The sequence below is a fragment of the Mycobacterium simiae genome, from assembly GCF_010727605.1.
Taxonomy (GTDB): domain Bacteria; phylum Actinomycetota; class Actinomycetes; order Mycobacteriales; family Mycobacteriaceae; genus Mycobacterium; species Mycobacterium simiae.
Genome location: NZ_AP022568.1, coordinates 4,533,061 through 5,455,806, shown reverse-complemented (window position 1 = coordinate 5,455,806; position 922,746 = coordinate 4,533,061). Strand labels below are relative to the sequence as shown.

The following is a 922,746-nucleotide window of genomic DNA, read 5'->3' as shown; positions in this document are numbered from 1 at the left end:
CCGCTCGCGCGGCATCGTCGAGCTCGATCGGCACTACCATCCCGGGCAACACGATCGTGTCCGCGACGAACAGCACCGGCACTGATTTAGGCTCAGGCATCAATCCTCCAAAGATTTAGTCTGATGCGCTCAACCTTCGGCGGGTTGCATTTGTTCCCGAGTGGCGTCAGCCCGCCCGTGAGCTGGGTCAACTGGCGGATCGGTGCGCCGAGGCGCGCTGGCGGGCCCGGAAGGCCTGAACCTTGGCCTTGTTGCCGCACGCGGCCATGCCGCACCAGTGCCGGTTTTTCGCCCGCGAGGAATCGACGTAGAGCAGCGTGCAGTCGGGGTGCGCGCAGCGCTTGACATTGGCGATGTCCGGCCCGGCAAGCAGGTCGAGCAGATCGGCGGCCAGGGTGGCGATCAGCTGCGCGGCGGTGCCCTCGCGCACGATGGCGCCGGTCGGCAGCAATCGTGGCGTCAGCCGGGGTCGCGATGCCTGGTCGTTGAGCAGGCCGACGTCGGCGGGTCGCGGCTGGGCACCGTCTAGCCGCGCGACCGCGGTCCGGTAGATGGCTTCGCGCACTTCGATCGCCGAGCGGAGGTCTTCGGCGTTGGCCTCCACACCAGCGTCGACCAAACCCGCCTGCACGGCCCATTCGGACAGCACGGCGGGCGCGGTCAGTCGCTCCGCCCAGGTGCTGTTGCGGTGCTTCACGGTGCCGGCGAAGTCGAGACACGGTCGTCCGGAGACGAACCCGAATTTCACGTAACCACCCTGGCAGGTTTCAACAGGGCACGCAACCAGAGTCGGGATGCCCTACTCGATCGGCGCCAGCCGCCGCAACTGCGTGACGTGCGTCGGGGACAGCTCCTCTAGGCAGGTCACCCCCAACAGCTGCATGGTGCGCCGCACCCCGGCTTCCAGGATTTGGATCGCGCGATTGACGCCTGCCTCGCCGCCGGCCATCAGGCCGTACAGGTAGGCCCGTCCGACCAGGGTGAACCTCGCCCCGAGCGCGATCGCCGCCACGATGTCGGCGCCCGACATGATTCCGGTGTCCACCAGGATTTCGGTGTCTTTGCCGAGCTCGCGCGCCACCACAGGCAACAGATGGAACGGCACCGGCGCGCGGTCCAGCTGCCGGCCACCGTGATTGGACAACACCAGGCCGTCGACACCCCGATCGACCACCGCGCGTGCGTCCTCCAGCGTCTGGATCCCCTTGACCACGAGCTTGCCGGGCCACTGCTCCTTGATCCAGACCAGGTCGTCAAAGGTGAGGCTGGGGTCGAACATTGTGCTCAGGTACTCGGCGACGGTCCCGGGCCAGCGATCCAGCGACGCGAATGCCAGCGGCTCGGTGGTGAGCAGGTCGAACCACCATTTCGGGTGCGGTACCGCGTCGAGCACCGTGCGCAGTGTCAGGGTCGGGGGGATGGTCATCCCGTTGCGGTTGTCGCGGAAGCGTGCGCCCGCAACCGGAACGTCGACGGTGACCAGCAAGGTGTCGAAACCGGCCGCGGCTGCGCGCTTGACCAGCGCCATGGACCGCTCGCGGTCTTTCCACATGTACAGCTGAAACCACTTGCGGCCGGTAGGCACCGCCGCGACCAGGTCTTCGATCGCGCAGGTGCCCAGTGTCGACAGCGAGAACGGAATGCCGGCCTTGGCGGCCGCCGAAGCGCCCGCGATCTCGCCTTCGGTCTGCATCAACCGGGTGAATCCGGTCGGCGCGATGCCGAACGGCAACGCGGCCGGCGCACCCAGCACATCCCAGCCGGCGGTTACGTTGCTGACGTCGCGCAGGATCGTCGGGTGGAACTCGACGTCGCGGAACGCCTGCCGGGCACGCACCATCGACAGCTCGTCCTCGGCGCCACCGTCGGTGTAGTCGAATGCCGCCTTCGGGGTCCGGCGTTTGGCGATGCGTCGCAAGTCCTCGATCGTGAACGCGGCGTCCACCCGGCGCTGGGTCGCATCCCATTGCGGCCGCTTGAATTGCATCAGCGGCGCGAGCTCACGCACCCGGGGGACACGTCGTTTCACGACCATGTATGCCACCGTAGTCAGATGGATGCGTCAACCGACCCGTTCCGCTTGACACGGTTTGTTGTCGCCCAGGCTCCGGTGTACCGAGGTGTGGTCGAGGAGCTGCGGGCCGGACGCAAACGCGGCCACTGGATGTGGTTTGTTTTCCCCCAGCTGCGCGGCTTGGGCAGCAGCCCGACCGCGCTCCAGTACGGCATCACGTGCCTGGCCGAGGCGCGCGCCTACTTGGCACACGAGTTGCTGGGCCCGCGACTACACGACTGCGCTCGGCTGGTCAGCCAAGCGCGGGGCCGCTCGGCAACCGAGATCTTCGGGTCTCCCGACGACCTCAAGCTGCGCTCGTCGATGACGTTGTTCGCGGTCGCCAGCAATGATCATCAGGACTTCACCACCGTGCTTGACACGTTTTACCGGGGCGAGCGGGACCCACTGACGTTGGCGCGGCTGAAGGATTAGGCGGGCCGCAGGATGCGCCAGCCGTGCGCCTCGACGGTCAGTTCATCGACGACGTCGGGGGGCGGGGCGCCGGATCCGCCAACGACCTCGGCACGCCGCGGGCCCAGCTCCGGCAGGACCAACCGCAGCGGCCCGTCCGCGATGTTGAGCGCGACTAGTAGCGCCTGGTCGCGGGCGCGGGTCTGGTAGACGTAGTGTTCATTGGTCAGCCGCAACGCGGTGGTGGTGGCCGAGTGCAGCCACGGGTAGCGGCGGCGCAGTCCGACCAGGAACTGGTGCAGCCGCCAAGTCTCGGCCCCGACGCCATCCAATGGAATTGGGGGAGAGGTGAACTCGGGGCGCACCGCGTCGTCGCCGCCGTACCGCTCCTCTTTGATCCCGGTGAAGCCGAACTCGTCGCCGGCGTACACGCTGGGCACCCCGCCGATCGTCAACAGCAACACCAGCGCGTGCGCCAGGTGGCCGGGGTTTCTCAGCTGACTGGCGATGCGGGTGACGTCGTGGTTGCCGACGAACGTCAGCGGCGCGAAGCTGGCCAAAAATGCGTTGTGTCGCTGTAACGCCCAGTCCAGCTCGAAGAAATTGCCGTCGTTGAGACTGCTCCAGATCGCCTTCCACAGCTCGTACTGGGTCGCCGAGTCGAACGTGGCCGCCTCGACGATCGCCGCGTAGTCACCGTGGATCAGTTCGCCGACGAACCAGGCGTCCGGATGACGCTCACGCACCCTGGGTAGTGCGCTCGCCCAGAATTCTTGCGGCACGGCATATGCCGCATCCAATCGCCAACCGTCCGCGCCGCGTTGTAGCCAATGCGCCAGCACGTCGACGACGTAGTCGACAACCTCAGGGTTGGCGTGATTGAGGGTGATGAGGTCGGCGTGCCCCTCGAAGGTGTGGAATCGGCCGGGACGTCCCCGGAACCAGCCCGCCGCCACGTCGTCGTGGGAGGCGTCCCGGTGCCGGGCAAAGTCCACCCCGACGTGGTTGAACACCCCGTCCAACAGCACCCGCAATCCGCGGCGGTGTGCCTCATCGACGAGGTGGTCGAAGTCGCCATCGTCGCCAAGTCGCGCGTCGATCCGGTAATGATCGGTGGTGTCGTAACCGTGTGTGCGCGAGGCGAAGATGGGCCCCAGCGCGATCCCGGACGCCCCTAGCTCGACGGCGTGGTCCAGCCACTGCGCGATTCGCCGCAGCCGGTGCTCGTCCGCGCCCGGTGGGGCCGATCCCTTGGGGGTGGGAAACGCTCCCACGAATCCCAAGGGATAGACCTGCCACCAGATCGCGTGTGAAACCCAAGATGCGGTCACGGGCGACGATCAGCCGACGCCGGCCAGCGTCTCGGCGGTGGTGATCGCCTGTGCCACACCGGAAACGATCGCTGCGGCCTTGAGTGCCTCCAGAATCACCTCACGATCCACACCGGCCTCGCGAAGGGTGTGCTCGTGTGCGGCGACGCAGTGTGAGCACCCATTGATGGACGACACCGCGAACGACCACAGCTCGAAGTTCGCCTTGTCCACGCCCGGGTTGCCGATGATGTTCATCCGCAACCCGGCACGCAAGTCGTCGTACTTGCCGTCCAAGAATCCGCGGCCACGGTAGAACACATTGTTCATGCCCATGATCGATGCGGCACCCAGAGCCGCCTGGTACGCCTCGGCGGACAGGTTGTCGGCCGCTTCGGAGCCAATCTCGGTGAGCACCTGGGTGTTTCGCGTTGCCGCGGCACTGGCCAGCAGCGTGCCCCACAGTTGCTCGTTGTCGAGCACTGTGGTCCGCGTGATCGAGCCGAGGTTCAGTTTGAGGTCCTTGGCGTACTCGGGCAGCGCTTCCTTGAGGTTTTCGATGGTCATGTCGCCTCCGATCTAAGCCGACGCCTTGAGCAACTCGCCGGCGTTCAAGGTCGGGTCGCCCTTGCGCCAGTTGCAGGCGCACAGCTCGTCGGATTGCAGAGCATCCAGCACCCGCAGCACCTCGTCGACGTTACGCCCGACCGAACCCGCGGTGGCCGAGACGAATTGGATCTCGTTGTTGGGGTCGACGATGAAGGTCACCCGGTCCGCGACGCCGCTGTCGTTGAGCACGCCGGTCGCCAGGGCGAGTTCGCGCTTGATGTCCGACAGCATCGGGAAGGGCAGCTTCTTCAGGTCCTCGTGCTGAGCACGCCACTGGAAGTGCACGAATTCGCTGTCGACCGAGACGCCGAGCACCTTGGCGTCGCGATCCTCGAACTCGTCGTTCAGCTTGCCGAACGCGGCGATCTCGGTCGGGCATACGAAGGTGAAGTCCTTCGGCCAGAAGAACACGATCCGCCACTTGCCCTCGTAGTCGTCGCTGGAAAAGGTCTTGAAGTAGTCTTCCGGCTGCTGCGCGTTGACCTTCGACAGGTCGCCGCCGATCAGCCCCGTGAGCTCGTAGGCGGGGAACTGGTCGCCGATCGTGAGCAATGACATGTCCGCTCCTTATCTGGATTTAGTCAAGATTATGTGTCCATCGACCATGGTGCCCGGCGCAAGGCTTGAAGTAAAGGTGATATATCGCACTAGACTTATAGGCATGACCGATAAGAGTTTTCAACCCACCCTGGCCGGCCTGCGCGCGTTCGCGGCCGTGGCCGAGAAGCATCATTTCGGAAGTGCCGCAACGGCTCTCGGTGTCAGCCAATCAACGCTCTCGCAGGCATTGGCAGCCTTGGAGGTGGGGCTGGGTACCCATCTCGTCGAGCGGTCCACCCGGCGTGTCCGCTTGACGCCGGAGGGTGCCCAGCTTTTGCCGCTGGCTCAGACCGTCGTGGCGGCGGCCGAGGCGTTCACCGCCGCCGCGGCGGGCACCTCGGATCCGCTGCAGGGCACCCTGCGCCTGGGCATCATCCCGACCGTCGCGCCCTACGTCCTGCCCACGGTGTTGGCCGGACTGTCGCAGCGATTGCCCGCGCTGACCGTGCGCGTGATCGAAGACCAGACCGAGCGACTGCTGGCGGCGTTGCGCGGTGGAGCGGTGGACGCGGCGCTGATCGCCTTGCCCGCCGCCGTCGCCGGAATCACCGAGGTGCCCATCTACGACGAGGACTTTCTGCTCGCGGTGCCGCCCGGCCATCCGATGTCGGGCAAACGCCGGGTGCCGGCCTCGGCGTTGGCGGACCTGCCCCTGCTGCTCCTCGACGAGGGGCACTGTCTGCGCGATCAGGCCCTGGATGTCTGCCACAAGGCGGGGGTGCGGGCCGAGCTCGCCGACACCCGGGCCGCCTCACTGGCCACGGCGGTGCAGTGCGTGACCGGGGGGCTGGGCGTCACCTTGATCCCACAGAGCGCGGCACCAGTCGAAGCGACGCGGAGCCAACTTGGCCTCGCGCAGTTCGCGCCGCCGCGCCCGGGACGACGGATCGGGCTGGTGTTCCGTTCCTCGAGTGGCCGTGACGAGTCCTACCGGAGACTGGCCAACATCATCGGTGCGGCGATCGGCAGCGAACATCAGGTGCGGCTGGTCGGATAGCACCACTCGCGGGCGGCCCCCGACTGTAGGTTCGCACCCATGGAAAAGGTGATCGCGGTGCTCATGCGGGCCGACTCGGACGACGAATGGTGTGCCCGGCAACGGGGTCCGGTCGCCGACGCGCTGTTGGACCTGGGCCTGCCCGGGTTGGCCGTCAACGTCCGCGACGGCGCGGTGCGGCATTCGCTGATGACGTTGACGACGTTGGACCCACCCGTCGGCGCGGTCGTGAGCATGTGGACACAGCAGTGCTACGGCAAACAGCTGACGGCGGCCCTGGCGCTGCTCGACGCCGAATGCGACCTACTCGCCGCCTATCTGGTAACCGAATCCGTTCCCCTGGCCGCACCCGCCACCGACTCAGGCGCTCGCACACCGGGTTTAGCGAATATCGCGCTGCTACGTCGACCGCCGGAATTGGACCAGGCGACCTGGCTCGACCGGTGGCAACACAACCACACGCCGGTGGCCATCGAGACCCAATCGACGTTCGGCTACACCCAGAACTGGGTGGTCCGAACGCTTACCCCCGACGCACCGGGAATCACCGGAATAGTCGAGGAGTTGTTCCCCGCGGAGGCGATCACCGACCTGAAGGCGTTTTTCGGGGCCGCCGACAATGACGACCTGCAGTACCGGCTGGACCGGATGGTCGCCAGCACAACCGCATTCGGCGCCAACCAGAACATCGACACGGTGCCGACCAGTCGCTACGTGTTCAAGACCGCCTACCCGACCTGAGGACCACAGATGACCACACTCCAAGACGCCGTGGCGCTATCGGCCGCAGACAGCGGACTGGCGGTGATCTCGACCGTTCGCGCCGACGGCACCGTGCAGGCATCGCTGGTGAACGTCGGCCTGCTCCCACACCCGGAAACCGGTGCGCCAGTTCTCGGCTTCACCACCTACGGCAAAGTCAAACTCGCCAACCTACGGGTCCGACCCCAACTGGCGGTCACGTTCCGCGACGGCTGGCGGTGGGCGACCGTGGAGGGCACCGCCGAACTCGTCGGCCCCGACGACCCGCAGTCCTGGCTGGATCCAGACATACAGGCAGACCGGTTGCGGCTGCTGCTGCGCGAGGTCTTCACCGCCGCCGGCGGCACCCACGACGATTGGGACGAGTACGACAGGGTGATGGCCCTGGAACGACGCGCCGTGGTGCTGATCGCACCGACCCGCGTCTACAGCAACGGGTGAGCGCCGGCCGGGCAAAGGCGCGAGGTTAGGCTGCAGCGGTGACGCTGTTGCTGATCGAAGACGCCAATCGAGTACGCACCCTGACGCTGAACCGCCCTGAAGCGCTCAACGCCTTCAACGAAGCGCTCTATGACGCCACCGCCGAAGCGCTGTTGACCGCGGCCGAGGATCCGCATGTCGCGGTCGTCGTATTGACCGGCGCGGGGCGCGGCTTCAGCGCTGGCACGGATCTCGCCGAGATGCAGGCACGCATCACCGATCCCGGCTTCACCCCGGGCAAACACGGCTTCCCCGGCCTGATCGACGCGCTCAGCGCGTTCCCCAAACCGCTGATTTGCGCGGTCAACGGTGTCGGAGTGGGCATCGGTGCCACGATCCTCGGATACGCCGACCTGGCGTTCATGTCCGCGACGGCGCGGTTGAAATGCCCGTTCACCAGCCTCGGCGTGGCGCCCGAGGCCGCGTCGTCGTACCTGTTGCCTCAGCTGATCGGGCGGCAAAATGCCGCCTGGCTGTTGATGTCCTCGGAATGGATCGACGCCCAGGAAGCCTTGCGGATGGGTCTGGCCTGGCGCGTCTGCGCTCCGGAGGACCTCCTCGCCGAGACCCGGCGGCACGCGGAAGTCCTTGCCTCCCGGCCTATTTCAAGTTTGATGGCGGTCAAGCACACGATGGCCGAACCGATTCGGCCGGAGATCGCGGCGGCGACGGCGCGGGAAAACGCTCACTTCGCCAAGTTGATGGGCACTCAGGACAACGCCACGGCCCTCGCCTCGTTCGCCGACCGCAAGCAGAACTGATTCGCGTCAGCGCGACGCTGCCGTCTCGAGCTCGGGTTCGCTGTCCTTCGACGCGGCGATGATCGCGCGCAGCGTGCGTCGGCACCGCCCACAGTCGCCACCCGCGCCGCACGCCTCGGCCACCTCCTTAGAGGTGGAAGCACCACGGGCCACGCACTCCGCCACGGTGTGGTTGGTGACCCCGACGCACAGGCATACGTACATCAGCGTGCCTCACAAAGACGAGCGGTCGCCGGAACATGCCCCATGTTAAGTCAGTCTACCCTAAGTAGGTTAGACGAACCTAACTAAGGCGGCATTTTGCCTAGTGAGCGCAGCCATACCTTGCTGGAACATTCGAAATTTAGGTGGCAAAGTGCTGCTACGGCGACACCGCGCGCTGCAGCCCAGCCCGGTGTCGCAGTCCTGACAGCTTTGACACCGGAGGAGTGATCATGCAAGGGGATCCCGATGTGCTGCGTCTGCTCAACGAGCAACTGACCAGCGAACTGACCGCAATCAACCAGTACTTCCTGCATTCGAAGATGCAGGAGAACTGGGGCTTCACCGAGATCGCCGGGCACACCCGTGCCGAGTCCTTCGACGAGATGCGGCACGCCGAGGCGATCACCGACCGCATCTTGTTGCTCGATGGTCTGCCGAACTACCAGCGCCTCTTCTCGTTGCGCATCGGCCAAACGCTACGCGAGCAGTTCGAGGCGGATTTGGCGATCGAGTACGAGGTGTTGAACCGGCTCAAGCCGGGCGTCATCATGTGCCGCGCGAAAGAGGACAGCACCAGCGCCTTCCTGCTGGAGAAGATCATCGCCGACGAGGAGAACCACGTCGACTACCTGGAGACCCAGCTGCAGCTGATGGACAAGTTGGGTGAGCAGCTCTACCTGGCGCAGTGCGTGTCGCGGCCGCCGGGTTCGATCGCCTAGGTGCTGGCCGCCGGCTGACCCGCGACGCGATTGCCGCGGGTCAGCCGTGGGCACCCGTTAGCATCGGACGCCGACGGGAAGGCAGGCATGACCAGCGCGAGGGCATCATCCACCGCACCGACGCAGGCCAAGCCGGCGGCCACCACCGCCGCCAGCGGCCCGTTGATCACCCCGCAACGGCGAAACCTCATCTTCGTTGCGATCGTGCTCGGGATGCTGCTGGCGGCACTGGACCAGACGATCGTCGCCACCGCGCTGCCCACGATCGTCGCCGACCTCGGCGACGCCGGCCATCAGTCTTGGGTGGTGACCAGCTACCTGTTGGCATCCACAATCGTCACCGCGCTGGTCGGCAAACTGGGTGACCTGTTCGGCCGTAAGCGCGTTTTTCAGGCCGGCATCGTGTTCTTCGTGGTGGGGTCGGTGGTATGTGGACTGGCCCAATCCATGGGCATGCTGGTCGCGGCCCGGGCTCTGCAGGGCATCGGCGGCGGCGGGATCACAGTCACGGCGAGCGCGCTGATCGGTGAGGTGGTGCCGCTTCGCGAACGCGGCCGCTACCAGGGCATTCTCGGAGCCGTCTTCGGCGTGACCACAGTCGTCGGCCCCCTACTGGGGGGGTACTTCACCGACTACCTGACTTGGCGATGGGCGTTCTGGGTGAACGTGCCCATCTCGGTGGTGGTGATCTTCGTGGCGGCGGCGGTCATCCCGGCACTGGCGTCGGACGCCAAGCCGGTCATCGACTACGCCGGAATCGTGTTGGTCGGCCTGGGCGCCGCCGGCCTGACGCTGGCGACCAGCTGGGGCGGCACTCTGTACCCGTGGGGTTCGGCGACGATCGTTGGTCTGTTCGCCGGGGCCGCGGCGGCGCTGATCGCCTTCGTTTGGGTGGAAACCCGTGTGCCGCAACCCATCCTGCCGACCAGGTTGTTCGGCAGTCCGGTGTTCACGGTCTGTTGCGTGTTGTCGTTCGTGGTCGGGTTCGCGATGTTGGGCGCGATGACGTTTTTGCCGACCTACATGCAATATGTCAACGGCGTCTCGGCCACGACGTCGGGACTGCGCACGTTGCCGATGGTGGTGGGCATGCTGATCACCTCGACCGGTAGCGGCACTCTGGTCGGCCGGACTGGCCGGTACAAGGTGTTTCCGGTGGTCGGCACCGCCCTCATGGCGCTGGCCTTTCTGCTCATGTCGCGGATGACCCCGTCCACCTCGGCGGTGGTGCAGTCCCTGTATCTGCTCATCCTTGGCGCCGGCATCGGTCTATCCATGCAGGTGCTGGTTCTCATCGTGCAGAACACCTCGAACTTCGAAGATCTCGGCGTCGCCACCTCGGGTGTGACGTTCTTCCGGACCATCGGAAGTTCATTCGGTGCGGCGATATTCGGTTCGCTGTTCGCCAACTTCCTCAAGGGCCGTATGGCTTCGGCCCTGGCCGCCAGCGGCGCCCCACCCGACGCGGTCAGCTCGCCGGGCGCCCTGCATCACCAGCCCGCCAACGTGGCCGCCCCGATCGTGCAGGCGTATTCCGAGTCGCTCAATGAAGTCTTCTTCTGGGCAGCGCCGGTCGCCGTGCTCGGCTTCATCCTCGCCTTGTTCCTGCGCGAGGTCCCGCTGCGCGACATCCACAACAGCTCGGTCGATCTCGGCGACGGCTTTGGCATGCCCAGCACCGACACGCCGGAACGGCTGTTGGAGAACGCGATTGCGCGCATGCTGCGCGGCGATCCCGGGGTGCGGTTGCGCAGCATCGCGCTGCGGCCCGATTGCCGCCTGGACGTCGCCGGTCTGTGGGGCGTGATGCGTATTTACCGTTTCGCGCAGATGTACGGGACGGCGCGGCTCAGCGATATCGGCGACTCGCTGCGAATCCCGTTCGAGGTCCTCGAACCCACATTCGCCCGGCTGGTCGCCGGCGGTTACGTGCAGGGGGATGGCAACCAAATGTGGTTGACGCCCGCTGGTACGCAGCAGGTCGATTACGTCTACTCGTTGCTGCTGGGCTGGATAGTGGACAAGCTGTCCCGATCGCCCGGCTTCGAGGGTCGGCCGGACCGCCGCCAAGTCGAAACCGCGCTGCAGCACATTGCACACCGTGTTCTGGCCCAACGCGATTGGCACGACGACACACCCGCCACCGCGGCGCTGCAGGCCGGCGTGGGCAATACCCATTAAGGATGCCGCGGTGCGGGCGTAGCATCACGCCATGAGCCGAATCGGAACATTCGCTGACGACGACATCTACGGCTGGGCCACGAAGTCCCCGGACCTCGGCGGCGCGATAGCCAACTTCAGCCAGGCTGTCTACACCAAGAATCGCCTGCCAATGCGCACCCGCGAAATCGCCCGGGCCGTGATCGCCCACGACAACGAATGCACCGTATGCATGAACACCCGCGACGCCGACGGCCCGGCCGAGGGCGTCGACGAAGCGCTCTACGAGCACGCACTGCAGTGGCGGACCTGGGAGGGTTTCAGCGAGCAGGAGCGGCTGGCCGCCGAGTTCGCCCACCGGTTCGGCACGGAGCACACCAAGTTGCGTGAGGACGAAGACTTTTGGCGACGCGCCGGCGAGCACTTCTCCGAGGAACTGCTGGCTGACCTCGCGCTCTCCTGTGCACTCTGGGTCGGCATGGGCCGGATGCTGCGGACCCTCGATATCGGCCAGACTTGCAAGCTGACCCTACCGAGTCGGGCACAGTAGGGCGGGCGAGCTGTTCGACGGTATCCCCGATAGGGCTGCCATGACGGCCATGCCGCTTGCCGCCGCAGCGGTCGCCCAGCTGGAGACCGAGGGCGTCGACACCGTGCTCGGCACCGTGGTGAATCCGGCCGGGCTCATCCACGCCAAGACGGTGCCGATCCGGCGCACCAGTATTTTCGCCGATCCCGGCCTGGGCGCCAGCCCCACGTGGCACGCCTTCGCCATTGACCAGACCGGCATCGCCTTCACCGACAATGTTGGCGTGATCGGCGATCAGCGGGTGCGTATCGATCTGGCCGCGCTGCGTCTGCTTGGTGACGGTTTGGCCTGGGCGCCAGCCGGTTTCTTCGAGCAAGACGGCGCCCCGGTCGCGGCGTGCAGCCGGGGAACCCTGGGTCGGGTCGAAGCCGCACTGGCCGGGGCCGGGCTGACCGCCGCGGTTGGTCACGAGGTCGAGTTCGTGTTGGTCGGCCCGGACGGCGGCCAACTGCCCGCGACGCTGTGGGCACAGTACGGCCTCGCCGGTGTCCTGGAACACGAGGCCTTCGTCCGCGATGTCACCACGGCCGCCGTCCGTTCGGGGGTGGGAATCGAGCAGTTCCATCCCGAGTACGGAGCCAACCAGTTCGAGATCTCGTTGTCGCCGTTGCCGCCGGTGGCCGCCGCCGATCAATTGGTGCTGGCGCGGATCCTCATCGCGCGTGTCGCGCGTCGGTACGGATTGCGTATCAGCCTGTCGCCGGTGCCGTTCGCGGGTGGAGTCGGATCCGGTGCCCACCAGCATTTTTCGCTGACAACGCCGGATGGCCCATTGTTTTCCGGCGGCTCCGGTCCCGGCGGCATGACGCCCGCGGGGGAGAGCGCCGTTGCTGGTGTGCTGCACGGACTGCATGAGGCCCAGGGCGTTTTGTGCGGATCGATCGTATCGAGTATGCGCATGCAGCCGGGCAACTGGGCGGGGTCCTACGCCTGCTGGGGTATCGAAAATAGGGAAGCTGCAGTGCGATTCATTAGGGGCGGTCCGGGCAGTCCGCACGGGGGCAATGTCGAGGTGAAGATCGTCGATCCGTCGGCCAACCCGTATTTCGCGTCGGCCGCGATCCTGGGGCTGGCGCTCGACGGTATCCGGCGCAACGTGCCGTTACCTGCCGCGACGACAGTAGACCCCGCCACCATCTCGGCGGCCGAGCGGGAACACGCCGGGATCGCCAGCTTGGCCGACCGTCAGCCCGAGATCATTGCTGCGCTTGACCATTCACCGTTACTTCGGCAAATTCTTGGCGACCCCGCGGTCGATATGATGGTCGCAGTCCGCAGGCTGGAACAGCAGCGTTACGGCGACCTCGATCCCGAACAGCTGGCGGACAAGTTCCGGATGGCGTGGAGCGTCTGAGGGTGACCCGGACGTCGGCTCTGGCGCAACATATCGGCGAGGTGGCCCTGATCGATCAGCACGTCCACGGCTGCTGGTTGCAGTCGGGGGATCGGCGGCGGTTCGAAAGCGCGCTCAACGAGGCCAACACCGAACCGCTCACCCAGTCGGGTTTCGATTCACAGCTCGGCCTCGCGATTCGCGCGCACTGTAGCCCGGTACTGGGACTACCCAAACATAGTGATCCGCACCAGTATTGGGAACGTCGCAGCGAACTCACCGAGCGCGAGCTAGCCCGCCTGTTCCTGCCGTCCGCCGGGGTGAGCGACTGGGTGGTGGACACTGGTATCGACGCCGGCACCGCCGATGTGGCCGAGCTGGGCGCGCTGTCCGGTAACCGGATTCACGAAGTCGTCCGCCTCGAACAGGTTGCGGAGCAGGCCGCGCAGACGCCGGGCGATTACGCGTCGGCATTCACCGCGATCCTGCACGACCGCGCGGCCAGCGCCGTCGGCACCAAGTCCATCCTGGCCTACCGCGGCGGTTTCGAGGGGGATCTCAGCGAGCCCCACCTTAGGGAGGTTGCCGAGGCCGCAACGCGGTGGCGGGACCATGGCGGAACCCGGCTGCAGGACCGGGTGCTGCTTCGTTTCGGATTGCACCAGGCCCTTGGGCTTGGCATGCCGCTGCAATTCCACGTCGGCTACGGCGACCGCGACTGCGACCTGCGCACAGCCAACCCGCTGTATCTGCGCGATTTCCTGTTGCAGGCCGGCGATACCCCGATCGTGTTGCTGCACTGCTATCCCTATGAGCGCGAAGCGGGTTACTTGGCGCAGGCGTACACCAACGTCTATCTCGACGGCGGATTGAGCATCAACCACCTTGGAGCCCGTGCGCCGGCGTTCATTGGCCGGCTGTTGGAGATGGCGCCGTTCGGCAAAATTCTGTATTCATCCGATGGCTTCGGGCCTGTCGAGCTGCACTACCTGGGCGCGGTCTTGTGGCGCAATGGCATGCATCGGGTATTGCGCGGCTTCGTCGACAACGACGACTGGAGCGAGGTGGACGCGATGCGGGTGGTCGACCTCATCGCGCGCGAAAATGCCACCCGCCTCTACCGCATCAGCGGCTGAGAATACCGAATCGGAACGGAAACGATGGCGCTGGATCGTCGCGACTTTTTCAAGTGGGGCTTGGGATTCGGCACCGCAGCCACAGCCGCAGCCGCCGGGTGCTCGCATCCGGCACCGCCCTCGCCTCCCAACGGCAAGCCGGACTACACACTGCGGATCGGCGCCGGGACTGTCGAACTGGCGCCGGACCACATCGTCTCGACCACCCTTTACAACGGGCAGTTCCCTGGTCCACTGCTGCGCCTGAAAGAAGGGCAGCGAACCTGGGTGGACATCCACAACGACACGGACACCCCCGAGCAATTGCATTGGCACGGCCAGCATCTGGATGTCGACATCGACGGCGCCGCGGAGGAGGGCACGCCCTACATCGCCGCACACGGCATGCGGCAAATCTCCTTTGTGCCGGGACCGGCGGGGTTCCGCTTCTACCACACCCATGTGGTCCCGCGCGCCGACTTGTCCCGGGGCCAGTACACCGGACTGGTGGGGCCCGTCTACATCGAGCCCAAGCAGCACCCGGGCTCCTACGACCAAGAAATCTTCTTAACCCTCAAGGAGTTTGAGCCGACCTTCAGCCGGGGCGGCGACATGGCCAGCGATTTCCTGGCCGGCGCCGAGGACCCCGGGCTGAAGGCGAAGGGCGAGTCGGCGATGGGGGCCTCGTTGGCCCGTGGCGAACCGCACGGGTACGAGGTGAGCTACGGCGCTTTTACCGTCAACGGCCGCAAACTCGGCCAAGGTGATCCGCTGCGGGTTCAAGCCGGTCAACGGATCATGCTGCATGTGCTCAACGGCAGTGCCACGGAGTCACGCAGCCTGGCGCTGCCGGGGCACCGGTTCACCGTGGTTGCGCTGGATGGCAATCCGGTGCCGAACCGGGCGTCGGTGCCCGTGCTCTGGCTTGGCGCGGCCGAGCGGATTTCGGCAGTTGTCGACATGACCAACCCGGGAAAATGGGTGCTGGGTGATCTGTCCGACGACGACCGCGGCAACGGCATGGGCATTGTCGTCGAATACGCGGGGCGCGGCGGTGACCCGCAATGGACGCCGCCCCCGGCATTCAAATGGGACTACCGCCTGTTCGCCGCCCCGGCGCCGGCAGCTTTGCCGACACCCGATCACGTCATCGAGATGCTGATCGAGAAGCGCAACGCCGCCGACAACGGGTTCAACATCTGGACGATCAACGACACGTCGTTCTCGATGGAGAGCAACACCCCCGTGCTCAACCTGGAACGCGGCAAGCGCTACCGGCTGCGCTTGCGCAATGCCACCGACGACCTGCACCCCATGCATCTGCATCGGAACACCTTCGAAATCACCCAGTTCGCCGGTACGACGACGGCCGGCGTGCGCAAGGACGTCGCGATGCTCGGTGGCTACCAGCTCATGGACGTCGACTTCGTCGCCGATCAGCCGGGATTGTCGCTGCTGCACTGCCATCAGCAGATCCACATGGACTTCGGGCTGATGTTGTTGCTCAACACCGGCTGAACACTTGCGTCGTTGCTTCGACGATTGCTTATATAGGCGAATGTCGAATCAACCCGGGTGTCGCCCGGCGATCGGGGCGGCCGCGCTGGATGAGTCGCAGGCCGCCGAGCTGGCGGCCATGTTCAAGGCACTCGGCGACCCGGTCCGGCTGCGGCTACTCAGTTTGATTGCGAGCCACCCCGGCGGCGAGGCCTGCGTGTCTGAAATTTCGACGACCTTCGACGTGTCCCAGCCGACGATCTCCCATCACCTCAAGCTGTTACGCTCGGCCGGCCTGCTGGCCTGCGAGCGACGCGGCACTTGGGTCTACTACTGGACGATTCCCTCGGCGCTGCAACGGCTCTCGTCCCTCCTGGACGGCAGCCTTGGCGCTGAGGTGGTGAACGGGTAATCGGGACCACCCGCTGCTTCACCACGCAGGACACGGTCTGGATCACCGGACCTGACGAGGAGTGGTGGGAGATCTACACGATGCTTACCGCCGCCGCAACGTTCCCGCCGCAGAGTGAGCAACCCGACCAAACATGCTGCGCCACTTAGGCACCCACAAAGTCACCCACACAGCCCCCTGGCCGGGCCCCAAACTTTGGTGTGAAATCGAGGCAATCCGGGTAGTCGGCGTCGGAGACCGATGCTAACGACAGGACAAGGATATGGGGCTCGTCGGAGAGGCCTTCGGACAGGCGCTGGACTGGACGCGCAACCAGGTGGTGTCCAGGGTGCCCAGGGCCGACCTCGACCAACGGGATCCGGACTATATCCGTGACCAGTTGCCGGGCACCTGGCTGCTCGCCTCGCTGTACTTCAGGGCGGATGTGCGGGGACTGGATCGGATCCCCAGCACGGGTCCGGTACTGCTGGTGGGCAATCACAGCGGCGGCAACGTGCCTCCCGACACCTTCGTCTTCACGCTCGCGTTCTGCTCCTACTTCGGCGTCGAGCGGCCGTTTTACCAATTGGCCCATAATCTCGTCGTCTCGGCACCGCCCTTGGGGTGGCTACGCAAGTTCGGCACCGTCGCCGCCAATCCTGAAAACGCCCGGCTCGCTTTGCAATCCGGCGCGGCCCTACTCGTCTACCCCGGCGGTGACTACGAGGTCTTCCGGCCCTCGTGGGAACGTCACAAGGTCGACTTCGGCGGCCGGATGGGGTATGTGCGACTTGCCCGTGAGACGGGAGTATCCATCGTTCCGGTGGCCAGCGTCGGGGGACAGGAAAGCGCGCTGTTCCTCAACCGCGGACAGTGGCTGGCGAAACTGTTGATGGCAGATAAGCTGCTGCGCCTCAAGAGCATTCCGATCTCACTGGCCCTGCCCTGGGGCCTCAACATCAGTGACCTGGCCGGCCACATCCCGCTGCCCACCAAGATCGTGATCGAAGTCCAGGAACCCATCGAGGTCGACGGCGACGATCAGGCGGTGCACGACAAAGTGATGGCCAGCCTGCAAGCCGGCGTCGACCGCCTCGCCGCCAAGCGCCGCTTCCCGGTGATCGGCTGATGCGCGTCGAACGCCGCTGCGTTGTCAAAGCGGACCGCGAGACGGTCTGGAAGATCGTCAGCGACCCGGACTGCTACCCGAAGTTCATGACCAACCTCGAGCGCTGGGAAGCGGCTAACGAACAACGCGCCGGCATCGGCGCGCGCTACATCGTGCACTGGAAAATCGGTTCGGTCCCAGTGGGCGGTCTGATCGAGGTGGTCGAATTTGACGAGCGCCGCGATGTGGCCTGGGTGGGTCTGACCGGCATCACGTTGCGCGGCCGGATCCGGCTGCGCGACGGCGGCGAGGGCAAGACCAAGGTCACCTTCCGGCTGTCCTATCAGGCGCCGGGCGGCCTGCTGGGTTACCTCGCGGATCGGATCGCGGTGCGGCAGGTGGGCCGCACGCTGTCAGAAACACTGAAGTGCCTCAGCGAATTGGCTGAGTCCTAACTTCCAGCCCTGCGCCGGGACGACAACCCGAATTGTCCATGTCGTTGTTGTCAACGGGGAATTACCCATCTTGTCCGTCGGTTTGCTGCAATACAACGAGCCGAAGGTGAAGCAAGCGATACCGGTGGCAAGGGGGTTGTCGTTGAGGGGGGCCACTGCACGGCCGGGATCGCGGGTGCGCACGGCGAACTGGTTCATGCACATGGCGCTTCCGATGGTCGCGTTGTGGCTGTTGCTCGACAGACCCAGGGTCGACCTGGAATGGGACAACCGCCTCGCGCATTTCGTGTTGGTGCTGTCCGCATCCGTGGTGAGTGTGGTGCTGGGCGTCCTGATCGGCCGAGCGGCTCGCACCCGTGACGACGCCCGGCTCTGGTTGGTCTCGCTCGTCTTCATCACGACGGCCGGCTTTTTCGGTGTGCATGCCTTGTTCACCCCGGGGGTGCTGATGGATACCTCCGACGCGGAGTTCATGTTGCCGACGCGAATGGGGCTGGTGGTGGCCGGCGCCGTCGCGCTGGCCTCGTCGGCGAAGTTCACCCCGGCGCGAAACGCCCGACTCTGGTCACTGCGCCGGCCGCTGTCGGCGCTGGTGTGGTTCCTGATGGTCGCCACCGCGGCGTTGGTCCTCTGCGGTGCGCTCGACCGGCTGCAAAACCAGGATGAGCTCGAGGACATCGAGCAAGTGGGGGCGTTGGCCGGTGGTGTGCTATTCGCCGCCGCGGCGTTGGTCTACTTTCCGATTTATCGGCGGCGCCCCGCGGTCGTCGTCGTTTCTGTACTCACCGCATTCGTGCTGCTGGCCGAGGCGTCGGTGGCCCTGGCGCTCGGCATGAGCTGGCACGCTTCGTGGTGGCTGTGGCATTTGCTGATGACGATGGCCTTCTGCTTCATCGCCTATAGCGCGCGGGTGCAGTTCCGTCGGGAAGGCTCGGTGCGGGGCCTATTCGATGCGCTGGCCACCCAGCAGACGATCGCGGACCTGCGTCGCGACTATGCCGCGGCGCTCGAAGAGATGGTCGACCTGCTCCAGCGCCGCGAGCAGGGTGAACACGTCGCCATCGGCGCGGTCGCGGCGCGGCTGGCCGACCGCTTCGAGCTGTCCGAACAGCAGGTCGCGGTGCTCAAACGGGGAGCCGAGGCGCTGGGCGCGGAGCGCGAACGCGTGCGCAAGCTGCGAAGTCTGGTGTCCGTCGGGCGCGAGGCCAGCGTCATCCAGGACGAGGACGCACTACTGGATCGAGTAATGGCCGCCATCGCTGAAGCCTTCCCCGGCGACCAATTTCGCCTTGGTATCGTGCGCGACAGCGAACTCGGCTTCGCCGACACGGCGCCCGGCGATGATCCGTTGGAGCTGCCCCTGATGGTCAAAGGGCAACTCGCCGGAGTGATCGAGGCGTATCGCGCCGACGGCCCATTCGCCGACGCCGACGTTGCACTGTTGCGCTCTTTCGCCACCCAGTCCTCGATCGCGTTGGAGAACGCCCGCCTCTACCACCACCTCGACGGTCTGTTTCGCAGCTACATGTCGCCAGCGGTCGCGACGGCACTGCTAGCCGACCCCGATCAGGCCGGGCTCGGCGGTGCTGTCACCGAGGTCACCGTGTTGATGGCCGACCTGCACGGCTTCACGCCGTTCACCGAAGCGACGTCGCCCGACCAGGTGGTCACGATGTTGAACACCTACTACGGCGCTGTGGTCCCGATCATTCTCGACGCCGGTGGCACCGTGCTGCAGTTCGTCGGTGACGCCGTGACAGCTATTTGGGGCGCCCCGGCGCGGCAGTCCGATCACGCGCTGCGGGCTGCCCGGACCGGACTGGCCCTGCACGATGTCGTCGAGCGTGCGGCACGCGGGCACGCCGACTGGCCGCGGTTCCGCGTCGGGATCAACACCGGGCCAGCGCTGGTCGGAAATATCGGCGCCGAGGAAATGCGTAGCTTCACGGCGATCGGGGACACCATGAACCTGGCGGCCCGGCTGCAGAACCTGGCCGAGCCCGGTCAGGTGGTTGTCGGCCCCAACACCTGCGCGGCACTCGGCCCAAGCGCTCGGGTGAGCAGACACGGGTCGGTGAAAGTCAAAGGAAAGCGCGACCCGGTGCGGCTGTGCGTTTTGCACGACTTGGCGTCCTAACAAATTGCTTTTCCCGTGTGCACGGTGCGCTTCGTGTTACGGGCAGATCCAGGCAGACCACCAAACTTCTTAGCACTGGGCATTGCGCAATTGTCGGCGATGACGGGACTGGCGCCCGGTGATCCACGCAACGAAAACTGTTGGCTACTAAGCTTTGACGACTTAGACTGGTTGTCTCGGGCAAGTCGACGATAGAAGTCCATATCGGGCAACGGAGCAGTCTGAACCGAACGGGGGAAATGACATGTCACGCCACACCAGTAAATTCATCGTCGCTTTGATCCTTGCGTTTACCGCCAGCGCGACGTCGGGGTGCACGGTTCCGCTCACCATCGATTGCAGCCCGTTTACCTGCACTCCGTAAAAAGAGCGCCCGCCTTCGGCGGGCTGCGGATAGCCGGTTGCGCACGAATGGCCACGAATTGCCACGAAGGGCCTTAAATGGCCACAAATGGCATTGCGCGGCCACGTTTCCCGCCGCTGACCGGCCCGGTCACCTGGTTAGCCAACGCCGGCATACCCCTCGCATGCCGATCTGCTGCTAGAAGAGCCGGTCCGCGATAGTCCCTGCTCGCCCAGGGATTATCGCGGACCTGGCTAACGACGATTACGGGATGAAGGTAAGACCTGAACCGCCCGGATCAATCGTCAAAGGAATCGTGCACCCTGATGCCGAAAGGGCAGTGAAGCCCAGCATAAAGGCGACGACGATTTTACTGCTGAGACGTGCCACGGTGTTGCCCCCATTCGTCCAAGGCTTTTCTGTTACCAGAGAGCCGATCGTGTTGCCCGAGACACACGTACAATACGATGCGAAAGACCAAGATCACGAGCATTTTCGAGAAAATCGCCGCAAGATATTTTGCCAAATTCATTCTGCCGGTACGGTTCTACCGCTGCACGCAAGTTAACGGTATGGAGAAAACGAATGTTGTTGATAATCAACCGATCTCAATACCGTTTTCCAGACCGTGTTCCGGGAGATTAGTCGGCGCACAGCGGGATGCGGCGGCTGGCAGTCTTTGATCGCTCCTGACGGAGTACTAGCGACTAGCCCCAGTGCGGCGGAACTTCGCTGCCCGGGCAATCCGTGTGTCGGCACTGGACGTCCCGCACGATCCTACGCAGGACCTTGCCGGCGTCGTCGCGCACATATTCGACGGTCGCCTCCGCCGCCCGTCGGCAGTGTGGGCAGACTTCCATTTCGGTCTCGAACCGCGGCATGCGAACGCCCTCCCGTCGCGCTGCGATCATAGCGATCGGGGGGACGCGGCAGTGATCGGCCGGCTTTCGCAGAGTTGGGCTGAACGGGCACAGCGCCACCGAGCAAACGTGACACCTTTCAAGGCGCCATGTGTTGGCGGGCGCCCCGGCCCGGTATCGGGATTGCCCGGGGCGCCCGGCACATTCTTGCTACGAGGCTCAGCAGCTGCCTACATAGTGACGGTGATGAGCGAGAGAACGGGTGTACACCCCGTCGCCACCACGGCCGTGAACCCGAGGATTATGGCGACAGTGATTTTGCTGGTGATACGCGACATTACACACTCCATTTCATCCCGATTGCGCCCGGCTCAGTGTGGAGCCGGGTCCATGGCGTCAGGAGGCACCAAAATAGCCGGTCCTGACTCCAACAACTAATAGCCGGATTGAAGGCGCCCACCATCGCATTCAAACCAGATTCGGCCGGTGCAGATACTAACCCGAACTCTTACATACCTTCCACGACTACTCGCCGGTAATTTCTATGTGTTTGATTTGCTAGAGCGGACGCGGACATGCTGGATTGCCCAGCCATCCGCAACCGTCCGGAGCCAGCCACATGCCTGCCGCCTGGTGAAATACATACGCGCACACGCTATTTAGCGCGCACAGCAACACACAGGCCGCAGGGGACCGCCACTAATCGGGCGGCCCTGGTACTAGAACCGTCGATCAGTAGATGACAATCACTTTGCTGGATTGCAATCCCAGTACCCGGTACATGCCAAGCATCCAGCACACGAATACCGGCCATATTCGCCGACACTGAATTACTGTTTGTGCATACTACGGGTACTCATGCGAGCGCGAAGAATCGAGGGTTTCAGTTCTTTGCTGAACCGTCGAATGCCTTCCCACGCCAACGCCCTAAAACGACAAAAGCGAAAATACCGGTGAGCAACCCGATGCCGTTATGGCGGTGAAACCTAGGATCATGGCAATAGTGACTTTGCTAGTTAGGCGTGACATAGGCACTCCGTTCGTCGAGGTATCACCCGACTCAAGCCAGGCCGGGTGCGGCGTCAGGAGAATAAGAATGGCCGCTCCCGACTCCGAACAACACATAGCTGGCATGAAGGCGCCCACCACCGCATTCAGACCCGATTCGGCCGCTGCAGATCATAACCGACATGTGCTGGAACGCGCCAGATGATACCGACGGGTAACTATCACCGCAGTTCACATACACAGGAATCTGAAAGATGCTTCAGATCAGACCTGAAGCATCGAAAACCCAGGACGTATCTGCTGCCGCCAGGTTCTCGAAGTGATTCGGCGGCGCGAAACTAATCAGGCTGTTCATGTCCCAATAGTCTTTCCACACCGTGATCTTGGCGTCGACCACTTTATGTACTGTGACGAATCGGAGCACGCCTTGCTCACCCGAGGCAAACGTCCACGTTTCGGAATGCTCGTACATCACGTCGGTGCCGTTGGACACCAGCACGCCGTCATGGTTCTGGTAGCCGGCCAACGGCTCGAGCCCAATCTTGAGTCGCGTCACGATGTTCTCGGGTCCCCGGGCCGACACTGCCGGGACGGGCATGTCGACGTAGAGGCAGTCGTCGGCCAGAAACGTCTTGACCGCATCCCAGTCTCGCCGCGAAAGCGCCTGCCACATACCGAGAACCACGTCGTCGACTCTAATCATAGAAACGTCTGTCATAGCGGCAAATAAACTCGCTCACCGGGCGGGTGTCAACCACGGCTTGCGCACGGATACTCACAGGGTGAACCCGCTTCAGCGCTACCTCGCCCACGAGATCGCCACTGACCACGTCGACGGCCTGATGACGCGACGAGAAGCCTTGCGGCGACTGTCGCTGCTCGGTCTGGGCAGCACCGCAGCAGTTGCGCTCCTCGCCGCCTGCGCCAAGGACCAAGGACAGCCCCCAACCGCCAAATCGTCGGTGCATCCCGAAACCTCAGTTGCCCCCACGCCACCGCCCGGAATGGCGAACGCGTTACCGACGGCGCCGATTTCGTGGACCAGCTCGGGGGGTCAGTTGCGGGGGGCCTGGGCGCAGGCAGCCAACCCCAAGGGCGCGGTCTTAGTTATCCACGAAAACCGCGGGCTGAACGACTGGGTGCGCTCGGTCGCGGGACGTCTGGCGGGCGCCGGATACTCGGCGCTGGCCATCGACCTGTTGTCGGAACAGGGTGGGACCGCGGCGTTCACGGATCCTGCGCAGGCCACCGCGGCACTCGCCGCCATCGCGCCCGGGCAATTCACCCACGATATGAATTCCGGCGTCGCCGAGCTTCGACTGCGTGCACCGGGACAGCAGGTGGCCGTGGTCGGGTTCTGCTTTGGCGGCGGACTGGTGTGGCAACTGCTGGCCGCCGGCGCGCTCGGCGTGTCGGCAGCGGTCCCGTTTTATGGGCCGTTGCCGCCGAACCCGGACTTCGCCGCGTCCAAGGCCGCGGTGCTGGGCATCTACGGCGCCCTCGACGCGAGGGTGACCGGCTCGCAATCGGCCGCCAAGGCAGCGTTGGACCGGGCTGGGCTGATCAACGAGCTGGTGGTGGAACCGAATGCCGACCATGCCTTCTTCAACGAGACCGGCCCCCGCTACAACGCCGTTGCCGCCGCGGACGCCTGGCAGCGGCTGCTGGACTGGCTCGACCGATACCTGGCCCGGCGCTGAGCTCGAGACTGGCTAGACGTCCACCGGGGCCATCGAGCGCGCACGCCCCAGCGCTACCGGCAGGCTCGACCATCCCCGGAGCACCCGGGTGTCCCGCCTGGTCCCGAAACCGGCCGGGCGCACCTCGGGGAAACGATCGAAGAAGGCCCGCAACCCGACTTCGCCCTCTGCGCGCGCCAGGGCAGCGCCCAGGCAGAAGTGCCGACCCCCGGAAAACGCGAGATGCCGTCCGGCATTGGGGCGTTCGATGTCGAAGCGATGCGGATCGGGGAACACCGACGGGTCGCGGTTGGCGGCAGCCAGATAGAGCAACACCATGTCCCCGCTGGCGATCCGGCGGCCGGCCAGCTCGACGTCATTGATCGCCTTGCGCGCGGTCAACTGCACCGGGGAGTCCAACCGCAGGACCTCTTCGACGGCGTTGGGCCACACCTCGGGACGCTCGCGCAACGTGTCGAGATGCTCGGGTGCGTCGAGCAGCATGCGGATGCCGTTACCCAACAGGTTCACTGTGGTCTCGAATCCGGCGGCCAACACCAGCCCCGCGATCGCGGTCAGTTCCGCTTCACTGAGATATGTTTCATCCGAACCACTTTCGGCTGCCAGAATCAGCTGACTCATCAGGTCGTCGCCGGGGTGGCGGCGCAACTGCTGCAGGTGATCGACCAGCCAGGAATTGAAACCCGCGATCCCGCGCTGCACGCTGCGGAATTGGTCCCACCGCAATCCGATGTCCAAGCTCGGGGCCGCCAGCTCGCCGAACTGCAGGATGCGCGATCGGTCCCGTTCGGGCACACCCAAGATGTCGCTGATGATCGCGACCGGAAGTTGTGAGCAGTACCGTCCGACGATGTTCACCACGCCCGACTCGGTGGCCAGCTCGTCCAGCAGCGCGGCCGCGGTGTGCTCGACCCGGTCGCGCAACGCGGCGACCGCCCGCGAGGTGAACACCCCCGACACCGTCTTGCGGTAGCGCGTGTGATCCGGCGGCTCGGTGGCCAGCAGCGACGGTTCGCGCAGCGGGTGCAGCAGATCGTCGCGGGTGTGGCGCTCCAGCCACCGCACCGGTGCGGGCAGGTTGGATCCCAGCATCAGCACCCGGAAGTCGTCGGAACGCAGCACACTGTGACTGACTCCGTGGTCGACCGCCAGATAGCCCACCCGGCTCTTCACCAAGGGCCCCCGCGCGTGCAGCGCGTCGCAGAACGGCACCGGGTCGGCCGCCACCGCCGGATCGGCAATAAGCCGGGCCTGCATGTCACCCCGCCGCCGGCCGATCGCCGCCGCACCGCGAACGAAGCCGTGCAGCGCGAGCCAGTGCAATCGTTGCTTCATAGCGCCTCCGTGCCTGGGCCGGTCAGCGGACTGCGGGCCGGACATCTACTCAACATGAAGCGTTGATCGTGAAATCGGTCGTCACAACCTTGTTCGGGTTGGCGCTGTTGATGCCGTAGGCGCTGCCAGCGATCGTGTAGGCATTGTTGCTGACATCGACGTGCGCGTCGCCCACGCCACCCAGCCAAAAGCTGCCGGTGAATCCGTCGACGTTGCGGATCTTCACCCACTGGGGGATGGCCCGCGAAGCGCTGAGCAAGACCACGGCTTCGACGTGGCCGTCGCGGTCGGCGATGTCGATGGTCCGATACGACTGCAGCTGGCTGCAGGCCGGCGGACGTGCCGCGTGGCTGATCCCGTTGATCGTCAAGCGTGCGGCACCCAGCGGGGTGTGCTGCGGGGTTGCGCACCCCGCGGCGGCGACCAGGGCACCCGCGAGCGGGACCAATGCGTACTGGCGCACTTCATCTCCTTCACTGACGCTTCGAGATCAACACCGGCAACGAGGTGGCGATGCGGCCGCGGACGAACTCCGGACTCAAACCCTTGAGCAGGTCGATCATGCGGATGCTCTTTGGTACATACCAGTGCAGCCGGTTCGGATGGTGGTAGGCCTGCCACGCGGTCTCGGCCACGCTGCGTGCGGGCATCAACCGCAACATGCCCTTCTTTGGCGCGGTCGCGCGCAGCTCCTCGGGCGTCATGGGTGCCGCACCGTCGTTGGAGTGGTTCGGCGTCGTGGTGAGGATGGCGGTGTCGATCAGACCCGGAAGAACGTCGGCAACCCGCACACCGTGGCGGCGCCATTCCACGCTGAGCGCCTCGGTGAGGCCCTTGACCGCATGCTTGGTCGACGAATAGACGGCCAGGCGCGGCATTCCGTAGGTGGCCGACGACGACGACGTCGTGAACATCAAGCTGCCGGGCGCCTTCTTGAGGTAGGGGAGTGCGCCGTAGGCGCCGGTCAGCACAGCTTTGTAGTTCACTTCGACGACGCGCATCGTCGCCTCATACGGCACGTCCTCGAACCAGCCGGACTCGCCTATGCCCGCGTTGTTCCACATCATGTCCAGTCCGCCGGCGGGGTTGCCGGCGCAGAAGTCCGCCAGCGCGCCGTCTAGATCCGCTTTGACCGTGACGTCGACCGGGCGCGTCCACAGCCGCTCGTCGCCCAGTTCTCGGGCCACCGCGGCGAGCCCGTCGGCGTCGCGGTCCACGGCACCGACCCGCCAGCCCTTGGCGTGGAACAGCCTGACCCCTTCGCGGCCCATGCCACTGCCCGCGCCAGTGATGAAGACCGATTTCACGGCCGTATCTCCGGAGCCCGGCATGCCAGCCTCCCTTGTCAGCTTCCCTGTCAGCCCGCCTCGACGACGTCTTTGATGCGGTTCAGCGTTTTGGTCATATCACGGACGTTGCGGCGCTTACGCAAAAAGCCGCCAAACACCCAGTACACCCCCAGCCATGGCGCGGGGCTGAGCCGGAACGACTCGGTGACGTCCGTGCCGGCGCCGAACGGCAGGAGGCGGTAGTGCCAGTTGTTGACCGGCCTGTCGCCAAGAAGCACCGAAAACCCGAATTCGCGGCCGGGCTCACACGCAGTGACTTCACAGACCGTCCAATAAATCGGCCCGATCTCGTTTCGTTTAACATGACCGCGGAATTTCGCGCCAAGGGCCGGCCCTATCGCACCACCCAGCCACTCGGCTTCAAATACCTCCGGTGAAAACCTTCCGGTATTGCGGACGTCGGAAATCAGCTCCCAAATCCTGTCCGCGGGTGCCGCCATATGAACAGTTGCCGAACCTTCCATGGCCCGATCCAAACACATCGACGGTCGCCGGCCTAGGAACCGCTCGTCTGCGTCATCGGTGCGGAGTGGCCGCCTGGATAAGGCCGTTGATGATCTCCTTGATGCCCTGCGCGGGATGCGAGTACCAACCGATCGGCAGGCCCGACGCGGCGCCGCACTTCGGCCACGGCTCGACGCCCTGATCGGCGAAAAGCCGGTTAGCGACGGCTATTTGTTGCTCTCGCGAAGCTGCTGCGGGGTTGCCGACGCCACCGTACTCGGCCCACGTGGCGGGCTTGAATTGCAGTCCGCCGTAAGCGCCGTTTCCAGTGTTGGCGTGCCAATTGCCGCCGGACTCGCATTGCGCAATCGCGTCCCAGTTGGGTGTCGGCGCCGCGCCGGCCTCGGCGGTCGCCGGCCCAAGCGTCGCTGCGACGATCCCGCCGGCAATCGCGTACTTGATGAGAGGCTTCCCCAAGTTTCTCATGTCAAGCAATTCGGCATGTGTCCAGAAAGCGTTACCGATTCGATTGATTCGCGAGATAAGAAATTTATGGCATTTCTATGGCAACGAAATCGGCACGTCATGCGTCCGCTATGGCGTGGGGGCAGCCAATGATTACGTGCAATACGAGCTTGTGGCCCGCGCCAGCGCCTGCTTGTAGAGGTCATCGAGCTGGTCAGCGCGGGTAACGTCGGCCAGCGCGGCATCGAGCTGCGGGCCGCAGACCGGCCCCCGCAGCAGCTCGCGGTGCGCAGCGAGCTGCGCCAGCATCGTCTTATTCAGGCCGTCGATCGTCGAGCGTGACACGGACAGATCGGGCGCCTGGGTTGGGGCGCTGGCGGGGTCAAGCGTCCAGTCCGCGAAACGGCGGTATTCGATTCCGGTGGTGGCGTCGATCTGGTCGCCGAACACGCGGCTCACGAAGTCCGCGTCGATGTGCTGGGCGGCCGCATCGGCGCTCAACTCGGCGAGCTCTTGCTGAACCCGAACCGGATCCTCGATGGCACCATGGGTTTTCCATTTAAAAGCGGCTACCGGCTCCGCGATCCGCAACCGCTGGGCGGCCGCGCCGACCAGCTCGGTCAGCGCGCTGTTATCCCCCCGTGCGGGCGCTGCCGGCAGCATCGACGCCGCGATGACGATGGCCCCTAACGTGCTACTGCGCCTGACGAGTGCCGTCAGGCGCAGTAGCGACATCAAGGATGCGGCGGTTTTATCCGCCGCTAGCACCCAGGGTGCTCTGCAGGTCCGGCTTCATCGCGTTCAGTTGGGCTCCCCAGTACTCCCAGCTGTGCGTTCCGTAGTTGGGGAAGTTGAACACGGCGTTGTGGCCGCCCGCTGCGGTGTAGGCCTCTTGGAACTTCTTGTTGACACCGATCATGAAGTTGCTCTCGAGGAAGGTGGCCGGCAGGTTAGCGCCGCCCAGCTCGTTCGGCGTTCCGTTACCGCAGTACACCCACAGGCGAGTGTTGTTGGCGACGAGTTGACCGACGTTGACCAAGGGGTCGTTGCGTTGCCAGGCGGGGTCGTTGTCCGGCCCCCACATGTCTTCCTTCTTGTAGCCGCCGGCATCGCCCATGGCCAATCCGATCCAGCCCTGCCCGGTGGACGGGCTGAGGTAGCCGGACAGCGAACCGGCGTAAATGAATTGGGCCGGGTGGTAGATCGCCAGGTTCATCGCGGAGGCACCGGCCATCGAGATGCCGACCGCCGCACTGCCATTCGCCTTGACGCCCTTCTGCGACGACAGGTAGCCGGGCAGCTCACTAGTCAGGAAGGTCTCCCACTTGTACGTGGAGCAGCCGGCCTTCCCACACGCCGGGCGATACCAGTCGGTGTAGAAGCTGGACTGGCCACCAACCGGCATGACCACGGATAGGCCCGACTTGTAGTACCACTCGAACGCGGGAGTGTTGATGTCCCAACCGTTGTAGTCGTCCTGGGCACGCAACCCGTCGAGGAGGTACACGGCGGGGGAGCCTTCGCCACCGCTCTGGAATTGGACCTTGATGTCGCGGCCCATGCCGGCCGACGGCACCTGCAGATATTCGACGGGTAGGCCGGGCCGGGAAAATGCATTGGCCGTCGCCGCGCCTCCGGCAAGACCGATCAGACCCGGCAGGGCCACAGCCGCTGCCGCACCGACCACAAGCCGGCGCCCCCAGGCCCGGATCTTCTCGCTCACGTCTGTCATACCTGCGCCCCTTGTCGGTTGTATGTCCTGGCGTGGTGCCCTCGGCAGAATTTACCGTGTGAATAGCTCAAATGTCGATTAGGACGCGTTGTCATCTCGGTTTTGTATCGCCTGGCATCGGAATTAAACGTTCGCCGATTACTGACATACAAAGCCGGTAACCGCATCCACAGCCCCTACGGAGCCGGTGGACCGACAAAATGCCTGGTGACGGGGCACGCTGGGAAAAGGCGGGGCACCGGCGGCAGGGGACAACGCGAGTTGCTCCGGCCGCGCAGAACACGTTGGTCGTCCGATTTCGACACGCCCTGCCGCACGAGCCAATAGCTCACGCCGTTACCCGGATAGGCAACCGATGCGACGCCGGGTCGTCATCGAAGCGGGCCGAAGCACCACGATTGACGTTGTTGATAATTATGTCGGGTCGGCGCCCGCTCGAGCCCATTCGCCGAGGTTGTCTCCGGATCTGATATCGGTGCAGCCGAACCCGACGGGACCGCGTAGGCTCTCTCGGAGCAAGCCGATGGAGACCGAACGAGAACCCGGTCCGTTCCGGCCCTACAGAATCACCGCACCAGCGGATTTCCGCTGCGCGATGGTGTAGTCGGGCCGCCGGAGGTCGGGACGATTGAGGTGCGAAAACTTTGGAGACGGTTCTAGGGCTATCACTGACGCCGACCACCTTCGGGTGGGTCCTTGCTGAAGGACACGGCGCCGACGGCACCATCCTGGACCATCAGGAAACGGCGTTGCGCGCCGAGCAGGGGGTACCGGCCGTCAGTACCGCAGACCAGGTAGCCCAGGAGGTGCTGCGGGTGGATGCGCAGGCGGGTGCGGGCGAGCACCGCTTGCGTGTCATCGGAGTGACGTGGAATGACGCGGCCGCCGCCCAAGCCGCACTGCTGGTGGAAGCACTGACTGACGCCGGATTCGACAATGTCGTGCCGGTTCGGTTGCTGGACGCCGTCGAGACGCTGGCTCTGGCCATTGCACCCGTCATCGGTTACGACCAGACGGCGGTCTGCCTGCTCGAACACGAGCGCGCGACGGTCGTCATGATCGACAGCCATGTCGACGAAACCCGCACCGTCATCAAACACATCAGCGGCGGCTTCGACGGGCTGCGATCGTGGTTGACCAAGATGTTCGACCGCAGCGGTTGGCGTCCGCAGGCCGTTGTGGTGGTGGGCGCCGATAGCGATATCGACGGATTTTCATGGCAGCTTGAAAAAGCTTTGCCAGTACCGGTTTTCGCGCAGACGATGGCGCAGGTGACCGTCGCCCGAGGCGCGGCATTGGCGGCGGCCCGCAGCACCGAGTTCACCGACGAGCAGTTGATCGCGTGCACGGCGGACCCCGCACCCGCGGCCCCGCCCAGGCGCGGCCGCCTGTCCTATGCCGGGGCCGCGGCCGCATTGGCCACCGGTGTCGTCACCTTCGTCTCGTCGCTCGCGATGGCCGTCGGTATCCAGTTCGCTCCGGCCGCGGGGCAGGCCCCGGGCAAGGACCAGGCGCACCGGACGACACCGCAAGTGGCCGAGGCGGGCCGGCCCGCCGTTGCGCCCCCGCCGTCGATCGAGCCGTCGGTGCCGCGGCCGGCCGCCGGTGAACCCGTTTCGAGGCAGGACGCACCGGCGCCGGAGTCTGGCGAACAGCAACGCGAGGCCAACGAGCCGCAGCCGTATCTGACGCGGGTTCTCGAGCACATTCCCGGCGACACTGGTGAACCGGCCCCGCCGCCGGAACCGGCGCAGCCCTAAGCCGCCTCCAGCGGCGTCAAGCCATCACCGGCCCGGCGGCTGTCGGCGTCAGGCCGGCCGGATTGCTGTGCAGTAGTAGGTCTCGGCGTTGAAAAAGTCAGCGGTCGAAGGTATTTCGGAAATGCCGTTCGCCGCGAACAGCTCGTTTATGGTCTTGCGCTGCGTCTGCCAGCCGTGCTGGGTTAGGTAAGTTGCCACGTCGTTGCGCTCCACGTCGTAGCGCAGGTCGGCAAGCTCCACCTCGAACCCGTGTGCGCGCCAGCGCTGGGCGGCGAGCCCGATGACATCTGGCGCTTGCTCACCGTCTTCGCCCGGCCGGTTGCCGAAGATCTCGGCAGCCACCCGGCTCCCCGGCGTGCTGAGGTCGGTGATGTTGTCCAGCAGGCGGTCCTGGGCATCCGCGGGCAGGAATGCGAGCAGACCTTCGGCGATCCATGCGCTGGGCGCCGAGGGGTCGAAACCGGCCGCCCGCAACGCCGCCGGCCAATCCTGCCGGAGGTCGATCGCCACCTCGCGTAGGTCGGCCGTCGGGCGGGCACCCAGATCGGCCAGGGTGGCACTCTTGAACTGGATCACTTCGGGCTGATCTATCTCAAACACCGTGGCGCCGGCCGGCCACTGCAGCCGGTAGGCCCGCGCATCCAAACCGGACGCCAAGATGACGGCCTGACGGATTCCTGCGTCCATCGCGTCCCGGAAGAATGCGTCGAAGTACCGCGTCCGGGCTCCCATCAGGTCCGCCATCCGCTGCAAGCCCCAGACGTCGTCGGGGCCGTCGATGTCGGCCGCGTTGATGTCTCCGTTAGCCCAGCGGGCGAGGAACTCGATTCCCACGGCGCGCACCAGGGGCTCCGCGAAGGGGTCGTCGATCAGCGGCTCCTCGGCCTTCGAGGCAACCGCCCGCCCGGCAGCCACCATCGTGGCAGTTGCTCCGACGCTGGTTGCCAAATCCCACGAATCATTCTCTGTACGAGGCATTTCGACTTCTCCCGACGAGTCAAGCTAGTTGATACTTAGCTGCGGTAATGAATCCTCCACGAGGATACACTCGTCGGTGCGGACGCTGGTCGAGCTCAATCACCCTTGGCGTGCACCGCTTCGAAACGCAGAGATACCTCGTCAGCGACCCGGACCGAGCCCATCAGCAGCGAGTAGGGCTTGATTCCGAAGTCAGCCTGCGAGACGACCGACTCGGCAAACATCCGCCAGGACTCGCCGAGGTCCGCTGTGCCCAAATCGATTACGTGCTCACGCCGCTTCCCCCGAATACTCACTGTCCCGGTGAGGCGGTACCCGCGGGCGGTCTGCTCGATGCTGTCGGCGGCAAAGCGGATTTGGGGAAAGCGCCGGGCGTCGAGTGCACCCAACGCATTCGAGCGGACCAGAGCTTTCTCCGGTCCGGTAAGTCCCGTGACGCCGCCGCGACTGCCGACCACCTGGAAGGAGTCCACGTCGACCACGAGCTCGGCGGCGACGGGCTCGGCGCCCGACCATTCCACTGTTGCCTGCCAACGCGTCATCGCGATCGTGAGGCGATGACCCATCCGCGCTGCCCGCCCGGTGACGCCGGTATGCAGTAGTAGCTCACCGTTGGCGGCGTCGAGGGTCCACGGCCGGGTCACAGACCGACTGTATTCACTGGCTCAGCGCGCCGAATCTGAGATCTCAGTGCGCAACGGGGCAGTTGCCGGTCCCGTTGGTGCGGTAGTCAACCTGCCAGTGCTTGATTCCGTTGAGCCAGCCGGAGCGCAACCGCTCCGGCTTACCCACCGATTCCAGATCGGGCATGGCGTCGGCGATCGCATTGAACATCAGGTCGATCGTCATGCGCGCCAGGTTGGCCCCGATGCAGTAGTGCGCGCCCGTACCGCCAAAACCCACGTGCGGGTTGGGATTACGCAGGATATTGAAGCTGAACGGGTCGTCGAAGACTTCCTCATCGAAATTGGCCGAGCGGTAGACCATCACTACCCGCTGCCCCTTCTTGATCTGCACCCCGGACAACTCGTAGTCCTCCAGCGCGGTGCGCTGGAAGGACGTCACCGGCGTGGCCCACCGGACGATCTCATCGGCGGTGGTCGCCGGACGCTCGCGTTTGTAGAGCTCCCATTGATCCGGGAAATCGGTGAAGGCCATCATTCCCTGAGTGATGGAGTTGCGGGTGGTCTCATTGCCGGCCACGGCCAGCAGGATGACGAAGAAACCGAACTCGTCCTCGGAGAGCTTGTGGCCGTCGACGTCCGCCTGGATCAGCTTGGTGACAATGTCCTCCCCAGGGTTTTTCGCCCGGTCGGCGGCCATCTGCATGGCGTAGGTGATCAGCTCGACCGAGGCGCCCATCGCATCGTTGCGGGCGAACTCGGGATCCTGGTCTCCCACCATCTGGTTGGACCAGTGGAACAGCTTCATCCGCTCCTCTTGCGGCACGCCCAACAGTCCGGCGATGGCTTGCAGCGGCAACTCGCACGACACCTGCTCGACGAAATCGCCGGACCCTTCGGCCGCGGCGGCCGCGACGATCTGCCGAGCACGCTCGTTGAGGTCGTCGCGCAACCGCTCGACGGCGCGGGGGGTGAAACCGCGGGAGATGATCTTGCGCAGATGGGTGTGCTGCGGGGCGTCCATGTTGAGCAGCACGAATTTGCCTGTCTCACGCTGCTCGCGCACGGTGCCCTCTCGGTAGCGGGGCAGGGCGGTGTTCTCCAGACTGGAGAACACGTCGCTGCGCAGCGAGACCTCTTTGACGTCCTTGTGCTTGGAGATGACCCAGAAGCCGCCGTCGTCGAACCCGCCGCAACCGTCCGGTTGTTCGTTCCACCAGATTGGAGCGGTGCGGCGCAATTCGGCCAATTCTTCCACCGGCAACCGCACGGCGTGAATGTCGGGATCGGTGAAATCGAAGCCGGGAGGCAGATTCGGGACCGGCTTGGTGGTCGAGTTATCAATTGACACGGCCCACTCCTCGATACGAAGTCTTCTAGTCGCATGTCCTGTGCCAAATAAACCATCGCGACACCACAGTTGGGAAGCATTGGCACAACTTCGATCGGCCGAATTGCAACACGTTCAGTCGCCGGGACCGGCGTTGCGCGTGAGCGTCGCTCGGTGGGGCCTCGGTGGGGCCTCGGTGGGACTTGTGGCCTGCACCACAAAAGTTATGCTGTTGATCCAGGTCACCCGGCGCATGGACGGACCAGGTGACGCGTAGGCAAAGGGTGGACGCATGATTCGCGAACTACTCGCCGTCACCGCCGTGGCGGCCGGGGCGGTGACAGTGGCACCGAACGCGGCGGCCGGCTACGAGGGCGACGTACCCGGGATGAACTATGAGGCGTCGTTGGGCGCGCCGTGCGACAACTACGAGCGCTTCATCTTCGGGCGCGGCCCCAGCGGTCAGGCGGAGGCCTGCCATTTCCCGCCACCCAACCAGTTCCCCCCGGCGACCACCGGCTACTGGGTGATCTCCTATCCGCTGTATGGAGTGCAGAAGGCCGGCGCCAAGTGCCCCGGCCCGCAGAGCGCGGCGCAGTCCGAGGCCGGGCTTCCGATGTTGTGCCTGGGCGCCCAGGGATGGCAAGAGGGATGGTTCACCGGCGCAGGGTTCTTCCCGCCGTCGGGATAACGGCCATGCCCGAGCGTCCGTCGGCTCAGAATCCGATTCCGCAGAATCCGATTCCTCGGTGGCTGCGCTTCGTGCTGGCATCCGACCGGGCCGGCTCGGCCTGGTACATCGGCCTCGGTTTCTTCTTTGCTCCGGTGCTGGCCATGCTGTCGCCGTGGCCGACGATCACCGCCGTGCTGTGGGCGGTGATCGCACTGGCCGGTTTGTGGCTGGGACTGTTGGGCATCGCGATGGCCATCGGCCTGGCGCGGGTGTTGCGCTCGGGCGCCGAGATCCCCGAGGACTATTGGCGCGGCTTGGTGAACTACTGACAATCTAGAGTCGGAGCAAAGTCCCCCAACGATTAGGAGACTCCGATGGCGGTTAATCCCAAAGACGCGATAGACGCGGTGAAGGACATCGCGACCAACGCCGTCGACAAGGCGTCGGACATCGTAGAAAACGTCGGCGACATGATTCGCGGCGATATTGCGGGCGGCGCCAGCAGCATCGTCCAGAACTCCATCGACATCGCAACCCACGCAGTGGACAAGACCAAGGAGGTCTTGACCGGCGGCAACTACGACGTAGGGGAGGAGTAGCCGCCGCTAGACGACGGCGGCCTCGTTGAGTTCGTCGAGCCTGTTCGTCGCTTCCAAGTACTCCTGCACCCAGCGCTCGATCACGGTCGAGGTCTTCTCGACCTTTTGGAACTGACCGACCACCTGCCCGACGGGGTTGAAGGCGACGTCGACGGACTCGTTGGGGTACCTGTTGGTGGCGCGCACCGCCATACCGGACACCATGTACTGCAACGGCATTCCGAGCGGCTTCGGGTTGCCCGGCTGCTCCCAGGCCTCGGTCCAGTCGTTGCGCAGCATCCGGGCGGGCTTGCCGGTGAAGGAACGGCTGCGGACAGTGTCGCGGCTGCCCGCCTTGATGTAGGCGGCCTGCTGAACCGGGGTGTTCGAGGATTCCTCGACCATCAGCCACTGCGAACCGGTCCAGGCACCCTGGCAGCCCAGCGCCAGGGCCGCGGCGATCTGCTGACCACTGCCGATGCCGCCCGCTCCGAGGACGGGGACCGGAGCCACCTCCTTGACGACCTGCGGCCACAGCACGATGGAACCCACTTCGCCGCAGTGTCCGCCGGCCTCGCCGCCCTGGGCGATGATGATGTCGACGCCGGCATCGGCGTGCTTGCGTGCCTGCGACGGCGATCCGCACAGCGCGGCAACCTTGAGGCCGGCATCGTGGATGTGCTTGATCATGTCGGCGGGCGGAGTGCCGAGCGCGTTCGCGATCATCTTGACCTTCGGGTGCTTGAGCGCCACCTCGACCTGCGGCGTGGCCGTCGCCTCGGTCCAGCCGAGCAACTGCAACGTGTCGCCGTCACTGTCCTCGACGGGTACGCCGTGATCGGCGAGGATCTTCTTCCCGAAATCCAGGTGTTCCTGCGGCACCATCTTGCGCAGCGTCTCGGCCAGTTCCTCGGCGGACTGGTTGGAGTCCATGCCCTCGTACTTGTTCGGAATGACGATGTCGACGCCATAGGGGTGGTCGCCGATGTTCTCGTCGATCCAGTTGAGCTCGATTTCCAATTGCTCGGGCGTGAAGCCGACGGCTCCGAGAACGCCGAACCCCCCGGCCTTGCTGACCGCCACCACGACATCGCGGCAGTGGGTGAAGGCGAAGATCGGGAACTCGATGCCGAGTTCGTCGCAAATAGGGGTATGCATTACAACTCCTGGGATGCTCGCCGAATTGGAACGTGTTCTAGTTTAATACTTGCTGCGATGACGTGGCCAGGGGCCCCCGACTAGCCCGCCGCGACTACGACGTGTCGCCGCGAGTCGGTCACGCCGCCAGGGCCCGGCCTAACCACAGCATGAGGAAGACGAACATGCAGCCGGCGCAGATGAGGTGGTCGCGGCACACCGATCGCGCCAGCCGACTCTGTTCGCGCGCACTGTCGCTGCGGTGGCCCAGCCGGATTGCGTCGGGCACGGTCTGCGTCAACGCCAGCATTGTCGGGATGCCGGCGAGACCCGCCGACAGCAGCAACAGCCAGCCGGGATCTTCCGCGCGGGTTGATTGAAATCCCAACGCGGCCAACAGAGTCAACATGACGAGCGCAACCAGCCGGCTCATCGGTCGCGACGAGGTGGTCGCGCGGTGGTAATAGCCGGCGACGGAGGCCAGGACCGGCTCGGGCAATTCGTCATCGGCGGACCGGTGGCGCAGCACCTGCACGTCGAATATCAAGTCCATCCACAAGATCGCGAACAGGAATCCGCTGCAGGCCGTGAGCAACGCGCCCATGAGGTTTGCACCTCCCGTCAATCGGGTTCGGCACGGTACCCATTGTTTCGCAGCGGCCACGAAAAGCCACGGTAGCCACAAAATCACTTGCGCCACTTACGTTTCAGGGGTTTATCGGGCGGCAAACTTGTCAGTCTCCGGGTTTATCCTTCGAACATGCGTTCGACAGCTAGCTTGGCCTGGCTAGGTCAAATTCTCGACGCGGTCGACGCGGCGGACGATTGTCACGCCGCCCTGCCCGGTGACACGCCGACTCTCGCGGAGCTGCGCGCCGTCCTCGAACGTTATGTACTAATTGCGGGTCAACTCGACGCGCTTCGTGATGAGTTGACCAGCCCATTCACTCATCGAGAGCGCCGGCCATGACCCTGGCGAGCCGGGAGCAGATCGAGCAGGACTACGACGCGTTGCGCGCGGCGGTCTCCCGTGTCCAGCAGCACTCCTACGAGTCGATGACGAATCCGGAACTCCTCGGCCTGCTCGAAGCGATCGAACGCGAGACACGCAAACTCCACGTGCCCGGTCACCAGATGATCAACCAACTCGCCCGGCAGGCCACCTCCGACGAACTCGGCGGGAAACTCACCCACGCCTTGTCCGATCGTCTGAGCATCAGCCGGGCCGAGTCGGCACGACGAATCGCCGAGGCCGACGACCTGGGGCCACGCCAAGCGCTCACCGGTGAGCCGTTGGAACCACGGTTGGCGGCCACCGCGGCCGCCCAACGCGAGGGCGCCATCGGAACCGGCCAGATCGCGGTGATTCGCCAGTTCTTCGCTGCGTTGCCGTCCTGGGTGGACGTGGAAACACAGGCCATCGCCGAACGGCAATTGGCGCAACGCGGCACCGAGTTCCGCCCGGAGCAGTTGCGCAAGCTGGCGGACCGACTGGCCTGTTGCCTCAACCCGGACGGCATCTTCACCGACACGGATCGCGCCCGCCGGCGCGGATTGACATTGGGCAAGCAGGACATCGACGGGATGTCGCGGCTCTGCGGCTGGATCACCCCGGAAGCGCGCGCCACGTTGGAGGCGGTGCTCGCGAAGTTGGCCGCGCCCGGGATGTGCAATCCCGAGGACCTCGCGCCCATCGTCGACGGCGCGCCGGGGGAGGAGGCAATCGGACGGGACTCCCGCTCGACGAGCCAACGCAACCACGACGGGCTCAACGCCGCGCTGCGCGCGGTGCTGGCTAGCGGGGAACTCGGCCAGCACAACGGGCTTCTGGCAACCATTATCGTGAGCACCACGCTGCGCGAATTGGAATCCTCCAGCGGCAAGGCGCTAACGGCGGGCGGCACGCTGCTGCCCATGAGCGATGTCATCCGGATGGCCCGCCACGCGCACCACTACCTAACGATCTTCGACGACGGCCGCGCGATCGGCCTCTATCACACCAAACGGCTGGCCTCACCGGGACAACGAATTGTCCTGCACGCCAAGGACCGTGGTTGTTCGGCGCCCGGCTGCGAGGTCCCCGGGTATCTCTGCGAAGTTCACCATGTCGACGATTACGCCGTCTGCCGGACAACCGGCATGGACAACCTGACGTTCGCGTGCGGGCCACACCATCGGCTGATAAAGCCCGGCGGTTGGACGACCCGCAAACGCACCAACGGCGACATCGAATGGATCCCTCCGCCACACCAGGAGCGAGGTCAACCGCGCACCAACACGTTTCATCACCCAGAGACGTTGCTATGCGATGACGGCCCTTGATCGGCCCAGTCGGCAGCGGGTAGCGTAGTGCTGCCAATTACGAAACGGCAAGTAGCGTAATCGGCTTTCCCCGTCGAAAGGATCGGCTCGATGCGCAGCCCCTACTCCGGCCGCCCTTTCACCACGCCGACCCCGGAAATCGCGATGGCGCTGGAGGACCTCAGCATCCCGACGCTGCTGCTGTCGCTCGTGCACATCACCGGCGACCCGCGCTTCATCCGTGAGTACAAGCAAATGGGCATCTTCCTCAACGAGGTGCAAGGGTTCATGTCCGAAGAGGACAAGGCCCGCGCCCGCGCCGAGGCGCTCACCGTGATCACCGACTACCGCGACCGTGGCTGCCCCGAGCCCGCACCCCTGAGCTCGGACCTGATCCGGGAAATGCTGGACTGGGCGGCCTGCGAACACGTGCCCGACGACTACCTGCCGCTGGTCTCCGAAGAACTCGACCTGGACGGCCTCGACCCCCGCCGGCCGGCGCCGATACCCGCCGAGCAGGCGGCCGACCTCCCGGTGCTCGTTGTCGGATGCGGCGAATCCGGTCTGCTGGCCGGCATTCGGCTCAAACAGGCCAACATCCCGTTCACGATCGTCGAAAAGAACGCCGGCCCAGGCGGAACCTGGTGGGAGAACAGCTATCCCGGGGCCCGCGTCGATGTGGCGAACCACTTCTATTGCTACAGCTTCGAACCGAACAACGACTGGTCTCATTTCTTCGCCGAGCGCGATGAGCTGCAGCGCTACTTCACCGACGTGATGAAAAAACACGACTTGACCGAGCACATCCGTTGGAAAACCGAGGTTTTGGCCGCCGAATGGGACGACGACGACGGCACCTGGGCCGTCGCGGTGCGTGGCGCCGACGGGCAGATCACCGAACTACGGGCACGAGCCCTGATCACCGCCGTCGGCCAGCTCAACCGACCGCAGATCCCCGAATTCGACGGTGCAGCAAGCTTCGCCGGCCCATCGTTCCACTCCGCCGCCTGGGATCATTCGGTCGACATTAGCGGTAAGCGGGTTGCACTCATCGGTGCCGGCGCCAGCGGCTTTCAGATCGCGCCGGCAATCGCCGGCGACGTCGCGCAGCTGACCGTGTTCCAGCGGACCGCGCAGTGGATGTTCCCGAACGCGATGTACCACGACCAGGTCGGCGACGGCGTGCGTTGGGCAATGCGGCACCTGCCGTGCTACGGACGTTGGTACCGCTTTCTGGTCCTGTGGCCCGGCTCGGACAAGGGTCTGGACGCGGCGGAGGCCGACCCCAACTATGCCGATCAACAGGCGGCGGTCAGCGACATCAACGCCGCCGCGGCAATGATGTTCTCGCAATGGATCACCAGCCAGGTCGGCGACGACGAGGAGCTGTTGGCCAAGGTGATGCCCGACTATCCCGCCTGCGGCAAACGGACCCTGCAGGACAACGGCAGCTGGCTACAAACGCTGCAGCGTGACAACGTCGACCTCGTCCGCACCCCGATCCGGAAGATCACGGCGCACGCAGTGGTGACCGACGACGGCGTCGCGCACGACGCCGACGTCCTCGTCTACGCCACCGGATTCCGACACACTGACGTGCTGTGGCCGCTGAAAGTGGTCGGCCGCAACGGAATTGACCTGCACGAAATGTGGGGGAGCCGACCGTACGCCTACCTGGGCATCATGGTTCCAGACTTCCCCAACTTCTTCATCATCTACGGGCCCGGGACCCACCTCGCCCACGGCGGCAGCCTGATCTTCCAGTCCGAGCTGCAGATGCGCTACATCGATCAGTGCCTGAAGCGGCTGGCCGAACCCGGCGTGCACTCGATCGAATCCACGGCCGAGGCGGCCAAAGATTGGCATCGGCGAACGCAGCAACAGATCAAGAAAATGGTGTGGTCACACCCCGCGGTCAAGCACTCCTACTTCAAGAACGCAGACGGGGAAATCCACACCGTCAGCCCGTGGCGGCTCAACGAGTACTGGGCCGCGGTCCGTGAGCCGGACTGGTCCCAATTAGTTGTGCGGCACCGTAATTCGTAGTCAGGAAGTGAGCACCCCGCCATGCGTACGGTAGTCGTCGACGGCCCCCGCAATATCCGGATCGACACCCGCCCGGATCCGGCCGTGCCCGGTGTCGGCGGAGCGATCGTCGAAGTCGCCGCCGCCGGCATCTGCGGATCCGATCTGCATTTCTACGAAGCCGACTTCCCGATGCCCGACCCGATCGCGTTGGGGCACGAAGCAATCGGAACGGTCGTGGACGTCGGCCCCGACGTACGCACGGTCCAACCCGGAGATCAGGTGATGGTGTCGTCGGTGACCGGATGCGGCAGTTGCCCGGGATGCGCCACCCGCGATCCGGTCCTGTGTTACGCCGGCTTTCAGATCTTCGGTGGCGGCCTGCTCGGCGGCGCGCAGGCCGACCTGCTCGCCGTCCCGGCCGCGGATTTCCAGCTGTTGAAGGTGCCCGAGGGGATCACCACCGAGCAGGCCCTGCTGCTCACCGACAACCTGCCCACCGGCTGGGCGGCGGCCCAGCGCGCCGACATTCCGCTGGGTGGAACCGTGGCGGTGTTCGGTCTGGGCGCGGTCGGTTTGTGTGCCCTGCGTAGCGCTCTGTTTCAAGGCGCTGCAACAGTTTTCGCTGTTGACCAGGTGGACGGCCGGTTGCACCGCGCCGCGGGATGGGGGGCCGCGCCGATCAAAGCGCCGGCGGTAGAGGCGATCCTGGCCGCGACCGGCGGCCGCGGCGCCGACGCCGTGATCGACGCAGTCGCCACGGACGCCTCGCTGACGGATGCGCTCAACGCAGTACGGCCTGGCGGCACCGTTTCGGTGGTCGGGGTGCACGACTTGAACCCGTTTCCGCTCAACGCACTGGGTTGCTTGATTCGCAGCATTACCCTGCGGATGACCACGGCGCCGGTGCAGCGCACCTGGCCCGAGCTGATTCCGCTGTTGCAGTCCGGGCGGCTCAACGTCGACGGCATCTTCACCACGTCGTTGCCGTTGCACGAAGCGGCCAAGGGCTATGCCACCGCGCAGGCACGGTCCGGCGACGATGTCAAGGTGCTGCTGACGCCCTAGTCGGCGTCCCGGCGGGCGTCGCGGCGAACGTGGTTCGCCAGGTAGCGCAGGGCCCGCCTCGGCCGGCGGCGACGCACCGACGCCAGGCACATCACCGGCCAGCCGTGCACCGCCGCCGCGGCGGCCAGGCCCGAACGCGGGTTGACCGGTCGCGGAAAACCCACCACCGACATGGCCGCGGCATCCTCGTCGCCGTCGGCGTAAAAATAACTGCGCTGCAGCGCGACGCCGTTGTCGATGCAGAACTGTTGTACGGCAGATGCTTTGGATGTGCCCCAGACGATCGGCCTGACGATATCGCCGGTCAGCCGTCCGCGCTCGTCGAGTTCGAAATGGTTGCATTGCACGTTGCGAATGCCCAGAAAACGCGCGACCGGCAGCACCTGCATGGACAGCGCCGACGAACTCAGCACCACGGTGTGGCCGCGTTGCTGATGTGCTTCGACGATGTCGCGCATGTGCGAATACATCCGCACGGCAACACGTTCGACGAACAACCGCTCACCCACCTCGTCGAGGTCACGCAGCGATTCGCCCCGCAGATAACTCGCGGCCCGGACGATGAGGTGCTCGAACTCGAGGCGCCCGAAACGGTAGCGGAGCGCGGCGTCGAAGGCGCCGAGCACCTCGCCGATCCCGGCCTGCCTGCGCCTGATTCGCTCACCGAGGTGAACGGCCGCGGTGAAGCCGTCGACCAACGTGCCGTCGAGATCGAAGATCGCACCCACACTGGGTCCTGCTGAGCTGGCCACGATCTCGGCAATGGCGTCGGCGGGCGAGAGTCTCGTCATCGTGGCCATGTTGACTCCCGCTACCGGGTCGCGGTGATGTACTGCGAGTGCATGAAGCTGTCGATTTTCACGTCGACCTCGGGCGGCGTCAGACCATAGCCCTGCTGCAGATTCAGCGTGGTACGCACCGGGGCGACGGACCAGCCGTGCCCGGCCAGCCACTCGGCGGGGTCACCCTTGGGCTCGTAGGTCAGGGCGGAAAAGTCCACGTTGCCCGACATGTTGACACCGGGATGGTCGTTCTCCAGCGCGGCGAGCTGCTCATGGTCGAGTCGCGATCCCAGTGCGCCGATAGCGATTCGGCTGCCGGGAGCACTGAGCCCACTGATCCGGGTGAATAGCGTGTTTTGGGCCTCGTCGGTCAGATACGGCAAGATTCCCTCCACCGACCAGGCACTGGGCATTTCGGTGTCAAAGCCGGCCGCTTCCAACGGCCGGGACCAGTCGGTGCGCAGGTCGGCGGCGACCTCGACGCGGTCGGCGCGGGGCGCCGCACCATGCTCGCCCAGCACCCGCGCCTTGAAGGCCAGTACCTTTGGCAGGTCGATCTCGAAAACGATTGTCCCGGGAGGCCATTCAAGGCGATAGGCCCGGGAGTCCAATCCCGCCGCGACGATCACCGCCTGCCGAATACCGGCCGCACCCGCGGAGCCGAAGAAATCGTCGAAAAATCGTGTCTGCACGCCGTACAACCGCGGAAATGCGGTCTCGTCGTCGTTGCTTCCGGGATTGGCAAGCGCATTCGCCAAATACGGGTCTTGTGCGGCCGCGATGAAAACCTTTGCGTATTCGTCTCGGACCAACGGCCGGGGGCTCAGAGCGTGCACGGCACGCCAACCGGCCACCAGCAGGGCCGTATATCCGACGCTGCTGACGATGTCCCATTGGTCGTCATCGGAACGCAGCGAGCCGAATTCGGGCCCAGTGCTCATGGATCGCCCCTCCCGGTGTGCGCCGACCTCACCACGGTACCCGCGGCGGCGCTCTCACAGTTCCAAAAGCACTGTTACCGGTCCATCGTTGACCAATTCGACCTGCATGTGCGCGCCGAACAGGCCGGTCTCGACCGCGGCACCCAACCCGCGCAACGCGTCGGCGAACGCGGCAACCAGCGGCTCGGCGACCGCTCCGGGAGCGGCAGCGTTCCAGGAGGGTCTGCGGCCCTTCGCGGTGTCGGCGTACAGCGTGAATTGGCTCACCACCAAGACCGGTGCGCCGACGTCCGCGGCGGCGCGCGCATCCGCGAGAATACGTAGCCTCCACAGCTTTTCGGCAAGGCGCTGCGCCTTGGCGGGGTCGTCGTCATGGGTCACCCCGACGAACGCCAGCAACCCCTGACCTTGGGGCCGGATAGCGGCGACCAGCTGGCCGTCGACCGTCACCGCCGCTGACGAGACTCGTTGCACCAGAACCCGCATGGCTCGATGCTGCCAGGCCGGACAGGTAGGCTCGTCGAGTGTCTGTCCTAGTCGCATTTTCTGTCACTCCGCTGGGCGTGAGCGATGGCGTGAGCGAGCTCGTTGCCGACGCGATTCGCGTGGTGCGCGAGTCGGGTTTGCCGAACGAAACGAACGCAATGTTCACCGTCATCGAGGGCGATACCTGGGACGAGGTCATGGGCGTCGTCCAGCGCGCCGTCGACGTGGTGGCCGCTCGAGCACCGCGGGTCAGCACCGTCATCAAAGTGGACTCGCGCGCCGGTGCCAAAGACGCGATCACGCAGAAGGTGGCGACGGTCGAGCGCCACCTGGCCGAGGGTTAACACCGGTAGCGGCTCGCGCCAGTAGGCTCATGCCGGTGAGCGCACGCGCGGGCATTGTCGTCACCGGAACCGAGGTCCTTACCGGGCGAGTCCAGGACAGGAACGGCCCGTGGATCGCCGACCGACTGCTGGAACTGGGCGTGGAGCTCGCCCACATCACGATCTGCGGCGACCGGCCCGCCGACATCGAGGCACAGCTACGCTTTCTGGCCGACCAGGGCGTGGATCTGATTGTCACCAGCGGTGGTCTGGGGCCCACGGCAGACGATATGACCGTCGAGGTGGTGTCCCGCTTCTGTGGGCGTGACCTGGTCTTGGATAAGGAAGTCGAAGACAAGATCGCCACCATCCTCAAAAGGGTTATGGCACACTTCGATTCGAAGAGCTTCGAGGCGGTGCGTGCCGCAAACCGCAAGCAGGCGATGATTCCCGCCGGTGCGCAGGTACTCGATCCGGTCGGTACCGCACCGGGCGTCGTGGTACCCGGAAAGCCGACGGTGATCGTCCTTCCCGGCCCGCCCCGCGAGCTGCAGCCGATGTGGCACAAGGCCATCCAGACCCCTGGCGCTCAGCAGGCGATTGCCGGCCGCACGATCTACCGCCAGGAGACCCTGCGGATGTTCGGGCTGCCCGAGTCGGGGCTGGCCGAGACATTGCGCGACGCCGAACAGGCCGTACCGGGATTTGACGCGCTGGAGATCACCACCTGCCTGCGGCGGGGCGAGATTGAAATGGTCACCCGCTACGAGCCGCCCGCATCTGAGGCCTACGCCCGATTGAGGCAGCTGATGCGGGATCGACTCGGCCAGCAGCTGTATTCCGAAGACGGGTCGCAGGTCGACGACGTAGTTGCCCGCCTACTGACCGGCCGCCGGATTGCGACCGCGGAGTCCTGCACCGCCGGGTTGGTCGCCGCCCGGCTGACCGACCGACCCGGCTCGTCCGGCTACGTGATGGGTGGCGTCGTGAGCTACTCCAACGACGCCAAGATCGGATTGCTCGGCGTCGAGCCCGCACTGATCGAAGCGCATGGCGCCGTGTCCGAACCGGTGGCCGAGGCGATGGCGGCGGGCGCGGCCCGGCGCTTCGACGCCGATACCGCCGTCGCCATCACCGGCATCGCCGGACCGGGCGGCGGCACCCCGGACAAGCCGGTCGGAACGGTCTGCTTCACCGTGCGACTGGGCCCGCCCGGCTCCGTAGGCCGCAGTCACACCCGCACGCTGCGACTGCCCGGTGATCGCTCCGACATCCGGGAGCGCTCGACCACGGTCGCGATGCACATGCTGCGTCGCGCGCTGAACGGCGAACCTCCGCTCTGATCACCGCACTTCTGTTGGCAGAAAAGCGGTTTGCGCCGTCCCAAAGCGGATTCCGGTCGCGTCCTTGCCGATCAGCGTCAAAAACGCCACCGCCAGCAACACCGGCACGATCGTGACCGCCAACGCGAACGGATAACCGTGCGACTCTGCCAGGTGTTCCTGGATCGGCAGGTTGAATGCGGCGAGCAGATTGCCGAGCTGATAGGTGACACCGGGGTAAAGACCGCGGATGGCGTCCGGCGACATCTCGGTCAGATGCGCGGGAATCACGCCCCAGGCCCCTTGTACGCAGACCTGCATCAAAAACGACCCGAGACACAGCATCGCCGCGGTGCGTGAAAAGGCGAACATCGGCACGATCGGCAGGCCCAGTATGGCGCAGAAGACCACCGTGTAACGGCGGCTGAACCGCTGCGACATGGAACCGAAGAACAGTCCGCCGATGATCGCACCGACGTTGTACAGCACCACAATCCACTTGACCGTCACGCCGTCGAGGCCGGCACCGTGGTTGGCCGTAGAACTCAGGAAGGTCGGGTACACGTCCTGCGTGCCATGGCTCATCCAGTTGAAAGCGGTCATCAGCAGCACCAGGTAGACGAAGCGGCGGATGATGGCGCGGTCGCGCAGCACGTCGCGGATCTTGGTGTTGGTGAGCTTCATTTGGTCCTGGGCGGCTTCCCACACCTCGGACTCTTGCACCCGGTACCGGATGATCAGGCTGATCAACGCGGGAATGATCGACAGCCCGAACAGCCAGCGCCACGATAGGCCCAGCCAGTCCAACACCACCAGAGATCCCAGACTCGCCAGCAGATAGCCGAACGCGTAGCCCTCCTGCAGCAGCCCGGAGAAAAACCCGCGCCGCTCGACGGGAACCTTCTCCATTGCCAATGCGGCACCCAAGCCCCATTCGCCGCCCATGCCCAGCCCGTACAGCAGCCGCAGGATCACCAGGACGGTGAAGTTGGGCGCGAACGCACACAGGAAGCCGACCACCGAATAAAAGATCACGTCGACCATCAGCGGAGTCCGCCGCCCGACCCGGTCGGCCCACAAACCGAATAGCAGGGCACCGACCGGGCGCATCATCAGTGTCGCCGTCGTGATAAACGCGACTTCGGCCTTGCTGTGATGGAAGGTCTTTGCGATATCGGCGTAGACGAACACCACGATGAAGTAATCGAAGGCGTCCATCGTCCAACCGAGCATTGCCGCGATGAACGAATTGCGTTGATCGGCACTGATCTTTTGTGTTGTCACGAAAGCATCCTGGCGCACACTACGCGCCCGCGCGAGCCTGTTCCACACTGAAAACAGCAAGAGTAAGTTGCCGATACATGCGGATTATCGACGCCGATGGACACGTCGCAGAGAACTCTTCGTTGGCGATCGAAGCAATCAAGCGCTGGCCCGACCACGTCAAGCCCAGCACCGATCGGCGGCTGGGACTGATGATCGAAGGCCGTAACTATCCGGAGGATCGCGGGCCGGGCGCCGGTTGCCCGCCCGAGCACGGGATCAGCAAGTCGCCCAACATCAACTGTTCGTCGCCCGAAGGGGTGCTCGGTGACGCCGACCGCGATCACATCGACACCATGGTGCTCTATCCGAGCCTCGGGCTCTGCGCGCCCAGCCTGGAAGATCCGCAGTTCGCCGCGGGCTTTGCCCGCCTCTACAACCAGTGGATCGCCGACTACTGCGCCTCGTCGGGGGGCCGGCTGCGCGGCGTGGCGGTGACGCCGGTCGAACACGGGCAGCTGGCAATCGACGTCATAGCCGAGGCCAAAGAGCTCGGTCTGGTGGCCGCGCTCGTCCCGCCGGCGCTGAAAACTCGCAACCTCGACCATGCGGATCTCGACCCGTTCTACGCCGCCGCCGTGGACCTCGAGATGCCGCTGGGCATTCACGGCGCCCCGGGAATTCACCTGCCGAAGATCGGCGTGGACCGCTTCACCAACTACATCCAGGTGCACTGCATCAGTTTTCCCTTCGACCAGATGACGGCGATGACGGCGATGGTCTCCGGGGGCGTCTTCGAGCGCCATCCCCGGCTGCGGGTGGCGTTCCTCGAGGCGGGTGCGGGCTGGGTCCCGTTCTTCATGGACCGCCTGCACGAGCATTACCAGAAACGAGGGAACTGGGTCGAGCACGGCTGGCGCCGCGATCCGCATGAGTACCTTTCGGCGGGAAACATCTTCGTGACGTGCGAGCCCGAAGAACCGATCCTGCCCGGGGTGATCGACGTGTTGGGCGCCGAATTCATCATGTTCGCCAGCGACTATCCACACTGGGACGGCGAGTGGCCGGAGAGCACCAAGCACCTGCGCACCCGCGCGGACATCAGCGATGACGCGCGGGAAAAGATCGCTAGCCGCAACGCGCAGCGGTTCTACAACCTGAATTGACCCACAGCATTCTCAAGACGGGGCGGGTCCGCACCGCTGACACATCGCTTTGCGACGCCAGCGCGCCGGGACAGCGCGGACAAGCCGAAACCCCCGGAGTTTCCTGCGCACCAGAAATGGGAGGATCGGGGTCATGAAGGCGTTCCTGCTTCGTGCGGTGGTGACCGGGTTTGCGCTCTGGCTGGTCACGCACTTCGTCCACGGGATCGGGTTCGTCGGCGGTGACACGAAGCTGCAGCGGGCCGGCATCATCTTGGCCGTCGCCGTGATCTTCGGTCTGGTCAACGCGTTCATCAAGCCGATCGTCCAGATCTTGTCGATCCCGCTGTACATCCTCACCCTGGGTCTGTTCCACATCGTGGTCAATGCGCTGATGCTGTGGATCACCGCCCAGATCACCGAGCACACGACGCACTGGGGATTGGCCATCGACCACTTTTGGTGGACGGCGATTTGGGCCGCGATCCTGTTGTCGATCGTCAGCTGGTTGTTGTCCTTGGTGGTCCGCGATGTCAACCGCCGCACCCGCTGACCGTCACCGCGCTGGTCGCTTCACGGCGAACGCGCGGGCCAGTTGGCATCCTCGGTCGTGAAAACCCGGTTGGTGTGCCGTGTTTCGGTCGCAAACGGCCGGCGGTGTGTTGGCCGTGATTTGCTCAGCGTAGTCATAAGCGGTATCCATCAACCCGCGGCGACGATCGGGTTGGATACCGGAAAGCGGTACAACACCGCATGAACGGCGTCGGGCGCGTCCCGCGCCTCGGGCTCGGGCCGATCTTTGGCGCTGATGCTTCACCGGTTCGGTTTGTCATTGCTACCGTTACTGAAATAGTAAGGGTTTCAGTGTCCTTCGGCCGTACGGCGGCCACGCGAAATTCATCGATTTGCACAATTCATGCCGCGAAATACCCATTCCACATATGCTTGGCCGCGACGCGAAAACCGACGGGGGTCGGTTTGATGACGACCCCGCCGACCTTATTCGGGATAAGGGCGGCGTCGCCCTAACAGCCTACGACGACGGGATGTCGCGAAGATGGATACTGCCGCGAGGGGAATTTCGCCGCCCCACAACGGCCGCGGCTACGTCGGTGACGAGCCGAGTGGTCTGCGCGCCGTCGCCGAGCGGGCGGGTTCCTCGGTGGTCATCACGGTCGGCGGTGACATCGACGCCAGTAACGAGCGCACCTGGCAAGACCTGCTGAGCCGCAACTCCGCTGAAATCGTTGCGCCCGGTCCATTCGTCATCGACGTGCGCGAGCTCGACTTCATGGGCTCGTGCGGCTATGCCGCGCTTGCGCACGAGGCGGTGCAGTGCCGCAACCGCGGTGTCGCGCTACGGCTGGTCACCCACCAGCCCGTGATGGCCCGAACCATTGCCGCGTGCGGGCTGCGCCGGTTGCTGCCGACCTACGCGACGGTCGAGACGGCCCTCGCGCCGGTCAGCGAGCAGGGCTGACCAGGCGCACCACGTCGCGGGCGCATCCCCAGGACAGGGTGACGCCATTGCCACCGTGGCCGTAGTTGTGGACGCAGCGCGCCGTCCCGAGCGTCTCGACTTCCAGTCGCACAGTGGGCCGGCCGGGCCGTAGGCCGGCGATCGTCTCGACCACCTCGGCATGGCGTAGCTTCGGTTCGACCCGGCGGCAGCGCTCCAGGATGCGATCGGTGATGCCAGGCTCGGGGGTGGTGTCCCAGCGATCGGCGATGCTGATTCCGCCACAGACCACCCGACGCGGGTGCGGGAAGTAGCAGGCCCACTCCGGACCGGTAGTGATCTCTAAAAAGAGTTGCTGCAGACCAGGATTCGCGAGCACCACATGCTGGCCGAACAACGGCCGCACGGTGTTGTCACCAACCAGGGTGCGCGCGCCGAGCCCAGTGCAGTTGATGACGATCGGCGCCTCGTCGGCGGCTTCGGCCAACGACCGCACCGGATGTTCCTCGATCTCGCAACCGGCCGCGGCAAGCCGACGCGTGAGGTACTCGAGGTAGTGCGGCATGTCGATCATCGGCACGGTGGCCCGGAAACCGACCTCGTACCCGTCCGGCAGCTCGGCTGGCTCCGCGGGCCGAAGTTGCGGAATCAACCGCGCGGCCGACGACATCGCCTCGCTCGCGCTCAATTCCCCGACGCTCAGCGCCGGCGCCAGACGCACCCCGGTGTCGGGATCGGTGGCGAGTTCGCGAAACACCCCGAGCGAGAACTCGGTCCACCCGAGGGTTTCGACGGCACGCTCAACGGGACGCGGGGGAATCCATACCGCACCGGCAACAACCGAGGTCGTCTGCTGGGGCGGTGCGGCCGTCCAGACCCTAACCGGCCATCCGGCCTCGGCCAGGCACAGTGCCGATGTCAGTCCGCTGACCCCGGCCCCGACGACGATGATCTGCGCGCTGGAGCCGTCGGCCACGGTCAGGTACCGGGTACGCGCTGTCCGTGCGGCGCGAGCAAGCCGTTGAGACCCCCGATGATGCCCTGGACCTGGGCTCCGGCGACCGGCCCGGCGACGTCCGGGGGCGGTGTGGCGTCCGGGGTCAGCTGCCAGGGCTGGCAACCGTCGGTCTTGAACGCCTTGTCCGTCGGCTCGATCCGGACAACCTGCGGCTTCTTGGTGAGCGAGTTATCGATCAGGGCACCGTCGGGGTTGGACGTCCGCTTCCAGTAGCAGGTGCCGTCGCCGATGGGGCCGGCGCTGCTGTAGATGCCGGGCACGATGTCGGTGCCGACGGCGTACAAACCGTCCTTGTCCATAACCGTCTTCGGCGCCGCGGGTGCCGGCGCGGCGCCGGGTGATGGCGATGCGGACGGTGTCGCGGGTGCCGGTGACGCCGCTGGCGATGGGGATGCCACCGGGCCGGGAGCCGGTCCGTGTGTCTCGTCCGGGTCCGCATTGGCAACGACCGCGGCCGCGGCCCACCCCGTGATCAGCAGACCCGCAACCGCAATCCGTGTCGCAGTCGGTATTCCACCCATAGAAATCGAGGGTACCGAGTCGGGAACCTAATTCATACCGGTGTGAAATCCGTCGGGCGGCGGCAACGGTCAGGCAAGCCGCCGCACCTTGCTCGCGTAGCTGAGCGCGTGCGCATAGGTCTGCAGGTTGTCCCGCGAAATCTTGGCGTGTACCGGGCGTTCGAGGAAAAACCGCAGCACCGGGTTATAGGCGTGATGGGTCTCGTGAAAGGTCAGCACGGTGCTGCCGTCGGGTTGTTCCTCGAGCCGGTGATAGCCCTCGGCGCGCGACCACAGCGGGGCGCCGACGGCGACATACCGCGACAGCTTGTTCAGCTCGGCCTCGGTCACCGTTTCCCAGGACCGTGCCCTGCCGCCGGTCAGCAGGTATTTGGGAACTTCGAAGACGCAGGTACGGACCAGCCCCTGGCCGGCTTCATTCCCCTCGTTGAGGATTTCCATGCTGCCGGTCGGCCAGGTGAGCACCCGTGGCCGCGGCGCGTTCGGCGGCACCGGCGGGTGCAGCACCCGCCACACTTTGCGCGGCGGCGCATCGACGTGGAATCGCACGGTGTAGGACTGCATCACGGTTCTCCGGCAGGCTGTTTCCAGGTATCCCAATATGTGACGGTCTCCGCTGGTGGCCGCGTGGCCGGGCGGAAGTCGGTACCGATCGTGTAGGCGACCGGGAACAATGCCGCCTGCGTGACGGTCGGCGGAATCCCGAGCAGCTCGCCGACCTCGTACTCCTTGAACAGATGCATCGTCGTCCACACCGACCCCAGCCCACGCGAGCGCAGTGCCAGCAGAAAGCTCCAGCCGGCCGGGATGATCGAGGCCCACGCGGCGGCGGCAATGCCGGGTTCGGCGGTGTCGATGCGCTGGGTGAGACACGGAATGACGTGCACCGGGACCCGGGCCAGGGTGTCGGTCAGGGCCCGCGCGCTTTGGTACACCCGCCGCGTTTGGGGGTCGGTCGCGGTGTCGGCCGCCTGCCCCAGATATTGGGCCCCGATGCCGCGGTAGATCTCGGCGATCGCGGCTCGCTTCTCCGGATCGGTGATCACCAGCCAGCGCCAGTCCTGCGCGTTGCTGGCCGTGGGTGCCTGCATCGCCAGTCGGATGCACTCGAGGATGACGTCGCGACCGACCGGACGGGTCAGGTCAAGGCGTTTGCGAACCGACCGCGTGGTGCTCAGCAGCTCGTCGACGGTGGCGATATCCATTGGTTCCTTCCGGATGCCTGGCTAGAGGTCGGTGGCACAAGCTCGCGCTGCTCGGGCGCCACGATGCTCTGCTGGTGGGCGCCGCGGATCATGCGTTCGACCATGCCGCCGAGTTGTGGCCGCAGCGTCCAGATCATGGCGGCCTCGCCACCGGGGCCCGCCGGCATGTTGAGCCTTGCCATCGCCGAACTCCTGCCCGGTTAAGGACGGGTACCGAGTCAGCAAACCAGATCCTCGAGCGGGCTGTCTAGGCCGCTCACCTCGGCTGATTGTGCATTCGCCGCACCGGGCCTGGACGCCCGCAACCGGGCGGCGTTACGGTCCGTGCAGCGGCCTGCAGCCCGGCGCCGCCGATTGGGAGGTCTGTGCGTGCTGTTCATGCACGAACTACACACGGTGCGCGGCCGCAAGGAGGACGAGTTCGAGGCGGCGTTCCGCGACGCATGGATGCCGTTGCTGGGACGTGGCGACGACGCCCGGTTGCTGTGGTACGCCAACCAGGCGCACGGCAGCGGGCCCGCGTACACCGTCGTGACCGTCACCGCCGTACGCGACGGGGCGGCGTGGGAGCAGTTGAACCTGCGGGTGCAAAAGGGTGATCTGCAGGACTGGCTGCATCACGTCGACGAGCTGCGACACGAGGTCCAAGCGAAGCTGCTGATGCCGCTGCCGTGGTCACCTTTGCACGACGTGGCGCTCGACGAGATTCCGGTCGACGGCCGAGAACACGAAATGACGCTGTACATGGAAGACACCATGTGGCCCTACGAGGACAAGTTCGACGAATACATCGTCCGCTGCGGCGACGTGTACGCGAAGAGCCTGGAAGAGCCGTCGTCGATGCTGACGATGCACGCCGCATTCCAGCCCGCCCTCGGCAGTCATGTGCGGCGCGAGGTCATCCTGATGCAGCGGATCAGTCGGCCGGACGCGCTGCTCGACCTGCTGCGCAGCCATATCCCCGCCGAGTACCGGGCGCCGGGCACCTGGATGTATGACGCCCTCGACCTGCGCGACCAGTGGACCAGCCGGTTACTGCGCACCTCCGAATGGTCACCTCTTTTTTAGGGGTCCTGAGCTTTTTTAGGGGTCCTGAGCATCACCGGCCCAGGATGCGGGCGGCATCACTGGCCATGTCGCGCACGATCTCGCCGGCCGGCCGAACATCGCGAACGAGTCCGATCGCCTCGCCGATCGGCAGGGTGACACTGTTAAAGTCCTCCACCGCGACGGCTTTCTCGAAAGAGTTCAGCACCTCCGGTAAGCGCGTCACGAGTTCATGCTCGTTGCCATGCCACGTCTCGATCAACGAATTTCTCAGCACCCGCCCGTTATATTCCGGCGGCCAATCCGCTTGTCGTACACGGTCATAGACTTGCGTGCGAACAGTGTCGTCGCCACTTGCCTCGATGATTCGCTGCAGAGCTCGCGGCGATACCAGTGCCTCCGCCGACGCGACAAACCTGCTTCCAACCAGCACACCGTCGGCACCGAGCGCCAGCGCCGCCGCAAGGCCGCGGCCGTCGGCGATACCGCCGGCCGCCACCACCAGCGTTTCGGGTGAACGCTCGGCAACCAAGTCGACCACCTGGGGCACCAACGTAAATGTGGAGCGCAGAGCCATTCCGTGCCCGCCGGCCTCGCCGCCCTGGGCCACTATGACATCCGCACCGGCGTCGATGGCCTGGCGTGTCTGCTCGAGTGTCTGAACCTGACAGGTGAAGGGGACACGGGCGCCGAAAATGCGGTCGGCGAACGCGCGTGGATGACTGAACGACGACATGATCGTGACCGGCTGCCGCGCTAAAGCTATGTCCAGCAGTTCGGGATCGCGGGCCGCACTCCAGGTGATAAAGCCGCATCCGACCCTTGCTCCGTCGGCCAAATCGAATTCGCGTTGCAACCATTGGGCGTCACCGTATCCTCCACCGATCAGCCCCAGGCCGCCTGCTGCTGTCACCGCAGCTGCGAGCCGCCCCCCGGAGACCACGTCCATCGGCGCGAGCAGGATCGGGTGCTGGATGCCAAAGAATTTCGCAAGACGGGTCGTCAGCGTCGTGCTCATTGCAGTTCTCCAGTGAGGAATTGCGCCCGACCGTGACCGAAAGACCAATCCGCGTCTGTATTTTCGGCGATCGACACGATCAGATCGGCCGGGTCGACCCCGCATCGCTCGGCGAGGTTGGCCGCCAGCAACTCGTAGAATCGTTCCTTCATCGCGCGGGTGCGCCGGCGGCTGACCACATGCACAATCACCAGCCGCGTCGAGCGGTCGATGCCGAGACCGGTGTCCCAGGCGACAATCTCGTGCGCTGGATGAGTGCGCACCACCTGGTAGCGGTCACCCGGCGGCACCTCAAATGCGTCGACGACGGCGTCATGCGCGGCGTCCAGCAACGCCTGGATCTCCGACGGGCTGCGACCGTCGATCTGGTCGAGGTACAGCAGCGGCATTTTCCCTCCTTCAGTGCGCCTCACCCCCGACGTTAGGGCCGCGACACAGGGCTGTGAAATGCCTGTCGTGCGGTATCTATGCTTGTCAGGCATGGGCGTGCTGGATGGTGGCCGCGTCGAGTTGCGTCACCTGCGCGCGTTCGAAACGGTGTCGCGACTGCAGTCGTTCACGCACGCGGCCGATGAGCTCACGATCACCCAGCCCGCCCTGAGCCGCACGATCCGCCAGTTGGAGGACGCGCTCGGCGTCACCCTGCTCGATCGCAGCTCGCGGCACGTGGAGATGACCGATGCCGGGCGGGCGTTCTTCGAACACGTCGAACGGGTGCTGGCCGAACTCGAACGCGGCGTGGACGCCGTGCGGCGCCGGGGCAGTATTCGTCTGGGCTTCAGTTGGTTGTTGCCCGACCCGTGGGCGCAGGACACCGTCGCCCGATTCGAGCGGGCCACTGGAACGACGGTCAGTTTGATCCGGACCGATGATGCGCTGGCCGCGGTGCAGCAGGGCAGGGTGAATATCGCGGTGGTACGCGGCCAGGTGAGCTCGACCTCGGTGCGCGTCGTGCACTTGTTCAACGAGTCACGGGTGGCGGTGTGTTCGGTGCACTCGCGCCTGGCGCGGCAGTCGGCGTTGGACTGGGCCGAGGTGCCGCAATGGCCATTGGTGGTCAACGTCGCCAGCGGCACCACCGGACCGTGGTCGTGGCCGACGGGCAAGGGCCCACAAACAGTCGTGGAGACATCGAACTTCGACGAATGGATCGAATCCGTTGCCGCGGATCGAGGCATCGGGGTGATCCCCGACGTCGCCATCCGGCGCAACATTCACCCCGCCGTGCGGTTCATCGCGCTGCGTGGCGCACCGCCGAGCGAGGTGTCCCTGGCCTTCCTGGGGCGCGCACGTAATGCCGAGTTGCGCCGGTTCGTCGAGGCCGCGGTGGCCAGCGCCGCCGAGTACGACACCTGACATCCGTTGTGCACCTACGGTTTCTGATGCGCATCCATGGAGTGCCGAGCCGGCACGTCGGTAACCGATTCTAGGAACGGCTCGGCGACTGCCAGGAAGCCCGCCGGATCTGACGAGAAGGCCACATGCCCGGTGTCTAGGATCTCGAAGCGTGAATTCGTGATCGTCTGGTGCGTGGCGCGCCCGGCGCGCAACGGTATCGCAATGTCGTTGCGGCCCCACACGATCAGCGTCGGCGCGATCAATTCTGCTGCACGGCTTCGCAAATCGTGTTCTGGTGTCGCAAAGCTACGCCATAGGCCGGTCAGTGTCCGACTACCTTCCGGCGTTTTCGCCGCGGCTATCGCGCGCCGGGCGATTTCGCGGTCGCTGTCGGTCTTGGCCTTCATGTAGCCCCGGATGAATGCCGGCGCGCCCAGGCGCACGAATACCGGCGAGCCGACGATGCGGCAAAAGGCCCGCGTCGTCCGGCCCAACGGAACGAAACCTCCGGTGTTGACCAGGATCAGTCCCGCGACGCACGCCGGCCGGGTGATCGCCAACCGTGCGGCGGCAAATCCACCGACCGAATTACCGATCAGCACAGCTCTTTTGACGCCCAACCCGTCGACGACGTCTTCGAGGACATCGGCGAACAATGGGGCACCGGGCTCGAAGGCCGGGCCGACCGGGTCGGAGTCTCCGTGGCCGGGCCAGTCGATCGCGACGGTGCGGTAGCGGCGGGCCAGCGTCGCGCGGACGGGGTCGAAGTCGCGGCGGTCGTGCAGGGTGGCATGCAGCAGAAAAACCGTTGGGCCACAGCCACTTTCGTCATAGGCTACCCGGCCTGCCCGGGTGTGGATCGTCGGCATGGCTATCCCTCTCGTCCGTTGACCGACTGGTCGGTCATGCTGTACGGTAGCTCGACAGGAACGTGATGACAAGGAGGGAATCGAGATGAGTCAAGCCCCGCCTGCCGAAGCGCCGTTTGCGGACAAACTGGCCTACTACCGCACCCAACACACGTCGAAGGGGGTCAGGACCGCCCACCGCTTCGGCATACCGGTCATCGCGGTCGGCCTGCCGCTGATCTTCGCCAAGCCCAAGGTCGGTGCATCGATGTTCATTGGGGGATGGGCCATCCAGATTCTCGGCCACCGGCTGTTCGAGAAAAACCTGCCGTCGACGCACAAAGGGTGGATCACCTATCAACTCACCGGCGTCATCGACGTCTGCGAGCAGTACGGCGAAATGCTGGCGCGACGCAGCCAGCGGAAGGCGGGATTGCGTGCGATCGCCTGAACCCGGACGCAATGCGCTCCTTGATGCGGGCCAGCGCCTGTTGGGAACCGCCGATCTGGCCAGGATCTCGGTAAACGCCATCGTCGCCGAAGCGGGCATGGCCAAGGGCAGTTTCTACCAGCACTGGCCCAGCCGTGCCGAATACGTGCGGGCATTGCATATCCGGTTCCACGACCAGCTGGTCGAGATGATCGAAGCCGCGATGGGCGAGTTGCCGCCCGGACACGACCGGCTCGAGGCCGGGATGAACGCCTATCTCGACGGGTGTTTGGCCGAGCCGGCCACCAAGGCATTGCTGGTGCAATCCCGCACCGAGGCGGGGTTGACCGACCTGGTCGCGGCCCGCAATCACAGTGCGGCCATACTGATGCTGCCCGATCTGAAGGCACTGGGCTGGTCTGCGCCGGAACCGATCGCGGCGCTGCTCGTCGCGGCGGTCGCCGAGATTGCCCTTGTCGAACTCGATGCCCGGCAGCGCGACGACAAGTTGCGCCACGGTCTGCTGCGGCTCGCCTCTCGAACGCCGACGGCGGATTAGGCCAGCGGCGCCAGGCCCGAGCGGACCAGATCGAGACTGGTCGCTACCAGCTCGCCGAGGTCGTCGGCACAGCCATTGCGGCCCCAATGTTCCACTGCCACAACAAGTGCCGCGGCCAGGGCCGAGCCGCCGACCTCGGCGCCCAGCTCGATGCCGGGCGCGTCCGGATTCCGGGTTCTGATGAAATCCGTGAGCACCGCGGCGAAGGAGGACTGCACCACCCGCAAGTGGCCGGCAATGCGATCGGCAGTGATCAGCTCGGCGCGGGCCGTGGCCGCCTGGCGGACCACTTCGAGGTCGTGTGGGAAGGCCGCGACACTGGCCAGCACCGCTTCGAAGAGCGACTCGGAGGCCGGACGTTGTGCTAGGGCCTCGGCCAGCCACTCCAACTGGGACTCGTAGTCACCGAACAGCACCGACTCCTTGGTCGGGAAGTGCCGGAAGAAGGTGCGTTCGGTGACACCGGCCTCGGCGGCCAACTCGGTGACCGTCACATTCGCAAAGCCCTTGCGCGCGAAGCTCTTCAACGCGGCTTGCCGCAACGCCTCGTGCGTGGAGCGGCGACGCAGCTCGTGGCGATTCATCGGGACGGTCATGGCAGCGCGATCGTATCTCACCGCCGGTGTCAGGACTGACATCTTCCAATTATGTCAGTACTGACATATTCTTGCCAGGTGAGCACGACGAAATACGACGCAATCGTGGTGGGTGCCGGGCATAACGGTTTGACCGCTGCGGCGATCCTGCAGCGCGCCGGCCTGCGAACCGTGTGCCTGGAAGCCAACACCTATGCGGGCGGCATGGCGGCGACGGTCGAACTGATCGACGGGTTCCGCTACGAGATCGCGGGCTCGGTGCAATTCCCGATGGCAAGCCAACTCAGCAAGGACCTCGGACTCGACACCCTGCCTGCGATCGAGCCCGAGGTGATGTCGGTCAACATCGGCGAAAACGGTGAAGAGCCGATGGTCTTCTATCGCGACCCGATGCAACTGATGGCCCACCTCAACGAGAAGCACGGCGTGGAAGCCGTCATGGGCATGGCCGAGCTGATCGGCTGGACCCAGGCGCCCGCGCGGGCACTCGGCCGCTTCGACGTGTGCCAGCGGCCCAAGACGATCGACGAAATGTACGCCTGCGCAACCAACGACGCCGAGCGCCGAGCGATTCACGAGATGCTGTTCGGCTCGGCGATGGACGTGATCGACCGCTACCTACCGGACCGGGACAGGCACGCGGTGATGCGCGGCATGTTGGCGTTTTTGGCCGTCAATTCCACCTACCGCGGCCCTTACACCCCGGGCAGCGCCGCCTGTCTGGCGTTTGCGCTGGCGGTGCCCCCAGAAGACACAGACAGCACCGCGATGATGACCAAGCTCAAGGGTGGCATCGGCGCGCTCACCGAACACCTGCGCGAGCTTTTCCTCTTCCATGGCGGCGAGATCCGCTTTCGCGCCAAGGTCGAGGAGATCCTGGTCGAGAATCAGCAGGCGTGCGGCGTACGACTGCGGGACGGTTCGACGATCTCGGCACCGGTCGTGGTGTCCAATCTCTCGCCCGACGTCACACTCACCGAACTCATTGCACCCGAACACATTCCGGCGGAATTGGTCTCGCGCGTCTCGGGGCGCGACCATCGCGCGTCATTCGTGCAGCTACATTTCGCACTGGACGGTCTGCCGGAGTTCGCGCCGCCGTATGAGTTTCTCAATGCAGAGGGCATGCAGCAGTCGGTCGGAATCTTCGGCTCACCAGAAGAGCAGCAGCGCCAGTGGGAGATCTGCCGGCAGGGCCTACTTCCGGACAACCCGTCGATGGGCATGCAGATTCCGTCGGTCCACGATCCCGCGATGGCACCAGCCGGCAAGCACGCCGCGAGCGCATTCGCCTATGCCTTCCCGGTCGAAGTCGACCGCGATCAACACGGACACCTGAAAAACGAAATGGCACAACGGGTTATCGACAAGATCACCAAATTCGCGCCGAACTTCAAAGATATCGTGATCCGTCATATCACCTTCGCGCCCTACCACATGAACACGATGTTCGGTGCGCCCGCCGGCGACTTCTGCCACGGTCTGCTGCACCCGGATCTGATGGGGCCCAACCGGCCCGGCCCGAGGGGCTTTCTCGACATGCCGATCCCGATCGAGGGCCTCTACCTGGGCGGCGCGGGATGCCATGGCGGCCCCGGCATCACGTTTACTCCCGGCTACAACGCGGCCTACCAGATCCTGCACGACCGGTAGCCGATCAGCTCCCGAATGTCCCGGTCAGCTGCGCCTGCGCGGTCGCGGCTCCGGCGATCGTCTGCGCGGCCTGCACGCCGCCCAGCCCGCCGGGAAGCTGGTAGTCGTTGGGCAGCTGATACAGCGTGAACCGGTAGTGGTGCACGCCGCTACCGCGCGGCGGGCAGGGCCCGCCGTACAAACTCTGGCCGTTGGAGTTCGGCAACGTGACCCCACCGCGCGGCGTCCCGCCGTCGCCAACGCTGCCCGAACCCGGCGCAATTCCGATCACGATCCAGTGGATGTATGTTCCACCGGGGGCATCGGGGTCGTCGACCACCAGGGCCGCCCCCAACGGCGCCGACCAGGCCAACGGCGGGGACATGTCCATCCCTTTGCAGGTGTACAGCGCTGGTATCGGCGCCCCGTCCGCGAAGGCCGGACTATTAATCGTCAACGGCGCGTCCGGCGCGGCGTGCGCGACGCCGCTGCCGGCCAGCACCATGCCCGCAAGAGCCGCACCGAGTCGCCGAGCCACCGTCCATCCCATGGGAACCAGTGTCGCTAACCGGCGCGAAAGAAGATAGCCGCTTAGCGGCTCTTCTTAATTTCGAGCACCCGGTCTCGGAGCCCCTGGGTGGCGGTGTCCATCAGCCCCTTGGTTCCCTTTTTGATCAGAAATCCGGGAACGGGCGCGGTGAGGTCCACCGTCAGTTCGAATCGCAACTTGGTGGCATCCCCATCCGGCACGAGTGTGTACCGGGCATCTTGCGCACGTTGCTGTTTGGCACTCTCTAATGTCCAGCTCACCCCGTCGTCATGCACCTTGTAGGCCAGCACCTGTTCCTCGCGGATGCCGACGATCTTGACGACCTGCCGGGACCTGGTCGGGTGGCCCTGGTCGTCACGCTCGAGGACTTCGACCTTCTGGTGGGCCGAGGACCATTCGGGCAGTGCTTCGATATCGAACAGGACGTCCATGATCTCGTCGGGAGTCGCCTCGATAACGAGTTCGCGTGAGTCGGAGACAGCCATCCTGGGGAGATAACCAGCGCCGCGGCCGCCCAAACGCACGAGGTCAGGGAACCAGAACGACCTTTCCGATGTTCTCCCGCGCCGCCAGTATCCGATGTGCGCTGGCCGCGTCGTCGAACGGGACGGCCGCATGCACGATCGGCGCGACGATGCCGTCGTGCAGCGCCTGGGTCAACGGAGCGATCCAGGGCTCGAGCGTGCCCCGGTCGTCCCACAACCGCAGCATGTTCAGGCCGATCACCGCCTTCGAGTCGGACAGCTGGTCCATCAGGTTGAACCCGCGCAGCATCGACAACACCTGTGGAGCCGCCCGGCGCAACGAGCGCTTCTCGCCTTCTTGCAGCGACGAAACGCCATAGCCGACAAGCCTTCCGCCCGGGCGCAGCAATCGATACGACCGTCGCAGCGACGTTCCGCCCAGAGCGTCGAGAATCAGGTCGTAGCGGCCGACGTCGTGCCACCAGCCGTCGCGGCGGTAGTCGATCGCGCGGTCCACGCCGAATTCGGCGAGCTTGTCATGTTTGGCCGGCGAGGCGGTGCCGTGCACCTCGGCCCCGGCGGCCTTCGCGAACTGGATGGCCGCGGTCCCTACGCCTCCGGCCGCGGCATGAATCAGCACCCGCTCACCACGGCGCAGCGAACCGTACCCGTGCAGCGCAGCCCAGGCGGTCGCGTAGTTGACCGGGACCGCAGCGCCCTGTTCGAAGCTCATTGACTTGGGCAGTTCCACGGAATCGTTGGCGGCCACGTTGACGGTTTCGGCATAACCGCCGAATCGTGTGCCGGCCAGGACGCGTTCGCCGATGCGGCCGGGGTCGACGCCCTCGCCGACCGCGGCGACGACGCCGGCGACCTCGTACCCGACCACCGCCGGAAGTTTCGGCGCGTCGGGATACAGCCCGACGCGGGCGAGGTGGTCGGCGAAGTTCACCCCGGCAGCTCGGACCGCGACTTGCAGCTGACCGGGCCCCGGCGCGGGCGGGTCCGGGCGCTGCTGCACCTGCAACACGGAGGGATCCCCGTGCCTGGTGATGACGACTGCGCGCATCGCGATCCCTTCGTTACGCCTGTGTGGCCGACGCGCCGAGGCGGGGGAGGATGACTTTGCGCCACCCGCGACCCATCCGGTCGAAGGCCTGCACCATCCTCGTGTCGCTCAGGTCAAACCCACTGTGCTCCGAGGGCGCCCGGGTGCCGGTGGCCCGGCGTCGCGTAGCACCTCGAAATCCTCGGCGAACCACGGGGCGACTGAGTTCGAACTGTCGCTGAGTTCGCCCGCGGACAGTTGCTGCAGTGTCAGAATCTTCAACGGTTCGCGTCGGACCGGATTCGCCAGAGCGAGACAAACGCGATCCGAGGTCCCCACGCCGGGCACTGTATGTCGGAAATTCCCGACCCGTCAACCACCACCCCGTCGCCCGGCGCACGCTAAGTTCCTCTGTGTGCGATTCAGCTGGGAACGATTGACCCCGAGCGTGTATCGCTGCCGGCTTCCGTTCTGCGACGTCACGGTCGGCCTGGTGCGCGGACATGCCGCAGCACTACTCATCGATACGGGCACCACGCTGACCGAGGCGGCCAGTATCGACGAGGACGTCCGACAGCTCACCGGATCGCCGGTCACCCATATTGTCTTGACGCACAAGCATTTCGATCATGTCCTGGGTTCCTCGTTCTTCACCGATGCCGAGATCTACTGCGCGCCGGAGGTTCTCGACTACCTGGGGACGGGCCACGACCAGATTCGCGCCGACGCACTGAGCTATGGCGCCAACGCCGCGGAGATCGACCGGGCAATCGCCGCGCTGCGCCCACCGCAGCACGCTGTCTACGACGCCGTGATCGACCTCGGTGACCGCGATGTGCGGATCACCCACCCGGGTCGCGGACACACCACGTCGGACTTGATCGTGGTGGTGCCGGGATCAGACGATCACGATCAGCACGTGGTGATGTTCACCGGCGACCTGGTCGAAGAATCGGCCCACCCGGCGATCGACGCCGACTCCGATGTGGCGGCTTGGCCGGCAACGCTGGATCGGCTACGGGCGATCGGTGGGCGAGAAGCGATCTACGTCCCGGGCCACGGGAGGATCGTCGACGCGGAGTTCATCCGCCGACAGCGGGCTTGGTTACAACAACATTCGGGCTAGGCAATCCCGGCCGTGCACGCGGCGATCAGCGCGTCCGGCTCGGTCACACTGAGCACCAGCGAGCGCACCGGCACCGACCTCAACGGCACTTTCGCCTGCACCGGTGGCTCGATCGTCAAGGCCACCAGTCCTTTACCCGACCCGTTGACCACCCAGCGACCATTGGAGTAATGCACGCCCGCGGTGAATGTGCGCTCGTTCGACGCTTCGGCGCGGGTGATTGACGCGATCGGGATATGAGCGTCGAACGCCCAGCCCATCTTCACGTGGAGGGTCCCGTCCAGGATGCGGACCTCACTGGTGCTGGGCCCGAGTCCCAGCGGAGTGGACAACAACACATACCAACGCTCGTACCGGAGTTCCGTCTGCACCACAGCGACCTTACTCGTAGTTTGCTGACGAAGGCGGAGTACTTTCATCAAAGCGTCTATTCAGTTTGCTGCCACGGGCGCCTCGCCGAAGGCCCGCCAGCGCATTACGGCGACTTTCCAGACGAAAACCGTTGTGCCGCAATCAATTTAGTGATCCACAGGGTTATCCGCCCGGCTCGGCAGTCGGCGAAAATTACCCATGATTGAAATCACAGGTCCGGGGATAGACTCACATGCAGCGGATTCGTGCTGGAAAGGGAGCGTAAAGCCATGGCCATCATCGACGCGGACACCGAGGTCCCCGCAGCGTTGGACGACTTCGAGACACAAGTAGCCGCCACGCAGCGATACTTCGACGATCCACGCTTTGCCGGGAAGATTCGCCTCTATACGGCCCGCCAAGTAGTAGAGCAACGCGGCACGATACCGACCGACTACACCGTGGCCCGGGAAGCGGCGACGGCGTTCTACCCCCGGCTGCGTGAGCTTTTCGCGGCGAAGAAGAGCATCACGACGTTCGGTCCGTACTCACCGGGACAGGCGGTGAGCATGAAGCGCATGGGCATCGAGGGCATCTACCTGGGCGGCTGGGCGACCTCGGCCAAGGGATCGACCACCGAAGACCCCGGCCCCGATCTGGCGTCCTACCCACTGAGCCAGGTGCCCGACGACGCCGCGGTCCTGGTGCGCGCCCTGCTCACGGCCGACCGCAATCAGCACTATCAGCGCCTGCACATGACGGAACAGCAGCGCGCCACCACCAAGGAGTACGACTTTCGGCCGTTCATCATCGCCGACGCCGACACCGGTCACGGCGGTGACCCGCACGTGCGCAACCTGATTCGGCGTTTCGTCGAGGTCGGCGTGCCCGGCTACCACATCGAGGACCAGCGCCCCGGCACGAAGAAGTGCGGGCATCAAGGCGGCAAGGTTCTGGTGCCGTCCGACGAGCAGATCAAGCGCCTCAACGCGGCACGCTTCCAGCTCGACGTGATGGGCGTGCCGGGCATCATCGTGGCCCGCACCGACGCCGAAGCGGCCAACCTGATCGACAGCCGCGCCGACGAACGCGACCAACCGTTCCTGCTCGGGGTGACCAACCTCAGCATCCCGTCTTACAAGGCATGCTTCCTGGCGATGGTGCGTCGCTTCTACGAGTTGGGTGTCACGGAACTCAACGGCCATCGTCTCTACGCCCTCGCCGAGGGTGAGTACGGCATCGCGAACGCGTGGCTGGAGCGCCAGGGCATCCTGTCGCTGATCTCCGACGCGGTCACGCAGTGGCGGGAGAATGGGCAGCACGCGATCGACGATCTCTTCGACCAAGTCGAGTCGCGGTTCGTCGCCGCCTGGGAGGACGACGCCGGCCTGATGACCTACGGCGAAGCCATTGCCGAGGTACTCGAATTCAGCGAGAAGGACGACGAGCCACCGAGCATGAGCCCCGCGGAATGGCGCCAATTCGCCTCGCGTGCATCGCTGTACGCGGCGCGGGAAAAGGCGCGGGAATTGGGCGTCGACTCGCCGTGGGACTGCGAGCTGGCCAAGACCCCCGAAGGGTACTACCAGATCCGCGGCGGCATCCCGTATGCCATTGCCAAGTCACTGGCCGCCGCGCCGTTCGCGGACATCCTCTGGATGGAAACGAAGACGGCCGACCTGGCCGACGCCAAACAGTTCGCCGATGCCATTCACGCCGAATACCCCGACCAGATGCTGGCGTACAACCTGTCGCCGTCGTTCAACTGGGACACCACCGGCATGAGCGACGAGGAGATGAAGCGTTTCCCCGAAGAGCTCGGCAAGATGGGCTTCGTCTTCAACTTCATCACCTACGGCGGACACCAGATCGACGGCGTGGCCGCCGAGGAGTTCGCCACCAACCTGCGCCAGGACGGCATGCTGGCGCTGGCCCGCTTGCAGCGCAAGATGCGCCTCGTCGAGTCGCCCTACCGGACGCCGCAAACCCTGGTCGGCGGGCCCCGCAGCGATGCCGCGCTGGCCGCGTCCTCGGGACGCACCGCCACGACCAAGGCCATGGGCAAAGGCTCGACGCAGCACCAGCACCTGGCGCAGACCGAGGTGCCCAAGAAGCTGCTCGAGGAATGGCTGGCGCTGTGGAGTGAGCACTACCAGTTAGGCGAGAAACTGCGTGTGACGCTGCGCCCCCGGCGCGCCGGGTCCGACGTACTCGAATTGGGTATTTACGGCGCCGGCGACGAGCAGCTGGCCAATGTCGTGGTCGACCCGATCAAGGACCGGCACGGCCGCAGCATCCTGCAGGTGCGTGACCAGAACACTTTCGCCGAGAAGCTGCGCCAGAAGCGGCTGATGACGGTGATCCACCTGTGGCTGGTGCACCGCTTCAAGGCGGACGCCGTGTATTACGTGACGCCGACCGAGGACAACCTGTACCAGACCGAAAAAATGAAGTCCCACGGGATCTTCAGCGAGGTCTACCAGGAGGTCGGCGAAATCATTGTCGCCGAGGTGAACAAGCCGCGCATCGCCGAGTTGCTGACACCCGACCGGGTGGAGCTGCGGAAACTGATCACCAAGGAGACGTAACCGCCCTCCGGGTCGGTCCGCTAGCCCAACCTGTCTCCGTTTGCTGCCCAGCGATGCGGGCAGATCATCCGGCGCCTTGTTTTCACGCCGTCCGACCGAATCGGTGTGCGAAGGGGCCTGGACTGCATGAAAATCGTCACACAGTAGTTCCTTGTCATAACTTATGCCTCATCGATTGTTGCATAGGTGTATGGTTTAGCTATAGCCATACTGACAGATGTTGAACAGCGATCGAGAGGACACTCCGATGAAGTCGCAGACAAAGATGACGCTCACCACCTTCGGCGGGGCCGCCGCGCTCGCCTTGGCCGTCGGGTTCGGCGGCCTGGGCGGGGGCTCGGCCACTGCCGCTGCCGCGCCCGCCACCGCGGCCAGTGTTGCACCTGCCCCGTCCAATTCCCCGGTGACCAGCGATGTGCACCACGCCGTCTTCACCGCCTGCATCATTGGGCTCGACTGCTGACCAGCCGACCACCATGCAACGATGGCCCACCACTCGGTGGGCCATCGGCCGATCCGGGCAACGGCGACGATTCGCGGCGATGGCAACCCGCGCGGTTTGTGTGACAGCCAACCGGGTACGACCGAAGAAGTTTGCAGGAAGTCGCTGAGAGTGGGGAGTCTGATGAGATCGGAAGCTCGGACCGCGGTTGCGATGTTCGGCGGGGCGGCCATGCTCGTACTGGCGGTGGGGTGCGGCGGCGGCGACAACAAGGGACCCAGCAGCACCAGCACGACGACTACTACGCCGTCCAGCTCGACCAGCGTCGTGCCGTCGACGGCGCCCGAGACCGGCGGCCCAACCGGTAGTGGCGGCCCCGGCGGCGGAGGCGGCACCATTCCCGGCGGCCCGACCGGCGGCGGTGGCCCCGGCGGCGGAGGCGGCACCGTTCCCGGCGGCCCGACCGGCGGTGGCGGGCCCGGCGGCGGCAGTGGAAGCATTCCCGGCGTCGGTGGTGGGGGCGGCGGACCCGGCGGTGGCGGCGGGTGCATCGGCAACGTTTGCGGTGGCGGCTGACGCCCCGCATCGGATCCCGCGGCGACGGGGATGATCGCCGCGGGACCGACAATCTGCGATTTCGGGCCACTGATCCGGGCTGAGGCGCCAGCGGTTGAGTTATGGTTTTTCCGCAACTCGACTGCAAGGGGTTTCCCATGGGCAAGCTTCGATTCGGATACTTCATCGCCCCCTTCCACCGCGCGGGAACCAACCCGACGCTGGCCCTGCAGCGAGACCTCGAGTTCGTGCAACATCTCGACGCCCTGGGCTTCGACGAAGCGTGGATCGGGGAACATCACTCGGCCGGCAGCGAAATCATCAGTTCGCCCGAGGTTTTCATTGCCGCTGCCGCGGAGCGGACCAAGTGGATCAAGCTGGGCACCGGCGTCATCTCGCTCGCCTATCACAACCCGCTGTGGGTCGCCGACCGGTTGATGCTGCTGGATCACCTCACCCACGGCCGGGTTATCGGCGGTATGGGCCCGGGGTCGCTGCCCAGCGATTCATCGATGATCGGGTTGACCCCGACCGACACCCGCGAGTTGCTGGAAACCAACCTCGACATCGTGGTCCGGTTGTTGGCGGGGGAGACGGTAAGCGCGAAAACCGCCACGCACGAGCTGCACGATGCGAAGCTTCAACTCGCGCCGTACTCCGAAGACGGCATCCCGCTGGCGGTCGCCGCGGTGGCCTCACCAACGGGCGCCCGGCTGGCCGGCAAACACGGCATCGGCCTGTTGTCAATCGGGGCGACGCTGACCATCGAGGGGTTCAACGCGCTGCAATACCACTGGGACATCGTCGAAGAGCGCGCGGCGACATTCGGCACCACGGTCGACCGGAAGAACTGGAGCCTGGTCGGTCCGTTCCATCTCGCCGAAACCGACAAGCAGGCCCGCGAGGACGTGAAGTTCGGTCTCGAGCCGTGGTTCCGGTACTTCCAGAAAGTGGCGGCGTTCCCGCAGATGACCATGCCGGGCGACCAGATCGACGAAATGATCGACGTCATCAACGAAACCGGCACGGGCGTGATCGGCACACCGGAACGGGCCCGGGACCAGGTGCAACGGATGTGGGACCAATCCGGCGGGTTCGGCTGCATGCTGCAGATGGGCCACGAGTGGGCCAATCCGGCGGCGACCAAACGCTCCGCCGAATTGTTTGCCGCCGAGGTCATGCCGCATTTCCAGGGGCAAGCCCAGCCGACGCTCGATGCGGCCGCGCGGGCGAGTGAGGCACGCGAAGGATTTGCCGCGTCACAGAATCAGGCCGTCGAACACATGACGAAGAAGTACCAGGACGAGCTCAACGCCAAGTAGTCGCTACCGCCCAAACCACTGCATCCGGACGCCGCGCAGCTCGGCCAGCTCCGCCTCGCCCGGTTCGGGCTTCGATGTCGCCCACGCCACGTAGCCATCGGGACGGACCAGCAGTGCGGTGGCTGCCACGTCACCCACCGGACGGCCGGCGGCAACCGTGAGACCATCGGCGTCGACGGCAACCGCGGCCGCCACGACGCCCGAGTCCGTGAGATCGAGCAGCAGGGGCTGCCCGCTGCGAGCCAGTTCGGCGACGCGGCTGGTGCCGCCGTCGCTGGTCACGCTGAAGTCGGGCACCCACTGCCCGGTAAGAGGATGGCCGCCGGGCTCTGCGCCATACCGGTTTTCAGCGCCGGAGATCAGCTCGCCGAGCCGGCGAGCGACGGTGGAATCGGTGAGCAGCTCGGAAAACAACTGTCGTAGCGCAGTGACCTCGGGGCCGGGCCGCACGAGTGCCAGTTGTGCCCGGCTGTGCATGATGACCCGCTCCGCCGCGGGGCGGCGCTCCGCCTCGTAGGTGGACAGCAGCGCTGGATCGACCCGTTCGTGCAGCACCGCCGCGAGCTTCCAACCCAGGTTCACCGCGTCTTGCAGACCGAGGTTGAGCCCCGGTCCGCCCATCGGGGAATGCACGTGGGCGGCGTCGCCCACCAGGAGCACCCGTCCCACCTGATATCGCGACGCAATCCGTGAGTTGATCCCACAGAATCGGCGCAGATCCAGCGGCTCGTCGGGCGAGGCGGGGCGCAGCGGCAGGTCGACGCCGAGCACCCGCTTGACGCTGGCCTCCAGTTCGGCCAGCGTCATCGGCGGGCGGTCGCCCTCCTCGTCGAGCCGCTCCTCGCGAGCCGATCGGTCCAGCTCGAAGACGAACATCGCCGCCCGGCCCCCCAGCGCACCGAACGCAAAGACCCCTTCGTCGGCGCGATGGAACTGCAGCGGCGGCACGCGGCCAAACCCGGGGATTTCCAGTCCGCCGTCGACCGGGCTGATCCACTCGGCGGGCGGCAGCACGTCGAATCCCATGCGGGCCACGATGTCGTAGGACGACATGCCCGGGAAATCGATCCCCGCCAGCTTGCGCGTCGTGCTCGTCCCGCCGTCGGCGCCGATCAGGTACTTGGCACGCAGTTGGTAGGCGCCGTCGGGCGCGTCGATGTCGACGGTCACCCCGTCGGCGTCCTGGTCGAAACCGGTGAGCAGGTGGCCGTAGCGGATGTCAGCGCCGTACTCAACGGCGCGATCGGCAAGCGCGCGAACGAGCTTAGGTTGCTGCACGGGCATCAGGAACACCTGCGAATCCGGCACCAGCGCAAGGTCTAACGGAAATGCCGCGAACATCGGGCGCGGGTTGAGCCGAGGCGGCTCCGTCGTCTCGGTGAGCGAGTTGTACAGGCCCCGGTGGTCCAGGATCCGAACCCCTTGACCGATCACACCGTTGGCCCGACGCATGGGGTTGGGCCCGGCCAGGGACTCCAGGACCACCGGCCTGATCCCGTTCAAGCCCAGCTCGCCGGCCAGCATCAGCCCGTTGGGGCCGCCGCCCACGATGACGACATCAATCACTTAGCCAAGCTTAATAGTTGATACCCAGCGCGACAAACGTCGCATCAACTGACACTGCTCGTTTTCATAACCCAGGGCTAACTGCTGCCCAGCCCAGAGCTAACCACAGGCGCGACCGTCAGGTATGACCACCACACTTCCTTGCACACCCCCTCGCACACGGCGTTGCCGACTCTTGGGCGGAGCCGCGGCGCTGGGCCTGCTTGCGATGCTGGGGTTGCTGGACACCCCCTCGCCGGCCACCGCCGTCACCGGGTACGGGCAGGTGCGCTTCGTCGCGGACGACACCGACGACCAGCAGCAACTGCAACAACAGCTCCAGTCCGAGCAGCAGGCCGAACAGCAGAATGAAGAGGCCGAGCAGCAGTTCGAGCAGGGCATGCAGGAGGCCCAGCAGGCGGAGCAACAGGCGAACAGTCCCTAGCGGGCACCAGCCGCTTCGCGATCGGCCGCTTTCACCAGTCGATCGGCAAGGAATCTGACCGCCCCACCCAGCGCCGCGCGCATCACCGGCCCCACCCCGCGCACGCCTTCGACGAACGAACCCGACCAACGAATGTCGGTGCCGCCCCGGGCATTCGGCGTCAAGACGACCTCGCCGAAGTAGTCCTTCGCCGGAGACGGCGGCGCCACTACCTTGTAGACCTGCCGGCGATCCTGTTCCTGCTCGACGATCTCCTCTTGGGCCAGCACGGGGCGCACGCCGATCTGCCGAATCGCCCCCACACCCCCCGGTGCGGGATCGCCCTCGCGGGCCCAACTCGAATGCACCACCATCGGCTTGGCCCAGCTCGACCAGCTCGCGCCGTCGGCTAGCAGCCGGAACACCGTTGCCGCCGGCGCGTTGCTGGTCCGGTTGACCTCGAACGAGAACTTGCGGCCCGACATAGCCGGGTACCCTACCGCGAACGCCACGCCCCAGGGTCCACCGGTGTAGAGTCGGCGCCGCGCCGGTGAATCCGGCACGCCGCGGCCCCGGCACGTGCATACTCAGCCTGGAAGTTCGGACGGTCCCGGGACTCACCCCGCCCGCAATTTCCTGGTCTCTATCAAACACTTTGCCAGACAAGCGTTTTCAGCCTTGTCTGCCGATCTCGAGAGGGCATGCCAGCGGTGCGACAACTCCCCGGGCGCCGGCGAGCGCTCTTGGCAATGTGCGCGATCGCGTTGTTGGTGGGTAGCTGCGCCAAACCAGTCGGTACGCCGGCGCCGAAGACGAACCCGACGGGCACGACGGCCGTCACGACGACTGGCAATACTGCCGCAAAGGCCGAGAGTCAGCGCGTGCTCGACGATGCGGTCAACGCCGCGGCGCCCGGTTGCTCAGCGGCGGTGGGTTCCGAGGGCACCGTCGCCTGGACCGGGGCGCGCGGCGTTGCCAACACGGCCACCGGCGACAAGATCACCGCCGACACGGTGTTCGACATCGGGTCGGTGTCCAAACAATTCACCGCCACCGCGATCTTGTTGCTCGCCACGGCAGGCGAGTTGGCGCTCGAGGATCCGCTGGCCAACCACCTGCCCGAGCTGCCCAAGTGGGCTGCCACGGTCACGATCAGCCAGCTGATCCATCAAACCAGCGGCGTCCCCGAATATGAGGGGCTATTGGCGAAGCAAGGGTTTCAGCCCAGTGATCGCACCACCGAGGAGCAAGCCCTGCAGGCGCTCGCGGCGGTGCCGCAGCTGACCTTTCCGCCCGGTAGCCAATTCGGCTATTCGGATTCGAACTATTTATTGCTCGGCGAGATCGTCCACCGGGTATCGGGGGAGCCGCTCGCGCAGTACCTCAACGGCGAGATCTTCGGCCCGCTCGGCCTCGGGATGGTGATGGACCCAGTCGGGCGGCTGCCCCACAAGGCCGTCTCCTATACCGGGGGCAACGACGCCTACCGTGCGGTCACGATGGCGTGGGAACAAGTCGGGGACGGCGCGGTTCAGGCCACGCCCAGCCAGCTCGTGCAATGGGCGGACAATTACCGGACCGGCCGGGTGGGCGGGCCCAAGGTGCTGGAAGCGCAACTGGCCGGAGCGGTCGAAATCGGACCGGGGGTGCCCGTGCACTATGGCGCCGGAATCTACCTCAAGGCCGACGGCACGCTGGCCCACGACGGCGCCTCGGGCGGTTTTCTCACCGCGTTCCGCGTCAGTAAGGATCGGCTCAAGTCGATCGCCGTCACCTGTAACAGCGACGACCAGGCCCCGGAAGCCCTGGCGGACTCGATCGCCAAACTCTGGCAGTAGCAATTCGAATCTTGTTCGGCGACAAGGCTTTCAGGACGGCGCCGCGGCGGCCCCGCCGATCGCAGGTATAACTGCCTCACAACATATGTGGGGCGATGAGGACCGCGCCGCCGAACACCACGAAACCGATCAGGAACGCCACCACCGTAAAACCCATCACCTGGCGCACATTTAGCTTCGCGATCGCCAGCACCGGTAGCAACCAGAACGGCTGAATCATGTTTGCGACGCCCTCGCCCACCGCAACCGACATCGAGATCAGCCCGAGGTATGCCGGTCCGTGTTGGCCGATGGCCAACGCCGAGCCCACCGCGATCGGCCCCTGCACCGCCCAGTGTCCGCCGCCGGACGGCACGAACAGCGAGATGATGACCGAGCCGATGAACGTCAAGAATGGCAGCGTGTATTGGTCGGCGCCCCGCACCAGTGCCTCGGCGAGCACCGTCTGCAGTGCTCGTCCCGACCCGGGCGGCAGATATCCGAGCAGACCGGCAATCCCGCCGTACAGGGGATACTGCAGCAGTAGCGGCCCGGACACCTTCGCCGCGCCGGAGAAGGCCCGAATGAAGCGGATCGGCGTACCGTGCAGCAGCGCGCTAGTGACCGTGAACAACATGATCATCGACGCGATGTTCAGCGCAAAGCCGCTCAGCACGAAATACGTTATGCCGGCAGCGAAGACAAGCACATTGAGGATCCGCAGATTCTCCAGCCGCTCGGCGAACGTCCGGGAGCGACCTTTCGGGGTCTCGGGGGTGGGTTCCTCCTCGAACACCGCGGCATCGGGCTCGAGACTTTCATCCGGTGCCATCCGCCAGATCGCGATGGCGACCAGCGCGACCACGGCGATGACGGCGCCCCAGCTGTACGGCTGGAAGATCGTCAGCCGCAGTGGGACGAGCATTCCGGTCATTTTGTGAATCACGTTGATAGGGCTGGTCGTATCGGTGTTGGCCAGGGCGATCGACGACGAAACACCTTGGGTCCAAATCAGGTAGCCCATGAATCCGGTGGCGATCAGGTAACCGAAATGCACACCCTTGAGCCGCTTTGCGACTTGGCGCGCGACCAGGGCGCCGGCCACCAGACCGAGCCCCCAGTTCAGCAACGACAGCACACTGCTGACCCCGAAGCACAGCAGCGCGCCCTGCACCTGGTTCTTCGGCTTACTGGCAAGGCGCACGATGGCCCGTTTCACCGGCGGCGCCTCGGCCAACGTGTAACCGGTGACCAGGATGAGCACCATCTGGAACGCGAAGGTGAAGATGTTTTGCGATCCCCACACCCCGCCGTACCACGCCTTGAGCGCCCCGGTGGGCGACGCGCCGCGGACGAATATCGCGACGAGTGCAACCACCAGCAGGGTCAGGATGATTGCGAACAGATAGGGGTCTGGCATCAAACGTTCCACGTAGCGGACGCAGAGCATGGTGAGGCGTTGCATGATGCCGCGATGCGCGACACGTTCGTCGTTCTTGGTGATCGTCGTCATAGCCGCCTTACCGCAAGCTGCGCGTGCTGGTTACGCGCGGAACAATGGGATCGCTCAGGTAACCGTAAACGGGTTGCTGAAAAATGTCCGGGGATGAACGAGTACACAAAGACAACCGCGATTGCCACCGGCGGCGCGCAAACCGGACGGCACACCGCGGCGACGGCGGAGCCACCAGGCAGCAACGGCACGCACCTAGACTGGCCGCTATGCAAGACGGTTCCGCACAGGATTCCGTGGCTCCAAAAGGCCTGCTCAGAATAGAAGATTGCCTGGACGCCGACGGCAATATCTCGTTGCCGGCGGGCACCACGTTGATCTCGTTAATCCAGCGCAACGTCGCCAATGTGGGCGACGTTGTGGCGTACCGATACCTGGACTACGCGCGCTCCGAGGGACAGGTCCATGAAGTCACCTGGTCGCAGTTCGGGGTGCGGCTGCAGGCCATTGCCGCGCGCGTGCAGCAGTGTGCCGACGACGGCGATCGGGTGGCGATCCTCGCACCGCAGGGCATCGACTACGTCGCCGGCTTCTACGGCGCCGTCAAGGCGGGGACCATCGCGGTGCCGCTGTTCGCACCCGAACTTCCCGGGCACGCCGAGCGGTTAGAGACGGCGCTGCGCGACTCGGAGCCGTCGGTGGTGCTGACGACGGCGGCGGCGCGGGACGCGGTGGAAGGCTTCTTGGCCAATACCGCACAGTTGCGCCGGCCACGCGTCGTGGTGATCGACCAGATACCGGATTCGGCGGGGGAGTCGTTCGCTCCGGTGGAGTTGGGCATCGACCGCGTCTCGCATCTGCAGTACACCTCGGGATCGACCCGCCCACCGGTCGGCGTGGAAATCACGCACCGGGCGGTCGGCACCAATCTCACGCAGATGATCTTGTCGATCGACCTGTTGAACCGAAACACCCACGGCGTCAGCTGGTTACCGCTGTACCACGACATGGGGTTGTCGATGATCGGCTTTCCCGCGGTGTACGGCGGGCATTCCACGCTGATGTCGCCTACCGCGTTCGTGCGCCGGCCGCAGCGCTGGATTCAGGCGCTCTCGGCGGCGTCGCGCGAGGGCAATGTGGTCACTGCGGCGCCCAATTTTGCCTACGAGTGGGCGGCCCAACGCGGCATTCCCGCGGCGGGTGACGACATCGATCTGAGCAATGTCGTGCTGATCATCGGCTCCGAGCCGGTCAGCATGGAAGCGATCTCGGCGTTCAACAAGGCCTTCGCGCCCTACGGTTTGCCCGGTACCGCGTTCAAGCCGTCGTACGGCATCGCGGAGGCGACCCTGATGATCGCGACGATCGCGCCGACCGAGGAGGCAACGGCGGTCTACCTCGACCGTGACCAGTTGGGTGCGGGCCGCGCGGTGCGGGTGGCGGCGGATGCACCGGATGCGGTTGCCCTGGTCTCGTGTGGCCAGGTGGCGCGCAGCCTGCGCGCGGTGATCGTCGACCCCGATGCGGCTGCCGAACTACCCGATGGTGCGGTCGGTGAGGTGTGGCTGCAGGGCGCCAACGTGGGGCGCGGATATTGGGGGCGTCCGCTCGAAACCGAGCACGCCTTCCACGCCCGCCTGTGCTCGCGGCTCGCCGAGGGCAGTCGCGCCGGGGATTCGGCCGCCACCAGCTCGTGGCTGCGTACCGGCGACTTGGGTGTGTTCCTCGACGGCCAGCTCTACATCACTGGGCGGATCGCCGATCTGGTGGTCATCGACGGTCGTAACCACTACCCGCAGCACATCGAGTCCACGGCCACCGAGGCGTCGCCGATGGTGCGACGCGGCTACGTCACGGCATTTGCGGTGCCCTCCGGCGGGCCGACGGGATCCGGCACCGCGGACGCCGAGCTGGTGATCGTTGCCGAACGCGCCGCCGGTACCAGTCGCGACGATCCACAGCCGGCTATCGAGGCGATCAAGGCGGCGGTTGCCCGCCGGCACGGCCTGACCGTCTCGGCTGTACGTCTACTGCCGGCGGGCGCGATCCCCCGCACCACCAGCGGCAAGCTGGCCCGGCTGGCCTGCCGCGATCAGTACCTCAGCGGCACGCTCGGCTCGCACTGAACCACGCGGCCGGACGGCACCGGGTGGCATCCTGGCTGTATGGGTTTGCTCATTCGGCTGGCGGAGTTCCTGATTCTGCTGCTGCCGCTAGTGGGCTTGGCCGTCGGCGCGGTGCGCGCGTTCACAGCCGGCAAGCGGCGCGCCGGGCCACCCATGCCGCCGGTGCCGCCACCCGAACCCGCCGCGACCAACCAGGCCGCTCAATGGCGCTCGCTGCGCCGGGTGCTGGACGAGCACGCCCGCACCGACACCCGCTGGCTGGACTACGAACTCGATTTCGCCAAGCTGCTGGACTTTCCGTTGATGACGGATCTGCGCGATCCGCTCACCGTGGCGTTTCACAAGGCCAAGCTGCGGGCGGACTTGTTGCGGCCCGTCCAAGCCGAGGACCTGCTCGACGACCGCGACAGCGCCGCGAAATACCAAGCCGCCGTGGAGGAGTACGTCACCGCGTTCAACGTGGCCGAGACCGAGGCGCTGCGCCGGCGCCGCAGCGACTTTTCTCGGGACGAGCAGCAGCGGATTACGCGCGCCCAGAACCTGTTGCGGATGGCGTCGGATGCGGGCGCCGCCCCGCGCGAACGCCAAAACGCCTACGACGCGGCGCGTAAGGAGCTCGACGGTCTGATCGTGTTGCCCGCCGCCACCCAGGCCAGCATCGAGCGCGGCGTCTCCGGTGAGATCGAGCGATGAGCGTGCCCGGTGAGCCAGCCCCGGGCGACGAGCTGCCGGCCGGTTTCCCGGTGACCGCGCCGCCGCTGGCCGGCCCGGTCACCTTCGATCAGTGCTGGAGCGACCTGACGTTCGTGCACTGGCCGGTCCGGCCCGACGACATCGCGCACCTATTGCCGGCGGGGACGCGTCCCGATGTGTTCGGTGACGGACTGACGTATGTGGGGCTGGTCCCTTTTGCGATGATCCGCACGAGAGTCTGTACCACACTGGCACTTCCGTACTTCGGCCGTTTTCTGGAGACCAACGTGCGGTTGTACTCCGTCGACGCCGCCGGGCGGCACGGCGTCGTCTTCCGGTCGCTGGAAACCGCCCGCCTTGCGGTGGTGCCTGTCACCCGGGTCGGCCTCGGCGTCCCCTACACCTGGGCGAAGATGCGCATCATCCGCGACGGCGACCGCATCACGTATGAGAGCGTGCGCCGTTGGCCCCGCCGCGGGCTAGGCAGCCGGTTGACCGTCGCGGTGGGTGAGGGCGTGCAGCCGACGCCGCTCGAGGTCTGGCTGACCGCCCGCTGGGGTGCACACACCCGCAAGGCCGGCCGCACCTGGTGGCTGCCCAACGAGCATGGGCCGTGGCCGCTGCGTGCGGCGGAGATCCTCGAGCTGCGCGACGAATTGGTGGCCGCCGGCGGCGTACGGCCCGCCGGCGAGCGCCTGCGCGCGCTGTTCTCCCCGGGGGTGCGAACGCTGTTCGGGCGTCCGTCTCCGGTTCACGGACAGGTATAGCCGCCGTCGATGACGAGGTCGGAACCGGTCATGTAGCTGGACGCGGCGCTGGCCAGGTAGAGATAGAGGCCGGTGAGTTCGTCCGGCCGGCCGATACGTCCGAGCGGAATTTTCGGCTCCCACAGCCGGTGATACTCCGCCATCGGTTCGACAAGTTCGGTGCGGATGTAGCCGGGGCTGATGCTGTTGACCCGGATGTTGTGCCGGGCGAATTCGACGGCCATGGCCTTGGTCAGGTGAATGACCGCGGCCTTGGACGTGCAGTAGTGGCCGGCCGGTTGGGGGATGTTGATAATGTGCCCGGACATCGAGGCGGTATTGATGATGGACCCACCGCGGCCTTGGGTGACCATCGCTCGTGCGGCCGCCTGCGCGGTGAGGAATACGCCGGTGACGTTCGTGGCCTGGATGGTGTGGAACTCCTCGGGCGACATGTCCAGCAACGGAGTGAGATTGATGATGCCGGCGTTGCATACCGCGATGTCGATGCCGCCCAGTTCCGCGGTCACCCGCTCCACCATGCGGGTGACCTGATCCGGCTGGGTCACGTCACAAGCGATCGGCAGAACCGCGCCGCCCGTCGAGCCTAGTTCTGCAGCAACGGTTTCCAGTGCATCGGGGTGCCGCGCGGCGATGACCACCCGCGCGCCGGCCTGCAGGTACGCCTCGGCCACCTTTTTACCGATGCCGGTAGACGCCCCGGTGACCAGAGCTGTCTTGCCGGTTAGGTCAAACAAGTCCAACACGCTCATTCGATCTCCCTCGTCAGACCGGCCACGCAAAATCAGAACACGTTCTAGTGTGTCCGCTATGGGCAAGTTCAGCAGGGCCGAAATCGAGCAGGCCGTCGCGCGCTACACAACTGTGACGGACGGGTGCAGCGCCTCCGGCGACTGGGCGCCTTTCGCGGATCTATTCACCGAGGACGTTATCTATATCGAACACCACTACGGGGTCTTTCACGGGCGCGAAGCGGTGCGCGATTGGATCGTTGCCGTCATGGCGCCGTTCCCGCACATGCGATTTCCCAGCGATTGGATCGCGTACGACGAGGACAACGACGCCGTCGTGATGATGATCAAGAACCTGCTCGATCACCCGACCGACCCCGACGGGGAACCGTTTTGGTTCCCCAATTGGACTCGCCTCGTCTACGCCGGCGACGGCCTGTTCTCGAGCGAAGAGGACATCTACAACCCCAACCGCGACGCGCCGAGTGCTGTCACGGCCTGGATGCAGGCCGGTGGGCAGTTCGCGTCGACGGAATTCCTGCAGCCGAACCCGACCTAAGCCGACGACAGTTTCGATTGTCGCTTGCGTCCGCGGGAGCGAACCGCCGTCAGGGCCTGGTCCCAGGCGAGCATCGCCGTCGCCTTGAGGTTGGCCGGCTTGGCACTGTCGCGGGAAAGCAGCGCGGTAGCAGTCGCTTTGGTGGCGGCCGAGGCCTTCGATAGGTGACCTGAGTCGAACGGCGGCTGCGGGTCATATTCGAGCGCGAGCTGGATCGCCTTGGCCCGTCCCTGGCCTGCAAGCTCACCGGCCAACCAGAACGCCAGGTCGAGTCCCGCGGACACGCCCGCGCTGGTCACGACGTCGCCCTCACGCACCACCCGCTCGTCGCCAACCGCGGTGACGCCGAATCCCTTGAGCAGGGGTAACGCCAGCCAATGCGACGTCGCACGCCGCCCGTCGAGCAGACCGGCCGCGGCCAGAATCACCGAACCCGAGCACACCGACGCCGTCCAGCGCGCGGTCCGGTGCACCGCGCGCAACCAGTCCAGCAGCACCTCGTCGCGGGCGTGCACCGGCGTCGAGGGCCCGCCAGGCACCAGCACTAGGTCGGGCGCAGGCGTTTCGGCCAGCGCATGGGTGGCGCCGACGACCAACACGCCGGAGTCGGCGGTGATCGGGCCGGCTTGATGCCAGACGAATCGCACCTCGGCGTCCGGCAGGTTGCGCAGCACCTCATACGGGCCGATCATGTCCAGGGCGGTGAATCCGGGGTAGGTCACGATAGCGATCTGTGTCATCGGTGCGGTCCTTTCCGATCTGCCCGGGATCAGGCAAACGTCTTTCGGTACTGGTCCGGCGAAACGCCCACGCGGCGAATGAAGTTGCGCCGCATGGTTTCCGCGGTGCCGAATCCGCAGCGGGCCGCGATCGCGACGACGGTGTCGTCGGTCTCTTCCAGTTGGCGGCGCGCCGCTTCGGTACGGACGCGTTCGACGTACTGGCCGGGCGCCTCGCCGACCTCCTCGGTGAAAAGCCGGGTGAAATGACGCGGACTCATCGTCGCCAGTCGCGCCAGATCGCCGATGCTGTGCGCAGCGCCCGGTTGCGCCTCGATGGCCTCCTGCACCTCGCGAATGCAGGGCCGCTTGGCGCGGGGAATCCACACCGGCGCGGCGAATTGGGTCTGCCCGCCGGGCCGGCGCAGGTACAGCACCATCCAGCGGGCGACCGTCTGCGCGATCTCCGTGCCGTGGTCGTCCTCGACCAAGGAGAGGGCCAGATCGATGCCCGCAGCGACGCCGGCGGCCGTCCAGACCCCCTCGGAGCTCCGCACGAAGATCGGTTCCGGGTCGACCTCGACGATGGGGAACTCGCGGGCCAACCGGTCCGCGAAGGCCCAGTGCGTGGTGACGCGGCAGCCGTCCAGCAGCCCGGCCTCGGCCGCGAGAAAGGCACCGGTGCAGACGGTCACGATGCGCCGCGCGCTGCCCGCGACGGCCTTGATCCACCCGATGAGATCGGGGTCGTGGCGGGCGGCGTCGACGCCGGCGCCACCGGGCAGCACAACGGTGTCGATATCCCCGTCGGGATCCGGCAGCGGCGCCCCGACAAATGCCAGGCCGGTCCCGGCGCTGATCGGCTGGCCACCGACTGAGGCCACCACGACGTCATAACCACCGCCAGCCAGCAGCGCTGCCCCGCTGAACACGTCATGTGGCCCGATCACGTCCAGTGCCTGCACGCCCGGGAAGCCGACGAGCACGACCTTGCGAACCATGAACTCAGTGTTGGCCGAACCGGTCGTGGCGTCTAGGCCTAGTACCCCACGAATTAGGACATGCAGGACCTGACCCGAGGCCACGCGAGGGGGCTTGGCAGACTGTATGCATGGCACAGATAACCCTGCGTGGAAATGCGATCAACACCGTCGGCGAGCTTCCCGCTGTCGGCTCCAAAGCCCCGGCCTTCAACCTGACCGGCGTCGACCTCGGCGCGGTCACCAGCGATCAATTCAATGGAAAATCGGTGCTGCTCAACATCTTTCCTTCCGTCGACACCCCAGTCTGCGCGACGAGCGTGCGGAAATTCAATGAGCGTGCCGCCGCCAGTGGCGCATCGGTGGTGTGCGTGTCCAAGGATCTGCCGTTCGCGCAGAAGCGGTTCTGCGGCGCGGAGGGTATCGAGAACGTCACCACCGCCTCGGCATTCCGCGACAGTTTCGGCGAGGACTACGGCATCACGATCGCGGACGGACCGATGGCCGGCCTGCTCGGTCGAGCGGTTGTGGTGATCGGCGCCGACGGAAACGTTGCGTACAGCCAGCTGGTGCCCGAGATCGCCGAGGAGCCCGACTACGACGCGGCGCTGGCCGCGTTGAGCTGACCCGGTTGGGGCGAGCGACCCCAGTAGCCGCACCATTCATCTCGCATCTCGACCTTGCGCCCTTCCCGGTGGCCGTCACCGGGAAGGGCGCAAGCTTCTCCGCACAAATTCCGGCACGGTTTAGGTCAGCCAGGGTGGGCGACCACGATCGGTCGTTGCACCCCCGCGGCTCGTTGGGCGTATTCATTGCGAGATAACCGTTCTGACGAAATAAGCCTAAGAACGTCCGCTAACAACAGTCATTCATCAGCAGCAGGCCAGTGCTACCCGGAAACATCTCACATCACCTTTTGTTCGATCGCGTGGTGGATGGTGCGCACGCTCGGCCGGAAGCCGAGCCGGCGCGCGAGTGCACCGTTCATGTGCAGATGCCAAGGATGCTCTAGTGCCCGCGACGATGGATCCATGGCGCCGCCGGCAATCTCGACGAGTTCATAGAGTGACGTCGGCGCTTCATCGGTGATGTTCACGATGCGGCCGTCCCAGGCTCCGGTGAGTGCGAGACGGGTCGCGGTCGCGATGTCGCGGTGATGAACGAGGCTCATTCGCTGCGCCGGATGCATCCCGGCGTTCGCGGCATGTGCGGGCAGCGACTCCAGGTGACCGTCGCCGTCGCCGTAGACGAAGCCGTAACGCTGGATCGTCCAGGTGAGATCGCTGCTGCGCAGGGCGTTCTCGGCGGCGAGCTTGCTTGCCGGGTAGGCCTGCTTCGGGTCGACGGGGTCGTCCTCGCGGCCCGGACGCGTGCTGTCAGCGTTGTAGACGTGCGCGGTGCTCGCCATGATCAGGCGCGTACCGGGCGCGTGCTGCTGCGCTGCCGCGATGAGGTTGGCGGTCCCATCCAGGTTCGTCTTCCACATCAGGTCGGTGTCCGCGGTGCGGAACACGGCGGCGAGATGGACGATCGCTTCGACACCGCGCACTGCCGCCGCGAGCGACTCACAGTCGCAGAGGTCTCCGATCACCTCTGTCACGTCAGGTGGCACCGACCCAGGCCGACGGACCAAAGCGCGGCAGTCGTGGCCGGCTTCGGCGAGACGGGGCAGCAGTCGGGCACCTACCAAGCCGGTCGCACCCGTCACCAGGACCTTCATAAAATTTCCTTTACTGTTCGTCGTTCGAGTCGCTCGGTGGCGGTGCGCAACACTCGGATAGCGACCTCGATGTCATCAGCGTCGATCCCGCCGAAGGCCACGGAATGCAGTCGGGTCAGGTCGGGCAGCTTGCGCCACAACGCTTCACCCATTGCTGTGAGACGCAGCAGTTTTTGTCGATGATCGACGCTGTCGGGGATCTGCTCGACGAGTTGCTTGCGCGCCAGAGTGACAACGACGGCGCTCAGCGTCGCACGCTCGACCTGAAGAATGCGTTGCAGCTCCCGCTGCCGGGTGGGTCCGGCGTGCACTAGTTGGTACAGCACATACCACTGGGTCGCGCCGAGGTCGTAAGGCCGTAACAAGTCCTCCATGGCTGCACGGGCCGCGAGGTAACAGCGCTTTGCCCACGCACCGACCGTGTCATGGTGAGCCGCACCCATTTTGTCAGCCACCAGACAATAATGTCTGCCACCAGACAAAGTGTCAATCGGCCGGTGCTGGCAAACCAGACTCGACGACCCCGACACCAGTGCTAAACGCCGAACGGCCCGACAGATGTCTCGCCAATGACGGTGCGCTGCACTGGGACGCGCCGGGCTGACCCGCGGCTTACAGGCCCAGCAACCGCACCATTTCGTCCCGCATCTCGACTTTGCGCACCTTGCCGGTGGCCGTCATCGGGAATTCGTCGACGACGCGGACGTAGCGGGGAATCTTGTGGTGCGCGAGGTTCCCCGCGCAAAACGCCTGCACGGAGTCGGCGTCCAGGGGCCGGCGCCCCGGCCGCATCCTGATCCAGGCGCAGACTTCTTCGCCGTACTTGGGGTCGGGCACGCCGACCACCTGCGCGGCGTCGACATCGGGATGGGTATGCAGAAAATCTTCGATCTCCCGCGGGTACACATTTTCGCCACCGCGGATGATGACGTCCTTGATGCGCCCGACGATCGCGCAATAGCCGTCGTCGTGCATGACTGCGAGGTCTCCGGTGTGCATCCAGCCGTCGGGATCGATTGCCTGGCGGGTCTTCTCGTCGTCGTGCCAGTAGCCGAGCATCACCGAGTAGCCGCGCGTGCACAGTTCGCCCGGCTGTCCGCGAGCGACTACCTCGCCGCTGCCCGGGTCGATGATCTTGATCTCGACATGCGGGTGAGCCCGCCCCACCGTCGTGGTGCGATGCGCGAGGTCGTCGTCGATCCGGGTTTGGCACGACACCGGAGAGGTTTCCGTCATGCCGTAGGCGATCGACAGCTCCGACAGGTTGAGCTCGTCGATGCAGCGCCTCATCAGCTCCACCGGACAGGTCGCTCCCGCCATGATCCCGGTACGCAGCGACGACACGTCTCGCGCACCCAAGGTGGGGTGACTAAGCATCGCGATGAACATCGTCGGCACGCCGTAAAGGGCTGTGCAGCGCTCCTTTTCGATCGCCGCTAGCGTGGCGGCGGGGTCAAATCCGGGCGCCGGAATCACCATGGTGGCACCGTGAGTGGTGCAGCCCAGATTGCCCATCACCATGCCGAAGCAGTGATAAAACGGGACCGGGATGCAGAGGCGATCCCCGGCCCGCAGCCCAATGCATTCGGTGACGAAGTAACCGTTATTGAGGATGTTGCGGTGTGACAGCGTGGCCCCTTTGGGGGAACCGGTTGTGCCCGAGGTGTATTGGATGTTGACTGGGTCGCGGGGGTCCAAGGCTGCCATCCGACACCGCAATTCGGCGTCGGTCACCTCCTCGGCGCGCAGCTGTAATCGTGTCCAGTCATCGGTGCCTAAAAACACGACGTCGGACAAGCCGGGAATCTGGGACCGTACCTGGCAGACCATCCGCCGGTAGTCGGATGTCTTGAACGTCGTCGCCGACACCAGCAGTCGAACACCGGAATCGCTGAGGGTGTGCGACAACTCATGCGTGCGATATGCGGGGTTGACCGTGACCAGGATCGCGCCGACCTTGGCGGTGGCGTACTGCAGCATGGTCCATTCCGGACAACTCGGCGACCAGATTCCGACCCGGTCGCCGCGTTGTACGCCCACGGCCAGCAGCGCGCGGGCCAGCCGGTCAATGTCGGCGTTGAGTGCCGCGTAGGTCCATCGCCGGGCGCCGGCGACGTCGACGAGCGCTTCGACGGTGGGGTAACGCAGCGCGGTGCGTTCGAGGTTCGCACCAATCGTCTCGTCGAGCAGGGGAGTGTCGACGGGACCCGCGTCGTAGGACGCGCGGGATTCAGTGGGGAACTCTCCGGTCGGGATGGTCATGTTTTTCCTGCGCTCAACGACATCAATGTAACCGTCGCCGTCGTGCCCGACCATGTCTCGGCACAGTAGCGCGGCTCAGGTCGGTGTCAATGTGAACGGCAGCCAGCAGACCCCCGGGCCGTCGCCAGGGCATCCGGGCGCGGCGACGGCGAAAGTTCTTTCGCCGCGAGAACTTCAGTGGCCGTTGAGCATGAGAAAACCCGATCGCCTGGTGCCGCCGTCGGTGGTGTTCTCGCAGTGGAACGCGTAGTCCGGAAATCGATACCGCCGGGTCCCCGGCCCAGGGGTAGTCGAGAACAAGGTGAGTCCGGCGGGGTTGCTTGTCAATGCCTCCGCCCGCAGCCAATGTGCCATGCACCCGGGCGCCATCGCGGTCACTGCAATTTGCCCTGGCGCACTCAACACGGCAAATATTTGTTTGCAGTGCAAGGCCACATATGCCGATGAGCTGTGGAGTAAGTCCAACGACGTGTTAGCCTTGTCGCTTCCCGACGCATTCGCTTCGGGCACGGCAAAAAGGAGTATTCGCGCAATGATGCGTATCGCCCAGGCCGCCACGGCGGCCGTGACCGTGGGCCTGATGGGTGTCCTCGCGATCGGCTGCAGCAGCAAGACGACCGTCAAGCCCGACGGCGCAGCACAATCGGTGGTCGACGTCGTCTCGAAGCAGACCGGGTTTCATCCCAGCGACGTGCACTGCCCATCCGGTGTCGAAGCCAAGGTCGGTGTGCAGTTCGACTGTCACTTCACCGGGCCGGAGGGCAAGGAATACGTCGCGAACATGAAGATCACCCGGGTCAAGGGTGCCGAAGTCGATTTCGACGTCAACACCCACCCGAGCTAAGCCGGGCCGGCCGCAGCCGATCCGCCGTCGCGGCCAGCACCTCACGGCACCCTGCCCAGGTCTGCTTGATGATTTCGGCGGCCGGCGGTAGGTCGTCGATGCGACCGGCGACCTGACCGGTGTTGGCCACGCTGGCGTCCATGTCGCCGTCAAAGTAAAGCTGCGCGACGCGTTGCAGCGCGGCGCCGCCGTCCGCGGGAGAGGCTGCGGCATCGAGCTTTTCGGCCGCGGCGGTACGGATGACACGCATCATCCGGTTGCCGTCGAGAGGAAGTAACACCGTCCCGGTCTCGTCGGCACGCACGACCGCTTGCTTGAGGTTGCCGTGCACCGGGGAATCGGCCGAGGCCAGCAGCCGGGTGCCCATCTGTACCGCCTCGGCGCCCAGCACGAAAGCCGCCGCCATGGATCGCGCGTCGCAGATTCCCCCTGCGGCCACGATCGGGACGTCGACATGGGCGGCAACCAAGGGCAGCAGCACCATCGTCGACGCCCCGTACCGGTTCTTGAAGCCGCCACCCTCGACGCCCTCGACCACCAGCCCGTCGACGCCGGCGTCGACGGCCTTCTTGGCCGCGGCCAGGGTGCCCACCACGTGGAACACGGTGATGCCGGCATCGTGCAGCCGCTCGGTGAACAGCGACGGGCTGCCGGCCGAGGTGGTGACGAATCGAATGCCGTTGGCGACGAGGAGGTCCACGACCGCGGGGTCGCGATTGAACAGCAGTGCAATATTCGCACCCACCGCGCCACCGGTGAGGCTGCGCACGCGTTGCACGTCGGCTCGGCCCTGATCCGACGTCGTCTCGATGATCCCCAGGCCGCCCGCGTTCGACACGGCCGCGGCGAGCTGGGCACCGGCGATGTAGGTCATCGGCGCCTGGATGATCGGGATGTCGATATGGGCCAGTGCGCACACCCGATTGGTGACGGGCGCGTCGTCGGCGGCGATCATCTGTCGCGCGGATCGACGAGGTCGCGGAAGCGCTCGGCCGCGAACACCGATGCGCCCAGGCGCCGCACCCGATCGGCCAGCGCGCGATCCGATGTCACGACGCGGATCTCCTCCGGGGTGGTGTCGGCTTCCAGCCGCCGCACGATCTCGTCGTCGGCGGAGTTCGCGGCCGCGCGCGGCGCGTGGGCGATCTCGATGGTCGTCGAGCCGATGGCGGCCTTGGGCGGCCGCTCGAACACCAGCGTCACCGTATCTCCTTGTCCAGCAGCCCAATTCTCCACCGTGTCTACCAAAGCGGCCATGGCGGCCTCGCGATCTTTCCACCATCCGTCAGGGCGACTGCCGATGACGTTCATCGCGTCGATGATCCAGCGCACCATGCCAGAGTATGCGTCGCTAGCTCGCGCTTCGTCGCAGGATGTCGATGGCGACGCGATCGGGTATTTCGATATGCGGGCAGTGCCCGACGTCGTCGTATTCGACCAGATCGACCGCGGGTATGCGGTCGCGCAGTTGCTCGGCGATCGCGGCCCCCGACACCGGGTCTCGCATGCCCCACAAGAATGTGAGGGGCACGGTCGTGCCGAGCAGCGCACTTTCGAAGTGCGACGCGTTGGCGGCACGTTCGGGTATGTACCGCAACAGCTTTCGTTGGATGTCGCGGCCCGGGTCGTTTTCCAGCAGGGCGCGGTAGTGCAAACCGGCGAGTTCGCGGTCCAGCGGGTGTTCGGTGGAGAACACCTCACCCCAGGTCCGGAAAAACAGCGACTCGGTGAAGGCCCGGGCCAGCAAGGCGCCCAGCACGGGAATGAGGCTGGCGCGCTGCGCGATTCGCGGCCGGTACACCTCGGCGAATAGGCCTGCGTTGAGGAAGATGCAGCGGCGCAGGGACGCCGCGTGTTCGTGCCGGCGGGCGAGCAGCTCGGTGGCGACGATGGCGCCGTAGTCGTAGGCGACCACGGTCGGTCCCGACGGTGCGTAGGCCGCGATGATCGCCTCGGCCAGGTCCGCCTGCTCGAACACGCTGTAGCGGTGGCCGGGCGGCTTGGCGCTGGCCCCATACCCGAGGAAGTCGAAGCTGACCACCCGGTGCCGCCGGGCCAACTCGGGTTCGACGGCCGCCCATTCGAATGACGATGCGGGAAAGCCGTGCAGCAGCAGCAGAGGCGGGCCCTGGCCCACCTGGCGGACGAACACCCGCCGGGGCGTGCCGCGGACGGTCAGCCGCACGGTTTCACCCCCGTGGCGCCAATGCTCGAGTGGGGTGGTCACCCGTCCTCCGATCGTCTGGTCTCATTTCGAGACCAGACGCTAGCAGCATCGGTCTCATTTTGAAACCGTCGAGGTACGATCGACGCCGTGCGTTACGAGGAGCTGGCCGATTTGCCGTGCTCGATCACCCGGCCGTTGGTGGTGCTCGGCGATCGGTGGACCCTGCTGGTGCTCAAGACGGCATTCAACGGCGTCCGGCGCTTCAATGCGTTCCAGTGCGCCCTGGGCATTTCGCGCAGCCGCTTGCAGGACCGGCTCGACCGCCTAGTCGAGCACGAGATCCTGGTCAAGAAGCCGTCGGTCGACGGGAACTACGCGGAGTACCGGCTCACCCAGAAGGGCCAGGACCTCTATCCGATCTTGATGGCGTTGCGCGACTGGGGCGATCGGTACATGGCCCCCGACGGCCCGCCCGTGCACTTCCACCATCGCGACTGCACCGGCGAAGCGCACGTCATCCTGGCCTGCGACGCATGCGGCGATCCCGTCACCGCGCGCGATGTCGCACCGGCTCCCGGCCCCGGCATGCCGAAGGCCGGCCGAACCGCCGATTTTTGCGACTAGACACTTTGCGCGATTGGTACGGTCACCGTGGGCACGTTCGACGAGGAGAGCGCCAATGACGTCTTTAGCCGGAACCGACGGCCGCGTTGTCGCGCTGGCCCGCGGCATGCGCGACCTCGTGCGGGAGCAGGCCGGCGAATCCGAGCGAATCCGCACGCTTTCCGCGCCGATCGTCGATCAGATGTGGGCCAGCGGACTGATGTCCGCGTTCAACCCGGTGGTGGCCGCCGGTAGCGAGCCGTCGTTCACCGAGATGATCGAGACATGGATCGAAATGGCTTGGCAGGATGGCTCATTCGGTTGGGTAGGCATCGCCAACCTGCCGTCGTCGTTCGCCGCGGCAGCCTATCTGCCCGACGAGGGCTTCGCCGAGGTGTTCACCGCGCACGACAACCGCGTCACCATGGGCGGCCAGTTCTTTCCCAATGGACAGGGGATAGCCGTCGACGGCGGCTATCAGCTGAGCGGATCGTGGAGTTTCGGCTCCGGCATCGGGCACTCCGAATACGTCGCCGCCGGGTTCCTGCCCCTGGACAACGGTGAAATGCGCTGGATCAGCGAGGGCCTGCCGGAGATGCACGTAGCGGTGTTGCCCCGCGAGCAGGTCAGCTTCAACGACGGATGGCACGTGCAGGGGCTCAAGGGAACCGGCTCCTACGACTACAGCGTCGCCGATGTGTTCGTCCCGCGGCGCCGCACCTTCGAACTGTTCGCCCGACGACCACACCGCGGGAACTCACCGGCCACCCGGATGGGACTGATGCCGGTCACCGCGGCCGGTCACGCCTCTTGGGCACTGGGCGTATCCAAGAGCATGCTCGACGACGTTCAGGAGTTGGCGGCCACCAAGTTCCGGATGAGCGACATGGCATCGTTGGCCAGCCGCCCCACCTTTCAGAAAGGCCTGGCTCACCACCGTGCGGCCTGGCGCGCGGCGCGTCTGCTGGTGCTCGACGCATTCACCACCGCCGAGGCGGCTGTGGCCGCGGGCGACGAGCTCACCCCGGCCCTGCGCGCGGACATGCGCGTGGCTGCCGTGTATGCCACCGACACGGCCCGCAGTTGTGCCCAGTGGGCGCACCTGGTCGCCGGAACCAGCTCAATCCGCGAGGGCACCCGGCTCGAACGTGCCTTCCGCGACATGTACACCGGAACCCAACACGCCTTCATCAGCGAGAAAGTGGCGATCGACGCCGCGCAGATCTGGCTCGGCATTATCGAAGATCAGCCCGGGCTGTAACCCGAACTGGTTGGTGCACAACCTGTTCGGGGATCCGATCACGGATAGATCAGCAGTCGGTCGGCGAGTTCGTCGGGTCGGGGTTGCACGTCGGCAGCCACCGCCCGTAGCTGCGGGGGAGAACCGCGAAGTCGATGCGCGCACACGTCGCCTACCATCAGCGCATGCGCGGCACCAAGATCCTCATCACCGGCCCCACCGGACAAGTTGCCAACCCGATCGCCAAGGCGCTGGCCGCCGACAACGAAGTCTGGGGCATCGCCCGATTCAGCAATCCCGCCGTCCGCGACGACCTCGAAAAGTCCGGCGTGCGTTGCGCGACGGTGGACCTGACCGCCGGCGACTTCAGCGGTCTGCCAACAGACTTCGATTACGTCCTCAACCTTGCGGTGGCCAAAAGTGGCAACTGGGACACAGATTTGGCGGCCAACGCCGAATCCGTGGGACTCCTGATGGCCCACTGCCGCGACGCGAAGGCATTCCTGCACTGCTCCTCCGGAGCCGTCTACGACCCACCCGGCGACGAGGTCCGGACCGAGTCCGCCGCGTTGGGGGACAATCACAAGCCGTTGTTCCCCACCTACTCCATCTCCAAGATCGCCGGCGAGGTCGTCGCCCGGACGATGGCCCGCGCCCTACGCGTGCCCACCACGATCGCCCGGCTCAACGTGCCGTACGGCGACAACGGCGGGTGGCCGTTTTATCACATGGAGATGATGCTGGCCGGCATCCCGATTCCCGTCCCACCCGGCGGCCCGGCCAAGTACTCGCCGATCCACGAAGACGACGTCATCGCCACCATCCCGAAGCTGTTCAAGGTGGCGTCGGTCCCGGCCACCACCCTCAATTGGTGCGGTGAGCAGGCCGTCAGCTTGCAGGAGTGGTGCACCTACCTCGGGTCACTGGTCGGCAAGGAGCCGGTATTCGAGGAGAGCGCAAACGCGCTGCGCGGCAACCCCACCGACGCGAGCCGGATGCGCGAGCTCGTCGGGGTGGCCGCAATCGACTGGCGCGAGGGCATGCGGCGCATGGCGGCCAAGTTCCATCCGGAGCTCGTCACGGTCTAACGGGTTACGTAGCGGGTCACCAGTACCGCATCGCGCGGCCGAACAACCCGGCCAGCGCCGGCTTGTCCATCTCGCGCGGGGCGTTCTGCAACAGTCGCTGCTGTGCAAACGCGCCCTCGGTCAGGGCCGCGATGTCGTCGTCGGTGTAGCCCACTCCGCTCAGCCCGTTGGGCATGTCGACCGCCCGCATGATTCGGATGAGTTCGGCCGCAAGCACTTCGCCGGCGTCGTCGGGCCCGGCGTCGCGGGTGTCAGCGCCGAGCAGCCGCGCCGCCTCGGTATGTCGCTGCGGGCTGGCCGAGGCGGTAAACCGAAAGACCGCGGGCGCGTTGACGATGACCGACATGCCGTGCGGCACCAACGGCTCGTCGGCCGGATATCCCACCGGGTGGTAGTCGCGCACCAGGCCCGCCACGGCATAGGCCATGCCGTGCGGCGCGTGGACACCTGCGTTGCCGAAGGCGATGCCGGCAAGCGTCGCGGCCCACATCATCTGTTCGCGCGCGGAGTCGTCGGCAGCATCGCGCACGGCCGGCTCCAGGTTTTGGCCCAGCACCCGTAGCGCCTCGCGGCAGCCCAGGTCGCTCCACGGGTTGGCGCCCTGGCTCATCGGCCGCAGGCTGGGCCGCGGGGGAGCGGGCCGGCGCACGTACGGGCGGGCGGTGTAGGACTCCAGCGCGTGCGAGAGCACGTCCAGCCCGGCGGCGGCCACCACCCCACCAGGCAGCGTGGCGGTGCAATCTGGGTCGACGAGCGCTTCGGTGGGACGCAACGCGGGCGAGGCGATGCCCGTCTTCACGGTCAGTGACAGCAGATCGAAGATCGCGATGCCGGTGACCTCGCTGCCGGTGCCGGCCGTCGTCGGGCACGCGATGTGCGGCTTGAGCGGTCCGGGCACTGGCTTGCCGTCGCCGATCGGCGCATTGACGTAGGTCAGGAAGTCCGCGGGATAGGTGGCGTAGAGATTGGCGGCCTTGCAGGTGTCGATCACCGAGCCCCCGCCCAGCGAGACATAGCCATCGGGATGTGCGTCGCGGGCGAACCGGGACGCTTCGCTAAAGGAGGCGTCCGTCGGCTCGACGTGCACGTCGGTGTAGGTGACCACGTCGATACCGGCCGCCAACAGCGAGTCGCGTGCCGTGGCGAAAATCGGGAGGACCGCCACCTGCGCGTCGGAGAACAAGGCGATCCGACGCAGGCCCAGGGCGGCGGCCCGCTCACCCAATTCCGCGAGGCAGCCGCGGCCGAACGTTATCCGCGACGAGTCGACGGTGAAGGCGCCATCGCAGCCTTGCGCCACCTCCGGGAATTCGCAACACACCATGCCCCTATCAAAGCCCCCCGACGGCATCCGACAAACTCCGCGACCGAAAACCCGTCGGCCAGTGCGCCGTTCGGGAGTTGCTGCGGCGCCGCAGCGAGGTCGACACGGGCGATTGCTGGGACACGCGACCGCGACACCTTGACCGCGCCACACCCCGAATGCTAAGCAGGTGCTCAGCATTGATGGGCACGGGAGCGCCGCGCTCGGATCAGAGTTGATCGGAGAAGGAAACAGATGTCGCTGCAGGCAGTACTGGACGAGCTCAGTAAGCGCCCCGGCTCGGGCGAGGCCATCCCGATCATCAACCCCGCAACCGAAGAACAGATCACCGAATTCACCGACTGCGGAGAAGCCGCGGTCGACGAAGCGGCGGCGCGGGCGAAGGCATCGTTCGAATCGGGCGTCTGGTCGCAGCTTCCGGGCCGCGAGCGCGCCAAGATCTTGTGGCGGATCGGCGATTTGATCGACGAACACGCCGAAGAGTTCGCCCAACTCGACTCGCTCAACACCGGCATGCCATTGCTACAGGCGCAATTGCAGATGTCCACCTGCTCGGAGTTCTTCCGGTACTACGCCGGCTGGTGCTCCAAGATCAACGGCACCGCCTACGACGTCAAGACCGACGGCATCGCCACCGACAACTACGTCAACATGCATGCCTACACGCTCAAGGAGCCATACAGCGTGGTGGGCCTGATCTTCCCGTGGAACGGCCCGATCTTCAACGCGAGCGCGAAGCTGGCGCCGGCCCTGGCCGCCGGAAGCAGCCTGCTCGTCAAGCCCGCCGAGGAGACACCGCTGTCGGCGGTGCTGTTGGACAGGCTCATTCACGAGGCGGGCGTGCCCGAGGGCGTGGCCAACCTGTTGACCGGCTACGGCCATACCGCGGGGGCGGCCATCACCGCGCACCGTGACGTCGAGAAGGTGGCGTTCACCGGCTCGACCGAGGTCGGCAAGGAGATCGTGCGGGCGTCGGCCGGCAACCTGAAGAAGATCACCCTCGAACTGGGCGGGAAGTCACCGGTGTTGATCTTCGACGACGCCGACCTGAGCAAGGCCATCATGATGGCGTCGTTGGGTATCTTCGTGCATTCCGGCCAGGGCTGCGTGTGCGGGTCGCGGATCTTCGCCCAGCGCGGCGTCTACGACCAGGTCGTGGAAGGCATTGCGGCCATGGCGAATACGTTCAAACTCGGCGCCCCCAGCGAGGAGGGCTGCGTCAGCGGTCCGCTGATCAGCCAGAAACAGCTGAACCGCGTCATGGGCTTCATCGACGAGGGCAAGAATGACGGCGTCGACGTCGTCACCGGCGGTTACCGCCTGGACCGCAAGGGCTACTTCGTCCACCCGACGGTGCTGACCAACGTCGACACCAGCATGCGGCTATATCAACAGGAGATCTTCGGTCCGGTCGTCACCATCCTGCCGTTCGACGACGAAGATGAAGCCGTGGCCCTGGCCAACGACACCAGCTACGGCCTGGCGGCCACCGCGTGGACGGAAAACCTGGGCCGCGCGCACCGGATCATGCGGCGCCTGCAGGCCGGCAGCGTGCAGGTGAACTGCCAGCTCGTCTTCGACCACGATGTGCCGTTCGGCGGATACAAGCAGTCCGGCTGGGGTCACGAGTTCGGTAAAGAGGGACTCGAGATCTACCTGAAAACGAAGTCGGTCTGGGCTCAGCTCTGAACCCCGGACAGAACCGGAAAGTCCCGGACCCCCAACCAGGTCCGGGACTTCCGGCACTTCTCCGACGGCCGTCAGCGGCGTCAAGATCCCTTGTTGTAGCGGGTGAGGAAGCCGACGGAGGCCACCGCGGCCGCCGTGCCGATCACTCCCCAAAGGACCAACTGGAATGCCATCGCGCCGAAGAACCAACCGAATGTCATTCCGATGTACAGCATCCAGATCAGCCGGAAAAAGCTCCACACCGCAAGCAGGCCGGTGCTGATTCCGATGTACAGGCTGCGCTGCCGATCGACGCGGTTGATCTGCTCTTGGATGCTGGTCGGCACGATGTTCATTTGCGGTCTTCCTTTCCTGGGGCGCCACCTCCGTGGCGGCGTCGTTGCGACAAGTACAGACGCGCGGATCGGCTACCGATCCCAACAACGTGCCCGCCCCACCAAGCGCGCGCGATCAGCCTGCGCTGTCGCCCGGGTGTTGCATCTCGGCTTGGAACTGGCGATACCGAGCGGCGTGGCTGGGACGGCGACGGATTACCAGCCAGCCGGCCGCGAGCACCAGAAACCACACCGGAAACCACGCCAACGCCGCGGCCGTGTCGTCCTCGGTGCCAAGGGCCCACAGTACGAACGCGAAGAACGCCAGGACGCCCCAACACATCACCACGCCACCGGGCATCTTGAAGCTCGAGTCCGCATGGCGTGCGGGATGCCGGCGCCGGTAGACGAGGTAGCTGAGCACGATCATCGCCCAGACGAACATGAACAGCAGCGACGCGACGGTCGTGACGAGCGTGAACGCCCCCATGACCGAGCCGCCGACGTGCAGCAGCGGGATCACGATCAGAAGCAGGGCGGCGGTCACGAATAGGGCGGGTGCCGGCACGCCGCCGGCGTTGAGCCGACGGAAAAGTGCCGGCGCGCTGCCCTCATCAGCCAGGCCGTACAGCATGCGACCAGTGGAGTACATGCCGGAATTGGCCGATGAGGCGGCCGCCGTGGTTACGACGAAGTTCACGATTGACGCCGCGCCGGCGATGCCGGCCAGGGAGAACATCATCACGAACGGGGACTCGTCGCCGGCGAACCGCCGCCAGGGCACGACCATCAGGATCGTCAGCAGCGCACCGATGTAGAAGATGGCGACCCGCAACGGCACCGCATTGATTGCGCGTGGCAGCGTGCGGCGCGGGTTTGCCGTCTCGGCCGCGGCGGCGCCGACAAGTTCCACACCGACGAAGGCGAAGAACGCGATCTGGAAGCCGCCGACCATACCCATGAACCCGGTGGCGAAAACGCCGCCGTCGTCCCAGAGGTTCTCGATCGACGCGCGATCTCCTTGCGGCGAAACGAAATTCGTCGCCACCAGGAAGACCCCGACGACGATCAAACACGTGATCGCGGCGACCTTGATCAGGGCGAACCAGAATTCGATCTCCCCGAAGTTACGCACGCTGAACAGGTTGAACAACAGGATCACGGCGCACGCGGCCAGCGCCGGCACCCAAGCCGGGACGTCTGGCCGCCAGAACCGCACATAACCGGAGATCGCCACCAGTTCGGCGATACCGGTGGCGATCCAGGCAAACCAGTACGACCAGCCGACGAAGAAGCCGGCCGCGGGGCCCAGGAGATCGGCGGCGAAGTCGACGAACGACTTGTAGTTGAGGTTCGACAACAGCAGCTCGCCCATCGCGCGGAGCACGAAGAACAAGAAGAACCCGATGATCCCGTAGACCAGCACGACCGACGGACCGGCGCGGGCGATGGTTCGCCCCGCGCCCATGAACAGTCCGGTCCCGATGGTGCCGCCGATCGCGATCAACTGGATATGGCGGTTGGCCAGGCCTCGATGCAGCTGCGAGGCCGCCGCACGGGTATCGGCGCCAACCTGGCTCATGCGTCACGTCCTCGCGGGTTTCGAATCGCCGGCGATCGAGCAGGTACTCATAGTGGCACTCAGAGCCCGACCACTCCGATTGTCAACGGAGGTACCTGCGCCTCCCGCGCCGCAAATGAGCACTCCCTGCGACATTTCGTCCGATTTCCCGCTGCGTGCACCTTGGGGCGAAAGGACGGCTAGAAAGGACGGCTAGCCGGACGTCTTCACGACGAGCTTTCCGACGTTCCTGCCGTCGAACAGCATGTTGATCGCGGTCGGCAGTTGTTCGAAACCCTCGACAACGGTCTCCAGCGGTGTGAGCTTGCCCGCGGTGATCAGTGCGGCGATCTCGCCGGCTGCCTCGGCGGAGCGGCTCAGGTGATCCAGCACGATGAAACCCTGCACCGTGGCCCGCTGGATGAGGAGATTGCCGAAGGCGCGCGGCCCGGGCGGCGGGTCGGCCTCGTTGTATCCGGAGATCAGGCCGCACAGTGCGACGCGCGCACCGATGTTCAGCCGCGCGAAGACCGCGTCCATGATGGCGCCGCCGACGTTCTCGAAGTCGACGTCGATGCCGTCGGGTGCCGCCGCCCGAAGTTGTTTGGACCAGTCGTCGGCGCGGTAATCGACCGCGGCGTCGAAGCCCAGTTCCTCTGCCAGCAGCCGGCATTTGTCCGGCCCGCCGGCGATACCCACGACGCGCGCGCCGTCGGCCTTGGCGAGCTGCCCGGCAACCGAACCGACCGCACCCGCGGCGGCCGAGACGACCACGGTCTCACCCGGCCGGGGCTTGCCGATGTCACGGATCCCGATCCAAGCGGTCAGGCCGGTCATCCCGAGGGCGCCGAGATACGCGCTGGGCGAGACCCCGTCGGCGACGTCGACCGCGAACAACGGCGCCGAGTCGGAGGCGACCACATATTCCTGCCATCCCACCAGGCCCTGGACGATCTGACCGACCGGGTAATGGGGGTTCTTCGAAGCGACAACCTCGCCGAGCCCAGCCGCCCGCATCACCTCGCCGATCCCCACTGGGGGCAGGTAGGTCGGGGTGTCGTTGATCCAGGTGCGGTTGGTCGGATCGAGCGAAATCCAGTCGATCCGGACGAGCGCCTCGCCGTCCTCGAGCTCCGGGACGGCCTCCTCGCTGAGCTCGAAGGTGTTGGGACCGATGCGGCCACTGGGACGCTCTCGCAACAGGAAGCGACGGTTTCGATCAGGCATGAGCGAACGCTACGCCGGGCGAGTGCCGCCGGTGCTATAACCCCACCTATGGCCGACCACACCGTCACTCACGTCTCTGACACCGCCCACTGGACGGCTTTGCATCGCGCCACCGAGTCGGCTCGCCCCGACGCCCTGCTGACCCACTGAGCAAGATCTGTCCGACGCCGGCGATCCTAGGATTGCCGCATGCGCATTTCGGTGAAGTTCGATCTGGGATTTTCCTACTCCGATCTCGACCGGCTGTGGCGCACTGCGGACCGCCTCGGTTTCGAAGAAATCTGGGACTACGACCACTTCTACGGGCCGACGGAGGACACCGATCCGACCTTCGAGGGCTGGACCGCCCTGGCCGCGCTGGCCGCTATCACCACGCGGGCGCGGATCGGATGCCTGGTGTCCAGCGTGACCTTTCGCAACCCGGCCGTGCTGGCCAACATGGCAGTCACCGTGGACCACGTTTCCGGCGGACGCCTGAACTTCGGGATCGGCGCCGGTTGGCGTGAGCCGGAGCATCGTGGCTACGGGATCCCTTTTCCCGGCCCAGGCACGCGTGTCGCGATGGTCGACGAGGCGCTGACCGTGATCCGCAAACTCTGGACGGAGGACTCGGTCACGTTCCGTGGACGCTTCTTCACCCTCGAGGATGCGCTGTGTGCACCCAAGCCGGTGCAGCGTCCGCACCCGCCCATCGCCGTCGGCGGCAGCGAGCCCAAAATGATGCGCGTCATCGCCCGCCACGCCGATGTCTGGAACATGCCTGCCACCGGGGGACCCGAAGCCTGGGGAGCGGCGAATACCAGGCTCGACCAGGCGTGCGCCGAGATCGGCCGGGCACCGGCCGAGGTGCTGCGCTCAGCGCAGGTGTCGTTACGCCCGGACGAACTCGGGCAGGTGGAGGAGCAGCTGAGTTTGGTGCCCGCCTTCGAGCGACTCGGCTGTCAGCAGATGGTGCTCACCTTCCGTCAGCCGCCGACGGAGGCAATGCTCGAACGTTGCCTCGCGCTGCATTCGGCTCCGGCGCCATCGGCGCCTCGCTAGCCATTTTCTCCGCGAAAGCGCGTTCACGACGCGCCGGCATGGCGGAGTCTTGGCCTATGCACGCAGCGCGCATTCTTGCGGTCGCCGTCGCGGTGCTGGCTTGGCCGAGCATCGCACACGCCGACCCGTCGCCAACCCAACAGATCACGACGGTCGCCGTCGGCTCGCACGGGCAAGCCGTCAACGGCTATCGCGAAACACCGCCCGACGGGAACATCGCCGTTGTCGACGACTGCGGCACACCGTCGCCCTCGGCGGTGGCCGACAACGTGTACGCATGCTCGCCAAGCGCGGCCGGTGCTGCCACCTGCTGGCCATCGACGCCGGGATCCCTACTGTGCGTGGACGACCCATGGGAGCATCGTCTGCACCGGGTTACCTACCGCGGTCAACTGCCGCCAGTGCAAGCGCCGAGCTCCCCGCAACCGTATGCTCTGCAGCTCGACGACGGCACCCGCTGCCTGATCCGCAATGGAGGAGCGTGGGGCAGCCGCGACGATGGATACGTCGGCGCCTACTGGTGCGGGAATTCCGGTGCGAGCCCGCCGGTCTTGAGCCCGCCGGGGGCGCGTAGTTTCGTCGACACCTCCGGCCCGGTGTGGACGGTCGAAGTCGGGCAACTCGGTGCCCCGGGAGCCCACTTTCCACCGCCCCAAGTTCACGCCGTAACGAGTGCGTGGTTCGCCGGGGACCGAATCCCGGGCTGACGGGTTACCAGACTCTTATCCAGTCGACCAGCATGTCCGCCGGATAGCTACCCGGCCCGGGATCGCCGCCGCCGGAGCCGGCGACCGCCAAGTTGAACACGGGATAAACCGTGTAGCCGGGGCCGTTGAATGGCCAATCCGGAAGCGAACTCGCCGGCACGTCGAAATAGGGCTGCGCGCCATCGGAATAGTCCTTCCAGAACCTGATGCCGGCCTGGTCCCACTGGCACCGCCAGGTGTGCCAGCCGCTGTCGACGGCAATATTGTGAGTTTTCCACTCGCCGCCGTTCGCCTTCGCGTGCACGGTGGTCGCCGACGGCCAGTTGCCGTTGCCGTACCACTCCATGACGTCGATTTCGCCCTGATCGTCGTTGCCGAGCCAATAGGCGGGCCAGGCGCCGGCGGTGAGGCAGTTCAACTTAATCCGCGCCTCCCAGGTGTGGCCGACGCCGCCCCGCCACAGGCTTTGGACTTTGCCGCTGAAGTAGGTGGGACCATCCTTGGCCGCCCGCAGCACCAGGTTGGAGTTGCCGTCCACGAACACGTTGCGGCGGTCGTCGCGATATTGCCCGATGTGCTCGGGCAGCTCCCAGTACGTCGGGTCCTTGATTGTCTCGCGGGCCTTGGCCACCGCCCACTTCGACGGATCGGGTGCCGAACCGGCCGGGCCGTCGAACTCGTCGGAGAAGATATAGCTTCCGGCCTGGCCGCTGGGCGCGCTGGGGAGCGGCATCCGCCCTGGATAGGCCCGGGCCGCAGGGATGGGCAGCGTGGTCGCCAGCACGCCGAGCCCTGTCGTCAGCAGCATGCGGCGCCGGTCCATGTCTGGCATAAGCAAGCGACGATAGCAGCCCCGGTCGCAGCGGGTCGAAACGGAAATTCTGTCGGTGGCCGTCGTTAACATTTTGGCCGCAGCAGACGGAAACGCCCGGCGGCACAGTCGTAGGCGGAGATTTGGGAGAAATTCACGGCCAATTCTCATGTTTACGCCTGGTTTGGTCTCAGGATTGGCTGGGCATCCTTGACACGAACAGATAACACGCTTGTAGCTTTGCGGCTGAGTTGGGCTCTGAGAGGAGTTGACAGTCATGGCTAACACATCAGAAGCGACGGTAATTTTCCTCCAATCCCATCCCGCGTGGATTGCCGCCCAACGCCGTGAACGCGAGCGCAGCGAATCGATGCGCCGCCACCCGTCCGCCCGGAAAGTCCCCGCCGCCGCCGTCACTGACCGCGCCGTCGCCGCTGGCAGCCGCCATTTCAAGGTTTACTCGTCCGGCGATACCCCCGCCTGACATTTGTCGGTGCGCGGCTAGCTCCGGGCCATGCCGCCGCGCATCACCGGCCAATAACTGACGCCAAAGAAAATTGTTTGGCGCACCGCGTCCGTTTTCCAAACCAGCGTCCACGCGCAGGCTCATCCGACCGCTCTCGACGCAGGTTTGCTGTTTCAACATCCTTCGCGAGTCTCGCTCTTATTCCGCTGCGCGGAATTGAGCGTTTACTTTCGCGGCCATTACTACTACCCTACGTAGTAGGTCAGGTTGGCGAGCTGCCACGCCGCACAACTCGGCGCCACTACCCGCGCACCGCTCGCCGTGATGGTCGGCGGGATGATCCGAGGAATTTTCGTGGTTGTGGGTGTGGTGTCAGTGCGGCGACCATGCAGGATGGGGCGATAAGAATGCTGCACATTGAGGAATACGTCGGCATCATCATCGGGGCACGGCAGACACGTCGGACGAGAGCCCTAGCCAACCCGGATCAGCCCCGCGGCACCCTCTTCCACGAGCTGAAGCGTCACATCGAAGCGCACGACCGTGCTGTCGACGACGTCCGGGTCGTCAGCGCAATCGACACCGGCCAGGCCGACGACACCCACCAGCCGGTGCGGCACTGGTACGACGTCGTCTACGAAGCCTGAGCGCGGGCTGCGAAGTGTCCGGACCCATGAGTGAGCGCCCCACGGCCAGCGTGGAGTTTCTGCGCAGCACCGGGCGGATCGCCATGGCGCATCGGGGCTTCACCTCGTTCAGATTTCCGATGAACAGCATGGCCGCGTTTGCCGAAGCGGTGCAGCTCGGATTTCGCTACCTCGAGACCGACGCTCGCGCGACCCGCGACGGGGTCGCGGTCATCCTGCACGACCGTCAGCTTCCGCTCCATGCCGGGCCGCATGAACCGGTCGATCGACTAGCCTGGCGCGACGTGCGCCGGGTGGATCTCGGTGCAGGGGAGGCGGTACCCACCTTGGAAGACCTCCTAGTCGGGCTGCCGGACGTGCGGGTCAACATTGATATCAAGGCGGCGTCTGCCGTCGAACCGACCGTCGAAGTCATCGAACGGCTCAAGGCCCACGATCGCGTACTGGTCACGTCGTTCTCCGACCGACGACGCCGCCGCGCGCTGCGCCTGTTGTCCCAGCGTGTGGCCAGCTCGGCCGGGACGGCGGCGTTCCTGGCGCTGGTGGCGGCCCGGACACCGGGCAGCCGCGCCTATGCCTGGCGGATGGTGCACGACAGTGACTGCTTACAACTGCCGCCCCGGCTGGGTCGCGTCGCCGTCCTCACTCCGGCCGTCGTCCGCGCGGTGCACGCGTCCGGGCGTCAGGTGCACGCGTGGACCGTCGACGACCCGGTGACCATGCACGCGCTGCTCGATATCGGCGTCGACGGCATCATCACCGATCGCGCCGACCTGCTCCGGGACGTGTTGATTGGCCGCGGCGAGTGGGCGCCACAGTAGCTACAGTTTGCTCGCCGCGAAGTCGGCGGCCTGATTGGCCATACCGGCATCGATATAGGCGCTGGCAAGATGCTGCGGCCAGTTCTGCTTCCACGTGTTTGGGTCGGCCGGGTTGCAGACGGGGTCGGCGCCGTGACACAACTCGATAGTCCGGTCGTTGTAGGTCGGATTGAAGTTGGTGATCGGACCCACCCATTGGCTGCCGTTGCCGAACAACGCGACAGCGGCGATGTGTTGATCCATGCCCGGCGGCAGCGGGCTGTCGAAGCCGAACGCACCGATCGGGGCGGCCAGTACGACGTCGGTGACCGCGGCGCCGAGCGAATACCCGCCCAGCACCAAGCGGGTGTCCGGGCAGCTATTGACCATGTCCTGGATGTGGTGGCTCATGTCGTTGGCGCCGACGTCCACCTCCGTGTCCGCCGGATACCGCACCGCATAGGAACTGAATGTCTTGTTGGCGATCTTGGAGCGCAAACTGCTGATAAAGGCATTGCCGAGGACACCCGGCCCCGGCGACTCGTTTCGGCCGCGGGCAAAGATGACCTGGACCTGAGGACAGCTTGCGGCCGCGGTGGGCACTGCCCCCGACAACCCGTACGGCACGACCGCGGGAAGCAACATCAGGGTGCCCGTGACGAGGATGGTTGCCAGGCCCGCACCCACCGACTTAGACATGAGTAGAACGCGCACCAGACGATGTTAAGTCGAACGCGCTTCGACCGCTGGCCTTGGCGACCTCTTAGCCGCAAGGCGCTACCACGGTGTGGGCGAGGCTTCACTTAACGGTAGGTTCGGTTGATGAGTCACACCGACACGAGCGCACCCGAGCGCCTGTTTGCGCTGGCCGAACGGGTAACGGGGTTCATGCCCGAAGAGGAGGGCCGCGCGCTCTACGACGCGGCGCAGCGGTATCTCGATGGCGGCGTCGGTGTCGAGATCGGGACCTACTGCGGCAAGTCCACCGTCCTGCTCGGCGCGGCGGCGCAACAAAGGAACGGCGTGCTCTACACCGTCGACCATCACCACGGCTCGGAGGAACATCAGGCGGGCTGGCAGTATCACGACTCCTCGATGGTCGATGAGGTGACCGGACTGTTCGACACCCTGCCGACGTTCCGTCGCACACTCGACGCCGCGGGGTTAGACGACCACGTGGTGGCAATCGTGGGCAAGTCGCCGGTGGTGGCGCGCGACTGGCGCACACCGCTGCAGTTCTTGTTCATCGACGGTGGTCACTCCGAGGCTGCGGCCACCGCAGACTTCGACGGGTGGGCGAAGTGGGTACGTGTCGGCGGGGCGCTCGTCATCCACGACGTCTTCCCCGATCCCGCCGACGGTGGCCGACCGCCGTACTACATCTACTGCCGGGCCCTCGAATCCGGTCAGTTCCGAGAGATTTCCGCGACCGGGTCGCTGCGGGTGCTGGAGCGCACCGGCGGTCAGGTGGGCGAGCCGATCGAGGTCAGCGGCCGGGTCCGGTGACGACGCACTCGCAGTCGAAGTCGTTCTGCAGACCGATCGGTAGCTGGTCGCCGCGGAAGATTCCCGCACCGCCCGTCGTGTCCGACAGGGCATCCGCGGCCAGAATCACCGCTGCGCCCGTCCACGTGGTGCGCTCTTCGGGCCAGCGCTTGCCATCGGCGAACACCAAACCAGTCCAATAGGATCCGTCGCGCTCGCGCAGGTGTTGCATCGCCGCGAACTGTGCTCGCGCCGCTGACCGTTCACCCATTGCCTCGAGCGCCATCACCAGCTCACACGTTTCAGCACCGGTCACCCATGGCCGGTCAGCCACGCACCGAATGCCGAGACCGTCGACGACGAAGTCGTTCCAGCGTTGTTTGATGCGCGCGGTGGCCGCCGGGCCGCGCAACGCACTGCCCAGGATGGGGTAGTACCAATCCATGGAGTAGCGGTCTTTCTCGGTGAACGCTTCCGGGTGCGCGACCAGCGCATGGCCTAGCCGACCCAACGCGAGTTCCCACTCCGGCTGCGGATCGTCCACCAGGGCCGCCAGCGCCAGCGCGCATCGAATGCTGTGGTACACGCTGGCACAACCCGTGCGCAGGGCCTCCGGCACGGGCCCGGTTTCTGTTCGGGCCCAATAGATCTCGCCGTATCCGACTTGGAGGTCGATGACAAAGTCGATCGCTTTGCGCACGACCGGCCACATCGACGCGGCAAAGGCATGATCACCGGTGACCAACGCGTAATGCCAGACACCGGTCGCAATGTACGCGCAGAAGTTGCTGTCGCTGTTGACGTCCTCGATCTTGCCCGAGCGCAGCTGCAGCGGCCAGGAACCATCGGCCCGCTGGCTTCGACGACTCCACTCGAACGCGGCGCGCGCGGGCTCGAGCAATCCGGCGGCGGTGAGCGCCATGGCGGACTCCACGTGATCCCAGGGGTCGGTGTGACCGCCCTCGAACCAGGGCAGGGCACCCGAGGATTCTTGCGCGGCGGCGATGGACAGGGCTGTCTGGCGACACTGCTCCGGACTGAGCACACCCGGAACCGCCGGCGTGTTAAATCGACGCAACTGAATACCCCTGCGTTGCCGCGACCGCTGCCGCCGGCGGTTTGGTGAAGTACATCGCCACACTCTTGCCGACGACCGGATTGAGCACCGATTCGGCGATCCGGGTAAGCCTTGGGCGCCGCATCAGGTCCCACACCAGCAGCTTGTGATATGCGCTCACCGCCGGATGGTCGGAATTCTCAACGCCTACAGCACATTTCAACCACCAAAATGGCGAATGCAATGCGTGCGCATGATGGGCATGCGCCAGGTGTAGCCCGCCCCGCGCGATCTTGTCCCGCAGTTCGCTGGCCCGGTAGATGCGAATATGACCGCCCAGGTTCGCGTGGTATTCATCCGACAGCAGCCAGCACACCTGTTCGGGCAGCCAGCGCGGCACCGTGACCACCAGCGTGCCAGCGCATTTGAGCACCCGGATCAGTTCCGCAATCGCAGCGTCGTCTTGGGTGATGTGCTCGAGGATTTCGGAGGCGATCACACAGTCGAATGTCTCGTCGCCATAGGGCAGGCTCAACGCATCGCCGACGACCGTCTTCGCCGAGGCACCAGCTGGCACCTCGCCGTTTTCGGCCATCGCTTGCAAGATGGCGTCCACCGATTGCAGTTCCGCTTCGTCACGGTCGAATGCGATGACGTCGGCGCCGCGCCGGTACGCCTCGAAGGCGTGCCTGCCGGCTCCGCAGCCGACATCGATGACCTTGGCGCCTGGCCCGATGGCAAGCCGATCGAAATCGACTGTCAGCATTGCCCTTCGCCTTCGGCGACAGCCTTCCGTGCGATTGCCCGCTGGTAGACCCGTACTGTTTGCGCAGCCACCGCCTCCCAGCTGAACACGTTGACCGCACGCGTCCGGCCCGCCTTGCCCAAGCTGCGGCGCTTCTCCGGCGAGTCGAGCAATTCGCCGAGCGCATGAGTGAGCGCGTCGACGTCGGCGGGAGGCACCAGTTCGGCGCACGCGCCGTCGGTGCCCAGCACTTCGGGTAGCGCACCGACCCGGCTCGCCACAATCGGGGTGCCGCTCGACATCGCCTCCACAGCCGGCAGCGAAAACCCTTCGTAGAGTGAAGGAATGCACGCCACCTCCGCCGAGGCGAACAGCGCGGCCAGCTCCGCATCCGACAGCCCGCTGCTGATGTGGACGATATCGGAGATCCCCAGTTCCGCGATGAGTTTGTGGGTGGGACCGTTGGGTTCCACCTTGGCGACCAGTCGCAACTCCACGTCGCGGTTAACCCTCGTTTTGGCGACGGCGTGCAACAACGTACTCACGCCCTTCAGCGGGGTATCGGCACTGGCTATCGCGATGACCCGACCAGGTTGCCGTGGTCCCGAACCCGGTTTGAACAGTTCGGTATTGACGCCCAGCGGGACGACGTGGAGCTGATCAGGCGAGACGCCGAAATCGGAAATAATGTCGGCGGCCGAGGACGACGACACCGTTAACAGGTCCTGGATTTGACGAGCCACCTGTTGCTGCATGCCCAGGAAGCCATACCACCGTCGCACCAACGGTTTTCGCCACCATTTCGCCGCATCGACGTCAAGCACCCGATCACGCGTGATCGGGTGATGCACGGTGGCAACCACCGGCATCCCGGTGGCGGCGATGGCCAGCAATCCGGTGCCCAGACTCTGGTTGTCATGGACGACGTCGAAATCGCCGGCTCGTTCGGCCAGTAGCCGCGCGACTCGCAGCGTGAATGTCCGCGGTTCCGGGAAACCGGCGGTCCACACAGTCAGTAATTCCCGCAGGTCGATGGTGTCGCGGATTTCGCTGGGGCGGGGGATCCGGAACGGGTCTGGCTCTCGGTACATGTCCAGGCTGGGCACCTCGGTCAAGCGCACCCGGGGATCGAGTAGCTCCGGGTACGGCTGCCCGGAAAAAATTTCGACTTCGTGACCCAACTCCACCAGACCGTGGCTGAGATGTCGTATGTAGACGCCCTGCCCGCCGCAATGGGTCTTACTACGGTAGGACAGCAAGGCAATTCGCATACTCAACTCTTCTTTGCTGGTCAAGGAACGCGGAAGGGCGCCGAATCCATTGCGATCAACGGGCTCCCGAACTCCGTGACAGCAAACTGGACATGTGTCCAGACTATAGTTCGATCAGCTAATCGACGCAACGCGCCATCGGCGCCCTTCAATACTAGGTTTCGCCGACGCCGGCCCGACGGCTAGGTCCTTGGGATAACTGATCGCCGCTGCCCGACGACGCTAGGCGCACGGATCATGTTGGGGCCCAATGCACTGACCGCGCCCCGGCACGCCCGGGCTGGTGTTTGCTAGTACACGGCGCCGACCGGATGGCTGAAGTTACCTCGCGCCCGGTTCCGTCCAGAACCTTGCGGCGAATCCGGGCGTTATCGTCGTCCGGTTCGATGTAAATGCTATTTACATTGCGGCCTGCGACCCCTGGCTCATCCGGTCACCGAGCACGACGGCACCCGGCGTGATGATCGGTGAGCTCACGGCGGCGTTCATTGTTGCCGACCACCCGCCTTGAGACGACGCAATCCGCAGCCACGGCGACGGCGAATCCGCTACCATCGCGCCGTGCCCGATTCGGCTGCGCCACGCTCTGTTTCACGTCGCAACGTCCTCAAGTACGCCCTATCACCCGCGCTGCTGGGCGTGGCAACGCTGCCCGTCGGCACACCGCCCGCATCGGCGGCCAACATCAGGTTGATCGACTTCGCGGAGAAGCGAATCCCCCCGGAGGAGATCAAATCCGCCGGGTACGCAGGGGTGATCAACTACGTCTCGACGGAACGGCCTGGAGCGCATTTCGAGGCCAAGCCCATCACCCGCGAATACGCGGACGCCTTGCGCGCCGCAGGCCTGCAGATAGTCAGCAACTTTCAGTATGGCAAGCCCGGATGGCCGGCTACGCCGTCGGACCTCACCCGCGGCCGCGACGGCGGGGTGGCGGACGGGCAAACAGCGTTGCAGCTGCACACCGCGGCCGGGGGACCGAACTCGGCACCGATCTTCTTCAGCGTCGACGACGACATCGACGTGAATACGTGGAATACCCTTGCTGTCGAATGGTTTCGGGGCATCAACTCGGTACTGGGCGTCGGCCGCACCGGCATCTACGGTCACTACAACGCATGCGGATGGGCGATCCGGGACGGCGTGATCGGAAACTCGACGAGCGCCGGGCACCGCTGGGCGTGGCAAACCAAGTCGTGGTCCCACGGGCAACGCGAACCGATGGCAGTGCTGTACCAGGAAATCGTCAACAGCCCGTCCAACCCCGGCCCGCTGTTGGGCGGCATCAACGTCGACGTAGACGAAGTGCTCGCCGACGACTACGGGCAGTGGGATCTCAACCGCTGACGAGCGCTAGACACGCGCCGGCACCGAGCGTCCGGTCTCCTGGGGCGTGGTCGAAGAGATGAAGTCCTCCAAGATCTCCACCACGGCGCTCGGGGCTTCGGCGTGGGGGAAGTGCCCGACGCCCTTGAGCACCTCGAGACGACTGCCATCCAGCGCATCGTGGGCAGCATAAGCGTGGGCGACCGGAATGATCCGATCTTGATCGCCCCAGATCAGGATGCTCGGCAACCCGGCCGCGACATGCAGCTTGTTCAGTGCGCTGACGGCCTGACCGCGGTAGTCCACCACCGAACGCAGCGTCCGCAGAAACGCCTGACGGGTCCGCGCATCGGACAGTGAGCAGTAGGCCTGCCACATTTCACCGGCGCGCGGCGCCTGAATGCCCGCCGAAGTCAGCCACGCACCCAGCTTGTTGCCGAGGTTCAGCACCGGTCGCGGCGCGACAACCGGCAACACCAGCTCGGCACCGGGCGCGGACAGCAGCCGCAACACGGGACTGAGCTCCTGTCCGAGACCACCGCTGCCGATCAGCGCGAGCCGCTCACAGTAGTCGCGGTGCTGGTGGGTGAACTGCATCGCGATACCGCCGCCCAGCGACTGGCCGACCACGGTCGCACTGACCACGCCGAGTTCGTCGAGCAGGTCGCGCAGGAAGACCGCGAACGCGCCCAGCGAATAGTCGCCCCGCGGTTTGGCGGACTCGCCGTGTCCCAGTAGATCGGGAGCGATCACCCGGTATTTTTTGGACAGCGGCCCGATGATGGCGCGCCAGGTAGCGGAGCTGCCCGCCATGCCGTGGATCAGCAACAGGGCGTGGCCTTGGCCGGCTTCCCGATAAGCGATTCGGTCGCCGTGCAATTCGAGGTATTTCAAGTCGCTCATGTCAACCGTTTACCCAGCTTCAGTCGAGGGACGCCTCACCAGCGTACGCAAACCTACGGTCTCGTAGGTTACTAGTGGGTAATAGTGTGCCCAGGCTCACCCAAGCGCAAACAGGCGACACCCCGCGAGCCGAAGCGCCCGCGGGGTGTCGTGTGCTGTCAGTCTGACCGACTCAGGCCGATATCAGGCAAGGTCGAACCGGTCGGCGTTCATGACCTTGACCCACGCCGCGACGAAGTCCTCCACGAACTTCCCCGCACTGTCATCCTGCGCATAGACCTCGGCCAATGCCCGCAGCACCGAGTTCGACCCGAACACCAGGTCGTTCGCGGTCGCCGTCCACTTGACCGCCCCGGTGGCCCGGTCGTGGCCCTCATAGACGTTCTCCTGGGTCTGCGACGGCTTCCACTCCGTGCCCATGTCCAGCAGGTTGACGAAGAAGTCATTTGTCAACGCACCTGGCCTGTCGGTGAACACCCCATGCTTGGTACCGCCGTGGTTGGCGCCGAGCGCACGCAGACCACCGACGAGCACCGTCAGCTCCGGGCCCGATACCCCCAGCAGGTAGGCCCGCTCTTGCAGCAGCTGCTCGAGCGGGGCCTTTTCCCCAGGACGGATGTAGTTGCGGAACCCGTCCGCCCGGGGTTCAAGCACCGCAAACGACTCCACATCGGTGTTCTCCTGGGAGGCGTCGGTGCGTCCCGGCGCGAAGTGCACCGAGATCTCATAGCCGGCGTCCTTGGCCGCCTTCTCGACCGCTGCCGATCCGGCCAGCACGATCACGTCGGCCAGCGAGATCTTCTTCCCACCGGAGGCCGACGCGTTGAAGTCCTGCTGGATCTTCTCCAGCACCGGCAACACCTTGTCCAGCTCGGACGGCTCGTTGACCTCCCAGCTGCGTTGCGGCTCGAGACGTAACCGCGCCCCGTTAGCCCCACCGCGCTTGTCGGTGCGACGGTAGCTAGACGCTGCCGACCATGCCGTCTTCACCAACTGCGGAACCGACAGGCCCGACTCGAGCACCTTCTTCTTCAGACCCGCCACGTCTTTGTCGTCGACCAACTCGTGATCGACGGCCGGGACCGGGTCCTGCCACAGCTGCGGTTCGGCAACCCACGGTCCGAGGTAACGGGTGATGGGTCCCATGTCGCGATGCAGCAGCTTGTACCAGGCCTTGGCGAAGGCGTCGGCCAGCTCTTCGGGGTGGTCCAACCAGCGCCGCGTGATGTCGCGATAAATCGGCGACTCGCGCAACGCGATGTCGGTGACCAGCATGGTGGGTGCCCGGCCCGGCCCGCCGAACGGGTCGGGGATGGTCCCGGCACCGGCGCCGTCCTTCGCGGTGAACTGCCAGGCGCCCGCCGGGCTCTTGGTGAGTTCCCACTCGTAGCCGTACAGCGTCTCGAGGAAGCTGTTGTCCCACTTGGTCGGCGTGGGCGTCCACACCACTTCCAGGCCGCTGGTGATCGCGTCCTTGCCCTTGCCGGTGCCATAGGAGCTCTTCCAGCCCAACCCCTGCTGCTCGATGGGGGCGGCCTCCGGCTCGGGACCCACCAGGTCGGCATCACCCGCACCGTGCGTCTTGCCGAAGCTGTGACCGCCGACGATCAGCGCGGCCGTCTCCTCGTCGTTCATCGCCATCCGGCCGAACGTCTCGCGAATGTCGATCGCGGCGGCGACGGGATCGGGCTTGCCCTCGGGGCCTTCGGGGTTGACGTAGATCAGGCCCATGGTGGTCGCACCGTAGGGCTGGGCGAGATCGCGTTTGCCGGAGTAGCGCTTGTCGGTGCCCAGCCAGGTGTCCTCCTCGCCCCACAAAATCTCCTCGGGGGCCCAGACATCTTCGCGGCCGAAGCCGAAGCCGAATGTCTTGAATCCCATGGACTCCAGCGCGCAGTTGCCGGCGAACACGAGCAGGTCGGCCCACGAGATCCTGTTGCCGTACTTCTTTTTGATCGGCCACAGCAGCCGGCGGGCCTTGTCCAGGCTCGCGTTGTCCGGCCAGCTGTTGAGCGGCGCGAAGCGCTGCATGCCCTGTCCGCCGCCGCCACGGCCGTCGAAGATGCGGTAGGTACCCGCGGCGTGCCAGCTCATCCGGATGAACAGGCCGCCGTAATGGCCGTAGTCAGCCGGCCACCAGTCCTGCGAGGTAGTCATCAGCGAGAACAGGTCACGCTTGAGCGCCTCGACGTCGAGCTTGGCGAACTCCTCGGCGTAATTGAAGTCCTCCCCGAAGGGGCTCGCCTGAGGGTTGTTCGGGTGCAAGGTCGAGATGTCGATCTGGTCCGGCCACCAGTCTCGATTGGTTAGCGGCGCATGCGCTTTCGGCTTTGGTGAAGGGATTGCCGGATTTTCGCTTTCGCTGGTGCTGGCCGTCTTTTCATTCTCGTGGGGTGGGCGGCTCTGGGAGATGTCGGATGACACAGCGTTCCTTTCCAGTGGTGGGTAATCGGGCCGCGATCACGGGCTGTGATCAGGATCCGCGGTCGAACAGTCGGGGCACAGGCCCCAATAGATGACTTCGGCTTCGTCCAGCACATAGCCGTCGAGCACGTGGTTGTCGTCGGACGGGGTCAGACACGGCGCATCGCCGACGGCGCAGTCGACGTCGGCGATGACGCCGCAGGATCGGCACACAACGTGGTGGTGGTTGTCGCCGACCCGGGATTCGTAACGCGCGACCAAGCCCGAGGGCTGGATTCGCCGAACCAGGCCGACGGCCGTGAGCGCATTGAGTACGTCGTAGACCGCCTGCCGGGAGACATCGGGTAGAGCGACCCGCACGGAGGAAAAGATGGTCTCGGTGTCGGCGTGTGGGTGAGCGTGGACTGCCTCCAGAACGGCAATCCTGGGCCGGGTCACACGCAGGTCGGCCAACCGCAACCGCTCCGCGTAGTCCGACGTTGACGACACAAGGCCAATATTGCACTTATTTGGAATCAGTCAAGAGTTTCCCGGTACAACATCCCGTAAAAATTGCGCATCGCTAAGCCGGCTTCAGGGCGCTGCCGTCCCGCCACTGATCCCAGCTGAGCGTCCAATCACCGTTCTGAGCGAGTTGCAACGGTGGCCCGCCGCTGTTGCGAACCTCCACTACGTCGCCGGGCACCGAGAACTCGTAGAACCATTTGGCGTTGTCCCCGTTGAGGTTCAAGCATCCGTGCGAGGTGTCGGTATGCCCCTGGGCCCATACCGTGGCATCCAGCTGATGCAGGTAGATGCCGTCGATACTGATTCGGGTCGCGTAGTTGATGGTTTCCCGATAGCCGAGCCGAGAGTTCTTCGGCAACCCGAAGGTCGACGAGTCCATCACCACGGGGTTGCCCTTGTCGAGCACGGTGTACACACCCGACGGGGTCCACAACGAGACGGTATGCGCGCCAACGGTCTCGGTGCCACCCATTCCCATCGAGGTAGGCATGGTGCGCACCAACGTTCCGTTGTTGAAGACGGTCACCATCTTGGTGGCGTCATCGGCAATCGACACGTGCGCATCGCCGATTCGAAACGACACGCGGGTGTCGTCCTGGCCGAATAAGCCGTCGCCGAGCGCAATTCCGTAGATTTTGGCCTCGGCCGTGACCGTGGTGCCGGGTGCGTAGTAGTGCTGCGGGCGCCAGTGCGCATTCTGCCCGTCTACCCAGAACCAGGAGCCGTCGACCGCCGGGTTGGTGGTCACCTTCAGCTGCCGCTCGGCGGCGGCGCGGTCGGAGATCTTCTCGTCGAAATGCGCGACGATCACCGTCCCGACGCCGTAGCTGCCGCCGTCGCGCAACGCGGCTTGCGACGTCGTCGTAAACGACACCTTGGTCTGGTTCGACGGCTGCAACGTGGAAAACGACGACACCTGGTTCAGCACGCCGCCGTCCGCACCTCGGCCGCTGGCGTTCATGGTGTAGGTGTGTCCGTAGCCCAGCGGGACGGTCGGCTTCCACACGGTGTTGTCGGGTGTCATGACCCCCTCGATGACCTTGCCGGTCTCATTGACCATGCGAACGTCGGTGAGGGTTGCGCTATCGGCCTTGACTTCAACCGGCGAGACGGGGTCGACGTTGCGCGCATTGAGCCCGGGGGAGAAAGAGATAGTGGGCGGCGCACCGATTTTCGCCGAAACCGAACAGTGCACGCACGGCGTCGCGGCTATCTGGAGGGCCGCGCACAGTCCGACGCCGACGAACACGCAGAGCAGCAATCGATGCGGTCGTCGTAACCGGTGCAGGAGTCCCGGGACTTTCGTCGATGTCATCGTGGGTTTGTGGATCCTTCGGGCTCTCCGCGTTACTTGTCGGGCGTCGAGTAGCCGGGGTCGGGGCTTCTGAAACCATGGCCTGATGGCCGACGATGAGCTCGACACGCTGTATTCGGTGCAGCCGGCCGCTTTCACGGCTCAGCGCGCGAAATTGGCCGCGGCAGCCAAACAACGGGGCGATGACGCAACCGCCAAACGGATCGCCGCCGCCCGTAAACCGACCACCGCTGCCTGGGTGGTCAATCGGCTCGCCATCACCGACAAGGACGTGCGGCGGCGCCTCGCCGATCTCAGCGACCGGCTGCGCGCCGCACATGCCGCGATGGACGGCCACCAGATCCGCGAACTGTCCGTCAAGCAACACCGGCTGGTCAATGAATTCACCCGGGCGGCCCTTGACGGCGCCGATGCGGCCGGCGTCAAGGCGTCGGCGGCCGTGCGCGAGGACGTCACCAGCACATTGCAGGCCGCGATCGCCGACCCTGCGACCAGGGACCGGCTGGGCCGGCTGGATCGTCCCGAACGGTGGTCGGGGTTCGGTGCCTTCGACGCCGACCCGGCGCCCGCGCCGACGCGCGCGCCGGCAACCGATCCGCGGCTGGCTAAGCTCACCGCCGCCGTCGCTGCAGCCCAGGCCGAGAAGGCGGAAGCCGACGCGGCGCTGGCCCGCCGGCAAGAGGAACGCGATGAGGCCCGGCTGCAACGTGACCGGCTGCTGGCGGACCTGCGCAGGGCTGAGCGCAAGTTGGATCAGGCCCAGAAGAATTGCGACAAGGCGCAACAGGCCAGTCGCGATGCCGCCGAATCGTTGCAGAACGCCACAGTGCGCCTCAAGCGGACCTAGCGGCCGGGTACCCGGCCGCGTTTCCGCCTGGCGGCGCCGGGTATCAGCCCAGCCATGACTTCTCTGTGGTTGGCCGACCGGACGGAACGATCATGGACCGCGAGTCAACTCGACAACGGGCCCCGCTCGGCCGAGTTCGTCGTGGTGGGCGCCGGCATCACCGGGTTGATGACAGCGGTCCTGCTGGCCCGCGCCGGCAACGACGTGCTGGTGGTGGAGGCCCGCAGTGTCGGCGCCTGCGCCACCGGAAACACCACCGCCAAGATCAGCTTGCTGCAGGGCACGCAACTATCAAAGACGCTGCCCCGGCACGGCAGAGACCTGGCTCGCGCCTACGTGGAGGGCAACCGGGAAGGCCAGGACTGGATCATCAACCATTGCCAGTCCCGCGGCATCGCGGTCCAGCGCGAAGACGCATACACCTACGCCCAGTCCGCGAAGGGCGTGCCGTCCGCACGTCTGGAGTTCAAGGCCTGCCAGTCTGTCGGCCTGCCGGTGGAGTGGGCAGACGACGCCGATGTGCCCTTCCCGTACCACGGCGGGGTGCGGCTGCCCGAGCAGGCACAGTTCGATCCGATGGAGTTTTTGGACTCGCTGGCCACGGAGCTACTCGACCGCGGTGGCCGGCTTGTCGAGGGCACCCGGGTGCGACGGGTATCCAGTCGCGGCGGCAAGGTCGCGGTGCACGTCAACGATGCCGCGCAACGCGACATCGAGCTGCAGGCCGGAAAGTTGGTGCTCGCGACCGGCGTCCCGATCCTGGACCGCGGCGGCTTTTTCGCGCGGGTGAAGCCGAGCCGATCCTACTGCCTGGCATTCAAAGTGCCTGGAAACATCACCCGGCCGATGATGATTTCCACGGACTCGCCGACGCGTTCGGTGCGCTACGCCCCCGTCCGCGACGGGGAATTGCTGATCGTGGGCGGTGCCGGACATACGGTGGGCCGCAAGAAGAGCCCGACCAAAGCGCTGCATGAGCTTTCGTCGTGGACCACCAAACACTTCCCGGGTGCCACGCAGACGCATTTCTGGTCGGCCCAAGATTACACCCCTATTGACCACCTCCCGTACGTCGGCCCGATCCTGCCGAACAGCGAAACCATCTTCGTGGCAACAGGTTTCAACAAGTGGGGGATGACAAACGGTGCGGCGGCCGCGCTGGCGCTGTCCAGCCGAATCCTCGGCGGCCGGATGGATTGGTCACGAGCGTTCGCCAGCTGGAGCCCACACGAACTGACCGGATTGCTGACGGCGATGCAGGTGAACCTCGAGGTCGGATTCGATCTGGCGAAGGGCTGGATCACCCCGGCGTCCCGCACATTTCGGCGCAGCCCCGACCCGGACGAGGGCGGCATCGTCAGTGGACCGCCGTGGCATTTGCAGGCCCGCAGCCGGGTCAACGGCACCGAACACCGCGTTTCTCCAGTGTGCCCGCATCTGGGCGGGATCGTGAACTGGAACGACGCGGACCAGGCCTGGGAGTGCCCGCTGCACGGGTCGCGGTTCGCCCCGGACGGCACCTTGCTGGAGGGGCCGGCGACTCGCGATCTGACCGTCTCCGAAAGCTGAAACCTGTTGCCTCAGCCCTGCTTTCGGTACACGAGCCAGCGCAGCTCGATGGGGGAGTTAGCCCGGTCGACGTCGAACACGTCCAGTCCACTGGCCCATCCGTCGAACCAGGCGGTCGGCGGCCAGGCGCCCTCGGGCAGGTGGGTTTTCTCGTACTCGTAGGCCGAGTCGTCGGCAACGAGCTCGAGCGGGAACTCGGCTGCCGCTTGCGTGACCTCGGCGCGGGTGAAGATCGCGGTGTTGCATTGCTGCCCAAGTTCGCGCGCGGCGGCGTCAGGCGTGTAACCGTCGTGCGGCAGAAAGGCGTTGAACACCAGGTGGCCACCGGGGGCCAGGCATTGGCCGGCGAGTTCGAACATGCCGCGCAACTCCTGCGTCGTCCGGAAGTCGGGTACCACTTCGGAGAAGACGACCAGTTGATAGTCGCCACGGACCCCCTCCATCGCTACAAAGACGTCGCTCTGGATGACGTTGACGGTCAGGGCTTCCCGTTGGGCGGCCGCGCGCATGATGTCGGCGAACTTCCCGGACAGTTCGACGGCGTCGACCGGATGACCACGCCGGGCCAGGGCGAGCGCGTTTCGGCCGGTGCCGGCGCCGACGTCGAGCACCCGGAAAGTTGCCGGATCGGTCGTTTCCGTGGCGAGTGCCCAAACCCGCGCGTCGGGTTCGGTGCCGAACAGCGGACCCTCACGGGTCGCGACCCAGCTGTCGTAGTCGGCGGCGATCGTCGCCCACTGCGGTTTGATGCGGTAGTTCAGCGTCGTGCCGAACGGACAGCTGTACTGGATCACGATGTTGGACCGCGACGACGCGTTGAAGGCCTTCGCCAATTCGTTCTGCAGCACTTTCCTGAGTTGAGCGGTTTCTTCGGCGGTGTACTGAATGCCCAGGCTGGCAAACAGGTTTTCGCACATCGTGACGTAGTCGTCGAGCATGCTCGGCACGGCCGGCAGGTGGATCTGCCCTTCGGTCATCGATCGCCGATACAAGCGTCGGACCATAGCCGCATGCAGTGTCGCCGGGTCGAAAGATCCGCCGGCCCCAATTGCCATCAGACTCTTGTACACGACCCGACCATCGGCCGCACCATCAGGGGAGACCATGACCACGCCGTTGAGTGACGAAAAGTTCGTGTCGTTGACGACGTTCAAGCGCAACGGGGATCCGGTCGCCGGCCCGATGTGGATCGTCGCCGACGGTGCGCGGTTGGCGGTATGGACCCCGTCCGATTCGTGGAAGGTCAAGCGGGCGCGGCGCGATCCACGGGTCACCCTGACCGCCTGCGGCCGGACGGGCAAGATTCGCACCGGTCAGCCGGTCTTCCAGGGCACCGCCGAGGTCCGCACGGATGCGGCGGAGGTAGCGCGGGTGGAAAAGCTCGTCAAGGCAAAGTATGGCTGGCAGTTCTGGGTGGTGACGCTGATCGAAGCCATTGTCGCGCGGCGGCGCGAACCGCGCTGCGTCCTACACATCGCGGTGTCACGTGATGGAAGATGACAGGGTGCGGGTCCACAGTTTGCGCCGATATCCGGTGAAGTCGATGCTCGGGGAAGCCGTCGACAGCCTGTTCGTCGACGAGCGCGGTGCCGAGGGAGACCGCCGGCTGGCCTTGGTCGACACCGCCACCGGTCACGTGGCCAGCGCCAAACAGGCCCGGCTCTGGCGTGGTCTGCTGACCTGCACCGCCATCGGAAACGTCGGGCAGGTCAACATCAACCTGCCCGACGGCACTGAAGTCGCCGCCGACGACCCGCGCGCCAACGAATTGCTGTCGCAACTGTTGGGACGCGCGGTCCGGCTGGTCAGCAAGCGACCGGCAGGGGCGACGGTCGAGCGCCCGGACCCCGAGCAGCTGCTCGAGCTCGGCCTGGACGCCGATGTCGCCGGGCGCATCTTGGAGATCGGCCTGGGCACACCGGGCGACTCGTTCACCGACGACGCACCGCTGCACGCGATCACCACGGCGACGCTGGACCACATCGGTGTCGAGGCCTTGCGGTACCGACCGAATCTCGTCATCGAAACACCGGCCGACCAGCGACCCTACGTCGAGAATGATTGGGTCGGTGCCGAATTGGTCGTGGGCACGGTACGACTGCGTGGACTGGAGCCGACCCCGCGCTGTGTGGTGCCGACGCTGGCACACGGGCAGCTGCCACGCGCTCCGCAGGCGCTGCGCACGCCTGCCACCGAGAACCGATTGGAAGCGGGTAGTTGCGGTGTGGCGGCCTGCGCGGGCATCTACTTCAGAACAACGTCTGCGGGCACCATCCACGTGGGGGACCCCGTCACGGTGAGCGCGTAGTGCAGCTCAGGGTCCCTTAGTAGCCGCCCTCATCGGTCGAGTGAACCACCGACGCCGGCGCGGTTGAGCCGCCGTCGAGGCGGGCGGCCGCGAAGGCTGCCCCCTTGTCGATCATGGCGCCATTGTCGGCATAGGTGTTATGCGCGGCGAAGTTCATGCCGTCCGAGCACACCGGATCATCGGTAGCGCAGACCTTGATGGTTTTCCCCTGATAGGTCGGCCCGATCACCACCGGCGGTTCGCCCAGGAAATTCATGGCCCGCACATTCGGCATGCCGAACAGCACCACCGCGGCGACGTGGTCGGCGACCTCCGGGGCCAACGGCTTCGGCACGGTGGCCGGGTCGACGCCGTCGGGCACCTGCGCGGAGGTCACGAAGCCCATCACGGCCGCACCTTGCGAGAACCCGCCGAGCACCATCTTGGTCCTGGGACAGCTGGCCGCCATCGACACGACGTGGGCCCCGGCATCGCGGATACCGTCGAGCCCAGTGTTCCACTCGTTACTCGCCGGATAGTTGACCGCGTACACATCCACCGACTTGCCGGGCTGGCGACCACGTAGGTTGTCGATGAACGCCTGCCCGGTCGCCCCGACACCCTCGGGCTCCCCGGTACCGCGGGCGAAGACGACCTGAGCGTCTGGACATGGCTCCGCGGAGGCCCAGGGCACGGGGGACAGGAGAACTGAGGCGCCCAGGCACGCAGTCACGACGGTGGCAGGGCCCACAAACCGCATGATGTAACCGGCAATCATGTCCAGATAAGTGCCCGCAACGATGCGCCGTCAAACGACGCATATTCGACATGCGTTCGCAGCAACCGGGTATCAGGCCGGGCAACCGTCAAATAGGCTTGGCCGCAGCCGAATTCGTCGGCTCAGCGCCACTTGATCCCGCACCCTATTGACGGCCGTTGGTCAGGGTTGACCGGGCGCTCGGCAAGCACGGCGTCGACCGCCGCCCGGACGTCGGCGCCCGTCACCGGCAGGTCGTTCTTGGGGCGGGAGTCGTCCAGCTGGCCGCGGTAGACGAGGCGGCGCTGGCCGTCGAAGACGAAGGTGTCCGGCGTGCACGCCGCGGAATAGGCGCGGGCGACGTCCTGCGTCTCGTCGTAGAGGTAAGGAAACGTCCAGCCGTGGCGGCGAGCCTCGACGACCATCTGCTCGGGTCCGTCCTGCGGGTAGCTGACGACGTCATTACTGGAGATCCCCACCATGGCGACGCCTTGATCGGCGAGGTCACGACCCAGCGCTGCCAATCCGGCGGCCACATGCTGCACATAGGGGCAGTGGTTGCAGATGAACGTGACAACCAGGGCGGGCCCGGTGAGGTCGTCGAGACTCACGGTCGCGCCGGTCGCGGGGTTGGGCAATGTGAACGCCGGCGCGGGCGTGCCGAGGGCAAGCATCGTCGATTCGATAGCCATGCCGGACACACTAGTCCGCGCATGGCCCGACCCGACCGCCGAAATGGCCGCTTTGCAATCCCGCGTATCAGCCCGAAATATGGGGGGGGTGATTTCACACGCCGTCGCGATCATCTCCGGGTTGCTCGCCGCATTCTGGGCGGCCGTCGGCATCGTTGTTCGGCAGCGGGCGGCGCAAGACGTCCTGCCCGCCGGCGACAGCGCCGCCACGGTGGTCACTAGCGTCGTGCGACAACCGTTGTGGTGGGCGGGAATTCTGGCCGCTGTCGCCGGTTATGTGTTTCAAGCCGTGGCCCTGGCAAATGGCTCCCTGTTGCTGGTGCAGCCGCTGCTGGTGTCCTCGCTGCTGTTCGCGTTGCCTATGAGCGCGAGACTCTGCCACCAGCGCATCACCCGCGCGGAGTGGAGTTGGGCGATCGTGTTGACCGTCGCCTTGGCGGCGTTCGTGCTTGTCGGGCATCCGCGCGAGGGCCACAACCGTCCGCCGATACCGTCGTGGAGCTTGGCGCTGGCTCTCACCGCGCCGCTGGCGATCGCGTGCCTCGTCGCGGCGCGGCGCACCTCGGGCCGCACCCGTGCCATGCTGCTGGCGGTCACCGTGGCCGTGCTGCTCGGCATGATCGCCGTGTTGACGAAGATCTGCACGCACCGCTACGCCATCGGCGGATGGCACGCCCTGATGACCGTGCCCGCTCCGTACCTGCTGGTAATTCTGGCGCTCGCCGTGACAATGGTGCAGAGTTCCGCTTTTCACGCCGGCGCTTTACAAGCATCGCTTCCGATCATGCTGGTCGGCGAGCCTGTGGTTGCGGTGCTGCTCGGGATCGTCGTGCTCGGCGAGCAGCTCGCCGTGCAAGGGTCGGCGGCGCTGGGTCTGGTGGTCGCCATCGTGGCAATGGTGTCGTCCACGGTCGCGCTCGCTCGAGATCAGGCGCCTGGCAGCATCGCCGCCAAAGACGCTGGCGCTCAAGCTGCCAACGAAGGCAACGTGATCCGTACCTAAGCGCTGACGCGCTCAACCGCGGTCTCCTCGAGGAGATCCGCAGTGCGCGCTCTACTCTCGGCGGCCTTCGTCATCATCGCGGCCACCTCACGCGCCCGCTCCGCGCGCTCCGGGGCCAGGACGGCCTGCAGATCCGCCACCACGGAGTCCAGGGTGCTTTCCATAAAGTTCCGGCCCAAGCCAACCTTGAGCTGCGTGACCCCCGATGCCCAAACCGGTTGATCGAGCCAGAACCACAGCAGCAACGCCGGGATCCCGGCGCGCAGACCCGCGGCAGTCGCACCGGCGCCACCGTGGTGGACCACCGCGCGGCACAACGGGAAGATCGCTGCGTGGTTCACTTCCCCGACGATCTTGACGTGGGCATCCGCCGCGTCTGGAACGTCGTTGGGGCCCATGCAGATCAGCGCCCGTTCGCCGACCCGCGCACAGGCTTCGGCGATCACTGCCACGGTCTCGGCGGGCGAGCTCAGCGGCGTGCTGCCGAATCCGAAGTAGATGGGCGGGGCACCGGCGGAGATCCACTCCATGACCTCGCCGTCGGACGCACCGGGCAGTCCGAGCGTGAGGGCACCGACGAAACGTCGCGGGGTATCGGCATCCAGCCAGTCGGCCGCCGTCCCGGGCAAGCAGAGCTCGTCATAAGCCTGGATTTCCAGCGCGGGCCGGACCGGATCTGCGGCACGATCCGGCAAGCCGAGGAGGCGCCGCTGGGCGTCGTCGGTCTCTTTGGTGACCTGCGGCCCGAACGCGCCGGAATGCAGGATCCGCGCCGGAAAATAGTGCAGCACGCCGAGCGGAATGTTGTGGTACTCGGCGACATTTTGGGCCACACCTTGCTCGTTGAAGCCCGCCACCAGCAGGTCGGCGCCCTGGGCCAGCGGAGTCAACGCAGCCGTCTTCTCCGCTTTGACCTCGTTGAGGTGTCGGGTGATCTCGGACCACATGGTGACCGGGTTCTGGGGTTTGCCGACGAAGTCGGCGGCAAAAGCCATCTGTTCCCGGGAATCGCGACCGTAGGCGACGGCCGCAAGCCCGGCGGATTCGACGAAGGCCACCATGTTCGGCGCGACGGCCATCTGCACCTCGTGGCCGCGGCGCGTCAGTTCACGTCCGGTGGCCGCCAACGGCTCGACATCGCCGCGGCTTCCATACCCGACCAACACACACTTCATCGGCGAGACCGCGGCCGATGCTTAGCGGAGGCGGTTGGCCGCAAACGTCGCGGCTTGGTCGGTCATGCCGGACTGAATGTAGGAAACGTGGGCCATGATGTTCCCACCGCCGGAGCAGATCGGATCGTCAGGCGCGCACAGGCTGATGGTCTTCGCGCTGTAGATCGGGTTGATCGTGGGTAATGGCTGTCCGCCCCACAACATGCTGGAGAACTGACTGGTCGGCTCGCCGAACAGGGCGACCGCGGCGACATGGTCAGCGACCGGCGCCGGCATCGCCTGAGTGGCCAAATCGATCACCGTGGAGCCCTGGGAGTAGCCGCCCAGCACGATTTTCGTGTTGGGGCAATTGGCGACGGTGTCCTGAATGTGGCTGCTGGCGTCGTTGGCACCGCTCGGCGCGCTGTTGTGGTAGTCGTCGTTGGCCGGATAGTTGACCGGGTACACGCCGACGGACTTCCCGCCGACCTGCGATGTCAGCGAATCCGTGAACGCTTGACCGATGTTGCCCAGACCGGGGTCTTGATGGGTACCGCGAGCGAAGACCACCTCGACGTCCGAGCAGGGATCGGCCGTTGCGGTGGGGGCGCTCGTCGGCGAGCCGGCCAGCGGCCAGATCAGCGCTGCCGCGGCGCCGGCGATTCGGACAACTCTGCGTGCACTCATCCCCAAATGCTGACATACCTGCCGAGACGGCCATAGCGGCGGCTGCCATACCGGGATGTCAGACGACTGAGTGGGGAGGTATGAAAAGGAGTTATTCCCGGGCGGGAAGGAAGGACACGTTCGGTCAGTTTGAGCGTAAGTACGCGGCGAAAGGGCAGGAAGGGTGACCGTACGGATAGGCGTCCAGTTGTGGGCTGGCGGGACACCGGACTACCGGACTTGGCGCCAGGCGGTGGTGCATGCCGAGCAGCTCGGCGCCGACGCCATCTTTGGCTACGACCACTTTCATAAGCCGTTCGTCGATATTGTCGACGGCGTCCCGCAGCTTCACGACGAGCAGCCGGAGGTAAACAACTTCGAGGGCTGGACCGCGCTGGCGTCCTGGGGAGAGATCACCAGTCGAGCCGAGATCGGGCTGCTGGTCAGCGGTATGCCGTACCGCAACCCCGACCTTGTCGCCGACATGGCCCGCACCGTCGATCACATCAGCGGCGGGCGGTTGATCCTTGGTCTGGGCGCCGGTTGGTATCCGCAAGACTTCATCGCCTACGGCTACGAATATGGCACCGTGCGATCGCGGATGGACCAATTCGATGAGGGCCTGCAGCGCATCGAGTATCGGCTTGAGCATCTGACGCCCAAGCCGCTGCGGCCGATCCCCATCCTCATCGGCGGCGGCGGCGAGCGTCGCACCATTCCCGCCGCGGCACGGCATGCCCACATCTGGCACAGCTTCGAACCCATCGAGGCTTTCCGGCGCAAGAATGAGCTCCTCAAGCGGCTCGCCACCGAAGCCGGGCGGGACGAAACGGCTATTGAACGCGCCATCGCATGGACGGACGCCAACACGGCGGACGCGTTCGTCGACGAAGGTGTCACGCTGTTCACCACCGAAATTCACCCCGACGACAACGGGTATGACTTCTCCGAACTGGAGACGATGCTGGCATGGCGTAATCGATGATCGTTGCGCCACTGGGCTGCGCAGCCGCCATGACAGTGGAAGTATCACGGGAGTGGCAGCGAACAAACCGCAAACGATCTCTTATCCGGCGCCCGACTCCCGTCCGCGCCGCCACGATTACGATCCGCTCGACCCGCACGTCATCGTGCTCTTCGGTGCGACGGGGGACCTGGCCAAACGCAAGCTGATCTCCGGTCTGGCGTATCTGGATCAGTCTGAGCTGGCGCCGGACATTCAGATCGTCGCGACGTCGCTGGAGGATCTCAGCGACGACGAGTTTCGGGACATTGCGAAGAAGGCGATCGACTCCTACGGCACCCACAAGCTGACGGCCGAGCAGTGGGCAGACTTCGCGAAGATCGTGCGTTACGTCCCGCAGGGTGCCGGGCCCGATGCCTTGGCCGCCGCGGTCGCCGAGGCCGAAAGCGCCTTGGGTCCCAATGTTCGGCGCTTGCATTATTTGTCAGTCCCGCCTAAGGCAGCGCGCGCTGTCATCACGATGCTTCGCGAGGCGAACCTTGTCGAACGGTCCCGGGTGGTGATGGAGAAACCGTTCGGCACGGACTTGGCCACCGCGGTGGCGCTCAATGACTTCCTGCACGAAACATTCGACGAGTCCCAGATTTTTCGCATCGACCATTTCTTGGGCAAGGAGGCGGCGCAGAACATCCTGGCATTCCGCTTCGCCAACGGGTTGTTCGAGCCCATCTGGAATCGCAATTTCATCGACCACATCCAGATCGATATCCCCGAGAAGCTGGGGCTGGATCAGCGGGCGAACTTCTACGAGAGCACCGGCGCGTACAAGGACATGGTGGTCACCCACCTATTCCAGGTGATGGCGTTCGTGGTGATGGAACCACCGACCGCTCTCGAGCCCTATGCCATCAGCGAAGAGAAGAACAAGGTGTTCCGCTCGATGCTCCCGGTGAAGACGTCGGATGTGGTGCGCGGGCAGTATGCCGGGTATCGCGAAGAGGAAGGCGTGGCAAGGGATTCCGACACCGAAACGTTCATCGCGCTGAAAGTCGGGATCGACAATTGGCGCTGGGCCGGGGTGCCGATCTACCTTCGCACCGGCAAGAAGATGGCCGAAGGCATCCGCATCATCTCGATCGCGTTCAAAGAGGCGCCGCGCAGTATGTTCCCGCCGGGTTCGGGGGTCGGTACCCAGGGCCCCGACCACCTGACCTTCGATCTGGCGGACAATTCCAGGGTTTCGTTGTCGTTCTACGGCAAGCGGCCCGGTCCCGGGATGAAGCTCGACAAGCTGTCGATGCAGTTCTCCTCCCAGGAGATCGACACGGTGGCCGACACGCTGGAGGCCTACGAGCGACTCATCCTCGATGCGATGCGCGGGGACCACACGCTGTTCACCACCGCCGAGGGCATCGAATCACTATGGGAGCGTTCGGCAGAACTACTCGACGACCCACCACCGGCGAAGGTGTACCCGGTAGGAACGTGGGGTCCCAACGCAATTCACCAATTGATCGCACCCAACGCCTGGCGGTTGCCGTTCGAACGCGGCTGGCGGGAAACCAGGAACGAGTAGCGTCAGCCGCCTACCATCCAGGACAGCAGCGACGACGCCTGCAGCGCGGACAGCACACAGATGAACAGCAGGAACACCGCGCTCCACGCCATTACTCGGCGGAAGATGTCGCCCTCCTTGCCGTCGAGGTTCACCGCCGCCGCGGCGATGGCGAGGTTCTGCGGCGAGATCATCTTGCCGAGCACACCGCCGGAGCTGTTGCCGGCGACCATCAGCAGCGGGGACAGCCCGGCCTTGGCAGCCGCCGTCACCTGCAGCGCGCCGAACAACGAGTTCGATGAGGTGTCGGACCCGGTGACTGCCACACCGATCCAGCCCAGGATGGGCGAGAGCAAGGCGAAAGCGGCTCCGGCGCCCGCCATCCAGGTACCCAGGGTGATCGTCTGCCCGGACGCGTTCATCACGAAAGCCAATGCCAGAACCGCCATTACGGTGAGGATCGCCCACCGGAGCTGATGCAGCGTCGCGCCGTAGGCCTTGATCGCGCTGCCCACCGACAGCCGCAACACGAACATCGCTACAAGGCCCGCGGCGAGCATCTGAGATCCCGGTGTGTTCAACAGATTGAAAGTGAAGTTCGCCAGGCCCGACGGACTGCCCTTGGCGGTTTGCAGGTGCAGGCCCGGCCAGCGCACCGAATACGTCGCGTGCTCCAAGAACCCCTTCACGACGGGGATCTGGCAGAGAACGAAGACCGCGATGATGATCGCGTAGGGCGAGTATGCGCGGAACACTTCGCCACGCGAGTCGGATTTGTTCAGGTCGGACTGGTTCAAGTTCGCCTCGAACTCGGGGGACATGGTGTCGGACGCACCGCCGGCGACGACCGTAACGCGCGGTGCCGTCTGCGGACGCCGTACCCGCAGCAATAGCACCACCGCACCGGACGACAGCAACGAAGCCACCACATCGGCAAGCGGTACCGACAGGAAGTTCGAGGTGGCGTATTGGCCGACGCCGAAAACCACGCCCGCCGTCAGCGCCACATGCCAGGTCTCACGAAGTCCGCGACGGCCGTCGGCGATGAACACCAGAGCCAGGGGCACGAACATAGCCAGGATTGGCGTCTGGCGCCCGACCATCGCGCCGAGGGCATCGCTGGACATTCCGGACACCTTGCCGAGCGTGATGATCGGTGTCGCCATCGCACCGTAGGCCACCGGGGCCGTGTTGGCGACCAAGGCAAGCACCGCCGCCTTCAACGGCTTGAAGCCCAGCGCCAACAGCATCACCGAAGTGACCGCCACCGGCGCGCCGAAGCCGGCGAGGGCTTCGAGCAAGGCGCCGAAGGAGAACGCGATGATGATCGCCTGAATGCGATGATCGTCGCTGATCCCGGCGAAACTGCGCCGCAGCACATCGAAATGGCCTGTCTGGACGGTCATTTGGTAGACCCAGATGGCGTTGATCACGATCCACAGGATGGGGAAGAAACCGAAGACGGCCCCCTCGCTCGCGGCCAGCAGCGCCTGGTCGGTCGGCATGCCGTACACCGCAATGGCGATGGCAAGCGCCACCGCCACCGAGAGTAGCGAAGCCACCCACGCTCGCATCCTTAAGACGCCGAGCATGACGAAAAGCATCGCCAAAGGTATGGCGGCCACAAGGGAACTCAAACCCAGCGAGTGTGCGACTGGGTCCAAAATCTGGCGATACATAGTGGGGAACCTTAAAGATCGTCTAGCGCCAATGTGCGCCGGATCACTGTGCTGACAACCACAAATGTCGGGCAAAGTTTTGGAATTGATTAAATCGGCCGATTTATCCCGGTGGAGGGTCACCAGCAGCTTCCAGCAGACCGACAATCAGCAAAGGCAGGTCCGCGATGGCACCAGGCGTCGCGGCCACTAACGCAAACGAGCAACTCGTGCTCGACTTCATCCACGCCTGCTACGGGCGGCACATCGACATCGACGCGGCGACCGCGCTGATGTCGGATCACTTTTGTGTGGCAACTCCATGTGCCGCTCTCACCGGTGGTGGTCGGCCGAGAGGCGGCGCGCGCGGAGTTGGAGAAACACAACGGCCTGTCGACCGGAATGATCGGGTGCAGCCAGATCCGCACTGTCGTGTCGACCGGGGTCACCGTCATCGTCGAGCGTGTGGACGTGAATTCCCTTGGTGGGGTTCCGGTCACCTTTCATGTGGTGGCGCTGTTCGAAGTACATGATCGGGCGATCACGCATTGGCGGGAGTATTGGGACACCAGCCATGTCGCCCAGCAGATCGGCATAGACCCGGCGCATATGTTCGAACCACTCACTGGCTAGGCGACCGAAACTGCGGAAGCGTCTGTCGGCGTTGGCCGCTCGGCTATCAGCCGGCAGGGAAGGCGTTGACGCCCATCACGAGCGCCGCGGTGCCGCCGTAAAGATAGGCGAGTTCGACCGCCTCGGTGATTTCGGCCTCCGAGGCGCCAGCCGCCCGTGCGTTGTCGGCGAGCGAGCGAACACCGTCGGGGTGGGCGGCAATGGTGTCGGTGACCATGCCCATCAGCAACTTATACTTCGCGGGGATGGCTCCATCGCTGAGGATCCGCTGTCGTAACGCCTGATAGGTGCCGCCGAATTGTGGGTCGCGCTGCATCACGGCCGCTAGCCATGGGGGATTGTTCGAATCCGGGTGTGGAGCAGGAGCGACGCAGCCAGTGGACGGCACTGGCGCCGCGCCAGCGTCGCCGCATTCGTCGGCATGACTTCCAGGTGCGGTCGCGGCGGTCAGGCTGCCAACCATGAGCAGCGACAGCGCCGACAGCACGATGTACGTCCTACGGAGCAGAACGCGCGGGGGAGAGGTAATCGTCATGGGGGAACGGTACGCTCGCACTATGGCACAGGCAACCCGGTCCTACCGAAATCCGTTGTGCCGCTTGGTATGTCGTGACCATTGGGTGGCGATGGTACTGCTGGGATTAGCCCGAGGCGCTGAGAATTTTGATGGCGAAGACCAGCGAGTCGCCGGGCCGGATGCCCGCACTCGGCTGGCCTTGCGGGTACCCGTCGGCGGGCACCATCGCGACGGCGACCGTGGACCCGACTTTTTGTCCCGCGATCGCCTTCTGGAAGCCGGGCACGACTCCGGTGAGCGGGAAGTCGACCGGGGCGCCCCGCTCGTAGCTGCTGTCGAACACCGACCCGTCACGTCCGTTGACGCCCATGTAGCAGACGGAGACGTTGGCGGTGCTCGAGACCACCGGTCCGTCGCCGGCGCGCAACGTGTGAACCTGGGTCTGGCTCACGCTGAATGGTGCCGTCACAGTGACGCGGGGAGCCGCCGTGTCGGTGGATCCGGTGACGGTGACGCTGCCGGTCGTCCCGTTCAGTATCCAGTCGGGTGTGGCGCCGTTCGGCGGCGCCGCGGTGGGACAGGAGCCGGCGGCACTAGCTGTGCCCGCTCCACCGAGCGTCAGGACGGTTGCTGCAGCGCAGACCGCGACGGTGAGCGAGGAGTACATCCGGGTGGGCTTCACGGCCGTCAGGCTACAGCCATGCTGAGCTCCCGGGACCGAGGACCCACGCCGGCAGCGGTTTGCCGGAGCGGTACGTCACAGAAGTCAACTACGTCAGCACCGTCAGAGCCCCTTGGAATATGCTGCACTGCAAGCGAAGCGGACTATTCCGACGACGACCTACCGGGGACCGTTGTGACCTTTGGGTTGCCCTTCAGATAAGCGACCAGTGACGGCGGCGCATATGCGGTGGCGTCGCGCCGTTCGACGGCCGTTGATGCGACGGACTCGTGAGCCGGGTCTGTGACACCGATTTTCCGGACGAACGGTGGAAACAGCCGGTATACACCGACACGTGTGTTGTCGATCGGCGCCAACGCATCCGGGTCGACGTCCGTCGCTGTTATCAACGGAGCCTTCTCGGATGACGACGCGGCATCCCGGGGATGTGCCCTGGCGAATGCCTCGACATCGAAGGCCAAACCGAGGTCGCGGGCACGGTCGGCCATCCACAGCAGCGCCAGGTCGCTCAATCGGTGGTCGCGATCGCCGCCCCCAATGTTGCCGTGGGCGCCGGCGAACCACACCTGCTCGACCCGCTGGTACGGGGGCGCGTCGAGTTGGGGTGCCCAGATCGCGGGGCGATATGGACCACGTTTCTCGTCGATCGCCAATGCCTGGAACGCCGCGTCGACACTCGTGCTCAGGTTGGTGTCGTGAAATTGAAAACGACGGTTGATCAGATTCACGAGGGGAATCCCACTGACGGGAATACCCAAGGCGCCCACGGTATCCCAAACACCGATGAACCGGATCCGCGTCTCGTGGGAATGGCTGCGCCGGAACAGCGTTGCGGCCACGCTACGCGGGTGCGTGGCATCACTCCTGCTGCGGTAGAGCGCGTAGGCCCTGTCGAGTCGATCCTCATTCTCGCGGCGCAGGATTCCGGCATTGCGGATAAGGCCTGCCACGCTGCGCGCCGTGTACGCCCCGCGGCTGAAGCCAAAGAGGAAGATCTCGTCACCGGGCTCGAAGTTGCGAACGAGGAAGCGGTAGGCATCACGGACATTCCGCGACAGCCCGTAACCGAAGACACCTCCCACGAAACGCTCGAATCGCCGCGTACCTACGCCGGGATGGTAGTAGCTGCGCTGCTGTTGACCAGAGGCATCCGCCGGCGCGATTGCCAGCGCAACCTTGGTCACATTGGTCGGCGACTGTTGGTCTGCGATGGCCCAGGTGCCGTCGCAGCACACCACTAACCGTTTTGACACCCGCCCTCACCACTTCCGATTACGCGCAGCCTCGGCCACCAGACACTCTGACATCAGCTTCCTAAAACGCGGTGCACCTCGCCAAAATTCACAGTGGATGGCGGCGACGCGCTGGCCACCGGCCCGCAGAACGGTGTTTTTCCGCTCGGACTCCGCTGATCGGGCAGGTCAAACGGCCACCACACATTGGGGCTCGACGGTGATAGTTGTTTCGTCACTCCTCTGAGGCTTTGGTGGGCAGGTCGCTTTCCGGTCGCAGGTGACGCCACCAGCAGAAGATGTACAGCAGCATCGACAGCGCGAGGATGACGATCACCCAAACGACGACCGTGACGTCCACCCACCAGCCCATCGGCGGTGAGTCAGGCAACGCATTGCGCAACGGGACGACGGCGAAGAGTAGAGCGGCGTACCAGGTGGTCATCGGAGGCTGGAATTTCCGTTTGTTGCGCGCCGTCTGGACCGCCACGAAGAGTGCCATGCCCGCGATGAGGACCAGGACTCCGAGAATCAGGGCCGCCAGCGCGCCGGTGCTGGGCGACCGCTGTACTAGCACGCGGTAGTCCTGGAACTGGAACTTCGACGACGGCCCCTGCTCGCCAACTCGCCGGCCGGCATCTGCAACGGTGACCTTCCAGCCGCGTAACCGGTCGACGAAGGTCACCGAAACCCGTTCGGGCACTTGTGTAGGGCCGCGGGTGAGTTCGACTGTGAGCGGCCGGGAACGGTAATCGTCGAAGGGGTATTCGGCGGGATCCCCGGTAATGCTCATCGATATTGGGAAGACCCCGGGCACGTCACCCTTCGACCACGTTCGCTTGGTAGGGGTCACCACGGACGTGACTGCGACGCTGAGATCCTCGGCGAGGATATGAGTGTACGGCTGCAGCAGCGACGGTCCGGGCGTCACGAGCATGTTCGCCAGCAACACCCCGTTGATCGGCTGGACGTCGACGAGGTCGACGGTGATCGACGTGCCGTCGGGCGCCGGCTGGCCGTCCCGAACCTGGCTGGGACGACCCAGACCCGTGCTGGCATATAGCGCGACGGCGGTCACGTATGCCGCGATGAAGACGACCACGCTACCGATCGCTACCTTCATGAGTCGCTGTCTCAATTCTCATCGTTGACGTACGGAGTCTATGCACTTCGTAGCAGAACATGTGTGGTGCGGATGAGTAATCGTCAACTTGCGGGTCTTTGCGTGGGGCCGCTGCGAGCGGTCCGTCCATCCGGCGATCCTTATCCACGGGCACCGGGGCCGACTACAATCGATTGAACCCGCGCTGAGTCGCACTGGGCGACCAATGGCGTGGCGCGGTCGGCGCGCCATCGCAGGACCCGTGAATGGGCCGCGCCGAGGCCGAGTAATAGTCGAGACTTATTAAAAGTAATAGTCGTGAGTTATCAAGGCCCGTAGTGAATGTCGACACTCCCAAATTGATGATTACCCGCGTCAGCAGCGGCTGAATGCGACGGTCTGGATAGTCGGTGTGGTCCCGCGGATTCGATGCGCCGCAACGTCTCGATGGGGCCGAGCGGGGCCGGCCGGCACACTCCAGCCGCGGGTGCGATCAGCCGTTAGCTCCTTAGCGAGGGTATGGATCCGCGGGAAAGTGCGCGGCTCGCAGCCTAATTCGAGACTGGACTTGCGGCTCCTGCTGACGAAACGCATGCCTTACAGCAATATCATGCCGCCGATGGCGAGCAAATCAATGCACCGGTGCCTACTCGTCCAATTACCAAGCCCACAAACGACTTTCATCTATTTCACAGCTGACAGGTGCTAGCGGACAGCGTTTGGCTGTTGTAAGGTCGCTCACACTATGGAACTTCGGAGCGGAATTCCGACTAGCCGATGGCAGCTCGCCATCGCTCTAGTTGCTGCGCTCAGCCTGTTCGTCAATCTCCTCACCAGTTCTGCTTTACGACACCAATTTTCGGCAGCAACACTGCCCGAACCCGCGGCTTGGACACACAGCGCCCCGGCTGCCAGTGGGACGGCTGAGCATTCGCTGGCTCATAGCGCGTCCATAACTAAGCCTGATACTCAAGATGCCCATTCATGGCGCGCGTCGCCGGTGAAGAAAAAGCCGTTCCACAGTATGTGGATGACGCAGCACCGCCCGGAGTCGGGCACGCGCTTGGACCCTGAATCCCAGCCGCCTGACCTACGGACCTTATTCGCAGACCTGGTCTTTCGATCTGCCGGCGCGCATACCAGCATGCCCGCGGCTCAATATAGCGATCGACAACGTTTGACCTTCTTCTGCGTGTTGCGCTGCTGATGAAGCAGCGCTAGCTGCCAGGTCTCCTCGCGTTTGCAGGTGAGGCACCGTAAGGCGGGCTTGCGGATGTCTCGTGCATCGCCACGCCAGGCTAGCGCTGGGGATCGAACGCCGGGGATCAACATTGACCAGCTTTCGCTAGCAAAAGTTAACAGTTGCAGTCTATTTCGTGCGCCCATCTCAGATGGTAAGCCGTGTAGAACTCGTCGTTGCCCTAAAAGGGGATAAGAATGGATTTTGGACATCTAGTGCCGGAGATCAGACGCACCCAGAACACGACCGTGCATGCCAGGTCGATGGCGAATATCTATGGGTGGGCTGCAGCAGCCTCGGTAGACAACTCGAGACGCTTCAATACTCTTGTCCAACATTGCAAATATGGTTGACCTCAATACGCCTGATTGAGCCAGCCGTTGCTCGGCATGTTCGCTGACCCCTGACGGTCAGCGAATCACCGGGTGACGCAGAGCAGCTCACGTCGCCGACTAATTGCTGTTAGCCGGCGTGAATCGTCAATCCATTAATCGGAGCGGCGTTGTAAATCGTCTGTACTGCAACAGATTCGAATCAATTGTCTAGGCCGTCACGCTCGCAGTCGGCCAATGAAGGTGTGGAGGTAATAAAATGCTGGACTTTGGGGCCTTGCCTCCGGAGGTGAACTCCGGCCGAATGTATGTGGGGGCGGGGGCGGGGCCGTTGCTGGCGGCGGCCGCGGCCTGGGATGAGTTGGCCGGCGAGCTGCATTCCACGGCGGCCACCTACGGTTCCACGATCGAGAGTCTGGTGGTCGGGCCGTGGGGTGGGCCGTCGTCGATCGCGATGGCGGCCGCGGCGGCGCCGTATGTGGAGTGGATGAGTGCGACCGGGGTGCAGGCCGAGCAAGCCGCCCTGCAGGCCAAGCTGGCCGCCGGCGCCTACGAGACGGCCTTTGCCGCCACGGTCCCGCCGCCGATCATTGCGGCTAACCGCTCCTTGCTGGCCACCCTGATCGCGACCAACCTTTTGGGTCAAAACACGGCGGCGATCGCGGCCACCGAGTCCTATTACATGGAGATGTGGGCCCAAGATGCGGGGGCCATGTATGCCTATGCCGCCTCCTCGGCGACGGCCTCCCAACTCGCCGCGTTCACCGAACCACCCCAAACCACCAACGGTTCCGGCGCACAGACCCAAGCCGCCGCCGTGGCCCAATCAACCGGCACCTCCAGCGGCAACACCGCCGCTAAGTTGTCTCAACTCGCCACCACTAGCGGGATCCAGATGCTCGCGACTGGCCAGCAGGCCGCCACGTCGTCGGCCGGCACGTCGTCGACGGGGTTGACGGTGCCACCAATCATCAACAACTGGAACACGATCTGGTCGGCCATCACCGGCGTATTCTCGCCCCAGTCGTCCAGCACCATCCCGGGTGGGCCGTTCCTGGCGTTCGGTCAGTCCTATGCCTTTGGTCTCAATGGACAGGGGGCTGGGGCGTATCTAGCTGGCCCCAAGGCGATTTCGGGCGCCCTCGCGCCGCTGACGCGGGGTGTTGCGGTCGGTCCGATATTCAGCTCTGCCGTCGACGCGGTTCCGGTGTCGGGGTCGTTGGGTAAGGCGGCGTTGGTGGGCAGTTTGTCGGTGCCGCAGGGGTGGACTGAGGCGGCGCCGGCGATTCGGACCTTGGCTCAGGTGTTGCCGGCCAACCTTGCTGCGGCCCCGGCGGCCACGTTGATGGGTCAAGAGGGTGTGTTTAGCCAGATGGCGTTGTCGAGCCTGGCCGGTCGCGCGGTGGCTGCCGGCGCCACCCATTCGGTCAGCGCCAACACCGCCACCGCCGCCGCCTTGGGCGGCCTTGTCGCCGAGGCCGATCCGGCCGCGGCCACCATCATCGTCATCCCGGCTTTGGAGGACTAAGACCATGTTTTATGCAGCGTTTCCCCCGGAATTCAACTCCGGGCGCATCTACACCGGCCCCGGCGCAGAATCGTTGGTCAGCGCGGCCACCGCGTGGCAGAACCTGGCCACTGAATTGCAGGCCACCGCCGATAGCTATTCGGCGGTGCTGGCCAACCTCACCGGTGGACCCTGGGTGGGTCCCTCCGCGCTGACCATGGCTGCTGCGGCCGCACCCTACGTGGGCTGGATGCGCCAGACCGCCACCCTGGCCGCCCAGACCGCGACCCAGGCCAGCGCGGCTGCCACCGCCTATGAGACCGCGTTCGCCGCCCATGTGCCCCCACCGGTGATCGCGGCCAATCGCGCGTTGCTGGCGCAGTTGATGGCCACCAACGTGCTCGGCCAAAACACCGCAGCGATTGCGGCCACCGAAGCCAGCTACAGCGACATGTGGGCCCAAGACGCGGAGGCCATGGACACCTACTTCGCCTCCTCGGCCACCACCACCACCAACCTCACCGCATTCACCCCCGCCCCCCAAACCACCAACGAACAAGGCCCCGCCCTGCAAGAGGCCGCCGTTAGCACCGCCTCCTCCACCGGCGCCGGCACCGCCGCGAAAACCGTGGCCGCCGCGGCCACAACGCCCAGCGGGTTCAGTGGGCCGTTGGCGTGGTTGGCCCAACTGGCTCAGGACTATCAGAACTTCTGGACCAACCTGCTCAACACCGTGCCGGGCGGCGCGAACTTCTACACCGCCTTCTACAACGCCATCAAAACTCCGATCGGGCTCACCACCAACTTCAATGACATTGGGCTGCTGATCAACTTCCCGATATCCCAATGGCTCAAGTTCGCCTCACCCTTGGCGTACGGGGCGCTGCCCAAGGAGGCACTCGGTGCGGGCTTGGGCGCGTTGGGGGTTGGCCGTGGCGTCCTTTTTGATGCGGTCACTCCGACCGCCGGCTTCGCCCGCGGCACCTTGGTGGGTGCGTTGACTGTTCCGCCCAGCTGGGCCTCGGCCACCCCGGCGATCCGGACCGTGGCCGCCGCGCTGACCGCGGCCGGCCCCCAAGCCATTCCCGCCGCCGCGCTGGGGGAGGGCAGCCTGTTTAGCTCCCTGGGCACGGCCGGCATGCTGGGCAGCGCCCTGGGCGCCGGCGGACCCACCGTGGTCGGAGCCGGCATCCGCAACCGGATGACCCCGCTCAAAGACCTCAAGGACAAAAACTCCCCCGAACACCTCAAACGACTGGTCGCCCAAATCTCCGAAAAACCCGAAACCGTCCAACACCACAACGTCGACCAAGAAGGCCTCGACAACCTCCTCGAGCAACTCGCCAAAAAACCCGGCATCCACGCCGTGCACCTCAAAAAGCGCAAACCCAACGTCATCCCAACCGAAGAAGCCCAAATCAGTTAAGGCACAAGCCTTCCCCCTTCAGATCAGTACGGAAGAAGGTAGAAAATGAAACGGCTCGTAACGCTCCTCGCGGCTGTTGCCATGGTCGGATTCGCGGCGCCCGCCTACGCCGACCCCATCCCCGAACCCGACGGTGACGACGCAGCCTTCATCGCCGCCCTACATCAAGCGCACTTCAGCTTCTCCAGCGACGGGTCGGCCGTCACCGCGGGCCGCGCCGTGTGTTCGTGCCTCAACAACGGCGAAAACGCCTTAGAACTGCTCCACGACGTCAAGATGCACAACCCCGGCATGGACATGGAAATGGCCTCCAACTTCGCCCTGATCTCCGCGAAGTACTACTGCCCACAACAACTCTCCAAGGCCTAGGCGGGAGTGGGCTCAACCAGACCAAAGTAGGAGGTCTCGCGTCGTGATCTGATCCATGCGCCTGATGGCATCCGAAATCATCAGGAAAACGAACGCGGACGTCTTCCCCAAGTCGACCGAGCAGCGGCGCGACTTGCCTTAGGACACATCGTGTTCCGTCACCGCGACTGCTGCGGCCTCCGACGATCGCGACGTGCGAAATGCCGTCACGACTCGCCCGCGAATGGCAATCGGACCTCGAAACGTGCACCAGTGTCCAGGTTGCAGGCTGACAGCGTGCCGCGGTGCGCCTGCACCAGCCCAGCCGCGATAGCCAGTCCCAGGCCCGAGCCGCTGGGTAACGACGAATCAGCCCGCGGCACGCGGCCATTGGAGCCACGGTAGGCGACGTCGAACACCCTGGGTAGATCCGCTTCGTCGATCCCGACGCCGGTGTCATCCACTCGAGCCCAGGCCTCCTTTTCGTCTCGGCCGAGCGCCAGTGTCACTTGTCCTCCGCGCGGGGTATGCGCGATCGCGTTGGCTACCAGATTCGACAACACACGGACCAAAGCCCGGTCGCTACCGATCACCCGCACGGGTTCGTCGGGCAGATAGACCTGCAGTGCCACCCCGGCCCGGTCTGCGACGATCCGATGAACGGCCACCACGTCGTCGACCACCTCGTCCAGCGCCACTATGTCGTGTGCGGGTTGCACCGCGCCAGCGTTGATCTTTGACATCTCGAACAGGTCGTCCACCATCTCCGACAACCGAATTGATTCATGCTCAATATATTTGGCCTGCTCGCGGGCCTCGTCCTCGATCACCACCCCGTCGGCGATGGCCTCGGCTCCGGCACGGATGCCCGCCAGCGGGGTGCGCAGATCGTGACTCACGAATGCCACCAAACGGCGCCGCGATCGCTCGGCTATCCGTTCGGAGTCACGGATCTGCTGCTCCCACACCGTTCTCCGAGCCTGGTACCTGGCCAGGAGCACGGCGGCCGGGATGGTCACCACGGACACGATGACCAATACCACCGCGGTGCGCTCGAATGTCTCAGTGATCATGAAACCGCTGGCGCCGAGCACGCCAGTGAGAGTTGCCAGAGTGGGAATCAGCACTAAGGCGACCATGCTCACTACCAGCGACCAGGACCGTGCGAGCCGAATGGTCAGCGCGCCGGACAACACCACCGGAATGGAACAGGCGAGCGCCCAGCCCGCGATCTTCCACAGGTCAGTCACCTGCACCGGATATCCCCCCTGCCCGCCACAGGTAGCCGCGCCCCCAGATGGTCTGCACCCGGTGAGAGTCTCCTAATTTGGAGCGCAGCCGCTTGATGTGGACCGTAACGGTCGACAGATCGCCGAAATCCCACCGCCACACCAGTTTCAGGAGTTCCTCGCGAGAATAGACGGTGTCGGTATGGGTTAGCAGGAAGGTCAGCAGATCAAATTCCCGACTGGTCAGGCTGACAGGCCGGTCACCGACAGTCACCAAGCGCGCGGCCGTCATAACGCGTAGCGATCCGTCGCTCAACTCCAACGGAAGTTCATCGGCTGCCGACGGGGCTCGGCGCAATACTGATCGGACCCGAAGCGCTAGCTCACGCGGACTGAACGGCTTCGTCACATAGTCGTCGGCGCCGGCCTCCAAGCCGGCGATCCGGTCGTCCTCTTCGCCCAGCGCTGTCAGCAGAATCACCGGCACCGCATACCCGTCTCCGCGACGCATGCTGCGACACAGCGTCATTCCGTCGGGGCCTGGCATCATCACGTCAAGGACGGCGAGATCGAGGCGTTCGGTTCCCAGCAGTTGCAGCGCCTCGTCGCCGTCGCGCGCGATCGAAACGTCGTGCCCGTCGCGTTCCAGATACCTGCGCACCACGTCGACAATGACGGGGTCGTCATCGGCTATCAAGATCCGGCTCACACCGTCTCACACTAGCCCCGAGTCGGCGCTTAGGGGGTGAGTCGGGATATTGACTCCATCGCGACGATCTCTCAGGTCGTTCTCGGTCCGCGTGGTGGATCGGTGAGTGATGGGGCGGCGAGCGCTATGGCCCGGGTCGTCACGCCCAGCGCCGAAGCGGTCCCGAGACCAGTTGTGCGGCAATCTGTCTTCGGTTCAAAGCCGCCACTATGAGCGTGGTCGCCGAGAGCCGCGCGGCCCAAGCCGACCAGGTGATCACGACCGCCGACAGGACGCCCATAATGGGATATTGGGCAATAAGCTGATCGGAACTCCAGTAGGTCATGAGTGTCAACAGCGACGCCAGGGCCGCGGGCAGGCTCAGTACCCCGAGGACCAGCGCCACACCCAGCGCGGTTTCAAGTAGCGGAATCGCGACACCGAACAGGCCCGGCAACCTGCCGAGTACGGGTCCCAGGAACATGGTGAAGTACTCGGGCACGCGACTATTGGATTTCGCGCTGTCTACGACTAGCAGGATATCCGCCCTGCCGAAGTGTGCGGTGTACTTGAAGATGCCCTCGTGTATCCACAGACCGCCCAGCGCGACCCTTGTCGCGCCGAAAAAGACCGACGCGACAAGGGGTGCGGGGTTGGCGGGGACTTTCATGTCAGGGTGGCGGCACCGAAGACGGCCTTCGCCTTATCGCAATGGATAACGACATTGGTGAATTTCGAAGTATCGACCCCGTTGGTTGAAAACGTCTGAGACGCTTTGTCAGACGCGATAATACCGAGCTCTTTGCCGGCTGCCACAGCAGTCTCGTCCGTGCCGTTCGTGAGATAGATGTGCAGATCTGGCCCCGCGTCGGAGGAAAAGCCCGCCAGGCTGAGCTGGGAGCCTGTCACCGAGACGGTTCCCGCGACGTGCTTGGCGTTGAGGCCACTGAAAGTTCCCATCCGCGTGCTTGCAGAGCCCGAACTCGCCGCCTGTGACATCGCCGGGGCGCCCGACGACGACTGCGACATCGCGGGCGCCGGGTGCGCCTCTTTTGAGCTGCTGCAGGCAGCGAGGGCCGCGGCAATCGTGAGAGCGGCCGCGCCCCTAAGCACTGTGGGTCGCATCTGGTTTACCTTTCGTTGGGCGCAGGATCGCGCGTTCTATGGTCGGTAGTGGTTACGTTACAAAGCAATTGGAGAGATGGGTGGGGCCTCGTCAACTCCGTCACGGCCTCGTCATAATTTGCGTACTGTTTCCCCGGGCGTCGTCCATGCCTGCCCGGTTCATCTCCGTTACGTGGGGTAGTTGGGGCGCTTATGGCTCGGCGGTCGCCGATACTCAAGTTCGCGCTGTCACAAAGTTGTTGCGCCGTGCAATCAAAGGGCAGTGAACGACATCGCGATGCCGTTCATGCAATAACGAAGGCCGGTTGGCTGCGGGCCGTCGTCGAACACGTGGCCGAGGTGACTGCCGCACCGGCTGCAGAGAACTTCGGTACGGGCCATGCCCAAGCTGGTATCAGGTCGCTCCACCACCGCGTTGTCCAGCGCTTTCCAGAAGCTCGGCCAGCCGGTGCCGCTGTCGAACTTGGTGTCGGATGAGAATAGGTGTTGCGCACAGCCAGCGCAGTCGAACACACCGTGACGGTGCTCGTTGTTTAGCGGACTACTGTAGGGACCTTCAGTGCCAGCGTCCCGCAACACGCTGTATTGCGCCGCGGTCAGCATCTTTCGCCACTCGGCGTCGGTGTGAGTGACAGCAAAGGTGGTGTCCGGTGGTGCCGACATCGCTCTGCCGGCACAAGCACTGAATGCGGCCATTGATAGTGCGGCCACGCTACCGGCGGTGAGAAACCGCCGTCTCGTCATATCCATCTCGCCACTGCTTTCGGTCGAGCGGAGATCCTGCCCAAAACACCATAACGCGGTCTGCCGCGCCGGGTGGGGCTCAACACAATTCGTCATCGTTCGGTAAGAAAGTTCGACGCAAGGGAACGTAAGGGCGTTGATTCGGGCGCCACTGATTCGTAAGAATTTTGCCCGCGCAGGGCGGTTAGCCTAATGACGATAGGGCCGGAATCGACGCTGACCGTGGGGAGCATCGTGCCGAGATCGCCAAGAGCACACCTGATACCACTGGCCGTGGCACTGTTCGCGGTCAGTCTCCAAATCACTGCCTGCACGAGGTTGTTCTCTGACGCGGGGGGCGCAACGCCCTCGCGGAACATTCCTGGGCCGACGGTCGATGAACCCGTGGGGACCGCGGGCAGCCGCGAGACCGCAGTATTGGCGGGGGGCTGCTTCTGGGGAGTTCAGGGCGTCTATGAACACGTCAAGGGAGTCAAACGTGCGATCGCGGGGTACGCGGGTGGCGCCGAATCGACAGCACACTATGACCAGGTGAGCACAGGCACGACAGGGCACGCGGAGTCGGTGCAGATTACCTACGACCCTTCCCAGATCACCTACGGACAATTGCTGCGGATATATTTCTCCGTAGTACACGACCCGACCGAACTTGACCGACAGGGACCCGACGTGGGAACGCAATACCGGTCGGCCGTCTTCCCGCAGAACAAGATTCAGAAAACTATCGTCGAGTCGTACATCGCTCAGCTCAACGATGCCAAAGTCTACGGTAGGCCGATCGTCACCCGGGTCGAGACGGGAGCCGGATTCGTTCCCGCCGAGGCGCATCATCAAGACTTCATGAACTCCAACCCGACTTATCCCTACATCGCCATCAACGACATGCCCAAGCTCGACAGCCTGATGCGTCAATATCCTTATCTGTATCGAGCACAACCGGTCCTCCTCGGCGCGAGTAACAGCTGAGGTGGGCACCAGTCACCGCACCGGCGCAACCACGGTGGGTCGGACCGGGCGATCGAGATGTTGACACTCATCGCCATCGGCTTTGTCGGCGGACTAATCACCGGCATCTCGCCGTGCATCTTGCCGGTGCTTCCGGTGATCCTCCTGTCAGGCGCACGGAGCGCCCGGGTCGCTGCTGGAATTCCTGCTGCGTCCGACACCGGCGGCCCGCCGGGCAAAAATCTACGCTCCGAGTGGTTGCGGCCATATTTAGTGATTGCCGGTCTGGTAACCAGTTTCAGCGCGGTCACCTTGTCCGGATCGACATTGCTGTCACTGCTGCGGCTGCCACAGGACGCCGTGCGGTGGTTCGCATTGATCGCGCTTGTCGCGATTGGCCTGGGATTGATCTTCCCAGCTGTCGAGGCGCTCCTGGAGAAGCCGTTCTCTTTGCTGCCGCATAAGCGGTTCGGTTCGGCCAGTTCCGGTTTCGGCTTGGGACTCGCGCTCGGCGTGCTGTACGTGCCGTGCGCGGGACCCGTACTTGCCGCTATCGTCCTGGCAGGCGCAACCGGCTCAATCGGATTGCCGACGATCGCTTTGACATTAGCTTTCGCTGCGGGTGCAGTGGTGCCGCTTTTGACCTTCGCACTTGCCGGACAACGTGTGGCGGAGCGAGTGCGGGCGTTCCGCCGTCGCCAGCGCGAAATCCGCACCGCCGCGGGTATTGTCACCATCCTGCTGGCCGCGGCGCTGGTGTTCAACCTGCCCGCGATTCTGCAACGGGCAATCCCCGATTACACCGCGGCGATTGAGCGAAAGCTTGGCGGCGGAGACGAAGTCCGCCGGCAGCTCAACCTGAGTGGTGCGGTCAATGACCAGAACGCCGCGCTGTCCAATTGCACAGATGGTGCGGCCAATCTCGAAAGTTGTGGCACTGCACCAGATATCGAGGGGATTGACCATTGGCTCAACACGCCAGGCTCGGCGCCGATTGACCTGAGGTCATTGCGCGGGAAGGTCGTCCTGATCGATTTCTGGGCTTACTCGTGTATCAACTGCCAGCGCAGCATCCCCCATGTTGTCAATTGGTACAGGGCGTACCACGACAAGGGATTCGAGGTTGTCGGTGTCCATACGCCGGAGTATGCCTTCGAGCACGACGCAGGCAACGTCGCATCCGCCGCCGCCATGCTTGGGATCACCTACCCGGTCGCTTTGGACAATGCGTATGCGACATGGACCAACTACCGCAACAAGTATTGGCCGGCGCACTACCTTATCGACGCCAACGGCACAGTCCGTCATATCAAGTTCGGCGAGGGTGACTACGACGTCACCGAACACCTGATCCGGCAACTCCTTTCACAGACGGACCAGAGCGTCAGCCTGCCGCTGGTTACCGACCTGCCCGACACAACACCGACGTCAACCCTGACTCCGGAGACCCACCTCGGGGCCCGCACGGTGGCCAACTACGCCGGCCGCGGCGCCTATGATCAGGGCACAGCGACGTTTGACTATCCCGCCCAACTTCCCGCCGATACGTTCGCCCTTCGCGGCCGATGGACCGTCGACGATCAGGCCGCAACGGCAGAGGACGACAACGACGCCATCGCGCTCAACTACCACGCCCATAAGGTGTACCTCGTGGTGGGCGGTACCGGCGTAGCGACCGTAAAGACCAACGGTGCGATCACCCGCATCCCCGTCACTGGACCACCCAGCATGCATCAAATCGTTTCCGACGAAACCGGCGGAACCGGGCAAATTGAGGTCGGGCTATCCCGGGGATTGCGCGCGTACTCCTTCACCTACGGCTGACGTACACCTGGGCACGCGCGTCGACGCCGGGGCCCGACCCGCGTCAGCTACAGGTAATCAGTTGCTGCTGTGATTCCAGCCCACGAACAGCCGCTCGGGTTCTTCGAGCGCTCGACGCAAATTTCCCTACCGTGAAGGTCTCAGCGTCTCTCCTGCCATTGATGACCAAAAGTGGCAGACGGTGCCGTAGTGGTACTTTCCACCGGCCGACGTGGACCGCCATTGCCAGCTGGGCACGACCCAAGCTTCTCGAACTCGAGCACCTGAACCTCGACCACCCAGCCGTTGTCGTGGCAGCCGAGAGCCTCAATCGAGCTCTGTAGCCAATCGCCTCGGAAGAGATCGACCCCTTCTCAAGCCCGTCACCGTAGCGACTCTCGAGCCAGCGACGGTTAAGCCGCTACTCGCGGTCCACCCCCTGCGCCCGGCGGGGGACCGGTGCAGTTGGCCTCTCCTCGACGGAGGCGCGCGCAAACCTCCAGTCACGTTGCAGCAACGCTTGATTCACTAGCCGCATCAGCGCGACAGATGCACCTAAGCGGACGCCAACATCGAAAGCGTCTTGTTTAGGTGCCCAATGAGGTTCGTGGACATGATTTTCGGCAAGGAGGGATGGCCAGGCGCTGCCGATCATGGCGTCCCAGGAGATCATTGACACCATCCTGCGAGACGAGCCGCCAAGCAGGGCCCTGGCGCCTTCGAAAGCCGCCGCGGTGGCGTGGGCAGGTAGCCAACTCAACGGCAACCCTGACACACAAGCCGCGATCGCCCGAACGACGGCAGAAATGCTTGAGCCGGCGTGAGATTCTGATTCAACCGGCGCCTAATCGGCAAACACCCCAAGCTTCTATCAGCCAGCGGAACACGTTTGAATCGAGTCGGCCGCCGCATCGCGAGTGACACTTAAATCTCACCTTTTCTCATTTTGAGACTTATATCACAACACGGGTCTAGGTATTCTTCGGCTGCTCCGTATGCAGCCGTCAGGATCGGCCAAACCCTGGAGAACGGGAGTTATAGAATGTTTGCAACTACCCAGCCCGAAGCTTTACCGGCAGCGGTCGGTGATTGCAGTGGACTCAGTTCTGCAGTTGTTTTCCAGAACGCAGCGACGGCTGCCCTAACTACGGGAATCCTTCGCGCGGCGACCGACGAAGTATCCGCGCTGATTGCGGCTGAGTTTGTTGCGCACGCGAACACCTATCAAGCGATGAGTGCGCAGGCCACGGTGATACACGAAATGTTCGTCAACGCCCTGATTACCAGTACTGATTCCTACGCAGCGGTGGAGGCAGCCAACTCGACCGCGGCGGGTTAAGAGGATGCGGGCGTCACCGCGAGTCTGTTGAGCTGAAATATAGCGTATAGCCGGACCATCGATTTTCCATAGCACCCATTGATATTTCTCATCGAGGAGAGATTGAAATGCCTATACGGTTTATGACCGACGCGAACGTTGCGCGGCGGAATGGGAACAGCTGGAACAGCGCCATGCGGTTCACCTCGTACAACACCATGGGACAGAGGGATCACGCCTTCCGCAACATCGTGAACACGCTCCTCGGAGTGCGAGACCAGTTACTGCGTGATGCGACCAAATATGAGGGCCCCTGGGGGAGGGCTCCGAGAGGCTATCCAGCTAAAGAATTCTCAACCACGTACGCAAGGAGAATCTGACCATGTCCATTAGCTACCAATTCGGCGACGTTGACGCTCACGGTGCGACTATTCGCACTCAGGCGTTAGCGCTGGAGGCTGAGCACCAAGCAATTATGCGTGACGTGTTCGCCGCCGAGGATTTCTGGGGCGGAGCTGGTTCCGTGGCGTGCCAAGAGTTTATCACGCAGCTCGGCCGTAACTTTCAGACGATCTACGAGCACGCAAACGCACACGGCTCAAGAGTCCGAACTGCTGCTTCCAATATGTCGAGCACGGATAGCGCTGTTGGCGCTAGCTGGGCCTGATGAAACGCGGCTCGACACACCGGCGGGGCAACGAGACCAAACCCTAGGTCGGCTCTTTTAGACATGCAGCTTAAAAAGTCTTGAAAGGCATAAACGTATCTGTAGGAATCGGTTGCGCAAATACGCCGGCCCTCGGCCGCTAAGGAATCGCAGCCAGCTGTTTAGGAGGTATTAGCGGTGGATTTTGCGATGTTGCCGCCGGAGATTAATTCCGGTCGGATGTATGCGGGGGCGGGGTCGGGGCCATTGATGGCCGCTGCGGCCGCCTGGGACGGGTTGGCCGCGGAGTTGAGCTCCGCGGCGGCATCGTATCGGGGCACGGTCACCGAACTGGCGGACATGTCATGGCTGGGCCCCTCATCCACCTCGATGAACGCCGCAGCAGAAACATACGTGGCCTGGCTGAATACCACCGCCAGCGAGGCAAGACAAACCGCCAACCAAGCCAGGTCCTCCGCGGCAGCCTTCGAAGCGGCATACACCGCCACCGTCCCACCACCGGTAATCGCCACCAACAGAACAGTATTGGCAGCACTGGTGGCCACCAACATCCTCGGACAAAACACCCCGGCCATCGCGGCCACCGAAGCACAATACAGCGCCATGTGGGCCCAAGACGCGGTCGCCATGTACACCTACGCCGCCGCCTCGGCCACCGCGACAGCACTAACCCCATTCACCTCAGCGCCCCAAAACACCAACCCGGCCGGCCAAGCAGCCCAGCAAGCCAGCACCGACCAAGCAACCGCCAACACCGCCCACACACTGCTGTCCAACATCCCCCACGTCCTGCAAACCATGGCACAAGGCGGAACACCAACACCGGCCGTGACGTCTCTGCAAGGCATCTTGGGCAGCACCGGTTTTCAGGACGTCAACATGCTAGCCGGGGATTCAGGATCCGTGGGCCTCGTAGTCGCGTCATCGGCCTATCTGGCCGGCGGCATTCTGGCCCAGCTCTTTCCGCTCATGTCGCTCGCGCTGCCGGCGACGGCAGCCGCTGGAGCAGTGTCGGACGTGTCTGGGGCGCCGGCGGCGGGGTTGGGCAACCTGGTCGGTTCGTCCTCTCCCGCGGCCGGTGCTTTGGGATCGGCCGGTGCAGGGCAAGGGGCCATCACAGCGGGCCTAGGCGATTCGGGACTAGTGGGCAAGTTGTCGGTACCACCATCGTGGAGTACCGCGACACCCCAAATCCGACTCGCCTCAACGGCATTGCCGATCGCCGGCCTCGACGCCACCCCCGCAGCAACAGCAACCCCACCCACCCTATTCGGCGGCATCCCCCCGATGGCCAGTGTGGTCAACGCACCAAGAGGCAACAGCACTTATTCGCAAGGCCTGCGCAGCAACCTGCTCGGCCAAGACGCCGGAAGACCGGGCTACCGAGAGCGGACACGGGACCACCAGCCACAGCCGCAACAGGGCGTCGCCCCGAATGACGAGAGCGCAACGAGTGCATTTGAATCCGATTTGGTCGCGCGTCTGCGCAAGGAGATCGCCGAAGTAGCACTGGAACGCGACGCAGCAGCCCGCCTGATTATGGAGGCTATCCGATGAGTGGGTTGGATTTTGCGATGTTGCCGCCGGAGATTAATTCCGGTCGGATGTATGCGGGGGCGGGGTCGGGGCCATTGATGGCCGCTGCGGCCGCCTGGGACGGGTTGGCCGCGGAGTTGAGCTCCGCGGCGGCATCGTATCGGGGCACGGTCACCGAACTGGCGGACATGTCATGGCTGGGCCCCTCATCCACCTCGATGAACGCCGCAGCAGAAACATACGTGGCCTGGCTGAATACCACCGCCAGCGAGGCAAGACAAACCGCCAACCAAGCCAGGTCCTCCGCGGCAGCCTTCGAAGCGGCATACACCGCCACCGTCCCACCACCGGTAATCGCCACCAACAGAACAGTATTGGCAGCACTGGTGGCCACCAACATCCTCGGACAAAACACCCCGGCCATCGCGGCCACCGAAGCACAATACAGCGCCATGTGGGCCCAAGACGCGGTCGCCATGTACACCTACGCCGCCGCCTCGGCCACCGCGACAGCACTAACCCCATTCACCTCAGCGCCCCAAAACACCAACCCGGCCGGCCAAGCAGCCCAGCAAGCCAGCACCGACCAAGCAACCGCCAACACCGCCCACACACTGCTCTCCAACATCCCCCACGTCCTGCAAACCATGGCACAAGGCGGAACACCAGCCGCCACCGCCACCGCCACCGACCCGATCAGCACCTTCCAATCATTTTTCAACGACATCTCAGGATTCATTTCCGGCGAATTCGGAAATAGCTTTGTTGCGTCTGGCACGCTCTACACCATTTTTCCGATGGTGGACACCGCGTTGGGTCCGTTGGTGTCGTCGCTTTCGGCAACGAAAGTGTCGGACGTGTCTGGGGCGCCGGCGGCGGGGTTGGGCAACCTGGTCGGTTCGTCCTCTCCCGCAGCCGGTGCAGGGCAAGGGGCCATCACAGCGGGCCTAGGCGATTCGGGACTAGTGGGCAAGTTGTCGGTACCACCATCGTGGAGTACCGCGACACCCCAAATCCGACTCGCCTCAACGGCATTGCCGATCGCCGGCCTCGACGCCACCCCCGCAGCAACAGCAACCCCACCCACCCTATTCGGCGGCATCCCCCCGATGGCCAGTGTGGTCAACGCACCAAGAGGCAACAGCACTTATTCGCAAGGCCTGCGCAGCAACCTGCTCGGCCAAGACGCCGGAAGACCGGGCTACCGAGAGCGGACACGGGACCACCAGTCACAGCCGCAACACAACTCGCTGGACGCCGAAATCGCTGCGCTGACGGATGAGGATATTCTGCGCCAGCTACATCAAGAGCTGACCGACTTGTCTAACGAGCGCGACATGCTCAAGCAAACCGCAGCCTTTTTGATCGAGGAAGCCCAGAAGTAGTAACTGCTGCTGCATATCGCCTCGATTGAAAAGAAAGATAACCGCGGTAGCTTGCCTGGTGTCATTCAATACGTCCAAGGTTCGGGAAGGTCCCTGATGTGGTGAGGAGTGAGAAAGTCGCCAATAGTGTTCCTTACCCGCGTGAAGGTATCCCGTTAAGCCCAACGAACCAACGAATTGGCTCGCGCCGGACGGCCGGCGCAAGCGCGATTATGGAGGCTATCCGATGAGTGGGTTGGATTTTGCGATGTTGCCGCCGGAGATTAATTCCGGTCGGATGTATGCGGGGGCGGGGTCGGGGCCATTGATGGCCGCTGCGGCCGCCTGGGACGGGTTGGCCGCGGAGTTGAGCTCCGCGGCGGCATCGTATCGGGGCACGGTCACCGAACTGGCGGACATGTCATGGCTGGGCCCCTCATCCACCTCGATGAACGCCGCAGCAGAAACATACGTGGCCTGGCTGAATACCACCGCCAGCGAGGCAAGACAAACCGCCAACCAAGCCAGGTCCTCCGCGGCAGCCTTCGAAGCGGCATACACCGCCACCGTCCCACCACCGGTAATCGCCACCAACAGAACAGTATTGGCAGCACTGGTGGCCACCAACATCCTCGGACAAAACACCCCGGCCATCGCGGCCACCGAAGCACAATACAGCGCCATGTGGGCCCAAGACGCGGTCGCCATGTACACCTACGCCGCCGCCTCGGCCACCGCGACAGCACTAACCCCATTCACCTCAGCGCCCCAAAACACCAACCCGGCCGGCCAAGCAGCCCAGCAAGCCAGCACCGACCAAGCAACCGCCAACACCGCCCACACACTGCTCTCCAACATCCCCCACGTCCTGCAAACCATGGCACAAGGCGGAACACCAGCCGCCACCGCCACCGCCACCGACCCGATCAGCACCTTCCAATCATTTTTCAACGACATCTCAGGATTCTTGACGTTATCTCCGGGTCTCGAATTTTCCGCTACGGGAACCCTGTTCACCGTCTTTCCCGAAGTGGCGACGGCTGAAGGACCGTTGGTGGCTACCCTTTCGGCAACCAAAGCGTCGGCGGTGCCTGCGGCGCCGGCGGCGGGGTTGGGCAACCTGGTCGGTTCGTCCTCTCCCGCAGCCGGTGCAGGGCAAGGGGCCATCACAGCGGGCCTGGCCGATTCGGGACTAGTGGGCAAGTTGTCGGTACCACCATCGTGGAGTACCGCGACACCCCAAATCCGACTCACCTCAACGGCATTGCCGATCGCCGGCCTCGACGCCACCCCCGCAGCAACAGCAACCGCACCCACCCTATTCGGCGGCATCCCCCCGATGAGTGGCCCCGTCGGCAGCATGGTTAACACCCCCCGCAAAGGCGAAGCTCCATCGCGACGCATGCGCAGCAGGGCACTCCCGGCGTGGACCAACGAGCCAGCCGCCCACGGCTACACTCCGAATCGCGCGGCACAGGCACCGCGCACGGCCGCACACGCCCTCCGGTCGTCCGGCGGGCGTGAATGCAGCGAAGTCGAGCAGCTCCAAAAGGAACTCATCGCCTTGACCAAAAAGCGCGACCTTCTGAAACGCGCTGCGGTGTTGATGATTAAGCAAGCACAGAAACACAAGTAGCTCTGCGCCGGGCCAGCCCAGACCTGAGTTAGGGCAGCTGAGTCCGGACACTGGCTCAGTAACCTACTTTGACGCATAGGTCGGCGCGGATTTCCCCTCGTTGACCTTCAAGTCGCCGAGTGGCCTGATCGTAAGCATCCCGTCGACGCTAATTCGCTGCGACGAACCACGACCTTCTAAAACGCGGGGCCACGTTATGGCGGGAAGACACCCTCGAGTCACACCCAACGTGACGCCGGGTCAACCAAGTTGGCCTGACCCCGATCGGTTGGCCCACGGCTTATGAGAGTCCTGCTGCTCCACGTTGTGGGCAAAGGCTTGCAAGACCACGGCGACGAGGAAGCGGCACAGTCCGGAGCAGATTGTGCGCAAGCTGATTGCTGCTAATCGGCTGTTGGAGGAGGGCACGGACACCGCGGCGGTGTGTCGGGAGCTCGGTGTCTCCCGAGCCCCACCTACCATCGGTGGCGCGATCAGTTTGGCGGTCTGAAGGCCGAAGACGCCAAGCGCCTGAAGTAAGCCCCGGAACGGACGGCGAGCGGCCGTTCGTCATCTCCAGCGAGTCCTGGGGGGTCAGTCAGTGAGCGGTTCGCCTGCCGCGTCACCGGGCAACACCGCCACCCAACGCCACGAACCCACCGCGGCGGCACCCGCCGATTCCGACGCTGCCCTGCGAGACTGGTTACGCGACTACGCCAAGAAGCACGCTCGGCGTGGCTATCGGACCGCCGATCATGATGCCCGCAGTGAAGGCCGGGACGTCAATCACAAGAAGATCCAGCGTCTTTGACTCGAGGAAGACCAACGGGTCCCGCGACAGCGCAAGCTTCGATGCACCTGAACGGCGCGCCCAACCATGGTGGTCGATGCGCCCACCGGTGTGGACGGTGGACTTCCAATTCGACGTCACCATGGACGGCGCGCCGTTCAGGTGCTTGGGGTTTCGTCAGGCCTGGCCGATCTGAGATCGCCGCTTGGTCACTTGGCGGCGGTGATCATTTCCTCTGGTACGTCTTCCTCGGCCATCAGCGACATGATGTAGTCGGCTTGGCGGATGGCCAGCGCACTGATCGTCAGGGTCGGGTTCTCGGATCCACTAGTGGGAAACACACTGCCGTCGGCGATGAACAAGTTAGGGACTTCGTGAGCCTGTCCGAACTGATTGACCACCGACGTCTCCGGGTCGGCGCCCATCCGGCAGGTGCCCAAATTGTGCGTTGCGGGGTATGGGGGCGTGTCCCACACCTTGGTGGCTCCAGCGGCTTGATAGATCTCCCGCGCCTTCGCCCAGGCGTACTCTCGCATAGCCGTGTCGTTGGGATGGTCGGTCACCGCGACAAGTGGTACCGGCATGCCGAACTGGTCCTTGCGGTGCGGATCGACCGTCACTCGGTTCTCGGCCTGGGGCAGGTCCTCGCCGACAATCCACAGACCAGCCAGGTGGGTGTACGACTCCATCAGATCAGCCAGCGGCTCGCCCCACAGCGCCCGGCTCCCCTGCGTCGAGGTCAATGGACCGGGGCTGACGAAGACGGCGGTGAACGCCGGACCTAACATGATGGTTTCAAGATGGAATCCGGCAACGAACCCACGTTCCTCGGGTCGATTGTCGTGAAATGCATCGACGATGCCCATCATGGTGATGCCTTTATACGCGTGGATCGGGTCCGGGAACTTCGCATAGCTGGAAGCCGTCATGTGCCGCATGTAGTAGCGGCCGACGGCGCCGCTGCCGTTCGCCAGCCCGTCTGGGAAACGGGATGTGGCTGAATTGAGCAACAAACGGGGGGTCTGGATGCTGTTGCCCGCCAACACCACATGCTGTGCCTTCTGCTCCACAATGCGACCGTCGGGATCGGCGTAGACCACGCCTGTCGCGCGCCCCGTGCTATCGGTCGAGATCGAGAGCGCCTGACAGTTGGGGCGTAGGTCGAGCCAACCGGTCGCCTCCGCCTTGGGGATAGCTTCGAACAGACTGCTCCACTTGGCTTCGTTACGGCAGCCTTGGAAACAATAGCCTCGTTGTGTGCACATGCCGCGGCCGTCGTAGTCCTCGGTGTTGATCGCCATATAACCAGGGTGGGCATTGAGCCCCAGCGCATCGGCCCCGCGCTTCAGAGCCAAGAAATTCGTGTTCCCCGGGGCGAAGGGCATAACGCGGCCACTCACGCCGAGCAGCCGCTCCGCCTTTTCGTAGTAAGGAACCAGAGTTTCGTAGTCGATGGGCCAGTCGGCTAAGTCCGCGCCTTCAATGTCGCCATAGGTGGTCTTGGCTTTGAACTCGTGAGGTTGCATGCGGAGCGCGGCGCCCGCCCAGTGGGTGGTCGAGCCCCCGACCGTCTTGCAGATCCAAGCCGCGCTTCCGGTCACGTCCTGGCCGGTGACCCCGACCGGATCGAGCCAGCTCAGCTTGTTGAACATGGCGACCTCGTCCTCTTCGAAGTCCTTGTCCGCGTCCAACCGCGGCCCTGCCTCCAAGGCCACAACCCTCACACCCGACAGGCAGAGCTCGCGAATGACGTTGCCGCCTCCCGCCCCGGTTCCGATCACAACAACCTCTGCCTGCTCGTTCAGAGGCACCTTGACCGCCGACCTAGCCATCTTCTTTCACCTTCTTTGTTGCGCTATTTTGTCTCTAGCGTTCTGTTCGGACTGTGGACATGTTCCAAGCAACGACGTCAAATCCACGGTTGATGTAGCCCTGCCCGTCACGCTGGGCTAATCCTGGGAAGCCAATGGCTTCCCAGACGCTATAGCGGTTATAGAAATCCACCACCACCGCGTATACGAGATTCTGAAACAGTGCCGTGTGCTGTATCGACTCCAGCAGCATTGTCTGCAGCTCGGGGATGGCCTCGCTGAAAGAAGTCGCCCCTGCCGCGACGGCACCCTTGTCGAGTTCCATTAGCTGGCCTCGGATTTCAGTTCGCAGCTTGTTGTCTGATGCCAAGCGCGCGTCGTAAGCCAGGGCCGTGTACCAAACTGTGTCCCGGAGCTGCGGGTCATGGTGGGGGACAATGCTTGTCATCACGGCGACCAGGTTGGCCGCCTCAGCCGGCAGCAAGGACTGGAACAAGAACTCTCGTTGATCGCTCACTGTCAGTACCTTTCTGTCGCTCGGCTTTGTGTCGTTGAAACTTCACTACTGCTCGAAAGTTGCGATGATGATCCCGCGCGCCACGGTGTGGCTGAACAGGTTGAAACCGAGATAGGCCGGGGTTGCCTCGGCCGCAAGGCCAAGATTCGCGGTGTCAACGGCGTGCACGGTGAAGATGTAGCGATGAGGGCCGTGTCCAGCGGGGGGAGCAGCTCCTATGTATCCGCGGATGCCGGCGTCGTTGGCAAGGGCGAGAGCGCCGTTGGGCAGATCCGGGCTGCCGGGCGTGCCCGCACCGGTCGGCAGCTCGGTTATTGTCGCGGGAAGGTCGGCAACCGCCCAGTGCCAGAATCCGCTTTGCGTCGGAGCGTCTGGATCGTAGCAAGTGACGGCAAAACTTTTCGTCTCCTGGGGAAATCCGGACCAGGACAGTTCCGGGGAGAGGTCCTCGCCACCGGCGCCCAACCGCCCCGAGGCATGCGGCTTTGGTAACGGCTGACCGTCGGTGATGTCAGCGCTTTTAACTGTGAATGTTGGCACCGCTGGCAAGAATTCGAAGGGAAGAGGTGGACGTGTAGCCATAACTGAGTTCCTTGTAAATGTTGGAAGCTGGAACAATCGGGCCCCAGCTTTGTTGCCGATCCCGAACGCCATACAGCGCCGGTCATTCATTACTGGATGATCTGTCGTTGTGTCGTCTGTGTTTATGGGTGCGTCTCATGTGCGTCACTAGTGCAGCGCCGACAGGGACGATGCACAGTGCGATTCAACGCTGTGCTCGGCCAGGCGCGGGTCTCACTCTGAGACGTAACACCGACTCGCCGACTCGGGGCCCATTTGGTGTCCAAGTTAGGCCGTCCAGCGCAGGACGCGATTGGGCGCGAAGCGCGTCGAGCCCCAACAGCTCCCGACCGTCGCAGCAGCCGGCATGGTGTCTGGCGAGCGTGAATCGACGGATCACCCTGTGGTGGTGTTTGATTCGCATCCTTCAGTACTGAATCAGTCTCTGTCGGCGCGGCCGAATAGACCACGCGATTCGTGCCGTCGGTCAAATCTGTTGTGCACATGGGTAGTTCGCTAGTAGATGTTGGACGGACGAACCACACCCTCGGCCAGGTCGCCAAATCCCGGCGCGATGATGGCACCTGGATTGACGAGCACTTGTTCGACGATTGCTGTTTCGGTGGTAATGAGCAGAGCAGCGATCGACGCGGCGCTTTCCAGGGCAGCACGCGTCACCTTGAGCGGATCGATTATTCCTTCGTCGAACAGATCTCCGTACTCGCCTGTTAGCGCGTTGAAGCCATGACCGAGTGGCAGACCCTCGACGATCTCTACGACGTCGTCTGCCTCAAAGCCGGCATTGTGGGCAATCCAGCGCAGCGGCTCAGCAAGCGCACGGCGCACCACCAGGGCACCTGTCTTGGCGTCCTCATCTGATAGCTCGAGATCGGCCAGCGCCCGATGTGCCTGCGCCAGTGCCGTCCCACCACCAGCAACGACGCCGGCTTCCTTCGCGGCACGGCTGGCCGCCAGCGCGTCTTCGACGCGCAGCATGCGTTCCTTGACCTCAACACTGGTGGCGCCGCCGACGCGAATCACCGCGACGCGACCAGTCAGCCGAGCGATTCGAAGATCGACATTGTCGCGGTCGGTGTCATTACGTGCCCGTGCCCGTTGAGCTTCGAGTTGGGAAACACGAGCGTCGATAAGTCGTTGCTCGCCGCGGGGGCCGACGATCGTTGTCGCTTCTTCGGTGGCCGTGATCCGGTGACACGAGCCCAGATCATCGATTGTTAGTTCGGCGAACTCGATGCCCGTGTCCTTCGCAACCACGTGGCCACCCAATGCGACAGCGAGGTCCTCGAGTTCAGCGAGGCGGCGGTGACCAAATCCCGGTGCGCGCACCACCAGCGATCGCATGGTGTTGTGCATGTTTCCGCCGGCCAGCAATTGCAGTGCTGGCCCGTCGACGTCCTCCGCGAACACCACCAGCGGGCGATCTGCGCGCTTTGCGATTTCGACGGCACGCATGATCTCCTGCACCGCGGTGATCTTCCTGTTGGTCAACACGACCAACGGGTTGTCCAACACAGCCTCCATGCGTTCGGGATCGGTGACCATGTACGCCGAGATATAACCGTGTTCGAACTTGATGCCGTCAACGACGTCGACGGCCAATCCAAGCGAATCGCTCTCCTCGGTGGTGATCACACCGATTTCTCCCGCGTGTTCGACAGCGTCGACGATTGCTTCGCCGATCGCTTCGTCGTCACCGCCTGCCAGGGTCGCGATATGTAGGAGAGCGCGGCGGTCGGCGACCGGCACCGATCCCGCCGTCAGCGCCGAAATCACTACCGACACTGCGTGTTCGATGCCTCGCCGGACCCTCATGGGATTAGCGCCAGCGTCTACAGCGCGCAACCCCTCGCGGACCATAGCCTGGGCGAGCACGGTGGCCGTCGTGGTCCCATCCCCGACCAGCCCGTTGGTCTTCATCGCGGCTTCCTTGACCAGCTGAGCGCCCATGTTGACGAACGGATCGGCCAACTGAATCTCACGGGCAATCGTGACGCCGTCGTTGGTGATTGTTGGGGGCCCAGTCAATTTCTCCAACACCGCGTTACGGCCCTTGGGGCCCAGCGTCACTTTGACCGCGTCGGCCAACGCGTTCACCCCTTGTTCCAGCCTTGCGCGTGCGTCGGTGCTGTACCGCAATTCCTTTGCCATAACGTACCTTTCGTATGTCAGCGCGTTGTCAGGGAACGAGTATCGCGCGGCCGCGCACTAGCCCAGCATCGAGATCGTCGAGCGCATGCTGGAAGTCCTCGAGGGGGTATTTGGTCGTGTGCAGCGTGACTTTGCCCTTCGCCGCGAGGATCATCAGCTCTTCCAGGTCGTTGTAGGAGCCGACCAGGTTCCCGATGACGTTGATCTCAGCGGAAATGATGTCGATGGTCGGCACATCAATGTTCTCGCCGTAGCCGACGACGTAGTAGTTTCCGGCACGCCCTAGCATGTCGACGCCCCACCGGGTGGACCCGCCCTCACCGACGAAGTCGAGTATGGCCTCGGCGCCGCGACCGCCGGTGAAATCAAGCACCTGCTGCACGTGTGTGCCGTCCGCGACGATGGCCTTGTCCGCACCGACTGCCTCGGCAAGCGTGACCGCAGCGGGGTTGCGGTCGACGGCCACTACCGTCACTCCTGAGATGGCATTGAGTACTTGAATTCCGATATGGCCGAGCCCACCCGCGCCGATCACGACGCAAACATCGCCAGGCCGAGTGGTCCGTGCCACCTTGGCGGCGGCGTGATATGCGGTCAATCCGGCGTCGGCGAGTGCGGCGACATCGGCCGGCTCCAGGCCATCGTCGATCTTGACGACGCTGCGCGCTGTGGTGCGCAGGTACTCCGCATAACCGCCGTTGGCGTCGATGCCCGGGAACTTGCTGTCGTGGCAGTGCATGTCATCGCCGAACCGGCAGGCCCGGCACAGTCCGCAGGTGATCAGCGGGTGCAGGATCACCTTGTCACCGACCTTGACGTTGGTCACCGCGTCGCCGACATCATGCACCCAGCCGGCGTTCTCATGCCCGATCGTGTACGGCAATTCAACGCCAGACTTGGCTTCCCACTGGCCTTCGAGGATATGGAGATCGGTGCGGCATACGCCCGCGCCGCCGATCCGCACGACGACGTCGAGCGGGCCTTCGATCGTCGGCTCTGGAACGTCGGTCAGCTGCAGCTTCGTGTGGTATGCCGTGACTTGGACAGCCTTCAATGTGGACTCCTCGTTCTGTATCGGTGAATGTAGGCGTAACCGCGACCGGTGCGGACCGGTCGTTGCCGTGGCAATCGGGATGGCCCCGCAGCATTAGTCGCCATACACCCTTGGGACTTCAACCGCTCACCTGCGCGGGAGCCGGCATCCGTTCCATCCTCAAAATCATTACTTGCCCGGCGATTTGGCGATGAGGTCAAAGCCGATGTACTCCGCGGCATCCTCCGGATTGGCGAACAGCAACGTCCTGTCGTCGAGATGAACCATGCGACCGTAGTGAGTCGAACTGATCTCCTCGAACACGGAGCCGTCGAATTCTTCACCGAGTGCGCCGGTTAGCTCGACATAGTCGAAATCGAGCAAATTCTCGCCGTCTACCCGGATCATCGACGGATACTCCACCAACGACACGCCGTCCTTGCCGCCCATGACATCGGCTACCGTGCGGCCGACCTGGGTATTCATCAGTGTCACACCACATTTGTTGGAACGCTCGACCGCGGATCCGAACTGCATAGCCCCGTTTGATTGGGTGGTCACTTCTTCAGCTCCTTCGGGATGTCCAGCTCGATCGATTCGAGCAGGGAGGTGAATTTTCCTTCGGCTGCGCCAAGACTTGATGCGAACGTGAGACCCTTGTCCGCGGGCTGCGACCACAGCGGCTGCAGCGCATGAGCCGCGTCGAGACAACGTGGCGTCCATATCGCCAACCAGTTGCCGAAAAGTGCTTTGTTGGAATCACCGAACTTCTCATCACGGGTCAGAAGTCGGAGGAGTTCGCGAGTGTAGGTCAGGTCGCGGTCGTAGTCATGTTCGCCGGTACCGACAATTGTCGGCGTGATGTAGTCACCATTGCGTGCCGCGATCTGCATCACCAACTCGCTGCGGAACAAGCAACCGACTAGCTGTTCGAAGACGACGTTGGTCGCGAACAACAGCTCACACCAATCCTCGACCGCGGTCAGCCGCTCGACGACCTCGCGGGTAGGCTGCCACTCCGGGGCGGACTGCCAGATCTCTTTGTGTGCTTGTCCGTCGAAGTCGTTGACCTCCTCGGACAGGTCGAGGTTGAACAGCGCCAAGTCTTGAGCGAATCGCAGCTTGTGGGCCGCGGTCACCGAAACCGCATTATTGATCATGTTGGTGGGGGCTGACCGCTGGATGGCGGTGAAGACGTGCAGTGCAAGACCGTTCTCCGCGTGCATCCACGCCCCCACGTTGTGCGCCAAGAATTTCAGCCACGCGGAATTGAACCCTTCGTACGCGCGTGCGCGCTTTGCGTTCTGCAAGCTCAAGCTGGTCTGGCGCACCACCGCGGAGTTGTTGCGGTAGATCGTCTGTTCCCATTCCTCATTGGGATCGCGAAACGCATGCCAATTCGATGACCTCGCGGCCGTCCATTCCTGCGGATAGCCGCCGGGCCCATTGCCGAATCCGTAAATCCAGCCTTGGGTCAGGTGGCGTTCCGGGTCGGGCTGCACGTCGACGGTGACGTCTTCATACACGGTTGCCCGTAACTTCGCCGGCTTGAAATAGCTGAACTGTCGGCTCTTGGAGCTGGGAAATTCCAGCGCGCCCGCCTCCGCATCAGTTAGCTCGATCTTGGGGAAACTGCGCCTCTTCTCGGAAGTTGTCACCGTTATTTCCTTTCGGTTCTGGTGCTGTGCAGCGGATTTGGGTCATTCGAAGAGCGGACTGGTGAATTTGTCGTAGAAGATCTGCCCCTTGGGGACAGCCAAGCTGTCAAGTAGTGCCAGCGCCGCATCAACCATGGGCGGGGGTCCGCAGATATACACGTCACTCTTGGTCATGTCGCCCTCATTCCGGGCGACGACGTCGGTCACGTTGCCGTCTTCAACGGTGACCGTGTCTGGTAACACGTCGCCGTTCCTCGACTCAGAGAGGCACACGGTAAAAACGAAATCCCTTAGAGCTCGGCCTATTTCGACTATCTCGGGGAGATAGAAGAGATCCGCAGGGGTGCGCGCCCCGTAGTAGAAGTGCACCGGGCGCTTGCTGGCTGTCTCGCTCATGTGGCGCAGAATCGACAGTATCGGCGCCATCCCGGCGCCGCCGGCCACGCACACCACAGGTAGAACGTGGCCGTCCTTGAGGGTCGAGGTGCCGTACGGCCCCGCTAACGTCAGCTCGTCCCCGACCCTGATGCCGTCTTCAAGCAAGCCGGAGAATTTGCCGCCTGGGTATTTCTTGATCAGGAACTCGACGTGGCCGGGCTGCGCTTGGGTACTCGCCATGGAAAACGAGCGGTGTTCCTCAGTCTGGGGGATATAGATGTCGGCGTATTGTCCCGGTTTGAACTCGAAGGTGGGTGGCTCGACGGCTTCCACTCGCAGCGAGACGATGTCGCGCGTCATCGCATCCAACGCTGTCACCCGGGTGCGGACCCGCTGGATCGGCACACCGTGGAGCAACTCGTCCGCATCGAAATTCAACAGCTCGATCGTGCAGTCACTGAACGCGTGAGACCTGCAGAGCAGCACGTAGCCTTCTTCGACTTCCGCGTCGTTGCAGGCAAAGGTCGAATAATTACTCATCTGAACGTCGCCGTCGAGCAGGTAAGACTTGCACGCCGAGCACCGACCCTCCCGACATCCATGCATCAGATGGATGCCCTGACGGAAGGCGGCGTCGAGAATGTTTTCGTCCTCGGCCACTTCCATCTGGAGGTCGACGGGCTCGAAGTTCACACGGTGGATGTCGCTCACGAATTCACCTACACAGTCGGTATGTACGGGGGTACCGGTTGGCTGCAGCACCCGGTAAGGAAAGGAACCGCAGCCAACCGGTACCGATGAGACTTGAATCAGTGGTGGCCGACGCCGGCGCAGTAATCCGCCAGATGGGCTTGGCGCTCCTCGTCGCTCATCTCATTGAGCAATACGTTGGGGCTGTTGAACGTATTGCCGCGGATGTCGTCGAGGGTCCACATCTTCGACGGATCGTCGAGGTGCAGGTGCGGCTGAGGGATGAGCGTCTTGCCATCGTCTCGCACATATCCCAGGTTGCTGACGATGTCGGCAAGATCGCCGCCGTGGTGCAGCGTCTCCCACTCGCGGAACCCAGTGAGGCGGCCCATGTTCGGAGTCGGCCGGCCCTCGTACTCGCTGCGGAAGGCGACCGTGTCGGTCCAATGACAGGTTTCCGAGCAGTAGGTGCGCCACTGACCGTCGACCTTGTCCGTGATCATGTCACCACGGATCAGGCAGGGCACCATGCAAGTCCAGCAGCGGTGCGGGTACACGTAGTCGACATCCTCGAAGGCGATCGGCTTGTTGCGCCCCGGGTAGGCCAGCCGGTTGTAGTTTTCCCACCAGCGGCCGAACTTCGAGTACCAGCCCGGGTACTTTTCTTCGAACCACTCGAAGTCCTCATCGGTCATCGGGTCTATGCGCCAGTAGTTCACCGGCCAGCCGGTGGCGAAGAACCTGGCAACCTCGTGCACATAGCTCTTGTCGACGATGCGCCTCCATGCCTCTTCGACAAGGTCGTGGGGGATGGTGAGACCGTACTTCTCGAGGGGAAGCAGATAGCTGCGGTAGTAGTCGTCGTAGATCCAGCGACGCCACATCTCCGCGTAGCTTTCGCGATCCTTGCGCCGGTCCTTCGTGCCGTACTCGATGAACGTGCCGATGGCCGCGTCGACGACGCAATGGTTGTTCCACCACGCGTAACGCAAATCGCGTTCCAGCAGCGGCCGGTTGCGCTCATCGGCCAACGCCATCAGGAGGATCGAGTAGCCATTGGATATGTGCCGCGACTCGTCCGACTGGACTGAATGGAACACCGTTGGCAACAGATAGTCGCCGTTGGCTGCGGCCTCGTCCGGCATGGCGACGAAAAGCGTATTGGTGAAGGCTGTTTCGGCGACTACGGTCAGGTAGATGTTCGCTGCGGTTATGGCATCGCCGGTGATGAAACCCTCACCGAACTGCCGCCCGATAGTCGAGGCGTAGCAGTTGCCGAAAGCCTTTTCGGTGATGTCGAATCCGGCGGGGTCGATGTAATTGTTCATGTACAGCTTTTTGAGGTTCATCTGGATCGTCGAGTGGCGGACCTCGTCGATCATCTGTACCGCCAGCCCGTTGTGAATCTCGGGGTTCGGTACGGCGCCGATCGCCATCGGCATGGCGCGTGCCGCCGAGATTTCGGGAAACGGAATGATCGCCAAGAACAACTTTTGCCATTCAATCCAGCGCTGCTGTACTTGACGGAACATGTTGCCACGGATAGCACCATCCATCGCGCCGAAGACACGATTATCCTTCTCTTCTTCCATCGGAAAATAGGACCTCATGATTTGCTTGAGAGGGTCCTTTTTCGGGGCTTTATCGAAGGTGTAATCGGTTCCGAACCGCGTCGCGGGGGTGGCGAATGTGGGCTCCCATGACAGTTCAGTGATCTTCGCGTGAGCTTTCGTCAGGCTCTGCCTACTCATAGTGCGCCTTCCTGTGTGTATGCCTCGTTATCCCGGCAAAGAGCGGTGGTAGAAATGCAAACACGTGACCCAACGCGCCGACGTCTCAGTCTGAGACGGGGGCCACACCAGCTCCGATCGAATGATCGGGGGCTCGGGACTCCAATACAGCGTTGATGGTCGTGCGACCAGCGCATCGGGCAGGACGCCACCGGCCGGTGGTAGGCGCCAGCGGATGGCGGTCAAGGCCTGGCAAGTGCAACCCAACGTCCGCCGGAATTCCGACCCCGACGTCACGGCACAATTCCCACCCGCAGGTGCAGGCAGGATCACATACGTCTCAAATCGAGACGTGCATCACGTCCGCACGGGGCTATGCTGTCGAATGCACTTTCGTCAGAACCGAGGGTCTTATTGATTATGTCGAAGGCACACGGTGCCGCCGAATTGCAACGCGCCAGAGAACAGTTCCTTACTACCGGGAAGCTGAGCGTAGACGTTGTTTCGCCAAAGGTGGCAAGTTCCTGGCAACGATCGCGCATGCTGCATGTCCATCCCGATCGCGTCTACCTGAATTACGTCCGCGTTCCGGATACCGACACCGTTCTCATCCGCGCTGCGAGTCCGGTGCTGAAGGCGCTAGCCGACGACCTGGAGCCTCAGGACATCAGCGTCATTCTGACGTCGCCAGACGGACTGGTGGTTGAACGGGTTGCTGCCGACACCAAGTTGGTAAGAGCGCTCGATAAGGTGCAGCTAGCGCCCGGTTACAGTTACGCCGAAGAGTTCACGGGTACCAACGGAATTGGTACTGCGCTGACCATCGGCGCTCCAACGTTTATCCGAGGCAGCGAACACTACATAGGCGCGTTGAGCCACCTCGCATGCGCAGGCTCGCCTATTCGCGATCCGATTACGGGTAGGGTACTGGGCGCCGTAGATCTCACGTGCTGGGCTAGCCGTTCCGACCCGCTCCTGCTTGTTCTGGCGAAGAGCGCCAGCCATCAGATCGAGGATAGGATCAGCGCCCTGGCCAGCGAAAGCGAGACCGCGCTGCTTGAGGCCTACCACCGGCAGAGCCGCCGGTATCCCGGTGGCGTGCTGGCCATTGGCGGCGACATTGTGCTGATGAATTCGTACCTGCGCCAGATGCTTGATGCCGCCGACCAGACGGCACTGTTGGATCACGCAACGGAGCTGGCCGGGGCGGCAACCACGGCAACCGCGGTCGTGACGCTGCCCAGCGCTACGACGATGAGAATTTCAGTCGCCGAGTACATCCCAGTGCGCGGTCACGAACGCAATGCTGTGTTTCACGTACAAATGCAGCCAGTCGCCAAAGCCACTGCGGCACAGCGCAGAGCAATTCAGTCGATCCCGCGATTGGCCGGTCGCAGCAGCGCTTGGCGGCGCAGCTGCCAGCAGGTGGAGCGCTGCTACCGGGAACGCGACTGGGTAGTCATAGAAGGTGAGAGTGGATCCGGACGCTCCACTTTGGCTCAGGCGGTGGCGCAGCACATCACTCCCGAACGCACCATACGTGTGCTCCGGTACTCGGACTTCGACAACGCCGACGATTTCATGTCCGAGGTAGAGGCCGAGACAGCGATTGGCGACGACTTCGCCGTCGTCATCGCCAATCTCGACGAATTGCCCGACGAGACGCTCGAGAGCCTGGGCGCCGTCTTGCAAACCCGCGCCGGCCACGGCTGGGTTGCGGCAACGATCTCCAGTGGCACGCGCCCGACGCTGGTGGACATGTTGGTCTTGCCCTTCTTCCTCCACACCGTCACTATGCCGGCCCTGCGACACCGCATTGAGGACCTCGAAGACCTTGTGCCGCAACTACTACGGGAGTTGACTAAGGGCGCAAACGTGAGCCTCGCTTCCGAGGCCATGCGCCAACTCGCCAAGCTCCCGTGGCCAGGTAACGTCGCGCAGCTACGCAAGGTGTTGGCCGCAACACTGGCGGTGCAGCGATTTGGCGTCATCGGCGTAGACAAATTGCCCGCAGAGTGCCGGTCATTAGCTCGCCGCAAGCTCACCCACCTCGAATCCTTGGAGCGCGACGCCATCGTACGCAGCCTGTTGGACAACAACGGAAGCAAAGCTGACGCCGCCCAATCGCTGGGGATGTCGCGCGCCACGATCTACCGCAAGATCAAAGAATTCGGAATCGCGTGACACCGGTAAAGACCAGCGCGGCTGGTGTCAGCCAGGGCACAGTGGGGCTGCCGATCGGATGCGGTCACACCAGGACGTTCTAACTATCCGATGGTTGTAGAAACCGCTCGCATTCGGCAGCTTCTCACATCTCCGACGATGGTTGTGGACGAGGTGCAGGCGGGGGCTGGCTTCTGGTGAATAATTGTGCCTGCCGTAGGCGTCTATCTCGTCATGTTAACTTTCGTATTAGTCCACGGGTCCTGGCACGATGGATCTTGTTGGGATCGAGTCGTCGAGCGCTTGGAATCGCTGGGACACAGGGCTTTTGCGCCCACCGTCGCCGGCCACGGCAACGGGGTTGGTAAGGCGATCACCCATGCCGAGTCAACCAAGTCCGTCGTCGAGTTCATCGAAGCCAATGATTTGGCCGAGATCGTTCTGGTTGGGCACAGCTACGGGGGAACGATTATCTGCAAGGCGGCAGAGGTCCTGTCGGCCCGGATCAGGCGCCTGTTGTTCGTGAGTGGATTTGTCCTCAACGACGGCCAGAGCGTCAGCGAGGCTATTCCTCTTCCTCTCCGGATGCAGTTCGATCGGCTCGCCACCGAATCGGCAGACAACACGATCACGTTGCCCTTTGCCGTGTGGCGCGAGGCGTTCATGAATGATGCCGATCTGGAACTTGCACGCGCGTGTTATGACCGGCTTTCGCCTGAGCCGTATCAGCCGATCACAGAGCCACTCGATCTGAAGAAGTTTTACACTCTTGACATCCCTCGCAGCTATATCCTCGGCAGTGAAGATGTTGCGCTTCCTTTGCATCCGATAATGACTTCACGTCTCGGGTTGTACCGCTTCTTGCAGATGCCTGGTGGTCATGAGTTGCTATTCACTAATCCGTATGGGTTGGCGGACAAGCTAATTGAGGCCGGTCGGGACTAGCCACGCGCGATGAAAGCGTGTTGGGCGCCAGCTCAGCTAGTGATTTTCGCAGCTTGCTTCGCGCGCTGTGCAGTCGCGACATCACCGTCCCGATCGGGATTCCCATGATGTCCGCGACCTCCCGGTACCGGTAACCCAGGACGTCGACGTAGTAGATCGTGGTCTGATGACTCTGGGGGAGCCGCTTGAGTGCTGCGGTCACCTCGGCATCGACCACGGCTTCCAGGACGTGTACATCTGCCGAACGGCACTGGCCCCAGCTATCGTGGTGGGCGCGCACCGCTTGTTGCGAATCAGAGATTCCTGAACTTAGGTGTTCTCCCCGGCGGTGCTGCGTCTTGCGATGATTGGTGACCCAGGTGTTGCGCATGATCCGATAGATCCACCCCTTCAAGTTCCCATCCTGGTGACGCCAGGATCCAAAGTGGCTGTAAGCCTTAAGCATTGTGTCCTGAATGAGATCCTCGGCATCTGCGTGGTTGCGGGTCAGACGTCGGGCGCAGATGTACAGATCGTCAAGCAGTGGGATCACCTCGCGTTCGAACCTTGCGGTCAACCGTGAGGTGTCCTGGCGCGATGCGGTGGTCATGCTCATATACTCGGCGTGCAAAGGGTCGTGGTGAAGTTCTTATTTAGAACCGTGCGATACCGGCTATGGGCGCATACTTGGTTGCGTGGCCACATATCGTCAGTACTGTCCGGTCGCCCTGGCGTCGGAGATCGTCGCGGAGCGATGGAATCCGTTGATCGTGCGCAATCTGTTGTTCGGTGCCGATACCTTTTCGGCGATCGCGCATGGTGTGCCGTCAATGTCCCGCTCGATGTTGATCAAGCGGCTCGAGGAGCTGCAGCGTGCTGGGATCATCGCAATACAGCAGAAGCCGGATGGCCGGGGGCACCACTACCGGCTCACCGAAGCGGGCACCGACCTCGCCGGGGTCATCGGTGCCCTAGCCATGTGGGGTCAACGGTGGGCAGGGGTTACAAGAGAGCACACAGATCCGGCATACGCGCTGTGGGCGTGGTGCCAGGTGCAGCTCAACCGGGCCGCGCTGCCCAATGGCCGGGTGGTGGTTTCTTTTACGTTCCCCGAGGAACGCCCCGGCAATCGGCGTTTCTGGATGCTGATTGAGCACGGCGACGCCGCGTTGTGCTACTCCGACCCTGGCGGTCGTTCCGATCTCAGCGTCGAGGCTCGATCGCAACCGTTTGTCGACTGGCACCGCGGCGCACGAAGTTGGCCGGCCCTCCTTCGCGCCGGCGACATCACATTGGATGGCCCGCACCGGCTCCGCCGAGCCTTCCCGAAGTGGAACCTGTGCGAACCCATAGGCGACTGGCGGCCGAAGCACTAGACGAGAATGTTGGCATGGGTAGTCCGGTTCACTGGCGACGTACGCCGGCCACCAAGGCCGGCTCGTCCGGCGACCCTTGGATCATGAGGTGATCATCATGATGTGCGGATCGAGGTGCTTGCGGGCGCGCTGGCCGGGGAAGGCGAAGGCGTTGCGCCGTTTGAGTGGTCTCTAGTGATGATCCGAAACTGCTTGAAAGACAAGCCGGTAGGCGGCAAGGGCGTGCCCAGCCTCGTTGACCGTTGTTGTGGTGTAGCCGTGGCTTAACGTGTGGTGTAGCCACCGTTGGCGAAGATGGTCTGACCGGTGATCCAGTGGCCGTCGCCTGCGAGGAATACGGCCAGTGGCGCGATGTCTTCGACCTTGGTGAGCCGGTTGCCCATGGCTTGGCTGGCGTGGAACTCGGCCCGCTCGGGAGTTTCTTGAGGGTAGAAGAATGGCGTGTCCATCGGTCCGGGCGCGATGTTATTGACGTTGATCAGGCGCGGTGCGAACTCCTTGGACGCGGCCCGGACGAAGTGCTCGACCGGCGACTTGGCGCCTGCGTAGGTGGAGTAGCCGTCGGTATAGGCGGCCAGCAATGCGGTCACGATCGTGGTCAGGCTGCCGTGGTCGTTGAGACGTCGGCCAGCTTCTTGGATGAAAAAGTATGCGGCCTTGGCGTTGATGTCGAACATCGAGTCGTATTCGGCCTCGGTGGTCTCCAAAATTGGCTTGCGCAATACCTTTCCGACAGTGTTGATGGCAATATCCACGCCGCCGAAGGCATCGACCGCCGCGTCGAACAAAGCCTTGACGTTGCCCGGCACGGTGAGGTCGCCTCGGACCTTGATGGCCCGCACGCCGGCCGCGGTCACTTCCGACACCGTGCGGTCGGCATCAGTCTCGGTAGCAGCACTGTTGTAATGCACCGCGACATTGACACCCTTCTGTGCCAATGTCCTGCTGATGAGACCACCGAGGTTTTTTGCTCCGGCAGCGATAACGGCTGACTTGCCTTCAAGTGTCGTCATGCCACCACTGTAAAAACATCGGACCACAAGCGTAAAACAGCAAAACCGGAGCAAGCCACAAATAGACTTTGTCTATGCTTCATGACCTGCGCCGCGTCGAGCAGTTCGTCAAAGTCGCCGAGGTGGGCAGCTTCACCGGCGCAGCGGCACAGTTGCACCTGAGCCAGCAGGCGTTGAGCAGTGCCGTCGGTCAACTCGAAAAAGAGTTGGGGGTGCGTCTATTCGTCAGGGCTGGACGCCGTATCACTCTTACGGTCCCCGGGCAGGCACTGCTCGTCGAATCGCGTCCGCTACTGGCAGCTGCTCGAACCGTGGACGCACATGTGCGCGGCGCTGCTGCCGACCAGCACGCGTGGGTGGTCGGCCACAGCCCTGCGCTAGGTGGTGCGGAGGTTTATCAACTGGTCGAATCCGCTATAGACGCGCACCCCGACCTGTCGTTCACGTTTCGTCAGCTCTACCCGGACGAGTTGTACGCCGCTGTCCTCGACGGGTCTGTGCATCTAGGCCTACGGCGAGGGATCGCACCTACCGGCGACCTGTCCGGCGCGGTCATCGGCTATCACCGAGTGCGGGTCGCCGTTCCCGGCACGCATCACCTGGCCGCTGCTGAAAGTATCGACATCACGGACTTGGCCGGCGAGCGCCTTGCCCTTTGGTCGCCGCCGGGCTTCTCCTATTTCAGTGATTTCCTGATGAGTGCCTGTCGCCGTGCAGGTTTCGAACCCGACTATGTCGTCAGCAGGGTCCAGGGCGCAGCAATGATTGCTGCGCCTCTAACTACCGGTGCCGTCGCCCTGGTCACGGCAGACCCGGGCATAGCAATGAGTGGCCGTGTTCGCGTGATTGACCTTGAACCAAGGCTCATGGTGCCGGTACAAGCCCTATGGCAACAACACACCGTGTCGGCAGTGCGAGACACCCTGCTCACATCGTGACGGATACGACCTGCCATGGCCGCGGTCACTGCGCGTCAAGTCCAGCCGCCGTTGTGCAGGCAGACGAACAGGACGCTCGGTGGGAGCTCCTCGATGACGCGCTGTCAGCCGCTGGGGAGGGGAACAGGTGTGGTCGTAGCGCCAGGGAAATGTAGACCAGGGCGACGAGGACGGGGACTTCGATGAGGGGTCCGACGACACCGGCGAGGGCTTGTCCGGAGGTGGCGCCATAGGTGGCGATCGCCACGGCGATGGCGAGTTCGAAGTTGTTGCCAGCGGCGGTGAACGCCAGGGTGGTAGTGCGGGCATAACCCAGTCCGAGTGCGGCGCCCAGAATGTAGCCGCCGGTCCACATCATGGCGAAGTACGTCAATAGTGGCAGTGCGATGCGGGCGACATCTGTTGGCCGGGTGGTGATTTGGTGGCCCTGCAGGGCGAACAGGATCACGATGGTGAACAGTAGCCCGTAGAGTGCCCAGGGCCCGGTGGCGGGCAGGTAGCGGGTTTCATACCAGCTGCGACCTTTGGCTTTTTCACCGAATCGGCGGGAAAGGTAACCGGCTGCCAGCGGGATGCCCAGGAAGATAAGCACGGACTTGACGATCTGCCCCGGTGACGTGGAGATGGTGGCCTGGGGCAGATGCAGCCAGCCGGGCAACACCGAGAGGTAGAACCAGCCAAGCGCGGCGAACGCGACGACCTGGAAGATCGAGTTCAACGCGACCAGCACGGCGGCGGCTTCGCGGTCCCCGCAGGCCAGGTCGTTCCAAATGATGACCATCGCGATGCAGCGCGCCAACCCAACGATGATCAGCCCGGTGCGGTATTCGGGCAGATCCGCCAACAGCAGCCACGCCAGGGCGAACATCACCGCGGGGCCCACCACCCAGTTCAGCAGCAGTGAACCAATCAGCAGCCGGCGATCGTTGGTGACGGTGTCCAGACTGTCATAGCGAACCTTGGCCAGTACCGGATACATCATGATCAAAAGACCCAGCGCGATGGGCAGGGAGATCCCATCGATCTGGATTTTCTGCAACACAGCATTGAAGCCAGGCACCCAGCGTCCCAACAGCAGCCCGACGGCCATGGCGATCCCAATCCAGATCGGCAATAACCGATTCAGGGTCGAAAGCCTTGTTCCCGTGGGGGTTTGATCATCAGCAACGGTCGGCTGGGTCATGGGATGTTTCGGTCCACGCAGTCGCGCTCGGCGGTCAGCAGCATGATGTGGCCGTCGCCGCGGTATCGGTCTGGGACTGGGTGTGGTTGGCGCCGAAGGTGTCGGAATCGGCCAGCACGGTGTAGACCTCCCAGCGCTCCCCGCCCGGACCGACTACCCACACTTTGTCCTGGATAGCGAAACAGCAGGTAGTAGCGATCTCCTCCTCGGTGAACATCTCGGCTTCGGCGAGGCGGGCAATCTCGGCGTGCACCACCTCGCTGGATTCGACCTCGATCCCGAGATGATTCAGTGACCCGCCCTGCCCCGGGTTTTCCAGCAGCACCAGCTTCAGCGGCGGATCAGCGATGGCGAAGTTGGCGTAGCCCGGCTTACGTTTGGCTGGTTCGGCGTGAAACAGCTTGGAGTAGAACGTTATCGCTTCATCGAGATCATCGACGTTGAGGGCTAGTTGAACGCGTGACATGGCAATGAGCCTCCGAGTTGTGAGACATATATCGAACTAGCGACGGAGCCCCAGCATGCCCACCTTTTCGATATATGTCAATCTTTGTGGCAGGATGGTGTTATGCCCAAAGCTTTGCCGGCAATTGATACGACGGCGCCGGTCTGTTGCTCCCCGGTCGCCTCGGGTCCGCTCAGCGATGCCGACGCGCTAGCGATCGCGTTACGGCTCAAAGCGCTGGCAGATCCGGTGCGAGTCAAAATCATGTCCTACCTGTTCGGCTCGGCGGCCGGCGAGGAAATATCCGGGGAGCTGGCCGCGGTCCTGGACCTGAGTGAATCCACGGTGAGCCATCACCTTGCGCAGTTGCGGAAGGCCGGTCTTGTCCAGTCCGATCGGCGCGGGATGAACGTGTTTCATCGAGTGCGCCCTGACGCCTTGCAGGCCTTATGCATCGCGCTCGACCCGAACTGCTGCACCTAACGCGCTAACTGCAGTAGCACGGCCGAGACAAGATCTGGTCACGCTGGTCTCTTACAAATGATGAACCTATCCGCTTCGGGCTAGCTAGGCGTCTTCACGCTGCGGTGGGCTGCGATGAGCGGCATCATGATCGGCACCTCACGGCCGCCCCCTTTTGGTTTCTAGGCCCAGGATTAGGTCCGCTGCTTTTTCTGCGATCATGACGACCGGCGCGTTGGTATTGCCGCGGATCGTGGCGGGCATGACCGAGGCATCGACGACGCGGAGGCCTGCGACGCCGCGCAGGCGCAGTTCTGGGTCGAGCACAGAGTCTGCGGAGCCACCCATTGCGCAAGTTCCGGTGGGGTGATACATCGTTTGGCTATGTGCTCGAAGAACATCCATAAGCGCGGTGCGGTCTAGTTGATCAGTTTCTGGCAGGCACGGTCCGTTGATGAACTTCGCCAATGGTCTTTGGTGCACAATTCCGGTAACCATCTCCATCGCGGTCAGCACTGCCTGTAGGTCTGCCGGTTCGGTGTAGAAGCGGGGATCAATCAGCGGGTGGTCAGCCGGATCCGAGCTGCGCAGCCGTATCCCCCCGCGGCTGACCGGATCGATCAGTGTGACGGCGGCTGCCGTGCACGGTAGTTGTGCATGCCCGGTTCCGTCATCCCAATACGATGTCCCGGCGGCGTAAATTTGGATGTTAGGTGGTTCGCTCGCTGCCGTCGTCGAGCAGAACATTCCCGCTTCACTGACGATGGACGATAGTGGCCCACGCCGGTCCTGCGACCACTGTGCTGCTGCCTCCTCTGTAGTGACGATGTCCCGAAAATCACTGGTGCCGACTGTTGTCCAATTGAGGACCACGGTCGGATGATCCTGCAGCCCACGCCCGACATTCTTCGCATCAATGATTACCGGGACACCAATGTTGCGTAGCTGATCGGCTGGCCCGATCCCCGAGAGCATCAGCAACTGGGGCGAGGCGATAGCCCCCGCACAGAGCAGCACCTCGCGGTCCGCGCGAACGGAGTGTTCACCGGAGGCGTCATGGTATTCGACCCCAACCGCCACACCAGCCTCCACGATGATCCGGCTCACATGGCTGCCGGTGCGCACCTTCAGATTTGGGCGATCAGCAACGGGATGGAGGTAGGCGTCAGCGACCGACCATCGTTGGCCGTCTCGTTGTGTCACCTGGTAAATGCCCGCACCTGTTTGAGTGGGCCCGCTGAAGTCGGTGTTGGCGGGGATGCCCGCTGCGATGGCAGATTCAACCCACACCGGGCAAAGTTCGTGCATCCATCGTGGGTCTTCCACGCAGAGCGGCCCCTGAGTTCCGTGCAAGGGGCCGCCGAGCCGCGTATTTCCCTCCGATCGAACGAAGTACGGCAGGACCTCGTCGAATCCCCACCCTTTCGCGCCGTACTCGTCACGCCAGCGGTCATAGTCGGCGCGATTACCGCGTGTGTAGATCATCGCGTTGAGCGATGAGGACCCGCCCAGCGTTCGGCCCCGGGGTACCCGAACGGAGCGTCCCGAAAATTCTTGTGGGACAGACGTGTACATCCAGTCGTACTCAGCACCGAACATCGAATGCAGCGCAGCAGGAATGCGAATCTCGGGCGCGTCATCGGTGCCGCCCGCTTCCAGAAGCAAAACCCGCACATCGGTGGCTACCGTGAGGCGGTTGGCCAGCACGCACCCCGCGCTGCCCGCACCGACGATGACGTAGTCGTAGGGTCTGTGGCTTGCACTTCCCGTGTCGGTCGCTCTTGTCACGTCGTGGAGTGCTTCGTGGTGGCAAGCGCCCGACGCTCGATGCTGACGGCGAACAGTGGTGTCTCGGGGCGATTGTGGTCGGAGACGGCTGCCTGCCGGCCCCCGGCCGCCTGTTCGAACCTCTGACCTATTACCTGCAGTCCGTCCAGAAAGTCGTGGGTGGCAGGCATCGTTAGCCGGTTGGTGGATCGGCAACTGTTCGTGTCCACGGTGATCGCCTGTGTATGGACGAGGACCGTATCGGTCCGGACCCCTGAGGGCCTCGGCATCGCACTGCTCCAATCACTTAAGAACGGTCTTCACTGCAGCAGACCGAGAGCCCGGACGTGACTCAGCAAAAGGGGCTGTCAGTTCAGCTGGTATCTGTGGCGCCACTCACAGCGTCCGGTCGAATGACAGGATCAAACGCCACGCTACGAAGCTGCGATAGCCGGCGATTGACCCTCTGTGCGCAATTGTTGACTATTCGAGCGGGACGGTCATGACGAGTAGTGCAGCTGACTGGGTAGGAAACCGTAGTGCCTGGCGACGCCCTGCTGAAGTGCGATGAACACGGCATCCGCTACTGGCAACTCTGCAGATTTAACTCGTGCACATTGCGCTGTGCGCGACATCGATGAGTGCCACGAAACTTCCCGAGCCCGGATTTCATCGAACACCGGTGATCCCTGCTCAGCTGCTCTGGCTAGCCGTCGATGACCGCGTTGTAAGTTCGTTCGGAGTTACGGCGACCGTGATCGCCTGCGCACTCGAGTGCTTTGGTTACGACGCGAGAGGAAGCCCATGAGAACGACCACATATGCCCATGCGGCAGTCGTCGGCCTGGCCGCCGCCGCGCTAATCACTGCAGGCTGCAGCAATAGCAAGAGCGTCGACGCGTCGATGCCGCCGCACCCCGAGACGAACGTCATCTCCAGCCCGACAACCCCAGCGCAGCCCACTGCGGTGAAGCTGATCGGGGAGGGCAACGTCGAGGTGACTCTGACCGGACCGATCGCCGCCAAATATTCGTCGGCGACCGAGGATCAGAAGAAGGCTCTGGGTAAGCCGCTGACGGGTGACCGCAACGCGGGGACACGGGAGAGCGGGGTAATTTTCCAGCAGTTCCAGGGCGGCGCGATCACGGCCAAGAACGGCGCGGTCGGCACCCCCGCATATATCATTCTGGGCAAGATCCGCGAGGCCTGGAACGTCCCCCGTGCGCCGGACGGGACGCCCGCGACTACCGGCACTAACGGTTCGGCAGGTCCGCTGGGCTTGCCCACTAGTGACGTGAACAACGTCGGTGACCTACAGGTGTCGACGTTCGAGCACGGCAAGATCGAGTTCAATCCGACGACCGGTCGGGTGGCGGTGACGGTCAATGGCCAGGCTGTGCCATCCGGGCTCTAACTCCACTGCCGGCGGCGAGTTCGCCACTACCGTACCTCTCCACCGGGATGGCTCGCATGGAGGTTCCACTGGCCGCAATCGGGGGCCAAGACGTCGTTGACGTCGACTTCGAGTCCACCGACCTTTGGCCCCGGGTTAGATGCGGTGCTCACGACGCGCTGGTAGAGAACAGCGGCGGGGTGGACCTGATTGCCGGACCAGGCTCGGGTTTGCCAGAGCCACCGGCGGCCTGGTGTGCTCGAAGATCCGACAACGCCATCGGCCAGGGCCCACTGACACACCCTGACGCCTCCATAGACCCCGGTGCGCTGCACCCCTAGAACGGAGTTGATGCCGCGAAACCACTGCAGCGCAGTGCGATTCCAGGTGTCGCGATCGATGTCCTCGTCAATGGTGAAGAAAATCGGTGCACTCTGGCCGCCGCCCGCGGCGGTGTGCAGCTGCCAGGCGGTGCGCGCGTCCGCGATGCCGCCGGCGTAGCCCCGCGTGAAGTCCGACGGTGCTGACCCACCCGGCTTGCCGTATTGGTAGTTGCTGACGATCACCAGGCCCGCGGCTTTCAACGAGTCGGCGTAGGACCGGGTGATCGGCTTGGCGCCAAACGATGAGCCGGGACGCGACTCCGAAACATAGTTGACCACACCGCTATAGCCGGCAACTCGGATCTGCTGCGCAGGAATCTGGCGCGCGGCGAAGTCAATCAGTCGGGGAGGGGCGGCGGCGGCGGCTTTGGGCATGCCGCAGGCCACTGATGCGGCACCCAGACCGGCCAACGCAGCAGCGTAGCGCAGCGCGTCGCGACGGGAGACCGTTCGCAGTCGCAGATCGCTGGCCGGCGGGCGCACATTGTGCATTGCGCGATGTTAACGATGTGACTGATGTTACCGATAGACCTGCGCTAGCCGAAACGCGGTTGCATTCCCAAATGGATACCGAACGGTGACCGTTCGGCTATGCCCTCACCACGTCCGAAATGAGTCGGCGTGCTCTCGATCGAGATCGGCGTTGACGTACAAAGCTATTCATCGGATCCATATCACGAAAACGGTGAGGTAACTTGTCACCCGACTTTGCCAACGATCGCCCGTGCTGCGCGCTCGGCGATGAGCATGACCGGCGCGTTGGTGTTGCCGGAAATGATGTTGGGCATAGCCGAAGCATCGACGACTCGAAGGCCGGCGACGCGATACACCCGGCAGTCGGTGTCGAGCACTGTGGCGGCCGAGCGCGGATGACCTTGTGCGTCAAAGGCTCCCATCGCACAGGTGCCTACCGGGTGGAATATAGTCGTACCGAGTTCACCGGCCGCCTTCTCCAAGTCTTCGTCGCTCACCAATTGCGAGCCGGGAAGCAATTCTTGGGGGCGATAGCGAGCCAGGGCCGGCGCCGCCATGATCTGCCGGGTCATCCGGAGGCCGGTCACAGCGGTTCGACGATCGGTATCAGTCGACAGGTAGTTGCATGAAATCTTCGGGTTGGTCAGGGGATCGGCGTTGGCCATGCGCACGTGCCCTCGCGAGGTGGGTCGCAGATTGCAGACCGAAGGAGTAATCGCTCCGAAGGGGTGCAGGGGTTCGCCGAATTTCGGCAGCGACAAGGGCTGCACATGCCACTCCAGATCGGCACTTTCCTGCGCGGGGTTGCTCTTGGCGAAAGCCCCTAGCGTAGACGGCGGCATGGTCATGGGGCCCGATCGCAGCAGCAGGTATTGAAGTCCCATGCCCGCTCTGCTGATCCAATTGCGGTACAGCGTGTTGACGGTCGGGGCGCCCCGGACCCGGTAGATCGTTCGAATCTGCAGGTGGTCCTGAAGGTTTTCGCCCACTCCTGGCAGATCGACGGCCACCCGCACTTGATGCTGGGCGAGTAGGCCGGCCGGGCCGAGACCCGACACTTGCATCAGATGCGGCGAGCCGATAGCCCCGGCGCTCAGGATCACCTCCCGGCGGGCTCGGACATCGACGATGTTGCCACCTTTGAGCAACCGCAGGCCGGTAACGCGTTGCTGCGCCCTGGTCCACGCACCGCGACGCTGATCCTCGTGAACCTGGTCGTCCATCAGAATCCGCAGTGCCTGCGTTTGTATGTAGACGGTGAGATTGGGCCGGTGGGTGACGGGGTGCAGGAAAGCATCGGCCATCGACCAGCGGCGGCCCCGCCGTTGGTTGACATGAAAGTACGCACTGCCGGCGTTGACGCCCCGGTTGAACTCATCGATCGGGGAGATGCCTAGCTGGGCAGCGGCAGCCTGCCAGGCGTCCAAGATCTTCCAGCTCACACGCGGGCGCTCGACGCGGATCTCACCGCCGACGCCGTGCCAGTCGTCGGCGCCGCCGAAATAGTCTTCCAACTCTTTGTAGATCGTCAGCGTCTCGCCTGGAGAATCCGAGCCGCCCCAACGCCATCGATCGTCGCCGGTGGCTTGCGCCCACAGATCGTAATCGCTGGCCTGTCCGCGCATGTGGATCATCGCGTTGATCGACGAGCAGCCGCCGATCACGCGGCCCCGCGCGTAGTGAATGCTCCGGCCGGCCAGACCCGGGTCGGGCTCGGTCGTAAAACACCAATCGGTGCGGGGGTTGGCGATTGTGTATAGATAGCCAACCGGCACCTTGATCCAGAACCAATCATCTGTGCCGCCGGCCTCAATCAGGAGCACACGGCAATCACGATTGGCGCTGAGCCGATTAGCGAGCAGGCAGCCCGCGCTGCCGGCCCCCACGATGATGTAGTCGAATTCGGCAACCGGGTTCATTCTGGTATCGGTCCTCCAAGCGTCGGATGCGTGTTCTAGTGTGCGCGACGAACGTCCCGTACGCTCCGGCGGAGGCGGCCGGCGTTGAGCGGGCGAAAGGCGAGCCACCACCGGGGCACAGCACGATTGATGAATAGAAAACCTTAGTTGACCCAGTCTCCACCGTCGGATCGTCTTGTCGTACAACGGCTTTTGACTTCCACCGAAGTCATCTCGTTCGATTGGGCCATATTGTGTGGGCGCGACGTCGCCACTCCGATGATCGTGGCGGGCCCGTCCGCCTAGATAGCCTGCGGTGCGAGCTCGGTGGAGGCGGCGGTTAGTCGTAGAGCACGGCGTTTCCTTGGCGTCTGAGTTCTTCTAGGCCGGCGCGGAACTTCTCTAGGTATTCAGGAGAATGCCCGACCCAGTCGGTGACCTCCCCGACGACCTTCACGGGGTTTCGGCTGCGATAGGAATGCGTGGGGTTGCCCGGAAATTTCTTGTCGGTCACGTTCGGGTCGTCCTCGACGTGATCCTGCGGCTCCACGATGTAAACGCGACACCGGCCCGTTCCGACAGCCATCTCCGCCGCCAGGACGGCACCGTCGAGCACCTTCGTCATATAGACGTGATTCGCGACGTGCCCCGGCCGATAATTCGACGGATACCCAGGCATCAGAAAATCACCGACCCGGAGATCTGCCTTGGTGCCGTGGAAGTACGCCCCAGACTCATGCGCTATAAACCGCTCCGGTGTGTCCGCCATCTCTGCCATCAACAACCTCCCGTTGAGTGAGCTGCGGGGCGATTCTGCACCCGAGAGGGGGCCTTGCCGCAAGACCCCATCTCCGCCATATGATGGGAATGGGTTTACGCCGCCACCATCGGATCTCGGGGCAGGAACCATTTCGGGCATCACCGCAGTGCCGAGTTTGGTGGGCAGTGGTCGCTAAGGCAGCAGCCCGACCATGCCGAAGGTCAAACCCATTGAATACACACGCTGAGCTGAAGAGCTTGAGGCGCAACAACTTCCGACATCAAAGCGCACGGGCGGAAGCCTGACCGTTCAGTGGGAACCGATGTCGTCGGGCGCCACGGGAGTGGGCCAGTCGACGGGCGATTCGCGCAGTGACGAGATATCGGGCAGCGGCTTGCGGCACAGCGTACTCGCCTGTTTGGGGGTCATGCCCAGGGTCCGCAGGAGGCGTTCGGTCACCGCGTCGACGGTGGCGTCGGTGTCACGTTCGGGACGCTCCCGCAGCAGCGTGGTCAGGCCGATGAAGATGCCCCCGGCGATGGCCAAGCCTAGTTCGGGATCTCCGATCGTGAACCGCCCTTGATCGATCGCCGCGGCGATGTCGCGTCGCGCCCGCGGAGATAATCCCCGGTCGGACAGGATCAAGGAGTCTCCGTGTGCCAGCAGCAGCGCGGCCTCCTGCGGGCGGTACCGGAATAGTCGTCCGCTCAGGCGATAGTTGGTGGCAAATGCTTCGGCTGGATCCGAGATCGATCCGGTGAAGCCGTCGAGCAGGGCGCCGAGATCATCCAGGGCGTCAGTCACGGCCGCGGCGAACAGCTGCTCCTTGCTCGAGAAGTGGTTGTAGAAGGAGCCCATACCCACATCAGCAGCCTGGGTGATCTCCAGGATGGGAACGCTGAGTTTTCCTTGCGCGATAAACCCTTTCGCGGCCCGCACTAGGGCGTTGCGGGTGCGCATCTTGCGCCGTTCCAGGCGGTTGACCGGCGTGCTCGACGACTCGGTGGCATCGCGCTCGGACATGTCCATGGTGTACAGGTTATCAGTTCGGCTCATTCCTGAGGATATCGTCAGAATACTTGACTGAGCGTTTATACGTATGTGACGATTTCGTCAGATCGAAGCGAAGGAGACAGAGTTGTGGCACGGACGGTGACGCCCAAGGGCGACGGGCACACGGGTCTGCACAACGATCAGGGCGCCTTGCACGGGGAGCATCCCGGTCGCTCGAGGGATCCGATCATGCGGGTTGCCGATATCGCCTGGCTGGAGTTCGATAAGCCCGACTTGGTTCGCGCGGAGGCCTTCGCCCGGGCTTTTGGATTCGGCATCGCCCTGCGTGAACCCCACCAGTTGCATCTGCGCGGCACCAACGCCGGTTCGGCGTGCGTCATGCTGCGTCGCGGGCAGCGCACCCGGTTCGCCGGACTCGCCTTGCGCGCGGCCGACGAGGTCGACCTGGTGCGGCTGGCCGACAAAACCGGTGCCCGGCTGCAGCCGCTTCCGGAGTCGATCGGGGGAGCGGCGGTGCAGCTGACCGATCCCAGCGGCATGGCGGTCAAGGTCGTCGCTGGTCTTCACGAGCTGCCGGGCCAACCCGCTCAGACCCCGCAGGTCGTCAACACCGGGCCCGAGGACACGCGGATCAACGCCACCGTGCGGCCGCCTCGCGTGCCCGCTCGCGTGCAACGCCTCGGTCACGTCGTGCTGCAGTCCACCACCTACCTGCGCACACTCAACTGGTATCTGGACACCTTCGGAATGATCGTCAGCGACTTCCTGTTCTTCCCCCGCCAGCGCGCCCGCGGGCCGGCAATGAGTTTCATCCGCTGCGACCGCGGCACCACCCCGGCCGATCACCACACCCTCGCCCTGGCGCTCGGTCCGGCCAACCGCTACATCCACTCCGCCTACGAAGTCAGCGATCTCGACGCGCTCGCCGCCGGCGGCGAGTACCTGCGCGAACGGGGCTACCACCGATCCTGGGGTATCGGTCGCCACATCCAGGGCAGCCAATTGTTCGACTATTGGCGCGACCCCGACGGCTTCCTCGTCGAACACTTCACCGACGGCGACATGTTCGACAACACCCTCGAACCCGGCTGGGCGCCCTTCACCGCATCGGGCCTGGCGCAGTGGGGGCCACCGGCGACCAAAGACTTCCTCGACGCCGACCCGCGCGCGGCTCGCCATCAGATGGCCTCGATGCTCACCGCCCTGCGCGCGGACAACGAATTCGACTTCAACCGTCTCATCGGATTATTGAAAGTAGCGATCTTGTGACCATTTCCGTCCTCCGCACCGCCGACGGCTGGTGGGTGCAAAACGCCACGGGCGCCGCCCGCATCAACACCAGCGCCACCACCACGGCCGAACTCCTCACCGACAAAGCCGCCACCGACGCGGCCGCCGCCACCGCCGGCACTGTCGCCCTCGACGAACTGAAGCTGCTGTCGCCGGTGACCACCCCGTGCCGCGTCGTCGCCCAAATGACCAACTTCGAGTCCCACGTCATCGATGCCGGTATGGACCCAAAGACGGTGCCGCTGACCTTCTTTCGGAAGTCGTCGGCGTCCATTACCGGGCCCTTCGGCGAGATCGTCCGCCCGCCACATGTGCAGCTGCTGGACTACGAGGTCGAAATCGGCCTCGTGATCGGGCGCGACATCCCGGTGGGCACCACGATCACTGACGCGAACCTGGCCGAGTACATCGCCGGTCTGACCATCACCAATGACGTGTCCGCGCGCGACATCCAACTGCCGCAAACGCAGTTCTACGAGGCGAAGTCGTACCCGACCTTCACGCCGGTGGGACCGGCGCTGGTCCTCGTCGATCCTTCCGAGCTGGCCCGATTCGGCGACCTGCGGCTGCGGCTGAGTGTCAGCGGTGAGGAACGCCAGAATTCGGTCGTCGACGGCGACATGCTCTATCGGCCGCTCCAAGCACTGCAATCACTGACACGATTCCAAGACCTGGCGGCTGGCGACCTGATCCTCACCGGCACCCCGGCCGGCACCGCGCTGACCGCTCCGCCCAAGCCGATCGAGATCATCGGCAACCTGCTACCGCCGGCCGTCAAGTGGAAAGCTTTTTTCTCACGTCAGGCGAAGAACCCGAAGTATCTGCAGCACGGCGACGTCGTCGAGGCGTCGATTGCCACCGACGACGACGCCATCGATCTCGGTGTCCAACGGTTGGCGGTGCGCCACGCATGAGCGCCCCCAATGGCGTGCCCGCTGAGCACGTTTCGGTGGCCATTGTGGGCGGCGGTCCGACCGGTATCACCGCGGCAACGTTGCTCGCGCAGTACGGCGTGGACACCCTGGTGCTGGACCGGTGGCCGCAGGTCTATCCGCAGCCGCGCGCCGTGCACCTCGATGACGAGGTCTACCGCATCTTGGCCCGGCTCGGCATCGCCGACGACTTCGCCGCGATCTCCCGTCCAGCCCGCGGTCTGCGCTTGGTGCTCCGAAATCTGACGGTATTGGCCGAATTCCGGCGCGACACCTCGGTGACGCAGAACGGCTTTCCAGCGGCAAGCATGTTCGACCAACCCGAACTCGAGGAGTTGCTCCGCCGCAATCTCGCCCGTTTTCCGCACGCCCGGTTCCGGGGTGACGTCGAGGTCCTCGGGGTTACCGAAACCGCGGCGGCGGGTCCGCTACACCTGCGGATCCGCGACCGCATGACCAACCTCGAGTCAGTGATCAGCGCCGACTACGTGCTGGGCTGCGACGGCGCCAACAGCACGGTGCGCGGCGCCATCGGCGCGTCGATGCGCAACCTCAAATTCGACCAGCGCTGGCTGGTCGTCGACATCACCAGCACTGCCGATCTACAGCAGTGGGACGGCGTGCATCAGGTCTGCGACAGGCAGCGGGCGGGGACCTACATGCGTATCGGGTCCACGAGGTACCGCTGGGAATTCGCGCTGCTCGATCACGAATCGGTCGACGAATACGCCACCCTGGCCGCCCTACGGCCACTGATCGCGCCGTGGACGCGTCACGTTACCGACGCGGACCTGCGCGTCCTACGGGTCGCCGAGTACACCTTCCGCGCTCAGATCGCCGACCGCTGGCGGCGCGGGAACATTTTCTTGCTCGGTGACGCGGCCCATCTCACCCCACCGTTCATTGGTCAGGGCATGGGTGCCGGACTGCGCGACGCGATGAACTTGGCGTGGAAGATCGCCGCGGTCCAGCGCCGAGATCTCGCGTCCAGCATGCTCGACAGCTACGAAGCCGAGCGACGGCCGCATGCCCGCGCCATGATCACCCTGGCGCTCAACGTTGGACGCGCCATGACCTTTGGGGGCCGGCTCGGCGCGGCCACGCGCGCCGTCGTGCTGCCCCGCCTGCACCTGGTGCCTGGACTACGGGCGAAGATCACCGATTCGCAGACCCCGCCGCTACGGTCCTCGACACTAGTGCACCGCACACCGACCACCCGTCGTATCGCGGGGCGGCTCTGCCCAAACGCAGACTCGGGCGACGGCTGTCGGCTCGACGACGCATTGGGAACAGGCTTCGGCGTGATCACCACCGTCGACCTGACTCCGTCGCAGCAGGACATCGTGGCGGCACGCGGCGCCCGCACGGTCCATGCCGCCGCCGGAACTGAGCTGGCCCACTGGCTGAACCGCCATCACGTCAAGGCCGCAGTGATCCGACCCGACCGCACCGTCATGATCGCCGGCCGCAACCTCACCACCCTGTGCCGCGCTGTCCCCCTGTTCCGAGTGGACCAAATATCGGACGTCTCGCCGCGCACCGGCCCCGCCCACTACGGATAGGGATCATCCAAGTGTTTCATCGCTCCTCGGCTGTTCCGGTGTACCGGCCCGACATCTACACGCGCGCAGCGATTCTCGACCCGCACCCGCACTACCGCGCCTTACGCGAACTCGGGCCCGTCGTCTGGCTGGCCCGCCACCGCCTCTACGCCCTGCCGCGCTACGCCGCATGCAAGGCGACTCTCCGCGACGACGGCCAGTTCCTGTCCGGACACGGCGTCGCAGCCAACCCGCTGACCAACCGACTCTCGCGCGGCACCACCCTCAACAGCGACTGCGCCGACCATGACCGGCGCCGAAAACTCCTCGCGCACCGCATGATGCCCCGTGCCCTGCGCGCGCTCGGCGACGACGTCGACGCCCGAGCCCGTTCTATCGTCGAGGACGCCGTGCGCCGGCAACAGCTGGACGCTGTCGCCGATCTCGCCACGGCCCTCCCGCTGGCGGTCGTGCCAGATCTGGTGGGGTGGCCGCGCGATCAACGATCCCGCTTACTCGATTGGGGCGCAGCCACGTTCGACATCCTCGGACCGGCGAACCTGCAGGCGCTCAAGGCCGTACCGCGCAGCCTGCAAATGCTGCGCTTCGCCCGCCGCATCGTACGAGACCGAGACGTGCTTCCCGGCAGCATGGCCCACGAACTCCTCACTGCTGTCGACGAAGGCAACCTCGCCGTCGAGGAAGTGCCGCCGCTGATGATCGACTACATCGCCCCGTCCCTGGACACCACCATCAGCGCAATCTCGAATGCCATCTACCTGCTCGCTCGACATCCCGACCAGTGGGAACTGCTCAAAAGCGAGCCTTCTTTGATCCCCAACGCCGTCAACGAAGTCGTGCGCTACGAATCCCCGCTCCGCGGGTTCACCCGAAAGGCGTTGCACAGCACTGAGATAGAAGGCGTGCCCATCGCAGCCGGCGCCCGGCTGCTGGTCATTTACGCCTCAGCCAACCGTGATGAGCGCGAATGGGATGCTCCCGACGTCTTCGACATCCGCAACGACGCCGGACGCCACGTCGGATTCGGCAACGGCGCCCACGCCTGCGCCGGCCAAGCCCTCGCGCGGCTCGAGACCACCGCAATGCTCAAAGCTCTCACCGAGGCCGTCGAGCGCATCGAGATCACCGCCGAGCCGACCTGGGCGATCAACAACATCATCCACCGACACGACCACCTGCCGGTGCGGCTGATAGCGGCCTGAACTCGTCCACGATGCACGAGGCGGTCCAAAACCTGAGCTCGAGCTACCTGGAGTACGACTCATGATGCCCACCATCGAGGCAGACTATGCCTGGTGCCCACCGAGCTTCAGGTCGGTGGGATCTGAGGGAATTTGGTTGGCGTGGTGGACCGTCGCCGTCGACAACCACAGCACGCGCGAGGCTACGAGATCAGGTCGCGAGCAGCGTTCCGGTGCGGGGACGGGGCGGAGCCCAGCGGATGAGCGATGTCACGGTGCCTCCTGCAGACTCGGCACAGACGTCCGGTAGACGCCGCTCCACGCGCGTTCGATGAAGTCGAGAAGCCGATCGGCCGCTGAAACGTCAATGTCCGTGCGCCACACCACGTGTCCGTCGGGTCGGACCACAACGGCGCCGCGGTCACCGACCTCGAAGAGCTCGATTAGCGCAGCGTGATGGTCGTTGCTCGGTGCGCTCAGCGCGACCACCGCGATCGGCACCGTCAACGGAGTTTCGGCCAGAGTTGCGCTCCAGCCCTGCGGGTCGGCTGTGAACAACGTAAGCCCCGTGCTGGCGATTACCTCGTGAGTCGATAGATGTGAACCATCCTGGGTCGTGATGAACGCATGCGGCAGCCGGGCTCCCGGATGTGTAGTCGGTTGATAGAACGCGACATCGCAGTCTGGGCAGGGTCCTTCGGAGGTGTCAATGAGCGAGCTCGTGTAGGCGTAGCCGAATTCCAGGCCGGTGGCCACAAAGTGTTCCTCCTGGCCCGGTACAGCATCGGTGATGTGTTGGCGCAGTCGTCGACCGCGGGCGTCGCGGCGCAAAAGGCGTTTGGTACGCGAAGTTTGGGCATAGGTCAACGTGTCGGCGACGACCGCGACTATTCGGTCAGGCATCCTTTTCAGGCGCAGCTTTCCCGCGAGTTCGGTCGCCTGGTGCAGTGAGCGATTGGTGATGCCCAGTGGCTCGGTTACTTGGTCGAGCTTGAAGTGGTTGTTGGTGCTCTGCTCGGCGAAACGGGTGACGACGGGCCGCCGCTCGATCTCGTAGGTGTCCAGTAGCGAGTCGGATGCCCCGCTGCACAGGACCGCGGCGAGTTTCCAGGCGAGGTTATGGGCGTCCTGCACGCCGCTGTTGAGCCCGAAGCCGCCGGTGTGTGGGAAGCGGTGCGCGGCGTCTCCGACGAGCAGCAGGGGTCCGTGGCGGAACCGATCGGCGATCTGCTTGGTCATGGTCCAGGTTCCGGTGGAGCGGATCCGGTAGTCGGTGGAGCCAATAACGTTGGGCAGGACGCGCTCCCAGAATCGTCGGCTGTCACGAGCGATCAGTTGGGCCTCGTGCAGGTAGGGGGTCATCAGCACGTAGTCGTCATCGGCGTGGGCGATCATTACGCCACTGAAGCGAGGATGGTAGATCCAGCTGAGCAGCGGCCGGTCACTGCCGTCGGGGTACAGCTTGGGCGCTCGGAAGAAGACGCTGCCCATGTTGGCCAGTACCGGCCCCCGCATCGCGATCCCCGCAGCGTCGCGCAACGTGCTGTTCGCCCCGTCGGCGGCGATGATGTACCGCGGTGACGTCACCGTCGACTGAGAGCCCGCCGAGCGCAGGGTCACCCGCTCGCCGTCCATCTCGGCGCGACACCCCCGCCGGAAGTCGATCAAGTCCTCATTGTCGAGGGCATCCCACAACACCGGCATGAGCAGGTGCTGACCGATGTGCGAAATGAGGTATGGGCTGTGCGTGCGGACTTCGGCCAGTCGGTCGGGTTGGGACAACAGGTCGATCTCTCCGAGCGGGGCGGTGCGGACGTCGGTACACCAACGAATGATGTTGACCGTGTCGATCGGCGGAGTGATCGATTCCAGGGCGCGCGTCAGCGCGGGGGAGGCCCGGTTCCAGATCTCCAGGGTGCGCGCGTTGATGACATGCGCGGCCGGATGTAGGCGGGGGTCAGTGCGTTGTTCGACGACCGTGCAGGCGATATCGTAGCGGGCCAGCAGCAAGGCCAGGGTCGACCCGGCGGCGCCGGCGCCGACAATGACGAGTGAGTCAGCGTCCATGCCTCACAACGTCTTCCAGGTAATCGCTCGCTTGTTGGAGCGAGGTTTGGTGCCGGGACGGGTGCCGGCGCCGCGCGTCAGCAGATCCTTTTCAGGTGTACCCGCCCGGAGCTGTTCGAGAAGGTAGTCCGGATCGATGTCGGTGCCGATCGGGTTTTCGCTGAACTCGTCGCTGCTGAAGTATTCGGCGGTCTGCTGGGCGGTGGGGAAGTTCTCGGTCTGAAATTCCAGCCGGATTCCTTCGGGGTCCTCGTAGTACAGGCTGGTCGTGGGCCCGTGGTTGATAGACCAGACGGGAGTAATTCCATCCTTCTTCAGCCGTTCATAGGTCAGCAGTAACCTTTCGACCGAGGTGAAGGTGAATGCCAGATGGTCGAGGCCGTAGGTCTTGCGGCGCCAGCGTGACAGCGGGAAGACGTACCGGAATGGCGGGGGAAGTTTCACCAGCGCCAACCGATGGCTCTCGTGATCCCAAGTCAGGAAGGCGATTTGATTGTCTTCGTGGACGACGCGGGCTCCGAAAACGTGCCCGTACCAGTCGATCATTTCGGCGCTACGAGCGGTCTTAACCACCCAGTGGGCGATGAAATCCGGTACCAGCCGGTCGGGAAGGTCTCCGAGATCCGGCGGCTGCGAGGCGGTGCAGTGGGAACCCGACGAGTCGGAGGGTTGCAGCGGACTTGGCGTGGCGCTCAACGTGACTCCTTTCTAACTGCTCGGGGCGACGATGGCATTTCGCTGAGTGCCCAGATCGAGAGTCCCGGCGGCGTTGCGTATCGAGGCGGTGACGACGTTACCGGGACGCAGATAGGGCTTGCGCTGGTTTTGCTTGACGAATGCCGCCCACAGCTTGTCCTCGGGCAGCAGGGCGGTTGCGAGTCGGCGGACCATCGGCGGCGGCGACGTCGCCACGCAACCGTGCGGAGTGCCGGTGAGGAGCACGTCACCGGGGCTGATGTTGCAGAACTCGGTCAACTCCGTCAGGGTCTCGGCGGGCCGGTAGACCATGTTCGCGGTGCTGTCGGTCTGCCGTAGCGACCCGTTGACCTCCAGCCGTAACTCGAGGTCGTCGAGCAGGGTGAAGTCCTCGGGTTCGAGGACGGCCAGCACCGGCCCCAGCGGACAGAATCCGCGATAGCTCTTGCCCTTCAAGAACTGCCCCTGCGGCAGCTGGATGTCCCGGGCGGAGAGGTCGTTGGCGATAGTGACGCCGAAGACGTAGTCGTGCAGGTCCTCGACGGTGATCGCGGTCGGCGCGTCGACGGATCGGCGCAGGACCAAAGCCAGCTCGATTTCGTAGTCGAGCAGCGTGACGTGGGCGGGGCGGGTGACCGGATCACACGGCCCGGTGATCGCGGCGTCGGTCTTGTCGAAGAACAGGTTGAAGACGCGGTTGTCGGGGTCCATCCCGGACTCGATGGCGTGTTGACGGTAGTTGGCGCCCTGGCACATCACCCGGCACGGCGTGGTGACCGGCGCGAGCAACTCGACGTCGGTCAGCGGCACCTGACCGGGTTTGGCCGCGGCCGCCCTCCAGTCGGATTCGCCGCGTTCGATCAGGTCGGCGGTGCTCGGGTATTGCCCGATGAGTGGCGAGACGACGTCAGCTGTGACCACGCCCCATGAGGCTTGCTCGCTGTCCCGGTATCGGACGAGATGGACGACCACCGATTTCTCCACGTCTGCTCGTCGTTCGACGCGCTCAATACTCAGTCAACTGCCCGGCGACCCGCGAGCGCCTGGGCTTGAGTCCACAATCGACCGGCTCCGACTGGACCTCAGTCCAACGGTGGCACCACTGGTCGCAGAACCGCGTCACCGAGTTCGTCGGCAAGGGTAAGCGCGGCATGCAGCTGCAGGCGGCGATCGGTCGCGGGTCGACCACGAAGGTGCTCGGCGCGCTGCACGCGGTAGGCCACGGTGTTGCGCGCGATGTGCAGATCGGTCGCGGTGGCGGCCAGGCTCCTGTCACGGTCGAGGTAGTGCTTGAGGGTGCGCCGCATCGTGGTAACAGAATTCGTGTCCCCGGCCAAGTCGCCGAGTTCCCGGGCGACGAAGTCGCGGGCGGCCGGCAGGTCGGTGCTGAGCATGGCGACCAAGTCGAGGTCCTGATAGCGAAACGACCAGGCGTTGCGCGTCGACATCGCGCCGACGCGCGCCGCTTCGGCTGCCTGCCGGTGGCTGTCGCGGAAGCCCTCGACGCCGGCACCGGCCAGTCCGATCGCGAGACGCACGCCCGGAGGCGGCGGCGTGGTGGACACCACCGACTCCGGCGGCTGCGATGTCCGTGAACCCCACGCCCATACGCGCTGGGCTCCCACGGGAAGTATGAGCGTCGAGACGCACCCTGCAGCGGAAAGCGCTTCGGCGGCAGCAGATCTGAGCTGGATCGGTTCGGGGGGTGTGGTCGCACCGGTCCAGACGACCACAGCCAGGTGACAGCGGGTCAGGTCGTACCCCAGGATCCGCGTCGCCCGCTCCAGCGGCACGGCGGTGCCCTGCAGGAGGTCTTCTACGATCTGGGTGCGCAGCGCCACCGAACTGGTCAGCCACTCCTCGTGCGCGCGGGCGTACTCATCGGCCATGCGAGCGGTCAGGACGTCGACGATGCCGAACAGAGCTTCATCGATGCGCCGCATCTCGGTGAAGCTCTGCGATTCGGGCACCACGCGTTCGGCTGCGTCAAACAGCACGCCTGCGGCGGTGGCGTGGGCGATGTGAATGCTGCGCAGCATGTGCTCGATTCCGATGCCGCGCGCCACTACCTCCATTGGCCCGGTAAGAACTTCAGGGATTGCCGCGGAAGTCACGTCCCCGCCGAGCGCCAGCGCGGACAGGGCGCCCAAGGCCACGGCCTCGCAACCCTTGTGCACCTCAGCGGCGACCGTGTCCACGGCCAACTCCGGAATCGCGGCGGTGATGCTGGTTGCCATCAGTGCGCCCAGTTCGACAGCCCAGCCTGCTGGCCCGGGCCCCAGCTGCGTGGCCAGCACCTGGGCGCGTTCGGGGAGCACCGAATGAACCGGAAATACTTGGGGCACTGAGGGTTCCAGTGCAGCGAACCAGGGACGCTCCATTGGCGTAGCGACCTACTCTGCGCACCAGCGAACATGCATTCGCGCGTTGTTGGGCTCGTTAGAAGTCACTGCGCTGCCGGACGTTGCGCCGGTGGACGACGGCGATGGCACCGGACGCGGGTGCGTTGGCGATGCCACGGGATCGAGGCCTTTCGTCGGGTTCGGAGGTGGCTTCGAGTGTGTAGGTGCGCAACAGCTCACGCAAGGTGGTCAACATTTCGGTGTTAGCGAAGGCCGCACCGACGCATCGACGGACACCACCGCCGTAGGGGATCCACATGCTGGTGTCGGGCTTGTCGTTGAGGAAGCGGGTAGGGTCGAACCGCGCCGGATCGGTGTAGTTGGCGATAGAGCTGTGCGACAGGGCGATGCTGGCGATGACGGTGTGCCCTTTGGGTAGGACCCATTCGCCCAGTCGCAGGCGGCCCGTCGTAACCCGCAGGACGAAGGGGATCACCGGTCGGCTGCGTTGCACCTCCCACACCGTGGCCTGCAGGAGATCCGAGCCGCCCGCGTCGACCTCTTCGACCAACCGGGACAACACGTCGGGGTGGCGGCGTAGCCGCTCGACGGCCCAGGCCAGCGTGGTCGCGGTGGTCTCGTGCCCGGCGGCTAACAGCGTTTGCAATTCGTCGATGATGTGATCGTCGGAAATCGGCCGGCCGTCCTCATCTCTGGCGGCCACCAGCATGGCCAGCACATCGGTGCGCTCGTCGAGATCAGGTGCGATCCTGGCGCGTTGAATGAGCGCGCCGATGATCTCGTCGCACTCATGCCGCATCCGTTCCAAACGCCCCCACGGGCTCCACCGCCCCACATCGCGGCGCAGCGCGGCCGGCAGCACGGTGAGCCGGGACGCGAGCAGCACCGCCGGCGGAAGCAGCTCTCGCAGTGCCGCCAGTTCAGGCCCGTCGGCGCCAAACACCGCCCGCAGGATCACATTCAGGGTGATCCGCATCATCGACGGGAGCGTCGCGAACGGCGTTGCCACCGGCCAGGTCGACAGCTCGCGGGCGACCTCATCTTCAATGATCTGCTGGTATAGGTACATTCGTTTGCCGTGCAATGGCGGCATGAGCAACTTGCGGCGGGCCAGATGTGGTGCGCCATTGAGGCTGAAGGTCGAGCCTGGCCCGATGACGGCGCCGAGGTTGGTGAACGTTTCCACCAGTTCTCCGGCAGTGAACAATTCCTTGATGAGGACGGGGTCACTGAGGACGACGGCGTCACCGAACAATGGAAGCGAGGCACTGAACACCGGGCCGTGGCGCCGACGGGCGTACTCCAGCGCACCCGGCCGGTCGATCAAAATCGCGGCGCCCTGAATGATTCGCGGCAGCTTTACACCGGACGGTAATCGCACGGGGTCGCTGGTGAGCAGAGCCATTGATCCTCCCGTTGGTACGTCGATGTACTAGACTCTAGTACATCGACGTACCAGAGTGCGACCGCGCAGCGCCTACCATCGACCTGGCAGAGGGGAATAGGTGTGAAAGCTGTAGGCGAACGCGGCCGCACGCGACCCGCTGGCAGAGATTCCGAGTTCTACCGACGCCGCATTTTGGAGGCGATGGCGGAGTCCATCGCCGAGGTCGGCTACGCCAACACGATGGTTGCCGATGTCGTCCGGCGGGCCCGGACCTCGAAATCAAAGTTTTACGCGGCGTTTTCAGACCGTGAGGCTTGTCTCGTCGCTCTGCTGTCGGAAACCAACGACGCCAACCTCGCAGCAGTAGCTGCCGCCGTCGACCCGGCCGCACCGTGGCAAACCCAGGTACGCCAAGCGGTGGAGACTTGGTTTGACTGGGCCGAACGTCGTCGCCACCTCACCCTCACTTGGATCCGCGACGTTCCCGCCCTGGGCCCCTCCGCCCGTTCTCTGCAGCGCACCGCCATGCGTCAGTTCGTCGAACTAGTTCAAACCTTGAGCGACACCGACGAATTGAAGGCCATCGGGATCGATCCCGTGCCTAACGCGCGGGCGGTGCTGTTGGTCGGTGGCCTTCGAGAACTGGCGGCGCACACCGTCGAACATGACCAACCTCTGGCCAGCGTCACCGAGGAGGCGGTTTGCAGCGCCATCGCACTGATCAATCCCTCCGCCTAGCGGCCGCAGCGCCATGTTTCTGGCGGGGCGCCCATTACTCTTTATTCCGGGCCGTTCCGATGACCGGTTGGGACCGATACCCGGACAGGTACGAATGCCATGTCGCGAACGACCGCTCGAGGTGACTGATTGGGAAATCGCCGGCACGCGAAAGAGCTGGCGCGTCCAGGGATGTTGCTGCACCCAGCGTCGAGCAGGTGCTCATCGCTGCCCAATTCGAGTCTGTCCAACTCCCGGCGCCACATGAGGTGTTTCCCGCGCAGCACGGTCCGTAGGTACAGCACTGCTTGACCAAAGACGCGGCTGCCGCCGCTGCAAGCGGCGCCACCGAGCGTTGGAAAGCGAATGTCGTCGTCGTCCTTTCCACCGTCCGCGTCATCCGCCGAGTCACCCCTTGCCGGCAATGCCGCGGACGACGACATCAGTGACCGCCTCCACGTGTGATATCGGGTCGAGAGTTCCGTCAACACCGTCGAACCGATCCGATAGCGGCCGGAGGGTGAACGGTGCCGCCGCTCCATGCGCGACTAGGAACAAGAGCATGCGAGCGGGTACTGATTTCGCGTGGCCCGTGGCTTCCAAGCGCCGCAGTGCTTGCATTGGCGTTGCCATCGCAGGCATGACGAACGAGTCGACAATGTGGTCGAGGCGGCTGCTGGCATGTAAGCCTTCGTGGTTCATGAGCCTGACAAGTTCTGGGCGACGCACCGAAGCGATCAGAAAGGCCCGGATGAAGGCTCGCAGCTGAGCCAGGTCGTCGGGGGCTGTTTGGGAGCACTGCAGTTCCGTATTGATGTCCTTGAGCAAGGCCTCGAAACCGTTGTCGACCGCGGAATACCACAGTTGCTCTTTTGACCCGAATCGCTGGTTGATCGTGCCGCGACTGAGTCCAAGCTCGGCGTTCAAATTCCGCAGCGACATACGGTCGTAACCATGTTCGGCAAACGCCACTAGTGCAGCGCGCAGGATTTCGTCATCACTGCGCAGCCGGGGCCGGCCGCGCTTTTCGATGGAATTGACAGCGGACGTCGTCACGCATCGACGATACATCCGGCCAACTGTTTCTTGACGGGCGGCGAGAAAAAGGTGACGCTAGAGTTGTGCAACGCGAAGCACATGTCGTCGGCGAGACGTTCAGCTACAGATTCGCTGGTGCAGACGCGGATCACGCGCTGCTAATCCAGCACGGGATCGCTTCACACGGAGGCATTTACGACAGCTGGTGCGCGTACCACGCAACCCAGGGTGTCGATGTATACCACGTTCGGTCCGGATCTGGCGCGGACAGTTGCCGATGCCACTGATGGGCCGGTTGAACTCTATGTCCATCCGCAGGGGATGCACCAATTGATGTTGTCGCATACCGTGGCCTACAGCGATGTCGTGCTCAAATGGTGCCTGCGCAATCTTTTCAATCGTGTTAGAGCAGAGGAGCCCGCATGAGCACTACCGCGCTGCATCCACGCGGCGTCAATCACCTTGCGCTATCTACCCGAGACATGAAGTCACAATTGGAGTTTTGGTGCGACGTATTGGGCTGTCCGTTGCGTGCCCTGTACTACATGCACGGTGTAGACGGCGCTTATCACGGATTTGTCGAACTCGCCTCGGACTCCTACGTAGCTTTCGTCCAGCACCCGGATAACCCCAAAGACATCGAATGGGGAATTACCCATGCCGGCAACCCCGGCGGCGCGGTGACGGTCGGAGCCATGCAACATGTCGCTCTTCACGTCGACTCGCTTGACGAAGTCCTCACCTTGCGGGACCGAATCCGTAGCCGAGGGGTACAGGTCATTGGTCCCGTCGACCATGGCTTCATCAAATCGATCTATTTCGCCGGACCGGAAGGGCTCAGTCTCGAAGTGTGCTGTGGCACTGACATTGACGCCGACGCGTGGGTAGACCCCGAAGTTGTTGAGCTCTGCGATATCTCGCTGAATGAGCTGGCAGCTATGAAAAACCCGTCAACATTCGAACGTCCCGAACAGCCGCTTGCCCAACCTCCTATTGATCCCACCAAGCCAGCGATGCACTACCCCGACGGCGTCTACGAGGCGATCGCCTCGATGAGCGACCAGCAGATCTGGGAAACCGTCAGCGAACCAATACCACCGGTTCCCGGAGCATAGGGATATTGATGATCGCACACATACCAGTGCCAGCTTTCGTCCCGAGGTTCAGGCCGCGGCGGTAGACCCGCGGCATCAATCAGCTCGTCGAACACCCCATCTACGCCACCAACCCGGCGGACTTCGATCGGTTAGACCCCATCATTCGGGTGTTGCTGGTGCGACGCCCCCTTTTGTGACGCGACACAACAGCGTCAGGATGGCGCGCCATCTTTGTAGTCTGCCGTTGTTACCCCGTTTGTGCGCTGTGACCGGAGTTCGTCCAACACCGCAGCGCGGTACTGCGTCGGCGGGCACCCGAATACGGCTTTGAACGTACGCGAGAAGTGCGCAGGATTGAGCAAGCCCCAACGTGCGCCTATCTCACTTACTGGCTGGTTCGCGAAACGGACGTCAGCCAAGTCTTGACGGCACCGATCGATCCGGCGGCTGCGCAGCCAACCGCTGACGGTCTGCTCCTGTGCGGCGAACAATCCCTGCAGGTAACGCACCGAAATATGATGTGCGGCAGCGATAGTCGGAACATCGAGGTTCGGGTCGCCGAGCCGCTCCTCGATGAAGGCATGGATGCGCATGAGCAGAGCGCTTCGACCACCGCCCGGTTCGACATCGACGGAGAACGGGAGCCGTTCGGCCAACGATGCGGTCAGCATCTCCAATATGGCGTCAGCTAGGTGGGTCGCCGCGGGATGTCCCCGGATCTGAAACCGCTTCCCGAGTTCGGCCAGGAACGGTGATACCGATGCTGCCAACCCTTCGTGACGGTGCAGCGCTTGCGCGGTCACATGGGTCAGCTGTGACAAGGTCAATCGCAATCGCTCGCGACGGAACATCAGCACCAGGGTCTGGTAACCAGCCGGATAGGTAAGTCGATAGGGTTGGGTCGTGTCATAGACGGCGTAGTCGCCTGGGTTCAACTGCGCTTCCCGACCGTTTTGGGATATCACACAGCTGCCGCGCAACTGAAGACCGACTTTCAGATAGTCATCGGCGCCCTGATTGATGAGACGATTGGTCCGATGGACCTCAGCCGCGTCCGACAATGCCACATCAGTCACCTGTACCGCACCGAGACTGGCTGATCTCATCGCCCACCGCCGAGGGGGAGTGCGACCGGCGACCGACAGTGCCAGGGGCACAAACGTATCCGATATCGCATGCCTGAACTTGTCGAAGTCGTCCCGCCCGGTGGGATTTGCCAGGACACCCGACATCGTCGTCTCCACGGCAGCAATACGAGGCGGCACCTGCAAAAGTTCATGCTCGCGCGGTGCAAGCCGGCAATGCACGCGCCGAGTCAAGAACCGTGCGCCCACACGCAAACATGCGTTGGGACCTCTGCGGATGCTCGATCGCATGCTGGTCGACAACAAGTTGCAGGGGATTACGGCAAACAGCGTGGCCCCGGTATACGATTTCGTCGTTTGCGGCTGTGGTTCTTCAGGATCGGTGGTCGCCGCGCGGCTCGCCAATGATCCCGGGGCCACCGTGCTCGTGCTGGAGGCAGGCGGTACGGCCGATGACCCAGCCGTCACCGACCCGGCCCGATGGCCTCTCAACCTCGGAAGCGAACGGGACTGGGGATTCAATTCTGAGCCGAACGTCCATCTCAACGGGCGCAGAGTCGCCTTGAACATGGGCAAGGTTCTCGGCGGCGGGTCGAGCATCAACGTGATGGTGTGGGCGCGCGGGCATGAGAGCGACTGGAACCATTTTGCCGCCGAGGCCGGCGACGCCGCTTGGAATTACGAGCGTGTGCTTGAAATTTACCGTCGTATCGAAGATTGGCAGGGATCGTCGGACCCCCATCGCCGCGGTGTAGGAGGCCCAGTATTCGTCGAGCCCGCCCGTGACGCCAGCCCGATTGCGCACGCTGTCATCGACGGTGCTCAGTCGATCGGGATCCCAACCTATGACAGCCACAACGGGTCAATGATGGAGCGAGCCGGAGGTGCATCCATCGTCGACGTGCGCATTCGTGACGGGATCCGCCAATCCATATTCGGTTCCTACGTCGAACCACGTTTGGACCTGGCGAATCTGACGGTCGTCACCGGCGCCACGGTGTGCCGGCTGACCTTCAGCGGTAACCGGGCCACCGGTGTGGAGTTCACTCACGCCGGGTCGACCCATCGCGTCTCGGTGACCCGAGAAGTAGTCGTATCTCTTGGTGCCATCAACACACCCAAATTGCTGATGCAGTCGGGGCTGGGCGATGCTGACGCGCTGCGAAGATGGGGCATTCCGGTGGTCGGGCATCTCCCGGGGGTGGGCCGAAACTTCCAGGATCACCCTCGGATCGACTGTGTCTGGGAGTGTTCCGCTCCGATCGAGCCGCGTAACAACGGCGCTGAAGTCACGGTCTTCTGGCACAGCGACTCCCAATCCGAAGAACCCGATCTACAGATCTGTGTCGGGGAGTTTCCGATGGCGAGCACCGAGAATGTCGCCAGATTCGGCCTGCCAGCGCATGGATGGACGATGTGCGCCGGAATCTTGCGGCCGCGCAGCCGGGGTCGCATCCGCGTAGCGGGGCCCAACCCAGCCGACCCCGTGATCATCGAAGCCAACATGCTGGCCGACGGCGACGACATGCGCGCCGCAATCGCCAGCGTGCAACTGTGCCGTGAAATCGGCAATTCGGCGCCGCTGCGCCCTTTCACCGCCCGGGAAGTGATGCCCGGCGATCTCTCCGGCGACGCTCTCGAGACCTTCATTCGAAACGGGGCCAGCAGCTACTGGCACCAGACGGGCACGGCGAAGATGGGCCGCGACGATATGGCGGTGGTCGACGGAGCCCTAAAAGTTCACGGGATCGAGGGGCTTCGGATCGCTGACGGGTCCATCATGCCGCGCATCACCAGCGGCAACACGATGGCGCCATGCGTCATCATCGGTGAGCGGCTCGGCGACATCCTGAAAGCCGCACATGGACTGAGTTGAGCTGAAGGCCTACCACGCCAAGCGCCGACTTACTTAACCCACTTCCTTTAACCCACTTCGTATTCGTTCTTGCCGTAATCCTCTCCACGTTGGGATGCAGACGGGTTGAGTATCAAGGCGTGGCAGGTCGCCTCGAAGGTTTCCTTCTGCCTCACTGCCTCAACTGAGGGCATCGAGCCGATAGTGCAGCCAAAAGAGTGGCCACCGGCCCATATTGACCCAGTGATCGGTGCGCAGCAGGCCCACCTTGTCCCGGTACACGTGAAAAATTTCGCGAAACGGCGCCTTGGCGGCATACCACTGCCTGCCGACTCGAACGACGGTGTAAAAGCCGTCTCCGCCAAACGCAGCGGAACCTGACTGCAGCCATAACGAGCCGTCTGGGTCATTGCTAGGTGCTAGAAACACCTGCGCGTTGCCGTATTCGAGCGGGAAGGTGATATGGACATGAGGCTGGTCAGAGTTAGGTATAAGGGTCACGCGATAGAAGCCGCTATAGACCTTCGAACCGTCCACACGCAGTTCCCGAACCCACGACGCTCCGACCCTACGCTTGGCTCCGTCGGTGACGGTCCGAACCTTGCTAGACATGCCATAGCTTGCCGCCATCGGGTGGACTGGAATGGCGAGCTGCTGGATACGTCGGCTCCACAGGCACGCGATGAATTCGCCAGCCCACGCGAAGACGGGATTCCAGTGTGACCATACCTGCATCCCCCATGCGGCGGTGTGTTCATAGAAGTGCCGGATTTCGGGATCGACTGCGGCAGACACGAAATCGACGCCATCGAGAACGGACATGTCTTCCAGAAGACCATCAGACGGGCACGGAGGCTGAACTCTGCCCGCCGACTCGAAGGCCCGGAGCCACTCATCGCCAGTACCTCCCGGCGGGTTGCTGGGCCCATCGAGCCACTGGTGTTCTGAGCGGGTATCGATTGGACGCCCAAATATCCGCCACACCAGGCGTGCGGAATGATCCAAGGTACGGGTCATTGCGGGCTGGTGTTCCAGCAGAATCGGACTAGAGAATCCCCAAGGCGTCATCGATGCTCGCCCGCGACTTCGGCTGGCAGACAAACTCTTAGTCATATCAATCGTCGCGCTGGAAGGCGCGGCTGACTGGCTGTCAGGCACTCCAAATCCATTGTGGCAATTCTTTCTGCTGCAAGAGTCATCCGCTCAAGTTGGCATTCCACTCGGGACCGGCCCGATTCGACTTCCGTCTGGCCGCCACCAAACACATTGCGTCTAAACCATGCCCGGCGTCAATCCTCTGTGGCCATCGTTGTCCTGGACCGGCTGGCATGACACCGGGCATTGTCTTGCGTCGAGACGGGATCTGATCGAGCTCGACTCTCCAGATTCCAGAATCTGTGCGGCGTCTGGGTTGTTTTCAGGCCGTTCGACGCAACCGTAGAACGTCGTGCACGACGCAACCGACCCGATCGGCAGCTTCGGCGGGTGTCAGGGCCGGGTTCAACAGGATCTGCAACTCTTCAGCAGTGAAGGTCGGTTCGACGTCCCACGGCGCTGCATCCCACCCGGTTTCACTGAAGCCGGAAAACAGTTCGTCGCGCATCACTAACCTCACAAAAGGTATGCAAGAGTGAATATTCCGATCACCAAGGCCCTACAGAAGACTAGGAAGCTCACTCCTCAGCCTCGGTTGGCTCCGTCGCCCACCGGAATGATGGCTGCACCGATCCTACCGCCACCACTCACCAACCGCTCTGTCGACTATTCGGTCATTGCGGCGATGCGACCAACGTGCTGAGAAGTCATCGAGGGCGGAATGTATTGCCCGCCGGGGGGCGGTGCCGGTACCGCGGGCTGGGCAGCGATGCCATGCAATTGTCGTTGAATCGTCCTGGTATGCCTCGGGACCGCGCAGCACACAAATGAAACCTGCTGCCACTCCGTCTGTTCAGCTCGCCGGCCCGCGAGGAGATATCAGGGGAGCTGGCCGCGGTGCTGGACCAAAGTGCGTCAACGGTGAGCCATCACCTTACGGAGTTGCGCAGGGCCGGCTTGTCCAGTCTGATCGGCGCGGCATGAACGTGTTTCCCCAACCTTCGTGAGAACTTCTTGAGTTAACCACTCCATGGCCGCGGCCGCCCCCGGTGGATGATTGCAGGTCTTTGTCATCGGCCACCGTCGACCTGCGAGTCTGCCGGACGCACTCGGCCCATGAGCCGAGGCGCCCGACAAGGATAGCCTCGCCGGCGCCGGAGCTGGCTGCGGCACCGGTCACAGCGATGACATCGGCCCCTACCGGGGCCAGCGTCGGAGTAGCTCGTCGGACGCCCACGCTGGCCACGTCGGTGCGCCAATGACCGTGCCCGCAGTCAGTTGCTCGACGATCCGGGGACCGTCGAGGCGTGAATTATCGTAGACCGTTGCAGTGTCGGCGATCTCGATCGCTTCGGCCACCAAATGCCACAATCGGCGGTGCCGTTCGCGGATCTTGCCCTCGGGGACGTCGTGGCCGCCGTGACCGACGCGTCGTCGCACCCGTTCGACGGCTAGCCCCTCGGGGATCAGCAACACGTGCAAAGCGATGACATAGCTCGCATCGTGGGCTGAGCGGATCAGGTCCAGCTTCGAGGGATGGGAGAACACGGTCTCGGCGATGAACGACACGCCAGCCTCGATCAGCTTGGCGCGGGTATCTGCAGCGATCCGGGCTGCATCGTAGGCATGCCCGGCGGGATCATCGGGCCAACGCCGCTTTGCGATCTCGTCGGCATTGACGAATACGCTGCGTGGCAACAACGGCGCCAAGGTAAACGCGATGAAAGTCGACTTACCAGCGCCGTTCGGGCCGACGACGAGGTCCAGCCGCTTCATCGGCGCCCCGCGAAGTCAGGGCTCATCCCTCGACGTCGACCACCGAGGTAGTGCCGTCTGGCCTGTACTCGACGATCTGGCCGTCGTCGTTGAGCGCCACTGTCGTGATGCCGCGCATTGACAGCAGATCACCGTAATGGGCGGTGGCCAGGGACTCCTCGATAGCGGCCGAGATCTCGGCGTTGAAGACCAGCCCCTCCTCCTCGGACAAACGGCTCGTGTCCAGGTCACCTGCCAGCGCGGCCTCGACGCGGCGACGTGAGGCCGACTGATGGCTCGAAACCGCCCGGCCCACGCGAGCCCAATGATCGAGTTGCTGCTTGGCCGACCGGCTCTGGCGAGCGCCCTCGGCAGCAGCGCTGTCCACCAGGTCGGCGGCGACCCTGGTGACGCGATCGGCGACGTTCGTCATATGCGCACCCCTGTGACAGCATGCTACGCCTTGTAGCATATTGCTATAAGGCCCGAGCATACCGGCAAGCCGTGGTGCTCACCCTGCTACGTGACCTCGGAGAACAACCCCACTCGGAGCGGCGTCAAGCGCTGTGCATCGATGGAGCGGTCGTGGCCCTGCTCAACGGCCTCGAGGACGAGGGTTTGATCGAATGCCGCCGATGCTTCGAAGACCGCCGCAAACACATCGTGCTGATCACCAAAGCCGGACGCCGCCGCCCACCCAACAAGGAGTCCCCGCCGGGAGAGCAGCGCGGCACATATTCAATTCGTGCATATTCCTCGAAGCGCGTCACCGGCAGGGGAGCGGCGCGGCGAAACGGAGACATCATTACGGCCGGCTACTGCCGCGCTCACGGCCGCGGGCGCGGCGGCCGTAACTGGACTGTGTGTCGCGCGATGCTGAGCTGAAACTGTCGACCAGCGCGGCAGCTACGGCCATTACCCGCCCGCGGTCTGACCTAATGCCAGCGCAGCGGCAAACTCGACAGCCGGACCGCGTCCTCGAGGATAACCGGCGGCACGGACTCAGCATCTAACCCGAACGCGGGGATAGTGCGTAACCATTCGCTGATCAACACAGTCAACGCTGTTTTCGCCAAACTGACGGCCACACAGCGGTGCGGTCCTCCGCCGAACGCCCAGTAGTCCGCCCGCGACCCGTGGCCATCCGCTATGTCTTCTTGGATGGCCGCCCCTACGCACAGGACGACCCGGGCCCCTGCTGGTATCTCGACGCCCGCTACGGTGACGTTCTGAGCGGCCCTGCGGATAATTACCGGGGCCGGCGGCTCGCGGCGCAGCACGTCTTCGACGAATCCCTCAATCCCTGCGGGGTTTTCGCGGAGCGAAGCGCATAGCCTCGGGTCGCGCGCAAGGTCAAGAAACACGAAACCCACCGCGCTCCTAAACGGCGTAAAGCCCGCGGCGATCAGCATCTCAACTACCGCGCACGCGTCAGCGTCGTCGAACCCATCGTCACCGGCAACCAACCGAGACATAACACCCGCAATATCAGGGCTGGCGCGGCGCTGCGCGAAAGCCTGCGTCAAATACGCGAGCATCTCAACTTTTTGCGCCAAATCCTCCCTTTTGACCGCGGCCAGAGGCGTCCGCTGGATCGCCCAAAGCGCTTTCTCCCAGCGCAGCAACCTATCCGCGTGTTGCGGCGGCAACCCCAACAGTGTGAGAAGAACCCCAGCCGCGAATGGCTCCGCAACATCGGCGATCAGCTCGCAACGACGTTGCGGGGTGACCGCTTCGACCACCGCTGCGGCCCGATCTTGCAACGCGGATTGCATCTGTTTCACCGCGTGGTAATTCAATAACGGCTGCAAGATTGCGCGCCAACGTGCATGTTCCGGCCGATCCAAAGCGAGGTTAAGCGAAAACACTTCCGGGTTACGCAGCGCCGCGAGCACGTCATCGGCCCGTGTGAGGCAATAGCCATTCATAAACACGCTGTCTTCGATAAACACGACCGGTCCGCGCTTGCGCAGCGCATCCCAAAGCTCGCTGTGATCGTCTGTGAAGTAATCAGGCAGCAACGTGTGGCCGATCGGTGAGAGGTGATCTATCCCAGGCCGCACCTGCGCCGACACACTCACACATCGCCGAAGTACTCGCGGATCTGGTCGAACGCATCCAACAGGTACAGCCGCTCCCGCGCACGCCCGTCGCCCCCGTAAGGCAACCGGGCGCGCGCAAGCTCACTTCTGGGCAGCACAACCGACTCACCAGCCTTCAACCACGCTCAAGCTCACACATCCGGCCCTCAATGCGCCACCAGTCGCATGACGCCTGGCTTGGTGTCGATCAGCCGTGCCGCACACCGCTCGTAGTCGACGCCGGCACGGCATCAGGCGCACCTCCTGCGGCAGCGGATATTCGACGCACGGCGGCCCTTGAACGCCGCCCATCATACCGACGCCTCGGCGCGACCGGTGAATCGTGAGCATGAGCCGAACGCCGGGCCGTTCCCCATCGGGCGCGGAACTGCACGTCGCTACCTGGCCTGACAAGTTCGCACCATGTCACAACGACGAGGGCGCCGAATGCCGCTCTTCTGGGAGTGCTCGACGAAGCACGTAGCGGACGAAATAGGCCGGCGAGAAGACTTTTCGCGTGACCGCATGGGAAGGTCTTTGTGATCTATGGCGCGAGTTTCAGCACGCTGTCGTCGCCACGGTTGGCGACGTAGACGTTTCCGGCCTTGTCCACTGCCACTGACAAGGGCGTGTTGAGGTCGGTGAACGGTAGCGTCGTCGGTGTCGACGACCCCGCCGCCAACTCCACCACATCGTTGGTGTCGCGTTCGGTGACGAACACGTCGCCGGTGCTGTGCACCGTGATACCCCACGGGCTGGCGAGGCGGGGAAACGGGAGCACGGTCTGGTTGTTCGACCCGGCGTCTAACCGCACCGCCCGGCTGTTGTCGGTGTCAGTGACGTACACGTTGCCGGTTTTGTCCACCGCCACCCCGTCCGGGTTATTCAGGCCGTTGAAGGGCAACACGACCTGGGAGGTCGACCCGGCGGGCAACTTCACCACACGGTTGTTGCCGCGGTCGGCGACGTACACGCTGCCCTGATCGTCCACCGCGACGCCCTCTGGGTAGCTGAGACCGGTGAACGGCAGCTCAACTTGGCTGCTCGACCCAGCCGCCAACATCACCACCCGATTGTTGAAGTCGCTGACATACAGCGTTCCAGCGCTGTCCACCGCCAGGCCTTGGGGCTCGTACAGACCCCTGAATAGCTCCACATTCGGTGTGCTCGACCCGGCGGCCAGAGCCACCACCCGGCCGTACATGCCTTGATTGGTGACGTAGACGGTGCCGGAGTTGTCCACGGCCACCCCGCCCGGAGAGAGGCGAAAGTTCAGACCCCTGAACGGCAGCACGGTCTGCCTGGGCGGCTGCTGTGAGGATGACGCCTGCTGCGAAGGCGGTGATGGACTCGAAATGAGGAATCCGGCCACGACGATGGTGACGACCCCGAGGATCCCGACAGCGCCGAGGATCGCCCACAGCTTGCGTCTGCCACGAGGCTGCATCGCGAGAAACGGTCGGTCATGAATCGATGTGGCGGGCGGTTGAGTGCGCCAGCTGTCGGCATGCATAGCCGGCGTTTGGGTCCACCAGGGGGGAAAGTGGGGCGCTGATAATGGCAATTCCCCCTTGCTGGCCCTCAAGTCCTCGGTATCAGTGTTCCTAGCTCCAGGCCGGTCTCCTGTCGCGTCACCCGAATGGCTAGGTTGCGACGTTGTGGCGCCAATGGTTTGGGGTTCGGTGCCCGAACTGGTGTAGTTGACCTTTGTATCCGCCGCGAGCGCTTCGTTTAGCCGGATCTCGTTGTCGTGCCGCCCAAGATCGGCTTCTTGACGCGGCACGGATGTGGTGAGCGCATCGTGGGCCGCAACGGCGAGATTTTCCGCGGTTCGATAGCGCTCGGCGGGATCGGGGGCCGTACCTTTGGCCACCACAGAGTCCAGGGCTGGCATGATCTCCGGCTGCAGTTGGCTGGGCCGCGGGGCCGGCCCTGCCAACTGCATGGCAACCAACTGTTCGACACTGTCCGCCAGATAGCACGGTATCGCGGTCAAACACTCGCTCAGCACACAGGCCAACGCGTAGATGTCAGCGGGATAACCGATCTCACCGTCGGTGAACCACTCCGGGGCCATGTAGTTGTAGGTTCCTACGGCGGTCTTGCTCTCGGTCATCGTGAGGTCGCTGATAGCGTCGGCGATACCGAAATCGAGCAGGTAGGCGAAGTAGTCCTCGGCGACCAGGATGTTTTCCGGTTTGACGTCGTGATAGGTGACGCCGCGGGCGTGCGCGGTATCCAGCGCGGCAGCAATCTGGCCTACAACGGCAACCGCTTGCGCGGGGGTAAGCGGGCCGTGGTCCATTAACAGCGTGCGTAACGAGGTGCCGCGAATCATGGGCAGCGCGACATAACATTGGCCGTCGACGTCACCGCACTCGTGAATCGGCACGATGTGTGCGTCGGTTTGTCGCCCCGGCGTGTCCGCCTCGTGGTGCATCCGCGCCCGAAAGATCGCGTCATTAGAGAATTCCTGCGAGATCAGCTTCAGCATGACTACCCGGTGGTTGTGGGTGTCCTGGGCCTCATAGACCTCGCCCATCGCGCCGTGGTCCATCAGCCGTATCAGCTGGAACGGCCCAAACCGCGCCCGTGGCCGCGAAACGGTGTCGTCCACCGTCATCGTCCCCCTCGACCCAACCCACGCAAGTGTCTATTCACCCTTGCTGACTTGTGCGCCCGACGCTGTCGTGCTGCCGGCTGCAGTTCGCGTCGCTGACGGGCATGACGTCTAATCACGCGATATCGTTCACCGCTGCAACCAGTTTCGATCGAAACGAACTCGGTAACGGAATGTAGCCATACTCGTCCAACTCTGTTTGGCCGTCCCCCGCGGCGGCCTGCATGAATGCTCTTACCGCGGTGCCGGTCGCCGAATCCGGATACCTGGAGCAGACAATCTCGTAGGTGACCAGCACGATCGGGTACGCACCGGTCTGGGTTGGTGTGTAAAACGATGACGTGTTCACGACGAGGTCATTGCCCTGGCCCCCGAATGTAGCTTCGGCAATCGTCTTGCCGACCGTGTCGGCAGTGATAGCTACCGGAGTCGGACCCGCCGATGTGACGAGCTCGGCCATGCTCAATTGATGGCCGACCGCGTACGACCACTCGTTGTAGGTGATGGACCCGTCGGTTCGTTGCAGAGCCGCCGAGGTGCCGTCATTGCCGCTGGCGCCTTCGCCGACACTTCCGTTAAACGCCTGGCCACTGCCCTTGCCCCAGGCGCCGTTAGACGCAGCATCAAGGTATTTCTGGAAGTTGTCCGTCGTGCCGGACTCGTCGCTGCGGAAAACAACGTGAACCTCCGTCGGGGGCAGATTGGCGCTCGGATTGAGTGATTTGATCGCCGGATCATCCCACCGAGTGATGGTGCCGTTGAATATTCTCGCGGAGGTGGGTCCGTCCAGATTAAGCGAGTTCACCCCGCTGATGTTGTAGGTGACCGCGATCGGCCCGAACACCGTCGGCAGATCCCATGCCGGCGACCCGCAGCGTCTGGCTGCCCGGTCAGGTTCGCCCTTCGAGGAATCCATTGGCGAGTCCGAGCCGGCGAGATCGGTCTGATTATCCAGGAACTCCTTCATTCCGGCGCCGGAGCCATTTGCGTTGTAGTTCAGCGTGTAACCATGGCACGCATGGATATAGGCGTAGACGAACTGTTCGATCGCGTTTTTCTGCGCGGTCGAACCGCTGGCCTGGAGCTTCTTCTTTCCACCGCACTTGACCGACTGGGTGCTGGGACTGCTCGATGGCGCTGATTGATTGGAATGGCGGCCGCATGCCGACAATCCCAGCGCGGCGGCGACCAGCAATCCCAGTACGACGCCACAACGAGTGAACCCCATGGCCCGCTACTCCTCCGAAGACTTAGGGTCATAAACGTTGGCAATTCTGCAACACCCTCGACCACCACGGCACGTCGCATGATCCTTGCGACGGTTCGCCTGTGACGTCCCAACACCTTTCGATTTCAATCGTGCCATAGCCTCGATCGTCTGCCCGCAAGCCGAACCTCAGACGGCACACTGACACCGAGCGACCGCGGCCCGGCGGGCCGGAGTGCCGATCCTGCTCTCCGCCGCCTGCATCGAGGAGGGACGGATATCCACCGATAACTCTCGGGTTCAGCCAGGACCGCCCGATTCGGATTGGCGGCAATGTTTGACCATGGTCGCGCCGGCGACACCGCCTCGATCGACTCGGCCGCAGGTCGCCGAAGTGACCTGCGGCATAGCAGAACTCGGTGAACGCCGAATCCTATTGTGCGCCTTACGCGTGAAGGCATCGACACCGCCACCCCCACTGGGCGCGCCGTGGCCGCTGCTTGACTCTTCGGTACCAGCAACGCGACACTCCGACGACTACGCGTCAGTTAGCCGACGTACTTTCGATAAGCGGCCAGCCAGTCGGACGCAATCTCGTGTTGTGCTTGGGCGAGCGGCAGCTCGCCACTCCATCCCAAGTCATGCGATATTTCCTCAAGCTCATCTTTTCTTGTGCGTTCCCGCGCCACCATCCCACGGCTGAGGCCACAGGTTGGCAGGTGACGTTGCTGCGCCAATGCCGATCGGAATTTCATGGTCCAGTTCAACGGATTTCGCTGGCGTTGACACGCCGTAGACGCGCATCCGCTCCTTCTTGATTGGCTCCGTCACGCTCGCCGGCGGTCGGACTTGTTTGCTCCAACCTGCTTCGCAAATGGTCGACGCAATGTTTCCTTGCGTCACCCGGCTGTCGCGATCTCCGAGCATGCACACCGGATCAGGTAACCCGCCATTGACCTGACGAGTTCCCGCCGGCGCCGTTGTGACTGGGCCATCAAGCGGAACAGCCCCCGAACGCCCCGACAACGGATTGCCGGGCGAGCTACAAAGTGCGACAACAGGCGGTGTCTCCACGAAATTCGCAGTGTCCCACAGGGTTGAGTACAACGACATTGGGATAACACTGAAAACCGTGACACATGGAACTCGTATCGCAGCAGCGGCAGCCATGCTCGCCGCAGCCTTGGGGTTAGCAGGATTTGGCGCCGCCACGGTGACGGCCGCGCCTGGTCCCGCACCTGAGTATCACTGGTGTCCTGGACAGTCCTGGGATCCGGGATGGGGACGGAACTGGGACGCAGGGCGGTGCCACGACGACTTCTACGCCGATGGTGAACCCCACGACGCACTCCACTGGCACGGTGCGGGACCTTGGCGGCCGTGATCGCGGTGGTCGAGCGTGACCCGGCGTCGGCAGCAGACCGCGCTGCCGGACCGGGGCGCTCGACCTAGGAACGACATGGCGTGATCGGCCGTCAATCTCGCGCGGGGACGACCGGTACCTCATCGGCGACATAATCGCCGCCCCAGGCCTACTGGCCGAGGTTTCGATCTAGACTGTACTCGCCGCCAGTGCAACTGAGACCCAGTCGCGCGCTAATCGCAGCACGTCTCGCCGCACACGATGACGACGAGTTAAGTTCGCCAGTGTGAGCGAACGGATCGTCATTGTAGGCGCCGAGAGTGCAGGCCTGGCAAAAGCGATCGGAATGCGTCGGTGTGGCTACGACGTCACCGTCCTCGAAACGCGGACCGACACATCTGCGGGCGTGGGATCAGCATCTGGCCCAATGCATTAGCCGCCCTCGACCAGCTCGAGGTCGACGATAGGGTCCGCGCCGCTGGCGGGCGCGTCACCGTGGGCGCTGTGCGCTGGCGCAACGGCACCTGGCTACGGCGACCACGGGCGAGCGATTCATCCGAGCACTCGGCGAACCGCTCATGGCGATTCAGCATGCCCGCAGCTCGCCGGCCAAACACTGGGTCCGGGTGCGAAGCCGGCCACGTGCGAGGACGCTGCACTCGTCGCCGAATTCGTGAACCGCACGCCCGACTTATCAACCGCCTTCGCGGATTTCACTGCAGCCCGCCGACGCCGAGCCTCACGACTAGTCCGCTAGTCAGCAGTCATCGAAACCCTGGTCAACCTGCGGCCCACCGCCTTAAGCATTGTGGCTAGCTTCGCGACCGCCCGGATGCCCGAACAGGCCTTGACCTCTCACATGGCCTCCGTCGCAGGCCAAAAAGCATTCACACTGCCTAACCCCAACGATCATTTCTGGCCGCAGCTTCTGCTTTCGAACAGCCCACCACCGCAGCACGATTCGCGCTAACTAGGCAGGAAACTGTTGCCGGACAGAGTTGAAAGATGTGTTGTCATGCAACAGAATTGAACCTCAGACAAGTTAAACTCGGTGCATGCGCCTCGCTGCCTCTTGGCTTTTGTGGCCGTTGCTAAGCGCCGTCTGCTGTGCAATCACCGCCGTGGGCCTGCGCCACGGGATCAACGGCGCCGTCATCCTTGGCTGCGTCTTCTTCAGCCTTGCGCTAGCGCTGGGGGGACTCGAGCGTCTTATGCCGTTCGAGCGCGAATGGGTCCGTTCCGACGGCCAGCTCACCCACGATGTAGTCTTCGGCCTGATCGGTGCCAGCTTGCCTGGAGCGCTGGCCGACTGTCTCGTGATGGCCTGCACCGTCGGCGTGGCACAGTGGCTCGCCCGCTACGTCGGAGGTGCGCTGTGGCCGCATGACTGGCCCGCGGCGGCGCAGATCGCATTGGTGGTGCTGGTCGGCGATTTTGGCGCCTACTGGGGCCATCGCGCTTTCCACAATGTCGCCTGGCTGTGGCCGTATCATGCCGTCCACCACAGCGTGCCGCGGTTGTGGTGTCTCAACGTTGGGCGCATTCATCCTGTCGACTCGGCGGGGATGATTGTGTTCTCGATGCCCCTGCTGTATTTGCTCGGCGCGCCTGGCGACATGGTGGTATGGCTGTTCTCGTTCGCCACCTTCGTCGGCTTGCTGTCGCACTGCAACGTCGACCTGCGTTGTGGCGCTCTCGACTGGTTGTTTTGCACTCCCGGCGTTCACCGCTGGCATCACTCGCGCCTGCTCGACGAGAGCAACAACAACTACGGGGAGATCACCGTGGTTTGGGACGTGCTATTCCGCACGCACTACCGACAGGGACGGCGGCCGCCGTGTGATGTCGGCACTAGCACGCCGATACCGGCGGGCATCCTCGCGCAGTTCGTGGCGCCGGTGCGGTCGAGCTGGCAAGCGGTGACGGAGGTCCCGGCACGAGCGACGGCCAGCACGAAACCCAGTGCTGTACCGGATTGCTGACCGGCTCACCGGCCCGCTCCTTCAACCAACCGTCGATGATCTCGGGCGTTTGCGAGTTGAATACGGCAGCCAAAGCCGCGTTCTGAGCCGCTGAGTGCTTATCGGAAATCGTTGCCACACAAGCAGGATTGATTCTTCAACAGCCAATCGGTCTGGGCCACAACGCGTTGGTCAAGCTAGGTTGGCGGGGATCTGCCTAGAGCACGAGCGATCGTGCCGGGCGATGGACTCGCATCGGTCCGCGTTTGGACTGTTCGTCACGTGAACCCAGGGGCGGGGGAGGGGCTTAGGCTTGCAGCGTGGGTGTAAGGGCGGCGTCGACGATCTTGGCGTCGCGGGTCGCGATAGTGAGATTGCGGCGCAGCGCCTGGGCCACGATGACGCGATCGAACGGGTCTTTGTGATCCCATGGAAGTCGGCGACAGCGCCATCCAACGTAGCGCTGTGAGGTAATCATCGATACGTGCCCGAACGGCTCCAGGCACCTTCTCAGCACAACATCGCTTCATGGATATCAGCAGTCACCCATGACCAAAGTCGTTCATACTCGTTAATATGCTGTGCGGCAATAGAATTCATAGCAAAGTCAGCCCTCGTGGTCATATAGCCAGCCACCCGCGCGTGCGAGGCCCACAAGGATACGGATATCGCTCGCCAGCAGCGAATTCCGACCAGCGAGACTCAGCCGCAACGCCCACTCGAATACGTGCCGTTAGGGTTGTCAGGTGACCAGTTCATCAGCTGATGCGGTGCGCCGGGTGGGAATCAGGCTCGCCGCACTCGCTTAGGACGGATACCGGACCTCGGCGGTCAAGCTCATGTCCTGCCGGGACCGCGAGTTGCAGGCCAACCCGCCGTCGATGCCTATACACGTCTACAAGCTTTTCTTTCTCTGCCACGCCAACGGTGCCGCCGAAGCGCCCGCCCCGCTGGAGACCCTCGAAACCGGCTGGTTCGGCCTCGACGAACTCCCGCCACTATCACTCGGACGGGTCAACCAGAGCCAGCTACGACGAGCACTCGGCCACCACCGCGACCCCACGCTGCCCACAGAGTTCGACTAGACAACGCCTCGTCGCCGCTACCGCTCCTCCCGGCAACACGGCAAGGCACCTGTAACGACCGCAGCAATCAATGCGAGCCTATTTTGCTGGTGACCCAGGCGCGGATAATCGCCCGTTCTTTGAACAACCCGCCCGAGCACCACCGCCAGTCATCGGTCGCACTCCACCGTTGAATACGGCGGAATCGAATATGGCGGGTCACCGGTACGGGCGTGGAGCGTGGTACATGTTGTCGCGCACCGAATTCGAGATAGCCGGCGGGCAAACCTGGCCCTTAGGCACGAAACATCACGGTGACGCGTTAGCCGGGGACTAGCGACGTCGGCGGCCTTGGCCTGCGCCTGCCTCCGAGCTGCAGCGGCTCCTGTTGCGGCGATTGAGATCTGTACAAACGCACGGTTATAGGATCCGCTACGAAGATGAGAAATTCGTCCGCCATTTTGATCAGAACTTGGCAAAACAGCAGGTAGATGGATCGTGTCCGCGAGCGTAGGTGAAGTAGGGATTCGTTTACTTCGAGTCGACTCTTGTCAGCTGCTCGGGGGTGGCGGCAAGTCTTTGTTGCTCGGAAGGCCATGCGCTGCGATCGATACCGAGTGCGGTTCGTAGCCAGGCCACCGTGGCGTGCTGGACGATCGCGACGCGCTCTGGGCTCTCGTCGGTGGTGCGGGTGTCGTTGTAGCCCTGGATGCCGCCGAGGCCGTGTTCTCCGCCCGTCAGAACAAGCAGGTCCCGTGCGCCCGGGCTGAGCCGGTAGCCGTCGGTAAACCAGTCCGGACCGCGCGTGCTGAGGGGGGACTGGTCGCGGTCGCCTGCCACCACCAAGCTCGGGGTCGTCAGATTGGTGAAATCAGGGTTCATAAAAGGGAAGTACTCGGTGGCCAACGGGGTCAGATCGGTGCCCCCGGTTCCGGGCAAGCAGAGCAGCAGTGCGGCCTTTACCCGTGGGTCTGCCATGCTTTGCCCCGGTGCCCGGCCGTCTTCGATGATGCGGGCGCCGGCGAGCATGCTGGCGGTCTGCGCTCCCCATGAATGTCCGGCTGCTGCTACGAGCCCGCGGTCGATGCGTCCGGCCAGGCCGGGCACGGCTGCTTCGACCCGGTCGAGTTGGTCGAGGATGTGAGTCAGGTCCTGGACCCGAATCCGCCAGATGTCAGGGGCGCGCGTGTCGTCTGGGGCGAGGCCGAGCGAGTCTAGGTGGGTTGGCTGGATCACGATGAACCCGCGGGAGGCCCAGAATTCGCTCAAGGGGACGTAATCGTCCATCGTCAGCGTCATGCCGTGGGAGAAGACGATGACCGGCAGTCCTCGGCCGCGCGCGGGTGCGGAGACGCGTACCTGTAGGTCGTGACCACGGCCGGGCGCGGTCAGGGTCACCGGTCGAACTGAGATGACCGGCGTGATTCGGTCGATGTCGTCGGCGGTCGCGAGAGTGGTGCTCATGGTGTCGAACCTCTTCTGAGTCATTGGGTGACCGGTGATCTAGGATGGAACCGGAACGTCGCTCCGCTAGCGTAGCGGAACAGCGCTCCGTTTTTCAACCTTGATCGAAAGAGGAGAAGTGTGACGCCTCGGGCTCCGGCCGCTCGGGCACGCCCGGCCAAGCGCGCGGACGCTCGCCGCAACGAACAAGCGCTTTTGGATGCCGCCGCAGCGGTGTTCGTGCGCAGCGGGGTCGACGCCCCTGTGCGTGAGATCGCGGTCGAGGCTGGCGTCGGGGTGGGCACCATCTATCGGCACTTTCCCACCCGCGCCGATCTCGTCGTGGCGGTCTTTCGTCATCAACTCGATGCGCTGTCCTCGCTGGAGGCGATCGTCCCGGCACCCGACGAGAATCCGTATGCAGCGTTGCGGTCGTGGGTTCACCGGTTCGCCGACTTCCTGGTCACCAAGCACGGGTTGGCCCGGGCGTTGCGCTCAGACCAGGCCGGCTTCGACACTTTGCATGCCGAATTCCTTGAACGCCTGTTGCCCGTGTGCGATCGAATGCTGAAAGCTGCCGTGGCGAAGGGTCTTCCGCGGGGCGACGTCCGGACGCTCGATTTCCTGCACGGCGTCGGCAACCTGTGCATCGGCGTCGAAGCCGATCCCGAGTATGACGTTCACGGCATGATCGATCTGTTCATCGCGGGTTTGGCGCAACCTTTGATTGACCAGTAGGCAACACGCATCGCTACGGTCCTAGGATCCGCCACGAAGATGAGAAAACGCACCCGCCATCTTCATGAGAAGCTTACAAACCTGCTGCTAAAGACGTCGAGATCCGTCGCGCAGTTTGAGAACCTACAGCTGGTGATAGTAGCTACTAGTCGCCGACGTGTGTCATGGCGTTACTGATTTCGTGGAATATGCTGTGGGCCTGTGCAATTCGCTGTCACCGTGGTCAGTTGCCGATGGCATAGATGCGGGTGGGCCGGATCAACACGGCGGCGCGGCGTTCGGTACGCATGGTGTGGTCGTAGTCGGTCCAGTTGTCGTGGCTGGCGCCGGCGGCGGTGAAGATCTCGCGCAGCAGCAGGCGTAAGCGTTCGGAGTCCAGCCAAGGTTGTGGGTCGTCGGGGCCGGCGATCTCGGCGCGGCCCTCGACAGTGGCGTAGCGCCATCCGTGACGGAAGGTGGTGCTGATTTGGGGTCGGGCCCGCAGGTTGGCTTGTTTGACCTTGCCTCGGGACACGAATGCCAAGACGGGCTCGCCGGATTCGGGATGGCTGATGATGCCGGTGTTGACGACGGTCGACTGGATCGTGGCATCGGCTCGCAGCGTCGAGACGACGGCAACCCCTCGTTCAGCCTCAGCTAGTGCGACAGCTTCCTGCAGTGTGGTCATCGGTTTCCTTCGGTCGCAGTTGTTTTCCTTGGCCTAGCTCGACGCCAGTGGCGTTTTGGGATTGCTGGCATCGGCACGACGCAGCGTGACACCCGTAGCGGGTGTTTTCTTATGGGGCGAGCTGGGGTGGGTGTCGTTCGAACGCGCGGATTTCGTCGCTGATTGCTCGCGGATTGCATTCTTGAATCAAGTGCTTGGCGCCGCCAAGGATTCGAGTGTGGTGGCGGGGGAAGGTGGCTTCGAACCGTTTGCGTTCGCTGGCTCTGAACCCGATGTCGGCGTTGCCCCATACCAGCAGCACGGGCTTGTCGGCGAGCTTTGCCAGTCCTGACTCGACTTGTGCGAGGTAGTAACTGCTGGCCAGGATTTCGCGCGGAAAGACCGCGATGGGTTGACGTGATTTCGGGGTGGGGAAAGGCCCGCGATAAGCCGCTTTTTCGGCCGGCGTCAGGGGATGAGTGATCCCGGCTGGCATCAACCAGACGACGAAGGCGTTGAAGCGCCGGATGAGCCAGCGACTCAAGGGGTTACCGGCGATGCGGGAGAACATGGCCACGTGCGGGATGTCTTGTGCCGGCCAGGCCCAGGTGTTGCCGATGATCAGCGAGTGGAAGAGATCGGGGCGGCGTCCGGCAACACCGAGCCCGATCGGTCCGCCCCAGTCATGCACCATCAGTCGGATGTCAGTCAACCCGAGTTCGGTGATGAAGCGCTCCACGACATCAGAGTGCTGCTCCGGCTTGAACGTGTAGCCGGGGGCAGCGGTACTTAGCCCGAAGCCAGGGTAGTCCAGGGCAATACAGCGAAATTGGGTCGACAACTCGGTGATGATGTTGCGGTAGACGAACGACCAAGAGGGATTGCCGTGCAACAGCAGCAGCACCGGTCCGGAGCCCTCGTCGATGTAATGCACGGTGTGGCCGTCGATGTGCCGATAGTGGTTGTCGAACGGGTAGATCGTGGTGTCGAGCCAATCAGGCACCGCGGGGGCGGCGTTCATGACTGTGCCTTCGCCGCGAGGCTGTCAGCGGCCTTGTTCATCATCGTGAAGATGGCGTTGGGAGCGATCCTTGACATCGCGTACAGGAACTTCGTCTGCCCGATGCGCAGTTCGGTCGTGTCGTTAGTCAGAGCTTTCACAACAGCGGAGCCGACCTTGTCCGGTTTGATCTTGGATCCGCCGTACTTGCTGGTGAGTTCGGTGTCCACGGTCGGGGGCAAGACCTCGAGCAAGTGCAGGGTGTCGCCTCGGGTTTGGTGCCGCAACGCTTGGCTGAAGGCATGCACGCCAGCCTTAGCGATCGCATACCCCGGCATCCGGCCGAACGGCGCGTAAACCAGGCCGGTGCTGACGTTGACTACGGCCGCCTCCGGCCGGCCCCGAAGAATGGGCAGCAACGACATGGTCAGATGCATCGGCGCCGAGAGGTCCAGTGCCAATTCGCTTTCCATCGCGAGCAGGGCGGATGGGTCGTGCAGATCGATGTCGGTCATGGTGCCGGCATTGTTGACCAAAACGTCTAGCTCGCGGCCGCCGGCGACATGTTCGACGAGGCGGTCCCGATCGCCTTCGTCGGTAAGGTCGGCCACGAACGTGCTGATGCCGGGATCACGACCCTGCGCCGTAGCCAGCCGCCGGGGGTCGCGTCCCACGATCAAGACCTCGACACTGGCGGAACGGAGCGCCTTGGTGATGGCCAACCCGATACCCGACCCTCCGCCGGTGACGACGGCGAACTTGCCTCTGAGCTTCACGGTGTTTCCTTTCCTCGATGCGGCAGCCTGCCGCATCATCAGCCGCTCGATGGTTGACACAATAATCCATCAAATGAACGCTCCGATCAATAAAGTATTCTATGGCCGGATGATGATGAGACTGGCACCGGCCCCGGTCGGCTAGGCGCCGAGACGCCGATCAGATCAAGAGGGTCTGTTCGCGGCGACCGTCCCGGAGAACGACGTCCAGTGACATCAAGGCTGGCGGCCAAGCCCCCCGGCCGCGCCCAGCCGGTCTCGAGGCGGATCAGCCACTATGCGGAGTGTCAAACCATCTCAGACGAAGATGATCCATTGGTCGACGCGTTAAAATGGTCCGTTGATCTTCACCGGGACGGGAGCGCGCATGGCACGCAACATCGAGCAGTCTGGCGCAACGCCGGCGTCGACCGGAGGGACCGCTGCTGCGGTACCCATTCCTGCAGTCCTGGCAGACCATGTGTGTTTTCTGTTGGGGACGGTCAGCGCGCGGGCGATCGAGCTGTTCGGTCAAGAATTGGCTGGAGCCAAGCTGTCGGTCCGCGCAGCGGGGATGCTGCTGCTGCTGGATGCTCAAGGACCGACAAGTCAGCACATGATCGGACAACAGATGCGGCTGGAACGCAGCACGATGTCGTTGGCCGCCGACGAACTTGAACGCAACCGCCTGGTCCGGCGCAGGAGGGCTCCGGCTGACCGTCGGCTTAACGAACTCGAACTCACCGCTCGCGGTAGGCGGGCGGTCGACGACATCAAGATCGCCACCGACCACACCACCGACACGCTGCTTGCGCCCCTGACCCTCGAAGAGCAACAGCAGCTCCTCGCTCTGCTGCAACGGATCTTATAACCGCTCCGCCGTCGGCCGTACCGAGTGGGTGAACAGGGATTCGAGGGTCACGCAACTCGTTTTGGGATCAACATCCCGCACGACGCCGGCCCACCGCGTTGATCGACAACCAAAAGGAGATCCCATGCATGACCCAGCCGTGACGAATACGGACTTTGAGCAGTGATTGTCAGCCATGACCGCAACTGCGACTAGTAACTAGTAACTAGTTGCCCAGTTCATGGATAATGTAGATTATCCATGACATAATGTTGGAAGATGCTGTTGCACAGCATAGTTGGTGAAGTAACCGTCGCTGTGACGTATTCGCCAAATGTAAGTTCAACTGCCGAAGAGCTGAACCTTCAGCGTCCCAGCGTATTTGGGCTCGACAAGTCGACGGGCAAGCGCCGACTTGCCCCCTGGGAGTCGAATCGTGTTTCGGTCGGATCTGGGCGACAATTCCGCCGCTATGAAGCCACTTTTCGAGGGGTTCGCAGTCTGGGGTGGGGAGCTGTGCGAACACCATGTTGGTCGCGTGTGAGATGGCGGTCGCCTGCTCGACGTGCGCGAGTGCCTCAGCAAGGAGGGCGGCATTGGCGTGGTCTTCGCTGAGGCGCCGGACGTTATATTCGAGCGCATAGAGGCATGTTGCGGCTAGGATCCCCTGATTGGCGCATCCCCCCGCCAAGGACTTTGCGCCAGCGTCTTGCGCGAATGATCAGCGACTGACTGCCTACTAGTACCTAACCAACTGGCGCTCCAAGGCCTTTCGAGAAACAGATCGAGACGGTGTCGAATGGTGCGCACAGTTCTGCAAGTGTGGCACCGGACGCGACGGCCGCGTTGTAGAGGCGTGCCCCGTCAAGGTGCGCTGCCAAACCTCTGTCGCGTGCGAGCGTGACGGCCAGGTCCGTTCGCTGTTAACTTGGCGGCCTTATGCAGGGAACCGCCAGCTTGAGTGAGACGCAATCGAGTGTGTCCGTCTCATTTGAGTTGGCGGACCGTGTCAGCGTGCTGCTGGCCCGCGTGCGTAGCCGCATCCATTACGTGGTTTCCATCGGCCGATCTGCCGGCGGCCGCCACTACTCGAGGCTCTGCGCTTGCCAGCGGTCCATAACCGCGGAGAGATTCGATACAGAATATGAGGCGGCGCCACCTGCGATTTTGAGCGCGGGGGTTAGCGCGTCGGCCCTGTCTCATTTCACTAGAAGTGAGACACGGCGGTCCGTAGGGTTGGCGAGTCATTGCATAACTCTCTTGGCTGGCGCACCATACGCCAATGAGTAAGGTAACCCTAACTACGGAGCTTCCAATCTCGGCAGCCACGGCCTCGGCGCTGGCACGCAAACCGGCGATGATCGCCTTCGTTTTAAGCCCATACCTCCGCGCTTACCGTCTCGAGGTCGTCCCTGAGCCGATAGAAGTCGGCACCCAGGGATCAGCGCGTCTGTGGTGGCTGGGCGTGATTCCGTCATGGATCCATCACCTGATCGTCGTCCGACTTGACGCCACCGAAATCTACACGCGAGAACATGGTGGACCTGTGCGCACCTGGAACCACCGGCTCACCTTCGAAGCCCTCGACGACCACAGCTGCCGCTATATAGATGAAATCGAAACCGACGATGGGCTAAAGGGAGCCCCGACGCGCCTTTTCATCAGACTCATGTTTCGCCACCGTCACCGCCGCTGGCGCACGCTCGCCAACATCCTGGCCGTGGAGGAAGCCGGATGGGACAGGATCTGATCGACCTCATTTCTCTGGAACCGGGAACGGGCCGAGGTTTGTGCGGAACCGACTAAGTTCGAGAAGGTGCCAAACCGAGTCGCGCATTCGATCGCCGCGACCGCGGCCAGGACCGCATCAATGCTCGGCCCACGGGCAATGCGGACAGTTGCGCGATTCACAAACGCGTGACCAACCCGCTAGTCCAGGGGGTCTTGGCTCCTCGCCTGCGCCATATGGCCATCATCGAACACACTGGCCGCAAGTCCGGAAAGAGCTACCAGACGCCGGTTGTGGCATTCGTCGTAGGCGGCACGTTGTCCGAAGTGCTGAACTACGGCACGAAGTCAGATTGGGTGCGCAATGTCGAATCGGCCGGCTCTGCACCTGTCGTACATCAAGGCAAGCGCTACGAGCTGACCAGCCCGCGCATCCTTCCTCTTGATTCCGCTGAGCCGCCACCCGCGGTGCGGGTCATCCGTGGCCCCACACGCAGCGCCTTGCACGCCACCTTGACCCCGCCCTAGACGCTCAGGCTGAGGCAGTTGATCGAGCCCGCCAGATTCTGCCAAACAACGGCGGCGGTGAACTCCGAATTCACGCTCTCGCCGGCCAGATCCGCGACTCAGACACATCGCGCCGGGCAACGACTCTAACCTGCCTCGAGATAAGCGCTAGCAGGGATTTCCCAGCGCGGTTTTCGCCGCACCGGGAACCCCAAATATACCGGTAACCTGCATATGCGAATCCGTCGTATTCGAGCGCGCCAGTCCCGATGTCATGCCTTCAGCATCGCCGAGTGGCCAACGCAATGTCGAGGGTGATTTCGAGGGGACGGGCGCTTTGCATGGTCCATTGTTCCCAGAGCCGGGAGGTTGTGCTCCGACCGTTAAGGAGCGTTGCCGCAACCTTGATCTCGCACTCTTACCGTGGAGATACGAGATAACGCCTATTGGCGACCACAAATCGTGGGGGTTCATATGACGACGGAAATCGCCGCGCTTGAGGCAATCGAGAAGGATGCGGACGACGCGAACGATCTTCTTTTGGCGGTCGCGGCAATGAACGCATTTGCACCCCTGGGGGACACCGTTCTTGTCGGCAAACCGTGCTGGCGCCTCACGGAAAAAGAGATTGTGGGCGCGTCGATGACGGTGATTTTGGTGTCCCTCATGGTGGTGATTAGCGTCGCCGTCGGCACGGCCCTGACAATGAGTTAGCGATCACAGATCACTGATCCGGTCAACCCGCACACCGGGCGACGTTCTTTCAACGCTTACATAGGGCCCCTCCGCTCGTGCGTCACGGGACCCAAGCCCTTTGGCCGGGCAGCGGTATTCGCAATGCCACAGCGCTGCGGGCGACGCAATCGGTTGGAAAGAGCGCAATACGCGGTCAAGATGTGGTCCAGCTGACGGGCGAGCCGCAGTGGGAGACGCACCGCGTGTCGCCCCAACGCGCGACCGATCCCGGGAGCGGGTTCAGGTGGCGGGTTGGGGGATTAAGGCGGCGACGCGGTCGCCGAGCTACCCGGATCTTCGACAACCAATCCCGCCTCGAGGATGGCGTAGGTCTTCACGGGCCATCTGGTGGCGTTGATCTCGACGTAGGCGGGAGGAGAGGCGAGCGGCGCAATGTCCTCGAGGTCTGCGAAGTGGCCGAACCGCCTCGCGGTGGCGTTGAGCCCATACTCCATTCCATTGGAGGTGAACGTTTGCATGCTGTCTTGCATATAGCACTTCAACACTCCGTCGGGCACGGTGAACGGCCATACACCATCAGCCCAGGTGGCCTTCGACAGCAGGGGACTAACCGCGGCCGGCGTGAGAGTAGCCTGCGCCGATACAGCTTCGTCTGGTCGTGAGCAGCCTGCAACGGCCAGTACAGCGACGACGACCAAGCCCAACCGTTGCATCGCCATGACTTAATGTTAGGCAGCCAGGGCACCACACCCGTCGGCAAGATGTGCAGCGTGGGTCAAAATCCCAGTACCCCGTTCGACGAGGAGTTGTTCGGTTTCGGAGCCAACGCGGTGCAGCAATCCCATGACGCGGGCATAGATGCGGGGTGGACGGATCAGCTATCTCGTGGGGGCTGGGGTGGGGTGTTCTTCGAACTTGCGGATTTCCTCGCTGATTGCCTGGGGGTCGCATTCCTGGATGAAATGCTTGGCGCCGTCCAGGATTCGGGTGTGGTGGCGGGGAAAGGCGGCTTCGAACCGTGTGCGTTCGCTGTCCTTGAAGCCGGTGTCGGCGCTGCCCCACAACAACAGCGTCGGCTTCTCCGCAAGCTTTGCCAGTCCCGACTCAACCTGGGCGAGGTAGTCACGGCTAGCCAGGATTTCGTGCGGAAAAATCGCCGTCGGTTGACGTGACTTTGGGGTGGGGAAGGGTCCGCGGTAGGCAGCCTTTTCGGCGGGGGTCATGGGGCGTGTGACGCCAGTGGGCATCAGCCAGACAACGAACGCGTTGAAGCGCCGGATCAGCCAGCGGCTCAATGGATTACCGACGAGGCGAGAGAACATGGCGATATGCGCGATGTCCTGTGCTGGCCATGCCCAGGTGTTTCCGATGATCAGGGAGTGGATGAGGTCGGGGCGGCGCCCGGCGACGCCAAGCCCGATTGGTCCACCCCAGTCGTGCACCATGAGTCGGATGTCCGACAACCCGAGTTCGGTGATGAAGTGCTCGACGACACGCGAGTGTTGCTCGGGTTTGAAGCCGTACCCGGGGCCGGCGGTGCTCAAGCCGAACCCGGGGTAATCCATTGCGATGCAGCGAAACTGGGTCGACAGCTCGGCGATGATGTTGCGGTAGAGGAACGACCAGGTGGGGTTGCCGTGCAGGAGCAGCAACACCGGTCCGGAGCCTTCGTCGATGTAGTGCACGGTGTGGCCGTCGATGGGTAGGTAGTGGTTGTCGAACGGGTAGAGCGTGGTGTCGAGCCAGTCCGGCACGCGACGATCGGTGTTCATGAGTGCGATCCCTTTGCCTACTTTGGTGCGGAAGCCAGCTAGCCCTCGGTGGTGTTTTCCCCGCTGGCGTGGGGTGTCAGGTGCTATAGTAACGCTCAATCCTGACTCAAAGTCAAGATTTGGCACCCGTGAAAGGCAAGGTTCAATGACGCGGCGGTTTTGGTGACCAATCGCGACGCAAGCCGTTCATCGCCGCGATCTGTGCGTGGACGCCAGCCACGGGGACGTTCGAAGCGTCAGAAAATCATCGCCGCTGCTGCGAAGTTATTCGCTTCGCAGCCTTACGATTTGGTCAATATCGATGAGGTGGCCGGCGACGCCGACGTGGCCCACGGTCTGGTGTTCTACCACTTCAAGGATAAGCGGGGACTCTACGTCGCCACGCTGAAGTACCTCCTCGAGGAGCTCGACCGTTTTGTGGCGCCGTTGCCGGCCGAGGCGACGCCGGAACTCCAAGTCCGCGGTGCACTGAGCCGCTATCTGCAGTATCTGGCTCGCTATCCGGTGGCTATGCAATCGTTGCTGCGGGTCGGCTTGCAGGATCCTGAGCTGAGCGGGTTCTACGCCGACACTCGTGAACTAGGACTAGGTCGGCTGTTGAGCGCATTGGGTGAAACCGAACATGCCGAGTCGGCCACTTTGCGTGTCGCACTGCGCGGCTGGACGGGGTTCGTCGACCAGGTAGCAATCGACTGGCTCGGCATCAACCACGATCTCACCCTCGAGGATTATGTGGATCTGTGCTTCGATGCGTTGATTTGGGCCGTGCATTCCGGGGAGGGACACCGTCCGACCCCGCGAGGCTTGGCGCGGCATCTATCTGGTCACGCTGCGCCTTGATAGGGTGGCGGGAGCGCGCCGAACCGACGGAGGACCCTTACGCGCGCGCAGACTCAGCCGGGTGCGGTTATCCCAACGCGAGCTAGTCGATCAAGCCTCCATGCAGTCGCACGGCTTATTGGGTCGGTTGTTGTTTTGTGAATTGGGTGGGGATGGTGAGTGGGCCCCGGATGGCGGGGGTGTTGCGCCAGGTTGGTGTGCCGGTGAGGACTGGCCTACGGGAGAGTATGTGGCGGACCCTACGTGATTCATCAGATCAACCCTCGCCGCCTCCATAGCGACGTGTGATCGTGATCGGCCGACGCGGGCAAGGTGCGGTGCACCTACCGGCTGCGCGTATCGAGCACCGCGGCGCGGTTGCTACTGGCCGTCCGCCCGGCCTCGAGCTGATCGAGATGTTCCACGAAGGCCTCACTATCTTGTGAACGCTGACCCGCCCGGCCGCCACGTGCTTGTCAGCGTTGCCCGGACGGCGAACCTTTACCAGGTCACTTTTAACGACTTTAGGCCGTAGATGAAGTCGAACGACCTGAACTGCACCTCAGTGAATTCCTCAGCCAGAGTGCACTGAAGTCAGGGCAGCAATGTGGTGATACAGAAAGGATGACCAGCCGGATCGATGAGGACCCGCCATTGGTCCGGCCGCGGCTGAACGTCGGCCTTGGCGGCGCCGCATGCGATGATGCGCGCTTCTTCGGCATCGAGGTCGGCAACAGCTAAGTCGAGGTGTAGCTGCTTGGACACGGTCGCCGCCGGCCACGTGGGCGGCACATGCTCCGCGACCCGCTCGAACGTCAGGAAGACGTCTGCACCGCTCAGGACCACGAGCTCGTCAGAGGACAGTGCCACTTCCAGGCCTAGGACATTCTTATAGAAGTCGGCGAGTGCGACTGGATCTGGGCAGTCAATGGCGATAGCCCCCAAACGAGCGCTTCCCATGATGCTCCCTTCCGCTGTTAATGCTAGGTCATCCCATCGTGCGTTCCTCGCGAGCTGCACCGCCGCGCTGGTCAGGGTGTCGCGCCCCATCCCGCGCTACACCTGTGACGTCGCGCATGATCGCAAGGACTGCAGGGCCGACGACGACGAACACGATGTCAGTGAGGATCTCGAAAACAACAGTCACCCAAGAGAATTAAGTGACCCGCGCGGCCGACGAGTCCTCCGCCGGTCCGACTGAGAATCGCCGCGCCATCCCTCGACCCGCCACGTTCGATGCGATAACCGCCAAATCGACCGAGACAGGACACGCAAGGAGGCGGATGCTGATTCATCTGATGCAATATGCAGTACTTTACTTGACATAATGTCGCTTATCGGCATACACGTACACCGAGTCGCATTAGATGAAAGCGCTCGCACCCCTTGATGTTGTTGATTTCAGGGTGCGTTCTGCGCCGTCGTACTACCGATGAGCTTCATAGACAACACGGGTTTGAGCCGTCGCGACGGCTCGGACCGGCGTTCGTATCGCAGTCGTTATCCGTCGCAAGGGTTGTGTACTCCGAGGCCGTCGTACATTTCAATCACTTAATGAATGATTCGGCAGTTGGGTGAAGTCCTTGAGTGTGCCGCTCTTCGATATCTCTGAGAACCGCCTTCCGCGACCGCTCCTCCCTTCCGCCATATCTCTGGCAATACGTCACAGTGACGAATTGCCCGGGTCGCAGCGGGTCTGAGTTCCAGCACTCTCACCGGTCTCGCCGGTTTGATCGGACCCGATTCATCCTCCCAGCGGGTGTTGGACTCAACACTTAGCAGCCAATTGCGCAGCATTTAGGAAGGCGTAGTTGGCGCGCTGCGATGCCGACCTCGTCGCCAGCGACGACCCGATAGGCGACATCGCCGCGAGATGGGGCTTCGTGAGCCTGCCGCACTTCAGCCGCGTCTTCACCAAGCAATACCGGTGCGCGCCCCGGTTGGGCCCGCCACTCCCCGTGATCTGTTCGCGCGGATGGGCAATCGAAGACGCACGAATCGTCAATCGCGGGTGTCCAGAGTCGACCTAATCTTGCTGTCGATGCGCCGATGGGTGGACGAGATGACGCGATCTGTCGACCGACCGAGGGCGCTGAGCCACACGGGATTCCAGGGGAGTAAGCGCATGACAATTACCGATGTCCGGACCGACCTGGTCCTGGTACACAGCACGCAGGCGGCCACCATCCACGCACCGATCGGCAGCGTGAACATCGCCGACTGGGTACTCAATCTGCCCGACGCCGAATACCAACGCTGCGCTCCGCCCGATCACCTCGCCGCGGGATCAACCACGACCGACGACGGACGGCCGATGTCGATCAACGTCGAAGAGATCGGGGGCGCCCTGGTGGTTCAGCACTACGTCGCTGAACTGCACGAGCCACACCACTGCCACCTGGTGTCGATGAGTGACCTGCGAACCCCCTTGGGCTGGTCGAAGATCCAGGTCATCTGGGATTTGAGCGTCTCCGCCGAGGACGGCGGAACGTGCCGATTCACCAACCTGGTGATCAGCTACCCGACCCACGGCTTCCTCGACATGCTCGAAGCGGCCGGCCAAACCTTCGAGCATGCGGCCGCGGCCCTGCAAGAGGCCGTCGCGGACCACAACCGGCGGGAAACCCTGCTGTTCGCCGACAGCATCGAACGGCACGCGGCGGCGACATCGGCTTCGTGATCTCACCTCGCGGTGACACCGGCCACGGTCGCGGTGCGCGACGCTCAGGAACGCATCCGGACTTTCCCAACGGCGTTGTAAGACCGGCGGCCAGCGGACGCGGGCGTATTCGACTTCATTGCGGTCGGTGCAGCCAGCGCCGGCTACGTGCTCGCCAACCGGGGCCAGCGTCGACGGGTCTGCTCTGCGTGCTGCTGTTCGAAGCATGCCACGACTCCGCAACCGAGTTGCGCGTCCCGGCCCGATTCTCCACACCGTTCGCAGCGGCACCGAGTAGTGCGGGAGCTCGAAGATCGGCACCGAAGCAGGCTTGTGCGGCTCCATGATGCGCACCTTGGTGCGTCGCGGCCTGGTCATTGCCCGTCGCGCATGACGCTCACCTCGAACTAAAAAGCATCGGATTCGTGTTGTCGCGGTACACGACAACTCGCCCGTTGTGGATTGCCGACGAGTCGATACGCGCTTGGATGCCCTACAAGTACTCGTCTCTGAGATGCCAGCTCCCCCTGGTCGCAGAAATGCTCGGCTACAGCGACCAAGTCATCCAGAAACACGCCGCCGAAGCCGGCAACACCTGGGCCAAATACGTCCGACCCCAAACCTGTTGTGCCCAAGCAATATTCACGGCATTCCCTTAGTGGTCCTCGAACCCTGTAGCTTCCGTTTGCGTCCGGGAAGCCCATACCGCACGCGAAGCTCTTCCCCGCTGATGGTCCGGCCTGCCGCATAATCTCTGTCGGCCTGCGCCAGTTCCTTCAGAATGTCGGGTTGCATCAAGGCATGCAGCGTCTCTTGCAACGAGTCGAATTCATCGACAGGCATCAGAATGACCTTCGCCCGGCCAGGCGTCGAGGTCATCACCGACTCCCCCGAGGCTCGCACCTCCTCGATCAGCCGGCCAAGCTCTGCGCGACGACTCGAACTTGCGGTCCAACGGTTTTCGTTCGTTGACGACGATTATGACTACGCCGGTAAGCCCTTGGCGGCGTCAGGTAGGTCGCAGATCCCTTCCGGAGCCAGATTGTCTATAGAGGGCGGTTGAGACTCTTGGCTGCCGCGACAACGGCTGGATGGTCGAGGTTCAGATGCTCGAGTTCGACGAGCTCGGGCCGTTCCCAGCTGGCGATGACGGTCCAAGTCGGCCGGTGGAAGGACCACCACTGCACCGCCTGCCATTTTCGGTCATCAATGGCAGGAGAGCGCTGAGACCAGATCCGGTGCGCCCACTCCGAAGTGACTGCCAGGTTGCGAGTGACGATCTGTGTCGGTCGAAGCCCTAGCTCTACTAGGCGGTGCGGATCATCAAGATCGCAAATGCGCAGATCGTCGGGCAGTTCATACAGTCCGAGCGTCTTCCGTGCACCGTGTACTGCCGGAAAATCGAACATCGAATCGATCCAGCGCGACAGGTTGCCGAACGCCTCGCCGCATGCGGCTTCGGATTGGCGGGCCACGTACCACACGTAGGAGTCGGGGTGGTCAGCCCGGCCACCGCGCTGCGGGCGGTGTTCATAGAGAGGATGCCCCGGCTCGCCGAGCGGAGCTGCTTCAAGGTAGGGAAAGACGCGATATACCAGCACTCACGCCGCCCCGCCCCACATCTCTGCGTCAAGCGCTTGAAGGACCCGAGAGGCTCCTTCAGTTATTAGAACATCAAGCGGTCGGGCTCCCCCGAGGAAGGCGTTAGCGCTTTCCATCCAGATACGCGCTGAGTCGCCACCCCACACCAAGCGCGCGCGCGAATACACATGTTCTAGATCAATTAGCGCCGGAGCTGCGGTGGGGCCAGGACGCTCTTCGCCTGATGCCCATCGGGAGGTCTGCGATGGGCTGACGCCAATCAACTTCGCCAGCTGTGCACGCGAGAACACGTTCGCGAGGTACAGGACCCGCTGTTCAGACAAGGGATCATCAGCCGCCACCCGGCCCTTCCGGGCCCCCACCACGGCCGCCTTTGCTGTGGGCGCCCTCTTCACCGGAGCTCTGACGGCCACCTTCTTCGACGCACTCTTAGCGCCGCCAGCCTTCTTTGTAGCCATATCATCACTCTACCCAATTTTTTTCGTGGGCTGCGACGTGAGAGCAACTGGGCCCCAAGTTGCCTCGAAACCTCGGCAGGGGCTCTCCGGTTGATCAGGCTGCAGCCACGCCGGCGATCAGTGCCGCTCCCCACCACATCTCAAGTGATGCATCGCTGCGTATCGGGAGAAATACGGCGGAATCGAACATGGCGGGTTGCCAGTAATCCACGTCTTCCGTTGTCCTGCACCGTATTTCACGGTAAAAGTCGCCCCCACACGCCGCGTCGGGTCGGGTCAGCCACTTGACCTCGAAGGCGTCCCGGTGAACGGCGACGAACTGAGAGCGGCTCACCAGTTCGTCTGCCCAGCGAAATACTTCGCCGCCGACCGACAGAATGTCGCGCTCAGTGGCCAGCCGGGCTTGATCCCCACGCAGCGCCGTGACCTCAGCGCGTAACCGAATCAGCTCCTGCTCACGCGTCTCCATCCGGGCTGCGGGCATACTCGCTGATCCGGGCTTGCCGTGTCGGATCGCCACGCCGGCGAGCCTGCACCACCCCGACAGCGTGGCCTCACTGACGCCAAGCTCGCTAGCAATCTGCGTGATCGTCGCACCCTCGGTATCCCCGGTATAGCGCGACGGCATCACTCTTGAACTCGTCGGGATAATTCTTCCTGTTACGCCAATACCAGCGACTTCCTACCCGCAACGCGTATCGGTCCGCCGTTCGCCCACTTCGCCGGGTTGCGACCTTGTGCCGGCCGACCGGCGTCGACCGCATCAGCAGACCTATATCGATCTGGCCCTGCGCTTTCGAGTCGTGGGTATAGCGAGTTGACTGGACAGGGCCCTGCCTGATGCGGTGGTCGTCGATGACGGCGCGGAGGCGCTGGTTACGATGAAGCGTGGTTCGTCGAGTCAAACAAGCTGCACCGTCCTGCTCGATACCGGCGAACAGATCACCTTCAACGGCTTCGCCGTCAAACCCAGGCTCGCCGGAAGTACGTTGTCGTTCATACGGTTTCGGCTCGTGTGATGAGCGCGCCATCGCACTCTCCGCTGATCGCTTCGAACTGACAGCCATAGCACTGGGCCCGCCGTAGCACCCCTATTGCGTCCTATTTTCAAGACATACACTGCCAGCGGTGGCGCAGTGGCGCACCGCTTTCAAAGGCAGAAGCACATGGCGATGCCGACAGCGGCGTTTTGTTCCGAAGTGCCCAAGACATCGCCGTATTTGTGGCCACTGAGAGGAACTCAGCTAGTTCACTGAGCGTCAGCGACGTCGGCGGCTGCTACGCGGTGGTCCTGATCACGGCCGCCAAGGTCCCGCACCGTGCCAGTGGAGTGCGTCGTGGGGTTCACCATCGGCGTAGAAGTCGTCGTGGCACCGCCCTGCGTCCCAGTTCCGTCCCCATCCCGGATCCCAGGACTGTCCAGGACACCAGTGATACTCAGGTGCGGGACCAGGCGCGGCCGTCACCGTGGCGGCGCCAAATCCTGCTAGCCCCAAGGCCGCGGCGAGCATGGCTGCCGCTGCTGCGATACGAGTTCCATGTGTCACGGTTTTCAGTGTTATCCCAATGTCGTTGTGCTCAACCCTGTGGGACACTGCGAATTTCGTGGAGACACCGCCTGTTGTCGCACTTATAAGAAGCTGAGACAGATCGAACCTCGCCTCGGCGCTTTTCCGCGTACCCGCCTGATCTGGATTATTGCGTGGGTGCCACTCGGGTTGCCGTGTAGGCGGATTCAGCGCGGGTGTGGGAGCGGCGGTGTTCTTCCGAGGCAGGGCTGGGCGAGATGCTTTGGTGGTACGTCTTTCCGCGACTTAGTCCAACCGCCCAGCCAAACGAGCGGTAGCGCGACAGCCCGGTAATGAAGAGGTCCGCCACGCGCGAGGAGAACGCTTCAGTGACCAGCAGCAACGTGACGATCCTGGGTATCACGACGCGGCGCTTACCGCGGCGAACAGCGGTGACCACATCGTGGGATACCTCGTCGACCGTCAGCGGAGTCAGGTAGCGAAACGCCGGCGGCATGTCGGCCTCGTCAACCTCCTCAAGCAGCGTGGTGGCGGTCAACGCCGGATAGATCACCGACACGTTGATCTTCGTGCCGGCCAATTCTTGGCGAAGCGCGTCGGAGAATCCCGACATCGCGTGCATCACCAGTCCGTAGGAGCCAAAGCGAGCGATGGCTTTGCGACCCATTACCGATGACATGTTGACCACCGTGCCCGAGCCCTGCCGACGCAGGATGGGCAGCACCTGCTGGGTCAAGCTGATCGCACCAAACAGGCTGGCCTGCATGGTTTGTCGGGCGTCCTCAGCAAATGTGCCAGACTCCACGGGACCGACTCTGGCGATGCCGGCGTTGTTGACCAACACGTCGATCCTGCCGAATCGGTCCATCGTTTTACTCACCAGCGCGCTGACTTCCTCCGCCGACGTCACGTCGGTCGGCACCGCCAGTGCATCGCCGCCCAGCAGGCGGATCTGCTGCGCGAGCTGTTCGAGAGCGCCGGCCGATCGCGCAACTAGGACCACCGCGGCGCCCCGCCTGGCGAACTCCAAAGCGATGCCCTTGCCGAGTCCTTTGGAGGCGCCGGTGATCAGCACGACCTTATCGGTGAAGTCGCGTTTCATGTGATTCTCCTTTGGTGTAAATACAACATTTAGTTAGTTGAAGCTCCCACTCGTCCGAGGAGTGGCTGTCAATCGGTCGGCAGGTCCCCCACTGTGCTGGCCAGCGCCTTGACCGCATTCACTCCGTGCGTCCCAAGCAGTGCGGCCGCCTGCTGCTGGGCTCGGCGCCAGGCGGGCACCACGGCGTGGATCTTTTTGCGGCCCAACGACGTCAGCTCGATCTCCCGAATCCCCTTGGCATCTGAAGACACCGCGCCCACCCAGCCCTGCTTGCGCAATGGACTCAGGTTGCGGCTGACCGTGGATCGATCCAGCATCAGCAGCTCACCCAACCGTGCCGGCGAGCACGGACCGACCTTGCCCAGCGCCGCCAAGAGATTGAGCTGAGCGATGCTCAGGCCGTGGTCCTCCAAGGCGCCGTCGTAGAGGCCGGTCATCGCCCGGCCGAGAAGTCGGGTGCGGAACGCGAGGCACTCACCCACGATCTCTTCCATCGGGAAAACACTCATGACGACTATTGTTGCATATACACCAATAGGCCGGCAAGCACTTCCCTGTGGGGTAGTGCCTGGTATCTGTCAACTATGGGTGGTAACCAGTCAACTAGTCCGTTTTCATCTGATGAATTACGGACGGGTGGCTGCTCACGTGGAGATGGCGTGAGGGATGTTTGTGGGGGTGTTCATTGGCGTAGGATGGCGGCGCGCAGCTCTCCGGCCGCGGCGCGTAAGCGCCGCAAGACTGCCTCGAATTGGAGATTTGGTCGATCCTGTTCCAGCCAGAGCTGAACGTACCGCGCTAGTGCGGCGGGCTGGTCTTCGGGCCTGTGTGAGCCTATATGCCTGCGGAGGGAGTCCGCAAGCTGGTCGACGTATCCGGCGGTGACGGGCAGTCCCTGCACAGCGTGACGGGCAAGTTGCTCCCAGAAGTTTGCCGGGGGGCCACCGGGCTGGGCGAATTGTCGGGCGAGGTCGGCGACGGAGGGCGGTGCCGGGGCGGGTCGCCCAAACAGCCCACCCCCCGGCGGGGCCGGGGGCCGGTGCGAGGAGGCGGCAGATTGCGGTGGGAGGTTTCGGGGGTGGGAGGGCCCCGCGGCCGGAGGCGGTGCCGGGGCGGGTCGCCGAAACAGCCCACCCCCCGACGGCGGCGGGGCCGGGGGCCGGTGCGAGGAGGCGGCCGGTGTTTGCGGTGCTGGGGGGAGGTTTCGGGGGTGGGAGGGCCCTGTCACCGGTGGCGGGGCGGGTCGCCGAAACAGCCCACCCCCCGACGGCGGCGGGGGCCGGTGTGAGGAGGCGGCCGGTGTTTGCGGTGCTGGGGGGAGGTTTCGGGAGTGGGAGGGCCCTGCCACCGGTGCCGGTGCCGGGGCGGGTCGCCGAAACAGCCCACCCCCCGACGGCGGCGGGGGTCGGTGTGAGGAGGCGGCAGGTGCTTGCGGCGGGAGGCCCCGAGGGTGGGAGGGCCCTGCCACCGGGGCCGGGGCCGGGGCCGGGGCCGGGTCTGGGGCTGGCCGGGGTCGGGGCTGTGGTGGGGGTGGGGGGTCGGTGTCCATCGAGTCGGTGGCGGGGTGTTCTGTTTTGATGCGTTTGCGTTCCGGCTCGGCTGCACGCCGTGCAGCGCGTTGCGCACGAGCGGAAGGCTCGAGTTGGAACCGGTTACCGTAGTTGACAATCACCTGGTCCCCGGGGCGCAGGTTGTCAAATCCCACCAGCACCGGAACATATTCATGGGTGAGATTGCCCTGGTTATCGGTGAGGTTGACGCGAAACGAAACAAACGCGGCATTAACCCGACCACGATCCAGGGCAGGGGTCTGGCCTGATCTAAAAGGCAACACCGCGGTATTAGCAAAAGCAGTGCTATTACCGCCCCCATCAGCAGAATAGGACGACACCCGGCGACTGGAGCCACCGTCGGCATCCATCATGTACTGGCTGGCACCCGGGTGAAGGTCCTCTGCTCGCTCTAGGTCGTCCGGTCCATGAAGCAACGCCCCCAAATACATACCCAAAATCTGTCCCTGGCCCCCGGTGCCCACCTGAGGCGTAGCGAACAAACCGTACTGGCCTATCAGAACCTGTTCATGGGGTTGCACGTCGGCGGCCGTCAACTGGCGCACCTCGGTACGCCTGACTCCCGGCGGCGGAGGCGGCGCCCCCCGCCGCGAGTTGTTGATCAACCGCTCCAATTCAGCCCGCACCACCGCGGGCAAGGCCTCCACCGCCTCCGCCGGCAGACCACGCAGTCGTTGCTGCGTCTCGCGAACGGAGAAACCCAGTTGCACACTTTGCACCTGCACACGCGGATGAACTGACCCGTCGACATCAGCAAAATCACGATGGACCCGCCCCAACGGATCATCAAGATCCCGCAGCGGAAACACGTCATCCAACCACGGGATCGGCTCCATCCGATGATGAACAATCAACTGGTTATCCACATCAAAACGCGGTGGTTCCCACTGGGTCGTATCACCGGTCAAATCGCCATGCCATGGGAGTAGACGCTGAAACCCTGTCCGGGACTGATCCAGCGGCTGCTCATGCCACGCACCCACCCCCGCCACCGGCTCCACAAGCGGCGACCCCGGCCGCTCCCGCTTCACACCAGAACCCTCACCCACCACCACATCCGAGCCCTCACCCACCACCACATCCGAGCCCTCACCCACCGCGCCACCGCGGCCATCACCCACCGGACCGCCCCCTCGCGGACGAGTGCTGTGGCTGGTCTTGCCGCTCTTGGGATCGATAGTGACAGATTCATTTATCTGCTTTCCCTTAGAGTCAAAAACCGTCACGACCCTAACGCCATGATCATGGTTATCAATCCGCACCCGCACCCGGGTGCCGGCGTGGTCTATACCGAGACCCACTTGATGACCTATTCCGTTCAACGAGACTGAGATCACGCCTTGGGGGTTGACCGTTAACTCCCGGTTGCTTCGATCGCGGGTCGGACCGGTGGTGTGGCTGCGTATGTCGCTGTTGAGATCGATAGTGACAGGCTGATTTATCTGCTTTCCCTCAGAGTCAAAAACCGTCACGACCCTAACGTCATGATCATGCTCAACAATCCGCACCCGCACCCGGGTGCGGGCCCTTGTGTTACCGACAATCAGTTGATGATTCTGTGCGTTCAACGAGATTCCGACCACGCCGTTGTCGTTGACCGTTAACACTCGGTTGTTTGGATCACGGGTGGTGTGGTGGGTCCTGCCGCTGGTGGGATTGATAGTGACAGATCGACCTATCTGATTCCCCGCAGAGTCAAAGACCGTAACGACCGCAACGTCATGATGCTCAACAATCCGCGCCCGCACCGTTGCGTTGGCGTAGTCCGTAGGGACTCCCACGTAATGAGTCCGGTTGCGTAACCGGAATTTGATCTCGCCTTTTTTGGAGACCGTGAAGTCTCCGAACTCGACATGGCCGGGTGCATCGCCGTGACTACTAGGTCCGGGTTCGTGGTCGTCGCCGTGATCACTGGGTCCGGGTTCGTGGTCGTCGCCGTGACCACTGGGTCCGGGTTCGTGGTCGGGGTTCTCGGCATCGTCGTGGTCGCCGTGTTGGTCTCGGGCGCCTCCTTTACCGCCGGGATAGGACTGGCCGGTGAGCACTCGGTGGACCAACACCTGAGCCAACGCCCGGGTATTGAGCCGACGCTCACCCTCGCTAAGCCCGCCATAAGCCCGCTGAACCCATTCCCCCCCGATACCGGTGGCCTCCAACATCTTTGAGGCATCGGCCAACACCGCCGCAGCGCGCTCAGGATCAGCCCGCACCAACCGCTGCCACTGATCAAACGGCGTCCTCACCCCCCGCCACCCACCCGCAGAAGCCACCGAATCAGACTCAACAAGAGAATCACTTTTCTTGCTGTGCGGTGCTAAAGCCCCCCGATCGAAGAACTGGTGAGACCCGTCGTCGTCATGGACCGCCCGCGCCACCGGCAAACCAACCCCGCTACCCTGCCCCGCTAAAGCCCCCCGGTGAGAATCCACACCAGAGTCACCTTGCTCCACCCACTCCGAATCCGGCTCGCCGCCACCACCCACCCGCTGTGCGGTGTCGGATCGCTCGACCGGACCATGATGGCTGCCCTGGTGGCCCTGGCTGTCTTGGCTGTCTTGGCTGTCTTGGCTGTCTTGGCTGTCGTGGTCGTGGTCGTGGTCGCCAGCAGTCGATGACTCCTTGGTTGATCGATGACTGTCGTTGCCGGAGAACGGGTGTACGTCATCGCCGTTCACGCTGTCGCGCGGCGGTTTAACACCGTTCGCACTGTCGTGCGGCGGTTTAACAGTGGTGGTTGCTCGCTGCACATGGTCAGTCCCAGCCGCCGCAGCGCCCGCCATGGACCTGGTGGCACCGTCCCCGGCACCGACCGCCTCGATGTCATCACCGAGGTGCTCGGTCGTGGACCCCCGACCCGCACGGGACCCCGCACCACTGACGGGCGGCTCATGCGATCGCACTGAGGCGCCTACGGCGGCAAAGCGATTCGAGAAGTCCTGGTGAGCGCCTGAATCGTGGTCGTCGATGTCTTCATCACCCACGCCACCCGTGGGTCGCAGCGGCGCCGCATCGTGGTCGGGCAGCGCATCGTCGGTGTGAAGGTCAGGTTTATCTTGGTTGCCGGCACCGATGTCGTCCGGTGTCTGGGGTGGATCAAGGCTGACCGGCCGCGCCTGAGGGGTGTTTGTCGGGCTCAGGTCGTCATCGTCGTCGGAATCCGACCAGTGCGGCTCGTCGAGGCGGCCAGCGGTGGGAAAGTGCGGATTGTTGGTTGGATCCAAAGGCGCAAACCCTGACTCGAAAACATCTGCAGGATCGCGGGTGTCGTCGCGAAACAGTGGGTCGTCATCGGTCCGGAAATGCACCGCAGCCCCGTCGACCAAACCGGTGACATCCCGCAGGTCAACCGAAGGATCCATTTGAGCACTAGGCAACGACTCCAAACCACTGCCATCCACGTCCTGCTCACCCGCCCCACCCCGCAACCGCAACGGCCCCGCATCCCGCTCAGGCGACCCCTCGCCCAACTCACCCCCCACCCGCGAATCACTCGCCCCGACAGCATCTCGCGAGCCCCCCGACACCCCATCCCCCTCGGTCATCGACGCGAGATTTTCAGCAGCAGCGTTTTCCGGTCGACCGTTGTGGTCGTGCGGGTCTCCTACGTGTGGGTCGGCTGTCTCCGCCGTCGGCTCGGGCATCGCGCCCCCTGGCGAGTGCGGGCTCCCGTGACTCTGCGAGGCCGACCCGGCACGCCCAGCCCTGGTCTCGCCGCGCTGAGCCGGGTGCTGTTGTTGCTCTTCCGGAACCGGGAGCTCCATGTCGGGCGTTTCGGGGCGCGCGCCGAACGATATTTCAGACAGCTGCTCGTCGAATGGCGAGGGCGTCGGCTTGACCTTCCACCAGACCATGACCTGGCGGCGGTTGTCGACGCCCCGCGTCACCGGTGCGGCGGTCGCGTTCCTGCCGCGGTCAATCGGTTCATGCCAGGTGGTTTGCGCATCCCCCGCGTGATCCATCAGCTGCTGGCGTACCCAGGCTGCCCTGTCCAGGCCCGCATCACTACCACTGCGGTTACCACCACCTTCGACCCACACCTCCACATCGCGCCAGTCGGGCGAATTCGCCAGGTTGCGAAGGTGTTCGGCCAAGGCACGCATGTCGGGCGTGGCGTCGCCCAGGCTGCGTTGCCGGGTGTCGAAGTCCACGGTCAGATACGACCAGTCACCGGATTGGATTTGCGCCCCGAACGCCGCTCTCCGCCACACCCCGGGAACGTCTTCGGCGTGTCCGTGCGCAGGAAGCCCAAGCATGCCTCGCACAGCGGGAGGCAAGTCGAGCTCATGGAGATGAGTCACCGCGTCTTTGTACTCGAGATGGGCATGAGTCACCATCTGCACCTGCATGCGTAGCTGCGGCACGCTGTGGATGAAGCCGACCACCGCCTGCCAGCCGGCGGCGGGATCATGCAGGCCTTCGACGAGCGGGGCCACCGCAGCCAGGTTGAGGTCACCGCGTCGATTACGCAGGTCCCACACTAGGCCGCTGATGGCGTGCTGCAGCACGGCCACCGTCTGCTCCGACGGAACAAGCCTGGGCGCGGTGCGCAGCCAGGTATTCGCATATCCGTCTTGTACCCACTCCGTCGGGATTCGCGGCATCCGGAGTTCCGGGAAACCGAGATCCTCAACGACGGTGCGCAGGTTGACCGGGCCGGTGCGCTCCATGACCGAACGCCGCCGCGCGTACAGGTGACCCACATAGTGGGCCTGATGGTCTGCCCGTGAATTGCCGGCGGTGTGTACGTCGGGCGCCAGTTCGTCTTGCCGCAACCCATAGTTGTTAGCCACCGTTTCCAGGTAATGCTTGACGAAAGGATGCTTGCGGGCCGCGAACAGGGCCGAGTTGTTGACTGACTCGGCGTTTATGGCGAAACCGGGCGCCCCAAGCAGGCTGCGTAGGCCGTCGACGCGGTGCACGGTGTTGTCGTGATCGGTGTAGCTGCCGCCGAACCGGTGCAGCACCTCCATCCGCAAAATGTCACTGGCCGCGGTGTAACCGACAGCGGTTCCCTTCGACGTCTCCAGCTTGTATTCCGCGGCCAGGCTCATCGGCTCGCCGGAGTGAAACACCTCGTCGGGATTGAGCAAAGTGATGCGATGTTGGCGCGCCCACCCAAGCATGGAAGCTTCGTGGCTGGTGCCTCGACCGAATTGGTCACGGGAGACGTCGGTCCACAAAACGACCCGCATTCCCTCGGTTTGCGCCTTGACGCTAAGTGCCTCCAAGTTGCGGCGCAGCTGATCAGTTGCGGGCCGACCATCGGTCACCGGCCCGCCCAGCCAGATGGTATGGAAAACCTTTGGCGCTTCGAGAGTTTCGGGCAATGCCGGCAGCGGTTTGGCATTACTGGGCCGATCTTCAGGCCACCACCAATCCGAGGGTGTGTTGCGCCGTTCCGACCAGATCTCTTTTGGCTGCCAGCGCGTATCGCCCTCGATCCCAGCCATGTCCAACGCGCGGAAATAATTCCCAAGCTCCTCAGTCGGGACGTCGGTGAGCCGCACCCCGTCCAGTTGAGGCGGCGGGGCGGCAAGGTCGCGCAATCCGAACGGATCCGGACCGAACCGGTCCTCGGCAAGCGCCTGCCGACCCGAACGCTGCCGCGCTTGTCGCACCACCTCGGCCTGATCGCGGAGGCTGCGTAGTAGCGCCCCGGCGCCGGTGCGGCTCCGCAGACTTGCCATCGGATTCCGCATGCCCGCCGGTGGCCCCTCGCGCACTTCGCTGTCGGCATCGTGTCCTGCGGTATCCGGCAATCGCCCGTCGCTGGTAAAAACCGTCCATTCGCTGGCCCGGTGTTCGCCCTCGTCATAGTTTGGTGGCCACGACCTGATCGATCCGTCCTGGCCGTCGATCGCATGAACGTCCCGGCCGTCGTAGAAGGCATTGAATACGTGCGCTGACGCCGCCGTGTGATCGCTTGCCCGACGCTCGACGTGCACGATCGTGTGCGCGCCAGGTCCCTGCCTTCGGAGCAACTCGGCGATCCCGTCAAGCGTGGCGCGGTGAGCGGTCAACCCGGTGGCCGCCTCCAAGTCACTGCGCGTGACTCCGCCTTCATTCAGGTCGGTGACCAGACCGGCGGTGCGAAAGGTCGGCCGGCCCGCCAAGCGGTCGAACACCGCAATCGCGGTTTGTCCACAATTGAGCTCACGCCCGTCTTCATTCGCCGCAGCCGCCAGGCGGTTGACCTCGCTCAGCCAATCGGCCACTTCAGAGATATTGGTGTCGGTGTGAGCTAACCCTGTCCCGCCAGCATCCCGCGCTGCCGGACGATCCTGATCAGCGCGACGGTCCGCTTCCGCGGAGGCGTGAGCACCCGGTGCGGGCAAGTCGTCGGTTGGTGAGTCGCGCAGAGCCCTCCTGGACCCCACCCGGCTCTCGTGAGGCGAACCGTCCGGAAGAGTAACGACCTTTTCCGGATCAGCAACGTGGCCGCCGTGGTCCGCATCTATACGATCGGGCGCGGAATGCGAGTTCTCTGGTCGACCGTCTTTGTCGTGCGAGTCGGCTGTCTCCGCCGTCCGCTCCACTATTACTCCCCCCCGGGCCGTTCGCTCGGTGGGGTGGGGGTGGGGGGTGGGGGGATCAGGGTCGGGCTGTGCGGTGTCGGATCGCTCGACCGGATCATGGCCGCCCTGGTGCCCCTGGCTGTCTTGGTCGTGCTGGTCGTGGTCGTGGTCGTGGTCGCCAGCAGTCGATGACCCCTCGGTTGATCGATGACTGTCGTTGCCGGGGAACGGGTGTACGTCATCGCCGTTCGCACTGTCGTGCGGGGGTTTAACAGTGGTGGTTGATGGTTCAGCGTGGTCAGTCCCGGCCGCGGCGCCTGCTGCGGACCTGGTGGGGCCGTCCCCGGTATCGACCAGCTCGGTGTCGTTTCCGATGTGTTTGGTCGTGGACCCGCGAACCGCGTGGGACCCCCCACCACCCTCCGACGACGCCTTACCCGCCCCCGCCACCGGCCCCTGAGCGGACCGCGCCACCACCGTCGGCTCCGACCGCGAGGACCGCCCGGCACCGGCGGTAGCCGCCGACGAACCACTGGGCTTGTCCGTCGGCGTCGTCCGCGACCCACCACCCGCACTGTCGGACACCGACCCCGACACCCGCGTATCACCGTCCGGTGTCGCCGAATCCGACGACGCGGCCGGACCCCGAACACTGGGTATTTCCGAATCCCCCTCGCCGGCAGCCACACTCGGGCCACTCACCGCGCCGGGGTCCTCCGGGGAAACCGAACCGCTGCCCCGCGGCGCGCTCAGCTGCGAATCCGGCACCGCCATCGCTGTATCGAGGTGCTCCTCGCGCTGCTGGGCACCGTCAGACACCGGGGAACCCTCGACGCCCCCCGGACTGGTCGAGGCCGGCACAGCAGCCCCCGACGCGGCGGCCAGCGAGGTACCACCAGCCAGCTGCTCCGAGGACATCGTGGCTGGCATCGAACTGTCTGACTCCACACTTCGCGGCAGGCCTGCGGCTTGCTCCCCGCTGGCAGTGGCCAACTCATCGGAGCCGGCCGGCGAAGCCGCATGCTCGAGGGAAAGCTGAGCGGGGGGCGTGGACGCGGCATCCCCCTGATCAGAACCCGGTGTCGACACGATCCCCACACCCGCATCAGGTGTGCCAGCCCCACGATCGACCGGGGCCGGTGGCGGCGTATCAGCCACCGCGCCCGCCGGTCCGGCCGCCACCGACGACGTGGTGGTCGAGGAGTCTGCGCCGGTCGAGCCCAGCGCAGCAGCGGCCTGAGACTGCTGATTCCCAGTCGGATTGGCCCCGGCTTGGGATGCGTTATGAGTAAACGATTCGGCCGCACCAGACTTCGCGGTCGGAGTGGCCGCGGGATGGTTGGCGAATCGTGATGCTTGTGACGGCGCCGACCCGGTTGTCGACCCATGACCCGACGATGCCGATGACGAAACTGTCGCCGAATGGTCGGAGGAGTTGGCCACCGACGCGCTGGCCGCCGCCCCTGCCGAACCGGCTGCCGACCCCCCCGCCGCCGACTTGGATACCGCAGCCGTTGCCGCCCCGTCAGCACCCGAACCCGAGGACTGCCCCACACTGCCCTGCCCCACACCATGAGTAAAGGTGGAGGTGTTCTCTCCCCCACCCACCGTTGAGGACGCCGACTTCGACACCCCGCTACTACCACCCGCATCAGCCACACCCGACGACACCCCGCTACTACCACCGGCATCGTGTCCAGCACCAGCCACCGAGGTACCGCCGACAGCCGACAGATCACGCTGCGAGCCCGACCCGGCACCGGCCGCCGACCCGCCAGTCTCAGCCGATACCTCCCCACGCGCGGACGACCCGGCACCGTTGGGTGATGCCGTGCCCGCCGGTGTTGGGCCCTTGGCGGTCGGGGTGGTATTGGTCTGCGCTAGTGAGCCGGCCCCGGTGGTTTCAGTCGAAATTCCCTGCGCCCCAGCAGGATCAGCGCCAGCGCCCTCGTCGGAGGTGTTCGAGGTGTTCGACGGGGCCTGCTCGTCTGGCGGTGGTTGGAATAGCGGATCACCCGACCCCCCACCACCCCCGGCGTCGGAGTGGGTGTCAGCAGCTGTGTCGGTGTGGGGGGTGGTGGGCTTGGTGTCGGGCACCGCCACCGGGTGGGCCTCGTCATCCCCTGCGCCATGAGCCCCGCCGTGTTCGAAGCTGCGGATTCCTCCCGACGGCGCTCCCCCGGCCGCCCCCCCAAAAATATCGGCCGCATCCACACTGCCCCCCGTGGCCACCGTCCCCGCGACATTGGCGACCACCCCCACCCCGAAATGGGTGCCCACCCCGCTCAGCGCCTTCCCCACAATGCTGCTCGATTGCCCCACCACATGAGCCAACCCATGATGCACAACCGGACCCACCACCCCACCCACAAGCCCACTAGCAGCAATATCGAGGGTCTGCTGCACATCAAGACCGTTACGCACCCCCTCCACTATCTGAAAGTCCTGAATCAACAGATCCTGCACCACACCCTGGACCACCCCCTCGGCCACCGACTCGGCAATACCAGGCAGCAAATGCCCCGCCTGCACCAACGCAGCCTTACCCAAGGCTGCCAACCCCTCCTTAGTCACCACCTGCGACAACAACGCCGCGATCCGATCCCACAACTCCTCGACCAACTCCCGCACCGCGGCCACCGTGATCGCCTCAATCGCCGGAATCCACGCCAACGACGCACCAAACGTAAAATCCGCCTCCCACAACGCCGTCGCGATCTCATACGCCGCGATCGCCAACGAACTCAAAATCTGCAACTTCGTGTACTGAATCTGCGTCCCGGTCTGCTCCGCCAAATTCCCCAACGACGTCATCGACCCCGCCACCGACGACACCGACGAATCCCCCGACAACAACGACTCAAACTGCCCCGCCACCGCATTCGCCGTCTGACCCGTCAACGACGACGACACCTGCGACTGAGCCTGCTCCAACCCCGACACCACATCCGACAACTGCTCGCCCGCACCATTCCAATCCCCAGCAAGAGCAAACATCGCCGTCTCATCACCCTGAGGCCACTGCTGACCCGTCAAATACGCAACCCACTGCAACTCCGGCGGAATCTCAATACCCACCCGACACCCCCCCACCCCACAGAGGCGTTCCCACCACAGCCGCCACCATCACCGCGTCGCCCATCCCGCCACCAGCAGACCGGCGCAACCCGTCACACCAAGCCGATGCAACTCCCCACCCAAGGACAGCCGCATCAACGACACCCACACCGACCTCAACACCCCTGATCGGCCCCACCGATCACCGCGCGCGCCGCAACCCACCGGAACACAAGACCCCACAGGAGGACACCACAAAACCCACCGCACCCATAGTGCTCATTCCCCAACTGTTCGCACCACGTTCACAAGCCACCGCCGCCAGCATCACCGCCCACCACCCCCACCGCTAGAACACCCACGCCACAAACACCGCCCCACCACGCCACCCCCAACACCACACCGACTCACCGAAGGTGAGCATGGATGCCGTCGAGCGGGGCGACTGCTTCACGGTTACCCGTGCCCGACATCAGATCGCAGAATCGATCCCCGACGTCGGGGGCCGCCGTTTTGTCTCACGCGCCGAATTCGCTCGCGGGTCACAAGTGGCACCGTTGATCGATCTCACCGCATTCCGGGCCGATCAAAAAGTCACCTACCACCAGGCTCTGGACGACGCGTATGCCCACTAACCCCATACGCGGCCTGCTGGACACCAACATTGTGATCCTGCGTCGTGCCACCGACCCTGACTAACTACCTGACGAAATGGCCACGGACTGCGTCGAATCCGCTTCGCGACGCTGTTTTGACGATCGCGTTCGCCTGATCGGCCGGTGTGATCAACGACGTGGTGATGGACCTGGCGTAGGGCTGGGGACGCAATTTCAGAAAAACGGCGCACCATGGTCGGGCGAACGCGTCGAAAAGCTCAACTTCTTGCTGCGCCTGGTGAGTCGTCGCTGTCACGCCGTTGGGCTGTGCAGTGGGTCAAGACTGCGGCTGCGCGGGGTCGATCAGTCGTTGTCGGATGTTGTCCACAGCGAGATTCAACGCATCACGGAGCGGAGCGAGGTCCTTGCTGATCCGGGCCAGCAGCATGCCACCCTGCAATGTGGCCACGATCGTCGTCGCGAGGCGGTCGGGCTTCTCACGACGGCTGAGTTCGCCGCGCTTTTGCATCGTGCGCAGCCCGTCGGCAAATGGCCGTTCCCATCGTGCGAAGGCGGCCGCCAATGCCGGACGAAACGCGGGATCATTCTTCAGCTCCGCGGCGATGGAACCCAGCGGACAGGCGAACGGCCCGTTGGGTTGCCGATGTACCCGCAATACTGCCCGCGCCCAACGCTCGATGCCTGCAATGGAATCCACCTCTGCCAGGGCCGGCTGAGCCGCTAAGACCCGCTCCAGCTGATGGTCTATTACAGCGGCTACCAGGTCAGACTTGCTGGAAAAATAGTGGTACAACTGCGACTTGCCGGTTCCTGATGCTGCTAGAACATCGTCGAGCGAGGCCGCGGCTACGCCGTTCTCATACATAATTGTGGCCGCGGCCTCGACGATCGCGGCGCGGGTGCGCCGACCCCGCTCGGTGCTCGCCCCCGGAGCCCGCCTCCGCGGCAACCCATCGCCGGTAGCCATAATTCATAGACTAAGTGACAGGCGCCTCCCGAAGCTCGATCAGCGCGGCGCGATACACCACGCCGCGGCGTCGTACCGGTTCGGCTCAGTCAGCTGGCGCGCACGCGAGGTCGGATGCATTAATCACGCGGCCGCGATTCGGCGGCCCGCCCAAGCGCACGGTGCGACGGCGCGGGCGTGAAGGCTCAGTTCAATTGCCCTCGTCTCGCGGCCTGCGGTGGCGTGCCCTTCGCTTTGTCCAGAAACCGGTGGACCGCGTGATATGCGTTGTCTTGAATCACGATGTCCGCAAAATCGGAGAGGATGCTCGACTGGTCGCATACCGGGCCGGTGAGCATGGTGGCCGCACTGGCGTAGAACCCTCCGGTTGCGAGGCTGTCCTCGATCAAGGCGTCGACCAGCCGTCTCGCGCCAATTTCCAGCGAATGTGACATGCCGAAAAGCGGTGCGATGTAAGGCATGACAACGTGCTGCGCCATGACCCTCGGTACCTTGGGCAGGTCGCGCAGCGCCCCGGTGCCCGAGGTATTTCCCGGGCTTACGGTGAGAAGCCGCAGATCGGGGTGTCTGCGTGCCAACGCGGACATCCATAGCGCACCGAGATATTTCACCTGCCCGTAGGCGAGCTTGAGGTCAAACTTGCGCCCGTGGAAGAACGACCCATCGATGACCGACGTGAATTCCTCGACCGATCGGCTGGCGAACGTCGGCCGCTTGATCCGCAGTTTCCCCACCCCGCGGGCGGCCTCACTTCCGGTCAGCACCGCAGTAGATGTCAGCGATCCAGCGGCGATCAGCCCCTCGAGCAATACCGCGTGACCCAGCACATTGGAGGCAAAGATTGTCGTAGCGCCATCCGCACTGTGCGCCATCGGCCTGGAACCGCCTGTGCCGCCGGCATTTAGTAAAACGGCCCGTAGCGGCTGACCGATGGCGTCGAGCGCAGCACGGACCGAATCCGTGTCGGCCGTATCCATAATCACGATCTTGAAGACCTCTCGACCCGTGGCGCGCTGGAGATCCGCACGTGCGGATTCCGCTTTGGACGTGTCGCGGCATGCCAGATAGATGGAGTCGACTTCGGGACGTAGCGCCAACTGTCGCGCAACATCCTTACCTATCCCCGCATTTGCGCCGGTGATCAGGAACGCATTATCAGTCAAGGGATTCAGCCAATCATGTCGACGGTGGCCAGGGCTCATCTGACCGAGTTACTGTACTAGATGGTACACAGAACGGCGGGAGACGGCCGAAATCCGATCTATCTGATGGTCGGCTCACTGTGTACTTGACAGTACAGAACCGGCGGGCAATTGTTGGCTCGATACGACCCACTCCGACGGCGCATCTGTTGTGGCCGGAGAGATGATGGATGGAGATACTTTGCACGTATTGCGCACTCCTGATTACCGTTTCGAGAACCTACCGGGCTATTCGTTTCAACCTCACTACGTCGAGGTGAGCGCCGCCGACTCGACCATGTTGCGGGTGCACTACGTCGACGAGGGGCCAGCAGACGCTCCCGTGGTGCTACTACTTCACGGCGAGCCATCCTGGTCGTATCTATATCGTCACATGATTCCCGTCCTTGCAGACGCTAGGCTGCGCGCGGTTGCGATCGACCTGGTCGGTTTCGGCCGCAGCGACAAACCAGCCGACCGAAGCGATTACAGCTATCAGGCCCATGTCGACTGGACTCGCGCGGCCATCGAAACGATCGGGTTGCGCGACATCACACTGTTCTGCCAAGACTGGGGCGGGCTGATCGGATTGCGTCTCGTGGCAGAAACCCCCGAATTGTTCGCCCGAGTCGTCGCCTCAAACACATTCCTACCAACCGGCGACGAAAAACCCAGCGAAGCATTCCTCGCCTGGCAGAAATACAGCCAGCAGACGCGGGTCCTCAAAGTTGGGCAAATCATCGATGGCGCAACCGTGTCCGCCCTCCCGCCAGAGGTGATCGCAGGGTACGACGCCCCTTTCCCCGACGACTCTTTCAAGGCGGGCGCCCGTCAATTCCCTACTTTGGTACCCACCAGCCCATCCGATCCCGCCGCCCCGGCCAATCGGGCCGCCTGGGCGGCGCTGGGCAGCTACGACAAGCCCTTCCTATGCGCATTCTCGGATTCCGACCCCGTCACCCGCGGAGGTGACGCGGCGCTTGCCTCACACGTCCCCGGGGCACGCAATCATCCACCCGTCACCATCGAGAGCGCCGGCCATTTCCTACAAGAGGACAAGGGCGATGAACTGGCTCACCTCGTGACAGCCTTCATCAGCGCCACCTCTTAACGCCAGCGAGTCACAGCCAAGCGACTAAGCCGCAACACCAGCCTCGGAGAAGGCCGCTCTCGGTTGAATTCCCGCCGTTGACCCCAACCGGGGGGCAGAGCCACCGACGGATTTCGACGTCACCGACAATGTCCCTTGGTGCGCTGCATGCACTTCGTCCGCCGCTTCGCTGAGGCCACCCATCCGGACGGGCCATTCACGGGCCCTAAGCTTTACTGGGGTGGCTCCCAGCTCCAAGCACGGCGACCACTCTCGGGTCCATGTCGACAATCTTGTTGACGCGCAATCCCGCTGCGTCGGCCAACGCCCCGAGTACCGGCGCGCCAACCCGTGCCCACGGAAACCAGTGCCCCGCGGCGTACTCAGTTTCCCACCGCAGCATTTCATAGGACACCGCGACCTCCGGATTTTCGAGCTCGACGATGATCGCGCCCCCGGGGGCCAGCAGATCGGCGGCCCGGTTCAATGTCCGGACGGGGTCGCCACCGATACCGATGTTGCCGTCGGCGAGCAAAACATTGTCCCAGCAGCCTTCGGCCGGTAACGGTCCAAATAGGTCGCGGCGCATTGCCGTGCCGCCTCGTCGACGCGTGAACGCCACAGCAACCGCCGACGCATCGACTCCCAATGCCGCAGCGCCGTCGCGCTGCAACCACCCCGTGAATCGACCTGGGCCGCAGCCTAGATCAAGCGTCGGCCGACCGGAGCATTCAGCAACCACGACATTGTCGGCGAGCCGATCAGCCGCGCTCGCGCCCGACGAGCCGAACCAACGCCTCATGGGCAGTTCCCGCACGTCCCCCCGATGATTACGTGCCCAACATGGCGTTCCGGCAGCGCCCGCGCAGTAAATCACGTCCACAGATGTCGCCCCAACAGAGTCGTCTGCGCCCTGGTCGGTCGCGATGCCAAGCGATGCGCAACCGCGCGGTGCCGATTCAGTTGCGTGCGGGCAAAACGGCTTATTGTCGCGTCGCAGCATGATTGTGGTCGCCGCAACGGTATCCGCGATGCACGCACCTTCTCGCGCCAAGGCACGTGTGTTAGATTCCATTCGTTCCTGTCACTTTCCGCCGCGAAACGTCCACCCACGCTTTCCCAAACGTCCTTAATGTACTAGACGGTACAAGTTGGGCTGGCCTGGCCGCGCGATGATTCCCGGTGACGAATCGCCTTTATCAGCCTGGCGTTGCCTATTGGAGCGGATCAAGTTATTTGTTGAACCTCTTCATCCCAGGAGCAACGGCGGGCGTGTGCGTGCACAGCGGCTACGCCGACTGTCGCACGCCATTCGGGTTGCATAGGCCAGCGCACTCAGTCGCAAACTTCGGGGCAACAAGCAGGAACCACCGTTGCAGGAAGGATCCTAAGTCGCCCGCGGCTACTACCGCCAGGCAAGACAAGACACCACCCTGCGCAGCGGCAATGCCCGTTCCGGCAAGGTTTTAAGGACGCCGATCAGACGCCCAACAGCGGCGCGGTTATCAAGACCGCGGCGCACACTGCCGACACGAGCACCAGCGCCACCCAGTCAGCCCGTTGCGGCCGCGACACAACAGCCGAGATCTGGCCGGTGCCGCCGCGCACGGTGATCGCAACGCCCATCTCGTCGGCTCGCCTCAGCGCCACGGTGATGATCGCAACGACCAAGTCGATCACCTCCGACGCCAATCGCCGGACACCAGCCCCGCGCTTCGGCCCTACATCTTTGGGTCGCAACCTCCTGGCGGCGTGGAGGACCCGGAATTCGTCGATCAGCATCGGGAACGTCCGCAGTGCGAGCGCCAGCGCGACCGACCAGTCGTCGATCGGGATCCGCAGTGCGCGCAGCGGGCGGCCCAAAAAGGCTACCGCCGGCGCGATGTCGGCGACGTTGGTTGTCCACGACACCAGCGCCCCCATCCCCAGCAGCACGATCGATAGCGCGGTGAAGCGCAGGAATTCCAACAGGCCGCCGAGGTGGAGCGTGACCACGCCCGCCTGGATCTGCGGACCGCCACCGGCCAAAGCCGCAGTGGCACCGACGATAACCAGCACGATCCACAACCCGCGCGGCGGTGAGGGCAGCACACCCCGGGGAATACGCGCGACCCGCGTTCCCACCAGCACAAGCACGGCCGCCAGCCCGATCGACAGCCATCCCGGGCTCAGGGTCAACAACATCGACATACTAAAAGCGACAAGTAGTTTGGTGCCCGCCCACAGCTGGTGAATGGCCGAATGCCCGGGTACCGGCCGCAGTAGCACAACGGGGCGAGATGGGCGGTGGGCCGGCGTCGGCACCGCGGCGATCGCCAACAACCCGGTGCCGTCGACCCTTTCCAGGCCAGGTGCGAACGCGGGGTCCAATCGGCCGGCGCACAGGTGCAGGGTGCGCGGGCACAGCTCCTCAAGCCCAGCGAAATCATGCGAAATCACAACTACGGTCAGACCGGTTTCACGTCGCCGGTCAGCGAGTAGCCGCACCAGACCCCGGGCGCTAGCCGCGTCCAGTCCCGCGAGTGGCTCATCGAGGATCAATACGCGCGGTGAGCGCGCCAACAATCCGGCCAGAACCACGCGGCGCATCTGGCCGCCGCTGAGCTGGTCGATACGCCGGTTCGCGAGCGCGGGGTCCAGGCCGACGGCGGCCAGCGCTGCGGCCACCCGGGTATGGTCGTCGGGCGAAAAGCCGCCCGCCGAGGCCACTTCCAAATCGACACGTGCGCGCATCAACTGTAGTCGCGCCGCCTGAAATTGCAGCGCCACCGCACCGACCCGCTCGCAGGCCGGCCGCCCATCGAGCAGACAGGTGCCGGCGGTCGGCGTCGTCAATCCAGCCATGATCCACGCCAGTGTCGACTTACCGGAGCCGTTACCGCCGTGGATCAAAAGCCCGTCGCCCTCGTGCACCGCAAAACTGATATCGCGAAGCGCGATCTGCGCCCAGGGGGTGCCGCTGGCATATTCGTGACCAACACCGGCGAGCTCAAGTACCGGGGCGCCGGATCGGTCGACCATCGCAGCCGTCGGCGCCGGCGCAGAAGGGGTCTCGACCATCACGGTGTTGTCCAGCGAATCGCTGAGATGGATTGTGCGGTCCGCGTGCTGAGCCTCGTTGTGGTAGTGGGTGATGTGTACTACGGCGGTTTGGTAGCGGGCGGTCAGACTGGAGAGCACGGCCAGTAGTGCGTCGCGGCCCTGCTGGTCGACCATGCTGGTGACTTCGTCGGCGATCAGCAGCGCCGGTTCCCGCGCCAGTGCCGCAGCCACGGCCAGGCGCTGCAGTTCGCCGCCGGACAGGCTGCCGGTGTCGCGTTCGGCGAACCCGTATAGCCCGACTTCACCGAGCAGCCGGTCGATGTCGGTCGTCTTGCCCGGTGGGAGTCCCCAGACCACGTCGTCGGCGACTCGCATTCCCAGCACCTGACTTTCCGGGTGTTGCATGACGACGGCGGTGCCACCGAGTTGTCCAAGGCCCACCGCGCCGGGGCGTTCGACGCTGCCCGACGTCGGTTCCCGGCCGGCCAGGATCAGCATCAGAGTGGTTTTTCCCGCGCCGTTGGCGCCGGTGACCGCAACATATTCGGCCGGCCGCACGTCAAGGCTGACAGGACGCAGCGCGTCATGGTCGGCGTCTGGATAGCGCAGGCACACCTCGTCCAGCCGCATCGGGACGGGCTGAATCGGCCCGACGTCCGCGGTCGCGTCGAGTTTGTCTCCATCGCCTATACCGCCGAGGCGCTCCAGCACCCAGCAAAGCGCCCACCAACCGATCAGCGAAGCCCCCATCGTCGCGACGACGGAGTATCCAAGGACCAGCCACTGCCAGTAAGCCAGTGCCTCGATGAACAATGTCTGGAAACCCTGCGCGGCCGCGCGCAGGTGCGGCACCCGGTTCAGGACCGTCACGCCGCCATCCAGCGCGGCGCTCATTGCCTGAAACATCAGCTCCCGCAACCGCGCCAGAACCGTCAACGCGATTACTGCCGCTGCGCCGATGACGACGCCGGCGGCGAAGGACACCGCGATCACGGTCGGCATGCCGCGGTGGCGGCGTTTCACGAATCCGCCCAGCCCGCCGACATGTGCGCACAGCGCGACCGCCCCCACACCGCTCACACCGACCACCAGGAAGCCGATCACCGCAGCAGCGACCGTCGCCGCGACCAGAACCCGGATTCGGTAGCGGTATGCCAACAGCCCCATCGGCACCGCGCCCAGCAGCCCCAGCGCCCCCGCGTGCGGAAGAACGACCGCGATGATCGCGGTCGCGGCGGTAAGCGCACCCATCACCGACGCCTGAGCCAGCTCGCCGGGTCGCAGCGATCGAGCCGGGCCACCCACACCTGCCGTTAGCCCATGCCGTTGGTCAGCATCGACGCATATTCCCATAGTGCCAGGGTATAAACGGGCCGCTGAGAAGCCGCTGAGAAGGGCCGCCGAGCCCGAAGAGCCTCACACGCCGGTCCCGCGGCATTCGGGTTAGCTTCCATGTAAACAAGATTCGTGAAGATTGTTGCCCACTGCGCGACCGTGGCGGCGTCCAGGGTGGTCTTTGGGGCGTGCGGATCGTCGATCGGCCCGCGCGTGGATAGCCAGGAACCAGCGAGCGCTGCAGCGCCCGGGTGGCACGTCCACGCTCGGCACGGATTTCGTCGGCACGGGTAAACGCGTCGTCAGTGCTGAAGGCGCAATGAGCCACCCGGTACGTGCGGTCTCAGCGACCGCGCTTGCCTTCAGCTCAGCCGGAATGCGCAGTGCCCCCGTCGATCTGCACGTGGCCCCAAATGATTCCCTCAGAGATACGCCGCCAGCCTAGGTAACCCCCACCGCCGTACCCGGGCGCCGGGTGTCGAGATCGGAGCAAGGTGCTGCGATGCCGTTCCAAGGCATTGCCCGGGTAAAACCCGCGTGGTCAGCCCACGCGTGCCACGAGGTGGGCGGCAACCTCCGCGAGACGCTCGTCGAGATAGAAATGGCGGCCGGAAAAGGTGGTCACCTCGACTTCACCGTCGGTGTGTGCCCCCCATCCCTGGGCCTGCTCGACCGTGACCGTCGGATCTGCGTCGCCGAGCAGCACCGATATGGGACAGCTCAGGCGCTCTCCCGGCTCAAAGACGTAGGTCTCAACCGCGCGATAATCCGCGCGCAGCGAGGGCAGAATGAGCCCCGCCAGCTCCGGCTCAGCGCGCAGCACCGCCACCGAGGACGGATCGTTGACCAGCCGTTCTAGATCTGCGAGAAGATCGGAATCCGGCCCCGCATGCAAACGAGCCGAGTGCGCCGTGTCCGGGCTGACCCGCCCGGACACGAACAGCCGGATCGGTTCGCGGTCCTTGCGCCGCAGTCGCCGGGCGACCTCGAACGCGACGGTCGCCCCCATGCTGTGCCCGAACAGGACTAGAGTCGGCGCCTCACCCCAACTCAGGACGTCAGCGGTGACGTGGTCGGCCAGTTCGATCAGATCCGTGACGGGCCGATCATCGAGACGATCTTGCCGTCCGGGATACTGCACCGCGTACACCGCGATCCCGGGCGAGAGCTGTTGGGCCAGCGGCCGATACGCACCCACTGATCCCCCTGCGGCGGGAAAACACACCATTACCACTCGCGCGCCGGGCACCCCTCGCAGCGCCCGCAGCCAGGTCGTGCCTACAACTGGCATAGCGGCCCCTCTCACCACATCCGACCCGCAATCACGGGCGTAAATATTGTTGATAGCACGACGAACGGCGTTTTGCGTTACCGCCGGCCGTGACGCAGGCGAGGCTGTCGTGGATGCTCAAGTCAGGGGCGCAGCATTTCGGCGATGAGGAACGCGAGTTCCAGCGATTGCTGAGTATTCAAGCGCGGTCCCATCGCGGTTTCGTAACGTCCAATTTCAAGGTCAGCTTGCGAAATGTCTTGGGCACCACCGAGACACTCGGTAATCTCTTCACCCGTGCAGTCGATGTGGATCCCACCAGGATGAGTGCGCATTGACCGGTGAACTTCAAAGAATCCTGCCACTTCGTCGAGAATACGATCGAAGTCGCAAGTCTGGTAACCGCTAGACAGCGTGACCGTGTTTTCCTTCATCGGATCGCACTGCCAGATCACGGGATGTCCGGAGGCGCGAACAGCGTCGACTAGCGCCGGCAACACCACGCGAACCGCGGTGTTGCCCATGTGCGCGACGAACGTCAACCGGCCCGCGACACGTTGAGGGTCAAGCCGATCCGCGTATTCGACAACTGTGCCCGGTGTGGTTGTCGGGCCAATTTTGACGGCGATCGGGTTGGCCAGGATTTCAGCCAGGGCAATGTGAGCCCCAGCAAGATCGCCAGCGTGTTCGCTGATCCACAGTAGATGCGAAGACAGGTCGTAGAGTTTGGTCTTGCCAGCCTCGCCCGTGTCCATCCGCAGCAGCGCCCGCTCGTAGTCCAGCACCAGCGCCTCGTGACTGACGAAGATCTCGGTGCTCTCCAAAGAGGGGTCGGTGACACGGCATGCGGACATGAACCGTAGGCCGCGATCAATCTCTGCTGCCAGCGACTCATAGCGGGCGCTGGCAGCAGAGGTGCGCAGGAAGTCCTTGTTCCAGTCGTGCACCCGATGCAAATCAGCTGTCCCGTCCATCGTAAGCGCACGCACGAGGTTCATCGTCGCAGTCGAATTGGCATAGGCCCGCACCAGACGCGCGGGATCGGGTCGCCGTGCCCCCTCCGAGGGGTCGGCTGAGTGCACCAAATCACCGACGTAGGGCGGTATTACGTGCGGCCCGGGCTGGGGCGAACGAGAACGTGCGTATTGCCCGGCGATGGTCGCGACCTTGACCACCGGCATTGAGTCGGCATACGTCAACACCACAGCCATCTGCAACAGGGTGCGAATGTTGCGGCGGATATGTGGCTCGAAGTTGGCCGCGAAGGTCTCCACCGAGTCCCCGCCTTGCAAGAGAAACGCTTCACCACGCGCGACTTGTGCAAGCCGCTGCTGCAAGGTGGCGATTTCGTTGGGCAGAGTCACCGGCGGCACGCTTTCCAGCAGCGCCCGAATTTTCCTGACATCCGCGTCGTTGGGCCAGTCAGGCTGTTGTGCCGCTGGCAGTGCCAACGCATCCTGCAGCCGTGCATGCAGTTGCGGAGGCAGGGGCGGGAGCCCGGGCAGCGCTTCAGTGGGTATATCAAGTCCGACACACCACGAGAGCAGTTGTTGCTGTTGGGGATTCATTGGGTCCGCCGACATCAAATAAGCGCCCCTCCTGGGAAGCCGAGCGTTTTACCGGATATCCGCCCGCGATTGGTGCCGTGGCAAGCGGCGCAGGAACGGATCAATTGGGTTGCTTCGACCAATTCTGGTCAGTCCACTTGGCTCGATATTCTACACTAGTACGTTGAGATTTCATCGACATCGACGACATCAGCGGAACCGCGCTTATGCGGCATTGACTGGAGAACGTCGAATTGGAATCCGGAACCCCTTGTCGCGGCATGCGGCTGCGACCAGGTCCGAGTTCATAGCCACTGGCGGGTCGTCGCGCCGAAGCCCAGTAAGAGAGGTTGGGCCTTCAACGCCGCTACCATCTCGTCACCAATCAACCGCCGGTCAAAATTGGTTGTAGCGCCGAGACTTTCATGATTTTGATCGGAGTCGCTCAGCAACAATGAGACCCATAGATCGGCATATTTACGTCTTTTAACACGTTGCAGACCCGCTTGTTGTTGTCGAAGCTGTCGCACGAGAAGGCTTGGGCATGCGAGGGTCGCCGGATTCCATGTCCATGTTGACCTGGTGCACCGGGCATCGATTGCCGCAACTAAACAGGCCGCGCCCTTATTTGCACCCCGCAGCTCGTACACCCGGCCACGACATTTCCGCCGATGAAACTGCCAACTCAATCCGCAATGCCCGGTGTGTTTGACCCGAGCGTAGCCACGAGCTCGGCTCCTGGTGGTAGCTCGGGTGGTCTGAATCACCACCGTGGAGCTTCGTCAGCACACGGCTCGTGGGCCGGATGAGATCACGGAAAGTTGGTTCAAATTCCCACCCAAGCGACCGCCGGCCGTAGGCTGCGTTCGTGCCACGCAGTCCTGAACCCGCTCGGCAGAAGCTATTAGACGCCGCCCTCGAGCTGTTCGCTGAGCGCGGTATCGCCGCGACCAGCCTGCGCGAAATTAGAATCGCGGCCGGCCAGAACAACACAGCCGCGGTGCAGCACCATTTCGGCGATAAGGATGGACTGCTGCACGCGCTGCTAGAGCGCGAGCTTCCGGCCCTTGTCATGCGGCGTAAGGAGCTTCTGGTGTGCGCTGACGACGCATGGTCAATCGCAGCGGTGTTCGTCTTGCCCTTTGCCGAAATGGCAACCGGGTCGGCGCACCAGCGCAGCGCCGTCCGATTTTTCAGCCAGCTCTTCAACGATCTATCAATGACGTTTGACGAGATCGTGGGCCTGATCGGTGACACTCTGCAGGCCGACGCTTACCAGCTCCTGCAGACCCACTTGCCGCAGCTCCCGAGCAACATTCTGAACGAACGAGTTGCTGTGGCCACCAACAGCTTTCTCCACGCCGCAGCGTTGCGTGCCTCCCCGAAGCATCGCGACCATCTCGTAGACGACGCCACATTCCGCCGCAACCTGGTTGATATGTTCCTCGGAGCCGTCTCCCTTGCGGTTTAGTAATCCATGTTGTTTACTACGGGTACCGCGCCGATCCCGTAGGAGACAACAATGGTGCTTGAGAGCTATGCCGTCATCGATGTCGACACGCATATCACCGAACCGCCCGATGTCTGGACTGCCCGGATGCCGTCCAAGTACGGAGAGCAGATCCCCCACATCGAGCGCATCGATGGGTGGGACATGTGGGTCATCAACGGGGAACCGTTCGCTCGGCCGGGCAATACCGCAATGGCCGGATATGACGGCACGCTGCCCGACGGCCCGGCGACGTATGCCGACATGCATCCTGCCGCCTGGGATCCCACGGCGCGGGTGGCCTTCATGGATGAGCAGAACATTCGTGCGCATGTGCTGTACCCCAACCTGGGTGGCTTCGGAGCGGCGGCCTGGCTGGAGCGCGGCGACCCTGAGTTCGCCCTAGATTGCGTAAAGGCTTTCAACGACTTTCAAACCGATTTCGCCTCAGTGGCCCCCGACCGGCTGCTGCCGATCGTGTCGGTTCCGTTCTGGGACATCGACGCCTCGGTAGCCGAGGTCGAGCGAGCCCTGAACAGTGGTCACCGCGGGGTGAACTTCTGCAACGACCCGCGAGTCCATGGTCAACCCGCGTTGTGGGACCGTCACTGGGACCCGATTTGGAGCATCGCGCGCGACGCCGAGGTCCCTGTCAACTTTCACATCGGCGGCGGACGCATCGCCGAGCAAATCTTTAACGGAGTGGAGATGGGCTTCCGGGCCAACTTCTCCCGGATGTCGTCGTTGCTGTGGGCCGACAATATGCGCTGTATCTCAGACCTCATCCACGGTGGTGTGTGCCACCGCTTCCCCGACGTGAAGTTCGTGTCGGTTGAAAGTGGCGTCGGCATGATTCCCGCCGCATTGGAAGCTTTCGATTGGCAGTGGCGCAATGGTGGAGTGATCGACGAGCACCCGGAATATGACTTGCTGCCATCTGAGTACTTTCGACGTCAGATATTCGGCTGCTTTTGGTACGAGCAAGCTGTGCTGATTCCTGCGCTGCTGGCGTATCCGGAAAACATGTTGTTCGAGACCGACTTCCCCCACCCGACCTGCCAGCACCCTGGTCCCAAAACGCCGGCGACCGGACCCGCGCAATACGTCACCGAATCAATGGCCTCCCTTCCAGACGACATCTTGCGAAAGGTGCTGTCCGACAACGCCGCGAAGCTCTACAAGATCGCGTTATGAGCATCAGTGACCAGCTGACCGACTGGTTGAGCGATGAGCTTGCCACGACGGTCAAGGTGGAAAATCTACACCGTACTACCGTCGGATTCTCGCGGGAGAATTGGCTGTTCGACGCAATCTGGGACGGTACCTTGCACCGGCTGATTGCCCGACGAGATCCGGCTGGCAGCGTCCTCAGCACTGACCGACGGATCGAATGCGCCGTGCTGGAGGCCTTACGGCACACCGATGTACCCGCTCCCGTCCTGCGCTGGGCCGACCCAGACGGCAGCCGCCTGGGTCGGCCGGCGTTAATCATGGATTTGTCGCCCGGGCGGTGCGATGGTTTTGTCCTCAATGGGAATACGCCACTGACTGAGCGCCTGACGATTGCGCACCGGATCTACGATCGACTCGCCGATATCCACCGCGTCGACTGGCGCGCCATAGGATTGGGCCGTCACCTCGCGAACCCGGGAAATCAGGCAGCTGCCGCGGCGTTGGACCACTGGGAGGCTGAGCTCGACAAGATCAAATTCGAGCCCGAACCCGAACTAGCATTTGTGCTTTCCTGGTTGCGCGACACAGTTCCCGGCAACGAGGCTGTGACCCTGGTGCATGGCGACTTCAAACCCGGCAATGTCCTGCTCGAAGACGGCGACGTCACCGCCGTCCTCGACTGGGAGACCGCACACCTGGGTGATCCCCATGAAGACCTCGGCTGGATCACCAACCCACTGCGGGCCTATGAACACACCATCGCCGGCTCCTGGGAGCCAGATGACTTGTTGCAGCGGTGGTCTGAGCAGACCGGCATCGTGGTCAATCTGGAGCGGGTGCAGTGGTGGAGGGTGCTGGCCAATGTGAAGCTCATGGTCATCGTGCTGACGGGCCACCACTCATTCCTGCAACAACGTTCAGATCGCGTTTTCCCCAACCCGGTTCCGATGTATGCGCTTCTCCTCGACCAGATCGGTGCGTAATGCGGCCGACTGTCTCCGAACAACTCGCTGGTGTCGCCGCAATCCTGACAGACGTCATCGCGGACCGACTTGACGACGCCTACGCACGCGACGTTCTGCTGGGCGTCGCCAGTACCCTGAAGACACTGTCCGAGACCTGGCACGCCATTCCCGAATTCCTCAGGTGGGACAGCCTGCGAACCGCTGCCATCCTCGAACTTGTCGGACAGGCCGTGCCCCCGCATCCCCTCGATTCGTCTGACATCCGCGCGCTGGAGCAGCATCACATCGAGGTCAGGGAACGGCTGGAGCAATCGATACCGATCATTGTCAAAAGTACTGCAGGGCGGTTGGCGACGGCCGCTTACTTCCGGGAACGGGTTGAGCGCTTCAGTTGCGTTGGCCGCGAGAAGTTTTAGTTGAGGAGTTGACTTGCTGACCGCGCTTGATGATTCCCCATGGCATCAGATTCCGGCCACCTTCGATCATGTCGGCACCAGCGACCCCCGGTTCTTCGACCGCTTCTGGTTTGCTGCAGCCGACCCCACCACGGGGCGGGCATTGCAGTTCACCATCGCGGTGTACCAAAACATGAATGTCGTCGACAGCGGCTTCGTCGTCATCGACAACGGCACCCAGTACAACGTGCGCGCATCCCGACAGTTGCGGCCAAGCTACGAATTCGCCTGCAGCCCAATGCGGGTAGATGTGGTCCGACCGATGCAACACCTTCATCTGAGCATTCAACCCAACGACGGGCAAGTCTGCGGCGAGCTGGACTGGATCGCCGAGCTGCCCGCCCAAGAAGAACTCCCCCACTTCAATCGGGTCAATGGCCGCATCGTCGAGGACTACCTTCGTTACGACCAAACCGGCTCGGTCAGCGGCTGGCTGAACATTGACGGAAAACGCGACCGGATCGACTCCTGGTGGGCATGCCGCGACCACTCCTGGGGTGTGCGCTCGCGGGTCGGCATCGCCGAACCGGTCACCGGCCCCAGCCTCACTCCCCACGGGTTTGGGTTTGCGTTCCTGTTCTTTTCAACCGATACCCACGGTGGTCACATCCAAATCAGCCAACTTGACTACAGCACGGACGTCACCATAGAGATACTCCAAAAGGACAGCCGGGCAAGCCTTTCCGCCGGCATGTTAGCCATTGACGCCACCTTCGTCGACGATGGACGACCGCGGCGCTTTGACCATGTCCGATTCGACATGACGACCAGCAGCGGAGAGCCGCTGACCGTCGACGCCACGGCAGCAGGCCCGGCCGTCGCAATGCAAGGCCTCGGCTACGGCGGCTACAACGATGGGCACGGCCACGGCATCTACCGCGGTACTGAGCACCTCGAGGTTGACTCCTATGACGTCTCCCACCCCACCGACATCATCCTGCCTGACGGAACAACCACGCGGCCTATCCACCGAATCCAGCCGGTGCACATCGTCATGCGATGTCCTGGCGCAACGAGCCGCGGCACCGGCAGTCTCACCTTCATCGCGGAACTTGACACCGATCCCGACGGGCACCTCCGCCTGACCAACAACCCCCACGCGCATCCACGCCACCAACTGAGCGCCAGACGCTGACTGCTGTTGAGAGGGAAAGGCATATGTTAGCTAAGGAGGGGCTCACCCCCGATAAGCCTCCGTTGGTCTTGCTGCACGGGTTGGGCATGACAGCCGAAAGCGCCTGGCAGGAGGTAGTTCCCCTGGTGTCCCCGTACTACCGGGTGTTCACGCCGAATGCGCTTGGCCACCCCGGCGGGCCACCGGCTTGGCGTCGGCCGGTCACGATCGGTGATGTGGTCGACGCGGCGCAGGAGTATTTCGACCAAAATGGGCTTGATCGGCCACACCTCGCCGGCAATTCACTTGGCGGATACGTGGCGATCGAATTGGCGCGCCGCGGCCGAGCGGCAACCGTCTGTGCGCTTTCGCCCGCCGGCTTCTGGACCGCCGGCGACGGTCAACAACCACAGTTGATGAAGAAGTTCAAAACAGCCCGAACGATGGCTCGCCTCACGCGAACAATCAACCCCTTGATGTTCAGGTCAGCAAGATTGCGTCGGCTCACGATGCGCGACACCGCCCGCCACGGTCATCGCCTTACGCCTGCGCGAGCCCTCAACATGTGCACCGACTTTCTTGCGTCGCCAGCGATTATCGACATCATTGACGGGAGTTGGGAGATTGCACCATTGGACCCACTCCCCTGTCCGATAACCATCGGCTGGTCGGAATCGGATGCGACGCTTCCCATGGACAGCTACGTGGATCAAGCGCGAAAACGCCTGCCGCGAGCCGTGTTCGAAATCCTCCCCGGTGTTGGCCACGTGCCGATGTTTGATGACCCGCAGCTCGTCGCCCGAATGATCCTCACTGCAACCGGAGCAGACTCGAACCGCAAGTAGACCGAACGGCACGGCAGGCCTGAGTACCTGCCTAAGCCTAGGGCCTGAATGAGGTGCAGAGGTAGTTGTCGGCGAACGCATCACCGCTTCGCTGGTCGCCGCGCAGGGTCAGCCCGCTGGCGGCAAATAGGTCCGACATCGAAGCTGTTGTGCTCGTCCAGCCCTGCCGTCGCAGATATCCGGCTAGATCACTCCGGTCATCTTGATATGCAAGCCCTTTCATATCGATGTTGAGGCCGAAGCTTTGCCATTGCTCGGCAATGTGGCGCGCTCGGTACCGGACCTGCTCCGAGGCGGTGTCGTCGACGTCGACGAACACCGCGGTACCGACATTGGCGGCCGTATCGCTCAGAGCGGTCATGTTGCGGACCCTGAACACTTCCGCTGCCAGGCGGCTACCGTTTGCGCTGAGCGCCGTGATGGTATCCAGGAGCCGATCCTGGGCACCCGATGGCAGGTAGGCTAGCAGTCCCTCGGCAACCCACGCGGTCGGCTGAGCACCGTTAAAACCTGCTTGCCGCAGGGACGCATCCCAGGCCTTTCGCAAATCGATACCCACATAGCGGATCTGGATAGACGTTACGACTCCTAGGCCTGACAGAGTGGCGTCCTTGAAGGCAACGACCCTTGGCTGATCGATGTCGAACAGCATGGTGTCCTCCGGTAAGGCCAGTCGATAGCCGCGAGTGTCCAGACCAGACGCGAGCAACACCACCTGACGGATGCCCGCCGCACACGCATCTAGGAGAAAGTCGTCAAAATAGCGGGTACGAACCGCCAACGCGTTAGTCATCGGTTGCCATCCCAACCCCGCGTCGTCGCTTTCACTCGGCAGTTGCCGTGCTGCCCACCGAGTGAAGAAGTCGATGCCGACGGCCCGCACCAAAGGCTCGGCGAGATAGTCGTTGATGATGGCGCCCGGCGCATTAGTGGCCGCAGCCCGAGCGGCGGCCGTCATGGTGGCGGTGACCCCCACACTCGACGACAGGTCCCAGTCGTCATTGTCCCACCGTTGCAACGTCTCCCCCTTCTTAGTTCCGGATCGCCCCCATGACATTCAGTTGAACAGTCTTGTGGCACCTAACAGCGGCGGCGATAACCCGCATACAGTATTTGTTGGCGCATCACTCAAGGGAACCCACGTTCACATGATCGTCAGCGGTGCCGCTGGCAGACCCTCTGTACCACAGTGTAATTGGTATTATCCCGAGGGTGGATTAGCACCGTTAAGCGTGCCCAATCATGCAAAGACTAGGACCCACTTTGGCACCGAACCTGAATCTCGCGGCGACCAAGCTGCTTACGCTGATGAGCGGGGCCTGGATGACACAGGCCCTCGCCGTGGCCGCCGATCTGCGTCTGGCCGACCATCTCGCCGACGGGATAAGCACCCGCGAGCTGGCGAACCGCGTACTGGCTGACCCCAGCAGCTTGACCCGGCTGCTGCGCTATCTGGCGAGTGCGGGCGTGGTGAAGACAGTCGGTGATCGATTTGAGTTGACCGAAATCGGGCAGCTACTACGAACTGACTCTGCGCATTCCATGCGCCCTCTGGCATCGCTCTACGGAGGAACGTTCTACCGATCCTTCGCCGAGCTCGGCCAGGCAGTCCGGACTGGACACGACTCCTTCACCTCCGTCTTTGGACAACACCACTTCGACTACTTCGCCGACAGGCCCGAACTGTGCTTCGCCGAGGCGATGGCCGCCAGCGCAACGATGTTTGGTGCGGTTGCGGAAATCGTGGACTTCACCGGGGTACATGTGGTCGTCGATGTCGCCGGCGGCAATGGCGAGTTGCTCAAACACATCCTGCATGCCGTCCCCGAAGTGCGCGGGGTTGTGTTCGAGCGGCCACACGCAATAGCCGCTGCGGAAAGCAATCTCGCGGAATACCGCGCGCGGTGCAACTTCATTGCGGGCGATTTCACCTGCGGAGTGCCAGATATGGGTGACGTCTATCTGCTCTCTCGGGTACTCCATGATTGGGATGACCACCAGTGCAAGACGATTCTGCAGCAGTGCTCGGCAGCAATGAGGGCGGGCTCCCAACTGATCGTCGTGGAGCGACTGCTGCCTGATGACGATCTACCTTCTCTGGCTGCCGCATGGGACATTCACATGTTGTGCAACGTCGGTGGCCGGGAACGAACCGCCGACGATTACCGCGCTCTGTTCGAGGCGGCGGATCTGACCATTCACGCCCAACACGAGCTGCCGCTGGACTTCGCTCTGTTACACGCAACGAGGGCCTGACGATCTCCGATCGATCTCCCTTCAGAGACCACGCGCAGCCGTCGGGCGAAACGCTGAACCTGGTTGAAGAGAGTGCATTCAAACGTTCGATCAGTACCGGCGCGCAATACCGAATGCGATTGCGCTGCAGCAATTAACGGGCACCCGAGAGGTCGCGTGCTGCCCCATCCCCTCTAGCACCGAGCATCGCGGGCTCTTGGTATCGGAATGCGCAGTTTCGGCTACGCAATTGCGCGGCGCGCCTGGTGGATGCGTTGGCCTCGCCATAGCCGGTGTATCCGCCGATGCGCTGCACAACTTCGAAAAAGAAGTCCTCACCGATCGGCTCTGTGTGGAAATGATAGAACTCGCCGCCGGCAGCATCCCTGTCGTAAAGCACGCCGTAGCGACTCATCCAACCTAACTGGGATGGACGCATGTCAAAGCGCGCCGCTAGGTCGTCGTAGTAATTGGCCGGACTTGGTAGAACGCGGAAGCCGCCTCGTTGCATGTGCTCCGCCGCGGCCAAGATGTCATCTGTGCCGAAGGCGATGTGCCCGACACGGCCAAGCCTCGGTTGCACTGGCAAGGCAAGAGACGGCGCGCTGGTTGGGACAGTCTCTAAAATGATCCTCAGGCCTGATCCTTGACCGTCCTCAAGTGTTAGTGCTTGTTTGTGTCGAAGCCCGGTGGGGTCGGTGATATCGACGGCCGGCAGAGCCGTCATCCCAAATAATGATCGGAGCAAGAGCACTGCCTCCCCCCGATCCTTCTCGGGGATTACCAGTGAAAAGTGGTCGACTCCGGTGAGAGACATCTCGTGCTTCGAGCGCGGTGCGCCGAGGGCATCGTTTCGCGGTCGCCAATGTTCATCATTTCGCCGGTCGAACAAGTCGAACCACGCCCCGTCGGCGATCTTCAGCCGGACGACGTCAATAGCGTCGTCAACTGTGCGCCGGACTGTGCGCAGTGTTTGCGTGCTGACTCCGAGAGCGGCAGCTCGATCCTTCCACTCGCTCACACCATCGCACCGGATTCCAATGTGAGCTAATACGGGCAGTGCGGGAAGGCTCAGTTGGCTCTCGACAGTGATGCTCATTTCGCCGTGGTTGCGCGCAATCGGGCGTTGTTGGTCCGAGGGTGGCGTGAGTCCGAAGCCGAGCTGGTGCAATGTTTGGCCGATTGTCTTGGCCTCGTTGGGTGGCGCACTCAAAGCTACAGATGCAACCTCTGCCACGAGCGTGGGTCGCGGAGCAGAGAAAAGCTGTACGCGTGGGTATCTCGCTGCCACGCGTGCAACCTGTTCCTGCAGATACAGCAGCGAGCGGTGTCCGTCTTTCGCGGTGCGCTTCGGACAGGCCCGTCGGAACTCGTCGTTGAAGACCTCTAATGACCACGGACCGTGGTACCCCGAGCTCAGTAGTTGGGTCGCGAATGATGTCAGATCGAATTCGCCTTGCCCGGGGAAGCATCTGTGATGGCGACTCCACGGCAGGACACCTAGCGGCAGGTATGGCGCGTCGGCCAGTTGGACATAGAAGATCTTGTCGTGGGGAATGTCGGCTATCCCATCCAAGTCATTACCGTGGGCGAGGATATGGAAGCTATCCAGACACGTACCAAGTGCCGGATGGTCGACTTGCCGGACTATGTCCCAGGCGTGGCCGTAGGTGTTGACATGCGTACCCCATGCCAGGGCCTCGTAGGCCAAGTAAATCCCCTGTCGCAGTGCGAGATCTGCCACGCAGCCAAGTTGGTCGACCAGCAGTCGGTCGTCGGATACGGCCGAGGGCAGCACAGAGGAGCACACCAGCAGGGTGGTGACGCCGAGTTGTTGCATGACATCGAATTTGCGTTGTGCGCGCGCGAGGTTTCGGCGGAATTGTTCCGCATCGATCGTATCGAGGTTGCGGAACGGCTGGTACAGCTCAATGGCGATGCCGAGGCCGGCCGCTCTACGGCAAATTTGGGCCGGCGTCAGGGGACACCCAATTAGATCCTCTTCGCACATTTCGAAGCCATCAAACCCGGCATCGGCGATCGCAGACATCTTCTCCTCGAGGATTCCGCTGAGACATACCGTCGCGATGGCTGTCCTGATCGGTTTGCGGCCCACCGCCGAAGTCGGCGCCGCGCTACTGCCAGGATGTGCGCGATGACCGCTGGCATTGGGTTGCGTGTGTTGCAGGCGTTGTGATGAGAAGTCATTACAAGAGCTCACAACTCGGTGGGTGGTTGATTGCACCGGTCACTCCTCGTTCGCCACGACGGGCCGAAAGCGCTGCTGGTCAAATTCAATCGATGTTGCCTGCGTCGGCCGCATCGTGGGCGTCGGTACCATCAATCGGTTGGCAGCGGGCCGTTGCAAGAATTTTGCGGTCACCAAGAGTCCCACTTACGTGCTCATAAAGGGTCAGTTCTGCGTCCGATGCGCCATGTTATGGTTCGGCTCGAACCGCTGCGGCATCATTAGGCGAACAGTCAGTGAAACTAGGCTTATATCAACGCTTTCGGAATCCGAGGCCATGCGGTTCTCCGTGCGAACCGTCTAGGCGAGACGCGGTGAGCACACTGATTGGACTCCGACCGCGGGCCGACACCACGGGATCGAAACACGTTGTAGTTGCGATCATTTCGGTAAGTACGAGCAACTTGCCGTCGAGCGCATCGTGATGTGCTCAGTGCCACACCAGTTCTAATGGTCACCATGACGCTCGAAATCGTTAATGCGGTCACGAGCCGGTCCATCAGGGTTGCGTGCGATGGGTAGTCCCGCGGGGTTCCCGGTCGAGCGGTGCACGACCGATTGCGCCGGCATCAATGCCTGTGGGGGGTTATCTGGTTCGTGTATATTCCCGGTCTTGCCGGGATGCCCAGGATCCGGGCTAGCAGGATCGCCACTGACACGGTGGGCGGCGGGGTTTACGGCCAGGTGACGGGTATCGGGTAATGCCGATAACGATGCTCGCAGAGAATGGTGCATTTGGTCCGGTTTGCCAACCATGTTGGCGTCGGAATGGCCCACGGCGCCAACGGGATCGCTCGTCTTCACCAGCGGCTCCGCCTTGTTGGCCTGATGTTCTTGCGGTACCGACTCAACGGTGTCGGGCAGCGGCACTGGGCGTTTCGCTTCGCGGCCCGCAGCGTCCGCGCCGTCTTGGTGAGGTGGGGGCGCGGGGTTGGTTTCGGATTCGGGGATCAGAATCTGTCCGTGGACATCGACCGCGGGCAGTTCGTGGCTTTCGCCGGCGTGGTGGACGGTCAGGGTGACGCGTGCTGCGCCATCGAAAACGGCGTACGAACGGGGAAACTTGGCATGAGCCGTCATTCTCGCGCCCTGGCCGAGGATGTCGACGTGGCGCTGCCGGCCGGCGCCCCCGACCCCGCCCAGTAAGCTGGCTTGAAAGTTCGGGATCTTCAACAGCGGGCCAAATAGTAATCGTGCGCCACCCTCACGCGCTTTGATGCGTTGGCTGAACACATTGCGAGTGACGTCATTGAGCACGTAGGCGTTGCCGCCCTCATGTTCGATCGTCCTGAAATCCAGGGACTGGACCTCGGCCCGACCTGTGATTCGCAACGTTCCTTGCCGCAAAAATTCGACGTCCTTCCCGGCCTCGACCCTCGTCATGGCGCCGAGCTTGCTCGCGAGGCGGGTGTCGGTGAGGTGACTGTTCACCTGGTCAGCAAGGTGCGGGATGTTTAGCGGGCCCAAGCTCTCGAGCGTACGCGCGCGGAATTCGGCCCCGTCGGCAATGTTGCGAATAATGCTGTCCGTGCTAAGGCCACGCGGAGGCAGTCCTGAATCTCCTTGTGCACTATGGGGTTCCGGGTGTGGCGCGGACGCTTGAGTGTGGTCACCGGCCGCGGCTGTGCCGGCGGGCGGTTGGTCATTCGGAATAATTCCTTCGCGCGGCACGTACCAGGAGTTCTTCTGCTTGTCTGGCGGTGATTGTCGGGTGGTGAACTCAACTTGGGCGGTGCCGACGTGGCTGATCAGACCGTCATTGTTGGGTCCTTCGGAACTGGGCCGACTCATGTGGGCCTCGATAGTGGCCGTGCCAACGTGAGTAAGTGTCGGAACCTTTTTCCGGAACAAGGTTCCGGTAGCCGTGTTTTCGGTGCGGACGCGAACGCCTTCCGTGCTGGTGCTACCGGTGAGACGTCCCAGGGCAGAGACGTTGATGGTGTCACCCGTCGGCAACAGGTCACCCTGAAATTGCACGTAGCCTTGCCAATTGCTGGTTTCGATGCGCGAGTCCCCGGTGGACACGGACTGTTGGCCCCCGCTGTAAAACTCAGTCGTGGCTTTGTCGTCGGTGGCAGTTATCGCGTCAATATGGCCGCCAAGCACAACCCGTCCACCTGGCACCGCCGTCAGGTGGATCGTCTCGGTCTGTCGACGGCTGTAATCCCCCAAATTGCGCTGGATCTCCATGGCCTTGATGTGGCTCGCGAGCTCTGCCCGCACCGCCGACCAGTCGTCGCCGAAAGTGGCAATGCCCTCGGGAGCCATCGCGTCCAAGACGTGGGCTGCCACCAGATCCTCGTTCGGAGTATGCGAATTGCTGTCGGTCTCAACGTGGTCAGTGGTCGGTTCGGCACCAATATGTGGCCGAATTTTGACGACGGCCTGGTTGACACCGAGTTCGGGGTTTTCGGCATCCGCGCCGTTGCCGCCACGAGTTCGAGTAGTCGACGCGTCGGCGGTGGGAGTGTGCTTGGGGTAGGCAAACACACCGCTGAGCCGGACCGGCTGGGGCTCTTCGGGAATTCCCCTGAGCTTCTTGCCTGACACGTGTTGTGTGTAGCTGATTTCGAAGTCGATCGGCTGGCGAACCAGCTGATGCCCCTCGACCGTCCTCAGTCGGGTGGGAATCCGGTGCTCGGTCTCATCGGTGACGACGGCGACGTCGACGGCGCTCAGATGCCCAACGCCTTCGTCGGCGCGAGCCGCTCCGCTCGCCTTGGGGTGCACCGATCCTGTGTGGGTGATTTGCACGCTCACTGAGCCATGGGGGACGGGGATCTGGACTCTGCCCCCAATGACCCTGCGCAACTGGTCGCCGTGGATTTGCGCAGTGGCCGATTGCGACTCGCTGGACACGTCGGTCTCGAATTTTTTGGCGGTGCCGACATGTTGTGTGTCACCAGGGTCGCCGCCGCGCACTGGTCGAACCGCAACGGTAATCTTGCCGCCCGGCACAGGTATGTCGTGGGTCCACACTTGGCCCGATTGGTGAGTCAGCCGAGCGACAATCACATTGGGGCCGAATTCGTTTGCCATACCTGTGATCGCATCGTTGCCCCGGGCGCCGAGCGCCGGGAAGAGATCGTTTCGGATCGCCTCGACAAGGCCACTGGCCGGGTCGACACCGAGCAGCATGTCAGATGGATGCCAACCGGGCTGCAATGCATGCGCCGGCAGTTCTGACGCTTCGGTCACCGGCGGTGGCGTCCAATCAAGCGTTGTGCGAACTTGTTCGGAGGGCTCCGGCGAGTCGGTCGAGTCGACCGCATCTGCGGCGCCACCCGAGATGGCTTCGCCGGTCTCTGCGACAACGGGCGGCGTCATGCTATCGGAGGTCTCTTGAGGAACAGGCCCACTGTCACTGTCCGCCGTCTCCCGCCGACTCGACACGAACGGCGACCCATGCGCAATCAGCGGTGCCAAACTATCGAAAGTCTCCTGACGAACAGGCCCACTGTCACTGTCCGCCGTCTCCCGCCGACTCGACACGAACGGCGACCCATGCGCAATCAGCGGTGCCAAACTATCGAAAGTCTCCTGACGAACAGGCCCACTGTCACTGTCCGCCGTCTCCCGCCGACTCGACACGAACGGCGACCCATGCGCAATCAGCGGTGCCAAACTATCGAAAGTCTCCTGACGAACAGGCCCACTGTCACTGTCCGCCGTCTCCCGCCGACTCGACACGAACGGCGACCCATGCGCAATCAGCGGTGCCAAACTATCGAAAGTCTCCTGACGAACAGGCCCACTGTCACTGTCCGCCGTCTCCCGCCGACTCGACACGAACGGCGACCCATGCGCAATCAGCGGTGCCAAACTATCGAAAGTCTCCTGACGAACAGGCCCACTGTCACTGTCCGCCGTCTCCCGCCGACTCGACACGAACGGCGACCCATGCGCAATCAGCGGTGCCAAACTATCGAAAGTCTCCTGACGAACAGGCCCACTGTCACTGTCCGCCGTCTCCCGCCGACTCGACACGAACGGCGACCCATGCGCAATCAGCGGTGCCAAACTATCGAAAGTCTCCTGACGAACAGGCCCACTGTCACTGTCCGCCGTCTCCCGCCGACTCGACACGAACGGCGACCCATGCGCAATCAGCGGTGCCAAACTATCGAAAGTCTCCTGACGAACAGGCCCACTGTCACTGTCCGCCGTCTCCCGCCGACTCGACACGAACGGCGACCCATGCGCAATCAGCGGTGCCAAACTATCGAAAGTCTCCTGACGAACAGGCCCACTGTCCGCCGTCTCCTGACGCTCAGGCGCATTCTCGCCCCGCCACGGAGTCTGCGCAACGCCTGACGTTGGACTCGCGATCAGCTCGTAGGCTTCCGGGTCGTCTCTGATCGTATCGTCGACGATGTAGCTGATGTTGCGGGAGCGTTCCAACCGTACCGGCGGCGACGAGGCGGCCTGGGGAGGAGGGGCAGTCACCTCCTTCGGCGCCTCACCGCCTTGGTGCTCGGTCGGCTGCGAAGCCGGAGGCGCTGTGGGCAAGGAGGCTTTGCCGGTGGTCTCCGACGACTTGGGCGGCTGTTCGACAAACCCAGCCGGTTGATCACGGGTAAAGGCAGGAGGGGCAGTCACCTCCTTCGGCGCCTCACCGCCTTGGTGCTCGGTCGGCTGCGAAGCCGGAGGCGCTGTGGGCAAGGAGGCTTTGTCGGTGGTCTCCGACGACTTGGGCGGCTGTTCGACAAACCCAGCCGGTTGATCACGGGTAAAGGCAGGAGGGGCAGTCACCTCCTTCGGCGCCTCACCGCCTTGGTGCTCGGTCGGCTGCGAAGCAGGAGGCGCTGTGGGCAAGGAGGCTTTGCCGGTGGTCTCCGACGACTTGGGCGGCTGTTCGACAAACCCAGCCGGTTGATCACGGGTAAAGGCAGGAGGGCAGTCACCTCCTTCGGCGCCTCACCGCCTTGGTGCTCGGTCGGCTGCGAAGCAGGAGGCGCTGTGGGCAAGGAGGCTTTGCCGGTGGTCTCCGACGACTTGGGCGGCTGTTCGACAAAGCCAGTCGGTTGATCACGGGTAAAGGTAGGAGGCAGGTGCGAGTCATGTTGCCGCGAACCTTGAAGCTCGGACAGCGGAATAGCAACTTCGACGGGAAAATGGCCGGATTCGTGCACGGTGGCCTTCGATCCTCGTATGGTCCCGTCGATCCGCACCCAGCCATCGAATACCGCCATCGGTTGGTCGAATTTGGTGGTTACTGCCACGCGGTGCTGGTTGCGGACGCGTTCGCCGACGCGCTTGGTCCGGTTTGTGCCCCCGATCGCCTCACCTAACACCGTGCTGTCATTAATGTGGTCGCCACGGCCCCCGGCTGCGGCCTGTAGAGAGGTTTGGCGGTTGCGCTCGACGGTGACCGCTGAGCCTTCGGTGAGTTCAGCACTTGGGCTGGACAACGTGTTGATTACCCGCCGGAAGGTCAACTTTTCTATGTCGGCCGTAAAGGCGTCGGTGCCGCGATGAGCCAGCGGGCTGTGCTGGGTCATGCCAGGCAGGCTCGCGCGGACTCGATTGAGGTGATACCAGCCAATCGCGTTCTGACGCAGCCCCTTCCAGTCGCTACCGTGTGCCCGGCGTCCCATCGAGTCGAGCATTCCGTGGAAGCCGCTCAGGTTGAGATTGGTGACCCTGTCCATGCTGCCCAATCCGCGCAGAGGCACGGTTTCTTCCCGGCTTCGACCGCGCGGGATGGCCGGCGCAGGTGTGCCTGACTCGGTCATGCTTCCTTTGGAACGTTGTTTTGCGCCGAAGGGCCACCAGGTCGATTTGGTGACCGAGTTGCGCTCGGCCGGGGGACCTTCACCCCAGATCCGCGCTGGGGGCGCCCATACCTCCTTGCCAAGGTAGTCCGTGGTTGGCTCGGTCTCGAACTGTTCCATGAGCACCTCGAAGCGGGCGCGCGTCTCGTGCACCGCACCCTTGAATGGTGCATCTACTCCAGGTGCCGAAACTCCTTTGGCAGTGTGCATTTCGATGCGCAGCCGGGCCTGCCCGTTCCAACCTTGGCCGGGCGCGGGGTTCTTCAAAGTGGTGCGCACCCGGAATTGACGGCTGGTGGTCTCGGTATGCGCCTCTCCCCGCGTGAAGGTACCGTCTAGTCCACCTTCGGCCTCGCCGGTGTCCGTACCGCCCTGGCCGCGCAGCCGACCCGGCATCGGCAACTGAGTCGACCAGCTCGCCGCGTCCTGCCGCACCTGAGTGGTGTCGGTTTCGGTGCCGAAATGGAACTCGGTCTCTTTGGTCTGACTGGTAGTGAGCATCATTGGGTCCCGTCGGGAAGCAGCGTCGCTGCTGTGTCTGTCGCCGACCACTTGCGTTTTGGACGCTGTTCCAAGCGGCTCGATGAAGGCATGCACCTCGATCCATGCGCCCGGAATGCCCGCGAGATGATGAACCATCGGCTGCTTGTTGGTCATGAGGTGCAGGTTGGTCTGTAGCGACTCGACCGTGAGCCAATTGCTGGTCTCGGCCCTCGCCCGGTCGGCCATGCCGCCGTACGCCTTCTTGAATGCCGCCAACATCGGTTTGCTGGTGAGGAAGTCGGCGAGCGCCTGTGGTCGCGGATCGTTCGCCGCTGCGGGCGATTCTCCCTCAGACTCTTGTTGCCCGTGCCGGGAATCCGAAGTGCCTTTCCCCGCATCGGGACGCGAGGGTGGCGGGTCGTCAGGAAGCAACCAGAAGTTGGTGACAACGTCTGACCCGCTGAGCCCATGGGTGTCGCGAACACGTGGTGGGCCGCCGCGTTCGGGCGCGGAGTTTCGGGTCGGGTGGCCAGGCAACGAGTGGAGCGTGTCTCGTTCCTCCGGGTGCTGCTTTCCCGCGTCCTGGCTGACAACATCACGAGCCGGAACGACTACTTCCGTTTGATAACCAAGTTTGTGAGTGTCGATCTTTTGCGGAGCATCGCTGGTCCAGTGGCGAATGACACCTTCGACGTTGCCATGGAACCGGGCGGCGGCCTCGGCTGTTTGTCCTCCACTGATTTGGCGGTCAGCACGCTGATTGGTCAACGCCGTATCGTGTGTCCGAGATGCCATCGCAGTGGCCGTCTCGCTCGCATTGGGGTGGGTGACGTTGCCTTGCACTACGGCGTACGTCTGAGTGCGACCCTCGTCGAGGGTGCCGACCGTATTGGTCGGGTCGGCGGTGTGCTCAAACTCGTACTTGGCGACTGTCTCCTTGAAGTGCAGTTGGGATCGCTCCGAAGTGCCGTCCGGAGCGAATTCGATTGTGAGGATGCGGCGGTTCTTGAGCTTTACGTTAAGGATGTTGGGTCGGCCGCCTCGCAACATCCCAGCTATTTTGGGGCGAAGGTTGTCGTCAGAGAAATTTGCGGTGCTCTGGTCGCGGTAGGCGTCCCATGTCTCGTCGCCACCCAATCGACGGATCAACGACTCGACATGATTGAGCCCTTCATCGCCGGAGCGGAAGCTTTCGACTACGTCTGTTCCGCCGAGCACGAGGTTCTTCCCGATGCGAGCGGGCAGTTGCGGGCCGCGGTTGGGTTGCGCGGCCGCCTTCGTGACAGCCTTGTGATCGGCGACCGAGTCCGCTGAGTGTTTAGGCGGGCTGATTGATGCGTCGGTGGTGGGCATCGCTTTGGGATCCGCTGGGCCCGATTTGAGGTAGGCGCGGTAATCAGCCAAAATCGCGTCGGGATCGCTGATCCCCCACAGGCTCAGGTCACGCCGGGCGAGGTCCAGCTCGGCGGCAGTGAACAGACTGTGCTCGCCATCCGGCGAACCCATTGACGCAGGCTGATGCGCGTTCAGTTTTTCGATGTAGCGCTCCCAAGCGCTGAGCCTGCTGCTCGGAGCTCCTTCTCGCTGTTTGCCAATGGCCGTTGGAGATGGGCCGACCCCCGTCGCGCGCCGATCCAGTTCTTGTCCCCACATTTCACGCTGTTCGCGCGTCGGCAACGGAATCGGTTGGCTGGGGCTTTCCGTGTCGGTGAGCTGATGCCGCGTGGGCGGACCTGGCGTCCCCCCTGTCTCGGGTGCAAACTCGCCAGGTGTAATGCCGGGCGCGAGCGACGGTGCCTGATCGGCGGGTCTCAGCGCGAGTGAGTCCGGGGGCGTGGCTGTTTCGGTATCGATCGGCCTTGGCGCCACGGGATCATCGTTGGATGGCCCGTTACCGGGTGCCTCCTGCGCAGTGGCCCGCTGGGCCTGGGTTGGAGCGCTGTCGCCACCGGAAGAAACTGCGACAGGCAGTCCGGCAGATGTCGCATCCGCTGCGCCGTCGTCGGGCGACGGCACAGACGACAGCGACGCCCGAGGGACGTCATCGGGTGCACCAATACTCTCGGGGCCTCCGAGGGATTCGCGTTCCCCGGCGAGCCCGCCGCGCTCGACACTCGGTTGCGGTGCGACGATCGGGTCGGCGTGGCGATCTTCGGCGGCGTTCGAAGCTGGCGGCAGTGTGGCTGGCGAGGAAGCATCGCCGGCTGGCGAATCAAGGTCCGGTTCAGTCGAAGAAGGTCCTGACGACTCAAGCCCTTGAAAATGTTCTGTCGTGCCTGGGGCAAGCGACGGTTGTGTCGCATCGGGTTTGGACGGCTCGCCTTTCGGCGATTCGGCTGCTGGCCGGGGCGGGCCGGCGGCGTCGTCGGACGGGTCGGGCACCGCGGGGACCGGTTGCGCGCGCCCCCGTTCCGGCTCGAATTCGCCACTGCGGAGCTGTGATTGGACCGGCGAACCCTGCCGCTGGGCATCGGCGGTTTCTGGTTGCGGGACCGGCGTCGGCGCGGGCGCGATGTCATCGCCCTGCACCGCAGGGGCGTTATCCGGCGACGGAGGGCCTGCCCCTTCTTGGTGGGCAGAAGGCTGTGTACGGTCGGGCATGCCGGCAGGAGCGGCCGGCGGTACGGCGTGCTCGCCGCCGGTCGACGGCTCGCTGCGGGACTGATCGTGACCGGCGGCCCCAGCCGAGGGTTGCTCGGTCTGCGCCGGTTCACCGGCCACCCGCTCGTCCTCAGCAGGCAGGCCGGACAGCGTCACACCGGTGAAATCGTGGCCAGCGACCGGCTCCTGGCCCGCGGCGTTATCAGATAGCGAGTCCGAACTAGCATCTGAATCCGGCAACGCCGGAAACCAGCCGAAGTCATCACCGGCAAGCCGCCAGGGGGCCGACTGGCCCATGTCGTCCAAACCGTGTGACAGATCGCGATCCTGACCCCACCGCAACGCAGTCGCGATATGGTCCAACGAGAATCCACCGGAGAACAAGTGCGCCGTCGACGGCACAATCACCGGCCGGAATCCGTTGGACTGCAACAATCTTGGCAACAGCAGATAGACGTTGAGTCGGCCGTTACCCTCGGCGAACGGGTGCATCACGTGCAACGTCCGCACGACTCGCGCGATCGCGCGCAGCTGTTCGTGCTCCGACCCGGCCGCGGCGAGATCCTGCTGATACCGGTCGAACACCGCATCAACCATTGCCGGCACCCGATCAGCGCCGAAGGCAGTGGTTAACTGCAGATCGCCGTCATCATCCCTGGTAAGTGTGACGATCACTTCCATCAGTCTGATCGGCGGCACGTCGCGCAACGCGCCCTCGGTCACTAACGGGTGCCCGCTGATGCGCTCATCGAGCAGATCGGCGGCCACCCGGTAGGTACCGACGTGATGATCTGTGCCCGTGCCCCGATCGGTGCCCGTGATCCGGTAATCCTCCTTAGACCTAGCCGCGTGGGCATGCCCGGTCACCAGGGTGTGCATGCGCAGGTATTCCGACCAGTCCAGGCGCCCTTGCAGGACCTGTGGATCGTCAAGGATCAACCGATAGGCCGTTTCCAGATCTTTCTGAAATCCGGGTGATTGGTCGTTGTCATAGAAACTTCCCGGGTTGTCCGGGTGTTGCTCCAGTGCGGAAGCATGATCGGCGCTATCCAGATATATCCGCCAGCGATCTTCATCGGCCACCACCTCGCTTAATCGAACGGGTCGATCCTGCGCGACGTCGGGCCAGTCATGTCCGGTGATACTGCCCAGCCAGGTGCGCACACCTTCGTTCTGGTAGGAGGTCTCGATAAACGAGGCGTTGTCCCCCGGGTCGTAAGCGAACCGGGACTCGAAATTTTCGCCGTAATCGGTTTCCGTCGATCCGTCCGAATCAACTGAATGGCCCTGCGAATCAATACCTTCGGGCTCTGCTGAAAGGGAATCCCCCTCTGACGGGGCTGTGGCCGGGGCACCAGAGTCCCCGTGTTCGTCATCGAACGCGCGCCGCGAATCCATTTGGGCCGGGCGATCATTCGGCCCATCTGCCCCTTCCGTGGGAAGGCTATGCAATCGTGTTGGTGGGTCCGCCGATGGGCCCGGCGCAACCGCCGCACCATCATGTGGTGCGGCCGACTCTGGCCCGGCATCAGCGTCCATGGGCGCCCCATCGTGCTGGACAGCCGGATCCTCCCAAGCCTCACCGGCAACGTCATGGACGACGTCACCGGAAACGTCCGCGGCGGCCTCACCGGGCGGGGCGTCGGCGACGTCATGCGCGGCCTCACCGGCAGCATCACCCGGCACATCATGAGCGACATCACCGGGCGGCGGGGCACCAGGGGCGTCATGAGCCGCCTCACCAGGCGGCGGAGCGTCGGGGCCCTCCGGCCGTGCGGGCGGCGGCGCGGGCGGCCCCGCGTGCGCCGGTGGCGCCGGGTTTGCTTGCCCGTCGCCATGTTTGAGCAATCTACCCTGCACCGGCTCACCAAGATGCGCCGACAACCGCCCGGCCACATTATCGACCCACCGCTGCATATCCTGCGGATCCGGCAACGGAACCCGCACCTTCTCACTCATGTACCGACCGGACTTATCGTTAACCTCCCACTGCCCGGTCTCCGCGTTCCACCCAATCTCACCACTAACCCGCGACACAGGATTCGCATTCACCACCGCACCGGTGTCATCGAACTCCACCGCAATCGTCGGATGCCCCTGCCCATTGATCAGAGCGCGGAAACCCTCCAACTGCTCAGCCGACTCCGGCGGCCCCCCGTGATACGCCACATAGTGCTCAGTGAGTTCCTGATCGGACAACAACGTGCCCAATTGCTCACTGCCAATCCGGATCTCGCCCTCGGCATCCACCGTGTAATGCCATCGCGCATCGGTATGCGACAACAACGCCAGCGGTGGTAAATCAGACAACCGATAAAACACTGGATTAACCCGCGGCAACCCCTGCCCATCAGTCTCCTCAGGCTTGACCCGCTTAGCCCCCACCAACGGCCCATACTCATGATCAAGATCCCCACCAACCACCGGCGCCACATCCCGCTGCACCGGACCCACCACCGCCTCACCGGAGGCGTCATGGACGACCGCACCAGGCGGCGCGGCATCGGGCACGTCATGAGCCGCCTCACCAGGGGCGCCCTGGGCGACCCCACCAGGCGCGCCCTCGGCGACATCACCACGCTGCTGAACCGGCGGCGGGGCATCGAAACGAGCACGGTAATCGGCCAGTAACGCCTCAGGGTCGTTGATCCCCCAGGTGGCCAGATCACGACGAGCGGCATCAAGGCCTAGACGCGTCGCGGGGCCAACACCCTGGTCATGCGCATCGGACAAGGCCTCGTTGTGCGCGTTGTGGGCCTGGACGTAGCGATCCCATGCCGCACTGCGGCTTTCGGGCGCGCCCTCTCGCTGCTTGCCCTTCGCCTCCGAAGGACCCGCACCGTCAGACTGGTCAGCCAACACCGCGTCCCACGCCTCACGCCCGCCGTCGGGCACTACGGGCAACGGCCCTCGCGCAGTGTCGCCCGCACCGTCGACGTTCATCCGCGAGCCCGGCTCATCATCCGCCGGCTGCAGCGCGGCATCATCCGGCGGCGCCGCTACCGGCGTCGGTTCCGCTGCATCACCTCCGTCGGCTTCGGCCGGAGGCGGCTCGGCATCCGCGCCCTCAGGCAGACCGCGAACCGCAGCAGCATCGGAGGGCCGAGCAGCCGATTCCGACGGCGGCGCCCCGGCCGGGCGGCTCTGTGATTGCGGTGGTGGTCGCAGATCGTCGAGACCTCGGGTCAGGTCTCGACCTTGGCTCCACCGCAGTGCGGTGGCGATCTGGTCGAGCGAGAACCCACCGGAGAACAGATCGGCCATTGAGTGGGTGATGACTGGGGAAAAACCGTTGGCCAACAACAATCTTGGCAACAGCAAATTGATGTTGAGGCGACCGTTTCCGTCGTTGTGCGGATGCATCACATGCAGGGTGCGCACCACCCGCCCGATGGCGCGCAGCTGGTCGTGTTCGGTGTCGGCCGCCGCGATGTCGTCGTAGTACTGACCGAAGACCGCATCGATCATGCCCGAGACCTTGCGTTCGGGGAGTTCGGTCCTGATCTCCGGAATCTTTTTGCCCCAGGACGACGAAATCGTGACGATCACGTCGTCGCCGAAGCTTGGTGGCAACGGTTTGAACTTGCCGAGATCGGCCGGGGCCATCGTCACCAGCGGATGACCGTCGACCTGCTCGGTCAACAGGTCATCGGCCGGTCCATCCGCCAAAATCGAATGAAAGACGTGATACTCGTCCACGTCGGCGACCTCGAAATCGCTGTCTGGTATACCGTGCGTTACCTCCCAGTGCATGTCGGAGTACTCCGTCGAATCGACCCGCTGCGTCAGCCTTTTCGGGTTGTTCAAGAACATCTCGAACGCATGTTCCATGTTCGCCTGGAAACCGGGTGACTGGTCCTCGTCATATAAGGATCCCGGGTCATCGCGCTCGACCGCCGCCGCATGATGCTGCGGATCGATGTAGAGCCTCCACCAGTGGTTGGCGGGGACAATGTCGCCCAGCGGCGCCACCTTCCTGCGCGACACGTCCGGCCAGTCATGCCCGCCGATCTGGTCCAGCCACTGCCGCACGGAGCGGTTGTATTCGACCACAGGCGGATTCAGCAGACCCTCGTGGCCGTCAAGTGGCGGGGGTGGCGCCACGGCCTCGACATCGGGATCGGCGTGCGCGGGGGCGTCGTGGGGCGAGGCCGGTTCGGGCGGGATTTCACTGTGCACGCCCTCCGGCGGCGTCGATTGCGACGGCCTGCCGTCGTCATCGCCCGGCGACCCAGCGGTGTCCGGGTCGAGCGCCGCGTCCTCGCTCAGATCATGGCCAACACGCGACACCGCATTGTCGCCGTGGCGTGTGTGGGAGCCCGCATCGTTCTCAGAGGCGAAGGGATCGCGCTCGAGGTCGTTGACATGGTCGGTCCCATCCGAACCCTCGTCGAGACTCGCACCGCCGCTGTGCCGTGAGGGACCGGCCTCACCGCTTCCGCCGTGTAGCACCGTTGGGGCGGAGCCGGTTTCCTGCCCCGGGTGCGGGCGCCGCCCCGAACCGGTCGCATGCGTGTGCTCTCCCGTTGGCGCGTCGGTGGCTGCGTGCGTGCTAGACGCCGCCCCCACGAACCACTCAACCACCGGATTGCCTTTGCGATCCAGCTTCGGCGGCCATGCACTGACGGTTCGGTGTTGCCCATCCAGGGCGTACACCTTCTCGCCGTCAAAGAACACGTTGAAACTGTGTGCCTGCCCCTTGGCGTACTTGATCCCCACCACCGTATGGGCGCCCCCACCCGCCGAGGTCAGCCGCTGGTGAATGCCTTCGGGCGTATCCGAGATCCACGACAGCCCGGTAAATCCGCTCAAATCATCAGTGGTCAGTTGGGCCAGGTGCGCCCGCCCGAAACTCGGTGTGCCCGAGAGCCTGTCGAACACCACCATCGTGACCGGCGCGCAGTTAAGCAGACGATCGCCGGTCGGTGGCACCCGCGGATCCCCGTCATTGTTGACATCCCCAATCCACCTCTGAATGTCCTCGATGGTGCTCTCAGAGTGCGGGAAACCATCACCCGACGATGGTTCGTCGCCTGCCGGCTTCCCTGACTGCGGACCGGGCACGGGCTCCGTAGGCTCATCAGCTTCCGTCTGCATTGGGGCGGCCACCACTGCATCGGCGTCGTCGGGGTCGTGAACGGTGTCAGGCTGTGCGCCGACGCTATCGGCGCGGTCATCACTAGCGGCCGAAGAGTCATCCAGCCCGGCATGCACATCGCCGTCGCGCGTGTCGCCCCGCTCACCGACAGAGGTCGAGTCGGCTGGATCAGGCACGCCGTGCAGCACCGTTGCGAACCGCTGCGGGTCGTCAAACCCATCCCCTGCAAGCTTGGTGGTGGAATCCGCTTCGGATTCCTCGCCACGACCCGGCCGATTCCCGCTGCCGCCAGTCGTGGCTCCCTCGGTGGTCGAGGTCTCCGACGGCCTCGGTGGGGGGGTAGGTCGGTCACCCTTAGGCTCGGCGGTGTCGGATTGCTCAGCCGGATGTTGGCTGCCCTGGCTGTGTTCACCAGCGGGCGATGACTCGTCGGTTGAACGATGACTGTCGTTGCCGGGGAACGGGTGTACGTCATCGCCGTTCGCACTGTCGCGCGGCGGTTTAACGGTGGTGGTTGATGGTTCAGCGTGGTCAGTCCCGGCCGCGGCGCCTGCTGCGGACCTGGTGGGGCCGTCCCCGGTATCGACCAGCTCGGTGTCGTTTCCGATGTGTTTGGTCGTGGACCCGCGAACCGCGTGGGACCCCGCACCATCCTCAGACGCCGGTTTGACCGGTCCCGCCACCGGCCCCTCAGCGGACCGCGCCACCACCGTCGGCTCCGACCGCGAGGACCGCCCGGCACCGGCGGTAGCCGCCGACGAACCACTGGGCTTGTCCGTCGGCGTCGTCCGCGACCCACCACCCGCACTGTCGGACACCGACCCCGACACCCGCGTATCACCGTCCGGTGTCGCCGAATCCGACGACGCGGCCAGACCCCGAACACTGGGTATTTCCGAATCCCCCTCGCCGGCAGCCACACTCGCGCCACCCACCGCGCCGGGGTCCTCCGGGGAAACCGAACCGCTGCCCCCCGGCGCGGACAATCCCGCATCCGGCACCGCCATCGCTGTATCGAGGTGCTCCTCGCGCTGCTGAGCACCGTCAGACACCGGGGAACCCTCGACGCCCCCCGGACTGGTCGAGGCCGGCACAGCAGCCCCCGACGCGGCGGCCAGCGAGGTCTCACCGTCGAGGTGATCCGAGGACATCGTGGCTGGCATCGAACTGTCTGACTCCACACTTCGCGGCAGGCCTGCGGCTTGCTCCCCGCTGGCAGTGGCCAACTCATCGGAGCCGGCCGGCGAAGCCGCATGCTCGAGGGAAAGCTGAGCGGGGGGCGTGGACGCGGCATCCCCCTGATCAGAACCCGGTGTCGACACGATCCCCACACCCGCATCAGGCGCGCCAGCCCCACGATCGACCGGGGCCGGTGGCGGCGGGTCGGCGGCCACCGACGACGAGGCGGTGGTCGAGGAGTCTGCGCCGGTCGAGCCCAGCGCAGCAGCGGCCTGAGACTGCTGATTCCCAGTCGGATTGGCCTCAGCTTGGGATGCGTTATGAGTAAACGATTCGGCCGCACCAGACTTCGCAGTCGGAGTGGCCGCGGGATGGTTGGCGAATCGTGATGCTTGTGACGGCGCCGACCCGGTTGCCGACCCCCGACCCGACGACACCGACCCCGCCGCCGACGAATGGTGGGAGGAGTTGGCCACCGACGCGCTGGCCGCCGCCCCTGCCGAGCCGGCTGCCGACCCCCCCGCCGCCGACTTGGATACCCCAGCAGTCGTCGCCGCCCCGTCAGCACCCGAACCCGAGGACTGCCCCACACTGCCCTGCCCCACACCATGAGTAAGGGTGGAGGTGTTCTCTCCCCCACCCGCCACGGTGGCGGACGCCGACACCCCGCTACTACCACCGGCATCGTGTCCAGCACCAGCCACCGAGGTACCGCCGACAGCCAACAGATCACGCTGCGAGCCCGACCCGGCACCGTTGGGGGATGCCGTCGCCGCGAGCGCCGGCCCCTTCGCGGTCGACGTGGCACTCCCCTGCACTACTGAGCCTGCTCCGTTGGTGTCAATCGAAACTCCCTGCGCCCCAGCAGTATCAGCGCCCAATCCCTCGACCGACGGATCCAAGGTCGCGGTCTGGCCCCCCTCGTCTGGCGGTGGTGCCTGGTCGGGAAATAGCTGATCGCGCGATGCTCCACCAACCCCAGCGTCAGTATCAGCGGTGGTGGGCTTGGTGTCTGGCACCGCTACCGGGTGAACCTCGACATCCCCCGCGCCATGAGCCCCGCCATGTTCGAAGCTGCGGATCCCCCCCGACGGCGCCCCCCCGGCTGCCCCCCCAAAAATATCGGCCGCATCCACACTGCCCCCCGTGGCCACCGTCCCGGCCACATTGGCGACCACACCCACCCCAAAATGAGTCCCCGCACCGCTGAGCGCCTTCCCCACAATGCTGGTGGACTGCCCCACCACATGAGCCAATCCATGATGCACAACCGGACCCACCACCCCACCCACGAGCCCACTAGCAGCAATATCGAGGGTCTGCTGCACATCAAGACCGTTACGAACCCCCTCCAATATCTGGAAGTCCTGGATCAACAGATCCTGCACCACACCCTGGGCCACCGATTCGGCGATACCGGGAAGCAAATGCGCCGCCTGCACCACAGCCGCCTTGAACAACGCTTTGCGCCCCGCCGCAGTCGCCACCTGAGCAAGCAACGCCGCGATCCGATCCCCCAACTCCTCGACCAACTCCCGCACCGCGGCCACCGTGATCGCCTCAATCGCCGGAATCCACGCCAACGACGCACCAAACGTAAAATCCGCTTCCCACAACGCCGTTGCAATCTCATACGCCGCAATCGCCAACGAACTCAAAATCTGCAGTTTGGTGTACTGAATCTGCGTCCCGGTCTGCTCAGCCAGGTTGCCCAACGACGTCATCGATCCGACCAAGTCTTGCACCGACGAATCACCGGACAACAACGACTCAAACTGCCCCGCCACCGCATTCGCCGTCTGACCGGTCAACGACGAGGACACCTGCGACTGCGCCTGCTGCAACGCCGGCGCCGCATCCGACAATTGCTCCGCCGCACTATTCCAATCGCCAGCAAGAGCAAACATCGCCGTCTCATCACCCTGAGGCCACTGCTGACCCGTCAAATACGCAACCCACTGCAACTCCGGCGGAATCTCAATACCCATCCCACACCCTCACCCCCAGGAGATGCTCAAGTCAGCGCAACCGAATTCAGGTGTTGGGTGGTTGGCCGTCAGGCGTCGGATTGGGTTGGCCGTGGGCCCCTTTCTGCGCACCGCTGGTGGCCGCTTGCACCGCAGTAGAGATACCTTCACCCGCGGGCTGAACGAGAGCCTCCGCGATCTGAGTCACCGCACCAGAACTCGAGCCCGACGTTGCGTCGGCAGCAGTGGTCCAAGCGCTCCCGATATCGGTACCCGCCTGCTCCAGGGGCCCGTTCGAATTGCCACTACCACCCGAAGTAGCGAGCGAGAGTTGGTTCCCTGCACCATTGGTGCCGCCCGAGCTAGGCGCCGATGACGGATTGGGCGCGCCGCTATCCGGCCCACTTGACGTCGAAGTATCCGCGACGTCCGAATTGGAGGTCGAGCTCGACGTCGTGGAAGTGGCAGGCACCGCGGGAGTGGCAGGCACCAAGGCGGAGGTCCGACTCGACTCCGGCGTCGTAGGAGTAGTCGACCCTCCGGCACCCGCAACCGCCAAGTCGGACGTCGCACCCGGCGTCGAAGGAATCGCAGGCACCGCGGGAGTGGCAGGCACCAAAGCGGAGGTCCGACTCGACTCCGGCGTCGTAGGAATCGCAGGCACCGCGGGAGTGGCAGGCACCAAGGCGGAGGTCCGACTCGACTCCGGCGTCGTAGAAGTAGCCGACCCTCCGCCACCCGCAACCGCCAAGTCGGACGTCGCACCCGGCGTCGAAGGAACCGCAGACACCGCGGGAGTGGCAGGCACCAAGGCGGAGGTCCGACTCGACTCCGGCGTCGTAGAAGTAGCCGACCCTCCGCCACCCGCAACCGCCAAGTCGGACGTCGCACCCGGCGTCGAAGGAACCGCAGACACCGCGGGAGTGGCAGGCACCAAGGCGGAGGTCCGACTCGACTCCGGCGTCCTAGGAGTAGCCGACACTGGCGTCGATTGGGAACCACCACCAGTCGAAGAACCACCACTGTTACCGGAGCCAATGGTGGTAAGCACGTTACCGATCCCGTTTCCAGACGTCTGGCCCTGTTGGTCCTGTTGGGCGAAATTCTTGGCACTGGCCGTCAACGACTGCGCAATCTGATCAAGTTGCTGGGTAATTCCGGTGATCGAGCTGTTCACTTGGTCGACTTGTGCGAGGTATCCGTTCGAGCCGTTAGCGAACTGGTCACCCGTGGAGTCGTCGCCCCACGGCGTGCCTAGGGCGGCCAGTTGAGAGTTCAGCGAAGTGAACATCTCCTTGATCTGGGAGCTAATGTCAGACACGTTGCTGGCAGCCTTTTGCAGCTCCTGCGTTTCCACGCTGAGTGGTTCAGTCATTTGTGCTACCTCCTCACTACGGGGAATTGTTTGAAATCGTCGAAGCCGTCATCTTCGTCGCTAGCATGTCGGCTCTCGCCCGGCGCGTTACTCCTCAGACCCGTTATCGCGTCGTGAAATGCCGGCGTGTCCGCGACCAGGCGAGACAGAGACAATATTTCGCTGCGTCGGTCGGCTAATGGCGCTTGAAGGGCGATCGTCTGCTGTTCGACGTCTTGAGCGGCCTGGCGCGCGGCTTTCGTCACGTGATCGCCCAGAGCGGCGAGATCGAAGTCTTGCAAATAGCTTTCGTCGATGACCGTTTTGACGACACAATGTCGAGCATCAACCGTGACCTCGACAGTTCCGTTCGCCGCGCTCGCCTTTGCGGTCAGGCTTGACCGTCTTTGTCGCATCGCCGGCAGGTCCTGCAACTGCTCTCGGACTAACGACAGCAAATGGGCAAGATCGTGGCTCGCCGCATCGTTGTTCATGTAATGGCTTCTCCCAGAGGTGGATTGGTTATGCCCGGTAGTCACAACGAAGTTCCCGCAGGATTGCGACGTCGTTGGCGATCAGCTGGTCGATTTGCTCACACAGCGCAGCTCTGGTCATGGGCCGGGCATGAGAGTGGTCGGGGACATACATGTACTCGCCGTCGTCGATCACACGGACCCACACAATGGCCGTCTTACCCGTATCTGGACCCCATTTTCGTGTTGGGCGCCAATGGCTTTGCACGGTCGCGTAAGCCGTCACGTGGCTGGCGGGAACCATCACCTCGGTCGAGTTCCGCCTCGAACGGACGACCAAGTCACCGTTGTCGAACTCCGCACGGCCCTGCGGAAGATACTCGGGTATAACGATACTGGGATATCGGCCAGGCTGACACAATGACAGGTCGTCGCAAATGGCAGTGCTCAAATCATACGGTGACAAGGTGTAGATATCGACTAAGTCTTCATCGGGACGCTGGGCAGCGAAGAAGCCCAATTGGCCTGCACGATAGGCTATTAGGCGTACACACGGCGTGTCGTCCGGTATGTACTGAACGTGGCACTCGACGCGAATGTCCGCAGAGTCGTACGCGACCGCGGATTCCATGAAGATGTTGAGGTCGCCATGGAAGAATCGGTCGACCACTGTACTTGCGTACTTGGACGCTTCATCCTGGGTGCGGAACCTGGAGCCTTGGGTGAGCACGAAGGGGTAGGGCAAAGAATCGTCGCCGTAGTACCGGGTGATCATTCGCAAGTCCAGCAGGTCCAAAGTTCCTACCTGACTTATCAATACGCTGCTCACTCGATCCCCTGGACAGCCACCGACCGCAGCGATGTCACCGACCGACCTCCGGCCGAAGCTCGGAGGTCGCACGCCTAGAGGTACCGACCGCGCGCGGCGGGGAGGTTGACGGTTGGGGAACCTGCGGCGTCGGCACGGCTGGTGGAACATCCACTTCCTCTGAGCCGTCGTCACCGATTACAGGCAGCACGTGGTCGACTTCGCCGATCACCATCTCGCCGTTCTTTGCCCGCCGTAGAGCCTTATTTGCCTTGTGTTCCTTGGCATTTTGCCCGCGTTGCCCTCCTCCGCCGCCGCCACCTGGCGGCGCCCCCTGCGAAGATCCCCCAGTGCCTTGCAGTCCACCTAGGCGCCCCGCACCTGAACCGTCAGCAGCGCCGCCGCCCTTGGTGGCAGCGGCCACCGGGGCGCCAGGCGGAGACATCAAGTTATTGCCCGGGGACCCGATGCCAGCGCCGCCACCTCCGTGGCCGGCAGCGTGGCTCGACCGAGACGACGGGTCAAAAGCGTTGGGACTGTTCGGGAGAGCTCCATTCGGGCCCGCACCGCCCTGGTGGTTTTGAGCAGCGCCCAGCGCCTGTTGGAGGGGCTGTCCGAGCTCATCTCCGGCTTGGCTCAATGCGCTGCCCAACTGGGAACCGGACGACCCGCCTGCCCCGGCCGAACCACCAGTCCCGGCCGAGCCACCAGTACCGGCGGAACCACCAGTCCCGCCTGAGGAGCCACCGATACCGGCCGAACCACCAGTCCCGCCTGAGGAGCCACCGATACCGGCCGAACCACCGGTCCCGGAAGAGCCACCAGTCCCGGCCGAACCGCCCGAGGAGCCTGTCAGACCAGTCAGCGATCCTGGGTTGAACGAGCCAGCGTCGTCAGAGGCCCCAGAGCCAGCACCGGCGCCGGCCCCGGAGCTATCCGAACCCGCACCGGAATCGCCGAAGTTGCTGCTGAAGTTGGCGTTTGGTGCGCCAGCGGACCCGGCACCATTAGAGCCAGCACTGTTAGAGCCAGCACCGGCGCCATTGGCGCTGTTGAACGGATCCCCGGAGCCATCGTTTGCGGATGACTCGGAGTCATTCGGGTCACCAGTGGGTCCGGTGAAGTCGCTGAAGGGATCCCCTGTTCCACCGGTGGTCGACCCGTCGTCCGACGATGGCGGCGGAGTGCCTGCGGCAGACCCCCCCGTGCCCAGGGCGTTGAATTCAGCCGGTGGAGGCGGCGGCGTGAAGCCCGCTCCGGCGGTACCCGCCCCGGCGGTGCCCGATCCGCTGGCTGCCGCTGGCGGCGGCACAGCGAGGTTCGTCCCTACCCCGCCAGATCCACCGCTTGTGGCACCAGCAGGTGGTGGGGCCACATTCACCGGGGGTGGCGGTGTATTGGCGCCAGAGTTGTCCGGTGGCGGGATGTTAGAGCCCGAGTTGTCCGGCGGCGGCGGTGCGTTCGACCCCGAGTCGTCGGGCGGCGGCGGTGCGTTCGACCCCGAGTCGTCGGGCGGCGGCGGTGCGTTCGACCCCGAGTCGTCCGGTGGCGGCGGCGGTGCGTTCGACCCCGAGTCGTCCGGCGGCGGCGGGTCCGACAGCGAACTCATATCGGCTGCTGAAGAAGTTGGGAATCCGGGATTGTTACTGGCGATGCTTGTGATGTTCGGTGCATACACGGTGTTCATGACGTCTTGTGCAAAAGAGTTGTAGGTCTGATTGATCAGATCTGCTTCGTGCGGCCATCGATTCAGCGAATCTTGGTAGCCGGCCTGGTTGGACACCAGATACCACCTGGTTTCAAAGACGGTACTCGCGAAGGCGTCAATCAGAAGACCTAGCGCATTTGCTCCCGAGGCCATCGTGGAAAGGTCTGGAAGCGACTGGGTGATATTCGCGATGGCTGCATCGTGCGTTTTTCCAACCCACTCGTTAAGTTGTTCTTGCGCCTCGAGCGCAGTTTGGAAGTTATCTGACGCGGTGATGATGTTGCTGGCTATCTGCTGCCACGACTTTCCGTTGCCGTTATCAAGCGTGCCGGATGCGTCCTCGAATTCATCCAACATCGACTTGAAGCTGACGCCGCTGAAATCTTCAATGGCAACAGTGGCCGGATCCGCGGTGGTTCCGCTAATATCTTGGAATTCGTTCTGCGTCGAGGTCAGCGCGGTGACCTCAGAATTTGAAAGGGACTCCAAGACGGCCCAATTTGCCCCGGCAGTATTAACGGGTGACTTACCCGCGTTAATCATGTCATCGATTTGCTCGGCTGTCAGTGATTTTTTGTGATGTGACATCAGCCCGTCGTTCCTAGCACTATCCGGATTGCATCAGACGGCTGGTGGCCTTGCTTAGGGTCGTTTCAAACTCGTCAAGATAATGCATGTATTGCCTCATGGCTTGCACGATTCCGGTGATGCCGTTGACATCCAAGTCGAGGTTTTGCTTCGTCTGTATGGCAGACGACAATGAACCCGGGTTGCCGAGCGGACCCATATTGACCATATTGTTGACTTCGTTTTGCAGCGCATTGCGAAGGTCGTCCACAATGTTCAGATACGCCGCCTCTGTCTCGGGCGACAACTTCAGGTCAACCGGCCCATTGTCTTGCAATTGCTTCAATTGGCTAGTCAAGTCGCTGATGCTGGCCCCGCCGCCGGAAGCGCCGGTTGCGGCCGACCCGCTACTGTTCGAGGCGCCTCCGTTCGAGCCGCTGCCGCTGGACCCGCTGCCGCTGGACCCGCCGCTGCTGGACCCGCTGCTGCTAGAACTACTGCTGTTAGACCCGCTGTTCGCCATCAGTTCGCCTTCCTCACCATCGAATGCCCGAGTGGCCCGGGCGCTTGCCTTAGAACCGGCCTACGATGCCGTCGCTGCCTGTCGCGGCGTTTGCTGATTGTCGTGGGGTCGGTGGCGAACACCACGCATGGAGCCGATTTGTTGATGGCTCCATTGCGGTGCAGCTTCGCCCTGGCCCCGTATTCCATCCCTTCTCTTGAGGACGCTTTTCAGATGTTCATTCCACGTCACCGGGAAGCGAATCCCACGTAATCGCAATCGCGCTGCCTATATTGCTAAAGCTGCCAGACCGCAATAACCCCTTCGTCATTAGTCGGGCACGTCGTCGGGCTCGAGAATTCTTCCCAGCCGTACAAGACCTCTACGTCCTGATCAAATCTGCTGCCCGTTCGGCAATGCCGTAGACAGTCGCATTTGTATTGGCAGGAACAACGGAAGGCATGACGGATGCATCGGCGACCCGCAGACCGCTGAGCCCGTGCACGCCTAAATCGGCGGGATTAACAACCGACATAGGATCAAATCCGAGTCGGCAGGTGCCGCTGTAGTGGAAATAAGTTCGTAGACTGCGTTTGAGGTAGGCGTGCACGGCGTCGGCGTCTTGTGTTGCGGGTCCCGGCAGTGCCTCTCCCGATGTGTACGGCGCCAGCGCCGGCGATCGCGCGATGGTACGGGCCACTTCGAGCCCCGCCCTCATCGTTTTCACGTCGCGCTCGTCGCCGAGATAGTTGGGATTCACCAATGGCGCGGCGGTCGGATCCGCGCCAGCCAGTCTGATGGTGCCGCGACTGTATGGTGTCATCGCAGAGAATCCGATCGAATATCCACTTTCCGGTACGGGCGCCCATGCTTGTGGCAACGGCAAGCTGATGAATTGGATATGCAAGTCGGGAATTGGGCCCGGGGTTATGGCTGCGATCAGCCCCAACACTTCACCCGGAGGGTGCGGCGGATACACGGGAATAGCGGGGCCGGCCATGACGAGGGTGCACATCGGATGGTCTTGCAGATTGCTGCCCACACCCGGCAGGTCCGCGACGACGTCGACGTCAACCTGCTGTAGGTGTCGCGCAGGACCAATCCCGGAGAGCAGCATGAGATGTGCCGTTCCGATGGCGCCAGCCGTCAACACGACTTCGCCGCCATCGGCGGCCAGAATCTGGTTGCCCGACGTGTAGTCGATCCCGACGCAACGGCCGGCGACAATGCGCAGACGGCGGACGACCGCCTTCGCGACGACGGTCAGGTTGCTCCGGTGTAGGACCGGCCGAAGATATGCATCGGCCGCACTTTGTCGTCGGCCGTCGACGAGGTTGAGATCGCACCACCCAAAACCGGTTTCCAAGCCACTGCTGATATCAGACGCCCGGTGATAACCCGCCTGTTCGGCTGCCTCGACGCACGCTTCGGCAAAGGGATGCGGCGGGTCTAACACGGACACCGTGAGTGCACCGCTGTCCCCGCGGATTGCGGGGTCGCGACCGATCGCCCGCTCACTGCGCCGAAAATGGGGAAGCAGGTCATCGAATCCCCAACCGTGAGCGCCCTCGTCGGCCCATGCGTCGTAGCTGGCATGGTGACCCCGGAGGAATAGCAAGCCGTTGACACTCGAAGACCCGCCCAAGGCACGTCCGCGGCGAAGCGTCACGCGACCTCCGGTCCCGGCTTGGGGCGTGGATTCGTCGGCCCAGAAATCCGAGGGGTCAAGCGTCAAAAATCCCCAGGGCGAGCTCATTCCATCGGTTGGTTCGCTTGCGCCGGCCTCAACGAGAAGAACCTGGATGTCGGGGTCTTCTGATAGACGCGCAGCGATGACGCAACCCGCGGTACCCCCACCAACGACGATGAAATCGTAAACCTGCGAACCCATAATGTTCGGTTTCCCCACCGTTCGTGTCGCGTCTATGCGCCGCAGGCGCGGGCAAATTAGACGTCAGCACATACATGCCGAGAGAGCGCCTCGTAGGCCCACTGGCTCAACCAGGATCGCCCGACGCCGCGTGTCTCGCTAGAACCAGAACGCCACAGATATGGTCCGTTCGCGCCAATCGGCGGTACCAGGACCATTCCCCGATCGTGATCACGACAATCGTGCGGACAGCACCTATCATGGGGTCGCGCCCCGGCCGATTCCCGTCCATGACATCGGGCTTGTGTGGCCAAATCCGAAGGCGCGTAGCAACGTTGGTTCATGTCGGCTACGACTGATGACGAAAGCGAAGGCCCCGATCGTGAGTACACCTCCCGTCGACAGTGTCGATTTTGCGGCCGCCAGCGACGAAGAGCGGCAATGCCAGATTGAACAGGCTGTTCGCCGCCATCTGCCGCGAAACTTCATTCACTGCCGGGAAGAATCAATCGGTTTCCGTGGACGAGTCGACACCTATGCGATCGCAGACCTCACTCTCGTCGACACCGCGGCCACGACGTTCGCCGCCCAACGTCTCCACCGTCAGAGCAGCGATTTAACCGAGGACTACATCTGCGTGATGCATGTGCTCAAAGGCGAGAAGATAATGCGGATCGCTGACCGCGAGTACGATTTGCGCGCAGGCAGCGTCCTAGCCTTCAGTAGCGACTCGGTAAACGGCGTCAAAGTGCCCGATCAAATGCTCAAAACCCAAATACTAATCCCCAGAACAGGTCTGCAAGACCTTGGTGTGGCTTGGCACCAGCGTGATGGCATCCAGCTGTGCTCCAGCAGTCCAGCGGTGCGGTTCTTGCTCTCTTATCTTGGCCTGGTCCGGCAGACGCTGTCAGAGTCGAGTGGGACGGGGCAATCCATTTGGGCAATGCGCAACGCCGCGGTCGAGCTGACAACGGCTGCGCTGTACGACGTGGATTGCTGTCCGTCGTCCGTCTCCGTGCGGGATGCCGTGTATCGCGCCGCGCAACACTATGTCCATCGCCATCTAAGCGATCCCGCCTTGAGTCCGGCTCACGCAGCTGCCGCAACGCACGTTTCCGTGCGCACGCTGCACCGCACTTTCAACGAGCGGGGTGAACCGTTCATGGACTATGTGCGCCGCATGCGTCTCGGCCGGGCGAGGCAGGACCTGCTGTGCATGCCGAGAGGTGAAACCATCTCCGCTGTTGCGAATCGCTGGTGTTTCGCCGACGCCAGCCACTTCACCAGACGCTTCCAAGAGCTCTACGGGTATCTGCCCAAAGACATCGCTGCCCACGGGGATCTCGGGCGCACCCTCCGTTAACTTCGGAGCGCAATGAGTTGCCCCACTGGTGGGTAACGCTAACCGTGCGGGCAGCAAGCCACCGCCGCCCAGGTCGCCGCGGGCCTGGTTCGGGTGGCCCGGCATATGTTGATGAGGACAGAGCCGGGATGTGGTGCTCTCGGTCGGCGCCGTGACCGTCGAACTGGCCGAGAACGCCCCGCCTCCGCCGGCAACAACAATGTTTGCAATTACGGTTGCGGTGCAACTGAGAGTGTCGTTGCCGCCCATTGGCGACCTGTGCTTACAACGTCGACAGGGGACTCGCGCTAGCCTGCCAACGACGGCACTACCACGTCCTCCGGGGCGACATATCAGACCCGCCCGATCACGGCTTATTGAAAATCATTAGCATTAAATGCTGCCAGCCCCCGGTCACTTCCTCTTCCGGCATTGCCCGCCAGGATATCGGGAGCCGTGAGACAGGAAGGACAAGTGTGCAAGCGATCCCTGTCATCTGCTTGACGGGCCATCTCGGCGCCGGCAAGACGAGTTTGCTCAACCACGTGCTGCGCACCCCGGGAGCGCGAATTGGGGTGGTCATCAACGACTTCGGCGAACTCAACGTAGACGCCATGCTGGTGACGGGACAGGTCGACGAGCCGGCGTCCATCGCGGGCGGTTGCATCTGCTGCCTGCCTGACGACGGGGGAATCGACGAAGCACTCACCAAGTTCGCCGATCCCCGGCTCAAATTGGATGCGGTGATCGTCGAGGCCAGCGGGCTAGCGGAGCCTGTCTCGCTTGCCCGGATCATTGGCTTCAGCGAGGTTCCTGGCGTGCGGTTCGGTGGACTCATCGATGTCATTGACGCAGCGGCACACTTCGAAACGGTCGACATCAGTCCTACGTCGCCGGCCCGCTACGGTGCGGCCTCTCTCGTCGTCGTCAACAAACTTGACCAACTCCCCCGCCGCGATCGCGTCGCGACCGTTGACCGCGTGGAACGACGTGTGCGGGAACGTAATCCACAGGCGACCGTTGTCGGCGCCATCCGTGGCCGCATCGACCCGGCTCTGCTCTACGACGTGGCGCAACCGCGCGAGGAACCGGGCCAGCTCTCCTTGCGAGAACTGCTCGTCGATGCGACGGTCGGGCATGACCACTCACACGCCGACTCGGTGACGGCGACAAGCGATGGGGAAGTCGACCCGGGTGCGCTAATCGATCTGCTCGAGGATCCACCAGTCGGGGTGTACCGCCTCAAGGGTGCTGTAGCGGTGCGATACGGCGCAGCAACACACACCTACGCAATCAATCTGGTGGGTGGGGCGATACACATTGCTATCGCACCGCCCGGAATGTTTGCCAACTGCCTCGTTGCGATTGGGATGAACCTCGACACCTACGAGGTGCATGCCCGGCTTGATGCCACCTTGCGTCCGTTCGCCGGCCCGGCGACTCTCGCCGACATTCACCGCCTCCGACGCTATCGCCGGCGCCGCCTCTGATTTCATCATTTCCACACTCCCACGGCCGCAGCAGATTTCATCGCTGACGACATGGCAATCGTGGACGGCGTCGTCCGCTGGCAACCTAACGCACAATGCGGCTGGGCGCCGACCTGGCCGACACTAGAGATCGCTGAGTCGGCGTACCCGGTTGGTCAGGGCGCCCACGGACATGTCGGCGTTGGGTGCCAACAAGTCGAAGGCGTGCGGGCAGCCTGGGTAGAGATGGAGTTCGGTGGAGACACCCGAATTTATCAGCAGCCGGGCGTACGCCAGATCCTCCTCACAGAAGATATCGAGACCCCCCACATCTATGTAGGCGGCGGGCAGGCCGGACAGATCCGCTGCACGCGCCGGCGCCGCATAGGCGGAGACATCCGGGCGATCAGCGCTGCGCGCACCTAACAACGCCTGCCAGGCAGTCAGATTATCCTCGTAGGTCCAGGTGAGAAACGGTGTCGGCCGGCGACCGCTAGTCGTGGTGTCGTCGAGCATCGGGTACACCAAAATCTGCTGAGCAACCGCAGGTCCCTCCTGATCGCGGGCGATCAAGCAAACGCCTGCCGCTAGCCCCCCGCCGGCGCTGTCGCCCATCACCGCGATCCGCTGCGGATCCACAGCAAGAGCATTGGCGTTGGAGACCAACCAGCAGAGGGCCGAATAGCCGTCCAACACGGGCCGGAGATCGGCATGTTCAGGGGCGGTCCGGTAGTCGACGAGGAGCATCGGCACTCCCGAACGAGCTACGTAGTGGCTGATCAGACTGTGGTAAATGCGGCCAGTCTCGTTGAGACTGAGGAACATTCCACCCCCGTGCAGATACAGCACGGCGGAATCGCGCCGGCCAAGCCGTCCTGCCGGGTAATACCAGATGACATTAATTTTCGCCCCATCATCGGCTACCACGTCGTAATGCTCGGTTCCGACACCCGCGATCGGGCTGCGGGCGGCGGCTAGGGTGTCGAAAAGCACCTTGAAGTTGGCCCTTCGCGATTCGATATCTCCTAGGGCCGGTGTGGGGGCTTGGGCTGCGGCCGCAAGTAAGGGCGCCATTTCCGCCAAGACTTGGTCGTCAATTGTCAAACCCGTTGTCTGACCACTCTGCGAGCCTTGCGGCATAGCCCATTCCCTTTCCCGGATCAACGAATTGTGGTTGCCATCTGCGATCGAGAGCAACGGGATGCAGATCCTTTGCGCTGCAGTTAGTTCGGTAATACGCAGCATGAGCCACCACGAGCCCATACAGCGAGCATGCCGGGTCCGCATGGACTGGAAAAGCGTCGATCTGCAATGGCTGCCATCACCGGGACCGATTAATCGCTCGCCAAGGCTTTGATCTGCAAGAAATGCGCAGTGCGGATCCGCACGATCGTTCCCGCCGATTGCGGTCAGCGACCTGGCGCTTCAACAAGGGCGACAAGGGACTGTTCGTACGGGACCTCAACCTCGACCATCTGCCATCACTATGCCCGGATAGGTTGGCCCATATGGCTGCCGGCACTTTCGTCCCCAAGGGGGAGAACGTCAACTTGCTCGGCCCACCAGGCATCGACAAGACGCATTTCGCGATCCGCCTGGGTGCCAAAGCAACCCATTCTGGCTACCCGGTACTGTTCGACCGGCCAGCAAGTGGATCGCCCGCTCGGCAACGGCCCACAACGGCAACCGGCTCGAGGCTGAGCTGGGAAGAGATCCGCCGCTACAAGTTAATCGACCGCCCGATGCACCTGCCGAAGTCCTCTTACCGACGACTCCTATCGCACCCAAAGCCGGGTTCCTTAGGAGATGAGGTGGCCGACAAAAGCGGGGTGGACCAGTAGCGCAACACCGAGGACGACGAATATCCCGGCTGTTAGACGCCTGAGTTGGTGGCCGAAGGGAGTTACTTTTTCTAGCCAGATTATCACCGCGAGTGCGAGCATCCACGCCAATTGCATTGTGCCGAAAGCGATTAACACCAGCATCAGCATCCAGCAAGAGCCAAGACAGTAGACGCCGTAGCGGCCCCCAGCCCGAAGCGCCTGAGCCAGACCGCTGTGATGGTTATCCGCCTCACAGGACAAGGGTATTGGCCAACGGCAATGCCGCAGACACATCGCCTTGAGCGGGCTGAGCTGATGCAGGCCCGCTACCAGGACTACCGCACCGGCGACGCGGCCAACCCACGGACAGCTGTGCATCGCCGGATTTAGGTGGATCGACGCGACAAAGGCCGGGATGCCTACGGCGGTCCAAACAGCCAGGTATCCGGCAACGAAAAGGATCGCCGGGAGGGCACCGGCGCTGGCGTAGCGGCCAACGATGGGTAGAACCGCGGGAAGCATCATCGCGGCCATCATGGCCACCCACGCGATGAGAAATGCGGCCAACGACTTCGTGAATTGGCCGTCCATAGGCATCGCGTCGCCACGCATGCCCGCGGCGCTGACCACCGACCACCACCAGCCCAGACCCGCCAAGCCCAGTAGTACTGCCGGTAACCAGATATCCGTGCGGGACCGCACCCGCCCGTGGCCGTTGCCCACTGTGTCGCTCCCCTCGCTTGATGCCCAGAATACGATTACTGTCGGCAGACTACCCACCCCGGGTGGGGTGGGCTATGATGACTCAAGTTCGGGGATGGTAGGAGTGATGAGGCAGCGATGAGCGAGGAATTGACAGTCAAAAAGCATGCAGCGCTGAATCGGCTCAAGACGGTTCGGGGCCACCTCGACGGGATCATCCGGATGCTGGAATCCGACGCGTACTGCGTGGATGTAATGAAGCAGATTTCAGCGGTGCAGTCCTCACTGGAGCGGGCGAACCGGGTGATGTTGCACAACCACTTGGAGACCTGTTTTTCCTCGGCAGTGATCGGTGGTCGTGGGCAAGCGGCCATCGAAGAGCTAGTCGATGCCGTCAAATTCACCCCAGCACTCACCGGACCGCAGGCCCAGCTGGGCGGTGCGGCGGTCGGCGAACCCAGCGATAAGGAACCGGCGGCTGCCGCCAGCATCGCGTAATCACCGCCGGATTTCGGTTGCCGGCCCCAAGCTACGACGTGCCGCCGCGTTGGGAGCGATAGATGAAAGGAAACGTTGAAGATGTTGGCGTTGCATGGATTTATAGGCAAGGCGCTGCCCACGGTGGTCACCGGCGCGGTCGGGGTCGCAACCTATGAGGCGGTGCGAAAGGGGGTCGCGAAGGTGCCCTTGCGCGCGGCGACAGTCACCGTGACTGCTTGGGGCATCCGTGTTGCCCGCGAGGCCGAACGCAAGGCCGGAGAAAGCGCTGAGCGCGCTCGACTCACCACGGCCGACGTAATCGCTGAGGCCAAGGAGCGTGTCGGCGGACCAGTTACTCCAACCGTGACACCGGACTCGGACAAGGCCGATGGGCACTGACACCATCGCCGAAGGCGAGGTCGAGCTGAGTGTCGTATCGGCCGCATCGGGGCGAATGCGTGTGCGCGCCAGTGGATTTCCTTTCGACGCGATTCGTGCCGTCGCGATCGAGGATGCGGTAGCCAAGGTGACCGGCGTGAGCGCGGTGTATGCCTACCCGCGCACGGCGTCGGTGGTGATCTTGTATTCACCCGAGAATTGCGACACCGCAGTGGTTTTAGCGGCGATCAACGACGCGCGGCACATCCCTGCTGAAGCAGTACCCGCGCGTGCCCCTCACTCGGCGGACGCCCACAGCACCGGCGTGGTGCGAAGGATCACTAGCGGCCTTCGTCGGCTGATCGGCCGCTCACCGGACGGTGATCGGCCGGCCAGCACCGGGGGCAGCTGCGGGTCGGGGCCGGCTAGCTGCGGGCAGCTGCCGCCGCGCGAGGACAACGAGCGCCAGCGCCGGACGTGGCTGCGGCGGCTGTGGCTGGCCATGCCGCTGGGGCTGCTGGCGATGGCGTCGCCGATGGTCTTCGCCGCCTACCCGTGGGCGGGGTGGTTGGCCTTTGCCGCGACGCTACCGGTGCAGTTCGTGGCCGGCTGGCCATTCCTCAAGGGAGCGGTGCAGCAAGCCCGGGCGTTGACCGCCAATATGGACACGCTGATCGCGCTGGGCACGTTGACTGCGTTCTTCTACTCCACCTATGAGTTGTTCGCTGGTGGCCCTTTGTTTTTCGACACCGCCGCGTTGATTATCGCGTTCGTGGTGCTGGGCCGCTATTTCGAGGCCAGGGCCACGGGCAAGGCGTCGGAGGCGATCAACAAGCTGCTGGAGATGGGCGCCAAAGAAGCCTGCTTACTCGTCGACGGACAGGAATTGCTCGTCCCGGTCGACCAGGTGCAAGTCGGAGACCTGGTGCGCGTGCGGCCCGGAGAGAAAATCCCAGTCGATGGTGAGGTTACCGACGGGCGTGCCGCCGTTGACGAGTCGATGTTGACCGGTGAGTCCGTCCCGGTGGAAAAAACCATCGGCGACCATGTCGCCGGGGCGACCGTCAACGTCGACGGGGTACTGACCATGCGCGCCACCGCCGTTGGGGCCGACACCGCGCTGGCCCACATCGTGCGCTTGGTTGAGCAGGCACAGGGCGGCCGAGCCCCGGTGCAGCGATTGGCCGACCGGGTGTCGGCGGTCTTCGTACCGGCCGTCGTTGGGGTTGCCGTCGCGACATTCGCGGGGTGGACGCTGCTCGCCGCTAATCCGGTAGCCGGCATGACCGCGGCGGTCGCGGTGCTGATCATCGCCTGTCCCTGCGCGCTGGGCCTGGCTACGCCCACCGCGATCACGGTCGGTACCGGCCGCGGCGCGGACATGGGCATTTTGGTGAAGGGCGGCGAGGTCCTGGAAGCCTCCAAGAAGGTCGACACCGTGGTGTTCGACAAGACCGGCACCCTTACCCGCGCCCAAATGCAGCTCACCGATGTCGTAGCCGCCGAGCGTCGCCAGCCCGATCACGTGCTGCGCATCGCCGCCGCGGTCGAATCGGGCTCCGAACACCCGATCGGCGCGGCCATCGTCGCCGGTGCCCGCGAGCGCGACCTGCAGATCCCGGCGGCCACAGGCTTCACCAACGTCGCGGGGCACGGAGTGCGCGCCCAAATCGAGGGCCACCCCGTGTTCGTCGGGCGACGCAAACTGATCGATGAGCACGCTCTGGATCTGCCCGACCATCTCGCCGCAGCGGCTGTCGAACTCGAGAGCCAGGGTCGCACCGCGGTATTCGTCGGTCGTGACGACGACGTTCTTGGTGTGCTCGCGGTAGCCGACACGGTCAAAGACGACGCCGCTGAAGTGGTCGGGCGGCTGCACGCGATGGGCTTACACGTCGCCATGATCACCGGCGACAACGCCCGCACGGCCGATGCGATCGCCGCGCAGGTCGGCATCGAGCGAGTGCTGGCCGAAGTGTTGCCCGAAGACAAGGTCACCGCGATTCGGACACTCCAGGACGAGGGTTGCGTGGTCGCGATGGTTGGCGATGGAGTCAACGATGCGCCCGCGCTGGTTCAGGCCGATCTGGGAATCGCGATCGGCACCGGGACCGACGTGGCCATCGAGGCTTCCGACATCACCTTGATGTCCGACCGCCTCGACGGCGTGGTGCACGCAATTGAGCTGTCACGGCAGACCCTGCGCACCATCTATCAAAACCTCGGTTGGGCCTTCGGCTACAACACCGCTGCCATCCCCCTTGCCGCACTCGGCTTGCTCAACCCCGTCATCGCGGGCGCCGCAATGGGATTCTCCTCGATTAGCGTCGTCACTAATTCGCTGCGGCTACGCCGCTTCGGTCACGACACCCAACCGCACCAAGTCACCGACCGTCGACCCGCACCGACGTTAACTCAGTGATTTGACCGCAGAAAATTGAGAGGCGCGATGACAGACACAGCGGATTTGATTGCTGCAGAACCGCTTTCATCGCTCCGTCCATCCCATGACCACCCAGCAGCTGTCCCGAAGATGGATGCCGAAAGGTAACGAAGCAACCGCTACCGAGGTTGAGGAGGCAATGCAATGACGAGTGGGTACGGCGGATGGGGCTGGTGCAGCGCCATAATCACTGCTCCGGCAACGCTGCTGTTGTGGGGTGGGGTGGTCATCGCCATCATCCTTGTGGTGCGCTCTGCCGTCAGACGGCCAAGCGAGCCGCCCGCCCCCTCGCCTTATGGCCGGCGCGATGGCGTCGTGGCTGCACCCGTTCGCCGCAGCGAACCAGACAGCGACGAATTTTACCGCCGGCTGATGTAGCTGCGCGCGAAGCCTTGAGCGCCAAACTCATTCATCGCAGACACATGATCAAGGTGCCGAGGAGGTCATCACATGGCTAATTTCACCCGACGGGCAGTGCTCGCTGCGCTCAGTGCGAGCGCGATGGCGGGTATCGGATATGCGCTTCGCGGAGCTGTTGGCGTCCCCCACTTCCGGATCCGCCTCACCGACGGCGGCATGATGGGTGCCAGTCCAGCCGATATGAGCCTCTACATGGACATGTTCAACCGACACACCGAGATCACCCGCACGGTCGAGGAAATCCCCGGCGGTGTGCGGACCACCACCCAGTCGGAAGCTCCCGATCTCGCCACGCAACTGCACGCACACGTTTCCAGCATGTACACCCACGTCGACCAGGGGTCCGAGGTCATGTGCATGAGCCAAAGCCTGCCAATTCTGTTCCGCAACCACGGCGGCTACCGCCGCCAATTGACCCTCACACCAACAGGCGTCATCGCCGAGGAAACGTCCGACGATCCGGCCCTCACCGACGCCATCCGCACCCACGCCCGCGAAGTCAGCGGATTTGTCCGCGATGGAATGCCAGCGATGATGCGAGGCATGATGGGCGGCACCGCCGGCGATGTGCCGCACGATCACCGCCCGTGAGCTTCGGAATTCGATCTACACCCACCCGTCGATGATCGGAGGATTCAATCAACTCCTCACCGCGCTGCAGAGGATCAGGCATGACTGCCGGGGCAGACCCCTACCAACTCAGCACACGTCCACGATCAGAAACAGTCGCCACTTGCAACAAGGAAAGTTGTTCGGGAATCAGCTCACTCGATGAAGGCCAGCAGGTCCGCATTGATGGTACCGGCCATAGTGGTCGGCATCCCATGTGGAAATCCGCGATACGTCTTCAACACGGCGCCAGCAATCAGGGTTGCCGTCAGTGGTGCCGAATCGGCATAGGGGACGATTTGATCGTCGTCGCCGTGCATTACAAGGACCGGAATCTTGATCTGTTTGAGATCTTCGGTGAAGTCGGTTTGGGAGAAGGCGACGATACCGTCGTAGTGGGCCTTCGCGCTACCCATCATTCCTTGGCGCCACCAATTGTCGACAATGCCTTGCAAGGTGGATGAGCCCGCTCGGTTGAAACCATAGAAGGGGCCAGACGCCAACTCTAGATAGCACTGTGCACGGTTGGCGGCAAGTTGGCTCTGCAGCCGATCGAACACCGCCTTGGGCTGTCCGCCGGCGTTGGTCGGTGTCCGCAGCATTAATGGCGGCACCGCGCTGATGAGGACTGCCTTCCGAACCCGGCTGTGGCCGTGGCGCGCTATATAGCGCACCACCTCGCCGCCGCCCGTCGAATGACCCACGTGTACGGCGTCTTTGACATCGAGGTGTGCGACCAGCGCCGCGAGGTCGTCGGCATAGTGATCCATGTCGTGGCCGGTCCCGACTGGGCTCGAGCGCCCGTGGCCGCGTCGGTCGTGCGCAATCACTCGATAGCCACGGTTCAAGAAGAACAACATTTGACTGTCCCATTCATCGGCCGACAAGGGCCACCCGTGACTAAACACAATTGGCGGGCCGTCACCCCAATCCTTGAAAAAAAGTTCCACACCGCCGTCGGTGATGAACGTAGGCATATCTCTCCTCAACTGTCGCCGACACACCAACTAAATCGGTTGGCATGCAAGGTCTCTGACTGAACAACGCCCCAGCCGGGAATTAGCTTCATACGCCCGATGGCTGCACAGGACGGGCAGCCTCGCCCTAGTTCCGCCGCGTTTGGCCTAGGACAGCTTGGCGAGGAAGTTGCGAATGTAACCGCTGATTTCCTCGCCGTGTGTCTCCAGCGCGAAGTGACCTGTGTCGAGCAAGTGAAACTCACCGTTTGGTAGATCACGCCTGTAGGCTTCAGCTCCTGGGGCGCCGAAGATTTCGTCGTTCTTCCCCCAAGTGACCAGCAGCGGCGGCTGGTGTGTCCGGAAGTATTCTTGGAACTTGGGGTAACTGTCGAGGTTGAACTGGTAGTCCCAAAATAGTTGCAGCTGAACGGCATCGTTGCCTTTGCTGTCGAGTGTGGCTTGGTCTTGTTGCCACGCTTCCGGGGCAATCCGATCCAGCCGGTCCTCGGGCACACCGTTCTGGTACTGCCACTTGGTGGCCTCGACGGTGAAATACTCGCGGACGGGGATCTCATTTTCGACACTACGGTCTTTGGCATAGGCAAACAGCCGGTCCCAAAATGGCCTGCTGAAACCTTCCAGGTACGCGTTGCCGCTCTGGGTAATGATCGCGGTGATCCGCTCGGGCCGCGCACTGGCGATTCGCAAGCCGATGGGGGCGCCATAATCATGGATGTAGATAGCGAAGCGATCCAGTGCAAGGTGAGTGATCAGCCCCTCGGTGATCTCGGTCAGTCGATCAAAGCTGTAGTTGAAGTCACTGACCGCGGGCTTGGAGGAGTTGCCGAATCCGATGTGGTCAGGTGCGACCAAGTGGTAACTGTCCGACAGGGAGCTGATCAGATTGCGAAACATGTGTGAGCTGGACGGAAACCCATGCAGCAGTAGCAGCGTGGGGTTAGACCTATCGCCGGCTTCGCGATAGAACACGTCAAGACCGTCAATGGACACGGTGTGGTAGCGGGTGCTGAGTTCACTCATGATTACCTTTCGCACTTGGTAGCGACGGTCTACAGGGTTCGTCTACTCGGCCTCTGGAAAAAGAGGCAAAAGCGGATCGCACCTATCGCCGTCACGGATCAATCACCTGGGCGAACATCACCCGATCCGGCTCTCAGCGGCGGCTACTATGCCGCGACGGGCCTAGACGGCGTGAACACGACCGGCATCGACTCCAGGCCGCTGACGAAATTCGCCGGCCGCAAGGGCAATTCCGCACCATCAGCGAGACGCAGGTCGGGCAGCCGGTCTAGCACACGGGCAAGCATGATCGCGAGTTCCTGCCGTGCCAGCTGGTTGCCCAGGCAGAAATGCGTGCCGAAGCCGAACGCCAGGTGGCTGTTCGGCTTGCGGTCGATACGGAACTCGTCGGCGTCGTCGAAGACCGTGTCGTCGAAGTTGGCCGATTCGAACAACAGCATGATCTTTTCACCGGACTGCAATGGTGTGCCGTGGAATTCGGTTGCGGCGGTCAGTGTTCGGCACATGTTCTTGATCGGCGAGGTCCACCGCAACATTTCTTCGACCGCGGGCGGCACCAGTGTCGGTTCCCGGCGCAATCTGTCCCATTGGTCTTCGTGGTTGACCAATTCCGCCACCCCGCCGGATAACGTGTGTCGGGTTGTCTCGCCGCCACCGATGAGGATGAGCAAGGACTCGTGCACAATGTCTTCGTCCGCCAACCGGCACCCATCGACCTCGGCATTCGCCAGCACACTGAACAGGTCATCCCTCGGCTCGGTGCGACGCTTGCCAACTGCATCCGCGGCGAACGCGGCGTACTCGCTGAACGCTGCCACCACCGCATGTAGCGCCTCCTGGTCGTCCGGCCGAGCGCCACCCATCAGCACCTCGGACCAGCGCAAGAGCGTGCCCCGTTCCTCCGGCGGCACGCCCAGCATCTCGGCGATCACGGCCATCGGCAGCGGCGCGGCGAGGTCTCGGACGAAGTCGCAGCGTCCACGCTCGCACACTCGGTCGATCAGCTCGTCGCATAGCGCCGCGATCGGCGGTATCTTGGCTTTCACCCGCCTGCCGGTGAAGGCGGCGCTGACCAGCTTGCGCCGCAACAGATGTCCGGGATCATCCATCTCGACCATGTACGGCATCGGCGCGAGCCCTGGTCGAATGCCCCCGGCATTGGAAAACAGCTGCGGATTGCGTTCGGCCTCGATCACCGCGGCATACGTGGCGACCGCGGCCAGTCCGTTGCGGTCACGGAAGACGGGCTGGTTGGCCCGCATCCAGCGGTACGCCTCGCGCGCGTTCCTGTCCGCGTAGAAGCGGCCGTCCGTGAGATCGATGTCGGGCGCCCCCATGTGCACCAAGGTAATCACGACAGAGCAAACTCGACTAGCCAGAGCACGCAGCATTCCAGCCAATTGACGACGCGATGCACTGCGCCGCAACACCTTCCGCGACCAGCGGCGTGCTACGCAGCCGTCTCCACCGCTTCCTCGGCCGAATCTTCGGAACGTCCGCCAGCAAGGAAACGCGCACGCCGAGGCTTCAACACGAACACGGCCAGCGCCGCGGTCGTCAGGTCGAGCGTGATAGCGCAGACGAACACCGGAATCCAGCTACCCACCTGCTGGTGGAGCAAGGCCGCCAGCGGGCCTCCGAAAACCGACCCAATTCCGAACGAGATGTACAGCCAGCCGTAATTCGCTGTGGCGAAACGCGTTCCGAAGGTGTCGGTCAAGGTGGACGGGAACAGCGAGAAGATCTCACCCCACCCGAGGAACACCAGACCCGACAGCAGGACGAACAGCGCGGCGTCGTGTCGCGTCAGGAGCCAGAGCGTCATGGCGACGGCCTCGAGAGCAAACGCGAAGCCCATGGTGTTCTCCCGGCCGATCCGATCCGACACCCAACCGAACAGCGGCCGCGTCAGCCCATTCGTGAAGCGGTCAATCGTCAAGGCCAACGGGACGGCCGCCAGCCCGAACACCAAGACCTTGCTCACCCCGAAGTCGGCAGCGAAGGTCGCCATCTGTGACGTGGCCATCAAGCCCGAGGTCGCCATCATCGTCATCATCAAAAACATCAGCCAGAACAGCGGACGCCTGAGCATCTCGGACGGCCGATAATCGCGCAGGGTGGACGGCAGCGCGGTCGACACGCTCGAGCTCGCCGCCACCGGAGGTACCCGCAACCCTTGCGCGCCAAGGAATCCAACCACCGCGAATATCAGACCGAACAGCCACAGCGTCGAGTCCAGGCCGCGCTGCGCCAGCGACGAGGAGATTGGGAAGGTTGTGGCGATCGCGCCCATTCCGTAACCGGCTGCGACCACGCCGGCAGCGAAACCACGCCGGTCCGGGAACCACTGCACCATCAGTCCCACCACACCGACGTAGACGATCCCGGTGCCCAGACCGCCGACCCCGCCGTAGGTGAGATACAGCATCGGCACGGTGTGCGCGTAGGAAGCAAGCATCCAGCTCACGCCGGCCAGCAGGGTCCCGATCGAGATCAACTTGCGCGGCCCGAAACGGTCGATCAGCGCACCCTGAAATGGCGAAAAGAAGGCCTGTAAGAACACCAGGATTGAGAAGGTTACCTGCAATTCAGGCAGGGCAACGCCGAGCTTGGCGCCCAGCGGCTTGGTCATCAGCGTCCACACGTACTGCGGGCTCGAGATCGTCATCATGCACAGCAGGCCAAGGCCGAGCTGAAACCATCGGGTTCGCGAGATTGTTGGCGCGATGGCTGCTACCGCATCGTCCAACGTGCCCGTACGAGTCGTCAATGTCGTTCTCCGTTCCGAAACCTGTTCCGACCCTTAGCGTTTGACGCCCCAGCCGACGGAGCTCCGAGCGGCAGCCGCTGTCTCCCCTATGCGCTTAGCTTTATTTGTGGCAGTTGAAAACGTTAGCCAGCAAATACGTTTCGGATAGCAAGAGTTGACCAGACGCCAATGTGCGCCGCTAACAGTAGGTTTGGCTTGTTACCGGAACATTACCGACGATGGCGAGCATATCAACTTTCACGCACACCATTCGTTAGATAATTCGTCATAAACCGACTGTTGCACAACGGATTTCAGCGTTAACAAACGGTGAACGTGATAATTCACAATTATCAAACCAGGCCGCGACGATGAGTTAGGGCCGGCGGCAAGCCTCAGGGAATGCCGAGCGGTGAGATCTGCCGTCTCCTAGTCATTTCCTCAGGCCACATCGGACATCGAGCCGCCACGGTTCCGACACACAGCCTTGAGCGCTTCGGTGCCAGCGACCAGGACCGCCGCCCTGCACTGGGCTCCAGCCGCAGTCCGCTAACCCGCGCAGCGTCGCATCGACAACCTCGGGAGCAACACCCACCATGACGGCGAAATCCTGGAACGCCATGCTCCGGGCTAGCCGGAGCGCATCCCCATCCCGGTAGCCGAACCGCTTCCTCAGCACCAGCAGGCGACTCGCAGTCCGCACACGGGCGCCGGCCAAGGCGAAGTCCACCAATAAGTTTTGGATTCCTTTTCCCACCGTGCCGTCGGTTGTGCCGAAGATGCCCGAAGCGATCAATGCGTTGTAGGCGGTGCCGCCCCGCCCAGGCGCGTGCACACGATCAAAGTTAGCCACGTACAGAGCCACCGGCCTAGCCGGCTCGCGCTTCATCCCGGCCACACTGCGCAGCAGCCCGGCCCCATGGCCGATCACCTTGGGAACAGATAGGCAATCAGGCTGAGAGCGAGGGCCGCGATTCCGGAGATTCCGGCCACGATCGTCCAGGTGTCCCTGCGGGACCGGCGTGCCAGCAGGATCAGTTTCGAAAAGCCGTGGGTGGCATGCGCGGAACGGACAAACAGATACGCGCAGAGTGCGATAAGCAAGAACCCGATTCGAAGCGCCCAGGGCGCCATGTGGTGTCTGCCCCCATGAAAGAAGAACCCAGCGATAAAGAAGGTGACGGCACCACCGAGCAGTGCGATTGGCAACGATCGCACCCAGTTGGCCGCCAGGTAGGTCAGCGAGCTGCGGTCGGGCAGGCTGGCCCAGTACTGAGCAATTGCCGACTGGCGCTGCACAGAGATCCGTCCGGCGGCCTCCAGCACATTGCGGTAGTACCGCCGCAACACGACGGTCAGCGTCGAATCGTCGTCATAGACAAACTTGCCGAACACCGATCTGATGTCTTCGGCATCTTCAATGGGGTCGATCTCGTCGATGTCGGTGGTCGATGCCTGGCTGTTGTCCGACCACACGAGGGTCACCATGACGCATTTGGCGTCATGGGCGGCCAGCACCAGGAGGTCTTTCAGCTCGGCGGGCAGAATCGCTCCCCGCGTCAACTCGACCACCACTGGCTTGTTTTGCTTGTTCAATCCTGCTGCCCCTCCCGGTGCAGTAAGTGCGGACGCGCTGACTTTGCTGTTTGTCGTGACCGGCCACCTCATGCCCGAGATTCGACGTCGCCCTCGACCGCCAATGCTGCCGCTTCATTGTGGTTGTCGCGGCGCAAGTCCCACCACGACGCGTCACCTCTGAATTGCAAGGTTGTCACTTCTGGACCTGCTTCTCGGGCGCACGAGACCAGGGTGAACCGACCCACCGACATTTGGAAACGCGCATTCGCTGCTGCTGCGTCCGCGATCGCGGCGACCCTCTTAAGAGGTCATCTCTAATTGAGATGGCCGGGATCATAACCAGTCATTGGAAACGCCGGCGGATGCTTGCTGAGATCAGAAGACATAACGGAGTCCGACGATTACGAGGTTGCCGCTCATGTCGCTATCCCCGCCTGATCCGGAGTCGCCCGCGCCCGTCGACGATCTCGGCGCCCGGTTTGAACGCGACGTCGTTCCACTGCTGGATCAGCTCTACCGCGCGGCCCGTCGTTGCACTCAAAGCCACGCCGACGCCGAGGACCTCGTTCAGGAGACGATGGTCAAGGCCTACGTCGGCTTCGCATCATTCCAGGACGGCACCAACCTGCGGGCATGGCTGTACACGATCATGAACCGCACCCGCATCAATCACTACCGCACCGCCGCGCGTCGTCCAGCTGAGTGGTTGGCCGACGACGTCGGAGACTATGTGCTCTCCGCTGCCGCCCAGCAGTCGGCGCGACGAATGTCCGCGGAAGCCGAAGCACTGGAATCGATGGGCGATTACGAGATTCGCCAGGCACTGCAAAAGCTCCCCGAAGCACAGCAGTTGGCCGTTTACTACGCCGACGTCGAGGGCCTCCGGTACAAGGAAATCGGTGAGATCCTCGATATTCCACTCGGCTCGGTCATGTCTCGCATTCACCGCGGGCGACGAAACATGCGAAAGCTGTTGATGGACTTCGCCGTTGAGAACCGCTACATCCGCGAGCACGACGGCGTGACGATTGCGGCCTAGCACATCGATGTCTTTCCTACGGCGCATCACCATGCTTACGGCCCTGCCCCTACTCTTACTCATCGCACCGCCCGCGCGCAGTTCCGCGACACCGGGAACCGGGGTGACCTCGCGTCAGCTGAGCCAATCTTCGCAAGATGGTCGCGATTTCATCATCCGAGACATCACCATCGCTCCGGGTGGCAGTACTGGCTGGCACTGGCACGACGGCACCCTGGTGGGCGCGGTCAAGGATGGCACTCTGACGCATTATGCGGCCGATTGTTCGGTGGACGGCGTGTACAACCCGGGCGACCCGGTCACCGAACCTGCGGGATCTGATCACGTGCATATCGGTCGAAATCTCGGCAGCACGCCGGTGGTGCTGGAGATCATCTACATCATGCCGCCGGGCAAGCCCCTCGCCGAGGATGCGGCAAATCCCGGTTGCCCGTTCGGTTGACGAGAACCATTCAGCCGGCGAACGGCGCCCCGTCGAAACGCTCGGAAGTAACGAACTCCGGCACGCGCCGCCGCCGTAACTTCGTCACGTGGCGCACAGGTTTCCCCAGCGGGATCACAGCGGCAATCGCGTACGGGTCGGGTATGCGGAGAAGATCTTTGGCCTTCTTCTCCTCAGCGACAACCATTGTCGTCAGCACCCCGCCGTAGCCTTCGTTGCGAGCGGCCAGCAACACGTTCCACACGAACGGATACACCGACGCTCCGGGCACCACCGCAATGCGGTCCAAATGCTGGTCGGTGGCGGCGACGACACCGAGGTCCAGGCAGATCACCAAAACGACCGGTGCTTCTCGGCAGGGCGCCAACAGCTGCGCTGGGGGCTGCGTCGCCTCGATCGTGGCGTCGTCTAAACCGGGCGGCCGCAATGGGTTCCACGGTGACTCGCCATTTGCGACCTGCGCGGTGTAGCGGCGGGCAGCCGGAAGCGCAAGTTCAGCAAGTGCCGAGCGCGTGTCCTGATCGCGCACCACGACGACGCGAACACCCTGCCGATTCCCACCGCTCGGCGCGAAGCGGGCGTGATCGAGGATGCGTTCCAGCACCTCATCTGGCAGCGGGTCGTCGGTGAATTCACGTACGGCCGGTGTGGTTCGCATGACGTCGTACAAATCCATGATCACCATCGTGCCGCAGCGGTGACGGGAGTGTTCAGGCGGCGTCGTGGAATATCAATCCGAGCGTGTACCGCTGGCCGGTGCGGACCGTGGACACCCCGTGGCGCACCGGCGCCGCCGACCACCCGCGAGTCGACCGTACCGGCCGTTCACAGGTGGTGAAGACGTATCCGTGTCCCTGCGGCAGAGTCGTTGCGCTACCCCGTGACTGAGCCCGGGCCCGCTGCTCGACGAGCAGGAACTCGCCACCGGTGTACGCCGCCCCGGGTTCGCTGAGGTTGATGACGACCTGCAGCGGAAAGACAAACGCTCCATAGAGATCTCGGTGCAACGCGTTCCAGTCGCCAGGCCCGTACCTGAGCAACAGGGCCGTGGGCTTTGTTTGGTTGGCCCGGTGACAGATATCTAGCCATTCGTCGAGTGTGTCGGGCCAGGGCGCCTCGCGGCCCAGCTTGGTCCACCACTCGCGGGCGATGGGCAACAGGCGGGGGTACAGCGCCTGCTTCAAGTCTTCGATCGGACTTGGGTAAGGGCGTTGGAAGTAGCGGTACTCCCCTTGCCCGTACCGGTGACGGCCCATATCCACGACGGCGCGAAACAATGCGTCGTCGGCATACAGTTCGATGACCGCCGCACACTCGTCAGGGGTGAGCAACACCGGAAGCAGTGCACCGCCGATGTCGTCCATATCGGCGGCGACCGCTGCCCAGTCCGCGGCGTCGACGCGCTGCTGCCATCTCGACGGCATCAGAACAGTTTGCCATCGCTACCACATCGATGGCCGCCCTGCTAGGTATGGTCAGTCATGCCACACAGCGCCCGCGCCGACGCCGACGCCTTCACGTCGCAACAGGCGTTGGACCCGGGCTTGCGCAGCGTCGCCCGCTTCGTACCCCGTGGGTACTCGTTGCATCGCGGCTACCGGGTCCCGCGGGCACTGACCCAACTGATGGCCACCGCCGGCCGGCTCCGCCACATCCCCGTGGCCGAGGTCAATGAGCATGTGACCGTGCGCCTGCATCGTCCGGCCGGTCTTCCCGATCACGCGCCCGCCCTGCTGTGGATTCATGGTGGAGGCACGCTAATGGGCACCGCCGTTCAGGACGACAAGTACTGTCGCAAGCTCTCTCGGCTGACCGGTGTCGTGGTGGCCGCGGTCGAACACCGGCTAGCGCCCGAACACCCGTATCCGACGCCGCTTGAAGACTGCTACGCGGCGTTGCAGTGGCTGGCGCGGCAGCCGTGGGTCGATGCGGACCGGCTCGCGGTCGGCGGTGCAAGTGCCGGTGGACATTTCGCGGCGGCGATCGCGCAGCGTGCACACGACCGCAAAGATGTTCGCCTGGCCTTCCAGATGCTGGCGTACCCGATGCTCGACGACCGGACCGGTGCCCCGCCGTCCGGCGCCAAGCGCATCATGTGGACCGAAAGCGACAACCAGCTTGCCTGGCAGTGGTACCTCAACGGCGCGGACCCGGCCGAGGCGGCCCCGGCCAGGCGGGCAGATCTGTCCGGCTTGCCGCCGGCCTGGATCGGCGTCGGGACGCTGGACTTGTTCTATCGAGAGTGCCTCGACTACGCGCGCCGTCTGCGGCGAGCGGGCGTCCCGGTCTCGGAAAAGATCGTCCCCGGCGCCTTCCACGCGTTCGATCGCATCGTCGAATACGCGCCGGTTTCCCGAGCCTTCTTCGCCAGTCAGCGAGATGCCCTATGGGCGGCGCTCAGGTCGCCACCATCGTCGCCACCGGCACCGGACACCGACAAACAGCCTGCTTAGCATCCGAACGTCGGTGCGCTCGAACGGCTTCCGCTTGCCTCAGCAGCGAGGAACCGGGCCGGCCGCCCGCCCCTCGGGACGCTCCGCTGCCGTTTAATACCGCAAAGTTTGCAGTTCGTGCAACGATGGGGGTATGGCCAACCAGATCGGACTGCGCGAGCGACGCCGGCGCGAGACCAGCGCCGACATCCGCGACGCGGCGGTGCGTCTGTCGCTGGAACGTGGCTTCGACAAGGTCACCATTGATGAAATCTGCGCTGAAGCAGGAATTTCCACTCGCACCTTCTTCAACTACTTCCCCAACAAGGAATCCGCGATCGCCTACGGCCCCTCGGACATACCGCCCGAACTCGTCGCCGAATTCGTCGCTGGCGGGCCCGCCCCGTACTCGGTTGTGCTCGCCGAGCTGATTACCCTGGCCGCCCACCATCTGCGGGACGTGCCCCCGCCGCGCGAACACGCGGCCGACATGCTCGAACTCGCCAAATCCTCGCCCGCGGTGCTGGCCGCCTTTCTCGCCGATCTGGAACGTTTCCAGCTTCAGTTGACCGACATCGTCGTCCGCCGTCAGGCGATGCGGCCCGACGACGAAATGGCGGCGCTGATCGCGGCGCTCGCGTTGACCGCGGTGCGTTCCGGGCTCGAGAAATGGGCGACCGGTAAACCCGAAGACGATGGCGACGACACGCCGATGCCCTACGTCGAGCGCGCAGCCGCCCTGGTCAACAGCATCTTCACCACGTGATCTGAAACACCGGGGCAAACCTTGCATACTGTGCAAGATATGCACATCATGTACTATGCGCTGGTGGCGGTGTTCGGGCAGGCTTCCGCGATTCACGGTGCCCGTCGGCACGGGGAGCTACCGCCCGGCTGAGCTGGCCGGCCGGTGTGCCGAACGGCCCGCGAGTTCACCTGCGGGACCTGATGATGGTGGCCGCGTCCTGGCTGCGTGACGGGGAAAGGGAACACGTAGTTGTTGGTATCGCGAATTGTGCGTAACGCATGGTTGCCGCTGCTGATCGTCGCGGTAGTGGTCGTAGGCGGATTTGCGGTGGTGCGGGTCAAGTCGTTCTTCGGCGCCAACGACACCGGCGTCCTGACCAGTCCGCGGCTGGATGATTCCAAGCCATACAAACCCAAGGTCGTCAAGTACGAGGTCTTCGGTTCCGCGAGCCACGCGAACGTGAATTACTTGGATCTATCCGCCGATCCGAAGCGGATCGACGGTGCCCCGCTGCCCTGGACTCTGGTACTGAGCACGACCGCTCCGTCGGTGTTCCCCAACCTCTCGGCGCAAAGCGACGGAGACTACCTTGGCTGCAGGATCACCATCGATGACGAAATCAAGGACGAGAAAACTACCCACGGCGTGCATGCCCTGACCTTCTGCTTGGTGAAATCCGCATGAGCCTCACGCATCACGGCGCCCATTCCGACGCCCAGACCGACGTCATCGCGACCGCCAAATCCGAAGAACGGGCGAGGATTCCGCGCTTCATCCGCAAGTTCGCCGCACCCATCATCCTTGGCTGGATCGCACTGATCGCGGTGCTGAGCATGTCGGTTCCCGACCTGGACGAGGTGGGCAAGATGCGCTCGGTGTCGATGGCACCGGACGACGCGCAGTCGGTGGTCGCGACCAAGCGCATGGGCGCCATCTTCAAAGAGTACAAATCCAACAGCTCGGTGATGATTGTTCTGGAGGGCCAGAACCCCCTGGGCGCCGACGCTCACGCCTATTACGATCAGATCGTCAGAAAGCTCGATGCCGACGCCAAACACGTTGAGCACGTTCAGGATATGTGGAGCGATCCGCTGACCGGGGCGGGTGCTCAAAGCAACGATGGCAAGGCCGCCTATGTCCAGGTCTACCTCGCGGGTAATCAAGGCGAAGCCCTGGCCAACGAATCGGTCGAATCCGTCCAACACATCGTCAAGAGCGTGCATCCGCCCAACGGGGTGAAGGCCTACGTCACCGGGCCGGCGGCGCTATCAGCCGACCAGCACGTGGCCGGTGACCGCAGTGTGCAAATCATTACGATGTGCACCTTCACGGTGATCATCGCGATGCTGCTGTTGGTCTATCGATCGATCATCACGGTGTTGCTGACGCTGGTGATGGTGGTCCTGGAGTTGTCCGCCGCTCGCGGAACGGTCGCGTTCCTGGGCTATTACAACATCATTGGCCTGTCCACCTTCGCCACGAACCTGTTGGTCACGTTAGCCATCGCGGCGGCCACCGACTACGCGATCTTCTTGATCGGCCGCTACCAGGAGGCCCGGGCCAACGGTCTGGGCAAGGAAGACGCCTACTACGACATGTTCCACGGCACCGCCCACGTGGTGCTCGGCTCGGGCATGACGATCGCCGGCGCGACGTTCTGCCTGCACTTCACCAACCTGCCGTATTTCCAGACGCTCGGCATCCCGTTGGCCATCGGCATGGTGGTCGTCGTGGCGGCGGCGTTGACGCTGGGTCCCGCTGCCATCTCGTTGGCCACTCGTTTCCGCAAGACTCTGGAGCCCAAGCGCACGCAACGGATTCGCGGCTGGCGCAAGGTGGGTGCCGTCGTGGTGCGGTGGCCCGGACCGATCCTGGTGATGACCATCGGGATTGCCCTCGTGGGCCTGTTGACGCTGCCCGGGTATCGCACCAACTACAACGACCGCAATTATCTGCCCGCCGATCTACCCGCCAACGAGGGCTACGCCGCGGCGGACCGGCACTTCTCCCAGGCGCGGATGAATCCGGAAGTGCTGATGATCGAAAGCGACCACGATCTGCGCAACTCTGCGGACTTCCTGGTCATCGACAAGATCGCCAAGACGGTCTTCCGCGTGCCGGGAATCGGTCGCGTGCAGGCGATCACGCGCCCCGACGGCACGCCGATCGAGCACACCTCGATCCCTTTCCAGATCAGCATGCAGGGCGTGACTCAGCAGATGAACCAGAAGTACCAAGAAGACCAGATGGCCGACATGCTCAAGCAAGCCGACATGATGCAGACGACCATCGACAGCATGGAGAAGATGCAGAGCGTCACCGTGCAGATGTCCAATGACATGCATCAGATGGTCAAGAAGATGCACGACATGACCATCGATATCAACGAATTACGCGACCACATGGCCGATTTCGAAGACTTTTTCCGGCCCATCCGCAGTTACTTATACTGGGAAAAACACTGCTACGACATCCCGATCTGCTGGTCGTTGCGCTCGGTCTTCGACGGCCTCGACGGCATCGACACGATGACTGACGACATCGAGAGCCTGCTCCCGATCATGGATCACCTGGACACCCTGATGCCGCAGCTGGTGGCGCTGATGCCGTCGATGATCCAGAACATGAAGGCCATGAAAACCACGATGCTGACCATGTATTCGACCCAGAAGGGTCTGCAGGATCAGCAGAACGAGGCGCAGAAGAACTCGAACGCGATGGGCAAGGCGTTCGACGCATCCAAGAACGATGACTCGTTCTACCTGCCGCCGGAGATCTTCGACAACGCCGAGTTCAAGAAGGGTATGAAGAACTTCATCTCGCCCGACGGTCACGCCGTACGCTTCATCATCAGCCACGACGGCGATCCGATGTCGGCGGAAGGCATCTCACACATCGCCGCCATCAAAAAGGCCGCGTACGAAGCGCTCAAGGGCACTCCGTTGGAGGGCTCAAAAATCTATCTCGGCGGTACTGCGGCCATCTACAAGGACCTCAGTGACGGCAACACCTACGACCTGTTGATCGCCGGGATCGCGTCGCTGTGCCTGATTTTCATCATCATGCTGATCATTACCCGGGGCGTGGTCGCATCGGCGGTCATCGTGGGAACCGTGTTGCTCTCGCTGGGCGCGTCTTTCGGTCTGTCGGTGCTGATCTGGCAGCACATCATCGGCATCGAGCTGCACTGGATGGTGCTGGCGATGTCGGTGATCATCCTGTTGGCGGTGGGTGCCGACTACAACCTGCTGTTGGTGGCCCGGTTCAAGGAGGAGATCCACGCGGGCCTGAACACCGGGATCATCCGGTCGATGGGTGGCACCGGGTCGGTGGTGACGTCGGCGGGCCTGGTGTTCGCGTTCACGATGATGACCATGGCGGTCAGCGAGCTGACCGTGATCGGTCAGGTTGGTACCACCATCGGCCTGGGTCTGCTCTTCGACACGTTGATCGTCCGGTCCTTGATGACGCCCTCGATCGCCGCGCTGTTGGGCAAGTGGTTCTGGTGGCCGCAGCGGGTGCGGCAGCGCCCGGTCCCATCGCCCTGGCCCACGCCGCACGAGAAGGCCATCAAGTCCGAGTCAGCATCCGAAACGGCAAGCGCCGCTACGTAACCCACTCCGGCTGCGCGCCGGTGTCGACGCTGGACCAATCCTTGTGGCCCAATCCGGCGGTGCAGCCGCCGTCGACGACGAATTCCGAGCCGGTGGAGTAACTGGACTCGTCACTGGCGAGATAGACGGCGAGGCTGGACACCTCTTTGGGCTCGGCAGCGCGCCCCAGCGCGGTCTGGAAGGTGTCGTCGGGAACCCAGTCGGTCATCGGCGTCTTGACTAGCCCGGGATGGATCGAATTCACTCGGATATTGTTGGGACCCAACTCCAATGCGGCCGACTTGGTCAATCCGCGGACGCCGAATTTGCTTGCGGTGTAACCGTGACAGGCGATGGTGCCGGCCATGCCCTCGATCGAGGAAATGTTGATGATGGAGCCACGGCCCGCTTCCTTCATCGGCTTCACCACGGCACGGATACCGAGGAACACACCGGTGAGATTGATGTCGAGGATCCGCTGCCATTCGGAGAGCGCGTAGTCCTCGAGGGTGCCGATGTTGATGATGCCCGCGTTGTTCACCAGCACGTCGAGGTGGCCGTACTCGCCGAGCGCGGTCGCTACCGCCGCATCCCAGTCGTCAGGTTTCGTCACGTCGAGATGCACGTAGCGCACCACGTCACCGAGATCGGCCGCGACCGCTTTGCCTTCGTCGTCGAGGATGTCGCCGAACACCACTTTGGCGCCCTCGGCGACGAACGTCCGCACGTGCGAGGCACCCATCCCCCTCGCTCCCCCGCTGATCAGGGCGACCTTTCCCGCCAATCGCTCGGCCACTGCATGCTCCTATCCGCGTCGGCGCGTCAAGGGCCTAGACGCTGGCGAACACCATACAGATGAGCGGTGTTGTATGACCAGGCTTTCAGGATTCGATGGGCGGCATCGCCGCGATCAGCGGGGTGTCGACACCGACTCGTCCCACGGCGGTCGCACCGCCCGGAGAACCGAGCGGACCGGGGCGGCCCGGCAGCGGGAGGGCGAAGAATGCGGAGTTGTCCGCCAAGTGGACTTGCTCGTCGTCGGGCAGATCGCCCTCCCAATAGATCGCGCCGGTGTGGCAGGCCGGCCTGCAGGCGCCACAATCCACGCACTCGTCGGGGTTGATGTACATGGTCCGGTCGCCCTCGTAAATGCAGTCGACCGGGCATTCCTGAAGGCAGGACTTTTCCATGACGTCGACGCACGCCTTGCCGATCACGTAAGTCATGGCGACGACGTTACGCAGCCCGGTCTCCAATCGCGCCGGTCCAAAGGCCGCACTTTGCCGGGACTAAAGTCCCTGCGGGACAATCTCATTCGTGGTCATATCGTGACCTCTTAGTGATCGGCCAGTGGAGCGGTCCAGCGGACACTGGTGCCACCACCCGGCGAAGTGGTGACCGCGCAGGATCCGCCGACCTGGTCGGCGCGGTAGGACAGGTTCGCCAACCCACTGCGGCGCGGATTGTCGGCGGGGATGCCGCAGCCGTTGTCGACGACCTCGACGGTCAGCATGTCGGCAACACTGACCTCGACAGTTAACCGGGTTGCCCCGGAATGCCGGACCGCGTTGCTCACCGCTTCGGCGGTGACCGCCTCGGCATGCTCGGCGAGTTCACCGCCCACCGCCGCCATCGGGCCGTGCATCCGCACCGTGGTGACGATGTCCCGCGTGCCGGTCAGGTCTGCGACCACGCGTTGGATTCGATTGCGAAAACCGCCGTCGCCGCCCAGCGGAGACTTGAGCTGGAAGATCGTGGTGCGGATTTCCTCGATGATGGTTTGCAGGTCATCAAGCGTGCGATTGAGCCGCTCGGAGATCTCCGCTGAACGCACCCGCGCCACCGTGCCCTGCAGATCCATGCCCGCGGCGAACAGTCGTTGAATCACGTGGTCGTGCAGGTCGTGGGCGATGCGCTCGCGCTCGGCCACGATGCTCAGCTGACGGGAGTGCTCACGCCCCTCGGCCAGCATCAGGGCCAGTGCGGCATGCGTGGCGAAATCACTGACCAGGCCCAGATAACTGCTGTCGAAGGGTGGGTGCTCGGCGTTGCGGGCTACCGCGATGACACCGGCGACTTCGTCATGGGCCCGCAGCGGCATCACAATCGCCGATCGTTGACCGACGTCGGTGAACGCCTGAATCGGATAACTCATCACTTCGGTGATCAGCGGTGTGCCGGAACGGAATACGCTGCCGCTGGTGGAGCCGTCCACCGGAACTCGTTGCCCGACAACCTCCGCGGCGTTGAGCCCGACCGCGGTCGACACGACCAGGGTGTCGGTTTCCTCGGTCGGCAGATCGGCGTCAGCAGGGACGAGCACGATCGCTTGCTCGGCATCGGTGAGGGCGCAAGCACGTTCGGCGATCAACTGCAGCGGCGTCGTTCGCGAATCCACACTGGACAGCAGGGCAGTGGTGATCTCCCGGCTGGCATCCATCCACTTCACCGACGTTCGTTCACGCTCGAAAACCCGCGCGTTGTCGATCGCGACCGCGGCCGCGAACGCCAGTGCACGGGCGGCCACCTCATCCGACTCGGAGAAGACTCGTTCCGGATCGTCGTGTGTCAGATACAGATTGCCGAACACCGCTCCCCGAATGGTGATCGGTACCGCGAGGAAGGCCCGCATCGACGGGTGATGCTCGGGAAATCCGACCGCGGCCGGGTGCGTGCTGAGATCGTCGAGACGCAACGCCGGAGTGTCCAGCATTGACAGGCTCAGGATCCCCTTGCCGACGGGCAAGTTGCCGATCTTTCGGGCCAGATCCGGATCGATCCCATCGTGGAGGAACGAGATGAGCGCCCCCTCGGAATCGCGAATCGCTAGCGCGGCATACGGAGCGGCCGTTAAGTTCCGCGCCGACAGGACGATTCGGCGCAGCGTCGCGTCCAGGTCGAGATCCGAGCCGATCTCGACGATGATTTGCAGCAATTGCTCCATCTGGTCGCGCGAGGCCAGCAACTCGTCCAGTTGCTCGTGCATTCGGTGGACGAGACCGCGACGGCCCAGGCCGGCAAACGCGGAGCCATCCTCATCGTTGGCCACTGGACCAGATACCTCCACCAAGCCTCAACAGGGCAAAACGCCTGGGCTCAGCTTAGGCAAACTCCGCAATGGGGTGCTACGGCGACAAGATTGGGCCATTATGGCGACATCGGCTTGGTAGAGCGCTGATCCAATTTTGAGGCGAACACCGCCGCCTGGGTGCGCCGTTCCATGCCCAGCTTGGCCAGCAACCGCGACACGTAGTTCTTGACGGTTTTCTCCGCCAGAAACATCCGGGCGGCGATCTGTTTGTTGGTCAACCCCTCGCTGAGCAGCCCCAGCAGGGTTCGTTCCCGTTCGGTCAGCCCGGACAGTGGGTCCGGCGGTTGGGCGTTGCCGCGCAGCTTTGCCATCAGTGCCGCCGCGGCCCGGTTGTCCAGCAGCGATTTGCCGGCGCCGACATCCTTGATCGCCTGGGCCAGCTCCATGCCCCGGATGTCCTTGACGACGTAGCCGCTAGCACCGGCCAGGATCGCTTCGAGCATCGCCTCGTCGGAAGTGAACGACGTCAGCATCAAGCAGCGCAGGTCGGGAAGCTCGGACAGCAGCTCCCGGCACAACTCGATTCCGTTTCCGTCGGGAAGCCGAACGTCGAGCACCGCGACGTCGGGTTTGAGCGCCGGGATGCGGACCATCGCCTCCGCCACCGAGCCCGCATCACCGATGATTTCGAGTTCGGAGTCCGACGCCAGCAGGTCGGCCAGGCCGCGACGGACGACCTCATGGTCGTCCACCAGGAAAACCGTGACCATGGCGAATCCTTCCTGCCGGCTGGGCACAGCGTGTGGCGCCGTGTTCATCATCGCCCCATTCACAGATGCCGTCGATTGACGATAAGCAACGAGCAGTCGGCACCATGCAGGGCAGCGTTGCCGACTCTGCCGACCAGCTCGCTCAAATGCGCGGGGTCGTGGGAACCGACGACGGCGAGCTGGACCTGGCGCCCGCAACAGGCCAGGTACTCGATCAAAGTGCCGGGTGCCGCGACCGACTGCACCTGAAGCTGCGGGTATTGCCGCTGCCAACGGGCCAGGCGCCGATCCAGGGCCGCGAGCGCGCGGCCGTCGCCGTCGCCGTCTGCGGTGTGACCCGCCGCGGTGTGCCGGCAGATCACGGCCCGAACCGGAGCCCGACGTAGCAGCGCCTCTTCCATCGCGGCGCCCAGCAGCAGGCCGTTGTCGGGAGCGCCGTCGAGCTCGACGACGATATCCCGGGCCGGCGGCCGCGGCGGGGTGTCACGGATGATCGCCACCGGGCAGTGCGCCGATACGGCCAGCGCCGCGCCGATCGAGCCCGTGCGTCCGGCGCAGAAGTGCCGGCGTCCCACGGCGCCGACGCACACCATGGCCGCCCATGCCGAGGCTCGAAGCAACGCCTCCACCGGCGCCCCGGGAGCGATCTCGGTTTCGACTTTCACCGGGCGGTTCGCCGCTTCGATGACCGCGGCGGCGTGGCGCAGGGCCGATTCGGCAGCGGCGTGCGGGTCCGCCATGTCAGCCGGGGCCTCGGTCGCCGAATCGACCCTGCGCACCTCCCCACGCGCATAGATCAGGCGCAGCGGCACCTCCCGCGTTTCCGCCTCGCCGATGGCCCACTGTGCCGCGCCCACTGCGGCTTTCGAGCCGTCGATACCCACGACAACGGATCGCGGAGGAAGCGTCATCGACCGTGTCCTGTGGCTCAGTTACTGCCGGACCAACAGGACCGAGCAGTCGGGATAGCCCGGAATCGGATGGCAATTCAGTTCGCCGAGCGCGGCAATCGTGTCGGCGTCGGCGCGGCCCACCACGGCGAGGTCGACTGTGCTGTCGTGGCTCTCGTCAAACGTGACGCCGGTGCCCCCCGCAACCACCTCGACGTGGACGTCCGGATAGCGTCGGACCCAACTGTTACGTCGCCGATCGATTTGGCGCACAGTGGCTTTGCGCAGCCGACCCTCCTCCATGGCGCGGTGTACCACCGCGTCGTTGTCGGGTTCGTCATTGAGCACAACGGTGATCACGCCACGTGCTGGTGATTCGGCCGCGTCGCCGCGGATCAGGGCCACCGGGCAGTGCGCGCCGGCCGCTAACGCCGCGGCCGTGGATCCCAACGACCCCTCGGTGCCCCATATGTGGCTGCTGATACCCGCGCAGACCAGGGCGGCGTCCTGTGATTCGTTGATCAGCACCTCTTCTGGATCGCCTGAGAGCAGGGCTGTTTCGATCTCGACCGGTTTGCCGGTGGCTTGCACGGCGCCCTCGGCCTGGCCCAGAGCCCGATCGCCGCGCTCGACCTCCCAGTCGGAGGGTTGCCCGGTCACACCTTCTTCCCGCGGGATCACGTACACCAGACGCAGCGGCATCTCGCGGCTGATCGCCTCGTCGATGGCCCACGTGGCGGCGTTGATCGCGGAGCGCGAACCGTCGACGCCGACGACCACCGACTTGCAGTGCAATTGGCTCATGGTGGCTCCTGACTGGCGTGGGGTGCGTTGCTCTTGATTCGCTGCCCTCTAGGCTATTCACGCGCCGGCGCCCTGGGGAGGAGTCAAAAGGCCCTACCTGCGCCGCCGTTCGTCCCCTAGGTTGGCTGGTGGACGACACGCAGCGAGGAGTTGACGGCATGCCCACGACGCCGGGCAGCGAGGTTTTGAAGGAAGCGGTTCGGCTGGCGTGCCGGGCCCCCTCCGTACACAACAGCCAACCTTGGCGCTGGGTGGCCGAGGGCGGGGCGCTGCGATTGTTCCTGGATCGACGGCGGTTGGTCCCGGGCACCGATCCGTCGGGCCGGCAAGCGATCATCAGCTGCGGCTGCGTGCTACATCATCTCCGGGTCGCCATGCTGGCCGCGGGCTGGGACTCCGTCGTCGAGCGGTTCCCGGACCCGGCCAACACCGACCATTTGGCCTCGGTCGACTTCCGCCCCGGCGAGCACATCACCGGGGCGCAAGACGACCGCGCCGAGGCGATCCTGGTGCGCCGGACCGACCGGCTTCCGCTGGCGGAGCCGACGTTTTGGAGTCTTTTCGAGCCCGTACTGCGCGCCGCGCTCGACGACGACACGGTGACGCTCGATGTCCTTCCCGACGATGCGCGACCACAGCTGGCTGCCGCCTCTGAGCTCAGCGCCAGCCTGCGCCGCGACGATGCGTCGTATTACGAGGAACTCGCTTGGTGGACTTCACGATTCGTGTTGACCGAAGGTATGCCGCCCAGCGCGCTGGTTTCCGATGAGGAACGCCCGCGCGTCGATGTGGGGCGGGACTTCCCCGGCCGGAGTCATCAGCAGCGGCGTCCGGAGGTCGACGTCGACTGGTCGAAAGTCCTGGTGCTGTCGACGCCGGAGGACACCCCGTCGGACGCGCTCAGATGTGGTGAGGCGTTGTCCGCCGTGCTGCTGGAGTGCACCATGGCCGGCCTGGCCACCTGCCCGCTCACGCATCTGATCGAGGTGGACGACAGCCGCGAGATCATCCGCGACCTGATCGGCGGGGTCGGCCAACCGCAAGTGGTGGTGCGCGTCGGCGTGGCGCCGCCGATGGAAGCCGTTCCGCCGCCGACGCCGCGGCACCCGCTAGACGATGTGCTGCAGGTCGGCTAGCTAGCCGCGTTGTGCCCCTCGATGTTCCATTCGACGAACTCCTCGAGGTTGCGTCGGGGCGTAGCCGGCAGCGGGTCCGCGTTGACCGCCGCCCACCCCACGCGCAGCAACATCTGCGGATAGTGACCCCCGCCGAAGATGTCCGCCCGCACCTCCTCGCGGGTCTCGGCAATCTCCAGCGGCTCGGTCACCGGGCAACACGCCAAGCCCATCGACGTCGCGGTCAGCAGCACGACGCTGGTGGCTTCGCCGGCGCGTAGCCGTGCCAGCTGGTCGTCGGTGCGGGTGCCCAGGGCGAGCACCACGGCGTTGTCCTCGCCAGCCGAGGCGCCCGGGGGCATCGCCAGCGCGGGCCCAGCGAACAAGCGGCCCGGGATCTTGGCGTGCGCGTCCGGGGCCGGCGCGCTGCGGGCCGGCACCCCGGCCGTCGACGCATAGCGCCCGCTCCACTCGGTGAGCTCGGCCAGGTAGTCAGGGTTGAGGTGATCCCAGATCGACCGGGACACGATCTTGTGCAGCCGGTCGATGTCTTCGACCTGACACAGCGTGACGCCGTTGCGTGCCGCCCGGGCCGCCATCAAGGCGATATCCCCCACCGGCACCGGCCAGGAACTGTAATGGCGTCGGTCGGTTCGCCGCCGCGGTATCGCCGCGGCGAGTGCGATGTCGAGCGGATCGGCCCGGTACGGCAGCATCTGGATCGTGGCCAGATGGCTGGGGTCGGCCGGGTCGGGCAGCCGGGCCATTTTGGCCCGCCAGCCGCTCGCCGCCAGGCCGACGACGCAATGATGCAGTGCCGCACCGCAACTCAGGATGAGGTCCCGGCCGTCGGGGTCGGTGTTCGGTAGCTGCCGGACGGCGTCGGAAAACAAATGCAGGCTGGTGTCGGCCACGCGCCAGCGCCACGGTTGGGTGTTGTGGACCGACGGGGCACGGGACGCCAAACCCAGGACTGTTCGGATCGTCGCGGTATCGGGAAGGCTCGCGTCCATCGCCATTGCTCCCTTCGGTCACGCATCAGCTCCACGATCACGCAATCGCGAGCGCTGCACGAGGGCAGGACGGCCCCAGTCAGTGGGGACTTTGGGCCACTAGCGCCCGGGCGCACCGCGTGCCGCCAACGCTGCGGCGATCCCCCCGGCGATCGAGGTGGACGCGATGGTCAGCACAGCACCGAGCATCAGCGCCGACCCTTCGCCCGGGGCCAGCAGGTGCCCCTCGGCTCCAATTGTGGCCGCCGCCACCGGCACGCCGAGTTGTGCTGCCGCGAGCACGGCCAGGGTCGTCGGCTGCCCGAGCAGCCGTCCCACGCTGTGGGCCAGCACAGCGCCCAATCCCAGCCCGATCCCCAGCAGGATCAACTTCGGGTGCTCGCCCAGCTCGCGCACCCGCAGCGACGCGCCCAGCCAGATGAAGAACAGCGGGCTGAAAAACCCTTCGGTGATCCCGAACAGCTGCCGGGCCAGCCGCCGCGGCTCCCCGACCGCCGCGATCACCAAACCCAACGCGAAGCCGGCCAGCATGATCGAGACATGGGTGCGTAGCGCTAGCGCGGCCAACGTGAACAGGACGAACAGGTTGGTCCGCAACTCCAGCGCGAACTTGCGCTTCTCGGAATAGTGATGCACGCGTTGCCGCCAGCCGCGGCGATCGGCCGCGCGCAGCACGACGAAAAAAAGCAGCGCGCCGGCCGCGATCGCCAGCACGCCGAGCGCGGACACCGGTGCGCGGCGGAGGTCGATCAGCAACGGCAGCAACACAATACACGCAGTGTCGGCGATGGCGATCTGGGCCGACACGGAAAGCGCCGGCGGCCCCGTCACACGCAGCGAATCGAGCACAGGCAGCGCCAGGGCCGCCGAGGAGGAGGCCATCAACACCGCGTACAGCGCGGCGTGGCCGGTCTCGAACTGCCAGGCCAACCCGACACCCAGTGCCGCCGCAACCACCCCGCACAGCGCAGCCCGCAGCAGTGCTCGGGGCACCGCCGAGCGCACCTCGCGGTCGCGCACCGGGACGTGAGTGCCCACCACGAACATCACCAGCGCGAAGCCGATGTTGGCGAACAACTGGAAGGTCGGGTTCGATTCGTCGAGCACCCCGAAGCCGGTCTTGCCCAGCAGCAGTCCGACGACCAGCTCTCCGATGATCAGCGGGATCCGTAGATGCGGCACCGAGGCCAGCACCGGGCCGGCGAATCCCGCCGCGGTCAGCAGCGCCAGTGTGTCGAAACCGAAGCCCGCCATCTCAGGCCGGCCCGGGCGCGGTCAGTCGACCACCTCGAGGATCGCCGCGGCCGAGGTGACGGCCTTGTCTGCGTTGCCTTCGTCGTGCAGCAACATGCGTACTCCGATGCGGCGGGGTCCGCCAACATGGGCGATGCCCTCTACCCGGAAGGGCCCGACCTTCCCGCGTGACATGAACATGGCGTGCCAGCTGACGACCTGCAGCTTGCGGGTACCGGCGAGGTCGGCGGCCAGGTCGATGGCCGCGGTCTCCAGCACGACGTGTTGGGGTCCGATGTGCAACGCCGCGTCGGGTGAGGCCAACTCGGCGCTCAGCGCGGGCAGCACCCAGTGGCCATCGTCGCGTCTGGCGGCTCCGAACGCCGCCCACATCGGCGGTAGGTCCGGGGAATCCTCGATGACCAACTCGGTACCCGAAACGTCCATCCGGTCAAGGCCTTCCGGCGGGATACCGATGATCGCGCCCTGTCCCTCGTTGAAGGCGATCACCCGGTCGGGATGGTCGGCGTCGACGATCGTGCACCGTCCGTAGCCCATGGTCCGGCCCTGGTGCACGATCCCCGAACCGACGATCCGGACCTTGGACACGTCGTAGCCCGGGTCGATGATCTGCACCGAGGCGATGACCGGGTTGGGCACCGCGACCATGTCGGTCTGGCACCCTTCCGGGGACGAAATAGCCAGCGGCGCAACCATGATGCCGCCCGCGTCGTTGCGCATGTCCCGACGGATCACGACGGTGTCGTCGACCTCGCCCAGGTCCATCGACGAGTGCTTGCGCCCGATGTAGCGATAGCTCAACAAGCCGGTCCAGCGGCGGAACAACTCGTCTCGGTAGGCGTCGGCGTCGCCGGCCAACTCCCGGATGTCTCGCAATTGGTCGCTCAAGTCTGGGCCGCCTTTCTCCGCCATCGGATTATGCGTCAGGCCCGCCGGCTCGCGGGACCTGGTTGAACGGCACGCCACGGTCTGCGGTGTACTCGTGTGGTAAGTCCAGCACCCGCTCGCCGATCACGTTGCGGGCCATCGTTCCGGCGCGGCCGAATTCGTCTGTGCCTCATCGCCGAAGACCTCCGTATTCGAACATTCAGGCTTGTGCTGAGCGACTGTACAGCACAGGTAATTGACTATACAGACCCGACACTCCTCACCACGGTGGACGCAGCAGCCAAGGCCGGCCTCGATGCGCTGAGCACCGCCGCGGCTGTCGAACACGCGCCGGATCGCGGTGGGACGGGTGAGCCGGCCCGACGAGATCGCCGGAGCCGTAGTCTATTTGCTCTCCGACGCCTCGAGCTACACCACCGGGTCATTGATGACCGTCGACGGCGGTGTCTCAGGATGACCGTCGCGCCCTCGTCGAGTCGGCCGCTTCGGCCCGCACCCCGGCGATCACCCATTCGACAAGCCGCGGAAAGTTCTGCTCGATCTTGGCCGTCTCCGCCGCCGAGCGCTGCGGCTCACGCAACGCCCGGACCTCGACGATGGAATGGTTGATCGTCATGTGCGCCAGGCCGCGACAGCATTCGGAGGCCAATGGACCCGGAATGCCTTCCTGCAGAGTCGCTTTCAGGAGCGCGTTGACGTAGTCCGTCACGGCGCTGCGGTCGTCGATCGTCATCAGCTCGGTCAGGTAGGGATGCGAGCACAGCGCACGGTGCAACGCCAAACACCAGTGCAGCGCGGTCGACTCCCAGGTGTCGTATTCCTTGAAGTCGAGCTTCAACTGCGCGAAGTGTCGAGCGACCAGCGCTCGGATCAACGCTTCCCGATTACCGACCTGCTGATACAGCGTCCGCGGCGAGATCTTGAGCGCGGCCGACAACCGCCGCACGGACAGCGCTTCGATCCCTTCGTTATCCAGCAGCTGCAGGGCGTGGCGCAGGATGTCGTCGGCCGGGATCAGCGGCTTGGCCATCGCTGCATCGTACAAGCCCGGTCTGCGCCAATCCGGCAGGCTGACCGCAGTCACGGCGGATGCCGTCGATCAGGTAGTCGATGTTTACGGCGAACAGCTCGTCGACTTCCTCGCGGGAAACCCCGGTCGGGTCGCTACCGGCCAGCCCGACCCGGGCCCGCGTCGATGTGGTGCTGGGCGGATGATGCATCCCGACGAAACCGACCGTCGCCCGCGCGCTCCAGCCGGGGCGCCAGGTCGTCCAACAGGTGCTCGGCGACCGCGTCGAGCAGCGCGTCCTTGTTGCCGATCGGGAGTACACCGGCGGCGGGTGTGACGCCCAAGCGGCCGGCCACGCTGCGCATGCTGATCGCATCGATGCCGCCTTCCCGCATGATTTCCGTTGCCGCAGCGACGATCTGGTCCGCGGTCAGCTCGACTTTGCTGGGCAGGGCTGGCCCCCTCGCGCGGTCACCGGATTGTCAGCGCAATCTTGCCGACGTGTGCACCGGCCCGCATCACCCGCAGCGCCTCGTCGAGCTGCTCCCAGTCGAAGACATGGCTGATGTGCGGTGTGATACCGGCGCGGGTTATCACGTCGCACAGTTCGCGGTGAGCGCACACACTGCCGACCGTGATCCCGATGACACGCAGGTTGTTGAGCATCAGCTCGGCGACCGCGATGGGCGCCATGTCGAATCCGCTGAGCACGCCGATCACCGCGATCGTGCCGCCCATCGCGGCCGCATGCAGCGAATGCGGCAGCGTGGCGGGGCCGCCCAGATCGACGACCAATTTCGCGCCTCGCCCACCGGTCAGTCGCTTCACCTCCGTCGCCCAATCCGGCGTGGTCCGGTAATTGACGAGATGCGTTGCGCCCAAAGCTGATCCGGCGCGAAGTTTGTCGTCGGACGACGATGTCAGGATCACCGCGGCGCCGCGGGCCCGGGCCAGCTGGACGGCGAACAGCGACACGCCGCCGGTTCCCTGAGTCACCACGACGTCACCCTCCCCAATGTCGGCCTCCGCCAACGCACTCCAGGCGGTCACGCCCGCGCAGGGAATCGTCGCGGCTTCGACGTCGCTGAGGTGCTCGGGGCTGCCGACCAGGCCGGTGACATCGGCGACGCGGTACTGCTGCAGCCATCCATCGCAGGTGTCGCCGGGCAGCTCGCGCTTTGCCTCCGGGGTGGGCGGTCCATCGCGCCAGCCCGGGTGGAAGGCCCCCATGACGCGATCGCCGACGCGAAGCTCGTCGACTTCCGGCCCGAGTGCCACTACTTCCCCGGCGCCGTCGGTCATGGGTACCCGCGGCCACGGTCCGGGCAGCATACCCATCAGGTTGACGTTGTCGTGGAAATTGAGGCTCGAGGCGTTGACCTTGACCAACACCTGGCCGGGTCCCGGTGCGCCTACCGGCCTCTCGACGACCTGGACGGCCTCGCCCGGCCCGGGCATGACGACGGCCCGCTGGCGATCCGGAATGCGCATGCGATGCCTGCCTCCTGACGTAGGGCCTGGGATGACCTCGGAGTCGATGACATCGCGCATCCACGAGAGCTTTTCAGCGAGCTTCGGGGCCGTCTGGAAATCCCACGCCTTCGCTGACCTCACCATCGGTCATACCGCGGCACATGCTTACGTTAAATTGCAGTGTAATCGTGACGTGGTTACTCACTACTGGGTGTCCGGCAAATGTGATAACCCGTGTTCCGACCTCGGCCGAGGCCAAGTAAGGTGCGGTCAGCATGACGTCCCCGCATCCCTTCGCGCATCCCTTCGATGTGGCCCTTCAGCTCGAGACCCTCGACGACAACACCAGACGCGGACGGACTCACCCCGAGTGGGCCAACATGGTCGGCCCGTTCGGCGGCATCACCACCGCGGTACTGCTGCAGGCGATTCAGACCCACCCCGATCGGCTGGGTGACCCGCTGGCAGTAACCGTCAACTTCGCCGGGCCGATCGCCGACGGCGACTTCGACATCTCGCTTCGGACCGCCCGAACCAACCGCAGCAACCAGCACTGGAGCGCCGAACTGAGCCAGCACGGCCAGATCAAGACCACGGCGACCGCGGTATTCGGGGGCCGCCGCGACACCTGGGGTGACACCGAAGCACGGCCTCCCGCCACGCCCGCACCGGAGTCGATCGCGGCGGGCGGCGGCCCGGACATGCTCGTCGCCTGGGCACGCCTTTACGAGATGCGCTTCGTGCAGGGCGCGCTTTCCGGGCTAGAGACCGAGCCCACCCCGACGTCGCCATGCACCCTGTGGGTCCGCGACCGGGCCCAGCGCCCCGTGGACTATCCGGCGCTGGCCGCGCTGTGCGACGTCTTCTATCCACGGGTGTTTCAACGCCGCGGCAAAGTCGTGCCGGCCGGGACAATTTCGATGACGACCTACTTCCACGCCGATGCTGAACAGCTCGCCGCGCTGGGCGGCGACTACGTCCTGGCCACCGCGCACGCCCATTGCTTCGCCCACGGCCATTCCGATCAGAGCGCACAGGTGTGGACGCGTGCGGGTGCCTTGCTAGCCACCACGCATCAGCTCGTCTACTACAAGAGTTGAGCCGCCCCGCCAACACCGCCCTCGCGCGCCAATGTCAGGCTGGGCGGGTGATCCCTGATGTTACAGCCGCCTCGCTACTGTCAATTGAGTCGATCAAGCAGCTCAAGGCACGCTACTGCCGGTACCTGGACACCAAGGACTGGGCCGCGTGGCGGGCGCTGTTCACCGACGACTTCGTCAGCGACACCTCCGAGGCGGGCGGCAAGCTGATCGTCGGCGCCGACGCGTTCGTCGCCTTCACCCGCAAGAACATCGGACGGCCCACACAGGCGACCGCCCACCAGGTGCATGCCCCCGAGATCGAGCTCACCTCGCCGACGACGGCGCGCGGAGTGTGGGCGCTGCAGGATGTCGTGCGGTTCGGGCCCGGGGTGAGTCTGGTGGGCTACGGCCACTACCACGAAACCTACGAGCACATTGACGGGCAGTGGTTCATCAAAAGCTCCAAGCTAACTCGGCTGCGCGAGGACATCATCACCCCGCTGTTCTCGCTGAACATCTCCGACCGAATTCGCAACACCGCCGCTCGTCTCGCCAAACGGCGGCTGGACAAGTAGGGAGCCCCATGACTGTCGACACCGTTCTGGTCACCGGCGCATTCGGTCAGGTCGGCACGCGCTGTGTGCAAATCCTGCTGGAGCGCGGCCGGACCGTCGTGGCGACCGACCTGCGCACCGAGAAAACCGTTGCGGTGCAGAAGGAACTGTCGGCTGCGGCGCCGGATGCATTGATCCCGGCCTACGTCGACCTGCTGGATGCCGAGGCGGTGCATGATCTGATCGGTGCGCATCAGCCGGGGGCGATCGTCCACCTCGCGGCCGTCGTCTCACCAGCGTCATACCGCAACCCCGGGCTGGCCAGGCGGGTCAATGTGGGCGGCACCCAAAACCTGGTGGCCGCCGCCACCGCCCTGCCGCATCCCCCACTGTTCATGCTGGCATCCAGCGCGGCGGTCTACGGGCCGCGCAACCCTCACCGGTATCCGGAACGGATCACCCCCGCTACCCCGGTACACCCCATCGACCAGTACGGGCAGGACAAGGTGTTGGCGGAGGCGGCGGTCCGCGCCAGCGGGCTGCCGCACGCACTGTTTCGCCTCGCCGGTGTGATCTCACCCGACACTGCCTCGGGCTTCAGCACTGACTACCTGGTGCTCATGCGGTCGATGCCCGGTGACAATCGCATGCACACCGTGGACGCCCGGGATGCGGCGTTGGCATTCGCCAACGGCGTCGACCGCGCGGCGGCAATCTCCGGGAAAGTACTACTGATCGGCGGCAACGAGACCTGCGTCATGCTCGCGCACGAACTCGAAGGCGACCTGATGGCCGCGGTCGGCCTCGGCCGGCTCGGCCCGTCGGCGTACCTGCCCGGCGATCCGAACGACGACCGCGGCTGGAGTTTCACCGGTTGGTACGACACCGCCGAAGCGCAGACCCTACTCGACTTTCAACGACATGATTGGCGCGAAACGATGGCCTGGATCGGGGAATCCCGGGCTAATTTGCGCCGGGCATTGCGGGTCGTCGGCCCGATACTGCGGCCCATCCTGCTTGCTGTGCTGAAACTACAGCGCCGCGCGGAAGGACGCGGGCCCTACGCCGACCCGTGGGCGTTGATCGAAAAGCATTACGGCCCAGGGGCGCTGGCTCACAGCGATCAGCAGCTGCACTAGCTTCGCGAGGTGAAGAATGACAAATCCCGTTGCGCAGGCCCGCTCGGTCGTCGGCCTGGCGGCCCATCTCGGCCGGGGCGTCGGCCGGGTCACTACCGACGCGATTGTCGGCAATCGAGCGGGCCTGCCCCGAACCGTCGGCGACCTCAACACCGCGGCCTTGTCCCGTGCCATGGGCCGCAATGTCAGGTCGATGCGTGTCTTAAACAGTGATGCCGGGACATCGTCGCGGGCACGACTGGCGCTGACGGGGACCGACGTACCGGAATCGGTATTCGTCAAGATCGCGGCGCAGAGCGCGACCACCCGGTTGATGGGCGAGCTGGGCCGGCTGGGCAGCACCGAGGTGCGCTTCTATAGCCGGCTCGCCCCCGAGCTTCCCGGCGTCCCACTGGCCTATGGCACGGCGTTCGACGGGTGGACCGGTCGCTACCTGCTGGTGCTGGAAGACCTGCCCGAGTCGTGCGTCTTTCCCGATACCTTGCATCCGTTGTCCGTCGGCCAGGCCGCGCTCGTCGTCGAACTCCTGGCCACCGTGCATGGTTTGTTTTGGAACCGGATGCAGCGCAACGGGAGCGGCTCGCTGGGCTGGCTGTACACGTCGTCGGGTGACGTCACGTCGTTGCTGACCGGATCGTTGATGACGACCGCGATGAAACGGCTCGGCGAGCGGACTGCCATACCGGTGCAGAACGGCCGATTCATTGCCGAGAACTACCGGGCCGTCGCCGCCCTGATCGACGCTCCCCCGCACACCGTCATGCACGGCGATGCCCATCCGGGCAACATGTACTTCCGCGAGGGCCGGGCCGGACTGCTCGATTGGCAGGCGGTGCGGCGCGGGCATCCGTCGCGCGAACTGGCCTACACCCTAATCACCAGCCTGACACCGCAAGACCGGCGCGGCGCCCAGCGTGAGTTGCTCGACACCTACCGCAAGGCCGTGGCCGCCTCCGGCGGTCCTGAGCTCGACCGCGACGACCTGTGGCTGCGCTACCGACAAAGCTCGCACTACGCCTACGTCGCCTCGCTGATCACCGCGGGCATGGGCGGGATGCAGGCCGAGAACATCGCGATGGAGGGCCTGCGGCGTGCCGTCGAGGCCCTCGACGACCTGGAAACCGTTGCGGTGCTGAAGAGTTCGTTGTAATCCATGACTACCGGGGCTTCGCCGCCCATTGTCCGGGCAAACTCCGGGTACGGTGGCGCTGTGTACCGCGTCCAGCTTTCCGCGATCTGATGAACCCCGCAGACCCTGGCCGGCCCGTCCGCAATCTGGCGGTAGATTACTTCCGCGTCTCGGGAGTGATCCTGATTGTGCTGGGCCACTGGCTGGCCGGATCCGTGACCTACGCCGACGGGCATTTCGGCCGCCAGAATCCGCTCGTCGAGATGCCCTGGACACAATGGTTGACCTGGCCGTTTCAGGCAGTCCCGATCTTTTTCCTGGTGGCCGGTTATGCCGGCGCGGTGTCGTGGACACACCACCGCGTGACCGGCGGCGAGGCACGCCAGGCCTGGCTTCGACGCCGGCTGGCGCGGGTGCTTGGCCCGACCCTCGTGTACGCCGCGCTGGTTTCGGCGGCCGTGCTGGCCGCCGCCGCCTACGGCGTCGGCGAGTCCGTACTCGAGTACGCCGGATGGGCCGTGGCGATGCACCTGTGGTTCCTGGCCGTCTACATCGTGGTGGTGTCGTTAACTCCGATTGCCGTTGCCGCACAACGCCGTTGGGGCCTGCTAGTCCCGGCTACGTTGGCGGTCGCGGTGGCTCTGGTCGACACCCTGATGACGCGGGGCCCGTTGCATAACCTCGGTTGGCTGAATTATCTGTTGTGCTGGGGCGCGCTTTATCAGCTCGGCATCGCTTGGCATGGCGGGCTGTTGGCCGGGCGCCGGCCCGCGCTGCTGGCGGCCGGATCGGGGGCGGCGCTCGGGCTGCTGATTTGGCTGGGCGGCTATCCGGTCAGCATGATCGGCGTTCCCGGTCAGGCCGTACAGAATACGTCACCACCGACGGTGGCCATGCTGGCGTTTGGCTGCACGCAGGCCGGGATCGCGATGGCTGTCGCACCCGCGCTCAATCGCATCCTGCGTGCCCAGCTGGTCGAGCGCCTGCTCGCCGTGGCGAACAACAATGTGATGGCCCTGTACCTGTGGCACATGATCCCCGTCGTGATCGTGGCCGTCGTCGGCTACCCGGCCGGACTGTTGCCGCAACCGAACCTCGGCACTACCGCCTGGTGGCTGGGCCGGCTGGAATGGGTCGTGATCCTCGGCCTGGTCACGGCGGTGGAGTTGGTGTTGCTGTGGTGGGGGCGGCGAGTGTTCGCCGCCCCCTTGCCGATGTTCCATGTTCGGCTTGCCGCGCGCTGGACGGAACCGATCATGCTGGCCGGCGCGGTCATGGCGGCGTACGGGCTCGGCTACGTCGCCGCCGCCGGGTTCGCCCCGGACGGCAGGTTTTCGTGGCTGACCGCCGCGATCTTCGCCGTCGGCGTGGCAATGGTGACGTTGGGCCCGGTCACCGTCTCCGGCCGCTACCGGCCGGCTATGACGGCCGAGCGACGATTACCGGGGCCTTGACCGCATGCAGGACGGTGTTGCTGACCGACCCCAGAATCAGACCGGTGAGACCACCCCGACCGTGACTGCCCACCACAACCAGCTGCGCCTCGGTAGTCTTCGCCTGCTGAATCAGCTGTTGGGCCGGCAGATCGCGAGCAAGTAGCCGGCGCACCGTGACGTCGGGATAGCGTTCCTGCCAGCCGGCGAGGTTCTCGGCCAGGCTGCGCTGGGCGTCGGCTTCCACCGCCTCCCAATCGAATGCCGGAAGTTCGAGCAGCGCGATATCGGTCCAGGCGTGCAATGCCACCAGATCGACGCCGCGCCGCGATGCCTGGTCGAACGCGATCGCCGTGGCCAATTCCGAGACCGGGGAGCCGTCGATTCCGACCAGGACGGGGCCGTGCGCGGGATCGGGCAAGTCCTCGTCACGGATGACCGCGACCGGGCAGCTGGCGTGCCGCACCACCGACGAGCTGACCGACCCCAGCAGCCCTCGGGCGAGCAGGCCGCGACCGGAACTGCCCACCACAACCATCTCCGCCTCCTCGGACATGTTGATCAGGGCGAGCACCGGACTGGAATAGACGAACTCTTTCCTCACCACGACCTTGCGGTCGGTCGGCACCGCCTCCTCGGCCAGCTTGGACGCATCAGCGAGCTGCCGGCGGCAATCGTCTTCCAGCTTGACCAGCAGCGAGTCTGGGTATGGAGTCGGGGGCCACGTCGCGGTGGGCGTCACCACCGCGTGGAACAAGGTCAACGGAACGCTGCGCATCGCAGCATCGCGAGCGGCCCAGACCACGGCGGCATTCGACGCGGGCGAGCCGTCGACCGCGGCGACGATGCCCAAGGGTTTCGCGGATACCGACATTTCGTACTCCTTTCGTCAGGAGTAACGGTATTAGCCGGCGCGCCCGCGGTCGTGAGACTTTAGTCCTCGACTGGCCGGGACCCAGTGCCCCCGGGGTTGCCTTCGGTGAGGTCGTTGATTGCTCGAATGACTCCGGCGATGTGTTCGTCGCTGAGCCTCTCCCCCTCGAAGACGTGGTTGAGCAGAACTTTGAGGTCGAGCATCTGCTGCAGATACACCAGACACGGCGGGCAGTCCTCGAGGTGCTTGGCCACGATCGGGCCCCACTGAGCCGGGTCCGAGTCGACCAGGTCGTCGACTATCCGGACGAAGTCGACGCAGTCGATTGCAGGGATTATGTTGTCGTGCACGGTCATTGGCGATACCGCTTCTCCAGTTCATTGCGAAGGTTCCCGCGGGCCCGGTAGAGAAGTGCGCGCTGCCCCTCGGGGGTCAATTGCAGGATCTCGGCTGCCTCTTCCGCGGACGCGCCCACGAGGTCACGCAGGATCACGAGTTGCCGCTGCCGCTGCGGCAGCGCATCCAATGCCGCGCGCACGTAGCCGACGAGCTCCTGCGCCACGGTGCGGTCCTCCGGAAGGAAACGCCGTGACGGCGGGAAACTCCAGTGCCCGGCGTCGGGGTGCCCGTCCGGATGCATGCGCCCCGCCAGCGGGTCGTCGTCCTCGGCGGTGGCCAGCACCTCGTGGTCGCGGATGCGGGATTCGCGGCGCCGGTAGCGCAAGGCGGTGTGTCTGACGATGCCGAACAGCCAGGTGCCAACCGAGGAGCGACCCTCGAAGGAGTCGGCAGTCAGTAACACCTGCACCCAGGCCTCCTGAACTGCTTCTTCGGCGACCGCGGGCGAATTCACCATTGTGCGCGCGAATTTCACCATCGGTAGGTGGAAATCGCGGACCAGACTGGTCAACGGGATACCGGCGACCTGGTGTCGAGTGGCGTCCGATGGCACCGTCACTGGTGTCGCCATGGACCCGAACTCAAGCGCATCTTCCCAGTTCCCAACGCAGTTGCGCCTCCGACGGAGACTGCACCGGGATGAACGCCGCCTCACGGTAGCGTCGGCTGGCCGGCGTCCGGCTGGCATATCCCTTGCCGCCGGCGGTACGGATCTCCAAATCAGCGCTGGCGCTGGATAATTCGGCAGCGGCAAGGCGCAGCGACAGCAACTCCTTTTTGGTCGGCGATGTGGTGCCCCCGACAGCGGCGGACAACTGCGCCAGCGTCGCCTGCGCCCCGGCGAGCTTCGCCGCGACCGCATCGACCTCGGCGGCGAAGACCGCGTTCACTCCCTGCAGCGCGAGCCTGCTCTGATCCAGCGCGGTGCGGGTGAGGCCCAGGCACATCGCGGACTGTAGGACGAGAAACGTCGGACGCACCGTCTGCAGAAAGGTGTCGAAGTCCGCGGACAGCACCTGGTCCGCACCGATGTATGCGTCGTTCAGCTTCAGATACGACGAAGCGGTACTCCCCATGGCGAGCAGATCGAAGTGATCGCCGATGACGACGCCCGCGGTGTCCAACGGCAGCGCCACGATTAGTCTCTCGCCGCTGTCGGTGCGCGCCGCCGTCACCATCGTCGAGTCCGGATACAGGTTGCTGGCCCACCGCAGCGATCCGGTCAACCGGTATCCGCCGCCGGCGCGTACCGCGGTGAGCTCCAGGCTGCCGCAGCCGGCCGCCTCCTTGAACGCCGAGGCCATGCCGGTGACCCCGAGCGCGGTCCCGGCGAGCAGCGGTTGGGCCGCCGCGAGAGCGAATGGCGTTGCGGCCGTGAGCAGATACTCCACCGCCATCCGGTGCGCCCACACCGAGAATCCCGTGCTCATACATTCGCCCGAGATCTGGCCGATGATCTCAGCCATCCGCGGGAGCCTCCCGTCGCGGTTGCCCGGGGCGCCCAGGCCGAGCAGTCCGGCGGCGCCGAGTCGAGGAAAACTGCGCCGGGAGGTGTCCCGCCCGCGGTCCAACGCGTCCGCATGGGTGCGGATGTCGGCCAGCAGTTCCGGATCAAGCCCTACGCATGCGGCGTCCACGGTCGCGGCCACGACAGTGCCCCCTGTTCGTGTCTTGTCATCTGTCGTCACCGAACCCGCCGTCCGCACTAGCCGATGGACAGGGTCGAGTCGACGCTCGCCGGACGGCGGAACGTGTTCACCACGGGCGACCAGGCGATGGCGTTGTCGTGGATTTCCTTGAGTGTCGCGTCGTCGGCATCACCGGCCAGCGTCACCTTGCAGCGGACCGCGGTGAATCCGAGCACCTTGCCGTCCGGGGTGTCACCGACTCCCCACACCGCGGAAATGTCGATGTCGCCCTCCATCTCGACCTCGATTTTGGTGAGCGTCACGCCGCGGTGGGTGGCATTGGCCAGCAGGCCGACCGATATGCAGGACCCCAACGCCGCTAGGGCCGTTTCGGAGGGATTGGGCGCCGAGTCGTCGCCGAGCAGGGCCGGTGGCTCCCCGACGAGCATCGGTGCGAGGTCGCGCACGTAGGTCATGTTGCGGAATCCCGCCTCGCACACCGTCGTGGCCTTCAGGGTCTTCTTGCCAGTGGCGGGATTTTCCTTGGCATTACAGGACAGCCGGTCGAGCCCTTCCGCGTCGATGACGAGCGCGTCGGTCATGAACTTCCTCCGTTTCTCGCTGAATTTGATCCTCACCGGGTTAGTGCTCGCCCGACGCCCCCGCGTGACGGTGGACCGGATTGGGTGACCAAGTCGACCCCCCAGATCGCTTGCCTGAAACGAGGCGTGCGACGGTCGTCCGCCATGGGTGGGTCGGGTTTGCTCAGCCGAACAGCTTTTGCCCGATGTAGTGGCCGTCCGCTGGCGCAGGGGGCACCGCGAAGATTGCTGAGCCGATGTGTCGGATGTACTCGTTGAGCAGATCGTTGGCGCCGAGCCGGTTTTGCAGACGAATAAAATCTTGCGGATCTTTTTGATACGAGATGAACAGCAGTCCCGCGTTGAGTTGGCCGTTGGGGTCCAGGCCGTCGGTGTAGTTGTAGGACCGGCGCCGGATCATGATGCCGTCGTTGTTTTCCCGGGCGGCCAGCGCGACGTGCGACAGCGGGTCGATCAGTGGTTTGCCGTCGGCGCCGGTGGCGGCGAAGTTCGGGGTGTCGAATTCGGACTTACCGCTCAGCGGTGCACCGTCCTGCTTGGCGCGGCCGAAGATCTTCTGCTGGTTGCCGATCCGGTCGACGTCCCACGTCTCGAGCAGCATCCGGATTTTGCGCACCACCTGATAGGTCCCGCCGTTCATCCAGGGCTGGTCGGTGTCGGTGACCCAGACGAACCGCTCGTACTCGGCCTGGCTGCTGACGTTACGGGTACCGTCCTTGAACCCCAACAGGTTTCGCGGCGTCTGCTGACCGGGGCCGGCGGAGGCCCGGCCGAAGCCCAGCACCGCCCAGTACGGTGACACGACGTCGCGGCCGAGGCGGGCGAGGTTGCGCACCGCGTGGTAGCAGACCTGCGGGTCGTCGGCGCAGGCCTGGACCGACAGGTCACCGCCATGCAGCCGCGGATCCAGGTTGTCGCCGTTGAGCGGTGGCAGGTCGGTAAATACCGCGGGTCGTCGGGCGGCCAACCCGAACCGCTCGCCGAACAGTGCCGGTCCCAAACCGATCGTGACGGTCAGACTCGCCGGGCTCAGTCCGTACGCCTCGCCGGTATCGCTGGGCGGCTGCACGTCGACTTGCGGCGCAACGGCGCCGACCGGCTTGCCCTGCTGCAGCACGGCAATCGCGGCCGACCATCGCGCCAGCAACGCCTGCAGCTCGGCGCGGGTGGCGCCGGCAGCCAGCGAGAACGACATGAACACGGCGTAACGCTGTGGCAGGGTGGCGATTCCACCCTGGTGCAGCTGGCCGTAGAACGGATAGCTGCGGCGCAGGTCGACGTTGTCGTCCTCGCCGTGGTGATCGGCCGCCAGGGCGTGGCCGGCCAACCCGCCGCCGATGGCACCGGCCGCGGTCCCGGTGAGGCCGGCCACCAGCGCGCCGCCGAGCATGCGCCGGCGCGACACCGAGGCACCGTCGGGTTCGTCGGGTTTGTCGGGTTCGTTGGCAGCCATAGTCAGTTGGCAGACACTACTTTTTGAGCGACCGTGGATAGGCTCTGGTGCAGTGGCTGAATCACTGCGGTCAGTTTCGGCGCATCGCTGGCTTGCAGCGCCGGCGTGTAGGTCCGGTAGCCGCCCAGCGCCGACGGATCGCGGTAGCCGTCCAAAACACCAAGCACCGCACGGAATTGCTGATCGATCTGATCGACCAGGCTGGCGTCGATTTTGGACAGGCCCGGGCGCAACGCGGCATAGGCCTGTTGCGCACCTTCGACATTCCCGGAGAAGTCGACCAGATCGATGTGACTGAAAGCCTCCTCCTCACCGGTGATCTTGGTGTTCTGTACCTCTTCGATCAGATCGCTAGCGCCGTTGGCCAGGTCCTCGGGCTTGTACTGTAGGCCGGCTACCACGTTGTTCAGTTTGCCGACGTTGCCGACCAATTCGGTGCTCAGGGCCTTGGTTTGGGACGTAATGGCACCGCCCTGCCACAGGTCCCGTTCGATGGCGTGGAAGCCCTTCCACCCGACCTTCGCGTCGACGGGCGTGGAGGCGCGCATGTCGATCAGATAGTCCAGGCTGCCCGCATTGTCGCCGACAGCGAAGCCGGGCAGCACGAAGCCCTCCACCGTGGATTCCGCGCGTTCATAGAACATTCGGGCCTTGGCGTAAGCGGCCTTGGCGGCGTCGAGGTTCCCCGACTGGATCGCCGCATCGAGTGCCTGCACGCCGCCATTGAGCTGAGCGATCTGATTGACGATGTAGGCCGCGTAATCCTTGGTGCCCTGGCCGAGGATGCTCGCGATGGTGCCCGTCGGCCCGGCCGGTGCCTGACCCGTCACCGTCAGGACTTGGTACTCGGTGCTCGCTCCGGGGCAATACAGTTGGTACGCACCGCCGTCGAGCGTGATGGTGAAGGACACCGGGTCCAAGCCGGGCGCCAGGTTCTCCTTCTCACCGACGATGCGCTGATCTTTGAGCAATTCCATTTCGGTGATGCTCGGCGCGCTGGCATTGACCACCGTGAACGTCACCGGGCCGGCCGGCACGCTGCTCACGTCCAGCGTGCACTCGTCCTTTCCCCCGGCGTTTGCCATGGTCACCCTGACCTGCCCGGTCAAGTCATTCTTGGGCGCGCTCGAGCCGCCGCCGTTCGGATGGCCGCACGCCGTCGCCGCGAACACCGTAGTTGCAGTCAAAAGCATTGCTGACAACCATGTTTCATGAAACCGGTACGCGACTCGAACGATGCGACTCACCATCGACCGATTTCCCTTCATCCCGTTGTTTGCTGCTGATGCGCACCGAGGCTATCGCCGACCACGCGGACGCGAACGCGAAGCCCGCTAGTACCAGCGGCAGCCACACATGCCAAAGCTGACGATCGCCGCGATTGCGGGCACCCGCAACGATGTTGGCCACCGTCGTGCGGTCTTCGGGACCAGACGTCGTCCAGTCGGTCGGCAACCCACCGAGACTGACCGTCTTCGCACCGGTCAATCCCCCGCCGGTCAGCAGTGCCGTGCGATTGCTCGTCGCTTGCGCGCTCACCACCGAATCACCATGTACGAGAACGGTATATACGGTGGTCGTTGCCCATTGTCCCAGGAACGGCCCGGGGGTACGGCCGGGCGCGAGACCGACCGGCAGCCGCCCGCCCGTCATGCTCCGCAACTGATCCAGCGTGACGTCCGGCGCACCGTCGGCCCCGGCGGCTTCGGGTGCCTGCCACCGTTGCACGGGCAAGCCGTTGACGATCTGGTCGCCGGCCGGCGCAAGCGGGATGCAATGGACGGTCGGGCTGCCGTCCTCGGAGACGACCAGCGTGCGTCCGCGCGGCTCGACGTTCAGCCACACCCGGGCAGTGTGGCCGGCCTGGTCGGTCACGGTGCGCGCGTGCGGACTGGGCGGGGTGCTGGCGGCGGAACCCGCGATCGTCAGCATCGCCGCGACGATGATCAGCACCGCCGACGTCGCGACGAGCAGTCGGCACCGGGTTCGGGGCGCCGCGGCAAGACCCGGTGGCCACAGAAAGATGATGAGCACGGGCAGTGCATACAACAGCCAGCCCAACACCTCGATCAAGCGGGGATCGGTCGGTATGCCGAACACCCCGGCCAGCAGTGCACCCAGGACGGACTGCCTCGGTATCCAGGTCGAGAAGTCGAGCAGTTGTTGCTGGCCGAGCGTCACCCAGCCGGCTTCATGCGCGGTACGCAAAGCGCCCAGCACGAGTCCGGCGGCGATCAGCACCAAAAACACGCCGGTGATCCGGAAGAAGCGGCCCAGGTTGAGTTTCAGCCCGCCGAAGTACAGACCGATCCCCACCGCGGTCGACGCTCCGATACCCATCGCGCCGCCCAGCACGGCGAACCATCGGTTGCCGTGCGAGGTCTGGGCGGCGGCCAGCAGGAACACCGAGGTCTCGAATCCTTCTTTGAGGACGGCGAGGAACGCCATCGCGACCAGCGCCAGCGCGCCGCCACGATTCAGGGCCTGTTGCGCCTCCCGCTCGAGTTCGCCCTTCAGTCGGCCAGCATTGCGATTCATCCAGACGATCATCGAGGTCACGAACGCCACGGCGAGGGCATTGATGACCGTCTCCATCATTTCCTGCTGCACTTGCGGCAAGGCCGCCGAGAACAGATCCAGCCCGACGCCCACCGCGATGCTGATCAGCACTGCCAGGGCCACGCCGACGAACATGGGCAGAGGCGATCGACCGTTCCTGGTGAGAAACGCGGCGACAATGCTCACGATCAGCGTTGCCTCTAGGCCTTCTCGCAGCCCGATGAGGAACGTGCCAAAGAAAACGCCGAATACGCCGTTCATGCATCCGATTCCTGTCCCGCCACCGGGAACGTCGACTTAGCCTAACCTAAGTTCGTGGCCTGGCCGCCGAGTCGGAGGCCGCCTGTCACAGCTACCGCCGTTGTGCCGTCATAGATCTCATGAACTTCGTCCTCTATCGTGTGTGTCTTCTGGCCCTGAGTCTGCTGACGCTGGTCCATCTCTCGAATCGGACGCTACGGCAGGCCACGGCCGCGAGCTGGACGGTGTTCAACGACCCGGCTCCGTCACGAAGTCGATGAGCTCTTCCACTTTGCTGATCAACGCCGGTTCCAGGTCGTTCCAGTCGCGCACCCGGGAGCGGATGCGCCGCCACGCCCGGGCGATGTCGGCCTGGTCGGCGTGCGGCAAACCCAGGGCCCGGCAGGCACCGTGTTTCCACTCCACGTGTCGCGGCACATCGGGCCAGGCCGTCAGGCCGAGCCGGTGTGGCTTCACCGCCTGCCAGATGTCCACATAGGGATGACCGACCACCAAGGTGTCCGGGCCGCCGGGACCCCGCCGCACGGCCTTGGCGATCCGCGCCTCCTTCGAACCCGCGACCAGGTGATCGACCAGCACCCCGAGGCGGCGGCCGGGACCTGGGGCGAACTCTGCCACGATGCCCACCAAATCGTCCACGCCACCAAGATGTTCGACGACGACACCCTCGATACGCAGATCCTCGCCCCACACCTGCGCGATGAGTTCCGCGTCGTGGCGCCCTTCGACATAGATGCGGCTGGCCCGCGCGACCCGGGCCCGTCCGCCCGGCACGGCGACGGAACCCGAAGCCGTCCGCGTCGCCGGCGCCGGAACCGCGCGCCGCGGTGCGGTCAGGATCACCGGTCGCCCGTCCAGCAGGTACCCGGGCCCCAGCGGAAACCCGCGAACATGGCCATGGCGGTCTTCCAGGTCGACGCGACCGTACTCGACGCGGACCACGGCACCGACGTACCCGGTTTGCGCGTCCTCGACGACCAGACCCAATTCGGCAGGGTGCTCGGTCGAGCGCGGCTTGCGCCGGCCGGCGGCCAAAACATCGGTTCCGTAGCGATCCATCACCCGCGCCATCCTAGGAACGATTGCGGCCAAACAGGGTCAGGGCGCGCCCGGCCGAACGGCGCTAGTAAACCGAAAAGATCGGCCCGATTTGCGTAAGGACGGCGTTGCCGCCGCGGGGCCCACGATTTCATCGCTGTTAGCGTTTCAGCAACACTTGAGTCGCTTCGGATAATGGGGTGAAAAGATGGGAACATCTGCGTTGCTGGCGCGCACTGTCGCGTTTCTGCGCGAGGGTTGCCCACCCGAGATGCCGGCCACCGGCTATGTGCCGTTGGCGGCGCTGCTGCCCCGACGTATCTGCGATGACGAAATTGCGGACATCACAAGCGAATTCACCCAGGCGAAGGCCTAGTCCTGCGCTCGCGGGACACCGCAGGCCGTGAGGTAGGCCGGGTAGTCCCACCCGGCCAGAAACTCCTGGGCCGCCTGCAGTCCGCGGTCATACAGCGCGTCACGCTGCTGCGCGGTGATGTCGAAGTCGATGGGGCTCACATCCTCGGCCGGCACGAAGATGGTGCGTCGGACCGTGCATGGATCGTCGATGTAGGCGTTGTCCTGATTGCTCACCAGCGTCTCGATTGCCGCCAGCCCCAACGAAACCGGCCCATGCACCGGGTGGGTCGGCGGGATTCCCGGCCGCGCCGACAGCCGGATACCAAAGGTCGGCCAGCGCGGCTCGGTCCGGTCGAACAGCGCCACCGGAAAACTCGACAGCAGGCCGCCGTCCACCCAAGTGGCGCCGGCCACCCGCACCGGCTCGAACACATACGGGATCGCCGCCGAGGCGTGCACCGCCCGCGCCACCGGGAAGTCGTCCGGGTCCAGGCCGTAGGAGTCGAGGTCCCACGGAATCCGCACCAGCCTACGGCGGGACAGATCACTGGCGGTGACGACCAGCGACCATTCGAACTGTTCGGGTTCCTCGCCGGTGCGCAGATCACCGAATGTTCGCACGCCGAGATCGGCCAGCAGCCCGGCCAGCAGCCGTTCGAGGTAGTCCCCGCGGTAAACGCCCTCCGACAACAGCAGTGACAGACCCCCACCCACCAGCGGAACATGCCCAATCAAGGTGCGGTCCAGAAACTTTCGATAGTCGATCGACCGCATGATCTCCGCGAGCCGGGACATCGGTTCGCCGGCCGCCTGCAGCGCGGCCACCAGCGACGCGACGATCGCGCCGGCGCTGGTACCGGCGACGCGCGGGAATTCATAGCCCGCCGCGGCCAGCGCGTCGACAGCCCCGACCAGGCCAATACCTCGGACTCCGCCGCCCTGGAATACCAAGTCCGCCCGCGACGTACTCATCGCATTCGCTCCCCCTCGACGTCGAAGAAATGCAAATGTCCGGGTTCGGGGTGCAGCCGCACCCGGCTGCCCTTCTGCGGCGGATTGCGGCCGTCGGCGCGGGCAACGACATGTTTGTCGCTTGCCTTGGCCGAGTCGGTGATCCGCCCGTACAGGTAGGCATCCGCACCGAGCTCTTCGACGACGTCGATCTCCATCTCGACGCCCATCCCACCCAGCTCGAAATGCTCGGGACGCACCCCGACCACGACATGACTCGCGCCGTTGGCCAGCTCCCGGGGTAGCCGGATGGGCCAATCACCCAGCGAGACAGTGCAATCGACGACCTCTAGTGTGAACAGGTTCATGGCCGGAGATCCGATGAACCCGGCGACAAAGACGTTGGCGGGGTTGCGGTAGAGCTCGCGTGGCGCCGCGAATTGCTGCAGCACACCGTCGCGCAACACGGCCACGCGGTCCCCCATCGTCATCGCCTCAACCTGGTCATGGGTGACATACACGGTCGTGGTCCCGAGCCGGCGCTGCAACGCGGCGATCTGATTGCGCGTTTGTACACGCAGTTTGGCGTCGAGGTTGGACAGCGGCTCGTCCATCAGAAAAACCTGCGGGCGACGCACGATTGCACGGCCCATCGCCACCCGCTGCCGTTGGCCACCGGAAAGGTCTTTGGGCTTGCGATGCAAATATGGCTCCAGATCCAGCAATCTGGCCGCATCCAGCACCCGTTGCTGGATGTCGGTCTTCGAAGCCTTCGCGATCTTCAGGGCGAAACCCATGTTCTGGGCGACCGTCATGTGCGGGTAGAGGGCGTAGTTCTGGAACACCATCGCCACGTCACGATCTTTGGGATCGAGGCTGGTTACGTCGCGCTCCCCGATACGGATGCAGCCCTCATCCAGCGTTTCCAGCCCGGCCACCATGCGCAGCGACGTGGTCTTGCCGCACCCCGATGGCCCGACCAGCACGACAAACTCGCCGTCGGCGACCGACAAGTCGAGGCCATCCAGCGCCGGACGGTCCGCGCCGGGGTACCGCCGCGTTGCCCGTTCCCAACTGACTGAAGCCACGTTCACCCACCCAGCCCGCTCACGGCGATGCCGCGGACGAAGGAACGTTGTGCGACCGCGTACATGATGACCAGCGGCACCATGATGAGCATCGAGGCGGCCATGATCACCGGCCAGCGGGCCACGTACTCGCCACGCAGCCGCACCAATCCGAGGGTCAGCGTGGCCAGGCTGTTGCGTTGCAGCATCAGCAGCGGCCACAGAAAGTCATTCCAGACGTTGACCCAGGTGAGCACTGCGAGCACCATCACGGCGGGGCGCGCATGCGGCAGCAGAATCCGCCAGTAAATCTGCCACGGCGAGCAGCCGTCGAGGATTGCGGCTTCCTCGAGATCGCCGGGCAGCGTCTGGAAGAACTGCCGCATCAGGTAGGTGCCGAACGCGCTGCCAAACAGGCCGGGCACGATCATCGACCACGGCGTGTCCACCCAGCCCACCGTTCGCATCAAGATGAACTGGGGGATCACCGTCACCGTCAGCGGCACCATCAGCGTCCCCAGGTACAACACGAACAGCGTGTCACGCCCCCGGAACTGCAGGCGAGCGAAGGCATATCCGGCTAGCGAGCAAAAGAAGACCTGCCCGGCGGTGACCGCCCCGGCGTACAGCACGGTGTTGAAAAACATTCGCCAGAACGGCATCACCCGGAACACCTCGGCGTAGTTGGACCATTGCGGGTGAGCGGGCAGCAGCCGGGGCTCGCTGATCTCGCCCTCCCTCTTCAACGACCCGGACACCGCCCAGGCGACCGGGAACAGCCAGCACCATGCGATTGCGATCAGTGCCGCGTACACCGGGACGGTCCGAACCACCGTGCGCTTGAACACTCCCTCAACCAAGGCCACGAGACGCCTCCCATGATCGCCGATGCGACAGCCGCATCTGCAGCAGCGTTAATACCAGCAAGATGGCGAACATCACCCAGGCCAGGGCGGATGCATACCCGAATTCCAAGAACGAGAAGGCGTGCTGAAACAGCATGATACCCAGCACGTAGGTCGACGTCTCAGGGCCACCGTTGGCGCCATTGAGCACGTACACCACGTCGAATGCCTGGAACGCGTGGATGATTGAGATGACGACGACAAACGACACCGACCCACGGATCAGCGGCACCGTGATCGACAGGAACTGTCGGATCTCGCCCGCGCCGTCGATTTTGGCGGCCTCGTACACCGTTTCGGGCACTCCTTGCATTGCGGCCAACAAGATGACGGTGGCGAACGGCACGCTTCGCCACACCGCGACCACGCACAGCGACGCCATCGCCCAATTGGGATCCACCAGCCACGGCACCGGACCCATTCCGATCCAGCCGAGCATGATGTTTAACAGTCCGTTGTCGGTGTTGAAAACGAACTGCCACACCACCGCCATCACCACGGACGAAATGGCCAGCGGCATGAAGACGATGGTCCGAACGATGCTGATGCCCTTGACTTTCCGGTTCAACACGGCGGCGACGGCGAGACTGATGACGACGGTGGGTATGACCGTTCCGAGCGTGAACACAACCGTGTTGCGGATGGCGATGAGGAACAACGGGTCCGAGGTGAAGAGATCCTCGAAGTTCTTCAGGCCCACGAACTTTGGCGGCCGAAATACATCCCACTGCTGAAAACTCATGTACAGCGAGAACCCGAGCGGGAACAACATGAACACCGTGACCGCGGCCAGGTTCGGTGCGACGAACAACCGTCCCGCCCAGGCGCGCCGCCGCGATGGATATGGCCCCTTGGGGCGTCGTTTCGCGGGGCGTGACGCGAGCCCGACGGCTCTGTTGGCTGATGTCATGGGTTACGCAGCACCTCGTCGACGGCGGCGGACAATCCATCCAGCGACGTCGCGGGCCGGGCGCCGCGCAGGACGGGGCCCATGTTGCGGTCCATCAAGGCGACGATCTTTTCCCATGCCGGGGTGACCGGAAGCCCCTGTGAACGCCACGGACCGTCGGTGAGGATGCGCAGATTGTTCAGTCGGCGATGCGACGCGGCGAATCCGTCCGAGCCAAGCGCGGATCGCAGCACCGGGACGAACAGGGATGTCTCAGCGGTCACTGCCTGCCCGACGGGGCCGGTCGCGAATTTGACGAATTCCCATGCCTGCTCCTTGCGTCGGCTGCTCGCGGAGATGGCGAGCCCGGTGGTGCCGACATTCGAGCAGGCGGCATGTCCTCTCGGCAGCGCTGGGCCCACGGGCAGGGACGCGACGTCGAAATCCAGACCCGGCGGCCGGATGAACGTCTGGTATCGCCAGTGGCCGCCGAGCGCCATCGCGGCCTTGCCGGTGGCGAACAGGTCGGGCGTCGACATCGACTGCACCTCGGAGGCGTCCGGTGCGGCCTTCAGCTTGTTGGCGAGATCGGCGTAGAACTGCACGGCCTCGATGTACGCCGGGTCGTCGAAGTTGAAATGAGTGGGATTCTTCTGTGGCGTGGACCAGCAGACACCGTTGTTCATGGCGAACAACCCGGCCGAATAGTAGGACACCCAGGTATTGACGAAGCCCCACTGCGTAACCCTCCCGGAGCGATCGCGGTGGGTGAGGGCGGTTGCGGCATCCGCGAATTGCGCGAAACTCCAAGGGTTTTCCCACGACGCCGGCGGCGCCGGCACGCCGGCCTTGGCGAAGAGTTCTTTGTTGTAGGTCAGATAGTTTCCGGACCATTGCTCCGGCAGGGAGAACTGGCCGCCGTCGTAGTTGAAGGTGTCGTAGAGCGCCGCGATGCTGTCGGATTTCAGCTGCGCGGCAAATGCCGTGTCCTGGGTAAGCATGGTGTTCAGATCCAGCAGCACCCCGCGGGCGGCGAGTTCGGCGTAGGTCAGGTCCCAAGTCATCAGCACGTCCGGGCACTTACCGCCGGCGCAGAACGTCGACAGCTGCTGCATCACGCCGGGGCCGGACAGCACCGGACGGATCTTGATGCCGGGATGCTGACGCTGAAATTCGTGGACGACGCGCATCCGCGCGGCGGCCTCGTCGGGGTTGGCAGCGAAGAAGAATGTCAGGGCGTCGTCGTCATGCGCACAGCCGCTCGCCCAGGGCGCCACGGCGGCAGCGGCGAGCACTCCGGCACCCCGCATCAGGTTGCGCCGTGCGAACGGCTGGTCGAGCATCCGGCTCCCGTTTTCACCCAGTGGCCGGCACCCCCGCCGGCCTTGTCCCATGTCCTTGGTACCTGATGAGGCCGGCGCGTGCCGGACACGGCAGTGTCAGCACCGCCCGGCGCAAACGGTCCGGATCGGCGGTGATGTCGATTGCCCTAATGCGGTCGTCGGCCCCGATTTCGATCTGCAACAGGATCTGCGCGCGTCCGCGCGGCGCGATCGCGATGCCGGGCGCGCCGTCGATCAGCACCACGGCGCCGGTCCGCGCACGCCGAGCAAATCGACGGGTCTCCTCGGCAACGGCCCGGGCTCCATCCAACTCCGTGGGCACGTCCGCCAGACCGAGCACCGGGTCGACGCGGCGCACCACACCGGGGGCCAACAAGTCGAGCAACGCCTCGTGCGCGGTGATCGTGGTGAACCAGGCGGTCAGGTTGACGACGTCACCGACTCCGTCGGCGCTGCTGGCTTTCAGCCACGCGGACGGCACCGCGTCGTCGGCATCGGCGAGCGTGCCCAGCAGCCGAAAAGCCACCGCACGCACATGCTGCCGGTCGGCCTCGCACCGCGCCGCCAGCTCCGCGAGGTCGGGCCGATGTTCGGTTGCGTTCATGGCGTCACCTTTTGTGCATGGCAGTCGTCAAGAAGATGACCGCATCGATTGTGCGCCGCGGCACGCGACACAGCTATGCGGCTCGCCGATGCGGAAAATTCCTGCACCGCAACGGAATGAGCGAAGGAAAGGACTCGATTCGCATGCACACCGCATATCTTGTGATCACGCTGATCACCGCAATCAGCATTGCCGGGGTCGCCCTCCCCGACTTCATCCCAGCCCAGTTCGTCCTGGCGAACTCCGCCGAAGTGGGAGTGCCGCGGTCTTGGTTACCAGCGCTGGGAGCGGCCAAGCTCGCCGGGGCGGTGGGACTGCTCGCCGGACTGGTGGGCCTACCCGAGCTGGCGTTCGCGGCCGCGGCCGGTTTGGTGCTGTTCTTCGTCGGCGCGGTCGTGACTCACCTCAGGGCGCGGGTCTTGCACAACATCGCCTTCCCGGGCGCATTTTTGTGCTTGTCCGCGGCGTCGCTTGCGATGCTGATCGCCGTGGGCTACTAGCTGGTCATGCGGGTTTTGACGGCCTCGTCCTGCTTCTTGGCGACGTCGAGCACGAAGTCCTGGGGAGCGTTGTCGTTGGGCGCGCTGTCGAATTCGAGGTCGACGACCACCTTGCCCTCGGAGAACACCACGTAGGTCACGGCTTTGGTGTTGTCCGGCGAGGGACCGACGACGATGACACCGTTCGTGCCGACTTCGAACGGCTGCGGCGTGCCGGTGACGTATTTGCTCAGCGCGGGGGGACGGTTCTTGGCTTCCTCAGCCGCCGAAGCCGCGTCGGTGAAGACCACCAGGAGGTCGGTGATGGTGTGGGTTTTGGAGTTGTTGCTGAAGGTCACCGCCACCCCGGCCACACCGCCGGGATTCTGTTGCGGCGGGCCCAAGGTCGTGTCGGCGCCGATATCCTCGGCCGAGATCAGCAGGTTGGAGTAGTCGGCCAACGGCGCCGAGCCGGAAGGCGACGCGCTCGATGGCGACGACGAGGTAACCGAACTCGACGCCGTCGCGGAGCTCGATGTCGATGACGACGACGTGGACGAGGATTTCTCGTCTTTGCCGCAGCCCGCTGTCACAGTCAACAGGGCGGTGATCGCTACTCCGACGCCCACGTTTCGCACCACGCTCATCGTTTGCCTCCGTTCCTTGACAGCTATTTCTACGGCACCGATCATGTCCACGGCAATAGATGCGCCATGGTGTGCTGACGGCGGCGACAGCGGTCGTGACCTGCGCCCTCGCCGTCGGCTCCGGGGCGGAACCGAAGTCGGACGCGGAATCAGGCAGGGAAATAGCGAATGTGGTTGATCGCTTTGCTTTGCCGGGCCAGCTCGGCGAACATGATGCCCCGCCCGCTACGTGAATCCAGTGAGATGGCCACCTCGGTGCCGGCGCCGATCATCGTGATCCAGCGCGCGCCGCCGAGTTGGTCTGCGAGTTCGTCAACTTCCAACCGCTCGTTATCACCCAAAGTGATTGTCGCAGAAGGTGTTAACGTGTCCGCGGCCGCTGAGATGGCACCGCCGGCAATGGTCCGCAGGAAGGTATCGAGCAGCTTTTTGTGCCGTGCGCCGGGCCGGCGAAAGCCGCGCAGGAACCCCGCGGTGCCGGCTAGCCCCTGATGGCTCAGCAGATCTCGCGACAACTGCAGGGCGGGCAATGTCGCGCCCGGCCCGGTACGCAGGAACCGCAGCATCATGGCCGGCAGCTCCCAATACGCCCGCAGCTGAGCAATCTGCCAGGCACCGTTCGTTTCTCGAAGGTCGTAGCGCAGAACCGCGGGGATGTACATCGTGACGAGAGATCCCATCGACACCTCCAGCTCGAGGTCGCGCAACACCACGGTGTCGAAGACGATATCGAGACCACGATGGAAAGTGATTTTGCGCGGACCGATGAAGGTGTCGTAGAAGTCTTCGATCTGGACCCGGCCCAGGTGCGGCCGGGATCCCACCGGGTCTTCGATGCGGCCGTCGTCGGTGAACAAACTCACCCAAGCGGCGCGATCGTGTGCCGCCGCCGCCTGCGGCGACCGCTCCACGGCCGCCAGCAGTGCTTCGTGACTCGGTGCGGCCATCAGAGCAGCCGCACCAATTCGACTCCGGCACTTCTCATTTCGGCTAGCGCTTGGTCGGCCGAATCCGGTGCCACCGGGGCCGTCAGATTGACCAGTACCCGGGTGGCCAAACCATGCCGGGCCGCATCCTCGGCCGTTCGCCGCACGCACTGGTCGGTGGCGATGCCGACGACGTCGACTTCGTCAACGCCGCGCTGGCGCAACCACTGCAAAAGCGACGCGCCGGTGTCGTCGGTGCCCTCAAAGCCGCTGTAGGCCGCCGAGTAGGCACCCTTGCGGAACACCGCCTCGATCCGGCTGGTGTCGAGTTCGGGCCGAAAGTCCGCGCCGGCAGTCCCGGCAATACAGTGCGGCGGCCAGGACGACGAAAAATCAGGGTGATCCGAGAAATGATCGCCGGGGTCGATGTGGAAATCCTTAGTGGCCACGACATGCTGATATCCCGGCTCGTCGGCTAGATAGTCGCTGATCGCGCCGGCCACCGCGACACCCCCGGCCACGGCCAGCGAGCCACCCGCGCAGAAGTCGTTTTGCACGTCGACGATGATCAGCGCCCGCACGGGCTCCACCATATCCCCGTCAACTGCGACGATGGCCGGCGGTTTGTTTGCGGACCCGTCGGGTAATCCCCGTGCCATGTTGATCCGCAGAATCGCGCGGCCGCTGCTGTCGGTTGCATTTATCGGCCAAGGTGTTGAATCCCTGCTCAATCCCAAATCAGCGGCGCAAGCCGCAGCCCCTGCGGTCGACGGGCTGCAGGCATTGCCGGATCCGGTGGCTCGAAGCATTCCGAACGACCCACAGACATTCGCGCAAATCACCGCCGCCGTTCAGATCGGTGGCGGGCTGCTGCTCGCCACGGGTAAATTGCCTCGCCTCGCGTCGGCGGTGCTGGCCGTCACCGTACTGCCCGCCAACTTCGGCAGCTACTCCTTTTGGACCGAGACCAATCCCGAGCGCAAGGCCGCGTTGCGTCGGGAGTTCCTCAAAGACCTGAGCTTGGTCGGCGGCCTGCTAATCGCGGCGGCCGACACGGCGGGCAAGCCGTCGCTGGGCTGGCGCAGCCGCCGCGCGGCCGAGCGGCTCTCGGAGCGGGTCTCCTCGGCGCTGCCCGGGTCGGACGACGCCGACCTCGGCGAGCTGAGCGAGCGGATCGCGCACGGTCTGCAGATCGGCGCCGAACGCGGCCGGGAGTTGGCCAGCACGGCGGCCGAACGCAGCGCGCCCTACGCGGAGGCCGCGCTGGACCGGGGGCGTGAGTGGGCCAACATCGCGGCCGAACGCAGCGCCCCCTACGCCGAAGTCGCCCTCGACCGAGGCCGCGAACTGGCCAGCGCTGCCGCCGAGCGAAGCGCTCCGCTGGCAAAGAAGGCCCGCAAGCGCGGCGAAAAGTTCGCCGACGAGCTGGCCGAGAAGGCCGAGAAGGCCCGCAAGCGCAGCGAGAAACTGGCCGACGAGGCCGCCGACCGGGCCGCGCCGCTGGCCAAGAAGGCCCGCAAGCGCAGCGAGAAGTTGGCCCGCAAGGCGCGCGATCGCGGCGAGGAGCTGGCCGATACCGCCCGAGCCCACGGTAACCAGCTGGCCGGCGCCGCCCGCGAACGCGTGGGTGGTCAGGTCAAAAGCCCGCGCGCCAAGCTGCCCTTCTGATTTCCGGCTGATCGGCTAGCCGCCCAGGTAACGGTCGACGATGGTGTCGACGTCGTCTCGGATGTCGACGGCGACACCGGGCTCGTCGGCCTGCAGCGGCTCCAGCGAGTCGAATTGTGATTCCAGCAGTGCCGCCGGCATGAAATGGCCGGACCGGGTCGCCAGCCGGGCGTTGATCTCCTGCAGTGATCCGGTGAGATGCAGGAATTTGACGGTCGGGCAGTGTGACCGCAGCTGATCGCGGTAGGCGCGTTTGAGCGCCGAACAGCTCATCACACCGCCGTCCCGGTGCTCGGCCAGCCACTGCCCGACTCGCTCTAGCCACGGGCGGCGGTCGTCGTCGGTCAAGGGTTCACCGGCACTCATCTTGGCGATGTTGGCCCGCGGATGCAGGTTGTCTGCGTCCATGAATGGCACCCGCAAGCGTTGTGCCAGAACGGAACCCACCGTCGTCTTACCAGACCCGGAGACGCCCATCACCACGACGGGCGCAGCGCTGGCACCCGTGGCGCGTGGCGCCACGCTCAGGCCCGTGGTGTGCGGTTGCGATTCCATTCCATCCAGCCGACGCCGGTGCGGCCGTCCTTGGTGTCGATGCGCACCCAGGCGCGTGCGAATTCGCTGATCTGTCCGTCGGGACCGGTCAGCACGACCGGCGCGTGGCCGCGGATGTCGATATCGCCGGCGACCTCGCCGGGTTCCAGGCTCAAGGTCATGTTCAGCGGTAATCCGTTGGCGCCGAAGGCGCGCGGATTGCGCACCGTGTGAAGTTCGGTCACCTGGCCGGAATCCTGAACGTAGCCGATACCCACCGGCCCAACGTTCGGAATGTCGATGTCCAGAGCGTGCAGGTGGGTGCCGTCCTCGAGGTGCAGCGCGCTCCACATCCAGTCCATGCTCCACCAGTCCCGCACACCCCACGAGTGGTCGCGTTGTCCGGGAACGGCGTCGAGCCGGTAGCTTTTGTCGCCAACGGTGACAGTGCCCGTTACCGTGCAAGGGATTTCATAGCGTGTAGTGACCCGGTACTGATAGGGCATGCCGTCGGTGGTCCACAGCAGGTTCATCGTCAGGCCGATCGGCGTGCCCGATTCGCCGCGCAACAACGCCGACGGGTCCGAGTAGGCCTGGCCTTGTGCCCGCACGTCGAGCCGATAGGTGCGCAACGGTTCGGTGGCGCGGTGGCCGATGTCGAAGGCGTCCGTGCGTATCACCCACGGATCGGCGGGCGACGGGACCTGGTAGTCCAGGACGGCGACGGTCGACAGGTCGGGCCCGCATACCAACACCTGAACCCATGCGACCCGCTGGTTGGCGACTAGACCGATGCGAAACCAGCCGCCGAAACCGTGTGCCGCGTCGACGAAGTCGGCATACCAGCTTTCGCTCCACAGCGGTTCGTCGGTCGGCGCATGTACGGCTTCGTCGTCGGGGCAGGGCCGCAGCGGCTCCGGCGCAATCGGATCGGGTAGCGTCGTCAGCGCGTCGGTGTCGAGAACATGTTTGCAATGTCGTTGCAGCAGCGTCATGAACATGCGATCACCCCGCTCCGTGCGCTCCACCAGCATCGACGAAACGATCGCCATCATGACGCCGAAAAAGCTCTGTCGGCGGACGCCTTCGGCGACCTCACCCAGCGCGAGAGGTGCATCCGGTCCCAGCGCGCCGTGGTAGGCGCGCAGCAACGCGTCGTAGTGGGCCCGCCGGTCTGCCGCAGGCAGGGCGCAGCCTAAAAAATACGCGAGATCGGTCAGAGCCGGGCCCCAGGAGACGGTCTGCCAATCCACCACCGTCAGCGGCCGATCGGCGCCCTGGGCGCCGAACAACAGATTGTCCATCCGATAGTCGCCGTGAACCAGGCCCCGCACCCCGCCGCGCTCCGCCTCGGCGGCCTGGTAGGCATCAAACGCGCCCACCAGACGGTCACACACCATCCGGTGTGCGGGTGCGATCCGATCGCCGTAGCGGTCGAGAAAGCCGGCGTAGAGCCCCGCGATCATCGACTGGTTCAGCGGCGCTTCCCGGTTCAGCCACGGCGCCTCGGCCAGCGCCGCGTCCCCCAGCAACGGGCCATGCAGGGTACCGAGCTCAACCACGGCGAGCAGCGCCTGTTCGATTGTGGCACCGGCAATTTCGTCGCCCACCACCGCCGGACCGGCGTCACCAAGCAGCAGGTCGAACATCCCCGTCGAGGTGTCGACCGCCGCGTGGTAGCAGGGTGCGATCGGTCCGCCCAGGCGCGGGGCGACGTCGCCATAGAAGCGGACTTCCCGCTCATAGAGACCCAGCGCCAATCCGGTTTGCCGGCTGACCGGGTCGCTGGCCGCGACCTTCAACACCACCGACTCGGGTCCCGTGGCCCCGTCCGCGTAACGGAGTCGGACGCGGTAGCACTCACTCATCTGGCCGGTGCCGATGCGCTCGACGTCGAAGCCCACGACCTCGCCGGCGCCGAGCACGTCGGTCAACCACGACGCCGTGAGATCACTGGTTCGTTCGACGGGCTTGGTCTGCATTGACGTCCTTCGCCGATTGTTCGCTGACGGTTTCTGCGCGCCAAGCCAGCGTGCCAGGTCATTGGGCCAATGAGAAGCCCGCCCACGCCAACCGGCGATGCGGGTGCGGATCGAACTCGATACGGCTCTTGCGGTCGAAGACCAGCACGGCGCGGTCGTCGTGGGTGTAGACCGGCCAGTCGTCGCCCGGCACCCCGGTACGGCTGAACGCCCGCCAGCGCCGCTGCACGTCGTTGCTGACCTTGAGCGCGGCGCGCTGATCCGCGGCGGCGGTCAACAACGAGCCCAGCCGGGTGCGATAGAAATCGAACACGGCCAGCAGCTCGGTCGCGTGCGTGGCGCCCAAACCCGACCAGCGCAGCATCCGCGGCGCGTAGTCGTAGCGGTACAGGTAGGTCGGTGCGTGGCTGCTGTGCGCCTCGGCGATTTGCCAGGCAGCCGAGCTGAAGGCGAAGTCACCGCCCAGCTGGATGCACGCCGAGGAGGATGGATAATCGGGGTAGGCGCCGGTAATACGTTCACGCGCAGCGGGTTCCACGTCGGCCAGCAACTCTTCGATCATGTTCTGGTTGGTCGGCAGCATCCGCAGGAAGCGGGTGAACAGCCGACCTTCTTCAGCGTTGGTGCCCACGATAAGCGGAACCCGTTGGGCCCGGGCGGATTCCATCGCCTCGACGGGGTCGACCGGCAGCACATCGTCACCGATGACCGGGCCGATCGGAAAGGCTCCCAACCGGTTTTCCATGCCCTGATCGATCAGCCGGTGCTGGGTCTGTACCAGTTGAGTCGCGGACGCCTGCAGCAGCGCGTCGGCGGCGGCACCGGGCCGGGCGCCGAGCAGGGTGGCGAAGCGCGTCGCGAACTGGGCCGCAATCTCTTTGGAACGCACCAGACCCGACGCGGGGCTTTCGGAGATGGCCCGGGCGAACAGGCCAGCGGCGGCCGGCACGGCCAGCAGCGTCGCGGTGATGCACGCGCCCGCACTCTCGCCGAAGATGGTGACGTTGCCGGGATCTCCACCGAACCCGGCGATGTTGTCGCGGATCCACTGCAGCGCCAGCACCAGGTCGCGTAGATAGAGGTTGCTGTCGATGGTGACGTCCGGAGTCGACAGGGACGACAGGTCAAGGCATCCCAGCGCGCCGAGGCGGTAGTTGACCGATACGTACACGCAGCCGCGGCGCGCCAGTGCCGCGCCGTCATAGAGCGGCGTGGCCGAACTGCCCATGATGTAGCCGCCACCATGGATGAAGACCATGACCGGCAGCGGCTCGCCGTGCCCGGCTTCCGGTGTGACGACGTTGAGGGTGAGGCAGTCCTCCCCCATGCTCTGGTACTTACCCAGACCGAGCACGGTGTAGCGCCGCTGTTGCGGCGCGCAGTTGGTGAAACCGTGGCAGTGCCGCACGCCCGCCCAGGGCACGGCCGGTTGCGGAGCCCGCAATCGGAGCCGGCCAACGGGTGGCCGCGCGTACGGGATGGAGCGCCAGCGGTTGACGCCATCACGCGTGAAGCCTTCGACGGTGCCATTTGTGGTGCGTGCGCGGATAGTGCGCTCGTGCATATGCCGACGGTAGCCGACACTACGTATGTAGGGCGCGCGGAGCGGCGAAACGCCGGGCGCGCCGGTTAGCCTGTCGGCATGCGGATGGCCGCGCTGCTCGCGCTCCCGGTGCTGGTGGCCGCCTGCTCGCACACCGGTGGTGGCCAATCGGCGCAGACATCGAACCCGACCACCACTCTGTCGGGTTCCTCCCCGATGGCCACGGCCGCGCCGGGTGGTAAACCCCCGGCGGCACCGGCGCCCCCCGCGGCGGGCGCACCCATCTCGGACGTCATCGCGTGGATCGAGGCAGGTCGGCCCGCCGACCCGGACGGGTACCACAGCGTCACCCGCGAGGGCGTCACGACGCCGCTGGGCAGCGACATCGCGTTCACGGTGGCGAGCGCCCCGCCCGGTCGCCCCGTCGTGTGCACGACCGATTCCAAGCACACCGGTGACACGTTGACCTGTCTGGTCGACCTGGCTGATCCCCCACCCCGTCCCGACACCGCCTACGGCGAATGGAAGGGCGGTTGGGTGGACTTCGACGGCATGAAGCTCCAGGTGGGGGCCGCTCGCGGCGATCCCGGTCCGTTCGTCAACGGCGACGGACCCGAATTGGCAAGCGGAACCACACTGTCCTACGACGACTACCGCTGCCGCGCCGACCAGGCCGGCCTGTACTGCGTGAATTACGCCCACCAGTCGGCGGTACGGTTCAGCAGCACCGGGATCCAGCAGTTCGGCTGCCTGCGGCCGGTGCCGCCGCCAGACGGTGTCGGCATCTCATTCAGCTGCTGAGGCTCGGACGACCATTAGGAGCACAAACATGCCCACTGCACTGCCCACCGTCGAGCTTGGCGACGGGCTCACCGTGAGCGCGATCGGATTCGGCGGCATGGCGCTGACCCCCGTCTACGGAGAGGTCGACGACACGGAATCACTGGCCACGCTGAATCACTGCCTCGATGTGGGTGTCACCTTCATCGACACCGCGAACGTGTACGGGGGCGGCAACAACGAACGACTGATCGCGAACATCCTGGCGAACCGTCGCGACGAGGTCACTCTCGCAACGAAATTCGGTATCGCCGGCAACCCGACCACCGGTTCGCTTGCGGTGCGCGGGGACGCCGCCTATGTGCAGCAGTGCATCGACGAGAGCCTGCACCGGCTCAACACCGAGGTTGTCGACTTGTACTACATGCACCGGCGAGATCTGAATGTGCCGATCGAGGAGACGGTCGGGGCGATGGCCCAGCTGGTAACCGCCGGCAAGGTGCGACATCTCGGATTGTCCGAGGTGACCGCCGACGAACTACGCACCGCCGTCGCGGTACACCCGATCGCGGCCGTGCAGAGCGAATGGTCGGTGTGGAGCCGCGACGTGGAACGCAACGTCGTCCCGGCCGCCGCCGAGCTGGGCGTCGGGTTCGTGCCCTATTCCCCGTTGGGACGGGGCTTTCTCACCGGAACGGTCCGATCGGCCGCGGATTTGTCCGCACCGGGCGACTTTCGCCGCCGGGTGCCGCGCTTCGCTCAGGGCGCCCTGGAGGCCAACCTCGCCGTGGTCGATGTCGTCACGTCGATTGCCCAGGCGCACCGCGCCACGGGCGCTCAGGTCGCCCTGGCCTGGCTGCGCCACCGCGCACAGCAGCTGGGTGTCGCCAGCGTGCCTATTCCGGGTACCCGGCGGGCGGCGCGAGTCGACGAGAACGCGGCCTCGCTGACGTTGGCTCTGACACCAGAGCAGTTGGCGGCGTTGGATGCTGCCGGCTCCGTGGTCGCCGGGGACCGCTTCGAAGATCTGGGTTGGGTGTCGGCCGGGCGAGAATAGCCTCAGGTCGACTGCCGGGCCGGCCGGCACCGGTATCCGGTTTCGTCGCCAATGTCCGAAAGATGTTCTGCCACAACGTCGAAAGTCAGGACTGTCGTGGCCCTTACCACCACCGGCGCTGGTGATCGTGGCGACCTGATCGCCGAACCGCAGTTCGTTCGTCGGCGTCGTCACCAGCTGACCGGGAGTTCTTTCATACCGTAGATGGAGGCATCCTTGAACCGCAGTTCCTCGGGCGGCACCGCCAACCGGAGTCCGGGCAGCCGACGGGCCAGCGTGGCGAAGGCGACCTGCATCTCGACGCGGGCGAGATTGGCTCCGATACATTGGTGCACGCCGTAACCGAAGCCCAAGTGTCCTCGGGTGTTTCGATCGACGTCGAAGGTCTCGGGTTGATCGACGAAATCGGGGTCCCAGTTCCCGGCGAGCAGGCTCATCAGGACGAACTCCCCGGCGCGAACTAGCTGCCCACCGATCAGCAAATCTTCGGTGGCCACCCGGTCGACCTGGCTATCCACGATGGACAGGTAACGCATCAGCTCTTCGACGATGTTGGCGACGACGGCCGGATCGCCGGTCTGTCCCAGCCGCTCGAACACTTCCGGATGTTCCAGCAGCACAACGGTTCCCAACGAGATCATGTTGGCGGTGGTTTCGTGGCCGGCCTGCATCATGATGACGGCGTTCATGGCCGTGGTGGTGTGGTCGAGCTGGCCCGTGGCCACGTATTCGCTGAGCAGGCGGCTGATCAAGTCGTCGCCGGGTGCACGTTCTTTGCGTTGTACCAACTCGTGAATGTAGGCATACATCGCTCCAAACGCCTCGCCCTTTTCCGCGTCGGTGGATTTGTGGTCGAGGCCCTTCGTGGTGTTGAGTTGAAAGAGTTCAAGGTCTTCGGTCGGCACTCCCAGCAGCAGCGCGATCACCATGGACGGCACCGGCAACGCGAATTCACGCACCAGGTCGGCCGGCGCACCGTTAGCCACCATCTGCCCGAGATAATGGTCGACCATCTGCTGGATGTGTGGCCGCAGCGATTCGCAACGACGGAAGGTGAAGTTGCTGGTCATCATGCGCCGCAACCGGTGATGCTCGGGATCGTCGGTGCGGGCGAACATCACCGCGACGTTGTCGTCGGCGTCGGTCGGCAGGATCGAGTCCGGAATCGTCTTGGCGGACAACCGCGGGTCGACCAGCGCCGCCCGGATGTCTTGATATCGGCTGACCACCCAGACGGGGTTCCCCTGGAACATCGCCCGCCGCAGCCCCGGCTGTTCGCGCCAGTCCACGAACTCGGGAGGCGGCGCGAGCGGGCACCGGGTGGGCCGGCCCACCGGCAGCACCGGCAACTCGGCGTCGGGGCACGAGTCGGACTTCTCGAAAGATACTGACATAGCCCGCGTTTCCAGTAAGTGTCAGATAGCTGCCAGTTGTAGAGCGTAGAGCCGACCCTGTTGGCAGTCAACTGTCAGTTAGGCTGTCAGCATGACCGCGGTCGAGGACCGTCCGTTGCGCGCCGACGCCGCGCGCAACGTCGAGCGCCTCCTGCGCGCCGCGCGTGAGGTTTACGGCGACATAGGGCCCGACGCGCCGGTAGAGGCCGTGGCCCGCCGCGCGGGTGTCGGTGAGCGCACGCTCTACCGCAGATTCCCGACGAAAGCCGATCTGGTGCGCGCCGCGCTGGACCAGAGCATCGCCGAAGACCTGACGCCGGTGATCGAAAGTGCCCGCGCCGCCACGGATCCGCTCGACGGCCTGACCCAGCTGATCGAAGCGGCGATATCGCTAGGCGCCCGGGAACACAATCTGCTGACCGCCGCCCGGCGGGCCGGATCGCTGACCTCCGACATCTCGGTGTCGCTCAACACCGCACTCGGCGAGCTGGCCCGCGAAGGCCAGCGACTCGGCACCATTCGGCCCGACCTGGTCACCGACGACCTGCCTCGGCTGGTCGCGATGCTGTTCAGCGTGCTGTCGACGATGGATGCCGACAGCGGCGGCTGGCGCCGCTATGTCGCCTTGATCGTCGACGCGATATCGGTCGGCGAACGACAGTCGCTGCCACCGGCGGCGGCGCTGCGCTACACCGTCGGCCCGAATACCTGGCCGCTGTAACCGATCTAGTTCGTGGTCCGGTCCTGCTCGTTCCACATCGCGCCGCGCATCGTCGCGGAGAGTGGGATGTCCTCCACGGCGAGCAGTCCTTGCGGCGCGCGACACACCCAATCGATCGCGTTGACTACCCGTGCCGCCGTCGCGATGCAGCCGGCGTCGGTGGAATCGAACAGCGGATGCGAAACGTGGGTGTTGATTTCCACCCGGGGGTCGCCCTCGACGACGACACGATGCACCCCGGTGTGGCCCTCGGGAGGGTATTCCCAGCCCGGCGCCGCGGCATCGGTGAGCCGGGTGACGTGTTCGAGGGTGAGTACCGATTTACCGTCGCGCACCCCCTCGGTGGCGAACCGCACGGCGCCCATCTGTCCGGGCTCGACTGTCATCATCGTGCACTCGATTCGTTCCGGTGTGTACCAGGGTTCGACACGCTGGCGTACCTCGTCGAGCTTGATGTCCAGGTTGTCGGCCAGGCTGCGAACCTGACCGCCCCACATCGACACGATCACCCCGGGGAGAAACATCATCGGCGACTCGTCGCCCGGCTTCGTCCCGAACCCCATTGCGGCGCCTGTGAATTCGGCGTCGTCATAGTTGCCGTAGTCGAAGATCTCCTGCACGGTGATCGAATCCACCCGGGTGGTCAGGCTGACCGCCGAGTGCACCAGCGTGTCGCCGGAAAAGCCCGGATCAATGCCATTGACGTACAGCGACGTGTGGCCGGCCGCGCAGGCACGCTGTAGCGGTACCCGCAACCAGTCGTCGGCGTGGCGCGGGGTGACCAGCCAGACCATCGACGTGCCCACGACGTTGGTGCCCGCGGCGAGGAACGCCGACATCTGCTCGATGGCCTCCATCGGTCGGGTTTCGCCCTGGGACGTGTAGACCGTGCAGTCGGCACCCAGGCCGACGAGCGCCTCGATGTCGTCGGTGGCCACGATGCCGGTGGGCTTGTCGAGTCCGCACAGCTGTGCGGCATCCTTGCCGATCTTGTCGGCGCCGGACGCGTGCACGCCGACCAGCTCGAGGTCCGGCCGACCGACGATGGCCCGCAACGAATGCCGGCCCACATTTCCGGTCGAGAACTGAACGACTCTGCGCACCTGCCCTCCTCCTTCCGACACGGCGAATGACTCATCATGACGCCTTGCCTCACCGTCCCGGTCAGTAATCGGGGATTGGCAGCGGCGAATTGTTGGCGTCGATCCCACCGTCGACGTGGAAGATCGCGTTCGTCGCGTAGCAGTCCCGGGTGCACAGATACACCGTGAGGCGGCCCAGATCCTCGACGTCACCGAGCCGGTGCAGCGGGGTGGCCTCCTGCATCTTCTCCAGCGATCCGGGCATCAGGTCCAGGCTGCCCTTGAGTCCATCGGTGGCGAATGAGCCCAGCGCGATGGCGTTGACGCGGATCTTTGGCGCAAGTTCCTGCGCCATGGCGCGGGTCAGTGCCTCGAGGCCGCCCTTGGCGACGCAGTAGGCGGTCAACGCCCGGATGCCGAAACGCGCTGAGCCCGAGGAGATGTTGACGATCGAGCCGTGCCCGGCGTCGATCATGTGCGGCGCGCACAGCTGGCTCATGATGAACGCAGATGTCACGCACCAGTCGAAAGTATGCCGGAAGTCCTCGTCGGTGATGTCGAGAAATCGCGCGTAGGTCGAGCCGCCGACGTTGTTGACCAGAATGTCGATGCGGCCGAACCGTTCCATCGCGGTGTCCACCACCCGCTCGCCGTCGGTGCGGCTTGTCGCGTCCGCGACCAGCGCCAGCCCGCTGCCACCCGCGGCCTCGATTCCCTCGATCGTGCCGACGATGTCCGCCTCGGTACGCGCGGTCCCGACGACCGTCACCCCGGCTTCCGCCAAAACCCGGGCGATGCCGGCCCCGACACCCTTGCCGGCGCCGGTGACGATCGCGACCTGTCTGTCCAGCCGGAACTGCTCCAACGCCATGTCGAACTCCTTCGATCGAGCGTGGTGTGCGCCGATCAATCTAGGAATCATGCTGACTAAAGTCAACCAATGCAGCGGTTAAAACTCCGCGCCATACGGATGGCTCGATAATCATCAAGTAATGCAAGCCTTTTTAGGCAAAACCCGGCATAATGACATGCTTACGCCGAAATCTCTGACATGAGTCGGGTCAACCGTAAGGAATCAAATGGCTGTGACGGACCGGCTGTCGGCACGCGAAGCTAAGCGCCTACAGACGCGGGAGCGATTGATGGGCGCCGCGATTGCCGAATTCGCCCGTGCCGGGATGGCCGAGGCCGACGTCGGTTCCATCGTGGCGGCCGCGGGAGTCGCCCACGGGACGTTCTTCTTTCACTTTCCGACCAAGGAGCATGTGCTGCTGGAGTTGGAACGCCGTGAAGAGGAGCGGATCGCCAAGCAATTCGCGCAATTCTTGAAGGCCAAGCATGATCTCGCCGGCGCCCTGAACGAGGCGGTCCGCCTGGTGGTTGGATTGGAGCGCCGCCTGGGTGATCTGCTCTTCAATGACTTTCTCGCGCTGCATTTTTCCCAAACCCGGCCCCAGACCGAGGACGGCCGAGATCACCCGCTGATCATGCTCGTCGCCGAGGAGATCGCGGGTGCCCAACGCCGCGGTGAGACCGATCCGGACGTCAACGCGATGAACAGCGCGGTGTTCTTCCTACTGGGCCTGTACGCGTTGCTGATCACCACCAACCACTGGCCGACCGGCCACACCCTGCTGGAAGAGTTCGTCGCACGGACGTTGCGAAGCCTTCAGCCGTGATCCGCGGCTGAAGGCCGGATTGCTGACTTCTGTCAGCAATCGCTGCCCGCATGCCGCTCGAACTCTTTCAGTCGACACCTATTGAGCCCTGATGGGGCCTTGGTGTGCCTACTATATTGCTGACTGTAGTCAGCCTGTTATAGTGCACAGGCCGATCCAATCAGCGCCGATGACGGGGAGGGTTCGTGAATCGACCTCAGCTGCGCCAGCGCCACGCCGATGGACCCGAGAAGGAAAACCCCATTGCCACAGCAACTCTGACGCTCGACGAACACCTGGAACGGTCCCAACTCGCGCAGCGCCGAGCCGATAAGTGGCTGGTCTCCGGGAGTCTGCTGATCGGAACCGCCGCGCTGGGCATTTTTGGCCTGCCGCTGTTCCTGTGGGGAGTGCGATTATTGCGCCGGGCGCAACGGGACGGTTTGTCGGTGCGGCCGATGCTGGTTACCCTGCTCGGCTATCTGGTGATCATCGACGCCGCAATCAACACCGTCGGGTGGGCACTCGACCTGGTGGCGAACCACACGCTGTTGGCGCGGGTACTGCTCAACGGGTGGGGCAACATGTTCGACGCCGGATACTTCTGGCACTACAACGAACTCTGGGTCGGCGGCGCCGCGGGGCCGGGCGAAAAAGCCATGGAAGTCGGACTCATCCTGACCGTCTTCACCATGCGCATCGCCGCCGCCATCGGCTTCCTGCAGATGAAACGCTGGGGTCACCAATGGATGGTGATCACCTGCTGGATGGGCGTGGTGATCTGGATTACCTACGTGTTCAACATGACGATGTTCGCCGACGTGCGCTTCGCCGGCGTCGTGCTACCGGTCGTGGGCTGGTGGCTCTACGACATCTTCTACATCACCCCGTTCCTGGCGATTCCGTACCTGCACACCGTCAACCGTGAACTCTTCTCGGACTGACGCACGGACACCATCACCGAGGAGGTCAAAATCGTGGGCTATCTGTGGGAAATCCTTCGTTATGTTGCCGCATGGGGCGGCACCGGGCTCATCATCTGGTTCTGGTACTGGCTGTTCTCCAACATCGGCACGTTCTGAACCGCGAAATACCGCCCATGAGTGAACATTCCGACGGTCACGCGATGGCGGTGGAACGCAGTTGCGGCGTCACGGCAGTCGCGCTGAGCGAGCAACGCCGCGAAGGCGTTCGGCTTGTCACGGGTGAACGGCGAGGCTTCGGGTTGAACGCGGCGCTGACGTTCGTTCACGTCCCCTACCCAGCGCCGGCCGAGTGGACCCGCCGCACCCTTACCTGCGGTGTGGCCCTTCAGTGTTCGCCGTCGAAAGAACGCATCACCTCCTACCGCCTGAACGAACTCGCCGCCCGGGAGCTGCGAGCGCTCACGCTGGTCGAGGCGGGCGTCGCGCTGGGCTGGATCTCCTCGCGCTGGCCCGGGCTGCTCCCCGATGCCCGGCGGCTTCTCCCCGACATGCGGATCGAAGCCGGCGACATGAGCACCGCGGAGATGCTCGGCCGGGCGATCGCCTTAGCCAACACCGGCCAAGAACTGACGGTTCATCCACTGCTCGGCGCCTTGCCGCTGGCGTACACGGCGCCGCACGGATTGACCGACAAGTTGCGCCGCAGCTTTGGCCGGATGCCGTGGACGACCAAGCAAAAGCGTATTCCGCGACCGTACTCGGTTCCCGTCGGCGGCGACGGCGGCGTCCGCAATCCCAACCTGCCACCGCCGAGCCGGCCACAGGACAACGATCTCGACGTCACCCCACAACACCGGCCGGGGATTCCGTATCCCGAATGGAACATGTGGACTCAGCGGTTCATGCGCGACCACGTCGCCGTCATCGAGCATGCCGACGGCCGGCGCATTCGCCGTCCGGTTCCGGTGGCCGTCGACGTTCGCAAGTGGTTCGAAGAACACACCCATCGGGCAATAACCAACCGTCTCGAGGACGGATCGGACCTCGATGTCGACCAGTACGTCAACCACTACATCGACCTGTCCACCGGCGAGGCCAAGGAACCGAGGGTGTTTCGCGACCTGCTTCCCAGCAGCCGCGACGTGACCACTGCGTTGCTACTCGACGGCAGTTCGTCGCTGGGCGTGCACGGCGGCCGGGTTTTCCAGCTCGAATTGGCCTGTGCCGATGCGCTTTCGGGCGCCATGACGTTGGCACGCGAACCGCACGGCATCTTCGTGTTCACCGGCAACACCCGTCATCGCGTCGAGGTGCGGTGCCTGAAGGACTTCGGGGATCGCCGCTTCGTGCCGCCGAGCGGGCTGGGCCTGTCCACCCATGGCTACACCAGGCTCGGTGCGCCGCTCCGTCATCTGACGAGCCGGCTGCTCGCGCAACCATCGGAACGTCGCCTGCTGATCGTCATTGGTGACGGACTGATCTCCGACGAGGGCTACGAGGGCCGTTATGCGTGGGCGGACACCGCGCACGCGGTCGAGGAGGCCAACGATGCCGGCGTGTCGATGTACTACGTCGGGGTCGGACCGACCCGCGTCGATCCGCTGCCCGAAGTGTTCGGACCCCGGCGATCCCAACGTATCCGACGCGTAGAGGAGCTGCCGCGAGTGCTGGCCCATGTCCATCGGGAATTGGTCGCCGCATGACCACCGATAGCTATTTCGCCAATGGCAACGAAGTCCAGCTGTTCGAGCAGGCCTTCCACCGGCGCATCCCCGTCATGCTCACTGGCCCGACCGGGTGCGGCAAGACCCGCTTCGTCGAGCACATGGGCTCGTTATTGCAGCGCCCCGTCGTCACGATCAGCTGCCACGACGATCTCACCAGCTCTGATCTGGTCGGGCGCTTCATGGTCACCGGCGGCGACGTGATCTGGACCGACGGCCCGCTGACCCGGGCCGTCAAGGCCGGCGCGATCTGCTATCTCGACGAGGTCGTCGAGGCCCGCCACGACTCATTGGCCATCCTGCATTCCCTGACCGATCACCGGCGGTCGCTCTACCTCGACCGCGCGAACGAAGTGGTGACGGCGCCGCAGGAGTTCATGCTGGTGTGTTCCTACAACCCGGCCTACCGCAGCTCGCTCAAGGAGCTCAAACCGTCGTTCCGGCAACGCTTCGCCACGTTGGCGATGCACTATCTGCCGCCCGACCGTGAGGCCGAGGTGATCGTCGCCGAATCGGGCATCCCGCTGGCCACCGCGCGGCGGCTGGTCGGCTGCGCCGTCGCGATCCGCACGGCCGACGAGGCGTTCCACTTCGAGCCGCCATCGACCCGGGTCTTGGTCACCGCCGCCCAGTTGATCGCCGCGGGCGCAACCGAGTTGGATGCCGCCAACGCGTGCATCCTCGCGCCGCTGAGCACGGACGGCGCGGTCACCGACGGACTTCGTGAAGTCGCGGCGGCCAGCCTGGCTACGTCGAGCAGTTCGCCCTAAGGAGAGGAGCAACGGCATGGACCGACAAGAGGAAAAGCGGAAACGCGCGCTGATCATCTTCCAGATCTTCATCTACGGCTACCTGCTGACGATGTTCGGGATTCAGCTCTACATGTCGTTCGCGCGGGGGTGGTGGGATCTGTGAATCTGTCCGCTGCGCAAGGGCATTCGCTGGGCCTGGAGGAACACCACGACGGGTCGCGCCAGGCACAGCGCCGCGCCGACAAGTGGATGATCGTCGGCGCCGCGCTGATGGGCATGTGGGCGCCAGGCCTGATCGGATTCCCAATCTTCATGCGCGGGGTATGGCTGCAGCGCCAAGCGCTGCGTGCCGGCCTGTCGGTTCGGCCCATGATCGTGACGCTGATCGGCTACCTCGTCCTGATCGACGGCATGCTCAACAGCCTGGGCTGGGCGCTGGACCTGGTTGCCAACCACACCCTGGTCAACCGGGTGCTGATGGTGGGGTGGGGCAACATGTTCGACGCCGGATACTTCTGGCACTACAACGAACTCTGGGTCGGCGGTGCGGCCGGCCCCGGCGAAAAGGCTTATGTCGCAGGGCTGATCCTCACCGTCTTCTCCATGCGGGTGGCCGCGGCGATCGGGTTTTTGCAGATGAAGCGCTGGGGCCACCAATGGATGGTGATCACCTGCTGGATGGGCGTGGTGATTTGGTCCGCCTACGTGTTCAACATGACCATGTTCGCCGACGTGCGTTACGCCGGTGTGGTGTTCCCGGTCGTCGGCTGGTGGCTCTACGACATCTTCTACATCACGCCGTTCCTGGCGATTCCGTACCTGCACACCGTCAATCGAGAAATCTTCTCCGACTAGAGGAGCAGTGCCGCAATGACCGCGACGACCGAAGACCCCTCGGCCTCCAACGACCCGACCGCCGACCTCGAGCCGGGGACGACGCCGTATTACGCGCGTATGCACAAGTGGATCAAACGTGCCGTGCTGGTCTGCCTGGTGGCACTGGTGATCGAGGGCGCCTTCACGCTGCCGTTCATGGCGGTGTACTACGGCTACCCGACGCTGAGTCTCACCGAGATCTGTAGCGAACTGCTGAAGATCCGGTACTCCAACGACACTTTGGAGTGCAAGTACCCGTACCCGCCGTTCGGCCCGCCCGAGGGCGCCGAGGGCAAGGCCACGGCTCAAGACGTCTGGGGCATCCAGCCGATACCGAAGTACCATCGGCTGGGGTTCCGCGAATTGGTCCGTATCCACAACGAACGGCTGGCTCGTCAAGCGGCAGGTTCCCACCCGTGACGGACAGGTTGCCGCTGACCTTCCTGGCCACCAACCTGGGTTAGCGGTGGTCCGCCAGTTCGAGCACGCGAATCTCGCCGCTGCCGCCGTCGACTTCGACTAAAGCGCCCGCGGGCAGCGATGTGGTTGCTCCCTGCACGTCCACGATGCAGGGGAAGCCGAACTCGCGGGCCACCACGGCCGCATGCGACATCGGGCCGCCGAGCTCGGTCACCACCGCGGCGGCGTAGCAGAAGGCGGCGGTGTATCCGACGTCGGTCACCTCGGCGACCAGGATTTCGCCGGGCTGCAGCTCATCGATCGTCTCGGGACGTACGATGCGCACCCGGCCGCGCACCCGTCCCCCGCAGACGCCGACGCCGCGCAGACTCTCCCCGCGGCCGAGCACCGCCGGCGGCGTGGTGGCCGGCTCCCAGTGCCCGCTGAACACGGTCGGGACGGTGACGGCCGCCAGCCGGCGCCGTTCGGCGCGGCGGCGGTCGACCAGGCCAGCGACGTCGGTGGGCAGGGCGTCGAGTTCGTCGACCAGCAGATAGAACACGTCGTCGACGGCCTCGACGATGCCGGCGTCGACCATCCGGCGCCCGTACTCGCGCAGCAGCCCCCGCAGCACCCAGTTGGCTCGCACCACCTTGTCTCGACGCGCCTCGCGATCACGCAGCTGGCTCCCAGCCAGCAGCGCTATCGGCTTGGCCCGCAACGGAATCCGCGGGCGCGGCGGCGGTGGCGCAGCGTCCGTCGTCATGGCTCGGGCCACCATCCGGACCAGTAGTTCCGGGTCGTCGGCGTAGCTGGTGGAAAGCAGCTCGAGCTCCGCGGGGCCGCGATGACCGATCAGCGCCAATTCCGCGTGCACCGCGGCGTGAAACTCCGGCGCGTCGACGGCCAGCTTGTCGAGCCGCTCCCCCGGTTCGGTCAGCAACCGCGCCACGTTGTGGTCCCGCCGCGCCGCCACCACCAGCCGATGCATGGCCTCCACTGTTCGGGCGCTGACCAGTTCCGGCCCGGCCGGTGCCGAGGTGTCCCGCCCGCACAGGCCGCGCAGCAACACGTTGAACGCCGCGCACAGCATGAACGATGCCGAGGCCAGCACCCAGCCGTGCACCACGTGGTCACGGGCCAGCGCAATGAGGCTCAACAGCCGACGATCGTCGAGTTCGGTGACGTCGGCGGCCAACCGTTCCAATCGGTCGACGTCGGCAATGAAGGCGCGGGTGTCCCGCGCCGCCCCGGAACTCAAGCCCAGCAAGTTCACGCCGAACACCCCGACATTGCGCCCGTTGCGCAGTAACCTTCGCGCCCAACCGGATTCGTCGGGACGCTGCTCCCCGAAGACCGGCAGGGAGGCCATGCTGGGGCCGAAGAAGCCGCTGTTGCTGACGATCATCGACGGTTTGGCGAACGGCACGGTTTGCGCCATGAAGTGCGCCGAGGTGATCGCGCCGTAGAGGCGGTGCGCGAAGACGGCGACGGTCCGCATCGCGATTTCGCGCTGCACCACTCCGCCCGGCCGCAATCGCTCGGCAATGACGGCGCCGCCGGCCCGCAGCCCCCGCACGGTCGCAGACGCCGAGGACGGCGAGAACGGCCCCGGCAAGGCCTCGGACAGGTTGGTCGCCAGAAAGGTCGGGAAACGCGGGTCGATCGGGGTGTCGAACTCTCCGTTGAGCCCTTCGGGGCCGGCTAATTGAGGGACCACACCGTCATCGGCCGGCGCATCGACGGCCGGCAGGTCCGTGACGTTGGCCAGCCGCCACGGCAACGACACGACCCGCTTACCCAGCGTGATGCGGCCGCGCACCGCCAGCGCGACATCCTCGATGCACTCGTCGCAACTCCAGGCCGGCCGGAAAGCCCACTGTTGTCGCAGCCGCGCGGTGTCCATCACCGGGGCGCCGCGCACCAAGTCCAGCTCGGCCGCCGCGAGCAACGGTGCTCGCGGCAGCACCGGGCGCCCCAGCCGCGCAGCGATCTGACGGAACGACCGCTGTCCCGGTGCCGCGAGATTGACTGGGCCGCTGTCGATTTCGTAGTCCACGACGGCCCGGGTGAACAGCCGCAGCGCGTCATCGAGGTGGACGAGTTGCCTGGGGTGATCGACCGAGCCGTCCGGGAACGCGGGTAGTGCCAGCAGCCTGCGCACCCAGTTGTCGACGTTGCGACCCACGACCAGCGCGCAGCGCACCGCGACCCATTCCACACCCGCCGCCGCGAGCAGGTCCTCGACCCGAGCTTGGTACACCCCGTCTGTCAATACCGGAGCCATCGCTTCGTGCTCGGCCTTCGGCACGGCGGCGCGGCCGTAGACGAGCGGCGAAGACGCGAAAACGATGCGCCTGCTACCCGTCTCGGCCATCGCGTGCAGAACGTTGCGGGTGCCGCCGACGTTCACGTCGTGGCCGGCGCGCTGGTCGCCGAGGCTGTGCACCCAGGCCAGGTGAGCCACGACATCCGCCCCGCCGACGCCACGTCCGACGGCGTCGGCATCCCGAATGTCCGCCGCGACGAAATCGGCCGCGCTCGGCCAACTTTGCGGCCGGCGCCGGGCGATCCCGACGACATCGTGACCCTGGCTGAGCAATCGGGCGGTGATCCCGCGGCCGATCACACCACTGGCCCCGGTGACCGCGATTCTCATTCGTCGTCGTCGATCAAGGCGGCGTTCAGTAGGTCCTCGAGGTCCATGTCCGCGATATCCTTCTCGGTGCTTGCCCCGGCGGCGATCGCCCGCGCGTCGCCGTCTTCGGTTGCCAACGCCAGCAACAACTCCAGCACTCCGGCCTGCCGGAGCCGCTTGACCGGAATCGACCCGACCATGCGCGCAATATCGGCTTCCCCGGGGGCGACGGCCGGGGCGCCCTGCTCCGCCGTCCCGACCAGCTCGCTGTGCATGTAGCCGGCCAGTGCGGCGCAGTTCGGGTAATCGAAGATCAGCGTCGGCGACAGCGCCAGACCGGTGGCGGACTTCAACCGGTTACGCATCTCGACCGCGGTCAGCGAGTCGAATCCGAGCTCCTGGAATGCCCGCTCCGGATCGATGGACTCCGGGCTGGACTGGCCCAGCACCGTGGCGATGTTGGAGCGCACCAAATCCAACAGGACCGCGTACTGCTCGTCCTCGGGGAGCCCCTCCAGACGTTGCAGCAGAGCTGATTTCGACTTGGCCGCGGCCAGCGAGTCGTCGACCTGGCGGCGGGTCGGGGCGTTGATCAGGTCGACGAACATCGGCGGCAGCGTTCCCCCGTCGAACTTGACCCGCAGCGCCGCGAGGTCGATGTGCGCGGGCAACAGGAACGGCTCGTCGACGATCAGAGCGGTGTCCAAAAGATCCAGGGCTTGGTCGGAGGACATCGCGACGATGCCGTCCCGGCCGAACCGGGCGCGATCGGCGGCGCCTAGCGCGCCGGTCATGGCGCTGGCCTGATCCCACAGACCCCAGCCCAATGACATCGCCGGCAAGCCATGAGCCCGGCGGTGCAGGGCCAACGCGTCCAGGAAGGAGTTGGCGGCCGAATAGTTGGCCTGGCCCGACGCCCCCGCCAGCCCGGCCATCGACGAGAACAGGACGAACGCCGACACATCGAGGTCGCGGGTGAGCTCGTGCAGATTCCACGCGCCATCGACCTTGGCCCGCAACACCGCATCGACGCGTTCCGGGGTCAACGACGAAATCACCGCGTCATCGAGCATCCCGGCCGCGTGGATCACGCCAGACAGCGGCCGCTGCACCGGAATGTCGGCGATCACCTTGGCCAGCGCCTCGCGATCGGCGACGTCGCAGGCGACCACCTGCACCTGAGCGCCGCTCGCACCAAGCTCGGTCATCAACTCGGCGGCGCCGGGCGCGTCCAGGCCCCGGCGGCTCACCAGCACCAGGTTGCGCGCCCCGTGCCGCGACACCAGGTGCCGGGCCACCGCCGAGCCGGCCATGCCGGTGCCGCCGGTGATCAGCACGGTGCCGCCCGCCGGGCCGCTCCCCGGACCTCCGGGCACCGTCATGACGACCTTGCCGACGTGGCGGGCCTGGCTCAAATACCGCAACGCCGCCGGTGCGCGCCGAATGTCGAACCTGGTGACCGGCAACGGCCGCAGCACGTCGTCGCCGAACAGCGCGACCAGCTCGTCGAGGATCTGCCGGATGCGATCGGGCCCGGATTCGAAGAGATCAAAGGCGCGATACCGCACGCCCGGATGGTCGGCGGCGACCGCGGCGGGCTCGCGGATATCGGTCTTGCCCATCTCGAGGAAGACCCCGCCCGGGGCGACCAACCGCAGCGACGCATCGACGAAGTCACCGGCCAGCGAATCCAGCACGATATCCATCCCGGACCTACCGGACCCGGCGGTGATCGCCCGGAATTTCTCCTCGAACTCGAGGCTGCGCGAATCCCCGATGTGATCGTCGTCAAAGCCCATGGCCCGCAACGTGTCCCACTTGCCACGGCTGGCCGTGGCAAACACTTCCAGGCCCAGGTGACGGGCCAGCTGCACGGCGGCCATCCCCACCCCGCCGGCCGCGGCGTGCACCAACACCCGCTGCCCGGGCTTGGCGGCGGCCAGATCCACCAGCGCGTAGTAAGCGGTCGCGAAGACCACCGTGGTGGTCGCGGCGGCGGTATGCGACCAACCGCCCGGGATCCTGGCCAGTAGCCGCTGATCGGTCGTCGCGACCGTTCCGGTTCCGTCCGGGAACAGACCCATCACCCGGTCGCCGACCGCGAAACCGCCATCCGTCGAGACGGTTTCGGGGCCGACCTGCACAACAACACCGGACGCCTCGATACCCATCACCGCATCCGGATCCGGATACAGACCCAACGCGATCATCACATCGCGGAAGTTGGCCGCGATGGCCGACAGCGCAACCCGAACCTGGCCCGGGCCCAGCGGGGTGTCGGCGTCCGGGATGCGCTCCAAACGCAGATTCTCAAAGGTGCCCCGGCTGCTCATGCCGATCCGCCACGCCTCGTCGCCGGGCGGGACCAGCAGCGCACCGACCGCACGGCTGCCGTGCACCCGGGCGATGTAGACCTTCGAGCCACGCACCAGCACCTGCGGCTCGCCGGCGGCCAGGACCGCGGCCACCGACTCGTCATCGAGCACGCCGTCGGTGTCGACCAGCACGATGCGGCCCGGATGCTCGGTCTGCGCCGAGCGCACCAGACCCCACACCGCCGCGCCGGCCAGATCGGTGATCTCCTCGCCCGGCAGCGTCATCGCGCCCCGGGTGGCCACCACCAACGTCCCCGCACCCTCGCGGGCCAACCACGACTGCAGCACCGGCAGCACCGCGCGGGTCGCCGCGTACACACCCGTCAAGACGTCGTCGGAAACCGGCAGCGACTCGAACACCACCGCGGCGCGCTGTCCTTCCGGCACGTCGAATTCCGGTGCGCCATAAGCGAAGACCGACACCGGCTGCACCGACGACGACGGCAGCACCGACCAGTCCACCTCGAACAGCCGATCCGGGCCGGAACTCGACACGGCGGCCAGCAATTGCTGATCGGTCACCGGCCGGGCCACCATCGACGCCACCGACAGCACCGGCAGCCCGAGGCCGTCCGCGAGCTCGATCGACACGGCCGAATCGCTGACGGGCATGATCCGCGCCCGCACGGCCGTCGCGCCCGCGGCGTGCAGCGACACCCGCTGCCAAGAGAACGGCACTAGCATCGACCCCTCGGGCAGCTCGTCGTCCCCCGAGGCAAGGATCACCGCGTGCAGCGCGGCGTCAAGCAACACCGGGTGCACACCGAAGCCGGTGACCGACAACCCCGCATCCGCGGGCAGCGTCACTTCGGCGAACACTTCCTCGCCGCGACGCCACATCGACGTCAGGCCGCGGAACGCGGGACCGTAGCCGTAACCACGCTCGGCCAGCCGGTCGTAGCCGTCGCCGACGTCGACCGGAACGGCTCCCGCCGGCGGCCATGCCGACATGTCGGCGCTGGGCTCGGTCGCCCCGGCGCGCAGCATGCCCTCGGCGTGCAACGACCATCCCGAGCCGGATTCGGCGCGGGAGAAGACCGACACGGTTCGCACGCCCTGGTCGTCGGCTCCGCCCACCACGACCTGGACGGCGACCGATCCGCCGGCCGGCAACACCAGGGGCGCAGCGAGATTCAGCTCCTCGACGACGCCGCAGCCCACCTCGTCGCCGGCGCGGACCGCCAGCTCGACGAATCCCGCGCCGGGGAACAGCACCACCGAGCCCACGGTGTGATCGTTGAGCCATGTCTGCCGGCCGGGCGACAACCGCCCGGTCAGCACCACCCCGCCCGACGCCGGCAGCTCGACCACCGCGCCCAGCAGCGGGTGCTCGCTCGCGGCCTGTCCCAGACCCGCCGCGTCGCGCGTCCCGCCGTCACCGGCGAGCCAAAACCGGCGCCGCTCAAAGGCATAGGTGGGCAACTCGACGAAGCTCGCAGCGCCCACGACACCGCGCCAGTCCACGTTCATCCCAGACACGAAGCCCTGCGCGACGGCCATGGTCAGCGTCTCGGGCTCCGGACGGTCTTTGCGCAGCGCGCACATCGTGACGACCGGCGTCCGCTCGTCGACGGCAAGCGTTTCCTCGATGGAAGCCGTCAGGCCGCTGCTGGGTCCGACTTCGAAGAATCGGCTGCCGCCCGCGGATCGCGCGCTGCGCACGCTGTCGGCAAACCGCACCGCCTCGCGCACGTGCCGTTTCCAGTAGCCGACGGTGCCGTAGTCGTCGCCGGCCAGCTGCCCGGTCACGTTCGACACGATCGGAATGGTCGGCTTGCCGACGGCGAGTCCCGCGGCGACCGTGCCGAATTCGTCGACCATCGGATCCATCAGCGGCGAGTGGAACGCATGGGAGACGGCGAGCCGGTGGACGCGACGGCCGTCGGCGCGAAGCCGCTCCGCGATCGCGGTGACCTTGTCTTCGGCACCCGAAATCACCACGGAGTTAGATCCGTTGATCGCGGCAATCCCGACGTCGGCCTGATCGTCGGCCGCCAGCAGCGGGCGCACTTCGGATTCGGTGGCCTGCACGGCGATCATCGCGCCGCCCGCCGGCAACGCCTGCATGAACCGGCCGCGCGCGGCCACCAGCACCGCGGCGTTCTGCAGCGACAAGACGCCGGCGACGTGCGCGGCGGCCACCTCGCCGATTGAGTGGCCCATTACGAAATCGGGCCGCACGCCCCACGATTCGAGCAACCGAAACAGTGCGACCTCCACCGCGAACAGGGCCGGTTGCGCGAACTCGGTGGTGTTCAGCAGGTCCTCGTCATGCCCCCACATGACGTCACGCAGGGGCCGCAACAGGTGCCGGTCCAGCTCCTCGACCACGGCGTCGAACGCCTCAGCGAAGACCGGGTAGGCGGCGTGCAGTCCCGTTCCCATGCCCAGCACCTGTGAACCCTGACCGGGGAAGACGAAGACGGTCTTACCGGGCTGGGTGGCGGCGCCGTGGATGACCGTGCCGATCTCGCCGGCGGCCAACTCGTCGAACCCGGCCAACAATCGATCGCGCTCGGTTCCGGTGATGACGGCGCGATGCTCGAAGGCCGATCGGCCCGCCAGCGACCATGCCACGTCGGCCATGTCGAGGTCGGGGTGCGCGCGCAGATGATCGGCCAGCCGGACAGCCTGAGACCCCAACGCCGACAACGACTTCGCCGAGACCACCCACGCCAGCACGGGAGGTTTACAACTCGCCTCACGCGGCTCCTCCACCGGGACAGACTCGAGGATGACATGGGCATTAGTGCCGCTAATCCCAAACGACGACACCCCAGCACGACGAGCCCCCCGGCTATCCTCGACCTTCCAAGGCCGCGCCTGCGTCAACAACGACACCGCACCCACCGACCAATCCACATGCGGACTCGGCCGATCCACATGCAACGTCGCCGGCAACACCCCATGGCGCATCGCCTGCACCATCTTGATCACCCCAGCCACCCCCGCCGCAGCCTGGGTATGACCCATATTCGACTTGACCGACCCCAACCACAGCGGCTCTTTCCCAGACCGCGCCCGCTCTTGCCCATACGTCGCCAACAACGCCTGCGCCTCAATCGGATCACCCAACGTGGTACCGGTCCCATGACCTTCCACCACATCAACCTCAGCCGCCGACAACCCCGCATTAGCCAACGCCGCACGCACCACCCGCTGCTGCGACGGACCATTGGGCGCCGTCAACCCATTCGACGCCCCATCCTGATTGACCGCCGAACCCCGCACCACCGCCAACACCGGATGCCCCAACCGCCGCGCATCCGACAACCGCTCCACCACCAACATGCCGCCGCCCTCGGAAAACCCGGTGCCGTCCGCGGCGCCCGCATAGGCCTTGCAGCGGCCGTCCGCGGACAATCCGCGCATCCGGCTGAACTCGACGAAGATGTCCGGGGTGGCGTTGACCGTGACACCGCCGGCCAGGGCCAGGTCGCACTCACCGGAGCGCAACGACTGCACCGCCATATGCAACGCCACCAACGACGACGAGCACGCCGTATCCACCGACACCGCCGGGCCCTCCAAACCCAACACATACGACACCCGGCCCGACGCCACACTCGACGACTGTCCGGTCAGCCGGAAGCCTTCCGCCGCCGGTGCGGCACCGATACCGTAGCCCTGGGTATACACGCCGGCGAACATGCCGGTGGCGCTCCCGCGCAGCCCGCCGGGCTCGATTCCGGCCCGCTCCAACGCCTCCCACGACAATTCGAGGAACATCCGCTGCTGGGGATCCATCGCGAGCGCCTCGCTGGGGGTGATGCCGAAGAATGCCGGATCGAAATCCGCGACACCGTCCACGAACCCACCGCTGCGCGTGTAGCAGGTGCCCGGCACGTCGGGGTCCGGGTTGTACACACCGGCGAGATCCCAACCCCGGTCGGTCGGGAACTCCGAGATCACGTCGCGCTCGTCGGCCACCATCTCCCACAGCCGCTCGGGCGTATCCACCCCACCCGGGAACCGGCACGACATACCGACGATCACGATCGGGTCATCGCCGCTCACCTGGACGACCGGGGCGGTGGCGATCTCCTGCGGCACCCCGGCGAGCTCGGTGCGCAGGTAACCGGCCAGCCCGTTCGGCGTCGGGTAGTCGAAGATGAGGGTCGGCGAAAGTACCAGTCCGGTAGCGGTTTTCAACCGATTGCGCATTTCGACCGCGGTCAGCGAGTCGAAACCCAGGTCCTGGAAGGCCTTGTCGGGATCGATCGCCTCGGCCGTGGCGCTGCCGAGCACGGTTGCAATGTGGGACCGGACCAGATCGAGCAGTAGGGCATGCTGCTCCGGTTCGGAAAGCCCGTGCAGGCGGTGTGCCAGCGCCGATTTCGACTTCGCCGCGGCCAGCGAGTCGTCGACGCGGCGGCGGGTCGGTGCATTGAGCAGATCGCTGAACATCGGCGGAACGACGGCGGCGTGCGCCCGCAACGCCGCCAGGTCGATCCGGGCGGGGGCGATAACCGCCTCATCGGCAATCAGGGCGGTGTCGAACAATTCCATCGCCTCGTCTGACGACAGCGCCAGGATTCCGTCGCGGCTCAACCGGGCGCGACCGGCGGCGTCCAAGCCGCCGGTCATGGCGCTGGCCTGATCCCACAGCCCCCACGCCAGGGAGATCGCCGGCAACCCGTGTGCCCGCCGGTGCGCGGCCAGCCCGTCGAGGAAGGTGTTACCCGCCGCGTAGTTGGCCTGACCCGACGAGCCGACCAGGCCCGCCATCGACGAGAACATCACGAACGCAGACACATCCAGCTCGCGGGTGAGCTCGTGCAGATTCCAGGCCGCATCCACTTTGGCCCGCAACACCGCGTCGATTCGCTCGGGCGTCAGCGAGGTGACCATCGCGTCGTCGAGCACACCGGCCGCGTGGATCACCGCCGACAGCGGGAACTGCGCCGGGATCGCGGCGATCACCGCGGCCAGCGCGTCACGGTCGGCGGCGTCGCAGGCGACGACGGTCGCCCGGGCCCCGGCCGCCTCCAATTCCTCGATGAGCGCGGCGGACTCGGCGTCAGGGCCACGGCGACTCAGCAGCACCAGGTTCCGCGCGCCGTGTCGCGTCACCAGATGGCGGGCCAGCGTCGAACCCGCCATGCCGGTTCCGCCGGTGACCAGGACCGTGCCCGACGTCCACGCGCCCGGCAGGGTCATGACGACCTTGCCGACGTGGCGAGCCTGGCTGAGATAGCGCAGCGCACTGGGAGCGCGTCGCACATCGAAGGTCGTCACCGGCAAGGGCCGCAGCACACCGGCGTCGAAAAGCTTTGCGAGCTCGAGCATCCACTCATGCATCCGGGGGCGGCCCGGCTCGAACAGGTCGAAGGCCCGGTACCGCACGCCGGGATATTCCCGCGCGACCGCGTCGGGGTCGCGGATGTCGGTCTTGCCCATCTCCAGGAACACGCCACCGGGGGCGACCAGGCGCAGCGAGGCGTCCACGAACTCGCCGGCCAACGAATCCAGCACCACGTCCATCCCGGCCGCACCGGCCCTGGCGGTCACCGCCCGGAACTTCTCCTCGAACTCGAGGCTGCGCGAATCCCCGATGTGGTCATCGTCAAAGCCCATGGCCCGCAACGTGTCCCACTTGCCACGGCTGGCCGTGGCGAACACCTCCAGGCCCAGGTGACGGGCCAGCTGCACGGCGGCCATCCCCACCCCGCCGGCCGCGGCGTGCACCAACACCCGCTGGCCGGGCCGAACCTCGGCCAGATGGATGAACGCCATGTATGCCGTGGTGAACACCGCGGAGATGGCGGCTGCCTCGGCGTAGGACCAGTCCGCAGGTTTCGGCAACAGCAGGCGCACGTCGCCGGGCACCAGCGTGCCGCTGCCGTCCGGGAAGAATCCGTAAACCGGGTCGCCGACCGCGAATTCGGTGACGTTCGGGCCGACCTCGACGACGACACCCGCGCCCTCGCCGCCGAGCAGCGCGTCGTGGGTGAACATGCCCAGCGTGATCATCACGTCACGGAAGTTGGTGGCGATGGCGCGCAGCGCCACCCGAACGTGTCCCGGCTGCAGCGGTGCGTCGGCGCCCGGAACCGGTTCCAGGCGTAGGTTCTCAAACGTGCCCGCGCTGCTAATGCCGAGCCGCCATGGTCCGTTACCGGGTGGTTCGAGGATGCTTTGCACCGCGCGGCTGCCGCGCACGCGGGCGGTGTAGAGCGTGCCGCCGCGCAGCAACAGCTGCGGTTCACCGGCCGCCACCACGGTCGCGGTCGCGGTTTCGTCAAGGGTCACATCGGAATCCACGAGCACGATGCGGCCGGGATGCTCCGTCTGCGCCGAGCGGACGAGCCCCCATACCGCGGCGCCCGCCAGATCGGTAATGTCCTCCCCAGGCAATCCCATTGCGCCGCGGGTCGCGACGACCAGGACCCCCGAGTCGCTCTCGGTCAGCCAGGACTGCACGGCCGCTAGCGCTCGATGGGTGCGCTCATGGCTGGCCGTGACCGGATCGCCTTGGGGGACATCGGATTCGAACAATCGGTGGGCGCCGGCGGATGCGGGATCCGCGGCCACCTGCGCCGGAGACCACACCAGCTCGAACAGCCGGTCCTGCGCCGAGGTCGAAACGGCCGCACGCAGCTGCTGCTCGGTGACCGGTCGCACCGCCATGGCGGCCACCGACAGCACCGGCAGCCCGAGCGCGTCGGCCAGCTCGATCGAGGCCGACTTGGAGGCCGACTTCGAGTCCGACACTGCGCCGGCGGGCGCGATGCGGGCGCGCACTGCGGAGGCGCCGGCAGCGTGCAGCGCCACACCCTGCCAGGAGAACGGCAACATCACCTCGGACTCGTCGGCGCCGTGGCGGGCGACGACCATGGAATGCATTGCCGCATCGAGCAATGCCGGGTGCACGCCGAATCCGTTGACGCCGCCGGCCGCATCGGGCAGCCGCACCTCGGCGAATACCTCATCGCCGCGGACCCAGGCGGCGGTCAGACCCTGGAACGCGGGGCCGTAACCGTATCCGCGGGTCGCCAACGTCTGGTACGCGCCGGCCGTATCCACCGCGACGGCGCCCGGCGGCGGCCACACGGACAGATCCGCGTGCTGCTCGACCGACGCGGAGCTCAACACGCCCTCGGCGTGGCACACCCAGGCGGCGTCGGGACTGAGGCGGGAGAAGATCGCGACGCCACGCCGACCGGATTCTCCCCCGCCAGCGTCAGGTGCCCCGTCGGCCGGATCCACCACGACTTGGACGGCCACCGAACCGAATCCGGCCTCGCCGGCGGGCAACAGCAGCGGTGCTTGCAGCGTCAGCTCCTCGACGGTCGAGCAGCCGACTTCGTCACCGGCGCGGATCGCCAGCTCGACGAACCCGGCGCCCGGAAACACCACGGTGCCCGACACCGCGTGATCGGCAAGCCAGCCCTGCACGCTCGGTGACAACCGGCCCGTCAACAGCACTCCGCCCGACGACGGTAGGTCGACCACGGCGCTCAGCAGCGGGTGCTCGCTGGCTCCCAGTCCCAGACCCGCTAGGTCAGCGCCGGATCCCTCGCCGGAGAGCCAAAACCTGCGCCGGTCAAACGCATACGTCGGAAGCTCGACGAAGGCAGCGCCGTCCAGCAGGCCGCGCCAGTTCACGTTCACACCCGCGGTGAAGGCGGTCGCCGCCGACATCAGGAATCGCCCCAGGCCGCCATCGTCGCGGCCCAGGGTGGGAACCACGATGGTCTCGGCATCGGCGGTGCCGGAGCAGGTGTTTTCGATGCCCGCGATCAAGGCGGGATGCGGACTGGATTCAATGAAGGTCCGGTACCCGTGCTCGCAGGCGGTGCGCACCGCCTGGTCGAACTGCACCGTCTGCCGAATGTTGCGGTACCAGTAGGCGGCGTCCAGAGCTGCTGTGTCCAAGCGGCTTCCGGTGACCGTAGAGAAGAACGCGACACGCGAGGAGCGCGGCTCGATGCCGGCCAACACGTCAATCAGCTCGCGGCGGATCGCCTCCACCTCGACCGAGTGCGACGCGTAGTCGACGTCGATGCGGCGGGCCCGCAGCTCGAGGTCGACGCAGAAGGCGATGAGTTCCTCCAGCGCGGCGACCTCACCCGACACCACGACGGCCGAGGGCCCATTGACGGCGGCGATACTGAGCCGATTGCTGTAGGGCGCCAACAACTCTCGCGCCCGCTCGGTACTGCAGGCGAGGGAAACCATGCCTCCGGGGTGTGCGAGCGATCGCAGCAGTTTGCTGCGCAGCGTGACCACACGGGCCGCGTCGCGTAGCGTCAATGCACCGGCGACATAGGCCGCGGCGATCTCGCCCTGCGAATGGCCGATCACCGCGTCCGGGTTGACCCCGATCGACTTCCACACTTCGGCCAACGACACCATCACCGCGAACAGCACCGGCTGAACGACGTCGACGCGGTCCATGCCGGGCGCACCGGGGGCGCCGCGCAGCACGTCGATCAGCGACCAGTCGACGAATTCCGCGAAGGCCTGCCCGCATGCCTCGATCTGCCGAGCGAAAACCGGTGCGGTATCCAGCAATTCGACGCCCATGCCCACCCACTGGGAGCCCTGGCCAGGAAATACAAAGACGTGTTTGCTCATCGGCAGCGCGGCGCCGCGGATGACCGCGCCGCCCACGTCGTCACCGGTCAGCTCCTGCAGGCCCGCCAGCAATTGGTCACGATCGCGGCCGACGATGACGGCGCGATGCTCGAAGGCCGATCGGCCCGCCAATGACCATGCCACGTCGGCCATGTCGAGGTCGGGGTGCGCGCGCAGATGATCCGCCAGCCGGACAGCCTGAGACCCCAACGCCGACAACGACTTCGCCGAAACCACCCACGCCAGCACGGGAGGTTTACAACTCGCCTCACGCGGCTCCTCCACCGGGACAGACTCGAGGATGACATGGGCATTAGTGCCGCTAATCCCAAACGACGACACCCCAGCACGACGAGCCCCCCGGCTATCCTCGACCTTCCAAGGCCGCGCCTGCGTCAACAACGACACCGCACCCACCGACCAATCCACATGCGGACTCGGCCGATCCACATGCAACGTCGCCGGCAACACCCCATGGCGCATCGCCTGCACCATCTTGATCACCCCAGCCACCCCCGCCGCAGCCTGGGTATGACCCATATTCGACTTGACCGACCCCAACCACAGCGGCTCTTTCCCAAACTGCGCCCGCTCTTGCCCATACGTCGCCAACAACGCCTGCGCCTCAATCGGATCACCCAACGTGGTACCGGTCCCATGACCTTCCACCACATCAACCTCAGCCGCCGACAACCCCGCATTAGCCAACGCCGCACGCACCACCCGCTGCTGCGACGGACCATTGGGCGCCGTCAACCCATTCGACGCCCCATCCTGATTGACCGCCGAACCCCGCACCACCGCCAACACCGGATGCCCCAACCGCCGCGCATCCGACAACCGCTCCACCACCAACATGGCGCCACCCTCGGACCAGCCGACTCCGTCGGCCGCACCGGCGTAGGCCTTGCAGCGGCCGTCCGGCGAGAGCCCGCGGTGCCGGCTGAACTCCACGAAAACCGTTGGGGTGGCGTTGACGGTCGCGCCGCCGGCCAGGGCCAGGTCGCACTCACCGGAGCGCAACGACTGCACCGCCATATGCAACGCCACCAACGACGACGAGCACGCCGTATCCACCGACACCGCCGGGCCCTCCAAACCCAACACATACGACACCCGGCCCGACGCCACGCTCGAGGTCATGCCGGTCAGCCGGTACCCCTCGATTTCCTCGGCGAGCATGCCGTAGCCCTGGACGATGAGTCCGGCGAACACTCCGGTCGCGCTGCCCCGTAGGCCGCTGGGGTCGATGCCGCCGCGCTCCAGCGCCTCCCAGGACAGTTCCAGCAACATCCGGTGCTGGGGATCCATTGCGAGCGCCTCGCTGGCCGCGATGCCGAAGAATGCCGGATCGAAATCCGCGACACCGTCCACGAACCCACCGCTGCGGGCGTAGGTCTTGTGGCGCGCATCGGGGTCGGGATCGAACAGGCCGGCCAGGTCCCAACCCCGGTCGGTCGGGAACTCCGAGATCACGTCGCGCTCGTCGGCCACCATCTCCCACAGCCGCTCGGGCGTATCCACCCCACCCGGGAACCGGCACGACATACCGACGATTGCGATGGGCTCGCTCGAGCGCTCCAGCAACGCACGGTTGGTGCGCTTCAGGCGTTCAACCTGGACCAGGGCTTTGCGCAGCGCCTCGGTCGCATGCTGGAGTTGATCCACCTCAGTACCCCTCGCCTAACGTGGCCGGTTCGGCGGCCGGTTTCGAGCGCCGGTTTCGACGGCCCGGTTTCGACCGCCGGATGCGGCTTCTCGCCGAGTCACGGAAGTTACTGCACGAAGCGACGTGTTCGTGTTGCTCTCCGACCCAAGAATGTCGCTGGTGAGTATGTCCAACTCCGGCGGGATTTCAAAACGCCCGATGCTCCCGGTTGCTGTAGGAGGACCGGCCTCGGCGTGTGAACGCCGCGTCCGCGGGGACCTGGCACGCCATCTATGGCGCGACTGTACCCGGCTCCCCATCGGTGGGGGTTTGGCCTGGTCAGACGCTCACCCGGCGCCAGCCGTCGGCGGCTTGAGCGGCGCGCAGCAACACGTCGCACAGTTCGCGAAGCTCGGCGGCCCCGGCGCCTTCCTCCAGCGCCGTGGCGACGTCTTCGGCCGCACATCGGACCTGGTAGATGCGGTCGGAGAGGTCGGCGGCGTCGTCGGCCGACAACACCACGGCATCCGGCGGTAACGCCAGCGCAGCCCCGCCCTCACCTCGGGTCATTGCGGCTCGCTGCTCGTAGGCGCGCTGCCGACATGACTGCCGGCAGTACTGACGGCGCCGGCCTAGCCCCACCTCGGTGACATCTCGACCGCACCAGCGACACGGTTGCGGATGGGAACGGCGGCTCACGCTTGCCGACTTTAGTCCGCTGCCCTCCTCGATCCCGGTATCATGGGAGGTCGAGTCGCGTGTGCCGCGTGTCGACTCGGGAACTACGCAGAGCGTTTCAACGTTTGCCATGCGAACTACAAACGCGTCACGAGAGCTTAAAGCTCAGAGGATTCACAAAGGAGTAGCAGCCATGGCTGATCGTGTCCTGAGGGGTAGCCGCCTCGGAGCCGTGAGCTACGAGACCGACCGCAACCATGACCTGGCTCCCCGGCAGCTGGCGAAGTATCGCACCGAGAACGGCGAGGAATTCGAGGTTCCGTTCGCCGACGACGCCGAGATCCCAGGCACCTGGCTGTGCCGCAATGGCATGGAGGGCACCCTGGTCGAGGGCGACCTGCCCGAGCCGAAGAAGGTCAAGCCGCCGCGCACGCACTGGGACATGCTGCTCGAGCGCCGCAGCGTCGAAGAACTCGAAGAGCTGCTCAAGGAGCGTCTCGAACTGATCCGCTCGAAGCGCCGCGGCTGAGTCGGGCCGTCAGGTCCGGTTGGCGGCATCCGCCCGCGCGCCGTTGCGGCGCCTTTCGATACCCCACTTGGCGACCTTGACCAACGCTTCCCGAATGTTGGATCCGCTCATCTTGGATACACCGAGTTCCCGCTCGGTGAAGGTGATCGGCACCTCGACGACGATGAACCCGTTGTCGAGCGTGCGGCGGGTCAGGTCGATCTGGAAGCAGTAGCCCTTGGAATCGACGCCGTCGAGGTCGATGGCCTCCAGTACTTCGCGGCGGTATGCGCGATAGCCGGCGGTGATGTCGTGAATGTCGATGGCGAGCGCCAGGCGCGCGTAGGTGTTCGCCGTCCAGGACAGCGCCCAGCGGCGTTTGGGCCAGTTGCGCACGGCTCCCCCGTCGACGTAACGCGAACCGATGGCGAGGTCGGCCCCGGCGTCGACGGCGTCCAGCAGCCGACGTAGCTGTTCGGGGGCGTGGCTGCCGTCGGCGTCCATCTCGACCAGGACCGCGTAGTCGCGGCTCATCCCCCAGCCGAAGCCCGCAAGGTAGGCGGCGCCCAAACCATCCTTGGCGGTGCGGTGCATGACGTGGGTGCGGCCGCCGTCGCCCGCGGCCAGCTCGTCGGCGAGTTCCCCGGTGCCGTCCGGGCTGCCGTCATCGACGATCAGGATGTGCGCCTCCGGGCAGGAGTCCGTCACCCGCCGATGGATCAGCGGCAAATTCTCCCGCTCGTTGAAGGTGGGGATGATAACCAAAACACGCTGGCTGGGACGACTGCCCGAGTTGGTCGCCTGCTCGCCGGTGGTCATTTAGCTCCTCTATGTCGCCCGAGATGACGCGGTCGTGGGTCGCCCTCTTCGATCGGGGGGTCGGGTTGGGATTCGTCCGGGGCCGCGGCAGCATCCGCTGGTTCAGCCGAAGGCCGAGACCTGAGCCGAACCGGACGCGGAAAGCTCTTATTGTGCCGTATTCCGGCCAGGATGACCGCTCCGGCCGCCGCGATCAGAATCCACTGGACTAGCGGGGCCCAGCGGGTTGCCGGCGTCAGCTGCGTCTTCAGTCGCACCTGGATGTCGAGGTAGGCGGGCTGGAAGAAGTCGGTCCGAACCAGCTCGGCGCCGTCGGGCGCGATCACCGCACTGATCCCGGTGGTCCCCGCGACCACGACGTACCGGTCATGCTCGACGGCGCGGAGCTTCGCGAACGCCAGCTGTTGCTCGCTCATGCGCTTGTTGAACGTGGCGTTGTTGGCGGGTACCGCCAGCAGCTGGGCGCCGTTGCGGACGGCCTTGCGCGGCTGCCGGTCGAAGATCACTTCCCAGCACGTGGACACACCGACCGGCACGCCGCCGATCTGCACCACATCGTCGCTGTTGCCGGGCACGAAATTGCCGGCCCGGTCGGCGTAGCCGGACAGATGCTTGAAGAGCCAGCGCATCGGCAGGTACTCCCCGAAGGGCTGCACGATTTCCTTGTCGTGCCGGTCCGCCGCCCCGGTGCCCGGGTTCCATACGATCGCGGTGTTGGTGTATTCCTCCGGCTCGTTGTCCCGGCCGGGCACCGCCAGCACCGCGCCGATCAGGATCGGCGCGTTGATCGCGTGCGCTGCGGCTGCGATCCGTTCGGCGGCGTCGGCGTTGACGAACGGGTCGATGTCGGAGGAGTCCTCCGGCCAGATGACGAATTGCGGCTGTGGCGCCACCCCCGCGCGCACGTCGTCGGCCAGCCGCAGCGTCTCTTCTACGTGGTAGTCCAGCACCGCTCGACGTTGCGCGTTGAAGTCGAGGCCGAGCCTGGGCACGTTGCCCTGAACGGCCGCGACGGTGACGGGCGGTTCACCCCCCGATCCGGCTCCCGAGTGGCGGACCTGCGGCCAGATGATCAGCGAGGCGAACAACACCAGACAGATGCAGACGCCGGGGACCACGACCGCGGGCGGCGGCGGGGCCTCCGATTCCGTGCCCGTAACCGCGGCGTTGTCCCGTGCGCGCGCCCCGGTCCGCCACCACTTGACGATTTCCAGCGCAATGGCGGTCGCGCTGAATCCCACCAGCACCACCGCCATGGACAGCAGCGCGACGCCCCCGAGCTGTACCAGCGGCAGCAGCGGTCCTTCGGTCTGGCCGAAGGCGACCCCGCCCCACGGGAACCCGCCGAACGGGAAGATCGACTTCAGCCACTCCTGAGCCGTCCAGAGCAGCGCAAACCAGATCGGCCAGCCGGGGAGTCGCCGGACCAGGACCGCGAATAGACCGAAGATTCCGGGAAACAGGGCGCACATCGTCGCCAGCGCTAGCCACGGTACGGCGCCTACCAGCAGGCTGATCCACGGCAGCAGCGGGGCATAGAACGCCAGGCCGAACAGGAATCCGTAGCCGAAGCCGCCAACCAGCGAGGTGGCGGGGTGCTGCAACACCCAAGCCAGCAGCGCGGCGGCCACGACGGCGGCCCACCACCAGTTCGCCGACGGGAAGCTGGTGCACATGAGGATGCCCGCCGCGATGCTGACGGTCAGCCGCGACAGCCGGGGCCACAGCGCGGCTTTGATGCCGGGCAGCCGGGCGATCGCCGCGGCGCGCAGCCGCGCTAATGCGCCGGGCCGGGTCTGGTCGTCCGGATCGGGCTCGGGTTCGTCGGCCGCCGCGAGCTCGGGCTCAGGCTCGTTGAGCGGATCGGGCTCGTCGCTAGCCATACAGGACAGCACCCCGATGGACGGTTCGCCGGCAGCGCGGCAGCTCGTCGGCCGGGTCCAGCCGAGGCAGCGCGGGAACGCGGGACCGCGGGTCGGTGGACCATCGCTGGACGCTGTCCTCCGGGGCGTGCACGTCGAGCTCCTCGACGTCCCACACGGCGTAGGACGCGGGCGCGCCGGGGACCAGGGCGCCGATATCGCCGTCGCGGACGCCGCATGCCCGCCAGCCGCCGCGGGTGGCTGCGGCGAAGGCCGCTCGCACCGACACGCCGCTGCCGCGAGTGTGGTGGTTGACCGCGGCGCGCACGCTGGCCCAGGGGTCGATTCCCGTCACCGGTGCGTCGGAACCTAGCGCGAGGGGCACGCCTTGGGATGCTAACAGCGCTAGCGGGTTGAGTTGACTGCCTCGATGGGCGCCGAGGCGCTCGGCGTACATGCCGTTGCTGCCGCCCCACAGCGCATCGAAATTTGGCTGCACGCTGGCGAGGACACCCCACGCTCCCAGCTTGGCCGCCTGATCGGCGGTGACCATCTCGACGTGCTCCAGCCGGTGTCCGCAGCGGGCCACCGCGGGCACCCCGAGGTCGGCGACGACGCGTCCCAACGCATCGACCGCCGCCGAGACCGCCGCGTCGCCGATGACGTGGAAGCCGGCCGTCACCCGCGCCTGGGTGCAGGCGCGCAGATGCGCTTCGATCACGTCGGCATCCAGATACGCCGTGCCCCGGCAGTCCGGCGCGTCGGCGTAGGGCTCGTGCAGCCAGGCGGTGTGGGATCCGAGGGCGCCGTCGACGAAGAGGTCGCCGGCCAGCCCGCGGGCACCAGTTTCGGCCATCAGCGTCCGGACCTCCTCGGCGCTGGACACTGCTTGGCCCCAGTAGCCGATGACCTCGACGCCGTGATCGAGCTCGCGAAGTTGTCGCCAGTCGTCGAGTCCGCCGATCTCGGGGCCCGCGCATTCGTGCACCGCCACGGTGCCGGAGGCGGCTATGGCCCGCAGGGCGGCCGACCGAGCTTCGGCCAGCTGGGGGCCGGTCAGCAGGTCGCGGGCTACCGCCCGAACGCGATGGTGTGCGTCGCCGGTCAGGGGCTGTTGGGCGGTGAAACCCCGCGCCGCGGGTAGGTCCGGCGCTCGGCTGCGCAGTCCGGTGGAGGCCAGCGCGGAATGGACGTCGATGCGTGCCAGGTAAGCGGGCCGCGCGCCCAGCACCGCGTCAAGGTCGGCGGTCGACGGCGGGGTGTGGTCGGGCCAGGTCGATTCGTCCCAGCCGTGCCCCCACACCGGCTGGCCGGGGTGGGCCTCGGCGTAGTCGGCGATCAGTTGCAGGCAGTGCGCCCGGGAGCTCGCCCGCCGCAGATCCAGCCCGCTGAGGGTGAGGCCGGTGGCCGTCACGTGGATGTGGCTGTCCACGAAGGCCGGGGCCACGAAACCGCCGTCGAGGTCCACCACCTCGGCGTCGGGAAATTGTCGACGGCCCACCTCGTCGCTGCCTAGCCAGGCGACGACCTCGCCCCGCACCGCCATCGCGGTCGCGTCGGGGTGGCTGGGGCTGTGCACCCGCCCGTTGAGCAGCAGCGTGGTGGGTATGCGGGTCACTCCGCAAAACTACGCGGAGTACCGGGGGCCGCCCCAGTGGTCGTCGGTGGACAGGGCGGAGGGTTCGACATCCTCGACATGGTGGACGTCGATGACCTCACCGTCGATGTAGTCCCGACCAGTGCGGGGACGACGGAGGTCGCCGGACTCGGCCGGGTAACCGACCAGCAATGGAGCGTGGCGCTGCAGGCCGCGCAGCGCGAAGCCGCTTACGGCGGGGCCGACGGCGGCACGCACCGGGGGCAGCAGCAACAGCACTCCCAACACCGTGGTGACCAGACCGGGCACTAGGACTAGTGCCGTCGCGACGGTCGTCGTCGCCCCATCACCCAACGTCGACCGGGGTGCTTTCGCTCCGGAGCGCATCTGGCCGAGGTTACGAAGCAGCTGCGAGCCCGCCATCGGGGCCAGCAAACCCCAGCCCAGGATGAACGTGGCAAGCAGGCTCAGCAGGGTCCAGCCCCATCCGATCGTCGACACCAGCGCGAAAATCGCGGTCAGTTCGACGACGGCGTAGATGAGTAACAACCGGCGCACCATGTCAGGCCAACGTTCGCGGGTCGTGCCGAAGTTCCCCTAGTGGCGGCCAGCGCGGCTGCAGTTAGATAACGACATGACCACGATTGAGATCGACACCCCGAACGGCCCGATCGACGCGTTGTTGAGCATTCCGCCCGGGCAGGGGCCCTGGCCGGGCGTGGTCGTGGTCCACGACGCGTTCGGCTACGGGCGGGACAAGCAGTCGATCAACGACCGCATCGCCCAGGCCGGTTACGTGGCGATCACGCCGAACATGTATGCCCGTGGCGGCCGAATGCGCTGCATCACCCGGGTGATGCGCGAACTGATGACACAGCGCGGCCGGGCCCTGGACGACATCCTCGCCGCCCGCGATCATCTGCAGTCGTTGCCGGACTGTACGGGGCAGGTCGGGATCGCCGGTTTCTGTATGGGCGGACAATTTGCACTGCTCTTGTCTCCCAAAGGTTTTGGTGCATCCGCCCCGTTCTACGGCGCCCCACTGCCGCGGCATCTGAACGACGTGTTGCAGGGGGCGTGCCCGATCGTGGCGAGCTTCGGCGAGCGTGACCCGTTGGGCAAGGGTGCACCCGAGAAGCTCCGTAAAGTCGTTGCGGCCAAAGGGATCACTAACGACATCAAGGTCTACCCCGGCGTGGGGCACAGCTTCGCCAACACCCTGCCCGCCCAGCCGCTGCTTCGTGTCACGGGTTTCGGTTACGACCAAGCCGCGACCGAGGACGCGTGGAGCCGGGTCTTCGCGTTCTTCGGCGAGCACTTGCGGTAGTACTACTCGCGGCAGTACTACGTCGCGAGCTTGTTGGAGAGAACACCCGCGAAGGTATGGGTATCACCGGGCCAGCGCGCCGAGAGGTAGTTGCCGTCGTCGACGACGAATGCCGGCCGCGAGTCGGTTACCGTGTCGCGCGCCAGACCAGAAGACTTGAGCCGGGCGTGCGGCGTGCCGTGCTCGACGTCGCGGAAATCGGTCGGGTCTTTCAGCGCCCGGGTGACTTCCGACTGCACGGACATGTACCCGCTGGGCTGCCCGGGCTCTTCGGTGTAGGTGCGGTAGTAGTCGGGATCCCAGAATCGGGTGATGCGGGTGAGCCGCCAGGCCAGCCGCTCCATGGCCCAGGTGAGCGCGGTCGTCTTGCGCCCGTACAGGACCGAGCGCCCCGTCTGAGGATCGATGCTGCGGGCGGCCAGCAACACGCCATGACAGATCGCGGCGACGATCATGCCGCGGGCGAACGCGTCGACCACCAACCGCTGCAGGACGTCGCTGTCGACGTAGCTGCGCATGCCGCGGGCGCGATGGCCGCCGGGCAGCAGCAGTGCATCGGTGCCATCCAGGGTGGCCTCGGCCCAGCTGACCGGGTGACGGAACTCGTCGGAACGCACCATCGCCCCGTAGGCGTCGCGGGCGTTCCCATTGGCGCGCAACGCAAGTCCCACGAGCGGGAAGAAGTTCAGTATCGGTATCGCGGACCAGATGTCCAGCCCCCGGCCCGTCACCATGACGTCGTCGGCGACGCCGGATGTTCCGCTCTCGGTCGCGAAGATCACGTTGTGGCCGTTGTCGGTCAACACCCGCCAACTCACGGCCACTTCGGTGGGGTCGAAGTCGCGGTCCGGGATCGGGATGAGCACGGTGGCCATCAGCGCGCTAGCCGTGGGCCATTCGGAGTTCGAGGCCGATGTTGTTCTCCATGCCGCCGCGCCGCTTACTGAAGAAGTTGACGATGGCACCGATGATGCCGTAGCGCTTGCCAATCGCGTCGTACACCCGGCCCGTCTCGGACTTGTCGAGGACGGCGGCAACCCCCTCGACGGCCTCGCTTGTCGGGCGGCCGCGCATGGTGCAGGTCGCCATCGTCACGCGCGGGGTATTGCGAATCCGCTTGACCTTCCACGAGTTTTTCTGCGTGATCACCAAGAGCCGATCCCCGTCCTTGTCGTCCGGAGCGGTCCAGATCGGGGTCGGCTTGGGCCGACCGTCCTTGGTGAAGGTGGTCAGCAGGAGGTATTGCGATTTGGCGAGGTCAGCAAAGGAAGGCGGCACGGTGTCAACCTACGCCGGTCAGCCCTCCAGGTCACCTTCGGTTTCCAGCAGTGCCTGGCGCAGGCCGTCCAACGTGTCCGGATGCGGCGCCGCCCACATGCCGCGGCCCGCCGCTTCCAGCAACCGTTCGGCCATGCCGTGCAAGGCCCATGGGTTGGATTCCGTCATGAATTTGCGGTTCTCCGGGTCGAGCACGTAGCGCTCGGTGAGTTGTTCGTACATCCAGTCCGCCATCACCCCGGCGGTGGCGTCGTAGCCGAACAGATAGTCGACGGTCGCTGCCATCTCGAAGGCACCCTTGTAACCGTGCCGGCGCATTGCGGCCATCCAGCGTGGGTTGACCACGCGGGCGCGGAACACCCTGGTGGTCTCCTCCGAGAGCGTGCGGGTGCGGATCGCGTCGGGCCGGGTGTTGTCGCCGATATAGGCGGCCGGCGCCTTGCCGGTGAGCGCTCGCACCGTGGCCACCATGCCGCCGTGGTATTGGAAGTAGTCGTCGGAGTCGGCGATATCGTGTTCGCGGGTGTCGGTGTTCTTGGCGGCCACGGCGATCCGCCGGTATTGGCGGTTCATGTCATCGACCGCCTCGCTGCCGTCCAGGTCACGGCCGTAGGCGAAGCCGCCCCAGGCGGTGTACACCTGGGCGAGGTCGGCATCGTCGCGCCAGTTGCGACTGTCGATCAACTGCAACAGCCCCGCGCCGTATGTGCCGGGTTTGGATCCGAAAATCCTTGTGGTGGCACGGCGTTGATCGCCATGCTCGGCCAGATCGGCCTGCGCGTGGGCCCGCACATAGTTGGCGTCGGCCGGCTCGTCAAGCTCGGCGACCAGGCGCACCGCGTCGTCGAGCATCGTCACGACATGCGGGAAGGCGTCGCGGAAGAATCCCGAGACGCGAACGGTCACGTCGATGCGTGGGCGCCCCAGCTCGCTCAGCGGGATCGGCGTCAGGCCGACGACACGACGGGATGCATCGTCCCACACCGGTCGAGTGCCCAGTAGCGCCAGAACTTCGGCGATGTCATCGCCGGCGGTGCGCATCGCCGACGTGCCCCACACCGACAGGCCCACCGATTGCGGCCAGTGCCCGTGATCGTCGCGGTACCGGGCCAACAGCGAATCGGCCAGTGCGACACCGGCTTCCCACGCCAGTCTGGACGGTATCGCCTTGGGGTCGACGGAGTAGAAGTTACGACCGGTGGGCAGCACGTTGACCAGTCCGCGCAGCGGTGACCCCGACGGGCCGGCCGGAATGAATCGGCCGTCCAGGGCGCGCAGTACCTGGTCGATCTCCCCGGCGGTACCGGCCAGCCGAGGGACCACTTCGGTGGCGGCGAACCGGAGCACCGCGGCGACGTCGGGGTTGTCGGTGATGGTGTCGGCGACTTTCGGGTCCCAGTCGGCAGCTTGCAGCGCCGCGACCAATGCGCGGGCGGCCACCTCGGTCTGGTCGACCACGGTCCGTTCGTCGGTGCCGTCTTCGGCCAGTCCCAGGGCCTGCCGCAGGCCGGGAATGGCCTGTTCACCGCCGAACAGTTGGCGGGCCCGCAGGATCGCCAGCACCAGGTCGAGTTCTACGTCGCCGGTGGGCTTTTGGCCGAGGATGTGCAGACCGTCGCGGATTTGGACATCCTTGATCTCGCATAACCAGCCGTCGACATGCAGCAGCATGTCGTCGAACGAGTCTTCTTCGGGCCGCTCGGTCAGGCCCAGATCGTGGTCCATCTTGGCCGCCTGGATCAGCGTCCAGATCTGCTGACGGATTGCGGGCAGCTTGCCCGGATCCAGCGCAGCGACATTGGCGTGTTCGTCGAGCAGCTGCTCCAACCGGGCGATGTCGCCGTAGCTTTCGGCGCGCGCCATCGGCGGAATGAGGTGGTCGATGAGCACAGCGTGCGCACGTCGCTTGGCTTGCGTGCCCTCACCGGGATCGTTGACGAGGAACGGATAGATCATCGGCAGGTCGCCCAGCGCGGCGTCGGGTGCACAGGCCGCCGACATGCCCAACGTCTTGCCCGGCAGCCATTCCAGGTTGCCGTGCTTGCCCAGATGCACCACGGCGTGCGCCCCGAACGCTGTGTCGATCCAGCGGTAGGCGGCCAGGTAGTGATGGCTGGGCGGTAGGTCCGGATCGTGGTAGATCGCGACGGGATTCGCGCCGAAACCGCGTGGCGGCTGCACCATCAGCACGAGATTGCCTGCTTGCATTGCGGCAACGACGATTTCGCCCTCGGGGTCGTGGCTGCGATCCACGAACAGCTCACCGGGCGGCGGGCCCCAGTGCCGTTGCACGGCATCTCGGAATTCCTCGGGCAAGGTGGCGAACCAGTCCCGGTAGTCCTTGGCCGACACCCGAATGGGATTGCCGGCCAGTTGCCCCTCGGTGAGCCAGTCGGGATCCTGCCCGCCGCGTTCAATCAGCGCGTGAATCAAGGCGTCGCCATCGTTGGCGTCCACACCGGGCAGATCGCCCAGCCTATAGCCGTGCTCGCGCATCGCTCGCAGCAACGCCACCGCGCTGGCCGGGGTGTCCAATCCGACCGCGTTGCCGATGCGGGCATGCTTTGTCGGATACGCCGAGAACACCAGTGCCACCCGCTTGTCGGCCGGGGCCACCTGCCGCAGTCGTGCATGCCGGATGGCCAGGCCCGCGACCCGGGCACAGCGTTCGGCGTCGGCGACATACGAGATCAGTCCGTCGTCGTCGATCTCCTTGAACGAGAACGGGACCGTGATGATGCGGCCGTCGAACTCGGGCACCGCCACCTGGCTGGCCACGTCCAGCGGGGACAGGCCGTCGTCGTTGTCGCGCCACTGGCTGCGGGGGCTGGTCAAGCAGAGTCCTTGCAGGATCGGAATATCAAGGGCCGCAAGGTGTTCGACGTTCCAACTGTCGTCATCGCCACCGGCGGACGCGGTCGCGGGCTTGAGTCCTCCGGCGGCCAGCACGGTGACCACCATGGCGTCGGCGGCGCCGAGACGTTGCAGGAGTTCGGGTTCGGCGGTACGCAGCGACGCGCAGTAGACCGGCAGGGCATTTGCGCCGGCATGCTCGATCGCCGTGCACAACGATTCGATGTAGGCGGTGTTGCCGGCCAGGTGCTGCGCGCGGTAATAGAGCACCGCAATGGTCGGGCCGTCGTTGTGCGCCGGCGTCCGCTCCGGTTCGCCCCAGGTCGGGGTTACCACGGGCTCGGTGAACCCGACACCGGTCATCAGCACGGTGTCGGATAGGAACGCGTGCAGCTGACCGACGTTCTCCACGCCGCCGTAGGCAAGGTAGATGTGGGCCTGCACGGCGATGCCGGCCGCCAGGGTAGACATATCGGTCAGCTCGGCGTCGGCGGCTTGCTCGCCGCTGACGAGCACCGTCGGGATACCGCTGCCGAGGACGGCATCGATGCCGCTCTGCCAGGCGCGGTAGCCACCCAGGATCCGCACCACCACGATCGAGGCGCCGGCTAACAGGTCGGGCAGTTCACTGTCCGATAGCCGTGACGGGTTTGCCCATCGATAATTTTTGCCGCTGGAACGGGCGCTGATCAGGTCGGTGTCGGACGTCGACAGCAGCACGATGGTCGGCTCAGCCACCCCCTATTCGTACCGTAGCTGCGCGATGATGTGGGCGGCGACCTCGCCGGCCACTCGCTGCGCCGCTTCGCTGGTGCCCGGCCGGTAGCGATCCGCGGCCGCGTCGTAGTCGGCGCCGGCGATCGACCCGTGGTCGGCGGCCAGCTCCACCAGCTCGACCGGCCATCCCACCCGCTCGAGTCGGGCCGCGAAGTCCCGACTGGCCGCCACCGGAACCACATCGTCTGCCCGGCCGTGCAGCAAGGTGAACGGCGGCCCGGTGCGTCCCGGAGCCAGTCCGTCGCCCGGCATGCCACCGGTGATCGGGTCCGGCGCGATGAAAGCGCCTGCCAGACAAACGGTATGGAGCACCGGGGCAATGCCCGCCAGGGTCAGGCCCGCGGCGGCGAGACCGCCCATCGACCAACCGACAAGTGCGAAACCGCTGCCGTCGGTGCGCTGCCGGACGAACTCGACCGACTGCAGAAGTGCCGCGCGCCCTGCGTCATCGGTGTGGGAATCCCAGTCGGGCGCTACGACGCCCGCTCCGCGCTCGGCAACCAGGCCCGCCAGCGGACGCAGCACAGTACGGGCATTGGCTTGCATGCCGTGCCAGAGCAGGATGGTCGGTTGCGTCGAATCGCCATATACGTCGGCCAACCGTTCCGGGGCGTACTCGATCGTCTGCACTGCTCGAGTGTGCCCATCGTGTGCTCGGTGCAATCTCGGAAGTTGGCGTTCCTCTGCGTGGCAAGGGAGTTTTAGGCGGCTGCAAGACCCGGGCCACCGAAGAGTGAGTCACCTGGTGGCCGTCAGCGCGCATCCTGCGTGGCGCCTTGCCAAGAAGTTGTCAGTAGACATCGGTAGGATCGAAAGTATGTTCGAATACCTGCAGGGGTCCGAGGCGCTGGTTCGCGCGGACGACGCGACGGTGGTCGCGGCCATCACCGGGTGGACGCGCGTCGAGGCCGCCGCATCGGCACACCGGCTGGCGGCGATCGCCGAACTGGTGCACCGGCGCGCGACGGGCCCCGTCGACCACGCCATGTGGTCGTGCGACAACTGGGACGCGATCGCTGCCGAAGTCGCCGCCGCACAAGGCATCAGCCATCGTGCGGCGTCCGGCCAGATGTACCTAGCCGTCGCATTGCGCGATCGGCTACCGCGGGTCGCAGGCTTGTTCGCCCTGGGCGCGATCAGCGCGCGGCTGGCGTCGGCCATCGCCTGGCACACAGACCTGATCAAGGATCCCGACACGCTTGCGCTGGTCGATGCGGAGTTGGCCAAAGACGCGGCCCGATATGGACCGCTATCGGTAACCAAGACCGCGCAAGCCATCGACGCGGTGGTGGATCGCCACGATCCCGGGGCGTTGCGGCGCATCCAGTCAGCCGCGCGCAGCCGCGACCTGGTGGTCGACCTGGCCCACGACGAGTCGGGCACCGCCGCGCTGTGGGGCCGACTGTATGCCACCGACGCGGCCGCACTGGATCGACGGCTGCTGGCGATGGCCCACGAGGTCTGCGAGGAGGATCCGCGCACTCTCGCCCAGCGGCGCGCCGACGCACTGGGTGCGTTAGCCGCCGGCGGTCAGCACCTCGCCTGCGGTTGCGGTAACGAGCACTGCCCTGCCCGCGGGGAAAGCGATGACCGGGCTTCCAACGTCATCATTCACGTCGTCTCCGAGTCGTCGTCACTTGAAGCCGAGCCGGACGCGGAGCTGTCCGGTGCGGGAACACCGGACGTCGGCGCACCGCCGGCTCCCCCGACAAACAATCTGCCGACAGCGCTGATCGCTGGTGGCGGCACGGTCCCCGCACCCAGGATTGCCGAGCTGGTTCGACAGGGAGCGCAGCTGCGGCCGGTGCGATATCCCGGAAAACGGGTCACGGCGGAGCCGCAGTACCGACCGTCCGCAGCGTTGGACGCGTTTGTCCGCTGCCGCGACTTGACCTGTCGGTTCCCCAACTGCGACCGTCCCGCCGAATTCTGCGATATCGACCATTCGATTCCCTATCCCCTCGGTCCCACGCATCCATCGAACCTGAAGTGCCTGTGCCGAAAACACCACTTGCTGAAGACGTTTTGGACGGCGTGGCGCGACGAGCAGCGGCCCGACGGCACCGTGAACTGGACTTCGCCGACCGGCCACGTGTACACGACACGGCCCGGTAGTCGACTGCTGTTTCCGTCGCTGTGCCTATCAACCGGTGACCTGCCCGCCGTGCCCGGTCTCGACCTTCGCGTGGATGGCCGCGGCGTCATGATGCCTAAGCGACGACGCAGCCGCGAACAAGACCGCATACGTCGGATCAATGCCGAACGCGCACTCAACGCCGCGCACGTCGCCGAACGGAACCAACCACCGCCGTTTTAGAGTTCAGACGGTTCGTACGTCGAACTCCGCGACCTCGGGTCGACGCAGCAGCGCGGTGTGGGTTTTCGGCGCCCACGGGAACAGTTCGGGCAGGCCATCCTTGCCCAGGTACCAACTGCTGCAACCCGAAGCCCACACTGTCTCCGGCAGGGCAGCTTTCAATTGGTCGTTGTATTCCTTGGTGGCCGCTTCAGTCGGCGCGACGGCACCCGCCAAACCAGAGCGAATCCGGCGAATCCACCACAAAGCGTAATCGGCCTGGTCCTCGGCGATGGCCATGAACGATTGCTGCCCGAGCGGCGAGTGTGGCCCCAGCAGCATGAACATGTTGGGAAACCGGGGCAACGCGACCGACCGGTACGCAATCGGACCGTCCGCCCAGGCCTCGTCAAGAGTGATCCCGCCCTCGCCTATCAGCTTCAGCGGACGCATATAGGCGCGGGCGTCAAAACCGGTGGCGTAGACCAGAACATCGAGTTCGTGCAGGGTGCCATCAGAGGTCACGATGCCTCGGGGTTCAATGCGCTCGATCCGATCGGTCACGACGTCGACTGCCGGGTGCTGCACCGATCGATAGAAACTCGGCGACATCGCCAGCCGTTTGCACATCGGCTGGTAATTCGGGGTGAGCTTGGACCGCAACAGGGGGTCACGCACCGAAAGCCTCAGGTTCCAACGGCAGATAGCCTGTACCACACGCCGTCGCAATCCCGGACGCACCAAGGCTCCGCCAAAGATTGTGCGGAAGAAGGACCCCCAAAACCAGTGGCCTACATCGTTCAACCCTGGCACGCGTGAGAGTAACTGTCGGGTCCGCCACGAATAGCGCGGGTTGGGCATGGGGTACACCCACTGGGCAGTGCGCTGAAACAGCGTCAACTGGCGCACCCGGCCGCCGAGCGCCGCCATGATCTGTACACCGCTGGACCCATTTCCGATCAACCCGATTCGCTTGTCCGGCAAAGATATCGAGTGATCCCATCGCGACGAGTGAAACGCCGGCCCGGTGAACGTCTCCCGGCCAGGTATGTCGGGGTAGTTCGGTATCCGCAGCACGCCGGTCGCAACGACCAGCACGTCAAATGTCTCTGTACCCAATGACGTGGTGAGATGCCATGCGCCGGAGCGATATTCCGCATCGACGACCTCGCAGCCAAAGCGGATGTGGCGCCGGATGCCACGTTCGTGAGCCACGGTCTGGAAATAGGCCTGCAATTCAGAGCCTGGAGGCAGGAAACGGCTCCAGTTCGGGTTGGGTGCAAATGTGTAGGAGTAGTACCGCGACGGAACGTCACAGCTAAGACCGGGATACGTGTTATCGCGCCAGGTGCCACCGACATCGTCGGCCTTCTCGAAGATTGTGTATGACTCCATTCCGGCGTTCTGCAACTTGGCAGCCATGCAAAGGCCCGACATCCCCGCGCCGATTATTGCGACGTTGAATTGACGGTGTCGCGCCATCGAAGTCACCCAACTTCCCCCAGTCTGCGACCGACGGTAGTGTCGCCGCGCACGCCTGTGGGACCGAGGACGGGCCATACAATCGGTGTTTTCACCATCTCCTCCTGCCTTACCTTGGAAGGATGGCCAGAACGCGCGAGACCGACGCCTGCCCGGGCGCACTCCAGGTGCATCAGGCCGCCGACGGTGCGCTGGTCCGGGTGCGACTGCCCGGCGGGATGATCACCGCGGCGCAGCTCTCGGCGCTAGCCACCGTATCCACCACCTTCGGCGCGGGCACCTTGGAGCTGACCGTGCGCGGCAACCTGCAACTGCGGGCCATCACCGACGTGCCCGCCGCGGCCCAGGCCATCGCCGACGCCGGACTGCTGCCCTCCGCGACACATGAACGCATCCGCAATATCGTCGCCTCACCGCTAACCGGTCGTGCCGGGGGACGCGCCGACGTGCGGCCCTGGGTGAGTGCACTGGACGCCGCACTCTGCGCCGACCCCACGCTGATGGAACTGGGCGGCCGCTTCTGGTTCAGCATCGACGACGGCCGCGCCGATGTCTCCGGGTTGGGCGCCGACGTCGGGGTGCACGTCGGCGAGCAGGGTTGCGCACTGCTGCTAATGGGCCGCGACACCGGCCTGCGCATGGCCGTCGACGACGTCGTCCCGACGCTAACTGGGGTCGCCCGCCGGTTCATCGAGACACGCGGAAAAGCCTGGCGCATCAACGAATTGGATGACGTAGCCAGTCTAGTTCCCGGCGCCAACCTCGCCACACCAACCTTCGAGCCCGTAACCAGACCGCCGATTGGCTGGATAGTGCAGGACCTTCCCGGTCAGGAAGGCGGGGTTGCGCTGGGCGCCGCAGTACCACTGGGCGTGCTGCCCGCACGGGTCGCGGAGTACCTCGCCGCGATCGAGGCGCCGATGGTGATGACGCCGTGGCGGTCGGTGCTGGTGTGCGATCTCGACGACGGTGTCGCCGACGTCGCGCTACGTGTGCTCGCACCACTGGGCCTGGTGTTCGACGAAAATTCGCCGTGGTTGGACGTCAGCGCGTGCACCGGCAGCCCGGGCTGCGCGCACTCGGCCGCTGACGTGCGCGCGGACGCCGCGAACACCGTCGAGACGGACCGCGCGACGGGGCTCGCGAGCAGACATAGGCATTTCGTCGGTTGCGAGCGCGCCTGCGGCAGCCCGCCGACCGGCCAGGTACTGGTTGCCACGGGTGACGGGTACCGGATGCTGCGCGATTAGGGTGAGCAGGTGCTCGACTACATCCGCGACGCGGCGGAGATCTACCGGCAGTCGTTTGCGACCATCCGCGCCGAAGCCGACCTGACGCGATTTCCGGCCGACGTAGCGCAGGTCGTGGTCCGGTTGATCCACACCTGTGGTCAGATCGATGTCGCCGAGCACGTCGCCTACACCGACGATGTGGTGACGCGGACCGCTGCCGCTTTGCGGGACGGCGCTGCGGTGTTGTGCGATTCATCGATGGTGGCCGCCGGCATCACCGCGGCGCGGCTGCCCGCGAGCAACCCGGTGGTGTCGTTGGTGGCCGATCCCCGCGCCCCCGAACTGGCCGCGCGTCGGCAAACCACCCGCTCGGCGGCGGGAGTCGAGCTGTGGGCCGACCGACTTGACGGCGCGGTGCTGGCGATCGGCAACGCGCCCACTGCTCTGTTTCGACTGCTCGAACTGGTCGACGAGGGCGCACCGGCACCGGTGGCGGTGCTCGGCGGTCCGGTCGGTTTCGTCGGTTCGGCACAATCCAAACAGGAACTCATCGATCAACCCCGCGGCATGTCGTACCTCGTGGTGCAAGGCCGCCGCGGCGGCAGTGCGATGGCCGCCGCGGCCGTCAACGCGATCGCGAGCGACACCGAATGACGCCCCGAGGCACCCTGTGGGGAGTCGGCCTCGGGCCCGGCGACCCGGAGTTGGTGACCGTCAAGGCCGCCCGAGTAATCGGCGAGGCCGACGTCGTCGCGTACCACAGCGCGCGGCACGGCCGCAGCATCGCCCGCGGCATCGCCGAGCCGTACCTGCGGCCGGGCCAGATCGAGGAGCATCTGGTCTACCCGGTCACCACCGAGGCGACCGATCATCCCGGCGGCTATGCCGGCGCGATCGAAGAGTTCTACGTCGAGGCCACCGCGCGCATCGCCGCGCACCTCGATGCCGGACGCAATGTAGCGCTGCTGGCCGAAGGTGATCCGCTGTTCTACAGCTCCTACATGCATTTGCACACCCGACTCACCGAACGGTTCGACGCTGTCATCGTCCCGGGCGTGACGTCGGTGAGTGCCGCGTCGGCGGCGGTGGCGACACCCTTGGTGGCTGGCGACGAAGTGCTGTCGGTGCTGCCGGGAACCCTGCCGGTCGCCGAGCTGACGCGCCGGCTCGCCGACGCCGACGCCGCGGTGGTGCTGAAACTGGGTCGTTCGTATCATGCTGTGCGAGAAGCACTTTCAGCATCTGGACGACTAAACGAGGCGTTCTACGTGGAGCGGGCCAGCACCACTGCACAGCGCATCGCACCGGCCGCGGACGTCGACGAGGACAAAGTGCCGTATTTTTCGCTGGCCATGCTGCCCGGCGGCCGGCGGTCGGAACCCTCGGAGGCCGGGGCGGTCGCGGTGGTAGGCCTGGGCCCCGGCGACAGCGACTGGATGACGCCACAGAGCCGACGCGAGTTGGCCGGCGCAACCGACCTGATCGGCTACGGCCCCTACCTCGATCGCGTCCCCGTCCGCGACGGTCAACAGCGGCATCCCAGCGACAACACCGACGAGCCGGCGCGTGCGCGACTGGCCTGCGCGCTCGCCGAACAAGGCCGTACAGTGGCGGTGGTGTCGTCCGGGGATCCGGGCGTCTTCGCGATGGCCACCGCCGTGCTGGAAGAGGCCAAACAGTGGCCGGGTGTGCAGATTCGCGTGATTCCAGCGATGACAGCCGCCCAGGCCGTCGCCAGCCGGGTTGGCGCCCCGTTGGGCCACGACTATGCGGTGCTCTCGTTGTCCGATCGGCTCAAGCCGTGGGAGGTCGTCGAGGCGCGATTGGCCGCCGCGGCCGCGGCCGATTTGGTGCTGGCCATTTACAATCCTGCTTCCAAGAGTCGGACCTGGCAGGTCGGTGCCATGCGCGACATCTTGCTGACCCATCGCGAACCGGGAACGCCAGTCGTCGTCGGGCGCAACGTATCCGGGCCCGACGAGGACGTGCGGGTGGTGCGGTTGGCCGACCTCGATCCCGCCGACGTCGACATGCGGTGTCTGCTGATCGTCGGATCGTCTCAAACCCAGTGGTACGCGGACGATTCCGGCGACAGGGTGTTCACGCCCCGCCGTTATCCGGCCTGAACGAACGCTAGTCGCGGTTCCAGGTGTTCGGCAACATCGGCATGGCCGGACCGTCGTTGAGCCCGTCGCCGCTCAGCGTCGCTAGCCCGGCGGCCTGACGTGCATCGGATTTGGTTGCGGCACCGGCAAATCCGAATGGTCCCGCCGACTGATCCGACTCTCCCACCGACGCGTCGGGCTCGTCGTCGAAGCCGGTCGCGGCGTCGTCGAGGTCCATGTATTCGTAGCGGTAGCCCTTGTCTTTGACCGTTGCCCCGCGGCGCCGGCGGGCCTTCAGCCGCTGCTTGGCGGCTACCGCCGCGGCGTCGGCGGGAGCGTCGACGTCGTCGGGCGCCGGCTCCGCGGACTTGCGCCGCGAGCGACTGCTCGCCGCAGCACGCCCGGACAATCCAGACAGACCGACCGCATACAGCGCGTCGGAAAGACCGGCACCGAGCCCCGTCGTGCTGGTGGGCCCGAATCCAACCGCCGGGCCACCTCCGGCCGGCGGGGCTCCGCTCGCCGGCGCGGCAGTCGCGGTAGCGGGGGCGGGTGCGGGGGCACTGACGCTCGACGTGGTCGGAACGTTGCCGAATCCTGCGGCGGCGGGCGCGGCGGGCATCGGCGTCGGCACGGCTACCGCGGGCGTCGGTTGGACCGCCAGCGGAACCGCGGTACCGACGGCAATCGCGGTGGCGCCCGCTGCGGCGCCGGCTGCACCGGCCGCGGCGACGATCATCATGGCCGGAATGGCAACGACGGCCAGTTGAATCGCGATCTGGAGGAAGGGCCAGAAGATCATCAGGGTGTGAAAGATCGCCCAGCCCATCGCGGTGGCCAGGGCGGGCGACAGTCCTAGCTGCCCGAAGAAAGCCGCGAGACTGTTGACCCACGGCACCGGCGGGAAGGGCCAGCCGCCGGGGTTGAGCCACTTCGACACCGGCCACGCAAAACCGCTGGTGTACTGCTGCAACCATTTCGCGAGCTGATCCATCCAGGATGGATACTGCTGTGTCGCGGTGCTGGCTTGCTGCTGGGCGGTCGACGCTTGCGCCGCCGCGGTCATGATCTGCGGCGCCGGCGTGCTGGGTGGAACCGCGGCCAGCGCCGTTTCGCTGACCGCTTGGTAGACACTCATCGTCGTCGCGGCTTGCACCCACATGCGGGCATAGTCGGCCTCGTTGACCGCGATCGGGATGGTGTTGATGCCGAAGAAATTGGTCGCCACCAGGGCGCCGTGGATGGCGTGATTCGCGGCCAGTTCCCCCAACGTCGGCATGGCAGCCAAAGCGGTCGTGTAGGCACCGGCGGCGGTCTCGTTCATCGCGGCGGCCGTCGTGCTGTTGGCGGCGCTGATCAACAACCAGCTCAAATACGGGGCGTGCGCCGCGACGTACTGCTCGGCGCTCGGGCCTTGCCAATCGCCCGCCTGCACCGCGGCCAGCAATGCCGTGAGTTCGTCGGCGGCCTCGGTGTATTCGGTGCTCAGCGCCGACCACGCCCCCGCGGCGGCCAGCAGCGGGCCGGGACCGGGACCGCTGCTCAGCAATGTCGAATGCACCTCCGGTGGAAATGCGAGCCAAACTGGCGCGGTCATACAGGCATGCCTCCGGACGGGGTGGCTGATGGGCTGGTCCTCAGTGGTCGTTCGGCGTGGCCGATAAGTTCCCGCCGTCTTTTTCAGAGCCGCCTTGTGCGCCGAGTCTTTGCGCGCGGCGCGAGCATGCGCAACGATGCAGTGATGCGATGTGACGTTGCGCGTGAGGCGCTTTCCGCCCGGTTGGACGGCGAGCGCCCTCAAGTGCTCGCGCAACAGGTCGATGCACACCTGGAGTCATGCCGGGGCTGCCGGACCTGGCTGATCGGCGCGGCCGCGCAGACTCGCCGGTTCGCCTCGATGACACCCAGCGACGGACCGGATCTGGTCGGGCGCATCATGGCCAGCATCGACGACGACTCCACCCGATCTCAGCGGTGGATGCGCGCAGTGCGGTCGCGGTACCGACGGTGGGGGCTGATCGCCGTGGGCGCGTTCCAGGTCGCGATCGCGGTCGCCCAAATCAGCGGCATGAACTTCGGCATGGTCTCGCACCACATGCACGGCGCGATGTCCGGCGAGCACCTGCTGCACGAGTCCACCGCGTGGTTGTTGGCGTTGGGGGTGGCCATGATCGCGGCCGGCATTTGGCCGGTGACCGCGGTCGGCGTTGCCGCAATCTCCGGGGCGTATTCGGTGGCGCTGATGAGCTACGTGGCCGCGGACGCCCTCGATGGGCAGGTGACCGCGACGCGCGTGGCCAGTCACGTGCCAGTACTGCTGGGCCTGGTCTTCGCCGTGTTGGTGGCGCGAGAACGGACCGGCGGGCGCCGCCCGCGCGGATCCGATTTCGACGACTTTGCTACCGAGCTGCCCAGCCGGCACCTCACCGGCCGGCGGCGTGGCCATCTGCGGCCGATCAATCGGACGTCGGCCCCCCCGGTGGACTCTACGACGACCGGTCGTAGACTGACCGCGCCCGCGCAACTAAGGTGGTTGGCCATGACCGCGTCCAGCGATGACGAGGCCGTTACCGAATTGGCCTTGGCAGCCGCCCGCGGCAATCAACGCGCTCTCGAGGCGTTCATCAAAGCCACTCAGCAGGACGTGTGGCGATTCGTCACGTACCTGTCCGACGCGGGCAGCGCCGATGACCTGACGCAGGAGACCTTCCTGCGGGCAATCGGTGCGATCGAACGATTCTCGGGGCGTTCGACGGCGCGCACGTGGCTGCTGTCCATCGCTCGGCGCGTGGTCGCAGACCACATTCGCCACGTCCAGTCACGGCCGCGCACCGCGCCCGGCGCCGATCCCGAGCGGCTGCAGAACACTGACCGCCATTCCCGCGGATTCGAAGATCTGGTTGAGGTGACGGCGATGATCGCCAACCTCACCCCCGAACAGCGCGAAGCACTGCTGCTGACCCAACTGCTGGGACTGCCCTATGCCGATGCCGCCGCCGTGTGCGGCTGCCCCGTCGGAACGATACGATCCCGGGTCGCCCGGGCCCGCGATGCCTTGCTGGCCGATGCCGAACGTGACGACCTGACCGGTTAACTCACCGCGAATTAGCCAGCGCTGCAATCCAATCGACGGCTTCCTGGACGGTACCCGCCGTCGTGAGACCGTCCGGCAACGGCGGCCTTGCCACCATGACCACCGGGATGTCCAGCGCGGCGGCGGCGTCCAGCTTCGCCCGGGTCGCGTCACCGCCGCTGTTCTTGGTGACCAGTGCCTCGATGCGATGGTCACGCAACAGGGCCAATTCGTCGTCGTAGTGATACGGCCCGCGGGACAGCAGCACGTGGTGCTGCCGCGGCAACGTGTTGGGGTCGGGATCGGTGACGGCGCGTATCAGAAACCAGGCGCCGCTGGCGGCAAAGGCCTTGATGCCCGAGCGGCCGGTGCTCAGGAAAACACGTCGGTATCGGTGCGTGGCAACCGCTTGTGCCGCTTCGACATCCGACTGGATAACTTCGGCCGCACCCGGCTCCCAGGCGGGGCGAGCGAGCACCAGGTGCGGTAGGCGGAGTTGGTCGCACGCCTCGGCGGCGTGCTCGGTCATGGTGGACGCAAACGGATGCGTCGCGTCGACGACCGCGTCGATGTGTTCGTCCCGTAGCCAGGTGCACAACCCCAGCACACCCCCGAAACCGCCGATGCGGACCGGCCCGACCGGCAGGGCGGGATCGGGAACCCGGCCGGCCAGCGAACTGATCAGCTCGACATTGGGGTGCAACGCCGTCGCGAGCGCCCGGGCCTCGGCGGTGCCGCCGAGCAATAGCACCCGCATCAGTGTTGGCCTGTGGCGCGGCGCGCCGTCGAGTACAGGTAGCTGTCGATGAATCCCTCGGCGGCCAACACATTGCCGACAATGATGACAGCGGTCTTGGTGATGCCGGCTTCATGCATGTGCCCGGCGATGTCGGCCAGCGTGCCGCGCAGCAATGTCTCCTGCGGCCAGGTCGCGAAAGCTACTGTGGCGACTGGCGTCTCGGGGCGGTAGCCGTTGTCGAGCAGCTGCGCGACGACGGTGTCGATCTGGGCGGCGGCCAGATGCAACACCAGGGTGCCGCCCGATCGGGCGAGCGTTGGCAGGTCTTCGCCGGGCGGCATGGCGGTCGACAAGGTCGCCACCCGGGTCAACGTCACCGTCTGCGCGACCCCCGGAACGGTGAGTTCGCGGTTGAGCGCGGCCGCGGCTGCGGCGAAAGCCGGTACACCGGGGACGATTTCGTATCCGATACCGAGCGCGTCCAGTCGGCGGCACTGCTCGGCCAGTGCGCTGTACAGCGAAGGGTCACCGGAATGCAGCCGCGCCACGTCGTGCCCTCTTTCGTTTGCGTCAGCGAGCTCGGCGACGATCTGCTCCAGCGTCAACGCGCCGGTGTCAACGATTTTCGCGTCGGGCGGGCAGAAGGACAGGAGATCGGTGGGCATAATGGAGCCGGCATATAGACAGGTTTGGCATCGTTGCAGCAGGCGTTGACCGCGGACCGTGATCAGGTCGGCCGCGCCGGGGCCGGCGCCGATGAAGTACACCGTCATTTCGTCACCGCCCATTGGGTGACCGGATGTTGCGGGCGCCAGCCGGTGAAGGCGCCCAACGGCTCACCGTGGGAGTGCTGAAAACGTCGAAGCTCGCCCCCGAGCCGCGCATACGCTTGCAGCACCAGCGATTCGGATTCGGCGGTGACAGTGTTGGCGACGAGCCGCCCACCTTTGGGTAGCCGGTCGAGACAGGCGTCGAGGAGGCCGGGGTCGGTCAGCCCACCGCCGATGAAGATGGCATCCGGCGTTGCGGCGCCATCGAAGTGGTCGGGTGCTTGCCCGCGCACTTCGATGGTGACACCGAAGGCAGCGGCATTGAATTCGATGTTGTCGCAGCGCTTTTCGTCTTGCTCGAAGGCGACGGCGGTGCAGCCCTGCCCGCCCCGACACCATTCGACGGCGATACTGCCCGAGCCGGCGCCGACGTCCCATAACCGTTCACCGGGGCGCGGGTGCAGGGCGGCGAGGGTGACCGCGCGGATGGCGTGCTTGGTGATTTGGCCGTCGTGGGTGAAGGCGTCGTCGGGTAGCGGCGCGATGCGTTCGTCGGGCAGGTAACGGACGGCGATCACGTTGAGGTCGTCGATGTCTTCGCACGCTTGATGGGTCCACTCGTAGGCGGTGGCATCGCGGCGACGTTCGGCGGGGCCGCCGAGTTGTTCGAGAATGCTGAACTCGGAGTCGCCGCGGCCGTGTGCCGCGAGGAGCGTGGCCAACGCCTTCGGCGTGGACCGGCCCTGGGACAGCACGATCGCCTGGCCGCCGCGACGCACCGCGGTGTGGGTGGGTGCGGTGACGAGGCTGATCACCTCGGTGTCGTGGACGTTCCACCCCATCCGGGCGCAGGCCAGCGTCACGCAGGAGACGTGCGGCACGACGTGGACATGTTGCGCGCCGTGCAGACGGACTAATGTGCCGCCGATGCCGTGCATGAGCGGGTCGCCGCTGGCGACGACATGGATTCGGTCGTCCACGGGCAGCGACTGCAGGGCGGGCAGCATCGGCGACGGCCATTCTCGGCGGTGACCGCTCAGCGCGTCGTCGAGCAGCTCGAGTTGCCGCCTGGCGCCGTAAATTACCGTCGCACTGTGCAATTCGGTTCTCGCCTGCTCCGAGAGCCCGGCCATACCGTCAGCGCCGATACCGACGACGACGATCATCGCGGCATCCTGCGCCAGATGAACTGCGGCAGCATGCGCATCAGGACCGAGGCCGGTCCCAGCGCCCATGGGATCCAGACAATGCGGCGGCGCGTGGCCAGGGCGCGGGCGGTCGCGGCGGCCACCTGCTCGGGCGTGCTGGATAGCGGTGCCGGCGTCATGCCTTCGGTCATGCGTCCTATGACGAAGCCGGGACGCGAGATGAGCAGGTGCACGCCGGTGCCGTGCAGTGCGTCGGCCAGGCCGCTGGCGAAACCGTCCAGGCCCGCCTTCGCCGAGCCGTAGACGTAGTTGGCGCGGCGCACCCGCGCACCGGCGATTGACGAGAAAACCACCAACGATCCCTTGCCGGCGCTGCGCATGGCGGCGGCCAGGTGGGTGAGCATGCTGACCTGGGCGACGTAATCGGTGTGGACGACGGCGACGGCATGGGCCGCATCGGTTTCGGCTCGGGCCTGGTCGCCGAGGATGCCGAAGGCCAGGACCGCGGTGGCGATGGGGCCGTGCTCGGTGATGATTTCCGTGACCAGACGACCGTGCGAGGCCAGGTCGTCGGCATCGAACTCGCGGGTATGCACCGCTCTCGCGCCGGCGGTTGTGAGGGCGGCGACCTGCTCGTCGAGCTGGTCGGCCCGGCGCGCGGCCAGCACCACCGTCGCGCCGTTGGCCAGCCGCCGAGCCAGCTCGATGCCTATCTCGCTGCGACCGCCCAGAATTAGAACCGGACCAGCGCCCGTGTCGTCCACGGCTGCGATTATTACCTGCGCTAGCGTGGGCGGTGATGGCGAATACCACTACGCGGCTCACCAACGACGCTTTGGCGTTCCTGTCCGAACGCCATCTGGCGATGCTGACCACGCTTCGCGCCGACAACTCGCCGCATGTGGTGGCCGTCGGATTCACCTTCGACCCCATGACCCATATCGCGCGAGTGATCACCAGTGGTGGCACGCAGAAGGCCGTCAATGCCGACCGTGGCGGGGTGGCTGTGCTCAGCCAGGTCGACGGTGCGCGCTGGATTTCGCTGGAGGGCCGAGCCAAGGTCAACAGCGATGCCGATGCCGTGCGCGACGCCGAGTTGCGCTATGCGCAGCGCTACCGCACCCCGCGGCCCAATCCGCGCCGGGTGGTCATCGAGGTTCAGATCGAGCGGGTGCTCGGGTCGTCGGATCTGCTCGACCGCGGGGACTAGCGCGTAGGGGTTCACGCAGGCCACCCGCCCATGGCAGACATCGTGTCCGGGTCGACCGCTGCCGGTATTCACCCAGCTGGCAAGTCCACGAGGTAGTCACTCAACACCGGCTAACGGTGAATTGACCGTGACGAAGACCCTCGTTAGCCTCGCACTCACCGCGACAGAGGGGGTGGCGATGTTCGTCGACAGCGACCACGTCTTCCATGCAAAGCGATGGGCTCCCCGATGCGACTCACCTACATAAGCGTCCCACACTTGCTCTCCGCGGCCGGCGGTGATCCCTGGGAGATCAACCAAAGCTTGCAAATCGGCCGGCCGGCCCAAATTTCCGATCTGGCAGACGCTTTCCACGCCGCGGGCAGGTGCACGGCCGAGTCAAGCAATGCCTTCGATGAAGCGCGCCGCCGCTTTGCGGCGTCGTGGAATCACGAGAACGGCGACAACCCGATCAACGACTCCGCAGAAGTGCAGCGGGTGGCCAAATTACTCGGCGCGCAGTCATTACAACTACCCAATATCGCGGTCGAATTGCAGCGCATCGCAGCGAATTTAGCCGGGGCGCAGCGGACCAGTGCAGCACTGATCCTGACCCTAGAGACTCAATTGGAAGTCCTTGATAGCCAAGCCGGCGCGGCCCTTAGCGACGTGGACGCAAACACCACTCAACACATCGCCGCTCTTGAAGAGCAAGCGATTATCGACACCAGGTTGGCTCTGGTACAACTGCGCTTCCTACGACGTCGATACTCGGACTTCCTTCAGGGCTCTCTGAGCACGCTTCGCACCGAAGGCTATGACGCGACCGCGCTTCAATCGATGGAAGCGTCAGGATCCAGTCTGCACATTATCGCGCAAGCAGACCGCAGACAAAACCAAATCAATGCCTTCACGAAACTCTTCGGCCGGCCGCCACGATCGGCTGCTGACTGGCAGACTGCTGCAGCCCTCGATCCGCACAGCTACGACCCCAAGAATCAGGACAAGCCACCCAACATCGTTGTGGGACACATTAACCCGGTACCGGGACAAGGGGTGGTGCGGATCAATATGTTCATTCCTGGTCGCGCAGTGTGGGATCCCCAGATCGATTGGCCTGTCGTACACGACAATCTTGGCGATAATCGAGGGTTCTCCCCTACAGCCGGCCCCGAGGAGTCGCGGGTGTCAATATATGTCGACTACGAGAACGGCATAATCGTTGCGCGCCAGAATCCCTCAGTCGATGAGGTGACCAGGAAAGTCCGCGTTGGAACACCCAGTATCTCCGCAGTCCAAAAAAGCAACGGCGCAGTCTTGATCAAATACAGCGCTGCAGACCCGTTCTCGCCAGGCGGCGAAAACCTAGCCAAATCAATCCCTTTCGATGTGAACGGGAGCCTTGCTATTCAGCCGACGGCCGATGGCCCCCGCGTCGGTGGCACCGTGACGAATTTCCCAGCACTCGAAATCTACAACGATCGGCCCGGAGAAGAGGCGGCCAAGCTAGTGCAGTCGTGGCCACTTTTCGAGGAGCGGGCCGGCGGCCCCTTGCTCGGCCTTTGGTGGCACAGAACCGTTGGTGACTCCGCCCTGGAACCGTCCTTCAACGATCAGTACCCGGCGCCCAGGATTCCTGGCCTACCACATGGTGGTCAACTGCCGCCTGTCGCGCCGATCGCACCGCCGCTTGTCGCGAGCCCGCCGGGTATGTATCCCCTTGGTCCTGTTGACCATCCAGCCGACATCGGAGTACACGATCCGGCTGTACTGTTTCCGTCGTTGCCAACCAAATAGGGAGCTGATCGAGTCGGATGAAAGAGCCCATCGACTGGATACGAGCCGTCTTTTTCGGAGGGATCTCCGGCGGCCTCCTCTGGGCAGTCATGTTGGCGGTGCTGTTTCCCGCAACACGCGGCCATACAGCCATGGGCGATTTGTACACAATTCTTACGGCGATCTCTGTCGGGATCCTTGTTATCGGAATCCTCCTGTACCGCCGGGCCACAACTTCGGCCTGGCGCAGCACCGCGATCGGCATCATTTTGGCCCCGCTGACCGGGTGGTCAATCCTCTTGGTCATTACTCTCGCCGTGGTGTTACCCAAGCAGGGAATGTTCTGACATGGGATCATCGCCACGCAGTGATACGTTCGAGTACGCCCAAAACCATCCGAGGCAGCTGGTGGCCGGCCTGTTTGCCGGTTTCATGTCCACCCTCCTTACGTTCGGCGTGTTGTGGTTCTTCGCGCCCATCCTGCCTCTGGTGCTGTGGGGAATTACGAGAAAATTCCGACGCACAAAAGCATTTTCGGTCGGCGTCTTAGCCGCGTTCGCAGGCATCATTGCCTTCGTCGGCCTGTTCGCCATCTTGATTCTCGTGTTGTCGCTGGTAATTCATCCGACGCCACCCCCATCGACGGATTATCCTTACGGCTGAATTGACCAGCATCGACAGCAGCACTAGCCTCGCCAGCAGGGTATAGGGGGAAGCTAGGCATCGATTACTGGTTGATGCGATCGCGGCCTTAGTTGGGGAGACGAAGATGGGCACCGGCACTGGTTCGCTAGTTGAGCGAATCAGTTGCGCTGAGCGGCAACGTCAGTGGCTCAACGGCTGCACCCGGCCGAGCCGGAGGACGAGATGAGTGGCGACGACGAAATTCGGATAATTCTCGAGCGCCTGGCCCAGTTGACCGGGCAGCCGCCGCCGCCCGGCATCACGCCCGATCCGCTGGCCACGGGCACCTCTCCCCTGAGTCAGCTGCTCAGACTGCTTGGCCTCGCGGCCAATGGCGGCGATCCCAGCGACATGACCGACGCCGAGAACGGATACGCCGAACGTAACGCCAAGACTGCCGACGCGATGGCGAAATTCCCTGCCAGTGAAGCAGAGTCGGCCGGCAAGTTGGGCGGTGTCGGTAGCCCCGCGGAGATGGCGCAGCAGATTCCGCAGATGATCTCCGGTGTCGCCGGGGGGATCTCGGGTGCCATGCAAGGCTTGCTTCAACCGTTGAGTCAGCTTCCGCAACAGGCTGCTCAGATCGGACAGCAGATGATGCAAACCGGCATGGGCGCGCTGCAACAAGGCGCTGGGGGCGCGGCAGCTGCTGGCGCAGCCATCCCCGGTGAGTTAACCGGCTCGACCAGCGGCGCCGGAGCGGGCGGTGGCGGTGTGGGCGGCGGATTGGGCTCCACCACACCGACTTCGAGCCTCAGCCCACTTCCCGCTCCGTCAGCCGGCACCGAGCCTGCGTCGTCGCGCACGTCGGTCTCGCCGCCAAGTGCATCGTCGCCGACGAGCGCGCCCAGGGGTGGGATGAGTGCCATGCCGATGATGCCGCCTGGCGCCATGCATGGAGCAGGAGCCGGCAAAGAGGAGAAGCCCGACACCAAACGCATTGTGGCGCCGACAGTCAAGAACGGCGCACCGGTCCAGGGACGCATTACCACGCCGCCGCCAACGGCCGAGGTCATCAAACGTGTTGAGGGCAAACCGGTTGCGAGTCGCCGGATCATCTTGCCCGATCAAAAACGCGACGACGATGACAAGGATGCGGATCGGTAACAGGATGACCGATAGAGAATGTAACCGCGGCGTTCCGGTGGCCAACATGCGTCTGAACAAACGAAATGCTGTTTCTCTGCCTCCGCTCAAACGTTCGCAGCGTCAAATCCTGAATAATGCGTTGGTTGCGCTTTCGACGTACCACTAGACAGATAGGCTCCTCGCGTGTCCATTCAGCCTCCTCCGCCGCCGCATAGCCCTTCTCCCTGGGCCGCATCGCCACCCGCACCAGCCCGTCGGTCGAGCTCACTCGTAATTGCATCATTCGTTGCTGCGCTCATTGCAGTCGCTGTAGCGATCGGCAGCTGGTTTCGCCCGATGCCGAACAAGCAACTACCTGTTCCATCCCCACCTGTGTTCACAGAGCAACAAACCTCCGAAGCGAAAACGAAAATGTGCGCCTCATATAAGAAAGTGCACCAAGCTGTTTTAGTTAACACGGGGCGAGTCGGCGACACTGACCCGACTGCCGTACTGGGGCTAGCTGCGAACGCCAGGCTCGCGCTGTACAACGGCGGTGACTACCTTCTCAAAACATTGGCTACTCAACCCGCAACCCCTCCCGATCTAGCATCTGCGATTCGCCAGCTGGCAAACTCTTATCAAGAGCTTGCACTTGACTACATGGCAGAGGGGAGTCAGTCTGACATCGATTCGTCACTGCATGCCGGTGATAAGCCTAACGCTACGATTTATGATCTCTGTAAGTGATGCCTGACCGGGCAATGAAGCATTACTCGCAGGACCAGCCAAGCCGAATATTCTACGGCAGACGGCCTGTTGGGTGACTACCGGTACACGCGTTAGGCGATACGATTTAGACCGTGTCGAGCTTTGGACCGTCGTCGGCTTCATCAGCTGTCTCGCCGACTCCGCGGCGGCAATGGCCGGTAGTCGCGGCGCTTGCTGTCGCCTTACTCGTGACAGTCGTGGTCGCGATAATCGGTTGGTTCCGTCCGTCGCTGGCCAAGCCACCATCAACCCCCGCGTATAGCGCTCAGCAGTCTGCCGGCGCGAAAGCAAAAGTATGTGCTGCTTACGACAAAGTTCATAGCGCCGTGAAAGCCAGCTCAGCACGAGACGAGGGCGCCGACCCAACGGCTCAACTGGCGTTTGCTCTCAACGGACGACAAGCGCTGTTGGCTGGCAGTGGGTATCTTCGGACCGTTCTCTCTTCAGAGCCAGCAACTCCGAGCGATCTCGCTACCAAAGTACGAATACTCTCTGATTCGTTTCAGGAACTTGTAGTCGATTACTTGAATGGGTTGATTCCGTCCGTCGCCTCCGAGGCCGCCAGCGCCTCCCACTTACGACGCCCCACGAGGTGGCCGAGGCTAACGTGAAGGTATGTCCCGCTTGCGAAAAAATCCATCATCCGTGCAAGGGAACTTCGCACACGATCAAGGCTCCTGACCCGAATCATAAACTGGTAGTAGCCTTTATCGGCCAGCAAGCGCTCGCGGCAGAAGGCGACTATCTCCAAACCACACTTACAGAGGAGGCAGCGGCACCCGCTGAATTGGCATTAGCCGTCCAAAAGCTGGTCGACGTGTCCCAAAGCCCCACGATCAATTTTCTGAACGGTCAGGGTAGTCTCGAAGTCGATCATTCGCTACGCGCCGTAGATGAAGCAACCCTCGCGATCCACGGCATCTGTAAATTAATTGGGCGGAGTCGGTAGCCCGGCCGAGATGGCGCAATGGATTCCGCAGATGATCTCCGGCCTCAGGTGATTGAGTCTAGGGTACAACGCTCAGCGTCGGTCGCGCCGCCGAATTCGACGCGTGGGGGAAATGGAGACCGCCGTCGCAGCGCTTTGAAGATACGATCAGGCCGTGTCCAGCTTTCCTCCCCTATCGCCCGGACAGCCTCCTCCCCCTCCTTGGCCGCCACAAGAGCAGCCCCCGCAGAAGCGATCTGCGACGTGGGTATCCATCGCTGCATTGGCGGTGGCGTTACTCGCAATAGGTACTGCAGTCGGATCCTGGTTACGACCTACGCCAACGAATAACCCACCTGCCAGCCCCATGTATACCAACAAAGAAGTGGCTGACGCTAAGTCAGCAGTTTGCAGCACCTTTGCTAAAGTCCACAACGCGATCCAGCTGACTGGTGCTCGCGACAGGGGCCCAGACTACGCTACGCAACTCGCTTCGGCAGTCAACGCCTGTCAAGCGTTGATAGCTGGTAGCCAGTACCTCGCGACGGTACTAGGCGATGCGCCGGCAACTCCACTTGAAATAGCCAATGAAATTCGCCACCTGACGCAGGTCTATCAGCTTCTCACTGTCCAGTTGCTTGCTGAAGCGCCCGATTCTGAGATAGACACATCGGTACGGTCAGGAGACGCGGCGACTACAAAACTTGAAAACCTCTGTAAATAAGCAAATTTGACGAAGGCAAACGCCCCTCGGGTGGCGGAGATGGTTAGAGTAACGTATTGGCGTGATTGAGCCAGCAGTCGGGTGACTGGCCTGACGGCGCATGGGAGATACGATCAAACCGTGTCGGACATGTCGTCGTCGCCTCGAGTCACGGACGTCCCGCTGCCAAGGGCACGTACACGAAGGTCACCGTGGGCATTTCTTGGAGCCTTGACCTTGGCTCTACTGCTGACCTTCGGCATCGCGATCGTCGGGTTATTTCGGCCTGTTGCAGCGAAACCGCAGCCTGAGACCTTTAGCGCCGAACAGGTCACCAGCGCCAAAGCGAAGGTGTGCTCTCGCTACGAACTAGTGCGCAAAGCTGTAGTTACAAATACAAGTCGCAATGGCGGTGAGGACCCAACGGCAACGCTTGCCGTGGCGGCGAATGCGCGAGCTGCCCTGTACAACGGTGGAGACTATCTTTCGAAGGCATTGCTCCAAGAACCTGCCGCACCGCCTGAGCTAATAAAGGCAGTTCACGCGCTTGTTGATGCGTACCAAAAATTGGCGTTCGACTATCTGGCTGACATGCCAGAGCCCGAACAACAATTATCGCGCGATGCTGTGAGCAATGCCGGCACCAGAGTGTATGGCCTCTGCCAATGAGTCAATTTCCTGCTGGGGAGTGGTTATTTCTTCTTGTGGGCCATCAATGGCCCACCGATCAAGACTTGATGCCGTTGTCGCACGGCAGAATAAACCGTGACCAGTTAAAGTCTGGTTTTATACGTTCTGCGGACATGTTGCGCAACGCTCGCAGTGGTCCACTAGCCGAACAACAGGGCTTTACAGTTGACGATCTTCGCAACGCCTACGGTCGAGGTGAAGAGCAAGCACGCCAGGTTGCCGAAAAGAACGGCGTTAAAGCGAACGCGTACGGCATCGCATACGACAGTACGCTAAGCCTCCAGCACGGCCTCACGGCATTAGCCAACGAGGGCAACCAAAGGATCAGAGAAGTCCAAGATTCAAGCCAGCCAGCTGCGGGCAAAGTAACCCAGATCGTCACCGTCGTTAACCAGTATCAAGCCTTATCGAATATTGCTGCCGCCAAATACTCAGGCAATGTGTTGGACGCGATGCAGACGATCCTCGATTGCGACGGGACCGGTCTGTCGGCGCGGCAGGACGCCCAGTCGAATGGCTTAAACGTGGGAGAAATGTTTCGGGGCCGCCCGCAAAGTCGCGACCTAGAACAACAAGTAGGGGGCATGCTTGAAAAGGGAGGAACTACACCAGGGCCCGGCTCTGTATATAGAAACCCGCAAGCGCCTTCTGGTCGGGAAGAACCCAACACGCCAAACCCTCTCGCTACATCAGCCAGACGGGGCTTATCCGATCGGCACCGCCACAAGTGGGATCTTCTGCATGTCCCCAGCCGTCACCGCCTAAATCCTCGGGTGCGATCGCTCACGCTGGCCTGAACCGGACCTCGCCTGCCGCGCCGGCCCGGCCCCCTGAGCCTCCCCCGGCCGCGACAGCAACGCCAACTCCGTCTCCGCCGATCCGCGGCGGCACCTCCGTTCCGGGAACACCGATGATGCACGCGCCGAGTTCCAGCCTGCCGACGGGCAGCGCCCCACCCCCGACCGGCGCTCCGACGGCTCCGGCGGGTCCGGTTCAGCCGGTGACCCCAGCCGACTTGATGCACAGCTTCGAGCCCGATACCGCCACCGCACGCGACCGACCCGCAAGGCATCTCGACGACTCCGACCGGCGGCACCGGCAATGTTCCCGTCAATACACCGGCCTACGAGGCGCCGCCAGTCGCACACGCCCCCGGTTTCTCTGGCCGGGGATCGTGCCTACCCGCCCAAACGTTCTGTTGGGCGACTTGCGCTTACTGGGTTGGGGCTTTCGTTGGCCACAATCGGCATTGGCATAGTCTGGCTCCGCCCGATGGTCGCCCACAAATCCGATGGCCCCGCCCCCCAAGCCCAGCCATACCGACCAGCAGATCGATGCCGCAAACGCCATCTTTGTGGCACGTATCGTCAAGTGCGTGACGCACTAGACGCAGCTGGTGCCCGAAGCGGTGGCAGCGACCCCACTGCCGGCCTCGCAGTAACTACCGCTTCTCGGCTAGCGCTTGAAGTCGGCAGCCGATACTTGCTCGCCAAACTCGCGGAACAGTCTGCGACCGACTCCGCCCTTCCCGCGGCAACCCATAAGCTGCCTGATTTGTAGTTGCAAATCGCGGTTAGTTACTTGGCCGATTCTAACGACTCCGAAATTGATCCGCTTTTTCAGAATGTTAAAAAATTTGCAGCGACTATCGATGTCTGTGCAAGTGATCGATTTTCGTCGATAAAGTCTCGCATTATCGCCGACTGATAGTTCGAATGATTATGCGACATGCAGTGCCGCGCCTCGACGGACATCGTCAATCCCGAGAGGTACGCTCCGTGCGTGTCGAACCAGCCTCCTCCGCCGCCGCATAGCCCTTCTCCCTGGGCCGCATCGCCACCCGCACCAGCCCGCCGGTCGAGCTCACTCGCAATTGCATCATTCGTTGCTGCGCTCATTGCAGTCGTCGTAGCGATCGGCAGCTGGCTTCGCCCGATGCCGGACAACAAGCAACTACCTGTTCCATCCCCACCTGTGTTCACAGAGCAACAAACCTCCGAAGCGAAAACGAAGGTGTGTGCGACATATCAAAAAGTGCACCAAGCCGTCCTGATTAATACTGGTCGCAGCGGAGGCACGGACCCAATCGCGCTACTTGGAGTGGCCGCTAATGCCAGACTCGCTCTGTACGACGGGGGCGAGTATCTCCTTAAGTCGTTAGCTGACAACCCGGCGACGCCGCCCCAACTCGCGATGGCAGTGCGTCAATTGGCTGATTCGTATCAGCAGCTTGCAGTTAACTACATGGCAGAGGTGAGTCAGTCTGATATCGATTCGTCACTGCATGCCGGTGATAAGCCCAACGCTACGATTTACGATCTCTGTAAGTGACGGCTGACCGCGGAATGCAGCATCACTCGCAGAACCAGCCAAGCCGAATGTTCTACCGCAGACGGCCTGTGGGGTGACTACCGGTACCCGCGTTAGACGATACGATTGAGACCGTGTCGGACTTTAGACCACCACCGGCTTCATCAGCTATCCCACCGGCTTGGCCGCCATCAACGCGGACTCCACGTCGACAACCGCCAGTGGTCGGGGCCCTTGCTATCGCCTTACTCGTGACGCTCGCAGTTGCAATCGTCGGCTGGTTCCGCCCGTTATCTCCAAAGCCGCCAGCACCTCCCACTTACAACACCGAAAAGGTCGCCGTCGCGAAAGCGAAGATTTTTGTCGCCTTTGAAAAAGTCCATCAAGCCGTCCAAGGGAACTCCGCCCGCGACCAAGGCAGTAAGCCGAATCAGAGACTCCTAGCCGCCGTTACCGCACAGCAAGCGCTCGTGGCGGAAACCGTCTATCTCCAAACGACCCTTGCGGAGGAAGCCGCGGCGCCCAACGATTTGAAATTAGCCATCCAAAACCTGGCCGTTGTTGACCAAAGCCTTATGATCGATTTTCTTAACTGGCGCGGTAGTCCTAAAGTCGACCCTTGGTTACGCGCCGGAGATGAAGCGACGACCGTTGCAATTCAGGGCATTTGTAAATGAATTTCCCTCCTGGAGAGTATTCGACACTCATTGTGGGCGACCAATGGGTATTTGACCAAGATCTCATGGTACTTTCGGATGGCAAGGCCAACCGCGGAAATATCACGTCAGCTTACTCAAATTTTGAAGATGTGCTGCGTAATCTACAATTGGGCCCGCTTGGTGACCAACGGGGCCATACGGCGGACGATCTTCGCGAAACTTTCCGGCAAGGGGAAGAGCACGCGCGACAGATTGCACGAAAGAACGGCGTTAAGGAAAACGCCTACAACGCTGCGTATAATAGCATGGTTAGCCTTCAGCACGATCTTACCAATCTGGCAAACGAAGGCAATCAACGAATCAAAGAGATCCAAGAATCACAGATTCCCGTCGAAGCCAAGGTGACCCAGATAGTTGCCGCGGTGAACCAATATCGCGTCATGGCTAATATGGTCGCGGCCAAATACTCCGGGAATGTATGCGATGCGATGCAACGGATCCTCGATGCGGATGCGCCCGGTCAGTCAGCTCGACAATTCGCTCAAGCGCATGGCGTCGACGTCGGTAACATGTTTCGTCCACCTGATGACGAAGAGAATTTGAAAGGCCAGGTCCGGAGGATGCTGGGGGATACAGCGTCCTCCCCAGCTTTGCCACAACAAGGCGCTATTCCCACGGCCGATCGGCCTGGGCCAAGGCCAGGGCCAGGGCCAGGGCCAGCGGCATTTAATAACCAAGGCGCGATGCCCCACGCCCACCCGACCGCGGTCAACCCGGAAAGTTCCGTACCCCATTCACAACCAGCAGCATTCGGAATGCAAGGTCGAATACCCCCAGCAGCGAATCCTGCTGGGGCGGCCGCAGGTCGGGTCGCGTCAGCGACTTCCGTCACCTCAGCGACACCGTCACCCTCGTCCCCATTGCCGCGCACTGGTGTTCCATCAGTGACAGGGACGCATTCGGCGCCCTTGCCGACGGGCAGCGCCGCACCCCCGACTGGCGCTCCGACGGCTCCGGCGAGTCCGGTTCAGCCGGTGACCCCAGCCGACTTGATGCACAGCTTCGACAAGGGAATGCAAGCGGGAACACCGATTTCGGCAACTTCGAGCCCGATACCGCCACCGCACGCGACCGACCCGCAAGGCATCTCGACGACTCCGACCGGCGGCACCGGCAATGTTCCCGTCAATGCACCGGCCTACGAGGCGCCGCCAGTCGCACACGCCGCACCCCCGGACGCGACCCCGGCACCACAGGTGGTCGCGGGACCATCCGCGCCCGCCGCTCCACCCGCCCCACCGGCACCGGCGGGCCCCCTGCCCGCCTACGCCTCCGACATACGACCGACAGTTTCCGCGGCCTCGGCGCCGGTCGCCCCACCGACCCCGCCGTCGTCGTCCATGGCCAGCTCCGCGCCGGTGCACCCGTCCGCCGGCCAGGGCTCCCCGGCTGGGCCAACGGTCGTCCGTTCGACGCCGCCGCCCGCGCCACCCGCCTCGCCGTCGAGTCTGGGAACCCAGGCGGTCGCGGCCACCGCCACCGGCGCGGTCGCCGGCGCCGCATCGGCCAACGCCACCGCGCAAGCTCGGCTACAACGGCTCGTCTTCGCGGTCGCCCGCCAACAGCCCAGACTGGCCTGGGCAGCGGGCGATCGGCCCGACGAAACCACCGTGCTGACAACCGATCTCGCCAGCGGCTGGATCCCACCGGGCATCGAACTCCCCGCGGCGGTCACCCTGCTGCCCCCCGAACGTCGCCGCGGCGATATCGAAACACTGCTCGGCGAAGTCACCATGGCCGCCGGCTACACCCCAATCCACCACGTCCCCGAAGAGGACGAACCGGTCCGCACCTCGAAGCGGCCCCGGCAGGTGCCGGAGATCGACGAATTGGGTTGGGAACTCAATCAAGCCACCCAATGGCGCGACGGATTACCCCGACTGGCCCACACCCTGGCCAAAGCCGCCACCGGCGGCACCGGGGTGCTGGACAAAGAGGTCGACCTGCTGCGCACCCATCTGCGCGAGGTCAGCACCAGCGTGCTCGACAGCTATCCGACTCACGTCGACCTCCACGAGGTCGGCAACTGGCAACTGCTGGCCGCCATCGACGCGCTGATCGCGGGTGACAAGACTTCCGCCAGCTATCACCTCGCCTGGTTCCAGGCCTGCAGCGCAACGACTCACAAGGTGAATTGACGGGCGGAAACCCGCTAGTAATCTTTAGCCCAGCTCGGAAGGGGTGGCGGTGTTCGTCGACACTGAATTACTGCACTCGGGGGGAAACCAATCTCACCGCGCGGGTGGGCATGCCCAAGACGCGGCTGATCGGCTCTCGCGGGGTCCGCTGATGTCGGGAATGTTCGGCGGTTTCGCCGCCGCAGAAGCATTCCACGAGGCGGTAAGCGTGGCCCATGGTCAGCACGTGAGCGGCCTGCAATCGCACGGAGAAGCACTGACGTCGATCGGTGGCAAGGCTCATCGGGCCGCCACCGGGTTCACCGACATGGAGGAGCACAACACCGCCGAACTGCGGGCCGTGCGATGCAACTCCGCTACATAAGCATTCCGCAGCTGGTCACCGAGGCCGGCGGTGACCCCTGGGCGATCAGTCACACCCTCCAAAGTGGCCGTCCCGCAAACATTTCCGATCTGGCCCAGGCGTTCTACAGCGCCGGGGCATGTACCACCGAGTCCAGGAATGCATTCGAGGAAGCGCGTCGGCGATTCGAAGCTTCGTGGAACCATGAGAACGGCGGCAACCCGATCAACGACGCCGCCGAGGTGCAGCGCACCGCAGCATCACTCGGCGCATACTCCGTGCAACTAACCAAGATAGGCGTCGACCTGGAAAACGTCGCGGCCGCACTGGCCGCGGCCCGACACACCGGCACAACGCTCATCGAGACGCTGGAAGGCCGACTACAGCACATCGATAATCAACTCGGCCAAGCACTGCAACTGGAGAAAGACGCGACCCTCACCTCCGCCGACCGCTCCGCCCTCGATTCGCTCATCACCCTGCTGGAGCAACAAGCGATCGACGACACGAAATCAACACTGGCACAACTGCAATCGGTGCGCGACGGCTACTCCGACCTACCTGCAACGGTCAGTGACGACATTACGCACCGACGGATACGGTGGCGCCGCCCTTCAGGACGCTTCCGAATTGCCGCCCGAGGATCCGATACCGCTGCCGCCGACCGGGACGAGCGCCGAGGACGCCGACCGATGGTGGAACACGCTCACCCCGCAGCAGCAAGAGAAATTGGTTGCCCAGCATCCCCCAGAGTTGGGCAATCTGAACGGGATTCCCGTCGTCGCTCGCAGCCAGGTCAACACCGCCGTGCTCAACGACGACCTACATCGACTGCAGGATCTCGCCAGCCAGCGGGGAGTGTCCGTCGACGAGGTACTCAAGGACCCGAACACGTACGGGTTGTCCCCCACCGCAATCACCCGCTACATCAACGCCCGCCGGAGCCAGGACGGCTTGGCCAAGGCCGGTGAGGCCGTCGACCCGTGGAACAGACGCCCCGAGATATTTCTGCTGAGATACGAGCCCGAGGCATTTGATGGCGAGGGCGCCGGAGCCATCGCCATGGGGAATCCCGACACGGCCGCGCACACGGCAGTGCTGGTGAAGGGATTGGGTAGCGGGATATTGCAGGGCACGCTGGCCAACCCCGACGGTCAGAGACTCTACGACGAGACGGCGCGCGCCGCCCACGGCAAGCCAACCTCGGTGGTGCTATGGATCGGCTACGACGCCCCGGACACTGCGACCGATCCCGGCCTGTACGAACCGAACATGGCGCGCACCGGCGGCCGGCTGCTGGCATCGGACGTCAACGCCTTCGCCGTCACCCACGAGGGCGCGCCCACCCACATGACGGTGGTCGGCCACTCCTACGGATCCACCACCGTCGCGGACGCGGCCGCCGCGTTTGGCATGCATGCCAACGACGTGGTGCTGGTCGGGTCGCCGGGGACGGACCTGGCGCATTCCGCGGCAGATTTCCACCTGCCACCCGGCGGGCATCTCTATGTCGGCGCCGCATCCGGCGACGCGGTGACCTGGTCCCCCGGTCACCTGAGCGGACCGGGCCTCGTCGGTCCGCCACTGGGCGGGCTCGGCGCCGATCCCTCGGTCGACGGCTACGGCTCCACCCGGTTCAAGGCCGAAGTTCCGGGATACACCGCCAATCCCATTTACGACCACTCCCACTACTTCGACAAAGGGTCGGAGTCGCTGTTCAGCATCGCCGACGTCGTCTCCGGTCACGGTGACGCGCTGCAACGCGACGGCATGACCGCACGCCACCGGGGCGAATACGGAGTGGGTGACTGGTTTGATCCCGAGGCTTTCCGCTCGGCCACGACCGGCCATACCCACAGCCTGCCGACGGGTTGACCCGTGAGTAATCCGATCTCCCCCCAACGGGCGCGGGCCCAAGTCCTCGACGCCGCCCGCGGCATCGTGAGCACGCTGCATGCCCAGGTGACCGAAGCCACCTTCAGCTACGAATCGTGTGACGACCAGGGCGCACCGCCGTTTCGGGGCGTCGCGAAGGTGGCGTTCTGGCTGCCCGGCGTGCCGCACCACCACCCCACCGATGCCCAGGCAGTGATCGAAGCGCTCGTTGCCAGCGGCTGGAGCACCGACTCGGACTTCAAGTCCCACGCGCCGACCCTGCGCAAGGACAACGTCAACGTCATCCTCACCGTGGCGCCGAGCCCGCCGGTCGGCGTCGAACTCAACAGCCACGCGCGCGTCGACGTCAATGGCGAATGCCGCGACACCAGCGATCACCGCACCGACGGCGCCATCGTGCCGGTCGACATCAGCAGCGAATTCCGGCAGCCCTGACGCTTCTCAGCTCACCGGGACCACGACGAGTTCGTGCGGCCGGTTGTTGACGGCCAGCGCGCCGTCCTCTGTCACGACGACGATGTCTTCGATGCGGGCGCCCCAGCGGCCCGGGAAGTAGATGCCCGGCTCGATCGAGAAGGACATGCCCGCGGTCAACGGCAGATCGTTGCCGCTGACGATGTAGGGCTCTTCGTGCACGGACAGGCCGATGCCGTGCCCGGTGCGATGCACGAAGAACTCCGCGAGCCCGGCGTCGGCCAACACCTCGCGGGCGGCGGCGTCGACCTGCTCGGCGGTCACTCCGGGCCGCACCGCATCGAAGGCCGCTCGCTGCGCGCGTTGCAGCACCGAATACTGTTGCGCTACCTCGGGACTCGGCTCTCCGATGCTGTAGGTGCGGGTGCAGTCGGACTGGTATCCCGGCTCATAGCATCCCCCGATGTCGACGACGACGACGTCGCCGACTTGCAACTCCCGGCCGGAGTAACTGTGGTGCGGGTCGGCGCCGTGCGGGCCGGACCCGACGATGATGAACGAGACCTCCGAATGCCCTTCGGCGACAATGGCTTCGGCGATATCGGCAGCGACGTCGGCCTCGGTGCGACCGGGGACCAGAAACGTCGGCACCCGGGCATGCACCCGGTCGATGGCCGAACCAGCCTTGCGCAACGCGTCGATCTCGCACTCCTCCTTGACCATCCGCAGGTCCCGCAGAATGTCGGTAGCCAACACCGGCGGCACGCCTAACTCCCCGGCCAGCGGCAACAGGTGCAGCGCCGGCATCGAATCGGTGACGGCCGTCGCGGCGGGGGCACCACCCAACGCCGCACTCACCAGCCGGTAGGGATCGTCGCCGTCGACCCAATCGCGCACCGCCAAGCCCAGTTCCGCAATCGCCGACCCTTTGAGCGAGGCCAGCTCGAGTCGTGGCACCACCACCGTCGGGTCACCCGAGGCCGGTACCACCAGCGCGGTCAGGCGCTCCAGCGTTTGGGCCCGCGAGCCGGTGAGATAGCGCAGGTCATAGCCGGGGGTGATCACCAAACCGTCGAGGCCGGCCTCGACGGTTGCGCCGGCCGCCGCCGCGAGCCGGCCGGCATAGATCGCAACATCGAATCGATGAGAACCCATGGCAGCCAGGCTAACCGCACCCGCCATGAAAGGATGCCCGCATGCCTGCACCTTTGCTGTTGCTCGACGGCGCCAGCATGTGGTTCCGCTCGTACTTCGGGGTGCCGTCGTCGATCACCGCGCCGGACGGTCGGCCGGTCAACGCCGTACGCGGATTCATCGACTCGATGGCCGTCGTCATCGGCCAACAGCGACCGAAACGGCTGGCGGTGTGTCTCGACCTGGATTGGCGGCCACAGTTCCGGGTCGACCTGATTCCGTCGTACAAGGCGCACCGGGTCGCCGAACCGGAACCAGAAGGCACGCCCGACATCGAGGAAGTGCCCGACGACCTCACCCCCCAGGTCGACATGATTATGCAGCTGATGGACGCCTTCGGCATCCCGACCGCGGGGGCGGAAGGTTTCGAGGCCGACGACGTGCTGGGCACGCTGGCAGCCCGGGAACGCGACGACCCGGTCGTCGTGGTCAGCGGCGACCGCGACCTGCTGCAGGTCGTGGCGGACGACCCGGTCCCGGTTAGGGTGCTCTACCTGGGCCGTGGGCTGGCCAAGGCCACGCTGTTCGGACCGGCCGAGGTGGCGGAAAACTATGCGGTGCCGGCGGACCGAGCGGGTCCCGCCTACGCCGAGCTCGCGCTGTTGCGCGGCGACCCGTCCGACGGCTTGCCGGGCGTCCCGGGCGTCGGCGAGAAAACGGCCGCCACTCTGCTCGCCCAGCACGGCTCGCTGGAGCAAATCCTGGCCGCCGCACGCGACCCGAAATCCAAGATGGCCAAGGGGTTGCGGGCCAAACTGCTGGGCGCCACCGACTACATTGAGGCGGCCGGTCGGGTGGTGCGGGTCGCGACCGATGCGCCCATCACGCTGTCGATGCGATCCGACCGGCTACCGCTGGCCGCCGCCGACCCGCAGCGCACCGCAGCGCTGGCAACGGAGTTTGGCGTGGGTTCCTCGATCGCCCGGCTGCAGAAGGCGCTGGACTCGCTCCCGCAGCACTGAGGCGCTACTGGGGACGACCTACCTCGTAAGTGCCCTTGTCGTCCTGGAACGTCACCGTTACCCGCTTCTGGGCCCCGTCGATGCTGACGCTGCAGTCGAAGGTCGCACCCTTCTGCACCGTCGGGTCGGCGCCGTTGTTGCACTTGACGTCCTTGACGTTCTTGGCGCCGTAGCCGTTGGTCTCGTCGCTAAGCACCTGCTGCACGCCGCTTTGCGCCTTGTTGATGTCCAGCTTGGTGGTGACAAAAAATCCGGGCTCCCAAAAGCCGAGCACCAACACGACCGCGATCAGGAGGAACGCGACCGCTCCGGCGATGCCGCCGATCAGCGCGACCGACCGCTTCTTCTTCGGCTGCTCATAGCCGGGATACTGCTGCGGATATTGGCCGGACTGACCATATTGGCCGGGCTGACCGTACTGCCCCGGCTGCGCGTATTGGCCGGGCTGACCGTATTGCCCTGGCTGCGCGTACTGGCCGGGCTGACCGGGTTGGCCGTACTGCCCCGGCTGCGCGTACTGCCCGGGCTGCGCATACCCCGGCTGCTGCGGGTACGGCTGCTGGTAGGCGTGCTCGGTTGGCGGCTGGTATTGCGGGTAGTCGGCGGGCGGGGTGTAGGCGGGGGCCTGCCAGGTGCCGTCCTGGGTAGGAGGTTGCTGTTGCCAGGGTGAGCCCACCTGAGTCGGTTCCTGGGAGCGATCGCCACCCTCGCCGGGCGGTTGCCACTGCTGGCCCGGATCCGATCCGTGCGGTCCGCTCATCGTTTCTCCTCAATCGCCTTGTGTACTGGCCCTGTAACGGTAGCTCGCGCCCAGCCTACCCGGCGTCAACTGCGACGACGCCGCGCCGAACATCGTTGATGGCGCGCTTTGCCGTCGCCCGCAGTTCGGCTTCGGGCGCTGCGTTGCGGACCTGATCCAACAGATCGAGCACCTGCCGGCACCACCGTACGAAATCCCCCGCCAACAACGGCGAGCCGCTGCCGGTCACGTCGGCCGCCGCCAGCGAGCCGGCCAGGTCTCCGCTGCGGGCCCAACGATAGATGGCGGTCACGAAGCCGTCGTCGGGCTCGCGGCTCGGAGTAATGCGGTGCGTCTGCTCGTCGGCTCGCAGCGCATACGACAGCTTCGCCGTCTGCAGCAGCGCCTGCCGCAGCCGGGGCGTGGGTGCCTCCGCCGCAAACGGGGCGCTGGGCCCGTCACCGCCGCGGGACTCGTAGAGCACCGCCGAAATCACCGCGGCCAGCTCCGCCGGCTTTAGTTCCGCCCACGCGCCGGTGCGCAGACATTCGGCGACCAGCAGGTCACTCTCGCTGTAGATCCGTGCCAGCAGCCGGCCGTCATCGGTGACACGCGGATCGGTCGCCGGCCCCTGGATGAACTCGCGCTCGGTCAGCAATCCGACGATCCGGTCGAAGGTGCGGGCCAGCGAGTTGGTCGCCGCCGCGACCTTCTTCTCCAGCTGTGCGTTGTCGCGCTCGATGCGCAGATACCGCTCGGCCTCCCGAACCTGAGTCTCGACACCGGGACTGTTGTGGGCGGGGTGACGGCGCAATTCGTCGCGCAACGACGCGAGCTCCGGGTCGTGAAACCCGCCGTCGGGCTCGGCGCCCCGACGGCGGGACGCAACATCCAACCCCGCGACGGCCGATCGCAGCGCCGAGGCCAGGTCGCGCCGGACCTTCGGCTGGCGGTGTTCGACCCGTTTCGGCAAGGACATCGAGGCCACCGGCGCCGCGGCCCCCGAATAGTCGGCCGACGAAATGCGGCCCGCCCATCGGTGTTCGGTGAGCACCAGCGGCCGGGGGTCGTCGCCGTCGCGGGCCGATTCCAACACCACCGCCAGGCCGCTGTGCCGGCCGTGGGTGATCGCGATGATGTCGCCGCGGCGCAGCCCGGCCAGCGCGGTGTTGGCGGCCTGCCGCCGATGCAGCCGCGACGCGCGGGACTGGGCGCGTTCCAGCTCCGTGATCCGGGCACGCATCCGGGCGTACTCCAGGATGGGCGCGTCGTCCCCGCCCAGCGCGGCGGCGATCTCGGTTTGCATCCGCTTACCCCGGTCGATGCCCTTGACCAGCCCGACGACCGAGCGGTCGGCCTGGTACTGGGCGAACGACTGCTCCAGCAGCTGGTGCGCCTGCTCCGGCCCCATGTGCTGGACCAGGTTGATCGTCATGTTGTACGACGGCGCAAACGAACTGCGCAGCGGGAACGTACGGGTGGACGCCAGCCCGGCAACCGCCGACGGTTCAGAGGTTTCCTCGGCGGGATGCCACAGCACCACCGCGTGCCCCTCGATGTCGATACCGCGACGCCCGGCCCGCCCGGTGAGCTGGGTGTACTCCCCCGGCGTCAGCGGCACGTGCGCCTCGCCGTTGAACTTGACCAGCCGCTCGAGCACCACCGTGCGGGCAGGCATGTTGATGCCTAGCGCCAGCGTCTCAGTCGCGAACACCGCCTTGACCAGGCCGGCGGTGAACAGCTCCTCGACCGTGTGCCGGAAGGCCGGCAGCATGCCGGCGTGATGGGCCGCCAACCCGCGCAGCAGCCCCTCCCGCCATTCGTAATAGCCGAGCACCGCGAGGTCCGCTTCGGCCAGGTCGCCACACCGGTGCTCGATCACCTCGGCGATCTGCGCTCGCTCCTCCTCGGAGGTCAGCCGCAACGGCGACCGCAGGCATTGCTGCACCGCGGCGTCGCAGCCGGCCCGCGAGAAGACGAACGTGATCGCGGGCAGCAACCCCTCGGAGTCCAGCGTTGCGATCACATCCGGCCGCGCGGGCGGCCGGTAGAAGCGGGGCCGGGACGGCCGTCCCGTGGCGCGGCGGCGGGGCTGCCAGTCGCCCATGCGATCGGCCTCGCGACGATGCGCGATGTGGCGCAGCAGTTCGGGATTGACTCGTGGCGCACGATCGGTAGCCGGTTTCTGGTTCTCGTAGTCGAACAGGTCCAGCAGCCGGCGGCCGACCAGGACGTGCTGCCACAGCGGGACCGGGCGGTGCTCGTCGACCACGACCGTCGTGTCGCCGCGCACGGTCTGGATCCAGCCGCCGAATTCCTCGGCGTTGCTCACCGTCGCCGACAGGCTGACCAGCCGCACCTCGTCCGGTAGGTGCAGGATGACCTCTTCCCACACCGGCCCCCGCATCCGGTCGGCGAGAAAGTGCACCTCGTCCATCACGACATGCGAAAGCCCCTGCAGCGCAGCCGAATCCGCGTAAAGCATGTTACGCAGCACTTCGGTCGTCATCACCACCACGGGCGCGTCGGCGTTGACCGACATGTCGCCGGTCAGCAGGCCGATCCGCTCCCGGCCGTAGCGGGCGGTCAGGTCGGTGTGCTTCTGGTTGCTCAGCGCCTTGAGCGGCGTGGTGTAGAAGCACTTGCCTCCGCCGGCCAGCGCGAGGTGCACGGCGAATTCGCCGACCACCGTCTTGCCCGCCCCGGTCGGCGCGCACACCAGCACGCCGTGCCCGCGCTCCAGGGCCGCGCAGGCCCGGCGCTGAAAGTCGTCGAGCGCGAACGGCAGCTCCGCGGTGAACCGGGGTAACTCGGTCAGCTCGGTCACGCCGTCGCCAGGTGCCGCTGCCATCTAGGTGACGTCGTCATGTTGCCCGGCCGCAAACGACGGCTCCGGCGCCGCCCCAGCAATCGGTTCAGAAACCGGCCCACCGATCGGTTCCGCCGGCTCGATGACGGAAGCTTCGTCGTCGGGAATCGCGGTTTGGGCCTCGCGCTTGGCTTTTCGCTTGTCGTGAATACGGGCGATCTGGATGGCCAGCTCCTGCAGCACGGACAGCGCGAAGCCCAACGCCGTCATCGAAAACGGGTCCGAGCCGGGGGTGAACACCGCGGCGAACACAAACATCGCGAAGATCAGACCCCGCCGCCACGACTTGAGCTTCTCGTAGGTCAGCACGCCCGCCATGTTGAGCATGACGATCAGCAGCGGAAATTCGAAGCTAACGCCGAACACCACCAGCAGGTTGATCAGGAAACCGAAGTAGCGGTCGCCGGACAGCGCGGTCACCTGCACGTCGCTGCCGACTGTCAGCAGGAAGCTCAGCGCCTTGGACAACACAAAGTAGGCCAGCACCGCGCCACCCAAGAACAACACCGCGGCCGGGATCACGAACCCGATCGCAAAGCGGCGTTCCCGCTGGTACAGCCCCGGGGTGATGAACGCCCACAGCTCGTAGAACCACACCGGACAGGCCAACACGATGCCGGCCGTCATGCCGACCTTGAGGCGCAACATGAACTGGTCGAACGGCGCGGTGGCTAGCAACCGGCACTGCCCGTCGGCGCTGATATCCGCCCGCGCGGACTGCGGCAGCGAGCAGTACGGATGGCGCAGCCATTCGCCGAGGCTTTCCAGACCGAACAGCGGGTGGCCGTACCAGACGAAGCCCAGAATCGTGGTGAGCAAGATCGCGCCCAGCGAGATCAGCAGTCTGGTGCGCAGCTCGGTGAGGTGGTCGACCAGCGACATTGTCGCATCGGGATTGGTCCGACTACGTCTGTTGCGCGGGTTGAGACGCTTCAGCAAGGCACCGGTACGCGCTGAAGTCTTGAATGCTTTCACGGCGTTCGATCAGTGGCGCTCGGGCACCGTCTTGGTCAGCGAGGCCGATACCCCGCTAAGCGGGACGCGCTTCGGTGTGCCCCTGCTCGGTGGTCGGCGACGGGTCGACCCGCTGCGACTGCACGGGCTGAGGGGTCGCCGCGGGCGTTTGGATCGACGGCGCTTCCGACTTGCTTTCCGTCTGCATTTCCCGCATCTCGGATTTGAAGATTCGCATCGACTTGCCCAGCGAACGGGCCGCATCCGGGAGTTTCTTGGCACCGAACAGCAAGATCACGACGACCGCGAGGATCGCCCAGTGCCACGGACTAAGACTGCCCACTTTGATTACCTCCAGACGTCCACCCGATGCTACCGCAGTGCGGGCACCTGCCGGTGTGCCCGCGCCGACGGGGATGGGCTCAGGACGGCACCGCTTGGTAGGACTGCAGCGCCGCGGTCGCCGCATCCCGAACCCGCCGCGCCAACGACTCCGGTTCCAGCACCTGCACATCAGCCCCGAACCCGAGCACCAGGCGCGTCATCCACTCCTCGGAGGCGTAGGTCATGACCGTCTCGTAGGAACCGTCGGGCAATTCGCGGACGTCGCGCATCGGGTAATACTCGAACACCCACGAAGCCGACGGCGCTACCCGCAGCTTGGCCGCCGGCAGCGCCGGGTCGCCGTCGAACAGCGACGTGTCCGGCGGCGCCTGGCGGGCCGGTTCGGGCGGCGCGGACGGTTCCCCCAATTCGGTAGCCTCGACGATGCGGTCGAACCGGAATAACCGGACGCCTTCGGCCTCGCGCGACCACGCCTCCAGGTAGCTGTGCCCGCCAATCAGCAACACCCGGATGGGATCGACGATCCGGCTGGTCAGGGTGTCGTGCGAGGCGGAGTAATAATCGATCGCCAGCGCGCGCTGGTATTGGACTGCGGTGCGCACCGTGGCCGCCGCACGATTCTCGATGGGTGCCGGCTCGTCGATGGCGGCCGCCGAGCCCGCCGAGTCGTGTTCCGCGGCGCCGGCCGCCGCCGCGATCTTGGCGATCGCGCTGCGCGCCGCCGCCGGGTCGACCACGCCGGGGATGTCCGCCAGCGCCCGCAACGCGACCAGCAGGCCGGTCGCCTCCGGCGAAGTCAGCTTCAACGGTCGGTCGATGCCGGCCGAAAACGTCACCTCGATGGTGTCGCCGGAGAACTCGAAGTCGATCAGGTCGCCGGGGTAATAGCCGGGAAGCCCGCACATCCAGAGCTGGTTGAGGTCCTCTTCGAGCTGCTTGGTGGTCACCCCTAGCTCGGCGGCGGCCTCGGCCCGGGTGATGCGCGGGTTGGCCTGGAAATACGGAACCATGTTGAGCAGCCGGACCAGTCGGGTCGACACGGGAGTCATGGCCGCCACTCCTGGTGGGCACGCAGCCGGGCCACCACGTCGTCGCGCAGCGACTGCGGCTCGAGGACGACGGCGTCGGGACCGTATCCGGCGATCTCGCGGGCCAGCCCGTCGAGCGAGCCGATCTCGATCTCGATCACCTCACCGTCGCGCCCGCCCAGCTGCCGGGCGCCGGTGGACCGCCCCGCCCGGCGCAGCGCGGTGGCGCGTCCGTCGGCGACCCAGACCAGCGCCTGGACACCGGTGGATGTCCCCGAAACCTCGCTGACCGTCTGGGCGACGATCTTGCGCAGGTCGACGCCGTCGGGAACGGTGACCGCGCCGGGCGGGCCGATCGGCTGGACTTCGGCGCCGATACGGGACAGCCGGAAGGTGCGGGTGGCGTCGCGGTCACGGTCGTGGCCGACCAGATACCAGCGGCCCTTCTCGGTGACCACGCCCCAAGGCTCGACCGTGCGCGTGGTGTACGGCTCGGTACGCGAAGGCCGGTGCGGGAACTGTACCGCCTGCCGAGAATCGATGGCGGACAATAGGATTCCGAGTACCTCCTCCGATCCGCGCAGACCCGGGATGCCCTCCGGCGAGGCGATCGCCACCTGAGTCCCGGTGTCCAACGGATCGACGTCGACACCGGCGGCGCGCAGCTTGAGCAACGCGCCCTGGGTCGCGGTGATCAGCTCGGGTGACTCCCACAGCTGGGTGGCGACGGCGACCGCGGCAGCCTCGTCGGCGGTCAGCTCGACCGGCGGCAGCGCGTACGCGTCGCGGTTGATCCGATAGCCCTCGGTGGGGTCCATCGCCGATACCCGGCCGACCTCGAGCGGGATCCCGAGGTCACGCAGTTCGTTCTTGTCCCGCTCGAACATTCGGGAAAAGGCTTCCAGACTGGGGCTTTCCGAATAGCCGGCCACGCTGGACCGGATTTTCTCCGCGGTGATGTAGCCACGAGTGGACAGCAGAGCGATGACGAGATTGACCAACCGTTCGACTTTCGAGGTCGCCATTTGCTCCAGATTAGATGGCCCGCACCCGTCGCGTGCACCGACGGGCCGTACGACTCAGCCGCCTCATCAACCACAGCCGTCTCGGTTGCGCTACATGCTGGCGATGAGCCGCTTCACCCGTTCGTCGACGGCCCGGAACGGGTCCTTGCACAGCACGGTGCGCTGCGCCTGGTCGTTGAGCTTGAGGTGCACCCAATCGACGGTGAAGTCGCGGCCAGCCGCCTGAGCGGCGCTGATGAACTCGCCACGCAGCCGCGCGCGGGTGGTCTGCGGCGGGTTGTCGACGGCCTCCGCGATGTCCTCGTCGGTGGTGACACGCGCCGCCAGCCCTTTGCGCTGCAGCAGGTCGAAGACGCCGCGGCCGCGCTTGATGTCGTGGTAGGCCAGGTCCAGCTGGGCAATTTTGGGGTCGGACAGCTCCATGTTGTAGCGGTCCTGGTAGCGCTGGAACAGCCTGCGCTTGATCACCCAGTCGATCTCGGTGTCGACCTTGGCGAAGTCCTGGCTCTCGACCGCGTCGAGCTGACGCCCCCACAGGTCCACGACCTGCTCGATCTGCGCGTTGGGTTCGCGAGTCTGCAGGTGCTCGACGGCGCGGCTGTAGTACTCGCGCTGGATGTCCAGCGCGCTGGCCTGCCGCCCGCCGGCCAGCCGGACCGGCCGGCGACCTGTGATGTCGTGGCTGACCTCCCGGATCGCGCGGATCGGGTTGTCCAGGGAAAAGTCCCGGAACGGCACGCCGGCCTCGATCATCTCCAGCACCAGCGCCGCGGTCCCGACCTTGAGCATCGTGGTGGTCTCGCACATGTTCGAGTCGCCGACGATGACGTGCAGCCGCCGGTACTTCTCGGCGTCGGCGTGCGGCTCGTCGCGGGTGTTGATAATGGGGCGGCTCCGCGTGGTGGCCGACGACACGCCTTCCCAGATGTGCTCGGCACGTTGGGAAAGGCAGAACGTCGCCGCCTTGGGTGTCTGCAGCACCTTGCCGGCCCCGCAGATCAGCTGGCGGGTGACCAGGAACGGCAGCAGCACGTCGGAGATCCGGGAGAACTCGCCGGCCCGCACGATCAGGTAGTTCTCATGGCATCCGTACGAGTTGCCCGCCGAGTCGGTGTTGTTCTTGAACAGGTAAATGTCGCCGCCGATGCCTTCGTCGGCTAGTCGCTGTTCGGCGTCGACCAGTAGGTCCTCCAGCACCCATTCCCCGGCCCGGTCGTGCGTGACCAGCTGCACCAGACTGTCGCACTCGGCGGTGGCGTACTCCGGGTGACTGCCGACGTCGAGGTAAAGGCGGGCGCCGTTACGCAGGAAGACGTTGGAGCTGCGACCCCAGGAGACAACCCGGCGAAAAAGGTAGCGGGCTACCTCGTCCGGGCTCAGCCGTCGATGGCCGTGGAATGTGCAGGTGACACCGAACTCGGTCTCGATGCCCATGATTCGTCGCTGCACACAATTGAGCGTACTTGCTGTGCCCGTGGGAAGGTGAGAAAGCCGCGCCCACGGCGCAAAACGAGCCGCGAACCGAGCCCCGAAACCAGCCCCGAAACCAGCCCCGAAACCAGCCCCGAAACCAGCTAGGAGTCGGAATTCTCCGGCTTAGGGCCGGACGAATCCGTTTCCTGCAGGAGGTTTTCCAGGGCGGAGCGCCCGATCCGCTGAAATGCGCGTCGCGGCCGGTTCGCGTCCAGGATGGCGACCTCCAGGCTGCCGACGTCCAGGGCCGGCGCGTCACCGTTGGAGGATTCCGCGGCACCGGCGCGCAACGCCTTGACCGCGACGCCCAGGGCATCGTGTAGGTCGGCGTTTTCGGCGTAGGAGTCCTTGAGCGCGGTGGCGATCGGCTCGGTGGTGCCGCCCATCACCACGAAGTGCGGTTCGTCGGCGATCGAGCCGTCGTAGGTGATCCGGTACATCTCAGGCGCTTTCGTCTCGCCGTAGTGGGCCACCTCGGCGACGCACAGCTCGACCTCGTACGGCTTGGCCTGCTCGGTGAAGATGGTCCCCAGCGTCTGCGCATAGACGTTGGCGAGTTGGCGGCCGGTGACGTCGCGGCGGTCGTAGGCGTAGCCCCGGGTGTCGGCGAACTGGATTCCGCCGCGCCGCAAATTGTCGAATTCGTTGAACCGGCCGACCGCGGCGAAGCCCACCCGGTCATAGAGTTCGCTGATCTTCTGCAGCGACCGCGACGGGTTCTCCGCGACGAACAGCACCCCGGCGGAGTAGGCCAGCGCCACGACGCTGCGGCCCCGCGCGATGCCCTTGCGCGCCAGTTCGCTGCGCTCACGCATCGCCTGTTCAGGCGAGATGAAATACGGGAAGCTCACTTTTCACCGCCATCCGGGCCGAAAGTGTCGGCACGCGAGCGGCTTTCGATAACCTGACGGGCCAATTCGGCAATCCGTCCCTCGGTCACCTCGACCGCGCCGTCGGCGCCGATGGTAACCGCCGTCGGGAAGATGCCGCGCACCAGATCCGGTCCGCCGGTGGCGGAATCGTCATCGGCGGCGTCGTAGAGCGACTCCACGGCCACCCGCAGCGCGGAATCGACATCGCTGACTTGGGCGTACAACTTTTTCATCGAGGACTTGGCGAAGATTGAACCCGACCCCACCGACTGGTAGCCCTCTTCCTCGATATTCCAGCCGCCGGCCGCGTCGAACGACACGATCCGCCCGGCGCTTTCCGCGTCGGCCGCGTGGATGTCGTAGCCCACCAGCAGCGGCAGCGCGACCAGCCCCTGCATGGCGGCCGGCAGGTTGCCGCGAACCATGATCGCCAGCCGGTTCACCTTGCCGGCGAACGTCAGCGGCACACCTTCCAGCTTCTCGTAGTGCTCGAGCTCTACGGCGTACAAGCGGGCGAATTCGACCGCGATCGCGGCCGTGCCGGCGATGCCGGTCGCGGTGTAGTCGTCGGTGATGTACACCTTCTTGACGTCGCGACCGGCGATCATGTTGCCCTGGGTGGAACGGCGGTCACCGGCGATCAAGACACCGCCGGGGTACTTCAGCGCGACGATCGTGGTGCCGTGTGGCAGATGCGCGGCCTCGCCGCCGGATTGGCCGCCGCCGCCGAGGACCGCGGGCAGCAATTCGGGTGCCTCGCGGCGCAACAGGTCGGCGAACGACGAGGTATTGACAGCGGAAAATCCGGGGAGAGCCGAGTTGGTGGACAGACGATCAGGGAACGACCAGGTCACTGTCCGCCCTTTTGGACGTACGCGCGGACGAAGTCCTCCGCGTTTTCCTCCAGGACGTCGTCAATCTCGTCGAGCAGATCGTCGGTTTCCTCGGTCAGTTTCTCGCGACGCTCCTGGCCGGCAGCCGTCGTGCCAACGACCTCATCGTCGTCGTCGCCACCACCGCCACGCTTCGTCTGCTCCTGCGCCATCGCCGCCTCCTGCTTCGTGTGGGCCCTGCTCACCGCCGGTAAACATGCCCGCTGGTCTCTCTACCCTACCGGGTCAAACCCGTCGATCTTTGCTTAACAAGCCTTAGCTGGTCAGTTGTTCCACCAGTTGAACGGCACTGTCCACCGAGTCCAGTAGCGCTCCGACGTGGGCCTTGCTGCCCCGCAGCGGCTCCAGCGTGGGAATGCGCACCAGTGAATCGCCGCCGAGATCGAAAATGACCGAGTCCCAACTGGCCGCCGCAATGTCAGCCCCAAACCGGCGCAGACATTCGCCGCGGAAGTACGCGCGGGTGTCGGTCGGCGGGTTGTCGACGGCGTCGAGTACCTGCTGTTCGGTGACAAGCCGCTGCATTGAGCCGCGCGCCACCAGTCGGTTGTACAGACCCTTGTCCAGCCGGACATCGGAATATTGCAGGTCCACGAGGTGCAGGCGGGGCGCCGACCAGCTCAAATTCTCCCGCTGCCGGAAGCCTTCGAGCAGTCGCAGCTTGGCCGGCCAGTCCAGCAGCTCCGCGCACTCCATCGGGTCGCGCTCGAGCAAGTCGAGCACGTGCGCCCAGGTCTCGACGATGTGGGACGCGCGCGGATCTGGGTCGCGGCCGTCGACCAATTTGGCCACCCGGTCCAGGTAAATCCGTTGCAGCGCAAGGCCGGTCAGTTCCCGGCCGTCGGCGAGAGCGACCGCCACCCGAAGCGACGGGTCGCGGCTGATGGCATGGACCGCGTGCACCGGCCGGGCCAACGCGAGATCGCTCAGGTCGATGCCGTGCATCGGGCCCTCTTCGATCAGATCCAGCACTAGGGCGGTGGTGCCCAGCTTGAGGTAGGTCGAGGTTTCGGCGAGGTTCGCGTCGCCGATGATGACGTGCAGCCGCCGGTACCGGTCGGCGTCGGCGTGCGGTTCGTCGCGGGTGTTGATGATGCCGCGCTTGAGCGTGGTCTCCAGCCCGACCTCGACCTCGATGTAGTCCGACCGCTGGGACAACTGAAAGCCGGGCTCGTCGCCGGAGGGTCCGATGCCGACCCGGCCGGAGCCGGTGACCACCTGACGGGACACAAAAAACGGGGTCAGCCCGGCGATGATCGCCGAAAACGGCGTCTGCCGCGACATCAGGTAGTTCTCGTGCGCCCCGTACGACGCGCCCTTGCCGTCGACGTTGTTCTTGTACAGCTGCAGCTTGGCCGCACCCGGCACACTGGCCACGTGTCGGGCCGCGGCCTCCATCACGCGTTCCCCGGCCTTGTCCCAGATCACCGCGTCCAGCGGATCGGTGCACTCGGGCGCCGAGTATTCGGGGTGCGCGTGATCGACGTAGAGTCGCGCCCCGTTGGTCAGGATCATGTTGGCCGCGCCGACCTCGTCCGCGTCGACCACCGGCGGCGGCCCGGCCGAGCGGCTCAGGTCAAAACCACGGGCATCGCGCAGCGGCGATTCCACCTCGTAGTCCCACCGGGTGCGCTTGGCACGCTGAATGCCGGCCGCTGCCGCGTAGGCCAGCACCGCTTGGGTCGATGTCAGAATCGGGTTGGCGGTCGGGTCGGACGGCGACGAAATGCCGTACTCGACCTCCGTCCCGATAATCCGTTGCATGCCACCAGCCTAGGCGGAGCGGCGATCAGTGCCCGCGCTGGGGACCGCCTTGACGTGGCCCGAAACCGCCAGCGCGTTGCCGCTGCGCCATTAGGGTGACGCGGTGTGGACGTAACTCGGCGCGCGACCCGCGCCCGCCGGAAAGCGGCTGAGCAGTGGTTCCTGGACCGTGGTTTGCCGTTGGTGCTGACCCGGCGGGGCCGCTGGCGGCGGCTGTGGCCGCGCTGTGCGCCGATGGTGGCGGCGTGGGCCGTGGTGGAGGCCTGCCTGCTGGGCGTGTATTTCGTCAGCGACGGCAACGACGTCCACATCCAGAACACGCCGACGAGTTCGCAGTGGCTAATCCTGGGCCTGCTCGCGGCGGCAATCCCGCTGGCTGCGCTGCTCGGCTGGCTGGTGTCCCGGGTTTCGAGCGGGCGCACCCGCGCGCTCGTCGCGACCGCGTCGGTGGCCTTCGCCGTCGCGTGCGGGATCATCGAATCCGGCCCGATTCAGCTGACTCGGGACGCCGTCATCCTGATCCTGGTGCTGGTGTTGACCGGCTGCGGTGTCGGCTCGGTGCTCGCGTGGGCGGTGCGGATGACCCTGGAGCATCTGTCGACCGTCGGCGCGCTGGCGGTTCGGGCCCTGCCCATCGTCTTGCTGACCGCGTTGGTCTTCTTCAACACCTATGTCTGGCTGATGGCCGCGCACATCAGCGGGCAGCGGCTGACCTTGGCGATTGTCTTCCTGCTCGCCATCGCCGGGACCTTCGTCGTGTCCAAGACGGTGGAACGCGTGCGGCCGCTACTGAAGGCGGCGGCCGCACCGCCGGAAAGCGGCGAGACCCTCAGCGGCACACCATTTGTGGCGATGCCCGATCCGCCGCCGGGCTTGCCGCTCACCCGGGCCGAAAGCCTCAACGTGGTGTTCCTGTTGGCCGTGTCGCAGCTAATCGAGATCCTGGTGGTGGCCGCCGTGGGGGCCACCATGTATCTCATCCTGGGACTGATCATCTTGACGCCGCCGCTGATCAGGGAATGGACGCACACCGACACCTTGACCTCGACGGTGTTCGGGTTCACCTTCCCGGCACCCGACTCGCTGATCCACACCTGCCTGTTCATCGGCGCGCTGACGTTCATGTACATCAGTGCCCGCGCCGTCGACGACGACGAATACCGGGGCATGTTTCTCGACCCCCTGATCGGCGATCTGCACATTGCGCTGACGGCACGCAACCGCTACCACCACTCCCATGGCAACCTCGCCCACGAGCACGACACGACCGAAAGTGCCTGAGCACATGTCCGACGTGTCTGGGAAGCGTTATGGCGAAGTACTTCTCGTCGAGGTCGGCGAATCCGGTCCGCAGGCCACCGTCTACAACAGCTTCCCGCTCAACGACTGCCCGGACAAGCTGTGGTCCACGCTCGACCCGCAGGCGATCGCCGCCGAACACGGTGTGGCTGCGGCGTTGCTCAACGGTCCGCGCTACTGGCTGATGAACGACATCGAGAAGCACGCGGAGGGCGCGCCGGAGCGGATGACGTTCGGCGGCATCGAGATGATCAAACAGGCCACCGTGGCGCTGTCATCGATGAACCCCGCGCCATACACCGTCAACGAGGTCAACCGCAACACGGTGTTCGTCTTCAACGCCGGCGAAGAGATCTACGAGCTGATCGATCCCGACGGCGGCCGCTGGGTCATGCAGACCTGGAGCCAGGTCGCCGACCCCAGGCTGTCGCGCGCCGACCTGGCCGGGCTGGCCGGGCGGCTTTGCCTGCCGCCGGGGTGGAGCTATCGGGCGCGCGTGCTCGCCGAGACGCTACGAGTGGACACCACGTCTCGACCGGCCCGCGTCATGCAGGACGATCTGACCAACAGCTACTCGTTCGAATTCCCCTGACCCGCACCGCGGCACGCGCAAAGACTTCAAGCGCGGTCCGAGGCGCGGCGCGGCTCAGAGCACTACAGGTACTGGACGAGGAGCACTACAGGTACTGGCCGAGGTTCGATTCGGTGTCGATGGCCCGCGATGCGCTCGACGACTTGCCGGTGACCAGCGTGCGGATGTAGACGATCCGCTCGCCCTTCTTGCCCGAGATCCGCGCCCAGTCGTCGGGGTTGGTGGTGTTGGGCAGATCCTCGTTCTCGGCGAACTCGTCGACGATCGAGTCGAGCAGGTGCTGGATACGCAGGCCGGGCTGACCGGTCTCCAGCACCGACTTGATCGCGTTCTTCTTCGCGCGGTCGACGACGTTCTGGATCATCGCCCCGGAGTTGAAGTCCTTGAAGTACATGACTTCCTTGTCACCATTGGCGTAGGTGACCTCCAGGAACCGGTTGTCGTCGATTTCGGCGTACATCCGCTCCACGACCTTCTCGATCATCGCCCGGATGCACGCGGCCCGGTCGCCGTCGAACTCGGCGAGGTCGTCGGCATGCACCGGCAACGACTCGACCAGGTACTTGGAGAAGATGTCCTGTGCCGCTTCGGCATCCGGCCGCTCGATCTTGATCTTCACGTCCAAACGTCCCGGCCGCAGAATCGCGGGATCGATCATGTCCTCGCGGTTGGAGGCACCGATCACGATGACGTTCTCGAGGCCCTCGACACCGTCGATCTCGCTGAGCAGCTGAGGGACCACCGTGGTCTCGACGTCGGACGAGACGCCGGTGCCGCGGGTCCGGAAGATCGAGTCCATCTCGTCGAAGAACACGATCACCGGGGTTCCCTCCGAGGCCTTCTCCCGGGCGCGCTGGAAGATCAGCCGGATGTGCCGCTCGGTCTCGCCCACGAACTTGTTCAACAGCTCGGGGCCCTTGATGTTCAGGAAGTAGCTCTTGGCCTCGCGGGCGTCGTCGCCGCGCACCTCCGCCATCTTCTTGGCCAACGAGTTGGCGACGGCCTTGGCGATCAGCGTCTTACCGCATCCGGGTGGGCCGTAGAGCAACACACCCTTGGGCGGACGCAGCGCGTACTCGCGATACAGCTCCTTGTGCAGGAACGGCAGCTCGACGGCGTCGCGGATCTGCTCGATCTGCCGGGTCAGGCCACCGATGTCCTCGTAGCTGACGTCGGGCACCTCTTCCAGCACGAGGTCCTCGACTTCGGCTTTGGGAATGCGCTCGAAGGCGTAGCCGGCCTTGGTGTCGACCAGCAGAGAATCGCCAGGCCGCAACTTGCGCGGCCTGGTGTCGTCGTTGAGTGCGTCGGGAACCCCGTCCGGTAAATCCTCCGCGACCAGTGGCTCCGCGAGCCAGACGATTCTCTCCTCGTCGGCGTGGCCGACGACCAGCGCCCGGTGGCCGTCGTTGAGTACCTCGCGCAAAGTCGAGATCTCACCGACCGACTCAAACGTCCCGGCCTCGACGACGGTGAGGGCTTCGTTGAGGCGGACGGTCTGACCCTTCCGCAGCGCCGACACGTCGATGTTCGGCGAGCAGGTCAGGCGCATCTTGCGGCCCGAGGTGAACACGTCGACGGTCTCGTCGTCGTGCGAGGAAAGCAGAACGCCGTAGCCACTCGGCGGCTGACCGAGTCGATCGACTTCCTCCCGCAGCGCCAGCAGCTGCTGCCGGGCCTCTTTAAGAGTTTCCATTAATTTCGAGTTGCGGGCGGCAAGCGAGTCGATGCGCGCCTCGAGTTGATGCACATCGCGCGCGGACCGCGTGCCGCCATACGATTCGGTGGCCTGTTCGAGTTGTTCTCGCAGTGCCGCCGCCTCGCGACGCAACTGTTCCAACTCGGCCGCATCCTCGCTGGACATGCCGGTTTCACGATTGATACCGAATGCTTCAGAACGCTCTGAGTCACCCATCTTGCGCTCCTTTCCCGCCCCGAATTGATGCGGTGGATACTCCAACGCTACCGGCCATTGGCCGTTCATGCGCGTAGTCAAATGCCGTGAAAAGTTGAGTCATTGCTCCCGCTGGTAACCTCAGCGTCGATTTGGGACCACCGAGAGGACACCCCATGACCGCAAAAGGCCTTGCCACAGGCTTCGCCGGGGTTGCGGTCATCAACACCATGTTTCCAACTGTGACTTCCATTGCACCAGTAGGCGCGCCCGCAATATCCGTCGCCCACCAAGAATCAGGCATGGCCGAATAGCGCGGCCGACCCGAGTCGATGCCTCGACACCTGTCGTTAACCCTGAGCACCGCCGCCGCCGCGGCGGTTATCGGACTGGCGGCCTGCTCGCATAGCCAACCGAAGGTGCTGCCGTCGAGTAACCCCGCGACGGCGCCGGCCACGTCCACTCCGCTGATCGTCACCGCTCCTCCGACCGCTCCCCTGCCGGTGCCCGAGGCACTGGTAGGGGTGTTGAACCGCCTTGTCGATCCCAGTATTCCCGCCGACAACAAGGTGAGCCTCATTGAGGGCGCGACCCCGGAGACCCCGGCCACGCTGGACAAATTCATCAGCGCGCTGCGAGACAACGGATATCTGCCAATGTCGTTCGTGGCGAACAACATTGCGTGGTCGGACAAGAACCCCGCCAACGTCGTCGCCACCGTCACCGTGAACACCGCCAAGGGAAACAACGGCGCGTTCACTTTCCCGATGGAGTTCGCTCCCTTCGAAGGTGGCTGGCAGCTGTCCCGGCACACCGCGGAAATGCTGCTGGCGCTGAGCAACTCGCAGGCCCCCGCACCGTCACCGGGCCCGACGGTGCCGCTACCCCCGCCCCCCGAACCCGTGCAGCCGCCGCCCCCGTCAGGCACGCCGGCGCCACCCAGCTGATGTGGATCGCCTGGCTTGAATTCGATGTGCTGCTGGGCCCGGAGCTTGGGGTGCGATCGCTCAAGCAGAAGCGGTCGACCATCCGGCCGGTCATCGCCGAGTTGCGCCGCAGATTCAACGTCGCGGCCGCCGAGACGGGCTCGCAGGATCTGCATCGGCGCGCGGGCATCGGCGTGGCGGTGGTGTCCGGCGACCGTGCCCACGCGGTCGAGGTGCTCGACGCAGCCGAACGATTGGTGGCCGCCCACCCGGAATTCGAACTGCTGTCGACGCGGCGCTGGATGCTGCGCAGCGAGGATTACCACTAGCCGTCGCGACTAGCCGTCGCGGCCCGGGCGCTTGCGGCCCAACGGCACCGGAGCCACCGTGCCCGGCGCCAACCGCCGCGAGGCCACCAGGAACGCGGTGTGCCCGCGCATCGAATGCTGGGGCCGCACAGCCAAGTCCACCACGTGCCAACCGCGCTGAATCGTCTCCCACGACCGCGGTTCGGTCCAGCACTGCTGGGCCCGCAGCGCCTCCACCACCTTCGACAGCTGCGTGACGGTGGCCACGTAGATCACCAGCACGCCGCCGGCGACCACCAGGCGCGAGACCGCGTCCAGCACCTCCCACGGGGACAGCATGTCCAGCACGGCGCGGTCGAAGGAGCCGTCGGCCAGCTCGGAATTCGCGAGATCGCTGACCAGCAGCTCCCAGTTGGCCGGTGCCTCGCCGAAGAAAACGTTGACGTTGCGTCGGGCGTGCTCGGCGTGGTCGGCCCGCACTTCGTAGGAGACGACCCGCCCTCGGGGCCCCACCGCGCGCAGCAACGAACAGGTCAGCGCACCCGATCCGGCGCCGGCCTCCAGCACGCGGGCACCCGGAAAGATGTCGCCCTCGTGGACGATCTGGGCGGCGTCCTTGGGGTAGATGACCTGCGGGCCGCGCGGCATCGACATGATGTAGTCGACCAGCAGCGGGCGTAGCACCAGATAGGGAGTGCCGTTGCTCGACTTGACCACGCTGCCCTGCTCCAGGCCGATGATGTCGTTGTGCGGGATCGCGCCGCGGTGGGTGTGAAACTCGGCGCCTGCCGTGAGTTCCATCGTGTAGTGCCGGCCTTTGGCGTCGGTGAGCTGGACACGCTCGCCGACGATGAAGGGACCGGTGTTAACCACGCCGTTCAGCGTGCCAGCCGACGCGCCGTCAGCGCTGCGCGGGGTTGTCGGCACCGCGTCTTAGGCTGCGAACATGACCGACCAGCCGCAAGACCCGGCCCGGGCGGCTTCGCGACCACCTTCGCGACCAGCACTGTCACCGTCGCGTGCGGCGGACTTCAAGCAGTGCCCGCTGCTGTACCGGTTCCGGGCGATCGACCGGCTGCCCGAGCCGCCGTCGACGGCCCAGATCCGCGGATCGGTGGTGCACGCCGCGCTGGAGCAACTGTATGGTCTGCCGGCCGCATCGCGCGGGCCACAGACGGCGATATCCCTGGTGGAGGCCGCCTGGGAGCAGGTGCTCGCCGCCGAGCCCGACCGGATCGGCGAGCTGGACTCCCTGCAGCGGACCCAGGTGCTCGAGGAAGCCCGGGCACTGCTGTCCGGCTATTACCGGCTGGAAGACCCGACCCGATTCGACCCGCAGTGTTGCGAGCAACGGGTGGAGGTGGAACTCGCCGACGGCACCCTGCTGCGTGGGTTCATCGACCGGATCGACCTCGCCGCCACCGGGGAGCTGCGGGTGGTCGACTACAAGACCGGCAAGGCGCCCCCCGAAGCGCGGGCATTGGCCGAATTCAAGGCGATGTTCCAGATGAAGTTCTACGCCGTGGCGCTGCTGCGTACCCGCGGCGTGCCCCCCACCCGATTGCGGCTCATCTACCTCGCCGACGGTCAGGTGCTCGACTACTCCCCCGACCTCGACGAGCTGCTGCGCTTCGAGAAGACGCTGATGGCGATCTGGCGCGCCATCCAATCTGCCGGCGCCACAGGTGATTTCCGGCCCAGCCAGTCGCGGCTGTGCGACTGGTGCCCGCACCACGAGTACTGTCCGGTGTTCGGCGGAACCCCGCCGCCCTACCCTGGCTGGCCGGAACCTGTGCGCGCGGAAGAAGTTTCGCGGCCGACCGAACCTGCGGCCTGACTGGCTACACGAGCGGCGACATCTCCTGCAGGACAGTGGGGATGAGCTCGCTGACGGTGGGATGAATATGCATCGTGCGCGACAGCGTGGTGTAGGGCGCCTTGGCCGACATCACGTCGAGGATGCAGTGAATGGCCTCGTCGCCGCCCACTCCGAACACGGTGGCACCCAGGATCTGGTCGGTGTCGGCGTCGACGACGACTTGCATGAAGCCCCGCGTCTCACCCTTTTCCACGGCCCGACCCACCCGGGTCATCGGCCGCTTGCCCACCAGCGCCTTGCGGCCCGACTTGCGAACCTCGTCGACCGTCATCCCGGCGCGCCCCAGCGGTGGATCGATGTAGAGGGCGTAGGTGGTGATGCGATCGCTCACCCGACGTGGGTCGTCGTCGAGCAGGTTTGCGGCCACGATCTCGAAGTCGTTGTACGAGGTGTGGGTGAATGCGCCCTTGCCGTTGCAATCGCCCATCGCCCAAATGTGATCGACGCTGGTCTTGAGTTGATCGTCGACGACGATGTAACCGCGGGCGTCGGTCTGCACCCCGGCGGCCTCCAGGCCCAGGTCGTCGGTGTTGGGCCGGCGACCGACCGCGAGCAGTAGCCGGCTGCCCCGGATGGGCTCGGCACCGGCGCGAGGCGTGAGCTCGAACCCGTTCTCGCAGTTAGCTATTCGTATGTCGTCGGCGCCGAGGAGGATCTTGATACCCTCGGCTTCCAGGATCTCCTTGATGACAGCCGAGACGTCCTCGTCTTCCCGGGCGGCCAGCCGGGGACCACGCTCCACGACGGTGACCTGCGCCCCGAACCGCTGGAACATCTGGGCAAACTCCAGCGCGATGTAACTGCCGCCGACGATAACCAGATGCCTTGGCAGCGTGTCGAGTTCGAGGATCGAGACATTGGTGAGGAAGTCGACCTCGGTTAGGCCGGGGATGTCGGGCACGATCGCGCGGCCGCCGACATTCAAGAAGATCCGGTCGGCGCCCAGCTCCTGATCGTCGACTCGCACGGTATGCGGATCGACGAATCGGGCGTGGCCGCGAAAAACGGTGCAACCGTCCATGCCCTCCAGCCAGGACTCGACGCCCTCACGGTCGGCGAGCACGATGCCGTCCTTGCGCGACTTGACTTTGGCCATGCTGACGCTGATCGATCCGGTCCCGACGCCGTACTCGGTGCCTCGCCGGGCCAGGTGGGCGGCGTGCGCACTGGCCACCATTGTCTTGGTGGGGATGCATCCGGAGTTGACACAGGTGCCGCCGATCAGCTTGCGTTCGATGATCGCGACCCGTTGGCCTGCCGCCGTCAGTCGTCCGGCCAACGGTGGGCCGGCCTGGCCGGCGCCGACGATGATCGCGTCGAAATGCTCTGTCACTTAACGGCTGTCAGCAAGTAGTCGGTCAGCACATGACCGGTCACCGCGACGATAGCCAACCCGCCCAGGATTGCCACGGCATCCTCGAGCAATGCGATCGGCAGGTCCCGCCCGCCGCTGACCGCGACCAGCCGCTTGCGGGCCTGATAGCCGCCCAGGGTGCCGAGCACCGCGCCGACGACACCGGCGCCCAGCGCGCTGAACGTCCAGTGCGGCCACGCCCCCAGCGCCGCGCCGGCCAAACCACCCATGACGATCCGGGCCCCGAACCCGGGCGGAGAGGTGCGCGCCGGCGTCTTCGGAAGCTTGTCGGTAATCAGTTCGACGGCGGCCAGGATCGTCAGGATCACCACCGTGATCGTGTTGCCGATCCAGGAGGCCCAGGTGTGGCCGAGGTCGATCCAGCCGAGAACGGCGGGAGCGGCGCCCCAGGCGACCACGGCCGGAGCCGTCAGCGAGCGTAAACCGGCGACGACACCGATCAGTAGAGCAAGCAACAGAACGAGTACGTGCGTCACAGCGATCCCTCCTCGGGATTAGCGTCCCCACCCCAAGCCGGACGCTAACACAGCCACCCTGGTGGCGGGGCGATCAAAACCGACAGAACCGGATGTCGGAGGCCAGAATCGCTTTGGCGCCGATCGCCGCGAGTTCGTCCATGATTTCGTTGACCCCCCGGCGCGGCACCAGCGCGCGAATCGCGACCCAGTCCGGGTCGGCAAGCGGAGCAATGGTCGGCGATTCCAGTCCGGGGGTGATCGAGGTGGCCTGGTCCAGGACCGCGCGCGGGCAGTCATAGTCCAACATCAGATACTGCTGGCCGAACACCACACCCTGTACCCGGCCCACCAATTGCTCACGCGCGGCACTGGATTGCCCACTCGGATCGGCTCGCTCGATGAGTACCGCCTCCGAATCGCACAACGGCTCACCGAAAGCCACCAGATTGTGCAGACTCAGCGTGCGGCCCGACCCCACCACGTCGGCGATGGCATCGGCGACCCCGAGTTGCACGGAGATCTCAACCGCGCCGTCCAGCCTGATGACGGTCGCTTCGATCCCCTTGGCGGCCAAGTCTTTTCGAACCAGGTTTGGGTAAGCGGTGGCCACTCGCTTGCCAGCCAGGTCGGCCACCGTCCAGTCCCGTCCGGCCGGACCCGCGTAGCGGAACCTCGACGAGCCGAAGCCCAGCGCCAACCGCTCGCGCACCGAAGCGTCGGAATCCAGCGCCAGATCACGCCCGGTGATACCGAAGTCGAGTTCCCCCGAACCGACGTAGATGGCGATGTCCTTGGGCCGGAGGAAGAAGAATTCGACGTTGTTGACCGGGTCGATGACGGTCAAGTCCTTGGGATCGGTGCGTCGGCGGTAGCCTGCCTCGGACAGGATTTCGGTGGCCGGCTCACTCAGCGCCCCCTTGTTAGGCACCGCGACTCGCAGCATGTTCACAGTTTCCGATAGACGTCGTCGAGGGACAGCCCGCGGGAAATCATCAACACCTGCGTCCAATACAGCAGCTGACTGATTTCCTCGGCCAGCGCCTCGTCGGGCTCGTGCTCCGCGGCCAGCCACACCTCGCCGGCCTCCTCCAGGATCTTCTTGCCCAACGTATGTACGCCGGCGTCCAGCGCGGCCACCGTGGCACTGCCGGCGGGCCGGGTGCGGGCGCGTTCGCCGAGTTCGGCGAACAGATCCTCGAATGTCTTCACGGCCAGCGATTGTTTCACGGGCCAGCGAGCAAAGTCACCTCGGTTTCGCCCGGCGGCGAGCTACTGATCGAAGCCGCCGAGTGTCAATCGCAGCGCGTCTTCCAGCTGGACGTGGAACGGCGAAATCATGCCCGCGTTCGGGGTGAGCCACAGATCCAGCACGAATTTGACTGTGGCCAAACTACTGTGGACCAACAGGGCAGGCCGGATGTCGGCCCCCGCATCCGCGGCGGCCGCGATCCCCATGCGGGCCGCCACCAGCTCGACCAATTTCCGGTGATCGCTTTCGCTTACCAACATCGATTTGCTCAGCAGGTGGGGCGCACTGGCCACCGCGCGTTGCCAGGTGATCAGGTTATCGAGGTCGTCGACGTCCCGGGCATAGGCGACAAACAGCTGAATGAGCGCCTCGACCGCTGATTCCTCCGCAGGCCGGGAGCTGTAGGAGTCGACGATCTCGCTGACTGCCTGCCGAATGGGATCGATCAGCAGACCCTCTTTAGTCGGAGCATGCCGGAAATACGTGCTGATGGAGATACCCAACGCCGCGGCGATGTCCTCCGTCGTCACGGCGTCGAATCCCCGCTCGGCGAAGAGCTGGTATGCCGTCTGCTGGATCTGCGTGAGCAGCTCGGCCCGGCGTCGGTCCCGAAGCGATCCAGTGTTTGCTGAGGACATGTCATCACCTTCGTCGATCCGACATTCCAACGCAACGCACCGCCCGAGTGACGGTGTTGAGATGAGTGACTCTACACTATTGAAAGTGCCTATCATTTAGTCTACTGTGATGTGGCACACACCGAGAACTGCAGTTCACGGAGCCTGGTGGCACTACCTTAAGCAGGATGCGGTCAGGGCATCTGGGTCGGCATTCGGATATCTCCGTCCTGCACTGGTGTACTTGTTGGTGGGGGGAGCGCCAATGAATGCAGTGGCTGGTGCGCGGTGACTGGCAGCTCTAGTTTGCTGAGCAGACTAGCGGCCGCGCCTCGATGACGAGTCGGCAAGACGGCGTCATCGCCATCCAGAAGTGGTCGGTCGGATACGTCAGGCGGCATCCGATCGCCTCGTTGACGACGGTCGGCGAACAGTTCGTCCTCGGTGTGCGCACCATTCAGTACTTTTTTGTCGACCTGGTGACCGGCCGATTCCAATGGCAGGAATTTGTTCGCCAGGGGGCGTTCATGGCGGGCACCGCGGTGTTGCCGACGATTCTGGTGTCCCTGCCGATCAGCGTCACCCTGTCCATCCAATTCGCCCTGCTCGCCGGACAGGTGGGCGCCACCTCGCTGGCCGGAGCCGCCAGCGGACTCGCGGTCATCCGGCAAGGCGCCTCATTGGTCGCCGCCGTCCTGATGGCCTCCGCCGTCGGGTCGGCGATCACCGCCGATCTCGGCTCGCGCACCATGCGTGAGGAAACCGATGCGATGGAGGTGATGGGCGTCTCGGTGATCCGGCGTCTGGTGGTGCCGCGCTTTGCCGCGGCCATCATGATCGGCGTCGCGCTCACCGGGGTGGTGTGCTTCGTCGGATTCTTCGCGAGCTATATGTTCAACGTCTACTTCCAAAACGGCGCACCCGGCAGCTTCGTCTCGACGTTCGCCTCGTTCGCCACGACCGACGACATGGTCTTGGCGTTGGTGAAGGCGGTGATCTTCGGCGCCATCGTGGCGGTGGTGTCGGCGCAGAAGGGCTTGGCCACTGTCGGCGGCCCGACAGGAGTCGCGAATTCGGTGAATGCCGCTGTTGTCGAAGCGATTCTGCTGCTCATGATCGTCAACGTCGCGATCAGCCAGCTTTACATCATGCTGTCGCCAAGGACGGGGCTATGATGTGACGGTCGCCGTCTATCGACCATTCGCCCCGCTGACCGTTCCGATTGTCGCGCTGTGTCAGCGGGCCGCGGTACCGGTCATCCGCCTCGGTCACCTGTTGGTCTTTTTCATCCGCGCGCTGGCCGGTGTGCCGCTCGCGTTGCGGCAGTACCGCGGTGAGTTCCTGCGCCTGCTATCGAATATCACCTGGGGCAACGGCTCGATCGTGGTGGGCGGCGGGACGGCCGGTGTCGCCGTCGTCCTCGGCATGACGGTCGGCGCGCTGGTCGGTATCGAGGGTTACAACTTCCTGGATCTGTTGGGGCTGGGCCCCGCCACCGGTTTCGTCTCCTCGTTGGTCAACACTCGGGAGTTGGCACCGCTGATGGCCTCGCTGGCCTTCGCCATGCAGGGCGGCTGCCGCTTCACCGCCCAGCTGGGGTCGATGCGGATCGCCGAGGAAATCGACGCCCTGGAATCGATCGCCATCCGCCCAATTCCTTATTTGGTGACGACGCGGCTGGTCGCGTCGGTGGCGGCCATCGTCCCGCTGTACGTGGCGTGCCTGGCTATCGGATATCTGACCACTCAGATCGTGGTGGGCATCAGCAGCGGCGGTTCGACGGGTTCTTACCTGCACTACTTCACGCTGATGCTGGCCGGCCAGGACATCCTTTACTCGTTGATCAAGGCCGTCATCTTCGTGTGGATCGCGTCGACAATCCAGTGCTACTACGGCTATTACGCGACGGGCGGACCGGAGGGGGTCGGCGTCGCCGCGGGGCACGGCATGCGGGCCAGCATCACCATCGTGATCATCGTGAACATGTTGCTCACCATGGCCTTGTGGGGCGTGGACTCCGGCGCAAGGTTCGGTGGTTGAGTTGACGCGGCAGCCGAATCTGCTCGAGGTGGACGGGCGGGGGCCCTCGAACCGGCAACTGCTCGCCATCGGAGTGGCGGTGCTGGTGGTCGCGTCCCTGCTGACCGTCGCGATGGTGGCCAAGTCCACCGGCCGGCTCAACGACTACGTGCGGGTGGTCGCCGATCTGGTCAACGTCGGCGACGGCCTGCCGCAGAAATCCGACGTCAAGTATCACGGCGTGCTCGTCGGGATGGTCGACGACGTCGTCCCCGCCTCCTACGGCCAACCCAACCACGTCCACATCAATCTCAAAGGCGAATACGCCCAATCGATTCCGGCCTCGGTCACCGCACGGGTGGTGCCTAGCAATGTGTTCGCCGTGTCGTCGGTGCAACTGGTGGGCAACGGTGCCGGCGGTTCCGGTTCGCCGATCAAGGCGGGCGCCCACATTCCGGAAGACACCCGGCTCCCGACCGTGTTGTTCCAGACGACCGTCAGCAAGCTGCGCGACTTGCTAGCCGCCGTCGGACGGGGACGCGACGACCGATCCTTGGGCGTCCTAGCCGCGCTCGGCGCCGCCACCGATCACCGGCGCGGCGCGCTGCTAACCGCCGGAGCTCAACTGAATCGCCTTCTGGATCGGCTTAATTCGATCGTCGGCACCGACACCGGCCCGTCGACTCTGTCCGCGCTGATCGACGCCGCAAGCGGCCTGGCACAGACCGCACCCGATCTTCTGGACGCCTTGCATCAGGCGGTCGAACCGATGCAGACCTTCGCCGAGACGCGAGAACAGTTGGTATCGCTATTGTCTGGTGCCGACTACACGCTGAACACGACGCGGACGTCGTTCGACCATCACATCGATCAGCTGATCAGGATCACCACCGATTTCACCCCGGTGCTCGGCGTCCTGGCGATCAAGTCCAACAACTTCGTGCCCGCCGTCACCAAACTGGACAACCTGGCCAACCGGTTCATGGACGAGGTCTGGGTGCCGGGACAAGACGTCGGCAACATGCGGGCCATGCTGACCTTCACCCCCAGCTCCACCTACACCCGCGCGGACTGCCCGCACTACGGCGAGCTGAAGGGGCCTAGCTGCTTCACCGCACCGCTGATCCCGGTGCGGCCGGACTTGCCGGAAGTGCTGCTGCCGCAGAACTACCAGCCACCCAAGGATCTCGCGCCGCCCCCGGGAACCGTCATCGGGCCGAACGGAAACCTGGTCGCGGTCGGTCCGCCGCTGATCAACCCGAACCCGAACCTGACCGATCCCAATCCCCCACTGGCACCTGGGATCACACCGTCGCCGCCGGTGCCGGGCAGTGCGAACCCCGACAACCCATCGCCGGGGGCCCCCGCAACTCCGGCACCGAACGCACCGTGGGTGCCGCCGGTGGCGCCGAAAGCCCCCTGGATACCGCAATCGTCGTACCGGGGCACCTTCGGCGGCAACGTGGGACCCGTCGGCAGTCAATACGAACGAAACATGTTGACGGTGATTACCGGCCAGCCCGCCAACGACGCCACCGCCCTGTTGCTGGGTCCGGTCGCCCGCGGTACCACCGTTTCCCTAAAGCAGGAACCGAAACCCGCTGTGGGAGAAACGAAATGAGATTTCGGGCGCCGCTGATCGGCCTCATCTTGTTCATGGTCGCCGCGTTGACGCTCACCTGGCTGGTGTACGTGAGCCTACGCCGCGACGTCGCCGGCGACACCGCCAAGTATTCGGCGCTGTTCACCGATGTCTACGGGCTGCGCGAAGGCGATGACGTTCGGATGGCCGGCGTGCGGGTCGGCCGCGTGGAAAGCGTCGAGCTGGACGGGAAGCTGGCGCGCGTCGCGTTCCTGGTGCAAACCGATCAGCACCTGTACGGCAACACCATCGCCTCGGTGACCTACCAGAACATCGTCGGGCAGCGATACCTCGGCTTGTCGCTGGGCCCAGAAGGCAGTCAAAGCGTGCTGCCGCCGGGCAGCACCCTGCCGCTGGCACGCACCGAACCATCCTTTGACGTTACGGCACTACTCAACGGCTACGAGCCGCTGTTCAGCCTGCTCAACCCGCAGGATGCCGACAATCTCACCAAGGGCATCATTGCGTCACTGCAGGGCGACACCACGTCCTTGGCGACGCTGATCAGCCAAACATCAACGCTCACCGAGACGTTCGCCGGCAGAGACCAGGCGCTGGGTAATGTCATCACCGACCTCAACAAGGTGGTCGGCAACCTTGCTCGACAGAACGAGAATCTCGATGGGGTCATCACCCAAACGCGTGCGGTGATCGATCAGCTCGACCGACGGCGTCCCGAGCTGGTGTCCTCGGTGGGCGCATTGTCCCGGGTGATGGGCCGGCTTTCGACCTCGGCCACCGGCGTCTATCCCGCGCTGCGCGAATTCATCGACCGTAAACCCGGCGTGGGTAGGCACCTGATGGACGTCGAGCCGCAGGTGGCATTCTTCGGCGACAACATCCCGCTGCTGTTGAAAGGGCTTGTCCGAGTGGGCAACGGCGGCGCCTACGGCAACGCCTACGTGTGCGACGTGAACTTCCTGGGCTTCTTCCCCGGCCTCAATGACGTCGTCCCGATCATCGTCGCCGCCGCCACCCCGGGCAACAAGACTTGGCACACACCGCGATGCAGGAGTACCGCCGGTGGCTGATTCGAAGAGGCGCCCGCTGGAAAGCTACAACAAGACGTGGCTCGGGTTCATCGCCGTCGTCGCGGTGGCAGTGGTGATCGGAGCCATGCTGGCGGTGCACACCCTCGGGGCCGGATACCGCCACTACACCGCGGAATTCCTGCAGGCGGCTTCGCTGCGCCCGGGAAACCCGGTGGTGGTCGCGGGCATTCCGGTGGGCGAGGTCAGCAGCATGAAGCTCGACGGCGATCACGTCGAGGCGGGCCTGAAGATTCGCGACGACATCGTGCTGGGCAAGGACTCGCGGGCCGAGATCAAGGTCGCCACCATCCTGGGATCACGCTACCTGTCGCTGCAACCCAACGGCCCGGCTAGCCTGCCGCACAACACCTTTGATCTGTCGCACACCGACGTCCCCTACGACCTGCAGTCGGCATTGCAGGATGCCACGACGACGTTCGAACAGGTCGACTCCGACCGGTTCGCGCAATCGCTGGCGGTGCTGGGCAAGCAGCTCGAAGGCCTGCCGGCGGTGGTGCCGCAAGCGATGGACAACATTGCCTCGCTGTCGTCCATCATCGCGGTTCGCCGCGACCAATTGGGCCAGCTGCTGGTCAGCACCGAACGGGTGACCAACACGCTGCGCCGCCAACAGGCCGGCGTCGGCAATCTCATCAACCAGGGACAGGACCTGTTGGGCCAGTTCGTCGCGCGGCGCGTCGTGTTCCACGCCATGATGCAATCGCTGACCAACTTGGTCGACACGATGGGTCAGATCGTCGTCAACGACCGCGCCGGCCTGGACTCGCTGATCAACGACATGCGGGACTTCACCGCCATGATGGCCCAACACGATGACCTGCTGGCCAACCTGCTGCAGATCAGTCCTATTTTCTTCCGTGAGGCGGCCAACCTCACCGGCGACGGCAACGCGGTGAACTTCAACGCCAGCAACGTCCCACTCATCGACTCCTGGATGTGCGCGATCAGTGGGCGCGCCAAGCAGTTCGGCATGATCCAGTACTTCAAGGACTGCCAATGAGGGCGCCACGGATCCGGTCCAAAGTGCTGGCCTTCGGCGCGGCCGTGGCGGTGCTGGCGACGGTACTCGGCGCCAGCTGGTGGTACCTGGGTTCCGGACCGGAGGTGATCTCCGTGACGGCCCAATTCGACAGCGCCTCAGGACTTTACGAGGGAAACGTGGTGGCGGTACTGGGAATGCCGGTGGGCAAGATCACCAAGATCACCGCAAAGGGCCCCTACGTCGAGGTCGAGTTCACCGTCGACCGGCACGTCAAGATTCCCGCCACCGCGCAGGCCGTCACCGTCTCCACGTCCATCCTCACCGACCGACAGATCGAACTCACACCGCCATACCGCGGCGGTCCGGTGCTGCAAGACCACGACACCATCGGGCTAGCGCGCACCAAGACGCCCGTCGAATTCAGCCGCGTGCTCGACGTTCTCGACAAGGTGACTAAGTCGCTCGAGGGCGACGGCCACGGCGGCGGCCCGGTCGCCGACGTGCTCAACAACGGCACCAAGGTGGTGGCGGGCAACGGGGAGCGGATCAAATCGGCGCTCGACGAGCTGTCCAAGGCGCTGCGCCTGTCCAGCGACAGCGGCGCGGCGACGCGTGAGCAGATCACCACGATCGTCAAGAACGTCAGCACGTTGTTCGACGCGATCGCCGCCAATGACGCCAAGCTGCGTGAATTCGCCTCCACCATCCACCAAGTCAGCCAGATCATGGCCGACGAGGACATCGGCGGTGGCAGCACCGGCCGCAAGCTCGACCAGCTGATCCAGCGTGCCGGTGAGCTGCTGGACGCCAATCGCGACGCCATCAAGCAGTCCGTCGGCCACGGCAACAGCCTGTTGCAGGTGGTCACCGACCAGCGCCGCGACCTCGCCGAGCTGCTGGACGTGGCGCCGATGCTGGCCGACAACGCCTACAACATGATCGACCGCGCCAACGGGGCCGTGCGGGCACGCTTCCTGACCGACCGATTGCTCTTCGACAGCCAGTACACGAAGGAAATCTGCAACTTGATGGGTCTGCGCCAACTCGGCTGCAGCACCGGCACAATCCAGGACTTCGGCCCCGACTTCGGCTTGACCTATGTGCTGGACGGCATGGCCGCAATGGGGCAGAAATGATCACCGGCCACGCCCGGGCTGTGCTGGCCATGGCGGCCGCCACGCTGATCACGTCGGGATGCGCCACCAACGGCCTTGCCAGCCTGCCTCTTCCGGCGCCCGGCCTGGGCTCGGGCGGGTACGCCTTGACCGCGGTGTTCGCCAACGCGCTCAACCTTCCGATGAACGCGAAGGTCAAACTCGCCGGCGCCGACGTGGGACAGGTCGAATCGATGCGCGCCCGCAACTACACCGCGGTCACCACGCTGCGGATCCGCGACGGTGTGCTGCTGCCGCGTGGCAGCACCGCCGAATTACGCACCGCCACACCCCTCGGTGACGTGTTCGTGGCCTTGAAGCCACCCGCCGACGATCCCGCCGACATGCCGGTCCTGCACGACGGCGACACCATCGGCCTGGACTCGACCGCGGCGGCGGCGACCGTCGAGTCGGTGCTGAGCTCGGCGGCGGTCTTGGTCAACGGCGGCGCCGTCCGTAACTTCACCAACATCATCAACGGATTCGGCAAGGCCACCGGCGACCAGGGCCAGGCCTTCGGCGAGCTGATTCGCAAATCCAATCAACTGGTCGGCACGCTCGACAGCCGCTCGGACCAGATCTCGGGTGCGTTGGCCCAATTGTCCCGGCTGTCAGACCAACTCGACGCCAAGGACACCACCATCGCCGAACTGATGACGGCGGCCCGGCCCGCCACCGCGACGCTGGCCGACAACAGCACCGAGCTGGCCAACCTGGCGGTGCAGGCCGGCGCCACCGCCCGGCTGCTGGCCAGGTTCCCGTCGATCGGGGGTACCGACACCAGCGGGCGCAGCCTGATCCGGGACCTGAACACGATCGCCGGTGCCGCCAACGATGTCGTGATCAGCCCGGACACCAGCTTCTACGCCGTGAACCGGCTGATTCCCCCGTTAGTGAAATCGACTGCAGGAAGCGCTATTTCGGTGCATGTCGGCGTCGATAAGCTGATCTTGGGGTCCCTTCCCGACATCGGATACCCCGGTGACATCGGGCTGCACGGACCCCACCACTACAACGTGAATCTGCTCGTCGGCACGTTGAAGTACACGCTATGGCGGCTACAAGAGCGTGTGGTCGGCCGCGGACCCAACTCGCCGCAGGTTCCGGTCATTCCGGACCCGGACATCCCGGGGCAAATCGACGTCGCCCCCGGCCCTCCGCCGCCGGGCCCAGTGCCGGGACCGCCATGATCGACGACATCGCCAGCGCGGTGGTCCGAGCGGTGCGGGCCGCTCATCGCCAACAGGTTTGGCTGTCAGTGGCCGGCCTGGTGCTGACCCTGGTGGTCGGCTCCGCGTATCTGTTGATCGGCGCCCTGCGGGTGACTCCGTTCGCCTCGTCGTACCGGGTCACCGTGCAGCTGCCCGATTCCGGCGGGCTACTCCCCAATCAGGATGTCGCGTTGCGCGGCGTGCGTATCGGTCGTGTGGAGTCGTTGCAGATCACCCCTACCGGGGTCAACGCGATCGCCAACATCACTTCGCAGGTCCGCATCCCGGCCAACAGCGTCGTGCACGTGTCGGCGCTGTCGCCCGCGGGCGAGCAGTACATCAACTTCGAAGCCGACTCCGACGCCGGGCCGTACCTCCACGACGGCAGCCGCATCGGTCTGGACCACGCTACCGTGCCGGTCAGCTTGGCGCGGTTGCTCGGTGACGCCGACGGCCTGCTCTCCCAGGTCGATCCCCGCAAGATCGAGCTGATCAAGAAGGAGTTAAGCCTGGGCAAGGAGGGCCCGAGCAAGTTGGCCTCGATCGTGGACGGCGGCACCTTCCTGTTGTCGACGCTCGATTCGGTGCTCCCCGAGACCACCAGCATCATCAAAACCAGCCGGGTGGTCCTGACCCTGGCGACCGACAAGAACGCCGGTTTAGCAGCCACCGCAACCGAACTCGACCACACCCTGTCCGGCATCGCCCGGATGCAGGCCGGTTACCGGCGGCTGACCGCGCAGACGCCGCGTACCTTGGCGGCGATCGACAACTTATTCTCCGACAATTCCGACACCATGGTCCAGCTGCTGGGCAGCATGGCCACCCTGTCGCAGCTGCTCTACCTGCGGGTACCGGCGCTCAATGCGCTGTTTCCCGACTATCGCGGGTCGGTGCTGGATGCGGTGGCGAGCGCCTTCCACGACCACGGCGTCTGGGCGATCGCCGACCTCTACCCCCGCTACGTCTGCGACTACGGAACGCCCGCGCATGCACCGTCGGCCGCCGACTACTACGAGCCGTTCCTGTACACCTACTGCCGCGACGACGACCCTGCCGTCTCGATCCGTGGCGCCAAGAACGCGCCCCGTCCCGCCGGCGACGACACGGCCGGACCACCGCCGGGGGCGGACCTCGGTCGCCGGACCGATCCAACACCCAAGGGCCGGTTGACGATTCCCACTCCCTACGGCGGACCGCCGCTGCCGATCGAACCGCCGCACTAAGACCACCGTATGGTCGGAACGAGGAAAACACCGTGACCGCTACATCCCAGGAAGTTGGCGAGGCCGAAATGCCAGAAGCGCCGCGCGCAGATGCCGAACCCGAAGATGTCGACGAAACCGGCGGCGCCGACAACCAGGACGCCGAGGGGGCCGCCGAATCGGTGGACGCCGCCGGCACCGAGGACGCCACGAACGAGGACGCCACCGACGATGACGATATTCCGTTCGGCCGCAGCGAGAAGAAAAAGACGAGCCTGCGTAACCGGCCATGGGGCCGGTACCTGCGCCGCAGCCTGCTTCCGCTGCTGCTGGCTGCCTCCCTCGCCGTCAACGGATTCCTCGGTTGGCAACAGTGGCAACAACATCGCGTGAAAGAGGCGGGGCGCCAGGCCCAGCAAGCCGCGATCGCCTACGCGCAGGTACTCACCAGCATCGATTCCAACAAGGTCGACGAGAATTTCCGCCAGGTGCTCGATGGCGCGACCGGCGAGTTCAAAGACATGTACACCCAATCCAGCGTGCAACTGCGCCAATTGCTGATCGACAACAAGGCCACCGCCCACGGGGTGGTGGTGGACTCGGCAATCCAATCGGAATCCACGAATAAGGTTGTGGTGCTTGTCTTTATCGATCAGACCGTAACCAATAGCCAGGCGCCTGACCCGCGCATCGACCGCAGCCGGATCAAGATGACCATGGAGCTGGTCGACGGCCGCTGGCGGGCAAGCAAGGTGCAGTTGCTGTGATGCCCCGGCTCTTGGCGACGATCGTATTAGCCGTCACCGCAACACTTCCCAGCGCAGTCCTCGCGCACGCGTCGGCGCCGTCGTTCTGTGGCGAGCTCGGTGGCGACTGGGACGGGCAATACTGCCACACCACGGTGACCTCGGAACGCAACGCCGTCCGCGACATCAAGGTCGCGTTGCCCGCCGAGCTTATCGACGACCCGACCACCGGCACCGTGGTGCGCGACTATCTGCGCACCCTGGTAAACAACTGGCGCACCGCCAACGCGCACATGGCCGCCGACAGCTACGGCGAGGAGAACTATCAGGTCTTCCGGCACGGCAATCTGCTCAGCGCGGTCTTCCACGAGGACTACCACGCCGACGGTCCGCAACCCAACAACGCCTACCGCACCTTCACCTTCGATATGGCCAGCGGCAAGCGGGTCCGGCTGGCGGATCTGACGACGTCGAACCCGCTGACCGCGATCCCCCCACTGGCCCAGCCGTTCATCCAAACCGCCCTCGATCAGGCGCCACCGCCACACGATCCGGGGACCTACCCGTTCCTGGTGGACCGCTGGACCCCGGACAAGGTGTACTCCGGGGCGTACAAGGCGTGGGCCCTGACTCCCGACGAGTTGATCCTCTACATGCCGGACTACCCCGTCGCCCACGACGAGCCCATCAACTTCTCGCCCGGGCTGCCGCAGTGGTTCATGGACGGCGGCGCCGTGCAGGCGCACATCCCGCTCTCGGCCCTCGGTTCCGTGCTGCGCCTGTAGGCCCGAGGCCACCCCGAGCGCCGCGTACAGTGGGTGAGGGTAATTAATTGACCTAACTAACGCGGCAGCGTGGCGAAAGGACGATGGCATGGCGCGCACCGACAACGACACCTGGGATCTGGCATCCAGCGTGGGTGCGACCGCAACCGCGGTCGCGGCCTCGCGCGCCATGGCGTCCCAGGGACCGGATCGGCTGCTCAATGACCCGTGGGCCGATCCCCTGGTGCGGGCGGTGGGGATCGACACCTTCGTCAAGCTGATCGACGGCGAACTGGGCGACAACGAGGACCCGGTATTGAACCGGCAGGCGATGAACGAGCAGATCACCGTGCGCACTCGGTTCTTCGATGACTTCTTTGTGCACGCCGCCGAGGCGGGTATCCGCCAGGCGGTCATCCTGGCGTCGGGTCTGGACACCCGGGCCTACCGGTTGCCGTGGCCGGCGGAGACCGTCGTCTACGAGATAGACCAACCCGGCGTAATCGACTTCAAAACCCGCACCCTGGCCGACCTGGGCGCCCAGCCGCCCGCACAGCGCCGCACCGTCGCGATCGATCTGCGCGACGACTGGCCCGCCGCCCTGGTCGGGGCCGAGTTCGACCCGCATCAGCCCACCGCGTGGAGCGCCGAGGGATTGCTGGTGTACCTGCCGCCGGAGGCCCAGGACCGCTTGTTCGACAACGTCACCGCGCTGTCGGCGCCGGGGAGCCGCATCGCCTGCGAACACCTGGATTTCCGCAGCATTCCGGCGGATTGGGCGCAGCGGCTGACCGAACGGTCGCGGCGCATCGGCTCCAATATCAATCTCGCCGAGTTGTTCTACACCGGCGACCGCAACACCCCCGGGGAATACCTCACCACGCATGGCTGGCAGGTCGACATCACGAACACCGAACAGGCATACGCGGCCAACGGTTTTCAGGTACCGCAGGACGAGCTTGCGTCATTTGGCGACGCGTCGGGCTACCTGACCGCGGTGCTGCGCTAACGCCGGTCGGGCCGTCGGCGCCGAACGCGCCGGTGTAACAACAGGCGCCGCGGGTACACCCCGACCGTGAAGCCAGTATCCGAGGACCTCCGTCGACTCGCCAAAGCCCATGGGGTGGCGACCTTTTACCGCAACGAACGGCGTGAGCCGGTAGAGGTCGACGCCGACGTCGTGGTCAAGGTGCTGACTCTGCTCGAAGTCCCGGCCGCCACCGAAGCCGAGCGCCGCGACGAGTTGGCCAAGTTGGCCGACCGGGACGCTGTGCTGGCGCCGACGGTGGCTACTCGGCTGGACGGCCGGCCGCGGCCGTTTCCCGGCGTCGTGGGATTGGTCGGTGAGGATGGCGCCGAGCGCGAACTGCGCGACGAGCTGCCCGCGGATCTGTCACCTGGCTGGTATCGGCTGCATACCCGCGACGGCCAGGAAGTCACCCTGGTGTCGGCCCCCCGTCAGGTACCGCAGCCGTCGGCCACCTGGGGATGGATGCTGCAGCTGTACGCGCTGCGCTCCGGACAGTCGTGGGGCATCGGGGATTTGGGCGACCTACGCGAATTCTTGCGTTGGACCGCGGGCGAGCACGGCGCGGGTGCGATATTGCTCAACCCGCTCAACGCGCCCGGCCCGACCCACCCGGTGCAGCCCTCGCCCTACACGCCGTCCAGCAGACGATTCGCCAACCCGCTGGCGCTGCACATCGAGGACGTCGACGCCTACCGCCGGGCCGACCCCGCGACCCGCGCGGAAGTGGACGCGCTACGCGTCGCGCCGGACACCGATCGAATCGACCACGACCTCGTCTGGGCCGCGAAGCGAGCGGCACTGGAAGTGCTGTGGCGGCAGGACGGCCGCCCCTGCCCGGTGGACGATTCATCCTCGACCCGGAGCCTGCGCGACTGGGCTACCTACTGCGCCCTGGCCGAGCGACATGGCGGTCGCTGGTCGCGATGGCCGACACCGTTACGAAAGGTCAACGGCGAAGCCGTGATTGAGGCCCGCGCGGAGCTGGCGCCGAGAATCGCATTCCACGCGTGGGTGCAGCAGCAGTGCGCCCGGCAGCTCGGCGCTGTGCGCGATGCGGCCCGCGACGCCGGTATGCCGCTCGGCATCCTGCACGACCTGCCGGTGGGCGTCGACGCCGACGGAGCCGACGCGTGGGCGCTGGCCGATGTGCTGGCCGCCGGGGTCCATGTCGGTGCGCCGCCCGACAATTTCACCCCGCGCGGCCAGGACTGGGGACTACCGCCCTGGCGGCCCGACCGCCTCGCCGACACCGGATACGCGGCGTTGCGAGAAATGCTGCGCGCCAACTTCGCTCATGCCGATGGGTTGCGCATCGACCACGTCGCCGGCCTGTGGCGCCTGTGGTGGATCCCGCCCGGCGACAGTCCAGACCGGGGCACCTATGTACATTACGACGCCGACGTCATGCTCGCGGTGCTGGCGCTGGAAGCACACCGAGCCAACGCGACCGTGGTCGGTGAAGACTTGGGCACCGTCGAGCCCGAGGTCACAAAAGCCTTGGGCGACAACGGCATGCTGGGTTGCGCGGTGTCCTGGTTCACCCGCGACGAGTCAGCACCCGACGAGCCGTTGCTGCCCGCCGCCAACTGGCCCGCGCGAGCGGCCGCCAGCCTGTCCACACACGACCTGCCCACGGCGGCCGGATTCCTGCGCGGCGAACACGTGCGGGTGCGCGCGCAGTTGGGCCTGCTCGACGACGTGCCCGCCGAGAAAGCTTCGGCCGACGCGCAAAGAGCGGAGTGGCTGGACTTGTTGCGTTCCGAAGGGCTATTACCGCCCGATCCCGACGAGGCCGCCGTCATTACCGCGATGCACCGCTTCTTGGCGTCGACTCCCAGTCGGCTGAAACTGATCTCGCCTTACGACGTCCTGGCCGAGCCGCGACAGCCGAATCTGCCCGGCACCATCGACGAGTATCCGAATTGGCGGCTGCCGCTGCCGACAACGCTGGAAGGACTGCGCACCGACCCGCGAGTCGCCGAGATCACCGCCATCTTCCGGGCGAGCGGTTGATCAGTTGGCCTGCCGCCGACGCAGGTCAATGGAGATCACCTCGGCGATGTGCTCGCTGTGTTCGGTGGCGGCGCCGCCGTCATCGGTCACCACGCTGCTGCGCCGCGCCGACCAGCGCACGCGCCCCGCCAATTCGTGGTAATCCCAGGCTAAGTCGGCGGCTTCGCGCTTGGCGCGGCCGGCCGCCGTGTGCAGCAGCCCGACGATGCGCCGGACACGCAGCGCCGTGACATTGACAGCCTCGACCGCGAAAACGGCGATCCGACTCACCTCTGCCTCAAGCATGACACCCTCCCCAGAATGCCTACCGAGTCTAGCCGTTCGGGGGCCGCGATCTCGGGACGGCTAACCACGGCGCCGGGCTGTCAGTCCTCCGGGTTGTAGCCGAGGTTGGGGGCAAGCCAGCGCTCGGCTTCGGCCAGGGTCCAGCCCTTACGCTTGGCATAATCGGCAACCTGGTCCTGGGCCAGCCGGCCAACCACGAAGTACTGCGACTGCGGATGCGAGAAGTACCAGCCGCTGACGGCGGCACCGGGCCACATCGCCATCGACTCGGTGAGCTCGATACCGGTGCGCTCCTTGACGTCCATCAGCTTCCACAGCGTCACCTTCTCGGTGTGCTCCGGGCAGGCGGGGTAGCCGGGAGCCGGGCGGATTCCGACGTACTTCTCCCCGATGAGCGCCTCGTTGTCCAAGTGCTCCTGCGGCTGATATCCCCAAAACTCCTTGCGGACCCGTTCGTGCATCCGTTCGGCGAACGCCTCGGCCAGCCGGTCGGCCACCGACTCCAGCAGGATCGCGCTGTAGTCGTCGAGGGCCGCCTTGAACTCCGCGATCTTTTCCTGACTCCCCAGGCCGGCGGTGACGGCGAAGGCACCGACGTAGTCGGCCAGGCCGGTCTCCTTGGGCGCGATGAAGTCACCCAGCGACCGGTTCGGGATCCCCTCGCGGTGCTCGCCCTGCTGACGCAGGTTGTGCAGCGTGGTCAGCACCTCGGTACGGGTGTCGTCGGTATAGACCTCGATGTCTTCACAGCCCGGGCCGACGGCGTTGGCCGGGAAGAACCCGATCACCGCGTTGGCAGTCAGCCACTTCTCCTTGATCAGGGTGTCGAGCATCTCCTGGGCGTCGTCGTAGAGCTTGCGCGCCGCCTCACCGGTGGCGGGGTTGTTCAGAATGTCCGGGAAGCGTCCCTTCATCTCCCAGGCGTTGAAGAACGGCTGCCAGTCGATGTACTCGCGCAGCTCTTCCAGGTCGTAGTGGGAGAATTCCCGCACGCCGAGCCCCTGCGCGGGCACCGGCGGCGTGTAGCCGTCCCAGTCGATCGGCGTCCGGTTCGCGCGGGCCTTCTCCAGCGTCAGCATCGGCCGCTCGTTCTTCTGCGCGTGCCGTTCGCGCAGCGACGCGTAGTCCTTCTCGGTGGCCTCCAGCAAGGCCGGCCGCTGCTTGTCGTCGAGCAGCGCGGCGGCGACCGGCACCGAACGGGACGCGTCCTTGACCCACACCACCGGACCGCTGCGACGCGGCGATATCTTCACGGCCGTGTGGGCGCGCGAGGTGGTTGCACCGCCAATCAGCAGCGGGATCTGCAGCCCCTCGCGTTCCATCTCGACGGCGAAGTTAGACATCTCGTCCAGCGACGGGGTGATCAGCCCGGACAGCCCGATGATGTCGGCGTCGTGCTCCTTCGCCGCGTCCAGGATCTTCTGGGCCGGCACCATCACGCCGAGGTCGATCACCTCAAAGTTGTTGCACTGCAGGACAACCCCGACGATGTTCTTGCCGATGTCATGGACGTCGCCCTTCACCGTCGCCATCACGATGGTGCCGTTGGTGTCCTTCGAGGCGGCCGTCCCGTTCTGCTCCTTCTCCGCCTCGATGAACGGCAGCAGGTACGCGACGGCTTTCTTCATCACCCGGGCCGACTTCACCACCTGGGGCAGGAACATCTTGCCGGAGCCGAACAGGTCGCCGACGACGTTCATGCCGTCCATCAGCGGGCCCTCGATCACCTCGATCGGCCGGCCGCCCGCGGCGGCGATCTCGGCGCGCAACTCCTCGGTGTCTTCGTCGACGTGCGCGTCGATGCCCTTGACCAAAGCGTGCGTGATCCGCTCGCGGACCGGCAGGCCGCGCCACTCGGCCGCCTGCGGGTCTCCGTCTTTTCCGGCGCCTTGCCCGGACTGGTTGAACCGTTCGGCGATCTCCAGCAACCGTTCGGCCGCGTCCTCGCGCCGGTTCAGCACCACGTCCTCGATGCGGTCCCGCAGCTCCGGGTCGATCGAGTCGTAGGGCACCAGCGCACCGGCGTTGACGATGCCCATGTCCAGGCCGGCCTTGATGGCGTGGAACAGGAACACCGCGTGAATCGCCTCGCGGACGGGGTTGTTGCCGCGGAACGAGAACGACACGTTCGAGATGCCGCCGGAGATGTGCACCCCGGGCAGGTTCTCCTTGATCCACGCGCACGCCTCGATGAAGTCGATGCCGTAGGTGGCGTGCTCCTCGATGCCGGTCGCCAGCGCGAAGCAGTTCGGGTCGAAGATGATGTCCTCGGGCGGAAACCCGACCTCTTCGGTCAGGATCCGGTAGGCGCGACCGCAGATTTCTTTGCGGCGCTCCAGGTTGTCGGCCTGGCCCTGCTCGTCGAATGCCATCACGACCACGGCGGCGCCGTATTTGCGGCACAGCCGCGCCTCGCGGACGAACTTTTCCTCGCCCTCCTTCATGGAGATCGAGTTGACGATCGGCTTGCCCTGCACGTTCTTCAGGCCGGCCTCGATGACTTCCCATTTGGAGGAGTCGATCATCACCGGGACACGGCTGATGTCGGGCTCGGCCGCGATCAGCTTGGTGAACCGGTCCATCGCGGCGACGCCGTCGATCATGCCCTCGTCCATGTTGATGTCGATGACCTGCGCGCCGACCTCGACCTGCTGCAGGGCGACCGACAGCGCGGTGTCGTAGTCCTCGGCCTTGATCAGGTTGCGGAACCGGGCCGAACCGGTGATGTTGGTGCGCTCACCGATGTTCACGAACAGGGAGTTGTCGTCGATGTTGAGCGACTCCAGGCCCGACAGGCGGGTGGCCACCGGGATCTCCGGCACCTGGCGCGGCGGCTTGCCCGCAACGGCCTTAGCGATCTCGGCGATGTGCGCCGGCGTCGTTCCGCAACACCCGCCGACGAGGTTGACGAAGCCGGCGTCGGCGAACTCGGCGACATAGCCGGCCTGGCGGGTCGGGAACTCGTCGTACTCGCCGAAGGCATTGGGTAGGCCCGCGTTCGGGTAGCAGGAAACGAACGTATCCGCGATCCGAGACATCTCGGCGATGTAGGGCCGCATCTCCGGCGCGCCCAGCGCGCAGTTCAGGCCGACCGCGAGCGGCTTGGCATGTCGAATCGAGTTCCAGAAGGCCTCGGTGACCTGCCCGGAAAGTGTCCGCCCGGAAGCGTCGGTGATGGTGCCGGAGATGATCACCGGCCAGCGGCGGCCGCGCTCCTCGAACAACGTCTCGATCGCGAACACGGCGGCCTTGGCGTTGAGGGTGTCGAAGATCGTCTCGACGATGAGCAGGTCGGCCCCACCGTCGACCAGGCCGCTGGCGGCTTCGAGGTAGGCGGCGACCAGTTGGTCGTAGGTGACATTGCGGGCTCCGGGATCATTGACGTCCGGCGAAATCGACGCGGTCCGCGTCGTCGGCCCCAGCGCTCCGGCGACGTAGCGGGGTTTTTCCGGGGTGCTGAACTCGTCGCAGGCCCGGCGGGCGAGCGTGGCGCCGGTGTAGTTCAGTTCGTAGCTCAGCTCCTGCATGCCGTAATCGGAGAGCGAGATCGCGTTCGCGTTGAACGTGTTGGTCTCCAGGATGTCGGCGCCCGCTTCGAGGTACTCGCGATGAATCCCCTCGATGATGTGCGGCTGTGTCAGGTTGAGCAGGTCGTTGTTGCCCACCACATCGCTGGGCCAGTCCTTGAACCGTTCGCCTCGATAGCCGGCCTCATCGGGCCGGTCCCGCTGGATCGCGGTGCCCATCGCGCCGTCGATTACCACGATTCGCTGGCACAGCGCTGCCGTCAGTTCGTCGGTGCAGTCCGGACGGATATTCGGCTCTAGCGCGTTCACAGCGGCGTTCACGTACGTTCCTTCCGTAGCGGAAGGCGTCCTTGACTCTGCCGAGCGTGGCGGACACCGGAGGAAACCGGCGAACCGTTGCAACGCCTCTCGACGGTGGAAAGTCTACGTCGTCACCCGACGTCCGGACGCCCATCCCGACTCGATCCGCTCGGCGACCGCAGCGCCCTCGTACGCCGGCTCACGGACCTTGTCGGACATGTCTTGATTACCAAGGTTAACCAGTGTGCGGCCGACGGTATTTCGGCTCGTGCATGTCGGTGATGTGGTCATGTCGACTTGTAACAGTCACGCCATAAGCATAGTCGTCCTATGCAAATGCCCTGGTGCGATGCGGTCGGGGGTCGTCGTCGTCCGGCAGGCTTTAGGCTGATTCTGTGACAGTGCCGCATGGTAGGCCGGATGGTAGGCCGGATCGTGGCCCGGAAGCCGCAGCGCTGCCCGACCTCCACAACACGATCGTCGTGGCAGCGTTTGAAGGCTGGAATGACGCCGGGGACGCCGCCAGTGATGCGCTGGAGCACCTGGACGCCATCTGGGAGGCCCATCCGATCGTCGAGATCGACGACGAGGCGTACTACGACTACCAAGTGAACCGCCCGGTAATCCGTCAGGTCGACGGCGTGACCCGGGAACTGGTGTGGCCGGCGATGCGCATCACCTACTGCCGACCGCCCGGCAGCGACCGGGACATCGTGCTGATGCATGGCGTCGAACCGAACATGCGATGGCGGACGTTCTGCGCCGAACTGGTGGCGATCGCCGACAAGCTCAATGTCGACACGGTGGTGATCCTCGGCGCCCTGCTGGCCGACACACCACACACTCGGCCGGTGCCGGTGTCCGGGGCGGCCTACTCCCCCGAGTCGGCGAAACGGTTTGGGCTCCAGGAGACGCGATACGAGGGACCGACCGGGATCGCCGGGGTGTTCCAGGACGCCTGCGTGGCCGCCGGGATCCCGGCGGTGACGTTCTGGGCCGCGGTACCGCACTACGTGTCGCAACCACCGAACCCGAAGGCGACGGTGGCGCTGCTGCGCCGCGTCGAGGATGTGCTGGACATCGAGGTTCCGTTGGCCGACCTGCCGGCCCAGGCCGAAGAATGGGAGCAGGCGGTCACCGAGATGGCCGGGGAGGACGAGGACCTGGCCGAGTACGTCCAGTCCCTGGAACAACGGGGCGACGCCGAGATCGACGTCAACGACGCCTTGGGCAAGATCGACGGCGATGCCCTGGCCGCGGAATTCGAGCGTTATCTGCGTCGCCGCCGCCCGGGATTCGGGCGGTGAGCCGTCCCGCCGCGCCCGGTTCACCCGGGCCCGGCTCGCGTTCGTCGGAAGCCGCCAACTCGGGCGACCTCAACGAGGATGCTGGCTACCACAAGGGCCTCAAACCGCGCCAATTGCAGATGATCGCGATTGGTGGGGCCATCGGCACCGGCCTGTTCCTCGGCGCCGGCGGCCGGCTGGTCAAAGCCGGACCCGGGCTGTTCCTGGTGTACGGGGTGTGCGGCATCTTCGTGTTCCTGATGCTGCGGGCGTTGGGCGAATTGGTGCTGCACCGGCCGTCGTCGGGCTCGTTCGTGTCCTATGCGCGCGAATTCTTCGGTGAAAGAGCAGCTTTCATCGTCGGCTGGATGTACTTCTTGAACTGGGCGATGACTTCGATCGTGGACACCACCGCGATCGCCACCTATTTGCACCATTGGACGGCGTTCGGCGCCGTCCCGCAGTGGCTGCTCGCGTTGATCGCCCTGGTGGTCGTGTTATCGATGAACTTGATCTCCGTGGAATGGTTCGGCGAACTCGAGTTCTGGGCGGCGCTGATCAAGGTTTTCGCGCTGGTCGCCTTCCTGATCGTCGGGATCGTGTTTGTGGCCGGGCGCTTCAAAATCGACGGTCACGACACCGGTCCCGGGGTGTGGGACGGCAACGGGGGGCTGTTCCCGTCGGGCGCGCTACCGCTGCTGGTGGTTGCCTCGGGTGTGGTGTTTGCTTATGCCGCGGTCGAATTGGTGGGCACCGCCGCCGGCGAGACGGCCGAACCGGAAAAGATCATGCCGCGGGCCATCAACTCGGTGATCGTGCGTATCGCGGTCTTCTATGTCGGCTCGGTCGCGCTGCTGGCGGTGCTGCTGCCCTACACCGCCTACAAGGCCGGCGAAAGCCCGTTCGTGACGTTCTTCTCCAAGATCGGTTTTCACGGCGCCGGCGACCTGATGAACATCGTGGTGCTCACCGCCGCGCTGTCGAGCCTGAACGCCGGGCTCTATTCGACCGGACGGGTGATGCACTCACTGGCGGTCAGTGGCAGCGGGCCCAAGTTCGCCGCACACATGACGAAAAACGGTGTGCCCTACGGCGGTATCGCGATGACCGCCGTCATCTGCCTGTTCGGGATCGGGCTCAATGCGTTCAATCCCGGGGAAGCGTTCGAGATCGTACTCAACATCGCCGCGCTGGGCATCATCGCGTCGTGGGCCACGATCGTGTTGTGCCAGCTGCGTTTCGTGAAGCTGACCAAGGCCGGCGTATTGAAACGACCACAATTCCGGATGCCGTTCACCCCGTACAGCGGCTACCTGACGTTGGTGTTCTTGGTCGCCATTCTGGTGCTGATGGCGTTCGACGAACCGATCGGCACCTGGACCGTCGCGTCGTTGATCGTCATCGTGCCGGCGTTATTGGGCGGCTGGTTCGTCGTGCGCAGTCGCGTGCTGGCCGCCGCGCGGGAACGCATCGGTCACACCGGCCCCTACCCGACGGTCGCGAACCCGCCGACGCGACGCCCGCTGCCGGAGAAGGGATCTCAATGACGCGCGGCAGCCGTTAGACCTCGCGTAATCCCTCGTTGTAGGTGCTGGTGGACCGGCCCAGCGCGGCAACCTCAGCGTCGATTTGCGGCATCACCTTGGCGGCCGTTTTGCGCGCGGCTAGTTCGCCGAGACGGGTGGACAGCACCGGCTTGAGCCAGCGGAACGCGACCACCCACCCGGGGCAGTAGATGCGGTCCTTGCGGGCCTCGATGCCCTTGACGAAGGCGGTCGCGCACGCGTCCACCGACGTCGTCTTGTTCAGCGGCCAGGGCAGCTTGCGAAGTAGGTCGGCGAACGAGGGAAGATCGGTCTCGGTGTCGCGTACCAGCGCGGTGTCGATCCAGGACATGTGGGCCACGCCGATGTCGACGCCACGATGCGCGATCTCCAGGCGCAGCGCATGCGCCAGGTGCTCGTCGCCGGCCTTGGACATGTCGTAGGGCGCCATGCCGGGTGCGGCCGCGAACGCCGCCAGCGACGAGACGATCAACAGGTAGCCGCGCCGGTCGATCAGCGCAGGCAACGTCGCCCGCACGGTGTAGAAAACGCCGAGCAGGTTGACGTCCAGGACGCGCTTGAACGCCTCGGGGTCGACCTGCAGCACCGAACCGTAACTGGAGATGCCGGCGTTCGCCACGACGACGTCGATGCCGCCGAACCGTTCCACGGCGCGGTCAGCGACCCCCTGCAGGGCGGGCAGATCGCGCACGTCGGCCACGGCGGTCAGCACGTGCTCGTCGCCGCCGAGTTCGGCAGCCAGGGTGTCCAGTGCACCTCGGTCGAGGTCGGTCAACACCAGTTCGGCGCCCCGACGACGCAGCCGGCGGGCGACCTCCGCACCGATTCCCCGCGCACCGCCAGTGATGAAGACGACCTTGCCCTGCAGCGATGTCATGGCCGTCAACGTACCGCCGCGACGATTACAGGTCCACCCCGAGCAACGCGTCGATCGCGGTGGCCACCAGCGTCGGCGCGGCCGCGTCGTGACCACCGTACTCGAGCGCGTCGGTGGCCCAACCATCAAGTGCCGCAATTGCTTTGGGCGTATCGAGGTCGTCTGCCAGGTATTTCCGCAGCCGGGAGATCACGTCGGTGGCGTCCGGGCCGGCGGGCAGCGTCGTCGCCGCGCGCCAACGGTGCAGCCGGGCGACGGACTCGTCCAGCAACTCCTGACTCCACGACCGGTCGGCGCGGTAGTGACCGGCCAGCAGACCCAGCCGAACGGCCGACGGCGGCACGCCCTGCGCGCGCAACGCCGACACGAGCACCAGGTTCCCGCGGCTCTTCGACATCTTGTGCCCGTCCCAGCCGATCATCCCGGCGTGCACATAGTGGCGCGCGAATCGTCTTTCCCCCCTGACGCATTCGGCATGCGCAGCGGTGAATTCGTGATGCGGGAAAACCAGGTCGCGGCCGCCACCCTGAATGTCGAGGCCGCTGCCGATGCGGCTGAGCGCGATGGCCGCGCATTCGACGTGCCAGCCGGGCCGACCGTCACCGAATGGGGATGGCCAGCTGGGCTCGCCGGGACGTGCCGCTTTCCATAGCAGCGCGTCGAGCTGGTCGGTTTTACCCGCGCGATCCGGGTCGCCGCCCCGCTCGGCGAACAGCCGCAGCATGGTGTCGCGGTCGTAGCCCGACTCGTAGCCAAACTGCGGCGTGGCATCGGCGCGATAGTAGACGTCGGGATACCCGCCCGTCTCCTGGTCGACGACGTAGGCCGCCCCCGACGCCAGCATCTTTTCGACGAGCTCCACCACTTCGGGAATCGCCTCGGTCGCGCCGACGTATTCGCGCGGCGGCAGCACCCGCAGCGCGGCCATGTCCTCGCGGAACAGCGCGACCTCGCGATCACCCAGCTCGCGCCAGTCAACGCCGTCCCGAGCGGCCCGCTCGAACAGCGGGTCGTCGACGTCGGTGACGTTCTGCACATAGTGCACCTCGTGGCCGAGGTCCAGCCAGAGCCGATGAATCAGGTCGAACGCCAGATAGGTGGCGGCGTGACCCAAATGCGTGGCGTCGTAAGGGGTGATCCCGCAGACATACATGCTCGCCGTCGACCCGGCCGCCACCGGACGGACCTGGCGATCGGACGTGTCGAACAGCCGCAGCTCCGGACCACGTCCGGGCACTTCGGGAACCGGAGCCGGAGACCACGACTGCATGCTGTCGACTTTAGGCGCGGTGACGAAACGGCCCACGCAGTGGGCCGCCGAGGAACCGGGCAATCGGGCTAGGCGCGGTGACGAAACGGCCCACGCAGTGGGCCGCCGAGGAACCGGGCAATCGGGCTAGGCGCGGTGACGAAACGGCCCACGCAGTGGGCCGCCGAGGAACCGGGCAATCGGGCTAGGCGCGGTGACGAAGCGGCCCACGCAGTGGGCCGCCGAGGAACCGGGCAATCAGCGCCAGGCGTCGCGGATGGCGTCGAGCAGAATCGGGGCCACCTCGGCGCGACACATCACGAAGTCGGGCAGGTAGGGGTCGAGCTGGTTGTAGCGCATCGGCGAGCCGTCCAGGCGCGACGCATGCATGCCCGCGGCCATCACCACTCCGGCCGGCGCCGCTGAATCCCATTCCCACTGCCCCCCGGCATGCAGGTAGGCATCGACGTCGCCGTCGATGATGGCCATCGCCTTGGCACCGGCCGAACCGATCGCCACCGGCTGAATCGCCAGCTGCTGGCGCATCCGGTGCAACACCGCCGGCGGCCGGGTGGCGCTGACCGCGATGCGCAGCGTGTGCGGCACACCGACCCGCGCGCGGCTGGCGGTCACAGTGTCACTGCGATACACGATGTTGCCCCGAGCGGGCAACGAGACTGCGGCATCGGTGATTTCGCGTCGGCCGTCGGCGGGACGCTGCCACAGCGCGATGTGGACCGCCCAGTCGTCGCGCCCGGGAGTGGAGAATTCCCGGGTGCCGTCGACCGGATCGATGATCCACACCCGGTCGTGCTCGAGGCGCTTCAGATCGTCGTGGGCCTCCTCGCTGAGCACCGCGTCGTTTGGCCGCTCGGCCCGCAGCCGGCGCAGGATCAGCTCGTTGGCCAGGCTGTCGCCGGCGTCGCCCAGCATCCAGGGATGATCGAAGCCGATCTCCTCCCGGACCTTCAGCAGTAACTCCCCCGCGTCGGCGGCGAGATCGGCGGCCAGCGCGGCATCGGTCATCTCATTGGCTGCCGAGGTCACCGGTTCAGTATCGCCGACGTCGATGCGCGGCGCTAAAACGCGGGCCAGGGTATGGGCCGATGCCGGCTGGGACTGGGCATCACCGGGTTGTCCAGCAGCGTGTGCACCCGCAGTTGCAGGGCGGCGATCTCCGCCCGGCTGAGGTATTCGGCCAGCGCATCGCCGAGTTCCTCGCCCAGAGCGTCGGACAGACCGGCGACGGCCGCGAGCATGTGATCGTCGATCGGTTTGCCGGCCCATCCCCACAGCACGGTGCGCAGCTTGTTCTCCACGTGCAGGCACACACCGTGATCGACGCCGTAGATGTTGCCGTCCAGGTCACGCAGGACGTGACCGCCCTTGCGGTCGGCGTTGTTGACCAGCACGTCGAACACCGCCATTCGCCACAACCGGATGTCGTCGGCATGCATCAGGACGACCTCGTCGCCGGCATAGTCCTGGGCCCGCAGCACCGGCAGATATCCCGGTTGCTGCTTGCCGACGGGAAACAAGTCGACCAGATCCGGGCCGGGCCGGGGGTCGGCGTCCACCGCGTCACCTGGCTGCTGGACCCACTGCTGCAGCATGCCGGGGCCCGCCGGCCCGTGCCGAATGATCGTGTACGGCACCAAGTTCCAGCCCAGCTGCGAAGACACCAAATAGGCCGACCGCTCCCGGCCGGCCAGTGTTCCATCCGGGAAATCCCAGAGCGGCGCCTCTCCGGCCACCGGCTTGTACACACAGTGCACGCTGGTTTCGCCGAGGGTCGCCTCGCACAGGAAAGTGGCGTTGCTGGCCGAGCGGATCCGCCCGAGAACCGTCAGCTCGCCGTTCCGCAAGACCTCGCGTTCGTCATTCCTCGGGTTCATCGTCTGGCCCGACCAGCCCGCCGCGCTTGTATCCGTTGGCGCGCGCACAAATGTGACCCTCCGGGTCCAGTGGCTCGTCGCACAGCGGACAGGGCGGCCGTCCCGCCGAGATCACCCGAGTGGATCGGGTGGCGAATTGACGCGCCGACTCCGGGGTCAAGAACACGCGCACGGCGTCGGGACCTTCATCGGTGTCGTCGAGCACGACCGAGGCGTCGAATTCGGCGTCGGTCACGGCCAGCAGCTCGACGACGACCGTCTGGGCCTCGGAATCCCAGCCCAGGCCCATCGTGCCGACCCGGAATTCTGCGTCGACCGGGGTGATCAGCGGGCTGAGGTCGTCGATCTCGGAGGGCTCCGGCGGGACCGGTGTGCCGAACCGGCGGTTCACCTCGAGCAGCAGCGCGCCGATGCGCTCGGCAAGCACCGCGACCTGTTGCTTCTCCAGCACCACCGATACGACGCGGGAGTCGCCGACCGCCTGGATATAGAAGGTGCGGTTTCCGGGCTGCCCGACGGTCCCGGCCACGAAGCGGTCGGGCGTGCGGAATACATGGATTGCGCGAGGCATGGCATCTCCCAAAATACCGGCTGTTGCCGTCGCAGCGCGATGCGATCCGATTGCGGCATCAGAACATTACCCGTATTAGTCTGTCGAACCGCCGACCACCGCGTCGCTGGACGGCACCGCCTCGGTCGGTTGTTGTTGCGGCTCTTCGGCTTTGTCGCCGTCGGCGTCGCTCTTGGGTGGTGGCCCGGCCCGCAACGCGGCGGCCAGCCGACCGCCGGTGTGGTTGACGTGCAGCACGAACGGCCGTAACGGCGTGTATCGGATGACGCTCACCGAGGCCGGGTCCGCCGTGACGCGCTGGAAGCCGTCCAGGTGCATGCCATACGCGTCGGCGATCAACGACTTGATCACATCACCGTGCGTGCACGCCAGCCACAGCGCGTCACCCTGATGCTCTTCGCTCAGTCTCCGGTCGTGCTCCCGGACCGCGGCCACCGCACGGGCCTGGACCTGCGCCAGCCCCTCGCCGCCCGGAAACACCGCGGCGCTGGGATGGGCCTGCACCACCCGCCACAGCTCCTCTTTGGCCAGCTCCCCAATCTTGCGGCCGGTCCACTCGCCGTAGTCCACCTCGGCGAGCCGCTCATCGACGAGCGGTTCCAGGCACATCAGCTCGGCCAGCGGCTCGATCGTTCGCCGACAGCGCAGCAGTGGCGAGGTGACCACCGCGCGGATCGGCAGGTCGCCGAGGCGGTCGATCAACCCGGCGGCCTGCTCACGGCCCTTGTCGTCGAGGTCCACTCCCTCCGAACGACCGGCCAGGGTGCCGGCGGTGTTGGACGTCGAACGGCCGTGCCGCAACAGAATGACGGTCATGTCGCCGCCACCGTCCCGGTCGCCAGCAGGATCAACACGATGCCTCCCACGACCACTCGGTAGCCCACGAACCAATACATGTTGTGCTGCACGAGGAAACGCAGGAACCACGCCACCGCGGAGAGGCCGATGACAAACGCGATCAGCATCGCCACCAGCAGTTGCGGGCCGGTGGCACTCATACCCGCGGTCACCGGGTGAAACGCGTCGGGCAGCGAGAACAACCCGGAGGCGAACACCGCGGGAATGGCCAGCAGGAAGCCGAATCGCGCCGATAACTCGCGGTCCAGTCCCAAAAACAGGCCCGCGCTGATCGTCGACCCGGACCGCGAGACGCCGGGAATCAAGGCCAGGCATTGCGCGGTGCCCACTACCAGGGCGTCTCGCCAGTTCAGCTGCTCGCCGTGCCGGGTCTGCCGACCCACGTACTCGGCCAGCGCGATCACCACCGAGAACACCACCATCGCGGTGGCGATCACCCAGAGATTGCGCACCCCCGAGCGGATTTCGTCCTTGAAGAACAGGCCGAGCACGCAGATCGGGATGCTGCCGATGATGACGTACCAGCCCATCCAGTAGTCGACATCGCGGCGCGACTCGGCGGCCAGGCCGGCGAACCAGGCCTTGAGGATGCGCCAGATGTCACGCGCGAAGTAGACCAGCACCGCGGCCTCGGTGCCGAGCTGCGTCACCGCGGTGAACGAGGCGCCGGCGTCATCGGCGAAGAACACCCGCGACACAATCGCCAGATGTCCCGACGACGAAACGGGCAGAAACTCGGTCAGCCCCTGTACCACCGACAGCACGATGACCTGCCACCAAGACATCGCCAATACCGCAGTCACGACGACGACCGTACCTGGTTCCGGCCGCCGGGCTCCGCGGCGACTAACGCGGGACGGGCACCGCTGCGGCGACGGAATCACGCACTGCGGCGGTCAAACTGCGCTCGTCGGTGAGGTCGAGATCGACCAGGCCGCGCACCGCCTTCGCCACTACGTCCTCGGCCTGCGGAACGGGCCCGGAAAGGCGCGGCCGGTAAACTTCCACAACCAGCGAGCGGTGCTCGATGTGAAATGAAAAACTGCGCCCATCACCAACTTGTCCATAACCGTTGGCGAAGATTCCTGTCGAGATGTCCTCGACAGCAAACTCATTGCCCGCGGTATGCCGGTCGGCCATGACGGTCATATTGCGACGATACCTCTCCAGAACGGCCCCGCGTGCACAACATGGCCCAGTTGAATGCCCAACCGTTCCTTACAATGTGAGTTTCCTATCCGCCACGTCGAGGTCGGTTTTGCTAACACGCCATAGGCACGGTAAGCAACCTGTTCAACGCGCTATTTGTGGGCTTTTCCTTTTGCTGGCGTTGGGCACCGGGTGTGCGTCGAATCCGCTCGACAGCACCCCGCCCACCATCGAAGCGGCGCGCCCGGCCCAGTCGCCCCCCGCGGCGGTGCCGCCCGCCGGCGCGGTGCGCCCGCTGCCCGGACACGCGACGGCAGCAGCCTTCGACGAAGGCACCCGTCAGCTGGTGATCCTGGTCCCCGGCGCCGATGCGGCGGCCCCGGCCACCCTCGCGGTGCTCGGCTCCGCACCGGCCGACCTGCGGGTTATCGCGTTGCCCGGCCCGGCGACGGCGTTGACCGGCGACGGCCACGGCACCGCCTACCTGGCGTCCCGCGGCGCCTACTTCGGGGTCGAGCTGTCGACCGGCCGCACCCGTCGCGTGGAGGTCGCCGATTCCGCGCGTGCGGACTTCACCGCGATCGCGCGCCGCGCCGATGGCAAGCTGGTGCTGGGCAGCGCCGATGGCGCCGTGTACACGCTGGCCGCATCCCCCGCGGACGCGGGCACCGCGACGGTCGAGAACCGAAACAAGATCTTCGCCAGGGTCGATTGGCTTGTCACACAAGGCAATACCACTGTGGTGCTGGATCGGGGACAGACCTCGGTGACGACGCTTGGTCCCGACGGCCGGGCCGCCCAATCGCTGCGGGCCGGCGAGGGCGCCACGACGATGGCCGCCGACGCGCTGGGGCGCATCCTGGTGGCCGACACGCGCGGCGGCGAACTGCTGGTCTACGGCTGTTGTTCGCCGCGGACCCCGCTGATCCTGCGGCAGGCTTACCCGGTGCGGCAGGGCCCGTACGGATTGGCGGGTTCGCGGGCGTTGGCCTGGGTGTCTCAAACCGCATCGAATATGGTTATTGGTTACGATTTGGCAACCGGAATTCCCGTCGAAAAGGTGCGTTACCCAACAGTGCAGCAACCCAACTCGTTGGCCTATGACGAAACAGCGGACACCCTGTACGTGGTGTCGGGCTCCGGGGCAGGGATCCAGGCCATCGAGCACGCGGCGGGCAACCGTTGAGCGCCCCGCGGTGGAGCCGGCTCCCGGCAGGCTGGGACACGGACATGTCCGACGACTACGAATGGGCGCCGCTGCGCCTGCCGCCGGACGTGACGCGGCTCAGCGCGTCCACCCGGTTGTCCATCGAGGCGGAGTATCGCGGATGGGAACTGACCCGGGTGCGTCTCTACAATGACGGAAGTAGACGAGTATTGTTGCGCCGCAAGAAGTCTCGTCTCAACGACGAACGCCTTGATCAGCCAGAACTGTGACGACACACCAGCGGCAGGCGATTAGCCTGTACGGTTTGCTGCGCCGGCTGTTCTTCCTGATCCCGCCCGAACGCATTCACACGCTGGTGTTCACCGCTCTGCGCGCCGCGACCGCGCTGAGTGTGAGCCGACGGCTGCTGCACCGGCTGCTCGGTGTACACGACCCGGTGCTGGCCAGCACGGTGTTCGGAGTGCGCTTCCCGGCGCCGCTGGGGCTAGCCGCCGGCTTCGACAAAGACGGCCGGGGTCTGCACACCTGGGGCGCTTTGGGATTCGGCTATGCGGAGGTGGGCACCGTCACCGCCCATCCCCAGCCCGGCAACCCGGAGCCCCGACTGTTCCGGCTGCCCGAGGATCGGGCGCTGCTCAACCGGATGGGATTCAACAACCACGGCGCCGGTGAGCTGGCCGTCCGGTTGGCCCGGCACCACCCCGACGTGCCGATCGGGGTCAACATCGGCAAGACGAAGGCGACCCCCGCCGAGGAAGCGGTCGAGGACTACCGGGCCAGCGCCCGGCTGGTGGGTCCGCTGGCGTCCTACCTGGTGGTCAACGTGAGCTCGCCGAACACCCCCGGGCTGCGCGATTTGCAGGCGGTCGAGGCGCTGCGCCCCATCCTGTCCGGCGTGCTGGCCGAAACGTCGGTGCCGGTGCTGGTGAAGATTGCGCCGGACGTGTCGGATGCCGACGTCGACGCCATCGCGGACCTGGCCGTCGAGCTGGGGCTGGCCGGGATCGTCGCGACCAACACCACGGTGTCGCGGGACGGCCTGCACACGCCGGGCGTCGACGAGCTCGGCCCGGGTGGCATCTCCGGGCCGCCGGTGGCCCGCCGCGCCGTCCAGGTGCTGCGCCGGCTTTACCAACGGGTCGGCGACCGGCTGGTGCTGATCAGCGTGGGGGGCATCGAGACCGCCGACGACGCCTGGGAACGGATCACCGCGGGCGCGTCGCTGCTGCAGGGCTACACCGGCTTCATCTATGCGGGCGGCTTGTGGCCCAAGCACATTCACGACGGCATCGCCCAACGGCTCCGCGACGGCGGGTTCCCCTCGCTGCGCGAGGCGGTCGGGTCCGCGGCCGCCGCTGCGGGCTAGGTCACGCCGCCCCGTCTTGGTCGCCGGCAAGCAGCTTCTCCGGATGATGGAAGGTGTTCACCCGTGGCTGTCCGCGCTCAAGGTGCGGAGGCGGAATCCATTCGGTAACACCGTCTCTGCGTTTTCGGGTGACCCAGCCGGCGTCGAGGAGTTTGTGGTGTGTGCCGCAGGCGAAGGTGAGCTGGTCGATGTCGGTGCGATGCGACTTCGCCCAGTCGTCGACATGGTGCACCTCACACCAGTAGCCCGGCACGTCGCAGCCGGGATGGGTACAGCCGCGATCCTTGGCGTACAGCACAATTCGCTGACCGGGTGCGGCCAATCTTTTGGCGTGGTAGAGACCGACGGCGTTGTCGTCATCGAAGATCGCCAGATAGTGATGGGCGTGGCGGGCCAAGCGGATCACATCGGTCAGCGGTAGCCGGGTTCCGCCGGCAGTGACCGCGGTACCGGCGGCGGCTTCGAGGTCCTGCAGCGTGGCGGTCACGATGATGGTCGCGGGTAATCCATTGTGCTGACCCAGCTTTCCCGACGCCAACAGTGCGCGCAGCGCGGCATTGAGTGCGTCGTGATTGCGCTGGGCCGTGGTGCGGCCGTCGCCGCGCGCCTCGGCCTCGCCCACGCCGCCGTCGACGACCGGCGTGTCGTCTTCGGGATTGCACATGCCGGGCGCCGCCAGCTTGGCCAGCACCGCCTCCACGGTGGCCCGCGTCTCCGGGGTCAACCAGCCGGTCAATCGCGACATCCCGTCGCTGTCCTGCGCGCCCAGCGTCAGCCCGCGTCGCCGAGACCGGTCTTCCTCGCGGTAGTTGCCATCCGGGTTCAGGCAATCGGCAAGCCGGTCAGCGAGTTTGGCGACCTGGTCGGGCCGGAATTGCGTGGCAAGCCGGGCCAAATGCTGTTCGGCGCACTCCCGAGTCTCGCTGTCCACCGAGTCCGGCAACCGACTGAAGAATTGCCGGATCACCGCGACGTGCGCGGGACCGGCAAGGCCGTCGCGCTGGGCCGTCGCCGTCGCGGTTAACGACGGCGCTAGCGCCGCACCGGTCAGCGCCCGCCGCGGCCCGAGTTCGGCGGCCTCGGCCACGCGCCGGGCGGCCTCAGCGCGGCTGATCCGCAGCCGGTCGGCCAACGCATGGCTGAGGGTGCCACCCAACTCGCTGGAGTCGGACTGCTCGGCGATCTGGTTGATCAGCTCATGCCCGGGCGCCCGCAACCGCCACGACGCCCGCTCCAGCCGCTCGAGCAATGCCAGCCGCTCGGGTGTGGCCAACGCGTCGAACGAATGCCCCACCACCCGCGATACCGCGTCGTCCAGCGCGGCGAAGTCGCGCTGAATCTCCTCGCGATCACTCGAACACATGTTCGAATGTTACCGCCGCCCACTGACAAGTCAGCTCAGGCCGTGCACCTCCGCCTCGGCCACATAGGCGGCGACAAAGTCGACCGTGCGACGCTGCCATTCACCGAAGCGGCGCAGCATCGCATGGCCGACGCCGTCGATGCCCACCCACTGCGCGTCCAGCCCCCGCTGACGGGCCCGCATCGTCTGGATCCGCGAACTGTCCGGGTCGGTGCGGGTATCGGCGGTGCCATGGATGACCAGCAGCCGGGTCGACGTCGGGATCAGATCGGCGTCGTCGCGCGGCCAGTACGGCGCCAGCGCGACCAGCGCGCCGATCTGCCCACCGGCGGCCAGCCGCGCCGCCACCCGTCCGCCCATCGAATGCGCAACCAGTACAACGGTTTTCGGTTGGTAGCGGCGCCGCACCTGGTCCAGTGCCGCGGTGGCGTCGGCCACCGCGTCCAAGCGCGGACTGTTCCAGCCCCGCAGCCGGTACTGCACGCGTCGCACCGGGACGCCGCGCCCCAGCCGAAGCCGCAATGCCACCGCGATCAGCATCATCCGGATGTTGGCCGACTGCCACCAGCGGGACGCCTCGTCGCTACGCACCCGACCGCCCGGCAGGACGAGGACACACGCCCGACGTGCCACCGGCGCCTAGGTCTGTTCGTAGGTTCCGACGATGTAGGCCCGTGCGATCGCGTGCTGGAACAGGTTGAAGCCGAGGAAGGCCGGGCTGGCGTCCTCGCTGAGGTCGAGCTTGTCCACATCGACGGCATGCACCGCGATGTAGTACCGGTGTACACCGTGTCCGGGCGGCGGCGCGGCCCCGATGTAGCGGCGCATGCCGGCGTCGTTCACCAGCAGTTGCGCCCCGCCGGGCAACTCACGGCCGTCACCGGCACCCGCGGGCAGCTCGGTGACGTCGGCCGGCAGGTTGGCCACGGCCCAGTGCCAGAAGCCGGACAGTGTCGGCGCGTCGGGGTCATACACGGTGACTGCGAAGCTGCGCGTCTGCTCGGGGAATCCCGACCAGCTCAGCTGCGGGCTGACATCTTCTCCCCCGGCACCCATGATGCCGCTGACTTGGGCCTTGCCCAGCGGCTGGCCGTCGGTGACCGACTCGGAGGTCAGCGTGAAGGTCGGCAGCTTTGGTAACGCGTCATACGGGTCGGACGACAAGCTCATAGGTGATCCTCTCGTTTTCCGTTTGTTTGTAGCACTAGCAATGGGTCAGGAAGTGCATCAGCACCTCGGTGCCGAACCGCAGCGAGTCGACGGGTACCCGCTCGTCGACGCCGTGGAACAGCGAGGCGAAATCCAATTCCGGCGGCAGTCGCAGCGGGGCGAAGCCGAAACAGCGAATCCCTAACCGCGCGAAGGCTTTCGCGTCGGTGCCGCCGGACAGCATGTAGGGCACGGTGCGCCCGTCCGGGTCGACAGCGAGCACCGCCGCATTCATGGCGTCGACCAGGTCACCGTCGAAACTGGTCTCGTAGGACGGCAGATCCCGGATCCACTCGCGCGTCACGTCCGGGCCGATCAACTGGTCGATCTCGGTCTCGAACGCGGCCAGCCGACCGGGCAGCACCCGGCAGTCGACCACCGCCTCGGCAGTGCCCGGAATCACGTTGGCCTTGTAGCCGGCCTTGAGCATCGTCGGGTTCGCGGTGTCGCGCAGCACCGCCTTGAGCATGCGAGCCATCGGACCGAGCTTTTCGATCATGCCTTCCAGGTCGGCGGCGTCGGTCTCGAAGGTCAGGCCGGTCTCCTCGCTGATGACGCCCAGGAACTGCGTCACCGTGTCCGTCACGATCACCGGAAACTCGTGTCGTCCGATCCGCGCGACCGCCTCGGACAGGATGGTGACCGCGTTGCGGTCGTTGGCCATCGAGCCGTGACCGGCCTGGCCCCGCGCGGTCAGCCGCATCCACTGGATGCCCTTCTCGGCGGTCTCGATCAAGTAGAGGCGGCGTTCGCCGCCGTCGCGCCGCGGCACCGTCAGCGAGAAGCCGCCCACCTCCCCAATCGCCTCGGTGATGCCGTCGAAGAGCTCGGGGCGATTGTCGACCAGCCAGTGCGCCCCGTACCGACCGCCGTGTTCTTCGTCGGCCACGAACGCGAACACCAGGTCGCGGGGCGGCACGATCCCCGCCCGCTTCAGGTGGCGGGCGACGACAATCATCATGCCGACCATGTCCTTCATGTCGACGGCGCCGCGCCCCCACACGTAGCCGTCCTCGACGGCCCCGGAAAACGGATGCACGCTCCAGTCGGCCGGTTCGGCCGGGACCACGTCGAGATGCCCGTGAATCAGCAGGGCGCCGCGCGAGCGGTCCGCACCCGCCAGGCGGACGAACACATTGCCCCGCCCCGGTGCGCCGGATTCCAGATACTGCGGCTCATAGCCGACCTCGGCGAGCTGATCGGCCACCCACTGCGCGCATTCGGCCTCGCCCCGGGTGGTGTCGGGGTCGCCCGTGTTGGTGGTGTCGAACCGGATCAGCCTGCTGACGATGTCGACCACGTCGTCGCCGAAACTGTTGTGAACTTCGTTCTCAACTGTCACAACCCCCTTTCCTACCACTGCCCGGGGCGCCGGGCTCGGGAGCCGGGGCCCCGCCATACCGTCGCAGGAGCTAAGTTGGGTTCACGCGGCCCGATCCGCTAGCCTTAGCTGCCAACTCTGGTTGGCCGGGTCCGAGTGGCGGAATGGCAGACGCGCTAGCTTGAGGTGCTAGTGCCCTACTAATGGGCGTGGGGGTTCAAGTCCCCCCTCGGACACACAACTGAGACGAGCGAAATGGACGCTCGCGTTCATTTCCGAGCCGATCGAGTGTGTTGAGCGGCGAAGCCGCGATCACACAACTCGGCGACACGACTCAGCGCGACTGCCGCTGATCGGCCCCAATGTGCTGCTCAATCAGCTGACTAGGAACGTGTTCGAGACGGCCTTGAATGCGGCGATGACCGAGCACCTGGGCCATGACAAGCACGACCCGGCCGGGCGCGGCAACGGTCTGACAAGTATCGATCAGATCGTCCCACCCCGCCGGTGTCGAGTGGACGTACACGCGCTCGGCAGATGTCACCAGCACCTGCGCAGAAGTGTGCTACCGGCCTAGCCGGGCCATCGTTCGCGGAACGCCTTCGTCGGCTGGGCTCAACGTCGCAAGCTGCGGTGCCGCCGTGTGGGCCAGACGGCTCAGCACGTGTCCCGGCGGCATCTGGACGGCGGCGGTGACGCCGAATTCCGGTAGCAGACGGGCGATGTCGTACCAGCGCACTGGTTGGGCGACCGACTGGGCCAGGTCGTCGAGGACGAGGCGGGCGTCATTGAGTATGCGGCGGGCGCCGGTGTTGGTGAAATAGGCAGCGCTCTGTTTGCGAAGTGGGATGTCGGCGAGGTGCGCGGCTAACGCCGAGGCGGTCTTGCGTTGCAGGGGGCCGTGGGAGGCGATATCGACGTCGAGCGGTTGGAATTGCCGCGCGCCCGCCCGCCGGGCGGCCTGTCGCGCACTGCTCAAGCCGGCAGCGGTGCCGGCGATCACGATCTGATCGTCGCTGTTGATGTTGGCGATCCAGAGGTGATCACTGTCGATATCAAGCGTGCCCAGCAGGTTGCGTACCTGGCGGAGGCGCAGGCCGTTGATGGCGGCCATACCCCACTGCCCCGACGCGCAGGCCTGATCCATCAGTTGGCCGCGCAGACGCACCGCATCGAGCGCTTCGCGGAAGGTGAGGACTCCCGCGGCAACGGCAGCCGCGAACGCGCCCACCGAGTGACCAGCAACGATCTGGGGTCTGATGTCAAGGTCCTGGGTAAACGCTTGTGTGGTGGCCACGCCGCAAATCAGCAGCGCCAGTTGGGAATTCGACGACGAGCGCAAGGCGACGACGCTGTCGAGTTCGTCAATGTCGCCCGCTATGTCGGCGGCCGCGTCGAGGGTGAGCTTTACGGCTGGGTAATCGGGTAAGTCATGCAGCATGCCCGGGACCTGTGAGCCTTGTCCCGGGTAGAGGAACGCCACTGAACCGAGGTTCATGCGCCCAGCGCGGCGGTGTCTTTGAGCACGGGGCCGTGGGTGGTACGAATGAGTACGCGATCGGCACCGCTGAGCAGGTCGTCGAGCGCGATGCCGCCCGCCGGCAGCGCCAGTTGTACGTCGGCGCGCGCCGGTAAGGTGCGCAGCCCGGCCTGCAGCGCGGCCAACAACGGTCGGGGCGGAATGTGGTGTGCGGTCACGACGAGGTCCAGATCGCTTCTGCTGCTGATGGCGCGGACACCGGTGGCCAAGCTGAATCCGACGCTGCCTCCCGGGCCCCATCTGAGCCCGGTGCGGTCGAGGATTTGTGCGGCGGCGCGAAGCGCGCGGGTGACCGGGAGACACGGCAATGTGTCGATGCGGTCGAGCAGGTCGTGTGGCGAGAGGATTTGGATTACCGCGTCCAGACGGATCGAGGTGGCGTAGCGCTGGTTGCGGTCGGGACCCCGAATGCCGACCGGGACGCGCTGGGGCTCGATGGGCGCGCGCCGCACTACCACCCACGGTGCGGCGCGCAAGGCGGTGGTGACCCACACCGGCATGTCATGACAGAGCACGGCTTGCGGCGGGATGCGCAAAAGGTCGTGCGGCTGTGGTGTTCTCATCGCGGGTTCACCCCTCGACGTTTCGTCGGTCCGGCGGGCTATTCCATTGCCGCGCCAGCAGATCTCGGACTGCGCGCGACGCTCTGCGGTTGGTTGCGGCAGCCTCGGAAGCCAACCGATTGGACAGGTCCCGCGGACCGCGACGGGCGCGCGCGACGGCGTCGTCGATCGCTGTCTTGACAATGTTGATGTCTTTGACGGTGGGAGCGTCGGCGTCGTCGACATCGAGCAGGGCGTCGCAGAACCCCAGTGTTGCCCAGTCCTTGACGTCGTAGCTCATCGGCGCGATCGTTTTGGCGAGCTTATCCAGTTCGGCGACGGTGCGCAGGGTGATCCGGGCTGCAGCCTGTTTGTGCATGGCGTGGATTACGACGCCCGAGTCATTCAGGGCCACAATCTGATTGGCCTGCAGACCATGGGTGAGAAAGCCTCCCGACAGGGCAGTGCCGACGACGACCGCGACGATCGGATGCCCGGCCACACGGGCTGCGTGGTAGGCATCGACGGCGGTTGCCATCGCCTGGTGTAGGCCCGACATCTCCTCGATGCGGCCGTAGGCCTGGCTGGGCAAGTCGATCACGGCGACGATTGCGCGTCTGTCGGTACGGTCATGGTCGGCGTCGACAATGTCGCGGATTCTCCGGGCCAAGGCGAGTGATTCGGTGAGGCCAACCTCTCCATGCCGGGCGCGGTAAAACGGATTGTCCGGATCCGGCACCACCGCGAGGTACAACGCGGTGTCGGTGATCGCGGAAAGGACCGAGGGGATCACTGGCTTGACAGTCGCGCCATCCGCCAGGGCATGCAGCCAAATGCGGCCTCGCGCAGGCCCATCGGCTGTGGGCGGGGTCTGCGGGTCACTGCGAGCGGGCGTGTGCACGTCAGGAATCCGACGGTAGGTATCACCCCACAGGACGCGCAGCTCGCTCGGCGATGGCGGATTGGCGGGATCCAGCACGGCCAAGCGGTCAGCCAGCACGTCGATCCGCTGGCTGCGGTGCCCGCCAAGCTCGACCACTCCCTTAGCGACGGCTTGGCGAAGTGCGTCGCGGAGCGCGTCGGCGTCGTCGGGGACCACCGTGTCGGCCAGTCCGATGGCTTTGCGTTGCTCTCCTCCATCTATCGACCAGACGAGAGCACGGTCACTCGAGTCGAATTCTTCGACACCGCCTTCCTGTTCGATGACTTCCGGACCGTTGAGACCGATACGCGCCTGCGGCGTGACAATCAGCTGAGTGCACAAACCGGCGGCGATGCTCATGCCGCCGAAGGATCCGACCGTGCCCGCGACCACGCCGATGACTGGAGCAAGCGGGCGCAGATCGAGGAGCGCCGAGCAGATTTCGGCGACGGCGTTGAGCCCCAGGTTTGCCTCTTGGAGTCGCACACCGCCGGTCTCGAACAAGATCACGGCGGCTGTCGGCGCTTGTTCACGGGAGTCGGCGGCGGCCAGGAGCAGCGCCTGGGAGATCTTGGCCCCGGAGACCTCACCGGTGCCCCCGCCTTGGAAACGCTGTTCGATGGAGACGATTACGACGGGGTGACCGTCAACCTCGCCGCGGACGATGACGGTGCCGTCATCGGCTTGCGGAGTGATACCTTGCGGCTCAAGCCATGGGGATTCCAGTCCGTCGAAGGGTCCGGCCAGCACGCGGTACGAGTCGGGGTCAAGCAGCGCTTCGGCGCGCCCCAGCGCGTCGAGTTCGATGAAGCTGCGCCGCGCCAGGAGCTGTTGCCAACTGTATCCCGCGAGCAGATCCGCGTTTTCAGCCTCGCTCATGCGTTTGATCCATTCGCTCCGGCGGCTTCGGCGGTTTGGCGTAGCCGCAACGCGACGACGCCGGGGGTGGCGCCGGCGTCGTTGAGTTCCCACCGTCCTGCCACGGGGTTGTGGGCGAAGAACCGTTCTAAGACGTCCCGCCAGACGGTGTCGAACCCGGTAACGCTCGTGCGGACGCGTACGGTGGCTCGATCGGTCGGGTCGCTGCTGCCGGGTGGTCTCAGCAGAATCTCCAAGTCGCCGCTGGCGACGACGCCGACATGCACGGGCAGTGCCGCGGCTTGCGTTGCGGGAAATTCGTAGTTCAAGGTTGGCATCGGTGCGGCGTCCTTCTTTGGAGTGCGTCAAGAAACAAGGCGGCTGACAGTAGATCCCCGCTGCCGCCCGGCGAGAGCCGACGAGTCCGGCATAGCGCGTCAAGCGCGGCGAACTGGTGCTGCCCGCTCGGTGAGCGGTAGCCGCCGGCCGCCAGGACCGCAGCAGCGCGGCGACGCACAGCGGTCAGCCCGTCCAGACCGCCTCGGTGGAGCAGGCAGCTGTCCTCGACTCGGGCCATCAACGCGAGCAGCGCCTCTAGCCGCGCGGTCGACTCGTCGGCGCCCGAGCGGCGCGCCGCCCACAGGGTGGGAAGCGCGTGTAGTCGCACATGCGGAAAGCCCAGTTGGGCTTCGCCAGCCGCACCTCCGATGCCGTACCGGCGCCGGGCTCGCGCACCGTTGGACGTGGCGACCGCGCCGTGTTCGGCGAGTACGGGATCGGGGGTGCGGGCCAACTGGGCAGCGATGTCGACCGCGCCCGCAACCTGCCCGGCGACCGCGAAGCCCGCGCTGAGCAGCCCCAACGCCCACAAGGCGCCGCGGTGAGTGTTGACCCCGCCGGTGGCCAACAGCATGACGCGTTCCCCGTCCCGCCCGATCACACCTAGTCGCGCGCGCAGTTCGGCACCCAGGACCGAGCGCCTGGCGGCCTGCGCGCACTCGGTGAGCGCACCCCGCAGCGCTTCGGCGGACCGGTGTAACAACGCCTGGTCCATGTCGGTGTGGGCGCCGGGTCCGCGGCCATCGACCAGTCCGGGTTTGGGAGTCAAATCAGCCTCGGCGCGCATGGCCGCCACGGCCAAAGCGGCGATGGCCGAAGCGCTCAGCAACGGGGCCGGCGACGTCGGCGGCGTAAGCAGTCCCGCTCGCATACTCACCAATCCCGAAACTGCGCCGGCGGGTTGTACAGGCCACCAGACCAGGCGACGAGGTCACCGATGCTCCGCGCCGCCAACAACGATCGACTGGCCAGCCGCGTGCTGACCCCCACGTCCTCGGGGTATGCGACGAGTCCATCACGACGCAGCGCGGCGACGCGGCGGGCGTCGGTGCGGCGCCCGATGGGCGTGACGCCGGCCACCGCGGCCAGCGCGTCGCGGCGATCGGCCAACGAATGCGCTTTGTAAAGGTAAGCGACGCCCTCCTCGGTCACCACATGCGAGACGTCGTCGCCGTAGATCATCACCGGCGGCAAGGGCATCGCGGCCTGGCTGCCGACGTCGACTGCGTCGAGTTCCTCGACGAACGTTGGGGTACCGCCAGCGCGGAAGGTCTGGGCGATCTGCACCACCAGTTTTCGGCCGCGGCGACCGGCGCCCGTGCCGTAAGCGAGGTTCAGCCACGCTGGCGTGGCATGGCGGCGGCCATGCGGGTCGTGACCCATGTTGGGAGCGCCGCCGAACCCCGACAGCCGTCCATCGGTGACCGTCGAGGAATTACCGTCTCCGTCGATCTGCAGCGACGAGCCAATAAACATATCGATCGCGTATTGGCCGGCGAGTTGAGCCAGCACCCTGTTCGAGCGCAGCGATCCGTCGACACCGGTGAAGAACACATCGGGGCGGGCGGCGGTATAGCGCTCCATGCCCGATTCACCACCGAAGCTGTGAATCGACTCGACCCAACCGGACTCAATGGCGGGAATCAACGTGGGATGCGGGTTGAGCACCCAATGCTGTGCGATCTTGCCCTTGAGATTCAACGAGTCCGCATAGGTCGGTAGGAGCAGTTCGATGGCGGCGGTGTCGAATCCGACACCATGGTTGAGCGAGACCACTTGGTGGCGCTCGTAGACGCCGCGGATGGCGATCATCGCTTTGAGAATTTCGACATCGCCGATATGGCGTGGGTCCCGGGTGAACAGCGGTTCAAGGTAGAACGGTCGGTCGGCTTGAACTACGTAGTCGACCCAGCTGCCGGGGATGTCGACCCGTGGCAAGGATTTGGTGTCGACGATCTCGTCGGCTTGAACGATGACCACCCCGTCGTGAAACGCCGCTGCCTCGGCGAGGGTCGGGGTGTCTTCGGTATTGGGCCCCGTGTAGAGGTTGCCGTCGGGGTCGGCGGCCGACGCACACAGCAGGACGACATCGGGGGCCAGGTCGACGAACATCCGCGCGTACAACTCGACGTAGGTATGGATCGCACCGACGTGTACGACGCCGTCTTCGATCAATTGCGCGATCCGCACGCTCTGCGGACCCGCGTAGGCCAGGTCAAGCTTGGTGGCGATGCCACGCTCGAACAGGTCGAGGTGCTCGGCCCGAGATACCGACCCGATCAGTAGGTGAAGATCATGCAGAATCGACGGGTCGCAGTCGGCCAGGGTTCGCGACAAGAAGTCGGCTTGCTTCTGATTGTCCCCTTCCAAGGCCAACCGGTCGCCCGGCCGAATAACGTTGTGCAGCAAATCTTTCAGCTTCGAGGCGACGATCACCTTTCCGTCGCTGTAGGGGTCGCCGGCGCGCAGTCGTTCGCCCTTGGCGCGGCGGCGACGATCCCAGCCCGCAGCCGATCGTTGTGGTGAGTTCATCGATGTCCCTCGTTTCTCAAGCGAGTCTCTCACTAGTTCCCGATTGTCTCGCTAGTTCCTGAGTCCGGAGTCGATGGTTTTGTCGAGGGCGGCGGCGACACGGCTCATGGCCTCGGCGGTGGGATGGTACGGAATCGGACCGAAGTTGAGCGGCGTTGCCGGGTAGGTGTAGCCGAACACCCACGGCTGCTCCGAGCACACGTCGTGTTCGGCGGTGAGTTCAGACGCTTTGATCAATGTCACGTTGTTGCGCGCGGCGACCGCGGCTGTCAACGCTTTCAGTCGAGCGGCCGCGGCGCGGGCCCGCTCGAATTCGGCCGGGGTGAGCGGTACCCGATCGGGGCACGCGCCCCTCGACGGCAAAACAGTAATGTAGTCGACCACAACGATATCCGCGCTCGGGGCGCGTTCTCGTGCTGTGGCGATAATCTGGTCGAACGTTGCGGGCAGCGCCGCGAAGGCTTGTTGCTCCTGCTCGACGCTGGTCGTCTTGCACACCAGCGGATGCCAGGCCGCCGGTGTCCCGCCACTCTTGTTCGCGCAAGACCACCCAAACATGTTGGGCAGGTAGAAGACATCGTTGCCGCCGGTGGTGATTGTGACTAAGCGGGTGTGGGGCCCTATCGAATCGACTTGCGGCGGTTGAAAATACTGGCCGCCATGCAGTGCTTGCTCGGCGGTCGACCCCGAACATGTTGCATCGATGAGTTTGAGATTGCGCATCCTGGCGAGCTCATGGGCATAATTGGCGGCCGACCGCCAGCACAGGGTGGGGCTGTTGTCTGCGCGTGATCCCACGCCCGGTCCGGCGCCGAACGAACTACCGAGTGCGACATATTCTCCGTCAATGCCGCCATCCCACCGGCCCTGGAAATAGATGGCCGCCACCCCAGTCATTGCCGCGATGACCACCAGGACGACGACGGCGACCATACCCATCAGGGTGCGCCGCGGCCAACGCCGCTGTCGGCGTGGAATGTCGCTGAGATGCTCAGCATCGTCGTCGGTTTGGCCCACTTGTTCATTCCTCTCGTTGTCACGCTGTCGCCGCGAGCTCAGGTGAGCAGGTGGATCAGATGGCGACCGCTTCGACAACGCTGAACGGCGATGCCGTTGCGACGATCGCTGACATCTGTAAGCCGGCACGGCTGAGCAGTTGGCTGTATTCCGCGGCGGTGCGTTCACGTGCGCCCAAAGCAGTCAACATCTCCAAGTCCAACCAGTTGCCGAGGAATTCTCGGTGGTGTTCGGGAATCACGAATTCCACAAGGAGTACATGTTTGTCGGCTCCGGCCGCGCTCCGCACGTTGCGAAGGATGCGCACGGCATCATCGTCGGGCCAGTCGTGAATCACGTTCTTCAATAGGTAGGCATCGCCGCCCGCGGTTATCCCGTCGAAGAATGATCCGCCCACCACCTCGACTCGGTCGCCGACGTCATATTGTTCGAGTAAGACCGCGGCTCCAGCTACCACGTCCGGCTGGTCGAACAGAATGCCGCGGGATTGCGGCGTAGCCGCAAGGATCGCGGCCAGCATCCGGCCGTGCCCGCCACCGACGTCGACGATTGTCGAATAGCGAGTGAAGTCGTAGCCTGCGATCACTGGTGCAATCGCCAGTTCGCTGAGACTCGTCATAGCGTCGTTGAAGATCTGAAAGTATTGCGGCTCTTCGGCAAAGTACTCGAAAAGGGATTTTCCGCGCAGGTCCGGAATGACCGCTCGGCCGGTGCGAATGGCGTCGGTGAGGTGGCTCCAGTGCTCCCGATGCTGGCGTGAACCCACAAATCGGGCAACGGCGCGAATCGAGATATCAACGTCGCTGCGAAGCGAGTCGCCCAGCGGGGTGAGGTCGTAGCGCCCGTCGCGCCGTTGACGGAAAATACCCCGCGTGATCAAGGCTCTCAGCAAGCGGCTGACGGCGCCGGCGTCTGCGCCAACCACTGCGGCCAGTTCCTCGGCCGTCAATGGTCTTTCGGTCAGCGCCTCTGCAATGCCGAGTTCAGCCGCCGCGGTGATCGCCTGCGCAGCCCAGGCATCGAGGATCATTTCCATCATCACGGCGGGGGCTGGGGCCAAACGCCGGTGCAGCCGGGCAAGCTGATCCCTGACGAGCTCTATGGCTCCTGCGACGTGGGCAGATGGAACCTTTGACGAAATCATGCATACCCCTTGAAGTTTGGTTATCCGCCTCTAGATGCCTGCTATTCCGGTGAAGCTTCCCGTCCCCTTGAAGAGGACGCGGCTGACGCGTCGGGAAATGTCGATAGCCCGGATCTCACCCGACAGATCGCCGATGTAGGCGATGGCGGTCTCCTTGTCGATTGCCAGGCCGATCGCCTCGTGGAAATCACGGGATATGACAGTGATCTCGCCGCCGGGCGCACCGGTCGGTGGTATCCGTGCGCTGTTGAAGGTGTTTCCCCGGGGCGGATCGCCCCTGTCGGTCCAGTAAATGGTTCTCGATGAGGCGTCGACGTCTAGGTCGATGGGTTCGGGAAGGCCAGACCACAAGAGTTCGATTTCACGTTCAGCGATCGGCGCGCGCAGCGACGTGCGGAAGATCCGGCCGTCGTTTCCATCCGACGGCCCCTTCTGAGTCCAATACAAATGGTCATTCTCTTCATCGACCGCGACGCCGACACACTGATTCCGCGGCAGAACGCGGTCGTAGTCGTCGGTGGCGACCAGCACCTCATCGCGTTGGTCTGTCCCGTCGAGCCGCACGCTTCGCACCGCGGCGCCCTCTCGGTCAGACCAGTACAGACGCCCCACCGCCCACGCGCCGGCCAGCTGCTTTCCGGTGACGAATGCTCCTTCGGGCAGGAGGTACGTGCGTGCGTTTCCATCGAAATCGGCACGTTCGATCGATCCGTTCTTGTTGGAGAAGTCCAGGTCCGCATCTGTTTGCGTCGCGCGCTCTTGTGACGCTCTCGGTCGGCCCATATTGGTCCAATAAATGTGTTTGCGTTGCGGATCGACAACAATGCCGTCGGGAAATGCATCCAAGCCGCGCATGAATACGGTTGATTCACCATTTGTGACGTCGACCTTGACGATCTCCTGCCCGACGGGGTTTAGCGCCAACAAATAGCTGAACACCAGCTTTCTCCTCTACCTTAATTCGCTGGGTTGAAGTGCAGCATGACGTCGAGAGCCCGACGTACGTTGCGGCTGGGAATGTTGTATATGCCCTCGTAGGGGTTGACCATGTCGCGCACGGCGAACATCATGCTCGTCAGCGTGGTGGCCGCCAGTGCGATCATCGCGATCGCCACCGGATGGTCAGGCGCTCGAATGCCGAAACACACGAAAATGATCATCAGCCAGAACATGAGCACCCTGAAGAATGCGGCAGGCATTGGGTGCTGGACTTCGAGCAGCAACGACCATCGGGTGTCGGCGAACTTTTTGTATTGCTCGAGGCAGTCGGCGGCGAGCTTTTCGTGCAATGGATCGGGGGGTTGCAAACGCAGGATGCCAAGTTTGACGTTGTTGAGGAGTTCGTTGAGCGTCAGACTGACCTCGTCGGCAGACATGTTGCGCACGTCAGGATAGGTGAGTCCGGTTGGCGCGGATTCGTGTCGCCAAAAGTTGGCGATCCCGGCGGCGGTGAAACTTTGAAGTTGAGCACGGATGGGCTCCGACTCTGTGCCGTAATTGCGCATGCATTGATCCAGGCGCAGGAGCTGGCCGGCATACGTTGCCCAATGATCTCTTGCCGCGTCTACGAAGGTCTTGGCTGAGTTGATCAACAGGCCCATGACGATCGCTGCCGTGGTGGCCAGAAAACCGGTGAGCACCGTGACGAAGTCGATGACCGTCTCAGTAGTGCCTGGCTTGAGCAACCTGGTTTTGAGGTTGAAGCCAACAGCGGCGCTCACACAAAGAAATACCAAACCCGCTAGGGCCCAGGCTAATTGGCCATCGCGTATCGCATGCCGGTTCTCAGCAGCCATCGGCATGCCTGTCAGCGTCCAGTCCACACAGCCGAACCCTGTGCTGCGGCGGCAGATTCGTGCGTTGCCGTGAGGATGTTCTTGACAATCATGCCGTCTTTGATGACAAGGGCGATGTTGCGGCCCGGATCAGCCAACAAGCCCAGATTCGTGGTCGGATCGCCGTTGATCAGCAGCACGTCGGCCCAGGCGCCGACGGTCAGCTCTCCTAATCGGGCGGACTTGTAGGGATCACGTTCACCCGCAAGACGAAACAGGCTGGCGTTGCCCGACGTCACCATTTTGAGCGCCTCGAGCGTTGTGAAGTGGTCCCCCAGACGGGCCATCATCTCGCTTTGCCTTGCGCCATGTTCCGGTTCGAATAGCAGGTCGGTCCCCCAGGCCACCTTCACCCCGTGGCTTTTGGCCCATCCATACACACGATCGGTGCCCTGACAGACTTGCCGGTTCTTCTCCATGCTGTCCGGCGTCAAGAAGGTGTGGTCATGCTCGGCGAACGGTTGCATCGACAGCCAGACATCGCGTTCGGCCAGCATCGCAATGGTCGGCTCGTCGGACAGATGACCATGCTCGATGGATTTGACACCCGCTTCCACAGCGCGGCGGATGCCCGCGACGTTGTAAACGTGAGTGGCTACGTAGGTGCCGTAGTCCTGCGCGGCCTGCACTGCTGCTCGCAATTCGGCCGAGGTGAATTGCACGGTATAGAGCGGGTCGTACAGCGATGCGACACCACCGCCGACCATGAGTTTGATCTGCGACGCACCCAGTTTGAGTTGTTCGCGGGCGGCGGCTAGAACGCGGTCGGCGCCGTCGGCGACGCGAAGGAAACCGATCTGTTCGCCACGAGATTGCCGTCCGCCCAAAGCTGTCGGCCGCTCGTAGCTGAAACTGAAGTCGCCGTGGCCGGCGGTCTGCGAGATCGCGGCCTGGCTGGGATAGATGCGCGGTCCGAGCGCAGGTTCGCCATCGATGACCCGCTTGATGCCAGCCGTGTCACCAGCCATGTCCCGCACCGTCGTAAATCCGCGCAGCAGTAGATCTTTGGCACGCGCCAGCGTCGTCGCAGCGAGCTGTGTTTGGCTGCCCGTGATCAGATCCCTCACCGTGTTGGCCATCCCGACAAGATGCACATGCGCGTCGGTCAGGCCCGGCATCGCCACTCGGCCCGCGGCGTTGATGACCATCATCTGGGAGTCTTCGGCAATGGGTGAGGTGTCGACAGCGGCGATGGTGCAGCCATCGATGAGCAGATGACCGGTGAACGTATTATTTGAGATCCCATCGAAGATCTGGGCGTTCTTCAGCAACAGTCGCCGTTTCCGGTCGTCACCCTCCCCTTGTTCCGGGGTCTGCGAAGGCTCCATCTCCAGCACCTCCTTTACTCCGGTCGGACGGGTCAGTTGCCAACCGGGGTGGTGCGTGCATTGATCAGGGTGGGGCGCCGACGATCGGCGATTCCGCTTTTCACCAGCTCGACGACCTCGTCGGTACAGCGGGCTTCGTGCGCGTCGACGCCATAGCTGGCGGCCGTCGCCACGACGTTCAGCCCGGGCAGGTCGAGGCCGGGAACGTTGGGTGTCTTTTCCCACACGCCGAATTCTTTGACCACACCGTATTCGGCATTGGAGGCCACCACGATCGTGACCGGGATCTGGTATTGCGCCGCAGTCCACAACGCGGTGATCGCGTAATGCATTGAGCCATCGCCCATCAGCGCGACAACAGGGCGATCGGCGGCCGCCAGTTGGGCGCCAACGGAGGCGGGCAGTCCCCAGCCCAACCCGCCGCCGGCAGCCGACAAGTGCGAGAGTGGGCGGCCGGGCCGAATGCTTTTCGTGATGGCTACCTCGTTACTGCCGGCTTCGCTGACCCATAGTGTCTCGGGCGGCGCAGCCTGTCCGACCGCCGTCCACAGCGCTTCTGGCTTCAGCGGTACCTCAGCGGCTTCGAGTTGGGGAATCTCCGCCCGTGGCGGCGGCGCCGATCGCTGACTTGCTTTCGCCGCGGCCAACAATGCCCGAGCCGCGCTGGTCACATCCGCGACGATCGCATCCCCGACGGGTGCCCGGGCGGCCTCGTCGGGATCGTTCGTGATGTGAATCAGGCTGGCGCCGTCGGGCAGATAATGTCCCGGCACAAGCGGGTAGTACCGAAATACCGGGGCACCGATCACCAGCAACAGATCGTGACCAGCCAGCAAGTGGGAGATCCAGCCCGCGCCGGGCGGCAAGATGCCCTGATATAACGCATGGTCCTCGGGGAATCCGCTCCACCCCGTCAATGGAGCGGTCCACACCGCCGACTGGGTGCGTTCGGCCAGCCCGATGACGGCATCCCACGCACCGTAGCGCTCGACGTCGCCGCCCACGATCAACGCCGGCGATGTCGCGGCTGCCAACCTTGCACAGATCTGCTGCGCCAGATTCGGCGGAAATCCCGTGGCGTGGGTCACCGACCGGTCGCGCAGCACGGCGACGTCGGCCGCCTGGTCGTCGTGCAGTTCGACCGGCATGTCATCCATTGGCAGCGAGACAAACACGGGCCCCATCGGTGGGCTGGTAGCGATATGGATAGCTCGGGCAAGCACCGCGGGGGCCTCGCTCGCGACCGCCGGCTCGCCTGCCCATTTCACGAAGGGCTTAGGCACGGTGGTGGGTTCGGCATTGGTCAGCAGACAGTACTGGTTTTGCATGGTGCGTCGCTGGTTGCCCGCCGTGACGATCAATGGTGTTTTGTTCACGAATGCGTTGTAGAGCTGGCCCTGAGCGTTACCCATGCCCGGTGCGGTGTGCAGGTTGACCAGCGCGGGTCGGCGGGTGATTTGTGCATACGCGTCAGCCATCCCTACCGGGACCATCTCTTGCAGCCCCAGTAGGTACCGGAAGTCGTCTGGGAAGTCCTGCAGCAAAGCAAGTTCCGACGAACCGGGGTTACCGAACCAGGTGGTCAGATTGTGTGACCGTAGCAAATCGAGGATTGCGTCGCGGACGGTTGTCATTGTTGCCTCCGGAGTCTGGTGAATCACTGCTCTGGTGTTTGCGCACCGGGATGCGGATCTAGGTGAGCGGGCCCCGCAGATTCACCCGGGGTGTGCTACGTCAACGCTGAGTTTGAAAGTGGCGGTCGAGATGGCGCCGAAGGCATGGCGGCCACCGATATACAGCCGTTTGGTGTCATAGCCGGCGACGTCCTTCATGTTCTCGCCACCGAAGCGCGCCGAGGCCTGCCCATCGGGAAGAACTACGTCAAGACCAAGCAGCCCGTGACGCACCGCATTTCGCTCGTCGCCGGTGGCCTCGGCGATAAGTTCGCCAACGGTGCGCTCTGTTGCCACAGACGGGATCGCGGCGCAGCTGACGCCGTGTTCGGCGAGGTGACGGGAGAGCTTGTCGAGGGTGACCGCGGCGCCTACCACCAGGCTCAGGTTCGCGGTGTTGACCAGGATATCTGCGTGCTCGCTCGCGGTGACTGGCACGGCCGGCATGTTGCGCTGCGTCGTGTCCGTCCAGTAGCGCTCAAGTGCCTCGCGGACGGCTGCTTCGAAGGAACTCACGTCGGGTTCCACGGGTGACCGATCGGGCAGCATAATCCCAGGGTTGAACAGTGCTGCTGGGTCGAAGACTCGCTTGATGGCACGCTGAGCGGCAATCTCGACTGGAGTAAACCGCTTTGTCATGAATCGGCGTTTCTCGGTGCCCACACCATGTTCGCCGGTGATTGTGCCGCCGAGATTTAGTGCGGCATCGACGATTTCGTCGTTTGCGGCGCGCAACGCTGACGGTGCATTGGGGTTGTCGCGATCGTAGAAGCTGAACGGATGCAGGTCGCCGTCTCCGGCATGGCCGGCCACCATGATGAAGAGCAGCCCGTCGGCGTGGCGAGCGGCGGCTGCTTGGATAGCATCCTGCATCTCAGGAAACCGATCACGGGGCACAGTTACGTCGGCGATGAAGAAGCCTTTGCCGCTGCGCACTACTACGTCGGGAGCGTGCAGGCGCCCGTACCACAGCTTGGCGCGAGCCTCCTCGTCGTCGGCACGACGTACCTCGACAGCATTGCGGCACAGGACTTCTGACACAATATCGGTGTCACGTTCTACCGATTCGTGAGTGCCATCGACATCGATCAACACGATCGCGCCCGCGTCGGTGGGATAGCCGGTATCGGTGAATTGCTGTAGGCCGACGATGCCGGCGTGGTCGAGCCATTCCACCGCCGCGGGCACAATCCCGGTCTGGATGATAGCGGCCACGGCGTCGGCCGCGTCGTGCGCTGTGGCAAAGCTGCCCATCAGGCTGCGGGTGACCGGGGCGATCGGGCGCAGCGCCACCGTGGCCTCGGTGAGGATGCCCAGCGTGCCTTCCGATCCGATCAGCACGCCAAGTAGATCGGGTCCATCGTCATCGGCACCCAACCGGATGACGGTGGCGTCGGCGAGCACGATCTCGACTTCGAGGACGTGGTTATAGGTCACGCCGTACTTGAGCGCGTGTGGGCCGCCGGCGTTCTCCATGATGTTTCCGCCGACCGTGGCTAAGTGAGCCGACACGGGGTCCGGTGAGAAACACAAGCCGTGTGGGGCGCACTGCTGCTGTAAATCAGCGTTGATGACGCCGGGCTGTACGCGGGCAGTGTGGGCGACGGGGTCGATTGCGAGGACCTGGTTCATGGCGGACAAGTCGATCAACACGCGGTCGGGGTTAGGCATCATCGCACCAGCGCAGTTCGTCGCCCCACCGCGAGTAACCAAAGGGAGGCGATGTTGATCGGCGATGCGGACGACCGAGACAACCTCGTCACGCGTACAGGGCCGCACCAGCAAGCCAGGCTGACCACCAAGACCCCAAAAGTCTCGGCCACGTTCGGCGAGCGTCGTGGGGTTGCTAATCACGGTGCCCGGACCGCTCAGCGCGTCAGTGAAGGCGGCGATGATCGCGTCATCCATGGTGTTGCTCCTCATTTTTAGTACTGCGTGTCGTCAGCCGGGGCCTCGCATTGACCCCACAGAATAAGGTCGGCTGTCTGGCTAAATGTCCTATTCGCCTTAGCATTTGACTTCCTTCAGTGATTCGCGAGTGAGCTCACTGATCGCTGGGTAGCCGTCGACCGCCATGATGAGGTCGACTTCGGCCAGCAGCACGCGTAGCACATGGACAACTCCTTCTACCCCGCCGAGGGCGAGCCCGTAGGCATAGGGGCGACCAATGCCCACCGCGGTCGCTCCCAGGGCCAAGGCCTTAATCACATCGGCGCCACTGCGAACCCCGGAGTCGAACAACACCGGCAGACCGTCCGCGGCGTCAACAACCGCGGCCAGACAATCCAGAGCCGGTAAGCCGCCGTTGGCCTGTCGCCCACCGTGATTGGAGCAGTAGATAGCGTCCACTCCGCCGTCTTTGGCCCGCCGCGCATCCTCTGGATGACAGATCCCCTTGACGATCAGCGGCAACCGCGTTAAGGACCTCAGCCACACCAAGTCGTGCCACTGCAACGGATTGCCGAAAATCCGCGTCCACTGCATCACGGCGGCTTGCGGATCGTCCTCCGGCGACTTGACCAACAACGAGCGAAAGACCGGATCGGAGAAGTAGTTAGCCAGACACAGCGCGCGCAGCTGAGGAAAATTCGACCAGGACAAATCACGGGGGCGCCATCCGGTGATCCACGTATCGAGAGTCACCACGATAGCTTCGAAACCGGCTTGCTCGGCGCGCTGCAGCAGACTGGCCGCCAGATCCTTCTCGGTGGGCGTGTAGAGCTGGAAAAAGCCTGGCGTCGAGCCGAGTTCGGGCGCAACCTGCTCAAGAGGATCAACGGTGAGAGTCGACGCGACCATCGGTACACCGGTGCGCGCAGCGGCCCGCGCGGTGGCGATGTCGCCGTGTCCGTCCTGGGCGCACAAGCCGATGACCCCAATCGGCGCCAAAAACAGCGGTGAAGGCAGGGTCATGCCGAACAATCGCACCGAGAGGTCCCGCACAGCTGCCCCGACGAACATCCGCGGAATCAAGCCCCACTGGTCAAACGCGCTGACGTTGGCGCGCTGGGTGCGTTCGTCCCCGGCCCCGCCGGCCACATAAGACAGGGTCGACGGAACCATCGCGGCCTGCGCGCGTTGCTCAAGTTCGTGATAAGCCATCGGCAACGTCGGCACGGTCCCGCCAAGACCTCTGAAGTAGATCTCGTTTTGAAAATCGCCGTAGGCCATGCCGATCTCGCCTCTCTGCCGCGCGAATTCTTTGGTTGCCCGAGGTTCATGAGCCGCATGGCCGATTCCGTTGCGGCTGGGATCGACTCCGCGTTTGGCGGCTATCACGATGGTCGCGCCACCACCGTGGCCGCCGCTATTACCCAGCGGGCTATCGCTAAGCGACATTCGGGCTATACCTAAGCGGGCGGATCTAGGCGCCTAGCTGACTAGCACCGCCGAGCATCTGCCGCAGCTCGCCACGGGAGTTGATCTCGAGCTTGACGAACGCCTTGCGGAGATGCGCTTTTACGGTGTGCGGGGAAAGGCGCAGCCGCTGCGCGACGGAGTTGTTGGTCGCCCCCTGCGCGATCAAATTGATCACTTTGAGCTCGGAGTCGGTGAGACTTTCCCAGCCGGTTTTCGCCCGCGGATGGGTGACGATGCGGCGCTGCACGCCGAGTGTGCGCAGCCGCCGTCCTACCCGGAGGGCATCAGCGGTAGCTCCACAGGCGGTGTAGGTGTCAAACGCGGCGTTGAATTGGTCGAGTGCCTCTACGCTGCGCCCAATGTGTGCCAGTTCGCCGGCCGCGTCTTCCGCAGCGCTCGCGTAAAGCACTGGGCGCGACAATGTTTGCAGCGAAGCTGCCGCCGTCGTCAGCGCCCGCGCATCGCGCTCGATCATCCCGCGCACGTAGCCGGCGACCGCTTCAAATAGCGGTGGAAAGGCCGGCCGTTCGCGCTCGAGCACATCGCAGATCCGCAGGGCGGCCGCGCGCAAGCCGGCATCACCAGCGGCAGAGGCAATTTGGGAGCTCAAAACCAATAGGTCCAAGGCTTGAGGCCACAACGGTGCCTCAAACAGGCTAATACCGCTGATCCAGCGCATGGCCTCATGAACATCGCCGCGCTGCCATGCAGCTAGCGCGAGCACGTGCGCCGTCCCTCGACGTACCGCAGCCGAGCCGGCCGGGTGTGCGTCGCGGGCCTGTTTGACCATCTCGTGCAGCAATTTTCGATCACCGGTGCGTCGCGCCACTTCGGCCAGAACCACCATCCGAAGCATGTCGATTTCCGTTGCCTCGGTCGAATTCCGAAGCGTCAGGGATTCTGTGGCGCCGCGGGCGGCCGCCAACCGGCCCGCCGCCAACTGAATTGATCCGTCCACGACGAACAAGATGTGGAGGGCCATTGCATTGCCTTGGCGCCGACACCGTTGCACGCTGTCAGCCACCTGCGCGGCCGCGTCGTCCAATCGGCCGACGACTGCCAGCATGTTCGCGTAGTTGTGTCTGGCACGGTCATGCGTTGAGGCCACGGGAGCCATACGGGTAAGGGCGCACAGCGACTCAAGGCGAGCGATAGCCCGACTCGCGTACCCATTCCCACAGTCCAGGCAGGCCAGCGTGACCTCGGCCATCGTGTGCGCTTCTACATCGCCGGTTGATGCGGCTGCCACAGCAGCCTCGTTGGCCGCGACGTAGTCTGGCACCGATTGGTCGTGCATCAAGTGGTAGGCCAGCCAGGCTAGATGCCGCGCCCGGGTGACCTCGCTGAGACCCGACAACTGCAACGCACGGCGGTTCTCCTCGACACGCCGCTGTGTGGTGTGCGTGGTAACGCCCGCTACACGCAGCCGAACCGCGGCTTCCTCTTCGGCCGACGACGCCTCCGACAGCGCCACCGTGGCCAATGCCTGGGCGTCCGCATGACGGCCGGCCCGGTTGAGCAAGACCACCGTTTCGGCAACCAATTGCCCGCGCTGGACATCGTCAGCCGACAACAGGTCCAATGCGCGTTTGCTCAAGTCTGCTGCCGCGCTCGCATCAGTGTTTCCGACCGACCGGGCGGCTTTGCGCAGGGCGACAATGGCCGCCTGATCGCCCGGCTCGGCGCTGCGCGCCAACTGCGTGGCGACCTCTGCGGGAGCAGCACCGAGTTCTAACAGCATCAGCGCCGACTGGCGTTCCATCGCCCGCCGCAGCGACTTCGGCAGCACTTGCCGGACCGCCTCGCGCAGCAGGTCATGACGGAACCTCAGCTTGGCGCCGTCTTCGGCAAGCAAGTCTGCACGAACCGCTTCGCCAACGGCCGACATCAGCGAGGCCGGCTGACGTTCCAGCATCGCCGCCAGCAAACCAACCGAAAATCGGTCCGGAAGTACCGCGGCCACCCGCACCACCTCGCCAGCAGCATGAGAGAGCAGGTCCAGGCGCAACTGCATACCTACGGCCAGCCGCCGGGGCAACCCACGTCCGGTGGCGGTGGCTCGACCGCGGCTCACATCCAACCGGCCTTCCTCGTCGAGTCCGCTGAGAAGTTCCTTGACTAAAAAAGGATTTCCATGAGCTTTGGCCGCCAGATTCAACAGGGAGGTATCGGCCTTGGCTCGCACAATGTCGAGCACGATGTCAGCAACAGCACTGGCCGACAACGCATTTAACCGCAGAAAGACCGCACCACGTCGCTCCAACACATCCAACGTTTCGCGAACGGCGGGCCCGCCGGAACCGGTCCGTGCGCTCAACACCCAAAGCACTCGAGCGTCCACACGAACTGTCAGTGACCGCAACGCCAGCAATGTTCCGGCGTCAGCCCAGTGGATGTCCTCCAACACAATCGCTAAGGGCGTTTCGGACGCCGCGGCGCAAATTGCGTTGGCGAGATCGTGTACGACCCAGTACTGCAGATCGACCGAATCACCTAAACGGCGCAACGCCTCGGCGTCACCCACGGGCGGATGCGCGCGCAAAGTCGCCATGAACAACGAAAAAAACGGCACCGCCTGTTGATACTCGAACGACTCGCCTAGCAAGGCGCGCGCACCGGCATGCTCTGCGACCGCCACGACCTCAGCCAGCAGACGACTCTTGCCGATGCCTGGCGGCCCCTCAACGATCAATACCGCACCGCTGCCTTGGATAGCCGCCGAAACGTGCGCTCGGATTGCTTTGAGTTCGCAGGCCCGACCTCTAATCGGCGGCCTCACCAATCGCTGACCCCCGCAGTCAAATGCCTCGAGTGCCGCACACGTGTCCTCTCGAGCGCATCCCATCGACTTGGCTAGATTGTCGGTCACCTGCCCGAATCTCGAATCCCCAACACCTGGTAGTCGGTCCGAGACGGTGTTTAAACTCTCCGGTGAGCGCCCTTCGGAGTTTGGGGCCAAAATTGATCTCACGCGCCCGCAGACGGCACCAGGACGACCGTGCACCGGGAGATGCGGATTGTGGTTTAGCCGTCGTCAGCTGAGGGGGTCCACCTATGGATCTCGCTAACCATGCGTCAGTGCTAAGTACAAACGGTGCGTTAGCTCATGTGCTGCGTGGCGAGATGATGTTCACATCCAGGTGCGGCAGCGACGCCGCAGCGGCACTGACAGCCCTGGCCAAGGAGCACGCGCAGAGTGATCCGCGACTGGCTCGCGAACTGTATTTGGAGGCGTTATCAGCAGTTTTGTTCGCTGGCCGGCTCGCTGCCGAAGGGCGCGTAATGGAAGTGGCCAGAGCCGCCGCGAGTGCGCCCCCGTCACGACAACCAGCCCGCCCAACGGATCACTTATTGGATGGCCTGGCGACCCTGATTATCGATGACTCCCCCTCGGGCGTCGGCCTCATCCGAAAAGCGGTAGACGGCCTCTGTGGTGCAGACTCGCGCCTCGACGATGGGACGCGATGGCTGTGGCTTGCATGCCACGCCGCCATCATCGCTTGGGACGATCAAGCATGGCGCCGCTTACCCGCACGGCACGTCATGCTGGCTCGTGAATCATCTGACCAGCGTGCGTTACCAGTCGCGCTTCACTCGCTGGCCGCGGCGTTGGTATGGAGCGGCGACTTCGTGACAGCTCGCCAGCTAATCACTGAAGCCGAGTCGATCGCCACAGCGACGGCAACCACGGTGTTTCCCTATGCGGCGCTTCCCCTTGCCGCCTGGCAAGGCGATCGCACGGAGGTCGAGCGTTTGATTAGGGCTGGCACGCACTACGCGCTCGCCAGAGGCGAAGGAATGGGGTTGGCCTCAATCGATTTCGCGACCGCGCTGTTATGCAACGGGCTCGGACGATATCAGCAAGCACTCGTCTCGGCTCGACGAGGCAACGGGCACCCGCAAGAGCTGTGGGCGAACCTGTTTTTACCCGAGCTGATCGAGGCGGCAACACATTGTGGGCAAGCTCATGAAGCAGCGGACGCCCTTGAGGTGCTGAAAGACAGCGCCCATGCCGCCGGAAGCGATTGGGCCATAGGAACCTTCGCGTACGCCCACGCGCTGGTCTGCTTCGGGGAATCGGCCGAGCGATCATATCGCGAGGCCATCGACAGGCTCGACCGCACGGAGTTACGCCCCGCGGCAGCCCGTGCGAGGCTTGCATATGGAGAATGGCTACGTCGACAACGACGGCGACGCGACGCCCGTGCCCAACTGGGCGGAGCCTATGAGATGCTGAGCGGCATCGGTATGCAGGGTTTCGCAGAGCGGGCTCGCCTGGAACTCGAGGCCACAGGTGAACATGTGCGCAAAAAGCCAGCTGCGCAAAGAAATTCGGTGTTGACCCCACGCGAGGCCCAGATCGCGGCCCTAGCTGCTGCTGGCGCCACCAACGCCGAGATCGGCGTGCAGCTTCGTATCAGCCACAATACGGTTGCGTATCACCTGCGCAAGGTATTCACCAAACTCGATGTTACTGGACGGCGCCAGCTAGCCCGCGCACTCACCAGCCAGGCTAGCGCGGCCCACCGAACACTGTCGTGACATAAGCGGCGACCGCGATATGGCCGACAAATCCACACTCGTCAACCGTTGCCGGCGCCTGGGCCGCCAGCCTTCGGAGCTCGAAATCTCAACGTGCCGAATCAAATTACTCAATGACCAGATGGCCGCCAGCGTGGTCTGATCGCACCGGATTGGTCGAGCCCTGCGGGGTCCGCGCCGAATTCTCGGCGGCAGCTGCCCAGCGGGGGACGCCCAATCTCTGATTGAGCCACCAAAGCGCGTGCGGCGCGCCTTCAAAGGCGCCGGCGAGATGATTATCCGCGCGCACGGTTGTCCACGTAACGTCGACTCCCAGCGCGACGTAATTGTCATGTAGCGCCCGTGCTTGTTCCGTCGGAACAAGCTGGTCATCTTCAAGGTGATACAGGTATACCGGCACCTTAGGACCAATACGCCCATTGCGTTCCTGCTCGAGTAGCGAGCGCCAGACTGGCTCATCCCACGGCTCGTCACGCACGGTATGCCGTCGTATTTCTTCTGGGTGCTCCCTGATCAGCTTCGTCACATCCATTCTTGCGGCACTTTCGGCCGCGGCGCGTCCGCGTGCGTTGAGAACCCGGCCAAGTGCAGGATCGTCGTATGCATGCATGAGCCCGACGACGACCGCTAGACCGAGTCCCGAAAATTGGCCGCCGTCGATCGCGCGAGCCATTTTGTACAGGTCAGCCGGGACGCCCCCAGCAGCTACCGCACGCAGATCGAGTTCTGGTGCGTACGTGGGCTGCAGCTCTGCAGCCCACGCCGCACAGCGACCGCCCTCAGAATAGCCCCATAACGCCACTGGAAAAGACGCATCATCGCGCATCAGGTCGCTGTGGGCTGCGGCCCGCACGATATCCAACATCGCGTGTCCGCCGGGACGACCGGCGCCGTAGGTATGCGGCCCGGGCATGCCTAGTCCATCACCGTCGGTGACGGCAACGTTCCAGCCCCGGGCGAGAGCCTGATCAAGGAGTGGCACCTCGATCTCCCTGCCCAACCGCATCAGGTAGCTCGGTGCAACGTTTCTACTGAGTCCATGCACGCCCATTCCGTAGCTGATAATTGGACGCGGACCCGGGCCCCGCCAGCCAACGGTCGGCCGAAGCAACGTCCCAGACACAGCGATTCGCTGTCCGCGCGCTCCCGTGGAGACATAGACCACTTGGGAAGCCGAGCACGGTGTTGCGGTCTCGATCTCGACGTTTCGCGCTCGCAATAGCTCACCGGGGCAATGGTTCTCGCCGCAGAGCGGGAAGTTGTAGAACAGATCGTGCTCGGGTTTCAGCATCGTCATAACACCGCCGTTCGTTTCTGATTTCGCATATCGGGTTGCGGAATGAGCGCTACCAACACGGCAAGCAACGCGAGTGTTGCGGCGATCGCCAGACCGCGAGTGAAGCCCTCCATCAGCGCGTCGTGTTGCGAGACGCCAGCGTGAAGTGCGTTACGGGTCCGGGTCGCTGCAATCGAAGCCAACGCGGCGACTCCGATCGTTCCACCGACGGCCTGAAATGTGCTGAGCAGTCCAGATCCAATACCCGCGTCTTGCTCGGCGACGTCATTCATCGCCATGACGGTGTTCGCCACAAAGGTCGTGCCAACACCAGCGCCCAGCCCAATGACGCCGGGAAGGAACAGGTAAACATATGGCGTTTCGGGCTTGAGAAACACGAGAGCAACGGTCGCAACGCCGGTGGCGACCGTACCAGCGATCACTAGAGGTGTCGGTCCCATCGTCACGAGCAAGCGCCTCGCAATCACTGCAAAAATGAGTACTCCCGCGCCCAGCGGCAAGAACCGCACTCCGCATTGAATGGGGCCCTCTCCCATCACGTCCTGGACGGTGCGGCTGAGGAAAAAGAACGCCGGGTACAAACACGCGAAAAGCAAACCTGCGATGATGTAGGCACTCAGCCGAGTCCGGTTCCGTAACAGCTGTGGAGGCAACATCGGTTCGGGTGCAGCCTTCTCGACGCGCGCGAACGTAACCATCAGCGTCGCCGCGACGACCAGCGCTGTGATCGAGATCCGGTCGCCCCAGCCGTTCGTGCCGGCACGAATCACCCCATAGACCAGCGAAGTGATTGCAGCTGTCCCGACCGCGGCGCCAGCGAAGTCGATTCGTCTCCGTACGCCCCGCGACTCCGGCAGTACTTTGGGCGCAACTACGAGCAGCCCCAGTCCGATTGGGACGTTAACGAGGAATACCCAGTGCCAATTGCCGATTTGCGTCAGCACCCCACCGAGCACCAAGCCGAGAGTGATGCCTAATCCCGCCATGGCACCATAAGCCACCATCGCTCGGCTTTTGGACGGCCCGGCCGGGAACAACGTCGAAATCAGCGCTAGGGTCGTTGGCGTCGCCATCGCGGCGCCGATTCCCTGACCGGCGCGCGCTGCGAGCAACACGGTCGGACTCTGCGCCATGCCGCCAAGCAAGGAAGACGCTGTGAAAATCGAGATGCCCATCGCGAGCGTGCGCCGATAACCAATCAAATCGCCAGTGCGCCCTCCGACCAGCAGCAATCCCGCATAACCGAGCGTGTACGCGTCAATTACCCATGCCAGTCCGGCATTCGACAAGTTCAGGTTATGCTGGATCGCGGGCAGCGCGAGGTTGACGATTGTCACGTCCAGGGTGGCCATGAGCTGGGCCAGGCAAATTATTGGTAACGCAAAACGACTGCGGCGCACGTTGATCACGTCAGCCATCAGGATCTCCTTATCGACGTGGGGCCGTCATCGCCCCGGCCTCTTTTAACCGCCTGTTCTGCAACGGGTTTGGGCTGCAACACGCCCAGCGCTTGGTCGAATCGACCCGGCCAAACACTGGCGTATGACGTTCGGCACCGTAGCGGTGCATCGCTAATGAATACGGCCTCGCCGTAAGCAATTGCCGTCGCTTCCCGGCCGCACAACTAGCACACTTTCAATGCATGCAGCCACCGACCAAGTTCAACCGCTTTACCCGTCCCCCTTAGGCGAATCGCTCATCGTCCACGGATTCGAAAATGCGCTCGTTGCAAGACGTTAACGAATATGAAGTGGATTGGTTACGTATGAGTATCAGCAGAATGCACTCGAAAACAACATATTTCAATGATTCACGTTGCACTCCTCGCGGCGTGGCTCCGCACAGATCAGTCTTTGATTGGGTGAACCTGGTTCTCTCGCTGTGGTTTTCAGCTCAGTAGTCCCCGCTGGAATACATCACAAGCCCACGTAGATTTTTACCGTCGAACATGTCCTGGAACCCCTGGTTGATGTTCTCGAGCCGGTACCGGGTCGTGACAAGCTCGTCGAGTTTGAGGCTCCCGACCCGGTAAAGATCGAGCAGTTTGGGAATCTGAGTGCGGGGGCCGACACCGCCGAAGATTGCGCCCTGGACGCGCTTCTGTAGCAGGGTGAGCTCGAACAGGTTGAGATCGACGGTCGACTGGGTCACATCGCCTGTGCCCGTGACGATCACCTGCCCGCCCTTAGAGGTCAGGCTTAGCGCCTGCTGGATGTGTTCACCCCTGATCTCGCCGACGGTGATGATCGAGACCTGGGCCATCTTGCCCCGGGTCAGATCTGGGAGTTCGGCCGCGGCATCCTCGAAGGAGCCAAAAGTATGGGTGGCCCCGAACTCCAACGCCTTCTTGCGCTTGAAATCGACTGGATCGATCGCGATGACAAACCTGGCGCCCGCGAACTTTGCACCCTGCACGGCGTTAATGCCGACGCCGCCGATGCCCATGACGATGACGGTGTCACCTGGCCGAGTGTCGCCGATCTCGGTCGCCGAGCCCCAGCCGGTGGACACACCGCACCCGAGAAGTGCCGCGACCTCGAGTGGAACATCCTGCTCGATCTTGACGACCGACGCCTGACTCACCGTGACGTAGGGGGCAAACGTGCCGAGCAGACACATTTGAATGACCGGCTGGCCGTCCCTGGTGACGCGAAACGCCTTGTCCGCAATGGCATGTCCTGTCAGCAGGCCGGCGCCTTCGTCACACAGGTTCTGCAGACCGCCGGCGCACGATGCGCAGACGCCGCAGGCGGGGATGAACGCGAGTACGACATGATCGCCCGCTTCCAGGCCGGTCACGCCTGGACCGACCGTCGTGACGACACCCGCACCCTCATGGCCACCGAGAACCGGCATGAATGGCACAGGAGTGTTGCCCGCGATGACGTGCGCATCGGAATGGCACAAACCGGACGCGGTTAGTCGGACTTGAACCTCACCAGCGACTGGATCTCCAAGCTCGACCTCGCAGATCGTCCACGGAGCGCCCGCCCGTTCGGCGACCGCAGCCTTCACCTTCATAGATCACCCTTCTTGTCGGTCAGAAATGGTTGCGAGGCGCACGTCACCGTATGGACGGTAGGGCCCAGCCGGGTGTTTTCGACAGGACAGGCCAGGCCAGAACTCAACATTTGCGGCCATCTCGGCCCGCTCTGAAGTCGTTGACGCGCATTTAGAGCCGAGTCGGGAGAAACTTGCGGGCATGACCTCCGGCGCCGGTGCCCATGCAGATCAAGCACCTTTGCAATCCCCGCCTGTTCTGCAGTCGACCAACCGGGTCATCGCGGCCATTACGGATCCGTGGGACCACCCGCGAACCGCGGTCTCAGTCGCGATCATGTGCGAATGGGCAGCCGAGCACGGAATTTCGGCCGAGGCGCTGTTGCGTGGATCGCACCTCGACGTGGCGTCGTTGACCGATGTCGACACACTCGTTGAGGCGAGTCAGGAGATCGTGGTCATCCGCAACCTGGTCGCAGCCTGTAGCGACTACCCCGGCCTAGGTGTGGAATTGGGCGCACGCTATCACTTGACCGCGTACGGCTACCTGGGCTATCTGCTCGCCGCCTCCGCCACCGTTCACGACACGGTGCTAAGGGCCCTGCACTACTCGATCTTGTCGTTTGCATTCTCGACGATGACGGCCCGCATCGACGCCGACCATCACTTCATCCTTGCCTTCGATGCTGCCGATGTGCCGGACGCGATCCAGCGCTTCGTCGTCGAGCGTGATCTCGCCGCCGTCATACAGGTCCAGCGCGATACCTTCCCCAACATCGACAAGGTTCCACTACGCGAGATCCGGTTCGCCGATGAGTCTGGGTGCGCGGCTGTCTACCGGGACCACTTCGGGGTTGCGGTGAACCTGGGAGGTGGCAGCAACGAAATCGTTTACGATGCCGACTATCTCGACTACGTACCACCAATGGCAAACACGCACACCGCCCAACTCATGGTCACCGAATGCGAACGTATCCGCACAGAGCGGCTCCATCACACCGGCGTGGCCGCCCAAGTGCGCACGCATCTGCTTGATCAGTCATCTCTCGACCTCACCCTCGAGGATGTGGCTGCCCGCCTGCATTACGCGCCGCGAACGCTGCGCAGGTACCTTGAGCGGGAGGGCACCACCTACCGGATACTGCTGGATGAGGTGCGCCGTAGAGTTGCGGAGAATCTCCTGCGAGACGGCATGGCCTCCCAGTCAAAGATCGCCCGACGGCTCGGCTATCAGGACTGGTCGAGTGTTGTCCGGGCGCGCCGCCGTTGGCGCCGTACGTGATATGTGTATCAGTACACCTTGCAAACCTCTCGCCGCCATGGGGTTGTCCACAACGGTAGCAATCACTATCAGTGTGCTCGAAGGGTTCGTCCTCGCCGTCACATCGCTCAATCACGACCAACTGGACAGGCTGGGAGCCTGGAAAGTTTAGTCATTCTCTCGCACTTAATCATTCGCGACAAGACCCCAGCAGGGGTACCCCCACGATTGGTCAATCCGCGACGTGAGCACGGTAGGCATCCGCGTCCAACAGTTCACCGAGCCGCGCGTCCAGCGGCTCCGCGTCGGCCTGCAGTTCGAGCAGCCAGCCCGCTCCGTACGGATCCGAGTTGACTAGGCGTGGGTTCTCCCTCAAGTCACCATTGATCGCAACAACTGTCGCGGTGATAGGCGAGAAAAGGTCCGACACCGACTTTGTGGACTCCACCTCGCCGAAGGACTCACCCGCCGTCACTTCGGAACCGACATCGGGTAGCTGGACGAACACCACGTCGCCGAGCGCGGACTGGGCGTAGTCGGTGATCCCAATGCGGACGGTGTCATCGCCGGTGCGTTGCACCCATTCATGCTCCTCGGTGTACTTCAAATCAGCCGGGAAGGTGCTCATGACGACTCCTGCGCTCGTGGTTGCCCGCCAGGCGAATCATTTGACTGACTGCCTCATTGGGGGCCTTCGGTGGATGCGGATCACACGCCATTGCGTTGCGACATACCACGGCTCACACGCCGCCAGTAGCCGACGGGGAATATGGGTAGTGCCTTGACCGATCCCCGGCGTCCCAGGCCTCGCGCAGGCCCGGCGCTAAAGGATCCCAATCAGGGCGAATTTCCCGCGTCACCTCCCGAAGATCACGGCGCAGGTCCTCAAAAGACGGCCGGCCCCAAAACCAGTAGCCGTTGTAGACGCTATGGATCACCAAGCCGGGCTTTAGCACGAATGTGTGCGGAACCATCGGATCGTGATACGGATCCGTGTACTCCTGGATCTGCAGGTCTTTCTGCACCTTTCGGCCGGCGTCAGAAAGGAAAGTCCATTGTGCCCCAACGGATGCGCGAAATTCTGCGGTTTCCACGATGTTGTCGGTCGAAATCGTGACGATCGCGGTGTACCCAACCTCGATCTTGGAGTAGTTCGCGGCCAGCTCGAGGTGCTGCTGATGGTCCTTCGGGCAGAAGTGTCCACGCGACAGCAACAGGACCATGGGGTCGATTCCTTGGAGTTCACTCAGTCGTCGCCTGACTTTGGCGTGGTCGGTCAGCTCGTAATCCGGGAGCACCGCGCCCGGAACAATATCGTCTCGCACAGACGCACTCCTTCGATTCTTTCGAGCCAAATGGCTATTAAGCTCGGCGACATTGCCGTTTCGGCGGGAGCCAATCTTATGTTGTGTCAACGGTTTTATACTCACCGCCTTCCAGCCCTGCTATGTTCGGCACGTCGGTGACTTCCCAGTCTTTGACGGTCGCGATCGGACCGAACAGATCGGCGGGCACGTCAGGTGACAGAGGATGACCCATACGCACGCGGCGTGGCCAGTCCCGGTTGGCTAGCGCGGCTTTGGCTAGGGCGACGACATCGGCGGCACCGGAGTCGATGATCGTAGCGGCATCGCGAGGGTCATCGAGGTGGCCGTTGGCGATGATCGGTAGCCCGCTGTACCGTTTGGCAAGCTGTGCCAGCGACCTAACCGTGTGATCGAAAGCTGGTGCCAGGGCCCGGTATTCGGTGGTGTGGATGTAGTCGATACCGGTGTCGGCCAGTGCGGTGAAGATAGCGGCCGCGTCCTCTTCGCCGCCGGCCCACCGATGATGATTGTCCGAAACCTTGGCCTGGGAAATGCGGATACCCACCGCGATGTCCGCCCCGACAGCGGCTACGACGTCACCGCAGACCTCAGTGGCTAAGCGAATTCGGTTGGCGACGCTGCCCCCGTAGTCGTCGGTGCGCGCATTCATGTAGTCGGTGAGGAATGCGTCGAGCAAATAGCCGTTGGCGCCATGGATCTCAACACCGTCGAAGCCAGCGTCGCGTGCCAACCGGGCCGCGTTGACGAACGCGGCCCGGACCTGGCCGATCTGTTCTGCGGTCATCGCTCGGGGTATCCGGAACGCGCCTGACCCGCGGTACATAGCCAACTGTTCGCCTTTGGGACGCACTGCTGACGGGCCCCACGTGGCGGTGGTCTGCGGGTTGCCTTGTGACTGGCTGCCGGCGTGCATCAGTTGGGCGAAGAACTTCGCCCCAGCGGCGTGGACGCCCTCGACAACTGGCTTCCACGCCGCGGCTTGAGCGGGATTCGCGATGCCCGGCTGGAACAAATAGCCCTGGCTGGTCTGGTCATCGATATACAGGCCTTCGGTGATCAACAGAGCGAACCCGCCGTTTGCAAAGACCCGGTAATAGGCGCCGATCCGTTCGGTGGGAACACCTTCGGCGGTCGCGCTGACCCGGGTCATCGGGGCCAGGGCAATACGGTTGGCCAGCTCAACACCACCGACGGCGGCCGGCCGGAATAGGGTTTCATACTGCGCACGCTGCTGGACAGACATGGAATCAGTTACCTCCGTGTCGAGATGTGTTCGGGTCCAACGGATTACCTGGCCGCGACCCAGGCACGGGAGATACCGTTGGTCGTAAACGCGGACCGGGGCTGCTATCCGGTCCCCCGGTCAATAGCTGATCCTCATCCGGATGTCGCGGGCTGCTCGGCCGAATCCGTCCTGTCAGCCCGCGCCGGGCAGCATCGCCTCCGGTCCGAGCCGCACCAGGGTGCAGTGCTGTTCACCGTGCTTCCGGGTGCTCGGTCAGATACCGGATGAAACCGACCACGTCGTCGGCGACCAGCCGACCGATGGCCCCGCTCGAGTACACGGCGAGACGCACCGTGCCATCAGGTGCCAGGATGAAGCCGGTCGATTGCAGATAGTGCGGATCGTCGTTGACATACGCGCCGATCGCCGCGGCTATCTTGTCGGCGTCGGCGCTGTGGCCGACGGGAAAGCGCAGTCTCCGCTTGGCGACGAGCTCGGCGGAGGTGTCCTCGTCATCGACAGACAAGGCGACAACCTTCACGCTGAGTTCGCTCAGAGTGTCGAGCGCACGCGAGAACCCGGCGAGCTGTGCATTGCAGTATGGGCACCAGGACCCGCGATAGATCAAAATGACGCCGTACGAGCCGGCAAGGTCACCGGGCAGAGCGATCGTGCCGCCACCGACGGCGGGAACGTCGAGAGCGGGGAACTGTTGGCCATAGTTGAGTCGTGACACGGCGTCCTTCCACGGTCGTTGGGTGACTACTCGGTCATCATGCTGCGACAAAACTGGACTGACAATTCCAATTCGACAGGCGTGGCGCGGTGACGATGGTGGCTGGCAATACGCGCTTACTCACGCCTGCCATGCCCACCTAGGGAACCGACCAACACCGTCAGCATGATTCGGTTGGAGTCCAGTGAGTTGGCCTTGCCCACAGGGCATTTCGTGCAGAATGAGATGGATTCCCTGAGTTGCGGTCGACGCGACCGTCTTCTCGGCAGATCTCCCAGGGCGGCACATTGTCGATTGTCGATACCGAGCGGCCGTTGGCGTCGCCGTCGACCCCGTCAGCGCACGGCCACGTAGCGCCGACAGATCTCAGATATGCTGCGGCAGAACTCAGTTGCTGATCCCTTCAAGGACGAGCGCGTCGGCGACGACCTGGCCGACACGCGCGAACTCAACACATCCGCTACCCGCTGAACCACGTCCGGGCGGCTTGTTCGATCACGTCGGCCACGACGTCCGGGTTGGAGACGGTGACGGCGTGCGAAGAATTCACCTCGGTGATGCGGGAGCGGGCGCGAGCGGCTTCGAATCTCTGCTCCTGCACCGGAAGAGCGAGATCCTGCAGGGTCCTGATTTGCCAGCTCGGCTTGGTCGTCCAAGCAGCGGACATCACGGATTCGTTCAGGGCTGCCACGTTCATCGGGCGCTGGGTGGCGACCATCAGGGCCGCCGTGGTCGCGGGAACGTCGGCGGCGACCTGGTCGTGGAACTTATCGTCCTGGTAGAGCAGATACGTGGTGCGGGTTCCGTCGGGCAGGGTGAAGGGGATCTCGTCAACGGATGTCAGGAAGGAGCTGCCGGGGAACCGGCTGAGCAGCTGGCTTGCAGCTTCGCCCGCCGCGGGCATCACTGCCGCCGCGTAGACGAGGCCCTTGACCTTGGGATCGTCCGCGCCGGCCTGGGTGATAACGGCTCCGCCGTAGGAGTGGGCAGCCAAAAGCACGGGACCCGCGATCCTGTCCAGCACGCTACGCAGGTAGGCGGCATCGACTGCCACTCCCTGCAGCGGGTTGGCAAAGGCAATGACCGGGTAACCGCCACGCTGCAGCCGCTCAAGCACTCCATTCCATATCGATCCGTCTTCGAAGGCCCCATGCACGAGCACGATTGTGGGCATGAATGATTCGGGATTCATCGTGGTTCCCTTCTCAATGGGGTAATGCATCGAAAAGTCGTGATCCGAAATAGCTGATGACCACCGTTGAAGCGCAGCATGGGCGTCCTACCCCGTGATTCATTGAGCCGGCGGCCATCGCGCTGCGACTCGGCCATCATGCTGCGACGAAACTGGACTGACAATTCCAATCCGGATAGGGTGCGGCTGTGGCGTCAAGTCCGGGTCGTCCCACCGCGCGGCTGACGGTTCGCGGCGCGGCAACCAAAGCCCGCATCGTGGCTGGAGCGGCCGCACTCGTCCAGGAGCATGGAGTGGCCGGGACGAGCCTGGACGCCGTCATGACGGCCACCGGCACCAGCAGATCCCAGCTGTATCACTATTTCGATAACAAGGACGCGCTTATCGGCGAGGTGATCAAGACCCAGTTCGGCCGTGTCATCGCCGCGCAGGAGCCGTTGTTGCGCGAACTTTCCTCTTGGGAGGGGCTGCAGCGGTGGTGTGATCATCTCGTGGCCATGGTCCGCGAGACGCAAGGAATCGGCGGCTGTCCGCTCGGCTCGCTTGTGAGCGAGCTGGCCGACCGATCCGAATCGGCGCGCCAACAGCTCGCGCGGTCCTTTGCCGAATGGCAGTCCTATCTATCCAACGGCTTCGCAGCCATGCGCGAAAACGGCGAACTCGACGCCGATGCTGACCTGGACGATCTCGCCCTAACGATGATGAGCGCTCTGCAGGGCGGACTGCTCATGGGGCAGGCCACGCGCAGCGCCCGTCCTCTTGAACTCGCCCTCAACATGGCCCTGGGACACATCGCCGGATACCGACGTACCTAATAGCTGGGCGGCAGGCCGCCAAGAATTCAGGTGCGGCAGAACACTTTCCGTGCCCGACCAACCGACTCGTCCATAGGCCAGGATCGGCATCCTGGTTGAAGCTCGCAACACCAGGAAAGCAGTGATTTCACTGGGCTAGAGCCGCTCAATGGCACGGGTAGCCGAGTAGATGCCTTGCATCGTGGGTGAATTCATGGACGTACAGGTTCCAGCCGAACATCGACACCGCGCCGTGCGCGAACCCGACGACATACAGCGCGAGCAGAGCCAGCACCGTCGTCACGCTCAGCCATGCCGCCCCGGACAAGGTGACGGGAATCGAGCGGACGACGGGTTCAACGGGCAGCAGCGTCATTGTCGTTCCCATTTCGGTGTGCGGTAGATGCCGCGTGGTCTCCGTCGTCCAAGACCAGCGTCGCGGTGAGCAATTCGCGGTCGGCCACGATCTTTTCCAGCGCCGCAACCCAGTGGTCGTAGTAGTGCCAGTCGCCGCGCCGATCATCGGCCGTGCTTTCCCAGTCGGCGATGGAGGCGATCAGACGCTGCTGGAAATCGCTCCACGGGTAGTGACCGAATTCCGCCAACGCCAATGCCAGGCCGAATGCCCGACGCTGCCAAGGGTGATCGAACTGTGGGGCGGCCTGATCGGTTGTGCAGGTGTCATGCAGTTTCATGCGCCCCACCCGCCAAAGCGACGCCCATCATGGACTCGGTGGTGACCAGGTCCATCAGCATCTGGTCGGTGAAATCCTCTGTACCGGTGGGGCGTTCGGGGATGACAAACCACCGTGAGTGGCCGCTGCTGTCCAATACCTTGATCTCGACGTCGTCTGCTAACTCGAGACCGATCTCGGCAAGCACTTTTCGCGGCTCGCGCGCAGCGCGTGCGCGAAACACCGGGTCCTTGTACCAATACGGCGGCAACCCGAGTACCGGCCACGGGAAGCACGAGCACAGCGTACAGATCACCAGGTGGTGAACCCCTGGGGTATTCGCCACAGCGCGCAGGTGCTCGCCCTCGGCGCCGGCCATACCGTCGGGCAGGTCGAGCTCGGCGATCGCAGACGGTGTGTCTGCCACCAGCCGGGCAGCGAATTCGGGATCCGTCCATGCCTTCACGACAATCTTCTTGCCGTTGAGCGGCGTCATCTCCGATTCGAAGTAGGCCAGCACCTTATCGACGGTCTGGCTGGTGATCACTCCCTTCTCGATGAGCAGCGATTCCAGCGCCTGCACTTTCGCGGCGCTGCTTTCCTCGCGGTCGCCTGGAAAGGCGAATTGCCCTGTCATTCCAGCCCTTTCAGGTAAGCCTCGAACAGTTCGGCGTAGACGGTCTCGCGCCCGTCCTCCGCGCCGCATCCCCATAGTTCGGTGGGGGTGAACGCAACAAGGTAGTTGGGCATCGGCGCGCCGATCCCATCTTCGGTGTCTTCGAAATACGCGTAGTCGCCCTCGAAGATGCGTGTCACCGTGCCGACGCGGCCCCGGAGGAATCCGGGCAATCGGGTATGCGCGCCGGCCGGCACGTCGGCGATCCGCACCGCGTCACCGACGGCGAACTTCGGGTGGGCGATGTCGCGTCGCGGGCTATCCCCCATCCGCAGATACGCGAGCACCTGAGCATCGATGGCCTCGGCGGCTGCGCAGGCCTCGGATTGTTGTCCCGAGGGCAAAGTGCCCACGCGCGCGGCTAATTCGTCGGCGGTCAGGTAACCCTTGTCCACGAGGAACTGGGTGATCCCGCCAAGCCACTTCTCGTAGTAGCGGAATTTGAAGTAGTCAAACGGGTCCATCGCCTCCGCGCTGGTGCGCAGATCAGCCCATGTCCATTTGTCGCCAAACGTCGTCGGCACTTCGGCAATTGGATATCGTGGCAGCGCCGAGCCGAGATGCTTCGAGAGCGCCATCATCGCGACGTGGATGCCGAAGATGCGTTTCTCCCAGTCCTCGACGAAGACTCGCTTCTCCAGGTTCAACGGCTCGGGCAGACCCTCCAACCCCCCGATATAGTGCTGCAACTTCATGCTTTGCTCACACCTTCTCCGATCCGATCGCCATACCCGTGTGCCCTAGGCACGAACTGTATACAGTCTGCACCGGCCCGGAGCTGCTCACCCATGGCGAATGCGCCGTGTTTCCCACGAAACCGGACATGACCCGCAACAGCTAGCTGGCCCATCGGCGCGGTAAATATGCGTGCGGCAGTGGTTGCCCACGTTCAGCTAGCCAATTCCATTGGTGCGCAAGCGATTCGACCACTCGGCCACGGGAGCGTAAACTCGGCCGTACCGATGAATCCAGGGAACGGCTTTACACGCCGCACCACCCAGCAAACCGCGCGACGGTTTGTAGATCGCCACGACGCCGGTCGCGCGCTAGCGCAGCAACTCAACGTCTACCGGGACAAAGACAACCTGCTGGTGCTGGGATTGGCGCGCGGCGGCGTTCCCGTGGCGTGGGAGATCGCCATGGCGCTGCACGCGGAGCTGGATGTGTTTCTGGTCCGCAAGCTCGGGGTGCCGCGCTGGTCGGAGCTGGCGATGGGCGCGCTGGCCAGCGGCGGCGGCGTGGTGATGAACGACAATGTGGTGTCCAGTCTGCGCGTCACCGACGAGCAGGTGCGCGAGGTCATCGACAGCGAGGCGGCCGAGCTGGCCCGCCGCGAACACGCCTATCGCGGTGAGCGCCCCGTCGCCGACCCGGGGGGCAAGATCGTGATGTTGGTCGACGACGGCATCGCCACCGGCGCCAGCATGCTGGCCGCGGTGCGGGCCATCCGGTCCGGTGAGCCGGAATCGATTGTTGTCGCCGTGCCCGTGGGGCCGCTGTCGGTCTGCCGTGAGCTGGCCGCGGCGGCCGACGATGTCGTGTGCACGGTCACCCCGCCGGCATTCGAGGCCGTGGGGCAGGTTTACGACGACTTTCACCAGGTCAGCGATCGCGAGGTGCGCGAACTGCTGAGTATGCCGACCCGCTGAGGCTACTTAGCGGAGTCGTCGCCTCGGGTTTCGGCCGCAACGGTCTGGTCGTTCGACCCCTCGACGGTGTCGACGGCAGTGTCGGAATCCGGGTCTGGGGTCTCTTCCGGGTAGTCGACCGCTTCGTCGGCTGCCGCCTGGTCGTCGTCGGCCTCGTCGCCATCACCAGCGCCGCGGAGCTGCCGTTCCCGCAGCGCGTCGACGATCAGTAGCACCACACCCAGGACGCTGGCGCCGATGCATACCCAGGCCACCAGCTCGTTACTGGTGACGACCGCAAACACGAGCGCAACGAGCCCGATCAGGGCCAGTACCAGCGCAATGATCAGCATTGGTCATCCTCTAGCCGAAGGGCGGGACCGCCAGGTCCCAGTGCACGCGGCATGCCGGACACGGCGTCCGGCACGACTTGGATCGGGTCCCGGCTAGTTATTACCCCGATTGAATTGGTCAAACCCACCGGCATCCGCGCTGGAGTCGACGGGCGCCGCCGATCCGCGCTGGCCGAGCTCCTCGAGCTGGGACTCCAGGTAGGTCTTGAGGCGGGTGCGGTATTCGCGTTCGAAGGTGCGGAGCTGCTCGAGACGCCCCTCCAGCACCGTGCGCTGCTGGTTGATGGTGCCCATGATCTCGGAGTGCTTGCGCTCCGCGTCGGCCTGCAGCGCGTCGGCCTTCTCCTGGGCCTGACGCAATTGCGTCTCGGAACGGGTCTGGGCATCGGCGAGCATGGCGTCGGCGCGCTGCCGCGCCTCCGTGACGGTGGTCTCGGCCGTCTGACGGGCCTCGGTGAGAATTTGGTCGGCGTTGGCCCGCGCGTCCGACAACAGTTTCTCGGACTCGGCCTGGGCGCTGCTGGTCAGCCGGTCGGCGGTGTCCTGGGCCAGGCTCAACACGCGGGCGGCCTTGAGGGCCTGCTCCTCGTTGGTTCCGCTCGGGGCGGCCGCCGCGGGTGCCGCCTTGACGGGTTCCGGCTCGGGCTCGGGCTCGAAGACAGGGGCTGCGGGAGCGGGGTGAGCAGCGGGGCTGGCACCGCCAGCGGCGGCCAGTTCGCGGTCCAGCTCCTCGACCCGTTGCCGCAGATCAGAGTTTTCTTCGATCAGCCGCGTCAGCTCGTTCTCCACCAGGTCCAGGAACGCGTCGACCTCGTCCTCGTTGTAACCACGCTTGCCAATAGGCGGCTTACTGAACGCCACATTGTGGACGTCGGCTGGTGTAAGCGGCATTTGTTCGTCCCCTCAAGTTCCTGTCAAACGTTCCCGGAAGTGTAGAACGGAGTGGCAGCGGTTGTGCAACTGCCGCCCATCCTGTCACACGAGACCCGGCGGTCGCCGATTAGGCCAATAAATAAGAGCCAATTTCAAACACTAAGAGACATAAAATCTCAATCCTTAGAATTTGCAAATCGCGCCCATCAAACCGAAGCCTAATCGTGGCCGAACCGTCGCTCGGGGCCTCGGCACGGCTCGGGACGGCCGCCCGGGCGGCTCAGGCCGCGGCGCCGAAGGCGAGCTGCATGCCGATAAACGCAACCAGCAAGAGCACCATGATCGACAGGTCGAAGCGGACCGCTCCGATGGTGAGCTGAGGGATGAGCCGGCGCAGCAACTTCACCGGCGGATCGGTGATCGACATGATGATCTCCAGGATCACCACAGTGAGGCCGGTGGGATGCCAGTCCCGGCTGAACGAGCGGATGAACTCGACGACCACCCGAGCGATGAGCAGCAACCAAAAGATGAACAGCGCAAACCCAAGGATCTGAAAGAACAGCACCAACGAGAGCCCGACCTTAACGATGAGATGTCAACCGCCGCGCGATAGCGCAGCAATGGCAAGCGTACCGACTCGGGTCTGGGCGGACATCTCACCTGCGCCGCACCAGCAGCGCACTGGGTAGCCGACCAGCTCCCCAACGACTGACCCCGCCGGACTGGCGGGATCAGATGCGTCTATTGGTAAGCGTAGAAGCCGGTTTCGGCGATCCGTCGGCGCTCTTCGGGGGTGACGTCGACGTCGGCCGGGGACAGCAGGAACACTTTGGTGGCGACCTTGTCGAACGAACCGCGCAGGGCGAAGGCCAGTCCCGCCGCGAAGTCGACCAGCCGTTTCGCATCGGCGTTGTCCATCGACACCAGGTCCATGATCACCGGGGTGCCGTCGCGGAAGCGCTCGCCGATGGTGCGGGCCTCGCTGTAGTCCTTGGGCCGCAGCGTGGTGATTTTCGACAGCGGGTGGCCCTCTTCGAACATCATCGCCATCCGGCGCGGGTCCATGGCCAGGGCGCCGCGGGTGGATCCACGCAGCCACGAGCCCAGGCGTGGCCGACTCATCTCCGGGCCGCGGTCGAACTCGCGCGGGTGCACGGCGCCGTAGCGCGGTTCCTCCATCCGCTCGACGGGGTAGCCGCCGCGGTAACCGGCCGGCGCGTATTCGCCGGTGTCGGCGCGCGGGTCGTCGTAGTCGCGGCCGTCATAACGGCCGTATCCGTCGTCGAAGCGAGGACGGGGGAATCCGCGTGACGGCGCGCGATCGTCGTAGTACTCATCCTCGTAGTCGTCCATCGGGGCCATACCGAAATAGGCCTTGACCTTGTGCAGTGTGCTCATCGCGTTGACCCCTTCTAGCCCCTGGGATTTCTGTTGTCTGTGATGAAGGTGTGACTACAGTGACTACTCACGGTGACGGTAGCTGCCGTGGCCCCAGAAGCGCGGTACCGACACGCACACACGTCGAACCGTGTTGGACGGCAATTTCGAAGTCGTTCGACATTCCGGCGGAGAGTCCGACGGCTTTCGGGTGCGCCTCGAGGACCCGGCGGTGCTCCGATTGCAGCCGCTCGAAGGCCGCTTCGGGGTCCCAATCCAGCGGCGGAATGCCCATCAGCCCCACCAATTCCAGACCACGCGCCTCCTCGACCTGGGCGCACACCTGGTCGAGCGCGCCGGGGTTAGCGGGATCCACACCGCCGCGCGAGGCGTCGCCGTCCAGGCTGACCTGAACATAGACACGCAGCCGATGCTGCCGCGCGCCCTCGTCCAGCATCGCGGTGACCGCCCGGTCCAGCGCGGTCACCAACTGAGCATTGTCGACCGAATGAGCGGTGTGCGCCCAGCGCGCCAACGACCGAGCCTTGTTGCGCTGAATCCGGCCGACCATGTGCCAGTGCAACTCTCGCGAAGAACCGGAAGCCTGAGTCAACCGAGTGACTTCGGCCACCTTTGCCGACGCTTCTTGTTCGCGCGATTCACCGACCGAACGACAACCCAAACGAGACAAAATCGCGACATCACTAGCCGGAAAAAATTTGGTAATAGGGAGAAGTTCAATTTCACCGACATTGCGTCCCGCGGCTTCCGCGGCCATCGCCAGTCGCGAACGGACGGCAGCCAACGCATGAGTCAATTCAGATTCGCGGTTGCCCGTCCTGGAGTCCGCCGGGCCAACTGCCATGGCATTCACTCCATCCAGATCAACGACGCCAGCCGCCCGGTCGGCGCGTCCCGGCGGTGACTGAACAACGCCGGGTCGGCCAGCGTACAGCGTGGATCGATGTCGATCGATTCGACGCCCAATTCTCTTAATTGGCAAGCGATTCCAGCCCGAAGGTCGAGCCCCGGAGTGCCGCGATCGGTGTTGGTGCGACTACCCGGCAGGGCCGCCTCGACCTCGTCGGCCATCGCCGCGGGCACCTCGTAATTGCGTCCGCTGACCGCCGGCCCGAGCAGCGCCGAGATGTCGCCGGCCTGCGCGCCCAGCTTCAGCATCGTCTCGACCGCGCGCACCACCACGCCCCGCTGAGCACCGACCCGTCCCGCGTGCACCGCCGCGACCACCCCGGCCCGCGCGTCACCCAACAACACCGGCACACAATCGGCCGTCACCACGGCCAGCGCCAGTCCGGGGGTACGGGTCACCAACGCATCGGTGTCGTCGAAGGCGGCGCGGCGCGCCGCGCGAGGCCCTTCCACGATCTCGACCCGGTCGCCGTGCACCTGGTTCATCCACACCACCCGGTCGACGCCCAGACCGATGGCGCGGGCCAGCCGGGTCCGGTTGGCGGTCACCGCAGCCGGATCGTCGCCGACATGGTCGCCCAGATTGAAGGTGTCGAACGGTGGTTTGGACACACCACCCGCCCGGGTGGTCGTCACTCGCCGGATGCGAACACTCACAGCACCAGTATCCGGATTCGTTGCCGAACAACCGTCCCCGCCCAGTAGGCGGGGACGGGAGTCGCGGGCATGTCCGTTCTCAGCGGCGCATGAACGGCGGGACGTCCACATCGTCGTCATCGCCGCCGATACTCAGCGTCGCGCCGTTGGTATGCACCGGCACGCTGACGGCGTCGACCGGCTCGAATAGCGTCGAGGTGAGCTTGCCGGCCTTGGCCGATTCGATGCGGTGCGCGCCGCCAGTCTTCTCGCCCTTCTCGGCCGGACCGCCGATCACCGGTTTGCGGCCGGGCCCGGCCGCGTCGAAGCCCGCCGCGATCACGGTGACCCGGACCTCGTCGCCCAGTGAGTCGTCGATCACGGTGCCGAAGATGATGTTCGCGTCTTGGTGGGCGGCATCCTGGACCAGCGACGCCGCCTCGTTGATCTCGAACAGGCCCAGGTCGCTACCGCCCGCGATCGACATCAGGACACCCTGGGCGCCCTCCATCGACGCCTCCAGCAGCGGCGAGTTGATCGCGATCTCGGCGGCCTTGAGCGACCGGCCCTCACCGCGTGCGGAGCCGATGCCCATCAGCGCGGTGCCCGCGCCGGACATGATTCCCTTCACGTCGGCGAAGTCGACGTTGATCAGACCCGGCGTGGTGATCAGGTCGGTGATGCCCTGGACACCGTTGAGCAGCACCTCGTCGGCGCTGCGGAACGCGTCCATCAGCGACACCGCGGCGTCACCCATCTGCAGCAGGCGGTCGTTGGGAATCACGATCAGGGTGTCGCAGCTCTCGCGCAGGGCGTTGATGCCGTTCTCGGCCTGGTTGCTGCGCCGCTTGCCCTCGAACGAGAACGGCCGGGTGACCACGCCGACGGTCAGCGCGCCCAGCTTGCGGGCGATGCTGGCCACCACGGGCGCCCCGCCGGTGCCAGTGCCGCCGCCCTCACCGGCCGTGACGAACACCATGTCCGCACCGCGTAGCAGCTCTTCGATCTCGTCCTTGGCGTCCTCGGCCGCCTTGCGTCCGACCTCCGGGTCGGCGCCGGCGCCCAATCCTCGGGTGGAGTCGCGGCCGACATCGAGCTTGACGTCGGCATCGCTCATCAACAATGCCTGGGCATCGGTGTTGATCGCGATGAACTCCACGCCCTTGAGGCCCTGCTCGATCATCCGGTTGACGGCGTTGACGCCGCCACCACCGATACCCACAACCTTGATGACGGCCAGGTAGTTATGCGGGGGGGTCATCATCTCGTCTTCCTCCCTGGTGGGGATTCGGTTTTCCGGGCTATGCGGTTCCCTGGCAAACTCTCAACCTCAACCATAGAGTTAGAGTTATGTCAAGTAGTTCCGTGCAACCAGAACGGTATGGGTACGACACGCGCTATCCCTGCAGGCGCGCCGACGCACGGCGCGCAAATTTTCCGCAATTTTGCACACGAGGGCACGGCCGCAGCGCGCAGCGCTACTTCACCGTGGGCAGATCGGGGCTCGACACGTCGTAGGTCTTGCCCGGCTGGGTGAGCAACGCGGCCAACTTCTCGGCCTTCTCATCCGTGCGGTCGGTGGTCCCCCAGATCACCACTCGCCCATCGCCGAGCGTGAGCGTGATCGAGGCCAACGACGGCGCCGCGATGCGGCTGACCTGCCCGGCAACCTCGGGACGCAGCGCCAGCAGCACCTGTAGCGCGGCCTTGGTCGTCGGATCGGTCGGCCCGGGGCTGGCGACGTCGATATACGGCAGCGCCGGCGGTGGCGGGCCGGTCGCGAAGTCCACGCCGTCACGATCGAACAGGTGCGGACCGTCGGCAAAGTCCTTGACCACCACCGGAACTCGCTCGACGATCGTGATCCGCAGCGCGGACGGGTATTGCCGTTGCACGCGGGCGCTGGCCACCCGGCGGATCGCGGCGATCCGGTCGGCCACCTGGTTGGTGTTGATCTGCAACAGCGGCGTGCCGACCCGCACCTGGGCGGCATCGAGCACCTCTTCGCGCGACACCGCCCCGGTACCGACGACAACGATGTCGCGCGCCGACATCACCGGCGTGAAGTAGAGGACCAACGCCAACCCAATCCCCACGATCACCAGCAGCACCGTCGCCAGCAGCATCTTCAGACCGCGAACCACACCGCGCGCAGGCTTTTTCGGCTGTGGGGTGGCGCCGAGGCGCCCACCGGCGCGGCGCTTGGCCTCGCGGCGCGCCTCCTCGATGGCGGTGGCCCGGGCCTGGGCGGCGCGACGCTCGGCACGCTCCCGGCGGGCGCGCCGGCGCGGGCCCTCGAAGTCGACAGCGTCCGGCGCGGCGGCGTCCTCGCCTTCCTGGACGGCAATCGGTTCGGTCACCGCGGTGTCGGCGTCGGGCTGCCCGGCGTTCGGGTCGGTCATCGCAACACCCCGGACTGCCCGGGCGCGCCGCGGTTGGCCCGCGTCCGTAGCGCGTCGACGATCTCGGGCCCCAACAGAGTCACGTCGCCGGCGCCCATGGTCACGATGACGTCACCCGGCCCGGCGGCCGCGGCTACCTGCTCGGCGACCGCCGACAGGTTCGGCAGGTAGCTGACCGGCGCGCTGACGTGTTCGGCGACGATCGCGCCGCTCACCCCGGCCAGCGGCTGTTCGCGGGCGCCATATACGTCGAGCACGAACACTTGGTCGGCGTTGTCCAGAGCGTGACCGAATTCCTCTGCGAATGCCTTTGTCCGCGAATACAAGTGGGGCTGGAAGACGACCAACGACCGGCCGTCGCCGCCCTGCTCGAGAACCGCCCGGACCGCCGACAGCGTCGCGGCGATCTCGGTCGGATGGTGGGCGTAGTCGTCGAACACGCGCACCGAACCCACCGTGCCGACCAGTTCGAAGCGGCGCCGTACGCCCTCGAAACCGGCCAGGCCGTCCAGCACCTGCTCCACCGGGGCACCCACCTCCACCGCGGCCAGCAGAGCGCCCAGCGCATTGAGCGCCATGTGTCGCCCGGGCACCGACAACCGCATCGACCGCACCGCCGCCGGCGCCGGATCGGAGCGCACTCGGATCGTCGCGACGGCCCCGGTGCCCTGTTGCTCCCACGACAGCAGGGTGGCCGCCAATTCCGAATCCCCTTGCGGCGCACTGCCATAACGCAACACCCGAATGCCCAACTCGCTGCTGCGCCGGGCCAGCGCCGCTGCACCGGGGTCGTCGGTGCAGACCACCAGCGCCCCGCCCGGGGCCAGCCGCTCGACGAAGGAATCGAATACCGCGACGTAGGCGTCGTTGCTGCCGTAGAAATCCAGGTGATCGGCCTCGATGTTGGTGACCACCGCGACGTCGGGCGTGTATTCCAGCAGCGATCCGTCACTTTCGTCGGCCTCGGCGACGAAGCAGTCACCGCTGCCGTGATGCGCGTTGGTGCCGGCCTCGCCGAGGTCGCCGCCCACCGCGAACGACGGGTCGCGCCCGCACTGCTGCAGCGCCACGATCAGCATCGACGTCGTCGTCGTCTTGCCGTGGGTGCCCGTGACCATCAGCGTGGTACGCCCCGCCATCAGCATGGCCAGCACGGCCGGGCGCAACAGCACCGGAATGCCCCGTCGCCGAGCCTCGACCAGCTCCGGGTTGGTCTTCGGGATGGCGGCGTGGGTGGTGACGACGGCGGTCGCGCCGCCGGGCAGCAGATCCAGCGCCGACGCGTCGTGGCCGATGCGGATCAGCGCGCCGCGGGCCCGCAGCGCGTGCACACCGCGCGATTCCTTGGCATCCGACCCGGATACCTGCACGCCGCGGTCCAACAGGATGCGGGCGACACCAGACATTCCGGCTCCCCCGATGCCGACCATATGCACCCTGTGAAGCTCGGGCGGCAACCGGTCGGCGAACGTCACCGCAGCCTCCTGGCGGCCGGCCCCCCATCACGTGCGTGGCGGGCCAGGTCCAGCGCGGCCTCGGCGACCTGCCGCGCCGCGTCACGATGGCCCACCCGCGCGGCGGCCGCAGTCATCGCCGCCAGCCGCGGCGGATCGCTCAGCAGGCCGGTGACCTCGCGGGCCACCAGCTCCGCCGTCAACACGCCGTCGGGGATGACCATGCCGCCCCCCGCGTGCACCACCGGCAGCGCGTTGAGCCGCTGCTCGCCGTTGCCGATCGGCAGCGGCACATAGATCGCCGGCAGCCCGACGGCCGATACCTCGGCGACCGTCATCGCCCCGGAGCGGCAGATGACCAGGTCCGCCGCCGCGTAGGCCAGATCCATCCGGTCCAGGTAGGGCACCGCTCGGTACGGCGGATCACCGTCGTCGGGCTCGCGCAGGTCGAGGGTGTTCTTGGGCCCGTGTGCGTGCAATACCGAGACGCCCCCGGCGGCCAACTGTGCGGCCGCGGCCGACACCGCGCGGTTCAGCGAGACCGCGCCCTGGGAGCCGCCGAACACCAGCAGCACCCGCGCGTCGGCGGCAAACCCGAAATGTCGCCGGGCCTGGGGGCGCAGCGCCGCGCGATCCAACGTGGTGATGGCCGCCCGGACTGGCACGCCCACCACCTCCGCACCCCGCAGCCCGGAATCCGGCACCGCGGATAGGACTCGGTCGGCGGTGCGGGCGCCGACCCGGTTCGCCAGCCCGGCGCGGGCGTTGGCCTCGTGGATTACCACCGGGATGCGCCGCCGCCGACCAGCCGGCAGCCCGCGTGCGGCCAGGTAGGCCGGCAGGGCGACGTAGCCGCCGAACCCGATCACCACGTCGGCGGCGACGTCGTCGAGCACCGCGCGGGTCTCCCGCACCGCGCGCCACACGCGGGGTGGCAACCGGGCCAGGTCGCCGCTGGGTTTGCGTGGCAACGGCACCGGAGTGATCAGTTCGAGGTGGTAGCCGCGTTCGGGCACCAGCCGGGTCTCGAGACCGCGGGCCGTACCCAGCGCGGTGATCCGGACCCTGGGATCCAGCGCTTTGAGTGCGTCGGCGACGGCCATCGCCGGCTCCACATGGCCGGCGGTGCCGCCGCCGGCCAGCACGACCGACACGGCGCCTTCAGCCAATGCCGGGCCCGGTGATGCGGCACCGGCGGGCGAGGGACTGCTCCCCTGCCCGCCGGCCGACTCCTTGATCTGGTGGTTCACCCGTAACGCTGACCTTCCAATGCGCGAGCGCGCCGTGCTTGACGCTGACCGGCTGATGGGCTGACCGGCTGGCCGGCATGGCGCTGGCCAGCTCCATGATGCCTTGACCGGGGCTCCCCCCGGGCAGGTATCCGCCCGGACGCCGGGCGCTGCCCTGGCTCGGGCATGCGCCCACCCCGGCGGGCGGCCGGCTCGGTTGCTCGGGCGGGGGCCCGGCGGCCGCGTCCCGCGGCGGGTGGCCGCGGTGCGGGCGGACGCGAGTGCCGGCGGTCGCGGAAGGTTTCGATGCGGCTGGGCACATACGGCTCGGGCGGTGGTAGCCGCAGCAGCCGATTCACCTTGTCGTCTCGCCCGGCGCGCAGCGCGGCCACCGCCTCCGGCTCATGACGGGCCGCATTGCACATGATGCCGATCATGAAAAGTGTTGCAGCCGTGGATGTTCCGCCGGCAGATATCAACGGCAACTGCAGGCCGGTGACCGGTAGCACGCCGATGACGTAGCCGATGTTGATGAAGGCCTGCCCGAGAATCCACATCGTCGTCGTGGCCGTCAGCAGGCGCAGGAACGGGTCGGCGGAGCGGCGCGCGATGCGCATCCCGGTATAGGCGAACAGGGCGAACAGCACCAGCAGGCCGAACGCCCCGATGAAGCCGAGCTCCTCGCCGATGATCGCGAAGATGAAGTCGTTGTGCGCGTTGGGCAGGTAATTCCATTTCGCCGTGCCCTGACCCAGGCCGTCACCGAAGATGCCGCCGTGGGCCAGCGCGAACTTCGCCTGCCGGGCCTGGTAGCCGGTGTCCATCGGGTCGTTCTCGGGGTTGATCCACGAGCGCACCCGGTCGGAGCGATAACCGGCGGACATGGCCAGCACCCCACCGGCCATGAACACCGCGAGCAGCGAGGTGCCGAACACCCGCAGCGGCAACCCCGCGTACCAGAGCAGGGCCAGCAAGATGATGCCCATCGAGACCGTCTGACCGAGGTCCGGCTGAGCGACGATCAATCCGAGCGCGATGACCGCCGCCGGCACCAGCGGAATCAGCATCTCGCGCAGCGAGGCCCGCTCCATGCGCCGGGACGCCAGCAAATGGGCGCCCCAGATCGCGAACGCGATCTTGGCCAGCTCCGAGGGCTGCATCGAGAAGCCGGCCACCACAAACCATTTGCGGGAGCCGTTGGCGAGGTTTCCGATGCCCGGGACAAGCACCAGCACCAGCAAGATGATCGTGACGACGTAGGCCGAGAAGGCGACCCGGCGGATGAAGCGGACCGGCAGCCGCATCGAGACGTAGGCGCCGACGACGCCGATGACCGTCCACAACACCTGCTTGGCGAAGATCACCCACGCCGAACCGTCGGCACCGTAGGACCGAACGCCGGAGGCGGACAACACCATGATCAGACCCAGCGTGGTCAACAACCCGGTGATCGCGATGATCAGGTGAAACGACGTCATCGGCCGGCCCAGCCAGGCACCGAACCGGGCGCGTGGACTCCGCTGGGGGTCCTTGAACTGCGGCTTTACCGCGGCGGTGTGCTCGGCAGCTGCTGCGGTGGTTGCTGCTGCGGGGCCGGCGGCCGCCATTGCGTCCGTGGCTGCGTCGGTGTCGGTGTCAGTATCGGTGTCGGTGTCGGTGTCGGTGTCGGTGTCGAAGGTGACGTCGGCTTGGTCAGCCACCCCGGTGTCAGGGGGATCTTCGGCGGCGTCGCTCACGTCGATGGCGTCGACCTCGGCGGCGGAGTCCGCGTCCCGGTCGGCTGGCGCGGTCGCGTTCGTCCTCTTCCCCCGGCGGAGGCGCCGGGTCAGCCCGTTACCCATGCCCGCCTACCGCAGCGCCGCGCGAACGGCGGCCGCGAACGCGTCACCCCGGTCGGCATAGCTGCTGAACTGGTCGAACGATGCCCCCGCGGGTGCCAGCAACACCGTGTCGCCAGGCTTTGCCAGCTCCCTAGCCGCGGCCACAGCTGCGGTCATCACGCGAACACCGAGACTATCCCCCGCATTATCAACTTTTGTCACATCAGTATCAGCAGTCGCATGCATACCAGCATCCTCGCCTGTCACAACCTGGACGACGGGGACATCGGGCGCGTGTCGCGATAACGCCTCGGCAACCTCTTGGCGATCCCGACCCATCAGCACCGCGCCGACCAGGCGCGATGCGATCCTGGACACCTCCGCGTCCAGCGAGGCGCCCTTGAGCAGACCGCCGGCCAGCCACACGACCCGCGGGTAGGCCAGCACCGAGGCCTCGGCGGCGTGTGGGTTGGTGGCCTTCGAGTCGTCGACGTAGGTGATCCCGTCGGCCACCGCGACCACTTCGCTGCGGTGCCGGCCCGGCCGAAAGGTCGCGACGGCGTTTGCGATGGCGGCCGCGGGCACGTCGACGCTGCGAGCCAGCGCCGCCGCCGCCAGCGTGTCCAGCACGCCGACCGGGCCTGGCACCGGGATCGCCGCCGCTGGCAGCAGCGTCAGGTCATCAGCGAAGGCGCGGTCGACGAGCTGGCCGTCGCGCACGCCCAGCTCCCCCGCCGCCGGTTCGCCCAGCCGGAAACCGGTCCGCACCGGCGCCGCCGCGGTGTCCAGCAGGGCGGCAGCCCGGCGATCGTCGAGCCCGACCACAGCCACCCGCCCGCCCAGCACCCGGGCCTTGGCCGCGGTGTACTCCGCCATCGACGCATGCCAATCCAGGTGGTCCTCGGCGATGTTGAGCACCACGCCCGCCTCGGGCCGCAGCGACGGCGCCCAGAAGAGCTGAAAGCTCGACAGTTCGACGGCCAGCAGGTCACCCGGCTGGTCCAGCACGTCGAGAATTGGGTCGCCGATGTTGCCGCATAACAGGCTGCGCCGGCCCCCGGCGACCAGCATGGCGTGCAGCATCGACGTCGTCGTCGTCTTGCCATTGGTGCCGGTGACGACCAGCCAGCGCCGCGGCGTGCCGTAACAGGCCGCGGCGTCCAGCCGCCAGGCCAACTCGACGTCACCCCAGATCGGCAGGCCCGCGGCGGCCGCCGCGGCCAACACCGGCGCCGACGGCTGGAACCCCGGACTGGTGACGACCAGCGCGTAGTCGGCGATCCGCCGGATCGCGGTCGCCGGGTCCACGGTGGCGACGCCGCGCTCGGCGTAGGGGCGCAGCATGTCCGGGTCGTCGTCGCATAACGTGGCCGCCGCGCCGAAGCGTTGCAACGCGCCGAGGATGGCACGGCCGGTCACCCGGGCACCGGCGATCAGGACGGGCGCTCCTGCAGAGAGCGGAGCCAACGGTTCCAGCTCCGGCATGTCACGCGCCGATCGTGGCGAGCCACTCACCGTAGAACAGGGCCACACCCAGGCCGCACGCGATCGCGGTGAGCAGCCAGAAGCGGATGATCACCGTCGTTTCGGCCCAGCCGCTCAACTCGAAATGGTGGTGGAACGGCGCCATCCGGAATACCCGGCGCCCGGTAGTGCGGAAGGTCAGGATCTGCAGCACGACCGAGGTGACCTCGGCGACAAACAACGACCCCAGCACGACGGCGAGGATCTCGGTGCGGCTGGTGACCGACAACCCCGCGATGATCCCGCCCAGGGCAAGCGAGCCGGTGTCGCCCATGAAGATCTTGGCCGGCGCGGCGTTCCACCACAGGAAACCGATGCAGGCGCCCGCGGTCGCGGCGGCCACGATCGCCAGATCCAGCGGGTCGCGCACGTTGTAGCAGCCCAGCCCCGGCGCCGTGGCGCACGCGTTGCGGTACTGCCAGAACGTGATCAGCACGTAGGCGCCGGTCACCATCGCCATGCAGCCCGCAGCCAAGCCGTCCAGGCCGTCGGTGAAGTTGACGGCGTTGGACCAGGCGCTGACGACGATCACGCAGAACAGCACAAACAGCCCGGGAGCCAGTGTGACAGTGGCGATTTCGCGCACATAGGACAGATCGGCGCTGGCCGGTGTCAGGCCGTTGGCGTTGTGGAAGCCCAGGACCAATACGCCGAACAGCACCGCGGCCAGGATCTGGCCGACCGTCTTGGCGGTCTTGTTCAGCCCCAGGTTGCGCGACCGGCGGATCTTGATCAGGTCGTCGAGGAACCCGACGCCGCCCAGGATGGTGGCCAGCCCCAGCACCAGTAGACCCGAGGCGGTAACGCCTTCGCCGTCGAAGGCCAGCCCGGCCAGGTGGGTGCCCAGGTAGCCGGCCCACAGCCCGGCCAGGATCGCCACCCCGCCCATCGAGGGGGTGCCGCGTTTGGTGTGGTGGCTGGGCGGGCCGTCTTCGCGGATCTGGTGACCGAAGCCCTGTTTGGTGAACAGCCGGATCAGCGCGGGTGTCAGCAGGATCGAAACGGTCAGGGCGATCGCGACGGCAACCAGGATCTGCCTCACGGGCGAGCCCTGCCTTCGGGGTCGGCGTCAACCAGCGTCTCAGCGAGCGCCTCGGCCAGGGCACCGAGTCCGGCGGAGTTCGACGCCTTCACCAAAACCACGTCACCGGGCCGCAGTTCGGCCCGCAACAGGTCCATGGCCGCGTCGGCGTCGGCCACGTTGACCGCCCCCCGCTCGCCGGAAGCGCCCCACGAACCCCACGCCCCTTCCAGGACCGCAGCATGGTGCATCGCGGCTACCGACCTCCCCGTTCCGACGACAACAAGTCGAGACACATCTAAGCGCACCGCCAGCCGACCGATGCGATCGTGCTCGGTTACCGCATCCGCGCCGAGTTCGGCCATCTCGCCCAGCACCGCCCAGCTGCGTCGCCGCGCCGCGCCTTGCGTCGACCCGCCGGAGGCGATCCAGGCCAGCGCCTGCAGTCCGGCGCGCATCGAGTCGGGGTTGGCGTTGTAGGCGTCGTCGATGACGGTCACCCCGTCCGGGCGGGTGGTCACGTGCATCCGGTGTCGGGACACCGGCTCGGCCGCGGCCAGCGACGCCGCGATCTGCTCGAGGCCGGCGCCGCACCGCAGGGCCACCGCGCCGGCACACAGCGCGTTGATGACCTGGTGTTCGCCGGACACCCCGAGTTGCACCTCGGTGTGCGCAGCGCCTGGCGCGTCCATCGCGTGCAGGGTAAAGCGCGGCCTGGCGAACTCGTCCAACGACACGCCTTCGGCCCAGACGTCGCTGCGCCCGGAGTCGGTGTGGCTGGCCCGGCTGACCCGCACCACCTGGGCCGAGCTGACCTGGGCCATGGCCGCCACGGCCGGGTCGTCGACGTTGAGGATCACCGCACCACTCGACGGAATCGCTTGGGGCAGTTCGGATTTTGTTTGAGCTATCGCCTCGCGTGAGCCGAACTCGCCGAGATGGGCGGTGCCCACGTTGAGTACCACGCCGATTGCGGGCGGGGCGATTCGCGCCAGTGCGGCGATATTGCCGGGATGGCGCGCCGACAGCTCCAGGACGAGGTAATCGGTCTCGCGTGTCGCGCGGAGCACCGTCCAGGGATGGCCGAGCTCGTTGTTGAACGATCCCGGCGGGGCCACCACGTTCCCCAGCGGCGCCAGCACGGCGGCCACTAGGTCTTTCGTCGAGGTCTTGCCCGACGAGCCGGTGATCCCGATGATGGTCAGCCCGCCGGCCACCAGCTCCTCGGCCACCGCCGTGGCCAGCTTGGACAGCGCGGCTAGCACCGCGGCACCCGAACCGTCGACGTCGTGCTCGAGCACGCCGGCTCGCGATCCGGACGCCCCGTGCGGGGTCACCACGATGGCGGGCACCCCGACCGGCCGCGCGGCCAGCACCGCGACCGCGCCGGCGGCCACCGCCGCAGCGGCGTGGTCGTGCCCGTCGGCGCGGGCGCCGGGCAGCGCCAAGAACAGCCCACCGGGCCCCACCAATCGCGAATCGAATTCGACGGTGCCGGTGACGCGCAGCTGCGCGGCGTCCCGCGCCGAGATGTCGGCCAGTGTGCCGCCGACGATTTCGGCGATCTGGGCGACGGTCAGGTCGATCATCGGTGCGCCTCGCGGCGGTGGTCCAGCGCTGCGGCCAGCTCCACCCGGTCGTCGAACGGGCGGACCAGATCGCCGACGCGCTGCCCGGTTTCGTGGCCCTTGCCCGCGATCAACACCACGTCGCCGGGACCGGCCCAGCCGACCGCGTGCCGGATGGCGGTGCGTCGGTCGCCGATCTCGACCACGTTGGCCTTGCCGTCGTTGGTGCCGCGCAAGATTTCGCCTCGGATGGCCGCGGGATCTTCGCTGCGCGGATTGTCGTCGGTGACGACCACCAGGTCGGCCAGCTCGGCGGCGACGGCGCCCATCGGCGCCCGCTTACCTGGGTCGCGGTCCCCGCCCGCGCCGAATACCACCGCCACGCGTCGTCCCGGCCGCTGCAGGGTGGTCAAGACGGCGCGCAGCGCGCCGGGCTTGTGCGCGTAGTCGACGAGGGCGAGGAAATCCTGGCCGCGGTCGATCTCCTCCAGCCGGCCCGGAACGCGGGTGTCCGCCAGTCCAGCCGCCGCCCGTTCCGGCGACACCCCGACCGCGTCCAGAATAGCCAGTGCCACAAGACAATTGGCGATGTTGTAGGCGCCGGTCAGCCGGATGCCGATGCGGTGCCGGCCGCCGGCCGGGTCGACAGCAGTGAACTCCTGGCCCGCCGCGCCCGTCGGCGCCACGTCGATGGCACGCCAGTGTGCGGGGTGGCCGGCGGCGCTGACCGTGACCGGGTCGACGGCCAGCGCGGCCATCGCCCGGCCGGCGTCGTCGTCGACACAGACCACGGCCTGGTGGGCGTGCAGCGGCGAGTGCGGGTCGAACAGCAGGGCCTTGGCGTGGAAATAATCGGCCATGGTGGCGTGAAAGTCGAGGTGATCACGGGACAGGTTGGTGAACCCGCCGACCGCGAACCCCGTGCCGTCGACCCGGCCCAGGGTCAGGGCGTGGCTGGAGACCTCCATGACGGCGGTGTCCACCCCACGCTCGGCCATCGCGGCCAGCATCGCCTGCAACGCGGGAGCCTCGGGCGTGGTCAGGGCGCTGGGGATGTCGGTGCCGTCGACGCGGATGCCGATGGTGCCGATCAGTCCGGCGGTACGGCCGCCGGCCCGCAGGCCGGCCTCGACGAGGTAGGTCGTGGTGGTCTTGCCGGACGTGCCGGTGATGCCGATCACCGCGATCCGGGCCGACGGGTTGCCGTACACCGTCGCGGCGAGCTCGCCCAGCACGCCGCGCGGGGACGGGTGCACCAGCGTCGGCACCGCCGCGGCGCCGGAGATCTCGCCGGACATCTCGCGCATCTCGGACACCCCGACCGCGTCGGTGAGCACCGCGACGGCCCCGCGTTCGATCGCGTCGCCGGCGTAGCGGGCGCCGTGGGTGGCCGAGCCGGGCAGCGCGGCGAACAGGTCACCGGGCCGCACGTCCTGGGCGCGAAGCGTCACGCCGGTGACGGCGAGGTCGGAGGCCGCGGCTGCGCCGTCGGCCACCACCGCCCCGACCTGCGCGGCCAGGGCGGGCAACCGCACCCCCGCAACCCCGTTCGGCCGCAGCGCCATCGGCACCGACACTGAGCACCACCTCCGTCAGCCATGATCGGCCATGACACCCTACCGAGGAGGAGCAGGCACCGTGGTCATCTGCGATCGCGGCGTCCCGCGCCCGGATGGGCGCGTTACCGCTCCTTACGCGACTCGAGCAAAGGCAAAAAGATGGTGTCGACGATCTCCTCGATCGTCGCCTCGGACAACGGCTGCAGCGTCATCAGGATCTCATAGCGAAACAGCTCCACGGGCAGGCGCGCGATCCGGTCGGTGACCTGTTGCGGCTCGATTTCGCCGCGGTCGATGGCGCGTTGGATGACTTGCTCCAGGACGGCGTCGCGGTCGCCCAGGACGAACGCCCGCAGGTCGGCCAGGCTGCGGCCGGTCTGCCGGTAGAAGCCGCCCAGCCGGGTCATCAACGCCGTCGCCAACCCCACCCTGAGCTTGTTGGCTTGCCGAAGCAGCTCGATGACGTCGCCACGGAGACTGCCGGTGTCGGGCATGACCACGACATCCTTGCCCACCTCGTGCACCAGGGTGGCCAGCACCAGTTCCTGTTTGTTGGGCCAGCGGCGGTAGAGCACAGCGCGACTCGTGCCCGCGCGCACGGCAACCGCGTCGATGGTCATCTCGTCGTAACCGCGTTCGGTCAGCTCCAGCCATGCGGCGTCCAAGAGCGCCTCTTCCAGGACTGCGCCCCGGCGACGTTGCTGACCCCCGGTCGAATTAAGAGACATTGCGTTTCCTAACACTCGCGGTTACGGTCATAGGATACAGACCGTATCTAACAGCCGAAAGGGGTGGATTCGATGCGCATCCTTGTCTCTGGCGCAGGAATCGCGGGCCTGAGCGCGGGGATCGACCTGGGCGCCGACGGCCACGACGTCACCATCGTCGAGCGCGCCAACCATCTGCGGGTCAACGGCTCCCCCATCGATATTCGGGGCGACGTCGCCATCGGCATTGCCGAAAAGATGGGTGTGCTCGCCGAGATCCTGGACCGCCGGGTCGACATGACCGAACGCGTGCAGTTCGTCGACCGGACCGGCGCGGTCGTGGCCGAACCACCGCTCGAGGAGATCAACGACTCGGCCGACGACATCGAAATCCCCCGCGAAGATCTCACCCGCATCCTGTACGAGCACCTCGGGTCGTCGGCACAGCTGCGCTTCGAGCAGTCCATCGCCGCGCTCGACGACTTTGGCGCCGGAGTCGACGTCGTGTTCGCCTCGGGCGACCGCGATCGTTACGACCTGGTCGTCGGCGCCGACGGGCTGCACTCCGCGGTCCGCCGGCTCGCCTTCGGCCCCGAACGGCAGTTCCTGCGCCATCTCGGCTTCTACGTCGCGCTGGCCGCGCTGCCCGATTATGCCCCGCAGGGACGCATCAACCCGATGTACAACTTCCCCGGCCACCTCGCCGGCATCGCCGCCTACCACGACCAGGCGTTGGCCGTCTTCATGTTTCGGTCCGGCTGGATCGACTACGACTACCACGATCTGGCCGCCCAGAAGCGGATCCTGGCCGATGCCTTCGCCGGCCATGACGCGTGGCGGGTCCCCGAGCTGATCGAGGCGGCAATCCGGGACCCCGAACTGTATTTCGACTCGGTCAGCCAGATCGACATGCCCGCCTGGCACCGCGGTCGCATCGTCCTGGTCGGCGACGCCGCGCACTGCGCGTCCAGCCTCTCGGGACGCGGCACCAGCCTGGCCCTGACCGGCACCTGGTTTTTGGCCCAGGCATTGCGCGACAACCCCGGCGACCTGGACCGGGCATGGCAGCAATACGAGCACAACCAGCGCCCGCACGCCGTCCGCTGCCAGGCCACCGCGGCACCCGGCGGTGACCGCTTGGTACCGCGCATCCAGGACGAGATCGACGCCCGCAACCGCGCATTTCGAACCCAGTCGTCAGGTTGACCACGTCGCGACCACCATGCCGGCCGCGGCGGTGAGCAAGACCAGGTCGATCAACAACGCGTAGGTGTGCGGTTGCACACGGCGCACCAGCCTGCGGGCCAGGAACGGCCCGATCATCAGCGCCGCCCCGATGGCCAGTCCGCGCACCACGACGGAGCCGGTGAGTGCACCCAACTGACCGAAGGTGGCCATCTTGCCGAGATAGAGCACCAGCGCGCTGGCCGCTTCGCAACCCAGGAAGGCGCCGCCGGAAAGGCCGTAGCCAGTGAACACCGGGACGCTCAGCGGGCCGGTCGACAGGATCATCCCGGTGAGAAAGCCGATGATCACCCCCGCAACGCTCAGCTGCCACAGCCGTACCCGCCACCGGCGGGCCGCCACGATCCTTCGCACCGGCACCATGGCGAGGAAGAACGCGGCGAGCACGCCGTCGACCACGGTCTGCGAGATCGTCAGCAAGGTATGGGCGCCCACGACGGCCGCGGGTGTGCCGGGCAAGGCATAGGCGAGCACGGGCCGCCACCGAATCTGTCGCCACCAGGCGGCAACCCGGCCCACGTTGGCCATCACCGCCGCGATGCCCATCACCGGCACGGCGACCCGTGGGCCGTACATGCTCACCAGGATCGGCAACAGCACCAACGACGATCCGGTGCCCACCAGCCCGCCGAGGGCCCCGGCGGCGAGTGCAACGAGGAACAGGACAGCTGTGGCAAGCATGGCGGACCTTCTCGGCGACGCGCGGCGCGCCGCCGGAGATCCTCCAGGCTTTTGTCCGTTCAGATGACCGCAGCTCTTCGGAAGCTGCAGTGGCGTCGCTCGGACCAGTCACGCGTTCACGCCGGAACCCTAGACGCTATCGACTCCGACGCTAGCACCGTCGCGCGCGCTCAGGTCACCTGCAAGGTCAGCGGCGGCCCGGGGTCAGGTGAGAGCGGGACGTTCTCTCGCTGCATCAGCCAGCCCGCGATGTTGTGGAACAGCGGGGCGGCCGAGTGCCCGGGCGTGCCGTCGGCGTTGCGCTCCGGGTTATCCATCATGATTCCGATCACGTAGCGCGGATTGTCGACGGTGGCCATCCCGGCAAAGGTGATCCAGTAGACGTCGTCGAAGTAGCAGCCGCAGCCCGGGTTGATCTGCTGGGCGGTACCGGTTTTGCCGGCCATTTGGTAGCCGGGCACCGCCGCCGCGGGTCCGGTGCCCTGCTGGTAGCCCATCGGGTCGTGTTGCACGACGGCGCGCAGCATCTGCCGAACGGTCTGCGCGGTCTGCGGCGAGACGACCCGCACCCCCTCGGGGCGCGGCTCTTCGGTGCGGGTGCCGTCGGCCGCGACGGTGGCCTTGATGATGCGCGGCGGGATGCGCACCCCGTCGTTGGCGATGGCCTGGTACATGTCCGTCATCTGCAGCAGGGTCATCGAAAGACCTTGCCCGATAGGCAGGTTCGAGAAGGTGCTGCCCGACCACTGGTCGATCGGCGGTACCAGGCCGGCGCTCTCACCGGGCAGTCCGACGTTGGTGCGCTGCCCCAGCCCAAATTTGCGGACCATGTCGTAAAACCGTTCCGGACCAACGCGTTGCGCCAGCATCAGAGTGCCGACGTTCGAGGACTTCCCGAACACGCCGGTGGTGGTGTAAGGCATCACGCCGTGGTCCCAGGCGTCGTGCACGTTGACACCGCCCATGTTGATCGAGCCCGGGACCTGCAGCACCTCGTCCGGATTGCTCAGGCCGTATTCGATGACCGACGACGCGGTGACGATCTTGTTCACCGAGCCCGGCTCGAATGGCGAGGACACCGGCAGGTTGCCCAGTTGCCGGTCGCCCTGACGACCGATGTCCTGGGACGGGTCGAAGGTGTTGTCGTTGGCCATAGCCAGCACTTCACCCGTCTTGGCGTCCAGGACGACGGCCGAAACATCATGTGCCCCGGACAGATTTTTGGCTTGCTGGACCTGCTGCTGCACGTAGAACTGGATGTCGTTGTCAATCGTGAGCTGCACGGTGGACCCGTTGACCGCCTTGTGCCGATTGCGGTAACTGCCGGGGATGACCACGCCGTCGGACCCGCGATCGTAAGTGATCGAGCCGTCGGTGCCGGACAGCACCGAGTCCATGCTGTCCTCGAGGCCGAGCAAGCCGTGGCCGTCCCAGTCGATGCCGCCGACAATGTTGGCCGCGAGCGATCCGCCCGGATATTGGCGCAGATCCTGCCGCTCGGAGCCGACCTCCGGGTACTTGTCCGAGATGGCACTGGCAATGGCCGGATCGACGGCACGCGCCAAGTAGACGAAGTTGTCGTCGGTTTGCAGCTTCTTGAGCACGGTCGCGTAGTCCGGCTTGTTGTTCAGTCGCGTCGCCACCTCTTTGGCGATGTCCCGCAGTCGCGCCTGCGGATCGGGTGCATCCGGGTTCTTCTTCCTGGCGTCCTCCAGCTGCTGGCGGATTCGCTTCGGCTGAAAGGTCAAGGCCCGCGACTCGATGGTGAACGCCAGCTGCTGGTTGTTGCGGTCAATAATGCTGCCGCGGATGGCTTTTGAGACGTCGGTGACCTTGAGCTGCCCCGCGGCCTGGGCGCGCAGTGTCGCTGCGTCGGTGACCTGCAGGACGAACAGCTGCGCCCCGGCCACCAGCATCATCACCAGGATGACCGCGTAGCCGACTCGATGCCGGAAGAGGAAGGAGGTGCTACGCGTGGTGGCTTCGACGACCGCCCGGGTGCGCCGCTGGCGGGCCGAATGGCCGAGCACGGCCTCTGGCTTGCCCGGCGCGCTGGACTTCTTGTCCTTGCGGGAAGCCTTGGGTTGCTGGGCCTTCCGGGCCTGTTGCGCCTTCTCCGGCTTGGCTGGGCGGTTCGATTGCCGGATCCCGGGGCCGCGACGCGCGGCGCCGGCCTTGCCGGGCCGGCGGCTGCGGCCGTCCTCGCCGCGACTCACCGGGGGGCACCTGGGGCCACAACGGGGCCCGCACCGGCGGGCGGTGCGACCGGCGCCGTGATCGCCGGTCCCGGCAGTCCGGGCAGGACGGGGACGCCGGCCTGCGGTCCGGGACCCGGTTGCACCGGGACGGGTACCTCCGCCGGTAGCGGGGCGGGGGCGGGCGCGGGCGGCATCCCGGCGATCGGGATCGGCACCTCGGCGGGCACAGGAGCGGCGGGGGCGGGCATGGCCGGCATCGGCAGCCCCGGCGTGGGCCACGCCTGCGCCGGAACGCCTTGCGCCGGAACGCCTGGCGCCGGGAGCCCGGGCACCGGCAGTCCTGGTGCCGGAACGCCTGGCGCCGGGAGCCCGGGCACCGGCAGTCCTGGTGCCGGAACGCCTGGCGCCGGAAGACCCGGGGTGGCGGGCATACCCGGGAACTGGCCCGCGATCGGACCGCCCGGCGCACCGGGCACGGGCGGCGCGGCCGGCAGATGCTGGCCGCCCACCGTCGTCGAGCCGTCCGGTGCCCGCAGCAGCGCCTCCGGCCCACTGCTACGGCCGGGCACCAGCGCCGCTCCCGGATCCGGTTGCACCCGCACCGGGACCTCCGCTGGCGCCGCCGGTTTCGGCGACGGTGGCCCTTCTTCGGGCAGCTTTGTGTTCAGCGGCGGCGGGGGCACACCGTCGGCAGGTTTAGGTGTGCCGACCACCACCCAGTTACCCTCAGGGTCCTGAACCAGGTGGGCGGTATCGCGGGTCGGGATCATGCCCTGTTTACGGGCCGCCTCGGCCAGCGCCGGCGCGGCCTCCGCCTCGCGGACGTCGCGCTCCAGCGCCTCCTTTTGTTGCTGCAGCAGGCGCGTCTTCTCGCGGGCAGCACTCAACTGGTAGGACCGCTCGGCGGAGTCGGTGGACAACCACAACGTCAGCGCCAACCCGGCACCCAGGGCGCCGATAACCAGCACCACGAAAGGAACTTTGGCCAGCAGCGTCTGCGGTCGCAGGTCGACCGAGGTCAGCCGGAGAGCCAACCGTTCCGTCAGGCGCGGCCGAACAACCCTGGGCGCCTTGGCTTTTCTGGCCTTGGCCCGCGCCTTGGCCTGTCTGGTGCTGGTCGGCCGCGCCGGGCGCTGGACGGGCCGGGCATGCGGGCTGGTCTGTGGTCCGGACTTGGCCGAGCGCGCCTCGCGGCCGGCCGCCGAACCCTGCGTCGGCCGGGTACGACGGGCAGTCGAGTCCGCCGCGCCGCGCCTGCCGGTACGGACCGCGCCATCCCGCCCGCCGCGACGGGCGTTGCCGCCCCGGCGTTTTGGCGCCTCGCGCTTGGCTTTCGCTCTCATGAGTCGCCCTTCTCGGTCACCCGCTGCGGTGGTTGTCCCTCGCGCCGCAGCCGCTGCAAGGCCCGTAGTCGCACGGCAGCACTGCGAGGGTTCCGGTCGATTTCGTCGGCATCGGCGCGTTCGGCGCCGCGGGTCAGCGTGGCGAAGCGTGGGCCAGCCCCCGGCAGCTCGACCGGGAGATCCACCGGCGTGCGCGAGGCGGTCGCGTCGGCAAATGCGCGTTTGACGATCCGGTCTTCCAACGACTGGTAGGACATCGCCGCGATCCGGCCGCCGATCCGCAACGCGTCCAGCGCGGCCGGAAGCGCCCGGCGCAGCGTGTTCAGCTCGTCGTTGACCGCGACGCGCAGCGCCTGGAAGGTGCGCTTGGCCGGATGACCGCCGGTGCGTCGGGCCGCGGCCGGGATCGCGTCGTAGAGCAGCGCCACCAGTTCGGCGGTGGAGGTGAACGGGGTGTGGACCCGCCGGCGGACAATGCGGGCCGCGATGCGACGCGCGAACCGCTCCTCGCCGTAGCGGTGCAAGATGTTCGCCAGCTCGGCCTCGTCGTAGGTGTTGACGATGTCGGCGGCGGTCAGGGCGGCTGTCGGATCCATCCGCATGTCCAGCGGGGCGTCCTGGGCGTAGGCGAAGCCCCGCTCGGCACGGTCCAGCTGCATCGAGGACACGCCCAGATCGAACAGCACACCGTCGACCGATCCGTCTGCGGCGTAACCGGATTCGACCAAGGCGTCGGCCAGGCCGTCATAGCGTGCGTGTACCAGCGTGATCCGATCGGCGAACGGTGCCAGCCGGTCACGGCTGATTTGCAGCGCGGCGGGGTCTCGATCGATCCCGATCAACCGCAGCCCCGGCAGTTCGGCCAGGAAGCGCTGCGCGTGCCCGCCCGCGCCGAGGGTGGCGTCGACCAGCACTGCGCCGGTTCCGTCGGGGTGCCGGCGGGTCAACGCCGGAGTGAGCAGCTCGACGCAGCGCTGCAGCAGCACGGGCACATGCCCGAACCGGTTCGGCCCCAGATCATCTGGCTCGTCGGCCACCGCACCACCTCCCCGCATCCGGAGGGACTCGTCAAAACGCGGGCCGGCCCGCAGAACTGAGGAAGGACGCGCCCCTGCACCGAGGTCCCTGTCCGAAACTACGAACCAGGCGTTGGGGAAGTACGCCAGGGTCGGTTCGGGCAGAGGCCACGATGCACGGGCATGCGCCTCAGATGATGTCGCCGAGTGCTTCATCGCTGGCCGCGGAGAAGTTCTCTTCGTGCGTTTGCTGGTAGTCCTGCCAGGCTTGGGCATCCCAAATTTCGAGGTAGTCGACCGCCCCGATCACTACGCAGTCCTTGGAGAGGTTCGCGTAGCGGCGGTGGTCGGCCGACAAGGTGATGCGGCCTTGGGCATCGGGATGCTGCTCATCGGTGCCGGCGGCCAGATTGCGCAGGAACGCCCTGGCTTCCGGATTGCTTCGAGACGTTTTGCTCGCCCGGCGAGCTAGCTGCTCGAATTCCGCCCGCGGATAGACGGCGAGGCTGTGGTCTTGGCTCTTGGTGACCATCAACCCCCCTGCCAGCGCGTCGCGGAACTTGGCGGGCAACGTCAATCGCCCCTTGTCGTCGAGTTTGGGCGTGTAGGTGCCGAGAAACACCAGCTCACCTCCCGTCGAGGCCGTTTCTCGGCTCGCCCAAACACTTCAGCCACCATACCCCACAATCCCCCACTTCTCCCCATAAACGAGGTGTCGTCGGGGTGTTTCGTCGACTATTTGCCACGTCGCGCCGGCAGAAGGAGCCGGCCGCGTCCGGGGTGTCGCACCGGCGACTGCGGCCCGACCGCTAAAAACGCACGTCAGACGGCCTGACCCGGGCGGTGGGGGAAGGTGGGGCGCCTTGGAGGGGCCGAGTGGGGCCCAGTGGGGGGCCCAGTAGGGACGCAGCCAGCGTGTGCGCCTCGATTGCGGCTCAATTTGGCGTCGGAACGGACTCGACGCTGCGCGACGCCCATCGGTGTGCGGTAACCGGCCCGCGCGCAACGCAATTCGGGCGCGGCCGGCGCAAAACTAAGGGGCAACCGTGCGGCTGCCCCTTAGGAAGTGGTTGCTAGTCGTCGAAGCGACGCCGGAAGCGGTCTTCCATCCGGCTGGTGAACGAGCCGCCCTTGGGCCGGCGCTGCCGGGCGCCCGGGACGGGCCCGGACGAAGCCGGCCGACCGGACAGCCGCGGCCCGGTGATGGCGAACACCACACCACCGAACATCACCACGAAGCCAACGACACTGAGAATCGGGAAGGTTCCGATCATCGTGGCCTTGAAAGCCACACCGGATACCAGCATCGCCAGACCGATGACGAACAATGCCGCACCCTGCAGCCGACGTCGCGCCGTGGGTGCTCGAAAGCCGCCGCCCCGTACGCTCGACGCGAACTTGGGGTCCTCGGCGTAGAGTGCGCTCTCGATCTGGTCGAGCATCCGCTGCTCATGATCGGAGAGTGGCATTCGTCCCTCCTTGCCGACAGTCTGACACGTAACTATCGATAGCACGCGGATGCCCGTCGTCCGGGCAACTAAGTCAAATGATACGAGGTCAATCTGACCCGTACCACTAGTTCAGCCGCGATTCTATCTTCGTTGCTTCCGCACCATCATCGCGCGGCAACGGTGATGTGTTACACCCCGCGTGCCGAATCCTTGCCGAACCCTTGGCGACCCAGACCGCGTCACTTATTCACTGTCCCCACTAACCTCCAGACCAACCTCCAGCCACCGGCCCTGCGGCCCGATAATGGCGATACGGGCACCGGGCCGCCGCACCGCCGGAAAGCGACGCGGGCGGCCCGATCATCGGGACGAGAGGACACCGCGAATTGGCGATATTCCTCATCGATCTGCCGCGCGACGATATGGAGCGCCGGCTCACCGACGCCCTCAAGGTGTATGTCGACGCGATGCGATATCCGGCGGGCACCGAGAACCAGCGCGCCGCGATGTGGCTGGAACACCTCCGCCGCCGGGGCTGGCAGGCGGCCGCCGCCGTGGAAGCCGACGCGGCTCCCGACGGTGGGCCGCCGCCGGCGGCCGATCTGGCCAATGCGCCATTGCTCGGTGTCGCCTACGGCTACCCCGGGGCGCCCGGCCAATGGTGGCAGCAGCAGGTGGTGTTGGGTCTGCAACGCGGCGGCCTGCCGCCCGAAGAGATCGACCGGCTGATGAACAGCTATTTCGAGCTGACCGAGCTGCACATTCATCCCCGCGCCCAGGGCCGCGGCATCGGCGAAGCCCTGGCCCGCCGACTGCTGGCCGGCCGCTGCGAACGAAACGTCCTGCTGTCCACGCCGGAGACCAGCGGCGAGGCCAACCGCGCGTGGCGGCTGTACCGCCGGCTCGGCTTCACCGACATCATCCGCCGCTACCACTTCGCCGGTGACCCACGGGCATTCGCGATTTTGGGCCGCCCACTGCCGCTGCAGCGGCCCGGCGACGGCTAACCGACACACCCGATCTGGCACGATGACCTGGTGCGCGCCAGCTCTCCCCCACGCCGAGCCCGCGGGTTCACCGCCCGCCGGCGCCGCGTGCTCGCCCTCGCCATGCTGATGCTGTTGGTTCCGGTAGCCACCGGTTGCCTGCGGGCCAGGGCGTCACTGACCGTCTCCCCCGACGACCTGGTCTCCGGAGAAATCATCGCGGCGGCCAAGCCGAAAACGCCCAAGGACACCGGGCCGCAGCTGGACACGAACAACCTGGCGTTCAACCAGAAGGTGGCGGTGTCGACCTACGACAGCGACGGCTACGTGGGGTCTCAGGCGGTGTTCTCTGATCTGACATTCGCCGAATTGCCGCAGCTGGCCAACATGAACTCCGACGCCGCAGGCATGAACCTGTCGCTGCGCCGCAACGGCAATGTGGTGATCCTGGAAGGACGCGCGGATCTGACCTCGCTGACCGATCCGGACGCCGACGTCGAGGTGACCGTCGCCTTTCCGGGCCCGGTGACCTCGACCAACGGTGACCGCATCGACCCGGACGCGGTGTCGTGGAAGCTCAAACCGGGCGTGGTGACGACAATGACGGCCCAGGCCCGCTACACCGACCCGAACACCCGCTCGTTCACCGGCGCCGGCGTCTGGCTGGGCATTGCGTCGTTCGCCGCGGCCGGGGTGGTGGCGCTGCTGGCCTGGATGAGCCGCGACCGCTCCGAGCGGTTCACCACCCCGCGCAATCCGCCCTCAGCGAGCTAGCCGGGCCGGCGCCCAGTACTCGATCATCTCGGCGAACGTCTGAAACGCCGGGCCGGACAGGCCGTAGGTCGCCTCCAAATGGATGCTCAGCGGAAAACCCAGCTCGGCGACGCCGTCAACCACGCGCTGGTATAGGTCGAGCATCATCTGACGCTTCCGCGGCGGTTCGCTGCCGGCCAACTTCTTGACGAACTCCTGCTCGGCCGCCACACCAGGGTTACCGGGATCCTGGATAAGCCAATTGATCAGGCCGATCTTGCTTTCGATCTGCGGCACGAAGCCGAACGAGAGCAGGATCTCCGGACGGTGATCGGTGGTCTTGGCGAATTCGGTCAAGAAGCCGACGATCGCGTCGGAGTACAACAGCTGGGTCATGCCGTAGGTGGCACCCTGATCGCATTTGAAGTTGAAGCGACCATGCTCGCCTTCGCGGGTGGGGATGAGGATGACGCCGCGGTTGGCGACCAGGTCGCGGTAGATCGACAGCGCGTCGGTCGGCGGGACGCCGGAGCCCTCGCCGTCGTTCATCGTGCGCGGGACGCCGACGAACACCACGCCTTCCATGCCGGAGTCGGTCAGCGCGGTGAGCCGTTGGCGCAGCGCCGCTTCGTCCATGAAGGCGGTCACCTGGGTGCACAGGCCGGTCATGCCGGGCAGTTCGGGCTTGATCACCGACCAGAAATCCAGCACGTCGAACTTGGGCTTCATCGGGACGGGCCGGTCGTCGTCCTCGGCGATGATGCCGGGGATCATCACGTGCCGGATGCGGCCGTGAAGACCCGACTCCGCGGAGTACTGCAAGACCTTGCGCGCCTCGTCAAGCGCCCGCTCCCGACCCCCGTCCACATTCGGCGGCACCAGCTCGAGCGCAACGGTGTTGAGAGTCACGCGGCTCCTCTTCCTCGGACGAATCGCACCCCGCCAGCATAGGGGCGCAGCGGAACGCCAACCCGGTGGGGGAATTGTGAGCCAGCCGAAGTACTCGGATTGTGGTGCGGAATACACTGATCGGGCTTGGATCACAGCGGGCATGCCGAGGCAGAAAGGGGGCGGCGCGCTGAGCGTGAAATCCCCAGCAGCAGCGGCAACCGTCGAGTTCACCGGGGCCATTGCCGAGCAACTGCGCCGATACCTGCACGGCCGGCGTACCGAGACTGCTTACATCGGCGACGACTACGCGGCGTTGATCGCCGCCCTAGAGGAGTTCGTGCTCAGCGGCGGCAAGCGGCTGCGTCCGGCCTTCGCCTACTGGGGCTGGCGCGCGGTCACCGATGCCGAACCCAATTCCGAAGTGCTGCTGCTGTTTTCCGCGCTGGAGCTGCTACAGGCGTGCGCACTGGTGCATGACGACGTCATCGACGACTCCTCCACCCGCCGCGGCCGGCCGACGGTGCATGTCCGCTTCGCGACGTTGCATCGGGATCGAAAGTGGCAGGGTTCGGCCGACCGATTCGGCATCTCGGCCGCGATCCTGCTCGGCGACCTCGCCCTGGCCTGGGCCGACGACATCGTGTTCGGAGCGGACCTGACGCCGGCGACGCAGCGTCGGGTGCTGCGGGTCTGGTCCGACATCCGCACCGAGGTGCTCGGCGGGCAGTACCTCGACATCGTCGCCGAGGCCAGCGCGGCGGAGTCGATCGCGTCGGCGATGAACGTCGACCGGTTCAAGACGGCCTGCTACACGGTGGCGCGTCCGCTGCAGCTCGGCGCCGCCGCCGCCGGGGACCGGCCCGACGTGCAAGCCGTGTTCGCCCAGGCCGGCATCGACCTGGGCGTCGCGTTTCAGCTTCGCGACGACGTGCTGGGAGTGTTCGGGGATCCGGCCGTGACGGGCAAGCCGTCCGGCGACGATTTGCGTTCCGGTAAGCGCACGGTGTTGCTGGCCGAGGCTGTCGAGCTAGCGGACAAGTCAGACCCGTTGGCGGCCAACCTGTTACGGAGCTCGATCGGCGCACCGTTGACCGACGTACAGGTAAACGAGTTGCGCGAGGTCATCGAGTCCGTCGGCGCCCTGGCCGCGGCCGAACACCGCATCGCCACCCTCACCGAGGGGGCGCTGCAGGCGCTGGCCGCCGCTCCCATCAGCGCCCCGGCCAAGGCCGGGCTGTCCGAGCTGGCCAAAGCGGCCACCAACCGATCCGCCTGAGCGATGACCACCGACTCGTCCGCAGCCGGTTCGATCATGGGCACCGGTGCTGTTGCCGAACACCTTTCCCGCCTGACGGCGTTCGTCGCCACCCCGCAGGCTCGCCCCGCGAAGCTGGGCTTGGTGGGGTCGGTGCTCATCACCGTCGGCGGGCTGGGCGCCGGCAGCACCAAACCACATGACCCCGTGCTCGAGGCGATCCACATGTCCTGGCTGCGTTTTGGCCACGGGCTGGTGCTGTCGTCGATTCTGTTGTGGACGGGCGTGGCGTTGATGCTGTTCGCCTGGCTGTCGCTGGGCCGCCGCGTCGTCGCCGGCGAGATCACCGAATTCATGATGCGCGCCACCACCGGATTTTGGTTGGCGCCGCTGCTGCTATCGGTCCCGGTGTTCAGTCGCGACACCTACTCCTATCTGGCGCAGGGCGCCCTGCTGCGCGACGGCTTGGACCCCTACGCGGTGGGCCCGGCGGCTAACCCGAATGTGTTGCTGGACAACGTAAGTCCCATTTGGACGATCACCACCGCGCCGTATGGCCCGGTGTTCATCCTGATCGCCAAACTCGTCACGATCCTGGTCGGCAACCACGTGATCCTCGGGACGATGCTGCTGCGGCTGTGCATGCTGCCCGGGCTGGCGTTGTTGATCTGGGCCGCTCCCCGGCTGGCCCACCACCTCGGCACCAGCGGCGCGATCGCGTTGTGGATCTGCGTGCTCAATCCCCTGGTGCTGATCCACCTGATGGGTGGGGTGCACAACGAGATGTTGATGGTGGGCCTGATGACCGCCGGGATCGCGCTGACCTTCCAGGGCCGCCACGCGTTGGGCGTCACTCTGGTCACCGTCGCGGTGGCGGTCAAAGCCACCGCCGGTCTGGCGCTGCCGTTTTTGGTCTGGGTGTGGATGCGGCACTTGTGCGAGCGGCGGGGCTATCGTCCGGCCCGGGCGTTCGCGACGGCGACCGCGCTGGGCGTGCTGATCTTCGCCGCGGTGTTCGCCGTGTTGTCGGCGGCGGCCGGCGTCGGCCTGGGCTGGCTCACCGCGCTGGCCGGATCGGTGAAGATCATCAACTGGCTGACCGTGCCGACCGCCGCGGCCAACGTGATCCACTTCGCGTTCAACGGGCTTTTCCAAGTCAACTTCTATGCGACGCTGCGCATCACCCGCTACATCGGCATCGCGATCATCGCGGTGTCGCTACCGCTGTTGTGGTGGCGCTTCCGGCGCGACGACCGGGCAGCGCTGACGGGGATGGCCTGGTCGATGCTGATCGTGGTGCTGTTCGTGCCGGCCGCCCTGCCCTGGTACTACTCGTGGCCGCTGGCGGTGGCGTCGCCGCTGGCGCAGTCGCGGCGGGCGGTCGCGCTGATCGCGGGCCTGTCGACCTGGGCCATGGTGATCTTCAAACCCGATGGGTCGCACGGTATGTACTCGTGGTTGCACTTCTCCGCGGCCACGGCGGCCGCGCTGGTCGCCTGGTATGCGCTGTATCGCGCTCCGCAGGCGCGAGCTGCGCGGGCCGATGAACCGCTGGCCGCCTAGTACGCCATGGCTTGGGCCCGGCGCACCACTTCCCGCGCCTGATGGGCGTGCAAGGCGTCGACGGGGCGGGCGTTGCTGATCGCATCCTTGCTGCCGTCGCGGGTGATCGTCAGCGACGGGTCCGGGGTGAACAGCCAGCGCACGATCTCGGTCTCGTGGTAGCCACCGTCGTGCAGGATCGTCAGCAACCCCGGCAGACTCTTGACGACCTCGCCGCCGTGAGTGAAAAACACCTGTGGGATCACCACGCCCCCGTCGCGACGCACCGCAACCAGGTGACCCTCCCGCAGCTGCTGCTGCACCTTGCTCACCGGCACGCCGAGCAGTTCGGCGACCCGGGGCAGGTCGTAGGTTGGCTCATCGGGGTCTAACACATCATCGCCGGCCGGAATGCTGCCCACGACGCAAGTCTAGGCCGTGGTTCCCGGGTGGGTAGGCGCGTTGCGTGGATGTGCTGCCGCGCCGGCGCTGACCCCACCTACGATGGCCCCGTGACCGGAGCCGGGACAGGTGACCCGCTGGACAACGCGTTGCTGGATGGCCGCTACCTGGTTCAGGGCAAGATTGCCAGCGGCGGTACCTCGACGGTGTACCGCGGCCTCGACACCCGCCTGGATCGGCCGGTCGCGCTGAAGGTGATGGACGCGCGGTACTCCGGCGACACCCAATTCCTGGCCCGCTTCCAGCTGGAAGCCCGCACGGTCGCCCGGCTCAAGAATCCGGGACTGGTCGCCGTGTACGACCAGGGCCTCGACGCGCGGCACCCGTTTCTGGTGATGGAGCTGATCGAGGGCGGTACGTTGCGCGAGCTGCTGATCGAGCGCGGCCCGATGCCGCCGCATGCCGTCGCGGCGGTGTTGCGCCCGGTGTTGGGCGGACTGGCCGCCGCGCACCGCGCCGGGCTGGTGCATCGCGACGTCAAGCCGGAGAATGTGCTGATCTCCGACGACGGCGAGGTCAAGATCGCCGATTTCGGCTTGGTGCGTGCAGTCGCCGCGGCCGGAATCACTTCCGCCAGCGTCATTTTGGGCACCGCGGCCTATTTGTCGCCCGAGCAGGTGCGCGACGGCAACGCCGGCCCGCGCAGCGACGTCTACTCGGCCGGCATCCTGACCTATGAGCTGCTGACCGGCAACACGCCGTTCACCGGCGACTCAACGCTGTCTATCGCCTATCAGCGACTGGACCACGACGTCGGGCGCCCGGGCGACGTGATCGACGGCGTGCCGGTCCAATTCGACGATTTTGTGGCGTGCGCGACCGCCCGGGACCCGGCCGAACGGTACGCGGACGCGATCGAGATGGCCGCCGACCTGGAGGCGATCGTCGATGAGCTCGGGCTGCCCGATTTCCGCGTGCCGGCGCCGCAAAATTCCGCCCAGCATCGGTCGGCGGCGCTGCAGCACGCCAGGACGCGTCAGCAGCGGACCGCCGCGCCGCAGTCCCCGCGCGGCGAGCCGGTCCGGGCGCCCACCCGCCAGTTGACCCGGGGTCCCGAGGATTGGTCGGCGGATGGCGCCGAGCCCCCGGTACCCTCCGAATCCGAGATGGACTTCGAATACGGTTCCGGCTCAGGCGAATTCGCTGGCATCGCGATCAGTGAATTCGTCCTTGCGCGTCAGCACGCCCGTCGGATGGTGCTGGTGTGGGTGGCGTTGGTGCTCGCGTTGGCCGGTTTGACCGCGACGATCGGCTGGACGATCGGCAGCAATCTGACCGGCCTGCTGTGATGACCCGAAGTGATATCGTTCGCAGATGCCGTCACCTGGGGAAACGGTCAAGCGCCGGGGCAGACGGCAAGGCGGGCCGGTATCACGCGACGCGGTCCTTGCCGCGGCGAAGCGGCAGTTCGCCCGGCACGGCTACGACAAGACGACGCTGAAAGCAATTGCCGACGACGCACGGGTGGACCCGTCGATGATCCTCTACCTGTTCGGCTCGAAGGCCGGACTGTTCCGCGAGTCGATGACGCTGGTGTTGCCGGCGGATCTGCTGACCGCCGAGCTCGCCGAGAAGGACGATCAGTTGGGCTACCGCGTGGTGCGGGCCTACCTCGGGCTGTGGGAGCATCCGGAAACGGCCGCGAGCATGGCCTCGATGGTGCAGTCGGCGACGTCGAATCGTGATGCCAACGAAGCGTTTCGCGGTTTTTTGCACGACTATCTGCTGACCGCGGTGTCCGACGCGCTGGGCGGTGGCGACGAGGCACGACTGCGCGCGATGCTGGCCGCGACGAATCTGGTCGGCACCGCGATGCTGCGCTACATCATGCGGGTGCCGCCGCTATCGTCGCTGGGCGTCGACGAGGTGGCCGGGTTGGTGGGGCCCGCGGTGCACCGGTTCTTGACTGTGCCCGCCGACGAGCTGGGCCCCGAACCGCTCTCGTCTCGGTGTGGTCCGGGGTCGGCCGGCGCCGGTTGACCGTCGGCTAGACCGCGGTCGCCTCGACGATGCTCAGCGGCGACGCGGAAGCGACGACACGGTTGAATCGGAATCCGGCTTGGTCGAACAGCCGGGCGTACTCGTTGGCGGTGCGTTCGCGCGCGGCGACGGCAACCAGCATCTCCAGATCGATCCACTTACCTGGGAAGTCCCGATCGTGGTCCGGAATGACGAACTCGCACAACAATAGTCGCGTGCCGGGTCGGACGGCGGCGCGGATGTTGTTCAGGATGCGGATGGCGTCCTGGTCGGGCCAGTCGTGGATGATGTTCTTGAGCACGTACGCGTCGCCGCCGGTCGGCACGAAATCGAAGAACGAACCTTCCTCGATCCGGATGCGGTCCTCGACGCCGTACTTGCGCAACAACTCTGGCGCACCCGCCACCACCTGCGGGAGATCGAACAGCACGCCCCGCGAATTCGGAGCCGTCGCCAGGATGGCAGACAACAGCCGGCCGTGGCCGCCGCCGACATCGACGATGGTGCCGAACGAACTGAAATCGTAAGCCGCGGTCAGTGGCGCGGTCGCCATCTCGGAGAGATTGGTCATGGCGGCGTTGAAAATCTCGGCCAGCTCCGCCTCGTCGGCCAGGTATTCGAAAATAGGTTTGCCGCGCAGCTCCGGGATCACGGCATGACCGGTTCGTATTGCGCCGGTCAGGTGACTCCAGTGCTCGCGATGTTGTGGCGAGCCGACCCACCGTGCCATCCCGGCCATCGACACCGGGGCGTCGGTGCGCAGCGTGTCCCCGAGGGGGGTGAGTTCGTAGCGCCCGTCGCGGCGCCGGCCGACTACTCCGATGCCGACCAGCGCACGCATGAGCCGGCTCACCGTGTCGGCGTCGGCGCCGACCCGGTCCGCCAATTGCTGGCCGGTCAGCGGCCCCGCCGCCAGGGCGTCGGCGACGCCCAGGTCGGCCGTGGCCGCGATCGCTTGGGCAATCCAGGCGTTCAGGATCAATTCGAGCATCACCGCCGCTGGCGGCGCGGAGCGTCGGTGCAACCGCGACAGGTAGTGGCGGACCCGGCCGGCGACGCGGGCGACCTTAGCCGGCGGAACCTTTGACCTCACTTGACTGCGCCTCCTGTGCCGTCGTGCCGACTTGTCTGCCGGGAGCACCTGTTTATACCTGACCGCGGTGGCGGCGCGGTCGACCGATCCGTGCACTTCGAACTATCGCCGCACCGGGCAAATATTTCAATGAACATTGAAATATTTGCCCGGTGGCTCTACAGTTCCCTCAGGGGGCCGGACGAACGGAGTAGTCATGTCACGTTTCACCGCGAAAGTTGTTGTCGCCGCGGCCCTCGCGCTTACCGCCGTCGTGGCGTCGGGGTGCCTTCCCCCGGCCAGCGTGGAACCACCGCTCGGGGTTGCCGCGGGATGACCTCGTCCCGAACCGCGACCCGACACGAATCTTAATGTAACCTCAAGAATCTCTTATTTTTCTTAAATTTGGTGTACCGTACTGCTGCATGGGTTCGACAACGAACAACGCGGACTCGCCGGACCGGGTCGGCGAGCACGCCGTGGTACTGGGTGCGGGGATGGCGGGTTTGCTTGCCGCGCGGGTCCTTTCGGAGTTCTACGAGTCGGTCAGCGTGGTGGAGCGGGACTGGTTGCCCGACTACCCCACCGACCGCAAGGGCGTCCCCCAGGGCCGTCACGTGCATAACTTCCTCGGACGCGGCGTGCAGGCGTTGGTGGAGCTGTTTCCCGGGCTGCTCGGGGAGCTCGCCACGGCCGGCGCGGTGGTCATGGACGACGGTGACCTGTCACGGGTGTACGGCCGGGTCGGGCGCTACGAGTTCAAGCGTTCCGGCACACTGGCCGATCCGTCGCCGCTGACGCAGTGTCTGGCCAGCCGGCCGTTTCTGGAATTCCACGTGCGCCGTCGAGTCAAGGCGTTGCCGAACGTGACCTTCCTGGACGGGCATGACGTGGTGGAACCGATCGGGGCCGTCGACACCATCACCGGCGTCCGAATCCTCAAACGCGACAGCGGATTCCAGCGAACGTTGACCGCCGACCTGGTGGTTGACGCCATGGGTCGGGCCACGCGCACCCCCGCATTGTTGGCCCGTCTCGGGTACGGCCGGCCTCCCGAAGACCGGGCGGTGGCCAAGCTGGGCTACTCGACCCAGCGACTGAGCATCACCCAGGGCCGCATCGCCGAGCGGCTGGTGATGTTCAGCCCCGGCGGCGGCCGGCCCCGCGGTCTGCTGTTGGCCGGCGAGCACGACACCTGGATGCTGACCGTCGGTCAGCCGAGCGCCTACGGCGAGCCGCCCGCCGACTTCGCCGCGATGTTCGCCGCGGCCGAAGGCGCTCTGCCGCCGGCGATCTGCCATGGGCTGCGCGGCGCACAGCCCATCGGGGACGCCGTCACCTATCACCACACCGCGGCGGTGTGGCGGCGCTATGACCGGATGCCCCGATTCCCGTCGGGCCTGCTGGTCATTGGGGATGCCGTGTGCAGCCTCGACCCCAGCTACGGCCAGGGCATGACCATCGCCGCCCTGCAGGTGCTGACCCTGCGCGACTGCCTAGGGTTCGGCGAAACCCAACTGGCGCAACGCTTTTTCGGCGCCACAGCACGGTATATCGGGGCGACGTGGGCCAGCAATCAGGCCCGGGACCGCGTCGATGCCGGCCCGCCGCGGTCCCCGAGCGGGCGACTGGGCCGGTGGACCGGGCGGGCGGTGCTGAACGCCGCCGCCAACGACGTCGTGCTGACCGAACGAATCCTGCGGGTCCTCAACCTCGTCGACCCGCCCAGCCGGTTGCAGGATCCGGCGCTGCTACCGCGCATCGTGCTGGGAAACGTGCGAGCCCTGTTCGCCCGGGGGCGCCGCAAAGCTAGTCGCGCAGCATCTCCGCAACCAGGAACGCCAGTTCCAGTGATTGCTGGGTGTTGAGCCGCGGATCGCACGCGGTTTCGTAGCGGCCACCCAGGTCGTGGTCCGAAATGTCTTGCGCGCCACCCAAACACTCGGTGACATTCTCGCCCGTGATCTCGACGTGGATGCCGCCCGGGTGGGTGCCGAGCGCACGGTGCACCTCGAAGAAGCCCTGCACCTCGTCGACGATGCGGTCGAAGTGGCGGGTCTTGTATCCGGTGGACGACTCGTGGGTGTTGCCGTGCATCGGGTCGCACTGCCAAATCACCTGATGACCGGTGGCCTGCACCTTCTCGATGATCGGCGGCAGCAGATCGCGGACCTTGTTATTGCCCATCCGGCTGACCAACGTCAGGCGGCCCGGCTTGTTCTGCGGATCGAGGCGCTCGACGTACTCCATCGCCAGCTCGGGCGTCATCGTCGGGCCGAGCTTGACGCCGATCGGGTTGGCGATCACCTCGGCGAACGCCACGTGCGCACCGTCGAGTTGCCTGGTCCGCTCGCCGATCCAGACGGTGTGCGCCGACAGATCGTACAGTTGCGGATCGCCGTCCTCGCTGTCCGAGAGGCGCAGCATGGCGCGCTCGTAGTCGAGCACCAGGGCCTCGTGGCTGGCGTAGATCTCCGCGGTTTGCAGGTTGCGGTCGGACACTCCGCACGCGCTCATGAACCGCAGGCCGCGGTCGATCTCGGTGGCCAGCGCCTCGTAGCGGGCACCCGCCGGCGAGGTCCGGACGAACTCGCGGTTCCAGTCGTGCACCAGGTGCAGCGACGCCAAACCGGACGAGGTCAACGCCCGCATCAAGTTCATCGCCGCGCTGGCGTTGGCGTAGGCGCGCACCAGCCGCGACGCGTCGTGTTCGCGGGCAGCGGCGTCCGGCGCAAAGCCGTTGATCATGTCGCCCCGGTACGACTTCAGACCCAGCGCGTCGATGTCGGCCGAGCGCGGCTTGGCGTACTGACCCGCGATGCGGGCCACCTTGACCACCGGCAGGCTGGCGCCGTAGGTCAGCACGACGGCCATCTGCAACAGCGTTCGCACGTTGCCCCGGATGTGGGGCTCGGTGTTGTCGACGAACGTCTCGGCGCAGTCACCGCCTTGCAGCAGGAATGCCTCCCCCCTGGCGACCTGGGCGAGTTGTTCTTGTAGCCGGACGATTTCGGAAGGCACCGTCACCGGCGGCACGCTTTCCAGCACGGTGCGCATCGCCGCGGCCTGATCGTCGGGCCAGGCCGGCTGCTGTGCGGCCGGCTTGGCCAGCGCAGCGTCCAGCCGCGTCCGCAGGTCGGCGGGCAGCGGCGGCAACGCCGGCAGCTGGTCGATCGGTATGTCGACGGTCCAGTTCATCGGTCCATGATATCTGTGGCCAGCCAGGGCTTACGCCAGTTCGACCGCGCCCCGGCCGGGATCCCCCAGCGCTGCTAGGGGGTGGTCATCGGGTCGCTTCCCGGCCCGTCTCGTCGCCGGACACTATCAGCCGGAAGCGGCGCAACTGATCCCGGGCATCCACTAACGCGTCATGCACGTCGCGGTGCCGCGGCGGCAGCCGTGGCGATCCGCGGTCTTCCCACAGCTGGCGCAGCTCTCGGGTGAAGCGGGGTATGGCTTTGGGCAGGCCCGGCATCGGCCCCCACAACTGGCACAGCGCCACATGGTCGTAGGCCCCGACCCAGGCCCACAGCTCGATCGGTTCGCTACCGAAGACCCCGAAGAACTCCTCCAGATCCTCACGAATCTGCCTGCGTGAGCGCCACAGCTGCGACGACGGCGGCGGCAGCTTGGGCAACACGTTGGCGCGCACCCAGGTGCCGGCGCGCTCGGGGTCGAATTCGGTCGAGACGGCGTAGTACTCGCGACCGTCCTCGGCGACCACGCCGATGGAGACCAGCTCGATGGTGCGGCCGTCCTCAATGAATTCAGTGTCGTAGAAGTACCGCACTCAGCAAAGCCTAGGGCAGGCTAGCCGCCGATCAGGATGGGCTCGGTCCCCTCGGGCGGCGGTGCGGGATGGACGTCATGGTCGAGCTGGGCGTCGACCATGCGGTCGTCGGGCAGCCGCGGGGTCCCGGCGATCGCGCACTGCAACCACAGCTTGGCCCGCACGACGGGACGACGCCAGCGCCGTTCCCGTTGCAGGGCGCGCCGCATCTTCTCGGGCTGGGTGGTGTATCGCCAGCGGGCCCACGGGGCGTGCGGGCGGGACAGCCGCAACGCGCCGATGATCAGCAAGACCACGATGAACATGCCGACCAGACCGGTCCACACCTTGCCCTTGAGCACCACCACCACGGCCAGCGGCAGCGTCAGCACCATCGCGCCGATCACCGCGGCGTGCCAGGCCGTCGACGCCCTGTCATGCCACAGCGGGACGAAGAGCATCAGCGGGTGCAGACCCATGATCAGCAACCCGGCCACCGCCACCGCGGCGAACACCGCGTCCACCGACGTGCGGCCGTCCTCTTCCCAGTACACGTCGGACAGGTGCAGGATCAGTGCGTACTCGTCCAGCACCAGCGCCGCACCGATGCCGAACAATATTGCGGCCACTGTATTTTCCAGTTCCTGCCCGGTGTCCGACAAGGTCACCAGCGTCAGCCCGGAAATCATCACCAGCACTACCCCGAATGTGACGTGGTGTATGTGCACTCCCCCGATGTGAACGTTGCGCGGCTGCCACCACTTAGCGGGGCGGCCCGCGGCGAGGCGGTGGCGGATGAAACGCACAAATGTCCGGGTGACGAAAAAAGTCAGGATGAACGCGATCAGACAGCACAGCAACGGCAGCCGACCGCCGGCCACGATGTCGTGGCCGAACCAGTGCGCCACCCGGGGCGCGAACCAGTGCCACACGCTTGCAACCTACGCCGGCAGATCGCGACGGCGCGGGAGCCGCGCGGTGGGCAATGACGGCCCTGCGCACCGATTACGCTGTTCTGCGAGATGAGTATTTCGCAGGCGCCCGGCGTGGGCACCCGAGCGGGGCGGGCGTTGGTGTGGTGCCTGTTGTGGCTGTTGGCCGCCGCGGCGCTGGGCTACACGGCCTGGGGCCTGTTTGCGCATACGCCCTACCGGATCGATATCGACATCTATCAGATGGGCGGCCAGACCTGGCTGGACGGACGTCCGCTGTACCGCGGCGATGTGTTGTTCCACACACCGATCGGGCTGAATCTGCCGTTCACCTATCCGCCGCTGGCGGCGATCGTGTTCTGCCCGTTCGCCTGGTTGCACATGCCGGCGGCCAGCGTCGCGATCACAGTGCTGACGCTGGTACTGCTGGTGGTCTCGACGGCGATCGTGCTGACCCGCCTGGATGTCTGGAACACCTCGACGTTGCTGCCCGGCCCGGCCTGGCTGCGCCGCTGGTGGTTGGCGGTGCTGGTGGTGGCGCCGGCCACCATCTGGCTGGAGCCCATCGACTCGAACTTCGCCTTCGGCCAGATCAACGTGGTGCTGATGACGTTGGTGATCGCCGACTGTGTGCCCCGCCGCACGCCGTGGCCGCGCGGGGTGTTGCTGGGACTGGGCATGGCGCTCAAGCTCACTCCGGCGGTCTTCCTGCTCTACTTCCTGGTGCGCCGGGATTTCCGCACTGCGCTGACGGCCGTGACGTCGTTTGCGGCGGCGACGCTGCTCGGGTTCATCTTGGCCTGGAGCGACTCGTGGGAGTACTGGACGCACACCGTGCGCCACACCGACCGAATCGGTTCGGCCGCACTGAACACCGACCAGAACATCGCCGGCGCGCTGGCCCGGCTCGGCCTCGGCGAGCACCTGCGGTTCCTGCTCTGGGCCGGCCTATGCGTAGCGGTCCTGGCTTTGACCGTGTGGGCGATGCGGCAGGTGCTGCAGGCCGGCGAGCCGGTGCTGGCGGTCATCTGCGTCGCGTTGTTCGGGTTGCTGGTGTCGCCGGTGTCCTGGTCGCACCACTGGGTGTGGGTGCTGCCAACGCTGCTGGTGACCACGATCCTGGCCTGGCGGCGCCGCAACGTCGCGCTGGGGGTGTTGACCGTCGCCGGGGTTGCGCTGATGGCGTGGAAACCGCTCGAGCTGCTGCCCAAACACCATGAGGAGACCGCCAACTGGTGGCGGCAACTGCTCGGCATGTCCTATGTGTGGTGGGCGCTGGCCGTGATCGCCGCGGCCGGGCTCACCGTCACTGCCCGCGCCGGCGCACGAGATTCCTTGGCGCGCAATGAGTCCGACGCTAGCCGTCAGCTCATCGGCGACGTGAACGTGGTCGGTTAGCCGGCGGCAGTTTCCGGGATGCGGCTGGCGTCCTCGGCGGCGCCCGCCGAGTCGTTGCCGCGATTTTTCACGGTCGCGGCGTAGACGTCGACGTATTCCTGACCGGACAGCTGCATGAGTTCGTAGATGACCTCGTCGGCGACGGCGCGCTCGATGAATCGGTTGCCGGCCAGGCCCTCGAATCGGGAGAAGTCCATCGGCTTGCCGAACCGGACGGTCACCTTGCCGAAGCGCAGCATCGTGGTGCCGGGTGGGTTGACGACGTTGGTACCGATCATCGCGACCGGAATCACCGGAACACCGGTCTGCAGCGCCAACCGGGCCAGACCGGTCTTGCCCTTGTACAGCCTGCCGTCGGGCGAACGGGTGCCCTCGGGGTACATGCCCAGCAGCTTGCCGGAGGCCAGCACCCGCTCGGCGGTGTCCAGCGCGGCCTGCGCGGCGTCGGCGTTGCTGCGGTCGATCGGCACCTGGCCGACGGCGGTGAAAAACCACCGACTGAACCAACCCTTGATTCCGGTACCGGTGAAGTACTCGGACTTCGCCAGGAACGTGATCCGACGCCGCACCACCAGCGGCAGGAAGAAGCTGTCCATCACGGCCAGGTGATTACTGGCCAGTATCACCGGCCCCGAACTTGGAACATAGTGCAGGCCTTCGACTTTCGGGCGACCGAGCACGTGCAGCAGCGGGCCGAGGAGGATGTACTTGAATAGCCAGTACCACATGGCCCTCCCTCTCGCCCGCACCCGCCGGTGTTCTGCGCCAACTGTACCCATCCCCGCCGCAACCGACCACATGCAGCCGGTCGGGATCACTCTTCGATGGTGACCGGGATGGGCTGGTAACGGCTTCGCGGGCCGGTGTCGGCTCCCCCATCGGCCGCGCTATTGGGACCGGGTGACTCGCCCGGCGGTGGTGCCGGTGGCTGCGGCGGGGACCGGTCGATGTCGTTGACGATCGCGCGAATGACCTCCAACAGGGCGATGCTGTGGTCGGCGATCACGGTGAGCAACGGGTGCTGATCGCCGGTAGCCAGGGCGGCCAGCGCGCACACCGGACACCACATCTGCTGACACTTGCCGGTCCCGGGTCCGTTGCCCGCCGTCATCGTCGCGGCCATCCGCACGGCGGGGTCGATGCCATCCAGAATCGCCTGGGCGAGCCTGCGCAGTTCGGGACCGAGCTCGGAATGCGGCGTCGTCACGTGGGCCACACCTCCGGATCTGGTCGAAATCGAACTGTCAGCTCACCGCCGCGCAAATGCGCGTCGTGCACAGTGCACCGGCGCAACACCGACGCCAACCGAACCCTGCGCCGCATCCCACCGGCGCTGATGATCAGGTCGTCGTCCACCCGGCCCAGCGACAGCGATCCCGGGTCGAGCTGGGGCAACGTTAGCCGCATACGATAGATCGCCCCAAGTCCCGTACCGGATTCGAGATCCACAATAGGACGCAGCGGTCCCGGCGGCGCCGCTCCACGCCGAAGGCGGGCACTGTCGAGCAATCCGCTGAGCGCCTTGGGGCCGATCGGTTCACCCGCCAGCAGCGGCGTCAGGACCAGCGCGACGTCACCGATGGTGGCGTCCAGCTCGTCGAGCACCGCCCGCTGCTCGGAGATGCGTTCGCCATACCAATAGAAGGCAGGGTGCTCGGGCAGGTTGCGGTACTCGTAGGACTCGTCCTCCACCAGCACCCGGTTGACGATCAGCTCCTCGACACGCACTCCCATCAGCGCCAGCGAACCCAGCGTGCGTACCGCCTCGGCCGCCACCACGCGCTCGGGCGTCAGCACCAGGTGTGCACCGACCCGATCGCCGTCGGTCAGCAGCGCGCTCAATGTCTCGACGCTGCTGCTGATGCGCTCGATCAGCTCCACCACGGCGGCCGAGCGTGGGTCGTCGGCGGCGATGGACAGCCGGCGATGCCGCGGCCAGGCCCGCTCGACGTAGAGCCCGAAGGTGGCGGGCAGGGTGAGCATGCGCAACGCGTCCGCGGTCGAGGCGCAGTCGACGACCACGCGATCCCATCGCCCGGAGGCGGCCAGCCCGCCGACCGCGTACAGGCCCAGGACTTCCTGAATCCCCGGCAACGCCGAAAGCTCCTCGGGGGCAATGCTGCCCAGCTCCGAATCGGGGAACCGCCGATCCAGCGCGGTGACCACCTCCACCCAGCGGGCCTCCAGCAGCGCCAGGGTATCCAGCGCCATCGCGTCGAGCAAACCGCCGCCGGGTTGGGTATCGAGGTCGGCGAGCACCCGGGCCGGTTCCGCCGCACCGCTCGGCGGCACCGGTACGCCCAGCACGTCGCCGAGCGAATGCGCCTGGTCGGTCGACACCACCAGCACGCGTCGCCCCTCCATCGCGTCGGCGACCGCGGTGGCCGCGGCGAGGGTGGATTTTCCTACGCCGCCCTTACCGACGAAGAGGCTGATCCGGGATTCGGACAAGGATTCGGACACGGCAGGGGCGGACTGATCAGACTCACTCAGCCTCGACTCGCTTCTTCAGATCCTTCAAGGCGGTGTCGGTCAGCCTGCGCTCGGCTTTGCGCTTGAGCAACCCGATCATCGGAATCGCCAGGTCTACCGCGAGCTCGTAGGTGACATCGGTTCCAGAACCCTTGGCCGCCAATCGATATGAACCCTCGAGTGAGCGCAGCAACGAGCTGGATACCAGGCTCCAGCTCAGCGATTTGTGGTCGGCAGGCCACTGATAGGACATCACCATGGTGTCCTTGATGACGCCGGCGTCCTTCACGAAGCGCACCGTCTTCGGGTAGCCGTCGGCGCCGCGCTCCTGCACTTCGGCTTCCTTATATTCCGAGATCCACTCCGGGTACGAATCGATGTCGGCGATCACCCGCAGCACCGTGTCCGGATCCGCCTCGATGTGAATGGTTTGCGTCGTCTTTTCCGCCACCTGGCCGCTGCCCTCTCTCGCGTTGACTGCGTCCGCTCCCGGTCACCTTCGGGAGTACCCCGCTTGGGACCGAACGGTACTCCGTGTCAACCGTGACGCGGCTAAGCTCCCGGCGAAACACCGACCGGACGTGACCGTTCCAGCGTCGTCTTGACCTCGAAAGCCATTTTCTTGCCCGCGACCCGGCGGCGGTGCGTCAGCTTTGCCAAGTTCAGTTTGGCGAGTTCGTGGGCCGTCGCGCCCGTCGGCTCGGCGTGCAGGAAGTAGTGCAGCACCACGCCGTCCAGCGACGGCTCCAGCCAAATCTCCATGGTGCCGGTCAACGCCCCGGTGACCGCCCAGCGGATGCCCTTCTCGGCCCGGTCCTCCACGACCTGTAGCCGCAGGTCGGGCCACCAGCGTCGCCATTGGGACTGGTCGGCGACCGCGGCGCCAACCCGGGCGCCGTCGGCGGCGACGTAGGTCTGGTCCGCGATCTGGATGCTGTGCATCGTTTCAGCTTCACACATCGCGGTCGGCCACCCGTCGGCGAGGCGTAATCGGCCGCGCGCCCGACGTTCCCGGCAATCCCGGGCCACCTCGGCCCACCGCCGCCGGGCTGCGAAAACAGCGCGATTAGTCTGGGTCACAGCAAGCCCGGCGAACAGTCCCTAGGTCAATCGAGGTCAACAAGTGCGTGAGTACAGCGTTCCCGCCCGCTTCACCGTCGGCGAGCAGGAGAACATCGCGGCCATGGTCTTTGAGCACGAGCGCGACGATCCCGGCCTGGTCATCTACCAACGCCTGGTCGACGGCGTGTGGTGCGACGTCACGTGCGCCGAGGCCGCCGAGCAGATTCGTTCGGCGGCGTTGGGTCTGATTTCCCTGGGTGTGCAGGCCGGTGACCGGGTGTCCATCTTCTCCGCCACCCGCTACGAGTGGGCGATCTTCGACCTCGCCATCCTGGCCGTTGGCGGCGTCACCGTCCCGATCTACGAGACCTCGTCGGCCGAGCAGGTGCGCTGGGTGCTGCAGGATTCGGCATCAGTCGTGGCGTTCGCCGAGACCGATGCCCACGCCGCGATCATCACCGAGCTCACCGGCGAGCTTCCGGCGCTGCGCCGGGTGCTGCACATCGACGGGTCCGGCCCCAAGGCGCTCGACCAGCTCGTCGAGGCGGGCGCGGCGGTGGACCCGGCCGAGTTGGCCGCCCGGCAAAGCGCGCTGCGCTCCGCGGACGCGGCGACGCTGATCTACACGTCCGGAACCACCGGGCGTCCCAAGGGATGTCAACTGACGCACGCCAACCTGCTCTACGAAACCAAGGGCGCCAAGGAATGCCTGCCCACGCTGCTCAACGAGGGGCAGCGGCTGTTGATCTTCTTGCCGCTGGCCCATGTGCTGGCCCGTGCGCTGACGTTGTCGGCATTCGCCAACAAGGTGACCGTCGGCTTCACCAGCGACATCAAGAATCTGTTGCCGATGTTCGCCGAGTTCAAGCCGACGGTCGTGGTGTCGGTGCCGCGGGTCTTCGAGAAGGTCTTCAACACGGCCGAGCAGAACGCCGCCAATGACGGCAAGGGGCCGATCTTTGCCCGCGCCGTGCAGACCGCGGTGGACTGGAGCGAGGCGCACGACCGCGGCGGTCCCGGGCTGTTGCTGCGCGCCAAGCACGCGCTGTTCGATCGGCTGGTCTACCACAAGCTGCGGGCAGCCCTGGGCGGCGACTGTCACGCCTCGGTCTCCGGCGGCGCGCCGCTGGGCAAGCGGTTGGGACACTTCTACCGGGGTGTGGGTTTGACCATCCACGAGGGCTACGGCCTGACCGAGACCACTTCCGCCATCACGGTCAACCAGGTGGGTCGGGTCAAGATCGGGACCGTCGGCACGCTCTTGCCGGGCAACAGCATGCGCATCGCCGAGGACGGTGAGCTGTTGGTACGCGGCGGCGTGGTGTTCAGCGGGTATTGGCGCAACGAGCAGGCCACGGCCGAAGCGTTCGCCGACGGCTGGTTCAAGACCGGCGACCTCGGCTCGTTGGACGAGGATGGCTTTTTGAAGATCACCGGCCGCAAGAAGGAAATCATCGTCACCGCCGGCGGCAAAAACGTCGCGCCCGCCGTGCTGGAGGACCAGCTACGGGCGCATCCGTTGATCAGTCAGGCGTTGGTGGTCGGGGACGCCAAACCCTTTGTCGGCGCGCTGATCACGATCGACCCCGAAGCGTTCGAGAGTTGGAAGCAACGCAACAGCAAGCCCGCGGGCTTGCCGGTGGGTGATCTGGCTACCGACCCGGATCTGGTCGCCGAGATCGACGCCGCGGTCAAGCAGGCCAACCTGGCGGTGTCGCATGCCGAATCCATCCGCAAGTTCCGCATCCTGCCGGTCGATTTCACCGAGGACACCGGTGAGCTGACGCCGACGATGAAGGTCAAGCGCAACGTGGTCGCCGAGAAGTTCGCCTCCGACATCGAAGCGATCTACGCCAAGGCTTAGCGCGAGGTCACGCCGCGCGGTCCGTCACGCCGGTGTCAGCAACTCGCCCAGCCGGGCGGCCAGAATGTCCCAGCGCCACTGCGCGGTCACCCATTCGCGTCCGGCCGCGCCCATCGCCGCGGCCCGGGCGCGGTCGGTCAGCAACTCGGTGATGGCCGCAGCCACCTCGGCCACCGAATGACCGTCGACGACGAGTCCGGTTTTGTTGTGCTGCACGGCTTCTGGGGCTCCACCCGAGTCACCGGCGACCACCGGCACACCGGTCGCCGAGGCTTCCAGGAAGACGATGCCCAGGCCCTCGACGTCCATCCCGGCGCCGCGGGTGCGGCACGGCATCGCGAACACGTCGGCCAGTGCGTAGTGGGCGGGCAGTTCGCCGGAAGGCACCCCGCCGGTGAAAATCACGTGGTCGGCCACCCCGGCGTCCCGCGCGAGCTTGCGCAGCGAGTCCAGATAGGGCCCGTTGCCGACGATCACCAGCGCGGCCCCCGCCACGTGCTTCCGGATCGACGGTAGCGACCTGATCAGGATGTCCTGGCCCTTGCGCGGCACGAGCCGGGACAGGCACACCACGGTGGGCCGCTCCCCCAGCCCGTAACGCTTGCGCAGCTCACCGCGACCGGCGGGGTCGGGCCGGAATCGGTCGGTGTCGACGCCCGACGGCAGGTACTCCAGCGCCGCCGCGGGCCCGAATGCCGTCGCTACCCGTGACCGGGTGTAGCGGCTGACGAATGTCACGACGTCGGTGTCATTGCCGATGCGGCGCAACACTTGTCGGGCGACCGGCAGCATCGACCAGCCCACTTCGTGGCCGTGCGTGCTGGCCAGCACCCGGGTAGCGCCGGCGTGCCGGGCACGTGCGGCCAGCAGCGCCAGCGGCGCCGCCGCGCCAAACCACACGGTGTCGATGCCGTGCTCGCCGATCAGCCGGCGCATCCGGGAGTCGACAGCGGGCCCCGGCACCATCAGCGTGCCGGGATGACGCACCACGCGGTAGCCGGCCGTGGCGGCGTCGAAGGCGTCGGCACCTTTCCACTGCGGGGCGTAGACCAGCACCGAATGCCTTTTGGTGTCGACCAAGCGGGCGACGAAGTCCCGCAGGTACGACTGGATGCCGCCGCGTCGCGGCGGAAAGTCGTTGGTTACCAGCAGAACCCGGTTCACCTGCGTCACGTTAGCAATCAGGACCCGGCGGCCAGCCAGTGCCGCCAGCGCGCGAGCAGGTTCGCCGCGTCGATGCCGAGGACGTCACGGCCGGCGATCGACGGGTCGACCCGCGCCGCCCCGCAGATGGCCAGATAGTAGGCCCGCAGCCGCGGCGCGCCAAACGAGTCGGCGACGAACCGCGCGAACCACCAGGCCCGGTCATAGGCCAGCGAGCGCCGCGGCCCCGGCGTGTCCAGATCGGCGTCCGACGGCAACGACACCGTCGGCACCCGCGCCGCGGCCGGCACCGGCGCGGGTGGCCGGGCCACGAAGTCGGCCACGCCTTCGGCCAGCCACCGCGGCGCGTCCAGCGCGGTGTCGGTGCGCGACGCATAATGAAAAAGCTCGTGTGTCAACACGATTCGCAACGCCGAATCGCTCATGGCGGCCGCGCCGGGGGCGAACACGATCCGCTGGCCCAGCACCAGCCGGTGCGCGGGATCGACCCGGTCGGCGACTGTCACCGCCGCAATGTCGGCCCACTGCGTCGGCGCATCCGTGCCGGCGGCCGCGCGGAACTGCTCGTCGGAGCCGGCGGCCACCACCGCGATGTCGCGCGACCAGTCGACCCCCCAGAAGGCCTCCACCTTGTCGATGGCGGCGCCGATGTTGGACGCGATCCGGGCGAGCAGACCCTCGGCGGCCGGCCCGCCGAGGGCGACCAGGTGAACCTCGCGGTCACCGATAAGCAGGGGCGCAGGGGCCGCGATCGGCTCGCCGCGCACCGGCGGGGCGGTCTGCGTGGATTCCACCGGGATATCGGGCGCGTCGAACGGCAGGGCTGCGGCCACGGCGAACTCGATGACGAACGCGCCGGCCAGCAGGACGGAGAGCCACCGGCGATGCCGACGGAGTAGCCGGGGCGCAGCTCGCTCAGTAACGGCGGGCGTCGTGGATCGGGCCGGCGGCATTCATCGGCACCACCCGCACCGGCACGCCATACGTCGAGGAATGGATCACCATGCCGTCACCGACATAGATGCCGCTATGTGAGGCGTCGGAATAGAAGGTCACCACGTCGCCGGGCTGCAGGTCCGACAGCGCGACCGGCTGACCGCCGTTGGCCTGCGCCTGGCTGGAGTGCGGTAGCGAGATGCCTGCCTGCTGGAACGCCCACATCACCAAGCCCGAGCAGTCGAACCCGCCTGGTGCGGCGCCACCCCACGAGTACGGCGTCCCGACCTGGCTCAGCGCCGCTTGCACGACGTTGGCACGGTCACCGCCGCCACCCGGTCCGCCTGGAGCCATGCCGGGAAAGCCACCGGGGAACGGGCCATCACCGGGCGCGGGGGCACCGGCCGGCGGGGCGCCGGGCGGCAACGCGTCCGGCCCGGGGGCACCCGGCGGCGGGGCCGCGGCGGGGATCGGACCCGGGTCGGCCAGCGCGGTGCGCTGCTGCGGTGACAGGGCCACGTACTGCGACTTCACCACCGCGATCTGGACCTGCAACTGGCTCTGCTTGGACTGCAGGCTGGCCCGCACCGCGGCGGCCTGTTCGGCCGCGCTCTTGGCGTCGGCGGCGGACTTGGCGGATTCCCGCTCGGCCTTGGCGGCTTGCTCGCCGGCGAGCCGGAAATCGGTCATCTGCGTCCGCATTTGCGTCGCCATCACCCGCTGCACGGCCATCTTGTCGATCAGGCCCTGTGGCGACTGCGCGGTCAGCATGGCCTCCATGCCGTCGACCCGCCCACCCATGTAGGTGGCGGCCGCAAGCTTGTTGACTGCGGTCTGGAAGGTGGCCAGCCGCGCCCGGGCCTGGTCGACCGCGGCCTGGTCCTGCGCGTGCTTCTTATCGGCCGCCTGCGCAGCGGCGAGCTTGGCGTTGAGGTCAAGCTGCGCGCTGTGCATGGCTTCGGTGGTCTGCTCCGCCTGCCGCGATAGTTCGTTGAGTTTCGCGACCGCATCTTCGGCCGGATCGGCTGCCACATTGGCGACATTGGCGGCGCAGATGCCCGCCAAAACCGTGAAGCTTGCCAGCATCCCGATGACTGACCGCGTGAAGACACGCGAAATCGCTTGCGCGGAGCCGAAACTCAAAGTATTGCTTCCTTAAACTGCCATCGACGGTCGAGGTCGAACTGGGTTTAGGTCTCAAACAGGTTACGAAACGATATCGGCGTTTGTCCAAACAAGATCGTTAAGAAAATGGAAAGATTTCTGACGAAAGTATGTGAACAAGACAAATTCCTGGGGTTCGGCGTGCGGGGTCATGACGCAACTTCGGACCCATAATGGCGATGGATGGGCACCAGGCGCAACCGAGGCGCCATCCCGGCCTCGGCCAGCACCTCGAGCGCGGCCCGCTCGTCCTGCAGCAAGGTATCCGGTACCCCGAGTAGCACGCTGATCACGCAATCCCGGCATCCGGGACCCCGCGCCGCGCAATCGTCGCAGTCGATCACTATCGGCCCGGCCGGTGCCGGCGCCGCGACGCCTTCGCTGTCGGGTGCGCTGCTCTGGGCCATCGTGGATCAGTCCTCTCATCCGGCCTGCCAAATCGACTTGCCAAACCAAGTCGTGCTGTCGGTGAACGCTAACCACGCCCACCGACAACTTTCGCCGACCGCATCGCGGCGTGGGACGGCGCGGCTGTCGGGCCCGGCGCTTAACGTCACGCCCATGCGTGTGACGGGTGGGACTCAGCTGAGTTTCGCCGACCTAGCCGTGGGCCGCGAGACCGGCTCGGATCCGGGTTGGCGGCCGGCCGAGGACATCCCGTTGCGCGATACCACCTTTGTCGTCGTCGACCTCGAGACGACCGGCGGGCGCAGCCGGGCCACCGATGCGGCGGCCGCCGACGCCATCACCGAGATCGGGGCGGTCAAGGTCCATGGCGGAGTTGTACTCGGCGAGTTCGGCACCCTGGTGGACCCACAGCGCAGCATCCCACCCCAGATTGTGCAGCTCACCGGGATCACGACGGCGATGGTATGCAACGCCCCGACCATCGACGCCGTGCTACCGATGTTTCTCGAGTTCGCCGGCCTGGACTGCGGAGCGATCCTGGTCGCCCACAACGCGCGATTCGACGTCGGCTTTCTGCGGGCCGCGGCGCAAAGCTGCGAAATCCGTTGGCCCTCAACGCAAGTGCTATGTACGGTGCAGCTGGCCCGGCGGGTACTGAGCCGCGAGGAGGCGCCCAGCGTGCGGCTGGGCGCGCTGGCGCGGTTGTTCGCGGTCGCCACCCAACCCACCCACCGCGCCCTCGAGGATGCCCGCGCCACCGTGGACGTGCTGCACGCCCTGATCGAACGGGTGGGCAACCAGGGCGTGCACACCTACGCCGACCTGCGCTCCTACCTGCCCAACGTGACGCCGACCCAGCGCCGCAAGCGCGTGCTCGCCGACGGCCTGCCACACCGGCCGGGGGTTTACCTGTTCCGCGGGCCCGCCAACGAGGTGCTCTACGTCGGAACCGCCGTCGACCTGCGCCGTCGGGTCGGCCAATACTTCACCGGCGCCGACCCGCGCGGACGGATGAAGGAGATGGTCACGCTGGCCGGCGCGGTCGACCACATCGAATGCGCCCACGCACTCGAGGCCGGGGTGCGCGAGCTGAGGATGCTGGTCGCCCACGCTCCGCCCTACAATCGCCGCTCGCGGTTCCCGCAGCGCTGGTGGTGGGTGGTGCTCAGCGAGGAGGCGTTTCCCCGGCTATCGGTGGTGCGGGCCCCGCGCCATGACCGCGCCATCGGGCCGTTTCGGTCCCGCACCGACGCGGCCGACACCGCGACGCTGCTGGCGCGGTTCACCGGAATCCGCACCTGTACGGCCCGGCTCGGCCGGTCCGCTCGCCACGGCCCGGCCTGTCCCGAGGTCGAGGTGTCACCCTGTCCTGCCGGACGCGACCTGACCGCGACGCAGTACGCCGCCGCGACACAGCGCGCCGCGGACCTGATCGACGGCGCCGCCAACGGCGCGATTGCGGCCGCGGTCGATCAGGTCACCGAGCTGGCCGAGCACCGCCACTACGAGAGCGCGGCGCGGCTGCGCGACCGCACCGCCGCCGCGGTCGAGATTTTGTGGCGAGGTCAGCGGCTGCGGGCACTGGCCGCGCTGCCCGAGTTGATCGCCGCGGCCCCGGACGGCAGCGGCGGCTACCACCTCGCCGTCATCCGCTACGGCCAGCTCGCCGCGGCCGGCAACGCCCGACGTGGGGTGCCGCCGATGCCGGTGATCGACGCCATCACGGCTGGCGCACAAGCGATTCTGCCGGCCGATGCGCCGCTGGGCGGGGCGCTGGTCGAGGAGACCGCGCTGATCGCGCGCTGGCTGTCCGCGCCGGGAGTGCGCATCGTGCGGGTCGCCGACGACATCGGCTGGTCCTCCCCGCTGCGGTCCGCGGGCCCGTGGACCGGCTGGGCGGCCGCAGCCCGCTCGGCACGACTGGCCGTCCGGCAGGAGCCGGTGCGGGACGGCCGCGGATCCGACTCACACCTGCTGGCTGAACCGCGCCCAACGTGCGAGCAGTTGTTCGGCGGCGCCGGAGTCGATGGCCGCGGCGGCGCGCGCCAGCCCGTCCTCCCACGCCGGCAACCATTCAGCGCGGCTGGATAGCCCGGCGTGCGCGACCATCGCGCCGGCGGCATTGAGCACCACGGCGTCGCGCACCGGGCCCTGGGCGCCGCCCAGCACCGCCCACGCCTCGTCGGCGTTGAACTGGGCGTCGCCGCCCACCAGCTGATCCAGCTCGGCGCGGGCGAACCCGAACCCCGCGGGGTCGAACGTCAGCTTGTCGACCGTGCCGGCCTGCACCCGCCAGATGGTGCTGGTGGTGGTCGTGGTCAATTCGTCGAGACCGTCGTCGCCGTGCACCACCAGCACGCTGGCGCGCCGCGCGGCGAACACCCCGGCCATCACCTCGGCGAGGTTGGCGAACGCGCAGCCGATCAATCCGGCCCGCGGCCGGGCCGGATTGGTTAGCGGCCCAAGGAGATTGAAGACCGTCGGTATCCCGATCTCGCGGCGCACCGCCGAGGCGTGTCGGTAGGACGGATGGAACGCCGGGGCGAAGCAGAACCCGATCCCCACTTCGGCCAGACTGCGGGCGACCTGATCGGGGCCGAGATCGATACGCACGCCGAGCGCTTCAAGGGTGTCGGCGCCGCCGGACAACGAAGAGGCCGCGCGGTTGCCGTGCTTGACCACGGGCACCCCGGCGGCGGCGACCACGATCGCGGCCATCGTGGACAGGTTGACGGTGTTGATCCCGTCGCCGCCGGTCCCGACGATGTCGACGGCGTCTCGAGTATCGCCGGGGACCGGGATGGCGTGACTGAGCATCACCTCGGCCAGCTCGCTGACCTCGGCAGCGGTCGGCACCTTCATCTTCATCGCGACCGCGAACGCGGCGATCTGGGCCGGCCGTGCGTTGCCGGTCATGATCTCCTCCATCGCCCACGCGGCCTGCCCGCGTGCCAGGTTGTGGCCGTCGGTCAATCGGCCCAAAAGTTGCGGCCAGGTCGAGCCGCCCCCAGCGATGGCGGCAGAAAACGCCCGCGGCGACGGAACTTCAGGTGACAGGGCCACGCGCCGATGGTCCCACGAAGCCCAACCATGGGGCGACCAACCACCGGCCGACCACCGGACAACCGCCGTGCGCAGGGCCCAAAAACGACGCGCCCGATGGAATTCCGGCCCCGGGTAGAGTTCAACAACTACAAAGCGTCATACTTGCGGATGTGACGAGTGCTGTAGGGACCTCGGGGACTGCGATCACGTCTCGGGTGCATTCGCTGAATCGGCCCAACATGGTCAGTGTCGGCACCATCGTGTGGCTTTCCAGCGAGCTGATGTTCTTTGCCGGCCTGTTCGCGTTCTATTTCACGGCGCGCGCGCAGGCGGGCGGGAGTTGGCCGCCGCCCCCGACCGAGCTGAATCTGTACCAGGCCGTGCCGGTGACGCTGGTGTTGATCGCGTCGTCGTTCACCTGCCAGATGGGGGTATTCGCCGCCGAGCGCGGCGACGTGTTCGGCCTGCGCCGCTGGTATGTGATCACCTTCCTGATGGGGCTGTTCTTCATCCTCGGACAGGGCTACGAGTACTACCACCTGGCCACCCACGGAACGACCATCCACGGCAGCGCCTACGGCAGCGTCTTCTATCTCGCGACGGGCTTCCACGGGCTGCACGTGACGGGGGGGTTGATCGCCTTCATCTTCCTGCTGGCCCGCACCGGCATGAGCAAGTTCACCCCGGCGCAGGCGACGGCCAGCATCGTCGTCTCCTACTACTGGCATTTCGTCGACATCGTGTGGATCGCGCTGTTCACCGTGATCTATTTCATTCGATGAGCCGGCGTCAGATGAACAGGAGTGCTCGCTTGAAGAACCTGGGATTCGTCCGATCCCGCGGCCGCAAGCCGCACAGCCAGCCGCCGAACCCGTCGAGCAGCCGCTCGCGGCGGCGGCTTCGGCGCCGGCTGACCGGCGGCCTGCTGCTGATGATCGCGCTGACCATCTCCGGCGGGGTGGCTGCCGTGTTGACTCCCACGCCTCAGGTGGCGGTGGCTGACGAGTCGTCCTCGGCGCTACTGCGTAACGGCAAGCAGCTGTTCGAGACGTCGTGCGTGTCCTGCCACGGCGCCAATCTGCAGGGCGTCCCCGACCACGGCCCGAGCCTGATCGGCGTCGGCGAGGCGGCGATCTACTTCCAGGTGTCCAGTGGCCGGATGCCGGCGATGCGCGGCGAGGCCCAGGCCCCGCGCAAGGAGCCCATCTTCGACGAGGCCCAGATCGACGCGATCGGCGCCTACGTGCAGGCCAACGGCGGTGGGCCCACGGTCGTGCGCAACCCCGACGGCAGCATCGCGATGCAATCGCTGCGCGGCACCGACCTGGGCCGCGGCGGCGATTTGTTCCGGCTGAACTGCGCGTCCTGCCACAACTTCACCGGCCGGGGTGGGGCGCTGTCGTCCGGAAAGTTCGCACCGCAGCTGGAGCCGGCTAATGAGCAGCAGATCCTCACCGCGATGCTGACCGGTCCGCAGAACATGCCCAAGTTCTCCAACGACCAACTCTCGTTCGAAGCCAAGAAGGACATCATCGGCTACGTCAAGAACGTCACCGAGGAACGTTCGCCGGGCGGCTATGGCCTGGGCGGGTTCGGGCCCGCCCCTGAGGGTATGGCCGCCTGGATCATCGGGATGGTTGCCGCCATCGCGCTGGCACTGTGGATTGGGGCGCGAGCATGAGCGTCGGCTCAGACACTGACAAGGGCACCGGCTCTCCCAACGAGCCCGACGACGACGCCCTGGCCGCAATGTCCACCCAAGAGCTGCTCGAGCTGGGCGGCAAGATGGACGGCGTCGAGACCGTCTTCAAGGAGTCTCGCTGGCCGGTCGAGGGCACCAAGGCCGAAAAGCGCGCCGAGCGCGGCGTGGCGCTCTGGCTTTTGCTGGGCGGAGGCTTCGGACTGGCGCTGCTGCTGATCTTCTTGTTCTGGCCGTGGGAGTACAAGCCGGAGGGCGACCCGGGCAACCTGCTCTACTCGTTGACCACCCCGCTGTACGGCCTGACCTTCGGCATGTCCATCCTGTCGATCGCGATCGGTGCGATTCTCTACCAGAAACGCTTTATCCCGGAAGAGATTTCGATCCAGCAGCGCCATGACGGGGCGTCCCGCGAGATCGACCGCAAGACGGTCGTGGCCAACCTGACGGACGCCTTCCAGACATCGACGATCGGGCGCCGCAAGCTGGTCGGGGCGTCCCTGGGGCTGGGTCTGGGCGCGTTCGGCCTGGGCACCTTGGTCGCGTTTGCCGGCGGCCTGATCAAGAACCCGTGGAAACCCGTCGTCCCCACCGCCGACGGCATGAAGGCCGCGCTGTGGACGTCCGGCTGGACCCCGCGCTACCACGGCGAGACGATCTATTTGGCACGCGCGACCGGTTCCCACACCGGGGCGCCGTTCGTCAAGATGCGCCCGGAGGACATCGACGCCGGCGGCATGGAGACGGTCTTCCCGTGGCGCGAGTCCGACGGCGACGGCACCACGGTGGAATCAAAGGAGAAGCTGACCGCCATCCAGATGGGTGTCCGCAACCCGGTCATGCTCATCCGAATCCGGCCCACCGACATGCCGCGCATGGTCAAGCGGCAGGGGCAAGAGAGCTTCAACTTCGGCCAGTTGTTCGCCTACACCAAGGTCTGCTCGCACCTGGGCTGCCCGGCCTCGCTGTACGAAGAGCAGACCTACCGGATTCTGTGCCCGTGCCACCAATCCCAGTTCGACGCGCTGCATTTCGCTAAGCCGATCTTCGGTCCGGCGGCTCGCGCGCTGGCGCAGCTGCCCATCACCATTGACTCAGACGGGTATCTGGTCGCCAATGGCGACTTCATCGAGCCCGTTGGCCCCGCATTCTGGGAGAGGACGACATCATGAGTCCGAAACTGAGTCCCCCACCGATCGGCGATGTCCTGGCCCGCCAGGGCGAGGACATCGACACCCGGTATCACCCGTCGGCGGCGGTGCGTAGACAGCTCAACAAGGTTTTCCCGACGCACTGGTCGTTCCTGCTCGGTGAGATCGCGATGTACAGCTTCTTCGTCTTGCTGCTGACCGGTGTGTACCTGACGTTATTCTTCGACCCGTCGATGGTCGAGGTCACCTACAACGGCGTGTACCAGCCGTTGCGCGGCGTCGACATGTCGCGCGCCTATCAGTCGGCGCTCGACATCTCGTTCGAGGTCCGCGGTGGCCTGTTCGTCCGGCAAGTACACCACTGGGCCGCGCTGATGTTCTCCGCGTCGATCATGGTGCACCTGGCCCGCATCTTCTTCACCGGCGCGTTCCGCCGGCCACGCGAGGCGAACTGGGTGATCGGTTCGCTGCTGCTGATCCTGTCGATGTTCGAGGGGTACTTCGGTTACTCGCTGCCCGACGACCTGCTGTCCGGCATCGGTCTGCGGGCCGCGCTGTCGTCGATCACGCTGGGCATGCCGGTGATCGGAACCTGGCTGCACTGGGCGCTATTCGGCGGCGACTTCCCCGGCACCATCCTGATCCCCCGGATGTACTCGCTGCACATCCTGTTGATTCCGGGCATCATCCTGGCGTTGATCGGCCTGCACCTGGCCATGGTGTGGTTCCAGAAGCACACCCAGTTCCCCGGCCCGGGACGCACCGAGCACAACGTCGTCGGCGTGCGGGTGATGCCGGTGTTCGCAGTCAAGTCCGGCGCGTTCTTCGCCGCGATCGTCGGCGTGCTGGGTCTGATGGGCGGCCTGCTGCAGATCAACCCGATCTGGAACCTGGGGCCATACAAGCCATCTCAGGTTTCGGCCGGTTCGCAACCCGACTTCTACATGATGTGGACCGAAGGTCTGGCACGTATTTGGCCGCCGTGGGAGTTCTACTTCTGGCACCACACCATTCCGGCCGCGGTCTGGGTGGCGTTGATCATGGGCCTCATCTTTGTACTGCTGGTCATCTATCCGTTCCTGGAGAAGCGGTTCAGTGGTGACAACGCGCACCACAACCTGCTGCAGCGGCCGCGCGACGTCCCGGTGCGGACCTCGATCGGCGCGATGGCGATCTCGTTCTACATGCTGCTGACGCTGTGCGCGATGAACGACATCATCGCGTTCACCTTCCACATCTCGCTGAACGCGACGACCTGGATCGGGCGCATCGGCATGGTGGTGCTGCCGCCGTTGGTTTACTTCACCACCTACCGGTGGTGCGTGAGCCTGCAGCGCAGCGACCGCGCGCTGCTCGAACATGGTGTGGAGACCGGCATCATCAAGCGGCTGCCCCAGGGGGCCTACATCGAGCTGCACCAGCCGCTGGGTCCGGTCGACGAGCACGGCCACCCGATTCCGCTGGAATACCAGGGCGCGCCGATCCCCAACAAGATGAACAAGCTGGGTTCCGGTGGTTCACCGGGCAGCGGCAGCTTCTTGTTCGCCGACCCGCCGGCCGAGGACGCGGCGCTGCGCGAGGCCGCCCACGCCTCCGAGCAACGTGCCCTCACCGCGCTGCGAGAGCGTCAGGACACCAACGGATCGGTGAACGGCGAGCACTAGGTGCTGGGGCAACGCGTCAGCTAGTCGGAGCCGACGCATTGCTGTTGGGCCGCCCGCACGATTGAGCCCGCGGTCGTGAACACCGGCTTGAGGCGATCGTCGTCGCCGACCGGCAGATCCGCCGCGCAGCGCAGCACCATCCGCGCCAGCGTGCTGTAGGTCGCGTACGAAACGATCAGCAGGTTGATGCAGCCACTGTCGCCGCTGATGGTCATCACGTGCTGCCGCTTGTGCTCCCAGCCCGGCCAGTTGAAGTCGGGTGGACGTTGCAGCGGTTGCCAGTTGACGTTGATCGACGTGATGTCGCCCAGCAGCGGGGTCAGCGTCGCGATCAGGTCGGGCAATTCGTTGGTGATGCGGTCGGCGCGAGGCCACCACGCACCGTCGATGGCGCGACCGAGCTTGCGGGCCACCGAGACCCGGACCGGGTGGGTTCGGCCCCGACCGCTCAGCAGGCGGGTCATCGCGGATGTCGCTGTCCCGCGCTGGCCATAGCTGCACAAGTCACGGGTGGTCCCTTCGCCGGCGGCATCGCCTCCCGGGCGCGGGACGGCGGAGTAACTGTCATCCCAGCCAATGCGGTGGTCAACCGCGGACAACGAGGACAAACTCACCCCTGACGCTACGCCACCGGTCAATGTTCACCGACCGCACCCGGGCCGTTGCTGATGCGTGCGAGTGATCACACGTAGGCTGGAGGCAACAGAAACGGGGCGCGCACATTCATGGCAATAGAGAACTGGGACGATGCTCCCGAGATCCATCCTTCAGATGTCCGGGTCGGTGACGTCATCGGCACCCTGGAGCCCAGTCGGCTGCGCTACACGGTCAAGATGATCGGCGGGCCACAGAAGAGTCCCGGCAAATGGACATTCTTCTGCCGTGACGCTGGTGGGCTGCAGCACACCAGCACGGTCCGCGACGACCAGCTGATTCGCCGGTACGCCAAGGCCGGATGAGGCGGCAATCCTCGTGGAAATCCGCCTAGCATCCGCCTAGGTCGTCTCGACCTCACGGCGTAGCTGCCGAACGAACAGCCACTCTGCCGCCGGCAACGCCGCCGTGATGGCGCCCGCCAGCAGGTAGCCGACCCACGACGGACCGTCATGGCCGACGGCCATCGCATAGGTCGCCGCGCCGGCGGCGATGAGTGCCACACCCATCGTGCTGACCATCACAACCGTGCCGCGCAGCCAGATGCGGTCTACCGCTTCGCCGGACCACTCCCCGGCCGGCGCCGTCGTCGCGGCACGCTGCTGACGCACCCGGTCGACCACCTTGCGCCCGGCCGGCTGGGTGACCGACGGACGCCCCTGCAGGGCCGTCGATCTGACGACCGGCGGTTCGGTCTTGCTCATCCGGCGGGCGCGCAGCAGCACCGGGATCGCCCCAGCGATGATCAACGCGGAAATGACGATGACGGCGTACAGCACCCACGGTGTGCTGTGCGTGTTGCGGGCCGCAGTGTGGATTCCACGGCCCAGATCGGCCAATGCGACGGCAGCCGCCACGCTCACGCCGAGCAGCACCAGCCAGACCGCGGCGCAGGCGCCCAGCAGGATGCGGTCGATGACGTCCGCCGGAATGTCGGACCCGCGCCGATACGCGGAGTATCTGCTGACCATCAGCAGCTCGTCTGCGGCGCGTCACCGTTGTTCGAGGACAGCACCGTCCCGTCACTCGTGGTGATCGAGCAATTGAGCCTGCTGACCCGGAACAGGCTGGACGCCTGCACCGAGCCCACGTCGGACTGCGAGATCGGGGTGACCGTCATCGACCACGGGATGTAGACGTTGTGCTGGGTACGGGAGCGCCCGGAGGCGTCGACGTAGGTCACCGAGATGATGTCGCCCGGTGCCTTGGTACCGGTCACCGAGTAGGTCACCTGCCGCGGGCCGGCCGGTGTGGTGGTCGGCGGCGGCGCGGGCGGGGCCGCGGTGGCCGACGTGCTGGCGGGCGGGGGCGCGCTGCTGGGCGCCGGCGGGGGCGGGGGCGGTGGCGGCGGAGGCGGTGGCGTCACCGTCACAGTCTGGGTCTCCGTAGCTGTCGGGGGCGGCGGTGGCGGTTCGGTGGTGGGCGGTGGCGGTGGTGGCGGCGGCGGTGTGGTCGTGGTGATCTCGTCCTGCACCGGCGGCGCCGACGGTGTGCTGGTGCCCGGGTTGGCCAGCTTGCTGGTATCGGTGCGGGCGAACAGCAGTGACACCGACACCACCAGCGCGATCGCCGCGACGATCGCGGCCACGCCGACCACCCACGGCCAACGCGGAGTGGCGTCATCGTCGTCGTCCTCGGACGGATCTTCGAAGGTGTCGTAGTCGTAGAGCCCCAGGTCGGCGGGCACATAGGGCCCGCTGACGAAATGCTCGGATTCGGGCGCGGAGTAAGCGCGCGAATAGGCGTCCGTCTCGCCGGTGTGGTCGGCCGCCGCTATTGCGGCGCTGTCGTCAAAGGGTTCGGGCTCGTCGCGGGTCGGTAATTCGCCGTCCGGTTCGGAGTCATCGGCATGCCTGCCACTGGACGTCGATTCGTGCTTGACCTCACTGGCGGAATCGGATTCGTCGGGTTCCCATCCCGGGGGTTTCGGCCCGCTCATGTCTGCCTGCCCTGTCCAACTGCCTCACCTGCGCACGGGGCTCCGGGGGTACCTCGTGTCGCGCGCGCTCGGGAGATTGTCATTGCCTGCGAAAACCCTACCGAACCGACCGGGACAACGAAGTCGGGGCAAACGGGCGACGGCTCAACTGATGCCCGGATTGTTACCTTCGAGACGCAACTCAGTGCTTCTCGGGGCCCACGTAGTACTCGAAGACCAGTCCGGCGGCGGACGCAAGGATGAATACCACGCCGGCCGCGATCAGCCAGGGCAGCCATAGCGCGATGCCGACCGCGGCCACCGAGCCCGACAGCGCGACCAGCAGAGGCCACCAGCTGTGCGGGGCGAAGAAGCCCAATTCGCCTGCACCATCGCTGATTTCGGCACCTTCGTAGTCCTCGGGCCGGGTGTCGAGGCGACGCGCCACGAACCGGAAGAAGGTGGCCGTGATCAACGCCAGACCGCCAGTGAGGACCAACGCGGTCTCACCTGCCCACTCGGTGCCGCCGGTGGCGAACAGCGCGGTCAGCACTCCGTAGAGCACCGCGCACAGGATGAAGAACGCGGCGATGAATTCGAACAACCTCGCTTCGATATGCATTGCGTGTCCTAACCGACCGACTGGGTCTGTTCGCCCCGGCGGGTGTCGAACGGGTGGGTCGTCACCGCGACCGGAGACTGGGCGATCGCCTGCAACGCTTGGGCGTTCGTCTTTCCGTCGATCCGTTGTTGCAGGTAGGCCTTGAAGTCGTTGGGCGCGACGACGCGGACCTCGAAGTTCATCATCGCGTGATAGGTGCCGCAGAACTCGGCACAGTGCCCCACAAAGGCGCCCGTCTTTTGAATCTCTTCCACCTGGAAGACGTTCACGGAATTGTTTTCCTTGGGGTGCGGTATCACGTCGCGCTTGAACAGAAACTCCGGCACCCAGAATGTGTGGATGACATCGGCGGAGTTCAACTGGAATTCGATGCGCTTGCCGGCGGGCAGCACCAGCACCGGGATCTCGGTGGGCGTGCCCAGGGTCTCGACCTTGTCGAAGTTCAGGTAGGTGCGATCCTCGGTGTTGAGCCCGCGCACCGGACCGACGCGCTCCTCGCCGTGCTCGTCCTTGCCCTCCGGCTTGGAGACCATCGCCTTCTTACGCGCCTCGTCGGCGCCGTCGTAGTTCAGCGTGCCGTCTTTGAAGTTGACCTTCTGATATCCGAACTTCCAGTTCCACTGGAAGGACGTGACGTCGATCACGACCTCGGGGTCCTTTTCCAGGTGCAGCATTTTCTCCTGCACCACGACCGTGAAGTAGAACAGCACCGAGATGATCAGGAACGGCGTGACGGTGAGCACCAGCTCCAGCGGCATGTTGTAGCCGAACTGACGAGGCAGCTCGGTGTCGGTGGCCTTTTTCCGGTGGAACGCCGACGACCAGAACAGCAGCCCCCAGACGATGACGCCGACCACCAGCGACGCAATGACCGCGCCGATCCACAGCTCGCGGTTGAGGTGCGCCTGCGGCGTGATGCCCTCGGGCCAGCCCAGCGCGAACACCGACTGCCAGCCGCATCCGCTAAGGGTGACCGCCAGGACGCCCAGCACCGCGGTCAGGGCAAGCGGTCGAAATATGCGCTGCGACAAACGTTGCGAACGGACCTGCCCGCCGGGTGTCACGTTGGCGCCCTCCTGCTCGAATGTCGAATACTACGCAGCGTAGACCACGCCGCCGAGGGCGGCGACGAAACCCCGACCAGCACGTCCCCCGCGCCGCGGTAACCCACCCGAGGCGCTGCGCCCAAGCATCGCCGAAGTACGGCATATTGGGGGCCGTGTGTGGACTGCTGGCGTTCGTGGCGGACCCGACCGGCCTGGACGCCGGGGCGGCCGGCGGCGACGCCGTCGCGGCGGCACATGCGGCCCGGGCCGACGGCGCCATCACCCGCGCCTCGCAGCTGATGCGCCATCGCGGCCCCGACGAGCCGGGCACGTGGTCGGATCCCGGCGCCGACGGATCGGTGGTGTTCGGCTTCAACCGGCTGTCGATCATCGACCTGGCGCATTCGCACCAGCCGCTGCGCTGGGGCCCGCCCGAGGCACCCAACCGCTACGTGCTGGTGTTCAACGGTGAGATCTACAACTATCTCGAGCTGCGCGACGAACTGACCGCGCGGCACGGCGCGGCGTTTGCCACCGACGGTGACGGCGAGGCGATCGTCGCCGGCTACCACCATTGGGGCACCGACGTGCTCACCCGGCTGCGGGGCATGTTCGCCTTCGCGCTCTGGGACACCATGACTCGCGAATTGTTCTGCGCCCGTGACCCGTTCGGCATCAAGCCGCTGTTCATGGCGACCGGGCACGGCGGCACCGCGGTGGCTAGCGAGAAGAAGTGCCTGTTGGATCTGGCCGAGCTGGTCGGATTCGACGCGGGCGGCTCCGGTATCGACACCCGGGCGGTCCAGCACTACACCGTCCTGCAGTACGTTCCCGAGCCCGAGACGCTGCACCGCGGGGTGCGCCGGCTGGAATCGGGCTGCTATGCCCGCATCCGGCCGGGATCGGCGCCGCAGACCACCCGTTACTTCGTGCCGCGGTTCGCCGCGGTGCCGATCACCCGCGAGACCGAACAGTCCCGCTACGACGAGATCACCGCCGTGCTCGAGGACTCGGTGGCCAAACACATGCGCGCCGACGTCACTGTCGGGGCGTTCCTGTCCGGCGGAATCGACTCCACCGCGATCGCCGCGCTGGCCATCCGGCACAACCCCCGGCTGATCACCTTCACCACGGGCTTCGAACGGGAAGGTTTCTCCGAGATCGACGTCGCGGTCGCCTCGGCCGAAGCGATCGGCGCCCGCCATATCGCCAAAGTGGTCAGCCCGGCGGAGTTCGTTGCCGCGCTGCCAGAAATCGTCTGGTACCTCGACGAACCCGTCGCCGACCCCGCGCTGGTGCCGTTGTTCTTCGTCGCGCGCGAGGCCCGCAAGCATGTCAAGGTGGTGCTCTCCGGCGAGGGCGCCGACGAGCTGTTCGGCGGCTACACGATCTATCGAGAGCCGTTGTCGCTCAAGCCCTTTGATTATCTCCCGCGGCCGTTGCGCCGATCCATGGGCAAGATGAGCAAGCCGCTGCCGGAGGGGATGCGCGGCAAAAGCCTGCTGCATCGCGGTTCGCTGACTCTCGAAGAGCGCTACTACGGCAATGCCCGCAGCTTCTCTGATGCGCAGCTGCGCGACGTCCTGCCCGGCTTCCGCGACGATTGGACGCACACCGACGTGACGGCCCCGGTATACGCCGAATCGGCGGGCTGGGACCCGGTGGCCCGGATGCAGCACGTCGACCTGTTCACCTGGTTGCGGGGCGACATCCTGGTCAAGGCGGACAAGATGACGATGGCCAACTCGCTGGAACTGCGGGTGCCGTTCCTGGACCCCGAGGTGTTCGCCGTGGCGTCACGGCTGCCCGTCGAGGCGAAGATCACCCGCACGACCACCAAATACGCGCTGCGTCGCGCGTTGGAGCCCATCGTCCCCCCGCACGTGCTGCATCGGCCCAAGCTCGGCTTCCCGGTACCGATCCGGCATTGGTTGCGCGCGGGCGAGCTGCTGGAATGGGCCAACGCCACGGTGGACGCCTCACAGGCCGGTCATCTCGTCGACATCGCCGCCGTGCGTCGCATGCTCGACGAGCACCGCGCCGGCGACAGCGATCACAGCCGCCGGCTGTGGACCGTGCTCATCTTCATGCTCTGGCACGCGATCTTCGTCGAGCACAGCGTGGTGCCCCAGATCAGCGAGCCGCACTACCCGGTGCAGCTGTAAAGCGTTAGGCCAGCACCGCCGCGATTTCGGCAGCAGCCTCGTCGCCGTAGGCATCCGCCAGCCGGCTCTTGGCCACCGCCGGGTCCCACGTCCATTCCTGGGTGCCCGTGGACTCGAGCACCAGCACGGCCACCAGCGAGCCCAGTTGCGCCGAGCGCTCCAGGCTCAGCCCGGCGGTGCGGCCGGTCAAAAAGCCGGCCCGGAACGCGTCGCCCACACCGGTCGGGTCGGTCTGGCTGGTCTCGGGCACCACGCCGACGTGGGTGGTGGTGCCGTCGCGCTCCACGATGTCGACGCCCTTGGCGCCGAGGGTGGTCACCCGCAGGTCGACCTTGCCCAGGACGTCGGCCTCGGACCAGCCGGTCTTGTTGAGCAGCAGCTCCCACTCGTAGTCGTTGGTGAACAGGTAGGCCGCTCCGTCGATCAGCGTGCTGATCTCGTCGCCGGACAGGCGGGGCAGCTGTTGGGAGGGGTCGGCGGCGAACGCCAGGCCGAGCTTGCGGCACTCCTGGGTGTGCACCACCATCGCGTCCGGGTCGTTGGCCCCGATGATGACCAGGTCCGGCTTGCCCACCGACGACACCACGTCGGCGAGCTTGATGTTGCGGGCCTCCGACATCGCACCCGGGTAGAACGATGCGATCTGCGCCATGTCCTCGTCGGTGGTGCAGGTGAATCGCGCCGTGTGCGCGGTCTTGGAGATCAGCACGTTCTCGCAGTTGACGCCGTGTCGCTCCAGCCATTCGCGGTATTCGCCGAAGTCTTCACCGGCCGCGCCGACCAGTGCGACGTCGCCACCCAGCACCCCGATGGCGAAGGCGATGTTGCCCGCCACACCGCCGCGGTGGATCACCAGGTCATCGACGAGGAAGCTGAGCGAAACCTTCTGCAGATGCTCGGCCAGCAGATGCTCGGAAAACCGGCCCGGGAAACGCATCAGGTTGTCGGTCGCAATTGAGCCAGTCACCGCGATCGTCACGAAATCTCCACCCTTCATCGGTAAGCGCGTCCAGCCTACCCACGAGTTGACGCGCCCGACCGACCCCGCTGGGTGCGCAGCCGGCCAACTGGCCGTGCGCTAGCCTGCCTAGGAACTCACTCAAGTCGCCGGCACTGAGTTCGCGGGCGGTAGCCGCTCGTGGTCCCGTGTAACACCGTCTCACACCGGAGGAGAACCACATGGGCGGTCCGAACTCGCCGAATCCGACTGTCGGCGGCGACGGACCCGGGTCATACAGCGAGCAGCCGGTCGACTTTCCGCACGACCCGCCGCCGGGCGGGACGGCGTTTGCCCCGGGCCCGCACAACGAACCCCCATATCCCGGCCCGACACCGCCCGGCTACTCGAAACGACGACCGGCCCGGCGGCTGATCATCGGCACCCTGGCCGCCGTGGCGCTGGTCGCCGCGATCACCGCGGCGATCGTGTACGGGGTGCGGACCAACGGCGCCAACACCGGCGCGTCGTTCTCCGAAGCCGCGGCCAAGACGGCCATTCAGAACTACCTGGACGCCCTCGGCAGTCGCAACACCGAGGAGATCTCCCGCAACGCGCTGTGCGGCCTGTATGACGGCGTCCGCGACAGGCGCTCCGACCAGGCGCTGGCCAAGTTGAGCAGCGACGCCTTCCGCAAACAGTTTTCGCAGGTCCAGCTGACCTCGATCGACAAGATCGTCTATCTGTCGCAGTACCAGGCTCAGGCGTTGTTCACGATGCAGGTGGCGCCGGCCTCGGGCGGCCCGCTGCGTGGGCAGGTTCAGGGCGTCGCCCAGCTGCTGTTCCAGCGCGGCCAGATCTTGGTGTGCTCGTATGTCCTGCGTACCGGGGGCTCGTATTGACCGGCCCCCGGTTACCGGGCGGTGCGAGTCAGGTGCAAATCAGTTGAAGGAGTCACCGCAGGCGCAGGAGCCGGTGGCGTTCGGGTTGTCGATGGTGAAGCCCTGCTTTTCGATGGTGTCCACGAAGTCGATCGAGGCTCCCTCGACGTAGGGCGCGCTCATCCGGTCCACCGTCAGCGTCACGCCACCGAAGTCGGCGGTCAGGTCGCCGTCCAGGGACCGGTCGTCGAAGAACAGGTTGTAGCGCAGCCCGGCGCATCCGCCCGGCTGCACCGCGATCCGCAGCGCCAGGTCGTCGCGCCCCTCCTGGTCCAGCAGGGCTTTGGCCTTGGTGGCGGCGGCCTCGGTCAGGATCACGCCGTGGGTCTTGGCGGTCGACTCGTTTTGCACCGTCATTGCTTCTCCTACATGCCTGTCGTTGGGTAGGTGCCCGGGCACCCGAACCTCTCGGGTTGAACCCACTGCCTCAACGGTACCTCGCAGGACCGCTATTCCCGAGTCGCGCCGCCACCTGTGACGCTAATCCCATCAGCTGGTTTGCCGCGTCAGCCAGCGCCAATCCCACCGAGCCGGCGTACTCGGCCATGGACAGCGCCGACATGATGCCGGCGGTACGCACCGCCGTCTTGTCCAGGCCGACCTGCCCGGCCAGCACGATCACCGGAATGCCCAGCGGGCCTGCGGCCGCCGCGAGCGACCCGACCACTTTGCCGTGCAGCGACTGCTCGTCGAATTTGCCTTCCCCGGTGACGATCAGCTCGGCAATCTCGAGGTCGTCGGCCAGATGGGTGTACTCGGCGATGATCGCCGCGCCCGATTCGCACCGACCCCCGAGCGCGAGTAGCCCGGCGCCGATGCCTCCGGCGGCGGCGGCCCCGGGCTCGGAGCTGACGTCGCGGCCCGCCGCCGCCTCCAGCTGCAGCGCCCACGCCTCCAGCCGAACTTCCAGCGCCGCGACCGTGGCGGTGTCCGCGCCTTTCTGCGGGCCGAACACCCGGGCCGCACCCCAGGGGCCCACCAGCGGATATTCGGTGTCGGAGGCGGCGACGAGCTCGACGTTGGCCAGCTGCCGACGCGCGACTTCCAGGCCGCCGAGCTCGGCGATCATTCCTTGCCCGCCTTCGGTACAGGCACTGCCGCCCAGCCCGACCACGATGCGCTTGGCTCCGCAGCGCAGCGCCTCGGCGATCAGCTGTCCAACTCCCCTGCTGTGCGCCGCCAACGCGGTCTCGGAATCGGGCGGCCGCCCGAGTAGTTTCAGGCCGCACGTCTGCGCACATTCGAGGTAGGCGGTCGCCGACTCCGGGTCCCATACCCATTCCGCGTCGACCGTCCCGTCCAGCGGCCCGGAGACCCGGATGCTCCGCTTCTCCCCCAGCCGGTTGGCCAGCACGTCAACGAAACCCGGGCCGCCGTCGGACTGCGGGGCGACGATGAATTGGTCGCCGGGGCGCGATCGGGTCCAGCCGGTAGCAATGGCGGCGGCGGCTTCTACTGCCGAGAGGCTGTCGCCGTAGCAATCCGGGGCGACCAACACCCGCATGGCCGGCAACTGCAGACGACCCGGAGACAGGCCAACGGCACCTTCGTCCGAGGCCATCGAGCCGTTGTCCATCACCCGCAGCCGTCCATCTGGTAAAGGGTAGGTCCAAGTATCGCCCCAGCGCAGAGCAATGGCGATGCCGGCGGGGCCGTTCAAAGAATCGACTTGGCTGCGAAGTAACCTGGCCATTGTGAAGTTGTTGGGCCGTAAGAAAACCCAGGCGGACGCCGTGGCGGGCGATCTGGTGACGCCGGTCACCTCCGACGTCGACGCGGCCGCGGTGGCGCGTGGATCGCGCCGAACCGACCCGAAGGGACGGCCGACGCCCAAGCGCGACGAGGCTCGGCGCAGCGCGAAGAAGAAGGGGCCGGTGGCGCCGGCGCCGATGACCGCCGCCGAAGCGCGGGCTCGGCGCAAACAGCTGGCCGGTCCCAAACTCAGCCGGGCCGAGCGCAAGGCCGAACGCCTCGCCAGCCGGGCCCGGATGACCGATCGCCGGGAACGCATGCTGGCCGGCGACGAGACCTACCTGCTGCCGCGCGATCAGGGCCCGATCCGCCGCTACGTGCGCGATGTGGTGGACGCGCGACGCAACCTGCTCGGGCTGTTCATGCCGGCGACGCTGTCCCTGCTGTTCGTCATGTTCGCCCTGCCGCAGCTGCAGCTCTACATCTCCCCGGCGATGCTGGTGATCACGGCGGTCATGGGTGTCGACAGCGTGATCCTGGGCCGCAAGGTCAGCCGGCTGGTCGATGCGAAATTCCCGAGCAATACCGAAAGCCGATGGAAACTCGGCCTTTACGCCGCCGGACGGGCATCCCAGATGCGCCGGATGCGCGCCCCCCGGCCCCAGGTCAAGCGCGGCAGCAATGTCGATTAGCCGTCTGGCGAAAGCGCGCTGACCCAGTGCGCACCCTGGTGCTCGGCGGCATCCGGTCCGGTAAATCCGAGTGGGCCGAACAAGCCGTCACCAGTGCATTGCCGTCCGGTCAGCCGGTGCGTTACCTGGCGCCCGGATCGTGCGGCGCCATGGACACAGCCTGGGCGCGCCGCGTCGCGCTGCATCGCGACCGTCGGCCCGAGCACTGGACGACGGTCGAAACCCGGGACGTGGCAACCGAATTGGGGCGGTCACCGGATACCCCGACGCTCGTCGACGACCTGGGCACCTGGTTGACCGGGACGCTGGATCACCACGACGCCTGGGAGAACGGGTCGGTGGCGGACCCCGTTGCGCGGATCCTCGACGCGATCGGCGCGTTCCGCTCGACGCTGGTTTTGGTCAGTCCCGAGGTCGGCCTGACCGTGGTGCCCGCCACTGCTGCCGGGCGGCGCTTCGCCGACGAACTTGGTTCGCTCAACCAGCGTGTCGCGGCGCTGTGCGAGCGGGTGGTGTTGGTGGTGGCGGGTCAGCCGGTATCGATCAAAGTGTCGGAGGCGTGATGGAGTTTCCGCCGATCACACCGCCCGACGCGGCTGCCGCGGCGGCTGCCCGCGCCCGCCAGGACACCCTGACCAAGCCGCGCGGCGCGCTGGGCCGCCTCGAGGACCTGTCCGTGTGGGTCACGTCGTGTCAGGGGCAGTGCCCGCCACGGCAGTTCGAGCGAGCCCGGGTGGTGGTGTTCGCCGGCGATCACGGCGTCGCCCGCTCCGGGGTATCGGCGTACCCGCCGGAGGTGACCGCGCAAATGGTGGCCAACATCGACGCCGGCGGGGCCGCGATCAACACACTGGCCGCGATCGCCGATGCGACGGTGCGGGTCGCCGACCTGGCGGTGGACGCCGAGCCGCGATCCGAGCGGATCGGCGCGGACAAGGTGCGCCGCGGCAGCGGCGACATCGCGGTGCAGGACGCATTGACCGACGAGCAGACCGCGGCGGCGATCTCGGCGGGGCGCCGCATCGCCGACGAAGAGGTCGACGCGGGCGCCGACCTGTTGATCGCCGGCGATATGGGCATCGGCAACACCACCCCGGCCGCGGTGCTGGTGGCGGCGCTGACCAACGCCGAGCCGGTCGCGGTGGTCGGATTCGGATCCGGGATCGACGACGCCGGCTGGGGTCGCAAGACGGCCGCGATTCGCGACGCGTTGTTCCGGACCAGGCCGGTGCTGCCCGACCCGGTCGCGCTGTTACGCAGTTGCGGCGGTGCGGATTTGGCTGCGCTGGCCGGGTTTTGCGCGCAGGCCGCGGTGCGGCGTACCCCGCTGCTGCTCGACGGCATGGCGGTGACGGCCGCCGCGCTGGTCGCCGAGCGCCTGGCCCCGGGCGCGCGCCACTGGTGGCAGGCGGGACACCGGTCCACCGAACCGGGCCACGCGCTGGCGCTGGCCGCGCTGGAGTTGGAGCCGCTGCTGGATCTGCGGATGCGGCTCGGCGAGGGCAGCGGTGCGGCGCTGGCACTGCCGGTGCTGCGCGCCGCGGTGGCCGCGCTGGCCTCGATGGCGACCTTTGCCGAGGCCGGGGTCTCCGACGACGCCGGCCCGCCGGTCGCCCCATCGTGATTCCTTCGCTGGCAACAGCTTTCGCATTCGGCACGGTGCTGCCCGTGCCGGCGTCGCGTAGTGCCGCGATGGGTCGAGGCGCCCTGACGGCGCTACCGCTTGTCGGCGCGGTGCTCGGGCTGCTGGCTGCGGGGGTGACCTGGGGTGGTGTCATGGCATTCGGCACGTCCAGCCCGCTGTCCGGATTCCTTGCGGTGACAACGCTTTTGCTGGCCACCCGTGGCTTGCATATCGACGGTGTTGCAGATACGGCCGACGGGTTGGGCTGCTACGGGCCGCCGCAGCGCGCGCTGTCGGTGATGCGCGACGGGTCGACGGGCCCCTTCGGCGTGGCGGCGGTCGTGCTGGTAATCGCGTTGCAGGGGCTGGCATTTGCGGCGCTCGCCGCGGCCGGGCGGCACGGGCTGGCCGCGATCGTGGTGGCTGTCGCCGCCGGCCGGGTGGCAGCCGTGTTGGCCTGCCGCCGGCCGGTGCCGGCGGCCGCCGGGAGCACCCTGGGCGTGCATGTCGCCGGGACACAGCCGATTGCGGTGGTGGCGGCCTGGATCGCGGTGCTGCTCGGCGTTTCGGTGGTGGCGGGTCCACGGCCGTGGCAGGGGCCGGTCGCGATGCTGCTGGCGATGTGCTGCGCGGCGGTGCTGGTCGCGCATTGTGTGCGCCGGTTCGGCGGCATCACCGGCGACGTGCTGGGCGCCGCGATCGAGGTGACCACGACGGTCGCGGCGGTGACGCTGGCGGGACTGGCGCGCTGCTGACGACGTCGGGCGGGCTAGCCCAGCCGTGACATCCAGCCGTGGGTGTCGGCGAAGGTACCGCGCTGAATGCCGGTCAGGGTGTCGCGCAACGCCATCGTCACTTCACCGGGTTGGCCGTCGGCGATGGTGAACTCGGTGTCGCCGTACTTGACCCGCGCGACCGGGGTGATGACGGCGGCGGTGCCGCAGGCGAAGACCTCGGTGATCTCTCCCTCGGCCGCTTTCTTCTGCCACTCGTCGATGTCGATCTTGCGCTCCTCGACGGCGAAGCCGGCGTCAGTGGCCAACTGCAGCAACGAATCCCGTGTGATGCCGGGCAGCAGCGAGCCGGACAACTCCGGGGTGACCAGCCGCGACGTGCCGCCGCTGCCGAGCACGAAGAACAGATTCATGCCGCCCATCTCTTCGACGTAGCGACGCTCGACCGCGTCAAGCCAAACCACTTGGTCGCAACCGTTTTCCGCGGCTTCGGCCTGCGCCAGCAGCGATGCCGCGTAGTTGCCACCAAACTTGGCCGCGCCGGTGCCGCCGGGGCTGGCCCGCACGTATTCCGTTGACACCCACACGTCGACGGGGTTGATGCCGTTGCGGAAGTACGCCCCGGCCGGTGAAGCGATCAGCAGGTATCGGTAACGCTTGGCCGGGCGCACGCCCAGGCCGGTTTCGGTGGCAATGATGAACGGCCGCAGATACAGCGACTCTTCGCCGCCAGCTTGGGGCACCCAGTCGTTGTCGACGGCGATGAGCTGACGCAGCGATTCCAGGAAGATCTCGTCGGGCAGCTCCGGGATCGCGAGGCGTCGCGCCGAGGACCGCATTCGCGCGGCGTTGGCATCGGGCCGGAACGACACGATCGAGCCATCTGTCCACCGGTAGGCCTTGAGTCCCTCGAACACCTCTTGCGCATAGTGCAGCACGATCGCCGACGGATCCAGCTGGATCGGGCCGTACGGGATGACATGTGCGTTGTGCCAGCCCTGCCCGTCGTCGTAATCGACCGAGACCATGTGGTCGGTGAAAAATTTGCCGAAACCGGGGTCGGCCAGGATTGATTCCCGCTCCGCGCCACTTGCAGGATTAGACGCGCGTTGAACGGTGAACGCGAGAAGGCCGCTCGTCATGCGCCGATTCTATATGCGCGTGCCAATGGGTTTTTCCCGCGTGAATCGTGGCGCGCTAACGGGTTTTCAGCTCGACGAATGGCGGGCGCACCACTGCACAGTCGACGGACCGGCCGCGCACGTCGACCGTGATTTGCTGACCGTCCTCGATCCCCGCGTCGGTGTCGATCAGCGCCAGCGCGATGCCGGCCTGCAGCGTCGGCGAGAAGGTTCCGGAGGTAGTGATCCCGACGGGTTTGTCGGCGGCCAAGACCGTCAGCCCGGGCCGCAACACCCCACGCCCCACCATCCGCAGCCCGCGCAGCAACCGCCGCGGTCCGGCCGACTTCTCAGCCAGCAGCGCGTCGCGGCCGAAGAAGGCTTCCTTGTTCCATCCGATCGCCCAGCCGCAACGTGCCTGCAGCGGCGAGATGTCCAGCGAGAGCTCGTGACCGTGCAGTGGATAACCCATCTCGGTGCGCAGGGTGTCGCGGGCGCCGAGGCCGGCCGGCTCGCCGCCCGCGGTGGACACCGCCGTCACCAGCGCGTCGAACACCACGCCCGCGGAGTCCCAGGGCGGTAGCAGTTCATAGCCGTGTTCGCCGGTGTATCCGGTCCGGCAGACCCGCACCGGCACCCCCCCGAACGACGCGTCGGCGTAGGCCATGTAGTCCATCTCGGTCGGCAGCCCGAGCTCGCCGAGCACCGCCGAGGACCGCGGCCCCTGCACGGCCAGCACCGCGTAGGAGCGGTGCTCGTTGGTGATCGTCACCCCGTCCGGCGCCGAGGCTTGCAGCGCCTCGACCACCGCAGCGGTATTGGCCGCATTGGGCACCAGGAAGATCTCGTCGTCGGCGACGTAGTAGGCGATCAGGTCGTCGATGACGCCACCGGATTCGGTGCAGCACAGCGTGTATTGAGCCTTGCCCGGACCGATCCGGCCCAGGTCGTTGGTCAGTGCCGAGTTCACGAATTGGGCTGCGCCGGGCCCGCGGACCAGCGCCTTGCCGAGGTGGCTGACATCGAACAGCCCCACGGCATTTCGCGTCGCGTTGTGCTCACTGACGGTGCCCGCGTAGGACACCGGCATCAGCCAGCCGCCGAACTCGGCGAAACTGGCGCCCAGCTGGCGATGGCGGTCTTCCAGCGGTCCCTTGATCGACTCGGATGCATCGCTCACGACGGTCCACCCTAGCTCGCGACGATGCCCGCCGGTCCGCGGCGGGAGGAGGAGCGAGCGATCCCACCCCGCTCGCGACGATGCCCGCCGGTCCGCGGCGGGAGGAGAAGCGAGCAGTTCTACCGAGCGCGTGCGCCTGGCAGACTTGGGTGGATGTCCGATTCCCTGGACTTCGATGCGCTTGAGGCCGCCGGGGTGGCCAACGCGCACGCGCGGGCCGATCTGATCAAGTATCTGGACGAGCTGGGCTTTTCAACCGAGGAGATGGTCGACGCGGAACGCCGTGGCCGGCTGTTCGGCCTGCCCGGCGACGTGCTGTCGTGGTCGGGGCGGCCGGTCTACACGTTCGCGGCCGCGGCGCAGCAGCTCGGTGTGACCGCCGAGGAGGTCGCCCGCGCCTGGGCGTTGCTCGGCTTGACCGCCGCGGGTCCCGATGTTCCCGTGTTGAGCCAGGCCGACGTCGACGCCCTGCAAACCTGGCTGGCGATCAAAGCTGTGGTCGGCCAAGACGGCGCGCACGGCCTGCTGCGGGTGTTGGGAGTCGCGATGGCCCGGCTCGCCGAGGCCGAGTCGACGATGATCCGCGCCGGGACACCGGACATTCAGATGACCCACACGCGCGACGAACTGGCTACCGCGCAGGCCTATCGTGCGGTCGCCGAGTTCGTGCCGCGGCTCGGGGCGCTGATCGACGTCGTGCATCGCCACCACCTGATCAGCGCTCGGACGCACTTCGAGGACGTCCTTCGCGACACTTCGGCGGCGGTGGTGTGCGGCGTGGGGTTCGCCGATCTGTCCGGTTTCACCGCGTTGACGCAGGCGCTGACCCCCGCGCAGCTGTCGTATCTGCTCAACGAATTCGCCGGCACGGTCTCCGATGTGGTGCATGCCGACGGCGGCCGGGTGGTGAAGTTCATCGGCGACGAGGTGATGTGGGTGAGCTCGGCGCCGGACCGGTTGCTGCAGGCGGCGATCGACCTCGTCGAGCACCCGAAGGCCCGCGAGGAAGGGCTGCAAGTGCGGGCGGGGCTCGCCTACGGCACGGTGGTGGCGATCAACGGCGACTACTTCGGAAACCCGGTCAACCTGGCCGCGCGGCTGGTGGCTGCGGCGGCGCCAGAACAGATCCTGGCCACCGTCGAGCTGCGCGACGCGCTGCCGGACCGGCCGGCGGTCGCCCAGGGCCCGTTGACACTCAAGGGTTTTGACGCCCCGGTCAGCGCGTTCGATCTGCACGCCGGGACGCTGCCGAGCTAGGCCCGCTGCCGGTGACTAGGGTGAGGACGCGTGAGCACCGAACCCGGATACCAGGCCCCTTCCGTCACCGTCGCCACGTCGCTGCCTAAACGCGCCGCCGATGCGTCGGTGTTGCTCGTGCCCGTCGTCTCCACTGGGGACGACGACCGGCCGGGCGCGACCGTCGTCGCGGCCGAGGCGTTTGTCTCGGCCGACGCGGTCGCCGAGATCGAGGCCGGGCTGCGGGCGCTGGACGCCACCGGCGGCAGCGAACAGGTGCACCGGCTGGTTGTTGCCTCGCTGCCGGTGGCCAGCGTGCTCACCATAGGGCTGGGTAAGCCGAAGGACGCGTGGCCGGCCGACACCATCCGCCGCGCCGCGGGTGTGGCGGCGCGTTCGCTCGGCAAGACCGCGTCGGTGCTCACCACACTGGGCGAACTGCCCGGCGACGGCAGCGCGTCGGCCGCGGTCGAGGGTCTGATCCTGGGCAGTTACCGCTTCACCGAATTCCGTAGCGACAAGACGGCGCCGAAAGACCAAGGGCTGCGCGAGATCACCGTGCTGGCCACGAAAAGCTCGGCCAAGGACGCCGAGCGGCAGAGCGCGCACGGCGCGGCCGTCGCGGCTGCGGTCGCCACCGCCCGAGACTTCGTCAACACCCCGCCCAACGCGCTGTATCCCGCCGAATTCGCCAGGCGAGCAAGAGCTTTGGGTGAGTCAGTGGGTCTCGAGGTGGAGGTGCTCGACGAGAAAGCGCTGCAGAAGGCCGGTTACGGCGGGGTCATCGGTGTCGGCCAGGGCTCGTCGCGTCCGCCTCGCCTGGTGCGACTGACCCACCACGGGTCGAAGCTGGCCAAGAAGCGTAAAGACGCCAAGAAGGTCGCCCTGGTCGGTAAAGGTGTCACGTTCGACACCGGCGGCATCTCGATCAAGCCGGCGGCGGGAATGCACCACATGACCTCGGACATGGGCGGTGCTGCCGCGGTGATCGCGACCGTCGCGCTGGCCGCACAGCTGGAACTTCCGATCGACGTGATCGCCACCGTGCCGATGGTCGAGAACATGCCCTCGGCGACGGCCCAGCGTCCCGGTGACGTGCTGACCCAATACGGTGGGATCACCGTCGAGGTGCAGAACACCGACGCGGAAGGCAGGCTTATCCTCGCCGATGCCATCGTGCGCGCCTGCGAGGACAACCCGGACTATCTGATCGAGACCTCCACCCTGACCGGCGCCCAGACCGTGGCGCTGGGTGCGCGCATCCCTGGGGTGATGGGCAGCGACGACTTCCGCGACCGGGTCGCGGCGATCTCGCAGGCGGTGGGCGAGAACGGCTGGCCGATGCCGTTGCCCGACGACCTCAAGGACGACCTGAAGTCCACGGTGGCCGACCTGTCGAACATCAGCGGGCAGCGTTTCGCGGGCATGCTGGTCGCCGGGGTCTTTCTGCGCGAGTTCGTCGCCGACGGGCTCAGTTGGGTGCACATCGACGTGGCCGGGCCGGCCTTCAACACCGGCAGCGCGTGGGGGTACTCGCCGAAGGGGTCCACCGGTGTGCCGACTCGCACCATGTTCGCGGTGCTGGAAGACATCTGCGAAAAGGGCTAGTAACAGCCGCTCAGCGCGTGCCGGTCAGCAGCGAGAACACCGCACGGCGCAGATTGCGGCGCGGCCAGCCGGTCACACCGTCGGCGGCCAGGGCGGCGTTGGCCGCGTTGCGTCCACACGCGCCGTGCACGGAGCCGCCCGGGGTGGCCGACGCGCTGGCCAGATACAGCCGCTCGATCGGGGTTTCGGCCCGGCCCATCCCGGGCGCCGGACGAAAGATCAGCATCTGCTGCAGTTGCGCGGTCCCGCCGTTGAGCGCCCCGTGGTGCAGGTTGGCATCGTGGGCCTCCAGGTCGGACGGCCGTTGCAGGTGGCGTCCGACGACGTGCGAGGCAAAGCCCGGTGCGTGCGCTTCGATCACCCGATCCATCGACTCGGCCAGCCGCTCGGCAGACGCGTCGTCGTGCACGTGGCGCGGCAAATGCGTGTAGGCCCAGACACTTTCGGTGCCAGACGGTGATCGGGTCGGGTCGGCGATGCTGGTCTGGCCCAGCAGCATGAAGGGATGCGTCGGCACCGCGCGGGTGTTGATATCGGCCATCCAGCGGATCAGGCCGGGCCCGTCGGCGCCCAGATGAACAGTCCCCACGTCACGTAACGCCTTGGCATGCCACGGAATCGGGGCGTCGAGCGCATAGTTGACCTTCACCACGGGTGGATCCCATACGAAATGGGTGAGGTCGCGGCGCAGTCCCGCCGGGACGGCATCGGCCGGCAGCATGTCGCAGAACAACCGCGGCGCCGTCACATCGGCCAGCACCGCGCGGCGGGCATTGACCGTCCGGCCGTCGGTGGTGTTCACCCCGGTTGCCCGTCCGCCACGCACGTTAACGCGACATACGTTCTGGTCGCACTCGATTCGCGCTCCCGCCGAACGAGCACGCCGGACCAACGCCGCCGTCAATTGGCCCGATCCGCCAACCGGCACCGGCCAGCCGCGGTCCTGGGCGAGCATTGTCATCAACAGGCCCATCACCCCGCTGCCCGGGGCGTCCAACGGAATGTCGGCGTGTAAAGCGTTGCCCAGCAGCAAAACTCGCGGCGCGTCGCCGTCGAAAAGCTGTTCTGCCATGGCGGCCGCTGGCTGCACCAACAGGTTCGCCAGTCGCAACGCCTCCGATGTCCCGAGCTTGTGCAACAACGTCAGCAGCGGCCGCACCGGCGGAAACGGCGCCAGGATGGCGTCCAGCAGCGGCTTTTTCACCCTGTCCCACAGCCCCAGCAGGCGCAGCCAGTTTTCCCCGTCGCCGGCGGTGCGGCGGTCGAACTCCGCCGCGGTGCGCGCCGGGTCGGGGTACACGACGGGCGGATCGTCATCATTCGCGCTGCGCGCGTGGCCGACCACGGCCGGTGCGCGTGACCAGCGTAGGCCGTGGTCCTCGAGCCCGAGTGCCGCCATGGCCGGTGATGCCACCGTCATCGGGTAGAACGAGCTGAACAGGTCGGTGACGTAACCGGGTGTCAGTTCCGCGCTACGCACCGCGCCGCCCGGTTCTGGCTGGGCCTCGAGCACCAGCACGTCCCAGCCGGCGTCGGCGAGCATCGCCGCCGCGACCAGCCCGTGATGGCCGGCGCCGACGACGACCGCGTCGACCGTCTGCGCGGCCACGGACTAGTCGACCTCGCTCGGCTCAAGCCGTTCGGCCAGCGCTGCGAGCCGCAATAGGCATTCCCGGTTACGGGGGTAGACGGCGGCCAGGGCCAGCCGGTCGGGGATGATCTTCATCGGGCCTTCGGCCGGGACCTCGATCATGTCGATTCGGCATCCGCCCGGAGTATCGGTGAGCCGCAGCGTTATTCGGGCGACCCCGAAGGGCCTGCCGTGTGCTCGCAGAACGAGCTCCGCACCGGGAGTACAGCTTTCGACCACGGTTTTGTCGTTGATCACCAACGGCCACACCCCGACCGAGTGCCGGATTACGGACCCCGGCTGCGGCCAGTGTGAGTCGACCGCGCGGGTGCGGCTGTTGCCGACCACCCACTGGGTGTAGGTCCATCCATCGGCTATCGTGTCCCAAACCTGCTGGCGCGAGGCCCGCACCTCGCGACTGGTGGCCATCTGCTCCTTGGATGTCATCGGAATCCTTTCGCTCGGCGTGCCTGGCAGCGGGTTACCCCGCTCGGCGCGGGCCAAGCGCGCCGGCCTGGACCGATGCCGACAAGTTCACCGTTTAGCCAGCTGTTCGGCTGGCTAGTCTCCCCTTCGACCGGTACTCGACAGGAGGCGAAATATGACGGTGCGACGGGTGATACTTGGCCTGGCCGCCGTGCTCTTACTAGTGGGCGTGATCGGGCTTTTGGTGCCGGTGAAGGTCTCGGACGGCAACGGCAACTCCGTTTCCTGCGGCAACGGCGCCGTCTCCGACCTGACGGCGGCGCGCAACGCCAACGACAAGAGCGTGGCGAACATCCCGATCGTCAACCAAATCGTTCCGCACACCGACTACGTGGCGCAGTGCGAATCGTCGCTCGGTAGTCGGCGCGCCTGGACGATCCCGTTGACGCTGATCGGACTGGTCGGTATCGCGGGAGCGCTGCTGTTGCAACGGGATCGGGCACCGACGGCCTAAGCCCGTCTAGATGATCCGGAATCGCGCGGTGCTGCGCAACGCTTGCGGCAATAACCGCGAAAGCCCGTACAGCGCATACGCTTCCGGCGCTACCGGCCGAATCGGCTTCTTCTTCTGCACCGACGACAAGATCGCGGCGGCGACTTTCTCCGGTCCGTAGCGCCGCAGCGCGAACATGCGGCGGAGCTGACCGCGCCGGCCGTCGACGTGGGTGTCCGACCTGCCTACCGGCGCGTCGAACCGGGTGGTGTGGATGATGTTCGTATCGATCAGCCCGGGGCAGATGGTGGTCAGGCCGACGTCGGCGGCGTCGAGTTCGGCCCGCAGGCAGTCGGAGAACATGTAGGTCGCCGCCTTGGAGGTGCAGTAGGCGCTCAACGACTGCAGTGGGGCGTACGCCGCCATCGACGAAACGTTGACGATGTGTCCGCCCGTGCCGCGCGCAACCAACCGCCGCCCGAAGGCCCGGCAGCCGTTCACCACGCCGCCGAGGTTGACGTCCAGGACCCGGTCGAACTGGTCGGCCGGGGTGTGCAAAAACGCGCCGGCCTGCCCGATGCCCGCGTTGTTGACCACGATGTCGGGCACGCCGTGTTCGTCGCTCACCCGCTCGGCGAACGCCTCGACGGCGTCGGCATCGGAGACGTCCAGCACGTAGCTGTGCGCCACCCCGCCGCGTGCGGCGATCTCGGCCGCGGTCTGTTTGACGGCGGCTTCGTCGATGTCGCTGACGATCAGCTCGGCTCCCTGGCCGGCGAACGCCACGGCGGTGGCCCGGCCGATGCCGCTACCGGCGCCGGTCACCGACACCAGAGTGTCGCCGAAGGCGCCACGGGGGCGGCCCACCTGCGCGCGCAACAAGGCACGGCTGGGTTGTTTGCCGTCGGCCCAATCCGCGATGTCGTGCACCGCGGCCGCCATCACCTGCGGGTGTGACATCGGCGAGAAATGCCCGGCCCGGATGTCGCGCCGCCACAGCCGCGGCACCCAGCGCGCGGTCACGTCGTATCCGTAGGGCCGGACGTACTTGTCGCGGGTGTTGACGATGAGCTGCACCGGCACCTCGACCAGGCCGATATCTCGGCCACGGATCGAAAACGAACGAAAGTAGTTGGCGGGGTAGGTTTTTACCGATTGAGCCGCATCCCTGGCGAAGTCGGCGGAGTGGTGAATTTGCTCGGCGGGAAGGTTGTCGACGACATTGCGCCGCACCGCCGGCACCGAGAACGCGGCCCGCAACAGCAGCGGCGCCAACACCGGGACCGAGAAGCACACCATGTATGTCAGTCGCAGCGCCTGGCTGAGCGAGCGGGCGAATCTGCGCGGGCGCCACGGTTGGCGCAGGCCGCTGAAGATGTAGTCGACCAGTTGCTCCTGGCTCGGGCCGGACACCGACGTGAACGTGGCGATCCGATCAACGGCGTCGGGCCGTTTCAGGTATTCCCAGATGCCCACCGACCCCCAGTCGTGGGCCAGCACGTGCACCGGCCGCCCCGGGCTGAGTTCCCCTGTCACCGCCGCGAAGTCGTCGGCGAACCGAGCCATCGTGTACGCCGACACCGGTTTGGGTGCCGCCGATCGGCCCACCCCGCGGTTGTCGTACCGGATGATCCGAAACCGCTCGGCCAACTGTGGGACGACGCCGTCCCACAGCACGTGCGAGTCGGGGAAGCCGTGGACCAGCACGACGGTGGGTCCGTCGGGGTTGCCCTCTTCGTAGACCGCGATACGCACGCCGTCCGCACTGTCGACGAATTGCTGTGGTGCTCGTGTTGCCGGCATCGAGGCTCACCGTAGCAAGCCGGGCCAGCCCTGACTGCGGGCCGACCCAGCGGCAATGACAGGATAGTTTTGACGTCAACTTCCAGTACATCGCGGTGTGGTAAGTCAGATGTCGACCTGCGCCGACCCACGAGTATTCGAGGAGTCAGAAGAGATGGCCTTCTCCGTCCAGATGCCGGCACTCGGTGAGAGCGTCACCGAGGGGACGGTGACCCGCTGGCTCAAGCAGGAAGGCGACACGGTCGAACTCGACGAACCACTGGTCGAGGTTTCCACCGACAAGGTCGATACCGAAATTCCGGCGCCCGCCGCAGGTGTGCTGACCAAGATCATCGCGCAGGAGGACGACACCGTCGAGGTCGGCGGCGAGCTGGCCCTCATCGGCGACGCCTCCGAAGACGGCGCATCCGCCGCGCCGCCGCGCCAACCGGCGGCCGACGCCGCACCCGCCCCGGAACCCGAACCTGAGCCCGCGGCAGCGCCGGAGCCCGAGCCGGCGCCGGCGTCCCAGAGCCCGGGCGGCGGCTCGAGCTCCGAGGCGACCCCGGTGCTGATGCCGGAACTCGGCGAGTCCGTCACGGAGGGGACCGTCACCCGCTGGCTGAAGAAGGTCGGTGATTCGGTTCAGGTCGACGAGGCGCTGGTCGAGGTGTCGACCGACAAGGTGGACACCGAGATTCCATCTCCGGTCGCCGGCGTGCTGCTCAGCATCACCGCCGACGAGGACGCCACCGTGCAGGTCGGTGGCGAGCTGGCCCGGATCGGTAGCGCGTCGGCCGCCCCGGCCGCTGCCGAGCCTTCCCCCACCCCCAAGCCCGCCCCCACCCCCAAGCCCGAGCCCGAGCCGGAATCCAAGCCCGAGCCGACTCCGCAACCCAAGCCGGAACCCGCACCGCAGCCCCGGGCCGAAGCCGCGCCTGCGCCCGCCGCCAAACCCCAGCCGGCGCCCGTCCCCCAGCCCCCCGCGGCCCAGCCGGCGGCCCAGGCGTCAGAGCCGGCGCCCAGTGACGGCACTCCGTACGTCACCCCGCTGGTGCGAAAACTGGCCAGCGAACACAACATCGACCTGGCCCAGGTAAAGGGCACCGGTGTCGGTGGCCGCATCCGCAAGCAAGACGTGCTGGCCGCCGCGCAGCAGAAGCAACAGGCCCAACCGGCGCCCGCCGCCCCGGTCGCGCCGGCCGCCGCGCCGGCGGCTCCGGCTGCCGCGCCGGCGCCGACCTCGAGCCCCGCGCTAGCCCACCTGCGCGGCACCACGCAGAAGGCCAGCCGGATCCGCCAGCTCACCGCGAAGAAGACACGCGAGTCGCTGCAGGCCACCGCGCAGCTGACCCAGACGCACGAGGTCGACATGACCCGGATCGTGGGGTTGCGGGCGCGGGCCAAGACCTCATTCGCCGAGCGCGAGGGGGTTAACCTGACCTACTTGCCATTCATCGCCAAGGCGGTGATCGATGCGCTGAAGGCACATCCGAACGTCAACGCCAGCTACAACGAGGACAGCAAGGAGATCACCTACTACGACGCCGAGCACCTCGGTTTCGCGGTCGACACCGACCAGGGCCTGCTCTCCCCCGTGATCCACAACGCCGGCGATTTGTCGCTGGCGGGCCTGGCCCGCGCGATCGCCGACATCGCCGAGCGCGCTCGTTCGGGCAACCTGAAGCCCGACGAGTTGTCCGGCGGCACGTTCACCATCACCAACATCGGCAGCCAGGGCGCCCTCTTCGACACCCCGATCCTGGTTCCGCCGCAGGCGGCCATGTTGGGCACCGGCGCCATCGTGAAGCGGCCGCGGGTCATCGTCGACGAATTCGGTAACGAATCGATCGGTGTGCGCTCGGTGTGCTACCTGCCCCTGACCTACGACCATCGGCTGATCGACGGAGCAGATGCCGGACGATTCCTCACCACGATCAAGCACCGGCTTGAAGAGGGAGCGTTCGAGGCCGATCTGGGGCTCTAGAAAGGCTTGCTGAATTGGCCAAGCCCGTCATCGCGATCGCGGGTTCGTCCGGCCTGATCGGTTCCGCCTTGGCTGCGGCGCTGCGCGCCGCGGACCACCGCGTGCTGCGCATCGTCCGCCGAACGCCCGCGAATCCCGATGAGCTGCACTGGAATCCGGAGAGCGGTGACTTCGATCCGGACGCGCTCACCGAAGTCGACGCGGTTGTCAACCTGTGCGGCGTCAACGTCGGGCAGCGCCGGTGGTCGGGTGCATTCAAGCAGAGCCTGCGGGACAGTCGCATCACGCCCACCGAGGTGCTGGCGACGGCGGTCGCCGATGCCGGTGTCGAGACCCTGATCAATGCCAGTGCGGTCGGGTTCTACGGCGACACCAAAGACCGTGTGGTCGACGAAAATGACCGCGCCGGAACGGGTTTCCTGGCCCAGCTGTGCGAGGACTGGGAAGCCGCGACGTTGCCGGCCCAGGACTGCGGTGTGCGCGTGGTGCTGGCTCGCACCGGCCTGGTGCTGGGCGCGGCGGGTGGGGCGCTGCGCCGGATGCGCCCACTGTTCACGCTAGGGCTGGGCGCCCGGCTGGGGAGCGGCCGCCAGTACATGTCGTGGATCAGCTTGGAGGACGAGGTGCGGGCCCTGCTGTTCGCGATCTCGCAGCCGTCGCTGTCCGGCCCGGTGAACCTGACCGGGCCGGCACCCGTCACCAACGCCGAGTTCACCACCGCCTTCGGCAGTGCGGTCAACCGTCCCACACCGATGGTGTTGCCCGCGTTCGCCGTGCGAGCCGCACTCGGCGAGTTCGCCGACGAGGGTCTGCTGATTGGTCAGCGCGCCATCCCGTCGGCTCTGGAGCGCGCCGGTTTCCAGTTCCACCACAACACGATTGGCGAGGCGCTGGGGTATGCCACCGCCCGTCGCGATCACGACTAACCGGCCCCGCAGACATGCCGTCGGGTTGCTGCCACCACGGCGAAAGTCAGCCGAACCGGACACGACAACACCGGAGTAATCTCTCGGCCATGACTTCAATCCGGGCGCAGACCGGCGCGATCGACGTCCGCCAGCTAGGCATGGTCGACTACCGAACCGCCTGGCAGCTGCAGCGCGATTTGGTCGACGTCAGGGCCGACGGCGGTCCCGACACGCTGCTGCTGCTCGAGCACCCGACCGTCTACACGGCCGGACGGCGCACCGAGCCGCACGAGCGCCCGGCGGACGGGACGCCGGTCATCGACACCGACCGGGGCGGCAAGATCACCTGGCACGGACCCGGCCAGTTGGTCGGGTACCCGATCATCGGGCTGGCGGAACCTCTCGATGTGGTGAATTATGTTCGACGCCTTGAGGAGTCGTTGATCAAGGTGTGCGGCGACCTAGGCCTGAACGCCGGTCGGGTCGAGGGTCGCTCCGGAGTGTGGGTGCCCGGACGGCCCGCCCGCAAGGTCGCCGCGATCGGCGTGCGGGTGTCGCGGGCGACGACGCTGCACGGCTTCGCGATCAATTGCGACTGCGACTTGGGCGCCTTCACCCCCATCGTCCCCTGCGGCATCGCCGACGCCGGGGTGACGTCGCTGTCGGCGGAACTCGAACGGACGGTCGCCGTCGCCGAGATCCGCGGCGCCGTTGCGCAGGCCGTGTGCGACGCTCTCGACGGTGTCTTACCGGTGCAAGCCCACGACTTACCGGTGGGAATCCACGATGCCGCCCGCGTAGCATCGACACCGTGACTGTTGCTCCCGAAGGCCGCAAACTGCTGCGGCTGGAAGTGCGCAACGCGCAAACCCCGATCGAGCGCAAACCGCCGTGGATCAAGACCCGGGTCCGGATGGGACCGGAGTACACCCAGCTCAAGAGCCTGGTTCGGCGCGAGGGTCTGCACACCGTCTGCGAAGAGGCCGGCTGCCCCAACATCTTCGAATGCTGGGAGGACCGCGAAGCGACCTTTCTGATCGGTGGCGATCAGTGCACCCGTCGCTGCGATTTCTGCCAGATCGACACCGGTAAGCCGGCCGAATTGGACCGCGACGAGCCGCGACGAGTCGCCGAAAGCGTGCAGACGATGGGACTGCGCTACGCCACTGTCACCGGCGTCGCCCGGGACGACCTGCCCGACGGCGGCGCCTGGCTGTACGCCGAGACGGTGCGGGCCATCAAAGAACTCAACCCGTCGACGGGCGTCGAGCTGTTGGTACCCGATTTCAACGGCGAGCCCGCACGCCTGGCCGAAGTTTTCGAATCACGCCCGGAAGTGTTGGCGCACAACGTCGAAACGGTGCCGCGTATCTTCAAGCGGATCCGACCCGCGTTCAGTTACCGGCGCAGCCTTGGCGTACTCACCGCGGCGCGTCAGGTCGGACTGGTCACCAAGAGCAACTTGATTCTCGGGCTCGGCGAAACCCCTGACGAGGTCCGCACCGCACTGGCCGACCTGCAGGACGCGGGCTGCGACATCGTCACCATCACCCAATACCTGCGGCCGTCGGCACGGCATCACCCGGTACAGCGCTGGGTGAAACCGGAGGAGTTCGACCAGTTCGCGCGCTACGCCGAAGAGCTGGGCTTCGCGGGCGTGCTGGCCGGCCCGTTGGTCCGCTCGTCGTACCGGGCGGGCCGGCTGTACGCGCAGGCCATGAGCCGTCGCGCGCCAGACGCCCTGAGGTGACTCGAAGGCGCCGGCGACCGGCGGCTACGTATCCTTGGTGATTATGGCTAAATCCCGTACCGCCGCCGAGAACAAGGCCGCCCGCGCCGAAGCGGCCGCCGCCCGCAAGGCCGCGGCCAAGGAGCGCCGCGCCCAGCTCTGGCAGGCATTCAACGTCCAGCGTAAACAGGACAAGCGCCTGCTCCCCTACATGATCGGGGCGTTCGTCTTGATCGTCGCGATCGCAACGACGGCGGGGGTGCTCGCCGGCGGGTTCACCATGTTCACCCTGATTCCGCTGGGCGTGGTGCTGGGCTTGTTGGTGGCGTTCATCATCTTCGGGCGCCGGGCACAGAAGTCGATCTACCGCCAGGCCGAGGGGCAGACCGGCGCCGCGGCCTGGGTGCTGGACAACTTGCGGGGTAAGTGGCGGGTCAATCCCGGTGTCGCGGCCACCGGTCACTTTGACGCCGTGCACCGGGTGATCGGCCGACCCGGGGTCATTTTGGTCGGCGAGGGGTCACCGGGGCGTGTCAAACCGCTTCTGGCACAAGAGAAGAAGCGCACCGCACGACTGGTCGGCGATGTGCCGATCTATGACATCGTCGTCGGTAACGGCGACGGCGAGGTGCCGCTTTCCAAATTGGAGCGACACCTGACGAAGCTGCCAGCCAACATCAGCGTCAAAGCGATGGACGTCCTGGAGTCGCGGCTGGCCGCGCTGGGGTCGCGGGCCGGAGCGGCCATGATGCCCAAGGGTCCGCTGCCCAACGCCGGCAAGATGCGCGGGGTGCAGCGCACCGTGCGGCGCAAATAAGTCCGCAAATAAGTCGTTGCACGCTACCGCCGCACCACGGCGGTATTCGTCACCCGGTCCTGAATGCCGCGACCGTCCCAATCGGTGAACAGCGCCGGGATCACCAACGCGACCAGCAAACCGCGCAGCGCCACCCGGCCCAGCCCCAGCCGTTCGTCCAACGCCGTCACCCGCAGCCCGAGCGCCAGCTGGCCGGGCGTGAAACCGAACAGCCGCAGCGCCACCACGCCGAGCACGAACCAAATCACCAGCACCGCGCTCGACAGCATCCGCTCGGAGACGATGCCGATCGCCAGGCCCAGTGCGGCGAGCCCATAGGCGATCAGCCAGTCAATCATCAGCGCAGCCAGCCGGCGCCCCATTGACGCCAGCGAACCCGACCCGGTTTTCGGCAGGCCGAGCGTCTCCCCCGGGTATGCCGGACGCGATTCGGCCATCAGCAGATCCCGCGCGAAAGCCGGGATGCTCTGGTGCGCCCCCGGCACAGACCGGATACGATCTTGCGATCCATGGGCCTCACAATAGAACCCGCCGGTGCTCCACTTTGAATGTGAGACGCGTGGTCACGTAACCTCCGCGCAACACGAGGTTGACGTGCGGGCAACATCATCTCCATAGCGTCAGGCCGCGGATTACATAGCAAAGGAGCATTCAGTGACGGAAAAGACGCCCGACGACGTCTTCAAGCTCGCTAAGGACGAGAACGTCGAGTTTGTCGACGTGCGGTTCTGTGACCTGCCCGGCATCATGCAGCACTTCACGATTCCGATTTCGTTCTTCGACGAGAGCATTTTCGAAGACGGGTTGGCCTTCGATGGTTCGTCTATTCGCGGATTCCAGTCCATCCACGAGTCGGACATGCTGCTCCTGCCGGACCCCGCGACCGCGCAGATCGACCTTTTCCGTGAAGCCAAGACGCTGAACCTCAACTTCTTCGTGCACGACCCCTTCACATTGGAGGCGTACTCGCGCGACCCGCGCAACGTCGCGCGGAAGGCCGAGAACTACCTGATCAGCACCGGCGTCGCCGACACCGCGTACTTCGGCGCCGAAGCCGAGTTCTACATCTTCGACTCGGTCACCTTCGACTCGCGCACCAACGGCTCGTTCTACGAAGTGGACGCCATCTCCGGGTGGTGGAACACCGGCGAGCCCACCGAGGACGACGGCACCCGCAACCGTGGCTACAAGGTCCGCCCCAAGGGTGGCTACTTCCCGGTCGCCCCGGTCGACCACTACGTCGACCTGCGCGACAAGATGCTGTCCAACCTGATCAAGGCCGGCTTCAGCCTGGAGAAGGGTCACCACGAGGTGGGCACCGGCGGCCAGGCCGAGATCAACTACAAGTTCAACACCCTGTTGCACGCGGCCGACGACATGCAGCTGTACAAGTACATCGTCAAGAACACCGCGTGGCAGCACGGCAAGACCGTCACCTTCATGCCCAAGCCGCTGTTCGGCGACAACGGTTCCGGTATGCACACGCACCAGTCGCTGTGGAAAGACGGCAGCCCGTTGATGTACGACGAGACCGGCTACGCGGGACTGTCGGACACCGCCCGCCACTACATCGGCGGCCTGCTACACCACGCGCCGTCGCTGCTGGCGTTCACCAACCCGACGGTCAACTCCTACAAGCGTCTGGTCCCCGGCTACGAGGCCCCGATCAACCTGGTGTACAGCCAGCGCAACCGGTCGGCCTGTGTGCGTATCCCGATCACCGGCAGCAACCCGAAGGCCAAGCGGCTCGAGTTCCGTTGCCCCGACTCGTCGGGCAACCCATACCTGGCGTTCGCGGCCATGCTGATGGCCGGCCTGGACGGCATCAAGAACAAGATCGAGCCGCAAGCGCCGGTCGACAAGGACCTCTACGAGCTCCCGCCCGAAGAGGCTGCGAACATTCCGCAGGCACCCACCCAGCTGTCCGCGGTGATCGACCGGCTCGAGGAAGACCACGAATACCTCACGGAGGGCGGCGTTTTCACGCCTGACCTGATCGAGACGTGGATCAGCTTCAAGCGCGAGAACGAGATTCTGCCGGTGCAGATCCGTCCGCACCCCTACGAGTTCGCGCTGTACTACGACGTGTAACTCGACTACGGGCTACCACCTGCGTAACCGCTCCTGATTTCGTCATTGCGTCCGCAGCCCGTCCGTAGTAGTTCCGATTGGGTCCATCCGCTTCGCGATCACAGCACCGATTGCTGAGCGGGTGGACTCATCGGCATCTGGCCATGTGCCCGTACGTGTCGAGGGTCGGGCGTGCGCTGGCATGCAGCATTCTGCCCGAAGCGGAAAGTGGGAGCGCGAGGTCTTGCGGAATCGGGATCGGCTGATCGCTGCCCTCTGTCTTGAGCGGCTTGTCGGGCCACCTGCCCGATCCGGCAGGACGGCGAAAAACTGAGCATCAGCTGACGCGAGCGATGCGCGAAGTCCAAATCCAAATTGGGAGCAACCCCACGGCAGTAGGCTACGACCAGCAGGGGACCAGCAGGGGAGGTGGGCGATGTTGCGCAAAGCCGCGGGACTTCGGGTTGTGCGGTGCAGCTCCGGTATATAAGCGTCCCGCTGCTAGTCGGCGAAGCCGGTGGCGATCCATGGGCAATCAATCGAAGCCTGCAAGCTGGCCGTCCGGCCCAGATCTCTGATCTTGCCGAGGCGTTTCACGCCGCAGGCGTCTGTACGGCGGAGTCCAGCAAGGCCTTTGATGAAGCTCGTCGCCGTTTCGAGGCGGCGTGGAATCGGGAGAACGGCGAGCACCCCATCAACGACTCAGCCGAGGTGCAGCGCGTCACGAAGTTGCTTGGCGCGCAGTCGCTGCAGTTACCCAAGATCGGAGTCGATCTGGAGAGCATCGCCGCGGCGTTGGCCGAGGCTCAAAAGGCTGGCGCCGCAGAGATCGCCGCGCTTGAGAATCAGCTGCAGATCCTCGACAGCATGATCGGCCAAGCGATCGAGATGGAAAAAGACCCCGCCCTCACCGCCGCCGATCGACAAGCGCTGAACGAGTTCATCACCGGACGCGAAGACGACGCCATCCGTGATACCAAGACGGCCCTCAACCAGATGAATTCGATTCGCAACACCTACGCGAACTCGCTGCACCAGGTGCAAGCGAACGGAAACCTTACCCCACAGGACGCCATCCTCACTACCGATTTCAAGCCCGCAGACCTCGGTGAGGGGGATGGCCTTCCGACCAACGATCCCAGGATCACCGGTCCGGCAGGCCAACCCCAACACGAACAAAACACTTATGACCTGCAAGACCAGTTTCCAGACGGCCAAGGTCCCACCTTCGGCGGCGATCCCCGCGACGGCCTGCCCCGCAGCCCAGCCTCCCAACTGGCGCAAGGCCCCCCAGGCACCCGCCCCCTGCCGACAGGAACCGCACTCGGGCCCGATGGCCGCCGTTACGCGTTCTTCAGCAACCCCGACGGCACGATCCAGCCGGGCGTTAACCAGTTCGCGACCAACGGGTCGGTCTGGGACTACACCGACCCCAATCATCCAGTGAAAGTCGGTGAGCTGCCGGGCATATACCAGGCCAGCGGCGCTTTCGACCCAGCCACCGGACGCATGGTGATCGTCGGCAACACCAGTAACCGCACCGGTGATCTCACCCGCGGCATGTGGGTATCTGGACCCATCGACCCGGCCAATCCCAACGGCTGGGTCAATTCGCTGCAGCACGTCGGAAATGTCGGCCTCCCAGGAGATCGCGAAAGCCAATTGGTCGCCCTCAAAGGCGGTGGTTTCATGCTTGTCGGCGCTAGCAACGGCGAAGCAGTGCAAGGGATAACGGCAGCCACCCCTCAAGGCCTCTTGACCGCGCAACCGGTTCCTCTGGTCACCCAGGGAGCCATGCCGAGCGTGTATGGACCGACCGTCACGGGTACGACGCTGGATCCGGTGACGGGGCTTGAGACAATCCAAATGCGGGTAAGCACTTGGCCGTTCAACCCTACCAATCCGAGTTTTTACGACCCCAACACGTGGACAACCACCTTCACTGTCCAACACTGACCACAAGGCGGCCCAACGTTGTTTCTGAGGATGGCCATCGCGATATCGAGCGGGATCTTCGCGGTTCTCGGGCTGGGTTCTTGCCACGCCGGGCATGTTGTTGCGAAGGCCGCACCTCCAAAATTTCCTGACCTCAACGCCTTTCAATCGGTGGATCTCGTGGCGTACACACTGCAGTTCGGTCGCGGTGGCGGTGGAGTGTTTTTCGCAACCCCGGATGGACTGCAGTGTGGATGGGGCTCGCTGGCCAACGGACCAGCAGATCACATCAGCGCCGAATGCACCGGGCCGCTGCCCGGCCTGCCCGAAAGCGCTCCCCGCGGACAAGACGGCTGCGAAAGGGTCGGCGTGGCAAGCTCCCTTCACTCCGATCTGGGTCCCTACGGCTTCTACCAAGGCACCTGCCCCGTCATCACCGCGCCAGTGCTCAACGTCGGCCAGAAGCTCACCGCCGCAAACACCACATGCTTGGTGGGCGCCGACAGGTTGACCGCATGTATCGACCCAATCCTGAACCGCGGGTTCGTTCTTCAATCCTCCGGCTCGTGGACCTTTTAGGCACCACCGCATACGCGGCAAAACCACGAGGCTGTGACGCGGCTGACATGAAGGTAGGATGACGTTTGTGAGTACGAAGCGCGGAGTCACGCTGGCGGCGGTGGTTGGTGCCGCCGCATTCTTGTTCGCGCCCGCGGTATCCGCTGATCCCGGCTCCCCCTCCTACGGCCAAGGCAGACAGGCCATCGATGAACAGGTTCAACAGCACCATGTGCAATTGGACCCCGCCACCGACCTCGCTCAATATTGCCAACAGATTCTCATGGGCGATCTCAAGAGCGGCAAGATCGCCCGGGTGGACTCCGGGCCAGACTTCATCGCCGGATGCCAAGACGAGGGCCACTCTCTCCTAGCGTCGCGCTAGGACGCTGAATAGCGCTGACTACTGGTATCCGGGGCGGCCCAGCATCTGGGCCAGCTGGCGCAGCAACGCCGTGCGGAATCGATCGGCCGTCGGGCTGGGAAACCGCAGCACCCGGGGCACCATGCCGCCGACCAGTGCGGCGAACAACAGATCGACGAGATCTTCGGGAGCGACCGCCGGCGCGAAGGCACCGGCGTCACGACCCTCGATCACGGTCCGCAGAAACGGCGCCCGGTAGCGGAACCAGCCTTCCTCGCCGTAGTCCCGCAATTCGGCATCACGAATTCCTGAACGCCAGAACTCCACCAGCACCTGATGGTTGCCGACGGGCGTGTTCAGGTTGCGATCGATCATCGCTACCAGGCGATTCCACGGATCCTTCTCCCGCCCGGCCACTGCTTCGAGAGCGGCGACCTCCGCCTCGGTCGCGTACCGCATGGCCTCGATCAGCATGTCCTCGCGCGAGCCGAAGTAGTTCTGCAGCGTGCTGATGGCCACGCCGCTGACCTGCGCAACGTCGGCGAAGCGGGCATTTTCGTAACCCCGCTCGGCCAGCACCCGGACGGCGGCCTCAAGGGCTGCCGTCCGGCGCGCTCCGCCGGCCCGACGGGTCTGGCGTCTCGCTGGCATTGTTATATGGTACTGCCATACCGCCAATGATCGGCTCGCTCTGCGGTTCCTAGGCGGTGAAACTCGGTCGGATATTGTGGTTGATCCGAAACCTGTTGTCCGGGTCGTACATTGCCTTGGTCCACCGCAACTGCTCATAGACCGCCGGATCGTAGGCCCGCCTGGTGCCCTCCTCGGACGCGTCGGCCGGTCCGATGAAGCTCGGGCTGGACCTGTCGTGCAGCCAAGGGCGAAGGGCCGCAATCAATTCGCTGCCGGCTTCTCGATAGGCCGCGACGTCTTGCCCGGGCGGCACCACCGTCAGACCGAACATCGCATAAGCGGCATCGCGGGCACCAACCGCGTTGGGAAACGGTGCGGACTTGCCGAAAGCTCCTTGCAGATGCCGGATATCGACAATGTTGATGGTGCTGCCAGACTCCGGACCCACCGCATCGACGATCGCTTTCACGGTGTCTTCGGTCAGTTCCCGCAGCAGTCCGAACCGCTCCACCGCGGCGGCGGGCTCGGTGGGATCGTTGCTGATGCAACCGAATTGGGTATACGGAATGCTGGCTACGGTGTCCGCCAACAACGGAGCCGCCAGGCGCAGTGGCTCGATCAGCCGGGCACCGGCATGCGCATCACCGACGTACGACACCCGTACCGACGCGGTCAGCTGTCCTTGCATAAAGGGCGGAAGCCCGGGCATGGGAGGAAAGTTCAGCAGCGCGAAGCCGGTCGTCAGCTCGTCGGGTGCCGAGGCGGTCAGTTCTCGGTAGGCCTGCAACACCTCCAGAGTGTGCGTACCGGAGTAGAACAGCGCACCCGCGTACAGCGACCGCACCGGAAAGAGCGTGAATTCCATCGCCACCACGACTCCGAAATTGCTTTTGCCGCCCAATAAGGAACTAAAGAGTTCGGGCTTGAACAGTGGTGAAACACAATGTAATTGACCGTCTGCGGTGACGACGTCGATAGAACTGACATGGTCGGCCGCCCAGCCGTACTTGCGCCCCATCGTCAGGCTGGCCCCTCCGCTGAGGGTGTAGCCCACCACGCCGACGCCGGGCGAGGAACCGGGCAGCGGGGCCAGTCCGTGCACCGCGGCAGCTTCCACGAGTTCGCTGAATCGAACACCGGATTCGACTCTCGCTGTCTGCCTTTCGGCATCGATGGCAATTGAGGACAACCGGCGCGTGTTGAGCATCAACGTGTCCTCGTCAGCCGCCACGACGGGTCCGTGGCCAGTGTTGAGGACGGCGGTATTCAGCCCGTGACGGGCCGCGAAGCGCACCGCCGTGGTGACATCGCAGGCATCGGCAGCGCCGACGACCACCGCCGGCCGGTGTCGTACTGCCAGGTTGAAGACCGCCACCTCGTCGCCGTACGCCGGGTCGTCGGCGGTGTAGACCGGCCCGCGCAGAGCGCCTCGAAATTCCGGCAGTGCGTGCTGCCATGATGCCATCAGAAGTCTCCCGCCAGTTAGCTAGGTATTGCTGTACGGTATGACGATACCGATTGTCCGGCCGGTCTGCATCCCCGCCACGAGAGCCGCGTGCGGTCAGCGAATCATGTTGACGGCCTAGCCGTGGTGGCCGCAGTGGGGATTCGCCGGCTTGACCGGCCACGCGCACGCGTCGATATCGGTGCTAGAGGCGTAGCCGCCACCGGAGAACACGCCGTAAACCGCTCCGTTGGTCCCCGTGTAGGTCGCACCGCCGCCGCCTCCACTGCCACCCGAACTCTGCACGGTCACCGCCCAGTGCGCACCCTCCAGGGCGTCCTTGTACGCGGCCATGACGTCGCTCGGCGACCCGGCGACCAGGAAGTGCAGATGGATGCCACCGATGTCACCGATGCCATTGTCGGCAAGGGTGTCCGGGCCGTCCGTGCGCTGGACACCCGCCGGAGTGGGGATCAGCGCCCGCAGGTCTATGACACCGCTCGACGTCGTCGTCGCCTCGGAGACCGAGGCCGTCACGGTCTTGCTTCCCGACGCGGTGGTCGGATTCGGTGAACCACCGCAGCCCGCCGCGACGAGGGCGGCGGCCACCGCCACGACGCGGGCCCACCTCACGGTCTGACCCCAAGCACTCCTCGCGATGCGCTGGCAGGTTTGTCGTCGGCCACCTCGACAAGCTCGAGCCAGCTGCCAGGGGCGATGTAGTGTCGCTTGACGTCTGCGCGATGCATGTCGATGACCAGCACACCGGCATCGGTGACTTGATACTTGTCGAAAACGCCATAGTCGCGCGGTTCGCCGTTACTGAACACCACCGTGAAGGGCATGCGTCGAGTATGGCCGCGCCGTTACTCGCCGTCTAGGCGTCGAGTCCGAGGTCCTTGCGGAACCGCTGCATGCCGTCGATCTTGTCGTCGAGCGAGGCATCGGGGCCGGCATAGAACATCCAGGGCATCGTGATGATGCCCTGGACCCCGGCCTCCTCGACACGCCGATAATCCGCGGTGGTGACGGCATCGGTCAACGGGGTCAGGATGGTGAAATCGTCCATCGTCAAACCCTTTTCGCGGCGCAGCTCGCGCAGCTTACCCACCGCTTCCAGCGCGCGTTCGGTGTTGATCAGGTCGCCGATCCAGCCATCGTTGCGGGCGGCCCGGCGCAGTGCTGCGTCGCTGAGCCCGCCGACGTAGACCGGGATGGGCGGCGGCGTCGGCTGCATCTCCAATCGCGGCGCGGTGTAGAAGTCGCCGTCGAATTCTGTCCAGCCGGGCGACCACAGCGCCTTCATCAGCTCGATCATCTCGTCGGTGCGTTTGCCGCGAGCGTCGAATTGTTCACCCATCAATGCGAACTCCTCGCGGCACCAGCCGACGCCGATACCGAGTTCGATCCGGCCCGAAGCCAAAACCGCGGCCGTGCCAATGGCTTTGGCCGCCAAGTAGGGGTTGCGCATCGCGGGGATGTACACGGTCGTGACGAATCGCAGCCGAGTGGTGACCTGCGCCAGCGCGCCGGATAGCACCCACGGGTCGGGCCAGTCGGTGAACGGCTGCCAGCGTCGTTCCCCGTCTTTGGTGTACGGGTACGGCGTGTCGAGCGTCTCCAGGTTCACCACATGATCGGGTATACCGATGCCGTCGTAGCCGAGTTCGTCTGCGGCCTTGGCGATCTCGATGATCTCCCGGGTATTCAGGAACGCGCTGCTGATGTAGAACCTCATCCGATGTCCCGCGCCCATGCCGGTTCGATGAAGACGCCTTCTGCCTCCACGGTCACCCCTTCCGCATCCGAAATAAAGCCCTTCGCAAAGGCTTTGGCGCGTTCGGTGCGGTCGATCCAGGCTTCGCAACGAAGCGGGCCCAACGGCGTGCCGCGCAGGTACTTCACGGTGATGGTTCCGGTGAAGCGCGCCCGGGACAATCCCTCACTGGCCGCCTCGCCGAGCATGTGGTCGAGGACAAGGGCGCTCACGCCGCCGTGCACCCGGCCGGGCGGGCCCTCGTAGGCCGCCCCTAGGACGAAGTCGCTCCAGCAGCGCCCGTCACCGTCGTGGTGCACGACGACCGGCGGGGCGATCGGGTTGCACAAACCGATCGCCGCGTTGCCCAACGGCAGCGGACGATCGCCGACCCGAAAGGTGACTCCGACCGGCCGGGTCCGTTGACGCAGCAGCTGGGTGACGGCCTCGATCTGAGTGCGCGCGTGAGCGACGGCATCGTCGTCGGCCTCGGTGCGGATGGTGGCGTCGATGAGTTCGCGAACCGCATCGGCCAACGGCGCGTAGAGACCCGTCACCCGGTCAGCCTCGGCGGTGCTGAGCACCTCGAACATCGCGTCGAACGCGCCGGCTCCCTGACTCAAGTCCCGAACACCTTGCGTACCACCGCTTTTGCACGACGTGTCACGCGCAGGTAGTTATCCAAGAACTCACTTCCGTCGTCGTTGTGCCAGCCGGCCGCGACGGCGACCGCGTTGAGCTGACGCCCGGGACCGGGCAACTGGTCGGTCGGTTTGCCCTTGACCAGAACCAGCGCGTTGCGGGCCCGGGTGGCGGTCAGCCAAGCCTGGCGCAGCAGATCCACCTCGTCGGCGGGGACCAGCCCGGTCGCGGCGATCACGTCCAGCGACTCCAGCGTCGAGGTGTTGTGCAAGCCCGGAATGTCGTGCGCGTGCTGCAGTTGCAGCAGCTGGACCGTCCACTCGACGTCGGCCAATCCCCCGCGACCCAGCTTGGTGTGCGTGTTGGGATCCGCGCCGCGCGGCAGGCGTTCGGATTCGACGCGGGCCTTCATCCGCCGAATCTCGTGCACCGCTTCGGCTGACACCCCGTCGGCGGGATAGCGCGTCTTGTCGGCCATCAGCAAGAACCGCTCACCCAACTCCTGGTCGCCGGCCACCGCGTGGGCGCGCAGCAGCGCCTGAATCTCCCACGGTTGCGCCCATTGCTCGTAGTAGGCGGCGTAGGACCCCAGGGTGCGGACCAGCGCCCCGCTGCGGCCCTCGGGTCGCAGGTTCGCGTCGACCTCTAACGGCGGGTCGACGCTGGGCGTCCCCAGCAGAGAACGCACCTGCTCGGCGACCGACGTTGCCCACTTGACCGCGGCCGCGTCGTCCACGCCGTGGGCCGCCTCACAGACGAACATGACGTCGGCATCGGAGCCGTAGCCCAGCTCGGCCCCACCCAACCTGCCCATGCCGATCACCGCGATCGCCGCCGGCGCCTTTCCTTTGTTGGAGCCGTCCGCGGGCAAGTTGGCCCGGGTCAACGCCTCCAACGCGGCCTGCAGCACCGCCACCCACACCGACGTCAGCGCCTTGCACACCTCGCGAACCTCGAGCATGCCGAGCAGATCCGCCGATCCGATCCGGGCCAGTTCACGGCGGCGCAGGGTGCGGGCGCCCGCGATGGCCCGCACCGGATCGGGGTGCCGGGCCGCCGAGGCGACCAGCGCGCGAGCCACCACCTCGGGCTCGGTCTCGAGCAGTTTCGGGCCGGCCGGCCCGTCCCCGTAATCCTGGATCACCCGCGGCGCACGCATCAGCAGGTCCGGCACGTACGTCGACGTTCCCAACACGTGCATCAGCCGCCGGGCCACCGCCGGCTTGTCGCGCAGCGTGGACAGGTACCAGCTCTCGGCGGCCAGCGACTCGGACAGCCGGCGGTAGGCCAGCAGTCCAGCATCGGGGTCCGGGGCATAGGACATCCAGTTGAGCAGCCGGGGCAGCAGCACCGACTGCACGCGGCCGCGACGACCGCTGAGGTTGACCAACGCCGACATGTGTTTGAGCGCGGTCTGCGGCCCCTCGTAACCCAGTGCGGCAAGCTGACGTTCGGCCGCCTCGGCCGTCATACCGTGCGCGATCTCCAGCCCCGGCGGGCCGATCGACTCCAGCAGAGGCTGGTAGAAGAGCTTGGCGTGCAGCTGGGACACCCGCACGTTCTGGTGTTTGAGCTCCTCGCGCAACACCCCGGCCGCGTCGTGCCGGCCGTCCGGACGGATGTGGGCCGCGCGCGCCAGCCAGCGCACCGCCTCCTCGTCGTCGGCCTCCGGCAGTAGGTGGGTGCGCTTGAGCCGTTGCAGTTGCAGCCGGTGTTCGAGCAGCCGCAGAAACTCGTACGAGGCCGTCAAGTTCGCCGCGTCCTCGCGGCCGACATACCCGCCCGCGCCCAGCGCGGCCAGGGCATCGACCGTGGACGCCACATGCAGCGATTCGTCATTGCGGCCGTGCACCAGCTGCAGCAGCTGCACCGCGAACTCCACGTCGCGCAGTCCGCCGCTGCCGAGCTTGAGTTCGCGGGCGCGGACCTCCGACGGCACCAGCTGCTCGACCCGACGCCGCATGGCCTGCACTTCGCCCACGAAGTCCGCACGCTCGCAGGCGATCCAGACCATGGGCATCAACTCGTCCAGGTATCGCTTGGCCAGTTCGGCATCGCCGGCGGCGGCTCGGGCCTTCATCAGCGCCTGGAACTCCCAGGTCTTCGCCCAGCGCTTGTAGTAGGCGACGTGCGACTCGACCGTGCGAACCAGCTCGCCGCTGCGGCCCTCCGGCCGCAACCCGGCGTCCACTTGGAAGCAGGCCGTCGACGCCACCCGCATCATCTCGGTGGCCACCCGGGTGGACAGCGCGTCGGCCTGTTCGGCGACGAAGATGATGTCGACGTCGCTGACGTAGTTCAGCTCGCGGGCACCGCATTTGCCCATCGCGATGACGGCCAGCCGCGGCGGTGTGCGATCGCCGCACACGGTGGCTTCGGCGGCCCGCAGCGACGCGGCCAGCACCGCGTCGGCGGTGTCCGCCAGCTGCGCGCCGACCACCGGAAACGGCAGCACCGGTTCGTCCTCGACCGTCGCTGCCAGGTCGAGGGCGGCCAGCACCAGCAGATGGTCGCGGTACCGGGTGGACAGCGCGGGCACCACCGAGTTTGGGTCGGCCAGCGCGTCGCCGACGCATTCGATGAATGCCTGGTGCAGTTGGTCGCGGGTGGGCAATTTGACGTTGCCGCGCAGCAGCTTCCAGGACTGCGGGTTGGCGGCGAGATGGTCCCCCAGCGCCAATGACGACCCCAGTACCGAGAACAGCCGCCCGCGTAACGGCCGCTCGGTGAGCAGGGCGGCATTGAGCTCATCCCAGTCGGCGTCCGGGTTCTCGGAGAGCCGAACGAGGGCCCGCAACGCCGCATCCGGGTCCGGCGCGCGCGATAACGCCCACAGCAGGTCGACGTGCGCCTTGTCGTCCTGGGTGGCCCAACCCAACTGTCGCAGCCGGTCACCGGCGCGCGGATCGACCAAACCGAGCCGACCGACGCTGGGCAGCCGGGGGCGCTCGGTGGTGGGTTTGGTCACGCCCAAACGGTAGCGCAAAGCCACCAGCCGCTCGGATGAACCGGCGGCCCGGTGCGTCAGAGCGACAGGTAGGTGCTCAGTTCGAACGGAGTGACGTGGCTGCGGTAGTTCGCCCACTCGGTGCGCTTATTGCGCAAGAAGAAGTCAAAAACATGCTCCCCCAACGTTTCCGCGACCAGCTCCGAGGCCTCCATGGCGTGCAGCGCGCTGTCGAGGCTGGTAGGCAGCTCGCGGTAGCCCATCGTGCGACGCTCTTCGGGGGTCAGGTCCCAAACGTTGTCCTCGGCCTGCGGCCCGAGCACGTAGCCCTTCTCGACGCCGCGCAGTCCGGCGGCCAGCAGCACCGCAAACGCCAGGTACGGGTTGCAGGCCGAGTCGGGGCTGCGCACCTCGATCCGTCGCGACGACGTCTTGTGCGGCGTGTACATCGGCACTCGCACCAACGCGGACCGGTTGGCCGCGCCCCACGACGCCGCGGTCGGCGCCTCGCCACCGTGCACCAGTCGCTTGTAGGAGTTGACCCACTGATTGGTGACCGCGCTGATCTCGGAGGCGTGTTCGAGGATGCCCGCGATGAAGGACTTGCCGACGTCGGAGAGTTGCAGCGGATCGTCGGGGCTGTGGAAGGCGTTGACGTCGCCCTCGAACAGGCTCATGTGGGTGTGCATGGCCGAACCCGGGTGCTCCCCGAATGGCTTGGGCATGAAGGACGCGCGGGCACCGTTTTCGATCGCGACTTCCTTGATGACGTAGCGGAACGTCATGACGTTGTCGGCCATGGACAGCGCGTCGGCGAAGCGCAGGTCGATCTCCTGCTGGCCGGGCGCACCCTCGTGGTGGCTGAACTCCACCGAGATGCCCATGAATTCCAGCGACTCGATGGCGTGCCGGCGGAAGTTCGACGCGGAGTCGTGGATCGCCTGGTCGAAGTAGCCGGCGTTGTCCACGGGCTCGGGCGGTGTTCCGTCGTTGGGGCCGGGTTTGAGCAGAAAGAATTCGATCTCGGGGTGGACGTAGCAGGAGAAGCCGAGGTCGTTGGCCTTCTGCAGTTGACGGCGCAGCACGTGGCGCGGATCGGCCCACGACGGTGAGCCGTCGGGCATGGTGATGTCGCAGAACATCCGGGCCGAGTGGTGGTGGCCGCTGGGCGTGGCCCAGGGCAACACCTGGAAGGTGGACGGGTCGGGGTTGGCGACGGTGTCGGATTCCGAGACGCGGGAGAAGCCCTCGATCGAGGAACCGTCGAAGCCGATGCCTTCCTCGAATGCGCCCTCGAGTTCGGCCGGGGCGATGGCGACCGACTTCAGGTAACCGAGGACGTCCGTGAACCAGAGCCGGACGAAGCGAATGTCCCGTTCCTCCAAGGTGCGGAGGACGAATTCCTTCTGTCGATCCATACAGCGAACCCTAGGCAATTGCTGTTAATTCTGTGTTACGCGGGTGCTTACGGACTCGGCACTGCGGTTACAGCCACCAGCACAAACAACGTCTCGACGGCTACCGGCCGTCCGGCTTACCGGTCCCCCGCGCATCGCGGGACGGCCCTGTTCGTCCCGATCAGGATATGCGGCGCAAAGTTGCCGCCGAGCGGCGGGGCAAATCACCGCGAGCACCCGCTTACAGGCCAAACTCTGATTGATCTCTCAGCGCCGGTTCAGCGACGGATCCGTACCGTCGGGCGCTGTGAGCTACGTCTTGCCGTCGAAAACACCCCGATCGTGCCGCCGCCGAACCCCTTTGCGGCAACCGAAACCGCCCAGGACATTCGTGGAAATACGTAACTGTCTAAAACGGTTACAACACGCGTCGGACTCGCAGGAAGGAACCGCAGTGATCACCAAAGTTCTAGCCATAGCAGCGATCAGTGTCGGGGTTGCCCTGGGCCCGGGCACCGGTAGCGCGGTGCCGCTCGTCGCCGATCCCGCCTTCAACGACCTCACCTGCACCTGCCAGACACCGCCGGCAGCCCCCAATCAGACCGCCGAAGACCGAATCAACCAAGGCCTGCACGACGCATTCACCCGCTGATCACGGGTGGCACTGTAGTCCCGCGGGCGGCACGGTCCCCGCGATGAAGTACCGGATCACCGCGCCGTCCACGCACTGATTGCCGCCCAGCACCGCAGTGTGCTGTGTGCCGTCGAAGGTGATCAGCGGTGCACCCAGCTGGCGGGCCAGGCTCACCCCGGATTGGTAGGGCGTCGCCGGGTCGTGCGTCGTCGAGACGACGACTACCTTGCCCGGCGCGACCGGTGCCGTTGCGTGCGGCGCGCTCGTCGCGGGTACCGGCCACAGCGCGCACAAGTCGCGAGGGGCGTGACCGGTGAACTGGCCGTAGCTCAAGAACGGCGCGGCCTGGCGGATCTTCTGGTCCGCCGAGATCCAGACGGCCGGATCGGCCGGCGCCGGGGCATCCACACACCGCACGGCGTTGAACGCGTCCTGATCGTTGTCGTAGTGGCCCTGCTTGTCGCGGCCCTGGTAATCGTCGGCCAGCAGCAACAGATCGCCGGCGTCGGTGCCGCGCTGCAAGCCGAGCAGCCCGCTGGTCAAGTACTTCCAATGTTGCGGCGTGTAGAGCGCATTGATCGTGCCGGTGGTGGCGTCGGCGTAGCTCAGACCGCGCGGGTCCGACGTGCGGCCCGGCTTGGCGACGAGCGGGTCGACCAGGGCGTGGTAACGGTTGACGAACTGGGTCGGGTCGGTGCCCAGCGGGCAGGCTGGGGAGCGGCCGCAATTCGCGGCGTAATCGTTGAAAGCCGTTTGAAATCCCGCGGTTTGGCTGATGTTCTCTTGGACCGGGTCGACCGTCGGGTCGATGGCGCCGTCGAGCACCATGGCCCGCACATGATCGGCGAACTTCTCCAGGTAGGCGGTGCCCAGCTCGGTGCCGTAGCTGAAGCCGAGATAGTTGATCTGGTCCTCACCGAGTGCCTGGCGCACCATGTCCATGTCGCGCGCGACGGACGCGGTGCCGGCGTTGGCCAGGAATTCCTTGCCCATCCGGCTGACGCATTCCTGAGCCAACTGCCGGTAGATCTGCTCGATGTGGGACACGCCCGCGGAGCTGTAATCGACCATCGGCTCGGTGCGGTAGGCGTCGAACTCCGCGTCGGTGCGACAGCGCAGCGCCGGCGTGGAGTGGCCCACGCCCCGCGGATCGAATCCGACCAGATCGAAGTGGCGGCCGATGTCGGTGTTCTGCAGGTTCGGCGCGATCCCGGCCACCATGTCGACGGCCGAACCGCCGGGACCACCCGGGTTGACCAACAGCGACCCGATCCGCTGACCGGACGCAGGAACCCGGATCACCGCCAACTTCGCTTGCGCCCCAGTCGGATTGTTGTAATCCACCGGCACGGGCACGGTGGTGCACTGGGCGGTGGAAAGGCCGCTGCTGTCGCTCAGGATCTGGCCGCAACTGCCCCAGGTCTGCCGCGCCGCCGCGGCCGGCGGCGCCGGGCTCACGGTTTGGCCCGCACCGGGTTCGGGAGTTGCGCCGGCCGCCGGCAGAGTGATCGGCAGGGCCTGTTGCCCCGCGGCCAGCAGTCCTAACGACAGCAGCGCCGAGCTCAACGATCTCAGGCGCGACATGGCTGTCAATCGTGGCAGCCCCGCATACCCGTGACGGCGCGAATCGGTCACGCCTTGGTCTCGGCGCCGCGGGCTCGGGGGCCGCGGGACGGCTGGGCGGGCTAGCCGCGGCGAGTCAGCGGTCGTCGCCGGCTAGCACTTCGCGCCGTTCGGTGGCGTGGTGCCACCGATCAGATACGCCGTCACATAGTCGTCAATGCAGCTGTCACCCTGAAACACCACGGTGTGCTGGGTGCCGTCGAAGGTGAGCAACGAGCCGCGCAGCTGGTTGGCCAAATCCACGCCCGCCTTGTACGGCGTCGCCGGATCGTGGGTGGTCGACACCACGACGGTCGGCACCAGACCGGGCGCGGAGACGGTGTGCGGCTTGCTGGTCGGCGGCACCGGCCAGAACGCGCAGGTGCCCAGCGGCGCGTCGCCGGTGAACTTCCCGTAGCTCATGAACGGGGCGATCTCGCGGGAGCGGCGGTCCTCGTCAATCACCTTGGCGCGGTCGGTAATTGGCGGCTGGTCGACGCAGTTGATCGCAACCCGCGCATCGGTGGCGTCGGAGTAGTGGCCCTTCGAGTCGCGGCGCATGTACATGTCTGCCAGGGCCAGCAGGGTGTCGCCGCGATGCTCGGTCAGTTCGGTGAGGCCGTCGGTGAGGTGATGCCACAGCGTCGGGGAGTACAGCGCCATGATCGTGCCGACCACGGCGTCGCTGTAACTCAGGCCGCGCGGATCCTTGGTGGGCACCGGCCTGCCGACCAATAGGTTGTTCGGGTCCACCATCGGGTCGATCAGGCTGTGGTACACGTCGACGGCCTTACTCGGATCGCTGCCCAGCGGACAGCTTGGCTGCTTGGCGCAGTCGGCGGCGTAGTCGTTGAACGCGTCCTGAAAGCCCTTGGCCTGACGCAGGTCGGCTTCGATCGGATCGGCATTGGGGTCGACGGCGCCGTCCAGGATCATGGCCCGCACCTTCTGTGGGAAAGCCTCGGCGTAGGCCGCGCCGATCCGGGTGCCGTAGGAGTAGCCGAGGTAGGTCAGCTTGTCGTCGCCGAGCGCCGCGCGGATGGCGTCCAAATCCTTGGCGACGCTGACCGTCCCGACGTTGGCGAGAAAGTTCTTGCCCATTTTGTCCACGCAGCGGCCGACGAATTGTTTGGTCTCGTCCTCGATGTGGGACACGCCGGCCGGGCTGTAGTCGACGTTCGGCTCGGTGCGCAGCCGGTCGTTGTCGGCGTCGGAGTTACACCAGATCGCCGGCCGCGACGACCCCACCCCGCGCGGATCGAAACCGACCAGGTCGAACCGCTCGCGGACCCGCTTGGGCAGCGATTGCAGCACACTGAGCGCGGCATCGATGCCGGACTCACCAGGGCCACCGGGGTTGATCACCAGCGAGCCGAGCTTGTCGCCGGTCGCCGGGAACCGGATCATCGCCAGCGTGGCGACGTCACCCCCGGGTTGGTTGTAATCGACGGGCACCGCGAGCCTGCCGCACAGTGCGCCGCCGGGTAGCTTCACCGAACCGCTGGCAACCCGGCACGGCGTCCACTCGACCGGCTGCCCCAGCTTGGGTCCCGCCATCAGCGGGTGCCCGCCGACGACGTGCGTGCAGCCGCCCACCAGCAGCGCGACGGCAGCGATCGCCGTCGAGACCAGCAACATGCGCGCGGCCTTGCCGCGGCGAGTCAGACCCATGCCAACATATGCTGCCAGAGAGATCCTGAGACTTTCGTGAGCGGCCGGCGCGTGCCCGCTAGCGCGCGGCTACTAGCAGTTCTTCCAGGCCGACAGTGAACTCGTCGGCCATCTCCCACAGGTCGGGCAAGAGTTCCGGGCAGGAGATCAGCCCGATGTTCAGCGTGCCGTGCAATGACATGGCGGTGATGTTGAGCCCGGAGCCGTGAAAGATCGGCCCCAGCGGAAACATCGCCTTGGCTTCGCAACCCAGCAGGTACAGCGGCGCCTGCGGACCGGGCACGTTGGACACCACCAGGTTGTGCACCGGCATCGTCTCGGTCAACCGCGAGCTGGCATACAGCCGCATCGCGATCCCGAACACCGCGGGCGCCGCAAACTGCGTCCAGTCCTGCAACAGCGTGGCGCCGATCGCCGAACTATGTTGCTTGGCCACCGAATTCGCGTCGGCAATGGCCTTCAGCCGTTGCACGGGATCACTCAGTTCGGTGTGCAGGGTGGCGAACATGCCCGACACCTTGTTACGGCCCGGCCGGTCCGACTTGCCGTGCACCGACACCGGCACCATGGCCACCAGCGATGAGTCGGGTAAGGCGTTGCGTTGGGACAGGTATTGCCGAAGCACTCCCGAGACCAGCGCCATCACCACGTCGTTGACCTTGACCCCGAAGTGGTTCTTCACCTTCTTGATGTCGTCGAGGTCCAACTCCGAATAAGCGATGTTGCGCCGGCCGGTGATCTTGCCGTTGAAGGCCGATCGCGGCGCCGCGAATGGACGCGCCATCGTCTGGCCGTCGCGTGCTTTGCGCAGCGTTGAGACCACCGAGGACACCGTGTCGGGCAGCAGGGCGGCCAGCTGCAGCGGCCGGCTGGCCCATCGGACCAGCCCGCCCCCGGCGATCTGCCAGCCGCTGGCCCCGCCCACACCGGCGGCGGGCTCGGGTGTGGGGGCGTCGGGTTCGGTGCTGCACAACTTCGACATCAGGTTGGCGCCCGTGACGCCGTCCACGCCGGCGTGGTGCACCTTGGTCATCACCGCCAACCGGCCGCCCCGGTGACAGTCGGTGCCGGCCACCCCTTCGATGACCCACATCTCCCACAGCGGCCGCCCGCGGTCCAGCGGCAGGGATGCGATGTGACCGCAGATCTCCGACAGTTCGGCCCGACCGCCGGGCGGCGGCAGCGCGATGCGATGCAGGTGGCGGTCGACGTCGAAGTCCTTGTCGTCCACCCAGACCGGATGATCGAGATTCAGCGGATTGTCGGCGAGCTTCTCTCGGAACTCCGGCATCGCCGCCAGCCGCAGCTCCAACGCGTCACGCAGCCGGCCAAAGGTGTATCCGTCGGGCATCGTTGAGGTGTCCAGCTCGAGGATCGAGCACACGTGCAGCGGCTGTGTCGGCGTCTCCAGATACAGGAAACTCGCGTCCAGCCCGGTGAGCCGCTGCATGCGGAGAATGGTATGTCTCACACTGCCGCACCGGTGCAACCGCGGGGCCGAGGTGGCAGAATCGTTGAGGTCAGTCGAACCCGGGGACCGAATCCGGCCACGAGGATCGAAGCGACCACCACTAGGGACGATGATGTCTGAACAGAACGTTTATGGTGCCGACGGTTCGCGTGAGGCCAGCCAAGCGCCGCGCGCCAAGACCCGCATTCACCACCTGCAGAAGATGAAGGCCGAAGGCCAGAAGTGGGCGATGCTCACGGCCTACGACTATTCGACTGCCCGCATCTTCGACGAGGCCGGCATCCCGGTCCTGTTGGTCGGCGATTCGGCCGCCAATGTCGTCTACGGCTACGACACCACGGTGCCGGTCTCCATTGACGAGCTGATCCCCCTGGTGCGCGGTGTCGTGCGCGGCGCCCCGCACGCGCTCGTCGTCGCCGACCTGCCATTCGGCAGCTACGAGGCCGGACCCGCCGCCGCGCTGGCCGCCGCCACTCGGTTCATGAAGGAGGCCGGCGCGCACGCCGTCAAGCTGGAGGGCGGCGAGCGGGTGACCGAGCAGATCGCCTGCCTGACCGCGGCGGGCATCCCCGTGATGGCGCACATCGGCTTCACCCCGCAGAGCGTGAACAGCCTCGGCGGCTTTCGAGTGCAGGGGCGCGGTGACGCCGCCGAGCAGACCGTCCATGACGCGATCGCCGTCGCGGAAGCCGGCGCGTTCTCCGTCGTGATGGAGATGGTGCCGGCCGAATTGGCCACCCAGATCACCGGCAAGCTGACCATCCCGACCATCGGGATCGGTGCCGGACCCAACTGCGACGCGCAGGTGCTGGTCTGGCAGGACATGGCCGGTATGAGCGGCGGCAAGACGGCGCGGTTCGTCAAGCGGTTCGCGCACATCGGCGACGAATTGCGCCGCGCTGCTACCCAATACGCGCAGGAAGTGGCCGGCGGAGTATTCCCCGCCGACGAACACTGCTTCTGATGTAGCCGCTCGTCACTGGCACCGATCGTGGAAATCGGTGAGCGGCTGGCGAATTGCTTCCAGATCGGCATGCGCCTGCGGGTTGGCATCCATGTACTCCTTTAGCTGATCGCCAATCTCGCTGCCGGGCGGCCCGACGCCACCGTCTGCGTCGGCGCCGGCCGACGGGTGTCGGTCAGCGGGTGCGCCACTATCGCCGACACCGTCCAGCGCTACGTGCCGCCCCCGGCGGACTACGCTCCGCTGCCCGAAGACACGCCGCCGCCACCACCGCCCCCGTAGTCACCCGCGCAGTCACCTAGGCGGGGCGTTCACCCCGATGTGGCAGGCTATGGAAACTCGCCGACGAGCGTCGGTCACCCACTGAGTCGGCGTCGACGCGCCCCTACGGAGTCACACATGCCAGAAACGTCGCGCCATCTGGAGGTGGAGCGCAAGTTCGACGTCCTCGAATCCACGGTCACGCCGTCGTTTGAAGGCATAGCCGCGGTGGCGCGGGTGGAGAAGTTGCCGACGCAGTCGCTGGACGCGGTGTATTTCGACACGCAGACGCAGGACCTGGCGCGCAACAAGATCACGTTGCGGCGCCGCACCGGTGGCCACGACGCCGGCTGGCACCTGAAGCTGCCGGCCGGGCCGGACGCCCGCACGGAGGTCCGCGCCCCGTTGGGGTCCGCCGACGACGACAGCGTCCCCGGTGAGTTACTGGACGTGGTGCTGGCCATCGTTCGGGACCGCCCGCTCAAACCGGTCGCCCGGATCACCACGGAGCGTGAAAGCCAGGTTCTCTACGGCGTGGACGGCGCTCCGTTTGCCGAGTTCTCCAACGATCACGTGCGCGCCTGGTCGGCGGGCGCGACCGACGGCCTCGGCTCGGGGCCGGTCGAGCAAGAGTGGCGCGAGTGGGAGCTGGAGCTCGACGAGTCAAGCGGGACAACCGATGCCGAGCTGCTGCAGCGGTTGAGCAACCGGCTCCTGGATGCCGGCGCCCAGCCGGCCGGCCACGGGTCCAAGCTCGCGCGTGTGCTCTCGGCGGTGCAGTCCGCCGAGGCGAAGCCGACCACCAAGCCGCCCGAAGACCCGGTGCAGCGCGCGGTGGCCGAGCAGGTCGAAGAGTTGTTGGTGTGGGATCGGGCCGTGCGCGCCGACGTTTTCGATGCCGTGCACCAAATGCGGGTCACCACTCGCAAGATCCGCAGCCTGCTCAAGGATGCTCAAGCGGCGCTGGGCGTCTCCGACGACTGGTCCTACACCTGGGTGCTCGACGAGTTGCGCGAACTCGCCGGTGTGCTGGGCGTGGCCCGCGACGCCGAGGTGCTCGAGCAGCGCTATCAGCAGGAGCTGGACCGGCTGGCACCGGAGCTGGTGCGGGGCCCGGTGCGGGAACGCCTGGTGGAGGGTGCCAAGCGCCGGTATCAGGCCGGCTTGCGGCGATCGCTGATCGCGATGCGCTCGCAGCGCTACTTCCGGGTGCTCGACGCGCTCGATGCGATCGTGGCCGAGGGTTTCACCGCCGCGGCCGGCGGCAAGCCGGCGGTGACGATCGACACCGCCTACAAGAAGGTCCGCAAGGCCGCAAAGGCCGCCGCGGAATTGGAGCAGGCCACGCCGGAGGAGCACGGCCCCGACGCGGGTCCTGACGTCGAGGCCGACGCTGAGCACGACGAAGAGCACGACGAAGAGCACGACGAAGAGCATGACCATGATGAGGCGCTGCACGTAATCCGTAAGCGCGCCAAGCGACTTCGCTACACCGCGGCGGCCACCGGCGCGGACGACGTGTCCAAGGAGGCCAAGGCCATCCAGTCGTTGCTCGGCGATCATCAAGACAGCGTGGTCAGCCGCGAGCACCTGGCTCAGCAGGCCGACGCCGCCCACGCCGCGGGCGAAGACACCTTCACCTACGGACTGCTCTACCAGCAGGAGTCCGACCTGGCCGAGCGTTGCCGCGCGCAGCTCGACCGGGCGTTGCGCAAGCTCGACAAGGCGGTGAAGAAGGCACGCTGACGCGGCGGGCGGACGAGTTGGCCTGTAAGCCGGATTCTGTGCCCCGCCGCCGCGGCATAGCCAACGGCGGCACGGTGGCGACCATCCATCTGGACACACCGTCGCCGGGTGCCTCGAGCGGTCTACCCGCAGGCTCGGGCGAGCAACCCTCAATCGCCTGCGCGACCGCACCTTTCGGTGCGGCCTTCTTGACCTTGCTTCGGGTGGGGTTTGCCGAGCCACCCCGGTCACCCGGGGTGCTGGTGCGCTCTTACCGCACCGTTTCACCCTTACCACCGCGAGGGTGGCGGTCTGTTTTCTGTGGCACTTTCCCGCGAGTCACCTCGGATTGCTGTTGGCAATCACCCTGCTCTGTGAAGTCCGGACTTTCCTCGACCCGTCGCCTCGAAGAGCGCGAGCCGCGGCCGCCCGGCCAACTCGTCCGCACGAACACCGTACTCGCTGGCGAATTTCCTGGCCAGCGGCCTGTGCGCGAGGCCAGCCGGCGCGGCCTCACCAGCGCCCGCAGGTCCGCGGGAATCGACTCCTCCGATGAGGTCAGCCGGCGGCGGCAAGCGGGTGGCTCGTTCGCGGCTACAAATAGCCGGTCTGATTCACCAGTCGCACCGACGATGCGCCGTCCGAATAGAACTCGGCGATACTCAGCGATGCCAGGTCAAGGTGCAGCCGGTATAGGATCCCGGGTCCGGCGTCCAATGCCATTCGCAGCAGCATCTTGATCGGCGTCACGTGCGAGACGACGAGCACCGTGGCACCGGGATAGTCGGCAGTGATGCGATCCCGCGCCCGGCGGACCCGCTCGAGTGCGGCATCGAAGCTCTCACCGCCGGGCGGCGCCGTGCTGGTATCGCGCAGCCAGCGGGTGTGCAGCTCGGGATCGCGCTCGGCGGCCTCGACGAACGTCAACCCTTCCCAGACACCGAAATCGGTCTCGATCAAGTCGTCGTCCACGGCCACGTCCAGGCCCAGCGCCTTGGCGGCCACCGTCGCGGTGTCGTAGGCGCGTTGCAGCGGCGAGGAGATCACCGCGGCGATACCGCCGCGGGCGGCCAGGTAGCGCGCGGCCGCCTGCGCCTGCCGGCGCCCCAGCTCGGTCAGTTCCGGGTTCCCCCGCCCCGAGTAGCGGCGTTGCACCGACAGCTCGGTCTGCCCGTGTCGCAGCAACAGCAGCCGGGTCGGGTGACCGCGCGCACCGGTCCAGCCCGGTGATGACAGTGCTTGGGGCGCAATGGTTTGCGCTCCCGTTTCGGCGGTCTCGGGGGCCGCGGCATCGGCGGTCGCGGCCTCGCGGGTCTCGGTGTCGATCTCGGCGGCGGCGTCCATCGCTTCGTTGGCCAGCCGATCGGCATGTTTGTTGCGTTCGCGCGGGATCCAGGTATAGGTGATCCGGTCGAATCGCGCGGCCAGCCTGCGCGCCTGGGCGTGTAGCTCGGCGAGGGCGGGGTGCTTGACCTTCCAGCGCCCGGACATCTGCTCGACCACCAGCTTGGAATCCATGCAGACGTCGACTTCGTTGGCATTCAGCCGCGCGGCGTCTTCCAAACCGGCGATCAGGCCGCGGTATTCGGCGACGTTGTTGGTCGCCCGGCCGATGGCTTGCATGCTTTCGGCCAGCACGGTCGCGCGGTCGGCGCTGTGCACCACCGCGCCGTAGCCGGCCGGGCCGGGGTTGCCGCGGGATCCGCCGTCGGCCTCGACGATCACCTTCATCGTCCGACCGCCTTGACCCGCAACAGAATTGCCCCGCATTCCGGGCAGCGCACCACGTCGTCGTCGGCGGCCGCGGAGATGCGGGCCATTTCACCGCGATCGATCTCGATGCGGCAGGCGCCGCACCGGTGTCCGAGTAACGGCCCCGCACCCGGGCCTCCCCCGGCCCGCTGTCGTTCGTAGAGAGCACTCAGGGCGGGGTCCAGGTCCGCGGCCAACCGGTCGCGCCGGGATGCGAGATCGCTGCGGCTCTCTTCGATTTCGGCGAGCGCGGCGTCGAGCGCCTGCTGCGCGCTGGCCAAATCTGCTTGCAGCGCTTCGACCACACCGTGTTCGGTGTCCAGTTGGGCCTGCAGTTCCTCGCGGCGTTCCATGACTTCCAGCAGCGAATCCTCCAGGCTGGCCTGACGCCGCATCAGGGTATCCAGCTCGTGCTGCAGGTCGGTCAGCTGCTTGGCGTCGGTGGCCCCCGACGCGAGCAACGCTCGATCGCGGTCCTCTCGCTGGCGCACCGACGCGATCTCCGACTCGTACCGGGAGACCTGCGCGTCCAGATCCTCCAGCGCGATGCGCAGGGCACCCATCCGGTCGTTGGCGGCGTCGTGTTCACCGCGCATCCGCTCGATGGCGGCACGCTCGGGCAGCCGGGTGGCGCGGTGCGCGACCCGAGTCAGCTCGGCATCCAGTTCGGACAGTTCCAGCAGCCAACGCTGCTGTGCTACTTCAGCTTTCATGACTGATCTCCACAAGAGTTGGATCCGCCATGCCCGAGATTCCACGGGTCGGTGCGGATGGTGGACACGCGCACCTCAAGCGCAGCCCCAAAGCGGGACCGCAGTACCCCGGCGGCCTGTGCGCACCACGGGAACTCGCTGGCCCAGTGCGCCACGTCGATCAGCGCCACCTCGGAGGCCCGGCGATGCTCGTCGGCGGGATGATGACGCAGATCGGCGGTGAGGTAGGCCTGCACGTCGGCGCGGGCGACGACGCTCAGCAGCGAATCCCCGGCGCCGCCGCACACCGCGACCCTCGACACCATTCGATCCGGGTCGCCGGCGGCCCGCACCCCCCAGGACGTCCGCGGCAGCGCGGCATTGACGCGGGCGACGAAGGCCCGCAACGGTTCCGGCTGTGTCAGCGTGCCGATGCGGCCCAGTCCGGTATCGCCGGGCGGCGGCACCAGGGCGAAGATGTCGAACGCGGGCTCCTCGTAGGGATGGGCGGCGCGCATCGCCGCCAACACCGCGGCCCGGGCCCGCGCGGGCGCCACCACCTCGAAGCGGTCCTCCTCGACGCGCTCGACGGCGCCGACGCTGCCGATCGCCGGGTTGGCGCCGTCGAGCGGCAAGAATTGCCCGATGCCGCTGACGCTCCAGCTGCAGTGTGAGTAGTCGCCGATGTGGCCGGCGCCCGCGTCGAACATGGCGGCTTGCACCGCCGCGGCGTTCTCCCGCGGCACATAGATCACCCATTTGTCGAGATCACCTGGCCCGCAGGCGGGTTCGAGCGCGGCTTCGACGGACAGGCCAAGGGCCTGCGCCAGCGCGTCGGAGACACCGGGGTTCGCGGAGTCGGCATTGGTGTGCGCGGTGAACAGCGAGCGGCCGGTCCGGATCAGCCGGTGTACCAGCGCCCCTTTGGGGGTGCTGGCCGCGACCGTGTCTACGCCGCGCAGCAGCAACGGGTGATGCGCCAGCAGCAGCCCGGCCTCGGGGACTTCGTCGACCACCGCCGGCGTGGCGTCGACGGCGATCGTGACCGACTCGAGCAGGTCACCGGGGTCGCCGCACACCAGCCCGACCGAATCCCACGATCGGGCCAGCCGCGGTGGGTAGGCCTCGTCGAGCACCGCGATGACATCGAACAGCCGTACCCTCACCGGCGCCTCCCGTGCGATACCGGCACGCACTGCGCGATCGCCTGGACCAGCAGCGGCCACTCCGGCCGGACCGCGGCTCGCAGGTACTGCTCGTCCAAACCGACGAAGGTGTCACAGCGGCGTACGGCAATCCCCTTGTTCTGCAAGTGATTTCGGATCCGAACCGCATCGGGGCTGCGGAACAGTAGGAATGGGGCCGCACCGTCGACCACCTCGGCGCCCAGTGCGGCCAGCCCGTCAGCCATCTCGGCGCGCAGCCGGACCAGCCGTGCCGCGTCGGCCGCCGCGGCGGCGACCGCGTCGGCCGCGCAGCACGCCGCGATCGCGGTCAGCTGCAGCGTGCCGACCGGCCAGTGCGCACGCCGGCAGGTCAACCGCGCCAACAGCTCGGGGACGCCTAAGGCATAGCCCACGCGCAGGCCGGCCAGCGCCCAGGACTTGGTCAGGCTGCGCAGCACCAGCACGTCGGGCAGCGGCTCGGCGGCCAGCGATTCCGGCTCGCCGGGAATCGAATCGGCGAAAGCCTCGTCGACCACCAGGATCCGTCCCGGCCGACGCAGGGCCAGCAGCTGTGCACGGCGGTGCAGCACCGAGGTCGGGTTGGTCGGATTGCCGACCACGACGAGGTCGGCGTCCGGCGGCACCCGCCCGGCCTCGAGCGCGCCGTCGAGCCCGAACGGCGGCTCGAGAACGACGTGGTGCACGGGTACGCCGGCGGCGCTCAGCGCCACGGCCGGCTCGGTGAACGCGGGCGCGATGATCGCTGCCAGCGTGGGCAGCAGGTTGGGCAGCAACGCGAACCCCTCGGCCGCCCCGGCCAGCGGCAGCACCTCCTCGCGCGCTCGGCCGTGCCGCGCGGCGGCGGCGTCCTGCGCCCGGCGCACGTCGTCGATGCTCGGGTAGCGGGCCAGGTCCGGCAGCCGCGCCGCCAGCCGCTCGGTCAACCACTGCGGCGGCCGGGAGTGACGGACGTTGACCGCGAAGTCCAGCATCCCCGGCGCGGCGGCCTGATCACCGTGATAGCGCCCCATCGCAAGCGGGCTCGGATCCGGACTCGCCATCCGTGAAACACTAGTGCGCCCGCGCCAGCCGGCGAACCCGGCCGCTGCCCGGGCCGACCCGGGGCCCGGCCGATCTCCTGACCCTGGATGCCGGGCCCCTCGCCATCTAGGAGAATGGGACCGTGACAGGAGCAGTTTCGGCCGACGGGCAGGCGCCTCAGCTGGTGATCTTCGACCTCGACGGCACGCTGACCGATTCCGCCGAAGGCATCGTCGCCAGCTTCCTGCACGCGCTCAGCGACATCGGCGCCCCAGTTCCCGAGGGTGATCTGGTCGCCCGCATCGTCGGACCGCCGATGGACGAAACGTTTCACGCGCTGGGGCTGGGCGAGGACGCCGATGCGGCGTTCGCGGCGTTTCGGGCCGAATACGGCGCGCGGGGCTGGGCCATCAACACGCTGTTCGAGGGGATCGAGACGCTGCTGGCCGATCTGCGGGCCGCCGGCGTGCGGCTGGCTGTGGCCACCTCGAAGCTGGAACCGACGGCACAGCGCATCCTCGCCCATTTCGACCTCGACCAGTATTTCGAGGTGATCGCCGGGGCCTGCCCGGACGGCTCACGCCGCAGCAAGCAGGAGGTCCTGGCCCACGCGCTGGCCCAGCTGCAGCCGCTGCCCGAGCGGGTGCTGATGGTCGGCGACCGCAGCCACGACGTCGACGGGGCCGCCGCGCACGGCATCGACACCGTCGTCGTCGGTTGGGGCTACGGCCAGGCCGACTTCGCCGACGGCACCGCCACGACCGGCGTCACACACGCCGCGACCGTCGCCGAGCTCCGGAGGGCGCTGGGTGTCTAAGCCTTTGCATGTGACGTTCGTGTGCACCGGCAACATTTGCCGCTCGCCGATGGCCGAGAAGATGTTCGCCCACCAACTGCGCCAGCGCGGTCTGGCCGACGCGGTGCGGGTGACCAGCGCGGGCACCGGCAACTGGCATGTCGGCAGCTGCGCCGACGAGCGCGCCGCCGGGGTGCTGCGGGCGCACGGCTATGCCACCGATCACTGCGCCGTGCAGGTCGACGACGACCACCTCAACGCCGATCTGGTGGTGGCGTTGGGCCGCAACCATCTTCGGATCCTGCAGCAGCTGGGTGTCGACCCCGACCGGATCCGGATGCTGCGCTCGTTCGACCCGCGGTCGGGGGCCTACGCCCTCGACGTCGAGGACCCGTACTACGGCGACCCGGCCGACTTCGAGGACGTGCTGGCCGTCATCGAGGCCGCCTTGCCCGGGCTGCACGCCTGGGTGGACGAGCGGTTAGCGGAAAACGGGCACGGTGATGCCTAACATCCGGTCGCGCCTGGCCTTCCTGCTCCGGCCGGGTTGGATAGCGCTGATCCTGGTGGTCGTCGCGTTCACCTACCTGTGCTTCATGGTGCTGGCGCCATGGCAGCTGGGCAAGAACAGTCGTACGTCGCGGGAGAACCATCAGATCGAAACCTCGCTCAACACCGCCCCGGTGCCACTGAAAACCCTTCTACCCCAGCAGGATTCGTCCGCGCCGGCCGACCAATGGCGCCGGGTCACCGCGACAGGGCATTATCTGGCCGACGTCGAGGTGCTGGCCCGGTTGCGCGCGATCGAGGGCGATCAGGCCTTCGAGGTGCTGGTGCCGTTCGTCGTCGACGACGGCCCGACCGTCCTCGTCGACCGGGGGTACGTGCGTCCCGAGCCGGGTTCGCACGTGCCGCCGATCCCGCGCCCGCCGCAGGACACCGTGACCATCACGGCGCGGCTACGCGACTCCGAGCCGCTGGTGCGCGACAAGGAGCCCTTCTCCAGAGACGGTGTGCAGCAGGTGTATTCGATCAACACCCAACAGATCTCGGTGCTGACGAAGGAGCCGCTGACCGGGTCGTATCTGCAGCTGGTCGAAAACCAGCCGGGCGTCCTCGGCGTCATCGGTGTGCCGCACCTCGACGCGGGGCCGTTTCTGTCCTACGGCATCCAGTGGATCTCATTCGGCATCCTGGCGCCGATCGGGCTGGGCTACTTTGCCTACTCGGAAATCCGGGCGCGCCGTCAGCACAAGCAACAGGCCGAGGCGCCGATGACGGTCGAGGAGAAACTCGCCGACCGCTACGGCCGGCGGCGCTAGCCCATTTTGCCGGTGCCGAGCGTATGCGTGGCCGCCGCAACGCTCAGGGCGGCCGCCAGCTGCACCAGCCGCGACAGCACCACCGCCCGGCGCAGGTCTCCGGCGCCGGGCCGACGGCCGTCGCCGAGGGTGGGGCGAATCTGCAACTCGTGGTGATAGTGCGTGGGGCCGCCCAACCGCACCCCCAACGCCCCGGCGAACGCCGCCTCGACGACTCCGGCGTTCGGGCTGGGATGGCGGGCCGCGTCGCGGTGCCAGGCGCGCACGGTGGCCGACGGCGATCCCCCGACGAGCGGCGCGCACAAAACCGCCAGCGCCGCGGTCACCCGAGCCGGGGCATAATTTGCCAGATCATCCAATCGTGCTGCCGCCCAACCGAACCGGAGGTAGCGCGGCGAGCGGTGGCCGATCATCGCGTCCAGGGTGTTGACCGCGCGGTATACCAGCACGGCGGGCACCCCGCCCACGCTCGCCCACAGCAACGGCGCCACCTGCGCGTCGGAAGTGTTCTCGGCGACGGACTCCAGCGCCGCCCTGATCAGCCCGGCGCGGTCCAGCCGGTCGGGGTCGCGTCCACACAGCGACGGCAGCAGTTGCCGCGCGCCTTCGACGTCGTCGCGGTCGAGCAGCTGCGCCATCTGGCGGCCGGTGCGGGCCAAGGATGTTCCACCCAGTGCCATCCAGGTGGCCGCGGCCGTGGCGGCGATCGACCACAGCGGGCTACGAGCGACGCTTCGTTGCGCGGCCGTGCCCAGCGCACCGACCGCGCCGACCGCAAGGCTTACCTGCAGCGCTCCGGCGAGCCTGCTGTCGCGATACGTCAACCGCTCGAGTTGCGCCACGGTGTGCCCGAATCCGGCGACCGGATGCCCTCGTCGCGGATCCCCCACCGCGAGATCGGCCAGGCAACCGGCCAACACGCCGACGATCCGGATTCGGCTCGCACGCACCTGGGCAGCGTCTCACATGCGCGGCTGCCGGTCCCGCTAGGCCAGCGACACCACGATCAGCACCGCCGCCACGACGGCGATAGTGCCCAGGACCCACCACAGCAGCACGGAGGTATCGAGTGTGCCCATGGTTCTGCGACTGCCCACTTTTCCCGCGCAACTAACGTCTGAGCGGTCGATTCGTGGTCATACTCGATCCCATGGGGCAACAAGCGCGATGAAGCGGTCGGCAACTCGGGTCGCCGACCTGCTGAATGCCGCGTCACCACTGCTGCCTGCGGCGAACGTGATCATGCAGCTGTCCCTGCCGGGCGTGGGCTACGGCGTTTTGGAGAGCCCGGTGGACAGCGGCAACGTCTACAAGCACCCGTTCAAGCGGGCCCGGACTACCGGCACCTACCTCGCGGTCGCGACCATCGGGACCGAGGCGGATCGCACGATGATCCGCCAGGCGGTCGACGTCGTGCATCGCCAGGTGCGGTCCACGTCGTCCAGCCCGGTGTCCTACAACGCCTTTGACCCGAAACTGCAGCTGTGGGTGGCCGCGTGCCTGTACCGCTATTTCGTGGATCAGCACGAGTTTCTGCACGGACAGCTCGAGGAGGCCAGCGCCGACGCGGTCTATCGCGACGCCAAGCGGCTGGGCACCACCCTGCAGGTGCCCGAGCGTATGTGGCCGCCGGATCGGGTCGCCTTCGACGAGTATTGGAAGCGGTCGCTCGACGAGCTGCATATCGACCCACCGGTGCGTGAGCATCTGCGCGGCGTGGCCGCCATGGCGTTTCTGCCGTCGCCGTTGCGTACGCTGGTGGGTCCGTTCAATTTGTTTGCCACGACGGGCTTTCTGGCGCCCGAATTTCGGGCGATGATGCAACTGGGCTGGTCGCGGGGTCAGCAACGCCGGTTCGGCTGGTTGCTATCCGCATTGCGGCTGGCCGATCTGGTCATTCCACACCGCGTGTGGCTTGTTGGCTACCGGATGTATTTGTGGGACATGCGATTCCGGGCCCGTCGCGGCCGGCGGATCGTCTAGTCGGGTCTCCCGCCGCGCACCACTGCAGGCGCACTACCGTGGGCGGCATGCCTTTTCCTGCTCTCAATCATGTTGCGGTCACGGTGCGCGATCTCAAGGTCAGCGGCCCCTGGTATCGCGATCTCCTCGGCGACGATCCGGCCTTCGACGAACACACCGATGCCGGCTTTCGACACCAGGTGTGGTTCCTCGACGGCGGCACGATCTTCGGCATCCATCAGCACGACGAGCCGGCGCCCGACGAGAAATTCAGCGAACACCGCGTCGGCCTCGATCACGTCGGCTTCGGCTGCGCAAATCGCGCCGAGTTGGAGAGCTGGGTCAGACGGCTCGACGAACTGGGCATCGCGCACGGCGGTATCGTCGACGAGTCGTACGGCTCGGGTTTGAGTTTCCGTGACCCCGACGGCATCGCGCTGGAGTTCTTCGCCCCGCCCAGCTGAACGCTTAGCGCAGGGTGGCGAAGAAAGCGCGCATGTCCTCGACGAATAACTCGGGCTGCTCGAACGCGGCGAAATGCCCACCGCGCGGCATGTCGGTCCAATGCGTGATGTTGTAGCTGGCCTCGCACCATGACCGTGGCGACTTCAACAGCTCGCCGGGAAAAGCGGCTACGCCGGTAGGTACTTCGACGCGGCCGCCGCCACCCCAGACGTGGAAGCTCTCCCAGTACATGCGCGCCGACGATGCGGCGGTGTTGGTGACCCAGTACACCATCACGTTGTCCAGCAGCTCGTCTCTGCTGACCGCGTTCTCGGGGTGTCCGTCGCAATCGGCCCAGTCCCAGAACTTCTCGACGATCCAGGCCAGCTGGCCCACCGGTGAATCGGCCAGGCCGTAGCCCAGGGTCTGGGGTCGGGTGGACTGCTGCTTGGAATAACCAGTGCCCCACTTGCGGTGGTTGGCCATCGCGGCCAACGCCGCCTTCTCCTGTTCGGTCGGGTGGTCCAGGTTGCCCGGCAACCCGATGGGCATGTTCAGGTGAATGCCCGCGCAGTGGCCGCCGTTTCGACCGATTTGCGTGGTGACCGCCGCACCCCAGTCACCGCCTTGCGCGCCGTAGCGGTCGTAGCCGAGGCACCCCATGAGCTGCTCCCAGGCCTCGGCCGTCTTCTCCACGCCCCAGCCGGTGCGGCTGGGCTTGCCGGAGAAGCCGTAGCCGGGAAGCGACGGGCACACGACGTGGAAAGCGTCCTGGGCGCGTCCGGATGCCGGGTTCGTCAGCGGCTCAATCACCTTGTGGAACTCGACAATTGAGCCGGGCCAGCCGTGCGTGATGACCAGCGGGAAGGCGTCTTGGTGCGGAGATCGTTGGTGGATGAAATGGATGTCCAGCCCATCGATGTCGGTGATGAACTGGTCGAAGCGGTTCAGCGCGGCTTCACGCGGCCGCCACTCGTACTGGTTGGCCCAATAGTCGGCCAGCTCACGGGTGTACGCCAGGGGCATGCCCTGGCTCCAGTCATCGACAGTTTCGGATTCGGGCCATCGAGTGTGGGCGAGGCGCGACCGCAGATCGTCGAGGACATCGTCGGGAACGTCGATTCGAAACTGCTTCACGCACTCATCGTGCCGGCGAGCACGAATCGACCGTCAATCGCCCCGTCGGACTCGGGTCAGGGTGCGAGCTTGACGTATCCCGGTGCCTTGGGTGGCGTGCTCGGTGGTGGCGGCGGGGGCGGCGGCGCCGGCGCGGGTGGCGGGGGTAGCTGCTCAGGCGGCGCCGGCAGCTGCTCGGCCGGCTTGGGCGGCTGCTCGGCCGGCCTAGGCGCTGGTGCGGGTGCCTGCGCCGGCGCCGGGATCTGTTGCGGCCGCGGGGGTTCCTGTTGCGGCAGCGGTGGCCGCTGTGGTCGAGGCGGTTTCACGACGGGAAGCGGCGGTGCTTCCAGGTGCGCCACCGGTGGCGGTTCCGGAAGGTTCGGCGGCTTCGGGTCGGCTATCCCTGCGGGCGGCATCGCGCCGATCAGCGAGGTGAGCGCAGCGCCACCGGCGTGGAAACCCACCAGCCGGATGTCGGTAGCCGGCGGATGCGTCGGCGTAACCCAGCCCGCGGTGGGGGGGTCGGCGCGGGTGACGAGGCTATTGAGCTTCTCCCGGTTGTGTGGGCAGTATGCGCCCACCGCCGCTATGACGAACCGCGCTTCGGTGCGGGCGAGCCGGCCGGGCGCGATTTCGCGCTGGCTGGGATCGTTGGTCACCGCATAGTCGACCAACGCGTCCACCACGTGGTGCGCCGACATACCGCTGTCCAGCGCGTGACAGACCTGGTGTGCTGTGTCGACGAGGCTTGGCACGCCCTCCATGGCGGGGATGCCTTGATCAGCGAGCAGATCCAGAAAATGTTTGTCACCGTTGGGGTCGGCTGCTGCTGCGCCGGCGCCCAGCAGTGCGGGACCACTTAGCAACACAATGGCGGCAGCCGGAATGCCGACGTGGCCGGTAATGCCAGTCAATCTGGGGATGCCGGTGAACATGAGTGGACTTCCATTCTGCAAGAGTCCGTCCCGAACGGACTTCGAATAATCACCTATGCCCCAGGTGCCATCGCCTGCGGCTGTCATTAAGGCGCGCCGCGCAGAAACGCCTTCGCGCGACCGCCGGATCCGTCTCTCTGAGGAGACATCGGTAATGGGCGTCGTCCACGAAGACGCCGATGCCGCCGACCAAACGGAATGGATGTTCGAGGCAAACCTCGCCCACCCCAATATATTCCAGCGGCATGACGATGTGGGCAGCCATCGGACTGCCGTCGGTCAACGGCATATTGAGAGCGTACATCTATCGTTCGCTGTTTCGTTAGATAGAATTCACTTTAGGAATTTCTTTTTCGCATTGCGAAAACGTGTCATCGGCGCGCCTCATTCGGCGGGAGGGCCGCCATTCAATGACGATGCCGACTCCTCCGGACATCCCGAAACCGGCTACCCCGCCCCCTCGGGGCCGCCGTGGGGTCGAATCACTGTGGCCTGAGCCCGATCCGGTTGATCCTTGGCTTATGCGCGTCGTGCCGCCCACGTGCGCGAGGACGGCCCGAGAGGATGGGTGGCGACTAGGAACCGCACAATCGTGACGGGGAGCGTCTGCAGCTTGGCGCCGCAATTCAGGCGAGCTGACTTCCTACGTTGCCTTTGCCCAACTCTGACGTAGAGACGGGGATTGAGACGTGCAGTGCGGTACCGCCGCTGAACGGACTGACAACCTGCAGGTGTCCCCCGAGGGCTTCGACTCGGTCGGCCAAGCCGATGAGCCCGGACCCGTTGCGGCTGTCCGCGCCACCGACGCCATCGTCGCGTATTGAAAGCACGAGGTGCGACCCCGTGGTTGCGGCGTCGATATTGATGGCTGTGGCGTGCGCGTGACGGACCGCGTTAGTGATTGCCTCTGCAACAACGTAATACGCCACGACGCCGGCTGACTCCGAAATGTCTCCCTCGAGGCTCAGCTGAAGTGCGACCGGAATGGTGCAGCGGCGAGCGAGTACTTTCAGCGCCGGACCCAGCCCGCCTCGGGACAGGATCGCTGGATGGATCCCTCGGGCAAGTTCTCGCAGGTCATTCGATGCCTCGGCCAGACCAGCGACTGCCTCGCCGATTTGGCGCTTGACGGAACCGAGTTCGGATGGCACTTGGGCTTCGATGGACCGGAGTTGGAGTGTGAGCGACACCAGCCGCTGTTGGGCTCCGTCGTGCAAATCCCGCTCGATCCGGCGACGGGCCTGATCGGCTGCTGTGACAATGCGCGCGCGTGAGGCGCTCAGTGCGGCCCGCGCTTCAGCGTTGGCGATGGCGGTCGCGACGAGTTCGGTGAACTCACCGACCCGCTGCTCGGCGTCGGGGGGCAGCGGCTCGGTCGGGCCACAGCCGACAACCGCGACCCCCCACAGCCGGCCCTGGACGATGATCGGCGCGCCCGCACCGCCGCGTAACCCCAGGCGGCGGATAAGCGCTGCCACGTCGCCGCGGGCTGCTTCATGACTGTCCATGCGAGCGGGTTGACCAGCAGCGGCTACCATCGCGGCGATGTTTTCACCTTCCAGCTTCCAGCAACTTCCGATGGGCATCTGGTCCGTCTGCGTTGGATCGTTGCACGCGGCGAGAAGGGTTGCGGTGCCGTCCGTTTCGTAACGCCAAAGGGCTGCGTTGGCAACACCGAGTGATCTGGCCAGCTCGCGCGTGACAGCCGGGAAGATTTCGTCGGCGGGGACCCCACTGGCCACTAGTGTCGCAACCCGCCGCAGCGCTGCCTGCTGTTCGGCCAGAACCCGGAGCGCTTCACGGCTTGCCTCGGCTTCCTGTCTGCGCTCTTCGGCGGCGGCGGCACGCGCTCGTGCGGTGCGCGCCAAGGTTTGTGCCACAAGCCCGACCACGACAAAGACAAATAGCACGGCCCAGGACTGCGGCTGGATCAGCGCCACGCCATAGTCCGGCCAGCTCCTAAAGTCGTTGTAAGCGATGGCGCTCAGCACGGCTGTCAGCACCGCCAGTCCGGGGCCCCAGCGTGATGCGACGATCAGAATGCCGATCAGGTAGAGCACTCCGAAGGCGTTGTCAGGGACGAGCATTTTGAGTAGCAGCACCACCGCGGTCTCCGCCACCACGCAGCCGACTGCCATCGCGAGACCCAACCATTCAGGCGATGGTTTCCCGGACAGCAGCAGCGCTCCCAACCAGGCATCGGATCGATGCTCAGTTTTGGTCACTGCCACAGCTCACCCCCGGACCGATCAGCGTGCTTCGAGGAAGGTGATTACAGCACGAACGCGTCGGTGATCGTCGGAGGTTTCCTGTAGGTCCAACTTGCCCATGATGCTGCGAACATGTTTTTCGACCGTGCTCTCGGTCACCCATAGCCGTCGGGCGATGCCAACGTTTGAGCGACCCTCCGCCATGAGGGCAAGCACTTGCCTCTCTCGCGGGCTCAGCACTGCCAGCGGATCGTTCTGCTTGCGCGCGTCGACCAGCTCCTGGACAAGCGCTGGGTCGATGACGCACGCTCCGTCGGCGATGCGGGCAACGGTGTCGAGGAATTCACCGACATCTGTGACCCGGGTTTTCAGCAAGTAACCAGCACTGCGGCCGTTGACCAAAAGTTGCATCGCTTGTTCAACGTCGACGTGCGCCGACAGAATGACGAGCCCCACCGTGGGAACCTCTTGGCGAATGGTCATCGCGGCATCGAGGCCGTCGGTGGTGTAGGTGGGCGGCATCCGGATGTCGACGATGGCCAGGTCGGGCTTTTCGGCACGCACCACGTCAAGAAGGCTCGTGGCATCACCGACCCGACCGACGACGTTGTAGCCGGAGCCAGCCAGCAGGCTGGCCACTCCTTCCCGCAGTAAGACGTCGTCGTCTGCGACGACGACACGCACACCCGCCTGCACCTAGATAGCGCTCCTTTCGCGCCCCACGGTACCGACAGTAACGAGGTGTGCCCCACGCCCATTGCCAGCCAATACGGATCCGACTGATAGCGCGACCGTTAGCGTTGCTGGCGCAGCAAACCGGGACCGACGTGATCGACACCGGTTGTCGCTGCCCCCGTTAATTCCTTCCTGCGCTCAGTCGGAATATTCCGCACCTGGCGCTCTGGGTGCTAGCACCCACCCTTTAGGTACCGCTGCCTGATAGCAGCTGGCATGGATGCGCTCAGACGTCGGAATAAACCAACATGTGTGCAAGCGCCGACACACAACATTGCGACGCCGCGGAAGAGCAATGTATTTGCGCACTGGATGTTTGGTGTGGCGCGCCCACCCGGGCGACGTCTTGCTAACGGCATTGGCGCGCACAGCACGCTTTAAGCAAGACGCATGGAAAGGATGATTGCGAGCCATGAATTTCAGCCGGATCCCGCTCGCGTCGGTACCTATGCGGACGAATGTCACATCCCGGCCCGCGGTATGGACGCCAGACAGCGTGGCGCTTCGCGGCGGATTTATTGGTTGCGCAGCAAAACATCTCGCGCGTCTGGAGACAGGCCCTCGTCACTGACGAGAAATATTCGCCCGCCGATCATTCCGCGCAGAGTGCGGGCAGCGGTTTCCCGCGGCCAGTACGCGCCAGCACGTGCCATCAGTTAGGAGGTTGTCTCGCAATGGATTTTGGGATATTACCGCCGGAAGTAAATTCCGCGCGCATCTATGCAGGCCCCGGCTCGGAGCCGATGATGGCCGCCGCAGCGGCCTGGGACGAATTGGCCTCCGACTTGGACGCAGCGGCTTGTTCGTACGCGGCGACGATCTCGATGCTGACCAGTGGACCATGGTTGGGTCGGGCGTCGGCGTCGATGGCCGCCACAGCCGACGCCTACGTGGCGTGGATGAGTACTGCCGCCGCGCAGGCCCAGCAGACTGCCACCCAGGCCAAAGCGGCGGCCGCCGCCTACGAAGCAGCATTCGCAGCAACGGTTCCCCCGGCGGATATCGCGGCCAATCGTGCACTGCTGCGGGCCCAGGTGACGACGAACTTCCTAGGGCAGAACTCCGCTGCGATCGCGGCCACCGAGAGTCGCTACGCCGAAATGTGGGCCCAGGACGCGGTCGCGATGTATAACTATGCGGGCATGTCGGCGTCGGCAACAACCCTGACTCCGTTCACGCCACCGCCGCAAAGCGCCACCTTCACCGGGACGGGCGGCCAGGTCGCCGCCCTCACCGGGACGGGCGCCCAGGCCACCGCCGCAGCATCGGCGAGCGGAATCCTGCCGGCTTTGCAGAACTTGGGTCTGGTGTCGCCGTCGACCGCAATCGAACCCGCGAGTTTAGGTTTGGGACTTTCGGAGCTGAGCACGGCCTCAGGGGCGTGGGCATCCGCATCGGACGGCGACGGCCAGATCTTGACCCTTGCCCACGACATTCACAGTGACCTGGGCGCGTTCAGCGGTCAGATGGTCGGCATGGAGCACCGCGTGCTGAGCCATTTGAAGGGTTTAGCGGCAGTAACGCCGGCGGACGCGCCGAGTGTGGGCCGTGCGGTCTCGGTCGGGGCCTTGTCCGTGCCGCCGGCCTGGGCTGCCGCGGCGCCCACCTTCAGGCTGGCCGCGGCGACGTTGCCTCCCGCCGGCGTCGGCATTGCTCGCGCAACGCTATCCGCTGACCCCGCGAGCGTGATCGGTGAGATGTCACTGGCAAGCACCGCCGGGCGCCTGCTCGGCGGCGGTGTCAGCCCTGTCGGACGCGCGCGCACCGGAACAGCCGCTGCTGTGCACCCGGCAGGGCAGAGCGCGTCGTCGAGGGCCCGCAGCCTCGGGATCACCGCCGAGGTGTACGAACTCGCTGACCTGCTGCGTGAACTCGGCACACTTCGCGACCGCGGAATTCTGAACGACGAAGAATTCAGCGCACAGAAGCAGCGCCTCCTGGACCTTCGATCGTCGGGCCCGCAGGGTTGTGGCGAAGACCGGTCGTTCGGCGGCTAATCGTCCGAGCCACCAGCGCCGGATCGTCGACATCGGATTGGGACCGACGCCGGGCAGAACAGTCCACGTCGCGGCGGGCAGCAATTCGCGTGCCATCCGTCCGTATGGTTCGACCGGTACGAGTCGGTCAAATTCCGACCACGCCAAAGTGATTGGACACAGCAGCGGCTCGGGGGGCTCGGCCGCGTCATCTCAACCCGCCGCGTCCTCCATGATCGTGCAGGCCATCGCGTCTTCGAAGTACAGCTCGCGGGCTCGTTCAGCGCTGAGCCGATCGCCATGACACACGAACTGACGCAACATAAAGCGACGGCCCGCAGCCGTCTTAAGCAGGAGCGGTGCCACCGGGTTTAGTAGGCGAACCGTCACACCGCCGATGCGAATGAGTCGATGAACCCGGCGCGCGGCAGCACCGTGATTGTCCGACCAGAGTCCGCCCGGCGACAGCGCGCATACCGAGGCTGCGCGCCCTCGGCGGGCCAATTCGATCGCCACCGAGCCGCCGCCTGAATTTCCAACGCGATGGGGCCGATCCAGGCCGTGCGCATCAAGGTAAGCCTCCGCGGAGTCAACGATGTCGCGGGATGTCACCGGGCGACGCTGTGGCACCGGCCCGCCACGGTGCCCGACCAACGTCGGCGTGTCTAGTTCGTGATAGCCGGACAGCATGGGCTCGAGCTCCCGCCACACGCGCCCGGAACTCGTCGCGGGATGCAACAGGACCAGCGGCGACTTGTCAACGGTCACGGCGACAGTGTGGCACCGAACCTAGGAGAACACCCGGCTAATCCCCGACCAAAATTCTGGTGGGCGCGGACGGTATCGAACCGCCGACCGCTGGTGTGTAAAACCAGTGCTCTACCACTGAGCTACGCGCCCTCAAAACCAAACGGACCCGCCGCAGGCTACACGCCCGGCGGCCAGGACCCCAAACCGTCAGACTCGCACAGCCTCCAGCGCATCGGTCCACAGTTGCTGATCGCGAGCCTCCCCGGGCTCCTTCATCTCGGCGAAGCGGATGATCCCGGACCGGTCCACGACGAAGGTGCCGCGATTCGGATAGCCGGCGCCGTCATTGAACACGCCGAAGGCCTGACTGACCTGGCCGTGCGGCCAGAAATCCGAGAGCACCGGGAAGGTGAACCCGCTCTGGGCGGCCCACACCTTGTGCGTGGGCGGCGGGCCGACGGAGATCGCCAGGGCCACGCTGTTGTCGTTGTCGAAGCGCGGCAGCTGATCGCGCAGCTGGTCCAGCTCGCCCTGGCAGATCTTGGTGAACGCCAACGGGAAAAACACCAGCAGAACGTTCTTGTCGCCGCGAAAGCTGCTCAGCGTGATGGGCTGCTGGTTCTGGTCGCGCAGGGTGAAATCGGGAGCGGTCGTGCCGACCCGCAGCATCAACGCTTCCCGGCGCGCGACTTCGGCTGCACCAGGCGGCTGGCGCTCCAATCCCCCAGGTTGACCGACGAGGTCGGCATCAGGCCGGCGGTCGGTGCCGCCTCGGCGATTTCGGCGGGCAAGACGTGGCCGGGCTTGCCGGTCTTGGGCGTCAACACCCAAATCACGCCGTCTTCGGCGAGCGGACTGATGGCATCCATCAGCGTGTCGACCAAGTCGCCGTCGCCGTCGCGCCACCACAGCAAGACGACGTCGACCACCTCGTCGGTGTCTTCGTCGAGTAGCTCGGAGCCGCAGGCTTCCTCAACCGCGGCGCGAATGTTGTCGTCGGTGTCCTCGTCCCACCCGAACTCCTGGACTACCTGGTCTCGTTGGACGCCCAGTTTGCGAGCGTAGTTCGAGGCGTCATCCGCCGCGACCACCGTGGAGCCTCCTTAACAGCACAACCGTCGCGCCATGCGATTGGGGATTATCGTCGCACAGCCAGAACCCCGTCGACACTCCGCCTCAGAAGGACGCCAGACACAATTTGAGCGCCTTGGTCTTGGTGTCGTTGAGCTGATCGACCCGCCGGTTGAATTCGCCGGTCCCCGCGTGCGTGCCGATCGCGTTCGCTACCCCGTGCGCCGCGTCGATGTAGGCGTTGAATGCGTCCTTGAGCTGCGCGGACAGAGCGTCGTTGAAGCTGTTGCTCACCGTCGAGGCGCTGTTGTTCAGCGCGTCGATGGCCGGCCCCTCGAACGGGCCGGTGCTGCGGCCAGCGTTGAACGCCCCGACGTAGGCATTCACCTTGTCGATCGCTTCCTTGCTGGTGGTGGCCAGCGAGTCGCAGCTGCCACGCACCGCCTTGGTCGTCAGGGACTGTTGGCGCTGGGATTCACGAATGCTCGACGTCGCGATCGAGGCGGACACCGACGACGACACCGACTGCCGGTAGGCCGGCGCGACCTTCGTGTCGGGCTTCGCGGTGCCGTTGGTGACGGTGGTACATCCGACGATGCCCATCAGTACGGCCGCAGTGCACCCGAGCGCCAGCGCGCCCCGCTTGGGCAGCTTCCCCCCGTGCGTGCGAGGGACGACTCTCCATCCGATGAGCACAGGTTGTGACGTTACCGGGTGCCGGTTGCTGACGCCCTGCACTCATCGACGTTGCGTGTCGGCAGGTGAACCTTCGTAGTCAGGACGGGTTGCGCCTACCCGCCCGAGGCGCCGGTACGGCACGATAGAAAGACCAACACCCACAGGCCCTACCGCCGACAACAGGAGCGGAAGTTGACGACCGAGTTCGCCCGCCACGATCTGGCTAAAACCCCAAGCAATGGAAGCGAACCCGATCGCGTCCGCGTTATCCGCGAGGGCGTGGCGTCGTACCTGCCCGACATCGATCCCGAGGAAACCTCGGAGTGGTTGGAGTCCTTCGACGACCTGCTCGAGCGGTCGGGGCCGGCACGCGCTCGGTACCTGATGTTGCGGTTGCTAGAACGCGCCGGCGAACAGCGGGTGGCCATCCCGGCGCTGACGTCGACCGATTACGTCAACACCATCCCCACCGAGTTGGAGCCGTGGTTCCCCGGCGACGAGGATGTCGAACGCCGCTACCGAGCCTGGATCAGATGGAACGCCGCCATCATGGTGCATCGCGCCCAACGTCCGGGAATCGGTGTGGGCGGCCACATTTCGACGTATGCGTCGTCGGCGGCGCTCTATGAGGTCGGCTTCAACCACTTCTTCCGGGGCAAGACGCATCCGGGCGGCGGCGACCAGGTCTTCATCCAGGGCCACGCCTCCCCCGGCATCTACGCACGCGCCTTCCTGGAAGGGCGGCTGTCCGCCGACCAGCTCGACGGCTTCCGCCAGGAGCACAGCCACCCCGGCGGGGGGTTGCCGTCCTACCCGCATCCCCGGCTGATGCACAACTTCTGGGAATTCCCGACGGTGTCGATGGGCCTGGGCCCGATGAACGCGATCTACCAGGCTCGGTTCAACCACTACCTGCACGACCGCGGCATCAAGGACACCTCGGATCAGCACGTATGGGCGTTCCTCGGCGACGGCGAGATGGACGAGCCGGAGAGCCGCGGACTGATCCAGGTGGCTGCCAACGAGGCGCTGGACAACCTGACCTTCGTGATCAACTGCAATCTGCAGCGTCTCGACGGCCCGGTGCGCGGCAACGGCAAGATCATCCAGGAGCTGGAGTCGTTCTTCCGCGGCGCCGGCTGGAACGTCATCAAGGTGGTCTGGGGCCGCGAGTGGGACGCGCTGCTGCACGCCGACCGCGACGGCGCACTGGTGAACCTGATGAACACCACGCCCGACGGTGACTACCAGACGTATAAGGCCAATGACGGCGCCTACGTCCGCGATCACTTCTTCGGCCGCGACCCGCGCACCAAGGCACTGGTCGAGCCCATGACCGACTCCGAGATCTGGAACCTCAAACGCGGCGGGCACGACTACCGCAAGGTCTATGCCGCCTACCGCGCCGCCGTCGACCACAAGGGCCAGCCGACGGTCGTCCTCGCCAAGACCATCAAGGGCTACTCGTTGGGCGCCCACTTCCAGGGCCGTAACGCCACCCATCAGATGAAAAAGCTTGCGCTGCAAGACCTCAAAGACTTCCGCGACGCCATGCGGATCCCGGTCAGTGACGCCCAGCTGGAAGAGGACGCCTACCTGCCGCCGTATTACCACCCTGGTCCGGACGCCCCGGAGATCCGCTACATGCTGGATCGGCGCCGCACCCTCGGCGGTTTCGTGCCCGAGCGTCGCACCAAGACCAGGGCGCTCAAGCAGCCTGCGCGTGAGATCTATGCCCCGCTGAAGAAGGGATCGGGGAACCAGGAAGTCGCCACCACGATGGCGATCGTGCGCACCTTCAAGGAAGTGTTGCGGGACAAGGAAATCGGTCCGCGGATCGTGCCGATCATTCCCGACGAGGCCCGCACCTTCGGGATGGACTCGTGGTTCCCGTCGTTGAAGATCTACAACCGCAACGGCCAGCTCTACACCGCCGTCGACGCCGAATTGATGTTGGCGTACAAGGAAAGTGAAGTCGGCCAGATACTGCACGAGGGCATCAACGAGGCGGGCTCGACGGCGTCGTTCACTGCGGCGGGCACCTCGTACGCGACGCACAACGAGCCGATGATCCCGATCTACATCTTCTATTCGATGTTCGGGTTCCAGCGCACCGGCGACAGCCTGTGGGCCGCGGCCGACCAGATGGCCCGCGGCTTCGTGCTGGGCGCCACCGCGGGCCGCACCACCCTGACCGGCGAGGGGCTGCAGCACGCCGACGGGCACTCGCTGCTGCTGGCCGCCACCAATCCCGCCGTGATCTCCTACGACCCGGCGTTCGCGTTCGAAATCGCCTACATCGTCGAGAGCGGTCTGGCCCGGATGTTCGGCGAGAACCCGGAGAACGTGTACTTCTACATCACGGTGTACAACGAGCCGTACGTGCAGCCGCCGGAGCCGGAGAACTTCGATCCCGACGGCCTGCTGCGCGGCATGTATCGGTTCCGCACGGCCACCGAGCAGCGCACCAACAAAGCGCAGATCCTGGCCTCCGGCATCGCGGTGCCGGCGGCGTTGAAGGCGGCCGAGATGCTGGCCGCCGAGTGGGACGTCGCCGCCGATGTGTGGTCGGTGACGAGTTGGAGCGAACTCAACCGCGATGGGGTCGCCGCCCAGCGCGAACAGCTGCGCCACCCCGATCGGCCCGTCACCCCGCCGTACGTCGCCCAGGCGCTGGCGGGCATCGAGGGCCCGGTAATCGCGGTGTCGGACTGGATGCGTGCAGTGCCCGAGCTGATCCGGCCGTGGGTGCCGACCAGCTACGTCACACTGGGGACCGATGGCTTCGGCTTCTCCGACACCCGGCCCGCGGCCCGGCGCTACTTCAACACCGACGCCGAGTCCCAGGTGGTAGCTGTGCTGGAGGCGCTGGCGCGCGATGGCGAGATCGACCCATCGGTGCCGGTCGCGGCGGCACGCCAGTACAAGATCGACGACGTGCTGGCCGCCCCGAAGCAGACCTCCGATCCCGGTCCGGGGGCGTGACGGCGCTGCCCACGTCGCCCGACGGCGCCGCCCAGCGCGAACGTGAAGTTAGCTTCACGTTCGACGCCGAGCGTGAAGCTAACTTCACGCTCGCGGCTGCCAGCTGCACACGCCGGCCCGCCCGACGCCTGCTTTGGAAGAAACTTCCAGAAGTCAGGCGTAGGTTTTAGGAGTGAGCGACAATCCCTTTGCCGGCCCATTCGCCAAGCCGCGGTCGCCGCTGGAGCTGCTGAACTCGGTGCCGGATTCGCTGCTGCGGCGGCTGAAGCAGTACTCGGGCCGGCTGGCCACCGAAGCCGTAACCGCCATGCAGGACCGGCTGCCGTTCTTCGCGGACCTGGAAGCGTCCCAGCGCGCCAGCGTGGCGCTGGTGGTGCAGACGGCGGTGGTGAACTTCGTGGAGTGGATGCACGACCCGCACAGCAACGTCAGCTACACCGCGCAGGCCTTCGAACTAGTGCCCCAGGATCTGACCCGGCGGATTGCGCTGCGGCACAGCGTGGACATGGTGCGGGTGACCATGGAGTTCTTCGAGGAGGTGGTGCCGCTGCTGGCCCGCTCGGAGGAGCAGTTGACCGCGCTGACGGTGGGCATCCTGAAGTACAGCCGGGACTTGGCGTTCACCTTCGCCGGTGAGTATGCCGACGCGGCCGAGGCGCGGGGCACCTGGGACAGCCGGATGGAGGCCAGCGTCGTCGACGCGGTGGTGCGCGGTGACACGGGCCCCGAGTTGTTGTCCCGGGCGGCCGCGCTCAACTGGGACACCACCGCCCCAGCGACCGTCGTGGTCGGAATGCCGGCGCCCGGTCGCGACAACGCCAACGGCGCGGGCGCCAGCGAGCGGGCCAGCCAGATCGTCCGCGACACAGCCGCCCTGCACGGGCGCGCGGCGCTCACCGACGTGCACGGCACCTGGTTGGTGGCCATCGTGTCCGGGCAGTTGTCGCCGACGGACAAGTTTCTGGGCGATCTGTTGAACGCGTTCTCCCCCGGCCCGGTCGTCATCGGGCCTACCGCGCCGATGCTGACGGCGGCCTATCACAGCGCCAGCGAAGCGATCTCGGGCATGAACGCCGTGGCCGGCTGGCGTGGCGCGCCCCGGCCCGTCCAGGCGCGCGAGCTGCTGCCCGAACGCGCCCTGATGGGCGACGCGTCGGCCATCGTGGCGCTGCACACCGATGTGATGGGTCCGCTGGCCGACGCCGGGCCGACGCTGATCGAAACTCTTGACGCTTACTTAGATTGCGGCGGGGCTATCGAGGCTTGCGCTCGCAAGTTGTTCGTTCATCCAAACACGGTGCGGTACCGCCTGAAGCGGATCACCGACTTCACCGGCCGTGATCCCACGCAGCCGCGCGACGCCTACGTGTTGCGAGTAGCGGCGACGGTCGGCCAACTCAACTACCCCGCCCCGGCCTCGAGTGTGAGTAACAACCCGGTAACGGGGGTTTCCCTGCCGGTCAGGGCAGGTACTGTGACACCGTCGACGCGTTAGTGATCCAGGCAACAGATCGCGACTCGATATCAAATACGTAGCTTGTCGAGCGGTTTTGTGGGTTCCCTACAAAAACCTAAGACGAGGTTCATAATCTGTTACACCCGCTAAATCCGTTTCCACAGTGTTCTCTTAGACACGTGATTGCGTTACTCGCGCCCGGACAGGGTTCGCAGACCGAGGGGATGCTCGCGCCGTGGCTGGAACTGCCCGGCGCCGCTGAGCAGATGGCGCTGTGGTCCCAGGCCAGCGGCCTGGACCTGGTGCGCCTGGGCACCACCGCCGGCACGGAGGAGATCACCGATACCGCGGTGACGCAGCCCCTGGTCGTCGCGGCCACCCTGCTCGCGCACCAGGAGCTGACCAAACGCGGCCTGCTGGCCTCCCACCACGGCTCAGCGGACGTCATCGTGGCCGGCCACTCGGTCGGCGAGATCGCGGCCTACGCGATCGCCGGCGTCATCTCCCCGGACGACGCGGTCAAGCTGGCCGCCGTCCGCGGCGCCGAGATGGCCAAGGCGTGCGCGGCCGAGCCGACCGGCATGTCCGCGGTGCTGGGCGGAGACGAGGCCGAGGTTCTGAGCCGGCTCGAGCAGCTCGACCTGTTCCCGGCCAACCGCAACGCCGCCGGGCAGATCGTCGCCGCCGGCACGCTGACCGCGCTGGAAAAGCTGGCCGAGGACCCGCCGGCCAAGGCCCGAGTGCGCGCTCTGGGGGTGGCCGGCGCATTCCACACCAAGTACATGGCGTCCGCTCTGGAGGGTTACGCCGCCGCGGCTGCGGCCATCGCGACCTCCGAGCCCACCGCCACCCTGCTGTCCAACCGCGACGGCAAGCCGGTCACCTCGGCTGCCGCGGCGATGGAGGCGCTGGTCGCTCAATTGACCCAGCCGGTGCGATGGGATCTGTGCACCAAGACGCTGGCCGACCACGATGTCAAAGCGATCGTGGAGTTCCCGCCCGCGGGCACGCTCGCCGGCATTGCCAAACGCGAGCTTCGGGGGGTGACGGTCCGTGCCGTCAAGTCGCCCGCAGACCTGGACGCGCTGGCCGACATCTGACGTCAGCCCGGCCAGTACAACCACATAAGAGCACATCAAACCGATTTGCACACAACACATTACGAAGGGAAAAAGGCTGTGGCCGTTTCGCAGGAAGAAATCATCGCCGGTATCGCCGAGATCATCGAAGAGGTCACCGGTATCGAGCCCTCTGAGGTCACCCCGGAGAAGTCGTTCGTTGACGACTTGGACATCGACTCGCTGTCGATGGTGGAGATCGCCGTTCAGACCGAGGACAAGTACGGCGTGAAGATCCCGGACGAGGACCTGGCCGGTCTGCGCACCGTCGGCGACGTGGTCTCCTACATCCAGAAGCTCGAGGAAGAGAACCCCGAGGCTGCCCAGGCTCTTCGCGCCAAGCTGGAGTCGGAGAACCCCGAGGCCGTGGCCAATGTTCAGGCGAGGCTGGAAGCGGACAGCAAGTGACCAAGCCTTCCACTGCTAACGGCGGTTACCCCAATGTTGTGGTAACCGCCCTCGCGGCGACGACGTCGATCGCGCCGGACGTCGAGAGCACGTGGAAGGGCTTGTTGGCCGGCGAGAGCGGCATCCGCGTCCTCGAAGACGATTTCGTCACCAAATGGGAGCTGCCGGTCCAGATCGGTGGACACCTCAAGGAGCCGATCGATAACCACATGGGCCGGCTGGATTTGCGACGGATGTCGTACGTTCAGCGGCTGGCCAAGTATCTCAGTGGCCAATTGTGGGAGGCGGCAGGCAATCCCGAGCTCGACCCGGACCGGTTCAGCGTTGTCGTTGGCACCGGCCTGGGTGGCGCCGAGCGGATCGTCGAGAGTTATGACCTGATGAACGAGGGCGGCCCCCGCAAGGTGTCGCCGCTCGCCGTTCAGATGATCATGCCCAACGGCGCCGCCGCCGTCGTCGGTCTCGAACTTGGGGCTCGGGCCGGGGTCATTACCCCGGTGTCGGCCTGTTCGTCGGGATCCGAGGCCATCGCGCACGCCTGGCGCCAGATTGTCATGGGTGATGCGGAGGTCGCGGTCTGCGGTGGTGTCGAGGGCCCGATCGAAGCGCTGCCCATTGCGGCGTTCTCGATGATGCGGGCCATGTCGACGCGCAACGACGAGCCCGAGCGCGCCTCACGCCCGTTCGACAAGGACCGCGATGGCTTCGTGTTCGGCGAGGCGGGGGCCCTGATGCTCATCGAGACCGAGGAGCACGCCAAGGCCCGCGGCGCCAAACCCCTGGCCCGGCTGCTGGGCGCCGGCATCACCTCGGACGCCTTCCACATGGTGGCGCCCGCGGCGGACGGCGTGCGTGCCGGCCGCGCCATGACCCGTTCGCTGGAATTGGCGGGCTTGTCCGCCAAGGACATTGACCACGTAAACGCACACGGCACGGCGACGCCGATCGGCGACACCGCAGAGGCCAACGCCATCCGGGTTGCCGGATGCGAACGGGCCGCCGTGTACGCGCCGAAATCGGCACTGGGACACTCTATCGGCGCAGTCGGGGCGCTCGAGTCGGTGCTCACGGTGCTGTCACTGCGGGATGGTGTCATTCCGCCGACCCTCAATTACGAAACTCCCGATCCCGAGATCGATCTGGATGTCGTTGCGAGCGAGCCTCGCTACGGCGACTTCCGCTACGCGATCAACAACTCATTCGGGTTCGGCGGCCACAACGTGGCCCTCGCCTTCGGGCGTTACTGAGAGCACGACGTCCGGCGACGACGCGGGCCGCCGATGGCCCGAGGGGAGCCGGACGAAGATGGAAGGAACGTTCGCTACACCCATGACAGAGCTGGTTACGGGGAAAGCATTCCCCAACGTGGTCGTCACCGGCATCGCTGCGACGACTGCCCTAGCACCCGACGCGGAAGAAACCTGGAAGCTGTTGCTAGACGGCCAGAGTGGAATCCGTACCCTCACCGACCCGTTCGTCGAGCAATTCGACCTGCCGGTGCGCATCGGTGGGCACCTCGTAGAGGACTTCGACAGTCAGCTCACGCGCGTCGAGCTGCGTCGCACCGGTTATCTGCAGAGGATGTCCACCGTCTTGGGCCGCCGGGTATGGGAGAACGCCGGTTCGCCCGAGGTCGACACCAACCGGTTGGCGGTGTCGATCGGTACCGGCCTGGGCTCGTCCGAGGAGATGGTGTTCAGCTACGACGACATGCGCGAACGTGGCATGAAGGCGGTCTCCCCGTTGGGCGTGCAGAAGTACATGCCCAACGGTGCGGCTGCGGCGGTAGGGCTGGAACGGCAAGCCAAAGCTGGTGTCATGACACCGGTTTCGGCCTGCGCGTCGGGTAACGAGGGCATCGCCCGGGCCTGGCAGCAGATCGTGCTCGGTGAGGCGGACATCGCCATCTGCGGTGGCGTCGAGACTCAGATCGAGGCGGTGCCGATCGCGGCGTTCGCCGCGATGCGCATCGTGATGTCCACCAACAACGACGACCCGGCCGGTGCGTGTCGCCCGTTCGACAGGGACCGCGACGGTTTCGTGTTCGGTGAGGCCGGCGCGCTGATGGTCATCGAGACCGAAGAGCACGCCAAGGCGCGCGGCGCCAACATCCTGGCGCGGATCATGGGGGCCAGTGTCACCTCGGACGGATTCCACATGGTGGCACCGGATCCGAATGGGGAGCGGGCCGCGCACGCCATGACGCGGGCGATCCAGCTCGCGGGCATCACCCCCGCCGAGATCGACCACATCAACGCTCACGCCACTGGCACCCAGGTCGGCGACCTAGCCGAAAGTAAGGCGATCAACAAGGCGTTGGGCAGCAACCACCCCGCGGTGTATGCGCCGAAGTCCGCGCTTGGCCACTCGGTGGGTGCGGTCGGTGCGTTGGAATCGATCTTGACGGTTCTGGCATTGCGCGAGCAGGTAATCCCGCCGACACTGAACCTGGAAAACCTCGATCCAGAAATCGATTTGGACGTGGTGGCGGGTAAGCCGCGGCCGGGCAACTACCGGTTCGCGATCAACAACTCGTTCGGATTCGGCGGTCACAACGTTGCGATCACCTTTGGACGGTACTAACACCCAGCGGTACTGAGCCCGAGCTCACCGGAAACAGGAGACCTGCGATGACACTCATGGCCCCCGATGCGGTTGGCGAGTCACTTGACCCCCGCGACCCCCTGCTGCGTCTGAGCACCTTCTTCGACGACGGCAGCGTCGCGCTGTTGCACGAGCGTGACCGCTCCGGTGTGCTGGCCGCATCGGGCACCGTGAATGGCGTTCGCACCATTGCCTTCTGCACGGACGGCACGGTGATGGGCGGTGCGATGGGCATCGAGGGGTGCTCTCACATCGTCAACGCCTACGACACGGCGATCGAGGAGCAGAGCCCGATCGTGGGCATCTGGCACTCCGGCGGGGCCCGGTTGGCCGAAGGCGTCAAGGCCCTGCACGCGGTGGGCTTGGTGTTCGAGGCCATGATCCGGGCTTCCGGGTACATCCCGCAGATCTCGGTGGTCGTCGGATTCGCCGCCGGCGGCGCCGCTTACGGGCCGGCGCTGACGGACGTGATCGTGATGGCGCCGGAAAGCCGGGTGTTCGTCACCGGGCCGGACGTGGTCCGCAGCGTCACCGGCGAGGACGTGGACATGTGCTCGCTGGGCGGACCGGAAACGCACCACAAGAAGTCCGGCGTCTGCCACATCGTCGCCGAAGACGAGCTGGACGCCTACGAGCGTGGCCGCCGATTGGTCGGATTGTTCTGCCAACAGGGGCATTTCGACCGCAACAAGGCCGAAGCCGGGGACACCGACATTCACGCCCTGCTGCCCGAGTCGGCGCGGCGCGCCTACGACGTGCACCCGATCGTCACCGCAATCCTCGACGACGACACCCCGTTCGACGAGTTCCAGGCGAACTGGGCGCCGTCGATGGTGGTCGGACTGGGCCGGCTGTCGGGCCGCACCGTCGGTGTGCTCGCCAACAACCCGCTGCGGTTGGGCGGCTGCCTGAACTCCGAAAGCGCCGAGAAGGCTGCACGTTTCGTGCGGCTGTGCGACGCGTTCGGGATTCCGTTGGTGGTGGTGGTCGACGTGCCCGGCTACCTTCCGGGTGTTGACCAGGAGTGGGGCGGCGTGGTGCGCCGGGGCGCCAAACTGCTGCACGCGTTCGGCGAGGCGACCGTGCCGCGGGTCACGCTGGTCACCCGAAAGACCTACGGCGGGGCCTACATCGCGATGAACTCTCGCTCGCTGAACGCCACCAAGGTGTTCGCGTGGCCGGACGCCGAGGTGGCGGTCATGGGCGCCAAGGCCGCGGTCGGCATTCTGCACAAGCGCAAGCTGGCCGCCGCGCCCGAAGACGAGCGTGAGGCGCTGCACAACGAGTTGGCCGCCGAGCACGAGCGCATCGCGGGTGGTGTGGACAGCGCCATCGAGATCGGCGTGGTGGACGAGAAGATCGACCCGGCGCACACCCGCAGCAAGCTCACCCAGGCGTTGGCTGAGGCGCCGGCGCGTCGCGGCCGCCACAAGAACATCCCGCTGTAAATCCTCTGTCGCGCCGCGAGGGTAGGGCCAGGGCGCAGTTTCCGCCGAAACTCGTCCCTGCGTTACGCTCCCGCACGGCCGGCCAATTGCTCTGCCTCCGCTGCGGTTTCGACGGCGGGCCCGGACCCGGGCAACGGCTTGCCGGCGACCTCGGGCATGAACAGCAGCGTGACGACGCCGATCGCGCCCGCGCACATCAGCAGGTAGGCCGGCGCCATGGCGCTACCGGTACCCGATACCAGCGCCTGGGCGATCAGCGGCGTGACGCCACCGACGGTGGAGATCGACAGGTTGTAGGAGATGGCCAGCGCTCCGTACCGCACGCGGGTTGGGAACAGCGCCGGTAACGCCGACGGCGTCGTGCTGTCGAAGCAAAGTTCCATCAACCCAATCAGCAGCACACCCAGAAAGACCACCGGATAGGCACCGCCGAGTCGCATCAGCAAAAACGCGGGCACCGACGCCACGATGAGCAGCACGCAACCGGTCCGCATGATCGGTTTGACGCCGATGCGGTCGGACAGCTTGGCCACCAATACGATCGTGGCCATCAGGATGGCCAGGGTTACCACGATCAACACCAGCGCCACTGTTTCCCTCAGGTGCACCACGGTTTTCAGGTAGGTGGGCAGATAGCCGGTAACCATGAAGTCGGCCACCTGGGAGGTCAGCACCAGGGCGGCGCAGATCAGCATCGGGCGCCACTGCTCCACCACCGTGCGCCGAAACTGGCCGCCCTCTTCGGGTTCGGTGCTCTCACTCAAGTGGGCGAAGGCCGGTGATTCCTCCAGCCGCAGCCGCATGTACAGCGCGATCAGGCCCAAGGGTGCCGCCAACAGCAACGGAACCCGCCAGCCCCAGGCCAGCCAATCGTCGCGCGGCAGCCACGCCTGCAACCCGGTCACCAGAAATCCGGCCACCACAAACCCGATCAGGTTGCCTAATGGCAGGAATCCAACCAGCATGCCGCGTTTGCGATCGGGCGACTGCTCCACCAAATAGGTCATCGCGCCGACGAATTCACCACCCGTCGACAACCCCTGGAACACCCGGGCCACGATGAGCAGGATGGGCGCCCAGATGCCGATCGTGGCGTAGCCGGGCAGCAGACCGCTCATCGTCGTCCCGGTGGTCATCATCAGGATCGTGAGCACCAGCACCCGCTTTCGGCCGATCCGGTCACCGAGCGGGCCAAAGATCATGCCGCCCACCGGGCGCACCACGAACGCCGCCGCTAACGTGCCGAAGGTGGCGAGCAGGTGTACGACGCTCACGCTGTTACCGGGGTAGAACACCTGCGCGATGGTGGTGGCGATGTAGCCGTAGACGCCGAAGTCATACCACTCCATCACGTTGCCGATCGCGGTGCCGGTAATGGCCTGGGTCATCGTGGTGGGATCGGTGACCGTGATCTCGTCGCGCGTCCAAGTGCGCTGGGCGCCATCGGTGTCCATCGAAACACTGTTACCCGAAGTTGCCCGGGTCGAACCCACGCGGCCGGTCAGCCGACGCCGGCCAGGAATTCCTCGGCGACGCCGACCACCCGCTCGCGGTCGCGCGCCACCAGGCCAATCCGGGTGCGCCGATCCAAGATGTCGTCCACGTCGAGCGCGGCCTCGTGGGTGATGGCGTATTCGAACTCCGCCCGGGTCACGTCGATACCGTCAGCCACCGGCTCGGTGGGCCGTTCGCAGCGCGCGGCAGCAAAAACGTGCGGCGCCTCGGCGCCATAGCGGGCCACCAGTGACGCGGGCAGCCCGGCCGCCACACCGGCCCCAGCACCGGCCGCCGGGCCCAGGCCACACCCCGGGTTGGCCCCAGCCCCGATCAGCGGCAGGTTACGGGTGCGGCAGGGGCCGGCCTCCAGCCTCCGCAGCCTCACGGCACGGTCCATGACGTCCTGGGCCATGTAGCGGTATTCGGTCAGTTTGCCGCCGATCACGCTGATCACACCGGTCTCCGATGCGACGACGGCGTGCTCGCGCGAGACGTCGGCGGTGCGGCCTGCACCGGTGTCGATCAGCGGCCGCAACCCGGCGTAGGCCCCGATCACATCGGCAACCGTGACGCTGCTGCCCAGTGCGGTGTTCACCGTGTCGAGCAAGAAGGCGGTTTCCTCCTCGGACGGTTGCGCCACGTCGGGAATCGGGCCGGGGGCCGCTTCGTCGGTGAGCCCCAGGTACACGCGACCCAACTGCTCGGGCATCGCGAAGACGAACCGATTGAGTTCGCCGGGGATCGGAATCGTCAGTGCCGCAGTCGGATTGCCGAATACGGTGGCGTCGAAGACCAGGTGGGTCCCGCGGCTGGGCCGCAACCGCAGCGCGCCGTCGATCTCCCCCGCCCACACCCCGGCGGCATTGATCACCACGCGGGCGGCCACGTCGAAGGACTGCCCGGTGCGCCGGTCGGTCAGCCGCACCGAGGTGCCGGTGGCCTCGGATGCCGCGACATAGGTGAGGATCCGGGCGCCGTGCTGGGCGGCGGTGCGCGCGACCGCGGTGACCAAGCGGGCGTCGTCGATCAGTTGCCCGTCGTAGGCGAGTAGACCCCCGTCGAGACCCTCGCGGCGCACCGTGGGCGCCATGTGCACTACCCGCGCGGGCGGCACCCGCCGCGAACGCGGCAGCGTCGACGACGGGGTGCCCGCCAGCATCCGCAGCGCATCACCGGCGAGGAATCCCGTGCGCACCAGCGCCCGCTTGGACTGACTCAGCGACGGCAGCAGCGGAACCAGTTGCGGCATCGCGTGCACTAGGTGGGGGGCGTTGCGAGTCATCAGGATGCCCCGCTCGACGGCGCTGCGCCGGGCGATGCCGACATTGCCGGTGGCCAGGTAGCGCAGGCCGCCGTGCACCAGTTTGGAGCTCCAGCGGCTGGTGCCGAACGCCAGATCGTGCTTTTCCACCAGCGCCACCCGCAGGCCGCGTGACGCGGCGTCCAGCGCGATGCCGACGCCGGTGATGCCGCCGCCGATCACGATGACGTCCAGCGGCGTGCCGTCGGCGAGCGCGGTTAGGTCAGCGGTGCGGCGGGCGGCGTTGAGTGCGGCGCTCATGGGGCCAGGTATCCGTTCAGGGCGTGGGTGAGTTCGGTAGCCAGCGCGCCGGCGTCGAGGATCGGGCGCACGATCCGCTCGGACTGAATCGTCGACTGTGCGATTAGCAGAACCATGGTGGCCATCTGCAGCGGATCACCGGCCCGCACGCTGCCGTGTCGTTGCGCCACCCGCAACCGGTCGGCCAGGGCGTCGATCAGCATCTGCTGGCTTTGCCCGAGCCGCTCGGTGATGTAGGTCGATGCCAGATGCGAATGCATGACCGACATGATCAATTCGTCGTGGCGCAGCAGATTGGCCACCGAAACCACCTGCTGCACAAGCGATTCACGGTCCTCGCCGCGCAGCGGAGCGTCCTGCATCACGTCGGTGATGCGCTGGGTCAGCAGCGCCGCCACGATCGAGGGGGTATCCGCCCAGCGTCGGTAGACCGTCGGCCGGCTCACGCCCGCGCGGCGGGCGATCTCGGCCAGGGTCACCCGGTCCACCCCGAAATCGACTACGCAGCTGGCTGCCGCGGCCAAGATCCGGTCGCCCACATCCAACCCGGTATTACTGATTGACAACATGTGTAATACTGTAACGCATGACGCGACCTGAGGCACTTCTTCCCCCGATGAAATGGAATGCGTGGGGGGATCCCGCCAGCGCCAAACCACTGTCCGACGGCATTCGGTCGTTGCTGAGACAGGCTGTGGGGCTTGAGGATTCACATTCCGCCGAACTCGCCGCCGACCAGGTAAAGCTGCGCGGATCCGCCCTGTCGGCGGCGGAGCAGGACGCGCTGGCCGAGATCGTCGGCGCCGAGTACTGCCGCACCGATGACCGCGACCGGCTGTTGCACGCCGGCGGTAAATCCACGCTCGATCTGCTGCGCCGCAAGGACACCGGGGTGCAGGATGCCCCGGACGCGGTCCTGCTGCCCGGTGACGAGGACGCCGTGGCCGCGATCCTGCGCTACTGCTCGCAGCACCGCATCGCGGTGGTCCCGTTCGGCGGCGGCACCAGCGTGGTGGGCGGCCTGGACCCCGTGCGCGGCGACTTCACCGCGGTCATCTCACTCGACCTGCGCCGCTTCGACCAGCTCATCGAGCTCGACGAGGTGTCGGGCCTGGCGGTCCTCGGCGCCGGGGTCACCGGCCCGGACGCCGAACGCCTGCTGGGCGCGCACGGCTTCTCGCTGGGGCATTTCCCGCAGAGCTTCCAGTACGCCACGATCGGCGGGTTCGCCGCGACCCGGTCCTCCGGGCAGGACTCCGCCGGCTACGGCCGGTTCAACGACATGGTGCGCGGCCTGCGGGTGGTCACCCCGGTCGGGACGCTGGAGCTGGGTCGCGGGCCGGAGTCGGCGGCCGGCCCCGATCTGCGCCAGCTGCTGATCGGCTCGGAGGGCACCTTCGGCGTGATCACCCAGGTTCGGCTGCGGGTGCACCGCGTTCCGGCGGAGGTCCGCTACCAGGCCTGGTCGTTCCCTGACTTCGAGACCGGGGCCGCGGCGCTGCGGGCGGTCACCCAGAACGCGACCGGCCCCACCGTCATTCGCCTGTCCGACGAGGCCGAGACCGGGGTCAACCTCGCTACCACCGAGTCCATCGGGGAAAACCAGCTCACCGGTGGCTGTTTGGCCATCACCGTGTTCGAGGGCACCAAGGAACACGTCGAGAGCCGACACGCCGAAACCAGCGCACTGCTGGCGGCCCACGGCGGCACCTCGCTGGGCGAAGGGCCGGCGCAGGCCTGGGAGCGCGGCCGGTTCGATGCGCCGTATCTGCGCGATTCGCTGCTGGCCGCCGGGGCCCTGTGCGAGACGCTGGAAACCGCGACCGACTGGTCCAACATCGCCGCGCTCAAGGCGGCCGTCACCGACGCACTCACCACCGCCCTGGCCGAAAGCGGGACACCGGCACTGGTGATGTGCCACATTTCGCACGTGTATCCCACCGGCGCGTCGTTGTACTTCACCGTGGTCGCAGGCCAGCGCGGCAATCCGATCGAGCAGTGGCGGGCCGCGAAGACGGCGGCGTCAAACGCGATCGTCGCCACCGGCGGCACCATCACCCACCACCACGCCGTCGGCGCCGACCACCGGCCGTGGATGCGCAACGAGGTGGGCGACTTGGGTGTGCAGGTATTGCGCGCCGTCAAGGCGACCTTGGATCCGGCGGGAATCCTCAACCCCGGCAAGCTGATTCCGTGACACCGCCGCGCCAGCGCGAGATCGCCAAGGTGACCGCGCTGACCAATCCCCGGTCCGGTCACGGCACCGCCGTCCATGCCGCGCAGGCCGCCATCGCCCGGCTGCACGCCCGCGGCGTGGAGGTGAACGAGATCATCGGCGACGACGCCGCCGACGCCCGTCATCTGGCCGCCGCCGCCATCGAACGCGGCACCGACGCGCTGGTCGCCACCGGCGGCGACGGCGTCATCTCCAACGCGCTGCAGGTGTTGGCGGGCACCGACATTCCGCTGGGCATCATCCCGGCGGGTACCGGCAATGATCATGCCCGCGAATTCGGTATTCCCACAAAGGCTCCCGAGGCCGCCGCGGACGTCGTCGTGGACGGTTGGGCCCAGACGATCGACTTGGGCCGCATCGTGGACGGCAACGGCGTGGCCAAGTGGTTCGGCACGGTGGCGGCGACGGGATTCGATTCCCTGGTCACTGACCGCGCCAATCGGATGACCTGGCCGCACGGAAGGCTGTGCTATTACGCGGCGATGCTCGCCGAACTCTCGCAGCTACGGATGCTGCCGTTTCGGCTGGTGCTCGACGGCAGCACCGAGATCGACGCCGACATCACGCTGGCGGCGTTCGGCAACACCCGAAGCTACGGCGGCGGCCTGCTGATCTGTCCCAATGCCGACTACACCGACGGTTTGCTCGATATCACGATGGTGTACACCGCGTCTCGCACCAAACTGGTCCGCCTGTTTCCCACCGTGCTCAAGGGCACGCACGTCAACCTCGACGAGGTGCGCACCGCGCGTGCGAAAACGATTCACGTCGAATGCGCCGGCATCAACGTCTACGCCGACGGCGACTTCGCCTGTCCGCTGCCCGCCGAGATCTCGGCGGTGCCGGGGGCGCTGCAGATCCTGCGGCCGCGGACGGTGTGACGACCGGGGCGACACGCACGACGGCTGGGCAGACGTGCGCCGCTGCAGCGCCGGCCAGGCCGCCGGCGGTCTAGTCCGAAGTTAGCCCACGCCCCGGCTGAGCCAGGTGACTTCGCCGGCGTCGCCGCCGTCGCGGTACACCTCGAGCGCCTCGTCCCAGGCCGTGCCCAGGACCGTGTCGAGTTCGGCGGCCAGGTAGTCGGCGCCCTGCGCCATCATGGCCCGCAGCCGCATCTCGCCGACGATGACGTCTCCGTTGGCGCTCATCGATCCGCTCCACAGGCCCAACTGCGGGGTGTGGCAGAAGCGATGGCCGTCGACTCCGGGGCTCGGGTCCTCGGTGACTTCGAAACGCAGCACCGACCACGACCGCAGCGCGTTGGCCAGCCGGGCGCCGGTCCCCACCGGACCGACCCAGTTGGTGACCGCCCGCAGTTGCCCCGGCATCGCCGGCTGCGGTGTCCAGACCAGGTTGGCCTTGGACTGCAAGGTCGACGACAACGCCCACTCGACATGCGGGCATACCGCCGCGGGCGAGGCATGCACGTACACCACACCAGCCGTCACGTCGGCGAATTGATTCGACGCACGCATCTACCTGCTCCTTCGGTTCCACGAGGGACGTCTTCCCCAACGACCTGGCGGACCGAAAGCAGGATGCTTATTCGAACGTTTTGTTTCGTACGGGTCTATTGTGCCTTGTGATACCCGTGTTGCGCTAGTGCTCGATGCCTATTTGATGTATTGGAGCAGCACCGCGTCGGCGACCGCCCGCCACGGCTCGTGCGCCCACTTGCCGAAATCGCGGTCCGTCAGCGCCACCAACACCAGCTCGGCGTCGGGATCCGCCCAGATGAAACCACCCGCTTGGCCGAAATGGCCGTAGGTTCGCGCCGAATTCCGCGCCCCCGTCCAGTGCGGCGATTTGGAGTCCCGAATCTCGAAGCCCAGCCCCCAGTCGTTGGGGCGCTGCATGCCGTAGCCGGGCAGCACGCCGTCCAGACCGGGAAATTGCACGGTCGTCGCCTCGGCGTGGGTTTCGGGCGAGACGGTCGCCGGACGCAGCAGGTCGCCGGCGAATGCCGCCATGTCCGCGACCGTTGAACTCGCGCCGAACCCGGCGTGTTGTGCGCCGCCGTCCAGTCGGGTAGCGGCCATGCCCAGCGGCTCGCACACCGCCTCGCCGAGGTAGCGGCTGAACTCGATGCCCGACTCGCGCTCCACGGTGTGGGCCAACACGCCGAAGCCGTAGTTCGAATAGATCCGCCGGGTGCCGGGTTGGGCCTGCACCTTGTCGGACTCCATGGCCAGGCCCGACGCATGCGCCAGCAGGTGGCGCACCGTGGAGCCGGGCGGGCCGGCTGGGGTTTCCAGGTCGACGGCGCCCTCTTCGATCGCGACCTGCACGGCGCGGGCCACCAAAGGTTTGGTGACCGACGCCAGGGCGAACACCCGCTCGGTGTCGCCGTAAGTCGCCAGCACTCCCGCGGTGCCGACCACCGCGGCGGCGGCGTTATCGACAGGCCAATCGGCGAGCAGGTCGAGGGCCGCCATCACTTCCTAGCGATGTAGTAGTTGTTGATCGGGTCGGACTCGATCTCGGCCACCCGTACGTCGCCGAAGCCGGCCTCGCCGAGCATCTGGACGGCCAGCTGGGAGCCCCATACCGTGCCCAGTCCCGCCCCGTCCAGCGCCAGCGACACCGTCATGCAGTGCATCAGCGAGGTCGTGTAAAGGTAGGTGCTCATCGGGACGTCGACGTTGTCTTCGAGCCGACTCGATGCCTTGATGTCGGCCATCAACAGCACCCCGCCCGGCCGTAACGCCCGGTAGATGTTTTCCAGCACGCGGGCCGGCTGGGCCTGGTCGTGGATCGCGTCGAACACGGTGATCACGTCGTACACCGACGCCCAATTCAGCTCGGTCAGATTCTGGCTTTCGAAGGTCGCGTTCGACAGCCCGAGCGCCGCGGCCTCCCGGGCACCGGTCGCGATGGCCTCTTGGGAGAAGTCGATGCCGGTGAACCGGCTGGCCGGAAAAGCCTGCGCCATCACGTTGATGGCGTGGCCGCTGCCGCAGCCGAAATCCGCAACGTCTACTCCGGAGCGCATCCGGTCGACGAGGCCGTCCACCAACGGCAGCACGACGTCGACCAGAGACGAGTCGTACACCGCGCCGCTTTCCTCGGCCATCAGCGCGTGGAAGCGCGGATATTCGCTGTAGGGAAGGCCGCCACCCGCGCGGAAGCAGTCGATGATCTTTTGCTCGACCTCACCGAGCAGCGGCATGAACTGTGCCACCACGGCAAGGTTGTGGGGCCCGGCGGCCCTGGTCAACACGCTGGCCCGGTGGGCCGGCAGCAAGTAGGTTGCGGCACCGGGGTCGTAGTCGACGACGTGCCCGGTGGTCATGCCGCCGAGCCATTCCCGGACGTACCGCTCGTTGAGACCCGCGGCCTCGGCGATCTGCGCACTGGTGGCCGCGCCCAGCCCGGCCATCGTGTCCAGCAGGCCGGTCTGGTGCCCAATGCTCAGCAGCAGCGCAAGACTGGCGCCGTCGAGGGCCGCGACCATTCGGCCGGTGAATTCCTCGGTGGTTTCCGTCAGACTGTCGGGTGCTCCGCTCACCTGCGCGGCTCCTCCCGTATCGCTTCGCGTTGAATCGTCACCGGCGCGCACAGGCTGCGAGGCTACACCGTAGGTTTGAACGCATGAGTCAGACAGTGCGCGGTGTGATTTCACGCAAGAAGGGCGAACCGGTCGAGCTGGTGGACATCGTGGTGCCGGAGCCCGGCCCGGGCGAGGCCCTCGTCGACGTCATCGCTTGCGGGGTCTGCCATACCGACCTCACTTACCGCGAGGGCGGCATCAACGACGAATACCCGTTCCTGCTCGGTCATGAGGCCGCCGGCACGGTCGAGGCCGTCGGGCCGGGCGTGACTTCCGTTGCGCCGGGCGACTTCGTGATCCTGAACTGGCGCGCGGTGTGCGGTCAGTGCCGAGCCTGCAAACGCGGCAAGCCGCACTTGTGCTTCGACACGTTCAACGCCGCGCAGAAGATGACGCTGACCGACGGCACCGAACTCACCCCGGCGTTGGGCATCGGGGCGTTCGCCGACAAGACGCTGGTCGCCGCCGGACAGTGCACCAAGGTCAATTCCGAGGCCGACCCGGCGGTGGCCGGGTTGCTGGGCTGCGGGGTGATGGCTGGGATCGGCGCCGCGATCAACACCGGCGCGATCACCCGCGACGACACCGTGGCCGTGATCGGCTGCGGCGGTGTGGGCGACGCCGCGATCGCGGGCGCCGCGTTGGTGGGTGCACGCCGGATCATCGCGGTCGACACCGACAACACTAAGTTGGAATGGGCGCGTGAGTTCGGGGCGACCCACACTGTCAATGCCCGCGAATTCGACGTCGTGGAAACGATTCAGGACCTGACCGGAGGCTTCGGGGTCGACGTCGTGATCGACGCGGTCGGCCGGCCCGAAACCTGGAGGCAGGCCTTCTACGCCCGCGACCTAGCCGGCACCGTGGTGCTCGTCGGAGTGCCGACACCGGACATGAAGCTGGAAATGCCGCTGGTCGACTTCTTTTCTCGCGGTGGCTCGTTGAAGTCGTCGTGGTACGGCGACTGCCTGCCCGAACGTGACTTCCCCACGCTGATCGACCTGTATTTGCAGGGCCGCCTCCCGCTGGAGAAGTTTGTCTCGGAGCGGATTGGGCTAGACGGCATCGAGGAGGCGTTCGAGAAGATGCATGGCGGCAAGGTATTGCGTTCGGTAGTGATGCTCTGATGGTCGACATCGATCGGGTGGTCACGCACGGCACCTTCGAACTCGATGGCGGCAGTTGGGAAGTCGATAACAACATCTGGCTGTTCGGAGACAACTCCAACGTCGTGGTGTTCGACGCCGCCCACCAGGTGGGCCCGATCGTCGAGGCGGTGGGCGGTCGCCACGTGGTCGCGGTGGTGTGCACGCACGGCCACAACGACCACGTCACGGTGGCACCCGAGCTCGGCAAGGCCCTCGACGCACCGGTGCTGCTGCATCCCGCGGACGAGGTCTTGTGGCGAATGACGCACCCGGACAGCGACTTTCGTGCCGTATCCGACGGCGACACATTGAAGATCGACGGCACCGAGGTCACCGCGCTGCATACTCCTGGGCACTCCCCGGGATCGGTGTGCTGGTATGTGCACGATCTCGGTGTGGTGTTCAGCGGCGATACCCTGTTCGCCGGCGGTCCCGGCGCAACGGGGCGGTCATACTCGGATTTCCCGACGATCCTGCACTCGATCTCCGAGCGGCTGGGCAAGTTGCCCGCCGAGACCATCGTGCACACCGGTCACGGCGACAGCACCGTGATCGGTGACGAGATCGTCCACTACGAGGAGTGGGTCGCCCGCGGTCACTGAGCTCCGGCTGCTGCGCGCCCCCCGGGTCGGGGCTCAGCGCCCGCCTCGTCGCGAATCTTGGGCTCGCGGATGCCGTGTCGGAGCTCAGTGCCCGCCCAGGATCCGCCGCTTCTCGGTCTGAAATTCCTCTTCGGTGAGGGCTCCGGAATCTCGCAGGGCCGCCAACGTTTTGAGTCGCTCCAGCCGGACGCCCTCGTCGGTGGGTTCGTACGCGCCCGACAGCGAGATGGCCGGTTCCCCCCAGCTGCGCGAAACCACCGCGGCGGCCGCCCGACGCCGGGTGCGGGCCAGCCACCAGCCCGACAAAATCGAGTCGGCGAGTCCCACGACGAACAACGCCACGAACACCCACACCAGATACCCGTAGGAACTCGAGTGGCCGAACGCCAACCGCGGGGCGATGTAGCCGTTGACCTGTCCGTCGGTCGTGACGTGGTAGGTGCCCGCCGCCGGGATCTGCGCCACCCACACTCGCACGTGTGCATCGTTGTTGACAGTCGTTGTGCTGCCGATACTTTCGGTCATCGTCGGCTGCGCCACCCCGTCGGGCGGGGTAATGGTCACGCCCAGCGGCGGCACGGGCAGTCCCCCGTCGGCCCCGCCGATCACCACCGTGTGCAGGCTGACGGTGACCTCACCAGCGGGCAGATACAGGCTCCCCGCTCCCGGGATCGGCACCTCGCCGTAGTCGTTGTACTTGTCCAGAAAGAAGGCGTTGAGCACCAGAGTGATGATGAAGCCGGCGACCGCCACAATCATCGCCACAACGGCAGCGACCAGCGACATCTTTGCCAGCCGCCTGCTTCGCATGCACGCAGTTTGTCACCGCTAGTGACCGTGAGCCAGCGAAAGAGCACACTGTTAGCCATGTCCAACGACCTTGTTGCCACCGTGCCAGACCTGTCCGGGAAGCTGGCGATCATCACCGGCGCCAACAGCGGGCTGGGTTTCGGGCTGGCCAAACGGCTTTCCGCGGCCGGCGCCGATGTGGTGATGGCCATCCGCAACCGGGCCAAGGGCGAGGCGGCGATCGACGACATCCGCCGCAGCGTGCCCGACGCCAAGCTGACCATCAAATCCCTCGACCTGTCCTCGCTGGTCTCGGTCGCCGCGCTGGGTGAGCAGCTCAACGCCGAGGGCCGGCCGATCGACATCTTGATCAACAACGCCGGAGTCATGACGCCGCCGGAGCGCGACACCACCGCCGACGGTTTCGAATTGCAGTTCGGCAGCAACCATCTCGGCCACTTCGCGCTGACCGGCCATCTGCTGCCGCTACTGCGCGCCGCCCAGCGGCCCCGCGTCGTCTCGTTGAGCAGTCTCGCGGCCGGCACGGGCGCCAGGATCCACTTCGACGACCTGCAATTCGAAAAGTCCTACGCGGCCATGTCGGCCTACGGCCAGTCGAAGCTGGCGGTGCTGATGTTCGCCCGCGAGCTGGATAAGCGCAGCCGCGCGGCCGGCTGGGGCATCGTCTCCAACGCCGCGCATCCCGGCCTGACCAAGACCAACCTGCAGATCAGCGGACCCTCGTACGGCCGCGAAAAGCCGGCGCTGATGGAGCGGCTGTACAAGGCGTCGTGGCGTTTCACGCCGTTCCTCTGGCAGGAGATCGACAACGGGATTCTGCCGGCGCTGTATGCGGCGGTCACGCCGCAAGCCGAAGGCGGTGAGTTCTATGGGCCACGCGGTTTCATGGGGCTCGCCGGTGGCGGGGTACGGGTCGCCAAGACGCCGGCGCCGGCCCGCAATGACGCTGACTGCCAACGCCTCTGGGAGATCTCCGAGAAACTCACCCACGTCAGCTATCCGCCCGCTAACTAGCCTCTGGCACAACACTTTTCGTCGATCAGCGTCCGTGACCGCTGGTCACCCGCACTATGCCGGGCGCGGCGCGAGTTTCGGCACGACACGGCAGCGGGTATGCGGTTGCGAGTTGCAGTCGAAACTGCAACTCGCAAGGGGGTAGCTACATGAGCGTGCAGGACGACAAATCAGCGGATCGGGACCGCGACCAGCAGACGGATCGAAAGTCGGACGGGCAGCCGACCGAGAAGCCGGAGCCCACCGAGGAGGACAAGCAGGCCGCCGCCGAGATGATGGTCGCCTACGACGAGTCGCGGCCCACCTTGGTGTTACCGGGCTCCGGTGGCGCGGTTTCGGGAACGGCGGTCAACGACTGGCTCGACGACGACGGTAACCCGAAGAGCAATGACGGCCCGGCCAACGAAAATTCCGGCGAGAGTTCGCAAGACGACAAGGACCGCCAGGAACAGATCGACAAGGACAAAGCCCTCAACGAAGAACTCAAAAAGGTAGCCGCCGAGGAGAACAAAGGCGAGAAGCGCTGACGAGCCAGAGGCTAGAGGCCGCCTAAGCCGGGTATCGGCAGGCTGATTCCGGGGATGCGCGGAATGGGCGGTATCGCCGGGATGGGCGGGACTCGGGGCGCGGGCGCCGGCACGTGCGGCACCGGAGGCGCAGGTGGCACCTGGACTGGAGGTGGGGCAGGTGCGTCCGGGGGCGGCGGTGCGTCGACGGGCGCTGGTGCATCCGCGGGTGGTGGGGCGTCGACCGCGGCAGGAGCCGGCGCTTCGGCCGGTGGTGCCGCCGGTGCCGGCGCGGCCTGACTCGACACCGGCGCCTGGCTCGACGGTTGCGGGCTGGCGGCCGGCGGTGCGGACGCGGGAGTCGTGTTCACGCCCGAATTGGGTGTGGTCGCCGGTTTGTCGTCGGCCAGACCGATCGCCAACGCGATGGCCACCAACAGCACCGCCACAGCCGAACCGACGATCAGGATCGACGGCATCCGATACCAGGGAATGATCGGCTTTTTCTTTTCCTCGGGCTGCGGCCGGTCGGGCTGCTCGAAGCTCACCGCCGGGCGCGCCGACGTGTACCCGGACCGGCCGAAACGGAAGGAACGCGACTCCTCGTCGGCCTCCGACCAGGCCAGCGCCGGCATCGCAGTGGAGACGGGCGCCGACGGCGGGGCCTGCGCCAGCAACGCCTGTCGGTCTCCCACCGCGATCGCCGCTGCCGCCGACGTGGCCGCCGCCGGGGTCAACTGGGTCGCGCCGGTCTCCCCCGGCCCACGCGCCGCGCGCAACGCCGCGCCGATGGCCGGGGCCAGGTGCGGGCGCGGCGTCGTGACGACCGGAACGCGCAGGTGCCCCGACAGCGCCGTGGTGATCGCCGGAATATGCGCGCCACCACCCACCGACACCAACGCGACAAGATCGCGAATACCGTTGCGCGCCAAGGTTTCGTCGAGCAGCGCCAGGAACGCGGTCAGCGCCGGACGGATCGCGTCGTCCAGCTCGTTTCGGGTGATCCGGACGTCGCCGGGCAGCCCCGGCAGTTGCTCGCCGAGGGTCGCGACTGTGCTGGACGAGAGCTGCTCCTTGGCGTTGCGGCATCCGGTGCGCAGCCGGTTCAGCGGGCCGATCGCCGAGGTGCCGGACGGGTCGAAGGACTCGCTGCTCGGCAGGTTGCCCAGCACCGTCGTCAACAGGGCCTGATCGATCAGATCGCCGGAGAAGTCGGGATGGCGCACCGTCGGCGCCAATGGTTGGTAGTCCCCCGCGGCGTCCATCAGCGTGATGCTGCTGCCGCTGCCGCCGAAGTCGCACACCGCCACGGTGCCGCGCGCCGGAATGCCGGGGTTGGCCCGGGCGGCGAACAGCGCCGCGGCCGCATCCGGAATCAAGGTCACCGCGTTCGACCATTCGGACACCCGGCTCAGGGCCGAGCCCAGCGCGTCGATCGCGGCCGGTCCCCAGTGGGCGGGGTGGGTGACCGCGACGTCCGGCGGCAGCGGGCGCCCCTGGGTGGCGGCGTAGGCCAGAGCGCGCAGACCGTCGGCGGCCAGCACCTCGCTGTGGTGCACGGTCCCGTCGGCCGCCACGATACCGACCGGGTCGCCGACGCGGTCGACGAAATTGGTGATGACCAGGCCCGGCCGGTCCAGCCGCGGGTTTTCCGCCGGGATGCCGATCTCGGGCAGACGGTCGCGGTAGAGCGTGAGGACGGGCTTGCGGGTGATCGCGTGGTCGGCGGTGACCGCGGCGAAGTTCGTGGCGCCAACCGACAGACCCAGCGCCGGCGTAGCTCCGTCTGCCATGGTCCAATCCCCGTCGTCAAGCGGAATGCCCCCGCATCCGCCTGCACCCGATTTTGCCGCTTACACCTATAGCCAGTCTCTGCGCTGGCTATGCATTAGCTGTATACGAATCGGGCGCAGTGTCCGCTGTGATCAGCGTATATTGCCTGCTCCGGCGATGAGCGGCAGGTCCAGCGGGGTCACCCAGCCGGGACGCAGCTCGTTGACGGCCGGCACCGCGTTCAGTGCCCGCAGCCCGGTCGCCAGGCACCCGGCCGCGGCCGCGTCACGGCCCGAGCCGTCGGTGAACCGGAACGCGGTCTCCTGGAAGATGCTCGGGGTGCCCTCAATGTCCACGCGGTAGACGTCGTTGTCGTGCCCGGTGGGCCAGTCCGGGGCGGCGTCGCGGCCGATGCGGTTGACGTGTTCGAGCTGAATGCGGGTTTCGCCCTGGTAGACGCCGTTGATGGTGAACCGGACGGCGGCAACGTGGCCCGGTTTGATGACGCCGCGAGCCGAATTTCGCTCGGTCGGCGTCACCCACTTATCCCAGGTGGTGGTGATCTCGTCGAGCATGATGCCGGCGGCGTGCGCGATCATCGGGACGGTGGCGCCCCACGCGAAGATCAGCATGTTGCGGTCTTCGAGCATCGGCTTGAACTCCGGCTCGCGCCCGATGCCCATCTCGAACTCGTAGTCGCCCTCGTAGTTGGTGTAGTCGAGCAGCTCGGAGGCCCGCACCCGGCGCACTTCCGACGTCAGACCCATCAGCGTCATCGGAAACAGATCGTTGGCGAATCCGGGATCGATGCCGGTGGTGAAGCAGGACGATTCGCCCAGCTCGCATGCTTCGGTGATGGGCGCGATCCAGTTCGGCGGGTTCAGGTGCATCGTCGGCCACACCCACGGTGTCATCGCCGTCGAGCAGACGTCGATGCCGGCCCGCAGGAATTTGGTGATCAGCGCGATGTTCTCTTTGGCGTGCATGGCCGTCGGGCCGTAATGCACCAGCGCGTCGGGTTTCAGCGCGATCAGGGCGTCGATGTCGTCGGTCGCGGCGAGGCCGATTTTTTCGGACAGGCCGCAGATTTCGCCGACGTCGCGGCCGACCTTGTTTGGGTTACTGACTCCGACACCCACCAACTCGAACAGGGGGTGTTTGACGATCTCGGGGATCACCATTTTGCCGACGAATCCCGTGCCAAACACCACCACACGTTTTGAGTCGTGTCCCGCCATGCGTTACGCCACCTTTCCGGTCATCAGCCCCCGCTTTGGAACTTCACATTAAGCTTCCCTAGCGTCGCCGGTGGTGACACGATGCAATTCATGAAAAAGCACCTCGCTGGGCCTTCAGTGTTGTTGGCCGTCGGTCTCGGGTTTGCCAATGCCTGCGGTGTCGCCTACGCGATTCCCCAAATGCCCAAGGTCCGTTACGAGGTCAACGGGCCCGCGGTCGCCCAGTTCATCTACTACCAGACCGACACCGGGCAGCTGCATCAGGTGAATGCTTCGCTGCCCTGGTCGACGGAGTTCACCGGGTTCGGCGGTCAGGTGTTCGCGTTGAGCGCCCAAGGGCCGGGGCCCATTTCCTGCAAGATCTTTGTCGACGGCAATCTGGTCAGCGCCGCGACGGCGACCACCGGGGTGCCAGCGAGAACCGTCTGTACGCACTGATGCGACCGAACGGGGCGCCCCCGCCCGAGATGTCTCTTGCCGATGTGCATCTCGAGGCGCTCGATTTCTGGGCGCGCGGCGACGACATCCGTGACGCCGCGTTCGCCGCGCTGCGCCGGGAGGCCCCGATCTCTTTTTGGCCCGCGATCCAGATGGAGGGTTTCGACTCCGGCGCCGGGTACTGGGCGCTGACCAAACTCGACGACGTCCACTTCGCCAGCCGTCATCCCGACATCTTCAGCTCCGCGGGCGGCATCACGGTCAACGACCAACTGCCGGAGCTGGCGCAGTACTTCGGTTCGATGATCGTGCTCGACGATCCGCGACACCAGCGGTTGCGCTCGATCGTGAGCCGGGCGTTCACCCCGAAAGTGGTGGCCCGGATCGAGGCGTCGGTGCGCGAGCGGGCGCACCGGCTGGTCACGTCGTTGATCGCGAATCATCCCGACGGACAGGCCGACCTGGTCACCGAACTCGCCGGACCGCTGCCGCTGCAGGTCATCTGCGACATGATGGGGATTCCGGAGGACGATCATCAGCGAATCTTCCACTGGACCAACGTGATTCTCGGTTTCGGCGACCCGGACCTGACGCTGGATTTCGAGGAGTTCGTGCAGGTGTCGATGGACATCGGCGCCTACGCGACCGCGCTGGCCGAGGACCGCCGCCGCAACCATCACGACGACCTGACGACCAGCCTGGTCGAGGCCGAGGTCGACGGCGATCGGCTCACCTCCGCCGAGATCGCGTCGTTTTTCATTCTGCTGGTGGTGGCCGGCAACGAGACCACCCGCAACGCGATCAGCCACGGGGTGCTGGCGTTGTCCCGCTTCCCCGCGGAACGGAAGAAGTGGTGGTCGAACTTCGAGGCGCTGACCGCCACGGCCGTGGAGGAGATCGTGCGGTGGGCCTCGCCGGTGATCTATATGCGCCGCACCCTCACCCGTGAGTTCGAGTTGAGTGGGGTGAAGATGGCGGCGGGTGACAAGGTTGCGCTGTACTACAACTCGGCCAACCGTGACGAAACTTGCTTCGACAACCCGTGGGCGTTTGACGTCGCCCGCACGCCCAACCCGCACCTGGGGTTCGGCGGCGGCGGGGCGCATTTCTGCCTGGGCGCCAACCTCGCTCGGCGCGAGATCCGGGTAGCCTTCGACGAATTGCGTCGGGAGATTCCGGACATCACGGTGACTGGCAAACCGGCGCGCCTGCTGTCGCAATTCATTCACGGCATCAAACACCTGCCGGTGTCGTGGACACCGCCGGGTTCCTAGCCCCAATTCGGAAGGCACACCGCCCATGACGTTTCCCGGTCCGGACGTGCTGGCGGCGCGCCAGAAACTCGTGCTCGACCACTTCCACGACGAGGTCCGCCAGGACTGGGACGACGTGTTGGCGACGTTCCCGCACCCGCATTACGAGCTGATTCCGCAGCTGGTCGTTCACGACGGGCACGACGCCGTGCGGGCCTACTACGACTACACGCGCACCGCGTTCCCGGATCAGGACCACGAGATCATCGCCCTGCGGCACAGCGCAGACGCGGTGATCGTCGAGTTCTGGTTGATGGGCACGCACAAAGGTTTCCTGGGCAAGGTGCCGCCCACCGGCAGCCGGTTCCGGGTGCGGATGACCGCCTACTTCCTCTTTGACGAATCGGAAACGCTTGTCTGCGAACGCATTTACTTCGACACGTTGACCATGATCAAGCAGTTGCTGGGCGGCCTGGACCTGAAGAAGCCGGCGAACTGGCTGCTGGCCCTGCGCGCGGTGCGGGGATTGCTGTCCATGTCCTCAGAACCGCCCGACCCGGCACTGACCCACACCGTGCCGCCGGCGTTCACCCAAGCGGGGCCCTAGTCGGCCAGTGTGTCGCCGACCTTCCGCCGGTCGATCTGAGCCGGGTGACCGTCACCGTGGTCGATTGCGCCGCAGCGCATTTGGCCGAGGTCTACCTGCGCGCACCGATGGCCGTCGACACCGCGATCGCGGGTGTGGCCGCCAACGGTCAACCGCTGACCGGCTCGGCGCACCGTTAGGACGGCCAGGACGCACCGAGCTGATCGGCGAGGTCCAGGAAATCCGACGCATTGATGTCGAACTCGTCGGAGTAGGTGACGTCGGCGTCGCCGTCGGGCCCGAACTCCAGCGGCCGCGCGACGAACGCCGTGCGGAAGCCCAGCTGGGCCGCCGCGCGGATGTCGTACTTGTGGCTGGCCACCATCATGATGTCGGCGGGAGCCAAACCCAGGTAGGTGGCGGCCATCCGGTAGATCGCCGGGTCGGGCTTGAACACGCCGGCCATCTCCGCGGCGAAGATCGCATCCCAGGGCAGCCGCGCCCGCTTGGAAATGTTGATGACCGCGGACACGTCGGCGTTGGACAGGGTGGCCAACGTGAACTCGTCTTTCAGCCAGGACAGCCCGAGCGGCACGTCGGGCCACGGCTCTAGGCGCTGCCAGGCCCGGGTGAGTTCCTCACGCTCGGCGTCGGAAAAGCCGGTGACGCCACTCTGGTCGAGCAAAGTTTCCAGCGCGTCGCGATACACCGAGTGCACCGACACCCATCCGTCGTGGCGACTCTGGGCGGCGGTCAGCGCGTCGAAGTACCCTGCGCGCCAACGCCGAACCAGATCGGGCCAGTCGGTGTCCGGGTGGCGTCCCGCGCTGATGCGTTGCGCCTCGCCGCAGACCGTGGAGAAGAAATCCGTCGCCGTGCCTTGCACGTCGAACAACAGCGCTTTGACCACAGCACCATCATGCAGGCTTGGCGTTCAAGAACGCGACGATCCCCGCCGTGACGGCCGTCGCATACTCGGCCCGACCATCCGCGCTTTCCATCCGGGCGGCCTCGCCGGGGTTGCGCATGTTGCCCAGCTCGACGAGCACCGCCGGGTATTGGGCCAGGTTCAACCCGGCCAGGTCGTCGCGGCCGTACAGCCCATCCGACCCGACATAAGTCGACGGGTGAAACCCGGCCTGCACCAACGCGTCCCGCATCGCATGAGCCAGCTGCACGGCCGGGACGGCCTGTACCTCGTTCAGCGGCGGGTTGGCGTAGTTGACGTGGAATCCGCTGCCCGACGCGGGGCCGCCGTCGGCGTGGACGCTCACGATCGCATCGGGATGCATGGCATTCGCCTGAGCGGCGCGCTGGTCGATGCAGGGTCCGACGGAGTTGTCGTCGGCGCGGGAGAGCACCGTGCGCACGCCCATTTGCCCCAGCGATTCACGGACCAGCCCGACGACGGCCCAGTTGAACGCATGCTCGGGATAGCCGTCGTTGGTTGCGGCGCCCGATGTTTGGCACGGTTTGCTGCCGCCGCGCCCGTTGGGGACCGGTTGGTTGATGGAGGCATCGTTGACGGCGTTGTGCCCCGGGTCGAGGAATACCGACGAACCCGCCAGGCCGGCCGACGCGCGCGGGGCGCAGAACGCCGCGCCGCCCAGCAGCACCGGCGCGATGCCGGCGATTTTCAGGACGTCTCGCCGCGGCACGCCGGGCACATCGCTCACCCCGCGATGGTAGGCACCACCCGTTTGGGTGCCCCAGGGGCGGGTATGGCTTCGCGGCAACGGAGGGAGCACGAATGAGTTATCTCAGTGCGGCGAAAGACCAGGCGCTGGGCATCGCGAACAAGGTGATGAACCACCTGCCCCGCCATGACAAGGCCCAGACCGTAACGATCGCCTGCCCGGTGGAGCGGGTCGAGCAGTTCTGGCGCGACCCCGACCAACTGTCGAGAGTGCTGGGCGACATCGGCGACGTCACGGCCGTCGCGCCCGATCGCTATCAATGGCGCCTGCGCATCGGACCCGAGGCGACCTGGGAGTCGAAGCTGATTCCGCAACCGGAGGGAGTCCAATTCGTCGGTACCGCCGACGACAACTCGCTGATCGTCAGCTATCGCCCCGCACCGCACGACCTGGGCACCGAGGTCACGTTGCACGCCAAGACACCGGTGCCCGGCCTGTTGTCGGGCGCCGTCGCGTACAAGCTTCTCTATCGGCTGCGCGCGCTGCTGCAGACCGGCGAGCTGCCCACCCTGCGGTCCAATCCCAGCGCGCGGGCTTCCGCGCGGTAATCGAAAGGCCACCCATGCGCGCACTGTGCTGGAACGGCGTCAACGACCTGTCCGTGGAGACGGTCGACGACCCGAAAATCCTGAATCCCCACGACGTGATCGTCGAAGTCAAGCTCACCACCACCTGCGGGTCCGACCTGCACTTCATCGACGGCTACCTGCCCGGCATGCGCGAAGGCGACGTCTTCGGCCATGAGTTCATGGGAATCGTCGCCGAGACCGGCGCCGAGGTTCGCGACACCAAGGCCGGCGACCGCGTGGTGGTGCCGTCGTTCATCGCCTGCAACCACTGCTGGTACTGCGAGCACGAGTTGTTCTCGTGCTGCGACACCACCAATCCCAACGCGGAATTGCAGCAGCCGCTGCTCGGCTATCCCTCCGGTGGCATCTATGGCTACACCCACCCGTTCGGCGGCTACGCCGGGTCGCACGCACAGTACGTGCGGGTGCCGTTCGGGGACGCCAATTGCTTTGCCATCAAAAACGACATCACCGACGAGCAGGCGCTATTCCTTTCCGACGCGGCGCCCACCGGCTTCATGGGCGCCGACTTCTGCGACATCGCCGGCGGCGACACGGTCGCGGTCTGGGGTGCAGGCGGTGTAGGGCTGATGGCTGCCCGCAGCGCGTTGCTGCTCGGCGCCGAACGCGCCATCGTCGTCGATCGGATACCGGAACGATTGGCGTTGGCGCGCAACGAATTCGATTTGGAGACAATCGATTACACCGCGGTCGACAGCGTACACGAAACGCTTCGCGAGATGACCGGCGGCCGCGGCCCGGATGCGTGCATCGATGCGGTCGGCATGGAGGGCCACGGCACCGGGGTCCAGCAGCTCTACGACAAAGCCAAGCAGCTGCTGCGCATGCAGACCGACCGCGCCAACGCGCTGCGGCAGGCAATCCTCGCGTGCCGCAAGGGCGGCGTGGTGTCGGTACTCGGGGTGTACGGGCTGACCGACAAGTTCCCGATGGCTGTGCTGACCAATAAGGGCCTCACCCTGAAAACCGCTCAGCAGCACGGCCAGCGCTACATCGACCGGCTGTTCGACTACGTCGAGCAGGGCGACCTCGATCCCGCCAAGCTGATCACCCACGATCTTGCGCTGGAGGACGGCGTGCGTGCCTACGACCTGTTCAAGAGCAAGAAGGACAACTGCATCCGGGTGGCGCTGCGCCCATGACGGCACAACCGCCGAACCCTGACCCGGACCGCACACCGGACCTCGAGGCCGGCGGCGGCGTCTCGCCGGGGAGCACCCCGCCGGCCGCGGCCCAGACGTCGGGCGGCGCCGAACCGCAGCCGTCCAGCCGGGGGCGGCTCACCCCCACCGGGATAGTCACGCTGGTTGCTGTTGTCGTCTTCTTCCTGCTCTTCCTCACGACGGCAGTCGTCCTCATCATGAAAATTTTCGGGGCCACGGGATGACCCGAGACCCACTCGTATCGGAGGTGGCACATGCCCGTCAGCGCTGACGACGTCCGTCGGCTGCTCGCATCCCAAGACCCGGATGCGGCACTGGTGTTGATCGAAGGCCGTGTCGCAGTCGTCACGCCGGCCGAACTCGACGGCCCGGATTACCGCGGCGCCCTGCAGATCATGCGCCGCGAAGATTTGCTGCGGCAGGCGGGTGGCGCGAGATTGTCGGAGGACGAACTCGCCCAACAAGCCGAAGATGTCAACACTGCGGTGCGTAACTTGGGTGGCTGACCCATCGAGGCGACAACGCGAGTTTTCAGACACTCGGCCCAGGAACAGCTTTCATCCCGATCGCCCACCGCGCGCGGCCCGCACCCGCCTGCTATCCTCTGGGGCAAGCCGATGGATTTGCAAAGCACGACGTCGGGACCGGCTAGCAGACCTTCGGCATCGACCGGGGACATGGCCAAACAAGACCAGTCGCACTACTGCGTGTCGGCTTTGTGGTCTTTGGCAAACGGTGGTCAACTGGTCAGGGAACTCAAAGGTTTGGGATAGGCACCGATGGGCATTTACAGCGGCATGATCGCCGGAAACATCATTCGAATCGTTGGCCCCGTGGCTGTGGCCGTGTTGGGCCTTGGCACTAGTTCCCTTGTCTCCCCTACGGCTTCGGCTCAGCCGTGTCCCGATGCTCAAGTGGTGTTCGCCCGCGGCACCGGCGAGCCCGAGGGCGTCGGCCCCACCGGGCAGGCATTCATCGACAACCTGCGCGGGCGTGAAGCTGGAAAGTCTGTCGACGTCTATGCGGTCAACTACCCCGCGAGCAACGAGTGGAACACCGGCCTGGACGGCATCCGCGACGCCGGCGCCCACATCGTGTCGATGGCCAACGAGTGCCCCAAGACCAAGATGGTGCTCGGCGGGTTTTCCCAAGGCGCGGCCGTGATGGGCTTCGTCACCTCCGCGCAGGTGCCCGACGGCGTCGACCCCGCCACCGTGCCGAAACCGCTGGCGCCCGAAATCGCCGACCATGTCGCCGCGGTCGTGCTGTTCGGAACGCCGAATGTGCGGGCCATGAACTTTCTCGGTGAGCCCCCGGTGGTGATCGGGCCGACGTATCAGGCCAAGACCATCAAGGTGTGCGCCACCGACGATCCGGTGTGCTCGGACGGCATGAACTTCGCCGCGCACAACACCTACGCCGACGGCGGCGCATACATCGACAAGGGCGCCGCCTTCGCCGCCGCGCGGCTCGACGGTGCGGCTCCGGCCGGCCCGGCCCCCGCGCCGCCGCCACCGACCCCGACTGGCTTCGGCGACTGAGCCGCAGGGCGTCACCTGGGTATGGTCGGCAGCCGGGCGGTTTCGTCGAGGTCGACGTCGAGCGCGTTGAGCATTAGCGCCAGGCCGGCGTAGCGGCCGATCACCATCAGCACCTCGACGGTGGCCTCCGGCCCGAGCGCCTGGTGCACCTGGTCGAACAGTGCGTCCGCCACGGTGCGGGTGCTGACCAGTTCGGTGGTCAGGCGCAGGATCGCGAGCTCGGTCGGGTCGAATTGGGCTGTCTCCCAATCGCCGTCGCTGAGGACGGCTTGGATCTCGGCGGGTTCCAGGCCCGCCGTGCGCGCGATGTCGCGGTGCTGGCCGAGTTCGTAGGCGCAGTCCATCACCGCGGCGGTGCGCAGCGTGACCAGTTCGCGCAGCCGGCGGGTCAACACTGGGCTGGTCAGGGCGTCGCGGCCGGCCAGCATCCAGCCGGTGAACACTTTGTCGGCGTTGGCCAGGGTGCGGTAGACGTTGAGATTGCCGCGCTCCTCGGTCAATTGGCGGGCCTGCTCGGTCATGTCCTCGGGCCGCCGATACGGGATCCGCGTCATCGGCGTTGTCCTTCGTTCGTCGAGCGGGCTGGGCCGTCGATGTCCAGATCCGCCGCGTTGAGCACCAGGGCCAGGCCGTAGTAGCAGCTGACGAGCATCAGCAGTTCGGTCAGCGCCTCGTCGCCGAAGATTTTCCGGGCGGCGGCGACGGACTGGGGCCGCAGCCGGCGGGTGGTGCACAGCTCATCGACGACGTCGAGGGCCGCGCGTTCTTTCCGGTCGAAGCCCGCAAACTCGCCGGTGGCCAAGGCATCGAGCTCCTGGTCGGTGAGCCCGACGGCGCGCCCCAGCGGCAGATGTTGGGCCAGCTCGTATTCCGAGCCCTGCAGGTGCGCGACGCGCAGCACGATGGCTTCCCGCAGCCGGGTGTCGAAGGTCGGGCTGGCGTAGAGCTCGTCGAGCATGCGGGTCCAGCCGGGAAAGACGTTGGGCGCGTTGAGGAGTAGCCGAAAGACGTTGAGGTTGCCGCGGCGTGCGGCCCACTCGCGGATGGATTCGGGCTGCTGTTCCAGGTCGGCCAGCCGAACGCGTGTCATGGTCGCCATCCTGTCATGTGGCCGCGAGGGTGAATGTCCAGTCCAAGGTGACGAACGGTTCGTCGACGGTGGTTCCGTCCGGGGCGGTGCCCGGTTCGTGGCGCACGAAGTCGGCCTGCAGCGAGGCCTGGTCGGCGAACACGGCGTCGCGCCCGATGTAGGGGTCGTCCTTGAGGAACAGCTGGGTGATCAGCGGATGGTAGCCGTCGGCGTGGAACCAGAAGTGCACGTGCTGGGGCCGCATCACCGAGCGGTTGGCGGCGCGCATGATTTCTCCGCACGGTCCGTCGGTGGGCACCGGGTAGTAACGCGGGGTGATCGAGCGGTACCAGAAGCGACCGTCCTGGTCGGTGGTGAGCAGCGCGCGCATGGCGAACTCGCCGTGCAGCTGTTCGGTCAGCTGGACGTCGTAGTAGCCGGTGCCGTCGCTGTGCCAGGTATCGACGTGCGCCCCCGCGATCGGGTCGCCGTGGTCGTTGACCACGCGGCCGGTGACGAACATCGGTGTGCCGGCGACGCCGTTGGAGATGTCGGCGCCGTTGGGGGCAGTCGGGCGGCCCTCGACGTAGAAGGGGCCGAGCAGCGCGGAGTCGGTGGCCGAGCCGCCGGGATTCTCGTGCATGGCGTCCAGCAGCATGGACAGGCCGAGGATGTCGGAGAGCAGCACCACCTCCTGGCGGGTGGGGCTGGAGATCTTGCCGAGCCGCTCGATGAAATCCATTGCGGCGAACCACTCGTCGCCGGTCAGCCGCACTTCGCGGGCAAAGTCGTGCAGGTGTTGCACCAGGCTTTGCAACAGTTGGCGGAAGCGTTGGTCGGTGGCGGTGTCGAAAGTCTTCTGCACCACCTCGGTGATGGTGTCCTCGGTTAGGTTGGACGACATGGTTACGCCTTTCCGGGGTTGATCACGACGCGGCCGGCGATGTTTGCTGCGACCGCACGGTAGGCTTTTTGGGATGCGCTCAGCGGGTAGCCGGCGGCGATCGGCAGTGGTTTGAATTCGCCGGACTCGAAGTAGGGCAACATCTTTCGCAGCCTGTGCGCGGAGTCGGTCACGCTGAGTTTCGCGCTGTCGACGCCGAGGATGCGGGTTTCGTTGCGATACAGGTCCTGGATGTCGACGCCGACGGTGCGGGTGCCGACGGCGCTGATGACGACCAGCCGGCCGCGACGGGCGAGCGCGGCGAGTGCCGCCGCGGTGGTGACGCCACCGACCGCGTCGTAGACGACCTCGACGCCGTTGCCACCGGTGAGTCGTCGGATCTCAGTTGGGGTGTCGGGGCCCAAGGCCACGTACTCATCGATCGATTCGGCTGCAGGGGTGTCGGGCTCGGGTTTGCGGCGGCCGACCCCGATGACTCGGGCGCCGAGCGCGCGGCCGATCTGCGCGAGGGCGCCGCCCACTCCCCCGGAGATGCCGAACACGGCGACGGTCTCGCCCTCGGTGAGCTGGGCGGTTTCGACCGCGCCGTACCAGGCGGTGACGAAGTTGACCCCGACGGCGGCGGCGTCGTCGAAGCTGAGCCGTTGCGGTTTGCGGGCGAGCGCGTCGACCGGCACCGTCATGAGTTCGGCGTGCGAGCCGTCACGGGTGAAGCCCACGTCGCCGCCGGTCCCCCACACCTCGGCGCCCGCCCACTCGGGTGGGCCGCCGATAACCACACCGGCGAAGTCTCGTCCAGGGATGCGCGGCAGGACCGTCCAGTCCATCTGGCCCGCAATATTTTTGACGTCGGAGGGGTTGATCGAGGCCGCCTCGACCCGGATGACCGCTTCGTCCGCGGTTGGCTGCGGGTCGGGCAGCTCGGCGACGCGCAGCACGTCGGGGCCGCCGAACTCGGTGAATCGTAGGGCTTGCATGGTTCAAGCAAACACCCGAGTACCCATCTAGTCCAACGCTGAAGTTCGATCGAAACGATCTTCGTTTGCGATAGATTCGTCGGGTGGAGTTGCGGCAGCTGGAGTACTTCGTCGCGGTGGCCGCGGACCTGAATTTCTCGCGGGCCGCGCAGCGCATCCACGTCGTGCAGTCCGCGCTGTCGGCGTCGGTGGCTCGGCTGGAAAAGGAGCTCGGCGTCGCGCTGTTCGACCGGTCCAAGCGCCAGATTGTGCTGACCCCGCCCGGCCAGGTCTTTCTGCAGCACGCGCGCGACGTCATCCACACCGCGCAGCGCGCGCGGGCCTCGGTGGCCGATTACCGCGATCAGCTGACCGGCACCGTCACGCTGGGCACGCTGATGTCGTGGGGCGGGCTGAATCTGGCGGCCGTGCTCGAGGAGTTCCGTCGCGTGCACCCGCTGGTGACCGTGCAGCTGCGGCAAAGCCCGACCGGATCGGTCGGCCATTTGGAGGCCATCGCCGACGGCAAGATGGACCTGGCGCTGGTGTCGCTGCCCTCGTCGCCGTCGCGGCTGGTCGTAGTGCGCGAGCTGATGCACGAGCCCATGGTCTTCGTCTGCGAGGCGAGCCATCCGTTGGCGCGTCATCGCCACGTGCGGTTGGCCGACCTCGACGGGCAGGACTTCATCCAGTTCCCGCGCGGGTGGGGCATCCGGCAGCGCCTCGACGCGGGATTCGCCGAGGCCGGGGTGCGGCCGGTCAGCGCGTATGAGGTCGCCGACTACGCGATTGCCGCCGAGTTGATGCGGCATCGTCTGGCGGCGACGGTGCTGCCGATCAACGCCGCCAAGCGGTTTCCCGATCTGCGCGCCGTTGCGTTGAGCCCGCCGATGACGTGGACGCTGTATTTGGCGTCGGCGGAGTCCCAGACCGGTGCCGTGCGGGCGCTGGTCGAGACGATCACGCGCTACGTCGAGGGCTGAGCGCGCTCTTCGGCAAACGTCTGCACGACCCGATCCCGTCACTGATAATGACCAGGATAGTGAAGGGAAAGAGTGCGGTAGGGTCGCTCGTCGGCAGGACGTTCGGCAAATACGAAATCAGGCGCCTGCTCGGCACGGGCGGGATGGGTGACGTCTACGAGGCCTACGACGCTGACAAGGGTCGCATCGTCACATTGAAACTCCTCAAGGAGCAGTACGCGCAAGACGGGGCATTCCGCGCGCGGTTTCTGCGCGAGTCGCGTGCCGCGGCCGTGCTTCAGGAGCCACACGTCATCCCGATCCACGATTGGGGCGAGATCGAAGGCATCCTCTATATCGATATGCGTCTGCTCCAGGGCGAGACGTTGCACGACCGACTCAAACGACAGCCGCTCGATCCCGAGCGATGCGGCGGCGATCACCCAGCAGATCGCCACCGCCTTGGACGGGCCCGCTGACGTGGTGTCGAAGTCAGGGATTTGATCGCGACCACTGCGCCGCCAATCGGATGGTTACTGTGCCGGTGCCGCCAGCGATCTGCGTCGGGCTCCATCGTCAAATTCGGCGCCGAGTTGGCTCACGTTAGTGCGCACGTCGGCGCGGATGGCGGTGGGCGTGTTGCCGAGGTCGCCGGGCTGGCGGGCCGGTGGTGCGCGGCTGGTTGTCAGCGCTGAATTTCACGATGCGGTTGCCGCGCGTATCGCTTACGAATGCTTCTATGCCCCAACGCATTTGGACATCGATACGATGATGCTTCACCGGGCTAGTTGGTTGGTGGTGGTTGGGGTTGGAAGGGTTCATACCACCACCAGTTGGCGCGTTCGCCGGTGGGCCCGGGACAGGGTGGGACCGCGGGTGGAGGTTGGGTGGGTGGACGCGCGAGGGATCCTGGGCGGAGTGCTCGCCCGGAGTTGTCGGTGATGGTGAGCTTGTCGGCGGGTCCGGTGAGGGTGATCAGGCCGCGGTGGTGTGCCCGGTGGTGATACGGGCAGACCAGGACCAGGTTGGCCAACTCGGTGGGCCCGCCGTCTTCCCAGTGGCGCAGGTGGTGGGCGTGCAGCCCGCGGGTGGCGCCGCAGCCGGGCACCACGCAGGTGCGGTCGCGGTGCTCCAGGGCGCGGCGCAGCCGCCGGTTGATCACCCGGGTGCTGCGCCCGGCGCCGATGACCTGCCCGTCGCGTTCCAGCCACACCTCACCGGTGGCATCACAGCTGAGGTATTGGCGTTCGGCCTCAGAGAGCAGTGGACCCAGATGCAACGCCGCCGCACGCTGCGCGGCATTGACGTGGACCACTACCGTGGTGTGCTGTCCATGGGGCCGGCGGGCCGCCTCAACGTCCCACCCGGTTTCGACCAGGCGCATAAACGCCTCGACGGTGCCCGGCAGCGGCGGCACCTGAGCGCAGGAATGCGCGCCATTGTCGTGGTCGTGTTTCCACTCGCCGATCAGCGCATCACGATGCGCCGCCAGTGCCGCCTCGAACGTCGCCGCATCCAGATGCGGCAGGGTGATCCGCCAACAGCTGAACTGTTCGGTGCAGGTGTGGGTAATCGAGGCCTGCGGGCCCGGCCGGGACTCGGGTTCGGGTCGCGGTTCCAGCTTGACCGCCGTCCGCAACTGATTAACCGTCGCGACCGCGGCCAGCTCCGCATAGTGTTCATCGGAACCCGCACCCGCGCGCGCCGCGATCACCCCGACCTGATCCAGCGACAACCGGCCCTCCCGCATCCCCGCCACGCAGCGCGGAAACTCCGCCAGCCGGTGCGCCACCGCGGCGATCGTGTGGGCATTCGCCGACGACGACCCCGTCTTCCAGGCCATCAACGCCGCCACCGACCGCGCCCCGGTCACACCGCACAGCTCGTCGCGCTCGATCTCCGCGGCGATCTCCACCATGCGCCCATCAATCGCATTCCGCTGACCGGTCAACTCCGCCAACTCCTCAAACAACACCTCAAGGCGCCCGACAGGGCTAAGCGTGTCGGGGGAAGACGACGCGGTCAAAGACATAACCCCATCATCGCAACTAGGTACGACAAGTTTCGGCGCCCAAATCCGTTGCGGGGAGTGGCCGTCATCAACTGCCGACAGATGCTCGACCCCCAGTCTTCACGGTGCGCACGTTGGCCATCCGCCGCAACCACCGCCAACCCCAGATCTCAGCCAAGTCAGGTCATACCACTCAGCCCGCTGCTGTCGTGGACTGTGTATCTGGCCGCCGCGGAGTCCCAAACCGGCGGCACCGTCAAAGCGCTCTTAGACACGATCGCGCGTTATGTCGATGACTGAATTTCAGTGTGCTGCATGGGATCTGCGCCGAGCACCATCATCGAAGTCGGCGCCGAGGGCTGCGTAGGGCGCCACCATATTTCGGTGTCGGGCGGGCGCGGTCGACCTCACTGAGCATTGCGAGGCGGTCCGGGTCCGTGTTGTCGGCCAGGTCGGCGAGCTTGACTTCCCGGGCCGTGGGGTGCGCGTGGATGCGTTGGTAGTAGGTCGCGGACGGCTGATCGTCTCGGCGGGTGAGCTGCTCGATCGCGTCGATCGCCGGCTGCGGAATGCCGCGGTCCTTCAGTTCCGCCGCGTCGATGCCGGTGTCCTCGATGACGTCGTGCAGCAACGCCGCCACGACGGCGTCGGTGTTGGCCGGATCCACGTAGGACGCCCCCGGCGGACGTGCCCGACATAAGGCATGCCGGCCTTATCCACCTGTCCCGCACGCGCTTCCGCCGGGATCGCGTCTGCGGTAGCGATAGGGTCCAAGGCTGCTTCCTTCGAAAATCTCTGGTGGGTGAGCTCCGACACCAAGTTTCGCGAAATCGATGCTCATATGACTGTGGCCTGTCTACGCTGCGCCACGTCTCATTCAATCGAGCAAGGGCTTCAGATGTTTCGTGCGTTCGTAGGAGCAGCGGCGGTCGCCGCGATCATCGGTCTGTCAGGTACCGGGGGCGCCTATCTCGTAGACCGGCTGGGTGAGCTACCGAGATCGCCGGTCCCGTTGAGTCAATGCCCGCCTGGCTACTACACAAATAGCTCCGGGAATCGTGTCGAAAGCCCGGATCAGAACCCGTCCAACGCGACGGCCGTCTGCTGTGACGGCAGCACCTCCCACAGCCAGCACAGAAGCGGTACCTGCTCACGGCCACCTACACCGGAAACCAAACCGGCAACGTTAGCTATGGGATCACAGTCAAATTCGTAGGGTTAGACAACCGTACCTACGACGACAGCTGCGGAGTTATCCCCAATCCGCTAAACGATATCGGCGACTTGTACAAAGGTGGAGTTGCGAACGGGAACAGGTGCGTGACGGTGCCCGCCGGCGCACATGGGCTGTGGACTGTGTCTGCTGGTTTTGGAGGCAAGCCGGTCTTCTTTATCGCCCAGTAGAGCCGCTATAGGTACTCCCACATTTCGCCTCATGCGCTGGCTTTCCCAACGGCCCGAGCTGTCGATGGCCGACGGCGTCGACCGTTATGACCCCACAACGGCTTTCGCTCAACTGCGATTTAATCGTGTTGCCCTTCGCCCGCAGCCGCGACGTCACTCAAGGCAGTCAGTATCAGCTGCACCTACGGCCTCGGCGGTAACGCCGCGAGCCACTCATCCGTCACTAGCTCGATCAGCTGCCCGTCTGGATCACGGATCATGGCCATGGCGTCGGACACCGCCGCCTCGACGACGGAGCCGCCGTTGTCCGCAACGCGCGCCAACACGGCACGGAGATCAGACACGGACAGCGAAATGTGGGTCAGCCCTGTCTCATCCATGGCACGCTGTGCGCCGGCGTGCACCGACCGTAATGAGTAGTCGATCAGCTCCAGCACGAAACGGTCCCGAACCAAGTACGTCGCCTTCACCCCGAGTGGTTCGGGAAGCTGGACCACTTGCGCGGTGAGATCGTCGGGTGGCTCGAGCTCCCACCAGAATTGGAAGCCGAGCACCTCCTCGTAGAAGCGCCGCGACCGCGCGGTATCTCGCACGCACAGGCCGACGTGGTTGAAGACCGTTCGGTAATCGCTCATCGCTCCCACTTCTGTTGGCCGTCCAGAAGCTTAATAATGCAAAGATAGTGACAAAGCAATCGCCCCGCCCTGACGTCGCCGAAGACGCGATCGTCGACTTCGACCACCACTGTGACGCCTTCAACGAAAACCACGAGCCACCCTCAGACAAAAATGCCCGTCGCCTGGAACACCAACTACGGCGGATTCTGGCACCTCAGCAGCTACGACGCGGTCAGCCAAGCAGCCCGCGACGACGCCACCTTCTCCCACCGGTACCAGCCCAACTCAACAGACGGCGTGGACTACAAGGCGAAATGGGCGTCCCGCGCCCGGAAGGTCAACCGGCACTGGGCATCGGCGAGGTGGACGGCGACTACCACCTCGCCCTGCGACACGCGCTGGCCCCGTTCTTCTCCCCCGGCGCCGTCGAGAGACTCAAACCCTTCATGGAGGACAAGGCACACGAGTTCCTCGACCGCCACATCGACCAGGGCACAATGGATCTCGCCCTCGACTACGCCAGCCCGGTCCCGGCCATCCTCACCATGAGGCTGATGGGTCTACCGCTCGACAACTGGCATCTCTACGCCGGCATGTTCCACAACGTCAGGGCCGTCCCGCAAGACAGCCCCGAATACGCCGACGCCATCGCCAAAGTCCCGGCCATGATGGAGGAAGTCCTCCAACACGCCGCACAACGGCGGGCCGATCAAAGCGAAGACCTGACCAGCTTCCTCATCCAATTCGAGTTCGAGGGCAAAGCCTCACCGATCCCGACGAAGTCGTCCTGGACCGAACACTCAACCGCCACTTGGCCTTCGGACTTGGACCCCACCGATGCATCGGCTCGCACCTGGCGCGGCTGATGTCACAGGTGATGGTCAAGGCGGTCCTCGACCGCATCCCCGACTACGAAGTCACCGACGGTTCCTACCACTATCTCGGCAACCCGAGCATGACTGGGCTGAGCAAGCTGCCGGTCACGTCACACCGAGGAGCTAAACCACCGCCAGCACCGGCCAGCGGCCGCGCACACCCCGAAGCTCATGGCTGCCGAGGCTCTTGAACGAGATCCGCGATCCCAGCACCAGCGGCGGAATCACCCCGGACACCAGGACCTCCCCCGGCCCGGCCAGCCCCATGATGCGCGCCGCGACATGCACCGCGATGCCGTGCACGTCGCGGTCGGTCATTTCCACCTCACCGGTGTGCAAGCCGGCCCGGATGTCGATGCCGAGGTCTTGCACCGAGTCACGAATTGCGCACGCGCAGTTGATCGCTCGCGCCGGGCCGTCGAAGGTGGCCAGCGCCCCGTCGCCGGTGAACTTGACGACGTCCCCCCGCGCGCTGGCGACATGCTTTCGCACGATCTCGTTGTGCGCGTTCAGCGCCACCGCCCACGCGTCATCGCCGACCGCGGCGGCCCGCTCGGTCGATCCGACGATGTCGGTGAACAACACCGTCGACAGCACCCGGTTGGTCGTCGGAGCCGCGCGCCCACCGGTGATGAACGATTCGATCTCGTCGAGCACCGTGTCGGCATCGCCGGCGAACCACACGTCGTCTTGTCCGTCGAGTTCCACCAACCGCGCCTGCGCAATGTGCTCGGCCAGGTAGCGACCGTGGCCGACGCGCACGTGCCGGCTATCGCGGCGGTGCAGCAACAGCGTCGGCGCCTGGATGCTTTCCACCGCGGGCCGCACATCGGTGCGCAGGAACAGATCGAAGATCTCCTTGAAGTAGCCGGGGCCGCCGACCAGCCGCTCGCCGCGCGCCCACCACCGGCGCTTGCCGGCATCGTTGGCCCAACTGGGCGCCAAGTTATCGGTCACCGGGCCCCGGCCGACGCTGTCGCCGAACGAGTCGACATACCGGCTGAACGCCGGCTCGGGCATGCCATGCGGATAGTCGGGGGCCCGCAGAAACCGCGGATAGCCGCTCGCCAGCACCAGCGACCGCACCCGGCCCGGATGAGCCGCGGCCAACAGCATGACCGGCAACGTCGACTCCGACATCCCGAACACCGACGCACAGTCGAAGCCGACGGCGTCCAGCACCGCGACCAGCCCATCGGTCCACGCCTGCATCGCCGGACGGTCGTGGATCGGCACCGCATCCGAACTGCCCACCCCCAGCAGGTCGGTGATGACCAACCGGCTGAACGACCCCAGCCGACGCAGATGACCGGCGACCGTCGGCTCGTCCCACAACAGGTCGATCGGGAATGTCCCGGACGGGACGAACAATAGATTCGGACCGGTATCGCCCACGACCTGGTACGCGAGGTGGACATCGCCATCCTTCGCGTACAGGGTCTCGGGCACGGTCGCCATGCCAGAAAGCATGCCATTGTCGGTCGGCAGGGCACTTGACCAGCAATCAGCGGAGGTCCACTGTCGGAGACATGAACGACCCCGTCACGACGCTGGACGACCTCAAGAACGACCTGGCGGGCCGGCATAAATGGACACCGAGCAGCGGTGCCACTGTCGACCCCGCCATCGTCGACGCCGACATGTCGGCCCTGGACCGCGACGGCTACCTCATCTGGGAGAACCTGCTCAGCGCGAACGACTGCCGGCAGATCCGCGAGGCCGTCGGCCCAGAACTAGGGCACACGGGGCGCAACTCCTTCGAAGGCCGACGCACCCAGCGCATCTACAGCGTGCTCAGCCGGACCCGCGCCTGCGACCGGCTCGCCGATCATCCACGCGTGCTGGCGGTGCTGGACCGGCTGCTGATGCCCAACTACCTGCTCTCGGCGCTGCAGGCCATCAACATCCAGCCCGGCGAGTCCGCCCAACTGCTGCACCACGACGACGGCTTCTACCCGATCCCGCGGCCCCGCGCGCCGCTGGCCGCCGCGACCATCTGGGCGATCGACGACTTCACGTCCGACAACGGGTCGACGGTCGTCTACCCCGGCAGCCACCGCTGGCCCGCGCGCCCGCCCGGACCCGACGACCCGTGCACACCGGTCGTGATGCCCACCGGCTCGTGCGTCCTCTTCGTCGGCACGTTGTGGCACGGCGGCGGCGCCAACACCACCGACCGCGCCCGCCTGGCCGTCACTGCGCAGTACTGCCAACCGTGGCTGCGCCCGATGGAGGCCTTCACGCTGTCCATCCCCCGCGACGTCGCGCGCACACTGTCCCCCGACATCCAGCGGATGATCGGCTACAGCATCCATCCGCCGTTCGTCGGCGCGGTCGACGGCCTGCATCCGTTGCGGCTGCTCGAACAGCCGTAACGCGTTGCGCTAGAAAAGCTTAGGGACGCATTCGCCGGTTCACTTCAGATCAGCGAGCGCCTGACGGGCAGCTTCCAGCTCGGCTTCAAGGGCGGCGACCTTAGCGGCCTGCTGGGCGCGGGCCTCTTCGATGACCTGATCGATCGGGACGGAGAGATCCTCGTGCAGTTCCTTGGCCGCACGGGAGACGGCGGCGGCGGCAACAGCGAGGTCACGAGCCAGGTAGCTGCTGCCTTGCTTGAGCTCGGCGCGCCACTCACCGTCGGCGGTGCCGGTGACGGTGAGGGTCAACTCGAGAGTCTTGCTCTTCTTACCGGACGTCTTCTTCGCCGGAGCCTTCTTCGGCGTCTCCGCGGCGGCGGGTGCGTCGGACGCCGGCGGGCTCTCGGGCGAGGGCTGCGCGGAGGGAAAAGCTGGAACTTCCGGAGTGTCGAGGTCGGCGGACGGCGGCGCGGCTGGCAGAGTGTCAACGGTCATGTTTGCGGCGATCTCCTTCTGAACGTCGCCCGCGGTCCGCGGGCTGGCTCTCGGCACCATTAGAACATACGTTCGACGCTCCGGACAAATCGCCACGCGCGGCCCTCCTCCGTCGTCTATGTGAAAGACGGTGCGCGAGAAGAATTTACGACGCGGTCGCGTACTGCAGCACCGGCTCCGAGGAATCGACGTGACTGCCGCTGAGGATGCGCAGCCGATGTGGGCGGACCTCGTAGCGCACGCCATCCACCGGGTTGGTGACGTCGAACCCGTCGGCGACGGGCTCGGCGCTTGAGAGCTCGATGTGGGCGCCATCGCGAATTCGCTCTCCGCGGTAATAGTAAGCACCGCTGAGGTTTTGACACACCACTGCCAGCGACTGGGCGGTCCGCACCACCGCGGCCGGCGGATTGCCGGGGTCGCATCGGGCCGTCTCACCGACGAAACCCAACCCGTCGGCACCCTGCACCGGCTCGGACAGCGTCGGCGTCTTCGGTGGCGGGGCCGCGGGAGCCGACGGCGCTGCCGTCGGCGTCGGAGGCGGCGCACCACCGCTGCCGCCGAACACCGAGGCGACCGCCAACACCAGGCCGGCGATCAACACCGCCACCGAGGCCGCACCCAACACGGCCGGGCCGGGAAACACCCGGCGCCGCACCGTTACCTGCGACGGCGGATACGGGATGGACCCGGAATCATCGGGGTTCGGATAGACCGCCGGGAACGGCCGGGTCCGCGGCAGGGGCGCGGATAGCGGAGCGTCGATGGCGGCCCGAACCGGCTGGTACGCCGGGGACACCACGTCCATCGCCGCCCGAATGAACGACCCCGCCGAGGCGTACCGTGCCGTGGGTTGTTTGGCCATCGCGGCGGCGACGACGTCGTCGAGCCCTCGGCCGATGCCCCGACGCATGATGCTGGGCCGCGGCGCCGGCGCGAACAGGTGCGCGTCCCTGACGTCGTGTTCGGTGCCCTCGAACGGCGGTTGGCCCGTAAGGCATTCGTAGAGCGCGCATGCCAGCGAATAGACGTCTGCCTGCGCTCCGATCCGGCCACCGCTGAACCATTCCGGTGCCCGGTAGGCCGGGTCGTCCGACGACGCGGTTCCGAAGTCGACCAGGTGGGCGACGTCGTCGCGGGTCAGCAGCACGTTCGCGGGGCGCACGCCGCCGTGCACCAGCCCGGCCTCGTGCGCGGCATCCAGCGCCCGCGCCACCTGCCCGGCGATCGACACCGCGCGCGACGGTTCCAGTGCGCCCTGTGCCCGCAGCAGCTCCCGCAGGCTCGGGCCGCCGACCAATTCCATATCGACGTACCACGTGCCGTCGATCTCGCCGAAGTCGTGAATCGCCGCCACGTGCGGCACCGACAGTCGCGCGGCTATCTGAACATCTCGCCAAAAGCGTTGCTGGAAACCGGGGTTCCGCGTTGTCTTGGCACGCAACAGCTTTACCGCAACTCTTCGGTCGTTAACCGTGTCGTATGCCTCGAACACCTCACCCGCGTCGCCCGCACCGAGCAGCGAACGCAGCTCGTAGGGTCCGAACCGCGTCCCCAGACGTGAGCGGTACGAGGAGAACACCGAGTGAGTCCCTTCCGTCGACACGAAAACCATCAGCGCGCCGGGTTCCCGATTTCGGCGCCGACCTAACGTCGGACAGCTCACCGAGTTTTACAGTGCCTTCATGGGCGACATCACCGCACACCTCGCAGACATCGTCGGAAACCACAACGTGCTGACCGGCGACGCCATCCTCGACGACTATGGACACGACGAGGAGATAACCCATCCGCCGCAACGGCCGGCCTACGTCGCCAAGCCCGCCACCGCCGAGGAGGTGGCTGCACTGCTGAAAGTGGCCACAAAGCATCAGGTTCCGGTAACCGCCCGCGGATCCGGGACCGGCCTGTCCGGGGCGGCGCTGCCGTGCGAGGGCGGACTGGTCGTCTCCTTCGAACGGATGAACGCCGTCCTCGAGGTCGACACCACCAACCAGGTCGCTGTCGTCCAGCCCGGCGTGACCCTGACGGACCTCGATGCCGCGACCGCCCCGCACCGCCTGCGCTACATGGTCCACCCGGGTGAGCTGTCCTCCAGCGTCGGTGGCAACGTCGGCACCAACGCCGGCGGCATGCGTGCCGTCAAGTACGGCATTGCCCGCCAGAACGTGCTGGGCTTGCAGGCCGTGCTGCCGACCGGGGAGATCATCCGCACCGGCGGCAAGATCGCCAAGGTGTCCACCGGCTATGACCTGACCCAACTCATCGTCGGCTCGGAGGGTACCCTGGCCCTGGCCACCGAGGTGATCGTCAAGTTGCACCCGCGGCTTGAGCACAGCGCCACCGTGCTCGCCCCGTTCGCCGACTTCGACCAAGTGATGGCGGCGGTGCCCCTGATCATCGGCAGCGGCTTGGGGCCCTACATCCTGGAGTACATCGACAACGTGACCATGGCCGCGCTGGTGCACACCCAGAACCTGGAACTGGGCATCCCCGATCAGATCCGCGACAGCTGTCAAGCGTATCTGGTTGTCGCACTTGAGAATCGCACGGCACACCGATTGGACGAAGACGTCGAACAAGCCGGCGAGCTGCTGGGCGAACTCGGCGCCCTGGATGTCTACGTGCTGGAAGGCGGCTCGGCCCGCAAACTGATCGAGGCGCGGGAGAACGCGTTTTGGACCCTGAAGGCGGCCCACGCCGACGACATCGTCGACACCGTGGTGCCGCGCGGCGCCATGCCAAAATTCCTGGCAGCGGTACGCGGTTTGGCCACGGCGGCCGGTGGTGGCGCCGTGGGCTGCGGGCATGCCGGCGACGGCAACGTCCATTTGGCGATCTTCTGCGCCGACCCCGCAACCCGCAAGAAGCTCATGACCGACATCTTCGCCCTCGCAATGGAACTGGGCGGGGCCATCTCGGGTGAACACGGACTCGGGCGCGCTAAGGCCCCCTACTGGCGCGCCCTCGAGGACCCCGTCAAGGTCGATCTGCTGCGCCGCGTCAAGCAGACCTTCGATCCGGCCGGGATTCTCAACCCCGGCGTGGTCTTCGCCGGCGAGCCATAACTCCGCCGGTGACATCACCGGATCGGATCTGATTAACCAATCCCTATCGCGGCACCCGACTTTCGGGTGATCGTGACGCAATAGACAAAACGGCCGGCAGTAGCAACCACGCCAACGCGCGCGGTGCCTTATCCTGCATTCGACAACCGCATACGACAGGACACGAAAATGTTCTCACTGACACGACGCCGGTCCGCGGTGGTTGTGTTGGCCACTGTCGGGTTGCTCGTCTACGCGGCGTTGTTGTTCACCCAGAGCGGCGCGCCGGACCACGCATCGATCGCCCCGGTAGGGCTCTGGATCATCAGCATGTTTGCCAACGGCTGCGCGGTCTACGCCGCCCGGTCGGCCCGGCGTCGCCAACGTCTCGCGTGGACGGTGTTGAGCATCGGGCTGGCCGGTTGGACGGCTGGCCAAGCGGTGTGGTGGTACGTCAATCTGGGCGGCATTCCGCCGATGACAGGCGTCTCCGCGGCAAACATCGGCTACGTGGTATTGCCCATCTGCGCGTTGGCTACCGCCGTGACGATTCCCAGCCGCGACGATTCGCGATTCGGGATCGGCCTGCTTCTCGACGGCATCCTTGTCGCCGCATCGCTACTGATCGTACTGGCCATCGTGGTGCTAGGGCATGTCCGCCGACCTGCACAAAGCGTGAGCCTGCCGCAGATCACGTTGGCCGTCGCCACGGCCGTGTACGCCGGGCTCGTCATCATGTCGATCATCACGGTGCACAAATCCGAGCCGGACCGCAGACGCTCGCCGACGTTCATGACGGCGGGATGGTCGGTCATCGCGGCGGCCGGGCTACTGCACGTCTTGGGCAACCATCCCGAGCAGGTGCCCAGCGTTCCGGTCATTCTCGGCTGGGCCGCGGGAATGTATTTCATTGCCCTGGCGGCGATCGCGTCTCGGCCGGGCCCCGATCTCGACCTCGGTTTCTCCCAGCCGCTGTCCAAAATGTCGCTGTGGCTGCCGTACGCGCCGGTGCTGTTGGCGATTGCTGTGGGTGCTGTACATTTCTGGCCGACCAACCGGAGCGAGGCGTTCATTTTCGCGGTCTGTGTGGTGCTATTCCTCACCACCGTGGCTCGGCATTTGTTGCTGCTCGACCGCAAACAACATCTGCTGGCCGCATTATCTGACGCCGCCCTGCGGGACCCGTTAACCGGTTTGGCAAATAAGAGTTTATTTAGCGATCGGCTAGCACACGCGGCTCGGTTGCACATTCATCACGGCGTCCCGGTCAGCGTGATTGCGCTCAATATCAGTGATTTCAAAATGGTGAACGACACCCTGGGTTATGCGGTCGGCGACGAGCTCCTGCGCAGCGTCGCCGAGCGGCTCTCGAAGAATGTCCGCATCACCGACACGGTCGCCCGGATGAACGGCGACGAATTCGCCGTGCTGATCGAAGACCGTCCCGAGGTCGCCGCCCAAATTGCGCACGGCCTCGCCCGGGCTTTCGGCGAAGCTCTTGACCTCGAAAACCACCGGCTGCACGTGCATCTCAACATCGGTGTGGCCTCGGCCTCGACGGAACGGGGGTCGGCGCTGCGGCCGGGCGAGCTGCTCGAGCAAGCCACCGCCGCCCGTAGCCGGGCCAAACAGGTGAGCTCGACCGAGGTCCAGACATTCACCCCTGACATGAACGCCAAGCTCGGCGACCACCCCACTCACGACGCCAGCATGGCCCGCCTGCAGCTGCTGGGTGAGCTGCGCCGAGCCATCGACCACGGTCTGCTGACCCTGCTGTACCAGCCGAAATTCGACATGCTGACCGGCTCCGTCGGCGGCGCCGAGGCGCTGGTGCGGTGGCAGCACCCCGATCTCGGTACGTTGGAGCCCGGCCAATTCCTGCCGTTGGTCCGCGACCACGGGCTGATGGACGCGCTGACCGACCTGGTGCTGTCCCGGGCGGTGGCCGACGCCTCGGCGTGGTACGCGGCAGGCGCCGAAATCCCGGTTGCAATCAACCTGTGGGCGCCCTCCCTCGACGAAGACACCCTGCCCGACCGGATCTTGTCGGTGCTCGACACCCGCGGCATGTCCGCTAGTTGCCTCACCGTCGAAATCACCGAGGACCTACTAGTCGCCGACCTTTCCAAGGCCCGCACGGTGCTCAATCGACTTCGCGAGGCCGGCATTCGGGTGGCGATCGACGACTTCGGCAGCGGCTACGCGACGCTGACCTATCTGCGCGAATTGCCCATCGACGATGTCAAACTCGACCGTCAACTCATCGAGCCGATCCTGCGCGACGAGCGAGCCGCCACCATCGCCCGCTCGCTGATCGAGCTGACCACGACACTCGGTCTGGCCACCGTGGCCGAGGCAGCGCTCGGCGACGACAACGGCCCAGCCGGTGCGTCGACCGTGCCTGCTGCCGACCGGCCGGTTGGCCAAAGCTGAGGTTCGTCGTCTGGCCGGCCGGCGGCCTCCGCACCCACATCGTGCGCCGCTACGGCGTCCCGTTCGAACGGCCCGGCCCACGGCTGCGCGACTACGTCCGCGCGGTCAAAGCGTGTTTCACGGCGTTTCGCACCGGCAAGCTCGATCACCACGGCGAGTTCTACGACCTGGACTTCATCACCCCGCAGTGGAGCGCCGGACCCATCGACGCACCCGACCCCAAAGTCGATGTGGCAGCGGTCAATCCGTGGATGCTGCGGATGGCGGGCGAAGTGGCCGACGGTGTGCACGTCCATCCACTCGGCGAAGTCGGCTATCTCAACCGTCACGTGCTGCCCAACATCGCGGCTGGCGCGGCAAAAGCCGGGCGCGCACCGTCGGACATTGCAGTCATCGTGCCGGCCATGACGATCGTCGGCGACAGCGACGAGGAACTGCACGCCCAACGCGAGGGGGTGCGCGCCAGCATGGCCTTCTACGGCAGCACCCCCAACTACGCGTTCATCTGGGACGAGGCGGGATTCGAGGGCACCACCGCCCGCATCCGCGAAAAGCAGAAGGCCGGCGACTTCCCGGGCATGGCGGCCCAGATCACCGACGAGCACATCGCGGCGTTCGCGACCGAATCGACGTGGGACGGTCTCGCCGAGGCGTTGACCTACAAGTACGGCGGAGTCGCCACGCGCATCGCGCTTTACAACGCCCTGGACGACGAGGAGCGGTTTCGGCGCTACGGCGAGGTCGCCCGCGCTCTGAGTCGCTAACGCGTCGGGCGGACACCGGCGGCGCGATACACGAAAGCCGGTTCCACCGGGAAGCGCAGCGTGGTGGTCGGCAATTGGCCAAGCACCTCGTCGGAAACCTCCCGGCGGTAATGCAGCTTCATCGATCCGCTGCACGCCTTGTCCACGCCGCGCAGGTCGATGTCGATCAGCAGGCCCTTGCGGGTGACCGTCGCAGCCGCCGGGCCGGTGTTGGTTGCCCACGAACAGTCGATGGAGCGCAGATCGGCATCCCCGCGCAACGGGAAGGTCGCGACCACCCGGGCGGCGCTCAGCGCGAACGCGCCCACGTAGTGAGCGACACCGGCGGCCGAAAAAACACCCGGCACGTGCCCATTGAAATGGCGCACCACTTTGACCTTGTCGGCTAAGAAGATCAGCCCCTCAGCCGCGAGCTCGCCGTGAAGCTCCGCGGGCACATAGGTTAGCCGCACCCAGTTACGAAGGAAGCCAAGCACAGCCAGACGGTAACGGGAGGCATTGCTGGCCCGCTATGTGACCGCCGACAATCGGTGTTGCCTTTACTGCACCGTCACGATCGCTGTGTACTGGCAAATCGGCGCGGTGTTCTTGCCGACGAAGCTCGAATAGCCGGTGGAAATCGTCGTCGTGCCGGGCTTGAGCGCGGCGAACATCCACACCTCGGTGCCCGGCGCGCCCAGCGCGTCGGTGGTTGGCTGCACGTATTGATGACTTTTTTGCTCGATTACGGAGGAGTCGCCGATCTTCGTGTCAACCGACCAGCGGTACGGCGTGCTGTAATTCGCGCCCAACTCGAGTTTCAGCGTGTTCCCCACCGCCAACGTGACGTTCTGGGTGATGTTGCTCTGCTTGAGCACCTGCTCCATGGGCACGCTGAGGGTTTTCGACGTCGGCGGGTTTCTGCTCGCGAAGTGGCACCCCACCAGCATCGGCGAGACGAGAATCGCGACGGTCATGACAAGCCTGATCTTCACGAAAGTCATCACCTCCATTATGGGTGGGGCCGATGGCACCACCGTCGGCCTCGGTGCGGGACAGTTAGCGGCGGCACGCCGAAAACGCGCCCGAGCTAGCTCGTCGTTTCGGCGCGCGTTTGCTGTGGGTCGGGTAGCTTCTGTGCATGTTCGGCATCATCCGGCCCTGCCGTCATCGACTCGGCGGCGAGCTCGCAGCAGCCTGGACCGCCCAATTATGCGGATTGTGTCTGGCGCTGCGCGACGACTACGGCCAGTCGGCGCGAATCGCCACCAACTATGACGGCCTCGTGGTCTCGCTTCTGGTCGAGGCGCAATCGCCCGAGAAGCCAACCCGCCGTCAGGCCGGGCCGTGTCCGCTGCGCGGCATGCGACGCGCCGAGGTGGCTACCGGCGACTGCGCACGCCTGGCCGCCGTGGTGTCGCTGGCCCTGGCCGCGGCCCGGGTCCGCGATCACGTCGACGACCACGACGGCGTTGTCGGCGCGGCCGGCGTGCGGCCGGCGGCCCGGCGCATCGCCGAGCGCTGGGTGCGCCAGGGTACCGACACCGGACACGCGATGGGCTTCAACACCGGCGTGCTCGTCGCGGCGATGGACCGCCAGGCCCAGCTCGAGGCGACCGCCGGTCCGGGCAGCTCGCTGTTGGAAGTGACCGAACCCACCGAGACCGCCGTCGCGGAGGCCTTCGCCTATACCGCCGTGCTGGCCGGCCGGCCCGGCAACCAGGCGCCGTTGCGCGAGATTGGTCAACTGTTTGGGCGGATCGCTCATGTCCTGGATGCCGTCGAGGACTACGACGACGACCTGGCACGCGGCAAATGGAACCCGTTGGCGGCCACCGAAACCCCGGTCGCCCAGGCACGCGTACTGTGCGACGACGCGGCGCTGGGCATCGAATTAGCGCTGGCCGAGGTCGACTTCAGCGACGGCCGGCTGGCCCGGCGGTTGCTGACCCGGGAAGTGCGCCGGGCGATCTCACGTACCTTCACCAGGGCGGGCCACCCCGCCCGCAACGGCACCCCACACGGCCAGCAGGAACCGATCAACTTCGGCAGCCAGGCGCCCGGCGGCGGCTACCTCAATGCGGGCGGCACCAATCCCGAGGAGGTGCCCGCCGCTGGTGCCAAGGCGAAGGGCGGCAGGGGCGACGGCGCCTGCGTGTGCTGCTGCGACGGGTGCGACTGCTGCTGCGACTGCGGGGACTGCTGCGACTGCACCTGACACCGCCGATCGAACCCGTTGCGGCATCACGCCTTTGTGATGTGTCTCGGCCGATGCGGCCAGCAACCGACCCGTACGGCAGGATGGGCACGTGTTTGGGCTCGAGGTCATCGTTGCGCTTGTGTCGGCCGTCATCGTGGGAACGGTGCTGGGCCGGCGCTATCGCGTGGGCCCGCCGGTGCTGCTCATCTTCCTCGGCACGCTGCTCGGGTTGATCCCCACCTTCGCCCACATCCACATCAACGGCGAACTCGTCCTGTTGCTGTTCCTGCCGGCGATTCTGTATTGGGAAGGCCTGGGCACCAGCCTGCGCGAAATCCGAGCAAACCTGCGCATCATCATCTTCCTGAGCGTCATCCTCGTGATCGTCACCGCGGTCGCCGTGGCCTGGGCGGCACGCGCGCTCGGCATGGAGCCGCACGCGGCGGCGGTCTTGGGTGCGGTGCTCTCACCCACCGATGCCGCGGCCGTGGCCGGACTCGCGAAGAAGCTGCCGCGCCGCTCGCTGACCGTGCTGCGTGCCGAGAGTTTGATCAACGATGGGACAGCGCTGGTGCTGTTCGGCGTGACCGTCCACGTCGCAATCGGTGGCGCCGAGATCACCCCGCCCGATTTGGTGCTGCGATTCGTCGGCTCCTACATCGGCGGAATCGCCGCCGGCCTGCTGGTCGGTGGTCTGGTTACCTTGGCGCGCAAGCGAATCGATGCGCCGCAAGAAGAAGGGGCGATGAGCTTGCTGACGCCGTTCGCGGCCTTCCTACTCGCCGAGGCGATGGGCTGCAGCGGTGTGGTGGCGGTGCTGGTGTCGGCGCTGGTCCTCGCCTACGCCGGGCCGGTGGTGATCCGCGCCCGCTCCCGGCTGCTGTCCTACGGGTTTTGGGACATGGCGACGTTCCTCATCAACGGCACGCTGTGGGTGTTCGTCGGGGTGCAAATCCCCGCCGCAGTGCGCGCCACCAACGACGTCGAAGGCGGACTGCGCCACGCCCTTTTCATCGCCCTGGCCGTCACCGGGGTCGTCATCGGCTCCCGGATCTTCTGGGGAGAGATCACCACGATGCTGCTGCGCCTGCTCGATCGGCGCCAGGTGCAGCGGGAACGTCGGATCCCCTGGCGGCAGCGCTTTGTCACGGCCTGGGCCGGGTTCCGCGGCGCCGTATCGCTGGCCGCGGCGCTCGCCGTCCCGGCCACCACGCTCAGCGGCGCACCTTTCCCCGACCGCAGCCTGCTCATCTTCATCGTGGTTGTCGTCATCCTGACGACCGTCCTGGTCCAGGGCATCTCGCTGCCCGCGATCGTCCGCTGGGCGCGCATGCCCGAAGACACCGCGTACGCCGAGGAACTGCAGCTGGCGCGCAGCGTCGGAGCCAAGGCCGCCCTGGATGCGCTGCCGGTGGTGGCCAGTGAACTGGGCGCCAGCCCAAAGATGTTGAGCCGCTTGCAGAAGGAGTACGACGAACGTGCCGCGATCGTGACCGAGAGCGACGACGGTTCGTCCAGCAACGATCTTGCCAAGCGCGACGACCTGGTCCGACGGGTGCGGCTGGGCGTGCTCGACCACAAACGCCGCGCCATTACCACGCTGCGCAATCAGAAGGTCATCGACGACCTGGTGCTGCGCGAGTTGCAAGCCGAGATGGATCTGGAAGAGGTGCAACTGCTCGCCGAGGTCGACAGCTAACGGCGCGGCGTCGGAGGCGGACCGTACAGTCGGCCGCATGTTGCAAACGGTTGCTGTCCGCGGATACCGGTCGCTGCGTGAGGTCATCCTGCCGCTGCGCCAGCTGTCGATCATCACGGGCGCCAACGGCGTGGGCAAGTCGTCGCTATACCGCGCGCTGCGGCTGTTGGCCGATTGCGGCCGGGGCGAGGTGGTCGGCTCCCTGGCCCGCGAGGGGGGCCTGCAATCGGTGTTGTGGGCCGGGCCCGAGCAATTGACGGGCGCCCGGCGCTCGCAGACCACCGAGGGCACGGTACGCACCCGGCCGGTATCCCTCGAAATGGGCTTTGCCGCAGATGATTTCGGCTATCTCGTCGACCTGGGCATGCCGCAGTCGGCGGGGGCGTCGGTTTTCGTTCTCGACCCGGAGATCAAGCGGGAGATGGTGTTCGCGGGCCCGGTGCTGCGGCCTAGCGCGACGCTGGTGCGGCGGTCGCGGGCGTTCGCCGAAGCCGTCAACGCGGACAACGGTTTTGACGAGCTGTCCCGGTCGCTGCCGTTGTACCGCAGCGTGTTGGCCGAGTATGCCCATCCGCAGGCCCTGCCGGAAGTCGCCGCGGTGCGGGAGCGGCTGCGCGGCTGGCGGTTTTACGACGGCTTCCGCGTCGACGGCGGTGCACCGGCGCGACAACCGCAGGTCGGCACCCGCACACCGGTGCTTTCCGACGACGGCAACGACTTGGCCGCGGCGATCCAGACGATCCTCGAGTCGGGGTCCGACGACCTGAGCCGGGTGGTGGCCGAGGCCTTCGACGGCGCCACGGTTTCGGTCGCCATTCACGACGGCCTGTTCGACCTGCAGTTGCACCAACGCGGGATGCTGCGGCCGTTGCGGGCAGCCGAATTGTCCGACGGCACACTGCGATTCCTGCTGTGGGCCGCCGCGCTGCTGAGCCCGGACGCGCCCTCGCTGATGGTGCTCAACGAGCCGGAGACCTCGCTGCACCCGGATCTGGTGCGACCGCTGGCCTCGCTGATCCGCGCCGCGGCCGCCCGGGGACAGCTGGTCGTCGTCACGCATTCGCGGTCACTGCTGGAGTTTCTCGACACCGTCCCGGTGGGTGAGACTGCCAGCACCAGCCAGGACGCCGTCGAGATCGAGCTCTATAAGGATTGGGGCGAAACCCGTATCACCGGCCAGGATTTGCTGAGCACGCCGCGCTGGGACTGGGGCAAACGCTGACACGTATCGCCTGTGCGTCCCGGGTTTTCAGTGTGCGTCCCGGGTTGGCCTCGCCCGGCGTGTCGCCGCCGCGAGTGCACACGCGAAGCCGTAAACGCACCCGCGCTGCGCCGGCGAGGCGGTTGGCGCATGCTGGTGTGGCAAGTCGACCCGCAAGTCAACCCGCCGCCTGCCGAGAAAGGTGACCGCTTGTGGCCACAAACCCCGACCCGCCGGTGCGCAGCGCGCAGAAGGTCGTGGACGTGCTGTCGGCGCAGGGAGTCGAGTACGTCTTCGGGGTGCCCGGTGCCAAGATCGACGCGGTCTATGACGCCCTGCTTGACGGCGGCCCGCAACTCGTCGTCTGCCGTCACGAGCAGAACGCGGCATTCATCGCTGGAGCCATCGGCCGCCTCACCGGCACGCCGGGGGTAGTGCTGGTGACATCGGGTCCGGGCACTAGCAATCTGGTGACCGGCCTGTTGACCGCCAACACCGAGCAAGACCCCGTTGTCGCGCTGTGCGGGGCCGTCGGCCGCAAGGACCGGCTCAAGCGCACCCATCAGTCGATGGACGCCGCGGCGCTGCTGCGCACCGTCACCAAGTTCACCGGCGAGGTCAACGACCCGGACAACGTCGCCGAGGCCGTCGTCGGCGCCTTCCGCGCCGCGGCCGCCGAGCCGCGTGGAGCCGCCGCCGTGGTGCTGCCCCTCGACGTGTTGACCGCCGCCACCACCGCGGGCATCACCGCCCGCATGCCGATCCCGTCACTGCCGAGCGCTCCCGCGCAGGCCGTCGACCAAGCCGGCGAGCTGATTCGCGGCGCGCGCCGTCCGGCCTTGCTGGTTGGCATCCGCGGCGCCGACCCGGCCAGCACCCAGGCATTGCGCGCGCTGGTAGCCGCCACCGGCCTGCCTGTCGTGGAAACCTTCCAGGGCGCCGGAGTGATATCCCGCGCGCTGGAGGACAACTTCCTGGGCCGGGTCGGCCTGTTCCGCAACCAGCCCGGCGACGTCATCGTCGCGCATGCCGACGTGTTGATCACCGTCGGATACGACGCCGTCGAATACGACCCGGTGCTGTGGAACAACGATGTCGAACGCACCATCGTGCATGTCGACGCGGTGCCGGCCGACATCGACAACCACTACCAGCCGACACTCGAGCTGCTCGGTGACGTCGCGGCGACGCTGACTGCGCTGACCGCCCAGCTCACCGACCTTACGCTGACCAACGACTACCGCGATGAGATCGCCCGGCAGCGAAAAACGCTGCAGGACATCGATATAGCCGAGTGTGCGCACACAACCGAAGGACCGGGCCTCAACCCCGTCGCCGTAGTGTTGGCGCTGCGCGACGAACTCAACGACGAAGCAACGATCACCTGCGACGTGGGCTCGGTCTACATCTACTTGGCCCGCCATTTCCGCGTCTACGAGCCGAGGCGACTGTTGTTCTCCAACGGCCAACAAACGCTGGGCGTGGCGCTGCCCTGGGCGATCGCCGCGTGCCTGGCGCGACCCGGAACACCCGTGGTATCCGTCTCAGGTGACGGCGGATTCCTGTTCTCGGCCCAGGAACTCGAAACCGCGACCCGCCTCGGTCTGAACTTTACGCACATCATCCTGCGCGACAACAGCTACGACATGGTGGGATTCCAGGAAGTCCTGAAGTACGGGCGCAAATCGGGGGTACAGCTGGGCGACTATGACGTCGTTTCCTACGCAGCGGCATTCGGCGCCCGCGGCTACCGGGTGAAGACCCTCGACGAATTCCGCACCACGCTACGTCAAGCTCTCGCCGAAGACGGCCCCTCCCTGATCGACGTTCCCGTGGACTATCACCGCAACACCGAGCTCGCCGCGCACCTGCACGACGACGCTTTCGAATAAGAAGGCCCCATGACCACTAGAACCAGCGCCTACGATCACTTCAAGCATTGGGCTGCAACGCTTCTCGAGCACCAGCGGGACACAGCCAACGGCGGCGATGAGGTGTACCAGTTTTCGACGATCGGCGCCCTGCTGGACGGTGTCTACGACGGCGACGTCACTGTCGCCGACATCCTGCGCCACGGCGACTTCGGGTTGGGAACGTTCAACCACCTCGACGGCGAGATGGTCATCCTCGACGGCGTGTGTTATCGGTTGCGCGCGGACGGAACCGCCACCCGCGCAGCGTCAACCGATCGCACGCCGTTCGCGGCGGTGACCCGCTTTCGCACCGATTTCGACATTCACATCTGCAACACCGCCAACCGCTCGCAGGTGCTCGGCGCGGTCGACCGACAGATCGAAAGCGCCAACCTCATCTACGGGATCCGGATCTCCGGGCGATTCCGCGAACTGCACACCCGCACGGTGATGGAACAGCACCAGCCCTACCCGCCGCTCACCGAGGCCACCGAAGGCCAGGCCGAAACCCGGTTCACCGACGTCTCCGGGGTGCTGGTCGGATTCCGCACTCCGCAGTTCCAACAGGGCATTTCCGTGGCCGGATACCATTTGCACTTCCTCAACACCGACCGCACCGGCGGCGGCCATGTTCTCGATTTCACCCTCGACGAGGGCGTGGTCGCGGTTAGCGGGGCGTCACAATTGCATTTGAGCTTGCCGACCTCGGGAGCTTTTCTGGACGCCAGCCTGTCCGGTGATCACCTGTCCGAGCAGATCAACGCGGCCGAGGGCGACCGCAACGGCGAGGACAGCCGCTAGCCAACGAATTCACGGACTGTTCAGGCATGCGTCAGTCCCTCCTCGTTGACTGCACACAAGCGCCGCGTGTCCTCAGCGTATGCGTGTTGTCCAGGTCGCCAACTTCTATGGCCCGCGGTCCGGCGGCCTTCGCACCGCGATTGATCGGCTGGGCGCCGAGTACTGCGCCCGCGGTCACGACGTGTTTCTGGTCGTTCCCGGTTCCCGCGCGGAACGCATCTTGCTGCCCACCGGAGTAATTCGAATTACCCTGCCCGCCTGGCGGATTCCGTTCACCGGCGGGTACCGGGCGGTGATGCCAGGGCCCGTCAAGACGCTGCTGGAGGCCCTGCAACCCGACTCGCTGGAGGTGTCGGATCGGCTCACGTTGCGATCACTGGGGCGGTGGGGTCGCCAACGTGGCGCCACCACGGTGATGATTTCCCACGAACGGCTGGATCGTCTTGCCGGTCAAGTGCTTCCACGCCGGCCGGCGCGTAGCCTCGCCGACTTCGCCAACGGCCGCACCGCCGCTGACTACGACACCGTGGTGTGCACCACCGGTTTCGCGAGGGAGGAATTCGACCGCATCGGCGCGACGAACGTCGTCACGGTGCCCCTCGGTGTGGATCTCAACATGTTTCACCCGAGCCGGCACTCGCCGCTGGTCCGCGGCCGATGGGCCACCCCACAACAGCTGTTGCTGGTCCACTGCGGCCGCCTGTCGGTTGAGAAGCGCGCCGACCGCAGCATCGATGCCTTGGCGGCGTTGTGCGATTCCGGCGTCGACGCCCGACTCGTCGTCGTCGGCGAGGGCCCGCTGCGGTCGAAGCTACAACGACAAGCCGCCGGACTGCCGATCGACTTCACCGGCTTCATCTCCAACCGGCACACCGTCGCCGAGCTGCTGGCGGCCGCGGATGTCACCCTGGCACCCGGGCCGCACGAAACCTTCGGGCTGGCCGCGCTGGAATCGCTGGCCTGTGGGACGCCGGCCGTGGTGTCGCGCACCTCGGCGCTGACCGAGATCATCACCCCGGGCAGCGGCGCGTCGGCCGACAACAATCCGGAAGCCATCGCCGAGGCGGTCGGCACGGTGATCAGCCTTCCCGAATTTCACCGCCGGACTTGCGCGCGGCGTCGCGCGGAGAACTTCACCTGGCAGCGCGCGGCGGCGGGCATGTTGGCCACACTGGGACCCAGCTCCGACGGATGCCGCGACGAGGACACCGCCTAGCGCTAGAAGCCGGATGCGGCCCAGGCCCCCGGCGGGTACGGGGGCACGTGGCCGGCGAACGTGGCGTCGGTGATCTGGCAGAGGGTGTCGGCGATGGTGCCCGTATTGGCCAGCACCGTCGCCTCACCACCCGGGACGACCCGGGCCATCACCGCCTGCCAGAAATAGCCGACACCGCCGTGTTCGTACCAGATAAACCAGTCGGTGTCGCGGTTGCCGGCCCGGATCAGGCGCCGGAACGGCAACGTCGGATTGGTGACCGAATCCGTCTTGTTGAACGGTGCACCGACGTCCGCGAGCGGCGGCAACAACGCGACGAGTTCCGGTGGCAGTTGCGTCAGGCTCTGCACTTCATGCACGGGTGTCGTCAACGTGCACTGGGTATTTGGCGTCGCCGCCGCCGGTGTCGCCGTCGCGACCGCTACCAGCACGCCGGCGATTGAGCAGCGGGAAAACCTTGCGCCCATCCAGACTCCCGGTGTGCTCGGCTATCGCCTAGCAGACTACGCCGACCGTTTGCTGACGTTGGCGCTTTCGCGTCGGCGACTAGGCTCGCGACAGACCACCAGGAGGCATACCAGTGAAACCCCGCGACCAGATTCTGATTACTGCCGGCGAGTTGGCCGACCTCATCGGCGCCGACACCCCGCTCAGCATTTTGGACGTCCGGTGGCGGCTCGACGAGCCCGACGGCCGCGCGGCGTATCTGGACGGTCACCTGCCCGGCGCGGTGTATGTGTCCCTCGACGACGAGCTCAGCGATCACGCTGTCGTCGGACGCGGCCGGCACCCGCTGCCGTCGGCCCCTGGCCTCGAGGCCGCCGCTCGCCGTTGGGGCGTTCGGCAAGATTCGGCGATCGTGGTCTATGACGACTGGAATCGCGCCGGCTCGGCCCGCGCGTGGTGGGTGTTGACCGCGGCCGGGCTGCCCAACGTCCGGATCCTCGACGGTGGCCTAGGCGCCTGGCGGTCGGCAGGGTTGCCTCTCGAGACGGGGCAAGTCACCCCGGAGCCGGGGAATGTGACTGTGCTGCAAGAGGATTTGTACAACGGCGCGCGCCCCACCCTGACCGCCGACCAAGTCGGCGCCGGGTCGATGACATTGCTCGACGCGCGGGCGCCGGAGCGCTACCGCGGCGACACCGAACCCGTCGACGCGGTCGCGGGTCACATCCCGGGCGCGCGCAACCTACCCAGCGGCTCCGTCTTGACCGCCGACGGCACCTTTCTCGCCGGCGACGAGCTCGCCAAGCAGCTGTCCGACCGCGGCATCGACGACTCGGGCCCGTTGGCTGCCTACTGCGGATCGGGTGTTACCGCCACGATCGCGATTGCGGCGCTGGCGGCGACGGGGCGAGAGGCGGCGCTATATCCCGGATCGTGGTCGGAATGGTCGTCGGATCCGAACCGTCCCGTGGCCCGTGGCCCGGAATAACCTCATGCACCCGGCCAGCGGTTGAGGAAGTCCGCGGTGACCCGGGCGGCGTTGACCGCGGCGACCCGGTGGTAGACGAAGAACTGGAGCGGGAAACCAGGCAGGTGAAGCGGATCGCCCGGACCGTCGGAGATGCCGCGCACGGCGAGGAAGGGCACACCGTGGGCTTCGCCGACCGCCTGCACCGCCGCACTCTCGCTGTCCGTCGCGTCGAAGGCAGGATCCGCCGCCGACATGATCTTGGCGTTACTGATCAGGCCGTGCCGCAGCCACGGCCACACCGCCGGCAAAAAATTGCCGGTGTAAAAGAAGGAGCGATCGGGCGCGGTTCGGGGCTGGCAGCCGAACACGCCGCCACCGTGCGGGATACACGGGAATGCCTGTCCGTTGTTGTTGTCGTAACTGCAGCCATCCCCACCGACCACCAGCTGTGGCTGGTGGCGCATCGCCCGGGCGTTCTTCAGCGTCACCGATACGGTCTCGGCGGTGGCCAACATCGAGGGGTCGACCGGACGGAACGTCACGCCGCCATCCAAGGTCCAGCGGGCGGGCACCGCCACGTCGGCGATACCGGTGCGCCCAGCTCCGCCCGCGACACCCGAAAATACTACTGCGCCAACGCTACTGGAGAAGTAAGCGAATGCGGTTTCGGCGGCGTCGGTGGCGTTCACCAAGCCTATGCCGGTCATCGTGACAATGACTTTCTTGCCACCGATCGCGCCCAGATAGAAACGGCGATGGTCGGCGGCCACCACCGGATCGGGGTCAAGCACGGCGTGCGACAGCACGGCGTCCGCCTCGACCGGAAAGGCCGTCAAGACCAGCGTGCGCTGTTCGGTTGAATCCACCGGCACGATGACCACTTCCTCGGGGTCGGCGGCGCTGCACCATTATCGCCCTTTTGTCCTCGTTTGGTGGGCTTAGACGTTAATCTCAGGGCGCGACAAAGGAGTCAGTCCATGCTGGAAGTGATCGAAAAATGCCCCGGGCACGATTCCGCCAAACCAGCGGTGCTCTTTGTGCACGGGGCCTGGCATGGTGCGTGGTATTGGGATGAGCACTTTTTGGACTTCTTCGCCGAAAAGGGCTATCGCGCGTTGGCGGTCAGCCTACGTGGCCACGGAAACAGCGCCGGGCCCAAGCGGAACCACTTCTGTTCGATCGCGGATTACGTCGACGATGTCGACTCGGTCGCCAAAAGCCTACCGGCGCCGCCGATCGTGATCGGTCATTCATTGGGTGGCTTCATCGTGCAGAAGTATCTGGAATCGCACGACGCGGCGGCAGCGGTGTTGCTCGCCTCCGTGCCGCCGCGCGGGGTCGCCGAATTCATGGTGCACCGGTTCCGGGAACATCCCTGGTACAACCTGCGTACTTTCTTGACTACCAAGTCATTACAGGGCCTCGGCGGCACGCCTGACCTTGCCCGCCAACATTTCTATTCGCGATCCACTCCCGAAGACGATGTGGTGCGTTACACCGCGCGACTTCGCGCAGAATATGTCGGAAAGTGGTTCTTCGACATGTTGTTGTTGAATCTGCCCAAGCCCGATCGCGTCGACGTTCCGGTGTTGGTATTGGGTGCCGAAGAGGACGGGTGTTTCACGCAGCGCGAAGTCCACGCCACCGCCCGGGCTTACGGCACCACCGCAGAAATCTTTCCGAATATGGGCCACAATATGATGGCCGAGCCCGGATGGCGTCTGGTCGCCGAACGGATTCACAGCTGGTTGGAAACCGCTGTCGCACGTCGCGAATCAAATGCCGCCGGGCGGGCGTTGGATGCCGCCCAAGACGGACAGGCCTAGCCGATAGCCTCAGTTATTACCCTGCGCCGACGATTTGATTCCGGCGATGATCAGGCCCAGCCCGGCCCGGAACTCTGCCGCGGTTGGCCTTCTCGCCTGGGGCGCTTCCTCGGCCGGACGGCTCTCCTCCAGCGCCACCGAGCCCAGCAGGTAGGTACACAAGACCATATGAGCAGCCGCTGCACCGGATTTGGTCAACCCGGCTTGTGCGATCAGGTCGCGGCTATATCGATCGAGCCGACGGGCGGGCTCGCTTTCCGGACGGGATTGCAGGATGTTCGCGACGCCGGGGACGCCCAGAATCGATTCCCGGGCGGTGCTGTAGAGCTCAACGAGCCGGGTGTCCCACGGCCCGTCTTCGGAGGTCGGTATCTCTTCCAGCACCGATTCGGCGACCAGCTCCAGCGCGGCCTGCTTGCAGGGCACGTGCCGGTACACCGAGGGCACGGCGGCGCCGAGTTGAGCGGAGAGCGCGCGCATCGTCACGCGCTGCACCCCCACCCGTTTCGCCAAATCGCGCAGGGCGGTCACCACCTCGCCGCGTTCCGGGCCGCCGTAGGCACGGCGGCTACCGGCCTGGTTTTCGATCACCGTTAACACCTACCCGCTATCGCACGGCTGAATCACCGCTGGTGGGTAGTATCTGCCCAATGACGTGCCGGTCGGCGGGCAAAGTGGCGATTATCACGGGCGCCAGCACCGGCGTGGGACCTGTCGCGGGTTCGGTGTTCGGCCATCTTGACATCGTGTGCAATAACGCCGCCGCACCCGCACAGGACCGGTGGAATCTGCCGCTGATTGTGGCCAGCGACCAAAGCCGAACCAGCACAGGGCAATCGATCCCTGTCGACATCGAAGGGTTGATGCAGGGATGAGCCCGGTGAAGCTATCGGTGTCCACCCCGGTGGTGATCACGATGCCCCAGGTCAGTGCCGAGTGGGAGCAGGACGCCTCCATCGAAGATTTGGCACAGATCGCCGCCGTCGCGGACCGGCTGGGCTATTACCACCTGACCTGCAGCGAGCACGTCGCGCTGCCGGCGGTCGAACAGCAGCGCAGGGGGGTGCGCTACTGGGATCCGCTGGCGACGCTCGGCTATCTGGCCGCCCACACCCAACGAATCCGACTGGCCACCAACGTGTTGGTGCTGGCCTACCATCATCCGCTGGAAATCGCCAAGCGCTACGGCACGTTGGACATGGTCAGCAATGGTCGGCTCATTCTCGGCGTCGGGGTCGGCAGCCTCAAAGAGGAATTCGACCTCCTCGGGGTTCCGTTCGACGACCGTGGGCCGCGCGGCGATGATGCGCTGCGCGCACTACGGGCGTCCCTGTCGGTTCCCGAACCGGCCTACCACGGGGAGTTCTATTCCTTCGACGGCATGGTCGTCGACCCGTGCGCGATGCAGGACCACGTCCCCATCTGGGTCGGCGGACGCACGCTGCGATCGCTGCGCCGCGCCGTCACGCTGGCCGACGGGTGGGCTCCGTTCAACGTGACCTTGCCGCAAACGCGAGAATGGTTGAGCCGCTTCGACCTTCCGTCGGGATTCGAGGTGGTGTTGCCGCCGCCGGCACCGCTGGATCCGATCGATGCTCCCGACCGCACCGGCGAGATCCTCGCCGACACCGCCGCGCACGGCGCCACCATCGTCACTGCCTGGTTCCGTCACCATTCCGTGCAGCATTATCTGGAGAATTTGCATGCGCTGGCCGAGCTGCACGTCCGGGCCGGTTAGGCAACGGCATGAACCGGGTAAAGGCGGGCATTTTCAGCCTCACCGCACGGGCCGACGCCGAAAGTGACTATCTGCGTTGGCATCTGCTGGATCACATGCCGGAGCAATACCAACTGCCCGGCATCGTGCACGGCTTGCGCTGGATCGCCGATGGCGAGTACCGCGACCATCGTGTGGCGGCCGACGGGCCGCTGGGAGACGTCGGCAACCTGGTGCACTATCTGGTCGGCGATCCCGTCGAGGAAACCTTCGACGACTTCGTGGCGCTCGGTCGCGCGCTGCGCGAAAACGGCCGCTTCCCCGTCACCCGGCCGCTGCTGCAAATCGCTGGGCTCCGGCTACTGCAGTGGCACGCCGCGCCGCGCGCGTTCGTCTCCGCGGAAGTGGTGCCGTTTCGGCCGCACCGCGGAATCCTGCTGATCGTCGAGGAACCCGCCGACGGCCGGCCGGACGACTGGCTGCAATGGCTGCACGCCGAGCACCTTCCCGCTCTGCTCGCCACCCCCGGTACGGCGGGTGCGTGGATTTTCGGGTCCAGCACCGGGTGGAGTCGACTACCCCGCGGCTGGCGCACGGACCACCAATATGTCACCGTCGTCTACCTCGACGCCGACCCCCTCGCCACGACCGCCGCGCTGGCGCCGCTGGTGAGACAGCGCTGGCAATCGCCGGTGGTGCGCCCCGTGTTCGCCGGTCCGCTGCGCACCATGATCAGTTGGGACGCCTGGCCTTCCGCCGGCACACACTGAGCAGTGTCTTGACCGCTACGGTGGGCGCGGGCCGGTGCAGGGGCGCGGCGGCCGTTCCGGAAAGATTCCTGGTGACGAGGCGGGAATCAGTGGGACCCCAGGTAGGAACCAGGTAGGACCCAGGTTGGACCCAGGTAGGAGAGTGCGATGACGAAACCGGATGTCCGGCCGCGACGCGACCCCCGCATCGCCGGGCTCGGGACGGTTGTGCTGATGATCGGGCTGTCGGGGTGCTCGAGTAGCGGTGGCGGTCCTGGCGCGGCGACCACCACGACCCCGGCCACCTCGAGCACCACCGTCATGATGGACCAGCATTCACACACGATCACCGCGAAGGTCGAGTGCACCACGACGGCGGCCGCGCCGCATGCCACGCCCCCCGAGTCGGGAGACCTGACGACGCGCATCAACGTGCACGACGATTCGGGGTCGGTATCGTTGGCGCTCTCCGACGAAAAGCCCCCCAGCGTGGACGGCTTCGCGGTTTCGCTCAAGGTTGGAAATGGTCAATACCAGTTGCCCTATCAGCCGACCCAGTCGGCGAATCAGGTGCTGGTCACGAAGGACGGCAAGAGCTATACGATCACCGGCTCCGGCCAAGGGACGGCACCCGGCCAAAGCGGTATGCGCCAGATCACGTTCGGGATACACGTCACGTGTCCGTGAGCGCGCGCCCGGTTGTCTAACCGCGATCGCCTCTGCGATGCTGGCAGCTTGGACATCTTCGCGGAATGGCAAAACCTCAGCACCGAACTGCGCTGGCGATCGACGACCGCCGCCAACGATGGGCAAGAAGTTAGGGTGTTCAGCCGCCGCTGTGGCACGGCCGGGGCTCCGCCGCTCGTGCTCGTTCACGGCTTTCCGACCTCGAGCATCGACTTCTTCGACTTAACCCATGAACTCGCGGACGATTTCGACATGTACCTTTTGGACTTTCCGGGTTACGGGTTGTCCGACAAGCCGCCGGAGCCATACGTCTACTCGCTGTATGACGATGCGCGGCTGCTGGTGTACGCCATCACCGAGGTATGGAAGCTGACCGGGTTCCGCATGCTCACCCACGACCGCGGCAGCAGCGTCGGCATGATCGCACTCGGCATGCTCGCGGAGCTGGACCCGCCGTCGCTGCCGGTGGATCTCATCCTGACCAACGCCAACATCTACCTGCCGCTGGCCAATCTCACCCTGTTTCAAACCGCGCTACTGGACCCCGAAACGCGGCGAGCCACGGCCGCGGCGACCACACCGGAGACCCTGGCCGCCGGGATGGGCGCCAGCACCTTCATGCCGAGGAGGAAACCGACCGATCCGGAGATCGTCGCGCTGGCGAAGTGCTTCGCCCACAACGACGGAATCCGGGTGCTGCCGGACACCATCGTGTATCTGCATGAACGCGCCGCCGATGAAACCAAGTGGTTACAGGCGCTTTCCGGCAGCCATGTCAACACGACGGTGGCGTGGGGATTGCACGACAACGTCGCTCCGTTGCGCGTGCCCAACTACGTTTGGCAGACCTACCTCAAGGACAAGCCCGGCCGCAACCGGTATTGGGTGCTTCCGGGCGCGGATCACTACATTCAATGCGACGCTCCCCGGCAACTGGCCCAGATCGTGCGTCTCGCTGTCGAAGAAGGCGACATCGCGCTGCAAACGCTCGGCAATCAGCCCGACGGGGCGGTCCTCGTCGATCAGAGCATTTAGTCATTGCCGTAGAACGTCTTTCATGACCACCGATGCCGATGACCACACCAGCTGGCTGACACCGGGTGTCGGTGCGGTCGCGGCGACGAGCTTCTTCTCCGATGCCAGCCACGAGGTCACCACGTCGGTGTTACCCACCTTCCTCACCGGCACGTTGGGGGCTTCGGCCGCCGCGCTCGGGGTGGTGGACGGCGTCAGCGACGCCCTGATCGGCGTGATGAAACTGGTGGGCGGACCGCTGGCCAACGATCCCGAGCGCCGCGGGCGGATCGCGTCCGGCGGGTACCTGGCGACGGCGCTGGCGACCGGAGCCGTCGGCGTCGCGGCCACCGTGTGGCAAGCCGGGTTCCTGCGCGCCATCGCGTGGATGTCCCGCGGCCTGCGATCACCGGCGCGCGACTCGTTGCTGGCCTCCTTGAGCCCAGAATGGGCGCGAGGCAGGACATTCGGTCTGGAACGCGCCGGCGACAACCTCGGCGCGGTGGTTGGCCCCCTGCTGGCGGCCGGACTGGTGGCGTCGGTCGGAATCCGCCCCGCCCTGTGTCTGGCCGCGTTACCGGGGATTTTCGCGGCGGTGGCTATCCTGGTGGCCGCCCGCCAGGCGCGGCAGCACCGCCCACCCGTGGATGCCGCGCGGCGGCGGCGATTCGACTTCGGCGCGCTGCGTGACGCTGGGATGCTCAGGGCACTGCTGCCCGTGGCGCTGTTCGAATTCGGCAACGTGGCAACGACATTGCTGATTCTGCGCTCGACCCAACTGCTGACCTCCCCGCAACGCACCGCGACGGCGGCGACTTCGCTGGCGATCCTGATCTATGCCGGCCACAACGTGGTGGCGACGGGGGCCTCGGTGGCCGCGGGACGCTGGTATGACCGCGCGGGGCCGCGTGCCGTCTTCGCAACCGGCGCGGTCGTCTATGTGCTCGGTTATCTGGTGTTCGCCGCCGGGGTCCACAGTCCCCCCGTCATCGCGTTGGGCTTCGCCCTCGCCGGCGCGGGCATCGGACTTGCCGAACCGACGCAGTCCGCCGTGGTGTCGCAGCTGCTTCCGGATCGGTTGCGAGGCAGCGGGTTCGGTGTGCTGGGCGCGGTGCAGGCGGCCGGTGATGTGCTGGCGACCGTCGTCGCCGGTGTGCTCTACACCGTGGCCTCGCCCGCGATTGCGTTCTGCTACGCGGCAGGGTGGATGGCGTTCGCCGTCGTCGCCTCGGGCATGTTGCGACCGGCCCGAGTGTGAGGCCGGGTCTACCCCACTACCACCGGCAGCCGGGCCCACCCGCGCACGCTCGCGGTATGCGCGCGTCGGGCATTGGCATAGTCCACTTCCCAGTCCGGCCAGCGTTTGAGTACCTCCTCGAAGGCCACCCGCGCCTCCATTCGGGCCAGCGCTGACCCCAGGCAGAAGTGCAGGCCCTGCCCGAAACTGAGATGGCTACCGCGACGGTGGATGTCGTAGCGGTCGGGGTCGGGGAGCTGAGTTTCGTCGCGGTTCGCCGAGGCGTTGAGCAACAGCATGAATGAGCCCTCCGGGACCACCTGGCCGTAGTGCTCGGCATCGCGTGCGACGTAACGCGCCTGCACAGGCGAGGGCGGTTCGTAGCGCAGCGTCTCTTCGATCGCGCCCGAGATCAGCGACGGGTCCGCGACCAGCTCGCGGCGCTGATCGGGATGATCCGACAGCAGCTGCCCCATAAAACCGATCAACCGAGCGGTGGTTTCGTTGCCGGCACCGGCGATCATCGCGGTGTAGGACAGCACCTCGGTCCGCGACAGGGGCCGACGCGTGCCATCGGGTTCGTCGATTTCCGCCCGCAACAGCTCGGTCATCAAGTCGTCGGAGGGATGGCTGGCTCGCCATTCGATGTACTCGGCAAACAGCGCGATGGTATTGGCGAACACGTTTGCGTCCACCTCGGCCGGGTTGGCGCCCTCGGACAATTCGATGTTGGCCACGCTGCGGTCGCGGATCTTTTCCTGGTCCGCTTCGGGGATGCCCAGCAGATAGCCGATGGTTCGCATCGGCATCATCGCGCCGAGGTCCGCGATGAAATCGAACCCAGGCTCGCCCACCAGCGGGTCGAGCTCGCGTACACAGAAACCGCGCACCAACGACTCCACGGCGAGCATGCGCCGCGGGGTGAAGACGCGGGACAGCAGCTTGCGGTGCAGGTCGTGCAGCGGAGGATCCTCGAAGAGCAGAATGCCCGGCGGTACTTCGATATTCGCGAACAAGATGTCGGCGGTGGTACCGCGACCGGAGCGGTAGGTTTCCCAGTTTGGCAGCTCGCGCACCACGTCCCGGTAACGGCTCAGCGCGTAGAAGTTGTACTTCTCGTTGTGGTACAGCGGTGCTTCGTCGCGCATCCGCTTCCACACCGGATACGGGTTCGAATCGATCTCGACATCGAATGGGTCGTAATACAATTCAACGCTGGGGCTGGTCTTGGGGCTAGTCACGGTCAGATCCCTAACTCAGTCGTTGCGGTGCAAGAAGCCGTGCAGAAGCGCTTGAACGAGTTCCTCAACGATCACGTCCCGAGGCGGCGGGTTGTTTCCGAAGTAGGTCGAGCGGAAGGCGGCCATTCCCGCGATCATCGACACCGTCGAGTGGGCGGGAAGGTCCGGGTGGTCGGACCGCAGGCCCCGCAATTGCATGCCCTCTACGCTGATCTGGCCGAGCACCGTCACCGCCCGGCGCACCTCCGCGATGCCGGCATCGGTCTTCTCCTCGTCGGACAGATTGTCAGCGGCCATCAGCGTCAACAGCAGCCCCTGATGTTCGACGAACACGTCGTAGAGCCGCGATACGAAAAGCCGGGTCAACTCCCGCTCGTCGGTCTCCTCAGGCACCACCGACTGCCACGTCCGGCCGAAGTCGTCGACGAAGCTGACGAAGGGCACCACGAGTGCCTCGCGGAATAGCGCGGCCTTGGACCCGAAGTGTCGGAACAGCAGGTGTTCAGTGACGCCGGCGGCCTGCGCGATTTCCCGCGTCGTGGTGCTGCGATAGTCCTGGCCGGCAAAAAGCGCACGGGCCGCGTCGAGCAACAGCCGGCGCGGCTCCCCGCGCGGCCGACGCGCCGCCGTCGCGGGAATCGGCCGCTTCGTCGCACGCTGGGCCACCATTGTCCACTCCTGTCGAACCGTCCCGCCTTGGGGATAGTATCCACTATCTCCAAAGGATAGTATCCACTACCTTACGAAAAGATTCGTCGAAAGGGTGACACCATGGGCGCTGTCATCATGCTGGGTTCGCTGTTAGGCCTGATCGCCTTGATATTCGCGCTGGTACTCCGCTTCGATCCCGAGGCACGACGCGCGCCGGGCGAACAGGGCCGCCGGTGAACACCCAGATGACGCCCGCGCTGGCCGGGGCGATGTACTTCGCCTACGCCAGCAGCATCCTGTTCCTGGCGATCGGGACCTATCTGAGCTACCGTCGCCGGCGCATCCACCCGCTGTTACTGCTTGCCATCTCAGCTATTTCGTTCTCGTGGATCGAGTCCCCGTACGACTGGGCGATGTATGCACAGTTTCCGCCCGCACTACCGCGCATGCCGTCGTGGTGGCCCCTGAACCTCACCTGGGGCGGGTTGCCATCGTCGGTGCCGCTCGGCTACGTGTCCTACTTCACGATCCCCGCCCTGCTAGGCGCCGCCCTGGGCCGCTGGCTTAGCGCAAAATTCAACTGGCGCAGGCCAATTACCCTCCTGGTGGTCGGCCTCGCGGTCGGCTTCTGCTGGGCGCTGTTCTTCAACGCGTTCACCGGCGCCCAGCTCGGCAACTTCTACTACGGCTACGTGATCCCCGGCCTCGCGATCTTTGAGGGCACCAGGAACCAGTACCCGCTCTACGACTCGCTCGCCATGGGCATCCAGATGATGGTGTTCACCTATCTGCTCGGACGCACCGACGCCGCGGGACGCAACGTGATCGACATGTGGGCCGACAAGAGATCGAAGACCCGGCTGCAGTCATCGGCGCTGTCCGGCGCGGCCGTCATCGTCATCGGGCACCTGGTGTATGGCTCGGTCTTCGCGCCGCACCTGGTCACGAAGCTGGGCGGCTGGGTGACCGCAGGCCCGACGGAGCAGCTCTACCCCGGCGTGCCGAACCAACCCAAGTAGGGACCGACTGCTTTCACCCGCGCGCCTCGGGTAGCACCACCTCGCCGACGCGCCGCAGATACGGCCACGCGATCTCCGGCGGCAGCCCGCCGCATAGTGGCGAGAGGTTGAGTATCTGTCCCGCGCGTACCCTCGAAACTGCTTCTGGCACAGAGATAATGACGTGCGACGTGCCCGTGTCACGTAGCTCGTCGACGGTGTTCACATGCGAGAAGCCGGCCGTTGTCTCATCCCCGGGATTCCATGCCGCATAGGTACGCACGTCGTGCAGCAGATGATCGCCGAGCTCCTTCCAGGCCCGGTCGACGTCGTCGGCGACGAACACGACCGAAGGGGTATCCCGGGTGGGAAACATGGTCGGCCCGGGCTGGTGCCCATGCTCGCGGCAGGCCTCTTCGTAAGCCTCCTGCATGCCCGGAGCGTTGGCGTTGCCCAACATGCCCAGCCCGTACCTGCCGGCCCGACGAGCCGCAGCGACCGTCCCGCCGCCCCACATCAGTCCCGGTCCGCCGGCGGTCAGCGGGCGCGGCGTCACGCGTATCTGGCGCCCGTCTTCGACCACGGTCTCACCGGCGAGCAGTCGCCGTAACAGCGCGAGTTTCTCGTCGCAGAGGCGACCTCGGGTCTTTATCGACACCCCGAAGTGTTCAAACTCCTCGGGCCGGTAGCCCAACGCCAGGATGTAGGACGCCCGCCCATTGCTGAGGATGTCGAGGACCGCCATGTCTTCGGCGAGCCGCACGGTCTCGTAGAACGGCAGTATCAGAATCAGGCTCAACGCCAGGCGCTGTGTCCGGGCTGCGACTGCCGCCGCCAGCAGGAACGGCGACGGCAGGTAGCCGTCCTCGGAGCCGTGGTGCTCGCACAGCACGGCGGCCAGACCGCCGTGCTCTTCAGCCCAGGCGCACATCTCGGGTGCCGCGGCGTACAGATCGGTTGGGGGCGCTGCCCATTCGGGATCGCGCATGTCGAAGCGCAGTGTGTACACGCAAGCTCCTAGCTGGCCCAAACTTTGCGGCGTACGTTACACCTCCGGTCAAACACGTAACGCGGCAGGGTGGTCGGAATGTCCGGTGAGCTCGTGCAGGTCATCGCGGCACTCGACGGGCCGCGTGGCCCACCGCCGCGCCGAGGGTCACCTCGCAATGGATGTCGCGATCGCGCTCGATGTCGACCCGGTACGTGGCCGCGGATGCCGACGTATGCCAGTCCGGCGCCGCCGGTTACCGCGCCGCCCGACCTCGGGGTCCTGCCAAGGTGCCCCGTCCTGAGTGGCAACGCGAAACTAACCTAAAATTTGTTCACGAGGATAGTGCTTACTTTCTTAAACCCTTGACCGGGCGCCCCCGCGGTTGTAGCTTCCGAATCGAACGTTGGGCGACTTCACACGTAACGGCAACGGCCGCCTCAGCTTTCATCACGTCGGCGACGGAGGAGAGCCACGATGACAACGCATCGCGTAGTGGTATGGGCAACCGGTGGCATCGGTTCGATCGCCATCCGCGCCATCCACCGCCGCCCCAATCTGGAGCTGGCCGGGGTGTGGGTGCACTCCCCGGACAAGGACGGCAAGGACGCCGGGGAGCTGGCCAACGGTGAGCCGATCGGCCTGCAAGCCACCAACGACGCCGACGCGCTGATCGCCCTCAAGCCGGACTGCGTGGTCTATGCCGCCAGTGGGCCGGAACGCGACGCCCTGGCCATCCCCGATTACGTCCGGCTGCTGGAAGCCGGTATCAACGTCGTGACGACCAGCACCACCCGACTGGTCAATCCCTACGCCTACGAACCCGCGCAGTGGCGCGACCAACTCGCCGCCGCGGCCAAGCAGGGTCAGGTGTCGCTGTAGGCGTCCGGGATCGAGCCGGGCTTCGCCGCCGACTACCTGCCGCTGGTGCTGTCCACCCAGTCCTCGACGATCGAGAAGATTCACGCCTACGAGATCGGCCTGTACGACGACTACGGTGTGCCCGACATCATGAGTGACGCATTGGGTTTCGGCCGGCCGCTCGACTATCAACCATGGATCGGCTTCCCGGGGGCGATCGCCGGTGAATGGCAGGGCCAGATTCGGCTGATCGGCGACGCGCTGGGCGTCGAAGTCCAGGAGGTGCGCGAATTCTTCGACCGCGCGGTCACCAACCGGACGCTCGAGGTCGCGATGGGTACCGTCGAGGCCGGCAGCTGCGGAGCGCTGCGCATGCGGGCGACGGGCGTGGTTGACGGCCGCGAAGCCATCGTCATCGAGCACGTCACCCGGCTCGCGCATGACGTCGCCCCGGACTGGCCGACCGGCATCGGCGATCTGTCCTACCGGATACTGATCAGTGGCGATCCCGACATCGACTGCACGCTGGCGGCCACGCTGAAGGATCCGCAGCGGGCCGGCGTCGGGGGCATGACGTCCGGAGCGGGCGCGATGGTCGCCACCGCGATGCGCGTCGTCAACGCGGTGCCGTATGTCGTTGCTGCGCCGCCCGGGCTGTTGAGCTCGGTCGACCTGCCCCTGACGATCCCGCAAAATGCGTTTGTCGGCGGGTAGGTCGCCCCGGCTACTCTGCGGGCGTGACGGTTAATCCCCTCGATGAACTGACTCTGCCACAGCTGCGGCGCCGCACCAGCATGAAGTGGCGCGCGCATCCCGCCGATGTGTTGCCGTTGTGGGTCGCCGAGATGGACGTCAACCTGCCGCCCACCGTCGCCGAGGCACTGCGGGCCGCGATCGACATCGGCGACACCGGCTATCCGTCAGGCACCGCGCTCGCCGAGGCGGTCAGCGAATTCGCTTCCCGCCGTTGGCAATGGCACGACGTCGAAGTAAGTCGCACCGCAATCGTTCCCGACGTCATGCTCGGCATCGTCGAGGTCTTGCGTCTTATCACCGAGGCCGGCGACGCGGTCGTCGTCAACCCGCCGGTATACGCGCCGTTCTACGCGTTCGTCACGCACTCCGGGCGCCGGATCGTGGAGGCGCCGCTCGACGCCGAGGGAAGAATCGCGCTGGACGCGTTGGAGGAAACGTTCGTCCGCGCCCGCGCGTCGAGCCGACGGGTCGCCTACTTGCTGTGCAATCCGCATAACCCGACGGGAACGGTGCACACCGCAGCGGAATTGCGCGGCGTCGCCGAGCGCGCGCGGCGGTCTCGGGTGCGAGTGGTGGCGGACGAGATTCACGCCCCCGTGGTGTTGCCGGGATCGCGGTTCACCCCGTACCTCAGCGTCCCTGGGGCCGAGGACGCGTTCGCGCTGATGTCGGCGTCCAAGGCGTGGAATCTTTCCGGCATCAAGGCCGCCCTGGCGATTGCCGGACCCGCGGCGGCGGTGGATCTGCACCGCCTGCCCGAAGAGGTCAGTCACGGGCCGAGTCATCTCGGCGTCATCGCGCACGCGGAGGCGTTCCGGAGCGCCGACGACTGGCTCGACGCACTGCTGCAGGGACTGGATTCCAATCGTGTGTTGCTGAGTGACCTGGTGGCGCAACACCTTCCGGGAGTCGCCTATCGACACCCGCAGGGCACTTACCTGGCCTGGCTCGACTGCCGGCGACTCGGTTTCGAAGAAGACGCCGCCGACGGTCTCGCGGTGGTGTCCGACCTGTCCGGGCCGGCTCGCTGGTTCCTCGACCAGGCCCGCGTCGCACTGAGCTCCGGCCACGTTTTCGGCACCAACGGATCCGGTTATGTCCGGCTGAACTTCGCCACCTCCCAAGGCATTCTCACCGAGGCGATCACCCGCATGGGCCGTGCACTCGCTGCGAACCCGCGACGTAAGAGCACAAATTAGCTATCTTTAATGACCTGCCGGCTTGTTGTCGACGAATCTCGCACTGGACGAAAGGCGCCTTGCGGAGAGAGGCTTCACAGGTGCCCGTCCACCGGAGGAGCTGAATATGGATGTGCTGCGAACCCCGGACTCCCGATTCGAAAACTTGGAAGGCTATCCGTTCGTAGCGAATTACATCGATGTGGCAGCCAGCGACTCCCCTCCTGTCCGCATGCATTTCCTGGACGAGGGACCGTCCGACGGCCCGCCGATCGTGTTACTGCACGGCGAGCCCACCTGGAGCTACCTCTACCGCACGATGATCCCACCGCTGGCTGAAGCCGGGAGCCGGGTACTTGCGCCGGACCTGATTGGTTTCGGGCGCTCGGACAAACCCAGCCGCATCGAGGACTACAGCTACCTGCGGCACGTGGAGTGGGTGACATCGTGGTTCGAGCGGCTCCGCCTGAGAGACGTCACCCTGTTCGTCCAGGACTGGGGCTCGCTGATCGGTCTGCGCATCGCCGCCGAACAGAGCGACCGCATCGCGCGCGTGGTGGTCGCAAACGGCTTTCTGCCCACCGCCCAGCAGCGGCCCTCGCCCGGATTCTTGGCGTGGCGAGCTTTTGCGCGATACTCCCCTGTGCTGCCCGCGGGGCGCATCGTCGCGGCCGGAACCGTCCGCCGGGTTCCGCCCAAAGTGCGCGCCGGCTACGACGCGCCGTTTCCGAACAAGACGTATCAGGCCGCGGCGCGGGCATTCCCGCAATTGGTGCCAATCTCTCCGGACGACCCGGCCGTTCCGGCCAATCGAGCGGCATGGGACGCGTTGGGCCAGTGGGAAAAACCGTTCCTGGCTATCTTCGGCGCGCGCGATCCGATTTTGGGGCAGGCCGACCGCCCGCTGATCAGGCACGTCCCCGGGGCCGCCGACCAGCCGCATGCCCGCATCAGGGCGAGCCATTTCATTCAGGAGGACAGCGGACCGGAGTTGGCCGAACGCGTGCTGTCCTGGATGAAGCCCCTGCTCTGAAACCCGCCGGCGGTGAGCGCTTAGCCCGGCGCCGTGCCCAGACACGGAAACTGTCGGAGCCCACCGCCAGCTCGGACATCGCCTGCGCTGAGCCCTTCGGGCTCCACTCGGCTACCTCACGTCCGCCGGCTTCTTCGATTCCCGCTTTGCGCAACAGGTTTCGATATTCCGAAAGGAAGGCATGATGGTGGGTGTCGATCCGCAACATCGCCACTCTTCGCCTCGCTGGCACTCAGGTGCTACGCCGCCCGACTTACTTTGACACTAAACTCTCGGTATGATCACGCGTCGCCGCGCAGGGCTTCGTTAGGTCCCGACGGTCATGGGCCGAAAAGGTTGGGGTGGAGCACCACCGGCTGACGACGAGGAAGCGCGCAAGCGCATAGTGGACGCGGCGATTCACAGCATCGAATGGCGGGGACCGCAGCAAACCAGCCTGTCGGTGATTGCGGCCGATCTCGGGGTCACCCGGCCCACCATCTATCGGTACTTCGCCTCGCTCGAGGAATTGCTGAGCGCTGCGAGCGATATCGCCCTCGGCGGCTGGACCACCCGGATCGCCGATCTCACTGCGAACTTTGACGATCCGGTGGAGTTGTTGGTCGAGGCCGTGGCTTTTCTCGTCGAACGCCTACCGGAAGAACCCTTGTTGATGATGCTATTGGAGACCGACCACAGCCGGTCGATGAGCCGGCAGATGGTCCTGGGCGAGTCCGTGCGACGCTCACGCGTGTTGCTGGAAAGCACCGAGATCGACTGGGCCGCCTTGGGTTACCGTCACAGAGATTTCGACGATCTGGTCGAGTACCTGCTTCGGCTGATCCAATCGCTGGTATTGGTGCCGCCGGATCCGCCCCGTTCAACCACGGAGTTGCGGTCTTTGTTGCGGCATTGGATCGGTCCGGTAGTGCAAACACCACCGCCTCGTCGGGGCCCAACGTGCGACTGAAACACCTCATCCGGTCCGACCCAATTTTGGCATTACGACTCAAAAGTGGCGAGCGCCACAGTCCGCCAGCCTTGATAATGCACCGCCACTTTCGATGTAATATCTGATTGTTGCGCCCTCATGAGGATGAGTCAGGGCCTCATGAGGCGCAATCATCAAGCACCATTGTGGACCTCCGAATCACCTGGCGCGTAGCCGGTTACAGTGAGGCAGCCCTCAAGTCAGCGCGTGACAGCGAGTACCGCCTCGGCAAGCTCGGGACGGCACACCACCAGATCCGGCAGCTTGGGATCGGCCTGGTTGTATAGCAATACCGATCCATCAATGCGCGACGTGTGCAGTCCCGCCGCGCGGGCCACCGCCACGGGGGCGGCCGAATCCCACTCGAATTGCCCGCCGGCGTGCACGTAGACATCGGACTGGCCCTGGACGATCGATGCCACCTTGGCTCCGGCGGAACCCATTTCCACCAGGGTGCCGTCCAGGGCGTCGCGCACCGCCAGCGCGATCGCCGGTGGCCGGGTGCGCGACACGACGATGCGCGGCTTGGCCGGCGCGGCCGGCGGCGGGTCCACCCGCGGGGTGGCCAACGTGACTCGCTGGGCCGGCAATGCCACCGCGCCGGCGATCAGCTCGCCGGCTTGCCACAGCGCGACGTGCACGGCCCAGTCGTCGCGGCCGAGCTCGGAGAACTCCCGGGTACCGTCGAGCGGGTCAACGATCCACACCCGCTCCGATCGCAGCCGTACCGGGTCGTCGGCACCTTCCTCGGACAGGACGGCATCCCGGGGTCGCTCGCCGGCTAGCGCCTCGATCAGAAAGTCATGGGATCTCTTGTCCCCCGCCGCTTTCCGCTCGCTCGCCTCGGCGTCGGCGAACTCCTCACGGACCCCGAGCAACAACTTCCCGGCTTCGGTGGCCAAACGGGCGGCCAGTGCGTGGTCACTCATCGGTTGCTCCTAACGCGTCGCGAGAATTCAATACTTCCCTATGTTGGCCTCGTTGACCAAATTTAATGTGTCACAAATTTGCCCGTGACCACACCTCGGTTGTTCGGCAGTGTCTTAACCTGGTGATCGTGAGCGGCAACGTCTCCTCGGAGGGCGGGCCGCGGCGGGGGCGCCTCACTGTGATCGTCATCGTCGTGGCCCTGCTGGTGGTTGGTGCGCTGGTCTTCGTCGCGGTGAAACTCATCGGTGGTCGGCACGGCACGTCGGCGTCCCCCACCACCCAGCCACCGCCGGACAGCTACGCTATTCCGGGCTGCTACAACCCCTCCGTGCAACCGACGGAGCGACCCAAGAAGCTCAATGTGCTGGGCTGCGCGAGCGTTGCCGTTGCGCTGCAAGACATGTCATGGAGCTCCTGGGGACCTCAGGGCGCTGACGGGACCGGAACCGCAGTCTTCAAGTTGTGCGATCCGAACTGCGCGGCTGGGTATCAGGTCACCGAGCCGGTCGTCGTGCACGCGTGGAATCCGCAAGCGCCGCGCAAGGATGCCATCTGCCAGGGTGGCCTGAGAATTTTCGGCGACATGATTCTGGCCTTCCCTAACGGCGCGCCGCCGCCGAACGCGCAACAGATCGACACCGAGTACAACGGGATGCCGGCCGTCCACTTCGTCAACTATTCGCCCAGCGACACCCGCCAGACCGAATTCATCGGTTATACGTTTTGCAACTAGGGCCGTCAGACCTCGACGACGACGGCGCCGCCCTGGCCACCTCCGGCGCACATCGCCGCGACACCGACGCCGCCGCCACGCCGGGCCAGCTCGTAGACCAGCGTGGTGACCATGCGCGCACCCGAGGCCGCGATGGGGTGACCAAGACTGCAGCCGCTGCCGGAAAAGTTCACCTTCTCCTCGTCGAGGCCGTACTGACGGCACGCCGCGATCGGCACCGACGCGAATGCCTCGTTGATCTCCCAGAGGGCGACGTCGCCCGGTGACAGTCCGGCGCGATCCAGCACCTTGCCGATCACCTTGACCGCACCCAGCCCGCAGTCTCGCGCCGGCACGCCCGCGGCGGCCCACGCCTTGACCGTGCCCATCACGTTCAGCTTCTCGGCTCGCGCGTAGTCACTGTCGACCAGCGCGACGGCCGCCGCGGCATCGTTGGTGCCGCTGCTGTTTCCGGCCGTGATCGAGAAACCCTCGATCTCTGGGTGCAAGACCTTGAGGCCGGCGAGCTTCTCGACGGTAGTGTCACGACGCGGGTGCTCGTCGACGGCGAACTCGGTGACCGAGCCATCCACCTGAGTGATCTTCAGCGGCAGGATCTCGTCGACGAATTTGCCGGCGTCCTGCGCCGCTACGGCACGCTGATGGGAACGCGCCGCCCAGGCGTCCATCTCCTCACGCGTGATTCCGACCGACTGCGCGGTGTTCCAGCCGACCGTGATCGACATGTCCTTGGCGGGTGCATCCGGCGTCTCGACGTGGGTCGGCGGCATCCAACGCTCCTCGAACTTCAGCTCGGGGCCCGGGATGCGCCAATTCGTCAGCGGCGTCATCGACAACGACTGCACACCGCCGGCGATCAGTACGCGCTCCATCCCGGAGCCGATCTGCGCGGCGGCGTTGCCGATGGCGGTCAGGCTGCCCGCGCAGTGCCGGTTGACCGACTGGCCGGGTACCTGCTCCAGGCCGGTGGCGGTGGCCGCGTAGCGTGCCAAATCACCGCCGCCGTAATGGGATTCGGCGAAGATGATGTCATCGATGGCCGACGGGTCGACCCCCGAGCGGCGGACCACTTCCGGCAGCACCGCGGTGATCAGCGTCTCGGGCGGCGTGTTGACCAGGGTGCCTTTGAACGAGCGGCCGATGGCCGTCCGGACAGCTCCGACGATGACGGGTGTACCCATGTTCTCAACCTCGCTGCAGTGGGCGGTCAGACGACGCGAATCGTATCAAATACTGTATAGGCAATAGTAACGGTCTAAATTTGGTAAGCCGGGCGGTGTGACGGCCCTAACAATTAAGCGATTCGGCTAATTCGGCGGCCACCCGCGGACGAACGGTGCGCTGGTCTGGCGACTGAACAAGCCGCGGTCGATCGATGAAGTGGAGATCGAGATCCTCGCCACCTGCCCCGCCTCGGCCGCATTCGATAAGCATCGTTGATCATCAGATCGAAAAGCAGCGTTGGACGGCGCCGTCTGCCGCGCGGCATCGTAATGGTGGTGACCCACTCGGATCGGCGATCCGAAGCTGTTCAGGAGGTTGAGATGTCCACGCAGTTAAGCAAACACGTCGCCTCGTTGACCGAAGGTGAGCTGGTCGAGGAGTCCCATCTGGGTTCGATCACACGGCTGACCGCCGACGTCTTCCCCATCCTGAAGGGGATGTCGATCAAACGGCTGCTCGTCAACCCCGGCGCGATGCGCACCCCGCACTGGCATGCCAACGCCAACGAATTAACCTATTGCGTTTCGGGTACCGCTCTGGTCTCAGTGCTCGACACCGGGAGCCGATTCGCTTCCTTCGTGGTCCGCGCGGGCGAGATGTTCCACATCGACTCCGGCTCCCTGCACCACATCGAGAACATTGGAACGGAGACAGCCGAATTCGTCATTACCTTCCGCAGTGAGCGTCCCGAGGACTTCGGGCTGGGCGCCGCATTCGGAGCAATGACCGACGCGGTGCTGGGCAACACCTATGACCTGCCGGCCTCGGACTTCGCCGCCATGCGGCGCAGCACCGTCGACCGCGCGTTGGCCGCCCGCGACGGCGACCCCGACGTGCCGGCAACCGCTTACTTCGACGACCCGCACAAGTTCTCCGTCGACGCGATGACGCCGCCTGTCAGCAATGCGGTCGGCTCGGCGCGCACCGCACGAGTGCAGTACTGGCCGGCGCTGAAGGACCTGTCGATGTACTCGTTGCGCATTCGCGAGGATGGGATGCGCGAGCCGCACTGGCATCCGATCACCGCAGAGATGGGATACGTCAACAAGGGCGCGGCGCGGATGACCGTGATGAACCCCGGCGGCGAGCTGGACACCTGGTACCTGCGCCAGGGCGACGTGTACTTCATCCCGCGCGCCTATCCCCACCACATCGAGGTGTTCGATGCTCCCGAGATGCACTTCTGCATTTTCTTCGACCAGCCCACCCCCGCCGATATCGGTTACCGGACGTCGATCAGCGCATACTCGCGCAAAGTGCTGGCGGCCACGTTCGACACCCACATCGACGACCTGCCCGACTTCCCGTTCACCAAGACCGACCCGCTGATCGTCAACCGGATCAACCCCGTCGACGCTCACGCCGTCGGGGAACCTCATGTCTAGAACATTCGGCTGATGTGCGCACAATGACTGGATGACCACCACATCCGCCATACCCCCGCGGGCGACACAGGCCGCCGCATACCGCTCTGCAGCAATGTTGATCGGCATCGGCACGGTGCACTTCCTGGCCCCCAAACCATTCGACGCGATAGTCCCCGCCGAACTGCCTGGCAATCAACGCTTCTATACCTACGCGTCCGGTATTGCGGAGATCGCCATCGGCGCCTTGCTGCTGCCGCGACGGACGCGGCGGTCGGCCGCGCTGGCGGCCGTGCTGCTGTACGTCAGCGTGTTCCCGGCGAACATCAATATGTGCCGGCTGTGGTGGAGCAAATCGTGGCCGATGCGGATATTTTCCTTCGCCCGGCTGCCGCTGCAGATACCGATGATCACCACGGCGCTCAAGATCAGGCGCGACAGCTAGCCGGAGCCGCAATGGGAACAACCGGAATCGCGGCGCTGCTCGCCGTGGCGGCCGCCCTGATGGTCGGCATCGGCGACGTCGCCGAACAACGATCCGCCCAGCAGGTCACCGACAAATCGGTCAGCACCCCCGCCCTATTCGTGCGGCTGCTTCGCGACCCGCGGTGGTGGTTGGGCACTCTCGTGGCCGCTGGCGGATTCGGGCTGCAGGCGGCGGCCCTCGGCCTGGGCTCCGTGGTCCTCGTGCAGGCGTTGTCGGTGACTTCGCTACTGTTCGCGTTGCTCATCAGCAGTATCACCAACCACCGCAAAATATCGCGCGGGCAAGCGATTTGGGCCCTCCTGCTCGCCACGGCCGTCACGGCGGTGGTCACGGTTGGCAATCCGCAGGCGGGAACGGCACGCGGGTCGGTCAAGACGTGGGCCATCGTGGCGTCGGTGCTGGGGCCGGTCCTATTGCTGTGCCTGATCGGTTCGCGCCTGACCTCGGGGTGGCGCAGCGCGTTGCTGCAGGGGCTCATGTCGGGCACGTTGTGGGGTCTGTTTTCGGTGCTCACCAAAGGTGTGGTCGATCAGCTCGGCCACGGCATCCCGCAACTGCTGAAGACACCAGAACTGTACGTTTGGGTGCTCCTGGCGATCGCCGCGACCGCCAGGGAGCAGTCTGCGTTTCGAGCCGGCCCACTGACCGCATCCCTTCCCGCCGTGACGATCGCCGAGCCGCTCGTCGGGTCAGTGCTCGGTATCGCGGTCCTCGGCGAGACGCTGAACACCGACCATCTCGGCATGGTTGCGCTGGCTCTGTCTGTCGCGGTGATGGCGGCGGCGGTGGTGGCACTGGCACACAGCCAGGCCATCGACGGCCCGGCCGACGCTGTGCGGTCAGATTCGCCGCGAACCGATGCGGTGTAGCGTGCCGTCGGGGTCGATGTAGGCGAATTCCCTTAAACCATAAGCAGTGTCAGCTGGCGCCAGGAGGCGTCCGTCGAGCTCTTTCAGCGCCGCCCATTCCGCGTGGAGAGCGTCGGCGTCGCTGACGTAGAAGTACACGCTGGCCGCGGTCTGCAACGGATCGTGCTCGGCCCACTCGGTGAGATGCATCGACACCGGGCCCCGGTCCACGAAACCGTACCGCTCGGGTCCGGCGTAGGCGCGGGTGTCGAATCCGAGTCGGCGGTAGCGCTCCAGCGCCAGGTCCAAGTTGCGGACGGGCACGATCGGCGCCACCGACGTGAACTTGATTTCGGGCACACCCCAGTCTGACAGCCAGACCGACCGCCCCCGCAAATGCCGCGGTGCTCGCACCGCCGTGTCATATGCTCCGAAAAACCACCGTGCGGCAGGAAGGTCCGTCACCATGGGCAAGCTTGCGGGCGCCCCCCTCGCCAACGCCGTCCCCATCGTCCCCATCGCCATCGCCATAGCCACTGCCGTCACGACGTTGACCGCTGCGTGCGACAGCAACGGGGGCGGCACCGGCGTCACCTACTCCACGGTGCCCAGCACGACTGCCACCAAGCAGCCGGTCCCCGCGGCCGCACTGCCGAACCTGTTCCTCACGTCGGTCCAGGTCGACAAGATACTGGCGGTGACCGGGTCGAGGACTGACAGATTGTCCGACACACTGCAGGAAGACCAAACCGTCGGCGCATTCGCGAAGGGATACAAGTTCCCCGAGGAGTGCCTGTACGTCATGAGTCCGGCCATCGCGCCGGTGTACAGCAACAGCGGGAGTATGGCCGTACGTGGCGAGCGGATCGCAGTTCCTCCCGCTCACCCGACCGATCCGAGCCCCAACGCAAATCAGTTTGTAGTGCTGTTCCCGTCGGCCACCGAAGCGAACGCGTTCTTCACTCACTCGGCCGAACGGTGGCCGGCTTGCGCCAACCGGCAGGACAACGTCCCCGGCGGTAACGCCGACGCGGCCAGCATCGAGTGGAAGGTCGGGCCGGTTTCCAACGTCGACGGGGTGTTGAACACGACCGTGTTCGTGCGGCTGAGCAAAAACGACGAGACCAGATCGCAGACGTGTCAGCGAGCGCTGACAGTGCGCAACAATGTGGCGATCGACGTTGCTGGCTGTCGCCCAGACCCGGGCACCGTGGGAGTCCAGATCGCCAACCAAATCGCCAGCAACGTCGACAAACAATAGCGAGCGCGCGCAGCGGCCCGCGGGCATGCGGCGACCGGTTTGCGGGCGGATTGGGCTTTGCACAAAGCGCCCGCGACCCGCGGTACTGGCGTATGCTCCTCCCGCACACCGCTGTGCAGAGCAAACGCGCGGGTCCGCGGAACGCTCGTCGAGTCGGCGCTATAGGAAGGGCACTCAACCATGCGTCAGCTATCACTCGTCGTCGCCGTCACCACCGCCGGGCTATTGGTCGCGGCCTGCGGAGGAGATGACAAGGGCGGCACCGCCGCGTCGTCGACGACGACCACCACCACCTCGAAACCGCCCCTGGCACCCGCCGCGCTACCGAACCTGCTGCTCACGCCGCCCGAGGTTGACAGCGTGCTCGCTGTCACCGGTTCGAAGACCGACAAAACGTTCGACGCCCTGCAAGAAGACAAAAGCGCCGAGGTCTTCCCGAAGGGATACACGTTCCCCGCCGAGTGCCTGTACATCACCGGCGAGGCCTTGGCGCCCATTTACGGTGGCAGCGGAAACACCGCGGTGCACGGCGAGCGCGATCTTGCGCCCATTCCGCCGGAGTCGAATGATCCAAACCCCGACGTAAGCCAATTCGTGGTGTTGTTCCCGTCCGCCCAGCAAGCGAGCGCCTTCTTCGACAGCTCGTCGCAGCGCTGGCCCGCGTGCGCCAACCGCGACGACACCGTTCCCGGCGGCGGTGCGGACGCCCCGAACGTCCATTGGAAGGTCGGTCCGGTATCTAACGCCAACGGAATCTTGAGCACCAGCGTCAGCGTGACATTGAGCAAGGACGGCGACTCGATGTCCCAGAGCTGCCAGCGTGCGCTCACCGTCCGCAATAACGTGGTGATCGACACCGAGGCGTGCCGCAAGAATCCCGGGGACGCGGCCGTCAACGTCGCCAAGCAGATCGCCGTCAAGGTCGACAAGCAATAGGCACCCGGCCGGTTGCCCTGCCGGCCAAGCCATTTGGGATATGCCCCGACGTGACGTTGCCACTTCGGCAAGAATGTGTTGCTATGCCTCGCTCATTCGATGTCCTGACCGAATCACCGGCCAGTGTGGAACAAATCCATGCGGCGTTCAGCAGTGAAGACTACTGGCGGGCACGCATCGCCATCGGGGAAGCGTCGACCACGCTGGATTCGTTGACCGTTGGCTCCGACGGCGCGGTAGCGGTGCAGGTCACTCAGCACGTCGGCCGCGCCCTGCTGCCGAGCATGGTCACCAAGTTCGCGCCCGCCGACCTCAAGCTCGTACACAGCGAGACATGGAAGCCCGCCGGTGACGGTCAAGTGCGCGGCCAGGTCAACGTCACCACGTCTCCCAAGGTGGGGTCGGGTCGCGCCGAAGCCTGGCTGGAGCCCATCGACAACGGCACCCAGCTCCGCTTCGCCGTCAAGGTGGAGGTCAAGATCCCGTTGGTTGGCGGCAAACTCGAAAAGTCCCTGGGCGCCAGTCTGGCCGAGAGCATCCCCGCGGTGCAGCGATTCACCACGACCTGGATCGCCGAACACTCCTGAGCCGGGCAACCCATTGCGGCGAACGGAACTACCAAATCGCTGCGGCCCGAATAGGACTCGAACAGCAAGGGTGAAGACAAGGCGGAGAGGACACCGATGTCGAGAGCACCGCGATTGTTGGCCGTCATCGCAATGGGCTGTATCACCGTAACCTCGTGCGGGTCGCACCCGGCGTCGAATCCCAACGCATCGAGTTCGAGCTCGACAGCGTCCCCGATCGGCAGCTCGGCGCGCAGCCCCAGCCCGGCGCCGAGCACGACCCTGGCACCGGCCGCGACGACCAGCGCCGCGCCGGACTGCGTCGGATTGTCGATCTGTGCCCCGCCCCCGCCGGACGCCGAGGGCAACCCCGCGTGCTTCTATTCCGATGGCTGGCAACCCAATTCAGGCGGACCGGGGATCGAGATCTGGTACTTCCACGAACCGCAGAATCTGTCGAAACCCGACAAAGTCACTGCGACAGTGCGCAAGAAGGACGGCACCGACGAGTCTCAGGAAGCCTCAATCGGGGCCGGCCAGCAGACGCACCGCTTCGAGTTCCCGACGATCGACAAGTCAGTGGTACAAGAGGTGTTACTCAACAGCAGCACTGGCCGCTGCTTCGTGCTGGGGCCCGGCAGCTAGAGAGGCACCGACTCGTTTGTGGGAGGGTAAGCCACTCAGCCACAGGGTGTTTAGCCACAGGTCACCTAGGTAGGATCCGTCGTTGGCGCCAGCGATGGATAAGGAACACTTGATGACTCGCATACGTACCATGACGCAGACGGATACCGCCGAATGTGCGCGTATCTGTTACAAGGCCTTCAACGCGATCGCGGCCCGGCACAACTTCCCGTCGGACTTCCCGTCCGCAACCCATGCACATGAGCTGGTCACGTCTCTTCAGTCACACCCCGAATTCTTCAGTATCGTCGCCGAATCGGATGATCGACTGGTCGGCAGCAACTTCCTTGACGAACGATCGGCAATCTTCAGTGTGGGTCCGGTCAGCGTGGCGTCCGACGTGCAGGACCGCGGGATCGGTCGCCTGCTGATGCAGGCCGTGCTGGACCGCAGCTCGCAGCGAAAGGCATGGGGAGTGCGCCTGGTCCAGCTGGCGTATCACAACCGGTCGATGAGCCTGTACACCAAGCTTGGCTTCAAGACGCGTGAACCGCTCGCAGCGATGCAGGGCGAACCGGTCTTGCAGCAGTTCGACGGTTTCGAGGTGCGGGGAGCACAACTCACGGATCTAGCCGAGTGCGACAAGCTGTGTCTGCAAGTCCACGGCCACGACCGAAGCGGTGAGGTGCGCGACGCCATTAGCCAGGGGTCGGCCAAGGTCGTGGAACGTGACGGCCGCATCACCGGATACACCACCGATGTCGGGTTTACCGGCCACTCGGTTGCGGTGAGCAACGACGATCTCATCGCGTTGATTGCGAGTGCCGACAAGTTCAGTTGGAATGGGTTCCTTGTCCCGCTGCGCAATGCCGAGCTGCTGCGGTGGTGTTTCGACCAAGGCTTGCGGATCGTCTACATCTTGAATCTGATGAGCCTGGGTCACTACCAGGAGCCGCGCGGTTCCTTTTTGGCATCGATCGGCTACTGACCAGCCGACGCGATCATCGCCGCATCGTCAACGCTGAACCTCACGGGTGATCGGCTTTGAAAAACATTTCGAATTGAATGCCATCGAGGTCCTTGAATGTCAGCACCGCACCGTATTCCCGGTCGGCGATCGGGGAATGGGTGACGCCGAGTTGCCGGAAGCGAGCCAACCAGTCGTCGAGCTCGGCGCGATCGTCGACTTTGAATGCCATGTGATCCAATCCGGTACGCCGTGGATCGAACGACTCACCCTGATGCGCGTCATGCTGCTGGAATTCGATGATGGTGCGGGTGCCGGGATGCAGCAGCACGATGCCTCGCCAGCCGTCACCGGCCACCCGGTCGATCTCGGTGAGCCCGAGCAGTGCGGTCCACCATCGAGCGCTGGCCTCGGCATCGCGCACTGAGAAGGAAATGTGCGACACCCTGCTGAATGTCGGCATGAGCTACCCCTTCCCAACATCGGCTCGGCGACGGCCGTTGCCGAGCACGGCACCCGCCTGACTCATCATCTGCTCGACGATCTCGGCCGCCGGGGCAATCCGCCGAACCAACCCCACTCCCTGGCCGGCCGGGTAAACCATTGCCTCCCAGTCGCCTTCGGTATCGGTTGTCGGCGGCAAAGCCGACCTGGCCGGCAACTCGTACGGCATATTCGACGAATGCGGGAACAGCCGGGTGCGGCCGATGGACACGCCCGGCTGGGTTTCGCCCCGGCGCGCCGCCGCCTCGGCATCGAGCACGGCGGGGGTCGCGAGGAGCCGGTAGGGCTGGTTTGGCCACTCGGGCCCGAATAGCTTGGTGCGCACGGTCTTACCGGAAGAATCAATAAGACGACGCTTGTACTCGGGGTGGGCGTTGGCTTCGTTGGCGACGACCAGTGCGGTGCCGACCCATACGCCATCCGCGCCCGCTCGCAGCGCCGCCGCCACCGCCGCACCGTCCGAGATGCCGCCCGCTCCGAGCAGCAGTAGATCGGGCCAATGCTGGCGGATCGTTCTTAGTAACCTGTGCAGCGGTACCTGCCCGCGGGCATGGCCACCGGCTTCACTGCCTTGAGCGACAATACCGTCGACACCTAAACCGATTGCGGTCGCAGCGATCTCCGGCGACGAGGCCTGCATCCACACGTGGATTCCCACCGCGCGCAGTGCGCCTACCCATCGGCTCGGCGGCGGGTCGTGGTGGAACACCACCAGCGGTACGCCCAACCGGATGCATTCGACGATGTGCTGATCCGTCGTGGCCGGTCCCATACCTGTCTCGGCGCATATGAGGTCGACGCCGAACGGTCCAGATGTCAAGGTGCGCAAGCGTTCGACCATCACGACCAGACTGTCGGCGGGATCCGGCGAGGCGCCGAGCACTCCGAGTGCGCCGGCGTTGGTGACCGCCGCCGCGAGGTGCTCGTGGGCAATAAATGCCATACCTGCCCCGACCAACGGGTACCGGACACCGAATTCGCGGGTCAACCGGGTCTGCATGAGCGACTTCCCTTCCCCATGCTCCTGATCGGAGCATTCTTGAATGTAGTCCGATTTGGAGTATTGTCAACCGATGCCCAGTAAGCAGCTGACGCCGACGTCCTTTGCCATACTCGGATTGCTTTCGATCCAGCCGTTTACGACTTATGAACTCGCCCAACAGATGGAGCGGACCCTCAGCTGGTTCTGGCCGCGGGCGGCCAGCATGATCTATGAGGAGCCCAAGAAGCTGGTCTCGGCCGGATTGGCCGTGTCCAAAACCAGCTTCACCGGTAAACGGCGCAGCACCGTCTACGAGATCACCGAGGCGGGGCGCGCCGCACTGCGTGACTGGTTGAACGTGCCCTCCGCGGGGATGCGCTTTGAGTCCGAAGCCATGATCAAGGTGGCGTTTGCCGACGCTGGCGACGTGACTGCGCTGCGCTCGACCGTGCGCGAAATTCGCGCCGATGCGGAAGCGCGGCTAGCCGAGATTATCAGCAGGTCAACGGAATACAGAACAAGCGGCGGCCCCTTCCCAAACCGCTTGCCGGTGGCGGCAATCACGGGCAAGCTGCTGATGGCCCAGTATCAAGGGGTGCTTCGATGGGCACATTGGGCAGAGGACGCGATCGCCGAATGGACGGGCGTCACGCCCACCACCGGGGCCGCGGTGCCCTCGGATGCGTTCACTGCCGATTGGCCCGCCCGGTACAACGATGCCGCTGCTACGAGGGCAGCGGTTCGCCGTGCGTCTCCGGCGCCAAGGGAATGATGAACAGCCCGATCAGGAATACGATCGACGTCAAGGCGACGGGCAGCCCGAGGGTATGCGTGTGCAGCACGGCGGCGCCGAGGATGAAGTTCACACCGGCACCGACGAAGCGCCCGAACGAGGTACAGAACGCGAATGCCGTTGCCCGCACCCGGGTCTCGAACTGCTCAGGCAACCAGAGGCTAAACAGCGCAAAGTTACCGCCGAAGAAGCCGAGCACGAACAGCCAGGCGATGAACGGGGCCAGGCCGTTGGGCTGGTAGAACGCCCAGCCGAAGCTGGCGGCAATCGATACCGCCATGCCGGCGAAATAAATAGCCGCGGTCTTTCGCCGGCCGATGCGTTCGGCAATCACCGGCAGCACAAGACATCCCAGGATCGTCCCGATCGACAGCAGACCGGTGGCGAACGACGCGATCTTCGTCGAGTCGGCTTTACCCAGACCGGCGTGCTGCGCAAGTTGAATCACGGCCGTCGGCTCGTAGACCGTGCCTGCCCACAGGCCCACGATCGCGATCGTGACCAATATGCACGCCACCCACGTCCGGCGTCGGTACCGGGCACTGAAGATTTCCCGCAACGGGTTCGTCTGGGCTGCGGCGGAAACCTCGGCCCGCTCCCACTTCTCGGTTTCCCGAACCCGCGTCAAGATCAGGATCGCCACAACCACAGGCACAGCGCCGGTCAAAAACATTGCACGCCAACCGAAGTGCACACCGATGGTGTAGTTGAGCGCCGCAGCCAAGAAGAAGCCGGCGTAGTAGCCGGTCTGCAAATATCCGGCGCCCATCTTGCGGCGGTCCTCCGGCCACGCTTCGGCCACGTAGGTTCCCGCCAGGGCCCACTCGCCACCGATGCCCACACCGGCGATGAACCGATAAGTGGCGAGCTCCCAGACGGTGTGGGCGGTAGCCGAAAGCCCGGTGAAAATCGCGAAGGTGAAGATCGTCGCGGCTAGCACCTTGGTCCGCCCGAAGCGGTCGGCGATGGGACCCCAAATGAAGGAAAGGCCCCAACCCACCAGGAACAGCGCGAACAGGATCGATCCCGCGAGCCCAACGTTGGCCGGCGTCGCAGCGATGCCGGATCGTGGCAGCAATTCCGTCAGTGCCGGCGTGAGCACGAGCGCGTAGATGAACGAATCCATCCCATCAAGTGTCCAGCCCGTCCAGGCCCCCCAAAACCCGGCGATCTGCGAACGATTGAGCGGTGTGCGACGGCGCACGGGCATCACACGTTCTGTCGTTGAACTCATACCTGCCTTCCGCTGACCAACTATCGCGTCAGAGAGTAAAGGGGCAGTGCCGATTCCCTGCGCCCGTCACTTAAGCGCGCGGGGGCCCCACGTCATGCAGGTCACGCACGTCACGCCAGCTTATGGCGTGACGCTGCACAAACGAAGGGGCGAGCTGCTTGCTTCATCACCAGACAATGTTGGTTGTCAGCGCGGCCGCGGCGTGGCGGAGGGATCCTGGCCATGCTCCCGAGCAAACCCGGCACGGCGATACATTGGTACTCGCCTATTGGGTTCAACGCGGAACGAGGCATCATGGGATTCATCACGCCGGACCTGCCAGACGTCGATCACGACACCTGGTCCACGCTGCCGCGATCGGCGAGGCTGCAAGTGGTGACTCGGCATTGGGTGGAACACGGCTTCGGCACCCCGTATGCGATTTACCTCTTGTACGTGCTGAAGATGGTGGCGTATGCCGGCGGTGCCGCAGCGGTCATCTCGCTGACCCCCGGCTTGGGCGGGCTGGGTCAGATCGGCGCGTGGTGGACCCAACCGATCGTCTACCAGAAGCTCGTCGTCTTCACGCTGCTGTTCGAGGTGCTCGGCTTGGGCTGCGGCTCGGGCCCGCTGACTGCCAGGTTCTGGCCGCCCATCGGTGGCGTTCTTTTTTGGTTGCGCCCCAACACCATCCGATTGCCGCCCTGGCCGCGTGTCGTCCCGTTCACGCGCGGCGATACCCGCAGCATCGTCGACGTAGCCCTGTACGCGATCGTGCTGGGTTCCGCCACCTGGGCCCTGCTGTCGTCCGGGCGCGGCGGCCCGGTGACCCTCGACGGCGACGTCGGTCTGCTCGACCCCATGCTGCTGGTACCGGCGATCGTCAGCTTGGCGCTGTTGGGGCTGCGCGACAAGACGGTGTTCCTCGCGGCTCGCGGTGAGCACTACTGGCTGACCATGTTCGCCTTCTTCTTCGAATTCGCCGACCAGATCGCCGCTTTCAAAATCGTCATGCTGGCGCTGTGGTGGGGGGCGGCGACTTCCAAGCTCAACCACCACTTCCCCTATGTCGTTGCGGCGATGACCAGCAATCACCCGCTGCTGCGGAGCAAGACGTTCAATTGGGCCAAACGCCGGCTCTACCGCGACGCGGTCAACGACATCCGTCCCTCCTGGATCCCCAAGATCATGGCCCATGTCGGGGGCACCACGGCGGAGCTGCTGGTGCCGCTCGTTTTGGTGTTCTTCGCCGACGGTCATCGCTGGGCATGGTTCTTGATCGGATTTATGGTGATCTTCCACCTCAATATCATTTCCAACCTCCCGATGGGAGTTCCGTTGGAGTGGAACGTGTTTCTGATCTTCTCGCTGTTCTACTTGTTTGGGCACTACGGCGGGATCCATGCAACCGATATCCGCTCGCCGCTACTGCTCACCATCCTGGTCGTCGCCCTGGCCGTGGTGCCGATCCTGGGAAACCTTTTCCCGCAACAGTTTTCATTCTTGCCCGCGATGCGCTATTACGCCGGCAACTGGGCCACCAGCGTGTGGTGCTTCCGCACCGGCGCCGAGGACAGGATCGAGGCCGACGTTGTCAAGAGCTCCGCGCTGACCGTCAACCAACTGGCCAAGCTCTACGGCGCGGCGACCGCCGAGATCACGATCGACAAGGCCGCCGCCTTCCGGGCGATGCACACCCATGGCCGCGCGCTCAACGGGCTGCTGCCCCGTGCGATCGACAACGAGGCCGACTATCGGATGCGCGAGGGTGAGATTGTCGCCGGTCCACTGCTCGGCTGGAACTTCGGCGAGGGCCACCTACACAACGAACAGTTGTTGGAGGCCTTGCAGCGGCGCTGCGACTTCGATGAGGGCGACGTCCGAGTGGTCGTCTTGGAAGGGCAGCCGATCCAGACCCAGCGGCAGTGGTATCGCATCGTCGACGCCAAGGCCGGCGTGATCGAAGAAGGCTACGTCAACGTCAAGGACATGCTGGCGCGTCAGCCATGGCCCGAACCCGGCGACGAATTCCCCGTCCGCCTGATCGACGGCCGCGGGACGGCTGGTGCCGCGAAGCGGTTGTCCGCGGCGGACTAACCGCGGCAGTGGGGTTGCTCGCCGAGGTCGTCGCCGTGGCGGGGAAGACGACTCGCCGGCGCGGTGAAACCGCCGGTGTCGTCGAAAAACGCCCAAGATCCAGCGTCGTCGACTTCCATGCGCCAGCCCAGTTCAGAACCATCGGCGATGCCGATAAACCAAGCGTGTGCCGCCTCCGCGCTGTCGAAATTCCTCGCCGCGATGACCTCGCCGTGCGGGTCGACAGCTCGAAACGTGGGCATGCGGAGTAATTATCCGCTGCGACCCCATTTCAACCGCGAGTCAGCCGCGAACTTGCGGGGTTTTGCCTGCTTACAAGGTGCGGGTCAATTGCTTGGCGAGTAGTTCGGCGAATTTCGCCGGATCGTCGAGCGCACCTCCTTCGGCCAACAACGCCGTCCCGTACAGCAATTCGGCGGTCTCGGTGACGGCGGGATCGTCGGGCCGCTCCTGGTGCGCCTGGCGCAGGCCCGTGATCAGCGGATGGCTCGGATTGAGTTCCAGAATCCGCTTGCCAATAGGGATGTTCTGCCCGGAGGCCTGGTAGATACGCGCGAGTGCCGGGCTGATCCCGAAGGCGTCGGTGATCAGGCAGGCCGGCGACTCGGTCAACCGGCTGGATAGCCGGACCTCCTTGACGTGCTCGTTCAGCGTTTCCTTCAACCAGGTCAGCAGGTCGGCGAAGTCTCTCTGCTGCTCCTCGCGTTCGGCGTCGCTCTTGTCCTCGTCGGAGTCCAGGTCCACCTCACCCTTGGCCACCGACTGCAACGGTTTGCCGTCGAACTCCGTCACCGTGCCCACCCAGACCTCGTCGACGGGGTCGGTGAGCAGCAGGACCTCGTAGCCCTTGGCCTTGAATGCCTCGAGGTGCGGCGACTTCAAGATTTGCTGTCGCGTCTCACCGGTGGCGTAGAAGATTTGCTCCTGGCCCTCCTTCATCCGCTCGACGTATTGGGCGAGGGTGGTGGCCTCCTCCTCGCTGTGCGTGGAGGCAAACGACGAGATCTGTAGCAGGGTGTCCTGGTTGTCGACGTCAGAGAGCAGACCCTCTTTGAGAACGCGGCCGAACTGCGTCCAGAAGGTGCGATAGTCCTCGGGCCGTTCGGTCTGCAGATCCTTGATCGTGGACAGCACCTTTTTCGTCAACCGGCGGCGGATCGCGTTGATCTGTCGATCCTGCTGCAGGATCTCGCGAGAGACGTTGAGCGACAAGTCTTGTGCGTCGACCACGCCCTTGACGAAACGCAGGTACTCTGGCATCAGCTGGTCGCAGTCGCCCATGATGAACACGCGCTTGACGTAGAGCTGAACCCCGATCTTGGCGTCCCGCTGGAACAGGTCGAACGGGGCGTGCGACGGGATAAACAGCAGGGCCTGGTACTCGAAGGTGCCCTCGGCCTTCATCACGATGACCTCGAGCGGATCGTCCCAGGCGTGCGCGACGTGCTTGTAGAACTCCTTGTACTCCTCGTCGGAGACTTCGTCCTTGGGCCGGGCCCACAGCGCCTTCATCGAGTTCAGGGTTTCGGTCTCGATCGTGACGCTTTCCTTGCCCTCTTCCTCGCCGCCTTCTTCTGCGGGGGGCGTGCGTCGCTCGACCTCCATCCGGATGGGCCAGGCGATGAAGTCGGAGTACTGCTTGACCAGGCTGCGGATCTTCCACTCCGAGGTGTAGTCGTGCAGCTCGTCTTCGGCGTCCTCGGGCTTGAGGTGCAACGTGACGGCGGTTCCCTGGGGCGCGTCCTCGATCGACTCGATGGTGTAGGTCCCCTCGCCGGTGGACTCCCACCGGGTGGCCTGGCCCTCACCGGCCTTGCGGGTCAGCAGCTCGACCTTGTCGGCCACCATGAACGACGAGTAGAAACCGATGCCGAACTGGCCGATCAGTTCTTCGGAGGCCGCCGAGTCTTTCTGGTTTTTAGCCTCCCGAAGCTGTCGGCGCAGCTCGGCGGTCCCCGACTTGGCCAGGGTGCCGATCAGCCCGATGACCTCGTCGCGGGTCATCCCGATGCCGTTGTCACGGATGGTCAGCGTGCGTGCACCCTTGTCCACCTCGATCTCGATATGCAGGTCGGAGGTGACGGTGCCATCAGGGTCGAGGTCCTTGTCGCGGAACGCCTCTAGCCGCAGCTTGTCCAGCGCGTCCGAGGCGTTCGAGATCAACTCCCGCAGAAACGAGTCCTTGTTGGAGTAGACCGAGTGGACCATCAGATCCAGAAGCGCTCGCGCCTCAGCCTGAAACTCCATCTGTTCAACACCAGCATTCATGGCAAAGAATTTACCGGTGTCTTCGCGCTCTACCCTGAAGAGGTCAGCGCTGCCGACGAAGGGAATCCAGGTGTCTGTTGCACAACGGGAACGTGCCGCCCTCGTCGACACCATGCGCAGCGTCGGACCCGACGCGCCCACCCTGTGTGCAGGATGGACGACGCGAGATCTCGCGGCTCACCTCGTGATTCGGGAATACCGGCTGGACGCTGCTCCCGGCATCCTCATCCCGCTTTTCGCCGACCACACCGCCAAGGTGCAAAGCGATGTGGCCAGGCGGACCGACTGGGACACCCTGCTGGACAAGGTGGCGTCCGGCCCGCCGATCTATACCCCTCTGAAACTCCTCGATCCGATAGCCAATATCGGTGAGATGTTCATCCACCATGAGGATGTGCGCCGCGCGCAACCCGACTGGGCGCCGCGCCTCCTGGAACCCAAGCTGGCTAAGAGCCTGCGCCGCACGCTGCCGCTGATGGCGCGGATGACGCTGGCCAGGGTGCCTGGCCGGGTCGCGCTACGTACCCCCGAGGGCAAGACGGTGCTGATCTCGGGCAGCGGGCCGGCGGTCACTGTGACCGGTCCGCCCGAGGAGCTGCTGCTGTTCGCCGTCGGACGCGACGCCCGGGTTGACTTCGACGGCGACGCGTCGGCGGTGCAGTCGGTCCGCGACGCACCCAAGGGGCTGTGACCCGGGCTGACAGCGCTGCTAGTAACCGAACGCCGCGCGCAAATCCTTCTTGATGACCTTCCCAAACTGGTTACGGGGCAGGTTCTCCACGATGACCAGGCTCTCCGGGTGCTTGTAGCGGCTCAGCCCCAGGGAATCGCAGTGCTGCACCAGCGATGCCAAGGTCACGCCAGCCGTCGGGGCGGGCACTACCACCGCGCACACCCGCTCACCCGCGGTACGGTCGGGCACCCCGATGACCGCGACGTCGGCGACGCCGGGATGGCTCGCGAGCACGTTTTCGATTTCGAGTGCCGAGACGTTTTCCGCGTTGCGGATGATCGCGTCCTTGATCCGGCCGGTGACGCGCACGTTGCCGTGCACGTCGACGAGCCCGAGGTCGCCCGTGCGCAGCCAGCCGTCCCCGTCGAACGCGTCGGCGTCGAGCGTGGCGTCGGCGTAACCGAGGAAGCATTGGGGCCCCTTGAGCCGCAGCTCGCCTTCCTGGCCGGCAGGCAGCTCGGCTCCGCGGACGTCCACCACGCGCACGCTGACACCCGGCACTGGTGCACCGACGGTGTAGTCGAGCACGTCCGGCGGGGCGTCCAACGGCGGCGAGGTGGCCACCGGGAACTCGGTCATGCCCCACGCGTTGGCGATACCCGCGGTGCCGAGAGTTTCGCGGAACTGCCGGCCCAGTTCGGCGGTGATCGGCGCGCCGCCCGCGACACAGCCGCGCACTGCACCGAAGAGCGGCGTATCGCCATGCGCCCGTTGCGCTTCCAAGAAGGCCACGAAGAAGGGCGTCGCTGTGCCCAACAACGTCGGGTTGTGCGCCGCGATGGCCAGCGGGGTGGTGGCCGGGTCGAATACCTCGAACAGCGCCAGTCGCATCCCGGTCAGCAACGCGGCGGCCAGCATTGCCGCCCCGCCGATGTGGGCGATGGGAAACGCGATCGGATCCACGTCGTCGGCGGTGATTCCCATGGCGTTTACCAATCCGCGTGCACCGGCGATCACCGTGCTGTCGAGGTGACGAATTCCCTTGGGAGCGGCGGTGGTTCCTGAAGAATAATAGACCCATTGCGTGTCGCCGGTCGGCTCTGGCGGGGGCGGCAGGTCAGTCGCGTCGGCCTCGGGCAGTCGCAGCACCCCCACGCGTGCAGGACTGGCCAGGTCCAGACTGACGACCTCGAACCCCCTGGCCGACGCCAACGATCGGGCAAGTTCGCCATGGCAGAAACCCCGCCAAAGTTCCGGCACCACAAGGACTTCGGTCGATAGCTGCCCGGTGATGAAATCGACCTCACGCTCCCGCAGCAGCGGGATGATCGGGTTTTGCACCGCTCCGAGGCGGGCCAACGCCGCCATGACGACCACGGTCTCCAGCGTGGTGGGCAGTTGCCAGGACACCACGGTGCCCGCTTTGACGCCACGCCGGGCGAACGCGGCGGCCGTTGCGCGGGCAGCGTCGTGCAGCTGGCGTGCGGTCAGGCTGCGCCCGTGCTCATCGGCAAGGACTTGCCGATCCGGCCGGCGCCGGGCCGCGTCGGCCACCAACGTCCAATACGCGAGCTGCGTCGCGGTGGTCATCCGGCCGGTGGAAGATCCGTGGGTGGTCGAAATCCGGAGTGCGCGATGGAGACTGCCACCGTACTGCCGACGGGACCCTTGTGGTCGACGACGACGGCCGATCCGTTGGCCACGCCATCGTCGCTGTAGTGCGTGAGCGCGGCCAGCCCAATGTGCGGGCCCTCGGGTAGCCGGCTCAGGGTAAGCGTGTAGTCGACGTTGATGAACTGCAGCGCCCTGGTCCCCCAGTTCGCGATGGCGGCAGTGACGTCCGCACACAGCGCCGCCCGGGTAAACGGCGTGAGCGGCTCGTCGTCGATCAGTGGCCGGGTCTCGTGCAGCCAGGTGTATTTGGGGCCAGTGGTGTCCCAATCGGGATCGGGATTCTGTAATTCGCCGCCCCACCCGTAGGTCCGCAGAAACAGTGTCGGATGAGTGCCGTCCGGCTCGGTGGGCAGTCGCGGCATCTGGATGGGTTGTGACCAGACCCGGCCATCCGGCTGCTGGCCGCGTCGCAAAAACAGGGCACTGGCCCGCGCCACCGGTTCGCCACGTTGGACGAGGGTGGCCTCCGCCAGCCGCAGCCGCCGACGCTCGTGATGTACCTGGGTGCGCAGCTCGAACGGTTCCAACGCGGCCGGTGCGGGCAGGTCGACGGTCAATCGCGCGGGCTGTAACTGCTGGTCATCGACGGCGCCTTCCAGCGCCCAAGCCAAGATGCCGCCCACCACGTGCCCGCTCATCGACGGGCCCCAGCCGCCGCGTGCGACAGTCGTTGGCGCAAAACGGGTTCCGTCATGCACGAAATACGGGCCGGACCGCAATGAACCGACGTCGTCGGACCGGACGGTCGGCTCAGTCACCGAGTGACCCACCGCGTGAACACGGTATGCATGATTTCTCTCCTCTGAGGCACGCAACGGTAGATATTACAGTTTGGCTTCCAGGTCACACGCCGAGTGGCCGTCATCCAATCAAAAACCCATGATTCCAGCGGCATTGGCCGATGTCGTGGCCGCAGAAGCTTGCCCAAAGCCATCACTGAGGTTCGACTTAGCCGACTCATAGGTAGGCTAGATAACGTCGAGCTAGACGGGGGTCAGCTTTCGATGATCCACGAGTAAGTGGGGGGAACCATGGAACTGAAACGACTCATCGCGGCGGGCAGCCTCGCGGGTGCCTTCGGCGCGGCGGCACTGGGCATGAGCGCCGGCTTGGCTAACGCCGCTCCCGGCGGACCCGCGCCGGCTCCCGGCGGTGGCCATGGGGCGCCGACGCCCGGTGGCATCCACGCCCCCACCGGGCCGAATGACCCGGGCGGCCCCGGTGGACCCGGGGGCCCCGGCGGACCGGGGGGTCCCGGTGGACCGGCTGGTCCCGGCGGACCGGGTGGTCCGGGACATCCCGGCTTCAACGGCCCGGGCGGCCCGGGCGGTCCAGGCGGACCCGGCGGACCTGGTGATCCCGGACATCCCGGCTTCAACGGCCCGGGCGGCCCGGGCGGTCCAGGCGGACCCGGCGGACCTGGTGATCCCGGACATCCCGGCTTCAACGGCCCGGGCGGTCCAGGCGGGCCGGGTGGACCCGGCGGGCCGGGCGGCCCTTGGCACGGAGATCCACATCGGGGTTACTTCAACAACGCGCCGTGGGGCAACGGACCGGCCCCGTGGGGCCCGGGCGAACCGCCTCGGCCCGCATGGGATCAACCGCTTCCGCCGCCGGGGGCTCCGTGGACCTACGGTCCGATCAACTATTGGGGTTATCAGGAGACACCGGTGTGGGACCCCGGCTTCAATCAGTGGGGCTTCTGGTTCTTCGGCGTCTGGATTCCGCTGTAACTCCGAAGCCGAGGCGGGACGGCCGGGCACACCGTAAACTTCTCGCGTGCATCTGGGCAAGATTGCAACGTCGGCGCGCTCCGGTGAAATCGTCGTGACCGCACGGTGTTTCGCCGCCGTCATGGTCTTTGTTGCGACACTGGTCGTGACACTGGCCGCCGGCGGCGCGACCCCGGCACGTGCCGCCGGGCAGCACCCGATCACCTTGACTCTGGTGCGGCACGCCCAGTCGGCGGCCAACGCGTCCGGCGTGATCGATACGTCGACGCCCGGACCGGAACTCTCGCCTCGAGGCTGGTGCCAGGCAACTCTGGTGGCTCCGCAACTGGCCCAGAACCACTACGACGGCGTGTACGCCTCGAGCATGATCCGCACCCAGGAGACGGCCACCCCGACCTCGCAAGCGTTGACCGAATCCGTCACCGTGCTGCCCGGATTGCGCGAGATCGAGGCCGGCGACTACGAAGGCACCCCGGAGGCCGATATCGCGCAGACCTACTTCGCCGCCCCCGCACGGTGGCTGCGGGGTGACCGCACCGCGCGCATCCCGGGCTCGGTCGACGGCAACGAGTTCAACGCGCGATTCAGCGAAGCCGTCCAACGCATCTATGACACCGGCCAGCAGAACCCGGTCGCGTTTTCACACAGCGCGGCGATCATGTTCTGGGTCCTGATGAATGCGCACAACGCCGACCAGACATTGCTGAAAACCAGGTCGCTGACGAACGTCGGGCATGTGGTGTTGACCGGAAGTCCTGCTGGCGGTTGGACATTGACCGAATGGGATGCCGACCCCCCGCCATGTTGACTCGGTTAGTGACGACCCGGCCCACCGGGTCCGCCCGGCCCACCAGGTCCGCCCGGCCCACCAGGTCCACCAGGTCCGCCCGGCCCACCGGGTCCGTTCGCGGCTGGAAGCACGAAGACGCATTCATTCAATTCGACGCTCCAAGCCCAGCCCGGCGCGCATGCCGGGTCGGCTCGGCTGACGGCCGGCTCGGCAATCCACACCGTCGGCAGCCCCGCAAGTAGCAGGGCGAACACACCGACTGCGGCACTCCGCAACGGCGGGCGACCGGTCGGAGCGGCGATGGTCTCGGTCATGGCGGTACTCCTCCGGCGAAACTTCAGCACCTCATTGTGCTTCAAACCGGGCGGTTGGGGGTTCAGATTCGGCCGCTACAGCTGCCGCACAGGTACCCCCGCTAGCGTGGCGGTGTGACCGACCGTCGAGAGCGCGCAATGTCATTCGGATCGATTGCTGAAGACTACGACGGGTTGAGGCCCCAGGCTCCGCGGGAGGCGGTCGATTGGTTGGTGCCGCCCGGTTGCGAGGTCGCCGTCGACGTTGGGGCGGGAACCGGCCTGTTCACCCGCACCCTGGTGGGCAAAGCGGCAGAGGTCGTCGCCGTGGAACCGGACGAGCGGATGCGCAAGGTCCTGACGGAACGATCCCCGGGAGTTCGTGCACTCGAGGGACGCGGCGAGTCCATCCCCCTTCCCGACGCCGCGGCGGACGCGGTCTTCGTCTCGTCGGCATGGCACTGGATGGATCACGAACGAGCAATTCCCGAGATCGGTCGGGTGCTACGCGACGGCGGCCGGCTCGGCCTGATCTGGACGAGCCGGGACCGCGACGTGGACTGGGTGCGTGAGCTCGGTCGGCTGCCGGGCCAAGATCTCGAAGAAGTGCAATCGGCCGAACGATTTCGGCAGCGGCTGCACTTCGCCCTTCCCGAGCCGCAGATTTTTCACAACACCGAGCGTGCGGTCTTTCAGTTCGTGCGGACCATGACGGTCGACGACGCGGTTGCGATGTTGGGAACCTACAGTCGGGCGATCATTGCTTCTCCCGACGACCGCGCGCAAACCTTCGCCGACGCCCGTGCCGCCTTGGCGGCCCAATTTCCCGGGGCCGACACCGTGGATGTGCCAATGCGCGCGTGGTGCTGGCGCGCCGATCGCATCGCCCGCGACGCCCGGCTCTAAGGCAACGGCCTCGCGGCCGTCGCGGCCACTCGTCGCCGCCCGCGTGGTGCTGATGTGACGGGTGTGCAAATTATTTTTCCGGCTTTGCCGGGCGCCCGATCGGTTAGGCTGGGCCCGCACCACCCCACCGACGCCCCCTGCGGTTCGGCCCATGCATGACAACTGAAGATTCCGGGATCCGCAATGAGATTTGTGCTGGCAAGTTATGGAACTCGGGGGGACATCGAGCCGTCAGTAGCTGTCGGTCGTGAGCTGCTGCGCAGAGGACACGACGTACACATGGCCGTGTCGCCCGATTTGGTCGGCTTCGCCGAATCCGCCGGAGTCGGCGCCGTCGCCTACGGGCTGGATACGCAGGAATGGCTCGACACTTACCGCGACTTTTGGGCGTCGGCGTTTCACAACTATTGGCGGCTCCCCGACCTAGCCAGAATGTGGCGCGAGCTGCGCGAGTCCGTCGTGGCGAGCTGGGTACACATGGCCGCGACGTTGGCGCCGTTGGCCTGGGGCGCCGACGTGTTGTTCACCGGCGAAAGTTTCATGGAGACCGCGGCCAATGTCGCTGAGTACTACGACATACCGTTGGCGACCCTGCATTACGTGCCGATCCGGGCCAACGGACGACTCCTTCCGTTCGTGCCATCGCCGGTGGCTCGCTCCGCTATGAGCGTGTCTAACTGGCTGACCTGGCGGATGACCAAACACCTTGAGGACGCGCAGCGTCGAGAATTGGGGCTGCCCAGGGCAACTCGCCCCGCCTCGTTACGCATCGCCGAGCGCGGGTCGCTGGAGATCCAGGCGTATGACGAAGCGTGTTTCCCGGGTCTCGAAGCCGAATGGGCGAAATGGCGCGCGCAGCGGCCCTTTGTCGGCGCGCTCACGATGGAATTGATGACCGACGCCGATGAGGAGGTCGCGTCCTGGGTTGCGGCCGGAACCCCACCGATCTGCTTCGGCTTTGGCAGCATGCGAGTCGAGTCGCCGGCGGAGACGGTGAAGATGATCAGCGCCGCCTGTACGCAATTGGGTGAGCGGGCGTTGGTGTGTGCCGGCTGGAGCGACTTCAGTGACGTCCCCCATTTCGACAACGTCAAGCTGGTGGACGCGGTGAACTACGCGGCAATCTTTCCGTCCTGCCGTGCGGTCGTGCACCATGGCGGCACAGGCACCACGGCGGCGGGCTTGCGCGCCGGAATTCCCACCTTGGTCCTGTCCATGGACCTGGTGCAGACGATTTGGGGAGCCCAGATCACCCGACTGAGGGTGGGTGCCGCCCGGCGCTTCGCCAATACCACCCGCGACTCGCTCGTCGCCGACTTGCGCAAGATCTTGGCCCCGGAATGCGTGACCCGCGCCCGCGAGTTCGCCACCCGGATGAGCAAGCCCGACGCGAGTGTCGCCGGTGCCGCCGATCTGCTGGAAAAGCTCGCCGAGCAGCCCTTCCGATTCGATCCGCGTCAGCGCAGTTCTGCGCTCAGATAACTGATGGTTTGGCGGAATTCGGCCAGCAGTTCGTGATCGGGCAGCGCGAACCCGTTTTCGGCGTACAGATCTTCGGTGGCGTACTGCGTGACGTCCCAGCCCGTAGCCGACAGCTGGTCGCTGGCTTGCCGCCGCTGGCCGGCCCACACGAGATCGGCGACGTCGAAGTCCAATCCGTGCTTACGCCAGCCGCTGCGCAGCGCCCGTGCGCGTTCGTCGGTGAAAACCCGCATATCGGTGATGTTCTCGGTGGCCAGCCGACTCCCGGGCGCACTGAGCGCAGTGATGTTGTCGAGCAGCCGATCTTGAGCATCGGGCGGCAGGTACGGCAGCAGACCTTCGGCGATCCACGCGGTCGCCACGCCCGGGTCAAAAAAGTTGGCGCGCAACGCGGCCGGCCAGTCATCGCGTAGGTCAACGCTGACTGCGCGGCGTTCGACGGCCGGTTCGGCGCCGATCTGGGCCAGCGTGGTGTCCTTGAAGGCGATCACCTCCGGCTGGTCCACCTCGAACACGACGGTGTCCGCCGGCCACGGCAGCCGATAAGCTCGCGCGTCGAGCCCGGCCGCCAGGATGACGGCCTGACGAATTCCGCCTTCGGTCGCGGCACGGAAGAAATCGTCGAAAAACCTTGTCCGAACGGCTATTTGCTCACAGCGCTGGCGCGCCGTCAGGGGCACATCGTCGTCGTCGAGGGGAATATCGCCGTCCAGCATCCGGGTGAAGAATGGGTGCCCCACCGCCCGAACCAGCGGCTCGGCGAACCTGTCGTCGAGCAGTGGGTCGGGTTCGCGCGACGCCAATGCGCGCGATGCCGCCACCATCGTTGCCGTCGCCCCGACGCTGGAAGCCAGGTCCCAGCTATCGCCTTCGGTACGCGCCGCGCCATCGGATGACACCACTCACTCCCTTCCGGGCACTGACCCGCCACCGCGGGAATTCGATCCCAGCCACCATAACTTGCCTAAAGAGCGCCACCCGCGTCGCACACGACACTAAAGTGCTGCTGGTGAGCAGGAGCGCGTTAGCCGTCGGCAAAAGCCGGTGGTTGGCGATCGTGGTCTCGCTCGTCGTCTCTGCCGGCATGATCTACGCGCAGGGGTCAAAGTCGTCATGTTGCATCGAGCCACCGACAGCGGTACCGACACCCACCGCGGCGCCGCCACCGAAGGATGCGGGAGCCGCACCGGGCACCGGCCCTCATGTCGCGAGTCCCGCGGAGGCCGAAGCGTTGGCGGCGCTGGCGTCAACCGCACCTACCGGGGCGCAAAGCTTCCAATTCCCGTTGCCCGCGGGCGTCGCGTCCGAGGATCATTTGCAGGTCAAGACCATTTGGGCGGCGCGTGTCATCAGCGTGCTGTTCCCGCAGATCACCACGATTTACGGTTATCGGCAGGACCCGTTGCCGTGGCATCCCAACGGGTTGGCGATCGACGTGATGATTCCCCATCATGACAGCCCGCAGGGCATCGAACTCGGCAATCAGATTGCCGGGTACGCGCTGGCCAACGCCAAGCGCTGGGGCATCAATCACGTGATCTGGCGGCAAAAGATCTACCTGGGCCCCGCCTCGGGCGCCTGGACCGCCGACCTCGGCTCGGAAACCGCCAACCACTACGACCACGTCCACATCGCCACCGGGGGCGGCGGATACCCCACCGGGCATGAGATTTACTACATCGCCTCGATGACGCCGACCCCATCCGAGTAGCGACTCTCGGGCGCCTTTACTCGATCTTGACCAGCTGTTGAATTACGCCTCCGACGCTGGTTGACGTGAGTACGCTTCCATCGGTGGAACTGGGGGTTTTGGGACCTCTTCAGGTCTGGCTGGACGGCACGCCCGTCGCGATCCCGGGCGCCAAACCGCGCGCCATCCTCACCATGCTCGGGCTGAACAACGGCTCGGTGGTGCCCGCCGACACGCTGCTGCATCTGCTGTGGGGCGATGCGCCTCCGCGCACGGCCGCCAAAGCCCTGCAGACGCACATCTCCGCGTTGCGTCGCACCCTCGGCGATGGCGTCGTGGTGACCGCGGGAGCGGGGTGGACTCTCGAAGGCGCCGACGTGGATGCGTCGCGCTACAAAGCGGCGGCCAAGCGGGGTCGTGACGCCATCGCCGCCGGCGACACCAACCAAGCCCTGGCGTGCTTCGACGAGGCGTTGACGCTGTGGCGCGGAGTCCCCGAGCTGCCCGACGGCCAGCGCGGACGATCCGAGAAGACCAGGTGGGTTGAAGGCCACGCCGCGCTGGTGGAGGACCGCGCCGACGCGCTGCTCGCCACCGGCCGCGCCGCCGAAGTCGTCGGCGATCTCGAGGCGGCGGTCGCCGACGCGCCGCTGCGCGAAAGGCGGTGGGGGCAGCTGATGCTCGCGCTCTACCGTGCGGGTCGACAAGGTGAGGCACTCGGGGCTTACCAACGCGCGCGGACGCTGCTCGCCGACGAGCTGGGAGTCGACCCGGGCCCCGAGCTACGCCGGCTGGAGACGGCGATCGTCGGCCAGGATTCCTCGCTGGATGTCGCTGTGGCACAACAGCTCCCGTCGGTGACACGCGCCGTCACGTTCCTGCTCACCGATATCGAAGGCTCGACCGCCGCCTGGGAGGCCGACGCCGACGCGATGTCGGTGGCGTTGGCACGTCACGACGAGCTGGTCGAACAGGTGGTCACCTCGCGCGGCGGGCGGCTGATCAAAACGCGCGGCGAGGGCGATGCCACGTTCTCGGTTTTCGAGCGGCCGTCCGCGGCCGCGGCCGCGGCACTCGAGTTGCAGGACGCGATCACTCACGAGCCGTGGGCGCTGCGCGCTCCCCTGCGCATCCGCATGGCACTGCATACCGGCGAGGTCGAGCTGCGCGACGGCGATTACTTTGGTCGGGCCGTCAACCGGGTTGCCCGCCTGCGGTCGCTGGCCGAGGGCGGTCAAATCCTATGCTCCGGTGCGATCGCCGAACTCGTCATCGATTCGCTGGCGGACGATGTCGTGCTTACCGATCTGGGAATGCGGCAGTTGAAAAACCTTGCGCGGCCCGAGCACGTCTTCGAGCTCCGGCTGGAAGCCGGTACCGACCACACCGAATCGGAAGCAACCGAAGCACCGCTGCCTCGGCCCCCGTTACCTGGAGTACTGGTCGGCGCCGGGCCGTTCGTCGGGCGCGGAAACGAACTCGAACGCCTGTACTCGGCGTGGCAGACCACCCTCATGGGCGGTGTGCGCGCGGTGCTGATCGCCGGCGAACCGGGCGTCGGCAAGACTCGGCTCGCCGGCGAATGGGGCCAGCGCGCCGATCACCAGGGAGCGGTCGTGCTGTACGGCCGTTGCGACGAGGACCTCGGCGCGCCCTACCAGCCGTTCGCCGAGGCGCTGCGCTCCCTCGTGCCGTGCATGGGCCCCGCTCGGCTGCGCGGGCTGCGTGGCGTCGACGCGTTGCTGACCTTGGTGCCGGGCCTGACCGACGTGGCGCCCGATGTCGTATCCCGAGCACACCCGGATCCCGACACCGAGCGCTATGCCCTGTTCGACGCCGTTGTTGCGTTGTTGGACATCGCATCCGCGAGCGCGCCGGTGTTGCTGATTCTCGACGACCTGCACTGGGCGGCCAAACCCACGCTGCTGTTGTTGCGACATCTGCTGCGGTTCGGCGAGCACGGACGGGTGCAGATCGTCGGCACCTACCGCAGCACCGACCTCGACCGATCCCATCCCCTGGCAGCGATGCTCGCCGATCTGAACCGCGACGGCACTGCAGAACGGCTCAGCCTGGCCGGACTCGACGAGGACGATGTGACCTCCTACGTGGCCGAGGCCGGCTACGACGACGAGGAACTCGGGCGAGCGTTGGCCGCCGTCACCGGTGGTAACCCCTTCTTCCTGATCGAGGCGCTACGCCACGTCGACGAGAGCGGTGGCGCATGGGATCAAAGCACGCTGCCGCAGGGAGTACGAGAAGCCGTCAGCCGCAGACTTTCTCGATTGCCGGTCGAGACCAACAAGGCACTCGCCGCGGCCGCGGTCGTCGGGAGCAGGTTCGCGTTGGATTTGGTCGAGCAGGTGGTCGGCACCGAGCTCATCGACGCGTTCGACCAGGCCGGTCAAGCTGGCATCGTCATCGAGGAGCCCGGCGGGAACTACCGGTTCAATCACGCCATCGTCCGACAGTCGCTGCTGGCGGAGTTGGCGTCGGTGCGGCGCATGCGGCTGCATCAGCGCATCGCCACCACCTTGGAGACGCGGCCCGGCGCCGACGACGAAATGCTGGCCGAATTGGCACACCATTACTTCGAATGTGCGTGGGCGGGTAACGCCGCCAAGGCGGTTTACTACTGCCGCCGGGCCGCCGACCAGGCGATGACACGACTCGCCTATGAAGGTGCCGCCGACCTGTATCACCAAGCGCTGCATGCGCTAGAGGAAATCGACGAGGAACTCCCCGACCGCGACGACCAGACCGCCGAGTTGCTGGTCGCCCGGTGCGAAGCGCTGCTGGCCGCAGGTGACGTCGCTTCGGCCGCGGGTGCGGTCGCGAAATTGCAGGAGACGACCGTCGATTCGCCCCGCCTGGCGGCGTGGGCGACATGTTTCGATGGCCAGCTGTCCATGCTGACTCACCCCGACCGCTTGGACGAGATCGAGGCAGCGCTGGGCGGCGCGGCCCGCCAAACTTGCCGAACTCGACGATGCGGCCGGAGAAGCCAAGGCGCACACCGTCCGAGCGAGCTGCCTCGCCCGCCTTGGCCGCATCGCTGACTGTGAACTCGCCCTGGATAGCGCGCTGACCGCCGCGCGACGCGCACGCGACCATCGACGAGTCAACGCGGTCCTGGCCGGCGCGCCGCTCGCAGCGCTGTGGGGGCCCAACCCGGTTCCGCGCGCGGGTGGTCGGTGTCTGGACGTGGTGCGGCTACTGCGTATCACCACGGACTCACCCGCCGTGGAAGCAACGTCGACGCGGTGCCAGGCGGTGCTGGAAGCATTTCGCGGCCGGGCCGCCGCCGCCCGTCGGATGATCGAGTCGGCCCGACGTACCGTCACCGAGCTCGGCTTGCGTCACGCGGTGCTCGAAGTCGAGCAGTTCGCCGGCATCGTCGAGCTGATCGTCGGCGACCCCGCGGCAGCGGAGCCGTACTTACGCAAGGCTTACAACGGCTTTCGTCGTATGGGCCTGGATGCCGACACCGCCGAGACGGCCGCCTTGTTGGGCCGCGCCTGCCTCGCGCTGGGACGCCAGGAAGAGGCGCACCAACTGTGCTCGGAGAGCGAACAGCTCGCCGGCCATGCGCTCAAGGCGTCAATCGCCTGGCGCACGCTGCGGGCACACCTGCTCACGCGCGGCGGCGACCATGACGCGGCGAGAGCGGTCGCCGAAGAAGCGGTCACGCTGGCCGAGCGCACAGACGCCCTGGTGGATCACGGCGATGCCTGTCTCACGCTCGCAACGGTCTTGGTCGCCGCTGGCGATATTCCGGGCGCACGGACCGCCGTCGGGCGAGCCATTGACCTCTATGAGCGCAAGGGCGCCGCCGCACTGGCCGAAATCGCGCGCGACATTCTGGGCGAACAAATCAAGCCCCCCGCACCGGTGCAACCCGAGATTGCGTGCGCTCCGCCGGGCAGCCAGATTCGTCTCGAGGACGAAGATTCGGATTTTTGGCGGCTGGACAACACGGTAACGCGCGTCTACCAACGCTTCTGGTCGTATTTCGCTGACCGTGATTGGGACGGTGCGGCAGCGACTGTCTCCGAGAACCTGTCGGGCGCCGACCATCGACGGGTCGTAAACGCCGGGAACCGAGGCAGCCGCGAGTCCGTAATCGAAGATTTGCGCGTGGCGGCCAACCTCGGCTTTGCGATATCGATGGTGGACGTCGTCGCGATCCGCGGTGAACGCCTCGCGCTTACCCGGGTCCGCGCCGCCGGGCGCGACCCCGAAACGGTCCAGAACGATGCCTTCAACATGGTCGAGATCGACGCCGACAATCGCATCACGTCGATCGTCGTCTTCGACCTGGACGACTTCGGCAGCGCCATCGCCGAACTCGACGCCCACTACCTCGCCGGCGAGGCAAGCGAATACGCGCATTGCTGGTCGACAATCTCCGACGCCTACGCCACAGTGAACCGGCAAGAATTGCCGCCGATGACCCCGCATTTCGCCAGCACCGATCACCGCAGAGCACCCGCGTTCGGCCTTGGCGAGATGATCGAACAGGTACGTGCCGGAGGAAAACTCGAACGGTACATCCGAACTTACGTCGAGTCTGTTTATCGACTGAACGGCCTCGGAATGGTGTGTTCGGCTGCCGGAACAGTACTTTCGCCCGAGGGCTTCGACGCCGGGTGGCGGATGATCGCCCTCGTCACGATCGAAGGTGACGTGCTCAACCGCTGCGAAGTCTTTGACGAGACGGACCTGGACGCGGCGGTCACCCGATTCGAACAGCTGAGCCTGCCAGCATCGCGGCCGCAGAACGCCGCGAGCAAAGTGTACAAACGCATCAACGCGTACTTCACTGCGCGCGACTGGGATGCCATGCCAAAGGTCATGGCGGAGAACATGATCAACGACGATCGCCGCCACATGGTCAATTCCGGCACCCGGCGCGGCCGCGATGTCGAAATCGCCAATGGTCGGGCATTCGTGGAACTCGGCGCCGAACAGATCACATCCACCGTCGCCGCGACCCGCGGGGAACGCCTCGCGCTATGTCGTTCGTCTATCGTCGGGCAAGGCTTGCAATCTGGGCCATTTCGTGTCGAGTTTTTCAGCCTCGTGGAGACCGACGCCGCCGACCGGTTGACCGCCCACGTCGCGTTCGACCTCGACGACTTCGACGCCGCCGTGGCCGAGCTCGATTCCCGCTATCTTGCAGGCGAAGCCGCGCCTCACGCACGTGCCTGGTCGGTGGCCATGGCAAGCTACGCGGCGCTCAACCGGCACGAGCTACCGCCGACGACGCCGAACTGTGTATATGCCGATCACCGCCGGGAGACGGCATTCGGCCCCGCGGATCTGACCGCATATTTTGGCGGCGGATGGGATCTCAACCAAGACGTCAACATTTATGTCGAGGAAGTACACCGGTTAACCGGAGTCGGAGCAGTGGTCACATACCGCGCACATGAGACGTCGCGAGAAGGCCTGGACGCCGAGTGGCGCGGCATAGCCCATCTGACTGTCCAGGATGAGCTGGTCAGCCGTTGCGAAGTATTCGACGAGGCGGACGTGGAGTCCGCTTTAGCGGCCTTCGATCAATGCAACCGGCCGCAGCCGCGGCTGGAAAACCAGGCAAGCAGGATGTACGAACGATTCAAAGCGTCCTACCCGCGTCGCGATTGGGGCGCGATCGCCGCGATGCTGGCCGATGACGTACGCAGCGAAGACCGTCGACACGTGATCAATGCCGGGGTGCGACAGGGCCCAGACGCTGTGATCGCCGAGGTATCCGGGCTTTACGACGCGGGCATTGACGTGGCGTCAGAAGTCGTGGCGATACGTGGCGACCGCCTTGTACTCAATCGCATCCGAACCTTCGTTCGCGGCCAAGGAGCTGAGGGTTTTCACTCAGTCGCTCTCGACATCGTCGAGCTCAACGACGTCGGCCGGGTGGTCGCGCGCCTCGTGTTCGATCTCGACGATCTCAACGCCGCCTTGACCGAACTCGACGCGCGATACCTCGCGGCTGAAGCTGCGCCGTACGCGCAGACATGGCAGACCATCGCGGCCACGTACACCGCGGTCAGTCGGCGTGAACTTCCCCCGTCCGCACCGCAGATAACGAGCATCGACCATCGCCGATCAGCGTCGTCGGATCCGGGCAAGCTCGACAAGGAAATCCGCACCTATGTCGAGGCGGTACATCAGCTAGACCACTCCGGTGCCGTCGTCACCTACGCGGCGTACGCAACCTCGCAGCAGGGTTTCGACGTTGAGTGGCATGAAGTCGCTATGGCGACAGCGAGCGACGGAGCGGTCAACCACTATGAGCTGTTCGAGGCGGCCGACCTGGACGCTGCACTGGCGCGTTTTGACGAATTCCGGAAGCCGGCGCCGCAGCTGCGCAACGCAGCAAACCGCGTGCATGAGCGAATTCTCGGGTGCATCACCGCCTGCGAGTGGCAAGCAGTGACCGACATGCTGGCCGTGGACTTTACCCACGACGACCGTCGCCGCGCGGTGAATTCCGGGCTGCGACGAGGCCGCGACGCCGCGATCGCAGAGATGCAGGCGCTCGTCGACATCGGCGCCAGGGACCACGCATCAGACACCATCGCGACCCGCGGCGAACGTCTCGTCCTGTGCCGTACTCGATCCTCGGGTCGCCGTGCCGAGGCGTTCTACGTCGAGGCCCTCGACGTCTTCGAGATTGATGACGAGGAAACAGTCATTGCACGGGTCGTGTTCGACCCCGAGGACATCGACGACGCCATCGCCGAACTCGAAAACCGATACCTCACCGGCGAAGCAGCCCGGCACGCGCGCACCTGGTCGGCGATCACAAGGGCATACGAGGCGCTCAACGGTGGTGAATTGCCCGCCGTCACCGAGAATTTCGTCGACGTCGACCATCGACGCGGAGCGCGGCTGGTGCCGGGTGATCTGATGGAATATCTCGGCGCCTCGTTGGACGACTCGTCGGGAAACCGTCTCCGCATCGTGGCCGTACCTCGGCTGACCGACCGGGGCGCGGTGGTCACCCATGTGGCCGACGCAACCTCCCGCGAGGGCTTCGATGCCGAATGGCGTATCACCAACGTCTTCACGGTCCAAGGTGGCAAGATCAGCCGCTGCGAGCTCTACGACGTTGCCGACCTGGACGCCGCCCTTGCACGCTTCGACGAGTTCGACCAATGATCGTCACCGCAGACGTCGTTTGCTCGACTGATAATCGCGGTTGTCCGCGGCAACCGTGGATTCCCCGATAATCCGAGCCCTACAGTGCGCGTAGGGTTAGCCGACTAATTCGGTCGGTGCGTTGAAGGGAGCCGATAATGACTCCGCGGCTTAGTGAATTCGGCGTCCGCCGCAATCTCGTTGCCCTGCCTGGAATATTGGCCGCCGCGCTGCGCAGCTGAATCGACCGCCCTACCGCCGGCAGCGCTCAGTCGCGGTGCGGCGGGGGCTCCTCGGGAGTCCATGCCGGTGGCTGGCCGGGCTGCCCGGGAAACAGGAAATCGATGAACGCCGCGGCGGTGGGTTGCGGCTCGTGGTTGGCCAGGCCCGGGCGTTCGTTGGCCTCGATAAACGCATACTCATCGCCGGTGATGTCCGGAACGAGCAGATCGATGCCCGTCACGGGGATACCAATCGCGTCGGCCGCCGACACCGCGACCCGGCATAGTTCCTCATGCACCCGGGCGGTCACGTCGTGGATGGTGGCGCCCTGGTGCAGATTGGCGGTGCGCCGCACCCGAAGCCGAACCCCTTCGGGCAGCACATCGTCGAGCGCCCACCCCGCTTCGCGCACCGTCGCCTCGGTCAGATCGTCGAGCGGGATGCGGGATTCGCCGCCGGTGGCCGCGGAGCGCCGACGGCTCTCGGCGGCGATCAGATCCCGCACGCTGTGCTCGCCGGTGCCAATGACCTCCGGCGGCACCCGCAGCGCCGCCGCGACGACGCGGCGATTGATCACTACCAGCCGCAGGTCATCGCCGCGTACCCGTTGCTCGATCAGCACCTCGGGGTATTGCTGACGGGCCCGCGCCAGCGCCACCTCGAGGTCGTCGGGGCCGTTGTCGGCGACGACGCCGACGGTGATGCCCTTGCCTTGCTCGCCGCGAGTCGGTTTGACGACGACCTCCCCGACCTCGCGCACGAAGGCGTGATCGTCGTCGTCGAAGGTGGCCAGGCGGGCGCGCGGCACGGTGATGCCGGCCTCGGAGACCAGCCGCCGGGTCAAACGCTTGTCGTCGCAACGGCACATGGCGATCGCGGAGGTGAACTCCGACAACGACTCGCGGGTGAGCACGGTGCGACCGCCGAGCGACAGTCGCATCTCACCGGTCTCGGCATCGAGGACCTCAACCCGGATTCCACGCCGCAGCGCCTCGTCGGCGATGATTCGGGCATACGGGTTGAGGTCGTCGACGGTCTCCGGCAGCGGAGTGAACAACGGCTCGTTGATCGCGTTCTTCCGCTTGATCGCCAGCACCGGAACCCGGCGAAAGCCGAGCTTTTCGTACAGGGCGATGGCGGCGGTGTTGTCGTGACCGACCGATAAGTCCATATAGGCGCGCCCCGCGCGACGGAAGTGTTCGGCCACCGCCCGGGTCAGCGCTTCCCCCATACCGGGCAACCCGGCGGCCGGGTCAACCGCCAGGGTCCACAGGCTCGACCCGTGTTCGGGGTCGGAGAACAACACCTCGTGGTCGACGCCGGTGACGGTGCCGACCACCTCGTTGTCCTCGTCCCGCACCGCAACCAGGTAGGTCACCGCCTCGGCGTGCAGATGGTTATCCCAGATCGTCTCCACCGGCGCCGGAACCATGCCGCATCGCACGAAGACGCGGTTCATCGCGTCGGCATCGGCAGGCTCGCTGAGCGTGCGCACCGTGACCCCAGGCGGTGTGAGCGTCAGGTCTTTGTCGTGTGGCGAAGTGAAGCGCAGCCGGTAGGTGTGACTGGGATCGATGAACAGCTCCGTCGGCGCCATGGCTACCACCACGTGAGACTCACGGGCATAGATGCAGATATCGCGGCGCCCGGGACCTTCCCGCCGCAACGCTTCGGCCAGAGTGTCTGGATCGGCGAAGGTCTGACCGAAGATCAGCCTGCCCCAACCCAATTCGAGCTCGACGTCCTTGGCCATCGCATCCACCAGGTGGGGTGGCGAGGCGTCATGCAGCCCCAGGGTGATGGCCTCGGGATGGTCGTCGGACGGATCGATGACGCTCATGCGGCGGGTCCTGTCACACCATGGCGCTGCAGCCACAATTCGAGTAAGCCGATCTGCCAAAGTTCGTTGCCGCGCAGCGGGGTCAGCTTGCCGTTGGGATCGGCCAGCAGCGCGTCGACGGCCTCGGCGTCAAACAACCCGCGCTCCTTCGCGATCGGCGCGTACAGTGCATCGCGCACCAAATCGAGATACGGGCCCTGCAGATGGGTGAGCGCGGGAACCGGGAAGTAGCCCTTTGGCCTATCGATGACCTCCGAGGGGATCACCCGCCGCGCCGCCTCTTTAAGGACGCCCTTGCCGTCGTGCGCGATCTTCAGCTCCGGCGGGCAGGTCGCGGCCAGCTCGACCAGCTCGTGGTCGAGGAACGGAACCCGCCCTTCCAGCCCCCAGGCCATAGTCATGTTGTCTACCCGTTTCACCGGGTCCTCCACCAGCATCACCATCGTGTCGAGGCGCAAGGCGCGATCGATGCCGGTTTCGGCTCCGGCGCGCGCAAAGTGTTCGCTGACGAACTGGCGGCTGGGATCTCCGGGCGCAAACCTCCCCGGCCCAAGCAGCGCCTGAACGCCCGCGGCGTCGCGGTCGAAGAAGGCGCCGCGATATTCGGTGACCGCACCGTCGAGCGTCGCGGCGGCCGGCGAGCCCATCGGCGGATACCAGTGGTAGCCGGCGAACACCTCGTCGGCACCCTGACCCGACTGCACGACCTTGACGTGCCGCGCCACCTCCTGACTGAGCAGGTAGAAGGCGACGCAGTCGTGGCTGACCATCGGCTCACTCATCGCGCCGATGGCCCCATCCAGCGCGGGCAGCATCCGGTCGGTCCCGATGCGGATCTGATGATGGTCCGTGGCGAATCGCTCGGCCACGATGTCGGACCAGTGGAATTCGTCGCCTTGGACGCCCCCTGCCGACTCAAAGCCGATCGAGAAGGTTGACAACCCGGTCTGGCCGGCCTCGGCCAGCAGGCCGACGATCAGGCTGGAGTCGACGCCTCCCGACAGCAGGCAGCCGACCGGCACGTCGGCGACGAGGCGGCGTTCGACCGCCAGGCGCAGGCTGGACAACACGGCGTCTTCCCAGTCCCGCTCGGACCAGTCGGCGCGATCCTGGCGCCTGGTGAAGTCGGGCTCCCAGTAGGTCGTGGTGGTCCTGGCGCCATCGGGCTCGATTGCGACCAGCGAAGCGGGGGGCACCTTGCGCACGCCGCGCAGGATGGTGGCCGGTGCGGGCACGACAGAGTGAAAGGTCATGTAATGGTGCAGCGCGACCGGATCGATCCGGGTGTCCACACCACCCCCAGCCAGCAACGCCGGCAACGTCGACGCGAATCGGATGCGCTTGCTGTCCTCGGTCAGGTACAGCGGCTTGATGCCGAGCCGGTCCCGGCCCAGCAACACCCGACCGCTGTCGCGTTCGACGATAGCGAACGCGAACATGCCCTTCAGGTGGCCGACGAAGTCGTCGCCCCAGCGGTGGTAGGCCTTGAGCAGGACTTCGCTGTCGCTGGTAGAAAAGAACCGGTAACCATGGCTTTTGAGTTCATCGCGTAGTTGCTTGTAGTTGTAGATACAGCCGTTCCAGGCAATGGTGAGGCCCAGGTCGGAGTCGACCATGGGTTGGGCCCCCGCTTCGGTCAGGTCGATGATCTTCAACCGACGATGTCCCAGCGCAACCCGCCCCTGTGACCAGGCGCCGGCAGCATCCGGCCCCCTTGGTGCCAGCACGGCCGCCATGGCCGAAACCGCAGCAACGTCGGGTAGGCGATCGTCGAGTCGCACCTCGCCGGTGGCTCCGCACATATATTCGACCCTAACCGCGTTGGGAAGAAAGCGGGACATCGGGAGTGCGGCCGGGCGCGTCGGGCGCCTTTACGCAGCCCGACACTGGGCCCCTGTGCGGCCCCGACCCGCCGAGCCGGGCACCGTGAGCGGTGGGCAAGGCGTTGCGCCGGGGCCGGGCAGGCGCGGGCAGCGGCGAGCGCACAGCAACATCCCGCGACGCCGAGCAACGCGCCCGCATCCGCCGCGGATTATGGCCCGCACTAGCGCTGTCACCCCGTTTGTTAATCAGGATTACCACACCCGTTCACCTACCGGCAGCAAACGGCCCGTCCCGTACCAAATATGTTGGCGCCTCGTTAGATTCGGCTATAGGGTGTCGCCATGATCAACAACAGCAGCGAGATAATGTTCATCGGTCGCGGCGGCGGTGCCGGCGGTGGCCGTGGTGGTGGCGCGGGCGGCGGTCGCGGCGGCGGTGCCGGCGGCGGTCGTGGTGGTGGCGCGGGCGGCGGTCGCGGCGGCGGCGCCGGCGGCGGCAAGTAATTCCAGCGTTTCCGTTGCGCCCCTTCAATTCTCGTGATTGAAACGTCGGCGCGTTACGGCATGCACGGCGAATGTCCCGTTGCGGCGATCACGCTTCAACGGGACATCGTCGGCATACTCCTGAAGACTGCTTGACATGCAAACGATCAGCGGTACCGTGCGCACGGCCGCACCACACGATGCGGCGTCCTGTGTTGCGATTTACCGCCCGTATGTCGAAGACACCACGATCAGTTGGGAATTCGAAGCCCCCAGCCCCGACGAGATGGCCCGGCGTATCGCCTCGGCCCAAAAGGCGCACGAGTGGCTCGTTCTCGAAGATGACGGTCAGGTCATCGGTTTTGCTTACGGCCACGCCCTGATCAGCCTGCCCTCTTTCCAATGGTCTTGTGAGACAGGCATTTACATCAGTCGCCACCATCACCGTGCGGGTTGCGGCCGCGTGCTCTACACCGAAGTGCTGAACCGGCTCGCGGCGCGGGGCTACCGCAGGGCATTCGCCGGCATCACCCAACCGAACGAGGCGAGCAACGCATTCCATCGATCGTTCGGGTTCCAGGATGTCGGTGCGTATCGGCGCGTGTACTTCAAGCACGACCGCTGGCATGACGTCGCCTGGATGCAAGTCGACTTGGGACCTACCGAGGCGCCCAACCCGCCGGCCCCGATCGGGTAGGACCTGCGCACCACCCTTAGCGGCGCATCCGCAACGCGAGGTAGTACTCGTGTCGACGCGTTTGGTCCACGGTGTAGCTAATGGCCTTCGTGACACCGTCATGGTCGACATCCACCCACCGCTCGGTGCGCTGACGTTCGAATTCGCTCCAAGACGTCACCGTGAACCGCTCGAGGATCGAGTTGGGTTCGCCCATAAAGTGATACAGCCGCCAACTGTGGCCGCCCGTTCGTAGCCTCGACCGCCGAACCGCTTTCATAGCCTCGAGAAAGTTATCCAGGTTCTCCGGCGCCACTTGATATCGGACGGTTACCAGCACCGGCCCGTCTTGCGGGCACGGTTCAAAGACCAGCGTCGGCGTGGGCCAAGCGCTGGAGACCTCGACACTCACCCGTCCGGTGGACGGCCGTAAACCGACCACCGACACGCTGAGCGCAACAATGCCCAGCACTGCCGCCGACCCCAACATCGCGATGTGAAGCCCAAAATGCGTGGCAAGCGCGCCCCACAGATAGGCGCCGACTGCCTGAGATCCGGTGGACACCAGCAGATACACCGAGAGCCCGCGGGCCCGGACCCAACGCGGCAACGACAGTTGCGCGGCCGCATTCAACGTCGTCAGCGTGATCAGCCACGCCGTCCCGGACAACATCAAAAACAGCAGCGCCACGGAAAAAGGCAGCATTACCACCGCCAGCGGCGCAAGACCATACGCGGCTGCCGATACCCCCAACAACGTGTTGTCCGACATCCGCGCATGCAGCGGATCGGCCGCCACGACCGCGAGGATGGCACCGACGCCAATCGCCCCCAGCGCCACACCATAACCACTGGCGTTGAGGTGCCAGCGGTGCGCCGCAGCCACCGGCAGCAGCGCGAGCACAGCCGAGGCAGGAAACAAGAAAAGCGCTGTGCGCAACAAGATCCTGCGGAAGATCGGGCTGTTCCCGACGTATTGCACCCCGGACAAGATCGCCTGGCCGATGTGTTCACGCTCCAGCGGCACGACCTGCTTCGGACGATTCCACGCGCGCAACGCAATGATGATCGCCGTGAACGACACCGCATTGATCGCGAAGACGGCCGCAGGCCCCAGCCATGCCACCACGATGCCGCCGATTGCCGGCCCGATGGCCCGGGTGGAGTTGGCGGACACACTACCCAGGACCGAGACCGCCGGGATCTGCTCACGCGGCACGACTTCGGGTTGAATCGCCTGCCAGGCCGGTCCGGTCAGGGCCGCGGCGAAGCCGATCGCCAAGGTGAAGAGGAGCAGCCCGGTCGGGGTGAGTCGACCGAGGTTTGTCAGCACGGCCAAGGCGAGTGCCACGAGTACGGCATACGTCTGGAGAAAGATCAGCAGCCGGCGGCGGTCGAATAGGTCGGCCAGCACACCGGCGAACAAGCCCAGCAGCAGGGTCGGTCCCAGGCTTGCCGTCTGCACCAGCGCCACAACGACATCGGGGCTGTGTTTTTCCACCAGGAACCACTGCGCCGCAACCGCCTGCATCCACGTGCCGATGTTGGAAATGAACTGCGCGACGAACAGGCCCCGGTAGACGCGATTGCGCAGCGGTGCCCACGTGGACGGCTTCGCGCCGTCGACACGTTCCGTGTCTTGGATCACCACACCACCGATGGTCGATAGCCCTTCGCTCAGCCAGCATGCGGGTGACGCGCCTGGCGGTTGTTCAAGGATTAAAAGTTTATGACACTTTCATCTCCTGCTCGCGGCACGGATCCGGCCGCGGTAGCCCAGCGCGGTGACGGCGGCCCGGCGCCGCTGCATCCGTTGCGAGCCAACAGTTCTGGCCACCGCTGATACTGTCAATCGCGTGTCCGGCACGGATCAGAAAGTTAGTTGTTGCCAACCGCTTTATTTGCTGGCGGACAGTCAGCTGCTGTTCTGGAAGCAGCACGGGCGGCCACTGCTGCAACCGGCGCTCGACGGGTTGGGTATGCGCTCCGCGCCGAGCGCGGCCTATATCGGTGCCTCCAACGGGGATCGCCGGGAGTACTACGAAATCTTCGAGGCGGCGATGGATGTGGTCGGGATCACCGCCCGCCGGATGATCGGTTCGGCCTTCGCGCCTGCCGACCGTACCTTTCTGGAGCATGCTGACTTGATCGTCCTCGCGGGCGGCGATGTGCGGCTCGGCTGGACCACCTTCGAGCAGACCGGTATGAAAGACGTGATCCTGGACCGGTATACCGGCGGGGCCATCCTGGTCGGCATTTCCGCCGGCGCCGTCCAGCTCGGGCGATACGGCTTTGTCGAGTCGTTAGACCACCGCGACACCGCAGTGTTCGAGGTGTTCAATCTGGTTCCGGCGATCATCGACACCCACGATGAGCGAGCCAACTGGGCGCGACTGTCGCGCATCGTCGAGTCAATGCAGGGCGCGGCCGCCGGGTTCGGGATCCCGTCCGGCAGCGGCCTCATCGTGCACGCCGACGCAGCGATCGAACCGCTACGGCGTCCCGCGCACCAGTTCCGATTCGACGGCGCCGCCGTCACGCACTCACTGCTACGCACGGACGCAGGAAGCTAAGCTGCGCAAGTTAATTCAGCTACCGGGGTTACGGCCGTCGCTATCGGAAGGTGCCGGACCGGATTCCAGGATCGCGACTTTGTCGAGACCGCTGATGGTGAGGACCCGAACCAGCACGCGGTGAACGATGATGTGCAAATTATCGACTTTGTCGGCATGGTCGAAAAGCGCGTTGATGCCCGCGCTGTCGATGTACCTGACGGCGCTGAGGTCGATGGTGATCGGCTGCCGGGTTCCGGCGCTCGTGGCGTGCAGCGCGTGTCTGAATCGGGCGATATTGCTGAGATCGATCTCGCCTGTCGCGGTCAGTCGAGGCCTCCCGTCGGGGCCGCGGCTGCTGTTCAGATTGAGCTCGGCGGCCATCAGGTGATCCTCGCGTACAAGTGAACGGTGGTACCGGCCTCGGAGGAGTGGATCATGAGGTCCTCCACCAGGCCTCGCATCAGGCTGATGCCGCGACCCCGATTGATTCCGGGTACCGTGTGCGGCTGCTTCCAGGTGCCGCTGTCGATAACGGTCACTTGAAGCGCGTCGACGACGGCGGTCGCCCGTAACGAAACGGTGCCCTCCGAATGGTCGCGGTAACCGTGCTCGATCGCGTTGGCGACGGCCTCACCGGTCGCGGTGAGCACGTCCTGAATCTGACCGGGCCCCACCCCCGCCTGAGTTAGCCAGCCGCGCAGCGCGGCGCGGCTGGGCGCGAGGTGTTCGACGTCGGCCTCGAAGTCCATCGACAGCGGGGCGGGCTGCCGATAGAGCAGTATGGCCACGTCATCGGGATAACCATCGCCTGGCGCGAGCCGGGACATAAGATGGTCCGCCACGTCGTCGAGGGACAGCGAACTGCCGTCGTGCATCAGATCGGTGGCACTGGAGATGCCCTCGTCGATCGACTGGCCACGCCGTTCGACCAGACCGTCGGTATAAAGCAGCAGCGTCGTCCGCGGCGGCATCGTCACCGTCGCCTCGGGGCGAGGCCAGCCCACCCGAACCGCCAATGGAAGGCCGTGCCCGCCCTCCAACTGCGCGGTGCTGCCGTCGGCATGCACCAGGATGGGCGGCGGGTGCCCCGCGCTGGAATACGCTAGTTCCCCAGTCGCGATGGTCAGCACCGCGCAGAACGCCGTGGTACATCGGGCCCCGGGCAGGCGCGCCGCGAAGCGGTCCAGTCCCGTGAGCACGGCACTGGGGCTGGGCTGGTCGAGTAACAGTGCGCGACAAGCACTTCGGAGCTGCCCCATCACCGTCGCGGCGGCCAGGCCGTGTCCGACGCAGTCGCCGACGATCAACGCGACCCGCCCGTCTTCGAGATCGACCAGGTCATACCAGTCACCGCCGACCTGGAGTGGGTGACTTGCGGGGCGGTAGCGAACCGCGAAACCGGACGGCAGGGTCGTCGGGCCAAGCATCGCGTGTTGCAACGCCAGGGCGGTTTCGCGTTGCTCGTCGAGCTGATAGACCCGATGCAGCCCCTGACTGAGCCGCCCGCCCAGGACCTTCAACAGGTTGTGATCCTCGACGGTGAACGGGCGCTGCCCCCGCAATTCGACCCACAGCACTAGCACGCCGCGGGGATGCTGCAACGAAATGCCTGCCGTTCCAGGCGTATCGGACGTTGTGGTGAGCAGCTCGGAATCGCGTAGCGACTCGATCAGCTGACGGCGACGTGACGACAGTTCGGCCCAGTCCACCGGCTCACCGGCACACACCAGCACCGGCGCGGCCTCACTCGGGTCGTCCCGGCCGAACGTCACGGCCAGCACCTGACGGGCGTCCCACGTGTCACGGAGCTCCTCGGCCGCACCCTGCAGGGTGTCCTCGAGCGTCTCTGCCTGCGCCAATTGCTGATTCAATCCGGCCAGCGCAGCCTGACTCTGCACGACGTAGTGCTCGGTCGTCACGTCACGCAGGGTGCCCACCATGATGCGGCGACCAGTGTCCGGGTCGTCGACATGATTGAAGTTGGCGGCGACCCAGAGGCGGTGCCCGTCACGGTGGATGACCGGAGCGGTGAAGGCGCCCTGCTCTTGTGCCAGCAGCTGTTCGAAGGCCGCCTCCGCCTGGCGGCGGCCCCGGGGTTCGGTGTCGGCGGACGGCCACCATGGGTGGGCGGGTCGATACGGCAGCCCTTCGGGTCCATATCCAAGAATGTCCGTGAACGCGGAATTGACCTCGATGACGACACCGTGTTCGTCACAGACGAAGAAGCCCTCTTGCAGCGATTCCACCAGGGCGGTGCGCCACCGGGCGTGGTGGCTGCGCAACCGCGACAGCTCCACGTTGGCGCGTATCCGGGCCAGGAGTTCGGCGGCGGCGAACGGCTTGACGAGGTAGTCGTCGGCGCCGGCGAGCAGCCCTTTGACGGAGGCTTCCTGGCCCGCGCGCGCGGAGAGCAGCAGGACGGGCAGCGCGGCGGTGCGCGGCTCGCCGCGCAGCGCGGCGAGCAATTGCAGACCGTCCAGCCGGGGCATCATCACGTCGCTGATGACCAAGTCGGGGGCCTCGGCGCGGATCGCATCCAGTGCTTGTTGCCCGTCGCCGACCGTGCTGACCTGGTATCCAGATGTTTGCAGCAGATGGGTCAGATACTCGCGCATGTCGGCGTTGTCGTCGGCGACCAACACCCGAGTCCCGTCGCGCTGGTGCCCGGCTGGCGCGACGGCGGTCATCATCGCCGTGAAACTTGTCGCAGATTCGGCATCGAGGTCACCGGGCAGCCAGCGCAGTGCCTCCTGGACATACGGTTCGGCGATCACGCCGGGGGTCGGCGGGGTAGCCGGTGGGGCCGAGATCTCGTCGGCCGGCAGGTGAGCCGCACCGAATGGCATACGTATGACGAAACTCGCCCCCGCGCCCTCCTGGCTGTCGGCCGTGATGGTGCCGCCGTGTAATCCGACGAGTTCCTTGACCAGGGCCAGCCCGATGCCGCTGCCTTCCGTGGAGCGGGCGCGCGCGTTCTCGATGCGGTGAAACCGCTCAAAGAGGTGGGGCATTTCCGCGGCGGGCAGCCCCACCCCGGTGTCGGTGACGGCGACGACGGCATCGGTGTCGTCACGGGCCACGCGCACTGTGATCGACCCATCGAAGGTGAACTTCAGCGCGTTGGAGAGCAGATTGAGGATGACCTTTTCCCACATCTCGCGATCCAGGTACACCGGCTCGTCCAGGGGTGGGCAGTCCACCGTGAAGGTGAGGCCGGCCCGCTCGATCGCCGAGCGGAAAACGCTGGCCAGATCCGCGGTGACGGTGGCCACGTCGACGGGTTCGAATCGGGCCCGCATGCGCCCCGCCTCGATTCGGGAAAAGTCCAGCAGGGTGTTGACGAGTTTCGCCAGCCGCAAGCCGTTGCGGTGGACGAGGTCCAGCTCTTGGCGGGCCTGCTCGTCGATCTCCGTCGCGCGGCGGCGCAACTCGTCGACCGGTCCGAGGATCAAGGTGAGCGGAGTCCGGAATTCGTGGCTGATGTTGGAGAAAAATGCCGTCTTCGCGCGGTCGAGCTCGGCCAATTCCTCGGCGCGCCGCTGCTGGGCCTGATAGCTGCGCGCACTGCTCACGCCGGCCGCGATGTAGCCGGCCACCAGCTCCACGAAGCCGCGGTAACCGTCGTCGAGCTGGCGATACCGGTTCAGTCCGGCCACCAGGAAGCCGACCGGCGCGCCGCCCTGCTGTAGCAGCGGCACCACGAGGGCCTGCGTCGGCGGCTCCGGCCAGGCGCCGGTCGGCAAGTCCGCGGCGATGCCGTCGAGCTGGATGAGTGCGGTGTCGCCATGCCCCGCCGTTTGGGTAGGCCAGGGTGAACGGGCCCCGGCCGGCACTATCTGCGGCGCTGCCGGATGCCCGGGGATGATGCCACTGACCCCGGCCAACAGTGCGTCGCCGCTGTCGGCGAACAGGTAGGTCATCGAGAACGGCAGATCGTAGGGATTGTTCGCGAGTTGTCGGGCCGCGTAGTCGAGCATCTGACGCTCGGTGCGCACCACGCTCGGATCAGACCCGAGATCGCGCAACGTCGCGATCCGTCGCTGCGTAATGACGCGATCGGTGTCCTCCCGCACCACGCAGAGCATCCCGACCGCGGTGGCGTCGTCGTCGCGCAGCGCGCTGTAGGAGAACGTGTGATAGGACTCCTCTGGATAACCTGACCGCTCCAGGATCAGCATCAGCGCTTCGTCCCAGGTTGCCTCCCCGGTCGCCAGCACGCTCTCGATCCGGGGACCGATGTCATCCCAGATCTCCGCCCACACCTCGCTGGCCGGGCGACCGAGCGCCCAGGGGTACTTGCGGCCCAGGGTGTCGCGTCGGTAGGCGGCGTTGCAGAAAAATGTCAGCTCCGGGCCCCATGCCATCCACATCGAAAACCGGGACGACAGCAGGATGTTGACCGCCGTGACGAGGCTTTGCGGCCAGCCCGCTACCGGACCGAGCGGTGTAGCGGCCCAGTCGACCGCGGCCAAGTCGCGACCGATCTCCTGGTCTGCCCGGAAAACCACTGCCGTCCCTTCCGATTGCTCAGACCCGAGGCGGTCGCGTACCGCTGCCCGCTGCGGTTCTGGTCAAGACAATCACTTCCCCTGTTCGGGCCGCCAGCTTTTCGCTGGATAGCGCACAATCGTGACGTCGTTGCGGGCGGGCAGTTTCGGTAAACGGCTTATCCGATTTGCGCGCACCCGGCTGACGCCGTTGTTGCAGGTGTCAGTTAGCCGGTACCGAGCGGTCGTAAACGGTGCCGGGCATGGGGTACCAACCCATGCTCGAATCGGTGAAATGATCGCGCCGAGGCAAACACTGGGCCCCAGGCCCCACACGCTGGCAAGGTGATGGCCTGTGCGGGTGTGGCTGAGCGGCTAGGCAGCGGCCTGCAAAGCCGTATACACGGGTTCGAATCCCGTCACTCGCTCGACGTATTTGCCGTGACGGCATCGAGATATAGCCACCGACCGGCGCGGCGCGCGAAGCGGCTGCGCTCGTGCAGGCGGCCCGTGCGGCCGCCGGACTGAAACCGAGCGACGAATTCCACTTCCGCGGAATCGTCGTCGGGACCGCCCCCGAGGGTGTCGATCACCTCGAGGCCCAGCCAGGTGATGCCGGAGTCGACAGCCACGTCGGCCGGCCGCGTGCGCGGATGCCAGGTGCGAAACAGATAGTCGGCGTCGCCATAGGCGAAGGCCGAATACCTCGACCGCATCAATGCCTCGGCCGACGGGGCCGTCTCGCCGCGGTGCAGCGGCCCGCAACAGCCGCGATAACCGACGCCGCTGCCGCACGGGCACGGCGGCCCGAGGAACTCGTTCACCCCACGAGCGTGACAGACCGTTACGGCGACCCGTCGGTCGGCGCGGCGCCAGCCGCGTCCTGCAACACCTGCTGCAGCTTGTCGAACGGATCGCCGGCGCCCGGCTCCAGCGTGCGGGGCGGGAGTTCCCGCCCGTCCGCTCCGACGGCGATCGGCGGTGGCACAGCCGCAGGTGGCGGCGCCGCGGGCGGTGGCGGCGGAGTCGGCGCCGGCGGCGGGGTGTCCAGTGCAGTCCTTTTGGCCGCCAAGCGGTTCGCCGTGTCGTCGCGGATGGCGCGCCGCTGCGGATCGGGGTCCTCGTTGCCGGCGAAGCAGCCGCCGGGCGCACCGTCGACGACGTCCAGTGCGCTGACGTAGCGGTCTTGCGCGCGGGGCCGGTCGCCGGCGGCCGCGGCGCGGTCGCCCTGGGTTTCGCGGACGAGTTCGAGGTTGACGCGCGCCGGGCAGGAATGGGCGGCGTCGGTGCGACGCAGCGCGGCCGAGAATTCGGCGTCGGCGTCGTCGAGCCGACCATCGAGCACGGCTGCGGTGCCGGCGGCGAATGGCGCCTTCGCCGGCTCGATGATGTTGACGACGCCCAGGATCGCGGCATCGGCACGGGCCGTGTTCGCGTCTCGCATGGCGAAGGAGGAGACGGCGGAGTTCCCGGCGATGACAACGGAAATCAACTTCGCGATGGTCAGCAGTGCGACCACACTCAGCGGGGCTGAGTAGATCAGGAGCCGCCGACGTAGCCGCAGTCGCGCCGGACCGCCCGTCATGATGCCAGGTCCCGTCGGGCGATGCGGCCGCGCCGGAATTCGCGGACGGAGAGGTAGATTTCGGCGAGCAGCAGGGCCGCGGCGAGCGACGCGGGCAGCCAGTACAGTTCGATCCGCTGCTCGGCCGCCGGCCCGTGCCGGGTGTCCGGCAACCTAAGCCGCAGCGGCTCGCCGGGGTCCCGGGGTAGGTAGGGAACGTCGAATTGCGTTGCAATTGACCGTAATTCGCCTTCGTCGATGGCGTCGCTGCGGCCGTAACCCAGCACCGCTCCGCCGTTCACCGACGCCTGGGTGATGTCGAATTCCGACCCCGAGGAGCCCGACGCCCCGGGCGGGCCTGGCGCAGCGCAGCCGAAGTACAGCACCACGTTGCGCGAGCCCGGGTATTGCTGTATCGCCTGCATCAGCTGGTATCGCACCACGGTGGCCGCCGACGCGGCGTTGACGACGCGATCGCTGCGGTCCGAGCCGAGCGCCGCGATAGCGGGGCGCAGACTCCACACATCATGCGACAGCGGCCAATTCAGCGTCGCGTTGGAAGCGACGGTGACCAGCGCGTACCTCGCCGCGGGGTACTGGGTGATCACCGCCGCGATGTCGTCGCGCATTCCGGCCAGCCGCGGTTCCCCGGCGCCGTAGTCGTCGATTGCGGAGTCAGCTGACCGATCGACGATCAAGAACACGTTGAGGTTCGCGCCGGCTGGTGCGCCACCGCCGTTTTCGGTGTGCCGCAGTACCGGACGCGTGGTCGCGGCGATCAACAGCAGCACCGTGAGAGTGATCCCTGCCCACCGCAACACCGCGCGGGTGCGCCGACGCCCCGCCGACACCAGCACCTGACGCAGCGCCACCAGACGCGCGAAGGCGAGCGCGCCGGCGACGACGGCGAGGATCGGCCAGGGCAGCACGGGCTGAAATGTCATCGACGCAACACCAAGAGGGCCACCGATAGCACGGCGGCCGACAACAGGGCGATCACCAGCGGCACCACCGGCGCATCGCGGAGGTCCGCGGTCACGACCGTACCGTCGGCCAGGCGCGCCGGTGGGGTATGCGACCGAATCCCGTCGAGGGCCCGGGCCACCGAATTGGGGTCTGGCGTGAGGTAGCGGCCGCCGGTGCGCGCGGTGAGCTGTTGCAGCGAACCGCTCGCGGATGATGGGGCGGTGTCGAGCACGTTGACTTGAACCCCAGCCCGCTCGGCCAGGTTCCGCGTGCTGGCGTCGGTGAACAGTGCCGAGCGGGGTTCGGCCGCGGTACGCAGATCCGCGGGGCCGAGATAGATCACCGAGCGCCGCTGCGGGCCGCGTTGCCCCGCGTCGGGGAACCCCGAAAGGCACAGCGCCAGAACGTCGTCCGTGCTAGGGGCATAGTCGGTGTACGGCACCGGCGGGGCGAACGATGCCGACTGACGGGTGCGGGCGCCGGCGTACTCGCCGAATCGGGCTGCGGCGTATTGGTGGTCGCGTGTCAGCGGCACCAGGCGGCGGTTGACCGATGTCAGGCCAATGCGCTGCGCCGCAGGCGAGTCGACGGCCTGGCGTGCGAAGTAGCCGAGCAGCTCCCCCGTGGCCGGGTCCGTCACCGGCTGCCCCACGCAGAGCATGATGTCTTCGGGGTGAGCGGTGTCGAAGTCCCTGCCCGCCACCGTCGGGCGGGACGCCGCCCAGGTGGCGGCGCCGAACATGACGGTCAACACGACCAAGGTCACCACCGTCGACAGCGAACGCAGCCGCGCCACCTTCGCGTAGTCGGGCAACCGAGTCAGCCGTGCGACGTTGGCCAGCGGGCGCAGTTGCCTGCGCGCGGCGGCCATCGGCAGCAGCGCGGCCAGCGCGACGACCGCGGCCAGGCCGGCCGATCCGACGAGCGCTACCGGCCACCACTTCAGGTCCATGCGTGGATCAACTCCTGTGCGCGCGCGCTCACGTCCGCGACGTCGACTTTCGTATCGGCGTTGAACTGCGCGTCGCCGAGGCGGGTCAGCAACGGCGCGGCCGCAGCCAGATTGGCAGCGGCCAGGGCATCGACGTGGAGGTACTGTGCGCGCTCGCCGGTCGCCTGGTGCAGGAAGCTGCGCAGCGTTCGGCTGATCGCCGCGCACGCGGCCGCCGGCGACAACCGCCCAGCATCATGCTGGTCGGCGATGCCCTGGACGCAGCGCGCAAATCGTCGGCGGATCAGCCGGGCGTGCATCCGCCGCACGCCCGGGATGCGCCGCAATCGGTGCGCCGGCAACGTCCACACGAAAACGGTTGCGTACCAACAGGTCACGGCGATGCTAAGCAGCACCGCCCAGCACAGCCACCACGACGAGTACGGCTGCGGACCGAAGAGATGGCGCAGCAGATCATCCGGCACGGGCGGTCACCTCGGTCAGGCGGACCAGTTCGCGTCGAATGTCCCCGCTGCCGGCAACGAGGGCGTGCGGGATCGCGTGCTCAGTGAGGAAGGCCGCTAGCTGGGCGCGCCGCGCCTGCTCGGCACGCCGATATGCGGCAACGACCCGCGCGCCGAGATCGGCCCCGTTCAGGACGAAACGGCCGGTCGCGACGTCGTAGCCGTCGGTGTTGTCGGGTCCCACCGCGGGCATGTCCGACACCATCACCCACATGATGTCGTGACGGCCCACGAGTTTGGTGAGCACCGCGCTGAGCCGCCCGTCCCCGTGCCGATCGAAGTCGGGCTCGTCGGACACCACGACGATCAGCATGCTGTGGCGGTAATGCGTTGCGATGTAGTCGAGTTGGGCGGTGATGTCGCTGCGCCCGGGGTCGCTGGTGACGTGCTGGTACCAGCGGTGCAGGAGGCCCTCGATGTGCGATTCGCCGCGCCGCTGCGGGATGTTCACCGACCCGCGGCGGTCGCCGTAGACCATGCCGATCTGGTCGGAGCGCCGCAGCCCGATCAGTCCCACCGCTCCCATGATGTGGGCGGCGACGTCGCGCTTGTATTCGCCGTTGGGGGCCAGCGCCGACATATTGCGCCCGGCATCGGCGACCAGCAGGATCTTGTGGTGCTTTTCGGAGACGAACCGTTTGATGAGCACGACGCCGGACCGCGCCGAAGCCTTCCAGTCGATGTCGCGGACGTCGTCGCCGGGCACGTACGGGCGTAGGTCGTCGAATTCCATGCTGCGCGTATGTAATAGCGCGTACCGCCCGCCTTCGAGCAGTCCCCGCGTGTCGGTGCCGAAGTGTGCCTTGGCGCGGTTGAGATGCTTACCCATGGTGCAGCGTGGGGCAGCTCAGGGGACCCGGACGGCCCGTAACACCGCGTCGATCACGACCTCGGCGGTGATGTCAGCGCTCGCCGCTTCGAATCCGAGGATGAGCCGGTGCCGCAGCACCCGGTGGGCGAGCTTTGCGATGTCCTCGGGCAACACGTGCGCGCGACCGGCCAGCACCGCTCGTGCCCGCGCGGCCTTGCAGAACGCAATGGTGGCGCGCGGGCTGGCGCCGTACTCGACGAGCCGCGCGATCTGCTTGGGCAGCGCCCGGGCGGGGTGGCGGGTTGCGTCGACCAGCTGGCTGGCGTAGAGCATCAGCGCGTGATCCATGTGGACGTGCCGCACCACGTCCTGCAGGCGCAGGACGTCGTCGAGGCCGACGACCGGCGCGGTGGGTTGCCTGTCGTAGATGCCCGCGTCGATCCGCGCCATCACTTCCACCTCTTCCTGCGGAGAGGGGTAACGCACGATCTCCTTGAGTAGGAAGCGGTCGGTCTGCGCCTCCGAGAGCGGATAGGTGCCTTCCTGGTCGACGGGGTTCTGGGTGGCGATGACCAGGAACGGATCCGCGAGCGGGTGTACTTGTCCGGCAATCGTGGTCTGCCGCTCCTCCATCGCTTCGAGCATCGCGCTCTGCGTCTTCGCGCTCGATCGGTTGATCTCGTCGAGCAGCACGATGTTCGCGTGCACCGGCCCGAGCTGGGTGACGAAGGAGTTGCTCGCCGAGTCATAGATCTGGGTCCCGATGATGTCGCTGGGCAGTAGATCGGGCGTGCATTGGATGCGTTGGAAGCGGCCATGAATCGACTCGGCGAGCACCTTGGCGGCGGTGGTCTTGGCCAGGCCCGGCACGCTTTCGAGCAGGACATGGCCACCGGCGAGCAGACCGATCAGCAGCGACTCCCGGAGTTCGCGCTGCCCAACGATCTTGGCTGCGAATGCCGCTGAGATGGCGGCTACGATGCGTCGGGCGTCGTCGAGTTCACGCTGATCCGGTTGTGTCCCTGCGGTAGTCATACGCCCGCTGGGGTACCCGGCCGCCGGCATTCCACACCTAGCGCACTAGGGCGCTCGGGCGCTGTTACAGGCCGGGCAAGCAGATGGGCGATCCGTTGCAGGTGTTCGCCGGGGACGGATCTCCCTCGAGAATGTGGGCGCCGACCTGAATGCCGCCCTCGGTTCCCGGATGGCCGAGGCTGCCGCCGTAATAGTGGTGGCATCTGTTCATGTCCCACACCACGTCCGGCATCGGCAACGGACTGCCGGGGCACCAGACGTAGCTGCACATCGCCAATTGGTTGCAGATTCCCGTTCCCGGGTCGGCCTGGGCACCACCCGCGCCCAGGCCCACATTGGCGAATACCACCGTGCCGAACAGCAGTGCGGAGGCCAGGGTTCGGTTCATCTCGCGTTCTCCTGATTCGCGTATTGCCCATGCGGGCTTGGTCGGCCAAGGAAACCGGAGCGTTCGCTACCGATTCCATACCCGCAGCCTCAGCTACGGATCAATAGTCTGATCTTCCCTGTACATCGGATAAAAATATAGTCCAACGGCCAACCCGGTCGGTTGCATTCGAAGGTTGCCGGTGCGGAGATTACGCGGGAATCGTGGCTGCGGCCGCAGTAAGGTGATCCCGATCCGGTCGTACCGGCAGACGGTGGCGTTTGGAGGTCGAGCTGAGCGTGAAAGGTAGGCCGACAAAGGCCGACGTGGCGCGCCGGGCGAATGTGTCCACCGCGACGGTCAGCTACGTACTGAACAACGCCGTCGGTCGCACCATCTCGGCCCAGACCCGCGCCGCGGTGCACAGTGCTGCCGCCGAACTCGGGTACCGACCCAATCTGGCGGCGCGCAATCTCGCCCGCGGTAAAAGCGGTGTGGTGCTGTACATCGTGCCGCAACTGGCCAGCGGCGACATGCCCATGCAGGTGGGCACTCACATGACGACCGAGTTGACCCGCCGCGGCATCATGCAGGTCCAGCTGTTCGAGACCGCACCCCACGACGCCGTCGCCGACGCCATCAACCAACTCCAGCCGATTGCAGTCACGAGCTTATTTCCCTTGGGCCGCAAGGCATCTGACGCGGTGGCGGCCGCCGCAATCCCCCACATCTGCGTGCACACCCTGCCGGGGCTGGGTGACCCGCAGTCGTCGGTCGGACGGCTGCGCGTCGACCATCTCGTGGTGCGCGGCCATCGGCAGCTCGCGTTCGGCTACTCCGGTGAGCTGCGATGGCGCGCGCTCGGCGACTACTGGATCGACGGCGTTCGCCGCGCCGCCCAGCGGCACGGACTGCCCGCGGTCGTCACGCAAGCATTCACGCCGGCCGACAGCGCCACGGCGGTCGGTGACCTGCACGCGGCGGGTGTCACCGCCGTCTGCGCCCAAAGCGACGAGGTTGCCTTCGTCGTGCTCGACGGCATCCGGCGCGCCGGGCTGCGGTGCCCCGACGATTTGGCTGTCATCGGGGTGGACGCCACGGCGCTATCCCCCTTCAGCGCCCCGGCGCTGACCACCGTCGCATTCGACCGGACCGCGATTGCCGACTTCGCGCTGTCCGCCGTGCTGACCGAACTCGGCCTTACCGACGACGCACCGCCGCCGGCCCGAGACATCGCGACACTGGTCGTCCGAGAGTCCACCTAACCTGCAGGAGCACCCTGCGCACGCTCTAGACACCCAGTAGTTACGCGCGTAACCTCTGTCGGGCAACGACGCACGCTGGCGACCGAAGGAACCACCATTGATTAGCACACCTGGCACGATTCCGGTCTTCAATCCGTCCACCGAAGAGCTGATCACCGAGGTCCCCGATTCCGATCGGGCCGCCGTCGACGCGGCGGTGGCCCGGGCGCGCCAAACCTTCGAGTCGGGTGTGTGGCGCAAGGCGCCCGCGTCACACCGCGCCAACGTCCTGTTCCGCGCCGCGCGCATCATCGAGGAACGCGCCGACGAGCTTGCCGCGCTCGAAGGCCAGGACAACGGGATGAACCTGACCGCCGCGCGGCACATCATTCCGGTGTCGGTCGACATGCTGAAGTACTACGCAGGCTGGATCGGCAAAATCCACGGCGAGTCCGCCAACCTCGTCTCCGACGGCCTGCTCGGCGCCTGGGAGACCTACCACACCTTCACCCAGCTCGAGCCTGTCGGCGTCGTCGGGCTGATCATCCCGTGGAACGGTCCCTTCTTCGTCGCCATGCTGAAGGTGGCCCCCGCCCTGGCAGCCGGGTGCAGCGCGGTGCTCAAACCCGCCGAAGAAACGCCGCTGACCGCGCTGAAGCTAGAAGAAATCTTCCGCGAGGCCGGTCTGCCCGACGGTGTCCTGAATGTGATCACCGGCTACGGCGAGACCACCGGTGCCGCGCTTACCGCGCATCCCGACGTCGACAAGATCTCCTTCACCGGGTCGACCGAAGTCGGGCGGCTGATCGTCAAGGCGGCCGCCGGCAACCTCAAACGGCTGACCCTCGAACTCGGCGGCAAGTCGCCGCTGATCATGTTCGACGACGCCAACCTGGATAAGGCGATCATGGGCGCGGGCATGGGGCTGCTCGCCGGCTCGGGGCAGAACTGCTCGTGCACCTCGCGGATCTACGTGCAGCGCGGCATCTACGAGCAGGTGGTCGACCGGCTCGCTGAGTTCGCCCCGATGCTGCCGATGGGCGGCAGCGAAGACCCCAATTCGGTGCTGGGGCCGTTGATCAGCGACAAGCAGCGCAAACGGGTCGAAGGCATCGTCAACGATGGCGTGGCGGGCGGGGCGAAGGTGATCACCGGCGGCAAGCCGATGGACCGCAAGGGCTATTTCTATGAAGCGACGATCATTACCAACACCACCCCCGATATGCGGTTGATCAAGGAGGAGATCTTCGGCCCGGTCGGCTGTGTGATTCCCTTCGACGACGAAGCCGAAGTGATCGCCGCGGCCAACGACACGCACTACGGGCTGGCTGGATCCATTTGGACCGAGAACCTGTCGCGCGCCCACCGCGTAGTCAATGAGCTTCGCGCAGGCCAGATTTGGGTGAATTCGGCCCTTGCCGCGGATCCCTCGATGCCGATCAGCGGGCACAAGCAGTCGGGTTGGGGCGCCGAGCGCGGACGCAAGGGTATCGAGGCTTACTTCAACACCAAGGCGGTCTACGTCGGCCTGTGACGGTCGCACAGCTACGCGCGAGCGTCACGCCAAGGCCAGCATCGGCGCGGTTTCGCCCTGGCGTTACGGCTCGGCGGCCGGACCGCTCGGCTACTGGGCGTGCGAGGCCAGATACTCGTCGACCGGAATCGGTGACGTCGCCGCATAGCCGATGGGCAATAACACGTCGCCGGCGGTGGTGACGCAGTAGACGTCCCACCGGTAGAACGCGGATAGTGCCGCGGGGTCGGTGGCGATCAACGCGGCGTAGTCGTCGACCGCCTGCACGTACTGGTGCGCGTGGTTGTAACCGTAGATCGCCCGATCGCGGTCGTTGGCGAAGCCGTTCGCCGCCAAGTAGCGACCCGCGGCCATGATGCTGTCGCGAGGGGAATTGATGTCGCTGCCCTGGCCGTAGGACGCGAAGGTCGACGGCAAGAACTGCATGGGTCCTTGCGCGCCCGCGGTGCTCACGCCGAGGATGCTGCCGAAGCGGGTCTCGACGAAGTTGATCGCGGCCAGGTAGTTCCATCCGACACCGGACTCCGCCTCGGCGGCGTGGTAGTAGCCCATCAGCTCATCGAGGGGAATCGGTGGGTCGACGTGCCACGCCGGCAGCGTGTCGCGCACATGCGCCATCGCCTGCAGCTGCCGGCGGGCGTCCACGTTGCGGTCGTAGACCTCCAGTAGCGGCGGCGGGATGCGCGGTCGGGTGATCGAATCCCAGTCCGGATGCCGACCGATGGCGCGATAGGCGGCTTGCTCGCGGTGCGCCGCCGCCGTCAGCGCCGCCTCCACGGTCGACGGATCCCGCAGCGCGTGCTCGTCGGCGACCAGGTCGTCGGCCAGTTGGGCGGGGTCGGAGGCCAGCTGAGGCTGGATGCCCGCGGGCGGGCGGGGCGCTTCAGGGATGCCCGTTGACGCAGACGCCGAAGGCGTCAAGCCGACGAACGTGGACGCGATCAGGACGAACACAAGTCGCGCGGCACGAACGGGCTTGTGGTTCATCGCGTCCATCGATGTGTGGTGGGTCCTGCGCATTGAGTCTCTCGCAATCAACCACGCGCAGCAATGGGTGTGACGGCGGCGGACCGCCGCGATCGCCGACTCGGAGCCGCAACTTATGCGTCTGCTGTTGGCTAAGCGATTCTCTTGGCGAAGCCGCGACCGTTGGTCATTTTGGGACGGTGCTGTCGCCGCGGCCCGCGGCGCCAGACCCGTTACGGGGCGGCGTGTGGGGTGACCAGAAACTTCGATCCGGTGGCCCGCTTGACGTATTCGTGGAAGGCCTCGGGTTGGAGCATGCCGGCTAGCGAGACCTCGCGGGTGTAGTTGCTGGCGAACGTCGTGGTGAGTTCCGCGGCGACTCGGGCGCGCAGCCGGCCGATTGTTTCGGCGCCCGTGGTTTGCAGGAAGGGGGTGAGCAGCCAGCCGCCGACGCCCCAGGCCATACCGAAGTTTCGCGTGAGCACCGTGGGGCCGGTGTCGAGCATGCCGTAGATATAGACCTGCTTGTGCACGCTCGATCCATAGCGTGAGTACTGTGCAGCGTCGGCGTTGGCGGCTTGTTCCATGCCGTTGAGGATCTGACTCGCCAGGGTGCCCCCGCCCGTCGCGTCGAAGGCAAGCGTCGCGGATGTTGCCGTGAGGGCATCGACGAGATCTGTGTTGAACGAGGGCGATGTCGAGTTGAGGACGTGGGTGGCGCCGAGCGACCTCAGCAGCTGTTCTTGCGCGGGTTTGCGGACGATGTTGACCAGTGGTATGCCGTCTTGTCGGCAGATTTTGACCAGCATTTGACCCAGGTTGGATGCCGCGGCGGTGTGCACCAAGGCCGAATGCCCTTCGCGTCGCATTGTTTCGGTCATTCCAAGCGCCGTCAGCGGATTGACGAAGGACGACGCCCCGTCCCTCGCGGTGGCGCCGTCGGGCAGGACCAGGCACGCAGCAGCGTCGACCATCCGGTATTGCGAGTACATCGCGCCGGCGGCGATCGCCACAATTTTCCCCAGCAATGCTTGCGCCGCCGGCGAAGACCCCGCCGCCACCACCGTGCCAGCGCCCTCGTTGCCGACCGGAAGCGATTGGTCGAGTCGAGCTTTGAGCGCGTTGACGGCGCCTTCCCCGAGCCGGGCGGTGACGATCGGGCGCTCGGGTGTGCCCGCGACGGTCGCGGTCGTCATGTCCGCGGTCGCGACCAGCAGACCCAGATCTGATGGGTTGATCGGCGATGCCTCCACGCGCACCAGCACATCGTTGGGGCCGGGGACGGGGACGGGAACATCCTGCAGTGAGAGTTCCAGCACGCCGTCGGAGCTCACCAGCGAACGCAATTCCAATGCTTTGCCGGGCAGATCTGCGGTCATGGATGTGCCTCGTTCCTGTTCTTCCGACACCAGATCACCTCAAGAGCGAGCGCCGCCGCGCCGCGGGGTGCGGTGGGCCGCCTGCACATCGGCGTTCGCCAGGGTTTGGGCCTGCGCGGCCAGCGTCGACGCCCGGTTGGCGTCGGCAATCGCGTCGGCGGCATTGCCGGTTTCCTTGCGGCGTGCGGCGGCCAGATATTGCTTTGTTTCCTTGACCCGGGTTTTCGCCTCGGCGCCGACGCTGCGGCGATGCCGGCTGACGTAGTCGGAGACTTGTCGCGCCCGCGCTTCGGCGGTGGCCAGCGCCTCGCGCAGGGGATCGACGGGATCGCCGATGTCCGCGGGTTCGCCGGCGGGACCCGGCCGGCGCGCCACGCGCCGACGATGGGACGCGCGGTACAGCAGCAGAACAGCCACGGCGACGGCCACCGCCACCGCAACGCCGACCCCGATCTGCAGCCAGACGTGCCGGGACTTGGCTGCCGTGGTGTTCAACGCGCCCGCGGCGTCTAACCTGTCGGCGGCGGCGACGGCGGCCCCAACCCAGTCCTTGGCACCCACTGCCGGCTCGATGCGGTTGCGCCGCAAGGTGTTTAGCTCATCCGGGGTAAGACCCTGAAGCTGGGGCGGCACGCTGAATGCGTACGCCTTGGTGTTGGTGGCCACCGCCAGCAGCACGTCGTGGTCGCCCATCGCGCTGGCGGCGCGGGTTCTGTCCGCCCAGTTTTCGGGTTTGAACCGATTGAAGTTGTCGACGTATGCCACCCACAGCTGGATGCGGCGATCCTGGTACAGCTGGTCGATTGCCTCGCTGATCGTCACCCGATCGGCATCCGCCAACACCCCACTGCTGTCGGTGACGTGCTCGGTGAGTTTCGACGGTGGTTGCGCACCCGTGGGAGTTGCGAGCAGCAATGCCGCGACAACGGTCGTCAGGATTACCGCGAAGAGGCGCACAATCGGCATCTTCGTAATCTAGCCCGCGGCCGACCGTCAACCGAGAGCATCATTGGCCGCCCAGCCGGAAACCGATGTGAGCCCGCCGCTGGGAGTGGCTGCGGCCAGGATCTGCGACTGATTTTTCGGGGCCGGGGCTAGGAACCGATAGCCGTTGTCGCCAGCGGCTTTTGGCCCTGTCCGTGAGTCTAGGTGTGTACTTTCCAGCCGGCTAGCGGGGTGGGTGCCGCGGGCGCGTTGGGATCGTTGAATTCGATGTACACATCGCCCTGTTTCACGGCGCCGTCGTACGCGATGAATCCGTGGGCGGTTTGGCCGTTCGTGACGGCACCGGACCGCAGCGGCGGAGCCTTGTTGATCTGCTGGTAGTCGACCGTGGCGGAGCCCGCTTGGGTATCCCGGTACGGGTCTTGTCGCCACGGCGAGGAGGCGGCCGTGATGGACGCCGAGCTGTAGGCGAACGGCGCGTCGGATTTGCCGACGATGGTGACCTCGATGACGTTGCACCCTCCCAGGGAGCAGCCGGACGAGACCCAGCTGGCGTTGTTCAGCGTGACATCGGCAGTCGCGGTGCTGTACTCGGTGACATGGATGGTGGTTCCACCTTGCCCGGTGGGGAAAGGTGGTTGCTGCGGCGTCGGGTCGGCGTTACTTGGGGGTGCCGTCACGCATGCGATCATCGCCAGCGATACCGCTAGCGCTGCCCGCAAGTGAGTCGATGTGACCATCTGCAGACCATAACGCGCGCCCTTGTCGCACCGCCGCGAATGTCAACTCGGGCACATCTCGAAGGTGAATTCGTGGCCGCAAATGCAAATACAGTCGCCGTCGGCCAGCGTCGCGCTGGAGCGAATCCGCTGTCGCCCGACATCGACTCCGTTTGCGGATCGAAGATCGGTGATGACGAAGCTGTTGCCGGTATCGATCACGACGGCGTGGTAACGACTGACGGTGTCATCGTCGACAACGATGTCGTTATCGGAGAGGCGTCCGATCCTGGTTGCGGTCTCGCGCAGCGGATAACGTTTTCCGGCGCCGTCGCGCAGGTAGGCGACGGCCTCCCCCTGGACAACTTCGGTAGGTCGACGACGGGTCACAGCCGTGCGTTTGGCGGTGGCACGCGCCGCTTGCTTTGCGTCGAGGGGCTCTTGGCGAAGGATCCGCTGATGCAGACGCTGCAGCGCTGGGCCGGGGTCGATGCCCAAATCGTCGGCGAGCGCGGTCCTGAGCCGACCGTAGGCGTCCAGGGCGTCGTATTGGCGTTCCGCCAGGTAGTAGGCCGTTATTAGCTGCGCCCACAACGGTTCTCGATAGGGATGCTCGGTCACCACCGCTTCGAGCTGCGCGATTATGGAATGCGTTCTTCCACAAGCTATTTCAGATTCCGCTCGGGCGGTGAGGGCCTCCAGCTTGTCCTCCGTCAGTGCCGCGGCGAAGGCGTCGACGAACTGAAAGTCACGCAAATCCTCGAGCACCGGCCCGCGCCATTCGGCCAGTGCCGTTGACAAGTGATGGCTGGCTTGTTCGAACCGGCCAATTTCAGCGGCCTCGATCCCCGCTTTGTATTCGATGGCGAAACGCCCGGCGTCGCAATCGGGTTCGGGCACGGCCAGCCGGTATCCGGGCTGGGCACTGGCCAGGATCGCAGCGGGATCGCCGCCGGCGTTGCCGATCAACCGGCGGATCCTGGAAACATGGGCATGCAGGCTGGCGCGGGCCTCGGGTGGTGGTTGCTGTTGCCACACCGCGTCGATCAACGAGTCAATAGCGACGGTGCGGTTGCGATTGATCAACAGCAACGCCAACACGGCTCGCTGCTTTGCCGCGCCCAACGGCAGGTCGGCGCCGTTCACGCTCATCTGCAACGATCCCAATAGCCCAAACCGGAGCTCGCCGTGGGTCATCGCGGTAGCAGTCCCTTCATCACCACAGGTACACCCGCGCGCTGCTGCCGCCGATGCAAGTGATCCAGCTGTCCCCCGGCAGTTGCTGGCAGTGCATGAGGAAATTGGATCCGTTGCACAGCGCGCCGGGCACGGTCTTGCAGTCGACGGCGCCGGGTGCCGAGACGGCCCGTGGCAGCGGGCTGGCGTCGCCGTATTCGGCCCAGTAGGTGGTGAGCACGCTGTGGGCGAAAAGACATGAGGTTTCCGGTGTTCCCCGGCCCGCACGGGTGCCGAAGCCCGTGGCGTCCGGCAAGGCGAAGCCCTGATCACACGACTGGTGCAAGCTGCTCAAGTCGGGGCCGGTCAGCAGCGGAGGCAACGCGGCCCGCGCAGCCGAGGTCTGCTGGGGCCCGGTCGGCGTCGCGGCGAACAGTCCGACGTCCAATCCGATGCCAGCCAGCACCAGAGCCGCCGTCGCCGCGATCACGGCCGGCAGCAGCCAGCGGCGCCCACGCGTGCGGGGCGCCTCCGACGCAGTCGGACCCGCAGTTGGGAGACTTGCAACCAGCGGTCTAGTGCCGTTCGACGCGGCCGATGTGCCGTCGGGCAACGCCATCTCGTCGGTGATCGCACCGTCGCTTCCCAAGGCGCGCTGCGCCGCACGGGCCAGGTCGCCGGCCGTGCCGTAGCGGTCGTCGGGCTGTTTGGCCATGCCCCGGGCGACGACGCCGTCGAGCGCGACCGGGATCCGGGGATTCGTCGCACTTGGTCGCGGCGGTGGCAGGGCTAGGTGGGCCGCAACCAGATGCTCGAGGCTGTCACCGGCAAACGGGGTATCCGCGGTCAGCGACTCGTACAGCACGCACGCGAGCGAGTAGACATCGACCGCGGGTGTGGTCACCGCGTCGCGGAATCGTTCGGGCGCCATGTAATTCAGGGTGCCGATCTGAGTTCCTACCGTCGTCAGCCGCGGATCGCCCCGGCCCTCGGCGATTCCGAAGTCGACCAGATACACAAAATCGGCGGGCGTGACAATGATGTTCTGCGGCTTGATGTCTCGATGGATCAATCCCTCGGCGTGCGCCGCATCCAGGGCCGCGGCGACTTGGCTGATGATGCCTACCGCGCGTGCGGGGGGCAGCGGGCCGCTGGCGATCAGCTCGAGCAGCGTCTGCCCCTGCACCAACCGCATCTCGATGTACAAATTGCCGTCGATCTCACCCCAGTCATGGATGGGAATGACGTGTGGCTCCTGCAGAATCGCTGCCGCTTGGGATTCTCGCTGAAATCGGGTACGAAACGTGGGATTGGTTGACAACTCGTCGGCAAGGATTTTCACCGCGACAGTGCGCTGTTTGCCCGTGTCAAAGGCTTCGTAGACCGCCCCGCCGCCGCCCTTGCCGAGCAGTCGGGTGAGGTTGTATTTGCCGAACGTCGTGCCGACGCGCGAGTCCACGGACGCAGTATCTCGCTCACCGCCCACCCCCGCACCCATTTGGCGCGGAAGCCCCACCGCAAATCGCCGACCCGGCACCGGTGGCGCGCAAGAAATCCGCAAGGCATGCGGCGCAGCCTCTAGCGGACGGGGCAACGCAGCCCACCAGCAAAGACTTAAGGACACCGACATGACCACCACATCGCGCTACTCTCACTCCACGCCGCGCACTGGCGAACCCGGCATTGTTCGTCGGCGCACTACGTTTGGACGAAGGATCGACATGATGGCGCTCGCGCTCATGGGAATGGCCACCGTCGCGGCTACGAGCCTGGCGCCGACCGCCCACGCCGAACCCGATAACCCGCCGACCATGGCGGCCCACGGCGTGGAGGCCCCGCTCGAGACGGTGCCGTGGTCGCAGGTCGGGCCGGGTTGGTTGCTCGCCATGTGGAGCCCGGTTCCCGGCCTGCATCCCGGGGAGCAGCCACCACCCGGTTCACCCACCTGGGAGACGGCCACCAGGACGCTGTACCTGGTCGACCCCGCCGGGGGCCGCTACCCCATCACCACGTTCCCACCGACGGATCACGGTGCGAGCCCACGGTTGGTCGACTGGTCGGGCGACGGGACCCGCGCCCTGTTCATCGCCGAGGAGAAGGGCCGCAAGACGCTGACCGAGGTCGATCTGCGCAGCGGCGAGAAGAAGGCTTTCTCCGTCGACGGCACAAACGTCAGCCCCCGCTACACCCGTCCCGACGGCAAAGCGATCCTGCTGGACAGGTGGAACCTTTCGGGGCCCGGGTCACTCGAACGCGTCGACCTTGCCGGCAACCACCAGCTGACGTATCCGGTAGATCAAGATTTCGAGGGGTACCTCTCCACGCCCGATGGCACCCAGCTGGTGGTGGGCACGCCGTCCGGCCTGACCCTGATGGGCAACGACGGGGCGACCGGCAATACTCTGCCGGTGCACGGGCAGAAGGATTGCCGACCGGTGCGGTGGTGGGATCCGGGCTCAACGATTGCCCTTACCCATTGCGGTAATTCCACTGGCTCCCAGTTGTGGTTGGTGCCCATCGATGGCGGCACACCGACCGCTCTCACCGCCCCCAACGACGGGCACGGCCCGGATTACGGTGACCTGAACGCGTGGCAGCTGCCCGCGGGAACCTTCCTGCAGGCCACCGGCGCGTGCGGCGTCGTCTTCGTCGCCAAGCTCAACGACGACGGCACCACGTCGCGGGTGTCGGTGCCTAACGTCAAAGGCGGCAGCGTCGTAGTGGTCGGCGCCAACGGCGGCGACCTCACTCTGCACGCCCGGGCCGGGTGCGGCGGCGGGCAGTCGCTGATTGATTACAACCCGACGGCCGGTACCTCGACGGTGCTGCTGGGGCCGACCGTCAATGGCGGTGGCGTCATCAACGCGGTGCCCTACCCGGGTCAGCGGTAGCGCCATGTCGAAACATCATCGCGGTGGCCTGATCTGTCGTGTCGTTCCGCTGGCGCTAACGGCCGGTATCGCGGTCTCGATGGCGGGATGCTCGACAGCCGGGTCCGGCGCGCCGGTCTCACAACCGGCGCCCGCACCGAGTGCCACCCACGCCATCAGCTATGCCCCGCAAGTAGTTCTGCCCTTCGGTGACTTGATCAACCACGCCGCCGGCGTAGCAGTGGACAGCGATGACAACGTGTACGTGCTCGACTTGCACTACGGCCAGGTGTGGGAGATGCCGACGGGCACGACGAGACCCAAGCCGCTACCCTTCGCCGGACTCGGCCGCGCCGTCGATATTGCGGCCGATAGGGCCGGCAACCTTTATGTCACCGACGATGACAAACACCGGGTGCTGAAATTGACGCCGGGGATCAGCAATCCCACCGTGCTGCCGTTCAACGGTCTCAAGCTCATCGCCGGTGTTGCGGTCGACACCGCGGGCGACGTCTACGTCAGCGACTCAGGCAGCAAGCGAGTGTGGAAGCTATCCCCTGGGTCGACTATCCCAATTGCCCTGCCGCTCAACGATATTGACAATGCCGGGGTGGCGGTGGACCGCAGCGGCAGCGTCTATGTAGTCGACTCCGGTGGCAAGCGGGTAGTCAAGCTGGCCCCCGATACCGCGACAGCCACCACAGCCACCACCCCGACGGTGCTGCCGCTCCCCGACCTCTCGGCACCCACGCAGGTGGCGGTGGGCGCCACTGGCGATGTCTATGTCGTCGATCTGAGGCCAAGTCGCGTGTTGAAATTGGCGGCCGGCGCGAGCGCTCCCACCGTGTTGCCGTTCACCGACCTCAAGAAACCGTCCAGTGTGGCGGTCGACGGCAAGGGCAACGTGTACGTCAACGACGGCCTGCACTTCCGTATCCTCAAGCTGCCGGTCCAGTGAACGACGCTGCCATGAGCACCAACCTGTTTCGACGCGGCATGCTGGCCGCAGCGGTGGCTGCGGTCGTCTCCGCGAGTGCGGCCGGGTGCGATGCGTCGCCTCCCGGGCGACCGACCCCATCGACGACCGCATCGCCAGGGGTGAGCACATCGATTGCGGCGCAAGGACAATCGGCGTGCACCGATCTGGGTGGCACTGTCGAAGCTGACCGTAACTGCCACGTCCGCAGCGCCACCTCCTCCTACCAGGTCGACGTGCGCTTTCCCGTCGACTACCCGGACATTCCGGCGGTGGTCGATTTCCTGAAACGTGACCGCACCGCATTCCTTGATTGGGTCACCAAGTTCGGGCCCTTGGGGGGTCGGGGTCGGCCGTATCAGTACATCGTCACCGCAAGAGATTTCCGTTCGGGGACGGCGGAGTCCGGCACCCGAAGTCTGGTGCTCACAATCGACAACGACACCGGCCTGTCTCATGAAGGCCACCCGAATACGACGTTCCAGGCGTTCAACTTCGACCTCGGCAAGCGCGTTCCGATCACATTCGGCACTCTGTTCAAGCCGGGGACCACGCCGTTGGACATTCTCAATCCGATCGTCCGGCGTGAACTCGACGCACCGACCGCCGACCTCGATGAGAAGACCTATCAAAACTTCGCGATCACCGACGAGGCGGTAGTTTTCTTTTTCGGCCAAGACCAAGTGGTGCCCGACAATGCGGGGCCGCACAGAGTCACGGTGTCCCGCGCCGACCTCGCCGCGGTGTTGGCCTAAGTCGTCGACTGGCGCGCGAGAGGCCAGCTGCTGAGATCTATCCCGGCGCTAACAGCCGTAGCCATGCGATGACGCTAGCGGTCCCAGATCGCCAATTCCGCCAAGGCCAGTAGCGCCAAGTTCAGCACGATCATTCCCGGTTCACGCCGGCGCACGTGCACCACTGCGGCTCCAAGCATGACAACTATGAGGCCGGCCGTCCCGAGCATTATCGCCGCCAGCGGTGAAATCTTGAGCACCGCGGGCAAGAGCATTGCCAGGCCGCCGGCAATTTCGGTCAATCCGACGAATACCACTGTGGCCGAACTGAGTTCGCTGATCCAACTCCAACCGCGAAGTGCCAGACGCTTTTTCGGTACGACTAACTTGATGACGCCGCACGCGGCGAAAGCCAGACCTATCGCCGCGCTGACAACCCACAAGACCACATCCACTGAAACGTGCCTCGCAGCTGTGCCGTTCACCCCGCGGGTAATGAGATCGCAAGTTGCCACCCATTTAGGTGATCAAGGCCACACCCTTGTCAGTGACTTCGACGCGAACGCAGGACAGATCGGTGACCACGAGGTCGGCGCCCGCCAGTTCGGTCGCATCGTGAGTGGTCGTGAGGGCCAGTACTTGCGCCCCGGCCGCTCGGCCGGCGCCGACGCCCGCGGGCGCGTCCTCGACGACCAGACACTCCTGCGCCTGGAAGCCCAGCCCGGCGGCCGCCTTGAGGTAGCTCTCCGGGTTTGGCTTGCCGGTCGACACATCTTCGGCACCGATCAGCAACTGCGGTTCTGGGAGTCCTGCTGCCACCAGTCGAGCAGCCATCAATGACCGCGGTCCGGAGGTCACCGCAGCCCAGTGACCTGGCGGGAGGGCGGCTAGCAGTCGACGTGCGCCCGGTAGCGCGGAGACACCGGCGAGATCGGCCTGCTCCTGCAGCGCGAGTTGGCGAGCTGTCGCTGCGATCCGGTGCTGTGGTGCGACGAACCGCGCGACCGTGTCCTCGGTTCGCCGGCCATGACAGACCTTGAGTACCTCGTGATAGTCGACGCCGTACTCCGTGGCCCAGATGTCCCAGGACCGCTCGACTGTTTCGGTGGAGTCGATCAAGGTGCCATCGATGTCGAACAGAATCCTCTTGCCCTGCAGCAGCGCCATAAGCAGTGACCCTAGCGGGGCTCGACGCCCGTAACGGAAGGTGCGCCGCTAATGCGGATGCGGTCAACCACACTCGCCCAGAAAGTGCCTGGATGACCGTGCGCAGCACAACGCCGCTGGCGCCTGCACGCAACGGCCGGAAGTTTGCCCGACCTGCGGCGCCGGCCCCAGTTAGCGCGCCCGGCGGGGACGTTGCGGCCGGCATGAGCGGCCGGCCACGTCAGGGTGGCCATCGTTGCTAGTACGCGAGTTCTGCGCATTTGTAAAGGTAAATGTAAGGAATTTCAATTACGTTTTGCCTAGCAGGACCGCGTCCGATTGGACTGTTACCATGAGCTAAATCATCTACTTAAGCCCGACCGCCTGCTGCTGCCCCAACAGCGTAGCGTCAGGAATTTGTAGCATGGGCGACGAAAGGATTATTGGTGTTAACAACCACCAAACGAGCCCAATACGACTTTATATGTGAAACCTTGCAGCATGGTACGGCGGCGCTGAACTTTACGTTGTCACTGTTGGAGAAGAGTTACAAATCCCACTTCCCTCGCCACGCCAGCGATGTGAGCGCGCTCCTAGAGGATGCATGCAAATACTTGCTCGATGCGGGTGACGGCAATGAATTGTATCGAGTGACCGAAGAGGTGCATCGGCAATTCTTCAAATCCGACGGGATCGGGTCCTGGTTCAGCGAAGGCTACTCCGCATATAAGTCGCAGCGTAAGCCGAAACAGGATTTCAACAATTTCGCTGACGCCATTAGCGGTAATTCTGTTCTCGACTTCGGCTGCGGCCGAGGTCATCTTGCCGTATTGATCGCCCGCGCCGGCTTTGACTGCTACACCACGGACGTCATGGACTACCGTTGCGAGGACGCTGGCGTGCTGCCTTTCCGCCAGATGGCATCGCCCGTTGACGTCCCCTACCCGGACGACATGTTCGACAGTGCGATCGTCAAAACCGTCCTCCACCACGTTGATGAACCCGACCTAATTCCGCTGTTGACCAATTTGCGGCGCGTTGCACAGCGGTTGATCATCGAGGAGGACACTTTCGGCGTCGCGGGTGAGCCACTCGGGGCCGCGGCGAGCCAGTCCGAAATCATCGAATTCAACAAATTAACGGATAGAGATCAATTCCGGGTACTGGTCCTGATTGATTTCTTTGGTAATGCCGTCGCCCAAGGACTTGTCGATATGAATTTCGGCTGCCAATTCAAGAAAATTAGCGAGTGGTACTCGTTGTTCGACGCTCTCGGGTTCCGTGTTTTGGAGACCGAAGTCGGCGGTTTCCGCCCCGGCAATATTCACAAAACCTGCCAGGTTCGCTTTGTCGTTGATCGCACCGAAGCGCTATAACGCTTACCATCGCAGCGAAATCACCGGCTACACAGCCTGTTCCCAGGGAGCGTCGAACCCTTGTCTGTGGAGTGACAGAAATCACGCTGTGCGGACACACATCTGGCGCCGGATGCCGCGGGACAACGGCCGTCTTCAGCGGGAGTCACATTGGTCTCACGGGACGGCTTCAGCGGCGTCGGCCGAGCTGCCCGGGCGATACCGGGTTTGAGGGACTGTGAGGAATGGGGTGCTCCGCCCTGACCGTGGTTGCCGGCAGCGGTGCGGGCGTCAGATCAAACACTTTGCCAGCAACGCGATTGGCCCGACTTCGCGGTGTCGCAACAGCCCTGGCAATGCTTCGGGCCTAGCCGAAACAACTGACAGGCAACAACCGAAGTAGCCTTTTAGCGCTTTTTGACCAGCCCGCCCGGCGGGTTTTCGTCAACGTCGTTGAGGATCAGTTCGCGCACGGCGGTACGCGTCCCATACGGTCGCAGCATGGTGCTGGCCGGCCGTGGACGCACGTGCTGCGGCCACCAGAACCAGCGGCCGAGCAAGGTGGCAAGTGACGGGGTCATGAACGACCGCACGATCAAGGTGTCGAACAACAGACCCAGCGCGATCGTCGTGCCCACCTGCGCCATCACCCGCAGCGGGCTGAATGCGAACGTGGCCATGGTGGCGGCGAATACCAGACCGGCGGCGGTCACGACCGAGCCCGAACCGGCCATCGCACGGATCGTCCCAGTCTTGAGGCCGGCGTAGATTTCCTCCTTGAACCGTGAGATCAGCAGCAGGTTGTAGTCGGAGCCGACCGCCAGCAGCAGGATGACCGCCATCGCCAGCACCATCCAGTGCAACTTGATCCCCAGGATGTACTGCCATAGGAGCACGGAGAGTCCGAAGGAAGCACCCAGCGACAGCAACACCGTGCCGACGATCACGCAGGCCGCCACCACGCTTCGGGTGATCACCAGCATGATGACGAAAATCAGTGTGGCCGCGGCAATTCCGGCGATCAACAGATCGATGTTGGAGCCGTCGTGCATGTCCTTGTATGTCGCGGCGGTACCGCCGAGGTAAACCTTGGCGCCCTCCCAGGGCGTGCCCTTGATCGCCTCGTGCACGGCCTGCTTGATCGGCTCGATGTGGGCGACGCCCTCGGGAGTCGCCGGGTCGCCTTCGTGCGAGATGATCAACCGGACAGCGTGCCCGTCCGGCGATATGAACTGTTTGAGGCCCCTCGCGAAATCCGGGCTCTTGAATGCCTCTGGCGGAAGGTAGAACGTGTCGTCGTTCTTGGATTTGTCGAAGGCATCGCCCTGCGCGGTGGCGTTGTCGGCCTGCGCTTTCGCCTGGTCGTTGAGGCCCTTTGTGATCGCATAGTTCGACATGATGGTGTCGAGGTTGTGCTGCTGGCTCTCGATCTGTGGCGGGATCAGTGCGACCAGCTTCGGCTGGATCTGATCCAGCTTGTCCAGATTCGCGCTGAGGTTCACGATGTTCTCAGCCACCTGGTCGATGCCGTCGAGCGCGTTGAAGACCGATCGGATTGCCCAGCAGACCGGGATGTCGTAACAGTGCTTCTCCCAGTAGAAGTAGCTACGGATCGGCCGCAGGAAGTCGTCGAAGTTCGCGATGTCGTCGCGCAACTTCTCGGTGATTTCCACGGTTTGCTTGGTGAGCCTGGTGGTTTCGTGGGTGGTGTTGCTCAGATCCTGGGTGACCTGCATCTGCTCACGCAGCGTTGCCATCGTTTTCTTGAGCTCGTCCGCCTGGTTCAGGAGGTTTTGCGCTTGCTCTTCCTGATAGTGCTGGGTCTGCAGCCGCGCTGCGGCTTGTGTCCCCATCTGAAAACCGAGGGTGCTGTGATCGAGCGGGGTGCCCAACGGCCGGGTGATGGTCTGGACCCGACCGATACCAGGGATGTGGAAAATCGCCTTGGCGACCTTGTCCAGGACGATGAAGTCGGCCGGGTTACGCAAGTCGTGATCGGTCTCGATCATCAGTAGCTCAGGATTGAGCCGAGCCTGGTCGAAATGCCGGTCCGCAGCCGCGTAACCGACATTGGCCGGCGTATCTTCCGGCAGGAAGTGGCGGGTGTCGTAGTCCGTCTTGTAGCCGGGCAGAGCGAGCAGGCCGACCAATGCGGCGGCGATCGTCACCGCGAGAACGGGTGCGGGCCAGCGGACGATGGCGGTGCCGATGCGTCGCCAGCCCCGCGTCTGCAGCTGTCGCTTCGGGTCCAGCAGCTTGAAGAACGTCGCCACGGTCAGGATCGCCGGTGCCAGCGTCAAGGCCGCGAGGACCGCGACCAGCATGCCGACCGCGCAGGGTATGCCGAGTGACGAAAAATAGGGCAACCGGCAGAAGCTCAGGCAGTACATCGCGCCGGCGATGGTCAGCCCCGATCCCAGCACGACATGGGCCGTGCTGTGGAACATCGTGTAGAACGCCTTTACGCGGTCTTCGCCCTGACCGCGGGCCTCGTGGTAGCGGCCGACCACGAAGATCGCGTAGTCCGTTCCGGCGGCGATCGCCATCAGCACGAGCATGTTATTGGCGAACGTCGAAAGTCCCATGATGCCGTAGTTGCCCAGCGTCGCGACGACACCGCGGGCCGCCGCCAATTCGATGAAGACCATCACCAGCATGATCAGCATGGTGACCACCGATCGGTAGACGAACAGCAGCATCACGATGATCACGACGAAGGTGATCATCGTGACCACCGCAACGCCCTTCTCACCCGCGTGGGACTGGTCGGCAAACAGCGGACCCGCCCCGGTGACGTAGGCCTTGATGCCGGGCGGCGCGGGCACCGATTCGACGATCTTGCGGACGGCATCCGTGGATTCGCCGGACTTGGCGCTGCCCATGTTGCCGGCGAGGTAAACCTGGACGTACGCGGCCTTCTGGTCGTGGCTCTGGGAGCCCGCGGCGGTCAGCGGATCACTCCAGAAATCCTGGATGTGCTGAACGTGTGTCTTGTCTTGCTCGAGTCGCTTGACGATCTCGTCGTAGTAGCGGTGCGCCTCGGCCCCCAGCGGCTTGTCGCCCTCCAGCAGGATCATTGCCGAACTGTCGGTATTGAACTCTTTGAACGTCGATCCGACGTGCATCATCGACTGGAACGACACCGCGTCCGTGGGACTCTGCGACACCGATTGGCGTTTGGAGACGACTTCGAGCTGCGGGGAAATGGTATTGGTGACGAAGACGATGCCCAACCACACCAGCACGATCGGCAATGCCAGCCGGTGGATCATCCGCGGCAGGAACGGCGGGATCAGCGGCTGATCAACGCGCGGGGCAGCCTCGGTGGCCTCGCTCATGCCGACTTGTCCAGGCAGTAGACGAAGGCATTGACCGTTTCGTTGGGCGGCGATTGATTAGCACCCTTGATCACCGCACCGTGTCCGTCGTGGTTATCTACGACGAAGTGGCAGGCAATCCAACTCCCGTCTCCTTGCGCTACCAGGTTGGCCGGGATGCCGGGCTTCGTCGACTTCAATACTGTGCTCCAGGGCAAGGGGACGTTGAGGGCCTGCTGCGGGTGGGAGTTCTCGTCGAGGTAGTTGATCGTGGCCGTGCTGCCCGGTGCGCCCCAGACCTCGAGCGTGATCGTCTTGGCGTTGAACTGGTCGAGAACCTCGCCCGACGTGCCACCACCGAATGAACCGCGGTGGACACCGAAGATTCCGTGCAGGCGGTAGACCATGAACCCCGATAGCGCGACTACGGCTGCAATGGTCAGGACGAGCCAGAACCGGCTGAACAGGCCCTTTTTCTTGCTGGCCAGCCACTTTTTCTTGTCGCGCTGTGGGCCGACTTTTTCCTCGGTCCTCGAGGCAACCTCGGGATCTAGCGACCTGATCCGCGACTCGGTCGTCATGGGCGCTTTCCTAACCAGGGGCGAAGGCTACTCAGCTAATTAGCTTAAAAGTAAGCTTAGGCACTCTAACCTACAACGAGATAGTCCGAGCTTCACATCCGGCGCGCGGAATATCCGCAGACTCAGATGCTCGAGTGCCCTCGCTGCTTCGCCACTGCTGTCTGCCAAGAGGATCGAGCCCCTCAATCCGCGTTCGGCAGCCGTGCCGTATCGGTGTAGTACACACCAACTGCCAGAGCCGTTTTGCGGTCGCGGCACCGGGTAACTCATCGCGGTGACCCCGGCGACTGGTAACGCGCTGAACCTCGACGCACTCGCCCGTAGCCAGTTCGGATGGGACCGGCTCACCGACGATCAACGCACGGCAATGCGGGCTGTCCTGCACGGCCGAGATCTGCTCGCGGTGCTACCGACCGGATCCGGAAAATCCGCGATTTACCAGGTCCCGTCGCTGCTGACCGCCGGTGCGACGTTGGTGGTGTCACCGCTGATCGCGTTGCAAGACGACCAAATCGCCACAATTGAAGAAAGCGGGGCCGGCCACGCGGTCGCCATCAACGCCCGATTACGTGCCGAAGAGCGCCGACACAGTTGGCGCGCAATCGAAGACCAGCACGCCGACTTCATCTTCGTCTCCCCCGAGCAGCTGGCCAGCGACGATGTCGTCGACAGGCTGCGCAAAGCCGGGCTGTCACTGATTGTCGTTGACGAGGCGCATTGCGTCTCGGCGTGGGGACAGGACTTCCGGCCCGACTACCGACGCCTCGCCGACGTCTTCGGAACCCTGGGCGACTCAATCCCGGTCGTGGCGTTGACGGCAACCGCGTCGGTGGTCGTGCGCCGCGACATCGTGGACCAACTCGGACTGCACACCCCCGAGGTGGTCGTCGGCGGTTTCGATCGCCCCAACTTGCGGCTGACGGTCGAGCGTCACATCGGACCCGAGGAGAAGCGATCTGCCGTGATCGATTCGGTGTCCAGGCAATCGGGTCCGGGGCTGCTGTACACGGCAACCCGCAAGGACGCCGAGGATTACGCGCAGGCCTTGCAGAACATGGGACTTACCGCGGCGGTCTATCACGCCGGCATGAAGACCGCCGAGCGGGACGCGGTACACGTCGGTTTCCGCGACGATAGATTCGACGTCGTTGTTGCCACTTCGGCATTTGGGATGGGCATCGATAAACCTGACGTGCGGTTCGTCGCGCACGCCTCGGTCCCCGACTCGTTGGACAACTACTACCAACAAATCGGGCGTGCCGGCCGTGACGGCAAAGATGCGGTGGCACTGCTGTTCTACCGACCCGAGGACCTTGGGCTGGCACGATTTTTCAGTACCGGACGACCCGACGAGAAGCTGCTCGCCACGGTGTACGCCGCGTTGAGCAAAGCGCGCCCGACAAAGCTGAAAGAGTTGCGCAATCACCTCGGAATCGGTGGGCGCAAGCTGACGAATGCCATCAACCTTCTTGACGAGGCCGGGTCGATTCAGGCCAGCCGCAACGGTTTCCGCTGCTGCGCGGCGTCACCGAAGGCTGCGGTCGCAGCGGCCGTCAGGCTAGCCGAACTACGCGAACGGGTTGACATCAGCCGGATCGAGATGATGCGTGGCTATGCCGAAACCGATTGCTGCAGACGGGGCTTCTTGCTGTCGTATTTCGGCGAGCAGCTGCGCACCGCGTGTGGCAATTGCGACATCTGCTTGACGGCGAGCCGGCTCAGCGACGTCAGCCTCAAGGAGCCAGCAATTCCGGTTGACACCGAGGTACGACATCGGGAATGGGGTTTTGGCACGGTGATCGGCGGCGATCCCGACCGCGTGACCGTGCTTTTCGACCAATACGGCTACCGGGTGTTGTCAATGGCCGCAATACGCACGCACGGCCTGCTGGACGTCGCCCCCGCCCGAGGCTGACCGCGCGGCGAGTTGGCTATCTTTCGTTGGGCGAAGGTGCGGGTGCCAACACTGGAGCGCTAGCAAGAACGTGTTAGACCACCGGCCGCCGGCCCGTCATCAGGCCCATGCACGCCCCGGCCGGCCAGCTGCAGGTCATCACCACAAGCCGGAGCTGAAGGCGGATGACGATGAGGCCCTGGATTTGTTGACGTTGCTCACCTCAGGCCAGGGCGACGCCGAGTTCTTGTGCGAAGACTTTGATCATGTGCTGGACACCAATCTCGTTGCGTCCGATGACCATGTGGTCATGTTGTCCATGCAGGACGCCTTCACCGCATTGGGGCAGCATGCCGAAGTCTTCGTCGCGAACCGCGGCGTGGACGGCCGCGAAGATGGCGTCGTATCCGGCCCGCATCTCTTCAGTGGTCGCGGGGATGCGGCCCATCCAGCTGTGACGGACTGTGCAACGGGTGGGCTCGCCAGCGGGCAGGATGTCGATGATTTCCAGGCCCACGGTGCTGTTGGCCAAAATCAGATTGGGGTATAGCCAATAAATGACGCCCATATTGGCCGACGGATCCGCCGACGCGGTGGGGTCCGCGTCGAGGTTAGTGATCCAGTTGTACGGAAAGCCCAGTCGATGATGCTTGCCGAACTCGTCGTAAATTGTGGTGTTGGACAGTGTGTTTTGCCCAATGATGCTTTGACCGTGCACAAAAGCGAGGTGGTAGCCCTCGGCGAACGCCTCCAGCGCGTTCTTCCACGACACCTCGGAGGTGAATTCGCGTTGGGTGTGGTACCCGTACGTCTCGTAGTTCCACAGCGCCAGTTCGGCGCCGAAATCGCCGAGATGAGCATCCAAGTCGATATCGGCGTCCGCGGTCAATACCGCCCAGATGAATCCATGGCGCTCCTCTGACGGCAGCTCGATCAGGCCGTAGCCTTTGGGGTCCATCGAGTCGAAACCAGCTTTGCCGGGGAGATTGAACAATTCACCGGTGTTCGTGTAAGTCCAAGCGTGGTAAGGACATACGAACCGGGAGGCATTGCCCGAGCCGCAGGCGGGCATCGCACCACGGTGACGGCAATAGTTCAAAAGCACGTGACTCGCCCCGGATCGGTCGCGGGTGACCAGCAGTGAATCGCCGAGCACGGAGCGGACCAAATAGTCGTTCTTGTTGGGTAGTTGGGCCGAGGGCACGATGGCCAGCGGCACGCGTCGCAGAATCTGCGATTCCTCGATTTCAGTGATTTTCGGATCGCGATAGTAGTGCAGCGGCACGCGCAACTCGCTATCGGCGAAGTCGGTGGTCCGGTCGAACGCGTGCTTGAGGGCACGTGCCGTGAGGGTCTCATCTGTTGCGGGGACGGGGCTGCTGTGCGTACGCGTCATCGGCTCGTGCCCTTCTATCGGTGTGACATCTGACGATACAGTAATCGTAAACTGTATTGTCAAGATAGGGACGCCGCTTGTGCGACGATCACACTGTGCGAAGGCATGGCTGGGCCGGCGATATGCCGCGCGACGACGACGAGGCGGCACAGCGCATCCTCATGGTCGCCCGGCGTGCGATCGACCGGCGCGGAGCCGTGAGCGTGTCTGAGGTCGCTGAGTCACTCGGCGTGACTCGGCCGACGATTTACCGTTATTTCGCAACGCACGAGGCGCTGATCGCGGCCGTGGCATTGTCGGCGATCGGTGAATTCTGCGATCAGCTGGCCGATCAACTCGGCTCGATCACCGACCCCACCGAGGCAGTGGTGGAGGGGATCGCCTACGCCTTTGAGCAGATCTCGCAGAATCGGTATCTGCGCCTGGTCTTCCATCCGGGCAAGGCCGATTCCTCCACGGCCAGCGTGACGTCCGACATAGCGGTATCCCTCGGGCGATCCATCCTCGAACGCTTCGACGTCGACTGGACCGGCTCGGGATTCGCCGACCACAAGTTCGACGAACTCATTGAGGTCACGCTACGCACATTGCAGTCACTCATTGTGGACCCCGGCCGGCCACCGCGCGCGGGCGCTGACCTCCGGCGCTTCCTCACCGACTGGGTCGCGCCCTACGTGCATGCCCACGCGGACCTGCGTCGCTGACCTGGTTAGGGTGCGCGTCCGCCGTTCGATGAGTTAGCTTGCTGTAGAGCAGGTTTCAAGAGTACGTGCTGGCTTTGCTTCGCACGCATCGTCGCTCAAACCGATTGCCGTGAGTCAGGCCGCATCAGTTGGATGGGTTCGACGTGCCCGACGGCCATGATCTCGTCGAATCGCTGGGCGACCACTTCGGGGGTGAGGTTGGTGTCGACAATGCCAGTAGTGGTACCGATGACAAGTCGGCTGACTCCACCCCCGGCCGCATTCAGTACCTCGCCCGTCACGGGGCATGCGGGGTGGGCGAGATACGCGACCACTGGAGCCACGAGTTCGGGCGGCATCGTCTGCTTGACGAGCTCCACGGTTTCTCGTGGGAGCGCGGTCGCGGAAGCGTCGGTCATGCGAGTCGCGGCACCGGGAGCGACGGCATTGACGGCGATTCCGTAGTCCGCGCCGGCCACGGCGAGATTTCGGGTGAGTCCCAGGATCGCGCCTTTGGCTGCTCCGTAGTGGAGCATGTCGGGGGCGCCGAATGCCGTAATGGACACCGTATTGACGATTCGCCCCTGCCCCGCGGCCACTAGATGAGGCCACGCGGCCCGGCTCACCAGCAGGCTCCCGAAGAAGTGCACGTCGAGGAACCTCTGGTACTCGGCCACCGACACGTCGGTCCAAGGCCTGGCCGAATAGACGCCGGCGTTGTTGATGACGGCGTCGATGCGGCCGAATTGCGCCATGGCGGTGTCGACAATGCTGTGCGCCCCTTCGGTTGTGGCGACATCGGCGGTACTGGCCACGGCACGACCACCGGCCGCATTGATCGTCTCGGCTACCTCGGCGGTCGGGTCTTCCCCCGTTGGTGAACCGTCGAGCGCCGCCCCGAGATCGTTCACGACCACCATCGCGCCACGGCTGCCGAGCAGCCGCGCGTAGGACCGACCCAGCCCACGGCCCGCGCCGGTGACGACGACGCATCGGTCGGTGAAATCGAGATAGGTCACCTGCGATCCTCCTGTGTCACGCCCGCGATGACGCGCCGGGCTCGCTCACCTTGACCAGCGTCTTGCCGATGTTCGCCCCGGTAAACAACCCATTGAGGGCCTCGACGCTCAACTCCAGACCGTCGTAGATCGTCTCGCGATGCGCGAGCAGACCCTGCTGCTCCCAGCCCTGTAGCGCGCTGAAGGCCTCGTCGAAGTGCGCCCACTCGTCGAGGGCGTTGAATCCCTGCATTTTCGCCGTCTTCGCCAACAAGTTGACGTAGTTGGACGGTCCGGGATGCTCGCCCGTCAGGTAGCTCGAGATGACGCCGCATAGCACGACCCGAGCATTCGGGGCGAGCCTGCCGAGCACGGCGTTGAGGACATCCCCGCCGACATTATCGAAATAGACATCCACTCCCTTGGGGCAGTGCTCCTTGAGCCCGGCCAGCAGGTCGCCTGCTTTGTAGTCGATGCAGGCGTCGAAGCCGAACTCCTCGACCACCGCCCGACACTTCCGTGGGCCACCGGCGATGCCGACAACCCTGGCGCCCGCGATCTTGGCGATCTGGCCCGCGACCGATCCAGTCGCACCCGCGGCGGCCGAGACCACCACTGTCTCATCAGGTTTCGGCTGGCCGACCCCGGTCATGCCGAAGTACGCGGTGGCTCCGGTCGGGCCGTAGATCGACATCACCGACGGTTGGTCCGTGTAGCCGACGACGGGCGTGCAGAACAGATCGTCGCGGACGATTACATACTCCTGAAATCCGGTTAGCGTGGTGACGACATCGCCGACCTTGAAGGCGTCGCAACGGGATTCGATGATCTCCCCGATGCCCGCCGCCCGAATCACGTCACCCACTTCGACGGGTGGAAGATACCCGGGCTGCCCGTCGAGCCAGGTACGCACGGCGGCGTCGATACCGATGTAGGTGGTCCGTACCAGCGCCTCGCCCGCGGCCGGGACGGGCGACGGTGTGATCACCCATTCAGTATCGTCCGCGGACACAAGCCCATTTGGTCGCCGCCGCAACCGGATTTGGCGGTTCAAGTGGTCGTTGTTGTCAGCCATGGCGGGCTCCCACCGCCTGGGCGCCAACGGGACAGAACTCGGTCGATCGCCGTGTCCAGATCACCCGCGCACTGGGATCGGTTCCGAGATCGATCAGCTCACGCTTGACGATCTTGTTCGTCGCCGTGTGCGGCAGCTCGTCGGCTTGCCAGACGTAGCGCGGCCGAGCCTTCGGTGACGGGTCTGGCTGTTTGATTGCCACCGTGTCTTGACCCGCACGTTCGCGGAGCAGTTTCTGCAGTGTCGCTGCCACCGTGTCCTCCTCGGATGGGATGCAGGGTCGGAATGAAGCACTCACACAGGCCGATTCGACCGATTCAGTACCTTCGGCGGAGCTCCTGGATGTACCCGATCATGACGGTGCGCGCCTCCCGGAGACCGACATCGAGCGGCTCGGTTGATTCGGCGACCCGCAGCAGCAGCCACGCGGTCAGGGACACGAACATCCGGGCCGCGATCCGCCGTTCATCGGCTGCCAGCTGAGGGACCTGAGCCTGGAAGAACCGTTCGAGGAGCGCATCCCAATCGTGGCTGGCCGCCGGAGGTGCATGCCCCGAGTCCCCGTTGAAGAGGTAGCCCGCCTTCATCAAACCTCGCCAGCCCAACTGGCTACCCAGCAGATCTGCGAATGACTTGAAGAACTCGCCAACGATTTCCTCGGCGGGCCGTGCGAGGTTGGCCTCTTCGAAGTGCTGGATCGCCGCGGCCTGCTGCTGGAGTGCGTAACGTTCCGCAAGGTCCGCCGCCAAACTGGCCTTATTAGGAAAGAAACGATAAACCGCGCCGATCGATGCTCCGGCGTGACGCGCTATCTGTTCGGTGGAACAGCCCTCGACGCCGTACTCGTCGAACATCTCTCCAGCGGCATGCATAATGCGTTCCAACAACGCTTGGCTGCGCTGCTGCACTGGCCGGTTTCGTATCACTGCGCTCTCACTACTCGGAAGGGTTCAGAAAGTCGGGGGCGGCGGACTGCTGGCAATGACTTCCCGCAGCGAACCCTCGATATCGTCTCGCCAGGTTCGGAAACGTTCAGCACCCTCGGCATCGGTGAAGATCGCGAAACGATCCTGCAGCACCGCGTCGGCGACCAGCGCGCCCACCGCCTCGGGCTCGACCGGCGACCGCATCTCAGGAGGGAAGTGGAACCACTTGTCCAGCAGATCGTCTGGGACCCCCGAAACTCGTACGGTTTCACCGAGATTGGTGGTCACCAGCCCTGGACATAAAACGGATACGCCCACACCGTGCGGGGTGAGTCGTCGGGCGAGTGCTTCAGTCAGCCCGTAGACGGCGAATTTCGAAGTGATGTACAAAGAGGAATCCCAGCTGTAGGCCCAGACGCCGCCGACCGACGCCGTGTTGACGATGTGGCCGCGGCCGCGTTCCAACATGGAGGGTACGAATGCACGCAGCCCTCGCGCGATACCGAGAACGTTGACATCGAGAATCCATTGCCAGTCGTCGATTTCGGCGCGTTCCGGCGGCCCTAACACGACCACGCCAGCGTTGTTGCAGAGCACATCGATGCGGCCGAAAGTGTCAAGGACCGCGTCGCGAAGCCGCCCGACATCGTCGTCCTTCGTGACGTCGCAGTAGACACTGAGCCCACTGACTCCGAATTCCTCGATCTCTGCGAGAGTCTCGCCCAGACGCACGTCATTGATGTCCGCGATCACCACGTGTGAGCCGCGTCGCGCGGCCTCCACCGCAATCCCTCGCCCGATGCCGCTGGCGCCACCCGTGACGACGGTGACGGCATCCTCGAAGGTCGAGATCATCGGCGCATCCCGCACGTCGCTACCACGGAGCCGAAAATCGCCCGGGTCACTCCATGGCTCCTTGCAGCGATGCGAGCCACCCGGTGAAATCCTCCGCGAACCATGCCTCAGCGAGTCGAGCGCCATCAGACCGATAGAAACCCATGCCAGCCAGCTCCCATCGTCGCCCCGTGGGGGCGATTCCGACGAATTCAGCGGAAAACGTTCCCCGAGAAGTGAACTGGGCGGCGGCAAGGTCGCCCTGCGCGATCACACGGTGCAACTCCACGGTCGCGTCGGGAAACGCCGTTCTGTGCAGTCGAAGCCCGTCGAAGTAGGCGGCTCGTCCGACCGTCGTTCCGGCCGACGCGTGATGGGCGATGAAATCGTCTGTCAAAACGTCCTGCCAACCAAGCCAATCGGCACGGTTGAAATGGTCGTAGTGGGATACGACAATGTCGGCGACGCTCATTGCTGGCTATCTCCCAGGTCGCCCAACACCAGGCCGACCTTCGAGATCGCTGCCCAGTTCTGCGCTGCAAAGTCGTCGTGCTGGCCGTCGACCCATTCCCACGAGCGAACCGCCGCGTCGGATCGGCCGTCGAAGTGAGGGATCACGTACTGCGCGAACAATTCCAGACTCCGGTTTGTCGCGGCCGGCGAAGCCCAGTCGCTATTCATGATCAGGAATGTCCCGAAGCCGCCGGAGTGTTCGTCAATCGCGCGCAGTCGCTCGATCGCGTCGTCCGGCGTGCCGATGATCGCGGTTCCCCGCTCGTCGTTGGACGCGAGAATCTCATTAACCGTGGTGCCTTCCCACAGCCCGCCCGGCACGACGTGGTGAAAGTAGTGAGCGAACTTCTCAATGCCGTACTCGACGTCACGACGCGCCTCTTGGCGTGTCTGCGCGATGTGCACCGGCCCGACCGCCCTCCAGCGGCTTCGATGTGCTGCCTTGCCGGATTCCGCGGCGGCTTTCTCGTACTCGGCCCAGTGCCCCCTGAGCATCGAAAAGCCCAGCGGCGTGGTGGCCGCCATGGACAACAGTCCGATACCGTGCCGGCCGGCGGCCTGGGCGCCGTTGGGCGAAATCGTCCCGGTGACAGCCAATTCCAGGCCGTCGGGACTCCACGGGGTCAACTGAAGTCGTGCCTCGTTCAGTTCGAACCACGAGGTCTTCGCAGTGACGACTTCGCCGTGAAGCAGACGGACAATGACGTCGAGCGACTCCTGCATCCTGGGCCGAAGTTCGTCGACCGGTACGGCCAGCATCCCCGCATCGGAGGCAAGCTGGCCTGGACCGCAACCGAGCATGAACCGTCCGCGCGTGAGATGGTCCATCAGCGCCGCGCGATGGGCGACAGTGAATGGATTGTGGTATGGCAGCGAAACGACGCCGGTGCCGAGCCTGATCCCGCGGGTTCGCTCAGCAGCAAAGGCCAGGAAGATCTCGGGCGACGGGATGATTTCGGTACCACCCGAATGGTGCTCCCCGACCCACACCTCGTCGAAACCCAAGCGGTCGAGCGACTCGATCAGATCAAGATCGCGCTGCAACGCAAGTGTTGTGTGCTGCCCCGGCCAGTGAAACGGGGCCATGAACATCCCGAACCGCAACTGACCTACCTCCTCGGACGACAAGCAAAACATGAGGACTTCCTCACGTTCGGACTATACGTGAGGAAGTCCTCATGTTTAACGGATTCGTTCGTAGCGGTAGGACGCGACGTTGCGCGACAGTCCGGCCGGGGTGGCGATCAGTGGCCGCCGTCGATTTCGGCGGGCGACCTTTGGCGCCCTTCTGCTAGTGGTTCACGGCGGCGCTGGTGCGGAAGCCTTTCGTCGCCGTGGGCGCCAAAGCCGCCCTGAGAGAGTCTCCCAGCGTCCAGATGGCGACGCCCATCAGCACGAGATCCTTGAGCAGGAATTGGCCCGGTTGGGCCGACAGAACCGGAATACCTACGGCGTGCCCGACCACAACACCGGGTGTGGTGAACAGAAAACTCAACGTGCCACAGAACAGCACGATTGCCAGCGCGCTGCCAGCTGCGGAGATACGCGGCCATACCGGCCGCACGACGATCAGGATTGCCGCGACGATCTCCATCGTCCCCAGAGCACGCGCGACGGTGGTTGCGCTGAAAAAGTCGAAAATCCAACTCATCAATGGGCTGTGTGCAATGAGCACTTTCGCGTCCATTTTCACGTACTTGCCTACGCCAATCCAGGCCAGGACGAGCGCCAGCCCGTAACGCGCGAAGTTTTGCCCCGCCTGGGTGATCGCGGTGGCCGCGCGGTCGTAGCCGCTGCCGGCGACTGTTGAAACGGTCATGAACTGCCTTTCTCGACTCGTGTGACTGGTGTTTTGCAGCCGGTGGCCGTGACGACAGGACGTAACGACAGGACGTAACGACAGGAGATGTACTGGGGAGAACCGCGGCAGGGAATCACCGTGGACCCGCGGTGACAACAATGGCGGGCATCCCCCTTCGTCGTAATCGCCTAATCCCGTTGCCATTTCCGACCAGTACGAGCCTGACAGCGCTGCATGATCTTCTGTTGGTCGTCGTCTGACGTTTCGATAAAGCCGTCAAGGCGATCGCGGACGACGTGAGTGGATTCTGAAGCTTCGGTAAAGAACGACCGCGCGCCGGGGCTCGTGGTGGTGACGGGTGGGCGAGAACGGCACTATTGAGGTCATGACCACCGAAACCCCGACGGCTGAGATCGAGTTGCGGGCGTTGGTCGTCGACGACGAGGTGTCATTGGCCGAGGTCGTCGCGAGCTATCTCCGGCGGGAATTGTTTGAGGTGCACCTGGCCCATGACGGACGTCGCGCGCTGGACGTGGCACGGGAAGTGGATCCGGATGTGGTCATTCTCGACGTTGGGCTGCCCGGCGCCGACGGTATCGAGGTGTGTCGGCAACTTCGCACCTTTTCCGATGCCTACGTCGTCATGTTGACTGCCCGCGATACCGAATTAGACACCGTGGTCGGGCTCTCGGTCGGCGCCGACGACTATGTCACGAAGCCGTTTAGTCCGCGCGAATTGGTGGCCCGCATACGCGCGATGCTGCGTCGCCCCCGCCACACGGCTGACGCGACCGCACGACCCGATGAAACGCTTTCTCCGCCACGTCGATTCGGCGCTCTAGAGATAGATATTGACAGTCGCGAGGTATTCGTCGAGAAGAGGCTTATCGCGCTCACTCGAACCGAATTTGATCTCCTCGCCGCGCTGTCGGCGCGTCCCGGCGTCGTACTCAGCAGGACCCAGATTCTCAAATCAGTGTGGGGTGACTCCTGGGTTGGCGCTGACAACATCGTGGACGTACACATCGGGCATCTGCGGCGCAAGTTGGGCGATGATCCGTCCACGCCTCGCTACGTCACGACCGTTCGCGGCATCGGCTATCGGATGGGCGCACGGTGATGGCGTCACGCAACACAACGACGGCCTCTCGGACGGTAGGCCGTTCAGGTATCGGACTGCGACTGTTGCTGACCAATCTGCTGGTCGTCGTCGTCGGAATGACGACCACCATCGTTGTGGCGATGATGATCGGGCCACCGATGATTCGAAAGTTAATGGATCGCGCGGTGGTTCCCGGCGCCAACGGAAGCCATCCCTATGAGCGCGCTTTCCGCGAGGCGACGGCGGTGTCAGTCAGCATCGCCCTGACCGTATCGGCTTTAGCCACGATGTCGCTGAGCTGGTATTTCAGCCGCCGCGCACACCGTTCGGCGAAAGCGTTGTCGCGTGCCGCGTCCGCCGTTGCCGATGGCCGCTATGACATCAGAGTGGCATCGCCAGGTCTGGGCAAGGAGTTCGACACCGTCGCCGGAGCATTCAACAAGATGGCACAGCAGCTCGGTGCCATCGAAGACACCCGCCGCCAGATGCTGGCCGATCTGGCGCACGAGATCAAGACTCCGGTGGCGGTGCTCGAGGCATATATGGAAGCTCTTGAAGACGACGTACAGCCACTTGATGACAAAACCATCGCCACCTTGCGGCAGCAGACCCAACGGCTGACCCGGTTCAGCAACGACGTCACGGCGCTGGCAGCGGCAGAACGCCGCACCACCGCGATCGACGCACGCTGGACGGCGCCCGCCGACGTGGTCGGTGCCGCACTGATGGCATTCGCGCCCCGTTACCGCGCCAGGGGCGTGACACTCACGTCACGGATCGCCCCCGATTCGCCGCAGCTATGGGCCGACCCGGAACGCCTCGGTCAGGTGCTGGCCAACCTGCTCGACAACGCCCTGCGGCACACCCGGGCAGGCGACCAGGTCAACGTGACGCTGGTTTACAGCGACCACGCCGTGGTCATCGCCATCTCCGACTCCGGTGATGGCGTGGCGCCGGAACATCTGCCCCGGCTGTTCGATCGCTTCTACCGAGTCGACGCTGCCCGAGACCGCCAGCACGGCGGCGCCGGCATCGGCCTGTCTATCGCCAGAGCACTGGTCGAAGCACACGACGGCCACATCGACGCCCACAGCGAGGGACCCGGCAAGGGCTGCACTTTCCGGGTGACGCTGCCGCGTCCCGCCGGACGCGGCAGCGTGGTCCCGCGCTCAACTGTGAATACCTCGCTGACTCCGGTGGCACCAGCTTGGTCAGTGACGAATGCCTGAACCGCGGTGTGGGACAGCTTGTTTCGGTCACCGCAGCTGACAGTCGACGCCGATTCCGCAGCAGCTAAGAGATCAGGCTGAAAATGTGCGCGACTGAGTCGTTGACATCGGTGAATGCGGTGATGTCCGCGCCGGGGGCAAGGCCGGGCATGGTAGCGAGCAGGTGCTCCGGAGTGGGCTCATGGTCGACGATGCCGGCCCCGAAACCCCAACCCACCGGGGCGACCAGACCTCCACCGGCGTGGAAGATCTCACCCGACTGCGCGACGTCGCGGTGGGCCAGCGCGATGACCAACGGCGATACCTTACTGATTGGCAGATGTTTCTTGACGAACGCAAGCAGATCCTCGTCTTCTATTTGCGCGGTCATGCGTGTGTAGGCCATCGGCATCACGGCGTTGACTTTGATTCCCGCGTCGCGGCCGTCATAGGCCAGCGCTTTGGTAAGACCCCACGTCCCCGCCTTGGCGACAATGTAGGGGGACGAGGATGCGATCCCGAAGACCGAATGTGATGTCACGTTCACGATCCGCCCACCGCGGTCCGCCAGCTGGGGCCACGCTGCCCGGGCCAACCGCACTGACGCTCCCAGGCTGATGTCGACGATGCGGTCAAAGTCAGCGGCCGCCGTCTCAGGGAACGGGCCCGTCGGCGGGGCGCCCGCATTATTGATCACCACATCTAGGCGTCCGCCCTCAGCTAGCGCCGTCGCCACCAAATCGTCCGCGGTGGCCGGATCAGCGACATCGCCGGCGCGGCCGACCGCATGACCACCCGCGGCGGTGATCTCCGCGACCGTGCTCGCCACCGACGCGTCGCCGTCGGCGGCGAGATCATTCACCACCACAACGGCGCCTCGGCTGGCCAGATCGAGTGCATACTGCTGGCCCAGACCACCGCCCGCACCGGTAACAATTGCCACTTCGCCGTCGAAGCGGAGTCCTGCTGACATCTACGCGTCCTCGCATTCGTGCACTTGGGCCCGGCGCCGTGCTCTTCGGCGCCCTGACGGCGGTTAGAGTAGTTTACTCAACTGAGTAAATCAATCGCCCTGGTGCCCGCTAGGCTGCTGCGGTGACGAGTGCTCCCGCCCGCCGCCGCGGTCCTCGTACCGACGTCGACACTCGGACGTTGATCATCGACGTGGCCGAGCGCATGTTCGGCGATGCCACCATCGGCGCGGTGTCATTACGGGCCGTAGCCCGCGAGGCCGGACTGGGAACTCGCGCCGTCACCTACCATTTCCGGTCCAAACGCGACCTGGTCGCCGCGATCATCGATCGGCGCGCGCCTGCGTTCACCCTGCAGACCGTTACCGGGCTCGCCGCACTGGGCGAACAGGAAAGGGCGCCATCGGTTCGCGATGTCGTTGAAGCAATCCTGAATCCATTTATCGCCCTGCTTCGAGACGACCCCTATGGGGCATCCCGGTGGATCAAGGTCTTCACCCAGCTGGCCCTGACCGAAGATCAGTTGTGGTCCGATCTGCTTGGCAGCGACCCCAGTATCACCGATCTGTTCCTCAGGGCGGCCAGCCGAGCAATTCCTGACCTCAGCGACACAATGGTGCAGCGCCGTGCCGGAATTGCGATGTATTCGATGATCACCATGTTGGCCAGCGTCGACCGCAGTGCCTATGGTCAGCCACTCAGCGACGCCGGCCTTGAGCCCGACTGGGTGGAACAACTGGTCATCTTCACCACCGCCGGACTGCTCGGCCGCACCAGCAACTAGGGCGCCCTCAAAGAATGGAGCTGCGACCATTCCGAAAGCTGGCGCCGTCGTCGGCGGCACCAGCTTGGCGGCTCAACCGAACCGCCTGACGATTGCGTTGGCAATCGTCTCGGGTGCATCCTCCTGAATGTAATGGCCCGCGTGCGGGAGCCGGATCAATTCATTGTCGGGGAACGCGTGCTGGAGCTGGCCGACTGTCGCGTCGAGCACGAACGCCGGGTCCCTCATCCCCCAGACGAATAGGGCGGGTTTGGAGCCCAGTAGGCCAGGTACGTCGCGGGACAGCCGTTCCAGGAGTGGCCGGGCGGCGCGGATTTGCTTAGGAAACTCGGCAATGCCACGGCGTGACGCCGGTGCGGGTTGGACATCGAGATAGTGCCGCATGACGGTATCGGTCGGTTTGTCGGATAATGCGTAGGGAAGAAATCTGACGAAGAGATTACGGCGCAGCACGAGGTACTGCATGGGTGCGGAACTCATGACGATACTGAAGAGCTTCAGTCGCCACCCATCCGAAGGCCAAAACCAAGTATTGCCCAGCACCACGCCGCGTACGCGTGCGTGACGCTCCGTCGCGACGGCCATACTGATCGGTCCACCCCAGTCCTGCCCCATTGTGATGAACCCGTCGAGGTCCAGATAGTCCAGCAATTCCCCCACCGCGGCGGCGTGTTCCTCGGCCGTGTAGCCGAAATCGATAGGGTGCTCTGAGAGCCCGAATCCAAGGTAATCAACAGCGATGCAACGGAATTCACTGCGCAGTGTGGTAATGATATTCCGATACAAGAAGCTCCACGTCGGATTTCCATGAAAGAAAACGATCGGGATCCCGTGACCCTCGTCGATATAGTGCATTCGTCCGTGACGTCCGTCGAACCACCGTGATTCAAACGGGTACAGACTTCGGTCCACCGCGAACTCGTGTGTCGGCATGGGCTGGCCTTTCAGTGTCAGGACTATCTCGATCGCAATAGTCGGCGCCGCGTCGAAGTTGGAGTCCTCGGCGCAGCCGATCCGCTCCATGGATCAAAGACACCGCCACAAACATTGCGGCGCTGACCCGCAACGTCGAATCCACCTCGGCAGCGGGATTTCTCAGCCATGCGCGCTCCTCCAGTTTGGCGGTTCCGGTTCATCGGGCATGTCCGCCGTCGGAGAGATAAGCGGCCAAAAAGTCGCGTAGCGCCGGTGCGATGCCGGCAACACCGGCTCCGTTGAGTTTGGCGAGCAGGGTCACCCCCTCGTATTGGGCAAGCAGGCAGTGGGCCAATCGATCGGGATCGACTCCTTCGCGAAGAGCCCCCTGCGCGGAGGCCTGGCGGCACAGCTGCGCTAATCCCTCTTCCATCAACCTGAAACACCCTGCGATGTGGGCACGCAATGCGTCGTCCGTTGTGGACAACTCGGCGGCAAGGTTGCCGAACGGACAACCTACGGCCCGACCAAACTGCGACTCGAAATCGACCTGAACGGCTCCGATCATGTCGGGAATCGCCCGCAGGCGACGAACGGGGTCATCGTCGGCAAAATCGGCCAGCCGTGACGCGTAGGTCACCGCGTGCAAGTCGACGACTGCTTTGGCCAGTTCGCATTTCGACGAGAAGTAGTAGTAGAAGCTGCCCTTGCGAGCGTCGGCGGCCTCGCAGATCTCGTCCACCCCGACAGCCTGGTAACTGCGCTGCAGAAATAGCCGGGCCGCCGCCGACACGATGCGTTCACGAGTGTCTGGGGGCTTCCGCACACAGCCGACGTTACGGCTAGTTGACCGGTCGGTCAATAACTGATGGCCCACGCTCCGCTTTGGGTTCATCCATCTCGCGGTGAACCCGTCGCCCAGCAACACCTGCCTGATCACACACACCGCGATTTGCCCGCAGGTTTGCCCGCCGCTCGGCCGCCGTGTCGGGGAAGACCAAGTGCTACTGCACATTTCGTTATCCAGGCACCGCCATTTTCTCGTGCTAGGCGTGCCACTCGGGCTCGAAGGCGCGCATGTCGCAACCGCGCCGAATCTCCGGACGTGGAGGCGAACTAGGGTCCGGCTGCGGCGGAGACTTCAACGTATGTCGTGAGGACATCGACTAGCGTCTGGCGGTCGCGCGTCGTGTCCAATGGGCCCGGCGACACCATCTGTGCGACCACCATCCCACGCAGGGCGGCCCAGATTAGGTTTCCGATTCTCTCGGCGTGCGGGGCGTCGAGGTCAGCTCCGAGGTGTTCTCCCAATTTGGTGAATCGGCGCTGCATCGTGGCCAATGCGGAGTTGACCGCTCGCGTTCTTGTCATGCGCGTGAAGATGAGGATTTCCAGCGCAGCGATCGAAGTCTGGCTGGAAAACGCTTGCCACACCGTATCGATGACGACCTCGGTGCGGCGAGCTGGCGCCAGTCCGGCGATTCGGCCGGGAAGCTGTTCAATCAGTTCGGTGAGTTCGCGGAAACCTTGGTCAACGACGGCCATCAGCAGGCCGTCCAGATCACCAAAATGATATTGGACTACGCCCCAGGTGAGTCCGGCGCGCTCGGTGATGCGACGCACGCTAGGGGGCACGAAGCCCTCCTCAACAATGTAACGAGCAGTCTCGTCGATGACGGCCTGGCGGGTGCGCTCAGCGCGCGGCTGACTGCCGCCCGGAGGCCGGCGCGGCCCGGTGGAAGCTGTCATGCCTGTTATGTCACCACATCACGCCGCGCACATGTTCCAGCGCACGCAGGTCGTGGGCGGCCAGGATCCCGGCTGGTGCATGGCACGCCGCGTCGATGGCGTTGATGGCCCGCGCCGCGGTGGCCACCACGCCCGCGATGTTGTGGTCTGTCCCGGATCTGCCCACATGAGTGTTGATCTCAACGCCGGGGTCTCCCTCTACGACGACGCGGTGCACCCCCGGGTGGCCGTCCGGCGGATAGGGCCAGTCCGGCGCGGCGGCATTGGTGAGGCGATTGACGTGTTCCATTGTGATGATCGTCCTGTCGTTGCGAAGGCCCTGGACGCCGAAGCGGACGGCGCCGACGGCCCCGGGGGCGACCTCCATCATCGTGCATGAAATCGGCGACGGCGTAACCCATTGCTCGTGCCACTCACGGACCTCGTCGAGTTCGATGCCCAGATCAAATGCGAGGCTGCGTACCTGCGCCCCCCACATCGAGGTGAGGACGCCGGGCGCAAATAGTATCGGCTTGTGCTCCGGGCCGGCACCGAATCCGAAACTGGCGCCGGTGAATTCGGCGTCGTCGTAGGTGCCGTAGTCGAAGATCTCCTGAACGGTGATCATCGTCGCGTGGGCGGTGAGGCTCAGCGCGGTATACACCAGGGTGTCTCCAGAGAAGCCGGGGTCGATCCCGTTGACATACAGGGTCGAATTCCCTTCGGCACAAGCCGTTTCCAGCGGCGCCCGCAGCCAGGCATCGGTGAAATCGGGCGCTACCAGCCAGACAAATGAGGTCCCGACGACGTTGATCCCCGCCCGTAGGAATCGGGCGATTTCCGTCATGGCCTCCTGCGGACGGGTTTCCGCCTGAGAGGTGTAGACGACGCAGTCGGCTCCTAAGTCGATCAGCGCGTCGATGTCGTCGGTCGCGATAACGCCGGTGGGCTGGTCGACCCCGCATAGTTCCGCGGCGTCGCGCCCGACCTTGTGCGGGCTCGATGCGTGTACTCCGACCAGCTCGAGGTCGGGGCGGGCAATGAGAGTGCGCAGGGCATGGACCCCGACATTGCCGGTGGAGAACTGGATGACTTTATGGCCCATGGTGGTCCTCACAGCAGATCGGTGATGGTGTTCAGGCCGGCGTTGTCGCGGGTGTCCCCTGCAGGCGATCCCCTCATCACGGTAGGTCGGTTGATATGAAGGTCAACGGCAGTTGCAGCGCCGTCAACTCGATCTCGTCCAGCTGCCAGCCCTCGCCGTCGCGGTGCTGTCGGAAGTTGGTGACACCCCCGTAGCGACGGGCGATCTGTTCGGCGGCTGGCGCATCGCCGACCCGTAGCGCGATGGTATAGACGCCATTTCCGTGCCGGTCCAGAAACCGTCGGACCGCGGTGTCGCCCCTGTCGGCGATCGGCGTGACGAGTTCCACCCCGCGCATCCAGTCGAGCATGACGCGCAGGCCAACGTCGTCGAGGTCGAATGTGTCGAACCGGAAGCCCAAGTCGGTGAACAGCTGCGCGGTTTGTGCCAGGTGCTCTGGCTCGACGGCGATCACTGCGTGGTGCAGGTGTGGCACCGAGGAGGATTCAGCCATATCAGAAGATTACACTTGTTATGTTTTGGTGGCTGAAAGGAGTCTGCAATGGGCGCATCGGACAAGACCTATCGCGTGGCGGTGTGGGCCACCGGCGGGGTGGGTCGCTACGCGATCCGCACTGTCGTCGACCGACCCAATCTGCAACTGGTCGGCGCCTGGGTGCATTCGGCAGCCAAGGACGGCCAGGATCTCGGCGTGCTCGCAGGCATCGACCCGATCGGCGTCACCGCCACCCGAGACGCCGACGAGTTGTTGGACCGTGGCGTCGACTGCGTCATGTACGCAGCTCCGGCCGGCCCCCGCCCCGCGGAGGCGCTCGGTGATTTCTGCCGGATCCTGGCTGCCGGCAGCAACATCGTCACCACATCCCTGCCTGGCTTGGTCTACGAAAAGGGTTCGCTCTCAAAGCGTTTCCTCGACGCTATTCGCCAGGCCGCCGCCACCGGGCAAAGCTCGATCTTCGCCTCGGGTATCGAGCCAGGTTTCGGCTGCGACCTTTTCCCGATCGCACTGATGACGATGTCACACAAGGTGTACTCGGTGCGAGGAATAGAGATCACGAACTACTCTGACTACCCCGTTGAATGGGATGTACGGGAGCTCTTCGGATTCGGCCAGCCGCTGGACTATCAGGGCGGTCTGAAGCAGCCCGGGGTGCTGAGGTGGGGCTGGGGTGCGGCCGTCACGATGGTGGCCGATGCTCTCGGCGTCGAGTTCGATGAGATCCGAGAAACCTGTGAATTTTTGCCGACGCCGCGCGATCTGCACACCGCGTGTGGTCTGATCCCAGCCGGCACCGTCGGTGCCACCTATGCAAAATGCATTGGGGTGGTCGACGGTCAGGAGGTGGTTAGCCTCGAACACGTCGACCGGATGGCCGACGATCTCGCTCCAGAATGGCCGACCGGACGCACCGGAGCGACCGACGGAATCTGGCGAGTGCTGATCGACGGCGAACCCTCGTTCGACGGCGAATTCGAAGTCGGCTACCGAGCTAATGAAAGCGCGAGCGACCACGGGTTGCTCGCGACCGGGATGCGCGCGGTGAACGCGATCCCCTGGGTATGCGAGGCGCCGCCGGGAATCGTTGACGCCCTGCACCTGCCGCTGACCTCGCCGATCGGCGCGCTTCATCCGCTGCGAGACGGTGTCCCGGCGTTCTAAGCGACAAGCACACGCAGCGCCTGCCTGCCTGCCCAACCAACGAGAGGCATGCCATGGCGCGAAAATGTCTGGTGGCCAATGCGACACCTTATGCTCGCTCATTCCCCACCCAGGTCCGAGATAGATGGTGGTCGAGATCGTCGCTTGCGGGGCTCGGATGTCGTCGGCGTGACGCCGGGTGAGGTACTGCGTTGAGTCGTGGTGCTGAAATGACAACGATCCACCCAGTGGTCATCGGCGGCCTGCTCGAATCGGTTGCGGCCCTTGATAGGTGGCCAGCTGGTGCGGGCCGTTGGTGACTACTCCGGGTGGTCGCCTTCGACGCCGCCATGAAGGCGAAGAGAGAAACTATTGCGCAACGCGAGCCGATGGATCTTCTCACTGGCGTTGCGGGGCAGCGGAGTCGAAGACATCTCGATATATCTGGGCACCTTGAAGGCCGGCAGAAGACCCTCGAGGTGGCAGCGTAAGTCTTGCTTCGTCAGGGCCGCGTCAGAAAACGGGTGGCAGACCATCCCCAGTTCTTCCCCTAGGGCATCGTCATGCACCCCGAACACGGCTACCTCTTTGACACCCGGATGGCGATAGGCCACGTTCTCGATCTCAATCGGCGAGATATTCTCTCCCCCACGAATAATGAGTTCTTTGATGCGTCCGGTGATGTGTAAGAAGCCGTCGTCGTCGATTCGACCGAGGTCGCCGGTACGCAACCACCCGTCGTCGGTAAAAGCCTGGTTGGTAATGTCCGGGCGATTCCAGTAGCCGGGCGTCACCGTGATTCCGCGAAGTTGGACCTCACCTTCGCCGTCGCCGGCGCGCGACTCAGCTGCAGTCTCGCATATCCGGACATCGATGATGGGCGATGGAATGCCGCAGGCGAGCGGAGCGAGGTCGAATATGGGACCGCTCATCGCCGCGCACATCGCCGCCGTTTCGGTCATCCCGTAGCCGGCAGAGCGCGACACCACACCCAGACGATTCTCCAGCAGCTCCGGCAAGTCAGCCGGCATGGCTGCGCCGCCAGCTGAAACCCGGGTCAGTGTCGACACGTTGGTGGGGTCGAAGGAGGGGTGGGTCAACAAGTCTTTGATGATGGCCGGCACGGTGGACAGCATGGTGACTTGTTCGCGGGCAATGAGTTTCAAAGCCTGCTCGGCACTCCACTTGCGCATCAGGACAATTTTGTGTCCTAACATGGCGGGCAACAGGAAGCCGCTGAACAGACCGGTGGCATGAAAGAGCGGCACTGTGACCAACTGGGAATCCGCGGTAGCGCCACCTCGAAGGTCGAGACTGCCTCCCAGTTCAATCCCCAAGGCGCCCAGAAACACCATGTTCATGATCGCCTGGCCGATGGCAATGTGGCGGTAGATCACCCCTTTGGGATGCCCGGTGCTGCCTGAGGTGTACAGCAGCAGGGCGGGTTGATCCGCTGTGGTCACGGCCATTTCGTAATCTCGCCCACGATAGTCCGCCATTACAGTGAGGATGGGATTGACGCCTAATCGAGCGGCCTGGTGAGCGGGCAGCGGTCTAGTGCCGTCATCGACATCGCTGAGCAGAACCGGGATCGACTGCTCGGCGATGATATCGGCCGCCAGGGCCGTGCGGGTAGAGTCCGCGGCCAACACCGTGGGTGCACAATCGCGGATGGTGAATTCGAGCTCCTCGGTCGAGCCCCAGCTGTTTATCGGAACGACCACCGCGCCGAGAACGGCGGCCGCTGTGAACACTTTCATCCAGTCCGGACAGTTACGCATGGCGATGCCAACCCGGTCGCCGCACTGAACGCCAAACTGGCATTGCAGGGCCGCGGCGATCGCGTCGACGTCGGCGATGAACTGACGATACGACGTGCGCTGACCTTCAAAGATCACGAAATCGCGGTCGCCGTGCGATCGCAGCGGGGCGAGAAGTTGCGGCATCGTGTCGGTCGCATGGGTAAACGCGCGATAGCGTGTTCCGTCGATAACGCGCTCACCCACTTCGAACGGGCCTGACGGGGCGGTGAAGCGGGCGATGGCTTCATGGACGGCGCTGGCCGTGATGTTCAGTGCTGACTCCTGCTGCTATTTCGCGTGGTCGATTTTTTCCCGGCTGGGCGGGAGCGCCAGTGAGATGCGCGGCGAATTCATCGAGCCATGGCTGTCTTTGCGGCGCCACGCCGCAAAGACATGCCGCACCAGAGGGTCTCGATCAGCGATGTGACGTGGTGGTCGGCGTGGCTGGCGAGTAACGCCTGCCGTTTGAAGGCAGAGCCAGCCGCGCTGGGTCTGTAGTGGACACAACGAACACGGTCGAGGCCAGTTGCCAATTCGTTGCCCCACCACGCTATTTCGGTCGGGTAGTGACCGAATCCTGAGATCACATACTGGCGTAGTTCGGAATCATCCATGAGCAGGTCGGCTGCCGCGGCCACTAGTTGGGCGCGCGGTCGACTGGGCGCGGCTGCCAACGCGGATTGCATGTCCTCGATGTCGACGCCCAGAATCTGCAGCGGCCGCGGATCGGTGACCTCGGCGAGGATCACCGTCACCTGCCAGCTGCCGGCGACTTGGTCGAATAGCCAACCACCCGCACTTGTCACGGCGTCTTCGACATCAGCGGCGAAGACGTCGAGCCGATACGGCCCCGTCTCCGCTGCCCGGTCCGCCGCGAGGCTTACCACCCGGCGGCCCGGAGGTTGTTGGGGCTCGATGGCAGTTAGCATTCTGCTCCTTCAGGCGAAGAAATCGGGCTGATTCGGCATGGGGCCAACGAGCCCGTCCCGACGCGCGAGCACCGCCAACAAATGCCAGAGGCGGTCGTTGATATCCGCGGTCGTTGCTCGCCGGTGTAGCCACGAGATCGCGTTTGACACCCAAGAATCGACGACTAGGCACGCCAATTTCCGTTGGGCGCCGGTGGGCTCATCCCCGCCGCCGAGCGGAAGGGCGAACATGGCATCGAGCCGGCGCCGCACCCGATCGCAATCAGCGCCTCCGCTGATGTAGGAGAGCATGAAGGCACGTGCCATCGCCTCGGCCAGCCGGGAATCATGTGTCATGTCGGCGTTGAGGTGGGAAATCACGTGCCACAACTGCTGATAACAGTCGCCTGCACTGGACGACGCCGGACGCGCAACGCGCTCTAAACGCTCGAGTTCGCTCTCCAGAGCGGACAACAGCAGGCATTGCTTCGATGGAAAATAGCGATACACGGTACCTACTGCCACGTCGGCACCGTCCGCGACGGCCCGCATTTGGACAGCGTCGTAACCGCCACGTCGGGCGATGTCGACCGTTATGGCAATGAGTTGACGCCGCCGCTCCTGCTGCTGAGCGGGCGACATCATCATGCGCAGAACTCCTGAGGCTGCAGTTCAAAGCGGGGGCGGTCAACGAGCCTAGCGACCCTCACCGACTTACCTTACACGATGTAAGGTAGTACCAGGCTCGGCGCCGCGTGCGCTTGTGCGTCTCCGAAGAAGCCCGGGTCGATGTCGTTGATCGAGCGGGTGGAGTTGCCGCTCCGGCACGCCTCTGTTGGTCGCGTGTATTGCATCCTCACCAACGATTCCGAGTGCGAATTGACTGAGTCGACGCGCACCAGCGCGTCCTCCTGTCGCGTGGTTGCGATGCCGATCACTTAACCTTACATAGTGTAAGGTAAGTCACGGCCCACCGTAGTTGTAGCGGCGCCCATGGATCTGCACGAGCTGTCTCAGGAGTTTCCGGCATGACAACACAGCAAGAACCACACGCCGACGTGTCGTTCGGGATCGGCTTCGACTTCACCGATCCGGAATTGCTCGCACAGGGATTGCCGCTGCAAGAATTCGCGACATTGCGGCGCACCGCTCCGGTGTGGTGGAACGAGCAAGATCCAGCCAAGGCCGGCGGCTTCCACGACGGCGGCTACTGGGTGATTTCGAAACATGCCGATATCCGCGAAATCTCGCGCAATCCGGCGACGTGGTCCTCGAACCACAACGGTTGCGTTATGCGTTATACGAATGACGTGTCGCCGCAGGAGATGGAAGCGGCGAAACTGCTCATGCACAATACGGATCCGCCGGTGCACACCCGCTTACGAAAGCTGGTTTCGCGGATGTTCACCCCACGCAACGTGGCCACCCTGGAGAAGGGCCTGCGCTCGGCGGCAGAACAGATCGTTGTCGCGGCCGCGGCAAAGGGTGAAGGCGACTTCGTCGAGGATGTTGCCTACCGATTGCCCATGAAGGCGATTGCCGACCTCGTCGGCTTCCCCGAGGGCGATCGCGACAAGGTCTTCAACTGGGCCAACACCATGATGCGCGCCGAAGACTCCGGCAACGAGGATCCCCGCACCGCGCTGGTCGAACTCATGGGCTACTCCTATGGGCTCGCAGAACAGCGCCGGACATGCCCCGCCGATGACATCATCACTCGCCTGGTGACCGCCGGCGAGGACGGCGACCAGCTCAGCGAACTCGAGTTCGGTTACTTCATCGTGCTGCTCGCGACAGCGGGGAACGAGACGACTGCCAACGCGACGGCACTCGGAATGGAAGCCCTGCTGGGCGATTCCGAGCAATGGGAGCTTTACAAGCGGACTCGTCCCGCGACAGCGGCCGACGAAATCATTCGATGGGCTTCTCCTGTCAACGTCTTTCAACGCACTGCTGTCCACGACACGGAAGTTTCCGGAGTCACGATTCGTCAAGGTCAACGAGTTGGACTGTTTTACGGCTCGGCGAACTTCGACGAGGAGGTCTTCGACAATCCGTTCAAGTTGGACATCGAACGAAATCCGAACCCACACTTAGGTTTCGGCGGCACGGGCCCCCACTACTGCATCGGCGCCAACTTGGCGCGGATGGAGCTCAATATCATGCTCAACGCTATTGCCGACCACATGCCCGACATCCATATGACGGATACGCCAAGCCGCGCACGATCCGGTTGGACCAACGGACTCACACGTATGCCCGTCAGATACGCGAGGTAACCATCCGCCGATGCGGCCAACCGATTGGCGCTGAGGCGATGCAAGAGGCTGCGCGATGGCGCGGCTGGGGTGTCGCACACAATTGCGCGATATTGAGGCCCTATCTGGCTGCAGACCGCGCGCAGTTGATGTGATTATAGACATGTGTCTAGATTGGTCTGTACCGATGGGGGAACTCGACGGAAATCTCAATGCCTGCAACTGAGACGGATTTCTGTCTTCACATCGCCGCGCCGCGGCGATCATGCGTGGCATCCCACAGTCATCCCGACTGGAAAAATCGGACAAGTGTCCAGTACTATCGCACCGTCGTGAAAGGAGGGTCAATCTGTGGCATATGTGATTACGCAGAGCTGCTGCAGCGACGCGAGCTGCGTCCCGGCCTGCCCGGTTGACTGCATTCGACCGGTGGGAACCGCCCCCGACGCGACGTCGGCCCAGATGCTCTACATCGACCCGGAAGCGTGCATCGACTGCGGCGCCTGTGTCGATGAATGTCCGGTGAACGCGATTTTCTACGAAGAAGATCTGCCACCCCAACTAGAACTCTTCAAAGACATCAACGCAGCCTACTTTCGCAACAAGCCTCTAGAGTCCGAAGCCAGGCCTGCGACCAACCCACGACCGCGTGCGCTTTCGGAGACTCTGCGTGTCGCCATCGTCGGGGCAGGCCCGGCAGGGTGCTACGCCGCCGCAGAGCTGGTCGGCGTCGACGGAGTCGAAGTCGAGCTATTCGACAGGCTCCCAACACCGTTCGGCCTGATCCGGTCGGGCGTCGCACCCGACCACCAACACACCAAGTCGATAACGAAATCATTCGACCACCTTTTTGCCAACAAGCAATTCAGGTGTCACTTCAACGTCGACGTTGGCCGCGACATCACCCATGACGAGCTGATCGCACACCACCACGCCGTGATCTACGCAACCGGCGCTTCCACAAGCCGGGCGCTAGGGATTCCCGGCGAGGATCTGGCCGGCGCTCACCCCGCGGCCGACTTCGTTGGTTGGTACAACGGACATCCCGATCACGCTGGCCATACCTTCAATCTCAGTACACCGCGCGCGGTAGTCGTGGGAAATGGCAACGTGGCGCTCGACGTCGCGAGGATGCTTCTTACCGAGCCCGCCCAACTCGCCGGGACCGACATCGCCCAACATGCATTAGATGCGCTATCGCAGAGCACCATCGAAGAAGTTCTCATCCTGGGACGCCGGAGTTTTCGCCACGCGGCGTTCTCGGCTGGCGAGTTCCTGGCGCTCGGCAACCTCGAAGGCATTGACGTCATCATCGATGGCCATCAGGTTGACGACGTCGATCGGGCAGGAGACGATCTCGACGTCGAGACCGCCTTCAAGCTGCGGCTAGCACGCGAATACGCCCGCCGACCCGCGACCCCAGGCAACAAGCGGATAGTCTTCCAGTTCTCCGCTGTTCCAATGGAAATCAGCGGTGCTCAACAGGTCGAGAAACTGCGGATAGCATGCGCAGACACCAAAGACGATGCGTGGGTTGACACTTCGTTGGTCCTGCGGTCCATCGGCTACCAGGGCGTGCCGCAATGTGGACTACCGTTCGACGCAGGCAAAGCAGTGATCCCGAATGACCAGGGGCGGGTGATAGATGAGGCCGGCCGGCCGTTGCCCGGCACCTACGTCACCGGCTGGATCAAACGCGGACCGCGCGGCGTTATAGGCACCAACCGCGCGTGCGCCCAAGAAACCGTGGCACAACTGTGGACGGATTACGCCGAAGGCACGCTCGACAACCAGGTACAGGACGGGGCATCGCTTAGCGCGTTACTGCTGCAGCGTGGCATCACGACTGTGGGATGGGAGGGATGGCGTGCCATTGACGATGCAGAGCGCGAGCGCGGCGCGCGCATTTCGCGCCCGCGCGTGAAGTTCACTGTCATCCCCGAAATGCTCACTGCAGCAACAAATCAGCCCACCATGCACTGATACCGTCGGTCATCGTTTCGTGATGCCCGCCAGGATTATCGAAGAAAGGTGTTGGACGAGCTCGGCTTGACTCAGTGATGGATTGATCAGCGTGTGCAGCATGATCGCGCCCCGGATGGTGTCCAACAGAGCGCTGCCGTCGACGTCATGGCGAACCGTCCCGTCAGCTTTGCCCCGCTCCGTCAACTGTACGAACGCTGCCCGCACGGGTGCGATGTATTTACTCTCGACCTGCTCGACGAGGTCGGGCCGGTTATACAGCTCCGCGGAAAGTCCCGGCAGGCCCGCCAAATATGCTGGGTCGGATTGGATTTCGACCATCGCGGCGATCATATGGGTGAGCGCATCGACGAACGGCTCGTCGTCGCTCAACAGCGATGGGTTGTCCGCGGTGAAGATCGCATCTTCCACCAACGAGAATTTCGTGCCCCAATTGTCGTAGACGAATGGGCGTGAGACTCGCGCCAGTCGCGCGACTTCTGACAGGGTTACTTCGTCGTACCCCTTGGCGATCAAAAGTTCGCGTGTCGCGGCAAGCGCAGCTTGTCGGCGCAACTCGTCCTTGGGACGACCGCTTCGCGCGCTGCTGATCTTTGCCGGCTCCTCCGGCGGCTTGGGGAGGGCCTTGGCCCCGCGCGACGACGACATCAGCAGCTGACTCTACCGGCCAGGGCCAGGGCCTGCTGCATCAGTCATCACCCACCCGCGACAGACCAGCGTCCACGAACGTGAGTGTGGTCTGACGCGGGCGTCGATCAAATTTCTGGGACGAAACCGAACGGCAGCAGCACGCTCTTGGGTTGGCAGTAAGCCTCGATGCCTTCCGGCCCGTTCTCGCGGCCGATCCCGGAATTCTTGTAACCACCGAACGGAGCGCCGGGGTCGAACGCATACATGTTGACCGCGTAAGTTCCGGTCCGGATCTGCGCAGCAATCCGCATTGCTTTGTCGTTGTCGGTCGTCCACACCGATCCGGCCAACCCATATACCGAGTCGTTGGCGATCCGGACCGCGTCCTGCTCATCCTCGTACGGTATGACCACCAGCACCGGGCCGAAGATTTCTTCCTGAGCGATCGACATCGAATTATCGACGTCGGCAAATACGGTCGGCTCGACGTACCAACCCCCGTCGAGCCCCTCGGGGCGCCCGCCTCCGACCACCAAACGAGCGCCCTCCTCCAGACCGATTTGGATATAGCGTTCGACTCGGTCACGCTGCTTCTCGCTGATCAGCGGGCCGATTGCGGCGGCGGGGTCATCCGGTAGGCCAACCGGCAGCGCGGCGACCGCGTCAGCGATTTTCATGACGATCTCGTCGTAGCGGGCACGCGGCGCGAGGATACGGGTTTGCCCGACGCACACTTGCCCGCTGTTCATCAAGCCGGAAAAAATCAGCATTGGCAGCGTCGTGTCCAGATCGGCGTCCTCGAGGATGATCGCCGCCGACTTTCCGCCCAGCTCGAGCGTGCACGGCTTGAGTCGTTCGGCGGCGATCTTGCCGATCTCTTTTCCTACCGCCGACGAGCCGGTAAAGGTGAACTTGTCCAGCTCGGGGTTGGCGGTCAGCGCGCGTCCCGTTTCCGGCCCTCCGGGCAGTACCGAGAGCACGCCTTCGGGTAACCCGGCGTCGGCGAAGGCTTGCCCCAAGAGGTTGGTCGCCAACGGTGTCTCCGCGGCCGACTTGAGAATCACTGTGCAGCCGGCTAACAACGCGGGGCCTAACTTGTTACAGGCCAAGAAAAACGGCACGTTCCACGCCACCACCGCGCCAACGACGCCGGTGGGCTCGCGGACCACCAGGCTCTGTCCGTAGATGCCATCGCGGATTTCTTTCCAGGTGAATTTGTCAGCGGCGGTGGAGTAGAACTTGAGGGTGGCAACACCAGAGCCGAACTGCATCATGTCGATGATCGTGGCGGGCTGCCCGGTCTCGAGCGTGAGCAGATACTTGAACTCCTCGGCGCGTTCCTCGACCAATGCGGTGGCTTTGGCGATCACGGCCTGGCGTTCGGCAGGCGACATTCGCGGCCACGGTCCGTTGTCGAAAGCCTCGCGGGCAGCGGCGCAGGCCGCGCGGACATCGGCATCCACAGCCAGCGGGACCTGGCCCACCTTTAATCCCGTCGCCGGCGAAAAGACTTCGATGACTTGCGATGTCGATGCAGTGACCCATTTGCCGCCGATGAACAACTTGTCGTAGTCGGTACGTGCCGCGCTGATGGTGCTGGTGGGCATATCTGAACATCCTCGGTTAGTGTGATGAGTTGGTTATCATGCTGTCGGAGAAGGTATTTCGGGCAGTGCGAGTGGTTGAGCCGACCAGTTCGGCCACCTCGTCGATATGGTCTTTGCCATAGCCCCGGACGACCATCATTGTGACGCCGCACTTTTCCCATGCCGCGATCTGTTGGCGCACCTGGTCGATGTTCCCGACAACGGCCATGTCCTCGGCCATCTCATCCGGGATCGCCTGCGCGGCATCGTCTTTACGTCCGCTGCGAAACAGCCTGGTCACCTCGTCGACGACCCCGGCATAGCCGGCACGGCGATACATCTCGGCGTGGAAGTTCGCGGCTTCGGCACCCATGCCGCCCACATAGAGCGCAAGATATGGCTTTATCGCGGCCAGGACTGCAGCGCGGTCATCGGTCACCACGATCTGGGCGGTTGCGCAAATCTCGAAGTCCTCGCGGCTACGGCGAGCGGTCGGTCGGGCAAAACCTTCATCGAGCCACTCGTTGTACATCGGAGCCAGTCGCGGGCTGTAGAAGATCGGCAGCCAGCCGTCCCCGATCTCTGCGGCGAGGGCGACATTCTTGGGACCTTCGGCCCCCAGCATGATGGGGATGTCAGCGCGCAGCGGGTGCACAATCGGCTTGAGTGGCTTACCCAGGCCGGTCGTCCCCGCGCCGGTCAGCGGCAGCGGGTAATGCGGCCCCTTACTCGTGACCGGCGCCTCCCTCGCCCACACTTGCCGCACGATGTCGACGTACTCGCGGGTGCGCGCCAACGGTTTGGGAAACGCGGCGCCGTACCATCCCTCGACAACCTGCGGTCCAGAGACCCCGAGTCCCAAGATATGCCTCCCGCCGCAGAGATGATCGAGCGTGAGCGCGGCCATCGCACAGGCGGTCGGTGTCCGCGCGGAAAGCTGGACCACCGAGGTCCCGAGTCGTATTCGGGTGGTCTGGCGTCCCCACCACGCCAACGGCGTATAGGCGTCTGAACCCCAGGCCTCAGCGGTGAAGACAGCGTCAAAGCCGGCTTCCTCGGCCGCCGTCACCAGCTCAGCGTGCTCGGCAGGCGGCTGCGCCGGCCAGTATCCCAGTTGCAGACCAAGTCTCATGGCGCCACCAGGAAAGCTGAGATCGCCGTCGATCCCGCTAAGGACATGAGTGACCTTCCAGACAGTGGGGAGGCAGAGTTTGACATCTCACAGGTTTACCTTACGTGGTGTAAGGTAAACCTGCCGGGCCCGCGATTGCCCGGTTTTCGCGCACGTTGGCGCGCTGAAGAGACGGGATGCGGTTTTGGACAGAGCAGCTCTGCAGGCGAAATTCGACCTAACCGGGCGCACAGCAATCGTTACCGGCGGTACCCGCGGAATTGGGCTCGCCATCGCGGAGGGCTTGGTGGGCGTCGGCGCGAACGTCGTCGTTGCCAGCCGCAAAGCCGAAGCGTGCGAGACGGCCGCGCAACGGCTGCAGACTTTGGGCGGCAAGGCAATTGGTGTGCCGACTCATCTGGGTGACATCGAGGCGGTCAATGCCCTCGTCGATGCCGCGGCAACGCAATTCGGCGGCATCGACATCGTCGTCAACAACGCGGCCAACGCGTTGGCGCAGACCCTCGGTGACATCACCATGGAAGCCTGGGAGAAATCGTTCGCGGTGAATCTGCGGGGCCCGGTGTTCCTGGTACAGGCCGCACTTCCGTATCTGCGTGAGAGCGAGCATGCGGCGGTGCTGAATGTCGTTTCGGCCGGCGCATTCATCTTCTCGCCTTTGGTGTCGATGTACTCCGCGGCCAAGGCCGCCATGGTTTCATTCACGCGGTCCATGGCCGCTGAATTCGCCCACACGGGAATCAGGGTCAACGCATTGGCGCCGGGTTCCGTCGACACCGACATGACGCGGGCCAACCCGCCCGATTTCATCAAAGTAATGGAAGCCTCCGCGCTGCTGCAGCGCATCGCCACACCCGATGAAATGGTCCCCGCGGCATTGCTATTGGTCTCCGATGCCGGGAGTTTCATCACTGGCCAGACCCTCATCGTCGACGGTGGCATGGTGGCCCGGTGAGCGGGCCGTCACGTCAGCCGAGCAACTACAAGTAGAAGACGGAATGTCCACTCCTGCAACCGCTTCCGCGTTCACCATCGACCATCTCGATGACGGCGCCATCCCTGTTCTCACGATCAACCGACCACGCCGCGGCAATGCGCTGGATTCGCAGACACTGGCCGAACTGCACCGCATCCTAGACAACATCAACGGCGACCCCCAGGTGCGCGCCGTTGTTCTGACCGGCACCGGCACGGTGTTCTGCGCCGGAGCCGATATAAAAGCGGGGCCGGACGACTTCACCGACCATGACGCCACGCCATACGGCTCGCTGCAAGTCCGAGCTTCCTCGGCCACGGCGGTCACGATGGCCGCTCAGGAGCTGATGACGTCGGCGTTCGAGAAGATCCACCGCCTGCGCCAACCCGTCATCGCGGCGGTCAACGGCGCCGCTGTCGGCGGCGGGTTTGCCCTGGCACTGGCATGCGACATCCGCTATGCAACCCCCAATGCCACCTTCGGGGCCGTGTTTATCCGCCATGGCGTCTCCTCATGCGACATGGGCACCAGCTATCACCTTCCGCGGTTGGTCGGCGCGTCACGCTCGGCGGAGTTGATGCTGACCGGACGGGTCTTCGATGCCGCCGAAGCCGCCAAGATCGGCCTGGTTCTCGATGTGGTCGATGCGGACGCCGTGGTGGAACACGCCATCGAAAAAGCCCGCGAAATAGCGGGCCATTCACCGCTTGCCGTATGGATGACCAAGGAGACCATGTGGCAGAACGTCGATTCACCGAGCCTGCGGCACGCCCTCGACATCGAGAACCGAACGCAGGTGTTGTGCACCTCGACCGGCGACCTCGCGAGCTCGTTCAGCGCGTTTCGCACGGACGGCACTTCAACGTGGAAACCGCTATAAGTCACAAGACGAAGAGGTAAAGATGTCCCCCATCATCAACTACCATAACAAGGTCACCGTCGTCACCGGCGCGGCGACCGGCGTGGGCGCCGCCCTCGTCGAACAACTGCGCGCTGCCGGAGCTGCACACATCGTGGCGCTCGATATCAAACCCTGCCATGGGCCGGTCGACCAGACGATCACAGTCGATTTGTCCGATCCGCTGGCCATTGACGAAGCCATCAGCAAGCTGCCCGAGACCATCGACGTGCTGTTCAGCAACGCCGGCGTCGCGGCGACCCTGCCCACCGAAATCGTGATGGCCGTCAACGTTCTTGCCCCGCGCAAACTGATCAATGGCGTGAAGCACCGCATGCCTCGCGGTAGCTCCGTCGTCATCACCGCATCGACGGCCGGCGGTGGCTACCCGCAACGCCTCACCGACATCCAGGAATTGCTCGACATCGAAGATTGGCACTCCGCTTTGGAGTGGGTGCGCCAGCATCCCGCGCTAACGTACAACCCCTATGGCTTCTCGAAGGAATGCGCTCAAGTCCTCACACTGAAATTATCAACCCCGCTGGGCCGCAGCGGAATTCGGGTCAACAGCGTATGCCCGGGCGTCATCGATACCCCGCTGCTGGCCGATTTCAACGCCTCAATGGGCAAAGGCATCTTGGAATGGATGGTCAGCCAGAGTGGTGAGCGCCGCGCTACGCCGGCCGAAGTGGCCTCGGTACTGTCGTTCCTCGGCAGCGACGCGGCCAGCTATGTCAACGGCACAAACATGCTCGTCGACAACGGGTTCAGCGCCGCCATTCTTACCAACCAGATCGACTACACCAGCATGCCTCCGGTCGAAGCTCTGATCAGCACCGAGAATTAGATCATTTCGCCGATCTTGACCAGCCCATGTCGACAACGACGATGCAGCCGCGGCCGGCGCTCGGCTGGCGGGAACCGATTCGGGCCGACGGTCCGGCTACACCCGCACTGCCAGATCCATGCCCTTGTCGAGGGGCAGCGCCGTGCTGACGTAACCGTTCTCGGGCGCGCGGACGTAGTTGAGGTAGTCGTGGTTTGGATCGAGGTTGACGTTGTCGCCGAGGACCAGCGCGCCCGAGGCGAGCGCGGGTTCGAGGATCTTGATCACCGTCAGGTCGAGGTCGGGCCAGCCGTCCAGGAGCACGAATTGCACTGGGCCGCTGACCGTCTTGAGGGTCTCTCGCGCATCTCCTTCGAGGATGGTGATCACGTCACTGACGCCCGCCTCGGCGAACGTCGCGCGTGCAGCCGCGATCTTGTGGGTGCTCATCTCGGTGGTGATGATGTGTCCCGTGCCGTTGTCGCGCACCGCGGCAGCCAGGTGCAGCGTCGAAATACCGTACGACATACCGTATTCCACGATCGTGGTCGGCTTGACTGCGCGCACGAGACTGTACAGCAGCCGGCCCGATTCGGGCGCCACGGACAGGTAGACGTGTTGGAATGCCTTACCCCGGTCTTCGACGGCGTACTCAGTCGGGTGGGGAATCCCCTGTCGGCGTTCGGCGTCCAGCTGCGCATCGGCGAACAGCCGGTCGATGATCGAGGCGTACTTCGGTTGGTTCAATGTTGCGGTCATGCCCGCTAGCGTAGACGAACCGTTGCGTCTAGTCTAGGGGACATGGTGTTGAATCGGGCTGTGGCGGACCCGCAACCGCATCGCGGCAATCGGCATGGACGCAGTGAGGCCGCGCGCGAAGCGATTCTGCGCGCCGCCGACGACCTGCTTGCCGAAAAAGGTTTCGCGGGAGTCACTGTCGAAGGAATCGCCAAAGCGGCAGGCGTCGCAAAACAGACCGTCTACCGCTGGTGGAGCTCCAAGACCGAAGTCCTGATGGATGCGTTTCTCGAAGACGCGGCCGCCGACCTCGAACCACCAGACACCGGCGGCCTCGAGTCCGATCTACGCTCGCATCTGCGCAACACCACCCGATTTCTCACTGAAGACGATGCCGGCGCGGTGTACCGAGCGCTCGTGGGTCAGGCGCAGCACGATGCCGAGCTTGCCCAGACATTTCGGGCCAGCTATCTGGACGATCAACTGGTACGCGACCAGCGGCCGTTTGTCCGTGCGATCGCGCGCGGCGAGCTGGCACCCGACGCCGATGTGGCATTGCTGGCAGAGCGGCTCGTCGGCCCGATCCACTACCGAGTGATCGTGACCGGTCAAGTGGTCGACGATAGTTTCACCGACGCCGTCGTCGACGACGTCCTATTGCTCTGCCGTCGCTGGTCGACCGGGCAGAAGTAGGGCACGCTCTGAAGTGGGGCGGGCGGGGCTCGAACCCGCGACCAACGGGATTAGCGCCCCACCATGCATGTTGTGTGCCAACAGATCCCGTATTTGACTGTTCGCCAAGCGATTACATTGCCCGTCAGATACTCGTGGCTGTCGTTGATTCCCGGAGACGGTGTTTACCTGTATATCGGCCACGCTTCGAGGTAGCTGTTAATGGCGCGCTCGTCTATGCGCGGTAAGCCGCCCAGCGAAGGCGGACAGTACCGGGGTACTTCACCGCAGTGCAAGGAGCGGATAGCTATCGACCGCGGATTCTAGTCGGCATTTGGCTTGCCTCTAGTGATTGGGTTGACAGTGCGCAGATCCGAAATGGCCTGCTGCGCATAGTTTTCAAGCGCAGCGAGAACCTCACGATATCCGGTTTCGAACTTGATGTCGTCGGGGATTGCGAAACCAGCCTGCTCTATCTTCGTGACGTCTAATGGCAATGGCGGAGGTGGAGCCTGGGTGCCCGGGTGCATCCGCACGTACGGCGAGAATTCGACGAGTAGGGCGCCCGCAAAGAAGTACTGATTCCATGCTGCGTTGTACTCGGCGCGTTCGTCGTCGCTTTCAAGCTGTGCGTACCCGGGGCGGCAAAACGGCCCCGGTTCGTAGTAGGAGTGAAAACCCTTGATAGCGTTCTCAACCGACCATATTCTGGTCCTAAACCACTTCTCGAAGTAGAGTTCTTGGAACCTTTCGTATGTGACCAACTCGACGTTAGTGGCACGCGCTGCCTCTACAGCGCCTGATTGAAACCCATTGCGCGAGATAACGTATCCACGATTAGCACCCGTCTCGTCTACTGCCACCCGGAACGACCGCACCTTCTCCGCTGGAATGTTGGTGCTCCAGAACTTGCATTCGCAGATGATGTTGTTCGATATTCCTTCGACAGTTTCGTCGGCCACGACATCCGCGTCAAAGTGACCGCGTAGTAACTTCAAGCGTTCATGTTGCCGGACTCTCATGCCACATTCCTGCAGAATCGAGGCAACTGCGTCCTCCAGTTCGACCCAGTCGCCGGGCATTCTGCTCGTGATAAGTGTCACGCGACGCACGCTACCAACGCGGTGACGGCAAAACTCGGTAGGTGCTGAGGCCATAGCAAGATTTCCGCCGGGTGTCGCTCGTGGGATAGCACGGGCACCGCTTCCGGCGGTCGGATGATGAGTAGGCGCGGACGACACGCGCCGAAATTGTCGTGCTTCGGTCGGACCCGGATGCGATGCTGTTCGGCTGCCCAACAGAAGGGAGCCACAGACGATGTGACAGTACAAAGGAAGGTACGAACGTGGAGGACGAGCAGGAAGAGACAGAGCGCGTACGGGAGTGGATCGGCCGGCTCGAGGCCTTCACGGAGTCACTGGACGGACGTGAGGAGCCCACGCCGAGCGACTTTTGCGAAGCGGTCTTCATGGAATGGCAGAACACCGTCATGTCGGATAACCCGCCGCCAGCCAGTCCGGCAATGGCGATCATCGTTCAGGTCTGCAGGGAGATGGCGCAGGTGATGAAGACAGTGGCGTTGGATTGGGTAGACACCCCAGACGTCCGGGATCGGCTGACCCGCGACGGTGCTCAGCAGCTCCTGAAGGATGCCTTTAAGCGCATCGCGGCCGATAGCAAGCGTTGGCTTTCCGAGGGGCTGCCGTCGGCAGACGGCGTTCAGCAGCAGATTGCCGCGGCCGGACAGGCTATGCAGGCGGCGATAACCGAACTGCAGACTCGGGATGCCGAGTTGGAGCAGGCCGAGGCAGACGCGGCAGCAGACCCATACGGTGCGGTTCTAGGGTTCTACGACCCAAACCGGGACGCTGACATCAACTTCGAGAAGCTGTGTTCGTTCACTGAAGCCGAGCACGAGCGGTATCGCGACGCACACGAACGGCTTCGCAAGATGCTGGACAGCGAGCTTTTGCGGCACATCTCCGACCAGAATGACGCCGTGTGCGACGTGCTAATGGGCATCCTGCAGGATCTTCAGGCCGACCGTGTCTCACTGATGGATGAGGACGCGTGGGACGAGCGCAGGCGCAAACTGCGCTCCGCGCTGATCTCGTTCACCAGTGCGCTGCATAGTCACAAGGACCAGACAATCCGAGCTGTGCGCGACACCTTCAGCCGACGCACGCCTCAGGAACAGGCGGTACTCGAATTGTTCAACGACTTGATGACAACGTCGTTTGAGTACCGCTGGTTGGTAGAGATGCGAGATGCGCTATTGCACGGCGATATCAACGCCTTCAAATACGACTTCACGGCACGGCTTCATGGTGAGCCTGCGGTGAACGTGTACATGGATCGCGCGTACATGCTCAAGTTCACCAAGGAGCATAGGAACAAGCCCTGGCTTGACCGTAACGAACTGCAACAGATGACGTCAGAACCAAGCGTACTGGACATGATCAAGGCGCTTCAGCCGTTGATGGGTCCCCTGCAGGAGAAGCTGGACGCGATCCTGTTCCCGAATGTCGCTGATGACGCCGCCACGATCAAGGAATTGATCGGGCGATTCAACGGCAGGCAGGGCCTGTATGCGCTGCAAAACGGTCCCGGTTTCACGCGCCGCACCCTGCTGCCGCCGATTCATCGTCTTGCGCCCCGCGTGCTGGCCTTCGCGGAGAACTACCAGGCGAGCCCAGCTAAGCCGTACCACTGTCACACCGCTGTCACAGCGGCCCGAAACGACGGCAGCGGCGCAGTGTCCCCGACCGCAAAAAAGTGCCCTTACCTGCGGTAACGATGCGGTGGGGCTGGCGGGCCTCGAACCCGCGACCAACGGATTATGAGTCCGTATCCGGCGTTGCTGAAGTATGATTCAGCAAGCGAAATCGAATCCCATCACGCAATCAATCTCGACGATTAAATATGCTGTACATCAATAGCTTTCGCTGATGTCAGGCATTCAATAGCCATCCTAGATGGCAAACCTGCTGGCCGGACCGGCGTTAGCTGGGTCAACACAGGATGTTGACGCATGTTGACGGGTGGCCCGAGGTGGGCAAGTTTGCTGCTTCAAAGCTCGCGATTGAATTGGCGCGCCATCCCACCAGGGCGGTTGTGTGTTGGCGTTTTACGGCCTCGATCGGCGAGGTTGCGCAGCAAGAAATGCGCCACCTGGTTCAGATGTCATGTTGAATCCGGTGTATTCGTATTCGATGTTGGGGCCGCCACCCATCACTGACCAGCCACCGGGGTTGCCAATCGACGGGCCCCAAATCATGCCGGGCTTGAGAACGAAAGGCGTTGATACTGTGGGCATCTTGGCAAATCGAGGGTCCAACCCGCCCAATTTCTGCAAAAGCTCAAGCTGTCGTGCTGGTATCGCAGGGTGAAAGTGCGCACTAATTTTGGGCTTGGGCTGCCTTGGCTCCAAATAGACTCCAACGGCAACTTGACCAACTAGGTGCGGCAGCTGTTTTCCTGTTTGACGAACGGCATCCCGCTCCCGGAACCAGGAGATCGACCCCGTCCAGCCGACCCGCTCGGCGAGCACCGTGGCCGGCAGTTGCGGATAGATCGACAACACGGCCCCGATCCGCGGCTCCACGGCATCCATCGCCGACGGCGCCGAGGTCCGCTCGTACTTCGTCGGACCATCGCTGGCCACCGCGGCCGCCACGGTGTCACGCGCGATGCCAAGTTGTCGTGCGATGGCCCGCTGCGACAAACCCTCGCTGCGATGAAGATGACGGATCAACGCCCAGTCTTCCAAGGAGATCACCCATCCAATCCGATTGGGTGGCCTACTTTTCAACCGTCGCGACTGGCCGGGCTTTCAACCGTCGTCAACACTTTTTCGGCAGAACGTCGGTACGGGTGTGTCCCACAACCCTAGATGTAGCAACCAGACGCGTGCTTGAAGCGTTGGCCGCGCAGTATCCAAACGCCGGCCGTGAATCCGTGCTGGCCGCGCGGTAGGAGTTTGAGCGCCAGCTTGACGGCGCGCACGGCAAGATCCTCGCAGCGCAAAGAGAGAACATCATGAACCAGCTCGGATACCTGTAGACGCTTTCCGCAAAGGGTGCGGCCAGACACCCCGCTTCCGGTGCCAAGCTTGTCCTCAGTAAGAGCGGCTGTACCGTGCCCGGTATGAATGCAGCCGATTGGCTTACCGTCTTTCTTTCGCCAGCCACCTTCGCGTTCGTTTTAATCGCTGAACTTCGGTTTCGGCGTCGATTTGCGCCTGTCGCCTGGTGGCTGCACTACGACCATGCCGAGAACGATCCTGACACGGACGAACCGCGCCATCATCACTATCAGTTAATAAATCTAGGTTCGGAATCAGCGACGAACGTGTCTGTCGAGGCGACTTACGGGATACAAACCAGCGGCGCAAGAATGACAGTCGTCAAGTCAGGCGACAGCTTTCCGGCCTTGCGCATTGAGGCTCAAGATTTCGATAAAGATTGGCTGCTGATCACATGGATGGATGCAGTTGACCGTCGATATGCCTTGTGCCAGTGGTTCCCCATGAACCAAACTGGACCGCTTGAGGACGTCCACACGAGCCAGTGGCGGGCAGCCACAACGCGAAAATGGTGGAATCGGCTGCATCGCAAGACAAAAGCCGTCGGCCCTGGCGGTGTTTACCTAACATCGGTGAGGACCGGAGCGAAGTTTGGACAGAACATGAAAGTTGCCCGCAGGCTATTGGAAGCAAGACAAGACCAATGGATTCAACAGCGACGACAGCACGGAGAAGGTTGATCCCCCGCCCCACCACCTAGACGAGCTAGGGCGCGGCTTCTGGAATAATCGATCCATCCTGGTTGTAAGCCATCAATCCTGGCATCAACTCCCCGAACACGTCCATATCGAGCAAGGCCAGCAGGTAGCGGCGAAGCTCGGGTATCTGTGTATTAAGGCTCTCGGGGGTTGGTCTGTCAACGTTTCCGTGCGCTAGACTGTTACGGGTGTCGTATGCCCGCAAAAAGTAGTCTTCGGCCGTCATGGCGTCGAACGTGCAATCATCCAAGAGTTGAACCCAGTTTCTCCCACGGTAGCGAATTGATTCATTTTCTTTGTACGTCAACAGTCTTCGTACCGACTCTTTGGGCGACTCCTGCGTATCATTCAATGTTTCTAAGTATGTACGCAACTGCCTGAGCATTTTTCTAATAGGCTCTACCCGGAAGCGCTTGGGTATCAAGGCTTCTATGCCCGTAAAGAGAAGAATATATTTGGACTCCGGGTTAGAATCGAAATGCGTTGCATGAAACAGCTTGTACGCAAGCCGTTGTTGGTCGCGAAGGTGACAGTCGCGGCGCTTCACCCACCCCAACGGTCCATTAATGAACGTCTGAACCGGGTGTGCTACAACCCCTTCCCCTCCCGCGACACTCGACGGCGGCTCATTGTTTGTCGGGAAGACGGTAAGTTGGGGCGTGTCCCGATTCACTCGGCCACGTTGGAAAATGAAATACGGTTGACCGTAGCCCCATGAGGGCTCATCGGTGCTTACATCTAGACCTATTTCAATCCCCTTCTCATAATGAGCGAAAGCGACTGTAACTCGGTCGCGCCAAAGTTTTCCGGCATCGATTGCCGCTTCACGAGAAACGAACCCGCTTCCGCGTAGACGCAATTCCAACGCATGATCAATCGGATCTTCGGCGTTCGGTCCAAGTAGTTCCACGATTTCACTACCTGAATCATCGGATAAGCTGAATCGAGGTTCTTTGTCGCGCGCTGCTAGTGGGTCGCTAATAATCAACCTGTTGCGAAACGAGTACACAACGCCCAGCGTAAAGCGGAAAACACGCTATCGTGTGCGGTTCCCCGCCGGTTGGGTTCCGTTGGTGGTGTTTCGCCGCTAGCGCGGCTCAACCGTTGCGTTGCGGTCTCCCGTTGCGTAGGTGGTCAGAACTAGCCGCTGGGGTTCAACTTGGCTCTTGTTGTCTGGGCGAATCCGCGCTTTAGCTCGGCGTTTGCTGGCGCTGCGCCGCTTGCTTGGTACAACGGTTGGTATGTTGACAGCGTGTTGACAGAGCGGGCTATTTGCTGACTTGAATCAACCGCCAGCAAACAGCCTCACTTGCGTTCACCTGCATTTTTACCTTGTGGGGTGTGCGACTGACGGTCATCGGTTACGGCCGGGTCTGGGTTTTCTGGCGTAGTCGTTCGTAGGGTGTTTGGCCGCCGAGGCCGCCGTGAGGGCGATGGTAGTTGTAGTAGTCCTCCCATTCCCTGAGTTTGTTGTTGAAGACTTTGGCGTCGTCGATGACGACGCCGTCGAGCAGGGCGTAGAACTCTTCGGCGTCGATGCGGTGGGAGCGCTCCGCTTTGCCGTTGAGCCGTGGCGTGCGGGGTTTGATGTAGCGGTGGCCAATCCCTTTGTCGAGAACGTGGTAGTGGAAGGCGGATTGGAATTCGGCGCCGTTGTCGGTCTGGACGACCTGCACGGGGAAGGGCAGGCGCTCGAGTACGTAGTCAACGAATTGGATCTCGGTTTTCTGGTCGCAGCGTGGGTAGATGCGCAATACCCGTAGCCGGGTGCAGTCGTCGATGGCAGTGAATTGGTAGTACTTGGTGCGTCGGCCGGTGGCGGGCCTGGCCGCGGTCTTCAGTGGCTCAACGAATTTGACGTCGATTTGGACCTGGTGGCCGGGGAGCTGCTTTTCGTAGCGTTGCCATCGTTTGTCGAGCCGTTTGTAGCGCTGCGAGGCCGGCAGGCGGTTGAGGTCCAGGCGCTTGAGGATGCGCCAGACGCCGGACTGGGATACCTCGACGTCGTGGTAGCGCTTGAGGTACATCGCGATCTTGCCCGGCCCGAAATGGTAGTGCTGGCGCAGGTAGAGGATCTTGCCGACGACGTCGACATGGGTGGCGTTGGGGCTATGGCGCGGTCGCCGGGACAGATCCCGCAACCCCTCGATGCCTAGCTCGCGGTAGCGCCGCAACCAGGTGTAGTAGGTCGGCCGACTAATCCCGTAGTAACGGCACGTCACCGCGACGTTGCCGGTCACTTCCTCGGCGTGCTGGATGATCGCCAGACGGCGACAGACTTCACGGGGCAGCAGCGGTTCGCTCATGCAGGTCTCCTAATGATCGGAGACCCGGACTGTCAACGATGTCCGTCAGTTTTAGAAAACATACGGTGGGGCGGGCGGGGCTCGAACCCGCGACCAACGGATTATGAGTCCGCGGCTCTAACCGACTGAGCTACCGCCCCCGGTGTTCAACGGGTTCGACCTTAGCCTCAGCCCCCACCGCCGGCGATGCGGTGTCCTTAGTCCGCGCCTCGTCCCGTCGCCTGCTGCAACTCGTCGATGAGCTCCGATGCCTGCGCCTTCGTCAAATCGTCGGGAAGGTCGCGGTTGGCCTCCTGGGCCAGCGTGTGCAGATAACTGCGCTGCGGGCCTGTCATCGGCTCATCGCCAGTCACCCACTCGGACGTCTCTTTTTCCGGATTCTCTTGCGGCGCCTGCCGCGTCTGGTCAGTCATAACCGACGAATATCCATCGCACAAGCGTTCGAAACACGACGTGACCAAGTCAGCTGAAAACTGTCTGACCGTCGACATCGAGCAGGTAGGTCTCGGTGCCCTCGGACACCCGGGGCGCGTCGCCACCGAGCGCGACGGCGATCTTATTGCTGGCGTTGCGCATGACATCGAGGGTGAGCTCGACGGCCTCGGCCTCGGAAAACCCGGCGCGCACCTCGGCGACAACGTCGGCGTCGAGGTGCGCAGGCGTCCAAATTAGCGCATCTACATACCGCAGCGCTGCCTTTCGGCGATCATCAATTTGCGACGACGTCTCGAACTGCGCGATCTCGTCGTACAGCGTCTCCGACCCCCCGGCCTGCAGCGCGCGGCTCTCCCGCACCGACTTGCACAGCCGGCAGTTGTGCTGAGCTGCCCCGCGCAGCCGCACCAGCTCGGAAGTCAGCGGGTCGAGTGCCCGCATCCGACCGACCGACGGCAGGAACTCGTTGAACACCTCGCCGGACGGGTCGCTGGTGTGATCCCACTCCATCGGCCCGCGCGTCCAGCCCAGGAAACTGGCGCCAACCCCGAGTGCTTCCAGTCCGGCGCGCACCCGCGGCACGAAGTCAGCGATGTACATCGCCACCGCCACACCAAAGGTGCTGTCCCCCAACGACTTGAACAACCGTGACCGCTGCTCGGGGGTGATCGCGGAGACGTCGGCGCTGAACTGCTCGGCGAACTCGGCGGTGACGGCCTCGGCCTCCGAGGACGGTTCGTCGACTTCCACTTCCACCGGCAGCGGGGGCAGCGACGTCGTCTGCGCGCACACCCTCCGCACCAGGCCGACCAGGCGGGCCTCGGCCGCAGACACCGGAGCCAAGGCCACCAACCGCGCCAGCTGACCGTCTCGAACCGTAGCGGGACTCACCATCCCGAATACGTTACGACTACTGGGCCTGGCTCACCGAGGACATATGGAAATCCGGGATGCGCAGCGTCGGCATCGCGGTGCGGGTGACCCAATCCCCCCATTCGCGCGGCAGCGTCTTTTCGCTGACGCCGGCCTCGGTGGCGCGCCGCAGCAGATCCAGCGGGCTCTCGTTGAATCGGAAGTTATTGACCGCCCCGGTGATCTCGCCGTCCTCGATCAAATACACCCCGTCCCGGGTCAACCCGGTGAGCAGCATCGTGGTGGGGTCGACCTCGCGGATGTACCACAGTGTGGTCAGCAGCAGACCGTTCTCGGTGCCCGCGATCATGTCGGCCAGATCTTTCGACCCGCCGGTCATCACCAGGTTGTCCGCCGCCACCGCGACCTGTTCGTCGAACTTGGCTGCGGTGGCCCGCGGGTAGGCCAAGGCGTTGATCACGCCGTCGCGGATCCATTCCACGTGGCCGATCTCCATCCCGTTGTCGAACACCGACAGCGTCTCCGTGGAATTGCTCGCCGCCACGAACGGCGTGCACAACAGCCCGGGGGCCATCGGATCGGAGTACAACGTCAACGGCAGGTCGGTGAGCCGCTCCCCGACCCGGGTCCCGCCGCCGGGCGCCGAGAACGCGGTGCGTCCCTCCTGGGCGCCCCGACCGGCCATCGACCAGCCCAGGTAGATCATCATGTCGGACACCGCCGACGGCGGCATGATCGTCTCGTAGCGCCCGGCGGGCAGCGCCACGCTGCGCTCTGCCCAGCCCAGCCGCATCGACAAGTCCTCGAGTAGCGAATCCGTCGGCACGCCAACGAAATCCGCCGTTCCAATGCCGGCCCACGCGCTGGCCTCGCCCCGCTTGCCGTTGATCTCCACCGCCCCGGCGGGTTGGGTGAATCGGCGGCGCAGACCCGTCGACGAGGCCAAAAACGTCGTCGAAACACTATGGTGGGCAAAGCCGTACAGCCGATCGGTACCGGCGAACCCACGGCGCAACGAACCGGCGACCTCGGCGAACACCTCCGCGCCGGTGCCCGGCACCGGCGCATCCCAGTCCGCGGGCACGCCGGTGTCGACCAGCAGCGGCGCCGCGTCGCCAGCCTCCGGGGCGCCCTGCGCCGCATCCTGCGACGCCGCCACCAGCCCCGGAATCACCCGCGGATCCACCTCGGCCGAGACCACCGTGCCGATGAACGCGCTGGCGCCCTTGCGGATGATCGAGATGACCGTCATGGTGCGGCTGACCGAAAGACCGTTGGTAGTCATCGAATTGTTCGCCCACCGCAGCGTCGCCTCGACCTTGTCGGTGACCAGCACCATGGTCTCGTCGGCGCGACCCAGTTTCGTCGCCTCGTCCAAAACGAGGTTGACAACGTGTTGCGGGGAAATCATCAATGGCCGCCCTCGGTCCGGGTGTTGAGCACGTTGACGCCGCGGAACAGCGCCGACGGGCAGCCGTGGCTGACCGCGGCGACCTGCCCGGGCTGCGCCTTGCCGCAGTTGAAGGCGCCGCCCAGGCGCCAGGTCGACCGCCCGCCCACGGCCTCCATGGAATTCCAGAAGTCGGTGGTGGTGGCCTGATACGCGACGTCGCGCAACTGGCCGTCCAGCCGCCCGTCGGTGATCCGGAAGAAGCGCTGACCGGTGAACTGAAAGTTGTAGCGCTGCATGTCAATTGACCACGACTTGTCGCCGACGATGTAGATGCCGTTGTTGACCCGGGCGATCAGATCCGCGGTGCTCAGGTTGTCGGTGCCGGGCTGCAGCGACACGTTGGCCATCCGCTGGATCGGCACGTGATGCGGCGAGTCGGCGTACGAGCAACCGTTGGAACGCGGCTGCCCCAATCGGGGCGCGAACACCCGGTCGAGTTGGTAGCCGACAAAGATGCCGTCGCGCACCAAGTCCCAGCTTTGCGCGGCCACCCCCTCGTCGTCGAACCCGACGCTGGCCAGGCCGTGCTCCTCGGTGCGGTCGGCGGTCACGTTCATCACCGGCGAGCCGTAGCGCATGGTCCCGAGCTTGTCCGGGGTGGCGAACGACGTGCCGGCGTAGGCGGCTTCGTAGCCGATGGCGCGGTCGTATTCGGTTGCGTGACCGATGGATTCGTGGATAGTCAGCCACAGATTGGTGGGATCGATCACCAGGTCGGTGGGCCCCGGCATCACGCTGGGCGACTTGACCTTCTCCGCCAGCAGCGACGGCAACTGCGCGAGCTCATCGCTCCAGTTCCACACGTCGTCGCCGGCCAGCACCTCCCAACCGCGGCCCATCGGCGGGGCCAGCGTGCGCATCGCGTCGAAACTGCCTGCCGCGGCGTCAACGGTCACCGCCTCCAGCGACGGCATCAGCCGCACCCGCTGCTGGGTGATCGCGGAACCGAACGTGTCCGCGTAGAACGTCTGCTCCTTGACCGCGGTCAGCCCGGCCGAGACGTGGTCGACGCCGTCGGCACCCAGCAACCGCCCGGAGTACTCCTCGAGCACACCGATCTTGTCGGCGGCAGGCACGTCGAACGGGTCGATCCGGTAGCTCGACACCCAAGTAGCGTCGGCATACACCGGCTCGGCCGCCAGCTCGACGCGCTCGCTGTTGAGCCCCGCCAAGGTGGTGGCCACCCGGACGGCGCGGCCCGCGGTATCGGCCGCGATCGACGGCGCCAGCTCCGCATGCGAGGCAAACCCCCAGGTGCCGTCGACGATGACCCGGACCGCCAGCCCGACGTCGCGGCTGATGACCGACGTCTCGAGCTCACCATCACGCAACTGGATGATCTCGGTGTTGATGCGCTGAATGCGCAGGTCGGCATAGCTCGCCCCGGCCGCCTTGGCCGCCGACAGCGCAGCTTCAGCCAGCTCGTGTCGCGGCAGGTCCAAGAAGTCGGCATCGATCCCCCGATTCGGTGTCACGGCTCCACCGTATCGACCGCGCACTCCAAAGCCGGGCGGAGCCCGCTTTAATAAGCTGCATGGCCAGCGTCGCCCGGCACAGTCAGCCGCGATCCAGCGTGCTGGCCTACGGGCTGTTGGCGCCCAGCCTGTTCGGCGTCGTCACGTTCCTGCTGTTGCCTATCCTCGTCGTGGTCTGGCTCAGCCTGTACCGGTGGGATCTGCTGGGCCCGCTGCGCTTCGTGGGTCTGGCCAACTGGCGCTCGGTGCTGGCCGACGCCGAATTCGGCAACTCCCTGATCGTCACCGCGATCTTTGTGGCGATCGTGGTCCCCGCACAGACCGTGCTCGGCCTGGCCGCTGCCGCCATGCTGGCCCGCCTGCTGCCCGGAACGGGCTTCTTCCGGACCGTCTTCGTGCTGCCGTGGATCTGTGCGCCGCTGGCGATCGCGGTGTTGTGGCGCTGGATCCTGGCGCCGACCGACGGGGCGATCGCCACCCTGCTGGGACACAACATCGAGTGGCTCTCCGATCCCAGCTTTGCGCTGCCGCTGGTATCGGCGGTCGTGATCTGGACGAACGTCGGCTACAACTCGCTGACCTTCCTGGCCGGTCTGCTGGCCATTCCCCACGACATCTACGCCGCGGCCCGCACCGACGGCGCCAATGCCTGGCAACGCTTCTGGCGCATCACGCTGCCCATGCTGCGCCCGACGATGTTCTTCGTGCTGGTCACCGGAATTGTCAGCGCTGCACAGGTTTTCGACACCGTATACGCGCTGACCGATGGCGGGCCGGCCGGCCGCACCGATCTGGTCGCCCACCGCATCTACGCCGAAGCGTTCGGTTCCGCGGCGATCGGGCGCGCGTCGGTGATGGCGGTGGTGCTATTCGTCGTCCTGGTCGGCATCACGATCGTTCAACATTTGTACTTCCGCCGGCGGATCACCTATGACCTCGTCTAGCCGTCTGGTCAATGCGCTCAGCTACGCCGGTCTGGCGGCCGGTGCGCTAATCACGTTGCTGCCCTTCGCCCTTGGCTTGCTGACCTCGTTCACCTCGGCACATCAGTTCGCGACGGGTACCCCGCTGCAGCTGCCGCACCCGCCGACGCTGGCCAACTACGCCGACCTGGCCGGTGCCGGATTCGGGCGGGCGGCGGCGGTGACCGCGCTGATGACAGCGGTGATCCTGGTCGGCCAGATGACGTTCTCGGTGCTGGCCGGCTACGCCTTCGCCCGTCTCGAGTTCGCCGGTCGCGACGTGCTGTTCTGGGTCTACATCGCGACGCTGATGGTGCCCGGGACGGTCACGGTGGTGCCGCTGTACCTGATGATGGCCCAGGCCGGGCTGCGCAACACGTTCTGGGCGCTAGTGCTGCCCTTCATGTTCGGCTCGCCCTACGCGATCTTCTTGCTGCGCGAGCATTTTCGCCTGATCCCGAATGACTTGATCAACGCCGCCCGCCTCGACGGCGCCAACACCCTGGACGTGATTACCCACGTCGTCATCCCCTCCAGCCGCCCGGTGCTAGCGACGCTGACCCTGATCACCGTGGTCTCGCAGTGGAACAACTTCATGTGGCCGTTGGTCATCACCAGCGGGCACAAGTGGCGGGTGCTCACTGTGGCTACCGCCGATCTGCAATCGCGGTTCAACTCGCAGTGGACGCTGGTGATGGCGGCGAGCACGCTCGCGATCGTGCCGCTGGCGCTGCTGTTCATCGCGTCGCAGCGCCACATCGTGGCGTCGCTCGTCCTGTCGGGGATCAAGTGAGCCGCCCGCGCGTCTCCACACTGGCCGCCGCCGCCCTCGGAATGGTCGCGGTGCTGCTCGCGGCGATCGCGGTGCTGTTGAACTATTTCGGTGAGCCGCACGGCAACACGATCGTCGTGCGGGTGCGGGTATGGGACGCGCCGATCGCCGAGGCCTACCGCCAGTCCTTCGAGGCGTTTCACCGCGCGCACCCCGACATCGACGTGCGTGTCGACCTGGTGGCCTACTCCACCTACTTCAACACGCTGCGCACCGACGTCGCCGGCGGCAGCGCCGACGACATCTTCTGGCTGTCGAATGCCTACCTCGCGGCCTACGCCGACAACGGCCGGCTCCTGGATATTGGTAAAACCTTCGGCGCACAGACGACTTCGCAGTGGGAGCCCGCGGTCGTCGACCAGTTCACCCGCGGCGCAACACTGTGGGGTGTGCCGCAGCTGACCGATGCCGGTATCGCGATGTACTACAACCAAGACCTGCTCGCCGCTGCCGGCATCGATCGCAGCCAGCTGGACACCTTGCGCTGGGATCCGTACAGCGACAACGACACGCTGCGTCCGCTGGCGGCCCGCCTCACCGTCGACGCAAACGGAAATAGCGCGGGCACAGCAGGTTTCGACCCGGCACGGATCCGGCAGTGGGGCTACAACGCGGCCAACGACCCGCAGGCCATCTACCTCAACTACATCGGCTCGGCCGGGGGGGTGTTCCAGCGCGGCGACGAGTTCGCGTTCGACAACCGCGCCGCCATCACGGCCTTCCGCTACCTGGTCGGCCTGATCAACCACGACCACGTCGCGCCGCCCGCCTCGGACACCAACGGCAACGGTGACTTCTCCCGCAACCAATTCCTGGCCGGCCGCATGGCGCTGTTTCAGTCCGGCACCTACAACCTCGCGCCGATTGCCGGTGACGCCCGCTTCCGCTGGGGCGTCGCGATGCTCCCGTTCGGGCCCGCGGGCCGGGTCAGTGTCACCAACGGCATTGCGGCCGCTGGCAATTCGGCGACCAAACATCCCGACGCGGTGCGTCAGGTGCTGGCCTGGATGGGCAGCAGGGCGGGCAACGCCTATCTGGGCGCACGGGGGGCGGCGATCCCCGCGGTCCGCTCGGCCCAGCAGGTGTACTTCGACTACTGGGCGGGGCGCGGCGTGGACGTCACGCCGTTCTTCGCCGTGCTGCGCGGCCCGCGCATCCCGGCCCCGGGCGGCGCCGGCTTCCCTGCCGGAGACGCTGTACTGCAAAGCTATTTCGACGAGATGTTCCTGGGTCGGGGTGATGTCGCCACCATATTGCAGCGGGCGCAGGCCGCGGCCAACGCCGCGGCGCAGCGTTAGTCCGCGCCGTTGAGCGCGCTGTGCCGGCGGCCCCAGGTGAAGTAGAACACCAACGCCAGAAACACCCAGCCGCTGAACGCCACCCAGGTGTACCAGTGCAGGCTGACCAGGATGTATCCGCATGCGATGACCGAAAGCACCGGCGTCACAGGATAACCGGGCACCTTGAAGCCGCGCGGCAGGTCCGGCTCGCGCACCCGCAGCACGATCACCCCGACGGCGACCACGATGAACGCGGTCAGCGTGCCGATGGACACCATGTCGGCCAGATCCTCGAGCGGGACCAGACCCGCCAACGTCCCGGCGGCAATCGCGACGATCACCGTGTTCCACACCGGGGTCATGGTGCGCGCGTTCACCGACGCGAACCGGGCGGGCAGCAGCCCGTCGCGGCCCATCGCGAACAGAATGCGGGTCTGGCCGTACATCGTGATCAGCGTGACGGTGAAGATGGAGATGACTGCGCCCGCGCACAAGATCGTGCTGGCCCAGCCATGATGGGTGACCTTGTCGAGGATGGTGGCCAGCCCGGCGTTCTCTTGGCCGGCGAACTCTTGCCACGGCTGGGTGCCCAACGCGGCCAGCGCGACGAGGACATAGACGGTGACCACCGTCGCCAGCGCGGCGATCAACGCCCGGGGCATGGTCGTCTGCGGGTCCTTCACCTCGTCCCCGGCCGTCGACACCGCGTCAAGGCCGATGTAGGAGAAGAAGATCGTGCCCGCCGCGGAACCAATGCCCGCCACGCCGAACGGCGCGAAGTCCCTGAGTTGGTCGGCGTCGAAGGCGGTGAACGCAACGATCACGAACATCGCCAGCACGCCCAGTTTGATCAGCACCATGATCGCGTTCACCCGCGCCGATTCGCTGGCTCCCCGGATCAGCAACAACGCGCACAGGACGATCAGCACGATCGCCGGCAGGTTGACATAGCCGGGATCGGAATCCCACGGCGCCGCGGACAACCCGTGCGGAAGCTGAAACCCGAACACGTTGTGCAGCAGCTTGTTGACGTAGCCGCTCCAGCCGACCGACACCGCGGCGGTGGCCACCCCGTATTCCAACAGCAGGCAGGCGGCCACGCCCATGGCGACAACCTCACCCAGCGTGGTGTACGCGTACGAATACGACGAACCCGAAATTGGCACGGCCGACGCCAATTCGGCGTAGCAGATGGCCGCCAGCCCGGCCGCGACTCCGGCAACGAGAAAGGAGACGATCACCCCGGGGCCCGCCTCCGGCACCGCCTGCGACAGCACGAAGAAGATCCCGGTGCCGATCGTCGAGCCGACCCCGAACATGGTCAGCTCGAACACGCCGATGCCGCGCTTGAGGTGGTCGGCGGCCCCAGGCGCGACGGGCGCTCCGACCACCGGGCGACGCCGCAGCATCTGTTGGGTCAGGCCGATCGAGCTGGCTGGCAAATCGCGCCCCCTATTGCTGGATCAGCTGATTATGCCCGCAATACGTCGGCGAACCGCGCAACCGCCCAGTCAATTTCCTGCTCGGTGATCACCAGCGGCGGCGCGAACCGCAGCGTCGACCCGTGGGTGTCTTTCACCAGCACCCCACGCTCGGCTAACCGCACGCTGATCTGCTTGCCGCTGCCCAGGGCGGGATCGACGTCCACCCCGGCCCACAAACCGAAGCCACGCACCGCCACCACGCCGTCACCGACTAAGGCCCGCAGCCGCCGGTGCAGATGCGCGCCCAGTTCGGCCGAGCGGGTCTGGAACTCACCCCGTGCCAGCATTGCGACCACCGTGGTCCCGATGGCGGCGGCCAGTGGATTCCCGCCGAACGTCGAGCCGTGCTCGCCCGGATGCAAGACGCCCAGGATGTTGCGGTCGGCGACCACCGCCGACAGCGGAACCACGCCGCCGCCGAGTGCCTTGCCCAGCAGATAGACGTCCGGCACGACGTCCCAGCGGTCGCAGGCGAAGGTGTAGCCGGTGCGCGCGAGGCCCGATTGGATCTCGTCGGCAATCATCAAGACGTTGAAGTCGGTGCACAGCGCGCGCACGGCCGGTAGATAGTCGTCGGGCGGGACGATGATGCCCGCTTCTCCCTGGATGGGTTCCAACAGCACCGCGACGGTGTTCTCGTCGATCGCGTCGGCCAGGGCCGCCGCGTCACCGAACGGCACCATGCGGAACCCGGGCGTGAACGGTCCGAATCCGCTGCGCGCCGCCGGGTCGGATGAGAAGCTGACGATGCTGATCGTGCGGCCGTGGAAATTGTTCTCGGCGACCACGATGTTCGCGCGGCCCTCGGGTACGCCTTTGACGTCGGCACCCCACTTGCGTGCCACCTTGAGGCCGCTTTCCACGGCTTCGGCGCCCGAATTCATCGGCAGCACCATGTCTTTGCCGCACAGCCGGGCCAGCCCGGCGCAGAACGGCCCCAGGTTGGCGGCGTGGAACGCGCGACTGACCAGCGTGACGGTATCGAGTTGGGCGTGCGCGGCCGCGGTGATCTCCGGATTACGGTGGCCGAAGTTGACCGCCGAGTACGCGGACAGACAGTCCAGGTAGCGACGGCCCTCGACGTCGGTGATCCACACGCCCTCGGCGCTGGCCGCAACGACCGGCAGTGGCGAATAATTGTGGGCTGCATATTGTTCGACGAGCGCGATCGCGTCCTCGGTTCCGCTGGTAACCGACATCCGGCCATCGAGAATCGTCATTGAAACACCTCCAATGTGCAGCACTTGACGGAGCCGCCCCCTTTGAGCAGCTCGGAAAGATCGACGCCGAGAGGTTCGAATCCCGCTTCCCGCAGTTGAGCGATGAAACCCGTTGCGGCGGAAGGAAGTACGACATGCAACCCGTCGGAGACGACATTGAGACCCAGCACGTAGGCATCCGCGCTCCCCACCACGATAGCGTCGGGATACAACGCGTGCAGCTGCTCCTGCGCCGCCGGGCTGAACGCCGGAGGGTAGAAGGCGATGGTTTGATCGTCAAGAACGGCCAGCGCGGTATCCAGGTGGTAGAACCGCGGATCCACCAGCTCAAGGGAGGCCACCGGCATCCGCAGCGCCGCCGAGATCTCGCGGTGCGCGCGGCGGTCGGTGCGAAAGCCGTGACCGGCCAACACCATTTCGCCGACCATCAGCAGGTCGCCCTGGCCCTCATTGACATATCGGGTGACCAGCGGCGTATAGCCCATCGACGACATCCAATCGGCGTAGGCCCGGGCCTCACCGGCGCGCTGTTCGTAGCGGAATCGAGCGACGATGGCGATGTCCCCGGCGACGAACCCGCCGTTGGCGGCGTAGACCATGTCCGGCAGCCCGGGAACCGGCTCGACGATGTCGACTCGATGGCCGAGCCGCAGATAGGTCTGCCGCAGGGCCTCCCATTGGGCGAACGCGACCTCGACCTCGACCCGCGCGCTGACGTCCATCCACGGGTTGATGGCGTATTCCACCGCGTAGTACGTCGGCGGCGTCATCGCATAGCGCCGTGTCCGCGCGCTCCTGCGCCGGACGGGTGGGGCGTGTTGCCATGCCTCAGGCCGGGCGCGAGGCGCCGGGTCGTCAACATAGTAATCCGTCATAGATCAACGGTATTTGGCTAGCTTCCCACAATCAAACGACGATTATTGCGTGTCTAGAGGCGATCTATTGCGTTAGAGTGCCATTGACAGCGATTTATTGCAGATCAAAAGGGCGGGGCGATGGACCGGCTGGATGACACCGACGAACGCATCCTGACCGAACTCACCGAGCATGCGCGCGCCACCTTTGCCGAAATCGGTGACAAGGTGAATTTGTCCGCCCCCGCGGTGAAACGTCGGGTCGACCGGATGATCGATAGCGGCGTGATCAAGGGCTTCACCACGATCGTCGACCGCAACGCGCTGGGCTGGAACACCGAAGCCTACGTCCAGGTGTTCTGCCACGGCACGATCGCGCCGGACCGGCTGCGGGCAGCGTGGGTAGACATGCCGGAGGTGGTCAGCGCGGCGACGGTCACCGGGACCTCCGATGCGATCCTGCACGTGCTGGCCCGCGACATGCGCCATCTCGAGGCGGCGCTGGAACGCATCCGGGCGAGCGCCGACATCGAACGCAGCGAAAGCATCGTCGTCCTGTCCAACCTCATCGACCGGATGCGGACTTAGCCGCGACGACCGAACCAGCGCGCCCGCCGCGAGTTCGGGGACTGGCGCGTGACATAAGGCCACGGCCGATTTCGTTCCGGGACCGAATAGGCCCGGGCCTGCTTGAGTTGCATCCGCAGGTACTGCCGAAGCTCGTCCAGATGAGGATCGCCCCAACGATTTTCGGCCTCGATCGGGTCGGCTGTCAGATCGTAGAGCTCCCACTGATCGTCGACTGGGGAAGTTCGAAATGCTTCTCCCCCAAGACCGTTGGCTGCCAGGTGGCGGACGCCGGGTTCGGTCCAAGTGCTCGGATCGTCGAAGGTACGCACCAGCTTCCACAGGTGCCCGTCGCCTCCTGCCACGTCCATCCGGACCACCAGGCCCTCGAAATTGGAAGCGGTGTGGGCCGGTACCCGGATCCGCAGCGGGCCGGGCGGATCGATGGTCCAGTGCAACCGGCGCGCCAAACCCGATGCGCCGCTGTCTCCCTCGAGCATGTTGTCGCGGGTCATCAGGTACACCGCCCGGTTGTCGTCGGCCGGTGCCCCGTCGACGACCGGCATCAGGTTGCGCCCCGGCAGGTCGTGAACCTCGGAGAACGACTGGGCCAGGGTGGCGGCGACGCCCGCGACGTCAACCCCGGCCGCACCGAGCAGCGTGGGGACGAGGTCGACATGCGAGGTCGGGGCGGTGACGAGCCGGGGCTGGGTGGCTTGCGGGCCGACGCGGGCGATGATGAAGGGCACCCGGGTGGCCTCGTCGTAGAGGTTGAACCACTTCTGGTGCAGTCCGCCGTGCGCGCCGAGCAGCTCGCGGTGGTCGGCGGTGCGCACCAAAACCGCATCCCGCGAACCATTTTCGGTGACCGCTCGCCGGACTCGGTCGATCGGTTCGTCCACCTCGGCGTGCAGGCGGTAATACAGATCACGGTAGCGCTGCGCGCCGTGCTGGTAGGTGCGCCCGATCGCCGGGGCCGGGCCGTAGCCGGAGTAGTAGGCCTCGCGGAACGCGATCTGGGCGGCCGGCTTGGTCGACAAGTCTTCGGCGGCGGTGGGCGCCGGGGCAACCGCGGGCGGGTCCAGGACAGACGGCTTGACCGGGCTGCGGCGCGACCACAGCGGGAACAGCACGATGTCGTGCGGGTTGACGAAACTGGCGACGAGGAGGAACGGGCGCGACGCGGCGGGATCGCCGGCGCGGCGGCGAGCGTAGCGGTCGGTGAGCCAGGCAACGACGCGATCGGCGATCAGCGGGTCCCGGCGGATGCCGGCATTGGCCAGCAGCGCGCCGTGCGGCTCCGGACCAACCCATCCGGAAAAGCCATACGGCCCAAGCGGATCGGCGTCGAGGTAGCGCTGCACCGCCGCGGGGTCGACCACGCCGTCGTTGTCGTTGGTGGCCAGCGGCCGGCCCGAGCGCGGGTCGATGAGGTCGGCGTGCGAGATGTGCCATTTGCCGTCATAGTGCGTGTCGTATCCGGCCGCGCGGAACCAGTTACCCAGGGTGGGGACCTCGCCGGGACGCAGCCAGCGCATCCGGGAGTCGTCGGCAGTCTTGCCGATGCCGTCGGTCTGGGTCACGCCGTGCAGGTCCGGGTAATGGCCGGTGAAGATTGTCGGGCGGCTCGGCACGCAGGCCAGTGAACCGGTGTAGTGCCGGCTGAAACTGACGCCGTGCTCGTCGAACCACTTGCGCCCGAACAGCTTCCGGCTCCGCCAGGCGAGCACCTCGGGCGTCTCGTACGGCGGCACCGCACGTTCCTCGTCAGTCATGATGATGATGACATCGGGACGGGGACCGCGGCGATCAGACACGTGCATTCTCCGCCCGGTTTGCCAGTCCGGCCAGCATCGAGTCGGACTGGCGTGCCACGACCCGACAGAGAACGCGTTCGGCCAGTTGCTGGTGTGGCCGAGACCCGATTTCGACTGTGCTGGTCACGGTTACGGCGGTGGCATCGCCTGCGCGCGGGGCGAGTGTCCAGCGATTGGTGACCCGGCCCAACAGGCGGGGCAGGCCGTCTATGCGGTAGGCCAGCGCGTGTGGTGGATCGAACTCGGTGATGCGCTCGACGAGGGTGTCACGGTTGACCTGGACCCGTCTGGCGGTGCCGAGCGAGCAACCGTCGGCGCCGGAGGTCAGGATGCAGGAATGGTCGACGTTGTCCGCCCATGAACTGATTGCGCCGAAGTCCGCCAAGACATCCCACACCTCTAGCGGGCACGCCGCAATGACACGGCTGCGCTGGATGTGGGCCACGCGCTCACGCTACGCGACAAACAACGACCGGTATGTCAAATCGGGTTGATATGCCAAAGCGTCTCGACCGTCGCCGACGTGGCACCCGCGGCCGCAAACAGGGCGAGCGTCACCCAGTCGGCGAGTTTCGGGCGCGCCGGCGATGCCGAAAGTTGGCCGGCCCCACCGCGGGCGGTGATCGCGTCGCCCATCTCGTCGGCGCGGCGCAGCGTCACGACCATCGCCGTCGCGAGCAGGTCGATCACCTCGCGTCCCTGCTGGCGACGCCGTTCCTTGCGACTATGCAGGGCGTCTTTCGGCCGGAGCCGGCGGGCCGCGTAGAGCACCTGGAATTCTTCGATCAACATCGGGAATGCGCGCAGTGCGAGCGCCAAAGTCGCCGCCCACTCGTCGACCGGTATCCGCAATAGTTTCAAGGGCCGGCCCAAAGTCGCTATGGCAGGCCCGATTTCGGCCACGTTGGTGGTCCAGGACACCAGGGCACCGAGCGCGATCAGCAAGATTGTCAGCGCGGTCACTCGTAGGAAGTGCAGCGATCCACCAAGCCCGAGGTGGAGCCCACCAACCGAGATCACCGGATCGCCCCCGGCAACCGCGGCGGTCACGAAGCCGACGGCAAGCATCGCCCACAACCAGCGCGGGACGCTCGGCAGCGCACCGCCCGGAATGTGGGCCAGCCACAGCGCGGCCACCACCAGGCTGCCGAGCAACGCGATGCTCACCCAGCCCGGATAAAACGTCAGCAGCACCGCGACGCCCACGACGACCAGCAGTTTGGTGCCGGCCCACAGCTGGTGGATGACGGACGTTCCCGGTACCGGAACCAGCAGCACCACCGGGCGAGTGGGGCGCCGCTCGTGCCTCCTGGCTGCCGCCGATTGCGGCGTGGTGGTCATGACACACCGCCTTGCGAGGTCGAGACCGCACTCAGCATGCCGTCGCGCAGATGCAAAGTGCGCGGGCAGACATCTTCGAGTCCGACACTGTCGTGCGAAATCACGATCAACGTCAGACCTTGCTCACGGCGCAGGCGCTCCAATAGCAGGAGCAGTCCGCGTTGACTGGCGACGTCCAGTCCGGCCAGCGGCTCGTCGAGAATCAACGCCCGCGGCGAGCGCGCCAACAAGCCGGCCAGCACGACGCGGCGCATTTGGCCGCCGCTGAGCTGGTCGATGCGCCGTTCGCCCAGTGCCGGATGCAGCCCGACCAGTCCCAGCGCCGCGGCCACCCGGTCCTCGTCTCGGGCTGAAAACCCCGCCGCCGACGCCACTTCCAGGTTGACGTGGCTGCGCATCAATTGCAGCCGGGCACCCTGGAATGCCAGCGCCACCTCACCGACATGTTCGTCGGTGGGCTCGCCGTCGATCAGGCAGGAACCGGTGGTGGGGACGGTCAATCCGGCCATGATCCAACCCAGCGTCGATTTGCCCGAGCCGTTGTGGCCGTGGATCAACACGCCGTCACCCTGCTCGGCGACGAAATTGACCTCGCGCAGCGCGGTCTTGGCCCATGGTGTGCCACTGGCATATTCGTGGCCGACGTTGATCAGCTCGATCCGGCCGGCCTCGCGCCGCTGATCAACCACGCTGCTGGGTTCCGTGTCGGCAATGCCGACCCGGTCGGCGTGGCCGGCGTTGTCGGCGGAATCGCTGAGGTGGATGGTGCGGTCGGCGGACGCGGCTTCGTTGTCGAAATGCGTGATGTGCACCAGGGCCGTCCGATGCCGTTGGTGCAGGCCAGACATGACATCCAGCAGCCCGTCGCGACCGTGCTGGTCGATCATCGAGGTGACCTCGTCGGCGATGAGCAGCGCCGGTTCACGGGCGAGCGCGGCGGCAAGCGCCAGACGCTGCAGCTCCCCACCCGACAAGCTGGCCGTATCCCGGTCGGCGAGGTCCTCGAGGCCGACCTCGCGCAGCAACCGGGGTACGTCGACGTGCACCTCGGCAGGCAGACCCCACACCACGTCGTCGGCGACCCTGGTGCCCAAGACCTGACTCTTCGGGTGTTGCAGGACCAGCGCGGTGCCGCCATGTCTGCCCAACCCAACGGAGCCTGGCCGACGCACGGTACCCGCGGTCGGTTGCCGGCCAGCCAGGATCAGCATCAGCGTCGTCTTCCCGGATCCGTTGGCGCCGGTGATCGCGACATGCTCCCCGCCCGAAATTTCGAGGCTGATTTCACGCAACGCGTCTTGCCCGGCATTTGGGTAACGGAACCGGACGTGGTCTAACCGCACGGGCACCGGATCGATTCGGCCGTCGACAGCCACATCGGTTTCCGGTGGATCCAACTTGTGCACGTCGGGGATGTCGCCCATCCGCTCCAGCAGCCGCGACAGCGCCGACCAGCCGATCAACGTCACCACCACGACCACGAAGACCAGGTAGGGCAACACCAGCCACGGCCAGACGTGCAGCCCCTCGGCGACCCAATGCTTCAGCGCGGCGGCGAACCCCGGCAGGTGCACCCACTCGAGGAACGTGCAGACGCCGTTCACGTTCGCGGTCAGTACCCCAAAGATCAACTGCCGCAAGCGAGTTAGCAACGCGAACATCCCGACCCACGCCGCGCCCCAGATGAGCCCGGCGATCAGCGACGCGACCAACACGGTCGGTGCGCCGCGACCTTTCCGTTTGACGATGCCGCAGATTCCGCCGACCCAGGCGGCATCGACCACCATGGCCGAACTGCCGAGCCCGGAGACCAAGAACGCGAGCACCGTCGCAGCAACGGCCGCAGCAAGCAACACCCGAGGCCGGAATCGGTAGGCCAGTAAGCCCATGGGTACGGTGCCCAGCACCCCGAGCCCCTGCGCAAAAGGAATGACCGCGGCGATGATTGCGGTCACCGAACAGAGCGCCCCCATCACCGCGGCCTGGGCTAACTCGTTCGGCTGCAACGGTCCCCCCGTGCGAGGCCGGAGACGGCGCGCGGTCACTTTGTCGATTGTGCCAGGCCAATCCAGTGGTCGCCGCCGTTCGTCTTTTCTTTGCTGGCGCACGGACCGCAGCGACCGCGGGTGGTCTCGCATAGCAAAGCTATGCAACGATGAGGGCATGGATAACGCCGTCGAGACCGCACATGTGACGCTTCAGCAGGGCCTGGGGGCGGACCTGCTGGCCGTCGTTGCGCGACTCAACCGGCTGGCCACCCAGCGCATCCAGATGCCCTTGCCCGCGGCGCAGGCCCGGCTGCTGGCGACCATCGAAGTTCACGGCGAAGCGCGCATCGGGGACCTGGCCGCCGTCGATCATTGTTCGCAACCGACGATGACCACGCAGGTACGTCGGCTGGAGGACGCCGGGCTGGTTAGTCGAACCGTCGACCCCGGCGACGCCCGCGCGGTCCGCATCCGCATTACGCCCGAAGGTCGACGCACGCTGAACGCGGTGCGAGCCGACCGCGCCGCCGCTATCGAACCCCAGTTGGCAATGCTCGAGCCCGCCGATCGGCAGGTGCTGGCCGAGGCGGTGCACGTGTTGCGCCGGCTGCTGGACAATGCCGCGGCCAGCGCGCGCCGCAACACGTGATGCCAGCCCGCACCCCTGGTGCGGGAAAAGCCGGCACCGGTAGACACTTACTAGGTGGCTCCCGCGCACCCAGCCTCCCCACTCACCGTCTTCATCGGCGCATCGAGGTACGTGTTCGCCCCGGGTCGCGACGTCATCGTGGCGTACGGCGACTGGTGCGACATCCCGCTGGACCGCCTCGGTTTCGCCGCCCCACCCCCGCCGATTCCGCAGCCCGATGTGTTGCTGCGCTTCGTCGGTCCACATTGGGCGGCCATAGATAGAAGTCGCGGTGGGATCTTCGTCAATGGGGCCCGGGTGCCGATGGTCGAGATCCATGACGGCGTGTCGATCGCGCTCGGCGATCCGCAGCGCGGACCGCGGCTGCTGTTTCGGCTCGGCGCACCGGCACCGGCACAGCGCCCACCCGGCCCGCCACCGGCGCAACGGCCGCCCGGCCCACCCGGCCCGCCACCGGCACAACGTCCGCCCGGTCCACCCGGTCCGCCGCCGGCGCAACGTCCGCCCGGCCCACCCGGCCCGCCACCGGCACAGCGTCCGCCCCGGCCGCCGGCGCCCACCGCGCAGAGCACGCAACGGATGCGGATAGCCCCGTCGCGGGAGCCGACGGTCGAGCACCCGATCGGCCCGCCGCACCCGGCCCCAGTCGCTCCCCCGCCGCCCCCTGTGACTCCCCCGCCGCCGGCCGCGCCATCGGATCCCGCACCCGAGACGGCACCGCCGCCAGACGACGGCACGGCGGAACAGGCCAAGGGTCGCGGCCTGATGGACTGGATGACCGACGCGACTCGCGCCCTGCGCATCGGCCGCGCGACCTCGGGCACCGACGAGCCCAGCACCACCCACCGGCTGCCGCTGCAGCCCGGCGCCCGGACCGCCGGTGTCAACGCGTACCGGCTCGGACTTGCCGCGGGCGAACATGCGGTGCTGTCGGAGGTGTCCTTCACCGCGCGTCTCGGCTCGCTGACCGCGGTGACCGGCGCCTCGGCCGCCCGCAACGCGGCGCTGCTCATGATGATCGCCGGCGCCCGGACCCCTGGCACCGGCCGGGTGACCGTGGACGGCCACGACGTCTACGCCGAACCCAACGCCATGCGCACCCGTATCGGCATAGTGCCGCGCGAGGATCAGCTGCATCGCCGGCTGACCGTCGAACGTGCCCTGCACTACGCCGCCGAACTGCGGCTGCCGCCCGACACGACGGCCGAGCATCGCGGGCGCGTCGTCGACCAGGTACTCGAAGAGCTCGACCTGACGCCGCACCGCAGCACCCGGATAAGCAAGCTGTCCGCGGGGCTGCGCCGGTGCACGTCGATCGCGGTTGAACTGCTCACCCGGCCGACCCTGCTGGTCGTCGAAGAGCCGGGCGCCGGGCTGGACGCCGGACAGGAAGCCCAGGTGATGACCGTGCTGCGCCGCCAGGCCGACCTCGGCTGTGTCGTGGTGGTGGCCACCAGGTCGCTGACCCACCTCGACATGTGCGACCAAGTGCTGCTGCTCACGCCCGCCGGGACCCTGGCATTTGCTGGACCGCCGTCGCAGCTCGAGTCCGCGCTGGGCACCAGCGACTGGGCCGAGGCCGTCGCGCGGGTCAGCGCAGATCCCGAGGGCGCACACCGCGCCTACTCGGCCCGGCGGCAGGCAACCGGTCCGACGACCCCGCCGCAGGTTTCGCCGCCGTGGACACCGCCGCCGCCGCCGAAAATGACGCGCCAATTGTGGTGGGTGCTGCGCCGCCAGCTGCGGTTGTTTGTCGGCGATCCCCTCTACTTCCTCTTCCTGCTGGTGCTGCCGTTCGCGCTGGCGGCGCTGACCCTGCTGATCCCCGGCGAGTCGGGCCTGGCGCGGGCCAGCGCGACCAGCGACAACGTGCACGAAGCCGTCGAGATCCTGGCCGCACTCAACCTGGGCGCGGTGATTCTGGGCACCGCGCTGTCCGCGCGCGACCTGGTCTGCGAACGACGCATCTTCCGTCGTGACCAGGCCGTCGGCCTTTCGGCGACCGCGTACCTGCTGGCCAAGATCGTCTTCTTCGGCGTGGCCGCAGCACTCCTGGCGGCCATCCTGTTCGGCATTGTCATCGCCATCAAGGGCGCACCCATGCACGGCGCCGTCCTACTGCACAACGCCACCGCCGAGCTGTATGCCGGCGTCGCACTGACGGCTGTCGTCTCGGCGATCGTCGGGCTGGCGTTGTCAACGATGGGCAGGTCGTTGAAAGAAGTGGTGCCGCTGGTCGTGCCGGTGATCTTGGCGTCGATGCTCTTTGCGGGTGGGTTGATCACGCTGGTGGGACATTGGGGCTACGACCAGGTGTCGTGGTTCGTCCCGGCCCAGTGGGGTTTCGCGGCGACCGCCGCGACCATCGACCTGCACCGAGTCGATCCCGAGGCCGCCGACATTCTGGTGTGGACCCACTACGCCGGCTGGTGGGTGTTCGACATGACCGTCCTCGCGGTCTTCGGCCTGTTGTGGGCCGGTTTCACTCGATACCGGCTGCGCGCGCCGGCGCCCGAACCGCCACCGCCGCCACTACATCGCGAACAACAGGAACTGAGTGACCTGTCTGGCTGAGAAGTTGTTGTCGCTGACGAACACCACCGACTGCCGGCCATCGGCAAGCTTGGGACCCAGCGTGATGCCTTCGACGTTGTCCAGCGGCGTGAGGCCCGGCGTCGTGTTCATGTCCGCAGCCAACGACTTGGTCATCGGCGTCAGCCCCACACCGCTGATCGACGGGAGCGCCAATACATTTGTGGCCGAACCGATTTCGGCACGGTAGACGCGTATCGTCTGAGGCACGGAGTCCGTGCGCTCCAGCACCAGAAATGACGTGTCGGACAGCGCAACCAGATCCGGGACGCCGTTCTCTTCGACCGGCGGTATGGGCGCGTCCATCGGATAGGCGTATTGGGCGGTGGCCTTGCCGGTGTCGACGTCGAATTTGGTGAACCGGGTCAGCACCCGGTGCCCGTCGCCGGTCTCGGACCCGTCGTTGTAGCCCGGGTCCTCCATCGCGGCGAACACCGATTGACCGTCGGGGGTGAGCGCTACTCCCTCCAGCGCACGGTTTTGGCGCGGCCCGGTCGGTTGCACGGACATGGCCAGATTGGTTGGCAGTGCGAACTGGCCCTGGTACGAGCCATCCAGTCCGGCGACCCGAACCCAGGGGTCCAGCAGCACCGGGCCCTGGGTCCGCCGCTCGCCTTCCGAACTCCAGTAGAGCCGTTGCCGCACCGGGTCGAAGGCGATGCCTTCGGGGTCGGGAGGAACCACCGGTGGCGTGGTGTCCAGGGTCAACGGCCGAAACGGCTGACCGGACCGATCCAGCAACGGGTGCGTCCCGGTGAAGGTGACCCGGTCAATTCCCTTGTCCGACAACGACAACTGCGCGGTGTAGAACCGAGCGGGGTTTTTCGCCGAGCGATCGTCGCTGATCACGTAATACTGTTGGCGGCCCGCGTCATAACTGAGGCCGGACAAGCCGCCGATCACCGTGCCGTCGAACGTCGCCCCGTAGGCGACCTGCGCCTGGCCCACATACGCCAGCACCGGCCGCGGCGTGTTCGGCGGCGCCGGCGGGGGCGTCGAGTCACAGCCGGCGAGCAACCAGGCCAGGCATAACGCGCACCACGCCAACAGCCGGGCCGGCATCACATCACTGCCGCGACGAGCAGACCCAACAGATACGTCGCCGCGACGGCGACACCGCCGAACAACAACTGCCGACCCGCCGCCCACCACACCGGTTTGCGGGTATAGCGCGCGGTCAATCCGCCCGCGATCAGCAACCCGACCGCGCCGCACACCAGGCCGAAGGACAGCGACCCGTAGCCGAGCAGGTAGGGAATCAGCGGAATAACCGCGCCGATCGCGAACATCGCAAACGACGCGATCGCAGCCAACCGGGGCGAGGGCTTCTCGGTCGGGTCCAGGCCGATCTCCTGGACAAGATGGAAACTGACCGCCCGGTTCTCGTCCTGGTGAATTTCGTCGGTGGCCGTCTCGGCGGTCTGCTCGCTCATCCCCATCCCGACGAGCATCTTGACCAGCTCGGCGCGCTCGGCCTGCGGACGGCAGCGCAGCGCCCGGCGTTCCACGTATGCCTCCGACTCGATCTGCTCATTGGCCGTGGTCACCGAGGAATACTCGCCCAGCGCCATCGAGAAGGCCCCGGCGAGCAAACCAGCGATGCCGCTGACCAGCGTCGTGTGGGCACTTTCGCCGGCGGCCACACCGGCGATCAGGGCGGTGTTGCTGACTAGGCCGTCCATGGCGCCGAAGGTAGCCGCGCGCAGCCACCCTCCGCTGACGTCGGGATGGGTGTGCCCGACGTCATAGGTCGGGTCCTGGGGTGGGGTGTCGGGCTGGGACATGAGGCCCATCTAAGCGCGAACCGGGCGCGGTCGCACCGACGACTTACCGGCACAAGATCGAGACATTCCAGGTTGTTCCGTACCACGAGGACGGCAGGTTACCGTCGGGTTATGGCGCCTGACACGACGAACATTGCCGAGCATCTGCGCAACGCCCTCGATGGGCGCTGGCGCGACGTGAAGAACCGGATGCGCGCGACGATGAGCGAGGACCTCTTCCGCCCGCACTACACGCCCAACACGGTGATCGCCCGCACCAAGGTCGCCGAGCAAATGCGGATCATGGCCGCGTTCGGCGCGGCCGCCGACTCATTCCGTAAGGAGCACGGCGGTACCGGCGACGTCGGCGCGGCGGTCACGATGATCGAGATGCTGGCGATGTCGGATCTGTCGTTGATGGTGAAGGCCGGAGTGCAGTGGGGGCTGTTCGGCGGTGCCGTGGAAAACCTCGGCACCGAGCGCCACCACGAGGCCTACGTACCCAAGATCATCAGCCTCGAGTTGCGCGGCTGTTTCGCGATGACCGAAACCGGCCACGGCAGCGACGTGCAGTCACTGGAGACTACCGCCACCTACGATCCCGAGACCCAAGAGTTCATCATCGACTCCCCGACCCCGACGGCGCGCAAGGACTACATTGGCGGCGCCGCGGAAACCGCCACCATGGCCGCGGTTTTCGCCCAATTGATCACCAGCGAGGACGGCAAGCCGGTCAACCACGGCGTGCATTGCGTGTTGGTCCCGATCCGCGACGACGACGGAAACGACCTGCCCGGGGTGACGACGTCGGACTGCGAGTACAAGGGCGGCCTGCCCGGGGTCGACAACGGCCGCATCATGTTCGACCACGTCCGGGTGCCGCGGGAGAACCTGCTGAACAAGTATGGCGACGTCGCGCCCGACGGCACCTACAGCTCGCCGATCGACAACCCCAACCGCCGGTTCTTCACCATGTTGGGCACGCTGATCCGCGGCCGGGTCACCGTCGGCGGCAGTGCGGGTGGTGCCGCCCGGGTGGCACTGGACATCGCTACTCGATATGCCTTGCAGCGCAGGCAATTCAGCGCACCCGATGACGACCGGGAAGTGCTGATCATGGACTACCTGGTGCACCAGCGACGGCTGTTCCCGTTAATCGCCAAGTCGTACGCGCTGCAGTTCGCGCAGAACGAGCTGGTCGCCAAGTGTCACGATCTGCAGACGTCGGACTTCCCCGACGCCGAGGAACAGCGCGAGCTGGAATCGCGGGCGGCCGGGCTGAAAGCGGCGAACACCTGGCACGCGTCCAGGGCCATCCAGGAGGCCCGAGAGGCGTGCGGCGGCGCGGGATACATGGCGGAAAACCGGCTGATCGCGCTGCGGGCGGACACCGACGTGTTCACCACCTTCGAGGGCGACAACCACGTGCTGACCCAGTTGGTAGCCAAGGAGCTTCTCACCGCCTACGCCGACGACATCAAGAGCATGAGCCCGGTCGATTGGGTGCGGTTCGCGGCCAGCACGGTTGGCGAGCGGGTGATGAAACGCACTGCGGCCGAGGCGATTATGCAGCGAATCGTCGACGCTCGCCAGGACAGCGAGGAAGAGGGCAGCCTGTTCAACCGGGGCACGCAGGTGAACATGTTCGAAGAACGCGAGCAGTACCTGCTGTCCTCGGTCGCCCGACGGCTACAGAGCAAGTCCAAGGAGATGTCGGCGTTCGATGCGTTCAACGCGGTGCAGGACCACGTGCTGCACGCCGCCAGCGCCCACATCGACCGGATCGTGCTGGAGGCGTTCGTCGCCGGCATCGACGCGTGCGAAAACGAGGAAGCGCGTGAGCTTTTGGGCATCGTCTGCGACCTGTACGCGTTGACGGCGATCGAAGAGGACAAGGCCTGGTACATCGAACACGGGTACCTGTCCACCCAGCGCGCTAAGGCGGTGACCCGCGGGATCAACGACCGGTGCCGGGCGCTTCGCCCGCACGCCCAGACGTTGGTCGACGGCTTCGGCATTCCGGAGCCGCTGCGCTACGCCGAGATGCTGCATCCGGAGAACCTGCCCGACTGAGCCATCGCGACGGCTCGCCCGGCGCCCCGCGTACGTATCTGGCCCGCGATAACACGGTGGCAAAAGCGGGCGGGGTAACGCTATTGATGCGGAATCTTGCCGAGCGCCTGCAGCCTACCGTCCGGCCCGATCTGGAACTTAACCGTGCCGATTCCCTTGGGACAACAGGGTTCTTCGCGATCAACCTGCCAGCGGTATTCAACCGTGACCGTATCGTCGCCCGGGGGCAGCACGGTGATGTAGGGCTTGGGGTTTGGGGTCGGTGTGCCCAACGATCGGTTGTGGTCGAAGAACAGCAGCTGCTGAGGAGTGGACTCACTGGCGATCGTCGGGATGATCTGCACCCAGAACAACCGACACTTCTTGGTGTGCCCGCGGCCGATCTCGACCCAGCTCGACCCGGGAACCTGGACGGGAACCGCCGAAATCGCCTGCCGCACGGTGTCGGCGGTGGGGCCGTCGGACTCCTTGCAGTTATCGGCGTGTGACGCCGGCGGTGCCGCCGGTTTTCCACCGCAACCCGTGGCCAGCAAAAGCAGGAAAATCACACACTGACGGCGCACATTGTGAGCTTAGCGAAAACTGTGAAAGTGCCATTTGTTTGGTTCGAACCTGGTTGCTGGGGGTCAATTCCGAAGCGCGCGCCGGTAATCTGGGCTTGACCGTGGATCAGCGCTGACCTGCGGTTACTCGTTGGGGAGCGAGATTTTCCACAGACTTCACACTTTCATCTGGATCCGGTGAGAGGAAGCCGTAAAACGGCGGAAACATCGGGCGTCCGATGCCGAAACATCTTTGTCGCACCATTTAGCGCAGGAGATCTCGCGCGCTCGGAAGGAGGTACGTGGGCGTGGCTGCCGAGCACGGTAACGACACCGTGAACAGCATGTGCGCCTACTGCGGTGTGGGCTGCGGCATGGTGTTGCAGATCACAACCGACACCGAAAGCGACCGCCGTCATGTCGCGAAATGTATTGGTAACAAAAGCCACCCGGCCAACTTCGGCCGGCTGTGCACCAAGGGCACAACCACCGCCGACATGCTCGCCGCGCCGGGCCGACTGGATTCGGCCTATTGGCGCAGCGAGCGTGGCGCATCCTTGGCACAGATCGACCTCGATGCCGCGATCACGCGGTCGGCGAGGCAATTACGAGCCATCATCGACGAGCATGGTCCGGACGCCTTCGCCCTCTATGTGTCGGGACAGATGTCGCTGGAAGCGCAATACCTGGCGAACAAGCTGACCAAAGGGTTCATCCGCACCAATCAGATCGAGTCCAACTCGCGACTATGCATGGCCAGCGCGGGGTCTGGCTACAAGCTGTCGCTGGGCGCGGATGGACCGCCCGGCTCCTACCAGGACTTCGACCAGGCCGATGTCTTCCTCGTCATCGGCGCCAATATGGCCGACTGCCACCCGATCCTGTTCCTGCGCATGATGGACCGCGTCAAGGCCGGCGCCAAGCTCATTGTCGTCGACCCGCGCCGCACCGCGACCGCGGAAAAGGCCGACCTCTTCCTGCAGATCTCCTCGGGCACCGACCTCGCTCTGCTCAACGGGCTGCTGCAGCAGGTCGTTGAAAACGGCCATACCGACCCCGAATTCATCGCGGAATTCACCGAGGGCTGGGAGGAGATGCCGGACTTCCTCAAGCACTTCACCCCCGAGCGGGTCAGCAACCTCACCGGCATCCCGGCAGCCGACATCCGCACCGCGGCACGCTGGATCGGCGAAGCCGAAAACTTTATGACCTGCTGGACGATGGGCCTGAACCAGAGCACCCACGGCACCTGGAACACCAATGCGATCTGCAACCTGCACCTGGCGACCGGGGCCATCTGCAAACCGGGCAGCGGTCCGTTCTCCCTCACCGGGCAGCCCAACGCCATGGGCGGACGCGAAATGGGCTACATGGGGCCGGGTTTACCCGGTCAACGCGCAGTGACCTCACCCGCCGACCGCGAATTCGTCGAGGATCAGTGGGGCATCCCGCGCGGGTCGCTGCGCACCGAGGTCGGTACCGGTACGGTCGACATGTTCTCCCGAATGGCCAAGGGCGAGATCAAGGCGTGCTGGATCATCTGCACCAATCCCGTTGCCAGCGTTGCCAACCGAAAAACCGTATTGGCCGGCCTGGACCGTGCCGAGTTGGTGATCGCCCAGGACGCCTTCCTCGAGACGGAGACCAACGAATACGCTGACGTGTTGCTGCCCGCCGCCCTATGGACCGAGGCCGAGGGCGTGATGATCAACTCAGAACGCAACATGACGCTGTTCCAGCCGGCCGTAAGCGCGCCCGGCCAGGCAATGCCGGACTGGCAGATCATTGCCCGGATCGCTTGCGAGATGGGCTATTCCGAGTCGTTCACCTACTCCTCCGCCGAGGAAGTGTTCGAGGAAATCAAGCGGTTCTGGAACCCCAAGACGGGATACGACCTGCGCGGCGCGACGTATGACCGGCTGCGCCGGACCCCGCTGCAATGGCCATGCCCACCCGAGGGCGCCGACGACCGCAACCCCATCCGCTACCTGAACGACGGTGTGAGCCAAACGCAGTTGGTCCGTGCCGACGGCAGCGTGCCGCGGCTGGTGTTCCCCACCGCCAGTGGCCGCGCCGTGTTCTTCGCCCGGCCGCACCTATCGCCGGACGAGATGCCCGACGCCGACTACCCGTTCCTGCTCAACACCGGGCGGCTGCCGCACCAGTGGCACACGATGACCAAGACCGGCAAGGTCGCCAAACTCAACAAACTGAACCCGGGCCCGTTCGTGGAGATCCATCCCGACGACGCCGCACGGCTCGACGTCAGCGAGGGCGACAAGGTCGAAATCGCTTCCCGCCGTGGCCGGGCCGTGCTGCCTGCGGTGATCACCGACCGGGTACGACCGGGCAACTGTTTCGCCCCGTTCCACTGGAACGACGTGTTCGGCGAATACCTGTCAATCAACGCGGTCACTAACGACGCGGTGGATCCGGTGTCCCACCAACCGGAGTTCAAAGCGTGCGCGGTCACCGTGATGAAGGTCGCCGTCGCCACATCCGAGTCCGGCATCGAACCCGAACCGTCGGTCGCCGTCGACGCAGCGGAACCCGCAACTTCGGAGGTTACGGAGATCAGCGTGTCACAGGTTGACGCACTCGCCGAAATGCTCGGCGTGGCCAACGAACCGGCCCCACAACTCGGCCCGCTTGGTCGCAGCTACCTCGCCGGTGTGCTGGCCGGGTTGCGTTCGGAAGCGGGCCGACGCGCCGCCGGGGTGCCCACCCTGCCGCTGAACGCGCCGCTGGACGTCAACACCCGGCTGTGGGTCGACGGCCTGCTCGCGGGGATGTTCGCGCGCACCGACGCGCCCGCCGCCGTTCCCGCCGTCACATCGGCAGCATCGACGATCGAGACGGACCCGCCGAAAACACCAGCAGCCGAAGATGATTCGAATCGTGCTCCCATTGTGGTGTTGTGGGCCTCGCAGACCGGTAACGCCGAAGAACTGGCCGCCGCGATCGCGGCTCGGCTCGGCGAGGCCGCACTGCCGGTCAAATTGCACTGCATGGGTGACTTCCCAGTCGCCGATTTGCCCACCACCCGGGAACTACTGCTGATCACCAGCACCACCGGCGACGGTGAGGCACCCGACAACGGCGCCGCCCTGTGGCAGGCGCTGACCGGCGAGGGCGCGCCGCGGCTCGGCGGCATCCGCTACGCCCTTCTCGCCCTGGGCGATTCGAGCTACAACGACTTCTGTGGGTACGGGCGCAAGCTCGACGAACGGCTGGCCGAGCTGGGCGCGACCCGCATCACCCAACGCGTCGACTGCGAGCCCGACTACGAAGAGGCCGCCGCCGGCTGGACCGATGAGGTCATCAAATCGCTGACCCGCACGCCCAGCCGGGTCGGGCAGGGCACCGCAGTGCCGCCGGCGCCCGCCCAGGCCGCGCCCCGCCCGCAGGCCCATCCCGCGGCTCCGGTCTTCAGCAAGAAGCGCCCGCTCGTCACCGACATGATCCGCAATACCACCCTGAGCGGACCCAGCTCCGCAAAAGACGTGCGGCAAATCGTTTTCGATCTTCCCGAGGACGAGGTCAGCTACGAAGCCGGCGACGCGCTCGGCGTGTGGCCGCGCAACAGTGACCAGCTGGTCGACGAATGGCTAGCCGTTACCGGACTCGACGGGCAGACTCCGGTCGAGGTCGGTGAGCATGGTCTGATGTCGCTGCGCACGGCACTCACCGAGCGGATCGAGATCGCCCACATCAGCCGGGATGTGGTGCGTTTCGTGCAGGAACGCACCGGCGACCGAACACTGGCCAGGCTACTCCAACCGGAGAACAAGACCGAGCTGAACAATTGGACGTGGGGCCGCCAGTCGGTGGACCTGCTGGCGCGGCTGCCGGTTGCCGCGTCGGCTCACGAGTGGCTGCGGGTGCTCAAACGGCTGCAGCCGCGGCTGTATTCGATCTCGTCGAGCCCCAAAGAGTGTCCGGGCGAAGCCCACCTGACCGTCTCGCCGGTGCGCTACAACTTCCAGGGCGTCCCGCGCCGCGGCGTGTGTTCGACTTACCTGGCCGACCGCTCTCCCGGCGATCGCGTCGCCGTGTACCTGCAGCCGTCCAGCAACTTCCGGATCCCCAGCGACTCGCAGACGCCGATGATCATGATCGGCCCAGGGACCGGCATCGCTCCGTTCCGCGGCTTCCTGCAGGAGCGACGGGCACTCGGCCACACCGGGCCGAACTGGTTGTTCTTCGGCGAGCAGCACGCCGCGACCGACTTCTACTACCGGGAAGAGATCCAGGCGATGCACGCCGACGGCCTGCTCACCGAGATGGACCTGGCATTCTCCCGGGACCAAGCTCAGAAGGTTTACGTCCAGCACCTGATGCGCAAACGGGGGGCTCAGCTGTGGAGCTGGCTGCAGGACGGGGCACACCTGTACGTGTGCGGCACGGCCGACCCGATGGCCAAGGACGTCGATCGCGCGTTGTGTGAGATCGCGGCCGAGCACGGCAAGCTCGACCCGGACGGGGCGCGGGCCTACGTCCAGTCGTTGAGCGCCGACAAGCGTTACCACCGGGACGTCTACTAGCCACCCCTGCAGGCGTAATATTCCCGAAACATTGGACGCTCGCGGCTGAAACATCGCTATCGCACCATGTCCACAACGATTGGTGCGTACGCGATGAAAGGGTGTTCCCGTGGTTGACAGCGGCGTCTGCCCACAGTGTCGGCGGCCACGCGGTGCGACTGATGAGCACCGACTCGACGAAGCGGCGTCCGACAACGTCGACTGGGCCGGACTGCCCGTCAACCTGGATTTCACCTTCTCGCAGGTGCAACGGGACAAGGTCTACGCGCAACACCTGATGCGCAAGCGCGGTTCCCAACTGTTCCGAACCGCCAATGGCGGCCCCCTGTGCGCCTGCGAGCCGGCGGAAGTCACGCAGCTTGACCCGGAGGCCGGGCAAAGCCGCCTCGAGTGGATCAGCGACGACCGGCGCCACGCCGGCTAAACCCCTCGCAGCTACCCACGCTTCCCCGCCCGGCACGCCGGGTAATGTCGTCGCACGGCCGATACCGTTCGACGGCACTTGTCAACGCGAAACATTGGCGGTCCTGTCGGTACGACGCGAGTTTCTGCACAGCTAAGTACAGTCGGGCCCTGGCAACCAACGACGCCGTCCGGAGATGGGGCAAGCATGGTGGATGTACGGGTGATCGAGACTTCCGGGTTTTGAACGCACCCACCGCAGACGTCATCACGGCCCGAGCTGCACGCGCTGCTGACGTCGACCACTGCCCCACGCGTTGTCGACGTGCGTACCCCCGCCGAATTCGAAACATCGCATATTGCAGGGTCTCTCAATGTCCCTCTCGACGTTCCTCTCGACATGCTCGATCGGCACGGTTCCACCATCGCTGGTCACCTCGAGCGAGATGACTAAGGCCCAGACGTTGCTGAGCAACGCCGGACTGACGCGCAGCCGGGTGTTGGAAAGCGGGATCACCGACTGGGAGAGTCGGGGATTCCAGGTCGATCGCGGCGTGTAGCGCTGGGACCTCGAGCGGCAGGGACGTCTTGTCGCGGGAACGGTGGTGCTGTCCTCGATCCTGGGCAGCGTGGCCGTGCCGAGACTGAAATGGGTGGCCGCCGGCATTGGGGCGGGCCTGACCTACGCGGCCGCGTCCAACACCGGTGCGATGGCAACGATGCTTGCCAGACTGCCGTACAACCGCGGCCCGCCCCCGGACACCGAGACGATCCTGGCTCAACTCGGGTCGGACCGCCGCGACTAACACAGCATCTGCGCCCGTCAACCGCTCCTCGGGATGCGGTCCCCGAAATCAGCGCTACGGTGACCTCATGCGCGCAGTCAGCGGACCGATGTCGTCATGAGCCCCGGCCACACGCCCCGAATCCCACTCGCCATGTCCTCACCGAGCCTTAATCGTGGGGTCGGCTTCACCCGCGAAGAACGGCGGCGGCTCGGCCTGACCGGCAGATTGCCGTCGGCGGTCTTGACCCAAGAGCAGCAGGCCGACCGGGTTTGGCATCAATTGCAGAGCGTGGCAACTGATTTGGCCCGCAATCTGCTGCTCGAGCAGCTGCATTACCGCAACGAGCTGCTGTATTTCAAGGTGCTGGAAGACCATCTGCCCGAACTGATGCCTGTGGTCTACACGCCCACCGTTGGGGAGGCCATTCAACGCTTCTCCGACGAATACCGCGGCCAACGCGGGCTGTTTTTGAGCATCGACGAACCCGACGACGTCCAGATAGCGTTCGAAACCCTTGGCCTGGGCGCCGACGACGTCGACCTCATCGTGTGCACCGACGCCGAAGCGATCCTGGGCATCGGCGACTGGGGGGTGGGCGGTATCCAGATCGCGGTCGGCAAGCTCGCGCTCTATACCGCAGGCGCAGGCATCGACCCCCGCCGCTGCATCGCCGTGTCACTGGATGTCGGCACGGACAACGAGCAGCTGCTGCAAGACCCCTTCTATCTGGGCAACCGCCACGCCCGCCGCCGCGGCGAGGAGTACGACGACTTCATCAAGCGCTATATCGAGACGGCCCACCGCCTGTTCCCCCGAGCCATCCTGCATTTCGAGGACTTCGGCCCGATCAACGCGCGGAACATCCTGCGGACCTACGGCGACGACTACTGCATCTTCAACGACGACATCCAGGGCACCGGCGCGGTGGTGGTTGCCGCGGTGTACGGCGGCTGCCACGTCACCGGCTTACCGCTGCGCGACCAAACGGTGGTCGTGTTCGGTGCCGGGACCGCCGGGATCGGGGTCGCCGATCAAATCCGGGACGCGATGGTCGCCGACGGCGCCACCGTTGAGCAGGCCAGGTCGCAGATCTGGCCGATCGACCGCCAGGGCCTGCTCTTCGACGACATGGACGACCTTCGCGCTTTCCAAGTTCCGTATGCGAAGAACCGCCGTCAACTCGGGGTGGCCGACGGCGACCGGGTCGGGCTCGTCGATGCGATCCAGCTCGCGTCGCCGACCGTGCTGCTGGGCTCCTCGACGGTGTCCGGCGCGTTCACCCGCGAGGTCGTCGAGGCAATGACCGCATCGTGCGAACAGCCGATGATTTTTCCGCTTTCCAACCCGACCTCACGCATGGAGGCGATGCCGGCCGACCTGGTGCAGTGGTCGGCGGGCAAGGCACTGGTCACCACCGGTACCCCGGTACCACCGGTCGAATACGACGGGATCACCTATACGATCGGCCAGGCCAACAATGTGCTGGTCTTCCCCGGGATCGGGCTGGGCATCATCGTCGCCGGCGCTACCAGAGTAACTCCCGGGATGTTGCAGGCGGCCGCGAAAGCGCTTGTGCGACAAGCAACTCCGAAGAACCCCGGGGACTCGCTGTTGCCGGATGTGCAGAAGCTGCGGGCGGTCTCCACGGCGGTCGCCGAGGCCGTCTACCACGCGGCTGTCGAAGACGGGGTGGCCACCACACACCACGACAACGTCGCACAGGCGGTGTCTGACACGATGTGGGCGCCGGTCTACGACTGATCCGCTACCGGGTGGGCGGGGCGGGCTGGCCGTAGACGGCCACCACTACGGTGCGGTCCAAGCTGTTGTTCGACCACACCCCGATGTTGGTGTTCGCGCAATCACGAATGATGGCCATGGCCGCCGGGTCGTAGTACCACTGGTTGACCAGCTCCAGGCTGCTGATCGCGATCGCGGGGTTGATCGCCACCGTCTCGGCGGCCGTGCCCCGGAAGCCGGCCGCATTGGCGCGGTTCTGCGGGGTTGATCCGTCGGACCCGACGTCGCCGTTGATGTTTCGGTTGTTGATCATGTCTTCCGCGTGCCATTCGGCGGCCAGCGTCAGCGCATTGTTGCGGATGACGTCATTCGTGCAGCCGGCCTGGTGCTGGAGTGTGTAGACGGCGGAAACGACGGCACTGTTGAGTCGCTTGTTGTCGGCGCGCGCGACCGGGGCCGCGACCGCGGCCACCGCCAACAGCGAGGCGACGACGCCCAGCACCGGCAGGCCGCGGCGTAGCGTCATCCGGCCTGTCCGGCTCACACCGGGTCGAAGCGGGAAACCAGCCATCGGCCATTGACCTTGTCCAGCGTCACCTTGATGACGGGTTGGGTATCGGTGGGTGCGCCATCGCCGATCGTCACCGTCTGGTTGACGAACAACAGTGCCACCGCATGGCCGGAAGTCACCGAAACAGAGGATGCCGCGGTGACTTTGGCGACCGAGGAGATCTGCTTTTCTTTCGCGCCGGGGATCACCACCTCGTGGATCAGCGCGGTGTAGGCGTCCTTGAACTCGCCCGTCAGCCGGTCCCGGGCCGCGCCGAGTTCCTTGTCGGCCGAGTTCGCGTGGTAGGACAGCAGTGCCACGGTGTCGTCGGAGGCCGCGCGGACGGATTCGCTGCGGGCCAACGTCAGCTCGTCAGCCGAGCCGAGCACCCAGCGAAAATAACCCGCCCCCAGCGCCACCAGCAAAGCCAACGCCGGCAACACGCCGTAGCCGAACACTCGCGACCACGGGATGCGGCGCCGTTCCCGCGTCGTTTGCGGCACAGTGGATTCCGTCGCTTGCGCAGAATCTGTTGCCTGGGCAACCTCCTCGTCGGGTGCCTCGGCGTCGATGTTGTCCTCGAGTGTCGTCATGGCACGAACACCACGTTCGACACCTTGGCGTCCGCACCGACGGCGCGGACCTCGATGCGCATCCGCCATTCCCGTTGTGGTTCTTCCCCGCCCGCGGTCTGCGACTTCACCGCCACCGCGACCAGAACTTGCGCCGAGTCGCCCTGCTGCGACTCCAAGCCGGCATCGGTGACCGTGCCCTCCGACTTCGACTGCGCCGCCTTGACCACCTCGATGAACGGCTTGGCCCGCTGTTCAAAGTCCTCCCGGAACGACCCGGTGGCCAGATCGATGATCCGCTGCACATCGGCGTCCACCTCGGTGTATTTGATCGTAGTGAGGTTCACCGCGCCCTGCCGGGCAACCGACACGAACTGGTCTCGCTGGGCCTGGGCTCGATGAGCCTGGTAGGCCGAATACCCGAGCCAGCCGGCCAGTCCGGTCACCCCCGCCAGGATCAAGGCGCCGGTGACCAATGCCGATCCTGCGCGAGTGAGCCGCCGGGAGGTGAGTCGCCGCCGCAGCCGGGCGACGCGGCCACCCGTCTCGGTGGTCTGGGTGGTCTCGGTAATCTCGTCGAACGCTGTGGCGGCATCGTCTTCGACGTCCGCAGCCGGTGCCGCACCGAGCTTTTCGTCGATCTCGGGGTTGTCGGGTTTGTCGCCCATGTCTCTCCTTCGTTCCTACGCGTTCCTACGCCGGCGGCACTAGCAGCGACTGCCAGTTTTTGGCACCCGGATGCGCCAAGTCGGACTGGGTGTAGCGCTTCCCGTCGGGACCGATGTAGTCGCCGGTGGCCGGGTCATAGGTGGTCACCGAAAGCGGCGGGGTGGCCGGCGCGGTGCCCCGCGGGGGTGGCAGCCGGGGATCCTGTCCCGGCGGATACATCGGGACGCCTTGCCCGGAGGTGGTGGCGTTGGGGTCGCCCTTCCAGTTGTAGCCCTCGTTGAGCGGCACATACTCCTCGTCGCTTTCGCACAGCTCGACGGTGGGTGCCCGCTTCCACGGCTTGGTCTCACACGGAATGTTGCGCACGCCACGGACATTGAACTCGGAGTCCTGCGGTACCCGGCAAAACAAATCCGCGGCGGGACGATCGGGCGCGTCGACGCTGGCCGGTGACCGGCGTTGCTGCGGGGGCAGGTACCCCGTGGTACACGGCGGCGGCAGATTGAGGTTGAGGTTGAAGTCCAATTGCGCCCCCCGGTACTCCTGTTTGGTGTTCGAGCTCGGCACGATGATCGCCGCCATGGCCGCGATGCCCTGCGGAAGCAACACCAGCAGCTGTTCGATGTCGTGGCGATAGACCACCGCGATATCGCCCAGGCTCACCAGGTTGGCGAACAACACCGGCAGGGCCGGTGCCACCCGGTCGAGCAGTGCGCGACCTTCCTCGATGCCGGAAGTACCCTGCCGCAACAGGTCTCGCACCGCCGCGTCCTGGGCCTTCAACTGCGCCATCAACGCCGATGTCCGATTCGCCCAGGTGCCGATCGCGTCGGCCGTCTGCACCTGGGAATTCAACACGGCCGGGGACTGGTCGATCAGCGCCGCCAGCGGATCGATGCTCTGGCCGCCGGCGACGGCCAGCGCGGCCGACCCGTCGACGATGCGGGAGAGTTCGGGACCAAGCCCGCCCACCGCCCGGTTGGTCTCATCGATCACCGTATGTAAGTTGTCGCGCGGAATCGCCTGTAGCGCACGGTTTGTCATGTCGAGCAACCGCCCGATATCCACCGGCACGTCCACCCGGCCGGCCGGAATGACATCACCGCTCTGCAGCGGCCGGGACTGCTCGCCTTCTTTGCCCTGCTGCGGAGTCAGGTCGATGTATTGCTCCCCGACCGCCGAGCGGCTGTGCACCGAGGCGGCAACATTGGACGGGACCATGACTGCGGACCGCATGGCGAGCACGGCGCGCACCCCGACGGCGGTGACGTCGACCGACTTGACCTGACCCACGTCGGTGCCGCGGTAGGTCACGACTGAGGTCGGGTACAGCCCACCGGACTGTGGCAGATCGACGGTGACGTTGTACTCCCCGATTCCGAATAGCGTCGCGGGCAGCTTCATGAAGTTGAAAGCCATTGCGCCACAGGACACCACGGTGACCAAAGACAAGATTGCCAGCTGGACCCAGGTACGGCGATTGAGGCGCAACATCAGTACCCCCCGAAGTGATAGGGGTAAGTCAGTGGGTTACCGCCGGTGACCGGGCTGGGCTGCATGCCGATGGTGCGTCCCCAATACATTTCGAGTTTGGTGAGGTTCCCTTCCCACCGGGAACCGGTGAAGATCCCCTGGTCGATGCGGCTCAACGTCAAATCGACCACCAGGGTCAGGTTGGCGTAGTCACCGCGGAACCAGTTGCGCACCGTGGACGTCGGCCAGGGATAGGTCGCCAAGCCGTCCAGCCCCTTGGTGAGCGACGGGCCGGCGTCGGCCAGCGACCTCAGCACCGGCGCGATGTTGCGCAGATTGTTGACCAAGGATTCCCGGCTCTGGTGGACCGTGTCGGCCGCGATTGCGCTGAACTTGCCGACCTGGTCGATGGTCTCGGCGATGTTGGCGCGCTCGGCCGCCAACACCGACAGCGCCTTGGGCACCGTCGTCAACGCCTTATCGACCACCGCGTCCTTGCCGGCCACCTGTCCCACTAGCGCATTGAGATTCTCCGCGGCAGCGATGATGTCGTCGGTCTGGTCGTTGGTTTTCGCGATGAACACGTCGAGCTGATTCAACAGGCTGCGCATGTCGTTCTCTCGGCCCGCAAACGCTTTGGCGACGGCCTGGTTGATTTCCTGCAGCTGCCCGATGCCCCCGCCATTGAGCAGGATCGACACTGACGCCAGCGTCTGCTCGGTGCTCGGGTACAGGCTCGCGTGGCTCAACGGAATAACCGAGCCGTTGCCGAGTTGGCCGACCCCCGGCTCATCCTTGGGTGGGCTCAGTTCGATGTGCATCGAACCGAGCAGGCTGGTCTGGCCCAGCTTGGCGGTCGAATTCGCCGGCAGGTGAACATCGCCGTTGATCCGCATGGTCACCAGCGCGTGCCAGTCCTGCAGCTCGATCTTGGTGACGTTGCCGACGGTGACGTCGTCGACCCGGACCCGGGTGTTCTGCTGGATGGTCACGACGTCGGGCATCTGCGCCTCAATCGTGTACGAGCCCGGTCCCCCGCCGGATGTCCCGGGCAGGACGAACGAGTTCAGACCGCGCCAGCCACACCCGGAAAGGGCGGCGACACAGACGACTCCGAGGACCACGGCTATCGCGCGTCTCACGACGGTGGCCCCGTCGGCAGCATCAGGTTTTGCAGCACCTGCATCGAGGTCATCCCGGCGCTGGGCGCCGGTGGTCCCGGCGCCTCGGCCAGGGCCGGCGCGTCGGCCGGTGGCGGACCCGGCAACGGCGCGCCGGCCGGCGGCGGGGTGGCGTCGGGCGGTGGCAAAGCGGCGTCGGGCGGCGTATAGCCGGGTCGCAGCCAGTCCTGACTGTAGGTGATCTCGCTCGGCCGGGCCTGTGTCCCGACGAAGGGGTTGATGCCCGCCGGTATGTAGTTGTAGACGCGGTTCTTGATGATCGGGTTGATGTACTGCAGGCACAGCTTCGAAACGCGGGCCAGTCGCGCCCGCGACGCCGCTTCGATTGAGCTGCAAATGAATTGCGGGATGTCCGCGAAATTGTTCAACGCCAGAATGCCCGTCATCGCGCTCTGCGCGGGCTGGTAGATGTTCAGAAAGTTCTGGAACACCGTGGGTGCGACGTGCAGGATCTGCTTGATGTCGTTGCGGCTGTCGTCCAGCGCGGTGGTGATCGATCCGAGCCGGTCGAAGGTGACGCCGATCGACTCGCGGTTCTCGGCCAGAAAGTCCCGGACGTCGCTCAGCGCCGTGTCGAGCGCCCGCACCGCGTTGCCGACTTCGTTGGGACTGTTGGTCAGCACCGTCGTCACGCTGGCCAGGTTCTGGTTGAACGCGGCCAGCAGGTCACTGCTGGAATACAGCGCCGACACCAGCAGCTGTAGATTGCGCACCGTGCCGAAGATGTCGTCGGCGTGATCACCGAGCGCCGAGATCGCTTGGGAGAGCTTGATGACGGTGTCGCGCGCGGTGTCGCCCTGGCCGCGCAGATTGTCCGCGGCCGAGTTGACGAACTCGCCGACGGAGTTCACCCCGCCCGGACTGGTGGGTTGCAACGCGTCGGTCAGCTTTTCCAGCTGGCGCCGGAAGTCGTCCCATTCCACCGGAACCGCGGTGCGATTCAGCGGAATCGACGCGCCCGCACTCAACTTGGGCCCGCCGGAGTACGCGGGGACGAGCGCAATCGCGCGCGAGGTCACCAGCGACGGCGACAGGATCGCGGCGCGGGCGTCGGCGGGGATCGGGTACTGCTTGTCGACGGAGAACGTCACCTTGGAGCTGCTGGGCTGCGGCTCGATCCTATCCACGACGCCGACGGCGACGCCGAGGATCCGAATTTCGTCGCCGACGAACAGGCCGTTGGTCTCGGTGAAATATGCCGCATAGGTGTTCTTTTCGACGTCTTTCCAGAGCTTGGTGGCGACCAGGAACGATGCCACCGCCAAGGTCAGCACCAGGCTGATCGCGGTTGCTTTGCGCAGGGCGTTTCGGCTGAGGTTCATGGCGAATCGAAATCGTGCGGCGAGGGCGGCGGGATGGTCCGCACCGGTGGCGTCGACGGCGGCGGTGAGGGCGGCTGGGACCACAGCGGGACGGGCGCATTCTCCGGCGGCACGGGTGGCGTCCCGGTCGGCGGGTCCACCGCCTCCGACGGCAATTTTTGGTCCGGATCCAGGAATCGGTCGTACATGTCGGCGTCGAGGACCGGTCCGCCGATCTGCCCCGGCACCAGGTTCGCCACATACGCCTTGAAAAACGGCCCGGAGCCCAAGCATTCGCCGAACGACATCGCATACCGCTTGAACTTGGGCAACGTCTTCTGAATGTCTTCCTTGCGGTTGTCCAAGATCTCCAGCACACCGTTGAGCTTGTCCAGGGCCGGCTTGAGTTGGGTTCTGTTCTCGGCGACCAGCCCGGAAATCTGATGCGACACCGCGGCGACGTTATTCATCAGCGCGTCCAGCGAATCCCGTTCGTCGAGCAGTGCGGCCAGCAGCGCGTTGGAGTTCGCCACCAGGCCGGCGATCTGCTGGCTGCGTTTACCCAGCACCGCCGAGACCGTGTTGGCATTGCCGAGCAGGCTCCTCAGTTGCGCGTCACGCTTGTTCAGCGTGTCGGAAAAGCGGGCCACGCCCTCCAGGGCTGGTCTGAGATTCGGTGGCGTCTCCTTGAACGTCTCGGCCAACGTGGATAGGGCCGAGGACAATTGAGCGGTGTCCAGACCGCTGATCGTGGTCGTCAGGTCGCCCAGCGCGTCGGGCAGATCAAAGGGCGAGTGGGTACGCGTCAACGGAATCGTGCCGGACAGCTTTCCCTCGCCGCGTGGGGTGAGCTCGAGCATCTTGGCGCCCAGGATTGTCTCGGTTTTGATCGCCGCCTCGGTGCGGTCGCCCAGCTCGATGCCTTGACGGACGGTGAAGTCGACCCGCACCTTGTTGCCCTCCAACCGGATTTGCGAGACCCTGCCGACCCCCATGCCCGAAACCCGTACCGTGTTACCCGTTTTGATGCCGCCGGCCTCGGAGAAATATGCAGCATAATCGTCGGTGTTCTTGACGAACGGCAGCCGGTCATATTGGAAGGCGACGATCGTCACGCACGTCAGGATCACCGTGCCCATCACCCCCAGCAGGAAAGGGCTGCGACGGCCGAGTGGTCCGATCGTGGGCAGCTTCAGTGTCATTGGGGTGTGCACCGTCCGCTGGATTGCCCGAGGAGTTTGACGAAGATCGGGTTGCCCCCTTTTCCGTTCAACTTGAGCAGTACTTCGCAGAAGTAGAAGCCGAAGTAGTCACCGTTGAGGCCCTGGCGGGCAAGTACCTGGTAGGTGTCGGGCAGGTCTTTGAGCAATTTGTCCACGTAGTCGCGGTCGGCGAGCACCTGCCCGGACATCCGATCGGTCTCATGCACCACGTCCTTGATCGGCTGGCGGGCTTGCACCAGCAGATCGGTGATCGAACCGGCCGCCGCATTGACATAGGCGAGGCCGGTGGAGATGTCGTCCTTGCGCTGCGCCAGGCCCTCCACCAGTTGGGCGAGTTTATCCACGCCATCAGAGAATTCGTGGTCGCGCGCGGCGAAGGTGTGCAGCACCGTGTTCAGATTGGTGATCAGCTCGCCGATCAATTCGCTGCGCCCGGCCAGCGTCGAGGTCAGCACCGACGTCTGCGACAACACGGAGGCCAGCGTGCCGCCCTGGCCCTGGAAGATGCGCAGCAGCTGACCCGACAGGGCGTTGACTTGATCGGGATCCAGCGCGCGAAACAGCGGACGGAAACCTCCGATGAGGGCGTCGATGTCGAGGGCGGGCGAGGTGCGAGCCAGCGGGATCGTCGCCCCCGCCGGCAGCCGACGCGGCGGACCGGGAGCCTCGTCAAGGGCCAGGTAGCGGTCGCCGATCAGGTTTTCGTACCGGACGACGGCCTTGGTGCCCTCGGTCAGCCGTATGTCCTTGTCGATGGCGAAACCGACGGTGACCGTGCCGTCGTGATGCAGGCTGAGGTCACCGACTTTCCCGACCTCCACCCCGGCGATGCGAACAAAATTGCCCGATTTCAGGCCGGAGATGTTGGTGAAGACCGCTTGATAGCCGGTGCGATCCGCGAAGCGCAGCTGGCCGAACACCGCGACCAACGTGAAGGTGAAGACGAGGCACACCACTGTGAACAGCGCGACGCGCGCAATGATGCTGGACAGTTTCCTTCTCATGGCGGCGGCTGCCCCCCGCGCCAGAAGTACCGTGGCGGCTCGGGAGGGTTCTTGGTCGTCGGAAACCAATTGGCCCACCATGGATTACCCACCCACGGGCTGGTCCGGATCTCATCGGGAGCCGCACCCCAACCGGTGTCGGTAACCAGGGCCCGCACCGGGAAGTTCGCGCTCGGGTCGGGCAGCGAGCCGCAGCTCGGCTTGCCGCCGGGGCCGCCGGTGGCGTTGGTCTTCGGTAGATGCCTGGGGTACCGATACGGGTCATCGCCGAACAACAGTGCGGCATCCAGGATTACCGAATATCCGTTGCCGCCCAGCGCGTCTCGGCCGCCGTGGTCGACATACCATTGCGCACCCTGGAATAGGCAGGTGTAGGTCGGCGAATACTTGTTGAGCAACGTCATGGTCGGATCGAGCAGGCTCATCGCGCGCACGATGTTGGGTTCGGTTCTGCCGATGACGTTGATACCGGTCTGGCTGAAGCCGATCGCGGACAGCAGCAAGGCGTCCAGCGACCGCTGGTTTTCCGCGAGGGTGGCGCTAGTGGTCGTCGCCGATTCGAGGGCCGACAAAATGTCTTGTGCTGCATCGGAGTAGATCTGCGTGGTCTTGCCGAATAGCCGCCAGTCCCGGTGGATCGTATCCATCCGGGGGTTGACGGTGAGCAACAGGTTGTTGGCATCGGTGATCGCCTGCCCGAGCCGATCACCTTTGCCGCGCACCGATTGCGCGAACGCCGACAGGATCGAATTCAGTTTGGCCGGATCGAGGGCCTGCACCACCGACTGCAGGTTCTCGAACACGGTGTTGACCTCGACGGTGACATTGCGCGAATGCAACACCGCGCCGGGCCGCAACGGAGTGGAGCTGGCCTGGTCGGGCACGATCAGATCGACGTATTTGGAACCGAAAGCGGTGGTCGACTTGATCTCGGCTTCGAGGTTGCTGGGCAGGTACTTGAACGGGCCCGGGTCCATATTCAGTTGCAGCTTGGCAGCCTTCACGTCGGTACCGATCGCCGCGACGGTGCCCACCGGCACCCCGCGCAACTTCACCTTGGCGCCGGGCTCCATGACCAATCCGGCCCGGTCCGATACCAACGTCAGCGGGATGAAGTCCCGGAACTTGCCGGAAAACGACGCCGCGGTCAGCGCGATCAACGCCCCGACCACGATGAACAATGTCGGCGCCCACCAGATCGGGTCAATCCTGCTGCTGCGGACTCTGTTTGGCCGTGCGGGTCCGCCTTCCCGGTGATCGCTCATGGGCTACCCGGACAGGTTGAAGTTGCCGGACTGGCCGTACACGGACAGCGAAATCATTAGGCACACAAAGGCAGTCACAATCATCGACGAACGGACCGAACGACCGACGGCCTCCCCGACACCGGCCGGGCCACCCGTCGCGGTAAAGCCGTAATAGGTGTGCACCACCATCACCCCCGTCGCCATCGTCAGCGCCGACAGGAACGACCAGAGTAAGTCGTTGGGACGCAGGAAGGTGGAAAAGTAGTGCTCGTACACCCCGCGCGACTGGCCGTAGGCGTAGATGGTGAGAAACTTGGCCGCGACGAACGACATCAACACCGCGACGGCGTAGAGCGGGATGACGACCAGGATGCCGGCGATGATCCGGGTGGACGCCAAATAGGTGATCGACCGGATGCCCATCACTTCCAGGGCGTCGATCTCCTCGTTGATCCGCATCGCGCCCAGCTGCGCCGTCGCCCCGGCACCGATCGTGGCCGCCAGCGCCAACCCCGCGGTGCACGGTGCGATCATCCGGACGTTCAGGAATGCCGACAGGAACCCCGTCAGCGCCTCCACCCCGATGTTGGACAGCGTGTCATACCCCTGCACCGCGACGAGCGCCCCGGTGGTCAGCGTCAGAAATCCGATGATGCCGACGGTGCCGCCGATTACCGCGAGCGCGCCGGTGCCCATGCCCATTTCGGCGATCAGCCGCAGCAGTTCGTTCGGGTACCGGCGAACCGCATCCACGGTGGCAGCCAACGACTTTCCGTAGAACTCGGTCTGCTCACCCAACTTGCGGGTGGACGCCACCAGCCTCGGGCCCAACGTGTCCAACCATGATGGACCGCGTGCGAGATCGGTCATTTGGCAGTCACTTTCACTCCGAGCGCGGTAGTCACGATGTTGATGAAGAATAGGGCCATGAATGAGAACACGACGGTCTCGTTCACCGCGTTGCCGACGCCGGTGGGGCCGCCGCCCACCGACAAACCCTTGTAACAAGCGATTAAGCCGGCGGAGAGCCCGAACAGTGTCGCCTTAATCAGCGAGATCACAACCTGCGGAAGGCCGGTGACAAGGGTCATGCCGGCAATGAACGCACCGGGCGTGACGTGTTGCACGAAGACCACGAAGACGTAACTTCCGGTGAGGCCGGTGACCGCAACCACCGAGTACAACAGGACCGCAACGAACGTGGCGGCGATGATGCGTGGAACCACCAGTGCCTGAACCGGGTTGACCCCGATGACCTTCATCGCGTCGATTTCCTCCCGGATGGTCCGCGCGCCCAGATCGGCGCACATCGCGGTCGACCCGGCGCCCGAGACGACCATCGCGGTGACCACCGGCCCGACCTGGGTCACCGATGCCAGCCCGGCGCCCGCGCCGGACAGGTCCCCGGCGCCGATCTCGACCAACAAGATGTTCAGCACGAACACGATCAACACGGTGTACGGGATCGACAGCATGATCGTCGGGAAGATCGAGACCCGCGCGACGAACCAGATCTGCTCGAGGATTTCGCGCCACGCCCATGGCCGACGCAGGGTCGTCACCACGGCTTCGGCGCTGAGCAGGAAGAACTCGCCCAGCGCATTCATCGGCCTGGCGACAGCGGACCCGTTCATAGAACCTGGCCAGACGAACGGCGACCCATTCGGCGCATGCGGTCCCCCAATTTCGTAAAGATCTTTACGCGTATGTAACTAAGCCGGCTCGAAAGGTCAGCGTTGTTTACCTGTGGACCGCGCCCGTCCGGGCGTATGCATAGAACATCGCCGCAATTTATGGGCAAACCGATGCCCGGCGTGAGGGTTGCAATCAACCAGAAAGTAATGGAGTGGGGTATTTGACGGTGCGGCCCCATGGCGGCGCCGGCTACGGCGCCCCCGACTTGCGTTGACCTGCACCGAAGTCAACACCAGCCGCGACGCGTTGCGTTATGCGGACACCGTGTCGACACCGGGGACGGCTTGGGGAGGCGGCCGCGACGCCGCCTGGGCCGCCCCCCGAGCTAACGTCGCCGACACCTCATTGTGCACAACTAGAGCGGCTCAAAGAGCACCGAAATGGCGGCGGTTGAACAATTCGATAACGCACATCCGACGTTCGCACCGTGGGCCGCCGGGCAGAGATCCACGGGTCGGCGAATTCTTTCCGTCCCATGACCCGAGCGCCCGCGTCACCGCCCCGTTCGGCTATTGCCGTCGAATGTCCCAGGTCGCAGCAGACGCAGCCGGGACAACCATTGCGCTCAGGGGTGAGCGTAAGCCCTTGGCCGCGTGGACCTTTCAAACGTCAACCGACGTTGGCGCCACCCTCGGCGATCCGGCGCACCGCCTGGAGGAACACGTCGATCTCCTCGAATGTGTTGTAGAAGGCGAACGACGGACGGACGGTGGCCTCCAGCCCGTAGCGACGCAAAATCGGTTGGGCGCAGTGATGTCCGGCCCGAACCGCGATGCCTTCGGAGTTGAGCGCCTTACCCACCTCGAGCGGCTCGTGGCCGGCCAGCACGAAGGACAGCACGCTGGCTTTCTCCGCCGCGGTGCCGACCAGGCGGACGCCGGGGATGTCGGCCAGCCTCGGGGTCGCGTACTCCAGCAGCGCGTGTTCGTAGGCCGCGATGCGCTCGATGCCGACCCGCTCGACGTAGCGCAGCGCCTCCCCCAGCCCGACGGCGTCGGCGATGTTGCCGGTGCCGGCCTCGAACTTGTTGGGCAGCCCTTGGTACAGCGAACGTTCCAGGGTGACGTCGGCGATCATGTTGCCGCCGCCCTGCCATGGCGGCGTCTCCGCGAGCGCGTCCTCGCGCCCGTACAGCACGCCGATCCCGGTGGGGCCGTAGATCTTGTGCCCGGAGAACACGAAGAAGTCGACGCCGAGTTCGCCGACGTCGATGGGCATATGCGGAATCGATTGCGCGCCGTCGATCAATACCCGGGCGCCGTAACGGTGGCCGAGCTCGACGATCTTGTCGACTGGAGTAACGGTGCCCAGCGCATTCGAAACCTGGGTCGCGGCCACCAGCTTCGTCTTCGGACCCAGCAGATCCTCGAACTCCGAGAGCAACAAATTGCCGGCCTCGTCGACCGGCGCGACTTTCAGGATTGCTCCGGTTTTCTGCGAAAGCAGTTGCCACGGAACGATATTGGCGTGGTGCTCGAGATGGGTGATGACGATCTCATCACCCGGCCCCAAATGCTTGCCACCCCACGCATAGGCCACCAGGTTGATCGCTTCGGTGGTCCCCCGCACGAAGATGTTCTGCTCGGCCTTGGGTGCACCGATAAACCGCCGCACGGTCTCGCGCGCCTCTTCGTAGGCGTCGGTCGACCGCGCCGCCAATTCGTGTGCCGCCCGGTGAATATTGGAATTCTCGTGCGCGTAGAAATACGCCAACCGGTCGATGACCACCTGCGGCTTTTGTGTGGTCGCGGCGTTGTCGAACCAGATCAGCGGCTTGCCGTGGATGGTCTCCGCCAGGATCGGAAAGTCCGCTCGCACGGCGTTGACGTCGAAGATCTCGTGCGTCCGGTCTCCAGCGCGCAACCGCGGTACCGGGTCGGCCTTCGGCAACCCCTGCGCCGGGGGCGCCGTCGAAGACGACGGCAGGAAGCCGTAGTCGTAGCCGTCGCCGGCCGGTGGTGCGCTCAGCACCGACGCCGCGGCGGGTATCGCGTCCGACCAACCGAGGTCACCGACGGCCGGGGCGTCGGCCGGCCATTCCATCCCGGAATCCGGCCATTCCGTCCCGGAATAAGGTGACGACCCGCGCGGCGCCACCGCGGCGCTCGGCGTCCCGATCGTCGTCGGCCCGGCCAGCACACCCGGCTGGGTCGAGACGATGCCTTCGGTCGGCACCGCGAACGCACTGAGGTCGGCGACGCCCGGCGGCAGGTAGGGATCCGCCGCGCCGCCGGTCGTCCAGGCGGTCGAGGGCCCGGCCGTCGTGTCCGGAACATTGCCCCGCGGCGCGACGGGCACCGCCTGCGGCGGACCGTCGGGCTCCGGGGATGTCGGTGCGGGCACGTAGATGTCGGTGAAGCCGATGGGCGGCACCGTCGCCGGGAACGGATCCGCGGCCCCGGTCGCGGCCCGTCCCGCCGAGGCCGCCGCCGTGGTATCCGGGACGGTGCCACGCGGGGCGACCGGCGCCGTCTGCGGTGGACTGTCCGGACCGGGCCGGATACTCGCCGCGTACAGCTGACTGGCCAACACCGCAAGCTCGGCGGCGCTGATGGGTAGGTCGCTTTCGGCGTCTACCGAGCGGTACTCACTTGTACTCATGGAACTGGTCCACAGCCACATCGTCGAGGACGGCGAGCGCATCGTCGGTGAGGACGGCCAAGGACGTGTACAAGGTGACCAGGTAGCGGGCGACCGCCGACTGGTTGATTCCGGTGAACCGCACCGACAGGCCCGGCGCCTGCTCACCGACCAGGCCCGGCTGGAACAGGCCGACGACGCCTTGGCGCTCCTCGCCGGTGCGCACCAGGATGAACTTGGTCTTGCCGTCCTCGACGGGCACCTTGTCCGACGGGATGATCGGAATGCCGCGCCAGGTGATGAACTGCGCGCCGAACAGGCTGACCACGACCGGCGGCACCCCGCGGTAGGTGGCCTCCCGGCCGAACGCGGCGACGCCCTGGGGATGGGTCAAAAAGAAGCTTGGCGTCTTCCACACCCGGGTGATCAACGCGTCCAGGTCGTCGGGGGTAGGAGCACCACCGAGCGTCTGGATGGTCTGCTCGGGGATGGCCTGCGCCAGCAACCCGTATTCGGGGCTGTTGATCAGCTCGAACTCCTGGCGCTCCTTGATCGTCTCGATGGTCAGGCGCAGCTGCTGGGCGATCTGGTCGTGCGGGCTGGAGTACAGGTCGGAGACGCGGGTGCTGACGTCAAGCAGCGTCGAGATGGTGCGCAGCGTGTATTCGCGCGGGCTGGTCTCGTAATCGACGAAGGTCTCCGCCAGCGGCGCGTCCAGGGCCGCGCCCTCCTGGGCCGTCACGGCGACCTGTTCGGGGTTGACGACACGGTTCACCCGGTAGATACCGGCCTCGACCGGCACCCAGCTCAGCAGGTGCAGCAGCCAGCGGGGGGTGATTGTCGAGAGCTGCGGAACGGTCTTGGTGGCATTCGCAAGCTGGCGGGCACCGAGATCTCCGAGTGCCTGGGACTCATTTTGAGCCCCCGAGCTGGCTGACGTCATCTTGATCCTTCCGTCGTGGAATAGCGGGGCGAATGTGCATCCGGGAGCAAAGGAGCTGTCTACCGAGGGGGCCGTGCCGCGTCACGGCAAGTGTAAGACTCAGCGGGATTTTATCTCTTGGTGGCGAACGTTGTCAGTCGAAGAAGTCCACCGAGAATCTTGCCCTATAGTGGTCGCATGCACCACGTCGCACAGCTGCGCCTAATCCCTTCGCGCTGCCTTGCCGTGGACTGTTGTCGCTGTTGTTGATTCCTGACGGCCGAATTCTGACGTTCTAATCGTCGCGCTTTTTTCTCGCTTGCGGGCCCGCGTCCGCCCGTGTCGAGGCGCGCCCAGCCGAAATCTTGTAGGAAGAACAACAATTCATGACTGTTTTGTCGCTATCCGGCCGCGCGCTGGCACCGGTGACCACCCCACCGCGCACCGTGGCCCTGCCCGCCAACGACCTGCCCCAGATGACGCGCTACCGCGGCGGCACCTACTCCCACACCGTCGAGGAGATCGTGTTCAGCGACGGCAGCACCGCACGCACCGACCTGATCAGGCTGCATCCCACGCTGTGCGCCTATTCGTTGAATTTCAGCGGCATCGCACCGCATTTGCCGTCGCGTTATCGCCTGGGCACCTGGTCCGCGCTCGAACACCTGCGCAATCGCGACTATGAAGCCGAAGTGGATTGGATTCTGCGCCACTCCTATCCGATGACCACCACCGCCGAGTTGAGTCGGCGGTTGCGTCGCGCCGGCTACCCGTTGGGAGTGGGCAATATCGAGGAACACGAAGCCATTGCGGCGACCCAGGCGGCGATTTGGTACTTGACCAACGGTCTGGCCCTGGACACCCAGCCGCTGCACGTGCCGGTCGCCGTGCACCGGGCACCGGGTCCGGTGATCACCTTCGAATTCGACGGCCACCCGCAGCTCGGCGGCTACTCGGTATGGACCGACTCCGACAGCGCCGTCACCATGTGGCTGCAAAAGTCCGCCAACGGTGTTGACTGGCAAGACGTTTCCGGATCACGACTGACGACCGGCCCGACAATGGGGCGCTACCAACGGACGCTGGGCATCGGCAGTACGTTGTCGAGCAGTGGCCACGGCCACCGCGGCCGCGGCTACCGGTATTACCGCCTCGTCACCGAAACGGAAGCCGGCGCAACGCCCCAGATCGGCCATGTGGACTTCTGGCTGACCGGTACGCGCCACTTCCGCAACGCCGACCGCATCGTGCACCTGTACAACTACTTGCTTTCCGGAGCATTGCGGTCCGGCTCGGGGACCGGTCCGAAAACCGACGATGTCACGCTCGTCGACACCAACGCCGTCGCCGGACCCGAACTGATCGGTCCGTTCCAGGTACGAACCCCGTTGTCGCTCAAGGTGACCGACGGTCACGCGCTGGTTGACCCGGACGGCTTCGCCCTCGAAGACACCATCGGCCCAGGCACCGACTTCTACGTCCGTCCCGCACCGGGCGCCTCGGCAGTAACGGTGACCGCAACCACGTCGCGCCGCCTCGCCGGCCGGGTGCTGGCCGGAGTGGCGCCCGACGCGCCGGAACAGTTCACTCCGGTCGCGCTGGCGGTGCCTGCTGACGTTGCAATCGAGTTCGACATTCGCTGGAATGGCGACTGTGACCATCGCTGAGAACATCACGCAACTGATCGGAAACACCCCGCTGGTCCGGCTGAACCGGGTCACCGACGGAGCCGAAGCCGACGTCGTCGCCAAGCTGGAGTCCTTCAACCCTGCCGCGAGCGTGAAAGACCGCCTCGGCGTGGCATTGATCGACGCGGCCGAGGAAGCGGGCCTGATCAAGCCGGACACCATCATCCTCGAGCCGACGAGCGGCAACACCGGGATTGCGCTCGCCATGGTCGCCGCCGCCCGGGGCTATCGGATCGTGCTGACCATGCCGGAGACGATGAGCATCGAGCGGCGCAAGCTGCTGCTGGCGTTGGGCGCCGAGCTGGTGCTGACCCCCGGACCGGAGGGCATGCCCGGTGCCATCGCCAAGGCCGAGGAACTGGCCAAGTCGGATCAGCGCTATTTCGTTCCTCAGCAATTCGAGAACCCGGCCAACCCGGCGATTCACCGCAAGACCACCGCCGAAGAGGTGTGGCGCGACACCGACGGAAAGATCGACATCTTCGTGTCGGGTGTCGGCACCGGCGGAACCATCACCGGCGTCGCCCAGGTCATCAAGGAACGCAAGCCTTCCGTCCAGTTCGTGGCGGTCGAGCCGGCGGCGTCGCCGGTATTGTCCGGCGGTCAAAAGGGTCCGCACCCGATCCAGGGAATCGGGGCGGGGTTCATTCCGCCGGTGCTCGATCTCGATCTGATCGACGAGGTCATCACCGTCGGCAACGAGGACTCGATCAACGTGGCCCGGCGGTTGGCGCGCGAAGAAGGGTTGCTGGTCGGCGTCTCCTCGGGTGCGGCCGTGGTGGCCGCCCTGCAGGTGGCGCGCCGGCCGGAGAACGCCGGCAAGCTCATCGTGGTGGTGCTCCCCGACTTCGGTGAACGGTATTTGAGCACACCACTTTTCGACGACGTGACGGAGTAACCATGCTGGCAGCGATGCGGCGGGACATTCGAGCGGCGGTCGATCGCGATCCGGCCCGGCCGTCGGCGCTGCAGGTCATCTTCGCCTACCCGGGTGTGCATGCCATCTGGGGGCATCGGATCAGCCGGTGGTTGTGGAAGCGCGGATTTCGCGTCCTTGCACGGGTTGTGGCGGAATTCAACCGCATCACCACCGGGGTCGAGATACATCCCGGTGCGGTGCTCGGCAATGGCCTGTTCATCGACCACGCGACCGGCGTAGTGATCGGCGAGACCGCCGAAATCGGCGACGACGTCACGATTTACCACGGTGTGACGCTGGGCGGCATCAGCACGGATCCGGGGAAACGGCATCCCACCATCGGCGATCGCGTCATCATCGGCGCCGGAGCCAAGGTTCTCGGGCCGATAAAGGTCGGTGACGGCAGCCGTATCGGCGCCAATGCCGTTGTGGTCAAAGAGGTTCCGTCCAGCAGCGTGGTAGTCGGGGTGCCCGGCCAGATCGTCAGCAGAACCGGACCGGCCGGCGAAGACGATTCACTGCCCGACTTGGTCGGCGTGAGCCTGCAATCGCTGCTCACTCGAGTGGCACGCCTGGAGGCACACAGCGACAGCCCCCAAAACGGCCGCGTGATCCGGCCGCCCGAAGCCGGCGTGTGGCACGGCGAAGACTTTTCCATCTGAGTTTCCTCGCGTCGTCCAGCCCTCGGGAAAGACCATCGCAATCGCGCTGTTTGATGTGGTCGAGCCCGGCCCCTACCGCACCCCGGAACCGGCGCGCATCGTCGGCGAAATCATTGGGTCGGGCATCCGGCCCGAACAGATTCAAGCCATGCGCGAGCGCCTCGCCGACCTCGAGCGGCGGGGGCTTGCCGCCATCGACGACTGGCGGACACTCGAATCACGCGGACCGTCGGGCCAATTCGATGATCGCCGCGAGCCGGTGCTGCACGCGCTCCAGATCGGCCGCGGCCGGCAGTTGGACCGCGAGGCCGGCGATGAACCGCACGGATCGCTGCGGCGTCGATGTCCAGGCCGTCGGCGGCCGCGACCCGAGCGGCAACCGCGGCCACCGCATTGTCCGGCAAGCGCCGTCGCAGCAGCGCCAGCAACGGCAGGTAGTCGGCGACGGGCACTCCGCGCGGATATCCGGCACGGATGACGGCGTCGAAGGTGTTCACCAAGCCGCTCAACGGCAGCTGCGCCGCCGTCATCGACGGGCACACCCGTTCACGTCGCGATCGAGCTGATGGCGCGCTGCGCGAATCGATCGTTCCGCGTGCGTCGAATGTCGAACCATCGCTGCCGAGCCCCCCGTTGGTAGCGAACCGCGTGCTCCGGTTGCCCGTGCGGCGTCGGTGCGCCGTTCCCTGCTCCCCCGGGTGGACTCGAACCACCAACCCTTCGGTTAACAGCCGAATGCTCTGCCAATTGAGCTACAGGGGATCAACCCGTCCACGCGAATTCTGGCGCGGATCGCTGGACGACTCTAGCGTACTGGCACAGCCGCACCCAACTTCAGGGCGGTCTCGGGGCGGCCGGACCGATCGGGGGCGCGCCCAACCGTCGGCGTGAGGCAGGATGGACTCATCCGCACCGTCGTGGGGAGGGACATTTTGATCCGATATGTCGTCGTGCTCGGGCTGGGATACGTGCTGGGCTCGAAAGCTGGACGCCGCCGGTACGAGCAGCTAGCCGCCACGTACCGCGCGCTGACCAGTAGTCCCGTGGCCCAGTCGTTGATCGAAGGTGGGCGGCGCAAGATCGCGAATCGGATCTCCCCGGACGCCGGGTTCGTCACGCTGACCGAAATCGACGACGAGACCGCCGTGATGCACCGCGAGGTCGAGCGGGACGAAGCGCTCACGCCGTCAGATCGTCGCCGCTAGCCTGCTCGAGCAGGCTGCGCCGGTAGGCCTCCATGGCAACCAGGTCGCCGAACAGCGCGTGATATTCGTCGCCCTGCTCGATGGGTGACATGCGCTGCAGCTTGGACTTGACCTCCGCGATCTGCCGGCCCATCCACACCTCTTGCAGCCGGGCCAGCACCCCGGCGATATAGCGGGGCAGCTTTTCGTCCTCGACGGCAACGGCCTCCACCCCGAGCTCGTTGATCAGACCGGCGGTCAACTCCGAGGTGGTCTGCCGGCGCACCGCTTCGATCCATTGGGCGCCCGTGCTGCCGGTCTTGGCACCGGTCCCCGTGCCGCCGGCCGCCTCGATGGCGACGCGCACGGCCGCGTACCCGGGATGGGTGAAGCTTTCGACGGTCAGGGTGTCGAAGACCGGCCCGGCGAGCGCCGGGTACTGCAGGGCCGACTTGAGCGCCTCCCGCTGTGGCCACAGCGTCGGGTCACGGGGATCCGGACGGCCGGCCCGCTCGGCCTGCGCGCTGTCACGGGGCGCCGCGCCACCGCGACGCCGCGGGGTCGACACGGCACCGCCGCGGGGCGCCGGGTCCTTGGACTTCTTGGCCTCGCCCCGCACCCGGTCGATGACCTGCGCGACATCGTCCCAGCCCACCCAGCCGGCGAGCTGGCGGGCGTACTCGTCGCGCAGGGTGGGGTCCTTGATCTGCGCCACCATCGGCACGCAGCGGCGCAGCGCGGTGACCCGGCCCTCGGCGCTGTCCAGATCGAACTCTGCGATTGCGGTGCGAATGGCGAACTCGAACAACGGGGTTCGCCGTGCCACCAAATCACGCAGCGCGCCGTCGCCGGCCTTCAGCCGTAGGTCGCAGGGATCCATCCCGTCCGGCGCGACCGCGACGAACGACTGGCCGGCCAGATTCTGCTCGCCACCGAAGGCCTTCAGCGCGGCCGCGCGGCCCGCAGCGTCACCGTCGAAGACGTAGATCAGTTCGCCACGAAAGAAGCTGTCGTCCATCATCAGCCGGCGCAGCATCGCCAGATGCTCGTCGCCGAACGCGGTACCGCACGACGCGACCGCCGTCGTGACCCCGGCCAGGTGCATCGCCATCACGTCGGTGTACCCCTCGACGACGACCGCCTGGTGTCCCCGGGCGATGTCGCGCTTGGCCAGGTCGATGCCGAACATCACCGACGACTTCTTGTAGAGCAGCGTCTCGGGGGTGTTGACGTACTTGGCTTCCATTGGGTCGTCGTCGAAGAGCCGTCGCGCGCCGAAGCCGATCACCTCACCGGCCGAGGAGCGGATAGGCCAGAGCAGCCTGCGATGAAAGCGATCCATCGGTCCGCGCCGTCCCTCCCGGGACAGGCCGGCGGCTTCCAGTTCTTTGAACTCAAACCCTTTGCGCAGCAAGTGTTTTGTCAGCATTTCCCAGCCCGACGGTGCGAATCCGCAGCCGAATTGGCGCGCGGCATCGGCATCGAAGTTCCGCTGAAACAGATACTGCCGGGCCGGCGCCGCCTCGTCGGATTCCAGCGCGGCCGCGTAGAACTCCGCCGCGGCCGCGTTGGCGGCGATCAGCCGGCTGCGGCTGCCGCGATCGCGCTGGACATTGGTGGCCGCGGCCCCGGTGTAGGTGATCGTGTGCCCGATTCGGTCGGCGAGCAGTTCCACCGCTTCCACGAAGCTGACGTGTTCAATCTTTTGGATGAAGGCGTACACGTCGCCGCCTTCGCCGCAACCGAAGCAGTGGAAGTGGCCGTGATTGGGGCGGACATGAAACGACGGCGACTTCTCGTTGTGGAAGGGGCACAAGCCCTTCAGCGAGTCCGCGCCCGCCCGTCGCAGCTGGACGTAGTCGCCCACCACGTCTTCGATACGGGCGCGTTCCCGGATGGCGGCGATGTCACGATCGGAGATCCGGCCAGCCATCGGCACAGTCTAGGACGCCCGCCGCTGCGCTTTCATCAAACCCGTGACCGGCTGCTCAGCTGGCCGGTCCGATCACTCCGCAGGCGACGCGCTCCATCGCCATGTCGGTGTCCTCGGAGCCGTGGATCATGATCGCCGTCTTGCTGCCAGCCAACAGATCGTCCCTGGTGAAGGCGTCGGTGGTGGTCACCAGGTATGCCGAGCCGTCCCGGCGCACCTGCAGGGTCGACAGATCGCCGCTTTCGGGTTTTCCGGTGTGCCCCGGCGCCTGGTAGTGGTCACCAGCTGACAAGAAGTTCCCGGGCGGACCGCCGCTCGGCGCAACCGAATTCGGCTCACACTTGCCGATGCCGTGCACGTGCAGCCCGTGAATGCCGGGGGTCAGGATGCCGGCGGTGTCCGTCTTCACGGTGACGGTGGCGTATCCGTTGGCGAAGTCGAAGGTGGCGGTGGCCACCTGCCGACCATCGGGTGCTTTGATCGCGGCGGAAAGGGCTTGACCGCCCGGCGCCGGGCTGGAGGTCGCCGACGATGCCGGGGAGCCGCTCACCACGGCAGGGGTGGTGCCGGGCTGGCTGCTGGCATGCTGGGGCGAACTGCAGCCACTCACGGCGACGATCGGAGCCGACAAGAACAGGGCAGCAACCGCGGTGCTTCTGGTCATGCCCGCAGCCTAGCGCGCCGTCCGGCGCGCAACCGCCGTCATGCCCCGTCGGATTGGGCGTCGATGCGCTCGAGCCGACCTTCGGTGAACGAGGCGATTTGGTCGACGACGACCCGCAGCCGTGCGCCGTCATCGGCGGCAACGGTGAATGCCGCGGCGAAAACGGGGTCCAACGTGCCCGGCGCGCCGGCGTAGAGCCATTGCGCCACCCGGTGAATGCGTTCGCGCTGCCGGGCCTGGGTTTCCAGATGCCGCGGGTCGGACATGATGAACTGCAGCGCCAGGATCTTCAGCAGGGCAACCTCGGCGCGCACCAGATCGGGCACCTGCAGATCGGCCTGGAAACGCACCAGCGGCCCGGGACCGGCCGCCGCGCGCGTGGTCGCGATCGCGGCCGAGGCGAACCTGCCCACCAGCTCGCTGGTCAGCCGTTTGAGCGCGACCGCCGCAGCCAGTGTGGCGTCGTATTTCCCGACGGCGGCAACCACCGGCAGCGCGGACAATCGGCGGGCGGCGGCCATGAAATCGTCCGCACTGACCCGGGCGAACTCGCTCTCGCCCAGCTTGGCCAGCGCGGCAGCCTCGTCGTCGTCGGCAAGCACCCGCAGATCGATGCGGCCGGACACCACGCCGTCCTCGACGTCGTGCACCGAATAGGCAATGTCGTCGGCCCAGTCCATCACCTGCGCTTCCAAGCAGATGCGGTGCACCGGCGCGCCGGCGCGCATCCAGTCGGCGGCCTCACGATCCGCGGCGTAGAAACCGAACTTTCGTCGCGGCTCCCCGCACTCGTCACCGCGCGGCCAGGGGTACTTGGTGACCGCGTCCAACGAGGCCCGGGTTAGGTTCAGACCCGCGCTATTGCCTTGCTCGTCAAGGACTTTGGGTTCCAGGCTGGTGAGGATGCGGAAGTTCTGTGCATTTCCCTCGAAGCCGCCGTACGGGTCGGCGACCTCGTTGAGTGCGCGCTCGCCGTTGTGCCCGTACGGCGGGTGGCCGATGTCATGGGCCAGCCCGGCCAGCTCGACCAGGTCGAGGTCACAGCCCAGTCCGATCGCCATGCCACGGCCGATCTGCGCGACTTCCAGCGAGTGGGTGAGGCGAGTGCGCGGCGTGTCACCCTCCCGCGGGCCGACGACTTGGGTCTTGTCGGCCAACCGGCGCAGCGCGGCGCTGTGCAGGACGCGGGCCCGGTCGCGGGCGAAGTCGGTGCGGTGCTGCTGTCCTTCCGTGCCCGGCAGACCCGCGGTCTTGGGCGCTTCGGCTACCCGTCGCTGACGGTCGAAGTCGTCGTATGGGTCGCGCAGATTCGTGCTCACCTTGTTATCACCGTTATCACCGCTGCACAGTCTGCCAGGGAAGGCGCGGATCCGACCGCGTCTGGGGCGCGCCCGGCGCACCTGGGCTCACGCGCTGCTGCCCCACGTTGCCGCAGAGCTAAATTGACCTATGCGTACTGCCCGACATTTCGGTGTGGCCCTCATCGTGCTCATTACCGGACTACTGCTGGCGCCGTCGGCGGGCGCGCAGCCGCCGTTTCGGCTGCCCGGCTATGTCACCGATGACGCCGGCGCTCTGTCGGCCTCCGGACGTGCTGCGGTGAACTCCGCCGTCGACCGGCTTTACAACGACCGCCACATCCGGCTGTGGGTGGTCTACGTCGAGGACTTCTCCGGCCAGAACGCCGTCAGCTGGGCGCAGCGCACCATCCACGAAAGCGACCTGGGTACCTACGACGCGGTGTTGGCGGTCGCCACCACCGGACGCGCGTACGCCTTTCTGGTGCCCTCCGGGGTGAAAAGCGTTACCAGCAACCAGATCGACGACTTGCGTCAGAACCGCATCGAACCTGCGCTGCGCGACGGCAACTTCAGCGGCGCCGCGGTCGCCGCGGCGGACGGACTCAACGCCACACCGAAGTCGTCGAGCCCCGTTTGGCTGCTGGCCGCGCTCGCCGCGATCGTCGTCGCCCTGATCGCGCTGATCTTGGTGATGCGCTATCGGAGCCGGCGACGCCGGGCCGCCCAGCTGGCCGCCGCGCGGCGCGTCGACCCCACCAACCCGACCGCCCTGGCCGCGGTGCCGCTGGATATCCTCGACGACCTATCTCGCGCCATGGTGGTCGACGTCGACAACGCGGTTCGCACCAGCGCCAACGAGCTGGCGCTGGCGATCGACGAATTCGGCCCCGAGCGCACCGAGCCGTTCACCAGAGCCGTCAACAATGCGAAAATTGCTCTGTCCCAAGCGTTTACCACACGTCAACAGCTCGACGACGCCATTCCCGAGCTGCCGGCGCAGCGACGCCAGCTGCTGACCCAGGTGATCGTGTCGGCGGCCAGCGCCGACCGCGAATTGGACGACCAGACCGAGGCGTTCGAGCAGCTGCGTGATCTGGTGGTCAACGCCGAGAGCAGGCTTGACGCACTAACCCAGCAACTCGTCGAACTCACCGCCCGGGTCGGGCCGGCCGAGCAACGGCTCACTCAGCTGAACACCGAATTCGGCTCTGCCGCTCTGACTTCGGTGTCGAACAACATCAACACCGCCAAGGAGCGGCTGGCGTTCGCCGACCGCACCATCGGCTCGGCGCGAGCGCTGGCCACCACCCCGGTCAGCGGGCAGCAAGGCGGTCTGGTCGACGCGGTGCGCGCCACGGAGTCGGCACTCGGGCAGGCACGCGCACTGCTCGATTCGGTGGACAACGCGGCCAACGACATCCGGCACGCCGTCGCGACGCTGCCGTCGCTGATCGCCGACGTCAGGGCGGCCATTGTGCACGCCACCGAGCAATTGCAGACGCAGGACGCTCGGTCCGCCCACCACGATGAGCTCGTCGCCGCCCGCGATGCCGCCGGCATCGCCGCCGACGAGGCCGACCGGGGATCGGCCGATCCGCTGGGTACCTTTGCGCAACTGGCCAAGGCTGCGGCCGACCTCAACCGGCTGCTGACCACGCTGGCCAAGGAGCGGGCCGACGCGGACCGGCTGCGACGGTCGCTGGAACAGGCGTTGTTCACCGCCGAGTCCCGGGTGCGCGGTGTTTCGGAGTACGTCGACACCCGGCGCGGCAGCGTCGGACCCGAGGCCCGAACACGGCTCGCCGAGGCCCAGCGCCATCTGGACGCGGCGCGGGCCAAAACATCGGCTAGCCCGGCCGAGGCGATCGCCCACGCGAATGCGGCGTCCACCTTGGCGGCCAACGCTCAATCGCAGGCCAACGCCGACGTGGTCGCCGCCGAACAGGCCTACACTCGCCGCGGCGACAGCGACGTGGGCGCGCTGATCGGCGGGATCATCATCGGCGACCTGCTCGGCGGAGCGATGCGCGGCGGGTTCGGCGGATGGAGCCCGACATCATTTGGCGGCTCGTCGAACTCGTCCGGGGGCGGCGGTGGCTTCATGGGCGGCGGGGGACGCTTTTGAGCATGGCAGCGCAAGGGCGCACCGACGCTTCGGTGCGCCCTTGCGAACGAACTGCGCTGTCTTACCCGGCGTTAGCCAGCCGCGGGAGAATGCGGCACGACGCCCGTGGGCCGCGCCACTTCGAAGCGGGGTTCGGCTTCCTCAGCCCACTCTCCCCGGCGCCCCCAGTCCTTCTTTTCACTCACGCCGTCGGCAGCCGCCGCTGAATTCGGCCCATCGGTACCCTTGCCCTCGACCGCCGAACGCTCGTCGCGATCGGGCGCCCAATGGTCATAGTCGTCCGGCGGAACGGCCACGCCCCAACTGAGCGGGACCGTCAAGCGACCGAGCATGCCTGATTCCCCCCGAACCGCCGACACCGAATCGTCGGCCAGGGGTGAACCAAGAGGCAAAAGCATGATGCCCCCTTCCACACCCGAAACTCTGTTCACACAAACCCCAACGGCGCGCATATCGCCGCCGAGTGTTTTTCATACTAAGCCAAATCTAAGGAAATTGTCGGAAGTCTTCCGTTTTCGGGTTGTTAATCTCTAGAAATTCCGGCATGCGGAGCCCGCCGCGATTGCGATCGCCCTGCTGCGCCGGGCCGCTCGCGCCGGCGGCCAGAACGCACACCGCCGGCAGCTGCGCCCGCCGCGGTGCGACATCCGCGCGAAAAGCATTGCCCGACAGCAACACCGGATACCCGACCGGCCGGCTTCAGCAAACGCGATGCGCCGCGCTGCAACTACCCGCCGATGAAAGGCAACGCGGTTCGACCAGACGTCTCGATGCGCGCTCGCCGCCCGACCACCCCGAGGTCGACACGTTTGCCCTGGGCATTGCGTCGGCGGGTAATCAATTTCACGAAAAACCGTACTTATATGTCCGATTAAGCGATTAACCGATCACCATGCGTTAACAGCACGGTAGGAAATCCGGGGCCCCATTTGTGTGTCATTCAGCTGGCCGCGCCGCAATTTGCGCGATCCGTTCACGCCCCCTTGCGCGGCACCACCTTGGGCCGGGACTGCACCACATGGGGCGGGCTGGCTCCGGCGCGGCCCACCATGCCGGTCGGCTTGTCATCGGCGGCCGCCGTGCGCGCGGGCATCGGCACCCCGCTGGTGGACGAGGTCGTCGTGACCGTTCCCGACGCCGCCGGCCCGGTCAGCGTCGCGCCGATGATCGGCGCCGGCACCGACCCTTGCCACACCGGCGGCACCGATATCGCCCCTATCAGGCGCGCCCGGCCCAGGCTCGCCGAGATCGACGAACTCAGGCCCCCGTCGCCGGTCATCATCCGCATGGCCGGGGCGGTCTGACTGACATATTGCGAGGCAGTGCCGGCGGCGGCCGCGTCGGTCGCACCGGCCAGCGTCGTGACCGGCACCGTGCCTTGCGCCAGCGTCATCACCGGCATCAGGGCGGTCGCCGGATACATCCCGATCTGGGCCACCGACATCAACGAGGACACCGGTGCCGACGAAACGATCGACCCCACCTGCGTCAACGCGGACTGGATCGCGCCAACCGCAGAGGAGAATCCGGGCCCGAAGATTTGTCCACCCACCGACGACAACGCCCCGGCGAATTGCGACGCCAAACTACTCAGCGGCGTCGTCAGCAGTCCCGCCAGACTCGATGGTGCCGCGCTGATCGACGGCAGCGCCGACACCACCGATTGCGCCCCGGCGTGGTAGCCGAACATTGCCAACACGTCCTGAAGCCACATTTCGATGTATTCGAACTCGGTGGCCGCAATGGCCGCCGTGTTCTGACCCAGGAAATTCGTCGCGATCAACGTCATCAGCCGAACGCGGTTGGCGGCCACGGCCGCCGGCGGGACCGTTGCCGCGAACGCCGACTCGTACGACATCGCGGCCACCCGGGCCTGGACTGCCGAGATCGAGGCGTGCGCGGCCGCCGAGTGCAACCACTGCAGATACGGCTCGGCCGCCTGCGCCATCGACTCCGACGACGGACCGGTCCACTGGCCATTCGTCACGCCCGAGATCACCGAGTCGAAGGAGGACGCCGAAGCCCACATGTCGGCGGCCAGACCATCCCACGCCGCGGCCGCAGCCAGCAGCGGCCCCGAGCCGGCACCGCCGTACATCAGGGCCGAATTGATCTCCGGCGGGAAAAACGCAAAATCCAGAACCATCCGCTACCTCGACACGCCTAGCCGCTGCTACGGCCTTGGCACTTACACCCCGACAGTCACTCCAGCGACTGGACACCGTGTATAAGACTAAAGCCGAATAGTAGGGCAGCACTACACCAAAAATCGTGGGTTTGCCGTCGCGGCACCCCAGGTGTCGGCTAGCAGCCCTTCAGCCGAACCGCCAGGTAGTCGGCGACGGCGTCCATCGACACCCGTTCTTGGGTCATGGCGTCGCGGTCGCGCACCGTCGCAGCGTTGTCCTGCAGGGAGTCGAAGTCGACGGTGACGCAGAACGGCGTTCCCACCTCGTCCTGACGCCGGTACCGACGCCCGATCGCGCCGGCGTCATCGAACTCGATGTTCCAGCATTTGCGCAATTCGGCGGCCAAGTCGCGGGCCTTGGGGCTCAGATCGGCATGCCGGGACAACGGCAGGACCGCGGCCTTGACCGGGGCCAGCCGCGGATCCAGGCGCAGCACCGTACGCTTGTCGACACCGCCCTTGGCATTGGGCGCTTCGTCCTCGGCGTAGGCGTCGATCAAAAACGCCATGAACGATCGGGTCAGGCCGGCCGCGGGTTCGATGACGTACGGCGTGTATCGGGTGTCGCTGGCCTGGTCGTAGAACGACAGATCCGCGCCGGAATGCTTTGCGTGCGTGGACAAGTCGAAATCGGTGCGGTTGGCGACGCCTTCCAACTCGCCCCACGGGTTGCCCTGGAAACCGAACTTGTACTCGATGTCGACGGTGCGGTCGGAGTAGTGCGACAGCTTGTCCTTCGGGTGTTCGTACAGGCGCAGGTTCGCCGGGTCGATACCGAGGTCGACGTACCAGTGGTGGCGGGTATCGATCCAGTACTGGTGCCATTCTTTCGCGGTGGACGGCTCGACGAAGAACTCCATCTCCATCTGCTCGAACTCGCGGGTTCGGAAGATGAAGTTGCCGGGCGTGATCTCGTTACGGAAGCTCTTGCCGATCTGGCCGATGCCGAACGGCGGCTTGCGGCGCGCGGTCGTCACCACGTTGGCGAAGTTGACGAAGATGCCCTGCGCGGTCTCGGGTCGCAGGTAATGCAGCCCTTCCTCGGTTTCGATCGGACCGAGGTAGGTCTTGAGCATCATGTTGAATTCCCGGGGCTCGGTCCACCGGCCCGGCTCCCCCGTTTCCGGGTCACGGATGTCGGCCAGCCCGTTGGGTGGCGGGTGCCCGTGCTTGGCCTCGTAGGCCTCGATCAGGTGGTCGGCCCGGTAACGCTTGTGCGTGATCAGCGATTCGACCAACGGGTCGTGGAACACCTCGACATGGCCCGACGCCACCCAGACTTGGCGCGGCAGGATGATCGACGAGTCGAGTCCGACCACGTCGTCGCGGCCGGTGACGACCGCCCGCCACCACTGCTTTTTGATGTTCTCCTTGAGTTCCACGCCCAGCGGGCCGTAGTCCCACGCCGAGCGGGTGCCGCCGTAGATCTCTCCGGAAGGAAAGACGAATCCGCGCCGTTTAGCCAGGTTGACGACGGTGTCGATGACGGACGCCACGCGTGGTCCACTCCCTTTCCCCGATGCCTGTGACTGATGGCGGCATATCGCCGCCGTGGAGACCTCAGCAATCGTATCGACCGTGCCGCGGTCTTTGACATGCGTCATCATGCATGTGACAGTGGATGTCGGCCCCTATAGTGGGCATTCCAACGTCCCGGCACTTCTCGAGGTGATGGCTCCCCCATGGCGATGTCCCCCTCTCCGCAGACGGCCGCCGCCCGCCCGGCGCTCGACCTCGATTCCCACCGGTCCGGCGAGGTGGGTGAGCATTCGCCGTTCGCCGAGTACCCGGTTCCGCCGTCACGGGAGATTCTCGACGCCGCCGGGGAGCTGCTGCGCGCCCTGGCCGCACCCGTCCGGATCGCCATCGTGCTGCAGCTGCGCGAGTCGCAGCGCTGCGTGCACGAACTGGTCGACGCGCTGGGCGTGCCCCAGCCGCTGGTCAGCCAGCACTTGAAGATCCTCAAGGCGGCGGGGGTGGTCGCCGGCGAACGCTCCGGGCGTGAGGTGCTATATCGGCTCGCCGACCATCATTTGGCGCACATTGTCGTCGACGCGGTGGCCCACGCCGGCGAGGACAAACCGTGACACACCCCAGCGTCCGCTCCACCCGTCAGCGGGCGGCGATCTCCACGCTGCTGGAAACCCTCGACGATTTCCGGTCGGCCCAGGAGCTGCATGACGAGTTGCGCCGCCGCGGTGAGAACATCGGGCTCACCACCGTCTACCGGACCCTGCAAGCCATGGCGTCGTCGGGCGCGGTGGACACGTTGCGCACCGACACCGGCGAATCGGTGTACCGCCGCTGTTCGGACCACCACCACCATCACCTGGTGTGCCGCTGCTGCGGGTCGACCATCGAAGTGGGCGACCGGGAGGTCGAGGAGTGGGCCGCGCAGGTGGCCGCCAAGCACGGCTACTCCGACGTCAGCCACACCATCGAGATCTTCGGCACCTGCTCGAACTGCGGGTCCTGAGGCGGGTGTTTGTTCGCCGATGCCCGGCTGGCCGGGCGCTCGGTACCCCACGCCCGGCTAGTGGGGCGCTCGACCGTTAAGTCAGGCGCTCGGCCGTTAAGTCAGCGCGCGGCGCATCTGCGCACCCGTATCCAGCACCAGCAAGATCAGCGTGCGCAGGGCATCGTCGGCCAGCGCCGCACCCGGGAAGTTGTAGCGCAACATCACGTCCGCGGTCTTGGCCGCGCCCTTACCCGAATTGCGCCGGGCGGACTCGTCGCTGACCTTCTCGACGAGGGTGACGTTGCCGAAGTTGCTGTCGTGAGCCTGCTTGGCGACTTGCTCGCCGAGCTTCTTGGTCAGCGGTAGATCCCACACCACGACCTGGGTCAGCGACACCAGGTCCAATCCCTCGGCGATGGTCACCACCCGCAACGACGCGAAGGTGCCGGCGTGGTGCACGGTCAGGCCGCCGTCGGGTTCGTCCTCGACGTGCAGCACGTCTCGCAAAATCGAGCCCAGGCGCTCTTGCAGGGATGGCATCAGGCACTCCCGAACCGTCGGTTGCGGTCCGCGTACTCCTCGCACGCCGCCCAGAGGTCGCGGCGGTCATAGTCGGGCCACAGTTTGTCCTGAAAGATGTACTCGGCGTAGGCTGCCTGCCACAGCATGAAATTGCTGGACCGCTGTTCCCCCGAGGTCCGCAAAAACAAGTCCACATCCGGAATGTCGGGCCGTTGCAGGTGTTGGGCCACCGTCGACGCGGTGACGCGCTCCGGCTGTAACCGCCCAGCCGCGGCCAATCGTGCGATTTCCCTTGCAGATTCCGCGATTTCGGCGCGACCGCCGTAGTTGACGCAGTAATTCACGGTGATCACGTCGTTGTCCTTGGTCATCTCCTCGGCGATCGCCAATTCGTTGATCACGCTGCGCCACAACCGCGGTCGGGAACCCACCCAGCGAATCTTTACGCCGATGGCCTTGAGGTTCACCCGGCGCATCCGCACCACGTCGCGATTGAAGCCCATCAGGAAGCGGACCTCTTCGGGCGAACGCTTCCAATTCTCGGTCGAGAAGGCATACAGGCTGAGCCATTTGATGCCGATTTCGATTGCGCCGCAAACGATGTCGATGACAACCGCCTCGCCCGCCTTGTGGCCGTCAGTGCGGGTCAGGCCCTGTTGAGTGGCCCAGCGGCCGTTGCCGTCCATCACGATGGCCACGTGGTTCGGCAATCGATCGGCCGGAATCCGGGGCGGGGCCGCCTTCGAAATGTGCTGCGGCGGCCGGCTCGGGCCGCCGTCGGGTGCCGGCGGCAGCTCGGGGAACACCACCGGCCAGGTCGACCTGTCGGGAAACGTCGGATAGTCGTCGGGTGCGGGAGGTAGTTGCGGGAAGTCGCTGGACTTCGGCGTGCGCTCGTGGTTCCTAGCCACAGGCCTCATCCTGCCCGATCAGCGCGGCACGCCGATCGGCGATGGTGCGGTCGACCCGATACGTTCGCTCCACCAGGGGCAGCGTCTTGAGTTGACGTTCCAGATGCCATTGCAGGTGGGCGGCCACCAACCCGCTGACATGGCTGCGGTGCGATGGCGGGGTCGCCTCGGCGGCTTCCCAGTCGCCGTCGTGCAGCGCGGACATCAGTTCCAGCACACCCAGCGGCGGCGTCGTCGAACCCGCCGGGCGACAGTGCGGGCAGACGCTGCCCCCGGCGGCGATGTGAAACGCCCGATGCGGGCCGGGCGTGGCGCAGCGGGCGCATTCGGTCAGCGCGGGCGCCCAGCCGGCGATACCCATGGCGCGCAGCAGGTAGGCGTCCAGGAGCAGGTCGCGGGGTCGGCGTCCGTCGGCCACCGCCCGCAGCGCGCTCACCGTGAGCCGATGCAATGCCGGGGCCGGTGCCCGCTCCTCACCGGCGAGGCGTTCGGCGGTTTCCAGCATCGCGCATCCGCAGGTGTAGCGGCCGTAGTCGCTGACGATGTCGGTGGCGAACGCGTCAATCGAAACGACCTGGGTGACGATGTCGAGATTGCGGCCCGGGTGCAGTTGCACATCGATGTGCGCGAACGGCTCCAGCCGCGCGCCGAATTTGCTGCGGGTGCGACGCACGCCCTTGGCCACCGCGCGGACCAGACCGTGGTCGCGGGTCAGGAGGGTCACGATCCGGTCGGCCTCGCCGAGCTTGTGCTGGCGCAGCACTACCGCTCGGTCTCGATACAGCCGCATCTCCATAGTTTTGCACCCCGCCGCGACATCGCGGGTACCCGCGCCGGATAGTCTCGTACCCCGTGATCGGCGCTCCTGGACCCGCTGCTGGGTCCCCGTCCGGGTCCGCTTACGGATCCCGCGGCAGGCGCCTGCCCACCCTTACTGACCTGCTCTACCAGCTGGCGAGCCGGTCGGTGACATCCGACACGCTGGTGCGACGTTCGCTGCACGCGATCGAGGCCAGCCAGTCCACGCTGAACGCATTTCGGGTGGTCCTCACCGAATCGGCGCTGGCCGACGCGGCCGCGGCCGACCGGCGACGGGCGGCCGGCGATACGGCTCCGTTGCTGGGTGTGCCGATCGCGGTCAAAGACGACGTCGACATTGCCGGGGTGCCGACCGCGTTCGGCACCGACGGCTATGTCCGGCCGGCCACCCAGGACGCCGAGGTGGTGCGCCGCCTCAAAGCCGCCGGCGCGGTCATCGTCGGCAAAACGAATACCTGCGAACTCGGCCAGTGGCCGTTCACCAGCGGCCCGGGTTTCGGGCACACCCGCAACCCATGGTCGCGACGGCACACCCCGGGCGGGTCGTCGGGCGGAAGCGCGGCCGCGGTGGCCGCCGGCCTGGTCACCGCGGCGATCGGCTCCGACGGCGCCGGCAGCGTCCGCATCCCGGCGGCCTGGACACACCTGGTCGGCATCAAGCCGCAGCGGGGACGCATCTCCACCTGGCCGCTGCCCGAGTCTTTCAACGGAATCACCGTCAACGGTGTATTGGCCCGGACGGTGGCCGATGCCGCGCTGGTGCTCGATGCGGCGTCGGGCAACGTCGAGGGCGACCGCCATCGGCCGCCTCCGATCAAGGCGTCGGACTATGTGGGCATCGCGCCCGGTCCGCTGAACATCGCCCTGTCGACCCGCTTCCCCTACACCTTCTTTCGGGCCAAACTGCACCCGGAAATCCTGGCCGCGACCCGCGCCGTCGGGGACCAGCTGCAGCTGCTCGGTCACACCGTCGTCAGCGGCAACCCGGACTACGGCGTGCGGCTAGCGTGGGACTTTCTGGCCAGATCCACTGCGGGACTGCGGGAGTGGGAGGAGCGCCTGGGCGACGGTGTGGTCCTGGACCCCCGCACGCTGTCCAATCTGCGCCTGGGCCACGTGCTCGGGCAAGCGGTGCTGCGCAACGCGCGGCGACACGAGGAGGCACTGCAGCGCCGGGTGGGATCGATCTTCGACATCGTCGACGTGGTGGTCGCGCCGACCACCGCACAGCCGCCGCCGCTGGCACGATCGTTCGACCGGCTCAGCGGCCTGGGTACCGACCGCGTCATGATCAAGGCCTGTCCGGTGACCTGGCCGTGGAATGTCCTGGGCTGGCCGTCGATCAATGTCCCGGCCGGGTTCACCACCGACGGCTTGCCAATCGGCGTGCAGCTGATGGGACCGGCGAACAGCGAACCCATGCTGATCTCACTGGCCGCCGAGTTGGAGGCCGTCTGCGGGTGGGCAAGCAAACAGCCGCAGGTGTGGTGGGAGCCAGAACTCGGCTCGCCGCGCAGCTGAAACGTCCCGCGCGGCCGTGCCGGGCCTAGCGATGGATCGGGACGGAAATAACCCGATTCATAACGGCTTTCACGCTGTCGGGCAGGACGCGGGTGGCGGCTCCCAAGACGTGGGACAACACCGAACCGCCCTGAACCTTCGCATCGCCGCGCATCATCGCGTCGAACCCCTGACGGGCAACCAGAGCAGGGTCGTCCTTGGGCATTTTGCCCGCCACCGAGTCGTCCATCCTCGCACGGTGGAAGAAGTTGGTGTCGGTGACGCCCGGCATCAGCGCGGTGACGGTGATTGGGGTGTCACGCAACTCGTCGTGCAGAGCCTCGGCGAACGACTGGATGAACGACTTCGATGCGTTGTACACCGGCTGGTAGGACCCGGGCATCATCGACGCGACCGACGAGGTGAGTAGCAATTTCCCCCTGTTGCGGTTCGCCATGTCGCGCAGCACCAGCTTGGCCAGATGCACGGTGGAGCGGACGTTGAGATCGATGATGCTCAGGTCGTCCTCGAGCTCACTTTTGAGAAACATCTCGCCCCGACCAATGCCCGCGTTGAGGGCGGCCGCGGCCAGCTCACGATCTCCGTCGGTCGCGCTGCGGTACAGGTGCTCAACCCCGTCCGCGGTGCGCAGATCCACCTGAACCGCCTGCACCGCCGAATCCCATTGGGACAGCTTGTCGGGAACGTCATGGATGCCGTCGTCTTCGGCCGCGACGACCACGTCGTAGCCATTCCGGGCGAATTGCGTTGCCAGTTCGAAGCCGATCCCGCTGGAGGCACCCGTGACCAGTGCCAGTTTTGCTTGCACCATTTCCGGCGGCTACCCCTCGCGCGGCCGCACAAACGCCCCGACTCCAGGCCGATGCGCGCGTTATCGGCAAACGAGCAACCGGCTCGGACACCGTTTGGTGCCAAATCCGTCGGGTACACCGCTCGACGCCCCAAACCATGCCTACAGCCCAGGGAGGCGCCGATGTTCATCCACAACAAAGATCTTCAGTTCGAGGTGCGGGTGACCGAGCCCGACCCACGGTTCGCGACGCTGCTGATGGACCAGTTCGGCGGCGCGAACGGCGAACTGACGGCTGCGATGCAGTACTTCACGCAAGCCTTCGTGCTGCGGCAGAAGAACCCCAAGATGTACGACCTATTCATGGACATCGCCACGGAGGAGCTCAGCCACCTGGAGATGGTCGGGTCGACGATCACGATGTTGCTCGACGGGCTCAACGACAACCTGCATGTCGCCAACGAGCGATGTGACTGGATGCCCCTGGTGTCCAATCGAGACGGCAAGGACCGGCTGATGCACTCGGTGTCGGTGAGTCCGCTGTTCATGGTGCTCAGCGGCGGCGGACCGGACATCAAGGACTCCGGCGGCAACAACTGGACCGCCGCGTTCATCGACGCCAACGGCGACCCGACCGTGGACCTGCGCAGCAACATCGCCGCCGAGTCGCGGGCGAAGATCGTCTACGAATACCTCAAGCAGTTCACCGACGACCCCGGCGTGCAGGACACCCTGACGTTTTTGATGACTCGCGAGGTTGCGCACTACCAGCAGTTCACCGCGGCGCTCAACGAGCTTCCGGTGAACTTCCCGCCCGGACAGTTGCCGGGCGACGACCGATTCCAGAACAAGGCGTTCAACATGTCCAACGGCAATGGCGAATCGATTCGCGGGCCGTGGAACCAGGGCCAGGGCCCGTGGCCGCAGGGCATGGAATGGGAGTACGTCGAAAAGCCCGAGCAGCAGTGGCTGGGCAGCGACGCGCGCAAAAACAAAGGCGCCGAACGGGTTCCGGATGGCTCGCCAGCAGTGCAGGGCGACAAGCCGTTCACGCACGAGCAGCGCACTCCAACAAGCTAGTTCGAAGAAAAACAAGCTAGTTCGAAGAAAAACAAGCTAGTTCGAAGAAAAACAAGCTAGTTCGAAGAAAAGGCCGGGCGTCGACGGTGACGCCCGGCCTTTTCGATGCGCTCAGCGCGATGCGCTCAGTGCGCTTGCGGGTCCGGTGGGTTGTCTTCGCCGCGGCCGGTGAAGGCGTCACGAACGTGATCCATCACCGCCGCGCCCATGCCCATCGTCTTGAGCACCGCGGGGTTCGGCGGAGTGTCCGGGTGCGGCCTGGTGGGGGCAATCTTCTTGGCCACCTCCAGTTTCTCCCCGATCTTCTCCAGCTCTTCCCGGCTGATCGCGGTTTCGACCTGCGGCCACACCACTTCCTGTTCGAAAGCGATGTGCTCCCGGCCGAGTTTGATGAACTCCTGCAGCGCTTCGTGGTAATCCGGCTCGCCAGGCTTGCCGTCTTCCAATCGCTGCAGCACTTTCTTGCCCTGCTGCTCCTGCTCGACCGCCTTATCGGCAAGCGCATCGCCGAGCGCTTCGCGGACGGCCGGCCAGAAGTACTGCTCCTCGATCGCTTCGTGCTGTGACTCCGCGATGATGAGGTTGTTCACCGTGGTCTCCAGGCCGCTGGCTTGGGCGCCAGAGCCCGACGGTGCGCCATCGAGGGTCTCGAACAAACCGAGCACGCTTTTGTGGTCTTGACGGAGAAAAGTTAAAGCATCCATGCGTTGCCTTTCCGATTGGGCTGTATCGGTGGGTCAGTGGTACCCGGGCAACTGGCACTAAAACAGCGAAGCGCCGCGCAGAAAGGCGCCTACCACGCGAATTCGGCAGGCGGGCTTGGCGGCTTCGCTCTAGAAGCCCAGCCGCCCAAGCTGTTTGGGGTCGCTTTGCCAGTTCTTGGCGACCTTGACCCGCAGGTCGAGATAAACCTTGGTACCCAGCAGCTTTTCGATCTGGCCACGCGCCGCGGTCCCCACCTCACGCAACCGGGCCCCGCCCTTACCGATGATGATGCCCTTCTGGCTGTCTCGCTCGACGTAGAGCAACGCATACACGTCGATGAGGTCGTCGCGCCCCTGGCGCGGATTGACCTCGTCGATCACCACCGCCAGCGAGTGCGGCAGCTCGTCGCGCACTCCTTCCAGCGCGGCCTCCCGGATGAGCTCGGCCATCAGCACCTCTTCGGGTTCGTCGGTCAGCTCCCCGTCGGGGTAGTACGCGGGGCCCGGAGGCAGCGCGGCGGCCAGCACGTCAATCAGCAGGTCGACCTGGGTGTTGGCGACCGCGGACACCGGAACGATTTCGGCGGCATCGCCGACGAGTTCACTCACCGCGAGCAGCTGCGCGGCCACCCGGTCCTTGGGCACCTTGTCGATTTTGGTGACAATCGCCACGAGGGTGGTATTCGGTGCGACCGAACGGATTTGGTCGACGATCCAGCGGTCGCCGGGGCCGATCGCCTCGTCGGCCGGGATGCACAACCCGATGACGTCGACCTCGGCGTAGGTGTCCCGGACCAGATCGTTGAGTCGCTTGCCCAGCAGGGTGCGCGGCCGGTGCAGCCCGGGCGTGTCGACCAGGATGATCTGGAAGGTTTCCCGGTGCACGATGCCGCGGATGGTGTGGCGGGTGGTCTGCGGGCGCTTCGAGGTGATCGCCACTTTGGTGCCCACCAGCGCGTTCGTCAGGGTGGACTTGCCGGTATTGGGCCGGCCAACCAAACATACGAAGCCGGAACGGAATTCATCGTTCATAGCGGGGCACCGGTGCGGTCGGTGAGGATGATCGCCGCGGTCGGGCCGAGCTCACGTACCGCGGCGATACCCGGGTCGTCGGCCGAGCCGGCCACCAGGACGGCGGCCTCCAGATGGCTGACACCGCTGCAGACGGCCGCGGCCACCGCGGCCTGCAGCGAGGTGAGTCGCAGCGCCGACAAGTTGACGGGCGCGCCCGGGTAGCTGCGGCCGTCGACGTCGCGTACCGCGGCGCCGCTGCCGGCTTCAGCGCGTGCCATCGCGGCGCGCGCCAGCACCGCCAGCTTCGCGTCTTCGGGGTCCAGCTGCTCAGCCATGGTGGGCGTCCTCGAGTTCGGAGCCGTCGGATTCGGCCGGGCTCAGCAGCACGGTGCCGATCCGCACCCGTCCGCGGTGGTCGGTGCCGCCCTCGGCGCGTAGCCGCAGTCCGTGCGAGACGACCTCGGCACCGGGCAGGGGTACCCGGCCCAATTCCAGTGCCAGCAGACCGCCTACCGTGTCGACGTCGAGATCGTCGTCGAAGTCCACCCCGTAGAGTTCGCCGACGTCTTCGATCGGCAACCGCGCCGAGACTCGAAAGTTCTTGTCGCCCAAGTCTTCAATCGGGGCGGTCTCTTCGTCGTCGTACTCGTCGGCGATCTCTCCGACGATCTCCTCCAGCACGTCCTCGATGCTGACCAGGCCGGCGATCGCGCCGTACTCGTCGACGAGCAGCGCCATGTGGTTGCGGTCGCGCTGCATTTCCCGCAGTAGCGCGTCCAGCGGCTTGGAGTCCGGCACGAATACGGCCGGGCGCATCACCTGGGACACCTTGGCGTCCCGACCGCCGTCCGGGGACAGAAAGATCTGCTGGACAAGGTCTTTCAGGTACACCACGCCCACGATGTCGTCGACGTTTTCGCCGATCACCGGAATGCGGGAATGGCCGCTGCGCACGGCGAGGGTGGTGGCCTGGCTGGCGGATTTGTCGCTTTCAATCCAGATCATCTCGGTGCGGGGCACCATCACCTCGCGGGCCGGGGTGTCACCGAGCTCAAACACCGACTCGATCATCCGGCGCTCGTCGGCGGCCACCACGCCACGTTGCTGCGCCAGGTCGACAACTTCGCGCAGCTCGATCTCGGAGGCGAAGGGCCCGTTACGCAAGCCGCGGCCCGGGGTCAGCGCGTTACCCACCAGCACCAGCAGCCGGCTGATCGGCATCAGAAGGGATGAGATCACCTGCAGCGGAAGGGCTGTCGCGAGCGAAATGGAATACGCGTGCTGGCGGCCCAGGGTCCGCGGGCCCACGCCGATGACGACGAAACTGGTCAGCACCATGATGGTCGCGGCGCCGAACACCGCCCACTCCAGGCCGAAGTTGTCGTAGAGGAACACGACCAGCAGCACGGTCGCGGTGACTTCGCAAATGATGCGCAGCAGCACCACCAGGTTGATGTAGCGCGGCCGGTCGGCCATCACCTTCGACAGCGGCCGGGCTCCCGGCCGCTCGTCGCGCACCAGCTCGGCCACTCGGGCCACCGACACGGTGCTGATCGCGGCGTCGATCGCCGCGAAAACCCCACCCAGACCGATCAACGCGATCGCGCCGAGCAGCTGAGACATACCGGTCAATTCCGGGAATGCCTTGAGTCGGTTGCGGAGTCAGAGGTGTCGTCGGCGTTGCCTTTGCGCCGATTGAGCAACGAGGACACCACCACGACCGCTATCCCCAACAGTCCAAATCCGAGCGCGGACGGCCACCAGGGCTGGGTGGGCGTCGGCGGGGCGGCCTGGTTGGGCTCCCCGGGAGCGGCCAGCGCGAACAGGAAGCTGCCGTTGTCGGTGGGGCCGAAACCGGGCAGCGACTGACTCTTGGCCACCTTGATCTGGGTGCTGCTGTTGGGATCGTTGACCTGCCCCCACGCCAGCGTGGAGTCGTCGAGCAGGAAGGCATCCTGACTGCCGGGGGGTTGGCTGTCGTCGTGGCCCACCACCGCCACCTGTCCGATCTGCACGGTTTGGACGACGGCGGGAATCTCGGCCGAGACGTTTTGGTACAGCGTCGGCGGCGCCGGTGCGGCGTACTCCGGCGGCGGTGGGCCCTGCCAATTGTCCGGCGGGACAAAGGCTCCGCCGTAGAAACTGCCCGCCGCCAGGTAACTTTCGCTGACCGCGGTGAACGGGACCAGGCCCACGGTGCCGGCGTCGAGCACGATGCGGCCGCCGGCCGGCAGGTACGCCTCGCGGGAGGCGCCGCCGTAGGAGTAGCGGAACGTCATCGCCTGACCGAGTGGGTTGTACAGCGTCGGCCGGTGATATTGGTCGTAGTCGACGAATTCCCAGTGGCGGGGACGGACCAGTGCCTTGTTGTCGGCCTTGATCAGCTCGATGTTGTCGCTATGGGTGTTAATGACGTTTTGCACCTGCTGATTGAAGTCCGTGGGCGTCGGTGGCCGCGGCGGGTCGGCCGGGTTGAGCCGCGCTTCGGGGGCGGCCTTGGCAGCAGCGATGGCCTGGGCGGGCGCCTCCAGCTTCTTCGGCGGTGTCACCACCGAAACGTTGCGAGGCGTCCCCGGACCCGACGGGTTGATCTTCGGGGTCTGCACCGGGGTCGGTGCCGGCCGCGTGGAGGTCGGTGGCGGCGGCACCGGCGGGGGCTCCGGAATTTGGATCGGCAGCGTGCTCGACGGGGCTGGTGCCGGCCGTGGCGCCGGAGCATAGCACACGTTGGCGGTGTGATAGGCCTGCACATAAAACAGGCAATGCTGGCACGATACCGGGTTAGACCCCGCGCCGGCGCACGGAGAAGCCGCTGCCACAGCGGAATTGACGACGACCGCCGAGAAGGGCGCCAATATTATGGCGGCCGCGACCGCGATCTTGAATGCTTTCATTACAGAGCTCAATTGTCGAAATACCTTGACTTGTCCAGCAACCGGCGGTCTCTTTCACCCTGCCGGTCGTAGTGGTATGCCTCGACCTGTTCGGCGACCCACTCTTCGAGAAGTCGCTCCTGCAGAGCGAACATCTCCTTCTCTTCGTCGGGCTCGGCGTGGTCGTAGCCGAGCAGATGCAGCACGCCGTGGACCGTCAGCAGCGCCAATTCATGTCCAAGACTGTGGCCCGCGGCGGCGGCCTGTTCGGCGGCGAATTCCGGGCACAGCACGATGTCCCCCAGCATCGACGGCCCTGGTTCGGGAGCGTCCGGACGGCCACTGGGTTCGAGCTCGTCCATGGGAAAACTCATCACGTCGGTGGGGCCGGGCAGGTCCATCCAACGCATGTGCAGATCGGCCATCGCGGCCGTGTCCAACAGCACCATCGACAGCTCGGCGCCCGGATTGACGTCCATTTTGGCGATGACGAAGCGCGCGACGCTCACCAATTCGGTCTCGGATACGTCGATGCCCGATTCGTTGGACACTTCGATGGTCATTTGCCGCTCACCGCACCATCATCGGCGATTGCGGGTTCCGGACGCACGACGGGCCGCCCGATTCATGCCCGCCCCCGGCTCTTCGTGGCGCGCGTACGCGTCGACGATTTCCGACACCAGTCGGTGGCGAACGACATCCGCGCTGGTCAACTCGGCGACGTGGATGTCTTCGATGTGCTCGAGGATGTCGACCGCCGCGCGCAGACCCGACTTGGCCCCGCCCGGCAGATCGATCTGGGTGATGTCGCCGGTGACGACGATCTTCGACCCGAAGCCCAGCCGGGTGAGGAACATCTTCATTTGCTCGGGTGTGGTGTTCTGCGCCTCGTCGAGCACGATAAACGCGTCGTTAAGCGTCCTCCCCCGCATGTAGGCGAGCGGCGCAACCTCGATCACCCCGGCCGACATCAGCTTCGGCACCAACTCGGGGTCCATCATGTCGTAGAGCGCGTCATAGAGCGGACGCAGATACGGGTCGATCTTCTCGTTCAGCGTTCCCGGCAGGAACCCCAACCGCTCGCCGGCTTCCACCGCCGGACGGGTCAGGATGATGCGGGTGACCTGTTTGGACTGCAGCGCATTGACCGCCTTGGCCATCGCCAGATAGGTCTTACCAGTACCGGCGGGGCCGACCCCGAACACGATGGTGTGGGCGTCGATAGCGTCGACGTAACGCTTCTGGTTGAGCGTCTTGGGCCGAATCGTCTTGCCGCGGCGCGACAAGATGTCCAGCGTGAGCACCTCGGCCGGTGACTCGTTGCCGGTGCCGATCAGCATGGCGACACTGTGGCGCACCACCTCGGGGGTGAGCGGCTGGCCGTTGGCCACAATCGCGACGAGCTCGGTCAGCACCCGCTCGGCCAGGGCGACGTCGGCCGACTCACCGGAGAGGGTGACAGTGTTGCCGCGAACATGCAGGTCAGCATTGAGGGTGCGTTCGAGGGCGCGCAGATTCTCGTCTGCCGAGCCCAGCAAGCCCACGACCACATCGGGCGGAATGTCGATGCTGCTGCGAACCGGAGCTTTGAGATCGGGGCCCTGCAGGGCCCCAGCTGCGTCGGCAGCGTTGGTCTCGCGTGGCGTCACGTGGTTTCCGGTGCCTGCCTATCTCGGCTCGTCAAGGGTGATTCGGATGCCTCAGTCTACGCCGAGGGCTCGGTCTGGTCAGCCGCGCGCGGCTCGGCGGGCTGGCCTTCGGTGGTTTGCTGCCATCGCGGGGTAAGCACACCCAGCGCACCCAGGGCCACCGCGGCGGCGGTCGAGGTACGCAACACCTGGGGGCCCAGCCGCACCGCGACGGCGCCCACGTCGGTCAGCGCGGCAAGTTCTTCCGGGGCGATGCCGCCTTCGGGACCGACCACCAGGAACAGCGAGTTCGCCTGTGCTACACCGGCATCCACGAGCCGCTCGGTCGCCGACTCATGCAGCACCACCGCCACCGCGCCGCAGGCCACCGCGTCGCGGATGCGCTGAAGCAGCATCGGGGTGGTCAGCACGCCCTCGACGGTCGGGATGTAGGCCCGACGTGATTGCCGCGCCGCCGAGCGGACCACGGCTCGCCACCGACGCAAGCCCTTCTCGACCCGGGACCCCTGCCAGCTCGCCACACATCGGGCGGCCTGCCAGGCCAGAAACGCGTCGGCGCCGGCCTCGGTGGCCAGCTCGATCGCCAACTCCGAACGGTCCGACTTCGGCAGGGCTTGCACCACCGTCACCGGCGGCTGGCCGGGGTTGACCGTCCAACGATCCCGCACCCGGGCGCGTAAGCCGTCACGGTCGGCCTGTTCCACCTCGCAGCGGGCCAGCGCGCCCGCGCCGTCACCCAGCCACAACTGCTCGCCAGGCCGGATCCGCCGCACGGTCGCGGCGTGAAAGCCTTCGTCGCCGTCGACGACCGCGAGTTCACCGGTGTCGGGCAAGGCCTGGACGTAGAACAGCGTCGCCACCATGTGCACGGCCCGCGCGACTGGGGCTAGCGCCCGGTGAAGGTTTCGCGAAGCCGACTGAACAGGCCGCCACCGGTGTGGGAGGAACGCACCTCGGGCACGTCGCGGTTGCGGCGGTTCTTCAGTTCGCGCAGCAATTCGATGTCGTGGTTGTCCAGGCGGGTGGGGACCACCACCTCGACGTGGACGTTGAGATTGCCCCGGGTGGACGACCGCAGCTGCGGCATGCCCTGACCGCGCAGCGTGATGACCGAACCCGGCTGTGTCCCAGGCGGAATGGTGATTTCACTGGGGCCGTCGAGGATGTCGTCGATGGTGATGGCGGTGCCGAGCGCGGCATCGATCATCGGCACCGACACCGTGCAGTGCAGGTCGTCACCGTCGCGGACGAAGATGTCGTGGGCCTGCTCATGCACCTCGACATAGAGGTCACCGGCCGGGCCGCCGCCCGGACCGACCTCGCCCTGCGCGGCAAGCCGAACCCGCATCCCGTCGCCGACACCGGCCGGGATCTTGACGCTGATCTCGCGCCGGGCCCGCACCCGGCCGTCGCCCATGCACTGATGGCAAGGGTCGGGGATGACCACGCCAACGCCACGGCAGGTGGGGCACGGCCGCGACGTCACCATCTGCCCCAACAGCGAGCGCTGCACCGTCTGCACCTCGCCCCGCCCGCCGCAGGTGTCGCAGGGGACCGGCGCCGAATCGCCATTGGTGCCCTTGCCCTGACAGCGGTCGCACAGCACCGCGGTGTCGACGGTGACCTGCTTGGTCACCCCGGTCGCGCACTCTTCGAGGTCTAGGCGCATCCGCAGCAACGAGTCCGACCCGGGCCGGACCCGGCCGATCGGACCGCGCGAGGTCGCGCCTCCGCTGAAGCTGCCCCCGAAGAAAGCCTCGAAGACGTCGCCCAGGCCGCCGAATCCACCGAATCCGCCGCCCGCGGCGGCATTCTCCAGCGGATCCCCGCCCAGATCGACGATCCGGCGTTTCTCGGGATCGCTGAGCACCTCGTAGGCGACGCTGACCTCCTTGAACCTCGCCTGCGCGGCCTCGTCGGGATTGATGTCAGGGTGCAGCTCACGCGCCAGCTTTCGATACGCGCGCTTGATCTCCGCATCGCTGGCGTTTTTGTTCACGCCGAGCAGCCCGTAATAGTCGCGTGCCACGCCTGACCTTTCTGGACCCAGTTAGGGCCGCGTTACCACGTACGTCCGCAGTCCTGTCGGTGCGCGTTCATCGGGCACCCAGGACTTCGCCAATATAAAGAGCAACCGCGGCGACGCTGGCGATGGTTCCCGGATAGTCCATCCGGGTGGGACCCAACACCCCCATACCGCCGTACACGGTGTCCATGGTGCCGTACGCGGTGGTCACCATCGACGTTCCCGCCATTTGCTCGGCCTCGGTCTCATGACCGATGCGCACGGTTACCTTCCCGGCTTCCTGCTGGGCCGCCAGCAACCGCAACACCACCACCTGCTCCTCGAGGGCCTCCAGGATCGACCGCAGCGAACCACCGAAGTCCGCCGCGTTGCGGGTCAGGTTGGCGGTGCCACCCATCACCAGGCGCTCTTCGGTGTGCTCGACCAGTGACTCCAGCAACACCGTCGCCGAACGGCCGACCGCGTCGCCCAGCCCGCCGGTGCCGCCGAGCTGTTTAGCCAGGTCGGACACCGCCACCGAGGCCGCGGAGAGCTTCTTGCCTTCCAGCGCCTGGCCCAAGACTTCGCGTAACTGCGCGAGCTGGTGCTCGTCGATGACGTCACCGAGTTCGACGATGCGCTGGTCCACCCGCCCCGAGGAGGTGATGACGACCATCAGCAGCCGCGCCGGCGTCAGCGCGATCACCTCGAGGTGCCGAACCGTCGACGTCGACAAGGTCGGGTATTGCACGACGGCCACCTGGCGGGTCAGCTGCGCCAGCAGGCGCACCGCGCGCCGCAGCACGTCGTCGAGATCGACGCCGGATTCCAGGAAGGACTGGATCGCCCGCCGTTCGGCCGCCGACAGCGGTTTGACGTCGTCAATCCGGTCGACGAATTCGCGGTAGCCCTTCTCGGTGGGCACCCGGCCCGAGCTGGTGTGCGGCTGCGTGATGTAGCCCTCGGCCTCCAGCACCGCCATGTCGTTGCGGATGGTCGCGCTGGACACGCCGAGGTTGTGCCGCTCCACGAGCGATTTCGAACCGATCGGCTCCTGGGTGGCGACGAAGTCGGCGACGATCGCGCGCAGCACCTCGAAGCGACGCTCGTCAGCACTGCCCATCGGCCACCTCCTTGATCGAGTACATTTTACGGTCTCATCAGACGCTGATCCTCATCAGCAAGTGTCCGGCGCGCGCGGCCGACGACTTTGCCGCTAGCCTTTCCGGCATGTATCCGTCGGCCTTCGACGACACATCAAGGAAAATCGACAAATGATCTTCAAGGGCGTCCGAGAAGGTAAGCCCTACCCGGACCACGGGTTGTCTTACCGGGACTGGTCGCAGATCCCTCCCCAACAGATCCGGCTCGACGAGTTGGTCACCACGACCACGGTGCTGGCCCTGGACCGGCTGCTCTCGGAGGACTCCACGTTCTACGGCGATCTCTTTCCGCACGCGGTGCGGTGGCGCGGCGTCGTCTATCTCGAGGACGGTTTGCACCGCGCCGTGCGGGCCGCGCTGCGGAACCGCACCGTCCTGCATGCCCGGGTGTACGACATGGACGTACCGCTGAGCCAGCAGACCCAGGGATCCGGTTCCACTTTCGGCCGCTAACCGGTCACGTTTGCGGGTCGCCGGGTGTCGACGGAGTAGGGGCCACAGATTCACCTGGGCGCCGACACCGTGACTATTCGGAAAGGATCGCCATGTCCCGTCTGCAGGGGCTCTCCGACCGCGACGCCGGCCTGGGCGCGAGGATCGCTTTCTTCTTCACCAAACGCAAACTCGCGCAGATGACCGGCCTGGAAACGGCCGGGATGCTCGAGCCGCTGCGTATGTATGCCCACATTCCCAGGTTGCTCAGCGCCTACGGCAAGCTCGAACAAGCCGAAGCCAAGCTCGACATCCTCAGCCCGCGGCACCGCGCGCTGGCGGAGTTGAAAGCCGCGACGACGGTGGGTTGTGAATACTGCATCGATCTCGGCTCGCAAATCGCCCGGCGCTGGGGTCTCACCGACGAGGAACTGCGGGCGCTGTCGAATTACCGTGCAGCCACGTGCTTTTCCGACGTCGACAAGCTGATTCTCGAGTACGCCACCGCCATGAGCCACACCCCGGTCGAGGTGACCGACGAGTTGTTCGATGCGCTGCGCGGCCACTTCGACACGCCGCAGCTGGTCGGGCTCACCCACGTCATCAATCTGGGCAACATGCGCGCCCGATTCAATATCGCGTTGGGCATCAAGTCCGCCGGCTTCTCCGGCGGCCAGGTGTGTGCAATGCCGGACACCGGTCGCCCGTGACCGCCAACCGCTCGCTGACGGCGCGGTTCGAGGCGGCCCGGCCGCAGCTGAGCGCCGTCGCGTACCGCATGCTCGGCTCGGTCGACGACGCCCAGGACGCGGTGCAGGAGGCCTGGTTGCGGCTCGACCGCGGCGGCGCCGACCAGATCGTCAACCTCGAGGCCTGGTTGACCACCGTAGTGGCCCGCATCTGTTTGAACGTGCTGCGCGACCGCCGCGGCCGGCACCGCGAGGAGCCGGTGGCGCGGTTGCCGGATCCGATGGTGGACGCCGACGACGAGTCCGACCCCGAACACCGGGCGATGCTGGCCGAGGCGGTGGGCCTGGCGCTGTTCGTCGTCCTGGACACCCTGTCACCGGCCGAGCGCCTGGCTTTCGTTCTGCATGACGCTTTCGGCGTGCCGTTCGACCAGATCGCGCCGATCGTGGAGCGAACACCGGAGGCGACCCGCAAGCTGGCCAGCCGCGCGCGACGGCGAATCGAGGACGCCCACCCGGTGCCCGATGCGGACGTGTCCGCGCAGCGGGAGGCCGTCGACGCGTTCTTCGCCGCCGGACGTTCCGGCAACTTCGACCGGCTGTTGTCGGTGTTGCATCCCGACGTGCTGCTACGCGGCGACTTCGGCGCCGGCACAGCGCTTTTCCACGCCGAAGGTGCCGAGTCCGTCGCAAAGCTGGCCCACGGCTACGCGGGCCCGGAGCGTGAGGTCCGCGCGGCGAGGGTCAACGGTGCCGCGGGCGCGGTGATCCTCGTGCACGGGCGCCCGGTTTCGATCATGGCGTTCGTCGTCCGCGACGGTCGAGTGGCCATGATCGACGTCTTGGCCGACCCCGTGCGCATCGCGGGGCTCGACCTCGGTGCCGTCTGCGGCTAGTTCGTTGCGGCCGCCGCTTGCACCAAGGCCAGCGCGGCGTCGTGCTGCAGTACCCAGTTGCCGCCCTGTTGGACGAACACAAGCTGCTTGACGACCGGTCCGGCGAACTTCGGACCCGCAATGGCTACCTGGGCGGAAGCCGTGGTCGGCCCGGCCGGGACGATGTTCGTCACGGTGAACGTTTCCGGGAAGTTGCCGTTCCGGTAGGCCTTGCGCAGGTCGTGGTCCGCGACGTGGCCCTCGTCGGGATTGATGCCGTTTTCGACCAGGCCGACTTTGGTGGAGTAGCCCACGCCGGGATCGGTGACCTGAATGCACAGGTTGCTCAACTGCTCCGGGGTCGGAAGGCCCGGCCCTACCGGCGCGGGCGCCGGCGGTGGCGGCGGGTCCTGTGGGATCGGCGCACCGACCGCGGCCAGTTGCACCCCAGTGGCCGGTGTTGTGACCGACGCAATGCCGGCGGCCGCACCGCCAATGACGGCCAGCGCCGCCACGCTCACAGCTACGGATTTCACGTGTCCCCCTTTAGCGGCCCGGTTCGGGCCAACGTGACGGATGTTACTCACTGGCCGGCGGCCTGAATGAGCTCCATCGCCGAGGCGCGTGACAACACCCAGCCGCCCTGGTTGACGAAGGTGACGCTCTGTGTCACCGGGTTCGGCAGCTTGGGACCGGACACCGCGACGTCCGCGGTCACGGATCCGGGCGCGGCCGGGGCAATGTTGGTGATCGTGAACGTCAACGGCAGGTCACCATTTTTGGCGGCCTTCTGCAGCTTGTGGTCAGCGATGTGGGCTGCGGTTCCGCTGATACCACCTTCGACCAGATTGCCCTTGTTCGCGAACGACACGCTGGGGTCGGCGAGGCTGGTCAGCAGCCCGGTCAGCTGGTCGGCGGTCGGAACGTCCGCGGCGGGAGCCGGTACGGGCGGCGGCGGATCCTGGGGTAACGGCGCGCCGACCGCGGCCAGCTGCACGTCGGCCATCGGCGCGGCGGCGGTCGACGTGATGCCCAGGGCGGCGGCGCCGAGCGCGCCCACTGCGGTCACCCCCATGGCCAGAGCTTTCATGGATTTCACGATGTCCCCCTTCGAAGTGCACCGACGTGGCGGGTGCCGCGCGGATACAGATGGTGCGGTTGTGCACCCTGTGACATAGGTTACGCGAGTTTCGCCAGACTAATCTGTGCGCAACCTGTGTAGCAGCCCAGAATTTCGGGTTTGCCGGCTAGCCGGCGGGACGATCTGCCGCGACGGCATCGCGCAGGCTTTTCGGCCGGATGTCGGTCCAGTTTTGTTCGACGTAATCCAGGCACGCCGCGCGGCCCGCTTCGCCGAAGACCACGTGCCAACCCGCCGGGACGTCGGCGAAGGCGGGCCACATGCTGTGTTGTTCGTCGTCGTTGACCAGCACGAAGAAGGTGCCGCTGTCGTCGTCGAACGGGTTGGTGCTCATTGCTTCTCCATCATCGTTTGGTATTTGGACGCGGCGGCCCGACCAACCCAGGGGCCCAGCACCCGGTCGGACAGCAGGCCCAGGCAGCTCAGGTTGGGGAATCCGGGCCCCTGGGTGAGTCCGGACAGGTTGGGCAGGAACAACTTGGGGGTGAGCTCGTTGACGGCCAGGTCGTAGCCGATTGCCTCCTGCAGACGATCCGCCGTCAGCGGTCCGCCCAGTCCCAGTTCGAGGAGATCCAGCGCATCCTGGCTGAACAACGAGGTGAACCAGAGCGGGTCGGCCCCGGAACCGTCGATCACCAAATCAAAACCGTGCACCGTCTCCAGGTTCTCGCTGAACCGGTTGGTGGACAGCGTCAGCCGAATCTGCCCATCGCGGCCCACCGCGTGCGCGACCCGGCCGCGCAGGTGGCGGATGCGGTCGTCGGCCAGCAGCGCCTCCTGCACATTCGCCGAGAACACGCCGCGGTCAGTGCGAGCCAACGCGTCACGGCGTTCGGCCAGCGTCAGCGCGGTCCAGTCGGTGGGATCGGAGAACAGTGAGTTCTCGAAGAAGCTCTCGCCCCGGGTGAACAACGTCACCTGCGGTGAGATGACGGTGATGGTCGAAACCCGGTGGCGGAACAGCTCGTTGAGCATGGACGCGGCCGTCTCGCCGCCGCCGATCACCGCGACGCGTTCGGCGGTGATGCGGTCGTGGCCCGCGGCGCGATCCCAGAACTGCGCGATCGACATCATCCGCGGGTTGCCGGGCAACAGCGACTTCTCCGCCTGGCCCGGCCCGGTGATCATCAGCGCGTCGGCCTGCACGGTGGTCTCATGGGTGCGCAGCGCCCACCGATCGCCGTCAACCGTAAGGCCGTCGACCTCACCGTGCACCACTTTCATGTCCACCTGGTCGGCGACCCAGCCCAGGTATTGACTCCAGGTGCGATGTGGCGGAGCCGGTCTGCCCCGGTCGATCCACTCGGCGAACGATGCCGTTGCAATCAGGTAGGCCTGCCAGCTGTAGCGGGTCATCCGTTCGTCGAGTTCGGCGTTGCGGCGCGGCGCCAGCGCCGACCGATAGGGAAAGCCGACGTCTTTTTCCGGGCTGGTGCCCAGTCGGTGCGCGCCGTCGGTCCAGCCGCCGCTCGCCTGCCAATTCGCCCCGACCGCGGTGCGTTCGACGGCGACCACCTCGGGCACCTCGACGCCCATGTCGCGTAGCACCTTGGCCTTGGCGGCCACCGCCACCGCCTTGGCGCCCGCCCCGAGGATCGCTAACCTGCTCACGTCGCCACCTCCCGCAGTGAGTCGATCCAAAGCTGTTGCAACGCAGAAATATCCGCATCGCCGAGGATGTCGGGCAGCGCCCGCCACTGCGCGGCCAGCACCCGCTGTCCGTCGAAGCTCAGCACGGCGGCGACGATGGTGAGCTCATGGCGGACCGCCAGGTCCGGTTCCGGTTGCGGTGATACCCCGGCGAGCAGTTCACGCTCCAGTGTCAGCACGCCGGTGCCGCCGACGCTGTGGGCCGCGCCCAGGTAGTTCAACAGCAGTTGTGGATCAGGCTGGGATGCAAGGGATTTCGCCGTATCGGGGCGCAGGTAGCGCAACAATCCGTAGTCCAGGCCGTCACCGGGGATCGCGGCCAGTTGCTCCCCCACGTCGCGCGGATCCGTTGACGCGACCCGCACCGGATAGATGGAGCTGAGCAACCCGACCGTGTCGCCGGTGTCGATGGCGTGGCCGCCGGGCTCGTCGACGAGACCGTCGGCGCGGCCGTGGGTCTCCAGCGCCAACAGCGGCGGTGGGGTGGCCTGATTGCGGATCCGCCGCCAGCGCGTCACCGTCGCCGCGGTCGCGGCGATCAGCAGATGCGGCAGCGGCAGGCCCGAATCGAGCAGCCGGCCGGTGAGGTCCGCGTCGGTGGTGATCATGCGGACGTCCAAGTCGCGGGCCCGGTCGCGGTGCGGGTCCAGGCGTCGCGCGCCGAGCGCCGGATCGTCGCCGTGGCACGGGCCGGCCCAGAATTGCGCCGTGTCCAGCCGCTGGGCGCGCTCAACGAGAGCCGCCGCCCAACGCCGGTAGCTGGTGTGCTCCCGGACCGGGGCGGGGCGTTGCCCGCTGATCAACGCCGTGAGTGCGGCGTCGAGTTCGCCGAGCACCACCCGCCAGGACGCCGGATCCATCGCCAGCACGTGCGCGGCCAATAGCAGCACGCTGGGTCCGGCCGGGGGGCTCGGGGGTCTCAGCCACACCCCGGCCAGCAGCACGCCCCGCTCGGGGTCGAGGCGCTCGACGGCCTGCGCGACGTGTGCGGGAACCGCGGCCTGCACGTCGCCGGCCACCGTGACCTCGCGGATGACCTCGGCGTCGCTCGTGGGCATCGGAACCAGGGCCATCGCCGCGCGGTCCAGTCGCGTCCGCAACACCTGATGTCCGTCGACGATGCCGGCCAGCGCGGCATCGAGGTGCGCGCGGGTGACGGCATCGGGCAGCCGAATGGCCTCGGTCTGTGCCAGCCGACGCGGCTCACCGTATTCGTAGAGCCAGCGTCCGTTGGGCAGCACCGGCATGGGGTCGACGCCGTATTCGGCATCGGTTGCAGCAGAGGCGGTTTCAGAATCGATCGACTCGGCCAGTTCTCGGACATTAGTGCAGTCGAGGACCAGCCTGGCGCGCAGCGCCAGCCCCCGCGCCCGCGCCGCCTGCACCACCGACAGGGCCACGATGCTGTCCAGGCCCAATTGCAGGAAGTCCGCGGTCACGTCGACCCGTGGCAGCTGCAGTATTTCCGAAAGCAGTTCCGCCAGTGCGGCTTCGGTCGGTGTTTCCGGCTCGGCATGGGCGGCGTTGGTCGCCCCAGGGGCATCGAGTGCGCCGAGCGCGGCTTCGTCCAGTTTGCCGTTGGCGGTCAGTGGGATTTCGTCGACCACGACGATGTGCTGTGGAATCATGTAGCGCGGCAACCGAGAACCGAGCATGCCCCGTAACTGCGCCGCCGTCGGTCGGTGTTGGACCGCGTCGGACATCACCACGTAGGCGGTCAACCGCGCCGTCGTCTGCTGCCGGCGCACGAGCACGCCGGCCTGTTGGACGCCGGGATGCGATTCGAGCGCGGCGGCGATCTCGCCCGGCTCGACCCGATAGCCGCGGATCTTCACCTGCGTGTCGGCACGTCCCACGTAGTGCAGTGCGCCGCCGGATCCCCGGCGCACCAAATCGCCGGTGCGGTACATCCGCGCGCCGGTCGCGAACGGGTCGGCGACGAATCGATGGCTCGTCTCGCCCGGGCGCTCCTGGTAGCCCCGGGCCAGCTGGGCACCGGCCAGATAGAGTTCGCCGGTCGCCCCGACCGGTACCGGACGCAGCTGGGAATCCAGCACGTAGGCGCGGGTGTGCCGGGTGGGTCGTCCGATCGCGGGTTCGTCGTACTCCGTGATGTCGGCGACCACGGCCTCGACGGTCGTTTCGGTGGGGCCGTAACAGTTGTAGGCCCGCGACCCGGTTGCCGCGCATTCGTCGCGGATCAGCGTCCACGCCGCGCTGCCGAGGGCTTCACCGCCCAGCGCCAGCACGGCCAGGGGAACGGTCGTCAGCAGGCCGCACGCGGTCAGTTGGGCGAACATCGACGGTGTCGTGTCGATCATGTCGATGCGATGATCGGCGATCGTGGCGACGAGTGCCTCGGCATCGGTTTGGGTCTGTTCGTCGACGACGTGCACCGCGTGGCCGTCGAGCAACGCGACCAGCGGCTGCCAGGCGGCATCGAAGGCGAACGACCAGGCGTGGGCGATCCGCAGCGGGCGATCCAGCCGAGTTGCGGCGGGCCGCAGCACGCTGCGCAGGTGGTCGTCGGCGTAGGCGCCGAGGGCCGCGTGCGTTCCTATGACCCCCTTGGGTTCTCCGGTCGTACCAGAGGTGAAGACCAGGTACGCGGCTTGTGCTGCGGTGACGTCGACCGGCCGGAAGCCGGTGCCACCGGGCCCGCCGTTGTCCAACAGTTCCCGCACCAACGCCGCGTCGAGGATGACCGTCGCCCCGCTCTGCCGCACGATCGATCGGACCCGGTCGGGAGGCAGGCCCGGTTCCATCGGCACACAGATGCCGCCGGCTTTCAGCACCGCGAGTATCGCCTCGATGTATTGCGGGCCGCGGGAAAGCCTGATGGCGACCGGTGTCTCGGACCGCACCCCACGGGCCGAAAGGCACGCGGCGAGCCGGTTGGCGCGGGCGTCGAGTTCGCGGTAGGTCAGTGTGCCGCCGGCCCAGCTGACCGCGACGTTGTCCGGGGCCGCCACCGCGGCCGCGGCGAAGCGGGTGTGTATGCCGACCTGGGGAGCCCGCGGCTCTGCACCATTCGGGCCGATGTGCTCGTCGTCGAACAGCACGCTGACCGCGCGCAGCGGCCGGTCCCAGTGCTGCAGTAGCCGTTCGGCGGTGCCCAACAGTCGCCGGCCCAGCCGTTCGGCGCTGGTCGCGCCCAGCGCGCCGTCGCGCACCTCGATCAGCACCACCAGCTCGCGGCCCTCCATGTGGGCGGCGACCGCGATCGGGAAGTGGGACAGGCTCTCCAGCGTCGACGGGCGGAATATGGCCCCCCCGACGGTCAATTCGCCGCCCGCGACCAGTCCGTTCATCGGAAAGTTCTCGTATACGAGCAGGGTGTCGAACATCTCCCCCACCCCCCCGAGTGCTCGCAGCTGGGCATGCCCGAGATAGCCGTGCTCGCGCAGCAGCGCGGCCGTACGCTGCACCGCGCGGCACTGCTCCCCGACGCCGACGGCCGGATCCAGCCGCACCCGCATCGGCACGGTGTTGATGAACAGACCGATCATCGTCTCGACACCGGCGAGTTCGGGTGGTCTGCCGGAGACGGTGACCCCGAAAACCACATCGTCGCTGTCGGTCAGCCGCGACAGCACCAGCGCCCACGCCGTCTGCATCAGCGTGTTGAGAGTGATTCCCCGCGAGCGGGTTCCGTCGACCAGGCGTTCGGCGGCCTCGGGTGGTAGCCGCAGCTCGGTGGTGCGCGGAAGTCCGGGTCGGCGTCCGTCGCCTGCCTCGGTGGAGCCCAGCGCGGCGGCCAGCAGGGTGGGTCCGGTGAGCCCGGCCAGGTGTTGGCGCCAAACTCGTTGACTCGCCTCGGGATCGCGGCCGGCAAGCCAGCCGATGTAGTCCCGGTACGGCCGCGCGGCGACGGGCAGCGCGGCGGGATCTCCGCTCGCCCCGTACAGGATCATCAGCTCGTTGACGAACACCGGAAGCGACCAGCCGTCGATGACGATGTGGTGCGCGGTGATCACCAAACGCCAACGTGGTCCCGGCAATTCGATGAGCAGGAAGCGGATCGCCGGGCCGTGTTCCAGGTCGAACGGGCGCCGCCGCTCGGCCGCCTCCAAGCCCGGCAGGTCCTGCGGCGAGGCGGTGACGACGCGCCACGGCAGGTCGAATCGCGACGGCACGATCTGCACCGGGCGGGCGATGCCGCGGCTGAAGAAACTGGCACGCAGGTTCGGGTGCCGCACCAACATCTTTGTGGCGCAGTCATGCAACAACGCGACGTCGAGTGCACCCGAGATGTCGGCGGCCATCCCGATCAGGTACGGGTCGTCCTCACCCGCGACGAACTCGGTCAGCGCGGACAGTGAATACAAGCCCTCTTGCAGGGGGCTTAGCGCCATGACGTCCTCGATGTCGGGCGCGACATCGGATCGTGTCGCGGTCATGACAGACCGTCGCGCGACGATTGCCGCTGCCGGGACCACAGCTGCGTCACCGCCGCCAGATCGTCGGCCGACAGACCGGACGCGGCCATCGGCTCGAATCGGGTGTCGGCCGACCTGTGTGGTTGTTCGGCGCCGGCCTGCGTCTCAGCCAACGCGTCCAGGGCGGCCGCGAGTTGTTCCACCGTCGGATGTTCGAACACCATGCGCGGACTGACCGTCAGGCCGGCCGCGCGTGCCCGGGCCGCCAATTGCACGGACAAGATGCTGTCGCCGCCGAGGGCGAAGAAGTCGTCGAACCGCCCGACCTCAGGCGTGGACAGCAGATCGGCGAACACCGCGGCGAGCGATCGCTCGGTGTCGGTGCGCGGCGGTTCGACCTGCCCGCGGGTGCTGACGGACGGCTGCGGCAGCGCGGGCCGGTTGAGTTTGCCCGACTCGGTCTTGGGCATGGCGTCGAGGACGGTCAGCGACGACGGCATCATGTACCCGGGCAGTGTCATCGCGATCGCGGCGCGCACCGCCGCCGCGAAGTCCGCGCGTGCGGCGTCCTCGCTAAGCGGCCGTTGCGGCACCACGTATCCGGCCAGCGAGGTGCCGCCATGCACTTCCCAGGTGCGGGCCGCTGCGGCGGCGACGCCTTCGGCCGCCGCCAGCGCCGCCTCGACCTCGGCCAACTCGACCCGGAAACCGCGTACCTGCACCTGATGGTCGGCCCGCCCGGCGAACTCCAGCTGGCCGTCCTCCGTCCAGCGGGCCAGGTCGCCGCTGCGGTACAGCCGCGAACCCGGTTGCAGTGCATACGGATTGGCTACGAAGCGGGACGCGGTCAGGCCGGGCCTCTTCCAGTAGCCCCGAGCCAGTTGGTCGCCGGCGTAGTACAGCTCGCCCACCACCCCGATCGGCACCGGTCGCAGGGCGTCGTCGAGCAGGTAGGCCTGCGCACCGGGGACCGGCTTGCCCACCGAGGGATTCGGCGGTGTCAGCGGCCCGCGCGAGACCGCGCCGGAGGTCTCGGTGGAGCCGATGTTGTTCAGCAGTTCGGTGCCCGGCCCGTGGGCGCAGGCGGCGACCAGCCGCTCCAACAGCGACACACTCACCGGCTCGCCCCCACACACCAGCCGCGACAGGGAGCGCACCACCTCGGGGCGAGTGTCGACCAGCGCGGACACCAGGCTGGGCACCGCCGTCAGCTGCGTCACCTGGTGCCGGCCCATCAGGGCGGCGAGAGCTTCGGCGTCGCGGTGCTCGGCGTCGTCGGCGAGAATCATGGTGGCGCCGGCGGCCAGACCGGCCAGCATCTCCATGCCGCCTTCGAGGAAGGTGATCGAGGCCTGCGCCAGTCGAATGTCGTTGGCGCGTGGCGGATAGTGCCGCAACTGCCAGTCCAGCCGCGCCGACATGGATCGGTGCGTGCCCACCGCGCCCTTCGGCGTGCCGGTGGACCCCGAGGTAAACACCAGATACATCGGGTCGTCGGGGTGCGGCGCGGGTAGCCGTCGCAGCGGCGGTTCGGCCCGGTCCGCGACGGCACGCACCTGCGGGTCGTCCAGCGAAATGACTTTCACCCCGGGAACTTTCGGCATGCTGTCGACGGCCTCGGCCGTTGCCAACAGCACCGGTGGCTGCACGTCGCCGAGCATGAACTGCTTGCGTGCCTGCGGGTAGCCCGGATCGATCGGGAAGTAGCCCGCGCCCGCCTTCATGATGGCCAGCAACGCGATCACCATGTCGATGCCGCGCCGGGTCGACAGCCCCACCAATGAGCCGGGCGCGACGCCGTGGTCGGCCAGCAATGCGGCCAGATTGTCCGACCGACGGTGCAGCGTGGGGTAGTCGATCTCGTCGCCACCACAGCGCACCGCGATCCGCTCAGGTCCCCAGTTTCGGCTGGGCGCAAGCACTTCCGGTATCGTGCGGGGCCGGTCGGCGGGTGCCGGGGCACCGCGACTGTACTGCTGCAGGATGCGACGCTGTTCGTCGTCGCCGATCACCGGCACCTCGCGCAGGGTTCGATCGAGGTCGTCGGCGAACGCGGTGATGATGCGGGCGAGCCAGCCGGCCACCCGCTCGATCGTGGACCGGCGATACAGCTCGGTGCGGAAGATGACGTGGCAGTGATATCCGGCGGCGTCGGTGCCGTCGCTGCCGTCGGTGCCGAGGAAGTTGACGCTCAGGTCGGCGTGCGCCATGTCGAAGATCGGATCCAGCGATGTGCACACCGTGTCTTCGCCACGCCGTCCGTCTGCTCCCGCGTCGATCACCCGGGTGGCCGGCAGGTGGTCGCGGACGTGCACCACCACCTGGAACAGTGGGTTGCGGGACAACGAACGCACTGGTCTGACGGCATCGACGACCCGGTCGAACGGCAGGTCCTGGTGCGCGTACGCGGCCAGCGCGGTCTCCCGGGTCCGGCGCAGCACTTCGCGCAGCGTCGGGTTGCCACTCAGGTCGTTGCGCAACACCAAGATGTTGACGAAAAAGCCGATCAGTTGGTCCAATTCGGCTTCGGTGCGGCCGGCTACCGGGGTGCCCAGCGGGATGTCCACGCCGCTGCCGGCCTTGTGCAGCACGACGGCGACGGCCGTTTGCAACAGCATGAACTCAGTGATGCCCATCGCGCGGCACACCTGAGCGAGCTTGCCGCGGGTGGCCGCGTCGATGCGGAAGTCGACGGATTCCCCCGCCCCGCTGGGCACCGGCTGACGCGGAAAGTCGGGCCGTAGTCCGGTGTCCTCGGGCATGCCGGCCAGCTGCCGGGTCCAGTATTCGCGCTGCTCGCTGGCGACGGCGGATTCTTGGCCGACGGAGTCACCCAGGAAGGCGCGCTGCCAGGCCGCGTAGTCGGCGTATTGCACGCGAAGCGGTGCCCAGGACGGAACTTCTCCGCACCGCCGGGCCCGATAAGCGGTGAGCACATCGGAGAACAGCACCCCGGCCGACCAATGATCGGAAGCAATGTGGTGGACCACGAACGACATCACGTGTTCGTCCGCGCCAGTGCGCAGCAACGCGACGCGGATCGGCCGCTCACAGTCGAGCTCGAAGCAGTGCTGCCGTTCGGTGTCCAGCTGTTCCTGCAGCCAGACTGCGCTGTCGCCGCCTTCGAAGGTCGCCCGACGGATCGGCAGATCGGTTGCTTGATTGACGACTTGGTAAGGGACACCGTCGATTTCGACGTAGCCGGTGCGTAAGATTTCGTGGCGGGCGACGACGTCGCCAATCGCGGCGATCAACGACTCGATGTCCCAGGGTCCGGTCAACTTCGCAGCGAACGGAATGTTATTCACCCAGCTGGGCCCGTCGATGCGGTAGGCGAACCAGCTGCGTAGCTGCGACGCCGATAGCGGCTGGGGCTCGTCGTGGGCGGTGCCGATCAGCTTGGGCCGGCTCACGTCGACTGCGCCGGAGCCCAGTTGATCGATTCGCTCGGCCAGTCGGCCGACCGTCCCCAACTCGAAGACATCCCGGATGCCCAGTTCCACGCCGCACTCGGCGCGGATCGCGGTGACCAGTTTGGTGGCCACCAGCGAATGACCACCCAGGTCGAAGAACGAGTCGTCGACGCCGACGCGATCCCGGCCGAGCAGCGCGGAAAACAGTGCGGCGATGCGGTGTTCAGTGGCGGTGGTCGGGTCGCGATACTCGGCGCCGGCGGCGATGTCGGGCTGCGGCAAGGCGGTTCGGTCGATCTTGCCGTGGGCCGTGATCGGAATCTCGCTGAGCACCACGTAGCCCGCCGGCGTCATGTAGTCGGGCAGCGCCGCGGCCACCCGGGCACGGATGCGATCGACGTCAACGGATTCGGTCCCGCAGCCGGACGCCGGGGTGACGTAACCGACCAGACTTTTGCCCAGCCGAGGCAGCTCGACGGCCAGCACGACCGCTTGCCCGACGCTGGGGTCCACCGAGATCGCGGCGGCGATTTCGCCGAGTTCGATGCGGAAGCCGCGGATTTTGACCTGCTCGTCGGCGCGGCCGACGAACTCGATGTCGCCGTCGGCGTTGCGGCGGGCCAGGTCGCCCGAACGGTACATCCGTCCGCCCGCGGTGAACGGGTCGGCCACGAAGCGCTCGGCGGTCAATCCGGGGCGGCGATGATACCCCTGCGCGACATGCGTTCCGGCGATGTAGATTTCGCCGATCACTCCGACCGGCACGGGCTGCAGCGCGCCGTCGAGCAGATACACCTGAGTATTGATCTTGGGCTTGCCGATCGGCACGATCCGGGTGCCTTGCGTGCCCTGCACCGGATAGCTGGTGCAGTTGACCACGGTCTCGGTCGGTCCGTAGAAGTTGTACAGCAGCGCGTCGAAGGTGGCATGGAATTTGTCGGCGATCTCGCCGGGCAGCGCCTCGCCGCCGATGGGTACCCGCCGCAGGGTGCGCCATTGGTTGACCCCCGGCAACGACAGGAACAGTCCGAGCAGGGACGGCACGAAGTGCATCGAGGTAATTCCCTCGCGCCTGAGCAGGTCAGTCAGATAACCGATGTCGCGTAGTCCGTCCGGCCGCGGAATCACCAACCGGGCACCCATGATCAGGGTGCCGAACATCTCGCCCATCGAGACGTCGAAGCTGGGCGAGGCGACCTGCAAGAGCGATTCGGTCGCATCGACCTGGTATTCCGCACCGAACCACACGAAGTACTCGGCGATCGGTGCGTGCGGCACCGGCACACCCTTGGGCAGCCCGGTCGAACCGGAGGTGTAGATCAAGTAGGCCGTGTTCTGTGGGCTCAGCGGCCGGAGCAACGCCGCTGGTGCGCTGGTGGGGTAGCCGTCCAGTCCCGTGATGGGTTCCCGCAGAATGAGTTTGGCATCGGCATCGCTGAGGATGAACGAGATGCGGTCCTGCGGATAGGTCGGGTCCACCGGCATGTACACCCCGCCGGCCTTGAGGATGCCCAGGGCCGTGATGACCAGTTCGGGCGACTTGTCCAGTAGCAGCGCGACGCGGTCCTCGGTGCCAACGCCCTGCTCGATGAGCCAGTGTGCCACCCGGTTCGACTCTTCGTCGATCTCGCGATAGGTGTAGTTGCGGCCTTCGTAGGCGATCGCGAAGGCGTCCGGCGCGGACGCCGCACGGCGGCTGACCAACTCCGGCAGGGTGGCCGCCGGCGTCCTGAACCGCTCCCCTGTCGACACCCGGCGCAGCCATTCGGCGTCGTCCTCGGTCATCAGGGCGCAGGCCGACAGTGCGGCGTCGGGGTTGCTCAGTGCGCTGTCCACTAACACCAGGTAGTGCCGCAACATCTGTTCGACCAGCGGCCGATCCAACACTTCGACCAGGTACTCGGCCTCGACCAATCCGCCGCCGCCGGTGGCGGCACGTGCCAGCTCGACCATGACACTCAACGGCAACTGGTTGACGTGACCGCGCAGGTCGGCACGCACACATCGCACGCCCGGTGGACAGAAGCCGGGACCGTCGGCCTCGCGCTGGCCGAAGCTGACCCGCGTCATCCGGTCCGCGCCATGGCGGCGGTCCGGATTGGATTCGCGGACCAGCCAGTCCAAGTCGGCCCGAGAATGCGCAAAAGCACCCACCGCGCGGTCACGCGTCTGCGCCAAGAGTTCCCGGAATGTCTGGCGAGACTGCGGTTGTAGGCGGATCACCACGGTATTGCCGTAGTAGCCGATCGCATCCTCGGTCCCGAGGCCGCGGTGGAGCACCGGCACCGCGACCAGAAAGTCGGTCGACTGCGTGTAGCGCTGCACCAGCGCGGCGAAGGCAGCCATCAACACCATGTACGGGGTGGCGCCACACTCCCGGGCCAGCGCCGCCGCCCGATCGACGATGGCGGCCGACAGTTGCACCGTCGCCCGCTGCGCGCGCCACGTGCTGGGCACCACCGACCCGTTGGCCCCCGGAAGCTCCAGCGGCTCAGGCAGATTCGTGATCAGCGGCCGCCAGTAGTCGACGTCCTCCTGGTGACTCGCGGCATCGGCTGAGGCAGGCTCGCCCCCGCGGACGGCGACCGGCGCAGCGGCGAAGTCCTCGGGATCGAGGTAGGCATGGGTCAGATCGGCGAAGAACGGCGCCCATGACCCATCGTCCCAGGCGATGTGGTGCGCGGTGATCAGCATCATCAGTTCGTCGGACGACAACCGGGCCACGGTGATTCGCAGCGGCGAGTCCTTGGCCAGGTCGAACGGGCGGCCGAAGTCGCGCTGTGCCAACACATCCAGCCGTAACCGCCGGGACTGATCAGACAGGCCGGACAAGTCGTGTTCGGCCCAGTCCGGCCTCAGTTCCTCGCGGATCACCGGATACGGGTAACCGTCGGCGTCGGTTTCGTATGTTGTGTGCAGCACCCGGTGGCGCGCGGCGACGGCATCGAGCGCGCCGTGCAGTCGCTCGATGTCCACCGGACCGGTGAGGCGGTACGACACGCAGACGTTGAGCAGTGCGCTGTCGGGGTCGACCGCCTGCACGAACCACATCCGGTGCTGACCGCTGGACATGCGTGGCCGGTCCGGCGTCGCCTCGGCGCTGTCGGCCGGGGGTCTGTCCAGGCCACGCTCGACGATCCGGCGGCGCAACAATTCCAGGCGCTGGTCGTCGAGCCGGGCATGGGCACCGGAGGTTTCAGTCACGCTGAGAGTCCAACCTTTCTAGCATCGCGAGCATCGAGTGGTGCGCCAATCGCATCGGCACCCAACGCCTCGATCAATTCGTGCACGGTGATGCCGCCGAGCATGCGTGCCACGGGAACCGAGCTGCCGACCCGACGCCGCAGGCGTTTACGCAGATCGAGGGCGAGTAGCGAGTCCACGCCGAGGTCGATCAGGGACGCACCCGGGTCGATCGCTGACGGCTCACCCAGGTGCAAGGTGGCGGCCAACTCGCCGCACACCACGTCGGCAAGCGGCTTGGCCGCCGCGCCGTCGACGGTCTGGGATTGTTCGTTGTCGTCGACGCCGCCGAATGGCATTGCCATTCCCTGGCTTTCGAAGAAGACCGCGAGCCGGTCGAAGTCAGCCTCGAAGATCAACGGGTCGTCGGCGTACCGGTAGAGGCTGGCGGCGATGGCCAGTTCCGGGTCCATCGCGATCAGGCCGGAGCGCTCGGTGCGAGCGATTTCGTTGGCCGCCACCACCCCGGCCGCTTGCCACAGACCCCAGCGAATCGCCATGCAATCCCGGCCTCGGGCCCGCAGTTGGCTCGCCAGCACGTCGAGCATCCGGTTGGATGCCGCGTACGCGGCGTGGTTGTCGCCGCCCCACACGCCGAACACGGACGAACAGGCCAGGATGCGGCAGTCGGGCCGGGCCGGCCAGACCTCGGCCAGTAGCGCCAGCCCACGCACCTTCGCCGCGCACACCGCTGCCACGTCCGTGCCGGTGAGGTCCGTGCGGGCGACGGCCCTGGCGATACCGGCGGTGTGAATCAACAAGGACGCACCGGAGCCGGCGTAGTCGGCGGCGACGGCGGACAGGTCGGCGCGATCGGTGATGTCGCACAATGGAGCCTGGATCAGCGCGTCGTGGTTGTCGGCGAGCCGCGCCAGCGCGTCCGGCTCAACACCGTTGCGACTCAACAAGGTTACGATCCGGGCGCCCTGCTCGATGCAGTATCGCGCGTACTGCAACCCGATGGCGCCGCTGCCGCCGGTGATCACCACGTGGTCCAGCGCGGCGGCGTCCAACGGCCGCCGGGCCGCCGCTTCGCGGCACTCCCGGAACGTCCGCACATAACGGCGGGGCGACTCGGCCCCGCGTAGCGCGACTTCGCCGGCGTCGCCGAGCAGCGCGTCGATGACCGCCAGTGCGGTGGCGGCGTCGAGATCGCGGCCGGGCAGATCCAGGTGGGCGAAGGCCTGGTCCGGGAATTCGAAACCGACGCTACGATGCATGGCGGCCAGCGCCGCCTGCGCCGGCGCGACGTCCGCCGCCGGGGAATCGACCCGTTCGGCGCCGGCGGTGAGCAACCACACCGCCCGGCAACGCGGGCCGATGACCGCGGCGTAGTCAGGCAGCCCCGCGTCGGGCCGCCCGCCGATCTGTTCGATGGCCGCGCCGGCGTCCAGCTGGTCGAGTTCGGGCGCGATCACCACGGCGATCTCCGCCTCGCGCAGCGGCACCGCCCGGCCGCCGCCGTGCCGGGCGACGGCGTCGATCAGCTGCTGGGTCAACGGCGCCGCCGATGCCTCGCCGAAAAATCCGATGCCGCAACCGGTTGTGTCGGCCGGGGCCCCTGCCCCCACCGTCGGCGGCGGCTGCCAGGTTTCGACGGCGACGGTGAGGGCGGGCGGCCCTGCCGTGTCGGTCAGTGGTTCGGCTGTCGCCCAGAGATGCACCGCGCGCATCGGGGCGTTGGGGAACCGGCGCAGCGGCGGCAACGGACGGCCGGGCAGGGCGTGCGCCCACGAGGTGCCGGGGTCCGCGGTTGCGACGGCGGCCAGGCTCGCCGAAAGCGAGTCGGCGATCGATTTATCACGGTGCCCGGATCCGACGATGACCGCCGCTTCCTCGCCGAGCATGTCGGCGAGCGGGTACAGCAGCGATGGATGTGCCGACAGCTCGACGAACGTGTCGATTCCGGCGGTGCGTGCGTAGCGCACGGCTCGATCGAATCGGACGGTGCCGCAGAGGTTTTCATACCAGTATTCGGAAAATTTCGTGTCACTGGCCACCTCGTTGCCGAACGTGGAACCGACGAACCGGACGCCCGAGGGCCGAAACGCCGAGTCGGGGATCAATTCGATCAGAGCAGTGCGCAGTTGGCGCAGTGCACTGGTGTGGCCCGGGTAATCGACGGTCAGTTGATGAGCGAAGATGCCCCGGCGTTGGGCCAACTGCGCCGCCGCGGCCACCGAGTCGGCGTCGCCGGACACCACCGTCGACGAGGGGCCGTTGACCGCGGAGACTTCCAGCCAGCCCGGAGCATCGGCCAGCACGGACTCCGCCTCGTCGACGCCGACACCCAGCACCGCCATCGCGTACCGCCCCGTCAGCCGGTCGACGACGCCGGCCCGCGCACCGATCAGGGCGACGGCGTCCGCCAGCGTGATGGTCGCCGCCAGGTAGGCCGCCGCCACCTCGCCGAGGCTGTGCCCGAGGGTGACTTCCGGACGGATTCCCCAGGAGTGCCAGACCGCGGCCAGGCTGACCGCGTGGGTGAACTGCGCGCCCTGGATCTCGGTGCGCGACCAGTTCCGGTCCAGCTCCCCCACCAGATACGGCAGCGGCGAGGACAACCCGGCGTCCAGGAACGCCTGCCCGCACTCGTCAGCGGTCGCTCGATACGTGGCGAGTTGGCGGTAGGCGTCGGCGCCCATCGCCTGCCATTGATTGCCCTGCCCGGCGACCACGAAGGCGATCCGAGGCGCGCTGGCGCGCGCCGACCAGCTGATCAGCGGGTGCTCCTCGGCACGCGCCAGCGCGGTCAGGCCCGCGACGAGCTCGGCGCGGTCGGCGGCCCGGAGCACCGCCCGGTGCCGCCTGACCCGACGCAGTCGCAACAGAGTCGAACCGATCGCGAGCGCCGCGTCCGGCGTGCCGAGCGCGTTGCGGTCCAGGTAGTCGAGGACGGCGGCGGCGTCTTGGCGGACGAGCTCCTTGTCGTGCGCGGACAGCAGCACCGGGACACGTCCGTCGGGCAAGGGATGCTCGAGCACTATGCCACCTCCGGCGCGGAGACGATCAGGTGGGCGTTGGTGCCGGCGATCCCGAACGCCGATACCGCCGCGGTCCGCTCCCCCGCGATGGCCGGCCACGGCGTCAACGTTCGGGCGAGTCGCAGACCTTGCCGATCCCAATCGATTTCGGGACTGGGCTCGGTGGCGTGCAGTGTGGGCGGGATGGCCCCGTGTTCCGCCGACACCAGAACTTTGGCCAGCCCCAGGGCACCGGCGGCGGCCAGCGAGTGACCCACGTTCGACTTGACCGATCCCAGCAAGGCCCCGGTGCCTTCCTCGATGTCGCCGTAGGTCGCTGCCAGGGAGCGCAATTCGGTGCGATCGCCCAGGCGGGTACCGGTGCCGTGACCCTCGATCATGCCCACCTCGTCGGGCTTGATGCCGGCCTGGTCGATTGCTCGCCGGAACAGCCGCACCTGCGCGTCGCCGCTGGGCGCGGACAGCCCGGCGCTACGGCCGTCCTGGTTGACGGCGGAGGCACGGACTTCGGCCAGGACTTGCCGCCCGTCCCGCTCCGCGTCCGATTTGCGTTGCAGCACAAACATCGCCGCTCCCTCGGCCCATACCGTTCCGCTGGCCTGTGCACTGTAGGGACGGCAGTAGCCGTCGTCGGAGAGCGCATGTTGCTTGGAGAACTCGACGAAGAAGCCCGGCGAACCCAACACGTTGACCCCGCCGGCCAGCGCCAGGTCGCAATCGCCGTCTTGCAGGGCACGCACCGCCACGTGGAAGGCGACGAGCGCGGAGGCGCAGGAGGAGTCGAGGGTGAGCGCTGGTCCGGTCAGCCCCAGCGTGTACGCGACCCGACCCGAGATAACGCTCAGGGCGGTCCCGGCGAGCAGATGCCCGCTGTGCCGGGAGAATTCGGCCATCTGGGGGCCGTACCCCGTCATCGACGCGCCGACGTAGCAGCCCACATCGTGGCCGGCGAGGTCGTCGGGGTTAATGCCGCTGTTTTCCAGCGCACGCCACGACACCCGCAGCGTTACCCGTTGCTGGGGGTCCATCGCGACGGCCTCCCGCGGCGAGATACCGAAGAATTCCGGATCGAACGTGGCTGCGCCGCATAGGAATCCACCCCGGTCGTGGATTTGCTTGAATCCGCTTCGCCGTGATCCGGCCAGCAACTCTGCTACCGGCCAGCCGCGGTCGGTCGGGAACGGTCCCAACGCCTCGCGGCCGTGTGCCAGCAGGTCCCAGTAGCCGTCGGCGGTGTCAATGCCGCCGGGCGCTTCGACAGCCATCCCGACGATCACCACCGGGTCCCGCGCTATCGTCCCGATGCGCTGGTCAAAGTCGTTGTCAGACATCGGAATTGACCTGCGCGGCGATCGTCTGGACGTGGTCGTAGACGTAGAAATGGCCGCCGTCGTACAGCGAGAGCTGGAAGGATCCGGCAGTGTGGCGTTCCCACTGACGTAGAACATCGATCCCGATGCGGTGATCAGCGCGGCCGCCGAGGACATGGATATCCGTAGCGATGCGGATGTCGGGGCTGGGATCGTAGCGATTGAACGCTTGGTAGTCGGCCCGCATGGCGGTGGTGAGCAGTTCGGAAAACTCTTCGTCGGCAAGGAGTTCGGGGGCGGTGCCACCCAGATCGGCGATCTCGGCGAGCACACCGTCATCGCTGGTGGGCAGCTCGGGCATGTCGGCGACGACACACGGCGGCGGACCCGCCGACGCCCATAGTTTGTGCACAGCGACGTCGTGTTCTTCGGCGACACAAGCGAACTCAAACGCCACCACGGCACCCATGCTGTGCCCGAACAATCGCAGCGGTGCGACGCTGCGCCACGGCGCGGCGTCGAAAAGCCCACGGGCAAGATCGTGCACGGTTTCGTGGGCAGGGTCGGCGAGCCGGTCGGCTCGCTGCGGGTATTGCACGACGAAGGTGTCGGCCTCGGCGGACAGGGCCGTGGCCAGCACCCGATAGCTTGCGGCGGCAGCCCCGGCGTGCGGGAAGACCACGACGGCGCCGGCCGACGGTTGACCGTCGGGCCGCGGTAGCCGCTTGACCCAGGACGGAAAAGTCGCGGGCATGCTGATCAGGTCGCGGAATGTCATGTTGCGGAACGCTCCTGGGCCGCTTCGATGTCAGCTGGCCGTTGCGAGGCGCGTTCCACCGCGTCGGCATCCATGCCGATAACCTCCAGATACAACTCGGCGACCTGGTTGAGCCGGCCGGGGTCGCGCTCGCGGCGCAGCAACACCGCGCCGAGTGCCGAGACGGTTCGGTTGGCGAAGATGTCGGCGACCATGACATCGGGGCTGTCCAGCCAGGAGCGAATGCGCGCCACCGCCTGGGTGGCCAACACCGAGTCGCCGCCGAGGGCGAAGAAGTCATCGTCGACGCCGACACGGTCGCGGGCCAGCAGGTCGGCGATGATGCCGGCGAGTGCGGATTCCAGCGCCGTCGACGGGGCGCGGTAGCCGGGCCTATCGATGTCTGCCCCGCGAACCACGGCCGCCAGCGCGGCGGCGACGGCACGGCGGTCGATCTTGCCGCCGTCGGTGAACGGGATGTCGTCCACCAGCGTGATGTGACGCGGAATCATATGTGCGGGAAGCACATCGGCGAGGGCCCGGCGGATCCGTTCTGGACTTACGTCGGGATCCCCCGGGGTCTCCGCCCGGACGGCCGCGGCCAGGATCTCCGATTCATCCGACGCGGACAGCACGGCCGCGACGGCGATCCGCACTCCCGGCACGCGGCGGATGGCAGCCTCGACCTCACCGAGTTCGACCCGGTACCCGCTGATCTTGACCCGATGGTCGGCCCGTCCGACGAACTCGATGGTGCCGTCCGGCCAATACCTGGCCAAGTCGCCGGTGCGGTACCACCGCCGGCCGTCGTGCTCGACGAAACGCTCCGCGGTGAGATCGGGTCGACCGCGATAGCCGCGTGCGATGCCGCGCCCGGATACCCAGAACTCACCGGGAACCCAGTCCGGACAGTCGTCGCCGGTGGCGCTGACGATGCGGCACGCGTTGTTGGTCAGTGGTGTTCCGAATGGCAACGCAGTCCACTCCGCCGGCAGCGCCCCGACCTCGCGCACCTCGAAAATTGTGTTGTGCGTGGGCGTTTCGGTGGCCCCACCGAGCCCGGCGAAGCGCAGGTTGGGCGCCTCGGCCGCAAACCGGCGAACCATCTCGGGGCGCACCCAGTCGCCACCGGTGGGAATCACCCGTACCGACGACAACCGGCCGCGGCCCACCTCGATCAGCATCTCCAGCCAGCCCGGCATGAAATGCAGCACGGTGACCTGGTGGGTGTCGATCAGCCGGGCCCACGCGTCCGGGTCGCGGCGCTGCGCCTCGTCGACGACGACGATCGACCCTCCGGTGCGCAGCGTGACGAACAGGTCCATCACCGAAATGTCGCCTTCCAGCGTCGACAGCGCCAGGCACCGGTCCTGCGGCCCGATCTCGAAGTGCCGGGCGATGAACTCCACCGTGTTCATGGCGGCGTCGTGCGTCACTTCGACGCCCTTGGGTTCACCGGTTGAGCCCGAGGTAAACAGCACGTAGGCCAACGCGGCGGGATCGACGCGGGCCGGGCGAACCTCGGCGGCCGACGTCTTTTCGGTCAGCACGTCGGCCAGCGTCAGTGCCGGAACCGGCAGGACCGGCCGCAGGCCGCCGCACACCAGCGCCAGCGCCACCTCGCCGGTTTCCAGGATGCGTTGCGCCCGCTCACGCGGCTGGTCGGCTCCGATCGGCAGGTACGCCGCGCCAGCGGCCAGAATGCCCAGCACGGCGGGCACCTGCTCGGCGGTCTTCGGCCCCATCACGGCGACCGTGTCGCCGGCCCGGATCCCGGCGTCGCGGAGCGCGGCGACGACCGCGAGTACCCGGTCACGCAGCTGCGCGTAGCTGAGGTTGCCGGAGCTGGACAGCACCGCGGGCGCGTCGGGTCGTTGACCGGCCTGCCGAAAGAAGCCGTCGTGCAACGCTTCTCCGCTGGGTTCGGCGGTGCGACCGTTGACCGCGTCGCGCACCGCGCGCTGCTCGGCCGGCAGCGCCGACGGGCCGGACGTCTCCCACGGTTCGTCACCGGACGCCAGCCGGGCGAGCTCGTCGATCTGATGGGCGAACATCGCGTCGATGACACCCGGCGCGAACACGCCATTACGCACGTCCCAGTTCACCAGCACTCCACCGTCGAACTCGGTGACCTGGGCGTCGAGCAACACCTGTGGGCCCTGCGAGATGATCCATTCCGGCCTACCAAATTGCTCGGTGACCTCGGCACTGAACAGTTCGCCAAGGCCCAGCGCGCTGGTGAACACGACCGGCGCCAGGACCTGGGTGCCGCGATGACGGCTCAGGTCGCGCAGCACGGACAGCCCCGGGTAGGCCGCATGCGCCGCGGCGGTCTGCATGGCGTCCTGCACTACCCGCGCCCGCTGCGCCGGTGTTGCCGCATCGGTGAGGTCGACGTCGAGCAGCAGCGACGAGGTGAAGTCGCCGACCACCGCGTCCACATCGGGGTGCATAGCCTGGCGTCCGAACAACGGCACGTTTAACAGGAATCGCGGCGAGGCCGACCACCGCGACAAGACGTTGGCGAAGGCACCGGCTAGCGCCATCGCCGGGGTGATGCCGCGACTGCGGGCGCGGGCGAACAAGGCGTCGCGGGTGGGCGCGTCCAGCCAATGCCAGCGCCGGATACCGCGGCGAGAGTCCCGACCGCCGAGCGTGGGCAGCATCGGTGGGTCGGGCAGCTGCGGAATGCGCCGTGCCCACCACTGCCGATCGGCCTCGCGCGTCGGTTGGGGACGGTCGTCGTCGCGCATCATCGCCTGGCGGTACTCGCGGTAAGTGAAACCCAGTTCAGGCAGGTCGCGACCGCTATAGAGGGACGCGAGGTCCGACATCAGGGTGCGGTAACTCATTGCGTCGGCGGCTTGCATGTCCAGGTCGACGTGCAACCGGGACCGATCACCCGGCAACAAGGTCAACGCGAGTTCGAAGACCGCCCCGTCGAGCTGCTGGTGCGATTTGGTCTCCCGGATGGCGTCGAGCCGTTCGACGGCGCGCTCGGCGTCGAGCCGCCGCAGATCCGCCACGGCCACCGGGAAGTCTCCGCATTCGTCCGCCGGGGCGATGCGCTGGGTGCCGTCGCGCAGGAACCGCACCCGCAGCATCGGGTGTCGCAGCGCCAAGCGGGTGGCGGCGGCGCGCAGGCGATCCGGGTCGACCGTGGCGCCGTCGAACTCGACGTACAGATGCCCGGCCACCCCGCCCAACTGTTGGTCTTCGTGGCGGCCCACCCACATGGCGTGTTGCATCGGGGCGAGCGGGAATGGCTCGCCGGCGGCATCTTCGGCGGAGATCTGGATGGCGGGCGCCTCGTCGGCCGGGGCGTGGGAGCCTGCCGCTACCAACGCCGACCAGGCCTCGATGGTCGGCGTGGCCGAGAGGCTGGCAAAGTCGATGTCGATGCCTTGGCGACGCCAGCGACCGGCCAGCGACATCATCCGGATCGAATCGAGACCCTGGCTGATCAGGTTGTCGGCGGGCGCAACGGCGTCGACAGCGACGCCGAGCAGCTCGGCTACCTCCGCACGGATGTCCTCCGAGCACGCGGGGGCACGCACCACGACTCTCCTCCCGAATTAGCACAGGCTGCCCTAATTTTGTTTGGCTACCCTATCCTCTACCGCAGCGCCTTTGCTACCAAGCCCCTACCAACTGTGATCTGGTCCCTGCCAGGCGCCACCTACCCGCAAGGAGTCCCGGTGGTTTCGAACACAGCGCAGCCTGCCGAGGGCTTCGTGCCATTTCCGGCCGACCGGGCGGCGGCCTATCGGGCGGCCGGCTACTGGGCGGGCCGAACTCTCGACACGGTCCTGGCCGACGCGGCTGCCCGCTGGCCGCGCAAGGTCGCGGTCGTCGACGCCGCCACCGGGCAGGGCCTGACCTTCGCCAAACTCGACGAGCTGTCGCGCCGAGCCGCCGCGGGATTGCGCGGCCTGGGCATCACCGCGGGCGAGCGGATTCTGCTGCAGCTGCCCAACGGCCCCCAGTTCGCGGTGGCGCTGTTCGGGCTGTTGCGGGCTGGCGCGATACCGGTGATGTGCCTGCCCGGGCACCGCGCGGCGGAATTGGGCCACTTCGCCGCGGTCGGCGAGGCGACTGGGTTGCTGATCGCCGACCGGGTCAACGGTTTCGACTATCGGGCGATGGCGGCCGAATTGGTCCGCGATCACCCCGGGTTGCGGCATGTCATTGTCGACGGTGACGCCGGGTCGTTCATCCCGTGGGCGCGGCTGTGCGACTCGTCGGCCGACACCCCACCCCGAACGCCGGCTGATCCGGGATCGCTTGCGCTGCTGCTTGTTTCGGGCGGGACGACCGGTCTGCCCAAGCTCATTCCCCGCACGCACGACGACTACGTGTTCAACGCGACCGCGAGCGCCGAACTGTGCGGGCTGAACTTTGACGACGTCTACCTGGTGGCGCTGTCCGCGGGCCACAACTTCCCACTGGCCTGTCCGGGGCTGTTGGGCGCGATGACGGTCGGCGCGACGACGGTGTTCGGTACCGATCCCAGTCCCGAGGCCGCTTTCGCCGCCATCGACCGGCACGGCGTCACGGTCACCGCGCTGGTGCCGGCGTTGGCCAAGTTGTGGGCGCAGGCCTGCGACTGGGAACCCGTCCCGCCAAAAACGTTGCGACTCTTGCAGGTTGGCGGCGCTCGGCTGGAGCCCGACGACGCCCGCCGGATCCGCGAAACGCTGACGCCCGGCTTGCAGCAGGTGTTCGGCATGGCCGAGGGGCTGCTGAACTTCACGCGCCTCGACGACCCGGCCGAGGTGGTGGAGCAGACGCAGGGCCGGCCGCTGTGCGCGGCCGACGAGCTGCGCATCGTCGACAGCCGGGGTGCTCCGGCGGCGCCCGGCGCGGAGGGTGAACTGCTGGTGCGCGGCCCCTACACGCTCAATGGTTACTTCCGGGCCGAGCGGGACAACCGGCGCAGCTTCGACCCCGACGGCTTCTACCGCAGCGGCGACCTGGTCCGT

At 65.6% G+C, this 922,746-nt stretch carries 840 protein-coding genes, 5 tRNA genes, 1 other RNA gene and 21 pseudogenes (2 of these 867 cut by a window edge); 370 read left to right on the top strand and 497 right to left on the bottom strand.

Annotation, left to right across the window (positions count from 1 at the left end):
- The 3 genes from lon to G6N33_RS25465 all read right to left on the bottom strand — a co-directional run.
- Positions 1-100 carry the beginning of an endopeptidase La gene (gene lon / locus G6N33_RS25475; protein WP_044505953.1) on the bottom strand. It extends 2,225 nt beyond the left edge of the window, so only the first 100 of its 2,325 coding nucleotides appear in the window; it begins with the start codon at positions 98-100; its stop codon lies off the left edge, out of view.
- Between the two features lie 87 nt (positions 101-187).
- Positions 188-748: a CGNR zinc finger domain-containing protein gene (locus G6N33_RS25470; protein WP_044505955.1), complete on the bottom strand. Its 561-nt coding sequence runs from the start codon at positions 746-748 to the stop codon at positions 188-190.
- 51 nt (positions 749-799) lie between these two features.
- Positions 800-2,035, bottom strand: a complete 1,236-nt coding sequence (locus G6N33_RS25465) for an alpha-hydroxy acid oxidase (protein ID WP_044505956.1) — start codon at positions 2,033-2,035, stop codon at positions 800-802.
- Between the two features lie 18 nt (positions 2,036-2,053).
- Here G6N33_RS25465 and G6N33_RS25460 point away from each other — a divergent pair, with 18 nt between their 5' ends.
- The gene (locus G6N33_RS25460) at positions 2,054-2,488 is read left to right on the top strand and encodes a DUF1810 domain-containing protein (protein WP_044505957.1); all 435 of its coding nucleotides are present in this window, start codon (positions 2,054-2,056) and stop codon (positions 2,486-2,488) included.
- Here G6N33_RS25460 and G6N33_RS25455 read toward each other — a convergent pair.
- From G6N33_RS25455 to G6N33_RS25445, 3 genes are read right to left on the bottom strand one after another with little or no spacing between them, the layout of a single operon-like run.
- The gene (locus tag G6N33_RS25455; RefSeq protein WP_044505958.1) at positions 2,485-3,798 is read right to left on the bottom strand and encodes an alpha-amylase family glycosyl hydrolase; all 1,314 of its coding nucleotides are present in this window, start codon (positions 3,796-3,798) and stop codon (positions 2,485-2,487) included. The two genes, G6N33_RS25460 and G6N33_RS25455, sit on opposite strands and share 4 nt — an antisense overlap.
- A gap of 9 nt (positions 3,799-3,807) precedes the next feature.
- On the bottom strand, positions 3,808-4,344 hold the full coding sequence (locus G6N33_RS25450; protein WP_044505959.1) for an alkyl hydroperoxide reductase: 537 nt from the start codon (positions 4,342-4,344) through the stop codon (positions 3,808-3,810).
- A 12-nt stretch (positions 4,345-4,356) separates the two neighbouring features.
- Complete coding sequence (locus tag G6N33_RS25445; protein WP_044505960.1) at positions 4,357-4,944, bottom strand: peroxiredoxin; 588 nt, start codon at positions 4,942-4,944, stop codon at positions 4,357-4,359.
- 103 nt (positions 4,945-5,047) lie between these two features.
- On the opposite strand from G6N33_RS25445, the gene G6N33_RS25440 reads away from it, so the two are divergent.
- Genes G6N33_RS25440 through G6N33_RS25425 form a run of 4 tightly spaced genes read left to right on the top strand, consistent with a single transcriptional unit; the run spans position 5,048 to position 7,986 of the window.
- The gene (locus tag G6N33_RS25440; RefSeq protein ID WP_044505961.1) at positions 5,048-5,983 is read left to right on the top strand and encodes a hydrogen peroxide-inducible genes activator; all 936 of its coding nucleotides are present in this window, start codon (positions 5,048-5,050) and stop codon (positions 5,981-5,983) included.
- 39 nt (positions 5,984-6,022) lie between these two features.
- Complete coding sequence (locus tag G6N33_RS25435; protein ID WP_044505963.1) at positions 6,023-6,724, top strand: EthD domain-containing protein; 702 nt, start codon at positions 6,023-6,025, stop codon at positions 6,722-6,724.
- 9 nt (positions 6,725-6,733) lie between these two features.
- The gene (locus tag G6N33_RS25430) at positions 6,734-7,186 is read left to right on the top strand and encodes a TIGR03618 family F420-dependent PPOX class oxidoreductase (protein ID WP_044505965.1); all 453 of its coding nucleotides are present in this window, start codon (positions 6,734-6,736) and stop codon (positions 7,184-7,186) included.
- A gap of 44 nt (positions 7,187-7,230) precedes the next feature.
- Complete coding sequence (locus G6N33_RS25425) at positions 7,231-7,986, top strand: enoyl-CoA hydratase/isomerase family protein (RefSeq protein WP_044511781.1); 756 nt, start codon at positions 7,231-7,233, stop codon at positions 7,984-7,986.
- A 6-nt stretch (positions 7,987-7,992) separates the two neighbouring features.
- On the opposite strand, the gene G6N33_RS25420 is transcribed toward G6N33_RS25425, so the two are convergent.
- Positions 7,993-8,190: a (2Fe-2S)-binding protein gene (locus tag G6N33_RS25420; protein ID WP_044505966.1), complete on the bottom strand. Its 198-nt coding sequence runs from the start codon at positions 8,188-8,190 to the stop codon at positions 7,993-7,995.
- A 230-nt stretch (positions 8,191-8,420) separates the two neighbouring features.
- Between G6N33_RS25420 and bfr the strand changes: the two genes are divergently transcribed.
- The 10 genes from bfr to G6N33_RS25370 all read left to right on the top strand — a co-directional run bounded on the left by bfr (position 8,421) and on the right by G6N33_RS25370 (position 19,694).
- On the top strand, positions 8,421-8,909 hold the full coding sequence (gene bfr / locus G6N33_RS25415) for a bacterioferritin (RefSeq protein ID WP_044511783.1): 489 nt from the start codon (positions 8,421-8,423) through the stop codon (positions 8,907-8,909).
- 87 nt (positions 8,910-8,996) lie between these two features.
- Complete coding sequence (locus G6N33_RS25410) at positions 8,997-11,090, top strand: MDR family MFS transporter (protein ID WP_101528277.1); 2,094 nt, start codon at positions 8,997-8,999, stop codon at positions 11,088-11,090.
- A 31-nt stretch (positions 11,091-11,121) separates the two neighbouring features.
- Positions 11,122-11,619 carry a carboxymuconolactone decarboxylase family protein gene (locus G6N33_RS25405; protein ID WP_044505968.1) on the top strand — a complete coding sequence of 166 codons (498 nt, stop codon included), beginning with the start codon at positions 11,122-11,124 and terminating at the stop codon, positions 11,617-11,619.
- Positions 11,620-11,659: 40 nt separating this feature from the next.
- Positions 11,660-13,012, top strand: a complete 1,353-nt coding sequence (locus tag G6N33_RS25400; protein WP_044505970.1) for a type I glutamate--ammonia ligase — start codon at positions 11,660-11,662, stop codon at positions 13,010-13,012.
- A gap of 2 nt (positions 13,013-13,014) precedes the next feature.
- A complete protein-coding gene (locus G6N33_RS25395) occupies positions 13,015-14,127 on the top strand; it encodes an amidohydrolase family protein (protein WP_044511784.1) in 1,113 nt (370 codons plus the stop codon).
- A gap of 24 nt (positions 14,128-14,151) precedes the next feature.
- Positions 14,152-15,624, top strand: coding sequence for a multicopper oxidase family protein (locus G6N33_RS25390; protein WP_044505972.1), 1,473 nt, complete (start codon positions 14,152-14,154; stop codon positions 15,622-15,624).
- Positions 15,625-15,664: 40 nt separating this feature from the next.
- A complete protein-coding gene (locus tag G6N33_RS25385; RefSeq protein WP_044505974.1) occupies positions 15,665-16,015 on the top strand; it encodes an ArsR/SmtB family transcription factor in 351 nt (116 codons plus the stop codon).
- A gap of 262 nt (positions 16,016-16,277) precedes the next feature.
- The gene (locus G6N33_RS25380) at positions 16,278-17,123 is read left to right on the top strand and encodes a lysophospholipid acyltransferase family protein (RefSeq protein ID WP_044505975.1); all 846 of its coding nucleotides are present in this window, start codon (positions 16,278-16,280) and stop codon (positions 17,121-17,123) included.
- Positions 17,123-17,557 carry an SRPBCC family protein gene (locus tag G6N33_RS25375; protein WP_044505976.1) on the top strand — a complete coding sequence of 145 codons (435 nt, stop codon included), beginning with the start codon at positions 17,123-17,125 and terminating at the stop codon, positions 17,555-17,557. Before G6N33_RS25380 ends, G6N33_RS25375 begins: the two co-directional genes overlap by 1 nt.
- A 175-nt stretch (positions 17,558-17,732) precedes the next feature.
- Complete coding sequence (locus G6N33_RS25370) at positions 17,733-19,694, top strand: adenylate/guanylate cyclase domain-containing protein (protein WP_049918916.1); 1,962 nt, start codon at positions 17,733-17,735, stop codon at positions 19,692-19,694.
- A gap of 1,050 nt (positions 19,695-20,744) precedes the next feature.
- On the opposite strand, the gene G6N33_RS25365 is transcribed toward G6N33_RS25370, so the two are convergent.
- Both G6N33_RS25365 and G6N33_RS25360 read right to left on the bottom strand, forming a co-directional pair.
- Positions 20,745-20,918, bottom strand: a complete 174-nt coding sequence (locus G6N33_RS25365; protein WP_044511788.1) for a 5'-phosphate oxidase — start codon at positions 20,916-20,918, stop codon at positions 20,745-20,747.
- Positions 20,919-22,164: 1,246 nt separating this feature from the next.
- Entirely contained in the window at positions 22,165-22,608 is a 444-nt protein-coding gene (locus G6N33_RS25360; RefSeq protein ID WP_044505978.1) for a limonene-1,2-epoxide hydrolase family protein, read from the bottom strand.
- Between the two features lie 79 nt (positions 22,609-22,687).
- Between G6N33_RS25360 and G6N33_RS25355 the strand changes: the two genes are divergently transcribed.
- Positions 22,688-23,605, top strand: a complete 918-nt coding sequence (locus G6N33_RS25355) for a dienelactone hydrolase family protein (RefSeq protein ID WP_044505979.1) — start codon at positions 22,688-22,690, stop codon at positions 23,603-23,605.
- Positions 23,606-23,617: 12 nt separating this feature from the next.
- Here G6N33_RS25355 and G6N33_RS25350 read toward each other — a convergent pair whose 3' ends face one another.
- From G6N33_RS25350 to G6N33_RS25320, 7 genes are all read right to left on the bottom strand, one after another.
- Positions 23,618-24,940 (bottom strand): cytochrome P450, encoded by a 1,323-nt coding sequence (locus tag G6N33_RS25350; RefSeq protein WP_044505981.1) that lies wholly within the window; start codon positions 24,938-24,940, stop codon positions 23,618-23,620.
- Positions 24,941-24,989: 49 nt separating this feature from the next.
- The gene (locus G6N33_RS25345) at positions 24,990-25,403 is read right to left on the bottom strand and encodes a lipoprotein LpqH (RefSeq protein WP_081661947.1); all 414 of its coding nucleotides are present in this window, start codon (positions 25,401-25,403) and stop codon (positions 24,990-24,992) included.
- A gap of 10 nt (positions 25,404-25,413) precedes the next feature.
- Complete coding sequence (locus G6N33_RS25340; RefSeq protein ID WP_044511791.1) at positions 25,414-26,247, bottom strand: SDR family oxidoreductase; 834 nt, start codon at positions 26,245-26,247, stop codon at positions 25,414-25,416.
- A 50-nt stretch (positions 26,248-26,297) separates the two neighbouring features.
- Entirely contained in the window at positions 26,298-26,771 is a 474-nt protein-coding gene (locus G6N33_RS25335) for an SRPBCC family protein (protein WP_101528278.1), read from the bottom strand.
- A gap of 34 nt (positions 26,772-26,805) precedes the next feature.
- Positions 26,806-27,219, bottom strand: a complete 414-nt coding sequence (rpfC, locus tag G6N33_RS25330; RefSeq protein ID WP_044505985.1) for a resuscitation-promoting factor RpfC — start codon at positions 27,217-27,219, stop codon at positions 26,806-26,808.
- A 132-nt stretch (positions 27,220-27,351) separates the two neighbouring features.
- Positions 27,352-27,861: a chorismate mutase gene (locus G6N33_RS25325; RefSeq protein WP_044511792.1), complete on the bottom strand. Its 510-nt coding sequence runs from the start codon at positions 27,859-27,861 to the stop codon at positions 27,352-27,354.
- An 88-nt stretch (positions 27,862-27,949) separates the two neighbouring features.
- Positions 27,950-28,930 (bottom strand): esterase family protein, encoded by a 981-nt coding sequence (locus tag G6N33_RS25320; RefSeq protein ID WP_044505987.1) that lies wholly within the window; start codon positions 28,928-28,930, stop codon positions 27,950-27,952.
- A 644-nt stretch (positions 28,931-29,574) separates the two neighbouring features.
- On the opposite strand from G6N33_RS25320, the gene G6N33_RS25315 reads away from it, so the two are divergent.
- A complete protein-coding gene (locus G6N33_RS25315) occupies positions 29,575-30,690 on the top strand; it encodes a DUF7159 family protein (protein WP_101528279.1) in 1,116 nt (371 codons plus the stop codon).
- A 48-nt stretch (positions 30,691-30,738) separates the two neighbouring features.
- On the opposite strand, the gene G6N33_RS25310 is transcribed toward G6N33_RS25315, so the two are convergent.
- From G6N33_RS25310 to G6N33_RS25300, 3 genes are all read right to left on the bottom strand, one after another.
- Positions 30,739-31,668, bottom strand: coding sequence for a class I SAM-dependent methyltransferase (locus G6N33_RS25310; RefSeq protein WP_101528280.1), 930 nt, complete (start codon positions 31,666-31,668; stop codon positions 30,739-30,741).
- A 95-nt stretch (positions 31,669-31,763) separates the two neighbouring features.
- On the bottom strand, positions 31,764-32,312 hold the full coding sequence (locus tag G6N33_RS25305) for a YceI family protein (protein WP_044505992.1): 549 nt from the start codon (positions 32,310-32,312) through the stop codon (positions 31,764-31,766).
- A gap of 43 nt (positions 32,313-32,355) precedes the next feature.
- Positions 32,356-33,642, bottom strand: a complete 1,287-nt coding sequence (locus tag G6N33_RS25300; RefSeq protein WP_101528281.1) for a cytochrome P450 — start codon at positions 33,640-33,642, stop codon at positions 32,356-32,358.
- Positions 33,643-33,913: 271 nt separating this feature from the next.
- Here G6N33_RS25300 and G6N33_RS25295 point away from each other — a divergent pair, with 271 nt between their 5' ends.
- The 3 genes from G6N33_RS25295 to G6N33_RS25285 are packed head-to-tail and all read left to right on the top strand — an operon-like array spanning position 33,914 to position 34,893.
- Entirely contained in the window at positions 33,914-34,312 is a 399-nt protein-coding gene (locus G6N33_RS25295; protein ID WP_044505995.1) for a hypothetical protein, read from the top strand.
- A gap of 5 nt (positions 34,313-34,317) precedes the next feature.
- Positions 34,318-34,623, top strand: coding sequence for a hypothetical protein (locus tag G6N33_RS25290; protein WP_044505996.1), 306 nt, complete (start codon positions 34,318-34,320; stop codon positions 34,621-34,623).
- A 45-nt stretch (positions 34,624-34,668) separates the two neighbouring features.
- Complete coding sequence (locus G6N33_RS25285) at positions 34,669-34,893, top strand: Rv1893 family protein (RefSeq protein WP_044505997.1); 225 nt, start codon at positions 34,669-34,671, stop codon at positions 34,891-34,893.
- Positions 34,894-34,899: 6 nt separating this feature from the next.
- On the opposite strand, the gene G6N33_RS25280 is transcribed toward G6N33_RS25285, so the two are convergent.
- Together G6N33_RS25280 and G6N33_RS25275 are read right to left on the bottom strand one after the other, a co-directional pair.
- The gene (locus G6N33_RS25280; RefSeq protein ID WP_044505998.1) at positions 34,900-36,030 is read right to left on the bottom strand and encodes a nitronate monooxygenase; all 1,131 of its coding nucleotides are present in this window, start codon (positions 36,028-36,030) and stop codon (positions 34,900-34,902) included.
- Between the two features lie 118 nt (positions 36,031-36,148).
- A complete protein-coding gene (locus tag G6N33_RS25275) occupies positions 36,149-36,613 on the bottom strand; it encodes a hypothetical protein (protein ID WP_044505999.1) in 465 nt (154 codons plus the stop codon).
- A gap of 156 nt (positions 36,614-36,769) precedes the next feature.
- On the opposite strand from G6N33_RS25275, the gene G6N33_RS25270 reads away from it, so the two are divergent.
- The 4 genes from G6N33_RS25270 to G6N33_RS25255 all read left to right on the top strand — a co-directional run bounded on the left by G6N33_RS25270 (position 36,770) and on the right by G6N33_RS25255 (position 41,403).
- A complete protein-coding gene (locus G6N33_RS25270) occupies positions 36,770-36,979 on the top strand; it encodes a hypothetical protein (RefSeq protein WP_155945858.1) in 210 nt (69 codons plus the stop codon).
- On the top strand, positions 36,976-38,331 hold the full coding sequence (locus G6N33_RS25265; RefSeq protein WP_044506000.1) for an HNH endonuclease signature motif containing protein: 1,356 nt from the start codon (positions 36,976-36,978) through the stop codon (positions 38,329-38,331). Before G6N33_RS25270 ends, G6N33_RS25265 begins: the two co-directional genes overlap by 4 nt.
- Before the next feature lie 90 nt (positions 38,332-38,421).
- The gene (locus G6N33_RS25260) at positions 38,422-40,356 is read left to right on the top strand and encodes a flavin-containing monooxygenase (RefSeq protein WP_163771705.1); all 1,935 of its coding nucleotides are present in this window, start codon (positions 38,422-38,424) and stop codon (positions 40,354-40,356) included.
- Positions 40,357-40,377: 21 nt separating this feature from the next.
- Positions 40,378-41,403 (top strand): alcohol dehydrogenase catalytic domain-containing protein, encoded by a 1,026-nt coding sequence (locus G6N33_RS25255; protein WP_044506002.1) that lies wholly within the window; start codon positions 40,378-40,380, stop codon positions 41,401-41,403.
- On the opposite strand, the gene G6N33_RS25250 is transcribed toward G6N33_RS25255, so the two are convergent.
- Genes G6N33_RS25250 through dtd form a run of 3 tightly spaced genes read right to left on the bottom strand, consistent with a single transcriptional unit; the run spans position 41,400 to position 43,612 of the window.
- Entirely contained in the window at positions 41,400-42,194 is a 795-nt protein-coding gene (locus G6N33_RS25250) for an HAD family hydrolase (RefSeq protein ID WP_101528291.1), read from the bottom strand. The two genes, G6N33_RS25255 and G6N33_RS25250, sit on opposite strands and share 4 nt — an antisense overlap.
- Before the next feature lie 20 nt (positions 42,195-42,214).
- A complete protein-coding gene (locus G6N33_RS25245) occupies positions 42,215-43,126 on the bottom strand; it encodes a class I SAM-dependent methyltransferase (protein ID WP_044506003.1) in 912 nt (303 codons plus the stop codon).
- Between the two features lie 54 nt (positions 43,127-43,180).
- Positions 43,181-43,612: a D-aminoacyl-tRNA deacylase gene (gene dtd, locus G6N33_RS25240; RefSeq protein WP_044506004.1), complete on the bottom strand. Its 432-nt coding sequence runs from the start codon at positions 43,610-43,612 to the stop codon at positions 43,181-43,183.
- A gap of 38 nt (positions 43,613-43,650) precedes the next feature.
- Between dtd and G6N33_RS25235 the strand changes: the two genes are divergently transcribed.
- Complete coding sequence (locus G6N33_RS25235; protein ID WP_044506005.1) at positions 43,651-43,956, top strand: MTH1187 family thiamine-binding protein; 306 nt, start codon at positions 43,651-43,653, stop codon at positions 43,954-43,956.
- Between the two features lie 35 nt (positions 43,957-43,991).
- The gene (locus G6N33_RS25230; protein WP_456299188.1) at positions 43,992-45,278 is read left to right on the top strand and encodes a competence/damage-inducible protein A; all 1,287 of its coding nucleotides are present in this window, start codon (positions 43,992-43,994) and stop codon (positions 45,276-45,278) included.
- On the opposite strand, the gene G6N33_RS25225 is transcribed toward G6N33_RS25230, so the two are convergent.
- Positions 45,279-46,490: an MFS transporter gene (locus G6N33_RS25225; RefSeq protein WP_408632808.1), complete on the bottom strand. Its 1,212-nt coding sequence runs from the start codon at positions 46,488-46,490 to the stop codon at positions 45,279-45,281. It lies immediately after the preceding gene.
- 128 nt (positions 46,491-46,618) lie between these two features.
- On the opposite strand from G6N33_RS25225, the gene G6N33_RS25220 reads away from it, so the two are divergent.
- From G6N33_RS25220 to G6N33_RS25210, 3 genes are all read left to right on the top strand, one after another.
- Positions 46,619-47,686 carry an amidohydrolase family protein gene (locus G6N33_RS25220; protein WP_044506007.1) on the top strand — a complete coding sequence of 356 codons (1,068 nt, stop codon included), beginning with the start codon at positions 46,619-46,621 and terminating at the stop codon, positions 47,684-47,686.
- Positions 47,687-47,819: 133 nt separating this feature from the next.
- Positions 47,820-48,218 (top strand): phage holin family protein, encoded by a 399-nt coding sequence (locus G6N33_RS25215; RefSeq protein ID WP_044506008.1) that lies wholly within the window; start codon positions 47,820-47,822, stop codon positions 48,216-48,218.
- Between the two features lie 504 nt (positions 48,219-48,722).
- Entirely contained in the window at positions 48,723-49,145 is a 423-nt protein-coding gene (locus G6N33_RS25210; protein ID WP_101528282.1) for an anti-sigma factor antagonist, read from the top strand.
- On the opposite strand, the gene G6N33_RS25205 is transcribed toward G6N33_RS25210, so the two are convergent.
- The 5 genes from G6N33_RS25205 to G6N33_RS25185 all read right to left on the bottom strand — a co-directional run bounded on the left by G6N33_RS25205 (position 49,129) and on the right by G6N33_RS25185 (position 52,050).
- Positions 49,129-50,100: an FAD-dependent oxidoreductase gene (locus G6N33_RS25205; RefSeq protein WP_101528283.1), complete on the bottom strand. Its 972-nt coding sequence runs from the start codon at positions 50,098-50,100 to the stop codon at positions 49,129-49,131. The genes G6N33_RS25210 and G6N33_RS25205 overlap by 17 nt on opposite strands.
- A gap of 2 nt (positions 50,101-50,102) precedes the next feature.
- Positions 50,103-50,663 carry a hypothetical protein gene (locus G6N33_RS25200; RefSeq protein ID WP_061555721.1) on the bottom strand — a complete coding sequence of 187 codons (561 nt, stop codon included), beginning with the start codon at positions 50,661-50,663 and terminating at the stop codon, positions 50,103-50,105.
- 69 nt (positions 50,664-50,732) lie between these two features.
- Positions 50,733-51,227 carry an SRPBCC family protein gene (locus G6N33_RS25195; RefSeq protein ID WP_044506011.1) on the bottom strand — a complete coding sequence of 165 codons (495 nt, stop codon included), beginning with the start codon at positions 51,225-51,227 and terminating at the stop codon, positions 50,733-50,735.
- The gene (locus G6N33_RS25190) at positions 51,227-51,868 is read right to left on the bottom strand and encodes a nitroreductase family protein (RefSeq protein ID WP_044506012.1); all 642 of its coding nucleotides are present in this window, start codon (positions 51,866-51,868) and stop codon (positions 51,227-51,229) included. The genes G6N33_RS25195 and G6N33_RS25190 overlap by 1 nt, the downstream gene beginning before the upstream one ends.
- Entirely contained in the window at positions 51,838-52,050 is a 213-nt protein-coding gene (locus G6N33_RS25185) for a hypothetical protein (RefSeq protein ID WP_231382392.1), read from the bottom strand. The genes G6N33_RS25190 and G6N33_RS25185 overlap by 31 nt, the downstream gene beginning before the upstream one ends.
- A gap of 196 nt (positions 52,051-52,246) precedes the next feature.
- Between G6N33_RS25185 and G6N33_RS25180 the strand changes: the two genes are divergently transcribed.
- On the top strand, positions 52,247-52,936 hold the full coding sequence (locus tag G6N33_RS25180; RefSeq protein WP_231382643.1) for a hypothetical protein: 690 nt from the start codon (positions 52,247-52,249) through the stop codon (positions 52,934-52,936).
- A gap of 31 nt (positions 52,937-52,967) precedes the next feature.
- On the opposite strand, the gene G6N33_RS25175 is transcribed toward G6N33_RS25180, so the two are convergent.
- Together G6N33_RS25175 and G6N33_RS25170 are read right to left on the bottom strand one after the other, a co-directional pair.
- Positions 52,968-53,933 carry an NAD(P)H-dependent flavin oxidoreductase gene (locus tag G6N33_RS25175; protein ID WP_101528284.1) on the bottom strand — a complete coding sequence of 322 codons (966 nt, stop codon included), beginning with the start codon at positions 53,931-53,933 and terminating at the stop codon, positions 52,968-52,970.
- The gene (locus G6N33_RS25170) at positions 53,930-54,322 is read right to left on the bottom strand and encodes a tautomerase family protein (protein WP_044506019.1); all 393 of its coding nucleotides are present in this window, start codon (positions 54,320-54,322) and stop codon (positions 53,930-53,932) included. Before G6N33_RS25170 ends, G6N33_RS25175 begins: the two co-directional genes overlap by 4 nt.
- 91 nt (positions 54,323-54,413) lie before the next feature.
- Here G6N33_RS25170 and G6N33_RS25165 point away from each other — a divergent pair, with 91 nt between their 5' ends.
- Positions 54,414-55,289, top strand: coding sequence for a LysR family transcriptional regulator (locus tag G6N33_RS25165; protein WP_044506021.1), 876 nt, complete (start codon positions 54,414-54,416; stop codon positions 55,287-55,289).
- A 14-nt stretch (positions 55,290-55,303) separates the two neighbouring features.
- On the opposite strand, the gene G6N33_RS25160 is transcribed toward G6N33_RS25165, so the two are convergent.
- Complete coding sequence (locus tag G6N33_RS25160; protein ID WP_044506023.1) at positions 55,304-56,140, bottom strand: alpha/beta fold hydrolase; 837 nt, start codon at positions 56,138-56,140, stop codon at positions 55,304-55,306.
- A gap of 85 nt (positions 56,141-56,225) precedes the next feature.
- Between G6N33_RS25160 and G6N33_RS25155 the strand changes: the two genes are divergently transcribed.
- Positions 56,226-56,570, top strand: coding sequence for a DUF962 domain-containing protein (locus G6N33_RS25155; protein WP_044506024.1), 345 nt, complete (start codon positions 56,226-56,228; stop codon positions 56,568-56,570).
- Entirely contained in the window at positions 56,557-57,108 is a 552-nt protein-coding gene (locus G6N33_RS25150; RefSeq protein WP_044506026.1) for a TetR/AcrR family transcriptional regulator, read from the top strand. Before G6N33_RS25155 ends, G6N33_RS25150 begins: the two co-directional genes overlap by 14 nt.
- On the opposite strand, the gene G6N33_RS25145 is transcribed toward G6N33_RS25150, so the two are convergent.
- Complete coding sequence (locus G6N33_RS25145) at positions 57,105-57,704, bottom strand: TetR/AcrR family transcriptional regulator (protein WP_044506027.1); 600 nt, start codon at positions 57,702-57,704, stop codon at positions 57,105-57,107. The two genes, G6N33_RS25150 and G6N33_RS25145, sit on opposite strands and share 4 nt — an antisense overlap.
- A gap of 78 nt (positions 57,705-57,782) precedes the next feature.
- Here G6N33_RS25145 and G6N33_RS25140 point away from each other — a divergent pair, with 78 nt between their 5' ends.
- A complete protein-coding gene (locus G6N33_RS25140; protein ID WP_044506028.1) occupies positions 57,783-59,357 on the top strand; it encodes a phytoene desaturase family protein in 1,575 nt (524 codons plus the stop codon).
- Positions 59,358-59,361: 4 nt separating this feature from the next.
- Here the strand turns inward: G6N33_RS25140 and G6N33_RS25135 are convergent, their stop codons facing one another.
- Genes G6N33_RS25135 through G6N33_RS25125 form a run of 3 tightly spaced genes read right to left on the bottom strand, consistent with a single transcriptional unit; the run spans position 59,362 to position 61,419 of the window.
- A complete protein-coding gene (locus G6N33_RS25135; RefSeq protein ID WP_081661949.1) occupies positions 59,362-59,886 on the bottom strand; it encodes a YbhB/YbcL family Raf kinase inhibitor-like protein in 525 nt (174 codons plus the stop codon).
- A gap of 41 nt (positions 59,887-59,927) precedes the next feature.
- Entirely contained in the window at positions 59,928-60,371 is a 444-nt protein-coding gene (locus G6N33_RS25130; protein ID WP_044506031.1) for an SRPBCC family protein, read from the bottom strand.
- A 43-nt stretch (positions 60,372-60,414) separates the two neighbouring features.
- Positions 60,415-61,419: a synaptic vesicle VAT-1 family membrane protein gene (locus G6N33_RS25125; RefSeq protein ID WP_044506033.1), complete on the bottom strand. Its 1,005-nt coding sequence runs from the start codon at positions 61,417-61,419 to the stop codon at positions 60,415-60,417.
- A 394-nt stretch (positions 61,420-61,813) separates the two neighbouring features.
- Between G6N33_RS25125 and G6N33_RS25115 the strand changes: the two genes are divergently transcribed.
- Entirely contained in the window at positions 61,814-62,524 is a 711-nt protein-coding gene (locus G6N33_RS25115; protein WP_044506034.1) for an MBL fold metallo-hydrolase, read from the top strand.
- Here G6N33_RS25115 and G6N33_RS25110 read toward each other — a convergent pair.
- Positions 62,521-62,943, bottom strand: coding sequence for a hypothetical protein (locus G6N33_RS25110; protein ID WP_231382393.1), 423 nt, complete (start codon positions 62,941-62,943; stop codon positions 62,521-62,523). The two genes, G6N33_RS25115 and G6N33_RS25110, sit on opposite strands and share 4 nt — an antisense overlap.
- A 222-nt stretch (positions 62,944-63,165) precedes the next feature.
- On the opposite strand from G6N33_RS25110, the gene aceA reads away from it, so the two are divergent.
- From aceA to G6N33_RS25090, 4 genes are all read left to right on the top strand, one after another.
- Positions 63,166-65,463, top strand: coding sequence for an isocitrate lyase ICL2 (gene aceA, locus G6N33_RS25105; protein ID WP_044506036.1), 2,298 nt, complete (start codon positions 63,166-63,168; stop codon positions 65,461-65,463).
- A 247-nt stretch (positions 65,464-65,710) separates the two neighbouring features.
- Positions 65,711-65,926, top strand: coding sequence for a hypothetical protein (locus G6N33_RS25100; protein WP_155945859.1), 216 nt, complete (start codon positions 65,711-65,713; stop codon positions 65,924-65,926).
- 162 nt (positions 65,927-66,088) lie between these two features.
- On the top strand, positions 66,089-66,481 hold the full coding sequence (locus tag G6N33_RS25095; RefSeq protein WP_163771701.1) for a hypothetical protein: 393 nt from the start codon (positions 66,089-66,091) through the stop codon (positions 66,479-66,481).
- A gap of 137 nt (positions 66,482-66,618) precedes the next feature.
- Complete coding sequence (locus G6N33_RS25090; RefSeq protein ID WP_044511800.1) at positions 66,619-67,782, top strand: LLM class flavin-dependent oxidoreductase; 1,164 nt, start codon at positions 66,619-66,621, stop codon at positions 67,780-67,782.
- A gap of 3 nt (positions 67,783-67,785) precedes the next feature.
- Here the strand turns inward: G6N33_RS25090 and G6N33_RS25085 are convergent, their stop codons facing one another.
- Positions 67,786-69,348, bottom strand: a complete 1,563-nt coding sequence (locus tag G6N33_RS25085) for an FAD-dependent monooxygenase (protein WP_044506040.1) — start codon at positions 69,346-69,348, stop codon at positions 67,786-67,788.
- Between the two features lie 175 nt (positions 69,349-69,523).
- Between G6N33_RS25085 and G6N33_RS25080 the strand changes: the two genes are divergently transcribed.
- Positions 69,524-69,772 carry a hypothetical protein gene (locus G6N33_RS25080; protein WP_044506041.1) on the top strand — a complete coding sequence of 83 codons (249 nt, stop codon included), beginning with the start codon at positions 69,524-69,526 and terminating at the stop codon, positions 69,770-69,772.
- Here G6N33_RS25080 and G6N33_RS25075 read toward each other — a convergent pair.
- A complete protein-coding gene (locus G6N33_RS25075) occupies positions 69,769-70,236 on the bottom strand; it encodes an SRPBCC family protein (protein ID WP_044506042.1) in 468 nt (155 codons plus the stop codon). The genes G6N33_RS25080 and G6N33_RS25075 overlap by 4 nt on opposite strands.
- A gap of 216 nt (positions 70,237-70,452) precedes the next feature.
- Here G6N33_RS25075 and G6N33_RS25070 point away from each other — a divergent pair, with 216 nt between their 5' ends.
- Positions 70,453-71,589, top strand: a complete 1,137-nt coding sequence (locus G6N33_RS25070) for a serine hydrolase domain-containing protein (protein ID WP_049918918.1) — start codon at positions 70,453-70,455, stop codon at positions 71,587-71,589.
- Positions 71,590-71,665: 76 nt separating this feature from the next.
- Here G6N33_RS25070 and G6N33_RS25065 read toward each other — a convergent pair whose 3' ends face one another.
- A complete protein-coding gene (locus tag G6N33_RS25065) occupies positions 71,666-73,081 on the bottom strand; it encodes a TIGR00366 family protein (RefSeq protein ID WP_044506043.1) in 1,416 nt (471 codons plus the stop codon).
- Between the two features lie 209 nt (positions 73,082-73,290).
- On the opposite strand from G6N33_RS25065, the gene G6N33_RS25060 reads away from it, so the two are divergent.
- From G6N33_RS25060 to G6N33_RS25050, 3 genes are read left to right on the top strand one after another with little or no spacing between them, the layout of a single operon-like run.
- Positions 73,291-75,147, top strand: coding sequence for a fatty acyl-AMP ligase (locus G6N33_RS25060; protein WP_101528285.1), 1,857 nt, complete (start codon positions 73,291-73,293; stop codon positions 75,145-75,147).
- Between the two features lie 39 nt (positions 75,148-75,186).
- Positions 75,187-75,840, top strand: a complete 654-nt coding sequence (locus G6N33_RS25055) for a hypothetical protein (RefSeq protein ID WP_044506048.1) — start codon at positions 75,187-75,189, stop codon at positions 75,838-75,840.
- Positions 75,837-76,607 (top strand): YqjF family protein, encoded by a 771-nt coding sequence (locus G6N33_RS25050; protein ID WP_101528286.1) that lies wholly within the window; start codon positions 75,837-75,839, stop codon positions 76,605-76,607. Before G6N33_RS25055 ends, G6N33_RS25050 begins: the two co-directional genes overlap by 4 nt.
- Here the strand turns inward: G6N33_RS25050 and G6N33_RS25045 are convergent.
- Positions 76,592-77,359 (bottom strand): SDR family oxidoreductase, encoded by a 768-nt coding sequence (locus G6N33_RS25045; RefSeq protein WP_044506050.1) that lies wholly within the window; start codon positions 77,357-77,359, stop codon positions 76,592-76,594. The genes G6N33_RS25050 and G6N33_RS25045 overlap by 16 nt on opposite strands.
- Positions 77,360-77,417: 58 nt before the next feature.
- Here G6N33_RS25045 and G6N33_RS25040 point away from each other — a divergent pair, with 58 nt between their 5' ends.
- On the top strand, positions 77,418-77,897 hold the full coding sequence (locus tag G6N33_RS25040) for a nuclear transport factor 2 family protein (RefSeq protein ID WP_044506052.1): 480 nt from the start codon (positions 77,418-77,420) through the stop codon (positions 77,895-77,897).
- Here the strand turns inward: G6N33_RS25040 and G6N33_RS25035 are convergent.
- A complete protein-coding gene (locus tag G6N33_RS25035) occupies positions 77,894-78,637 on the bottom strand; it encodes a DJ-1/PfpI family protein (protein ID WP_044506054.1) in 744 nt (247 codons plus the stop codon). The two genes, G6N33_RS25040 and G6N33_RS25035, sit on opposite strands and share 4 nt — an antisense overlap.
- A 29-nt stretch (positions 78,638-78,666) precedes the next feature.
- Complete coding sequence (locus G6N33_RS25030) at positions 78,667-79,617, bottom strand: GlxA family transcriptional regulator (protein WP_101528287.1); 951 nt, start codon at positions 79,615-79,617, stop codon at positions 78,667-78,669.
- Between the two features lie 110 nt (positions 79,618-79,727).
- Between G6N33_RS25030 and tpx the strand changes: the two genes are divergently transcribed.
- A complete protein-coding gene (gene tpx, locus G6N33_RS25025; protein ID WP_044506058.1) occupies positions 79,728-80,222 on the top strand; it encodes a thiol peroxidase in 495 nt (164 codons plus the stop codon).
- 278 nt (positions 80,223-80,500) lie between these two features.
- Here tpx and G6N33_RS25020 read toward each other — a convergent pair whose 3' ends face one another.
- The 3 genes from G6N33_RS25020 to G6N33_RS25010 all read right to left on the bottom strand — a co-directional run bounded on the left by G6N33_RS25020 (position 80,501) and on the right by G6N33_RS25010 (position 83,578).
- Complete coding sequence (locus G6N33_RS25020; RefSeq protein ID WP_044506060.1) at positions 80,501-81,316, bottom strand: NAD-dependent epimerase/dehydratase family protein; 816 nt, start codon at positions 81,314-81,316, stop codon at positions 80,501-80,503.
- Entirely contained in the window at positions 81,313-81,771 is a 459-nt protein-coding gene (locus G6N33_RS25015) for a MarR family winged helix-turn-helix transcriptional regulator (protein ID WP_231382395.1), read from the bottom strand. Before G6N33_RS25015 ends, G6N33_RS25020 begins: the two co-directional genes overlap by 4 nt.
- Before the next feature lie 157 nt (positions 81,772-81,928).
- The gene (locus G6N33_RS25010; RefSeq protein ID WP_101528292.1) at positions 81,929-83,578 is read right to left on the bottom strand and encodes an AMP-binding protein; all 1,650 of its coding nucleotides are present in this window, start codon (positions 83,576-83,578) and stop codon (positions 81,929-81,931) included.
- A 532-nt stretch (positions 83,579-84,110) separates the two neighbouring features.
- On the opposite strand from G6N33_RS25010, the gene G6N33_RS25005 reads away from it, so the two are divergent.
- Positions 84,111-84,422 (top strand): DUF4333 domain-containing protein, encoded by a 312-nt coding sequence (locus G6N33_RS25005; protein WP_231382397.1) that lies wholly within the window; start codon positions 84,111-84,113, stop codon positions 84,420-84,422.
- On the opposite strand, the gene G6N33_RS25000 is transcribed toward G6N33_RS25005, so the two are convergent.
- Genes G6N33_RS25000 through G6N33_RS24990 form a run of 3 tightly spaced genes read right to left on the bottom strand, consistent with a single transcriptional unit; the run spans position 84,403 to position 86,649 of the window.
- Positions 84,403-85,377: an NAD(P)H-dependent flavin oxidoreductase gene (locus tag G6N33_RS25000; RefSeq protein WP_044506062.1), complete on the bottom strand. Its 975-nt coding sequence runs from the start codon at positions 85,375-85,377 to the stop codon at positions 84,403-84,405. The two genes, G6N33_RS25005 and G6N33_RS25000, sit on opposite strands and share 20 nt — an antisense overlap.
- Complete coding sequence (locus G6N33_RS24995) at positions 85,374-85,754, bottom strand: NYN domain-containing protein (RefSeq protein WP_044511810.1); 381 nt, start codon at positions 85,752-85,754, stop codon at positions 85,374-85,376. The genes G6N33_RS25000 and G6N33_RS24995 overlap by 4 nt, the downstream gene beginning before the upstream one ends.
- 19 nt (positions 85,755-85,773) lie before the next feature.
- Positions 85,774-86,649, bottom strand: a complete 876-nt coding sequence (locus tag G6N33_RS24990) for an alpha/beta fold hydrolase (RefSeq protein WP_049918919.1) — start codon at positions 86,647-86,649, stop codon at positions 85,774-85,776.
- 87 nt (positions 86,650-86,736) lie between these two features.
- Here G6N33_RS24990 and G6N33_RS24985 point away from each other — a divergent pair, with 87 nt between their 5' ends.
- The 3 genes from G6N33_RS24985 to G6N33_RS24975 all read left to right on the top strand — a co-directional run bounded on the left by G6N33_RS24985 (position 86,737) and on the right by G6N33_RS24975 (position 89,520).
- A complete protein-coding gene (locus tag G6N33_RS24985; RefSeq protein WP_044506063.1) occupies positions 86,737-87,213 on the top strand; it encodes a winged helix-turn-helix transcriptional regulator in 477 nt (158 codons plus the stop codon).
- 55 nt (positions 87,214-87,268) lie between these two features.
- Positions 87,269-88,453, top strand: a complete 1,185-nt coding sequence (locus tag G6N33_RS24980; protein ID WP_044506065.1) for an acyl-CoA dehydrogenase family protein — start codon at positions 87,269-87,271, stop codon at positions 88,451-88,453.
- Between the two features lie 164 nt (positions 88,454-88,617).
- Positions 88,618-89,520 carry an NAD-dependent epimerase/dehydratase family protein gene (locus G6N33_RS24975; RefSeq protein WP_044506067.1) on the top strand — a complete coding sequence of 301 codons (903 nt, stop codon included), beginning with the start codon at positions 88,618-88,620 and terminating at the stop codon, positions 89,518-89,520.
- Positions 89,521-89,536: 16 nt separating this feature from the next.
- On the opposite strand, the gene G6N33_RS24970 is transcribed toward G6N33_RS24975, so the two are convergent.
- Positions 89,537-90,844: a hydroxyacid-oxoacid transhydrogenase gene (locus G6N33_RS24970; protein ID WP_044506069.1), complete on the bottom strand. Its 1,308-nt coding sequence runs from the start codon at positions 90,842-90,844 to the stop codon at positions 89,537-89,539.
- A gap of 234 nt (positions 90,845-91,078) precedes the next feature.
- Between G6N33_RS24970 and G6N33_RS24965 the strand changes: the two genes are divergently transcribed.
- Positions 91,079-92,533 carry an aldehyde dehydrogenase family protein gene (locus tag G6N33_RS24965; RefSeq protein ID WP_044506071.1) on the top strand — a complete coding sequence of 485 codons (1,455 nt, stop codon included), beginning with the start codon at positions 91,079-91,081 and terminating at the stop codon, positions 92,531-92,533.
- Positions 92,534-92,613: 80 nt separating this feature from the next.
- On the opposite strand, the gene G6N33_RS24960 is transcribed toward G6N33_RS24965, so the two are convergent.
- The 3 genes from G6N33_RS24960 to G6N33_RS24950 all read right to left on the bottom strand — a co-directional run bounded on the left by G6N33_RS24960 (position 92,614) and on the right by G6N33_RS24950 (position 95,635).
- Positions 92,614-92,868 carry a hypothetical protein gene (locus G6N33_RS24960; RefSeq protein WP_044506072.1) on the bottom strand — a complete coding sequence of 85 codons (255 nt, stop codon included), beginning with the start codon at positions 92,866-92,868 and terminating at the stop codon, positions 92,614-92,616.
- Positions 92,869-92,983: 115 nt separating this feature from the next.
- On the bottom strand, positions 92,984-94,429 hold the full coding sequence (locus tag G6N33_RS24955) for an amino acid permease (RefSeq protein WP_044506075.1): 1,446 nt from the start codon (positions 94,427-94,429) through the stop codon (positions 92,984-92,986).
- 192 nt (positions 94,430-94,621) lie between these two features.
- Positions 94,622-95,635 (bottom strand): NADP-dependent oxidoreductase, encoded by a 1,014-nt coding sequence (locus G6N33_RS24950; RefSeq protein ID WP_044506077.1) that lies wholly within the window; start codon positions 95,633-95,635, stop codon positions 94,622-94,624.
- A 48-nt stretch (positions 95,636-95,683) separates the two neighbouring features.
- Between G6N33_RS24950 and G6N33_RS24945 the strand changes: the two are divergent.
- From G6N33_RS24945 to G6N33_RS24935, 3 genes and pseudogenes are all read left to right on the top strand, one after another.
- Positions 95,684-95,773 (top strand): annotated as a pseudogene (locus G6N33_RS24945) (class I SAM-dependent methyltransferase); the annotation flags it as partial.
- Between the two features lie 51 nt (positions 95,774-95,824).
- Positions 95,825-96,676 (top strand): TIGR03560 family F420-dependent LLM class oxidoreductase, encoded by an 852-nt coding sequence (locus tag G6N33_RS24940; protein ID WP_044506079.1) that lies wholly within the window; start codon positions 95,825-95,827, stop codon positions 96,674-96,676.
- Between the two features lie 56 nt (positions 96,677-96,732).
- On the top strand, positions 96,733-97,383 hold the full coding sequence (locus G6N33_RS24935; RefSeq protein WP_044506080.1) for a hypothetical protein: 651 nt from the start codon (positions 96,733-96,735) through the stop codon (positions 97,381-97,383).
- A gap of 4 nt (positions 97,384-97,387) precedes the next feature.
- Here G6N33_RS24935 and G6N33_RS24930 read toward each other — a convergent pair whose 3' ends face one another.
- The gene (locus G6N33_RS24930; protein ID WP_044506081.1) at positions 97,388-98,215 is read right to left on the bottom strand and encodes a glycoside hydrolase family 16 protein; all 828 of its coding nucleotides are present in this window, start codon (positions 98,213-98,215) and stop codon (positions 97,388-97,390) included.
- A 268-nt stretch (positions 98,216-98,483) separates the two neighbouring features.
- On the bottom strand, positions 98,484-98,840 hold the full coding sequence (locus tag G6N33_RS27905) for a hypothetical protein (RefSeq protein WP_155945860.1): 357 nt from the start codon (positions 98,838-98,840) through the stop codon (positions 98,484-98,486).
- Positions 98,841-99,067: 227 nt separating this feature from the next.
- On the opposite strand from G6N33_RS27905, the gene G6N33_RS24920 reads away from it, so the two are divergent.
- Positions 99,068-99,307 (top strand): hypothetical protein, encoded by a 240-nt coding sequence (locus tag G6N33_RS24920; protein WP_044506082.1) that lies wholly within the window; start codon positions 99,068-99,070, stop codon positions 99,305-99,307.
- Between the two features lie 50 nt (positions 99,308-99,357).
- Positions 99,358-100,128 carry a glycerophosphodiester phosphodiesterase family protein gene (locus G6N33_RS24915; RefSeq protein ID WP_196806439.1) on the top strand — a complete coding sequence of 257 codons (771 nt, stop codon included), beginning with the start codon at positions 99,358-99,360 and terminating at the stop codon, positions 100,126-100,128.
- On the opposite strand, the gene G6N33_RS24910 is transcribed toward G6N33_RS24915, so the two are convergent.
- Complete coding sequence (locus G6N33_RS24910; protein ID WP_101528294.1) at positions 100,129-100,752, bottom strand: cutinase family protein; 624 nt, start codon at positions 100,750-100,752, stop codon at positions 100,129-100,131. It lies immediately after the preceding gene.
- Between the two features lie 177 nt (positions 100,753-100,929).
- Between G6N33_RS24910 and G6N33_RS24905 the strand changes: the two genes are divergently transcribed.
- On the top strand, positions 100,930-101,613 hold the full coding sequence (locus G6N33_RS24905) for a class I SAM-dependent methyltransferase (protein WP_044506086.1): 684 nt from the start codon (positions 100,930-100,932) through the stop codon (positions 101,611-101,613).
- Here the strand turns inward: G6N33_RS24905 and G6N33_RS24900 are convergent.
- The 3 genes from G6N33_RS24900 to G6N33_RS24890 are packed head-to-tail and all read right to left on the bottom strand — an operon-like array spanning position 101,594 to position 104,665.
- On the bottom strand, positions 101,594-102,670 hold the full coding sequence (locus tag G6N33_RS24900; RefSeq protein WP_044506088.1) for a glucosidase family protein: 1,077 nt from the start codon (positions 102,668-102,670) through the stop codon (positions 101,594-101,596). The genes G6N33_RS24905 and G6N33_RS24900 overlap by 20 nt on opposite strands.
- Positions 102,657-103,415 (bottom strand): class I SAM-dependent methyltransferase, encoded by a 759-nt coding sequence (locus G6N33_RS24895; RefSeq protein WP_044506089.1) that lies wholly within the window; start codon positions 103,413-103,415, stop codon positions 102,657-102,659. The genes G6N33_RS24900 and G6N33_RS24895 overlap by 14 nt, the downstream gene beginning before the upstream one ends.
- Positions 103,409-104,665 (bottom strand): glycosyltransferase family 4 protein, encoded by a 1,257-nt coding sequence (locus G6N33_RS24890; protein ID WP_044506090.1) that lies wholly within the window; start codon positions 104,663-104,665, stop codon positions 103,409-103,411. Before G6N33_RS24890 ends, G6N33_RS24895 begins: the two co-directional genes overlap by 7 nt.
- Positions 104,666-105,226: 561 nt before the next feature.
- Between G6N33_RS24890 and G6N33_RS24885 the strand changes: the two genes are divergently transcribed.
- A complete protein-coding gene (locus G6N33_RS24885) occupies positions 105,227-106,012 on the top strand; it encodes a DUF1906 domain-containing protein (protein ID WP_408632747.1) in 786 nt (261 codons plus the stop codon).
- A gap of 6 nt (positions 106,013-106,018) precedes the next feature.
- On the opposite strand, the gene G6N33_RS24880 is transcribed toward G6N33_RS24885, so the two are convergent.
- The 4 genes from G6N33_RS24880 to G6N33_RS24865 form a co-directional block, all read right to left on the bottom strand.
- Positions 106,019-106,894, bottom strand: coding sequence for an alpha/beta fold hydrolase (locus tag G6N33_RS24880; RefSeq protein WP_044506091.1), 876 nt, complete (start codon positions 106,892-106,894; stop codon positions 106,019-106,021).
- 183 nt (positions 106,895-107,077) lie between these two features.
- Positions 107,078-109,318: a catalase/peroxidase HPI gene (gene katG, locus G6N33_RS24875; protein ID WP_044506092.1), complete on the bottom strand. Its 2,241-nt coding sequence runs from the start codon at positions 109,316-109,318 to the stop codon at positions 107,078-107,080.
- Positions 109,319-109,354: 36 nt separating this feature from the next.
- Positions 109,355-109,807 (bottom strand): Fur family transcriptional regulator, encoded by a 453-nt coding sequence (locus G6N33_RS24870; protein WP_044506094.1) that lies wholly within the window; start codon positions 109,805-109,807, stop codon positions 109,355-109,357.
- Between the two features lie 73 nt (positions 109,808-109,880).
- Positions 109,881-111,140: a L,D-transpeptidase gene (locus G6N33_RS24865; protein WP_044506096.1), complete on the bottom strand. Its 1,260-nt coding sequence runs from the start codon at positions 111,138-111,140 to the stop codon at positions 109,881-109,883.
- An 85-nt stretch (positions 111,141-111,225) separates the two neighbouring features.
- Between G6N33_RS24865 and G6N33_RS24860 the strand changes: the two genes are divergently transcribed.
- Both G6N33_RS24860 and G6N33_RS24855 read left to right on the top strand, forming a co-directional pair.
- Positions 111,226-111,987: a hypothetical protein gene (locus tag G6N33_RS24860; protein ID WP_044506097.1), complete on the top strand. Its 762-nt coding sequence runs from the start codon at positions 111,226-111,228 to the stop codon at positions 111,985-111,987.
- Positions 111,988-112,041: 54 nt separating this feature from the next.
- The gene (locus G6N33_RS24855) at positions 112,042-113,556 is read left to right on the top strand and encodes an FAD-dependent oxidoreductase (protein ID WP_101528288.1); all 1,515 of its coding nucleotides are present in this window, start codon (positions 112,042-112,044) and stop codon (positions 113,554-113,556) included.
- 11 nt (positions 113,557-113,567) lie between these two features.
- Here G6N33_RS24855 and G6N33_RS24850 read toward each other — a convergent pair whose 3' ends face one another.
- A complete protein-coding gene (locus tag G6N33_RS24850) occupies positions 113,568-114,611 on the bottom strand; it encodes a class I SAM-dependent methyltransferase (RefSeq protein ID WP_044511815.1) in 1,044 nt (347 codons plus the stop codon).
- Positions 114,612-114,660: 49 nt separating this feature from the next.
- Between G6N33_RS24850 and G6N33_RS24845 the strand changes: the two genes are divergently transcribed.
- On the top strand, positions 114,661-115,056 hold the full coding sequence (locus G6N33_RS24845; protein WP_044506099.1) for a PPOX class F420-dependent oxidoreductase: 396 nt from the start codon (positions 114,661-114,663) through the stop codon (positions 115,054-115,056).
- On the top strand, positions 115,046-115,864 hold the full coding sequence (locus tag G6N33_RS24840; RefSeq protein WP_044506101.1) for an MOSC domain-containing protein: 819 nt from the start codon (positions 115,046-115,048) through the stop codon (positions 115,862-115,864). The genes G6N33_RS24845 and G6N33_RS24840 overlap by 11 nt, the downstream gene beginning before the upstream one ends.
- A gap of 16 nt (positions 115,865-115,880) precedes the next feature.
- Here the strand turns inward: G6N33_RS24840 and G6N33_RS24835 are convergent, their stop codons facing one another.
- Complete coding sequence (locus G6N33_RS24835) at positions 115,881-116,621, bottom strand: cutinase family protein (protein ID WP_044506102.1); 741 nt, start codon at positions 116,619-116,621, stop codon at positions 115,881-115,883.
- 122 nt (positions 116,622-116,743) lie between these two features.
- Positions 116,744-117,292: a thioredoxin family protein gene (locus G6N33_RS24830; RefSeq protein WP_044511817.1), complete on the bottom strand. Its 549-nt coding sequence runs from the start codon at positions 117,290-117,292 to the stop codon at positions 116,744-116,746.
- 79 nt (positions 117,293-117,371) lie between these two features.
- Between G6N33_RS24830 and G6N33_RS24825 the strand changes: the two genes are divergently transcribed.
- On the top strand, positions 117,372-118,295 hold the full coding sequence (locus G6N33_RS24825) for a DMT family transporter (RefSeq protein ID WP_044511818.1): 924 nt from the start codon (positions 117,372-117,374) through the stop codon (positions 118,293-118,295).
- Here the strand turns inward: G6N33_RS24825 and G6N33_RS24820 are convergent.
- Both G6N33_RS24820 and G6N33_RS24815 read right to left on the bottom strand, forming a co-directional pair.
- A complete protein-coding gene (locus G6N33_RS24820; protein WP_044506103.1) occupies positions 118,292-119,470 on the bottom strand; it encodes a glycosyltransferase in 1,179 nt (392 codons plus the stop codon). The genes G6N33_RS24825 and G6N33_RS24820 overlap by 4 nt on opposite strands.
- Positions 119,471-119,491: 21 nt before the next feature.
- The gene (locus tag G6N33_RS24815; RefSeq protein ID WP_044506104.1) at positions 119,492-120,136 is read right to left on the bottom strand and encodes a cutinase family protein; all 645 of its coding nucleotides are present in this window, start codon (positions 120,134-120,136) and stop codon (positions 119,492-119,494) included.
- 163 nt (positions 120,137-120,299) lie between these two features.
- Here G6N33_RS24815 and G6N33_RS24810 point away from each other — a divergent pair, with 163 nt between their 5' ends.
- Both G6N33_RS24810 and zwf read left to right on the top strand, forming a co-directional pair.
- Positions 120,300-121,100: an LLM class F420-dependent oxidoreductase gene (locus tag G6N33_RS24810; protein WP_044506105.1), complete on the top strand. Its 801-nt coding sequence runs from the start codon at positions 120,300-120,302 to the stop codon at positions 121,098-121,100.
- A 52-nt stretch (positions 121,101-121,152) separates the two neighbouring features.
- Entirely contained in the window at positions 121,153-122,655 is a 1,503-nt protein-coding gene (gene zwf, locus G6N33_RS24805; protein ID WP_044506106.1) for a glucose-6-phosphate dehydrogenase, read from the top strand.
- Positions 122,656-122,657: 2 nt separating this feature from the next.
- Here zwf and G6N33_RS24800 read toward each other — a convergent pair whose 3' ends face one another.
- Positions 122,658-124,313, bottom strand: coding sequence for an L-lactate permease (locus G6N33_RS24800; RefSeq protein WP_044506107.1), 1,656 nt, complete (start codon positions 124,311-124,313; stop codon positions 122,658-122,660).
- A gap of 288 nt (positions 124,314-124,601) precedes the next feature.
- Between G6N33_RS24800 and G6N33_RS24795 the strand changes: the two genes are divergently transcribed.
- Positions 124,602-124,925 (top strand): limonene-1,2-epoxide hydrolase family protein, encoded by a 324-nt coding sequence (locus G6N33_RS24795; protein ID WP_231382398.1) that lies wholly within the window; start codon positions 124,602-124,604, stop codon positions 124,923-124,925.
- Between the two features lie 46 nt (positions 124,926-124,971).
- Here the strand turns inward: G6N33_RS24795 and G6N33_RS24790 are convergent, their stop codons facing one another.
- The 4 genes from G6N33_RS24790 to G6N33_RS24775 form a co-directional block, all read right to left on the bottom strand.
- The gene (locus G6N33_RS24790; RefSeq protein WP_163771699.1) at positions 124,972-125,412 is read right to left on the bottom strand and encodes a carboxymuconolactone decarboxylase family protein; all 441 of its coding nucleotides are present in this window, start codon (positions 125,410-125,412) and stop codon (positions 124,972-124,974) included.
- A 154-nt stretch (positions 125,413-125,566) separates the two neighbouring features.
- Positions 125,567-126,109, bottom strand: a complete 543-nt coding sequence (locus G6N33_RS24785) for an FKBP-type peptidyl-prolyl cis-trans isomerase (RefSeq protein ID WP_081661955.1) — start codon at positions 126,107-126,109, stop codon at positions 125,567-125,569.
- A 158-nt stretch (positions 126,110-126,267) separates the two neighbouring features.
- On the bottom strand, positions 126,268-127,377 hold the full coding sequence (locus tag G6N33_RS24780; protein ID WP_044506112.1) for a DUF2235 domain-containing protein: 1,110 nt from the start codon (positions 127,375-127,377) through the stop codon (positions 126,268-126,270).
- A 214-nt stretch (positions 127,378-127,591) separates the two neighbouring features.
- Positions 127,592-128,479 carry a DUF4436 domain-containing protein gene (locus G6N33_RS24775; protein WP_044506113.1) on the bottom strand — a complete coding sequence of 296 codons (888 nt, stop codon included), beginning with the start codon at positions 128,477-128,479 and terminating at the stop codon, positions 127,592-127,594.
- Positions 128,480-130,289: 1,810 nt separating this feature from the next.
- Here G6N33_RS24775 and G6N33_RS24770 point away from each other — a divergent pair.
- Genes G6N33_RS24770 through G6N33_RS24760 form a run of 3 tightly spaced genes read left to right on the top strand, consistent with a single transcriptional unit; the run spans position 130,290 to position 133,332 of the window.
- Positions 130,290-131,558 (top strand): PPE family protein, encoded by a 1,269-nt coding sequence (locus tag G6N33_RS24770; RefSeq protein WP_163771697.1) that lies wholly within the window; start codon positions 130,290-130,292, stop codon positions 131,556-131,558.
- A gap of 4 nt (positions 131,559-131,562) precedes the next feature.
- Positions 131,563-132,963 (top strand): PPE family protein, encoded by a 1,401-nt coding sequence (locus tag G6N33_RS24765; protein ID WP_163771694.1) that lies wholly within the window; start codon positions 131,563-131,565, stop codon positions 132,961-132,963.
- Between the two features lie 45 nt (positions 132,964-133,008).
- On the top strand, positions 133,009-133,332 hold the full coding sequence (locus G6N33_RS24760; protein WP_044506114.1) for a DUF732 domain-containing protein: 324 nt from the start codon (positions 133,009-133,011) through the stop codon (positions 133,330-133,332).
- A 206-nt stretch (positions 133,333-133,538) separates the two neighbouring features.
- On the opposite strand, the gene G6N33_RS24755 is transcribed toward G6N33_RS24760, so the two are convergent.
- From G6N33_RS24755 to msrB, 5 genes are all read right to left on the bottom strand, one after another.
- Entirely contained in the window at positions 133,539-134,561 is a 1,023-nt protein-coding gene (locus G6N33_RS24755) for a sensor histidine kinase (RefSeq protein ID WP_044511820.1), read from the bottom strand.
- Positions 134,554-135,249, bottom strand: coding sequence for a response regulator transcription factor (locus tag G6N33_RS24750; RefSeq protein ID WP_044506115.1), 696 nt, complete (start codon positions 135,247-135,249; stop codon positions 134,554-134,556). The genes G6N33_RS24755 and G6N33_RS24750 overlap by 8 nt, the downstream gene beginning before the upstream one ends.
- Positions 135,250-135,388: 139 nt before the next feature.
- Entirely contained in the window at positions 135,389-135,898 is a 510-nt protein-coding gene (locus G6N33_RS24745) for a DoxX family membrane protein (protein ID WP_044506117.1), read from the bottom strand.
- Positions 135,895-136,188, bottom strand: a complete 294-nt coding sequence (locus tag G6N33_RS27615) for a DM13 domain-containing protein (protein ID WP_231382399.1) — start codon at positions 136,186-136,188, stop codon at positions 135,895-135,897. Before G6N33_RS27615 ends, G6N33_RS24745 begins: the two co-directional genes overlap by 4 nt.
- 417 nt (positions 136,189-136,605) lie before the next feature.
- On the bottom strand, positions 136,606-137,016 hold the full coding sequence (gene msrB / locus G6N33_RS24735) for a peptide-methionine (R)-S-oxide reductase MsrB (protein ID WP_408632746.1): 411 nt from the start codon (positions 137,014-137,016) through the stop codon (positions 136,606-136,608).
- Positions 137,017-137,289: 273 nt separating this feature from the next.
- Here msrB and msrA point away from each other — a divergent pair, with 273 nt between their 5' ends.
- The 8 genes and pseudogenes from msrA to G6N33_RS24695 form a co-directional block, all read left to right on the top strand.
- Positions 137,290-138,063 (top strand): peptide-methionine (S)-S-oxide reductase MsrA, encoded by a 774-nt coding sequence (gene msrA / locus G6N33_RS24730; protein ID WP_081661956.1) that lies wholly within the window; start codon positions 137,290-137,292, stop codon positions 138,061-138,063.
- A 57-nt stretch (positions 138,064-138,120) separates the two neighbouring features.
- Positions 138,121-139,866 carry a cytochrome c biogenesis protein DipZ gene (locus G6N33_RS24725; protein ID WP_044506122.1) on the top strand — a complete coding sequence of 582 codons (1,746 nt, stop codon included), beginning with the start codon at positions 138,121-138,123 and terminating at the stop codon, positions 139,864-139,866.
- 1,021 nt (positions 139,867-140,887) lie between these two features.
- Positions 140,888-141,184, top strand: coding sequence for a PE family protein (locus G6N33_RS24720; protein ID WP_044506124.1), 297 nt, complete (start codon positions 140,888-140,890; stop codon positions 141,182-141,184).
- Between the two features lie 361 nt (positions 141,185-141,545).
- On the top strand, positions 141,546-141,830 hold the full coding sequence (locus G6N33_RS24715) for a WXG100 family type VII secretion target (RefSeq protein ID WP_044506126.1): 285 nt from the start codon (positions 141,546-141,548) through the stop codon (positions 141,828-141,830).
- A gap of 189 nt (positions 141,831-142,019) precedes the next feature.
- Positions 142,020-143,387, top strand: coding sequence for a PPE family protein (locus G6N33_RS24710; protein ID WP_332107477.1), 1,368 nt, complete (start codon positions 142,020-142,022; stop codon positions 143,385-143,387).
- Positions 143,384-144,751 (top strand): PPE family protein, encoded by a 1,368-nt coding sequence (locus tag G6N33_RS24705; RefSeq protein WP_163771688.1) that lies wholly within the window; start codon positions 143,384-143,386, stop codon positions 144,749-144,751. The genes G6N33_RS24710 and G6N33_RS24705 overlap by 4 nt, the downstream gene beginning before the upstream one ends.
- A gap of 226 nt (positions 144,752-144,977) precedes the next feature.
- Complete coding sequence (locus tag G6N33_RS24700; RefSeq protein WP_163771686.1) at positions 144,978-146,366, top strand: PPE family protein; 1,389 nt, start codon at positions 144,978-144,980, stop codon at positions 146,364-146,366.
- Positions 146,367-146,670: 304 nt separating this feature from the next.
- Positions 146,671-147,298 (top strand): annotated as a pseudogene (locus G6N33_RS24695) (transposase); the annotation flags it as partial.
- 46 nt (positions 147,299-147,344) lie between these two features.
- On the opposite strand, the gene G6N33_RS24690 reads toward G6N33_RS24695, so the two are convergent.
- The 9 genes from G6N33_RS24690 to G6N33_RS24650 form a co-directional block, all read right to left on the bottom strand.
- Positions 147,345-148,967, bottom strand: a complete 1,623-nt coding sequence (locus G6N33_RS24690; protein ID WP_044506129.1) for a GMC family oxidoreductase — start codon at positions 148,965-148,967, stop codon at positions 147,345-147,347.
- Between the two features lie 34 nt (positions 148,968-149,001).
- Positions 149,002-149,463, bottom strand: a complete 462-nt coding sequence (locus G6N33_RS24685) for a hypothetical protein (protein ID WP_044506130.1) — start codon at positions 149,461-149,463, stop codon at positions 149,002-149,004.
- 45 nt (positions 149,464-149,508) lie between these two features.
- Positions 149,509-150,045 (bottom strand): YbhB/YbcL family Raf kinase inhibitor-like protein, encoded by a 537-nt coding sequence (locus G6N33_RS24680; protein ID WP_044506131.1) that lies wholly within the window; start codon positions 150,043-150,045, stop codon positions 149,509-149,511.
- Positions 150,046-150,540: 495 nt separating this feature from the next.
- Positions 150,541-152,193, bottom strand: coding sequence for a chaperonin GroEL (gene groL / locus G6N33_RS24675; protein WP_044506133.1), 1,653 nt, complete (start codon positions 152,191-152,193; stop codon positions 150,541-150,543).
- A gap of 28 nt (positions 152,194-152,221) precedes the next feature.
- Entirely contained in the window at positions 152,222-153,247 is a 1,026-nt protein-coding gene (locus G6N33_RS24670; protein WP_044506135.1) for an NAD(P)-dependent alcohol dehydrogenase, read from the bottom strand.
- Between the two features lie 168 nt (positions 153,248-153,415).
- Positions 153,416-153,763 (bottom strand): propane 2-monooxygenase effector subunit MimD, encoded by a 348-nt coding sequence (gene mimD, locus G6N33_RS24665; protein ID WP_044511826.1) that lies wholly within the window; start codon positions 153,761-153,763, stop codon positions 153,416-153,418.
- A gap of 20 nt (positions 153,764-153,783) precedes the next feature.
- Positions 153,784-154,890 (bottom strand): aromatic/alkene monooxygenase hydroxylase subunit beta, encoded by a 1,107-nt coding sequence (locus G6N33_RS24660; RefSeq protein WP_044506137.1) that lies wholly within the window; start codon positions 154,888-154,890, stop codon positions 153,784-153,786.
- A 36-nt stretch (positions 154,891-154,926) separates the two neighbouring features.
- Positions 154,927-155,973 carry a 2Fe-2S iron-sulfur cluster-binding protein gene (locus G6N33_RS24655; RefSeq protein WP_044506139.1) on the bottom strand — a complete coding sequence of 349 codons (1,047 nt, stop codon included), beginning with the start codon at positions 155,971-155,973 and terminating at the stop codon, positions 154,927-154,929.
- Between the two features lie 98 nt (positions 155,974-156,071).
- Entirely contained in the window at positions 156,072-157,703 is a 1,632-nt protein-coding gene (locus tag G6N33_RS24650; protein ID WP_044506141.1) for a ferritin family protein, read from the bottom strand.
- A gap of 519 nt (positions 157,704-158,222) precedes the next feature.
- Between G6N33_RS24650 and G6N33_RS24645 the strand changes: the two genes are divergently transcribed.
- Complete coding sequence (locus G6N33_RS24645; protein WP_269210856.1) at positions 158,223-159,866, top strand: sigma-54-dependent Fis family transcriptional regulator; 1,644 nt, start codon at positions 158,223-158,225, stop codon at positions 159,864-159,866.
- A gap of 282 nt (positions 159,867-160,148) precedes the next feature.
- Positions 160,149-160,790 (top strand): alpha/beta hydrolase, encoded by a 642-nt coding sequence (locus G6N33_RS24640; protein WP_231382400.1) that lies wholly within the window; start codon positions 160,149-160,151, stop codon positions 160,788-160,790.
- Here G6N33_RS24640 and G6N33_RS24635 read toward each other — a convergent pair.
- Positions 160,741-161,379, bottom strand: coding sequence for a sigma-70 family RNA polymerase sigma factor (locus tag G6N33_RS24635; protein WP_231382401.1), 639 nt, complete (start codon positions 161,377-161,379; stop codon positions 160,741-160,743). The genes G6N33_RS24640 and G6N33_RS24635 overlap by 50 nt on opposite strands.
- An 85-nt stretch (positions 161,380-161,464) precedes the next feature.
- Here G6N33_RS24635 and G6N33_RS24630 point away from each other — a divergent pair, with 85 nt between their 5' ends.
- On the top strand, positions 161,465-162,145 hold the full coding sequence (locus tag G6N33_RS24630) for a winged helix-turn-helix transcriptional regulator (protein ID WP_044506147.1): 681 nt from the start codon (positions 161,465-161,467) through the stop codon (positions 162,143-162,145).
- A 263-nt stretch (positions 162,146-162,408) separates the two neighbouring features.
- Here the strand turns inward: G6N33_RS24630 and G6N33_RS24625 are convergent, their stop codons facing one another.
- Entirely contained in the window at positions 162,409-163,158 is a 750-nt protein-coding gene (locus G6N33_RS24625; RefSeq protein WP_044506148.1) for an SDR family oxidoreductase, read from the bottom strand.
- Positions 163,159-163,232: 74 nt separating this feature from the next.
- Here G6N33_RS24625 and G6N33_RS24620 point away from each other — a divergent pair, with 74 nt between their 5' ends.
- Positions 163,233-164,096, top strand: a complete 864-nt coding sequence (locus tag G6N33_RS24620; RefSeq protein ID WP_101528576.1) for a LysR family transcriptional regulator — start codon at positions 163,233-163,235, stop codon at positions 164,094-164,096.
- A 44-nt stretch (positions 164,097-164,140) separates the two neighbouring features.
- On the opposite strand, the pseudogene arsB reads toward G6N33_RS24620, so the two are convergent.
- Both arsB and G6N33_RS24610 read right to left on the bottom strand, forming a co-directional pair.
- Positions 164,141-165,279, bottom strand: a pseudogene (gene arsB / locus G6N33_RS24615) (ACR3 family arsenite efflux transporter); the annotation flags it as partial.
- Positions 165,280-165,313: 34 nt separating this feature from the next.
- Positions 165,314-165,745 (bottom strand): ArsI/CadI family heavy metal resistance metalloenzyme, encoded by a 432-nt coding sequence (locus G6N33_RS24610; RefSeq protein WP_044506153.1) that lies wholly within the window; start codon positions 165,743-165,745, stop codon positions 165,314-165,316.
- Positions 165,746-165,847: 102 nt separating this feature from the next.
- Here G6N33_RS24610 and G6N33_RS24605 point away from each other — a divergent pair, with 102 nt between their 5' ends.
- Positions 165,848-166,207, top strand: coding sequence for an Rv2640c family ArsR-like transcriptional regulator (locus G6N33_RS24605; protein WP_044506154.1), 360 nt, complete (start codon positions 165,848-165,850; stop codon positions 166,205-166,207).
- A gap of 138 nt (positions 166,208-166,345) precedes the next feature.
- Here the strand turns inward: G6N33_RS24605 and G6N33_RS24600 are convergent, their stop codons facing one another.
- Together G6N33_RS24600 and G6N33_RS24595 are read right to left on the bottom strand one after the other, a co-directional pair.
- Positions 166,346-167,974, bottom strand: coding sequence for a GMC family oxidoreductase (locus tag G6N33_RS24600; protein WP_044506156.1), 1,629 nt, complete (start codon positions 167,972-167,974; stop codon positions 166,346-166,348).
- Positions 167,971-168,144, bottom strand: coding sequence for a hypothetical protein (locus tag G6N33_RS24595; protein ID WP_155945861.1), 174 nt, complete (start codon positions 168,142-168,144; stop codon positions 167,971-167,973). The genes G6N33_RS24600 and G6N33_RS24595 overlap by 4 nt, the downstream gene beginning before the upstream one ends.
- A gap of 613 nt (positions 168,145-168,757) precedes the next feature.
- On the opposite strand from G6N33_RS24595, the gene G6N33_RS24590 reads away from it, so the two are divergent.
- Positions 168,758-169,366 (top strand): LGFP repeat-containing protein, encoded by a 609-nt coding sequence (locus G6N33_RS24590; protein ID WP_044506157.1) that lies wholly within the window; start codon positions 168,758-168,760, stop codon positions 169,364-169,366.
- Positions 169,367-169,392: 26 nt separating this feature from the next.
- Here the strand turns inward: G6N33_RS24590 and G6N33_RS24585 are convergent, their stop codons facing one another.
- The 4 genes from G6N33_RS24585 to G6N33_RS24570 all read right to left on the bottom strand — a co-directional run bounded on the left by G6N33_RS24585 (position 169,393) and on the right by G6N33_RS24570 (position 173,889).
- A complete protein-coding gene (locus tag G6N33_RS24585; RefSeq protein ID WP_044506158.1) occupies positions 169,393-170,220 on the bottom strand; it encodes a DUF1906 domain-containing protein in 828 nt (275 codons plus the stop codon).
- A gap of 206 nt (positions 170,221-170,426) precedes the next feature.
- Entirely contained in the window at positions 170,427-172,121 is a 1,695-nt protein-coding gene (locus tag G6N33_RS24580; RefSeq protein WP_044506159.1) for a GMC family oxidoreductase, read from the bottom strand.
- 319 nt (positions 172,122-172,440) lie between these two features.
- The gene (arr, locus tag G6N33_RS24575) at positions 172,441-172,878 is read right to left on the bottom strand and encodes an NAD(+)--rifampin ADP-ribosyltransferase (protein WP_408632745.1); all 438 of its coding nucleotides are present in this window, start codon (positions 172,876-172,878) and stop codon (positions 172,441-172,443) included.
- A 291-nt stretch (positions 172,879-173,169) separates the two neighbouring features.
- Positions 173,170-173,889 carry a TetR/AcrR family transcriptional regulator gene (locus tag G6N33_RS24570; protein ID WP_044506160.1) on the bottom strand — a complete coding sequence of 240 codons (720 nt, stop codon included), beginning with the start codon at positions 173,887-173,889 and terminating at the stop codon, positions 173,170-173,172.
- Positions 173,890-174,000: 111 nt separating this feature from the next.
- Here G6N33_RS24570 and G6N33_RS24565 point away from each other — a divergent pair, with 111 nt between their 5' ends.
- The 4 genes from G6N33_RS24565 to G6N33_RS24550 are packed head-to-tail and all read left to right on the top strand — an operon-like array spanning position 174,001 to position 178,860.
- A complete protein-coding gene (locus G6N33_RS24565) occupies positions 174,001-175,143 on the top strand; it encodes a VOC family protein (RefSeq protein WP_044506161.1) in 1,143 nt (380 codons plus the stop codon).
- Positions 175,140-176,078 (top strand): fumarylacetoacetate hydrolase family protein, encoded by a 939-nt coding sequence (locus tag G6N33_RS24560; RefSeq protein ID WP_044506163.1) that lies wholly within the window; start codon positions 175,140-175,142, stop codon positions 176,076-176,078. Before G6N33_RS24565 ends, G6N33_RS24560 begins: the two co-directional genes overlap by 4 nt.
- Complete coding sequence (gene mhpA, locus G6N33_RS24555) at positions 176,075-177,658, top strand: bifunctional 3-(3-hydroxy-phenyl)propionate/3-hydroxycinnamic acid hydroxylase MhpA (protein WP_044506165.1); 1,584 nt, start codon at positions 176,075-176,077, stop codon at positions 177,656-177,658. The genes G6N33_RS24560 and mhpA overlap by 4 nt, the downstream gene beginning before the upstream one ends.
- An 11-nt stretch (positions 177,659-177,669) precedes the next feature.
- Positions 177,670-178,860 carry a cytochrome P450 gene (locus tag G6N33_RS24550; protein ID WP_044506167.1) on the top strand — a complete coding sequence of 397 codons (1,191 nt, stop codon included), beginning with the start codon at positions 177,670-177,672 and terminating at the stop codon, positions 178,858-178,860.
- Positions 178,861-179,109: 249 nt separating this feature from the next.
- On the opposite strand, the gene G6N33_RS24545 is transcribed toward G6N33_RS24550, so the two are convergent.
- The 5 genes from G6N33_RS24545 to G6N33_RS24525 form a co-directional block, all read right to left on the bottom strand.
- Positions 179,110-180,906, bottom strand: a complete 1,797-nt coding sequence (locus G6N33_RS24545; RefSeq protein ID WP_044506168.1) for an FAD-dependent monooxygenase — start codon at positions 180,904-180,906, stop codon at positions 179,110-179,112.
- Between the two features lie 3 nt (positions 180,907-180,909).
- A complete protein-coding gene (locus G6N33_RS24540; RefSeq protein WP_049918922.1) occupies positions 180,910-181,602 on the bottom strand; it encodes a VOC family protein in 693 nt (230 codons plus the stop codon).
- Between the two features lie 12 nt (positions 181,603-181,614).
- Positions 181,615-182,523 carry a fumarylacetoacetate hydrolase family protein gene (locus G6N33_RS24535; RefSeq protein ID WP_231382402.1) on the bottom strand — a complete coding sequence of 303 codons (909 nt, stop codon included), beginning with the start codon at positions 182,521-182,523 and terminating at the stop codon, positions 181,615-181,617.
- 161 nt (positions 182,524-182,684) lie between these two features.
- Positions 182,685-183,920 (bottom strand): PucR family transcriptional regulator, encoded by a 1,236-nt coding sequence (locus G6N33_RS24530; RefSeq protein ID WP_231382403.1) that lies wholly within the window; start codon positions 183,918-183,920, stop codon positions 182,685-182,687.
- A 121-nt stretch (positions 183,921-184,041) separates the two neighbouring features.
- Positions 184,042-185,370: a cytochrome P450 gene (locus tag G6N33_RS24525; protein WP_044506169.1), complete on the bottom strand. Its 1,329-nt coding sequence runs from the start codon at positions 185,368-185,370 to the stop codon at positions 184,042-184,044.
- A 183-nt stretch (positions 185,371-185,553) separates the two neighbouring features.
- Between G6N33_RS24525 and G6N33_RS24520 the strand changes: the two genes are divergently transcribed.
- Positions 185,554-186,090, top strand: coding sequence for a TetR/AcrR family transcriptional regulator (locus G6N33_RS24520; RefSeq protein WP_044506171.1), 537 nt, complete (start codon positions 185,554-185,556; stop codon positions 186,088-186,090).
- Between the two features lie 387 nt (positions 186,091-186,477).
- Here G6N33_RS24520 and G6N33_RS24515 read toward each other — a convergent pair whose 3' ends face one another.
- On the bottom strand, positions 186,478-187,041 hold the full coding sequence (locus G6N33_RS24515; RefSeq protein WP_163771684.1) for a TetR/AcrR family transcriptional regulator: 564 nt from the start codon (positions 187,039-187,041) through the stop codon (positions 186,478-186,480).
- 300 nt (positions 187,042-187,341) lie between these two features.
- On the opposite strand from G6N33_RS24515, the gene G6N33_RS24510 reads away from it, so the two are divergent.
- Together G6N33_RS24510 and G6N33_RS24505 are read left to right on the top strand one after the other, a co-directional pair.
- Positions 187,342-187,533 carry a hypothetical protein gene (locus tag G6N33_RS24510; protein WP_155945862.1) on the top strand — a complete coding sequence of 64 codons (192 nt, stop codon included), beginning with the start codon at positions 187,342-187,344 and terminating at the stop codon, positions 187,531-187,533.
- Positions 187,530-188,222 carry a VOC family protein gene (locus G6N33_RS24505; protein WP_044506173.1) on the top strand — a complete coding sequence of 231 codons (693 nt, stop codon included), beginning with the start codon at positions 187,530-187,532 and terminating at the stop codon, positions 188,220-188,222. The genes G6N33_RS24510 and G6N33_RS24505 overlap by 4 nt, the downstream gene beginning before the upstream one ends.
- A gap of 194 nt (positions 188,223-188,416) precedes the next feature.
- Here G6N33_RS24505 and G6N33_RS24500 read toward each other — a convergent pair whose 3' ends face one another.
- On the bottom strand, positions 188,417-189,592 hold the full coding sequence (locus G6N33_RS24500) for an AraC-like ligand-binding domain-containing protein (protein WP_232069452.1): 1,176 nt from the start codon (positions 189,590-189,592) through the stop codon (positions 188,417-188,419).
- On the opposite strand from G6N33_RS24500, the gene G6N33_RS24495 reads away from it, so the two are divergent.
- Positions 189,579-191,165, top strand: a complete 1,587-nt coding sequence (locus G6N33_RS24495; RefSeq protein WP_232069451.1) for a GMC family oxidoreductase — start codon at positions 189,579-189,581, stop codon at positions 191,163-191,165. The two genes, G6N33_RS24500 and G6N33_RS24495, sit on opposite strands and share 14 nt — an antisense overlap.
- Before the next feature lie 159 nt (positions 191,166-191,324).
- On the opposite strand, the gene G6N33_RS24490 is transcribed toward G6N33_RS24495, so the two are convergent.
- Entirely contained in the window at positions 191,325-191,966 is a 642-nt protein-coding gene (locus G6N33_RS24490) for a hypothetical protein (protein ID WP_232069450.1), read from the bottom strand.
- 595 nt (positions 191,967-192,561) lie between these two features.
- Complete coding sequence (locus tag G6N33_RS24485) at positions 192,562-192,747, bottom strand: hypothetical protein (protein ID WP_044511842.1); 186 nt, start codon at positions 192,745-192,747, stop codon at positions 192,562-192,564.
- A gap of 341 nt (positions 192,748-193,088) precedes the next feature.
- Here G6N33_RS24485 and G6N33_RS24480 point away from each other — a divergent pair.
- Positions 193,089-193,246, top strand: a pseudogene (locus tag G6N33_RS24480) (ArsR family transcriptional regulator); the annotation flags it as partial.
- A gap of 190 nt (positions 193,247-193,436) precedes the next feature.
- Here G6N33_RS24480 and G6N33_RS24475 read toward each other — a convergent pair.
- Complete coding sequence (locus G6N33_RS24475) at positions 193,437-194,015, bottom strand: AAA family ATPase (RefSeq protein ID WP_101528579.1); 579 nt, start codon at positions 194,013-194,015, stop codon at positions 193,437-193,439.
- 22 nt (positions 194,016-194,037) lie between these two features.
- Positions 194,038-194,427: a TA system antitoxin ParD family protein gene (locus G6N33_RS24470; protein ID WP_044506174.1), complete on the bottom strand. Its 390-nt coding sequence runs from the start codon at positions 194,425-194,427 to the stop codon at positions 194,038-194,040.
- 71 nt (positions 194,428-194,498) lie between these two features.
- On the opposite strand from G6N33_RS24470, the gene G6N33_RS24465 reads away from it, so the two are divergent.
- Positions 194,499-194,879: a helix-turn-helix domain-containing protein gene (locus G6N33_RS24465; RefSeq protein ID WP_049918925.1), complete on the top strand. Its 381-nt coding sequence runs from the start codon at positions 194,499-194,501 to the stop codon at positions 194,877-194,879.
- A gap of 50 nt (positions 194,880-194,929) precedes the next feature.
- Here the strand turns inward: G6N33_RS24465 and G6N33_RS24460 are convergent, their stop codons facing one another.
- The 5 genes from G6N33_RS24460 to G6N33_RS24445 form a co-directional block, all read right to left on the bottom strand.
- On the bottom strand, positions 194,930-196,069 hold the full coding sequence (locus G6N33_RS24460; protein WP_049918926.1) for a cytochrome P450: 1,140 nt from the start codon (positions 196,067-196,069) through the stop codon (positions 194,930-194,932).
- A 2-nt stretch (positions 196,070-196,071) separates the two neighbouring features.
- Positions 196,072-196,194 carry a hypothetical protein gene (locus G6N33_RS27790; protein ID WP_269210858.1) on the bottom strand — a complete coding sequence of 41 codons (123 nt, stop codon included), beginning with the start codon at positions 196,192-196,194 and terminating at the stop codon, positions 196,072-196,074.
- Positions 196,195-196,619: 425 nt separating this feature from the next.
- Positions 196,620-198,698 (bottom strand): serine/threonine-protein kinase PknD, encoded by a 2,079-nt coding sequence (locus G6N33_RS24455; protein ID WP_044506176.1) that lies wholly within the window; start codon positions 198,696-198,698, stop codon positions 196,620-196,622.
- Between the two features lie 112 nt (positions 198,699-198,810).
- Positions 198,811-199,923, bottom strand: a complete 1,113-nt coding sequence (gene pstS, locus G6N33_RS24450) for a phosphate ABC transporter substrate-binding protein PstS (protein ID WP_044506178.1) — start codon at positions 199,921-199,923, stop codon at positions 198,811-198,813.
- A gap of 639 nt (positions 199,924-200,562) precedes the next feature.
- Positions 200,563-201,015 carry a hypothetical protein gene (locus G6N33_RS24445; protein WP_163771682.1) on the bottom strand — a complete coding sequence of 151 codons (453 nt, stop codon included), beginning with the start codon at positions 201,013-201,015 and terminating at the stop codon, positions 200,563-200,565.
- Positions 201,016-201,551: 536 nt separating this feature from the next.
- Here G6N33_RS24445 and G6N33_RS28050 point away from each other — a divergent pair.
- Positions 201,552-201,861 (top strand): annotated as a pseudogene (locus G6N33_RS28050) (FAD-dependent oxidoreductase); the annotation flags it as partial.
- A 525-nt stretch (positions 201,862-202,386) separates the two neighbouring features.
- Entirely contained in the window at positions 202,387-203,247 is an 861-nt protein-coding gene (locus G6N33_RS24435) for a sterol desaturase family protein (protein ID WP_163771680.1), read from the top strand.
- A gap of 286 nt (positions 203,248-203,533) precedes the next feature.
- On the opposite strand, the gene G6N33_RS24430 is transcribed toward G6N33_RS24435, so the two are convergent.
- Positions 203,534-203,704: a PIN domain-containing protein gene (locus tag G6N33_RS24430; RefSeq protein WP_231382405.1), complete on the bottom strand. Its 171-nt coding sequence runs from the start codon at positions 203,702-203,704 to the stop codon at positions 203,534-203,536.
- A gap of 361 nt (positions 203,705-204,065) precedes the next feature.
- On the opposite strand from G6N33_RS24430, the gene G6N33_RS24425 reads away from it, so the two are divergent.
- A complete protein-coding gene (locus G6N33_RS24425; protein ID WP_049918928.1) occupies positions 204,066-204,311 on the top strand; it encodes an NUDIX hydrolase in 246 nt (81 codons plus the stop codon).
- A 510-nt stretch (positions 204,312-204,821) separates the two neighbouring features.
- Here the strand turns inward: G6N33_RS24425 and G6N33_RS24420 are convergent.
- Positions 204,822-205,754: an alpha/beta hydrolase family protein gene (locus G6N33_RS24420; RefSeq protein WP_101528743.1), complete on the bottom strand. Its 933-nt coding sequence runs from the start codon at positions 205,752-205,754 to the stop codon at positions 204,822-204,824.
- Between the two features lie 120 nt (positions 205,755-205,874).
- On the opposite strand from G6N33_RS24420, the gene G6N33_RS24415 reads away from it, so the two are divergent.
- Positions 205,875-206,471: a TetR/AcrR family transcriptional regulator gene (locus G6N33_RS24415; protein ID WP_044506180.1), complete on the top strand. Its 597-nt coding sequence runs from the start codon at positions 205,875-205,877 to the stop codon at positions 206,469-206,471.
- A gap of 223 nt (positions 206,472-206,694) precedes the next feature.
- On the opposite strand, the gene G6N33_RS24410 is transcribed toward G6N33_RS24415, so the two are convergent.
- The 3 genes from G6N33_RS24410 to G6N33_RS24400 all read right to left on the bottom strand — a co-directional run bounded on the left by G6N33_RS24410 (position 206,695) and on the right by G6N33_RS24400 (position 208,893).
- A complete protein-coding gene (locus G6N33_RS24410; RefSeq protein ID WP_044506182.1) occupies positions 206,695-207,138 on the bottom strand; it encodes a TIGR03618 family F420-dependent PPOX class oxidoreductase in 444 nt (147 codons plus the stop codon).
- A gap of 109 nt (positions 207,139-207,247) precedes the next feature.
- Positions 207,248-208,138 (bottom strand): alpha/beta fold hydrolase, encoded by an 891-nt coding sequence (locus G6N33_RS24405; RefSeq protein ID WP_044506184.1) that lies wholly within the window; start codon positions 208,136-208,138, stop codon positions 207,248-207,250.
- Positions 208,135-208,893, bottom strand: coding sequence for an SDR family oxidoreductase (locus G6N33_RS24400; RefSeq protein WP_163771678.1), 759 nt, complete (start codon positions 208,891-208,893; stop codon positions 208,135-208,137). Before G6N33_RS24400 ends, G6N33_RS24405 begins: the two co-directional genes overlap by 4 nt.
- A 367-nt stretch (positions 208,894-209,260) precedes the next feature.
- Here G6N33_RS24400 and G6N33_RS24395 point away from each other — a divergent pair, with 367 nt between their 5' ends.
- Positions 209,261-209,743 (top strand): MarR family transcriptional regulator, encoded by a 483-nt coding sequence (locus G6N33_RS24395; protein WP_049918930.1) that lies wholly within the window; start codon positions 209,261-209,263, stop codon positions 209,741-209,743.
- Positions 209,744-209,948: 205 nt separating this feature from the next.
- On the opposite strand, the gene G6N33_RS28045 is transcribed toward G6N33_RS24395, so the two are convergent.
- Both G6N33_RS28045 and G6N33_RS28040 read right to left on the bottom strand, forming a co-directional pair.
- Entirely contained in the window at positions 209,949-210,413 is a 465-nt protein-coding gene (locus G6N33_RS28045) for a beta-eliminating lyase-related protein (RefSeq protein ID WP_196806366.1), read from the bottom strand.
- Positions 210,414-210,468: 55 nt separating this feature from the next.
- Positions 210,469-210,603, bottom strand: coding sequence for a beta-eliminating lyase-related protein (locus G6N33_RS28040; RefSeq protein ID WP_196806367.1), 135 nt, complete (start codon positions 210,601-210,603; stop codon positions 210,469-210,471).
- Positions 210,604-211,004: 401 nt separating this feature from the next.
- Here G6N33_RS28040 and G6N33_RS24385 point away from each other — a divergent pair, with 401 nt between their 5' ends.
- The 4 genes from G6N33_RS24385 (at position 211,005) to G6N33_RS24370 (ending at position 212,671) form a co-directional block, all read left to right on the top strand.
- Positions 211,005-211,472 carry an SRPBCC family protein gene (locus G6N33_RS24385; protein WP_044506185.1) on the top strand — a complete coding sequence of 156 codons (468 nt, stop codon included), beginning with the start codon at positions 211,005-211,007 and terminating at the stop codon, positions 211,470-211,472.
- Positions 211,473-211,687: 215 nt separating this feature from the next.
- Positions 211,688-211,978, top strand: coding sequence for a nitroreductase family deazaflavin-dependent oxidoreductase (locus tag G6N33_RS24380; protein WP_081661963.1), 291 nt, complete (start codon positions 211,688-211,690; stop codon positions 211,976-211,978).
- 35 nt (positions 211,979-212,013) lie between these two features.
- The gene (locus G6N33_RS24375) at positions 212,014-212,184 is read left to right on the top strand and encodes a DUF2188 domain-containing protein (RefSeq protein ID WP_081662297.1); all 171 of its coding nucleotides are present in this window, start codon (positions 212,014-212,016) and stop codon (positions 212,182-212,184) included.
- Positions 212,185-212,431: 247 nt separating this feature from the next.
- On the top strand, positions 212,432-212,671 hold the full coding sequence (locus G6N33_RS24370) for a hypothetical protein (protein WP_044506189.1): 240 nt from the start codon (positions 212,432-212,434) through the stop codon (positions 212,669-212,671).
- Between the two features lie 281 nt (positions 212,672-212,952).
- On the opposite strand, the gene G6N33_RS24365 is transcribed toward G6N33_RS24370, so the two are convergent.
- Positions 212,953-213,372 (bottom strand): hypothetical protein, encoded by a 420-nt coding sequence (locus G6N33_RS24365; RefSeq protein ID WP_044506191.1) that lies wholly within the window; start codon positions 213,370-213,372, stop codon positions 212,953-212,955.
- Positions 213,373-213,531: 159 nt separating this feature from the next.
- Positions 213,532-214,425 carry an alpha/beta fold hydrolase gene (locus G6N33_RS24360; protein ID WP_044506193.1) on the bottom strand — a complete coding sequence of 298 codons (894 nt, stop codon included), beginning with the start codon at positions 214,423-214,425 and terminating at the stop codon, positions 213,532-213,534.
- A gap of 162 nt (positions 214,426-214,587) precedes the next feature.
- On the opposite strand from G6N33_RS24360, the gene G6N33_RS24355 reads away from it, so the two are divergent.
- Complete coding sequence (locus tag G6N33_RS24355) at positions 214,588-215,265, top strand: TetR/AcrR family transcriptional regulator (RefSeq protein WP_163771676.1); 678 nt, start codon at positions 214,588-214,590, stop codon at positions 215,263-215,265.
- 573 nt (positions 215,266-215,838) lie between these two features.
- Here the strand turns inward: G6N33_RS24355 and G6N33_RS24350 are convergent.
- Complete coding sequence (locus G6N33_RS24350) at positions 215,839-216,204, bottom strand: VOC family protein (RefSeq protein ID WP_044511856.1); 366 nt, start codon at positions 216,202-216,204, stop codon at positions 215,839-215,841.
- A gap of 851 nt (positions 216,205-217,055) precedes the next feature.
- On the opposite strand from G6N33_RS24350, the gene G6N33_RS28035 reads away from it, so the two are divergent.
- Both G6N33_RS28035 and G6N33_RS24340 read left to right on the top strand, forming a co-directional pair.
- On the top strand, positions 217,056-217,274 hold the full coding sequence (locus tag G6N33_RS28035; RefSeq protein WP_044506195.1) for a helix-turn-helix domain-containing protein: 219 nt from the start codon (positions 217,056-217,058) through the stop codon (positions 217,272-217,274).
- Between the two features lie 95 nt (positions 217,275-217,369).
- Complete coding sequence (locus tag G6N33_RS24340) at positions 217,370-217,924, top strand: hypothetical protein (protein ID WP_179962648.1); 555 nt, start codon at positions 217,370-217,372, stop codon at positions 217,922-217,924.
- Between the two features lie 621 nt (positions 217,925-218,545).
- Here G6N33_RS24340 and G6N33_RS24335 read toward each other — a convergent pair.
- The 4 genes from G6N33_RS24335 to G6N33_RS24320 form a co-directional block, all read right to left on the bottom strand.
- Positions 218,546-218,782 carry a type II toxin-antitoxin system Phd/YefM family antitoxin gene (locus G6N33_RS24335; RefSeq protein WP_231382406.1) on the bottom strand — a complete coding sequence of 79 codons (237 nt, stop codon included), beginning with the start codon at positions 218,780-218,782 and terminating at the stop codon, positions 218,546-218,548.
- Between the two features lie 167 nt (positions 218,783-218,949).
- Complete coding sequence (locus G6N33_RS24330; protein WP_081661965.1) at positions 218,950-219,504, bottom strand: RES domain-containing protein; 555 nt, start codon at positions 219,502-219,504, stop codon at positions 218,950-218,952.
- Positions 219,505-219,621, bottom strand: coding sequence for an antitoxin Xre/MbcA/ParS toxin-binding domain-containing protein (locus G6N33_RS28115; RefSeq protein ID WP_231382648.1), 117 nt, complete (start codon positions 219,619-219,621; stop codon positions 219,505-219,507).
- A 436-nt stretch (positions 219,622-220,057) separates the two neighbouring features.
- On the bottom strand, positions 220,058-220,594 hold the full coding sequence (locus G6N33_RS24320; RefSeq protein ID WP_101528746.1) for a hypothetical protein: 537 nt from the start codon (positions 220,592-220,594) through the stop codon (positions 220,058-220,060).
- Between the two features lie 214 nt (positions 220,595-220,808).
- Here G6N33_RS24320 and G6N33_RS24315 point away from each other — a divergent pair, with 214 nt between their 5' ends.
- On the top strand, positions 220,809-220,982 hold the full coding sequence (locus G6N33_RS24315; RefSeq protein ID WP_155945865.1) for a hypothetical protein: 174 nt from the start codon (positions 220,809-220,811) through the stop codon (positions 220,980-220,982).
- Positions 220,983-221,658: 676 nt separating this feature from the next.
- Here G6N33_RS24315 and G6N33_RS24310 read toward each other — a convergent pair.
- The 3 genes from G6N33_RS24310 to G6N33_RS24300 form a co-directional block, all read right to left on the bottom strand.
- On the bottom strand, positions 221,659-222,594 hold the full coding sequence (locus tag G6N33_RS24310; protein WP_049918934.1) for an SDR family NAD(P)-dependent oxidoreductase: 936 nt from the start codon (positions 222,592-222,594) through the stop codon (positions 221,659-221,661).
- 68 nt (positions 222,595-222,662) lie between these two features.
- Entirely contained in the window at positions 222,663-223,103 is a 441-nt protein-coding gene (locus tag G6N33_RS24305) for a MarR family winged helix-turn-helix transcriptional regulator (protein WP_044506201.1), read from the bottom strand.
- Between the two features lie 173 nt (positions 223,104-223,276).
- Positions 223,277-233,677, bottom strand: a complete 10,401-nt coding sequence (locus G6N33_RS24300; protein WP_163771674.1) for a WXG100-like domain-containing protein — start codon at positions 233,675-233,677, stop codon at positions 223,277-223,279.
- A gap of 482 nt (positions 233,678-234,159) precedes the next feature.
- Here G6N33_RS24300 and G6N33_RS24295 point away from each other — a divergent pair, with 482 nt between their 5' ends.
- On the top strand, positions 234,160-234,372 hold the full coding sequence (locus tag G6N33_RS24295) for a hypothetical protein (RefSeq protein WP_044506217.1): 213 nt from the start codon (positions 234,160-234,162) through the stop codon (positions 234,370-234,372).
- Between the two features lie 298 nt (positions 234,373-234,670).
- Here G6N33_RS24295 and G6N33_RS24290 read toward each other — a convergent pair whose 3' ends face one another.
- On the bottom strand, positions 234,671-235,321 hold the full coding sequence (locus G6N33_RS24290; RefSeq protein WP_044506221.1) for a TetR/AcrR family transcriptional regulator: 651 nt from the start codon (positions 235,319-235,321) through the stop codon (positions 234,671-234,673).
- Between the two features lie 185 nt (positions 235,322-235,506).
- Positions 235,507-236,484 (bottom strand): SDR family NAD(P)-dependent oxidoreductase, encoded by a 978-nt coding sequence (locus G6N33_RS24285; RefSeq protein WP_049918935.1) that lies wholly within the window; start codon positions 236,482-236,484, stop codon positions 235,507-235,509.
- 220 nt (positions 236,485-236,704) lie between these two features.
- Here G6N33_RS24285 and G6N33_RS24280 point away from each other — a divergent pair, with 220 nt between their 5' ends.
- Complete coding sequence (locus G6N33_RS24280; protein ID WP_044511865.1) at positions 236,705-237,613, top strand: haloalkane dehalogenase; 909 nt, start codon at positions 236,705-236,707, stop codon at positions 237,611-237,613.
- A 205-nt stretch (positions 237,614-237,818) separates the two neighbouring features.
- On the opposite strand, the gene G6N33_RS24275 is transcribed toward G6N33_RS24280, so the two are convergent.
- From G6N33_RS24275 to G6N33_RS24260, 4 genes are all read right to left on the bottom strand, one after another.
- Positions 237,819-238,394, bottom strand: a complete 576-nt coding sequence (locus G6N33_RS24275; RefSeq protein WP_049918936.1) for a methyltransferase domain-containing protein — start codon at positions 238,392-238,394, stop codon at positions 237,819-237,821.
- 677 nt (positions 238,395-239,071) lie between these two features.
- Positions 239,072-241,987, bottom strand: a complete 2,916-nt coding sequence (locus G6N33_RS24270) for an ATP-binding cassette domain-containing protein (protein WP_044506224.1) — start codon at positions 241,985-241,987, stop codon at positions 239,072-239,074.
- 523 nt (positions 241,988-242,510) lie between these two features.
- Positions 242,511-243,260: a thioesterase II family protein gene (locus tag G6N33_RS24265; RefSeq protein WP_044506225.1), complete on the bottom strand. Its 750-nt coding sequence runs from the start codon at positions 243,258-243,260 to the stop codon at positions 242,511-242,513.
- Between the two features lie 122 nt (positions 243,261-243,382).
- On the bottom strand, positions 243,383-244,807 hold the full coding sequence (locus G6N33_RS24260) for a 3-deoxy-7-phosphoheptulonate synthase (protein WP_044506227.1): 1,425 nt from the start codon (positions 244,805-244,807) through the stop codon (positions 243,383-243,385).
- Positions 244,808-245,654: 847 nt separating this feature from the next.
- Here G6N33_RS24260 and G6N33_RS24255 point away from each other — a divergent pair.
- The 6 genes from G6N33_RS24255 to G6N33_RS24230 all read left to right on the top strand — a co-directional run bounded on the left by G6N33_RS24255 (position 245,655) and on the right by G6N33_RS24230 (position 250,827).
- Positions 245,655-246,257: a TetR/AcrR family transcriptional regulator gene (locus G6N33_RS24255; RefSeq protein ID WP_049918937.1), complete on the top strand. Its 603-nt coding sequence runs from the start codon at positions 245,655-245,657 to the stop codon at positions 246,255-246,257.
- A gap of 51 nt (positions 246,258-246,308) precedes the next feature.
- Positions 246,309-247,469, top strand: a complete 1,161-nt coding sequence (locus G6N33_RS24250; protein WP_044506229.1) for an amidohydrolase family protein — start codon at positions 246,309-246,311, stop codon at positions 247,467-247,469.
- Positions 247,470-247,495: 26 nt separating this feature from the next.
- Positions 247,496-248,431 carry a phosphotransferase family protein gene (locus tag G6N33_RS24245; RefSeq protein WP_163771673.1) on the top strand — a complete coding sequence of 312 codons (936 nt, stop codon included), beginning with the start codon at positions 247,496-247,498 and terminating at the stop codon, positions 248,429-248,431.
- Entirely contained in the window at positions 248,431-248,829 is a 399-nt protein-coding gene (locus G6N33_RS24240; protein WP_044506233.1) for a hypothetical protein, read from the top strand. The genes G6N33_RS24245 and G6N33_RS24240 overlap by 1 nt, the downstream gene beginning before the upstream one ends.
- A 13-nt stretch (positions 248,830-248,842) precedes the next feature.
- Entirely contained in the window at positions 248,843-250,003 is a 1,161-nt protein-coding gene (locus G6N33_RS24235; RefSeq protein ID WP_044506234.1) for a hypothetical protein, read from the top strand.
- Positions 250,004-250,089: 86 nt separating this feature from the next.
- Complete coding sequence (locus G6N33_RS24230) at positions 250,090-250,827, top strand: alpha/beta fold hydrolase (protein ID WP_044506236.1); 738 nt, start codon at positions 250,090-250,092, stop codon at positions 250,825-250,827.
- Between the two features lie 37 nt (positions 250,828-250,864).
- On the opposite strand, the gene G6N33_RS24225 is transcribed toward G6N33_RS24230, so the two are convergent.
- Complete coding sequence (locus G6N33_RS24225; RefSeq protein ID WP_232069449.1) at positions 250,865-251,785, bottom strand: SAM-dependent methyltransferase; 921 nt, start codon at positions 251,783-251,785, stop codon at positions 250,865-250,867.
- Between the two features lie 305 nt (positions 251,786-252,090).
- Between G6N33_RS24225 and G6N33_RS24220 the strand changes: the two genes are divergently transcribed.
- On the top strand, positions 252,091-253,083 hold the full coding sequence (locus G6N33_RS24220) for a methyltransferase (RefSeq protein WP_163771671.1): 993 nt from the start codon (positions 252,091-252,093) through the stop codon (positions 253,081-253,083).
- A gap of 133 nt (positions 253,084-253,216) precedes the next feature.
- Here G6N33_RS24220 and G6N33_RS24215 read toward each other — a convergent pair whose 3' ends face one another.
- The 3 genes from G6N33_RS24215 to G6N33_RS24205 all read right to left on the bottom strand — a co-directional run bounded on the left by G6N33_RS24215 (position 253,217) and on the right by G6N33_RS24205 (position 267,111).
- Complete coding sequence (locus tag G6N33_RS24215) at positions 253,217-255,307, bottom strand: sugar phosphate isomerase/epimerase and 4-hydroxyphenylpyruvate domain-containing protein (protein ID WP_155945867.1); 2,091 nt, start codon at positions 255,305-255,307, stop codon at positions 253,217-253,219.
- 450 nt (positions 255,308-255,757) lie between these two features.
- Positions 255,758-258,637, bottom strand: a complete 2,880-nt coding sequence (locus tag G6N33_RS24210; RefSeq protein WP_101528676.1) for a hypothetical protein — start codon at positions 258,635-258,637, stop codon at positions 255,758-255,760.
- Between the two features lie 1,421 nt (positions 258,638-260,058).
- Entirely contained in the window at positions 260,059-267,111 is a 7,053-nt protein-coding gene (locus G6N33_RS24205) for a hypothetical protein (RefSeq protein WP_163771669.1), read from the bottom strand.
- Positions 267,112-267,435: 324 nt separating this feature from the next.
- On the opposite strand from G6N33_RS24205, the gene G6N33_RS24200 reads away from it, so the two are divergent.
- The 4 genes from G6N33_RS24200 (at position 267,436) to G6N33_RS27210 (ending at position 271,057) form a co-directional block, all read left to right on the top strand.
- Positions 267,436-268,020 carry a hypothetical protein gene (locus tag G6N33_RS24200; RefSeq protein ID WP_163771668.1) on the top strand — a complete coding sequence of 195 codons (585 nt, stop codon included), beginning with the start codon at positions 267,436-267,438 and terminating at the stop codon, positions 268,018-268,020.
- 222 nt (positions 268,021-268,242) lie between these two features.
- Positions 268,243-268,587, top strand: a complete 345-nt coding sequence (locus G6N33_RS24195; RefSeq protein ID WP_163771666.1) for a hypothetical protein — start codon at positions 268,243-268,245, stop codon at positions 268,585-268,587.
- 1,297 nt (positions 268,588-269,884) lie between these two features.
- A complete protein-coding gene (locus G6N33_RS24190; protein ID WP_163771664.1) occupies positions 269,885-270,304 on the top strand; it encodes a hypothetical protein in 420 nt (139 codons plus the stop codon).
- Positions 270,305-270,805: 501 nt separating this feature from the next.
- On the top strand, positions 270,806-271,057 hold the full coding sequence (locus G6N33_RS27210) for a hypothetical protein (RefSeq protein WP_101528873.1): 252 nt from the start codon (positions 270,806-270,808) through the stop codon (positions 271,055-271,057).
- A gap of 1,019 nt (positions 271,058-272,076) precedes the next feature.
- Here the strand turns inward: G6N33_RS27210 and G6N33_RS28110 are convergent.
- Positions 272,077-272,352: pseudogene (locus G6N33_RS28110) on the bottom strand (WXG100-like domain-containing protein); the annotation flags it as partial.
- A 410-nt stretch (positions 272,353-272,762) separates the two neighbouring features.
- On the opposite strand from G6N33_RS28110, the gene G6N33_RS27595 reads away from it, so the two are divergent.
- On the top strand, positions 272,763-273,551 hold the full coding sequence (locus G6N33_RS27595) for a hypothetical protein (protein WP_232069448.1): 789 nt from the start codon (positions 272,763-272,765) through the stop codon (positions 273,549-273,551).
- 5 nt (positions 273,552-273,556) lie between these two features.
- Here the strand turns inward: G6N33_RS27595 and G6N33_RS28025 are convergent.
- From G6N33_RS28025 to G6N33_RS24165, 3 genes and pseudogenes are all read right to left on the bottom strand, one after another.
- Positions 273,557-273,787, bottom strand: a pseudogene (locus G6N33_RS28025) (WXG100 family type VII secretion target); the annotation flags it as partial.
- 5 nt (positions 273,788-273,792) lie between these two features.
- On the bottom strand, positions 273,793-274,260 hold the full coding sequence (locus tag G6N33_RS24170) for a YbaB/EbfC family nucleoid-associated protein (protein ID WP_044506248.1): 468 nt from the start codon (positions 274,258-274,260) through the stop codon (positions 273,793-273,795).
- A gap of 28 nt (positions 274,261-274,288) precedes the next feature.
- Positions 274,289-275,035, bottom strand: coding sequence for a hypothetical protein (locus tag G6N33_RS24165; protein ID WP_044506251.1), 747 nt, complete (start codon positions 275,033-275,035; stop codon positions 274,289-274,291).
- A gap of 1,436 nt (positions 275,036-276,471) precedes the next feature.
- On the opposite strand from G6N33_RS24165, the gene G6N33_RS24160 reads away from it, so the two are divergent.
- Both G6N33_RS24160 and G6N33_RS24155 read left to right on the top strand, forming a co-directional pair.
- Positions 276,472-276,759, top strand: a complete 288-nt coding sequence (locus tag G6N33_RS24160) for a hypothetical protein (RefSeq protein ID WP_044506253.1) — start codon at positions 276,472-276,474, stop codon at positions 276,757-276,759.
- A gap of 267 nt (positions 276,760-277,026) precedes the next feature.
- Positions 277,027-277,335, top strand: coding sequence for a hypothetical protein (locus tag G6N33_RS24155; RefSeq protein WP_155945870.1), 309 nt, complete (start codon positions 277,027-277,029; stop codon positions 277,333-277,335).
- A 27-nt stretch (positions 277,336-277,362) separates the two neighbouring features.
- Here the strand turns inward: G6N33_RS24155 and G6N33_RS24150 are convergent, their stop codons facing one another.
- Complete coding sequence (locus tag G6N33_RS24150) at positions 277,363-277,680, bottom strand: hypothetical protein (RefSeq protein WP_155945871.1); 318 nt, start codon at positions 277,678-277,680, stop codon at positions 277,363-277,365.
- A gap of 7 nt (positions 277,681-277,687) precedes the next feature.
- Here G6N33_RS24150 and G6N33_RS24145 point away from each other — a divergent pair, with 7 nt between their 5' ends.
- On the top strand, positions 277,688-277,942 hold the full coding sequence (locus tag G6N33_RS24145; RefSeq protein ID WP_044506258.1) for a hypothetical protein: 255 nt from the start codon (positions 277,688-277,690) through the stop codon (positions 277,940-277,942).
- 264 nt (positions 277,943-278,206) lie between these two features.
- Here G6N33_RS24145 and G6N33_RS24140 read toward each other — a convergent pair whose 3' ends face one another.
- Complete coding sequence (locus G6N33_RS24140) at positions 278,207-279,715, bottom strand: GMC family oxidoreductase (protein ID WP_044506260.1); 1,509 nt, start codon at positions 279,713-279,715, stop codon at positions 278,207-278,209.
- A gap of 337 nt (positions 279,716-280,052) precedes the next feature.
- Between G6N33_RS24140 and G6N33_RS24135 the strand changes: the two genes are divergently transcribed.
- The gene (locus G6N33_RS24135; protein ID WP_163771660.1) at positions 280,053-281,057 is read left to right on the top strand and encodes a helix-turn-helix domain-containing protein; all 1,005 of its coding nucleotides are present in this window, start codon (positions 280,053-280,055) and stop codon (positions 281,055-281,057) included.
- Between the two features lie 455 nt (positions 281,058-281,512).
- Complete coding sequence (locus G6N33_RS24130) at positions 281,513-282,526, top strand: CobW family GTP-binding protein (protein WP_044506262.1); 1,014 nt, start codon at positions 281,513-281,515, stop codon at positions 282,524-282,526.
- 123 nt (positions 282,527-282,649) lie between these two features.
- Here G6N33_RS24130 and G6N33_RS24125 read toward each other — a convergent pair whose 3' ends face one another.
- On the bottom strand, positions 282,650-283,750 hold the full coding sequence (locus G6N33_RS24125) for an alpha/beta hydrolase (protein ID WP_231382410.1): 1,101 nt from the start codon (positions 283,748-283,750) through the stop codon (positions 282,650-282,652).
- Positions 283,751-283,872: 122 nt separating this feature from the next.
- Between G6N33_RS24125 and G6N33_RS27785 the strand changes: the two genes are divergently transcribed.
- Positions 283,873-284,346 carry an ATP-binding protein gene (locus G6N33_RS27785; protein ID WP_269210860.1) on the top strand — a complete coding sequence of 158 codons (474 nt, stop codon included), beginning with the start codon at positions 283,873-283,875 and terminating at the stop codon, positions 284,344-284,346.
- On the opposite strand, the gene G6N33_RS24115 is transcribed toward G6N33_RS27785, so the two are convergent.
- Positions 284,305-284,985, bottom strand: coding sequence for a DUF2182 domain-containing protein (locus G6N33_RS24115; protein WP_231382411.1), 681 nt, complete (start codon positions 284,983-284,985; stop codon positions 284,305-284,307). The genes G6N33_RS27785 and G6N33_RS24115 overlap by 42 nt on opposite strands.
- A gap of 183 nt (positions 284,986-285,168) precedes the next feature.
- Between G6N33_RS24115 and csoR the strand changes: the two genes are divergently transcribed.
- The 4 genes from csoR to G6N33_RS24095 all read left to right on the top strand — a co-directional run bounded on the left by csoR (position 285,169) and on the right by G6N33_RS24095 (position 289,342).
- Positions 285,169-285,528, top strand: a complete 360-nt coding sequence (csoR, locus tag G6N33_RS24110; RefSeq protein ID WP_044506267.1) for a copper-sensing transcriptional repressor CsoR — start codon at positions 285,169-285,171, stop codon at positions 285,526-285,528.
- 84 nt (positions 285,529-285,612) lie between these two features.
- Entirely contained in the window at positions 285,613-285,909 is a 297-nt protein-coding gene (locus G6N33_RS24105) for a DUF1490 family protein (protein ID WP_101528503.1), read from the top strand.
- A gap of 55 nt (positions 285,910-285,964) precedes the next feature.
- Positions 285,965-288,310 carry a copper-translocating P-type ATPase gene (locus tag G6N33_RS24100; protein WP_101528502.1) on the top strand — a complete coding sequence of 782 codons (2,346 nt, stop codon included), beginning with the start codon at positions 285,965-285,967 and terminating at the stop codon, positions 288,308-288,310.
- 471 nt (positions 288,311-288,781) lie between these two features.
- On the top strand, positions 288,782-289,342 hold the full coding sequence (locus G6N33_RS24095; RefSeq protein ID WP_044506272.1) for a hypothetical protein: 561 nt from the start codon (positions 288,782-288,784) through the stop codon (positions 289,340-289,342).
- A gap of 173 nt (positions 289,343-289,515) precedes the next feature.
- On the opposite strand, the gene G6N33_RS24090 is transcribed toward G6N33_RS24095, so the two are convergent.
- From G6N33_RS24090 to G6N33_RS24070, 5 genes are all read right to left on the bottom strand, one after another.
- Positions 289,516-290,337 (bottom strand): alpha/beta fold hydrolase, encoded by an 822-nt coding sequence (locus tag G6N33_RS24090; RefSeq protein WP_044506274.1) that lies wholly within the window; start codon positions 290,335-290,337, stop codon positions 289,516-289,518.
- A 147-nt stretch (positions 290,338-290,484) separates the two neighbouring features.
- Positions 290,485-291,360: an alpha/beta fold hydrolase gene (locus tag G6N33_RS24085; RefSeq protein WP_044506276.1), complete on the bottom strand. Its 876-nt coding sequence runs from the start codon at positions 291,358-291,360 to the stop codon at positions 290,485-290,487.
- Between the two features lie 146 nt (positions 291,361-291,506).
- Positions 291,507-292,697 carry a cytochrome P450 gene (locus G6N33_RS24080; protein WP_044506278.1) on the bottom strand — a complete coding sequence of 397 codons (1,191 nt, stop codon included), beginning with the start codon at positions 292,695-292,697 and terminating at the stop codon, positions 291,507-291,509.
- Positions 292,698-292,810: 113 nt separating this feature from the next.
- Positions 292,811-294,130 (bottom strand): oxalate/formate MFS antiporter, encoded by a 1,320-nt coding sequence (gene oxlT / locus G6N33_RS24075; protein WP_081661972.1) that lies wholly within the window; start codon positions 294,128-294,130, stop codon positions 292,811-292,813.
- Positions 294,131-295,036: 906 nt separating this feature from the next.
- Positions 295,037-295,705: a hypothetical protein gene (locus G6N33_RS24070; protein ID WP_155945872.1), complete on the bottom strand. Its 669-nt coding sequence runs from the start codon at positions 295,703-295,705 to the stop codon at positions 295,037-295,039.
- Positions 295,706-296,105: 400 nt separating this feature from the next.
- On the opposite strand from G6N33_RS24070, the gene G6N33_RS24065 reads away from it, so the two are divergent.
- The gene (locus tag G6N33_RS24065; protein ID WP_044506285.1) at positions 296,106-296,726 is read left to right on the top strand and encodes a sigma-70 family RNA polymerase sigma factor; all 621 of its coding nucleotides are present in this window, start codon (positions 296,106-296,108) and stop codon (positions 296,724-296,726) included.
- A 103-nt stretch (positions 296,727-296,829) separates the two neighbouring features.
- Positions 296,830-297,168 (top strand): cupin domain-containing protein, encoded by a 339-nt coding sequence (locus tag G6N33_RS24060; protein WP_232069447.1) that lies wholly within the window; start codon positions 296,830-296,832, stop codon positions 297,166-297,168.
- Between the two features lie 10 nt (positions 297,169-297,178).
- On the opposite strand, the gene G6N33_RS24055 is transcribed toward G6N33_RS24060, so the two are convergent.
- Together G6N33_RS24055 and G6N33_RS24050 are read right to left on the bottom strand one after the other, a co-directional pair.
- Complete coding sequence (locus G6N33_RS24055; RefSeq protein WP_044511877.1) at positions 297,179-297,844, bottom strand: nitroreductase family protein; 666 nt, start codon at positions 297,842-297,844, stop codon at positions 297,179-297,181.
- A 34-nt stretch (positions 297,845-297,878) separates the two neighbouring features.
- Complete coding sequence (locus tag G6N33_RS24050; protein ID WP_044506287.1) at positions 297,879-298,592, bottom strand: 2OG-Fe(II) oxygenase; 714 nt, start codon at positions 298,590-298,592, stop codon at positions 297,879-297,881.
- Positions 298,593-298,649: 57 nt separating this feature from the next.
- Here G6N33_RS24050 and G6N33_RS24045 point away from each other — a divergent pair, with 57 nt between their 5' ends.
- The 4 genes from G6N33_RS24045 (at position 298,650) to G6N33_RS24030 (ending at position 303,962) form a co-directional block, all read left to right on the top strand.
- Complete coding sequence (locus tag G6N33_RS24045; RefSeq protein ID WP_044506288.1) at positions 298,650-299,621, top strand: alpha/beta hydrolase; 972 nt, start codon at positions 298,650-298,652, stop codon at positions 299,619-299,621.
- A 133-nt stretch (positions 299,622-299,754) separates the two neighbouring features.
- On the top strand, positions 299,755-300,366 hold the full coding sequence (locus G6N33_RS24040; protein ID WP_101528494.1) for a TetR/AcrR family transcriptional regulator: 612 nt from the start codon (positions 299,755-299,757) through the stop codon (positions 300,364-300,366).
- 231 nt (positions 300,367-300,597) lie between these two features.
- Entirely contained in the window at positions 300,598-301,032 is a 435-nt protein-coding gene (locus G6N33_RS24035; RefSeq protein WP_176234574.1) for an MmpS family transport accessory protein, read from the top strand.
- Positions 301,029-303,962, top strand: a complete 2,934-nt coding sequence (locus tag G6N33_RS24030) for an MMPL/RND family transporter (protein ID WP_044506292.1) — start codon at positions 301,029-301,031, stop codon at positions 303,960-303,962. Before G6N33_RS24035 ends, G6N33_RS24030 begins: the two co-directional genes overlap by 4 nt.
- Here G6N33_RS24030 and G6N33_RS24025 read toward each other — a convergent pair.
- From G6N33_RS24025 to G6N33_RS24000, 6 genes are all read right to left on the bottom strand, one after another.
- Positions 303,955-304,737: an SDR family oxidoreductase gene (locus tag G6N33_RS24025; protein WP_044506294.1), complete on the bottom strand. Its 783-nt coding sequence runs from the start codon at positions 304,735-304,737 to the stop codon at positions 303,955-303,957. The two genes, G6N33_RS24030 and G6N33_RS24025, sit on opposite strands and share 8 nt — an antisense overlap.
- Positions 304,738-304,822: 85 nt before the next feature.
- Positions 304,823-305,167: a ferredoxin gene (fdxA, locus tag G6N33_RS24020; protein WP_044511879.1), complete on the bottom strand. Its 345-nt coding sequence runs from the start codon at positions 305,165-305,167 to the stop codon at positions 304,823-304,825.
- A 110-nt stretch (positions 305,168-305,277) separates the two neighbouring features.
- Positions 305,278-306,927 carry a sensor histidine kinase gene (locus G6N33_RS24015; protein ID WP_081662301.1) on the bottom strand — a complete coding sequence of 550 codons (1,650 nt, stop codon included), beginning with the start codon at positions 306,925-306,927 and terminating at the stop codon, positions 305,278-305,280.
- Positions 306,928-307,088: 161 nt separating this feature from the next.
- Positions 307,089-307,742: a response regulator gene (locus tag G6N33_RS24010; protein ID WP_044511881.1), complete on the bottom strand. Its 654-nt coding sequence runs from the start codon at positions 307,740-307,742 to the stop codon at positions 307,089-307,091.
- Between the two features lie 59 nt (positions 307,743-307,801).
- Positions 307,802-308,653, bottom strand: a complete 852-nt coding sequence (locus G6N33_RS24005) for a universal stress protein (protein WP_044506296.1) — start codon at positions 308,651-308,653, stop codon at positions 307,802-307,804.
- A 21-nt stretch (positions 308,654-308,674) separates the two neighbouring features.
- Positions 308,675-309,436: a universal stress protein gene (locus G6N33_RS24000; protein WP_044506298.1), complete on the bottom strand. Its 762-nt coding sequence runs from the start codon at positions 309,434-309,436 to the stop codon at positions 308,675-308,677.
- Between the two features lie 158 nt (positions 309,437-309,594).
- Here G6N33_RS24000 and G6N33_RS23995 point away from each other — a divergent pair, with 158 nt between their 5' ends.
- On the top strand, positions 309,595-310,572 hold the full coding sequence (locus G6N33_RS23995; protein WP_101528493.1) for an Acg family FMN-binding oxidoreductase: 978 nt from the start codon (positions 309,595-309,597) through the stop codon (positions 310,570-310,572).
- On the opposite strand, the gene G6N33_RS23990 is transcribed toward G6N33_RS23995, so the two are convergent.
- The 3 genes from G6N33_RS23990 to G6N33_RS23980 all read right to left on the bottom strand — a co-directional run bounded on the left by G6N33_RS23990 (position 310,569) and on the right by G6N33_RS23980 (position 313,706).
- Entirely contained in the window at positions 310,569-311,564 is a 996-nt protein-coding gene (locus tag G6N33_RS23990; protein WP_044511883.1) for an Acg family FMN-binding oxidoreductase, read from the bottom strand. The two genes, G6N33_RS23995 and G6N33_RS23990, sit on opposite strands and share 4 nt — an antisense overlap.
- Positions 311,565-311,663: 99 nt before the next feature.
- On the bottom strand, positions 311,664-312,818 hold the full coding sequence (locus G6N33_RS23985) for a cation:proton antiporter (protein ID WP_044506300.1): 1,155 nt from the start codon (positions 312,816-312,818) through the stop codon (positions 311,664-311,666).
- A gap of 21 nt (positions 312,819-312,839) precedes the next feature.
- A complete protein-coding gene (locus G6N33_RS23980) occupies positions 312,840-313,706 on the bottom strand; it encodes a hypothetical protein (protein ID WP_044506301.1) in 867 nt (288 codons plus the stop codon).
- A gap of 349 nt (positions 313,707-314,055) precedes the next feature.
- Here G6N33_RS23980 and G6N33_RS27585 point away from each other — a divergent pair, with 349 nt between their 5' ends.
- The gene (locus G6N33_RS27585; RefSeq protein ID WP_231382414.1) at positions 314,056-314,163 is read left to right on the top strand and encodes an SDR family oxidoreductase; all 108 of its coding nucleotides are present in this window, start codon (positions 314,056-314,058) and stop codon (positions 314,161-314,163) included.
- Here G6N33_RS27585 and G6N33_RS23970 read toward each other — a convergent pair.
- The 3 genes from G6N33_RS23970 to G6N33_RS23960 all read right to left on the bottom strand — a co-directional run bounded on the left by G6N33_RS23970 (position 314,155) and on the right by G6N33_RS23960 (position 316,206).
- A complete protein-coding gene (locus G6N33_RS23970; protein WP_155945873.1) occupies positions 314,155-314,736 on the bottom strand; it encodes a TetR/AcrR family transcriptional regulator in 582 nt (193 codons plus the stop codon). The genes G6N33_RS27585 and G6N33_RS23970 overlap by 9 nt on opposite strands.
- A gap of 134 nt (positions 314,737-314,870) precedes the next feature.
- On the bottom strand, positions 314,871-315,110 hold the full coding sequence (locus tag G6N33_RS23965; protein WP_049918943.1) for a TetR family transcriptional regulator: 240 nt from the start codon (positions 315,108-315,110) through the stop codon (positions 314,871-314,873).
- A gap of 76 nt (positions 315,111-315,186) precedes the next feature.
- Positions 315,187-316,206, bottom strand: coding sequence for a zinc-dependent alcohol dehydrogenase family protein (locus tag G6N33_RS23960; RefSeq protein ID WP_044506303.1), 1,020 nt, complete (start codon positions 316,204-316,206; stop codon positions 315,187-315,189).
- Between the two features lie 257 nt (positions 316,207-316,463).
- On the opposite strand from G6N33_RS23960, the gene G6N33_RS23955 reads away from it, so the two are divergent.
- The 5 genes from G6N33_RS23955 to G6N33_RS23935 all read left to right on the top strand — a co-directional run bounded on the left by G6N33_RS23955 (position 316,464) and on the right by G6N33_RS23935 (position 321,546).
- Positions 316,464-317,288 carry an acyl-CoA thioesterase gene (locus G6N33_RS23955; protein ID WP_044506305.1) on the top strand — a complete coding sequence of 275 codons (825 nt, stop codon included), beginning with the start codon at positions 316,464-316,466 and terminating at the stop codon, positions 317,286-317,288.
- Between the two features lie 50 nt (positions 317,289-317,338).
- Entirely contained in the window at positions 317,339-317,845 is a 507-nt protein-coding gene (locus G6N33_RS23950; RefSeq protein ID WP_044511888.1) for a nuclear transport factor 2 family protein, read from the top strand.
- Positions 317,846-317,853: 8 nt separating this feature from the next.
- Positions 317,854-318,963 (top strand): NAD-dependent epimerase/dehydratase family protein, encoded by a 1,110-nt coding sequence (locus G6N33_RS23945; protein WP_044506306.1) that lies wholly within the window; start codon positions 317,854-317,856, stop codon positions 318,961-318,963.
- A gap of 16 nt (positions 318,964-318,979) precedes the next feature.
- Positions 318,980-320,113 (top strand): phosphotransferase, encoded by a 1,134-nt coding sequence (locus tag G6N33_RS23940; RefSeq protein WP_044506309.1) that lies wholly within the window; start codon positions 318,980-318,982, stop codon positions 320,111-320,113.
- Between the two features lie 89 nt (positions 320,114-320,202).
- Positions 320,203-321,546, top strand: a complete 1,344-nt coding sequence (locus tag G6N33_RS23935) for an acyltransferase family protein (RefSeq protein ID WP_044506310.1) — start codon at positions 320,203-320,205, stop codon at positions 321,544-321,546.
- On the opposite strand, the gene G6N33_RS23930 is transcribed toward G6N33_RS23935, so the two are convergent.
- The 9 genes from G6N33_RS23930 to G6N33_RS23890 form a co-directional block, all read right to left on the bottom strand.
- The gene (locus tag G6N33_RS23930) at positions 321,512-322,399 is read right to left on the bottom strand and encodes a universal stress protein (RefSeq protein ID WP_044506312.1); all 888 of its coding nucleotides are present in this window, start codon (positions 322,397-322,399) and stop codon (positions 321,512-321,514) included. The two genes, G6N33_RS23935 and G6N33_RS23930, sit on opposite strands and share 35 nt — an antisense overlap.
- 59 nt (positions 322,400-322,458) lie before the next feature.
- A complete protein-coding gene (locus G6N33_RS23925) occupies positions 322,459-322,755 on the bottom strand; it encodes a hypothetical protein (RefSeq protein WP_044506314.1) in 297 nt (98 codons plus the stop codon).
- On the bottom strand, positions 322,752-323,369 hold the full coding sequence (locus G6N33_RS23920; RefSeq protein ID WP_044506315.1) for an RNA polymerase sigma factor: 618 nt from the start codon (positions 323,367-323,369) through the stop codon (positions 322,752-322,754). The genes G6N33_RS23925 and G6N33_RS23920 overlap by 4 nt, the downstream gene beginning before the upstream one ends.
- Before the next feature lie 10 nt (positions 323,370-323,379).
- Complete coding sequence (locus G6N33_RS23915; protein WP_044511889.1) at positions 323,380-324,447, bottom strand: acyl-CoA dehydrogenase family protein; 1,068 nt, start codon at positions 324,445-324,447, stop codon at positions 323,380-323,382.
- 56 nt (positions 324,448-324,503) lie between these two features.
- Positions 324,504-325,028, bottom strand: a complete 525-nt coding sequence (locus tag G6N33_RS23910) for an OsmC family protein (RefSeq protein WP_044506316.1) — start codon at positions 325,026-325,028, stop codon at positions 324,504-324,506.
- Positions 325,029-325,191: 163 nt separating this feature from the next.
- Positions 325,192-326,481 (bottom strand): iron uptake transporter deferrochelatase/peroxidase subunit, encoded by a 1,290-nt coding sequence (gene efeB / locus G6N33_RS23905; protein WP_044506318.1) that lies wholly within the window; start codon positions 326,479-326,481, stop codon positions 325,192-325,194.
- A 2-nt stretch (positions 326,482-326,483) separates the two neighbouring features.
- Positions 326,484-327,674, bottom strand: coding sequence for an iron uptake system protein EfeO (efeO, locus tag G6N33_RS23900; protein ID WP_231382415.1), 1,191 nt, complete (start codon positions 327,672-327,674; stop codon positions 326,484-326,486).
- Positions 327,675-327,690: 16 nt separating this feature from the next.
- Positions 327,691-329,301, bottom strand: coding sequence for an iron uptake transporter permease EfeU (gene efeU / locus G6N33_RS23895; protein ID WP_044506320.1), 1,611 nt, complete (start codon positions 329,299-329,301; stop codon positions 327,691-327,693).
- Positions 329,302-329,529: 228 nt separating this feature from the next.
- On the bottom strand, positions 329,530-330,363 hold the full coding sequence (locus tag G6N33_RS23890) for a DUF3097 domain-containing protein (protein WP_044511892.1): 834 nt from the start codon (positions 330,361-330,363) through the stop codon (positions 329,530-329,532).
- A 184-nt stretch (positions 330,364-330,547) separates the two neighbouring features.
- Between G6N33_RS23890 and G6N33_RS23885 the strand changes: the two genes are divergently transcribed.
- The gene (locus G6N33_RS23885) at positions 330,548-330,715 is read left to right on the top strand and encodes a DUF3349 domain-containing protein (protein ID WP_081661976.1); all 168 of its coding nucleotides are present in this window, start codon (positions 330,548-330,550) and stop codon (positions 330,713-330,715) included.
- Here G6N33_RS23885 and G6N33_RS23880 read toward each other — a convergent pair.
- The 6 genes from G6N33_RS23880 to G6N33_RS23855 are packed head-to-tail and all read right to left on the bottom strand — an operon-like array spanning position 330,712 to position 336,455.
- Complete coding sequence (locus tag G6N33_RS23880) at positions 330,712-331,668, bottom strand: patatin-like phospholipase family protein (RefSeq protein WP_044506322.1); 957 nt, start codon at positions 331,666-331,668, stop codon at positions 330,712-330,714. The genes G6N33_RS23885 and G6N33_RS23880 overlap by 4 nt on opposite strands.
- Positions 331,665-332,735 (bottom strand): ABC transporter ATP-binding protein, encoded by a 1,071-nt coding sequence (locus G6N33_RS23875; RefSeq protein ID WP_044511894.1) that lies wholly within the window; start codon positions 332,733-332,735, stop codon positions 331,665-331,667. Before G6N33_RS23875 ends, G6N33_RS23880 begins: the two co-directional genes overlap by 4 nt.
- A 2-nt stretch (positions 332,736-332,737) precedes the next feature.
- The gene (locus G6N33_RS23870; RefSeq protein WP_044506324.1) at positions 332,738-333,580 is read right to left on the bottom strand and encodes a carbohydrate ABC transporter permease; all 843 of its coding nucleotides are present in this window, start codon (positions 333,578-333,580) and stop codon (positions 332,738-332,740) included.
- A complete protein-coding gene (locus G6N33_RS23865; protein WP_044506325.1) occupies positions 333,567-334,529 on the bottom strand; it encodes a carbohydrate ABC transporter permease in 963 nt (320 codons plus the stop codon). The genes G6N33_RS23870 and G6N33_RS23865 overlap by 14 nt, the downstream gene beginning before the upstream one ends.
- On the bottom strand, positions 334,526-335,851 hold the full coding sequence (locus tag G6N33_RS23860; protein ID WP_044506326.1) for an ABC transporter substrate-binding protein: 1,326 nt from the start codon (positions 335,849-335,851) through the stop codon (positions 334,526-334,528). The genes G6N33_RS23865 and G6N33_RS23860 overlap by 4 nt, the downstream gene beginning before the upstream one ends.
- Before the next feature lie 13 nt (positions 335,852-335,864).
- Positions 335,865-336,455, bottom strand: coding sequence for a sigma factor (locus G6N33_RS23855; RefSeq protein WP_044506328.1), 591 nt, complete (start codon positions 336,453-336,455; stop codon positions 335,865-335,867).
- A gap of 143 nt (positions 336,456-336,598) precedes the next feature.
- Between G6N33_RS23855 and G6N33_RS23850 the strand changes: the two genes are divergently transcribed.
- On the top strand, positions 336,599-336,955 hold the full coding sequence (locus G6N33_RS23850) for a DoxX family protein (protein WP_044511896.1): 357 nt from the start codon (positions 336,599-336,601) through the stop codon (positions 336,953-336,955).
- On the opposite strand, the gene G6N33_RS23845 is transcribed toward G6N33_RS23850, so the two are convergent.
- From G6N33_RS23845 to pncA, 3 genes are all read right to left on the bottom strand, one after another.
- Positions 336,952-337,581, bottom strand: a complete 630-nt coding sequence (locus tag G6N33_RS23845) for a hypothetical protein (RefSeq protein WP_044511898.1) — start codon at positions 337,579-337,581, stop codon at positions 336,952-336,954. The two genes, G6N33_RS23850 and G6N33_RS23845, sit on opposite strands and share 4 nt — an antisense overlap.
- 149 nt (positions 337,582-337,730) lie before the next feature.
- The gene (locus G6N33_RS23840; protein ID WP_101528492.1) at positions 337,731-338,528 is read right to left on the bottom strand and encodes a nuclear transport factor 2 family protein; all 798 of its coding nucleotides are present in this window, start codon (positions 338,526-338,528) and stop codon (positions 337,731-337,733) included.
- Positions 338,528-339,088 (bottom strand): pyrazinamidase PncA, encoded by a 561-nt coding sequence (gene pncA / locus G6N33_RS23835; protein WP_101528500.1) that lies wholly within the window; start codon positions 339,086-339,088, stop codon positions 338,528-338,530. The genes G6N33_RS23840 and pncA overlap by 1 nt, the downstream gene beginning before the upstream one ends.
- Before the next feature lie 76 nt (positions 339,089-339,164).
- Here pncA and G6N33_RS23830 point away from each other — a divergent pair, with 76 nt between their 5' ends.
- Entirely contained in the window at positions 339,165-340,175 is a 1,011-nt protein-coding gene (locus G6N33_RS23830) for a DoxX family protein (RefSeq protein WP_044511900.1), read from the top strand.
- A 15-nt stretch (positions 340,176-340,190) separates the two neighbouring features.
- Here the strand turns inward: G6N33_RS23830 and G6N33_RS23825 are convergent, their stop codons facing one another.
- The 3 genes from G6N33_RS23825 to G6N33_RS23815 are packed head-to-tail and all read right to left on the bottom strand — an operon-like array spanning position 340,191 to position 344,255.
- Positions 340,191-340,730, bottom strand: a complete 540-nt coding sequence (locus G6N33_RS23825; protein WP_044506334.1) for a gluconokinase — start codon at positions 340,728-340,730, stop codon at positions 340,191-340,193.
- Positions 340,700-342,691: a DUF7064 domain-containing protein gene (locus G6N33_RS23820; RefSeq protein WP_044506335.1), complete on the bottom strand. Its 1,992-nt coding sequence runs from the start codon at positions 342,689-342,691 to the stop codon at positions 340,700-340,702. Before G6N33_RS23820 ends, G6N33_RS23825 begins: the two co-directional genes overlap by 31 nt.
- Positions 342,692-342,749: 58 nt before the next feature.
- Positions 342,750-344,255: a carboxylesterase/lipase family protein gene (locus G6N33_RS23815; protein WP_101528491.1), complete on the bottom strand. Its 1,506-nt coding sequence runs from the start codon at positions 344,253-344,255 to the stop codon at positions 342,750-342,752.
- A gap of 78 nt (positions 344,256-344,333) precedes the next feature.
- Here G6N33_RS23815 and G6N33_RS23810 point away from each other — a divergent pair, with 78 nt between their 5' ends.
- Both G6N33_RS23810 and G6N33_RS23805 read left to right on the top strand, forming a co-directional pair.
- Positions 344,334-345,035, top strand: coding sequence for a hypothetical protein (locus G6N33_RS23810; protein WP_101528490.1), 702 nt, complete (start codon positions 344,334-344,336; stop codon positions 345,033-345,035).
- Between the two features lie 28 nt (positions 345,036-345,063).
- Entirely contained in the window at positions 345,064-346,071 is a 1,008-nt protein-coding gene (locus G6N33_RS23805) for an aldo/keto reductase (protein ID WP_044506338.1), read from the top strand.
- Positions 346,072-346,241: 170 nt separating this feature from the next.
- Here G6N33_RS23805 and G6N33_RS23800 read toward each other — a convergent pair whose 3' ends face one another.
- Positions 346,242-347,465, bottom strand: coding sequence for a cytochrome P450 (locus G6N33_RS23800; RefSeq protein ID WP_101528489.1), 1,224 nt, complete (start codon positions 347,463-347,465; stop codon positions 346,242-346,244).
- 91 nt (positions 347,466-347,556) lie between these two features.
- Here G6N33_RS23800 and G6N33_RS23795 point away from each other — a divergent pair, with 91 nt between their 5' ends.
- Complete coding sequence (locus G6N33_RS23795) at positions 347,557-348,186, top strand: TetR/AcrR family transcriptional regulator (RefSeq protein WP_044506340.1); 630 nt, start codon at positions 347,557-347,559, stop codon at positions 348,184-348,186.
- A 5-nt stretch (positions 348,187-348,191) separates the two neighbouring features.
- Here the strand turns inward: G6N33_RS23795 and G6N33_RS23790 are convergent, their stop codons facing one another.
- Together G6N33_RS23790 and G6N33_RS23785 are read right to left on the bottom strand one after the other, a co-directional pair.
- Positions 348,192-349,289: an NAD(P)H-dependent amine dehydrogenase family protein gene (locus G6N33_RS23790; RefSeq protein WP_044506341.1), complete on the bottom strand. Its 1,098-nt coding sequence runs from the start codon at positions 349,287-349,289 to the stop codon at positions 348,192-348,194.
- Between the two features lie 61 nt (positions 349,290-349,350).
- The gene (locus G6N33_RS23785; protein ID WP_044511903.1) at positions 349,351-350,139 is read right to left on the bottom strand and encodes an SDR family NAD(P)-dependent oxidoreductase; all 789 of its coding nucleotides are present in this window, start codon (positions 350,137-350,139) and stop codon (positions 349,351-349,353) included.
- Between the two features lie 208 nt (positions 350,140-350,347).
- On the opposite strand from G6N33_RS23785, the gene G6N33_RS23780 reads away from it, so the two are divergent.
- From G6N33_RS23780 to G6N33_RS23755, 7 genes are all read left to right on the top strand, one after another.
- The gene (locus G6N33_RS23780) at positions 350,348-350,947 is read left to right on the top strand and encodes a TetR/AcrR family transcriptional regulator (protein ID WP_101528488.1); all 600 of its coding nucleotides are present in this window, start codon (positions 350,348-350,350) and stop codon (positions 350,945-350,947) included.
- Positions 350,948-351,132: 185 nt separating this feature from the next.
- A complete protein-coding gene (locus tag G6N33_RS23775; protein WP_044506344.1) occupies positions 351,133-351,870 on the top strand; it encodes a hypothetical protein in 738 nt (245 codons plus the stop codon).
- A 155-nt stretch (positions 351,871-352,025) separates the two neighbouring features.
- Positions 352,026-353,555, top strand: coding sequence for a nitric oxide reductase activation protein NorD (locus G6N33_RS23770; protein WP_044506345.1), 1,530 nt, complete (start codon positions 352,026-352,028; stop codon positions 353,553-353,555).
- Positions 353,552-354,346 (top strand): CbbQ/NirQ/NorQ/GpvN family protein, encoded by a 795-nt coding sequence (locus G6N33_RS23765; protein ID WP_044506347.1) that lies wholly within the window; start codon positions 353,552-353,554, stop codon positions 354,344-354,346. Before G6N33_RS23770 ends, G6N33_RS23765 begins: the two co-directional genes overlap by 4 nt.
- A gap of 16 nt (positions 354,347-354,362) precedes the next feature.
- Positions 354,363-354,491 carry a hypothetical protein gene (locus tag G6N33_RS27780; RefSeq protein WP_044506349.1) on the top strand — a complete coding sequence of 43 codons (129 nt, stop codon included), beginning with the start codon at positions 354,363-354,365 and terminating at the stop codon, positions 354,489-354,491.
- Entirely contained in the window at positions 354,488-355,183 is a 696-nt protein-coding gene (locus tag G6N33_RS23760) for a hypothetical protein (protein ID WP_044506351.1), read from the top strand. The genes G6N33_RS27780 and G6N33_RS23760 overlap by 4 nt, the downstream gene beginning before the upstream one ends.
- A gap of 15 nt (positions 355,184-355,198) precedes the next feature.
- A complete protein-coding gene (locus G6N33_RS23755; protein WP_044506354.1) occupies positions 355,199-355,624 on the top strand; it encodes a hypothetical protein in 426 nt (141 codons plus the stop codon).
- A 40-nt stretch (positions 355,625-355,664) separates the two neighbouring features.
- Here the strand turns inward: G6N33_RS23755 and G6N33_RS23750 are convergent, their stop codons facing one another.
- The 3 genes from G6N33_RS23750 to G6N33_RS27205 form a co-directional block, all read right to left on the bottom strand.
- Positions 355,665-358,262, bottom strand: a complete 2,598-nt coding sequence (locus tag G6N33_RS23750; protein ID WP_044506355.1) for a sugar epimerase family protein — start codon at positions 358,260-358,262, stop codon at positions 355,665-355,667.
- Positions 358,259-370,864, bottom strand: a complete 12,606-nt coding sequence (locus G6N33_RS23745) for a type I polyketide synthase (protein WP_163771657.1) — start codon at positions 370,862-370,864, stop codon at positions 358,259-358,261. Before G6N33_RS23745 ends, G6N33_RS23750 begins: the two co-directional genes overlap by 4 nt.
- Positions 370,865-371,183: 319 nt before the next feature.
- Positions 371,184-371,543, bottom strand: a complete 360-nt coding sequence (locus G6N33_RS27205; protein ID WP_081661977.1) for a hypothetical protein — start codon at positions 371,541-371,543, stop codon at positions 371,184-371,186.
- A 172-nt stretch (positions 371,544-371,715) separates the two neighbouring features.
- Between G6N33_RS27205 and rbpA the strand changes: the two genes are divergently transcribed.
- Positions 371,716-372,051 (top strand): RNA polymerase-binding protein RbpA, encoded by a 336-nt coding sequence (gene rbpA / locus G6N33_RS23735; protein WP_044506359.1) that lies wholly within the window; start codon positions 371,716-371,718, stop codon positions 372,049-372,051.
- A 9-nt stretch (positions 372,052-372,060) separates the two neighbouring features.
- Here the strand turns inward: rbpA and lnt are convergent.
- The 3 genes and pseudogenes from lnt to G6N33_RS23715 all read right to left on the bottom strand — a co-directional run bounded on the left by lnt (position 372,061) and on the right by G6N33_RS23715 (position 376,869).
- Positions 372,061-374,732, bottom strand: a pseudogene (gene lnt / locus G6N33_RS23725) (apolipoprotein N-acyltransferase).
- Positions 374,725-376,329 (bottom strand): amidohydrolase, encoded by a 1,605-nt coding sequence (locus G6N33_RS23720; RefSeq protein WP_044506361.1) that lies wholly within the window; start codon positions 376,327-376,329, stop codon positions 374,725-374,727. Before G6N33_RS23720 ends, lnt begins: the two are co-directional and overlap by 8 nt.
- Positions 376,330-376,338: 9 nt before the next feature.
- Positions 376,339-376,869, bottom strand: coding sequence for an FxsA family protein (locus G6N33_RS23715; protein WP_044506362.1), 531 nt, complete (start codon positions 376,867-376,869; stop codon positions 376,339-376,341).
- 73 nt (positions 376,870-376,942) lie between these two features.
- Here G6N33_RS23715 and G6N33_RS23710 point away from each other — a divergent pair, with 73 nt between their 5' ends.
- Complete coding sequence (locus tag G6N33_RS23710; RefSeq protein WP_044506363.1) at positions 376,943-377,635, top strand: dienelactone hydrolase family protein; 693 nt, start codon at positions 376,943-376,945, stop codon at positions 377,633-377,635.
- 17 nt (positions 377,636-377,652) lie between these two features.
- Here G6N33_RS23710 and G6N33_RS23705 read toward each other — a convergent pair whose 3' ends face one another.
- The 4 genes from G6N33_RS23705 to G6N33_RS23690 are packed head-to-tail and all read right to left on the bottom strand — an operon-like array spanning position 377,653 to position 383,173.
- Positions 377,653-378,510, bottom strand: a complete 858-nt coding sequence (locus G6N33_RS23705; RefSeq protein WP_044506365.1) for a type 1 glutamine amidotransferase domain-containing protein — start codon at positions 378,508-378,510, stop codon at positions 377,653-377,655.
- 7 nt (positions 378,511-378,517) lie between these two features.
- Entirely contained in the window at positions 378,518-378,913 is a 396-nt protein-coding gene (locus tag G6N33_RS23700) for a PPOX class F420-dependent oxidoreductase (protein WP_044506367.1), read from the bottom strand.
- A gap of 18 nt (positions 378,914-378,931) precedes the next feature.
- Positions 378,932-382,504 carry a cobaltochelatase subunit CobN gene (cobN, locus tag G6N33_RS23695; RefSeq protein ID WP_101528511.1) on the bottom strand — a complete coding sequence of 1,191 codons (3,573 nt, stop codon included), beginning with the start codon at positions 382,502-382,504 and terminating at the stop codon, positions 378,932-378,934.
- Between the two features lie 3 nt (positions 382,505-382,507).
- Positions 382,508-383,173 carry an alpha/beta hydrolase gene (locus G6N33_RS23690; RefSeq protein WP_044506372.1) on the bottom strand — a complete coding sequence of 222 codons (666 nt, stop codon included), beginning with the start codon at positions 383,171-383,173 and terminating at the stop codon, positions 382,508-382,510.
- Positions 383,174-383,360: 187 nt separating this feature from the next.
- Between G6N33_RS23690 and G6N33_RS23685 the strand changes: the two genes are divergently transcribed.
- Positions 383,361-384,860 carry an HNH endonuclease signature motif containing protein gene (locus tag G6N33_RS23685; RefSeq protein WP_044506373.1) on the top strand — a complete coding sequence of 500 codons (1,500 nt, stop codon included), beginning with the start codon at positions 383,361-383,363 and terminating at the stop codon, positions 384,858-384,860.
- A gap of 3 nt (positions 384,861-384,863) precedes the next feature.
- Here G6N33_RS23685 and G6N33_RS23680 read toward each other — a convergent pair whose 3' ends face one another.
- Positions 384,864-386,321 (bottom strand): flavin-containing monooxygenase, encoded by a 1,458-nt coding sequence (locus G6N33_RS23680; protein WP_044506374.1) that lies wholly within the window; start codon positions 386,319-386,321, stop codon positions 384,864-384,866.
- Between the two features lie 122 nt (positions 386,322-386,443).
- Between G6N33_RS23680 and cobG the strand changes: the two genes are divergently transcribed.
- From cobG to G6N33_RS23665, 3 genes are read left to right on the top strand one after another with little or no spacing between them, the layout of a single operon-like run.
- Positions 386,444-387,571, top strand: a complete 1,128-nt coding sequence (gene cobG / locus G6N33_RS23675) for a precorrin-3B synthase (RefSeq protein ID WP_044506376.1) — start codon at positions 386,444-386,446, stop codon at positions 387,569-387,571.
- Between the two features lie 9 nt (positions 387,572-387,580).
- Positions 387,581-388,207: a precorrin-8X methylmutase gene (locus G6N33_RS23670; protein WP_044506377.1), complete on the top strand. Its 627-nt coding sequence runs from the start codon at positions 387,581-387,583 to the stop codon at positions 388,205-388,207.
- Entirely contained in the window at positions 388,204-389,679 is a 1,476-nt protein-coding gene (locus G6N33_RS23665) for a precorrin-2 C(20)-methyltransferase (RefSeq protein ID WP_044506379.1), read from the top strand. Before G6N33_RS23670 ends, G6N33_RS23665 begins: the two co-directional genes overlap by 4 nt.
- A gap of 7 nt (positions 389,680-389,686) precedes the next feature.
- Here G6N33_RS23665 and G6N33_RS23660 read toward each other — a convergent pair whose 3' ends face one another.
- Complete coding sequence (locus tag G6N33_RS23660; RefSeq protein ID WP_044506380.1) at positions 389,687-391,255, bottom strand: PPE family protein; 1,569 nt, start codon at positions 391,253-391,255, stop codon at positions 389,687-389,689.
- Here G6N33_RS23660 and G6N33_RS27900 point away from each other — a divergent pair.
- Together G6N33_RS27900 and sigC are read left to right on the top strand one after the other, a co-directional pair.
- A pseudogene (locus tag G6N33_RS27900) lies at positions 391,214-392,002 on the top strand (DUF2275 domain-containing protein); the annotation flags it as partial. The gene G6N33_RS23660 and the pseudogene G6N33_RS27900 sit on opposite strands and share 42 nt — an antisense overlap.
- Before the next feature lie 195 nt (positions 392,003-392,197).
- A complete protein-coding gene (sigC, locus tag G6N33_RS27575) occupies positions 392,198-392,752 on the top strand; it encodes an RNA polymerase sigma factor SigC (protein ID WP_231382650.1) in 555 nt (184 codons plus the stop codon).
- A gap of 1 nt (position 392,753) precedes the next feature.
- Here the strand turns inward: sigC and G6N33_RS23650 are convergent, their stop codons facing one another.
- Genes G6N33_RS23650 through G6N33_RS23635 form a run of 4 tightly spaced genes read right to left on the bottom strand, consistent with a single transcriptional unit; the run spans position 392,754 to position 396,152 of the window.
- A complete protein-coding gene (locus tag G6N33_RS23650; RefSeq protein WP_044506382.1) occupies positions 392,754-393,488 on the bottom strand; it encodes a cobalt-precorrin-6A reductase in 735 nt (244 codons plus the stop codon).
- Positions 393,488-394,243: a precorrin-4 C(11)-methyltransferase gene (cobM, locus tag G6N33_RS23645; RefSeq protein ID WP_044511910.1), complete on the bottom strand. Its 756-nt coding sequence runs from the start codon at positions 394,241-394,243 to the stop codon at positions 393,488-393,490. The genes G6N33_RS23650 and cobM overlap by 1 nt, the downstream gene beginning before the upstream one ends.
- A complete protein-coding gene (locus G6N33_RS23640) occupies positions 394,240-395,406 on the bottom strand; it encodes a bifunctional cobalt-precorrin-7 (C(5))-methyltransferase/cobalt-precorrin-6B (C(15))-methyltransferase (protein ID WP_044506384.1) in 1,167 nt (388 codons plus the stop codon). The genes cobM and G6N33_RS23640 overlap by 4 nt, the downstream gene beginning before the upstream one ends.
- The gene (locus tag G6N33_RS23635; RefSeq protein WP_044506385.1) at positions 395,403-396,152 is read right to left on the bottom strand and encodes an SDR family NAD(P)-dependent oxidoreductase; all 750 of its coding nucleotides are present in this window, start codon (positions 396,150-396,152) and stop codon (positions 395,403-395,405) included. The genes G6N33_RS23640 and G6N33_RS23635 overlap by 4 nt, the downstream gene beginning before the upstream one ends.
- A gap of 35 nt (positions 396,153-396,187) precedes the next feature.
- On the opposite strand from G6N33_RS23635, the gene G6N33_RS23630 reads away from it, so the two are divergent.
- The 17 genes and pseudogenes from G6N33_RS23630 to G6N33_RS23555 all read left to right on the top strand — a co-directional run bounded on the left by G6N33_RS23630 (position 396,188) and on the right by G6N33_RS23555 (position 411,038).
- Positions 396,188-396,598, top strand: a complete 411-nt coding sequence (locus tag G6N33_RS23630; protein WP_044506386.1) for a F420-dependent biliverdin reductase — start codon at positions 396,188-396,190, stop codon at positions 396,596-396,598.
- Positions 396,599-396,856: 258 nt separating this feature from the next.
- Positions 396,857-398,374, top strand: a complete 1,518-nt coding sequence (locus tag G6N33_RS23625) for a putative alpha/beta hydrolase (RefSeq protein ID WP_155945874.1) — start codon at positions 396,857-396,859, stop codon at positions 398,372-398,374.
- 17 nt (positions 398,375-398,391) lie between these two features.
- Positions 398,392-398,700, top strand: coding sequence for a hypothetical protein (locus G6N33_RS23620; RefSeq protein WP_044506388.1), 309 nt, complete (start codon positions 398,392-398,394; stop codon positions 398,698-398,700).
- A gap of 1 nt (position 398,701) precedes the next feature.
- Positions 398,702-399,016, top strand: coding sequence for a hypothetical protein (locus G6N33_RS23615; RefSeq protein ID WP_044506389.1), 315 nt, complete (start codon positions 398,702-398,704; stop codon positions 399,014-399,016).
- A 165-nt stretch (positions 399,017-399,181) separates the two neighbouring features.
- Positions 399,182-400,144, top strand: a complete 963-nt coding sequence (locus tag G6N33_RS23610) for a hypothetical protein (RefSeq protein WP_163771655.1) — start codon at positions 399,182-399,184, stop codon at positions 400,142-400,144.
- Positions 400,145-400,462: 318 nt separating this feature from the next.
- The gene (locus G6N33_RS23605; RefSeq protein WP_155945875.1) at positions 400,463-400,855 is read left to right on the top strand and encodes a hypothetical protein; all 393 of its coding nucleotides are present in this window, start codon (positions 400,463-400,465) and stop codon (positions 400,853-400,855) included.
- A 613-nt stretch (positions 400,856-401,468) separates the two neighbouring features.
- Positions 401,469-401,825 carry a hypothetical protein gene (locus G6N33_RS23600; protein ID WP_155945876.1) on the top strand — a complete coding sequence of 119 codons (357 nt, stop codon included), beginning with the start codon at positions 401,469-401,471 and terminating at the stop codon, positions 401,823-401,825.
- 364 nt (positions 401,826-402,189) lie between these two features.
- Positions 402,190-402,528, top strand: coding sequence for a hypothetical protein (locus G6N33_RS23595; RefSeq protein ID WP_155945877.1), 339 nt, complete (start codon positions 402,190-402,192; stop codon positions 402,526-402,528).
- A 216-nt stretch (positions 402,529-402,744) separates the two neighbouring features.
- On the top strand, positions 402,745-403,176 hold the full coding sequence (locus G6N33_RS23590) for a hypothetical protein (protein ID WP_155945878.1): 432 nt from the start codon (positions 402,745-402,747) through the stop codon (positions 403,174-403,176).
- Complete coding sequence (locus G6N33_RS23585) at positions 403,173-403,994, top strand: hypothetical protein (RefSeq protein ID WP_155945879.1); 822 nt, start codon at positions 403,173-403,175, stop codon at positions 403,992-403,994. Before G6N33_RS23590 ends, G6N33_RS23585 begins: the two co-directional genes overlap by 4 nt.
- Positions 403,995-405,132: 1,138 nt before the next feature.
- A complete protein-coding gene (locus G6N33_RS23580) occupies positions 405,133-405,528 on the top strand; it encodes a hypothetical protein (protein WP_155945880.1) in 396 nt (131 codons plus the stop codon).
- Between the two features lie 230 nt (positions 405,529-405,758).
- Positions 405,759-406,184 (top strand): hypothetical protein, encoded by a 426-nt coding sequence (locus G6N33_RS23575; protein WP_155945881.1) that lies wholly within the window; start codon positions 405,759-405,761, stop codon positions 406,182-406,184.
- Between the two features lie 1,016 nt (positions 406,185-407,200).
- On the top strand, positions 407,201-408,364 hold the full coding sequence (locus G6N33_RS23570; RefSeq protein ID WP_163771653.1) for a DUF5631 domain-containing protein: 1,164 nt from the start codon (positions 407,201-407,203) through the stop codon (positions 408,362-408,364).
- A 49-nt stretch (positions 408,365-408,413) separates the two neighbouring features.
- On the top strand, positions 408,414-408,728 hold the full coding sequence (locus G6N33_RS23565) for a DUF2563 family protein (protein WP_044511917.1): 315 nt from the start codon (positions 408,414-408,416) through the stop codon (positions 408,726-408,728).
- Positions 408,710-409,204, top strand: a pseudogene (locus G6N33_RS28020) (putative alpha/beta hydrolase); the annotation flags it as partial. The gene G6N33_RS23565 and the pseudogene G6N33_RS28020, both read left to right, overlap by 19 nt.
- Before the next feature lie 76 nt (positions 409,205-409,280).
- Positions 409,281-410,582, top strand: a complete 1,302-nt coding sequence (locus G6N33_RS23560) for an alpha/beta hydrolase (protein ID WP_231382417.1) — start codon at positions 409,281-409,283, stop codon at positions 410,580-410,582.
- Positions 410,583-410,585: 3 nt separating this feature from the next.
- Positions 410,586-411,038 (top strand): hypothetical protein, encoded by a 453-nt coding sequence (locus G6N33_RS23555; protein WP_044506395.1) that lies wholly within the window; start codon positions 410,586-410,588, stop codon positions 411,036-411,038.
- A gap of 6 nt (positions 411,039-411,044) precedes the next feature.
- On the opposite strand, the gene G6N33_RS23550 is transcribed toward G6N33_RS23555, so the two are convergent.
- Positions 411,045-412,172 carry a M24 family metallopeptidase gene (locus G6N33_RS23550; RefSeq protein ID WP_044506397.1) on the bottom strand — a complete coding sequence of 376 codons (1,128 nt, stop codon included), beginning with the start codon at positions 412,170-412,172 and terminating at the stop codon, positions 411,045-411,047.
- Between the two features lie 41 nt (positions 412,173-412,213).
- Here G6N33_RS23550 and G6N33_RS23545 point away from each other — a divergent pair, with 41 nt between their 5' ends.
- The gene (locus G6N33_RS23545; RefSeq protein WP_044506399.1) at positions 412,214-413,173 is read left to right on the top strand and encodes a 5'-3' exonuclease; all 960 of its coding nucleotides are present in this window, start codon (positions 412,214-412,216) and stop codon (positions 413,171-413,173) included.
- 4 nt (positions 413,174-413,177) lie between these two features.
- Here G6N33_RS23545 and G6N33_RS23540 read toward each other — a convergent pair whose 3' ends face one another.
- The 11 genes from G6N33_RS23540 to dop form a co-directional block, all read right to left on the bottom strand.
- The gene (locus G6N33_RS23540) at positions 413,178-413,933 is read right to left on the bottom strand and encodes a DUF4333 domain-containing protein (RefSeq protein WP_044506401.1); all 756 of its coding nucleotides are present in this window, start codon (positions 413,931-413,933) and stop codon (positions 413,178-413,180) included.
- 55 nt (positions 413,934-413,988) lie between these two features.
- Complete coding sequence (locus G6N33_RS23535) at positions 413,989-416,739, bottom strand: DEAD/DEAH box helicase (RefSeq protein ID WP_044511921.1); 2,751 nt, start codon at positions 416,737-416,739, stop codon at positions 413,989-413,991.
- Positions 416,740-416,763: 24 nt separating this feature from the next.
- Complete coding sequence (gene tatC, locus G6N33_RS23530) at positions 416,764-417,756, bottom strand: twin-arginine translocase subunit TatC (protein WP_101528507.1); 993 nt, start codon at positions 417,754-417,756, stop codon at positions 416,764-416,766.
- Positions 417,757-417,811: 55 nt separating this feature from the next.
- The gene (gene tatA / locus G6N33_RS23525; RefSeq protein WP_044506404.1) at positions 417,812-418,078 is read right to left on the bottom strand and encodes a Sec-independent protein translocase subunit TatA; all 267 of its coding nucleotides are present in this window, start codon (positions 418,076-418,078) and stop codon (positions 417,812-417,814) included.
- Positions 418,079-418,157: 79 nt separating this feature from the next.
- A complete protein-coding gene (locus G6N33_RS23520; RefSeq protein ID WP_101528514.1) occupies positions 418,158-419,129 on the bottom strand; it encodes a helix-turn-helix transcriptional regulator in 972 nt (323 codons plus the stop codon).
- Positions 419,126-420,133 (bottom strand): helix-turn-helix transcriptional regulator, encoded by a 1,008-nt coding sequence (locus G6N33_RS23515; RefSeq protein ID WP_044506408.1) that lies wholly within the window; start codon positions 420,131-420,133, stop codon positions 419,126-419,128. The genes G6N33_RS23520 and G6N33_RS23515 overlap by 4 nt, the downstream gene beginning before the upstream one ends.
- Positions 420,134-420,223: 90 nt before the next feature.
- On the bottom strand, positions 420,224-421,582 hold the full coding sequence (gene pafA / locus G6N33_RS23510) for a Pup--protein ligase (protein ID WP_101528506.1): 1,359 nt from the start codon (positions 421,580-421,582) through the stop codon (positions 420,224-420,226).
- Between the two features lie 125 nt (positions 421,583-421,707).
- Positions 421,708-422,457: a proteasome subunit alpha gene (gene prcA, locus G6N33_RS23505; RefSeq protein WP_044506412.1), complete on the bottom strand. Its 750-nt coding sequence runs from the start codon at positions 422,455-422,457 to the stop codon at positions 421,708-421,710.
- Positions 422,454-423,332: a proteasome subunit beta gene (gene prcB / locus G6N33_RS23500; RefSeq protein WP_044506415.1), complete on the bottom strand. Its 879-nt coding sequence runs from the start codon at positions 423,330-423,332 to the stop codon at positions 422,454-422,456. The genes prcA and prcB overlap by 4 nt, the downstream gene beginning before the upstream one ends.
- On the bottom strand, positions 423,329-423,523 hold the full coding sequence (locus G6N33_RS23495) for a ubiquitin-like protein Pup (protein WP_044511923.1): 195 nt from the start codon (positions 423,521-423,523) through the stop codon (positions 423,329-423,331). The genes prcB and G6N33_RS23495 overlap by 4 nt, the downstream gene beginning before the upstream one ends.
- Positions 423,524-423,626: 103 nt before the next feature.
- Positions 423,627-425,135: a pup deamidase/depupylase gene (gene dop, locus G6N33_RS23490; RefSeq protein WP_044506417.1), complete on the bottom strand. Its 1,509-nt coding sequence runs from the start codon at positions 425,133-425,135 to the stop codon at positions 423,627-423,629.
- 105 nt (positions 425,136-425,240) lie between these two features.
- Here dop and G6N33_RS23485 point away from each other — a divergent pair, with 105 nt between their 5' ends.
- Both G6N33_RS23485 and G6N33_RS23480 read left to right on the top strand, forming a co-directional pair.
- On the top strand, positions 425,241-426,416 hold the full coding sequence (locus G6N33_RS23485; RefSeq protein ID WP_044506419.1) for a hypothetical protein: 1,176 nt from the start codon (positions 425,241-425,243) through the stop codon (positions 426,414-426,416).
- Between the two features lie 4 nt (positions 426,417-426,420).
- The gene (locus G6N33_RS23480; RefSeq protein ID WP_044506421.1) at positions 426,421-427,026 is read left to right on the top strand and encodes a hypothetical protein; all 606 of its coding nucleotides are present in this window, start codon (positions 426,421-426,423) and stop codon (positions 427,024-427,026) included.
- Between the two features lie 85 nt (positions 427,027-427,111).
- Here G6N33_RS23480 and arc read toward each other — a convergent pair whose 3' ends face one another.
- Complete coding sequence (arc, locus tag G6N33_RS23475; protein ID WP_044511925.1) at positions 427,112-428,941, bottom strand: proteasome ATPase; 1,830 nt, start codon at positions 428,939-428,941, stop codon at positions 427,112-427,114.
- Positions 428,942-429,252: 311 nt separating this feature from the next.
- Between arc and G6N33_RS23470 the strand changes: the two genes are divergently transcribed.
- Together G6N33_RS23470 and G6N33_RS23465 are read left to right on the top strand one after the other, a co-directional pair.
- Positions 429,253-429,867 carry a hypothetical protein gene (locus tag G6N33_RS23470; RefSeq protein WP_197912992.1) on the top strand — a complete coding sequence of 205 codons (615 nt, stop codon included), beginning with the start codon at positions 429,253-429,255 and terminating at the stop codon, positions 429,865-429,867.
- On the top strand, positions 429,867-430,175 hold the full coding sequence (locus G6N33_RS23465) for a DUF503 domain-containing protein (protein ID WP_044506422.1): 309 nt from the start codon (positions 429,867-429,869) through the stop codon (positions 430,173-430,175). Before G6N33_RS23470 ends, G6N33_RS23465 begins: the two co-directional genes overlap by 1 nt.
- A 9-nt stretch (positions 430,176-430,184) precedes the next feature.
- On the opposite strand, the gene trmI is transcribed toward G6N33_RS23465, so the two are convergent.
- A complete protein-coding gene (trmI, locus tag G6N33_RS23460; protein WP_044511927.1) occupies positions 430,185-431,027 on the bottom strand; it encodes a tRNA (adenine(58)-N(1))-methyltransferase TrmI in 843 nt (280 codons plus the stop codon).
- Positions 431,028-431,100: 73 nt separating this feature from the next.
- On the opposite strand from trmI, the gene G6N33_RS23455 reads away from it, so the two are divergent.
- Positions 431,101-431,991, top strand: coding sequence for a RecB family exonuclease (locus G6N33_RS23455; protein WP_044506423.1), 891 nt, complete (start codon positions 431,101-431,103; stop codon positions 431,989-431,991).
- A gap of 4 nt (positions 431,992-431,995) precedes the next feature.
- Here the strand turns inward: G6N33_RS23455 and G6N33_RS23450 are convergent, their stop codons facing one another.
- The 5 genes from G6N33_RS23450 to G6N33_RS23430 form a co-directional block, all read right to left on the bottom strand.
- Complete coding sequence (locus G6N33_RS23450) at positions 431,996-433,366, bottom strand: FAD-containing oxidoreductase (RefSeq protein WP_044506425.1); 1,371 nt, start codon at positions 433,364-433,366, stop codon at positions 431,996-431,998.
- Positions 433,363-433,884, bottom strand: a complete 522-nt coding sequence (locus G6N33_RS23445) for a membrane protein (RefSeq protein ID WP_044506426.1) — start codon at positions 433,882-433,884, stop codon at positions 433,363-433,365. Before G6N33_RS23445 ends, G6N33_RS23450 begins: the two co-directional genes overlap by 4 nt.
- A 73-nt stretch (positions 433,885-433,957) precedes the next feature.
- Positions 433,958-434,809: an ATP phosphoribosyltransferase gene (gene hisG, locus G6N33_RS23440; protein ID WP_044506427.1), complete on the bottom strand. Its 852-nt coding sequence runs from the start codon at positions 434,807-434,809 to the stop codon at positions 433,958-433,960.
- A gap of 2 nt (positions 434,810-434,811) precedes the next feature.
- The gene (locus G6N33_RS23435) at positions 434,812-435,093 is read right to left on the bottom strand and encodes a phosphoribosyl-ATP diphosphatase (RefSeq protein WP_036359555.1); all 282 of its coding nucleotides are present in this window, start codon (positions 435,091-435,093) and stop codon (positions 434,812-434,814) included.
- 42 nt (positions 435,094-435,135) lie between these two features.
- The gene (locus G6N33_RS23430) at positions 435,136-435,753 is read right to left on the bottom strand and encodes a TetR/AcrR family transcriptional regulator (protein WP_044506429.1); all 618 of its coding nucleotides are present in this window, start codon (positions 435,751-435,753) and stop codon (positions 435,136-435,138) included.
- A 314-nt stretch (positions 435,754-436,067) separates the two neighbouring features.
- Here G6N33_RS23430 and G6N33_RS23425 point away from each other — a divergent pair, with 314 nt between their 5' ends.
- The 12 genes from G6N33_RS23425 (at position 436,068) to malQ (ending at position 449,550) form a co-directional block, all read left to right on the top strand.
- Positions 436,068-436,907, top strand: coding sequence for an MlaE family ABC transporter permease (locus G6N33_RS23425; RefSeq protein WP_044506430.1), 840 nt, complete (start codon positions 436,068-436,070; stop codon positions 436,905-436,907).
- A gap of 1 nt (position 436,908) precedes the next feature.
- Positions 436,909-437,772, top strand: coding sequence for an ABC transporter permease (locus G6N33_RS23420; RefSeq protein ID WP_044506432.1), 864 nt, complete (start codon positions 436,909-436,911; stop codon positions 437,770-437,772).
- A 112-nt stretch (positions 437,773-437,884) separates the two neighbouring features.
- The gene (locus tag G6N33_RS23415; protein WP_231382651.1) at positions 437,885-439,372 is read left to right on the top strand and encodes an MlaD family protein; all 1,488 of its coding nucleotides are present in this window, start codon (positions 437,885-437,887) and stop codon (positions 439,370-439,372) included.
- The gene (locus tag G6N33_RS23410) at positions 439,369-440,424 is read left to right on the top strand and encodes an MlaD family protein (RefSeq protein WP_044506435.1); all 1,056 of its coding nucleotides are present in this window, start codon (positions 439,369-439,371) and stop codon (positions 440,422-440,424) included. The genes G6N33_RS23415 and G6N33_RS23410 overlap by 4 nt, the downstream gene beginning before the upstream one ends.
- Complete coding sequence (locus G6N33_RS23405) at positions 440,417-441,445, top strand: MlaD family protein (RefSeq protein ID WP_044506436.1); 1,029 nt, start codon at positions 440,417-440,419, stop codon at positions 441,443-441,445. The genes G6N33_RS23410 and G6N33_RS23405 overlap by 8 nt, the downstream gene beginning before the upstream one ends.
- Entirely contained in the window at positions 441,442-442,563 is a 1,122-nt protein-coding gene (locus tag G6N33_RS23400; RefSeq protein WP_101528505.1) for an MCE family protein, read from the top strand. The genes G6N33_RS23405 and G6N33_RS23400 overlap by 4 nt, the downstream gene beginning before the upstream one ends.
- Positions 442,560-443,771 carry an MCE family protein gene (locus G6N33_RS23395; RefSeq protein ID WP_044506442.1) on the top strand — a complete coding sequence of 404 codons (1,212 nt, stop codon included), beginning with the start codon at positions 442,560-442,562 and terminating at the stop codon, positions 443,769-443,771. Before G6N33_RS23400 ends, G6N33_RS23395 begins: the two co-directional genes overlap by 4 nt.
- Positions 443,768-445,018, top strand: a complete 1,251-nt coding sequence (locus tag G6N33_RS23390; protein WP_044506444.1) for an MlaD family protein — start codon at positions 443,768-443,770, stop codon at positions 445,016-445,018. The genes G6N33_RS23395 and G6N33_RS23390 overlap by 4 nt, the downstream gene beginning before the upstream one ends.
- 32 nt (positions 445,019-445,050) lie before the next feature.
- The gene (locus G6N33_RS23385) at positions 445,051-445,764 is read left to right on the top strand and encodes a DUF3329 domain-containing protein (protein ID WP_231382418.1); all 714 of its coding nucleotides are present in this window, start codon (positions 445,051-445,053) and stop codon (positions 445,762-445,764) included.
- Entirely contained in the window at positions 445,761-446,528 is a 768-nt protein-coding gene (locus tag G6N33_RS23380) for a mannan-binding family protein (RefSeq protein WP_101528504.1), read from the top strand. Before G6N33_RS23385 ends, G6N33_RS23380 begins: the two co-directional genes overlap by 4 nt.
- A gap of 88 nt (positions 446,529-446,616) precedes the next feature.
- A complete protein-coding gene (locus G6N33_RS23375) occupies positions 446,617-447,516 on the top strand; it encodes a class I SAM-dependent methyltransferase (protein ID WP_044506447.1) in 900 nt (299 codons plus the stop codon).
- 66 nt (positions 447,517-447,582) lie between these two features.
- Complete coding sequence (gene malQ, locus G6N33_RS23370; RefSeq protein WP_044506449.1) at positions 447,583-449,550, top strand: 4-alpha-glucanotransferase; 1,968 nt, start codon at positions 447,583-447,585, stop codon at positions 449,548-449,550.
- Here malQ and G6N33_RS23365 read toward each other — a convergent pair whose 3' ends face one another.
- Positions 449,551-449,835 carry a hypothetical protein gene (locus G6N33_RS23365; protein ID WP_044506450.1) on the bottom strand — a complete coding sequence of 95 codons (285 nt, stop codon included), beginning with the start codon at positions 449,833-449,835 and terminating at the stop codon, positions 449,551-449,553.
- 80 nt (positions 449,836-449,915) lie between these two features.
- Entirely contained in the window at positions 449,916-453,683 is a 3,768-nt protein-coding gene (metH, locus tag G6N33_RS23360; RefSeq protein WP_044506451.1) for a methionine synthase, read from the bottom strand.
- A gap of 374 nt (positions 453,684-454,057) precedes the next feature.
- Between metH and G6N33_RS23355 the strand changes: the two genes are divergently transcribed.
- Together G6N33_RS23355 and G6N33_RS23350 are read left to right on the top strand one after the other, a co-directional pair.
- The gene (locus tag G6N33_RS23355; protein WP_408632744.1) at positions 454,058-454,969 is read left to right on the top strand and encodes a PAC2 family protein; all 912 of its coding nucleotides are present in this window, start codon (positions 454,058-454,060) and stop codon (positions 454,967-454,969) included.
- Complete coding sequence (locus G6N33_RS23350) at positions 454,966-456,495, top strand: amino acid permease (protein ID WP_232069446.1); 1,530 nt, start codon at positions 454,966-454,968, stop codon at positions 456,493-456,495. The genes G6N33_RS23355 and G6N33_RS23350 overlap by 4 nt, the downstream gene beginning before the upstream one ends.
- Positions 456,496-456,508: 13 nt before the next feature.
- On the opposite strand, the gene G6N33_RS23345 is transcribed toward G6N33_RS23350, so the two are convergent.
- From G6N33_RS23345 to G6N33_RS23310, 8 genes are all read right to left on the bottom strand, one after another.
- Positions 456,509-457,390 carry an SDR family oxidoreductase gene (locus G6N33_RS23345; protein WP_044506455.1) on the bottom strand — a complete coding sequence of 294 codons (882 nt, stop codon included), beginning with the start codon at positions 457,388-457,390 and terminating at the stop codon, positions 456,509-456,511.
- Between the two features lie 25 nt (positions 457,391-457,415).
- Complete coding sequence (gene mshC, locus G6N33_RS23340) at positions 457,416-458,660, bottom strand: cysteine--1-D-myo-inosityl 2-amino-2-deoxy-alpha-D-glucopyranoside ligase (protein ID WP_044511933.1); 1,245 nt, start codon at positions 458,658-458,660, stop codon at positions 457,416-457,418.
- Positions 458,661-458,897: 237 nt separating this feature from the next.
- The gene (locus G6N33_RS23335) at positions 458,898-459,665 is read right to left on the bottom strand and encodes a 3'(2'),5'-bisphosphate nucleotidase CysQ (protein WP_044511934.1); all 768 of its coding nucleotides are present in this window, start codon (positions 459,663-459,665) and stop codon (positions 458,898-458,900) included.
- Positions 459,666-459,718: 53 nt separating this feature from the next.
- A complete protein-coding gene (locus G6N33_RS23330) occupies positions 459,719-460,534 on the bottom strand; it encodes an SCO1664 family protein (RefSeq protein ID WP_044506456.1) in 816 nt (271 codons plus the stop codon).
- Positions 460,518-461,105: a DUF3090 domain-containing protein gene (locus G6N33_RS23325; protein WP_044506458.1), complete on the bottom strand. Its 588-nt coding sequence runs from the start codon at positions 461,103-461,105 to the stop codon at positions 460,518-460,520. The genes G6N33_RS23330 and G6N33_RS23325 overlap by 17 nt, the downstream gene beginning before the upstream one ends.
- 75 nt (positions 461,106-461,180) lie before the next feature.
- Complete coding sequence (locus G6N33_RS23320; RefSeq protein ID WP_044506459.1) at positions 461,181-461,921, bottom strand: histidine phosphatase family protein; 741 nt, start codon at positions 461,919-461,921, stop codon at positions 461,181-461,183.
- Entirely contained in the window at positions 461,918-462,748 is an 831-nt protein-coding gene (locus G6N33_RS23315; RefSeq protein ID WP_044506460.1) for an undecaprenyl-diphosphate phosphatase, read from the bottom strand. The genes G6N33_RS23320 and G6N33_RS23315 overlap by 4 nt, the downstream gene beginning before the upstream one ends.
- Before the next feature lie 61 nt (positions 462,749-462,809).
- Complete coding sequence (locus G6N33_RS23310; RefSeq protein ID WP_044506462.1) at positions 462,810-463,112, bottom strand: hypothetical protein; 303 nt, start codon at positions 463,110-463,112, stop codon at positions 462,810-462,812.
- 154 nt (positions 463,113-463,266) lie between these two features.
- Here G6N33_RS23310 and G6N33_RS23305 point away from each other — a divergent pair, with 154 nt between their 5' ends.
- Genes G6N33_RS23305 through G6N33_RS23295 form a run of 3 tightly spaced genes read left to right on the top strand, consistent with a single transcriptional unit; the run spans position 463,267 to position 465,646 of the window.
- Positions 463,267-464,298, top strand: coding sequence for a YncE family protein (locus G6N33_RS23305; protein ID WP_232069484.1), 1,032 nt, complete (start codon positions 463,267-463,269; stop codon positions 464,296-464,298).
- A gap of 44 nt (positions 464,299-464,342) precedes the next feature.
- Complete coding sequence (locus G6N33_RS23300; RefSeq protein ID WP_044506466.1) at positions 464,343-464,549, top strand: DUF5703 family protein; 207 nt, start codon at positions 464,343-464,345, stop codon at positions 464,547-464,549.
- A 26-nt stretch (positions 464,550-464,575) separates the two neighbouring features.
- Positions 464,576-465,646 carry a quinone-dependent dihydroorotate dehydrogenase gene (locus G6N33_RS23295; RefSeq protein WP_163771810.1) on the top strand — a complete coding sequence of 357 codons (1,071 nt, stop codon included), beginning with the start codon at positions 464,576-464,578 and terminating at the stop codon, positions 465,644-465,646.
- A 1-nt stretch (position 465,647) separates the two neighbouring features.
- Here G6N33_RS23295 and G6N33_RS23290 read toward each other — a convergent pair whose 3' ends face one another.
- Genes G6N33_RS23290 through G6N33_RS23275 form a run of 4 tightly spaced genes read right to left on the bottom strand, consistent with a single transcriptional unit; the run spans position 465,648 to position 469,578 of the window.
- On the bottom strand, positions 465,648-467,009 hold the full coding sequence (locus G6N33_RS23290) for an HNH endonuclease signature motif containing protein (protein WP_101528472.1): 1,362 nt from the start codon (positions 467,007-467,009) through the stop codon (positions 465,648-465,650).
- A gap of 30 nt (positions 467,010-467,039) precedes the next feature.
- On the bottom strand, positions 467,040-467,642 hold the full coding sequence (locus G6N33_RS23285; RefSeq protein ID WP_044506473.1) for an alpha/beta fold hydrolase: 603 nt from the start codon (positions 467,640-467,642) through the stop codon (positions 467,040-467,042).
- A 6-nt stretch (positions 467,643-467,648) separates the two neighbouring features.
- Positions 467,649-468,179: a YbhB/YbcL family Raf kinase inhibitor-like protein gene (locus tag G6N33_RS23280; RefSeq protein WP_044506474.1), complete on the bottom strand. Its 531-nt coding sequence runs from the start codon at positions 468,177-468,179 to the stop codon at positions 467,649-467,651.
- Between the two features lie 34 nt (positions 468,180-468,213).
- Positions 468,214-469,578, bottom strand: coding sequence for a M20/M25/M40 family metallo-hydrolase (locus G6N33_RS23275; protein WP_408632743.1), 1,365 nt, complete (start codon positions 469,576-469,578; stop codon positions 468,214-468,216).
- Between the two features lie 111 nt (positions 469,579-469,689).
- Between G6N33_RS23275 and G6N33_RS23270 the strand changes: the two genes are divergently transcribed.
- Positions 469,690-469,775: transfer RNA gene (locus tag G6N33_RS23270), tRNA-Leu, on the top strand.
- A gap of 113 nt (positions 469,776-469,888) precedes the next feature.
- A pseudogene (locus G6N33_RS28015) lies at positions 469,889-470,017 on the top strand (IS256 family transposase); the annotation flags it as partial.
- An 87-nt stretch (positions 470,018-470,104) separates the two neighbouring features.
- On the opposite strand, the gene G6N33_RS23260 reads toward G6N33_RS28015, so the two are convergent.
- The 15 genes from G6N33_RS23260 to G6N33_RS23190 form a co-directional block, all read right to left on the bottom strand.
- Positions 470,105-471,037 carry an acyltransferase domain-containing protein gene (locus G6N33_RS23260; protein WP_044506477.1) on the bottom strand — a complete coding sequence of 311 codons (933 nt, stop codon included), beginning with the start codon at positions 471,035-471,037 and terminating at the stop codon, positions 470,105-470,107.
- Positions 471,034-471,642 (bottom strand): malonate decarboxylase holo-ACP synthase, encoded by a 609-nt coding sequence (locus G6N33_RS23255; protein ID WP_044506478.1) that lies wholly within the window; start codon positions 471,640-471,642, stop codon positions 471,034-471,036. Before G6N33_RS23255 ends, G6N33_RS23260 begins: the two co-directional genes overlap by 4 nt.
- A gap of 7 nt (positions 471,643-471,649) precedes the next feature.
- Positions 471,650-473,422, bottom strand: coding sequence for a biotin-independent malonate decarboxylase subunit beta (mdcD, locus tag G6N33_RS23250; RefSeq protein WP_044506479.1), 1,773 nt, complete (start codon positions 473,420-473,422; stop codon positions 471,650-471,652).
- Positions 473,419-473,739 (bottom strand): malonate decarboxylase acyl carrier protein, encoded by a 321-nt coding sequence (gene mdcC / locus G6N33_RS23245; protein WP_044506480.1) that lies wholly within the window; start codon positions 473,737-473,739, stop codon positions 473,419-473,421. Before mdcC ends, mdcD begins: the two co-directional genes overlap by 4 nt.
- Complete coding sequence (gene mdcB, locus G6N33_RS23240) at positions 473,727-474,611, bottom strand: triphosphoribosyl-dephospho-CoA synthase MdcB (protein ID WP_044506481.1); 885 nt, start codon at positions 474,609-474,611, stop codon at positions 473,727-473,729. The genes mdcC and mdcB overlap by 13 nt, the downstream gene beginning before the upstream one ends.
- A 2-nt stretch (positions 474,612-474,613) precedes the next feature.
- A complete protein-coding gene (gene mdcA / locus G6N33_RS23235) occupies positions 474,614-476,272 on the bottom strand; it encodes a malonate decarboxylase subunit alpha (RefSeq protein ID WP_044506482.1) in 1,659 nt (552 codons plus the stop codon).
- Between the two features lie 51 nt (positions 476,273-476,323).
- On the bottom strand, positions 476,324-477,289 hold the full coding sequence (locus tag G6N33_RS23230) for an SGNH/GDSL hydrolase family protein (protein WP_044506484.1): 966 nt from the start codon (positions 477,287-477,289) through the stop codon (positions 476,324-476,326).
- Positions 477,290-477,344: 55 nt separating this feature from the next.
- Positions 477,345-478,433 (bottom strand): methyltransferase, encoded by a 1,089-nt coding sequence (locus tag G6N33_RS23225; RefSeq protein WP_044506485.1) that lies wholly within the window; start codon positions 478,431-478,433, stop codon positions 477,345-477,347.
- Between the two features lie 30 nt (positions 478,434-478,463).
- Positions 478,464-479,372, bottom strand: coding sequence for a hypothetical protein (locus G6N33_RS23220; protein ID WP_044506486.1), 909 nt, complete (start codon positions 479,370-479,372; stop codon positions 478,464-478,466).
- A gap of 17 nt (positions 479,373-479,389) precedes the next feature.
- Positions 479,390-480,256, bottom strand: coding sequence for a bestrophin-like domain (locus tag G6N33_RS23215; RefSeq protein WP_155945882.1), 867 nt, complete (start codon positions 480,254-480,256; stop codon positions 479,390-479,392).
- Entirely contained in the window at positions 480,241-481,596 is a 1,356-nt protein-coding gene (locus G6N33_RS23210; protein WP_081662306.1) for a metal-dependent hydrolase family protein, read from the bottom strand. Before G6N33_RS23210 ends, G6N33_RS23215 begins: the two co-directional genes overlap by 16 nt.
- A 32-nt stretch (positions 481,597-481,628) precedes the next feature.
- Positions 481,629-483,230 carry a benzoylformate decarboxylase gene (gene mdlC, locus G6N33_RS23205; RefSeq protein WP_044506489.1) on the bottom strand — a complete coding sequence of 534 codons (1,602 nt, stop codon included), beginning with the start codon at positions 483,228-483,230 and terminating at the stop codon, positions 481,629-481,631.
- 81 nt (positions 483,231-483,311) lie between these two features.
- Positions 483,312-485,177: an FAD-binding oxidoreductase gene (locus tag G6N33_RS23200; protein WP_231382419.1), complete on the bottom strand. Its 1,866-nt coding sequence runs from the start codon at positions 485,175-485,177 to the stop codon at positions 483,312-483,314.
- Positions 485,178-485,276: 99 nt separating this feature from the next.
- On the bottom strand, positions 485,277-486,440 hold the full coding sequence (locus G6N33_RS23195; protein ID WP_044511939.1) for an alpha-hydroxy-acid oxidizing protein: 1,164 nt from the start codon (positions 486,438-486,440) through the stop codon (positions 485,277-485,279).
- Between the two features lie 193 nt (positions 486,441-486,633).
- On the bottom strand, positions 486,634-489,474 hold the full coding sequence (locus G6N33_RS23190; protein WP_044511941.1) for a helix-turn-helix transcriptional regulator: 2,841 nt from the start codon (positions 489,472-489,474) through the stop codon (positions 486,634-486,636).
- 263 nt (positions 489,475-489,737) lie between these two features.
- Between G6N33_RS23190 and G6N33_RS23185 the strand changes: the two genes are divergently transcribed.
- Positions 489,738-491,171: a helix-turn-helix transcriptional regulator gene (locus tag G6N33_RS23185; RefSeq protein ID WP_049918947.1), complete on the top strand. Its 1,434-nt coding sequence runs from the start codon at positions 489,738-489,740 to the stop codon at positions 491,169-491,171.
- A 106-nt stretch (positions 491,172-491,277) separates the two neighbouring features.
- Here G6N33_RS23185 and G6N33_RS23180 read toward each other — a convergent pair whose 3' ends face one another.
- From G6N33_RS23180 to G6N33_RS23170, 3 genes are all read right to left on the bottom strand, one after another.
- Positions 491,278-492,468, bottom strand: coding sequence for a lipase family protein (locus tag G6N33_RS23180; protein WP_081661984.1), 1,191 nt, complete (start codon positions 492,466-492,468; stop codon positions 491,278-491,280).
- Entirely contained in the window at positions 492,465-493,886 is a 1,422-nt protein-coding gene (locus G6N33_RS23175) for an MFS transporter (protein ID WP_044506490.1), read from the bottom strand. The genes G6N33_RS23180 and G6N33_RS23175 overlap by 4 nt, the downstream gene beginning before the upstream one ends.
- A 475-nt stretch (positions 493,887-494,361) precedes the next feature.
- Entirely contained in the window at positions 494,362-495,489 is a 1,128-nt protein-coding gene (locus tag G6N33_RS23170) for an NDMA-dependent alcohol dehydrogenase (RefSeq protein WP_044506491.1), read from the bottom strand.
- A gap of 382 nt (positions 495,490-495,871) precedes the next feature.
- On the opposite strand from G6N33_RS23170, the gene G6N33_RS23165 reads away from it, so the two are divergent.
- Entirely contained in the window at positions 495,872-496,750 is an 879-nt protein-coding gene (locus tag G6N33_RS23165) for an AraC family transcriptional regulator ligand-binding domain-containing protein (protein ID WP_231382652.1), read from the top strand.
- Between the two features lie 211 nt (positions 496,751-496,961).
- Here the strand turns inward: G6N33_RS23165 and gcvH are convergent, their stop codons facing one another.
- The 5 genes from gcvH to G6N33_RS23140 form a co-directional block, all read right to left on the bottom strand.
- Positions 496,962-497,357, bottom strand: coding sequence for a glycine cleavage system protein GcvH (gcvH, locus tag G6N33_RS23160; protein ID WP_044506494.1), 396 nt, complete (start codon positions 497,355-497,357; stop codon positions 496,962-496,964).
- Between the two features lie 112 nt (positions 497,358-497,469).
- On the bottom strand, positions 497,470-498,054 hold the full coding sequence (locus G6N33_RS23155) for a redoxin domain-containing protein (RefSeq protein ID WP_044506495.1): 585 nt from the start codon (positions 498,052-498,054) through the stop codon (positions 497,470-497,472).
- A 76-nt stretch (positions 498,055-498,130) separates the two neighbouring features.
- Positions 498,131-499,300 carry an oxidoreductase gene (locus G6N33_RS23150; RefSeq protein ID WP_044506497.1) on the bottom strand — a complete coding sequence of 390 codons (1,170 nt, stop codon included), beginning with the start codon at positions 499,298-499,300 and terminating at the stop codon, positions 498,131-498,133.
- Between the two features lie 232 nt (positions 499,301-499,532).
- Positions 499,533-500,018, bottom strand: coding sequence for a peroxiredoxin family protein (locus tag G6N33_RS23145; RefSeq protein WP_044506498.1), 486 nt, complete (start codon positions 500,016-500,018; stop codon positions 499,533-499,535).
- Positions 500,019-500,478: 460 nt separating this feature from the next.
- Entirely contained in the window at positions 500,479-501,210 is a 732-nt protein-coding gene (locus G6N33_RS23140; RefSeq protein ID WP_049918949.1) for an alpha/beta fold hydrolase, read from the bottom strand.
- A gap of 188 nt (positions 501,211-501,398) precedes the next feature.
- Here G6N33_RS23140 and G6N33_RS23135 point away from each other — a divergent pair, with 188 nt between their 5' ends.
- Positions 501,399-502,025: a TetR/AcrR family transcriptional regulator gene (locus tag G6N33_RS23135; RefSeq protein WP_044506502.1), complete on the top strand. Its 627-nt coding sequence runs from the start codon at positions 501,399-501,401 to the stop codon at positions 502,023-502,025.
- A gap of 145 nt (positions 502,026-502,170) precedes the next feature.
- Here the strand turns inward: G6N33_RS23135 and G6N33_RS23130 are convergent, their stop codons facing one another.
- From G6N33_RS23130 to nthB, 4 genes are read right to left on the bottom strand one after another with little or no spacing between them, the layout of a single operon-like run.
- A complete protein-coding gene (locus tag G6N33_RS23130) occupies positions 502,171-502,380 on the bottom strand; it encodes a CbtB domain-containing protein (protein ID WP_044506503.1) in 210 nt (69 codons plus the stop codon).
- Positions 502,361-502,699 carry a nitrile hydratase accessory protein gene (locus tag G6N33_RS23125; protein WP_044506505.1) on the bottom strand — a complete coding sequence of 113 codons (339 nt, stop codon included), beginning with the start codon at positions 502,697-502,699 and terminating at the stop codon, positions 502,361-502,363. The genes G6N33_RS23130 and G6N33_RS23125 overlap by 20 nt, the downstream gene beginning before the upstream one ends.
- Positions 502,686-503,315, bottom strand: coding sequence for a nitrile hydratase subunit alpha (gene nthA / locus G6N33_RS23120; protein WP_044506506.1), 630 nt, complete (start codon positions 503,313-503,315; stop codon positions 502,686-502,688). The genes G6N33_RS23125 and nthA overlap by 14 nt, the downstream gene beginning before the upstream one ends.
- A complete protein-coding gene (gene nthB / locus G6N33_RS23115; RefSeq protein ID WP_044506508.1) occupies positions 503,312-504,049 on the bottom strand; it encodes a nitrile hydratase subunit beta in 738 nt (245 codons plus the stop codon). Before nthB ends, nthA begins: the two co-directional genes overlap by 4 nt.
- 264 nt (positions 504,050-504,313) lie before the next feature.
- Between nthB and G6N33_RS23110 the strand changes: the two are divergent.
- A pseudogene (locus tag G6N33_RS23110) lies at positions 504,314-505,003 on the top strand (phosphoribosyltransferase); the annotation flags it as partial.
- Between the two features lie 2 nt (positions 505,004-505,005).
- Here G6N33_RS23110 and G6N33_RS23105 read toward each other — a convergent pair.
- From G6N33_RS23105 to G6N33_RS23030, 16 genes are all read right to left on the bottom strand, one after another.
- Positions 505,006-505,335, bottom strand: a complete 330-nt coding sequence (locus G6N33_RS23105; RefSeq protein ID WP_044506512.1) for a hypothetical protein — start codon at positions 505,333-505,335, stop codon at positions 505,006-505,008.
- 93 nt (positions 505,336-505,428) lie between these two features.
- Entirely contained in the window at positions 505,429-506,226 is a 798-nt protein-coding gene (gene wag31, locus G6N33_RS23100; protein WP_044506513.1) for a DivIVA-like cell division protein Wag31, read from the bottom strand.
- A 262-nt stretch (positions 506,227-506,488) separates the two neighbouring features.
- Positions 506,489-506,779: a YggT family protein gene (locus G6N33_RS23095; protein WP_044506515.1), complete on the bottom strand. Its 291-nt coding sequence runs from the start codon at positions 506,777-506,779 to the stop codon at positions 506,489-506,491.
- Between the two features lie 173 nt (positions 506,780-506,952).
- Positions 506,953-507,609, bottom strand: coding sequence for a cell division protein SepF (locus tag G6N33_RS23090; protein WP_044506516.1), 657 nt, complete (start codon positions 507,607-507,609; stop codon positions 506,953-506,955).
- Between the two features lie 67 nt (positions 507,610-507,676).
- A complete protein-coding gene (locus tag G6N33_RS23085; RefSeq protein WP_044506517.1) occupies positions 507,677-508,453 on the bottom strand; it encodes a YggS family pyridoxal phosphate-dependent enzyme in 777 nt (258 codons plus the stop codon).
- 5 nt (positions 508,454-508,458) lie between these two features.
- A complete protein-coding gene (gene pgeF, locus G6N33_RS23080) occupies positions 508,459-509,175 on the bottom strand; it encodes a peptidoglycan editing factor PgeF (RefSeq protein ID WP_044506519.1) in 717 nt (238 codons plus the stop codon).
- Positions 509,176-509,254: 79 nt separating this feature from the next.
- Positions 509,255-510,415, bottom strand: coding sequence for a cell division protein FtsZ (gene ftsZ, locus G6N33_RS23075; protein WP_044511947.1), 1,161 nt, complete (start codon positions 510,413-510,415; stop codon positions 509,255-509,257).
- Between the two features lie 217 nt (positions 510,416-510,632).
- A complete protein-coding gene (locus tag G6N33_RS23070) occupies positions 510,633-511,556 on the bottom strand; it encodes a cell division protein FtsQ/DivIB (RefSeq protein ID WP_101528467.1) in 924 nt (307 codons plus the stop codon).
- On the bottom strand, positions 511,553-512,986 hold the full coding sequence (gene murC, locus G6N33_RS23065) for a UDP-N-acetylmuramate--L-alanine ligase (RefSeq protein WP_044511951.1): 1,434 nt from the start codon (positions 512,984-512,986) through the stop codon (positions 511,553-511,555). Before murC ends, G6N33_RS23070 begins: the two co-directional genes overlap by 4 nt.
- 41 nt (positions 512,987-513,027) lie before the next feature.
- Entirely contained in the window at positions 513,028-514,260 is a 1,233-nt protein-coding gene (murG, locus tag G6N33_RS23060; RefSeq protein WP_044506520.1) for an undecaprenyldiphospho-muramoylpentapeptide beta-N-acetylglucosaminyltransferase, read from the bottom strand.
- Positions 514,257-516,080: a putative lipid II flippase FtsW gene (gene ftsW / locus G6N33_RS23055; RefSeq protein WP_232069445.1), complete on the bottom strand. Its 1,824-nt coding sequence runs from the start codon at positions 516,078-516,080 to the stop codon at positions 514,257-514,259. The genes murG and ftsW overlap by 4 nt, the downstream gene beginning before the upstream one ends.
- A gap of 6 nt (positions 516,081-516,086) precedes the next feature.
- Entirely contained in the window at positions 516,087-517,544 is a 1,458-nt protein-coding gene (gene murD, locus G6N33_RS23050) for a UDP-N-acetylmuramoyl-L-alanine--D-glutamate ligase (protein ID WP_101528466.1), read from the bottom strand.
- Position 517,545: 1 nt separating this feature from the next.
- Positions 517,546-518,625, bottom strand: a complete 1,080-nt coding sequence (gene mraY / locus G6N33_RS23045; protein ID WP_044506525.1) for a phospho-N-acetylmuramoyl-pentapeptide-transferase — start codon at positions 518,623-518,625, stop codon at positions 517,546-517,548.
- Positions 518,622-520,193, bottom strand: coding sequence for a UDP-N-acetylmuramoyl-tripeptide--D-alanyl-D-alanine ligase (locus tag G6N33_RS23040; RefSeq protein WP_101528465.1), 1,572 nt, complete (start codon positions 520,191-520,193; stop codon positions 518,622-518,624). The genes mraY and G6N33_RS23040 overlap by 4 nt, the downstream gene beginning before the upstream one ends.
- Complete coding sequence (locus tag G6N33_RS23035; RefSeq protein WP_101528476.1) at positions 520,190-521,737, bottom strand: UDP-N-acetylmuramoyl-L-alanyl-D-glutamate--2,6-diaminopimelate ligase; 1,548 nt, start codon at positions 521,735-521,737, stop codon at positions 520,190-520,192. Before G6N33_RS23035 ends, G6N33_RS23040 begins: the two co-directional genes overlap by 4 nt.
- Before the next feature lie 116 nt (positions 521,738-521,853).
- Entirely contained in the window at positions 521,854-522,459 is a 606-nt protein-coding gene (locus tag G6N33_RS23030) for a TetR/AcrR family transcriptional regulator (RefSeq protein WP_179962646.1), read from the bottom strand.
- A 63-nt stretch (positions 522,460-522,522) separates the two neighbouring features.
- Here G6N33_RS23030 and G6N33_RS23025 point away from each other — a divergent pair, with 63 nt between their 5' ends.
- Entirely contained in the window at positions 522,523-523,644 is a 1,122-nt protein-coding gene (locus tag G6N33_RS23025) for an FAD-dependent monooxygenase (RefSeq protein WP_081661985.1), read from the top strand.
- Here G6N33_RS23025 and G6N33_RS23020 read toward each other — a convergent pair.
- From G6N33_RS23020 to G6N33_RS22995, 6 genes are all read right to left on the bottom strand, one after another.
- A complete protein-coding gene (locus tag G6N33_RS23020) occupies positions 523,636-524,364 on the bottom strand; it encodes a sulfite exporter TauE/SafE family protein (RefSeq protein ID WP_044506532.1) in 729 nt (242 codons plus the stop codon). The two genes, G6N33_RS23025 and G6N33_RS23020, sit on opposite strands and share 9 nt — an antisense overlap.
- 170 nt (positions 524,365-524,534) lie before the next feature.
- Positions 524,535-526,580 (bottom strand): peptidoglycan D,D-transpeptidase FtsI family protein, encoded by a 2,046-nt coding sequence (locus tag G6N33_RS23015; protein ID WP_044506533.1) that lies wholly within the window; start codon positions 526,578-526,580, stop codon positions 524,535-524,537.
- Positions 526,577-527,905, bottom strand: a complete 1,329-nt coding sequence (locus G6N33_RS23010) for a hypothetical protein (protein WP_163771651.1) — start codon at positions 527,903-527,905, stop codon at positions 526,577-526,579. The genes G6N33_RS23015 and G6N33_RS23010 overlap by 4 nt, the downstream gene beginning before the upstream one ends.
- Positions 527,902-529,137, bottom strand: a complete 1,236-nt coding sequence (gene rsmH / locus G6N33_RS23005) for a 16S rRNA (cytosine(1402)-N(4))-methyltransferase RsmH (RefSeq protein WP_408632742.1) — start codon at positions 529,135-529,137, stop codon at positions 527,902-527,904. Before rsmH ends, G6N33_RS23010 begins: the two co-directional genes overlap by 4 nt.
- A complete protein-coding gene (gene mraZ, locus G6N33_RS23000; protein ID WP_044506536.1) occupies positions 529,112-529,543 on the bottom strand; it encodes a division/cell wall cluster transcriptional repressor MraZ in 432 nt (143 codons plus the stop codon). The genes rsmH and mraZ overlap by 26 nt, the downstream gene beginning before the upstream one ends.
- 451 nt (positions 529,544-529,994) lie before the next feature.
- The gene (locus G6N33_RS22995; protein WP_044506537.1) at positions 529,995-530,390 is read right to left on the bottom strand and encodes a DUF3040 domain-containing protein; all 396 of its coding nucleotides are present in this window, start codon (positions 530,388-530,390) and stop codon (positions 529,995-529,997) included.
- 368 nt (positions 530,391-530,758) lie between these two features.
- On the opposite strand from G6N33_RS22995, the gene G6N33_RS22990 reads away from it, so the two are divergent.
- Complete coding sequence (locus G6N33_RS22990; protein ID WP_044506539.1) at positions 530,759-531,379, top strand: GNAT family N-acetyltransferase; 621 nt, start codon at positions 530,759-530,761, stop codon at positions 531,377-531,379.
- Positions 531,380-531,481: 102 nt separating this feature from the next.
- On the top strand, positions 531,482-532,132 hold the full coding sequence (locus tag G6N33_RS22985; RefSeq protein WP_044511960.1) for an LppM family (lipo)protein: 651 nt from the start codon (positions 531,482-531,484) through the stop codon (positions 532,130-532,132).
- On the opposite strand, the gene G6N33_RS22980 is transcribed toward G6N33_RS22985, so the two are convergent.
- Complete coding sequence (locus G6N33_RS22980) at positions 532,121-533,020, bottom strand: mycobacterial-type methylenetetrahydrofolate reductase (protein ID WP_044506540.1); 900 nt, start codon at positions 533,018-533,020, stop codon at positions 532,121-532,123. The genes G6N33_RS22985 and G6N33_RS22980 overlap by 12 nt on opposite strands.
- A gap of 142 nt (positions 533,021-533,162) precedes the next feature.
- On the opposite strand from G6N33_RS22980, the gene idsA2 reads away from it, so the two are divergent.
- A complete protein-coding gene (gene idsA2 / locus G6N33_RS22975) occupies positions 533,163-534,278 on the top strand; it encodes a bifunctional (2E,6E)-farnesyl/geranyl diphosphate synthase (RefSeq protein WP_081661987.1) in 1,116 nt (371 codons plus the stop codon).
- Between the two features lie 3 nt (positions 534,279-534,281).
- Positions 534,282-535,820, top strand: a complete 1,539-nt coding sequence (locus G6N33_RS22970) for an alpha-(1->6)-mannopyranosyltransferase A (RefSeq protein ID WP_081661988.1) — start codon at positions 534,282-534,284, stop codon at positions 535,818-535,820.
- Here the strand turns inward: G6N33_RS22970 and G6N33_RS22965 are convergent.
- Positions 535,817-536,221, bottom strand: coding sequence for an Rv2175c family DNA-binding protein (locus tag G6N33_RS22965; RefSeq protein ID WP_044506541.1), 405 nt, complete (start codon positions 536,219-536,221; stop codon positions 535,817-535,819). The genes G6N33_RS22970 and G6N33_RS22965 overlap by 4 nt on opposite strands.
- A gap of 90 nt (positions 536,222-536,311) precedes the next feature.
- Here G6N33_RS22965 and G6N33_RS22960 point away from each other — a divergent pair, with 90 nt between their 5' ends.
- Both G6N33_RS22960 and G6N33_RS22955 read left to right on the top strand, forming a co-directional pair.
- On the top strand, positions 536,312-537,550 hold the full coding sequence (locus G6N33_RS22960) for a protein kinase domain-containing protein (RefSeq protein ID WP_101528463.1): 1,239 nt from the start codon (positions 536,312-536,314) through the stop codon (positions 537,548-537,550).
- A gap of 25 nt (positions 537,551-537,575) precedes the next feature.
- Positions 537,576-538,241 carry a TetR/AcrR family transcriptional regulator gene (locus G6N33_RS22955; protein WP_044506543.1) on the top strand — a complete coding sequence of 222 codons (666 nt, stop codon included), beginning with the start codon at positions 537,576-537,578 and terminating at the stop codon, positions 538,239-538,241.
- 7 nt (positions 538,242-538,248) lie between these two features.
- Here G6N33_RS22955 and G6N33_RS22950 read toward each other — a convergent pair whose 3' ends face one another.
- Positions 538,249-539,334: a methyltransferase gene (locus G6N33_RS22950; protein ID WP_044506544.1), complete on the bottom strand. Its 1,086-nt coding sequence runs from the start codon at positions 539,332-539,334 to the stop codon at positions 538,249-538,251.
- 404 nt (positions 539,335-539,738) lie between these two features.
- On the opposite strand from G6N33_RS22950, the gene G6N33_RS22945 reads away from it, so the two are divergent.
- Positions 539,739-541,181, top strand: coding sequence for an FAD-dependent oxidoreductase (locus G6N33_RS22945; protein ID WP_044506546.1), 1,443 nt, complete (start codon positions 539,739-539,741; stop codon positions 541,179-541,181).
- Here the strand turns inward: G6N33_RS22945 and G6N33_RS22940 are convergent.
- The 3 genes from G6N33_RS22940 to G6N33_RS22930 form a co-directional block, all read right to left on the bottom strand.
- Entirely contained in the window at positions 541,123-542,511 is a 1,389-nt protein-coding gene (locus tag G6N33_RS22940) for a class II 3-deoxy-7-phosphoheptulonate synthase (RefSeq protein ID WP_044506548.1), read from the bottom strand. The two genes, G6N33_RS22945 and G6N33_RS22940, sit on opposite strands and share 59 nt — an antisense overlap.
- A gap of 85 nt (positions 542,512-542,596) precedes the next feature.
- Complete coding sequence (locus G6N33_RS22935) at positions 542,597-543,103, bottom strand: polyadenylate-specific 3'-exoribonuclease AS (protein ID WP_044506550.1); 507 nt, start codon at positions 543,101-543,103, stop codon at positions 542,597-542,599.
- Between the two features lie 20 nt (positions 543,104-543,123).
- On the bottom strand, positions 543,124-543,990 hold the full coding sequence (locus G6N33_RS22930; RefSeq protein ID WP_044511966.1) for a hypothetical protein: 867 nt from the start codon (positions 543,988-543,990) through the stop codon (positions 543,124-543,126).
- Positions 543,991-544,104: 114 nt separating this feature from the next.
- On the opposite strand from G6N33_RS22930, the gene G6N33_RS22925 reads away from it, so the two are divergent.
- Positions 544,105-545,412 (top strand): glycosyltransferase 87 family protein, encoded by a 1,308-nt coding sequence (locus G6N33_RS22925; protein ID WP_044506552.1) that lies wholly within the window; start codon positions 544,105-544,107, stop codon positions 545,410-545,412.
- Here G6N33_RS22925 and G6N33_RS22920 read toward each other — a convergent pair.
- The 5 genes from G6N33_RS22920 to G6N33_RS22900 all read right to left on the bottom strand — a co-directional run bounded on the left by G6N33_RS22920 (position 545,409) and on the right by G6N33_RS22900 (position 548,826).
- Positions 545,409-546,140, bottom strand: a complete 732-nt coding sequence (locus tag G6N33_RS22920; RefSeq protein ID WP_044506554.1) for a lysophospholipid acyltransferase family protein — start codon at positions 546,138-546,140, stop codon at positions 545,409-545,411. The two genes, G6N33_RS22925 and G6N33_RS22920, sit on opposite strands and share 4 nt — an antisense overlap.
- A gap of 86 nt (positions 546,141-546,226) precedes the next feature.
- On the bottom strand, positions 546,227-546,619 hold the full coding sequence (locus G6N33_RS22915; protein WP_044511968.1) for a hypothetical protein: 393 nt from the start codon (positions 546,617-546,619) through the stop codon (positions 546,227-546,229).
- On the bottom strand, positions 546,616-547,875 hold the full coding sequence (locus G6N33_RS22910) for an ArsA family ATPase (protein WP_081661990.1): 1,260 nt from the start codon (positions 547,873-547,875) through the stop codon (positions 546,616-546,618). The genes G6N33_RS22915 and G6N33_RS22910 overlap by 4 nt, the downstream gene beginning before the upstream one ends.
- A gap of 22 nt (positions 547,876-547,897) precedes the next feature.
- Positions 547,898-548,335, bottom strand: coding sequence for an SRPBCC family protein (locus G6N33_RS22905; protein ID WP_044506556.1), 438 nt, complete (start codon positions 548,333-548,335; stop codon positions 547,898-547,900).
- A gap of 101 nt (positions 548,336-548,436) precedes the next feature.
- Positions 548,437-548,826 carry a hypothetical protein gene (locus G6N33_RS22900; protein ID WP_044506558.1) on the bottom strand — a complete coding sequence of 130 codons (390 nt, stop codon included), beginning with the start codon at positions 548,824-548,826 and terminating at the stop codon, positions 548,437-548,439.
- A gap of 181 nt (positions 548,827-549,007) precedes the next feature.
- On the opposite strand from G6N33_RS22900, the gene G6N33_RS22895 reads away from it, so the two are divergent.
- Positions 549,008-550,810 carry an AMP-dependent synthetase/ligase gene (locus tag G6N33_RS22895; protein ID WP_044506560.1) on the top strand — a complete coding sequence of 601 codons (1,803 nt, stop codon included), beginning with the start codon at positions 549,008-549,010 and terminating at the stop codon, positions 550,808-550,810.
- A gap of 24 nt (positions 550,811-550,834) precedes the next feature.
- Here the strand turns inward: G6N33_RS22895 and pimB are convergent, their stop codons facing one another.
- The 4 genes from pimB to G6N33_RS22875 form a co-directional block, all read right to left on the bottom strand.
- Positions 550,835-551,974: a GDP-mannose-dependent alpha-(1-6)-phosphatidylinositol monomannoside mannosyltransferase gene (pimB, locus tag G6N33_RS22890; protein ID WP_044511972.1), complete on the bottom strand. Its 1,140-nt coding sequence runs from the start codon at positions 551,972-551,974 to the stop codon at positions 550,835-550,837.
- Positions 551,975-551,991: 17 nt separating this feature from the next.
- A complete protein-coding gene (locus G6N33_RS22885; RefSeq protein ID WP_101528462.1) occupies positions 551,992-552,927 on the bottom strand; it encodes a hypothetical protein in 936 nt (311 codons plus the stop codon).
- On the bottom strand, positions 552,890-553,996 hold the full coding sequence (gene ripC, locus G6N33_RS22880; RefSeq protein WP_101528474.1) for a peptidoglycan hydrolase RipC: 1,107 nt from the start codon (positions 553,994-553,996) through the stop codon (positions 552,890-552,892). The genes G6N33_RS22885 and ripC overlap by 38 nt, the downstream gene beginning before the upstream one ends.
- Positions 553,997-554,223: 227 nt before the next feature.
- Positions 554,224-554,481 (bottom strand): hypothetical protein, encoded by a 258-nt coding sequence (locus tag G6N33_RS22875; protein ID WP_044506565.1) that lies wholly within the window; start codon positions 554,479-554,481, stop codon positions 554,224-554,226.
- A gap of 154 nt (positions 554,482-554,635) precedes the next feature.
- Here G6N33_RS22875 and G6N33_RS22870 point away from each other — a divergent pair.
- Positions 554,636-556,510: pseudogene (locus G6N33_RS22870) on the top strand (DEDD exonuclease domain-containing protein); the annotation flags it as partial.
- Here G6N33_RS22870 and trpD read toward each other — a convergent pair.
- Positions 556,448-557,539, bottom strand: coding sequence for an anthranilate phosphoribosyltransferase (gene trpD, locus G6N33_RS27565; RefSeq protein WP_231382653.1), 1,092 nt, complete (start codon positions 557,537-557,539; stop codon positions 556,448-556,450). The pseudogene G6N33_RS22870 and the gene trpD overlap by 63 nt on opposite strands.
- Before the next feature lie 158 nt (positions 557,540-557,697).
- Here trpD and ctaE point away from each other — a divergent pair, with 158 nt between their 5' ends.
- The 4 genes from ctaE to qcrB are packed head-to-tail and all read left to right on the top strand — an operon-like array spanning position 557,698 to position 562,041.
- On the top strand, positions 557,698-558,309 hold the full coding sequence (gene ctaE / locus G6N33_RS22860; RefSeq protein ID WP_044506566.1) for an aa3-type cytochrome oxidase subunit III: 612 nt from the start codon (positions 557,698-557,700) through the stop codon (positions 558,307-558,309).
- 29 nt (positions 558,310-558,338) lie between these two features.
- Positions 558,339-559,208 (top strand): cytochrome bc1 complex diheme cytochrome c subunit, encoded by an 870-nt coding sequence (qcrC, locus tag G6N33_RS22855; RefSeq protein WP_408632741.1) that lies wholly within the window; start codon positions 558,339-558,341, stop codon positions 559,206-559,208.
- Positions 559,205-560,398, top strand: a complete 1,194-nt coding sequence (gene qcrA / locus G6N33_RS22850) for a cytochrome bc1 complex Rieske iron-sulfur subunit (RefSeq protein WP_044506568.1) — start codon at positions 559,205-559,207, stop codon at positions 560,396-560,398. Before qcrC ends, qcrA begins: the two co-directional genes overlap by 4 nt.
- The gene (gene qcrB / locus G6N33_RS22845; protein ID WP_044506570.1) at positions 560,395-562,041 is read left to right on the top strand and encodes a cytochrome bc1 complex cytochrome b subunit; all 1,647 of its coding nucleotides are present in this window, start codon (positions 560,395-560,397) and stop codon (positions 562,039-562,041) included. Before qcrA ends, qcrB begins: the two co-directional genes overlap by 4 nt.
- A 20-nt stretch (positions 562,042-562,061) precedes the next feature.
- On the opposite strand, the gene G6N33_RS22840 is transcribed toward qcrB, so the two are convergent.
- On the bottom strand, positions 562,062-562,505 hold the full coding sequence (locus G6N33_RS22840; protein ID WP_044511979.1) for a DUF5994 family protein: 444 nt from the start codon (positions 562,503-562,505) through the stop codon (positions 562,062-562,064).
- A 261-nt stretch (positions 562,506-562,766) separates the two neighbouring features.
- Here G6N33_RS22840 and G6N33_RS22835 point away from each other — a divergent pair, with 261 nt between their 5' ends.
- Positions 562,767-563,000 (top strand): hypothetical protein, encoded by a 234-nt coding sequence (locus G6N33_RS22835; RefSeq protein ID WP_044506572.1) that lies wholly within the window; start codon positions 562,767-562,769, stop codon positions 562,998-563,000.
- A 36-nt stretch (positions 563,001-563,036) separates the two neighbouring features.
- On the opposite strand, the gene G6N33_RS22830 is transcribed toward G6N33_RS22835, so the two are convergent.
- From G6N33_RS22830 to ctaC, 4 genes are all read right to left on the bottom strand, one after another.
- On the bottom strand, positions 563,037-563,666 hold the full coding sequence (locus G6N33_RS22830; RefSeq protein ID WP_044506574.1) for a DUF2561 family protein: 630 nt from the start codon (positions 563,664-563,666) through the stop codon (positions 563,037-563,039).
- Entirely contained in the window at positions 563,666-564,634 is a 969-nt protein-coding gene (locus G6N33_RS22825) for an MmpS family transport accessory protein (protein ID WP_163771625.1), read from the bottom strand. Before G6N33_RS22825 ends, G6N33_RS22830 begins: the two co-directional genes overlap by 1 nt.
- 181 nt (positions 564,635-564,815) lie before the next feature.
- Positions 564,816-565,235 (bottom strand): cytochrome c oxidase subunit 4, encoded by a 420-nt coding sequence (locus tag G6N33_RS22820; protein WP_044506578.1) that lies wholly within the window; start codon positions 565,233-565,235, stop codon positions 564,816-564,818.
- A gap of 8 nt (positions 565,236-565,243) precedes the next feature.
- On the bottom strand, positions 565,244-566,299 hold the full coding sequence (gene ctaC / locus G6N33_RS22815) for an aa3-type cytochrome oxidase subunit II (RefSeq protein ID WP_044506579.1): 1,056 nt from the start codon (positions 566,297-566,299) through the stop codon (positions 565,244-565,246).
- A gap of 155 nt (positions 566,300-566,454) precedes the next feature.
- Between ctaC and asnB the strand changes: the two genes are divergently transcribed.
- Complete coding sequence (asnB, locus tag G6N33_RS22810) at positions 566,455-568,446, top strand: asparagine synthase (glutamine-hydrolyzing) (protein WP_101528680.1); 1,992 nt, start codon at positions 566,455-566,457, stop codon at positions 568,444-568,446.
- A gap of 4 nt (positions 568,447-568,450) precedes the next feature.
- Here asnB and G6N33_RS22805 read toward each other — a convergent pair whose 3' ends face one another.
- Positions 568,451-569,425, bottom strand: a complete 975-nt coding sequence (locus G6N33_RS22805; RefSeq protein ID WP_044511982.1) for a carbohydrate kinase family protein — start codon at positions 569,423-569,425, stop codon at positions 568,451-568,453.
- A gap of 200 nt (positions 569,426-569,625) precedes the next feature.
- Between G6N33_RS22805 and G6N33_RS22800 the strand changes: the two genes are divergently transcribed.
- Positions 569,626-570,285, top strand: coding sequence for an Rv0361 family membrane protein (locus tag G6N33_RS22800; RefSeq protein ID WP_044506582.1), 660 nt, complete (start codon positions 569,626-569,628; stop codon positions 570,283-570,285).
- 39 nt (positions 570,286-570,324) lie between these two features.
- Here G6N33_RS22800 and G6N33_RS22795 read toward each other — a convergent pair whose 3' ends face one another.
- Complete coding sequence (locus G6N33_RS22795; protein WP_044506583.1) at positions 570,325-570,681, bottom strand: iron-sulfur cluster assembly accessory protein; 357 nt, start codon at positions 570,679-570,681, stop codon at positions 570,325-570,327.
- A 70-nt stretch (positions 570,682-570,751) separates the two neighbouring features.
- Complete coding sequence (locus G6N33_RS22790; protein WP_044511983.1) at positions 570,752-571,828, bottom strand: glycerate kinase family protein; 1,077 nt, start codon at positions 571,826-571,828, stop codon at positions 570,752-570,754.
- Positions 571,829-572,057: 229 nt separating this feature from the next.
- Between G6N33_RS22790 and G6N33_RS22785 the strand changes: the two genes are divergently transcribed.
- The 4 genes from G6N33_RS22785 to G6N33_RS22770 are packed head-to-tail and all read left to right on the top strand — an operon-like array spanning position 572,058 to position 575,087.
- Positions 572,058-572,708 carry a DUF3043 domain-containing protein gene (locus G6N33_RS22785; protein ID WP_232069483.1) on the top strand — a complete coding sequence of 217 codons (651 nt, stop codon included), beginning with the start codon at positions 572,058-572,060 and terminating at the stop codon, positions 572,706-572,708.
- Positions 572,709-572,734: 26 nt separating this feature from the next.
- Entirely contained in the window at positions 572,735-573,271 is a 537-nt protein-coding gene (locus tag G6N33_RS22780; protein WP_044506585.1) for a bifunctional adenosylcobinamide kinase/adenosylcobinamide-phosphate guanylyltransferase, read from the top strand.
- Positions 573,271-574,332, top strand: coding sequence for a nicotinate-nucleotide--dimethylbenzimidazole phosphoribosyltransferase (cobT, locus tag G6N33_RS22775; RefSeq protein WP_101528681.1), 1,062 nt, complete (start codon positions 573,271-573,273; stop codon positions 574,330-574,332). Before G6N33_RS22780 ends, cobT begins: the two co-directional genes overlap by 1 nt.
- Entirely contained in the window at positions 574,329-575,087 is a 759-nt protein-coding gene (locus G6N33_RS22770) for an adenosylcobinamide-GDP ribazoletransferase (RefSeq protein ID WP_101528682.1), read from the top strand. Before cobT ends, G6N33_RS22770 begins: the two co-directional genes overlap by 4 nt.
- A gap of 14 nt (positions 575,088-575,101) precedes the next feature.
- Here the strand turns inward: G6N33_RS22770 and G6N33_RS22765 are convergent, their stop codons facing one another.
- Both G6N33_RS22765 and gcvT read right to left on the bottom strand, forming a co-directional pair.
- Entirely contained in the window at positions 575,102-576,208 is a 1,107-nt protein-coding gene (locus tag G6N33_RS22765; protein ID WP_044506587.1) for a branched-chain amino acid aminotransferase, read from the bottom strand.
- 55 nt (positions 576,209-576,263) lie between these two features.
- Entirely contained in the window at positions 576,264-577,367 is a 1,104-nt protein-coding gene (gene gcvT, locus G6N33_RS22760; protein WP_044506589.1) for a glycine cleavage system aminomethyltransferase GcvT, read from the bottom strand.
- 153 nt (positions 577,368-577,520) lie between these two features.
- Here gcvT and G6N33_RS22755 point away from each other — a divergent pair, with 153 nt between their 5' ends.
- Positions 577,521-578,624: an adenylate/guanylate cyclase domain-containing protein gene (locus tag G6N33_RS22755; RefSeq protein WP_044506590.1), complete on the top strand. Its 1,104-nt coding sequence runs from the start codon at positions 577,521-577,523 to the stop codon at positions 578,622-578,624.
- Positions 578,625-578,654: 30 nt separating this feature from the next.
- Positions 578,655-580,211 (top strand): leucyl aminopeptidase, encoded by a 1,557-nt coding sequence (locus G6N33_RS22750; protein WP_044506592.1) that lies wholly within the window; start codon positions 578,655-578,657, stop codon positions 580,209-580,211.
- Between the two features lie 10 nt (positions 580,212-580,221).
- Here the strand turns inward: G6N33_RS22750 and G6N33_RS22745 are convergent, their stop codons facing one another.
- Positions 580,222-581,754 carry a phytoene desaturase family protein gene (locus G6N33_RS22745; protein WP_231382654.1) on the bottom strand — a complete coding sequence of 511 codons (1,533 nt, stop codon included), beginning with the start codon at positions 581,752-581,754 and terminating at the stop codon, positions 580,222-580,224.
- Between the two features lie 69 nt (positions 581,755-581,823).
- Positions 581,824-582,288 (bottom strand): SRPBCC family protein, encoded by a 465-nt coding sequence (locus tag G6N33_RS22740; protein WP_044506595.1) that lies wholly within the window; start codon positions 582,286-582,288, stop codon positions 581,824-581,826.
- A 154-nt stretch (positions 582,289-582,442) separates the two neighbouring features.
- On the opposite strand from G6N33_RS22740, the gene G6N33_RS22735 reads away from it, so the two are divergent.
- Positions 582,443-582,781, top strand: coding sequence for a hypothetical protein (locus G6N33_RS22735; RefSeq protein WP_044506597.1), 339 nt, complete (start codon positions 582,443-582,445; stop codon positions 582,779-582,781).
- Between the two features lie 6 nt (positions 582,782-582,787).
- Here G6N33_RS22735 and G6N33_RS22730 read toward each other — a convergent pair whose 3' ends face one another.
- A complete protein-coding gene (locus tag G6N33_RS22730; protein WP_044506599.1) occupies positions 582,788-584,563 on the bottom strand; it encodes an SDR family oxidoreductase in 1,776 nt (591 codons plus the stop codon).
- Positions 584,564-584,717: 154 nt separating this feature from the next.
- Between G6N33_RS22730 and sucB the strand changes: the two genes are divergently transcribed.
- From sucB to G6N33_RS22705, 5 genes are all read left to right on the top strand, one after another.
- Complete coding sequence (gene sucB, locus G6N33_RS22725; protein ID WP_163771807.1) at positions 584,718-586,529, top strand: 2-oxoglutarate dehydrogenase, E2 component, dihydrolipoamide succinyltransferase; 1,812 nt, start codon at positions 584,718-584,720, stop codon at positions 586,527-586,529.
- Between the two features lie 14 nt (positions 586,530-586,543).
- The gene (locus G6N33_RS22720) at positions 586,544-587,455 is read left to right on the top strand and encodes a TIGR01777 family oxidoreductase (RefSeq protein ID WP_044506602.1); all 912 of its coding nucleotides are present in this window, start codon (positions 586,544-586,546) and stop codon (positions 587,453-587,455) included.
- Between the two features lie 89 nt (positions 587,456-587,544).
- Entirely contained in the window at positions 587,545-588,252 is a 708-nt protein-coding gene (gene lipB, locus G6N33_RS22715) for a lipoyl(octanoyl) transferase LipB (RefSeq protein ID WP_044506604.1), read from the top strand.
- On the top strand, positions 588,249-589,187 hold the full coding sequence (gene lipA / locus G6N33_RS22710) for a lipoyl synthase (RefSeq protein WP_044506605.1): 939 nt from the start codon (positions 588,249-588,251) through the stop codon (positions 589,185-589,187). The genes lipB and lipA overlap by 4 nt, the downstream gene beginning before the upstream one ends.
- A 43-nt stretch (positions 589,188-589,230) precedes the next feature.
- A complete protein-coding gene (locus G6N33_RS22705) occupies positions 589,231-589,983 on the top strand; it encodes a DUF4191 domain-containing protein (RefSeq protein ID WP_044506608.1) in 753 nt (250 codons plus the stop codon).
- A gap of 23 nt (positions 589,984-590,006) precedes the next feature.
- Here G6N33_RS22705 and G6N33_RS22700 read toward each other — a convergent pair whose 3' ends face one another.
- Complete coding sequence (locus G6N33_RS22700; protein ID WP_101528660.1) at positions 590,007-590,423, bottom strand: RDD family protein; 417 nt, start codon at positions 590,421-590,423, stop codon at positions 590,007-590,009.
- A gap of 214 nt (positions 590,424-590,637) precedes the next feature.
- Between G6N33_RS22700 and glnA (G6N33_RS22695) the strand changes: the two genes are divergently transcribed.
- From glnA (G6N33_RS22695) to G6N33_RS22680, 4 genes are all read left to right on the top strand, one after another.
- Positions 590,638-592,074 carry a type I glutamate--ammonia ligase gene (gene glnA / locus G6N33_RS22695; protein ID WP_044506611.1) on the top strand — a complete coding sequence of 479 codons (1,437 nt, stop codon included), beginning with the start codon at positions 590,638-590,640 and terminating at the stop codon, positions 592,072-592,074.
- 450 nt (positions 592,075-592,524) lie between these two features.
- The gene (locus G6N33_RS22690) at positions 592,525-594,009 is read left to right on the top strand and encodes a putative alpha/beta hydrolase (RefSeq protein WP_044506612.1); all 1,485 of its coding nucleotides are present in this window, start codon (positions 592,525-592,527) and stop codon (positions 594,007-594,009) included.
- A gap of 159 nt (positions 594,010-594,168) precedes the next feature.
- Positions 594,169-594,567: a hypothetical protein gene (locus G6N33_RS22685; RefSeq protein ID WP_231382422.1), complete on the top strand. Its 399-nt coding sequence runs from the start codon at positions 594,169-594,171 to the stop codon at positions 594,565-594,567.
- Between the two features lie 67 nt (positions 594,568-594,634).
- A complete protein-coding gene (locus tag G6N33_RS22680; protein WP_081662311.1) occupies positions 594,635-594,931 on the top strand; it encodes a hypothetical protein in 297 nt (98 codons plus the stop codon).
- A gap of 18 nt (positions 594,932-594,949) precedes the next feature.
- Here the strand turns inward: G6N33_RS22680 and G6N33_RS22675 are convergent, their stop codons facing one another.
- The 8 genes from G6N33_RS22675 to glnA (G6N33_RS22640) all read right to left on the bottom strand — a co-directional run bounded on the left by G6N33_RS22675 (position 594,950) and on the right by glnA (G6N33_RS22640) (position 603,750).
- The gene (locus G6N33_RS22675) at positions 594,950-595,561 is read right to left on the bottom strand and encodes a TetR/AcrR family transcriptional regulator (protein WP_044506617.1); all 612 of its coding nucleotides are present in this window, start codon (positions 595,559-595,561) and stop codon (positions 594,950-594,952) included.
- Positions 595,562-595,610: 49 nt separating this feature from the next.
- A complete protein-coding gene (locus G6N33_RS22670) occupies positions 595,611-597,008 on the bottom strand; it encodes an FAD-binding oxidoreductase (protein ID WP_044506618.1) in 1,398 nt (465 codons plus the stop codon).
- Between the two features lie 117 nt (positions 597,009-597,125).
- The gene (locus G6N33_RS22665) at positions 597,126-597,620 is read right to left on the bottom strand and encodes a hypothetical protein (RefSeq protein WP_044506620.1); all 495 of its coding nucleotides are present in this window, start codon (positions 597,618-597,620) and stop codon (positions 597,126-597,128) included.
- Complete coding sequence (locus G6N33_RS22660) at positions 597,617-597,832, bottom strand: hypothetical protein (RefSeq protein ID WP_044506623.1); 216 nt, start codon at positions 597,830-597,832, stop codon at positions 597,617-597,619. The genes G6N33_RS22665 and G6N33_RS22660 overlap by 4 nt, the downstream gene beginning before the upstream one ends.
- Before the next feature lie 32 nt (positions 597,833-597,864).
- On the bottom strand, positions 597,865-598,725 hold the full coding sequence (locus G6N33_RS22655; RefSeq protein ID WP_044506624.1) for a TIGR03619 family F420-dependent LLM class oxidoreductase: 861 nt from the start codon (positions 598,723-598,725) through the stop codon (positions 597,865-597,867).
- Entirely contained in the window at positions 598,722-599,366 is a 645-nt protein-coding gene (locus G6N33_RS22650; protein ID WP_081661994.1) for a PaaI family thioesterase, read from the bottom strand. The genes G6N33_RS22655 and G6N33_RS22650 overlap by 4 nt, the downstream gene beginning before the upstream one ends.
- Positions 599,363-602,359: a bifunctional [glutamine synthetase] adenylyltransferase/[glutamine synthetase]-adenylyl-L-tyrosine phosphorylase gene (locus G6N33_RS22645; RefSeq protein ID WP_101528659.1), complete on the bottom strand. Its 2,997-nt coding sequence runs from the start codon at positions 602,357-602,359 to the stop codon at positions 599,363-599,365. Before G6N33_RS22645 ends, G6N33_RS22650 begins: the two co-directional genes overlap by 4 nt.
- A 50-nt stretch (positions 602,360-602,409) precedes the next feature.
- Positions 602,410-603,750 carry a type I glutamate--ammonia ligase gene (glnA, locus tag G6N33_RS22640; RefSeq protein ID WP_044506628.1) on the bottom strand — a complete coding sequence of 447 codons (1,341 nt, stop codon included), beginning with the start codon at positions 603,748-603,750 and terminating at the stop codon, positions 602,410-602,412.
- 433 nt (positions 603,751-604,183) lie between these two features.
- Between glnA (G6N33_RS22640) and G6N33_RS22635 the strand changes: the two genes are divergently transcribed.
- A complete protein-coding gene (locus tag G6N33_RS22635; protein ID WP_044506629.1) occupies positions 604,184-604,381 on the top strand; it encodes a hypothetical protein in 198 nt (65 codons plus the stop codon).
- On the opposite strand, the gene G6N33_RS22630 is transcribed toward G6N33_RS22635, so the two are convergent.
- The 3 genes from G6N33_RS22630 to G6N33_RS22620 all read right to left on the bottom strand — a co-directional run bounded on the left by G6N33_RS22630 (position 604,382) and on the right by G6N33_RS22620 (position 609,086).
- Positions 604,382-605,956 carry an alpha/beta hydrolase gene (locus G6N33_RS22630; protein WP_101528656.1) on the bottom strand — a complete coding sequence of 525 codons (1,575 nt, stop codon included), beginning with the start codon at positions 605,954-605,956 and terminating at the stop codon, positions 604,382-604,384.
- Positions 605,957-606,079: 123 nt separating this feature from the next.
- Positions 606,080-607,636, bottom strand: coding sequence for an alpha/beta hydrolase (locus tag G6N33_RS22625; protein WP_044506632.1), 1,557 nt, complete (start codon positions 607,634-607,636; stop codon positions 606,080-606,082).
- A 58-nt stretch (positions 607,637-607,694) separates the two neighbouring features.
- Positions 607,695-609,086, bottom strand: coding sequence for a WS/DGAT/MGAT family O-acyltransferase (locus G6N33_RS22620; RefSeq protein WP_044506634.1), 1,392 nt, complete (start codon positions 609,084-609,086; stop codon positions 607,695-607,697).
- A 133-nt stretch (positions 609,087-609,219) separates the two neighbouring features.
- Here G6N33_RS22620 and panB point away from each other — a divergent pair, with 133 nt between their 5' ends.
- Complete coding sequence (panB, locus tag G6N33_RS22615; RefSeq protein WP_044511990.1) at positions 609,220-610,071, top strand: 3-methyl-2-oxobutanoate hydroxymethyltransferase; 852 nt, start codon at positions 609,220-609,222, stop codon at positions 610,069-610,071.
- Between the two features lie 12 nt (positions 610,072-610,083).
- Here the strand turns inward: panB and G6N33_RS27560 are convergent.
- Positions 610,084-610,194: pseudogene (locus G6N33_RS27560) on the bottom strand (hemophore-related protein); the annotation flags it as partial.
- A 276-nt stretch (positions 610,195-610,470) separates the two neighbouring features.
- Here G6N33_RS27560 and G6N33_RS22605 point away from each other — a divergent pair.
- Positions 610,471-612,078 carry a CYTH and CHAD domain-containing protein gene (locus G6N33_RS22605; RefSeq protein ID WP_044506635.1) on the top strand — a complete coding sequence of 536 codons (1,608 nt, stop codon included), beginning with the start codon at positions 610,471-610,473 and terminating at the stop codon, positions 612,076-612,078.
- A gap of 9 nt (positions 612,079-612,087) precedes the next feature.
- Here the strand turns inward: G6N33_RS22605 and rnpB are convergent.
- The 5 genes from rnpB to cobC all read right to left on the bottom strand — a co-directional run bounded on the left by rnpB (position 612,088) and on the right by cobC (position 616,728).
- Positions 612,088-612,498, bottom strand: an RNA gene (gene rnpB, locus G6N33_RS22600) — RNase P RNA component class A.
- A gap of 153 nt (positions 612,499-612,651) precedes the next feature.
- Positions 612,652-613,788 carry a bifunctional RNase H/acid phosphatase gene (locus tag G6N33_RS22595; RefSeq protein ID WP_101528655.1) on the bottom strand — a complete coding sequence of 379 codons (1,137 nt, stop codon included), beginning with the start codon at positions 613,786-613,788 and terminating at the stop codon, positions 612,652-612,654.
- Positions 613,785-614,522: a zinc ribbon domain-containing protein gene (locus G6N33_RS22590; protein WP_044506638.1), complete on the bottom strand. Its 738-nt coding sequence runs from the start codon at positions 614,520-614,522 to the stop codon at positions 613,785-613,787. The genes G6N33_RS22595 and G6N33_RS22590 overlap by 4 nt, the downstream gene beginning before the upstream one ends.
- Positions 614,519-615,667, bottom strand: a complete 1,149-nt coding sequence (locus G6N33_RS22585; RefSeq protein WP_101528658.1) for a Nif3-like dinuclear metal center hexameric protein — start codon at positions 615,665-615,667, stop codon at positions 614,519-614,521. The genes G6N33_RS22590 and G6N33_RS22585 overlap by 4 nt, the downstream gene beginning before the upstream one ends.
- Positions 615,664-616,728, bottom strand: coding sequence for an Rv2231c family pyridoxal phosphate-dependent protein CobC (gene cobC, locus G6N33_RS22580; RefSeq protein ID WP_101528654.1), 1,065 nt, complete (start codon positions 616,726-616,728; stop codon positions 615,664-615,666). Before cobC ends, G6N33_RS22585 begins: the two co-directional genes overlap by 4 nt.
- Before the next feature lie 122 nt (positions 616,729-616,850).
- Here cobC and G6N33_RS22575 point away from each other — a divergent pair, with 122 nt between their 5' ends.
- The 3 genes from G6N33_RS22575 to G6N33_RS22565 are packed head-to-tail and all read left to right on the top strand — an operon-like array spanning position 616,851 to position 618,826.
- Entirely contained in the window at positions 616,851-617,525 is a 675-nt protein-coding gene (locus G6N33_RS22575) for an HAD-IA family hydrolase (protein WP_179962645.1), read from the top strand.
- Positions 617,518-618,015: a low molecular weight protein-tyrosine-phosphatase gene (locus G6N33_RS22570; RefSeq protein ID WP_044506641.1), complete on the top strand. Its 498-nt coding sequence runs from the start codon at positions 617,518-617,520 to the stop codon at positions 618,013-618,015. Before G6N33_RS22575 ends, G6N33_RS22570 begins: the two co-directional genes overlap by 8 nt.
- A complete protein-coding gene (locus tag G6N33_RS22565; protein ID WP_044506642.1) occupies positions 618,008-618,826 on the top strand; it encodes an SURF1 family cytochrome oxidase biogenesis protein in 819 nt (272 codons plus the stop codon). Before G6N33_RS22570 ends, G6N33_RS22565 begins: the two co-directional genes overlap by 8 nt.
- Here G6N33_RS22565 and G6N33_RS22560 read toward each other — a convergent pair.
- Positions 618,823-619,776 carry a cobalamin biosynthesis protein gene (locus G6N33_RS22560; RefSeq protein ID WP_044506643.1) on the bottom strand — a complete coding sequence of 318 codons (954 nt, stop codon included), beginning with the start codon at positions 619,774-619,776 and terminating at the stop codon, positions 618,823-618,825. The two genes, G6N33_RS22565 and G6N33_RS22560, sit on opposite strands and share 4 nt — an antisense overlap.
- Positions 619,777-619,993: 217 nt before the next feature.
- On the opposite strand from G6N33_RS22560, the gene G6N33_RS22555 reads away from it, so the two are divergent.
- Both G6N33_RS22555 and G6N33_RS22550 read left to right on the top strand, forming a co-directional pair.
- Positions 619,994-620,809, top strand: a complete 816-nt coding sequence (locus G6N33_RS22555; protein WP_044506644.1) for an oxygenase MpaB family protein — start codon at positions 619,994-619,996, stop codon at positions 620,807-620,809.
- A gap of 47 nt (positions 620,810-620,856) precedes the next feature.
- The gene (locus G6N33_RS22550) at positions 620,857-621,252 is read left to right on the top strand and encodes a VOC family protein (RefSeq protein ID WP_044511993.1); all 396 of its coding nucleotides are present in this window, start codon (positions 620,857-620,859) and stop codon (positions 621,250-621,252) included.
- Between the two features lie 4 nt (positions 621,253-621,256).
- On the opposite strand, the gene G6N33_RS22545 is transcribed toward G6N33_RS22550, so the two are convergent.
- Together G6N33_RS22545 and G6N33_RS22540 are read right to left on the bottom strand one after the other, a co-directional pair.
- A complete protein-coding gene (locus tag G6N33_RS22545; protein ID WP_044506646.1) occupies positions 621,257-622,369 on the bottom strand; it encodes an epoxide hydrolase family protein in 1,113 nt (370 codons plus the stop codon).
- 56 nt (positions 622,370-622,425) lie between these two features.
- Entirely contained in the window at positions 622,426-623,283 is an 858-nt protein-coding gene (locus tag G6N33_RS22540) for a DUF732 domain-containing protein (RefSeq protein WP_163771621.1), read from the bottom strand.
- Between the two features lie 154 nt (positions 623,284-623,437).
- Here G6N33_RS22540 and G6N33_RS22535 point away from each other — a divergent pair, with 154 nt between their 5' ends.
- Positions 623,438-623,779 (top strand): hypothetical protein, encoded by a 342-nt coding sequence (locus tag G6N33_RS22535; protein ID WP_155945886.1) that lies wholly within the window; start codon positions 623,438-623,440, stop codon positions 623,777-623,779.
- A gap of 130 nt (positions 623,780-623,909) precedes the next feature.
- Here the strand turns inward: G6N33_RS22535 and G6N33_RS22530 are convergent, their stop codons facing one another.
- Together G6N33_RS22530 and G6N33_RS22525 are read right to left on the bottom strand one after the other, a co-directional pair.
- A complete protein-coding gene (locus G6N33_RS22530) occupies positions 623,910-625,475 on the bottom strand; it encodes a sensor histidine kinase (protein ID WP_331271331.1) in 1,566 nt (521 codons plus the stop codon).
- A 57-nt stretch (positions 625,476-625,532) separates the two neighbouring features.
- Positions 625,533-626,189, bottom strand: coding sequence for a response regulator (locus tag G6N33_RS22525; protein WP_044506650.1), 657 nt, complete (start codon positions 626,187-626,189; stop codon positions 625,533-625,535).
- Positions 626,190-626,902: 713 nt separating this feature from the next.
- Between G6N33_RS22525 and G6N33_RS22520 the strand changes: the two genes are divergently transcribed.
- A complete protein-coding gene (locus G6N33_RS22520) occupies positions 626,903-628,225 on the top strand; it encodes a PPE family protein, SVP subgroup (RefSeq protein WP_044506651.1) in 1,323 nt (440 codons plus the stop codon).
- Between the two features lie 192 nt (positions 628,226-628,417).
- On the opposite strand, the gene G6N33_RS22515 is transcribed toward G6N33_RS22520, so the two are convergent.
- From G6N33_RS22515 to G6N33_RS22495, 5 genes are all read right to left on the bottom strand, one after another.
- Positions 628,418-628,972 carry an alpha/beta fold hydrolase gene (locus G6N33_RS22515; protein ID WP_049918955.1) on the bottom strand — a complete coding sequence of 185 codons (555 nt, stop codon included), beginning with the start codon at positions 628,970-628,972 and terminating at the stop codon, positions 628,418-628,420.
- A 57-nt stretch (positions 628,973-629,029) separates the two neighbouring features.
- A tRNA-Val gene (locus G6N33_RS22510) sits at positions 629,030-629,104 on the bottom strand.
- Positions 629,105-629,161: 57 nt separating this feature from the next.
- A complete protein-coding gene (locus tag G6N33_RS22505; RefSeq protein WP_044506653.1) occupies positions 629,162-629,623 on the bottom strand; it encodes a peroxiredoxin in 462 nt (153 codons plus the stop codon).
- Positions 629,623-630,045, bottom strand: a complete 423-nt coding sequence (locus G6N33_RS22500) for a DUF3052 domain-containing protein (protein ID WP_044506655.1) — start codon at positions 630,043-630,045, stop codon at positions 629,623-629,625. Before G6N33_RS22500 ends, G6N33_RS22505 begins: the two co-directional genes overlap by 1 nt.
- Positions 630,046-630,130: 85 nt before the next feature.
- Positions 630,131-630,721 carry a hypothetical protein gene (locus tag G6N33_RS22495; RefSeq protein ID WP_044511996.1) on the bottom strand — a complete coding sequence of 197 codons (591 nt, stop codon included), beginning with the start codon at positions 630,719-630,721 and terminating at the stop codon, positions 630,131-630,133.
- A gap of 174 nt (positions 630,722-630,895) precedes the next feature.
- On the opposite strand from G6N33_RS22495, the gene aceE reads away from it, so the two are divergent.
- The 7 genes from aceE (at position 630,896) to G6N33_RS22460 (ending at position 640,722) form a co-directional block, all read left to right on the top strand.
- On the top strand, positions 630,896-633,688 hold the full coding sequence (aceE, locus tag G6N33_RS22490; RefSeq protein WP_044506657.1) for a pyruvate dehydrogenase (acetyl-transferring), homodimeric type: 2,793 nt from the start codon (positions 630,896-630,898) through the stop codon (positions 633,686-633,688).
- 172 nt (positions 633,689-633,860) lie between these two features.
- Positions 633,861-635,183 carry a PucR family transcriptional regulator gene (locus tag G6N33_RS22485; protein ID WP_044506659.1) on the top strand — a complete coding sequence of 441 codons (1,323 nt, stop codon included), beginning with the start codon at positions 633,861-633,863 and terminating at the stop codon, positions 635,181-635,183.
- Between the two features lie 140 nt (positions 635,184-635,323).
- Positions 635,324-636,244 carry an ACP S-malonyltransferase gene (locus G6N33_RS22480; RefSeq protein WP_044506660.1) on the top strand — a complete coding sequence of 307 codons (921 nt, stop codon included), beginning with the start codon at positions 635,324-635,326 and terminating at the stop codon, positions 636,242-636,244.
- A 78-nt stretch (positions 636,245-636,322) separates the two neighbouring features.
- A complete protein-coding gene (acpM, locus tag G6N33_RS22475) occupies positions 636,323-636,670 on the top strand; it encodes a meromycolate extension acyl carrier protein AcpM (protein WP_044506662.1) in 348 nt (115 codons plus the stop codon).
- Positions 636,667-637,917 carry a 3-oxoacyl-ACP synthase KasA gene (gene kasA / locus G6N33_RS22470; RefSeq protein ID WP_044506663.1) on the top strand — a complete coding sequence of 417 codons (1,251 nt, stop codon included), beginning with the start codon at positions 636,667-636,669 and terminating at the stop codon, positions 637,915-637,917. The genes acpM and kasA overlap by 4 nt, the downstream gene beginning before the upstream one ends.
- A gap of 82 nt (positions 637,918-637,999) precedes the next feature.
- The gene (gene kasB, locus G6N33_RS22465) at positions 638,000-639,253 is read left to right on the top strand and encodes a 3-oxoacyl-ACP synthase KasB (RefSeq protein ID WP_044506664.1); all 1,254 of its coding nucleotides are present in this window, start codon (positions 638,000-638,002) and stop codon (positions 639,251-639,253) included.
- A 47-nt stretch (positions 639,254-639,300) separates the two neighbouring features.
- Entirely contained in the window at positions 639,301-640,722 is a 1,422-nt protein-coding gene (locus G6N33_RS22460; RefSeq protein WP_044506666.1) for an acyl-CoA carboxylase subunit beta, read from the top strand.
- A 62-nt stretch (positions 640,723-640,784) separates the two neighbouring features.
- On the opposite strand, the gene G6N33_RS22455 is transcribed toward G6N33_RS22460, so the two are convergent.
- The 3 genes from G6N33_RS22455 to G6N33_RS22445 all read right to left on the bottom strand — a co-directional run bounded on the left by G6N33_RS22455 (position 640,785) and on the right by G6N33_RS22445 (position 644,349).
- Positions 640,785-642,110, bottom strand: a complete 1,326-nt coding sequence (locus G6N33_RS22455) for an MFS transporter (protein WP_044511997.1) — start codon at positions 642,108-642,110, stop codon at positions 640,785-640,787.
- A gap of 113 nt (positions 642,111-642,223) precedes the next feature.
- Positions 642,224-643,780 (bottom strand): glycerol-3-phosphate dehydrogenase/oxidase, encoded by a 1,557-nt coding sequence (locus G6N33_RS22450; RefSeq protein ID WP_044506667.1) that lies wholly within the window; start codon positions 643,778-643,780, stop codon positions 642,224-642,226.
- Positions 643,777-644,349 (bottom strand): TetR/AcrR family transcriptional regulator, encoded by a 573-nt coding sequence (locus G6N33_RS22445; protein ID WP_044506669.1) that lies wholly within the window; start codon positions 644,347-644,349, stop codon positions 643,777-643,779. Before G6N33_RS22445 ends, G6N33_RS22450 begins: the two co-directional genes overlap by 4 nt.
- Positions 644,350-644,396: 47 nt before the next feature.
- On the opposite strand from G6N33_RS22445, the gene G6N33_RS22440 reads away from it, so the two are divergent.
- Positions 644,397-645,977 carry an FAD-binding oxidoreductase gene (locus tag G6N33_RS22440; RefSeq protein WP_044506670.1) on the top strand — a complete coding sequence of 527 codons (1,581 nt, stop codon included), beginning with the start codon at positions 644,397-644,399 and terminating at the stop codon, positions 645,975-645,977.
- A complete protein-coding gene (locus tag G6N33_RS22435; protein WP_101528624.1) occupies positions 645,974-646,897 on the top strand; it encodes a diacylglycerol kinase in 924 nt (307 codons plus the stop codon). The genes G6N33_RS22440 and G6N33_RS22435 overlap by 4 nt, the downstream gene beginning before the upstream one ends.
- A gap of 81 nt (positions 646,898-646,978) precedes the next feature.
- On the opposite strand, the gene G6N33_RS22430 is transcribed toward G6N33_RS22435, so the two are convergent.
- The 3 genes from G6N33_RS22430 to G6N33_RS22420 all read right to left on the bottom strand — a co-directional run bounded on the left by G6N33_RS22430 (position 646,979) and on the right by G6N33_RS22420 (position 649,470).
- Positions 646,979-647,491 (bottom strand): DUF3145 domain-containing protein, encoded by a 513-nt coding sequence (locus G6N33_RS22430; RefSeq protein ID WP_044506672.1) that lies wholly within the window; start codon positions 647,489-647,491, stop codon positions 646,979-646,981.
- Between the two features lie 138 nt (positions 647,492-647,629).
- On the bottom strand, positions 647,630-648,451 hold the full coding sequence (locus G6N33_RS22425; protein ID WP_044506673.1) for a serine hydrolase domain-containing protein: 822 nt from the start codon (positions 648,449-648,451) through the stop codon (positions 647,630-647,632).
- On the bottom strand, positions 648,451-649,470 hold the full coding sequence (locus G6N33_RS22420) for a class I SAM-dependent methyltransferase (RefSeq protein ID WP_044511999.1): 1,020 nt from the start codon (positions 649,468-649,470) through the stop codon (positions 648,451-648,453). The genes G6N33_RS22425 and G6N33_RS22420 overlap by 1 nt, the downstream gene beginning before the upstream one ends.
- 137 nt (positions 649,471-649,607) lie before the next feature.
- On the opposite strand from G6N33_RS22420, the gene G6N33_RS22415 reads away from it, so the two are divergent.
- Together G6N33_RS22415 and G6N33_RS22410 are read left to right on the top strand one after the other, a co-directional pair.
- A complete protein-coding gene (locus tag G6N33_RS22415; RefSeq protein WP_044506675.1) occupies positions 649,608-650,693 on the top strand; it encodes an S-(hydroxymethyl)mycothiol dehydrogenase in 1,086 nt (361 codons plus the stop codon).
- Entirely contained in the window at positions 650,693-651,316 is a 624-nt protein-coding gene (locus tag G6N33_RS22410; RefSeq protein ID WP_044506677.1) for an MBL fold metallo-hydrolase, read from the top strand. Before G6N33_RS22415 ends, G6N33_RS22410 begins: the two co-directional genes overlap by 1 nt.
- A gap of 84 nt (positions 651,317-651,400) precedes the next feature.
- Here the strand turns inward: G6N33_RS22410 and G6N33_RS22405 are convergent, their stop codons facing one another.
- Positions 651,401-652,126: an SHOCT domain-containing protein gene (locus G6N33_RS22405; protein WP_044506679.1), complete on the bottom strand. Its 726-nt coding sequence runs from the start codon at positions 652,124-652,126 to the stop codon at positions 651,401-651,403.
- Between the two features lie 57 nt (positions 652,127-652,183).
- Here G6N33_RS22405 and G6N33_RS22400 point away from each other — a divergent pair, with 57 nt between their 5' ends.
- Both G6N33_RS22400 and G6N33_RS22395 read left to right on the top strand, forming a co-directional pair.
- Positions 652,184-653,140, top strand: coding sequence for an SDR family oxidoreductase (locus tag G6N33_RS22400; RefSeq protein ID WP_044506681.1), 957 nt, complete (start codon positions 652,184-652,186; stop codon positions 653,138-653,140).
- Between the two features lie 149 nt (positions 653,141-653,289).
- Positions 653,290-653,667, top strand: a complete 378-nt coding sequence (locus G6N33_RS22395; RefSeq protein WP_044506682.1) for a hypothetical protein — start codon at positions 653,290-653,292, stop codon at positions 653,665-653,667.
- A gap of 11 nt (positions 653,668-653,678) precedes the next feature.
- Here the strand turns inward: G6N33_RS22395 and G6N33_RS22390 are convergent, their stop codons facing one another.
- Complete coding sequence (locus tag G6N33_RS22390; RefSeq protein WP_101528623.1) at positions 653,679-655,439, bottom strand: Hsp70 family protein; 1,761 nt, start codon at positions 655,437-655,439, stop codon at positions 653,679-653,681.
- Positions 655,440-655,571: 132 nt separating this feature from the next.
- Positions 655,572-656,657 (bottom strand): NAD(P)H-dependent amine dehydrogenase family protein, encoded by a 1,086-nt coding sequence (locus G6N33_RS22385; RefSeq protein WP_044506686.1) that lies wholly within the window; start codon positions 656,655-656,657, stop codon positions 655,572-655,574.
- A 90-nt stretch (positions 656,658-656,747) separates the two neighbouring features.
- Here G6N33_RS22385 and G6N33_RS22380 point away from each other — a divergent pair, with 90 nt between their 5' ends.
- The 4 genes and pseudogenes from G6N33_RS22380 to G6N33_RS28010 form a co-directional block, all read left to right on the top strand.
- A complete protein-coding gene (locus G6N33_RS22380) occupies positions 656,748-657,095 on the top strand; it encodes an MmpS family transport accessory protein (RefSeq protein ID WP_176234599.1) in 348 nt (115 codons plus the stop codon).
- Entirely contained in the window at positions 657,095-658,369 is a 1,275-nt protein-coding gene (locus G6N33_RS22375; RefSeq protein WP_044506690.1) for a cytochrome P450, read from the top strand. The genes G6N33_RS22380 and G6N33_RS22375 overlap by 1 nt, the downstream gene beginning before the upstream one ends.
- A 25-nt stretch (positions 658,370-658,394) precedes the next feature.
- Positions 658,395-658,955, top strand: coding sequence for an ester cyclase (locus G6N33_RS22370; protein WP_044506692.1), 561 nt, complete (start codon positions 658,395-658,397; stop codon positions 658,953-658,955).
- Positions 658,844-659,125 (top strand): annotated as a pseudogene (locus G6N33_RS28010) (hypothetical protein); the annotation flags it as partial. The gene G6N33_RS22370 and the pseudogene G6N33_RS28010, both read left to right, overlap by 112 nt.
- Before the next feature lie 5 nt (positions 659,126-659,130).
- Here the strand turns inward: G6N33_RS28010 and G6N33_RS22365 are convergent.
- On the bottom strand, positions 659,131-659,844 hold the full coding sequence (locus tag G6N33_RS22365) for a haloacid dehalogenase type II (RefSeq protein WP_231382423.1): 714 nt from the start codon (positions 659,842-659,844) through the stop codon (positions 659,131-659,133).
- Positions 659,845-659,851: 7 nt separating this feature from the next.
- A complete protein-coding gene (locus tag G6N33_RS22360) occupies positions 659,852-660,610 on the bottom strand; it encodes an Rv3717 family N-acetylmuramoyl-L-alanine amidase (protein WP_044506695.1) in 759 nt (252 codons plus the stop codon).
- Positions 660,611-660,684: 74 nt separating this feature from the next.
- On the opposite strand from G6N33_RS22360, the gene G6N33_RS22355 reads away from it, so the two are divergent.
- The 5 genes from G6N33_RS22355 to G6N33_RS22335 all read left to right on the top strand — a co-directional run bounded on the left by G6N33_RS22355 (position 660,685) and on the right by G6N33_RS22335 (position 663,925).
- Positions 660,685-661,179, top strand: a complete 495-nt coding sequence (locus tag G6N33_RS22355) for an SRPBCC family protein (RefSeq protein ID WP_044506698.1) — start codon at positions 660,685-660,687, stop codon at positions 661,177-661,179.
- 14 nt (positions 661,180-661,193) lie between these two features.
- The gene (locus G6N33_RS22350; protein WP_044506699.1) at positions 661,194-662,363 is read left to right on the top strand and encodes a zinc-dependent alcohol dehydrogenase; all 1,170 of its coding nucleotides are present in this window, start codon (positions 661,194-661,196) and stop codon (positions 662,361-662,363) included.
- Positions 662,360-662,608, top strand: a complete 249-nt coding sequence (locus tag G6N33_RS22345; protein WP_101528622.1) for a DUF6480 family protein — start codon at positions 662,360-662,362, stop codon at positions 662,606-662,608. Before G6N33_RS22350 ends, G6N33_RS22345 begins: the two co-directional genes overlap by 4 nt.
- Positions 662,609-662,638: 30 nt before the next feature.
- Entirely contained in the window at positions 662,639-662,890 is a 252-nt protein-coding gene (locus G6N33_RS22340) for a hypothetical protein (RefSeq protein ID WP_044506703.1), read from the top strand.
- Between the two features lie 273 nt (positions 662,891-663,163).
- A complete protein-coding gene (locus G6N33_RS22335; RefSeq protein ID WP_061559718.1) occupies positions 663,164-663,925 on the top strand; it encodes a cutinase family protein in 762 nt (253 codons plus the stop codon).
- Between the two features lie 11 nt (positions 663,926-663,936).
- Here G6N33_RS22335 and G6N33_RS22330 read toward each other — a convergent pair whose 3' ends face one another.
- The 4 genes from G6N33_RS22330 to G6N33_RS22315 are packed head-to-tail and all read right to left on the bottom strand — an operon-like array spanning position 663,937 to position 666,875.
- Positions 663,937-664,479, bottom strand: a complete 543-nt coding sequence (locus tag G6N33_RS22330; RefSeq protein ID WP_044506707.1) for a carboxymuconolactone decarboxylase family protein — start codon at positions 664,477-664,479, stop codon at positions 663,937-663,939.
- Positions 664,476-665,015 (bottom strand): carboxymuconolactone decarboxylase family protein, encoded by a 540-nt coding sequence (locus G6N33_RS22325; protein WP_044512002.1) that lies wholly within the window; start codon positions 665,013-665,015, stop codon positions 664,476-664,478. The genes G6N33_RS22330 and G6N33_RS22325 overlap by 4 nt, the downstream gene beginning before the upstream one ends.
- Positions 665,016-665,028: 13 nt before the next feature.
- Positions 665,029-665,898: a dioxygenase family protein gene (locus G6N33_RS22320; RefSeq protein WP_044506709.1), complete on the bottom strand. Its 870-nt coding sequence runs from the start codon at positions 665,896-665,898 to the stop codon at positions 665,029-665,031.
- Positions 665,899-665,900: 2 nt separating this feature from the next.
- The gene (locus G6N33_RS22315; RefSeq protein WP_044506711.1) at positions 665,901-666,875 is read right to left on the bottom strand and encodes a quinone oxidoreductase family protein; all 975 of its coding nucleotides are present in this window, start codon (positions 666,873-666,875) and stop codon (positions 665,901-665,903) included.
- 83 nt (positions 666,876-666,958) lie between these two features.
- On the opposite strand from G6N33_RS22315, the gene G6N33_RS22310 reads away from it, so the two are divergent.
- Both G6N33_RS22310 and G6N33_RS22305 read left to right on the top strand, forming a co-directional pair.
- Complete coding sequence (locus G6N33_RS22310) at positions 666,959-667,837, top strand: LysR family transcriptional regulator (protein ID WP_044506712.1); 879 nt, start codon at positions 666,959-666,961, stop codon at positions 667,835-667,837.
- 47 nt (positions 667,838-667,884) lie between these two features.
- Positions 667,885-668,284, top strand: a pseudogene (locus tag G6N33_RS22305) (protein kinase domain-containing protein); the annotation flags it as partial.
- Positions 668,285-668,600: 316 nt separating this feature from the next.
- Here the strand turns inward: G6N33_RS22305 and G6N33_RS22300 are convergent.
- Together G6N33_RS22300 and G6N33_RS22295 are read right to left on the bottom strand one after the other, a co-directional pair.
- Positions 668,601-669,848 carry an HNH endonuclease signature motif containing protein gene (locus tag G6N33_RS22300; protein ID WP_163771619.1) on the bottom strand — a complete coding sequence of 416 codons (1,248 nt, stop codon included), beginning with the start codon at positions 669,846-669,848 and terminating at the stop codon, positions 668,601-668,603.
- Positions 669,849-670,164: 316 nt separating this feature from the next.
- The gene (locus G6N33_RS22295) at positions 670,165-670,494 is read right to left on the bottom strand and encodes an HD domain-containing protein (RefSeq protein WP_231382425.1); all 330 of its coding nucleotides are present in this window, start codon (positions 670,492-670,494) and stop codon (positions 670,165-670,167) included.
- A gap of 36 nt (positions 670,495-670,530) precedes the next feature.
- Between G6N33_RS22295 and G6N33_RS27895 the strand changes: the two genes are divergently transcribed.
- On the top strand, positions 670,531-671,043 hold the full coding sequence (locus tag G6N33_RS27895; RefSeq protein WP_332107454.1) for a DUF3761 domain-containing protein: 513 nt from the start codon (positions 670,531-670,533) through the stop codon (positions 671,041-671,043).
- A 370-nt stretch (positions 671,044-671,413) separates the two neighbouring features.
- Here G6N33_RS27895 and G6N33_RS22285 read toward each other — a convergent pair whose 3' ends face one another.
- A complete protein-coding gene (locus G6N33_RS22285; RefSeq protein ID WP_044506716.1) occupies positions 671,414-671,866 on the bottom strand; it encodes a VOC family protein in 453 nt (150 codons plus the stop codon).
- A gap of 47 nt (positions 671,867-671,913) precedes the next feature.
- Here G6N33_RS22285 and G6N33_RS22280 point away from each other — a divergent pair.
- Positions 671,914-672,914 (top strand): annotated as a pseudogene (locus tag G6N33_RS22280) (cytochrome P450).
- Here G6N33_RS22280 and G6N33_RS22275 read toward each other — a convergent pair.
- Positions 672,847-674,181, bottom strand: coding sequence for an adenylate/guanylate cyclase domain-containing protein (locus G6N33_RS22275; protein WP_044506717.1), 1,335 nt, complete (start codon positions 674,179-674,181; stop codon positions 672,847-672,849). The pseudogene G6N33_RS22280 and the gene G6N33_RS22275 sit on opposite strands and share 68 nt — an antisense overlap.
- 71 nt (positions 674,182-674,252) lie before the next feature.
- Here G6N33_RS22275 and G6N33_RS22270 point away from each other — a divergent pair, with 71 nt between their 5' ends.
- The gene (locus tag G6N33_RS22270; protein ID WP_044506719.1) at positions 674,253-675,098 is read left to right on the top strand and encodes a phytanoyl-CoA dioxygenase family protein; all 846 of its coding nucleotides are present in this window, start codon (positions 674,253-674,255) and stop codon (positions 675,096-675,098) included.
- A gap of 39 nt (positions 675,099-675,137) precedes the next feature.
- Here G6N33_RS22270 and G6N33_RS22265 read toward each other — a convergent pair whose 3' ends face one another.
- A complete protein-coding gene (locus G6N33_RS22265) occupies positions 675,138-675,575 on the bottom strand; it encodes a DUF6319 family protein (protein ID WP_044512004.1) in 438 nt (145 codons plus the stop codon).
- Positions 675,576-675,720: 145 nt separating this feature from the next.
- Positions 675,721-677,190: a serine/threonine-protein kinase gene (locus tag G6N33_RS22260; RefSeq protein ID WP_101528295.1), complete on the bottom strand. Its 1,470-nt coding sequence runs from the start codon at positions 677,188-677,190 to the stop codon at positions 675,721-675,723.
- Positions 677,191-677,260: 70 nt separating this feature from the next.
- Here G6N33_RS22260 and G6N33_RS22255 point away from each other — a divergent pair, with 70 nt between their 5' ends.
- The 3 genes and pseudogenes from G6N33_RS22255 to G6N33_RS22245 all read left to right on the top strand — a co-directional run.
- The gene (locus G6N33_RS22255; RefSeq protein ID WP_044506724.1) at positions 677,261-678,643 is read left to right on the top strand and encodes an FAD-binding oxidoreductase; all 1,383 of its coding nucleotides are present in this window, start codon (positions 677,261-677,263) and stop codon (positions 678,641-678,643) included.
- Between the two features lie 168 nt (positions 678,644-678,811).
- Positions 678,812-681,055 (top strand): putative bifunctional diguanylate cyclase/phosphodiesterase, encoded by a 2,244-nt coding sequence (locus G6N33_RS22250; RefSeq protein ID WP_163771616.1) that lies wholly within the window; start codon positions 678,812-678,814, stop codon positions 681,053-681,055.
- 26 nt (positions 681,056-681,081) lie between these two features.
- A pseudogene (locus tag G6N33_RS22245) lies at positions 681,082-681,819 on the top strand (LLM class flavin-dependent oxidoreductase); the annotation flags it as partial.
- On the opposite strand, the gene G6N33_RS22240 reads toward G6N33_RS22245, so the two are convergent.
- Both G6N33_RS22240 and G6N33_RS22235 read right to left on the bottom strand, forming a co-directional pair.
- Complete coding sequence (locus G6N33_RS22240; RefSeq protein WP_155945887.1) at positions 681,816-682,295, bottom strand: hypothetical protein; 480 nt, start codon at positions 682,293-682,295, stop codon at positions 681,816-681,818. The pseudogene G6N33_RS22245 and the gene G6N33_RS22240 overlap by 4 nt on opposite strands.
- A gap of 63 nt (positions 682,296-682,358) precedes the next feature.
- A complete protein-coding gene (locus G6N33_RS22235) occupies positions 682,359-682,793 on the bottom strand; it encodes a protease inhibitor I42 family protein (RefSeq protein ID WP_044512009.1) in 435 nt (144 codons plus the stop codon).
- Positions 682,794-682,939: 146 nt separating this feature from the next.
- Here G6N33_RS22235 and G6N33_RS22230 point away from each other — a divergent pair, with 146 nt between their 5' ends.
- From G6N33_RS22230 to G6N33_RS22205, 6 genes are all read left to right on the top strand, one after another.
- Positions 682,940-684,016, top strand: a complete 1,077-nt coding sequence (locus G6N33_RS22230) for a DUF5685 family protein (protein WP_044506728.1) — start codon at positions 682,940-682,942, stop codon at positions 684,014-684,016.
- 91 nt (positions 684,017-684,107) lie between these two features.
- Positions 684,108-685,697: a Na+/H+ antiporter gene (locus G6N33_RS22225; protein WP_044506730.1), complete on the top strand. Its 1,590-nt coding sequence runs from the start codon at positions 684,108-684,110 to the stop codon at positions 685,695-685,697.
- A gap of 37 nt (positions 685,698-685,734) precedes the next feature.
- Positions 685,735-686,919: an AAA family ATPase gene (locus tag G6N33_RS22220; RefSeq protein WP_044506731.1), complete on the top strand. Its 1,185-nt coding sequence runs from the start codon at positions 685,735-685,737 to the stop codon at positions 686,917-686,919.
- 191 nt (positions 686,920-687,110) lie between these two features.
- On the top strand, positions 687,111-688,790 hold the full coding sequence (gene alsS / locus G6N33_RS22215) for an acetolactate synthase AlsS (RefSeq protein WP_081662000.1): 1,680 nt from the start codon (positions 687,111-687,113) through the stop codon (positions 688,788-688,790).
- A gap of 9 nt (positions 688,791-688,799) precedes the next feature.
- Positions 688,800-689,612: an acetolactate decarboxylase gene (gene budA, locus G6N33_RS22210; RefSeq protein WP_049918959.1), complete on the top strand. Its 813-nt coding sequence runs from the start codon at positions 688,800-688,802 to the stop codon at positions 689,610-689,612.
- 79 nt (positions 689,613-689,691) lie between these two features.
- On the top strand, positions 689,692-690,828 hold the full coding sequence (locus G6N33_RS22205) for a glycosyltransferase (protein ID WP_044506734.1): 1,137 nt from the start codon (positions 689,692-689,694) through the stop codon (positions 690,826-690,828).
- A 2-nt stretch (positions 690,829-690,830) separates the two neighbouring features.
- Here G6N33_RS22205 and G6N33_RS22200 read toward each other — a convergent pair whose 3' ends face one another.
- Positions 690,831-691,295 (bottom strand): hypothetical protein, encoded by a 465-nt coding sequence (locus G6N33_RS22200; RefSeq protein WP_232069443.1) that lies wholly within the window; start codon positions 691,293-691,295, stop codon positions 690,831-690,833.
- Between the two features lie 113 nt (positions 691,296-691,408).
- Here G6N33_RS22200 and G6N33_RS22195 point away from each other — a divergent pair, with 113 nt between their 5' ends.
- On the top strand, positions 691,409-692,263 hold the full coding sequence (locus G6N33_RS22195) for a sulfurtransferase (protein ID WP_044506736.1): 855 nt from the start codon (positions 691,409-691,411) through the stop codon (positions 692,261-692,263).
- Positions 692,264-692,265: 2 nt separating this feature from the next.
- On the opposite strand, the gene G6N33_RS22190 is transcribed toward G6N33_RS22195, so the two are convergent.
- Positions 692,266-693,117: a 5'-methylthioadenosine/S-adenosylhomocysteine nucleosidase family protein gene (locus tag G6N33_RS22190; protein ID WP_231382427.1), complete on the bottom strand. Its 852-nt coding sequence runs from the start codon at positions 693,115-693,117 to the stop codon at positions 692,266-692,268.
- Positions 693,118-693,222: 105 nt separating this feature from the next.
- On the opposite strand from G6N33_RS22190, the gene G6N33_RS22185 reads away from it, so the two are divergent.
- Positions 693,223-694,071, top strand: a complete 849-nt coding sequence (locus G6N33_RS22185; protein ID WP_044506738.1) for an alpha/beta hydrolase — start codon at positions 693,223-693,225, stop codon at positions 694,069-694,071.
- A gap of 9 nt (positions 694,072-694,080) precedes the next feature.
- On the opposite strand, the gene G6N33_RS22180 is transcribed toward G6N33_RS22185, so the two are convergent.
- Positions 694,081-694,662 (bottom strand): TetR/AcrR family transcriptional regulator, encoded by a 582-nt coding sequence (locus G6N33_RS22180; protein WP_231382428.1) that lies wholly within the window; start codon positions 694,660-694,662, stop codon positions 694,081-694,083.
- Positions 694,663-694,721: 59 nt separating this feature from the next.
- Here G6N33_RS22180 and G6N33_RS22175 point away from each other — a divergent pair, with 59 nt between their 5' ends.
- From G6N33_RS22175 to G6N33_RS22150, 6 genes are all read left to right on the top strand, one after another.
- Positions 694,722-694,946: a hypothetical protein gene (locus G6N33_RS22175; protein ID WP_044506739.1), complete on the top strand. Its 225-nt coding sequence runs from the start codon at positions 694,722-694,724 to the stop codon at positions 694,944-694,946.
- Positions 694,943-695,809 (top strand): LLM class F420-dependent oxidoreductase, encoded by an 867-nt coding sequence (locus G6N33_RS22170; RefSeq protein WP_044506741.1) that lies wholly within the window; start codon positions 694,943-694,945, stop codon positions 695,807-695,809. The genes G6N33_RS22175 and G6N33_RS22170 overlap by 4 nt, the downstream gene beginning before the upstream one ends.
- An 8-nt stretch (positions 695,810-695,817) precedes the next feature.
- A complete protein-coding gene (locus G6N33_RS22165) occupies positions 695,818-696,558 on the top strand; it encodes a hypothetical protein (protein ID WP_044506743.1) in 741 nt (246 codons plus the stop codon).
- A gap of 147 nt (positions 696,559-696,705) precedes the next feature.
- Positions 696,706-697,224 (top strand): lipoprotein LpqH, encoded by a 519-nt coding sequence (locus tag G6N33_RS22160; RefSeq protein ID WP_044506744.1) that lies wholly within the window; start codon positions 696,706-696,708, stop codon positions 697,222-697,224.
- Between the two features lie 48 nt (positions 697,225-697,272).
- Positions 697,273-698,259: an alpha/beta fold hydrolase gene (locus G6N33_RS22155; protein WP_044506745.1), complete on the top strand. Its 987-nt coding sequence runs from the start codon at positions 697,273-697,275 to the stop codon at positions 698,257-698,259.
- 22 nt (positions 698,260-698,281) lie between these two features.
- Complete coding sequence (locus tag G6N33_RS22150; RefSeq protein ID WP_101528296.1) at positions 698,282-699,496, top strand: MFS transporter; 1,215 nt, start codon at positions 698,282-698,284, stop codon at positions 699,494-699,496.
- Positions 699,497-699,504: 8 nt separating this feature from the next.
- Here G6N33_RS22150 and G6N33_RS22145 read toward each other — a convergent pair whose 3' ends face one another.
- Together G6N33_RS22145 and G6N33_RS22140 are read right to left on the bottom strand one after the other, a co-directional pair.
- Positions 699,505-700,716 (bottom strand): cytochrome P450, encoded by a 1,212-nt coding sequence (locus G6N33_RS22145; RefSeq protein ID WP_101528297.1) that lies wholly within the window; start codon positions 700,714-700,716, stop codon positions 699,505-699,507.
- A gap of 15 nt (positions 700,717-700,731) precedes the next feature.
- The gene (locus G6N33_RS22140; RefSeq protein WP_044512019.1) at positions 700,732-701,382 is read right to left on the bottom strand and encodes a TetR/AcrR family transcriptional regulator; all 651 of its coding nucleotides are present in this window, start codon (positions 701,380-701,382) and stop codon (positions 700,732-700,734) included.
- 218 nt (positions 701,383-701,600) lie between these two features.
- Here G6N33_RS22140 and G6N33_RS22135 point away from each other — a divergent pair, with 218 nt between their 5' ends.
- A complete protein-coding gene (locus tag G6N33_RS22135) occupies positions 701,601-702,386 on the top strand; it encodes a spirocyclase AveC family protein (RefSeq protein ID WP_044506747.1) in 786 nt (261 codons plus the stop codon).
- 13 nt (positions 702,387-702,399) lie between these two features.
- On the opposite strand, the gene G6N33_RS22130 is transcribed toward G6N33_RS22135, so the two are convergent.
- Positions 702,400-703,374: an LLM class flavin-dependent oxidoreductase gene (locus tag G6N33_RS22130; protein WP_044506748.1), complete on the bottom strand. Its 975-nt coding sequence runs from the start codon at positions 703,372-703,374 to the stop codon at positions 702,400-702,402.
- Between the two features lie 456 nt (positions 703,375-703,830).
- Here G6N33_RS22130 and G6N33_RS22125 point away from each other — a divergent pair.
- The 4 genes and pseudogenes from G6N33_RS22125 to G6N33_RS22110 all read left to right on the top strand — a co-directional run bounded on the left by G6N33_RS22125 (position 703,831) and on the right by G6N33_RS22110 (position 708,130).
- Positions 703,831-704,928 (top strand): annotated as a pseudogene (locus tag G6N33_RS22125) (NAD(P)H-dependent amine dehydrogenase family protein).
- Positions 704,929-705,008: 80 nt separating this feature from the next.
- Positions 705,009-706,169, top strand: coding sequence for a MalY/PatB family protein (locus G6N33_RS22120; RefSeq protein ID WP_408632807.1), 1,161 nt, complete (start codon positions 705,009-705,011; stop codon positions 706,167-706,169).
- Between the two features lie 106 nt (positions 706,170-706,275).
- Complete coding sequence (locus tag G6N33_RS22115; protein WP_044506751.1) at positions 706,276-707,181, top strand: haloalkane dehalogenase; 906 nt, start codon at positions 706,276-706,278, stop codon at positions 707,179-707,181.
- A gap of 322 nt (positions 707,182-707,503) precedes the next feature.
- Positions 707,504-708,130, top strand: a complete 627-nt coding sequence (locus G6N33_RS22110; protein ID WP_044506752.1) for a TetR/AcrR family transcriptional regulator — start codon at positions 707,504-707,506, stop codon at positions 708,128-708,130.
- A 221-nt stretch (positions 708,131-708,351) separates the two neighbouring features.
- Here G6N33_RS22110 and G6N33_RS22105 read toward each other — a convergent pair whose 3' ends face one another.
- Positions 708,352-709,080 (bottom strand): 3'(2'),5'-bisphosphate nucleotidase CysQ, encoded by a 729-nt coding sequence (locus G6N33_RS22105; protein WP_101528298.1) that lies wholly within the window; start codon positions 709,078-709,080, stop codon positions 708,352-708,354.
- A 128-nt stretch (positions 709,081-709,208) separates the two neighbouring features.
- Between G6N33_RS22105 and G6N33_RS22100 the strand changes: the two genes are divergently transcribed.
- Positions 709,209-709,814: a hypothetical protein gene (locus G6N33_RS22100; RefSeq protein WP_408632740.1), complete on the top strand. Its 606-nt coding sequence runs from the start codon at positions 709,209-709,211 to the stop codon at positions 709,812-709,814.
- A 5-nt stretch (positions 709,815-709,819) separates the two neighbouring features.
- Here the strand turns inward: G6N33_RS22100 and G6N33_RS22095 are convergent, their stop codons facing one another.
- A complete protein-coding gene (locus G6N33_RS22095) occupies positions 709,820-710,995 on the bottom strand; it encodes a thiolase family protein (protein WP_044506754.1) in 1,176 nt (391 codons plus the stop codon).
- Between the two features lie 363 nt (positions 710,996-711,358).
- Between G6N33_RS22095 and G6N33_RS22090 the strand changes: the two genes are divergently transcribed.
- From G6N33_RS22090 to G6N33_RS22080, 3 genes are read left to right on the top strand one after another with little or no spacing between them, the layout of a single operon-like run.
- A complete protein-coding gene (locus tag G6N33_RS22090; protein WP_044512022.1) occupies positions 711,359-712,423 on the top strand; it encodes a cupin domain-containing protein in 1,065 nt (354 codons plus the stop codon).
- A gap of 31 nt (positions 712,424-712,454) precedes the next feature.
- On the top strand, positions 712,455-712,847 hold the full coding sequence (locus G6N33_RS22085) for a DoxX family protein (RefSeq protein WP_044506755.1): 393 nt from the start codon (positions 712,455-712,457) through the stop codon (positions 712,845-712,847).
- 11 nt (positions 712,848-712,858) lie between these two features.
- Positions 712,859-713,758, top strand: a complete 900-nt coding sequence (locus G6N33_RS22080) for a DMT family transporter (RefSeq protein WP_044506757.1) — start codon at positions 712,859-712,861, stop codon at positions 713,756-713,758.
- On the opposite strand, the gene G6N33_RS22075 is transcribed toward G6N33_RS22080, so the two are convergent.
- The gene (locus tag G6N33_RS22075; protein ID WP_101528308.1) at positions 713,729-714,088 is read right to left on the bottom strand and encodes a bleomycin resistance protein; all 360 of its coding nucleotides are present in this window, start codon (positions 714,086-714,088) and stop codon (positions 713,729-713,731) included. The two genes, G6N33_RS22080 and G6N33_RS22075, sit on opposite strands and share 30 nt — an antisense overlap.
- A gap of 115 nt (positions 714,089-714,203) precedes the next feature.
- Between G6N33_RS22075 and G6N33_RS22070 the strand changes: the two genes are divergently transcribed.
- From G6N33_RS22070 to G6N33_RS22050, 5 genes are all read left to right on the top strand, one after another.
- Complete coding sequence (locus tag G6N33_RS22070) at positions 714,204-714,998, top strand: sensor domain-containing protein (protein WP_049918960.1); 795 nt, start codon at positions 714,204-714,206, stop codon at positions 714,996-714,998.
- A gap of 180 nt (positions 714,999-715,178) precedes the next feature.
- Entirely contained in the window at positions 715,179-715,934 is a 756-nt protein-coding gene (locus G6N33_RS22065) for a sensor domain-containing protein (RefSeq protein WP_044506759.1), read from the top strand.
- A gap of 83 nt (positions 715,935-716,017) precedes the next feature.
- A complete protein-coding gene (locus G6N33_RS22060; RefSeq protein ID WP_044506761.1) occupies positions 716,018-716,521 on the top strand; it encodes a DUF2505 domain-containing protein in 504 nt (167 codons plus the stop codon).
- A gap of 96 nt (positions 716,522-716,617) precedes the next feature.
- The gene (locus tag G6N33_RS22055) at positions 716,618-717,145 is read left to right on the top strand and encodes a hypothetical protein (RefSeq protein WP_044506762.1); all 528 of its coding nucleotides are present in this window, start codon (positions 716,618-716,620) and stop codon (positions 717,143-717,145) included.
- Between the two features lie 112 nt (positions 717,146-717,257).
- On the top strand, positions 717,258-718,112 hold the full coding sequence (locus G6N33_RS22050; RefSeq protein WP_049919328.1) for a GNAT family N-acetyltransferase: 855 nt from the start codon (positions 717,258-717,260) through the stop codon (positions 718,110-718,112).
- A gap of 40 nt (positions 718,113-718,152) precedes the next feature.
- Here the strand turns inward: G6N33_RS22050 and G6N33_RS22045 are convergent, their stop codons facing one another.
- Positions 718,153-718,554, bottom strand: a complete 402-nt coding sequence (locus G6N33_RS22045) for a VOC family protein (RefSeq protein WP_044506764.1) — start codon at positions 718,552-718,554, stop codon at positions 718,153-718,155.
- Between the two features lie 3 nt (positions 718,555-718,557).
- Positions 718,558-719,595, bottom strand: a complete 1,038-nt coding sequence (locus G6N33_RS22040; protein WP_049918961.1) for an NAD(P)H-dependent flavin oxidoreductase — start codon at positions 719,593-719,595, stop codon at positions 718,558-718,560.
- Positions 719,596-719,713: 118 nt separating this feature from the next.
- Between G6N33_RS22040 and G6N33_RS22035 the strand changes: the two genes are divergently transcribed.
- Complete coding sequence (locus tag G6N33_RS22035; protein WP_163771614.1) at positions 719,714-720,349, top strand: PadR family transcriptional regulator; 636 nt, start codon at positions 719,714-719,716, stop codon at positions 720,347-720,349.
- Here G6N33_RS22035 and G6N33_RS22030 read toward each other — a convergent pair.
- Positions 720,303-721,496, bottom strand: a complete 1,194-nt coding sequence (locus G6N33_RS22030) for an MFS transporter (protein ID WP_196806373.1) — start codon at positions 721,494-721,496, stop codon at positions 720,303-720,305. The two genes, G6N33_RS22035 and G6N33_RS22030, sit on opposite strands and share 47 nt — an antisense overlap.
- A 402-nt stretch (positions 721,497-721,898) precedes the next feature.
- Between G6N33_RS22030 and G6N33_RS22025 the strand changes: the two genes are divergently transcribed.
- On the top strand, positions 721,899-723,680 hold the full coding sequence (locus tag G6N33_RS22025) for a DUF3556 domain-containing protein (RefSeq protein WP_044506766.1): 1,782 nt from the start codon (positions 721,899-721,901) through the stop codon (positions 723,678-723,680).
- On the opposite strand, the gene G6N33_RS22020 is transcribed toward G6N33_RS22025, so the two are convergent.
- Complete coding sequence (locus G6N33_RS22020; protein WP_044506768.1) at positions 723,677-723,922, bottom strand: hypothetical protein; 246 nt, start codon at positions 723,920-723,922, stop codon at positions 723,677-723,679. The two genes, G6N33_RS22025 and G6N33_RS22020, sit on opposite strands and share 4 nt — an antisense overlap.
- A gap of 70 nt (positions 723,923-723,992) precedes the next feature.
- Positions 723,993-725,948 carry a molecular chaperone HtpG gene (htpG, locus tag G6N33_RS22015; RefSeq protein WP_044506769.1) on the bottom strand — a complete coding sequence of 652 codons (1,956 nt, stop codon included), beginning with the start codon at positions 725,946-725,948 and terminating at the stop codon, positions 723,993-723,995.
- Positions 725,949-726,018: 70 nt separating this feature from the next.
- Between htpG and G6N33_RS22010 the strand changes: the two genes are divergently transcribed.
- Positions 726,019-726,639 (top strand): TIGR03085 family metal-binding protein, encoded by a 621-nt coding sequence (locus tag G6N33_RS22010; protein ID WP_044506771.1) that lies wholly within the window; start codon positions 726,019-726,021, stop codon positions 726,637-726,639.
- 18 nt (positions 726,640-726,657) lie between these two features.
- On the opposite strand, the gene G6N33_RS22005 is transcribed toward G6N33_RS22010, so the two are convergent.
- Both G6N33_RS22005 and G6N33_RS22000 read right to left on the bottom strand, forming a co-directional pair.
- Complete coding sequence (locus G6N33_RS22005) at positions 726,658-728,211, bottom strand: class I adenylate-forming enzyme family protein (protein ID WP_044506773.1); 1,554 nt, start codon at positions 728,209-728,211, stop codon at positions 726,658-726,660.
- Positions 728,208-728,933, bottom strand: a complete 726-nt coding sequence (locus tag G6N33_RS22000; protein ID WP_081662317.1) for an acyl-CoA thioesterase domain-containing protein — start codon at positions 728,931-728,933, stop codon at positions 728,208-728,210. Before G6N33_RS22000 ends, G6N33_RS22005 begins: the two co-directional genes overlap by 4 nt.
- A 393-nt stretch (positions 728,934-729,326) precedes the next feature.
- On the opposite strand from G6N33_RS22000, the gene G6N33_RS21995 reads away from it, so the two are divergent.
- Positions 729,327-730,028 carry a chitin-binding protein gene (locus tag G6N33_RS21995; protein ID WP_101528300.1) on the top strand — a complete coding sequence of 234 codons (702 nt, stop codon included), beginning with the start codon at positions 729,327-729,329 and terminating at the stop codon, positions 730,026-730,028.
- 121 nt (positions 730,029-730,149) lie between these two features.
- Positions 730,150-730,836 (top strand): histidine phosphatase family protein, encoded by a 687-nt coding sequence (locus tag G6N33_RS21990; protein WP_044512033.1) that lies wholly within the window; start codon positions 730,150-730,152, stop codon positions 730,834-730,836.
- A 5-nt stretch (positions 730,837-730,841) separates the two neighbouring features.
- Here the strand turns inward: G6N33_RS21990 and G6N33_RS21985 are convergent, their stop codons facing one another.
- Positions 730,842-731,132 carry a hypothetical protein gene (locus G6N33_RS21985; RefSeq protein ID WP_081662001.1) on the bottom strand — a complete coding sequence of 97 codons (291 nt, stop codon included), beginning with the start codon at positions 731,130-731,132 and terminating at the stop codon, positions 730,842-730,844.
- Positions 731,133-731,246: 114 nt separating this feature from the next.
- Between G6N33_RS21985 and G6N33_RS21980 the strand changes: the two genes are divergently transcribed.
- Entirely contained in the window at positions 731,247-732,017 is a 771-nt protein-coding gene (locus G6N33_RS21980; RefSeq protein ID WP_044506776.1) for a class I SAM-dependent methyltransferase, read from the top strand.
- 183 nt (positions 732,018-732,200) lie between these two features.
- Entirely contained in the window at positions 732,201-733,499 is a 1,299-nt protein-coding gene (locus tag G6N33_RS21975) for a glycosyltransferase (RefSeq protein ID WP_044506777.1), read from the top strand.
- Here the strand turns inward: G6N33_RS21975 and G6N33_RS21970 are convergent.
- Positions 733,475-734,398, bottom strand: a complete 924-nt coding sequence (locus G6N33_RS21970) for an SAM-dependent methyltransferase (RefSeq protein ID WP_044512035.1) — start codon at positions 734,396-734,398, stop codon at positions 733,475-733,477. The genes G6N33_RS21975 and G6N33_RS21970 overlap by 25 nt on opposite strands.
- A 101-nt stretch (positions 734,399-734,499) precedes the next feature.
- Between G6N33_RS21970 and G6N33_RS21965 the strand changes: the two genes are divergently transcribed.
- On the top strand, positions 734,500-735,210 hold the full coding sequence (locus tag G6N33_RS21965) for a hypothetical protein (RefSeq protein ID WP_044506779.1): 711 nt from the start codon (positions 734,500-734,502) through the stop codon (positions 735,208-735,210).
- An 83-nt stretch (positions 735,211-735,293) separates the two neighbouring features.
- Positions 735,294-742,353: pseudogene (locus G6N33_RS21960) on the top strand (BTAD domain-containing putative transcriptional regulator).
- A 247-nt stretch (positions 742,354-742,600) separates the two neighbouring features.
- On the opposite strand, the gene ngg reads toward G6N33_RS21960, so the two are convergent.
- Together ngg and G6N33_RS21950 are read right to left on the bottom strand one after the other, a co-directional pair.
- A complete protein-coding gene (gene ngg, locus G6N33_RS21955) occupies positions 742,601-744,394 on the bottom strand; it encodes an N-acetylglutaminylglutamine synthetase (protein WP_044506780.1) in 1,794 nt (597 codons plus the stop codon).
- A complete protein-coding gene (locus G6N33_RS21950) occupies positions 744,391-746,196 on the bottom strand; it encodes an N-acetylglutaminylglutamine amidotransferase (RefSeq protein ID WP_044506781.1) in 1,806 nt (601 codons plus the stop codon). Before G6N33_RS21950 ends, ngg begins: the two co-directional genes overlap by 4 nt.
- A 363-nt stretch (positions 746,197-746,559) precedes the next feature.
- Between G6N33_RS21950 and G6N33_RS21945 the strand changes: the two genes are divergently transcribed.
- Positions 746,560-746,721 (top strand): hypothetical protein, encoded by a 162-nt coding sequence (locus G6N33_RS21945; RefSeq protein WP_163771424.1) that lies wholly within the window; start codon positions 746,560-746,562, stop codon positions 746,719-746,721.
- Positions 746,722-746,857: 136 nt separating this feature from the next.
- Complete coding sequence (locus G6N33_RS21940; protein WP_101528301.1) at positions 746,858-747,397, top strand: GNAT family N-acetyltransferase; 540 nt, start codon at positions 746,858-746,860, stop codon at positions 747,395-747,397.
- A gap of 16 nt (positions 747,398-747,413) precedes the next feature.
- On the opposite strand, the gene G6N33_RS21935 is transcribed toward G6N33_RS21940, so the two are convergent.
- On the bottom strand, positions 747,414-749,027 hold the full coding sequence (locus G6N33_RS21935) for an MFS transporter (RefSeq protein ID WP_231382431.1): 1,614 nt from the start codon (positions 749,025-749,027) through the stop codon (positions 747,414-747,416).
- Positions 749,028-749,232: 205 nt separating this feature from the next.
- Between G6N33_RS21935 and G6N33_RS21930 the strand changes: the two genes are divergently transcribed.
- The gene (locus tag G6N33_RS21930; protein ID WP_044506784.1) at positions 749,233-749,949 is read left to right on the top strand and encodes a Type 1 glutamine amidotransferase-like domain-containing protein; all 717 of its coding nucleotides are present in this window, start codon (positions 749,233-749,235) and stop codon (positions 749,947-749,949) included.
- A gap of 15 nt (positions 749,950-749,964) precedes the next feature.
- Here the strand turns inward: G6N33_RS21930 and G6N33_RS21925 are convergent, their stop codons facing one another.
- Positions 749,965-750,312 (bottom strand): STAS domain-containing protein, encoded by a 348-nt coding sequence (locus tag G6N33_RS21925; protein WP_044506785.1) that lies wholly within the window; start codon positions 750,310-750,312, stop codon positions 749,965-749,967.
- A complete protein-coding gene (locus G6N33_RS21920) occupies positions 750,312-754,439 on the bottom strand; it encodes a SpoIIE family protein phosphatase (protein WP_044506786.1) in 4,128 nt (1,375 codons plus the stop codon). The genes G6N33_RS21925 and G6N33_RS21920 overlap by 1 nt, the downstream gene beginning before the upstream one ends.
- Positions 754,440-754,775: 336 nt before the next feature.
- On the opposite strand from G6N33_RS21920, the gene G6N33_RS21915 reads away from it, so the two are divergent.
- A tRNA-Cys gene (locus G6N33_RS21915) sits at positions 754,776-754,846 on the top strand.
- Here G6N33_RS21915 and G6N33_RS21910 read toward each other — a convergent pair.
- The 8 genes from G6N33_RS21910 to G6N33_RS21875 form a co-directional block, all read right to left on the bottom strand.
- On the bottom strand, positions 754,838-755,242 hold the full coding sequence (locus tag G6N33_RS21910; protein ID WP_049919329.1) for a YchJ family protein: 405 nt from the start codon (positions 755,240-755,242) through the stop codon (positions 754,838-754,840). The genes G6N33_RS21915 and G6N33_RS21910 overlap by 9 nt on opposite strands.
- Before the next feature lie 20 nt (positions 755,243-755,262).
- Positions 755,263-756,003 carry a hypothetical protein gene (locus G6N33_RS21905; protein WP_044506788.1) on the bottom strand — a complete coding sequence of 247 codons (741 nt, stop codon included), beginning with the start codon at positions 756,001-756,003 and terminating at the stop codon, positions 755,263-755,265.
- Positions 756,000-756,926, bottom strand: a complete 927-nt coding sequence (locus G6N33_RS21900) for a hypothetical protein (protein ID WP_044506790.1) — start codon at positions 756,924-756,926, stop codon at positions 756,000-756,002. Before G6N33_RS21900 ends, G6N33_RS21905 begins: the two co-directional genes overlap by 4 nt.
- Positions 756,923-757,900, bottom strand: coding sequence for a hypothetical protein (locus G6N33_RS21895; RefSeq protein WP_044506791.1), 978 nt, complete (start codon positions 757,898-757,900; stop codon positions 756,923-756,925). The genes G6N33_RS21900 and G6N33_RS21895 overlap by 4 nt, the downstream gene beginning before the upstream one ends.
- Positions 757,891-758,364, bottom strand: a complete 474-nt coding sequence (locus G6N33_RS21890; protein WP_044506792.1) for a hypothetical protein — start codon at positions 758,362-758,364, stop codon at positions 757,891-757,893. Before G6N33_RS21890 ends, G6N33_RS21895 begins: the two co-directional genes overlap by 10 nt.
- Complete coding sequence (locus tag G6N33_RS21885) at positions 758,354-759,232, bottom strand: DUF58 domain-containing protein (RefSeq protein WP_044506793.1); 879 nt, start codon at positions 759,230-759,232, stop codon at positions 758,354-758,356. Before G6N33_RS21885 ends, G6N33_RS21890 begins: the two co-directional genes overlap by 11 nt.
- Before the next feature lie 18 nt (positions 759,233-759,250).
- Complete coding sequence (locus G6N33_RS21880; RefSeq protein WP_044506795.1) at positions 759,251-760,249, bottom strand: AAA family ATPase; 999 nt, start codon at positions 760,247-760,249, stop codon at positions 759,251-759,253.
- A gap of 64 nt (positions 760,250-760,313) precedes the next feature.
- Complete coding sequence (locus tag G6N33_RS21875) at positions 760,314-760,637, bottom strand: hypothetical protein (RefSeq protein ID WP_044506797.1); 324 nt, start codon at positions 760,635-760,637, stop codon at positions 760,314-760,316.
- A gap of 272 nt (positions 760,638-760,909) precedes the next feature.
- Between G6N33_RS21875 and G6N33_RS21870 the strand changes: the two genes are divergently transcribed.
- Both G6N33_RS21870 and G6N33_RS21865 read left to right on the top strand, forming a co-directional pair.
- A complete protein-coding gene (locus G6N33_RS21870) occupies positions 760,910-761,881 on the top strand; it encodes a LacI family DNA-binding transcriptional regulator (RefSeq protein WP_044512039.1) in 972 nt (323 codons plus the stop codon).
- Between the two features lie 100 nt (positions 761,882-761,981).
- Positions 761,982-763,394, top strand: coding sequence for an aldehyde dehydrogenase family protein (locus G6N33_RS21865; RefSeq protein WP_044512041.1), 1,413 nt, complete (start codon positions 761,982-761,984; stop codon positions 763,392-763,394).
- A gap of 90 nt (positions 763,395-763,484) precedes the next feature.
- Here the strand turns inward: G6N33_RS21865 and G6N33_RS21860 are convergent, their stop codons facing one another.
- The 6 genes from G6N33_RS21860 to G6N33_RS21835 all read right to left on the bottom strand — a co-directional run bounded on the left by G6N33_RS21860 (position 763,485) and on the right by G6N33_RS21835 (position 770,077).
- Complete coding sequence (locus G6N33_RS21860) at positions 763,485-764,381, bottom strand: lytic transglycosylase domain-containing protein (RefSeq protein WP_081662002.1); 897 nt, start codon at positions 764,379-764,381, stop codon at positions 763,485-763,487.
- Between the two features lie 212 nt (positions 764,382-764,593).
- Entirely contained in the window at positions 764,594-765,739 is a 1,146-nt protein-coding gene (locus G6N33_RS21855; RefSeq protein ID WP_044506798.1) for a zinc-binding dehydrogenase, read from the bottom strand.
- Between the two features lie 39 nt (positions 765,740-765,778).
- Positions 765,779-766,705 carry a TPM domain-containing protein gene (locus G6N33_RS21850; protein ID WP_044506800.1) on the bottom strand — a complete coding sequence of 309 codons (927 nt, stop codon included), beginning with the start codon at positions 766,703-766,705 and terminating at the stop codon, positions 765,779-765,781.
- Between the two features lie 179 nt (positions 766,706-766,884).
- Positions 766,885-767,424: a hypothetical protein gene (locus G6N33_RS21845; protein ID WP_044506802.1), complete on the bottom strand. Its 540-nt coding sequence runs from the start codon at positions 767,422-767,424 to the stop codon at positions 766,885-766,887.
- A gap of 42 nt (positions 767,425-767,466) precedes the next feature.
- Positions 767,467-768,555, bottom strand: coding sequence for a BTAD domain-containing putative transcriptional regulator (locus tag G6N33_RS21840; RefSeq protein ID WP_408632739.1), 1,089 nt, complete (start codon positions 768,553-768,555; stop codon positions 767,467-767,469).
- A 64-nt stretch (positions 768,556-768,619) separates the two neighbouring features.
- Positions 768,620-770,077 (bottom strand): serine/threonine-protein kinase, encoded by a 1,458-nt coding sequence (locus tag G6N33_RS21835; RefSeq protein ID WP_456299201.1) that lies wholly within the window; start codon positions 770,075-770,077, stop codon positions 768,620-768,622.
- Between the two features lie 226 nt (positions 770,078-770,303).
- On the opposite strand from G6N33_RS21835, the gene G6N33_RS21830 reads away from it, so the two are divergent.
- Genes G6N33_RS21830 through G6N33_RS21820 form a run of 3 tightly spaced genes read left to right on the top strand, consistent with a single transcriptional unit; the run spans position 770,304 to position 773,180 of the window.
- Positions 770,304-771,470, top strand: coding sequence for a TolB-like translocation protein (locus G6N33_RS21830; RefSeq protein ID WP_232069442.1), 1,167 nt, complete (start codon positions 770,304-770,306; stop codon positions 771,468-771,470).
- A 4-nt stretch (positions 771,471-771,474) separates the two neighbouring features.
- Positions 771,475-772,407, top strand: coding sequence for an NHL repeat-containing protein (locus G6N33_RS21825; protein ID WP_163771612.1), 933 nt, complete (start codon positions 771,475-771,477; stop codon positions 772,405-772,407).
- Between the two features lie 11 nt (positions 772,408-772,418).
- The gene (locus tag G6N33_RS21820; RefSeq protein ID WP_155945889.1) at positions 772,419-773,180 is read left to right on the top strand and encodes an esterase; all 762 of its coding nucleotides are present in this window, start codon (positions 772,419-772,421) and stop codon (positions 773,178-773,180) included.
- 74 nt (positions 773,181-773,254) lie between these two features.
- Here G6N33_RS21820 and G6N33_RS21815 read toward each other — a convergent pair whose 3' ends face one another.
- Positions 773,255-773,614 (bottom strand): DoxX family protein, encoded by a 360-nt coding sequence (locus G6N33_RS21815; RefSeq protein WP_044506806.1) that lies wholly within the window; start codon positions 773,612-773,614, stop codon positions 773,255-773,257.
- Between the two features lie 64 nt (positions 773,615-773,678).
- Positions 773,679-774,326, bottom strand: coding sequence for an HAD-IA family hydrolase (locus G6N33_RS21810; protein WP_044506808.1), 648 nt, complete (start codon positions 774,324-774,326; stop codon positions 773,679-773,681).
- A gap of 425 nt (positions 774,327-774,751) precedes the next feature.
- On the opposite strand from G6N33_RS21810, the gene G6N33_RS21805 reads away from it, so the two are divergent.
- Positions 774,752-775,681, top strand: coding sequence for a class I SAM-dependent methyltransferase (locus G6N33_RS21805; protein WP_163771610.1), 930 nt, complete (start codon positions 774,752-774,754; stop codon positions 775,679-775,681).
- A gap of 386 nt (positions 775,682-776,067) precedes the next feature.
- On the opposite strand, the gene G6N33_RS21800 is transcribed toward G6N33_RS21805, so the two are convergent.
- Positions 776,068-778,998, bottom strand: coding sequence for an MMPL/RND family transporter (locus G6N33_RS21800; RefSeq protein WP_044506812.1), 2,931 nt, complete (start codon positions 778,996-778,998; stop codon positions 776,068-776,070).
- Positions 778,995-779,558 carry an MmpS family transport accessory protein gene (locus G6N33_RS21795; protein ID WP_081662006.1) on the bottom strand — a complete coding sequence of 188 codons (564 nt, stop codon included), beginning with the start codon at positions 779,556-779,558 and terminating at the stop codon, positions 778,995-778,997. The genes G6N33_RS21800 and G6N33_RS21795 overlap by 4 nt, the downstream gene beginning before the upstream one ends.
- 274 nt (positions 779,559-779,832) lie before the next feature.
- Here G6N33_RS21795 and G6N33_RS21790 point away from each other — a divergent pair, with 274 nt between their 5' ends.
- The gene (locus G6N33_RS21790; RefSeq protein WP_044506814.1) at positions 779,833-781,473 is read left to right on the top strand and encodes a RecQ family ATP-dependent DNA helicase; all 1,641 of its coding nucleotides are present in this window, start codon (positions 779,833-779,835) and stop codon (positions 781,471-781,473) included.
- A gap of 202 nt (positions 781,474-781,675) precedes the next feature.
- Here the strand turns inward: G6N33_RS21790 and G6N33_RS21785 are convergent, their stop codons facing one another.
- The gene (locus tag G6N33_RS21785) at positions 781,676-782,848 is read right to left on the bottom strand and encodes an aromatic ring-hydroxylating oxygenase subunit alpha (RefSeq protein ID WP_044506815.1); all 1,173 of its coding nucleotides are present in this window, start codon (positions 782,846-782,848) and stop codon (positions 781,676-781,678) included.
- A gap of 95 nt (positions 782,849-782,943) precedes the next feature.
- On the opposite strand from G6N33_RS21785, the gene G6N33_RS21780 reads away from it, so the two are divergent.
- Complete coding sequence (locus tag G6N33_RS21780) at positions 782,944-783,552, top strand: TetR/AcrR family transcriptional regulator (protein WP_044512051.1); 609 nt, start codon at positions 782,944-782,946, stop codon at positions 783,550-783,552.
- A gap of 95 nt (positions 783,553-783,647) precedes the next feature.
- Here the strand turns inward: G6N33_RS21780 and G6N33_RS21775 are convergent, their stop codons facing one another.
- The 8 genes from G6N33_RS21775 to G6N33_RS21740 form a co-directional block, all read right to left on the bottom strand.
- Positions 783,648-784,550, bottom strand: a complete 903-nt coding sequence (locus G6N33_RS21775; RefSeq protein ID WP_044506817.1) for an SDR family NAD(P)-dependent oxidoreductase — start codon at positions 784,548-784,550, stop codon at positions 783,648-783,650.
- A gap of 16 nt (positions 784,551-784,566) precedes the next feature.
- A complete protein-coding gene (locus tag G6N33_RS21770) occupies positions 784,567-785,604 on the bottom strand; it encodes an NADP-dependent oxidoreductase (protein ID WP_101528304.1) in 1,038 nt (345 codons plus the stop codon).
- Complete coding sequence (locus G6N33_RS21765) at positions 785,597-785,857, bottom strand: hypothetical protein (RefSeq protein ID WP_044506820.1); 261 nt, start codon at positions 785,855-785,857, stop codon at positions 785,597-785,599. Before G6N33_RS21765 ends, G6N33_RS21770 begins: the two co-directional genes overlap by 8 nt.
- A gap of 64 nt (positions 785,858-785,921) precedes the next feature.
- Complete coding sequence (locus G6N33_RS21760; protein ID WP_044506822.1) at positions 785,922-786,512, bottom strand: TetR/AcrR family transcriptional regulator; 591 nt, start codon at positions 786,510-786,512, stop codon at positions 785,922-785,924.
- 42 nt (positions 786,513-786,554) lie between these two features.
- Positions 786,555-787,385 (bottom strand): SDR family oxidoreductase, encoded by an 831-nt coding sequence (locus G6N33_RS21755; RefSeq protein ID WP_044506825.1) that lies wholly within the window; start codon positions 787,383-787,385, stop codon positions 786,555-786,557.
- Positions 787,386-787,431: 46 nt separating this feature from the next.
- A complete protein-coding gene (locus tag G6N33_RS21750; RefSeq protein WP_049918964.1) occupies positions 787,432-787,836 on the bottom strand; it encodes an ester cyclase in 405 nt (134 codons plus the stop codon).
- On the bottom strand, positions 787,833-789,014 hold the full coding sequence (locus G6N33_RS21745; RefSeq protein ID WP_049918965.1) for an LLM class flavin-dependent oxidoreductase: 1,182 nt from the start codon (positions 789,012-789,014) through the stop codon (positions 787,833-787,835). Before G6N33_RS21745 ends, G6N33_RS21750 begins: the two co-directional genes overlap by 4 nt.
- Positions 789,015-789,168: 154 nt before the next feature.
- The gene (locus tag G6N33_RS21740; RefSeq protein ID WP_044506826.1) at positions 789,169-789,696 is read right to left on the bottom strand and encodes a DUF417 family protein; all 528 of its coding nucleotides are present in this window, start codon (positions 789,694-789,696) and stop codon (positions 789,169-789,171) included.
- A gap of 367 nt (positions 789,697-790,063) precedes the next feature.
- Between G6N33_RS21740 and G6N33_RS21735 the strand changes: the two genes are divergently transcribed.
- Both G6N33_RS21735 and G6N33_RS21730 read left to right on the top strand, forming a co-directional pair.
- Entirely contained in the window at positions 790,064-790,798 is a 735-nt protein-coding gene (locus G6N33_RS21735; RefSeq protein WP_044512056.1) for a response regulator transcription factor, read from the top strand.
- The gene (locus G6N33_RS21730; protein WP_044506828.1) at positions 790,798-792,009 is read left to right on the top strand and encodes a HAMP domain-containing sensor histidine kinase; all 1,212 of its coding nucleotides are present in this window, start codon (positions 790,798-790,800) and stop codon (positions 792,007-792,009) included. Before G6N33_RS21735 ends, G6N33_RS21730 begins: the two co-directional genes overlap by 1 nt.
- 64 nt (positions 792,010-792,073) lie before the next feature.
- On the opposite strand, the gene G6N33_RS21725 is transcribed toward G6N33_RS21730, so the two are convergent.
- Positions 792,074-792,961 (bottom strand): SDR family NAD(P)-dependent oxidoreductase, encoded by an 888-nt coding sequence (locus tag G6N33_RS21725; protein ID WP_081662008.1) that lies wholly within the window; start codon positions 792,959-792,961, stop codon positions 792,074-792,076.
- 122 nt (positions 792,962-793,083) lie between these two features.
- On the opposite strand from G6N33_RS21725, the gene G6N33_RS21720 reads away from it, so the two are divergent.
- Positions 793,084-793,743, top strand: a complete 660-nt coding sequence (locus tag G6N33_RS21720) for a TetR/AcrR family transcriptional regulator (RefSeq protein WP_155945890.1) — start codon at positions 793,084-793,086, stop codon at positions 793,741-793,743.
- Between the two features lie 72 nt (positions 793,744-793,815).
- Here the strand turns inward: G6N33_RS21720 and G6N33_RS21715 are convergent, their stop codons facing one another.
- The 5 genes from G6N33_RS21715 to G6N33_RS21695 form a co-directional block, all read right to left on the bottom strand.
- Positions 793,816-794,676: an alpha/beta fold hydrolase gene (locus G6N33_RS21715; RefSeq protein WP_044512059.1), complete on the bottom strand. Its 861-nt coding sequence runs from the start codon at positions 794,674-794,676 to the stop codon at positions 793,816-793,818.
- Between the two features lie 199 nt (positions 794,677-794,875).
- Positions 794,876-795,484, bottom strand: coding sequence for a TetR/AcrR family transcriptional regulator (locus G6N33_RS21710; RefSeq protein ID WP_044506832.1), 609 nt, complete (start codon positions 795,482-795,484; stop codon positions 794,876-794,878).
- Positions 795,485-795,774: 290 nt separating this feature from the next.
- A complete protein-coding gene (locus G6N33_RS21705; RefSeq protein WP_044506834.1) occupies positions 795,775-796,407 on the bottom strand; it encodes a TetR/AcrR family transcriptional regulator in 633 nt (210 codons plus the stop codon).
- Between the two features lie 10 nt (positions 796,408-796,417).
- Complete coding sequence (locus G6N33_RS21700) at positions 796,418-797,491, bottom strand: NAD(P)H-dependent amine dehydrogenase family protein (protein WP_044506836.1); 1,074 nt, start codon at positions 797,489-797,491, stop codon at positions 796,418-796,420.
- A 76-nt stretch (positions 797,492-797,567) separates the two neighbouring features.
- On the bottom strand, positions 797,568-797,984 hold the full coding sequence (locus G6N33_RS21695; RefSeq protein ID WP_044506837.1) for a VOC family protein: 417 nt from the start codon (positions 797,982-797,984) through the stop codon (positions 797,568-797,570).
- A gap of 48 nt (positions 797,985-798,032) precedes the next feature.
- Between G6N33_RS21695 and G6N33_RS21690 the strand changes: the two genes are divergently transcribed.
- The gene (locus G6N33_RS21690) at positions 798,033-799,151 is read left to right on the top strand and encodes an NAD(P)H-dependent amine dehydrogenase family protein (RefSeq protein ID WP_044506839.1); all 1,119 of its coding nucleotides are present in this window, start codon (positions 798,033-798,035) and stop codon (positions 799,149-799,151) included.
- A gap of 299 nt (positions 799,152-799,450) precedes the next feature.
- Here the strand turns inward: G6N33_RS21690 and G6N33_RS21685 are convergent, their stop codons facing one another.
- The 3 genes from G6N33_RS21685 to G6N33_RS21675 all read right to left on the bottom strand — a co-directional run bounded on the left by G6N33_RS21685 (position 799,451) and on the right by G6N33_RS21675 (position 802,392).
- Positions 799,451-801,136 (bottom strand): class I adenylate-forming enzyme family protein, encoded by a 1,686-nt coding sequence (locus G6N33_RS21685; protein ID WP_049918968.1) that lies wholly within the window; start codon positions 801,134-801,136, stop codon positions 799,451-799,453.
- 146 nt (positions 801,137-801,282) lie between these two features.
- On the bottom strand, positions 801,283-801,861 hold the full coding sequence (locus tag G6N33_RS21680; protein ID WP_163771608.1) for a hypothetical protein: 579 nt from the start codon (positions 801,859-801,861) through the stop codon (positions 801,283-801,285).
- A 9-nt stretch (positions 801,862-801,870) separates the two neighbouring features.
- Positions 801,871-802,392, bottom strand: a complete 522-nt coding sequence (locus G6N33_RS21675) for a TetR family transcriptional regulator (protein ID WP_232069441.1) — start codon at positions 802,390-802,392, stop codon at positions 801,871-801,873.
- Between the two features lie 506 nt (positions 802,393-802,898).
- Between G6N33_RS21675 and G6N33_RS21670 the strand changes: the two genes are divergently transcribed.
- Together G6N33_RS21670 and G6N33_RS21665 are read left to right on the top strand one after the other, a co-directional pair.
- Positions 802,899-804,119: a cytochrome P450 gene (locus tag G6N33_RS21670; protein ID WP_331271332.1), complete on the top strand. Its 1,221-nt coding sequence runs from the start codon at positions 802,899-802,901 to the stop codon at positions 804,117-804,119.
- Between the two features lie 330 nt (positions 804,120-804,449).
- The gene (locus G6N33_RS21665; RefSeq protein ID WP_044506849.1) at positions 804,450-806,081 is read left to right on the top strand and encodes an FAD-dependent oxidoreductase; all 1,632 of its coding nucleotides are present in this window, start codon (positions 804,450-804,452) and stop codon (positions 806,079-806,081) included.
- 9 nt (positions 806,082-806,090) lie between these two features.
- Here G6N33_RS21665 and G6N33_RS21660 read toward each other — a convergent pair whose 3' ends face one another.
- From G6N33_RS21660 to G6N33_RS21650, 3 genes are all read right to left on the bottom strand, one after another.
- Positions 806,091-806,729 (bottom strand): TetR/AcrR family transcriptional regulator, encoded by a 639-nt coding sequence (locus tag G6N33_RS21660; protein WP_044506851.1) that lies wholly within the window; start codon positions 806,727-806,729, stop codon positions 806,091-806,093.
- A gap of 107 nt (positions 806,730-806,836) precedes the next feature.
- Positions 806,837-808,318 (bottom strand): aldehyde dehydrogenase, encoded by a 1,482-nt coding sequence (locus G6N33_RS21655; protein ID WP_044506852.1) that lies wholly within the window; start codon positions 808,316-808,318, stop codon positions 806,837-806,839.
- A gap of 16 nt (positions 808,319-808,334) precedes the next feature.
- Positions 808,335-809,429: an LLM class F420-dependent oxidoreductase gene (locus G6N33_RS21650; protein WP_081662009.1), complete on the bottom strand. Its 1,095-nt coding sequence runs from the start codon at positions 809,427-809,429 to the stop codon at positions 808,335-808,337.
- A 184-nt stretch (positions 809,430-809,613) separates the two neighbouring features.
- Here G6N33_RS21650 and G6N33_RS21645 point away from each other — a divergent pair, with 184 nt between their 5' ends.
- The 3 genes from G6N33_RS21645 to G6N33_RS21635 all read left to right on the top strand — a co-directional run bounded on the left by G6N33_RS21645 (position 809,614) and on the right by G6N33_RS21635 (position 812,150).
- Positions 809,614-810,384 (top strand): SDR family NAD(P)-dependent oxidoreductase, encoded by a 771-nt coding sequence (locus G6N33_RS21645; protein WP_044506854.1) that lies wholly within the window; start codon positions 809,614-809,616, stop codon positions 810,382-810,384.
- Between the two features lie 43 nt (positions 810,385-810,427).
- Entirely contained in the window at positions 810,428-811,285 is an 858-nt protein-coding gene (locus G6N33_RS21640; RefSeq protein ID WP_044512063.1) for an enoyl-CoA hydratase/isomerase family protein, read from the top strand.
- A gap of 82 nt (positions 811,286-811,367) precedes the next feature.
- Positions 811,368-812,150: an SDR family oxidoreductase gene (locus tag G6N33_RS21635; protein ID WP_196806375.1), complete on the top strand. Its 783-nt coding sequence runs from the start codon at positions 811,368-811,370 to the stop codon at positions 812,148-812,150.
- A 96-nt stretch (positions 812,151-812,246) separates the two neighbouring features.
- Here G6N33_RS21635 and G6N33_RS21630 read toward each other — a convergent pair whose 3' ends face one another.
- Positions 812,247-812,888 carry an O-methyltransferase gene (locus tag G6N33_RS21630; protein ID WP_044506858.1) on the bottom strand — a complete coding sequence of 214 codons (642 nt, stop codon included), beginning with the start codon at positions 812,886-812,888 and terminating at the stop codon, positions 812,247-812,249.
- 42 nt (positions 812,889-812,930) lie between these two features.
- Between G6N33_RS21630 and G6N33_RS21625 the strand changes: the two genes are divergently transcribed.
- Positions 812,931-813,560: a TetR/AcrR family transcriptional regulator gene (locus tag G6N33_RS21625; RefSeq protein WP_044506859.1), complete on the top strand. Its 630-nt coding sequence runs from the start codon at positions 812,931-812,933 to the stop codon at positions 813,558-813,560.
- 302 nt (positions 813,561-813,862) lie between these two features.
- Here the strand turns inward: G6N33_RS21625 and G6N33_RS21620 are convergent, their stop codons facing one another.
- Positions 813,863-814,642 carry a restriction endonuclease gene (locus G6N33_RS21620; RefSeq protein WP_163771607.1) on the bottom strand — a complete coding sequence of 260 codons (780 nt, stop codon included), beginning with the start codon at positions 814,640-814,642 and terminating at the stop codon, positions 813,863-813,865.
- A 242-nt stretch (positions 814,643-814,884) separates the two neighbouring features.
- Between G6N33_RS21620 and G6N33_RS21615 the strand changes: the two genes are divergently transcribed.
- Positions 814,885-816,333: a hypothetical protein gene (locus G6N33_RS21615; protein ID WP_179962643.1), complete on the top strand. Its 1,449-nt coding sequence runs from the start codon at positions 814,885-814,887 to the stop codon at positions 816,331-816,333.
- A 333-nt stretch (positions 816,334-816,666) separates the two neighbouring features.
- Here G6N33_RS21615 and G6N33_RS27545 read toward each other — a convergent pair whose 3' ends face one another.
- A complete protein-coding gene (locus G6N33_RS27545) occupies positions 816,667-817,317 on the bottom strand; it encodes a hypothetical protein (RefSeq protein ID WP_231382433.1) in 651 nt (216 codons plus the stop codon).
- A gap of 368 nt (positions 817,318-817,685) precedes the next feature.
- Here G6N33_RS27545 and G6N33_RS21605 point away from each other — a divergent pair, with 368 nt between their 5' ends.
- Positions 817,686-818,303, top strand: a complete 618-nt coding sequence (locus G6N33_RS21605) for a hypothetical protein (RefSeq protein ID WP_155945892.1) — start codon at positions 817,686-817,688, stop codon at positions 818,301-818,303.
- A 25-nt stretch (positions 818,304-818,328) separates the two neighbouring features.
- Here the strand turns inward: G6N33_RS21605 and G6N33_RS21600 are convergent, their stop codons facing one another.
- From G6N33_RS21600 to G6N33_RS21570, 7 genes are all read right to left on the bottom strand, one after another.
- Entirely contained in the window at positions 818,329-819,330 is a 1,002-nt protein-coding gene (locus tag G6N33_RS21600; protein ID WP_155945893.1) for a hypothetical protein, read from the bottom strand.
- A 352-nt stretch (positions 819,331-819,682) separates the two neighbouring features.
- Positions 819,683-820,627 (bottom strand): IS481 family transposase, encoded by a 945-nt coding sequence (locus G6N33_RS21595; RefSeq protein ID WP_163771605.1) that lies wholly within the window; start codon positions 820,625-820,627, stop codon positions 819,683-819,685.
- A 66-nt stretch (positions 820,628-820,693) separates the two neighbouring features.
- Positions 820,694-820,767 (bottom strand) — tRNA-Ile (locus G6N33_RS21590).
- A 57-nt stretch (positions 820,768-820,824) separates the two neighbouring features.
- On the bottom strand, positions 820,825-821,040 hold the full coding sequence (locus tag G6N33_RS21585) for a DUF3072 domain-containing protein (RefSeq protein WP_044506865.1): 216 nt from the start codon (positions 821,038-821,040) through the stop codon (positions 820,825-820,827).
- A 49-nt stretch (positions 821,041-821,089) separates the two neighbouring features.
- Complete coding sequence (locus G6N33_RS21580) at positions 821,090-821,956, bottom strand: carboxymuconolactone decarboxylase family protein (protein WP_044506867.1); 867 nt, start codon at positions 821,954-821,956, stop codon at positions 821,090-821,092.
- A 16-nt stretch (positions 821,957-821,972) separates the two neighbouring features.
- Positions 821,973-823,346 (bottom strand): TldD/PmbA family protein, encoded by a 1,374-nt coding sequence (locus tag G6N33_RS21575; RefSeq protein ID WP_044506868.1) that lies wholly within the window; start codon positions 823,344-823,346, stop codon positions 821,973-821,975.
- Entirely contained in the window at positions 823,346-824,863 is a 1,518-nt protein-coding gene (locus G6N33_RS21570; protein ID WP_101528731.1) for a TldD/PmbA family protein, read from the bottom strand. The genes G6N33_RS21575 and G6N33_RS21570 overlap by 1 nt, the downstream gene beginning before the upstream one ends.
- 59 nt (positions 824,864-824,922) lie before the next feature.
- Between G6N33_RS21570 and G6N33_RS21565 the strand changes: the two genes are divergently transcribed.
- From G6N33_RS21565 to G6N33_RS21555, 3 genes are read left to right on the top strand one after another with little or no spacing between them, the layout of a single operon-like run.
- Positions 824,923-825,807, top strand: a complete 885-nt coding sequence (locus G6N33_RS21565) for a carbohydrate ABC transporter permease (RefSeq protein ID WP_044506870.1) — start codon at positions 824,923-824,925, stop codon at positions 825,805-825,807.
- The gene (locus G6N33_RS21560; protein WP_101528732.1) at positions 825,794-826,618 is read left to right on the top strand and encodes a carbohydrate ABC transporter permease; all 825 of its coding nucleotides are present in this window, start codon (positions 825,794-825,796) and stop codon (positions 826,616-826,618) included. The genes G6N33_RS21565 and G6N33_RS21560 overlap by 14 nt, the downstream gene beginning before the upstream one ends.
- A complete protein-coding gene (locus G6N33_RS21555; protein WP_044506874.1) occupies positions 826,615-827,955 on the top strand; it encodes an ABC transporter substrate-binding protein in 1,341 nt (446 codons plus the stop codon). The genes G6N33_RS21560 and G6N33_RS21555 overlap by 4 nt, the downstream gene beginning before the upstream one ends.
- Here the strand turns inward: G6N33_RS21555 and G6N33_RS21550 are convergent.
- The 3 genes from G6N33_RS21550 to ddaH form a co-directional block, all read right to left on the bottom strand.
- Complete coding sequence (locus tag G6N33_RS21550; RefSeq protein WP_408632805.1) at positions 827,952-829,346, bottom strand: amino acid permease; 1,395 nt, start codon at positions 829,344-829,346, stop codon at positions 827,952-827,954. The two genes, G6N33_RS21555 and G6N33_RS21550, sit on opposite strands and share 4 nt — an antisense overlap.
- A 62-nt stretch (positions 829,347-829,408) precedes the next feature.
- Complete coding sequence (gene rocD, locus G6N33_RS21545; protein WP_044506879.1) at positions 829,409-830,641, bottom strand: ornithine--oxo-acid transaminase; 1,233 nt, start codon at positions 830,639-830,641, stop codon at positions 829,409-829,411.
- Positions 830,638-831,516: a dimethylargininase gene (gene ddaH / locus G6N33_RS21540; protein WP_044506880.1), complete on the bottom strand. Its 879-nt coding sequence runs from the start codon at positions 831,514-831,516 to the stop codon at positions 830,638-830,640. The genes rocD and ddaH overlap by 4 nt, the downstream gene beginning before the upstream one ends.
- 120 nt (positions 831,517-831,636) lie before the next feature.
- Here ddaH and G6N33_RS21535 point away from each other — a divergent pair, with 120 nt between their 5' ends.
- Complete coding sequence (locus G6N33_RS21535; RefSeq protein ID WP_061556239.1) at positions 831,637-832,083, top strand: Lrp/AsnC family transcriptional regulator; 447 nt, start codon at positions 831,637-831,639, stop codon at positions 832,081-832,083.
- On the opposite strand, the gene G6N33_RS21530 is transcribed toward G6N33_RS21535, so the two are convergent.
- Genes G6N33_RS21530 through G6N33_RS21515 form a run of 4 tightly spaced genes read right to left on the bottom strand, consistent with a single transcriptional unit; the run spans position 832,080 to position 837,193 of the window.
- Complete coding sequence (locus tag G6N33_RS21530) at positions 832,080-833,885, bottom strand: sulfatase-like hydrolase/transferase (RefSeq protein WP_101528734.1); 1,806 nt, start codon at positions 833,883-833,885, stop codon at positions 832,080-832,082. The two genes, G6N33_RS21535 and G6N33_RS21530, sit on opposite strands and share 4 nt — an antisense overlap.
- On the bottom strand, positions 833,872-834,324 hold the full coding sequence (locus G6N33_RS21525) for an SRPBCC family protein (RefSeq protein WP_044506885.1): 453 nt from the start codon (positions 834,322-834,324) through the stop codon (positions 833,872-833,874). Before G6N33_RS21525 ends, G6N33_RS21530 begins: the two co-directional genes overlap by 14 nt.
- Before the next feature lie 35 nt (positions 834,325-834,359).
- Positions 834,360-835,220 carry an energy-coupling factor transporter transmembrane component T family protein gene (locus G6N33_RS21520; protein ID WP_044506886.1) on the bottom strand — a complete coding sequence of 287 codons (861 nt, stop codon included), beginning with the start codon at positions 835,218-835,220 and terminating at the stop codon, positions 834,360-834,362.
- Entirely contained in the window at positions 835,217-837,193 is a 1,977-nt protein-coding gene (locus tag G6N33_RS21515; RefSeq protein ID WP_044512072.1) for an ATP-binding cassette domain-containing protein, read from the bottom strand. Before G6N33_RS21515 ends, G6N33_RS21520 begins: the two co-directional genes overlap by 4 nt.
- Positions 837,194-837,383: 190 nt before the next feature.
- On the opposite strand from G6N33_RS21515, the gene G6N33_RS21510 reads away from it, so the two are divergent.
- On the top strand, positions 837,384-837,857 hold the full coding sequence (locus tag G6N33_RS21510; protein ID WP_044506887.1) for a MarR family winged helix-turn-helix transcriptional regulator: 474 nt from the start codon (positions 837,384-837,386) through the stop codon (positions 837,855-837,857).
- 303 nt (positions 837,858-838,160) lie between these two features.
- Positions 838,161-840,431, top strand: a complete 2,271-nt coding sequence (locus G6N33_RS21505; protein ID WP_232069482.1) for an ATP-binding cassette domain-containing protein — start codon at positions 838,161-838,163, stop codon at positions 840,429-840,431.
- Here G6N33_RS21505 and G6N33_RS21500 read toward each other — a convergent pair.
- A complete protein-coding gene (locus G6N33_RS21500) occupies positions 840,390-841,511 on the bottom strand; it encodes an esterase-like activity of phytase family protein (RefSeq protein WP_049918971.1) in 1,122 nt (373 codons plus the stop codon). The two genes, G6N33_RS21505 and G6N33_RS21500, sit on opposite strands and share 42 nt — an antisense overlap.
- Positions 841,511-842,233, bottom strand: coding sequence for a VIT1/CCC1 transporter family protein (locus G6N33_RS21495; RefSeq protein WP_044512077.1), 723 nt, complete (start codon positions 842,231-842,233; stop codon positions 841,511-841,513). Before G6N33_RS21495 ends, G6N33_RS21500 begins: the two co-directional genes overlap by 1 nt.
- A 111-nt stretch (positions 842,234-842,344) precedes the next feature.
- Here G6N33_RS21495 and G6N33_RS21490 point away from each other — a divergent pair, with 111 nt between their 5' ends.
- On the top strand, positions 842,345-844,285 hold the full coding sequence (locus G6N33_RS21490; RefSeq protein WP_061556245.1) for an acyl-CoA dehydrogenase family protein: 1,941 nt from the start codon (positions 842,345-842,347) through the stop codon (positions 844,283-844,285).
- Positions 844,286-844,365: 80 nt separating this feature from the next.
- Here G6N33_RS21490 and G6N33_RS21485 read toward each other — a convergent pair whose 3' ends face one another.
- The gene (locus G6N33_RS21485) at positions 844,366-844,833 is read right to left on the bottom strand and encodes an LppP/LprE family lipoprotein (RefSeq protein WP_044506892.1); all 468 of its coding nucleotides are present in this window, start codon (positions 844,831-844,833) and stop codon (positions 844,366-844,368) included.
- 338 nt (positions 844,834-845,171) lie between these two features.
- On the opposite strand from G6N33_RS21485, the gene G6N33_RS21480 reads away from it, so the two are divergent.
- The 5 genes from G6N33_RS21480 (at position 845,172) to G6N33_RS21465 (ending at position 852,322) form a co-directional block, all read left to right on the top strand.
- Positions 845,172-849,371: a bifunctional nitrate reductase/sulfite reductase flavoprotein subunit alpha gene (locus G6N33_RS21480; protein ID WP_044512078.1), complete on the top strand. Its 4,200-nt coding sequence runs from the start codon at positions 845,172-845,174 to the stop codon at positions 849,369-849,371.
- Positions 849,372-849,480: 109 nt separating this feature from the next.
- On the top strand, positions 849,481-849,795 hold the full coding sequence (locus G6N33_RS21475; protein WP_044506894.1) for a hypothetical protein: 315 nt from the start codon (positions 849,481-849,483) through the stop codon (positions 849,793-849,795).
- 352 nt (positions 849,796-850,147) lie between these two features.
- A complete protein-coding gene (locus G6N33_RS27890) occupies positions 850,148-850,333 on the top strand; it encodes a hypothetical protein (protein ID WP_332107479.1) in 186 nt (61 codons plus the stop codon).
- Positions 850,334-850,378: 45 nt separating this feature from the next.
- A complete protein-coding gene (locus G6N33_RS27885) occupies positions 850,379-850,579 on the top strand; it encodes a hypothetical protein (RefSeq protein ID WP_331271334.1) in 201 nt (66 codons plus the stop codon).
- 96 nt (positions 850,580-850,675) lie between these two features.
- Positions 850,676-852,322 carry an NAD-dependent malic enzyme gene (locus tag G6N33_RS21465; RefSeq protein WP_044506895.1) on the top strand — a complete coding sequence of 549 codons (1,647 nt, stop codon included), beginning with the start codon at positions 850,676-850,678 and terminating at the stop codon, positions 852,320-852,322.
- Positions 852,323-852,326: 4 nt separating this feature from the next.
- Here G6N33_RS21465 and G6N33_RS21460 read toward each other — a convergent pair whose 3' ends face one another.
- The 13 genes from G6N33_RS21460 to G6N33_RS21400 all read right to left on the bottom strand — a co-directional run bounded on the left by G6N33_RS21460 (position 852,327) and on the right by G6N33_RS21400 (position 866,739).
- On the bottom strand, positions 852,327-852,827 hold the full coding sequence (locus tag G6N33_RS21460) for a CAP domain-containing protein (protein WP_044506896.1): 501 nt from the start codon (positions 852,825-852,827) through the stop codon (positions 852,327-852,329).
- A gap of 14 nt (positions 852,828-852,841) precedes the next feature.
- Positions 852,842-853,444 (bottom strand): hypothetical protein, encoded by a 603-nt coding sequence (locus tag G6N33_RS21455; RefSeq protein WP_044506898.1) that lies wholly within the window; start codon positions 853,442-853,444, stop codon positions 852,842-852,844.
- Entirely contained in the window at positions 853,441-854,091 is a 651-nt protein-coding gene (locus G6N33_RS21450; protein WP_044506899.1) for a hypothetical protein, read from the bottom strand. Before G6N33_RS21450 ends, G6N33_RS21455 begins: the two co-directional genes overlap by 4 nt.
- 25 nt (positions 854,092-854,116) lie before the next feature.
- Positions 854,117-855,586: an MCE family protein gene (locus G6N33_RS21445; protein WP_044506901.1), complete on the bottom strand. Its 1,470-nt coding sequence runs from the start codon at positions 855,584-855,586 to the stop codon at positions 854,117-854,119.
- Positions 855,586-856,707 carry an MCE family protein gene (locus G6N33_RS21440; protein ID WP_101528174.1) on the bottom strand — a complete coding sequence of 374 codons (1,122 nt, stop codon included), beginning with the start codon at positions 856,705-856,707 and terminating at the stop codon, positions 855,586-855,588. Before G6N33_RS21440 ends, G6N33_RS21445 begins: the two co-directional genes overlap by 1 nt.
- A complete protein-coding gene (locus G6N33_RS21435) occupies positions 856,704-858,068 on the bottom strand; it encodes an MCE family protein (RefSeq protein ID WP_101528182.1) in 1,365 nt (454 codons plus the stop codon). Before G6N33_RS21435 ends, G6N33_RS21440 begins: the two co-directional genes overlap by 4 nt.
- The gene (locus tag G6N33_RS21430) at positions 858,065-859,249 is read right to left on the bottom strand and encodes an MCE family protein (protein ID WP_155945894.1); all 1,185 of its coding nucleotides are present in this window, start codon (positions 859,247-859,249) and stop codon (positions 858,065-858,067) included. Before G6N33_RS21430 ends, G6N33_RS21435 begins: the two co-directional genes overlap by 4 nt.
- Positions 859,246-860,274 carry an MCE family protein gene (locus G6N33_RS21425; protein ID WP_044506905.1) on the bottom strand — a complete coding sequence of 343 codons (1,029 nt, stop codon included), beginning with the start codon at positions 860,272-860,274 and terminating at the stop codon, positions 859,246-859,248. Before G6N33_RS21425 ends, G6N33_RS21430 begins: the two co-directional genes overlap by 4 nt.
- Positions 860,271-861,539, bottom strand: coding sequence for an MCE family protein (locus G6N33_RS21420; protein ID WP_044506907.1), 1,269 nt, complete (start codon positions 861,537-861,539; stop codon positions 860,271-860,273). The genes G6N33_RS21425 and G6N33_RS21420 overlap by 4 nt, the downstream gene beginning before the upstream one ends.
- Before the next feature lie 3 nt (positions 861,540-861,542).
- Entirely contained in the window at positions 861,543-862,391 is an 849-nt protein-coding gene (locus G6N33_RS21415) for an ABC transporter permease (protein WP_044506908.1), read from the bottom strand.
- Positions 862,388-863,155: an MlaE family ABC transporter permease gene (locus G6N33_RS21410; protein WP_044506910.1), complete on the bottom strand. Its 768-nt coding sequence runs from the start codon at positions 863,153-863,155 to the stop codon at positions 862,388-862,390. The genes G6N33_RS21415 and G6N33_RS21410 overlap by 4 nt, the downstream gene beginning before the upstream one ends.
- 670 nt (positions 863,156-863,825) lie before the next feature.
- Positions 863,826-865,817: a family 2A encapsulin nanocompartment cargo protein cysteine desulfurase gene (locus G6N33_RS21405; RefSeq protein ID WP_101528173.1), complete on the bottom strand. Its 1,992-nt coding sequence runs from the start codon at positions 865,815-865,817 to the stop codon at positions 863,826-863,828.
- Positions 865,804-866,739, bottom strand: coding sequence for a family 2A encapsulin nanocompartment shell protein (locus G6N33_RS21400; RefSeq protein WP_044506914.1), 936 nt, complete (start codon positions 866,737-866,739; stop codon positions 865,804-865,806). Before G6N33_RS21400 ends, G6N33_RS21405 begins: the two co-directional genes overlap by 14 nt.
- A gap of 365 nt (positions 866,740-867,104) precedes the next feature.
- Between G6N33_RS21400 and G6N33_RS21395 the strand changes: the two genes are divergently transcribed.
- The 3 genes from G6N33_RS21395 to cysE are packed head-to-tail and all read left to right on the top strand — an operon-like array spanning position 867,105 to position 869,987.
- Positions 867,105-868,385: a TQXA domain-containing protein gene (locus G6N33_RS21395; RefSeq protein WP_044506916.1), complete on the top strand. Its 1,281-nt coding sequence runs from the start codon at positions 867,105-867,107 to the stop codon at positions 868,383-868,385.
- Positions 868,372-869,304 carry a cysteine synthase A gene (gene cysK / locus G6N33_RS21390; RefSeq protein WP_101528172.1) on the top strand — a complete coding sequence of 311 codons (933 nt, stop codon included), beginning with the start codon at positions 868,372-868,374 and terminating at the stop codon, positions 869,302-869,304. The genes G6N33_RS21395 and cysK overlap by 14 nt, the downstream gene beginning before the upstream one ends.
- A gap of 2 nt (positions 869,305-869,306) precedes the next feature.
- Positions 869,307-869,987 carry a serine O-acetyltransferase gene (gene cysE, locus G6N33_RS21385; protein WP_101528171.1) on the top strand — a complete coding sequence of 227 codons (681 nt, stop codon included), beginning with the start codon at positions 869,307-869,309 and terminating at the stop codon, positions 869,985-869,987.
- 110 nt (positions 869,988-870,097) lie between these two features.
- Here cysE and G6N33_RS28005 read toward each other — a convergent pair whose 3' ends face one another.
- Positions 870,098-870,517: a DUF3349 domain-containing protein gene (locus G6N33_RS28005; protein ID WP_081662012.1), complete on the bottom strand. Its 420-nt coding sequence runs from the start codon at positions 870,515-870,517 to the stop codon at positions 870,098-870,100.
- Between the two features lie 159 nt (positions 870,518-870,676).
- Positions 870,677-870,749: transfer RNA gene (locus G6N33_RS21375), tRNA-Asn, on the bottom strand.
- A gap of 170 nt (positions 870,750-870,919) precedes the next feature.
- On the opposite strand from G6N33_RS21375, the gene G6N33_RS21370 reads away from it, so the two are divergent.
- Positions 870,920-871,192: a hypothetical protein gene (locus tag G6N33_RS21370; RefSeq protein WP_044512085.1), complete on the top strand. Its 273-nt coding sequence runs from the start codon at positions 870,920-870,922 to the stop codon at positions 871,190-871,192.
- Here G6N33_RS21370 and dnaG read toward each other — a convergent pair.
- Genes dnaG through G6N33_RS21355 form a run of 3 tightly spaced genes read right to left on the bottom strand, consistent with a single transcriptional unit; the run spans position 871,167 to position 875,087 of the window.
- Positions 871,167-873,104, bottom strand: a complete 1,938-nt coding sequence (gene dnaG, locus G6N33_RS21365; RefSeq protein ID WP_101528170.1) for a DNA primase — start codon at positions 873,102-873,104, stop codon at positions 871,167-871,169. The two genes, G6N33_RS21370 and dnaG, sit on opposite strands and share 26 nt — an antisense overlap.
- Positions 873,105-873,159: 55 nt before the next feature.
- Entirely contained in the window at positions 873,160-873,768 is a 609-nt protein-coding gene (gene sodC / locus G6N33_RS21360; RefSeq protein WP_081662013.1) for a superoxide dismutase[Cu-Zn], read from the bottom strand.
- Positions 873,769-873,806: 38 nt separating this feature from the next.
- The gene (locus G6N33_RS21355; protein WP_044506921.1) at positions 873,807-875,087 is read right to left on the bottom strand and encodes a deoxyguanosinetriphosphate triphosphohydrolase; all 1,281 of its coding nucleotides are present in this window, start codon (positions 875,085-875,087) and stop codon (positions 873,807-873,809) included.
- 130 nt (positions 875,088-875,217) lie between these two features.
- On the opposite strand from G6N33_RS21355, the gene G6N33_RS21350 reads away from it, so the two are divergent.
- Entirely contained in the window at positions 875,218-877,194 is a 1,977-nt protein-coding gene (locus G6N33_RS21350) for a TPM domain-containing protein (protein WP_101528169.1), read from the top strand.
- A gap of 71 nt (positions 877,195-877,265) precedes the next feature.
- On the opposite strand, the gene G6N33_RS21345 is transcribed toward G6N33_RS21350, so the two are convergent.
- From G6N33_RS21345 to G6N33_RS21335, 3 genes are all read right to left on the bottom strand, one after another.
- Positions 877,266-877,592, bottom strand: coding sequence for a hypothetical protein (locus G6N33_RS21345; RefSeq protein ID WP_408632738.1), 327 nt, complete (start codon positions 877,590-877,592; stop codon positions 877,266-877,268).
- 575 nt (positions 877,593-878,167) lie between these two features.
- Positions 878,168-879,340 (bottom strand): PPE family protein, encoded by a 1,173-nt coding sequence (locus G6N33_RS21340; protein WP_044506930.1) that lies wholly within the window; start codon positions 879,338-879,340, stop codon positions 878,168-878,170.
- 158 nt (positions 879,341-879,498) lie between these two features.
- A complete protein-coding gene (locus G6N33_RS21335) occupies positions 879,499-880,878 on the bottom strand; it encodes a glycine--tRNA ligase (RefSeq protein WP_044506931.1) in 1,380 nt (459 codons plus the stop codon).
- A gap of 186 nt (positions 880,879-881,064) precedes the next feature.
- Between G6N33_RS21335 and G6N33_RS21330 the strand changes: the two genes are divergently transcribed.
- Together G6N33_RS21330 and G6N33_RS21325 are read left to right on the top strand one after the other, a co-directional pair.
- A complete protein-coding gene (locus tag G6N33_RS21330; RefSeq protein ID WP_044506933.1) occupies positions 881,065-881,469 on the top strand; it encodes an ArsR/SmtB family transcription factor in 405 nt (134 codons plus the stop codon).
- On the top strand, positions 881,466-881,858 hold the full coding sequence (locus G6N33_RS21325; RefSeq protein ID WP_044506935.1) for a Fur family transcriptional regulator: 393 nt from the start codon (positions 881,466-881,468) through the stop codon (positions 881,856-881,858). The genes G6N33_RS21330 and G6N33_RS21325 overlap by 4 nt, the downstream gene beginning before the upstream one ends.
- A 96-nt stretch (positions 881,859-881,954) precedes the next feature.
- On the opposite strand, the gene G6N33_RS21320 is transcribed toward G6N33_RS21325, so the two are convergent.
- Genes G6N33_RS21320 through recO form a run of 3 tightly spaced genes read right to left on the bottom strand, consistent with a single transcriptional unit; the run spans position 881,955 to position 884,063 of the window.
- Positions 881,955-882,380 (bottom strand): hypothetical protein, encoded by a 426-nt coding sequence (locus tag G6N33_RS21320; protein WP_044506936.1) that lies wholly within the window; start codon positions 882,378-882,380, stop codon positions 881,955-881,957.
- Positions 882,380-883,273, bottom strand: a complete 894-nt coding sequence (locus tag G6N33_RS21315) for a decaprenyl diphosphate synthase (RefSeq protein WP_101528168.1) — start codon at positions 883,271-883,273, stop codon at positions 882,380-882,382. The genes G6N33_RS21320 and G6N33_RS21315 overlap by 1 nt, the downstream gene beginning before the upstream one ends.
- Positions 883,266-884,063: a DNA repair protein RecO gene (gene recO / locus G6N33_RS21310; protein WP_044512088.1), complete on the bottom strand. Its 798-nt coding sequence runs from the start codon at positions 884,061-884,063 to the stop codon at positions 883,266-883,268. The genes G6N33_RS21315 and recO overlap by 8 nt, the downstream gene beginning before the upstream one ends.
- 62 nt (positions 884,064-884,125) lie before the next feature.
- Between recO and G6N33_RS21305 the strand changes: the two genes are divergently transcribed.
- Complete coding sequence (locus tag G6N33_RS21305; RefSeq protein ID WP_044506940.1) at positions 884,126-885,613, top strand: amidase; 1,488 nt, start codon at positions 884,126-884,128, stop codon at positions 885,611-885,613.
- Positions 885,614-885,638: 25 nt separating this feature from the next.
- Here the strand turns inward: G6N33_RS21305 and G6N33_RS21300 are convergent, their stop codons facing one another.
- Positions 885,639-886,424: an SDR family NAD(P)-dependent oxidoreductase gene (locus tag G6N33_RS21300; RefSeq protein ID WP_101528167.1), complete on the bottom strand. Its 786-nt coding sequence runs from the start codon at positions 886,422-886,424 to the stop codon at positions 885,639-885,641.
- A 162-nt stretch (positions 886,425-886,586) separates the two neighbouring features.
- Between G6N33_RS21300 and G6N33_RS21295 the strand changes: the two genes are divergently transcribed.
- Positions 886,587-887,483 (top strand): manganese catalase family protein, encoded by an 897-nt coding sequence (locus G6N33_RS21295; RefSeq protein ID WP_044506942.1) that lies wholly within the window; start codon positions 886,587-886,589, stop codon positions 887,481-887,483.
- Positions 887,484-887,608: 125 nt separating this feature from the next.
- Here the strand turns inward: G6N33_RS21295 and G6N33_RS21290 are convergent, their stop codons facing one another.
- From G6N33_RS21290 to hrcA, 10 genes are all read right to left on the bottom strand, one after another.
- Positions 887,609-888,187, bottom strand: coding sequence for a hemerythrin domain-containing protein (locus G6N33_RS21290; RefSeq protein WP_044506945.1), 579 nt, complete (start codon positions 888,185-888,187; stop codon positions 887,609-887,611).
- 129 nt (positions 888,188-888,316) lie between these two features.
- Positions 888,317-889,219, bottom strand: coding sequence for a GTPase Era (era, locus tag G6N33_RS21285; protein WP_044506947.1), 903 nt, complete (start codon positions 889,217-889,219; stop codon positions 888,317-888,319).
- A complete protein-coding gene (locus G6N33_RS21280; RefSeq protein ID WP_044506949.1) occupies positions 889,216-889,536 on the bottom strand; it encodes a hypothetical protein in 321 nt (106 codons plus the stop codon). The genes era and G6N33_RS21280 overlap by 4 nt, the downstream gene beginning before the upstream one ends.
- Positions 889,529-890,833, bottom strand: coding sequence for a hemolysin family protein (locus G6N33_RS21275; protein ID WP_044506951.1), 1,305 nt, complete (start codon positions 890,831-890,833; stop codon positions 889,529-889,531). The genes G6N33_RS21280 and G6N33_RS21275 overlap by 8 nt, the downstream gene beginning before the upstream one ends.
- A complete protein-coding gene (locus tag G6N33_RS21270) occupies positions 890,830-892,095 on the bottom strand; it encodes a hypothetical protein (protein WP_044506953.1) in 1,266 nt (421 codons plus the stop codon). Before G6N33_RS21270 ends, G6N33_RS21275 begins: the two co-directional genes overlap by 4 nt.
- An 8-nt stretch (positions 892,096-892,103) precedes the next feature.
- Positions 892,104-892,637 carry an rRNA maturation RNase YbeY gene (gene ybeY, locus G6N33_RS21265; RefSeq protein ID WP_044506954.1) on the bottom strand — a complete coding sequence of 178 codons (534 nt, stop codon included), beginning with the start codon at positions 892,635-892,637 and terminating at the stop codon, positions 892,104-892,106.
- A gap of 18 nt (positions 892,638-892,655) precedes the next feature.
- On the bottom strand, positions 892,656-893,723 hold the full coding sequence (locus tag G6N33_RS21260; RefSeq protein WP_044506956.1) for a PhoH family protein: 1,068 nt from the start codon (positions 893,721-893,723) through the stop codon (positions 892,656-892,658).
- 56 nt (positions 893,724-893,779) lie between these two features.
- Positions 893,780-894,586: a 16S rRNA (uracil(1498)-N(3))-methyltransferase gene (locus G6N33_RS21255; protein WP_044506957.1), complete on the bottom strand. Its 807-nt coding sequence runs from the start codon at positions 894,584-894,586 to the stop codon at positions 893,780-893,782.
- Between the two features lie 23 nt (positions 894,587-894,609).
- Positions 894,610-895,752, bottom strand: a complete 1,143-nt coding sequence (gene dnaJ, locus G6N33_RS21250; protein WP_044506958.1) for a molecular chaperone DnaJ — start codon at positions 895,750-895,752, stop codon at positions 894,610-894,612.
- A gap of 67 nt (positions 895,753-895,819) precedes the next feature.
- Positions 895,820-896,851 carry a heat-inducible transcriptional repressor HrcA gene (gene hrcA / locus G6N33_RS21245; RefSeq protein WP_044506959.1) on the bottom strand — a complete coding sequence of 344 codons (1,032 nt, stop codon included), beginning with the start codon at positions 896,849-896,851 and terminating at the stop codon, positions 895,820-895,822.
- 151 nt (positions 896,852-897,002) lie between these two features.
- On the opposite strand from hrcA, the gene G6N33_RS21240 reads away from it, so the two are divergent.
- The 3 genes from G6N33_RS21240 (at position 897,003) to G6N33_RS21230 (ending at position 898,908) form a co-directional block, all read left to right on the top strand.
- Complete coding sequence (locus G6N33_RS21240) at positions 897,003-897,344, top strand: type II toxin-antitoxin system VapB family antitoxin (protein ID WP_044506960.1); 342 nt, start codon at positions 897,003-897,005, stop codon at positions 897,342-897,344.
- Between the two features lie 92 nt (positions 897,345-897,436).
- Positions 897,437-898,033, top strand: a complete 597-nt coding sequence (locus G6N33_RS21235; protein WP_044506961.1) for a carboxymuconolactone decarboxylase family protein — start codon at positions 897,437-897,439, stop codon at positions 898,031-898,033.
- A complete protein-coding gene (locus tag G6N33_RS21230) occupies positions 898,030-898,908 on the top strand; it encodes a sigma-70 family RNA polymerase sigma factor (RefSeq protein WP_170310411.1) in 879 nt (292 codons plus the stop codon). Before G6N33_RS21235 ends, G6N33_RS21230 begins: the two co-directional genes overlap by 4 nt.
- Here G6N33_RS21230 and G6N33_RS21225 read toward each other — a convergent pair.
- The 10 genes and pseudogenes from G6N33_RS21225 to G6N33_RS21180 all read right to left on the bottom strand — a co-directional run bounded on the left by G6N33_RS21225 (position 898,905) and on the right by G6N33_RS21180 (position 921,324).
- A complete protein-coding gene (locus tag G6N33_RS21225) occupies positions 898,905-899,423 on the bottom strand; it encodes a hypothetical protein (protein ID WP_044506964.1) in 519 nt (172 codons plus the stop codon). The two genes, G6N33_RS21230 and G6N33_RS21225, sit on opposite strands and share 4 nt — an antisense overlap.
- A gap of 47 nt (positions 899,424-899,470) precedes the next feature.
- A complete protein-coding gene (locus G6N33_RS21220; RefSeq protein WP_408632804.1) occupies positions 899,471-899,977 on the bottom strand; it encodes a hypothetical protein in 507 nt (168 codons plus the stop codon).
- Between the two features lie 157 nt (positions 899,978-900,134).
- Positions 900,135-900,362, bottom strand: coding sequence for an MbtH family protein (locus G6N33_RS21215; RefSeq protein WP_044506966.1), 228 nt, complete (start codon positions 900,360-900,362; stop codon positions 900,135-900,137).
- Positions 900,343-901,639: pseudogene (locus tag G6N33_RS21210) on the bottom strand (SidA/IucD/PvdA family monooxygenase); the annotation flags it as partial. The gene G6N33_RS21215 and the pseudogene G6N33_RS21210, both read right to left, overlap by 20 nt.
- A complete protein-coding gene (locus G6N33_RS21205; protein ID WP_044506970.1) occupies positions 901,636-906,078 on the bottom strand; it encodes a non-ribosomal peptide synthetase in 4,443 nt (1,480 codons plus the stop codon). The gene G6N33_RS21205 and the pseudogene G6N33_RS21210, both read right to left, overlap by 4 nt.
- Entirely contained in the window at positions 906,075-912,674 is a 6,600-nt protein-coding gene (locus tag G6N33_RS21200) for a non-ribosomal peptide synthetase (RefSeq protein ID WP_101528166.1), read from the bottom strand. Before G6N33_RS21200 ends, G6N33_RS21205 begins: the two co-directional genes overlap by 4 nt.
- Entirely contained in the window at positions 912,671-915,700 is a 3,030-nt protein-coding gene (gene mbtD / locus G6N33_RS21195; RefSeq protein WP_408632803.1) for a mycobactin polyketide synthase MbtD, read from the bottom strand. The genes G6N33_RS21200 and mbtD overlap by 4 nt, the downstream gene beginning before the upstream one ends.
- Positions 915,697-917,028, bottom strand: coding sequence for a beta-ketoacyl [acyl carrier protein] synthase domain-containing protein (locus tag G6N33_RS21190; protein WP_101528165.1), 1,332 nt, complete (start codon positions 917,026-917,028; stop codon positions 915,697-915,699). The genes mbtD and G6N33_RS21190 overlap by 4 nt, the downstream gene beginning before the upstream one ends.
- Positions 917,021-917,785: a thioesterase II family protein gene (locus G6N33_RS21185; protein ID WP_044506977.1), complete on the bottom strand. Its 765-nt coding sequence runs from the start codon at positions 917,783-917,785 to the stop codon at positions 917,021-917,023. Before G6N33_RS21185 ends, G6N33_RS21190 begins: the two co-directional genes overlap by 8 nt.
- Complete coding sequence (locus G6N33_RS21180) at positions 917,782-921,324, bottom strand: non-ribosomal peptide synthetase (RefSeq protein ID WP_044506979.1); 3,543 nt, start codon at positions 921,322-921,324, stop codon at positions 917,782-917,784. Before G6N33_RS21180 ends, G6N33_RS21185 begins: the two co-directional genes overlap by 4 nt.
- 138 nt (positions 921,325-921,462) lie before the next feature.
- Between G6N33_RS21180 and G6N33_RS21175 the strand changes: the two genes are divergently transcribed.
- Positions 921,463-922,746: the 5' portion of a (2,3-dihydroxybenzoyl)adenylate synthase gene (locus G6N33_RS21175; protein WP_101528180.1), read on the top strand. 351 nt of this gene lie beyond the right edge of the window; the window shows 1,284 of its 1,635 coding nt (coding positions 1-1,284); its start codon is at positions 921,463-921,465; its stop codon lies off the right edge, out of view.

Bases quoted from the DNA above. Each gene is read 5' to 3' on its own strand.
- G6N33_RS22420 (WP_044511999.1), bottom strand. From the start codon at position 649,470: ATGGTCGCGGCCCTCGACGGCGCCAGTCTTGCGCTGCTGCTGAGCATT.
- G6N33_RS23985 (WP_044506300.1), bottom strand. From the start codon at position 312,818: ATGGCGGGCTTCGGTTTCGACACACTGGCGCTGCTGACCGCGGCGGGA.
- G6N33_RS24830 (WP_044511817.1), bottom strand. From the start codon at position 117,292: ATGGCTATCGAATCGACGATGCTTGCCCTCGGCACGCCCGCGCCGGCG.
- G6N33_RS25270 (WP_155945858.1), top strand. From the start codon at position 36,770: ATGCGTTCGACAGCTAGCTTGGCCTGGCTAGGTCAAATTCTCGACGCG.
- G6N33_RS22285 (WP_044506716.1), bottom strand. From the start codon at position 671,866: ATGAGCGATTACCGAACGGTCTTCAACCACGTCGGCCTGTGCGTGCGA.
- G6N33_RS23810 (WP_101528490.1), top strand. From the start codon at position 344,334: ATGCGGATGGCCGCGCTGCTCGCGCTCCCGGTGCTGGTGGCCGCCTGC.
- G6N33_RS22340 (WP_044506703.1), top strand. From the start codon at position 662,639: ATGCCCGTCAGCGCTGACGACGTCCGTCGGCTGCTCGCATCCCAAGAC.
- G6N33_RS24495 (WP_232069451.1), top strand. From the start codon at position 189,579: ATGCTGGTCGACAACAAGTTGCAGGGGATTACGGCAAACAGCGTGGCC.
- G6N33_RS25335 (WP_101528278.1), bottom strand. From the start codon at position 26,771: ATGTGTTTGGATCGGGCCATGGAAGGTTCGGCAACTGTTCATATGGCG.
- G6N33_RS24865 (WP_044506096.1), bottom strand. From the start codon at position 111,140: ATGACATCGACGAAAGTCCCGGGACTCCTGCACCGGTTACGACGACCG.
- G6N33_RS23390 (WP_044506444.1), top strand. From the start codon at position 443,768: ATGATCGACGACATCGCCAGCGCGGTGGTCCGAGCGGTGCGGGCCGCT.
- G6N33_RS21395 (WP_044506916.1), top strand. From the start codon at position 867,105: ATGACTGTTTTGTCGCTATCCGGCCGCGCGCTGGCACCGGTGACCACC.
- G6N33_RS25405 (WP_044505968.1), top strand. From the start codon at position 11,122: ATGAGCCGAATCGGAACATTCGCTGACGACGACATCTACGGCTGGGCC.
- budA (WP_049918959.1), top strand. From the start codon at position 688,800: ATGACCACTAGAACCAGCGCCTACGATCACTTCAAGCATTGGGCTGCA.
- G6N33_RS23375 (WP_044506447.1), top strand. From the start codon at position 446,617: ATGGCGCGCACCGACAACGACACCTGGGATCTGGCATCCAGCGTGGGT.
- G6N33_RS22230 (WP_044506728.1), top strand. From the start codon at position 682,940: ATGTTCGGCATCATCCGGCCCTGCCGTCATCGACTCGGCGGCGAGCTC.
- G6N33_RS25060 (WP_101528285.1), top strand. From the start codon at position 73,291: ATGCAAGACGGTTCCGCACAGGATTCCGTGGCTCCAAAAGGCCTGCTC.
- G6N33_RS21235 (WP_044506961.1), top strand. From the start codon at position 897,437: ATGTCCCGTCTGCAGGGGCTCTCCGACCGCGACGCCGGCCTGGGCGCG.
- G6N33_RS24935 (WP_044506080.1), top strand. From the start codon at position 96,733: ATGCACGCAGCGCGCATTCTTGCGGTCGCCGTCGCGGTGCTGGCTTGG.
- G6N33_RS22555 (WP_044506644.1), top strand. From the start codon at position 619,994: ATGAAGCGGTCGGCAACTCGGGTCGCCGACCTGCTGAATGCCGCGTCA.
- G6N33_RS24635 (WP_231382401.1), bottom strand. From the start codon at position 161,379: ATGACCACCGCATCGCGCCAGGACACCTCACGGTTGACCGCAAGGTTC.
- G6N33_RS21875 (WP_044506797.1), bottom strand. From the start codon at position 760,637: ATGAACCGAACCCTGGCCTCCGCACTGCTGTTCGGCACGGTGGTATTC.
- G6N33_RS24090 (WP_044506274.1), bottom strand. From the start codon at position 290,337: ATGCCTACGTTCATCACCGACGGCGGTGTGGAACTTTTTTTCAAGGAT.
- G6N33_RS23965 (WP_049918943.1), bottom strand. From the start codon at position 315,110: ATGCGGGAAGGCGGCATCGATGCGATCAGCATGCGCAGCGTGGCCGGC.
- G6N33_RS24125 (WP_231382410.1), bottom strand. From the start codon at position 283,750: ATGCTGCGTATTACCGAACTAACTGCAGCGCAAAGGATCTGCATCCCG.
- G6N33_RS25385 (WP_044505974.1), top strand. From the start codon at position 15,665: ATGTCGAATCAACCCGGGTGTCGCCCGGCGATCGGGGCGGCCGCGCTG.
- G6N33_RS21445 (WP_044506901.1), bottom strand. From the start codon at position 855,586: ATGTTGCGCCTCAATCGCCGTACCTGGGTCCAGCTGGCAATCTTGTCT.
- G6N33_RS24775 (WP_044506113.1), bottom strand. From the start codon at position 128,479: ATGAAGGTAGCGATCGGTAGCGTGGTCGTCTTCATCGCGGCATACGTG.
- G6N33_RS22995 (WP_044506537.1), bottom strand. From the start codon at position 530,390: ATGCCACTCTCCGATCATGAGCAGCGGATGCTCGACCAGATCGAGAGC.
- G6N33_RS21220 (WP_408632804.1), bottom strand. From the start codon at position 899,977: ATGAAAGCTCTGGCCATGGGGGTGACCGCAGTGGGCGCGCTCGGCGCC.
- G6N33_RS25040 (WP_044506052.1), top strand. From the start codon at position 77,418: ATGGGCAAGTTCAGCAGGGCCGAAATCGAGCAGGCCGTCGCGCGCTAC.
- G6N33_RS24000 (WP_044506298.1), bottom strand. From the start codon at position 309,436: ATGAGCCAATTGCACTGCAAGTCGGTGGTCGTCGGCGTCGACGGTTCG.
- G6N33_RS22445 (WP_044506669.1), bottom strand. From the start codon at position 644,349: ATGTTGTCAATCAGTAATACCGGGTTGGATGTGGGCGACCGGATCTTG.
- G6N33_RS24610 (WP_044506153.1), bottom strand. From the start codon at position 165,745: ATGTCACGCGTTCAACTAGCCCTCAACGTCGATGATCTCGATGAAGCG.
- G6N33_RS22795 (WP_044506583.1), bottom strand. From the start codon at position 570,681: ATGACGGTGCAAAACGAGTCGACCGCCAAGACCCACGGCGTGATCCTG.
- G6N33_RS24305 (WP_044506201.1), bottom strand. From the start codon at position 223,103: ATGAGTGTTTTCCCGATGGAAGAGATCGTGGGTGAGTGCCTCGCGTTC.
- G6N33_RS24430 (WP_231382405.1), bottom strand. From the start codon at position 203,704: ATGATTACCTCACAGCGCTACGTTGGATGGCGCTGTCGCCGACTTCCA.
- aceA (WP_044506036.1), top strand. From the start codon at position 63,166: ATGGCCATCATCGACGCGGACACCGAGGTCCCCGCAGCGTTGGACGAC.
- G6N33_RS24360 (WP_044506193.1), bottom strand. From the start codon at position 214,425: ATGAACACCGATCGTCGCGTGCCGGACTGGCTCGACACCACGCTCTAC.
- G6N33_RS22040 (WP_049918961.1), bottom strand. From the start codon at position 719,595: ATGCAGACCCGGTTGACCCGCGAATTCGGTGTCCGGTACCCGTTGGTC.
- G6N33_RS23945 (WP_044506306.1), top strand. From the start codon at position 317,854: ATGACTGTCGACACCGTTCTGGTCACCGGCGCATTCGGTCAGGTCGGC.
- G6N33_RS23070 (WP_101528467.1), bottom strand. From the start codon at position 511,556: ATGACCGACCCGAACGCCGGGCAGCCCGACGCCGACACCGCGGTGACC.
- G6N33_RS23800 (WP_101528489.1), bottom strand. From the start codon at position 347,465: ATGTCAGTATCTTTCGAGAAGTCCGACTCGTGCCCCGACGCCGAGTTG.
- G6N33_RS23345 (WP_044506455.1), bottom strand. From the start codon at position 457,390: ATGACATCGCTGCAGGGCAAGGTCGTCTTCATCACTGGCGGTGCGCGG.
- dop (WP_044506417.1), bottom strand. From the start codon at position 425,135: ATGCAACGGATTATCGGGACGGAGGTCGAGTACGGCATTTCGTCGCCG.
- nthA (WP_044506506.1), bottom strand. From the start codon at position 503,315: ATGACAGGGCAATTCGCCTTTCCAGGCGACCGCGAGGAAAGCAGCGCC.
- G6N33_RS24845 (WP_044506099.1), top strand. From the start codon at position 114,661: ATGACCACGCCGTTGAGTGACGAAAAGTTCGTGTCGTTGACGACGTTC.
- G6N33_RS21850 (WP_044506800.1), bottom strand. From the start codon at position 766,705: ATGCCGATTGTGCGCCTCTTCGCGGTAATCCTGACGACCGTTGTCGCG.
- G6N33_RS23030 (WP_179962646.1), bottom strand. From the start codon at position 522,459: ATGTCTCTTAATTCGACCGGGGGTCAGCAACGTCGCCGGGGCGCAGTC.
- G6N33_RS21925 (WP_044506785.1), bottom strand. From the start codon at position 750,312: ATGGCCGCCGAGCTCAATCTGAACAGCAGCCGCGGCCCCGACGGGAGG.
- G6N33_RS23960 (WP_044506303.1), bottom strand. From the start codon at position 316,206: ATGCGCATTCCGGATCGCCAGCGGGCCGTCGTCATGCCCGGGCCGGGC.
- G6N33_RS22050 (WP_049919328.1), top strand. From the start codon at position 717,258: ATGACTCGCATACGTACCATGACGCAGACGGATACCGCCGAATGTGCG.
- G6N33_RS25360 (WP_044505978.1), bottom strand. From the start codon at position 22,608: ATGATTAGAGTCGACGACGTGGTTCTCGGTATGTGGCAGGCGCTTTCG.
- G6N33_RS24420 (WP_101528743.1), bottom strand. From the start codon at position 205,754: ATGAGCACCACTCTCGCGACCGCCGACGACATCGACCGAATCACGCCG.
- G6N33_RS27615 (WP_231382399.1), bottom strand. From the start codon at position 136,188: ATGGGAACTTTCAGTGGCCTCAACGCCAAGCACGTCGCGGGAACCGTC.
- G6N33_RS22505 (WP_044506653.1), bottom strand. From the start codon at position 629,623: ATGCTGCGGGTCGGCACGACCGCTCCCGATTTCACCCTGCGCGACCAG.
- G6N33_RS21750 (WP_049918964.1), bottom strand. From the start codon at position 787,836: ATGAGCGTCGCCGACATTGTCGTATCCCACTACGACCATTTCAACCGT.
- G6N33_RS25100 (WP_155945859.1), top strand. From the start codon at position 65,711: ATGAAGTCGCAGACAAAGATGACGCTCACCACCTTCGGCGGGGCCGCC.
- G6N33_RS23175 (WP_044506490.1), bottom strand. From the start codon at position 493,886: ATGGCTGACGTGATCAACGTGCGCCGCAGTCGTTTTGCGTTACCAATA.
- G6N33_RS24705 (WP_163771688.1), top strand. From the start codon at position 143,384: ATGAGTGGGTTGGATTTTGCGATGTTGCCGCCGGAGATTAATTCCGGT.
- G6N33_RS24490 (WP_232069450.1), bottom strand. From the start codon at position 191,966: ATGTCCGTTCTCGATGGCGTCGATTTCGTGTCTGCCGCAGTCGATCCC.
- G6N33_RS21550 (WP_408632805.1), bottom strand. From the start codon at position 829,346: ATGCTGCGGCGTCGCCCGGTGGTCGGAGCGCCCGTCGCGCCTGGGGCC.
- G6N33_RS22375 (WP_044506690.1), top strand. From the start codon at position 657,095: ATGCGACCGAACGGGGCGCCCCCGCCCGAGATGTCTCTTGCCGATGTG.
- G6N33_RS25195 (WP_044506011.1), bottom strand. From the start codon at position 51,227: ATGCAGTCCTACACCGTGCGATTCCACGTCGATGCGCCGCCGCGCAAA.
- G6N33_RS22265 (WP_044512004.1), bottom strand. From the start codon at position 675,575: ATGACCGTTGACACTCTGCCAGCCGCGCCGCCGTCCGCCGACCTCGAC.
- G6N33_RS24890 (WP_044506090.1), bottom strand. From the start codon at position 104,665: ATGCGAATTGCCTTGCTGTCCTACCGTAGTAAGACCCATTGCGGCGGG.
- G6N33_RS24370 (WP_044506189.1), top strand. From the start codon at position 212,432: ATGACGACGGAAATCGCCGCGCTTGAGGCAATCGAGAAGGATGCGGAC.
- G6N33_RS21745 (WP_049918965.1), bottom strand. From the start codon at position 789,014: ATGTTTTGCTTGTCGTCCGAGGAGGTAGGTCAGTTGCGGTTCGGGATG.
- G6N33_RS28115 (WP_231382648.1), bottom strand. From the start codon at position 219,621: ATGGAAAGCGCTAACGCCTTCCTCGGGGGAGCCCGACCGCTTGATGTT.
- G6N33_RS23815 (WP_101528491.1), bottom strand. From the start codon at position 344,255: ATGCACGAGCGCACTATCCGCGCACGCACCACAAATGGCACCGTCGAA.
- G6N33_RS24645 (WP_269210856.1), top strand. From the start codon at position 158,223: ATGCTGCATGTCCATCCCGATCGCGTCTACCTGAATTACGTCCGCGTT.
- G6N33_RS22270 (WP_044506719.1), top strand. From the start codon at position 674,253: ATGAACGACCCCGTCACGACGCTGGACGACCTCAAGAACGACCTGGCG.
- G6N33_RS22380 (WP_176234599.1), top strand. From the start codon at position 656,748: ATGAAAAAGCACCTCGCTGGGCCTTCAGTGTTGTTGGCCGTCGGTCTC.
- G6N33_RS23850 (WP_044511896.1), top strand. From the start codon at position 336,599: ATGCACACCGCATATCTTGTGATCACGCTGATCACCGCAATCAGCATT.
- G6N33_RS25190 (WP_044506012.1), bottom strand. From the start codon at position 51,868: ATGGATATCGCCACCGTCGACGAGCTGCTGAGCACCACGCGGTCGGTT.
- G6N33_RS25445 (WP_044505960.1), bottom strand. From the start codon at position 4,944: ATGTCATTGCTCACGATCGGCGACCAGTTCCCCGCCTACGAGCTCACG.
- G6N33_RS24385 (WP_044506185.1), top strand. From the start codon at position 211,005: ATGAGTAAGGTAACCCTAACTACGGAGCTTCCAATCTCGGCAGCCACG.
- G6N33_RS24860 (WP_044506097.1), top strand. From the start codon at position 111,226: ATGGCCGACGATGAGCTCGACACGCTGTATTCGGTGCAGCCGGCCGCT.
- msrB (WP_408632746.1), bottom strand. From the start codon at position 137,016: ATGTCGGCACCACCGGACACCACCTTTGCTGTCACTCACACCGACGCC.
- G6N33_RS24650 (WP_044506141.1), bottom strand. From the start codon at position 157,703: ATGAGTAGGCAGAGCCTGACGAAAGCTCACGCGAAGATCACTGAACTG.
- G6N33_RS25210 (WP_101528282.1), top strand. From the start codon at position 48,723: ATGGATACTGCCGCGAGGGGAATTTCGCCGCCCCACAACGGCCGCGGC.
- G6N33_RS24265 (WP_044506225.1), bottom strand. From the start codon at position 243,260: ATGCCAGTTGTAGGCACGACCTGGCTGCGGGCGCTGCGAGGGGTGCCC.
- G6N33_RS25390 (WP_044505972.1), top strand. From the start codon at position 14,152: ATGGCGCTGGATCGTCGCGACTTTTTCAAGTGGGGCTTGGGATTCGGC.
- G6N33_RS21625 (WP_044506859.1), top strand. From the start codon at position 812,931: ATGGTGTTGAATCGGGCTGTGGCGGACCCGCAACCGCATCGCGGCAAT.
- G6N33_RS25090 (WP_044511800.1), top strand. From the start codon at position 66,619: ATGGGCAAGCTTCGATTCGGATACTTCATCGCCCCCTTCCACCGCGCG.
- G6N33_RS22675 (WP_044506617.1), bottom strand. From the start codon at position 595,561: ATGCCAGCGAGACGCCAGACCCGTCGGGCCGGCGGAGCGCGCCGGACG.
- cysE (WP_101528171.1), top strand. From the start codon at position 869,307: ATGCTGGCAGCGATGCGGCGGGACATTCGAGCGGCGGTCGATCGCGAT.
- G6N33_RS23990 (WP_044511883.1), bottom strand. From the start codon at position 311,564: ATGGACGCGAGCCTTCCCGATACCGCGACGATCCGAACAGTCCTGGGT.
- G6N33_RS23130 (WP_044506503.1), bottom strand. From the start codon at position 502,380: ATGACGCTGCTGCCCGTTGAACCCGTCGTCCGCTCGATTCCCGTCACC.
- G6N33_RS24520 (WP_044506171.1), top strand. From the start codon at position 185,554: ATGGCGGAGTCCATCGCCGAGGTCGGCTACGCCAACACGATGGTTGCC.
- G6N33_RS22940 (WP_044506548.1), bottom strand. From the start codon at position 542,511: ATGAACTGGACCGTCGACATACCGATCGACCAGCTGCCGGCGTTGCCG.
- G6N33_RS23320 (WP_044506459.1), bottom strand. From the start codon at position 461,921: ATGACCGTCATTCTGTTGCGGCACGGCCGTTCGACGTCCAACACCGCC.
- G6N33_RS23680 (WP_044506374.1), bottom strand. From the start codon at position 386,321: ATGGCGCGACACCGTCAATTCAACGTCGCAATAATCGGCGCGGGGATG.
- G6N33_RS21880 (WP_044506795.1), bottom strand. From the start codon at position 760,249: ATGACTACCGCAGGGACACAACCGGATCAGCGTGAACTCGACGACGCC.
- G6N33_RS23465 (WP_044506422.1), top strand. From the start codon at position 429,867: ATGTGGATCGCCTGGCTTGAATTCGATGTGCTGCTGGGCCCGGAGCTT.
- G6N33_RS23970 (WP_155945873.1), bottom strand. From the start codon at position 314,736: ATGGCCAAGCCGCTGATCCCGGCCGACGACATCCTGCGCCACGCCCTG.
- G6N33_RS21215 (WP_044506966.1), bottom strand. From the start codon at position 900,362: ATGAGCACCAACCCGTTCGACGACGACAGCGGCACCTTCTTCGTGCTG.
- G6N33_RS22955 (WP_044506543.1), top strand. From the start codon at position 537,576: ATGCCGTCACCTGGGGAAACGGTCAAGCGCCGGGGCAGACGGCAAGGC.
- G6N33_RS22415 (WP_044506675.1), top strand. From the start codon at position 649,608: ATGAGTCAGACAGTGCGCGGTGTGATTTCACGCAAGAAGGGCGAACCG.
- G6N33_RS22045 (WP_044506764.1), bottom strand. From the start codon at position 718,554: ATGCCGACATTCAGCAGGGTGTCGCACATTTCCTTCTCAGTGCGCGAT.
- G6N33_RS21580 (WP_044506867.1), bottom strand. From the start codon at position 821,956: ATGGTGAGTCCCGCTACGGTTCGAGACGGTCAGCTGGCGCGGTTGGTG.
- G6N33_RS25365 (WP_044511788.1), bottom strand. From the start codon at position 20,918: ATGCCGCGGTTCGAGACCGAAATGGAAGTCTGCCCACACTGCCGACGG.
- G6N33_RS22425 (WP_044506673.1), bottom strand. From the start codon at position 648,451: ATGGCGGCCCTCGACCTGCTCGCCGATTGGCCTGTCGATAACGCCGCC.
- G6N33_RS23195 (WP_044511939.1), bottom strand. From the start codon at position 486,440: ATGGCCTACGGCGATTTTCAAAACGAGATCTACTTCAGAGGTCTTGGC.
- G6N33_RS24960 (WP_044506072.1), bottom strand. From the start codon at position 92,868: ATGAACATCGTGCCGACCAGCATCCAAGAGCAGATCAACCGCGTCGAT.
- G6N33_RS22355 (WP_044506698.1), top strand. From the start codon at position 660,685: ATGAGTTATCTCAGTGCGGCGAAAGACCAGGCGCTGGGCATCGCGAAC.
- G6N33_RS25220 (WP_044506007.1), top strand. From the start codon at position 46,619: ATGCGGATTATCGACGCCGATGGACACGTCGCAGAGAACTCTTCGTTG.
- G6N33_RS21825 (WP_163771612.1), top strand. From the start codon at position 771,475: ATGTCGAAACATCATCGCGGTGGCCTGATCTGTCGTGTCGTTCCGCTG.
- G6N33_RS23415 (WP_231382651.1), top strand. From the start codon at position 437,885: ATGGTGGCCAAGTCCACCGGCCGGCTCAACGACTACGTGCGGGTGGTC.
- G6N33_RS21660 (WP_044506851.1), bottom strand. From the start codon at position 806,729: ATGTCGTCGTCGCGCGGGGCCAAGGCCCTCCCCAAGCCGCCGGAGGAG.
- G6N33_RS25275 (WP_044505999.1), bottom strand. From the start codon at position 36,613: ATGGGCGCGTTGCTCACGGCCTGCAGCGGATTCCTGTTCGCGATCTTG.
- G6N33_RS25110 (WP_231382393.1), bottom strand. From the start codon at position 62,943: ATGAAAGTACTCCGCCTTCGTCAGCAAACTACGAGTAAGGTCGCTGTG.
- G6N33_RS22540 (WP_163771621.1), bottom strand. From the start codon at position 623,283: ATGTTCACCGGCATCCCCAGATTGACTGGCATTACCGGCCACGTCGGC.
- G6N33_RS25200 (WP_061555721.1), bottom strand. From the start codon at position 50,663: ATGGGTGGAATACCGACTGCGACACGGATTGCGGTTGCGGGTCTGCTG.
- G6N33_RS23365 (WP_044506450.1), bottom strand. From the start codon at position 449,835: ATGCTTGAGGCAGAGGTGAGTCGGATCGCCGTTTTCGCGGTCGAGGCT.
- G6N33_RS23330 (WP_044506456.1), bottom strand. From the start codon at position 460,534: ATGAACCCGAGGAATGACGAACGCGAGGTCTTGCGGAACGGCGAGCTG.
- G6N33_RS21435 (WP_101528182.1), bottom strand. From the start codon at position 858,068: ATGAACCTCAGCCGAAACGCCCTGCGCAAAGCAACCGCGATCAGCCTG.
- G6N33_RS21520 (WP_044506886.1), bottom strand. From the start codon at position 835,220: ATGACCACCACGCCGCAATCGGCGGCAGCCAGGAGGCACGAGCGGCGC.
- G6N33_RS22350 (WP_044506699.1), top strand. From the start codon at position 661,194: ATGCGCGCACTGTGCTGGAACGGCGTCAACGACCTGTCCGTGGAGACG.
- G6N33_RS22080 (WP_044506757.1), top strand. From the start codon at position 712,859: ATGGGAACAACCGGAATCGCGGCGCTGCTCGCCGTGGCGGCCGCCCTG.
- G6N33_RS25245 (WP_044506003.1), bottom strand. From the start codon at position 43,126: ATGAGCACTGGGCCCGAATTCGGCTCGCTGCGTTCCGATGACGACCAA.
- G6N33_RS21240 (WP_044506960.1), top strand. From the start codon at position 897,003: ATGATCTTCAAGGGCGTCCGAGAAGGTAAGCCCTACCCGGACCACGGG.
- G6N33_RS21810 (WP_044506808.1), bottom strand. From the start codon at position 774,326: ATGGCGCTGCTGCAGGGCAAGAGGATTCTGTTCGACATCGATGGCACC.
- efeB (WP_044506318.1), bottom strand. From the start codon at position 326,481: ATGGCTGCCAACGAACCCGACAAACCCGACGAACCCGACGGTGCCTCG.
- G6N33_RS23410 (WP_044506435.1), top strand. From the start codon at position 439,369: ATGAGATTTCGGGCGCCGCTGATCGGCCTCATCTTGTTCATGGTCGCC.
- G6N33_RS25000 (WP_044506062.1), bottom strand. From the start codon at position 85,377: ATGATCGCCGCCGACGACGCGCCCGTCACCAATCGGGTGTGCGCACTG.
- G6N33_RS23640 (WP_044506384.1), bottom strand. From the start codon at position 395,406: ATGATCGTCGTCGTCGGTATCGGCGCTGACGGTATGGCCGGGCTCTCG.
- efeU (WP_044506320.1), bottom strand. From the start codon at position 329,301: ATGAACGGCGTATTCGGCGTTTTCTTTGGCACGTTCCTCATCGGGCTG.
- msrA (WP_081661956.1), top strand. From the start codon at position 137,290: ATGACGATAGGGCCGGAATCGACGCTGACCGTGGGGAGCATCGTGCCG.
- G6N33_RS23200 (WP_231382419.1), bottom strand. From the start codon at position 485,177: ATGGATGACGCGATCATCGCCGCCTTCACTGACGCGCTGAGCGGTCCG.
- G6N33_RS21295 (WP_044506942.1), top strand. From the start codon at position 886,587: ATGTTCATCCACAACAAAGATCTTCAGTTCGAGGTGCGGGTGACCGAG.
- G6N33_RS25460 (WP_044505957.1), top strand. From the start codon at position 2,054: ATGGATGCGTCAACCGACCCGTTCCGCTTGACACGGTTTGTTGTCGCC.
- G6N33_RS24820 (WP_044506103.1), bottom strand. From the start codon at position 119,470: ATGAAGTGTGTGTTGGTCGGGTATGGAAGCCGCGGCGATGTCGAGCCG.
- G6N33_RS23855 (WP_044506328.1), bottom strand. From the start codon at position 336,455: ATGAACGCAACCGAACATCGGCCCGACCTCGCGGAGCTGGCGGCGCGG.
- G6N33_RS23780 (WP_101528488.1), top strand. From the start codon at position 350,348: ATGGCTGTGACGGACCGGCTGTCGGCACGCGAAGCTAAGCGCCTACAG.
- G6N33_RS22660 (WP_044506623.1), bottom strand. From the start codon at position 597,832: ATGCCCTTCACGGTGGTGTTCAGTAACGGCGAACCGCGCGACTATGGC.
- G6N33_RS21595 (WP_163771605.1), bottom strand. From the start codon at position 820,627: ATGAGCGAACCGCTGCTGCCCCGTGAAGTCTGTCGCCGTCTGGCGATC.
- G6N33_RS22065 (WP_044506759.1), top strand. From the start codon at position 715,179: ATGCGTCAGCTATCACTCGTCGTCGCCGTCACCACCGCCGGGCTATTG.
- idsA2 (WP_081661987.1), top strand. From the start codon at position 533,163: ATGCCGAGGCAGAAAGGGGGCGGCGCGCTGAGCGTGAAATCCCCAGCA.
- G6N33_RS24160 (WP_044506253.1), top strand. From the start codon at position 276,472: ATGTTAGAGCCCGAGTTGTCCGGCGGCGGCGGTGCGTTCGACCCCGAG.
- G6N33_RS23785 (WP_044511903.1), bottom strand. From the start codon at position 350,139: ATGGCGTTGGAGCAGTTCCGGCTGGACAGACAGGTCGCGATCGTCACC.
- G6N33_RS23170 (WP_044506491.1), bottom strand. From the start codon at position 495,489: ATGAAGGTGAAGGCTGCGGTCGCCGAACGGGCGGGCGCTCCGTGGACG.
- G6N33_RS22110 (WP_044506752.1), top strand. From the start codon at position 707,504: ATGGGCCGAAAAGGTTGGGGTGGAGCACCACCGGCTGACGACGAGGAA.
- G6N33_RS22400 (WP_044506681.1), top strand. From the start codon at position 652,184: ATGTCCAACGACCTTGTTGCCACCGTGCCAGACCTGTCCGGGAAGCTG.
- ripC (WP_101528474.1), bottom strand. From the start codon at position 553,996: ATGCTGGCAAGCTTCACGGTTTTGGCGGGCATCTGCGCCGCCAATGTC.
- G6N33_RS22595 (WP_101528655.1), bottom strand. From the start codon at position 613,788: ATGAAGGTGATCGTCGAGGCCGACGGCGGATCCCGCGGCAACCCCGGC.
- G6N33_RS24970 (WP_044506069.1), bottom strand. From the start codon at position 90,844: ATGGTGTGTTGCGAATTCCCGGAGGTGGCGCAAGGCTGCGATGGCGCC.
- G6N33_RS24590 (WP_044506157.1), top strand. From the start codon at position 168,758: ATGAGAACGACCACATATGCCCATGCGGCAGTCGTCGGCCTGGCCGCC.
- G6N33_RS23225 (WP_044506485.1), bottom strand. From the start codon at position 478,433: ATGATTTCGTCAAAGGTTCCATCTGCCCACGTCGCAGGAGCCATAGAG.
- G6N33_RS22450 (WP_044506667.1), bottom strand. From the start codon at position 643,780: ATGAGCGCCGCACTCAACGCCGCCCGCCGCACCGCTGACCTAACCGCG.
- mdcA (WP_044506482.1), bottom strand. From the start codon at position 476,272: ATGAACTCACCACAACGATCGGCTGCGGGCTGGGATCGTCGCCGCCGC.
- G6N33_RS23010 (WP_163771651.1), bottom strand. From the start codon at position 527,905: ATGAGAGCGAAAGCCAAGCGCGAGGCGCCAAAACGCCGGGGCGGCAAC.
- G6N33_RS21405 (WP_101528173.1), bottom strand. From the start codon at position 865,817: ATGAGTACAAGTGAGTACCGCTCGGTAGACGCCGAAAGCGACCTACCC.
- G6N33_RS21510 (WP_044506887.1), top strand. From the start codon at position 837,384: ATGGATAACGCCGTCGAGACCGCACATGTGACGCTTCAGCAGGGCCTG.
- G6N33_RS23940 (WP_044506309.1), top strand. From the start codon at position 318,980: ATGACAAATCCCGTTGCGCAGGCCCGCTCGGTCGTCGGCCTGGCGGCC.
- G6N33_RS25280 (WP_044505998.1), bottom strand. From the start codon at position 36,030: ATGCATACCCCTATTTGCGACGAACTCGGCATCGAGTTCCCGATCTTC.
- G6N33_RS22535 (WP_155945886.1), top strand. From the start codon at position 623,438: ATGGGCGTCGTCCACGAAGACGCCGATGCCGCCGACCAAACGGAATGG.
- G6N33_RS21505 (WP_232069482.1), top strand. From the start codon at position 838,161: ATGGTCGAGATCCATGACGGCGTGTCGATCGCGCTCGGCGATCCGCAG.
- G6N33_RS25325 (WP_044511792.1), bottom strand. From the start codon at position 27,861: ATGCTGCCGGCAGCGCCCGCACGGGGGGATAACAGCGCGCTGACCGAG.
- G6N33_RS23090 (WP_044506516.1), bottom strand. From the start codon at position 507,609: ATGAGCACACTGCACAAGGTCAAGGCCTATTTCGGTATGGCCCCGATG.
- sodC (WP_081662013.1), bottom strand. From the start codon at position 873,768: ATGACCAGAAGCACCGCGGTTGCTGCCCTGTTCTTGTCGGCTCCGATC.
- G6N33_RS23955 (WP_044506305.1), top strand. From the start codon at position 316,464: ATGACGTCCCCGCATCCCTTCGCGCATCCCTTCGATGTGGCCCTTCAG.
- G6N33_RS24135 (WP_163771660.1), top strand. From the start codon at position 280,053: ATGACGAAAGCGAAGGCCCCGATCGTGAGTACACCTCCCGTCGACAGT.
- G6N33_RS23335 (WP_044511934.1), bottom strand. From the start codon at position 459,665: ATGACCGATGCCGCGCTGGCCGCCGATCTCGCCGCCGACGCGGGGGAG.
- G6N33_RS27905 (WP_155945860.1), bottom strand. From the start codon at position 98,840: ATGTTGAAACAGCAAACCTGCGTCGAGAGCGGTCGGATGAGCCTGCGC.
- G6N33_RS22735 (WP_044506597.1), top strand. From the start codon at position 582,443: ATGACGGTGCGACGGGTGATACTTGGCCTGGCCGCCGTGCTCTTACTA.
- G6N33_RS22620 (WP_044506634.1), bottom strand. From the start codon at position 609,086: ATGCAGCGGCTCACCGGGCTGGACGCGAGTTTCCTGTATCTGGAGACG.
- G6N33_RS21820 (WP_155945889.1), top strand. From the start codon at position 772,419: ATGAGCACCAACCTGTTTCGACGCGGCATGCTGGCCGCAGCGGTGGCT.
- G6N33_RS25175 (WP_101528284.1), bottom strand. From the start codon at position 53,933: ATGAGCACGACGCTGACGACCCGTCTTGCGAAATTCTTTGGCATCCAG.
- G6N33_RS25260 (WP_163771705.1), top strand. From the start codon at position 38,422: ATGCGCAGCCCCTACTCCGGCCGCCCTTTCACCACGCCGACCCCGGAA.
- G6N33_RS23520 (WP_101528514.1), bottom strand. From the start codon at position 419,129: ATGACTCCCGTGTCGACCCGACTGGTCCGGCTGCTCAACATGGTTCCG.
- G6N33_RS24205 (WP_163771669.1), bottom strand. From the start codon at position 267,111: ATGAACGTCGACGGTGCGGGCGACACTGCGCGAGGGCCGTTGCCCGTA.
- G6N33_RS23665 (WP_044506379.1), top strand. From the start codon at position 388,204: ATGACGCCCCGAGGCACCCTGTGGGGAGTCGGCCTCGGGCCCGGCGAC.
- G6N33_RS21975 (WP_044506777.1), top strand. From the start codon at position 732,201: ATGAGATTTGTGCTGGCAAGTTATGGAACTCGGGGGGACATCGAGCCG.
- G6N33_RS24720 (WP_044506124.1), top strand. From the start codon at position 140,888: ATGTTTGCAACTACCCAGCCCGAAGCTTTACCGGCAGCGGTCGGTGAT.
- G6N33_RS23395 (WP_044506442.1), top strand. From the start codon at position 442,560: ATGATCACCGGCCACGCCCGGGCTGTGCTGGCCATGGCGGCCGCCACG.
- G6N33_RS24585 (WP_044506158.1), bottom strand. From the start codon at position 170,220: ATGCACAATGTGCGCCCGCCGGCCAGCGATCTGCGACTGCGAACGGTC.
- G6N33_RS24475 (WP_101528579.1), bottom strand. From the start codon at position 194,015: ATGAAGCGGCTGGACCTCGTCGTCGGCCCGAACGGCGCTGGTAAGTCG.
- G6N33_RS24690 (WP_044506129.1), bottom strand. From the start codon at position 148,967: ATGGCTAGGTCGGCGGTCAAGGTGCCTCTGAACGAGCAGGCAGAGGTT.
- G6N33_RS24625 (WP_044506148.1), bottom strand. From the start codon at position 163,158: ATGACGACACTTGAAGGCAAGTCAGCCGTTATCGCTGCCGGAGCAAAA.
- G6N33_RS23280 (WP_044506474.1), bottom strand. From the start codon at position 468,179: ATGAGCTTGTCGTCCGACCCGTATGACGCGTTACCAAAGCTGCCGACC.
- G6N33_RS23995 (WP_101528493.1), top strand. From the start codon at position 309,595: ATGCCCACGACGCCGGGCAGCGAGGTTTTGAAGGAAGCGGTTCGGCTG.
- G6N33_RS21535 (WP_061556239.1), top strand. From the start codon at position 831,637: ATGGACCGGCTGGATGACACCGACGAACGCATCCTGACCGAACTCACC.
- G6N33_RS22900 (WP_044506558.1), bottom strand. From the start codon at position 548,826: ATGCACAGCATCCAGATCGCGGACCAGACCTACGTCGCCGCCGACGGC.
- G6N33_RS21340 (WP_044506930.1), bottom strand. From the start codon at position 879,340: ATGGTTCTGGATTTTGCGTTTTTCCCGCCGGAGATCAATTCGGCCCTG.
- sucB (WP_163771807.1), top strand. From the start codon at position 584,718: ATGGCCTTCTCCGTCCAGATGCCGGCACTCGGTGAGAGCGTCACCGAG.
- G6N33_RS21700 (WP_044506836.1), bottom strand. From the start codon at position 797,491: ATGGGCCATAAAGTCATCCAGTTCTCCACCGGCAATGTCGGGGTCCAT.
- G6N33_RS21830 (WP_232069442.1), top strand. From the start codon at position 770,304: ATGGCGCTCGCGCTCATGGGAATGGCCACCGTCGCGGCTACGAGCCTG.
- G6N33_RS24225 (WP_232069449.1), bottom strand. From the start codon at position 251,785: ATGACGGCCGCCGCTCGGGCTGCGGCCACTAATGCGCCGGGCGCCATC.
- G6N33_RS21345 (WP_408632738.1), bottom strand. From the start codon at position 877,592: ATGCTTTTGCCTCTTGGTTCACCCCTGGCCGACGATTCGGTGTCGGCG.
- G6N33_RS21845 (WP_044506802.1), bottom strand. From the start codon at position 767,424: ATGGTCACATCGACTCACTTGCGGGCAGCGCTAGCGGTATCGCTGGCG.
- G6N33_RS22440 (WP_044506670.1), top strand. From the start codon at position 644,397: ATGAAATGGAATGCGTGGGGGGATCCCGCCAGCGCCAAACCACTGTCC.
- G6N33_RS23105 (WP_044506512.1), bottom strand. From the start codon at position 505,335: ATGCTGATCATTGCGCTGGTACTGGCCCTGATCGGGCTCGTTGCGCTC.
- hisG (WP_044506427.1), bottom strand. From the start codon at position 434,809: ATGCTGCGAGTCGCGGTGCCTAACAAGGGGGCGCTGAGTGAGCCGGCC.
- G6N33_RS22970 (WP_081661988.1), top strand. From the start codon at position 534,282: ATGACCACCGACTCGTCCGCAGCCGGTTCGATCATGGGCACCGGTGCT.
- G6N33_RS23430 (WP_044506429.1), bottom strand. From the start codon at position 435,753: ATGTCCTCAGCAAACACTGGATCGCTTCGGGACCGACGCCGGGCCGAG.
- wag31 (WP_044506513.1), bottom strand. From the start codon at position 506,226: ATGCCGCTTACACCAGCCGACGTCCACAATGTGGCGTTCAGTAAGCCG.
- fdxA (WP_044511879.1), bottom strand. From the start codon at position 305,167: ATGACTTACGTGATCGGCAAGGCGTGCGTCGACGTCATGGAAAAGTCC.
- G6N33_RS23840 (WP_101528492.1), bottom strand. From the start codon at position 338,528: ATGGCCGCACCGAGTCACGAAGCACTGCTGGCGGCCGTGGAGCGGTCG.
- G6N33_RS25180 (WP_231382643.1), top strand. From the start codon at position 52,247: ATGCACGAACTACACACGGTGCGCGGCCGCAAGGAGGACGAGTTCGAG.
- G6N33_RS21460 (WP_044506896.1), bottom strand. From the start codon at position 852,827: ATGACGCTACGCCGCGGCCTGCCGGTGCTGGGCGTCGTCGCCTCGCTG.
- G6N33_RS22220 (WP_044506731.1), top strand. From the start codon at position 685,735: ATGTTGCAAACGGTTGCTGTCCGCGGATACCGGTCGCTGCGTGAGGTC.
- G6N33_RS23455 (WP_044506423.1), top strand. From the start codon at position 431,101: ATGACCGACCAGCCGCAAGACCCGGCCCGGGCGGCTTCGCGACCACCT.
- G6N33_RS23260 (WP_044506477.1), bottom strand. From the start codon at position 471,037: ATGAACCTCGGTTCAGTGGCGTTCCTCTACCCGGGACAAGGCTCACAG.
- G6N33_RS21400 (WP_044506914.1), bottom strand. From the start codon at position 866,739: ATGACGTCAGCCAGCTCGGGGGCTCAAAATGAGTCCCAGGCACTCGGA.
- G6N33_RS25010 (WP_101528292.1), bottom strand. From the start codon at position 83,578: ATGACCATCCCGACCGGAGAGTTCCCCACTGAATCCCGCGCGTCCTAC.
- G6N33_RS21985 (WP_081662001.1), bottom strand. From the start codon at position 731,132: ATGACCGAGACCATCGCCGCTCCGACCGGTCGCCCGCCGTTGCGGAGT.
- G6N33_RS24785 (WP_081661955.1), bottom strand. From the start codon at position 126,109: ATGTACTCCTCGCTCACCGTCGCGGTCTGCGCTGCAGCAACCGTCCTG.
- G6N33_RS21675 (WP_232069441.1), bottom strand. From the start codon at position 802,392: ATGCGGGCCGTCGCGGACGGTGCCGACGTGGCAGTAGGTACCGTGTAT.
- G6N33_RS24505 (WP_044506173.1), top strand. From the start codon at position 187,530: ATGAGCACTACCGCGCTGCATCCACGCGGCGTCAATCACCTTGCGCTA.
- G6N33_RS23925 (WP_044506314.1), bottom strand. From the start codon at position 322,755: ATGACCGTGCACGACAACATAATCCCTGCAATCGACTGCGTCGACTTC.
- mdcB (WP_044506481.1), bottom strand. From the start codon at position 474,611: ATGCGAGCGGGACTGCTTACGCCGCCGACGTCGCCGGCCCCGTTGCTG.
- G6N33_RS21255 (WP_044506957.1), bottom strand. From the start codon at position 894,586: ATGGTGGCGACGCTGTTCTACGTCCAGGCCTTGCCCGACACCGGTGAA.
- G6N33_RS21860 (WP_081662002.1), bottom strand. From the start codon at position 764,381: ATGAACCACAAGCCCGTTCGTGCCGCGCGACTTGTGTTCGTCCTGATC.
- G6N33_RS24760 (WP_044506114.1), top strand. From the start codon at position 133,009: ATGAAACGGCTCGTAACGCTCCTCGCGGCTGTTGCCATGGTCGGATTC.
- cobC (WP_101528654.1), bottom strand. From the start codon at position 616,728: ATGGCGAGTCCGGATCCGAGCCCGCTTGCGATGGGGCGCTATCACGGT.
- G6N33_RS21900 (WP_044506790.1), bottom strand. From the start codon at position 756,926: ATGACATTTCAGCCCGTGCTGCCCTGGCCGATCCTCGCCGTCGTCGCC.
- G6N33_RS22455 (WP_044511997.1), bottom strand. From the start codon at position 642,110: ATGACCCAGGCCATTACCGGCACCGCGATCGGCAACGTGATGGAGTGG.
- G6N33_RS22300 (WP_163771619.1), bottom strand. From the start codon at position 669,848: ATGTCTTTGACCGCGTCGTCTTCCCCCGACACGCTTAGCCCTGTCGGG.
- G6N33_RS23930 (WP_044506312.1), bottom strand. From the start codon at position 322,399: ATGTCGGTATCCGCGAAACCCTTGGGCATCGTCGCCGCGGTCGACGGC.
- G6N33_RS24340 (WP_179962648.1), top strand. From the start codon at position 217,370: ATGACAATTACCGATGTCCGGACCGACCTGGTCCTGGTACACAGCACG.
- G6N33_RS22020 (WP_044506768.1), bottom strand. From the start codon at position 723,922: ATGCCCACGTTTCGAGCTGTCGACCCGCACGGCGAGGTCATCGCGGCG.
- G6N33_RS21735 (WP_044512056.1), top strand. From the start codon at position 790,064: ATGACCACCGAAACCCCGACGGCTGAGATCGAGTTGCGGGCGTTGGTC.
- G6N33_RS23020 (WP_044506532.1), bottom strand. From the start codon at position 524,364: ATGCTTGCCACAGCTGTCCTGTTCCTCGTTGCACTCGCCGCCGGGGCC.
- mshC (WP_044511933.1), bottom strand. From the start codon at position 458,660: ATGCAGTCGTGGTCTCCGGCTCCGGTTCCCGAAGTGCCCGGACGTGGT.
- G6N33_RS21575 (WP_044506868.1), bottom strand. From the start codon at position 823,346: ATGATTTCCCCGCAACACGTTGTCAACCTCGTTTTGGACGAGGCGACG.
- G6N33_RS22605 (WP_044506635.1), top strand. From the start codon at position 610,471: ATGCCAGAAACGTCGCGCCATCTGGAGGTGGAGCGCAAGTTCGACGTC.
- G6N33_RS23820 (WP_044506335.1), bottom strand. From the start codon at position 342,691: ATGCAGACCAAGCCCGTCGAACGAACCAGTGATCTCACGGCGTCGTGG.
- G6N33_RS21730 (WP_044506828.1), top strand. From the start codon at position 790,798: ATGGCGTCACGCAACACAACGACGGCCTCTCGGACGGTAGGCCGTTCA.
- G6N33_RS22185 (WP_044506738.1), top strand. From the start codon at position 693,223: ATGCTGGAAGTGATCGAAAAATGCCCCGGGCACGATTCCGCCAAACCA.
- G6N33_RS22790 (WP_044511983.1), bottom strand. From the start codon at position 571,828: ATGCGGGTGTTGGTCGCCCCGGATTGCTACGGCGACAGCCTCTCGGCA.
- G6N33_RS24050 (WP_044506287.1), bottom strand. From the start codon at position 298,592: ATGCCGTCGAGATGGCAGCAGCGCGTCGACGCCGCGGACTGGGCAGCG.
- G6N33_RS21835 (WP_456299201.1), bottom strand. From the start codon at position 770,077: ATGGGTGCGGGGGTGGGCGGTGAGCGAGATACTGCGTCCGTGGACTCG.
- G6N33_RS21300 (WP_101528167.1), bottom strand. From the start codon at position 886,424: ATGGTGCAAGCAAAACTGGCACTGGTCACGGGTGCCTCCAGCGGGATC.
- G6N33_RS22740 (WP_044506595.1), bottom strand. From the start codon at position 582,288: ATGACATCCAAGGAGCAGATGGCCACCAGTCGCGAGGTGCGGGCCTCG.
- G6N33_RS24825 (WP_044511818.1), top strand. From the start codon at position 117,372: ATGGGGGGGGTGATTTCACACGCCGTCGCGATCATCTCCGGGTTGCTC.
- hrcA (WP_044506959.1), bottom strand. From the start codon at position 896,851: ATGGGCAGTGCTGACGAGCGTCGCTTCGAGGTGCTGCGCGCGATCGTC.
- G6N33_RS22565 (WP_044506642.1), top strand. From the start codon at position 618,008: ATGCCTAACATCCGGTCGCGCCTGGCCTTCCTGCTCCGGCCGGGTTGG.
- G6N33_RS22385 (WP_044506686.1), bottom strand. From the start codon at position 656,657: ATGGCGGGACACGACTCAAAACGTGTGGTGGTGTTTGGCACGGGATTC.
- G6N33_RS22160 (WP_044506744.1), top strand. From the start codon at position 696,706: ATGACGAAACCGGATGTCCGGCCGCGACGCGACCCCCGCATCGCCGGG.
- G6N33_RS25310 (WP_101528280.1), bottom strand. From the start codon at position 31,668: ATGCCTCGTACAGAGAATGATTCGTGGGATTTGGCAACCAGCGTCGGA.
- G6N33_RS21515 (WP_044512072.1), bottom strand. From the start codon at position 837,193: ATGGGGGCGCTCTGTTCGGTGACCGCAATCATCGCCGCGGTCATTCCT.
- G6N33_RS25265 (WP_044506000.1), top strand. From the start codon at position 36,976: ATGACCCTGGCGAGCCGGGAGCAGATCGAGCAGGACTACGACGCGTTG.
- G6N33_RS22055 (WP_044506762.1), top strand. From the start codon at position 716,618: ATGTCGAGAGCACCGCGATTGTTGGCCGTCATCGCAATGGGCTGTATC.
- murC (WP_044511951.1), bottom strand. From the start codon at position 512,986: ATGGTCGGCATCGGGGGAGCCGGAATGTCTGGTGTCGCCCGCATCCTG.
- G6N33_RS25125 (WP_044506033.1), bottom strand. From the start codon at position 61,419: ATGCGCGCAGTCGTCATCACCAGGCACGGGGATCCCTCCGTGTTGCAG.
- G6N33_RS23580 (WP_155945880.1), top strand. From the start codon at position 405,133: ATGCCGGACAACAAGCAACTACCTGTTCCATCCCCACCTGTGTTCACA.
- G6N33_RS22520 (WP_044506651.1), top strand. From the start codon at position 626,903: ATGGATTTTGGGATATTACCGCCGGAAGTAAATTCCGCGCGCATCTAT.
- G6N33_RS24680 (WP_044506131.1), bottom strand. From the start codon at position 150,045: ATGGCTACACGTCCACCTCTTCCCTTCGAATTCTTGCCAGCGGTGCCA.
- G6N33_RS22345 (WP_101528622.1), top strand. From the start codon at position 662,360: ATGACGGCACAACCGCCGAACCCTGACCCGGACCGCACACCGGACCTC.
- rocD (WP_044506879.1), bottom strand. From the start codon at position 830,641: ATGACGATTCTCGATGGCCGGATGTCGGTTACCAGCGGAACCGAGGAC.
- G6N33_RS23125 (WP_044506505.1), bottom strand. From the start codon at position 502,699: ATGAAACTGCATGACACCTGCACAACCGATCAGGCCGCCCCACAGTTC.
- gcvH (WP_044506494.1), bottom strand. From the start codon at position 497,357: ATGAGCACCTTCCCGGCTGATTTGAAGTACACCGAGGAGCATGAATGG.
- G6N33_RS24055 (WP_044511877.1), bottom strand. From the start codon at position 297,844: ATGGATTTGTACGACGTCATGCGAACCACACCGGCCGTACGTGAATTC.
- G6N33_RS25465 (WP_044505956.1), bottom strand. From the start codon at position 2,035: ATGGTCGTGAAACGACGTGTCCCCCGGGTGCGTGAGCTCGCGCCGCTG.
- G6N33_RS25215 (WP_044506008.1), top strand. From the start codon at position 47,820: ATGAAGGCGTTCCTGCTTCGTGCGGTGGTGACCGGGTTTGCGCTCTGG.
- G6N33_RS22330 (WP_044506707.1), bottom strand. From the start codon at position 664,479: ATGACGCGGATCCCGTATCGGCGGCCCGAGGACATGACCGAGCAGGCC.
- dnaG (WP_101528170.1), bottom strand. From the start codon at position 873,104: ATGGCTGGCCGGATCTCCGATCGTGACATCGCCGCCATCCGGGAACGC.
- G6N33_RS22325 (WP_044512002.1), bottom strand. From the start codon at position 665,015: ATGACACGCGTTCGGCTGGCCGACCTGGAACAGCAGCCCGAATCCATC.
- G6N33_RS24260 (WP_044506227.1), bottom strand. From the start codon at position 244,807: ATGAATCCCCAACAGCAACAACTGCTCTCGTGGTGTGTCGGACTTGAT.
- G6N33_RS22150 (WP_101528296.1), top strand. From the start codon at position 698,282: ATGACCACCGATGCCGATGACCACACCAGCTGGCTGACACCGGGTGTC.
- G6N33_RS24770 (WP_163771697.1), top strand. From the start codon at position 130,290: ATGCTGGACTTTGGGGCCTTGCCTCCGGAGGTGAACTCCGGCCGAATG.
- G6N33_RS24145 (WP_044506258.1), top strand. From the start codon at position 277,688: ATGCTGGCCCCGCCGCCGGAAGCGCCGGTTGCGGCCGACCCGCTACTG.
- G6N33_RS24310 (WP_049918934.1), bottom strand. From the start codon at position 222,594: ATGAAACGCGACTTCACCGATAAGGTCGTGCTGATCACCGGCGCCTCC.
- G6N33_RS23795 (WP_044506340.1), top strand. From the start codon at position 347,557: ATGACCGCGGTCGAGGACCGTCCGTTGCGCGCCGACGCCGCGCGCAAC.
- G6N33_RS22260 (WP_101528295.1), bottom strand. From the start codon at position 677,190: ATGGTTTTCGTGTCGACGGAAGGGACTCACTCGGTGTTCTCCTCGTAC.
- G6N33_RS23315 (WP_044506460.1), bottom strand. From the start codon at position 462,748: ATGTCTTGGTGGCAGGTCATCGTGCTGTCGGTGGTACAGGGGCTGACC.
- sigC (WP_231382650.1), top strand. From the start codon at position 392,198: ATGACCGCGTCCAGCGATGACGAGGCCGTTACCGAATTGGCCTTGGCA.
- G6N33_RS21430 (WP_155945894.1), bottom strand. From the start codon at position 859,249: ATGACACTGAAGCTGCCCACGATCGGACCACTCGGCCGTCGCAGCCCT.
- G6N33_RS21605 (WP_155945892.1), top strand. From the start codon at position 817,686: ATGAATGCAGCCGATTGGCTTACCGTCTTTCTTTCGCCAGCCACCTTC.
- G6N33_RS25250 (WP_101528291.1), bottom strand. From the start codon at position 42,194: ATGACGAGACTCTCGCCCGCCGACGCCATTGCCGAGATCGTGGCCAGC.
- G6N33_RS22800 (WP_044506582.1), top strand. From the start codon at position 569,626: ATGGGCGGTCCGAACTCGCCGAATCCGACTGTCGGCGGCGACGGACCC.
- G6N33_RS21560 (WP_101528732.1), top strand. From the start codon at position 825,794: ATGACCTCGTCTAGCCGTCTGGTCAATGCGCTCAGCTACGCCGGTCTG.
- G6N33_RS23860 (WP_044506326.1), bottom strand. From the start codon at position 335,851: ATGCTCGACCAGCCGTTCGCACGGCGCAACCTGATGCGGGGTGCCGGA.
- G6N33_RS21270 (WP_044506953.1), bottom strand. From the start codon at position 892,095: ATGAAAGCATTCAAGATCGCGGTCGCGGCCGCCATAATATTGGCGCCC.
- G6N33_RS23750 (WP_044506355.1), bottom strand. From the start codon at position 358,262: ATGAGAATCGCGGTCACCGGGGCCAGTGGTGTGATCGGCCGCGGGATC.
- cobT (WP_101528681.1), top strand. From the start codon at position 573,271: ATGGAGTTTCCGCCGATCACACCGCCCGACGCGGCTGCCGCGGCGGCT.
- G6N33_RS24295 (WP_044506217.1), top strand. From the start codon at position 234,160: ATGGATGCCGTCGAGCGGGGCGACTGCTTCACGGTTACCCGTGCCCGA.
- G6N33_RS25400 (WP_044505970.1), top strand. From the start codon at position 11,660: ATGACGGCCATGCCGCTTGCCGCCGCAGCGGTCGCCCAGCTGGAGACC.
- G6N33_RS24765 (WP_163771694.1), top strand. From the start codon at position 131,563: ATGTTTTATGCAGCGTTTCCCCCGGAATTCAACTCCGGGCGCATCTAC.
- G6N33_RS21650 (WP_081662009.1), bottom strand. From the start codon at position 809,429: ATGAGACTTGGTCTGCAACTGGGATACTGGCCGGCGCAGCCGCCTGCC.
- G6N33_RS23845 (WP_044511898.1), bottom strand. From the start codon at position 337,581: ATGAGCGTGGTGCGAAACGTGGGCGTCGGAGTAGCGATCACCGCCCTG.
- G6N33_RS21530 (WP_101528734.1), bottom strand. From the start codon at position 833,885: ATGCACGTGTCTGATCGCCGCGGTCCCCGTCCCGATGTCATCATCATC.
- G6N33_RS23755 (WP_044506354.1), top strand. From the start codon at position 355,199: ATGACCGCGACGACCGAAGACCCCTCGGCCTCCAACGACCCGACCGCC.
- G6N33_RS25045 (WP_044506050.1), bottom strand. From the start codon at position 77,359: ATGAGCGTGTTGGACTTGTTTGACCTAACCGGCAAGACAGCTCTGGTC.
- G6N33_RS23650 (WP_044506382.1), bottom strand. From the start codon at position 393,488: ATGCGGGTGCTATTGCTCGGCGGCACCGCCGAGGCCCGGGCGCTCGCG.
- G6N33_RS24930 (WP_044506081.1), bottom strand. From the start codon at position 98,215: ATGCCAGACATGGACCGGCGCCGCATGCTGCTGACGACAGGGCTCGGC.
- rbpA (WP_044506359.1), top strand. From the start codon at position 371,716: ATGGCTGATCGTGTCCTGAGGGGTAGCCGCCTCGGAGCCGTGAGCTAC.
- G6N33_RS21500 (WP_049918971.1), bottom strand. From the start codon at position 841,511: ATGCCGGCCCGGCTGTTGGCGTGGTGCGCGTTATGCCTGGCCTGGTTG.
- G6N33_RS22000 (WP_081662317.1), bottom strand. From the start codon at position 728,933: ATGAGCGGGCACGTGGTGGGCGGCATCTTGGCTTGGGCGCTGGAAGGC.
- G6N33_RS23290 (WP_101528472.1), bottom strand. From the start codon at position 467,009: ATGTGTTCGAGTGATCGCGAGGAGATTCAGCGCGACTTCGCCGCGCTG.
- G6N33_RS22165 (WP_044506743.1), top strand. From the start codon at position 695,818: ATGAACCGGGTAAAGGCGGGCATTTTCAGCCTCACCGCACGGGCCGAC.
- G6N33_RS22755 (WP_044506590.1), top strand. From the start codon at position 577,521: ATGTCCGATTCCCTGGACTTCGATGCGCTTGAGGCCGCCGGGGTGGCC.
- G6N33_RS23480 (WP_044506421.1), top strand. From the start codon at position 426,421: ATGTCCGACGTGTCTGGGAAGCGTTATGGCGAAGTACTTCTCGTCGAG.
- kasB (WP_044506664.1), top strand. From the start codon at position 638,000: ATGACAGAGCTGGTTACGGGGAAAGCATTCCCCAACGTGGTCGTCACC.
- G6N33_RS24620 (WP_101528576.1), top strand. From the start codon at position 163,233: ATGCTTCATGACCTGCGCCGCGTCGAGCAGTTCGTCAAAGTCGCCGAG.
- G6N33_RS22025 (WP_044506766.1), top strand. From the start codon at position 721,899: ATGGGATTCATCACGCCGGACCTGCCAGACGTCGATCACGACACCTGG.
- G6N33_RS23620 (WP_044506388.1), top strand. From the start codon at position 398,392: ATGAAAGAGCCCATCGACTGGATACGAGCCGTCTTTTTCGGAGGGATC.
- G6N33_RS24445 (WP_163771682.1), bottom strand. From the start codon at position 201,015: ATGTCGTTGTACTCAACCCTGTGGGACACTGCGAATTTCGTGGAGACA.
- G6N33_RS23705 (WP_044506365.1), bottom strand. From the start codon at position 378,510: ATGGCCACCGTGCTCATCCCGATCCCGGACCGCGACTTCGACCCCACC.
- G6N33_RS22335 (WP_061559718.1), top strand. From the start codon at position 663,164: ATGGGCATTTACAGCGGCATGATCGCCGGAAACATCATTCGAATCGTT.
- glnA (WP_044506628.1), bottom strand. From the start codon at position 603,750: ATGGATCGACAGAAGGAATTCGTCCTCCGCACCTTGGAGGAACGGGAC.
- G6N33_RS21425 (WP_044506905.1), bottom strand. From the start codon at position 860,274: ATGAGAAGGAAACTGTCCAGCATCATTGCGCGCGTCGCGCTGTTCACA.
- G6N33_RS22120 (WP_408632807.1), top strand. From the start codon at position 705,009: ATGAAGTGGCGCGCGCATCCCGCCGATGTGTTGCCGTTGTGGGTCGCC.
- G6N33_RS22840 (WP_044511979.1), bottom strand. From the start codon at position 562,505: ATGACCCGCCTGCTGAGCGGTCGGGGCCGAACCCACCCGGTCCGGGTC.
- G6N33_RS25320 (WP_044505987.1), bottom strand. From the start codon at position 28,930: ATGACAGACGTGAGCGAGAAGATCCGGGCCTGGGGGCGCCGGCTTGTG.
- G6N33_RS23880 (WP_044506322.1), bottom strand. From the start codon at position 331,668: ATGAGTACGTCGCGGGCGGACTTGGTATTCCAGGGCGGCGGAGTCCGA.
- G6N33_RS24425 (WP_049918928.1), top strand. From the start codon at position 204,066: ATGTCCTGCCGGGACCGCGAGTTGCAGGCCAACCCGCCGTCGATGCCT.
- G6N33_RS24270 (WP_044506224.1), bottom strand. From the start codon at position 241,987: ATGGGAATATGCGTCGATGCTGACCAACGGCATGGGCTAACGGCAGGT.
- G6N33_RS24045 (WP_044506288.1), top strand. From the start codon at position 298,650: ATGCCACACAGCGCCCGCGCCGACGCCGACGCCTTCACGTCGCAACAG.
- qcrA (WP_044506568.1), top strand. From the start codon at position 559,205: ATGAGCGTCGGCTCAGACACTGACAAGGGCACCGGCTCTCCCAACGAG.
- G6N33_RS24005 (WP_044506296.1), bottom strand. From the start codon at position 308,653: ATGACGCTTCCTCCGCGATCCGTTGTCGTGGGTATCGACGGCTCGAAA.
- G6N33_RS21630 (WP_044506858.1), bottom strand. From the start codon at position 812,888: ATGACCGCAACATTGAACCAACCGAAGTACGCCTCGATCATCGACCGG.
- G6N33_RS22205 (WP_044506734.1), top strand. From the start codon at position 689,692: ATGCGTGTTGTCCAGGTCGCCAACTTCTATGGCCCGCGGTCCGGCGGC.
- G6N33_RS23615 (WP_044506389.1), top strand. From the start codon at position 398,702: ATGGGATCATCGCCACGCAGTGATACGTTCGAGTACGCCCAAAACCAT.
- G6N33_RS21755 (WP_044506825.1), bottom strand. From the start codon at position 787,385: ATGATCTCGACCTTCGAGGATGCCGTCACCGTCGTCACGGGTGGCGCC.
- G6N33_RS22655 (WP_044506624.1), bottom strand. From the start codon at position 598,725: ATGAGGTTCTACATCAGCAGCGCGTTCCTGAATACCCGGGAGATCATC.
- G6N33_RS22255 (WP_044506724.1), top strand. From the start codon at position 677,261: ATGGGCGACATCACCGCACACCTCGCAGACATCGTCGGAAACCACAAC.
- G6N33_RS23770 (WP_044506345.1), top strand. From the start codon at position 352,026: ATGAGTGAACATTCCGACGGTCACGCGATGGCGGTGGAACGCAGTTGC.
- G6N33_RS21990 (WP_044512033.1), top strand. From the start codon at position 730,150: ATGGTCTTTGTTGCGACACTGGTCGTGACACTGGCCGCCGGCGGCGCG.
- G6N33_RS21410 (WP_044506910.1), bottom strand. From the start codon at position 863,155: ATGAACGGGTCCGCTGTCGCCAGGCCGATGAATGCGCTGGGCGAGTTC.
- G6N33_RS22085 (WP_044506755.1), top strand. From the start codon at position 712,455: ATGACCACCACATCCGCCATACCCCCGCGGGCGACACAGGCCGCCGCA.
- G6N33_RS21330 (WP_044506933.1), top strand. From the start codon at position 881,065: ATGGCGATGTCCCCCTCTCCGCAGACGGCCGCCGCCCGCCCGGCGCTC.
- G6N33_RS24965 (WP_044506071.1), top strand. From the start codon at position 91,079: ATGTCGCTGCAGGCAGTACTGGACGAGCTCAGTAAGCGCCCCGGCTCG.
- G6N33_RS21585 (WP_044506865.1), bottom strand. From the start codon at position 821,040: ATGACTGACCAGACGCGGCAGGCGCCGCAAGAGAATCCGGAAAAAGAG.
- G6N33_RS24800 (WP_044506107.1), bottom strand. From the start codon at position 124,313: ATGTATCGCCAGATTTTGGACCCAGTCGCACACTCGCTGGGTTTGAGT.
- G6N33_RS21680 (WP_163771608.1), bottom strand. From the start codon at position 801,861: ATGCTAACTGCCATCGAGCCCCAACAACCTCCGGGCCGCCGGGTGGTA.
- lipB (WP_044506604.1), top strand. From the start codon at position 587,545: ATGACTTCAATCCGGGCGCAGACCGGCGCGATCGACGTCCGCCAGCTA.
- G6N33_RS24950 (WP_044506077.1), bottom strand. From the start codon at position 95,635: ATGCCTGATCGAAACCGTCGCTTCCTGTTGCGAGAGCGTCCCAGTGGC.
- G6N33_RS24975 (WP_044506067.1), top strand. From the start codon at position 88,618: ATGCGCGGCACCAAGATCCTCATCACCGGCCCCACCGGACAAGTTGCC.
- mhpA (WP_044506165.1), top strand. From the start codon at position 176,075: ATGAGCGCCCCCAATGGCGTGCCCGCTGAGCACGTTTCGGTGGCCATT.
- mdlC (WP_044506489.1), bottom strand. From the start codon at position 483,230: ATGACAACCGTCCGCGACGCAATCCTCGATTTGCTACGGTCACACAAT.
- G6N33_RS21950 (WP_044506781.1), bottom strand. From the start codon at position 746,196: ATGTGCGGAGCCACCGGCGAGGTGCGACTCGACGATCGCCTACCCGAC.
- G6N33_RS25055 (WP_044506048.1), top strand. From the start codon at position 75,187: ATGGGTTTGCTCATTCGGCTGGCGGAGTTCCTGATTCTGCTGCTGCCG.
- G6N33_RS23935 (WP_044506310.1), top strand. From the start codon at position 320,203: ATGAACCCCGCAGACCCTGGCCGGCCCGTCCGCAATCTGGCGGTAGAT.
- G6N33_RS22745 (WP_231382654.1), bottom strand. From the start codon at position 581,754: ATGCTCGCCGACGCCGGCTGGGACGTGCTGGTGCTCGAGGCCCAGCCA.
- G6N33_RS23180 (WP_081661984.1), bottom strand. From the start codon at position 492,468: ATGACGATGCTGAAACCCGAGCACGATCTGTTCTACAACTTCCCGCTC.
- G6N33_RS22430 (WP_044506672.1), bottom strand. From the start codon at position 647,491: ATGCGTGCGTCGAATCAATTCGCCGACGTGACGGCTGGTGTGGTGTAC.
- G6N33_RS24580 (WP_044506159.1), bottom strand. From the start codon at position 172,121: ATGAACCCGGTTGCCGAATTCGACTACATCATCGTGGGGGCCGGCAGC.
- G6N33_RS21885 (WP_044506793.1), bottom strand. From the start codon at position 759,232: ATGGGTAAGCATCTCAACCGCGCCAAGGCACACTTCGGCACCGACACG.
- G6N33_RS24510 (WP_155945862.1), top strand. From the start codon at position 187,342: ATGTATACCACGTTCGGTCCGGATCTGGCGCGGACAGTTGCCGATGCC.
- G6N33_RS23545 (WP_044506399.1), top strand. From the start codon at position 412,214: ATGCCTGCACCTTTGCTGTTGCTCGACGGCGCCAGCATGTGGTTCCGC.
- G6N33_RS22590 (WP_044506638.1), bottom strand. From the start codon at position 614,522: ATGAAAGCTGAAGTAGCACAGCAGCGTTGGCTGCTGGAACTGTCCGAA.
- G6N33_RS24085 (WP_044506276.1), bottom strand. From the start codon at position 291,360: ATGAGTGAACTCAGCACCCGCTACCACACCGTGTCCATTGACGGTCTT.
- G6N33_RS23085 (WP_044506517.1), bottom strand. From the start codon at position 508,453: ATGGCAGTTGGCCCGGCGGACTCCAGGACGGGCAACCGCGAATCTGAA.
- G6N33_RS24010 (WP_044511881.1), bottom strand. From the start codon at position 307,742: ATGGTCACGGTTTTCCTGGTGGACGACCATGAGGTCGTCCGTCGCGGC.
- G6N33_RS24545 (WP_044506168.1), bottom strand. From the start codon at position 180,906: ATGGACGCTGACTCACTCGTCATTGTCGGCGCCGGCGCCGCCGGGTCG.
- G6N33_RS22115 (WP_044506751.1), top strand. From the start codon at position 706,276: ATGGATGTGCTGCGAACCCCGGACTCCCGATTCGAAAACTTGGAAGGC.
- G6N33_RS22170 (WP_044506741.1), top strand. From the start codon at position 694,943: ATGAGCCCGGTGAAGCTATCGGTGTCCACCCCGGTGGTGATCACGATG.
- G6N33_RS21450 (WP_044506899.1), bottom strand. From the start codon at position 854,091: ATGGGCGACAAACCCGACAACCCCGAGATCGACGAAAAGCTCGGTGCG.
- G6N33_RS23310 (WP_044506462.1), bottom strand. From the start codon at position 463,112: ATGACCGTCATGGCCGACCGGCATACCGCGGGCAATGAGTTTGCTGTC.
- G6N33_RS21705 (WP_044506834.1), bottom strand. From the start codon at position 796,407: ATGACAGCTTCCACCGGGCCGCGCCGGCCTCCGGGCGGCAGTCAGCCG.
- efeO (WP_231382415.1), bottom strand. From the start codon at position 327,674: ATGCTTTTGACTGCAACTACGGTGTTCGCGGCGACGGCGTGCGGCCAT.
- G6N33_RS25130 (WP_044506031.1), bottom strand. From the start codon at position 60,371: ATGGCTGTCTCCGACTCACGCGAACTCGTTATCGAGGCGACTCCCGAC.
- G6N33_RS23140 (WP_049918949.1), bottom strand. From the start codon at position 501,210: ATGAATCCCGAATCATTCATGCCCACAATCGTGCTCGTGCATGGGGCC.
- G6N33_RS24525 (WP_044506169.1), bottom strand. From the start codon at position 185,370: ATGGCTCTGCTCACCAGCGACCCCGTGCGATTACCGTCCGGTGTAAAG.
- murD (WP_101528466.1), bottom strand. From the start codon at position 517,544: ATGCCGGAGCTGGAACCGTTGGCTCCGCTCTCTGCAGGAGCGCCCGTC.
- G6N33_RS21995 (WP_101528300.1), top strand. From the start codon at position 729,327: ATGGAACTGAAACGACTCATCGCGGCGGGCAGCCTCGCGGGTGCCTTC.
- G6N33_RS22925 (WP_044506552.1), top strand. From the start codon at position 544,105: ATGAGTATTTCGCAGGCGCCCGGCGTGGGCACCCGAGCGGGGCGGGCG.
- G6N33_RS22985 (WP_044511960.1), top strand. From the start codon at position 531,482: ATGCTGATGCTGTTGGTTCCGGTAGCCACCGGTTGCCTGCGGGCCAGG.
- G6N33_RS22670 (WP_044506618.1), bottom strand. From the start codon at position 597,008: ATGGCATCATGGCAGCACGCACTGCCGGAATTTCGAGGCGCTCTGCGC.
- G6N33_RS25075 (WP_044506042.1), bottom strand. From the start codon at position 70,236: ATGTCGGGCCGCAAGTTCTCGTTCGAGGTCAACCGGACCAGCAACGCG.
- G6N33_RS24095 (WP_044506272.1), top strand. From the start codon at position 288,782: ATGGCTAATTTCACCCGACGGGCAGTGCTCGCTGCGCTCAGTGCGAGC.
- G6N33_RS22320 (WP_044506709.1), bottom strand. From the start codon at position 665,898: ATGTCGTCCAACCTAACCGAGGACACCATCACCGAGGTGGTGCAGAAG.
- G6N33_RS23825 (WP_044506334.1), bottom strand. From the start codon at position 340,730: ATGGAATCGCAACCGCACACCACGGGCCTGAGCGTGGCGCCACGCGCC.
- G6N33_RS25035 (WP_044506054.1), bottom strand. From the start codon at position 78,637: ATGACACAGATCGCTATCGTGACCTACCCCGGATTCACCGCCCTGGAC.
- G6N33_RS25095 (WP_163771701.1), top strand. From the start codon at position 66,089: ATGAGATCGGAAGCTCGGACCGCGGTTGCGATGTTCGGCGGGGCGGCC.
- G6N33_RS24395 (WP_049918930.1), top strand. From the start codon at position 209,261: ATGGCACGCAACATCGAGCAGTCTGGCGCAACGCCGGCGTCGACCGGA.
- G6N33_RS21190 (WP_101528165.1), bottom strand. From the start codon at position 917,028: ATGTCTGACAACGACTTTGACCAGCGCATCGGGACGATAGCGCGGGAC.
- tpx (WP_044506058.1), top strand. From the start codon at position 79,728: ATGGCACAGATAACCCTGCGTGGAAATGCGATCAACACCGTCGGCGAG.
- G6N33_RS23685 (WP_044506373.1), top strand. From the start codon at position 383,361: ATGTTCGAATACCTGCAGGGGTCCGAGGCGCTGGTTCGCGCGGACGAC.
- cobM (WP_044511910.1), bottom strand. From the start codon at position 394,243: ATGACGGTGTACTTCATCGGCGCCGGCCCCGGCGCGGCCGACCTGATC.
- G6N33_RS25185 (WP_231382392.1), bottom strand. From the start codon at position 52,050: ATGGCAAGGCTCAACATGCCGGCGGGCCCCGGTGGCGAGGCCGCCATG.
- G6N33_RS22370 (WP_044506692.1), top strand. From the start codon at position 658,395: ATGACGTTTCCCGGTCCGGACGTGCTGGCGGCGCGCCAGAAACTCGTG.
- G6N33_RS21290 (WP_044506945.1), bottom strand. From the start codon at position 888,187: ATGGATGCTTTAACTTTTCTCCGTCAAGACCACAAAAGCGTGCTCGGT.
- G6N33_RS25165 (WP_044506021.1), top strand. From the start codon at position 54,414: ATGGGCGTGCTGGATGGTGGCCGCGTCGAGTTGCGTCACCTGCGCGCG.
- rpfC (WP_044505985.1), bottom strand. From the start codon at position 27,219: ATGAGAAACTTGGGGAAGCCTCTCATCAAGTACGCGATTGCCGGCGGG.
- G6N33_RS25145 (WP_044506027.1), bottom strand. From the start codon at position 57,704: ATGACCGTCCCGATGAATCGCCACGAGCTGCGTCGCCGCTCCACGCAC.
- G6N33_RS25420 (WP_044505966.1), bottom strand. From the start codon at position 8,190: ATGTACGTATGCCTGTGCGTCGGGGTCACCAACCACACCGTGGCGGAG.
- G6N33_RS25030 (WP_101528287.1), bottom strand. From the start codon at position 79,617: ATGGTTCGCAAGGTCGTGCTCGTCGGCTTCCCGGGCGTGCAGGCACTG.
- G6N33_RS25020 (WP_044506060.1), bottom strand. From the start codon at position 81,316: ATGAAGGTCCTGGTGACGGGTGCGACCGGCTTGGTAGGTGCCCGACTG.
- G6N33_RS23040 (WP_101528465.1), bottom strand. From the start codon at position 520,193: ATGATCGACCTGACCGTCGCCCAGATCGCCGAAATCGTCGGCGGCACA.
- G6N33_RS25255 (WP_044506002.1), top strand. From the start codon at position 40,378: ATGCGTACGGTAGTCGTCGACGGCCCCCGCAATATCCGGATCGACACC.
- G6N33_RS23470 (WP_197912992.1), top strand. From the start codon at position 429,253: ATGCCTCGACACCTGTCGTTAACCCTGAGCACCGCCGCCGCCGCGGCG.
- G6N33_RS21455 (WP_044506898.1), bottom strand. From the start codon at position 853,444: ATGACGACACTCGAGGACAACATCGACGCCGAGGCACCCGACGAGGAG.
- G6N33_RS21350 (WP_101528169.1), top strand. From the start codon at position 875,218: ATGCGTACTGCCCGACATTTCGGTGTGGCCCTCATCGTGCTCATTACC.
- mdcC (WP_044506480.1), bottom strand. From the start codon at position 473,739: ATGCCAACCTTGAACTACGAATTTCCCGCAACGCAAGCCGCGGCACTG.
- G6N33_RS24905 (WP_044506086.1), top strand. From the start codon at position 100,930: ATGAGTCACACCGACACGAGCGCACCCGAGCGCCTGTTTGCGCTGGCC.
- G6N33_RS27890 (WP_332107479.1), top strand. From the start codon at position 850,148: ATGTCCCTCTCGACGTTCCTCTCGACATGCTCGATCGGCACGGTTCCA.
- G6N33_RS23765 (WP_044506347.1), top strand. From the start codon at position 353,552: ATGACCACCGATAGCTATTTCGCCAATGGCAACGAAGTCCAGCTGTTC.
- G6N33_RS25435 (WP_044505963.1), top strand. From the start codon at position 6,023: ATGGAAAAGGTGATCGCGGTGCTCATGCGGGCCGACTCGGACGACGAA.
- G6N33_RS21895 (WP_044506791.1), bottom strand. From the start codon at position 757,900: ATGGACCTGAAGTGGTGGCCGGTAGCGCTCGTCGGATCGGCCGGCCTG.
- G6N33_RS24380 (WP_081661963.1), top strand. From the start codon at position 211,688: ATGGCCATCATCGAACACACTGGCCGCAAGTCCGGAAAGAGCTACCAG.
- G6N33_RS23150 (WP_044506497.1), bottom strand. From the start codon at position 499,300: ATGTCTGTCCAGCAGCGTGCGCAGTATGAAACCCTATTCCGGCCGGCC.
- G6N33_RS25155 (WP_044506024.1), top strand. From the start codon at position 56,226: ATGAGTCAAGCCCCGCCTGCCGAAGCGCCGTTTGCGGACAAACTGGCC.
- G6N33_RS24605 (WP_044506154.1), top strand. From the start codon at position 165,848: ATGCCCAAAGCTTTGCCGGCAATTGATACGACGGCGCCGGTCTGTTGC.
- G6N33_RS24940 (WP_044506079.1), top strand. From the start codon at position 95,825: ATGCGCATTTCGGTGAAGTTCGATCTGGGATTTTCCTACTCCGATCTC.
- G6N33_RS24955 (WP_044506075.1), bottom strand. From the start codon at position 94,429: ATGAGCCAGGTTGGCGCCGATACCCGTGCGGCGGCCTCGCAGCTGCAT.
- ngg (WP_044506780.1), bottom strand. From the start codon at position 744,394: ATGAGCGTCATCGATCCGTCCGACGACCATCCCGAGGCCATCACCCTG.
- G6N33_RS21465 (WP_044506895.1), top strand. From the start codon at position 850,676: ATGAGCCCCGGCCACACGCCCCGAATCCCACTCGCCATGTCCTCACCG.
- G6N33_RS23210 (WP_081662306.1), bottom strand. From the start codon at position 481,596: ATGGAGCCTTCGCAGACCCCGGAACAAGGGGAGGGTGACGACCGGAAA.
- G6N33_RS22875 (WP_044506565.1), bottom strand. From the start codon at position 554,481: ATGGCCCAGAGCAGCGCACCCGACAGCGAAGGCGTCGCGGCGCCGGCA.
- G6N33_RS24290 (WP_044506221.1), bottom strand. From the start codon at position 235,321: ATGGCTACCGGCGATGGGTTGCCGCGGAGGCGGGCTCCGGGGGCGAGC.
- G6N33_RS22005 (WP_044506773.1), bottom strand. From the start codon at position 728,211: ATGACCACCGCGACGCAGCTCGCGTATTGGACGTTGGTGGCCGACGCG.
- G6N33_RS24080 (WP_044506278.1), bottom strand. From the start codon at position 292,697: ATGGGGGCGCCCGACATCGATCTCACGGACGGCCGCTTCTACGCGGAC.
- G6N33_RS21695 (WP_044506837.1), bottom strand. From the start codon at position 797,984: ATGGCTGAATCCTCCTCGGTGCCACACCTGCACCACGCAGTGATCGCC.
- pstS (WP_044506178.1), bottom strand. From the start codon at position 199,923: ATGGGGTTCACTCGTTGTGGCGTCGTACTGGGATTGCTGGTCGCCGCC.
- G6N33_RS22060 (WP_044506761.1), top strand. From the start codon at position 716,018: ATGCCTCGCTCATTCGATGTCCTGACCGAATCACCGGCCAGTGTGGAA.
- G6N33_RS24170 (WP_044506248.1), bottom strand. From the start codon at position 274,260: ATGAACAACGATGCGGCGAGCCACGATCTTGCCCATTTGCTGTCGTTA.
- era (WP_044506947.1), bottom strand. From the start codon at position 889,219: ATGAACGATGAATTCCGTTCCGGCTTCGTATGTTTGGTTGGCCGGCCC.
- G6N33_RS23035 (WP_101528476.1), bottom strand. From the start codon at position 521,737: ATGGCGCTGCGGCCGAACGGGGTTGCGGGGGTGCGGTTGCCCGCCCTG.
- G6N33_RS22405 (WP_044506679.1), bottom strand. From the start codon at position 652,126: ATGCGAAGCAGGCGGCTGGCAAAGATGTCGCTGGTCGCTGCCGTTGTG.
- G6N33_RS24910 (WP_101528294.1), bottom strand. From the start codon at position 100,752: ATGTTGCTTCCCGCGGTCGTGCCGTACGGGTTGTCGGGGGCAGTGCCC.
- G6N33_RS24040 (WP_101528494.1), top strand. From the start codon at position 299,755: ATGGCCAACCAGATCGGACTGCGCGAGCGACGCCGGCGCGAGACCAGC.
- G6N33_RS21280 (WP_044506949.1), bottom strand. From the start codon at position 889,536: ATGGCTGAGCAGCTGGACCCCGAAGACGCGAAGCTGGCGGTGCTGGCG.
- G6N33_RS24485 (WP_044511842.1), bottom strand. From the start codon at position 192,747: ATGCGCGACGAACTGTTTTCCGGCTTCAGTGAAACCGGGTGGGATGCA.
- G6N33_RS22945 (WP_044506546.1), top strand. From the start codon at position 539,739: ATGGGTTCGACAACGAACAACGCGGACTCGCCGGACCGGGTCGGCGAG.
- G6N33_RS25350 (WP_044505981.1), bottom strand. From the start codon at position 24,940: ATGAAGCAACGATTGCACTGGCTCGCGCTGCACGGCTTCGTTCGCGGT.
- G6N33_RS23885 (WP_081661976.1), top strand. From the start codon at position 330,548: ATGGGAACATCTGCGTTGCTGGCGCGCACTGTCGCGTTTCTGCGCGAG.
- G6N33_RS25375 (WP_044505976.1), top strand. From the start codon at position 17,123: ATGCGCGTCGAACGCCGCTGCGTTGTCAAAGCGGACCGCGAGACGGTC.
- G6N33_RS24595 (WP_155945861.1), bottom strand. From the start codon at position 168,144: ATGCCTGCCACCCACGACTTTCTGGACGGACTGCAGGTAATAGGTCAG.
- G6N33_RS24895 (WP_044506089.1), bottom strand. From the start codon at position 103,415: ATGCTGACAGTCGATTTCGATCGGCTTGCCATCGGGCCAGGCGCCAAG.
- G6N33_RS28005 (WP_081662012.1), bottom strand. From the start codon at position 870,517: ATGACGGCGGCGCAGCTGCCGTTGAGCGGCTTGGTGAACACCTTCGAC.
- arr (WP_408632745.1), bottom strand. From the start codon at position 172,878: ATGGCAGAGATGGCGGACACACCGGAGCGGTTTATAGCGCATGAGTCT.
- htpG (WP_044506769.1), bottom strand. From the start codon at position 725,948: ATGAATGCTGGTGTTGAACAGATGGAGTTTCAGGCTGAGGCGCGAGCG.
- G6N33_RS24365 (WP_044506191.1), bottom strand. From the start codon at position 213,372: ATGGCGATGCAACGGTTGGGCTTGGTCGTCGTCGCTGTACTGGCCGTT.
- G6N33_RS24250 (WP_044506229.1), top strand. From the start codon at position 246,309: ATGGTGCTTGAGAGCTATGCCGTCATCGATGTCGACACGCATATCACC.
- G6N33_RS24300 (WP_163771674.1), bottom strand. From the start codon at position 233,677: ATGTTTGCTCTTGCTGGGGATTGGAATGGTGCGGGCGAGCAGTTGTCG.
- G6N33_RS21490 (WP_061556245.1), top strand. From the start codon at position 842,345: ATGGCGCCTGACACGACGAACATTGCCGAGCATCTGCGCAACGCCCTC.
- G6N33_RS22090 (WP_044512022.1), top strand. From the start codon at position 711,359: ATGTCCACGCAGTTAAGCAAACACGTCGCCTCGTTGACCGAAGGTGAG.
- G6N33_RS22830 (WP_044506574.1), bottom strand. From the start codon at position 563,666: ATGGTCAGCAGATACTCCGCGTATCGGCGCGGGTCCGACATTCCGGCG.
- G6N33_RS24850 (WP_044511815.1), bottom strand. From the start codon at position 114,611: ATGGCAATTGGGGCCGGCGGATCTTTCGACCCGGCGACACTGCATGCG.
- G6N33_RS25170 (WP_044506019.1), bottom strand. From the start codon at position 54,322: ATGCCGCTGCTGTACCTCGACCAGATCGACGGTCGCAGCCCGTCGGAG.
- ybeY (WP_044506954.1), bottom strand. From the start codon at position 892,637: ATGACCATCGAAGTGTCCAACGAATCGGGCATCGACGTATCCGAGACC.
- G6N33_RS21785 (WP_044506815.1), bottom strand. From the start codon at position 782,848: ATGACGCGTACGCACAGCAGCCCCGTCCCCGCAACAGATGAGACCCTC.
- G6N33_RS23515 (WP_044506408.1), bottom strand. From the start codon at position 420,133: ATGGCGACCTCGAAAGTCGAACGGTTGGTCAATCTCGTCATCGCTCTG.
- G6N33_RS23550 (WP_044506397.1), bottom strand. From the start codon at position 412,172: ATGGGTTCTCATCGATTCGATGTTGCGATCTATGCCGGCCGGCTCGCG.
- G6N33_RS21905 (WP_044506788.1), bottom strand. From the start codon at position 756,003: ATGACGGGCGGTCCGGCGCGACTGCGGCTACGTCGGCGGCTCCTGATC.
- G6N33_RS25070 (WP_049918918.1), top strand. From the start codon at position 70,453: ATGCCAGCGGTGCGACAACTCCCCGGGCGCCGGCGAGCGCTCTTGGCA.
- G6N33_RS27895 (WP_332107454.1), top strand. From the start codon at position 670,531: ATGCCGGCCTTATCCACCTGTCCCGCACGCGCTTCCGCCGGGATCGCG.
- G6N33_RS25135 (WP_081661949.1), bottom strand. From the start codon at position 59,886: ATGGGATGGACGGTGGCTCGGCGACTCGGTGCGGCTCTTGCGGGCATG.
- G6N33_RS24470 (WP_044506174.1), bottom strand. From the start codon at position 194,427: ATGACGAACGTCGCCGATCGCGTCACCAGGGTCGCCGCCGACCTGGTG.
- G6N33_RS21640 (WP_044512063.1), top strand. From the start codon at position 810,428: ATGTCCACTCCTGCAACCGCTTCCGCGTTCACCATCGACCATCTCGAT.
- G6N33_RS24880 (WP_044506091.1), bottom strand. From the start codon at position 106,894: ATGAGCGACTTGAAATACCTCGAATTGCACGGCGACCGAATCGCTTAT.
- G6N33_RS21945 (WP_163771424.1), top strand. From the start codon at position 746,560: ATGATCAACAACAGCAGCGAGATAATGTTCATCGGTCGCGGCGGCGGT.
- G6N33_RS23325 (WP_044506458.1), bottom strand. From the start codon at position 461,105: ATGCCTCGCGCAATCCATGTATTCCGCACGCCCGACCGCTTCGTGGCC.
- G6N33_RS23920 (WP_044506315.1), bottom strand. From the start codon at position 323,369: ATGGCGACACCAGTGACGGTGCCATCGGACGCCACTCGACACCAGGTC.
- G6N33_RS24275 (WP_049918936.1), bottom strand. From the start codon at position 238,394: ATGAGGCGTTGGTTCGGCTCGTCGGGCGCGAGCGCGGCTGATCGGCTC.
- G6N33_RS22460 (WP_044506666.1), top strand. From the start codon at position 639,301: ATGACACTCATGGCCCCCGATGCGGTTGGCGAGTCACTTGACCCCCGC.
- G6N33_RS25450 (WP_044505959.1), bottom strand. From the start codon at position 4,344: ATGACCATCGAAAACCTCAAGGAAGCGCTGCCCGAGTACGCCAAGGAC.
- G6N33_RS27780 (WP_044506349.1), top strand. From the start codon at position 354,363: ATGGACCGACAAGAGGAAAAGCGGAAACGCGCGCTGATCATCTTCCAG.
- G6N33_RS24030 (WP_044506292.1), top strand. From the start codon at position 301,029: ATGAGCCTCACGCATCACGGCGCCCATTCCGACGCCCAGACCGACGTC.
- G6N33_RS24240 (WP_044506233.1), top strand. From the start codon at position 248,431: ATGCGGCCGACTGTCTCCGAACAACTCGCTGGTGTCGCCGCAATCCTG.
- G6N33_RS24835 (WP_044506102.1), bottom strand. From the start codon at position 116,621: ATGATTGCCGGTTACATCATGCGGTTTGTGGGCCCTGCCACCGTCGTG.
- G6N33_RS24745 (WP_044506117.1), bottom strand. From the start codon at position 135,898: ATGAAAGTCCCCGCCAACCCCGCACCCCTTGTCGCGTCGGTCTTTTTC.
- G6N33_RS24700 (WP_163771686.1), top strand. From the start codon at position 144,978: ATGAGTGGGTTGGATTTTGCGATGTTGCCGCCGGAGATTAATTCCGGT.
- G6N33_RS25410 (WP_101528277.1), top strand. From the start codon at position 8,997: ATGACCAGCGCGAGGGCATCATCCACCGCACCGACGCAGGCCAAGCCG.
- G6N33_RS25380 (WP_044505975.1), top strand. From the start codon at position 16,278: ATGGGGCTCGTCGGAGAGGCCTTCGGACAGGCGCTGGACTGGACGCGC.
- G6N33_RS22920 (WP_044506554.1), bottom strand. From the start codon at position 546,140: ATGTGGTACTGGCTATTCAAGTACATCCTCCTCGGCCCGCTGCTGCAC.
- G6N33_RS23255 (WP_044506478.1), bottom strand. From the start codon at position 471,642: ATGAGAACACCACAGCCGCACGACCTTTTGCGCATCCCGCCGCAAGCC.
- G6N33_RS21480 (WP_044512078.1), top strand. From the start codon at position 845,172: ATGTGCGCCTACTGCGGTGTGGGCTGCGGCATGGTGTTGCAGATCACA.
- G6N33_RS22315 (WP_044506711.1), bottom strand. From the start codon at position 666,875: ATGCAAGCCCTACGATTCACCGAGTTCGGCGGCCCCGACGTGCTGCGC.
- G6N33_RS23715 (WP_044506362.1), bottom strand. From the start codon at position 376,869: ATGGTGCGCCGGTTGTTACTCATCTACGCCGTCGTCGAACTGACCGCG.
- G6N33_RS22885 (WP_101528462.1), bottom strand. From the start codon at position 552,927: ATGCCGCCGGCCCGATCCACGACGCCCGCCGTTACTGAGCGAGCTGCG.
- G6N33_RS23660 (WP_044506380.1), bottom strand. From the start codon at position 391,255: ATGACCGCGCCAGTTTGGCTCGCATTTCCACCGGAGGTGCATTCGACA.
- G6N33_RS21840 (WP_408632739.1), bottom strand. From the start codon at position 768,555: ATGAGCGTGAACGGCGCCGACCTGCCGTTGGGCGCGGCAAAGCAGCGA.
- G6N33_RS23425 (WP_044506430.1), top strand. From the start codon at position 436,068: ATGACGAGTCGGCAAGACGGCGTCATCGCCATCCAGAAGTGGTCGGTC.
- G6N33_RS23805 (WP_044506338.1), top strand. From the start codon at position 345,064: ATGCCCACTGCACTGCCCACCGTCGAGCTTGGCGACGGGCTCACCGTG.
- G6N33_RS21770 (WP_101528304.1), bottom strand. From the start codon at position 785,604: ATGGCTGACAACAACGACCACTTGAACCGCCAAATCCGGTTGCGGCGG.
- G6N33_RS21655 (WP_044506852.1), bottom strand. From the start codon at position 808,318: ATGCCCACCAGCACCATCAGCGCGGCACGTACCGACTACGACAAGTTG.
- G6N33_RS23585 (WP_155945879.1), top strand. From the start codon at position 403,173: ATGAGTCAATTTCCTGCTGGGGAGTGGTTATTTCTTCTTGTGGGCCAT.
- ddaH (WP_044506880.1), bottom strand. From the start codon at position 831,516: ATGACGGATTACTATGTTGACGACCCGGCGCCTCGCGCCCGGCCTGAG.
- G6N33_RS23495 (WP_044511923.1), bottom strand. From the start codon at position 423,523: ATGGCGCAGGAGCAGACGAAGCGTGGCGGTGGTGGCGACGACGACGAT.
- cobG (WP_044506376.1), top strand. From the start codon at position 386,444: ATGGCCAGAACGCGCGAGACCGACGCCTGCCCGGGCGCACTCCAGGTG.
- G6N33_RS24570 (WP_044506160.1), bottom strand. From the start codon at position 173,889: ATGGACATGTCCGAGCGCGATGCCACCGAGTCGTCGAGCACGCCGGTC.
- G6N33_RS21715 (WP_044512059.1), bottom strand. From the start codon at position 794,676: ATGCCGACACACGAGTTCGCGGTGGACCGAAGTCTGTACCCGTTTGAA.
- bfr (WP_044511783.1), top strand. From the start codon at position 8,421: ATGCAAGGGGATCCCGATGTGCTGCGTCTGCTCAACGAGCAACTGACC.
- G6N33_RS21800 (WP_044506812.1), bottom strand. From the start codon at position 778,998: ATGAGCGAGGCCACCGAGGCTGCCCCGCGCGTTGATCAGCCGCTGATC.
- G6N33_RS24210 (WP_101528676.1), bottom strand. From the start codon at position 258,637: ATGACGCCGCCCGTTGTCGCAGAGACCGGCGAAGCCATCTCGGGTGGC.
- G6N33_RS21185 (WP_044506977.1), bottom strand. From the start codon at position 917,785: ATGACATTCCGCGACCTGATCAGCATGCCCGCGACTTTTCCGTCCTGG.
- G6N33_RS21940 (WP_101528301.1), top strand. From the start codon at position 746,858: ATGCAAACGATCAGCGGTACCGTGCGCACGGCCGCACCACACGATGCG.
- G6N33_RS22070 (WP_049918960.1), top strand. From the start codon at position 714,204: ATGGGCAAGCTTGCGGGCGCCCCCCTCGCCAACGCCGTCCCCATCGTC.
- G6N33_RS25160 (WP_044506023.1), bottom strand. From the start codon at position 56,140: ATGCCGACGATCCACACCCGGGCAGGCCGGGTAGCCTATGACGAAAGT.
- G6N33_RS21690 (WP_044506839.1), top strand. From the start codon at position 798,033: ATGGGCGCATCGGACAAGACCTATCGCGTGGCGGTGTGGGCCACCGGC.
- G6N33_RS22550 (WP_044511993.1), top strand. From the start codon at position 620,857: ATGCCTTTTCCTGCTCTCAATCATGTTGCGGTCACGGTGCGCGATCTC.
- G6N33_RS22175 (WP_044506739.1), top strand. From the start codon at position 694,722: ATGACGTGCCGGTCGGCGGGCAAAGTGGCGATTATCACGGGCGCCAGC.
- G6N33_RS23865 (WP_044506325.1), bottom strand. From the start codon at position 334,529: ATGACATCAGCCAACAGAGCCGTCGGGCTCGCGTCACGCCCCGCGAAA.
- G6N33_RS24065 (WP_044506285.1), top strand. From the start codon at position 296,106: ATGTCGCTATCCCCGCCTGATCCGGAGTCGCCCGCGCCCGTCGACGAT.
- G6N33_RS24350 (WP_044511856.1), bottom strand. From the start codon at position 216,204: ATGGGAAGCGCTCGTTTGGGGGCTATCGCCATTGACTGCCCAGATCCA.
- G6N33_RS22250 (WP_163771616.1), top strand. From the start codon at position 678,812: ATGTTCTCACTGACACGACGCCGGTCCGCGGTGGTTGTGTTGGCCACT.
- G6N33_RS24815 (WP_044506104.1), bottom strand. From the start codon at position 120,136: ATGAGTGCACGCAGAGTTGTCCGAATCGCCGGCGCCGCGGCAGCGCTG.
- groL (WP_044506133.1), bottom strand. From the start codon at position 152,193: ATGGCAAAGGAATTGCGGTACAGCACCGACGCACGCGCAAGGCTGGAA.
- G6N33_RS21855 (WP_044506798.1), bottom strand. From the start codon at position 765,739: ATGACCGCAGATCTGCCCGGCAAAGCATTGGAATTGCGTTCGCTGGTG.
- G6N33_RS22835 (WP_044506572.1), top strand. From the start codon at position 562,767: ATGGCAATAGAGAACTGGGACGATGCTCCCGAGATCCATCCTTCAGAT.
- G6N33_RS23605 (WP_155945875.1), top strand. From the start codon at position 400,463: ATGCCGAACAAGCAACTACCTGTTCCATCCCCACCTGTGTTCACAGAG.
- G6N33_RS22395 (WP_044506682.1), top strand. From the start codon at position 653,290: ATGAGCGTGCAGGACGACAAATCAGCGGATCGGGACCGCGACCAGCAG.
- csoR (WP_044506267.1), top strand. From the start codon at position 285,169: ATGAGCGAGGAATTGACAGTCAAAAAGCATGCAGCGCTGAATCGGCTC.
- G6N33_RS25440 (WP_044505961.1), top strand. From the start codon at position 5,048: ATGACCGATAAGAGTTTTCAACCCACCCTGGCCGGCCTGCGCGCGTTC.
- G6N33_RS24840 (WP_044506101.1), top strand. From the start codon at position 115,046: ATGGAAGATGACAGGGTGCGGGTCCACAGTTTGCGCCGATATCCGGTG.
- G6N33_RS21205 (WP_044506970.1), bottom strand. From the start codon at position 906,078: ATGACCGCGACACGATCCGATGTCGCGCCCGACATCGAGGACGTCATG.
- G6N33_RS23630 (WP_044506386.1), top strand. From the start codon at position 396,188: ATGGCGAATACCACTACGCGGCTCACCAACGACGCTTTGGCGTTCCTG.
- G6N33_RS22390 (WP_101528623.1), bottom strand. From the start codon at position 655,439: ATGGCAGACGGAGCTACGCCGGCGCTGGGTCTGTCGGTTGGCGCCACG.
- G6N33_RS23910 (WP_044506316.1), bottom strand. From the start codon at position 325,028: ATGACCGACGCGCTCGTCATCGACGCGGAAGGGCTCGACCGGCTGTCC.
- G6N33_RS21725 (WP_081662008.1), bottom strand. From the start codon at position 792,961: ATGTCAGCAGGACTCCGCTTCGACGGCGAAGTGGCAATTGTTACCGGT.
- G6N33_RS21415 (WP_044506908.1), bottom strand. From the start codon at position 862,391: ATGACCGATCTCGCACGCGGTCCATCATGGTTGGACACGTTGGGCCCG.
- mdcD (WP_044506479.1), bottom strand. From the start codon at position 473,422: ATGAGCGAGGCTGAAAACGCGGATCTGCTCGCGGGATACAGTTGGCAA.
- G6N33_RS21495 (WP_044512077.1), bottom strand. From the start codon at position 842,233: ATGTCCCAGCCCGACACCCCACCCCAGGACCCGACCTATGACGTCGGG.
- G6N33_RS24015 (WP_081662301.1), bottom strand. From the start codon at position 306,927: ATGCACGAGCAACTGGACGAGTTGCTGGCCTCGCGCGACCAGATGGAG.
- mimD (WP_044511826.1), bottom strand. From the start codon at position 153,763: ATGCAGTTCGGATCCGCGGTCGAGCGTTCCAACAAATGTGGTGTGACA.
- G6N33_RS21565 (WP_044506870.1), top strand. From the start codon at position 824,923: ATGGCCAGCGTCGCCCGGCACAGTCAGCCGCGATCCAGCGTGCTGGCC.
- G6N33_RS22410 (WP_044506677.1), top strand. From the start codon at position 650,693: ATGGTCGACATCGATCGGGTGGTCACGCACGGCACCTTCGAACTCGAT.
- G6N33_RS22275 (WP_044506717.1), bottom strand. From the start codon at position 674,181: ATGGCGACCGTGCCCGAGACCCTGTACGCGAAGGATGGCGATGTCCAC.
- G6N33_RS25430 (WP_044505965.1), top strand. From the start codon at position 6,734: ATGACCACACTCCAAGACGCCGTGGCGCTATCGGCCGCAGACAGCGGA.
- G6N33_RS24715 (WP_044506126.1), top strand. From the start codon at position 141,546: ATGTCCATTAGCTACCAATTCGGCGACGTTGACGCTCACGGTGCGACT.
- G6N33_RS23540 (WP_044506401.1), bottom strand. From the start codon at position 413,933: ATGAGCGGACCGCACGGATCGGATCCGGGCCAGCAGTGGCAACCGCCC.
- G6N33_RS27785 (WP_269210860.1), top strand. From the start codon at position 283,873: ATGCGCAGTGCGGATCCGCACGATCGTTCCCGCCGATTGCGGTCAGCG.
- G6N33_RS24855 (WP_101528288.1), top strand. From the start codon at position 112,042: ATGACTTCTCTGTGGTTGGCCGACCGGACGGAACGATCATGGACCGCG.
- G6N33_RS22625 (WP_044506632.1), bottom strand. From the start codon at position 607,636: ATGGGTCTGACTCGCCGCGGCAAGGCCGCGCGCATGTTGCTGGTCTCG.
- G6N33_RS22030 (WP_196806373.1), bottom strand. From the start codon at position 721,496: ATGGATTCGTTCATCTACGCGCTCGTGCTCACGCCGGCACTGACGGAA.
- recO (WP_044512088.1), bottom strand. From the start codon at position 884,063: ATGCGGCTGTATCGAGACCGAGCGGTAGTGCTGCGCCAGCACAAGCTC.
- G6N33_RS25295 (WP_044505995.1), top strand. From the start codon at position 33,914: ATGATTCGCGAACTACTCGCCGTCACCGCCGTGGCGGCCGGGGCGGTG.
- G6N33_RS24100 (WP_101528502.1), top strand. From the start codon at position 285,965: ATGCGTGTGCGCGCCAGTGGATTTCCTTTCGACGCGATTCGTGCCGTC.
- G6N33_RS25050 (WP_101528286.1), top strand. From the start codon at position 75,837: ATGAGCGTGCCCGGTGAGCCAGCCCCGGGCGACGAGCTGCCGGCCGGT.
- panB (WP_044511990.1), top strand. From the start codon at position 609,220: ATGTCTGAACAGAACGTTTATGGTGCCGACGGTTCGCGTGAGGCCAGC.
- G6N33_RS25225 (WP_408632808.1), bottom strand. From the start codon at position 46,490: ATGCTCGGTTGGACGATGGACGCCTTCGATTACTTCATCGTGGTGTTC.
- G6N33_RS25285 (WP_044505997.1), top strand. From the start codon at position 34,669: ATGGCGGTTAATCCCAAAGACGCGATAGACGCGGTGAAGGACATCGCG.
- arc (WP_044511925.1), bottom strand. From the start codon at position 428,941: ATGGGTGACTCAGAGCGTTCTGAAGCATTCGGTATCAATCGTGAAACC.
- G6N33_RS23830 (WP_044511900.1), top strand. From the start codon at position 339,165: ATGTTGATCCGCAGAATCGCGCGGCCGCTGCTGTCGGTTGCATTTATC.
- G6N33_RS24920 (WP_044506082.1), top strand. From the start codon at position 99,068: ATGCTGCACATTGAGGAATACGTCGGCATCATCATCGGGGCACGGCAG.
- G6N33_RS24710 (WP_332107477.1), top strand. From the start codon at position 142,020: ATGTTGCCGCCGGAGATTAATTCCGGTCGGATGTATGCGGGGGCGGGG.
- G6N33_RS25290 (WP_044505996.1), top strand. From the start codon at position 34,318: ATGCCCGAGCGTCCGTCGGCTCAGAATCCGATTCCGCAGAATCCGATT.
- G6N33_RS24725 (WP_044506122.1), top strand. From the start codon at position 138,121: ATGTTGACACTCATCGCCATCGGCTTTGTCGGCGGACTAATCACCGGC.
- G6N33_RS21795 (WP_081662006.1), bottom strand. From the start codon at position 779,558: ATGACGACCGAGTCGCGGATCAGGTCGCTAGATCCCGAGGTTGCCTCG.
- G6N33_RS21420 (WP_044506907.1), bottom strand. From the start codon at position 861,539: ATGAGCGATCACCGGGAAGGCGGACCCGCACGGCCAAACAGAGTCCGC.
- G6N33_RS23300 (WP_044506466.1), top strand. From the start codon at position 464,343: ATGTCCGACGACTACGAATGGGCGCCGCTGCGCCTGCCGCCGGACGTG.
- G6N33_RS21740 (WP_044506826.1), bottom strand. From the start codon at position 789,696: ATGACCGTTTCAACAGTCGCCGGCAGCGGCTACGACCGCGCGGCCACC.
- qcrB (WP_044506570.1), top strand. From the start codon at position 560,395: ATGAGTCCGAAACTGAGTCCCCCACCGATCGGCGATGTCCTGGCCCGC.
- G6N33_RS22765 (WP_044506587.1), bottom strand. From the start codon at position 576,208: ATGACGAGCGGCCTTCTCGCGTTCACCGTTCAACGCGCGTCTAATCCT.
- G6N33_RS25005 (WP_231382397.1), top strand. From the start codon at position 84,111: ATGATGCGTATCGCCCAGGCCGCCACGGCGGCCGTGACCGTGGGCCTG.
- G6N33_RS22105 (WP_101528298.1), bottom strand. From the start codon at position 709,080: ATGAGTGACCACGCACTGGCCGCCCGTTTGGCCACCGAAGCCGGGAAG.
- G6N33_RS23190 (WP_044511941.1), bottom strand. From the start codon at position 489,474: ATGGGATGCGCTCGAGAGGACACGTGTGCGGCACTCGAGGCATTTGAC.
- G6N33_RS22705 (WP_044506608.1), top strand. From the start codon at position 589,231: ATGGCTAAATCCCGTACCGCCGCCGAGAACAAGGCCGCCCGCGCCGAA.
- G6N33_RS25065 (WP_044506043.1), bottom strand. From the start codon at position 73,081: ATGACGACGATCACCAAGAACGACGAACGTGTCGCGCATCGCGGCATC.
- G6N33_RS24140 (WP_044506260.1), bottom strand. From the start codon at position 279,715: ATGGGTTCGCAGGTTTACGATTTCATCGTCGTTGGTGGGGGTACCGCG.
- G6N33_RS21320 (WP_044506936.1), bottom strand. From the start codon at position 882,380: ATGCCATCCCTGCAAGAGCGCCTGGGCTCGATTTTGCGAGACGTGCTG.
- rsmH (WP_408632742.1), bottom strand. From the start codon at position 529,137: ATGAAGCACTCGGCGACATCATCTGAGGCGCATGCCCGTGCATCGTGG.
- ftsW (WP_232069445.1), bottom strand. From the start codon at position 516,080: ATGGGTAACGGGCTGACCCGGCGCCTCCGCCGGGGGAAGAGGACGAAC.
- nthB (WP_044506508.1), bottom strand. From the start codon at position 504,049: ATGAAGTTGCAGCACTATATCGGGGGGTTGGAGGGTCTGCCCGAGCCG.
- G6N33_RS24980 (WP_044506065.1), top strand. From the start codon at position 87,269: ATGACGTCTTTAGCCGGAACCGACGGCCGCGTTGTCGCGCTGGCCCGC.
- G6N33_RS24455 (WP_044506176.1), bottom strand. From the start codon at position 198,698: ATGACGGTGGACGACACCGTTTCGCGGCCACGGGCGCGGTTTGGGCCG.
- G6N33_RS24410 (WP_044506182.1), bottom strand. From the start codon at position 207,138: ATGACCACACTGCAGGAAGCTGTCGCACTAGCTGAGGCTGAACGAGGG.
- G6N33_RS23710 (WP_044506363.1), top strand. From the start codon at position 376,943: ATGACCACGATTGAGATCGACACCCCGAACGGCCCGATCGACGCGTTG.
- G6N33_RS24230 (WP_044506236.1), top strand. From the start codon at position 250,090: ATGACAGCCGAAAGCGCCTGGCAGGAGGTAGTTCCCCTGGTGTCCCCG.
- G6N33_RS22820 (WP_044506578.1), bottom strand. From the start codon at position 565,235: ATGCATATCGAAGCGAGGTTGTTCGAATTCATCGCCGCGTTCTTCATC.
- G6N33_RS22200 (WP_232069443.1), bottom strand. From the start codon at position 691,295: ATGGGCGCAAGGTTTTCCCGCTGCTCAATCGCCGGCGTGCTGGTAGCG.
- G6N33_RS24405 (WP_044506184.1), bottom strand. From the start codon at position 208,138: ATGAACGCCGCCCCCGCGGTGCCTGATTGGCTCGACACCACGATCTAC.
- G6N33_RS22825 (WP_163771625.1), bottom strand. From the start codon at position 564,634: ATGAGCGGGCCGAAACCCCCGGGATGGGAACCCGACGAATCCGATTCC.
- G6N33_RS22095 (WP_044506754.1), bottom strand. From the start codon at position 710,995: ATGGGTACACCCGTCATCGTCGGAGCTGTCCGGACGGCCATCGGCCGC.
- ftsZ (WP_044511947.1), bottom strand. From the start codon at position 510,415: ATGACCCCCCCGCATAACTACCTGGCCGTCATCAAGGTTGTGGGTATC.
- dtd (WP_044506004.1), bottom strand. From the start codon at position 43,612: ATGCGGGTTCTGGTGCAACGAGTCTCGTCAGCGGCGGTGACGGTCGAC.
- G6N33_RS24335 (WP_231382406.1), bottom strand. From the start codon at position 218,782: ATGACCTCGACGCCTGGCCGGGCGAAGGTCATTCTGATGCCTGTCGAT.
- G6N33_RS22730 (WP_044506599.1), bottom strand. From the start codon at position 584,563: ATGCCGGCAACACGAGCACCACAGCAATTCGTCGACAGTGCGGACGGC.
- G6N33_RS23400 (WP_101528505.1), top strand. From the start codon at position 441,442: ATGAGGGCGCCACGGATCCGGTCCAAAGTGCTGGCCTTCGGCGCGGCC.